Below are 908547 nucleotides of genomic sequence, written 5' to 3'. Positions count from 1 at the left end.
TTACCATGAGCACATCTTTGGAAGTCACCGTGCTCGACACGCTCTACAACGGTAAGCAGCTCGCTGTGGTCGACAGTTCAATCGAAGCACACATGCTCGATCTGCTGATTTATCGTCAGGACGCCAAGATGGAGCCTTGCGCCGGCCCACATCAGTACATGGTGTGTGGCAAGTCTTGTCTGGCCGGGGATATCTTCGGCGAGTTTCAGTTTGATCGCGAACTGAACGTTGGCGATCGCCTCTCCTTTATCGATGCGGCCGGCTACACCATGGTCAAGAAGAACTGGTTCAACGGCGTGAATATGCCCGCCATTGCAATCAAGCAACTTGATGGTGAGGTGCAAGTGGTTCGTGAATTCGGTTTCCAGGATTACCTAGAAAGCCTCTCCTGAGGCACAACCCCAGCCTTTATCCAAGGAGGCGTTGCGAGGAAGAGTGATGAAAAAAAACGTTCTGATTATCGGTGCCGGTGGCGTCGCTCAAGTGGTCGTGCATAAATGCGCGCAACATAATGATGTACTGGGCAGCATTCATATTGCTTCACGTACTATCGAAAAGTGCCAGGCGCTGGTCGACAGCGTGCGCGAAAAGAACAGTCTGAAAACGGCTGGTGAGCTGCAGGCCCATGCGTTGGATGCGCTTGATGTAGAAGCCACCAAAGCCTTGATTGCCAAGACTGAGTCGCAAATTGTCATCAACGTGGGCTCGGCTTTCGTCAATATGACGGTACTGCAGGCTTGCATCGAAACCGGTGCAGCCTATCTTGATACCGCCATCCATGAAGATCCGAACAAGATTTGCGAGACTCCGCCGTGGTACGCCAACTATGAATGGAAGCGCCGCGAACTCTGTGCCGCAAACAAGATCACCGCCATTCTCGGCATTGGTTTTGATCCGGGCGTGGTCAACGCTTACGCTAGTGTCGCGGTCAATGAGTACTTCGACAGCGTAGATGAGATCGACATCATCGACATCAATGCCGGTAGCCACGGCAAGTACTTCGCCACCAACTTTGACCCGGAAATCAATTTCCGCGAGTTTACCGGCGAAGTTTGGTCATGGCAGAACAGCCAGTGGACCAGTAATAAGATGTTTGAGGTCAAGCGCACTGACGACCTGCCCGTGGTGGGCACGCAGACCAGTTACATGACCGGGCATGATGAAGTGCATTCGCTGTCGCAGAACCTGAACGTACCCAATGTGCGCTTCTGGATGGGCTTTGGTGAGCACTACATCAATGTGTTCACCGTGTTGAACAATCTGGGCCTGCTCTCCGAGCAGCCAGTGACCACCGCTGAAGGGTTGGAAGTGGTGCCGCTCAAGGTAGTCAAAGCCGTATTGCCTGATCCGTCATCCTTGGCCCCTAACTACAGCGGCAAGACCTGTATTGGTGATCTGGTTAAAGGCAAGAAAGACGGCAAGGACAAGGAAGTGTTTATCTACAACGTGGCGGATCATGCCGAGGCCTATGCCGAAGTGGGCAGTCAGGGTATTTCCTACACGGCGGGTGTGCCGCCGGTGGCTGCTGCCATCCTGATCGCCAATGGCGCCTGGGATGTAGAGAAAATGGTCAACGTTGAAGAGCTGGACGCCAAGCCCTTTATTAACTTGTTGAACGAGATGGGGTTACCGACCCGGATCAAGGACGAGCAGGGTGACCGTGAGCTGAGTTTCTAAACACGGCGCCAGTCTAAAAAAGGCCAGCTGAACAGCTGGCCTTTTTACGTCAAGGGACGGGTATTGTTTGCCCCCAGGGCGCTAACAGAACTTCCAGCAGGGTGCCGTCGGCATCCTTGGCAAAGCCGACCAGCTCGTCTTCGCGCCCGGCATCTTCAGACACCGCAGGTGTCTGTACTACGCGCTCACCCGCATCGTCGATAGTATCGATAAAGGCTTCTGGCGAGGCCGTGGCTATTTCCAGTTTTACGGGGTTGTCGGTGTAGTTGCGCACTGAACCGTTGGTCCAATTCATCAGCACCAACGCCGACCCGCCATAACCCTGCAGTATGTACTCGTTGTACTGGCCAGCAATGGGCAGGAACAGCGACACCTTGAAGCCGAGCGTGTCGGCGTAGAATGCCTTGGCAGCAGCGAGATCGCTGACACCGATACCGAAGGCACCAAAGTAGGACTCGGTGGCTGCGGCGTCACCGACGATCTCGATTAGATTATTGTCCACGTCGCGGCCAAATCCGACTACTGCATTGCCGAGCGCAGGGCCCTGATCCGCAGGCTCAACCAGAATGACGCCGCCAGCATCGCGGATATCCTGCGCAAACGTCGTTGGGTCTTTTGCGTAGAACACCAGTTTGCCCGGATTCTGTCGGTAGTTGCGGGCAACGTCGTCGGTAAAGCTCATAAGAATGACCTGCGAGCCACGACCATCGGCAGATTCAAGCACCACTTCTTCGCGGTTATCGCGAGTGCGACGTTCAACCTCGCGCATGCCCAGGCCCTCCGTATAGAAGGCCAAGGCTGTATCCAGATTGCTGACGCCAATGGCGGCGCCGCTCAGGTAGGCGCGAATCGATTGGCGAATCTCCAGCAAAGTGCCGTCGGCGTCAGACGCATAGCCCACTAGGGCTTTGTTCAAGTCGGCCTCCGCAGAGGGTGCAGGCTCCTGAGTCACAGTCTGTCCGGCAGCGGTAATGGCGTCGCTCAGACGTTCAGGCTGCGCGGCGGCCAGCTCCAGTTTTACCGGGTTATCGGTGTAATTACGCGGCGTGGCGTTGGTCCAGTGCATCAGCACCAGCGCCGAACCACCGGGAACCGGCGAAGTCAGGATGTACTCGTCATATTGGCCGGGTATCTGCAGAAACTGGCTTTCTTCGAACCCCAGCGTGTCGACGTAAAAATCGCGTGCTGTATCAAGGTCAGACACCCCAATGCCAAAGGCGCTGAAGTAGGAATCTTTAGCGTCGTCGCTGCCGGTAATCTCAATCAAGTTGTTGTCTTGATCGCGGCCGAAGCCAACCACAATACCGCCAACGCTGGCTTGCGGTGCTGGCGGCACGGTAATGCGCCCGCCGGCCAGTGCAAAGCGCGTGGCAAAGGCGGCGGGGTCTTTGGCGTAAAACACCAGCTTGCCCGGGTTCTGCTGGGTATTGCGTCCCACACCGTCGGTGTAACTCATCAACACTACGTACGAACCGCGCTTGTCGGCGGATTCCAGTACTACCTCAATGCGGTCATCGCGCGTGACACGTTCCACCTCGCGCATGCCCAAGCCCTCGGTATAGATCTTGAGTGCAGCATCCAGATCAGCAACCCCGACAGCGGCAGCGCGCAGATAAAGGCTATTTTCACGCTGGTCGGCGGCAGGGGGCGGCGGAGCCGTCTCATTATTTGAATCACTGCTGCCGCCGCTGCTCAAGCAGCCAGACAGCAACAGTGCGAGCAGACCAAGGCTTAACCCTGAGCGGCGGCGGGTAACTGATTTCATGCTGATACCTTTTTTTTTGTTAGGGTCGCTGCGGTAGACAGCGTATTCACCAAGCAATAATGAATGAATGTTCGTTCATATTGCAAGCCCGCGCGTAGTTAAGCTTTGCAGCAATCTCGATCTGTAGCCTATAGGTGGCCCTGCTGGTTGGTGTCGCTGCAAGGGGATGGGGTATGATCCGGCAACGCCATTTTCGGCAAATCGGTCAGCAAAGGTAGTAGCGTCATGACGTCCCCATTGTCTGCAGTTCCCATGTCCGAGCGCTTGTCGGGTGTGGCTGATATTGAATGTGTAACCCCTGATTTGAACGGTATCCCGCGCGGCAAGGTGATGACCGTTGAAGGCTTCCTTAGTGACCGCCGCCTGCAATTGGCGCGAGGGGTTCTGCTGCAATGCATCATGGGCGGTTACCCCGAAGCCGAGTTTTATGGCTATGACGACGGTGATCTTGTGCTGCATCCGGACGCCGATCAGGTACACGTTTTACCTTGGCTGGATCAGTCGCGCGCGCTGGCCATTTGCGAAGCGGTGGAGTTAGACGGACAGCTGTCCGGGCTGTCGACTCGCGCGCTGCTGCGCAAAATAGTTAATCAGTACGCCGAGCGCGGCTGGACGCCCGTGGTGGCGACCGAGTTGGAGTTCTTTCTGTTCGAGCCCAATCGTGACGACACACAGGCGTTTCAGCCGCCTATCGGGCTAGACGGCCGCCGCGAGGTGGGAGCCGGCGCCTTTAGTGTCAGCACCAGCAACGGCCTGAAGCCCTTCTTCGATGAGATCAGTGCCGGTATGGCCGCGCTGGGTATTCCGCGTGACACCTTTATGCATGAGATGGGCGTTAGTCAGTTCGAGATCAATTTTGTGCACGGTGATCCGGTGCTGATCGCCGATCAGACCTTCCTGTTTAAGCACATGCTGCACGAGGTGGCGCTCAAGCATGGGCTGATCGCCGTGTGCATGGCCAAACCCTTGGCTCGTGTGCCGGGCTGCTCCATGCATATTCACCAGAGCATCGTTGATCAGCGCAGCGGGCAGAACATTTTTACCGATGCAGACACGCAAGCGCCGACTGCGGCTTTTAACCACTTCATTGGGGGCCTGCAGCACTGCATGGCCGAGCTAACGTTGTTGATGGCGCCCTACGTCAACTCCTATCAGCGTTTTTGCCATGCCTACGCCTCACCAAATAATCTGTGCTGGTCGCACGACAATCGCGCTGCGGGTCTGCGCATTCCAGCCAGTGAGCCCGTTGCACGTCGAGTAGAGAACCGCTTGCCTGGTGCTGATGCCAACCCCTATCTCGCTGTTGCTGCTTCCCTGGCTGCCGGCCTTTACGGCATGGACCACCGCTGTGAGCCTAGTGCCCCGGCGCAGGGCGAGTTCAGCGCGCCGGATGAGCTGGTTCTGCCCAGCACCCTGCACGAGGCGATCAACCGCCTGGATCGCAGCGAGGTCGCCCGCGAGTTGTTCGGCGCCGAATTTATCAACGGCTATCTCGCCACCAAGCGTATGGAGCTGGAAAGCTTTATGGACGAGATCACGCCCTGGGAAAGGCGGTTTTTGGGTAGCCAGGTATAACCGGCCTTTGTCTATGACCTGCGACCGGCTTTGTCGCAGCGCTATGCCAGACTGCCACTGCTTTCACCGCTGATCAGGAACCACCATGCAGGACGCCGATACGCTCACCCCCGGATTGATGATCATCCACGGCAACCGCCTGGAAACCCTGCGTGAGCTGGTGGTGGACTGGATGCGTATGCATCCGCTCGGTCCCTTGGAAAACGAAGTGATACTGGTACAGAGCAACGGGATTGCCCAGTGGCTGCAGATGGCGCTGGCGGCCGATCCGGATGACGGCGGCAGCGGCATTGCCGCCGCGCTTGATGTGCAGTTGCCCGCGCGCTTTTTATGGGACAGCTACCGGGGTGTGCTTGGCCGCGATGCCGTGCCGGAGCAGTCACCGCTCGACAAACAGCCGCTGCTCTGGCGGTTGATGCGGCTGTTGCCTGAGCTGCTGGAGCAAACGGCCTTTGCGCCGCTCAAACGCTTCCTGGCGGATGACAGTGATTGTCGTAAACGTTATCAACTTGCCGAGCGCCTGGCCGATCTGTTTGACCAATATCAGGTTTACCGTGCCGACTGGCTGAATGATTGGGCTGCGGGAGAGGACCGCATCGGTCTCGCGCGCGAAGGTTACCGTCCGCTGGAAGCCGAGGAGCTATGGCAGCCGGCTCTGTGGCGGGCGGTGCTGGCCGATGTGGGCATTGAGCGGTTGAGCGATAGCCGTGCTGGTATTCATCCGCGTTTTGTTGAGCGCATGCTGAGCAGCGAGCAACGCCCGGCTGGCCTGCCGCGTCGGGTCATCGTCTTTGGTATCTCTTCGCTGCCGGCCCAGATGCTGGAAGCGCTGGCGGTGATTGGCCGGTTTTCACAGGTGCTACTCGGTGTTCTCAACCCCTGCCAATTCCATTGGGGTGACATAGTTGCCGACCAGGATTTGCTGCGGCATCAGTACCGTCGGCAGCAACGCCGCCCTGGCTCGCCTGTGCAACTGGATGAAAACACCTTGCATCAACATGCGCATCCGTTGCTGGCGGCATGGGGCAAACAGGGCCGCGATTACATCAATTTGCTTGATCAGCATGATGAGCGCGCTGCCTACGAGACGCGCTTTGCCGCTATTAACGGCGGCCGCGTAGACCTGTTTGATGAGCCGCAGAGCAACCATCTGTTGGCGCAACTGCAAAGCGATATTCTTGAGCTAAGGCCGCTAAGTGAAACTCGCGATCAGTGGCCGGCGCTGGATATCGAGCACGATTATTCGCTGCGCTTTCACATTGCCCACAGCCCGCAGCGCGAAGTGGAAATTCTGCACGACCAATTACTCGATGCATTTGCCAGCGATCCAGAATTGAAGCCACGCGACATCATTGTGATGGTGCCGGACGTGAATACCTACGCGCCACACATCCAGGCGGTGTTCGGCCAATACAGTGCCGACGATCCGCGTGCCATTCCTTACACTCTGGCCGATCAGGGCCAGCGTGGCCAGGAGCCGCTGCTGATTGCGCTGGAGCATCTGTTGCGCCTGCCCGACAGCCGCCTGCCAGTGAGTGAAGTGTTTGATTTGCTGGACGTACCCGCACTGCGCAATCGCTTTGATCTGGATGAGCTTGAGTTGCCCACGCTGCACCGCTGGATCGAAGGCGCCGGTGTGCGCTGGGGGCTGGATCAGCAACGCCGTGAAGCGCTCGGGCTACCCGCCGGCCTGGAAGCCAACAGCTGGCGCTTTGGCCTGCGACGCATGCTTTTGGGCTACGCCGGAGGCGGCACAACCTCCTGGCAGGGTATAGAGCCCTATGACGAAGTGGGCGGGCTGGACGCTGCGCTGATCGGCCCACTCAGCCAGTTGCTGCAACGGCTGGATGAACACGAGCAGCAGCTACGCCAGCCAGCCGCGCCGATTGTTTGGGGCGAGCGTCTACGCCAGCTGTTGGATGACTTTTTTAACGCCGAAACCGAACGCGATCAGCTACTGCTGGCGCAGTTGCAAGAGAGCCTGGCTAGTTGGCTGGAGCTTTGCGAGGCCGTTTCGCTGGATACGCCCTTGCCGCTAAATGTGGTCGCGGAGGCGTGGCTAGACGGTGTTGGCCAGTCGCAACTAAGCCAACGTTTTTTAGCCGGCTCGGTTAACGTCTGCACCCTGATGCCGATGCGCGCGATCCCATTCAAGCGTATCTGTCTGCTCGGTATGAATGACGGCGATTATCCTCGCGCCCAACCGCCGCTGGACTTTGACCTGATGGGGCGTGATTACCGCCCCGGAGACCGCTCGCGCCGCGAGGATGACCGGTACTTGCTGTTGGAAGCGCTACTCTCCGCCCGCGACGGCCTCTATATAAGCTGGGTGGGCCGCAGCATTCGGGATAACAGCGAACGGCCGCCTTCGGTGCTGGTAGCGCAGCTGCGCGATCATTTAAAGGCCGGCTGGCGGTTGGCCAATGACGATGATCTGCTCGCAGCACTCACTATCGAGCATCCATTGCAGCCTTTCAGTCGTCGTTATTTTGATGCTGCCTCGCCGCTGTTCAGTTACGCCAGCGAGTGGCGCGCACTGCACGATAGCGCGCGGGCGCAGGAAGATAACGTAGCGCTACCGTCGCTGGCGCTTGAGGCGCCCATCGAGCTGGTATCGCTACAACGTTTTCTGCGTCATCCAGTGGAGCACTTTTTTAACACTCGTCTTAAGGTCTGGTTGCAAGAGCAGGACGCCAGCGCAGAAGACGATGAGCCCTTCGCGCTGGATGGTCTGCAGCAGCACCAGCTCAGTCAGTGGCTGCTGGAACGGGTACAGCAAGCACCGCTGGACGCCGACTGGCAGGCGCTGCTCACGCAAGAGGCTGCCCGATTGCAGCAACGCGGCGAGCTGCCACTTGCCGGCTTTGGTGAGTTGGCTCGTGAACAGCTATTGAGCCCATTACAGGATCAACTTGAGCGTTATCGCCAGCAGGCGCTGCTCTGGGATCGTGTGCTGCCAAATCCGTTGGCCCTAGAGGCCAGTGCACCGGGTATAGCAGTCGTCAGTTGGTTGGCCGGCGTTCGCGAATCCACCGAGGTGGCTGGGTTGCTGCGGCTGCAGATGCTGACCGGTAAAGCGCTGGACGGCAAAGGCAAGAATAAGACGCCGCGCTGGCGCAAACTGTTGAATGAGCTGAGCCTGCACCTGCTGGCCGCCGCCAGTGGCCATCGCCTGACGACCTGTTTGATCTGCGCTGATGCCAGCATACACATGCTGCCGTTGGAGCAGTCACGTGCGGTGGCCATTCTGCGCGATTGGTTGTTGGGTTGGTTAGAAGGCTTACGGCGGCCGTTGCCTGTCGCGGTGGAAACGGCGTTTGCCTATCTGCTTGAGCAAGACGAAAGCAAGCAAATGGACAAGGCTCGTGCCTGTTACGAGGGCTCGGCTTACGCACTTGGCGAGCGCGACAAAAGTGTCGCGCTGCAGCGCAGCTACCCGGCTTTTGCCAACTTGGTCGCTGACGAAGAGTTTGCCGGCTGGGCCGAGGCACTGTATCAACCGCTGCTGCGAGGGCTGGATGACGGCTGGCTGGAATTCAGCGTAGTCGGGGAGCAAGCACAATGAGTGTAGATCCTACGCCACTGGCATTGCGTTGCCCGCTGCGCGGCAGCCGCTTGATTGAGGCGAGCGCCGGCACCGGTAAAACGTTCACCATCTCTGCACTTTACCTGCGCTTGGTACTCGGCCACGGGGATGAAACTACCGCTTTTGGCCGCGAGCTTTTGCCGCCAGATATTTTGGTAGTGACCTTTACCGACGCGGCCACCCAAGAGTTGCGCGACCGGATCCGCGCGCGGCTGGTTGAGGCAGCGCAGGCGTTTCGTGGTGAGTTGTCCGCGCCTGATCCGATCCTGACCCAGCTGGTGGCGGAAACGGCGCCAGAACAGCGACCCAGCTGCGCGCGCAAGTTGGATATCGCCGCGCAGTGGATGGATCAGGCGGCGGTTTCGACCATTCACAGCTGGTGTCAGCGCATGTTGCGTGAGCACGCCTTTGACAGCGGCAGCCTGTTTACCCAAACCCTGGAAACCGATCAGCGAGAGTTGCTGGCCGAAGTCGCCCGTGATTATTGGCGGCTGCACTGCTATCACCTGCATGGCGCGGCATTGGGCTGGGTAAATCGCTACTGGCAGCAGCCTGATGTGGTGCTCGGCAAAGCGCGGATCCTGTTGGATCAATATCTGCCGGAAGAAACACTGCCGCTGCAGGAGTTGATCGAAACCGGTTTGCAGCAGGCAGGTCAGCAGTTGGCGGCATTAAAGGCACCTTGGTTGAATTGGTTGGATGAACTGGAACCGTTACTCGAAAAGGCGCGCGAGGCGAAGGCGTTTAACGGCACAAAAATGAACCGAGGTCACACTGCCGGCTGGTTCGAAAAATTGCGCACTTGGGCTGCCGATGACGAACAGCTCGCGCTGGACATCGGCAAGGGCTTTGAGCGTTTGACGCCGGATGGCCTTTCGGAAATCTGGAAAACCGGCTTGTCGCCAAAGCATCCTGCGCTGGATGCCATGGTGGGCTTGAAAACGGCGCTGGATGCTATCCGTGGACCAGAACAGGCGGCTTTGCGCCATGCGGCAGCCTGGATCAAACAGCGTTTTGAGTCGGAAAAGCGCCGCCGCGCGCAGATGGGCTTTGACGATATGCTCACCCGGCTGGATGCGGCGTTACAGGGCGATAACGGTGAGCGGCTAGCGCAGGTGATTCGCCAGCAATTCCCGGTCGCGCTGATTGATGAGTTTCAGGATACCGACCCCTTGCAGTACCGCATCTTTGATCGCATTTATCGCGTTGAAGAAAACGATCAGGACACCGCTTTGTTGTTGATCGGTGACCCCAAGCAGGCGATTTATGCCTTCCGCGGTGCTGATATTTTCACCTATCTGGGCGCGCGCGCCGCGACGCAAGGACGGCATGAAAACCTGGATACCAACTTCCGCTCCAGCGACGCTATGGTGGCGGCGGTGAACCGTGTTTTCGCGCATGCTGAAACGCAGTTCCCGCGCGCCGCTTTCTTGTTTCAGCGCGATGCAGCCAACCCGCTGCCGTTCCTGCCGGTTAAGGCGCGTGGGCGCAAAGAGGTCTGGACTGTCGAGGGCCAACCGGCTGCAGCGCTGACAGCATGGTACCTGCCCAGCGAGGAGCCGGTGAGTGCTGAGGTGTATCGTCGGCAGATGGCCGAGCGCTGCGCTACCGCCATGACTGAACTGTTGTTGAGCGGACAACGCGGCGATGCGGGTTTCATGCACCCGGAAACAGGCTTGCAGGTAGTGCGGCCGGCGGACATGGCCGTATTAGTGCGCACCGGGCGCGAAGCCCAGGCTATCCGGCAAGCCTTGGCCGCGCGCGGCGTGCGCAGCGTCTACCTGTCGGATAAAGATTCGGTGTTGAATACCCAGGAAGCGCAGGATTTATTGCGCTGGCTGCGGGCCTGTGCCGAGCCAGGTAATGATCGCTTACTGCGCGCCGCTCTGGCCAGCAGCACGCTGGGGCTCGGCTGGGCCGATATGGAGCGGCTAAATCAGGATGAGCGGCTGTGGGAACAGCGCGTCGACCAGTTCCGTGACTATCGCCGTCGCTGGCAGCGCCAAGGCGTTCTGCCGATGTTGCATCGCTTGTTGCACGATTTTCAGTTGCCGGCTCACTTGCTGCAACAACCTGACGGCGAGCGCAGTCTGACCAACCTACTGCATTTGGCCGAGTTGCTGCAGCGCGCAGCACGCGAGCTGGACGGTGAACAGGCATTGATTCGCCACCTGAGCGAGCTGATCCAACAGGCTGGCGAGGGCGCCGGTGAAGATCAAGTGTTGCGGCTGGAAAGTGATGCCGAACTGGTCAAGGTAGTCACCATCCACAAGTCCAAAGGCTTGGAGTATCCGTTGGTATTCCTGCCATTCATTAGCCACAGCCGTCCGGCGAAGAAAGGCGAGCCCGTGCGGGTGCACGATGGTGTGCGCTCTCGGCTGGAGCTGGAGCCTGATGACGAGACGGTGCGCCAGGCTGACCAAGAGCGCCTCGGCGAAGATCTGCGCCTGCTTTATGTGGCGCTGACCCGCGCGCGCCATGCTTGTTGGCTGGGGTTGGCGGACTTGAAGAGTGGTCAGAATAAACAGTCTGTGCTGCACCGCAGCGCGGTGGCTTATTTGTTGGCGGGCGGTGCGCCACTACCCAGCAGTGAATCCCTAGTCACCTGGCTGCAGGCCTGGCAGCCGGACGGGCAGGTAGTATCCGTGGTGCCGGCACCGGAAACACAATTACAGCGTTATCAGCCGCTGCATTCGGAAAGTTCAGAACTCAGTGCGCGTATGCCAGGGCATGCGCGATTTGCTTCCTGGTGGATTGGATCTTACAGCGCGTTAACTATCAGCGCGGATCAGCCCAGCTTAGCCGCCGATACGGCGCTGGCCGAACGTATGACCGACGACGAGCGCAGCTCACGCTTTGTACCGTTGCGTACCGGCGAGCCAGCCAGTATTCATCGTTTTCCACGTGGTCCGCAGCCCGGCACCTTTATTCACGGTCTGCTGGAATTAGCCGCTGCCGAAGGTTTTGCTGCGTTGGCTGAGTCTACGCGTGCACTTGAATTGCTATATCCACGTTGTCAGCGCCGTGGTTGGGGCGACTGGGCGCCGTGTCTGGCTGATTGGCTGAGCACCTTGCTGAGCCGCCCCGGTCTGGTGCCGGGCTCCTCGTTGGCGCTGGCGGACTTGCAGCCAGGTGCCTATCAGAGCGAGATGGAATTTATGTTCAGCGCTTCACGGGTGGATGTGCAGCAGATCGATAAGCTGGTCTGTGCCCATACGCTGGATGGGATGAGCCGACCAGCCTTGCAGCGTGATCGTCTGAATGGGCTGTTCAAGGGTTTTATCGACTTGGTTTTTGAGCACCAGGGCCGCTATTACGTGGTGGATTACAAATCTAACTGGCTGGGGCAGGGCGCCGAGGATTACACCGAAGAGACCATGCGCCGGGTGATGGCGGAGCATCGCTACGATTTGCAGTACGTGTTTTATATTCTGGCATTGCACCGCCAGCTGCGCGCGCGGCTGCCGAATTATGACTATGAGCAGCATATCGGCGGCGCGCTTTACTGGTTTGTGCGCGGTGGTGAGTCAACCGCTGGCGGCTTATGGCAGGACCGTCCGCCGCGTGTATTGATCGAGGCGCTGGACCGAATGTTTGCCGGCCAGCCGGATCTGGAGGTCAGCGCATGATCGGCGATCAGTTGGACCTGCTAGGAGATGCTTCCAACAGTGAACCATTTGTTAGCAGCACATCGTTGGCCAGCCCTTTGGCCGACAGCCAGACGCTACTGCCCCTGCTGCAAGAGTGGCAGGCCAATGGCTGGCTGCGCGCGCTGGACATGGCCTTTGCCGGCTTTTTGTTGGAGCAGGCACCGGATACGTCCGCCAGTGTATTGTTAGCGGCTGCGCTGGTCAGTCATCAGCTGGGGCATGGTCACGTGTGCCTGGACTTGCCCGCCACCCTGCTAGCGCCAGACTACGCGCTGTCGTTGCCACCGGAAGGTGACACTGAAGGCAGTAGCCTTTTGCCCTCGCAGCTGTTGGCGGGTTTGAGTTTTGAGCAGTGGCAGCAGCAATTGGCGCAGAGCCGCGTGGTGGACACTTCAGAAACAGCGCGGCAGGGTAGTCGGCCCCTGGTTCTGATTGGCCAGCGGCTATACCTGCGCCGTTATTGGCAATATGAGCGGCAGGTAGTTGAAGGCCTGCGCGCGCGCTTGCAGCCGGTGCCGACACCGGACGACCTGCCGGCACGGTTGCAGGCGTTGTTTGCCGACAGCCAACAGCACCCGGACTGGCAGCGGATTGCCTGCGCGCTGGCGGCACGTGGCCGTTTTAGCATCATTACTGGCGGCCCCGGTACCGGCAAAACCACCACTGTGGTGCGCTTGCTGGCGCTGCTGCAAACGCCAGCCATTGAGCGCGGCCAGCCGCTGCGCATTCGCCTGGCCGCGCCGACTGGCAAGGCTGCGGCGCGCTTGACGGAATCCATTGGCAAACAGGTCGGCGCGCTGCCGGTCGATCAAGCCGTTAAGGACGAAATCCCCAAAGAGGTCGGCACCCTGCACCGACTGCTGGGTAGTCTGCCGAACAGTCGCCACTTCCGACATCATGCGGGCAACCCGTTGGCGCTGGATGTGCTGGTGGTAGACGAAGCCTCGATGATTGATCTGGAAATGATGGCCAAGGTGCTCGAGGCCTTGCCGCCGGGTGCGCGGCTGATCATGCTCGGCGACAAGGACCAGTTGGCCTCGGTAGAGGCGGGCGCCGTGTTGGGCGACCTGTGCCGCGACGCGGACGCCGGTTTTTACAGCGAGCAGACCCGCGACTGGCTGGAACAGGTCAGCGGACAGTCCTTGGCGGCGGCACAATTGCAAACTGGCGACGAGCAGCAACACGCGCTGGCGCAACAGACAGCTATGTTGCGACATTCCCATCGCTTTGGTGCCGACAGCGGCATTGGCGAGCTGGCGCGCGCGGTTAATCGCTGCGCGGCTGAGCGCGCGCGGGAACTGCTCAGCCGGGGTGGTTTCAATGATATTCGCAGTCAGCGGTTGGCAAGCCCGAATGATGCCGGTTTTGCTACGCTAGCGCTGGGGAGTGAGACCGGATTGCCTGGCTACGCCGCCTACCTACAGGTGCTGAACGAGGAGCGCCCGGCAGCCTCCACGGCGGCCGCAGATCCGCTCTGGCAGGAATGGTCTAGCGCCGTTCTTAAAACATTTGATCGTTTTCAATTGCTCTGTGCGGTCAGGCGCGGCGACTGGGGTGTGGAGGCGGTCAATCAGCGGGTGGCTGCGCTCTTGCAGCGGCGCGGACTGTTGCGCAGTGAGCAGCTCTGGTATGAAGGTCGTCCGGTTTTGGTGACGCGTAACGATTACAGCCTTGGCTTGATGAACGGCGACATCGGCATCGCCCTGAGAATTCGTGAGCCGGCTTTGGTGCCGGGGCAGGCGGAGTCCGAAGCATTGCGGGTGGCGTTCGCGCGCAACGATGGCAGCGGCAGCATTCGTTTTGTACTGCCCAGTCGTTTGCCGGAGGTCGAAACGGTATTTGCGATGACGGTGCACAAAAGCCAGGGTTCGGAGTTTGAGCATGCGGCACTGGTGTTGCCGGAGGCGCGTAACCCGGTGTTGACCAAGGAGCTGGTCTACACCGCCATTACCCGTGCGAGCCAGAATTTTACCTTGCTGGAAAGCCGCCCCGGGGTATTTGAGGCAGCGGTGCAAACGCCGGTAAGGCGGATCAGTGGGCTAGATTTGACGCCTGCGGCGGACTGATTTTATTGGTCAGCTCGCAGACCGTTTATTACATGCCGTCCATTACATGCCGTTCATAAAGTCAGCAGGAGGGCTGCGATGCTTCTCATGCAGGTCGCGCATGGCATTGGCGTAATCCAGCAGCAACTGCAGCGACCAGTCGGCGCGGGCGCGGATGCGTTGATCATCCTCACCAGTGACGGTCTCGCCCATCACCGACTCTACATGGCGCACAATCAGGTGGTCCGGCAGATAGCAGAGACGGCAGTTCTTGTAACTCGATGAGCGCATTTCGGCGATCGGATAAGCGCCGCCCTGTCCGCTGGACACCCCTACCAGCAGCGCTGGCTTGTGCGCCAACTCGCGACGTCCGGCGTAGAGAAACAGGTTTTTCAGTGCCGGGCAGGCCATGCCGTGCCATTCAGGAGTGATGACGACCACCGCTTGCGCGGCGCGCAGGCTTTCGGCAAAGCGCGGCCAAGGACTGGAAGCTGACTCCTCTGGCCACAGAGGCAAAGGCTCTGCCGCCAGGTCGATGATGTCGGTTTCGACGTTCAGCTGCTGTAGGCGTTGCGCAAGATACTGCGCAACTCGCCCGCTTTGGCTGTCACTACGATTGGAACCGGCAATCAGGGTAATACGCATACTCATGAAGATACCTCTGTCTGTTGGGTTGCCGGCTTCTTGACGCGTGCCGGTTTACGTACCAACGGCCAGAATAGCTCTTGCTGCCAGCTTGCAGGGCGAATGTTTTCGATGCCGAACTCGGTTGGGCGGCGGCGGGTGATCTTCGCGGTGCCAAACAGGACGTCCCAGAAGAACAGCAGGTTGCCGAAGTTGCCCTTGTAGTTGGTTACGCCGTCTTCGGCGTTCAGGCCGTGATGCGCGGAATGGGTTGATGGGGTTGAAATAGTGCGCTCGACAATCCACATCAGCGGTCGGAGGGCTTTGATCTTATACAACTTGGCATCCCAGGGCACACTGCTGTGGGCACCGAAAATGACGCTCAATTTGATGATCAGGTAAACGAAATACACGTGCGCCAGGCCCATATAGATCAGCATGCCGGACAGCCAGATACCGGGCATCAACAGGTAGTAAAAACTGTTGTTGCGATAGACGATGCGGATGCTCATGTACTTGGCTGAGTGATGTGCGCGGTGCAGGTCGTAAAGCCATGGCACGCGATGCGCCAGACGGTGCCACCAATACTGGGTCATGTCATCCAGCAGCAGGAACAGGGCAAAACCGGCGATCCAGGGAATGCCCGCTAGACTGTCTTTCCACTCTGGCAAAAACAGGCTCATCAAGTACGCAGAGGCGAAGGTAATCGCGGGTACGGTTACGCCCAGCAGCAGGGTAGAGCCGATGGTTTCGAGCAGCGCGTCGCGTCGTTCGCCCTTCGGTTGAAAGAAGCGACCAAGGATCATCTCGAGCAGAATGAAGCCAAAGAAAATACCGGCTACAACTACCGTGGGGTTCAAATTTGTTATTGTTGTTTCCATGCTAACCTCGTTAAGCATTGGGTTTAAGTCAGGACATAACAATGAGAAACCAAATCGGATTGGCCCAACATGCGCAGTGAGGACAAAAATGACGTTGAAGTGGTCAAAACGCCAATTCAGCGCTATCACCATGGCCCGCTTGGTAAAGTGCTGCAGCGCTTTCTGCAGGAGCGAGGAGGCCGGCAGGACTTTGACCTAATCGCGCTGGAACAGTTGTGGCAGCGTGCTGCCCAACATGATCCGGCAATCGGCCTGCACCTTTTTCCATTCTTCACCCGGCAAGATTGGCACGTACTTTCATGCCTAGGTTTTTTTGCGGCAGATGCCGCTCAGTCGCTGGCCAGTTGGGAGCGCTATCAAGTGCTGGCATCCTCGCTGGATTCGATTCGCGGCGTGCACGCCGACGGGATCGCGGGAGTGGCCATGAAAGTTGACGCATCGGCTGACCTGGAGCGGTATATGGTCGAGCACTACATGACCATGGCGACGACGCAGGTCTCCGCTGCATTGGGTACTCAACTGGTGCCTGTTCGAGTATGTCTGCGGCATCCGCGCCCGCGCTACTGGGAGGCATACCGGCCTTTGCTGGGCGAGTATCTAGAATTTTCAGCAGAGGAAAATCAGCTGTGGTTCAGTTGCGAGGATCTGGCGCTGCCGAATCCGGGATCCAATGAGGGCATGTTCGAGGTGGTTTGCTGCGAGCTGGACCGTCGTTTGGTACAGCACAAGCGTCAGGGCGGCATGGCCGGTAGGGTCGCTGAACAGGTGCGTGCGGGCATGCTGGAGGGAGTTCAGGTGACTCTTGAGGATGTCGCCGAGCAATTGCATCTCACGGCCCGCACCTTGCGCCGTCGCCTGCAGGAGCAAGATCTCAACTTCCGGCAGCTCTTGGATCAGGTGCGTGCCGAACTCGATCAATATCTGACCTTGCAGGGGCTCAGTCGTGCACTGGTAGCCGAACGTTTGGGCTACAGTGATACGGCGGCCTATTTGCACGCGCGCAAACGTTGGGTGTTGGACGTCTAGGTTGGCTCGCCGGTTTCCCGCGCCGCGGTTACCAGCGCTTTAAACAATCGCCGCTGCCGGTGCATAAATAGCAAAAATTCCGGATGCCACTGTACGCCAATAACAAAGCGCCGCCCGGGTGCTTCAATGGCTTGGGTAATGTTGTCCAGATCCCGCGCGCTGATTACCAGGCCTTCACCCACCTGATCAATTGCCTGATTGTGCAGGCTGTTGATCTTGCCACGTTCGAGGCCTAGAAGGCGCGCCAGATGGCTGTCGGTCTCCAGGCAGAGAGTTTTCAGTGGCAGAAGGGTGCGACGGTTGGAGGTGAGTTTGCGGCGTGACTTGAGGTCCTGGAACAGGTTGCCGCCACAGCGCACGTTGAGCAATTGCGCGCCGCGGCAGATACCCAGCAGCGGTAGCTCGCGGGCCAGAGCATCGTCGATGATGGCGGATTCCAGCGTATCGCGAGCGGCGTCATACTTAGGCTTCACCTCGGGCTCGGCGGCGTAGAGCACTGGATCGATGTCATGTCCGCCAGTAACGACGACGCCTTGGTATTGCTGCGATTTTTGTTCGTCGCCGGGACGCAGTTGCAAGGGTTCGCCGCCGTAATAACGAATCGCTTGAGCCACCAAAAATCGCGGACCGACAGCGCCCTTGCTTGGGCCGGTAATGACAATAACGGGTTTGCTCATGAGACGTCGGGCAGCCAGTTTTGGATGAGGCGGTCGGGCCAGCTGTCCAGCAGGCGCCCTATGCCTTGACTCAAATAAGCTTGATAGGCGCTGCAGCAACCTTGCAGTCGGCCTTGATCATTGGCGAGCTTTTCTACTTCAAGCCAATCGTTCCAAGCGGGTGTGAGATCCCAGCCGGGCTGATCGATCAGGCAGTCGGGCAATCGGTAATGAAAGGTTGGGCGAGCTTTGATTAGCTCGTCTTGGGTGTATTTCAGCACCCGTGGTTCGTCCAGGTGACGAAATAGTGGAAGCATGTCTAACGCGCGGTTCCGGGTCGGGTTGTGCAGCAGGTAATCATCAATCAGCGTTGGCAGATCGGGCCAATAGTCAGGCGCGGTTACTTTGCGCACATAGGCTCCGGGGAAGGGGTCTACGTAGGTAGTAACGCGGCGGGCGAAGTTGATGCTGGCGCGCTGATTGATCCAGTCGTAAAGGCACAAAAAGGCTTTCAGATAAGTTGTCAGGGTGCGCGCATCAGTAGCCGGCACCTCCGGGTTGAACTGCATGCCGAAGGCGTTGGTTAATCGGTCGGCGGTGCCCTTGGCACCGGATTCGCGCAGTAGTGCGATGAGCTCGTTGATCACGCCTAACCGATCCAGCGGCAGCGGCGGACTGACTAGCTCGTAAGGCACCAGCGTTTCAGCTACCCACATGATGGCATCTTCTGCAGAGCTGATCAGATCCGCAGAAGTAGATGCTTGCGGTCGTTCGGCGCGGCCCATTTTCTTCAGCAGACTGGAATCCAGCTCAACAATCCAGTCGCCGGCAGGATCACCCTTTAGGCTGCGCTCATAGCGACTGGTCTTTTCGGTACTGCAGCCACAATGTTCGGCCACCAACGTCGCTAGCTGATCAAGATCCAGGCCGTTCATTTCCAGCTCCACACCGACTCTGCGCATCGCGCCATCGGCGGTTTTGGTCAGCGGGGGCAGGGTCAGCGCAGGCGGCTCGGGCTGCATAGGAAGGGTTCTCTGCTTCGGTGGTTATTGGCTTTAGCCTAACATGCACTCCTTTACCCTGCTAAGACAGCGACAGCTGCAAGCGTGACCAGTTGGTGTAGAATCCAGACAATAATCTTTCACCCTTGCGTGTTTACCCTTTTTTGACAGGTAGCTTATGAGCAAATTGTCCGAATTTCGTGCGGCTGAGCGTCAGCTAGCCGATCAGTTGGCGCAGTTGGAGAACTTGAAGCAGGATGCTGGCTTAAAGGAAGAGATTGCCTTCAACGATGAATTGAAGGCATTGATCAAGGAATACGGTTTCAGTGCCAAACAAGTGCTGCAGATTATTGAATCGCAGCCGCGCTGAGATGCTTCAGCAGACCGAATTGGAGTCGCATGAAGGATAAATCCAAGGATGGCACTCGTCCCACCGAGGCCCCAGGCAAGCGGGCCTTGATGGAAGCAGCGGTGCGTCTGGCCGCCAGCAGCCGCTGCATCACTAGCCTTGGGCTGCGTGAGTTGGCTCGCGAAGCAGGCCTTAACCCCAATACCTTTTATCGTCACTTTCGTAACATGGAAGATTTGGGTTTGCAGCTGCTGCGTGAGGGCAATGAGCGCCTGCGCGGTCCGCTGCGTGCCTTACGCTCCAATGCTGCGCAGGAGAGTATGGCCGACAGCGCGATTGAACCTTCGCGGGAAGAGATGCAGCGCGGTCGTCGGGTTTCTCAGCAGACCGTAAAACTTTACTTCGATTATATGCTGGAGCATCGCGACACTGTGGTGATCGCGATCCGCGAGCTGCATGGCCCCTCCGAACTGCTGCGCGCCGAACTGCGCAAGCAAATGGATGGCTTTGCTGATGATATGACGGCGGATATTCTGGCGCTGGGGCTGGCGCCAGCCGGGATTTGCCCTGCGCGCATCCAGCAAATAGCCACCCTGCTCAGCCGTAATACGTTCTATTTAGCGCTGGATTACATCGCTGAGCCGGAGCGCCGTGAGGCGATTCTCGAGTTAGCCCAAGAGCAAATCAGTATGTTGTTTGCCGGGGCTTATCTGCTCGATGAAGTAGCCAGGAAAAGAGCGCCATAACCGGTCAAATTCGGCGAATTTACTGTGCCGAAGCTTCCCCGTGATTTCCCTAATGGCGTTCTAATGGCTATCATGTGGTCAGCATTACATTAAAAAAAGCTGCACAGTGTCATCAACCGCCTGGCGGTAAACGCTGCTATGCCAACATCCGCTTTAAATATCATTGGCCTTTTTGGGGCTGTCACTTTCTGCAGTTGCTTCGCTTTTGCGGGACGACTCGCACTCTATTTGCGGTTTTTTTTAACCGTTTCACTTGCACATCGGAGCACTTCAAATGGCGATAGAACCATTGAATGATCACGACCCCTTAAAGGAGCAGGCCAATCATGATGGCATTCCTGCTCCTAGCGGCGAATCAAACCTGATCGACACGGATTACGTCATCGGCCAAGACAACATCTCTGGCAACTTCTTCTTCAACCTGGATATTCACGGCAAGGTTTTCACCATCTCTTCGCTTGCGGTAGTGCTCTTCGTAGTGCTGACGCTGGCGCTGCAGAGCGAGGTGGCACCGCTGTTTTCCGCTTTACGCGATTGGCTCACCGGGAACCTGGCTTGGTTCTTTATTGGTGCTGCCAATATCTTCGTGCTGCTGTGTTTGTTCTTGATCGTCTCACCGCTTGGCAAAGTGCGTCTCGGCGGTATGGACGCAAAGCCTGATTACAATTACCTCGGCTGGTTTTCAATGCTGTTCGCCGCGGGTATGGGTATCGGCTTGATGTTCTACGGCGTATCCGAGCCGATGTCCCACTTCTCATCATCGCTGGGCGGTGTGACTGTGGGTGCAGATGGTTTGCGCACGGATTGGGCGCCATTGAGTGGGGCGGTCGGTGACACTGAAGCCGCGGCGCGTCTCGGCATGGCGGCAACGATTTTCCATTGGGGCCTGCACCCTTGGGCAATCTACGCGGTCGTTGCTCTGGCACTGGCGCTGTTTTCCTTTAACAAAGGCTTACCGCTGACCATTCGTTCAATCTTCTATCCGATCCTCGGGGAACGGATCTGGGGATGGCCGGGCCACATCATCGACATTCTGGCGGTACTGGCCACGCTGTTTGGTCTGGCTACCTCGCTGGGTTTTGGAGCGGAGCAGGCTACAGCCGGACTGCATTACCTATTCGGCTTTAGTACTGGCAACGTGACCAAAGTGTTGCTGATTACCGGGATTACCGGTTTGGCGTTGCTGTCAGTCATCGCGGGCCTGGACAAGGGCGTCAAGCGGCTTTCTGAAATCAACATGGTGCTGGCTATCGTGTTGCTGGGCTTCGTTATTATCGTTGGCCCAACGGTGGCTATCGCTACGGGGTTCTTCGATAACCTGGCGGCCTATGTCACCAATCTGCCTGCGCTGTCTAATCCGATTGGACGTGAGGATGCTAACTTCACCCAGGGCTGGACTGCCTTCTACTGGGCATGGTGGATCAGCTGGTCACCTTTTGTTGGTATGTTTATCGCGCGGGTTAGCCGCGGTCGTACTGTGCGTGAGTTTTTGATTGCTGTGCTGCTGGTGCCTTCATTGGTATCGGTACTTTGGATGACGGCTTTCGGTGGTACTGCTATCGGCCAGTTCGTGACTGATGGCTTTACCGGTGTGCAGGATGCGGCGTTGGAACTGAAGCTGTTTGCCATGCTGGGTGAGCTGCCATTGACGGAGATCACCTCCTTTATCGGCATCGTGCTGGTCATCGTATTCTTTGTGACCTCATCGGATTCGGGCTCCTTGGTGATTGATACCATCACCGCCGGTGGTAAGGTCAATGCACCTGTCCCGCAGCGGATATTTTGGGTCATCAGTGAAGGCGTAGTGGCCATTGCGCTGCTGTTGGGTGGTGGTCTTACCGCGCTACAGGCAATGTCGGTCTCTACGGGTCTGCCATTCACCATTGTGCTATTGGTGGGTTGTATCGCCATCGTTAAAGGCTTGATGAGCGAACCGCGCAAGTAGGTTTCACATCAGGTGAGAAAAAGCCGGGCCCTGGTGGCCCGGCTTTTTTGTGTCAGCTCCACAATCGACTAACTGACACCTGCGGGCTGTAATGCGTGAGCGCCTGGGCTTGCAGTAACTCGGCGGTGGCGATGGCGTCGGTCAAAGCGTGATGCGCTTGGTATAGCGGTAGGTTGTAGCGCAGGCGGCTGTCGGCCAGACGGATCGACTGGTGGCGTTTACCGAACAGGCGTTGAAACCAGCTGGGTTCGCCGTCGCCGCGATGCAGGCGGGCTTCCAGCTCCATGGTGTCGATGACGGGGAATTGTAGCCCTTCACCCAGGTGCTGGCGGCAGGCTTGATCAAGAAAGCCTCGCTCGATGGCGCGGTAATGCACTACCACCAGTTTACCCGCGAGCGCTTCCAGTACGGTTTCGATCACACTGGCCACGCGCGGTGCCTGGTTGATGTCGGAGTGAGTAATGCGGTGGAAGGTAATGGACTCTTCGCTCAGCTCGCTGGTCGGTTTAACCACCTGATATAGCGCGTCACTACACCGAATGCGGTTTAACCGAAACGGCGCCAGCCCCAGGCTAACAATCGCATCGCGGCGTGAGTTCAGGCCGGTAGTCTCGATATCCAATGCGATCAGTGGCGCATCCTCCAAGGGGCAGTCAGCGGCCGGACAACCCGCTTGATAGAACGCCTGCAAGGCCGGATGCTGGGCTTGCCCGGCGAGTTGCGCCAGTTGCCTCGGCCAGTCTGGAGGTACGCTGGCGGGCTGGGGTGCGCCGGGGGTAAAACGGATCATAACGGACGAGTCACGGCCAGGTGGGGGTAGCGGAAGCGCAGAAATTTTTGCGCATTGCTTAACACCTGGAAGGCATCCTTTAGCGCTTGCCGTTCGGCGGGTGAGCTGTTTTCCGGTTCTACGTCGTTGTCGGGTTCTATCGACTCTTCGATGGCCAACGCCTGGTGTCGAATCCGCACCAGCGAGAGAAATTCCAACGCGTAGCGCAGCCGTTCCAGCGCATCGGGCGGCATCAACTTGGTCGCAGAGATGGCATCCAGTCGCTCGAAGGAGTTCTGCGCGCGTGAGCCACAGGCCAGCGCGTGGACGCGGATCAGGTCGGTCAGCGGTGCGGTGCCGCGGCGCTTCAGGTTGATCACGTTTTTGTGTTCGCCATCTTTTTCCATTACAAAGGTGCGGAAGAAGCCTAATGGCGGTGTGCGGTTCAAGGCGTTGCGCGACAGGCTGCCGAGGAATGCTTCGTTGCGGCTGGCTTTCTCGGCAAGCAACTCCTGCAGTTCTTCGACCATCGCCGATTCGCCGTAGACGCTGTCGAGGTCAAAGAAGATGCAGCTGTTGAGCAAGGCCTCGGGCTTGGGATTCTCGATCCAATCGGTGAAGTACTTGCGCCATACCTTGAGTGGCTGGCGCCATTTTGGATTGGTCGCCATGATGCCGCCCTTGCAGTAGGTGTAACCGCAGGCGGCGAGACCGTCACTGACAAAGGTAGCCAGCTTGAAAAAGTAGTCGTCGTGCAGCTTGGGGTCGAAGCTGTCATCCAATACCAGCGCATTGTCCTGGTCGGTTACCACCAACTGCTCATCGCGGGCCATCGAACCCAGTGCCATGAAAGAGTAAGGCACCGGTGGCGGCCCGAACTGGTCTTCGGCCAGCTCTAGTAACCGTTGGCTAAAGCCCCGGCCAATGCCGGACATGGCGCTGCCGATCATGTGCGCGCTGGCTTCATCCCGTGCCATGCGTACAAAGGTGGCCCTTACATCAGGTAGCAGACTTTGCAGCTCGGCCACTGATTGTTTGTTGTAGATGCTACTGACCAGATACAGGCTGCTCTGCGATTCGTACTTGATGATGTCGCTGAGATTGATCAAGCCAATAGGCCGGCGCCGTTGTACTACCGGCAGGTGGTGAATGTTGTTGCGCAGCATGCTGAGCATGGCTTCAAACACGGTGTCGTCGCCCTGTACTGTGATGGGGTTGGGCGACATGATGTCGGCTACTGGAGTGTCCAGTGGCAACCCTTCTGCTAGTACACGGGTACGGAAGTCTCTATCGGTCATGATGCCGACCATGACCGCGTGCTGCTGCTCTGCTACTGGCACTCGCTCGGGGTCGGGCCAGGCCATATGTGGATCGACGACGACCAATGAGGAAACGCTCTGCTCGGTCATCACCCGCGCGGCTTGCTGCACTGTGGTGGTCAGCGGCACTGTGACCGGCAGGCGCGAGATCAACTTACGTACCTTGATCTTCATCAGTTCGCTGGCGCGGCCATTGTCGACAGCGGCCTTTAGGCGCGATTGGCCCTCGGCTTCGACAAAGTCGGCGAAGGTTTCGTGTTGTTCGCAGAGCTGATCGAACAGCACGCCGGGAATGTAATAGAGCAGGGTGTCTTCAATCGCGCGTGCCGGAAAGCGCACGCGATTGTGCCGCAGCAGCCCAAAGTGGCCAAAAACGCCGCCTTCGGTCAGGCGGTTGTAGAGGTCGCCGTTGCGCCGAAAAATATCCACCGCGCCGCTACGGACATAGTGCAGCTCGTGAATCTCTTGGTTGAACGTGAGAATCTCGGTACCGGCCTTGAAGTAGGCGATCTCGACCTGTCGGGCGACGTCATTGAGCACCTCTTCGGGCAGCTCGTCGAATGGCGGAAAGCGACTCAGGTGGTCGCGTATCTCGATCAGTTCAATCTGCATGCGGGTTTCAGCCTGGAGAGTATGGGGTCAGTGTAATGGCTATCGCCGCTTTGGTCAGGTTTGTGGCGGTGTTTGTGCCTGCAATAGGGCTAATTCACTACGTAGAAACTCACGAAATACCCGCACTCGCGCCGGTGCTTCTGCGCCCCCTAGACTGATTGCATACAGACTGCCGCGGCTGACGTGCCATTCAGGTAATACGGGCAGCAAAGCACCACTGGCAAGGCTGCGGGCAGCGACCAAATCTGGCAATGGCCCGATACCGGCACCCGCCAGCAACAACCGCTGGGCGCTGGCGTAGTCGCTGGTGCGGATGCTCGGTTGCAGCAATAGTTCGGTGCTTCGGCCACGGCTGTGGGTCAACTGCAGGCCGGTGGCGCCTACCAGTTCCCGACAGGTGATGACGGAATGATCAGCTAATTGCTGTGGCGTTTGGGGGGCGTCGGTTTGGCGTAGGTAGCCGTGCCCAGCGTAGAGACTAATGGTGAAGCCGCTGAGGACCGAAGCGCGGTAATTCATGTTCGGCAGGTTGCCGGGGGTGGCGCGTAACGCCAAATCAATTCGATTGGCGGCCAGATCCAGCGTGCTGTCGGTGAGTAACAGTTCGACGCTAATTTGCGGATGTAATTCGCGAAAGTGCACCAGCATTGGCGGCAGTATGTCTATACCGATATCCATAGGTGCGGTGATGCGCAGGTGCCCTTGTGGTACGGAGCCAGACTGACGTGCATCGTTGGTTGCCTCAGCCAGCAGCGACAGCGCATCACGTGTTTTCAGGTAAAACGCGGTGCCTTCTTCGGTGGCGCTGACTGCACGCGACGTGCGGGCCAGTAGCGCGGCACCCAAACGTGATTCGAGGCGCGAGATGCGCCGGCTGACGCCGCCTTTAGTTTCTTGCAGCTGGCGCGCGGCCGCCGAAATGCTGCCAAACTCGATGACCGCGCAGAACGCTTGTAAGTCTTCCAGCGCGCCACCGAGGGTTTCTGATTCGTCAACCATGAGTTCCAACCCTGCAGTCTTATGCGTATTCGTAAACGATTATAGGATGTCTTCCAGCAACACAGACAACCTATTTTTCGGCAAATATGCCAGCGGAGAAACATCATGAGTAACCAGAGCATCAATACTACTGTGACCCCGGGCCCAGCCTTTATCGCGCGCTTGGCACCGCTCGGTTACCCGCTGATTCGTATAACCGCGGGTCTGATGCTGATGCCGCATGGTGCGCAAAAGCTGTTCGGCTGGTTTGGCGGCTACGGTCTGCAGGGTACTGGCCAGTTCTTCGGTGAAACCCTAGGCATGCAGCCGGGTGTGCTGTTTGCGCTATTGGCTGGATCGGTGGAGTTTTTTGGTGGTCTGGCGCTGGTGCTTGGTTTGCTGACTCGTCCGGCTGCGTTGGCAGTCACCTTTATGTTGGGTGTCGCGTTAACGGTTCATACGGGCAACGGCTTTTTCTGGACCAGCGGCGGTGTTGAGTACCCCTTACTGTGGGCGCTAACAGCGTTCGGTATTTTCCTGCGCGGCGGTGATCGCTTCTCGCTGGATGCCCGCCTGCGTTTGCCTATCTAAAATCGATTAACAACTGATAAGCGAGGAGTCGAATATGTCTACTCAACTTATGCCGACCGTCTTTCTGCCTCACGGCGCAGGTCCCTGCTTCTTTATGGAGTGGGAGCCTGCTGATACCTGGCAACGCATGGAGACCTGGTTGCGCGAGTTACTGCCAACACTGGGCGTTAAGCCCCGCGCGCTGCTGGTGATCTCTGCCCATTGGGAAGAGCCGGTTTTTACCCTGAACAGCCAGCCCGCTCCTGGGCTGCTGTATGACTACTACGGGTTTCCTGCGCATACTTACCAGTTGCAATGGCCGGCACCGGGAGCACCCGAGCTGGCAACTCAGGTGGCTGGATTGCTTGACGAAGTGGGTTTAGCGGTTGCCACCGATCAACAACGTGGGTTTGATCACGGCGTTTTCATACCCCTTAAGTTGGTCTGCCCACAGGCCGATATTCCCGTATTGCAGCTGTCGTTGCGGGCTGATATGGATGCCGCTGCACACATCGCCTTAGGTCAAGCGCTAGCACCGCTGCGTGAACAGGGTGTACTGATCATCGGTAGTGGCATGAGCTTTCACAACATTTCGTTGATGCGCGCGAATTTGGCCAAATCTAACCCCGCGGGGCAAGTATTCGATGAATGGCTGGCCGAGGCGGTGACCTTGCCTGAGGTTGAGCGCAACCAAGCTCTTACGGACTGGCTGCAGGCGCCCGGCGCACGCTTGGCGCACCCGGATGCTGAACACCTCTTGCCGTTGCATGTGGTTACTGGCGCGGCAGGTGTTGATGTTGGTGTTGTGGCTTTCCGCGAAGTGGTAATGGGGGTGCCGTTGGCGGGGTATGTATTTGGTGGGCACTAGGGTTCGTCATTTGTTGTGCTGAGCTATTTTTCAAGAGCAGTGAATAGGTTCATTGGAGGTTTCGCCTAGGGCCCCCCAACTGCGCGGCCCTGAGGATTTGCTGCGTTGCTCGATCTGCCGGGAGTGTGCGTAAACTCGTCGCGCGGCTTCTCAGGCGGGGACTTTGGGGCCGTGCATTCGGTTGGTTTTGGGGTAAGACTGGAGGTCAAAAATCTGTACGGACTGGAGGAGAGCCCTCCAGTGAGCCAGTTGACTCCAATCCATGATACTCCGCGAGGATGGACTATTTATGACGAGCCAAAGTGCCGATGTGCAACTGCGCGACCCGGGGTTGCAAGCCGCGCTGTGTGCGGCCCAGCGGGTGGTGGTTTTCAGTGGCGCGGGGGTATCGGCGGAAAGCGGTATAGCAACCTTTCGCGATAGCCTGATTGGGCTTTGGCAGAATTTTGACCCCGCTCGACTGGCCACAGTGGCAGCCTTTGAGCAGGACCCGGAACTGGTCTGGGGCTGGTACGAGTGGCGGCGTATGCAAGTATTGGCCGCGCAGCCGAACGCGGCGCATCTGGCCATCGCGGCGTTGGCGAACACTAACCTTGAGTTGACGGTGATTACGCAGAACGTGGATGACCTACACGAGCGTGCGGGCAGTGCCCAGGTGTTGCACCTGCACGGGAGCTTGCATCAGCCGCGGTGCCATGCGTGTGGGGAGGCGCACCGATTGCCGCCTGAGGCGCCTCGCGAGCCGACCGGTGGGCGTCGGTTGTCGCCGCCGATCTGTGCGCACTGTGCCGGCATGGTGCGTCCAGGCGTTGTCTGGTTTGGTGAGGCTTTACCGGAGCACAGCTTGCAGCAAGCGTTTGAGACTGCTGCGGACTGTGATCTGTTACTGTCGGTGGGCACCTCAGGTGTGGTTTACCCTGCGGCTCAAGTCCCGGAAATCGCGCTGCGCTCGGGAGCTGCGGTTATTCATATCAATCCGCAACGTCAACTGCTAGGTATCGGTAGGGAATGGGCGCTGGCAGGGCCGGCAGCCGAGTGGATGCCGAGACTGGTCAAAACGTTGTTGAGCAGGTGAGCCCTCGAATGTGCGCCTTCAGCTACTCTGCGCTGTGTAAGACTCCAATGAGATACCCATGAAACCAATTGTATTGTCCGTGTTTAATCTGGCCTTCAGGCCTTTCTTTCTGCTTGGCAGTTTACTGGCCCTGCTCGGCGTGGCGCTTTGGGTATCGGCGCTCAGCGGTCATCCCTTAGGTGATCAGCCAGTGGGTGGCTGGCTGGTGTGGCATCAGCACGAACTGGTTTTTGGTTTCACCGGCGCCATCATCGGTGGCTTCCTGTTAACCGCGGTACAAAGCTGGACGGGTCGACCGGGGCTAGCCGGCTTCCCTTTAGCGTTGCTGGTCCTGTTGTGGTTGCTGGGTCGTATAAGCTGGTTTCAATCAATCCCGCCGGTGTTGTTGCTGGTGCTTAATCTGTCGTTTTTGCTGGGCGTGGCGGTAGTCATGGCCCGCATGTTGTGGGCGGTCCGACAGGCGCGTAATTATCCAATTGTGCTGGTGTTGCTGCTCCTAACCGGCGTGCAAGGTATGCAGCTATACGGCGTCGCTAGTGGCGATTATGCATTGGCACAACGTGCTGTGCTGGCGGCTATCTGGCTAGTGGCGGCAATGATGGGTTTGATTGGCGGGCGGGTAATTCCCTTTTTTACCCAGCGCGGCTTGGGCCATGAGCAGGGCGTTAGTGCGTGGCCTTGGTTGGACTGGGCGCTGCTGTTGGGTAGCGTGTTGGTTGCGGTATTGTTCGCTCTAGGCTTTGCACTGTACCCCCATCCGTTGACCGGCCTGCTATTTGGGCTCCTGGCGGCGGGGCACATGGTGCGTCTGCTGCGCTGGTTTAGTCCGGCGTTACTGCGAGTTCCACTGTTGTGGTCCCTGCATCTGGCCTATGCCTGGATGGTGCTGGCCTTCGCAGGTGCGGCGTTGTGGCAGTGCGGCTGGCTGACGAACTTAAGTACGCTGGTGCATGCGCTGACTGTGGGCGGCATTGGCGGCATGATTCTGGCCATGCTGGCGCGGGTAACACTAGGGCATACGGGACGAGCGCTGACGTTACCGCGCGGCTTTGTCGCGGCGCTGGTGCTGATTAATTTAGCGGCAGTGGTGCGGGTTTTTGGCGTTGATCTTTGGTACTTGCCGTCGCTATGGCTGGCGGCGGTAAGTTGGAGTGCAGCTTTTGGGCTGTATCTGATCGTTTATGGACCAATGCTGCTACGCCCCAGACCAGACGGTAAGGCAGGCTAAACAGGCAGCAGCATGACAGCTGCTGCCTGTGCAAATAACTCAAACGTAGGACTGATTGCCAAAACCACGCGGCAGCCGCTGCGGGCCCTTGATCTCTGCCAAACGGTTGCTCCACGCGGCACGCCAAGCGCTGGAATGTGTGTGCTCGTTTTTGCGTGCAGCTCTGCGCGCGGCGTTACGTTGGTCTTTACGTGCTTGCTTGTACACGTCGGTATTACGGCAGTTGCGGCATTTGACCTTGTTCAGAGTGGTGCTGCTTGTGAGGTCGCCTTCGCGGCCACAGGCAAGATGTCCGTCGTGCATGAAATGCGTAATCATGGGTACTTCTCCTTGTTATTGACTGTGGAGCCGACAGCGCGTGCACATGGATTCGGCACTTTTCTGTGGCACTGTTGATATGGACCTGCGCGCTTCGCTTAGGTTCGCAGAGGTGGCGTTTAATGAGACCTGTGCAACAAAAAACCGGCCTATAAATGCGGGCCGGTTTTTGTTGTTGCCGATGGGTTAAAGCCGTTTGGCGTTACTCTGCCGCAGGCTCGATCTCTTGGTAGTAACCGACCGCTACCAGATAATCACCCACCTTGCGGATCAGCGTTTCTTTCTCCTCGGTTTTACCCGTTACCGGATTAGGCCACTCGTAAGTCACTGAGTTTTCGCCGGCTTCGGCGGCATCGATCAGCTTCTGACCCACGCGGATACCGTCCTGGTTTTTCATGTCCGGAAAGTGGATGCCGATCAGGCGACGGTTGTAGCCGTGTGCGACCATGGTTTGGCTGTCGAGGTCAGCTACGAAGACGTACAAATCATCGCGGTTGAACTCAGGATCCAGACGGTTGACGCGCTCTATGGTGCCTTTGGCATCGGTTTGTACTGCTTGGGCAGCGTCGTCCAGCAGTTGTTCGGCGGCAGCTGGGCTGGAGCGGTTGACGAAATAACCCACAGCGAATGACTTGTCGTCATACAGTTGATAATAAACGCGCTTGCGCTCGACCTTGCCGTCACGCCAGTTTTTCCAGCGGTACTCGTCGCTGTGGATCTGCTCTGAATCTGGCTGTTGCAGTGCAGTGGCCAAATGCTGCTTCAGCTCATCATCCAGCAGCGGTGAAATATCACGGCCGATCAAGGCGGCAGAAGGGCCGCCGGCGGCGAGCATGTGGCCTTCGCGATCCATGACGTAGACGTACAAATCACCATCGGTAAACTCGCCCTGACGACTAAATTTGGCGAAGGCGGTATTGCCTTCCTCTTTGTAAAGGTCGACGGCTTTGTGCAGCAACGCCGAGGCGCGGGCAGCTTCTTCTTCGTAGCCGGGGGCAACCGACGTATCTGCCATGCTGGTGGTAGATAGCAATGACAGCAGAGCCATCGCAGCAAGCAGGGCGGGGGTAAATAATTTCATATGCATTCCTCTGCGGGATTTGAACGTCTTGTTGGACGCATAGATACGCGTCCCTGTTCCAGCTTAGGAGTATACCCAGCTCTGTCTAGGGTCTGTTGACGTTTCATCGTAACCGCTCTGGCTGGGGCCAATTCGTCTTGGGTCGTGACGGCATAACAGCAGGTCCCGATGGCTGCCGTTATGCGCTGGAGCAATACCTTCTGGAATTAGAGGTAAATCCGCTGCATCACTTTCTCGTGTTCACGCAGTAGAGTGGGAATCTGATGATCGATCAGACGTCCCTCGGCCACCCGCATACGGCCATTGACCCAACTGTGACTGGTGGTGAAAGGGCCACACATGATGAGTGCGGCAAGTGGGTCACGCTGGGTGCCTGCAAAAGACAGGTGCTCGGTGCTCACGGCAATGATGTCTGCGCTCATGCCGGCAGCCAGATAACCGATGTCATCCCGCCCGAGCAATCTAGCACCGCCACGGGTGGCCATTTCCAGCGCTTCGCGGGCCGATAGCGCGCCCGGATCGCCACCGAAACCGCCGCGCCCACCGGGTGCTTCCGAGCCGTAGCGCGCGGGCGCAACGCGCTGGAGCAACTGGGCCAAACGAGCCTCCAGAAAAAGATTGCTGGAGTCATTGGATGCGGAGCCGTCCACGCCCAGGCCCACCGGTACGCCGGCATCGAGCATCTGTCGTACTTTGGCGATGCCCTGACCGCAACGCATATTGGCGCTTGGGCAATGGGTAACGCCGGTTCCGGTTTGTGCAAAGAGGGCAATCTCGGCGTCATCCAGAAAAATGCCATGCGCGAACCAAACGTCGTCGCCAATCCAATCGACCGATTCGGCGAAGGCAACCGAGCGCATACCGTAGATCTGCTGGCAGTACTCCTCTTCGTCCAGCTCTTCCGCCAGATGCGAATGCAGGCGCACGCCAGGGTACTTGCGCGCCAGTTGCGCGGCGTCCTTCATCAGTCCGGGGGTAACCGAGAACGGGGAACAGGGCGCTAGGGTGATGCGCAGCATCGATTGCGCTGCCGGGTCGTGATAGCGCTGAATCAGGCGTTCAGCGTCACGCAGTATGTCTTCTTCTTTCTCCACGCAGTTATCCGGCGGCAGCCCTCCCTGACTCTGGCCGCGTGACATGGCGCCGCGCGAAGCGTGGAAGCGAATACCCATTTCGTCTGCTGCGGCGATTTGACTATCGAGTGTCGAGCCGTTGGGCAACATGTACAAGTGATCGGCAGCGGTGGTGCAACCGGATAGCAGCAACTCAGCCATGGCGACCTTACTGCTGACGTGGATAGCATCGTCGTCGAGCTTGGCCCAGATCGGGTACAGCGTATTCAGCCAGGTAAACAGCTCGTCATCCTGCGCCATCACACGAGTGAGGTTCTGATACATGTGGTGGTGGGTATTGACCATGCCGGGCATCACCACGTGGCCGCGCAAATCGTGTGTCTGCGTGACGGCGACATCCGGTTTGTCGGCGCTGGCGCCAACCCAGAGGATGGTGGTGCCGTCGATCAGGATGGCGCCATCGCGGATCTCGCGGCGCTGATCGTCAAAGGTGGCGAGGTAATCGATATGGTCGAGTAGTTGAATGCTCATGGCTGTGCCTTGTTCAGTGCCAGCCGGCGTGGCTGGCATGCAGTCGTATCCGCCAGCGCGTGGGCGATGGCGGTGCAGAGGTTGTTCAAGTTGGGTGCGTTACGAGGCTGCAGGTCAGCTGAGCTGAAAGGGGAAGGCGGTTTCCTGCCAATGCGGCACATAGCACGCCTGCCAGGCCGCGCGGCGCAGGCGGTCGGCGTTGGCATTAAGCAGAGTGCTCAGGGAGGAAGTCATGTTACTGGGAGTCCGATTAGTTCATGGGGTGCTAGGCAGCAGAAAATAAACAGCAAGGGTTATGCCAGCGTGGGAGTACGTGACGGCAAGATCACCCGCATGGATGTGTGGAACTACAGCGCCGAGTGGATACTCGCTCCTGAGGTCGCGAAGCCCTGAGCCGTTAGGGTTGGCGTGCGATGTGCGTCGGCGATAAATGCTCGGGTAGGTCGCCAAAAGCGCTAGGCGTAACGCCGAGGTGCTTGCGAAAGGCAGCAATGAAGGCCGAGGTGGAATCGTAGCCGCAGGCCAATGCCACGTCTGTTACCCGCTCGCCTTGCTGCAAGAGGGGTAGGGCGCTGAGTAACCGCAGGCGCTGGCGCCAGGCGCGAAAGCTGAGGCCGGTATGTTGCTGGAATAAGCGGGTTAATGTCTTTTCTGACAGCCTCAGTTGATCTGCCCAGTCGCCCAGCTTCTGCGGCAGATCGGGGGTTTGATACAGCGCTTCGCAGAGTGGTTGCAGACGCGGATCGGCCGGCCAGGGTAGATACAACCCGGTTTCTGCGGCGGCTTGCAGTTGGTCCAGTAGTACGCAGACCAGACGACCGTCGGCACTCTGCTCATCGTACTCGGCGGGCAAGCCGCCAAACTGGCTGATCAACTCACGGGTCAACGGGTTGATTTCCAGTACTTTGCAATGGCTGGCTGCCCAGGGGATGGCGCTGCGTTCAATATACAGGCTGCGCATTTCGGTGGCGGGCGAGCTGATGACCGCGTGCGGCAAATCGGGTGGTACGAGGATTGCTCGTTGCGGTGGTGCAATAAAACGCCCGCGTTCGGTATGCACCGAAAGCACCCCACGAATGGCGTAAGACAATTGCGCCCAAGGATGGCTGTGCCACTCCGTTGCCGCGCTGCGCGGCAACGACTCTACGCGGGCATAGAGCGGCCTCGGTAAGCTGCCTAGGGTAGGTACGGCACGATGGATTGGCAGGCTTTGTCCGTTTCTCGACATTGTGTGGTCAGATCGCGTTAGTCGGTCGTTGAGGTACACAGTAGACTGCAGCCTTCAACAGTGACAAGTCCCATCATAAAAAGAGAGTTGATTATGGCCAGACCGCGTTTTCTCCCCGACAACATGACCCTGTGTCTGATTGCAGTGGTGATCGCCGCCAGTGTGTTTCCGGTCAGCGGTGAGGCCGCGGTGGCTTTTGATTGGCTGACTAACGCGGCCATTGCGCTGCTGTTCTTTATGCATGGCGCCAAGCTATCCCGCGAGGCGATCGTTGCTGGCATGGGCCATTGGCGTCTGCACTTGCTGGTGTTTGGCTGTACCTTCTTGCTGTTTCCGCTGCTGGGGCTGGGCCTCAAGCCGGTGTTGTTACCGTTGGTTGGCGATGAGCTTTATCTGGGCATTCTGTTCCTTTGCGCCTTGCCGGCTACGGTGCAATCGGCCATCGCCTTCACCTCGCTGGCGCGCGGTAACGTTGCCGCCGCCGTGTGCAGCGCGGCTACCTCAAGCTTGCTGGGCATCTTTGTAACGCCGCTGCTGGTGCTGTTGATGATTGGCGCGCAGGCTGGCGATTCCAATACGCTGGATGCCATCGGCAAAATCGTAGTGCAGTTGCTGCTGCCCTTTATCGCCGGTCAGATCGCCCGTCGCTGGATTGGTGAGTGGGTCACGCGCAATAAGGCTTGGCTGAAGTCGGTGGATCAAGGCTCTATTCTGTTGGTGGTATTCGGTGCCTTTAGTCATGCGGTAGTGGAGGGGATCTGGCAGCAGGTGCCACTAGTGCAATTGGCTGGACTGGTGGTGGCGTGTTGTCTGCTGCTGGCGCTGGTACTGTTTATCGTCGCCTTTCTCGCCCGCCGCGCTGGCTTTAATACCGAGGACCGCATCACCATTCTGTTTGCCGGTTCGAAAAAGAGCCTAGCGACCGGTGTGCCCATGGCGCAGGTGTTGTTTGCCGGTGGCGCTATCGGCGCGCTGATTCTGCCGCTGATGCTGTTTCATCAGATTCAGTTGATGGTCTGTGCGGTATTGGCGGAGCGCTATGCGCGGCGACCTGAAGTGGCGGAGCCGCTAGCTGAGGTGTGAGCTGCCGTTAAAGTGCTAAATCCGCAAGGGCTGCCCATGTTGTATGGCGGCCCTTTTTATTGCCGAGTGATTACTCGCTTTCTGCCCGATAGCGCTCTGCCTCGCCAGTCAACCAATCACGAAACACCAGCAGCGCGGCCGACTCTGCCTTGCGTTCAGGGATAACCAAAAAATAACTGTTGGTGCTGTCGAAGCTGCGCTCGCAAGGGCTGATCAGGCGACCATCGGCCAGCTCCTGACGGATCAAGAAAGGCGGAATCAGCGCCACACCCAAGCCATGCATGGCCGCCTGCGCTAGCATGGAGAATAGCTCCAGCCGCGTGCCGTTCAGGTCGTGCTCAACGCGCATCTCGACTGCTGCGAACCATTGTCGCCAGGCGTAAGGCCGGGTTGTTTGCTGCAGTAGTGGCAAGTTAGCAATCTGCTCTGGGCTGAGCTGCTGTTGCGGCGCAATCAGCGCCGGACTGCACACCGGGATCGGCGACTCTTTCATCAAAAAATGCGTTTGCGTACCTGACCACTCGCCGTCACCAAAATAGATGGCAGCGTCGAACTCGGTATCCGCGAATAGAAAGGGGCGGGTGCGGTTAGTCAGGTTAACGGTAATTTGCGGATGCTGTTTAAGAAAGCCGCCGAGGCGTGGTAATAGCCATTGGGTTCCAAAGGTAGGCACCAACGCTAGCTCTAATGTGGCGGTGCCCTGATTGCCCATTACCGACAGGGTGTCGCGTTCAACGGCATCCAAGCGGCTGGCAATACGCCGGCTGTAGGTTTGCCCGGCATCGGTCAGCTTGACTCCGCGCCGCGTGCGGCGGAATAACTGGATGTCGAGAAACTCTTCCAGGTTGGCTATCTGCCGGCACACCGCGCTCTGGGTCAGCGACAGCTCTTCCGCCGCCTTGGTAAAGCTTTCGTGGCGGGCAGAGGACTCAAAACAGATAAGGGCTTGAGTTGGCGGAATTTTGCGGCGCATGGTCTATGCTGTCCTGATCATTAAAAGCCTTGAGTATCGCCTTGGCGCTATTCTCGGAATGCTTAAAAATTGAGCTTAAAGACGAGTTTTGCCGAATATCGCTGTTTCGGAATTCCAATTTAGCACAGGTTGTTGCAAAAAAGACGGTTGTTGCCCCCAGCCAGTCTGGTTAGCATCCATGTCATTCCACGCCCCGCTGGCCGGGTCGTTCCACCCAATAATTCAGATTGGAGTTTTCATGTCCGCATCCAAAGCAAGTTTCAACTGGGAAGATCCATTGTTGCTAGACCAGCAACTGACTGAAGAAGAGCGCATGGTGCGTGACACTGCACGTCAGTACTGCCAGGACAAGTTGATGCCTCGGGTACTCAACTCGTTTCGTAACGAGCAGACCGATGTTGAGATCTTCCGTGAAATGGGTGATCTAGGCCTGTTGGGTGCAACGATTCCGGAAGAATACGGCGGAAGCGGACTGAATTACGTGTGCTACGGCCTGATTGCCCGTGAAGTGGAGCGTGTAGATTCCGGTTACCGCTCAATGATGAGCGTGCAGTCATCCTTGGTGATGGTGCCAATCAACGAGTTTGGTACTGAAGAGCAGAAGCAGAAGTATCTGCCCAAGCTGGCGTCTGGTGAGCACGTCGGCTGCTTTGGTCTGACCGAGCCGAACCACGGTTCTGATCCGGGTTCCATGATCACTCGCGCACGTACCACTGAAGGCGGTTATCTGCTGAAAGGCGCCAAGATGTGGATCACTAACAGCCCCATCGCTGACGTCTTTGTGGTCTGGGCAAAAACCGACGACGACGTGATTCGCGGTTTCATCCTGGAAAAAGGCTGGAAAGGCCTGAGCGCGCCAGCGATCAAAGGTAAGGTTGGCCTGCGTACCTCCATCACCGGTGAAATCGTGATGGAAGATGTATTCGTACCGGAAGAAAACATGTTCCCGCACGTTACCGGCCTGAAAGGTCCGTTTACCTGCTTGAACTCTGCCCGTTACGGTATCTCCTGGGGCGCTCTGGGTGCTGCCGAGTTCTGCTGGCACACCGCTCGCCAGTACACCATGGACCGCATGCAGTTTGGCCGTCCGCTGGCGCAAACCCAGCTGGTACAGAAGAAACTGGCTGATATGCAGACCGAAATCACGCTGGCGCTGCAAGGCTGCCTGCGTTTGGGCCGCATGAAGGACGAAGGCACCGCAGCGGTAGAAATCACTTCTATCATGAAGCGTAACTCCTGCGGTAAATCGCTGGATATCGCCCGCGTTGCCCGCGACATGCTGGGCGGCAACGGTATCTCCGACGAGTACGGCGTAATCCGCCACGTGGTTAACCTGGAAGTGGTTAACACCTACGAAGGCACCCACGACGTACACGCGCTGATCCTTGGCCGTGCGCAGACCGGTTTGCAAGCGTTCTTCTAAGCCGCGCTACGGCGTGTAGCTAACCATTGGCCGGCGTTGCGCTGGGTTGATGGTGGTCATCTGATCAGGGGTCGTCGGCATTTGCCTGCGGCCCCTTTTCGTAACAGCTCTACTGCTTTTTCCAATAGGTGTTGATATGTCTGGTGCACTCGCCGGCCTCAAGGTGCTCGATCTTTCCCGCGTATTAGCCGGCCCCTGGGCCGGACAGATGCTGGCTGACCTGGGCGCTGATGTGGTCAAGGTTGAGCGGCCTGAGGTGGGCGACGATACCCGTGCCTGGGGGCCGCCTTACCTGCAGGATGCGGACGGCCGCGATACCTCTGAGGCTGCATATTTCTTGTCGGCGAATCGCAACAAACGCTCTATCACCATCGACTTTACTCAGGCGGCAGGTCAGCAGCAGGTGCGTGAATTGGTTGCTGAGGCCGATGTGCTGATTGAGAACTTCAAGGTAGGCGGTTTGGCCGCCTATGGACTGGATTACGCCAGTCTGCAGCAGCTTAATCCGCGTTTGATCTATTGCTCTATTACCGGCTTCGGCCAGACTGGGCCATACGCGAAACGGGCAGGTTACGATTTTATGATTCAGGCCATGGGCGGCCTGATGAGTGTGACAGGCAAGGCAGCGGATGAAGAGGGCGGTGGGCCGGTCAAAGTGGGTGTGGCGCTGACCGATATTCTCACCGGTCTGTACGCCAGTAATGCGGTATTGGCCGCACTGGCTGAGCGCGAGCGTAGCGGGCAGGGGCAATATATTGATCTGGCGCTGCTGGATGTACAGGTGGCTTGCTTAGGCAATCAGGCGCTCAATTACCTCACCACCGGTGTGCCGCCCCAGCGGCTCGGTAACGCGCATCCGAATATTGTGCCTTATCAGGATTTCCCGACCGCTGATGGCGATTTTATTCTTACGGTGGGTAACGACGGCCAGTTCCGACGCTTTTGCGAAGTGGCTGGCCATCCGGAGTGGGCCAGTGATGCGCGCTTCGCCAGCAATGCGCAGCGCGTCGCGCATCGCGCTGAGCTGGTTCCGTTGATCCGACAGGCCACGGTGTTTCGCACCACCGCCGAGTGGATCATCGCGCTGGAGCAGGCCGGTGTGCCCTGCGGGCCGATCAACGATCTGGCGCAAGTGTTTGATGACGCGCAGATCAAAGCACGCGGGGTGCAGATCAGTCTGCCGCATGCGCTGTCTGGCGAAGTGAAACTGGTCGCCAGCCCGATACGCTTATCGCGCACGCCGGTGGAATACCGCAGCGCGCCGCCGCTGCTCGGTGAGCACAACGCGGAAGTGCTCGCCGACTGGCTTGGCGGTACGGCAAAGCGCTGATTAGGCTCTGTTGCTAGTGCTTCGGTGAGCGCTCGCGACGCTGCGAGCGGGCCAAACGCACGCTTTCTTGCTGGCTCTGGTCTAACACTTCCTGCACGTAACTGATGTGTTCGCTAGCCAGGCGGCGCGCCTCATCGGCACGCCCCTGCATGATAGCCTCAAACAATGCGCCATGCTGCGTGACCAGCATGCGGCGGCTTTCTTCGCGCAATGCATACATGCCGCCAATATTGGTCACCACATTGCGCTTGAGCAGATCGAACAGACCGCGAATGGTGTGCAGCAACACGATGTTGTGGCTGGCCTCGGCAATGGCCAGGTGAAAGCGCGCATCGGCCGCGCCTTCCTCCGTTCGGCTTGCTTTACTATCAGCGGCATAGCATGCCTGCAGCTTGTCATAAGCCGTTTGCAGGTGTTCACGATCCAGTTCGGTGGCGCGCATCGCAGCGTAATAGGCGCAGTCGGCTTCCAGCGTATGGCGAAATTCCAGTAAGTCGCGCTGCGCTTCCGGGCGACCTTCCAGCAGGCCCAGCAGCGGATCGCTAAAGCTGGAGCCCAGCGTTTCACTCACATAATTACCGCCACCCTGACGGCTGATCAGCAACCCCTTGGCAACCAGCTTCTGTACCGCTTCGCGCAGCGACGGGCGCGACACGCCAAACTGCTCGGCCAGCGCGCGCTCTGCCGGCAGGCGTTCCCCCGGCTGCAGCGCACCTTCAAGAATCATGGTTTCCAGCTGTTCGACGATGTTGTCAGACAGTCGCCGCTGACGAATTTGACCCACTTCCATGCCTGTTCCTTTTGGTCTTACCAATCTGCGAATTCTGTCTGGCTTGAGCGCGTTGAGCAAGCCTTGGGCTAAACCCCATATACCAAAGTCTACATTCACAAGTTTGACAGCGAGCTGATGCTTTTTTAATCTGACTGCCCTGAATTGTAAATTGGTATTACCAATTTACGTAAGCCACTGCAGAACAACAACTAGAAACCCCTACAGGAGCTCCCCATGTCATCTGGATTTCTGGCCTTGCTGGCCTTCACTCCCATCTTGCTGGCGAGCATTTTACTGGTGGGGCTGCGCTGGCCTGCGCGGCGCGCCATGCCGCTGGTGTATCTGGTCAGTGCGCTGATCGCGCTGTACGGCTGGGAAATGAGCTTCAACCGAGTAATGGCCTCTACCCTGCAGGGGCTGGTGGTCACGCTCGGGCTGCTGTGGATCATCTTCGGTGCCATCTTGCTACTCAATACGCTTAAACACTCTGGTGGCATCGCTGTGATCCGCGCGGGCTTTACCACCATCAGCCCTGATCCGCGTATCCAGGCGATCATCATTGCCTGGCTGTTTGGTTGCTTCATTGAGGGTGCCTCCGGTTTTGGTACTACAGCTGCCATTGCCGCGCCGCTGTTGGTCGCCATTGGCTTCCCGGCCATGGCGGCGGTGTTGATGGGCATGTTGGTACAAAGCACGCCAGTGTCCTTTGGCGCGGTGGGCACACCGATTGTGGTGGGCATTACCACCGGGCTGGATAACGCCACCATCAGCCAGCAGCTGATTGCCAACGGCTCCAGCTGGGAGGCCTACCTGCAACTGATCACCAGCCAGGTCGCCATCATCCATGCGCTGGTGGGCACTATCATGCCGCTCATTATGGTCATCATGCTGGTGCGCTTCTTCGGCCGGGAGAAGAGCTGGCGTGCGGTGTTTGAGGTGCTGCCTTTTGCGTTGTTTGCTGGCCTGGCGATGACTATTCCCTATGTGTTGACCGGCATCTGGCTGGGCCCGGAGTTTCCCTCGCTGGTCGGCGGCCTGGTCGGTCTGGCTGTGGTTACCACCGCGGCGCGTGCCGGTTTTCTGGTGCCCAAAAATATCTGGTCGTTTGCGGACCGCAAGGACTGGCCTGCGGAGTGGATAGGCACCATCGAAATGAAGCTCGATGAGCTGACCGCTCGCCCTATGAGCAGCTTTCGGGCATGGCTACCTTACCTTTTGGTTGGCGTCATTCTAGTAATCAGCCGTGTGTTCCCCGAGGTTACTGCGCTGTTCAAGTCGATCTCGTTCAGCGCAAACGATCTGCTGGGCGAGGCGGGCGTTAGCGCTGGCGTTCAGCCGCTCTACCTGCCGGGCGGCATTTTGGTGATGGTCGTGCTGATGACCTTCTTTTTGCACCGCATGCAGCTGCGTGACCTGGGTAATGCGGTCAAGGAGTCGGGTGGTGTATTGCTGAGTGCCGGCTTTGTGCTGCTGTTTACCGTGCCTATGGTGCGTATCCTGATTAACTCAGGCGTTAACGCGGCCGATCTGCCCAGCATGCCGATTGTGATGGCACGCTATGTTGCAGACAGTGTGGGCGGCATCTATCCGCTGTTTGCCCCCTCTATTGGCGCGCTGGGTGCTTTCCTCGCTGGCTCCAACACGGTATCCAACATGATGTTCAGCCAGTTCCAGTTTGGCGTTGCTCAGAACCTGGGGCTGTCGACGGCATTGGTCGTAGCGGGTCAGGCCATTGGCGCCGCAGCGGGTAACATGATTGCGATTCACAACGTGGTCGCCGCATCGGCTACTGTCGGCTTGCTGGGGCGTGAAGGTACTACGCTACGCCGCACCATCTGGCCGACGCTTTACTATGTGCTGGCCACGGGACTGATCGCGCTGTTTGCGGTTTATGTGCTCAACGTCAGCGATCCGCTGCTGGCCGGCTGAAGCCCAGTTTGAGCGCGCCCCGGTCCTAACCGGGGCGTTTGCCGTACAAGTGAACACGGGACACCCACATGATCATTTCTGCTTCTACCGATTACCGTGCTGCTGCCAAGCGCCGTTTGCCGCCGTTCCTATTTCATTACATCGATGGCGGCGCTTACGCCGAGTACACGCTCAAGCGCAACGTTGACGACCTAGCTGCCATCGCGCTGCGTCAGCGGGTGCTGAACAATATGTCCGAGTTGAGCCTGGAGACGCAGTTGTTTGGCGAGACCCTGGCCATGCCGGTCGCGCTCGCACCGGTCGGTTTGACCGGCATGTACGCACGCCGGGGTGAGGTGCAGGCAGCCCGTGCGGCGGACGCCAAAGGCATTCCCTTTACCCTGTCTACGGTATCGGTTTGCCCGATTGAAGAGGTCGCGCCGGCCATTCAGCGGCCCATGTGGTTCCAGCTCTATGTGCTGAAAGATCGCGGCTTTATGAAGAACGCTCTGGAGCGCGCCAAAGCGGCAGGCGTAACCACTCTGGTGTTTACTGTTGATATGCCCGTGCCGGGCGCGCGTTACCGTGATGCGCATTCGGGTATGAGCGGCCCCAATGCTGCGTTACGCCGCATGCTCCAGGCGTTTACTCATCCACGTTGGGCGCTGGACGTAGGGCTGCTCGGCAAGCCGCACGACCTGGGCAATATCTCGGCCTATCGCGGTAACCCAACCGGGCTGGCGGATTACATCGGCTGGCTGGGCGCTAATTTCGACCCGTCCATCTGCTGGAAAGATCTGGAATGGATTCGCGAATATTGGGACGGCCCCATGGTGATCAAAGGCATTCTCGATGCCGATGATGCGCGTGATGCCGTGAGCTTTGGTGCCGACGGCATTGTGGTCTCCAACCACGGCGGCCGTCAGCTCGACGGCGTGCTTTCCACTGCCCGCGCACTGCCAGCGATTGCCGACGCAGTAAAAGGCCAGATCAAAATCTTTGCTGACTCCGGCGTGCGCACCGGGCTGGATGTCGTGCGCATGTTGGCGCTGGGTGCCGATTGCGCAATGCTCGGTCGCGCCTTTATCTATGCGCTGGCTGCTGATGGTGAAGCCGGGGTAGCGAACTTGCTGGATCTGATCGACAAGGAAATGCGCGTCGCCATGGTGCTCACCGGCGCCAAGACGATAGCGGATATCAATACCGACATGCTGGTACGTGCCTTATGAGCGCTGTAAACACCCCCCAACGTAGCGCGTTGCTGGAGCACTTTCAGGCCCTGGTGGGGCAGCGTCACGTGCTGACCGGCGATCAGCAGACCCGCCGGTTTCGCAAGGGTCATCGCACGGGTGAAGGTCAGGTGTTGGCGGTGGTGCAACCGGGCACGTTGCTGGAGCAATGGCAAGTATTGCAGGCGGCAGTGGCCGCCGATTGCATCGTCATCATGCAGGCCGCCAACACCGGCCTGACCGGCGGCTCCACGCCGGATGGCGACAACTACGAGCGCGATATTGTGCTGATCAGCACCCGACGCTTGGATGGCGTGCAACTGGTTAATCAGGGCGAGCAGGTGGTGTGTTTGCCCGGTGCCACGTTGGATCGGCTGGAACGGGAGCTGGCGCCGCTGGGCCGCGAGCCTCATTCGGTGATTGGCTCCTCCTGTATCGGCGCCTCGGTGCTCGGCGGTGTGTGTAATAACTCCGGCGGGGCCCTGGTACGCCGTGGCCCGGCGTACACCGAGCTGGCGCTCTATGCGCAGGTGCAGGCTGATGGCAGCCTCACGCTGGTTAACCACTTGGGTATCGAGCTGGGCGACAGCCCGGAAGAGATGCTTACCCGCCTACAGAAGGCTGACTACAGCCCCGCTGCGGTGCGCAATGAGGCCGCGCGTGCCTCGGACGCCGGCTACTCCGAACACGTGCGCGATGTGGATGCCGATACCCCGGCGCGTTTCAATGCCGATCCCTCGCGGCTGTTTGAAGCCTCGGGTTCTGCCGGCAAGCTGTGCCTGTTTGCCGTGCGGCTGGATACCTTCGTAAAGGAGGCCAGCACCGTGTTCTACATCGGCAGCAATGATCCGCAGGATCTGACCGAGCTGCGTCGCTACCTGCTGACCAGTCTGCCGAGCCTGCCCATCGCCGGTGAGTACATCCACCGCACCGCCTTCGACATTGGCGAGCGCTACGGCAAGGATACTTATCTGGTTATCGACCGCTTTGGCACCGCACGTGTACCCACCGCTTTTGCGCTCAAGAGCCGCGTTGATGGGCTATTTGAACGAGTGGGGTTGCGTGGCGTTAGCGACCGCATTATCCAGAAAATCATGGACTTGCTGCCCAGCCACTTGCCAGCGCGCATGCGCGAATACCGCGATCGTTACGAGCATCACCTGCTGCTGCGCGTCTCTAACGACACCGCCGCGCAGACGCGGGAGCACCTCAGCAGCTTTTTCGCCGGACGTGACAGTGGCAGTTACTTTGAGTGCGATGAAGACGAAGGCCGCCGCGCCTTTCTGCACCGCTTCGCCATCGCCGGCGCCGCTATCCGTTACCGCGAAGTGCACCGAAAAGACGTAGAAGACATAGTCGCGCTGGACATCGCCCTGCGCCGCAACGACCGCGAGTGGGTGGAAACCCTGCCGCCCGAGCTAGAACAGGACATGGTGCACAAGCTGTATTACGGCCACTTCTTCTGCCACGTCTTCCATCAGGATTACATCGTACGCAAAGGCGTCGACCCGCTCGCCATGGAGCACCGCATGTGGGCGCTGCTGGACGAGCGCCGCGCCGAATACCCCGCCGAGCACAACGTCGGCCACCTTTACGTGGCCAAACCTGCGCTGGCCGACTTCTACCGTGAACTCGACCCAACCAACAGCTTCAATCCGGGTATTGGCCATACGTCACGGCAGCGCGGCTGGGGTGAGTGTTGTGGTGGGCATGAGGGGGAGGCGGGTTGAGAGTTGTTGGTGCTTTAGGCGACGGCCCTGTTTTCTGTCTGCCCACATTAAAGATCGGCATGATCGGCTGAAAGAAATACGGTAAAACTATGTAAAATGTAGCCCAGGAGCTACATTTTACGGTCTATATCTATTTTTTGATGCTCAAGGGCTACAAATGACAACCCTCTACGACGTTTCCGCAATGCTCAAACAGGCGCGACGCGATGCGAACCTAAGCCAGGAAGCTTTGGCCCGCAGTGCCGGCGTATCGCGTTCAACAGTGGCGCGTATGGAAACAATGGCCAAGGGCGATATGAGCGTTTCTGCTTTGGTTCGTTTGCTGGAAGCGGCCGGATGCGAACTGAAGCTAATTAAGATCGGCCATCAGCGTACGATTGAAGACATCCTTGAAGAGCAGCGATCAGGGCAAGGCTAAGCCAATTAGACACTGAGCCGAATAATCGGCATTATCAGCTCATGTAATGAGCCGAATAGATTCGCTAATCGGCTCACAGATGAGCGAATCTATGACCGACCCTCTCTGGATCTGGCAGCAACCTGACTGGCCGCGCTTCACCTGGCAAGCTGAACCGCTTGCTCCGCTGCTGCGCGCCTGTACCCAGGCGCAAGGTCGGCTGATCGGCATGCTTGGTGCGGTCGGCAATGACACAGAAGCGCAAAGCAGCCTCGATGCCATGCTGCAGAACATCGTTACCTCATCCGCTATCGAAGGCGAACAGCTGAATGTCGGCTCAGTACGCTCCTCTCTGGCAAAGCGACTGGGAGTAAGCGAGGAGGGCCGAACCACTGCGCGCTCAGAAGGCTTGGCGCAATTGCTGCTCGATGCCACGCAGGCACATCAGCAGCCATTAGACCTGGAGCGGCTATACGCTTGGCACCGCTGGTTATTCCCAGACGACGACAGCCTTATGGCACGTCCGCTGCTCATTGGCGCGCTGCGTGGTGATGAGCCCATGCAGGTTGTTTCCGGGCGTCTCGACCGCCCCACCGTGCACTTTGAAGCGCCACCCCGCGCCGGGCTTGAACAGCAACTGGCCGATTTTCTGGATTGGTTCGAGCGCAGCCGCAGCGACGCCAGCCTCGACCCCTTGCTACGCGCCGGCATCGCCCATTTCTGGTTCGTAACCCTGCATCCCTTCGATGACGGTAACGGCAGGCTTACCCGCGCCATAACCGACCTGGCATTGGCTCAGGGAGAGCATCAAACCATCCGTTTTTACGCCATGTCTGCCAGCATCCTCGACGACCGCGCCGGTTATTACCGCATTCTGGAAGCCAGCCAGAAAGGCCCGCTGGATATCACCGCCTGGCTGCAATGGTTTCTCGCCACGCTACTCAACAGCCTGGAACAGGCGCTTGCCCGCATCGATCGCGTGCTGACCAAAGCGCGCTTCTGGCAAACGCATCGCAGCCAAACCTTTAGCGCTGAGCAGACCAAAGTGCTGAACCGCCTGCTCGATGGAGGCGAACGCGGTTTTGAGGCAGGTATTAGTGCTGCTCAATACCAAGCCGTAGCCAAGGTATCCAAAGCAACAGCCACACGCCACCTGATCGACCTCGTAGCGAAAGGCTGCATCGTTCGGCTGCCTGGCGGTGGGCGCAGTACTCGCTATCAGGTAAACAGCGCAGGCAATGTTCCAACCTAAAGTGCTCGACGACGCAGCCTCCTGGCTAATGGCTGCAATATTATCGTGCTATCAAACTAAATTTAGGTACTATCCAGTTAAACCGGGTTCGTTAAATCAGGCCACGCATTTCAGGCCAGTTGACTCAGAATAACCGAAGGATAGGAAATGGATTTCTCTCCCATCATCGCGCCGCTATGGGGCATGCTCGGCTGGTTTATCCCAGCGGTGCTGCTCATCAGCCTGCTCAAGTCGCCTTGGTTCAAGGGCTATATCGGTGAACTGTTGGTGCGGCTATTCGCGCATTTGCAGTTGGATAAGCAGGTCTACCGCCGCCTGCATAACGTCACCCTGAATACCCCAGACGGCACCACGCAGATCGACCACGTTTTTCTCTCGCCCTACGGCATCTTTGTGTTGGAAACGAAGAACATGAGCGGCTGGATTTTTGGTAGCGAAAAACAGGCCCAGTGGACGCAGAAGCTTTACAAGCGCACCTTCAAATTCCAGAACCCACTGCGGCAAAACTACAAACACCTCAAAGCGATGGAAGCCACGCTGGGCCTTAACCCCCAGCACCTGCACTCGGTGAGGGTTCTACCCCGTTTCCACGGACGGTTATAAAACAGCTAAGAGCTTTTGATCCTGCGCAGCAACTCTACGTCGCATCCTAGGATTATGGAACCGCTCGATGTATTCAAATAGGTCTGCTCTTGCCTCGTCTTGAGTACGGTAACGTCGGTGATGTACTCGCTCTCGCTTCAGCATCCCAAAGAAGCCCTCACAGGCGGCATTATCGCCACAGTGGCCAACGGCACTCATGCTGCTGACTAACCGATTGCTGCCCAGATAACGCTGGTAATCGCCGCTGGTGAACTGCGTACCCCTGTCTGAGTGCAGTATCACCGGGGTTTCGCCCTGGCGTTGCCACACAGCCATTTGAACAGCTCTGATTACCATCTGCCGATCCTGTCTGTGATGCATGGACCAGCCCACAATCAGCTTACTGAACAGATCCAGGACCACGCATAGATACAGTTTTCCTTCCTGAGTGGAGATCTCCGTAATATCCGTGACCCACTTGGTATCAGGCTCAAGCGCTGAGAAGTCCCGCTGTAGATGGTTTTGAATACCCTGTGGCCGACTCGACGCTCGCCCCATTCGTCCCCGCTTTTTGCGAGGCCACCCCTGGATACCGTGCTTAGCCATTAGCCTTGCAACCCGATTCAGGCTCGTAGAAGTGCCTTCGGCAGCCAGGTCTTCATGCATCCGGGGCGAACCAATCATGCCACCACTATCATCATGAATCTCTCTGATTCGCGACAACAGATGCTGATTAGCCATAGCCCTGCTGGATAGAGGTCGAGATGCCCAGGCGTAATAACCGCTGGCCGAGACCTTCAGGCATCGACACATAAGGCGTATCGGGAAAAGACTGCGACAGCGTTGAATCGCCTGATACCTCAGGACGACTCCTTTGCAAAGAACACTGCCGCTTCGCGCAAAAAATCGCGCTCCTTTTTTACCCGCGCCAGTTCGCGTTTCAGATTGGCAAGCTCCTCGTCACGAGGCGTACCAGAGCCCTTGAACGCTTTGCTTGGCACATCGTCCGCTTCACGGACCCACCGCGACAACAAATTGGGGTTAATGCCAATCTCTAAGGCCACCTGACGACAGTTGGTACCAGGCTGGCGAGATAGCGCGATGGCTTCGCGCTTGAATTCAGGGCTGTATTTTCTGCGTTTGGACATGAACACTCCTTTGGCACATTGTGCCTCTTTTCAAGAGTGTCCGCAGTAACGGGGTAGAACCCTGATCACCTTTGTTGGTGGTAGCACTTTCAAAACCGAGCTGCCCGCCAACGTGACCCAGGGCATCGGCTTTATTCGCTATATCAAGTCATTCCAGCAACGCGTATTCAGCGAAGCGGAAGTCGACACCATGCTCAAAGCCCTGCAAACCGGCCGCCGCGCACCCAGCCTTGCCACACACCGCGAGCATGTGCAGAACCTCAAGCGGCGTAGCGATCCGACAGCCGAGCGGCAATGTCCGAAATGTGGCAGTGCGCTATTGATCCGGACTGCGAAGTCAGGGGAGAAGGCTGGGCAGCAGTTTTGGGGGTGTTCGGGGTTTCCTAAGTGCAGAACTATGCGGTCTCTCTGGGAGGAATAGCAGTGGAAGGATCAAGTAGTGCTCGAAAAGGTAATGAATCTGTTGCTTTCTTCCCAAATATCGAGTTTTCCCTCGATAGGAGGTGTGAGAAAGGTCGGCATAAATGGGCGTTTCAAACTGCTTGGAATTTATATGGTAAGGGGAGTCAGGGTGCTGCCAGTACAGTATTAGGAAGTAAGGTTGTACTTAACCCCACCCCGTTGTCTAAGTGGCGGCTCCTTAAAGAAAATCTTTCCTTTTGTAGAATTTATTTGATTGGAAATATAGTGAGCTAATGGAGAGTGATATGGAAAATACCGCTTCCTCAGATATTTTAAATATGTGCCGTAAGCTTGCTCTTAGTGACGCGAATGAAGCAGCTACGCGCCTAAGAGTAATAGACCGTGTTTTGCGAGAGGTTCTTGGGTGGTTAGATGAAGATATCTATCCGGAGGAGCATGTTACTGAAGATGCCGCTACAACTTACTCAGATTATATACTTCGCACGGCAAATACCGCCATAGTTGTAGAGGCGAAAAAAATAGGAGCGGCATTTTCTGTAGAGCCAGGAAAGCGAAGAGAAAAGCTCTCAAATCGCTTTCTGCAAAGCGAACTTGGAGAGGCGATCATTCAAGCTAGAGATTACGCGCGTAAATTTGGTATAGATTACGCTGTGGCTACCAATGGTGCGGTTTGGGCGGTGTTTGCAGCGCAGAGACACGATCAGGTTAAATTTAATGACTCTACAGTCCAGGTTTTTTGGTCGCTAGAAGATGCGTTAAGCGAAAGTTATCAAGAGTTTCATGATCTGCTTAGTCGAGGCGCGGTTATTTCGGGTAGTCTAGAATCGGTATTGCTAGGGCGTGTTGAGAATCAAATAGAAAATAGAAAGTTAGGGAATTTTTTCTCAACTAATGCGCGTGGGACTCGTAATAATCCGATTTTTCCCTTGATAGAAAGTGAAGTAAATTTGGCGTTTTCTGATTCAATTTCGCTTCTAGAAAGTGATTCTTTTGAGCGGTGTTATGTTGCCACCCCCGAAACTTTAAAATTTGATCATAAGATAAGAATGAATGTGGCAAAAAGGGATGCTGTCGTCGGTGGTGGTATGTTGAGAGCGATGAAAGAAGCTGATTCCAAGCTTATTGAAGGGAAGTTTCGTGATCGAGCGTTGAATGTTCGGTCAGCAGCTCTTGGCGGTAAGCCTCTCGCTATTTTAATTCTGGGTACGCGGCGTTTTGCAAGGTAGTTGTCGCGTCAGCCGTGTTTTTAAGCTGCTATTTTCACTGCCGGCTGCTCCCTCTCTGGGTTGAGTGTGACGGCGCCGATAGGTTGCCAATTTCGCGTTGCACCTGACCAGCGATGAGGGTGTCTATGACGGGCTTGCTGGTACAGCACATGACGCTTGGCCAGTACTTCTTGATCCTCGCCGCGATGGCGCTGTGCCGGGGTCACGAAGCGGATGCGGCTATGGCGGTGTTCATGGTTGTACCAGCGGATAAAGTCGCGCACCCAGCTGCGTGCGGCTTCCAAATCGGCAAAGCCATCCTGCGGCCATTGCGGGCAGTATTTCAGGGTTCTAAACAGCGATTCCGAGTAGGGATTGTCATTGCTTACACGGGGTCGTCCGCGCGACGGGGTGATGCCAAGGTCGTACAGCTTGCTCAGCAGCGTCACTGATTTCATTGGCGCACCGTTATCCGAGTGCAGCACCAGGGGTTGGCCCGCGCAGCGCTCGCCGAGCACGGTACGCTGCATCAGTCCGGCCGCCCGCTCGCCGCTTTCTTGCTCGTAAACCTCCCAGCCCACGGCCTTGCGGCTGTAGATATCCTCGATCAAGTACAGGTAGTAATACTGCCCGCGCACTGGCGATGGCAGGTAGGTGATGTCCCATGACCAGACCTGATTGCTCTTCGTTGCACTGTGCGTGGTCGGTGCGGCGTGCTTGTGCGGCGCATGACTGCGACCGCGGCGATGCTGCTGATCAGCGGCTTTCAGCACGCGGTAAAAGGTCGCCTCTGAAGCCAGGTAGCGGCCTTGATCGGCCAGCCTTGGCACGATCTGACTCGGCGGCAAGCTGGCAAATGGCGGGCTGTTACAGACCTCCAGGATGGTGCGACGCTCCTCAGCACTCAGGGCATTGCTCGGGCGCGGACGTGGCGTGGTCGTACGCACATCGGCCTGTATAACCGGTGTCAGCGCCCAGCGTTGCAGGCTGCGTAACGACAGGCCGATCTCTGCGCAGGCCACCGCCTTGCGCGCGCCAGAGGCGACGGCGTGGTTAAAGCGTTCAACGAGTTGTTGCCGTTCTGGCAGCGAGGTCAAACGTCCTCGCTGTCGTTTCCCCAGAAGGCATTCATCTTTTTTCTCAGTACCAATATGGCGGCGGTTTCCGCCAGCGCCTTGTCCTTGCGCCGCAACTCGCGCTCCAGTTCGGTAATGCGTTTCTTGTCGGCACGTGCTTGATCTCGCTCTGCCTTGAGCTGCGCTTTAGCGGACATCTGGCCCGTAATGCAGGCTTGACGCCACGCGCTGATTTGCTCGGGGTACAAACCTTTGCTGCGGCAGTATTCGCTGAGCTCGATCTCGCTCAGGGTGGCCGCATGCAATACCGCTGCGAACTTGGCTTCAGCGGGCCAGTCATCGGTGTTGTTCTTGTCTCCAGGCACTACCGCGCCTCCTGCTTTGAGCTTGGTGCGCCAAGCATACAGCGTCGCTTCGGGGACACCTTCTTGGCGAGCGAGCTCAGCTACGGAGTGGTTGAGTGGCGGGAGTAACTTGTTCAGCAGGGCAGCTTTACGCTCAGGTGAATAGCTCGACATTACAGCTCTCTTTGACGCCCCCGATCTATCGTTTTGATAAATCAGCTCAGGCGACAACTAGCCTGACACCGGGGGTACGGTAGGAGCAGGAAAAACGACTTTTCTGGGCTATATGAGGAAAGTCAAAATAAAAGATTTGTTTGTTGAGAAAGGGGTGAGTAGTTGTCCGCATTGGCTGCACTTGGATTTTTTGAACTGCCCGAGCAATATTTCGGCTAGCAATTTCATATATAAATCTTTATTGGAATATATAAATGCTAATGTTTTTCTAAAAACCAAAGAATGTGTTCGTGCAGCCTACAAAGACGAAATAGATGCTTTGAAGTCCGGACCCCTTTCTTTCGCGTCGCCAGAGAAAGTTGACGACCTGGTGTCTGAGACTTTGATGTCTGACTATAGGGCTTTGACTCCATATGTAGATAAAATTATAAGTTATGCAACTACAATGGCTCCTTTCTTTTTGGTTATCGACAACATTGACCAAATAGAAGAGGATGAGTCGCAATCTAAGCTTTTTACAGAATCTTTGGCAATTGCAAGGCGCCTTTCGCTGAATTTAATACTATGCCTTCGTCAGTCTACTTTTGCTAGGCACCGAAATTCGCCAGCAATAGACGCTTTTGACTTTGAAACAATTCAGATAGATCCGCCTAGAATCAGTACTGTCATTTCTAAGCGATTTGCTCTTGTGAAATATATGGCGTCTGGAAAGAGAGGAGAGTTTGTTGCTGAGAATGGAGCGAAAGTGAAGGTGGATGACGCATCTCAGATAGTAGACTTGCTACAAGGCTCGGTCTTGGGGACTGAGATTGGCAATAGAATTGAAGTGCTGGCCACAGAGGATATTCGACTTGCGCTAAGGATGACGCGAGAGTTTTTAGAAAGAGGGTACACAAATCCTGGGCGAGCGCTCGAGCTTTACCAAAGAACAGGGAGGTATTTGCTCCCTAAGCATGAAGCATTCAGGGCGATAATGCTCGGCACAAGCCCTGTTTACAACGAGGACTCTTCCACCATTGCAAACCCATTTGATTCACGCCTGTCTGTAAGTCAAATGCAACTTGTTAGACTGTACTTGCTCGCTGCGATAGTGGCCTGCGCTAGTGAGAATAACTTTCGTCGAATTGATGGCTCTGTTATATCGGAATGTATGAGAAAAATAGGGGTTGGCGATGGGTTTACACAGCAAGTCTTGGTGGATCTGTGTAAGCGGAGATTTATTTTTACTGCAAGCCACGGAGACCCGTCTATCGCGTCTAGTTACGTCCCTTCTAGGCTCGGAGGCTATATTGTTAAAGAGCTTATATCGAATTTTACTTTCATAGAGAATGTGATGTTTGATACATACATAGCCGATCCAAAGGTTTGGCAGGAGCTTAGGCATTTAAGCTCTGAGATTGATTCCGAGCGTAGCGTGGTGCGACGAGTTAGAATTAGAGTGCAAAGAGGACGAGTATTTTACAATTATATGCATCTTTTGCTTTCGCCCCTAGTTGAAGAAAGCAGGAAGCGCGGATTGCCAACGCATTGGTGTCATGACGTAATGCAAGAGCGAAAAAATGATTTCCGCAAAGAGTTGAAGCGTGTCTTGAGTTCAGCCAAGAGGAACTATGATCCGTCTAATAGTAAATACATGCAATCTCGTGATGATTTAGTCGAGGACGATGACTTTGGTGAGTCGACCTCCTCTGATACATGATATAGGAGCAGACGGCTTCAGATGAACGTTTATACTCAGGGCAGTAAAACCAACTCTTCCAACAGAAAGCAAGGGCAGATGAATTGATTTTGATTCAACCCCAATTGCTTCTTTAGAGGCGCTCTATCTGGGTTATCCTGCATTCCTTTGCTCCAGATACGAAAAAACCGGCTTTCGCCGGCTTTTTTCCCCTCCAACTAGATGGTCAAACCACGCCGGTCATGAGGGTTAGTTTTCGTGAGCAGTGTTATCTAATAAAAGTTTTGGCGCAAGACGGTTTGTAATTCGAGCTGTCAGTCGCTTGAGTACAGAGTGGCACGCTCAAGCTTTGCGCGGCGGAGCAGGTCAATCCTCCCACCGCTCATCCCGCCGGGTAATACACGCAGCCAACAAATCCTCCAACGACGCCTGCAATTCCTGCATAAACACATTGCTGTCCTCACCCGGTGTCAGCGCTTCACCAATCACCACATCACAGTTAAACGGCACCAGCATGGATTCGCCCTTGGGCAGAGCGCGGCCAAGGCCGTGCATGGCGATGGGGGTGACGGTGGTGCCGGGGTGGCTGCGGGCTAGGTGGTAAATACCTTTGCGCAGCGGTTGCAGTTGTTCGGCTTCGCCGCGGCTGCCTTCGGGGAAGAGCAGGAGTATTTCGTCGTTGGCGAGTGCCTGTTGGCAGAGGTCAAACACCTTTTCCTTGTCGACCTGGCTTTGCCGGTCGAGCGGGATAATGCCGATGACGTTGAGCGATAGCCAAGCGGTAAAGCGGTTGCGCAGAAAGTAATCGGCGGCGGCGACCGGGCGCACGCGGTGCAGTTGGCTGAGTGGGTAGAGCGCCATCAGCACCAGAGTGTCGAGGTGGCTGTTGTGGTTGGCAGCCAGGATCGCCGGGCCGCGTGCGGGCAGGCGCTGCACGGAGTAGATGTTGAGCCCCAGCAGCAGATACACCACGGGTTTGACCACCAGCATGAAGAACAGACGCTTGGGAAGACGCTTAAAGAATGACATGGCGGCCTCAGTAGCTGGTGTAAACAAGGAAGTGGAAGAACAGCGGCGCGGTGTACATCAGGCTGTCGATACGGTCGAGAATACCGCCGTGGCCGGGAATCAGCTGGCTGGTGTCCTTGATGCGCAGGTCACGCTTGACCGCAGAGATGGTCAGATCGCCGATAAAGCCCGCGATGCCGATCAGCAGGCCGGCGGCCAGCCCCTGCCAGAAACTCAGTGGCGTGAGCCAGGGTGCGAGTATGCCGCCCAGCAGCGTGGTGGTGGCTACGCCGCCAAGAAAACCAGCCCAGGTTTTGTTGGGGCTGATGGTGGGCACTATCTTGCGCTCGCCAAACTTCTTGCCCCAGATGTACTGCGCTACATCGTTGAACTGGGTGAGGAAGACCAGATACAGCACCAGACCGACGCCGCCACCGGAGGCGTTTTGATCCGCCGGCAACATCAGCAGGTAGGCTACGTGACTGATGGCAAATACCGTGGTCATGATCGCCCATTGATAGGAGCCAACCGCGCGGATAAAGCCCTTGGTTTCGCCCAGCATCAGCAGGCCGAAGGGGATCAGCAGGAACAGGTACACCGGAATAAACACGATGAACATGCCGTACCAATCGGTGGCAATCCAGTAATACTGCAGCGGCACCATCAGGTAGAGCGCGAGGATCAGGCGGCGGTCGGTGATGCGTACGGGCAGGATCGAGAATATTTCCCGCAGCGCGATAAAGCTGAGTAAGGCGAAGAAGATCAGCGAGGCGACCTGGCCAATCATCAGTGCGGTAAAAACCACCGCGACCATGACCCACCAGGAGTTAATGCGTTGTTTGAGTTCCAGATGCGCTTCCGGGCTGAGCCGTGAGCGCAGGCGCCACTGGGTGATAGAGGCCACCACCAGCATGGCCAGCACTACCAGCATGGCCCCAAGTGCATTGGGGGTGAGGTCGAGCATAAAGGCCAGGCCGATATCCATCTTAGTTGGCTCCACGTTGTTGCAGGCGCAGATAGGCGCCAATCAGGCGGCGCATCGCGGTCATCGCGCTACCTACCACCAGCAGGATCAAGCTAATCCAGAGCACCATGCCGTAATGGCCCCAGAAGATTTCCAATGCGGAAATCACCGCAGCCACGGTGATCAGCGCCATGCGTTGCTGCTTGGCCATCGGGCCGCGAAAATCTGCGGGCAGGCCAAGCGATACGCCCAGCACGCGAATATAGGCGGTCATAACCGCCAGTAGGGCGCCGAGCCAGGCAAGCCACATGGCGCTCGGGTAATCCGGCAGCGCAAAGCCGCAGGCGATGATCAGCAACGGATCGGCTATGCGGTCAGGCACATCGTTGAACAGCTCGCCGGCCAGCGTTTGCTTGCCACCTTCCATCGCGACCATGCCATCGAACAGGTTGCACAGCAGGCGCAATTGAATCAGCAGCGCGGCGGCCAGAAACCAAAGTGAGCGCTCGCCAGCTAACGTCTGTCCGGCCATCACCAGCGCTGCGCCGCCGCCCAGGGCAAAGACCACGCTGAGCACTGAGATCTGATTGGGCGTTACGCTGCGGCGGCTAAGCCAGGCGGCGAAGCGTCGCATCATTTGCTGATCGCGAATCTTCAAGGGGCGGCGGTTGCTGAGGTCGGTCATGGTTTACTGCTCCGAAGAACTGGCGCTGGCATCACGCGCCAGCGAAAAAGTGAGATACAGGCAATAGGCAAAGGCCAATGCGCTGGGCGGCAATATGGTGGCCCAAAGCGCGGGCGTGGCATTGGCAGTATGCGCTAGCCAGAGGGCGCTGAAGCTGACCGATACGATCAGCAACGGCGGCAGGATGACACGCAATAGAAGGCCGGGTAGGCGTGTGAATAGGGCATTGGCGCAAACAGCCATAACCAAGGTAATGAGGGCGCTGGCGGTGCCTTGTAACAGACCGGCGATCAAGGCTTCACGATGGCCCGCAGACCAGTTGGCTAGCAGCGCCCAACCACCCCAAAGTAGAAACGCCATTGCAGCGGCAGCCAGGCGGCCAGGTGCGACGGCACTCATCGCGTCTGTCCTGTTGCACAAGGCGTTGTGTGAGTCTTCAAGGGTGCTGAGAAGGTAAGCAGCAGGGAGAATAAAAAACGTTGTTCTGGCAAAAGAAGCATGCCTTGAAATCCTGTTCGATCGGCAATCAAGAGGAGCAGCTTAACGCATATGCTGAGCAGCGCACGAGTGCGCGCTGTTCAGGCTGTGACGGTCATCATGCGGTATAGAGCAATGCGGCGCGGGTTTTAACTCAGTTGAGCGTTTCGACCTGCACGTCGCCGCAGTCGCTGGCGACCCATGTGCTGGTTTCGCGGTGTTCTACTTTCACTGGGCCGTTGAGCTCTTCGCTCAGACCACCGGTGAGCTGCTCGGAAACCTGATAGGTGCCGTCACCCCGAAAGTTTGAGCGCATTTCGCGACTGCTAACCATCTGCATGTCGCCTTGCATGGTGCCGGTAAAACCCTCGGTGTTTGCGCATTCGCCGCTGAACTCCAGGCGGTCGTCAGCATTTTGCGCCACTTTAAGCTTACAGCCGGGTATCTGCTGCTGGGCGTCTGCTAATAAGGTGTCTGGATCGGTCATTTGCTGCGCCAGCTCGCTGGTAATACAGCGTTTGTGGCCTGCGGCTTCGGCATCCCCCATCATTTGTTCGACCATGGCGCGCTGTTCGGCAGGCATATTGGCGAGCATGGCCTCACGTGCTTCGCGCATTTTTTTCTGCATGTCTACGCCATTGATCAGAGTGGTGCTGTCACTGTTCCAAAGGCCGGGTTCGGGAGCGGGTTCGATGTTGGCAGCGTAGAGCGGGGCGGTTGCGGTCAGTAACAGGCAGGCGATCAGGTGATGTGGGGTGAATTTCATGTGCACTCCTTGCTTGGTCAGGTCGATTAAATGAAGTCGTATCTAACTATAGAAGCGAGGGGCGGAAACGCCATCCCGGTGTTGTGCTGTGGGCGGCAAAACCTGTGCAAAGTTGACCAAGCACTGCTTGGTCAACTTTGACGCGCCAGTAAACAAGGCTGAATTCGAGCGACTGTCGCCGGACTTCAGCTCACCACCCGATAACAAGGCACATAGTCAGCGCCGCCCGGTAGCTTCATCCGGTGCTGGCTCACAAACGCTTGGAGCAGACGATCTAGCGGCTGCATCACCTCGGCATCGCCATGAATTTCGTAAGGCCCGTACTGCTCGATACGGCGGATACCCTGATCCTTGACGTTGCCGGCGACGATGCCGGAAAAGGCGCGGCGCAGGTTGGCAGCTAGTTCGTGCGGAGGGAGGTCGCGGCTTAGTTGCAAGCTGGCCATGTTTTCATGGGTGGGATCGAAGGGACGTTGAAAACTTTCTTCGATGCGCAGCAGCCAGTTGAAGTGAAACGCGTCATGACGCTCGCGGCGGAATTGTTCTACTTCCTGCAGGCCGCGGGTCATCTGCCGTGCAACTTCAGACGGATCATCAATGATGATCTCGTAATGCTGCTGTGCGGCTTCACCTAGAGTGGCGCCAACGAATGCGTTTAACTGCTGCAAGTAAGCTTCGGCGCTTTTGGGGCCGGTGAGAATGACTGGGAAGGGCAACCCTTTGTTAGCCGGATGCATCAGAATACCGAGCAGGTAAAGAAACTCTTCGGCGGTACCGGCGCCGCCGGGGAAGATGATGATGCCGTGGCCCACGCGTACGAATGCTTCTAGACGCTTCTCGATATCCGGCAGAATAACCAGCTCGTTAACGATGGGGTTGGGCGCCTCGGCGGCAATGATGCCCGGTTCGGTGAGGCCCAGATAACGACCTTCCAGAATCCGCTGTTTGGCATGGGCGATGGTAGCGCCCTTCATCGGGCCTTTCATTACGCCCGGCCCGCATCCGGTGCAGATATCCAGACTGCGCAGGCCCAGTTCGTGGCCGACCTTTTTGGTGTACTTGTATTCTTCTGTGCTGATCGAGTGGCCGCCCCAACACACCACCATCTTCGGCTCTACCGCAGGGCGCAGCGTGCGCGCGTTACGCAATAGGTGAAACACGTAATCGGTGATGCCCTCAGAGCTGCTTAGATCGATGCGCTGGCTATCGATCTCGCTCTCGGTATACACAATGTCGCGCAGCGCGCTGAAGAGCATTTCACGGGTGCTGGCAATCATCTGGCCATCAACGAAGGCATCCGCTGGTGCGTTCAAAAGCTCCAGCCGCACGCCCCGGTCTTGCTGATGAATATGCACTTCAAAGTCATGGTAGGCCTCAAGAATCGTCTTGGCGTTATCGACATGAGCGCCGGTATTGAGGATGGCCAATGCACACTGGCGAAATAGGGTGTAGGTGCTGCCGGAGCCGGCTGCACTGAGTTGTTGTACTTCACGTTGCGAGAGCGTTTCCAGGCTGCCCTTAGGGCTGACGGACGCGTTGATAACCTTCTTTGCTGGCATGCGGTTTTCCTGAAGCGGGGTACAACCGAAATGGATATTCATCTGTTGTCTGTATTCTCCTCGGGATGCGCGGTGTAACGCAAACACTGCGCGCTTGTATGGTCCTCTACGGAAAATTTGTTGATCTTCGAACTCGTCCGCCGCAAGAAATAAATAGGAATAATTTATTTTTAAGGTAGGCATTGCGTTACCGTGACTGTCTCATTTTGGTCAAAAAAAGGCCTCGGTACTGATTGAGTGCCTATAGTTAAGAAACAATCAAAATAGCGGGCTGATAACCGCTAAAGGATGATTTATGTCCAACCGTGATATGTCCCGGCGCTCATTTCTGCAGGGTAGTGTGGTGGCTGGTGTGACCGTGACGCTTATACCGCTCAGTAATCAGGCCTTCGCCGCCTTGAAGGAAGAGAGCGTAACCATGCCTTCCGAGCAGTGGCTTGGCACTAATGGTAAAGCTCGATCGCGTAATGACGCCTTGTCCAAGGTGTGTGGCGGCAAAGTGTTTGCGCGTGATATCCGTGCCAAGGATATGCCGGGCTGGCCCGAGCAGCAGGGGCACGCCATGCTGCTGAAAATAACCAAGGCTGATCATATCTACGCGGGCATGGACCTGAGTTGGCTCGGTGCCGAGCTGCAGCCGGATCGGATCGTGACGGCCGAAGACCTGGCTAACGACGGTATCGCTTTCCCGCAAGACCATGGCCCTGATCCGTTGTTGCCGGTGGGCCAAGTACCGATGTTTATCGGTCATCCGGTGGCCATTTTGATCTGGAATGACTTTGAGCGCTTTCGTCAGGCCAAAGCCAAACTCAAGTTCAATGACAAAGCCATTCGTTATGGCGCTAAGGCTGAGCTTTATCAAACCGACCCCTACGGCAGCTTTCGCTATGTGCGGGTAGGCGGTGCCACTTCTGCCGATGAAGACGAGTTTGCCAGTCTTAAGGATTCGATACTTTTCCCGATGTTGCGCAACCGTCGCCCAGTGTGGGATTCCCAACCCGATCTGCACGGCGATCTGACCGAGAGAGGGCTGTATTACGCTGGTCGCATCAAGCAACAGATAGATGCTCCGCCAGACAATTGGCTGGTATTTGATGAGCGCTATAAAACGCCATCGATCGAGCCCGCCGCCCTGGAGCCGGACAACGGCAATGGTTGGTACGACACGGTAAGCAAAACACTGCATTTTGTGGTGGCAACCCAGTGCCCGCTGGAAGCGGCAACTGAAACTGCAAAGATGATCGCGCCGTCGCGGTTTGCCCTGAATAACCTGAAAATACATCCGGGTTATACCGTTGGCTACGGCTCCAAAGACCACAATATATTCGTTTACTACGCGGCCCTCGCGGCACTGTACGGTGCCGGTGTGCCAGTGCGTCTGGCCAACGATCGTTATGAGCAGTTTCAGAGTGGTATCAAGCGGCACCCGTTCGACATTCGCTATCAGCTGGCAGTCGATAAGACTGATTACAGCTTCAAGATTTTTCGCGCCGAGATGAGCGTCGACGGTGGCGGACGAGCCAACTATAGCTCCTCGGTGGCGGCGGTTGGCGCTACCGCAGCGCAGTCAATCTACTATATGCCTCAGAATGATTTGCAGGTGACGGCCTACCACTCACGCGGCGTGGAAGCCGGGTCAATGCGTGGCTACGGTACGCTGCAAAGCATGGCGTCCACCGAAATGATGGTCGATGAAATTGCCGATCGGCTGGGCATTGACGCAATCGTGCTACGCAAGAAAAACGCCATGGTTTCAGGTACAAAAAACACTCAAGGCGCGATACCTGCTGGCGCGTTACGGCTGCACGAAATTCTGGATAAAGCCGCCGTCCATGAGGTTTGGAAGAACCGCCATGCACTCAAGCAACAGCGCGAGGCGCAGGATCCGGACCATTGGCACGGCGTGGGCTTCGCCATCTGCCAAAAGGACTTTGGTACCGGCTCTGAAGCGCCGATGGCCAGTGTTGAATTCACTGCCGATGGGCACATTAGCCTGCGTCATATCGGTATAGAAATCGGTACGGGTATGTCGACTTCGCAAGCGCTTGTCGTCGCTGACTTTCTGGGTAGCCCGGCAAGCGAAGTGACCACCGGCGAAACCCAGTGGGATGAGCTACAGCTGACCACCGGCGGCAATCCTTACACCATGAGCCAGGCTGAGCAGAATAACTTCCTGCTTGATCCGCGCTGGGTGGGCAAGCTGGCATCGGCATCGTCGGCCAGTAACTCCGCCTACTATTTCAGTCATGCCACCCGTGAAGCCGCGCGCGTACTGTTCAACCACGGTTTGTGGCCAGCGGCCCTGCATATCTGGAGTCAAGGCCCGTACGGAGGGCAAGCCAACCCCTACGTCGTACGCCGGGAAGATGCCAACTGGGTGGATGGTCAGCTTACGGCTAACGGTATGCAGCCGCTGAGTTTTGCGCAGCTGGCCAAGCACGCCCACGACCTAGGGCTTATCACCGGTGCCACCGTGCACGGCTTTAATCGCTGGAGCTGGGCTGAATCCGAGTTTGAAATTGGCAAGACGCGTGTGCGTCTGCCGCTTGATGGTTTGGCGGTCAAGTACGGTGACGGCGCGGCGAGTGAGAAGCAGGCGCAGATGAATAGCGCAGGCTTTCACTTGCTGGATCGCAAGACGGTGCATTATCCCGATGTTCAGCTGAACAATGCCGCGGTGACTTACTACAGCCCGGTGGCGACTCTGGTGGAATTGAAGGTTAACAAGGGCACTGGGGAGGTACAGGTACTCAACCATCACTCATGGATCGAGTGTGGCCGCGTGCTAGTAGAAGAGCTGGTGAAAGGCCAGTTAGAAGGGGGCGTAGCAATGGGCATTGGCCATGCGCTGATGGAAGAAATGCCGCTGTACGAAGGCGGGCCCGGAGAAGGTGACTGGAATTTCAATCGCTACCGCCTGCCGATGGCGCGGCACGTGGCGGTATGGAAACAGACGTCAGAAATCCTGCCGCCGCTGTCACGCAGTGATCCAGCCAAAGGCATTGCCGAAGTGGTGATGATTCCGGTAGTTGGCGCTATCGGCAACGCTGTTGCTCACGCTATTGGTAAGCGGGTTCGCGACCTGCCTCTCACTTCTACGCGCATTAAGGAGGCCCTCAATGGCTAATCGTTCGCTGCAACTGACTCTAAATGGTAATGCCGCCGAACCGGTGGACATCCCCGATGATCTGCTGATGATCGATTACCTGCACGAATACAAGAACCTGACCGGCTCTCGCCTGGGCTGCGGCCAGGGTATTTGCCATGCCTGTGTGGTCATCGTCGATAACCCAGACGGTACCAGCGAGGAGGTACGCACCTGTATTACGGGCGCGCATTACTTCGCCGGCAAGCGCGTGCGCACCATTGAAGGCCACGCGACGCGCGATGACGAAGGTAAAGTCACCCAGCTCAATCCGATTCAGCAGCGCTTTGTTGATGAGTTCGCCTTTCAGTGCAGTTATTGCGCGCCGGGCTTTGTGAATGCGGCGACGGTGCTGGTAGAAAAACTGCAGCGCCAGCCAGTTGCGAAAAGCCAGCTTGAGCAGGTCGTGGAGGATAGCTTGGGTCATCACATCTGCCGCTGTACCGGCTATGTGCGGTATTTCAGCGCGACGCGCAATGTGCTGACCGAACTCGGCTTGGTCAGGGAGGGTTGAATATGAAATACCCATTGTTGCGCATAGCCATGGCGGTCGGTTTGGCTGGATCAAGTGCGCTTGCCCTGGCGGAGACTCAGGTAGAGCGCGGCGAATATCTCACCCGCGCGGCCGATTGTATGGCGTGTCACACTGCCAAGGGCGGCGCTCCCTATGCGGGCGGGCTACCGATCGACTCGCCCTTCGGCACTATTTATGGCACCAACATCACACCTAGCAAAGAGCACGGTATTGGCCTGTATAACGACGACGAGTTTTTCGCCGCGTTGAACGAGGGCAAGCGGCGCGATGGCGCCAACCTGTATCCGGCTATGCCTTATACCTCTTACCACCGCGTAACGCGTGAAGACGCAGACGCCATTCACGCGTATCTAAAAACGGTTGAGCCTATCGAGCGGGCTGCACCGGAAACCAGTCTGAGTTTTCCGTTTAATGTGCGTCCGGGGATCATCGCTTGGAACCTGATTTACGGCGATGGCGTGCCGCTGGAGTCTCCGGAAGGCAAAAGCCAGGCTTGGCAGCGCGGGCAGTATATGGTTGATGTGCTTGGTCATTGTGGCGAGTGTCATACACCTAGAGGCATGGCCGGTGCGATGGAGGCGGATAAACGCATGATGGGTGGCGTACTTAACGGCTACCTTGCACCGAGCTTGTTAGCTAGAGATTTGGCCGATCGAGGTTGGAGTCACGAAGATCTGAGTTCGTTTCTAAAGCTGGGGATGAGCGACCAGGGCACGATGTTTAACGAAATGTACCCGGTTTTCCACAACAGTACTCAGTATCTTGCAGACGATGATTTGAATGCGATCGCTACCTTTCTATTGGGAGATCAGCCGCCTGAAGCCAGGGTTCTGAATGAGGTGCCGTTAGATCAGGTCAGCTCCAGTGCGCAGCGGGGTCGGCAGCAATATCTAAACGTATGCGCCGGCTGTCATGCGCCGGGTGGCGAGGGGAAACCGCATATTGCTGTAGCCATGCGCGGCAACACCACGCTACGTCTGGATGATCCTCGCAACCTTTTGCGGGTCATCGAGGATGGCATTGGCGAACAGAAATTTACCGGCTTTGAACGCATGCAACCGATGCCCGGCTTCGCAGACAAGCTGGACCAACAGGCACTCACTGATCTGCTTAACTACCTGCGTCAGACCTGGGGCGGGAAAGACAGTGATCTGGTTCTGGCAGATGTGCAAGCGCTGCAGGAAGAGGCTTCGCCTGAATAGCTCGCTGCACACCGCATTATAAGCCCGTATTCCGGCGGCTTTTTAATATAAGGTTCTTGCTTGCGGTAGGCAGGCAAGAACCCTGATGCCATCCGCTTTCCGCTTTCCGCTTTTCCAGCTTGGGGCATATAAACGCTGCGATATGCCGCTCAGTCGCAACCTCAGCAGTACCGCTCCCCCTAAAACACCTTTGTATGTGGTACTCATATATGTTCTGCAAGCTGTATTTTCAGTCACCCGCCAAGGGTCGCTGACTCAACGTCAAAGCAGGATTACCCCATGCACCGGTAGGTAGGCTGATCTAAAAGCCCATCATGCTGCTGAGGTAGTGTTCTGGTGTTGGGAAGGTAAGGGAGGCTGGTTGATTTTATATAGGAGCCCCAGACATAAGCGTGACGCGCTGTCGCACAGTGACGATGGGCAGGAACCAATGTCTGCCTGCGGCCTCTACAACCATGAGCAGTGTTTCATGCTGGCGCTATCTTCAGATTGTGCCGTATGGGTTTCGGCATTAGCCAGAGGGCAAACAGCAGCACTTGGCTCGTCTTATTCGCAGTAGCAAGGAGTTATCATCAATGGGCATTTCGAACCATGAACTTCATAACGACTTTCCGCAGTACAGCGATCTGATCGACCAGTTGACCGAGCACGATGGTCACTTTAAAAAGCAGTTAAAGGAGTACGCTGAACTGGACAAGGAAATTCAAACGCTGGAGAAACAAAACCTGCCGGTTTCGGATGAAAACTTTACGCGTATGAAAGCCAGCCGCGCGCATCTGAAGGACCAACTTTACAATGCGCTGCAGAAGGCCTCCGAGGCCTAAGTAGCTCGCCTAAATCGACATCATTGTTATCGGTAGTCAGACTATGAATGGCTACGGAAAAAAAGGCCGGCGCCCCAATGGAGCGCCGGCCTTTTACTTGGGAATTACACCGGTGGCAATTCGTTGGGGCGCAGGTCAAACACCAGTACTTCGGCATTCTGCCCCTGATTAATCTCCAGCGCCTTGATGTGTCGCAGTTTGAGCCCGTCACCTGCTTGCAGGCGTTGCCCGTTCACCGTGACCGTGCCGCTGGCTACATGCACATAAGCATGGCGGTTGGCAGGCAGAGTGAGCGTTGCATGCTCGTCGCCGTTGAACAGCCCCGCATAAACCCGCGCATCCTGATGCAGGGTGAGTGCACCGTCGCCTCCGTCCGGAGCCATAATCAAACGTAGCCGACCTCGTTTTTCCGCGGCAGCAATGTGCTGCTGCTGATAACCCGGCTGGATTCCTTTTTTGCTCGGCATGATCCAGATCTGCAGGAAATGCACCGGCGTGCCGTTGCTGGCGTTGTACTCGCTGTGGGCAACCCCGGTGCCGGCACTCATTAGCTGCACGTCACCGGGCTTGATCAGCGAGCCGTTGCCGAGCGTGTCTTCATGCTTCAGCGCACCTTCGAGCACGTAGGAGAAAATCTCCATATCGCGGTGCGGGTGCTTGCCAAAGCCACCACCCGCGGCCACCCGGTCATCGTTGATTACCAAGAGGTCCGAAAAGCCGATGTGCTCTGGATCATAATAAGAGCCGAACGAAAAGCTGTGGCGCGATTGTAACCAGCCGTGGTCGGCAATACCGCGTTCGGTGGCTTTGCGTAGCGTCGTCTGATTGGTCATGTCGGGTACTCCTGTTTCGTTGTGGGCGGCTGTATTAAAAAGAGCCTTGGCCCGCTGAAAACAGATTACTGTCTATTCTTGCGTGGATTAAGATGCTGAAATAGGTATCACTGTCCGCTAAGGGGTGACAATGAATCAGCTGGAAGATATGCAATTGTTCGTTAGCGTACTGGAATGCGGCAGTTTCACTGCGGCCGCCGATGCGCTGGGCCTATCCAAGCAGTTTGTTAGTCGCCGGGTTGCAGCGCTGGAGGCCCGCCTTGGGGTCCGCCTGATCAACCGCTCGACGCGCAAACTGAATGCGACCGTATTGGGGCAAAGCTATTTCGAGCGGGCGCAGCGAATACTGCAAGATGTTGCCGAAACCGACATGCTGGTCTCGGAGCAGGGTGCGTCGCCGCGTGGCGCTCTGCGGCTATCGGCGCCCATGTCGTTCGGCACCTTGCACCTGAGTACGTTGTTGCCGGATTTCATGCGGCTTTACCCGGATGTGAGTATCGAGCTCGATCTGAGTGATCGCACGGTGGATCTGCTTGGTGAAGGCTATGATATGGCTATCCGTATCGGTGCTCTGGCTGATTCCACACTGATCGCTCGGCAATTGGCAGCGATGGACATGGTCACCTGTGCCAGTCCGGCCTATTTGGCGGCGCACCCAGCACCGCAGACGCCAGTTGATCTACGCCAGCATGAGTGCATGCTTTACGGTCACAGCAAAACGGTTGAATGGCGGTATTGGGTCGATGGCCGTAGCCAGGCAGTGGCGGTGCAGGGACGCTATCGGGTCAACAATGGTGAGTTGGTGCGCGACGCGGCGATTGCCGGGTTGGGGCTGACCATGTTGCCAGCTTTTATCGTCGGCGAAGCGTTGGCCCGTGGCGATTTGGTTACCGTGCTGGATAGCTACCAGTTGCCCACGACCAAGGTGTACGCCGTGTACCCGCAGCATCGTCAGTCGTCATTGTTGGTACAGTTTCTGGTCGATTATCTGCGTGATGCCTTGTTAGCGCGCAAATAGTGCAGGTGCCCGTGGTATGCCCTGGGCGAAAACAGCGTAAGACTATAAATCAATGAAAGGCTGCGACCGCCTGCTGTGACGGTCGCTCCTCATTCATTTACTGCGGTAAGGTTTTCAGTTGCCGGCGGCGCATCACCAGATAGGCTGCCGGTAAAACAAACAAAGAGAGCAGTGGGGCGGTAATCATGCCGCCTACCATGGGCGCAGCGATGCGGCTCATGATTTCGCTGCCGGTTCCACTACCCAGGAGCACGGGCAAGAGGCCGGCGATGATGACCGCGACGGTCATCGCCTTTGGGCGCACACGCTGTACCGCGCCTTCGCGGATTGCTTCGAGAAGAGTGGTTTCGTCTTGATTTCCATCTTTGAGGCGTGCCGTCCAGGCATTCTTTAAGTACAGCAACATGATCACGCCAAACTCTGCGGAAACCCCCGCTAGCGCAATGAAGCCGACTCCAGTAGCGACCGATAGGTTGTACCCTAGCAAGTAAAGAAACCATGCTCCCCCGGTGAGCGCGAAGGGTAGGGTCGCCATGATGAGCAGGGCTTCTCCGAAGCGCGAAAACGTGAGGTATAGCAACACAAATATGATCAGCAAGGTTGCCGGCACGACGAGCTTTAGTTTGGCATTGGCCCGCTCCATAAACTCAAACTGACCGGCATAGCTAATGCTCATCCCAGGCTGGAGCTGAACGTTTTTACTGATTTGGTCTCTGAGATCGCTTACCACGGATGCAATATCCCGACCGCGTGAGTCGATGTAGACCCAGCCTGCCAGCCGCGCATTTTCGCTCTTGAGCATAGGCGGGCCTTCGGTTATCTGGATTGCAGCCACAGTGCCCAGAGTAATCTGGCTACCCGCAGGCGTATAAATGGGCAAGTTGCGCAGATCGGCTAGCGAGTCGCGCCATTCCCTCCCGTAACGGAGGTTAATGGGATACCTCGCGAGCCCTTCGACAGTCTCACCAATGGTTTGACCACCAATGGCTCCAGCTACGATTGATTGCACATCAAGGATACTCAGGCCATAGCGACCTGCAGCTCGGCGGTCGATATCGATATCAATATAACGCCCCCCGGTCAGCCGCTCGGCAAGTGCAGAGCTGACACCAGGTACCGTCTTGGCGACCCCCTCGATTGCTTGCGTGGTTTTATCTATTTCTGCCAGGTCAGTGCCATATACTTTGATGCCAATGGGGCTTTTGATACCCGTTGCCAGCATATCGATCCGATTGCGAATGGGCGGGATCCAAAGATTCGCCAATCCCGGAACCTGTACCCTGCGATCCAACTCTTCGATCAGCTTCTCAGGCGTCATGCCCGGCCGCCATTGTTCCTTGGGCTTGAATTGAATGGTTGTCTCGAACATTTCGAGCGGAGCGGGATCTGTCGCCGTCTCGGCGCGCCCGGCCTTGCCAAATACGTGTGCAACTTCGGGCAGCGTTTTTATAAGCCGATCTGTCTGTTGCAGCAGTTCAGACGCTTTCTGAGCGGATAGCCCCGGGAGGGCTGTGGGCATGTAAAGCACGTCGCCTTCATCCAAGGGTGGTAGAAACTCGCCGCCCAGGTGAGTGATAGGCCACAACCCCGTCAAGAAAACCAAAGCAGCTACCAGCAAGGTAGTCTTCGGCCACCGCAACACCCCATCCAATGCCGGCTTGTAAACGTAAATGAGCCCGCGGTTTAGCGGGTTGCGGTGTTCGTCAGGGATTTTTCCGCGTATCCAATACCCCATCAATACCGGAACCAGCGTGACAGATAAACCTGCTGCTGCTGCCATTGCATAGGTTTTAGTGAAGGCTAGTGGACCGAACAGCCGTCCCTCTTGCGCTTCGAGAGTAAATACCGGAATGAACGACAAGGTGATGATCAAAAGGCTGAAAAACAACGCTGGGCCAACTTCGACGGCGGCGTCGGTAATCACCTTCCAGTGCGCCTGGCCTTTCAAGGCGACCCCAGGGTGCTTACTGTGCCAAGCCTCGATGTGCTTGTGGGCGTTCTCAATCATCACAATGGCGGCATCGACCATAGCTCCAATAGCGATTGCGATGCCGCCCAGAGACATGATGTTGGCGTTGACACCCTGACGTTGCATGATGATAAAGGCGATCAAAATGCCGATGGGTAGCGAAACAATCGCCACCAGCGATGAACGTAGATGCCACAGGAATAAGACGCACACCAGGGCAACAACGATGAACTCTTCGATGAGTTTGTGGCTGAGGTTCTCGACGGCGCTATCTATCAGCTTACTGCGATCGTAGGTCGTGACGATTTCCACACCTTCAGGCAGGCTGGCTTTTAACTCGTCGAGCTTGGTTTGAACGGCGGCGATCGTTTCTCTGGCGTTCTTACCGCTACGCAGAATAATGACCCCTCCAGCCACTTCACCTTCACCGTCGAGCTCAGCAATACCGCGGCGAATCTCTGGCCCGAGCTGGATATGCGCAACGTCTCCTAGCATGATGGGTGTGCCGGTGCTGTCGAGGCGCAGAGGAATGGTTCGGAAGTCCTCCATGGACTGCAAATATCCCCCCGCCCGAACCATAAACTCGGTTTCTGCCAGAGCAAGAACACTCCCACCCGTTTCGCTATTGGCCTCGTCCACCGCCTGTGCGATCTGCTGTTGCGTAACTCCTCGGCTGGCCATACGTACCGGATCCAGCACTATTTGGTACTGCTTCACCATCCCGCCTATAGAGGCAACTTCCGCCACATTGGGTAGGGTCTTAAGCTCGTAGCGCAGGAACCAATCCTGTAGGGAACGTAGCTGCGACAGGTCGTGCGTACCCGTGCGATCGACCAAGGCGTACTGATATATCCAGCCAACGCCGGTGGCGTCTGGCCCTAGCGCTGGCTTCGCGGCAGCGGGTAGTTGGCTCTGCACCTGGCTTAGGTATTCCAGCACCCGTGAACGAGCCCAATAGAGGTCTGTTCCATCCTCGAACAGCACATAGACATAGCTGTCGCCAAAAAAAGAATAACCACGCACTGTTTTTGCGCCTGGTACGGAGAGCATGGTGGTGGTCAGCGGGTAGGTGACCTGATTTTCAACAATTTGCGGTGCCTGGCCTGGATAGGCCGTGCGGATTATCACTTGAACATCGGAAAGGTCCGGCAGAGCGTCGACAGCGGTATTTTTAATCGACCACACTCCCCACGCGACAGTAAACAGCGTGGCAAGCAGGACCAAAAATCGGTTGGCGACCGACCAGCGTATTATGGAGGCGATCATGGCTTGTCTCCGAGCTTCTCAATGCGCTCAATCACCAGGCCTTCTTCGCTTTGACGCACGCCAACGCGCACCTGATCAGTCGCTTTTAACCCTGACAAAAGGAATTCATCGGCAACCCGAAAAGACATTGTCATGCCCGGCATGTTAAGGGTTTTAAAGGGGCCGTGCGACAAGCGAATTTTCCCATTGTCCAGGCTGACGATGGTGCCTTCTGCTTCGTGTAACTCTGGCTTGATGTCTGTTGAGGGGCTTAAATCTTGAGCGGTTAAGCCGCGTAAGCTTGCTTCTGAGTCCAAGAGAAACTGACCAGACGTCACTACCATTTCGCCTGTTTGTAGCCCTTCAAGTACTTCGGTTTTTGCATCAAATTCGCGGCCCGTGCGGATTTCGATTGGGCGGTAGCTGCCTTGTTCTTCGGCCACCATGACCAATGAGCGCATACCGGTGTGAATGACTGCTTCGGTAGGAATAACCAATACTTCAATGGCGCTTTGCTTCACCGATACTTCAGCAGTCATTCCTGGGCGTAGCCGCTGCTCTGGATTGGGCAGTTCTACCCGAAGACGGATAGTGCGACTGGCTAAGTTGGCTTGCGTGAGCACGGCTTGGACTTTTCCCTCCAGAGCGTTATCTGGAAAAGCCGGCAAACGCGCGGTTACCAATTGCCCTCGAGATAAATTGCTGATCTGCGCCTCAGGTACTGCAACTTCGAGCCAAACGGTATCCAGGCCATTTATCTGAGCGAGAGAGTCGCCGGCTTTAAGGGTCATGCCTTCGCGCACGTCTAAGGTGCGCAATACACCACTCATTGGGCTTTTTATGGTCCAAACCAGACGTGTTTTACCGCTACGTTCCAACTCCGCGATAGCCTCTGCTGGCATGCCGGTAAGGCGCAGTCGCTGCTTTGCGGCTGCAAGCAACGGCGGGTCGCCGAGCTCTCTCAGTGCCAGATATTCCTCCTGTGCGGCTGCCCACTCCGGAACCAAAAGGTCTGCGAGCGGCGCGTCTTTCTTGATGACATCTTCTGGCGCGTGCGGATAGACCCGCTCGACGTAGCCTGCGGCGCGGGCTTGCACCACAGCCACAGATCGTTCGTCGAACAATAGGGTGCCAGTCGCCTCAAACGATGGGCTAATCGACACGCGCTCCACCTTCGTTACGCGCATGCCTAGGCTCTGAGTTATGTTGGGATCAATGCGAATGGATGTACCACTACCGCCTTCGTCGGCATAACGCGGCACCAGGTCCATGTCCATAAAGGGAGACTTGCCAGGCTCGTCAAACTTCTGCTGGGGAACCATAGGGTCATACCAGTAGAGAATCTCTTTTTCCGGATTCTCCGCTGCGTGTACCTCACCTGGAATAGCCAGCTCGAATAGGGCGGTAGTGCTAAATACCAAAGGCAGGCTTAGGGCGAGTGCCAGCCGGTTGAGTTGGAATGTCATGGCTGGTTCTCTCCAAAAGTGAAATGCAGTTGAGCGTTGCTCAGCGATCGGTCTCGAGCTACATCAATGCGCCGCATACGCGTTTCAACTAGCTGGCGACGTGCATCGACTACGGAGGCAAGTTCACCGACGCCTGCGCGGTAATCGGCCATGGCGAGACGGACTTTGTCCTCAGCGAGCGGTAGTAGCGTTTGATCTATTCGCGTGAATGCGCGCTGTAAACGTTGGAACTCAGCCAAACTGCTGGTCAGCTCCTGGGTATACACACGCAGTGTTGCTTCGCGCTGCGCCTCAATTTCAGTCAGCCGATCACGTTCGGCTGCTATTTTTGGGGTCTGGCGAGAACCGCTAAAAATTGGCAGATCGAAGCTCACGCTTAGATTCACCATGTCGCCATAGTTGTTGCCACGGCGCAGGTAATCGACCCCCCAACTCCAATCAGGTGTTTTGTCCGCGACTGCTTGCTTTACGTTGGCTTGCGCTTTGCGAGCCATCGGGTCAAAAGCGAGCAGCGCCGGGTGGCTGTATAGGTTCTCTTGGTAGCGATCTACATCGGCAGGCCATTGTGGCCAGTCGCCGTTGAGCGGCTGGGTCGCCATGTCGCCTACCCAACGGCGCAATTCGGCTCGAGCAACAGCTTGGTCGCGAAGCAGTTCATCTTGCTGCTCGTCAAGGAGCGCCGCCTCTTGCTTGGCAAGCACGCTCTCAGCCGTTCGCCCTGTACCGCTAGCGATACGCGCTTTGATCAGACTGGAGAAAAGTTGGTTCTCGCTGAATAGTTGTTTGAAAACACTCAGCTTCTGCTCAACTGCAAAGGTGTTGATCCACGCCTCCGAAGTGCCTTGTCGCACGCTGAGGCGTTCTATTGCCTGTTGGACATCTGCCAGCGCAACACTGGCTTGTGCTGCCTCAACTCGAGCGCGCCTTTTTGCACGATTTGGTACGTCTTGAGTCACACCGACCATTTGCATGGTCATTGCCTCTTGGTCTAGCTGCCAACGCGCATCACCTTCAATAGGTACGTTTTGCAGCCCGAGCTTGAGTTTGGGGTCGGGAAGCTCGCCAGCTGGGATTACGTCGCTGCGAGCAGCTTGTAGATTTGCGGTTTGCGCATCTAGCGAAGGCGATTCATGCTCCGCCACGCTCAAGGCTCGTTCAAGAGTTAGCGGCGACGCTAAACCGGTGAAAGACACCACGCACATGACCAAGGCGACCACATAGCGTGGCGCCCAGTACATATAGGATTTCATCTAATATAATTCCTGATCTTCTATGCGAACTCAGAGCTCGCGGTAGACAGCCCGAGGCTACGCCCGGACGGTGCTCAGAATGTGATCGGAATTAGGTGCGAGGGGGGTGCCAGACGGTGTCTAGAAGAAGAGAGGGTATCTTCTGGTTATAAAAAGATCGCAATGGCTTTGCTGCGGGAATCTGTGGCGTATTCGCTACCGCGAGCTGAAGAATGCTAGAGGTTTTACATTCTTGGCCTACTTTGCAGACCAGGGACTTCCCCTGCTCGTGGTTTGCACAACAGCCTGGTTGGGTGCCAACCATGGGAGAGGAGCTACTCGTCATGTTTTGCATATCGGGCATAACGTGACTTGTTGAAGGCCCCATGGGCATAAGCAGTTGTGCCATGCCGTTAATGGGCATCGCAAATGCTAGTAGCAAGATAAGGAACGAGCGTACGTAGACCTTCATGCGCGGAGTTTAAGAGACCTTGAGTGCTGCGGTCAATTCTCATACGCGGATATCAGTTGAGCACCCAGGCCAACCTCGTGGTTTGAGGGCGCTCGCGGGAATTTATTGCGGAGAACATAAGGTATCAGTTGATAAAAAGCGGACATAAAAAAACCCGCCTAAGCGGGTTTTTTTATGTCCGTGCTTACCGAAAGGTAATTACAGAGCTTGAATCTGTGAAGCCTGAGGGCCTTTAGCGCCTTCAGTGGCGGTGTAAGACACTGCCTGACCTTCTGCTAGAGATTTAAAGCCGCCGCCTACTATTTCTGAGAAATGAGCAAACAAATCTTTGCCGCCGTCTTCAGGAGTAATAAAGCCAAAACCTTTTGCATCGTTGAACCATTTTACTGTGCCGTTAGCCATGTTTACTTACCTTTTCTATATCAATGAGCATTCGCTCGGAAGTGCAATAAATATTCAAATAAGGGAAGTATTGTGACTGAAGTACCGTAAGGAACGAACAATATACAAAAATCGCGCTAACTTGAAACGTCTTGCTTGTTGGACACAAACCTACGGGGTATGCGAGGAAGAGTCAAGCTAAATAACTAACATCAATTGCTGAGCCGCTTGCGCTCCCAAGCCAGATTGTCGTTTTAGGGTGTGATCACGCAGTGTAGGCAGAGGCAGAAAACGGAGATTATCCAGTGTTGAGAAAGGTATGAAGCTACATGGCTACTGGGGCTCAAAAAGCCAAGGCTGCTCATTGGAATTACCTATCGACGACGTCGAGCATTATTTTCCCGGATACGCCGTTTATTACCATTATTTGTAACCGGGAGCTGATGCAATAACGACCAAAATCTAGGAAGTCGCCTTATCTTGCAAATCTGGCGGACACGGCAGTGTTATACGCCAGAGTGACAAATTCCCAAGTGGACATGGCGCGCCTGCTTGAGCAATTTGAGTCAGTGGTGAAATCAGTCAACCCTGTTCCTTGTCGGGACAACCGAGTTGATTATTTGGGTTGGGCTATTACCTGCCGCGACGGATCGGTGGATGGTGGCGTACGGCGTATCTCTGCCGACAATGGCGCGCGTAAAGTGGTCTACGGCAAGGGTAATCGGCGTGGAGTGACTCGCAGCCCAGATCTGCAGTGGGTATATGTCCAAGATGATGGGATGCCTTGGAGGCTTTGGCTAACGGCCCATATGGCGCTCGTTACATGCAAATCGAAAGTGAGGGTGAGGAGATGCCCTTTCATACCGATGCGATGCGGGAGACTTGGTGCCTGCATATCCCGCTTGTGACTAATCCAGATGCGCCACTCCAATGGCAATTTCCCGACGGCCGAATTGACAGCGTGCATCTGCCGGGGGGAAGTGGCCACCTGGCTGGTGCGGGTTGATGTTAAACATCGTGGGATCAACCCTGCGATTGGTGCGCAGGGGAAGGTTCATCTGCTGATGGGGTTTGGTAGGGTTTCGACAGACAAGTTGTTGTTGAAACCCTAAGATTTTATACCGATAAGGAATGGGCGTGGAGCACGGCCTTGGCAGCTAACTCAGCGCAATCCGAGATGCTCAAGACTCTCAAATGTCACCGCACCGATGGCCAAACCGTTGTCCATCTGATAGTCCGATAGTGCGGCGATGGTGCGTTCGCCTAGTCGACTATCAATATTGCCGACGCTGTAACCCCGAGAACTGAGCGCAGATTGTAGCCGGGTTATCAGTGCAGGTTGCAGGTCTGAATCGCACGCCGCGCGTCTAAGCACGACCTCCGGCTTGCCCTCGTACTTGGTAATGGCCATGCGGCGGGTTACAGCCGGTTCGGTGCGTTGCTCTACCTTCTCAGCACCTACCGCTTCCATTTTGGCAAGCGTGGCAAACTGTGGTTCGGTGTTGATCTCAACCACTCGAGCGGGCTGGTCTACCACCCAACGTGACACGGTCTTGTATATCGCCGGCGCGACTATTGTTCTGGTGGTTTCGGGTTGGATCTGCACGTTGACCTGAACTTTCTCTTCCTTCGCGGGTATTCCCACAGCGCAGAACGCCATCGCGCCGGTATTTCCGTAGCGTGTGCCCGCGGCTTGACAAGGTTCAAGTACTGTTTTGGCCTGTTCTACGGCGAGCACTTCTTCCCGTGCCTCATACACAGCGGGTACCACGACAGAGCGCGTAGTTTCGGGTTTGACCATTACATGTTCCGTCACCTGTTTGAAGGTGGCGGGCACCACGCGAAAGGACTTTGCTCCCTCACGCGTGACAACCTGCTGAACGCCTTCCCTGAGCTGCGCCGGGGTAACGGCGTAACGCACGCTGGGTTCCTGCAATACGACTTCAACTTCTTCATGTACCGGACGCGGCTTAATGGACGCGTTTACCCAACATTGGCCCGCGGTTATAGCAGTCTCATCCGGCTGCGCGGCAGCAGCTCCCGCAGCCAGACTGAAAGATGCGGCAACGAACAGCGGAGGCAGCCTAAGAAAAGAGCGCATATATTAACTATTCCAGGTCTTATTAATCCAAAGAATCAATGGTATTGGCTAAGGCTTCAAACCACAAGGTGCTAGATCCCAGTATGGGGCGTGTACTCGCTCAAATGTTAATGTCTTTTATGATGGTTGTTTGCTGTCGGAAATCTTTAACGGTTGAAGCGTTCAATCGGCGCATTTAGGGCTTGGGCGGTGGCTTGCATATCCTCGGAGATTTGTGCCGAGTGTTTCGCCAGCTTTGCGTTCTGATCGGAGACACACGCAAGAATGGTGATCTGCTGACAGTTATCGTCGTCGGCGTTCGCTTGCTGGTCTGACGCAGCAGCCATGTGTTGCCCCATCTCGTGAATTCCGGTGATCGTTTGGCTGGTGTCGTCAAGCGCCTGTTGGGGAGACTGCGATTCCTCGGCTAGGCTGTCCACGGGATGGCTGATGTTGTGCGCAGTAGCGGCCAGCCGTTCAGTTACCTCGCGGAAGTTCTGCGCTTGAAGCGAGCCAGTGTGGCTTAGGCCTTTGACCCTCTGCATACCTCTAGCGGTATGGTGGCCATGTCAGCTTCATCGCGTTGGCGCCTCAAGGCTTGAGCGGATTGGCTAGTTGGCCGCCGTTCGAGTACGAAAATCATCATTACCAGAGTCAGGCCGGTGTCTAAGATACCGGGGCTATTCACTGCTTAGAAGCCTTCAGGCTGTCGTTATAAATGCATCTCATAATAGATCCTGAGCTGACATTTCTTCTACCCTGATATTTTGGATTCGACACTCTTAAATTTTGGGCACAAAAAACCCTGAAAATCACTAGGATAATCAGGGCTTTAGGTCTTGCTAGTTTGGTGCCGGGGTAATCTGAACAGGGTCATTAATGTACTGATATTAATAGAATTTGGCGGGTTCAGTTTTCGCTTGGAATACCTTTTGGAATCTGAATCTGTGATTGGCAAGGGGGTGGTGCCTTGTGATGCAGCAATTCTAACCGGGAATTGAACTGAGAACCTTCGTTTGCTTCTTCACATCTCGTTGAATGATACGAAGTTTCTCATTGACCTGTTCATCAAGCTCCTCGATTTCGCCGTCGAATGGCGGTGCGTCACTATCCATTGATGTCTTCCACATCTCTAGCGCGAGAATGTGTGAGCGTAGCTGCTTATGCAGTTCGTCTACCTCTAGGTTCTTTATTTTGAGCTGGTGCTGCAAGCCCAAGTGCTCGTAGGTCCACTGTTCTATTTGTTTTTTGTGCTCGAACATCCATTTTTCTCGAGCTTCTGCCAGGGCTTCAGGGGTATTGATCAGCAATATTGAGACGGTCTCGGATGGGCTTTTTCCAATTTTTCTTGTGAGCTCATCCAGGGCCCTACAGGCTTCTAGGGAGAGGTTGAATCTCTTCTCTTTGTTTTTTTTCTGTGAGCGGCGTTGCCTTAAATTATTCTGTAGACGTGTAATTATTTTGCTGCATTTATTTTTTTGTAGGGCGTTAACCCACGCCTCTACGGTTCTGCGTACATTAGCTTTTTCGGTCAACTGGATGCCTGTATTTTTGATGCAGCTCCGCTCCAGATCGTTCGCTCGCCTTTTCAGGTATTCTGTAGCGTAATAGCACTCATTCTCATCCCTAAGCCACTCAATCTGCTCAGTCACTTACTGCTCCTCGACATGCCGGATACCACTGCTTTTCTAGGGATTTAGTTTCCATTGGTTGCTTTTCCAGTATAGCGTTATACATAACGTTATCCATAATGCTATACATAACTGTTTTTATAAAATACCCTATCTGGAAAGGAGATAAGTGGCGATCTATCCATGCTTGAAAAATTGATAGGAATTAATGCTGAAATTTTAAGCGCAAATGAAAAGCTCGTATTACTTGTTTTTTTTGCAAATTTTGAGAAGCGCTGGACCGGTGCAATGACGCTTGCTTCCCTCGCCGAGCAATTGGGTCTGAGGGCGAGGTTAGTGGCTTCAGCGGTGCCTTTGCTACTGGACGCAGGGTTCATAAAAGCGAGAACGTGTTATGGGTCATTTGGTAGGCCGTTGCGTGAATTCGCTGTCAACGAAGTAAAGCTTCGTGCGTTACCCGAAGCCAGAAAGCTTCGTCGGGAAAGCATTATTTCTTCCGGTTTATTCCTTCAGTCCCCCACGATCAAGGCTTCAAGATTGAATTGGTCCCATCAGCTGCAATCGTTAGATGCTGATGAGTACTCATCTGAAAGCGGTGAAGCCGGGTCCTCGATTTCACCTAAGGTTCGGCGAATGATTGAGGGTCGGAAAGGATATTTAGATGCTTCTGATGTATTGCTGCTCGCGTTGCTGCTCGCTGTGTCTGACCAGATGGGAGTGGTAAAGGGATGGAGCTTTAGGCAGATCGCTGCTGCCATTGGGGTGACGCAGCTAGCAGTCAAGGGCCGGCTGAAAAAGCTGGTGAGACATCGGGTTCTTCGTCGTGTGATTCCCGGTGTGGCAGCCCCAATTTTTCAACGTAAACTTGAGAGCGTCATTCTGCTCAATACGAATCACCCGTTATTCTCATCCACTGGGCGTAGGGTATCAGCGGTCATCAACCGCCTTATCGGCAGTGAGGCCGAATGGGGTTTTGTGGCTAGCCTTTTGATAGATTCTAGAAGTAATAATCCCCTCTATTACGGTCGGGAGGTGATGCTATTGCGAACCCTTCCTTTTCATGCATTCGAGCAGTTGGAATTCATGTTGCTCGAGCTTGCGAGCAAAGGGTTCGAGTGTGCGTTAGCCGAGGGGAAGATTGATCGTGCTTCACTCGAGGTTGATGCGAAAGCGGATATCGCGCGCGTTATGCGGGGTTATGACGATGGATCACTACGTTCTGACTTGGTCTCGGAGTTGATAGAGGGTCTGGCTTTTCTCGTTTACCTGCTGGTACAGGAGCTGGATGGTCGGATTAGGCCTCTGCTTGCTGAGCTAGGGGCGCGAGATAAGGTCCTAATGCTACCGGGCAATATGGCCCAAGGTTATGAGTATATTGGAGTTCTCGTATTTCCAGCTTTAGAGCCTCGAGGTTTCGCGGTTGAAGGCTATGGGGCTTGGGGAGGGGTTGTTCTGAATGAGCAAAAGATTTCACTAACTGCTCTTGAGAAGGCAGGGCTTGCGGCCAAGGTATAGTCTGCCTCGTTTTTTTTTACTACTGCCCCCCATCCTCTGAGCCAACAGAGGAGACTGCTCATGAGGATCATACGGCTGCGTGATGTGATGAGCGCAACGGGCCTAGCCAGGTCGACAATTTACAAGTACATCAGCGAGAGCGCCTTCCCAAAACCAATATCTCTGGGTGACCGCTGCGTCGGCTGGATCGAGAGCGAAGTCCAGGACTGGATTTTGGAACGAATCGAGGAGCGGGACCAGCTCAATTATGTTGTCTGACAGGGGCACCACGGCACTGCGTCGTGGTGCTCCTGTGCCGTTTCTTGTCACGTCGGATACGGTCGCGAGATCAACTAACTCGTCATTGTCGCGACACGCCAATTTGCACGTGCACAGCGTGAATTTTTCCACAGAACGCAAGCCAGGCTTGGCATTTGTATCCGGGCCAAGGTGGGATCAATTTATATACTGGTTGGCTAGCTTTTCCTTCAGGGCTATTTACTGCTCCTCTACCACCAGGAATCGCAAGCAGCACCAGAGGAGAACGCAAGAAATATACCTGACTATATTTGTAGGGTTTTAGTCAGGGTAGGTAAAAAAAAATATTAGCAGGGACTGGTATGTCACTCACAAAGGAGACATACCATGTACTCAGCCATCACTACCTCATCTCCAGCCCTATCCCAAGCAGAAGTCAGCTACCTCATTGATCAGTTCGTGGATGATGTACTGCGCTATAAGACTCTGGCCTTCATCCCCCACCCAGACACAACGAAACCTTACCGGATGACTGTCCTGGGCATCGATCTGCAGTACCTGAACCAGATGATTGCTCTGTTTGATGGTCGTGTGGATTACGACTACAGCGAGAAGTTGGAATTGTTCATCAACGCATGCCATGACATCAGGTTGGAATACGATGGCTATCGTCACACCTGTCCTGATCCAGTCCAGGATGGTTGCTACTTGTCAGAGCCAGAGACGATGAATCTGCTGGTGATGCGTATCCGTGAAATGAGCAAGGAGGCCGATTATCGTCGCAGATCAGCTGATCGTCGATACCGAGCTAAGCGTCAAGCAGAGGACATACAGGCTTTCGTGCACCGACTAACTGAACGCTATTCCAAGGTACTGGTGCTCCGGATAAATCTTTACTACCGCGAGATCGCTAGGCAAAGGCTTACCATCGAGCAAGTCTATGCAGATATGGACCGTTTAGTCGCAGCGCGGAGAACAAATCCCCTTTTCAAGTACTTAGTAGGCCATATCGTCAGAATAGAGCAGGGGCAAGACCAGGGCTTCCACTTACATACTGCCTTTTTCTTTAACGGGTCACATGTGTTTCGCCAGTCCAGTATTGCGGAGCGTATCGGTGAGCTGTGGGTAGACATCACTCAGAACCGTGGCTATTGGCACGACAGCAGCCGTGAATTTAATGGTGATGATGACCTGAGGGGAACGGGAATGTTTGGTCGATCAGATATACAGGGCCGTCAGGCGATAGCTAACCTGATGACCTACCTGGTCAAAGACAAAGGTCAGCACCTACGAATCAAGCCTGCTGGTGCAAGAGCCTTACGAACCAGTCTCATCCGTTAGTATCAAGCACGAACCGTCCACAACTGATCAAGCCGAGTGGTGTAGCTAGGGCTGAGTAATTGCCGTTGCATACCCCACTCAGGCGTTGCAGGGAGGCGGGCAGGTTTCAGCGTGTTCTTTCCCCAGCGCTGGTTGATCTGATCCATTGTCTGCATCAAGCGGTCTGATGTCGCTGCCTGAGTAGGGGCAAACAGGTCTGGGGTGTATTGATCGCGCTGGCATAGCCCTAGCAACATGACAGAGGCCTTGGCATACGCAGGGCCTTCCCAGTAAATGTGTTCCAGGCCTTGCATAGCCCCCTGGATCAATAGCCGAGAGTCGTCGGTGGGGTAGGGTAAGTGGACCTGTAGACTGCGCGAGAAACGCTCCTCGTTGGGGTTGAAAAGCCCTGTTCGAATGCCAACCTGGATTACTTTGCACAGTGACTGCTGACCACGGAGTTTTTCGGCAGCTCGCGTGGTGTATGAGGCTACCGCTTGTTGCAGCCCCTTTAGGTCATAGACGCGCTGGCCAAAGGCACGACTACTGCAGATTTCCTGTTTCGCCGGTGCCTCAGGCTCCATATCCAGGCAACTGATGCCCCTTAACTCACGGGCTGTTTTCTCCATCACTACACTGAAGCGTTTGCGCAGCAATGCAGGGTCGGCATTCGAAAGCTCCCAGGCTGTTTTGATGCTCATGGCCTGTAGATGCTCATTCATGCGTCGACCAACGCCCCAGACCTCACCAACGGGCATGACCTTCAGCAGTTTGTCTCTGCGTTCTGGATCGCGGATATCCACCACACCCCCGGTCTGGCGCTGCCAGCGCTTGGCGGCTGCATTGGCCAGCTTTGCCAGAGTTTTGGTGCTGGCAATGCCAACACCCACGGGAATACCAGTTATTTGCAGCACGTCAGCCCGCAATGAGTAACCCAGTTGATCCAACGGCTCGGGAAGCCCGGTCATGTCGGCAAAGGCCTCATCAATCGAATACACCTCAACCAGCGGGAGGCGGCTTTCCAGGGTAGTCATCACCCGCTCACTCATGTCGCCATACAGTGCATAGTTGCTGCTGAAAGCCAAGATGCCGTGCTGACCTAGCTGATCCTTGATCTTGAAGTAAGGCTCGCCCATTTTGATGAACGGCTTAGCCTCTGCACTGCGAGCGATCACGCAGCCATCGTTGTTGCTCAGTACGACAATGGGCGTCTTTGCCAGGTCAGGGCGAAATACGCGCTCGCAGCTGGCATAGAAGCTGTTGCAGTCGATCAAGGCAAAGCTTTTGGGCGCCATGCTCATTTCTCGCAGGGCAGGTGCCAGCGAATACTGTTACGCACAACACCCCAGATCTGCAGTTCATCGCCTTCCAGCACATGCAAGGGCGCAAATTGTGGATTTTCAGGTTGCAAGATCAATTGCTGACCGCGCCGAATCAAGCGTTTGACGAATACCTCGCCGTTGACAGCGGCAACGACAATATCCCCATGTCCGGCTGTAAGAGCTCGGCTGACTACTAAAATATCGCCATCGTGAATGCCCGCGCCGGTCATGCTGTCCCCACGAACGCGTACCAGGTAGGTATGGGGAGCGTGCACATCGAGCAGCTGATCGAGCGAGATCTTCTGTTCCATGTGATCCAGTGCAGCATTCCCATATGAACTCATTCCGCCCATATCTTGTCAGCGCTCGATAGAAATAGAGGCGCTGCCGAGTTCCTCCAGCGCCAAGTTGATGTAGTCGCTGAGGAGGACGCTCAGTTCAGTAGGACTTCTGCCGTGGCTGAGTTCGAGAGCAACATCCTTAAGATTGGACTGTAGGGATTCGACGGCAAGCTTTGCTTTAATCAGGTCCAAGGTGCTTCCAAACCTCGCCACTTCCTCGCAAGCTGCAGGCCGCACCAATTCCTTAACTCCCTTCCGGACAAAACAGTTCACACGAGTTCTCAGACCTGGTACGGATCCTGTTACCTCCAAAAGGTCACGTCCTGCAGTACCTCGAGGCCCAGCCGCATCACCTCCAAGAGTCACATCGCCGGCACCGCGTCCGGCAGGTCCTGTGGCCCTGGGTGACGCTAGGCGGCGGCGACGGAAACCCGGCCTGGCGTTGTAGAGTGGCTGTCAGCGCCGATCACAATCTGTACATCGAGCCCGAGCCGCGTCAGGCATTCGAGCATCATGGCTTCACTGATGCCTCGAAATTGGCCCCGAAGCATCTTGGATACCTTGGACTGAGGCATGCCAAGCACTTCTGCCGCTTGGCCCTGTTTCCATTTGTGGGTCTTGATTATTTCGCCGATCTGGGAGGCCAGTTGGGCCTTTACCTGCATTTCATCAGCATTAGGAATGCCGAGGTCGGCATAAACATTGGCCGTCCTGACTCTGTTTATGAAAGTGTGTCCGGGTTTTAATCAACAACAAGGCCAGCTTCATTGGCAGACTGTTCCAGCCGCTGCTCAGCAACAGCGATACCTTTACGAATGGCCTCTGCGGAGGCGGAATCCTCGAAGCCAGCCAACGCTCGGCGCCAGTAACCGATCGCCTGTTCATAGCGGCCATCGTCGAAAGCCTCAACCCCCAGCATGCCCAACACTGTCGGCTGACGCGGATCCTTATCGAGTGTTTCATCTACCAGCGCCTGAACTTCATAGGTCAGGCTGCCTCCGGCCACATAGAATTTCAACTGAGCCAGTTGGGCCAGAAGATCGGCTCGGCGGCCTTCCAGTTCGATCAATCGCTCCAGGGCGCGAATCGACCGATCTGGCTGACCGACCTTCTGGTACAGCGGAAACAACAAAGCCCAGACCTTGGGATTATCCGGCTGACTCTCGGCCTGCTCTTCGAGCCGGACAATCAGGTTCTCCGGTGAGGCACCGGGAGAGTTAAGAACCTCCTGCACCACGGCATACAGAGCCAGATCGCCATTGGCGCCCACCCATCGATAGCCGGTTACGGTGGCGGCAATCAATGCCGTTATCACCAGAGGGATTACAAAACGTCCTGCCAGCGGGTTCCTGAGAGGCACGCGACGACGGGCCTCGGTGTCCTCCAGAAGATTGCGTTCAAGCTCGTGACGGCTTTCTTCAAAGCGTGCGACGTCAACCTCGCCGCGCTCGCAGGCGCTTTCCAGTGCCGCAAGCCGACGCTCATACACGGCCAGATTCTGCTCCTCCGCGCGGTCATCCGTTTCAAACCCTTGCTGCCAGTCATGGATCGCCCTTGCTCGCCGTAACGGTAGACTCAGGAACCACAGCGCTATAAGCAACAGTGTGCCGATACTTAACCAGAGCATAGTCATTCCGACCTCTCACGATGACGATGAATCAAAGAGGACAGGCGGGCACGCTCCTCCTCGGAGAGCGGCCGCACTCGCCGGTGCCTGCGTGCCCGGACAAAGGCAATCACAACCAGGGCGCCTCCTGCTACCAGCGCTGCCGGCAATGCCCAAAGCAGCCACGTGCGCCCGTCAAGGCGCGGATTGTAAAGAACGAACTCGCCAAAACGATTAGCCATGAAATCAAGAATTTCCTTATCCGCACGCCCCTCATGAAGCATCAGCGCTACCCGCTCCCGCATGTCCGCCGCCACCGGCGAATCGGAGCTGTCGATGGCTTGAGCATCACATTTAGGGCACCGCAATGACGCCGTAAGGTCGCGATAACGCTCCGCCATCACCGGATCCTCGAAATGACGCGCATCAATTGCCGTATCCGCCATCGACTGGAACGAGGCCATCAAAAGCACGATGACCACACAGCAACGGATCTTCAGGGTTAGCGCCATTTCTCTACCTCCATCATGACTTCATCCACCTGGGCGGGCGTTATGTACCCAACGTGCTTGTATCGAACGATACCGTCTGCGTCGACCAGGAAGGTTTCGGGCACGCCATACACGCCAATTTCAAAACCCAGGTCACCGGCAGGATCGAAGATGTTGACCTCGAAAGGTTTTCCGAACTCTTCGAGAAACTGTCGCCCCAGGTCACGGGCGTCTTTATAGTTGATGCCCACCATCTGAATGCCGCGCTCGGAGAGCGCCAGTAGCTGGGGCATTTCCTCCTTGCAGGTCGGGCACCAGGATGCCCAGACATTGACCAGAGATATCTGCCCGCGAAGCAGGGATTCATCCACCTCGGTATCAGGGTCCTCCAGCGTCGGGAGCGTGAACGCGGGAAACGCCTGGCCTATCAGGGCTGACTCGCGAGCACTGGGATCCAGCGAAAGCCCCCGGTACAAAAAGAAGGCCAGGCCAACGAATACCAGAAAAGGAAGCAGCAGCAACAGTCGGCGTATCATGCGCGGACCTCGCGCGTCGGCCTCATCGATTCCCCATTAGCGGCGACTGCACGGCGACGACGGTAGCGACGGTCTGCCACGGCCAGCACGCCCCCGGAGGCCATCAGCAGCGCACCCAGCCAAAGCCAGCGTACAAATGGCTTGACCTGTAGGCGCATTGCCCAGCTGCCGTCGTCCAGTTCCTCCCCCATGGCCACGTAAAGGTCCCGCAACAGGCCGGGGTCGAGTGCGACTTCGGTCATCGGCTGCCCTCGGGCAATGTACAGGCGCTTCTCCGGGTACAGGGTGGTGACAATCCGGCCTTCACGGGCAACCTCGATGGTCGCCGTATCGGCGAGGAAGTTGGGCCCCCGACGCTCGCCCAGTTCGGTCAGCGTAAAATCGTACCCGCCCAGATTCACCTGCTCACCGATATCAAGCCGCACATTACGCTCCATGGCGTAGTTCGACACCATCACCACGCCCACGATGGTGACGGCCAGGCCCACGTGGCCGACCACCATGCCCCAGTATGAAGGGGTCAACTTACGCAATCCGGACAGCGCAGAGGACGCATTGCGGACTTTATCAAACAGGTCGCGCACCAACGCCAGTACTACCCACAGGGCCGCCACCATCCCCAGCGCCACGGCGACATTCCACTGGCCGTTGTAAAGAAACGGTATCGATATCGCAATCGCCAGTGCGGCCAAGCCCGCCCCCAGTAGTCGCCGGAACAGCTCCCGACCGGGCATCTGCTTCCAGCGTGAGACCGGCCCCAGCCCCATAAAGGCACACAGCATGACGGTCAGTGGCACGAACAGGCTATTAAAGTAAGGCGCGCCGATACTGACCTTGCCCAGCCCGAGTGCATCCAGGATCAAGGGGTACAGGGTGCCCATCAGGACCGTGATCGTCATGATGACCAGCAAAATATTGTTGATCAGCAACAGAGCATCCCGGGAAAGCCAGCTAAAGCCCGCATTGGCGCTCATTCGCGGCGCCCGTAGCGCAAAGATCAAAAGCGAGACGCCGACCGTTATTCCCAGCAACGCCAGAATGAAGAGCCCCCGAGATGGATCATTGGCAAAGGCATGAACCGAGGTCAGTACCCCTGAGCGCACCAGGAAGGTGCCCAGTAACGAGAGTGAGAACGTGAAAATCGCCAGCAGTGCCGTCCAGCTCTTGAACGTGCCGCGTTTTTCCGTGACCGCCAGTGAATGTATCAGCGCTGTCCCGCTCAGCCAGGGCAGGAGCGATGCATTTTCCACCGGATCCCAGAACCACCAGCCGCCCCAACCCAGCTCATAGTAGGCCCACCAGCTACCCAGAGCGATGCCGAGGGTGAGAAAAGCCCAGGCAATGTTGGTCCACGGCCGAACCCAGCGCGTCCAGGCCGCATCGAGACGCCCCTCAATCAGCGCAGCGATGGCAAAAGCAAAGACCACTGAAAAACCCACATAACCCATGTAAAGCATCGGCGGATGGATGATGAGGCCGACGTCCTGCAACAACGGATTCAGATCGGCACCGTCGGTTGGTATGCCCGGCAGCAAGCGCTCGAAGGGGCTGGACGTAACGACGATAAAAAGCAGAAACCCTGCGCTGACGACACCCAGAACACCCAGAACCCGTGCCAGCATGTCCCGTGGCAACTCGCGGGAAAACAGACTGACGGCAAAGCCCCAGCCACTGAGAATCAGACTCCACAACAACACCGAGCCTTCATGAGATCCCCAGACGGCGGTGAACTTGTAGTACCAAGGCAGCATCGAGTTCGAATTACGGGCCACATAGTCCACGCTGAAATCATCCAGAAGAAAACTGGCGGTCAGGCTGGCATAAGAAACCAGCAGAAAGGCAAATTGCCCCCACGCCATGGGCTCTGCGAAAGCCATCCACAACGGGCGCCGGGTGGCGGCTCCCAGAAGGGGCACGGTCGCCTGAAGCAGCGACAGGCAAAGTGCAATCAGTAAGGCGAATAGACCAACTTCAGGGACTGTCAAGGTAAGCATTTCTGGACCCTGTTCGGGTAGGTTAAGGGTTCGGCGATGACCGAACCTATCGATGAGGGGTTCTCAGGTATTGCTTCGTTCGCCAGCCGCACGACCGGCTGGCGAACGCCTTATCACTTCCGGCCAGGTTGGCGGGTAACGCGCAGATACGGTGTCTGCTCATCCCATCCCTCAGGGAAGCGTTTTTTGGCCTCTTCGTTGGAGAGCGACGGAACGATGATCACATCCTCGCCATTTTTCCAGTCCACCGGCGTGGCCACTTTATGGTTGTCGGTTAGCTGGAGCGAGTCAATAACGCGCAGGATCTCGTCCAGATTGCGCCCGGTGCTGGGTGGATACGTCAGCATCAGACGGATTTTCTTCGCGGAATCAATAATGAATACCGTACGAACAGTCACTTTGGGGTCGGCTTTTGGATGGATCATTCCGTAAAGGTCTGCAACCACCTGATCCTTGTCTGCCAGGAGAGGAAAGTTAAGCCCTGTGCCCTGGGTTTTCTCGATATCCTTCGCCCAGTCGTTATGGGAATCGAGCGGGTCGACAGACACCCCGATCAGCTTCACGCCGCGACTGGCGAACTCGTCCTTGCGCTTGGCGAAGGCGCCGAGCTCTGTGGTACAGACGGGAGTGTAGTCGGCGGGGTGTGAAAACAGCACGGCCCAGTCGTCTCCCAGCCACTCATGAAACTGAATGTTTCCCTCGGTGGATGCGACGGTGAAATCGGGAGCGGTTTCTCCAAGTTGCAATGTCATCGTTTCATTCTCCTTTGCTTTGGCTTTCGTTCTCGGTTCGTCAACACAGACGATATGTTCAAAGTCAACTTTAAGGTAAAGGCGTTTGTCACACGTTTTTTCAGCCAGATCCATCCGGTGCGGCGTTCGTGCCCGATTTTTCGGGTATGAAACTGACATAGAGGAAAAGCACGGTGCCCAGCACAATGGCGATATCGGCAAGGTTAAAGGCTGGCCAGTGCCAGGATTGCCAATAGACATCAAAGGAATCCACAACATAGCCACGAAATATCCGGTCAATCAGGTTGCCCACGGCACCGCCAAGAATAAGACTGTACGCGATGGCTTCTCCCCTGCGGCGGCACTGAAGAATCAACCTGATCAGTACGATCGAGACCACTACCGCGATTGCGATAAGAAAGTAGCGCTGCCAGCCTCCACCATCGGCAAACAGACTGAATGCGGCGCCGGTGTTCCAGACATGAACCCAGTTAAAGAACGGGGTCACCGGAATCGACTCGCCATACGCCATTGACTGCTGGACCAGCCATTTTACAACCTGGTCAGACGCTGCGATCAGGCCGGAAATAGCCAGCAGGGTATACGGCAAGAACTTTTTGCCAGCGATGGACATTTTAACCCTTGAGCGCCAGGATGCGCCTGGCACCGTTGAGTACAATGACCCCCGCGATGCTGCCGATGATCAGGTCCGGATAATTGGAGCCAGTCCAAGCCACCAGTGCGCCGGCGGTAATGACCCCCAGGTTGATGACCACGTCGTTGGCTGAGAATATCCAGCTCGCCTTCATGTGCGCCCCACCCTCCCGATGTTTGGATATCAGCAGCAGACAGGTGGTATTGGCGATCAATGCAATGAACGCAATCCCCATCATTACCAGCGACTCCGGCTCACTGCCGAAGACAAAGCGCCTCACCACCTCTGCAAGTACGCCTACAGCCAGTATCAGTTGGAGTACGCCCGCGAGATGCGCCGCACGCACCTGCGTTTTCACGCTGTGCCCAACCGCATACAGGGCGAGCCCATACACGGCCGCGTCGGCAAAATTGTCCAGGGATTCTGCAATCAAACCGGTGGAGTGCGCGATCAGGCCGGCCGTCATTTCCGCCACAAACAGGACAGCATTGATACCGAGCAACCAACGCAGGGTGCCCGACTCCTGCTCGGCCGAGATAGCCGTACCCCCGAGCGCCTTGATTGATTCAGGGTCGGCAGCGGCCGTTTCCTGAAGCGAAGCTCCCAGCCCGAGGGTCGCCAGCTTCGCGGTGATAGGCTCAGCCTCGCCATCGTGCACAACCTTCAACCGCCGATCAGACAGGTCGAAGGACAGCCCGCGAATGTCTTCAAAACCATTCAGGGCCAGTCGAATCATCCGTTCCTCCGAAGGACAATCCATCTTCGGTACGGTATACACACTGATCCAGTTGCCGGACGCTTCAGAGGCCTCCGACCCGGCGTTACCCTCGGCGGACGTTGCGTCGCAGCCACAGGCGTCTTCACAGGATTTACTCATGATACGGCTCCACTTGAGTATTGTCGGATTATGATTTAAAACCATATAGCCACTATAAGGTCAATAGAGCAGATACCATTTGTTGAGGAGACACCCGATGCGCATTGGTCAGTTGGCGCGGTCCGTAGGGGTTGACACCCAGACCATCCGTTTCTATGAGCGAGAGGGCTTGTTACCACCGCCGGATCGTCAGGACAACGGCTACCGTATTTACACTGAACGGCATGTTGAGCGACTGGCCTTCATCCGGCGCTGCAGAATACTTGAGCTATCACTCGCTGAAATTCACGAGTTACAGCGTTATCAGGGCGCGCCCCATCAGCCTTGCAGGGCCATCAACACCTTGCTTGATGATCACATCGCTCAGGTACGGTCTCAGATAACCGATCTGCAGGTACTGGAGAAACAACTTGTGTCGCTGCGAGCAAGTTGTAACGATGATCGGGAAATTGAGGCCTGCGGGGTTCTCGAAGGGCTCAGCGAAGGAAACATGCAGCAGTAGCCTGAAGCACTTATGCTCAGTATTAGGGTAGCCAGCGCGGAAAGATCAAGATACTTGCGTAGGTGCTGAACATCCGCTCCCTGGCAGAGTTTTTCGGCAACACGTAGCCTGAGTAGTCGGCAGATGGAGCAAGCACTTCATCATGTCTTGTTTCGTTGAAAAGGCTGCATCAACTGCTGCCAGTAGTTCGTTGGGTAATTCGGCTCTGAAGCAATACCGAGATCCTTAGTGCCGATCGTTCGCTCGGAATCGAAGTAAGCCGTGCCTAAAAAGCGATCAGTCAAGGTGGTAAAAAGCCCGAAGTTCACATCACCCTCTTTTGCCGTATTCAAATGATGGAAACGATGTACGGAGTTGATTGCGAGAACCTTTTTCAGCGGTCCGGTAAAATACGCTACATTCGAGTGTTGCAGTAGCAACTGGAGCACAACTGCAACCACCAACAACATCAGGACATTCTGCGGTACTCCTATAATGAGCAATGGTGTCGTTCCGGCAACTGTTTCTATAGATTGATGCAGTGGATGTTTCATAAGCCCATTAAAGCCGTACAACCGTTTTACGCTGTGATGAACAGCATGTAGGCGCCACAGAAACCGGAGGCGATGACTCGCAAAATGCGCCAGGGTGATACCGATATCAGAAATGAGGATTGCCAACAGCAATTGGAAAACCAGTGGCCAGCTGGAAGGCCAGATCGGTGCCAAAACGAGCAATCCTGCAATTAATGGGAGTACAGCTATGCCAATAACATTAAGCGACTCGTTCATGAGTGCATGGAGCATATCGCGCCGCTGATCCTGTTGAGGCTCATTAAACGCCCGATCATAGGGGATAAGTCTTTCAGTGGCGAAAGAAATCCCTATAAACACCAGGATCAAAAACCCCAGCCAACCGGCGTTGAAACCTTCGGCAACGAGATAGACAGCAACACCATTACCCACGAGCAAAAACAACGGCAAATACAAAAGCCTAACTAACCACATTACGTTACGAATCATTCCAACAGTCCTCGCTAACTAGAGCGTTCAGCATCTCACGGATGCACGCAGCCAAATTGAACGAAAGAGCTGATTATTTGGATAAAAGCCGTTGAATAACCGTTGGGGAAACGCCAAATGCCTCAGTAACAGACCTGCAGAAATGGGCTTGATCAGAAAATCCCGAAGCAATTGCTGCATCAGTAAGTGACATCTCGCGCGATAACTCAAACCCGGTTAGTAGCTTTAGCCACTTTCTATAGCTGCGCAAAGGTAAACCGGTACATTCGGTAAACCAGTGGGAAAAATGGCTTGGAGAAAGGCAAACCATTTTCGCCAACTCGGCTCGTGAGACTGATCGTCCTCCCGATGCTTCGGCATTCAATGCTTCTAAAACGTCGCTCAACCTGCTCTTTGGACCAGATGGCTTACTACCCCGGTATTGTCGCTCGAAAGCTTTCAGTGCAATTAACAGGTTTTCGGTGCCAGTAAAGCGAGACAAACACTCCGTAATGAAATCCTCTTCGAGTGCCCGGATGGATCGCTTCGACGGGTTTTTGATATAAGGCAGTAAAGCATTGCAGACATCAAGGTTTGGATCGATGTAAATACACAGTACCCTGGACAGTTTTAATTGATGGGTAACTCCAGCTGGTATCCACAACCCCCTTCTCTCGCACCGTGTTTCACCGGACATGACTTCAACGCTTGCGTCTAAACCGATCACGATTTGATGAGCCCAATGTTTATGGGGCTTATTGTCTCCCGACTCTCCATGGAAGGCGCCCATGCCTGGCTTTATCGCTACGGAGCCGAGCCATGGGTTCAATAAAGTCTTTGGTTTGGTCATCGCCTCATCTCTGCAAAGACAGACTTTCAGTCGGAGTGACCCTCGGTCAGTTCCGAATCCCGTCAATGGCACGGATCATCAAATCCACCATGGCCGGGCTGTCCCATTCCGCGGCACCGACCAGGCGGCCAATTTCGCGACCGTCATGATCAAGCAGCAGCGTTGTAGGAACACCTTCTATGCCTAGCGTTGAGGTCGCCAGTGTGGACGGATCAATATACTGGCGAAGATGCTGAATGCTTGTTTCCCGGTAGAATTTTTCAACAACGCTGATGCCTACGTGGTCAACGGACAGCGCGACCACTTCAAATTGCTCGCCGCCCAGTTTAGCCTGAAGTGAGTCCAGCGTCGGCATTTCCTCACGCCAGGGCAGGCACCAGGTCGCTCAGATATTGAGCAAAATCGCCTTACCCTTAAAGTCAGCCAGTGTCAGCGGCCTGCCGTTTTCGTCTTCAAAAGCCAGCTCGGGCAGAGTGCGAGGGGACTCCCAGATCAGGAACCCCTGGGGCCCCACGGACTTCGGAACCTTCCCTGCAGCCATAACTTGAGCGGCTATGGAAATAGCAAGCGCAAAAAGGACTACGGCGATTCCCCGGGCGGCAGATATGCGCTGGTGACTCATTGGACATTACTCCTGATTACAGTGGTCGGTTTGTTGCCGGCATGGTGCCCCACGCGTTACTCACTCTGTAACAGCTCTTCAATTCGCCCGTGCAGTCGGCCCCAGAACCCATCATCGGCTGCCGCGTTGGGGCCTTTGGCAATGGCCGTCAGGTAGGTCACCAGGTGTTCAGGCTTGAATTTCAATCCATGGAACCGGGCCCGCATCTGCCCTTCCGGGTCAATCACGTGGGTTACCACACCATGGACCTGTACACCCTCACCCGTATCCCTGAACTGAACGCCGTAGGCTTTAGCAAGTTCTGGTGTCAGTTCAGGTGGTTCCATCCTGGCTCGGTAGAGGAATTGCCAGTTGCGGGGATTCAGATCGAAATTCTCGCCGTAGGCACGCATGTTTCTCCGGGTGCCTGCAACATCTTCCCGGTCCGTGGCAATGGTGATGAACACCACCTCTTCACTCAGCCCTTCTTCTTCAACCCCGGTTTGCAACTGCCGGATCAGGTTCATATGCAAAGGGCAGGCCTCGGTACAGCGCGTGTAGAGAAAGTTAAGCACAACGGTTTTGCCGTTTAAGTCGGCAAGGGCAAGGGTATTGCCATCAACGCCTGTAAGATCAAATTCAGGGGCCGGCTGATCCACAAACTGGGCATACCGCTCTTTCTCGTTCAACGAGGCCTCCACATCTTCCATGGAATGGGCCATGGCATTGGTGCTGACCTGGGCAACCATGGCAATCAGCAATTCTGAATACACTGTTCACAGTCATTCTCCATTTGAGTTGTTTTCCGAAGGGAGTCCCGGTTTATTGTGGCTTGATATCGTCCAGATTCAGCGCAACGGGCAGGTCAGCTGGTGCCAGGCAAACGCCCTCGTCACTGCAGGCCTGTACCCGTACCGTCATGTCTAGCTTGCCTGCCTCTTTCAGCGCGGCGGTCTGTTTTTCGTCTGGCAGCAGCCGGATACTCGCACCGTCGTCGTACACCTCCAGGGCGGTGTCACCCAGTGTGATGTCACTGACCCTGCCGCGGGGGTACTGGGTCGGGATGTCAAGCGACTGACCGTTGACCGAAGAACTGGCGACGGTGGGAATCAGTAACTCCATGGAGGCCGGGTTGGCGTTCACGTGCCAGCCCGATTCAATGTCCAGTGTCAGAATAATTTCACCGGTCTCCCCTATCAGGGCTTTGCCGCCTTCCGCAAGATTGAGGCGGACCTTATCGGAAGAATCTGCCAACCCCGTGCGGGCAACTGGCGCCTGGGGGTCGGAATTGGCTCGTTCGGTCTGGGCCGAGCCAGGAGCGTTTCCGGAATTGGTACCGATCAACGTGAACGCCGCGATCGCGATCAGAAAAACCGCTACGCCGGTCAGCAATACTTTGGTTCGGGTTGTCATGGTTCATCTCCAGTAGCTAGCGTTGTGAGTTCTCGGTGCGGTTGATCGCCTCGACCAGGCTGTCGGTATCAAATAGCCCAGTGAAACGGGCGACAACGGTGCCGTCAGCGTCAAAAATCGCCGCAAAAGGTAAAGCCTGCCCTCCCGTTGCGGTTAACAATGCGTCTTTTTCGGGATCGCTTGCTGTCACATCAACCTGAATCGGCACCATGCCGGCCCGCGCTACGGCTTCAGCCACAGCGGGCTCTTTATACACGGTGCGCTCCAGGACCTTGCAGTTGATGCACCAATCGGCAGTGAACTCCAGCAAATACGGTGTGTCCCGGGCTTTTGTGTCCGCCAGGAGTTCTGCGGAGTAGGGCTGCCAGACAAGTTCGTCTTCGCCGCTGCCCAACGGAGATGCGAATACCACTGTCACCGCAAGGGCAAGGCCTGTCGCCGTTGCAGTGATCACGCGAACGGCACCGCTCCCCTGAACGAAACGACGGAGACCCCAGACCAGCACCAGCGCCAGCCAGGCCCACCACAGCCAGGGGTATACCGCTTTGGGCACCAGGCTCGCGCTGAAAAAGACGGCGGCGGCCAGCAATATCAGCGCGAGCACTTCTCGAATGGCCAGAGTCCAGGGCCCCGCCTTGGGCAACCGGCTCAGCCACTTGGGTTTGAGGATCAGTGCGGCGTAGGGCAGCGACAACCCCAGCCCGATACTGCCGAATATCCCCATAGTTACCGGCGCCGGCTGGGTAACGGCAAAGGCTAGGACTCCACCCAGGAAAGGACCAGCACAAGGTGCAGCCAAAACCGCACTCAATAACCCCGATAAGAATGCTTCAGAGTAACGCCGGCCATGGGCCGAGGCGGCGAACGACGGGATCGGAATGGGCAAATCCAGCCACGTGACCACCGCAAACCCGACCAGCAAGGCAACAAGGATACCAACGAACACCGCGGACTGAAACAAAGTGCCCCAGCTCCACTGAAGAAATGCGGTCAATCCGCCCAGCGTCAAGAAAAACGCGAGTGTTCCTGCGGTGAACGCCAATGCGGCCAGCACGCGGTGCGATCGTTGGCTGCCCGCCTCTCGTAAGATAGTCCGGACCTTAATAGGAATCGCGGGCAAAACGCAGGGCGTCAGGTTGAGCAGCAAACCTGCCACTGTCGCCATTAAGAGCTGGCTGGCGATGAGTAAAGAGGGAATGTGATCGATCATTCAGCTATTCCAGCCCTTCCCACGATTCCCGACTGAAACGTCCGGTCTGACCCCGCCATTGGCCGCTTGCATCCTTAAACAGAAGGTTGTTTGAGTGCTCATATCTCTTCTCCATATAGACGCCGCCAATATTAACAGGAGCGAGAGCCACAGCAACGCATCGCTTTCCCGGCTTGTGAGCTTTTTTCTTGATAGCCAATTGCCACATGTAGACAAATCCCTTCCTCCTCATCCGATTTAAAATCTGCTCGCTGTCATGTACCCAAGCGATGATACTGCCGAATTCGACGAAGCAGGAGCAAGCCGAGTCCGAGTGCGATCACGCCAAGGACAGGCCAATCCCGCCAGCGCACATAAGGGGTTGCGCCAGTTCTGGGGGTCACTTCGGCACTGAGGGTGGCTACGCGGAATTGAGGAGCGCGTGTAAGAACCTTTCCCTCGTAGCTGACAGCTGCTGTGATACCCGTGTTCGTGGCTCGCAGTAGGTCACGTCCGGTTTCGATGGCACGCATGCGGACCATCTGAAAGTGCTGGAAAGGGCCGAGCGAGCTGCCGAACCAGGCATCGTTACTGACATTCACCAGCAACTGCGCTTCGGGCAGAAACTCCGTGACTTCAGCACCAAAGACCGCCTCGTAGCAGATGAGTGCCCCTACAGGCACCCCTGCTGCCTTCAGGACGTGCGCTTCCCGTCCCGGTGTGAAATCGGACATGGGCGCCCCGAGCACGTCGAGGGACGAACCCAAAAACTCCCGAAACGGAACATACTCACCGAAGGGCACCAGGTGACGTTTGTAGTAGAAGCCTGAGGGATCGGAGAGGCTTGTCACCGCGTTGTAGGTGCGACCGTCCTCCTCGCGTATCGGGACGCCAATCATCAACGAGGTGCCTGCCTGATCGGCTAACGCCTTAAGCTCAGCAAGATATTCTCTAGCCTCGTCATGCCACATCGGGATTGCCGTTTCTGGCCAAATCACAATGTCGGCCCCGAGATGCTGCTTCGTAAGCGCCTGATAACGGTCCAGCGTGATTCCCCGTGAATCCGGGTCCCATTTTCTGTCTTGCGCGATGTTTCCTTGCAAGAGGGCAATATTGATAGGATCAGCGGCTGGCTGCGTCCACTCATGATCCAGGAGCTGCAAGCTGGCAAGAGTAGCGGTTAACACGGCACCGGCTACCGCTGCACGGCGCAGGCTTGGATTTAAAACAACCCAAGCCAGGCCGCCAGCGAGCAAGGCCACCAGAAAACTCACGCCAAGCACACCAAAGACAGGCGCGATAGTGGCGAGTGTGGTGTCGGTCTGGCTGTAGCCGACAAAGAGCCAGGGAAAGCCGGTTAAGAACCAGGTGCGCATCCATTCACTCAACACCCATGTCGCTGGTAGCCCTAGCCAGAGGGCCGTCGCATCCATCTCAGGGTGCAGGCGGCGTACGAGGTACGCGACGCCCCATGGAAAGAGGGCAAGCAGCGAGACAAAGGCCGCTGTAGCTAACATCCCCACCACGGGGCCATTGCCGTACTGGCTGATGCTGACGAAGACCCAGGAGACACCTACACCGAAGTAACCAAGGCCAAAGAAGTAAGCCGACCATAACGCCTGACGCTTTGAAGGTTGCGCGGTCAGGACAAACAATGCGGCCAGAGCGACCACCGCAAGCCATGCCCAACCAAAAGGGGCAAAGGCAAGCGGCATGGCGCCTCCGGCAAGCAAAGCCATCACCCTCGTTACAAGAGTCTTGTAGCGCATTCCCGTGGATAGGTCGAAGAGTAGCGCGCACTTATCACCCAATGCTCTCGCCTCCGAAATCAAGATCAACCCTGTGGCTCATGCCTTTTTTTGCTCCGCTCAATTCAGTCCGCAGCCACATGGGCCATCACAAGATTTACTCATGACACGGCTCCACTTGAACAATATGGTGTTACCATTCAAAACCATATAGTAGCTATAAGGTCAACAGGGTAGAGAATACGTTGAGGAGAAGCATGATGCGCATTGGACAGTTGGCACGGTCAGTAGGGGTCGATACTCAGACTGTCCGATTCTACGAACGGGAGGGCTTGTTGCCACCGCCAGATCGGCAGGAAAACGGTTACCGTGTCTATACCGAGAAGCATGGTGAGCGACTGGCTTTCATCCGTCGCTGCAGGATCCTCAACTTGTCACTGGCTGAAATTCAAGAATTACAGCACTATCAGGGCGCGCCCCATCAGCCTTGCAGGGCCATCAACGCCTTACTTGATGATCACATCGCTCATGTACGGTCTCAGATAACCGATCTGCAGGTATTGGAGAAACAACTCGTGTCGCTGCGAGCGAGTTGTAACGATGATCGGGAAATTGAGGCCTGTGGGGTTCTCGAAGGACTCAGCGAAGGGAGCGTGCAGTAGTAGCCTGAAGCATTAACCACCCGCTTTTTCCCTTGCGTGAACCCAGTCAGTCCGGAACCCCGGCAATGGCCCGGGTCATCAAGTCCACCATGGCTGGACTGTCCCATTCCGCAGTACCAACCAGGCGGCCAATTTCACGACCGTCATGGTCAATCAGCAGCGTTGTAGGAACACCTTCTATGCCCAGTGTTGAGGTCGCCAGTGTGGACGGATCAATATACTTGCGAAGGTGCTGGATGCCTGTTTCCAGGTAGAATTTTTCGACAACGCTGATGCCTGCGTGGTCAACAGACAGCGCGACCACTTCAAATTGCTCGCCGCCCAGTTTAGCCTGAAGTGAGTCCAGCGTCGGCATTTCCTCACGCCAGGGCAGGCACCAGGTCGCTCAGATATTGAGCAAAATCGCCCTGCCCTGAAAATCAGCCAGTGTCAGGGGCTCGCCGTCCTATTAGTTAGTTAGCTCTATGCTATTTCCCTACCCAAGGAGTAATCATTAGGCCAGTGAGGTTGCTCCTCCATATAGACCTGACATCAACCAGATAATCCGCTGTAGTGAGGGGTTGGTTGCGGCCTTGTGTTACGAACCAATCAACCAAAAAATCCGGGTACCCGTTTATCCCATGCAGCTGGCAACCTGGCTAGAAAGCGGACTTGTAATGGCACTGCATTGCTTCAAATGGTCAGTAGCTTGGCCGAACTGATTGATTCTCGCCGATGCTGAATGCCTATTGACAGTTGTCAATGCCATTCCAAAAGAGGGCATCAAAATATAGAAGGGTAACCTCATGTTCTAAAATAAATTTTTGACTAAACATTGCGTATTGATAAGACATAAGACATGGGAAAAGCGCCGGGCTGGGAAAGCCGGCTGAAACAAGGGCATCGAAGCAGCTGATTAGCTGACCGGAAGGCATCACCGTGCCGATAAAGACTGCGTTTGACATGGGAACCTCAAAAGCTGTGTATATATACAGTAATTGGCTTGGGTCGATCACGCAATGGCTGAAATGTTTCTAGCGACGCAGGTTGTCGTCTGGCCTGATAAAATCAATACAGGCAGGGCAGGAACAACAGGAAGGGGTAAGCCAAGGTTGGTATTTTCAATTTTTCGAGAAAAATTTGGGCCTGACATTGAAGAAGAAAGCGTTGATGCGTTTGACAGAGGGCGAATAGTGCATGGTGGTGCTTTCGAGCTCGGCAAAAGCCGGAAGCATTGACAGGTTCAAAGGAGCCTAAAGTCTGTGATCAATTACTGGGTGATTAGTATTCAACGGGTACTACCCAGTTACTGTTGATTCTCCTGAAGCGGGAAGCGTATTTCACGATGGGGCGCTGGGTTCATAACGGGTGAATATGGTCACCTGTATGGAAGAGTCTTGGGCTGGTGCTTTGGGACTAATGGTCGATCAGATGAGACGGTGTGTGCATATTCCGAATAGTGCGGAGTACCGATACAACCATGAGGCTTGAAGCGGCAAGGCTGATGAGCTGCCAAATTTGTCCTTCAGGGCAAGCTATCTGTGCAGGGTTGCGACTAAGTCTTACGGGGTGCGTCAGCGAGGATTCACCATCAGAGAAGGTAGAGATTATTTACCGCATTCTGGCACCATGCCTGTGGAGTCTTAGCCACCTGATAGCTAATGCTCGGGTAATTACACACGAATCTAATGCTGACGAGAGCGCTGTGGGATGACAGAAAATGGAGAGCGCTGCCGACGGCATTATCAGTCAGTGTACGAACGGAGTCAGCCAAAGCTCAACAAGGGCCGTGCTCTTGATGAAAGCTTGCATCATTTCCTTGATCAGCGTCCAGCGCGCAAAAAACAGTCAGCAGTTGAGCGGGCGCAAGGCTTGGCGACGGCATCGTTTTGGCTTGATGCGGATGCTGTTGCTCAATCCGAACTCGCCAGCCTGGCGCTTAGCCGGGCCTTGCACTTCGATACTGCAGTCAGCGTCGAGCTGTTGTTGCACCTTGCCAGCCATAACCCAGAGGTCCTCAGATGGGCGATTCGCTATTCGAAGCTGTTCGAGCGTACTACGTCGCCCTTATTGTTGGCGTTTCGCGCAGTGGTTGCGGGGGTTGACTGGCAAATATTCTTCGGTGTCTGTGATCGGTTGTTGGATCAGCTCAAACCCTTTGATGAACTGATCGCTAGTGCTGAAAGGCAGCTAAAGCAGTTGTCAGATCACCCAGCTGCGCCCAAGTCTCATGAGCTCCAGGCTTTGAGCTTTGCTGCTCAGCAGCAAATTGCCTGAGCAGAGCATCACAGACGCCTGCCATGACTGCCAGCGTGCTCAGGTTCTGCCTGTGCAGAAGGGTTGCAGTGTCACAGATGCAGCATGTGTTGGTTTGCATAATGTCGTTTCTCCTGTGCTGGTGGGGGTTAAATCAGGCCGCGCTCTGCAAAGCTCACTGAGTCTGTGCCGCCAATCACCAGGTGATCGAGCAGACGGACTTCAACTGTGTCCAGGGCTGTTTGCAGGCGTTTAGTGAGCGCTATATCAGCAGCACTTGGTTCCGGCCTGCCACTGGGGTGGTTATGCGCGAGGATTACCGCAGCGGCATTGGCATTCAGTACGCATTTGATGATCTCCCGTGGGTAGACGCTGGCGCTGTCGATGGTGCCGTAGAAAAGGGTTTCAAAGCCCAGTACCCCGTGTTGGCTATCCAGCAGGATCAGACCAAAGACCTCACGCTCCTCACGGGCCAATGTGGCCATCAGGTAATTCTTCACGTGTTCCGGACTGGTCAAGTAGTTGCTGCGTTTGAAGCGGGCTTCAAGAATGCTTTGCGCCCAACTCAGGACATCTTTTTCCGACAAAGGGATGCCGGCAGGCGGCGCAATGGCCGCCTGTTTGGCTGATTTCTGCATGTTTAACTCCAGAGTGTTTAAGGTTGGTTGCTAGGTGCCACTGGTTGATCCTGCAGGCTGTGGGTGCGCTGCAGGATCAGGTCGTGCAAAGTGGGTTTGTCACGTTTTGGTTTGCGGCTGCTGTAACTCGAAATAGCCGTTGTCTGTGGCGTAGAGGTGACTGTGGCTTCAGGGTAGAACTCCTCCAGGACCTGCTCGGCTTCCTCATCACTGTCCTCAAAGGCGCCATTAAGGAGGCCATCTCGAGCTGCTGCATCCAGGGCGGTTTGATCAAAGCCTGCATCGCGCCGGGCACGGTCCAAGGTATTGGCCTGGGCAAGGGCTTCCTCCATAGACAGGCCTGTGCGCAGGATCAGATCCACGTAGTAGATCGGTGTGCCATGGCTCTGCCGTGTGGATTTACCGCGCAGACGGATCTCCAATGGCAAACATGCCAGGCGATCACCCGAGAGCGCCTGCAGGTAACTGAGCCTGGCCGACAGCGTTCGAATGCTGTTGAAGCCCGTAGTCCTGAATACAAAGCTTCCCAGCAGGTCATCATCCCCAATGGCCACGTTAAGCCGGCCATAGGGTTTGCAGTTACCACCCTTGGCTAAAGGACAGCCATCCGGGCTGGGGCAGGGCAGTGATTGCAGCCCTTCACTGGTAGAGCGTTTACAGGTCTCTCCATTGCCCACACACAGCGGTCGGCCACTGGTACGATCAAACAGGCAGTATTCAGCTCTGAAATTTAGATCAGGATCGTTGAACAGTAACCGCACCGGAATACTGCGGATCTTGCCGCCTTGATCCTTGCGCAGATGCTCATCCAGTGGGTGCAGGACCCAGCCATCTCTGGTTTGTACCTGTGAGGTGATGGTGAATTGATCGTCTTTTTCCGGCAGACGCATGCCGTTCTTCTCGACAACCTTGCCGATAGAGATGCGCCCGAGCACGGGCGGCGTGATAGCCAGACCTTTGATCATGGGAATGCTCCTTGGGAATAACGAAAAAGGGCAGATCGCTGAGTGAGCGGACTGCCCTGGATGGGGTTGATCAATTGATCAGAAATCGCCTGCTGCCAGGCTTGCTGATCTGGTATTGGGTTTTCAGGTCAGGGTGCGCCTTGAACAGGGCCTCCATATCCACTGCGGTGCCATCCTTGGCTTTCTTCCAGGTGATAGAGCCATTGGCAAACACAGCTTTACTGGCTGACCCCATGGATTCTTGCAGGCGCTGCTTGAGAACAGATTCTCGAGTGTTCAGATCAGAGAGTGACTGCCGTACCTGCTTGAGCTCGGTATAGGTCTCGTTCAGGGACTGATCCTGAGAGAGGTCGATAACCACACCGGTGTCTTCCGGATAGAGCAGACGCAGTGCCATATCAGCTGAGTCAGACCCATCGGCTGGGGGCGGTGTGTCGGTTTCAACGTAATGCCAGAATTGATGTTCCAGCTCGATCAGGTGCTGGATCAAGACCTCATCCCTTTCGATCCGGTACACCTCAAGCTGTTGACCGCCCAGAAGCACAGCCACATCAGCCGCTTGCTTGCCGGTGACTGCCAACTGATGCATGACCTGCACCTCAACATACTTGGGTACGCCGTCACGCCAGAGCCTCGCGCCATTGATGCCAGCGGTCTTACACTCAAGGATCTGCACTTCAGCACTGCCAACCACCTCACGGTCTATATTGGCGAGCATCCAGGGGATCTCTGGGTGTTGCAGGACGGCGTTCACCTTGCGAACCTTGTTCCCCGTGCGTCGCTGATACTGGGAAGCAACCACGGGTTCCAGCACCACACCCCAAAATACCGGAGTGCTGTCATCGTCCTGGTTGGGTTTGGCCAGGCCCTGGTCGCGGTTGGTTTTCTCCAGCCACAGCTCAAGCTGCGACTTGTAGGGGTTCAGGCCAATGGCTGCAGAGGAGTCAGAGCTGCCAATGCCACGCTTGCGTACATCGAGCCAGTCTTCACGGTTCAGATCCTTGGTGCTGACCAGGCGCAGGACGCCTCGGCCTGGCTTATTCGCCAGAGAGGCAGGGGTAGATTGGGTTGTGTTCATGATGTCTCCAGACGCAAAAAAGCCCGGTCAGCGGTGGCTGCCGGGCTTATGTCGTTAAGGGTGATTTAGGTGGTGTTTGGTGTGATAGTCCAGAGCCGTGAATCAAGCAACCAGGGCCATGGCCTGATCCAAGGCTTTCTGCTTCAAGCTGGCGCCTTGGCCGAACCAAGCAGAGTCCAGGCGGTGATCCACGCTGCGTGCCCGTTTATCGTGGTCAACGTATTCGGTGACCGCATTGAGCAGGCCCCATGCGGTGTTATGCGCTGACTCCAGCTTAGAGCCACGTCCTTTGCCAGCAAACAGATCCTGTACCTTCTGCAGAGCCCGATGCTGGTTCAGCTCACGGCGATCATCGACATCCTCATCGGCATCGCAGATGACCTGCAGGAAATAGCCCAAGGCCTCACCTGAGTTGACCTTGCGTTGGCTGAGGGTTTTCATGCGATACATAAAGTCATCCCACTGCGCTACCGAAACACCCAGCTGACGCTTGACGGCCTGAGCATCGAACTCAGTGCTATGGGGCACACGGATCGATTGCGCCGAGCCGTCCAGTGCGATGGCCAAGGTGTTGTTGCAGACCACGCGCACCGTTGTAGGTGTGGCCACCGTCGCCAGGCTCCCATCACAGGACGTAGCCAGCAGCAGGTAACCATTGACCAGATCGTTGCCCTTGAGCATCGATGCTTGCCCCGTCCGTGCCAAGGCCCAGAGCTTGCGACCGCCCTTGAGCACACCTGCTGTCTCCAGCTCGAAACCTGCGTACTCAGTCAGATCCCGGTAGAACTCCAATACATCGAAGGGCTGGACCACCTTGTAACGCTGCGAGACCACAGACAAAGGCGCCTTGGTATCTGATCGGTAAAGCACCTTCTGATCCGGAAAGGTGTGAATGCTGCCCAGATGGGCTGCTGAATCCGACAGAAAACGCACAGGGGTCTCCTCGATGTGCCAGTTCATGCCGGCCTCATGCTGCCATACCTCCAGCGGCTGATGACGGGACAGTTTGTTACCCAGGCCATGCCAGGGTGTTGAACCAACGAAAGCCATATTTTCAATTTGATGTGCCATGGTGAAATCTCCATAACGGCATAAACCGCCTGAGCCAATTAGCCCAGGCGGCAAAATGAGATAAGAAAGGGAAGGGTGAGCGGACGCTCAGAAATGCGCGTGGCAGTCTTGGCAGCGGTGTTGACACAGCAGCTGGTCATCTACCAGCTTGCCCAGGCGCAGGCCAGCAATGCAGCCAGCAAAGGCACCGGTAATGGCGCCAAGTACGGCACCAGCACCTACACCCCCAGGGCCAGCAATGACGCCAACCTGCATGCCGATACGGGTACCGGCCAATGCACCAGTTGCAGTAGACGTTGCAGCACCGGTCATGCCACCAGCAACAGTGCCAACATAACCGCCAATGCGCTTGCCGTAATTACAGAAAACCACCCGCTGCGAACCACAGCGTGGACAGGATCGAGACATAGTGACAACCTCATGAGACAGGCCAGTTGAGCGGACTGGCTGGGGTAGGCTCATGGGTGTTATGTAGGGTTGAAGAAAGTTTGGATGGAAATTGTTGAGGCAGTGTTTATGTTGTTTGCTTAGAGGGCTGCTTTCGGCCCAGAGTGTGTAAAAACGCTATCTCAGACCCTTGCTATAATTTCTGAGAATCTCATTGCAAGGGAAATCAATGAAACGGTTTATCCAGGGTGAACACCGAGGTCAAAGCACCTTGCTTCCCGAAAGCCTCGACGACTACGTCAGCGATATCAATCCAGTGCGCGTGGTCGATGTCTTCGTCGATGAACTCGACCTAGCCAAACTGGGTTTCGATGGTGTGATTCCAGCCGAAACCGGCAGGCCTGCTTATCACCCTGCGATCCTGCTGAAGATCTATATCTACGGCTACCTGAACCGCATTCAATCCAGCCGTCGTCTGGAGCGTGAAGCCCAGCGCAACGTAGAGCTGATGTGGTTAACAGGTCGCTTGATGCCCGACTTCAAGACCATCGCCAACTTCCGAAAAGACAACAGCAAAGCTATTCGCGGCGTCTGCCGTCAGTTCGTTTTGCTCTGCCAGCAGTTGGGGCTGTTTAGCGAAAACCTGGTTGCCATTGACGGCAGTAAATTCAAGGCGGTTAACAACCGCGACCGGAACTTCACTAGTGCGAAGCTGAAGCGGCGCATGGAAGAAATCGAGGCGAGCATCAGCCGTTATTTGGCCTCACTCGATGCGGCTGATCGCCAGATACCTAGCGCCTCTAAACCAGATACGGTGAGCTTGGAAGATAAAATCGCCAAGCTCAAAGCACAGATGAAAGAGCTTCAGGGGATTGAGTCACAGCTCAACGAATCGCCAGATAAACAGGTTTCGCTGACCGACCCGGATGCCCGTTCGATGATGACGCGCGGCAGCGGGATCGTTGGCTACAACGTACAGACGGCTGTCGACACGCAGCACCATTTGATCGTTGCTCACGAGGTCACCAACCGAGGTTCTGACCGTGACCAACTCAGTTCAATGGCGAAGCAGGCTCGTGAAGCCATCGGCGTAGAAACGCTGTCGGTAGTTGCCGACCGAGGCTATTTCAAAGGCGAAGAAATCCTGGCTTGTTACGATGCAAACGTCACCGCCTACGTGCCGAAGCCGATGACTTCAAGCGCCAAAGCTGATGGCCGATTCAACAAAGATGCCTTCGTGTATGACGCGACCAGAAACGAATACACGTGCCCGGCGGGAGAGGCCCTGATCTGGCGATTTTCCAGCGTTGAGAAAGGCATGAATATGCATTGCTACTGGAGCTCAAAGTGTCAGAGTTGCACGCTGAAAAGCCAGTGCACACCAAGCACAAATCGTCGAGTAAAACGTTGGGAGCATGAAGCTGTGCTTGAGGAAATGCAGCGACGGCTGACCAGAGCACCAGAGATGATGAAGGTTCGAAAGCGGACTGTTGAGCATCCCTTCGGGACGCTCAAGCAATGGATGGGGGCGACACACTTCCTGACTCGAAAACTGAACGGGGTGAGTGCGGAGATGAGCTTGAATGTGCTCGCCTATAACATGAAGCGGGTTATGAAAATCATCGGTACAGAAGGCTTGCTGAAGGCGATGGCGGCGTAAAAGCCTCAGCTTTTACTGCTCCAGGAGGTGCCGAAGAGCTCCATACACGTTCTGACGCGCTATCGACACTGATCTTGGCAAATGTCCGGAAAATCGCCTCGCCCAAGAGCACTGGGCTTAGTCATCCAACATGCGAAAAGTGTTTTTACACACTCTGGTCCAAGAGCGGTCTTTCAAACTAGTCTGTAAACTTAGTGCAATCCACCTCAAGCGGAAGGCCCATTTATATAAGCAGGAAAAGTGAAGGGTTTGCGGTGAGGCGAGATGAAAGCGGTGGGAGGCAGACCTGCTCCCAGAATGGTCACTCCTTCCGATCGTACTGCTCGCGTAGGGCCTTTCTGATATTGTCTTTTTTTTCGTCTACCATCGAATCTAATTCAAACTCGTGAATTTCGTATATCTGGAAGGGTAAGAGCAACGTTCTTATGAGAGCAAGCAGTAGCACTCCGCTGCTTGCGCCCAACAAAATCTTATCGATGAGCAGCGCTGCTCCCACAGCGTCTGCGATAAGCCAGGCTATGCAAAACGCAATGAGTAAGAGATGTACGATGAGCGTCACTGCTTGGGAAAAAAGCAGATACTTGACTTTGGCAACGTACTCTTCGGCCTGTTCGAATGGCAGGCTTGAAGCCCCGGTAGTACGACCAGTGAAAAGCATCAAGGTAACCATAAAGCCAGCGAGCACAGAAGCAAGAGTCAAGACCGCAGCGACGACGCCGCGGATTATAGATTCTTCCCTTCCCGCAAGCGCGCCTGAGAGCAGCCAGCCTAGACCGAAACCCAACGCGACAGGGAGAATCGCGGCAAAGCACTGCTTAAGCCAAAAATGAGACGTGCGCGTAACAATACCAAGCATGCCCGTCGCTGCTGCGGACGCGCTTTGCACTTCGTCGGGAATGATGAAGTCACGAAGTCTCATATTTATTTGCTCAGTTGCTTCATGTTTTTCCGGAGAATGCCATTGTACGTTATTGGACCCTTCACATCCGGGTTACGCAAGTCTCGAAGATATGAATTCAGATGGGCCTCCACCTCGCTTACTGCGATTCTTCCCTCCGGTGTAATCTGAATTTGGACGGGCTTTCTCTCGCGATACTTATCGAGGCTTGTGAAGCCACCGCCTTGGTTAAACTTTACAGAAATCGAGTCAAATGCGGAGTCATCGAGCAGGTCCATTGCATCCTCCACATTGATCTCATCGTCATCCGCAGCTTCCCACGTCACAGCGCACTTATTCGTCCCCATAATCGACTGCTTTATCGATGAAAGCTTGGTGCCATAGGTGCTGCCAGTCCCAACCACATCGTGCAACAGCTTAGCCTTTATCTCCTTGATGCCATTCTTAGAGTGAATCAGCTCACGGAGGTCCTGCGACTCGATATCAGACAGCTGTAGCAAACCGTGATGCTTTGGGTGGAACTCCTTAAGAAGCGCCCGCAAGAGACGTTCTAAGCCCGCTATGCCGCCGGAACCCATAACGTTCTCGACTATGAGAATCTGACCGAATGCGAGGACTCGATAGGTATAAGCTAACTCCTTCGGGTCGCCGGCTGGATCTGAAAGGCTAACCACGTCAACGTCGACCTTTTCTTCTTCCATTTTAGGTGAAAAAGCTTCTGGCGCATGACCTTTGACGTAAGAACAGACCGTGAACAGTACTCCCCCATTTTCACCAAGATCCTTGAAGTCGTTTATGAATACGCAACGACTACCATCATTGATCTTCTTGTTCATGAACGGGTGGTGCCGGTCAGCAACTTTCTTGGTACGAGACCGGATAAGCCGCAGCTCGTCTTCTATTCGTGGTTGGCTCCAATCCTCGGGGGTGGTTTGGCGCGGCTTGTAGCTCACTGCCTTTACTATCAGCATCCTTCCCGTCGTCTTCATCGGGTCCTTTTCTCCATGTCCGTGTAGATATCTGCTACTGGCGTGGCGCAGGTCGTACCGCTAAAACTTGAGGCTTGTAAGGCTAGAAAACTATATTTACACGCTGCCAAGCCGCACTTAATTAGCGGCCCAAGGGTCGCCCTGCATTGCATCGATTTCCGGGTTCTGCCAGATCGGCTCAAACGGCGACATACGGGGCTTGTCCGTCTCGTGAGACAAGCCCCTTTCGTATGCACGAAGTTTGATACGTCGTAATGTAGGCAGGTTTTTACTTCGTTTGAGAGATCGCCGCAGCATTTCTTGTATCTGACAACGGCCATCCAATGGCCCTCCTTGGGCTTCTTCTGTTAAAGCAGACTTCGTAAATTACCTTTTCCTGCCCTTAAAAGGTATAGCCCATGCAGGTTTTCCCATTTATGTGGCTGCGGTAAAACTATTTTACCTGCCGCGCAAGCCTCCGCAGCCGCTTCTTCTTCAGCGCAAAAGGGGCAGGTTTGTTGATCTCCCAGAAAGGTCCCCTTCTGGCCGGGATTAGTCATTGCTTTATCGAATAGGCACAACCTTTCTCGAATTTTCTGGGTTAACAGAAGCAACAGAAAGGCTTCCAGTGGCGGCCTGATCAATATGCTGACTCCACCATTCCATCATTGGTCTGCGCCGTTCAATGTAGTCAGCACGGTTATAAGCGCTTCTGACCTCATTCTTGTCTACGTGCGCCAGGGCTACTTCAATCAGTTCAGGGTCAAATCCATGCTCGTTGAGAACGGTGCTGGCAATAGAGCGCATGCCGTGGCTGACCAGTCTGCCAGCAAAGCCCATGCGCTTGAGTGCCATATTTGCAGTCTGGCTATTGCAGTGAGTGCGTGGATCGCGGTCAGCCGGGAAAACGTACTCCCTATGCCTGCTGAAAGGCTTCACTGCATCCAGGATGGAGAGTGTTTGCTCCGTTAGCGGCACGATATGAGGGCGACGTTTTTTCATGCGCTCTGCTGGGATAGTCCAGATCTTCTTATCAATATCGATGTCAGCCCAGCGTGTGGTTGCTGCCTCTACTGGTCGGGTCATGGTGTGCAGCTGCCATTCGATCAAGGCGCGGGTAGTGCGTTTGATGCTCGCATTGGCGATGGCAATCATTAGCTCTGGCAACTCTTCTGGATTAAGAGCTGCCATGTTCTGTTTCTTTGGCTTTTTGAAGACTGCTCTAATGCCGCTGAGGGGATTGGCGAGTACAAGACCTGAATTGACTGCATAGGTCATGATTTCGTTCAGCCGCTGAGACAGGCGCTTCACGGTTTCCAAACTGCCTTTAGCTTCAATGGGGCGAAGAAGCTCGATGACTTTCGGCGCTGTAATGCTAGATACCTGGGTATCTCCAAGATCCGGGAAGACATGCAGCGTCAGTGACCGCCAAATGTCTTCGGCATAGGCTGGTGTGACGTCTGTTTTTTTCAGATCAAACCAGGCTTCGGCAACTTTTCTCAAGGTGTGCTCGCTGGCAGCTTTTTGCTGCTGGCGGGTGTTATCTCGCTGTTCCTTAGGATCGGTTCCCTGAGAAATCAGCTGTCTTGCATCGATGGTGAGCTTGCGAGCTTGTGAGAGTGAGATTTCGGGATAGGTTCCAAGTCCCATGTTGAGACGCTTTTTGGTCACCGGGTGGTAGTAGTTGAAATTCCAGAGCTTAGAGCCATTGCTTCTCACTCGCATTTGAAGGCCGTCGCCATCACCTAAGACGTAATCCGTCTTTGCGGGGGCGGCATTCTTCACCTTGGCTTCGGTGAGACGTATGGCTTTGCCTGACATTTTGGTATTCCAGCTGCGTCTTTGGTATTCCAAAAAATACCATGTGAATGCTTGGAATACCATTTGGAATACCAGAAGTACTGGCTGCTGGTGGACGTCTGTGGACGCTGATGGATGCTAAGTTATTGATTTGTATATATTTCAGGCACAAAAAAAGACGTCCGGGGACGTCTTTAGATGTATATTTGGTGGAGCCGGGGGGATTTGAACCCCCGTTCTATTCCCGTATTTAATGGGCTGTATCAACGATGTTGCTGAAATGTTGCTGAAAAGCCTATTTTTCTTATAGCTTCGGCGCACTCATCGAGCGCTCCATCGTAAATGTCAGCGTGGTGCGCATCACCCCCGTGATCCCCGTTAAATTTCATCGGCAACTCGACTGCTATCGACGCACGGGAGGCCTGCCATATAGACCAAGCCTCTTCTACTTTTGGATCTGAATACCAATGCGACTGTCCGCCAAACGTAATTACCGGCCGGCAATGGTTGATGCTTTCAAACCAGGACTCAAACTGTGCCTGCATTTCTGTCATGTTCATGCTGACTCCTCGCTAGGGATTTGAACCGGCGTCCCAAACAGCTCTGCCGCTTTGCTGCCTGACGTGTCGCCATCGGTCGGAATATACCTGCCATAGACGCGGGCGATCATCACCCAGCTACTATGCCCCATCTGTTTTGCTACCCACATCGGATGTTCGCCGGCTGACAGCATCATGGATGCGTAGGTGTGCCGGGTCTGGTATGGGTTGCGGTATCGCACCTTCGCCTTTCTGATAACCGGAATCCAGAATGATTTGCGGATAGCCTGGTCGCCGTCGAATGGCTTGTCATAGCGCGGATCATGGAACACAGCCGCGCCTGCTATATATGTGTGCTGCTTCTGCTCGCGCAATGCATCCAGCGCCATCGGTAACAGCTTCACGTCACGAATGCCCGCCGCCGTCTTCGGCAACTCTGCTTCCTTGGCCGCCTTGGTCAGCCCTCGACTGATGCGCGCCTCGCCCCTTATCCAGTCAATATCTCCCCATTCCAGCGCGACCAGCTCCGAAGTTCTGAGCCCTGTCCAGAATGCAAACTGGAGCAGGTTTCGGTACTGCCCGGTGGCCGCTGACAGTATCGCCGCCTGTTCTTCCTTGCTGAACGGGTCAATCTCATCCTCTGCCTTTGGCTTACCCTTAACTGAGTACGTCCAGCCCGCCAGCGGGTTGACCTCGATCAGCTCGTCATCAATGGCGTCATTCAGTGCCGACCGCAGGCAGCTCTGCACGTTGGCCAGCCGCTTGTTGCCCGCGTCCATACTGACCAATACATATTTGATCTGCTTGCGCGTGAGCGTGACCAAGGGGTTACTGCCCAACTGCGGTATCAGTACGCCGTCGATGATCTTGCGGTAGCCATCAACCGTGGATGCCTTGAGCTGGGAGCGTTTGCGGTCGAGCCACGCTGTCAGGTATTCAGCAAGCGGGATCTGCCCGGAGCTATAGCCGATGCGCTGGGCGCGCTTGGAGTGGGGGAATGTTGCAGGGTAGTCGAAGGTGCCGTTGTAGATGGCCAGCTCGATTGCGGCCTTGTGCTTCTCAGCACGCTTCAGATTAGCGGGGCTGGGCTCAAGCGGGATACGTTCGCGGCATTGGACACCATCGAGCATGAAACTGATTTCAATGCTCGACTTTGACGCCGCCCTAACGCCGTTCCGTTTTCCACCCATGAGTTATACCCTTCCACACTTATCAACGGCTTACCGTCCGGCGCCCTCCGCCACACGATACCCTGTGGCCATGTTCCGTCCGCGCACTTGGCGCGAATAGCGGCCTCAGTGTAGCCGCTTTCGGCGGAAAACTGATTCACGGTTTTGTAATTGACCATCTGTCATGCCTCCCGGCTCAGTTCGTGCGCCGCGCTGTCTACTGCTTTAAGCGTATCGATGGCGCTTTCAAGGTTCTGGTGCTGCGAGCGGAATATATTGCAGCAGTGAAAATGCCCGGTTTCGGTGTCGGTAACCTTCACGCCGGTTGGGATGTTTCCGGTTAGCATCCCGGCTGTAGGTTGCGGCGGCCACGGCTCCCATTTGTATTTTGATTTGGACATTGCTATGCCTCCCGGCGTGTAGGGTGGTGCCAAAGTGGGGTGGGGTTATTGCGGTTCGGCTTCGATCTTATGCCGACAGTCCGGCACGCCCATGTTTACTCTGATGCTGCGATAGTCCGGCACAACGCCGCGGTCCCATTGGGTGAACGCCAGATAGCGCTTGCAGGTGTCGCGCTCAGGGCACCATTTGCCGTTCGGCATCAGGTGGGAATGTGGCGAAGTGCGCGCCCTTGAACGGCTTGGTGGTTACCGTCCAGACGCTGCGCTTGTTTCGCATATCAAGCGAGTAGTTGCTTTCCGCTCTGTCGGGTCGGTGCGTTCCGGCTCGCTGCCCAGGTAATACCTGCTCGCGTTTGGATCCTTCGCGCTTGAAGCTGTCCCGTTTCGCCCGTACTGCCTTCATTGGGCCGTTCGTTTTGCCTGGTACTCGGTCACTACCTGCCTGAGCCGCCACGTTCTGCGCGAGCCTGGCAATCGAACTGGCGGCTACCGGCTCCTTGATGGCCTCGTGGTCGTAGTAGTAACGCGGACCCTTGCTGAGCAGAAAGATGTACTCGTGGGCCTTAGTGCACCGATCCCTGACGCTCTCGGGCATAGGGTTAGGCTTGCTCCAAATGATGTCTTGGCGCAGATACCATCCGTCCGCCTGCAGAGCGAAGGCAACGCGCCACGGAATGCCGATCAGGTCTTTTGGCTTCAAACCCGGTGGCGTCTTAGGTCGAGAGTTGGCCCATTGTTCAGGATTTTTCTCGCTGCCCTTTGACTGCGGAGCGTTCTTTGTTCCCGGGGCCGTGGAGCAGTAGCTATCGCCGAGGTTCAGCCAAAGCGTGCCATCGTCGCGCAGCACCCGCCGCACATCGCGGAACACCTCAACCAGCGCGCTGACAAACTCGTCAGGCGTTGGCTCAAGCCCAAGCTGCCCATCCATTCCGTAATCGCGCAATCCGAAATACGGCGGGCTGGTCACGCAGCAATCAACCGAGCACGCAGGCATCGCCCTCAGCGACTCAAGGCAGTCGCCTATGATTATTTGGTGGTTCATGGTTGCCTCGGCTATGCGGTGGCGTCCAGAGATTGCTGCTCTGCTATCGCGTTGACCTTGCGGTTATGCTCGCCCATCGCGTCATAATTCAGCGGTACCGGCTTGAAGCACTCAACGCAGAGCGGGCAGTTTCGGCAGCCGTTGCGCTTGCCTGATTCGATATAGTGGGTACTGCAGATCGCCAGTGTTGCCGGTGATAGCTCGGTGTATGGCATGGATACCTCTGGCCAGCCGGCCGGGTGGGGTTAAGCTCAGCGCTTATTGCCGAAGGTGATGGCGTACTTGTTGGCCCAGTGCTGCACAGTGCCTCTCGATACTCCAAGCCATTGAGCTGCATCATTGATCGTTGACCCACCAGCGGCGCTTACTCGCATCTGCTTTATCTGCTCATCACTCGGGCCGGCGCGGCCAGGGCGGCGACCTTTACCGCTGCCGATATTCAGATCCATTCCGTGCTCTTTCGCGGCCTTGCGCACAAGCCCTTGAGACTTGCCAACCTTTGCGGCTATCTCCGCTGCTGATAGAACGCCAGCTAAAGGCTTCATCTGGATCGCCAGATCGGCGCGCATTGCTTTGTTCTTCGCCGATCTTGCGTCAATGGCTACCTTCATATTGGCGTGCAAGTTGTCGATGCCAGACGGCTTGTGCGGTGCTGACGTTGGCTCTGGTTTATGCCCTGACCGCCTGTTGCGCATCGCTTCGTCGATCATGGCCTGGGCTTTAACGAGGTGGTCGGGGATGGCGTGTTGCATAAGCATGGCTTTCTGCCTTTCGTGACACGCCGCCGTGACGCTACGGCCTTGCGAGAAATTCCCGCAACGCTGCGTCGTCCAGGCGGCTGATGTTGTGGATTGCGCGGGTCAACAGGTCATGCACCTCGTCGATGCCGGTTACCTGCTTGATCCGCTCTATGTGGTCTGCTGTGCCCTGGTACACCTCAACCTTGAGGCTGTAGGCCAGCAGGCGGGCGCGGCGCTCTTCAGCTTTCAGCTTGTCGCGCGCCCGTTTCTCTTTCTGGCGCTCGGCATCTGACTTTGCCATTGCGTCTCCATACCCCTTAACGGGGAGGGTGGGTTAGGCCTCTGCGGTAATCTCGACCAGCTCCTGCTGGCGCCATTCTTCGCCGGTAGGCATCGCACAACAGGTTACGAACACCGGGATACCCCTGCTGCGGGCTGATTTGATCTCTGCGAGGGTGCCTGCAGACCTCTCCCAGCCCGGGCAGAGCACAACAGCATCGCAGCGGTGCATCAGCTCGAGCGTTGCGGCCAGCCAGAAGTGGTCGCCAATGTCTGGGTCTGCTTCGTCCAGGTCACCGGTGTTAGCGTGGGGGATGATGGGCGACCAGCCTTTGCGGATGGCGGCAAGACCGACGGCGCGCGCGGCCTGTATGTTGAGGGTAACGCCGGCGCGGGTTTCTGCACGATAGGGGCCGGCGACGTACACCACCGGCATCGATTGGTTATTCATAGTTGACCTATTGAGGTGACGGCGGCGAAGCCTGCGAGAATGGAGCCCCAGAACGCGAGGAAGGCCGCGCATTCCCAAAGAATCAGTCTGAGCATGGTGTCGGCCTCTGCTGGCGCTGGCGGGCATGCCGCTGGGCAACCTTGGCACCGCTTTGCACAACGGCGCCCATTACGTCTGGCTCATCGGCGCCGATGTAGATCAGCGAACTGCCGTCGGGCAGCTCCAGCATGAACGACGTTTCGCCGGTGGCTTGTTTCATTTCGACGATCGCCTGGTGGATGCTGGCGCTCATGGTCGGCTGCCGTGCAGCTGTGGCCGGGTTAGCGCTCCCATGGCCATCATGAAGTTTTTTGCCGCCCGCGCTTCGCGCTCAAGCTCGCTGGCGCGCTTGTTTAAGGTGCGCTCTATTTCACGCCGGACCCCGCCAATCTCGACCGGCAGCATGGCTCTTTGCTTGCGTATGTACTTCAAGTCTTTATTAGCCCACTCTTCCAGCTCATAGAGGTCTTCGAGCGTGCTGGCCTGTTCCAGCATGAGTATCCGGTAAACCATGAATTTGACGGCCTGTTCTTTGGTCAGCATGTTGGCTCCTTGCAGCATTGAGTTGTGCCCACAGGCATGGCGTGCATGCTTCTGGACACTGGAAGGGGGAGGGGTAAATAAGTAGAAAGGCGACCGAAGCCGCCTTTCCTTGCAGGCCTTGGGGCTCTAAGAGGCCGCCCCGAGCATCGTGTTTACATGGGTTAGCCTCCAGTTGATCGCGGCAGTGATAGGCGGCCGCTCGCCGTTTGAAGATGTATTGGAATGTCGGTCCAGACTATTTGCTTGGCTCCCTCCGGGGTTGGGATAGCACGCCAAGCTAGTGCTGCTTTTTTCTTGCCCCGCCGACATTCCAATACAGCCTCTCCCGAGGGGTATTGGACACCTCTTAGCTGGTGCCGCTTGAACCCGCCCGACCGAGAATGCTCGATCCGCATAAGCGGGTGATGCAACCAAGGCCTCGAAAGGCCCGCCCGCCGTATTCAATGCCCCGTGCTGGGCTGGCAGGTAACCGGTGTGCACGTTCTGGCTGGTTACATCTGGAAGGACTGTCCGGGGCAAACCGGAGGCGCGGAAGAGCTGTGTTGCGCACAACTCCCTACCCGCTAGCCTAATTCCGCGCGATCAACTGCGGTTCACAGCCCTTCCAGATGCCCTCTCAGTGAAAGGGCGATGGGTTACTTGGTGTCTGGGCGTATCGCTAGAATTTCAGCTCCAATCAGCATGTCTTTCAGCCAGTCATCGCCTTTCAGCTCTTCGTCGGTCGCCTCAAGAACATCGTCGTCCTCTATGCTGGGCATCAGAATCGCCGCATAGCCGTCTCGTTTACACTGATCATTTAGGAATGGCTTCTGCTCCAGCTGGTCGTAAGCCATTCCCACGGCGCAGTCGATCACGGTTAGGCCCGTGCAATTGCCGCCAACCTCAACCTCCATCGTGGCGCGGTATTTCCACATAGCGAAGGTGAGCTGTACTGTCTGCTTTGCCATGCGGCCGCAAAGCGTCATGTTCGGGTCGTAATTCATCACATCTGATTCAGCTGCCATTTCCCTTCTCCTTCCGTTATCAACAAATAGCTAAGCCGGAACGCGGATCACTCGTATTCCGCGAGCCGTGTTCTTCTCGTGCGCCAGATAGCCCTTATCTGCAAGCGCTTTGACGTGGCAGTCAGCACCGTTAGAGGCAAAACCAAAGTGGCTGGCTATTTCTTTCCTCGTTGGCGGGTAGCCGCGCGCTCTGCCGAACGTTGATATAAATTCCAACACTTCGCGCTGACGCTTTGTTATTGGTTTGGTGTTCTGAATAGCCATTCCGCTCTCCTTCAACAAATCCGAAACACACTCACCACGTCATCACGACGCCCGCCGCCCTTTACTCGGACAATGCGGTTACGTGTTACTGGCTGGTGGTCGGGGGTGGCTTGTACTGCCATCATGCATATGGCGAGCATGAGCAGCAGCGGGGTGATGATTGCGCGGCGCATGGCCTCTGCGACGAGCTGAGCCCGGCTTGAGCAGCGAAGGTTGCACAGAGACCGGTTCATGTACGTCTTGACCGTGGTGTGCGACAGGCCAAGCACACGGGCCGTCTCTTTGTCCTTGTTGCCGAGCATGCAGGTGATCAGGCAGCGTATCTGTTGAGCAGTAAGGCCCAAGCCCAAGTGGCCCTGCCAGCCTTGGTGTTCGATAGTTTCCATGATTGATCCTCGGTTGTTCCCACATGCACCCTGTTGCCAAGGTGCATATAGAAATCTGTTTATTGCTTGCCGGCGTTACATGCCACGCCGGTTTGGCTCCCTTGCGGGTATCTCCATCACGCTTTCTTGCTGGATTCGTATCTCAAGTCTGCGCCCCTGGATACTGTTCAGGGCACTGCCGACTAGCCTGCGTGACTTCGCGTGACTGCATATGGAGTCACGGCCAGTTCCAGAGCTGGCATGGAAGGTGAAGTTTGTAGTGCGCTCTGTACCCGTTAGGGGATCACCTTGCGCAGATCCTGATCTGTTAAAGAACGGCGGGTCGAGCCCTGGGCCGTTTGTTGCTGGCTTGGGAGTAAATTTAGCTACGGGCTAAACTTATGTCAATAGCTAAAAGCTAAATAAATTTAGCTGGGCAATAAAAAACCCGCACAAGGCGGGCTGGGGGAGGGTACAAAAAAGCCCGCGCGGGGCGGGCTTGGGTTCTTTCTACCTGGCGCTATCCGGCAATAACGTACCGAAGGATGACACCAAGGCCGGCTGAAGCCACGGCGCCTACAACGATTGCGCCGCCAAGATATTTTGCCATGGTTATGCGCATGCCGCTCACTAGATCAGCTACTTTGTCAGCAGACTGGCTGATTCTAGTAACGTCTTTGTCGAGCTGCACAAAACGTTGGTCGGTTGTTTTTTCGAAAGCTTTGTCCCGTTCTGCCTGCCCCGTAAGGAAGGCGTCTATTTTCCCTTCGATGGACGCAACGCGGGTATCCATCCTGGCTTCAATGGCCTCAAGCTTAGCGTCGAGAAGATCTTTCGGTACGTAGTCCATGTAAGCAGTATCGTCCTTTCTGCGTTGTTTGTCAGCAGCACGTCGACGTGGTGCTTTTCCTGCGACGGTAACAGCCGCTTTGGCAGACTCCCCGGCTATGTGCGTCCATATGGTCGCCGTGGCCCTATCGTCACCTACCAAAAAAGAGAACCCAGGGGACTGTTGCTGCGCTTCGTACACTTCCGCAACCAGCTCTCTGACAATACTGTCAGATATGCTGGTGCGCTGAGGCTCATTCACATACTTGTGATAAGCGCCCTGCATTACGGGCAAAGGCATAAGGTCAGACCTACCCTTGCTCATCTTCTGCCTCACCTACTCCCGAATCTGCAGGTTTTATCTGTCTAAGAATGGCATTCGCTAGAGCCTCCGCCGCTTCTATTGGGATAGAAACCGAGGCGACATTTCTGCGATAAATCTCAAAACCATCTTTGTGTGGCGTGAGACCAGTATCAGACATTAGCTCGTCAAGGACCTCAACCACGTCCCGACCCATTGCTATCGTTACGAAATGGTTCGGACCATTCATCATGTTGGTGATTGAGAACCGATCTACGTACTCATTGATGAAGTTTTCAGACTTCCGGTGTGCAAGCCTTCCTTCCATCGTATGGTTATTTTCAGCCATGAAACCCTCCTTAGTTTTTCGATTCAAAGTTTAGCTGCCCTACAACTTCCGCGCACCCAGGCCAGCACGGCGCGAGCTATATCCAACAAAGCACCTTGCTGGGCGGCAGGATCGCGCCGACATAGTGAATATCCGCTATTTCATCCCATTCAAAATTGTGGCGGCCGTGAGCGCTGTTGATCGACATAACGCTGACGGCCTCGCCATTCTCGAACAGCAGCTCTTTGACCATGCTGCGGCCATCCCTGAGCGTGATCTTCACGTACTCGCCGGGAACCAGGCGGTGGCCCGGCTCGCATACAGCTATCCAGCCGTCGCGTATTGCCGGTGCCATAGAGTCACCTTTAAGCCTCAAGGCATAAGCGTTTTCATCGCGGGAATATGTTTCTACCCATCCATCTGCGGCATCCAGCCCTTCCCAGAAGCCGCCGTCACCCAACTGCGCGGTGCCCATAATCTCAATCCTTCGAGGTGCGGTAGTGATCGGCGGGCCGGGCTCTGTGTTGCTGGAGCCTTCTGTATAGCTATCGCCCGAAGCAGAATGCTGCGCGCTGTCGATCCATCCGCGCGGCAAGCCTTCGTTCACTTCGATCCGGCGCGCCACGTCGTCGCCCAAGTTCTTTTCAGTCTTATCAGAAAGTATTTGGCTTAGATGGGATGGCGACATCTCCCACTTAGTAGCAGCGGCGCCTTTCTTTCTGCCTGCCAGTAGTAATAGCAGGTTTGATTTTCTGATTTCGTGAATATCCATATGCATATATTGACAAGGTTTAGCCGGATGCTAAATATGCGCGCGGCTAAATTTGGTTGATAAAGTATTAGCTATGAGCTAAATTCTCTCCAATACCAAAGGAGAGCCCAATGAATAACCATCTACGCGATTGGCTGGCACAGGCGCCAAGTTCCCGCAGAGAATCCGTTGCCGCCGAAGCAAGAACAACTGTTGGCCATCTGTGGCAGCTATCTGGCGGACATAGACGGGCTTCTGCAGAACTAGCCATGAGGCTTCAAAAAGCTTCTGGCGGTGAAATCACTCTTGCTGGATTGCGCCCCGATATTTCCGAGCTGGTTCAGCAGTCGCTGAAAGAATCAGCCGCATGACTCCCACAACACAAAGTATCCGCCAATCGTCAACCGCTCAAAAGTCGGTTGGTGGTGCTGGGTGGCTGTCCAGTAGTGGGCAGTAGTGGGCGGGGCTGAATTTTGGGCAATAAAAAGCCCGCTGGATCAGAGCGGGCTCGGGTAGTGCAGATAACAGGTGAAATTATGAGCAATGTAATTCAGATAAACAAGCCCCAGGGGTTTACCCGCATGGACAATGGAACGCTTGAGGCTATCGTCTCTGCCGACCTGTCAGGGCGTGAGTTGCGCGTTTTGATGGCACTGTATCGCCACACGATAGGATTCAACCGAGAAGCTGTCAGAGTGTCTGCAAGCTACCTGGCCGAAATGACCGGGCTGGCACGAGAGAATGTTTCTCGCGCTATAAGTGAGCTGTTGCGTCAGCGAGTTATCTACCGTGAAGGCGGTAGTCGTAGCCCGCTCGGAGTTTGCCAGCCTCGTGAATGGCGTATTGATCAGCCGTCCAGTGTGTCGAAAGCGTCACAGTGTGTCGAAAGGATCACACCCAGTGTGACAGTTCTGACACACAAGAAAGACACTAAAAACAAACCCCCTAATCTTCCTTCGGAAGATAAATCCCCCACGTTGGGAAAATCAAAGCCAACCCCGAAAGTCACGTTCACTGACGACGAGTTCCAAGTTGACCCCGCAGTGATCAACCGTTGGGCCAAAGCATACCCCGGCGTGAACCTTGATCGCGTGCTGGTCGACGCTGCGCAGTGGGTGCTGCTTGACGACAAGAACCGCAAGAAGAACTGGCAGGCGTTCCTGACCCGCTGGATCAAGCGCGAATTCGAGAAGCTGGACACCCTGGACGAAGGCGACGTGCCTGTCGACCGAATTATCGACCTGTACCACAGGGCCTGCCCGAACTTCGCCAAAGTCTCCTGCGCGGATGACCCGGTATTGCGTGGCCTGATCGTTGAGCGCTGGAACGAATCACCAGCACAGCAGCACGGCAAAGAGTTTTGGGTTCCGTTCTTTCGCAAAGCGAATCGCCGTAACCAGTTGTTCTACCGCGGTAGCAATACCGAGCCGCGGCTTGAGGCCATGCTGTCGCGCGCTAACTTCCGATCCATCGTGGAGGCTTCGCAATGATGTACCTGCAGAGCCTGGAAGCAGAGCACGCCGTTATCGGCGCAATGCTCATACAGCCCCACCTGATCGACGTGCTTAGCGATGATCTTGCGCCGGACGCGTTCTACTACGCCGCCAATGCGGACTTGTACCGGTTGATTTTGCAGGTTCACGACAAGGGCGGTCCTATCGACGTGATTGTGCTGGCAGAAGAGCGTGCACAGCTAGTCGACGGCACCCCGACGCTGGCCTACGCGGGCGAAATCCAGAAGAACACACCCAGCGCAGCGAACGCCAAGCGTTACGCACAGATCGTCCGTGACCGCGCTGTGGCTCGCCAGATCATCAGCGCCGCCACTTCAATCACTGACATTGCGAATGAAGAAATCAGCGTTGAGGACAAAGTGGCGCAGTCACAGGCGTTGATCCTCGGCATTGATGCTGGCGGCGGTGACGCTGAATGCCAGAGCGTTGGCGATATTCTCCGCGGGCATGTCGACGTTCTGGAAGAGCGCCACAGGCGAACGCTGGAAGGCGTAACGATTGACGGCCTGACTACCGGTATAGCGGACATCGATAAGTTCACGATGGGGCTCAAGCCAGGGCAGATGATTGTGCTGGCAGGGCGGCCTGCAATGGGCAAGACCACGCTGGCCATGAATATCGTCACCAACGTCGCAATCTCGGCAGGTAAGAACTGCTTGGTTGTCAGCCTGGAAATGAGCAAGGGCCAACTGATGGACCGCCTGCTTGCCTCGGTCGGCGGCATATCCATGAAGGCAGTCAAAGACGGGTCTTGCTGCGATCAAAACGGCACAGAGCTAAGCCTTGCCACGCTGAAGCTGCGAGACGCACCGATTGCTGTGTCTGACCTCCCTGTCATGTCGATGCCGCGCATTCGCTCTGTTGCTCGCCGCCAGTCTCACAAAATGGGCGGGCTGGATCTGATCGTTATCGACTACCTGGGGCTGGTGGAAGGCGAGGGGAAAGGCAGGGTGGATGACGTTACCACCATGTCGCGCCAGATCAAGCTGCTTGCGCGGGAGCTGAATGTTCCGGTGGTGGTGCTCTGCCAGCTCAATCGTAGTTGCGAGGCGCGGCCCGACAAGCGCCCTGTGCTTAGCGACCTTCGAGAGTCTGGCGCAATCGAGCAGGATGCGGACATCGTGATGTTCGTCTACCGGGACGAGGTGTATTACCCCGGATCAGAGCACAAGGGCATCGGCGAGGTCATCATTCGGAAAAACCGTGATGGCGAGATTGGCACGGCGTTCACCGGCTTCCAGGGTGATAAGTCTCGGTTTGTGCCGTTGGCCAAGGGCTACAGGTCGCCCGGCTCTGACATGGAGGCAGGGTTTTGAACGCCGCGATGCTGTACCGCCAGCGTAAAAAGCGGACTGTCTTCGAGCATGGCGGGTACCTGATGCGCTCGCACACGGAAACCGTGTGGGCAAAGCTGATGGATGCCGTTGGTATCCAGTACCAGTACGAGCCAGACCTGCTGCCGGTAGAGGGCGGCATGTACCTGCCCGACTTCAAGCTGGTGCTTTCGGAAATCTACCTGGAAGTTAAGGGCGACTACCCGACTGACGACGAAAAGCGCAAGGCTTCCGACGTCATGGACCGCACCGACAAGCATGTAATTTTCCTGATCGGCAAACCGGAGGTCGACCGCGGCGGCTTCTTCAATTGCCTGCTGATGATGCGCGGTCGCGCTGGCTGGTTTGACATCCCCCTGTACGACCTTGGCCGCCTCTTCCGTGCCGCGGCCGGTGACGTTGCGTGGATGAAAGTGACTCTGGCTATCCAGCCCAGCGATATGGATTGGGTTTACCCAATCTCCCACCTCGTTCATGAGTTTTTGCTGGGCCTGGGCGATAGAGCTGACCGCGAATACGCAACTCGCGAGCTGCACAAGCCTGTCAATCGGGCAAAGCTGGCGAACAGAAACCCATCCTCAATCGCTGAGCGCGGTATTGCCTGGGCTATGAATCGCTACCCGGCAAACCCCGAGCCTGCCAGGAGCAAAAGCGCATGAAACCCGCAAACGAACGCCAGCACATCCCCCGTGTGCAGCTTGAGCTCCGGGCCAAGATCGACGCAGCCAAGAAATGCATTCCGCCCGGCTTCGAGTACGAGCGCGGATCAGAGCCGCCCACCTTCAGCCGCGTGGGTGCCGGAATCAAATACCAGATCAATGAGCAGGGCTTTGTCGTCCAGCTCCAGCGGAGGGCTTGAGCATGGATAACGAGAAGAGCAGGGCGGAGTTTGAGAAATGGGCAGACGACAACGGATTTCGCATCGGAGAGAGGTCGCTGCTCTGGCTTGCCTGGAAAGCCTCTCGCGCCGCGCTGGTGGTGGAGTTGCCGCCATCCATAGACGAAGACGAGGACTGGCCATCTGACTGCTGGAACAACGCGGTTAATCATTGCGCACGATCTCTGCACGCAGCAGGCATCAAGACTACCGGCGAGACACGTCCGCCCCAGTGGAGTGGGTGGGCTTGCCAATACCCAGGGAAGATGCCGCGTCTGTACGGTGATCTATCGATTGCGAAGCTGAATTGCGACAGCGAGAACGGAGATCAGTTGATATTCCTGTCCGCCGTTTCCGCCACCGGCATCACGGTCAAGGAGGGTGTATGAGCAAGCTCAAGGTTGGGGATTTGGCGTTGATCGTTGGAGCTTACACGGTCACTCAGAACATTGGCAGACAGGTCGAGCTTGTAAGTTACGTTCCGCCGAATGGTTGCGTGTTTGTTCAGGACGGAGAGTTTGAGGCGGGACCAGAGGGGCTTTGGGTCGTAAGGGCTGATGGGCTGATTCGTAATGCAGAAGGCGGGCTTGTTGTAAGTGATCTTACTGGTTGCGCGCCTAACCATCTTATACCCCTACGCGGCGACTTCCAGCCCGAGCAAGAGCGCGAAACGGAGCTAAGCCAATGACCCCCAAATACCCACTAGACGAAGAGAAGGACAGCCCCGGCAGCGCCCTGAGCTCAGCAGCCTGGATAGTGTTCGTCCTGTTCATTCTGATTATGAGCATGCCGGAATGAATGAGCCAATGAAGCGCAAGCCGAAGCCAAAGCCGATGCCGGTCTATCTGCTGCTGCGGATGATGGTAGACCCGGCGACCGGCAACAAGCGCGCTGCGTTCGTCGCGGCGTCAGCAGCTGATGCGTCAATCCTCGCTGAGCGTAAGTACAAGCCCAACACGAAGATACGGGCAGAGCTGAAGCAGCCACGCAACAGCAAGTTCAACGGACTGGTGCATGGTCTCGGCAAAGTGCTGACGCAGAACATTGAGCGGTTCAGTCATCTGGACTCGCACGGCGCGGTTAAAGCGCTCCAGTTGGAGTCGGGCGTGTGCTGCGACCTGCAAGAGTTCGAGCTACCAAATATCGGTGCAATCACGTGCAAGATTCCGCAAAGCCTGGCGTATGACTCAATGCCCGAAGAGCAGTTTCAGCAGTTTTGGGCTGCCTGCTGCGAGCACCTGATTGCCAAGGACTGGCCCACGCTTACAGCCGAAAGGCTAACCGAAATGGCCGAGTTTGAAGGCTTCAAGGTGGCTGCGTGATCCACTTCAAGCCCCGCAAGCGCAAATGTGTCACCTGCAAAGCCGAGTACATGGCCCAGCGCCCAATGCAGAACGTGTGCACTGGCCTGTGTGGGCTGAAGCATGTGCAGAAGCAGAAGGATAAAGCGGCGGCGGCCAAGGCCAAGCGTGAGCGCATGGACTGTATGGCTCGGTTTGAGGCAGTTGATAAGAACGCCCGCCGCCTGCTGACGCTTCGTAAGAACCGCATTCAGGTTGAGCGGGAGCTGAGCTTGCTGGGCGACCTTGGGGCGCCGGTACGGGCGAGACTGAACAAGCTGATGAGCGAGGGCAAAGCGTGAGCGCAATGAGAACGGTAGGCGACGTGGTGAGCTGGTGGATTACGCGCATTGAAAATGACAGCACCCGGTCTCAGAAGTACCGAGACAGCATGGTGTGCCTGATGCGTAAGCATGTGCTGCCAAGGGTGGGCAAGCTGCCGCTGAAGAAGGTGGACCGCGTGGCGCTCGATGACAAGCTGATATTCCCAATGCACCAGGTGCTCGCGCCACGCAGCGTGCAGAAGGCTTTGCAGGGGTTACGTCAGGCATTCGGCATGGCTGAAGGGCAGGGGCGCATCGAGGACAACCCACTGAAGGGCACGACCTTCAGGGACTTTTACAAGGGCAAGTTGCGGCCAAAGCCCGCGCGGTTGTCTCGCGTGGATCTAGCCGGGCTGGTTCGCCAGCTGGTCGACCTGTTCAACGATGACCCCACCAAGGCGATGCTGCCGTTGATGATGCTGGCGCACGGCACCCGCATTGCGGAGACGCTGAAGGCCCGGTGGTCGCAAGTATCGCTTGATGAACGGGTGTGGGTGATACCAGAGGCCAACACCAAGAGCCGCCGCGAGCATGTATTGCCGTTAACGCCTCAAGTGTTAGGGCTGCTGGACAAGTACCGGCAGGCATTGCCCGACCCGCGCCTGAAGGCCGCTTGGGTTTTTTCGGTACGCGGCGGTAACTGCATGGCGGATACCAGCGCGCACGCCCTGTTCCGTGAGGTGAGTGGCCGGCAGTGGTCAAGCCATGACCTGCGCAAGCTGATGCGCTCTAGCCTGGCTGACATTGGCGTCGATCACATGGTGGGTGAACTGCTGATCAATCACACCTTGGGCGTGACCACTGAAACCTACCTGACCCGCGACATGATGGAACGACGTCGAGAGGCTTTAGAGCGTTGGCACGCGCGGCTTGATGAGCTGGGTTTTGCTGAGGCGCATGGTGCAAAAGTGGCTGTTCCTGCACTTCTTTCAAATGACGCGAAGCCAGAGCCAGCGGGCCTTTGCGCGTAATCCTGTATTTCTCTGTGGGGAGGATGAAGTTATGCGGAAAACAGCCAATTCAGTAACGAGAATGCAGGCGCTGGGCAGGTTGAAGGTTGGCAAGATGAACCAGACAGAGGCTGCATATTCACGCAAGCTTGAGCTGATGAAGGCGGCGGGGGAGATCGTCTGGTATCGCTTCGAGGGGCTGAAGTTTCGTCTTGCTGACAACACCTTCTATTCACCTGACTTTGCGGTGATGCGTGCAGACGGTGAGATTGAGATTCACGAGGTGAAAGGGCATTGGACTGATGATGCTCGGGTGAAGATCAAGGTAGCAGCGGATCAGTACCCATTCCGGTTTATCGCGGTAAAGAAGAAGGGCAGCGGCTGGGAGCGCGAACACTTTGACTGACTGGCCAGTGTGGGAGCGAGTAGGGGCAGGGATCGATATTTGGGAGACCGACGACGGCTACCGTCGCACTCTCAATGTAACGGGTGGTGTTGGGGTTTATATCGTGACGGGGCCGCGTGACGCGATGTTTACAAGCCATGACCCGGACGATCTGGACAAGTGCGTGATGATTCACAGAGAGGATGCGGCGTGAGCATAGCTAATAAAGCCACCGGCCTGCCGGACGTGTGCGACGTCTGCCAAGGCCGCGGAACAACAAAAGGCCTCTTCCATGACTTGGACTGTATCGAGTGTGACGGGGTGGGCTGGCAGCCCATGGCAGGGCAGGACATCACCAGGCAGCTAGGCCGGTGTCTCAGCAAGCAGATTGCCTTAACCAGGGTGCTGCAGCAGCTCACTGATGGACAAGATAAGCCGGTGGGTGCAGAGAAGCATTACCAGTCAAGCCCGCGCGATGGTGTGCGCGGTCACTACACGGGGGATTGACCATGGCTTTTGAGCGATCAACAGAGCAATTGCTAGAGCAGTGGGGGCTTTGGGTAACGCAGGGCTCAAGTGTTTCAGCTTGCCAATCTCCCGGCATGCGCCCGCTAGCCGCTATTACAGATGAGGAGGCACTGACTATCGATGGCTTAGTCGGAAGGCTGGGTAAGCGGTACCCAGAAGCTGGAGAGGTGCTTTTGCGCTATTACACTTCAGGGTGCTCTCTTATGGATGTTGGTCATCGCATGAGGGTTGGAGAGACCAAGGCTCGTCAAATGCTTAATGCCGGCATAGCTTGGGTAGATGGAGCCCTTGAGCCAAAGAGATTGGCAGCTTGATTTTCTGTTGACGTCCGCGCGGAGAAACTATATATTTTCAAGCACAGTGCGGTTTTGCCGCGTTGAAAGAACCCGTCCATTGAGGCGGGTTTTTTATGCCTGAATTTCAATGCTCCTTGCCTGACCCCATCAGGCCTTTTTATTCCAGTTTTCCAGTCATGCCGCGGCGCCTTTGCTTCCAGGCGGGTTAGCTCGTGGCCGTGACTGGGGATTCAACGATAGGACCCGTTATGCCAGATTCCCAGCAAGCAATCACAGAGGCGGCCAAGACGGTAGCAGAACTACCGCTGTGGCTGATCATTGTGCTGGCTATGGCGTCAGGCTTGAGCGGTGAAATGCTGCGAGCCTCCACCCTGGTTGATATGAGCTGGAAGCAGATAACCGCAAGGATATTCATGCGGTTCGGTGCTGCCGGGCTCGTGGGTTTCGGTACGTTTATGGCTGCGATGGCATTCAGCACCCATGTCTACCTGTCAGCAGCCATGTGCATATTCGCTGCGGTGCTGGGTGGGGATGTGGCGAGCAGTCTTATCGAGCGCTTTGCAGCCCGCAAGATTGATCAGGTAACGCCGCAGTGATTGAGATATTGCAGTCACGTGGGAATGTAGCTCAGGTGCTGCGGAAGGCGCAGTAATGGCCTGCAGTAGCTGCCAGCAGCGGCGAGAGTGGATAGCAAAGTGGTCACGCATTGCATGGGAGAGAGCACATGGAAGACCTGCTGATTCAGATGATCGAAGAGCAGCGCAAGACCAACGAACTGCTGCTGACACTGATCGAAGCTCTGGGCGAGGAAGAGAGCGAAGATCCTGAAGCACAGCCAGAGACTTACATGGATGGCACAAAGGTAGCCTGATGCCAATCAGATCACTCAAGCCATGCAACGCTGGCGGTTGCGGTGCGCTGGTGCGTGGTGAGCGTTACTGCGAAAAGCACGCTGATCTGGGTAAGGCCTGGGCAACGCGCAAAGGTTCTGGTCGGGGCGGCAGTAAGTGGCGAAGCAAAAGGCAGCGAGTATTTGAACGCGATGGTTATCTATGCCAGATATGCGCCGCTGCTGGACGTTTGAAATCAGTCACATTGCATGGCACCAACCACGGCGTCTGTGACCATCGTCTCGCACTTGCTGAGGGTGGGGCGGATGAAGACACCAACCTGCAGACAATCTGCCAGCAGTGCGACCAGGAGAAGACCCAGCGGGAGTCGCAAAGGGGGAGGGGTGGGGTAAAAGTCTAGGAAGGCCAGCACCGACACCGCGCCCTCAGTCTTTTTTTCACGCCCGCGAAATTAAAAATTCGGAAGTTGAGCCATGACCGGAACCGCGAAGGTGCCAGGTCGGGGCCGAAAGGCGAAGCCCACAGCCCGCAAAAAGCTGGCCGGCAATCCCGGCAAGCGTGCACTGAACAACGATGAACCTGAGTTCTCGCAGGTAACCAATATCGATCCGCCAGAGTGGATGACGGATCGGGCGCAGACAATGTGGTGCATGCTCATTCCTGAGCTGTTGCGCGAGAAAGTCCTTTGCATTACCGACCTGCACAACGTCGAGGCGTTCTGTTCGGCTTATGACAAGTGGCGCATGGCTGAAGAATCTGTGCAGCAGTTCGGCATAGTGGTCGAGAGCTCCCAAGGCAGCCCGATGAAGAACCCGGCACTTACAGCAGCCAACGAGGCCATGCGGCAGATGGCGACATTCGGGGCGCTGCTTGGGCTGGACCCATCCAGCCGCGGGAGGCTGACAGGGGGTAAAAAGAAAACTGGCGATAATCCTTTCGCCTCATTGCTCGGATAGATCATGGCCACTACCCACCCGAACGTCGACAAGGCGATGAAGTGGGGTAGAGACGTATTGCGCGGCAAGGTGCCGGTTTGCCGTTACATCATGCTCGCGGTGCAGCGCCATTTTGATGACGTGGCCCGCAGCAAGACAAAGGCTTTCCCGTACAAGTTTGATCCGTGCAAGGCAGAGAAAAAGGTAAAGCTGATACAGCTGCTGCCGCACACTAAAGGTGAGTGGGCATACAAACGGCAGTTGGTCACGCTTGAACCGTGGCAGTTGTTTGGCAAGGCCGTCACTTTTGGCTGGGTCCGTAAGGCCCCCAGAAACAAGCCAAGCTATCGGCGCTTTCGTGAAAGCTATTGGGAGGTGCCCCGTAAAAACGGTAAGTCAGTGATCGGCGCGGGCGTAGGTATCGCCATGTTTACCGCTGATGATGAATTCGGCGCAGAAGTGTATAGCGGGGCCACCACCGAGAAGCAGGCGTGGGAAGTATTCAGACCAGCCCGGCTGATGGTAAAGCGTTCGCCGATGTTGGTTGAGCACGCCGGGATCGAAGTTAATGCCTCCAATATGAACCGGCCTGATGACGGTAGCCGCTTCGAGCCGCTAATAGGTAACCCCGGCGACGGTGCTTCGCCAAGCTGCGCGATTGTGGATGAGTACCACGAGCATGATACAGCGGTGCTGTATGAAACCATGCTCACTGGTATGGGCGCCCGCCGGCAGCCGCTGATGTTCATCATTACTACCGCTGGATCAAATATCGAAGGCCCGTGTTACGACAAACGCCGCCAGGTGATCGAGATGCTGGAGGGCATCAGCCCTGATGAAGAGCTTTTCGGTTGGATATGGACCATTGACGAGGGCGATGACTGGACCGACCCAAAGGTTTTGGCCAAGGCCAATCCAAATATCGGTGTGTCAGTCTTCCAGGACTACCTCGAAAGCCAGCAGCAGCGCGCCATTCGCAGCGCAAGATTCACCAACACCTTTAAAACCAAGCATCTCAATGTGTGGACCAGCGCCAAAACAGCGTTTATCAACCTTGAGAATTGGAAGGCCTGTGAAGATAACAGCTTGACGCTTGAGAGCTTTGAGGGACAGGAGACAGTTCTCGCGTTCGACTTGGCCAGAAAGCTGGACATGAACAGCATGGCCAGACTGTTCACTCGAATGATTGACGGCAAGCGCCACTATTACTCGATTGAGCCTAAGTTCTGGGTACCCGAAGACACGGTAAAAGACTCAGATAATCAGCGCATGGCTGAGCGCTATCAGAAATGGGTGAACACCGGCGAGCTTATTGAAACCCCTGGGGCGGAAGTTGACTACAGGGAAATACTCGCTGAGGCCCAGGAAGCGAACAAGCAGAACCCGGTGACCCAAAGCGGGATTGACCCGCATGGTGCAACGGGCCTCTCGCACGAGATGGAAGACGAAGGCCTCACGCCGGTCGTCATTACCCAGAACTACACGAACATGAGCGACCCCATGAAAGAGCTGGAGGCCGCCATAGAATCTGGTCGGTTCCATCATGATGGTCACCCGATCATGACGTGGTGCGTTAGCAACGTGGTTGCCAAGTATCTGCCGGGTAATGACGACGTAATGCGACCCATCAAGCAGCACCCAGACAACAAGATTGACGGCGCTGTAGCGCTGATCATGGCTATTGGCCGCGCAATGCTCGCCGAAGATGGCGGCAACTTTAACGACTTTCTACGGAATCCAATCATCGCATGAAGACGAAAGCCAAAAAGCCAGGCCGCGTTCGCGCCGCCGTGCTCGGCTGGTTGGGTGTTCCGATCAGTCTCACAGACGATGCATTTTGGGCAAACTTTGGCACCACGGCTGCTGGTCAGCAGGTGAACGAGAAGTCAGTTATGCAGCTCTCTGCTGTGTGGGCTTGCGCGCGGATAATCGCAGAAACAATATCTACCCTGCCGCTTGGGCTTTACGAGCGCACGAGCACCGGCCGCAAGCCAGCAACTGATCATCCGCTCTATCAGCTTATCCATGCCAGGCCTAACGCCGGAACCACTTCCGCCGTGTACTGGGAGGCAATGATTGTCGCCATGCTGATGCGCGGCAACGGCATCGCAGAAATGAAGATGATTGGTCGCCGCCTAGTTGCCTTGGAGTTTCTTGTGCCGGGCCGGCTGAATGTCGGCAGAGATTCAAAGGGTAACCGCCGATACCGTTACACCGACAACGACGGTACCCAACGCGATATCCCAGCAAACAGAATTTTCCGCATTCCTGGCTTCACGACTGACGGTGATTGGGGTCTGTCTGCCATTGAATACGGAGCCAATGTTTTTGGCTCTGCTCTCGCTTCAGGCAATGCCGCCAACAGCACGTTCGAGCGTGGCCTGTCCCCGACAGTCGCGTTCATGATGGACAAGTTTCTTAACAAGGATCAGAGAACCGAGTTCAGAGAAAACCTGAAAGAGATATCCGGCGCCATAAATGCCGGGCAGTCGCCTCTGCTTGAGGGCGGCATGAAGGCTGAGCCTATCGGCATTAACCCCAAGGACGCCCAACTGCTGGAGTCACGTTCATTCAGCGTAGAAGAGATATGCCGCTGGTTTCGGGTGCCGCCGTTCATGGTCGGGCATTCCGAAAAATCCACTAGCTGGGGCACGGGTATTGAGCAGCAGATGATCGGCTTTCTCACGTTCACCCTGCGGCCTTGGTTGACGCGCATCGAGCAGGCAATCAATAAGGATCTGCTGAGCCCTGTAGAGCAGATGACCTATTACGCAGAGTTCAGCATTGAAGGCCTGCTGCGCGCTGACAGCGCCGGCCGCGGTGCGTTTTTGGCTTCGATGGTCGACCACGGCTTGATGACTCGGGACGAAGGCAGGTCAAAAGAAAACCTTCCCCCCAAGGGTGGCAACGCCGACGTGTTAACCGTACAGACCGCACTCATACCAATCGACAAGCTGGGCGACAGCAAAGGAAACAACGATGCGTAGAAAACTACCCGCAGCGCGCGCTGGCGCGCCTATGCCTGGCTTACGCTTTGACCTATCACCATCAGCGCTCGATCGCTGGAACCCTTCAATTCAGGCCGCCGCCAGCGAAGACAACACTATTAGCGTGTTCGATGTTATCGGTCAGGACTACTGGAGCGGCGAAGGCGTGACTGCCAAGCGCATTGCTGGCGCCTTGCGTGCCATCGGTGACGGCGATGTGGTGGTTAATATCAACAGCCCTGGTGGCGATATGTTTGAAGGTCTGGCCATCTACAACCTTCTGCGCGAGCACCCCGGCAATGTGACCGTGAAGGTGCTGGGCGTTGCCGCTTCCGCCGCTTCGATTATCGCCATGGCTGGCAACGAGGTACAGGTGGCGCGTGCTGGGTTCCTGATGATCCACAACGCCTGGATATTCGCAGCTGGCAACCGCAATGACTTCCGCGAATTCGCCGACTACCTCGAGCCGTTCGACGCATCAATGGCGGACATCTACGCCGCCCGCACTGGCGAGCAGATCGAGTCCGTACAAAAAATGATGGACGCAGAAACGTGGATTGGTGGGGCCGCTGCGGTAGAAAAAGGCTTTGCTGAATCCCTGCTGCCTTCCGACGAAATAGAAAAGGGCGAGGAAAAGCCGGCGGCTCTGGCTGTGCGCCGCATGGAGAACGCGCTGCGTTCCTCTGGCATTCCCCGCTCTGAGGCCATGCGCCTCATATCTGAGTTCAAGGCCTCCCTGCGAGATGCGGGTGGTAACGATGAGCGTGATGCCATCCCGGCTGGTCGCAAGCCAGTCAAATTGAAGGCAGAACCGCTGCCTGAAATTACTTTCCCCGCATAAACGGAGCACTACCTATGAAGATGAAACTTTCTGCCGCCTTTGTGCTGGCAGTGATCTGCCTTGCCGCGCTGGTGCCGGTGACCTTTGGCGTAGATATGGCAACCATTTCAGCTTCGGCTGCAATCGTCGCTTGCTCTACATTCCTGATTGAACGCTCAACCGTCTCTCGTCGCGCCGCTCACATGCAGTATGGGCGAGCCGGTGAAGACGAAATCGATGTTGAAAAAGAATACAAAAACGTGCAGGCCAACCTGAAGAAGGTAGGTGACGACTTGCGCACGTATGCTGAGCAGTCGGAGAAAGAACTTAAGAACCAGTCGAAGCTCTCCGATGAAACTAAGGCCAGCGTCGACAAGCTCCTGACTGCCCAGGGCGAGCTGAATGCGCGACTGCAAGCAGCCGAGCAGTTGATGGTTAAGATGGAAGATGGTGGTGGGCGCCACGAGCCCAAGTCCATGGGCCAAGAGTTCATTGATACGGAAGGCTTCGCCGAGTTCGCAGCGCGCGCTTCCGGTGGCAACAAGGGAAGCTTCAGCGCCAACATCAAGGCCGCCATTACCAGCTTGGACAGCTCTGCCGGCAACCTGATTGAGCCAGCCCGCGTTGGTATGATTCAGCCTACCCGCCAGCGTCTGTTCCTGCGTGACTTGCTTAGCTGGGGCCGCACCACCTCAAACTCCATCGAGTACGTGCGCGAAACCGGTTTCACCAACAACGCCAACGTTGTTTCTGAAAACCCGGCCAATCCAAAGCCTGAGTCTGATCTGAGCTTTGAGCTGGATACCGATCCGGTCGCCACCATCGCTCACTGGGTGCGTGCTTCGCGTCAGGTGCTTTCCGATGCCAGCATGCTGCAGAGCTACATCGACGGCCGCTTGCGCTATGGCCTGAAGCTGAAAGAAGAGGCTCAACTGCTGAAGGGTTCTGGCGTAGGCTTGAACCTGAATGGCCTCTACACCCAAGCCACTGCATACGCCAACCCCGGCGTTACCGTGCAGGCCGAGACAGCTATCGACCGCCTGCGTATCGCATTGCTGCAAGTCACCCTGGCTGAGTATGAGGCGGACGGCATTGTGCTGAGCCCCATCGATTGGGCGGCCATTGAGCTCACAAAAACTACTGATAACCAGTACCTGTTCACTACGCCAACTGGTTTGGCTGTGCCTGGTCTGTGGAGTCGCCCGGTTGTGCCTACCCAAGCAATGGATGCCGGCGACTACCTGGTTGGTTCTTTCCAGCAGGGCGCCCAGGGCTGGGATCGTGAAGATATCTCGGTAACGGTCTCGACCGAAGACCGCGACAACTTCGTGAAAAACATGGTCACCATCCTCTGCGAAGAGCGTGTTGGTCTCTCAGTCTACCGACCTGAAGCGTTTGTTAAGGGCGACTTCAGCGGTCTGCCTGCTTCGGCATAAGGCAACCCAACCATGCAGCGGGGCGTCTGGCCCCGCTGCATATCAGGAGAATTAACATGCCAGAAGTTACTGCTCTGCATTCATTCGACCATAACGGCGTAAAGCGCCGCGGTCAGGTCTGGGATGCCAGCGAATCGGAAACCGTTCAGCTCGAGCGCGCGGGCCTGGTTAAGCGTCGAGATAATACCGCCATCCCCCCGAAGGCCACTGGCAAGAAGTTGTCTGCATCGCCAGCGGTCCCAGCCTCACCCAAGCAGACGTCGACCAAATCAAAGCGTGGCGCCAAGAGCAAGACGGCCGCGCCGTCATCGTCACCAACACCAGCTACCGAATAGCGCCGTGGGCTGACGTGCTTTATGCCATGGATCGTCCTTGGTGGAAGCAGCACTACAGCGAGGTGCTGCGGTTGTTTAAGGGTCGCTTACTTACGGTAAGTGACTGGGGAAAAAGAACCGAGCGGGTGATTGGCGAGTTTGGCGGAAACTCTGGTGCTGGCGCTATGTGCCTGGCCGCAGAGTGGGGCGCCCGCCGGGTGATCATGGTCGGCTATGACTGCGAATACGCCCCGGACGGTAAGCGCCATTGGCACGGAGACCACCCCAAGGCGCTGGGCAATTGCGTGAGTATTGGGAAGTTCCCGACCCAGTTCGCCAGGATCGTTTCACAGCTATCAGCCTGCGAAGTGCTTAACGCTAGCCGTCACAGCATTCTGGATTTTTGGCCCCGCATTGAACTGGAGAAGGCGCTTGCCATCAAGTAAACCTGTCACGCGCGTTTGCGTATTGCGGTCCGGCGGAGAATACAAGCCAGCCCACGTTCAGTGGCTGGCCCGCCAGGTGCCGGGTTTAGTATGCCTGTCTGATGTAGAGGTGCCGGGCGTGCCGGTGGTGCCCATGCAGCATGACTTCCCTGGCTGGTGGTCAAAGATAGAGCTATTCAGCAACGCAATACCCGGCGACTTGTTGTATTTCGATCTGGACACCGTGGTGCTGGGCGATGTTGAAGCGCTCGAAGCGGTAGGCCAGACAACCATGCTGAGCGACTTTTACCGGCTGAACCAACCAGCTAGCGGGCTGATGTATATCGCTCAGCAAGACAAGCAAGCGGTATGGAATGCCTGGATTAAAAACCCGGAAGCGCACATGAATCGCTGTCGCACCACGCAGCACTGGGGCGATCAAGGCTTTCTGCGCGATGTGCTGCCCTGCAAGCGCTGGCAGGATCTCATGCCCGGCGCCATCGTCTCGTTCAAGGTCCATTGCAAAAGCGGCGTTCCTGCTGGCGCTCAAGTAGTTTGCTTTCATGGCCAGCCCCGTCCATGGGCTGCCAACCAATCATGGGTACCGTCATGCTGATTGAGCTTGAAGACATTAAGCGTCACCTGCGGCTTGATCTGTTGCCAGATTCTGAGGCCGATCCAGAGCTAGAGAGCATGCTGGATGCTGCAGTTGATCACGCGAGCCAATTAATCGGTCGCTCTATCCCTTGGCATGCGCCAGAGGGGAATATTGTGGCATCTGAGCCTGAGACAATCTTCCCCTCAAGCGTGCGCGCCGCAATTCTGTTGATCATTGGCGATCTATATGAGAACCGAGAAGGCCAGGTGGCGGGCGTAACTCTAGACGAGAACCCAGCGGTAATCCGCATGCTGCACTTTTATCGCATTGGGCTAGGTGTATGAGAGCCGGCCCGCTGCGCCACCGGATCACGTTCCAATCACCGGGGCTTGTTCAGGATAGCGATAGCGGTGAAATGGTCGAAGGTTGGGCGGATGTGTGGCGCGGCGTTGCTGCGCGCGTTGAGCCACTGTCAGTTAAGGACTTGATAGCCGCTCAAGCGAACCAGTCTCAACTATCGGCTCGAATTGTGATTCGCTATCGAGAAGGTGTACTGCCAACCATGCGAATCCTTTACCGCAGCAAAATATACAACATCGAAGGTCCGGCTCTGCCCGATCCAAAGACTGGCCGTGAGTACCTAACACTTGCCGTATCCGAAGGCCTCAACAATGGTTGATACCACTCAATGGGATATAGGCGGCCTTGCCGAGGTGTTGGGCAAATTCGAGGCGGTCGAGCAAGACCTCAAATACAAGGGCGGGCGCTTTGCTTTGCGCAAGGCTGCCCAGCTTGTGCGCAATAAGGCCAAGCAGAACGCTGCAGGGCTGGACGATCCAGCCACCGCCGAAGATATCGCGAAGAACATTGTCGAGCGCTGGTCGAACCGCCGATTCAAGGCAACCGGCGATCTAATGTTTCGAGTTGGTGTAATGGGTGGCGCGGGCGGAAGCGCAACCTCTGACTCACTGCAGGGTTTGCCAGGCAAAGATACCCGGCACTGGCGCTATCTTGAATTCGGCTCAGCCAATACCGCAGCAACGCCATTCATGCGCCGGTCACTTTCCGACAACATTGCAGCCGCCATCAGTGAGTTCGGCGACCAATACGAAAAGAAAATGGACCGGGCCATTAAGGCCGCGAAGAAGAAGGCCGGCACCCTATGAGCATGTATGCTCCCATATTCAAGGTATGCGCTGCATCACCGGCGGTTACCGCGATGCTAGGCACCTCGCCGGTGCGTCTATGGCCATTCGGCGAGGCGCCGGAGGGCACGCCAACACCTTATGCCGTCTGGCAAGGGATTGGCGGAAACCCAGAGAACTACATAAATCAGCGGCCGGATATCGATAGCTTTGACTTGCAGGTCGATGTCTACGCAGATACCGCTACAGCAGCCCGCAATATTGCCGAGGCTCTGCGCGATGCTGTAGAGCATCACGCCCATATCACCAGCTGGCGCGGCGAGCGCCGAGACCCAGATACAAAGCGATACCGCTTTTCGTTCGACCTTGAATGGTTTGTTGAGCGCTAAGTGAGCAACCCCAACGACCCGCCTAGAGCGGGTTTTTTATTGCCTGAAAACCCGCTAGGAGAAACATCATGGCTATGAAGACTCAAGGCACGCAGCTTTATGCGCGCGTACCCTCTATCGCCGATCCCGCAGTAATGCAGATCATTAACATTGAGTGCATGAACAACTTCAATGGCGGTGGGAATCCCTCTGACCAGATCGTTGTGGAATGCCTTGATAAAACCACGCGTGAGTACTTGCGAGGCATGCGCACGCCCGGACAGGCAACCTTTACTATCGATGCTGATCCGCGAAGCGAGTCACACGTCCGCCTCCACCAGATGGCTGAAGACGATGACGAAGCATACGACAATATCGAGTTTGCTCTCGGTTGGTCAGATGGTAAGGATATCCCGCCAACCCTGGATAGCTCCGGTGACTTCGTTGTGCCAACCACTCGAACTTGGTTTATGTTTAACGGCAACGTCGCAGACTTCCCGTTCGACTTTGCCGCCAACACTACCGTAAAAACTGCTGTCGCTATCCAGCGCTCCGGCCCTGCGGTATGGATCCGTAAGGTACTACCATGAACCTGACCATCGACAACCTCAAAGCAGCGGGCGCCTTCACGGGCGCCCCTGTGGCGAAAGAAATCACGCTGCCTGATGGAGAAGCCAAGGCAACGGTCTACGTTCGCCGCATTGGTTATGCAGCTGCTATTTCGGATATCACCGCATCGGCCAGCAAGTCTGACCCCATTGCCGGGCGCATTGCCTCAAGTATTTGTGACGCCGAAGGCAAGCCGGTTTTCTCTGTTGGCGACATTACTGGCGAGGCGGACCCTGAGCGCGGCCCCATGAACCGCGATCTGGTTATGGAGCTACTGCGCGTTATGGGTGAGGTAAACGGCGCGGGAAAGACGAAGAGCTGAGCGAACTGGACGAGTTCTGGCATGAGCTCGTCCTGTGCGGGGTGGGAGGTTCCACCATCGCTGAAGCCCAGCAGCGGCTTGGCTATCAGGAAGCGCTGCAATGGATGAAATACCGAAGGCTTCGCGGCGGCTTCAACCTGGGTATGCGTGTAGAGCGAGGATCAGCACAGCTTTCAACGCTCTATGCGAACACGCACAGCAAGAACGGCGGTTACAAGATTTACGACTTCATGCCGCACATGGAAGAGCCGCCGATGACTCTGGAGCAGGCGATGGACATGTGGAAGTAGGCAATCTTAATCTCGCTTCTTTATGGGGCGGGAGTCCAGCTGGCGAAGAATGCTTTCCATGGCACTATTCAGCCTCTGTTGCGATTCGAGCACGTTTTTCATCTGATCTGCAGTAGTGTCGGGCAGGCCGATAGGGCTCTGGAAGCTCTCTTCGAGGCGAGCGATTATCTCAGCCGTGGCGGAGCGCCTGTTTTCCGAAGCCGCTTCAGCTACTTTGTCGCGGAGCTCTGCGGGTATGCGGAGATTGAACTGTGGGTCAGACCTGCTCATGGAGTTCCAGTGTCAATTTATAGGTAATTAAATAAAGAATGCATCACCGTGGTGTTGACAGCAATGCATCACGGTTATACATTGATCACACATACCACGGTGATGCATAGGAGAAGTCGATGAAAGTTAGAGATATGGCGCAGGTTATTGTCCGTTTGAAGCCAGAGGCTAAGGAGTGGCTCTCTAATAAGGCAAGCAAAGAAGAGCGGAGCCAGAATTGGCTTGTATCGAGAATGATTGAAGAGGCTATGAAGCGGGATGAGCAACCAAATCAAGCATAAAAAAAGCCCCAGCGTGCAGGCTGGGGCTTCGGATAACGTCGAAACTACAAAGGATCAAAACGTCATGAAGAATAATAGCACAGCAAAATCCAATGTCATCCCGTTTCGCAACGCCGAGCTTATGTTGATCGAGAGGGGCGGCGTCCCATTCGTACCCATGAAGCCGGTAGTAGAAGGAATGGGGCTCGACTGGAGCACTCAGCACAGAAAGCTGCAAGGCGGGCGATTCAGTTCAGTCATGGTCATGATGACCACAACTGGAAAAGACGGTAAGCGCTATGAAGTATCTTGCCTTCCGTTACGCAAGTTAACTGGGTGGCTGATGTCAATTCATGCCAACAAGGTAAAGCCTGAGCTACGAGAAAATGTCATAGCCTTCCAGGATGAATGCGACGATGCGCTTTGGGCCTACTGGAATGAGGGTGTTGCAGTCAACCCTAGAGCGACAGGACTGACGCCAGAGCAGCAACGCCACGTACAGCAGCGAGTAGCAGATCTGGCGGCTGGTGATCGCGGCAAGTTTGCCAAGATATACCGCAGCATTAAAGATCGCTTCATGGTCGGCACCTATAAGGATATACCCGAGTCGAGCTACAACGATCTTTGCTCCATGCTGATGTGTACGCCGCTGGATGGCGAATGGCTCGGCAAGGAAAAGCCAGCGGCCCCCAAGCCTCCGCTGAACATTCACTACCCGCTGGATGCGCTGACTTGTCGTCGGCCCGGAATGTTGACGCCGTACAACGACAATCACGAGACGCTGCAAGTCACGCTGGAAGACCTGAGCAGCCCGCGAACATCATTCTGCGAAATGATACTTTCTGAGCTGAGCCGCAACGGTTACGCAGTAGAGGCTGCATGGTGGGAGTTCCGCACCTATCGCAACAAGTTTGAGGCGTTCCGGGGCTTGGTGCATAACCTCGGAAACACCATTGAAGAGCCTCAAAACTACGTTGTGAATCGTAACGCGCTGCCCGCATAAACCAAGCGGTACTACCGAACCCAGCCAAGCGCTGGGTTTTGGTGCTGGTCTGCGCTACATTCTCCCTATCTATCAGGGAGGAGCACTATGGCTGTTATAAAATGTCACGATTGCGGTGGGCAGGTATCAAGAAGTGCTAAGGCATGCCCGCACTGCGGCGCGAAAGTAAAGAAGAAGGTTGGAATCTTAGGATGGCTTTTTGTTTTGTTTGTTGTGCTTCCCATAGCGTGGTCTATCGGGACAGGAACAAGCAAAACTGGCCAGCCGGAGGTCGGCAGGCCCGGCGCTGACAGTAAGGCCGTTTCAAGCGTCGATGCGGCGAGCACTAAGATTACGTCTTCGTGGCGACATGCGGAATATGTCGACAGTATGACGGATGAGAAGTCAGAAACGCTTTCGCTGAAATCTGCTAACGGCGCTCAATTCGAGTTTCCGTATAACGTAAGGGGTGGGTCGTTCTTAACCCTGACCTTCCGCAAGAAAGGAGGCGACTTTGACGCTTACATGGTCGTGGATAAGGGGCAGATGCTTTGCGGTATCCGTGATTGCAAATTCAGCCTTCGTATCGGTGATGGAGAAGTGCAAACTTGGACGGGCTTAAGATCATCGACACACGAAAGCGACATGATGTTTGTGCGCGATGCGAAACAGCTTGAGAGCATCGTTGCGAGGGGCGGATCATTGCGGATAGGGCTTGAGTTTTTTCAGGCCGGGACAAGGACATTCGAGTTTGAGTCGGCCGATTACCCCGGATTCGACTAGAAACAATATTACTTAAACCCGCTTCGGCGGGTTTTTTTATGCCCGATATTAAGCCCGCCAAGTGCGGGCTTTTTTATGCCTGGAGATAAAACATGGCAAGCAAAAGCCTCGGCACGCTCACGCTCGATTTGATCGCCAAGATCGGTGGCTTCACAGGCCCGATGGACAAAGCCGCCCGCCAGACAAAGAAGAACACCGACCAGATGGCGAAGGCTGGCAAGGCTGTCGGCATTGCCATTGGCGCGGGCGCCACCGCAGCTGCAGCCGGCATAGTGCTGATGATCCAGCGCGAGCGCGACCTGATCGACGAGCAGGCCAAGGTGGCGCAGAAGCTGGACACCACCTACGAGAGTATGGCGAACCTGCGCCGGGCCGGTGAGCTTGGCGGCGTTGGCTTCAACACCATCGAGACCGCCGGCCGCACGCTGAACGCCAATATCGGCAAGGCGATTCAAGGCGTAACGCTCCAGGCTGAGGCGTTCGAGCGCCTGGGTCTGAGCGCGCAAGAGGTCTATGACGTCCCGCTCGATCAGCGCATTGCAATGATCAATGATGCCCTGAATAAAAACGTCACAGCCTCGGAACGCGCCGCTGTTGCTGGCGATCTGTTCGGCACTCGAAACGCCGCCGCCATTCAGCAGCTTGACCCCGGCACTATCGCAGAGGCCGCCCGACAGGTAGAGATATTCGGGCTCAACCTTTCCGATGTTGATGCCGCCAAGGTTGAAATGGCGAATGACGCCATGAGCACCTTCGGCCTGATCACTGATGGCATTGGCAAGCAACTGACTGTTGAGCTTGCGCCGATCTTGAAGGCTATTGGCGAAGAGTTCCTGAACAGCGCAGAAGAGGCTGGCGGACTCGGCAATCAGGTAGAGAGCGCCGTAGAGAAGGCGGTCAACGCCCTGTCATTCCTGTTTGATGCGGGCGACGGAGTGGGTCGCGTGTTCAGTATCGCAGCTGACACTATCGTCGGAACCTTCGCCACGGGCGAGTACTGGGTAAAGCGGCTATCTGCGTCTGTGCTTGAGGCGCTGGACGCCATCCCTGGTATTGACCTGACTGTCGACGCTGCTGATATGCGGCGATCGGTAGAGCAGGCTCGCATGGTGGCTCAAGAGGCTGCGAAAGAAATATCAAACGCCATTAGTGAACCCTTGGCCGGTGAACGCTTGCGCAACGCTTACGCAGCCGCGCAAGAGGCAGGCGAAGCTGCAGCAGAAGCCACGATCAAATCAAGAGAGCTTGCACACTCCACGGGGGATGCCTATCAAGAGGTTGACGACGCCGCAAAAAAAGCCACGGATGAAATTGCTAAACAGATAAGCGCGCTTGAGAAAGCTGCGAAAGTATGGGGCATGACAGCTGACGAAGTGTCTCTTTATGAGCTTCGCACTTCCGGCGCCACTGAACAGCAACTGAGTTATGCGGCTTCTCTACTAGAAACAGTGTCAGGTTTTGAGGCTGCAAAAGATGCCCAGGATGCATATGCAAAGTTGGTTGAGGACTTGCGCACTGATGAAGAAAAGCTAACTGATCAGTTGTCAGCCCGCCTAGAAGTGATGCAACAAGTCGCCGATCTATCGGACGAAGAGCGGAATAATGCATATTCCCGGATCGCGGCAGATGTCTTTCCAGATATGCCTGAGTTTGAAGGGCTAGATGCAAGCGTGGGTGGTGCTTTTGGCGAGCTGGCGAAGATTGATAAAGCGGAAGAAGCTCTTGAAGAGTGGTATGAAACACAGCTAGATATGCTGGAAAAGTTCCGCGAAGAAAAGTCTGAGCTCAGCCAGCAGTGGGATGAAGAAGAGCTGCAGCTTAAGCAGCAACATGAGGATCAGCTTGCCGAAATAGAACAGGCAAGGCACACAGCTCAGCTAGTTGCTGCCCAAGGCATATTCGGCGACATGGCTGATGCCACAGCGGCTTATGCGGGAGAGCAGTCTGCTGCGTACAAGGCACTCTTCGCCGCTTCAAAGGCTTTCGCTATCGCTGATGGCTTAGTTCAAGTGGCAGACGGGGTAGCCAAAGCCGCAAATAACCCATGGCCTATTAACTTGGCGGCAATGGCGAGCGTTGCCGCCGCCGGCGCAGGGGTTATTGCCAACATCCAGTCTGTCTCGCTATCCGGCATGGCTCACGACGGTATCGATTCAGTACCTAATGACGGCACCTGGTTACTGCAAAAAGGCGAGCGCGTAACAACTGCAGAGACCAGCGCCAAGCTGGATGGCGTGCTTGAGGATATTCGCGGCAGCCGGGCTGGCGGTAATTCGGTAGGGGGTCGCGCATCCGTCGTGCAGCAAACTATTCAGGTCAGCGGCACAGTAGACCGGCGAACTGGCACACAAATCGCGCGCGCCAGTGAGCGCAAGCAGCGGCAGGCACAGGCGAGGCTTGGATAATGTTCAACGAATCAAGACTGCTCGATTGCGTTTCTCATGGAACGCAGTTTGGCATGGAGTTCAACACGCGTGTTACTACCCTGCGTTCAGGGGTAGAGCGCCGCAATGCCGACTGGGATCTACCTCTGGGGCGCTACTCAGTGCTATACCAAAATCTCGCGCCCGAACTGCATCGTCAGGTTCGCCATGCGCACTGGGCATCTAGGGGTCGGTTAATAGGTTTTCGTTTTAAGGATTGGACGGATTTTCAGGCCAGTGATGAACTGATAGGCACAGGAACGGGCGCAGAGCAGACGCTGCAACTCGTCAAGACCTACAGCTTTGGGCCCGCAAGATTTATCAGGTGGGTGCAGAAGCCGGTCAGCGGCACAGTGACAGTCTATGAGGATGGCACGCCTGTCGCTGCTTCGGTCGACCTTGAGTCTGGGATGGTGACTATCACGGCTGCTGCCGGAACAGAGATAACGTGGTCTGGCGAGTTTGATGTACCGGTTCGCTTTGATGATGACCGGTTAGATTCTGACCCAATAGTCAGTCGCGGGGGAGGTCAGTTCATTCTGACGTCTGATGTTGATCTTTCGGAGATACGGCTTTGAGATCCATCCCGCCCTTGCTGCTTGCTCATCTTCAGTCGGGCGTCACCACCACCTGCCGCCTGCTCAAGTTCTCGCTCACTAACGGGCGTCTGGTTGGCCTGACAAATCTGAGCCGCGACGTGACCTACAACGACGGCAGCGGCGAAGTGATCTACCGAGCAATGACCGGCTTTGATCCGTCAATAATCGCGACTGATTCAGGCCTGAGCGTTGATAACGCCGAAGTCAAGGCATTACTGGCGACAGACTTGCCGGGCATTACCTATGAGATGGTCTATGCCGGTGAAATGGATGACGCGCAGTGGCAGATGCTGCTAGTTAACTATGTCGATCTAAGCATGGGGCACATGATCCTTGATGCGGGCGATACGGGCGAAGTGACGGTGCAGGATGACGTTATTTGGATGCCTGAGCTGCTGAGCTATGCGATGCGCCTTCGGCAGTCTATCGGTAGTGTTTATAGCCGGCGGTGCCGTGCGATATTCGGCACCCCGGCCAACTCGCATACCGGGTGCGGCGTTGATGCAGATGCACTGTGGGTGGCCGGCATGGTGACCGGTATTGGCGATGAGCCGCGCCGGGTGTTTGCTGACGCTGTGATAAATCTGCCCACCATACCGCTGCCCGGCAGGCTTCGTTGGCTGACTGGTCGCAATGCTTCGAGCCGCCTCTATCAGATCGAGGCGTTCAGCGCGCAAAGCGGCACCATCGGCCTGCTGGAGCCAACGCCGTTTGATATCGAGGCCGGCGACGAGTTCGAGATACGGCCCGACTGCGATAAATCCCCGGCAAGCTGCACAGCCTACGGCAACTGGCTCAACTACAAAGGCGAGAACCTGATCCCGGTAGGTGATGGCGTTGAATCACTTACGCCGCAATCGCAGGTGCCTGGCGGCTTTGTGGGTAGCGAGGTGATCGAATGACAGAGTTAAAGCAACCAGACCCCGCTTCGGCGGGTTTTTTATTGCCTGCACAAATGCGAGTAGCCGAGGCGCGCAAGTACTTGCGCGTTAAATGGCGCCACCGTGGCCGCAAGCCGTGGGCGCTGGATTGCATCGGCCTTGTGGTATTCGCTGTGCGCGCTGGCGGAATGGAAATGCGGGATCGTGTGAACTACGGACGTGAGCCGTGGAAAGACGGCTTACAGAAAGAGATGCGTGACCACTTTGGCGAGCCGGTGACTGACTGGCAGCCCGGCGACGTTGTGCTGATGCGCTTCGATAACCAGCCGGGGCCGGGGCATGTTGGCCTGCTGGCTGATTACTGTCACGGCGGCCTGTCACTTATCCATAGTTACAGCCTGGAAGAAGTCGCAGAGCACCGGCTTGATGACACATGGCGTGCGCGGATTATTGAGGTTTACCGACCATGAGTTTTAGTGCACAGCTACTTGGTCGCGACAGCGGCGCGTTCAAGATATGGAACGCGCTCAACGGGTTCGGCCCCGGATGGCTGGATAAGCAGTTCAACCCAGAAATGGAACCGCAGATGGCAGACATTGCCATTCAGACCAGCAAAGAGGGCGTGCCTATTCCCATTGTTTGGGGCCGCATGCGGCCGATTGGCGGCAACCTTATTGCCAGAAGCGAAGTGCGCCGGGTTCGCAAAAAGCAGAAATCCGGCAAGGGTGGGAGCGGCGGGTCATCGCAAGAGACCGAAACGCTTTACCGCACCTACGCAATGGGCGTGGCCGAGGGGCCGGGTGTGGAGTTTCGCCGTATCTGGCGCAACTCCAAGCTGGTTTATGACGGTCGCCTTGGTTCTGCATGGGGCGCGGCGAACAACGGCACATTCTTGGCCCGCGCGCGATTCTATTCGGGCTCATGGGGGCAAATGCCCGACCCCTCACTTGAGGCCAAGTTAGGCATAGGCAACGTCTCGGCCCATCGCGGCCTGGCTTACATGGTCATGAGCGATGAGAACGTAACCGACACAGGGGGCGCGGTACCGCAGTGGCAATTTGAAGTGGCGCGGCCAGAGGGTATTTATCTGACGTCTAGGCCGTACCCCTTGGAGGTTATCGAGTCGGGCGCGCACACAGGCGGCGGAATGGATACCCCCCCGAGCGCTTTTTTACGTGATAGCGCAGAGCAAACAGGAGGCGGAATTGCGTCCGGCTCACTGCGCAGCTTGTTGTTGGATTACGAGCATTCCGATAGCGCAGAACAGACAGGCGGCGGTATATCCGCAGGCCAGTTCAGGCGGTTAATCACCGGATATACCGAATGGCCGCCAGAGTCTCTTGAGCACAAAGGCGGCGGGATCGAAAGCGGGTCATTTAGACAATCAATAATCACATACACCGAGTGGCCCATTGAATCACTGGAGCACTCTGGCGGCGGAATAACTGGGGGATCACATGCGGATACATGAAGAGGTTGAAGGCTGGTACAAGATCGAGGCGATCAAGCCGGACGGATCGCGCCGAGTTGTAGCCGACTGGTTCCCTAATCTGATCACGGATGCAGGCTTGGAATACATGGCCGATGCGTCGAATTGGATGCAGTACTGCCAGGTGGGTAGCGGTAGTTCGACGCCAAATGTCCTTGATACGGCGCTGGCCGCTCGGATTGCGTCAAGCAGCTTGTCACAGTCCACATCGAACGGCGCGCAGGCGACGGAGCCATACTACGTATGGCGTCGGCGAACTGTTCGGTTCGCTGAAGGGGTCGCGACTGGAAATCTCAGCGAAGTGGGTATGGGGTGGGCGTCTGCGGGGAGCCTATTTAGCAGAGCGTTAATCTTAGACAGCGAAGGCGACCCGACAACCATCACCGTTGCTGCTGACGAGATTCTTGATGTCACTTACGAATTCAGATTCTATCCGCGCCTTACCGACGTAACCGGATCAGTCGTCTTGGGAGGGAATATCGGTGGAACATATGACTACACTATGCGATCCGCAAACGTCACCAGTGCAAGCGCGCTTTTGGGTTGGGATATCGGTGCAACCGGAACGTCAATGGGATCTTCTTCGGCGGCCAACTACACCCGCGCATTCGGCGGAGACATAGAGGCAATCACGAGCGCCCCAAGCGGGGTGCAATTTAACAGCACATCGATAACCGTGCAGCCCTATGCAGGAGGCAGTTTGGAGCGGAAATTCACGGTGGTGTGGGGGCCGAACGCCGGCAATGTGCCCGGAGGCATAAGAAGTTTTCAAGCTAGGCTCGGTATCGGGTCCTTCCAATTCAGGATGGGCTTACAGGGGACTGATGCCGCTATACCCAAGACAACCAACGACGAGTTATCCCTAACCTTCATGCATTCTTGGGGCCGCCGCGCATGATGCCGGATAACAGGCTGTCCACGGTAGCCTATCCTGCCTTGTTTGCCGGTGCGCGCGGTCTGGCCGTTACCGCCACAGTTGATTACGAAGACGGCGGTATTGCCATTCAAGACCCGTCGCAAGGCCTGCTTGTGCAGCGCTGGCGGGCGCGCCTGATCAACAATGAGGTGATTGTGGATGCTGATTCTGTTGAGCCGTTTGTGTTGTATGCGGCTCCCGGCATCACCGAAATAAGCCTGACGTTTGATCAAAACATGAACCCTTGCTTAGCGTTTGTGCAAGACGGGCGCGCAAAGTTGCGTTGGTTTGACTCGACCGTGCCGGGTGTTGTTATCACTGATTTGGCCGTTGATGCCATTACGCCGCGTGTTGCGCTGGACGATAAGCGCGCAACACAGACCAGCAACAGCGATATTATTCTGGCCTATGTACGCGTCGGTGCCCTGTATTACCGGCAGCAGCGTGAGCGGTTCCAGACTGAGCGGTTGTTGGATACTGGCCCGCATCGAGGACTGATCAAGATCGGCCTCACGAAGAATTTACGCCTGCAATTCATGATGAGGCCTGAGCGATGAGCTACTGGACGCGACCGGGTGTTGGTTCGACCCAAAGCCTGGACTCGTGGGCGCTGGGTAGTATCGTCGCCGAAATCGCAGAGCGAGCGGGCGTGCCAGAGGATCGTATTGACCTAGATACGCTGGAAGGCGCAGTGGGCGGCACGTTCCTCGATAACTCCAATCCTGCATATTCGGCCATCGACGCACTGAGCCGTATCTTCATGTTCGACCCCGCCAACTATGACGGCAAGCTGAACTTTGTTATGCGCGGCGGTGACGTGATTGCCGATATCGTCACTAACGATCTTGTGGATGACGGCAAGGACGTTGAGTCAACAACGCGGCGCGACAGTATCAGCGTGCCCCGCGTGATGCACCTTGAGTACTTCGATCTTGATGGCGGGCTGGACCCGGACAAGCAAACGTCTGATCGGTCCCTAGATGCCCGCAGCTCGTCAGAGATTAAAACCACCACGGCTGTTTTGATGAATGCCGACGACGCACAGCGCTCTATCATCATCACGCACAAGGTCAGCATCGAAGAACAGCAAGGCGACTATGAGTTCAGCCTGCCGGATAACTGGCTATGGCTGACGGTTGGCGACTGCATCCGCTTAAACGGCAAGCGTCTGCGCATTGATGAGTGCGAACTTGACGAGGGGGTGCAGAATTACAAGGCCATCTTTGACCGGGCCAGCGCCTACACGTCGCAGATAAATGGCGTGCCTGCCGGTGTGCCTGCTGTGCCGCCAACGCTCGTGGTGGGCGATACCATAATGCATTTCATCGACTCGCACATTCTGCGTGATGCTGACGACCGTCTCGGGTATTACGTGGCAATCAGCGGAGCCTCTGAGGCATGGAGCGGGGCAACCGTTGAGCTATCGACCGATGGCGGCGCGACCTACCTTGAAAGCTTTGATGGGTCTGCTGAGTCCGTAATGGGCGAGCTGCTGACCGATTTGCCTGCGCACTCTCCTTATTATCCAGACGACATCAATACGTTTCAGGTATCCCTGCTGCGAGACGATATGGAGCTTGAAGCCACCGATCTTGCCGGCATGCAGAACCGCCTGAACCTGGCCATAGTCGGGAATGAGTTCATCAACTTCGGCGATGTTGACGACCCGGAACAGGGAGTGTGGGAGCTGGGGAATCTTCTGCGCGGGCGAAAAGGGTCAGCTGTGGCATCCCATACGGCAGGAACACGGTTCGTATTGCTAGACCGCCTGCCGCTCTACTTCATCGACGCCGAGCTATTCAACCTCAACCGCGAACTGACGTTTCGGGCCACCACCTTTGGTGCCACGAACAGCACGACCCAAGCCGTCACATTCACCGGGCAAAGCCAAGAAGAACGCGAGCCAGCCTACCTGCAAGCTGTGCGTGATGGCGGGAATATCAGCATCAGCTGGCAGGGAGTAGGCCGCATCGGCGGCGGCGTCAACGTCGCAATGGGCGCGTACTTCACCGGCTACCGCGTCACAGTCAACGGCGTATCTCAGGATACAGAAAGCACCCAAATCACAGTCGCAGATCCAGGCGGCAGCGTAACCATTCAGGCGCAGCAGCTAAATCAACTAACCGGCGCAGGCCCAGCAGCGGAGATTACCGTGTGAACACAATCAATAACGATATCCCCTATGTACCAGAAAACACGATAGACCCGGCAGCAGGGCTGAATCTTTCACTAAAGACAGTTGACGCCTTGTTGCAGTCCGCCGTGCTTGGGTTTGAAGATAGCCCGCCAGTATCACCGGCAGAGGGCGACCGTCATATTGTAGGATCCGGCGCCGGAGTTTGGGCAGGCAAAGACGACCTGATCGCGCAGTACCTCGATGGGGCATGGTCATTCTACGCCGCCCGCTACGTCGTCAACCTTGGCGATGGCTTGCTATATTTCCGAGCGGCTAGCGGTTGGGCGGCTGTGGATACCGGCGGCACTAGCTTTGCCGATATCACCGGAAGCACTGACGACAACGCGGCGCTTGCGGCTGCGCTCGACGGCAAAGAGGACGCGGTGCAGGATAATTTGTCTGCATCAGTGCCGCCGACAGTCGATAACGACGAAACCGAGGGTTACGCGCCCCGTAGTCGCTGGTTCGATATCGTGGCCGGGGAGTCCTACCTGTGCCTGAGCGCTGATGACGGCGCTGCTGTATGGGTCCAGACATCGCTCACGCTGGACGAGCTGGGCTCTGCCGCCCTTGCAGACGTGGGCCCTGCGCCATCTGAGCTGCCAACGAATGCGAATGTAGACGATAAGCTCGGCCTCAAGGCCGACAAGACGGATGCCCGGCTCACTGACGCCCGCGAATGGACCGCGACCGAAGTATCCCAACTGGAAGCCGAAACAGGCGAGGCAACTACAGCGCGCAAGTGGACTTCGCTGCGGGTAAGGCAGGCGATACTTGGGTGGTGGAATAGCATCGCGTCAGCATGGGGCAGGGGGCTTGTCGCCAGCGCGGATGCTGATGCTGGGCGGACTGCGCTGGGGCTGGGTACGTTTGCGACGGCTAACTACTCATCGGCGCCATTCCCTAACTACCTGCCCGACATAGGTCGCTTTGCCGGGATTATCAACCCGCGTGCGCTGCTTGTCAGTACTTATGAGACGCCACCATTCTTCACAGGCTATAACGGAAGCGCTCTAGCCTCCGCAGGTAAGTTTATTCACAACAATACAACTAATGGAGGTACGGCGGGCGAGCTAACAGAACCTGTAAGTTCTCTTATGACTAAGCTTGGACGGGTAGGGGCATTTGCTCGGTACGGGGTGGAATTTTTCGTATCTAGAATAACTATGCCAGCTACCCCCTCTGGGGCCGCTAATACCGGCGCAGACGGCATCCCTAGATACTTAGCCACCATTAATAACACGATGGCTATATTTGGGTCGGACACGACATGTACGGCTGTCTTCTATGCGAGGATCGCGGCCGGCTCTGCACATATAGCATCGGCCTATTTTTTAGATGGGGCGCTTATTGCCAGTGGAACACCGTTACCAGCCGGATGGCATCACATCAGGGTAGTGATTAAGAGCCCTATCGGCTACGACAACACATTCCCCCGTCTCTATGCCGGGGCCAGCGCTCAAATTGAGATCGCCTTAGCTGGATTATTTACGGGGGCCACCGATACCGGTCTACATACAGCGCCGTTACCAGGGTTTAATGGGGTGAACGCATGAGGATATTACGAGACGGGCAGCTCTTTTCGCAAGGTACGTCACTCCAAGATATCGCTGATGTGGCAGCAGAAGATGTTTCACGCTACAGCTTTCATCCGGACGATATTGCGGCGCAACAACGCAGTGAGTTCAAGGATTCACGCGCGGCACTCGTCGCTGCTATTACTGTAACAACAGCCGCAGGCAATACCTTCGACGGCGACGAGCAGTCACAGGAACGAATGGCCCGCAGCATCACTGCGCTGGATGAGGGTGAAACAGTTCTGTGGGTGTTACACGACAACAGCGTGACCGATGCAAGCCGCGACGAGCTGCGCGAAGCGCTGCGTTTGGCCGGAAGCGCGCAAGCAGCGCTATGGGTTCAAGGGTAGGGATACCGGTACTGCAAACATAACCAGCGCAATGCTTGTAATGTCAGTTTGAAAAATAATCCACAATGGGTGCTGCATAGCCCCGAGCATTTTGCTTTTAGTCTATGATCAAACCTCAAATCAATAAAATTGGGTCAGATCATGTCAAAAACTACTGATATACAGGTGCGCTGTCTAAATTGCAGGAAGTGGTTTCAGTCCGGAATTTGGATGAGTGACAGGAGTACTTTCTCGAGCGCCACACTCTTTGGAAACAAGCAGCAATGCCCTCACTGCAAGGAAATGACCGGCTGTAACAAAGAAAACTTCAAAGCTCATTTCGAAGATGGCGGCTTTATGGGTGAAGAAACAATCTAAACGAATACTTTTTCAACAAACCGCCCATGAGGCGGTTTTTTATTGCCTGGAGTTTATATGCCCCTTGAAGAAGTAAGGCGCGGCCCTATAGCGGCTGCGCTCTCGCTGCTGCCTGATCGCATGACGTCGCCGGAAGCTGAGGTGATGATGCTGGCTATCGGATTGCAAGAAAGCCGATTTGCGCACCGGCACCAGATCGGCGGGCCAGCGCATGGACATTATCAATTTGAACTCGGCGGCGGCGTTCGTGGCGTGCTGACTCATTCGTCCAGCCGAGATTATGCACGGGGCCTGTGTGCTGCTCGCGGTGTTGCCCCCAGTGCTTCGGCTGCTTTCGCTGCGCTCGAGCATGACGACATTCTTGCCGCTGGCTTTGCACGGCTGCTGCTGTGGACAGATTCACGGCCGCTGCCGGCCATCGGTGAGGTGCAGGCCGCTTGGCAGTACTACCTGCGCAACTGGCGACCCGGAAAACCGCATGCAAAAACATGGGCACCGCTGTATGCCGCAGCCATGGAAGAGGTGACGCATGCTGACTAAGTACAAGCTGCTGTTCCAGATCGGCGGGGCTCTGGCTCTGGTTGCCGCCCTGATTGGCCTTGGTTATTGGGTCGGCTCCAGCTGGACCGGTGCGGAGTGGGAAGCTAAGTACGAGAAAAGGGAAGGGCAGTACAAAGAGGCGGGCAGGCTTGCCGAACAGCAGGCCCGATCAGAAGAGACGCGGCGTGCTGCCGCTGTAGAGGGGATACGACGTGATGCAAGAGAAAGGATTGCTGCAGCTGAGTCTGATGCTGCTGATGAGCGTGCTGATGCTGACGGGATGCGCGGAGAACTTACCGCACGTACCAGTCGAGCCACCCAGGGTGCCGGAGCTTGCCCCGGAGGCTCGGCAACCACTACCACCCTCATTCTGTATTCCGAGCTGCTCGACAGGGCTGATGCAAGAGCGAGCGAGTTGGCGCAAGAGGCTGACCGAAGACGAATAGCAGGGATGGCTTGTGAAGAGCAGTATGATTCTCTTCAACCGAACGGGCATCAAATCGCAGGCAACAAAAAAGGTTGCTGAAAAGTAGCTGAAACCCACATTAACGAGCAGTGGTTTTCAGCAACATTCAACAACCTTTTCCGCTAAATGCCCCGTATTCTGGGGCTTGTTTGGTGGAGCCGGGGGGATTTGAACCCCCGTCCGCCAGTCCGCCGCTATCGGTTCTACATGCTTAGCCATCTCTACTGAGTTAACTCCTCACCGCCCGAGTGGCAGGGTGCTTGGAGCGAGTTGTGTAATGTTTAGCCACGTCGTCCACAACGTACTAGGCGGCGATCCTGTTCTATCTGACAATCACTTCGAGTTTACAGGCATCCTCTAATGATCGCTGGAGCCGAAGCTACCAGAAGTGCTATCTAGGCTGCTTACGCAGCTAGTTGAGCACCATAATTGTCGTCATTGGCAATTATATAGTTTTGCAACAGTGGATTTACGAGTTCTGTTACCAACTCGGCATGCCCCTCCAGTTTTGTAACCGTCGTCGAATCCAAATCGGCCCCAAATCTTTCAGGTGTAGTACTCAGACGCGATTGTACGCTAAAGGTTCCGGGTGTCATAGGGCGTAAAGCGGGCTTGGAGTATGGGGCAGGTAATTGCGGGCAAAAAAATACCCTGACGAGCAGGGTATAGGATGTTGCTTGCTTTAAACCATAAACCGGACTGGTGGAGCGGACCAGCCCTGTTACTTAATAGGACGGGGCGTTTACCGATTGGTTCAAAAAGTTTTAAAAATAATTTAACGCTGGTTATCACGTACCACGCGCTGCTTTTCGCGGTCCCAGTCACGCTCTTTTAAGGTCTGGCGTTTATCGAAGTCTTTTTTGCCGCGCACCAATGCGATCTCGCATTTGACTAGGTGGCCTTTCCAGTAAAGCGCGAGCGGGACGCAGGCAAAACCCTTCTGCTGGACGCCGGTTACCAGCTTGTCCAGCTCCCGGGAATGCAGCAACAGCTTGCGCGTGCGTGTTGGATCGGCGACCACGTGGGTGCTGGCGGTTTTCAGTGGGCTGACGTGTATACCCAGCAGGAAGGCTTCGTCGTTTTTCAGTAGTACATAACTGTCGACCAGCTGCACATTGCCTTCGCGCAGGCTTTTGACTTCCCAACCGGTCAGCACGACGCCGGCCTCGAAGCGATCTTCAACGAAGTAGTCGTGTTTGGCCTTTTTGTTCAGCGCGATGGTGCCGCTGTTGGCCTTGGCGTTTTTTTGCTTGCTCATAGGCGGGGCATTATACCTGTATTTGCGGGTAAAACATGTGTCGTTTGCTGTTTCAGTGACCATCCAGGCTACACAAAGTGCCCATCGGCTAATCGTGGTGCGGCGTAGTGAATTAGACTCACTTGTGGCGGCTGGTCAAAATCTGGACAATGCCGTTCTTTTTTTCAGGGTGAACCGGGAACGGATATGACCGACGAGAAAGTATCGATTCACGGGATCTGGGCGAGTCGCTGGGTGTTCATTTTGGCTGCGACCGGTTCGGCTGTGGGCCTGGGTAATATCTGGAAGTTTCCTTATATGGCCGGGGCCTATGGCGGTGGCGCTTTTGTGCTGGTTTACCTGGTTTGTATTGCGCTGATCGGGCTGCCTGTGATGTTAGCGGAAACCCTGCTCGGGCGCCGTGGCCGGCAAAGCCCAGTGAATACTTTGCGCAGCCTGGCACGTCAGTCTGGTGCGTCGGAGCGATGGTCCTGGGCTGCGATGATGGGCATGCTTGCCGCGCTGTTGATCCTTTCGTTTTATAGCGTGGTGGCCGGCTGGGCACTGGATTACATTTTGGCTATGGGGCGTGGGGATTTCAATGGCATTGATGGTGCTGGCGCCGCTGCACGCTTCGACGCATTGACCGGAGATCCGCTGCGCCTAACCCTTTGGCACACGCTCTTTATGCTGTTAACTGCTTTTATTATCGGCCGCGGCGTGGTCGCAGGGCTGGAGCGCAGCTTGCGCATTCTTATGCCGCTGCTCTTCGTATTGTTGTTAGTGCTACTGGGTTACAGCTTGACCACTGGCCACTTCATGCAAGGCGTGCGTTTTCTCTTCCATTTCGACTTGGCCAAAGTGCCAGAAGGTATTCTGGCGGCAATGGGGCACGCTTTTTTTACCTTGAGTGTTGGGGTGGGTTCAATAATGGTATTTGGCGCTTACATGCCGCGAAAGGCGTCTTTGGGCTCAACTATTCTCACCGTTGGCTTGCTGGATACTGTGGTGGCGTTAACAGCAGGCATGGCGCTGTTTCCGGTGGTGTTCGCCGCCGGATTGGAGCCAAGTGCGGGCCCGGGCCTAATGTTTGTTACGCTGCCTATCGCCTTCGGTAACGTGGGTATGGGTGCGGTGTTTGGCGTGGTTTTCTTTGTTTTGGTAGCTGTGGCTGCCTGGAGTTCTGCCATTTCCATGTTGGAACCTGCGGTTGCCTATTGGGTGGAGCGAAGTGGCAAAAGTCGCCCGGTTATCACCGCGTTTATGGCGCTGTTTTGCTGGGTTGTGGGGCTAGGTACGGTGTTTTCATTCAACCTGCTCGCGGACGCCCGTTTCTTCGTCAACAATGCCGATGGTTGGCATTTCTTCCTCTGGACAGAGGAGGGCGGCAAGACGTTCTTTGAGAGCATTGATTATCTGACTAGCCGAATATTCTTGCCGCTCGGTGGCATGTTCTTTGTGCTGTTTGCCGGTTGGGTGTTGGACCGAGAGGTGTTTCGGGGTGAGTTGGCGCTGAAGCATCCTCGCCTGTTCCCGATGGTATATTGGCTGTTACGCTATCTTGCTCCTGCAGGTATTCTGATTATCTTCGTTACGGAACTGATTAAGTGATAACCGCATGACGCATATCCAACGTTCGGCCTTGCTGCCCTATCCGGCAAGTCAGCTATATGATTTGGTTAACCGGGTGGAGCGCTATCCCGAATTTTTGCCTTGGTGCTCCAAGGCTGAAGTTATCAGTGAAAGCGATATTGAGATGTGTGCTGAGCTCACGGTCTCCAAAGCAGGGTTTTCACAGGCGTTCACTACGCGTAATACGCTGATCCTTAATGAGCGGATTTGTCTGCATCTAGTAGATGGACCGTTTAGTAATCTGGAAGGTGTATGGGAGTTTAAGGCGCTGGGCGAATCGGCCTGCAAGATCACGCTGGATCTGAAATTTGACTATGCGGGGCCGCTGGTGAAAGCCACTTTGGGGCCGTTATTTAATCAAGCAGCCAACACCTTGGTTGATGCCTTCTGTAAGCGCGCCAAGGAGCTGCATGGTGGTTGATAAGATCATGGTGGTGGAAGTTGCCTATGCGTTGCCGCATAAGCAGAAAATCATCAGCTTGAGTGTGCCTGAGGGTACCAGCGTAAGCGAGGCGGTCACGCTGTCGCGTATGGAAGATCAGTTTCCTGAACTGGAGGTTTCCAGCTGCGCTATGGGGATTTTTGGCAAGTCAGTACCCAAGCCGGCTGAGCGCATATTGCAGGCGGGTGAGCGGGTGGAAATATACCGTCCGTTGATTGCCGACCCTAAGGAGGTGCGTAAGCAGCGCGCCGCTAAGGCCAAGGCCGCCAAGGAAGAGGGCGCGTAGCAGGGAGCGGGCAGCTTGAAGGGCGCCGATTGGCGCCCTGAATGAAGCTTCGTTACTCGCCAGTGCCCAGCGGTGCGCCGAGATCAACCGGGTAGCTTTCAGTATCGCTGTTTTGTTCGCCACTCATGATTTCGTCATCGGTGCTCGTGCCCGGCACAAAGTCACCCGATAGGCCAACCAGCTTATTATCTTCAAAGTTCAGACTGATGCGTTCTTGTTCACGATCGCTGCGGCCTGATTTCATGCTGTATAGATAATCCCAGCGATCAGGGTGGAACGTGTCCTGCAGCAAAGGCGTACCCATGATGAAGCGTACTTGGCGCTGAGTCATGCCTGGACGCAACTGGTCTACCATGTCTTGTGTTACGACATTTCCCTGCTGAACGTCGATTTTATATACCCCGGGGATAAAACCGCATCCGCTGAGGGTGATAGAAGCAGTGCATAGCAGCAGGAGAAGTATTTGATTAATTCTTTTTGGCGTCACGTGGTAACATCCACTATCTATAGATGGCTAAATGGCCTTGAATCATACCCGACTGATCCCGCCCTGCGAAGCGCTGAACGAGAAAGTAACCATGGTAGAAAATCAAGAACTCCGCAAAGCCGGCCTGAAGGTAACCTTGCCTCGGGTTAAGATTCTGCAAATGCTCGATGGTTCACAAGAGCGTCACATGAGTGCCGAAGATGTATACAAGGCGCTGATGGAGGCCGGTGAAGACGTCGGTTTGGCAACTGTGTACCGTGTTCTGACGCAATTTGAATCGGCTGGTCTGGTGGTGCGCCACAACTTTGATGGCGGCCACGCTGTATTTGAACTGGCTGATGGTGAACATCATGATCACATGGTGTGCGTTGATACTGGCGAGGTAATCGAGTTCTTCGATGCGGAGATTGAGCGTCGTCAGCGCGAAATTGTTGAGAAGCACGGTTTTGAAATGGTTGACCACAACCTGGTGCTTTATGTGAAAAAAGCAGGCAGCAAGTAGTAAGCAAGTGCTATAGCTGTCCGTTTTAACAGCAAAGCCAGACCGTTTAGGTCTGGCTTTGCTGCTTACAGTGTCTGCTTTTAGCTCACAGCTGAGAGCAGCTTGCGTGCGTGCGCGAGAGACTCATCGGTCAAGTCGATACCGCCGAGCATGCGTGCAACCTCCTGCACTCGGGCCTGCTCATCAAGTTGGTCAATACAGGTGCGAGTTTCGTGCTTGGTCTGCTGTTTACTTACAAACAAGTGCTGATGGCCTTGCGCTGCAACCTGCGGTAGATGCGTCACGGTGAGTACCTGGCCGCGAGCGCCCAGCTGGCGCAGCAGCTGGCCAACGATCTCAGCGGTGGGGCCGCCGATGCCCACGTCGACCTCATCGAATACCAGCGTAGGCACACGAGAGGTTTGCGCGGTAATCACCTGAATGCCCAAACTAATACGTGATAGCTCGCCGCCGGAGGCCACTTTGGCTAGCGGCTTGGCTGGCTGGCCTGGGTTGGCGCTGACCAGAAACTCGACCGTTTCTTGCCCGGTAACTGAGTAACCCGCAGCGTCGAGCGGTGAGAGCTGTAGCTCCACGCGCCCGCCCGGCATGCCCAGTTGCTGTATTTCTTTGGTGACTGCTTTGCTCAGGCGTAATGCTTCTTTGTGTCGGCTAGCAGAGAGCTTGTCGGCCAGCTTTTTATAGTGCTCTTGATAAGCGATCAGCTCTTCCTGTAATTGCTCGGCATCCGCGCCACGTTGTTGCTGTGCTTCCAGTTCGTCGATCAGGCGTTGTTGCAAGGCAGGCAGTTCTTGCGGGGTAGTGCGGTGCTTGCGCGCCAGCTCAAAGATCGCGCTCATGCGTTCTTCTACATATTGTTGACGCTCTGGGTCCGCTTCGAAGTGGTCCAAATAGCGCGTCAGCTCGCCGACGGCTTCCTCTATCTGTATTTGCGCACTGGCCAGCAAGTCGTTGGCCTCGCGCAAGTGCGGATTGTGCGCTTTCACACTTTCCAGGCGCTGTAAGCTGGCCGTTAGGGCTTCCAGCACGCTGCCGGCATCGTTCTCGCTGCAGACATTGATGACCTGCTGGCAAGAGTGTTGGATCTGATCGGCGTTGGCCAATTGGCGCTGTTCGTTCTCCAGCGATTCTTGCTCACCGTCTTGCAACCCCAGGTTCTCTAATTCGTCGAGCTGGTAAGCCAGTAGCTGCTGGCGAGCAGCCTGCTCATCGCCTTGCTGGCTGACCTGCTTGAGCGTTTTCTCTGTTTGTTTGCAGCGCTGTGCGGCGAGATGAACCTGGCGCGCCAGGTCGCCTGCGCCGGCGAACTCGTCCAGCAGGCGGCGATGGGTGTCGGTCTTAAGTAGGGATTGGTGTTCGTGCTGGCTGTGTATATCGATCAACATTTCGCCAAGCGCGCGTAGGTCCTGCTGCGGGCAGGGAGCGCCATTGATATAGCCGCGAGATCGTCCCTCTGCGGTAATCACGCGGCGCAAGATCACCTGGTGATCTTCTTGTTGCAGGTCGCGCTGGTTTAACCATTCGCGTGCTTCGGTAATCTCGCTTACATCGAAGGTGGCGAGAATGTCGGCTTTGTCTGTGCCGGGGCGAACGGCGCCGCTGTCGGCACGGCCGCCCAGGGTCAATGCCAAGGCATCCAGCATGATCGATTTGCCTGCACCGGTTTCGCCCGAGATTACACTCATTCCGCCGCGCAGCTCTAGTTCGAGGTGGTCGACAATGGCGTAATTATTGACCGCAAGGTGTACCAGCATGACTCGCGCTCCCTGAGAAAGTGTTCTGGTTATTTATACAGTAGTTTGCTTCGCGTCGACAAGAGGGAGTGTAAAATCAACGTCACTTGCCTAATTCCCCTTGAAGCCGCGAATTGCGACCCCATATAGATTGCCAGTAAGGCTTAAATAGACCTGGGCTGGGCGGTGCAGCGTTCGTATCGACTCTCGCCGTACGCCCCTTTTTTGCATGACAGGAGAAACAGATGGCAGATGAACAGAGACCCGATCTGCAGGATCAGGATGGCCTGGTAGACGAGACCCTGGATACGCCTGAAGGTGATCTTGCGGCCCGCATCGCTAGCCTGGAAGATCAGCTCGCAATTGCTCAGGATCAATCTTTACGCGCAGCAGCTGACGTACAGAACGCACGTCGCCGAGCGGAGCAAGAAGTGGAAAAGGCGCATAAGTTTGCATTGGAGCGTTTTGCCAATGACCTGCTGCCGATTCTCGATAGCCTAGAGCGTGGTATGGAACTGTCTAATCCGGATGACCCAGCCATCAAACCGATGCGTGAAGGCATCGAGCTGACGCTGAAGATGTTTGCTGACACCCTGAGTCGTTTCCAGATTGTGCCGGTGGTACCTGAGGGTGAGCCCTTTAACCCCGAATTCCATCAAGCCATGGCGATGGAAGAGCGCGACAGCGTTGAGCCCAATACGGTCATCAAGGTGTTCCAGAAGGGCTACACCCTGAGTGGGCGTTTGTTGCGTCCCGCCATGGTAGTCGTCAGCAAGGCACCTGTAGAGCCCGCGCCGTCGATTGATGAGCAGGCTTGAAATTAATTTTGATGACCCCATCTAGGGTTCATACACAGAATAAACCTCGCCGCTGGCTAAACGCGGCAGCAATACTCGGAGAATAGAATATGGGCAAAATTATCGGTATCGACCTGGGGACCACCAACTCCTGTGTCTCCATCATGGAAAACGGCGTCGCTAAAGTTATCGAGAATGCTGAGGGTGGCCGCACTACACCTTCCATCGTCGCTTACACTAATGATGGCGAAACCTTGGTAGGTCAGTCGGCCAAGCGTCAGGCTGTTACCAACCCGCACAACACTCTGTACGCAGTAAAGCGTCTGATCGGTCGTCGCTTTGACGAAGAAGTTGTGCAGAAAGACATCAAGTTGGTGCCTTACAAAATCGTTAAAGCTGACAACGGCGACGCTTGGGTTCAGGTCAACGACGAGAAGATGGCGCCACCGCAGGTGTCTGCTGAAGTCCTGAAAAAAATGAAGAAGACCGCCGAAGACTATCTTGGCGAGCCGGTTACTGAAGCGGTTATCACCGTTCCAGCCTACTTTAACGACAGTCAGCGTCAGGCTACTAAAGACGCGGGCCGGATTGCTGGGCTTGAGGTCAAGCGCATCATCAACGAACCTACCGCAGCGGCTCTTGCATACGGTATGGACAAAGCGCGTGGCGACTCCACTATCGTGGTTTATGACCTGGGTGGCGGTACTTTCGACATCTCGGTAATTGAAATTGCTGAAGTGGATGGTGAACACCAGTTTGAAGTACTGGCAACCAACGGTGACACCTTTCTGGGTGGCGAAGACTTTGATATGCGCCTGATCGATTATCTGGCGGATGAATTCAAGAAAGAAAATGGCGTTGACCTGCACAACGATCCGCTAGCCCTGCAGCGTTTGAAGGAAGCTGCGGAAAAAGCCAAGATCGAGCTGTCATCTAGCCAGCAAACCGACGTCAACCTGCCGTACATTACAGCAGATGCAACTGGGCCTAAGCACTTGAACGTTAAAGTGACCCGCGCCAAGTTGGAATCGTTGGTTGAAGAGCTGATCAAGCGCAGCATCGAGCCTTGCCGTGTTGCTATGAAGGACGCAGGTTTGGATATCTCCGAAATCGACGACGTGATTTTGGTTGGTGGTCAGACGCGTATGCCGCTAGTACAGAAAACCGTCTCCGAGTTCTTTAATAAAGAGCCACGTAAAGACGTTAACCCTGATGAGGCGGTCGCCATTGGCGCCTCCATTCAAGGTGCGGTACTGGCTGGTGATGTAAAAGACGTGTTGCTGCTCGACGTGTCGCCGCTTTCTTTGGGTATCGAAACCATGGGTGGTGTAATGACTGCTCTGATCGAGAAAAACACCACTATTCCGACTAAGAAGTCTCAGGTGTTCTCGACGGCTGACGACAACCAGACAGCCGTGACCATTCACGTGCTGCAAGGTGAGCGCAAGCAGGCTAGCCAGAACAAGTCGTTGGGTCGTTTCGATCTGGCCGATATCCCGCCAGCACAGCGCGGCGTGCCGCAAATTGAAGTCGCTTTCGACATCGATGCTAACGGTATTCTTAATGTGTCTGCGAAAGACAAGGCGACCGGCAAGGAACAGTCCATCGTGATCAAGGCTTCTTCCGGCTTGACGGATGAAGAGATTGATCAAATGGTCCGTGACGCTGAAGCCAATGCTGACGAAGATCGCAAGTTTGAGGAGCTGGTAACCACCCGCAACCAAGCTGATCAGTTGGTACACGCGACACGCAAGACGTTGGTTGAGGCGGGTGATAAGGCCACTGAAGAAGAGAAGACAGCGATTGAAGCAGCGCTGACTGATCTGGAAGCAGCTATTAAGAGCGATGATAAAGACGCTATTGAAGCCAAAATCAATGCGCTGTCTGAAGCATCAGGTCCATTGGTACAGAAGATGTACGCCGACCAGGCCCAAGCAGGCCAGGCTGATGCGCAGGCTGCTGACGCCGACGCAGGTAATGATGGCGACGACGTTGTCGATGCCGAGTTCGAAGAGGTCAAGGACAACAAGTAAGTCTTTGATGAAACAAGGTTTTGTGGCTCTGTAGCAATGCTGCGACAGAGCTGCACGCCGACTCTGCCAGGCAACGCGGGAGCTTCTCCCGCGTTGCCGTTTGTGCTGAGCGAATGTGAAGGGAACTGAGTAAATGTCCAAGCGTGATTATTATGAAGTGCTGGGTGTCGAGAAGGGCGCCAGCGAAGCCGAGCTGAAAAAGGCTTATCGCCGCTTGGCGATGAAGTTTCATCCGGACCGTAACCCGGATGATGAAAAGGCTGATGAAAAGTTCAGGGAAGCAACTGAAGCCTATGAGATTCTGACCGACGCCAGCAAGCGTGCGGCCTATGATCAATACGGTCATGCTGGCGTTGATCCGAGCATGGGCGGTGGTGGCGCCGGCTATGGTGGCGGCAACTTCTCCGACATTTTCGGCGATGTATTTGGCGATATTTTTGGGGGAGGTGGCGGCGGTGGTCGTGGCCGCTCCAGCGCTCAGCGCGGTAGTGATTTGCGCTATACCCTTGAATTGGATTTGGAAGAGGCCGTTCGCGGTACCTCTGTGACTATCCGAGTACCGACGTTGGTGGGTTGTGAAACCTGCGATGGTTCAGGTGCGAAGAAGGGTACTACCCCGAGTACTTGTACGACCTGTGCCGGTCATGGCCAGGTGCGTATGCAGCAGGGTTTCTTCTCTGTCCAGCAGACGTGTCCGCGCTGTCACGGTACCGGCAAGATGATCACCGATCCGTGTAAAGACTGTCATGGTGATGGTCGGGTCGAGAAACAGAAAAACCTGTCGGTCAAAGTCCCCGCGGGTGTCGATACCGGCGATCGTATTCGCCTGGCAGGTGAGGGTGAGGCCGGGGTTAACGGTGGTCCGGCGGGTGATCTCTATGTGGTTGTATCAGTGCGCGAGCACAAGATATTCCAGCGAGATGGTAAAAATCTTTACTGCGAAGTGCCGATCAGTTTTGTTGATGCGGCCTTAGGTGGCGAGTTGGAAGTGCCCACGTTGGATGGGCGCGTCAAGCTGAAGATTCCTGATGGAGCGCAAACTGGTAAGTTGTTCCGCTTGCGTGGCAAAGGCGTGACGCCAGTACGTGGCGGCTCAGCGGGTGATCTTTTGTGTCGTGTCGCGGTGGAAACGCCGGTCAACTTGACCAAGCGTCAGCGTGAGCTGTTGGAAGAGCTGCGCGAAACCCTGGAAGAAGAAGGGTCGAGCCAATCACCGCGTGCCAAGAGCTGGTTCGACGGCGTGAAAAACTTCTTTGAAGACATGAAATTCTGAGGCGGGAGCGCAAGATGGTACGCATAGCGGTAATCGGCGCAGCAGGGCGCATGGGCAAAACCCTGATCGAGGCTGTTGGTCAGGCGGAGGGCGCCGCGCTTACTGCTGCCATCGAGCGTCCGGAAAGCTCTTTAATCGGAGCGGATGCCGGAGAACTGGCCGGCGTCGGTCGATTGCATGTGGCGATTAGCGGTAGCCTTCAGCATGTGTTGAACGATTTTGATGTGCTGATCGATTTCACCCATCCCACCACTACGCTCAACGACGTGCAGCACTGTCTCGCTGCTGGCAAAGCAATGGTCATTGGAACGACGGGCTTCAGTGAGGATGAGAAGATGCAGCTGGCTGAGGCCGGTAAGCGTATCCCTATCGTTTTTGCACCGAACTTCAGTGTAGGTGTGAATCTATGCCTTAAGTTGCTGGATATGGCGGCACGGGTCATGGGGGATGATGCTGATATCGAGATCATTGAAGCTCATCACCGGCATAAGGTTGATGCGCCATCCGGAACAGCCCTGCGTATGGGTGAAGTCGTCGCAAAGGCGCTGGACCGCGATTTGGCTGAGGTGGCCGTGTATGGTCGCGAAGGCCAAACAGGCGCGCGCGATGCCAAAACAATAGGTTTTGCGACTGTGCGTGCAGGTGACGTGGTCGGTGATCACACTGTGCTTTTTGCCACTGAGGGTGAGCGGGTAGAAATTACCCACAAGGCTTCCAGTCGTATGACCTTCGCTAAAGGTGCAGTGCGCTCCGCGCTCTGGCTTGAAGGGCGTGATTCGGGCTTGTTTGATATGCAGGATGTGCTCGATTTGAAGGGCTAGTTAAAGGCTAGCCCATAAAAAAGCGCGTATCTGCTTAGGCAGTACGCGCTTTTTTTATGTCTTGCTGCTGACCGGCCTAATTCTTGGCTAGGCTAGCTTGCTCGCTGGATAAGGTATCCAGGGTTTCGATGTTTTTGTGTAGGTAGAAGGCAGCGATAGTCGGTACCCAGTCAGTGTGGTGGTTGATCAGGCGTGGCTGGATAAAGCTGTATTGCTTATCCAGTTGGTTAAATGTGTCTTGATGGTCAGGCAGTAAGCTTTTAAGTTCTGCCGAGCCTTCTGATATGCGCGCGTCCAGGGTGTCGAAAACACCCTCTTGGGCTTGGATGAAGTAGATGCCTACTGAGCTGAACATGTTGTTTTCATACAGCAATAAGATACGACTAATTTCAGTACTCTGTTTGTGCAAGGCCAGCAATGGTGCGGGAGCATCGGTGGTTTCTGCGTTATAGAGCTCGGCCGCGGCGTTTTCTAGCTTGCCGTGGGCCATCATGATGCGATTGACCGTCGCTAGGCCGTAATAAGCTTGCTCGCCTTCGGGGAGTTGCTCTAGCTCGCGGGTCAGGCTGGCAAAGTCGTTATACAGTGGGCGCAGTTCGCCTGGATCGCCCATTTGCCTGAGCAGGCTGTCCATGTCACCTAGGGCTTCACGATATATCTCGCGGTTGCCGGGCTCCCGTACGCGTTCAAAGAGATTGTTGTCGATCAGAATGTACGTGCCTGCGAGGAATCCCTGGCTGCGAAACTCATGTAGTTGCTGCAGTCGCTGGATATCAGCATGGGCGAGTGGCGCCATGAACAGCAATGCCAGCACAAGGATACGTTTCAAGTGCAATACCATGGTGGAAAATCCCCGAGTCCATTTTTGTTTTTGTTGTGTAGCTCAGGCGTTCGGCGATGCTGCCTGAGAGACGGTCTACGCCGCCTACGTCGGGCTGTCGCCCGGCTACAAATGTTCCAAGCCGTGTTTTAACACAGAAGCAGATGAGAATGAAGCCACGTTCTGAGGCATTACGCTGCATCATCCTGTATGGGTATGCTGGTCTCGGGTATGGATATTTTGGGGTCAAGCCGTTAAACTATTGCGCTAATCTGTCTATTCAGCGCGTATCTGACAAAGCCTTTGTGAGCGGGATGTTGTGTTTTACACACTACATTCCCGCTTTTGTGCAGCCCGCGTTTGGTGAAACGTGTCAGTCCTTTCGGAGGTTTTCTTGTCCAAGCCAGCCATTCTCGCACTTGCCGACGGTAGTGTTTTTCGTGGTGAGTCCATCGGCGCCGACGGCTCCAGCGTCGGCGAGGTCGTTTTCAATACGGCCATGACCGGTTACCAGGAGATCCTTACTGATCCCTCTTACTCACGTCAAATCGTTACTCTGACTTATCCGCATATCGGCAATACCGGTGTAACGCCGGAAGATGTCGAGTCAAACAAGGTGCAGGCGGCGGGTTTGGTTATTCGTGACCTGCCTCTGCTAGCGAGCAACTGGCGTAGCAAGCAGTCGCTGGATGAGTACCTTAAAGACAACGGTATTGTTGCCATTGCCGGCATCGATACCCGTCGTCTGACCCGTATTTTGCGTGAGAAAGGCTCGCAGAGCGGCTGTCTTCTGGCCGGTGATGATATATCCGACGAGCAGGCTCTCGAGTTGGCGCGCGGCTTTCCTGGTTTGAAGGGGATGGACCTGGCCAAAGAGGTGTCGGTAAAGGAGTCTTATCAGTGGCGCTCCAGCGTTTGGGATTTGGCGACCGATAGCCATGCTGAGCGTGCAGATGCAGACTTGCCTTATCACGTGGTGGCTTTCGATTACGGCGTGAAGTTCAATATTCTACGCATGCTGGTTGCGCGTGGCTGCCGTTTGACCGTGGTGCCAGCACAAACATCCGCTGCCGACGTGCTGGCGATGAAGCCCGATGGCGTGTTTCTGTCCAACGGTCCGGGCGATCCTGAACCTTGTGATTACGCTATTAAAGCTATTCAAGATATTCTGGAAACCGATATTCCGGTGTTCGGTATTTGCTTGGGTCATCAGCTGCTGGCACTCGCTTCCGGCGCCCAAACAGTGAAAATGGGCCACGGCCACCACGGTGCCAATCACCCGGTTCAAGATCTCGATAGCGGCGTAGTGATGATCACTAGTCAGAACCACGGTTTCGCGGTTGACGAGAAGACGTTGCCGGCCAATCTGCGGCTGACCCACAAATCGCTGTTCGACGGCACTCTGCAAGGCATCGAGCGAACCGATAAGGCAGCTTTCAGCTTTCAGGGTCACCCTGAAGCGAGCCCTGGCCCGAACGATGTGGCCCCTTTGTTCGACCGTTTTATCGATGCCATGAGCAAGCGCGCCTGAGCCCCGGAACACCCAAGGATTTGTTGAAAAGACTATGCCAAAACGTACTGATATCAAAAGCATTCTGATCCTCGGCGCTGGCCCCATCGTTATTGGCCAGGCCTGTGAGTTCGATTACTCCGGTGCGCAAGCCTGTAAAGCGCTGCAGGAAGAGGGGTTCCGGGTCATCCTGGTGAACTCCAATCCAGCCACCATCATGACCGATCCTTCGATGGCTGATGCTACTTACATCGAGCCGATCAAGTGGCAAACAGTTGCCAAAATTATCGAAAAAGAGCGTCCTGATGCTGTGTTGCCCACCATGGGCGGTCAAACCGCATTGAACTGTGCGCTAGATCTTGAAAAGCACGGCGTGCTGGAGAAATACAACGTCGAGATGATTGGTGCCAACGCTGACACCATTGATAAAGCTGAAGATCGTTCGCGTTTCGATAAAGCCATGAAGTCCATTGGTCTGGCTTGCCCGCGTTCGGGAATCGCTCACAACCTCACCGAGGCATACGGCGTACTGGATCAGGTTGGCTTTCCTTGCATCATCCGCCCGTCATTTACTATGGGCGGCACCGGTGGTGGCATTGCATACAATCGCGAAGAGTTCGAAGAGATCTGTAACCGGGGCCTGGACCTGTCGCCCACCAGCGAGCTGCTGATCGATGAGTCACTGATTGGCTGGAAAGAATATGAGATGGAAGTAGTTCGCGACAAAAATGACAACTGCATCATTGTCTGCGCGATTGAAAACTTCGACCCAATGGGTGTGCACACGGGCGACTCCATCACTGTGGCACCGGCGCAGACGCTGACCGATAAGGAATACCAGATCATGCGTAACGCCTCATTGGCGGTGTTGCGTGAGATTGGTGTTGAAACGGGTGGCTCTAACGTCCAGTTCGGCATTTGCCCGGATACTGGTCGTATGGTGGTTATCGAGATGAACCCGCGGGTATCGCGTTCCTCGGCGCTGGCTTCCAAGGCTACGGGCTTCCCGATTGCCAAAATCGCAGCCAAGCTGGCGGTGGGTTACACCTTGGATGAGCTGCAGAACGATATCACTGGTGGTCGCACGCCAGCCTCTTTTGAGCCGTCAATCGATTACGTGGTGACCAAGATCCCACGCTTCGCCTTTGAAAAATTCCCTAATGCTGATGCACGCCTGACTACGCAGATGAAGTCGGTAGGTGAGGTTATGGCCATTGGTCGTACCTTCCAAGAGTCGATGCAGAAAGCGCTGCGTGGGTTGGAGGTGGGCGCTTGTGGCTTTGATCCCAAGGTTGATTTGACTGCGGCTGATGCGCAAACCGAAATAACCCGGGAGCTGACCGTTCCGGGTGCGGATCGTATCTGGTATCTGGCGGATGCGTTCCGCGCCGGTATGAGCATGCAGCAAATTTTTGATCTGACCAAGATCGACCCTTGGTTCCTGGTGCAGATTGAAGACTTGGTTAAAGAAGAAGAGAAGCTCAAGACGCTGGGTTTGGCTGATGTCGACTATAGCTTGATGTGGCGCCTGAAGCGTAAGGGCTTCTCCGACACTCGCTTGGCTCAGTTGCTGGCGGTCAGTGAGAAAAGCCTGCGCCGTCAACGTCACAAGTTGAACATTTTCCCGGTCTATAAGCGGGTGGATACCTGCGCGGCTGAGTTTGCTACCGATACGGCCTACATGTACTCAACCTACGAGGAAGAGTGTGAGGCTAATCCATCCGGGCGTGACAAGATCATGATCCTGGGCGGCGGTCCAAACCGTATTGGTCAAGGCATTGAGTTCGACTATTGCTGTGTACACGCTGCTCTGGCGTTGCGCGAAGATGGTTACGAAACCATCATGGTTAACTGCAACCCGGAAACCGTATCGACTGACTACGATATTTCTGACCGTCTTTACTTCGAGCCAGTCACCCTGGAAGACGTGCTAGAAATCGTTCGGGTTGAGCAACCCAAAGGCGTGATTGTGCAGTACGGCGGGCAGACTCCATTGAAGTTGGCGCGGGCACTTGAAGAGGCCGGCGTGCCTATCATCGGTACCAGCCCAGAGTCTATCGACCGGGCGGAGGATCGTGAGCGCTTCCAGCAGATGGTTGAGCGTCTGAATCTGCTGCAGCCACCGAACGCGACTGTACGCAGCGAAGAAGAGGCCATTCGTGCCGCCAACAAGATTGGTTACCCACTGGTGGTACGTCCATCTTACGTGCTGGGCGGGCGCGCAATGGAGATCGTCTATCAAGAAGACGAGCTCAAGCGCTATCTACGCGATGCGGTAAAAGTTTCCAATGACAGCCCGGTGCTGCTGGATCACTTCTTGAACTGCGCTATTGAGGTTGATATTGATGCAGTGTCCGACGGCAAGCAGGTAGTCATAGGTGCGATCATGCAGCATATCGAGCAAGCAGGCGTTCACTCTGGTGATTCCGCTTGTTCGCTACCGCCATACTCGTTGCCGGCCCATGTGCAGGATGAAATGCGCGATCAGGTTAAGCGCATGGCATTGGAGTTGGGCGTTATCGGCCTGATGAACGTGCAGTTGGCGCTGCAGGGCGACCGTATCTACGTTATTGAAGTTAACCCGCGTGGTTCGCGTACTGTGCCTTTCGTTTCCAAGTGTATTGGTCAGTCATTGGCCAAAATTGCAGCGCGAGTTATGGCGGGTAAAACGCTGGAAGAGATAGGCTTTACCGAAGAGATAGTGCCGAATTATTTCAGCGTCAAGGAAGCTGTCTTCCCCTTTGCCAAGTTCCCAGGCGTTGACCCTATCCTTGGGCCAGAAATGAAATCGACGGGTGAGGTAATGGGGGTTGGCGATAGCTTCGGTGAAGCCTTTGCAAAGGCGCAGCTTGGCTCGGGCGAGGTATTGCCAACCAGCGGTAGGGTGTTCATCAGTGTGCGCGAAGACGATAAGCCGTTTGTAGTAGACGTGGCGCGCGACCTGGTCGAGTTAGGCTTCGAAGTGGTCGCTACCAGCGGCACTGCCAAAGTAATTGAAGCTGCCGGCTTGCCAGTGCGTCGCGTAAACAAAGTGACGGAAGGGCGCCCGCATATTGTCGACATGATTAAGAATGACGAGATTGCCTTGGTGATTAACACCACTGAAGGTCGTCAATCCATCGCTGACTCTTACTCGATTCGTCGCAACGCGCTACAACACAAGGTTTACTCAACCACCACACTGGCTGGTGGGGCGGCGGTATGTACCGCACTACAATTTGGCCCGGAGCGCGCTGTGCGTCGTCTCCAGGATCTGCACAAAGGAATTTGATCGATGAAATACCCGATGACAAAGCAGGGCGCCGAAGCCCTGGAAGTCGAGCTGAAACACCTCAAGACTGAGATGCGTCCGCAGATTACCCAAGCAATCGCAGAAGCGCGCGAGCTAGGCGATCTGAAGGAAAATGCCGAGTACCATGCTGCGCGCGAGCAGCAAGGCATGGTTGAAGCGCGTATTCGAGATATTGAAGGTCGCTTGTCGAATGCGCAGGTGATTGATGTCGCTACTATCGTGCCTACGGGCAAGGTGATCTTTGGTACCACTGTGACCATCGCTAACGTCGATACCGAAGAGCAAGTGGTTTACCAGATCGTTGGTGACGACGAGGCTGATATCAAGCTGCGCAAGATTTCTGTTAGCTCGCCCATTGCCCGCGCCCTGATCGGTAAGGAAGAAGGCGAAGTGGTTGCCGTGAGAACGCCCGGCGGCGTGGTGGAGTATGAGTTGGTCGAGGTGAGCCACAAGTGACACCGGCTCCTGCTGGCCGCCGCGGTCGAGTAGTCTGGCAGCTGGCATTGACGCTGTGGGTGGGTGGCGTCTGGGCTGCTCACTTTGTGTTGCTGCCCGCGCTTGAGCATATTGGTTTGGCGCCGTTGCTGGTTGATGATGTCAGCAGTCTGCTGCGTCCGATCATGCTCGGTTTTGCGGCAGTGTGTGCGGTATTGCAGTTATTGGTATTGGTGAGCCATCAAGGTGGTCGTTTTTGGCGGGATTTGCGGGGGCAGTTGCTGCTGGTGGTATTAGTGGCAGCCGCATGTTTTTTCGCCGTGCGCGCGTCCTCGCAAGAGCTGTTCTTGTCGTTATTCTGCTATTTGGTGGTCGCTTTTGCCGGCCTAGTGTTGATACTGCAGCCGAGGCCTGACGAGGGGCGCTGAGCGCCCCTTTTTACTGTCGCGCCTTAGAAGTCCTTGAAGCGCTTCAGGTTTGACAGGTTATCGTTGGGGGTCTTGGCGCGGCGCAGCAAAATTGCCATCTTGCCGATTACCTGCACCAATTCGGAGCCACTCTGCTTGCAGGCGTCGTTGATCAACGCTTGCTTAGCGTCGCGGTCACTGACCGTCACGCGGATCTTGATCAGCTCGTGATCGTTCAGTGCTCGATCCAGTTCGGCCAGCACACCTTCGCTGATCCCCTGCTCACTGATGATGACGATCGGTTTAAGATGGTGGCCGATGCGTTTAAGATCTTTTTTCTGTGCGGAACTGAGCGCCATAATGGTCCGTTTGATGATTTAATGAGTGTGAAGACACTAGTCTAACCGGCGGCGCGTCCCGCTGCACGAGGTATTCCGTGGCACAATCAAAGACCAGCAAGCGCTGGCTGAAAGAGCATTTTGATGACACCTTCGTTAAGCAGGCACAAAAGGACGGTTATCGTTCGCGTGCCAGCTACAAGTTGCTGGCAATTCAGGAGCGCGATCGCCTTCTTAAGCCAGGCATGACGGTGTTGGACCTGGGGTCGGCCCCCGGTGGTTGGTCTCAGGTGGCTAGTCGCCTGATCGGCGAGAAAGGACGAATTATTGCTTCCGATATTTTGCCGATGGACAGCATTCCTGATGTCACCTTTATTGAGGGTGATTTTACCGAAGATAAGGTTTTCGAAGAGATTCTCGCGGCCATCGGTGATACGCAGGTAGACCTTGTTATTTCCGATATGGCCCCCAATATGAGTGGTACACCCGAAGTGGATCAGCCGCGCGCTATGTATTTGTGTGAGTTGGCACTGGATATGGCGGGTCGCGTATTGCGCCCTGGTGGTGATTTTTTGATCAAGGTGTTTCATGGTGAAGGCTTTGACGACTATTTCCGTTTGATGCGCGATCAGTTCGACAAGCAGGTCACCCGCAAGCCCGACGCATCACGTGGTCGTTCACGCGAAACCTACTTGCTTGGCCGTGGATTCAAAGGACGGTCGTGACAGGTTTGTGCGACTTCGTACCTTGGGGAATTACCTCTGTAAGCGGCGGTCTATTAAAGGCTAAACGACACAGGGCGTTACACAGCGCTAACTGCCGGCATCACCCAAACTGGTGTAAGGTAGTCAATTGGAACAAGACTCAGCGAGGCTCCCGTCTTACGGACGATGGAGCAAGAGGGTAACGATTTGAACGATATGGCGAAGAACCTGATCCTGTGGTTGATCATCGCGGCGGTGCTGGTCACGGTGATGAACAACTTCAGCAAAACTAGTGAGCCCGATGCGCTTAACTATACCCAGTTCCTGGAGCTGGTGAAGGATCGTCAGGTCGAGCGCGTGACTGTGGACGGTTACATCATTACCGGCAAAGAGCGCGGTGGTGAAACATTTAAAACAGTCCGGCCCGCCATTCAAGATAATGGCCTGATTGGCGATCTGCTGAATAACGACGTCATTGTTGAAGGTAAGCAGCCAGAGCAGCAAAGCATCTGGACTCAACTGTTGATTGCCAGCTTTCCGATTCTGATCATTATTGCCATTTTTATGTTCTTTATGCGCCAGATGCAGGGCGGTGCGGGCGGCAAGGGTGGCCCCATGAGCTTTGGTAAGAGCAAGGCGCGCATGTTGACTGAAGATCAGGTCAAGACAACCTTTGCTGACGTTGCCGGTTGCGACGAGGCTAAAGAAGACGTGGCTGAGTTGGTTGAGTTTCTGCGCGACCCTGGCAAGTTTCAGCGCCTGGGTGGTCACATTCCACGCGGCGTACTCATGGTCGGCCAGCCTGGTACCGGTAAAACGTTGTTGGCCAAGGCCGTTGCCGGTGAAGCCAAAGTGCCGTTCTTTACCATCTCGGGTTCTGATTTCGTCGAAATGTTTGTCGGTGTCGGCGCGTCCCGTGTGCGCGATATGTTTGAGCAGGCGAAGAAGCATGCGCCCTGCATTATCTTTATTGACGAAATTGATGCTGTTGGTCGCCACCGTGGCTCCGGAATGGGCGGCGGTCACGATGAGCGCGAGCAAACGCTTAACCAGTTGTTGGTCGAGATGGATGGCTTCGAGCCAAACGACGGCATTATTGTCGTTGCCGCCACCAACCGCCCTGACGTGCTGGATGCGGCACTGCTGCGCCCAGGCCGCTTCGACCGCCAGGTTGTGGTAGGGCTGCCGGACATTCGCGGGCGGGAGCAGATCCTTAAGGTACACATGCGCAAAGTGCCAATGGGTGATGATGTGGTGCCGGCGATGATTGCTCGGGGTACTCCTGGTTTCTCCGGCGCAGATCTGGCTAACCTGGTTAACGAAGCTTCTCTGTTCGCTGCGCGCTCCGATAAGCGTGTGGTAGACATGCATGAATTTGAGATGGCCAAGGACAAGATCATGATGGGCGCTGAGCGCAAATCAATGGTTATGTCTGATAAAGAGAAGCTGAATACCGCCTATCACGAGTCAGGTCACGCTATTGTCGGACGCTTGGTTCCTGAGCACGACCCGGTTTATAAGGTCACCATTATTCCGCGCGGTCGTGCGCTGGGGGTGACCATGTTCTTGCCTGAGGAAGATCGCTACAGCTTGTCCAAGCGCGCTTTGATTAGCCAGATATGTTCCTTGTTTGGCGGTCGCATTGCTGAAGAGATGACGTTGGGTTTTGACGGCGTCACTACCGGTGCGTCCAACGACATCATGCGTGCGACTCAGTTAGCCAAGAATATGGTGACCAAGTGGGGCTTGTCGGAGAAGCTCGGTCCGCTGCTTTACGCCGAAGACGAGGAGCAGAGCTACGGTCGAGGTGGCGCTAGCGCTGCCGTTTCCGGGGAAACCGCCAAGATGATCGACGAAGAGGTTCGCAGCATCATTGATGGCTGCTATGCCACTGCTCGCCGGATGCTTGAGGAGAATCGCGACAAACTGGATTTGATGGCTGAAGCGTTGATGAAGTACGAAACTATCGATGTGAAGCAGATTGATGACATCATGTCCGGCCGGCCGCCGCGTGAACCAAAGAACTGGCAGGGTGACGACAAGTCGGGCCCAGGTTCTATCATCACACCGGACGATGCCGGTGACAGCAAGCCTGATCAGCCACCGAAAGACACGGGTGCGATTGGTGGGCCTGCCGGGGAGCATTGATTTAGCAATGAGTTCCTCCCTCCAAAGCTCCCGGCTGCCTTGTGGCAGTCGGGAGCTTGATCTATCCCGTGTACATATCATGGGTATCCTCAACGTAACGCCTGATTCCTTCTCTGATGGTGGTCGCTTCGACCGACTGGATGCTGCGCTTGCGCATGTGGAAAGTATGCTCAATGCCGGCGCGACCTTGATTGACGTGGGTGGTGAGTCCACTCGGCCGGGTGCGGCGCCCGTTTCGACCGAGGAAGAGTTGCATCGCGTTGTGCCGATGGTCGAGGCGATAGCCTCGCGGTTTGACGTGGTGATCTCGGTGGACACCAGCACCCCCGAGGTAATGACTCAGAGTGCAGCAGTTGGCGCCGGTTTTATCAACGACGTGCGTTCACTGGAGCGTGATGGAGCACTGCAGGCAGCGGCTGCTACTGGCTTGCCGGTGTGTTTAATGCATCGCCAAGGCGAGCCTGGCAATATGCAGGATCAGCCTCGTTACGCCAGCGTGGTGGATGAGGTAAGTGCGTATCTGGTCGCTAGAGTCGAGGCCTGTGGGCTTGCAGGAATTCCAAGTACTCAATTAATACTGGACCCGGGATTTGGCTTTGGTAAAACACTGGAGCACAATTTACAGCTCTTTGCGCAATTGAAAAGCCTGCGGCCCGTTGGGTTGCCGCTGTTGGTCGGCGTTTCGCGCAAAAGTATGATCGGCCAAGTGCTGGATAAACCTATCGATCAAAGGCTATACGGCAGTCTTGCTTTGGCTGCCCTTGCTGTGCGCGACGGTGCGCGAATTATCCGTGCGCACGATGTTGCGCAAACCGTGGATGTTGTACGGATGGTCGATGCTGTTATGAGCGCGACTTCCTGCAGCGCGGAAAAATAATCAGGAATATACCGAAAATGGAAAAGCGTTATTTTGGGACTGACGGCATTCGTGGTCGGGTGGGTTCCTCACCTATTACCCCCGAATTTATGTTGAAGCTAGGCTGGGCGGTCGGGATGGCCTTCAAGCGACAAGGTGCTTGCCGCGTGTTAATCGGCAAAGACACCCGCATATCGGGCTATATGTTCGAGTCTGCGCTAGAAGCTGGGTTGTCTGCTGCGGGCGCGCAGGTTCAGCTTCTCGGGCCGATGCCGACGCCAGCCATTGCTTATTTGACGCGGACCTTTATGGCGGATGCAGGCATTGTTATCAGTGCATCGCACAACCCATATTATGATAACGGTATCAAGTTCTTCTCTGGAGATGGCAGCAAGCTACCCGATAGTCTGGAGCTCGAGATAGAGGCGCTAGTCGACGCTCCTATGCAGGTGGTCGAGTCAGCGGATTTGGGTAAGGTGGCGCGCGTAGAAGATGCTTCTGGGCGTTATATCGAATTCTGCAAGAGTAGTGTGCCTACTAGCACCAGCTTCAAGGGCATGAAAGTGGTGCTGGATTGCGCCCACGGCGCCACTTACAAAGTGGCCCCCAGTGTATTTCGCGAGCTGGGCGCAGAAGTGCATGTTATTGGTGCCCAGCCAGATGGCCTGAATATCAATTCCGGGTTCGGCTCTACTGATTTGAAAGCTTTGAAAGCTGAGGTTCTGCAGCGTAAGGCGGATATTGGTATTGCCTTTGATGGCGACGGTGATCGCGTGATGATGGTTGATCATGAAGGTTGCGAAGTCGATGGGGATGAGCTGCTCTATATCATCGCAGTGGAGCTGCAGCAGCGAGGCTTGTTGCAGGGTGGTGTGGTCGGCACCTTGATGAGTAATTTGGGGCTGCAATTGGCGCTTGAAAAGCTGGATGTGCCCTTTGTTCGAGCCAATGTTGGTGACCGTTATGTAATGGCTGAGTTGCGCGCGCGTGGCTGGATTGTGGGCGGCGAGGCTTCCGGACATTTGGTGTGCTTGCATCATACTTCTACTGGCGACGGTATTATCGCTGCTCTGCAAGTCCTAAAGGCTTTACAGCGTTCTGGTCAGACACTGTTCGAAGCTAGGCAGGGTATGTTCAAGTGCCCGCAGAAGCTCATCAACGTTCGTTACACGCCGAGCGCTATCTCGCCCGTCGAGGACGCCAGTGTATTGGCAGCCGTTGCTGAAAGCGAAGCACGCATGGGTGAGGCTGGTCGGGTGCTACTGCGCTTGTCTGGTACCGAGCCCTTGGTGCGGGTCATGGTTGAAGGGCAGGATGCCGCGCTGGTCGAGCAAGAAGCGGCTTACCTCGCCGAAGTAGTTGCACAGGTATTCGCCGAGTAAAAAGGCGGTTGTGTCCCTGTTGCAACTTGGTTAAGATTGGCGCCCGCTTGGGTAGAGAGGTTAGGCATGCGTCGTCCGCTAGTTGCCGGAAACTGGAAAATGCACGGTTCACGGCAGTCGGTAGAAGTGCTGCTGCAGCAACTTGCTGCCCAAGATTGGCCAGAGCAGGTTGAGCTGATGATTGCGCCCCCTGCGTTGTATATAGGTCAGTGTCATGAGGCTTTACAGGCCACGCCGGTTCGAGTTGCTGGTCAGACCTGTGCAACTCAGGCCGAACCTGGCGCGTTGACTGGTGAGATATCACCAGCGCAGTTACGCGACGCAGGATGTGAATTTGTTCTCGTGGGGCATTCTGAGCGACGCGCGTTGTTTGGTGAGACCGACGAGGTAGTATGCCGAAAGTTTGCTGCTGCGCTGGCTTGTGGTCTACGTCCGGTGCTTTGTGTCGGCGAGACGCAGGCTGAACGTGACGCTGGTGAGACCACGTCGGTAGTGGCTCGTCAGTTGCAGGTAGTCTTGGACGCCTTCGGTGTTGGTGGTTTGGCTGAAGGGGTGGTTGCTTATGAGCCCGTTTGGGCTATAGGTACAGGCCAGACTGCGAGTCCTGAGCAAGCTCAGGAAGTGCACGCAATGATTCGCGCTCGACTGGCGATGCTGGATGACGAGCAAGCGCGGAACGTACAGATTGTATATGGCGGTAGTGTGAAGGCTGATAACGCCGAGGCGTTGTTTTCCATGCCGGATATCGATGGGGGGTTAGTGGGTGGGGCCTCCCTCAACGCAGATGAATTTGGCGCGATAGCACGTGCCGCGGGACGAGTGTAATGATTGAGACCGTAATTATAGTACTGCACCTGCTGGTAGCGATCGGCCTGGTTGGCCTGGTTTTGATGCAGCAGGGCAAAGGTGCTGAAACTGGCGCTTCTTTTGGTTCTGGCGCGTCAGGCACCGTTTTCGGTAGTCAGGGTTCCGGTACTTTTCTGAGTCGCCTAACTGCGGTTCTGGCAACAATTTTCTTTTTGACTTCGCTGGGTTTGGCTTATTATGCCAGCCATAAAGCGTCAGCAGGCCAGGAGGCTGGTTTGCCAGCCCCTGCGATGCAGATTGAGCAGTCCGATCTTGAGCAGCCGCTAAGTGAAGATGTTCCAGTCATTGATGAGCAGGTTTTGCCCGCTCCTACTGGTCAAGATGTACCGCCAGCAGCAGAGTGAAGCAACAGTAGTTCCTCGGTAAACAGTTTTGCGGAAGTGGTGGAATTGGTAGACACGCTATCTTGAGGGGGTAGTGCCTTAGGGTGTATGGGTTCGAGTCCCATTTTCCGCACCAATCAAGTAAGGGCCTGTATCGACAGGCCCTGTTCTTTTCAGGGGTGAGCGCACCGGTTGTCTTGTTTGGCTTCCGGGCGTATAATTCACGCCCTAGATTCGACGCGGGGTGGAGCAGTCTGGTAGCTCGTCGGGCTCATAACCCGAAGGTCGTAGGTTCAAATCCTGCCCCCGCAACCAGTCAAAGGCCCCTTTTTAGGGGCTTTTTGTTAGGGCGCTTGTCGCAAGGCTGGCGCCAGTTCTGGACTTCGTTGCGATGAAGTGGCCAGAGGCACTATGGGCTATAGGCCCATTTTTTATTCATGGATCAAAAGGGCGGTGAACGTGTCCGGCAAAGTGACTGAGTTGGAGAGCCTGCTGGTCCCGATTGTCGAAGCATTGGGCTACAGCTGTTGGGGCATTGAATACCTGTCCCAGGGGCGGCATACCTTGTTGCGGGTGTATATTGAGCATCCGGACGGTATCAGTGTTGAGGCCTGTGCTGCAGTCAGTCGGCAATCCAGCGCCGTGCTGGATGTTGAGGATCCGATTTCCGGTGATTACACCCTGGAAGTTTCATCCCCTGGTATGGATCGCCCTCTGTTTCGGCTTGAACAGTACGCTGACTATGTTGGTGAACAGGCCAAAATCAAACTGCGTGTGCCCTATGACGGGCGGCGCAATTTTCAAGGTGTGATTCGCGGAATTGAAGGGGAAGACGTCATCCTGCAGGTAGAGGATCACGAGTACCTGTTGCCGATTGATTCGATCGACAAAAGTAATATCATTCCGCGTTTTTGAGCATATTTCGGGCTCTTGTAGCCCCAATGGATGGCGTTAGGCGAGGCAGACGATGAGCAAAGAAGTGTTGCTGGTTGTGGAATCCGTTTCCAACGAGAAGGGCGTTCCGCCCGATGTGATCTTTGAAGCACTTGAATTGGCGTTGGCAACAGCGACCAAAAAGCGTTTCGAAGATGAGGTGGATGTCCGCGTGGCGATCAATCGCCAGACCGGCGAATACGAAAGCTTTCGTCGCTGGACCGTCGTGATCGATGAAAACTTCGAAGAGCCCGATATGCAGCTGACGCTGGATCAGGCTCAGGAGCGCGATCCCGCACTCACCATTGACGACGTGATCGAAGAAAAGATCGAGTCGGTCGAGTTCGGTCGTATTGCTGCGCAGATTGCCAAACAGGTGATCGTGCAGAAAGTACGTGAAGCCGAACGGGCGCAGGTGGTTGATGCCTATCGCGATCGCCTGGGCGACATCATCAGCGGCACTGTTAAGAAAGTGACCCGTGACAGTGTGATCGTCGACTTGGGTAATAACGCCGAAGCGGTACTGCCGCGCGAAGAGATGATTCCACGCGAGACGTTTCGTACCGGAACTCGTATTCGTGCGCTATTAAAAGATATTCGTACCGAAAATCGTGGCCCGCAACTTGTGTTGTCGCGCAGCTGCCCGGAAATGATCATCGAGCTTTTCCGTATTGAAGTGCCGGAGATTTCCGAAGAGTTGATCGAAGTCATGGGCGCTGCCCGTGACCCAGGTTCGCGAGCCAAGATCGCTGTGCGCTCCAAAGACAAGCGTATTGATCCGCAAGGTGCTTGTATCGGTATGCGCGGTTCACGCGTTCAGGCGGTTTCAGGCGAGCTCTGTGGTGAGCGTGTTGATATCGTGCTGTGGGACGACAATCTCGCGCAGTTCGTAATCAATGCCATGGCGCCGGCTGAGGTGGCCTCCATCATCCTTGATGAAGACACTCACACAATCGATCTGGCAGTAGCAGAAGACAATCTGGCGCAAGCCATTGGCCGTAATGGTCAAAACGTTCGTTTGGCCAGTCAGCTGACCGGTTGGACGCTGAATGTTATGACCGAGGACGATATTCGCGCCAAGCAGGAAGCCGAAACTGGCGATATTCTGCGTAACTTCGTTGACGAGTTGGATGTTGAAGAAGAAGTCGCGCAGATGTTGGTGGACGAAGGCTTTACCACGCTGGAAGAAATTGCCTACGTACCGATGGAAGAAATGCTCGATATCGACGGCTTTGACGAAGATATCGTCAATGAGCTGCGTGCCCGGGCCAAAGATCGCCTGCTTACCAGGGCGATTGCTAATGAAGAAAAACTCGAAGAAGCACAGCCTGCTGATGACTTGTTGAATATGGATGGTATGGACCGCGCGTTGGCTTTTAAGCTGGCTAGCAAGGGCATCCTGACAATGGAAGACTTGGCTGAACAATCCGTCGACGACCTGCTCGATATTGAAGGTATAGACGAAGCCCGCGCCGGCACCCTGATTATGGCTGCCCGCGCCCCCTGGTTTGAATAACCGGTCGGATTAGGCGACATCACCCTGCGCAAAAACAGGGAACCGACTGAGGAGAGAAGTGAATGGCGGAAGTGACGGTCAAAGAATTAGCTCAGGTAGTAGGTACACCTGTGGAGCGCCTGCTACAGCAGATGCGCGAAGCAGGCTTGTCCCAGACTGCCCCCGAGCAGGCGGTGAGTGACGACGAGAAGCAGACTCTGTTGACGTTCCTCAAGAGCGCACATGGTGATTCCGGCTCCGAGCCGCGCAAGATCACACTCAAGCGTAAGACAGTCAGCACCCTGAAAGTAGCAGGCAGCAAGACCGTCAATGTCGAAGTGCGCAAAAAACGTACTTACGTCAAGCGCGAGCCTGGCGAGATTGAGGCTGAAAATCAACGCGAGCAAGAAGAAGCGCGTGCGGCTGAAGAGGCGCGCTTGAAGGCTGAGGCAGATGCTCAGCGTCAGGCTGAAGAGGCTGCCAAGAAAGCTGAAGAGCAACCCTCTCAGGCCGCAGAGCCCGTTGCAGCTGAAGAGCCTGCGCCTGTTGCTGCGCCAGTTGAACCTGTTGCTGCGCCGGTCGCTCCGGTTGCGCCTGTGGTTGAGCCGGCTCCGGCACCTGCCGAGCTGCACAAGAAGAAAGAAGAGAATCGCCGTAAAGCCCGCGAAGATGAAGAAGAGCGTGGCCGTAAACGCGCTGGTGGGCACGGTAAAGATAAAGGGCGTCATGCGCCCCGTATCAATGACGAAGACGAGGCCTCTCGTCGCCGCGGTGGCGGTGGCAAGCTCAAGGCGAACAAGAAACGTAACCAGCACGGCTTCGAGAAGCCGACAGGACCGCTTGTGCGAGAAGTTGTAATCGGCGAAACCATTACCGTGGCTGAGCTGTCCCAGAAGATGTCTGTGAAGGCCGCTGAGGTCATCAAGTACATGTTCAAGAACGGCAACATGGTGACTATTAACCAGGTGCTCGACCAGGACACGGCAACCATCCTCGCTGAGGACATGGGCCACAAGGTCAAGCAGGTCAAAGAAAGCGCACTGGAAGACAGTCTGGTTGAGTCCATGGTGCATGAAGGCGATCAGGTAAGCCGTGCGCCAGTGGTTACCGTTATGGGTCACGTTGACCACGGTAAAACCTCGCTGCTTGACTACATTCGTCGTGCCAAAGTGGCTTCCGGTGAGGCGGGTGGTATCACCCAGCACATCGGCGCTTACCACGTTGAAACCGATCGCGGCATGGTTACCTTCTTGGATACCCCCGGTCACGCGGCGTTCACCGCCATGCGTGCACGTGGTGCCAAGGCTACTGACATCGTTATTCTGGTTGTTGCAGCCGATGACGGCGTAATGCCACAGACCGAAGAAGCCGTGGCGCACGCCAAGGCTGCAGGTGTTCCGCTGGTCGTTGCCGTCAACAAGATCGATAAGGAAGACGCTGATCTGGATCGTATTAAGAACGCGCTGTCTGCGCTTAATGTGATCCCGGAAGACTGGGGTGGCGATACCATGTTCATGCCTGTTTCGGCCAAGGTCGGTACGGGTATTGACGAGCTGCTTGAAGCTGTATTGCTGCAGGCTGAGGTATTGGAACTCAAGGCTCAGCCTTCTGCCCCAGGTCGTGGCGTAGTGGTTGAATCGCGCCTCGACAAGGGCCGTGGACCGGTTGCTACTGTGCTCGTACAGAACGGTACGCTGCGCCAAGGCGACATCGTCCTGGCCGGCGTCAACTATGGCCGTGTGCGCGCCATGCTTGACGAAAATGGCCAGCCCATCAAGCAGGCAGGCCCGTCGATTCCGGTAGAGATACTGGGTCTGGATGGTACGCCTGATGCTGGTGATGAGCTGACTGTGGTGCTGGACGAGAAGAAGGCGCGTGAAATTGCCTTGTTCCGTCAGGGTAAGTTCCGCGAGATCAAGCTAGCGCGTCAGCAGTCGGCTAAGCTGGAAAACATGTTCGAGAACATGGGCCAAGACGAGAAGAAGACACTGAACGTTGTGCTTAAAGCCGACGTTCGGGGTTCTCTGGAAGCGCTGCAGGCCTCTTTGACTGAGCTCGGTAACGACGAAGTTCAAGTCAAGATCGTTTCCGGTGGTGTAGGTGGTATCACTGAAACCGACGCCAACCTGGCACTCGCGTCCAACGCTGTCGTTTTCGGCTTCAACGTGCGTGCTGACGCTGCTGCTCGCAAGATCATCGAGAGCGAAGGTCTTGATCTACGCTATTACAGCGTGATCTACGAGATCATCGACGATGTTAAAAAAGCGCTTGGCGGTATGTTGGGCAGCGATGTTCGCGAGCAGATTCTCGGTGTGGCCGAGGTGCGTGACGTGTTCCGTTCGCCAAAGTTTGGCGCTATCGCAGGCTGTATGGCGATCGAAGGTACTCTTTATCGCAACCGTCCAATCCGTGTTTTGCGCGAAGACGTGGTTATCTACGAAGGCGAGCTGGAATCTCTGCGCCGCTTCAAAGATGACGTCGCTGAAGTCCGCAACGGTATGGAATGCGGTATCGGCGTGAAGAACTACAACGACGTTCGCAGCGGTGATCGCATCGAAGTGTTCGAGCGTGTACAGGTTCAGCGTAGTCTGTAACCCGACAGCGGTGGCCGGCCCCGGTCACCGCCTGAAATTCGTAACAAACTCCGGCCTGTTCAGCAGTCCGGAGTTTGTTGCTTGAGATAGGTAATATGGCAAAAGAATATAGTCGTACTCAACGGGTAGCCGATCAGATGCAGCGCGAACTGGCGCTGCTAATCCAGCGCGAAGTACGTGATCCGCGTCTCGGCATGGTTACCGTCACTGCGGTGGAAGTCAGTCGCGATCTGGCCCACGCCAAAGTATTTGTTACCTTAATGAACAAGGATAGCGCAGAAGATATTGCGCTTAACCTTGAGATTCTCAAGGATTCTGCAGGGTATCTGCGCATGTTGCTTGGCCGCTCAATGAAGCTGCGCAGCATTCCCGCGCTGCACTTTCATTATGATGAAAGCGTGCGGCGTGGCGCGCATCTTTCTTCTCTGATCGAGCGGGCTGTGGCGGAAGACGGCCAGCATCCTGACGATAAAGAGGATTGAAGGTGACAGGCGCCAAAATCAAACGTCGTGGGATTGATGGCATTCTGATTTTCGACAAGCCGCTGGGCATGAGCTCTAACGCGGCGTTGCAGAAAGTACGCTGGCTATTCAATGCTAACAAAGGTGGGCACACCGGCAGCCTGGATCCATTGGCTAGCGGCGTGTTACCGCTTTGCCTGGGTGAAGCCACCAAATTCTCACAGTATTTGCTGGATGCTGATAAAGCCTACGTGACCGAAGCGCGTTTGGGCATGACCACTACCACCGGTGATGCCGAAGGTGATGTTCTGGAAGTGAAGCCCGTTAACGTTAGCTTGGCGGACGTGGAGGCGAAGTTGCCGCAGTTTACTGGCGACATCGAACAGATACCGCCTATGTATTCAGCGCTCAAACACGAAGGCCAGCCGCTGTACAAGCTAGCCCGTGCCGGCGAGACAGTTGAGCGTAAGGCGCGTGCGGTGACTATTTCACAGCTCAGAATATTGGGCTTGGAAGGTGATCGTCTGCAGCTGGAGGTGCATTGCACCAAAGGCACTTACATTCGTACGCTGGTCGAGGATCTAGGCGCAGCGTTGGGTTGTGGCGCACATGTGTCAGCGTTACGCCGGACCATCGCCGGACCCTTCGATCTCAGTCAGTCGGTCACTCTGGAAACACTTGAAGCCATGCATGCTGAAAGCGGTCCGGAGTCGTTGGATCACTTGTTACTGCCGATGGACAGTGGCCTGCACGACTGGCCTATTCTGGAGTTGACCGAGCAGACCGCTCACTACTTGAACCACGGACAGGCGGTGCGCGTACCCGGTAGTCCGGCTTTCGGTAAAGTGCGTTTGCGTGATGCCAGTGGTCGCTTTCTTGGCATTGGCGAGATGACTGAAGACGCCAGAGTGGCGCCTAAACGACTATTGCGCTTCAATGCATAATATTTCGCTGACTGCGTAAGCGGTCAGCTCGTGTCATCGGCTGAGATCCGCGAACCATGCGGGTAATATTCAGTCCAAGAGTTGACCCGATAGCGGGTCACCACGAGGGTGGCTGTCAACAGGCGCGGTCATACCTCGATATAAAACACGGGACATTGGTCCTGGCCTGTTACCTCAGAGGAAATACGAGATGTCACTGAGCGTTGAAGAAAAAGCTGCAATCGTTGGCGACTATAAGCGCGATGAAGGCGATACCGGTTCTCCTGAAGTCCAAGTAGCTCTGTTGACTGCAAACATCAACAAGCTGCAGGGTCACTTTAAGGAAAACAAGAAGGATCACCATTCACGTCGTGGTCTGATTCGTATGGTTAACCAGCGTCGTAAGCTGCTGGATTACCTGAAGTCGAAAGACCTGTCGCGTTACAGCGATCTGATCGGCCGTTTGGGTCTGCGTCGCTAAGACCATTCCCGTTTGGACATGGCCGGGTCCGAATCCCGGCCATGCCCAGAGTTTCCCCCAAAGGCAAAAAAGAGAGAGAAGACACCGTGAAACCGGTTATCAAACAGTTTAAATTAGGTAACAGCACCATCACCCTGGAAACGGGCCGCATTGCCCGCCAGGCAACGGGTGCCGTTCTGGTCAGCATCGACGACGCTGTCAGTGTTCTGGTCACAGTCGTGGCCGCTAAGCAGGCCGACACTGGCCGCGATTTCTTCCCTCTGTCTGTGCATTACATTGAAAAGACTTACGCAGCTGGCCGCATTCCCGGTGGTTTCTTCAAGCGTGAAGGCCGTCCTTCCGAGAAAGAGACGCTGACCTCACGTCTGATCGATCGCCCGATCCGTCCGTTGTTTGCAGATGGCTTCATGAACGAAGTTCAGGTCGTTTGTACTGTAGTGTCTACCGACAAGACAACTGACCCCGACATGGCCGCCATGCTCGGTACGTCTGCTGCGCTGGCTATTTCCGGTGCGCCTTTCAACGGCCCCATCGGTTGCGCCCGTGTCGCCTTTGATGATGAAAAGGGTTATGTACTTAACCCTAATTACGAGCAGCTTAAAGGCTCGCGTCTGGACATGGTTGTCGCCGGTACTGAAGATGCCGTGTTAATGGTTGAATCCGAAGCGAAAGAACTGACCGAAGACCAGATGCTGGGCGCGGTATTGTTCGCTCACATGGAATTCCAGCCTGCGATTCAAGCGATCAAAGAACTGGCTGCTGAAGCTGGCAAGCCAAAGTGGGACTGGCAGCCAGAGCCAGAAAATACTGCGCTGTTGGACGCTATCAAAGGTCAGTTTGGTGCTGGTATTGCTGAAGGCTACACCACGACCGATAAGCAAGCCCGCTACAACCGTTTGGGCGAATTGCGCGACGCTGCGATTGCTGCTCTGTCGGGCGACGAAGCAGGCAAGTTCTCCGCCGGCGACGTTAAGGATGGCTTCAAAGAAATCGAATACCGCACCGTGCGTCAAAGCATCGTTAACGGTAATCCGCGCATTGACGGCCGTGATACCAAAACCGTTCGTCCGTTGAACATTGAAGTGGGCGTACTGGGTCGTACCCACGGCTCCGCGCTATTCACCCGTGGTGAGACTCAAGCACTGGTTGTTACGACTCTGGGTACTGCGCGTGACTCTCAGCTGCTGGATCAGCTGGAAGGCGAGCGCAAAGAACCCTTTATGTTCCATTACAACTTCCCTCCCTACTCCGTAGGTGAGTGTGGTCGTATGGGCGGTACGGGTCGTCGCGAAATCGGTCACGGTCGTTTGGCCCGTCGCGGTATTCAGGCTGTGATGCCTGATATGGAGCAGTTCCCTTACTCCATTCGCGTAGTTTCCGAGATCACCGAGTCCAACGGCTCTAGCTCCATGGCTTCCGTGTGTGGTGCCTCCCTGGCGTTGATGGATGCTGGTGTGCCGTTGAAGGCGCCGGTAGCCGGTATCGCTATGGGTCTGGTTAAGGAAGGCGAGAAGTTCGCGATCCTGACCGACATCTTGGGTGACGAAGATCACCTCGGCGACATGGACTTCAAGGTAGCCGGTACCGAGAAAGGTATTACTGCACTGCAGATGGATATCAAGATCAACGGTATCACCGAAGAGATCATGGAAATTGCTCTGCATCAGGCACACGACGCGCGCCTGTGCATCCTCAAGCAGATGAACGAAGTGCTGCCGGCTTCGCGTAAGGAAATCTCTTCCAACGCGCCGACCATGATCAGCATGAAGATCGACTCCGACAAGATCCGTGACGTGATCGGTAAAGGTGGCGCGACTATTCGCAGCATCTGCGACGAGACGGGCGCTTCTATCGACATCACCGACGATGGCACCGTGAAGATCTTCGCTGCCAGCAAGGAAGCCGCAGACGCCGCCAAAGCGCGCGTAGACGGCATCACTGCTGAAGCTGAAATCGGCAAGGTCTACACCGGTAAAGTTGAGCGGATCGTCGACTTCGGCGCATTCGTTAGCATCCTGCCCGGCAAGGATGGTTTGGTACACATTTCGCAGATCGCCAACGAGCGTATCGAGAAAGTGACCGACGTATTGCAGGAAGGCCAGGAAGTGAAAGTACTGGTACTCGATGTCGACAATCGCGGCCGTATCAAGCTATCGATGAAAGACGTAGAGTCAGCTGAAGACAGCGGCGTGTAAACGTAGCGACTCAGTAATAAACAAAAAGCCGGCATATGCCGGCTTTTTGTTGTCTGGTGATTTTCCGATCATGCGTTCGTCAGCGTGATTACCTTGCCGGGAGTAAGCGCAATGAACTGGAACACAGATGTGCCGAAAGTGCGGGTGTGGTTGATAACGCTGTTTTTCCTGCTGGGCGGTGCAGCGCACTTTTTGATTGTTGAGCGTTTTGTCAGCGTGATGCCGGCATACCTGCCTTGGCCGCGTGAGTTGGTACTAATTAGTGGGGTCTTCGAACTGCTGGGCGCTGTGGGTGTGCTGTTCGCGTGTACCAGGCGTTGGGCGGGGTGCGGGCTGGTGCTACTTTGCCTGGCCGTATTTCCGGCCAATTTGAATATGGCATTGCATGCCGAGCGCTTTAACGAGATCCCGGCGTGGTTGCTTTATCTGCGGCTACCGCTGCAGGCGTTGATCATACTGCATATTGTCTGGGCGACTGAATTGCTGCGTTGGCGTGGCAAAGTTAGTGCGTGACTTTGTGTTGATATAAGCAGACATAAAAAGACCCGCCAATGGCGGGTCTCTTGGGTTACGGAGCAAGTAACGGTTAGCTGCCTTTGACTCCATTGGCTATGCGATCACCAATATTCTGATCAATGTTACGCCAGTATTCGAGTGCGCGAGATAGTACGGGCTCCTCTACGCCGCCTTTGAGGTGACCTACCACGTTCGAGACCAAACGTTCGCGCTCAGCGTCATCTAATACTTCACGGACCATAGTGCCGGCCTGGCCAAAGTCGTCATCTTCGGCATGCAGAGTATAAGCTTTGCGTACCATGTCGCCGCTAGCACTCCACACATCCACAGGCGGGTTTCGCGATGGGTCAGCCGCTGGTCCGCCTTTTGAATTGGGCGCATACACCGGGTCGGTGACGTTGTCCATGCGCATGGCGCCGTCTTTGCTGTAGCTGTGTACAGGGACCTTCGGACGATTGACCGGGATTTGTTTGTAATTAACGCCCAGGCGAGCACGGTGTGCGTCGGCATAGGAGAATACGCGTCCTAACAGCATTTTGTCTGGGCTAACCCCAATGCCAGGCACGAGATTGCTCGGTTCAAAGGCCGCTTGCTCGATCTCAGTGTGGTAGTCGGTCGGGTTGCGGTCGAGAGTTAATTTGCCAACCGGAATCAGCGGATAATCGCCGTGCGGCCAAACCTTGGTCAGGTCGAAGGGATTGAAACGGTAGGTCTCGGCATCCTTGAATGGCATTATCTGCATATGCAGGGTCCAGCTTGGATGATTGCCCTGCTTGAGCGCCTCATACAGGTCACGAGTATGGTAATCGGCGTCTTGGCCAGCCAGCTTGTCAGCTTCTTCCTGCGTGAGGCATTCAACGCCTTGATCGGTCTTGAAGTGGTATTTCACCCAGAACTTCTCGCCCTGCGCGTTCACCCACATGTAAGTGTGGCTGCTATAGCCATTCATGTGACGCCAGCTTTTTGGAATTCCCCGATCACCCATCAGCCAAGTCACCTGATGTGCCGATTCGGGCGATAGGGACCAGAAGTCCCACTGCATGTCGTGATCGCGCAGATTGGTATCGGCACGACGCTTCTGCGAGCGAATAAAATGTTGAAACTTCATGGGGTCACGGACAAAGAACACCGGAGTGTTATTGCCCACCATGTCGTAGTTGCCTTCGCTGGTGTAAAACTTGATTGAGAAGCCGCGCGGGTCGCGCCAGGTGTCCGGGCTGCCGCGTTCGCCAGCAACAGTTGAAAAGCGCATCAACACATCGGTCTTGGTGCCTGGTTGAAATACGGCTGCTTTGGTGTAAGCGCTGATGTCATGGGTTACTTCGAAATGACCAAAACCGCCGCCGCCTTTGGCATGCGGTTGACGCTCTGGAATGCGCTCGCGGTTAAATTGGGCCATCTGTTCAATCAGGTAATGATCATGCAGCATGATCGGGCCGTCTGGCCCGATCGTTAGTGAGTGTTCATCACTGGCTACCGCGATCCCTGCATCATTGGTGGTGTGCTTTGGTTTCTCATCAGACATTATCAGGTCTCCATTCTCGTTGTTATTGATTAGACGGCGGGGGCTGGTGGTCTCACGAGGTCTAATCAGAAGTAAAGTAAGCGCCGTGATTACTAAGCGGCTTGCTTATTTGAAGTGGTCTGTTGGTTATAGTTCAGTGCGGAAGGTGTAACAAGCGACTGCTGATTCATTTTGCCTATGGTGGCGATTGAGAGCTTTTCATAGCCTGGCATCAATATGAAAAGATCGGTGGGATGCGACTAACCTAAGGCGCAGGCTGTCTGCGTCGATGTTCGTGAACATCGCAGCTGGGGTGGTTATCCTATGGCTAAACAATAATTGGGCTGTAAACGGCCCGCGTAACGTCGTTCTCAACAAGGGATATAAGATGAAAATCGACAGCATGGAGCAGCTACGCGACATTCTTGGCAGCCCACACCCAGCCACGCAAGACAAAATCTATGACTACCTTAATCGCGGAATGCAGACCTTTATCCAGCAGTCTCCGTTATTGCTGATGGCGACCCTGGATGAGGACGGCTTCCCAAGCATTTCTCCCAAAGGTGACGCACCGGGCTTTGTGCACGTGCAGGATGCTCTCCATCTGCTGATTCCGGAGCGTAAGGGCAACAAGATGGCGTTGTCCTTTAGCAATATCCTTGCGGGCTCGCGTCTGGGCTTGCTGTTCATTGTGCCGGGAGTCAGCGAGGTGCTTAGAGTGCAGGGGGCGGCAGAGATACTGCACGATCCCGAATTGAACGCGCGGCTGGCTTCGGATAGTCAGCAGGCGTTAGTAGTCACTCGGTTGCAGGTGCAGAGTGCTTTTTTCCATTGTGGTAAGGCATTACTGCGCAGTAAGTTGTGGGCGGAGGATTTGCAGCATGCCGATCTGAAGGTCTCTTTTGGTGAGCAGATTGCAGATAATCCACGCAAGCAGTCAGCTTTGCTGGCTAAGCAGGATATCCCGGCTTTCGATGCCGGTTTACGCGAGCGCTATCAGTCCGATCTTTAGTCGCCGTTAATGCATACTTACAGGAGTTGATCGTGCTGCTTTACGCCGTGCGCGCTGGTATGACTTGAAGCGCCGGATCTGTCAGCGCGGGACGCTGACATGCTGCCCAGACCCGGGTTATCGCCTGTTGACCACAATCGGTGCTTAGGCCGGCTTGCGATTTTTCTCTTCCTCGGTTTTGCCATCCCGCGCGCTTGCGCTCGCAGTGCTGCTTTGGCTGGTGCTGCTGCCTTGCGGATTGCTGACTCGCTCCTTGCTGTCATCCGCTTGGGCTACCGGGCTGGAAGCAAGGAAAGACGCAACGATCAGTGCAGAAAGATTTCTCATGATGCTCTCCTAAAGGTGTTATTCAACCTCTATAAAAAACCGCGTTGCGCATGAAACATTATGAAACTGTTTCCCGTGATACGATCTTTAAAGAAAACGTATTTCGGCAAGCACGCTATGTTCTATGAGGTGTTGATGTCCACTATAGGGAGCGGCAAAGTGTCACAGTAGCACTCGTTTTTGCTACACACCGTTTCGTTTTTGGAAACGATGTGGGCAAAGCTGCCAACTCAGCTAGTGGCGTGCTCTTCTAACTTGGCTGTTTCTGCCTGTTGTTCGGTATCGTTATTACTGGTTTGGCCACTGATTCGGTCAAGCATATGGCTATAGCGCTCGGCACCATCTTCTGCTTGGGCAGTGGGCGCGGCGACAATAAAGGATGCGATGACTAGTGCGGATAGATTTCTCATGACGTTCTCCTATTGGGTGCAAGGCTGAAATACAAGCGAGCGTTGTTGCCTTACTGTTTCCCTTTTTGATTTAACTTCAATAAGGTTGGTTTAGCTGTAGGCGCCGCTTCAAATGCCTCGGTGGTTATATTATTGAGTTGGGGATTTTGTCGGTAGTCCGATATTTCCCTACTCATAGTTTCTTTTTTGGAAACGTCAGGGTGGTGTGATGCAAGACCTGAATGACCTTATCTGCTTTGCCCGCGTGGTGCGCTTTGGTGGCTTTGCTGCGGCTGAGCGCGCTACCGGGGAGCGTAAGTCCAAGCTGAGTAAGCGGGTAACCCGATTGGAGCACTATTTCGGCACCCGGCTGATAGAGCGCTCAACCCGCAGTTTTCGGGTCACCGATATGGGGCGCGAGGTGTATCGCCAGTGCGAGGCCATAGTTGATCGGTTGGAAGCAACCGAGGCATTGGCGATGACGGCCAAGGACGAAGTACGCGGCACGGTACGTGTTAGCTGCTCATCCGGGATGATGGAGTATCTGGGGCGTGAGGCTTTGGTTGATTTTATGCAGCGCTATCCTGAGGTCCGCTTACAGTTGCTACTGTCCAGCCAGCGGGTGGATCTGATCAATGAGCGTATTGATGTTGCGTTCCGCGTGGCCACCCGTTTTGACACCGATCAATCGCTGGCGATGCGCTCGCTTGGAGTGAGCGCGCGCATTCTGGTTGCCAGCCCTGAACTCTTGGCGAACCATGGTGGCGAGCCTCTTCAGCTTGATCAGTTGACGCAGTTCCCCACGCTTTCGGTGGGTGAAATGCTTGAGCGTGATCGTTGGGAGTTTGCGAACGACAGTGGCGAGACGCGCGCCCACGCGCATGTGCCGCACTTCAGTTGCGGTGATATGCAGTTACTCTGCGAGTCAGCAGTGGCGGGGCTTGGGGTGGTGTTGCTGCCAGAGCACGTGTGCGGGCCAGAAATAAAACGAGGCCGGCTGGTGCACATACTGCCGGAGTGGCACGCGGTGGAGGGCAATATTCATATGGTGTTCACTACGCCCAAAGGCATGTTGCCGCCTGTGAGAGCTTTTATCGATCATTGTGTAGGGGTGTTTGCTCAGCGTCGCTGAGGTTGATTGCGGGCTGCGCTCGCGGATTCAGGCCATTCGGCTGCTGTATGGCGTTGGGCAGTGGTCACATACCATTCGAATTTGTAGGTTAAGTCGGGAGAAATTGATGTCGTCTGAGCTTCCTTTGCTGCAGTGTTCTTTGCGTTACATCAGCGTCTATCTGCTGCTCGCAGTATTTTTTGGCGCGGTGCAGGTGATCTTTGATCTCAACCTGGGTGTTGTGGCCACCGCAAGCACCCTGGCGGGCGCCACTTGTTACGTCGCGTTTTGGGTAGTGCGCCGGCGCCAGTTGCCGCTGGCCGCCATGCAGGCGTTTAACCTTGCGTTGTGCTCGATGCTGACGACGTTTCTGGTCGCATTGTTGATCGTGGGTGCTGTGTTGCTGCGGGAAGAGGTGAGGGCTTTTCTCGCCTTGCTGGATCGCGGCGCACTGGTGCATGCGGGCGTTGTTATGCTGGTCTATTCGGTGTTTGTGTTTTTTCTGCAATGGGCGCTCTACTACTTCTTTGCGCGCTTGTACTACCGTGGTTTGCAAAAGAGCGGCCGTTTGAATGTGTCCCCCGAGGCAGGAGAGCAGCAATGAGCTGGTTTACGGAGTTGGTGCTGGAAACAGAGCTGGTTCAGCTCCGGCCGTTGCGTGCGGCTGACAAAACCCAATTGGTGGCGGCCGCTGCAGACGGCCGCTTGTGGGAGCTTTGGTACACCCAGGTGCCGAGCGCCGAGACGGTTGATGCTTACGTTGATTATGCGTTAAGTGAACAGGCCGCCGGTCGTGCCTTGCCTTTCGTCGTGGTCGAGAAAACCAGCGGTGAGGTGATAGGTACGACGCGCTTGTGCAACGCGGACACGGCAAACAAGCGGTTGGAAATTGGTTACACCTGGTATGCCAGCCGAGTACAGCGCAGCGCCATCAACAGTCAGTGCAAGCTGGCATTGCTGGCGCACGCCTTCGAGCAATTGGGTGCCATTGCCGTGGAATTTCGCACCCATTGGCACAATCAGGCCTCACGTGCAGCGATAGCCCGATTGGGCGCTAAACAGGATGGCGTGTTGCGTAGTCACCGGTTGGACCCGGACGGTGCGCTTCGCGATACCGTGGTGTTCTCCATCCTCGACAGCGAATGGCCGACAGTGCGTAAATCCCTGCAATTCAAGCTGGCTCGTCGCGCGGCTGATTAATCAGCCGCCACTGAGTCCTGCTGTTTCACTACCTTGTGCTGGTCTTCGTTGCTGCCCAGTTTCCAGTAGCTGGAGGCGTAAAGGTCGGCCTTATCGACTTGGCGCTCCTCGCGGAAATAGCGCCGTAGCGCCCGCATGCTGCTGAACTCACACGCGGTCCACACGTTGGGCTTGCCCTCTGGCCAGACCAATGTTTTTACCTGCTCGACCAGCTGCTCTGAGTTCTCGCCCGGGTGCGGATTGACTACCCAGATTAGTTCGATATTGGCCGGCGCCGTGAGTGGCTGAATATCAGCCTCGCTGATGACCTCAAGCACCGCGTAACCGCGTGCATTGTTGGGCAGTTGCTCTAAATTGACGCTGATGGCGGGCAGGGCGGTCATGTCGCCGACCATGAGGAACCAGTCGCCTTCTGGGTTCATCAGCTTTTTTGGCCCCGGGCCGCCAATTAACACCTTGTCACCCGTCTGCGCCTGCTCCGCCCAGGTCGCAGCGGGGCCGCCGTCTTCGTGTAGCACGAAATCCACGTCCATTTCGCCGTCACGCTGGTGGCGTACGGTATAGGTGCGGACGATGCCTTTGCCCTCACCCTTGGGCGGAAACATAAGTTTGATATAAGCGCCATCCTGCTCGGTAGGGAAAGCGTGCATGCCTTCACCGCCAAGGGTTATGCGGAGCATGTTGGGCGTGATTTTGGCGCTGCGGATAACCTGCAGCAAGCGAGGTTCAGGTCGTTTCATACTGGATTCTCGAGTGAGTTCAATGGCTGGACGGGGCTGGCGTCCAGGTTATCTGTCATCCGCCGAGCGAGGCAGATGAACAGCTCCACTTCATCAGGATTCAGGTCACGGGTCATGCGCGCCAGAGTCTGTTGCTCCAGCTGTTTTATGCGTTGCATCATGGCTGTGCCGGCGATGCTGGGTTCGAGCAGTTGGCTGCGTCGATCAGCAGGATTACCACGCTTATTTATCAATCTGCTGGCCAGTAGTTCATTAAGCACGCGGGTAATCTGCGCCTTGTCACGACGCATGCGCTGAGCGATCGCGTTGGCTGTGCAGTCGGGCATATAACTGACCGCTTTGAGCACTCGTACATGGGTAACCGGCAGCGGCACCTCGGCTTCGCGAATGGCCTGCGCCATCGCTGAGCGATAGGCATGAGTGACTTTTTGTAGGGCGTCGCTGAGAGAGTTGATTGGCATGCCTTGGCTGCTGTTTTGATTGACATTATCAACCATATGCAACTTGGTTGATAATGTCAATCAATTGCGGGGGGATATTGATTGGTTGTCTGGGTACCCCGAGAGCACTGGGTAGCGCTCGCGATTAGCAGGGGGGCTGGCGCTGTGCTTTGCTATGCTGCCACCAACACTCTATGCATCAGGATTGTGCTAATGCCACGACTCTTTCTCGGCTTTGAGCTACCGCCCCAGCAGGCCGCTGCGCTGGTTGCGTTGGCCGAGCCCATCAAGGGGCTGCGCTGGCAAAGTGTGGAGCAACTGCATCTCACGCTACGCTTTTTCGGCGAGGTGAGCGAGCAGGGTACAGCGGACTTGCAGTCTATTCTGCGGGTACTGAGCGGCTCGCGTTTTGCGCTACAAATAAAGGGAGTGGGGTATTTCGGCTCGCCAGCCCGGCCATCTATCCTCTGGACTGGAGTTGCTGACCCCGCTGCTTTGCAAGCGTTGCGAGCTGAGCTGGACCAACTGCTGGAAGGTCACTGCGCGCCTGACCCGCAACGTTTTGTCCCGCATGTGACCCTTGCGCGTCTAGGCAGTGGGGCAGGCAAATTGAATAACTTTTTGGCCAGGCATAAGCAACTGCAATTACCTGATTGGCGGGCGTCTGAGCTTTGTCTGTTTTCCAGTGAGGCGGGCGCTGAGGGTTCACGCTATGCGGTGCTCGCGCGTTACCCGTTAGGGTCAGTTGGTGTTCTTGATCACCACCTGTGACCTTTATTCCACCCGGCCGTGCGCAACAAGTTGGCCCGTGTTAATCAGGATTTTTATCAGTACTAGGCGTTTGTCTGAGCCTGATCGACCGACGCGACCTCAGCGGTCGTCAACGTGCGGTATTCACCGGCTGCCAGCGCAGGGTCCAACACGATGGCACCCATGCTCTCCCGATGCAGGCTAACGACTTGATTGCCCACCGCATGGAACATCCGTTTAACCTGATGATAACGGCCCTCATAGATAGTCAGCCGTGCTTCACAGGGGGCTAGCTGCTGTAGCTGGGCAGGCGAGGTGGTGAGCTGCTCTGTGGTCATATAGATGCCTTCCGCGAAGCGCTCAGCTGTCTCTTGGCTGATCGGTCGCAGGGTTGTTACCCGGTAGGTTTTTGGCAGCTTGATGCGCGGCTCGGTCAGGCGACGTGACCAGAGGCCGTCATTGGTCAAGATCAATAGGCCAGAGCTGCTGCGGTCCAGCCGGCCACCAATATGCAGCTGTTCGCGCAAGGGGCTGGGGATCAACTGCATCACGGTAGGGTGCAGTGGGTCACTGGTGGCGCTGAGATAACCAACAGGCTTGTGCAGCATTAGAAAATGCGCCTGACGTGCCTGCAGCAGCTCACCATCCAGGCTGATGGCGACAAACTGATCTACTTCGTGGCGCGGGTCGTGGGTGATGCACCCGGCAACGTGGACGCGACCGCTGGCGATCAACAAGCGCGTGGCCTGGCGACTGTGCGCGGTACGGTTGCTGATAAAGCGGTCGAGTTTCATGGCGAGCGATTATACCTGCTGTGGCACAGTCTGCGCTCAGTGCTCGTCGCGCTCCCATTCCGGTGGTTTCCACAGGTGCTTCAGGCGTTGTTTCAGCGAGCCACGTTTACGCATGTCGCGAAACAGATCGCGGTACTCGTGCAGCCAGTGCATCCACAGGCGGTTGTTGTGGTGCGGTGGTCGGGTAATGCCGTATTCAATCGGCTGGTCAGCTTGCTCGACGGTAAAACTGCCAAACAGGCGGTCAAATAGGATGAAGACGCCGCCGTAGTTGGTATCCAGGTAGTCTGGATTGCGCGCGTGATGCACGCGGTGATGATTGGGCGTGTTGAACACAAATTCGATAGCCGGGTGCAGTCGACCTACCAGCGTGGTGTGGATAAAAAACTGGTAGACCAAAGAGAGCGCATAACAGACGCCAATCCATACCGGATTGAAGCCGATCAGCGCCAGCGGTACGTAAAACAACCAGCCGCCATTAAATATATTGGTCGCGTTTTGCCGCATCGCTGTTGAGAAGTTCATCCGCTCAGAGGAGTGATGAGTCACATGCGCAGCCCAGAGCCAGCGCACGCGGTGAGATGAGCGGTGCATCCAATAGAAGCAAAAGTCGGTTAGTAGCCACAACAGCACCGCGGTAAATAGGTTCAGCGGAATATCCAGCAACCGGTAGTGGTAAGCGAGGGCGTACACCGGAAAGGCAATCAATCCGGCGAACAGTAACTCGGTGGTTTGGTAGCCCGCGCCTAGCGCAAAGTTGCGCATGGCTTCACGGCCATCTACCCGGGCTGGGTCGTGGCGAATCTTCAGGTACTCCCAGGCAAATACGCCAATAAAGACGGGCGTGGCCAGCATGAATACCAACTGGCGCTCGTCCAGTGCCAGCCAACTAAGGCCGGCGTCAGCGAGTACCTGTTGCAGCATCTCGAACAAGCCCATGGCAGCTTTGCTCCGGTGGTGTGTTGTGTTTGTGATCCTGATGATGAGCGCAGCATAGGATTTATTATTGACTTTATATGCCTTGTTTTTGACTCTATACGTCACGAGCGGAGATAAAACATGGCCACACCCCTGCGGGTAACCGGTGCCTGGGTACAGTTGTTGACGGATTGGCTGGACGAGCGGCAGTTGGCCGCGCCTCAGTTGCGTCTGTTGCTGGATAGTCGCGCACCAGCAGATCTGGTACCAATGCCGTTATGGCAGTCGATGCTGGCGCAGGCGGGGGCACTGCAGCCGGAGCAGCCTGCTCCGGCATTGCAAATAGGCGCGCAGATTCAGCCACGGCACGTAGGCGTGCTCGGTTATCTGCTGTTGGCCTGCTCCAATCTGGCCGAGGGCATGGCGGCCTACCAGCGCTATGAGCGCTTGTTCTATGGGGACGATCTGGTGCAGATGAGCTCCTCTGCCACTGACGTGACGCTGGCTTGGCCTGCGCAGGCATCCACCGGTGAGTTGGCCGATAGCGTGGCCATTGCTGCTTTGCTCAGTTTGTTGCGTCGCCTACTGGACACCCCCCCGGTACCACTGCGGGTGTGTTTTGTTTTCCCTGAACCGCCGGATGAAAAAGTTGTGGTTGCCTACCAGGACTTTTTCGCCTGCCCTGTGCATTTTTCGGTAGACAGTACTCAAGTGGTTTTTCCTACTAGCGTGCTGACGTTGCCTCTGCCCCGCAGCGATCCCAGTGTGCGGCGGTTGCTGGACCGCCAAGCCCAAGCCGCATTGCTCGCGTTACCAGAGTCAGACGCCTTTGCCCGCGCCTTACAGCAATGCATGTTGCGGTTGTTGCCGGAGGGAGCCTTGAATTTGTCGCAGGTGGCGGAGGAACTGCATGTTTCGGTACGCAGCCTGCAGCGGCGACTGGACGCCCGGGGCCAGAACTGGCGCCAACTGCTGGACAGGTTACGACAGCAGTTGGCGCAGCAGTACCTGGCTGATCCTGCGCTACTGTTGAGCGATATTGCCTTGTTGTTGGGGTTTTCCGAGCAAAGTGCCTTCAACCGCGCTTTTCGCCGCTGGAGTGGGGAAACGCCCGCTAAGGCACGCCGCAGGCTGTTGCTGCCAGGCTGATGGGTTTACAGTGAGGCAACACTTAAATAAGGGCTCACCATGTACACCCTCGCTTCTTTGGTCACCTTGTTGGTCGCGCTGATGCACGCGTACTTTCTGTTGTTGGAAATGTTCCTCTGGGACAAACCTTTGGGGCTCAAAACCTTTGCTCAGAGCGCAGAAAAAGCAGCGGTGACCAAGGTGATGGCAGCCAATCAAGGGCTGTATAACGGTTTTCTCTGCGCTGGGTTAATTTGGGGTGTCGCTTTAGGGCCAGCAGGCGACGGCATTAAGCTGTTTTGTCTGAGCTGTGTGGTCATCGCCGGCATTTTTGGCGCGCTGACAGTCAGTCGCAAAATACTCTATGTGCAAGCCGCACCCGCAGCACTCGGGCTGGTGTTGGTGCTGCTGTCTTGAGCGTGGTCGTCTTGTCTGCACTAAACTCGAAGCTTGTTTACGTTCCACGACGGGTTGGCTGAATGCAGATTTATTACCGTCCCTTGCTGCGCTCTTTGCTGGCGATGCTGCTTATCGGGGTGTTGGTCATTGAGGTGCTGGTTTTGCAGATCGGTATGTCGGCCCGCAGCCAGACGGGGCAGCAATTGTTATCGCGCGCTGCTGAAGTGCGTGCGGCACTGGAAACCCGCTTGCGCGACGGCATTTATCTTAGCCGTGGGTTAGTGTCGTTCCTGCAGAGTCAGCATGGGCTGCGCGACCCGGACCGGGTTGAAGCATGGTTGGCAAGCATGCAGCAAGAGGTCGATTACCTGATCAGCATTGGCATAGCACCAGATAACCGTATCGCACTGATTTACCCGCGTGAAGGTAACGAAGCGGCCTTAGGGCTTGCTTATCGCGAGGTGCCAGAACAGTGGCTTGCGGTGCAAGAGATCATGCGGACCGGTAAACCTGTTTTGGCTGGGCCTTTATCGTTAGTGCAGGGCGGCAGCGGGTTGATTTATCGCTCACCGGTTTATCTGGATGGGCGTTATTGGGGGCTGGTCAGCACCGTTATGGATGCTCCGACGCTACTTGGCATGCTGCAGAGCGAGCCACGCTGGCAAGATCTAAACCTGCAGCTGCAGCGCGTGAGTTCGCAAAACTCAAATGAGTTTACCCGTATATGGGGAGCTGACCTGAGAGTTGATGCTGCGCAGCAGGCCATGCTGATCGAGCTGCCCGGGGCGACTTGGCGTTTGGTTGTGCAGCAACGGGTCGAAGGCTTTCAGCTGTTGTACTACCGTGTGGGCTTGTATGCGCTGCTATTGTTGATTTTGTTTGCCGTTGGCTTCACTCGCGCTGCGCGTATTCGCGAACAACGCGAGCGCGAAACCCTGCGGGCCGAAAGCGAGCAGATGAAAAATGAGTTTATCTCCACCATCAATCATGAGTTGCGTACGCCGTTAACCAGCATTCTCGGCACTCTGGGGCTACTGCACGGTGGGGCGGTCGGCCAGCTGCCTAGTGAGGCTGAGCGGATGGTGTTGTTGGCCAAACGCAATGGCGAGCATCTGCTCAAGTTGATCAGCGATTTGCTGGATATAGACAAAATAGTTGCGGGCAGGATGCAACTGGACTTGCAGGAGGTGGCGCTCGACCAAGCGTTGACTGGAGCCCTGCAAGATTTAGACGGCGTGCTTAGCCAGAGAGAGTTAAGTATTGAGTACCACAACCCCTTTGCCGACGCGCGGGTGCTGATTGACAACACGCGTTTCAAACAGGTGCTGGATAACCTGTTGTCGAATGCTATCAAATTCTCCGCAACGGGGGGTGTCATCGCTGTGCGAGTCAGTCGTGTGAGTGGTGGTGAGCGGTGGCGGATTGAGGTCAGTGATCAAGGTGAAGGCATACCCTTGGCATTCCAGGATAAGGTATTCGAACGCTTTACCCAGGCAGATGGTTCGTCACAACGCAAGGCAGGTGGAACCGGGCTGGGCTTGGCTATTACCCGTGGTTTGGTACAGCAGATGGACGGAGAAATCGGTTTTACTACATCGGAAGCGGGCACCTGCTTTTACGTCCTATTGCCTGCGTTGTAATGGCTGGCACCACGCCTAATACAGGGAGGAGTTATGGAAAAACTAACCGCGCAGGAAATTAAGGCATTTGTACCCGCACGTGATTACGCCGTGAGCAAAGCGTTCTACCGCGATATGGGCTTCACCATGGCCTCTGACATGGGTGATGTCGCTTATTTTCACTTGGGGGGTTGCAGCTTCCTGTTGCAGAATTTCTATGAGCCTGTCTTGGCTGATAACTTCATGATGCACCTATTGGTCGAGGACGCGCGTGCCTGGCACGCCGAAATGACCAAAAGGGATCTGGCCAAGACTTACGGCGTGCGCCTCACTGAGCTGGTCGAAGAACCTTGGGGCATGCTGGACTTCACTGTGACCGACCCCAGCGGCGTGCTGTGGCGTATCGGGCAGAACATGTGAGCGAATGAACCATGGATTTACGCCGTTATCTGCTCAACAAACCCGAGGCTGAAGAAAGCTTCCCGTTTGGCCCCGAAGCTGCCGTATTCAAAATACAGGGCAAAATGTTTGCCCTATTGTTAGAGCGCGACGGTGTGGCGAGCGTCAATCTCAAGTGCGACCCGGAACAGGCGATAGGGCTACGCGATCTGTTCACCGCCGTAACTCCGGGTTATCACATGAATAAGCGCCACTGGAATACGGTGCGTGATGACGGCTCAATCCCTGTGGGTGAGCTGCAACGTATGATTGATCACTCGTATGCTCTGGTGGTTAAGGGATTGAATCGCACCCAGCGACTGGGGCTGGAAGCCCGCCATGGCCAGGCCGTTCTTTACGTCGGCCAGCTCGGTGCCCAACCTGACGGTCGATGAGGTCAGGTTTGACTGCATGCCGCGTTGAAGGCGACTGGCTCTGGGTGGGTTAAGTGGAAAGTGGGGCAACCAATGCAGTTACGTGAACGCACCCCCGCAGATACCGCCGCCTGCGTCGCGCTGTTTACCGCTTCGGTACATCAGCTGGCGGCGAGTCATTATACGCTGCAACAGCGCCACGCCTGGGCACCGTTGCAAGCCAATACGGCCTTCTGGCAGTCGCACCTGAGCGGCCTGAACCTGCTATTGGCTGAGGATGCGCAAGGCTTGCTGGGTTTTATTGGTTATGCCAACGATGGGCATATCGACATGCTGTTTTGTGCGCCGGACGCGGCGCGAAGCGGGATAGCGAGCGCACTCTATGCCGAGGCTGAAATAAGGCTGGTGGCGTTCGGGGTTACCTATCTGTACACCGAGGCTAGCTTGCTGGCGCAGCCATTTTTTCAGCGCCAGGGTTTCCACAGCCTTGAACCGGAGAAAGTACAACGCGGCGGTATTAGTCTGCTGCGTTACCGCATGGAGAAGCATCTGTATTGACGTGATTTAGTAAGCTGCCGGGCTGTTGCCGTCAGCGCAGCGGGTCGCTATCGTGACGACTCTAAAGCCAAGGGAATAACAACAATATGAACGCCCAATTTATCCTGTTGCCGTTACTGCTGCAGATTGCGCTGACGCTAGCGATGTACATCGCCCTGACCCGCGCCAAGCTTAGGGCTGTGGAGCTGGACCAAGTCGACGAGGCGCGGCGCGCCTTGCACGACGATGCCTGGCCCGACAGCGTCATCAAGATCAACAACAATATCCGTAACCAATTTGAGGCACCGGTCCTTTTCTACGTGCTGGTATTCGCTTTGCTGCATCTAGGCGCCGTGGGCTGGTTGGCGCAGCTGCTCGCCTGGCTGTTTGTGCTCAGCCGTATTGCCCATGCAGTGGTGCACACTGGCGCCAACCGGGTGCCACTGCGTCGCCGTATTTTCACCTTTGGCTGCGTCATCCTCATGCTTATGACGGCGCTGGCAGCTTGGGTGCTGGTGGTTCACTGATGGCGGGGTTTGTGGATTTATTACGGGATCGTGGCCGAGTTTATCTGCTGGAAGCGGTGGTGTGTTTTGGTAGCTTGGTCATTTTGTTAGGGCTGGGCCTGGTGGCCTTGCCGCTGGCCTTTGCTGAAGATGCGGACCGCCTGTTTCGCTGGCAATTGGTGGCGATGTTGGTGGGTGGAATTATCGGGTTCTGGGGTGTGATCCAGTTGGTACTCAAGGTGACCTATTCGAGCAGACAGGTGGCCTCGCCTCAGGCAATCGTGATTACCCTACTGATGGGCATAGGTGCGCTACTGGCATTTTATCAGCTGATGCAGCTGTCCCGAGCAGCGACCATGATGCTGGTGGTCTTGCCGTTGTTGGGTGTCGCACATTTTCTGTTTCTCGGGCGCGGCTATCTGGTGCGTCAGCGCTGATCCCGGTTGACAGCGCAAGCGTGATCCGGTCGACTGCTAACTCTGTCCTGCCTTGTCGGAGTTTGCTGTCGTCATGTCCCAAAGTACCCACGAAATACAGTTGCTCAGCATTAATGCGGCCGAGCCACAGCCGTTGCAGGTAGGTAATCGGCATACCCGTACCGGCCATTTCAAACAGCCGTTGCAGGGCATCGTAGCAATAGAAGAAACGGGCATTGATGGCGACTTTATCGCTGATCTCAAGCACCACGGTGGCCCGGATCAAGCGTTGTATTTGTATAGCCAGGAAGACATCGACTGGTGGAAACAGCAATTGCAGCGCGATATCAGCCCCGGTTTTTTTGGCGAAAACCTCACGGTGTCGCATTGGTGGCCAACGCTGCGCATTGGTGATCGTCTGCAAGCGGGTGAGCTATTGCTGGAAATCACCGCGCCACGTATTCCCTGCTCCACATTAGCGGCGCGCGTGGGCGACAAGCTGTTCCCCAAGGCTTTCGTTAAAGCCGAGCGCTGTGGAGCTTACGCCCGCGTACTGCAACCGGGTACCCTTCAGGCAGGCCAAACGTTCACGGTTCTCAAGGCCGATGTTATCTATCCGACTATCAACGAGGTATACCGTTACTGTCACTCCAAGGGCCATAACCTGGATTTTGTGCAGCGGGTTTTGCATTCGCCGGTGGCGGAGAAGATGCGGGTGGAGATGGAGGAGCGCAAGGCTCGGGCTGAGCTAGCGACTGGGCAGTTGCCAGGCATTTGAGATGTTCGTCAGGCTTGGACGCTCGCATGTCTCATTTTGCGGTGGATACGAGAACGGCGCTTTGTAGAGATTTAAAGCTCTAGCTCGTTCATGGTGTTATTTTCTAGCACGCCTTTCGCCTTTGCCGGCGAGTTACTTTTCTTTGAATGGCCAAAGAAAAGATAACCAAAAGAAATTCACGCGACCAGCTTGGACCACCAAGCTGGCCTGCGGCTTCTCTGCGTTACTCGGTGTTGAGCGCGCCTGCGGAACTCGCTTCGCTCAGGCTAGGCGCCCCCAACATTCCTCGGCTCAATCGCTCAACCCCTGCGTTACTCGACAGCTTGGAACGGGGATTTATGGCGAGCCACCGCGTGATTTTTGAGTTTGATATTCTGGCCTGATCTCTTACACAAAAGGCCTGTGATCGCACGGACTATCCAGTCCCATCTGAGCGGGCGAGTAGCGCAGCGAACCCGCAGGGCCGCGCAGCTGGGTGCCCTGGGGGATTGTTAAGGGGGCATGGGCAAACATGCCCCCTTGACTCGCCTAGAGGCGAAAACGGTAATGAGCTGATCTGCTAACTAAAATACAACGCTTGGCTGATTCTTACGGTGCGATGTTGCCTTACGCCGAACTAGCAGGGCAGTGTAGCCAGCAAAAGCGCTCGATAAACGCGCTCACGAACACCGCCAGGTTCGGCCAAACCCATTCGGTGCAACGCAGCGCGCTGGCGCCCGCTGGCGCTAACCCTCACACCCCGCCAAAACAACGAAAATAGCGCCCGCTTGCTACCTATCTGAACTTTCAGCACGCTCAATGCTTGTGCTAAATCTTCTTCCTCGGCACTCATGCCACTGCCCAGTGGAAACGCGGGTAGCTCGCCCTGTTGCTGCACGGCTGCCAGACTGGACTCCAGCTGCTCGGGCGTATTACGGCTGTACTCGACCGGCAGTTGATAGTCCGCTGGTAGCTTGCCGACCTTCTTTGCCTGCGCCATCAGCCCCTGCTGAAACTGCGCATCGCTGACCGATAACATGGCATCGATCACCTCGGCATCACTCTTGTCGCGCAAGTCAGCCACGCCGTACTCGGTCACCACCATATCGCGCAGATGGCGCGGAATAGTGGTGTGCGGATACTGCCAGCAGATGTTGGACGAGATTTTGCCCTTGTGGGTGCGGGTCGCGGGAAGGGTGATAATGGCGCGAGCGTCCGGTAGCGCGAAGGCCTGGGCGACAAAATTGTACTGACCGCCCACGCCGCTGATCACCTGTGCATCGGCCAAGCCGTCGGAGACCACGGAGCCGGTCAGGGTCACCATAACGGCGCTGTTGATAAAACGGGCCTTGGGGCGAGCGGCACGTTTGGCTTGCTCATCACCGTACAGGCTGTTGGTGTAAGAGACCGGCATCATGGCGATCTTGTTGCGGGTACTCTCGGGCAGGCGCTCAAGAATCTCGTACAGTACTGGGCTGCCAATGAAGAAACCGGCATGAATCAGCTTACTGTCAACTTCGCGTTTGATCACCCCCGCCTCGATCAAGGCTAAAAAGCCCTCGACCAGCATCTCGGTAACGCCGTACAAACCTTGTTCGAATGGCTCGCAATGACGCGAAGGCAGGGTATCGGGAGTTTCCAGCGTGCGTAGCAGGGTGTGAAAGCGCTGTGGCTGCTGCTGGCGCAAACGCAGGGCATGGGCGATGGCGTCGCCAATCGAGCCGATGCCTATCTGCAGTGTGCCGCCATCCGCAATCAGGCTGGCGACGCGCAGGCCAATGGCGTGATGCTTGGTGGCGGCCGGACTGTGCGGCGGCGTAAATAGCGGAAACTCGTATTGTTCGCTCTGCAGGATGCAGTCGAAGTCGCTGGCGGGACGATCCGCTGCGCCGCCCATAAACGGCAGGGCATGGTTAACCTGTCCGACGCTTAGTAGCGGCAGTTCACCCAGCCGCCGGCGTTCCAGCAAATCGGCACTGATGTCCGGATTACAGCTCAAACTGTAGCGCGTAGGCTGGCCGTCCGCTGACTGCTCGCCCGGCGCGACCAATTGCAGAACCAGGTTTACCTTCCAGCGCAGCAGCGTATCCAGTGCATGGGTGTAGTTGAGGCTGGTGTACTCCTGTTGCGCCAATGGCACGCCAAGCCAACCGCCGGGCTGCATGAAGAACTCACGCACGGTAATGTTGCTGGGCAGCGCGCCGCTGCGCATGGCTTTTGCATACTCGAGCACAGGATAATCATCAAACAGCCGCGCCGACAAAGGGCCGATAAAGCGCTGCTCTAGGTCGCTCTTGGCGCTGGGTTTCTCCAGCGTTAGCGCGGTGCAGATGGTCAGGGAGATTTTCGGGTTCGCCTGGGCCCTCTGAAACAACGCATTGATCAGGTGATTGGCCTTGCCTAGCCCCAGGGGCAGGCCGACCACCAGGCTGTTGCCAAGCCGCTGCAGTATTTCATCGACCAGGGCTTCGGCATCGTCAAAGCGGCGCGGCAGCTCACTCATCTGGCACAGCCGTCCAGCCGGGGTCCGGGGTGAAGCGGGGTCCATGTTTTTCGCTTAAGTGCTGCAGCTGCTGCTCAATGGTGTCGAAGCCAAGTTGTTCTGCATAGTGCATGGGGCCGCCACGGAACGGCGGAAAGCCAGTAGCAAAGATCATGGCGCCATCGAGCTGATCAGCATCGTCGATTACCTGTTCACGCAGACAGGCCATGCACGCATTCAGCATAGGCAACAGCAACCTTTCCTGAGTGCCGCGGGGGGCTTGTTTGCGGCGGTATTTTTTCTGTACCTTGCCATCCTTCCAGCGGTAGATACCTTTGCCAGTTTTGCGGCCAAGGTCGCCATTTTCCACTTTCTTTCGCAACCATTCGGGCGCTTCGGGTAGATTGCTGTCGAGTTGCTCGCGCAACATGTCGGCAACTCCCAGGCAGATATCCAGCCCCACCTGGTCGGCTAGCTCGAGTGGCCCCATCGGCATACCAAAATCAATGGCAACCTGATCGATTGCCTCGGCGCTCAGTCCTTCATCCAACAGGCAGATGGCTTCGATCAAATAGGGTGTAAGGGCACGATTGACCAGGAATCCGGGGGCGCTGCTGACCGGTGCCGGCAAGCGGTTGATCTGACCCACAAAAGTGTTAGCTCGCTCCAGCGCGCTACTGCGCGCGGTAGAGTGGGCCACCACCTCGACCAGTTGCATCTGCGCCACCGGGTTAAAAAAGTGAATGCCGACCAGCCGGCCTGCATCGGCCAGCCCGCTGCGGAGTTTGTCCAGTGGGATGCTCGAGGTATTGGTGGCCAAGATCGCGTCCGGCTTCATGCGCGGCTCCACCCCGGCGTATACCTTCAGTTTGATGTCGAGATCTTCCGGCACCGCTTCGAGCACCAGGTCAGCCACAGCTACGCCGCTGTTATCCGGGTCAGGAATCAGGCGGTCGAGAATGTCGCGGGTTTGCGCGGGGCTGCGGTGCTTTTTGCGGCACAGTTCGGCGAGGTTGTGCACCGCCTTGCCGATGCTCTTGGGCTCGGTATCAAACAGGCTAACGCGCAGCCCTTGCAGTGCGCACCAACCGGCAATATCGCCGCCCATGGCACCTGCGCCAATCACATGTATGTGGCGAATGGGCGCGGGTTTGTGGCGGCCTTTGCCCGGATCACCCAGCGCCTTGAGCTGCTCACGCAGGAAAAATACACGCACTAGATTGCGCGAGCTTGGCGTGTTCAGCAGGTGGGCAAAAGAATAGATTTCGCGATGCAGTACCTGGTCCGGGCTGTTGCCGTGCCGTTCCCACAGTTTGATCAGTGCGTGTGGCGCAGGATAATGCTGCGGCGACACCTTGGCGTCGGCCTGTTTACGCATACGCCAGGCCGCCAAGCGCCTTACCCAATCGAGGCGGAAGGGGCGCGCGCGCAGGTTGCGTCTGTCCACTTTGACCTGCCCATCCAATACCGCGCTGACCGCTGGGCCAAGATGGCGCTCTTCGAGTAACTGGTCGATTAAACCCAGCTTGCTGGCCTGCGCGTCGTGAATAGTGCGGCCGGTGAGCATCATGTCCATCGCCACTAGCGGGTCAATCAGGTCGGGCAGCCGTGCGGTGCCACCGAGGCCCGGATGCAGACCTAACAATACTTCAGGCACGCCAAAGGTTGCGCCCTTGACCGCCAGGCGATAGTCGCAACACAGCGCGAGTTCAAGCCCGCCACCCAGTGCTGCGCCGTGGACAATGGCAATGGTTGGACAGCTGAGGTCAACCAGATGCTGGGCCAGCAGGTGCGCATCAACCAGCTTGCTAATGACATCGGGCTCGGTGTGCAGTTGGCGGAACTCGCTGATATCCGCGCCCACGCAGAAGCTGCCAGCTTTGGCTGAGCGGATAACCAGCGCGCTCGGCATATCGCTCTTGAGTGCGGCGATGATTTCGCTGAGTTCCAGTAGTACGGCTTCGGAGAGGACGTTGGCGCTGCTGTCGGCTTTGTCCATCAGCAGCCAGGCAATGTTTTGCTCATCCCGCTTGAGGTGCCAGTGCTGCCAGGCGCGCGGGCTGGATTTGAGTTCGGCCAGACTGAACGGGCCGATTTCCATCAGCCGGGGCGTCAGGGCGGAAAGAACGGAGGCGGTCATCGGGTCTGTCTCCTTATAGCGTTTCAATCAGCATGGCGCCCGACTGGCCGCCGCCGATGCATTCCGTGGCGATACCGCGGCGCATGCCGTGGCGTTGCAAAGCCTTGACCAAGTGCAGCACGATACGGTTGCCGCTGGTGCCCACCGGGTGACCGAGGCTGATGGCGCCGCCGTCGATATTCAGTCGACCGGGATCTAGCCGGCCCATGGGATGGTCGAGCCCCAGAATGTGTTTACAGAAGCTCGCATCTTGCCAGGCCTCCAAACAGGCCAGAACTTGAGCGGCGAAGGCTTCGTTGATTTCCCATAGATCAATATCGGCCAGCTGATGGCCGTGGCGTTGCAACAGCGCGGTGCTGCTGAGCACGGGGCCCAGCCCCATGATTTCGGGTTCTAGCGCGGCCCAGTGGCTGTCAACGATGACTGCCAGTGGCGTGAGGTTGTGTTTTATCAGCGCCTGTTCAGAGGCCAAAACCACCCAGCTGGCGCCATCGGTTATCTGCGAACTATTGCCTGCAGTTACTTGGCCATAGGGTTTTTCAAACACCGGCTTGAGTTGACCCAGCGCGTCCATCGAATTATTCGGCCGTACACCGTCATCTTGGCTGTATTGCTTGCCCTGCTTATCGAACAGCGGCACAACCTCGTCTTGTAGCCAGCCGGCTTCCTGAGCGGCAGCTAAGCGCTGATGACTCAGCAGCGCGTAGGCATCGGCAGATTCACGCTGGACGTTGAATAGTTGCGCCACGACTTCGGCGGTTTGTCCCATATTCAAATCCACAATCGGATCGGTTAGGCCGCGTTCCAGACCAATAACGGGTTTCATCAGGCTGGGCCGGAAGCGCGCCAACGCCTTCAACTTGGCTGGCAGGCTGCGCGCTTGGTTGAGTTCAGCAAACCAATCTACCGCGCTGCGCTTGAACAGCAGCGGCGCGTGGCTAAGGGCCTCGGCACCGCCGGCCAGAATCAGGTCTGCGCCGCCGTCGCGGATGTAGCGGTACCCGGTATCGATTGATTGCATGCCAGAGCCGCAATTGATCTGCACGCTGAAAGCCGGCATTTGCGCGCCCATGCCAAGCCGCAGTGCGGCGACGCGGGCGGGGTTCATTTCTTCGGAGACCACATTGACGCAGCCGAGGATGACCTGATCAAAAGCGTCTGGCGAGAGCCCTTGGCGCATCAATAGCGGACGGCCACACTGCACGGCAAGATCCACCGGAGTGAAGGGGCCGGGCTTGCCGCGCGCCTTGAGAAAGGGCGTACGAGCGCCGTCGACAATATACACAGGTTGATGACTGGGAGCGGTAGAGCGCGGCTGGCTATCCATAAGGAGCCCTTGTCTTGATGATTCTCAGAATAATAAAGGCGCGGGCCTGACGGCGGCGCTTCAATCAAGCATAGGACAGAATGTGCGGGTTTCAGTTCAGTGCAGAAGAGTTGTTTAACTGATGAGAAACATCAGGTGTGCGAGCTGGCATGCAGCCCTGAGACGCGCTGTTCACGCCTCAGGGTGCAGGAGGGATATCAGTCGCGCTCAAGCGCCAGTGCTACGCCTTGTCCGCCACCAATACAGAGCGTGGCCAGGCCTTTTTTGGCGTCGCGTTCCAGCATACTATGCAGCAAGGTCACCAACACACGGCAGCCGGAGGCACCGATGGGGTGGCCAAGGGCAATGGCGCCGCCGTTGACGTTAACCTTGTCCATATCCCACTTTAGCTCTTTGCTGACCGCCAGGGCTTGCGCGGCAAAGGCTTCGTTGGCCTCGATCAGGTCCAGATCACTAATCTGCCAGTTGGCTTTGGCCAAGCAGCGTTGCGTGGCCGAAACAGGGGCTATACCCATGATTGCAGGATCAACACCCGCATTGGCGTAAGCCGCTATTTTGGCCAGCACCGGCAAACCGAGTGCCTTGGCTTTCGCTGCGCTCATCATCATCACGGCGGCGGCGCCGTCGTTCAAGCTGGAGGCGTTACCAGCAGTGACCGTACCGTCTTTTTTGAACGCGGGCTTCAAGCGGCCTAGGCTGTCCGCGCTAATACCGTCGCGTGGTTGCTCATCCTGCGTAACGACCACCGGGTCGCCTTTGCGCTGCACAATGCTGACGGGGGTAATCTCCCGATCAAAACGGCCTGCTTTTTGCGCGGCGACGGCTTTCTGTTGCGAGGCAGCTGCGAAAGCATCCTGCTCTTCACGGCTGATGCTGTACTTGTCGACCAGGTTTTCCGCCGTGATGCCCATGTGATAATCGTTGAAAGCATCCCACAAACCATCATGAATCATGCTGTCGATCATCTTGCCGTGCCCCATGCGCAGACCGGCACGCGAGGTTGGGATCAAGTGCGGCGACAGGCTCATGGATTCCTGGCCACCAGCAATCATAACTTCCGCATCACCACAGCGGATTGCCTGCGCGGCAAGGTGCAAGGCTTTGAGGCCGGAACCACAGACCTTGTTTAGCGTCATTGCCGGTACAGAGTGAGGGAGGCCGCCATGGATCGCCGCCTGACGTGCGGGATTCTGACCGCAACCGGCAGTGAGCACGTGGCCGAGGATGACTTCATCAACAATGGCAGGATCGATTTTGGTTTGATCCAGTAGGGCGCGGATAACAGTCGCACCCAATTCGTGGGCGGGAACATGGGCGAACTGGCCCCCAAAGCTGCCGATGGCAGTACGGGTGGCGGCAACAATCACGACCTCTTGCATGAACGGACTCCTCTATGCGGCACTTTTTTCGAGTGCACAAGCATAGAGGCGCCCTGTGTTCAGAACAAGTTGTCTCAGGCTTGATTCAATCTGTTTGCGATCAAATCGTCGACCACCGAAGGATCAGCCAGAGTTGAGGTATCGCCCAAAGTATCCAGTTCGTCGCAGGCAATCTTGCGCAGAATACGTCGCATGATCTTGCCCGACCGGGTTTTGGGTAGACCCGGTGCCCACTGGATATAATCAGGGCGAGCAAAGGCGCCAACCTGATCGGCGACAAAAGCCTTGAGCTCTTTGACCAGCTCATCCGAGGGCGTAATGCCGTTCATGGGTGAGACGTAAACGTAGAGACACTGCCCCTTGATGTCGTGCGGGCAGCCGACCACGGCGGCCTCGGCGACGGAGTCGTGCAATACCAGTGCGCTCTCTACCTCGGCAGTGCCGATGCGGTGGCCAGACACGTTGAGGACGTCGTCTACGCGGCCGGTGATCCAGTAATAACCATCTTCGTCGCGGCGTGCGCCATCGCCGGTGAAGTAGACATTTTTATAGGTGCTGAAGTAGGTGTCGATCAAACGCTGATGATCGCCGTAGACCGTACGAATCTGGCTCGGCCAGGAGCGCTTGATCACCAGGTTGCCGCTCGCTGCGCCTTCCAGCTCATTGCCTTCCGGATCATACAGCGCTGGTTCCACTCCAAAGAAGGGGCGGGTAGCTGAGCCCGGTTTGAGATCGGTACAGCCAGGCAACGGAGTAATCATCGCGGCGCCGGTTTCTGTCTGCCACCAGGTATCGACGATAGGGCAGCGGCTTTCGCCGACGATGTCGAAATACCATTCCCAGGCTTCAGGGTTGATCGGTTCTCCGACCGTGCCGAGTAAGCGCAAGCTGGCGCGCGAACTGCTCTTGACTGGTTCGTTACCTTTGGCCATGAGCGCGCGTAGGGCGGTGGGTGCGGTGTAGAAAATGTTGACCTTGTGCTTGTCAATCACCTGCCAGCAGCGCGAGGCATCCGGGTAGGTGGGTACGCCTTCGAACAGCAGTGTGGTGGCGCCGTTACACAGTGGGCCGTAAACAATGTAGGAGTGGCCGGTAATCCAGCCCACATCTGCTGTGCACCAATAGACTTCACCGGGGTGATAGTCGAACACATAGTGGTGAGTCATGGAGGCCATCAGCAGGTAACCGCCGGTGGTGTGCAATACGCCCTTGGGCTTACCGGTGGAGCCAGAGGTGTACAGAATGAATAACGGATCTTCGCTGTCCATCGGCTCGGCTGGGCAATCGGCGCTAACGGCTTCGATGGCTTCGTGGTACCAGATGTCGCGATTTTCAGTCCAGGGAATATCCGCGCCGGTGCGGCGTACTGTCACTACCGTATGCACGTTGGGGCAGTCTTTCAGTGCTTTTTCCACGCTGGTTTTCAGGGCTACTGCTTTGCCGCCGCGTACGCCTTCATCGGCGGTAATCACGGTCTGGCAATCGGAATCGAGAATGCGATCACGTACGGCATCCGGGGAGAAGCCACCAAAGACCACCGAGTGCACCGCGCCGATGCGTGCGCAGGCCAGCATGGCGTACGCCGCCTCCGGAATCATCGGCATGTACAGGCACACACGGTCACCTTTCTTCACGCCGCGGGCCTTGAGAACATTGGCCAGGCGGCAGACTTTTTCATGTAGCTGGCGGTAGCTGATATGCGCGTCGTCTGCGGGATCATCGCCTTCCCAGATGATGGCGGTGGCATCGCCGCGCTCGGCCAGGTGGCGGTCGATACAGTTGACGCTCACGTTTAGCTTGCCGTCGATAAACCAGGCCGCCTCACCCTTGCTCAGATCGCTTTGATGAACCTTGCTCCAGGGCTTGTCCCAGGTCAGAAAGCGTTCCGCCTGTTCGGCCCAGAATTGGTCAGGTTCCTCTAAGGACTGGCGGTACATACGTTCATAACCGGCTTCATCGAGATGGCTGACCGCGCGTGCGGCTGCGGAGACCTTGTGGTTTTCGATCTTGTACATGGGTGGTTCCCTGTTGTTATTGAAATCAGGCAGTCGCGGCGTCAGCCGGAGTAGGCACGGTGCAACCGAAACCTGAACGCGGGCCTAAAGTATAGGCAGGCGTTCATTTCATGCCATACAGCGTCGGATATCCGCGCAGCCAATTCAACCCTTCTTTGGTATGAGATGAGCTGCTAGCGCGGGAGCTGGGTAACAGGGGGTAAGTAAGCAAGAGCGCGGCAATGAAGGTTTCACCGCCGCGCTCAGAGGATCAGCTAATGGTGAATTGCAGGTTGTCGATAAGCCGGGTCTTGCCAAGGTATGCGGCCGCTAGAGCGACTACTTCCTGGCTCTGATCGTTTACGGGCTGGAGGCTGTGCGCATCGCGCAGATCAAGGTAGTCGGGTTGTAAGCCGGCGGTGACCAGTTGCACACGAGCCTCTTCGATTACTGAGGCAAAATCCCTGCGACCGGACTGCAGTGCGGCGGCAATCTGTTGCAGGGTTTTATACAGCTGCGGCGCACTAGCAAGCTGCTCTTCACTGAGATAACCATTGCGTGAAGATAACGCCAAACCGTTTGCGGCGCGCACCGTTGGCTCGCCCATTATCTGTACCGGCATACACAGCTCGTGGGCCATCTTGCGGATAACCGCAAGCTGCTGAAAGTCCTTCTGGCCGAAGATGGCCAAGTCTGGCTGCACTATGTTCAACAACTTGCTGACCACAGTGGCAACGCCCTCAAAGTGCCCGGGACGGCTGGAGCCGCAGAGGCCTTCGGAGACAACAGGCACGGCAACGCGGGTGTGGCCTTCCATACCATCGGGGTACATCTCGCTGACGTTGGGCGCGAAAATCATGTGCGTGCCGATCTCGTGCAGCTTGCTCTGGTCTTCCGGCAGGGTACGTGGGTAGCTGTCGAGATCCTCGCCAGCGCCGAACTGCATGGGGTTGACGAAGATGCTGACCACCACATAGTCAGTGCGCTGCAGCGCCTTCTCGACCAATGCAATGTGACCGGCGTGCAGGTTGCCCATGGTGGGAACCAGACCTATGCGCTTGCCTTCCTGGCGGGCACGACTAACCGCAGCACGCAGCTGCGCAATGGTGTGCAGGGTGTTCATCTATTCAGAACTCGTGTTCAGCTGCTGGGAATTCAACCTGTTTGACGGCTTTGACATAGGCGCTAATCGCGCTCGCTATATCTGCCTGGCCGATCATGAAGTTTTTCACGAAACGTGGCAAGCGTCCGCTGATGGATAGCCCGAGCAAATCGTGCATCACCAATACCTGGCCGTCGGTGCCACTACCAGCGCCGATACCGATCACCGGAACGCTCACCGCAGCGGTTATTTGGCTTGCCAAAGCAGAAGGCACGCATTCGAGTAGCAGCATGCTGGCGCCGGCAGCTTCCAATGCCACAGCGTCGTCCAGTAGTGCCTTGGCTTGTGCCTCTTCGCGACCCTGTACCTTGTAACCGCCGAGGATGTTGACGGTTTGCGGCGTCAGCCCCAAATGCGCACAGACCGGTATTCCATTGCGGCTCAGCATGCTGACGTTCTCCGCCAGCCAGCCGGCACCTTCCAACTTAACCATGTGAGCACCGGCCTGCATCAGCTGAGCGCTGTTACGCAGGGCGTCGTGCAGGGTGGCGTAGGCCATGAAGGGTAGGTCAGCCATAATGAGTGCGCCACGATTGCCGCGCTTGACCGCTTGAGTGTGATAAGCCATATCCGCGACGCTGACCGGCAAGGTGCTGTCGTGGCCTTGTAAGACCATGCCCAGCGAGTCGCCAACCAGAATCACTTCGACACCGGCAACGCTTTCTACATGGGCAAAGGTCGCATCATAGGCAGTAAGGCAGACGATCTTCTCGCCGTTCTGCTTGAGCTTGTTCAGCGTGGTCAGGTTTACGTCAGGCATAGCAGTTTCCAGTATTCGGCCTCACAGAGGCGCCGGTTCAGTGGGCGATGCGGCTGTTATTACCCGCACGGCATCGCTCTGGATACTCAGGATTGTGTGAACCTGATGAGTATAGTCTTGGTGCCGCAAAAAACCGGTCGAACCATCTGCGGTGAAGCATAACGCAATGGGTTCGACAGAGAACGGCATCCTACGTGTCAGCCGTTGGGTGTCAAGCCTGTTTGTGCATCAAGCTGTTGTATAAAAACCGGCAATGTTTCTAGATCACCGCGCGGGCAGTCATTAAGCAGCTGTTGCAGGGGTGTGCCGTCGGGCATTTGCAGTTCAGGTTGCAGTTCTGCGAGGGGGTAGAGCACAAAAGCACGAGCATGCATGTGGTAGTGAGGCACCTGCAGTCGCGCAGTACTGATTTGTTCTTCACCAAACAGCAGGATATCCAGGTCCAATGTGCGTGGGCCCCAGCGCTCAGCCTTACGCACGCGGCCTTGCTGCTGTTCTATCTGTTGCAAGCTATCCAGCAACTGTTCTGCGTTGAGGTCGGTGTGCAAAGCAACAGCGGCGTTGATGTAGGCAGGCTGGTCCTGTGGTCCCATAGGCCTGCTGCGATAGAGTGATGAACAGGCAACTACGCGTGTCAGAGGGATTCGAGCGAGCGCGACGCAGGCAGCATTGACCTGCGCCTGCGGGTCAGCCTGATTGCTGCCCAAGCCTATGTAACAGCGGGTCATCAACTATCCGACGGAGCGTTGTTGCGAGGCTTGCGACGTGAACGCGAGCGTGATTTTTTTGGGCCGCTTTTGTCGCCACCAAGGTCGCGAATCATGCTACGGCGATGGTCTGGGTTGGCATCCTGATAGCGCGTCCACCAATCGCCAAGGCCATCGGTTTGCTCACCGGCGCTTTCGCGCAACAGTAAGAAGTCGTAGGCAGCGCGGAAGCGCGGATGTTCGAGCATTTGATCAGCACGCCGACCGCTGCGGCGTTCAAGGCGCGGCTGTAAATCCCAAATCTCGCGCATGGGAATACTGAAACGCTTGGGTATCGCTGTGTGCCGACACTGCTCGGAAAGCAGCTCTTGTGCGGCCTGCTGATGCGCCGGAATGCTTGGAATACCTTGCGCTTCAAGATCCAGCACGCGCTGTGGTAGCGCTGGCCAGAGTAATGCGGCGAACAGGAAAGCTGGGGTCACCGGCTTACCCTGAGCAATGCGCTCGTCAGTATTGGCCAAGGCTTGGCGTACCAGAGTCAGGGTGTAGTCTGGACGATCAATAATTGCCTCGTCGGTATCCGGAAACAGCGGCGCGAAGAGATCATATTGGTACAGCAGATCAAAGGTATTTTGCCCTTGCCCACTCATTAACAATTTAAGCACTTCGTCGAATAAGCGCGCGGCAGGAATGTCGTGCAACAGGGGCGCCAAGGATTCGATCGGGGCGGCGGTGTGCGGTTCTATCTCGAAGCCCAGTTTGCCGGCAAAGCGGATCGCACGGAGCATGCGTACAGGGTCTTCCTGGTAGCGCTGCTCAGGCTGGCCGATCAGGCGTATTTGCTGGTTACGGATGTCGTGTACGCCGTTGGCGAAATCATGGATTTGGCCGCTGGTGACATCGTAATAAAGCGCATTGATAGTGAAGTCGCGACGTTGTGCATCTTGTTCAAAGGTGCCGTAAACGTTGTCGCGCAGCAGTCTGCCAGATTCACTTTGCCGCGATTGCTCTGCGTTGGCTTCTTCTTCGTGATTAGCACGGAAGGTGGCCACCTCAATGATTTCTCTGCCGAAGTGCACGTGCGCAAGCTTGAAGCGACGGCCGATCAGTCGCGAGTTGCGGAAGGTGGCGCGTACCTGCTCGGGTGTGGCGCTAGTTGCGATGTCAAAATCTTTGGGCTCGATATTTAACAGTAGATCACGCACGCAGCCACCAACGGCAAAGGCTTGATAGCCTGCCTGTTGCAGACGCTCCACCACGGTGACTGCATGCCGGCTCAGGCGCTCGCGACGCAAGCTGTGCTGGCTAGCAGGGATGACAGTCGGGGTGGTTCGCTTGCGCTGTGGCAAGCCGAACGGGGAGGGTATTTTCTGCAACAGCTTCCGAATCATAAAGGTTGGTTTTCCAACAGTCCGTCAATGCCCCGCTACCGTAATGTTGTCGGCAGAGGACAGTAAAATGAATGTATGAGGGTCAGCCCTTTGCTAGGGAACAGCCGTGTGGCGGCGTTCGGACATTCGCTGAATTGACTCAATAGACGAGCATTCTAGCCTGAAATGGCTTGAAAGGTAAGGAACAATAGGATATGGAACTAGGATGTGCAGCTGGAGGGTAGTTCGAGAGTGAAGCGGGAGATAAAGCTCAAGGGGAGCATTCACTCCCCCTAATGGTATTTTTTATTGTTGTTATTATCAGAGCTATAATTTTTCTTTTAGACAGCAGCGGCAAATGCCGCTATTTGATTAACCCATCTCGGGTTGTCAAAAACAAACGGATTGCTTTGGAAGCTTAGGTTCAGTGTCGGCCTTCTTGTGACTGTGGACGGTAGGTTGCTTAGGCAACTTTTATTTTTCTCTTGTCCAATAGAGCATCCTGCTCGCGACCTGACTGCTATTCTCCAAAAAAATCAGTTTGATGCGTCTCGCACGTTTTATTTTTATTGTCTGTGGAGTCGAATATTATTTTTATTATTAGGTTTGGTTTTTATTATTGTTGTACGAGATATATAGCATTCGTCGTGCCAACTTTTTAAATCCCTTTAAAATCAGCTGCTTGGTAAATATTCAAGGTTTAGCCGCCCTCGCTACTCTTCCAGTTGTTACCGTAAACCTCGTAAAAGTGTTACCTCGCACACGCCGTGCGGTAACAGTTTTGGCAGATTGGGGTGGGTAACAGGTAACACTTGCTGGCCTTTGGCTGTTACCTGAGCAGAAAACCGCTCTGGCGCAAGGCCTGCTTACTTGGAATTGAGCGCCACGAATGAATTCGATAGCGCTATTTTAAAGATGATGAGAGGCGGGGCCGATCAGCTGTTGGCGGTTTTCTTGCGTGGCATGCCGAGGCGCTGGCGGCGCTCCCAAAGGCATTTGCGGCTGATGCCTAATTTATGCGCCAGCTGGGTCTCGGTCATGTGCTCCTGATGCTCAAGCACGAAGTGCTGAAAGTAATCCTCGAGCGACAAGTCTTCAGCTGGCTCCTGTCCGGGCCTGTCATCGTGCTGCATGTTTTGTAGTGCATTCGCAGCCTCTGAGGCGCGCTCGTACTCGGCGTCTAGCTCTATGCCGAGCAGGTCGGCTGTGATTTCATCGTGATCGCAGAGAATCGCAGCGCGCTCGATGGCATTCTCCAGCTCACGCACGTTGCCGGGCCAGGTGTAATTGAGAATCGCGTGGCGGGCGTCGTCGCTAAAAAACAGGCCTTGCTGATTGGTGCTGATGGCAGCGCGCTGAAGCAGCGCCTCGGCAATCAGGACGACATCTTTGCCACGGTCGCGCAGTGGTGGCAGACGCAGCTCAATGACGTTCAAACGATAGAACAAGTCTTCGCGAAACAGCCCTTGGCGCGCCATGGTTTTTAAATCGCGGTGCGTTGCGGCTACCAGCCGCACGTCGACTTTATGTGACTGCACTGAGCCGACGCGACGTATCTCGCCTTCCTGCAGTACCCGCAACAGGCGGGCCTGTGCTTCCAATGGCAATTCGCCGATCTCATCGAGAAACAAAGTGCCGCCGTCAGCGGCTTCCACGAGACCGGTACGACCGGCAGTGGCGCCGGTAAAGGAGCCTTTCTCGTGGCCAAACAGCTCGGATTCGATCAATGTTTCGGGAATGGCCGCGCAGTTAACCGAAATAAGGGGCGCTTTGGCACGTTGTGAGCGCTCATGCATAGCACGGGCAACCAGTTCTTTACCGGTGCCGGACTCACCCTGAATCATCACGGTGGAGTCGGTAGGCGCGACTTTGCTGATGCGTTTGAACAGCGTCTGCATGGATTCACAGGAGCCAATGATGCCCATGTCATGGCCTTCACCGGGCGTAGCAGGCGCTTTTGGCGCAGAGCTGGCTGGCTTGCTGGGGGCTGCCTTTGGGGTGCTACTCGCTTGGGCCTGTTCACGCTGACTACGGGCAGCAATGATGCGCTGCACGGTTTCGACCATTTCATCGTGATCAAACGGCTTAGCAATGTAATCCACCGCGCCTAGCTTCATCGAGTCCACTGCCGAACGCAGGCTGGCATAGCTGGTCATGATCAGCACTGGGGTGTCAGGCGCACGCTTGATCATTTCGGTGCCGGGTTCGCCCGGTAACCGCAGGTCGCTGATGATCAGGTCGAACGATGTGAGATCGTATTGCTCCGTTTCTGCAACGGAGCCGGCTTCCTTGACCTGGTATTGGTGCCGCTCCAGCAGCCGCTTAACGGCGGTACGGATAATGGCTTCGTCTTCAACTACCAGTATGTGTGACATGTAAACCTCATACGTGACGGCGCCAATTGAAACTTCATGCGTTGGGGCCGTTACTGATATTGCTGTAACGCGGCAAGGTAATGGTGAAGCGGGTGCCGCGCTGGGGTGTATGCTCAATCGGGCTGTCGATAGTTATCTGCCCATAATGCTCTTCGATGATGGAGTAAACCAGTGCCAATCCAAGCCCGGTTCCTGTCCCCGGCTCCTTGGTGGTGAAGAAGGGCTCGAACAGGCGATCCATAATTTCCTTGTCGATTCCGCTGCCCTGGTCCTCGATCTGCAGCAGTACCTGATGCTCGTTTTGCTGGGTGCTTATCGTGATGCTGTCACCGTTTTGACTGGCGTCGCGAGCGTTGCCCAGCAGGTTGATCAGCACCTGCACCAATCGTTGTGAATCACCGGATGCTCGGTGTGCAGGATCACAGAGGTTAACATACTTAACCTCGGGGCCCTGACGGTTGAGCGAGAGAAGGTGAACGGCTTCGTTGGTGCACGCCGCTAAGTCCACGTCTTCGTTGGGGTTTTGATGGCGGCTGCCGACGTGGGCGAAATTGACCAGTGATTGCACGATGCGCGAGACGCGACGGGTCTGCTCAATGATTTGCTCGGAGGCTTCGCGCGCTTCAATCTGCTCTGACTCGTCGCGCAAATTTTGCGCAAGGCAGGCGATGCCGGTAATCGGGTTGCCTATCTCGTGGGCAACCCCGGCAGCCAGGCGGCCAATGGAAGCCAGGCGCTCAGAGTGCATTAGCTCTTCTTCCAGCATCTGGTTTTCGGTCTGGTCCTCGATCAGTAGCACGAGGCCGCTACCACCAACGTAACCGGGCTCATCAATCGCCGCCTTGTGCAGGCTGAGCCACTGCGTTTGTCCGGCTACCAAGAGTTTCTGTTTATGCAGGTGAGAGGATTGATCCTCGACAAAGCGTCCGAGCAGCTCACTCCACGGGGCTGGCAGGTTGGCGAGGCGCGAGCCAATCACGCTATCTGCTTCGATGCCGGTTAGCGCCTGCATGGCGCGGTTCCACATTAAAACCTCATTGTCTTGTGCCAGCGAACACACGCCCATAGGCAGATCCTGAAGGGTCTGGCGATGGTAGCGGCGTAAGGCGTCCAGCTCAGCGGCAAGACCCGTAAGGCGCGAGTGGTAGTCTTCCAACCGGTTCTCGATGAAGTGAATGTCTTCGGTCACATAACCATCGCGGCCCATTTTGAAGGGCAGAAAGGTTTCAATGATGTCTTGCGCCACGGAAGGACCCATCAGCCCCGACAAGTTGGCTTCGAGGCGGTCGCGTAGCCGACGCAGGGCATAAGGGCGGTGCTCGTCGAAGGGCAGCTTGAGGTCGTTCAGCGCTTGTTCCACCTCGTATTGCGCAGTCTTGTTACCGAGTGGTTTGGCCAGCTGCTGGGCGAACTCCTGTGGCGAGGAGGCCATTAGTTGTATGCGCTGTGGACGGCTGACATTGTCGACCGAGCACGCTTCCGCGGCACTTTGCTCTTCATTGCTGCGTTTGGTGAATAATGAGATCAGCGTCAGCACAACAACGTTGACCGCCAGTGAGCTGATGGCTGCCAAATGCCACGTGTCAGCATTGAAGCTCAGTGTAAGACCAAACAATCTTAGCTCAGGCATGTTGGTAACGAGCGGCAGCAGCAGCGTCAATGCCCAGACCAGCATGCCCGCGATCAGGCCGCTAATGAAGCCGCGCCTATTGGCTTGCGGCCAGTAGAGTACCGAGAGCGTGCCGGGCAAAAACTGCACGGTCGCAACGAAGGAAGCAATGCCTAGATTGGCCAGATCCTGCTCGGCACCGAGCAGCCGATAGAAACCGTAACTGGCCATGATGATGGCCGCTATCAAGGTTCGCCGCGTCCATAGCAGCCAGCGGTAGATATTGTTATCGGCACTGGGTTGATAGAGCGGTAGCACCATGTGGTTGAGCACCATGCCCGAGAGTGCCAAGGTGACCACGATGATCAGGCCGCTAGCCGCTGACAGCCCGCCGACGAAGGCCAGCAGCGATAGCCACTCGGAGCCCGCAGCAACGCCCAGGCCTAACGAAAAGTATTCGGGGTTAGTCGGCACACCGAGGTGTAGGCCGGCCCAGAGGATCGGCGGCACCGCTAGGCTCATCAATAGGAGAAATAGTGGCAAGCCCCAACTGGCGGTGCCCAGTGCGCGCGGATTCAGGTTTTCGGTAAAGGCCATGTGGTACATGTGTGGCATCACGAAAGCGGCAGAGAAAAACACCAGCAGCAACGTCCGCCAAGGGCCCTCCTGCAATGGGGTATGCAGGGTTTTGAGTGCTTCCTGATTGCTGTCGAGCCAAAGCTGTAGTCCTGACGGCCCGTCAAATACCACAAAGAGTGCGTACAGTCCGATAGCACCGATGGATATCAGTTTGACCAGTGATTCAAAGGCGATGGCGATAACCAGCCCCTCGTGCTTTTCGCGCGCAGATATATGTCGCGCGCCGAATAAAATGGCGAACAGCGTGATCAGCACACAAAAACCCAGCGCAACTGTGCCTTGGCCGGATTCCTGCGTGAGTATCTGTACCGAATCGGCCACCGCTTGAATCTGTAGAGCCAGCAGCGGTAATACGCCAATCAACATGAACAGCGTCGTTAGGGTGCCTGCCCAGGTGCTGCGAAAGCGGAAAGAGAATAGGTCGGCGAGTGACGACAGCTGGTAGGTGCGGGTGATACGCAGGATTGGGCTGAGCAGTACCGGGGCCAGCAAAAACGCGCCGCAGACGCCCAGATAGTAGGTTAGGAAGCCATAGCCATATTGGTAGGCCAGGCCTACGGTGCCGTAAAAGGCCCAAGCGCTGGCGTATACCCCTAGCGACAGCGTATAGGTCGCCGGATGCCGCAAGACTGCACGTGGCAGCCAGCCCCGCTCGGTAATCCAAGCGACGCCAAATAGCAGAATAAGGTAAACAATACTGATCAGCAGTAGCTGACTCAGTTCAAAGCTCATCGGCATCTTTTGGACTCTGTAGCAGCATGCCGGCGATGATCAGAATCAGCCACAGCACATAGGGACGGTACCAGGCACCCTGGGGCTCTATCCACCAGTCCATGATGGCTGGGGAAAACAGGTAGATACCGATTACCAGCAGCAGTACCAGTCGGTAGATATACATGGGTATCCGTTGGGTTGCGGGCGGCCTTGGTGCGCTGGGCCGCATGAGTCAGGCACTGATGGTAATCAGGCGGCTGCTCCTTGCCAAGGGTGTCAGTCAAACAGACTGTCTTGTTGCAGGCTTTGGATGGGGCTGAGCTGTTGTGGCCGCCAGTGTGCGATAGCCCATTCCAGTTGCTCGGCAATGTTTGCATTACGCAATGCTAGCGGTGGTTGTTGGGCCAGTGCTTGCAGTGCGAGGAATAGCTCGTTTTGGGCTTGGGCAGGATCTAGCGGCGTTGAACCCAAGCGTTTGCTCAGCTTTTCGCCATCGGCGCGCAGCAGTAAAGGTATGTGCAGGTAGCGCGGCAAGGGTTGGCCGAGTAACTGGTAGATCCATTGTTGGCGCGGCGTCGAGTCGAGCAGGTCGGCGCCGCGTACAACATCGGTCACACCCTGCGCGATGTCATCCAGCACCACGGCCAGTTGATAGGCATAGATGCCGTCACGACGACGGATAATGAAATCCCCCAGCGCGGCGGCCAGATCCTGGGTGAGTGGCGGCTGCAGGCGATCCAGTGTGGTGAGCGGCTGCTTTGGTGCTATCAAGCGCACTGCATGATCTGCCGCGGCCGGTAACTGGCGATGCCGACAAGTGCCGGGGTAAACGCCGTTAAACTCAGCCAGCTGACGACGGGAGCAATCGCAGTAATAGGCTTGGCCGGTTGTCAGCCACTGTTCTATTTGTGCTTGATACGTGGCCAGCCGATCTTGCTGGAAAATAATCTCGCCATCGCTGTACATGCCATAACATGCCAGGGTTTCGATGATGTGTTCGCTGGCGCCGGGGATGCTGCGTGGTTGATCCAGATCTTCGACGCGAATTAGCCAACGGCCTTGCTGGTGGCGCGCATCAAGATAGCTGGCGAGTGCCGCTGATAGAGAGCCAAAGTGTAGATGGCCACTGGGAGTAGGAGCGAAGCGTCCGATGTAGGGAGTTGCTGAGTGCATATCGGCCGGTCAAGCGGGGAATGAGCGCAGGCTGCACTGGGCAGCCTGCGGACCACAGGTGAGGCTTAGCTGCCGACCTGCTTTTCCTTGATTTCTGCCAGCGTCTTGCAATCGATGCAGAGGGTGGCAGTAGGGCGTGCTTCCAGACGTCGAATACCGATTTCAACACCACAGGAGTCGCAGAAGCCGTAATCGTCTTCTTCGATGCGCTGTAATGTCTGGTCGATCTTCTTGATCAGTTTACGTTCGCGATCACGGGCGCGCAGCTCCAGGCTGAACTCTTCTTCCTGGCTGGCACGGTCGGCCGGATCTGGGAAGTTGGCCGCTTCGTCCTGCATGTGGTGCACGGTGCGATCGACTTCTTCCATCAATTCCTTTTTCCAGGTATTGAGGATGCCGGCGAAATGCTCGAGCTGCTGCTCGTTCATGTATTCCTCGCCCTTTTTGCCTACATAAGGGACGAAGCCACGGATCAACATAGATGTTTTTTGCTTGGCATTGCTGGGCATGAGAACCGCCTCACTTTTTGCTCGATCTTCCTGTTTCAGGACCCACAAAACGACCTGAATTATTTGGCCAGTGGCCTGCAAGCGGGCAAAGCTACCAGAACCTGACCACCTGCGCTACTGTTTAGCGCCAGAAGGTGTGCCGGCTGGTATTCTCGGTCCTGCAGAGCTGCGTCTGGCACGGTATGATCGTGGCACATTCAGTTAGTTCAAGGCTTTATATGTCTCAGCATCGCTGGGCCCAGCGGGTTCAGGAAATTCAGCCTTTTCATGTCATGGCTGTACTTGCGCGGGCGCGTGCACTGGAGGCCGCGGGGCGGGATGTTATCCATATGGAAATCGGCGAGCCGGATTTTACTACTCCCGAGCCTATCATCCGTGCCGGGCAGCAAGCGCTGGCCGATGGGCGCACTGGCTATACGCCAGCGCTAGGGTTGCCAGCACTGCGCGAAGCTATCGCCGGTCTCTACGCGCAGCGCTATGGTATAGCGCTTGACCCCGCCCGAGTTGTGGTAACTCCGGGGGGCTCTGCAGCGCTGTTATTAATCAGCGCATTGCTAGTAGAACCCGGCAAAAAAGTATTGATGGCCGATCCTGCTTACCCTTGCAATCGGCACTTTCTCCGTTTGGTTGAAGGACGTGCAGTACTGGTGCCCACTGGGCCGGAAACGCGTTACCAGTTAACGCCCGAGCTAATCGAGCAGCACTGGGACAGCGACTGTGTGGCGGTGCTGGCGGCTTCTCCTGCCAACCCCACCGGCACACTGCTTGAGCGCGAAGAGTTGGCGGCGCTCTCTTCAGTCTGCCGGCGCTTGGGCGGCGAATTAATTGTCGATGAGATCTACCACGGCCTCACCTATGGGGTGGACGCCTGCTCGGTACTCAATGTGGCAGACGATGCTTTCGTGCTGAACAGTTTCTCTAAGTATTTCGGCATGACCGGATGGCGGCTCGGCTGGCTGATCGCCCCGGAAGCAGCTGTGCCTTCGTTGGAAAAACTCGCACAAAACCTCTATATCTGCGCGCCACACATGGCGCAGCAAGCCGCTTTGGCGGCTTTTGGCGAGGAAAGTCGAGAAATTTGCGAAGTGCGCCGGCATGCCTTTCAGGTACGTCGAGACTTTTTGTTGCCTGCGCTACGGGAGCTGGGCTTCAGTATTCCGGTGACGCCGCAGGGCGCCTTCTATCTATATGCCGATATGCAGGGGCTTGGTGGTGATAGTCAGCAGCTGTGTCAGCACGTGATTGACACCGAGTTTCTGGCGCTCACACCTGGGCTGGATTTTGGTCATCATCGCGCCGATCAACACTTACGATTTGCCTACACCACCTCGTTAGAACGTTTGGAACAAGGCGTTGAACGCTTGGCGCGCGCGCTGCGCAGCTGGCCAGCATGTTAATTCCTTTTGAAGTGACACTCACTCCCGCGCACTTGATCAAGCGCTACAAGCGCTTTCTCGCCGACGTGCAGCTGGAGGATGGGCGTGAGCTCACGGTGCATTGCCCGAACACCGGTTCCATGCGCAACTGCGGTCAGCCCGGCGACCGGGTGTGGGTGCGATTGGAAAGCAAGGCGGGGCGTAAGCTGCCGGGTGGTTGGGAGCTGGTCGAAGTGGCGCCGGGGCAGCTAGCTTGTATCCACAGTGCACGGGCAAATAAAGTTATAGCGGCGGCGTTACGGGCTGGCTTGATTACCCCACTGGCTGGATACGCGCAGCAACGAGCTGAGGTGAGCTTGCGCAAAGGCGGTAGTCGTTTTGATTTTCTTTTGTCTGAACCGGGCGAGTGCGTTGTTGAAGTTAAGAGCGTGACGCTGGCGCTGGGTAGGGGGGAGGGCGCTTTTCCGGATGCGGTCAGCACGCGCGGGCAAAAGCATCTGCTTGAGTTGACTGAAATAGCCGCCAGTGGCCGGCGGGCATGCCTATTATTTTGTGTGATGCATTCGGGCATTGATCGGGTGCGGCCCGCCGATGAAATTGACCCTGAGTACGGGCGTTTGTTGCGGGCGGCTGTAGCGGCGGGAGTCGAGGTGCTGGCGTGGTCAGTCTGGCCTACACCGGAGGGGTTGCAGGTGCGGGGTGAGTTACCGGTACTTCTTTAACCGGTCAGCCGACCCAGAGCTGATCATGGCTGATGTAGCAAGGCAATTGCCGCAATGACTGCCCCACGCAGGGGCCGGCGACACATTCGCCTGACTCCGGCAAGAACAAGGCCCCGTGGGTGGCGCACTGAATCAGCCGGCCAGAGCTGTCGAGAAACTGATCAGGCACCCATTCTAACGGCACCCCACGATGTGGGCAGTTGTTCTCGTAAACGAAAACCTGCTCGCCTTGGCGCACGGCGAACAAAGCCTGGCCCTGGTGTAGGAAGCCTTTGCTGCCGTGCAGCGGAAGCTCATCCAGATGACAAAGCGGGGAGGGGGTATTGTGATCGGTCATCCGCCAATTATCGCTGCCGCTTGCATGCTTGACCAGCTTGCTGTCACGACACATTTTCGGCCTCCGTTCTTGGTGACAGCATGTACAATCCGTTGGTAACGCGCGCCTCATCACTACTCCACATAACGGGCGTTGCCGCTGCGCCCGCAACGCTTGATAACTATCACGTAAAGCCAGGATAGTGCGGTGGCGGGTGCTGTTCGGTGGTGTTACTCCGGCGGTTGTCGAGATGCTGAGTTAGTTATGCCAAGCAGCTGTGTTTCTGCTGGCGCAGCGCTGACTGCCCACAGGATTTAAGAAAGTAAGGAATAAAGATGATAACGGTTTACCGCTTCAAGCCCGTGGTGACGCTGTTGCTACTGGCTCTGCTGCTGGTTGCGGTGCTGTTGTCGCTAGCGTTGGGCCCGGTTGCTATTCCGCTCGACGATACCTTGCGTGTGTTGTCGCGCCGTTTTACGGCTGCCGAGCTACCGGCGGACCAAGTGTTAATCATCGAACACATTCGTTTGCCGCGTACGCTGATGGCCATCTTGGTTGGTGCGACTCTGGCGTTGACCGGCGCGGGTATGCAGGGCCTGTTTCGTAATCCACTGGCTGATCCGAGCTTGATCGGGGTCTCCAGCGGCGCGGCGTTGGGCGCGGCGCTATTCATCGTATTGGGCAGTGCTCTGTTGTCGAGCGTACCGGCTTTTGTGTTGCCATATGCGACTGTGCTGGGCGCCTTCCTCGGTGGCGTCGCTACCACCTGGTTGGTCTATCGTCTGGGGCAATCAGTACAGGGCACATCAGTGGCCAGTATGTTGCTGGCCGGGATCGCGATAGCCGCAATCAGCGGCGCAGTCATCGGCTTGCTCAGTTACCTAGCGGATGATGCCATGCTGCGTACCCTAACTTTTTGGAATATGGGCTCCCTGGGTGCTGCCAGCTATCAGCGTGTGGCGGTTTTGGCGTTCTGTTGTTCTCTGGTCTGGTGGCGGCTGCCATTGCAAGCCAAAGCTCTGGATGCACTCCTGTTGGGTGAGTCGGAGGCCCGTCATCTGGGCGTGGATGTCGAGCGCGTCAAGCGCGAACTGGTTCTGTTGACGGCGTTAGGCGTGGGTGCCTGCGTGGCGATGGCAGGGCTGATTGGTTTTGTCGGACTGGTGGTGCCGCATCTGGTGCGCTTGCTGCTGGGCGCGGATCATCGTCGCGTGCTGCCGGCATCCATGTTGCTTGGGGCTGGCTTGCTAGTGCTGGCTGACGTGGGTGCGCGTCTTGTAGTCGCGCCCGCTGAATTACCGCTGGGCATCATTACCGCGCTGCTGGGCGCGCCGTTTTTTCTTACCTTGCTGATGCGCGCGCAGCGTCGGGGAGGCGTCTGATGCTGCGAGTCGATGAGTTGGATTGCGCGCGCGGCGGGAGGCGGATCCTCGAGGGCATTTCCTTTCAGTTAAACGCTGGCGAGGTGTTGGCGGTGCTGGGCACCAATGGCGCCGGAAAAAGCACCCTGTTGGCCAGCCTGACCGGGGAGTTGGCGCCGCTCAGGGGCAGTGTCGAACTGGCCGGCCGGGCGCTCGGTAGTTGGTCTGCGCAGGAGCGGGCAAGAAGAATGGCGGTACTGCCGCAAAGTTCATCATTGGCGTTTCCGTTCAGCGTGGCAGAAGTGGTGGCCATGGGACGCCTGCCACATGCCACTGGGCGGCACCAGGATGAGCTGATCATTGATCAAGCGTTGGAAGCCACCGATGTGGTTCAGCTGCGTGAGCGCAGCTACTTGTCGCTATCCGGGGGCGAACGACAGCGCGTGCACCTGGCGCGCGTGCTGGCGCAGGTTTGGGACGCGGAAGAACAGGGCTGTTTGTTGCTCGATGAGCCAACGGCGTCGCTGGACCTCGCTCATCAACAGTTAATTTTGCAACAAGCGCGCAATATGGCTGCGCGTGGCCTCGCGGTAGTGGTTGTGTTGCACGACCTTAATCTGGCTGCGCGTTATGCCGATCGACTGCTGTTGTTGCACGAAGGCCGCATCGGCGCGTTGGGTGCGCCTTGGGATGTGTTGAGCGCGGAGCGCATAGCTGAGGTATTCGGGGTTGAGGTGCGAATCGAGAAGCATCCGATGCAAGATAGCCCGCTGATTATTATTTGAGGTATTAATGAGAACGCTGCTGTTGGTTTTGCTGGTTTGCGCGTCTTTCTCGCTGAAGGCTGAACAGTTGCCTGCTTGGCGGGCCACGAAGGGTCTCGATGCGCCCCATCTGGGGCAAGTGTGGGATACCCACGCTCAGCGCTGGTTGCCTGCCGATCAACTGGTGACTGCGCTGGCGAGGAGCGCCCACGTGGTGGTGGGTGAGAAACACGATAATCCGGATCACCATCAATTACAGCTTTGGCTACTAGAGCAATTGCAGGAGAGACGTCCGCAGGCTGCGTTAATTATGGAGATGCTGGAGCCGAGCCAACAGGCAGCGGTGAACGCGTTGCAAGGCCAGCCGCTGCCTGACTCGTCATTGTTGCAGGAGCAACTGAACTGGCAATCAGGCTGGGACTGGTCGCTTTATAGCCCTTTGGTGAGCTGGGGCCTGCAGGTGCCGCAGCGCTTGTTGGCTGGCAATCTGGGGCAGCAACAGATGCTGCACCGTTACCGCAAGCCACCGCCGGTCAGTGCGCGTTACTCCGCTGCAGCTCGGGCCGAACTGGAGCAAACGCTGCTGGATAGCCATTGCGGCAAGCTGGGCGCGGAACGTATGCCGTCCATGTTGGCCATTCAGCAGGGGCGCGACGAGCAGATGGCGAGGGCGCTGGCTGAGGCGCCAACGCCGGCTTTGCTGCTGGCGGGTGCTTATCACGCACGGCGTGACCTCGGTATGCCGCTGCACTGGCAGCAGCAGCGGGGTGAAACTCCGACTGTGGTGCTTTTGCTTGAAGCCGGACAGGGTCAGTTGCCAGGGACGGAACAAGCTGATTTCGTATGGCTAACTCCGGCGTTACCGGAGCAGGATTACTGTGCCCAATGGGGTCAGAATTAGGACGCTGCCTTGCCTGTGCGCATAGCGGGGCTCAGTTTCAGCATATCCAGAATGGCATCGGCTACCTCGCTGGCGCGCTCGCTCAGGCTTAATCTGCTAGGCACCATTAACCATTGATTGATAACGCCGATAATGAAGCTGTGTACGCAAAGCAGCGCCAATTCGATATCCAGATCGCTGGGTAATTCTCCCCGCGCGATAGCCAGTCGCAGGGTGGTCAGCAGCTGGTTGTCGTGTTCCTGGCGCATGGCTTGCAGGTGTTTCTTCGGGCCGCAAGGCTCATCGGTGTATTCGCATTTCAAGAAAATGATTTCATGGACCCGGCGCGTGGTCGGGTCTGACTCTACGCGGCGGAATACCTCCGTCAGCAGTTCGCGGAAGAGTTCCAGTGGATGAGGTTCATCTGGGTTGCGGGTCGCTTCACTGAGTGCTTCCAGGGGCATGTTGATGCGCTGAAACAGGGCATCCAGTAAGTCAGCCTTGTCTTGAAAGTGCCAGTAGATGGCGCCGCGGGTAACCCCGGCGGCTTGCGCAATATCGGTCAGTGAGGCGCGTGAAACGCCTTTTTCATGGAAGCATTGTTCCGCAGCATCAATGATGCTTTGGCGGGTTTCAAAAGCTTCTTCTTTGGTGCGTCTGACCATGTTCTTCCAGTGCGTATCGAGTGATCTAAGCCCGCGAGGACTTGGTTTGTGAGCTAATGTTAACTGATGCTGAAAAGTACTTACAAACATTAATGAATGTAAGTATATTGTCCGCCATTATCGCTGTCTCTCGCTTTGTGCTGAGCGAGTGTTTCGGTTAAAGATCAAATATTCTGCCTTCACGAGGTTTTCCCATGCCGGTCAAGCCAGCTTACGCTGCACTGATTCCCTTACTAGCCATCACCTTGTTGATCAGTGCCTGCCAAGACCAAGATCAAGAGCAAGGCGCTGGCGGCGCCCAGCAAGGTCCGCCTAAAGTGGGTGTGGTGACCCTCCAGGCTGAACACTTTTTGCTGACCACCGAGCTGCCGGGTCGTACCACCGCTTACCGCATTGCTGAAGTACGGCCACAGGTAAACGGCATTATCGAGAAGCGCTTATTTGACGAAGGTGCTGTGGTCAAGGAAGGCCAGCAGTTGTATCAAATTGATGACGACGTTTATCAGGCAACCCTGAAGAGCACTGAGGCCAGCAACCTGGCCAGCCGCTCATTGGCAGAGCGCTACGGCATCCTCGTGAAGGAGCGCGCTGTCAGTCAGCAGGAGTTTGACGAAGCACGGGCGAGCAGCTTGCAGGCGCAAGCAGCGTTAGACCAGGCGCGCATCAATGTGCGTTACACCAAGGTGCTGGCGCCGATTTCCGGCCGCATCGGTCGCTCGGCAGTCAGTGAGGGCGCCTTGGTAAGCAATGGGCAATCACAGGAGCTGGCGACTATTCAGCAGCTTGATCCTATCTATGTCGATGTTACCCAGCCTGCGCGCGACATGCTGAATCTACGTCGTGACCTTGAGGCGGGCCGGCTGGAGCGTAGCGGCGATAACGCTGCCAAGGTGGTCTTGAAGCTGGAAGACGGCAGCGTTTATCCGCTGGACGGAAAGCTGGAGTTCTCTGAAGTGTCAGTCGATTCGGGCACCGGTTCGGTGACGCTACGCGCGGTTTTCCCTAACCCTGACGAATATTTGCTGCCGGGCATGTTTGTACACGCGCAGCTGATTGCGGGTACCAAGAGCGACGCGATCCTTGCTCCCCAACAGGGTATTACCCGCACTCCGCGTGGCACAGCTACCGCCATGGTGGTTAATGCCGAGAATAAAGTGGAACGGCGTGAAGTGGAAACTGAGCGTACCGTCGGTAATCGCTGGCTGATCAACTCTGGGCTCAACGACGGTGATCGTTTGATCACTGAGGGTCTGCAGTTCGTGAAGCCGGGTGTTGAAGTGACTGTTTCACCGGCTACCAACGTCTCTGAAGAGCCGAAGCCAGGGTCATCTGACGCAGATGAAAAAGCGTCTACCGCCGACCAGGAAGGGTAACCGCCCATGTCTCGTTTCTTTATCGATCGCCCTATTTTTGCTTGGGTAGTCGCGTTGGTCATTATGTTGATCGGCGGTCTATCTCTGCTCAAACTACCGATTAACCAGTACCCGAGTATCGCGCCTCCCGCTGTAGGGATTTCCGTGGCCTATCCAGGTGCCTCTGCACAAACAGTGCAGGACACTGTGGTACAGGTTATTGAGCAGCAAATGAACGGTATCGATGGCCTGCGCTACATCTCATCGGAGAGTAACTCCGATGGCAGCATGGCTATTACGGTGACCTTTGAGCAAGGCACTGACCCCGACATCGCGCAGGTGCAGGTGCAAAACAAACTGCAGCTGGCCACCCCTCTATTGCCGCAGGAAGTACAGCAACAAGGCATCCGGGTAACCAAGGCTGTACGTAACTTTCTGCTGGTTATTGGTGTTGTGTCGCAAGACGGCAGCATGAATCGCGACGATTTGTCTGACTATATCGTGTCCAATATTCAAGACCCGATCTCGCGGACCGCCGGGGTAGGTGATTTCCAGGTCTTCGGTGCGCAGTACGCCATGCGTATCTGGCTCGATCCCGCCAAGCTGACCAATTTCAATCTGACACCAATGGATGTTAGTGCTGCCATACAGTCGCAAAACGTGCAGGTTTCTGCTGGTCAATTTGGTGGTTTGCCAGCGGTGCCTGGGCAACAGCTGAACGCCACCATTTTGGGTAAAACGCGCCTGCAAAAGCCGGAAGAGTTCCGCAAAATTCTGGTTAAAGTGCAGAGCGATGGCTCACAGGTACGCCTTGAAGACGTAGCTAGAGTCGAACTCGGCGCACAGGATGCCAGTATTTCTGCTTTGTTTAACGGCAAGGCCGCCTCGGGCTTGGCGATTAAGCTGGCGACGGGTGCCAACGCGCTGGAAACCGGCAAAGCCATTCGTGCCACCATCGCTGGTCTGGAACCCTTCTTCCCTGAAGGCATGGAAATCGTATACCCCTACGACACCACGCCGGTGGTCGCTGAGTCCATTTTGGGCGTGGTGCATACGCTGTTAGAAGCCATTGTGCTGGTGTTCTTGGTGATGTATCTGTTCCTGCAGAACTTCCGCGCCACCTTGATTCCCACACTGGCGGTGCCAGTCGTATTGCTGGGTACGTTTGGCGTGCTCTCGTTGTTCGGCTTTAGTATCAACATCCTGACCATGTTCGCCATGGTGTTGGCCATCGGTTTGTTGGTGGACGATGCCATTGTGGTGGTCGAAAACGTGGAGCGGGTGATGGCCGAAGAAGGCTTATCACCACTTGAAGCAACCCGTAAATCGATGCAGCAAATATCGGGTGCGCTGGTGGGCATAGGCTTGGTGTTGTCTGCAGTATTCCTGCCGATGGCATTCTTTGGCGGTTCCACCGGGGTCATCTACCGGCAATTCGCGATCACCATCGCTTCCGCTATGGGCTTGTCGGTGCTGGTTGCTTTGGTATTCACACCGGCGCTGTGTGCGACCATCCTCAAACCGATCCCTAAAGGGCAATCCCACGAGAAACGCGGTTTCTTTGGCTGGTTCAATCGCACCTTTGATCGCGGTATCCATCGCTACGAAAAGGGTGTGGCGAGCATCCTGACTCGCAAAACGCCTTATCTCATTCTGTATTTGCTGATCGTCGGCCTGATGATCTTTCTCTTTACCCGCTTACCTGCAGCGTTTTTACCCGATGAAGATCAGGGCGTGTTGTTTGCACAAGTGCAGACGCCGGTGGGTTCGAGTGCAGAGCGTACGCAGCAGACAGTCGATGCCATGCGTACTTATCTGTTGGAGGAGGAGTCCAGCACCGTTAAATCTGTATTTACCGTGACCGGTTTTAACTTTGCGGGTCGGGGGCAGAATGCAGGTCTTGCGTTTATTGGTTTGCATCCTTGGGAAGAGCGCGGGGGTGATGGAGAAGATGTGTTCTCTCTGGCCCAGCGTGCGCAGCAGCATTTTGCTGGCTTCCGTGATGCCATGGTGTTCGCTTTTGCGCCGCCTGCGGTAATGGAATTGGGTACGGCAACCGGCTTCGATTTATTCCTGCAGGACAATTCCGGCGTAGGTCATGAGGTGCTGATGCAGGCGCGCAACCAGCTGCTGGGTATGGCGTCCCAGAGCCCGGTGCTGGCTAGCGTTCGTCCTAACGGCATGGATGATCAACCGCAGTATCAATTGCTGGTGGATGATGAGAAGGCGCGTGCGCTCGGCTTGTCCTTGGCCGACGTTAATCAGACGCTGTCGATTGCCTGGGGCTCCAGTTACGTCAACGACTTCATCGACCGTGGTCGAGTGAAGAAGGTGTATTTGCAAGGTGAAGCCGAAGCGCGAATGAATCCGGAAGACTTGCAGAAGTGGTTTGTGCGCAATGACGTTGGCGAAATGGTGCCGTTCAGTGCCTTCGCAAGTGGAGAATGGGTTTACGGCTCGCCCAAATTATCACGTTACAACGGCGTTTCCGCGATGGAGGTGCTAGGTGAACCTGCGCCTGGCTATAGCACCGGCGATGCGATGGCAGCAATTGAAGAGATGGCAACCAAACTGCCCAAGGGTGTAGGTATTGCCTGGACAGGGCTGTCTTACGAGGAACGTCTGTCCGGCGATCAGGCGCCCGCGCTCTACGCCTTGTCGTTGATCGTAGTATTCCTGTGTCTCGCAGCGCTCTACGAGAGCTGGTCGATTCCGTTGGCGGTAATGCTGGTTGTGCCGCTCGGGGTGATTGGTGCCTTGATGGCGACACTGGGTCGGGGGCTGTCAAACGATGTGTTCTTCCAGGTTGGCCTGCTCACAACCATCGGCTTGACCGCAAAGAACGCGATTCTAATCGTAGAGTTTGCCAAGGATTTGCATGAAGAAGGCATGAGCATCTTTGATGCGGCAGTAGAAGCCTGCCGTCTGCGCTTGCGTCCGATCGTAATGACGTCGCTAGCCTTCACGCTGGGCGTTGTGCCGCTGGCTTTGGCTACTGGCGCGGGCGCAGGTAGTTCGCACGCAATTGGTACCGGTGTGATTGGCGGCATGATGACCGCCACCGTATTGGCGATTTTCTGGGTGCCGTTGTTCTATGTGATGGTGACCAATCTGTTCAAGGGTAAAGAAAAGCCGGCGACGGATGTGAAGGAGGAGCAACAGTGAAGCGCTGTTTATTGAGCTTGGCGGTTGTGGCCGCCCTGAGTGGTTGTTCGCTGATTCCTGATTATCAACGGCCCGAAGCACCCGTACCGTCCGCGTGGGAAACCGGCGATGAAGCAACAGCAACTGACACAGCGCTGATCGGCTGGCAGGCTTTCTTCAAGGACCCGGAGCTGCAGCGTCTGATTGGTGTGGCTTTGGAAAACAATCGTGACTTACGCGTTGCTGCGTTGAATGTGGAAGCCAATCGCGCGCTTTACGGTATTCAGCGTGCCGATGTGTATCCGCAAGTGGATATTAACGGCGACGGCAGCCGTATGCGCTTGCCGGCAGATTTGGCCGACGGTAACAGCAGCATGATTACCAGTCAGTATTCGGCCACAGTCGGTGTGTCCTGGGAGCTGGATTTGTTCGGGCGCATCAGCAGCCTCCGTGAGCAGGCTCTGCAAGAGTTTTTGGCTAGTGACGAAGCGCGACGTGGCGTGCAGATCAGTCTGGTAGCTAATGTTGCGAGTACTTATTTCACTTGGCAGGCGGACCAAGCCTTGCTGGAAGTGACTCAAGAGACGCTGAAAGCTTTTGAAGAGAGTCTGTCGCTTACCTCCAGAAGTTTCGAGGTGGGCGTAGCGTCGTCCTTGGAGCTGTCACAAGCGCGTAGCTCGGTACAAACAGCCCGCGTTAGTCTTGCGCAGTATCGCCGGTTTGTTGCCCAGGATCGTAATGCGCTGACTGCGCTACTGGGTCAGGCTGCGCCACGTCTGCCGGTACAAAGTGCTTCGTTAAACGAAGAGCTGCTGGCCGAGTTACCGGTTGGCTTGCCGTCTGAAGTGTTATATCAGCGTCCTGATATTCTTGAGGCTGAGTACCAACTGTTGGCAGTCAACGCGAGTATCGGTGCCGCCAAAGCCGCGTTCTTCCCGAGTATCAGTTTGACTGGTGCTGGCGGTACGGCCAGCAGCGACCTGGATGGGCTTTTTGACGGCGGCTCCGAGTACTGGAGTTTTACTCCAAGTATTAGCATACCGATCTTCCGCGCTGGAGCTTTGAAAGCCAGCCTCGACTACGCTGAAATCATCAAGAACCAGCAAGTGGCGCAGTATGAAGGTGCCATTCAGACTGCCTTCCAGGAAGTTGCGGATGGCTTGGTAGCGCGTGAAACCTACGTTGAACAGGTAGCTGCTCAGCGTGCGTTGCTGGAGACCAGCGAAGATTATTACCGTTTGGCTGAGCGTCGTTACCGCACCGGTATTGACAGCTACCTGACGCTGCTTGACGCGCAACGCCAGTTGTTTGATGTGCGCCAGGGTGCGGTGACTGACCGGTTGAGCCAGTTGATCAGTGAGGTCAATTTGTTCAAGGCGCTGGGTGGTGGCTGGTATGAAGAGCAGGAGCCGGAGCAGCGCGAGCCGGAAACCTGATTCGCTAAAGCGGTAAATAAAACGCTGATCTCCCGCCGGGGTATCAGCGTTTTTTTATGGGCGCTTTCGATAACAAGATTGGATCAAAGGGGGGCTGAATTGCAGGCAAAAAAATGCCCACTCATGGAGTGGGCGAAATCCGTGATTAGCCTGATGAGGAGATAACCGTTTGTCTCGCGACAATCTGTTATCAAAGCCATCTCGCGATGACTTGCTGCTAATGATAACGCATATCATTTACACGTCAAGTGTAAATGAGAACTATTTTCCATTGCCTTGCTTGTAGTGCGTTAATTCCTTGTTCATCAGGTCAATCCGGCGCGCCATGCTTTCGATCAAGCTATGCGCAATACGTGGATTGCTCTGCATCAAAGCAAGAAACTGCTCCTTCGGAATCATCATGACGGTAGTAGCTGCACTGGCGATGACGGTGGCGGAACGCTTTTCACGAGTGAACAGCGCCATGGCGCCAAATATCTCGTCTTTTTGAACGTCACCCACCTTGATGCCTTCGACGAACGCTTCAGCATGACCTTCAGTGATGATGAATACATGATCAGCGTCGTCGCCCTGACGAATCAGTTCAGCGCCCGGAGCAAAATGCTGAAAGCCTGTGACCGGGCGAACTTCCGGTTGCTTGCTGTGGGCCAAAGCATCTGACATCAGCGCGGCTTGGCCAAGAATGTACTGGGTAAACTGCTCCTGACGCTGACTGTTGCTGTGGATATGTTTGAATAGCGCATCGCGGTCGTAGGGGATCAGTGTCAGCGGCTCCTCACTGAGGTAGCTGCAAGGCGCAGTGTTGAGGCCTTGGCGCAAGCCAATGAGGTCGCCTTCTTGAATATAAAATAGCGGCTTGCCGTCGATCAGCGCATGCAAGAGACCGCTTTTCAAAAGATACAAACGATTGTGGCCAATATGCTGATAAAGATCCTCGACTGCGTCCAGCTCTATGGGGGCGTCACAAGGGTCGAGGCCTACCAAGAGTTGCTCTGGGATGCGCTGCAGGGTGTTGATGAGTTTCTCAGCGTAGGGGGGCTGATCACCTATAAGGTACATAACTGAATTCCTTTTAATTGGATCCTGGTCTGCCAATACGAGGCGGTGCTCCATTTTGGCAGATACCGGCTGGGCCGCAGCGCCAGACATACATTACTGCAGTGTCCCCTCTGCTCGTCAACATAAAAGCCTCTAATGTGCTCTGGCAACCGCTTTACGCTGACCTTGTGAGGTGTGTCGCGGAAACAAGCCGTTCACCGCAAAGTGCTTAGGGCGGGGACTGTTCCTGCAGTTGCTGAAGCAGCTGTTCTTTATAGAGAGGGTCCAGGTCGTTCCAGTGTACATTTTGCAGCGCGCCAGCAATCGAGAACATCAACGCCTTGGAAGCGTGAAAGCCACGTGCACGCACAGCGCTGTATGCGCCGACAGGGCCCAGCTGGCGTAGTTGTTCAAGATCGTGAATGCCGGTTGCATGCAGCCACTGGGCAGAAGTCTTGCCCAGGTTGCGTAAGCCGAGTAGCTCGTCCTGGTTCATGTGCACCCCGCGTTGCTGGACAGCAAGGACTGGAAGTGGCAACCAAAGAGTAGGAGCTGGTATGAGTGCCCGGTATGGCAACCGAGCGCAGATCTGTTTTGCAGCATGGTATCGGGCTTCTTTTTATTGGTATCCCGATACCAGTGTAGATAGCTCTATTGAATCCGTACAGAATCGCTCTGGTACGGGTTATAAGCGCCTCTTTAGCTGCTCAGAGAGTGCCTGCATACTTTTGCTGCTGCTGGTGTCGACTTGGAGGCTGATCTGTTGCTCCGATTCATCCAGCGGCTCAGCTTGCTGCTGTTGTTGCTGTACCACCGCAAGAGTGGCGTCGGAAGGGTCGTTGTTGGCACTGCGACGTTGTTCAATCCACTGCTCGATAGTGTCCATGGGCACGTCACAGTGCAGGATCATGCAGGGCGCGCACTGTTCTTCAATGGCATCACGCATCTGCTCGCGTTGAGCGCGTTTGAGATGGGTAGCGTCGACAATGACTGAAAAACCACAACCTAGAATCAGCCTGGCCAGACCGGCAAGGCGATCATAGGTCTTGGCGCTGCGCTCAGGTGCATAAAGCCCCTCATCGGCGGTTGGAGTATCGGCGTCGCCAAACAGTCGCTTCCGCTCAATATCGGAGCGAATACGTATAGCGCCGAGCTCGCCAGCCAAACGCTGTGCCAAGGTGCTCTTGCCAGTGCCGGACAAGCCAAAGGTGAGCAAACCAAAGCGTACCGGCACATTGGTGTAACGCTCGGCCAGGTCCGCATAGCTGCGGTAGCGCTGGAATATTTGTTCGCGCTCGGCTGCGCTGCTGTCGTCACTCAGGCCAAACAGGGCGACCTTCGCGCGCACCATCGCGCGGTGAGCTTTGTAATAATTAAGTACGGCAAGGCCTTCATAATCGCCGCTATTTTCCAGGTAGCCGCTGACAAAACGCTGGGCCAGGCCGGGTAGGCCACGATCTTCCAGGTCCATGGCCATGAAGGCCACATCACTCATTACATCGATCCAGCGGAACTCCTCATTGAACTCAATGCAGTCAAACAGAGTCACTTGTCCGTCGATCAGTGTGACGTTGTCGAGGTAGATGTCGCCGTGGCACTCGCGAACCAAGCCAGCCGCTTTGCGTTCTGCCATTTGGGGAATCAGGCGCTGATAGGTAGTATTCGCCCACTGTTCTAATTGATCGAGTTGGCTAAGGTCTTCTGCGCTGGTGAGAAAAGGACGGATTTGCTGAAAGTTTTGCGCGGTCGGAGCGTAAACCTGATCTGGGTTGCCATGAGGCATGTCGCTGGTGGCATGTGCGATCTGTGCATGAAAGCGCGACAGCGTATTGGCCAGTTCGTCGATATGCCGGTTCTCCAGCCGACCTTCGCGTTGCATATTGCCCAGCAGGTCCTGCTGGCGGAACTGGCGGGTTTTTACCAGGTACTCGATGATCGGGCCATCGCCTTGAAGAGTAGGTGACTCCAGACTGCCGCGTACGGCAATGACATCGAGATACATGCTGGGCGCCAGGCGGCGATTTAGACGGACTTCTTCAGCACAGAAATGCGCGCGCTGCTCCAGGCTGGAGTAGTCAAGAAAACCAAAATTGACTGGCTTCTTGATTTTGTATACATAGTCGCCGGTCAACAGTACCCAGGAAATATGGGTTTCCATCAGGGTGAACTCGCCCACCGGGTGGTCGTAGAGCGCGGGGTTTTGTAGGGCTTTTAATAAGGTTTGGCTCACGGAGTTTCCTTGCTGGGGCTGACAATGAGAACATTATGCGGGTTGGCTGGTCTCAGGCCAACCATGGCAACAGGTCGTTAGTGTGCTGACGGTCTCAACGGGTGTGAGGTAAAGCAGGGCGATATGGCTAAAAAACGCAAGGCGCGATCAAAAAAGAAAGCGAGTATGAAGCAGCGCCTGGGTGGTTGGGTGTTGAAGCTGGGCTTGGTTGGTCTGGTTTTGCTGGCGGCACTGGCTATGTATCTCGACGCCATAGTGCAGGAAAAATTTTCCGGCAAGCGTTGGTCTGTGCCAGCCAAGGTTTTTGCTCGCCCGTTGGAGTTGTATGCCGGTCAGCATCTTACGCACGATGATTTTCTGACCGAGCTCAAAGCGCTAGGTTATCGTCCAGTCAACTCGGTTAGCGGTCCGGGACAGATGGCCGTGAGTGGCAGCCAAATTGATGTTTATACCCGCGGTTTCCAGTTCTTTGAAGGCACGGAACCTGCGCAGCGCGTGAATGTGCGCTTCAATGGTGAGCAAGTTGCCAGTCTCAGCGGTTCTGCCAGCCTGGTGATGGCGCGGTTGGAGCCGATGATGATCGGCGGTATTTATCCTGCGCACAATGAAGACCGCATCCTGGTGCGCCTGGATCAGTCTCCGCCTTATCTAGTTGATTCACTGGTGGCGGTTGAGGATCGCGAGTTCTTCCAGCACTTCGGGGTCTCGCCCAAGGGCATTGCTCGAGCGATGTACGTCAATCTGACCTCTGGCAGTTTGCGTCAGGGCGGTAGTACTTTGACCCAGCAGTTGGTCAAAAACTTTTATCTTTCCAGCGACCGCAACATCATCCGCAAAGGTCTTGAAGCGATGATGGCGATGTTGCTGGAGTTGCATTACTCCAAAGAAGAAATTCTGGAAGCCTATCTGAACGAAGTTTTCCTCGGACAGGATGGTAGTCGCGCGATTCATGGTTTTGGTCTTGCCAGTCAGTATTACTTCGCGCAGCCGCTGCAGGAGCTGCAACTGCACCAGGTGGCTTTGTTGGTGGGTATGGTCAAGGGCGCGTCTTACTACAATCCGCGCCGTAACCCCGAGCGCGCAACGGCCCGTCGTAATCTGGTGATCGATTTGATGGCCGAGCAGGGCATGGTCAGCGATGAGCAGGCTGTGCAGGCCAAAAACAAGCCGCTGGACGTCTCGGCCGGCGGCAGCATGGCGGATACCAGTTACCCTGCCTTTATGGATCTGGTTAAACGTCAGCTGCGCGCCGATTACCGTGATGAAGATTTGACCAGCGAAGGTTTGCGTATTTTCACCAGTCTTGATCCGTTGTTACAGCACAAGGCTGAAGAGGCCGTTAAAACTACCTTGAAACGTCTTGGGCCGGCAGCGGAAGACGTGCCGCTGGAGTCTGCGATGGTGGTCTCAGGTGCGCAGACTGGCGAAGTATTGGCGGTGGTGGGCGGCAGTGATCCGCGCTTCTCCGGCTTCAACCGCGCGCTGGATGCGTCGCGGCCGATTGGCTCCTTGATCAAGCCCGCTATTTACCTGACCGCGCTTGAGCAAGCTGATCGCTATTCATTGGTTACGCCGATTGATGATGCGCCCATTGAGCTGGAGGCTGAGCCCGGTAAGACCTGGTCACCGCAGAACTATGGCCGGCAAAGCCACGGTCTGGTGCCGCTTTATCTGGCGCTGGCCAAATCCTATAATCAGGCTGCGGTGCGTCTGGGTATGGATGTTGGAGTCGACAAGGTGCTTAACACCGTGCGTCGCTTGGGTGTGGAGCACGATTGGCCAGCTTACCCATCAATGTTGTTGGGCTCGGGTGCGATGACGCCAATGCAGGTTAGCGATATGTATCAAACGCTAGCTAACGGCGGTTTCAACACGCCGTTGCGCTCGATTCGCAACGTACTGACAGCGCAAGGTGAGCCACTCAAGCGCTACCCGTTCGAGGTGCGTCAGCGTTTTGATTCGGCGAGCATCTTCCTAACCCAGGAAGCCATGTCGCACGTGATGACTGAGGGCACAGGTCGTTCAGCTTACAACCGGGTGCCGTCCAGCGTTCGCTTGGCCGGCAAGACGGGTACCACCAACGATCTGCGTGACAGCTGGTTCGCCGGTTTCTCTGATGATTTAGTAGCTGTTGCCTGGGTAGGCCGTGACGACAATGGTCGCACCCGTCTGACCGGCGCCACGGGCGCACTGCAGGTCTGGAGCACGTTTATGGGTGAAGCGCATCCACAAAGTCTTTCGGCCATGCCGCCTGGTGGCATCGTCAAGGCTTGGGCCGATCCGGCGACAGGTTTAGGTAGTGACCCATCTTGTGTTGGCAGCATTGAGATACCATTTAAACAGGGTTTTGAGCCGCTGCCGGGGCCAGGTTGCCGGCCGGTGATTGATACCGAAGCACTGCAAGATGGCGCCAGTAAGGTGCTGGATACCATTCGTGGCTGGCTGCGTTGAGCAGCACTGCGTACACTGCCGCGATCAAAGTTGGTACACGAGCGGTTGTAACGAGAGGATGAAGCAAATGGGTATCAGACAAATTGCGCCGCTGGCAGCCATATTGGCAGTGCTGGCGGGTTGTGCCGGTTCGGGTGGCGCAATTCCGGTGGTCGACAATGGACGTCCTGTGTCCAACGAAGATTTGCAGACCGGCGCCGGCAGGGTTACAACGGCAACGCCGGTCACCGATCAGCGCCGCGACAGTGGTGTTGTGGTGATGGTGCCGAATGCCGAAGGAGGTTCCAGTCAGGTTGAGTCTTACCCGCTTGACTCGCAGCCCGCTCTGCAAACCGGTTCTGGGGTTACTTCGATACCGAGCTCTGCGAATTCCAGCTCTAGCTCCAGTAATGGTAGTGGCGGGCTGCAGCAGGATGAGCAGCTTGACGGTCCGGTATTGGCGCTGCTCACCACCGCGCGGCAGCAAGAGGGTAACGGCGATTTGAACGGCGCTAATGCCAGCTTGGAGCGCGCTATGAGAATTGCTCCGCGCGAGCCGCAGGTTTTGTATCGTTTGGCGCAAGTTCGGCTGGGGCAGGGTGACGCTGCCCAAGCTGAGCAGCTCGCTCAACGCGGCTTAAGCTACGCTTCAGGCCGGCCCGAGCTGCAAGCGGGTTTATGGGAGCTAGTAGCGCAGGCGCGTGAGCAGCAGGGCGATGCTGCGGGTGCTGAGCAGGCCAGGCAGCGAGCTAAAGTCTCGTCTTGAGACCGGACCAATGGGCTGCACTGGCAGATGCGCTGCTGGCGCTGGAGTCCGAACTGCGTAGCTTAGGGTTATGGTCGGAGGTACGTCCAGAGCTAGAGCGTTTGAGCAGCACGACGCCTTTTTGCGTGGATACCCTGGATTTTGAGCAGTGGCTACAGTGGGTTTTCATTCCACGCATGGTCACGGTGATCAATCAGCGGGCCAGTTTGCCGGTTAAATGCGAGATTCAACCTGTGGCCGAGGTGGCCTTCGCTCCTTTCGGACGCCGCAAGCTGGCGTTGCTGCTGGTGATTGCAGAGGTAGACCGGCTGACATCCCTGCTAGCCCAATCCAAGCCTATCTCACAAGGCTAGTTGCAGTAGCTCGCCAGCTCTTCACGCGCGGTGGTAATCATGCTTTGCCGTTCGTCCTCACCTATGCGCTCCATCTCGCCATCTGCATTGGTCCTGCCAAGGCGCGGGTTGTTTTCTAGCGTAGTGAGGTCTTCGCGCAGTTTCGCGCACTGTGCGACGCGCATCGCTTTCTGTTCACTCTCGGCTTTTTGCGCTGCAGCGTTTTCATTGCCCGGATCAGGCTCAGTCGCTGTTGGTGTCTCGGCGGTGGGTGGTGGTGTGCTGCCCAGCGCGGGAGGCGGGGTCACGTTCATGCGCTCATACTGATTGCTGGCCGGCGGTTGTTGGCTGAACTGAGTGACGCCATTTTCGTCTACCCACTTGTAGAGTTTTTCTGCCATCACGTGCGTGCAGGTCAGGCCCAATGCAATAGCGATTACCGTTTTGCGCATGCTGTTTTCTTCCTTGTTGTGGTGCGGTTGTGGCGAGTTGCCCTGCCACTATAGCTAAAGCCACTGTTTCGGGTACATCCCGCTGTGCGTAATTGTGCAACTTGGCTTGACTTGTCGGCCTTGAGTGTAAACAATTCGTGGTTCTCATAAGCCAGCTGCTATTGGTGCTCACCCGCAACCGATGCGGCAGGCTTTGTTGCTCAATCCGGGAGGCGAAACCCGCCAACTCCTGGCCTGGCACCCGCACGCGCTACCTCGCGCTGGGGGAGGCAGCTCCAAATATCAGGAGTAAGTCTCCAAGCACGTAGTCAAGCTGATGCATGGCAACTACCGTTGTCACTGCGCTGCCGAGCAGTAAACAGGTACCCGGCTGCCCACCTATGGTGGACGGCATGCTAGAGGTGATTCAAAAGTGGAGCTTTTATCCGGCGCTGAGATGGTCGTCCGCTCATTGCGTGACGAGGGTGTTAAATATATTTACGGGTATCCGGGTGGTGCCCTGCTGCACATCTACGATGCGATTTTCCGTCAAGACGATGTTGAGCATATTTTGGTGCGCCACGAACAGGCCGCCGCTCACATGGCCGATGGTTATGCGCGCGCTACCGGCAAGGCCGGTGTTGTTTTGGTTACCTCCGGTCCGGGCGCGACCAATACCATTACCGGTATTGCGACGGCTTATATGGACTCGATCCCTATGGTGATCATTTCCGGTCAGGTTGCCAGTAACGTGGTGGGTACCGATGCGTTCCAGGAAACCGACATGGTGGGTGTATCCCGTCCTATCGTGAAGCACAGCTTCATGATCAAGGACCCGCGTGATATTCCTGAGACCATTAAGAAGGCGTTCTATCTGGCGCAGACAGGTCGCCCTGGTCCAGTCGTGGTAGATGTTCCCAAGGATATGGGTAATCCAGCCGACAAGTTCGAATACAGCTATCCGAAAAAAGTCAAGCTGCGCTCTTACAACCCAGCGACTCGTGGTCATTCTGGTCAGATTCGTAAAGCTGTCGAGATGATGTTGGCAGCCAAGCGCCCGATCATCTATTCCGGTGGCGGCGTGATTCTGGGGGGCGCGTCCAGTCAGCTCACTGAGCTGGTCAAGTCGTTCAATGTGCCGATCACCAGCACCTTGATGGGGCTGGGTGCCTATCCTGGCACTGATCGTCAGTTCCTCGGCATGCTGGGCATGCACGGTAGCTATACAGCTAACTTGGCTATGCATCACGCTGATGTGATATTGGCAATTGGCGCGCGTTTTGATGACCGGGTTATCAACGGTGATACGGCAGCCAAATTCTGCACGAATGCCAAGATTATTCACATCGACATTGATCCGGCCTCCATCTCCAAGACGGTAAAGGCGGATATTCCAATCGTTGGCCCGGTTGAAAGCGTGCTGAGCGAAATGATTGCGATCTTTAAAGAGATCAATCAGCAGCCGGATCAGGAAGGGCAGGCTGCGTGGTGGAAGCAGGTTGATGAATGGCGTGGTGATGGCAAGTTGTTCCCCTATGATGCGGGTGACGGTTCCATTATCAAGCCGCAGAACGTTATCGAAACCCTTTGGGAAGTGACCAAGGGTGATGCGTACGTGTCTTCGGACGTCGGGCAGCATCAGATGTTCGCTGCCCAATATTATCCGTTCGACAAGCCTAATCGTTGGATTAACTCTGGCGGTCTCGGCACCATGGGCTTCGGTTTTCCGGCAGCGATGGGCGTGAAAATGAACTTCCCTGAATCAGACGTTGCCTGCGTGACCGGTGAAGGCAGTATTCAGATGAACATTCAGGAGTTGTCGACCTGCTTGCAATACGACTTGCCAGTGAAAATCATCAATCTCAACAATGGTGCGTTGGGTATGGTGCGTCAGTGGCAAGATATGCAATACAGCAGCCGCTACTCACACTCTTACATGGATTCACTGCCTGATTTTGTTCGTTTGGCTGAGGCGTATGGTCACGTTGGTATGCGTATCACCGAGCTCAAGGATCTGAAGCCGAAGATGGAAGAAGCCTTCGCCATGAAAGATCGCTTGGTCTTCCTCGATATCGCCGTGGACACCAGTGAGCACGTTTACCCTATGCAGGTTCGGGGTGGCACCATGCGGGATATGTGGCTGAGCAAAACGGAGCGCACCTGATATGAGTATGAGACACATCATTTCCGTATTATTGGAAAACGAACCAGGCGCGTTGTCTCGTGTGGTTGGGCTGTTCTCACAGCGTAACTACAATATCGAGACCTTGACCGTGGCACCCACTGAAGACCCGACTCTGTCGCGCCTGACATTGACCACCGTAGGCAAAGACGAGGTAGTGGAGCAGATTACCAAGAACCTCAACAAGCTGATTGAGGTGGTGAAGCTGGTCAACCTGTCGGAAGGCCCCCACATCGAGCGCGAGCTGATGCTGGTGAAAATCAAGGCGACGGGTGCACAGCGTGCAGAAGTTAAGCGTACAACGGATATCTTCCGTGGGCAGATCGTTGACGTCTCGGCGAGCGTTTACACCGTGCAGCTCGCAGGCACAACCGATAAGCTGGAAAGCTTTATCGAGGCGGTTGGTCCGACGTCGGTGCTGGAAGTCGTGCGTACCGGTGTCTCTGGTATTGCACGTGGCGAAAAAGTTCTAAGTATTTAATTGATTTGTTGTGGTTTTGAAGAAAACGCGGCCTTGGGCCGCGTTTTTTTATGTCTGTAGTGGCGAGCACTGGTTATTTATACGCCTTGTTGCCACACTGTTCAGCTCGGTATTCTTGATAAGGTGATGTCATGACAGAGCAGCAAACCAATAAACCGGACTCCGATCAGGATGTACCTTCCTCCATGCTGCCTATTGATGAGCATGTAGAAGAGAGTCATGGTCCGGACGGCAAAAAAGTGCGGCACAAAGGTATATACCTGCTGCCCAATCTGTTCACAACGGCAGCGCTGTTTTCTGGCTTTTACGCCATCGTAAGCGCGATGGACGGTAACTTTGCCCATGCGGCAGTCGCTGTGTTTGTGGCGATGGTGCTTGATGGCCTGGATGGACGCGTGGCGCGCCTGACAAATACCCAGAGCGCTTTCGGTGCGGAATACGACAGCCTGTCGGATATGGTGGCGTTCGGTGTAGCGCCGGCCGTTGTAGTGTTTAGTTGGGCGCTGACCGATATGGGTAAAGTCGGTTGGTTATTCGCTTTTATCTATGTGGCCGGCGCAGCATTGCGATTGGCGCGCTTCAATACCCATATAGGTGATGATGACGGCAGGTACTTTACTGGCCTGCCTAGTCCTTCCGGTGCTGGCCTGGTAGCAGGCATGGTTTGGTCATTGTCTGACTTCGGCATAGATGGCAGTAGCATCTCGGTGTTGGTCGGCATTATGACTGCGCTGGGCGGCTTGTTGATGGTTAGTAACTTCCGCTACTACAGCTTTAAAGACTTGGACTTTAAGGGGCGTGTGCCTTTCTTCGTGATTCTCGTGGTTGTCTTAGTGTTCGCAGTGATTTCTTCAGACCCATCGCGGATCCTTTGGGCGATCTTTGTAGGCTATACCGTATCGGGTCCAGTGATGTCACTTTGGCGCTGGCGGAAGCGGAATAAGCAGCCTGTAGAGCAGGCTGAGCAGTAATTGTAATTATTCTGTCATTTGGGGCTTGACGCGGCGTGTGAGATCTCTATAATTCGCCCTCTCGCTGAGCAGGAAGCTCTAAGTAAAGCGCTTATGAATCAATAAGTTAGCTTGAAAATAAGGGTTGACAGGCAAGCGAGATGGCGTAGAATGCGCCGCTCTGGTTCGGGGCTGAAGTTAAGGTCTGAATCAGTGGATGGGAAGCTCTCATCAAGTTTGACGGAAGGTGTTGACAAGGGGCTTAGCTCCTGTAGAATGCGCCTCCCTGACACGCAACGGCAAAGCCGGAACGAGTCACTCAAGCGGTGTTTGAAGCGGTTAAAAACTTCAAATAAAAGCTTGACGGAACAGAAGGTTAGCGTATAATTCGCGGCCTTGGTTAGGCGGAGACGCTGACCGAATCGCTCTTTAACAATTTGAATCAAGTAATTCGTGTGGGTGCTTGCTGAATGGATGTGATGATCCGAAAGATTATCAGCCTAGCAAGTTACTCTGTGAATTCTAGAGTTTTTTGTAAAAGCTGAGCCTAGTTTAGGGTTTTCACAAAACCCAATCAGTATTAAAACTGAAGAGTTTGATCATGGCTCAGATTGAACGCTGGCGGCAGGCCTAACACATGCAAGTCGAGCGGTAGAAGGAAGCTTGCTTCCTTTGAGAGCGGCGGACGGGTGAGTAATGCCTAGGAATCTGCCTGGTAGTGGGGGATAACGTTCGGAAACGGACGCTAATACCGCATACGTCCTACGGGAGAAAGCAGGGGACCTTCGGGCCTTGCGCTATCAGATGAGCCTAGGTCGGATTAGCTTGTTGGTGAGGTAATGGCTCACCAAGGCGACGATCCGTAACTGGTCTGAGAGGATGATCAGTCACACTGGAACTGAGACACGGTCCAGACTCCTACGGGAGGCAGCAGTGGGGAATATTGGACAATGGGCGAAAGCCTGATCCAGCCATGCCGCGTGTGTGAAGAAGGTCTTAGGATTGTAAAGCACTTTAAGTTGGGAGGAAGGGTTGTAGTTTAATACGCTGCAATCTTGACGTTACCGACAGAATAAGCACCGGCTAACTCTGTGCCAGCAGCCGCGGTAATACAGAGGGTGCAAGCGTTAATCGGAATTACTGGGCGTAAAGCGCGCGTAGGTGGCAAAGTAAGATGGGTGTGAAATCCCCGGGCTCAACCTGGGAACTGCATCCATAACTGCTTCGCTAGAGTACGGTAGAGGGTAGTGGAATTTCCTGTGTAGCGGTGAAATGCGTAGATATAGGAAGGAACACCAGTGGCGAAGGCGACTACCTGGACTGATACTGACACTGAGGTGCGAAAGCGTGGGGAGCAAACAGGATTAGATACCCTGGTAGTCCACGCCGTAAACGATGTCAACTAGCCGTTGGAATCCTTGAGATTTTAGTGGCGCAGCTAACGCATTAAGTTGACCGCCTGGGGAGTACGGTCGCAAGATTAAAACTCAAATGAATTGACGGGGGCCCGCACAAGCGGTGGAGCATGTGGTTTAATTCGAAGCAACGCGAAGAACCTTACCTGGCCTTGACATGCTGAGAACTTTCCAGAGATGGATTGGTGCCTTCGGGAACTCAGACACAGGTGCTGCATGGCTGTCGTCAGCTCGTGTCGTGAGATGTTGGGTTAAGTCCCGTAACGAGCGCAACCCTTGTCCTTAGTTACCAGCACATAATGGTGGGCACTCTAAGGAGACTGCCGGTGACAAACCGGAGGAAGGTGGGGATGACGTCAAGTCATCATGGCCCTTACGGCCAGGGCTACACACGTGCTACAATGGGGGATACAGAGGGTTGCCAAGCCGCGAGGTGGAGCTAATCCCACAAAGTCTCTCGTAGTCCGGATTGGAGTCTGCAACTCGACTCCATGAAGTCGGAATCGCTAGTAATCGTGGATCAGAACGCCACGGTGAATACGTTCCCGGGCCTTGTACACACCGCCCGTCACACCATGGGAGTGGGTTGCACCAGAAGTAGCTAGTCTAACCTTCGGGAGGACGGTTACCACGGTGTGATTCATGACTGGGGTGAAGTCGTAACAAGGTAGCCGTAGGGGAACCTGCGGCTGGATCACCTCCTTAATCGATAGATCACACGACACTCTTCAAGCACTCACACGAATTACTTGATTCATAAAGAAAGGCGATTGGGTCTGTAGCTCAGTTGGTTAGAGCGCACCCCTGATAAGGGTGAGGTCGGCAGTTCGAATCTGCCCAGACCCACCAATTGTCGAGGTGTGCCGGTCTGAAAGGGGCCATAGCTCAGCTGGGAGAGCGCCTGCCTTGCACGCAGGAGGTCAGCGGTTCGATCCCGCTTGGCTCCACCAGGACGACGCAGCAGACAGTAATTCGCCATAGATTGGAACTCAGAGTTCATACATGAATGATCAGCCTAGCTGGATCATTGATGTCTGGTCTCTGTACCAGACGCTCTTTAAAAATTTGGATATGTGATAGAAGTACAGACACATGGCATGTATCACTGCATGTTGTGTGGCTAAGGTAAACTTGTAATTTCAAGTGCAAGTTCCGGAATTGTCGTTAATTCTGTAGTACACCTAATATCACTCAATAATCTAAGCGAAGGTTAAGTAATTAACTGAGTTTAAGATTGTTTGGGGTTATATGGTCAAGTGAATAAGCGCACACGGTGGATGCCTTGGCAGTCAGAGGCGATGAAAGACGTGATAGCCTGCGAAAAGCTTCGGGGAGGTGGCAAATGACCTTTGATCCGGAGATCTCTGAATGGGGAAACCCACTTAGCATAAGCTAGGTATCACACACTGAATACATAGGTGTGTGAGGCGAACCAGGGGAACTGAAACATCTAAGTACCCTGAGGAAAAGAAATCAACCGAGATTCCCCAAGTAGCGGCGAGCGAACGGGGAGTAGCCCTTAAGCAATTTTGAGTTTAGTGGAAGGCCCTGGAAAGAGCCGCCATAGTGGGTGATAGCCCCGTACACGAAAGACTCTTAGTTGTGAAATCGAGTAGGTCGGCGCACGTGAAACGTTGACTGAACATGGGGGGACCATCCTCCAAGGCTAAATACTCCTGACTGACCGATAGTGAACCAGTACCGTGAGGGAAAGGCGAAAAGAACCCCTGTAAGGGGAGTGAAATAGATCCTGAAACCGTGTGCGTACAAGCAGTGGGAGCCCACTTGTTGGGTGACTGCGTACCTTTTGTATAATGGGTCAGCGACTTATATTCTGTGGCGAGCTTAACCGTCTAGGGGAGGCGTAGGGAAACCGAGTCTTAATAGGGCGTTTAGTCGCAGGGTATAGACCCGAAACCGGGCGATCTATCCATGGGCAGGTTGAAGGTGCCGTAACAGGCACTGGAGGACCGAACCGACTACCGTTGAAAAGTTAGCGGATGACTTGTGGATAGGAGTGAAAGGCTAATCAAGCTCGGAGATAGCTGGTTCTCCTCGAAAGCTATTTAGGTAGCGCCTCGCGTATCACCACTGGGGGTAGAGCACTGTTTGGGCTAGGGGGTCATCCCGACTTACCAACCCCATGCAAACTCCGAATACCAGTGAGTGTCAGCGCGGGAGACACACGGCGGGTGCTAACGTCCGTCGTGAAAAGGGAAACAACCCAGACCGTCAGCTAAGGTCCCAAAGTTATGGTTAAGTGGGAAACGATGTGGGAAGGCTTAGACAGCTAGGAGGTTGGCTTAGAAGCAGCCATCCTTTAAAGAAAGCGTAATAGCTCACTAGTCGAGTCGGCCTGCGCGGAAGATGTAACGGGGCTCAAACCATACACCGAAGCTACGGGTTCATCTTATGATGAGCGGTAGAGGAGCGTTCTGTAAGCCTGTGAAGGTCAATTGAGAAGTTGGCTGGAGGTATCAGAAGTGCGAATGCTGACATGAGTAACGACAATGGGAGTGAAAAACTCCCACGCCGGAAGACCAAGGGTTCCTGCGCAACGTTAATCGACGCAGGGTGAGTCGACCCCTAAGGCGAGGCCGAAAGGCGTAGTCGATGGGAAATGGGTTAATATTCCCATACTTCTAGTTACTGCGATGGAGGGACGGAGAAGGCTAGGCCAGCACGGCGTTGGTAGTCCGTGTTTAAGGTGGTAGGCTGATTTCTTAGGTAAATCCGGGAGATCAAGGCCGAGAACTGATGACGAGCGTTCATTAGAACGCGAAGTGGTTGATGCCATGCTTCCAGGAAAAGCTTCTAAGCTTCAGGTAACTAGAAATCGTACCCCAAACCGACACAGGTGGTCAGGTAGAGAATACCAAGGCGCTTGAGAGAACTCGGGTGAAGGAACTAGGCAAAATGGCACCGTAACTTCGGGAGAAGGTGCGCCGGTGAGGGTTAAGGACTTGCTCCGTAAGCCCCCGCTGGTCGAAGATACCAGGCCGCTGCAACTGTTTATTAAAAACATAGCACTCTGCAAACACGAAAGTGGACGTATAGGGTGTGACGCCTGCCCGGTGCCGGAAGGTTAATTGATGGGGTTAGCTTCGGCGAAGCTCTTGATCGAAGCCCCGGTAAACGGCGGCCGTAACTATAACGGTCCTAAGGTAGCGAAATTCCTTGTCGGGTAAGTTCCGACCTGCACGAATGGCGTAATGATGGCGGCGCTGTCTCCACCCGAGACTCAGTGAAATTGAAATCGCTGTGAAGATGCAGTGTATCCGCGGCTAGACGGAAAGACCCCGTGAACCTTTACTATAGCTTTGCACTGGACTTTGAATTTGTTTGTGTAGGATAGGTGGGAGGCTTTGAAGCGTGGACGCTAGTTCGCGTGGAGCCAACCTTGAAATACCACCCTGACAACTTTGAGGTTCTAACTCTGGTCCGTTATCCGGATCGAGGACAGTGTATGGTGGGTAGTTTGACTGGGGCGGTCTCCTCCCAAAGAGTAACGGAGGAGTACGAAGGTGCACTCAGCACGGTCGGAAATCGTGCGTAGAGTATAAAGGCAAAAGTGCGCTTGACTGCGAGACCAACACGTCGAGCAGGTACGAAAGTAGGTCTTAGTGATCCGGTGGTTCTGTATGGAAGGGCCATCGCTCAACGGATAAAAGGTACTCCGGGGATAACAGGCTGATACCGCCCAAGAGTTCATATCGACGGCGGTGTTTGGCACCTCGATGTCGGCTCATCACATCCTGGGGCTGAAGCCGGTCCCAAGGGTATGGCTGTTCGCCATTTAAAGTGGTACGCGAGCTGGGTTTAGAACGTCGTGAGACAGTTCGGTCCCTATCTGCCGTGGACGTTTGAGATTTGAGAGGGGCTGTCCTTAGTACGAGAGGACCGGGATGGACGAACCCCTGGTGTTCCGGTTGTATCGCCAGATGCATTGCCGGGTAGCTACGTTCGGAAAAGATAACCGCTGAAAGCATCTAAGCGGGAAACTTGCCTCAAGATGAGATCTCACTGGGAGCTTGACTCCCCTAAAGGGCCGTCGAAGACTACGACGTTGATAGGTTGGGTGTGTAAGCGCTGTGAGGCGTTGAGCTAACCAATACTAATTGCCCGTGTGGCTTGACCATATAACACCCAAGCAATCTGGTGTTATCAGGGCACACAGAATGACAGTTCTAGAACTTGTCGAAATTACTGTTTATTGCTTCTATCACTTATTCAAGCTTTTAAGCTGTTCGGCTTTGCCGGGCAGTAACGAATTGCTTGACGACCATAGAGCATTGGAACCACCTGATCCCATCCCGAACTCAGTAGTGAAACGATGCATCGCCGATGGTAGTGTGGGGTCTCCCCATGTGAGAGTAGGTCATCGTCAAGCGCTTATACCGAATACCCTGATCAGCAATGATCAGGGTATTTTTTTGCGCGCTCGAAAAACCAAATTCGATTCGCTATCGTCGTTTTGCGGCTGCCTGTATCCACTTTTAAGCCCTTGCTTCGTGACTCTGGAATGTTAACTGCATGGAATAAACCTTACTTAAATCAGGAAGGTGCCGTGATGATTAGCAATCGTGAGCAGGTGACGCAGATGATTCTGGCCGCGAAGGTCAGCAAAGGCCTCAAGTGGGCAGAGGTGGCTGGAGCGCTTGGCTTGAGTAAGGAGTGGGTCACCGCTGCTTGCTTGGGGCAGATGGCGCTGGACAAAGCGCAAGCAGAAACCGTTGGCGAGATGTTCGGGCTTGCCGATGAGGCGATAGCCTGGCTGCAGATCGTGCCCTATAAGGGCTCGTTGCCGACCAGCGTGCCGACTGACCCGTTGATCTACCGTTGGTATGAGTTGGTAAGTGTCTATGGGGTAACGTTGAAGGAGTTGATCCATGAAGAGTTTGGGGATGGCATCATGAGCGCTATCGACTTTTCAATGGATATCCAGCGCGAGTTAGACCCAAAGGGCGATCGCGTGAACGTGGTAATGTCGGGTAAGTTTTTGCCCTATAAACAGTACTGACGTGCAGAGTGTGCAACAAAAAAGAGCGCCCTTAAGCGCTCCTGTGTGTAGCTGTAGAGGTGCGTTAAGCTTCAGCACGGCCCCATTCCACATCCTGAAGGTGCCGCCACATGATCTTGCCGGCAGGTGACTTAGGAATGCTTTCAGCAAACGCCACTATTTGTGGGCACTTGTACGCGGCCATGTTTTCCTGACACCAGTTTATGATGTCCTGCTCTGAGGTGCTTTGTTGCCCCGCGGCTAAGACCACCACAGCTTTTACCGTTTCGCCACGGCGCTCGTGCGGTACCGAGATAATGCAGACTTCTTGTATGGATGGGTGTGCGTACATCAGCGATTCGACTTCGGCTGGCCATACCTTAAAGCCGGAGGCATTGATCATGCGTTTCACACGGTCTACCAAGAAGAAGTAACCCTCTTCGTCGTAGTAACCAAGGTCGCCAGAACGGAAGAAGCGCTCGCCATCTACGACAACGAAAGCCTCTTCGGTTGCCTCAGGGCGATTCCAGTACCCCTGGAAAATCTGCTCACCCCGCATGATGATCTCACCGGTGACGCCGCACTCAACTTCTTTCAAAGTTTCAACGTCAATAACTCGAGAGTCTACCCCAATGAATGGAATGCCCAGGCATTGGGGCTTGCAGGCGTTTGGTGGGTTGGCGTGGGTCGCAGCTATGGTTTCTGACAGCCCGTAACCTTCCATGTAGATCAAGCCGGTCTTTTGCTGCAGTTTGGCAGATACTGCGGCAGGCATGGCTGCTCCGCCACCGCCGATGCCGGTCAGGGAGCTTATGTCATATTGGTCTATGTCAGGATCCGACAACATGTCGACCACCATGGTAGAGATGTTGCGCCACGTGTTGATCTTTAGGGTTTCGATCAACTTTGCCGCGACTTTGCGATCCCAGCGGGTCATTACAACCAGCGTTCCACCTGCGTAAAGAGTTGAGTTCATGCATGACTGCATGCCAGTTACATGAAACATGGGTACAGAGACCAAGTGGATACAGCTATGCTGCGTATTCACCCAAGCAGCGCCATAGACAGTAGTGGCCATCGCGCTGTGATGCGTATGCACGCACCCTTTTGGATTGCCGGTAGTGCCCGAGCTGTATGGGATAACGCATAGGTCTTGTGGACCGGCAGTCATCGGTCCTGGCTGGATATCGGCTGCCAGCACGCTCTGCCACGAGGTCATGCCTGCTTGCGTCACGGGCTCTACAGGTGCTGTCACTACCTCTGGAAGCGTGAGGTCAGTGGGTTCGACTACATATTCGCTGTAGGCAGTGACTATCACTTCTTTTAAAGCACTGTTACCGATATGGGGTGCAACGAACTCGCTCAACTCTTGGGCACACAGGGCAACGGGCGCCTGGGTATCCTCGATGAGGTAAGCCAACTCAGAAGCGCGATTCATTGGGTTGACCGGGACAACGACAGCGTTAGCACGCAGAATGGCAAAAAAACCAATGATGTACTGTGGGCTATTCTGCATATAAAGCAGCACGCGGTCGCCTGCCTGCACGCCTGCCTTTTGTAGGTAACCAGCCAAGCGCTCCGCTTCAGACTTGAGCTCGCTGTAGCTGATATTGCTGCCGTAGTAGTGAATGGCAGGGTGATCCGGATAGCGTAACGCGGAGACGGTTATGTTGTGGAACAGGTTTGTGGCGGGGAGCTCTAGCTGCTTGGGAACCTGATTGGGCCACACGGGGAAGTGACGGTCAAACATACATCCAATCTCCTGCTTGTTGTGCAAATCAGACGAACCATTCACTGCGAAACTTCAGCAGGACGGTCCTATTATTAGGGCAAGGCAACAGAATAAGTCTCAGCGTGAGACTAAGGAAGGATACTTTTGTTGTGCTGTTGTTACGTCATAAGCCACGGTGAGTTCACACGAGTCGTCTGTCCCAGTTATGGGGCCTGATGGGGTATAGTATTGGGCTGATCCATACGCCTGTGCGCGTCTAGCCGACGGTTGTATGCAGTGTTATTTGCAAGAGGACCTTACATATGAATCAGGACCGGGTATTTATCTTTGATACCACGCTGCGAGATGGCGAGCAGAGCCCTGGCGCGTCCATGACCAAGGACGAAAAACTGCGTATTGCGCGGGCACTTGAAAAGCTGCAGGTGGATGTTATCGAAGCCGGCTTTGCGATTGCCAGTCCCGGTGATTTTGAAGCGGTAAAGGCGATCGCCAATAGTATTCAGGACAGCATCGTGTGCAGCTTGTCGCGCGCCGTTGATGCCGATATTGATCGTGCCGCCGAAGCGCTGGCTGGTGCCAACGCCGGGCGTATCCACACCTTTATCGCGACTAGTCCGATTCATATGCAACATAAGCTGCGCTTATCGCCGGACCAGGTTGTTGAGCAGGCGGTACGTGCGGTTAAGCGCGCCCGCAACCTATGCGCTGACGTTGAATTTTCTTGCGAGGACGCGGGGCGCTCTGAAATCGATTTTCTCTGTCGCATCATCGAGGCAGCGATCGACGCGGGCGCACGGACTATTAATATCCCCGATACGGTGGGTTATGCCATACCGCATCAGTTCGCCGAAACTATCCGGCAGATAATCACCCGCGTACCCAATGCGGATAAGGCGGTCTTTTCGGTGCACTGCCATAACGACCTAGGCCTCGCGGTTGCCAACTCGCTGGCGGCAGTGACAGCGGGAGCGCGTCAGGTTGAATGCACCATCAATGGTTTGGGCGAACGTGCCGGTAACGCTGCCTTGGAAGAGATCGTTATGGCGATCAAGACGCGGCAAGACTTATTGGGCGTGTATACCGGCGTTGTGACCGAAAATATTTTGCCCGCTTCGCGATTGGTATCCGGAATCACCGGTTTTGCAGTGCAGCCGAACAAAGCTATTGTCGGTGCCAACGCTTTTGCGCATGAGTCTGGTATTCATCAGGACGGCGTGCTCAAGCATCGTGAGACCTACGAGATAATGAGTGCGCAATCAGTTGGTTGGCACACCAATAAGCTGTCGTTGGGTAAGTTGTCCGGGCGCAATGCCTTTCGCTCTCGGTTGGTGGAATTGGGTATTGAACTGAGTGGTGAAGCGTTGAACGCGGCTTTTGTTCGTTTTAAGCAACTGGCTGATCGTAAACACGAAATATTTGACGAAGACCTTCAGGCATTGGTTACCGATACCTTAACTGAGGTGGTCGAGCATATCCGCCTGGTGCACCTCGACGTGGCGTCTTGCATGGGTGAGGTACCGCATGCTGTGGTGCAGCTAAGCATTGATGGTGCAGAGCAAGAAGCGGAAGCCGAGGGCTCTGGTCCGGTAGATGCGACGTTCAAAGCGATAGAAAAGATCATTAGCTCCAATGCTAGTTTGCAACTTTATTCGGTCAATGCCATCACTCAGGGTACAGACTCACAGGGTGAGGTTACGGTGAGGCTAGAGAGAGGTGGGCGTATTGTGAATGGTAATGGGGCTGACACTGACATCATCGTGGCGTCTGCCAAAGCGTACATCAACGCGCTGAATTTAATGCGTGAAGACGCCTATCGCGCTCACCCGCAAACGGCTGGGGTCTGATGCAAGAACAAACACGACTGGCCTATTTAGAGGCCCTAGGCGTCACCAACTGGATGCCACGCCAAGCGTTGGCCGGCATACCTCCTCGAGTGCCTTATACCTTGCCGGTAGCAGCGGTAAAAATACCGGTAGCGAGTTTACAGGCTGAGTTGCAAAGCTCTGTAGTCGCACCGATTAACAAGCTGCCCGTTGATCCAGTAGGTGCGGTCAAACAGCTTCGTGCTGATACTGTGCAGCCGAAACTCGCGCCTGCAGCTGAAGCGCCGATTGGGCCTCCGGCACTTACCGTCGCGCCAATTGAGCCATTCTACCTACAGCTCTGGCTGGCTGGCCCCTGTGCGTTGCTGACTGAAGCGCCAGAGCCGGGTCTAGAAAGTGCTACGCCCGCCTTTCTGTTGCTGCAGGATATTCTACGCGCCGTTGGTCTGCCGCCGCGGCCGCGCTTGTTAGCCGACTTCCGCTGGCCGCTAAGCCGTAATCCTCAGCTGGATCGCAGTGCGGAAGCGGCTAACCGGGGCTTGCTCGCCTTCATGCAAGGGCGGCTGGAAGAGCACGAGCCCGTCTCCTTGGGTTGCTTTGGTTCTGCCACTGGCTTGCTGGTTGAGACCGACCTTGCCAAGGTGGATCAATTGCAAGGGCGTGAGGTGGCTCTGGACCATCTCCCTGCAGCCTGGTTTGCTGCTGACCTCGAGCTCTTGATGCGGGAGCCACAGCGCAAGGCTGAACTCTGGGCTCAATTGCGGCGAATTAAGACCCGCTGGCAGGGTAAGGTATGAGCGTTTTGACTTTCCGTCGTATGCAGGAGGCTGACCTGGATACGGTGCTGACGATTGAATTTTCGGCTTTCAGCCACCCATGGACTCGCGCCATTTTTCTCGATTGTATTAAGTCTGGTCATGAATGCTGGCTGGCATTCGATGATCAACAACAGGTGGGCCATGGTGTTCTCTCGGTTGCGGCGGGGGAGTCACATCTATTGAATATCACCATCCAGCCCGAGAGTCAGGGTAAAGGTTTCGGTCATAGGTTACTCGAGCACTTGATGGATCAGGCCAAAACGCGTGATGCGGAAGTCACTTTTTTGGAAGTGCGCGAATCAAATCGAAATGCAGCAGGTTTGTACGAAAGTTTTGGCTTCAATGAGATCGGCCGTCGTCGCAATTACTATCCTGCCACTGTTGGCCGCGAAGATGCGTTGGTCATGGCCTACTCTCTGGTTGATTAGGCACCGCCGCCTCGCCCTATACACACACTATCCTGCACAAGGAAAACCCAATGATTGACGCAATCCGGGTACCGGGATGAGGCTCTCCGAAAGGGGCTGGGCGATCACTGGTTTGGTTATTTGTGCGCTGGTTTGGGCTGGCAACGCGTTGGTTGCGCGAGCAACAGCAGGCCAGCTGCCGCCGATTGGGCTGTCGTTCTGGCGTTGGACAACTGCGTTAATGCTGTTGTTGCCGTTTACGCTCAGCGGCTTATGGCAGCAGCGTGCGGTGGTACTCGCCCATTGGCGACAGATCGCAGCGCTAGCAGCGTTGAGTATTTCGTCCTATAACACGCTGTTGTACATGGCGGCCCAAAGTACCACTGCGATTAATATCACCTTGGTTAATACCGGGCTGCCCGTCGCCGCCTTTATCTGGTCGATTGTATTGCTTCGTCAATGGCCAACGCTGCAAACCCTGGGGGGCACGCTGCTGTCTTTCAGTGGCCTGATGGTGATCCTCAGCACAGGCCAGCTGAGTCGGTTAGCACAGCTGGCGTTCAATCCGGGCGATCTGATTATGCTAGCCGCGGTGATGACCTGGGGGCTTTACTCTGTGCTTTTACGGCGTTGGATGGTGCCAGTGCCGGGGTTGACGCTACTAGCTGCCATGTTGCTCTTCGGTGTGCCGCTGTTGTTGCCGTTCTATTTATGGGAATACAGCCAGACAGGCGCTATGCCGCTGACGTTAGTAACGGTTAGCGCGGTGGGCTACACGGCCGTAATGGCTTCGCTGGTGGCTTACCTTGCCTGGAATAATGGCGTACGTGTATTGGGTCCGGCGACGGCCTCGTTGTTCAGCTACCTGATGCCCGTTTTTGCCGCGTTGCTCAGCGTTATGATTTTGGGCGAGCAGCTGCATTGGTATCACCTTTTGGGCGGCATACTGACCTTCTGTGGCCTCCTGATGGCCACTCGCACCGGGAGCAAGGCATGAAGAGGCTCTGCGTGATTGCCGGAGACGGTATTGGCCCCGAGGTCACTCCGGTTGCCGTAGATGCCCTGCGACTTTTGATCCCGAATCTGCAGATATTTGAAGCTCAAGCGGGCTGGAACTGTTTCTTGCAGCAAGGCTGTGCGGTGCCCGAGTCTACACTAGAGCTTATGCGTGAATGCGGTGCGGGGCTCTTTGGTGCAGTGCAGTCCCCTGCGCGCGCTGTAGCGGGTTATCGCAGTGCGATACTAACCCTAAGGCAGCAATTGGGACTCTCAGTGAACTTGCGCCCGGTTCGTAGTTGGCCAGCAATTTCACCCAAGCCCGGAATTGATCTGATGGTGTTGCGGGAGAACAGCGAAGGTTTGTACGTTGGTCGCGAGCATATGGTGTCCAGCGATCACGCTGTTGCCGAACGGCATATCAGCCGGCAGGCGTGCGAACTGTTGGCGCAGCGCACAGCGCAGGTCGCACGACAGCGCGAGACAAAGCGTATAACGCTGGTACACAAAGCCAACGTCCTGCCGCTGACCTGCGGCTTGTTTCGCGACAGCTGCCGCACGGTGTTGGAACACGAAGGGATGGGGGCTCTGGTAGATGAGCGCTTGGTCGATGTTGCAGCGCTGCAGTTGGTAGAGCAGCCAGAGGCTTTTGATCTCGTAGTAACCACTAACCTTTTTGGCGATGTGTTGTCTGATCTGGCGAGCTACTGGTCGGGCGGCCTAGCCACGGCACCCTCGTTAAACTGGGGAGAGGGTATTGCACTGGCGGAGCCGGTGCATGGCAGCGCTCCGGATATTGCTGGAACCGGTAGAGCTAATCCCATTGCCGCATTACTGAGCGCTGCGCTTTTGCTGCGTTATCACTGGGAGCTACGAGATGAAGCCGCGTGTTTGGAAAATGCCGTGGAGGCTTTTCTCGGGGAATCGCAAGGTGTGGACTTCGGTGTTCAAACTACCCAACGCGTGGCTGCGGACGTGCTGTCGCGTATCCAGCTGGCGTTAGAGTAAGTTAGAAGGAATAAAAAAAGGCCTAGCCGAAGCTAAGCCCTTGAAAAGGTTGGTGGCTACACCTGGACTTGAACCAGGGACCCCAGCATTATGAATGCTGTGCTCTAACCAACTGAGCTATGTAGCCATCCGAGGCTGCGCATTATTCATTTCCGCGCTGGGCTTGTCAAGCTTGCCTGCTTATTTTTTAACTGCCATTTCAACCGGTTAACTTTTTAAGTCTATGATGATGGGCTGGTGCGCTCTTGCCCTTTGCGTGGTGACCGGGATTGCGGATTACTCGCTGCCCAGATGTAAGGCAGTTGCGACGCTGCCGTCGTTTAATGGTTCGGTGCTCCCTACGTCGATAAGATAGATACGCTGTGGGTCCAGGCCAGCGGAATCGACTAGATAGGCTTTGATTGCTGCTGCGCGGCTTTGTGCTAGCCCCCGAAGCAGCAGGTCACTGCGGCTCCAGAGTGCGAGCAATTCTTGCTCCATCTTGGCTGCGCGTTCGTCGCGATCAAGTTCGCTCCATTCTGTCGGCGGCTGTTGTTTGAGGCGGGCGCGATAGATGCCTTCGAGCAGCGGCGGTTTGTCGTCATCGTCGATTTTCAGCAGTTCGGGAGATGCTGGAACTTGCTCCCTCATTGCCTGTAGGGACTTGAATTGAATTTGCTGATATTCGTGGTTGAGACGTTCGCTGGCTAGTTGCGGACCGTCTGCCTGTGCGGAACTCATGCCTTCAATCTCCAGCGTGAGTACCGGGCGCTCCTGTAAGGCGGTTGCGAGTGTTGTCAGGGTGCTTTGCGCATCGCTGTTCAAGGTGTTGGTGCCTGCGGGGAAGGCGACTTCGCTTAGGTCTTGCTCACTGCCACCGACTAAACCGGCGATAAATTTGAAAGGTGCTTGTACCGCCCTGACTACCAGGTTGCGCAGGGTTTGCCAGACGATTGGCATTACGCTGAATTGCGGATCGTCGAGGTTGCCCGTTAACGGTAATTCGATATCGATGTTTCCCTTGCTGTCTTTTAGCAGAGCAATAGCCAAGCGGATTGGTAGATCTACGGCATCGGGGCTATCGACCTTCTCACCTAGCTGCAGACCTTCTAACAGCACCTTATTTTTAGCATTCAGCTGGCCTTTTTCGATCTGGTAATGCAGCTCCAGATTGAGTCGACCTTTACGTATACGGTATCCGGCGAACTTGCCAGAGTAGGGCGTGAGGGTGGTGAGTTCGACATTGCGAAAGCTGGTGGCAATATCCAGGCTATTAAGCGGATCAAAGGGAGTCAGACGCCCTTTGATACTGACCGGAGCATAACGGTCGACTTTGCCGGTCACGTCGACCGTCGCAGGCTGGCTGCTTTGGTTGTCCAGAGTGCCAATCGCGCCGTTCAGTTGGCCGATGGCGGTGGCGAAGTTGGGTCGAAGGCTGAAGTCGGCAAAGTTGGCCGAGCCGTCAGCGATGCTGATGCCGCCGATGCGAATGCCCATAGGTTGGCTGTCGGTTGGTTTTTTATTGTCGCTGGGTTGTTCGACCAGCAGGCCGCTGAAATTGGTGGTGAGGTTCTCGTTGATGATGAAGCGCGCGTAAGGTTTTTGCAGTGCCACTTTGCTGATTATCAGGTTGTTGTTTTGATAATCGATGCCACTGAGTTGTAGCTGTTGCCATTTAAGTAGGTCGCGTTTTCGTTCGGCGTCGACTATGTGCAATTGGCTGATTTGGGTTTCTCCGCTCACCTTCAATTGCAGCGGCTCCAGTCCAGCCAAGACTACCTTGAGATCGCTCTGTGCAAGACCGCTGCGTAGCTGAATACGCACTAAAGGCTCGAAATAAGGCCGCGCGAGGAGCAGATCTATATCTCGGGTGCTGATTTGTAAATCGGCACTAACAGGCTGCAACTGTACCTTTCCTGCCACCGACAGCGTGCCGTTATTGTTTAGGCCCGTATCCAGTTTCAGGTTGAATGGGGTTTTGCCCAAGCTATCGAACTGGTTGATGCTGACATTCAATGGGCCTACTTCAAGTGTCACGTCCTGTTCCGGCACGTGGTCGACTAGGTGCAGGCGATAGTTTTTCAGTTCGGCACTGCTGAGCAGTACTTGCCAAGGAGTGGCTTGGGTATTCACTGGTTCCTTTGGACTGGCTTCTGCGACGGCTGAGGAGGGGGCTGCTTTATTGTCGTTGGCAGCGTCCGCGGCTCTGGTCTGCCTGGTAGCTTGTTGGCTAGCTTCAGCTTCAGGCGGGGTATCCCTTGTGTCAGTGGTCGTGGCTTTGGCTTCTAGCAAAGCGAGTAAATCGATTTTACCGTTCTGCTCACGCGCAGCCCAGAGTTCCAGTTGGTCGCTACGCAGCTGACCGATGCTGATTTGTTGTTTGCTCAGATCCAGCGACGTATCACTGACTAGCAGGTTGGGTATGCGTAGGAGTGGCTTGTCTTCGGCGTCGATACTGAGGTTGGTGAGTTTTAGCTGGGCGTTGTTCAGTCTGAAATCGGTTCGCTCCGAGAGGTCCAGTTGATAATCGGTGCTGGCCTCGAGGCTTCCGTCATTTAGATCAAGGGCGAATTGATCACGAATGTAAGGCCATACGATATCCAGCCGTGCATTCTGTATGCGCAGTGATCCGCTTGAGGTAATGGGTACGAGTGTCGCTTCTCCTTGCCAATCCAAACGTGCCCCATAGGGACCGCTGGCGCTAAGGGTCATGACTGCTCTGTCATCGGGTAGAGTGCTGAGGTTGTTGAGTTCTAATGAGAGATCGTCGTAGGCAAACTCAACGTTGTCGCTCGGACGTTGGTCCAGGAAGTGCAAGCTGTTTTTGATCAGTTCTATGCGGTCGAGCCGCACCGGAAAGGGAGCTCGCTCTGTGTTCTTTGGCTCGGGCTCCTGGCTTTCAGGTAGATTGAACAAGCCTGTGAGGTTAAGGGTGCCGTCTTTGGCGAAGAGTACTTCGCCGTGTGCCCGTTCAAGTTGAGCGTGGCTCAGATGCAGGGCGCCGGTCCACAAGCTATCGAGCTCTGCATTTACGTAAAGGCGCCGAAAGGCTACTTGAGGAGTGCCCACTTCGCCGATATGCAAATCCCAAAGGGTTGCTTCCATGCTGAATGGGTTGAACTCAACACGCTGCAGCTGTGCTGGAGTGTTGGCGTATTGATCAAGCTGTTGGTTGATCACGTGCAGGGCTATGCCCGGCACCAGCAAAAAGCCTATTACGCTGTAGCTAAACAGTATTATGAGAAGAGTGACTAAAACCGGCTTAGTTCTGATCCGCATGCGCACGCCATTCGCCCATTCAATGATCAGGCAAGTATGGCACGTGATTGCCAGCTTTGCGGCTAGTCTTTAACGCTTGTGCGGATCGCTCAGTCGACCGGGCCGCTAAAGCGTAACCACAGTTATGTTGCGGCGCACGAGTTGGCTTGGTGTTGAGGAGTTGAACTAGGGGGAGGAGAGCTAAGCCCATCGGGGTGATGGGCTTGCGGGTAGGGCTTAGACGTTAAAGCGGAAGTGCACTACGTCGCCATCCTTGACGATGTATTCCTTGCCTTCCAAACGCCACTTACCGGCTTCTTTGGCACCGTTTTCGCCGTTGTATTGGATGAAGTCGTTGTACGCAGTGACTTCAGCGCGGATAAAACCTTTCTCGAAGTCCGTATGAATGACGCCTGCAGCTTGCGGTGCCGTTGCGCCGATCTTCACGGTCCAGGCACGCACTTCCTTTACGCCAGCGGTGAAGTAGGTCTGTAAGCCCAATAGCTCGTAGCCCGCACGAATTACACGGTTCAAGCCAGGCTCATCCATGCCCATGGTTTCGAGGAACATTTGCTTTTCTTCGTCGTCATCCAGTTCGGCGATTTCCGCTTCAATTTTGTTGCACACCGGCACGACAATGGCGCCTTCTTCGGCAGCAATGGCGTTGACCACATCCAGCAGCGGATTGTTTTCGAAGCCTTCTTCAGAAACATTGGCGATGTACATCACCGGTTTGATGGTCAGCAGGTGAAACTGATGCACCGTGGCGCGCTCTTCCGGGCTGAAGCTCTTCAGCAGCGAGCGGGCAGGTTTGCCTTCACCGAAATGCGGAATCAGCTTTTCCAGTAGCGCTTTCTGCGCTATGGCTTCTTTATCACCGCCCTTTGCGTTGCGGCTTACGCGGTACAGTTGCTTCTCACAGCTGTCGAGGTCGGCGAATATCAGTTCTAGATCGATGATCTCGATGTCGCGTTTAGGGTCGACACTGTTGGCAACATGGATCACGTTGTCATCTTCAAAGCAGCGCACTACGTGGGCGATGGCATCGGTCTCGCGGATGTTGGCGAGAAACTTGTTGCCCAGGCCTTCGCCCTTTGAGGCGCCTTCAACCAGGCCTGCGATGTCGACGAACTCCATGGTGGTCGGCAGAACTTTTTGCGGCTTGACGATGGCAGCGAGGGCGTCCAGACGTGGGTCGGGCATGGCGACGATGCCGCTGTTTGGCTCGATGGTGCAGAAAGGAAAGTTTTCTGCTGCGATGCCGGATTTAGTCAGCGCATTGAACAGCGTGGACTTGCCGACGTTGGGCAGTCCGACAATACCGCAATTGAAACCCATAGTGATGTCCTCTGCCGTGTGTGGCGGCGCAAATTGATTCAGGCTTTAAAGCTGTGCAGGCGTTGCATAACGGCGGACCACTGACCTTGGCTGATGCCAGGCAACTCGCGGATGGCCTCGTCTATACAGGCGTCTAATGCTTGCTGTTCGGCTTTGGGCGCGCGGCCCAATACAAAGCCGGTCACCTGCGAGCTGTGGCCGGGATGGCCGATACCCAAACGCAGGCGATGAAAGGTATTCTGATTACCCAATCGGGCAATGATATCGCGTAGTCCGTTGTGGCCACCATGGCCGCCGCCTTTCTTGCACTTGACCACGCCGGGTGGCAGGTCGAGTTCGTCATGTGCAACCAGAATTTCTTCGGGCGCTATGCGATAGAACGTGGCCAGCGCGGCAACAGCTTGCCCGCTGCGGTTCATGAACGTGGTGGGGATCAACAGACGAATATCCTGATCATCGAGGATCAGGCGGCCAGTGAGGCCGAAAAACTTACTTTCTGCGCGCAGGCTAACCTTGTGCAGTTCAGCCAAGCGCTCAATAAAAAGGGCGCCAGCATTGTGGCGGGTCAGGTCATATTCCGGGCCAGGATTACCTAGCCCTACTATCAACTTGATTCCCTGCGTCACAACGGGCGCCCCTCTCGAGTCAGTCGGGGTAAATTACTCCGCTGATTCTTCACCATCGGCCTTCGGTTCGCTTTCGGTGGTGTCTTCTTCAGACACAACACGTGGAGCGTGAACGTTGGCTACTGGCAGATCGTGGTCTGCGCCTTGGGCCAGCGCAGGAACGTTAACGCCCTTTGGCAGCTTCAGGTTGGACAGGTGAACGATGTCGCCTAGGTCAACACCAGCCATGTCCACTTCGATGAACTCAGGCAGGTCTTTCGGCAAACAGGTTACTTCAACGTCGGTCATGGTGTGAGAGATCACGCCGCCGCTCTTCTTCACGCCGACACAGGTGTCTTCGTTGATGAAGTGCAGGGGAACGTGAACGGTCACTTCATGGCCAGCTACCACACGCAGGAAGTCGACATGCATGATGATCGGCTTGGCGGGGTGACGTTGCATGGCTTTCAACAGCACGTCTTGTTTCTTGCCGTCGATAGACAGCTTGATGACGTGGGAGTAGAAAGCTTCGTTTTCCAGTGCTTTGTTCAGCTCGCGAGCAGCGATAGAGATGCTTTGCGGCTCTTTGTTGCCACCGTAAACGATAGCAGGCACCAGGTTTTCGTTACGACGCAGGCGGCGGCTCGCACCTTTCCCCAGGTCGTCACGGGCATTCGCATTCAGAGAGAAGTCGACCATATGTAGTCTCCTTACAAAAACATCCGGGCACTTGCGACCAGCGCGTCGGATGATTGATGAAAACCCGAACTTATGCCCGGGTTGTTAAATCAGCGTCTTGTTCCTTAACGGAACATGGCGCTGATGGATTCTTCGTTGCTGATACGGCGCATGGCCTCGGCAACAATGGGGGCCATGTCGAGCTGACGGATACGATCACAGGCTGCAGCTTCAGGGGACAGCGGGATAGTGTTAGTCACTACTAGCTGGTCCAGTACCGAGTTGCTGATATTTTCGATTGCTTTGCCTGACAGGATCGGGTGCGTGCAATAGGCAAATACCTGCGCAGCGCCGTGATCTTTCAGTGCCTTGGCCGCATGGCATAGCGTGCCTGCAGTATCGACCATATCGTCGACCAGAACGCAGTTGCGGCCCTCGATGTCGCCGATGATATGCATGACTTCAGACTGGTTGGCCTTCGGACGACGCTTGTCGATGATAGCCAGATCTACACCCAGACTTTTTGCTACAGCGCGAGCACGAACTACACCACCGATGTCTGGAGAAACAATCATCAGGTTGTCGAAGCGCTGGTCCTGAATATCATCAATCAGCACGGGCGAGCCGTAGATGTTATCGACCGGGATGTCAAAAAAGCCCTGAATCTGGTCAGCGTGCAGATCGACGGTGAGCAGACGGTCAACACCCACGGTGTCGAGCATGTCGGCAACTACCTTGGCGCTGATGGCAACGCGCGCAGAACGCGGACGGCGATCCTGGCGGGCGTAACCAAAATAGGGCACAACGGCAGTGATGCGTGAGGCAGAAGAGCGACGCAGAGCGTCAGCCATGACTACCAGTTCCATCAGATTGTCGTTGGTGGGTGCGCAGGTGGGTTGCAGTATGAAGACGTCCTTGCCGCGCACATTCTCGTTCAGTTCGACATTGACTTCGCCGTCACTGAAGCGGCCAACCGTGGCATCGCCGAGGGGAATGTGCAGCTCACGCACGACGCGTCGTGCCAGATCGGGGTTTGCGTTCCCCGTGAACACCATCATCTTGGACACGCAGCATTACCTTTTTTGGGTAGTGGTCTTTGCGATTATGGATTCACGTCTGGAGTGCGGAAAGCATCAACCAGTCAGACGTGGATCACTCTGTCTTGATTGCTGCCGGAGAGAAAATGGCAGGGGCGGCTGGATTCGAACCAACGCATGGCAGGATCAAAACCTGCTGCCTTACCGCTTGGCTACGCCCCTGTAACTGTCAACTGTCCGGATGCACGGCTGCATCCTAGTGCTTACTTGTTGATCAATTGATGTAACGGTGAAACGTTACAACCCTTGGCAACAAAGCTTCGCAGTGTGGCTGGCAACCGGGCGCGAACTTTATCAGCTTCGCGTTCATTTGGGAAGGCCCCAAATAAGCAACTGCCAGTTCCGGTCATCTTAGCTTCACAATAATTGTTTAGCAAGATCAACGCGTTACAAATTTCTGGGTAACGTGCTGCAACAATGGGCAAGCAGTCATTCCGACCGCCTTGCTCACGGAAGGCCGCTAATGTAATTGGCAAGGTGTCGCGCGTCAACCTTTGATCTGAAAAAATCTCTGCAGTGCTGACTGAGCAGGGCGGAATTACCACCAGATACCATGGCTCTTCCAGTTCCACCGGCGTCAGCAGCTCGCCAACGCCTTCGGCCCAGGCGGCCTTGCCATGCACAAATACCGGTACGTCTGCGCCTAGAGTGATGCCGATATCTGCGAGTTGCTCATCATTGAGGCCGCTCCGCCATAGTTGATTGAGTCCGACCAGCGTGGTGGCAGCGTCGGAACTACCACCACCAATGCCGCCGCCCATGGGCAGTTTTTTGTCCAATGTAATGTCGGCGCCCAATGGGGTCTTTGCTGCGGCCTGCAGTTGCTTGGCGGCCTTGACTATCAAGTTGTCTTCGGGAGCGACGCCGGGTAATTCAGTGTGCAGATGAATTTGCCCGTCCTGGCGCAAGGTAAAGTGCAGCGTGTCGCCGTAATCGATGAACTGAAATAGCGTTTGTAGTGTGTGATAACCGTCGGCACGGCGCCCGGTGATATGTAGAAACAGGTTCAGTTTGGCCGGCGCGGGCAGGCTAAGCGTGGCGTTATTCATTCGGGGATGCGCGGTTTCCACTCGGTGACGACTAACGTCAATAGCAAATCGTGACCGGAGATTTGCAGGCGTTGCGGTAGCTCTACCTCGCCGACTTGCTGGTAACGGCTGTACTCGACGGTCCAACCGCTTTGGCTCAAGCGGGCCAAGCGACTATGGGTGTCCAGTTGCAGGCGGCTGGCTGCATCGGGCGCAGGCAGGCCTCGCACCCACCAGAGTAGGTGCTCGACCGGTAGGCGCCAGCCGATTTGTTGTTCTAGCAAGGCTTCGGCGGACTCGGCGCTGACCGGTTCACGGCCAGCGACTTCCAGCGTGGTTTGCTTGCTATCACCCTGTATGCGCGTGGCGCCTCGGCCAAGTGGGCCGGACAGGCGGATGTCGTAGTAATCGTTGCGTTGCAACCAGAACAAGGTGCCGCTGCCAGACTCGCTCGGTGCGCGCACGCCCAGTTTGCCTTGCAGTTCCCAGCTGCTGATAGGTTCTATCTGCTGACGATGGGCTTTCCAGGCTTGTGCATCGCCGCCGAGCTCCAGTGTTTCGCGCTGATGCAGGCTGCTACAGGCAGCCAGGCTCATGGCCAATAGAATAACGGACAGATTACGCAGCAGAGACATGGTTTATTCGGCTTCCAGGCGTTCGCGGGTGGCGGGAATGAGTTGGCTGTCAGGGGCTTGCTCGAGTCCTTTCTTCCAGACCTTGCGGGCTTCCCTTTTGTTCCCTTGACGCCAGAGCACTTCACCCAGGTGGGCGGCGACTTCTTGATCAGGAAAGTTGTTGAAAGCATCACGCAATAATTGTTCGGCGCGGTCGAGATTGCCCAGGCGGTAATGAACCCAGCCTAGGCTGTCGCGCACAGCAGGATCATTGGGCTCCAGCTCAGCGGCGTGTTGCAATAGGCTGAGCGCCTCGTCGAGTCTTTCGTTGCGGTCGGCGAGCGTGTAACCCAGGGCGTTTAGCGCCATGGCGTTGTCTGGTTCGCGCTCAAGGATGGCGCCCAGATCCTCCTCCAGGCCCGCGGGGTTGCCCAGCTGCTCGTGCAACATGGCGCGGGTGTAAAGCAGGCCGCTCTCCAATGGATAGGCATTTAGAGCGGCGTTGGTGCGCTGCATGGCGAGTTCGGGCTGCGCTGCCAAGGCTTCAATTTCGATCTGATAAAAAGTCAGTGCGTGCTGCGGGTATTCTTCACGGTCCTGTTTTAGCATTTCGCTAAGAGTATCCAGGCGTCCTTGCTCGACCAAAAGCTGACTGATTTGCAGACGTGAGGTCAGAAGCTCATTGCCGCTGTCAATGCTCTGCCAGGTTTGCATGGCGGCATCCGGTTGACTGTCGGCGAGCTGAGCATTACCCAAATGATAGCGTGCGGTATTGTTCTCGGGATTGAGCAGCAGCGCTTGTTGCAGCTGCTCAACGGCCGCTGCGGTGTCGCCCAACTCCGTATAAATTAGCCCTAAAGAGAGGCGCAGGTCGGGGTCTTCCGGGTTGTCCTGTACCAGCTTGGCGTATTGGGTGCTGGCGGCTCTGTAGTCGCCGGAGGTTACTAGCATGCGCGCGAGCAGCAAGCGCAGGCGAGTGTCTGCAGGAAAGGACTCCAGGCCGCGGTAAAGAATCTGTTCTGCGCGCTTTGGGTCCTCCGTTGCGGTTAAGCGGCTGTGCAGCAGAATGGCAGACGGTGCATCGTTGGTCCCCGGGTGCTTCTCCAACAGTTGCAGCGCTTCATTCGCGCGTCCCGCTTGTTGTAGTAACAGTGCCTTGGCGAACACCAATTGGGTGTTGTCGGGATGGCGTTGCAGCATTTGCGTGAGGCTTTCAAGTAGGGCGTCGCGGGTTGGCTCGTCGCTTTCCGCCGCAGCCAGCGCAAGAAAGTCGAAGTGCGTCTCGCCGTGCAGGTCCAGGGCGCGCTGCATCATATCCATAGCTCGCTCATGCTGGCCGGTGCGGGCCAGATGGATGGCCGCAGAGCGCAGAGCTTCCGGGTTTTTACTGTCCAGCTCTACCCACAGCTGAGCCATATCCAGAGCAGAGTCTTCGGCACCGAGAAACTCAGCGACGCGCATGGCGCGCTCGGTGACGCCGGGATCGCGAGTTTCGCGAGCCTGGTGCAGATAGTTATCGAGCGCAATATCGAAACGGTTGCGTTGGCCGGCTATCTCTGCGGTCAGCAGGTCAAACAGGGTGTCCTGGCGAAACTGACCGTATTCGATCGGCTCGGCGGGTTCCTCGATCACGATGGTTGGGGGGGGTGGAGTAGGTGTGGATGTAGATAGCACGGTGCAGCCACCGAGCAATAGCCCGCCCACAATCAACAACACTGGCGACCGGGTAAACAAAGCCTTCATAGACACTCTCATACGCTACGGTGGGGGAGCTGCACCGCTAAGGGCTGGTTGCTGCGACCCTCTTTGGCTGGCGGCCAAGCTGATTTCATCATGCCACAGGATCTGACGCAAACCCACACCCCGCAAGGCGCGTGGGTTAAAAGTACTGAGGGCGCGGCGAATTGCCACCCCCTCTGTTGGGGCCGGAAGCCAAGCGGCAATTGATTGGCGTGGGGTATCATAGGACAATTAGTCGTTTTAGCAGTCGTTTCGTTCCGGCATCATGAGGCACCATGGGCTTTATTGCATTGGGCATCAATCACAAGACCGCAGGCGTGGAGGTGCGCGAGCGCCTGGCATTTGCACCAGAGCAGCTGCCGGATGCACTGCAACGTCTACGCGAGGAAACCGCGACTCAGGAAGTGGCGATCCTCTCTACCTGTAATCGCACCGAGCTGTATTGTGCGCAGGATCAGCTGGACGCCGAAAGCCTGGTTGCCTGGGTGGCGGCCTTTCACGGCATGACTGCCGATGAGGTGCGCCGTTGTAGTTATCTGCATCAGGATGCTGGTGCGGTCAATCACATGATGCGGGTGGCGGCGGGACTGGACTCCATGGTGCTGGGCGAGCCGCAGATTCTCGGGCAAATGAAAGATGCCTGGCAGGCGGCGCGCACGGCGGGCACTCTCGGGCCTTATCTCGACCGCTTGTTTCAAAGCACATTCAATATGGCCAAGCAGGTGCGCACGGATACGCGCATTGGCGAGAACCCGGTGTCTGTGGCGTTTGCGGCGGTTAGTTTGGCCAAACAAATCTTCTCTGACTTACGCCGCAGCACCGCGTTGTTGATCGGCGCTGGTGAAACCATAGGCTTGGTGGCTCGCCATTTACACGATCAGGGGGTCGGCAAAATCATCGTTGCTAACCGCACGCTCGAGCGTGCTGAGATGTTGGCCGAGCCGCTGGGCGGACAGTCGATCTTACTGAGCCAGATTTCGGATGTACTTGGGGAATGTGACGTGGTCATCAGTTCGACCGCTAGCCAGTTGCCGATCCTTGGCAAAGGCGCGGTGGAGCGCGCGCTCAAGCAGCGTAAGCACAAGCCCATGTTCATGGTCGATATAGCGGTACCCCGCGATATCGAACCGGAAGTCGGCGATCTGGCTGACGTGTATCTATACAGCGTTGACGACCTGCATCAGGTGATCGAAGAAAATATGCGCTCGCGTCAGGGTGCAGCGAATGCTGCCGAACGCCTGATTGAGGTCGGTACTGACGATTTCATGCAGCGGCTGCGTGCCTTGGCTGCCGTGGACGTGTTGCGCGACTATCGAACCAAAGCCGAAATGCTGCGCGATCAAGAGTTGCTCAAAGCGCAACAGAAATTAGAGCGCGGCATGGACCCATCGCAGGTACTGGCCGAGATGGCCCGTGGCCTAACCAACAAATTGCTGCACGATCCCAGCGTACAGCTGAAACAGATGAGTGCGCAGGGGCGTGTCGAGGCGCTGGCGTTGGCGCAGGAACTGTTTGCGCTGGGTAGTCCGGCCGCAGGCGCTACTGCAGTGCAGGCTGACACTCCTTTACGTGATGCCGCGCCGGTACGCAGTACACCAGGCGCGGTGCACACTCTCTTACAAGGCAAACAATGAAAGCATCTCTGCTGAACCGACTGGACACCCTGAGTGAACGCTTCGAGGAGCTTTCGGCGTTGCTCAGTGATGCCGAGGTAATCAGCGATCAGAATCGGTTCCGCGCCTACTCCAAAGAATATGCTGAGCTCGAGGCCACGGTAACCTGTTACGGATCCTGGTGCGACGTACAGAGCGATCTGCAAGAAGCGCGTAGCTTACTTAAAGACAGCGACCCTGATCTGCGTGACATGGCCGAAGAAGAGGTGGGCGTCAATGAGGCTCAGTTGTCTGAGCTGGAAAAAGAGCTTAACCACCTGTTGCTGCCTAAAGATCCGAACGACGAGCGTAACGTTTTCCTTGAGGTACGCGCCGGCACTGGCGGCGATGAGGCGGCGATTTTTGCTGGGGATCTGTTTCGCATGTACAGCCGTTTTGCCGAGCGTCAGGGCTGGCGGATTGAGATCCTCTCAGAAAACCATGGCGAGCATGGTGGCTACAAAGAGGTAATCGCTAGGGTTGAAGGTCAGAGCGTCTACGCCAAATTAAAATTTGAATCCGGCGCGCATCGTGTTCAGCGTGTACCGGAAACCGAATCCCAGGGTCGGGTGCATACCTCGGCTTGCACGGTAGCCGTTCTACCGGAGATGGATGCCCAGGCAGCGATTGAGATCAATACCAATGATCTGCGGGTGGATACGTACCGCGCTTCAGGCGCAGGCGGTCAGCACATTAACAAGACGGATTCGGCGGTTCGCCTGACCCACCTGCCTACAGGCATGGTTGTCGAATGTCAGGATGAGCGTTCGCAACACAAGAACCGCGCCCGCGCCATGAGCCTGTTGCAGGCCAAGCTGGTGAACCAGCAGCGCGAAGCGCAAGACAAGGAAATCTCCGATACGCGGCGATCACTGGTTGGCTCCGGTGACCGTTCCGAACGCATTCGTACTTACAACTTTCCTCAGGGTCGAGTCACCGATCACCGCATTAACTTGACTATGTACAGTCTCGATGAAGTGATTCAGGGCGCTCTGGATGGTGTGATTGAGCCGCTGCGGCGTGAGTATCAGGCCGACCAGTTGGCAGCCTTGGAAGACGCATGACTCTGACGGTTGCAGCGTTGCTGGCGCAGGCCGAGCTGGCTGATTCAGATAGCCCTAGGTTGGATGCAGAACTGTTGTTGTGTCATGTGCTAGGCAAGGGGCGTAGTTATTTGCGCAGTTGGCCTGAAGCGCTGCCGAGTGTAGAACAGGTCGCCACTTTTCAAGCGCTGATAGCGCGCCGCCGTGCCGGTGAGCCAGTAGCGTATTTGCTGGGTGAGCGCGGCTTCTGGAGCCTTGATCTACACGTTAGTTCTGCCACCTTGATACCACGCCCCGATACCGAGCGTTTGGTGGAGCTGGGCCTGGAACTGGGTCCGATGGGGGCAGCTAATGTTCTCGATCTGGGTACCGGCAGCGGCGCGATCGCGCTGGCCTTGGCTGCGGAGCGCCCTGACTGGCAGCTGACCGGCAGTGACCGTGTGTCTGAAGCCGTTTTGCTGGCGCAAGCTAACGCCGAGCGACTGCAGCTGGTTAACGCCGTTTTTTTGCTGAGCCACTGGTTTGCTGAGCTACAGGGTCGACGCTTTGATTTAATCCTTTCCAACCCGCCTTATATTGCCGCCGACGATCCGCATTTGCTGCAAGGCGATGTGCGTTTTGAGCCGCGCAGTGCGCTGGTCAGTGGCGCTGACGGTTTGGATGATATTCGGCTACTGGTTGAGGAAGCACCGGATCACCTTCAGCCCGGTGGCTGGTTATTGCTAGAACATGGTTGGCAGCAGGCAGAAGCAGTAATGACGCTTCTGAGGGCGCGCGGCTTTATGGTCGTTAATAATTGGACTGATTTGGCAGGTAACCCGCGGGTCAGTGGAGGATGCTGGCGTGGATGACAACGCACTGCTGCGCTACAGCCGTCAGATTCTGCTGCCGCAGATCGATATAGACGGCCAGCAGAAACTGCTCGACAGCCGTGTGCTGATTGTAGGCCTTGGTGGCCTGGGTGCACCGGTGGCGTTGTATCTGGCGGCTGCTGGCGTTGGCACTTTGGTGCTGGCGGATCACGACGAGGTCGATCTGACAAACTTGCAGCGCCAGATTATTCACCACACTGGCAGCGTTGGGCAGCTCAAGGTTGATTCCGCCGCAGAGCGATTGCAAGCGCTAAACCCCGAGGTGAAATCTTTGCAGCTGCCAGAAGCCTTGGCTGGTGAAGCATTGCGCGTTGCCGTCGCTAACGTCGATCTTGTGCTGGATTGTTCCGACAACTTTACTACTCGCCAAGCGGTTAACGCCGCGTGTGTCGCGCTAAGCAAACCGCTGGTGTCGGGTGCAGCGATTCGGCTAGAGGGGCAGCTCAGTGTGTTTGATCCGCGTGACCCAACCAGCCCATGCTATCAATGCCTTTATGGCGAAGGTGAAGACTCCGCGTTGAGCTGCAGCGAAGCTGGCGTGCTGGGCCCGCTGGTGGGATTGGTAGGTAGCCTGCAGGCGTTGGAAGCACTCAAGCTGTTGGTCGGTTTCGGCACGCCACTGGTGGGACGGTTGCTGTTGGTCGATGCCCTGGATAGCCGCTTTCGTGAAATGCGCGTTCGCCGGGATCCTGCTTGTAGTTGCTGCGCTGCGAGGCCAGTAGCATGAATGCCCCAATTGGCGTATTCGACTCTGGCGTAGGCGGGCTGTCAGTGCTGCGCGAAATTCAGCAGCAGCTGCCAGCTGAGTCATTACTTTATGTCGCTGACAGTGCCTATGTGCCCTACGGCGAAAAGCCTCCGGAGCAGATTCGGGAACGCAGTCGGCTAATCGCCAAATTTCTAATTGAGCGGGGCGCCAAAGCGCTGGTGCTGGCCTGTAATACCGCCACGGCAGCGGCGATCAATGACTTGCGCGGCGAATTCGATATGCCAATTATCGGTATGGAGCCGGCGGTCAAGCCTGCTGCTTTGGCTACCCGTAATGGCGTGGTGGGTGTGCTGGCCACGACCGGCACCTTGCAAAGCGCCAAATTCGCTGCGCTGCTTGACCGTTTTGCGCGCTCAGTACAAGTGATTACCCAGCCATGCCCTGGCTTGGTGGAGTGTGTTGAGCGCGGAGAATTGACGGGTCCTGAGGTAGAAGCCTTGCTGCAGCGTTATACCGCGCCGTTATTGGCCGCTGGTTGTGACACCGTAATTCTCGGCTGTACTCATTACCCCTTTCTGCGTCCTATCTTGCAGCGCTTTTTACCTGCCCATGTACAGGTAGTGGATACCGGCGCTGCGGTCGCCCGGCAATTGCAGGTAAAACTGGCCGAGAGTCGCTTGGTTAGCCAGCAAGCTGCAGCCGAAACTCGGTTCTGGTGCAGTGGCGATCCGCACAGGATGTCCTCGATATTGCCGACGTTGTTGGGTTCTTCAAGCCCAGTCGAGTTGTTGCCCGTTTGAGAACTTTTTGCCGAAATAAAGTCTATTTAGTGTGTTTTAACGAAAAACTAAGGATAGAAGTATGAGAAAAAGCGGCTTGATGTTGGGTAGTATGTTGTCAGTCATGGCGTTCAGCTCTTCTGCTTGGGCAATGGATGGGTTGACCTTCGAGGTTGGCGAAACGAATGAATCCACAGACGCTTACCGAATCGCAGCGCAGTTCGATTTTGCCAGCCCCTTATGGCGCAGCGATGGCGGTGCGGTGGCTCTGGGCGGCTATTGGGACGCGGGCTTTACCCATTGGGGTGGGCTGGATACCGACAGCATCTCCCTGACACCCATGTTTCGTCTGGATTTCTATCCGGATAACGGCGGTATGACTCCGTTCCTGGAAGCGGGGATTGGCGCAGCGGTGTTCAGCGAGACTGACCTGAATGATCGCCGCGACATAGGTTCGCATTTTCAGTTTGAAGATCGCATCGGCGCTGGCTTGCGCTTTGCTTCTGGCTCGGAGCTGGGGTTGCGTTATTACCACTACTCCAACGCAGGCATCAAACAGCCTAATCAAGGCATCAACAAGACGGCGCTCTACTATCGTCTCGGCTTTTGATTGGGACCTGGCGGCGCAGGCTTAATTGAAGTCTAGCGCCGTCGGGACATTTCCAGAAGACGGAATTGCTCGCGATAGAGGTGAGCAAAACCGTGCAACAAGGGCAGTGTTATTGCCCAGATCGGCGCCAAAATAAACCATGTATACAGCTGACCCAGCGGCAGCCCCACGCCGGCCAGAGCGCTTCCGGCGAAATAAGATAATGGTCCACTGATCGCACCGAGAATGCCCGCCAGCCAGATCGGCTTGGCGCTCCAGGCCAGACAATGGTTCAGTGTAGTGGCGAGCAAAGCCCAGAGCAGAACTAGCCAAACGGGCGCTAGCGTTTCGGTACTAGCGAAATCAAAAACCCCTAGCTGTAGCAGGAACGAGTCAAGCGCTGCGCCTATCAACGTCACGCTGACCACCAGTTTGCCCTCTGCTGCCCAGCAACTCACCCAGCTGAAATGAATCACCAGTGCGGTCAGCGGCACCAGCAGCCACCATCCGGTACCACCCAGCACGCAAGCGAACCAGCTAGCTTGAAACAGCAGTGCGTTGGCAATCAGCCGGATTGGCATAGTTAGTCCCCTAGGGCGTAAAGATCCAGTTTAGGTCTAGCGTCTGGTTTGCTCAGCAATACCTGCGCGGTGCCTATCGAGCGCTCGATAAAGCCGCCCTCGCAATAACAGAGGTAAAATTCCCAGAGCCTAAAAAAGGCGTCATCATACCCGAGATGTTGCAGCTCGCCACGGGCTGCGGTGAGGTTGTGGTGCCAGTGACGTAGGGTGCGAGCGTAGTGGCTGCCAATGTCTTCCAAGTGCAGCATCGCCAAATCAGTGTGGTTGCAGGTTAGCTCGGCAATCAGGCTAACCGAGGGTAGCGAGCCACCCGGAAAGATATAGCGTTGAATAAAGTCAACGCCGCGCCGCGCCTGATCGTAGCGCTGATCACGTATGGTAATTGCCTGCAGCAGCATTAAACCGTGCGGCTTGAGACGAGCCGCACAGGTCTCAAAATAGTTGCGAAAGTATTCGTGGCCGACGGCTTCGATCATCTCAATGGAGACCAGTTTGTCGTATTCGCCTTCCAGCTCACGGTAGTCCTTGAGCAGCAGAGTAATGCGATCTTGTAAGCCCAGCTCTTCGATGCGCTGGGCGGTAAAGGCGTACTGCTCATCCGATAAGGTAGTAGTGGTGACACGGCAGCCGTAATGGGTTGCTGCATAGATAGCCATGCTGCCCCAGCCGGTACCGATCTCCAGCAGGTGATCGTCGGCGCTAAGTTCCAGTTTGGTGCAGATGCGCTTGAGTTTGTTCCATTGCGCCTGCTCCAGGTTGTCTTCGCTGGGCGGAAAAATCGCGGCTGAGTACATCATACTGGGGTCGAGGAAGTTCTCGAACAGCGCATTGCCCAGATCATAGTGTGCTTGAATATTGCGCCGGGAGCCGTCTTTGGTATTGCGGTTGAGCCAATGTAGCCACTTTAGTGCGGGTGCGCCGAGGCGCGCTAAGCCGGTTTCCATTGCATCCAGCACGTCCAGATTGCGCACGAAGAGGCGGGTCACCGAGGTCAGGTCCGGGGTCGACCAGTAGCCATGGATATAGGCTTCGCCGGAACCTACGCTGCCATTGCTGGCAATCATGGAATAGGCAGCGGCGTCTTGCACATGAATCTCTGCGTGCAAGCCGTCACTGTCGGCCTGACCAAAATGCAGAACTTCGCCATTTTCGTGCACGCTGATGGTGCCGCGATTGATCGCGCCGAGCTGGCGCAGCACCGCCCGCCGGCTAAGGCGCGTCAGCCAGCTGTCATAGCCTGAACGGTTGCTGGCTGGGCGCAGTGCTGCGGGGTGGTTGCGTGGGTTCGGCAAGGTCTGGTCATCAGACGCGACGACCTCATCAGGACTGGTGTTTTTCATCAGGCTGTTCCTTGACGGTATTGGCGGAGGAGGTTTGGTAGGACTTGTCGGCACTGCGATGGTCGAACAGCGGCGTGCGTTTGATCAGTAGCCTTACGGCTTCCCAGTAGATCGCTGCTGTGGTTTTCAGCACCATGAAGGGGAATGACAGCGCCTCTTTGCGCAACAGGGCGCCGCTTAGTTCACGGCGCTTTAGCGTCAACGTGGCATCGAATAAGCGTTGTTTGCCTTGCCAGTCTTCCATGTGCACCCGCAGTTGCTCGGCGGGCAAGCTGAAGCGCATGCGGTAGTCTAAATCTTGAGGTAAGAAAGGCGAGACGTGGAATGCCTTACGGGTTTCTACCTGCTGCTCTGTGCTGTTTGGATCTGCTTTGATCAGATAGCAGAAACGCTCTTTCCAAGGGGTATTCGTAACTTCGGCGATGATCGCCACTAGTTTTTCTTGTTGGTCATAGCAATACAGAAAAGACACTGGATTGAATATCAAACCAAAACTGCGCACTTGGGTTAGCAAGCGCACGGGCCCATCGGGGCGCACGCCCAGCTGTTCCGTTATCAAGCGCTGCGCGCAGTCTTTCAGCGGCTCCTTCGCGGCACGCTCATTGCGCAGATAATCTTCCTCGCGAAAGTTCATCGGCGAGTACCAGCGCCCTGACCATAGATGGCTGAGCTTGAATACGGCCGATTGCTCATCAAGGTCTAGCAGCAACAGGCTGGTGCGGTAGCTGAATGCGTGCCGTCGCGGCGCATGCCGACGATGACGTACAACGCCACTGTAGAGTGCGCTGTTTAACGCCACTAGAGCGTTTCCCCAAAGGCTTCGGCCACCCGCAGCGCGCTGACTACGCCGTCTTCGTGAAAGCCGTTGGCCCAGTAGGCACCACAGTAGAACGTGTGCTGTTTACCCAAAAGCTCGCGCCAGCGGGCCTGCGCATTCGCGGCTGCGAGGCTGAACTGAGGGTGCGCGTAACGAAAGCGTCGCAGGATTTTATTTGGATCAATCTGTGCTGTCTGATTGAGGCTGACGCAGAAGGTTTCTGGCGCTTCAATGCCCTGCAGTATGTTCATGTTGTAGGTCAGCGCCGCCGCGTGCTCTTTGGTCTTATCTAAGCGGTAATTCCAGCTTGCCCAGGCGCGCTTGCGGCGTGGTAGAACGCGTGTATCGGTATGCAGCACTACATCGTTTTCGGCATAACCTATGGCGCCCAAAATCTCCTGTTCGGTTACGCTGGGGTCGGCTAGTAGCGCCAGCGCCTGATCGCTGTGGCAGGCGAACACGACTTGGTCGAAACGTTCTTCTCCGGATGCAGTGAATACCGAGACGTCCTTTTCATGGCGCTCCACTCGCAGTATCGGAGTGGAGAGGCGAATTTGTTCCTTGAAGGGTTCTATCAAGGGTGCGAGATAACTGCGCGAACCACCGCACACCACTCGCCACTGGGGCCGGTCCTTAATCGCGAGGAGCCCGTGATTGCGAAAGAAACGCACAAAAAACTCCAGCGGAAAGTCGAACATTTGTTCTGTCGGCATAGACCAGATTGCCGCACCCATAGGTACGATGTAGTGCTCGATGAAGCGCTTGCCATAGCGGCGCTCGCGCAAGTATTCGCCCAAGGTTGCATGCTGGTTTAACGTGCCATCGCGTAGGCCTTCCTGTGCTTCGCGGTTGAAGCGCAGAATATCGCGCAACATCAGCAGGAAACCGGGTGAAATCAGGTGGCGGCGGCGAGCAAACAGGGTTCTTAGTGTATTGCCGTTGTACTCCATGTCACTTTTTGGCTCGCTCACAGAGAAACTCATCTCGGTGGGCTGAGAGGCGACTCCGAGCTGTTTAAGCAACTCAATGAAATTAGGATAGGTCCAGTCGTTGAATACAATAAATCCCGTATCCAAGGCGTAAGCGCGCTCGCCGATCGTAACGTCAACTGTGTGAGTATGGCCGCCGATCCATTCTGAGGCTTCAAACACGGTCACTTCATGACGACGTGACAACAGGCGGGCACAAACCAAGCCTGATATACCTGAACCAATTATCGCAACCCGCATTAGTAGCTATCCTCTGAATTGTTAGAGCGTGCCAGACGGCTCGTTAATAAGTAGCGCAGTCCGGCCGGGAGGCTGCCAATCAACCGCAGCAGGGCAATGAACACGCCGGGAAAGCGTATTTCGCGCTTGCCGCGCTGGATGCCTTGCAGAATCGCGCGCGCTGCTTTTTCGCTGCTGACCTGCATCGGCATCGGGAAATCATTGTTTTCAGTCAGTGGCGTTTTTACAAAGCCGGGGCTAACCAAGCTGACCTTGATCCCGTATTGGGCTAAATCCAGTTCCAGTGATTGAAACAGATAACGGACGGCCGCTTTGGATGCGCCGTAGGCTTCAGCACGTGGCAGCGGTACAAAAGTGACGCTACTGCCAACCCCTACCAGGCGTGGCTTTTCGCCTTTGCGCAGTAACGGCAGAGCCGCTTCGATGCAATGTGCTGTGCCCTGTACGTTCACCTGCATGACCCGCGCAAATAGCGCTGAATCAAAGCTCGGCAGGTCCATGTATTCGCAGGTGCCGGCGTTGAGAATCGCTAGGTCCAGCGCTCCCCAGGCCGCGCCAATCTGTTCGCCAGCGGCTTGCACTGCCTCGGCGTCGGTTAGATCAGCCGTGATAACCAATATTTGACCGGGGTAACGTTCAGCCAGCTCCAACAGCGGCTTTGCGCTGCGCGCGGTGAGGGCCAGCTTGTGGCCTTGAGCCGCCAATTGATTGGCCATCTCCAGTCCCATGCCGCTGGAGGCACCGGTCAGCCAGATACGCTTTTGTGTGCTCATGCCAATCTCCTTTTGAGCCAGGCGATCACCTGCCCGAGCAGTGGGATATGTTCGTATAGCAGGGCGCCCGCATCGTAGTAATCGACATGCCGGTAGACCTTGCCATCGCGAAAACTGATTACGCTACAACCGGGTACGCAGATACTCTCGCCGCCGGCCAACCGAGGGTGGCGATAACGCATATTCCAACGTAATAGTGCTTGTTCGTTATCGATGCCGCTGCACTGCAGGAACTCAAATTGCAGTTCGCTGACATTGGCGTATAGGTTCTCGCAGTAGGCGCGCAGTGCCTCTAACCCGTGCACGTCGTGCAACGGATCGGTGAAATGAATTTGCGGGTCATACAGCTCGGCCAAGCGCTCAAGATTGTGCTTATTGAGTGCCGCGAAGCCTTCGGCAAATTGCTCGGCGAACTGGCTACTGTTCAAACGGGTTCTCCCAGATGGCGAAAAGCATTGATTGCCCGCTGACGGCTGCTTTTCAGGTCGACTATCGGTGCGGGGTAGTCGATCGGGTTCAGCAGATCAGCCCTGGGCGGATTATGAATCTGGCGTGGCGATAGCTCAGCCAATGCGGGTAGCCAAGTACGTATGAAGCTGCCGTCCGGATCGCATTTTAGTGACTGGTTGAGCGGGTTGAATACACGGAAATAGGGTGCGGAATCGGTGCCAGTTGAAGCGCTCCATTGCCAGCCACCGTTGTTGGCGGCGAGGTCACCATCAATCAGATGCTGCATAAACCAGCGCTCACCTTCGCGCCAATCAATCAGCAGATTTTTGCTAAGAAACATCGCGCTGATCATGCGCAGGCGGTTGTGCATCCAGCCGGTCTGCAGTAATTGCTGCATGGCTGCGTCCACTATGGGTATACCCGTTTGACCCTGCTTCCAGGCGTTTAGTGCCTGCGAATCATCCCGCCAAGCCACCGCTTCAGTGTTGGGGCGAAACGCTCGGTGTCGCGAAACTCGCGGGTAGCACACCAATATGTGCTTGTAGAACTCGCGCCAGAGTAGCTCGTTGATCCAGCTGATAGCGCCCGGATTGCCGCTGTCGAACTCGCCATTGTTGAGCTGCAGTGCCGCGTGCAAGCTTTGGCGTGGTGACAATACGCCGGCGGCGAGATAGGGCGACAGACGACTGGTGCCGTCTAGGTCAGAGCGGTCGCGATCAATTTCATAGTCTTCCAGCAGTTGCTCGCAAAAATACTGCATGCGTGCTTGCGCAGCGTCTTCGCCCGCAGGCCACAGGCGTTGCTGCGCCTCGCTAGCTGCTGGGTAGCCAGCAAAGTGGGCAGGTAGGGCGCTACTCTGGATTCCCGTGTCCACTTGCGCAGCGGGTGGTGGCAGGCGCGATGGTAGCTGTCGGTGCAAGGCCTCGTAGGCCCTGCGTCTGAACTGGCTGTAGACCTTGAACATGCCACCCGCTTGGGTTTTCAGGCTGCCGGGAATGAACAGCAGCTGGTCGGTGAAGCGCTCACATAGATACCCTTGGCTTTGCCAGGCTGAGGTTACTGCCTCATCTCTCGCCTGTTCATGCAGCCCATATTCATTGTTGAAAAACAGTGCTTCAGCACCGACTTCCTGTGCGCAGTCGAGCAATAATTCGGGGCATTCTGACCAGCTTCCCGCTTCCAGTATTAGCATCGGAATATTGAGTTTTTGCAGCTCGCTACTCAGGGCGTACAGGTTGCGCAGCCAAAAATCCACCTTGATGGGCGCGTCATCATGTTCTTTCCATGTGGAGGGCGTGGCGATGAATACAGCCACCACGGGGCCGCGTTCAGCAGCGTGGAAGAGCGCGCGGTTGTCGCTCACACGCAGGTCTGCGCGCAGCCAGCAAAGTGACAGTGGGGGTTGAGTCATAGCTGTGCACCTTGGCTAACCAGATGTGGGCCGTTGAGTCGTTTATGCAGCTGCTCGAAACTCTGCGCCGGGCTGCTGCTGAGTAATTTAATGCCGCTGCTACTTAGTTCGCTGCTATGCATCTGGATAATCGGGCCAGCGGCAAATAGCTGGCAATCAGTCTGCGTGCTGAGCTTGGGCAATTCACGCTCCAGCTGTATGGATTCCATTCGGTGGCTTCCAACCAGCACTATTCCGGCTAGGGGGCGACGTTCGTGTAGCAGCGTAAGCTCGCTCGCGGGTAGGTTGCCTTCCAGTAGTACCAACGAATAGCCGGCGCTACTCAACAGGAGCGATAAAAGATTCTGGCGCGGCTCAGGGCTATTTATCGAGAGGTTTGCCAAAACCAATTGAGGGCCCTGGTTTTGCTCCTGTTCGCTTGCGAGACGTGAGGCCAAACAACTGTGCAGCCAGGATTGTAAGAACTGTTTTTCCAACTGGTTTCCGTATTGGCTGGTCGAGCGCTGTTCCAGCTCGGCAAGCACCGGCTCAAACAACTGTGCGCAGACTAGCTGTGACGGGTAGAGCGACATCAACTCGCGGTACTGGCTGACCAGTTGGCGAGAGTCAAAACGCGCCAGACTAAATAGAAATCGTTCGATCTGATGCTGCCAAAGTAAGGGCTCCGGCGCACTGGGTTCTGGCTGCTCATGCAGTAGGGTAGCTACTTGGCTGATCGCGACACCGCGCTCTAGCCAGGTGAGTATTTGCTGTATCTGCTGCAGTTGATCTGCCGAGTACAACCGGTGACCTTTCGCGGTGCGATGCGGTTTAACCAGGCCGTATCGCCGTTCCCACGCGCGCAGGGTTACTGGGTTTACGCCTGTCGCACGAGCCGCATCACGAATCGGTAGCATGTTAGGTTCAGTGGTATTCATGGCGGGTTAAATGGCGTTGCGCAGGCTGAGTTCAGCCGGGTGCGGTTGCAGGTACGCCTGCTTGCCCAGATAGGCGTCCGGATGATTCAACAAGTGATGCTTGAGTAGCGTGATGGGTACCACCAAAGGCACGGTGCCTCGGCGGTAATCATCAATCAATTGACCTAGCTCCTGTTTCTCTTCGGGTTTGAGCACCCGTTTGAAATGGCCGGCCAGATGCTGCAACGCGTTGGAATGCCCACTGCGCTTCGCGGGTGTTTTCAGGCATTGCATGAGCAGTGTGAAGTAGCGCTCTGCGGTGCTCTGCAGGTCGGCCTGCCGCAGGTTTGCTAGCAGCGGCCCAAGTTGGCGGTATAGCTCCTGATTATGCGCCATTGCTAAGTACTTGTGACGGGCATGGAACGCCAGCAGACGCGCTGCTGTTACGCCATCGCGAAGCAGCGCCTGCCATTGCGAGTAAACGATCACGCGGGTAACAAAGTTTTCGCACAGCACGGGGTCATGCAGGCGTCCTTCTTCTTCCACAGGTAGTAGCGGGTTACGCTGCATCAGCCGCGCAGCGAAGGCTCCAGAACCAGTGCCTTCAGCGGGGTGGCCGTTGTCGCGGTATACCTTCACTCGCTCCATGCCGCAGCTAGGGGACTTCTGCATAAGAATAAATCCGCATAGTTGCGGGTTGGCCTGGCTAACTTGCTCAGCGTAATGCTGCAGCGGCACGGTCAGATCTTGGCTGGGATCTTTAGTGCCAAGCACCCTAGGGGCTGCTGCCTCTCCTACCAAGCGTATGGGCGCACGCGGCGTGCTCATACCGATGGCGACCTCTGGGCAAAAGGACTTTAGTGCAAACAGGCTGCCTAGATGTTCGGTACATAGGCGCGAGTGCTTGTGGCTGGCATTGAAGCGCACAGCCGCGCCTGTCAGGCATTGACTGATGCCAACGGGAATGGGCTGCTCAATAGCTACCTGCATGTTGCACCTCCGCTTGGATCAACAAAGGTTGTACCTCTGCCGTATTGCCTTGTACGAACGTATCGTCTCTGTATAAGAATAAGTGTACAGAAGATACATAGTTGTACAAGTGGGCTGCAAGAAATACTTCCAAATAGGCTATTTCCAGCCTTGGAGCCAAACCTCGCTGTCGCGCAGCTGGCGCCATTCCAGCGGATAGCAATTGCCTGTCAGCACGGCCTGCAGTTCTATGCTTAGCAGCTCAGTCTCGTCGTCGTTCCAATGGCAGGCGGTAACCATGAAATGCTTTTCGAGTTTTTGTGGCGCACGTGCAGTCCATTTCGAATGCAGCAGCTTGCGTGGGTTGAAACGGGTTGGGTCGGCTGTCATGGCGTGTTGATCAAGGCTTTTGCTGCGCGTTGTCCGCTTAACCAGGCGGCTTCAAGCCGTCCACCTAAACACCAATCGCCACACACGAAGAGCCCCTGCTCGGAAGCTTTCATTGCCCCCAAGTCGCTTGCGACTGTCGGTCGGGCATAAAGCCAACGGTGAGCGTGTTGAAAGACCGGTGTGGGTATTGCCAAACCCAGAACCTTGCTCGCGGCGGCAGTGAGAGCGTTTGCTACCTGTTGCGGGTCATCATCAAGATGCTCGCGAGCCCAGCTTGGTGTTGATTGGAGGACCCAGTTTTCAGTGGCATCTCGCCCCGGTTTACTTGCGTCGCGGGCGATCCAGTCAAGCGGACCACTGCGCACGAATACTGCTTCGGCAGCGGTATCAAGCGCATGCGGCAAGCTAAGCGCTACTGCCCAACCGGGCTCCATATCGCTAGTACGAGCGGGGTCGGCAAGATGACTGGCGCTGCCAAGCAGAGGCACTGCTTGAGCGGGTGGTACGGCCACTATAATGTGATCAAAAGGGCCATGAGAGACACCATCGCTATCGGTCAGTTGCCATTGTTGATCGCGGCGTTGCAGCTGCTCAATACGCGTGCTGCTGTGCAAAGGAAGGCTGCCTAGCAGGCCCCGGCTAAGCGCAGTCATCCGCGGGCTACCGACAAAACGTTGTTGGCGGTCGTCGGAAGGTTGTAAGCCCTGTTCATCGTACCGAAACAAGCGTGGTTGCCAGGCGGCAACCCAGCCAGCGGCAACCCATTCAGCCACGGCAGCGGCAAATGCGGGGTCGCGTGCGGTGAAATACTGAGTACCCATGTCGAAAGTGCCGGCGGTGGTGCGCTTGCTGCTCATGCGTCCGCCACTGCCGCGGCTTTTGTCGAATAAGGTAACTTTTAGACCGGCTTGTTGCAGCAGCGTCGCTGCGCTTAAGCCTGACATACCAGCGCCGATAACAGCGACTTCGCGAGCTTGGCTCATGTGTGTCCTCAAAAGATGTTTAAATCAAAACGATACGTTAAAATTATACATAAATTTTGTTTTGTATAAGATGTTCTCTTTAGTTGCAGGATGTTGTTGTCGTGCAACAGCTTGAATTGTGAACGGGGTAGCTCAGAGCGCATTGATGGCGTCTCGTTCAGGTGTTTAATTACCCTATTTACCGACAAGGGATAGAAATGAATTTATTGCTTACCGGCGGCACTGGCTTGATCGGTCGAGCCTTGTGCAAGCGTCTTCTGGCTGAGGGCTATCGGATAACTGTCTGGAGTCGGCGTCCCAATGAAGTACCTGCTCTCTGTGGTGCAGCGGTCCGCGGGGTTGCCGATCTCAGCGAGTTGGATGGCGATACCTTCGATGCTGTAGTCAATCTCGCAGGCGCCCCCATCGCTGACAAGCCTTGGACTACCAAGCGCAAGGCTGAGCTATGGGCTAGCCGGGTCTCGCTGACCGAGCAGTTGGTACAATGGCTGGGCGCTCAGAGTCATAAGCCTGCGGTGATGGTCAGTGGTTCGGCAGTTGGCTGGTACGGCGATGGAGGCGGTGCTGAGATGACTGAACGAAGCCCGGCCAAAGCAGAGTACACACACACGTTGTGCGACGCCTGGGAGGCTGCGGCGAAGCGCGTCAACTCATACGGCGTGCGGTTATGTATCATGCGCACCGGCTTGGTGGTAGCGGCTGAGGGCGGTTTCCTGGCGCGCCTCAAACCTATGTATAAGCTGGGACTGGGCGGCCCGATTGGTGGCGGCGAACACTACATGCCGTGGGTTCACCTCGATGATGTGGTGAACCTGGTTGTGTGGTTACTGCAAACACCGGACTGTCGCGGAGCCTACAATGCCAGCGCACCTCACCCGGTTACTAACCGCGAGTTTGCTCGCGCACTGGGGGGGGCATTGAGCCGCCCGGCAGTCATGCCGCTGCCGGGGTTTGTACTTAAGTTGGCACTTGGTGAAATGGCGCGCCTGCTGCTCACCGGTCAACGCGCGTTACCCGCTAAAGCGGAGGCTGAAGGCTTCACATTCACGTATCAGTACCTGGACAAAGCACTGGCGGCCGCCGTCCAATCAAAATGAATTGTCATATTGCAGGAGTATTCGATGTCTGAGCGTGGGGTGTTGTTGGTTAATCTGGGGTCGCCCAAAAGCACACAGGTAGGCGATGTACGCCGTTACCTTAACCAGTTCCTGATGGACCCCTATGTGGTGGACATACCCTGGCCGCTAAGGCGTTTGTTGGTTGGACTGATATTGCTGACGCGTCCCAAGGCATCGGCGCATGCCTACGCTTCTATCTGGTGGGAGGAGGGGTCGCCGCTGGTGGTAATCAGTCGCCGTGTTCAGCAAGCGCTGCAGGCGCGTTTGTCTATGCCGGTTGAGTTGGCCATGCGGTACGGCGAGCCATCAATTGAGCAAGGTCTGCTTAAGCTCGCGGCGCAGCCCGGCGTTAAAGAAGTACTGTTCATGCCGCAATATCCGCAGTTTGCCGATAGCACCATTACTACGTCTATCGTTGAAGCTAAGCGTGTGATCAAGGCGCACGGCTTGCAGATTAAACTAAACGTGTTACCGCCCTTTTACGATCGGCCCGAGTATCTGGATGCACTCACGCGGAGCACCCAACCGCACCTCCAGCAGGGTTTTGATTTTCTGCTGCTGAGTTACCACGGCCTACCTGAGCGGCACTTGCGTAAAGCTGATCCGACGGGCAGTCATTGTTTGGCCACAGCAGATTGCTGTAGTCGACCCTCGCCGGCGCACCGGAGCTGCTATCGCGCGCAGTGTACCTACGTCAGTCAGGCGCTGGCGCAGCGATTGGGTTTACGTGACGATCAATGGTCACAATCGTTTCAGTCGCGTTTGGGGCGGGACAAATGGATTGAGCCTTACACCGAAGCGCGTATTGACGAATTGGCGGCGCAAGGCGTCAAGCGCCTGCTGGTTGCTTGCCCGGCCTTTGTTGCCGATTGCATCGAAACCCTGGAGGAGATAGGTGATCGGGCTCGCGAGCAGTTCATTGCGGCTGGCGGTGAAGAATTGGTATTGGTGCCCTGCTTGAACGATGACGCCCACTGGGTCGACGTGCTTCAAGGCTGGAGTGAAAACACACCCGTTCAGGCCTGAACGGGTGGCAGAAAAGCGCGAAATAAAGTGCGGCTTAGCCGCGCTTGAACCACTGAGAAAGCGCTAAATGCAGGCCCAGTCCAATCAATACCGTACCCATCAAACGATCAAACCAGTGCCCCATACGGTTGAAACTCCGGCGTACTGAATCGCGGCTGAACAGCAATGCCACCAGGCAGAACCAAGCGCCGGTAGCGATCGCTAGATATAAGCCATAGCCCGCTTGAATGAGCAGCGGCGTGTCATGGCTGATTACCACGGTGAACAACGACAAGAAAAACAGCGTGGCTTTGGGATTCAGGCCGTTGGTTATAAATCCTTGCGTCAGGGCTTGGCGTGCGCCCATGTTTTGGGGGGCGGCGACCTTGGCGGCCTGCTCACTGCTCTGTGGCTTGGCTTGTAGTGCACGAATACCGATGTACAGCAGATAGGCTGCCGCCAACAGCTTCATCAGATTGAACAGCCAGACCGACTGCGACACAATCAAACCGATCCCCAACAGCGAGTAGGCGACATGCACAAATATGCCGCCACCCACACCTACAGCAGTAAACAAGCCAGCACGACGGCCACCGCTGACACTGTTGCGGATCACCACGGCAAAGTCAGGGCCGGGGCTGATCACCGCTAGTAGATGCACTAGCGCGACCAGCATGAACTCGTTCCAATACATTTCAACGCTCCTCTCTAGAGAGCGTATTCTAACTGCGCAACGCTTAGACAGACAGGTACAGCCAGCATGCAAACGTCCTTTTCTATCGTCTTTCTGGACCAATCCACTCTGGATCAGGGTGATCTGGACATGCGCCCATTAACCGAACTTGGCGTTCGCTATCAGAGTCACGCCATCACCTCGCCTGAGCGGTGCATTGAGCGCATGCAGGGTTATGAGGTGGTTGTCACTAATAAAGTGCTGATTGATGCGCAGGCAATGGATGCCTGCCCGGGGCTTAAACTGATCCTGCTCAGCGCGACCGGCACCAACAATGTTGATCTGCCGGCAGCGCGAGCGCGCGGGATAGTGGTGTGTAATTGTCAGGGTTATGGCACCCCTGCGGTGGCGCAACATACGCTGATGTTAATGCTGGTGTTGATCACTCGCTTTGAGTCTTACCGGCAGGCGGTGCGTGACGGCGCTTGGCAGCGCAGCACGCAATTCTGCCTGCTGGACTATCCGATTGGCGAGCTGAGTGGCCGCACGCTGGGTATCCTCGGCTACGGAGAATTGGGTCAGGCGGTGGGGCGCCTGGCTGAGGCTTTCGGTATGCATGTGGTGGTTGGCGCGCTGCCGGGGCGCGAGCGCGCAGGTAGGCCCGAGTTGCATGCATTGCTTGAACAGGTGGATGTGCTTAGCCTGCACTGCCCGCTGACTGAGAAAACGCGCAATCTAATTGGCGCAGACGAACTGGCGCGCATGCGCCCAGGCAGCCTTTTGATCAACGCGGGCCGTGGCGGCTTGGTCGATGAGCAAGCGCTGGCTGTCAGTTTGCGCGACGGTCATTTGGGAGGCGCAGCCTGCGATGTGTTGACCACCGAACCGCCGCGCGAGGGTAACCCGCTGCTTGCGGCGGATATACCCAACCTTTTAATTACGCCGCACAGTGCTTGGGGTAGCCGTGAAGCGCGCCAACGTATTGTGGGCCAGTTGGCTGACAATCTGCAGGCTTTTGTGCACGGAAAAGAGCTACGCCGGGTTAATTGATCCGGTCGGCAGGCGAATGCGATCAGGTGCTCAGATTATTGCTGGCGCTAACCCAAATGGGTGGCGAGCGCGCGAGTTCCAGCCATTAGGGTGTTTTCTAGTCAATGAATGACTCCCGCCGTGGTTCAGCTGTCCCGGCCAACTCCCAAGGACTCGGGACCGCTGAACATGTCTGCTGCGTACTCAACACCTGCCACCTCTGGTGGGTTTTCTCTACTCGAAGTGCTGATTGCCGTATTGATTCTCGCGCTAGGTATTCTCGGTGCAGCTTCGCTGCAACTCAGTGCGCTGCGCTACCACGCCGGTTCTCTGCATGCGACCCAGGCCAGCTTGCTGGCGCAGGACCTGTTTGAACGCTTACGCGCTAATCCCGAGCAGCTAGCCGTCTATAGCCTGACGGTGGACCAGCGCTGCGCTGCTGCCACCGCCGATCTGCTTACCGTTGCTGCGCAGAGCATTGCTGAACAGGACAAAATCGACTTTGCCCGCGCGGTAGCCTGTGAGCTACCTGAAGGACGCGCGCGTTTGTCAGTCAGGGACGGCATAGCGACTATTAGCCTGCGCTGGACTGAGGCAAGGCAGTTTGTTGGGGCGGGGGAGGCGGAGATGGAAGTCTCCGCCTTGATCCGTGGTGCGCTATGAAGCGGGGCGGGTTGTTGCCCGGTAAAGGCTTTAGCTTGGTGGAGCTGCTCATAGCCATGGCGCTAGGGCTGATGCTCACGCTCGGCGTATTGCAGGTGTTTCTTGCTAGCAAAGAGAGTTTTGTGTTGCAGCAGCGCTCGGCTGCCATGCAGGAAAATGCGCGGTTTTTGCTTGGCCGCCTGGCGCAAGATATTCGCCAGGCTGGACAGTTCGGTTGTCTTGATCTGCGGCGTTTGCCAGCGTCCTCAAGGGTAACGGTGCCAGCAGAGCTGGCTGTACCGGTTTCCTATCAGAATGGTGTCTTGCGGATGATCAGTGCGCTGCCGGTCTCCGCAGATGTGTCGGTGCCGGGCGACGTGTTTTCCGCGGCAGATTTCGCTGCACGTTGGCTGGTGGTGACTAACTGCCTGGATAGCCTGCAAGTGAGCGAGGCTGATACCCCGCTGACCGTCCAATCCGGGGATGTGCTGATACCGCTGCGCCTGCTGGAGTATCGCCACCGGGATCAGCGGATTCAAGTGCGCAGCAACGGCAAGGGCAACTTTGAAACCCTGATCGAAGGCGTCGCAGATTTTACTCTGGCCTTTGGTTTGGCTGCAGACACGCAAGCGCATGGTGTGACGGGTGCCTATCAAACCAGCCTCGCAGTAGCCGATGCCCCACGCATTCGCAGTATTCGTCTTGCTTTGCTGCTCAGCGAGCAACCCGCCGCTAAGAGTCAGGATGGCATGCAGACTCAAGGTTACGTGCAGGTGACCGCCGTGCGTAACCGTCTAGATTGAACAACAGGGAGAGTTGTAATGAGTAACCGGAGTGAGCGGAGACAGCGTGGAGCTGCGCTGTTGGTCAGCTTGGTGTTCTTGTTATTGATGTCACTAGCGGCGGTGGCGGGCGTGCGCTCGGCTACCAGCCAGGAGCGCATGGTGGCGAACCTGCAACAGCGCAATCTGGGCTTTCAGTCAGCTGAAGCTGGCCTGCGTTGGCTTGAGCAGCAGATTCGCCAGAACGCGTTGCGGTTGCCGGCCAAACGCTGTGAGCAACCTATCTGTGTTGCAGCGACGGGGCATGCACTCAGCGTTGGTTGGAAAGCGTTGCCAGCCATCGCACCAGAGCAACTGCACAACGGCAATGTGCAGCTTTGGTATCGAATCGAGCGGATCGGTACCAGCGCAATACCGAGGCGCGTGGCGGTGAGCTCACCCAGCACTTTGTATCGGTTGTCGGTGCTGAGCCTCAACGGTAATAGCCGCACTGTACTGGAGGCGACTTATGCGCATACTCGACTTTAGCCGCGAGCTGCCGCGTCTGATCATGCTGGCGCTAGGTGCCTTGACGGTATTCAGCGCCCAAGCCTTTACGCCTCTCAGCGGTCCCGTCACAGACGCAGTGCAAGTCCCGCCCAATGTGGTGTTGGTGTTGGATGGCTCTTCCAGCATGGTAATGAATCAGGTCGGTAATGAGACCCGGTTGGATGTCGCGCGGCGCACTGCCCGTGAGGTCATGGCAGAGCACCGACATGTACGTTTCGGTTTGTTTTCTTTTCGGGCTACCGAGGGGCACGGCGATAGCGGCCGTGATGCACCCGGCGGTGAGCTGTTGGTGCCAGTCGATAGCATTGCTGCAGAGTCTCCGGCTGGGCAGCGGCATCTGCTGCGATTGCACTCGGCATTGGATGATTTGGACCCACGAGCCGGCGACGACCGCGATGCCTGGGCCTGGACGCCGCTGGCGGAAACCTACTACGAAGTAACCCGTTATCTGCGTGGGCTTCGGGCGTTTTATCCGCAGTCACGTGGGGAGTTGGAGCGCCAGCAGTTTTCCAGCCCAATAGAGTACCGGTGCCAGCGCAATGCTGGGCTGATATTGACCGATGGCCTACCGACGTACGATCGCGAGTTTCCGCGCAACTTGGCACAAGATCCTGATGGTCGCCGTGCGCAATCCACCACGGGATTTGATCTGCCGAATTGGGACCAGGATCATGCGGGTGATCTGGATGGCGGCGCGCCCATGGCCGAGGGCAGCAGCTTCTACCTGGATGACATAGCTGCATTTGGCAACGAGATCGATCTGCGCCCCAGCGGTCGTGGATCCCTGACGGATGCGGCGGGTCAAAGTTGGGATGATCCCGCCTTTGTACGCCAGCATTTGCAGACCTACATTCTCGGCTTCAGCCTGGATGATCCGCGCTTAAGCTCCGCGGCGCTCGCCGGTGGTGGTCGCTACTTTTCGGTCAATGAGGCTGCCGGGTTGCGCGACGCGTTGGCCAGCGCGCTGGTTGATATTAGTTCCACGCCCGGTTCGGGTGGCGGCGCCGTGGTTGCTGATGGCGTATTGCAGGCGGGTACTAGTCGTTACTATCAAACCCAGTACGATCCAGCGGATTGGAGTGGCAGTCTGCGGGCTTTTGTTCTGGACGCGCAGGGCGTTCCCGCACGGCAATTATGGAGCACCGACCAAACGCTGCCGCCGGGCCAGGTAGCCGGACGGCTCGAGAGCTGGCGCTGGGGTGATACACAGAACGCCGGAATGCCGTTAGCTTTGAATGGTAACGCCTACACCAGGCTTTCTGCCAACCAACAGCAACAGCTGGACGCCGCTGCGGTGAATGCTGGACTGCAAGGCGCCGCCGGCCAGCAGTTACTCGACTGGGCGCGAGGTCAACGGGTTGAAGGTCTGCGGCAACGCCGTCACCTGTTGGGCGACGTGCTCAACGCGACGCCCGTGCTCTTGTCGGCAGTGCCTGCAACCGGCATGACCGACGACGACTATTTACTCCACGTGAGCAAGCGCATGACCCTGCCAGAGCTGTTGTTGGTGGGCGCCAACGGTGGCTTTCTGCGGGTCTTTGATAACTCGGGGCGGCAAGTCTACGGTTATCTGCCGGCCACCCTGCAAGCGCGCTTAGGAGATTGGGCACGCCCCGACTATGCTCGCGGCAGTCGTCATCTGAGTGGTGTAGATGGGCGTATAGGACTGGCAGATGTGGAGTTTCCGGAAGGCTGGGCTACCTTGGCGGCCAGTGGCCTTGGAGCCGGCGGCAAAGCCTTGTTCGCGCTGCAGATGCTTGCGCCCGGAGCTTCGTACGCCGAACCGCAAGTACTCTGGGAGGTCAACGCGGAACAGCCGGGCTGGCAGAATCTTGGGCATGTGTACGCCGAACCGCACATGCTCACAGCACAGGGCCAAACACTTTTATTGACCGGCAATGGCTACGGCAGCGCGCGGGGTGTGGCAGCTCTGCTGGTGCTGGAGGCGACGAGTGGGCGCCTGCTGCACAGCATTGAAGTGAGTGCCCGCGCAGGCATGACCGAGAGCAATGCGTTGGCTGGGTTGACGTTGCAGCGAGACGAGGAGGGTGAACTGATTGCTGCTTTCGCTGGGGATCAGCATGGCCAGCTATGGAAATTTGATCTGAGTGATGGCGATTACCATAATTGGGCGGTGGCGCACGGTGGATCGCCCTTGTTCGCTACCGCGCCCGGCCAACCGATCAGTGTCGCGCCACTGCTGCATCCGAGCGCTGCCGCGCTGGGCGATTTGCTGTTGTTCGGCACCGGCCAGTTTCTGCAACCAGAAGACCTTACCAACACCAGCACACAAGCGTTCTACGCGGTGCTGGATACAGCCACCCCACCGAACGGCGGGCTGACACCGGCTCACCTCCAGCAACAAAGGGTTCTGGGTGAACAAACGGATGCCGCGTCCGGCCGCACCATTCGTTTAGCCAGTGCCACGCCGGTAGATTGGACGCGGCAATATGGTTGGCAGATGAGCTTGCCAGATAAAGGCGAAAAGGTCAGTCGAGCCGCGCGAATCAAAGACTCTCGAGTGCTGTTCAACAGCGGGTCAATTATTGGCGAGAACACCGATCCCTGTGTAACTCAAGCCGGAGGCTGGCTGATGTCGCTGGCGCTTGATAGCGGCGCCATGTTGCCGGTGGCCACCATGGATAGCAACGCGGATGGCCGCGTCAGCAGCCTGGACCAGCCCGCTGCCGGGATCAGGCTAGACATTGGCTTGCCGGGTGAACTGAGCGCTTTGGACGTGCCAATCGGCGTTGATAGTGAGGCGCAAACGGACTGTAGTCCTGAAATTTACCTGCTGCAGGGTTCGGTGGGGCCAACGGCCGTTCAAGGTCAGGCACATTGCCGATTCCAGCGGATTCTGTGGCGGCAATTGTTATGAGGTCTCTAGCGCTGCACAAACTGCGGGGCTTTACGCTGATTGAGCTGCTGATAACCGTGGTTATCGTTGGGATTCTCTCGGCGGTTGCTTACCCTTCCTATCTGGAGCATGTACGCAAAGCGCATCGTGCAGAGGTAACTGGGTTGTTATTGCAGAATGCTCATCGTTTGGAGCGACACTTCGCGAGGCAGGGCAGTTACCTTGAGGGGGATATCGCTGGTCTGGAGCAGCAAAGTCCGGCCCAGGGTGCGCCGGTTTACCGTTTGCAGCTGTCGAGAGAAGAGCAGGGTTACGACTTGCAAGCCACTGCGGTGGCTGGCGGGCCTATGGAAGGCGATCCATGCGCAAGTTATAGCCTTAATCAGGTAGGGCAACGGACGCCAGCAGATATGCGCTGCTGGCGCCGTTGAGCTGCTTTACTCGGCGAGCGCTGATTCGCTCTTGTCTTGCGGTAGTAACAGGTTAAGCAGGATGGCTACCACGCCGCACAGGCTGATGCCTTGCAGGCTGAAACTATCGTTGCCAATGACCATGCCGCCAATACCGAATACCAGCGTGACCGACACGATGCACAAATTGCGTGCCTGTGACAGGTCGATCTGATGGCGGATCAGGGTGTTCATGCCAACCACCGCGATGGAGCCGAACAGCAGACACAAAATGCCGCCCATGACGGGAACCGGCATGCCCAGCAGGATTGCGCCGAACTTGTCGACAAAAGCGAGACCAATAGCAAACACCGCCGCCCAGATCATTACGTTGGGATTGAAGTTGCGAGTCAGCATCACGGCCCCGGTAACTTCCGAGTAAGTTGTATTGGGCGGGCCGCCAAAGAGTGCGGCAGCTGAGGTAGCCAGCCCGTCACCGAGTAGCGTGTTCTGCAGGCCTGGCTTTTTCAGATAGTCTTTGCCGGTTACGCCGCCAATCGCCAATACATCGCCGATATGTTCGATAGCGGGGGCAATGGCGACAGGGATCATAAAGAGTATCGCTGCCAGCTTGAACTCGGGTGTAACAAACTGCGGAATGGCGAGCCAAGGCGCTGCGCCAACGCTGTCGAAGCTGACCACTCCGAGTGACCAGGATAGACCGTAGCCCACCAATACACCGGAGAGAATAGGCACCAAACGGAAGATGCCCTTGGCAAATACCGCCACAATAATGGTGGTAATCAGCGATGCCATGGAAATGATCAGTGCGATATTGGTGTCGACCAGTTGTGCACTGCCATCACCGGCTTTACCGGTTGCCATGTTAACGGCAACCGAAGCCAGCCCAAGGCCGATTACCATGATCACCGGGCCTACCACTACCGGAGGCAACAGCCGCTGAATAAAACCGGGGCCGCGCCAGCGAATCACCAGACTCAGTAGTATGTAAATCAGGCCCGCTGCGAGTAGGCCGCCGAGCGTAGCGGGTAGCCCCCAAGTCTGGTTGCTGTACAGGATGGGTGCGATAAAGGCGAAGCTGGACGCCAAGAAAATCGGAATCTGCCGGCGGGTAGTGAACTGAAATATCAAAGTCCCGATACCCGCGGTAAACAGCGCGACGCTAGGGTCCATACCGGTGATTAGCGGCATTAACACCAAAGCGCCGAAAGCCACAAAGAGCATTTGCGAGCCGGCCAGCGCGGTGCGCCATCCGTGGGTCTGAACACCTTCCATCAAACGATATCCTTCTGTTTGGTACCGAAGATTTTATCGCCGGCGTCACCCAGGCCAGGAATAATATAACCTTGCTCGTTCAGGCATTGATCCACCGAAGCGGTATAGATCTGTACTTCAGGGTGAGCGGCGTTGACTCTGGCGATACCCTCGGGTGCTGCCACCAGTACTAGCGCTCGAATTTCGCGCGCGCCGGCTCTTTTCAACATGTCTATAGTCGCGACCATGGAGCCCCCAGTGGCTAGCATGGGGTCGATGATCAAAGCGGTACGCTGATTTAGCTCGCCAACCAGCTTTTCCAGGTAAGTATCGGCTTCGAGTGTTTCTTCGTTGCGAGCCAAGCCGATCACACTGACCTTGGCGCTCGGGATCAGACTGAGCACGCCGTCTAGCATGCCGAGTCCGGCACGCAGGATGGGTACTACTGTGATCTTTTTGCCGCTCAGTTTTTCAACTTCAACATCCCCGCACCACCCTTGAATGGTGTGGGTTTCGACCAGCATGTCTTGGGTGGCTTCGTAGGTCAGCAACGCGGCAACTTCCTGCGCTAGCTCGCGAAAATTCTTGGTGCTGATCTCGTCACGGCGCATTAGGCCTATTTTGTGACGGATTAACGGGTGACGGATTTCTTTGACATTCATTGAGGGCTCTCTCATGCGGTCGTCATGCGGGCGCGTAAAAATACTGCTATAGCCTAAACCAATGTGAACAAGCGGTCATCTGTCGTAAAGCTCCGTTATACTTGCGCATCTGACGCAACATCAGTATTTTGCGCCCCCTTCATTCCCATCCGCCGCTGGAGGTTCTGCATGTCGGCAGATCTGCAACACATCAAACAGGTCATGACCGAAGCCGATTGCCTGTTTACCGAAGCCGAAGTTGAAGCTGCGCTGGACACTTTAGCCAGCGCCATCTGCGAGAAGTTGGTCGACAGTAACCCGATTGTTTACAGCGTCATGAACGGCGGCTTGATCATCACCGGAAAGCTGCTGCCGAAACTGCCGTTTCCGATGGAAGTCAGTTATCTGCACGCTACCCGCTATCGCAACAAATTGTCTGGTGGTGAGTTATTTTGGAAAGCCCGTGCCGAGCATTCGTTGGTGGGTCGCACAGTGTTAATTGTTGATGACATTCTGGATGAAGGTCACACCTTGGCAGCGATCGTCGAGTATTGCCGCGACGCTGGAGCTGACAAGGTCTATACCGCTGTGCTGCTGGACAAACAGCACGATCGTAAAGCTTATGAAGGTATGCGCGCGGACTTTACCGGGCTGGATGTCGAGGACCGCTATATCTTTGGTTACGGGCTCGACTACAAGGGCTACTGGCGCAACGCTGCCGGTATCTTTGCGCTCAAGGGGCATTAACCCTATGCGTCTTGGCGGGCTTATCGCGCTGCTGTTCAGCGTATCTGCGTTAGCGTCGCCTGTGACGCTGCCGCACGACGAATACATGCCTGCGGACATCTACGGGCAACGTCAGGATAAGCCGGAGCAAATACTCTTCCAGATTGAGCAGTACCGATTGATGTTTGCCAGTGAGCAGCGCCCGGGTCCGACGTCCTCTGTGCCCGAGACAGGCAGTGTGTTGTTTGTGCAGGGCCGTTCGCTGTTGCCTGGCAATCCGGTTGTGCGGGCTGAAGTCCGCTTTATTCCGCAAGGCAGCACCCTGCGCCCGGCACGTTTGGATGGACGCAGTCAGACGCTGATGCTGGTGTATCCCGAGTCAATGTTGCCGGTGTTGCTACGGCAGCTGGAAACACCTGGCGCGGAATATGTGCAGGCCCGGTTTTACGGCAACGGGCTGATTTGGGGTGATATCCATTCTGCGCCAAGCAGCGCCAAACCCTAAGACGGTGGCGCTGGTGAGCGTCGACCTGGATGGTTACAATGCCGGCTTTTCAGCCTGCCAATGAGGGATTTTCATGCGTAAAGATAAAGAGAAGGTAGTTGGCGAGCCGATGACCGACGAGCAGGTCGCGGTGTTTTTGCAGGCTCGTCCCTACGCGGACGAATCGGTGGATCTACATTTGCTGGTGCGCGCCTACCGGGGTTTGCGTGCCGAAGATTTTGCGCGTTTTCTAGTGATGTTCAAGGGCGAAGGTTTTGATCTCAATGCCACTGACGAACAGGGCAATACTTTTTTGCAGACGGTCAAAACCCACGCGCAGGGCGAAGACTACGTCAATGTGCTGGAAGCGGCCGGAGCACGTTAAGCTCAGGCCTGCTGCAGACGCCAGCGGCCTGCGCTGGCGCGCGGTTGGTTGGGTAACAGTGCGTGGCTTGGAAGCGCGCTACCAATCCAACGCGAATTCAACTCGGTAACGCAAACCCAGTTACCTTCGGCAGGCGGCTGGTGCAACTCCCAGAGCGCCACGCAGTGGCCGCGATGGTCGAGTTGTGCGTAGCATTTGCGTTGACGAGATTGAAACAGGCGTAGAGCAAACATGGCGTCGTCCTCCGCTGAAGGTTTGCCGCGAGTCTAGATCGCTGCTGTTGCAGCTTGATGACAGCGGCTCCTGCTGTTGCCGTCTGTGGAACCGGCGTATGCTGCGCCTGTCGAAGGTTGCATGTATCTTTCTCAATATCCTTTTTGAATTGACGGCAGGAGTCAGGCGTTATGCTCAAGCGTGCAGGTATGTTTATGTTGGCGATGGTCGCTATTGGCTTGGTGGGTTGTGCGCATAGCCCGCAGCAGCTCAACGTGCAGCCGCAGATCAATAAGCCGCTAAATCCCGTGGCCCGGCAGCAGCCGGTGGTGGTAACGGTGCAGGACGTGCGCCAATCAAAGATTCTGGGCACTCGTGGCGGCATCTACCCGGACTCCAGCAGCATTACGTTGAGTGACAACACCATTAATGCGGTAAGGCAGCAGGTCGAGCAGGGCATGCGCCAGCTGGGCTTCACGGTAGTACCTGAAGGTACACCTAACGCCAATCGTCTGACTGTTGGCCTGAGCGACATGAGTTATCAGTCACCCAAGAGCAGTAGCTATGTTACTCAGGCTGATCTTAGCGCCACCTTTACCGCAGAGGCGCGCAATATGAATAAGAACTATCAGGGTCGTTACAGCTCTTCATTGCAGCAACGCTTTGGTTACGCGCCTAACCAGGCAACCAATACCAAAATGGTGACCGAGGTAATGAGCGATGCCTTGACCCGTGTTTTCCAGGATCCGCAGTTGATGCAAATTCTGCAGCAGTAAACAGACTGTTAGGCACAAAAAAAACCAGCGCGTAGCTGGTTTTTTTGTGCCTGAATTAATCTCAACTGGTAGGGGTTGGCGGCTCGTCGTGCAGCATCTCGTCGTGCTCTGCCATGTTCCAGGGTAATACGCCTGGGGATATATGCAGGAAGTGCAGGTACTTCTCGAAGTGATCGAGAATGTCGCCAATGATCTCCTGCTCGTCATAGCCGTAAACGTCGTAGGTCTGTCCGCCTCGGCGCAGAAACACCTCGGCCCGGTAATAGTGTTCCTCTTCGTTATCCGCTCGCTGCGTTTGCGCATAGGCGAAGTTCGGGCGACTGTATTCGCGTAAACGCACCTCGTAAATGAAGTCCAGCTGATCCGGTTTGTTGATCTCCAGATAGGCGCGCCCATGCTCGTTGTCGAGTTTAGCCTCTGCTGGCCAGCCCTGTTCAATTAGGTTCTGACTCAAGCGTTGCATGCCCGGCATCACGGTTTTGTTGATGAAGCCCTCAACATCACTGCGGTTTGGAAAGTTGACGATTCCCGCCAGACGCTTCTTCCAATTGGCGGCCAGACTATCGTCGCTGTAGCGGCTGACCTGCATGTGGTGCAGTAGGCTGACATCGCGATGCCCCTCAATGACCAAGGCTCGCCACATACCGAGCATGGCGACGATCATGATGATCGCAAAAGGTAGCGCGGTGGCAATGGTCATGGTCTGCAATGCCCCCAAGCCGCCGGCTATTAGCAGCGCAGCGGCGACCACACCCTCAAGAATCGCCCAGAAAGCGCGCTGCCAGGCTGGCGTGACCATAACTCCGCCAGACGCCAGCGAATCGATCACCAGAGAGCCGGAGTCGGAAGAGGTGACGAAGAAGGTGACAATCAAAATCACGGTAATGAAAGAGACAATTGAGCTGAGCGGCAGATGCTCAAGTAGCTTGAACAGAGCAATGGCCTTGTCGTTCTGTACTTCGGTAATCAGCGAGGTGTAACCCTCGTTCATGATCAGATGCAAGGCCGTGTCGCCGAAGACCGAGAACCACAGGAAGGTAAATATGGTGGGTACCAGCATGACGCCGAAAACGAATTGGCGGATGGTGCGACCTCGGCTGATCTTGGCAATAAACAGCCCAACGAAGGGCGCCCACGCAATAGTCCAGCCGAAGATGAATAGCGTCCAGTTGCCAATCCAGTCGCTGTGGGTGTAAGCCTGTAGGTTGAAGGTACGCTCCACAATATTATTCAGATAGCTGCCGGTGTTCTGCAAAAATGCTTCGAGAATAAAGATCGAAGGCCCAACAAAGAACACGAATAACATCAAGGCTACGGCCAGTACCATATTGAGAATCGACAGATTCTTAACGCCTTTATCCATCCCCGCGACGACCGAAATAAGTGCCAGACTAGTAACTACGGCAATGGCGATCACTTGCACCGTGGTACTCACCGGAATATTCGGCCAGAGGTAATGTAAGCCAGCATTGATCTGGGCCACCGAGAGCCCAAGGGTGGTAGCGATGCCGAACAGCGTGCCAAGAATGGCAACAACGTCTACGGTGTGGCCAATGGGGCCGTGAATTTTATCCCCGATTAGCGGGTATAGCGCCGAGCGCATCGAGAGTGGCAAGCCATGGCGGAAAGAGAAATACGCCAGCACCAGACCGACCAGGCCGTAGATAGCCCAGATATGAAAGCCCCAATGAAAGAAGGCGATTTGCATGGCCTGCTTGGCAGCGTTCAATGTCTCTGGTGCACCCACTGGTGGGTTGGCGAAGTGCGTTACCGGTTCGGCCACACCAAAAAACAGCAGCGCGATGCCGTAACCGGCGGAAAACAGCATGGCAAACCAGGCTGGGAAGCTGTATTGCGGCTCGGAATGGTCCGGGCCGAGTTTGATATTGCCCCAGTTACTGCATGCAACAATGACAATGAATAGCAGGAAACTGGCGACTGCCAGCATGTAGAACCAACCAAAGGTTTCAGTGATGTAGGCGAGGGTGCTGGAGAAGACTTCGCCGGCCAGTTCTGGATTGCTGATGGTACCCACTACGAGTAGTAGCGTGACTATCACTGCTGGTGCGAAGACCGGGACCAGAATGGTCGATCGCCAACCGGATTTGGCTTCTGTCATGCGGGACTCCTTCTGTGGATTCGGGCCGCCTATCCTCCGCGGCGGCCGGGTCGGCTATTGCCGATGGTGTTCTTAGTATAGTGATACGCAAGGTTCCGTCATTCCCGAGTGGAAATAAGCGCAGAGTCAGTCTTCTGTTTCCTCCTCTTCTTCGGCGAAGTATTCGACTCGAACTCGCACGCTGCCGGCGCGGATCATGCCGAGTTGTTCGGCGGCTATTTGCGACACGTCAATCACGCGATGACCCACAAAGGGCCCTCGGTCATTTACACGCAACACGACGCTGCGGTCGTTGTATAGGTTGGTGACTTTAACCAAGGTGCCGAATGGTAGGGTGGGGTGGGCTGCGGTTAACGCGGTTTCGTCGTAGGGCTCGCCGCTGGCCGTTCGGCGGCCGTGCAGGCGTGACGAGTAGTAAGATGCCTTGCCTACCTGTGTCCACTGTTCGCCCTCCTGACTCTCCAGGTGATCGGCGTAAGCAAAGGCCGGTCCGCCGGTCGACGACAGTAATAGCAATGTGGCTATCCAAAGCGCTACTCGGCGCATGGCTGGGTCCTCGAAGGTGTCGGGGGGCTAAAGGGCTGAGACCTTGTCGCCCCCGGATCGGTTCAGCTGTCCAGTTTTTTGCGCAGCAGTTCATTGACCTGCTGCGGGTTTGCCTTGCCTTTAGATGCCTTCATTGCCTGTCCGACGAAGAAGCCGAACATCTTGCCGCGCTTGGCTTCTTCGGCTGCACGGTACTGCTCGACCTGTTCGGCGTTCGCTGCCAACACCTCGTCGAGCATAGTTTCGATGGCGCCGCTGTCAGTGACCTGCTTGAGGCCTTTGGCTTCAATGACCGCATCGGCGCTGTCGCCTTCACCGTTGGCCAGCGCTTCAAACACCATTTTAGCGATCTTGCCGGAAATGGTGTTGTCTTTAATGCGCTGGATCATGCCGCCCAGCTGAGCTGCGCTGACAGGAGACTGCTCGATGTCCAGATCAGCCTTGTTCAGCAGGCTGGATAGCTCGCCCATCACCCAGTTAGCAGCCAGCTTCGCGTCATCGCATACGCGTTGCACTTCTTCAAAGTAGTCTGCCAGCTCACGTTGCGCCGAAAGTACGCTGGCATCGTAGGTGGATAGGCCAAACTGGCTGACGAAACGCTCACGTTTTTGTTGAGGGAGTTCGGGTAGCTCTGCACGCACTTCCTCAAGGAAGGCGGGTTCGAGCACGACTGGCAGCAGATCAGGGCAGGGGAAGTAACGGTAGTCGTTGGCTTCTTCCTTGCTGCGCATGGAACGGGTTTCGTCCTTGTTCGGGTCGTACAGGCGGGTTTCCTGTACTACCTTGCCGCCGTCTTCGATCAATTCGATCTGACGCTGCACTTCGGTATTGATCGCCTTTTCGATAAAACGGAAAGAGTTGACGTTCTTGATCTCGCAGCGAGTGCCGAACTCGGCTTGGCCCTTGGGGCGAATCGATACGTTGCAGTCACAGCGTAGCGAACCTTCGGCCATGTTGCCGTCACAGATGCCGAGATAGCGCACCAGTGAGTGAACCGTTTTGGCATACGCCACCGCTTCTTTTGCGCTGCGCATGTCAGGCTCGGAGACGATTTCCAGCAGCGGTGTGCCGGCGCGGTTGAGGTCAATGCCGCTCATACCCTGAAAATCCTCGTGCAAGCTCTTGCCTGCATCTTCTTCAAGGTGCGCGCGGGTCACGCCAACGCGTTTAACGGTGCCGTCATCCAGGGTGATATCCAAAAAGCCTTTGCCTACCACAGGGTGGTCCATCTGACTGGTCTGGTAACCCTTGGGCAGGTCTGGGTAGAAGTAATTTTTGCGAGCGAAGACGTTAGTCATGCCAATCTCGGCATCAATCGCCAGACCAAACTTGACTGCCTTGCGCACGGCTTGAGCGTTGAGCACCGGCAAGGTGCCGGGCATACCCAAGTCGATCAGGCTGGCTTGGGTGTTGGGCTCAGCGCCGAAGGTGGTAGCGCTGCCGGAGAAGATCTTCGACGCGGTGGTGAGCTGGGCGTGGATTTCCAGCCCGATGACGATTTCCCATTGCATAGCTGTCAATCCTCTCAGTAACCGGCCGGAGCGCGTTGATGCCAGTCAGTGACCTGTTGGTACTGATGCGCAATATTGAGCAAGCGGGCTTCGCTGAAGTAAGGCCCAAGTAATTGCATGCCCAGCGGCAGACCATTGGCAAACCCGGCGGGCAGGGCGATACCCGGAACACCGGCGAGGTTGGCGGTAATGGTATAAATGTCGGTCAAATAAAGGCTGACCGGGTCGTCGATCTTTTCGCCGATCTTGAATGCCGGTGTTGGCGAGGTCGGGCAGAGAATCACATCGACCTGCTCGTAGGCAGCCATAAAGTCATTCTTGATCAGGCGGCGAATCTTCTGTGCCTGCAGATAGTAGGCGTCGTAATAACCAGCAGAGAGCGCGTATGCACCCACCATGATGCGGCGTTTCACTTCTGCGCCAAAGCCTTCGCCGCGTGAGCGTTTATACAGATCGGTTAGGTCGGCCGGATCGTTGCAACGGTAGCCGAAGCGCACGCCATCAAAGCGTGACAGGTTTGAAGAAGCTTCGGCCGGAGCGATGACGTAATAGGCGGGGATTGCCAGCTCGGCGTTCGGCAGGCTGATTTCCTTTACCTCGGCGCCGAGCGCCTGGAACTGCTTCACCGCAGCATCAATAGCATCAGCGGTAGCGGCGTCCAGGCCGCCAGCGAAATATTCTTTTGGCAGACCGATGCGCAGGCCCTTGAGTGAGTCGTTCAGGCTGGCGCTGTAGTTATCGACAGGTTGATCGACGCTGGTTGAGTCTTTGTCGTCAAAACCGGCCATGGCTTGCAGCATCAGTGCGCAGTCCTCGGCGGTGCGCGCCATCGGGCCACCTTGATCCAGGCTGGAGGCGTAAGCGATCATGCCCCAGCGCGAAACCCGTCCGTAAGTGGGTTTCAGGCCGGTCAGCGCGGTAAAGCCGGCAGGCTGGCGAATCGAGCCACCGGTATCGGTGCCGGTAGCGGCAGCGCACAGGCGGGCTGCAACGGCCGCTGCAGAGCCGCCGGAGGAGCCGCCGGGTACGCGCTCTGTGTCCCAAGGATTGCGGGTTGGACCGTAGAAGCTGGATTCGGTGGATGAGCCCATGGCGAACTCATCCAGATTGGTTTTACCCAGCGTGACCGCGCCAGCATCGATAAAGCGCTGAGTGACGGTCGATTCATAAGGCGCGATAAAATTGTCGAGCATTTTCGAGCCACAACTGGTGCGCAGGCCTTGGGTGCAAAATAAGTCCTTGTGCGCCAGCGGGATACCGGTCAGCGCCGTAGCCGTGCCCGCAGCGATACGCTCATCGGCGGCCTTGGCCTGATTCAGTGCTAGATCCGGTGATACCGTGATGTAGCTGTTCAATTTTCCATCGAACGTCTCAATGCGCTTGAGGTAGTGTTGTGTCAGCTCAACGCTGGACAGGGTCTTGCTCTGCAGGGCCTGGGATAGTTCGGCCAGGGTTTTCTCATGCATGGGGTAATCTCTTGTCGGGGCGCGGCGAATTATTCGATGACCTTGGGAACCAGATACAAACCGGCCTCGGTGGCCGGGGCAATCGCCTGATAGGCATCACGCTGGTTGCTTTCGGTAACCGTGTCGGGGCGCAGGCGCTGAGTCGTTTCCAGCGGGTGCGCCAACGGAGTTACGCCGCGGGTATCGACTGCCTGCATCTTGTTGATGAGGCCAAGAATGCCTGACAGTTTGGCCGTGGTAGCAGGTATTTCGTCATCGGTGAGAGCGATACGTGCTAAATGAGCGATCTTTTCCACATCTGTGCGGTCAAAAGACATTGTGTAGGGCTCCATTAAGCCGGTGTATAGTCAGAGGTTAGGCTGAGCGCCGCATAGTATTAGCAGCTTCCAGTCGGAATTCCGGACAAAGGCGCGAATTTACCACAGTCTCGCCTTGCCCAAAAACCCCGCCGTTGTTAGAGTTGCGACACTTTCAGAAGTACCGATCAGTTCCCTGTTTGACCCGGTTTGATGGGCCATTCATTAAGGCCTTTTGCCGCTATTCTCATTTTTGCGGCGCTGCGGGCAGGCAACTTATCAGTGTTTCCCATACATTAACCCACGCGTCCTCGGGGTATATTCAACGCATGTTCAAAAAAATTCGTGGCATGTTTTCCAGTGATTTGTCCATCGACCTGGGCACTGCCAATACACTTATTTACGTTCGGGATCGCGGTATTGTACTGGACGAACCCTCTGTTGTGGCAATTCGCACCACTGCCGGTAATCAGAAAAGCGTCGTAGCCGTCGGTACTGACGCTAAGCGCATGCTGGGTCGTACGCCTGGCAATATTCAGGCTATCCGTCCGATGAAGGATGGCGTCATTGCTGACTTCAGTGTTTGCGAAAAAATGCTGCAATACTTCATCAATAAAGTGCACGAAAATAGCTTCATTCAGCCCAGCCCGCGGGTGCTTATCTGTGTGCCTTGCAAGTCTACTCAAGTGGAGCGTCGCGCCATTCGTGAGTCGGCCTTGGGTGCTGGCGCACGTGAGGTTTATCTGATTGAAGAGCCCATGGCTGCTGCCATCGGTGCTGGCTTGCCGGTAGAAGAAGCACGCGGCTCAATGGTTGTGGATATCGGTGGTGGTACCACTGAAATCGCGCTGATCTCGCTGAATGGCGTGGTTTATGCCGAATCCGTACGGGTCGGCGGCGATCGCTTTGACGAAGCCATTATGACTTACGTGCGTCGCAACTACGGTAGCCTGATCGGTGAATCCACTGCTGAGCGCATCAAACAAGAGATTGGCGTGGCTTTCCCTGGTGGTGAAATCCTGGAAGTGGATGTACGTGGCCGCAATCTCGCGGAAGGCGTGCCACGTGCCTTTACGCTGAACTCCAATGAAGTGTTGGAAGCACTGCAGGAGTCGCTGGCGACCATAGTACAAGCGGTTAAAAGCGCGCTGGAGCAGTCCCCGCCTGAGCTAGCCTCGGATATTGCTGAGCGCGGCTTGATTCTGACCGGTGGCGGCGCGCTGTTGCGCGATCTTGATAAGTTGCTGGCGCAGGAAACCGGCTTGCCGGTCATCGTCGCTGAAGAGCCGCTGACCTGTGTGGCCCGTGGTGGCGGCAAGGCGCTAGAGATGATGGATCAGCACACCATGGACCTGCTGTCGACCGAATAAGTCGCCTGCGGCAGGCGGGCTCTTTGCGCCGGGATTCCTGGCATCGTCCGGCTTGCCGCTAACCGCATCAAGCTTGTGGCTGCGAGGAATTCGCCATCAAACCGCTATTTATCAAAGGCCCTTCGCTGGGCGTACGTTTTATCGTATTGACGGTGTTGTCCATCGCCTTAATGGTGGTAGATGCCCGTTTTGATGCGCTGAAACCTATGCGCTCTCAGCTAGGCCTGTTTGTCTCTCCTCTGTATTACGTGGCTGAGCTGCCAGTGCGCGCCTGGGACACGGCGACAGAACTGACCTCCAGCCGGGTCCAGCTGATCACCGATAACGAACGACTCCGTGCCGAAGCACTGCTCACGCAGCGTAAGCTGCAGAAGCTTGCCACTTTGACGGAGCAAAACGTGCGCCTGCGCGAGCTGCTTAATTCGTCCTCTTTGGTGGACGAGCGAGTATTGGTCGCTGAACTTATCGGTGTCGACCCCAATCCTTTTACCCAACGTATTTTGATTGATAAGGGCGAGCGCGACGGCGTTTTCCTCGGTCAGCCGATACTGGACGCCACCGGATTGATGGGCCAGGTGGTGGAAGTGCTCCCTTATTCTGCCCGCGTACTGATGATTACCGACGCCTCTCACAGCCTGCCTGTGCAGGTCAATCGCAATGGTTTACGTGCGATTGCCAGCGGTACCGGTCGCAACGAATGGCTGGAATTGCGCTACGTTGGCGATACTGCCGATATCCGCGAGGGTGACATTGTGGTCAGCTCAGGGCTCGGTCAGCGTTTCCCTGCGGGTTATCCGGTGGGGCGAGTGCAATCGGTGGTGCGCCACCCAAGCCAATCTTTTGCCGAGGTACGAGTCGCGCCTTCTGCGCAGTTGAATCGTAGTCGCTATCTGTTGCTGGTGTTCAGCCCGGAAAGTGGTTACGGCGACGTCTTGCCAGCGTTAGACCTAACGCCTGATGCCAATATCCCGCCAGCCGATGCTGCGGCAGTCGATGCTGCGGCAGCCGACGCTGCGGCAGAACCCACGGATAATGCCGCTCCGGCCGCAGCAGCTGAGGAGGGCGCCAGCGATGCGCAGTAGCCTGGTTATCATCTTCACTATCGTGGTTGCGTTGCTGCTCAGCGTGATGCCAATGCCTGAGCCATTTAACTTGGGCCGCCCTATGTGGTTGGCGCTGGTATTGTCTTTCTGGGTCATGACATTGCCACACCGGGTTGGGCTACTCACCGCCTGGGTAGCGGGTTTGGTTACCGATGTGTTGTTTGGCCAGTTGTTTGGCCAGCACGCACTGGTGATGACCCTGGTGGTTTGGCAGCTGTTGTTGCTGCACCAGCGAATTCGGCGTTTTCCCTTGTGGCAGCAAAGCCTGGTCATGTTGCCCGTTTTTGGTATCGCGCAGATGGTGCTGCTATGGCTCAACAGTCTGAGCGGTAACCGTCCGCCGACCTTGTTGTTCCTGCTTCCGGCGCTGGTCAGCGCGATTCTTTGGCCGTGGGTTTTCACTCTTCTGCAGGGCATCAAGCGACGGTTCCGTGTTATCTGAGCCGCGCTTGCTGCTGGCCTCGGCTTCGCCGCGACGTCGTGAATTGCTCGCGCAAATTGGTGTGCCGACAACACGACTGGTGTGCCAGGTTGACGAGCAGGTCGAGCCTGGCGAGGTGCCGTCGGTTTACGTCGAGCGTGTGACGCGTGACAAAGTGCGCGCCGGCGTTGCCGCGGCTCCGTCGGGCGCCGTAGTGCTGGCAGCAGATACCGCTGTAGTGCTGAATCAACAAATTCTCGGTAAACCGCGTGATCGAGCGCATGCGCTGGCAATGCTAGCGGCGCTGTCAGGTCGCGAACATCAGGTTCTGACCGCAGTGGCGGTTGCCTGCGAAGAGCGGGTAGAGGTTCAGCTGGTTGTTACGCAGGTGCGCTTTCGCATCATTACGCCTGCCGAGAGTGAAGCCTACTGGGCTAGTGGCGAGCCAGCCGACAAGGCCGGTGCGTACGGCATTCAAGGGTTGGGCGCGATCTTTGTGGAACACATCAACGGCAGTTACAGCGCCGTGGTTGGACTACCTTTGGCGGAAACAGCGGCATTACTCGATAGATTTGGCATTTCCTGCTGGCAGCCTGGCTAACTCAGCTGTCATGGGGCCCGCAACACCGGTATTGTGTTGCCAAGACTTGAATGGAAGAGCCCATGAGCGAAGAAATCCTGATCAATATTACCCCGATGGAAACCCGCGTAGCGCTGGTCGAGAACGGCGTACTGCAGGAGGTGCATATCGAACGCACCCTGCGCCGTGGCATCGTCGGCAACATCTACAAAGGCAAGGTGGTACGCGTACTGCCTGGCATGCAGGCGGCGTTTGTTGATATTGGCCTGGAGCGCGCCGCGTTTATTCACGCCTCAGAGATATCCGATCGCGAAGGGGCCGCGGTCGAAACCATCAGCGCATTGGTGCATGAAGGCAAAGCGCTGGTGGTGCAAGTGACCAAGGACCCGATAGGCACCAAGGGCGCCCGCTTGACCACCCACCTATCGATCCCTTCACGCTATTTGGTTTACATGCCGCGTACTCCGCATGTAGGCATTTCGTTGAAAATTGAGGATGAAGTTGAGCGCGAGCGCCTCAAACAAGTGGTTGCTGGTTGCGTGGAGCAGGAAGGCATCGATGAAGCCGGCGGCTTTATTCTGCGTACTGCAGCCGAGGGTGCTCGCGCTGAGGATATTCTGGTAGATATCCTTTATGTACGCCGGCTGTGGCTGCAGATTACCCAGCAAATGGGCGCGGCCCCGGCGCCGTCGGTTATCTACGAAGACCTGCCGTTGGCTCTGCGTACTTTGCGCGATTTGGCTAACCCTCGGTTGGAAAAAGTGCGTATCGATTCGCGGGAAACCTTCCAGAAGGTCGAGCAGTTTGTGCAGGAATTGATGCCCGGTGTGGAAGAACTGCTGGAGCATTACCCGGGCGAACGTCCGATTTTTGATCTGTATAGCGTGGAAGACGAAATTCAGAAGGCGATGGAGCGCAAGGTCATGCTCAAGTCCGGCGGCCATTTGGTGATCGACCAGACCGAAGCCATGACTACCATCGACGTTAACACCGGGGCGTTTGTCGGCCATCGGAATCTTGAAGAAACCATCTTCAAAACTAATCTGGAAGCGGCTACCTCTATTGCTCGGCAGCTGCGCCTGCGTAACCTTGGCGGCATCATCATCATCGACTTTATCGACATGGAAGATGAAGAGCATCAGCGCCAGGTGCAGCGCACGCTAGAAAAGCAGCTAGAGCGTGATCATTCCAAAACCAACATCATTGGCATCACCGAGTTGGGTTTGATTCAGATGACCCGCAAGCGCACGCGCGAAAGCCTTGAGCAGGTACTTTGTGAGCCTTGCCCTTGCTGCCAGGGTCGAGGCATTCAAAAAACGCCGGAGACCATTTGCTACGAAATTTTCCGCGAAATTTTGCGCGAGGCTAGAGCCTATCAAGCGGGTGCTTATATGGTGTTGGGTTCGCAGTCGGTGATCGACCGTCTGCTGGACGAAGAATCGGGCAACGTAGCGGATTTGGAGCTCTTTATCGAACGTCCGATAAAGTTTCAGGTGGAGACCATGTACACCCAGGAACAATACGACGTGGTGTTGATGTGATGGGCTGGTGAAGCGGGTGCAGTGGCAACGCTGGCTTAAACAAGGGCTTAATGGCCTGATTCTGCTACTGGTCGCCTGGCTTTTGCTGGCAGCAGCCTATGTCAGCTTGGGCCGTCAGTTCGTGCCAGCGATTGCCAACTATCAAGCTGAGTTGGTCGCGAAGGCGGAGTCCATCACGGGCAGACACATCCGGCTTGATAGTTTGAGTGCGCAGATGCAAGGCGCGCAGCCGGTATTCCGTCTGCGGGGCTTGGAAGTGCACGCGGACACTGATCCGGGTAGCCCCATGTTGTTTGCTCTGGACAATGTCACCGCTCGCTTGGACCTATGGCAAAGCCTGTGGCGTCAAAGTCTGGTTATGGACGCCCTGCAGATCGAAGGTTTATCACTGTCGATCAGTGAAGATGCCGAGGGTCACTGGCATCTGCGCGGCCTCGGTCAGCAGACGCAGTCGCTCGGCGGAATGGAGCAAGCACTTAAGGTGCTGCGCGAACAGCACCGTATCACCTTGCTGGAGACTCAAGTCGCGGTCAGCCCCTATGACGAGCCGCGCTGGCAGTTTGAGCGCGGCGAGCTGACATTGATTAACGGCGCTGGCTGGCAGCGCCTGGACGGCCGCCTGCGGCTGCCCGACGGCGAGCTTGTTCGGTGGCAGGTGAGTGGATTACTCGACAGCGATAACCTGAAAGACTTGTCGCTGGGCTTTTTTCTTGAGCTGCCGGCTAGCGACTGGACTCGCTGGTTACCGCAAGATTGGTTGGAACGCAGCCACCTGCAAAAATTGGTGGCTGGCGGGCGTTTCTGGGGTAGCTGGCAAAATCAGCGCTTGCAGCGCTTGCAGGGTACGCTGGTAGCGCCCGAGATCAGCTTCGATCATAAAGACTCACCGCCGCTACAGGATGTCTTCAGCCGTTTTGCTTACCGTTATTCTGATACCAGCGAGCGTTTGCTGGTGCAGGATTTCAGCTTACGCATAGAAGAACGCGTGTGGCCGATGATGCGCGCGCAAGCTGAGCGCAATACGGCGGAAGGTGAGTGGTCGCTGGCGGTTGATCGGTTCTCGCTAGACCGCCTGCGTGACTGGCTGCCGCGCTTTGTTGATCATCCACCCATGGCGGAGTTGATCACCACAGTGTCGCCGCAGGGCAATGTGCGTAATCTACATCTGTCCGGTCGCGGCTCGCCGACTGATATCGACGCGCTGCAGTTCAGTGCACTGCTTGACCAAGTGGGTATTCAGGCTTACCACAATGCACCCATGTTGCAGGGTATCAGTGGCAGCATTTCGGGTTCGCCGAGCGCCGGCGAATTGCGGATCAATAATCAGCAGTGGAGCATGCAACTGCCGCATTTGTTTCCTGAGGTATGGCAGTACGACAGCGCGCAAGGTGCGCTTAACTGGTCATGGTCACAGGACGGTGGCCTGGGGTTGCACACCGCAGGTATATCGGTCGCAGGGGAGGAAGGTAAGGCGGCGGTGAAACTTGACTTACAACTGCCGCCGACCGGCCAGATTCCGAAGATGGACCTGCGGGTCGCCCTGCGTGATTCGCAGGCATCCGTTCACCGTCGTTACCTGCCGTTGCGTGCACCGGCCTTCAGTCCGGCGCTGGGTACCTGGCTCGCGGCCAGCGGCGTCAATGGTAAGGTGCCGTTGGCTATTTTCAGCTACAGCGGCTCGCTGCTGAAGAGTGCTACTAACGAAGAGCGTGACATTGGGCTTTATGCCGAGTTGCGCGATGGCGAATTGCTGTTCCAGAGCGGTTGGCCTCTGTTGACTGAAATCAACGCTAATCTACGTCTGCAGGGCGGCCTGCTGGATATCCGCGGTGAGCACGCTCGCCTCTGGAATACCAACGCCAGCGACACCCGCGTGAGTGCTCAGGTGCTAGGGCGTACCGGACCACTGATGCTAGAGATAGAGTCGGCTTTTGTTGGGCCGGTGGGCGATGCACTTAAGCTGATGCAAGACAGCCCGCTGAGCGAGCTGAGCAAAGACCCGCTAGCGGGCTGGACGGTCGGCAGCGGCGAGGTGGAAGGCAACCTGGCTCTGAGCATTCCGCTGCAATCAGATGCTCAAGCGCAGACTCAAGCCGATGTGAGCTGGCAGCTGGCGGCGGACAATCTGCTTATTCCGCAGTTGCAGGCCCCATTACGTCACCTCCAGGGCAATTTTGCCTACTCGCGCGAGCAAGGGCTGAGCTCTGATGATCTGAGTGGCACTTTTCTTGGCGCGCCGGTCAAGGCCAAACTGAGTCAGCGTGAAGGCACTCAGCGGGTGAGTCTCTCTGGCAGCCACAGCGTTGAGCAACTGCGCAGTTGGTCGCTGGCCAGCGCAGTGCCAGCGGGTTTAGCCGATGGCAATTTCAGCTGGCAAGCCGAGGTGGAGATTGCTGCGCAGCAACAGCGCGTGCAAGTCAGCAGTGACCTCAAAGGGTTGGCGCTGACGCTACCACAACCGTTTGGCAAAGAAGCGCAAAGCGAGTTGGCAACCAAAGTAGACTTGCGACTCGCCAGCGGTGGTATTCAGCGCTGGCATGTGTCGGCGGCCAGCGGGCTTGATGTGCAGTTGCTGCATCAAGGCGAGCAGCTCTCTGGCGATCTGCGCTTCCGTGCTGGCCTGGCGGCGCAGTCATCTGCCCCCGGCGTGGTAATCGCAGCTCAGCTGCCTAGTCTCGACTGGGATGAGTGGCAGCAGTGGTTGAGCCAGTTGCCTGCGGCGGCCAAGCAGAGCGGTAATAGTGGTAAAGGCGGGGCCGCGCAGCTGCTGCGTCGTGCTGATATAAGCGCTGAATCGTTCACCGGTTTTGGTTTGTCGTTAAGCGACTTAAAAGTGGGCGTGCAGAGGCAGCCTAGCGGCTGGCAACTGACGCTGACTCAGGCGGATGTAGCAGGTGATATTCACCTACCGGACAACAGCGCCGAGCCGATTGATATCGACCTGCAGCGGCTTAAACTCGGTGCGACTGACGAGCAAGCGGCAGAGTTACTGCCGGCGATGAGCCCAGATGAACCTGCGGCTGATCTCGATCCACCGGACCCGCTGGAAAAAATAAAGCCATCAAAACTACCGCCACTCAACGTACAGGTTGCGCAATTGTCGTGGGGCGGCGGACCGGTTGGCCGAGTGGCTTTCAAGCTACGCCCGGATGCGACTGGCGCGCAGATTCCCGAGCTCTCGCTCGACTTGCGCGGTCTGAAGGTTGAGGGTCGCATGGACTGGCGTGAAGCGCCGGCGCACACTGTATTCGACGGCAACGTCACCGCTGAAGACATCGGCGAAGTACTGACAGCTTGGCAATACGCGCCGACCATAACCAGCAAAGAGTTCACCACCCGAGCTCAGCTGAATTGGCCCGGATCGCCGGCGTTGTTTAGTCTACGGCGTGCCTCAGGTAGCCTAGAGGTTGCCGCGCGTGACGGTATGTTGCAGAGTGGTGACAACGGTACTCAAGCCTTGCGCGTGTTTGGTCTACTCAACTTCAACTCGCTAACGCGCCGCCTGCGGTTGGACTTCTCCGATCTGTTCAGCAAAGGTACCGCTTACGATACGCTGGACGGTGCGCTGTATGCCGACAATGGGGTCTTGCACAGCGAGAAGCCTCTCGTACTTGAGGGCCCTGGCGTAAAAATGCAGTTTGAAGGTAACGTCAACTTGCGTAGCGATAAGGTGGATCTCGGTGTATTGGTAACCTTGCCAGTGACCAACAATTTGCCATTGGCCGCGCTGCTGGTTGGGGCGCCGCAAATTGGCGGAGTGCTCTTCCTCGCTGACAAGATCCTGGGTGACAAGGTGGCGCGCTTTGCCTCGGTTAAGTACAAGGTGAGCGGCGACTGGAAGCAACCGGATGTTGAGTTTGACCGTGCCTTTGACGACAAGGCTGCACTCGAAGAAGACTGATGCCAGTCTCGTAGTACTCTAGCCGGTAAATCCATCTGCAGAAGGTTAGCCTCTATGTCACGTGTCGCTGCTATCCAAATGACCAGTCAGCCAGACGTGCAGGAAAACCTGCACGTCGCAGCTGGCTTGATTGCCCGCGCGGCAGAGCAGGGCGCGGAGCTGGTCCTGTTGCCGGAATGTTTCGCCGCACTGGGCAACCGATCACTGGCTGCGATAGCCGCCGCTGAGTTTGGCACTGAGCGTCCGATTCGCCGGTTTCTCGCTGAGCAGTCGCGTGAGCACGGTATCTGGCTGATCGGCGGCAGCTTGCCGGTGCCGCGTGTTCCCGGCGGCAAGCCCATGGCAACTCAGCTGGTGGTGGATGAACAAGGGCAGGAAGTAGCGCGCTACGACAAATTGCACCTGTTTGATGTAGATGTCAGCGACAGCCACAACACCTATCGGGAGTCGCGCGATTACGATTTCGGCAATGCGCTAGTCTGTCTCGATTCGCCAGTGGGCCGGCTGGGTCTGAGCATTTGTTATGATGTGCGCTTTCCTGAGTTGTATCAGGGCTTGCGGTTGGCTGGCGCAGAATTGATCGTGGTGCCGGCCGCGTTCACCGCAGTAACCGGTGCAGCGCACTGGGAGGTGCTGCTGCGTGCCAGAGCGATAGAAACCCAATGTTATCTGCTGGCGGCCAATCAAACCGGTACCCACGCGGGAGGTCGTCAAACCTTCGGCCACAGCTGTCTTATTGATCCCTGGGGCGAGCTTGTTGCTGTTTTGCCCGAGGGCCCCGGCATTGCTGCCGGTGAACTGGATCGCGGTTTGCTAAGCGAGGTTCGCCAGCGGATGCCGATTATTGAACACCGCCGTTTCGCACCGCCTGCTTCGCCGCAGCCGGTTGCCAAGGAGTCGAACCAGAATGAGTGACCTTATCAGCCAAGCCGAAAATGCCTTGCTGCGCCCCGCTGACCTCACCCCGGACGCTGTCGCCAGCGTGCTCGGTACGTTGGTCTCGGCGCCGGGGGTGGATGCGGCAGATCTTTATTTTCAGCACCAGATCAGCGAATCCTGGGTGCTCGAGGACGGCATCGTCAAAGACGGCAGCTTTCATGTCGATCAAGGCGTCGGCGTGCGTGCGTTATCGGGTGAGAAGACCGGTTTTGCTTATAGCAATGATATTGGTCTGGCGGCGCTCGGCCAAGCTGCTGGCGCGGCGCGCTCGATTGCCCGTGCGGGCCAGGCCGGTAGTGTTCAGGCCTGGAAGAGACCCGTCTGTAAGCCGCTTTATGTTGCGGATAACCCGCTAGAAGTCATGGCTCAGGCAGACAAGGTGTCCTTTCTGCAGCGCATTGATGCCTACACGCGCAGCCTCGATCCTCGTATTACCCAGGTTAGCGTGAGCATGAGCGGTGTGCACGACACCATTATGGTGGCAGCCAGCGATGGGACTTGGGCGGGGGATATTCGTCCGCTGGTCCGCTTCAATGTGAGTGTCATTGTTGAGCATAACGGCCGACGTGAGCGCGGTAGTTCTGGCGGTGGTGGTCGTACTGATTACCGCTACTTCGAGACTGAGGAGCGTGCGTTGGGTTATGCCCGCGAAGCGGTGCGCCAAGCCAACGTCAACCTGCTGGCGGTTGCTGCGCCCGCTGGCAGCATGCCCGTGGTGATGGGGCCCGGTTGGTCTGGTGTGCTCCTGCATGAAGCAGTTGGGCACGGTCTGGAGGGTGACTTCAACCGCAAGGGCAGCTCGGCCTACAGCGGCCGGGTGGGCGAAAAAGTGGCGTCCAGCCTGTGTACCATCGTCGATGACGGTACCTTGCCAGGCCGCCGCGGTTCACTGACTCTGGACGATGAAGGGCAGCCGACCAACTGCACGACCTTGATCGAGAATGGCGTACTCAAGGGCTATATGCAGGACAAACTCAATGCTCGCCTGATGGGCGTGCCTTACACCGGCAATGGTCGCCGCGAATCCTACGCGCATCTGCCGATGCCGCGCATGACCAATACTTACATGTTGGCGGGGGAGAGCGATCCGGAAGAGATCATTGCCTCAGTGAAAAAGGGCATCTACTGCGCCAACCTCGGTGGTGGTCAGGTCGATATCACCAGCGGCAAGTTCGTATTCTCCACCAGCGAGGCCTATCTGATCGAAGACGGTAAAATTACCGCGCCGGTTAAGGGTGCCACTCTGATTGGCAATGGTCCTGAGGTAATGAACCGTGTATCCATGGTGGGCCATGATCTGGAACTCGATAGCGGCGTTGGCGTTTGCGGCAAGGATGGGCAGTCATTGCCGGTGGGCGTGGGTCAGCCCACGTTGAAAATCGATCAGATTACCGTTGGCGGAACCGGTTAAAGCCGCGTTGCCCTGAGCTAGCAGATGCTAGCTAAACCATCGGCTATCCAACGCATCTTGGGTAGCCGATGGTGACTGCGTTTTGCGCAGCAAATACCTGCCCACTATGACTGCTTATTGCCCGTAGCCGCGTGCTCAGCGCGCTTCAAAAAGCCCTGCCAAGCGATTTTTGCGCACCTGATCAACAGGGAAGATGCGGCCGCTCATGGCGACGTACACGCCGTGGGGCATGCAGTTAAGTGCGCCCACCGCTAGCCCCAAATTGAACAGCGCATCTGAATCACGAAAACGCGCCGGCTGCATGGCACCGGTTAGTACAATGACTTTGCCGTCAATGTCCGCCAGACCAGCGCCGGTGACCGTCATGGTGTCAGTGCCGTGGGTGATCAGGATATGTTCGTGCGGGCAGGCGCTGATCTTGTCGTGGATCAGTTGGCGGTCGAGATCGTCGAGCTCGAGACTGTCCTTTTTGGTCAGGGATTCGATGTTATAGTCAAAACCGACCCGCGCCTGCTGCAATAGCTCGCCTGCGATCGGTTCGCCTATCTGGTATTCGCTGAGGGCGTCAAAGTAGAGTTTGTCCAGCGTGCCGCCGGTGCTGAATATTTGTACAAACATAGTGATTAATTCCTGAAAATATTATCTGATCATGTCTGTTGAACCGCCCGCCGATTTTGATACCCCAGCTAACTCGCCTGATGCCGCGGTAAGTCCCGGAGTGCGCGACTGGTGGGTCTATATGGTGCGCGCGGAAAACGGTCATCTATATACGGGTATCAGCATAGACCCTGAGCGTCGCTTTCGGGAACACCTGCGCGGCAAGGGTGCGCGCTTTTTCAATCGCAGCCCGGCCAGTGCGCTGGTCTGGTGGGAGCGCTGCAGCGGACAGGGTGATGCCTTGCGCCAGGAGCTGAGCATCAAAGCGTTGTCCAAATTAGCCAAGGAGCGGCTTATCAGTGACTTCGATAACCTTCCATCATTGGCCGTAAAGCCCTGTGCAGTTGAACTTGCAGGGGCTAAGCTGAGCGCACAACAACCGGAGACCAAGCATGAGTGATTTGATTCTGCACCACTACCCGCAATCCCCTTTCGCTGAAAAGGCGCGTTTGATGTTGGGCTTTAAGGGGCTGTCTTGGCAGTCGGTGATGATCCCTTCGATGATGCCCAAGCCTGATTTGAATGCCTTAACAGGCGGCTACCGCCGGACTCCGGTGATGCAGGTTGGCGCTGATATTTACTGTGATACGGCGATGATCGCGCGCCGCCTGGAGCAAGAGAAAGCCGCGCCTGCACTTTTTCCGGAAGGGCGCGAGGCTGCCGCTATGGGGTTGGCGCAGTTTGCTGATCAAGTGCTATTTCAACATGGCGTCGCCATCAATTTTCAGCCCAAAGGGTTGGCTGCGCGTTTTGCCGGTATGCCTGAGCAGGTGATTAAGGGCTTTATGGCAGATCGTAAAGCGTTGTTTGAAAAGGGCTCGGCTAGTCGCTTGGATCCAGCAGTGGCTTTGTCGCAGTGGCCAACACTATTGAGTCGACTTGAAACGCAGTTGCAGCGAGATGGTGCCTTTCTGCTCGGTGATACGCCGTGCATTGCTGACTTTTCTCACTACCACCCGCTTTGGTTTGTCAGCAGTAACAAAGCGGTCGCTGAAGCGCTCGAAGGTTATCCGGCTGTAACGAGCTGGATGCAGCGTATGGCTGATATTGGCCACGGCGTTGCTAGCGAGTTAAGCGCCGATGAAGCTATTAGCATTGCCAAGCAAGCCACGCCAGCCGCGCTGCCAGATAATGCTATTGCCAGCCCCGGTGGATTTAGCAACGGACAGGCCGTGACTGTGAGTGCGGTGGACTACGGTACTGATCAGGTAGCCGGTACGCTGCTGTTTGAAGGGGCTGAAGAAATTATCATTGCCCGTGAAGATGAGCGTGCCGGACTAGTACACGTGCATTTTCCGCGCTACGGATATCGTATCGCCGCCGCCTGATAGACTTGCCGCAGGATAAGAGGTCGGCAGATTCGCATCTGTCGGCCTTTTTTTGACTGTAAAGTCACTGAAGTGTGTGCTGAATCTCGGTACATCTTGGTGTGGCTTCGTTAGAATCGCGCCTCGGAAAAAGAGAGGGAGCTCAATGTGATCAACTGGGTGGGAAGGCGAACAGGCATCTGCCTGCTGTTGGCAAGCCTAAGCGGATGGGTTACCGCGCCGGTTGCCGCTGAACCGCAATTGAATGCCGAGACGGCATGTGCTGCTCCTGTGCGTGCTTTTCAGTCGAGGATAGAGGGCGCGGTAAATTTTGATCGTGAAGCACTCGGCTTGCAGGTAAAAATGGTGGATTTGCTAGGTGTTTGTCAGCAGGTGGTTGAGCAGCAGTTGAGTGAATTGATATCGGACTATGCAGACCTGCCGGCGGACTCGCCATGTCAGCAGGGGTTGCGAGATTTGGAGCCGTTTGTCCCACTATTTGCCGATATGCGGAAGCAGATAGCCCAGCAACGGTTGGTTAGTCATGCTGAGAAACGCGGCGCCATCGAGCATTTTCGTGTTATCACCCCCGGCGTGCTGCGCACGGTCAACGGCGTTTTTCTTCACCGCTATGCTGTTTGCGAACCAGAATCCGAGATACAACAGGCAAACATTGTTGTTCCTTAGCGGTAGATTGTTAGTGCCGCGCGGCAACTCTGATTTGATCGTGTTCTGACTCTCAGGGCTTCAAAGAATAACCAGCTCTTCCTCAGTTCGGTCTTGTTTTCGGTCGTTGCGGCTACTCTCTCTTTCCGCCGTATTGACGTCGTGTCTATAGCGCTCGCCTGCCTGGATCTGCTGTTCCGGTCACTGAGTATCTTGATGCCTTACAGCATTGTCGTCTGTCCAGCGGCCCTGTTCATGCAATATCAGGCTGTCGCCGTGGTAGATGTTTAGTAGCCCATCTTCGGTGATCAGGAAGCTGCGTTCGGACTGGTCGAAGCGGTAGCCCAGAAACCGGCACGGTGTTTTGCCGTCGGCACAGGTAGTGTGCATGCTGCGGCCTTGCAGCATCAGCGGCTCGCCATTGTGACGCTCCCGACCTTGCAGCGTGTACTGGTTACAGCTGACCTCACCCTCGACACAGCGTGAGTCCATTTTTAGCTCATAGCTGGGCGTGATCAATACACGTTCATCCGCGTTCACGCCGCCGGCAACCATTAGACAGGCAACGCCCAGACTGCGGATTGAACTGATCAACTTAGGCATTTCGGGTTTCTCCCAGGGTTAAATATTGGCGGGTATGGGTTGATAGCCCGGAAGGGCCTCAACTCGTGCCAGCCAGGCGCGGATGGCCGGGTAGTCGGCGAGGTCAAAGCCACCTTCCGGCGCGATATGCGTGTAGGCGTACAGGCTGATGTCCGCAACACTGAGTCGGTTATCGACCAGGTAATCGGTTTGCTGCAACTGCTGTTCCATAACCCTCAAGGCGCGATGACCGCCAGGCTGCTTGGCGTGATATTCCGCTCGACGCTCTTCGGGCAAGCCGAGGTAGCGGGCGATAAAGCGCGCTACGGCTATGTAGGGCTCGTGACTGTACTGTTCAAAAAATTGCCACTGCAGCACTTTGGCTAAGGCAAAGCTGTCCTGTGGAAGCAGCGCCGAATCGGTGGCCAGATAGTTGAGTATGGCATTGGATTCGCTGAGGGTGCGTCCATCGTCTAATTCTAGCAGTGGTACTTTGGCGTTGGGATTAAGGCTCAGGAAGGCCTCGGTCCGGGTTTCTTCACGCAGTATGTCCAACTGAACCCATTCATGCTCAATGCTAAGCAAGTCGCACAGCAGCTTCAGCTTGTAACAGTTGCCTGAGATCAGGTCGCCGTAAATTTTCATGAGTGACCCTCCGCTAGCGTATCCAGTGTGGAGTTGCCAGGTTTGTTGTAGATCACCACTGTGCCGGCAAGTTTGTCGTGCCAACCTTGTTTGCGCGCGTCGAAGGCGACCCAAAGTAGCCCCAGTCCAAACGGGATGGTGGCGATGAAATAGCCCAGGTAGCGGATGACCAACTGCCCAGTACCGGGCGGCTGTAAAGTGCGGGCATCGACTACCCGCGCATGCACTGCCATTTTGCCTGGGGTTGCTTGTTTCGCGCGCCAGAAAATGATCACGGCGATGGCCGGAAGGACCCAGGTCAGCACGATATCGGCAAGGCCATCAACGGGCGGCGACTGGTAGGGGTCAAAGTACTCCCAGCCGTAAAAGTACACCAGCAGGGGCGTAATCAACAGCATCATCCAAAGGGTGTCGATAAGGCTGGCGAGCGTGCGCTGCCAGAATCCGACGTAACGCACTTGCGTAGCTGTTTGCATGAAAAAGGACTGCTCGCCGCATGGCCACATGACCTCGCATTTTGCGCAGAAAATTCCTTCAGCGACTAGCTCAGCGCACATAATCGCTGCTGATAAATGCGATCCAGTCGGCAAGTTCTATGGTATTTGCGGGATAGTCCGAAAAATACTGTTCTGGAGCATTGCATGGCGGCCCGCGGGCGAGTGGATATTGGCGAAATACCAATATATGGCGTTGTTTTGACCCTGCACTGTGCAGGGCTGAATCAGCTCATGGTTCGGCGTATGCTGTGTCTCAACCGATTGCGGCGCTCAGGATTAGTGGCTGCCGCAACCTCACCTGCATGCGAGGGAAGTGTGGATAACATCATTCAGGTCAACCAGTTGACCAAATCTTACGACTCTGGCTTTCAGGCTCTGAAGGGCGTGAATCTAAGTATTCGACGCGGTGAGATATTTGCACTGCTCGGTCCTAATGGCGCCGGCAAAACGACGTTGATCAGTATCGTCTGCGGCCTGGTGAATGCCAGCAGCGGAACGGTATTGGTCGATGGTCACGATAACGTGCGCGATTATCGCAAGGCACGCAGCAAGATTGGGCTGGTGCCGCAAGAGCTGACCAACAACATGTTTGATAGTGTCTGGTCGACCCTCAAGCTAAGTCGTGGGTTGTTCGGTAAGCCGCCTAATGACGGCCTGCTTGAACAGATACTGCGTGAGTTGTCGCTGTGGGATAAGCGTAATGATCGCATCATGAACCTGTCCGGTGGCATGAAGCGCCGAGTGCTGATTGCCAAGGCCTTGTCGCATGAGCCAGACGTATTGTTTCTCGATGAGCCGACCGCGGGTGTCGATGTTGAGTTGCGCCGCGACATGTGGGATATGGTGCGGCGACTACAGCAACGTGGGGTGACCATCATCCTGACTACGCATTACATCGAAGAGGCCGAAGAGATGGCCGACCGTATTGGTGTCATCAGTGAGGGCGAGATCATCTTGATAGAAGAGAAAGATAAGCTGATGCAGCAGCTGGGTACCAAACAGTTAGCTATTCAATTGCACTCCGCGCTTGAACAACTGCCAGAGAGTCTGCGCGCTGATGCTCTGAAGTTGACGCCGGATGGCTACAGTCTGATCTACACCTTCGATGCGCAGTCTGAGCAGACGGGGATCGCTGAGTTGTTGAAAAAGCTGGATCTAGCGGGCATCGAAGTGAAAGACCTGCATTCCAGTCAGAGCTCGCTGGAAGATATCTTCGTTGGTCTGGTACACAAGCGGCGCGATGAGCAACGCTTAGGGGAGTCCCAATGAACTTTTACGGCGTCAAGGCAATTTATCAGGCGGAGATGGCGCGCATGCTGCGCACCACGTTGCAAAGCGTAGCGTCACCGGTCGTTTCCACATCGTTGTACTTTATCGTGTTTGGGGCGGCCATTGGCAGCCGCATGACCGAAGTGGATGGTGTCAGTTACGGTGCTTTTATCATCCCCGGCCTGATTATGTTGATGTTGCTCAACGAGAGTATTTCCAACGCCTCTTTTGGTATTTACATGCCCAAGTTCACCGGTACCATTTATGAGGTGTTATCTGCGCCGGTGTCGCCGCTGGAGATCGTCGTTGGTTATGTCGGTGCAGCGGCTACCAAGTCGGTGCTGTTAGGATTGTTGGTGCTGATTACAGCGCGGCTATTTGTAAGCTACGAGATTCAGCACCCGGTGTGGATGCTCGGGTTCTTGATACTCACTGCAGTGACGTTCAGTTTATTCGGTTTCGTAATAGGGGTCTGGGCTGATGGTTTTGAAAAGTTGCAGATCATTCCGCTGATGATAGTTACCCCTTTGGCTTTTTTGGGCGGGAGTTTTTACTCCATCACCATGTTGCCGCCTTTTTGGCAGACGGTGACTCTGTTTAATCCGGTGGTGTATTTGATCAGTGGCTTCCGTTGGAGCTTCTATGGCGCGGCGGACGTGCATATTGGCGTTAGCCTGGGCATGACTCTGGTGTTTCTAAGTATTTGTCTGGCGCTTGTTTGGTGGATATTTCGCACGGGGTACAAGCTTAAGCCTTGATTGGCGAGCCGGTATTGATGGTTTATCGAGGCTGTCTCAATGCGCCCCGAGAGTGACTCAAGAGTCATTCTCGGGGCTATTTTATATTTGTGATAAGTTAATATTGAGATGGCCTGTTGCTATGTGTCGGAAATTTGTCGATTATGCTCCGCCGATTCGCAAGTTGTGTGTATTTTTGACTGTGATATTATTTGGCTACTAAAGGCGGCTCATGGATTGCCGACGTGTTCTTAAAAGGACTCAAGGGTGGTGAGGTTGTCCCCCTTGTTTGGAATCGAAGTGAAGGAGTGCAGATGTACAAGGCGTGCGGTGAGAACAGAGTCACCTTCTTCGTGGTTCTGCAGGTCTTGTTGATGAGCCTAAGCGGTTATGCTCTCGCTGCCAAAAATCCGATTGCGACTCCTGCCAGCGTCGGCTTTTGGTATGCATCTAATCCGCCTACCCCAGAACTTGCACAATATGACTGGGTGGTGCTTGAACCTGCCAATACAGCTCAGACTGATATAGATTTTTTGCTTGCTCAGGGTAGTGAGCCCTTCGCTTATCTCTCCGTGGGCGAGATAGATCAGGGCGACGATGAAGCCTTGGCTTTACACGTCTCTTCGCGCTCCGGTGAGCGTAATCAAGCTTGGCAAAGCGATGTCACTGACTTATCCAGCACTGAATGGCAGGCCTACTTATTACGTAAGGCTGGCCAATATCAAGCGGCGGGATATTCTGGTTTGTTTCTCGATACCCTCGATAGTTTCACCCTACTTGAAGAAGATCGCCATGCCGAGCAGAACGCCGCGCTAATTGCAGTGATCCAGCGCATTCACCGTGAATACCCAAAGCTTAAACTCTTCTTCAATCGTGGTTTTGAGGTGCTTCCCGCGTTGTATGAGTTGGTTGATGCGGTCGCAGTAGAATCTTTTTATTCAGGCTGGGATCAGGCGAGTGAAGTCTATCGCCCGGTTCCTGCGCAGGATCGCCTTTGGTTGGAGTCGCAGGTTACTCCACTCAAAGAACGCGGCATTTCGGTGGTGGCGATTGAGTACGCTGAACCCGGTGACCGCGAAGCCATGCGGCAAATTGCGCGCAAGGCATCGACTCAGGGTTACATCCCTTTTGTAACTACCCCGGGGCTGGATTCGCTGGGTATTGGCAGCATTGAGGTTCAGCCGCGGCGAGTGGCGCTGGTCTATGATCCACGTGAAGGGGATCTAGCGAGCAATCCTGGACATGTCTATTTGGGCGGTTTGCTCGAGTACCTGGGCTACCGCGTAGATTACTTGCCTGCCGATGGCAGCCTACCCTTGGAGCGCTTTGATGAGCTCTATGCTGGCGTCGTATTCTGGATGACCAGTGGTAGTGCTGCGGACAATCAGCGTTTCAATGAGTTTTTGTCCGCTCGCCTGCAGGAGGGCGTTCCTCTGGCGTTCATGGGAGGTTTACCTGTGGATGGTCAAATGCTCGCACGATTGCAGCTGAGCATCACGCCTGGTGAGGTTGAGTCGGTTAGCATCAGTGATATGGACCAAGCCATGCTTGGTAATTTTGAGGCCCCATTAAAAGCACGTACCCGCGGCTTGCAGGCCGTTCAGCGTCGCGACTCCGCAGGTACATCGCTGTTGACCCTGACCGATAACCAGAATCGTGCTATCACGCCGGCTGCCATCATGCCCTGGGGTGGTTATGCGCTGTCACCTTATCTGCTAGAAGAAGGCGCCTCGCACCGACGCTGGATTCTCAACCCTCTGGCGTTCTTGCAGCGGGCATTAAAACTACCAGTGATGCCGCGCCTGGATACCACCACCGAAAATGGTCGACGCATTGCTACCGTGCATATCGACGGTGACGGCTTTGCGTCCAAAGCCGAAATGGAAGGTACGCCTTTCTCCGGTGAGGTGGTCTTAAATGACTTTATCCGACCGCACAACTACTTGACCTCAGTCTCGGTTATTGAGGGTGAGGTTGGCGCTAAAGGTATGTATCCGCAGCTGACTTCGACACTTGAACCCATTGCGCGACGGATTTTTGCCGATGCCAAGGTAGAGCCTGCGTCACATACTTTCAGCCACCCATTTTATTGGGAGCCGGAGAAAGCCTCTCAAGTCGAAGGATTTAAGGCCGATTATGGTCTTAATATGGCGATCCCCAATTATCCGAAAATGGATCTTAAGCGCGAGATCGTCGGTTCACGTGACTATATCGAAAGTCGCTTACTACCTCCGGGTAAAAAAGTGCGTTTGATCTTCTGGTCAGGTGCTGCTTTACCAGGGCCGGAAGCTATTGCCATGGCGTATGACGCTGGCATGGCAAATGTAAATGGTGCGGAAACCTTCATCACCAGAGGCAACCCGTCGCTAACCGGTCTATACCCGCTGTTACGTCCAACAACGGGTGGGTTGCAGATTTACGCTCCGATCATTAATGAAAATCTCTACACCAATCTTTGGAACGGCCCTTTCTATGGCTTCGAACGGGTTATCGATACCTTTGAACTGACCGACGCCCCCAGGCGTCTGCGGGCAATCAACCTTTATTACCACTTTTATTCTGGCACCAAGCAGGCTTCGCTCAAGGCCATGGATGAGATCTACAGCTATATGGATGAGCAACAACCGATTTCTTTATGGATGGGTGATTACTTGCGGCGAGTACGTGGTCTTTACGAGGGCAGCGTGTCACGCACGCTAGACGGTCGTTGGCAGCTGCGCGCACTGCAGGGCACTCGCACCGTACGATTGGACGCGTCGCAGGGCTGGCCGGACTTGACCCGTTCAGAGGACGTGGCCGGGGTGCGTGACTTACCTCAGGGTCGCTATGTGCATCTCAGCAGCGATCATGCCTCGCTGGCGCTCAGGAATACCCGTGATCCTGCTCCTGCACTGGAGCAGGCAAATTTGCCACTGACCGACTGGCGTTATTTGTCGGATAAGCGGGTGCAATTTTCTTTCAGTGGACAGTTCCCTCTGCAACTGTCCATCCGCTACGGCGGTAACTGCCAAATCAATTACCAAGGTTCCGAGTTCAAGCCGCAGCGACGCGGCGATTTGCTTGAATTCCGCCTTGCGCAACACGGGGTAAGTGATGCCATCCTCGCCTGCAACTGAGTCCATACCGCTGCTGCGCCCCTGGGCTTTTGGCCTGGGGTGTGCGGTTGTGTCATTGGTCTTGGTGCTGAGTTATCAGCATAAAGATGCTTTTTTGCCCAACGGCAAAAGGCCAGATGCCATTTCCGTAAACTACGCGGAGCTGCTGCTGGCCGCTGATCCGGCTAACTACGAATTGCGCGCTGAACTGGTAGAGATGCTAATTAAGCTCGGCCGCTTTTACGATGCGTTGACTCACTTGAAGGCATGGCAGGGCGGTGACCCGCTGGTCAAGAATTACTACAACCTGTTGCTGGACGGCAAGGTTGCGATCATCCGCGAAGATCCTGCGGATGTGGCTCTGGCTCGTGAGCGCCTGCAAGCCCTCGATTACGAGCCACTCAGTATTGATCAGCAGCGTTCTCTGGCTATGTTGGCGCTGGAGCTGGGTGATCCGCTGATGGCGGCCAGACTGTTTGATATTTTGGCGCAACGCTTGCCCGAAGAGCGTAAGCCGATGCTTATGCGCGCTGCGCGCTGCGCGCTGCGCGCTGGAGCTTGGCGGGTAATGCGCCTGAAGAAGCGGCGCTGGTGTACCAGAGTCTTGTGGAAGAGGTGCAAACGCCGAAGGAAAAATTATTTTTTATCCGTAAGTCTCACGATGCCTGGTTGGCAGCCGGAGAGGCGGGGATGGCAGCAACTTACTTGCTGAAGGCATTACGCGAATACCCAGAAGTTTACCCAAGCGATAGTTGGTTGAATCAGGCCGTGGGTTACGCCGTGGGCGCCATGCGCTACGATTTGGCCCAACAATTGGTAGATTATTGGCTGGAGCGTGAGCCGGACAACCTCGCTGCCTTGCGAGCTGCTTTCACCATGCAATTGAGTAGTGGCGACACGGCCGCCGCCTGGAATACCGGCCAAACGTTGTTGGCCTATGAGCCTGCCACGCCGGCTATGCTCAGGCAGATGGCGCTGTTGGCACAATGGCAAGGTGAGCCAGAGGCCGCCTTGCATTACTGGTCTAGTTACCTCGCGCTAGAAGAAGACCCCAAGGCGCGTGAGGCTGCTTGGCGTTTGGCGTTCCAGTTGTTTGATTACGACCGCGGCATTGAACTGTTGGCGGGTACCACTGGCACTCGCGGTTTGACCGATGAAGAGCTGAATTTGTTGGTGTACGCACAGGAATCTCGCGGTACGCCTGAGCTGGCTGAACGCTGGTTAAGAAGTTACGTTCGTGACTCTGGGCAGCAGCGCTTGGCCTGGGTCAAATTATTACAGGTGCTAGAAAATACCCTGCAATACCGGGAAGAAGCAAAAACCTGGGAGGGCTTTGCGCGTGGCCATCGTCTGAGCGTTACGGAGCGTGTCAGTTGGGCTGAAGTGCTGTGGGATACCTATCAACCTGAACGCGCTTGGCAGGTGCTTGATATCGGCGTAACCGATGAGCTGAGCCCTGATTACTGGCGTTTGCGTGCAGCGTTGGCTTGGGAGTTGGAGCGTGACGAAGAGCTCGCTTCTATTTACCAGCAGATGCAGCAGAAAGGCGTTGAGCTGACCTTGAGTGAAGAAGGTCAGTTAATTGAGCTTTACCGGCAAACTGACCCACAGCGTGCCTTGGCCTTGGCGCATGCAAGTTGGCTGCGCTCCGGCGACAGTCGCAGGCTGATTGATGCAATCCAGTTAGCTGAATATCTGCAGGACTGGGAGCAGCTTGAGACGATGGTCGCTGAGGCCGAAGAGGCCAGGCTAGGTACCCAGCTGCCAGTGCTATTGGCCAAAGGCTTGCTGGCTGAGCGAAATGGCGATGCCGATAAGGCCGAGCATATTTACTTAAAGGCGCTGGCAGCTAACCCCGGTGACCTGGTGTTGCGCGAGCGGTTGCTGTGGTTGTACGTGGATGGTCGCAATCTGCAGCAGTTGAAGCGCGTAGTGGGGCCTTGGGAGTCAGGTGCATCTGGCTCACCGTCCCTGTGGCTGGCATTGGGTGCTGCCAATCAGATGCTCGAACGAAACCAGCGTGCACTGCGTTGGTATCAGCAGTACGCAGCTGCGCGCCCGGCCGACCTGCTTGGGTTGGCCGCTTATGCCGATGCGTTGGACGCCGCCGGGCGTGAGGCGGCGGCTCAGCGGCTGCGCGCTCATGTATTGAAACATCCCGACTTTGCTCAGGTCGCCGCCACTCCCCAGGGCTATCAAACCTGGCTACGGCTGATGATGTCGGCTCGCAGCAACTTGCATGCAAAAAATCAGGCGGTGCGCTGGCAGGATGGCTCTACCGCCATGCTGCAGCTGTGGTTTGAAGCGTTGCTCGATCATCTGGACGCAACCAATCAGGAGGCGCAGAAAGATGCCTGGCTGGCCTGGGGGCGTGCTCACGATCTGCGCATCGACAATTACGATCTGATTCAGGAAGCCTTGCGCACCTATAACCGCGCGCAATTAGGCGAGATGCTGGCCGACGCACGAATCGACCCGGCGCAACGAGTTGAAACCCTGAGTCGCCTGGGCGACCAGGGTCGGGCTCTCGGCGATGCGTTGTCCGAGCTAGGTGATGACCAGCCGCTTGCGGTGCGTCAGCAGCTGTGGCGTCAGGCGCTGGAAATGACCGAGCAGCACCCGCAGGGTATGCAAGTCGGTTGGGGTCAAGAAGACTTTGGGGGCCTGGAGCTACAAGGTCCGCGCTTTAGCGCAGCACGCTATCTTGGGGATAACTGGTATTTCCGTCTGGATACGCAGCAAGCACGCTATGACTCATCGTTGTTAGATACCGATGCCCTTGGCGCTGAAACCAGTGCGGCACTGCGTTTAGAACGCAACTTGGCCAATGGCTACGTGGCACTGACGCTAGATACTAGTCAGCGCCAAGACGACGACCGAAATGGCTTCGGTGTTTCCCGTCAATTTTTATTAGGTAGTGACCAGGTTGTCGCCGGTCTGGATTGGCAGCGCGAAAGTCGGGAAACCGGTTTGATGCGTGCGGTGGGTCAACAGGATGCCGTGTGGTTAAACGTGAGCCATAACTTTAGCGCGCGAGATCAACTGAGTTGGGCGCTAGAGCACCGCCAGTACGAAACGCGTTCGGGGCTATCCATCGGTTCAGGCGAGGTTGCTAACGTCGAAGTCAGTCAGGTGCAGTTCTTCAGTGGACCAACCTGGATTCTGCGTAGTGGATTGGAAGTACAAAATAACCGATTGGATTCCACCAATTTGACGTCTTTGCTTACCAGTAACGGTGGCGTGGTCAATCAGGGTGATGTGACCGCAGAGGAGTTGCTACCGGATCGGGTAGGTCGCTTCTATGTTGGCAGTCAATTGCGCCGGGGCTATCCGGGTGCGTTAAACAGAACCCGTGGGCAGTACACTTGGTTGCTGGATACAGCGGCTGGCTGGGATTGGGTTGAGCAGAGCATGAATTACTCGGTCAACGCCGGCTTAGGCGTGGAAGTGCTGGGTGACGATGAGCTGTCCTTCACTGCTGGCTATCAATCAGCACCTATTGGTGGTGATGGTGAACCTGGCGGTAACGTAAGTATTTCCTATAGCTCCCGGTTTGGGCGCTGAAGACATCATGAGGAGTAACAAAATGCGTATTTTCCGTTGTGTGACCCTGTTGGCTGCGACGCTCGCATTTGCAGGCTGCAGCACTTTTTCCGGTAACGACAGCCCGTCTTTTCCGGCCCAGGCCAAGTGGGGTCTGCTACCAGTGGTGAATTACTCACAGACACCTCAAGCCGGCGAGCGTACTGAGCAAATTCTGCTTAGCGTGCTGTCTGAACAAGGTATTCAGCCGCAGGTTTACCCCTACGTGGAAAGCGAAGACCTGATTCTGCTGGATGACCGCAAGCGTTATGAAGCAGCGCTGGAGTGGGCCAAACGTAACTCACTGGATTACGTGGTAACCGGCAGCATCGAAGAATGGCAATACAAGAACGGCTTGGACGGCGAGCCGGCTGTGGGTATCAGTCTCAAAGTAATCAGTCCGGCCAACGGTCAGGTGCTTTGGAGCAACAGCGGCGCACGCGCTGGCTGGTCTCGCGAAAGTCTGGCCGGCTCTGCACAAAAAGTACTGGCAACCATGCTTGACGACCTGCGGATCGAATAATGTTTAGCCACTCCCCACACAAGGACTACGTGCTGGCACCACCGGTCCGGACTTCGCTGGCCTGGTTGGAGACGCCACTGATCACTGGGCTTTTGCTGGCCCTGTGTTACTGGGCTTCGCCGGATGACCCTTTGTTCATCAACAGCTTCCCTTGGCCAATTTTGGCTCCGCTGCTGCTGGGCGTGCGCTATGGGTTTTTCCACGGGCTGATCAGCTCGATGATCATCATCGGTGCCGTGTTTTGGATGCGCAGCAGGGGTTTGCCTGTTTATGCCGAACTGCCGGCGTCTTATATCATCGGTATGTTGGTCAGCAGTATGGTCGTGGGGGAGTTTCGCGATTTGTGGGGGCGTCGGCTGCAGCGTTTGCAGATGGCAAACGAATATCGTCAGTATCGTCTGGATGAGTTTACCCGCGCTTACCAGGTCCTGCGTATTTCCCATGACCGGCTGGAGCAACGTGTAGCCGCTAGCGAACAGAGTCTGCGCAGTTCGCTGTTGTTACTGCGCAACCGCGCGCGGCAGCTGAGTGAGAAAGGTGAGCTGCTGACGCCCATGGCCGAGTCAATTCTGGCGGTCTTGGCGCAGTATGGTTCGTTTAACGCGGCCGCACTGTATCCGGTAGACAGCGAAGGCCGGTTGAAGGGTAAGCCGCTGGCAGTTATGGGCGAGATGGACAGTTTGGACAGCAACGATTTGCTAGTTCAGATGTGTTTGGAGAAGGGCGACGTGGTCAGTGTTCGGGAAACTATTATCGAGCAGGGTAAGGATGCCAGTTTGTCGAGCCTGCAGGCCTGTGTGCCGCTAATTGATGCAGAAGACAGGCTGTTGGCGGTGGTAGCAATCAAAAGCATGCCTTTCTTCGCGTTCAATGACCGCACTTTCAGTCTGTTGGCATTGTTGGGCGGTCATGTGGCTGATCTGCTGCAGAGCGATCCTAAAGCATTGCAGCTGGCGAGTTTGGATGCTCAGCACTTTTCGCAGCACCTTAAGCGTGCGCGTCTTGATGCGGAAAACCATGACTTGCCTGGTAGCTTGATGTTTGTTGAGTTGAGCCTCGAAAATGAACCCCTGTTAAAAGCGCTGCAGGATAGCCAGCGAGGTCTGGATTTGCAGATTCAGTTGCGCAACGGGCGGAGTTACGCGGGCGTCATGATTTTGATGCCGCTGACGGATGCTGAAGGCGTGCTGGGTTATGAAAAGCGGCTGCAGTATCTGCTTACCGAACGCTTTGGTCAGGGCGTAAGCCTCGATAGCCTGAAAGCGCGCGTACATCATCACCAGCTGGACCCCAAAGGGCGGTCTACCGGGCTGCATGACTTCCTGTACATAGAGTGTGGTCTGAATGATCAGCAAATGGCTATTTAGTGGCGCGCTGGCCTTTGAGCTAGGTAGCTGGGCCAGCCTGACCGCCAATCCAACCATGCTAGATGGTTTGGTGTTCTATATCGTTCCGCATGCTATCGCCTGCGCGTTGCTGACGGGGGCCCTGTGGCTGTTGTTGCCACGCCGCTTCAAGTTGCCGCTGCCTTGGCCGGCTTTGCTGCTGTTCAGTCTTGCGTTCTTTATTCCAGTAGTAGGTGCGATCGGTACTTTATTTGGCTTGTTTATTGGCTTGTACCTGCAACGCAGCAGAAGTGAAGATGGTTGGCAAGCTATAGGCGTTCCGCAACTGCCTTACAAGCCCATTGAGCGTTGGCGTTCACCTTTGTTCAATGATGGTGGCCTGCAAGATGTGTTGAGGCTGGCCTCTGATCCGGAGCAGCGACTGGCGGCTCTGATGGCTACGCGACGTATGCCTGGGCACGAGTCGGCACCTATTCTTAAAGTCGCGCTACGTGATCCTGAAGATGACGTGCGCTTGCTTGCTTATTCGATGCTTGATCAGCAGGAAACCCGCATCAACCAACGTATTGAAAGGTTGCTGGATAACCTCGCCGAGGCGTCGTCTGAAACTCGGCAGCCGCTGCACGCCGGGTTGGCGCGTTGGTATTGGGAGCTTGCTTACCTTGGTTTGGCGCAGGGCGGTGTTCTAGAGCACGTGTTGGGGCAGGCTGCCCAGCATGCTCAAGCAGCGCTCAAGCTGCAGAGTACGGCAGACCTTGAACTGTTGACTGGCCGTATCCAGATGGAACGCAACCAGTTGGACGAGGCGCAGAATCACTTCATGACTGCGCAACGCTTGGGTATGAGCGACGAAAAATTGATTCCTTACTTGGCTGAGCTGGCGTTCCTGCGGCGTGACTATGCTGTGGTCGGCCAACAGTTAGCCCGGCTGCCGGAAAACATGCTTAAGCGACCGCCGTTTGCCGAAGCGGCGAGGTATTGGATATGAAAGCTGTGACCGCCACCGAGCAGCAAGCTGACATCTGCTTGTTGCTGGAAGGTACTTGGCCCTATGTGCGTGGTGGGGTTTCCAGCTGGATACACCAGATGCTGCTGGGGTTGCCTGAACTACGCTTTTCCATTTTGTTTATTGGCGGGCAACGTAGTAATTATTCCAAGATGCACTACGACATGCCGTCCAACGTCGTGCATTACGATGAAGTCTTTATTGCCGAGTCTTGGCAGCAAGGTACCGCGCCAAAAAAAGCGGCTCCGGTGGCTGACGAAGAAAAAATGGCGCAGTTATACCGGTTTTTCCATGATCCAGAAGCACCTCAGCCCGGTGCTGGGCAAGCGCTGCTGGAAAGCTTGATTTCCGGCAGCTGGACCGTGGACCAAGTGTTACGTAGCCGGGCAAGTTGGGATGTGCTCAGCGACGGTTATTTCAAGCACTGTACGGACCCTTCGTTCATTAATTATTTCTGGACGCTGCGCACTATTCAGCCGCCGGTGATCATGCTCTCTGAGCTTGCGCGCAGGCTGCCCAAGGCGCGGGTTGTGCATGCCATATCAACGGGTTATGCAGGTCTGCTCGGCGCGATGCTTAAGCAGCTCTGGGGTTGTGATTTTATCCTCAGCGAGCACGGCATCTACACCAAGGAACGCAAGATTGATCTGGCGCAGGCTGGTTGGGTTGCCGAGAACCCCGATGAAGAGTTGAGCGGCAGCCTGGACCCTTCAGCCGGTTATATCCGCACTTTGTGGATCAGGTTTTTTGAGCGTATTGGCATGTTGGTGTATCAGTCAGCTAACCCGGTGGTTTCGTTGTACGAGGGCAACCGGCGACGGCAGATCAAGGATGGCGCTGAGGCACAGCGCACTCGCGTCATTCCCAATGGCATAGACCTGCAGCGTTGGTCGCCGATGCGAGAACAGCGACCACAAGGCATTGCCCAAGTCGCTGGTTTGATTGGCCGCATAGTACCGATCAAGGATGTGAAAACCTTTATCCGTAGCATGCGAAGCGTGGTCAACGTCACGCCCGGCGCTGAAGGATGGATCATCGGTCCGGGTGCTGAAGATCCAGAATACGCGCGTGAATGCCAGAGCCTGGTGAGTAGTCTGGGTCTCAGCGACAACGTGCGCTTTCTTGGTTTCCAGGATATTAAAGAAATTATGCCGCGGCTGGGTGTGCTGGTGCTGACTTCGATCAGCGAAGCGCAACCCCTGGTGATACTTGAAGCCTGGAGCGCCGGTACGCCGGTGGTCAGCAGTGATGTGGGTTCTTGCCGTGAAATGATTGAAGGTTCTACTGAGGAAGATCGTGCCCTGGGTTTGGCTGGCGAGGTGGTGTCTATCGCCGACCCGCAAGCAACAGCCCGCGCCATTATGGGGTTGCTTGGCTCACCAGAGCGCTGGAAAGAGGCTCAGGCGGCAGGCTTGGCACGGGTTAACCGTTATTACAGCGATGAGCTGATGTTCCAGCGCTATCGTCAATTGTATCGCGCAGCACTGGAGGCATCCTGAATGGCGGGTATCGGTTTTGAGTTACGCAGGATATTGTCCAAGGATACCTACACGTCGACCATGCGGGCGTACGTCTACGCAGGTTTGATCAGTTCAGGTCCTTGGGTGCTGTCTATTATCAGCGTGATGCTGATTGGTTTGATGAGTATTGGCTACGTGGTGCCTGATGAGCTGGTACGCCAGTTTTTGGTCACAGTGACCTACTTGATGGCGACGTCGCTAATCTGCACTGGTGGTTTGCAGCTGTTCTTCACCCGGTTTGTTTCGGATCGCTTGTTTGAGCAGCGCCGCGAGCTAATTACACCCAATTTGCTGGGTATCTTGCTGCTGGTAACGGTGGGCGCCGGGATATTCGGTACTGTTGTGTTGCTGTGGTTGTTTGATCAGTCGTTTCTCTACCGGCTGCTAGTGCTGGCGAACTTCGTCACGCTTTGCAACCTTTGGCTGGTCATCATCTTTTTGTCAGGCATGAAAGCCTACAACCGCATTCTTCTGGTTATGCTGCTGGGCTATGGCTGCATGATTATCAGCGCCTACTTCATGCGTAATTTAGGTATGGAAGGCCTGTTGCTGGCGTTGTTGATTGGTCACGCGACATTGTTGTTCGTCTTTATGTTCGACATCGTGCGCGAGTATCACTCTGAAAAGCTGGTCGCTTTCGACTTCCTTGATCGCCGCAAGGTGTTCCTTAGCCTATTGGTTACTGGCTTCTGCTACAACCTGGGTATCTGGATCGATAAGTTCATCTTCTGGTTTAATCCAGGCACCTCTGAGCACGTCATTGGGCCGTTGCGCGCTTCGATGCTTTACGATCTGCCGATCTTTCTTGCTTACTTGGCGATCATTCCGGGCATGGCGGTCTTTCTTGTTCGTATCGAGACCGATTTTGCCGAGTGGTATGAACGCTTGTTTTCTGCGGTGCGCGACGGCGAAACCTTGCAGCATATTCGTCAGTTGAAGAACGAGATGACATTGGCGATTCGCCAAGGACTGAAAGAAATATGTAAGGTGCAGGGGCTAACGGTGCTGTTGTTGTTCCTGTTCGCGCCCTATCTGTTCGATTTGCTGGGTATGTCACCCTATTACCTGCCGCTATTTTATATCGACCTTATTGGTGTGAGCGTGCAGGTGGTATTTATGGCGTTGTTGAACATATTTTTCTATCTTGATAAACGCGACGTGGTACTTCGACTATGCGTGCTCTTCGTGGTGCTGAACGCACTTTTGACCCTGCTGAGCTTGTATCTTGGTCCTAGCTTCTTTGGCTATGGTTTCACGCTGTCACTGGTGATCTGCGTGGTAGCCGGTTTGCTGCAGCTTTCCTCTGCTCTGGATAGCTTGGAATACGATACGTTCATGCTTGAGCATTGAGACTACGCCGGACGAGTAGTCCGGCGTTTAGGCTGCTGTTCAGCGCTTCTTGTTGCGTAGCTGCTGCACCAGCCCCTTGGGTGGGTGCTTGATGACCAGTGCGTCGTCACTCTCGTTATATTCGACGCGCTCACCCAGCAAGTGTGATTCAAAGCTTATCGATAGGCCGTCGGCCTTTCCGTAGAAGCGCATGAAGTTGTTTAACGTGCGTTTGTCCGCAGGTATCTCAGCATTCAGCCCATAGTCCTTATTGCGGATGTAATCATAAAAGGCGCGTGGCTGCTCCTCATCCATAACGCCAGATAACTCTTCCAGTGCCACCTGTTCACCGGCCTTGGCCTGACCGCTGACGTAGCCGCTCATGGCTTTGGTTTTGTCCTTGACCAGCTGTGGCTCCATTGAAGCGTCACCAACGTAGTCGCTGAAAGCCTGCAACAAGGTGGTGGTTTCTTCTTCCGGGTTAGAGCCTTCGACGCAGCCGATAAAGTCTCGGAAGTAGTCAGACACCCGCTTGCCGCTGCGGCCGCGAATGAAGGAGATATAATTCTTTGAGCTGGTGTTCTGCTTCCACTCGGTCAGGTTGATGCGCGCGGCCATGTTCAGGCTGGACAGGTCCAGATGGCGAGCGGCAGCAACGTTCAGATCGTCGGTGACAGTGACGCCTTCGGTGTGGTGCAACAAGGCGACAACCAGAAACGCCGTCATGCCCTGACGGTAGCGGATGAACAGCACGTGGCCGCCAAGTGCCAGGTTGGAGCCCTCCATCAAGGTTTTCAGCTGCTCGCTAGCTTTGCTGGAGAACTCGACGAAGTCTTGCTCCTGATCAATCAGCTGCTGCAACCACCCGCTAAAGGGGTAGGCACCACTCTCTTCGTGAAAGTAGCCCCAGGCCTTGTTGGGTTTGCTGTTGTAGGCCTCGATCAGGCCCGCCAGTAGCTGCTCCAGCGCCTCGGAGCTAGCCAGCTCAGCGTCGCGCAGGGTCAGGCTGGCAGGTTGGCCATCCGGTTTCTTATGAATCTGATGAACAATGCTGTTGTCGATCGGCATGGTGATATATCCGGCGAAAGCGTGCGTAAGGTGTCGCGCCGACCATAGGCCGGCGCGTTGGGCCGTTAGAGGCTGGCGATGTGTTTGCGTTGCTCGCTCAACTGGGTCAGCGCTTGCTCGGCATCGGCCAATTTGGCGCGTTCCTTGTCGATGACCGCCGGTGGTGCCTTGTCGACAAAGCCGGCATTCGACAGCTTGCCGCCAATGCGTTTGACCTCGCCCTCAAGACGGCTGATTTCCTTGTCCAGGCGCGCCAGTTCGGCGGTCTTGTCGATCAGCCCGGCCATCGGCACCAGCACTTCCAGCTCGCCTACCAGCGCGGTAGCAGAGAGCGGTGCTTCTTCGCCCTCGGCGAGGACTGTAACGCTGGACAACTTGGCCAGTTTTCTCAGGAAAGTATCGTTTTCTTGCAGTCGACGCTGATCTTCGCTGTTGGCTTTGCGCAGCAGCAGTTCCAGCTCTTTGCCTGGCGCCACGTTCATTTCACCGCGAATATTGCGCACGCCCAGAATCAGCGCCTTTAGCCATTCGATATCGCCTTCGGCGGCACTATCGATGCGATCTTCTGCGGCGACTGGCCAAGGCTGCAACATGATAGTCGGCCCGCTCTTGCCTGCCATGGGCGCGATGCGTTGCCAGATTTCTTCGGTGATAAAGGGCATAAACGGATGAGCCAGGCGTAGCGCAGTTTCCAGTACGCGTACCAACGTGCGGCGAGTGCCGCGCTGACGTTCGGCAGGTGCGTTGTCATCCCAAAGTACCGGTTTGGACAGCTCCAGATACCAGTCACAATATTGATTCCAGATAAACTCGTAGAGCGCGGTGGCAGCCAGATCAAAGCGGAACTGGTCCAACTGACGAGTGACTTCTGCTTCGGTACGCTGCAACTGAGAGATGATCCAGCGGTCGGCCAGCGTCAGCTCTACAGCTTCATCTGCTACGCCACAGTCCTTGTCTTCACACTGCATCATCACGTAGCGGGCGGCGTTCCAGATCTTGTTGCAGAAGTTGCGGTAGCCTTCCACGCGACCCATGTCGAACTTGATGTCGCGGCCAGTGGATGCCAGCGAGCAATTGGTGAAGCGTAATGCGTCGGTGCCGTAGGGCGCGATGCCGTCCGGGAATTCGGCGCGGGTCTGCTTTTCGATCTTCTCAGCCAATTTTGGCTGCATCATGCCGCTAGTGCGCTTGGTTACCAGTGACTCAAGGTCAATGCCGTCGATGATGTCCAGCGGGTCAATCACGTTGCCCTTGGATTTGGACATTTTTTGGCCTTGGCCATCGCGCACCAGGCCATGCACATAGACTGTCTTGAAAGGTATCTGCGCGCTGCCGTCATCATGCTTCATCAGATGCATGGTCAACATGATCATGCGGGCGACCCAGAAGAAGATGATGTCGAAGCCCGTCACCAGCACATTGGTCGGGTGGAAGGTTTTTAAAGCTTCGGTCTGTTCGGGCCAACCGAGAGTAGAGAACGTCCACAGGCCGGAACTGAACCAGGTGTCGAGCACGTCTTCATCCTGGCGCAGTGCAGCGTCGCCAAGGTTATGTTTGGCGCGCACTTCGGCTTCGTCCCGACCAACGTAGACATTGCCGGCATCGTCATACCAGGCCGGAATGCGGTGGCCCCACCACAGCTGGCGTGAGATGCACCAGTCCTGGATATCGCGCATCCAGCTGAAATACATGTTTTCGTACTGTTTAGGCACGAACTCGATGCGACCGTCTTCGACTGCAGCGATGGCGGGTTCTGCCAGTGGCTTGGTTGAGACGTACCATTGGTCTGTTAGCCAGGGTTCGATGATTACTCCTGAGCGATCACCCTTAGGTACTTTCAGGCCGTGTGGTTCGATCTTTTCCAGCAGGCCCAGCACATCAAAGTCTTCGACGATTTTCTTGCGTGCTTCAAAACGGTCCAAGCCAGCGTAAGCCGCGGGCAAGCTGGCATCCAGCTCGTTATTGACGCTGCCGTCGATGTTGAAAACCTGTGCGCTGGCAAGGATGGCGGCGTTCTTGTCGAGGATGTTGATCAGTGGCATCGAATGGCGCTTGCCGACTTCATAGTCGTTGAAGTCGTGGGCCGGAGTGATCTTGACGCAACCGGTGCCGAATTCGGGATCGCAGTAATCATCGCCCACAATCGGGATGCGTCGGCCGACCAGTGGCAACTCGATATATTTGCCGATCAACGCCTGGTAGCGCTCGTCTTCCGGGTTTACTGCCACGGCGGTATCGCCCAGCATGGTTTCCGGACGGGTGGTGGCGACGATCAAGTGATTCTTGCCGTCAGCGGTAGTTGCTCCATCGGCCAGCGGATAACGCAGATTCCACAGTGAGCCCTGCTCGTCGTGGTTCTCCACTTCCAGGTCGGAAATGGCAGTGTGCAGTTTTGGGTCCCAGTTGACCAAGCGCTTGCCACGGTAAATCAGCCCGTCTTCATGCAAGCGCACGAAAGCTTCCTTGACTGATTCTGACAGGCCGTCGTCCATGGTGAAGCGCTCACGGCTCCAGTCCACCGAACTGCCGAGGCGGCGGATCTGGCGGGTGATGTTACCGCCTGACTCTTCTTTCCATTCCCAGACCTTTTCCAAAAACTTGTCGCGCCCCAGGTCATGACGACTGACACCTTGCGCGCCGAGTTGGCGTTCAACCACCATCTGTGTGGCGATACCCGCGTGATCAGTACCGGGCTGCCACAGGGTGTTACGGCCCTGCATACGGCGAAAGCGGATTAGCGCATCCATGATCGAGTTGTTGAAGCCGTGGCCCATGTGCAGGCTGCCGGTCACGTTTGGTGGCGGCAGGGCGATGGTGTAGGACTCGCCAGCACCCTGTGGAGCGAAGTAGTTGTTTTGCTCCCAGGTCTGGTACCAGGAAGATTCAATGGCGTGCGGCTGGTAAGTCTTATCCATGGGTGTGCTGGTTATCCGATTATTGATGGGCGATCAGCGCGGTCGCGCGACACGAGTGGCCGCTGGCGAAATGGGCGCAGAGAAAGCCGCCATTATAGCGGCCCGGAGGGGGTATGGCCCAGCCCGGAGGGCTTATTTCAGTTGTTCGCGGACGATCTGTTGCAGTTTATTCTGCATGCGCTTGCGCAACTCGTTTTCAATGGTCGGAATCAGATCATCGATCACGCCCTGCAGAATTAGCTGCGCTTCTGCCTGCAAGCGTGCCTCCAGACGTACTTCACGAGCGCCGGCAGTGGACGACAACGTGGGTGGGGGTGGCATCTGGCCGGCCAATAATTGGTCGAGCTGCATGCGCTCCTCAGCGAGCTTGGCAAGCGAGGCGTAGGGCAAAAAAGGGTTGTGCGGCTTGTCGGCAGGGCGCGGCGGCAGACTGTAAGGGGGTGATGCGTGAGAGGAGGGCGCGGCGGCAGACAAAGGCTCGACGATGATGTCTTGCAGTAGCGGGATACCCGATGGATCGTCGGGGGAGGCTGGCTGGTCGTCGTTCTGCTCATCCAGCAGAGTACGAATCGACTCCAAGTCTTCCAGCAGTCGTGAGGGCTCCGAGGGGTCGCGCTGCGTCATGATTCATCCTGCTGTCCGTATCTGATGAGTTTGTAGAGGATAGCCCCGTTCCCGGTAGAAACGGAAGCGTTCCCTTGCTGGTACGCGGACAGGGTCCTGTTCAACGACGATTTCCGCCAGGCGGGCAAAGCGACTGAAGAAACCGGGGGTGTTGTCACTCAGGTTGATCAGCAAATCTTGCTGCGCACCAGGATCATCGCCGCTGCCGCATATCACCGGCTCGTCTGTTTGCTCGCCGAGTAACGCGTGCGGCAAAAAGGCCTCCTCGCGGAATGACCAGAGTAATTGGTCAAGCTGCTCAGCGGCGGCTTCATCTTGGCAGTGCAGGTATACACGGTGGCCTTTTTGCCAAGCCTTGTGGGCCAGGCGACAGGCGTACTGCAAGCGAGTAGCCAACTGGTCACTGCTGAGCAGGTAAAAGTCGATGCGGGTCATAAAACACAGCCTCAAGCGTTAAGCCGCAAGTTTCAAGTAAAAGCCGCTGCGCTAAGGGCGGCTTCTGGTTTGAAACTTGCGGCTGCTGACGTTAGCCCGCCTGGTTTAGCAGATACTGGGTTAGCAGTGGAACCGGCCGGCCGGTAGAGCCTTTCTCTTTTCCGCCACTGATCCAGGCGGTGCCGGCGATGTCCAGGTGCGCCCAGCGGTAAGCCTTGGCGTAGCGTGACAGGAAGCAGCCTGCAGTGATGGTGCCGGCCTTTGGGCCACCGATGTTGCCCATATCGGCAAAGGGGCTGTCCAATTGCTCTTGATACTCATCAAATAACGGCAACTGCCAAGCGCGGTCGCTGGCCTGGTTGCCGGCGTTGAGCAGCTGTTGTACCAATTCGTCATTGTTGCCCATCAGCCCGGAAGTATGGCCGCCAAGCGCAACCACGCAAGCGCCCGTGAGGGTGGCGATATCGACTACGCTGGCGGGTTTGAAGCGCTCGGCGTAGGTGAGGGTGTCGCACAGCACCAAGCGGCCTTCAGCGTCGGTGTTGAGAATTTCGACGGTCTGGCCAGACATGGTCGTAACGATGTCGCCTGGTTTGGTGGCGGTGCCGCTCGGCATATTCTCAGCGGAAGCGATCAGTCCGACCAGATTAATGGGCAGTTGCATGGCGACCACTGCTTTAATCACGCCAAACACGGTGGCAGCGCCGCACATGTCGTACTTCATCTCGTCCATTGTTGCGGCGGGTTTGATGCTGATGCCGCCGGTGTCGAAGGTGATGCCTTTGCCGACCAACACGTGTGGCTGATCTTTGGCTTTGCCGCCGTTGTAGCTGATGCGGATTAACTTCGCGGGCTCTGCGCTGCCGGCGCTGACTGATAACAGGGCTCCCATACCGAGGGCCTTCATGTCCTTCTCTTCAAGCACTTCGACTTCCAACTCTTTGTGCGCCTTGGCCAGTGCCTTCGCTTCCTTGGCCAGATAGGTTGGCGTGCAGACGTTGCCGGGCAGATTGCCAAGGGTACGCGACAGGTTCATGCCTTCGCCGATCGCTGCGCCCTGCGTGATGGCTAGCTTCAGCGTAGCGGCATCGGCCTTGTCGGCGGACCAAAGAGCGATTTTCTTCAGTTTGGGCTTGTCGGCTTTTTTGCTTTTGAATTGATCAAATTGGTAGAGATTGTCGTAGCAAGTTTCAATCAGCAACCGTGTTTGGGCATAGAGATCACGGTCTTTGACCGGTACTTGGGAAAACGCAAATACCGCATCGCTGGCCGGGCCGCCTTTGAGGGTGGCAATGGCCTTTTGTGCCAGGCGACGCCAAGCTCGGTCGCTCAAAGCCTCGTCCTTGCCGCTGCCGATCAGCAATACGCGTTGGGCAGCGATACCGGGTAACGCTAACAACATCAGTGTCTCACCGGCTTTGCCGCTAAGATCACCACTCTTCAGCGTTGCGCTGATTTGCCCGCCGCAGACGCTGTCGAGGTCGGCCGCTGGGCCGCTGAGCGTTTTGCCTTCACTGACTGCGACAACCAGTGCGCCGCATTTGATTGTTTCCAGTGCGCCGTGCTTTACGTTGAACTCCATGGTACTCCCCAAGACAAATCATGTTGATTGACTGATAATACGGGTTCGATCCCGTGGGTATCTGTTCAGCCTTGTGCTGTCAGACGTGTCTGCTCTGCATTCTGGCCTATTCGCGCCAGCCCTTAAAGACCCAGAGCCAAGGAAGTTACTGTGATTGTTTTTCGCTATCTGAGCCGTGAGGTGTTGCAGACTTTAGCTGCGGTGAGCGGCGTATTGCTGCTGATCATCATGAGTGGTCGCTTTATCAAGTACTTGGCCCAAGCAGCTGCCGGGCAACTTGATTCTGGCGTGCTCCTAATGATCATGGCCTACCGCTTGCCGGGTTTTATGGTTTTGATTCTGCCGCTGGGCATGTTCCTCGGAATTTTGCTGGCCTACGGCCGGCTCTACCTTGACAGTGAAATGACGGTGTTGTCTGCCACGGGTATCAGCGATCGAAAGATCATTGGTTACACGCAAGGCCCAGCGCTGCTGATAATGCTGATAGTTGGGTTGTTGAGTTTCTGGATTGCACCGGCGGGTGTGTTGATGACTCAGCAGTTGTTTAACCAGCAGGATGCTCTGACCGAGTTCGATACCTTGGCTGCCGGTCGCTTTCAGGCGCTGGGCAGCGGCCAGCGAGTAACCTATGCCGGTGGCCTGTCGGATGATCGTACGCAATTGGAAGACATTTTTATCACTGAGCGTCGCGGCGAAGGCGAAGACTCGAAACTGGGTGTGCTGGTCGCCGCTACCGGCACTCAGGAACTAAACGCAGATGGCAGCCGTTACCTGGTGTTGAATAAGGGCTTTCGCTACGAAGGGCAGCCGGGAGAGGCTGATTTCCGCACTATTGAATACGATACCTATGGCGTATTGCTGCCCAAGCCCGAGGTGCAGACAGAGGTGACTGATCGCGAGGCGATGTCTACCGCTCAATTGCTGCGTGAAGACGGCCTGGACGAGCGCGCCGAGCTGCAGTGGCGTATCGCGATACCACTGCTGGTACCCATAGTCGCGTTCTTTGCGGTGCCGCTGGCACGCGTCAACCCGCGCCAGGGGCGCTTTCTCAAGCTGCTGCCGTCGATTCTTTTGTATATGTCCTATCTGGCATTGTTGATCAGTGCACGTGGCTGGATGGAGTCCGGCAAAACTCCTGCGGTGTTGGGTTTGTGGTGGGTGCACGGATTGTTCCTGATCGTCGGACTGGTGCTCAATCGTCAGGCGCTGCTGGCGCCCAGCCGCGCTGCCGGAGGTGCTCATGCGTAAGCTCGATTGGTATATCGGCAGCTCAGTTCTTCTCAGTATTCTGGTTGTATTGGCAATCATTGTTGGGCTGGATCTGCTGTTTGCTTACATTAATGAGCTGGATGACCTGGAGGGTGGCTACGGCCCATTGCAGGCGCTCACTTATGTGCTGTTGACTGTGCCACGTCGGTTGCATGATCTGCTGCCGCTGGCGGCGTTGGTAGGCTGTTTGGTGGGCTTGGGGACGTTGGCCAGCAACTCTGAGCTAACCATTATGCGGGCAGCAGGCGTGTCCATTGCGCGCATTATTGGCGCAGTGATGAAGCCCCTGGTGGTGCTGATGGTGCTCGGTGTACTGGTCGGCGAATATGTGGCGCCGTATACCGAGAACTTGGCCGAGAGCCGTCGGGCAATCGCCGAGGGCAGCAACGAGGCAGTCAAGGCGAAGGGCTTATGGCATCGCGAGGGTGATGATTTTATCCACATTAATGCGGTGCAACCTGACGGCATTCTGCATGGGGTAACGCGTTATCGCTTTGATGAAAAACGACACTTGCTGGAAGCCAGTTTCGCGCGTCGCGCTAGCGTGCAGGAGAATGATTGGTTGATGGAAGATGTGCGAACCACGCGCTTTGCCACCAATGGCGAGAGCGAAGTGTCGAGCACGTTTCAGGATATCTGGGACATCCACCTGTCTCCCGGATTATTGCGTGTAGTATTGCTCGATGCGGATGTGCTTCCGCTCAGCGGTATCTGGCAGTATCAAGAATATTTGTCGAAGCAGGGCTTGAACAATAAGCCTTACTGGCTAGCGTTCTGGAAAAAACTGTTTCAGCCCTTGGCAACAGCGGCCTTGGTGTTTGTAGCGATTTCCTTCATTTTTGGCCCGTTGCGCTCGGTAACCATGGGGCAGCGTCTGTTCACTGGCGTACTGGTCGGCTTTGGCTTCCAGATAGTGCAGGATTTGCTGGGACCCTCGAGTCTGGTCTTTGGCTTTTCGCCGCTGATTGCGGTGCTTTTACCTATAGCGCTGTTGTTTCTGGCCGGTATTTTCCTGCTGCGACGGGCAGGTTAAGGGTGTTGGACTGGCTGCCTAGGTTTATGTGCAGCCGGTTCCGCAATGACTGATGGGTGGGTTATGCTGCTGAGTAATTAAGGATAAGCAGCAAAGGTGCTGACAGGATGCCAGGTATCCACATCTGATGGTCAAGGAAGCCCCCCCATCCCGTATTTTATCGGCCGGCCTGGCGATCGCCATGCTGCTGTTTTTCTCCTCCATTTACTTCGCTTCCAGTCCGCTATGGCTCGGCTTCACGGCTGAACCAGGGGAGCTCGGTGTGCACGTTGTGCGCGTGGATACAGATGGCCCGGCGGCGGGCTTGTTGCATCGCGGCGATGAACTCCTGGCCGTGCGCAGCAATGCAGGGCAGATGCAGCTGGAACCTTGGGATGCGGTTTCCGAGCCGGACGACGCTGAGTTGTTTGCTACCTATAATCGTTTTTTTCAGCGACACGAGCAGATGTGGTCGATTCTGGGCGGTGAGGACGCTGCGTTTTTGGTGCGGCACATTAGCGGTGATGCCCAGCCATCATGGATACGACTGCAGCCTTTGGCGCTGCGGGGTATCGGGAATCTGCCGGGGCTATTCTGGTATCAGGTCGTCTGCGGTCTTGCCATTTTACTAATGGGGATTGCCGCGTGGGCCTTTGTGCAAAGCGAACGAGGCCCTTTGTTGTATGCGCTAGCCGGGCTCGCCGTCGCGATTGCCATTGTCGCCAGTGCCATCTATACCACCCGAGAATTGAGTCTGCCGCCGGACTGGTTTCTTGCCCTTTCGCGCATTAATCAGTTCGGCGCCATGTTGTTTGCCGGCACGGGCACCGCGTTATTCTTTTATTACCCCACTCGTCTTGGTCGTTTCCCCTTAGATAAAGTAATGCTGCTGATTGTGGGGTTGATCCTGCTCGTCAACTGGCTGCAGCTGGTCCCCAGTCTGGATGCGGTGGCGCGTTATCCGCTGCTGGCTTGGTGTTTTGTCGATATCGCTTTTGCCATCGCGCAATGGCGACGTACCCGCCTTGAGCCGGTCGAGCGCGCGCGATTGAAGTGGTTGGTATTTGCTTGGTTTACTGGAGCGTTAGGCTATCTGGGTATGGTTGTGACGCCACAGGTATTTGGACTAGAACCGATAGCTGCACAAAAATATGCATGGGGCTTCTTCGTAGCGTCCTATCTGGGTATTGCTCTTGGTATTGTGCGCTACCGCTTGTTTGATTTGGACCGGTGGATTTTGCTCGCCTGGTTCTGGTTTGCCTTCGGTGTGCTCTTTATCGTGATAGATGCGCTGCTGATCATGGCGTTAAATCTGGAAGCCAGCATGGGACTGCTGGTGTCATTGGCAGTGGTGGGGTGGGCGTACTTGCCTATCCGACAGTCGTTTTTAGCATGGTTGATGCCCAAGGATGGAGGTGGTGTGTTGCACGAGCATCTGCCGAGCATTCTGCAAGAGGCGTTCAAGCACCAAGGGACGTTAGACGACCAATGGGGCAGCGCTTTACAGGCAGTATTTAACCCACTGAGTATCGTTGCTCTGCAAGAACAACTGGATGCACCGATACTGCGCGAAAATGGCCTGCGCCTTGCCGTGCCTGGAATGCACGCTGGGGAGGGGCTGTTATTGAGCTACGCCGGGGGCGGTGCACGCTTGTTCGACCGCCATGATGCGGAGTTCTGTTCGCAGGCGTTGGCGCTATTTATCTATGCGCGCGAGTATCACCAGTCTTATCAGAGCGGTGTTATCAGTGAGCGAAAACGGGTCGCGCGCGATTTGCACGACGATGTGGGTGCTCGATTGTTGTCCGTGGTCTATCGGGCGCGCGGCGATGAAGAGTTGCAGCAGCTGGCCCGCGACTGCTTACGTGAGCTGCGGGAAGTGATTCAAGGCCTGCAGAAAGATGTGGTTCTGGTAAGGCAAAGCTTTGCCCGCTGGCAAGCGGAGGCGCGGGAGCGTTGCAGGTTATTCGAGTTGCGGCTGGACATGCAGCTGGAAGAAGCGGTGGCGAGCGAGCGTTTGAGTCCGCGTCAAGAGCGAAATTTGTCGCGAATATTGCGCGAATGCCTGACTAATACCTTCAAGCATGCTCGTGCTACTGATGTGCGAGTGGAGTTAAAGGTAGAACATACTTATCTGGTGTTGCAGTATCGAGATAATGGCGCCGGCATGTTGGCCTCCAATGAGGAGCAGACTACGGGCCTCGGTGTGCTCGGTATTCAAGAGCGCTGTAGAGAACTGGGTGGCGAAGTCTGTTGGTGGTCACCTTTGGATGGTGGCCTGGCCATGCGTTGTGATATCCCTGTGAAGGCGAGTTGATGTGATGAATAATGTGCTGATTCTGGAAGACCTGAAAGATGCCCAGAACTGGCTAGCAGAGGCGGTTCTCGTGGCTTGGCCTCAGGCGCAGTTGAGTACTTACGCGCGATTAGGCTCTGCACTTAAAGCGTTGGACGCAGCACGACCCGATCTATGTTTAGTGGACCTGCAACTGCCGGACGGTTCAGGCATCGATTTTATCCGCGAGTGCAGTCAGCGCTACCCGGAGGCGCTTTTGGTGGTCGCCACCATGTATGACGATGACTTGCATCTATTTCCCGCGCTGCAGGCCGGTGCGAATGGCTATCTGTTGAAAGACGATACTCAAACGCAGATTGCCCTGGCGCTTGAGGGGGTGGCTCACGGCATCCCGCCTTTGTCGCCGCAGATTGCTCAGCGTATGTTGGGATTCTTCCAACACGTTATCGGCCCGCTGGGTGTAGGGGCGTCCTGGCGACCTGATCTGTTGCCAAGTGAGGATAGCGCGAGGCTAAGTGAGCGCGAGCGCGAATTTCTATTGGTTATCGGTAATGGCTACAAGACCGCTGAAGCAGCGGATATGCTAGGGGTTAGCTATCACACCGCAGCGAAGCACATTAAAAATATCTATGCCAAGTTGGGTATCAGTAGCCGCGCTCAAGCAGTGCAGGAAGCCATCCGTATGGGGCTGATCAACTGAACCCATGCCTGAGATTTCTTTGCGCGGATCTGCGCTATTTGGTCTTCCACCTAGGTTTGGGTTTGGGAAAGGGCTTCAGTCCTTGAAGCTGCCCTTGGGGAGTACCACTAATTGGGTGTTGGAGGCGATATCCTGCCAGCTACGTGACTGTTTGTCCCATAGCTGCCAGAAAAATCCCAAGCCGCCGCAGAGCCAGGATAGCTGGCAAACCAACAGACGAATCAATGCCTGCTTGTGGCTGATCGATTCACCATTGGGTTGTTGCAGGCGTATGCGCCAGGCCTGCATACCGAGCGTTTGGCCTTTGATGGTCCAGAATGTCAGATAGAAAACGGTGGTCACCAGCAAGACTATTAGGCTGAGTAAGTGATCGCCCACGAAGCCGCCGGCATCGGCTTGTTGATGGGCTGCCGCTTCGCCATAAAAGCCAATATAAATGCCTAGGTAGCCAAAGGTAACCACCATCAATACCGCCAGTAACAGCATTAAGTCATAGCCCGCCGCGGCAAGGCGGCGAATCAGTCCGCAGGCTGGGAAGTCCCCTGTCGGGGTCAGCAGTTTGACTGCCATGTTATCTCCTGGGGTGGTATTAGAGCGCTTAGCGCGGCTTCAGCGGTGGGCTGACGAAGGACACCGCGCTGAGGCCGGTGCTCATAAGGGCGCGAATGTTGGCGTGATCACTGCCCGCAGGATCGCCTAATACCGCCTGGTAATGCTCGGCAAAACACTGCAAGGTCTGTTGATCGTTCAGCTGCAAGTCTTTTGCCATTGCGAGTACTTTGCAGGAGCCTTGATTCTGTTCGGCGCTGTTGTGCACAGCACCATTGTCGAAGGCGCTGGGCTGATAGCTGTAATGTTGCTCGATGTGGCTCAGCGTATCTGCGAAGCAATGCTCTGGTGTACCCAGGCGGGCGACGAATTGTTCGGGGGTCATGCGTTATCCTGTTTCTGCGCCTGATCGAAGGCGGCCTGTTGTTGTGGGCTGGCTTCGATCTGATATTTGGCTTTCCAGTCTGCGTAAGGCATGCCATAGACTGCTTCGCGGGCCTCGTCCATGCTCAGCTCGATCTCCAGGTCGTCTGCCGCGCCTTTGTACCATTTGGATAGGCAGTTGCGGCAGAAACCGGCCAGTGTCATCAGGTCGATGTTTTGCACGTCCTTGCGGTTGTTCAAATGGCTGACCAGGTTACGAAAGGCGGCGGCTTCAAGTTCAAGGCGTTCCTGTTTGGTCATGCTCAACTCCTGTTGTTCATTTAGGTGCGACGAGTGCCGTCAAGGCGTCGAAAGCGTTGTAAAAAGCTTTCGAGCTAAGCATAAAACGCGGTCAAACAAAGTCAATTAGCGGCTTTGTTAGCGTTGCGCGCTGAGGGCGATGGATACCGACTCAGCGAAGCGCAGCGCATGTGGCTTATCCACTTCTACTTCGGCGTAATGCACTTGTGGCTGCTGCATTACAATGTCCAGCAACTCCTGCGTCAGGCGCTCCAGCAGAGCAAAGCGGTTGCCTTCAACGTGGGCAATCAGTGCTTTGGTGATGGTCCGGTAATTCAATGCCTGCTCTATATCGTTCACTGCTACGGCATCCGCTGCCGGGTAGAGGATGATCACATTGATGAGGATATCCTGTTGATTACGGATTTCGTCAGCGTTGATGCCGATATAGGTGCGCAGGCGCAGATCTTTAATACGGATGCGCGCAAGGCCGGGTGCGAGTGTATTCATGTCAGTTCCGGGCAATCAGCTGCAGAAACTCTTGCCGAGTATTGACCGAGTCGCGGAAAGCGCCAAGCATCACCGAACTGTGCATCGACGAGTTCTGTTTCTCTACTCCGCGCATCATCATGCACATGTGCTTAGCTTCAATCACTACAGCTACGCCGGCGGCGTTGGTGACCTGTTGTAGTGCCTCGGCAATCTGGCGGGTCAGGTTTTCTTGAATCTGCAGGCGCCGAGCGAACATATCGACAATACGAGCGACCTTGGATAAACCAATGACCTTGCCGGTGGGTATATAGGCGACATGTGCTTTGCCGATGAAGGGCAGCATGTGATGCTCACATAGCGAATACAGTTCGATATCCTTAACGATCACCATTTCGTCATTGTCTGACGCGAACAGTGCGCCATTTACGATCTCGTCTAATGATTGCTCATAGCCACGACAGAGAAACTGCATGGCCTTTGCGGCGCGCTCGGGCGTCCCTTTGAGCCCATCCCGCTCCGGGTTTTCACCCAGGTTGGTCAGGATCTCGAGATAATTCTGTGACAATTTTTCCAGACTCATAATGTCTTCTCGTCGGCTCATTTGAGGTGCCTGCCACCGTTCAAGGGCAGGCTGCTTCCGGTGATGTATGGGTTGTCTAGCAGATAGCGAATTGACTGGTAGACCACCTCTGGGCCGGGCTCTATGCCCATGGCAGACTTAGCCAGTGCCTTGGCGCGGTAGTCGGCGTCATCTGTATCGTTGAACATGATCAGCGCCGGGCTGATGCAGTTGACCTTGATACGAGGGGCAAGCTGCGCGGCAAAGGAACGTGACAATCCCTCTAGGCCGGTCTTGGTAGCGCAATAAGCCACGTGTTTGGCACTGCCCTTGCGCGTTACGTCGTCACTCAGGTGAATGATGTCACCCGTTTCATCTACTGGAAACAGGTCAGCGCACTGACTGTTGATCATGTAAGGCGCCTGCATGTGCACCATAAACATCTGCTGCATCGCCGCATGGCCTTGTTGATCGTCCATCCAGGTAGACGCGTTGTGGATGATCGCGCGCAGACTGACAGAGCGCTCTTGCAACTGATCAATCAGCCCCTGAATGCCTGCCACGGTCGAGAAGTCGGCAAGTAAAATTTCGACGCCATCAGGCAACGCGGCATCGCGCTGGGCATCCAGTGCGCGACAGCTGATGATGACCCTGTGACCTTCCTCAACTAGACGCTTGGCGCAATGCAGGCCAATACGTTGTGCGCCGCCGGTAATGAGTATGCTTCTAGGATCGCTCATGGCTCACTTGAGTCAGTAATGATTGTCTGTCTGCGGTTGATTGAGTAAATGTTGCGAGGCAAGCAGTGGCAATCAACGGTAGCTTTAAGGCGGGCATGTTAACACGCACAAGCGGGCTGACAGCAGTGCTATAGCGCCTGCGATATTAATGCCGCCCGACCAATGGGCCTTGCTGCTGCCGCAGCGTCGCTAAGATTATGTACAATGCGCGTATAACTTACCGATACTGATGGCAACAAGCTGGTTGTCTGTGACCATACCCATGATCAATACCATCCCCGGCCGCGTGCTGGACACTGAAACGCTCTACCCCATACGTGAGGTCTCTCGCCTGTCTGGCGTCAACTCGGTAACTCTGCGTGCTTGGGAGCGTCGTTATGGGCTCTTGGTGCCGCAGCGTACTGAAAGCGGCCATCGTCTTTATTCTATGCGAGATATCGATCGTGTACGGGCCATTGTCAACTGGATTGCCCGTGGCGTGCCGGTTAGTAAAGTAGCGACCATCATCGATCGTCAGGTGATGCCGACGCTGAGTTTGGCAACTACACCACAGATTGACAATCAAGCTGAGCAGCATCTGCAGGCAGCGCGTGAGCAGCTGATGGCAGCGGTGACAGGTGGGGATTTAATCGAGTTGGAACGTGTCTATGCGTTGACCTTTTCCCGCTGGACGCTGACGCAAGTATGCAACGATGTGCTATTGCCAGTGTGGCGGCAATATCGTTTGCAGGCCAGGCAAGTTGGCGCCACTGGGCATTGGGCGTTGTTTGATGGGTTTCTGCGTGGCCGCCTCTTACAGCGCCTTGCCTTTTTACAGCCCTCTCGTGCCAGTGTGCTGCTGGTTAGTCTGCAGCCGCCTGAAGACGAAGTTGAGGTGCTGTTAGCGTCGCTGTTTCTGGCTGAGGCGGATATCAATATCGCTTACCTCTCCTGCCTACCTACGGTCGAGGATTTGTCGTTGATGACCGCAAGTGGACGGTATCAAGCACTGCTGCTGTTTAGTGATCGTGCGCTTGAGAGCAGCTTGTTAGTGCGGGAACTGCCTCGTTTGAATCTGCAGCTGGAATGCCCAGTCGCTGTCGTGGGTGCCTGCTGTGAATTACAGAGTGCGGCATTACAGCGATCCAATATCAGCCGCTTGGGGCTTGCGCAACGCTCGCTTACTGATAGCGTGCGACAGCTGCTGGCGGGGCGTTTTGATAGCTAATCCGGGCCTGCGAATTTTATTTTTGATGGCGTCTTGTAGGTAACTTAGTGGCTACTTGCCATGCTTCCCTATTTAAGATCATTATGAGAACAAGTGAGGAGCGCTGTTTCTATACAGCGTCGGCCTGCCCCGAATTGCAAGAGAACGTACATGTTTTGGCGTAAAGAAACGACCAAGTCTTTGCAGGTGATGAAGATACAGTCTGACCAAATCAGGCTGGGAATGTACGTTTCCGAGTTGGATGTGCCCTGGCTTGAAACCCCTTTTTTATTTCAAGGATTCATGCTGGAAGACCCTGATGACCTTATGACGGTCAGGGGTCTTTGTGCTTATGTTTATATTGATGTAATGAAAACCCGCATACCGATGAGCGATTTGCAGCGGTTGCCTGCGGCGAAGAGTCCAATCGCTTATCCGATCACGACAGATATACAAACGGAAATCCGCACCGCCAGTAAGCGTTATGGCGTCACTTTTCAACATGTTCGAGCATTGCTGACGCAAATTGAGAATGGTGAGCAGGCGGGCCTGCAGGCATTTCCTGAATTAGTAAGAGGTTGTGTTGAGTCTATTCTGCACAATCCATCGGCGCTGATGTGGCTGACGCGAATAAAACACCGTGATCAGTACACCGCTGAGCATTGTATGAACGTCGGGGTTTTAGCGATGGCGCTGGGCCGTCAGCTAGGCATCGGACGCAAGCACATCGAACTGCTAGGTCTTTGCGGCATGTTGCACGATGTGGGCAAAATGCGTTTGGATCAAGAGATTCTCAATAAGCCTGGCAGGCTAACAGCGGAAGAGTTTGATCACATCAAGCTACACGTCACTTACGGTTATGAAGAGCTAAGCCAGGACCCTGATATGCCGCAGGAAGTGATGAAAGTTGCGTTGCAGCATCATGAGCGCTTAGATGGCAGGGGCTATCCTAAGGGCGCTTTGGCCGGAACACTGGATTTCTATACGCGCGTTGTCGCCATTGTCGATGCGTACGATGCCATCACTAGTCGTCGCTGTTACAGTTCGCCCAGGTCGTCTGCCGAAGCCTTGAAGATATTGTATGAAGAGCGCGGCACCCAGTTTGACGAGAAACTGGTCGTTAAATTTATCGAGTGCGTAGGTCTTTACCCAGCGGGTGCTTTGGTTGAATTAAGCTCAGGCGAAGTGGGTGTAGTGCTGGCCGTCAACCCGGAACATCGCTTATTACCTAAAGTGGCTTTGATTCGAGATGCAGAGAAGCGAACCATCCCACAGCGAGTAGTGGATTTGTCCGCCAGTCGCAACGAGGAGGGTAAGCCTGATCTGCGAGTAAAGTCCGTGCTGGTTGACGGTAGTCATGGCATTGATTTAGAAGCCTTCACCCAAAGCAATATCAACCTAAGTAGTAGTTAAACTCTCCTGCTTATTGAGTTGCTGCACGTAACTGCCGCAACTCCTCCTCAAGACCCGATGCCTTCTGCTCTGCCTCAACCTGCGCCGTGACATCTTTCTGAATGCCGATGAAGTAGGTCAACTGGTCGGCCTCGTTGAGCACGGGGGTGATCGACAGCTCGTTCCAGAATAAGCTCCCGTCCTTGCGATAATTACGAATAGTCGCGCGGCAAGGTTGGCCGTTTTTGATGCCGTCGCGAATAATCTGCAACCCTTCTTGATCCGCGTCATCTTTTTGCAGAAAGCGGCAGTCCTGGTAGAGGATTTCGTCTGCGCTGTAACCGGTGAGGGCTTCAAAAGCGGGGTTTACATAAATAAGAATGTTGTCGTCGCCTTCTTGTTCGGCAACCACTATGCCGTCGTTAGACGCATTGACCACTAGTTGCAGCAATTTGGCGTTAATCATGGTGTGCGCTGACTCCTTTTATGTTTTTTTGCATTCTATAGCAGTGCACGGGGCTGTCCAGTTACGTCACCATTCGCCTGCTGGTTTGCTGCATAATAGCCGGCCGATGACAGGGCTTTAAGGAGAGTTGAGACATGCACTTGGTGATTGTGAGTGGCACGGTATTTGGTACGGCGGACCTGGTTGCAGACGAAGCGCAGAACTTCTGCGAGGCAGGGGGGCTCAAGGTCAGTCGGTTGAAAGCCCTAAACCTGGACGCGTTGCTGGCGCTGCAGCCCGAGGCCTTGCTGGTCTGTACCTCCACGACCGGCATGGGTGAATTGCCGGAGCCACTGGTGCCGTTATTTCACGAAATGCGTGATCGTTTTCCGCTGTTCACCGCAGTGCCTTTCGGGGTTATAGCCTTGGGCGATGCCGCCTACGGGGATACCTTCTGCCAAGCGGGCGAGGAGTTTCGTGAGCTGCTGCTGGAGCTGCAGGCGCGCGAGATAGAACCCATGTTGCGATTGGATGCCAGTGAAACCGTTACCCCGGAAACCGACGCAGAGCCCTGGCTGCAGCGTTTTGTGGTCGCTCTGCAAGGCTGATCAGCTGGGGTTTTCAGGCAGGGGCGCGCCGCTGGCAAGCTGGGTCAGTCGCTCTTCATCCAGAATCAGTATCTGGCCGTATTGAATATGCAGCCAGCCTAGACCCTCCAGACGCTTTAGCAGTTTGTTGATGCTCTGACGTGAACTGTTGAGCATCAGGCCCAGCGATTCCTGCGACAACTGTACGCAGGGGCGGCCACCTTCATCGTCAGTCTGACCATAGTTGTGCGCGTGCATAAGCAGGCGCTTGGCCAGCCTGGATGACAGTGGCAACAGCGCGCTGTCCTCGAGCATGGCAAAAGAGATACGAATGCGCCGGCACAGCAGCTTCATGAACAGCGGATAGAGTTCGGGACGGCGTTCCAACATCTGTTGAAACCCCAGACGCGGGATCATCAGCAATTCAGTATTGCCACTGGCTAGCGTGTCGTGCGAGCGGGGCAAGCCGTCGAACAGTGATATTTCGCCGAACCAACTCCCTGGAGTGAGGACCGCGAGTACCGCTTCACGGCCGTCGGGGCCGATGTTGCTGATGCGCGCCGCGCCGCTGATCACGCCATAGAGGCCGTCGGGCTGATCATCCTTGGCGTAGACGAACTCCCCGTCACCCAGGGTGCGGACCTTAGCCAGTGCCAGCATCTCATCCAGCGCATCCTTTGGCAGTTCGCTGAACCAGCGGTTTTTCTGCAGTAATTTCGCCAAGCGTTCAGTGTCTTGCATGGCAGACACTGTAACGTGTTTGACAGTCCGCTTCGCCGTCACCGTCTAGACTCCCCTCATACCGAACATTCCGTAGTATGCCGTATGCATAGGGGGATGTCCTGTACTGGCAGTTACCCGCATGGGTGCCATTTACCTTATTCCAATAAAAGAGGATTGCCCGATGAACGCAGTACATTCACTGGTAGAGCAGAGCGTCAAGGATCAGGTTAGTGCAGAAGAGTGGCAGGTGCGGGTAGAGCTTGCCGCCTGTTACCGGCTGATCGCTATGTACGGTTGGGATGATCTGGTCTTCACTCATATCTCCGCTAAAATCCCGGATACCGATCACTTCTTGATCAACCCCTACGGTTTGATGTTTGAGGAAGTGACAGCGTCCAATCTGGTCAAAATCGACCTGCAGGGCAATAAGGTTGTTGAGTCGCCCTATAACGTTAACCCTGCGGGCTTTACCATTCACAGCGCGATCCACGAAGTGCGCCACGACGCCAACTGTGTGATGCATACCCACACGGCTGCAGGGATTGCCGTTTCTGCTCAGAAAGAAGGCATCTTGCCGATTTCCCAGCAGTCGATTTTCGTGCTCGGCAGCCTTGCCTATCACGATTACGAAGGCGTTGCCCTGAACGACGAGGAGAAGCCTCGTCTGCAGGCTGACCTGGGTCGTGCCAACAACCTGGTACTGCGTAACCATGGCTTGCTGACGTGCGGTAAGACTGTGCCAGATGCCTTCTTGACCATGTATACCTTGCAACGTTGCTGCGAAATTCAGGTGCGCGCTCAAGCGCAAAACGCCGAGCTGATTCCGATTCCTCAAGCGGTGCTGGATGGTGCTGCGGCAAGCATGAAGAAGGCCACCAATGGCGCGGGCGCCGGGATTGCCTGGCCAGCTCTGATGCGTAAGTTGCAGCGTGTGAATCCGGGTTTCGACGTCTAAATAGATGTCTAAACTCAGCGGCATTCCCCTGGACGATTGGATCGTTCAGGGGCGCGATTTCACTTATCGCGGCCACAGCATGCGCTATTGGACGGCGGGCGAAGGCGAACCTCTGTTACTGATTCACGGCTTTCCATCGGGTTCCTGGGATTGGCATTACCTATGGAAGGCGCTAGCCGGGCGCTACCGGTTGATCGCAGTAGATATGATGGGGTTTGGCTTCTCGGCCAAGCCGCGGCATTATCACTACAGTTTGCTGGATCAAGCTGATCTGTTGCAGGAGGTGCTCCTCCATCTCAACGTGGGCCACTACCATGTTTTTGCGCATGACTACGGCGACAGCGTGGCTCAAGAACTGCTTGCCCGCGATGCGGTAGGTCCAGGCAGGTTGGATTCGGTATGCTTTCTTAACGGCGGCTTATTTCCTGAAACCCACCACCCAGTACGTATGCAAAAGCTGCTGATGAGCCCGATTGGCTTTCTGTTTGGCCGACGCTATAAACGCGAAAACCTGGCGCAGGCGTTTAACAAGATTTTTGGGCCAAAGACCAAGCCGAGTGAGCCGGAGCTGGATGGCTTTTGGCGCATGATCGAGTTTAATCAGGGAACCAGAGTGATGCATTTGTTGATCCGCTACATAGCGGAGCGCAGAGTCCAGCGCGATCGCTGGGTTGCGGCCATGCAGCAGACGCAAGTGCCAATGCGTGTAATAGACGGTGCAGTGGATCCAGTATCCGGCGCACACATGGTGGCGCGTTACCGCGAGTTGATGCCGCAGCCCGACACGGTTCTGTTGGCGGGTATTGGGCACTATCCGCAGGTAGAAGCGCCGGAACAAGTACTTGAGCATTATCTGCAGTTCCGCTCTGCACTGGTTAAGCAGCAGAGCGACGCGTCTGTACCGACCCCGGCATAATGCCGGGGTTTTTATTGCAGCGTTAAGCCTGCTTGTCGCGCAGAAACACCAGTTTGTTTTCGCTACTGGCGCTGGCATCGAAATAGTAACCGTCGGTGGCGAAGTCCTTTAAACCCTCAGGATTCTGCAAGCGCTCCTTGATGACATAGCGGGCCATCAGACCACGGGCCTTCTTGGCGTAAAAGCTGATGATCTTGTGCTGGCCGTTCTTATAATCCTTGAACACGGTATCAATAACCCGCGCCTGGAGTGCCTTGGGTTTCACCGCACCGAAGTACTCTTGCGAGGCCAGGTTGAGCAGCACCTGATCACCTTGTGCCGCTAAATCCTCATTCAGCCATTCGCTGATGCGTTCCCCCCAAAAGGTGTAAAGATCCTTGCCGCGCGGGTTGCTCAGCTTGGTACCCATTTCGAGTCGGTAGGGCTGCATCAAATCGAGTGGACGCAGCAGGCCGTAAAGGCCGGACAACATGCGCAGGTGCTCTTGAGCAAATGCGAAGTCATCGCCGCTGAAGTCTTCCGCGTTCAGGCCAGTGTAAACGTCACCCTTAAATGCCAGCAGCGCCTGCTTGCTGTTGTGCCGTGTGCTGTTTCGCTCCCAGCTGCCATAACGAGCTACGTTGAGGCTGGATAGCTTGTCGGACAGGGACATCAGTTTGGCGATCTCCTGCGGCGACTTTTCCTTGAGCACGTCAATCAGTTCTGCGCTGTGCTCTAGAAAGCGCGGCTGAGTGCTTTTCTCGGTAATCGGCGGGGTGTCGTAATCGAGGGTCTTGGCGGGGGATATGACCATCAGCATGGATGCTGGCTCCTGTAAAAGCGTTGCCGGCATTATGCCTCAAAGCAATTGGTCTGGCCCTTTATAGGGTTGATAAAGGTACTCAATCAAGTGCGCCCGCATGAGCGGGCGCACTGGCTGGCTGAATGCAAAGGGTTAGAGGTGGGTTTCGGCGTACTCGGCCAGGGCGGAGCGTGGAACGCCCTGCAAGTGGATGTGTACACCAAGAGGAAAGTCTTTGAAACATTCGGTCAGATAGGTCAGCCCCGAGCTGGTGGCATTCAGGTTAGGGGTGTCGATCTGCGCCAGGTTACCGAGGCAGACCACTTTTGAGCCGCTGCCGGCTCGGGTGATGATGGTCTTGATTTGGTGCGGGGTAAGGTTTTGGCTTTCGTCGATCAGAATGAAGCTTTGCTGGAAGCTGCGACCACGGATGTAGTTCAGCGATTTGAATTGCAGCGGCACCCGGTCGAGGATGTAGTCCACGCTACCGTGGGTACTTTCATCATCCATGTGCAGCGCTTCAAGGTTGTCGGTGATAGCACCGAGCCAAGGCTCCATCTTCTCTTTTTCGGTGCCTGGTAAAAAACCGATATCTTCGTCCAGCCCTTGAGTGCTGCGGGTGGCGATGATGCGGCGGTAGGTCTTGCTGACCATGGTCTGTTCGATGGCAGCGGCCAGCGCCAGAATGGTCTTGCCTGAGCCTGCGGCGCCCGTGAGGTTGACCAGGTGGATGTCCGGGTCGAGCAGGGCGAACATTGCCAGTGCCTGGAAGATGTCACGGGGCTTCAGTCCCCAGCATTCCTGGTGCAACAGCGGCTCCTGATGCAGGTCCCGAATATTCAGGTTTTTTCCGTCGATGGCTTTCACCCAGCCGATGAATCCTTGGTCATCAATGATGAAGTCGTTCAGGTGTAATGCTGGCAAGTTGTCGGTCAACTGCACGTTGTGCAGCGTTTGGCCGGTCAGCTGACGGGTTTCTACTTTATTGACTCGATCCCAGAAGGAGCCCTCAATCTGATGATAGCCGCGCGCCAACAGGTCAATGTCATCGAGCAACTGATCGGTATGGTAATCCTGAGCATCAATGCCGCAGCCACGTGCTTTGAGGCGCATATTGATGTCTTTGGAAACCAAAACGATGCGACCATCGGAGTAGCGATTCTGTAGATGACAGAGTTGGTTGATGATCTTGTTGTCGTTGAGATCGTTGGGCAGGCAGTGTGCGGGGATGGCGGTTCTTTCCATAAGGATGGCGAGGGTGCCGTTCGGCCCCAACTTGCCGCGCTCAATGGGGACGCCTTGTTCCACCTGATCCGGCGGTGCTACACCAAGGGTCTTGTCGATTAGCCGGATAGCCTGGCGGCAGTCGGCGGCAATGCTGGTCTTGCCTGACTTGAGTTTGTCGAGCTCCTCGAGAACGGTCATGGGGATGACGACGTGATGTTCTTCGAAATTCAGCAACGCATTTGGGTCGTGGATGAGAACGTTGGTATCAAGGACGTAGAAGGTGTGTTCGGTAGGTCCGCACGCTTCCATATGCTATTACCTCGCAAGGGCCGGGACACTTGGTCTGTATCAGGCGCCTGAGCTGCGCCTGGCAGTCCGCAAGGCCGACTCGCAAGCCAACGGGTATCAGAGGATCACCTGTTGGCGTGGGCCGGTTAAGCGAGGTATAACGCAAAAAATATGACCTTCACAAGCGTGCTCAGAGCATATTTTTGAAAAAGCCTGAAATAGACGAATGGAGCTGGGCAGGGTTGGAAAAAGCGCGATATAGTCATTGGCCCGGTTGCGTAAAAAGTAGGCTGATCTGCTCTATTTACGCTTTTTTTACTGCATTCTCCCCGTTCTAACCTGACTCGCCGCTGTTCTGCAGGCGCGACCTTGCCATGCCTTTAGCGCAGCGGCATAGGCGAGTTAACCTCTATCGCACATTGAGTAAGCTATTGGGGGTGCCGGGAAGTACGCAGCCTCAGACCGATGAGTGCGGTCTGAGGCTGAATACGGTTAACGTCGCCCTTGGGTACGATCGCGGCGGCCAGAAGCGCGTTTGCGACTGGCAGCTGCGGCATTCGCCTGCTCGGCCTCGTTAGCGTCGCTGGCAGCCTTCTCTTCGGCGGACTGATGCCGCTGCGGGATTGGCTCGAGGTAATTCTCTTCCGGCGGTATACAGGTCAGTTTGCCGCCCAAGAGTTCTTCAATCGGCGGTATTTGGAAGGCATCGTCTTCACCGGCCAGGCTGATTGAGGTGCCTTTGGCGCCGGCGCGGCCGGTGCGGCCAATACGGTGTACGTAGTCTTCCGGATCATCCGGCAGGGTGTAGTTGATCACATGGCTGATGCCGTCAATGTGAATGCCACGCCCGGCCACGTCGGTGGCAACCAGTACGCGCAGCTTGCCTTCGCGGAAGTTGTCCAGTGTGCGTACGCGCTTTTGCTGCGGCACATCGCCGGATAGTTGCGCGGCGTTGATGCCATCACGCACCAACCGCTCCTGCACACGGCGCACCTCGTCTTTACGGTTGGCAAATACCATGACGCGCTCAAGCTCTAACTGGGTGACCAGGTTATAGAGTACTTTGTATTTATCCTTGCCGCTGACCGCGTAGACCTTCTGAGTGATGTTCTCCGAGGCTGGGCGTTCGGGTTCGATCTCAACAATCGCCGGGTCTACTGTCCACTGCTGCGACAGGTTCATTACGTCATCGCTAAAGGTAGCGGAGAATAGCAGCGTCTGACGCTCGCCCTTGCGCGGGGTCTGACGGATGATCTGGCGTACCTGTGGAATGAAGCCCATGTCGAGCATGCGATCGGCTTCGTCGAGGATCAGCACCTCGATCAGATCCAGATGTACCTCGCCACGGTTACAGAAGTCGAGCAGGCGGCCGGGGGTGGCAACCAAAATATCGCAATACTTCTTCTCCAGCTGTTTGATCTGTTTGTCGTAGTCCATGCCGCCCACAAAGGCCATGACATTCAGTGGGCAGTACTTGGTCAGGCCCTCAGCGTCGTTGGCTATCTGCATGACCAGCTCCCGAGTTGGCGCGATGATTAATACTCGCGGCTCGCCCATAAAACGTTCGTCCGGTGCTGGCGTTTCCAGTAACTGAGTAATGGTCGATAGCAGGAAGGCGGCGGTTTTGCCAGTACCGGTTTGTGCGCGGCCAATCGCATCGTGGCCCTTTAGAGTGTTGCCGAGTACGGCAGCTTGAATCGGCGTGCAGTAGCTGAAGCCTTGCTCCTGAATGGCCCGCATGACGGAATCGGGCAGCGGAAAGTCGTGGAAGCGAGTCTTGCCTTCAGCCGGTTCAACCTGAAAGTCAGCAATGCTCCAAGGTGTGACGGGAGCAGCGTCTGCGGGCTTTTGGCGCGGTGGGCGAGGTTTCTCTGGCGCAAGTTTTTCTTCCGCAACAGCACTTTGCGCACGCGGTGATGGGTGGCTTTTTGCGGCGGACTGATCAGCCTTTTTGCTGGGCCGTTCTTGCTGTTCCGGTATGGGTGCGGCAGGGGCTGCGGCTTGCTCTTCTGGCTTATTTAACAGCTTCTTCAGTGCTTTGAGCACAGGCGTCTCTCGGTTATGTGAACAAAAAATGATGCGCCAGTGTAAAGCAAGGCCGCGCGTTAGCGAAGCCTTGAGGCGGTTGTTTTTTGATCAGGTGAGACGGGCTGCTAGAGTCCGAGGCGTGCTGTCAGCCAATCGCGAATGTCGGCAACTTCCTGCGGGCAGACTTCGTGCGCCATTGGGTATTCGTGCCATTCGGCGGTATGCCCAGCCGCTTCTAATAGGTCGTGTGCTTCACGCCCCATACTCATGGGTAACACGTCATCGCCGCGGCCGTGTGCGCAGAAGATCGCTAGCTTGGGCGCATTTTTGGTCTGTTGCAGTAGTTCACCGAGGTTGGGTCCGTAAGTCGATAGCGCCATGACGCCGGCCAGAGGCAGTGCGTTTTGTATGGCGGTGCTGAGCACTACGGCGCCGCCCTGCGAAAAGCCAGCCAGAATAACCCGGCTGGGCATGATGCCCTTGGCCTGTTGATCGGCGATCAAGCCTTTGACCGTGGCGACGGACTCATCCAACTGCGCTTGATTGATAGCGCGTGCCGGCGACATACCGAGAATGTCATACCAGCTGGGCATAGGCATACCGCCGTTGATAGTGACCGGACGGGTAGGCGCCTGTGGAAATACAAAACGCACGCCGTGGTTTTGCGGTAGTTTCAGGGCATCCACTACGGGAACAAAGTCGAAGCAGTCTGCGCCCAGGCCATGCAGCCAAATGACGCAGCTAGTGGCGGCTGCAGCGGGTTCGATGATGTGCGGCTGTTGGGACATGCGGTACTCCATGAGCGGTAAACGAAAAAGATGCTGCCCTTTATACGGTTGGTTTTGCCCAATACCAAGCGATAACCGCCAAAGCGCTGCCGAGAGTTGCCCAGGAGATCAGGTCGAACAGCCCATCGCCGACCAGTGCGCCGATCAGGCCTGTCAGGCTCAACAACCCCAGCAGCAAGGGTGCACGGAATATCTGCCAAAGGGTTTTGCGATTACTGCTCATGCGTTCACTTCCTCGGCCAGACCGCCACTCTTCACTTCTGCTACCCGGCGTGCGGTGGAGCTGCGGCGCCCCAGCCAGAGGTATAACCCGGAGCCAAGCACCACTATGGTGGCCAGATCGAGCAAGGCCCAGATTATTTTCAGCGGCATTGCGCCGTAATCGCCAAAGTGCAGTGGCTGCGACATTAGCAGCGTAGTCACGTACCAAGGCGTGGGCTCTGGTGGCAGCAGTTTGCTGCTTTGCGCATCCACCAGCACGGGTTGCAACAGGCGCGCGGTCAGCGGCGTATCACCCTTGTAGAAAATGGCGTAGTGGTGCTTGGTGGAAAACTGGCTGCCGGGCCAGGCGATGAAGCTCATGTGCATATTCTGTATCGCGGCGTCTGCGGTATTCACTGAGGCCTGCAGCGATCCAAGTTTCTGCGGGGCTGGCTGGTCTTGATAGTCTGCTGCCATCGTAGCGAACTGATCCTGTTGCCAGTATCCGATCACGAGCGGGCTTAGCGTATTGATGCTGCCGGTCAGACCCACCACCAATGCCCAGACCATTGTCACCGCACCGAGCAAGTTATGCAGATCGAGCCATTTTAAACGAGAGCTGCGCTGGCGCCGCACGGTGCCGAAGTCCAGTTTGCGCATGAAGGGCGCATAGAGCACCAGTCCAGAGATGATAGCGACCACGAACAGCAAGCCCATGAAGCCGAGAAACAGCATGCCTGGCAGACCAGCAAAAAGATCAACGTGCAGCTTGAACATGATGTACATGAAACCGCGATCTGGCTCTGGCGCATCCAGCAGCGCTGCGGTGCGCGAATCTATGACCAGTGAGATGAATTCATCTGGTGGTGCATCCATGCTTTTCGCCATGGAGACAAAACTCATGTTGGGGTGTTCTTCGTTGTCCCAGAACATAAAGCGGATCACTGCGTCGGGTCGCTCGCTCAGCGCGGCATCGACGATGCGATCCAGGCTTGCTTGAGGAGTGTCTGCCGGCATCGGCGGCGCTTCTGTTTCTTCTTCAAAAAAATGGTCAATTTCTTCGTGGAAGATCAGTGGTAGTCCGGTAATGCACAGCAGTAGCAGAAACAGCGTGCAGACAAGACTGGTCCACTTGTGGACCAAAAACCAGGCTTTGACGTTCATGGTGAGGGAGCCCTGTCCTTTCAGAATTGGCGATATTTGCGCGGCATTTATCCCGCTTCCCGCGAGCAGGGCGAGGTATAGAAGATATGTATCTAAATAAAAATCAGTCTTATTCTGATTTATTGCTGTTAAAAATACAACGCCGCGGTTGCGGTTAAAGCCGGCCCGGATGGATCGGCTTGGACAGGGCTAGTGCGAGGGGAGGTACAAGGGCAGATCAGGCCCGTGACATAAATTTGCCTGATTCGGTATTGATGCGCACCACCTCGCCCGTTTCCAGATACTCAGGGATCTGAATTTCCAGGCCGGTAGCAAACCGGGCGGTCTTGGTGCGGGCGCTGGCGGAAGAGCCTTTGATCGCCGGCGGTGTTTCTTCGATTGCCATTTCTACTACGGCGGGTAGCTCGATGCCGACCAAGTTGCCTTCTACCACCAGTCCATACAGGCCTTCAATGCCGTCAAAAATGTAATCTATTTCGCTTTCAAGTTGATCGGGGTTGAGCGTGAACTGGGCGAAATCTTCGTTATCCATGAAGGTATAACCGTCGGCGTCCTGAAACAGGAACTGCATCTGCCCCTTCTGGAAGTCTATAGGGCTGAGCATGTCGTCGCCGGTCAAACTTTGGTCCAGTTTCTGTTTGGTCTGCACATGGTTGAATCGCACCTTATACAAAGTGGTGCCACTGCGTGACGAAGGGCTTTTCACCTCAATATGGCTGACGATGTACGGCTGGTTGTTGATCTGGACGATATGGCCTTTTTTTAGTTCGGCAGCTCTAGGCATGGCGGATGACTCAGCGAGGTAGTAGAAGGCGGGTATTTTGCGCCTGGCGGTTGCTGCTCGGCAAGATGCAGCAACCGCTCACAGGCTGTGTTCAGAGTGGTGGTGAACCGCCGCCGGGTTCGGCGTCACTGCTGACGTCGTTTGGCGTTGTGGGGTCCTGATCCTTGCTCTTTTGCGGAGCCTGCACAAGGTTTTCACTGGTCTCGGAATCTTCTATGCGAGAGCGGTGTACCAGTTTTTCCAGGCCTTTACTGTCGCGCAGGTTGATATCCAGCTGACGGAAGGCGATTTCGATGCCATTTTCCTTGAACAGCCGATCCACTTCACGATTGATCTCGTCGATAGCCTGATTGCGGTCCCCGAGTTCTTTCACGTGAATGCGCAGCTCATGCTCCAGCGTGCTATCACTGAAGTTGAGAAAGAACACCAATGGTTCAGGGTCCTTCAGAACTCGCGGATTGTTCTTTGCGATTTGCATCAATAACTCGCGGACCTTTGCCACGTCGGAGCCATAGGCAACGCCCACTTTAATGATGACGCGGGTAATGGTGTCCTGCAGGGACCAGTTGATAATCTGCTCGGTGACGAAGTTTTTGTTCGGAACGATGATTTCCTTATTGTCGAAATCGGTAATGGTGGTGGCGCGGATGCGTATGCGGTTGATGGTGCCGGACAGTGGTCCTATGGTGACCACATCGCCGATACGCACCGGGCGCTCAAACAAAATAATCAGACCAGAAATGAAGTTGGCGAAAATTTCTTGTAGACCAAAGCCGAGACCCACACCCAGAGCCGCGACCAACCATTGTAATTTGTCCCAACTGACACCCAGAGACGAAAGGGCGCTGACCAGGCCAAAACCGACAATCACATAACTTAGTAGGGTGGTCACTGCGTAGCTGGTGCCTTGGCGTAGCTCCATACGCGAGAGTACTAGTATCTCCAGCAGGCCGGGTAGGTTACGTGCCAAGGTGAAAGTCAGAATCAGGGTGACTACTGCACTCAGAATGTCGCCAGCGCTGATGGGGACCGAGTCACCCGAGCTGATGCCGTCTCCTTCATACTGCCAGAGCGTGACGGACTCCAGATAGGAAGCGGCACTGATCAAATCGGCCCAAGTAAAGTAAAGCCCAACACTGAAGATGATTACCAGAGCCAGTTTGGCGAGACGCAGGGATTGTTGATTTATCTGCTGAATATTCATCTCGGGCACCTCGACCGCAGCTACTTCGCCCTCCTGGCCCTCACGAGCCTCTGCGGCTTGGCGTTTGCTCACCGCGCGCTGATAAGCAAGGCGGCGGCCAGCGACGTTCAGATTGCGAACCACGGTCCCTTCAACCAACATCCACAAAACGATTAGATACAGGCTATCAATAAAGCGCTCGGCCAGTTTGACCGCAGTGTAGTGATAACCCCAGATGGTGATGCCGGCCAGCAGCAATGGCGCCAAGATCAGCACCGCAGTGGCACTGAAGTGCAATACGCGTGAGTGATACAGCGGCTCGCTGCGCCACATCAGACGACCCAGCAGCCCCGCTAACAGAAACATGCCTATCAGCATGGTCGCTCGTCCTAGCGCATCTCCACCGGCATCCAATGGCAGCGCGCCATGCAGGCCAAGCACTAGCACCAGCGGCAGCAAAATCCAGGCGAGTCGACGGGCCAGCGTGTGCAGTCTTTGCACCAGACTCTCAGCCCATTTGAAGTGCCTTGCAGCAATGCCGCGGTGATCGAGTACCCGATAAAGCAGATGCAGTACAAACCAGGCAAGGCTCACTTTCAGTAGTGCCAGCCCGAGGTAAGGCATGACCGGGTCCTGGCCCAAGTGCATCATCAGGCCTAGACACAGCAGTGCCAGCGGGATGGGGCTGATGATCATTACTGTCAGCGCTAGCGCACGGGGCGTGTGCCATGGGCTATCACGGCGGAAGTGCCCCACTTCATCGTGCAGGGTATTGAGCCGGCGGCGCAGGCTGGGTTGGCGCCACAGGTATACGGCGAGGAAGAGGCCAAATAATATGACCCACGGGTAATTTTGTTTCAGTGTGGTCGCCAGGTTACGCGCCACCTGCTTGAGATGCAGGCTGTCGATCTGGTGCTTGGCTTGATTCGGAAAGTTGATCAGCCAGCTCTTGTCCAGTGGCTTGCTGCTGGCTACCCAGAACAGCTGATCATCGATAGTGCGTTTGAGGTCGGAGCTCAACTGCTGCAGTTGGCGTTGGCTTATCTGCAAGCTGATAGCCAGATTAATCAACGTATTGATATTGGTGTTCAGTTGCTCAACCAGCGTTACCCGACTGGTTACCATCTGTTCAAGCCCTGGTCGCAGCGCATCGCGCTGGCGCACCGGGATCTGCAACAGTAATTCATTCAGAAAGGCATCAGGGTTGGTTAAGTCTTGGCTTAATTGATTGAGCTCAAACTGGCGTAGACGCAAATCGGCGATTTGGTCGGCGATGCGGCTGTCAATGCTGACCTTAGGTAGCAAGTTCTTCTGTTGGTGCAAAATACGTGACAGCAGCAGGCTGCCTTCGAGTACATCAATCTGTTGTTCGAGCGCTTTGTCGACTTGGCTCAGTTGCTCGAATTGTTGTTTGGTCTCGATGTTGCTGCGGGTCAGATCGCCAATTTCGCCGGTGGCGGAAAGTAGCTCTTCACTCAGTTGCCGATTGATTGCGCTTTGCTGCTGTAGCACCTGATTCTGGCTATCCTGAGGCTGGGTAGCATCACTCACGGCTTTCTCTGAAGCGCTGCGGCGTTTCTCGTTGATGACTTCTTGTAGGATCTGCAGGTCGTCCTCAATCTGGCGGATTTGCAGGCTCAGCAGGTTCTTTTTTTGCGTGGCGAGGTCTTGCAGAGCATTGTTGCCGGAGAGTCTTTGCCGCAGCAGGTCATTAGCGGCATTAAGATACTGTTGCTCGGCCTGCAACATATCAACGCGCGCACGGCTTTGTTGGGTTTGCTGTTGGCGCTGTAATGAACGTAGCTGGTCGCTGACCGCTTGCGCGCGCTTCTGATTCTCTGAGACGCTGGCTTGAGTGCGCTCAGGCCGGGTTTGTGCGGCAATTAGGTCGGAATTGACGTTGGTTAACTCGTTTTGCCAGGTGAACATTTGATTGGCCTGTTCACCCAGCCGATTCTCTAGCGCGTGCAGCTCCATACCTTCCAGCTCGTCGCGGCGAGTATTGGTGCTGCGTTTTGCCAGTTGGTTATGCTGCGCACGAATACTTTGGGTCGCACGTGGCGCGTCGCTTATCTCTTTTTGCAACGCCTCCTGGTCAGCTTGGGTTTGCTCAAGCTGTTTCAGGTAGTTCAAGGTGTTTTGGTATATCTCGCTCAGCTCGCGCTTGTCCGGCTCGGGTAGTGAGCTGTTGTTCAGTGTTTCGATGTTGGCACTGACAGTTTCCATACGCTGTTGCAGGTCGTCACCGGTCGGCGCCTCTTGAGCTAGCACCCCGGTACTTAAAAAAACGCAGAGAACGAAGGATAAAAAAAAGCGCGGCATGAAAGGTGATCCTGATGTGTCCTGACCTGAAGGGTAGCCGTCCGGCTAGCACTTGGGAAGCTGACTGATGCGAGCGCCAAAAGTTTCTAGGTTATGAAACGCAGCAGGCCACCTTTGTGAGGTGGCCTGCTGAGATGCAACGGATCAGTAGCGGGTCACGCCATCAGAACCATTCGTCCTGCATTTCGTAGCAAGTCAGGTCACGATTTTCCAGCACGTTGAGGTCGTGATGACAGGAAGGCACTTCCCAAAGCAAAAAGTAGCGCGCAGCCTGCAACTTACCTTGGTAAAAGGCTTGGTCTGCTTCGAGGCCTGTATTTAGGCCGTTCTGCGCATGTACTGATTGCTGCAACCAGCGCCAGCCGATAACCATATGACCAAAAGCTTTTAGGTACAGTGCAGAGTTGGCTAACGCCTCGTTTACCTTGCCGTTGCCCAAATCACCCAACAGAGCAATTGTGACCTTGCCAAGATGTGCCAACAGCTTTTCCAGCGGCTCGCGCAAGTCGTTCAGCTCTGGATGCGCGGCGGCCTGCTTGCAGGTGGCCATAATCAGCTCGGACAGCTGCTTGAGAGCCGCGCCGTTATTCATCACTACTTTGCGAGCCAGTAGATCCAGTGACTGGATGCCGTTGGTGCCTTCGTGGATTGGATTCAGGCGGTTGTCGCGATAGTACTGCTCGACCGGATACTCGCGGGTGTAACCGTGGCCGCCGAGAACCTGGATCGCCAGTTCGTTGGCTTTCAGGCAGTAGTCGGAAGGCCATGCCTTGACGATCGGGGTCAGCAGATCGAGCAGTTGCAGTGCGGTCTTGCGCTCGGCTTCAGTTTCCAGCGTTTCGGTATCGTCGAACAGTCGTGCGGCGTAGAGGCCAAGGTCAAAAGCGCCTTCAACGTAGGCTTTCTGAGTTAGCAGCATGCGCTTGACGTCAGTGTGCTCAATGATGGCGACCTGCGGCGCGGATGGATTTTTGCCGTCGGGCAGGCGACCTTGAGGGCGCTCACGCGCGTAGTTGAGTGAGTACAGGTAACCGGCGTAGCCGAGCATCACTGCGCCCATGCCTACTCCGATGCGTGCCTCGTTCATCATCTGGAACATGCAGGCCAGGCCCTGGTGCGGCTTGCCAATCAGGTAACCGACGCAGCCATCCTTGTCGCCGAAGTTTAGCGCCGTGGAGGTGGTACCGCGCCAGCCCATCTTGTGGAACAGTCCAGCCAGGACGACGTCGTTGCGCTCGCCCAGGCTGCCGTCATCGTTGACCAAAAATTTGGGCACGATGAACAGCGAAATACCTTTTACGCCGGGTGGCGCGTCGGGCAGCTTGGCCAAAACCATGTGCACGATGTTATCGGACAGAGGGTGATCGCCGCCGGAGATGAAAATCTTGTTGCCCTTGATACGGTAGCTACCGTCATCGGCCGGTTCGGCTTTGGTGCGGATGTCGGACAGCGAGGAGCCAGCATGTGGCTCGGTCAGCGCCATGGTGCCGAAGAAGCGGCCTTCGATCATTGGCTGCAGAAAACGCTCTTTCTGCTCATCAGTACCGAAGTTCTCAATCAGATTGGCTGCGCCCATGGTCAACATTGCGTAGGACGAGGTGGCTGCGTTAGCTGATTGGAAATGCGCAAAACAGGCTTGCGATAGCAGGTTGGGCATCTGCATGCCGCCTTGCTCGAAGGTGCGCGTTGCATTGAGGAAGCCGGCTTCGAGGAAGGCGTCTACGGCTGGCTTAACCTCGGGAATGAGTTCGGCGGTGCCGTCTACGTATTTGGGCTCGTTCTCATCGCTCTTACGGTTGTGCGGGGCAAACAGCTTTTCTGCGATGGTGCGGGCGGTGCCAATGGCCGCATCGAAGGTTTCCCGGTTGTGGTCGGCAAAGCGCGGACGCTGGGTCAGGCCTTCGGCATCCAGCACTTCGTAGAGTTCGAAGGCCAGGTTGCGTTGATCAAGCAGTATCTCGGACATGGACGTCACCTCAAATTTGAACGCGAAGCAGTGTATTGGCTCGAGTCCGCTGAGGGAACGGCCATTGATATCTTTTATGCAGTCAGATCAGAACAGCCGCAGCGCAGGCTCATCCATGGCAGCGCGTTGTTCGCGCAGCGTGAGTATCTGATCTGCCCAGTAGCGCTCGCTGGCGAACCAAGGAAAATGCATGGGGAAGGCCGGGTCATCCCAGCGCCGTGCCAGCCAGGCGCTGTAGTTGATCAGCCGCAAGCTGCGCAGCGCTTCGATCAGCGCTATTTGGCTTGGATCAAAATCATGGAATTCGTTGTAACCATCGACCAGTTCGGCCAGCTGGGCTTGGCGCTGGTCACGTTCTCCAGACAATACCATCCACAAATCCTGAATCGCCGGGCCCTGGCGGCAATCATCCAGGTCGACCATATAGAGGCTTTCATCGCGCCACAATAGGTTGCCGACATGCAAATCGCCATGCAGGCGAATGGTGCTGCAGGGGTGATCCGCAAAGCGCTGGGCTACTACCTTTAACAGATCATCCGCTACGGAAAAATAGGCTGGCTGCAGGCTAGCGGGCACCACGTTGGTACTGCGCAGAAACTCCAGGCTATCGATACCGAAGCTTTGCACTGTCAGCTCCGGGCGATGCTCGAACGGGCGCATGGCGCCGACGGCGTGAAGTCGGCCGACCAAGCGACCGAGCATTAGCAGGTGGTCGGGATCATCAAACTCAGGCGCCCGTCCTCCAAAACGCTTGAACAGGCTGAAGCGGAAGCCGGCAAACTCAAACAGGGTTTCGCCATTGATCTGCATGGGCGGAATCACCGGGATCTCGCGTTCGACCAGCTCAAGAGAGAATTGATGCTCCTCCAGAATAGACTCATCGCTCCAACGCGCGGGGCGATAGAACTTGGCGATCAGTGGTTGAGCATCTTCTATACCGACCTGAAATACCCGGTTTTCGTAACTGTTGAGCGTAAGCGTGCGGGCGTCTGAGACAAAGCCGAGCGATTCGACCGCATCCAGCACGGTATCGGGAGTCAGCAAAGCAAAGGGATGGTGCGCGTCCATAACCGGTTCGCCTGCATCTGAAAGGGGTATCTATGGTGTCACAATTTGGGGGGCGACTGGCAATCGCGATGTTTTAAGGCCTGCTACGGCGTTCTGGCGGCGCACCAGAGCTGCACGGAGCGAGCGCCGGCACTCAACAAAGTACGGCTGGCTTCGGCAGCGGTGACGCCGGTCGTCATAACATCATCTATAAGCGCAATGTCGCGATCTTTGACAACTGCGGGGCTGGAACAATGAAAGGCGCCTTCAAGGTTGCGCCGTCGCTCTTGTGCATTTAGGCCTTGCTGGGTCTGAGTAGCGCGGCTGCGTTGTAAAACATTCTGCTGCAGCGTGATGCCCAGCGCGCGGGAGACGGGGCGCGCTAGTTCAAAAGCCTGGTTGTAACCGCGCTGCGATTGACGTGTGGGGTGCATGGGCATGGCTAGTAATAGCTCTGGACGACGTTCCGGGTGCTGTTCCAGATAGTCGCTTAAACCGAGAATCATCAGCTGACTGAGCAACCTGCCGTACGCTGCTTGGCGGTGATACTTAAATGCCGGGATAAGCGAGTTAACGGGAAAGCGGTAAAGCAGAGGTGCAGTGGCGTAAACGAACGGTGGCGGTCGATTAAGACATTGACCGCACAGGCTATCGGCTTGCGGGAGGGGGAGGGCGCACTGGCGGCAATACGCGTGCAACCAGGGCAAGTCAGCCAAGCATCCGCTACACAGCGTTGGCTCGCGATGCCGGGTTTTCAAACCGCATAGCAGGCAATAAGCGGATAGGTTGTTAATTAACCAGTTGTAAACCTTGGGTTCTTTCAATGGTTGACAGCCTCCGTGCCGTCGCTATTATGCTCGGCATAGATTGAACCCTTCAGGGTTCCCTAGCAATGATCAAAGGACATGTATCCATGACAGTTTCCGTGACCCGCCATGACTGGGCGCCCGCTGATGTAATGGCGTTGTTCAATATGCCATTCAATGACCTGTTGTTTCGTGCCCAGACCGTGCACCGTGAACACTTCAATCCGAATCGCGTTCAGGTCTCCACGCTGCTGTCGATCAAGACCGGCGCCTGCCCAGAAGATTGCAAGTACTGTCCGCAGTCCGGCCATTACAATACTGGCCTGGAAAAAGAGAAACTGCTGGAAGTGCAGAAGGTGCTGGATGAGGCGACTGCAGCCAAGAATATTGGCGCGACCCGTTTTTGCATGGGCGCTGCCTGGAAACACCCTTCCGAAAAAGACATGCCGTACGTGCTAGAAATGGTTCGTGGCGTACGTGCCATGGGGTTAGAGACGTGCATGACGCTGGGTAAACTGACCAAAGAGCAGACCGCTGCCTTGGCTGACGCCGGACTTGATTATTACAATCACAACCTGGATACCTCGCCTGAGTTTTACGGCAACATCATTACTACTCGTACCTACGGTGATCGGCTGGAAACGCTTGCTTATGTGCGTGATGCCGGCATGAAGATTTGTTCAGGCGGTATTCTGGGTCTGGGGGAGTCGGTAGAAGATCGCGCTGGCTTGTTGATTCAGTTGGCTAACTTGCCTGAGCACCCGGAAAGCGTGCCGATCAACATGCTGGTTAAGGTCAAGGGTACGCCGCTGGAGAATGAGGCAGATGTTGACCCGTTCGATTTCATACGCACCTTGGCGGTCGCACGCATCATGATGCCCAAGTCCCATGTGCGCTTGTCGGCCGGACGTGAGCAAATGAACGAGCAAACTCAGTCATTGGCCTTTTTTGCTGGCGCTAACTCGATCTTCTACGGCGAACGCTTGTTGACCACGGCTAATCCGCAGGCCGGCAAGGATATGCGTCTGTTCGAACGCCTGGGTATTAAGCCCGAAGAGCGTGAAGAGCACGATGATGAAGTGCACCAAGCGGCTATCGAACAGGCTCTGATGGAGCAGCGCGACAGCGCTCTGTTCAGCAATGCGGCAGCGGGCTAAGCGCGCGCTGCACGTTATAAGCTAAAAGCGGCAATCGCGCGCAAGGCAGGCAGGCAGGTCGTGAGCACGGCTTGCTTGTGGCTTGCCGCTTCATCCCATCGAATGAGTGTTCTGCGTGTCTTTCGATTTATCGTCCCGCTTGGCCGAGCGCCAGGCAGCCCACCTTTATCGCCGACGTCCATTGCTGGATGCACCGCAGGACGTGCGTGTGCGGGTGGATGGTGAGAACTTTTTAGCGTTCTGCAATAACGATTACCTCGGTCTGGCCAATCATCCTGAGGTGGTAGAAGCCTTTGCACAGGGTGCCCGGCGCTGGGGTGTCGGCGGCGGTGCATCGCACCTAGTGGTAGGACACAGTACGCCGCATCACGAGCTTGAAGAAGCGTTGGCGGAATTTACCGGCCGGCCCCGCGCACTGCTGCTTTCCAGTGGTTATATGGCCAACTTGGGAACGGTCACTGCGTTAGTCGGGCAGGGTGATACGGTGTTAGAAGACCGCTTAAATCATGCCTCTTTACTGGATGCCGGTCTGCTCAGCGGTGCGCGTTTCTCCCGTTATCTGCATAACGATCCTGTTAGCCTTGCTGCGCGATTAGGGAAGGCGGTGGGCAACACCCTGGTCGTCACCGATGGTGTATTTAGCATGGATGGCGACCTAGCCAATTTGCCTGAATTGTGTGCCCAGGCTCGTACCCGTGGCGCCTGGGTGATGGTCGATGATGCGCACGGCTTTGGCTGTTTGGGGGAGCAGGGCGGCGGTATTGTTGAACACTTTGGTTTAGGCTTGGATGATGTGCCCGTACTGGTTGGCACTCTTGGTAAAGCCTTCGGAACCGCGGGTGCTTTTGTGGCTGGCAGCGAAGAGCTGATCGAAACGCTGATCCAGTTCGCGCGTCCTTACATTTACACCACTAGTCAACCGCCAGCCGTCGCCTGTGCAACGCTTAAGAGCCTGCAATTGCTGCGCGATGAACAATGGCGCCGTCACCATCTTCAGCGATTGATTGAACGCTTCCGCGCAGGTGCGGCGGAGCTAGGCCTTAGGTTGATGGACAGCCCGACGCCCATCCAGCCTATTTTAATTGGCAGCAGCGCGCGCGCTTTAGCGCTATCTGCAGCACTGCGTCAAAGGGGGCTTCTGGTTACGGCTATTCGACCGCCAACGGTACCAAAAGGCACTGCGCGTTTGCGTGTTACCCTCTCCGCTGCGCACAGTGAAAGCGATGTGGAGCAGTTGCTGGAAGCCTTCAAATCCGCTTTGGCAGATATTCCTGAAGATTTCGGAGCTGCTGAAAAACAGTCTAAACACGAGTTATCTGATGAATAGCATCAACCTGCTCCCTGGCTGGGCGTTCTCTGCCGCCAATATGGCTCCGCTGCAGCTGGCACTGCAATCCAGTTTGCCGGCATTTACAGTGTATAACCACGAATTGCCCCCCATGCAGATGTCGAGTCTGGAAACGGATCTCGAGCAGCTGGCCGCTTCCCTTGAGCCCGGCTGGCTAATGGGTTGGTCGCTCGGCGGCACGCTGGCGGTGCAATTGCTACGGCGCTTCCCCGAGCGCTTTTGCGGCGCTGTAACCATTGCCAGTAATGCTTGTTTTGCGGCGCGGGCCGACTGGCCTGAGGCGATGCCCGCTGATACGTTCAAGGCATTTTTCAGTGATGCCCGCGAGAAGCCCGAGAGGATTCTCAAACGCTTTGCGCTGTTGGCCTGCCAAGGCAGCGAAGATGCCCGCGAACTGACCAAGCAGCTGCAATGGAGTGATGCTGATCCGCTGCAGCGTTTGAATCACTTGGCGTTGCTTGGGGTACTGGATAACCGCATTCATTTGCGCCGTGCTACTCAGCCAATATTGCATTGTTTGGCCGCTCAGGATGCGCTGGTACCCGCCTCGGTAGCGGCTGAGTTGCAGGCTCTAAACCCGCAAGCCCGGGTACGGGTGCATCCTGAGGCCAGTCATGCCTTGCCGTTGGAGCAGCCTGAGTGGGTGGCGCAGCAGATTGCCGAATGGGTTCGGCAAACATGAATGCCGCGGTAATCGACAAGCAACAAGTCGCGGCTTCTTTCAGTCGCGCTGCCGCAACCTATGATCAAGTTGCGGCGCTGCAACGCAATGTGGGCGGCAATTTATTGAGCCGGTTGCCGGACACATTGAAGGTAGAGCAGCTGGCTGATATCGGCTGTGGTACGGGTTATTTTACCCGCGCGCTGGCTGAGCACTTCGCTAAGCCAGTGCTGGGGCTGGATATTGCCGAAGGCATGCTGCATTACGCCCGCGAGCACAGTTCTAGCTCTATCACCTGGCTCGCAGCGGACGCCGAAGCCTTGCCTTTGCGCTCCGCCAGCCAGGATTTGTTGTTCTCCAGCTTGGCATTGCAGTGGTGCCCTCAATTGCCCTTGGCCTTGAGCGAGGCGTATCGCGTGCTGCGTCCCGGCGGCTGCATGGCCTTCAATACGTTGGTCGAAGGTACGCTCGGAGAACTGCGTGACGCGTGGCAGGCGGTAGACGGGTTCGTGCACGTTAATCGGTTCATGCCTGTAGGGCAGTTGCAGGAGATGCTCGCGGACGCCGGATTTGAGCGTTGGCACTGTGAGATTGAACAGCATGTTCTGCACTACGGCCAGCTCAGTGAGTTGACCCACGAGCTCAAAGCGTTGGGTGCCCATAATCTAAATACAGGCCGGCCGAGCGGCTTAACAGGCCGCGCGCGGCTGCGTGCGTTGACGGCCGCTTATGAGGCTCGGCGCCAATCGGCGGGTTTGCCTGCGACCTACCAAGTTGCGCAGATACTGCTGTTTAAGGGTCTTGATCAAGTTTGAGGGAGATGAGCATGTCCAAACGTTATTTTGTTACCGGCACAGACACTGAAATTGGCAAAACCACCATAGCAGCAGCGTTGTTGTACGCGGCTCGCACTAGCGGGCTTAGCACCGCAGCGGTTAAGCCGGTGGCCGCAGGTTGTGAGCGCACAGTAGAAGGCCTGCGTAATGAAGACGCATTGGCGTTGCAAGCGCAATGCTCGCCCGAACTGGCCTATGAGCTGATTAACCCGATTACGTTGGAATCCGCTATCGCGCCCCACATTGCAGCGCGTGAAGAAGGCGCTGCATTGACGCTTGAAGTGCTGGCTGGCGCCTGTTTACAGGTGTTCGACCGTCAGCGTGATTTAACCTTGGTCGAGGGGGCTGGCGGTTGGCGTGTGCCGCTTAATGATGATGAGTTGTTGTCTGGGTTGGCGCTGGAGCTTAAGTTGCCAGTGGTCCTGGTGGTAGGTATGCGGTTGGGTTGCATAAACCATGCGCTGCTGACCTGCGAAGCGATTGCCGCTGACGGGCTGGAGCTGGCCGGCTGGGTGGCTAATCAGGTTGATGCCGAAATGAGCCGCCCTGATGAGAATCTAGCTACCTTAAAGCAACTGATTAAAGCGCCTTTTCTCGGTCGTGTACCACGCCTTCAGAAAGCCGATGCTGCTGCGGTGGCGACCTATCTTGATGTCACCCCGCTGGTCTGAACTGACCGGTGGTGATACTCAATGCTGGCCATTTGTGCTTGAATAAAAGCAGGCTTTCTTAACATCTGAGGTTGTGCCATGCCTACCCTTGACTTGATTTCATCCGGCCTGAACAGTGTGCGTCAGGGACAGAATCGTGTTTCTAACGCGGCATCTGATATCGCCCGCGTCGGCGCCGCTGTTGACCCTGCTGCTACGCAGGCGGCGCCAGCGCAACCGGCGACCGGTCAAGCTGCGTCGAGCGCGCCTGTTGAGAGCGCTCGCCCGGTTAATTTGGTTGATAGCCTGGTCGAACTGCAGCAAGGTCGCCAGCAAGCCGAAGCAGGCGCATCTGTGATTGATACTGCTGATGAAGTATTGGGCACATTACTCGACGTTACGGTCTGATCAGCCGGCCTTGGCTTCAAGGTCGATCGATGAGACCCACCAAGGTCTGCGTTTATGATGAGTATTGGTGCTGTTAGCACCTACCACTATTCTCCTCCAGTGCAGGTGCAGGCGGCCGTCACCGCGCCTGCCAGTGAGTTTCTGCAGCCTGAAAAAGACGTTAGTCGTTTCCCTCCAATAGACCAGACTGCTTCGGCTGGTGCCGCCAATGCAAAACCAGACGAGCAGAAAGACGTCACCCTAAAGCAGCAAGTGGAAGAACAGAAGCGTGCACAACTGGCTGATGCCGAAGCTGAGTCACAGCGGGTAACTCAACTGGAAGTCAGCGAACTAGCGGCACGGGACCGGGAAGTACGCAGCCATGAGCAGGCACACATGGCCGCTGGCGGACAGCACGCTGGCGCCGTGCAGTATGAATACGACCGCGGTCCTGATGGTCGTTTGTACGCCGTCGGCGGTGAAGTCGGTATAGATACGACCCCTGTAGCGGGAGACCCGCAGGCGACCATCGAGAAAATGGAACAGGTACGCCGCGCCGCACTCGCACCAGCAGAACCTTCAGGGCAGGACTTGGCAGTAGCCGCTCAAGCGGCGCAAGCTGTTGCTCAGGCCCGCTCTGAATTAGCGACCGCTCCAACTGAATCCGCAGAGCGTGCTGAAGCGGCTGAAGACGGAGAGAGCGCTGAAGAAACCGCGACCAGCGACGAAACGGTTGCTGAAGATTCTGCTCCGCGTGACCTGTCGCTTTACCGCAGCATAGCCGCTACTGCGGACGCTCCCAGCGGCGCATTGGATTTGCGCGCCTGATCTCTAGTTCGCCGTTCTAGCTTCCTTATCTTCTCGTCTAAAACGCGCCAGTTTTACCTTCCTGTATGTTCACAACTATTTATGACTCGGTATTCATGCGGGGGTTGACTTTCATTTGGCGTAAACGTATGTTTCAAACACATGTTTGAATGTGCTGTTTTGCAGCCAACCCTGCAGCCTCGGCTGCCCCTGCATCTGATACTACTGTTGAGGTCAAGCACCATGCCTGATTACAAAGCGCCCCTGCGTGATATCCGTTTCGTTCGCGATGAGCTTCTGGGTTATGAAGCGCATTACCAAAGTCTGCCTGGTTGCGAAGACGCGACGCCAGATATGGTCAACGCTATCCTCGAAGAGGGTGCCAAGTTTTGCGAGCAGGTTATTGCGCCGTTGAATCGTGGTGGCGATTCCGAGGGTTGTACTTGGAGCGCCGAGGGCGTGACCACGCCTACCGGTTTTAAAGAAGCTTATAAGCAGTATGTTGAAGGCGGCTGGCCGAGTTTGGCGCATGACGTCGACCACGGCGGGCAGGGTCTGCCAGAATCACTGGGTCTGGCGATCAGCGAAATGGTCGGTCAAGCCAATTGGTCCTGGGGTATGTATCCCGGTCTGTCTCATGGTGCGATGAATACCATAGACGAGCACGGTACTGATGAGCAGAAGCACGCTTATTTGACCAAGTTAGTGTCAGGTCAGTGGACCGGCACCATGTGTCTGACTGAATCCCATTGTGGTACTGACCTGGGGATGTTGCGTACCAAGGCAGAGCCGCAGGCTGATGGCAGCTATAAGATTTCCGGTACCAAGATATTCATCTCATCGGGTGAGCACGACATGGCCGAGAACATCGTCCACATCGTACTGGCTCGTCTGCCCGATGCGCCGGCCGGCACCAAGGGTATTTCTCTGTTTATCGTTCCCAAGTTCTTGCCAGACGCGAGCGGCGAGAACGGCGAGCGTAACGGCGTAAACTGCGGTTCGCTTGAGCACAAGATGGGTATCCACGGTAACGCTACCTGTGTGATGAACTTTGACAGCGCCACTGGCTTCCTGATTGGGCAGCCGAATAAAGGCCTGAACTGCATGTTCACCTTTATGAATACTGCGCGCTTGGGCACAGCTCTTCAGGGCTTGGCTCACGCTGAAGTCGGTTTCCAAGGTGGCATTCAGTACGCCCGTGACCGTCTGCAGATGCGTGCGCTCACCGGTGCCAAAGAGCCCGAGAAAGCAGCCGATCCGATCATCGTTCACCCTGATGTACGTCGCATGTTGTTGACCATGAAAGCCTTCGCTGAAGGTAATCGCGCCATGGTGTATTTCACCGCCAAGCAGGTTGATATCGTTAAGAACAGTAAGGACGCCGAAGAGCAGAAGCAGGCCGATGCGTTGCTGGCACTGCTGACTCCGATCGCTAAAGCGTTCATGACTGAAGTCGGCTTTGAAGCAGCCAACCACGGTGTGCAGATCTACGGTGGCCACGGTTTTATCGCTGAGTGGGGCATGGAGCAGAACGTGCGTGATGCGCGTATCTCCATGTTGTACGAGGGCACCACAGGCATTCAGGCGCTCGACTTGTTGGGTCGTAAAGTACTGATGACTCAAGGCGAAGCGCTTAAGGGCTTCACCAAAATCGTGCACAAGTTCTGCCAGAATAACGAAGGTAACGAAACCATCAGCGAGTTCGTTACACCGCTGGCGGAGTTGAACAAAGAATGGGGCGAGCTGACCATGAAGGTGGGTATGGCTGCCATGAAGGACCGTGAAATGGTCGGTGCTGCATCAGTCGATTACCTGATGTACAGCGGCTACGCTTGCCTGGCTTACTTCTGGGCTGATATGGCACGTGTTGCATCGGCCAAGCTGGCGGAAGGCACCTCTGAAGAGGCTTTCTATAAGGCTAAGCTGCAAACTGCACGCTTTTACTTCCAGCGTATTTTGCCGCGTACTCGCACCCACGTTGTGACTATGTTGTCTGGCGCTGACAACCTAATGGACATGGCCGCAGAGGATTTCGCTCTGGGTTACTGATCTTGCAGGTAGCGTAAAAGCTAAAAAGGCCGCCCCGGGTACCCGGGGCGGCCTTTTTTTGGCTTTTAGTATCGACTATATATTGCGAGCCAAACGTAGGCCGCTGAACTGCCAGCGCGTTGCGGCAGGGAAAAAATTGCGATACGAGGTTCGGCTATGGTTGTGGGGAGTAGCGCAGGAGCTACCGCGTAACACCATTTGGTTGATCATGAACTTGCCGTTGTACTCGCCGACCGCTCCGGCAGCTGGCTGATAGCCGGGGTAAGGTAGATAGGCGCTGTTGGTCCACTGCCATACCTCACCGAATAGTCCGTTGAGTTCAGGTAACTGTTGCGCTGCGTGCTCCCACTCCATCTCAGTGGGTAGTCTGGCCTCTGACCACCGCGCAAACGCATCGGCTTCATACAGGCTTATATGGCAAAGCGGTGCAGCATGATTCAACGGTTGTTTACCGGCCACCGTAAACAAACTCCATTGATGATCCTGGTGCATCCAGTAGAGCGGTGCACTCACCTGATTTGCATTCACCCAGTCCCATCCATCGGATAACCAGAGTTCTGGGCGTTGATAACCGCCGTCGGCAATAAAGGCAAGAAAGTCGCCGTTGCTCACGTTGCGCTCTGCTAATTCAAAAGGCTCTAACCAAACGCGATGACGGGGGCCTTCGTTGTCATAACTAAATCCTGCACCGTTGTTGCCAATGTCGCAGAGCCCGCCGTCGAGCCGAAGGTAATCAGGGGCGCGTTTGCCGTTGTCGGCGCTCTGAGTTTTGGGCTGTTCGGGCGCCGTGCTGCGCCAAGCCGGGTACAGCGGGTTGCAGGAAAAGTGGTGTTTAAGGTCGGTGAACATCAGCTCTTGGTGTTGCTGCTCATGTTGCAAGCCCAGTTCTATTAGTTCGCTCAGAGCACCCGGCAGGTCTTGCGTCAAAAGGGTCAGCATATGCTGGTCTACATGTCGCCGGTAATGCAGCACCTCATCGAGCGAAGGTCTGGACAGCAGCCCGCGTTCAGCGCGCGTGTGGCGTTCACCCACGCCAACATAATAAGAGTTAAACAACACGCGGTAGCTTGGGTTGAGCGGCTCGGGTGGCGTGCTCAGAGCACCAAGCACGAAGGTTTCAAAAAACCAGGTGGTGTGGGCAAGGTGCCATTTCAAAGGGCTGGCGTCTGGCATGGATTGCAGCTGGCAATCTTCGGCGCTCAGGCCGTTTATCAGCTCCAGCGAGTAAGCACGCGTCTGGGCGTAACGAAACTCGAGGCTACTGTTTCGGGGGCTAGAAGCCAGCTGATTCATATTGGCTCCGCTAGAAAAACGCCGAACCAGTCCTGTGGGTCAGTCCAGTATTGGCTGCAGCGCAGACCGCTGGCGGCGAGCAATGCACGAAACTCGTTTAGGCTGTACTTGTGTGAGTACTCGGTCAGGATGTGCTCTTCTGCACCAAACTGCCGATTGGCGTGACCGCCGAGATCGACGCTGTGACTTCGAGTGGAAACCAGGTGCATTTCAACGCGCCTATGGGCTTCGTCAAAATGTGCGAAATGGCGGAAGTTAGTTGGCTCGAAATCGGCGTCTAGCTCCCTGTTGACGACGTTCAATACATTAAGATTGAATTCAGCGGTAACGCCGCTAGCGTCATCGTAGGCGGCCTCCAGTACGTCTCTTGGCTTAATCAGGTCGGCGCCAATCAACAGTCGACCGTCAGGGCCGCAATGCGCACGGATACGGCGTAGAAAACGTATAGCGGCGCGTGGCTCAAAGTTACCAATGGAAGAGCCGGGATAAAAGAATACCGGTGGGGCGCCAGGGCGCTCTGCTAGCAGCTCATCTAGGTCCAGGTGCTGAGTAAAGTCGGTTACTACGCCCACACACTCGAGTTGTGGATGTTGTAGCGCCACCTCAGCCAGCGAGCTTTGCAGAAACTCTCCTGCGATATCCACACCGACAACGCGAGCCGGCGATATCGCAGGCAACCAGCTTTGGGTTTTGTTGCAATCACCGCAGCCTAAATCAATCCATTGCATGTTTGCTGGCAATTGCGCGGCTATGGCGTCGCGATGCTGGTTGAATATCTGTGCTTCGGTGCGGGTTGGGTAATACTCGTCGAGTAGGCAGATAGCGGTAAATAAATCGCAACCGCGATCATCGTAAAAATATTTTGAATCGATACGGGCTTGCGGCTGCAGCAATCCATGCAATAGTTTTTGACGCTCATCCTGAGCCGGAAGCCGAAGTGCTGTCTGGAGTCGGGGCAGGTCTAGAGCAAGGCTCACGTAGGCAATTTCCTCTGCTAGTCAAAGACACATGTCCTTAAAACTTAGCAGGCGGCCTTTGTTTTTTCCAGTTAATACCTGCGATCGCACCCGAAGCTGTGACGCAGTGCCGCCCATGGGCGGGCGGTTTTCACCGTTTTTTCGGGAGAAAATTTGACCGCGCAGCGAGGTAGGCTAGGCGCGGTTGCCGTCAGGCCTCAGCAGAACTTAGAGACCTTTTGCGGTGTTTGCCAGCTGACGAATCATTTTGAACAGCTTGCGTGAGGCGGCGGGGGCCTTGTTCTGTTCAGCTTCCTTGTTTGCTTGGCGAACCAGATGGCGGATTTGTTGCCGGTCTGCGTCGGGGTAAGCGATGATGAACAGCTCAAGCTCATCTGCGCGTCCGGTCAGCAGGCGATCGCGCCAGCGTTCCATCTGGTGAAAGTGCTGAGCATGCGCTTGGGTGCTGCTGTCGATTAGATCGAGATAGATCTGGATCGCCGCGGTATCTTGATCGCGCACCAATTTGGCGACAAAGCTCATATGGCGCTTCAGCGCACCGTGAGCGGTATGCTTGGATGCTTCGGCCAGCGCTAGGCGCAGCTTGTCGGTTAGCTCCAGCTTGTTCAATTGGTCGGGCTTAAGCGCAATCAGCCGTTGCCCCATTTCGCGCAAAGTATCCATTTCCCGCTTGATCTGGCTTTTGCTCTTGCCATCGTCAATGGGCTCGAGGGATTCGTCGTCGTGAAACTCGGTCATGGCTTGCCTGTAGAAAATTGCACTGGATAAGTAGGTTGCACTCGTCAGTGAGACTCGAGTGATGCTGCCTATGATACCCGTTCTGGTGGGTTCAGGGGTAATCCGCTGTGGTCGGGTGCCGCGCAACCCCGCTACAATGGATCGCATTGATCTGGAGGATATATGACGATACCGATTTCGACTCAGCCTGATGACCCGCAAACCTTGCGTGCCAACCTGGAACAGCGGGTAGCTTTTATTGTGGATGAGGCACGTCGTCAGGGGGCGACGGCCAGTGAAGTGGGAGTTAGTCAGAATACGGGTCTGTCGGTCGGAGTACGTAAAGGCGAAGTAGAAACAGTCGAGTTCAATCGCGATCAGGGCTTTGCCATTACCTTGTATGCAGGGCAGCGTAAGGGTTCGGTCAGTACCTCAGATACGTCCGACGAGGCCATTCGTAAAGCAGTGGAAACGGCGCTGGTTATTGCTCGGCATGCCTCGGAAGACCCGAGTGCTGGCTTGGCTGAGGCCAGTTTGATGGCCAAAGAAATGCCGGATCTCGACCTTTTCCACCCTTGGGGAATCAGCGCAGAAGCTGCGATCGACAAGGCGCTAGCCTTGGAAGCAGCAGCATTGGCTGTGGATTCTCGCCTGACTACGGATAGCGCACAGGTTAGCACCCAGCAGGGCTGCCGGGTATACGGCAACAGTCACGGCTTTATCGGTAGCTCAATGGGCTCGCGACACAGCGCTGCGGCGGTATTGATCGTCGGTTCAGAGCAAGGCATGCAGCGCGATTACTGGTATGCGGTTGATCGGGTGCCTGAGCGCCTACCCAGCGAGCAAGAGATAGGCCGCAAGGCTGCTGAGCGCACCTTGGCCCGCTTGAACCCTAGACCAATTAAGACCGCTAAGGTGCCGGTGCTTTTTGCCGCTGATCAAGCCGTGGGCCTGGTGGGTCATTTACTGGGTGCTATTTCCGGTGGCGCAGTTTATCGACAGTCCACGTTTTTGCTGGATGCCCTTGGGCAGCCGGTATTTCCTGATTGGATGAATATGCGTGAGCGTCCATTCGAGTTGCGGGCATTGGGCAGCTCTACTTTCGATGGTGATGGCCTGGCGACGCGCGAGCAGGCTTTTATTGATCAAGGACGCTTGAGTAGCTGGATACTATCTACTTATTCGGGGCGAAAGCTGAGCATGCCCAGCACCGCCAACGCCGGTGGCGTACATAATCTGCAGATCACCAGTAATGCCGGTGATTTGAGCTCCCTGTTGAAAGAAATGGGCACGGGTCTGTTAGTCACTGAGTTGATGGGGCAGGGCGTTAACGGGGTGACGGGTGATTACTCGCGCGGCGCTGGCGGCTTTTGGGTAGAGAACGGCGAAATACAATATGCGGTCAACGAAGTGACCATCGCCGGCAATCTGCGGGATATGTACGCCAATCTGCGCTGTGTGGGTAACGATCTGGAGCGACGCGGTAACTATCTGACCGGCAGCTGGTTGGTTGATGGTATGACGGTCGGAGGTGCTTAATTGGCCTCTGTAGAGCAGCTTGTAGCTGCTCTACTTCTACTCTCCTTCCCCGAAATAATCGTTGATCAACGCCACTAGCTCATTCATAGCTTGTTGGGCCTGCTCGCCTTCGCAGCTGATGCAGATTTCGCTGCCCTTACTGGCGGCCAGCATCATCACTTGCATGATGCTTTTACCATCCACTTGTACCGCCTCATTTTCGCCAACGCGCACCAAACAGTCATAGCGATTGGCAACGCCGACAAATTTAGCGGCCGCGCGGGCATGCAGGCCCAGTTTGTTGATAATTTCTATGCGCGTAGTCAGCATGTCAGGGCAGATCGCGATGGCGAATCAGCAGATTTGGCGTGCTTGGCGCTAATTCTTTGACCAAGCGTTCGGTGAGGTAGACCGAGCGATGGTGGCCTCCTGTACAGCCAATGGCGATGGTCATATAGCTGCGCTCGCCAGCGGCGTAGCGTGGTAGCCACTTTTTCAGAAACTGGCGGATGTCCTGAAACATTTCTTCGACGTCAGGCTGGCTGTCTAAATATTCGCGTACAGGTTGGTCGCGCCCGGAATAGGGACGTAGGTCAGCGCGCCAGTAAGGGTTGGGTAAACAGCGCACGTCGAAAATCAAATCTGCATCAGCGGGCACGCCACGTTTGAAGCCGAATGACTGAATCAATACCGACGGGGTGCTGCCTTGGCTGCCGAGTAGACGCTGCTTAATCTGATCGCGTAGCTGGTAGAGATTCAGGTGGCTGGTATCAATCTTCAAGGTAGCCAGATCGATGATCGGTTCAAGTATGCGCAGCTCTTGAGCGATAGCTTCTGCAAGGGAGCGCTCGCCGTCAGTCAGCGGGTGCTTGCGACGAGTCTCCGAGAAACGTTTGATAAGCACGTCATCGGTAGCTGCCAGAAACAGAACGTCGCAATTTACGCCGGCTTCGCGTACTTGTTTCAAGAGTTCAGGGAAGCGCTGTAGGTCGCTGGCTAAGTTGCGGGCATCGATACTGATAGCAATCGCCGGCAAGCTCAACTCGGCTTCGCTGGCCTGTCTTGCCAATTCCGGTAGCAGGCCTGCCGGTAGGTTATCAATGCAGTAGAAACCGTTGTCTTCCAAGAGATGCAGTGCGGTACTTTTACCTGACCCTGAGCGGCCACTGACGACGACGAGGCGCATTGGTTTCAGCCTCCATCTCCGGCCGCCATTACTTCATACAGGCTTTGGGCATCAGGTGCTGAGCGCAGTGCTTCGCGCAGGCTAGCCTGATCCAGTTTGCCTGCCAGCATTTTAAGTATCTGCAGGTGCTGGTCGGTTGCTTCCTGTGGGACCAAAAGAACGAAAATAAGGTCCACGGGCTGGCCGTCCAGCGCATCAAAATCGATTTTTCCATCCAGCTGCAGCAGTGCGCCAATTGCCTGGTGGCAATCGCCCAGGCGGCAATGGGGAATCGCAATGCCATTACCAAAACCAGTAGAACCGAGCTTTTCTCGGGCTATAAGGCTTTCATAAATGGCGTCTGGATCAAGGTTGGTGTGCTGAGCAACCAGCTTGCCGATCAATTCCAGCACACGTTTCTTGGATCCCCCCTGAACGCCCGAAAAGGTGCGGTCAGGGGTCAATATATGATCTATTTGCATGAGTATGCGGTGAGGTTCGCGTTAACGGTCATTGGCGCCCTGCAGGCGATCGATGTGTTTTTCTTTGTGCTTGATCAGTTGCCTATCGAGCTTGTCGGTGAGCTGATCAATCGCCGCGTACATGTCGGTACTTTCGGCCAGGGCGACGACTTCACCGCCGGCGACATGCAGGGTGGCTTCAGCTTTCTGTCGGAGTTTTTCTACTTCAAGGGTTACCTGGACGTTGGTGATTTTGTCAAAGTGCCGCTCCAGGCGGGCCATTTTTTCAGTGACGTGATCACGCAGTGCGTCAGTGATATCGAGTTGATGACCGCTAATATTCAATTGCATACGGCTTCTCCTGATTGGCTTGATGTTGCAGGGCAGCATGATGCCGCCCGGTGGTGCCATTGCTTAATTCTTGAAGGCTCAAACCAGCCTCTTGCGCTCGCTCGACGGTGCTATGTTGAGCGATTCGCGGTATTTCGCGATGGTCCGACGGGCCACCTCGATTCCTTGTTCTTCCAGTAAACCAGCGATCTTGCTATCGCTCAATGGTTTCTTTGGGTTTTCTGCTGCAACCAGTTTTTTAATCAGTGCGCGGATCGCCGTAGAGGAGAATTCTCCGCCCTCGCTTGTGCCCACATGGCTAGAAAAAAAGTACTTGAGTTCGAAGATACCACGCGGGGTGTGCATGAATTTCTGGGTGGTAACGCGCGAGATGGTCGACTCGTGCATACCAACGGCTTCAGCGATATCGTGCAGCACTAGAGGTTTCATGGCCTCTTCACCTTGCTCGAGAAAACCGCGCTGATGCTCAACGATCTGGGTAGCAACCTTCATCAGCGTTTCGTTGCGGCTCTGCAGGCTCTTAATAAACCATCGCGCCTCTTGCAGATTATTGCGCAGGTAGGTGTTGTCCTGGCTTGAGTCGGCGCGGCGCACCATGGAGGCATATTGGTTGTTAACTCTTACCTTCGGCACTGACTCCTGGTTTAGTTCAACCAGCCAGCGATTGTTATCCTTGCGCACGATTACATCGGGAATAACGTATTCCGGCTCGCCCGAGGCAATTTCGCCGCCAGGACGTGGATTTAGTGTCTGGATCAATGCAACCACATCGCGCAGTTGATCTTCCTTAAGCTTGCTGCGGCGCATCAGCTGGCTAAAATCCCGACTACCGAGCAGTTCAAGATGATCGCGGACCACCCGTGTTGCTTGTTCCAGCATGGGTGTATCGGCGGGTAATTGGCGAATCTGCAGCAGCAGACATTCGCTCAGATCACGCGCGCCGATGCCGACCGGCTCGAACTGCTGGATACGGTGCAGCACCATTTCCACCTCATCCATCTCCACGTCCATTTCGGGTGGCAGGGAAGCGAGGATGTCGTCCAGTGATTCTTCCAGATAACCGTCGGCGTTGATGCCATCAATCAATGCAATGGCAATTTCGTAATCGGTCTCCGACATAGGAATCAGATTGAGTTGCCATTCCAGGTGACTTTGCAACGTTTCGCCGGTGCCAGTGCGGGAGGTGTAGTCCCAGTCTTCTTCATCCTGGCTGGGCAAGGAGCTGGTTGAGCTTTGGTAAACGTCATCCCACTGTGTGTCGACCGGCAACTCATTAGGGATTTGCTCGTTCCAGTTGCCGTCTTCTTCAGGCTGGCTGTGCTGGTCTATGGCATCAAGAGTAACGGGTTCGGGGACGGTGACAGAGGATGGGTCGCTGTCGCTGTCTTTGCTCTCGGTATCGCTGGCGCTGTAGTCGTCATCGCCTTCGTCGGCCATCTCCAACATTGGATTGGCTTCCAGCGCTTCTTGCACCTCCTGTTGAAGGTCAAGACTGGAAAGCTGTAGCAGTCGGATGGCTTGCTGCAGCTGCGGTGTCATCGTCAGCTGCTGCCCCATCTTGAGGACGAGCGTGGGTTTCATTATTTGGCGAATTACCTTGTGCGCTTGGTCTAACCGTTATCGAGGCAGCTCTGGCTCATGTGGTCTTGTAGCATGCCTGAAACCAGTGTTGTTTTATAGCCGGAAGGCGTGGCCCAGATAGACATCCTTGACCGTTTGATCAGCCAGAACGGTTTCGGCGTCGCCTTCAGCAATGATAGTGCCTTCATTGACGATATAAGCCTTATCACAGATATCCAGCGTCTCGCGCACGTTGTGGTCGGTGATGAGCACACCTATGCCTTTATCTTTGAGGTGTTGGATGATCTGCTTGATGTCGCTGACCGAGATGGGGTCAACGCCGGCGAATGGCTCGTCCAGCAGGATAAAGCTAGGGTCGGTTGCCAGGGCGCGGGCGATTTCGGCCCGACGACGTTCGCCGCCGGACAGGCTCATGCCCAGGTTGTCGCGCAGGTGCTGGATATGAAACTCGCGCATCAGTGATTCCAGCTTGCCTTTGCGTGCCTCGGCATTAAGGTCTTTGCGGGTCTCGAGAATGGCCATGATGTTGTCGGCCACACTCAATTTGCGAAAGATGGACGCTTCCTGCGGTAGGTATCCGATGCCTTCACGAGCGCGCCCATGCATGGGCAGGGCGGTAATGTCAGTGTTGTCGATATGTACTTCGCCCTGATCGGATTTGACTAGACCCACAATCATATAGAAACAGGTGGTCTTGCCAGCACCGTTGGGTCCGAGTAGGCCAACCACTTCGCCGCTGTTGATCGAAATCGAAACATCCTTGACCACTTGGCGCGCTTTATAGGCTTTGGCCAAATTTCGAGCTTGTAATGTGCTCATGGCGCCGTTGACTCGCTCTCGCCATCAGCACTCTCAGTAGTGGCGTTGCCACGACTGCGAGGCTGAATGGTGATCTCGATACGGCCATCGCCGCCGCTATCTGCTCCAGTGGCACCGCTGCTGCTATTGCGCCCAGCGTCGACTACCTGGCCAGGAATGTCATAGCTGACGTAGTCGCCCTGGAAGGTATTGCCCGACTGCTCAAGAAAGGCTTTGTCGATCAGCACCACGCGCTCATCCGCAGCGTAGTACTCAATCGTCTGCGCGTGAGCTTTGACTGGCGGCTTGTTGGCCTCCGGCGTCTGCTGGTAGGTAGCTGGGCCGCCCTGGGTAACCATCTTGTTCAGCTCCCCGTTGGCGTCGCTAGTCAGGGTTACGCGAGTGCCGGCAAGGCGCATGGTGCCTTGAGTAATGATTACATTGCCGGTGTAGACAGCAGTATTACGCTTGTCGTCCAGCGTGGCAGTATTAGCTTGAATGCGAATTGGCTGGCTGCTGTCGCTGGGCAGGGCAAGCGCGGAAGCGGCTGGATACAGCATCAGCGTCATGACAAAGAGGGATTTAGCGCACCTCATGTTGGCCTCGTACGGTGGACAGCAGCTGCAGGCGGCCGTCATTGAGAAATAACTTCATACCCGTTGCGGTGGTTACGCTGCGGGCGGCTTCGATTTTAACGTCTTGATCGGTTTCGGCATAATCTCGTGCCGGAAACAGAGTCAGAGCGGAGGTGGTCAGTCGGCGCGTAGGTTGGCTGTTGAGTTCTTGCTTCAACAACACGTTTTGCGCAAGATCGACACGATCTCCGTCCTCTGTCACCAGGCCTTCATCAGATTCTAGCAGCCACGGCGCAGGGTCTCCGCCACGGTAAAAGAGTAGTTTAGGCTGCTGCAAATGCGTGCTGCCATCTTCAACCTGATGCACTGCATGCGTAGTGGTTAGCTCGTAGGTGGTTTTACCTTGTTCGTTCAGTGCCTGGATGCGGGCATTGTCGATGTAGAAGTCCGGGCGTGCCGCAGCGCTGCTGGTCAACGGCGTAAAGCTGGCCGGCCGTATATTCCAATAGCCCACACTTAACGCCAACGCCACGCCAATTAGCCACAGCAAGCCGGTTAATAGGTAGCGCGGTACGCTTAATTTCACAGGTAGGCCGCCTGAGCTTCTTCCAGAGTGCCTTGTGCATGCATGATAAGCTCGCAGAACTCTCGGGCGGCGCCCGCACCGCCACTGGCTTGGGTTATGCCATGTGCATGCTTGCGGACAAAACCATCGGCACTGGCCACGGCGATACCAAGTCCGATGCGGCGCATCACTGGCAGATCAGGAAGGTCGTCACCGAGAAAAGCAATCTCATGCATCTCTGCCGGGACTGTCTCGCGTAGCTCGCTGAGTGCGGTCAGCTTATCTTCGCGGCCTTGAATCAGATGTTTAATGCCCAGATTGGCTGCGCGGCGTTCTACCAAAGGTGATTTGCGGCCGCTAATGATCGCTACCTCAACGCCAGAGGCAATCAGCATTTTGATGCCATGCCCATCCAGTGTGTTGAATGATTTGAATTCAGTGCCATCCGGCATGAAGAACAGGCGGCCATCGGTGAGTACGCCATCGACGTCAAAAATAGCCAGGCGAATGTGGCGGGCGCGCTCGTTCAGCTGTTTTGGGGTCTGGTTCATACTACTCCTGCGCGCAACAAATCGTGCATGTTCAAAGCGCCGACCGGCCGTCCATCGGCATCCACGACAAAAAGCCCGTTGATCTTTGCGTCTTCCATGATTTTCAGTACTTCGGCGGCGAGCATACCACTGCGTGCGGTTTTGCAGTGTGCCGTCATTGCTTCGACAATCGTCATAGCATGGAAGTCGACGCTTTGATCCAGCGTGCGTCGCAAGTCACCGTCAGTGAAGATGCCAACCAACTGGTTTTGCTCGTCAATGATGCCGGTTAAACCCAAGCCCTTGCGGGTCATTTCCAGTAACGCGTCGCGTAGCGAAGTGTTTGGGGTGACCAAAGGCATGCTGTCACCGCTGTGCATGAGGTCATCGGCCAGCAATAGTAAACGCCGGCCGAGGCTCCCGCCAGGGTGTGAAAAGGCAAAGTCTTCAGCGCTAAATCCACGTGCTTCGAGCAGTGCGATAGCCAGCGCGTCGCCCATCACCAGCGCGGTGGTGGTGCTGGAGGTAGGTGCCAGATTCAGTGGGCAGGCTTCCTGCTCTACCGCCGTATCAAGGTTGGCAATGGCGGCCTGCGCCATGGTTGATGTCGGATTGCCGGTAATGCTGATCAGCGGCACACCCATGCGTTTGATCAACGGCAGTAGGGTGACCACCTCGGCGGTGTTGCCTGAGTTGGAGAGGGCAATAACCACGTCCTGCTTGGTGATCATGCCCATATCGCCGTGACTGGCTTCACCCGGGTGGACAAAAAACGCAGGTGTGCCGGTACTGGCTAAAGTGGCTGCCAGCTTGCGGCCGATATGGCCGGACTTTCCCATCCCGGTAACGACGATGCGGCCGGTGCAGGCAAGCAGTGTTTCGCAGGCCTGAACAAAATGCGCGTCGAGTCGTTGCAGCAGGCTATCGACGGCGTCGCGTTCCATACTGATGGTGCGTCGTGCGGAAGCTATGTAATCAAAGTTGGGCATTGTGCTTTATCTGTGATCGTTGAGCGGTGAAGTATAGCGGTTTGTGTAGCGTAACTCACCAGCCTGCACATTTTCTGGGCGGCTCGATCCGATTGGCTACCCAATTATGGGTAACGGAGTGTTTCCCACCTTGGGCTGCACTGGTGTAACTGATATATTACGCGGCTTAACTTGCCCGAGGTCTGGGCGCGATGGGGAAGAGCACATTCCAGATATGACCGATTCTTCGGATTACATTGTTGATCTGCAGCAAATTACCTTCCGACGCGGCTCTCGGTTGATCTTTGATGGCGTGGATATTCGCATCCCACGCGGCAAGGTGACCGGCATCATGGGTCCTTCCGGCTGTGGCAAAACGACGCTGTTGCGGCTTATCGGTGCCCAGCTGCGTCCAGACAGCGGCTCCATCTGGGTCAATGGCCAGAATATTCCCGAGTTAGGGCGTGAGCAATTGTTTGCCGCGCGCAAGCACATGGGCATGTTGTTCCAGAGTGGTGCGCTGTTTACGGATCTGAGCGTGTTTGAAAACGTGGCTTTTCCGCTGCGAGTACACACCGAGCTGTCTGAAGCGATGGTTCGTGATCTGGTGTTGCTTAAACTGCAGGCCGTTGGGCTGCGGGGCGCACGCGACTTGATGCCCGATGAGCTTTCCGGCGGTATGCAGCGCCGAGTGGCGCTGGCGCGTGCCATTGCGCTGGATCCTCAGCTGATGATGTACGACGAGCCTTTTGTTGGCCAGGACCCGATTTCCATGGGTGTACTGGTCCGCTTGATCCGCTTGCTGAACGATGCGCTGGGTTTGACCAGTATTGTCGTCTCGCATGACCTGGCCGAAACCGCGAGCATTGCTGACTACTTATATGTAGTAGGTGATGGTCAGGTGTTGGGGCAGGGCACGCCAGATGAACTGATGAATTCAGATAATCCGCGCATTCGCCAGTTTATGCAGGGTGAGCCGGATGGTCCGGTGCCGTTTCATTATCAGGCGCCTGACTACCTCGCGGACCTGTTACACAGGGAGCAGAAGTAGTGAGTGTGATTTCACGGGTTGCTCTGCTCGGGCGTGCCGGGCTGGATACCGTCTCTGCGCTAGGCCGTTCAGGGATTTTTCTGTCTAATGCTTTGCTGGGGCGCACGCGCTTTGGCAATAGCTTTGCTCTGTTGTTAAAACAGCTTTACTCCGTTGGCGTGCTTTCACTGGCCATCACTATCGTTTCTGGCCTGTTCATCGGCATGGTGCTGGCGCTGCAAGGCTACAACATCCTGGTTGGTTATGGTTCCGAGCAAGCGGTGGGCCAGATGGTGGCGCTAACCATGTTGCGAGAACTGGGTCCGGTGGTAGCTGCGTTGTTGTTTGCTGGGCGCGCGGGCTCGGCGTTAACCGCCGAGATTGGCCTAATGAAGGCCACCGAGCAGTTGTCGAGTATGGAGATGATTGGCGTTGATCCGCTCAAATATGTGATCGCGCCTCGGCTCTGGGCTGGCTTTATTTCGCTGCCGCTGCTGACCATGATTTTTTGCGTGGTCGGTATCTGGGGCGGTTCACTGGTCGCGGTTGACTGGCTAGGAGTCTATTCCGGCTCCTACTGGTCGAATATGCAAAATTCGGTCGAGTTTGTTGATGATGTGCTCAACGGTATGGTCAAGGCGGTGGTATTTGCCTTTGTGGTGACCTGGATTGCCGTGTTCCAAGGGTACGACTGTGAGCCCACGTCAGAGGGTATTAGCCGCGCCACCACGCGTACGGTTGTGTATGCCTCCCTAGCAGTGCTCGGGCTGGACTTTATTCTCACTGCTTTGATGTTTTGATTAGCCAAGGAAATAACCAATGCGTACCCGTAATCTGGAATTGACCGTCGGTGCTTTCATCTTGGCAGGGCTGCTGGCTTTGGCCGTCCTGGCGGTCAAGATAAGTGGTTTGTCGCCTAGTAGCGCCGGCGCCACCTACAGTGTGCACGCCTACTTTGACAATGTGGCAGGGCTCACGCCCAAGGCGAAAGTGACTATGTCAGGCGTAACTATCGGTCAAGTGACCGCGATCGAGTTCGACAAGACGCGTTACAGCGCTCGCGTAGATATGGATATAAACCGAAAAATCAATACCTTGCCAGCAGACAGCACAGCGTCGATTCTGACCGCGGGTCTGCTTGGCGAAAAGTATCTTGGCATTTCCGTAGGTGGTGATGATGAGGTATTAGCCGATGGTTCAGAGATCTATGACACTCAGTCCGCTCTGGTGCTTGAGGAACTGATTGGACGATTCCTGCTCAATACCGTGAGTAAAGAAGAATGATCTGTGTAGCCAATAGGAGAGTCACCATGCGTGCAGCAGTTCAATTTATGCTGGCCTTGATTATCAGTATGCCAGCTTTGGTGCAGGCAGCCCCCACGCCACAAGAGGTGGTGGATGACACGTCGCGTAAGGTCATGGCGGTACTCGACGCCAACCGTGAGACCTATCGCAATGATCCCGATGCCTTTGTGCGCGGGCTGGATGAGGTGCTCAACCCGGTGGTTGATTTTGAAGGCATCGCTAGTAGCGTGATGACGGTGCGCTACAGCCGCAGTGCCACTGAGGAGCAAACTCAGCGCTTCATCGACACTTTTAAGCGCAGCATGGTGCAGTTCTATGGCAATGCGTTGCTGGAGTTCAAGAGTGGCGAAATTACTGTGTTGCCGCCTAACAGCCGCGAACCACGTCCTGATCGTGCCAGTGTAGATATGCAGGTCAAAGCTAAAGATGGCCAAGTCTATACCGCGACCTACACCATGACCGAGATCGATGGTCAGTGGAAAGTGCGCAACGTGATCGTTGAAGGCATCAATATTGGTCTGCTGTTCCGCGACCAGTTTGCTCAGGCGATGAAGGCCAACCGCAACGATCTGGACGCGGTAATCGATAACTGGGGTAGCGTGGTCGCTAAATCGCGCGAAACTGTTAAGAAGGAAGCTACTGAGTGAGTACGCAGTCAGCTACTGCCAGCGTGCAGGAAGATGAAGCTGGCGTGCTTAGGCTCAGTGGTGAGCTGGACTTCAATAGCGTGATGCCGCTGCATGAGCAACTCGTGCAGCGGATTGCGGGCGGCAGAGGTGATATCATGCTCGACCTTTCGGGGTTGCAGCGGGTAAACAGCGTCGGGCTCTCGCTGCTGCTACGGGTTGCCGAACAGGCTGTCGAAGCCAATCGTCCGTTGCGAGTGAGCGGTGTGCCTGCTGGTTTGCAGAGTATTGCTGCCGTTTGTGGCCTGGATGACTGGCTGCACCAGGCCTCCGCCGCCTAAACTAATCCCCCGTTCCACCTATTGTTATGGTTTGCCTCAGGGCAAGCCATTTGATGGAGATAAAGACAATGCAATCCAGCGACGTCAAGCAATTGATTGAATCCAGTCTGGCCGACACCGAAGTGGCGGTAGAGGGCGAAGGCTGTAACTTTCAGCTTAATGTGATCAGTGATGCGCTGGCTGCCCAGTCGCCGGTCAAGCGGCAGCAGCAGATCTATGCCTTGTTGAATGACTATATTGCCGATGGGCGTATCCATGCGGTAACCATGAAGTTTTATACCCAGGAGACCTGGGCGAATCGCGCCTGAGGTCTGGAGAAAGAGATTCCGTATGGATAAGCTGATCATCACCGGCGGCAACCGCCTGGATGGGGAAATTCGTATTTCCGGAGCCAAGAACTCCGCCCTGCCGATCCTGGCTGCCACGCTGCTGGCGGATGAGGCGGTTACTATCTGCAACCTGCCGCACCTGCACGACATCACTACCATGATTGAATTGTTTGGCCGTATGGGCATACAGCCAATTGTGGATGAAAAGCTGAATGTGGAAGTCAATCCAACCAGCATCAGCACGCTGATTGCACCTTACGATCTGGTCAAAACCATGCGCGCCTCGATCCTGGTGCTCGGACCCATGGTGGCGCATTTCGGCAGCGCCGAAGTAGCGTTGCCAGGCGGCTGCGCGATTGGTTCGCGTCCGGTAGATCTGCACATTCGAGGTCTGGAAGCCATGGGCGCGACCATTACCGTAGACGGCGGTTACATCAAGGCGCGCGCGCCTGAGGGTGGCTTGCGTGGTGCACACTTCTTCTTTGATGTGGTGTCAGTGACCGGTACCGAGAATATTCTGATGGCCGCCACGCTGGCCAAAGGTAAAACCATTCTCGAAAACGCCGCGCGGGAGCCCGAAGTAGTGGACCTGGCTGAGTGTTTGATTGCCATGGGTGCACAGATTACCGGGCACGGTACGGACACCATCACCATTGAAGGCGTCGAGCGCTTGCACGGTGCACGTTACTCGGTCATGCCTGACCGTATTGAAACGGGCACTTATTTGGTGGCTGCTGCTGCCACCCGTGGCCGCATCAAGGTGAAGGACACGGACGCGTCGATTCTCGAGTCTGTGCTTCTTAAGCTTGAAGAGGCCGGTGCGCATATTGATACGGGCAAGAACTGGATCAGCCTGGATATGAAAGGCAACCGGCCACGTGCGATTAACTTACGCACTGCACCTTACCCTGCCTTCCCAACGGATATGCAGGCGCAGTTTGTTGCCATGAATGCCGTGGCCGAAGGCACCGGTACGGTAATCGAGACTGTGTTTGAGAACCGCTTTATGCACGTTCAGGAAATGAACCGCATGGGCGCGCATATTTTGGTTGAGGGTAATACCGCCATTGTGACCGGTGTTGAGCAGCTTAAAGGCGCTCCGGTTATGGCAACTGATTTGCGCGCCTCAGCCAGCTTGGTGATCGCTGGTCTGGTTGCCGAAGGCGAGACCATGGTTGACCGCATCTATCACATTGATCGCGGCTACGAATGTATTGAAGAAAAACTGCAGGCACTGGGCGGTATCATCCGCCGTGTGTCGTCATAACGAGAGTTGTCATGAGCCAGAGTCTGACCATCGCGCTGTCCAAAGGGCGCATCCTCGACGATACCCTGCCTTTGCTAAAAGAAGCAGGTATTGAACCGCTTGAAGATCTGGAGAAAAGCCGCAAGCTGATTTTCTCCACCTCAGACCCGGATGTGCGCTTGCTGATCGTGCGGGCCACGGATGTGCCAACGTATGTAGAACTCGGCGCAGCCGATCTGGGCGTCGCGGGTAAGGACGTGCTGATGGAGTACGGCAGCCAAGGCTTGTATGAGCCGCTTGATCTAAAGATCGCCATCTGCAAGCTGATGACTGCTGGCCCGGTGAATACGCCTGAGCCTACCGGTCGGCTGAAGGTGGCGACTAAGTTCGTCAACGTTGCGCGTCGTTATTATGCCGAACAAGGCCGCCAGGTTGACGTGATCAAGTTGTACGGCTCCATGGAGCTCGCGCCACTGGTGGGCTTGGCCGATAAAATCATCGACGTGGTCGATACCGGCAATACCCTGCGCGCCAATGGCTTGGAGCCGCAGGAAATGATCGCCGATATCAGCTCGCGCTTGGTCGTTAACAAAGCGGCTATGAAAATGAAGCATACCCGCATTAAAGCCTTGATCGACTTGCTAGCGGCGGCGGTAGAGCGTCGCGCTAACTGATTTCCAACTGTTTCTACTATTTCACTGTTGAAGGTACCCCTTATGAACGCGCCGCTGAAAATCGCCCGACTGAATGCCAATCAGAGCGATTTTTCCCAGCATCTGGATGCGCTGCTGGCGTGGGAAGGGGTGTCCGACAAGGCAGTAAATAACCGTGTTGAAGAAATCATTACGGCGGTGCGTGAGCGCGGTGATGCCGCGCTGGTTGAATATACTGCTCGTTTTGATGCTCTGCAGGTCAATAGCATGGCCGATCTGATACTGGATCGTGCTCGGCTGGAGTTGGCCCTGGAGCGTATTACCGACGAGCAGCGCGCTGCTCTTGAAGTCGCGGCGGAGCGCGTTACGCGCTACCACGAACACCAGCGTCAAGAATCATGGAGCTATACCGAGGCAGACGGTACCGTGCTTGGGCAGCAGATTACGCCGCTGGACCGGGCCGGTCTTTACGTGCCGGGCGGTAAAGCGTCATATCCATCTTCAGTTTTGATGAATGCGATTCCCGCTAAGGTTGCCGGCGTACCAGAAGTCGTCATGGTGGTACCCACGCCGCGTGGTGAGATCAACGAGCTGGTACTGGCAGCGGCGTGTTTGGCCGGAGTTGACCGCGTCTTTACGGTCGGTGGCGCTCAGGCAGTTGCTGCGCTGGCGTACGGCACGGAAAGCGTGCCGCGTGTCGATAAGATCGTCGGCCCTGGCAACATCTATGTGGCTACCGCCAAGCGTGCGGTATTTGGACAGGTAGGCATCGATATGATCGCCGGCCCATCCGAGATTTTGGTGGTGTGCGACGGTCAGACCGACCCGGATTGGATCGCTATGGATCTGTTTTCCCAGGCCGAGCATGACGAAGACGCCCAGTCCATTTTGTTGTCACCTGATGCGGCATTCCTGGACGCGGTTGAGGCGAGCTTGAATCGTTTGATTGGTGAGCTTGAGCGCGATGCTATCGTGCGCGTCTCGCTGGAAAATCGCGCAGCTCTGATCAAAGTTGACGACTTGTTGCAAGCGTGCGAGCTCGCCAACCGCATCGCGCCCGAACACCTCGAACTCTCCGTGGAAGACCCCAACGCCTTGTTACCGCTGATTCGTCATGCCGGTGCCATCTTTATGGGGCGTTATACACCGGAAGCCTTAGGTGATTACTGTGCCGGCCCGAACCACGTGCTGCCGACCTCTGGCACCGCGCGCTTCTCATCGCCGCTGGGCGTATATGACTTTCAGAAGCGCTCCTCGGTGATTTTCTGCTCGCCAGAAGGTGCCTCTGAGCTAGGCAAAACCGCTTCAGTCCTAGCACGCGGCGAAAGTCTGACTGCCCACGCACGCAGTGCGGAATACCGGATCAAAACCTGAAAGCTGGAAGTACGAAGCCTTGGGATGTGAGCAGTTGTAGCCGATTCTGAATTCTCGAATCGGCTTCATGCTTTCAGCTGGGAGCTTCACGCTTCAAGCCTCATTGAAATGAGGATTACCCTGTGAGTCGTTTCTGGAGTCCCTTCGTCAAGCAGTTGGTGCCCTATGTGCCGGGTGAACAGCCGAAAGTCGAAAACCTGATCAAGCTGAATACCAACGAAAATCCCTACGGCCCTTCGCCCAAGGTGGTGCAAGCCATCCAGGCAGAGTTGAATGACGGTCTGCGACTCTATCCAGCACCTAACGCCGATGCGTTAAAAGCGGAAATTGCGCGCTATTACGGTGTAAGTACCACACAGGTATTTGTGGGTAACGGCTCGGATGAGGTGTTAGCGCATATTTTTCATGGCCTGTTTCAGCACGGCCAGGCGGTGCTTTATCCGGATATTACCTACAGTTTTTACCCAGTTTATTGTGGGCTCTATGGCATAGAAGCGGCGCCGCAGCCACTGAATGACGATTTTAGGTTGTCGCTGGCTGATTATCTGCAGCCTAACGGCGGCATCATCTTCCCCAATCCTAATGCGCCCACGGGCGTAGGGATGTCGCTTCAGGACGTCGAGGCTATAGTGCAGGGCAGCCCCGATTCCGTCGTGGTGGTTGATGAGGCGTACATCGATTTTGGCGGTGAGACGGCCATTGCGCTGGTCGACCGTTATCCGAACTTGCTGGTTACCCAGACGTTGTCCAAGTCGCGCTCACTGGCTGGCTTGCGGGTCGGATTTGCGGTGGGTCATGCGGATTTGATTGAGGCGCTGGAGCGTATCAAGAACAGCTTCAACTCCTACCCATTGGACCGTCTGGCCATTGTCGGTGCGGTAGCTGCGTTTCAGGATCAGGCTTGGTTTGAGCGCACTCGCACTGCGGTGATCGATAGCCGTGAACAGCTTAGTGCTGCGTTAATAGAGTTGGGCTTTGAAGTGCTGCCTTCACAGGCTAACTTTGTTTTCGCTCGCCATACGCAGCGCGATGCGGCTGAGCTGGCTCAAGGGTTGCGCGAGCAGAAGGTGATAGTGCGGCACTTCAAGTTACCGCGTATCAATCAGTTTTTGCGCATCACCATAGGCACAGAAGTACAAAATCAGGCGCTGATCAGCGCCCTGAAAACCCTGCTCTAATTGTCATTCGGCGGCGCGGAAGCTGGGTCTTACACCCACCTCTGCGCTAAAGCTGATCTCCTCGCCGTTGCGCAGTACACTCAGTTTGATACGGTCGCTCGGCTTAGCGCGAGCCACCTGATTCATTGCCTGACGTCCGCTGGTGGCGGGCTTGCCGTCAATTTGCAAGATCACATCGCCGGGCAGCAAGCCAGCGTTCCAGGCCGGGCCATTGCGGTACAAGCTCGCCACTACAATCCCTTGGCTGATCTCCAGACCGAATGACTCGGCCAACTCAGGCGTCATCGGTTGCACCTCTACGCCTAACCAGCCACGGATTACCCTGCCGTGCTGAATAATTGCCTGCATTACCTCAACTGCAAGCTTGGCCGGAATGGCAAAGCCGATGCCTTGCGCCGAACCTGCCTGCGAGAAAATCGCGGTATTAATGCCAATCAAATTGCCCTGCGCATCGACTAGTGCGCCTCCGGAGTTACCTTGATTGATCGCCGCATCAGTCTGGATGAAGTCTTCGTAGGTATTAAGCCCCAGCTGGTTGCGCCCGGTGGCACTGATGATGCCCATAGTCACGGTTTGGCCCAGCCCAAAAGGATTACCAATCGCCATCACTACGTCACCGATACGCTGTTGATCGCGTGAGTCTATGGTGACCGCCGGCAGGTTGGGCAGATCGATCTTTAATACCGCCAGGTCGGTCTCGGGGTCTGTGCCAATCAGCGACGCCAAGGCTTCGCGGCCGTCGCGCAAGGCAACCAGGATTTCATCAGATCCGGCGATGACGTGATTGTTCGTCAGCAGGTAGCCTTGGGAATTAAGGATTACCGCTGAACCGAGGCTGGACTGGCGCCGCTCAGGATTGGGCAAGGAGTCCGCATAATCGCGTACGCTGGGGTTGTCGAAGTTTCGTTTTTCGCCGGCCGCAATTTGTTTGCTGGTATAGATGTTAACAACGGCGGGAGCAGCTTGCTCGACGCCCGTAGCGTACGATATCGGGCCCATATTAGTACGGGTGCCGGTTACTTCACGCAGCACTATGTCGCGGGCGGGTAGGCCTAGCCATTGCGGGTACTGCTGCATGATTACCAGAGCCAACAACACGCCACAAACCACCGGCCAGCCCATACTGCGCAAGAAACTCTTCATCAAACCCTACTCTGAAGTGTGTTGAGCGCCACAGGCACCTTTTTCCGGGGCTACGCTCGATGAGTGCTGTTCGGGATTATTTGTCATGCGGACCTTGCAGCAATCGTTTGCGATCCTTGCCCACGATGGCTCGCAGTATAAAGGGTAACCGCTGATTATGCAGGCGCTGTGCGGCGATTGTTGTATCTGTAGCCCCGACACCGGAAAATAGCCGCTGATTTAGCATCCAGGAGAGCAGCATGGTTGAGCGCAATACGCTGGTGGAATACTGCAATAAGCTGTTGGCGGCAGATGCCTTCCAAGACTATTGCCCCAACGGTCTGCAGGTCGAAGGCAGCGCCCAAGTGCAGCGCATCGTAACCGGCGTTACTGCCAGCCAGGCCATGGTAGACGCTGCCGTGCAAGCTAAGGCTGATTTGCTGCTGGTGCACCATGGCTACTTCTGGAAGGGTGAATCAGCGGTGGTAGTGGGTATCAAGCAGCGCCGTTTGCGCGCGCTGCTGGTTAATGACGTTAACTTGCTGGCCTACCACCTGCCGTTGGACGTGCATGCCGAGCTGGGTAATAACGTGCAGCTGGCTAACCTAATGGGCTGGCGCATCACGGGCCCGCTCGAAGTGGGTAATCCGCGCTCAGTCGGTTTGGAAGGCGAGTTGGCTGAGCCGCAGAGTGGTGATCAGTTAGCACAGTCGCTCGCCACCGCGCTGCAGCGTGAGCCGCTGTTTATTGCAGGGCACCAGCGACCCGTTAAGCGTATTGCGTGGTGCACGGGCGCCGCGCAAGGTTATATCGACAAGGCGATCGCTCTGGGTGTTGATGCCTTTATTACCGGCGAGGTGTCGGAGCCAACAGTGCATGCCGCGCGCGAAAACGGCATCCACTTTTACGCGGCTGGTCATCACGCGACCGAACGCTACGGCGTGCAGGCTCTGGGTGAGCATCTGGCGCAGGTTTTTGGTGTGCAGCATGAATTTATCGATATCGATAATCCGGTCTGAGATGCTCAGCCAGAGACCATTTCGGCAGCACGACAACAGCGCCGCGAGCTATATCTTTATAACTTATAGGTATTGATCGGGCGCTTATTAGAATCACGTCTCTTTGTTACAATGCCCTCCAAAATGTGCACCCGGGATCTCATTTCCCCGTTTAACGCGAGTACACCATGCTGGAAAAATTGACCCATCTGAAGCAACTGGAAGCGGAAAGCATTCACATCATTCGTGAAGTGGCCGCCGAATTCGATAACCCGGTCATGCTTTATTCGATCGGCAAAGACTCCGCCGTGATGCTGCACCTGGCGCGCAAGGCCTTTTATCCGGGCCGTTTGCCGTTCCCTGTGTTGCACGTGGATACCGGCTGGAAATTCCAAGCCATGTACGAGTTCCGCGAAAAGATGGTCAAGGAAATGGATCTCGACCTACTGGTGCACATGAATCCCGAAGGCGTAGAGCAGGGTGTTAACCCCTTTACCCACGGTAGTGCTGTGCACACCGATGTGATGAAGACCCAAGGTCTGAAGCAGGCGTTGAACAAGTACGGCTTCGACGCCGCCTTTGGTGGCGCCCGCCGTGACGAAGAGAAGTCTCGTGCCAAAGAGCGGGTCTACTCCTTCCGTGACAAGCACCACCGCTGGGATCCAAAGAATCAGCGTCCTGAACTGTGGAACGTTTATAACGGCAAGGTCCACAAGGGCGAAAGCATTCGTGTGTTCCCGCTGTCCAACTGGACTGAGCTGGATATCTGGCAATACATCTATATGGACAACATCCCCATTGTGCCGTTGTACTTTGCGGGTGAGCGCCCAGTGGTAGAGCGCAATGGTTCGTTGATCATGGTCGATGATGAGCGCATGCCGCTGGAGCCGGGTGAAACGCCGATGATGAAACAGGTGCGTTTCCGTACCCTGGGCTGCTACCCGCTTACGGGTGCTGTTGAGTCGACTGCTGCCACGCTGCCAGAAATCATTCAGGAAATGCTGCTGACGCGTACCTCCGAACGCCAAGGCCGGATGATCGATCATGACCAGGCTGGTTCGATGGAAGAGAAAAAGCGCCAAGGCTATTTTTAATAGCCTTGTCAGCTTGAAGCCGGAAGCTTGAAGCTTAAAGCGACATGGAGGTCGCGATGGATTTCGAAAAACTTGAAGTGTGGAAGCGCTCAGCTCGGCTTTCGGTCAGTCTGTATAGAAAGATGGTTGGGCACCGCGATTGGGGCTTTCGGGATCAGATAACTCGTTCAGGTTTGTCGATTCCGAGCAACATCGCTGAAGGGATGAGTCGAGACGGCCCCCGCGAAAAAGTGCGGTTTCTGCTCATTGCTAAAGGCTCTTGTGCCGAGTTGCGAACCCAATTGTACATTGGTCGAGAGGCGGAAATGCTGGACCGCGATTTTGCAGGGGAAGCGGTTCAGGAAACGCGTGAGATCGCGGCCATGCTGGCAAGTTTGATTAACACTATCCGTGCTCAAGCAGCGATGGATAACGCGAAATAAATGACTGGCTTTGCTTCAAGCTTTCAGCTTCAAGCTTCCAGCTTTACAGAGTCGAGAATACGCTATGTCGCACCAATCCGATCTAATCAGCCAAGACATCCTGGCCTACCTGTCCCAGCATGAGCGCAAAGAACTACTGCGCTTTCTTACTTGCGGTAATGTCGATGACGGCAAAAGTACGCTGATCGGCCGCCTGCTGCATGACTCCAAGATGATCTACGAAGATCACATGGAAGCCATTACGCGCGACTCTAAAAAGTCCGGCACCACGGGCGAAGAAGTGGATCTGGCGTTGCTGGTTGATGGCCTGCAGGCAGAACGTGAGCAGGGCATCACCATTGACGTGGCCTACCGTTACTTCTCCACCGCCAAGCGCAAGTTCATCATTGCCGATACCCCCGGCCATGAGCAGTACACTCGCAATATGGCGACCGGCGCTTCCACCTGCGACCTGGCCATTATTCTGATCGACGCACGCTACGGCGTGCAGACGCAAACCAAGCGTCACAGTTTTATCGCCTCGCTGCTGGGCATCAAACACATCGTGGTTGCGGTCAACAAGATGGACCTGAAAGACTTTGATCAAGGCGTTTTTGACGGCATCTGCAACGATTACCGCGAATTCGCTTCAGGGCTCGAATTGCTCGACGGCAACAGCGTGCACTTTGTACCTATGTCGGCCCTCAAGGGCGACAACGTGGTCAACCGCAGTGAACGCAGCCCGTGGTACACCGGCCAGACGTTGATGGAAATTCTGGAAACCGTCGAGATTGCCGCCGACCGCAATATGACCGATCTGCGTTTCCCTGTGCAGCTGGTAACCCGCCCGAACCTGAACTTCCGTGGTTTTGCCGGCACCATCGCGTCTGGCGTAGTGCACAAGGGCGATGAGCTGGTCGTGCTGCCTTCCGGCAAGCGTAGTCAGGTTAAATCCATCGTGACTTTCGACGGCGAGTTGGAAGTGGCTGGCCCCGGTCAGGCCGTTACCCTGACACTGGAAGACGAAATCGACATCTCGCGTGGCGACATGCTGTGCCACGCCGATAATCTGCCGCTGATCGGCGATCAGTTCGATGCCACCTTGGTGTGGATGGCTGAGCAGCCTATGCAGCCTGGCCGCAAGTACGATATCAAGCGTGCGACCAGCAACAGCCCGGGTTCTTTCACGCGCATTCATCACCGTATCGACGTTAATACGCTGGATGAGCAGGGCGCCAGTCAGTTGGCCCTGAACGAAATCGGCCGGGTGGAGCTGTCGCTTGAGCGGCCCATCGCGTATGACGATTATCAAAGCAACCACACTTCCGGTTCCTTTATCGTCATCGACCGTATGACCAATGGCACTGTTGGCGCGGGCATGATCGTCGCCAAAGGCGCCAAGAGTCAGCATGCTGCTGGCAGCAGTCAGCACGGTCGCTTGGCCCACGTTACCGCACAGGAACGCGCTGATCGCTTTGGTCAGGATCCGGTTACTGTGTTGTTTACTGGCTTGTCTGGGTCGGGCAAGAGCAGCATTGCTTATGCACTGGAGCGTAAACTCTTTGATGCTGGCCGCGCCTGTTATGTGTTGGACGGCAAAGAGATGCGTCAGGATCTGAGCAAAGGTTTGCCGATGGACGCTGCTGGTCGTGCTGAGAATCTGCACAAAGGTGCGCGCATTGCCCGTCAGATGAACGACGCGGGTCTTATTGCTATTGGTGCCTTTGTAGCTCCCACTGAAGAAAGCCGCGCTACTGCGCGTTACATTCTCGGTGAACGATGCCTGCTGGTGTATCTGGATACTCCGATGGACGTTTGTCAGTCACGCGACCCGTCAGGTATCTACGCCGCTAACGTTGCCGACACCATTCCGGGTGTGTCTTTCCCTTACGAGACGCCAGACGATGCTGATTTGGTGCTCAATACTGCGGAGCTAGACCTCGCCGGCTGCGTCGATAAAGTGGTTGGCCTGCTGCGTGAACGCAAGCTGATCTGATGCGGAGCCAGTCATGACGCCAGCAGATATCGATTTTATGCGGCTGGCGCTGGCTGAAGCGCAGCGCGCTGCCGAACGGGGTGAAGTCCCGGTCGGCGCCGTGCTGGTGCAGGACGGTCAAGTGATCGGTCGTGGCTTCAATCAGCCGATCAGTAGCAACGACCCGAGTGCCCATGCCGAAATAGTCGCTATACGTCAGGCCGCGACCGCCGCGCAAAACTACCGCCTACCCGGCTCTACCCTCTATGTAACCCTCGAGCCCTGCACCATGTGCGCCGGCTTACTGGTGCACAGCCGTGTTGGGCGCTTGGTGTATGGTGCGCAGGAACCTAAATCTGGCGCAATACTTAGCCGCAGCCAAGTACTTGAGCAGCCGTGGATGAACCATCGGATGCTGGTTGAAGGCGGAGTATTGGCGCAGGAGTGTGGTGAGCTGTTGTCTGGTTTCTTTCGCGACCGCCGCAAGAAAGCTGATAGCGTCTGAGCTGATATCGCGGAGGCCGAGCGGCTCAGTCCTTGTCCCGACCTCGCGGTCAAATGCCTTCGGGTAACTGCTCCAAAATCCCGGGTGCCAGATACTGTTCGGTTGATTGCTGACGCGACTCTGACTGCGGCTGCGTGACCCATTGCAGGATGTCGTGATATCGACGGATGTTCTGCACGTAGTGAACCGGCTCCGAGCCGCGCGCATAGCCGTAACGGGTCTGGGTGTACCACTGTTTCTTTTGCAGTAGCGGCAGAAAATCCTTCACATCTATCCAGCGATTTGGATCACGGCCGTTCTTTTCGGTCAGCTTTCGCGCATCCTCCAAATGCCCCAATCCGACGTTGTAGGCCGCCAGTGCAAACCAGGTACGATCGGGCTCAGGAATGTCGGCAGAAATCTGATCGCGCACCCACACCAGGTACCGCGCGCCGCCCATGATGCTTTGCTGTGGATCGACTCGGTTGGTCACCCCAACAAATTTGGCGGTCGGCAACGTCAGCATCATCAAGCCGCGCACGCCGGTTGCCGAGCGAGCGGTTTCATCCCACAGTGACTCTTGATATGCCATGGCGGCCAACAAGCGCCAATCGAGCCCGTATTGATCGCCGGCTTGACGTAGGAAGGTCTCGTAACGCGGCAGGCGCGACTGCATATGTTCAGCAAAGGCGCGCGCGCCTACGTAGTCGAGCACATCTGAGTGGCCGTAAAAACGCTCGATCAATTGATCCAGCGTGCCGTCAGCCTTGATCTCGGCAAAGAAAGCATTTATCGCGTCTAGCAGGGTGCTTTCGGGGCGTTGCTTTAATGCCCAAGCCATCGGCTGCTCTTCGCCCAGATCGAAGGCCACGCTGACCGCCGGGTAAAAAGCCTGATTAACCACCAGTTCGTTGGAGTAAACGACCGCGGCATCTATCTCATCGTCGTTGACCAGGCGCAGTAGGTCGACCACTTCAAAACTGTCCGACTCTTCAAACATTAACTCGGGATGATCAGCCTGCAGTGCGCGCAGCTCATCGGCCAAGGTGCTGCCCTTGAGCACCATTAACCGCAAGCCATAGAGATCTTCGATGCTGCGTGGTTTGGTGCTGCCGCGGCGATAAACCACTTGTGGCGTCACATTGAGGTAGGGAGTCGCGAAGCGGATTTGTTCTTCTCGTTGCGGATTAACCGTCAGGCCCGCGGCGGCCACGTCAGGGCCTTCGTTACTGCCCAATTGCTGATACAAGTTCTCCACGGTGTCAGCGCTTTGCATTTCCAGCTCGACGCCCAGGCTGTCAGCAAAGCGTTTGCTCAGCTCGTACTCCAACCCGGTATCGCCGTTGCGGTCTTGATAGAAGGTGGTGGGCGTATTGCGGGTGATTACCCGCAACTCACCGGCCTCCCGGATATCTTCCAGTTGGGTGGTTTGTTCACAGGCGGTCAGCAGTCCTGCGCACAGGGCAACTGCCAAAGCCGGTAAAAAGAGTTTGCGTGCCGGTTTGTGATGCATGGCGCCAGTATAGGCAAAAGCGTGGCGGGGCAATAGCTCGACCTTCGACCGTGATTCTGCGAAATCTGCGCAAAGCTCACGCACGCCCGGCATGGCCCGTTGGCGCGGCTTGAGGTATCCTATGCGCCTTCCTTTTTCCATTTCCAGCATCTCCGAGGCCGATACCGACATGCATATCCTGCGTGGAGCCCCAGCCCTTTCTGATTTTCGTCGCAGCAAGCTGCTCGCCCTTCTGCAAAACCGCGTCGCCACCGTCAGTGGGGTGTATGCCGAATTCATGCATTTTGCGGAGCTGACCGCCGAACTGGACGAACAGACCGAGCACGTTCTATCGCGTCTGTTGCGCTACGGTCCTTCAGTTGCAGTGGAGGAGCCAGCCGGTGAACTGGTGTTAGTGATGCCGCGTTTTGGCACCATCTCGCCCTGGTCTAGCAAAGCGACCGACATCGCCCGCAACTGTGGCTTGAGTCAGGTTGCCCGGTTGGAACGTGGCGTCGCCTATTACGTCAGCGGCGAGTTCAGTGCCGCGCAGCGTGCGGAGCTGGTAGCCGAGCTGCATGACCGCATGACTGAAGTGGCGCTGGCCGTTCTGGACGCCGCTGCCGGTTTATTTGCCCACACCGAGCCCAAGCCCTTCCAGCGGGTTGATGTGCTGGCGGGCGGCCGCGCTGCTTTGGCCGAGGCCAATAACAGCCTGGGTCTGGCGCTGGCGGATGACGAAATCGATTATCTGGTAGATAGCTTCACCGCGCTGGAGCGTAACCCCAGCGACGTTGAACTGATGATGTTTGCGCAAGCCAACTCAGAGCACTGCCGCCACAAAATCTTTAACGCCACCTGGGATATCGACGGCCAGGCGCAGGAAAAAAGCCTGTTTGGCATGATCAAGAACACCTTTGAGCTGCATCCTGAAGGCGTGCTCTCGGCCTATAAAGACAACGCCGCAGTGATTGAAGGCTTTACTGCTGGTCGTTTCTTCCCAGCGCCGGGCAGCAACGAGTACCGGGCGCACGAAGAGCCGGTGCATATCCTGATGAAGGTCGAGACGCACAACCACCCCACTGCGATTTCGCCTTTTGCTGGAGCCGCCACCGGTTCAGGCGGCGAGATTCGTGATGAAGGCGCTACCGGTATCGGCGGCAAGCCCAAGGCGGGTTTGACGGGCTTTACCGTATCTAACCTGCGCATTCCTGGCTTTACCCATGCCTGGGAAGAAGACAACGGCAAGCCATCGCGCATCGTTACGCCGCTGCAAATTATGATCGAAGGCCCGCTCGGCGGCGCTGCGTTCAACAACGAGTTTGGTCGCCCCAACCTGAACGGTTACTTCCGTACTTTTGAGCAGACCATTGCATCGCCGCGCGGCCCGGAAACCCGTGGCTACCACAAGCCAGTGATGATCGCTGGCGGCCTGGGTAACATCCGCGCCAACCACGTCGAGAAATCCGAGATTCCGGTCGGTGCTAAGTTGGTTGTGCTGGGTGGCCCGGCCATGTTGATTGGTTTGGGCGGTAGCGCAGCGTCTTCCATGGATACGGGTAGCAGCGCCGAGGATCTGGATTTCGCCTCAGTGCAGCGTGAAAACCCGGAAATGGAGCGCCGTTGCCAAGAAGTCATCGACCGTTGCTGGCAGCTGGGTGACAAAAACCCCATCGCCTTTATCCACGACGTTGGCGCGGGCGGTCTATCTAACGCCTTCCCTGAGTTGATCAACGACGGTGGCCGTGGTGGCCGATTTGAGTTGCGCAGCGTCCCGAATGACGAGCCGGGCATGAGCCCCTTGGAAATCTGGTCTAACGAATCCCAGGAACGTTATGTAATGGCGGTGCCAAACGCCGATTACGAGCGGTTCGCAGCCCTGTGCGAACGCGAGCGTTGCCCCTTCGCCGTGGTGGGTGAAGCCACTGAAGAACAATTGCTGGTGCTTAACGACCAGCACTTTGATAACCAGCCAGTCGACATGCCGCTGTCGGTCCTGCTCGGCAAGCCGCCGCGCATGCACCGCAGTGTTGAGCGCGAAGCAGAGCAGGGCGACGATTTTGACGCTTCCACTGTTGATCTGGCAGACGCCGCAGAGCGCGTATTGCGCCTGCCCGCCGTTGCCAGCAAAAGCTTCCTGATCACCATTGGTGACCGCAGCATTACCGGTCTGGTCGCACGCGATCAGATGGTCGGCCCCTGGCAAGTGCCGGTTGCGGATTGCGCTGTAACCGCCACCAGCTTCGACGTGAATACCGGTGAAGCCATGGCGATGGGTGAACGCACTCCGCTGGCGCTGCTGGACGCGCCAGCTTCTGGCCGCATGGCAGTAGCAGAAACCGTGACCAACCTGGCCGCCGCGCGTATCGATAAGCTGTCGGACATTAAGCTCTCCGCCAACTGGATGTCCGCTGCCGGTCACCCCGGTGAAGATGTACGCCTGTACGAGACGGTTAAAGCGGTGGGCATGGAGTTGTGTCCTGAACTGGGCATTACCATCCCGGTCGGCAAAGACTCCATGTCGATGAAGACCCGTTGGGACGAGTCCGGCGCAGAGAAATCGGTTACCTCGCCGTTGTCATTGATCGTCACCGGTTTTGCTCCCGTGCAAGACATTCGCGCCACCCTGACGCCACAACTGCGCCTGGATCACGGCCCCACCGACCTGATCGCCATTGACCTGGGTCGCGGCCAAAACCGCATGGGCGGTTCCGCGCTGGCGCAGGTGTACAACAAAATCGGGCAAACAGTGCCTGACCTGGACGACGCCGAAGACCTCAAGGCGTTCTTTGCTGTCATTCAGGGGCTGAACCAAGACGAAATGCTGCTTGCTTACCACGACCGCTCCGACGGTGGCCTGTTCACCACGCTAGCGGAAATGGCTTTTGCCGCGCGTTGTGGTTTAAGCATCAATCTCGACGTGCTCACGCAGGATGCCAAGGCCTTGCCGGCCGTGCTGTTCAGCGAAGAGCTCGGCGCCGTTATCCAAGTAGCCCAGGACGACACGGCCGACGTGCTCAGCCAGTTCTCTGATGCCGGTCTGGAAGAGTGCTGCGCCGTGATTGGTCAGCCCACGGCTGACCCCGCTATCGTTTTCCAGCTCGCGGGTGAAACCGTACTGGAGCATTCGCGTGCCGCTTGGCAACGTGCCTGGACTGAAACCAGCTGGCACATTCAGCGCCTGCGCGACAACGTTGAGTGTGCTGATCAAGAATTTGAAGCCATTGCCGACGACGCCAATCCGGGTCTGCAAGCGCTGCTTGGTTTTGAAATCAACGAAGACATAGCCGCGCCTTTGATTGCCTCCGGCAATCGTCCGCGTATCGCCATCCTGCGAGAGCAGGGTGTTAACGGTCAGGTAGAAATGGCCGCTGCCTTTACTCGGGCTGGCTTTACCGCCATCGATGTACACATGAGCGATATCCTCAGTGGCCGCGTCACGCTGGAAGGCTTCCGTGGTCTGGTCGCGTGCGGCGGCTTCTCGTATGGTGATGTACTGGGCGCCGGCGAAGGCTGGGCCAAATCCATCCTGTTCAACGCCATCGCCCGCGAAGCCTTCACTGACTTCTTTGCTCGCACCGATACCTTCGCCCTCGGCGTCTGTAACGGCTGCCAAATGCTCTCCAACCTGCGCGAGCTGATTCCCGGCAGCGACCACTGGCCGCACTTCGTCCGCAACAAGTCCGAGCAGTTTGAAGCGCGGGTTGCCATGGTTGAAGTACAGCCCTCGTCGTCGATCTTCCTCAACGGTATGGTTGGCTCACGTATGCCCATCGCCATCGCCCACGGCGAAGGACACGCTGAGTTTGCTGATAGCGCCGCTGTGGATGCCTGCGAAGCAGCCAACGCGGTTGCGCTACGTTACGTCGATAACCGTGGCCGCATGACCGAGCGTTACCCAGCCAACCCCAACGGCTCCCCGCGTGGCATCACCGGTCTGACCACCCGCGACGGCCGCGTCACCATCATGATGCCGCACCCGGAGCGGGTGTTCCGCGCCGTGCAGAACTCCTGGTATCCCGACGACTGGAGTGAAGATGGCGCTTGGATGCGCATGTTCCGCAATGCGCGGGTATGGGTGGGTTAACCCAACAGCATCAATCAGCAGTAGTAGCACAATCCCGGCATCAGCCGGGATTGTGCTTTCTGGCCTGCGCGCGAGCTAAAAATAGGCCATGGACAAAAACCGGCAGGCTGAATTACTCTCAGCTCAAGCAAAGGAATTGCAGTTACCCCGCCTCTCAGGTGGTTTTCAACCACCGTCACGGCAAGGACAGCCAGCACATTCCCTTTCGCTCAATGTAAAAGTTGCTCCAACTTGTCCGTGAAAAGGATAGGGGGATAGCGTGCCTGCTGATCAGCATCAGCCCAGTGGGCTCTGCACCCCGGCAAAGCCCTGACCCAGTACATGCGTATAGATTTGAGTGGTGCGCACATCAGCGTGCCCTAGTAGCGTTTGCACTGTACGAATATCGCTGCCTCGGCGCAGAAGCTCGGTAGCAAAGGTGTGTCGAAAGGTATGGCAGCCAGCGGGCTTGCCAACACATGCGCCGCGCACCGCGATTTTTACCGCTCGCTGTACGCTGCTAACGTGCAAATGGTGGCGAACACCGTTGCCGTCTTCATCAAGGCAAAGATTGAGCGAAGGGAAAAACCACTGCCATTCCAGCGAGCGAGAAGCAGTAGGGTATTTGCGGCGTAATGCGAAGGGCAGGGATACAGGCGCCGAGAAAAACACGTCCTGAGCTTTCCAAGCTGTAGCTATACGTTGCATGCGTTCACGCAAGCTCTCGATCAAAGAGGCCGGTAATAAGGTCGTGCGGTCCTTCCCACCTTTACCATCTCTGACAGTGATGATCTGCTTATCGAAATCGATATCTTTAATGCGCAGGCGCGTTGTTTCAACGACCCGCAAACCGGCGCCATACATTAGCGACGCCATGATCTGATAGGGCTGTGCCAACCGCTCAATGATGTTCATGGCTTCTGTGTGAGTCAGCACTACTGGTAATTTTGGCGGACGCTTGACTCTTATCGTGTCGCCAATATCACCCAAGGGTTGTTCGAGTACGCGCGCATAAAGAAAGACAATGGCATTCAGCGCCAAATTTTGGGTGGCAGCGGCGACCTGCCTCTCGGTTGCCAGCCAACTGAGAAATGCATTCACCTCAGCAGGGCCAAGCTCAAGCGGATGGCGCATTTTATGAAAACGGATAAAGTAACGAATCCAGTACCAGTAGCTTTTTTCGGTTCGGATGCTGTAATGGTTAACACGAATGACCGCGCGAAACTGATCGCGCAAGCGAGGTTTGGGAGATACGCTATCCATGCTGACTCCGTAGCTGTTTATTTATACAGTAGTAATAGATTCATAAAATGTCGAAGTCAAGCGAATACATTTGGATTTTTGGCGAGAGCGGTAAGGTATTGATTTTATTTGAAAAGAATTTTTCAGTTTTGCCGGAAACTCGGAGTTATCTCGAACGCGCGGTTATGTATTAATACCGCGTGCTATCTAATCACTGTTAGAGAGCTAGGAGAGCCTCGTTGAAGATCGATAGATCAGCTATTTGGGCTGAATGCTTGGCACGCGGTTTATCCAACAACGAGAACCTTCCCGAATTGGAAGAATCTCTTAGCCTGAGGCCGCTGAAGGAGATCGTGGGCCGGATCATGGCTCTTCATGGCATCGTGGCCTGCTCTTACGGATATTCGCCGACACAGACGTTGAAGTGGCTGGAAGAAAACGGGGTAGTTGGCTTTCTCACTAGCTCTGAGCGCATTGCGCTTGAGTCCTCCGGGTCAATGGCAGAATACCAGTGGGAGGTTTACAGCTTGTATGCTCTTGCGTGGGTGCTCGGGCTTATCAACGGGTACAGCGCAACGTCTGAGATGCCGGATACATTGGTCAATGTTTTGCCAGATATCAAGGAAGGGGAAGCGATAGAGCATTTCTACTCGCGGGTATCGCTTCGGGGAGAGCGCGAGATAATAGTTCAACTGGATGCATCGTACTGTGTTCATTGGGCTATTCTTGACGCCGCGCAAAGGGGTATTGCTTCTCCTGTTGAGGGTGCAATCCAACGTCGCCGAGCACTCGAATGGTGTATGAGTGATAAAGACTGGGATTCCATCTCCCTTGATACGTAACAGCTCTATAACCATCGGCTGCACAGCGACCGATTTTCCGCCGCGTTGCGGCTCCAAACCGGCGCGTGAGCCGGGCGTTATACGAGAACAAGGAGCATGTCCGTGAGAAAGGTTCTAGAACCAGTATGGCCTTGGATCGCAGCTTCAATCATCACGCTTATAGCAAGTTTTATACTTCACAAACTAGGCCATAAAGGGCTTAGCTTTGATCGTGGCGGTGCATTGGTTTGTCTCTACGGAGTTATCCTCGGCTGCATCTACGCAAAGTTCGGCCCCGTTTCCGGCGCATTTTCTGAAGTCAAAGTTATGCCTAACGGTGAGCAGGTGGTTTATATCCCCGGTGCTGAGTTTAAAAAACACCTGTACACGGGCTTCGTGCTGTCAGGAATAGGAACCCTTATCTGGGCATTCGGGGCGTCCGTATAACAATGCGCTCAAATCGCTCACTTCGTTCGCTGGGACTGGCTAAAGCCAGCCCCTTAGCTTAATCGTTAGGCATCACACTCGGAGGTAACGGATGACTGATAGAGATAAAAGCTATGACCCTGGTATCTACGCTGCACTTGGCGAGAAATCGCGTGCGGGCGACATGAACGCCTTTGAGGCAATTAAGCAAGGAGCGGCACAGGGGCATGGCTACGCTCAATTGGAGTTGGGATTCAACTATGCAAAGGGATCCTGCGTAAAACAAGACAACCGACTCGCAGCTCAATGGTATGAAAAGGCTGCTGCGCAGGGAGTTCTTAATGCGCAGTTCAATCTTGGTTGCCTGCACTACCTTGGACAAGGATGCAAGCGAAGCGTCGTTGATGCACTTCACTGGTTCAAGATGGCTGCAGATGGGGGCCACGAGAGAGCCAAGCAAAATCTAATCCCAATGCAGATGGAAGCGGAGCTCACTGCAGAAGAGCATGCCATCTGGGCAGCAAGGGGCATCAACAAGGCCCCGGGAATTGTTAAGTATGATTTGGCTCATGGCTACCTTGCAGAACTGAAAGCTCTAGCAGCTGACCCAGAAGTCAGGCAGGGATTGAGAGCGGCAGCGACAGACGGGCGCTACGGACTAGCAAAAGCAGCTGAGATAGGCCAAGCGTTGACGCTGGTCTATAACGTTTCGTCTTCCACGCCCCTTGCAGTAGAAAAAGTTCTTTATTGCGCAGCAAATAATGACTGGCAAGCCTTTGAGACAATGCCGGCACAGCAAGCGATTCGCTAGTGATGCCTAACAATTCATTCAAGCCGAACCCGCTTCGCGGGTCGGCTTAATTCAGGCGTTAGGCTCCTGAAGAATGCCGCCATAAGAAGAGGTGTAGAGATGGGATTCGAAGGTTTTAGTATTTCGGAATTAATCATCGTGATTGGGGTTTTCGCATTGATCATATGGCGTCTGGTCCGAGCATCCAAGAAGTCGAGCTCATCTGTGACGTCAGGGAGTTCAGGGAGTTCAGGTGAGAATACTGCGTACTTGGCGGGACGCCAACTCCGTCGAACCATAGATAACGCTTACACCAATTCACGTAAAAAGTCTGATCTAGAGGCACGCGGATTTAAATATGATGCTCTAGCTAAACTCAAAGCTTTGCATGAAAATGGCGTTATATCTGATAGTGAGTTTGAAGCAGAAAAGTCAGAAATTCTGGGGCGGTAATCACCTAACAAGCGGCAGCACGGTGACCACTTCTCCGCCGCTCCGCGGCTACAAATCGGCACGTGTGCCGGGCGTTACACCCCCAATGAATTGAGTTCTATTATATGAAGAAGGAATTTTACAGGTTCAGACGTATCAATAGTTTGATTGGTGAGTTTGAAGAATTAGAAAATCAAAGCATCTATTTTGCAGAGCCAGAATCATTAAACGACCCAATGGAAGGCTTTCGGGATTTGTACTGGAGGGGTGACTTCATAGTATGGAGAAACTTGTTTCGACATTATTTATTATGCCTCGAGAGGCTTTGTTCTTTGTTAATAATTTCAGGCGAAGAGCACCCCATTACTACAGCCCACATGCCTGTTTTTTCTGGTGAGGAAGATTTTCCTACACCAATGTATCAAAAGCTATTCGTAAAAATTACAAACAAATTCTTTGATAACGAAAGCCTAATTAAATTTATCGAATCAATTTCTAAGCGAACAACACCTGTAAGAAGAGATGAATTATTTTTCTATCTTCGAAATATCCATAGCTTTGCGCTTGAAGTCATTTATTCAGAATACGAAAGAAGTGGACTTATTCCTGAGCGAAAAAATAAAAATTCTGAAGCAGATAAACCAATTTGCGACCTATTAAGCCAAGACTTTATAGGTATTCTTGAGAAAACCTTACGTGAGAGTGGGGGTGACGAAAAAATAGCAAACGCTATGTTTTCAGCGCATCATCATAGTAACCAGCAGATGGATCTCATATATCGATATAATGGAAATTTCGATAGTGACAAAAAGAATAGGAATCTAGTAATTATTGAGTTCCCTAAAGAATATATCTCTCAGATTGAGAAGTTGGTTTTTCCAGATTGGTATACCGCATGTTTTATGTCTGAGTGTAAGAGTTCTTCAGTGTGGGGGCATTATGGTGATAATCATTCTGGTGCTTGCTTAATCTTTAATGCCGATGTAATTAATGAAAAACCCTCTCTAAACCTAAAAGGAAGAAATGGTTACAGCTCAACATCTGGCCCTACTTATGGATTTAGTAACAGAATGTTTTATCCGATAGATTACATTCAAGGTTATGGTCAAATAGATTTTTTTCGCATGCTTGGCCGCCTTCCTACCCCTAAGCTGAATTCCATGTGGTACACGTTAAATGGTTCATTGAGTGAATGTGCAGATGACATGATTAAATCTGAAGATAGTTGGCGTGAAAATTATTGGGCAAATTTTTATAGAGATGTAACAGTTAAATCAAAAGATTGGTCATATGAAAACGAACATCGCTTGATCCTTGCCAGCTCATTAGATAGCTTTTCAGATCCAAAAGATAGGTCATTAAATTACGGATTCTCATCTCTTAAAGGCATTATTTTTGGTATTAAAACGACAACAGAAGATAAGTTGAAAGTAATAAAAATAATTGAGAAAAAATGTAGAGAAACAGATAGAGATGATTTTAAGTTTTACCAAGCGCATTACTCGCCGGAAGAAAAGTGCATAACATATTCTGAAATGTCTCTACTCAGCTTTACAAAAGAGGTGTAACAAGTTGCTGCACTCGGAAAAATTACTCGCTGCGCTCCTAATTTTCCGGTGAGCAAGGCGTTAATCGCTACGCTTCGTCACTCCCTCGCTAGCCACCTTGGATTCCTGCGTTGACAGCAAATGAGTCCTCCATTGACAACTAACTCGGGTGGTTTAAAGCTAATCGCGATCCTTGAAGCAACCAAAGGGCTTTTTGCGTTATTGGTTGGCCTAGGTGTGCATGAGCTTGCAAGTAAGGATCTGCAGCAATTCGCGGAACGCTTGGTGGAGCACTTGCACTTGAATCCGGCCAGCCATTACCCCGGCGTTTTCATTCATGCCTTGGGTGCGGTTAAAGACTCAAATCTGGTGTTTATAGCCATTGGCGCGCTTGCTTATGGCGTAGTTCGTTTTATCGAGGCATATGGTCTTTGGCATGGTTATCGATGGACCGAATGGTTTGCTCTGCTTAGCGGCGCTATCTATATGCCGTTCGAGGTGTATGAGGCGTTCACCCACACAAGCCTGATAAGTCTTCTAGTACTGATCATCAATGCTTTTATCGTTTTGTACATGCTTAAGGTGGTGATGAAGAAGCATCATACGAGTGCTTGAAATGCCTGCGAGCTGAGCTTCAACTCAACCACCCGCAATACAGGGTGAGTATTTTGACGTTGAGGTTGGTCAGTAGTAGATATGGCTACAAACGATGCGTTAGAGCCATTTGGTTTTTACTCGAATAAGCGCTGCCTTTGCCCATCAAGAGGTTCAATGCTCTATGCAAACGCCCACGATCAACCCTTCCATTCGCTCATTAGCGGCATGCGCCGTGCTCGTGTTGCTGGTTAGTGGTTGCGACAGTCAACGCCCGGACGCCGCCCAAGATGCCGCCCCGGGCTCTGCCGATAGGGTTTCTGCACCTGCCACCGATGCTTGGCTTGGCAAGTGGAACGGGCCTGAAGGCACATTTCTGCAGCTCGATGGTGGGGATGGGCAGTACGAGGTCACTATCCAAAATCTGGATGGCCCTGCCTCGTTCCAGGGGACTGCCGTAGGTGATCAAGTCACCTTTGAACGTAATGGCGTGAAGGAAACTATTAGGGCGTCTAATGGCGTTGAGACAGGCATGAAGTGGCTGAGCGAGAAGTCCGACTGCCTGACCGTTCGGCCCGGTGAAGGCTACTGTCGAGATTGATTAGTGCTGATGGGCCTAGATGATTCGATCAGGCAGTGGGAGCAAGATGGGCACTGCACTTGACCATTCGACCATCGCATACACGCACAATGCGCGCAGGCTGGTTTTGCGCGTTATAGGAAATGGCATGCATAGGTTTTTCCGCGCGGGCTTCACCTGCTCACTCCTTGCGTTCGCGTCTTCTGCGTTTGCAACTAGCCAGTGCCCCTCCGAATTTGCAACCAAAGATCCAAGCGTCAACGCTATCGGGTGGCTGGTTGTTGCGGTGGGTATCATCCTTGGTGGGTTTCTTCTTGGTTTCGTCATCAAGTGGTCGCGGGGTAGCGGCGTTTTAAAGCGTATTGCTTTCATCGGCCTTGCGATTGTTGGTATGGTCTTTATAGGCGTGGCCGGATTAGCTCTGGCGATTGCGTATTTTTTTCTGCAATGCTAACGGCTGCCGGATAATTCATCTGCCGTACCAGCGTGGGTAGGAAAATTAAAAGGAATTGATTACCTAACCGCCGTCACCCAGCGTGGCGGTTTACCTCAAGCGTTACGCGCTACAGCTCGGTGAATGTATGAAGAACGCCAGTTACCTATTTTTAGTCTTGTTGCTGCTTCAGGGTTGCGCAGGCACGCGATACAGCTATACCAGCCTGGTTGAACAGACCGATGACGTTTCAGTGTTGCGCGTACAGCGCGGCGAAGTAACGGAACTATTGGCCGTGGGTGACGGTTTTCCCGGCTGGTGGGGGTATTACCCCGGTGTGATTTCATCCTCACCAGAAATCGCCAGTGTTGACTGCAAAAAGGCTAGAAGTGTGATTCCCTTTCGTGAGCCTGGTGTCATTTTCGGAGGGGAGGTTTGTAATCTGACCGCCCACAAGGCAGGCAAGGCAACGCTCTACTTTGGTAATAAATTCGCCGTTGACCGCGAAGGCTTTGAAGAGAAAGTCGATGTGATTGTTGAATGATAAGGTGAGTTGAGTATGAGAAGGGTTACGGCGGTACCGCTAGCCGTCTTGTTTTCAGTGAACGCGATAGCTGCGCTCGCACCTGAGTATCAAAATGAAAAAGACTTGGGGGTCATGGTTGAGTTTGTTAGGAGCCATGAGAGGGTTATTGCTACTTTAAAATCAATCGATTTTGAAAAGCGCATTGTCTATTTTGGCGATGATTGTGAAGCCATATTCGGTCGGGAGTTCACGTTAAGACCGCCTGGATGGGTTGGGCCCGCAGCATCGCTTGAGCTCAAGTCGTCTACCTGCCGCCTGGACTGACAGTTGATGGCTTAGGTTCCGGCTTCCAATAGCAGTCAACCCACGGAGAACATATGGGTCTTATTTTGCTTCCTTTGTTTGCGGCCTGGTTTGTGGGCGCTGGCTACTCTGTGATTATGTTGTACTCCCTCTTTACCGGGGATAAGCCGGCTCTATACGCTATAGCCGTCGGTGTATGTGGGTTGTTACTGGCCCTGGTGTACGCGCGCTATGGCTTGTCGGCGTTCAGACTTAAAGACGAGGTATGGGCCTTCGAAATACCGATGTTTTTCCTCCTCAATAAATACGCAATCGCTGTTTTTGCCCTGGCCGCTGGGGTTTATTTCCTCGGGTGGAATCTTCCTGCGTTTACTCACACCTCAGCAATTTGCTTCTTATTGGCATTTTCAATGTCAGTTGGCTCGCTGATGGGCAGCTTTTATTCGAATTCGTTTTTGCAAAAACATGACATTAGCGTGACCTACTAAGTTGACGTTTTGGCTTAAGGGCGGCTATCTGAGTAGGGGGAGTTATCTCGGTGCATTACATTCCACATCCAGTCAGGGCGACAGGCTTCCTGCGCTAGCGAATCAACAGGCTTAGGCATGAAAGATATTGAGTTTTCGAGAGATCAGAAAGATCGAATGGTCAGCAAAATTAAAACCTACTTCAATGCCGAGCTACAGCAAGACATTGGTGGTTTTGAGGCAGAGTTTTTGATCGACTTTTTTGCCCGCGAGTTGGGGCCCTGTTTTTATAATCGTGGCCTCTTTGATGCTCAGCAGGTATTCAATGAGAAGGTGGAGGAGGCTGGGTACGTCATACAGGAGCTGGAGCAGCCAGAAGGCTAGGCTGCTTTGTCGTCCGGCTCGCCTACGGCAAACTCCGAGGGGAAGCGACGGATTACCAGCGTCAGGCCAAACCCAAGGGTGAGCACAATCACGGTAAAGCTGAACGCGGCGGTAAATCCTTCGGTGGTTTCGATCAGCCAGCCGGCAATCGCCGGGCCGAGAAACTGGCCTACTGCAAAGAACAGCGTCGCGAAACTGAAGGCGATAGGAATATAGCGAGGCGCGACCTGATCCGTTGCCGTTGTTTGAATCATCGCAAATACCCCATTTAGCGATATCCCCAGCAGCAAAAAGTGGAAGAAGAAGTAGGGCAGGGTTTGCGCTATGAGTGGCAGCGCCATGGCCACGACCACCATGAACAGCGATATAGTCAGTGCGTTGCCCCGGCCCCAGAAATCGGATACCCACCCCCACAACGGACCCGCAGCTATAGACAGCAGCCCCATCATTGCCACATAGCTTCCTGCGGTAGATTCACTGAAGCCGTTTTCCACCATATAACTGACCATAAACACCGTTTGAACGATGTAGCCCAAGCCAATGATGCCGTAGGTAGTGGCTACGATCAGCACCCGTGGATTACGGTAGATCAGCCACTTTTCATTGGCAGGTAGGTGCCCGCCCCCGCCTGCAGCCTGTGGAGGGTTCTTTACAAATAGGCTGATGATAATCGCTACGAACAGTGCGGTGCCGGCAAATACCCCCCAACTAACCCGCCAGCCTTGCTCTCCGAACGCGTTGAGCAGAAAGGGCACCAGCATCCCGGTCACGAGAATACTAAGACCCACGCCGCTGCTCATACAGCCGATCACCAAGCCCCGGTGGTCCGGGAACCATGCGGCCAGCAACGCGACCATGGGGGCAAACGCAAAGGCAGCGCCAATACCCAATAAGCCCATCAGGATGGCTATCAGCCAGAAATTAGCCGCTACGGTTAGCCCTGCAAAGCCCACTACCACCATCAACATTCCAAGCAAAATAGAGGCCTTGGCTCCCCAGCGAGCAGCGGCCAGGCCGCCGGCGAGAACGAAGCAGACATAGCACAGCGCTGCCACCGTGCTAAGCATGCCTGCCTGTTGATAAGAAAACCCGAGGTCCGTGCGCATTGAAGGCAAAATCACGCCGTAAGCCAGGCGCGCAAAACCGATCACTACCAATGACGTAAGGGTGCCGCACAACACGGTGATGATCATGTTCGGGCGGTTGTTGCTTAACGACATGGTGGCTCTCTTATCGGCTTGGTCTTCGCGGGCGCTCAGGTTAACAGCTTTCCGATGCACTGACCGGCGGAGCTCCAGGTGCTTATTTTCTTTGTTGCGTGCTTTCTTGGTTGCCGCTCTCCATGCGCCGTTCTAGAGCGTCAGGCGTGCTCGTTATGGCATCAAATTCAGCCTGCGGATGATGCCGTTCCGCAAGCTTTGGTTGGCATCATGACGTAATTTAAAAGTCGTTTTATTTGCAATGGGGGGAAGCAATCCGTAGGGTGGGCCGCCAATTTTTTAGTCACGTTGGACGTAATGCCACCTTCTTCTAGTGTTTCTCGACCTGTAGTGCCTGCTTCCGCTGTAAATAGCCCTCCGCATCGTTTTGGCGATCCTCTTGTTCTCACGCTTACCATGGGGTTTATCGTTCTGTTCGTTGGATTATCGATCTATGACGCCGCTTGGTTAACCGCGCAGATCGACATCGGCTTTGCCTGGACAGCTAAAACGATGGGTTCGTTTTTTCAGCTGTTGCTGCTGGCGACCTTCTTTATTTCAATTGGCGTGGCTTTGAGTCGGGCAGGGCAGGCCAAGGTCGGTAATCTTGATGAGCCGGAGATCAGTACCTTCCGTTGGCTGTCCATGGTGATGTGTACGCTGCTGGCCGGTGGTGGGGTGTTTTTTGCCGCGGGTGAGCCGGTTTATCACTTTGTTGTGACGCCGCCGGCATTTGATACCGAGGCTGGCACTGCTGCGGCTGTAGCGCCTGCGCTAGCGCAATCCTTTATGCACTGGGGATTTCTGGCGTGGGCAGTGTTGGGCTCGTTGGCTGCCATCGTGTTGGCCTACGCTCACTACAATCAAGGTAAACCACTGCAACCGCGCACCTTGCTCTATCCCGTATTCGGCGATTGGATTCTCTCCAGCTGGGTTGGCGGCGTAGTAGATGCGCTCTGCGTTATCGCTATTGTCGCCGGTACCGTAGGCCCGATTGGCTTTCTGGCTACCCAGATGAGTTATGGGCTGCAGGTGTTGTTTGGCTTTTCTAATGGCTTCTTCACGCAGCTGGTTATTCTGATGTTGCTGGCGACGGTCTACATTGCGTCGGCGATGAGTGGCGTGCATAAGGGCATACAGCTGTTGAGCCGTTTTAACGTGTTTCTTGCACTGACCATCGGCGCGGTTATTTTTGTGTTTGGCCCCACGCTGTTTTTAACCAATGTGTATTTGCAGTCGATGGGTGAATACGTGACCTCGTTTTTTGCCATGGCAACGCTTACATCTGAGACGGCGCCAGAGTGGTGGATGAAGTGGTGGACGGTATTCTTCTTTGCCTGGTTTATCGGCTATGCACCGCTGATGGCTATTTTTGTGGCGCGTATCTCGCGCGGTCGCACTATCCGTCAAATGGTGATTGCAGTTGCGGTGTTAGCACCGATTGCCACCACCATCTGGTTCACCCTGCTGGGTGGCTCGGGTATTTACTATCAACTGACCGGCGCGGTCGACCTGGCAAAAGCATTGGAAGGCTTCTCCTTTGACGTGGCCACCTTGTCGGTTGCCCAAGCGCTGCCGGGTGGCGCCTGGATGGCGGGTGCGATTTTGCTGCTGACTACGATTTTTGTAGCCACCACCGGCGATTCTATGAGCTACGCCATTGCGGTAGTGGGTGCTGGTCACGATGAGCCGCACGTTGCCATCCGTGCTTTCTGGGGCGGTGCCATGGCGCTGATGACCGGTATTCTGTTGTATTTGGGTGGTGGGCAGATTGGCGTGTTGCAGCAGTTTATTGTGATCACTGCCATTCCGGTTTCGCTCATCATCCTGCCTTCTTTATGGACCGGCCCTCGGGCCGCCATGGCGATGGCGCGAGAGCAGAACCTGCTTTAACGGTCTTGGCACGAACTAACTGGCGCCCCGGCAGGTCTTTATTGCTGGGGCGTTTCGCGTTTCAGGCAAAGGAACGCGTGTTGCTCTGACTGGTTCATATGCTCCTGCCTAACTACCCACAACTTAATTACTCCCGGAGGCGTCATGGCGCAACTACCGACTGAAGCCAAGCAGCGGGCGATAATTCAACGGCTAGACAAATTCAGCCGTTTGACGGATAGCAGCATCGGCCTACCTTTCACTCGCTTCAAAATTGGTTTGGAGGCAGTTATTGGCCTGGTGCCAGTGGCGGGCGACTTCGTGGGGTTGGGGTTGTCCGCTTATGTGCTGCTGGAGGCACAACGTGCGGGTGCGAGTAAGGACGTGAAGCGCCGCATGCTACGCAATATCGTTATCGATTTTGTGGGCGGCTTGATCCCAGTCGTGGGGGATGCCTTTGATGCTATTTACAAAGCCAATACCCGTAATACCCAGCTGTTGAAAAACTATCTTGAGAAACAGTTGAACACAGAGCCGCCCCCGGCATCTTTTCCTTGGAAGATGTTGGTCGGTTTGTCTGCGCTATTCGCCGTCATTGTGGGCGGTGTCGCGCTCATTGTGTAATAGCAATGACCTAGCTACTTCTAGCTGTTTAATTCGCACGCGATTATAGAAGCGCCTTATAGGGTCGTATTGCCGAAGTGTCTGCGCGCCTGAGCGCTGCCGCCATTGTGCTAATGTCTGGTCCGCAGGCTGGTGCCGCCCCCGTGCCTAGGCGTTTGATGGCGGTGCACCTCTGGCCCCCATCTTATAAGGAGTTAAAAAGAGTGAATTACGAAGAGGTCGTATTCGGACGCCGCAGTATTCGTGCTTTTCAAAAAAAACCGGTTCCGCGTAGCGTGATAGAAGAGGTTGTAGCGCTGGCTGTCCGCGCCCCTTCTTCTATGAATACCCAGCCGTGGCATCTGCATGTGCTGACGGGCGAACCGCTGGACCGTATTCGGGCCGATAACACCGAGCGCATGCTCAATGGTGTGCCACCCGCCAAGGACAGTCGCGACATCGGTAACTATCAGGGTGGTCACCGCCAGCGTCAGGTAGAGATTGCGGTACAGCTGTTTGAGGCGATGGGGATCGCGCGTGACGACAAGGAAAAGCGCCAAGATTGGATCTTGCGTGGCTTTCGCCAGTTCGACGCGCCTATTTCCATTGTAGTGACCTATGACCGTGTGTTGCGCGACGGTGATATCGCCCAGTTCGATTGTGGCGCTCTGGTGAATGGTCTGGTGAATGCTGCTTGGGCCAACGGCTTGGGTTGTGTGGTGAACAGTCAGGGCATCATGCATTCTTCAGTTGTACGCGAGCATGCCGGGATTCCTGATGATCAGGTGGTGATGATCTGCGTTGCCATGGGTTATCCAGATGAAGAATTCCCTGCTAACGCCGTGGTCTCCAAGCGTCGTCCGGTTGATGAAGTGGCCAACTTCGTTGGCTTTGAAGAGACCGTTTCGTCATAGCGGCTAGCCTTGCCATGTAATCATGCTGTGGCAGTAGAGCCTAAGCTGGCGCCCAAAAGGGTGTCGGCTTGAAGCGAGCCTCGCAACGAGCCGCCAGTCACTCTCGATAGCCACAGATTATTGCTTCTAGCGTCCTCAGTGATTAAACCCCTTTAGCGCGTCATCCCTCGATTTAACATTCGCAGTGCAACCGTCGCTGATCTCCCATACTAGGCTGTAGCCTACGTGGTAACGTACGCGCCTGCGGTTCAGGGTTACCCTGAAAGGTGTGGATCAATTCAATAACTAGCGACGGTACGTGGTAAATAATGACGATTGAGGTTAAAAACCTGCCCACCAATGAAGTCACTTGCGCGACATGCAGGGCGAACTGTTGCCGCTTGGAAGTCATGCTCATCACGGATACGGGCGTGCCGGATAAGTACGTGGCGGAGGATAAGTGGGGCGGCATGACCATGGCTCGCCTCGACGATGGATGGTGTGCAGCCCTGGACCGAGAAACCATGCTCTGCAGCATTTACGAGAAGCGCCCCTGGATTTGTCGTGAATTCGAAATGGGCGGTTATGAGTGTCTGGCTGAACGGACCTAGTTCTCGTATCGACAAAACGGCTTTGTATAAATCGGTAATGAATGACAGGTTTATAGACAGGCCTCTGCACCGTCAACAATTAGAAACTCATTAAGGCACTACATTGAAAAACCTGATTCTCATTGCGTTGCTGTTGATTGTGGCCGGTTGCAGTACGACTCAGCCTGGCGCCGCCGGCAATTGGGCGGGATACAAGGAAAAGGGCCAGGCCTCGTTCTATGCAGACAGACACCAGAACCAGAAAACCGCCAGCGGCCAGCCGTATCGGCATGATCTGAGTACGGCCGCCCACAAGAAGCTCCCTTTTGGTTCGGTGGTGAAGGTCACCAATACCAGCAACGGAAAAAGCGTGGTGGTGACCATCAATGACCGCGGGCCTTTTGTGCGCGGTCGCGTGATAGACCTATCAAAGTCGGCCTTTAGCCGCATTGGCAATACCTCTGCCGGACTGTTGAATGTTGAAATTGAAGTGATTCGATAAGGCACGCCCCGCCCGGCAGGCCAACCGGGTATTAACTGATAGCGGTTACCGTTTAAGCACACCATGACAAGGACGTCATCATGCGCATTCTTTCCCTTCTGTTATTTATTGTTTTCCTTTCCTGTGTACCTCATGCCGTTTCAGCTGAACCCAGAAAGCATCAGCCCATGCTCGCCCAAGTTTACGCTGGCGATGCTGTGGTCACTGATTACTGGGTTAGCGAGAAGTTGGACGGTGTGCGTGCGCATTGGGATGGCGAGGTGTTGTGGAGCCGAGGTGGATACCAAATTGCTACGCCTGAATGGTTTACTGAGGCTTGGCCATCTATGCCGATGGACGGCGAATTGTGGATTAGCCGCGGTAGCTTTGATGCTCTCAGCGGTATTGTGCGCACGGCTGAGCCCGATAACGCGCAGTGGCGGCGGGTCAAGTTCATGGTGTTTGATTTGCCCGAGCACGGCGGCGTTTTCACGCAACGGGTGAGGGCGATGGAGGCGCTGACGGCGCTCAACATTGATTGGCTGCAGCCGGTCAGCCAGTTTCGGGTAGCCGATGCCGATGAACTAGACGCGCGCCTGGCTAACTTGGTTGCGGCTGGCGCGGAAGGGCTGATGCTGCATCATCAGGCTGCGCGGTATCAGGCCGGCCGCAGCGCGGCGCTATTGAAATACAAACCCTATGATGATGCCGAGGCCTGGGTGGTGGGTTATACCGCTGGCAAAGGTAAGTACGCAGGCATGGTCGGTGCGCTAGAAGTGGAGGACGATCAGGGGCGGCGCTTTCGCCTGGGCAGCGGCCTGAGTGATGCGCAACGCGCTAATCCGCCGGCTGTTGGCAGCTGGGTGACCTATCGTTATAACGGTCTGACCTCCACAGGGTTGCCACGCTTTGCGCGTTTTTTGCGTGTGCGGGAAGAGTGATCGGGTGCGGCGGCTGATCGCTTCGGCTCTCATTGGGGTGGTTAACGTCTAACCGCTTGAGCCCTTAGTACGATGCTGTGCATGATTGGCAATCGATCCGATCTTCGTTGCCCTGTTTGGAGTTGTTCACGTTGCCAGAATTGAAAACCCTTGGTCTTTTCTTGCTGACCGCTTTGGCGGAAATCATCGGCTGTTATTTGCCTTATCTCTGGCTGCGCGAAGGTAAAAGTATTTGGCTGTTGTTGCCGGCAGCGCTCAGCTTGGCGGTATTTGCCTGGCTACTGTCGCTGCATCCAGCGGCGGCGGGCAGGGTATATGCGGCTTATGGTGGTGTGTATATCTTTACTGCCATCCTGTGGCTTTGGGCGGTAGATGGCATTCGCCCAACCGGTTGGGATTTGCTGGGCTCGGCTGTGGCTTTGGTGGGGATGGCTATCATCATGTTTGCGCCGCGCACGGCGTAGTTATCTGTGCTGATCAGGCGGGGCGCCGTTTATTTTATCTTTGGTGGCAAACTGGTGGGTATCTGACATTACCCGGTTACAGCTAAATCAAGGATGGGTCGAAAGAGTACGGAGGGCGCAGAAACTGGCGGTGAAATGCCTTGCTGCTCCGTAGCTCTGAAGGGCATGAATGCCGCGAGACCGCCATGCAGGCATGGCGGTTTATTCAGATTAGCGGGGTTATTAACTCAGTAGTAGGGCGTGGCCTTCTTTCGGATCAATGCGCCCTGCAACCAGGTCTTCTACCAGCTGTTGCGCTTGCTCCAGACCGGCGTGTTCATTCACCAGCATCCAGGGTTGTTGCGGGTTCTTGGTGCGTTGGATAAACGCCAGTTGCGCCTCATTGAACTTGCGGGTGACTTCAGCTGCGCCCCAATCGGCGTTGCGCTTCTTGATTTGGTAGGGCGCGAAGTAGGGCTGCGGGGCTGGGCCGTGCATTGGCGTGTCGGCAGCGCTGATGTGTTCGTGGTTCTGCGATGAGCCGGCAAAGCAGCTGTGGGTCAGGGTATCCTTGAAGTGGCTATGAACGCGGTTGCGCAATGCGTTATTGCCGGAAAAATCGACATACAACGTGGGCACACTTGCATCCAGCTGCTCTACATCGGCGTAGGCCATTGAACGCTTATAGCAGCCAAGATTGTCGACAAACTGGGTGTTACTAGCGGAGGTAAGACCAATCAGCTCAACGCTCGGATTGTTTTCCAGGCAGAAGGCGGTGCCGTAAGCGGTTTTGCTGGAGGCGCTGGAAATGATGACCCGCTTTGCGCCGAAGAAATTATTATCTTCCAAAAAGTCGGCCAGCATAAAGGAAGTGATAAATAGCGGGCGCAGCAGCATTTGATAGTTTTCATCTTCTGCGCGGTAAGCTGCATCGGTGCTGATGCGTTGATACTGGTTGTAAGCCGAAGTCAGCTCCAGACGATGTTCGATTCCGTCGTAAAACCCGCGCTCGCCGACCCGTACTGGCTTCATTATTACGTGGCTGGCTATGGGCCAAAAACCATAAAAGCGTTCGCCCTTGGCGAGGCCTTCAACATTGGTTTCGACAATCTCGGCAAAGCCCCAGGCTGGCATGTGGAACCAGGCTGCGTCTTTGGTTGGATAGAAATTCCAGTAACGCAGGTGCGGTGTTTCGCCGAAGGCCGCGTAGGTAATGTTGTTGGTGGTCAGTGCCAGGCTGCAGATGCGCAGTAAAGCTTCACCTTCCTGTAACGCCGGCATGGGCTCGCTGTGGATGCGGGTTTGCTGCAGATCGGATTTGTTGTTCTGTAACTGACTGAGAGTGCTCATGGGGTGGCTCCTTGGTAAGGTGAAACGCAGTGCGAATGACTGTAGCCTGTATGCCTGCCTTACGGGTTCGGATATCCATGAGCAACAAACGAGACGCCCCATCATCACGCCCCAAGCCGCTTAAGCGGCCTACCCAGTCGCGCGCCAAAGCCACTGTGCAGGCGATTTTTGATACCTATGTTCGGATTTGGCAGCGTGATGGCTGGGAGCGTGTTACCACCCGTGCTATTGCTCTTGAGGCGGGCGTGGCGGTCGGCACGCTGTACGACTACTTCCCCAGTAAACAGGCTCTGCATTCAGGCTACGTGCGCCATTGCATTGAGGTGTTGCTGCAAGCGGTGGACGAGCAAGCGGTGCAGCCGAAAGACCTGAGCTGGCAGCAGCGCTTGTCGTGTCTGGTGCGGCTGCTGTGTGGCGCAGAAGGTGCTATCTCGTGGTTTCACCCGGACATGCTGGAGCTGGAGCCCATGGTGGCGGACCAGAAGCATCAGCGCCGCGCCTATGATGAGCTGCTGGGCGCTTGGCGATGCGTTTTTGCGGTGGCGACGGACTTGCCCAGCCAGCCGTCGGACGCCACGCTGGAGGCGTTGCACTTGGCTGTTTGGGGCGGGCGCCGTTATGCCATGCTGGTGCAGCTGGATGCTACAGCCATGACTACCTGGGCAGAACAAATGCAGTGCTTCTGTCAGTTGGCCATCCGTACTGCCGTGCTAGGTGACGACACCTGAGAGTGTTAATCCTTTCGGCTGGTGCGCACTTTCAAATAATCGCGTTGAATCGCGGTTTCCAAGGCGCTCGCGGCGATGACCAACTCGTCGAAGGTTTCCCGTTTGGCCTTGAGCTGGCTTATCTGCTCTGTCGCGGGTGAAGAGCCCTTGTTTTGATTCGCGAGCTCTACCAAGCACTGCAAATAGTCGCGGCGCGCCTCGGCAACCAGCGTGATTATAGGTTGCAGAGTGGTGAGGGTTAGCTCCGGCAACGCTGGGTTGATCACGCTGAAGTTGATTTCGCGGCGCAGTTTTTCAAATTCCAGCAATAGACGGTTACTGTCGATGGTCATGTTTGACTCCTTGCTGGCGGCTGGCGTGCATGGCTCAGCTTACTCTAGTTTAAGCGTAGCGACGTCAGCAGCAGGCAGCTGAGGTAACTGCAGAGTGCTTTGGAGGCGCAATGTACAAGTTATGTTTTTTTGTCCCTGCTGCGAATGTTGAACAGGTCAAGCAAGCGGTGTTTGCAGCGGGCGCTGGCCGCATTGGCGATTACGACTCTTGCAGTTGGCAGGCGCTGGGACTGGGCCAGTTCCGCCCTTTAGCGGGTAGCAATCCGCATATTGGCAAGCGGGGCAGCCTGGAGCAAGTTGAAGAGTTTCGGGTTGAAATGGTCTGCGCGGATGAATGCATTCGCGCTGCCATTGCCGCCCTGCGTTTGGCTCATCCCTATGAAGAGCCGGCCTTTGACGTTTGGCGGCTGGATACGGATTTGATGAGTTGACGTGCAGCGGCTTGGGATCGGGTGTGAGCTTCAGGGCAGAATTTCAACCAGGGTACCGTCGGGCACCAGTTCCCAGACTTCGCGCATTTCTCTATTGCCTAAGGCGATGCAGCCGTTAGTCCAGTCGAGCCCCTTGAAGTACCACTCGGGATAGTCTTCGTCGATGGGCGTGCCGTGAATCATGATCATGCCGCCGGGATCGACGTCATTTTTGTAAGCGGCCATCTTGTCTTTCAGATTGGGATAATCGAGGTGCATGCTTAGGTTGTAGGCAGGGCTTTCGTGCCGCCAGTCGATAGTGTAGATGCCTTCGGGGGTGCGCTGGTCGCCTTGCTGCACCTTGTGACCAACGGGTTGGCGGCCCAGAGATATTTGATACTCGTGTACTACTTTGCCATCACTCAGCAGCTGTAATTGACGTTCAGCCTTATGGATCATTACTTTGTCGATAATTTGCGTCGCGGCTGTGGCGGTAAGGCTGCACAGGCACAGTAATAGGGCGGTCAATAATCGGTTCATTAGCGAGCAGGCTCCGGACGGTAAACGATGTCGCGGATGCGTACCGGGAAATGATTACTCTGCCGATCAATAAAGTACTGCTTAAGCGTTTTGCCAACCGTAGGGAAAGCCAACTCGGTCCAGGGTATTTCTTCCTCGCTGAACAGCTTTACCTCCAGGCTTTCTTCACCCGCGGAAAAGTCCAGATCGGCTAACTCGCCGCGAAAAAACATGTATACCTGATTGATATGCGGCAGGTTGAATAGCATATACAGCTCCTGCCCCTGCATGCTGGCGCGAGCTTCTTCCCAGGTTTCACGCAGCGCGGCCTCTTCGGTCGTTTCACCGTTTTCCATGTAGCCGGCGGGCAGCGTCCAGTAACCTATGCGCGGCTCAATGGCCCGGCGGCACAACAGTACGTGGCGCTTATGCGTAGCCAGAACCCCAGCGACAATGCGCGGATTCTGGTAGTGGATAGTCTCGCAGTGGTCACAGATGAACCGCGAGCGGGTGTCGCCCGAGGGGATGCGTGCGGTAACGGTTTGGCCGCACTCACTACAGAACTTCATGTTGTTCTTCCGGCTGGGTCTAGTGTCGAATGCGTTCTATCTTGCGGCGCAATTAACGCTCGGGCAAGAGACAGATCACACAAATATGCTCAGTGGTTCGGTCAGAACTAGGCCGCTGACAATGCTCTAGGCAGTTGTCTATCAGGCGGTATTCACGCGGTTGTGAGTCTGGTCCTGGTCTGGTGATCATGCCATCATTAAGAAAAGAACAGAGGACCTATGCATGCTGGATAAAATGCGCATGCGGGTACAGGAACACTCCCCCCGAATGGTTGAGGCCGCAGGCCTCCCGGAGGCGGGTGTGTTGATCCCGATTACCTGTGTGCATAACCGCCCCGAAATCATCCTGACGGTGCGCTCGCAGCGCCTGTCTACCCATTCCGGCGAAGTCGCCTTCCCCGGCGGCAGGCGTGATCCGGGTGACGTGGATTTGTGCTTTACCGCCCTGCGTGAAGCGCACGAAGAAATTGGTCTGTTGCCTGAGCTGGTTGATGTAGTTGGCCCTATGGGGTCGCTGGTATCGCGGTATGGCATCAAAGTGACGCCCTATGTGGGCATCGTCCCCGATGTGTTTGACTTGGTGCCTAATAGTGGTGAAATCGAAGAGGTTTTCCGGGTGCCTGTGGAGTTCTTCCTTGATGACCCTCGTGAAATGACCCATCGGATCGATTACGAAGGGCGCAGCTGGTATGTACCTAGCTACCGTTACGAAGGTTTCAAAATATGGGGATTGACCGCTTTGATGCTCGCTGAGCTGATGAATACCGCTTTCGATGCAAATATTTCGCTGCATACCCCATACGACAAACATAAATAAGAGGAATTCGCATGAAGTACAGCTTGGGAAATGACCGCGTTGAGATGGCAGATGATGCCTGGATTGCGGACTCTGCTGCGGTAATCGGCAAGGTCAAGCTGGAGGCGGGTGCCAATGTGTGGTTCAGCGCGGTGATTCGCGGTGACGTTGAGCAGATCACTATAGGTGAGCACAGCAATGTGCAAGACGGTGCAGTCTTGCACGCCGACCATGGTGTGCCGCTGGTCTTGGGTAAGGGAATTACCGTGGGTCATAATGCGATGCTGCACGGCTGCAACGTCGGTGATTACAGCTTGATCGGGATTAATGCCGTGATTCTGAATGGCGCTAAGATCGGCAAGCATTGCATCATTGGCGCTAATTCGCTGATTGCCGAAGGTAAAGAAATTCCTGATGGATCGCTGGTGATGGGTTCGCCCGGCAAAGTGGTGAAAACCCTCAGTGATCAGCAGAAAAAAATGCTCGAACTCAGTGCAGCGCACTACGTACAGAACGCCAAACGCTTCCGTGAGCAGCTCAAGGTACAAGACGATTGATGAGCGAGCAGGCCCCGGTACGCTCCCCCTGCGTCAGTATTTGCGCCCTCGATGACCATGATATGTGTATCGGCTGCCAGCGCAGCGGCATGGAAATTGCGACTTGGGGGCGTATGAGTAATGCTCAGCGTTATGCGGTACTGCAGCGCTGTGAATCGCGTGCGCGTATGCAGGGCCTTTGGGTAGGCGCCGCCAACGAAAAAGGACAACAGGCATGAACGTCGTAATAGGTACTCCGTATTCTGAAGACGCAACCCGCGTGTTGTTGCTGGGCTCTGGCGAGCTAGGTAAGGAACTGGCAATCGAATTGCAGCGTCTTGGTTGTGAAGTGATTGCGGTGGACCGTTACGCCAACGCCCCAGCTATGCAGGTAGCGCACCGCAGCCATGTTATTAGCATGCTGGATGGTCAGGCACTGCGTGAGGTAGTAGAAGCGGAGCAGCCAGATTACATAGTGCCGGAAATTGAGGCTATCGCTACAGCTACCCTGGTGGAGCTGGAGACCGAGGGTTACCGAGTGGTACCTACCGCCGAGGCGGCTCGACTGACGATGGATCGCGAAGGTATTCGCCGATTAGCTTCAGAGACGCTTGGACTACCAACCTCCGCTTACCAATTTGCTGACACGCTGCAGGAATATCGCACTGCAGTTGAGGCAGTGGGGATGCCCTGTGTGATCAAGCCGGTAATGAGCTCCTCCGGTAAGGGGCAAAGCCTGGTGCTCAAGGCCGAGGATATTGATACTGCCTGGGAGTACGCTCAGGCAGGTGGCCGCGCTGGTAAGGGGCGGGTGATTGTTGAAGGTTTTGTTGATTTTGATTACGAAATAACCCTGCTGACCGTGCGGCATATCGACGGTACCAGCTTCTGCGCGCCTATTGGTCACCGCCAGGAGGCCGGTGATTATCGTGAGTCATGGCAGCCACAGGCGATGTCGGAGATGGCTCTGGAAGAAGCGCAGCGGGTAGCCTTGCAGGTGACGGAAGCGCTTGGCGGTCGCGGGTTGTTTGGTGTGGAGCTGTTCGTCAAAGGCGACCAAGTATGGTTCAGCGAAGTTTCGCCACGGCCGCACGATACCGGCATGGTGACGCTTATCTCGCAGGATCTATCGGAGTTTGCACTGCACGCACGGGCCATTCTCGGCTTGCCGATTCCGGCGATTCGACAGCAGGGGCCAGCGGCTTCAGCGGTTATTATGGTGGAAGGCCAGTCGGCGAATGTCAGTTTTGGCAATGTGGGCGAGGCGCTCGCCGAAGCGGATACTCAGCTGCGCTTGTTTGGTAAGCCAGAAGTGGATGGCCAGCGCCGCATGGGTGTCGCCTTGGCGCTAGACGAGAGCGTTGCGCTGGCGGTTGAAAAAGCCGTACGCGCCGCAGCAGCGGTACAGGTCAAGCTCTGAGCCGCTGGTGGTATTGGCTAGCGCCGGCATTGCCGTTGCTACTGCCTCAGGCGCTTTGGGTGAAACGCACGGCCTTGCGCCTGCCCGATGCTGCTCAGCCTTGGCACGGATTGATGGCAGGAAGGAACGCGACCTCTCGGCCGTTACGGCTGCTGTTGTTGGGCGAGTCCACTGTCAGTGGCGTCGGCGTAGCACGGCAAGCCGACGCTTTGGCTGGGCAGTTAGCCGAGCAACTGGCAGCTGCTACCGGTCGTTCGGTGCAATGGCAGGCACTAGGTCGCAACGGCGCGGACGCGAAAGTTTGTTTACAGAACTTGCTGCCGCAGATAATGGACCAGCGCTGGGATCTGGCTTTGCTTGTGCTCGGCGTGAATGACAGCACTCATCTGACTTCACGGCGCCAATGGCGCTCCCGGCTGCAGCAACTGTTTATTGGGTTGGGTGCCTGTTCTGCGCGAGTGTTGGTGACGGGCGTGCCGCCGCTGGGGCAGTTCACCGCGTTGCCACACCCTTTGCGAGGCTGGTTAGGCTTGCGTTCGCGTTTGCTGGATAGTGATCTGCAGAAGGTCGCAGCGCTGCAGCGGGTGAGCTATCTCCCGCTGGATTTTCCTTTCGAGCAGGCTTACCTGGCGCGTGACGGCTTTCACCCTAGTGCAGCCGGTTACCGCAAGTGGGCCGCCGGCATTGTGTGTCAGCTTGCGTTAGAGCCGTCTTTCGCGCCGTCGGCAGTTGCTTCAGCCAGCACTGGGATTTGATCACGGCTCCGCTCCCAGATTCGCACGCTCTTCACCATGTTGTCTTTGGTTTGCAGGATTTCCATGCGGTAGGCGCCGGTGGCCAGGCAAACGCTGGTTTCCGGAATGCTTTCCAGTTGCTCGGTGATCAAACCGTTCAAGGTTTTCGGGCCATCCGCCGGTAGCTTCCAGTGCAGGTGACGGTTGATGTCGCGAATGGCTGCGCTACCGTCAATTACATAGGTGCCATCTTCCTGTGGGTGAATATCCTGACTGGGGATAAGCATGTCGGTAGTGAACTCACCGACGATTTCTTCCAGGATATCTTCCAGCGTCACCAAGCCAATCACATCACCGTATTCATCGACCACAATGGCGATACGGCGCTTCTGCTTCTGGAAGTTGAATAGCTGAGTGTGCAGCGGTGTGCTCTCGGGGATGAAGTAGGGCTCCTTGCAGGCGCCGATCAAGCTTTCCTTAGTCAATTCTCCGCGGCTCAGCAGGCGCGCGATGGAGCGCATGTGCACCAGGCCAGTGACGTTGTTGATGTCACCTTGAAACACCGGTAGGCGAGTGTAATGGCAGCTGCGCAGTTGCTGATTGATGGTCGTCATGCTGTCTTCAAGATCAATGCCCACGGCTTCGTTGCGCGGAATCATGATGTCGTTGACCGTCATCTTCTCGAGATCAAGAATGCCCAGCAGCATATTTTGACGGCTGCGGGTGATTCCCAGCCCGGCCTCACGCACGACGGTACGCAGCTCCTCGGTGGTCAACTGGTCGCCATCGGTGTCGTTGGGGTTCACGCCGATCATACGCAGCAACAGGTTGCTGAAGGTGCTGGACACCCAGACTACTGGGTAGAGCAAGCGTTGCAGTACCGCAAGTACTGCGCTGGCCGGAAAGGCAATCATCTCTGGGCGCAAGGCGGCCAGCGTCTTGGGGGTTATTTCACCAAAAATTAGAATGACCACCGTCAGCAGCACGGTAGCGATGGCAATACCGGCTTCGCCCCACAGATCTACCGCTACCACGGTAGCGATGGAAGCGGCGAGAATGTTGACGATGTTGTTGCCGACCAGAATAGTGCCGAGCAGGCGATCTGGGCGCTCAAGTAACCGTGAGGCGCGCTTGGCGGCGCGGTTGCCTTCCTTGCTAAGGTGCTTAAGGCGGTAACGGTTCAGGCTCATCATGCTGGTCTCCGAGCTGGAGAAAAACGCAGACAAGATGATCAGCAGCGCCAATAACATCAGCAGCAAGCCAGTATGGGATTCGTTCAAGATCGTGCCTCAAACAGGTTGGAATAGGGGGGCATCAAGCGCCGATTAGCACTTCGCGTACTAGCTTGCTGCCAAAGTAGGCGAGCATCAGCAGCAAGAAGCCCGACAAGGTCCAGCGAATGGCGTGGCTGCCGCGCCAGCCACGGAAGTGGCGGCCCCAGAGCAGGATGCCAAAGACCACCCATGCCAGGCAGGACAGCAAGGTTTTGTGCACCAGGTGTTGGGCAAACATGTTCTCAAGGAAAACAAAGCCGGAGATCAGTGCCAGCGTCAGCAGTAGCTCGCCGCAGAGCAGAAACTGAAACAGCAAACGCTCCATGGTCTGTAGCGGCGGAAAGGTACGGATAAATCGGGTCGGGTGCTTATGCTTGAGCTGGTAGTCCTGGATCGCCAACAAGGTTGCCTGAAAGGCGGCAATCGTCAGAATTCCGTAGGCCAATACCGACAATAGAATGTGCACCAGCAGGCCTTTCTCTCCGGACGGCAACGTAGTTGCTTCGTGCGGGAAAATACCGGCTAGCAGGGCGGTAATTAACGCCAGCGGATAGAGCCCTAGCAGCAGGCTGGTGACTGGCGCGCGGAAGCTTGACAGCAGGGTCAGAGCGACTATCAGCCAAGCGATCAAGGAAGCAATATTGAACAGGCCAAGTGCGAAGCCATGATCGGTCATCAGCTGTAAATAAAGGCTAGCGGCGTGTGCCACCAACGCAACCAAGCCGATGCCTCGCAGCAGCCGGGCATTGACAGTCAGGCGCTTGCCCAGACAAAACAGCTGGTACAGCATCCCACCAAAGTAAAAAAAGGCGGCTAGCAGGCTAGGAGTGAGGGCTGTCATACGTCCTTGAGAGTGGTTATCAACAAACCCGCAGTGTGGCACAAGCCGCGCTGCGGTTAAAGCGCTTCCCTATCATCACCTAAGGCGCGCGGGTATACTGCGCAGCTTAACTGCTTCGCCCCTGCGGCGGGGGTAGAGAAGTTCAGGAGAGTTAGTGATGTTCGAGAATCTTACCGAGCGCCTGTCACATAGCCTGCGTGGCGTGACCGGTCAGGCCAAACTCACAGAAGACAATATCAAGGACACCTTGCGTGAAGTGCGCATGGCGTTGCTTGAGGCCGACGTGGCATTGCCCGTGGTCAAAACATTTGTTGATCAGGTGCGCGAGCGCGCAGTGGGTCAAGAAGTGTCGCGCAGCCTCTCGCCAGGGCAAGTGTTCGTCAAGATCGTCAAGTCCGAGCTGGAAGCGGTCATGGGGCAGAGCGAAGGCCTGAACCTGGCAGTTACGCCGCCGGCCGTGATTCTGATGGCTGGTCTGCAGGGCGCAGGTAAGACTACCAGCGTCGCCAAGCTGGCCAAGACCCTGCGTGAGCGTGAAAAGAAGAAAGTCATGGTGGTCAGCGTCGACGTTTATCGTCCGGCGGCGATCAAGCAGTTGGAGACTCTGGCGGCTGAGGTAGATGTTGCTTTCTTTGCCTCCAGTATTGAACAGAAGCCAGTAGCCATTGTTGAAGCAGCGTTGCGCGAAGCGCGTAACCGCTTTATGGATGTGCTGATCATCGATACGGCGGGCCGTCTGCATATTGATGCTGACATGATGGCCGAGATCAAACAGGTGCACGCTGCGGCTAAGCCGGCGGAAACGCTGTTTGTGGTCGATGCGATGACCGGCCAGGACGCCGCCAATACGGCGCAGGCCTTCAACGAGGCACTGCCGCTGACGGGTGTGATTCTCACCAAGGTTGACGGTGATGCGCGTGGCGGTGCGGCGTTGTCGGTTCGCCATATTACTGGCAAGCCGATCAAGTTCCTCGGTATGGGTGAGAAGGTTGATGCCCTTGAGGTATTCCACCCTGATCGTGTGGCTTCGCGCATTCTCGGCATGGGTGACGTACTTACCCTGATCGAACAAGCCGAGCAGAAGCTAGACAAGGACAAGGCCGAAAAACTGGCCAAGAAGCTGAAGAAGGGTAAGGGCTTCGATCTTGAAGACTTCCGTGATCAGCTGCAGCAGATGAACAGCATGGGCGGCCTTGGCTCAATGATGGAGAAGCTGCCAATGATGGGCGGCAAGATGAATGCCGCGCAAATGGAAACCGCCCAGACTGAGGCGACCAAGCAGTTCAAGCGCATGGAGGCGATCATTAATTCGATGACGCCGGGCGAGCGCCGCAATCCCGATATCATCAGCGGCTCGCGTAAGCGGCGTATCGCTGCCGGCTCAGGTTCGCAAATTCAGGACATCGGTCGGGTGCTTAAGCAGCACAAGCAGATGCAGAAGATGATGAAGAAAGTCACCGGCAAAGGTGGCATGGCTAAGCTGATGCGCGGCATGGGTGGTATGGGCGGCGGTGGCGGTGGTGGCATGATGCCCCCTGGCGGCGGTATGCCCCGATTCTGAGCTGTTTAAAGCTTAATCAAAAAAGAGTTTTCATCGGGCGCGATATTCCGTAGAATACGCGACCTTTCGGGCCATAGGTGTATGCGTTATTGCAGCACAGCCCGCGATGAATTTTGTAGCGTTATTCAAACACAGGAAACGATGTCCACATGGTAACCATTCGTCTTGCTCGTGGTGGCTCCAAGAAGCGCCCCTTCTATCATTTGACTGTTGCCAACAGCCGTAACGCCCGTGATGGTCGTTTTGTTGAGCGCGTTGGTTTCTTCAACCCAGTTGCATCTGGTGCAGAAATCCGTTTGTCCGTAAACGACGAGCGCGTTCAGTACTGGTTGGGTCAGGGCGCACAGCCTTCTGATCGCGTTGCTGCGCTGTTGAAGGAAGCTCAGGCTGCTGCCTGAATATGACAACTGCTCCTGAATCGACCGAATCACCTCGTGTGATTCTCGGCAAGATCGTATCGGTTCAAGGGTTGCGTGGGGCGGTGAAGGTGTATTCGCATACCGACCCACTGGACAATGTGCTGGGTTATACGCAGTGGAGCCTTCATAGAGGTTCCGAGCAACGCACAGTGTCCATCCTCGGTGGTCGCCTGCAAGGGCGTGTATTGGTTGTTCAGCTCAAGGGTGTGGATGACCGTGATCAAGCCGAGGCTTTGGTTGGCTTCGAGATTAGCGTAGAGACCAGTTCTCTGCCCGAGCTCGAGGACGGTGAGTATTACTGGTATCAACTGGAAGGCTTGCAGGTGATTAACCTGGAAGGCCAGTTGTTCGGCAAGGTGGATCACCTGCTGGAAACCGGTTCCAACGACGTAATGGTGATCAAACCCTGCGCAGGCAGTATTGATCAGCGAGAGCGTGTGTTGCCTTACTTGCCCGGCCAATTTGTATTGAATATAGATTTGGAAACAGCGGTTATCCAGGTCGACTGGGACGCGGAGTTCTGACCGGTGTGGGCCGGTGTGGTGACTTTGTTTCCCGAAATGTTTACAGCGCTGACCGAGTCCGGGGTAACCGGGCGAGCCGTCAAGCGCGGACAGCTGGAAGTGGTTTTCAGCAATCCCCGTGAGCATGCACATGATCGTCACCGTACGGTAGATGATCGTCCCTTCGGCGGCGGCCCCGGCATGCTGATGAAGGTGGAGCCCTTGCTTGAGTCCATTGCGGCCATCAAGCAGCAGGCACCCTCACCACCCCGCGTGATTTATCTCTCACCGCAGGGGCAGCCACTCACCCAGAAACGGGCTGAGCAGCTGGCAGAGCTGGACAGCGTGGTATTGCTGTGTGGTCGGTACGAGGGGATTGATGAGCGCATTATTGAGCGCTGCGTCGATGAAGAGATTTCCATTGGTGACTACGTGTTGTCGGGTGGAGAGCTTGGGGCCATGGTGCTTCTGGATGCGGTAACCCGCTTGATTCCTGGCGTGCTTGGGCATGCGGATTCAGCGGTAGAAGATTCGTTTTCGGCAGGGTGGTTGGATTGCCCACACTTTACCCGGCCGGAAGAGTTTGACGGGCAGCGCGTACCGGAGGTGCTGCTCAGCGGTAATCACGAACTGATCCGGCGCTGGCGTCTCAAGCAGTCTTTGGGTAGAACCTGGCAACGTCGGCCAGAGTTGCTCGAAGAGCTGGACTTGAGCAAAGAACAGCAGAAGCTGTTGGCGGAATATATCCGCGAGCAGGAAACCGATAACCATTAACAGGTCCGACGGCCTGTGCAGGAGTAGCAACGATGTCCAATATTATTGCCCAGCTTGAAGCTGAACAGATGTCCAAGGAAATCCCCGCGTTCGCGCCGGGTGATACCGTAATCGTCCAGGTCAAGGTGAAGGAAGGCGATCGCTCGCGTCTGCAGGCCTTTGAAGGCGTGGTTATCGGTAAGCGTAACCGTGGTCTGAACTCTGCTTTCACCGTTCGTAAAATCTCTAGCGGTGTTGGCGTTGAGCGTACTTTCCAGACCTACTCGCCGCTGATCGACACCATTTCCGTCAAGCGTCGTGGTGATGTACGTAAAGCTAAGCTTTACTACCTGCGTGCTCTGTCCGGTAAGGCTGCACGTATCAAGGAAAAGCTGTCCTGATTGGACGCTTGACCCACAAAAAAGCAGCCTAAGGGCTGCTTTTTTGTGGGTGACTGTTTTTAATGGCGGTTACCTCAGCACAGTGAACAGGCTATGCCCGTAAACAAAGATAACGACGTGCCGGTCTCGCCAGCTGACCAGCAACTGATCGCCGAGTTTCTCGACAGCCTGTGGCTGGAACGCGGTCTGTCGAAACACACGCTGAGTGCTTATCGCACTGATCTCAGTCTGCTGGCTGGCTGGTTAGGCCTGCGTGGCAGCAATCTGTTAGGTGCGTCACGTGGCGATCTGATGGAGCATCTGGGCTGGCGCATTGCGCAGGGTTACCAGGCTCGATCTAGCGCACGTTTGTTGTCGTGCTCACGCGGTTTTTATCGGCATTTGCTGCGCTTGGGGCGTTTGACCGTTGATCCGACGTTGGATATTGCCATGCCCAAGCTCGGGCGTCCGTTGCCCAAGGCGTTGAGCGAGCAGGATGTTGAGCGCTTGCTGTCAGCGCCGGATATCGATGACAGTCTAGGTCTGCGGGATCGCTGCATGCTGGAGGTGCTCTACGCTTGTGGGCTGCGGGTTAGCGAGCTAGTAGGGTTGCGGCTGGATCAGGTTAATTTGCGCCAAGGCGTAGTGCGGGTAACCGGTAAAGGTAATAAAGAGCGCTTGGTGCCGCTGGGTGAAGAGGCGATGGTCTGGCTTGAGCGGTATGTGCAGCACAGTCGGCCCGCGTTGTTGAATGGCAAGCCGAGTGATGTGGTGTTTCCCAGCCGCTTGGCTAGGGAAATGACACGGCAGACGTTCTGGCATCGCATCAAGTTGCATGCGCAGCAGGCAGGGATCCGTGCTGATTTGTCGCCCCATACCCTGCGTCATGCTTTTGCCACGCATTTGCTTAACCATGGTGCGGATTTGCGGGTAGTCCAGATGTTGCTGGGGCATAGTGATCTGTCTACGACACAAATCTACACACACATTGCCCGCCAGCGGCTGCGAGATATGCACGCAGAGCACCATCCCCGTGGGTGACGTGGATATTTCATGATAAGCTTTGCCGTCTTCTAGAGGATCAGATTATGCGACTTAGATATGGCGTAACCTGCCTGTTGGCCCTATGGGGTTCGCATGCGATGGCAGATACCCAGACCGCGATTACTGAGGGTCTGTCCAAACTCAAATTTGATGTGCCGGTGTCATCGATAGCTGAGACCCCGGTGGATGGCCTGTATCAGGTGCAGTTGGAAACCGGTCGGGTGTTGTACGCCTCGGCTGATGGCAAGTACTTCATGCAGGGCACCCTGATTGAGGTTAACGACGGCAAACCGCGCAATCTTACCTCTGCGGCGGAAGCTAGCGGCATCGGTCAGGTACTCGACAAAGTTGAAGCCAAGGACATGGTGGTCTTTGCGCCAGAAACGGCCAAGACACATATCACCGTATTTACTGATGTGGATTGCGGTTATTGCCGCAAGCTGCACAGTGAAGTGGCAGAGCTGAACAACCTGGGCATTGAAGTGCGTTATATGGCCTTCCCGCGTGGTGGTATGGAATCGCCTGCGGCGCAGGTCATGCAATCTGTTTGGTGTGCTGATGATCGTCAACAAGCGATGACCTCGGCCAAGCAAGGCAAACAGATAGAAGAGAAAACCTGTGCCAACCCGGTCGCCCGGGAATACCAGCTGGGTCAGCAATTGGGTGTGCAGGGTACGCCAGCGATCTTTCTTGCTAACGGCGTGATGATTCCGGGTTATCAGCCTGCGGAACAGTTAGCGGCTATGGCGCTGGAAAACAAAGAGTAATCGCGGCTCCGGCAGCAGTGCTGCCGGGCAGTCAAATATATTCAAATAGATAATCAAGTGGGGACCAACGTTTGAAACCGGTCAAAGTAGGCATCTGTGGTTTGGGCACCGTTGGCGGTGGCACCTTTAACGTCTTGCAGCGGAACGCGGCGGAAATCGCCCGGCGTGCGGGGCGCGGCATTGACGTGGCGCAGATTGCGACGCGTCATCCCAACCCAGCCTGCAACATCGGTGATACGCCGACCACAGGTGACGTATTCGATGTGGTTAACAACCCTGAGATCGACGTTGTCGTCGAGCTGATTGGTGGCTACACGTTGGCCAAAGAAGTGGTCATGGGCGCTATCGCTAATGGCAAGCACGTGGTCACTGCCAACAAGGCGCTGATTGCAGTGCACGGCAACGAAATTTTTGCCGCTGCCAGCGAAAAGGGCGTCGTGGTTGCCTTTGAAGCTTCGGTTGCCGGTGGTATCCCGATTATCAAAGCGTTACGCGAAGGCCTTGCGGCTAACCAAATCGATTGGGTGGCCGGTATCATCAATGGCACCGGTAACTTCATCCTGACCGAGATGCGTGACAAGGGCCGTACCTTTGAAGACGTGCTGGCTGAAGCTCAGGCGTTGGGTTATGCCGAGTCCGATCCGACCTTTGATGTGGAAGGTATCGACGCAGCGCACAAGCTGACCATTCTGGCTTCCATTGCTTTTGGTATTCCGCTGCAGTTCGACAAGGCCTACACCGAAGGCATTACCAAGCTGACCACTGCTGATGTGAATTACGCTGAAGCGTTGGGCTACCGTATCAAGCATTTGGGTGTGGCACGTCGTACCGAAAATGGTGTTGAGCTACGTGTGCATCCGACGTTGATTCCAGCTGATCGTCTGTTGGCTAACGTTAATGGTGTGATGAATGCGGTCATGGTCAATGGCGACGCGGTAGGCTCGACGCTTTACTACGGCGCAGGTGCCGGCGCGGAGCCGACCGCTTCAGCCGTCGTTGCAGACATCATCGACGTGGTACGCGCGTTAACGACCGATCCGAATAACCGCGTGCCGCACCTGGCATTCCAGGCTGAATCGCTGTCGGATCTGCCGGTGCTGCCGGTGGAACAGATCACCACGGCCTACTACCTGCGCTTGCAGGCCAAGGATCGTCCGGGCGTGCTGGCCAAGGTTGCAACCATTCTGTCCGAGCGCGGCATCAACATCGAGTCGATCATGCAGAAAGAAGCGGAGGAGCAGGACGGCCTGGTGCCGATCATACTGCTGACCCATCGCGTGCGTGAGCAGGATATGAATGTGGCCATCGCCGCTCTGGAAGCGCTGGAAGAAATCGCCGCCCCGCTAATGCGCGTGCGGGTAGAACAACTGAATTAATCAGCGGCAAGCAGCAAGTGGCAAGCGGCAAGCGCGTTCTGCACGGACAGCTTGCGGCGCGCAACTTGCGGCTCGCAGCTCAAACCGAAGGTTTGTAGATATGCGCTATATCAGCACTCGCGGCCAGGCTCCGGCCCTGAATTTTGAAGATGTTCTGTTGGCTGGCCTGGCCTCCGATGGCGGCCTATACGTTCCCGAAAATCTGCCGCGCTTTACGCAAGAGCAGATTGCCTCTTGGGCAGATCTGCCTTACCACGAACTGGCCTTCAACGTGATGCGTCCGTTCGTCAGCGGCAGCATTCCAGACGCTGATTTCAAACAGATCCTGCAAGAAACCTATGGTGTATTTGCTCACCAGTCGGTTGCTCCGCTGCGTCAGTTGAATAGCAACGAGTGGGTACTGGAACTATTCCATGGCCCGACGCTGGCGTTCAAAGACTTCGCGCTACAACTGCTGGGCCGTCTGCTGGATTACTTCCTGCAAAAGCGCGGTGAGCGCGTCGTCATTATGGGCGCCACTTCGGGCGATACGGGTTCAGCTGCCATTGAAGGTTGCCGCCGCTGTGACAACGTAGACATCTTCATTTTGCACCCGCACAACCGGGTATCAGAAGTGCAGCGTCGGCAGATGACGACGATCATGGGCGACAATATCCATAACATCGCCATCGAAGGTAACTTCGATGACTGCCAGGAAATGATCAAGGCCAGCTTTGCTGATCAGGGCTTCCTCAAGGGCACTCGCCTAGTGGCGGTGAACTCGATCAACTGGGCGCGCATCATGGCGCAGATCGTCTATTACTTCCACGCGGCACTGCAGTTGGGCGGCCCAGCGCGCTCTATGGCCTTCTCGGTGCCGACCGGTAACTTTGGTGATATTTTTGCCGGTTACCTGGCACGCAACATGGGGCTGCCGATCAGCCAACTGATCGTCGCGACTAACCGTAACGACATTTTGCATCGCTTCATGAGTGCCAATCAGTACAACAAAGACACGCTGCATCCGTCTTTGTCGCCCTCGATGGACATTATGGTCTCGTCTAACTTTGAGCGCCTGTTGTTTGATTTGCACGGCCGTAACGGCGCGGCCGTGGCCGAGCTGCTGGGCGAGTTCAAACAGACTGGCAAGCTGTCGGTTGCCGATGAGCGCTGGACCGAGGCGCGCAAGCTGTTTGATTCGCTCGCAGTGGATGATGAGCAAACCTGCGCGACCATCGCCAGCGTGTTTAAAGAGTGTGGCGAATTGCTTGATCCGCATACTGCTATCGGCGTGCATGCGGCGCGCGAATGCCGTCGTTCGTTGAGTATTCCGATGGTGACACTGGGCACAGCGCATCCGGTTAAGTTTCCGGATGCGGTGCGTGAGGCCGGGATTGGCCAGGAATTGCACCTGCCTCCTCACTTGAGCGATTTGTTCGAGCGTGAAGAACGTTGCACCGTGCTGGAAAATAGCCTGACTGAAGTGCAGCAATTTGTCGCCGCGCACGGCAATCGGGGCAAGCCGCTCTGACTTGGCAATGCAGTGCGTCCGGCGTTAAACGTCGGAGCGTGAAGGAGTAGCTTTGGTGCCGGACTCACCGCAGAATCTCGAACAGATGCTGGAGCACATCGCCAGTCTGACACCGGATGACGATCGCCTGTCGATGCGACAGGTGGTCGAATCGATCGGCAGTCGCTCGTTCGGGCCTATGCTGCTGATCATGGGTATAACGCTGTTTTCGCCGCTGAGCGGGATTCCGGGCATGGCGGTGTTTGCCGGCTTGTTTGTCATGCTTATTGCAGTGCAAATGCTGGTTGGGCGCAAAAACTTCTGGCTGCCGGCATTTATTCTGAATCGTTCGGTGCCACAGGCCAAGCTGGCTAAGGCGATTACCTGGGTGAAGCCCAGCGCACGCCGGATTGATCGGCTGATAAAGCCCCGCCTGAACTTTATGTTGCACCCTTCCTCTACTTATTTGATCGCTGGCCTTTGCGTGACCGTGGCGGCGGGTTTGCCGTTTCTTGAGCTGGTGCCGTTTTCTTCTTCAATTGTTGGCTTGGCGCTAGCGATTTTGGGCTTGGCGTTAGTCGCGCGCGACGGCCTTCTGGTGCTGATCGCGGTGGGCTGTATTCTCGCAGCAGGCAGTCTGTTGGCGACCAAACTGTTGTAGTCTGCATTGTTGAGCTCTGCGACGCGGGGCTCTCATAGTGCATACAGGGAGTTGTTGAGCGATGCTCTGGATTCTTGTTCTACACATTTCAGCGTTGTTGTTCTGGGGCGCCTGTCTGCTCTATTTGCCCGCGCTGATAGCCAGTGTGGCGCGTGATAACTCGGCGATAGAAGAGCGGCCGGATCCATTTGACTCCATAACCCGTTTTATCTTCACACGCATCGCCACGCCTGCGGCGCTGTTGGCGATCATTGCCGGCAGTCTGGTATTTGTAATAGAGCACAGTATGACTGTGTGGCTGATAGCCAAGTTGACGCTGGTGGTTGGATTGGTTTTTGTACATACCGGGCTTGGCATGCTGGTGCTCAGGCTAGAGGCGCGCAACGGCAAACCGCTGCGCATTTGGTGTCTGCTACTGGGGCTTATTGCTGCTTCGTTAATGGCGCTGATTATCTGGCTGGTGCTTGCCAAGCCGCCGCTGGAGGCGTGGTTATGACGCTTTCAGGGCTTTTCCGCCTGCTCAATCTTGTGGTCACGTACTGCACGCGCCTCGGTTTTTTCCGGCGCCACGCCAACCGCGTGATCGTAAACCAATTGCCCGCCCAGCACGCTGGCGAGCGCAATCAACAAGCCACTGAGCAACGACAGATACAAGCCCCAGGGCATGATGAGTGCGTCCGGTTGGCCGAGACGACCTATCCAATTGAGCGTTGCCAACGACAACAGCATGACCGCCAGTATGGCGTGGCACCAAGCGGTTATCAGGCGACGTATCTGTTTCACCAAGAGCAGGTCCAACAGGCCAATGGTGCCGGATATCCAGCCCCCCAGTACGCCAATACCCGCCAGCCAGAGACCGGCGCGCGCCCAAAAAAAATCCCCGCTCAATACATAGCCAATGTCGGTCCCAATCAGGCCGAGCAAAGCTGCTACCGGGAAGTGGATCACCATAGGGTGCAAAGGGTGACCGGCAATCGCCATTTTGCTGATGATGGGAGCAGAAGCCATCGGAATCCTCGAAGATGCTTGGCTCTTGGCGATTGCCTTTGGAGCACAATTATTTCTCGCAGATTAACAGTGATGTGCGCGCTTGGCATCCCATTGCTGCTGAGTGGCTGCGACGGTCCTATGTCGGCTTTGCAGCCGGCTGGGCCTAGCGCTCAGGCTAGCGCGTGGCTTTGGTGGGGCATGTTTTCTGCCTTTACGCTGGTGTTGCTAGTGGTGGTTCTACTCTGGCTGCATGCGATGCGCCGGGATCCGGGGCAGGTCACTGACCGCGAAGCACAGCGTGTTCAGAATCGTTGGGTGGTGGGCGGCGGTTTGATACTGCCCATATTGAGTATTACGGTCATCCTGGCTTTTGGTATTCCCCTAGGGCAACGCATGTTACCGCTGCCCCTGGATGAAGGTGAGCCGGTGCGTATCAATGTGACGGCCCATCAATGGTGGTGGGAAGTTAGCTATCCGGATACTGGCATAGTGCTGAAGGATGAACTCCACATTCCCGCCGGGATGCCGGTTGATCTGCACCTAACCAGCAGTGATGTGGTGCATTCGTTTTGGGTGCCGCGCCTGGGCGGCAAGATGGATATGTTTCCGGGCCGCACCAATATCTTGCGCCTGGAGGCAGATTATCCCGGGACCTATCATGGCAGTTGCACGGAATTTTGCGGCAAGGGGCACGCGCACATGCAGTTTACCGTTCAGGCGCATGAGCCTGCTGACTACCAAGCCTGGCTGAAACAGAGACAAACCGATGAGTGAAGGCACCAATAAGCCGGCCGAGGAGTTGCACGAGGAACTTGAGCGCGTGTGGGGTAATAAACCTGGCTGGGGTGCCGCCTCGGCGGTAAACCACACTACGGTGGGCCTGCGGTTTCTGATTACTGGGCTGGGTTTTTTCCTGGTTGGCGGCTTGTTGGCCATGCTGGTTCGCACTCAGCTGGCGCTGCCAGAGCAGGACATCATTGGCCCGGAGCTATACAACCAGCTGTTTACCATGCACGGCACGGTGATGATGTTCCTGTTCGCCATTCCAGTTTTGGAAGGTGCGGCCATGTACTTGATCCCGAAGATGATTGGCACGCGGGATTTGGTATTTCCCAGACTTAGCGCGCTGGGCTACTACTGCTATCTGTTCGGCGGACTAATCATTCTCTCGAGCCTGGTGCTGCAAATCGCGCCGGATGCTGGCTGGTTTATGTATACGCCGCTGAGTAATGCCGAGTTTTCGCCGGGCAAAGGTCCGGATTTCTGGCTGATTGGTATCACCTTTGTGGAGATCTCTGCGATTTCTGCCGGGGTTGAATTGGTGGTGTCGATTCTGCGCACCCGTGCCAACGGCATGGCTTTGAATAAGATGCCGATCTTTTGTTGGTACATTCTCGCCATGGCACTGATGATCATATTTGGCTTTCCGCCGCTGATTCTCGGCAGCATCTTGCTGGAGCTTGAACGTGCCGCTGGCTGGGTCTTTTTCGATGTGGTTGGTGGCGGTGATCCGCTGCTGTGGCAGCATCTGTTCTGGCTGTTTGGTCACCCCGAGGTGTACATCATCTTCCTGCCGGCAGCCGGTATTGTCTCTACCTTGATTCCGGTATTTGCGCAGCGTCCGCTGGTGGGTTATCGCTGGATAGTGCTGGCGATCATAGTCATGGGCTTCATTAGCTTCGGACTCTGGGTGCACCACATGTTTACCGTCGGTATTCCACAACTGGCGCTAGCGTTTTTCTCAATTGCCAGCATGCTGGTGGCGATCCCCACGGCAATACAGATCTTCGCCTGGCTGGCGACCTTATGGACTGGCAAGGTGGTATTTCGTCTGCCGATGTTGTGGATATTGGGTTTTTTGATCGTGTTTGTCGCCGGTGGTTTGACTGGCGTAATGCTGGCGTTGGTGCCGTTTAACTGGCAAGTACACGATACCCATTTTGTGGTCGCGCACATGCACTATGTGCTGGTTGGCGGCATGTTGTTTCCGCTGGTGGCGGGTTTCTATTATTGGTTGCCGCATGTATCTGGGCGCATGCCGTCGGACACGCTGGGCCGCTGGGGTTTTTGGTTGTTCTTTGGTGGCTTCAACATGACCTTCCTATTGATGCACCTGACCGGCCTGCTGGGTATGCCACGGCGTGTTTACACTTATGACGCGGAGATGGGCTGGGGCTGGTTGAATCTGCTGTCATCCGTGGGTGGGTTTATCATGGCGATTGGCGTCGCGGTCATCATTCTGGATATAACACTGCACTTTCGTTTTGGCCGTAAGGCTAAATGTAATCCGTGGAATGCGGATACGCTGGAATGGGCCACACCCATGCCAGCCAGTGCTTATAACTTTGCCAGCTTGCCGGACATCGATACGCGTCACCCCATGTGGGAACACCCAAACCTGCCGCAAACCATCGAGCAGGGGCACCATGGCTTGAGCGAAGTAATGTACGAGCGGCGCGATATTTTTGGCTCGGATGCGATTACCGGCAAGGTACGCGAAGTCATCCACTTACCCACTAACTCCTGGTTACCGCTGCAGACGGCGTTAGTGATCGCGGTGGTCTGCATTAGCCTGTTGGTGAAAGTCTATCCATTGGCGCTGGTTGCCTCGCTTGGCGTGCTGTTTTTCGCCCTGCGCTGGGGCTGGCACAATGGCGCGCATCCGGTCGCATCGCCCTGGCGTGATGACGACCCGGTCGATCCGCCACTGCATTCGCGAACCTTCGACGGCCCTGGTTTGTGGGGGATGGTCGTTAGCTTGATGGCCAACGGCACACTCTATGTCTCTTTGCTGTTTGGCTGGTTTTATCTGTGGACCGCAGCGCCGCAATGGTCGGTACCGGAGGAGGCGCCGATCAGCTTATGGCCCTTGCTGGCGAGCGGACTGGCATTAAGTGCAGCGGTGCTGATCTATCGGCGTGCCGTCACGCAATTACGCAACGGCAGCGATGCGCGCTTGCAGATAATGCTTTGGATAGCTGCCAGTTTGGGCGCATTACACGTCGGTCTGTTGGCCTGGGTGCTGATTGCAGCACCATTGACACCGAGCGACCTTGCGCACGATGCGGTGCTCTCGGTGATGCTCTACTACCTACTACTGCATGCCGGGTTAGCGACCATCTTCACTGCATTGCAGGCGCTGCGGGTGCGTATTGGGTATGTCAGTCTGCGTCTGCCCTACGAGCCAGTCGTGGTTCAGCCCTTCTGGATTTATAACTTGGGCGTGTTCTGGATGAGCTTTGCCGCTTTTGTGCTGCTGCCCATGGTTTGGGAGGTTGGTTAATGAGCGTGTGGTCACCTTTGCATCCAGCGCAGCTGGTGTTCGGTCTGGTTATCTGGAGCGGCTGGTTTGTGTTGCTGTACGGCGGACTTTCTGTGGCCTGCGAGTTTGCGCCACCGCCGGACAAACGAGGTGCGGTGACCTGGTTGAATGGTGTGATGCTGTTTTGCGGGGCGATTCTGGCGGTGCTGTTGATCTGGCTCGCCCGACGTTGCTGGAACGCAGCACCGGCGCATGATGACGGTGATGGCAGCGGCCGTTTTATTGCGCGTATCGCCGCTGCGGCCTACCTGATTTCGGCGCTTGCCGCCTTCGCTCTTACACTCCCCAGTGTGATATTGCCGCCTTGCGTGTAATGGCGAGCGGTTCGCTCTTGCTGTTGATGCTAGTAGCGCCAATGGCGTGGGCGCACAGCCCTTTGGCGGGTGGTGGGCAGGAGCAAACAGCTGCAATGCTCAGCGCGCTGGTGCTGGGTTTGGGCTGGCTGGTGTATTTGCTGGGTGCATGGCGGGCGCGGCCGGCCTGGCTGGCGCTGGCGGCATTCAATCTGAGTATGCTTCTGGCGTTTTACGCGGTGCTGGGCCCTCTCGACGAGTGGGCTGAAACCAGTACTGCCTGGCACATGGTGCAACACATGTTGTTTATGGTGGTGATCGCGCCGCTATTTGTTCTAGCTCGGCCGTTGCCGCAAATATCTGCGGGGGGAGGGCGAGCGGCGTCGGTTATCTGGAATCCGTTGCTGCGCTTTACCCGGCATCCGATGCTGGCCGCCTATCTGCACGGGCTGGTCATTTGGTTTTGGCATGTGCCGCGGTTCTATGTGCTGGCGCTGGATAATCCCTGGTGGCACGTAATCGAACATGCCTGTTTTCTGGTTACGGCGGGGTTGTTCTGGTGGGCGGTGCTGAAAAGCAGCTCGCGCGCTGTGCACTGGGCGCTGTTTGCGCTGCTATTTACCCTGATGCATACCGGCTTTCTCGGCGCGATGCTGACCTTTGCCCAGGCTTCCCTTTATGGACCCGACCGCTCTCTGCAGGATCAACAGCTGGCCGGTTTGATCATGTGGGTGCTGGGTGCTTTCCCTTATTTATTGGCGTCGGCTTGGGTGGGGTATCGCTGGTATAAGCAGATGCAGCGCCGGCTCAACCGCTGAGCCGGCGCCACGCTGAGGATTACACCCTAGTCAGGGTGACGTCGATATTGCCGCGGGTAGCGTTGGAGTAGGGGCATACCTGATGAGCGCGCTCGATCAGCTGGCTGGCCTGCTCGTCATCCATGCCCGGCAAGCTGATGCGCAGCTCTACCTCAATGCCAAAACCATTGGGGATCTGGCCAATACCCACTATCCCTTCTACTGACGCGTCGGCTGGCATGGCGAGTTTGTCGCGGCCGGCGACGAACTTCATCGCGCCGATGTAGCAGGCGGAATAGCCAGCAGCAAACAGCTGCTCAGGGTTAGTACCTTGGCCACCTGCGCCACCCAATTCTTTCGGTGTGCTCAGCTCAACATCCAGCACGCCATCGGAGGAGACAGCGCGACCATCACGACCACCAGTGGCTTCGGCATAGGCGCGATAAACGACATTTTCAACGGACATGGTAAATCTCCTGCGAGTAAGTTAAGAATGTTTTCGATTGCGCGAATTAATATTGCGCGCTAACTAAAGCACAATCTTAACAGTATTTACCTTGCGCGCAAGTTAAATTGCTATCTTCTCTGCGCAGGCATGCGAGCGCTTCGCACGCTAATTGATTTTTTAGGTAATCAGTTTTCCAGGCTGCCCTGTAGCGAAGTACGCAATTTGAGGAGTTGATCGCGCAACATCACCAACTCGTCCAGCGACTGATCTGCGGCATCGACGATGCAACGCGGTACAGCCTTGGCGCGCTCTTTCAATGCCTGACCAGCACTGGTCAAATGCAGCTCAACCACACGTTCATCCTGTTTGCTGCGCAGACGCTTAAGCAGGCCCTCGGCTTCCAGTCGCTTGAGCAGAGGAGTCAGTGAGCCTGGGTCGGTCAGCAAACGCTTGCTGATGTCGCCGACAGTGATGCCATCGCTTTCCCAGAGCACCAGCATGGCCAGATATTGCGGATAGGTTAGCGACAGTTCTTTGAGCAGCGGCTTGTAGACCTTGGTCATCAGCAGGGAAGTGGAATGCAGTGCGAAGCACAGTTGGTTGTCCAGCATCAGCTCTGGGCAGGCGTCCGATTTGGGCATGGAATTTCCTGTTGGGCATGTAGGTGCATAAAAGCGCAGTAGTATAATTTAGCGCGCAAGTAGTCTTGCTGCCAGAGTAATTGCTGATCGGTCGGGCAGTCTGCACGTGAGTACGGAAGAGGTTGTCGTTATACTCGCGGTCTTTTGCACCGAGACTCCATGCCTTTTCTTATTGCCGTTACCCTGTTGTGGGCCCTTTCGTTCAGCCTGATTGGCGAATATCTAGCGGGTCAGGTCGATAGCTACTTTGCGGTGTTAACGCGCACTGCGCTCGCCAGCCTGCTGTTCCTGCCATTGTTGAGGTTGCGGGCCTTGCCACGCCCGATGATTGGTGGCTTGTTGCTGGTCGGCGCGCTGCAGTTCGGTGTCACCTATATCTGTTTGTACCTGTCTTTTGAATACATCTCCGTGCCGGAGGTGCTGCTGTTCACTATCTTTACGCCCCTGCATATCGCTCTGGTAGATAACTTGATCCGTCGTCGCTTTAGTCTCGGCCCTTTGGTGGCAGCGAGCATTGCGGTGGTGGGGGCGGGGATCATTCGTTACGACGGCCTTAGCGACAGTTTTATTCGCGGCTTTTTGATCATGCAGCTGGCCAATCTGACGTTTGCGGCAGGGCAGGTAGGCTATGCGCATATGGTGCGGCGCTATCAGTTGACGGCCCGTACTCAGTGGCAGGGTTTTGGTTTGTTCTTTATCGGTGCCTTTATGGTGGTACTACCGGCCTGGCTGTTGCTGGGCGATCACAGCCGGTTGCCGCATACCAGTGTGCAATGGGGTGTGCTGACGTGGTTGGGATTGGCTGCTTCCGGGCTGGGATTCTTCTTCTGGAATCGCGGCGCGGCGCAAGTAGATGCTGGCACCTTGGGCGTAATGAACAACGCGCTGGTGCCCGCCGGACTGCTAGTCAATCTACTGATCTGGAACCATGACGCAGACCTGCTGCGCCTTGCTGCTGGCTCAGTGGTTATTGCGCTATCACTGTGGGTTAACGCTCGCTGGGACGCCTGGCGCGGCGCCCCAGCCAAGGCTTGAGGTCAGTTGGCGGCGGAGAATGTATCGCAGTCTGCCATGCTGCCCGACTCAAAGCCGCGCTTGAACCATTTGACCCGTTGCGCGGAGCTACCGTGGGTAAAGCTGTCGGGCACCACATCCTGTCCGGCCTGGCGCTGCAAACGATCATCGCCGATCGCGGAGGCGGCGGTCAGGGCCTCTTCCAGATCATCCGGGTCGAGCAGCTGTCGTTGGGTATTGGCGGCATGGCCCCAGATGCCGGCAAAGCAATCAGCCTGCAACTCTTGCTTAACAGACAGGGCGTTGACCGTGGCTTGCGATTTGCCGGCGCCGGCCTGACGTACTTTCTGGCTGATACCCAGCAAGTTTTGTACGTGATGACCCACTTCGTGGGCAATTACGTAGGCCTGGGCAAAGTCGCCGGGTGCGCCTAGTTGCTGGCGCATGTCGTTGAAGAAAGCGAGGTCCAGATACACCTGGTTGTCGCCGGGGCAGTAAAACGGGCCTACCGCTGAGCTGGCGGTTCCGCAGGCGGAATTGACGCGATTGGAGAACAGCACCAAACGGGGTTCTTCATAGGTTTCGCCAGCGGCACTGAACAGGGCGTTCCAAGTGGTTTCAGTATCTGCCAGCACCACCGAAACGAATTGGGCCAACTCCTGCTCCTGAGGGCTGAACTCGGGTTGAGTCTGGGTAACGCTTTGCGTTCCGCCGCCCGTCAGCATGGGCAACAAGTCGATACCCAGCAGCTTGGCGCCGAAGAACGCCAGCACGCCTAGGATCAGCACGATACGACCGACTTTGCTGCGCAGCATCATCGGCAGAAAGCGCACTAGCATCAGGGCTGCACCGCCGCCGCTGGCGCGCTGGATGCTTTGCCCGCGGCGATCTTCTACGTTGTTGCTCTGCTTTCTGCCGCGCCAATCCATTGTCTTGCTCCTGCCGGTTTAGGTGAGGCGTTATTTCACAGCATAGCTGGCCTGGCGGGAAGCGGAATTTTGAGGGTCAATTCGTTTGCAGTAAGACTCAACACGCCAGCGGTACATGTGGGTGCTGGTAGAGCTGCTCAAACAGTTGGCGGGCTATTTCCTTATCGAGAGTCTTCTGTTGCTCTATTGCCAGCAAGGCCAACTGGCTGAGATTGGCCAGTTCAGGCTGCTGCGCGGGGCTTTGCAATAGACTGTTTTCCAACACGCAGCGGTCCTGAAACAGACCCAATTGCTCGCCGAGCTGTTTGAGCAAGGTGATGCTGGGTTTGGCGGCTTTACGCTCGCATAAGAGCTGCGCTTGATAGAGGTAATATTTAGTCCATTTGCGGCACTGGTGATAGGTCTCGTCTTCGCCGCTGGCATGGGCATCAAGTGCCAGTTTGCGCGCTCGGCGATAGCTGTAATCGAGCCCCTTGCCCGGATCGGAACGGTGTTTCAGCCTGAGCTGCTGTTGCCAGAGTTGTAGAATGTCGGCGAAGCCTTGATGCGCCGCTATCGGTTTCACTTGTTCGCTCGCCTGACGGTTGTTCGTGGCGAAGTAGTTAAGCAGCGGCTGCATTTCGGCCTGATCTTCAAAGGGCAACTGGCTAATAACCCGGCTAAGGGTTTTTTCCTGCACGTGGGCATCGCGCAGACCCGCGTACGAGTTGGCAAGCTGCTTTAGTAGCTGCTCTACCTGCTTGATATCCGCCTTGGCATTACCTGGACGATAAAGCTGCAGTAACGCGCGCAGCTTTTTGCTGCATACGCGAATCGCGTGAATGTCTTCGTCGCTGGGTGCGGCGCCTTGCGCTAAAGGGTTGAGCACCTTACGCACTTGTTTGCGGGCAGCTTTGAAGATGGGGTCGGATTTACCGGATAATGTTTCCATGGTCTCAGTTTAAACCGCTCATCTTGCAAACAAGTGACTGGGTTTAACGATAGCGATAACCTTCTTCGCTTAGCGCCTCGTCGGTAACCTTCACGGTCTGCCGTTCATCCTCGGTTAGGCGAGTACGCTTCCAGCCGCCGCGCGCGAACCAGCATAGGGCGATCAGTGCGACCAAGATATTGGTGACCGGGAAAGACCACCAGATACCTGCTGCGCCCAGTACCGTGTGCTTAGATAGCACATAAGCCAACGGAAACTGCAGCATCCACTGCGCCACCAAGGCAATCACCATGGCGCTGACCATGTTGCCGGAAGCGCGGAAGGCTGCGACCACGCAGAGCTGAACACCGATACCGCCCCAGGCCAAAGCCATAATGCGAATAAAATGCGCGCCTTCGCTGATCACGTCCGGGTCGTTGGGCACGAAAAAGGCGACAATCTGTGGCGCAGCGGAATACACCATCAGACCCACCACGCTAAGCCCAGCGAAAGCGTAAAGTGCGGCCAACTGGGTGATCTTGCTGGCGCGCTGAATATTGCCCGCGCCCATGTTTTGCCCCACCAGCGTTGAGACCGCCATCGACAGGCCCATGGCCGGGATGGTGATGACTTGCAAAATATTCGAGCCAATGCCGTAAGCGGCGATGGTCAGCGTGCCAAAACTGGCGACCAGAAAAGACATCACCATCAACCCCAGGCCACGGGTGGAGAGTTCTACTGAGCCCGGGAAACCCAGAAAGAACGCCTTGCGGATGTACTCCATATCCGGTTTGAAGCCGCGCCACGTTAGTTGGATGCCGTGCCGGCCGCGTAAAAAGATGACAAGACCGATACCTGCCGCGATGGCTTGAGTAGTCAGCGTGGCCATAGCTGCACCCATCACGCCATGGCCCGCAAACGGCCCCCAGCCAAAGATGAACAGCGGGTCCAGGCCAAAATTGAGGATCACGGTGCCGAGTACGATAAACAGCGGCACTTTGGTCTGGCCCACGCCGCGCATGAGCGACTGAAACATGATGTAGATAAATACGAAGATAACGCCGATGAAGGACACGCGCATAAAGCCCAACGCGCCCTCGTATACGACGTCGGTGACACCGAGCAAGCGCAACAGATGCGGTGCCAACATAAAGCCCAGGGCGCCGAGAATCACCGAGGTAATGGTTACCATGAGCATGGTCTGGGCGGCGACATGGTTGACCAGGTCCGGCCGTCCGGCGCCCATGTACTGGGCCGTAAGTGTTGCCCCGGCCATCGCCAGGCCGGAACCCATGGCAATCACCAGAAAGGTGACGGGCATGCTGATGGAGACCGCCGCCACTGCATCCGCACCGAGCCGACCGACCCAAAATGCATCGGTGAGCTGGTAGCCCGACTGCAGGATGTTGGCAAGCATAATGGGCACAGCCAACGTGAGCAGGGCGCGAGGGATGGAACCGGTGAGAAAGAGTTGTTGGCGGTTGATGGGCATGCTGTCCTCTGAAGACGGTGCGGGTTAAACAAGTTGGACTTGCACCAGATGGAGTACAGCATAGCCGCGCTGGTTCGTTTTTTTGGGATTTCAGCTCAACCCTAATGCGAGCTCGACCTCTTCCCCTATTGTGGCGGCGACCGCGACACCCAGCTGGCGCTGCAACAATGGCTGCGGTGCCAGACCTTGCAGGCTGTAGTGTTGAATATCGTCCGGCAGGGTGTCGGTGTCGTCACTCAATGCCATCACGGTTACCCCCTGCTTGTGCTGCACCAAACTAAGCGCCAGATCTTCCGTATCGACCTGCATTTGGCTATGTTGCCCCAGTTGCGGCAAGAGACGGAGCAATGCGCCGCGTTGCTCGCAGTCGAGGCGATCAATCCACGGATACGCTAACGCCGCCTCCAGCGTAAGAGGTAGTGATAGGGGCCAGCCTTTTGGGGTAAGCAGATGGTATTGCTGGTCCAGCAGACTCACGAAGCGGTAGCCCGCAGGGGAACGCCTGGCGCTGGTTAGCCAAAGGTCGGGGGTCTGTGCAGGTTGCACGCGCACCTCAAGCTGATGCCCGGGCAGGGTGCGGCTCAAGAGCTGCACCAGCCAAGCGCTGTCGCGGCTGGCCAGTTCGCGGTGAATACCGACCAACAGCGGCGTGCGTTTGCGCGCCTTGAAACGGGATTCCATCTGCCCAGCGTTGCTCAACAGCTGGCGTGCCTGCTGAAAAAAATCCTCACCGGCGGGTGTCAGGCTGACGCCCTTTTTGCTGCGGCTGAATAGCCGCAACTCAAACTCGGCTTCCAGCTGCGCTATTGCGTGGGAGATGGACGGCTGCGCCACATGGCAACGTTCGGCGGCTGCGGTAATGCTGCCCAGCTCGGCCGCAGCGCAGAAATAGCGCAGGCTGCGTAGATCCATGTTTAGTCCTCGAAGTCAGGGAAGTGGGCCAGCTGCTGTGCCACCAGCTCGTCGTGCGCGGGGACTATCAACAGCTCCGGCTGCTCTTCGCTTAGCTGATGAATCTGTTGCAGCACCTGGGCGTTGGCTTCGCGGTCGGAATCCACGTGGGCTATCCATTGCACGAACTGCGGCCGCGAGCGGTTGTGCTCTACACCGCGCAAGGTCCAGGCGGTATCGCCAATAAAGAACAGACGTTTTCCCGAGTCGAGGTTGATGAACAGGCCAACCTGGCCCGCGGTGTGGCCACTCAAATCAACCAGTATCAGGCGCTGATCAGCAAACAGATCGAGGCTGCGGTCGAAACCCTGATAGGGCGTATCACTCAGCTGCAAGTCTTGCCATTGCCGTGGGCCTGCCAGATGTTCAGGCAAGAACGCCGGACGTTGGCCATGCTCGCGAGCTTCTTCTAGCCCGCGAGGTAGCACCTTGACGGTTGTGGTTGGGAAATCAGGTAAGCCACCCAAGTGATCCCAATGCAGGTGGCTAGGGATGATGAAATCAATGTCACTGGCTTGGTAGCCGGCCTGCTCAAGCTGATCCAGTGCGGGATTCAGCTCTTCGTAGGCCAGCAGCTTGCGGTTGATCCAGTTATTCGCGGCAAAGGCGCTGTCGATATCGCGGCCTAAACCAGTATCAAACAGAAAGCGCCCCTGCGGATGCTCGACCAGTAACGCAGCATGAACCAGATGGCGCTCGGTACCCCAGCGTCCACCGCTGACAGTGAAAGCCTCTGGCGAGCCAGCCGATTGCGCGGTAATCAACAATGATATGCGCAGCTGATCTGGCAGCTCGTTTGCCTGTGCAGTGCTGATTAACAGCACTGCAAGCAGGATAAAATACTTTATCGGTTGGGTCATGGGTGCCGTTCCTATTGGGTGAAGGGGCACTGTGGCAGCCGAGTAAGCATAGGTTAAATATACTTTTCGTGGTGTTATTGAATAAATTGTTGAGGGAAAGGCGTTCAACCTTTCCCTCGTTTGTGCTCAGTGTAATCCGGGGTAGCGTCAAGGTGTCGTGCTTGGCGCGCCAACGGATTGCCCGCGTAGTCGGGCTAGCACTTGATCCGCATTGCTCTTGCCAGAGCAGATTCCGGCTCGTTGTAGTCGATTATCCATAGCGCTGCCATCGTCTTCCTGTTGTAACTCGCGCAGGGCGTTGTCGATATCGCCGAAGCGGTGTTGTTGCTGGCGGATACGCTCTAATGAACTGGCCAGATCGCCCAATTGCGCGTGTAGGCCTTGAGTATGCCCGCCAAGGTTACGTACCACCTGCTCTGCGTTACGGTTAGCGCGGGCCAGCTGCCACTCACGGCGATATTGTTGCTGGCTGCGCGCGGCGTCACGTAGCTGCTGGCGCAGACTCGCCTCCTGGCGGGCCAAATGCTCGGCCTGCTGGCTTTGCTGTAGCAGCTGGTTTTCGTGTGCGGCAATCCATTCGGCCAGCTCGTAAGCCAAACCTGCTTCGCCTTTAACCAAAGCTTGCGCGGCTTGTTGTTCCCGTTGCGCCAGTTCTTCAGCGAGCTGCTGATTGCTGCGTTGCAGCTCCTTGCCGGTTGCCATCAGGCAAGCCAACTCGCGTTTGGCGCGCAGCATGGCTTGATCGGTGTCGCGCAGCTCTTGCTCCATGATGCGCAAGGCATTGGCATCCACTAAATGTTCCAAGGGTTCCTGTGCGCCGGCGCGGAATAAAGTGCCTACTTTTCGCCAAATAGTCATATCGATTACTCCGTATATTCTTTGAGTAGTTGCTGGGCGCGGGCGTCGGAAATGCGGTTGTAGATGCGTTTGCCCTCGTGCTCATCGCGCATGGTTTTTGAGAGCGTGATGGTGGTGCTCACGAGAAAAAGTGCGCAGACCGCCATGTAGCCCTTCACTAGCAGATCAGTCGGGGCAAAGATCACCCCGGCACCGGTGGCCAGCAGGGCGACTGCGAAGGACACCTTGACGAAGAATATCCAACCGCTGGAGTTACTGTTGATGTCGTTTTCCATTGTTTGCTACCTCGCATTGAATGTGTGCGGCAGGTTGGTCGCCGCTGAGGCGCAATGTGCGCAAGTTGATACTGAATGGCGAGCTAAATAGCAAAAGTTGCAATCGTGAAAGCTATGGGTATTACTGGGTAATACTTTTTTGTGTTGGCTAGGGAGCTTTTGAGCATGGCGCAGACCACTGCAATCATCGATGTGTTGAAAAAACTGCTCAAGGAGCAAGGCGTGACCTACTTGCAGGTGGCGCAGGCGCTGGGGTTGTCCGAGGCGAGCGTCAAGCGCCTGTTTGCCGAGCGGCAGTTCTCGCTGCAACGGCTGGATCGAGTCTGTGGGTTGTTGGGCGTTGAGATTAGTGATCTGGTGCGGCGGTTGGAGCAAGAGATGCGCATTGATGCATTGGCTCCTGCGCAGGAGCAGGAGCTGGTTTCAGACAGCAAGTTGTTGCTGGTCGCCATCTGCGCGTTAAACCGCTGGAGTCTGGCTCAGATACTTGAGAACTACGCATTGACCGAACCTGAGGCCATTAGCAAGTTGGTGCGGTTGGATCGTATGGGCTTGATTGAGCTCTTGCCGGCCAACCGTATTAAGCCGCTGATTACCCACGATTTCAATTGGCAGAAAAATGGCCCTATCCAACGCTTTTTTGAATCCCAGGTGCAGGCTGACTTCTTTCAATGTCACTTCAATCGACCGGGTGAGTTACGCTTGTTTCTCAACGGTATGCTGTCGCCGCGCAGCAATGAAGCGATCCAGAAGAAGCTGCGGCGTCTGGCGCAGGAGTTCCGTCACAGTCACCAGGAGGATCTAGCGATGCCGCTAGAACAACGCTACGGCGTAAGCATGATCCTCGCTATTCGCCCCTGGGAAGTGGCAGTATTCCAGCAATATCGGCGTGCCGATGCTCAGAAGTTTTACCCAGGCCATGCCGGTGCATGAGCTGATTTTGCTCTGATAAAAGGATGACGTGACTGTGGGTTTTTTGCTCGAGGTGAGGGATGCGTTCGCTAATATACTGCCGCTGCTAGAAACTCTGCTGGTGGTTGGCCTAGCGCTGTGGGGGGCAAACTATCTGCTGATTCTTCGGCATGGTGGTTTGGGTAACGAAAAGCTGTTTTCCCGCCAGCTGGTGATGCTCGGATTGACGCTGGTGGGTGTGGTCGCGGTGGTGCTGGCGCTGCCGGTCAACGAAGGGTCGCGCAATCAGATTATCGCGCTGCTGGGTTTGCTGATCTCGGGTGTGTTCGCTTTTTCTTCCAGCAATATCTTCGCCAATCTGGCGTCGGGTATCCTTTTGCGCATTACCAAGCCCTTTGTCATTGGTGACTTTATTTCTGTCGGCAAGCACTTTGGCAGGGTGGCTGAGCGGGGGTTGTTTGATACCGAAATTCAGTCTGAAACCGGTGAGCTGATTGCTTTACCTAATACCTACTTGACCACCAACCCGGTGTCGGCACTGCGCAGCTCTGGCGCATTGGTTTCGGCGTCGCTGTCGCTGGGCTACGATGTGCATCATGCGCAAGTTGAGCCGCTGCTGATAAAAGCCGCAGAAAGCAGCAAGCTGGATGATGCCTTTGTGCAAATACTCGAGCTGGGCAACTTTGCTATTACCTACCGGGTTTCGGGCGTATTGCCGGAGGCCAAAGGCCTGATCACTGCTCGCTCTAATTTGCATAAAGCGATTCTGGATCAGTTGCATGGCGCCGGCATCGAAATCATGTCGGCGACCATCATGAATCAACGTCCGGTGGATTCGGGCTATAGCTTTATTCCTGCGCCGTCGCGCACTCGCCCAGTGGCGTCAGCTGTAGAGCCAGAGAAAATCGCCGAAAAGGTGCTGTTCGACAAAGCCGAGTTGGCGCAGCAGCTGCAAGAACGCAAAGCCGAGTTGGCTGAGAGCGTGGAGGTACTGCAGCAGCAGGCGAAACAAGCTGACGGCGACGAAAAGGATCGCTTGAAGGACCAGATTGAGCAATTGCGTGATGAGCGAAAACAGCTGGAAAAGGCCGAAGACGAACCGCTCAAAGCCAGCGGTAGTAAGGGGAGTAGCGTATGAAAATGAACAGCGGAATATTACTGCTGTTATCACTCGGGGCTATGGGCTTGTTGCTGTGGCTGCGTTCGCAAAACTAACGGGGCGCCGCGTGGCAGCGCCCTGAAGGCTCAGAACTCGGCGTTGTGGTAGATATTCTGCACGTCGTCCAGTTCGTTAAGCATGTCGGTGAATTTCTCGAACATGGCCACATCTTCACCGCTGATTTCTGTGGTGATTTGCGGTAGAAACTGGATCAGATCCACCTCAAAATCCACTTCACCAAAGGCATCGATGAGTGCTTGTTTGGTTTTGAAGTATTCGGTGCTCGGGGTGAATACGGTAATCAGACCGTCTTCGTTCTCGATGTCGGTTACGTCAACATCAGCCATCATGAGCGCTTCCAATGTGGCTTCTTCGTCATCACCCTTGAACGCCAGAATCGCGCAGTGATCGAACATGTGGCTAACGCTGCCTTCGGTGCCGATCTTGCTTTTGGTTTTGGTGAAACAGTTGCGCACATCGGCGAAGGTGCGGTTGGGGTTGTCGGTCAGGCAGTCGACAATCACCATGCAGTTGCCGGGGCCAAAGCCTTCATACTGAGCCTTGGAGAAGTCTTCGCCGCCGCCGCCCTTAGCCTTGTCGATGGCTTTGTCGATAACGTGGCTGGGGACCTGGTCTTTCTTTGCGCGGTCAATCAGGCCACGCAATGCCAAGTTACCGTCGGGGTCAAAGCCGCCCGATTTAGCGGTGACGAAAATCTCACGCGCGTATTTGCTGTAAACCTTGGTTTTGGCATCAGCCGTCTTGGCCATGGACTCTTTGCGGTTTTGATAGGCGCGACCCATGTCTTCATCCTGTTGTTTGACGAAAAACAGCGATTCTAACCGCAGTTGCTGCTGTATATCCATGCTTGGCGACAGCTGGCCAAAGAAAGCCCCGTAAGTAGTTGGCTTGGCAGTAAGATGGGGTATTTGATGGGGAGCTGAGTGGATGATTTCGAGATTGCCGCCCTGGGTTGAAACCGGTGCTTTCACCCTGGCCTTTGCGGCCGGCAGTGTTAATGCCGTGGGACTGCTCGGATTTAGCCATCAAGCGGTATCCCACCTCACCGGCACCTCAACCCTGCTGGGGCTGGGTATGGCGCAACTGGATTACTCTTCCAGCGTGCACCTTTTACTGGTGATATTCAGTTTTGTCGCGGGGGCAGCCTTCAGCGGCTTTCTGATCGACAGCAGCGCGCTGCAGCCGGGTCGCCGCTATGGAGTGGCACTGTTGCTTGAGTCGGCGTTGCTGCTGCTGGCGATGTTTGCATTGCAGAATAACAGCGTGGCGGGGCACTACCTGGCATCAGCGGCCTGCGGCTTACAAAATGCCATGGTGACCACCTACAGTGGGGCTATCATCCGCACCACTCATGTATCCGGTTTGTTCACGGATCTCGGGCTGATGTTAGGCGCGCGCCTACGTGGCCAGGCTCTGGATCGACGCAAAGCCAAGTTGTTTCTGCTATTGATCTGCGGCTTTATTCTGGGTGGTAGTCTTGGCGCGCTGGCATTCGCCGCCCTGCATTTTCAAGCGTTGCTGTTACCGGCAGCACTGACTGCAGTAATGGCGGTGGTTTACCACCGCTACCTGCGGCGCAACTAATCAGCGGAGCCGAGCAGCTGCGTCTGCATGCGGGGGTTGCAACCAGAGTTCGGCCAGTTGGCGCTGACCTTTTTGTTGATTGTTATAGCGCCACCCGAGTTTGCTGGTTAATTGAGTGGTGAGCTGCAAGCCCAAGCCAAAGCCGAGATCTTCTTTGTCTGGATCATCAACCGGCGACACTGTATTGCTGACACGCACGCAATTGTGTAGCTGCAGGATTTTGACTTCACCATCATTGCTGTGCTGAAAGGCGTTGCGGATCAGGTTACCGAGCACGATTCGCGCTGGCGCTTCTGCCAACGGCATGCTGTAAGGATCGGTTTTCAGTTTCACATCCACGTCCTTGCCGCGCAGCAAGTAGCGCATTTGCTCCACCAATTCCTGTACTAGCGCATCCAGCTGAACCGGTTTGGCTGGCAAGCTCTCCATATTGTCGCGGCTCAGCCATAGCAGTGTTTCGGTTAGGTGCAGCATGGTCTGGCTCGCGCGGTCGATGCGCTCAATGGCTTGTAATTGACGCAAGTCCACCTGTTGTTGGCTGGCATCCTGAAGTTTGTGTAATAGCTCAACGTTATTACGCACCACGCTGATGGGGGTGCGCAGTTCATGGCTGGTATGACGCAGAAAGCGATGTTCGCGCTCCAGCCCGAGTTGCGCGGAGGACAGGCTGGAGCGCACCAGTTCAGCAAAGTCGTTAAGTTCGGGGTAGCTGAAATTCGGAGCAGGGTCTTTCAAGGTCTGCTCATTGAGGCCACGAGCCCAGTTGCCTAGGGCGCTTATTGGCCGTGAGACGCGGCGCATCACCAACCAGATCATCAGACCCAGGGTCAAGGCGCTGCCGAGGCTGATCCACAATAAGGTGCGGAAGCCACCTCGATGCTGGGTTAGCAGGCGTGGCACTTGGCCCGGTAGGATCTGATGGCTCATATAACGATCGCCACCGGGTGTAGTGAAATGCATCGCAAAATAGACCGCGCTGGGGCGGCTTAGAAAATTGGCTTGGTCCAGCTCTTTATAGAGCACGCCTTCTTGTTGGGGAGGTTGGGAGAACGCGCGTTGGATCAGCTGCGGTTGTTCACTCCAGCTGCTGGTTACTGGATAGTCGTCGAACAGATGAGCGGCGGTTGTCGGGTCGGTAAGATACCCTTGCGCGGCTTTTTCCATGTTGCGGCCCATGGCGGTGTCCATGCCATTGACGAAGTAATTGAGCGATAGCATGGTGTAGCCCACGACCAGCAGGATGCCAAGCGATAGAAACGCTAGCGCTACGAACCATTTAAGACTGATCTGGCGCTTCTTGAGTGCTTTCATGTAAGACGAAACCGTGACCTGGGACTGTGTGTAGCAAGGCGGTGGGGAAGGGGCTGTTAACCGCCTTGCGCAGGTGAAACATGTGTACTTTGAGGCTATTGCTGTCGGGTAGTTCATCACCCCAGACGGCTTCTTCCAGCTTATGGCGGCTGACCGTCTGCGGATACTCGCGCAGCAGTACCTCCAGCAACTGCCAGCCGGTAGGCGACAGCTTGATTGGCTGGCCGGCACGGCTTGCCTGACGGCTGGCCAAATCCATGCTTAGATCGGCGCAGCGTAACACCCGCGCCTGACCACTGCGGCGGCGAGCCAGCGCCTGAACGCGTACCACCAGCTCCTGCAATTCGAAGGGCTTGACCAGAAAATCATCGGTGCCGGCATTGAAGCCGTCCAACTTATCGGCCAGTTGATCGCGTGCGGTCAGCATCAATATGGGTGTGTCGTTACCTTGGTTGCGCAGGCGTTGACACACGCTGAGGCCGTCCAGTCGGGGCAAGTTGAGGTCCAGCAGCAGGGCGTCGTAGCTGTGTTGTTGGGCCAACTGCAGGCCGCTGAGGCCATTGTTAGCGTGGTCACAGCGGATGTTTTCCAGCGCCAGGTATTGCACCAGCGTGGCAGCAAGATCCAGATCGTCCTCGACCAACAGAATATTTAGCATGGTGTGGGAGTGTCCTCAGTAGGAGACGAACCCTTGAAGCGGCGCTTTATCCAGCGGTTAGCATCTTCCTGAATCAGCAGTAACGAGGGTATCAGGATCAGCGTAATGACTGTTGCGAAGAGAATGCCATAAGCCAATGAGACTGCCGCTGGAATCAGGAACTGCGCCTGTCGAGAGGTTTCGCCCAGCAGCGGAACCAGGCCGGCAAAGGTGGTGGCAGAGGTTAAGAGTACCGCGCGCAGACGGCTGCGGCAGGCCTCGCTGATCGCCTCGGTGAGCGAGCCGGCAGTCTGCTTGATGTCGTTGTAACGGGCGACTAGCAGCAGACTGTCGTTCACGACCACCCCACTGAGCGCGATGATGCCGTTGAGCGACAGAATACCCAGCGACAGGTCGTTAAACCAATGCCCGAGTATGGCGCCCACCACGCCGAATGGAATGGCCGTCATGATCAGGATTGGCTGAATGTAGGAGCGCAGCGGAATGGCCAGCAACATGTAAATCACCAGCATGGCGAGCAGGAACACGTTGAGCATCGAAGACTGTGTCTCGGCCTGCTCCTCGGCTTCCCCGGCGAACTGAATATCCAAGCCCGGAAACTGGCGCTCCAGCTCGGGCACCAGCGTGTTGCGCAGGCGATCTACCAGCTCGGTGGCGGACAGCTGCTCTTTGTCCACATCAGCAGACAGATACACCGCGCGCTTGCCATCAATGCGGGTAATGCTGTCGCGGGTAAAGCCATAGCTCACACTCGCAACGCTCGACAAGGGCACCACTGCGCCATCCGGCGTGCGAACCCGCGAGTTGAGCACGTTGGCCGGATTTTGGCGGTCGCTTTCCGGGTAGCGCACCTTAACTTCGATCTCGTCGCTGTTGCGCTGATAACGCTGCACTATTTGTCCGCTGAAGGCTTGATACAACTGCGTGGCCAACTGATCGGTCGTCATACCCAGTGCGCGGCCCTGCTGGGTTAGCTCTAGATGCAGCTGCGGCTGTCCCGGTGTGAGGTTGTCGCTGATGCCGCTGATGGCAGGGATCGCCTCAAGCTGGGTTTTTAGCTGGCTGCCGGCCTGGGTGAGAATGCTGTCATCGTTGGCGCGCAACTCTATGCGCAAGGCATCAATGGAGCCGTGCCGGCTTTGCACATTGATGGTTTTAACCCCCTCCGGGCTGCCAGCCATGGCTCGCCAGCGACGGGTAAAGGTGCTGATGTCGTAGGCGGCGGCGTCCGCCAGCTCCACGGTTACCTGACCCTGTTGGTCTGAGGCAGATAGAACCTGTAAGTGAGCAATGCCGCTGGGCGTGTCTGCGTCGCCCTTGAGTTCCTTATCTACAGCAAAGGCTTGCTGCTCCAGTCGGTTCAACGCCGCATGGGTCTGACCGTAACTGGCGTCGTTGAGCATGCTGACCTGAGCCTGCACCCGGTCTCCGGGGATCTCAGGAAAGAAGCTCATACGCACGGTGCCGTTGAAGGGCATGGACATGACCAGTATGAAAAGCGCGATGAACAGCACGATGACGGCATAGCGATGCACCAGAGCAAAGTCGATCAGCGGTCGATAGCAACGCTCGTTGACCCAGTTGAGGCCGCCGTCTGCGCGGTTTTGAAGCCATTGCCAGCCGCGGGCTAGCCGATTGCTGCTGGGCTGACGATGGGTGCTGATATGCGCCAGGTGCGCCGGCAGAATCAACTTGGATTCGATCACCGACAGCACCAGACAGATGGCAACCACAGTAGCGAACTGAGCGTAAAGTTGGCCCAGTCGGCCACTGATTTGCGACAGCGCGTAAAACGCCGCCACAGTAGTGAATACACCAAACAGCGTCGGCACGGCCACGCGCATGGTGCCCTTGACCGTATTAGCGAGCGTGTCGCCCTCGGCAGAGCGCACGGCGTAGACACTCTCGCCGACCACCACAGCGTCATCCACCACTATCCCCAGCGCCATGATGAAGCCGAAGGTAGTGAATTCGTTCAAGGATAGGCCAGCGTAACTTTCGCCCATGAAATACAGCGTGCCGAAGAAGATAAACGGCAAGCCCATGGCAACCCAGAAGGCGACCCGCACGTTCAGGAACAAAGCCAGCAACACGAAGACCAGCAAAATACCCATACCCGCATTGGTGACCAGCAGACGCAGACGGTCGGTGATGCTTTCGCTGCTGTCCTGCCAGCTGCTCAATTCAACACCCTCGGGCAGTTTGCCCTCGTCATGCCACTGCTGGATGATCTGAAGAGAGGCATCCACAGTGTTGATGATGTCGTCCTGACCCGTACTGATGACTTCTAAGCCGATACTTTGATGACCGGAAAAACGTGAAAGCACTGCGGTGTTATCGTCGTAGGTGTCGCGGATGCTGGCTACATCGCCGAGCAATAATTGGCGCCCTGTGGTGCTGTTGATCAACGGCAGGGCGGCGAAGTCTTCCTGCAGGTATGCCTGTTCGGAGGCTTTGAGCTGTAGGTAAAGGCTGTCGTTACGCAGCACCGCAGTCGAGGTGCTGGAGGAGTTCTGGTTGATCGCTTCCTGCACATCCGTAAGGCTCAGCCCATAGGCTTGCAGGCGTGCCTCGTTGACCTCAATAGCCATCATCGGGTCAAGCCAGCCATTGAGGTTGACCTGGCTGATGTTGGGGTTACTCAACAAGTCTGAGCGCAACGCCTCAGCCAAGGTTTGCAAGGTATAACGGTCGGCATCGCCATACAGCTGTAACGACAACGCATCCGACTCGCGTTGTGCCTTGGTGATGACCGGATTTTTCGCCTCGCTGGGGAAGTTAGATATGGCGTCGACCTTGCTTTTGACGTCGCGCATCAGTATGTCGAGGTTGTAATCCGACTGCATCTCCACGCTGACATTGGCGCCGCTGCCGTTGGCCGTACTGGTGATGCTTTTGATGCCTATGACATCTTCCAGCGCGTCTTCGATCTTGATCGCCAGGCCTTCTTCCGACTGGGTCGCTGAGCCGCTGTCGTAGGTGACGCCGATGTTGATGCTGTCCGGCTCCATGGCCGGAAAGGCCTCCTTGCGCAGGTCGCCCATGGACATCACGCCGAGGACAATCACTAACAGCATCAATAGGTTGGCTGCGACCGGGTTGCGCGCGAACCAGGCAATGATGCCGCCACCGCTCACTGAATTACTCATCACTCACCTCCACCGGGATGACCGGCATACCATCGAGGTAGCTACTTAACGGGTGAACCAGAATCTGCTGCGCACTGCTTTGCATCGCCACTGGTGCGGCAACATAAATGGCTTCCGCATCGGCAAATAACGGTTGCACCGCCAGGCTGACCAGCGTCTGTTGTTCGCCTATGTACCAGATGTAGCCCCGCTGGCTGAGTGCTGAGCTGGGCAGCTTCCAGAGGTGATCAATGGCGCTGCCAGGAATACGGACCTCGACAAAGGTGCCAGGCAATAGCTCGGGCACTTGTTCGAGCGGTTGTTCAACCGCCACGATCAAGGCGCGTTGGCGGGTGGTTTCATCCAGGCTCTGTTCGGCTCTGACTACGGTTGCTTGCCACTGCTGGTTGTTTTCCACGTTGTGCAGGGTGACCTGCCACTGCGCTTCACGCATTTGATCAAGCGGCGGCAGACTGGCCCAGTCTTGGGCGGAGAGGGCAACGGCGACCTCAACGCGATCGGTACTGACTAAGCTACCGACTTCACTGCCGGTTTGCAGGTAGCTGCCGGGGGCAGCGCTGCGGCTGGTGATCAAGGCGTCAAAGGGAGCGGTAATGCGGGTTTGTGCCAGATTGCGTCGAGCATTGGTAACACTGGCCTCGGCATTTTTTAAAGCGGCTTGGGCGGCTGCCAATTGGGGCTTGCGAAGCACCAGTTCGGAGTCTGGTTCGCCATCCAGGCCCGAGGCACTCCATTCGGTCTGGGCTTGTAACCCTTCACGTTGCTCCTGCAGTAGCGCCAGTTTGGCGTTGGCCAGGGTTTCTTCGGCGCTGGCCAGAGCCGCGCGGTATTCGCTGTTCTCCAGTTCCAGCAACACATTGCCAGTCTTCACCCGGTTACCGGCCTCAAAGTCATCGGCAATCTGCTGTACTTGCCCGGTCACCTGGGCGCTCAGCGTCAGCTCGAAGCGCGGATTGGCTGCGCCATAACCAATCAATTGAGCCTGGTAGCGGCCGGGTTCGACGCGCAGCACGTTGACGCTGGGGCTCACCGCTTGCTCGCCCGCCAGAGGAGTCTGGCGGCTTGCTTCATAGGCGCTCGCCCGCCAATGGTTGTATGCCAGAACGAGAATTATGGCTAACAGCGCACCAACAAATATCAACGTGGTTTTATTGCGGCGGATCATTGGTCGGCTCCCAGACCCAGTGCCAATCCGAGTACAACTCGGTTGGCAAGGCGGTTGTAGATGATGGTGTCGAGCTGCGCTTCAAGGTTGTAGGTCTGTTGTTGCACGATGAGCAGCTCCAGCACGGTAGCGGTGCCGTTGCGATAGCGCTGCTGATACTGGGTCAGGTTGTTCTGCTGGCGCTCCAGTGCGGTTTCGATGTGTTGCTGCTGCTGAGCCAATGTGCGCTCCTGCCCCAAGGCGTTCTCTACCTCGGTTACCGCGGTAATCAGGGTGTCGCGGTAAGCCTGGTAGCTTTGTGCAGTGGTCAACTCGGCGATATCTGCTGCGGCCCGCAGTTGGCCGCCTTGATACAGCGGCGCGGTGAGCTGACCGAGCAGGGACCAGACCGGGTCAGTCAACAATGCCTGGCTAGGTGAATCGGCGATGTCTTGCAAAGCCGCCTGCAGGCTGATTTTTGGCAGCATGTCTTTGTAGGCGACGCTGGTGCGCAAATCGTTGGCTTGAATAGCGAGCCAGGCGGCTTGCAGGTCGGGGCGGCGTTCCAAACTTTGTTCAGGCAGCTCAGCCAAGGGCGTCAGCACACCGGGGTAACCCTCGGGCACACTCACATCTATTGGCCTGCTGCTGCCCAGCATGGCTTGCAGGGCGCGTTCTTGCTGGGCCAATGATTCCTTGTTGGCGCTCAATGTGGCGCGGCTGCTGGCGGCAGAGCTACGGGCGCTGTCGAGATCTTCTAGGCTGCCCAAACCGTTGCGATAGCGCTGCATGATGAATGTTTCGTTGCGCTCCAGCGTGCTCAAGCGCCGTTGTTCAATTGCGACCGCATGCTGCTGGGCAATCAGGCCAAGCCAACTGCGCATCACTTCACCGGCTAAGGTGTCGCGAGCGGCTTGGTACAGCGCCTGCTGTTCAGCGACGTCTTTACCTGCAGCGGTCACGCTGTCGCCAATCTGATTCCATAGATCAACCTGCCAACTGACGCTGAGTGAGCCGGTGTAGCTGCTGTCTTCGTCTTCGCTGTCGCCGGCAGAGAAGCCGGCTTCCAGCGCTGGTAAGCGGCCGCCATTGATACTTTGTTGCTCGGCCTGGCGTATCTGCAGGGTGAGCAGGGTCTGTTGCAGGCTGGGGTTGTTGGTCAGCGCCTGCGACACCAGCTGATCGAGAGTGGTGTTGTCGATGAGTTGATTCAGTGAAGTCAGGTTGCTGCCTTGAGTCTGCTCGGACCAAGCGGGTAATTGCTGCACTTCATCGGCGCGTAACTGATCGTAATCATCCTGCCGCAGGCCATTGCTGGCGCACGCGGAAAGCACTAAACACAGGCCGAGTATCAAGCTGCGATGGGGGTGATTAGTTGTCACTAAAACGGCTCCAAAACTCAAGGTCAGTCATACCGTTGATGCGGGGCATGCCTATCAGATGGTTTGCAGCATAATGCTTTGAGGGTTAACGCGGGGTTAAAGTTAAGGTCTAGGGGGAAGATATGGGGATGGCGCTTGAAGCGTGCTGGCGGGAATGATTGCCGAGCCAGTTAACTGGCTCGACGAGGTGCTTACTTAGTCCATATCGTCTTCGCTGAAAACGATGTCGTGCTTGGCAATATCTACGTTCCAGAGGGTGTAGGTATCGCCGTCTTCGTCTTCGGCGCGAATGTCGTAAACCGAGCCTTTGGCTTGGCTAACGGTAACGCGCACAGTGTCACCAGCGGGAAGTACGTCTTGGTCAAGCACGTCTTCTTCCCAGTTACCTGCCTTGGCAGGGCTGACATACAGGTAATGAATGTCATAACCGGTACCGTTGGTTACTTCGACGTAGCCACTAAAGGCGGCGGCTGTGGTGCTGAACACGCAAGCAACTGCGAACAGTGCCAATACTCGTTTAATCATGCGTTTCTCCTTGGCGGTATGGGCGAAAGACCCACCTACCTTCCAGATTACTGAACTACAAACGTGTTAGCCGGCCCCAGCCGCTAGAGGCACCTTTGCGGGTGTTATCAGAGCATTCGGGGTGGGCACATCAAGCCATGATGGCTAGTTGCCAAAGGAGTATAGGAAGTTCGGTTTTGTTGTGCAATTCATTGTCCGGGCGCTGCTCAGGCCTTGCCCGGGAGTTTTGAAAACTAAAACCGCGTGACTAGAGGGCAATCTACAAAGACGAGGTAGAAGAGGTGACTACCAAGCGGCTTGGCCGGCTCAGTAGTCGGCTGGCTCAGTCGATGTCATCTAAAGTAAAAGTGACGTCACGTTTGGCAATATCTACGTCCCAAAGAGTGTATGTGTCGCCGTCTTCATCTTCTGCACGGATGTCGTACACGGAGCCTTTGGCTTTGCGCACGCTGACGCGCACGGTTTTCCCATCTGGCAATATGTCTTCGTCGAGTACGTCTTCTTCCCAATCGCCAGCATGGGCAGGGCTAACATACAGGTAATGTATGTCGTAACCGGTATCGTTGGTTACTTCGACATAGCCGTTGAAAGCGGCGGCTGAGGTGCTGAACAGGAAGGTTATCGCGAACAATGCGAGCATTCGTTTGAGCATATTGGTCTCCTTGGCGGCATGGGCACGCAGCACCATCTACCTTGCAGTTTGCCGAGCTACATAGTGGGTTAACCTGCCTCTGCACCCTAAGAGAGCGCCTGCGAAGGCGCGTCTCGAGGTGGTCTGAGAGGAAGACACATCAATGCCTGATGGCGAGATGACATGGCATGATAGAGAAGGTGCTTTTTGCTTGGCAATGACCTGAACTGGGTATTGTCTAGACTGTTTGGTTTGGCGTATTCGCTATGCGAATGCGGCGTTTTAGGAGTCTTCCCCAAATACTCTCTGGCGCTGCCAGCCACACCTGCGAGTGCAGCCAGCGCAATGCCGTTGCATCGCTGGCGAGCAGGTTGCGTTCAGCGCGCGATAGGGCGTCCGGCCCTTCCTGCAGGCAACGCTGTGCCAGTAGCTGTAGTTCACTTTGTTGTCGTTTGGCGCGCGGGGCATGGGCCAATTGCGACTGAAGCTGGTTGGTGTAGGGGTGCACAATGGCCTCGTTGAACGCGGCATGTTGATCTACTTCGAGCAGCTTGCTGGGTTTGTTCAAGTCGTCGACCAGTTGTGAGCCCTGGGCCTCTTCTGGTATCTGCAGCCAGCGGTTGCGCAGCAAAGCTTCGCCCCAGCCGACCTTGCTCAGCAACACAAAGATAGGCGCAGCCAATATCAGCGGTAGCGCTACGGGCAGTGACCAGAGAAAAAACATCGGATCCAGCCACCAGGCGAATCCAGCCCAAGCTAGTGCCAGTAAGCTGCCGATGCCCTGATTCAATACCGCTGCCAGCCAACTGGTTTCTCCGCTGCGGTTTTGTCCCGCCCAGCGCAAATTGACGTTAAACAGCGCTTCCATCACGTAGCGGCAGTGCGAAAGCATGCGAATAGGTGCCAGCAATGCTGAGATAACTATTTCTAGAAACACGCTGAAGAACAACTTAAAGCCACCGCCAAACTGCTGACGGCGCCCACGCAGCAGTACATCGGTTACCGCGAGAAATTTGGGTAAAAACAGCAACGTCAGGGTGATACTGACCATCCATATGGCACGTTGCGGATGCCACTCTGGCCATAACGGGAATAACTGGTTTTGTTCTGGAAAGTAGTTGATTGGCCACAGCACCAAACGCGCTACTTCGATGGTCGTCAGCACGAGAAAACTAAACCAGAGCGGTGAGGCGACATAACCCATGATGCCATTCATAAAGGCCATGCGGTGGGCTAGTCGAAGCCGACGGCTGAACAGCATTAACCAGATGTGCTGCAGATTGCCTTTGGCCCAGCGGCGATCGCGGGTTAACTCATCGGAAAGGGTCGGCGGTGACTCTTCATAGCTTTGATTAAGCTCAGGCTCCAGCCACACCTCTTGGCCGGCCCGTCCCATGTAGGCTGCTTCGGCAAAGTCATGGCTGAGTACCGGGCCCTTGAACAGACCCCAGCCCGGCAATTTACGCAGGCCGCAATGTTGCATAAAGGGTTGAATGCGCAGAATCGCGTTGTGCCCCCAAAAAGCGGCATGACCGAGTTGAATCGCTGCCAGTCCGGTGGTGAACAACGGGCCATAAAGTTGGTTGGAGAACTGCTGCAGCCGCGCAAACAGCGAGCGGCCGTTAATCAAACTTGGGCTCGACTGTAATATGCCCACCTGCGGATGGCGCTGCATCAATTGCACCATGCGTACCAGGTTGTCTCCGCCCATCAGGCTATCGGCGTCGAGCACCACCATGTACTCGTAAGCGCTGCCCCAGCGCCGCAGAAAGTCGGCGACGTTGCCACTTTTGTAGTTCAGGTTGATCGGTCGACGGCGATAGAAGATACGATCCTGCATGCCTAATTCGTTACGCAGCTTATCCCAGGCGGCTTGCTCTGCTAGCCAGACATCGGGATCGCGGCTGTCGGAGAGAATAAAGAAGTCGAAATTTTCTAATTTCCCGCTGCGTTGCAAACTCAGAACGACGCTTTTCAGGCCTTGCAAGCTGCGACCAACCGGTTCGTGGTAAATCGGCATCACTACGGCGGTGCGTGCCAGCGGCGTCGCTTCTAGTGTTGCTTCATCCTGCTGGCGCAACAGGCTCAGTGGATCGCCACCAATGCGGCGTAAAAAGAAACCGGTTAGACCAATCCAGAAACCGACGCTGATCCACGCGAACAACAGAGCAAACACGGCGGCTATGCAAACTTCAATTAGATTGCCGCCGTGGTAGGGCAAAATAGACAATATGAAATAGGTGGCTGTCAGGGTCTGCAGTAGCACCGCCAAGCTCAGCAGGCCGCGCCTTACCGTGGCCGCTAGCCGCCAACGCGGGCGTTGCTGTGTAAGCAACTCGGCTGGCAAAGGCTCTGGATTATTCATCAATAATCACCGTAATGCATGCTGCTGCGGCTTAAAGGGGGCGACGCGGCGGCTACAGGTGTTTGCCCTGGAAGCTCCTCCAGCAGGGCTTGCAGGCTGAACGACAGGCGCTGCTGTTCTGGTTGGTGCAGCGCTCGTGCAGTGATGGCCAGTGCCTTTTCTTCAGTTGCTGCGTCGATCACGACGCCGCTCCAAGCCCAGTAGGCGAGGATACGTTGCAGCAGAAGTTCGCTAATGGGTTGTGGCATTGCGCAGTCCTATTTAGCAGGGCCGAGCAAGTCGGTGCCCGCCGGTAGTTCGTACTGCCACGTCTCGGTCAGCGTCTGCGCTTCATCTTTCAGGAAAGCCCGTACGTTCAACGGACGATCTGGCGCAGGACGGGCGAGAATCGACAGACGCCAGCGCTTGAGAGGCTCGACGTACTCAACGAACTGTTCAATCAGCTCGCCATCCTGTTGCACGCTAACGTCGCCCAATACTGCGGCGTCGGCCTTGAGTTCGGTCAGCGGGCCGCCGGCGAAATCAACAATCAAGCGAATCGCACCCTCTTCGTTGCCACCGCCGATGCGCATGCCATCGCCTAGAAAGCTGGCTTCGGTTTGGCCAAGGGGGGACTTTGCAATATCAGGTCCGCCAAACTGTATCTGGTAATCGTATTTCAGCTCCTGGCCCTTGCCAACGGCGGCTTCCGGCTTCCAGAAAGCGACGATGTTGTCGTTGGTTTCGTCGGGCGTCGGAAGCTGTACCAGGACGACGTTGCCCTTGCCCCAGTCGCCAGTAGGTTCGACCCAGGCACTTGGGCGTCCGTCGTAATGCGCTTCCAGGTCCATGTAATTACGGAACTCGGTATCGCGTTGCAGTAGACCAAAACCGCGCACATTCTGCGTCGCAAAATAATCCATGTTCAGCGTTTGCGGGTTACGCAGCGGGCGCCACAACCACTCGTCAGATGCGCCATCATGAACCAGCAGTCCATCGGAGTCGTGTACCTGTGGGCGCCATTCGCCACGTGGGCGGATAGTGTTCTCGCCGTAATAAAACATGCTGGTCAGCGGAGCAATGCCTAACAGCTCCACATCTTGGCGCGGGAATAGCACCGATTGCACATCCAGTACGGTGTTCTCGCCCGGGGTGACAGTAAAGCGGTAGGCGCCGGCAAGGCTTTTACCGTTAAGCAGCCCGTAGAATGTCATCACTTTGGCATCCGGCGTGGGCCGCTCCAGCCAAAACTCGACAAAGTCAGGAAATTCTTCGCCGCCGGGCAGACCTGTATTCATCGCGAGGCCGCGGGCGGAGATACCGAAGTTGTTGTCCTCGCCAACCGCGCGGTAGTAGCTCGCGCCGGCAAATACCAGGAACTGGCTTTGCACCTCAGGTTCCTTGAGCGGGAACGTCAGTTTGAAACCGGCGTAGCCAAGGTCAGCCGGGATCAAGCGTTCCACCTCAGTGTTGGGGTAGGTGAACTGATTCTTGTCGAATTTCAGGGGGTGTACGCCCTGCTCATCGATTACGTGAACTTTAACGGGGTACTTATAGAACAACCCCGGCGGTACAGGCATGACTTGGAATGCTGAATTGCTTTCGTTCCACAGGCTGTTCTCCGCTTTGAAGCGGATGCCTTGATAATCATGAAAGCTCAGCTCCTGCAGAAATTTGGGAACTGGTTCGGGTGACTTGTAGGGCGATGCAGCCAGCGTTCTTGCCTTGTCTACCACGCTAGAAAAATCGAAATCTGCTGCGCTGGCGTGAAGGGGCAGCCAAAGACTGAGTACGCCAGTTAAGAGGGAAATCCCTTTAGTCATCTTGAATTCCTTGGGGCAAAGTGGGTCTTGGCCAGCCGGAATGCGATTCCCGCCAGCTATCAATAGCTTCTTGTATAGGCTGCAGAACAGGGAGACAGTTCCCGCGACAGCGTATCGTCGTCCGCGCAATTGTTACCATTGTTGTAAGGGCTGGCAGGCGACAAATCAACTTGTGGAGAATACGTAATAACTGACTGAGAAAACCTTGCTATGGCGTGCTCAAGCAATAGGCTCGACGCTGCATTATAGCCATTTAATTATCTGTCAGAGGTTGCAAAATTTTACTCGGTGCATAGAAAAGCCATTCCCGCGCTTATCCTGAGCGGGGCTCTGCACAAGAGTTTTGCGTATTCGTGGAATCTTAGGTGTGACAGTTTTTTCTGGCATGCGTTCACTACCGTCCAGCGGTTTGCTTCCCCCGCAAAATCTGCCTAGGCTGGAAGAGTAAAAATCCTTGGTGCCTGCTATTGACGGGCATGTTTCGCGCTGTCATTTGGCGCCCTGTTGATCAATTTGGATTTAGACTTTCGGGTGCCGCCTGGCGGCGACCGACTGTTATTTGAATCCTGCTCACGACTGTTTCGAGGAGTTCGTCCATGTCTGTATCTCGCCTTAAAACCTCACGTTTATTTCGCCAGCAATGCTACGTCGGCGGCAAGTGGGTGGGGGCCAGTGATGGCAGTACCATTGATGTGGATAACCCGGCTAACGGTGAGATTCTGGGTACCGTTCCAGTACTCAGCGAAGCGGAGTTAAAGGATGCCATCAAACAGGCTGATGCTGGCTTCAAGGTGTGGCGCAAAAAAACGGCGCAAGAGCGCGCTGATCTGCTGCTGCGCTGGAACAGCCTGATATTGGAACACAAGGAAGATATCGCCACACTAATGACTCTGGAGCAGGGCAAGCCGCTGGCTGAGTCGCGTGGCGAGGTCGACTATGCGGCGTCTTTTATTCGCTGGTTTGCTGAAGAGGCTCGCCGGGTTTATGGCGAAACCATTCCCGGCGCGAAACCGGGTCAGCACATTGTGGTCGTCAAGCAACCTATTGGTGTTACCGCGGCTATTACTCCATGGAACTTCCCTGCGGCGATGATTACTCGCAAAGCGGGCGCTGCCTTGGCGGCCGGTTGTTCGATGATCGTTAAACCTGCTAGCGCTACGCCTTATACGGCGCTTGCGCTAGCGGAACTGGCGGATGAAGCGGGCATTCCGGCAGGCGTATTCAACGTGGTGACCGGCAAGGCGTCGGTTATCAGCGACGTGCTTACCAGCAGCTCGACGGTACGCAAGCTGAGCTTCACCGGCTCCACCAGTGTGGGCAGCCAGTTGATGGCTCAATGCGCCCAGCATATTCAAAAAGTATCCTTGGAACTGGGCGGCAATGCGCCCTTTATCGTGTTTGACGATGCCGATGTAGAGCGCGCGGTAGAAGGCGCGATGATCTGTAAATTCCGCAATACCGGGCAAACCTGTGTCTGCGCTAACCGCTTCTTGGTACAGGCAGGTATTCATGATCGTTTTGTTGAGAAACTCGCCGAGGCTATGGGCAAGCTCAAATTGGGCGATGGCTTTGCAGAGGGCGTCACCCAGTCTGCACTGATCAACCGTTCTGCGGTGAAGAAGGTACAAGAGCACTTTAAGGACGCCCTGAGCAAGGGCGCCAAGCACGTAGCGGGCGCTGTGCCCGAAGGCGATAACGGCAACTTTGTCGCGCCGGTGTTGATCACGGGCGTGACCCGCGATATGCAGCTGTGCGAAGACGAAACCTTTGGTCCGCTGGCAGCGGTTATCAAGTTCGAGACTGAAGAAGAAGCTATCGAAATTGCTAACGACACGCCCTTCGGACTGGCCGCCTACTTTTACAGCACCAATATCCACCGCGTATGGCGAGTAGCTGATGAGCTGGAAGCCGGCATCATCGGCGTTAACGAAGGCGCGGTTTCAAATGCCGCAGCGCCGTTTGGTGGGGTGAAGGAATCCGGCCTGGGTCGCGAAGGTTCCAGCCACGGCATTGAGGAATACATGGAGATTAAATATCTCTGCATGGGCGCGGAGTAAGCTGATGACTGAACACGCTGCACGCAAGAAAATCGCGCTGATGCCCGGTGATGGCATCGGTCACGAGGTCATGGCGGCGGCTGACGCGGTGCTACAGGCACTGCATAAGATTGAACCGTTGCCGCTGGATTGGGAAACCCTGGCGTGGCCAAGCACCGCCTGGCATCAGGCGCATGGCGAGATGATGCCGGAAGACGCCCTGCAACAAGTACAGCGTTACGATGCTTTGCTACTTGGAGCCTTGGGTGACCCCGGGCCGATCAGCGACGCGCAACGTTACCGCTTGCCCGACAGCATCTCGCTGGCGCCGCTGCTGACGTTCCGCAAGGGCTTGCAGCTTTGGGCCTGCGAGCGTCCCGCGCGCTTGCTGCCCGGAGCGCCTCAGTATCTAGCAGACCCGCGTGCCGCTGATGTCGACATGCTGGTCATTCGCGAGAACAGCGAGGGTGAATACGTCAATCAGGGCGGCCGCTTGAATCGCGGCACCGCGCAGGAGGTGGCGACCCAGCTGGAAGTGTTTACCCGTCACGGTACCGAACGGCTGATTCGCCATGCGTTTCGCCGTGCACAGCAGCGACTGGCTGCACGCCCGCAAGGCAGTGCCGCGTTTTTCTGCGCCGAGAAGGGCAGCGCTGGTGCACAGGTCTGCTTGATCACCAAGCGTAATGCCCAGCCTTTTTGGGGCGATATGTACACGGAAGTATTCGCCGAAGTGGCCAAGGAATTCCCTGACATCGGCGTGCACCATGAGCTGGTAGATGCTGCCTGTATGAAGTTTGTACAGACGCCCTGGGCCTTCGACGTAGTGGTGGCGAGTAACTTGCATGGAGACATACTGACGGATTTGGCCGCCGTGCTATCGGGCGGACTGGGGCTGGCGCCGTCTTGCAATATCAATCCAGATAGTCGGGAGATGCCCGCACTGTTTGAACCGACACATGGTAGCGCGCCGGATATTGCCGGCCAGGGGAAAGCTAATCCTGCTGCCATGCTGCTTACCACAGCCATGATGTTGGACTGGGTAGGCTGCGCACAAGCTGCCGAGCGCCTGCGCATGGCCGTTGCCAAGGATCTGGTGGCGGCTGCAGGGGCTCAGCGAACTTGTCAGGAGGTTACAGCCGGCGTGATTGGCGGGTTGTAACCCCCTTCTAAAGTGCTAGGGCTCGTTTGGCGAGTCGCTGGCCTATCGTATTTTCGAGCACAGTCGGGCGCGACGCCCGCTGCAAGGACAGGAGACGTTTATGAGTCATTTGTCACCGCTGTTGAAACAAGCCAGTCAGGTGCGCGTAGAGCGCGGCGAAGGTAGCTGGTTGTTTGACGTCAACGGCAAGCGCTATCTGGACTTCACTTCCGGCATTGGGGTTACCAGTACCGGCCATTGTCATCCCAAAGTGGTTGCAGCGGCGCGCGAACAAATCGGCAAGATCGTGCACGCGCAGTACACCACCGTCACGCACCAGCCCATGCTGGACCTGTCTGACCGGTTGGCGGAACGAATGCCCGGGCCGATCGATTCCGTGGCGTTTGCCAACTCCGGTTCCGAAGCAGTTGAAACGGCTCTGCGACTCGCGCGTCACGCGACAGGTCGCGCTAACATCATCGTATTTGATGGCGGCTTTCATGGCCGCACCATGGCAGCGGCCTCGCTGACTACTTCCGGCACTAAGGTGCGCACCGGCTTTCATCCGATGATGGCAGGGGTCGTGGTTTCACCTTTCCCGCACGCCTATCGCCATGGCTGGACTGAAGAACAGGCCACCGATTTTGCCCTGCGTGAACTTGACCATATTTTCAAAACCCAATCTGCTCCCAGCGATACCGCGGCCATGATCATCGAGCCCGTGCAGGGTGAGTTTGGTTATTACCCGGCTAACACCACGTTCATGCAGGGGCTGGCAGAGCGTTGCAAGCAGCACGGTATTTTGCTGATTTGCGATGAAATACAAGCGGGCTACGGGCGCACGGGTAAATTCTGGAGTCACGATCACTTTGCCGTACAACCTGACGTCGTAATTACCGCTAAAGGGCTGGCCAGTGGTTTCCCGCTTTCAGCGATTGCGGCATCCGAAGAGTTGATGAGTAAGGGCATGCCCGGCTCGCAGGGCGGCACCTACGGGGCTAATGCGGTTGCCTGCGCTGCTGCGCTGGCAACGCTCAAGGTGATTGATGAAGAGCAACTCGTCGCCAACGCAGCGCAGCAAGGCGAGCGTCTGCTCAATCAGCTGACTGAACTGCAACAGCGCTACAGCTGTATCGACACTATTCGTGGCAAGGGTTTGATGCTCGGCATGGAGATTGGCGATGACCACCGCACGCCGCGTGCTGACTTGGCCGGCAAGCTTAGCGTGGCCGCTGAGGCTCAAGGCCTGCTGCTGCTGCGCTGTGGCACCGATGGCCAGATAGTACGCTGGTTGCCACCGCTTACGGTGTCTGCGGATGAGATCGACGATGCGGTTTCGCGCTTTGCCAAGGCGCTAGAAGAGGTGGCTGAGTGACCCGCATTCTGGTGCTGGTTGCACCCGGCGAGTTGCCTTTGCCGGGCCTGGAGACCTTACCGACTGGCGTCGAGTTGACCACCGTCAGTGCTGAAGCCGAACTGCGTGAACAGCTCATGCATGCCGATGTGCTAGTGGTCACCGATTTCCGCACGGGCTTGCTGGAGCGGTGTTGGCCTGCGCACCACGACATCAAGTGGGTGCATGCGACGAGTGCGGGCGTGGATGCGTTGTTGTTTCCGGCGCTGGTAAAGAGCGATCTGCTGCTGACCAACGCGCGTGGTGTGTTTGATCTAGGCATCGCTGAGTATGTACTCGGCGCCGTGCTGATGTTTGCCAAAGATACCCTCGGCAATTTGAGGCATCAGCGCGCGCACCGCTGGCAGCACCGGGAGACCGATCTGATCAGCGGCAAGCAGGCGCTGATCATTGGTGCTGGCTCTATTGGCGGTGAGGTTGCGCGCCTGCTCAGTGCCCTGGGACTTGAGGTTACAGGGGTTGCTCGCAGTGCGCGAGATACGCCGCATTTCAAGCAAGTGGTCGCCAACGATGACCTCGAAAAACACCTCCCAAATGCCGATTACGTGGTGGTAACAGCGCCGCTGACCCCCGCTACAGAAGGTTTGATTAATCGCCAGATGCTGGCGCTGATGAAACCGCATGCTGTGTTGATCAACGTTGGGCGTGGCGCTGTGGTGGTGACTGACGATTTGGTTGAAGCCTTGCAGCAACGAGTAATCGCGGGCGCTGCGCTGGATGTGGTTGAGCCCGAGCCGCTGCCGGCACAGCATCCGTTGTGGGATATGCCTAACGTGATGATCTCGGCGCACATGTCCGGTGATTTTGTAGGCTGGCGCGATGCGCTGGGCGAGCAATTCAAGGCCAATCTTGAACATTGGCTGGCTGATGAAGACTTGTTTAATCAAGTTGATAAGGGTACGTCCTGAACATGCTTAGAGCAGTCAAGGTTCAGTATTTTCATGATGATTTTTCCACCTGAGGAGGCGGATATGTCCCAGGACATTCTTAAGATGACAGCAGTACAACTTCGGGAGAAGTTTGCCGACAAACAGTTGTCTCCGGTTGAAGTCGCCAATGCGATGCTGGATCAGATTGAAAGGGTGGATAAACAGACTAACGGCTTCTGCCTAGTCGATCGTGAGACCTCGCTGGGCTTTGCCCGCGAGTCTGAGCAGCGTTATCAACGCGGCGAGGCTAACGGCCTGCTGGATGGTGTTCCCGTCGCGGTCAAGGATGTATTCCTGACCCCCATGTGGCCAACCATCAAGGGTTCGCATACGGTTGACCCGCAAAGCACCATGGGTAAATCGGCCCCCTGTACCGCCGCCTTGGCGCGCCATGGTTATGTGCCTATCGGCAAGACCACGACACCCGAGCTGGGCTGGAAAGGCGTGACCGACAATCCGGTCACCGGCGTAACCAACAACCCTTGGAATCCCGCCACTACATCTGGCGGCTCCAGCGGTGGTAGCGGTGTGGCGGTTGCTTTGGGTATGGCGCCCATTGCGCTGGGAACTGATGCAGGTGGCTCGATTCGTATCCCTGCTGCGTTCTGCGGAATCGTCGGTTTGAAGCCGTCTTTCGGCGAGGTGCCGCATTGGCCGTCGAGCCCGTTCGGCACCTTGGCGCATGCTGGCCCCATGACTTGGACGGTAGAAGACTGCGCGCTGATGATGAATGTGCTGTGCGAAGCCGACCATCGCGATACCAACGCAGTGCCACGCCGTAATATTGATTATTTGGCCAAACTCAAGAACGGCGTAAAGGGACTGAAAATCGCTTACAGCCCTAACCTAGGTTACGTGGACGTAGACAAGGAGGTTGAGGCCTCGGTTGCTGAGGCGGCGAAGGTATTTGAGTCGCTGGGCGCCGAAGTGGTGCGCGTCGATCCCGGTTTCAGTGATCCGTTGGCGGCCTTTGGTCACCTGTTTTACGGTGGCGCAGCGAATGCCATCCGTGATCTGGGTGCGAAAAAACGCGCCTTGATGGACCCTGAACTAGTTAAGGTCGCCGAGAAGGCCTCGCGCCTGAGCATGCTGGATTACATGGGCGCGGTGAACGAATCCATGGCGTTGCGCGAGCGCATGGCCGGTTTTCATCAGAAATACGATTTGCTGCTGACGCCGACCTTGCCGATTACCGCTTTCAAGACCGGGCGTGAAGTGCCCGAGGACTGGCCCAGTACGCGTTGGCCAACCTGGACGCCCTTCACTTACCCCTTCAACATGACCGGTCAACCCGGACTCTCGGTGCCCTGCGGCTTCGACAGCAAAGGTCTGCCGATTGGTTTGCAGTTGGTGGGGGCACGTTTCAATGACGCTCTGGTACTGCAAGCGGGCTATGCCTATCAGCAGGCCGCGCCTTTGACCGATCGTCGTCCAGACCTGTTTACCGCCTGATCAGGGGAACGCTTTATGGCACTTGGAACAAGTGATGTAGACCTGTACGAATCCGAAGATCCGATCTGGAATCCGGCGCTGCTGACTATTCCGATTCCCGGTATTCGCAAGATGGTCAATCTGGCATCGAGCCTGGAAGATGTGATCCACCTATCTATTGGTCAGCCGGACTTGCCTGCGCCTAAAAACGTGGTGGACGCAGCCGTCGAAGCCCTGCAAGCAGGGCAGACGGGCTATACCATGGACGCCGGTTTGCCAGAGTTGTTGGAGTCGCTGTCTACCTATTACAGCGGGCGTTATCAGCGGCCACTGACTACTGAAAACATCCTGGTGACCACAGGTGCTACGGAGGCGATTTACCTGGCACTGACGGCGGTCGCGGCTCCAGGCCGGCACTTTATCGTTCCTGATCCGGCGTTTATGTTGTACGCGCCGCTGATTCGCATGAACGGTGGCGAAGTCACCGAGATTCGCACTCGAGCGGAAAACAACCATCAGCTTGACCCGCAGGAAGTGATAGACGCGATTGAGCCGCACACTCATGCCATTGTGCTCAACTCACCCAGTAACCCGACGGGTACCCTGTACCCAAAGGAAACGCTGGAGGCGATTCTGGAAGAGGCGGCGTATCGCGGTATCCACGTGATCAGCGATGAGGTCTACGATCACTTGATCTACGACGGCAAGGAGTATCCCTCAGTGCTGTCGTGCTGCAGTGATCTGGATCACGTGATGGTGGTGAGCAGCTTCTCGAAGACCTACAGCATGGCGGGTATGCGTATTGGCTGGCTGATCGCCAGCCAGGCGGCGATCAAGAAGCTGCGGCGCTATCACATGTTCACCACCACGGTGGCCAATACGCCATTCCAGTGGGCCGGCGTTGCTGCATTGCGCGGGGGTACTGAGTTCACCGATTACATGCTGGCGGAATACACACGGCGGCGAGACCGCTTGGTGGAGTTGGTCGAGCAAACGCCGCACCTCACGGGTTATAAACCGGAAGGCGCGTTTTATCTTTTTCCGTCGCTGCCGGAAGGGGTCAACGGCACCAACGTCGCGCTACGTCTGCTGAAAGAAACCGGGGTTTGTACCATCCCCGGGGAGACGTTTGGTAACAGCTGCAACAACGCGCTGCGCTTGAGCTACTCCACATCGTTGGCAAATATTGAAGAGGCGTTTGAACGCATCATCCCGTGGATGGCCAAGCAGGATTTCAGCTGACGCGCTTGGTTTTAAAGTTAAATATGTGAACTGGTTTGCAATGCAGTGAGTGAGAACTAAACTTTTTCACTGCCTGATGTCTCTTTAAGAGAGGCCGTACTGGTTAACGCCAGTGCGGCTATTTCATCCAAAGGAGGAAATCTGATGAATAGGATCGTTTATATTGTTGGTGCCGTGGTGATCGTTTTAGCTATCCTGTCGTTTCTCGGCTTTCGTTAAATCCTTGCCTCGCTGGGTATCAAGTACCTCGAGGCAAGTGAAGCAAGCGGTTCGTCGTGTTCCCGCGACGTTACCGTTTGGTAAATACCTGGTCTGCGCGCCATTCCCGCGAATTACCCCAGTTACACCACCTGCCTATTAAATTACTCCATTCTTTCGTAGTCGTTCTACGCTCTCATGGGTATAGCCTAATTGTTTTAATAATGTGTCCGTATGCTCGCCCAGTGCTGGTCCGGTCCACTCGGCGCTGCCGGGGGTTTCGGTCAATTTGGGCACAATGCCCGGCATCTTGAATGGCTTGCCGTCCGGCAGCGTGGCATTGATAAACATCTCGCGGGCCAAGTACTGCGGATCGCTGAACATGTCGGCGGCCGAATAGATTTTACTGGCAGGTACCTCGGCGCGATTAAGCAGGGTTAGCACGTCCTCTTGGCTACGACGTGCGGCCCAGCTGTCGATCAGCGCGTAGAGTTCGTCGCGACGAGCATCGCGCCCGGCGTTATCCGCTAAAGTGGGGTCGTCAGCCAGATCATCGCGCCCAATGGCACGCATAAAACGTTGGAAAATAGCGTCGCCGTTGGCACCGATTTGTACTGCTTTGCCGTCGTTGCAGGTATGGATAGAGGAGGGCGTGATGCCGGGCATAATATTGCCGCTGCGTTCGCGCACAAAGCCCATCACATCAAACTCCGGCACCATGCTTTCCATCATCGCAAACACTGCTTCATAGAGAGCAACATCGACGACCTGGCCTTTGCCTTGATTTACTTCGCGATGCCGCAGCGCCATGAGCGCGCCTATCACGCCCCACAGCGCGGCGATCGAATCTCCAATGGAGATGCCGGTGCGCACTGGCGGGCGGTCTTCATATCCGGTGATATAGCGCAGGCCACCCACTGATTCGCCTACAGCTCCGAACCCCGGTTGATCCTTGTAAGGCCCCGTCTGGCCAAAGCCCGATAGCCGCACCATGACCAACCCAGGATTGAGTGCCTGCAATACATCCCAGCCGAGGCCGAGTTTTTCCAGCGTTCCTGGACGGAAGTTCTCAATCAGGATGTCGGCGTCGGCCAGCAATTGTTTGAGAATGCTGACGCCCTCAGCTGCTTTCAGATTGAGTGTGATCGACTTTTTGTTGCGTGCCTGCACAAACCACCAAAGCGAGGTGCCTTCATACAGCTTGCGCCATTTGCGTAGTGGATCACCGCCATTGGGCGATTCGACCTTGATCACATCTGCACCGAATTCTGCGCAAATGCGGGCAGCAAAAGGGCCGGCGATCAAGGTGCCGAGCTCAATGACCTTGAGGCCGGCGAGGGGTTTGGCGGCGTTCATGCAATCTCCTGCTTAGTGCGATACGGCTGCACAGTGTAGGTGATTGCTGATGCTGCGAGGAATGCCTATGAGCCTGCTTCTGGCGGCTATTTATACCGCTGGCGTGCAGCCATTGCGGCAGCGATGTTTTTGACCAGCAGTCAAGTGGCGTGCGCAGGTTGGTGGGCTACGCTAGGCGCCAGATCAGTCATCTATAGCCTCAGCGAACTGGCCGATGGCGTCGACTACGCGCTGGGCTTCATCGCGAATATCGAGCATGGCTTCACCCGCTTTGGTGGCCAGCGCTACGCCTTGTTCCGCCTTGCTTTGGCTGCCGGTCATGCCGGCTACCGCTTGCTGCGCCAGTTCCATGTTCTGTTGCACTACGTCGTTGATTTCGACGGTGGCTTGGCTGGTGCGTGCGGCAAGGTTGCGTACTTCATCGGCGACTACCGCAAAACCTCGGCCTTGCTCGCCGGCGCGTGCGGCTTCGATGGCGGCATTGAGCGCCAACAGGTTGGTTTGCTCGGCGATACCGCGAATCACTTGGACGATGCTGTTGATGCGTTCGGATTGGGTGCTCAAGGCGCCAATGTGAGTTGCCACAGAATCGAGGTCGCCGGCAATGCTACGCACTACCTGTACGGTTTCTTCCACGGTGCGAGAGCCCTTGCGTGCGCTTTCGTCGGTTTCTGCGGCAATTTCGAACGCCAGTTTTGCAGCGGCAGACTCGGCATGCCGCCTTTCTACTTGCGCCGTGATATCGCTGGCAAACTTAACTACCCCGTAGAGTTTGCCACCCGCGTCGTACAAGGGGTTGTAGGTTGCGCGCAGCCAGACGTCTTGGCCTGATTTGGTTACTCGTTTGAAACGGTCGGAAATGAACTCGCCGTTGTTCAGGCGCTGCCAAAATCGGCGGTAGCCCTCACTGCTGGTCTCGTGCGGGTCACAGAACAGACTGTGATGTTTGCCCCGCACCTCTTCCAGGCGATAGCCCATGGTTTTTAGAAAGTTATCGTTGGCGGTAACTATGTCGCCATTGTTAGTGAATTCAATCACCGCCATAGAGCGACCTATGGCATTGAGCAGGCTTTGGTGTTCTTGTTCTGTTTGTATCTGCTGAGTAATGTCGGTCGCCAGCTTGATAACTCGAGTAACTTTGCCGTTGGCATCTTTTACGGGCAAATAGCTTGCCTCCAGCCAGACTGCGCGGTTGCCCTTGGCCAGTCGCATAAAGCGATCACTGAAGGTTTCGCCGTTCGCTAGCCGTTGCCAAAATCGAGTGTATTCACTGCTTGAGAGTAATTCGCGCGCACAGAACATGCGGTGATGCTGGCCACGTACCTCATCCATTCGGTAGCCCATGCAGTTTAGGAAGGCTTCATTGGCGTCGAGTATGTCGCCGTTGGGGCTGAACTCGATCATCGCCAGGCTTTTGCTGATGGCAGCCAGGATCTGCTTGTTGGTGGCCAGTTCTGTTGAGCATTGTTCTAATTCTTGGCGCAGGCGTGATCCGAACATAGGTACCTCAGGCAAAGCTTGTGGGAGTAGCGAGCACAGTCGCGCCCTGATTTAGAATTGATCGGCTAACGGCGGTATTTCTTGAGACCGCGTAAAGCATTTTTACGTGGCGCCGCCAGTGCAGAGGTAGCCTAAAATGCGCATAATGTCGTCTGAGTCTGTCGCCGATATTTATTGCCATCTAATCAAGGAGTGCCACTTTGGCTACCAGTCTGCTCGTATTGATCGACGATATTGCGTCCATCCTCGATGACGTTTCCTTGATGACCAAGGTGGCGGCCAAGAAAACCGCCGGTGTGCTGGGTGATGATTTGGCGCTGAACGCGCAACAGGTGACCGGTGTAAAAGCTGACCGCGAATTGCCAGTGGTCTGGGCGGTTGCCAAGGGTTCCTTTCGTAATAAGCTGATTCTGGTGCCAGCGGCGCTGCTGATCAGTGCCGTGGCGCCCTGGTTGATAACGCCCGTGTTAATGCTCGGTGGTGCCTTTCTTTGCTATGAGGGCGCAGAAAAATTAGCGCACGTTTTTTTGCACGACAGCAAAGCTGAGCATGCGCAGACCGTAAAGAACTTGTCTGGTGACCCAAAAGATGTGGTCGCTAGAGAGAAAGAGAAGATAAAAGGCGCTGTGCGTACCGATTTGATCCTTTCGGCTGAGATCATCGCGATTACTTTAGGTACGGTGGCCGAGGCGGATTTTCTGCAGCAGGTCATAGTGGTGTCGGGTATCGCGTTCGTCATGACGGCCGGTGTTTATGGGCTGGTGGCCGGTATCGTCAAGCTGGATGACGCCGGTTTGGCGTTGACCGAACGCAGCAGTGCCGCCGCGCAGAAGATCGGCGCTGGCATTCTCTGGTTTGCACCTTGGTTAATGCGCGCGCTCTCAGTGGTTGGCACCGCTGCAATGTTTATGGTGGGTGGCGGCATTCTGACTCACGGCGTTGGTGTGCTGCATCACTGGATCGAGAACAGTGCTGAGCTGGCTGGAGGGTTACCCTTTGTTGGCACCGTACTGGGCGGTTTGTTGCCAACGTTGATCAATGCCGGCTTAGGCATCGTCGCCGGCTTTGTGATTTTGGGTGTCATTACGCTAATCGGGCGTTTGCGGCAGCGTTGAGCTTCAAGAGTTGAGAGTATGAGCGTGGGTGGTCAGGTCGCCACCCAGCCGATATTGATTGTTACCGCTGCGTTTGGCTGCGTACATAGCAAGATCGGCTGCATGAATGAGCTTGTCGAGCGTTACCGCGTGGTCCGGAAATACGGCCACTCCCAAGCTGGCGCCGATTCGGTATTGCCGGTCACCCAGCGTTAGCTGTGGCGCCAGCTCAGCGAAGATTTTTTCGCAGATGCTGTGCGCTTCGTCGGCCAACCGATGCTCCGGCGCAAGTCCTTCCATCAACAACACAAACTCGTCGCCACCCAGGCGAGCCACCATGTCACTGGCGCGTAAGGCGCTGCGTAAACGCTCAGCGACTTGGATCAATAGTTCGTCGCCCACGGCATGGCCATGTTGATCATTGATGTGCTTGAAGTTATTCAGGTCGATGAATACCAGCGCCACTCGCGTTTGCTGGGTTCGCGCTCGGGTGAGCGCTTTGTTTAACCGTTTTTCAAGCATTAGTCGGTTGGGTAAGCCGGTCAGTGGGTCATGGTGGGCCAGTTTTTCAAGTGCTTGGGTTGAGCGCTTGTCGTCGGTGATGTCGCGTACCACCCCCATCATTTTAAACGCCTTCCCCTGCTCATTCTTGATCACGTTGCCGGTCTCGCGAACCCAATGCACGCTGCCGTCTGGCCACACCACGCGGTATTCCTCGTCGTGGTTCTCGCCCGTTTCTATACAGAGCTGCTCACCGGCCCGAACTTGTTCGCGATCGTCTGGGTGCACGCTGTTGCAAAACAACGTGTAGGTGGGGGTAACGTCCCCTGGCTGGTAGCCAAACATGTTGTAGATGGCTTCTGACCAGTAAAGCCGATCCGTGCCTATGTCCCAGTCCCAGGTGCCTATCTGCGCGAAGTACTGGCTACGCTTCAGGCGCTCCATGGCCTCGTTGCTGGCGCTGCGTAAAGGGTCTGGGTGGATGAGTAGCACGGCGGTATGGCGTGAGGTATCTGGCAGTAAGGTAATGTCCACTTGATGCCGGTCATGTTGCTGGTTGATCGCCAGGGTTTCCTGACGTTGCAGGGTGCTTGGCAAGGTTTCCAGCATGGGTAGCCATCGGCTTATTTGGCTGCCGTTCAACAGCTCGGACGGAACACTGAGCAGCGTGCCCGCAGCGGGATTGTGCCAAGTGATTTTGCGCTGTTTATCGAGCAGCAAAATGCCGTTTGGCGACAACTCAAGCAGCGCGCGAAATCGCGCGAGCTGCTGGTGGGCATGTTTTACCCAGAATGCCGCTACCAGGGCAATCAATAATATGGCAGCTATAAGGAATAGGCTCATCGAGGCCATCGTTTGGTATTGGTTTAAAACAGTATACCCACGAACCGGGCTTTCGAGGTTGAGTGCTGGCTATTTGGTATTGAAAACATTCAAGTCTGAACCTTGGAGGCTATGATTACTCAGAATAGGACGGAATGCACAGGTGCGCCGGACAGTTCAAATGGGTCGCGACAGGGAGGTAGGCATGGCTTGGAATCAAGAAACGCTAAACGTGATAGGGCGCACGTTACTGGATGAGTTTTCCGACCTGTCGGATATTGAGCAGGGCACGCGCATCACCTTGCGTCTTATTTTAGCGGCTTTGCTGGGTGGGCTGCTGGGATTGGAACGTGAACAGCAGGGCAAGGAAGCGGGCGTGCGTACCCATATGTTGGTCTCGCTCGGTGCAGCGCTGTTTGTGCTGGTACCGGATATCGGTGGAGCGATGGACGATGCCATGAGTCGCGTTATTCAAGGCGTGGTCGCAGGTATTGGTTTTCTAGGTGCCGGTACCATCCTGAAAAGCGATAGGCACGATGAAGTAAGAGGCCTCACCACGGCCGCGGGCATTTGGCTGACCGCTGCGATTGGCGTCACCATCGGGTTGGGGCATGAGTCGACTGCGCTGCTGGCAGCCGGTATGGCGTTTGTCATTCTGCACGTGGTGCCCTTATTGTTAAAGCGCACCCCTCGACAGGATAACGATTAGCTGAGTAACGCGGAACCGACAGCGACTTGCGTTACACTGCCGGCCCTCGGTTTCTGAAAACAGGCAATGTCATGGCGCAGCAAGCGACTCCCTACAAGGTTCAACTGAATATCACCGATACCGATCTGGGCGTATACGAGAATGTGCGCATGACGGTTGCCCGCCATCCTTCGGAAACCGAACAGCGGCTGGCTACTCGCATTCTTGCTTATGCGCTGTGGTATCAGGAGCGCCTCGCCTTTGGTCGTGGTTTGTCGGATGTGGACGAAGCGGCGCTGTGGCACAAGAGTCTGGATGACCGGATTGAGCATTGGATTGAGGTCGGTCAACCCGATTCAGATCGCCTGATCTGGTGTTCGCGTCGTGCGGAAAAGGTCTCTCTGCTGGCTTACGGCAACACCAAGGTGTGGGCCACCAAGCAGTTGCCGGCGGTCGCTGGATTGAAGAATGTGAATATTGCCGCCTTGCCGGTCGATGAGCTGGACGCCTTGGCTGCGAATATGGTGCGGACCATCGACTGGGGCGTGATGATCAGCGACGGCGTGCTTTATGTCAGTGACGGTGATGCGCAGCATGAGCTAGCGCTCGAGTGGCTGCAGGGCGAGCGCTGAGTCTTATGCAAATCGAGTCTCGTCAAACGCCTGAAAACCTCCCCGATCTGGGCGATGTGTCGCCGTTGCTGACTCGCCTGTATGCCGCGCGTGGTGTGCAAAGTGCCACCGAACTGGATCGCGGGTTACGCGCGTTGCTGCCTTACCAGCAACTTAGCGGCATTGATGCAGCAGTAGCGGTCTTAAACGCAGCGTTGGCCAAGCAGCAATCCATTCTGATTGTCGGTGATTTTGACGCCGATGGCGCTACTGCAAGCTGTGTGGCGGTGTTGGCGCTGCGCATGCTTGGCGCACAGCATGTTGATTATCTGGTGCCCAATCGTTTCGAGTATGGCTATGGGCTGACACCGGAGATTGTTGAAGTGGCGCTGCAGTGCAGCCCAGATTTGCTGGTCACTGTGGATAACGGGATTTCCAGTATTGACGGCGTGGCTGCGGCCAAGGCAGCCGGGTTGCAGGTGGTGGTGACCGATCACCATTTGCCCGGCGATCAATTACCGCTGGCCGATGCCATCGTTAACCCAAGCCAGCCGGGCTGCAGCTTTCCAAGTAAAGCGATGGCCGGTGTTGGGGTGATTTTTTACGTGATGCTGGCGCTGCGTGCCAGCTTGCGTGACAACGGCTGGTTCGATACGCACGCTGAACCCAATCTGGCTGAGCTGCTGGATTTGGTCGCGCTCGGTACGGTGGCAGACGTGGTGCCGCTGGATGCCAATAATCGGATTTTGGTGCATCAAGGGCTGGCGCGCATTCGTGCGGGCCGCTGTCGCCCCGGCATTCGCGCGTTGCTTGAGGTCGCTGGGCGCCCTGCAGATAAGCTGGTATCCACGGACCTGGGTTTTATTGTTGGCCCGCGCTTGAACGCCGCCGGCCGACTGGATGACATGAGCCTGGGTATCGAGTGCTTGCTGACCGAAGATGAAGGTCTAGCGCTGGAGATGGCGCGTGAGCTGGATGGCATGAACCGTGATCGCAAGGCGATCGAGCGCGACATGCAGCAACAGGCGTTGAAAACGCTGGATGCCATGCAGCTTGATGAAACGGATTTACCCTTTGGACTATGTTTGTACGACGCGGAGTGGCATCAAGGCGTGATCGGTATTTTGGCCTCGCGTTTGAAAGACCGCTTCCACCGCCCGGTGATTGCCTTTGCTGAGGCGGCCGATGGGCAGATAAAAGGCTCAGCACGCTCGGTAGCCGGCTTGCATATCCGCGATGCGCTGGATGCCGTTGCTGCCCAGCACCCGCATTTGATCAGCAAGTTTGGCGGCCACGCCATGGCCGCTGGCTTGTCATTGGCTGCGGAGCATTTTGATGCTTTCCGTGATGCTTTTGATATGGAAGTGCGACGCCAGTTGAGCGCCGCCGACCTCACCGGTCGCCTGCTCTCCGATGGCAGTCTTCTGGATCACGAGTTGTCGATGCAGACCGCAGGAGAACTGCGCGAAGCGGGGCCTTGGGGGCAGCATTTCCCTGAGCCGTTGTTTCAGGGTGAGTTCAAATTGGTGCAGCAACGTTTGGTAGGCGAGCGGCATTTAAAAATGCTGTTGCAGACGCAGACAGGTACTGAGCTTTATGATGCGATCGCCTTCAATATTGACCCTCAATGCTGGCCGAATCCGCAGGTGAGTCGCGTGCGAGTTGCCTATACGCTGGATATCAATGAGTTTCGCGGCCGGCAAAGCTTGCAGTTTATGGTTCGCCACGTGCATGCACTGGGTGAGTAAGTGAACGTTTCTCCTTCTCAATGGGGGGATTGACGACTGGCTTGCTTTCGGCTTTGATGGCGGTACAAAAATGCCAAGTGCGTCACGTTTCAATACGTTGTTTTACTATGGCTCACAAATAATCGCTGATCAAGGAAGTCGCGGGTGCCAGATCTAAAGCAAAAACTGGTAATGATGCAGCGCAGTCTTGGCTTGAGCCCTGACGACATTCGCCAGCGTTTGCGGTTGCTATTGATAGCGGAAGCCGGCTTACCCGCATTGCACGAGAATTTGCGGCAGTTGGATGCGTTGCACCTCGATTGCATTCACACCCTCTTCACTCATCTTGAGCAATTCGATGAGCCCGCCGGAATGCTGCAAGAGCCACAGCGCCTCCTGCAGCTGAAATCGCAGCAACAGCACTATTTTAACCAGATGCTGCGTGGTCCCTATGATCTGCAGTACGCGCGGCTGCGATTGCTGGTGGGCCTAACCCATCAACGTCATGGGTTGGATCTGAAATGGTATCTGGGCGCTTTCCACTTCTATCTTGATTACATGCATACCGCCATCAGGCGCACTTGGGCCGCACAGCCGGAACTTGCCGGGCAGCTATACGCCAGCCTACTTAAGGCGGCTTTTTTTGATATTGGGTTAACGGTAGACAGCTACGCCAGTGCAGACAAAATGGCGTTGCAGTCTAGCCAAGACCGCTACTCAAGAGCTTTGCGTGGCGCCAATGACGGCATTTGGGAATGGCATGTTGAAAATGATCGTCTGCATCTCTCCGACCGATGGTTAGCGATGCTGGGCCTCGACGATCAACGCGCACCTACTACCTTTGAGCATTGGGCCGCGTTGATGCCGGAAGATCAGCGCATAGTGTTCCGCGCTGCGGTGCAGGCCCATCTGGAGGGTCGCCAAGCGTTTTTGCATGTCGAATGCCAGGTGCGGGACAGTTGGGGCCAGTTGGTCTGGGTATTGATTCGGGGCGTGGTCAGCACCGATCTTTACGGCCAACACTTGTTGGCTGGCTCACAGACGGACATCAGCCAGCGCAAGAACGCCGAGCAGGAGCTGGCGCACGCGACTTTACATGACAGCCTGACTGGTCTGCCGAACCGGCAGAGTGCCGGTCAGCTAATCGCCCAAGGGCTACAGCGGCAGACCAAACCAGGCGCACGCCACGCTGCGGTACTGTTTATTGATTTGGACCGCTTCAAGTTGATTAACGATAGCCTGGGTCATCAGACCGGAGATCAGGTACTGATTCAGGTTGCCAAGCGAATTGAACGCTGCCTGCGCCCTGGCGATCATCTATGCCGCTTTGGCGGCGACGAGTTTGTTGTGCTGCTTGATGATATGGCACTGGCGCACGATGCTGAGCTGGTCGCCAAGCGCATTATGCAGGCGCTGCAGTATCCGATCATCGCCGGTTCACGTCGTCTTAGCGTGAGCGTTAGTATTGGCGTGGCGCCGTTAAAAGGTGAAGGTGAAGGACAGGATGCATTGCGCGAAGCCGATTTGGCGTTGTACCGCGCTAAAGCCTTTGGCAAGGCGCAGCTGGCGCTGTATAGCGATAGCCTGCAAGAGGAAGTGCACCAGCGCCTTAACCTGGAAAACGCACTCAGCGAAGCCCTCGCGCGCAAGCAGTTCGAGCTCTATTACCAGCCGATTGTGCAGGTTTCGGCAGGCCGCTCGCATGTGATTGGCGTAGAGGCGTTATTGCGCTGGTGGCAAGGCGAGCGCCTGGTGCCGCCGGATGAGTTCATCCCGGCATTGGAAGAAACCGGCGAGATTGTCGAGGTCGGTGACTGGGTGTTGCAACAGGCTTGCACCCAAGTGCAGCAGTGGCATCAGGATGGCTTGCCTGGTTTGCGCTGCTCGGTAAACCTGTCTAGCCGCCAGCTGCAAGAAGACGGATTTGCGCGACGGGTAGCGGAAATACTGCGCGAAACGGGTTTGCCGGCGGCAAGTCTGGTACTGGAAATTACCGAAAGCCTATTGATGCGCGACGTGCCCGACACGTTGGCGACGTTGCGCGAACTGGAAAGCATGAGTGTGCGTATCGCGCTGGATGATTTCGGTACTGGTTTTTCCTCGCTGGGCTATCTGCACCGTTATCCGCTGCATATCATTAAGGTCGATAAGAGCTTTATCACCAAGGCGCCGGATGACGAACGCCTGAAAGCGATCAGTCGCGCGATTATCGGTCTCGGCCGAGGGCTGAATATGGACGTCATCGCAGAAGGTATCGAGACGCCCGAGCAGATGGACTTCTTGCACACCGAGGGCTGTCACTTAGTTCAGGGGTATTGGTTCAGCCGTCCGCAATCGGCAAGCAATATTCATCCTGTGCTGCTTAAGCTTTCCGCTGCGGCCTATGATTTACCGCCAGCGGAAGCAGTGCTGATAGGCTGAACGCTGCTATAATTTCCCGACATTATAAAAATTGCATTCAGCAAACGAGGTATTTCATGCGGCATTGGTTACTGGCATTCGTTGCGGGTTTTCTGGCGGTTCTCTGTTTTCATCAGGTTGCGCTCGGCTTGCTACATTCGGCAGGTATTGTGCCCTTTGCACCTTTCTCGTTGGCGGCCACTCAACCGCTGGGTGTACCGTCGATACTCTCGGCTAGTTTCTGGGGCGGTATCTGGGGGCTGGCGTTGGTATGGGTGTTGGCGCAGGTGGGTAATAAGCTCATCTGGTTGAAGGCGGCTCTGTTTGGCGGCGTGGCTTTGACTTTAGTGGCCCTAGTCGTGGTATTCCCTCTCAAAGGTTATGGCTTCGATCTGGCGCAGTTGCCGGGCCGCTTTATTATCGGCTTTATCCTTAATGCGTTCTGGGGCGTGGGCACGCTGGTTTTTCTGCGCTGCTTCGGTCGCTAGCACTCTGCTTGCCGGCCGCTGCACTCAGCGGCCGATTTCCGCTACAATGGCGGCTTTTTCCTGCCGGGACGAGTCAACATGGAAATCAATCCGATTCTGAACACCATCAAAGATCTGCGTAGTCGCTCCGAAACTATTCGGGGGTATCTTTGACTACGATCAAAAGCATGAGCGCCTGACCGAAGTTGAACGCGAGCTGGAGGATCCCAGCGTCTGGAATGAGCCCGAACGGGCGCAAAATCTAGGTCGTGAGCGTGCACAGCTGGCGCAGATCGTAGAAACCCTTGATCAGATGAGTAGCGGGCTGGCCGACGCCTCTGAACTGTTGCAAATGGCAGCGGAAGAGGAAGACCAAGGCGCGGTAGACGATGTGGCAGCAGAGCTGGCGCGCCTGCAAGAAGCGCTTGAGAAGTTGGAATTCCGCCGCATGTTCAGCGGCGAGATGGACTCCAGCAATTGTTATATGGATATTCAAGCAGGTTCTGGCGGCACCGAAGCCCAGGACTGGGCAAACATGCTACTGCGCATGTATCTGCGCTGGGCCGATCAGCGCGGCTTTGAGACCGAGATAATTGAGCTGTCTGAAGGTGAAGTGGCTGGCATCAAGAGCGCCACCATTCATATCAAGGGTGAGTATGCCTTTGGCTGGTTGCGCACCGAAATTGGCGTGCACCGTCTGGTGCGCAAAAGCCCCTACGATTCGGGCAATCGTCGTCATACCTCGTTTTCAGCGGTATTTGCCGCGCCGGAAATCGATGATGATATCGAGATCGACATCAACCCTTCGGATCTGCGGATTGATACCTACCGCTCCTCGGGTGCTGGTGGTCAGCACGTAAACACGACTGACTCTGCCGTACGTATTACCCACGTACCGACCAACTCTGTGGTTAGCTGTCAGAATCAACGCTCCCAGCATGCCAACAAAGACACCGCGATGAAGATGTTGCGGGCCAAGTTGTATGAGTTGGAAATGGCCAAGCGCAACCAGGCTGCTCAGGCGCTGGAAGAGACCAAGTCGGACATCGGCTGGGGTCACCAGATTCGCTCTTACGTGCTCGATCAGTCGCGCATCAAAGATTTGCGTACCGGTATCGAAAACAGCAACTGCAACGCAGTGCTGGATGGCGATCTGGACGAGTTTATTGAAGCCAGTTTGAAGCAGGGTCTATAACGGTAGTGATCAGCCTTGCGCTACCTACCTATAGCCAACTTATATTGAATTGATTTTCCGGGATTTGACCGATATGACCGATCAGCAGCAAGACCAGCAAGCTCACCACGAGGAAGAAAACCAGCTCATCGCACTGCGTAAGGCCAAATTGGCTGCCGCACGCGAGAAGGGTGCGGTCTTCCCCAATGATTTTCGCCCCGACAGTTATTGTGGCGATCTGCAGAAGACTTACGCAGACAAGAGCAAGGAAGAGCTGGCTGAAAGCGCTATGCCGGTTAAAGTCGCTGGCCGCATTATGCTCAACCGTGGTGCTTTCATGGTGCTGCAGGATATGACTGGCCGTCTGCAGGTTTACGTTGACCGCAAAGGCTTGCCCGTCGAAACCTTAGAAGATATCAAGCACTGGGATCTGGGCGACATCATCGCTGCTGAAGGGATCATGGCGCGCTCCGGTAAAGGTGATCTGTATGTGCAGATGACGGCCGTCAAGTTGCTGACCAAATCGTTGCGCCCGCTGCCAGATAAGCATCACGGCCTGACGGATACTGAGCTTCGCTACCGTCAGCGCTACGTTGACCTGATCGTTAACGAAGATACCCGCAATACCTTTATGGTGCGGTCGCGGGTGATTGGACATATTCGCAAATTCCTCAATGAGCGCAACTTCCTCGAAGTTGAAACGCCTATGCTGCAGACCATTCCAGGCGGGGCTGCGGCCAAGCCGTTTGAGACGCACCACAATGCGCTGGATTTGCCGATGTTTTTGCGTATTGCGCCTGAGCTGTACCTCAAGCGCTTGGTGGTGGGTGGTTTCGAGCGGGTGTTTGAGATCAACCGCAACTTCCGGAATGAGGGCGTCTCGACCCGGCATAACCCTGAGTTCACCATGTTGGAGTTTTATCAGGCCTACGCCGATTACGAAGACAACATGGATCTGACCGAAGAGCTGTTTCGCGAACTGGCCCAATTGGTACTGGGTAGCACTGATGTACCTTATCAGGGCAAGGTTTTCCACTTTGGCGAACCCTTCGTGCGTCTGTCGGTATTCGACTCCATCCTCAAATACAGCCCTGAGATCACGGCAGCCGACCTTCAGGATATTGACAAAGCCCGCGCTATTGCCAAGAAGGCCGGCGCGGCCGTTAAGGGCTTTGAAGGTTTGGGTAAACTGCAGACGATGATTTTTGAAGAGTTGGTCGAGCACAAGCTGGAGCAACCTACGTTCATTACCCGCTATCCTTTTGAAGTATCACCGCTGGCACGTCGCAGCGATGATGATCCGAGCGTGACCGACCGTTTTGAGTTGTTCATCGGTGGTCGTGAGATTGCTAACGCCTACTCGGAGCTTAACGACGCCGAAGATCAGGCCGAGCGTTTCCACGCGCAAGTTAAGGACAAGGACGCTGGTGACGATGAGGCTATGCACTTTGATGCTGATTTCGTCCGTGCGCTTGAGTTCGGCATGCCACCGACAGCGGGCGAAGGTATCGGCATTGACCGTCTGGTGATGTTGTTGACGGATGCGCCGTCTATACGGGACGTTATTTTGTTCCCCCATATGCGGCCAGAGGCCTGAAACGGCGCAGCTGTTGCAGCGTCCAGCTTTAAGTTTCACGCTAAAAGCGGTTTGTGTGTTTGGATCGATGAGTTTTACTGCGCTATCAGGCGGTCTTCAGGATCGTGAAACGCACGTACTGCTTGCAGCTTAAAGCTAGATGCTTCCAGCTGCGACCGAAGGGAGCCAACCCGTGAAACAGAACGAGCAATACCAACTGGTGATTCGGAGTCTCTCGGACCGCATCGTTGAGGCGCAAGCGCCGATTCGGGTGCTGGATGCGATCAAGTGGGATGATAGTATCCGCGATACCTTCTTTCAAAAGCGCTGCAAGGCGCTTCCGGATGTCACGGCGGATTACTACGCCCAGCGCTCGTTGGGTTATAACCCGGGCGAGCTGCGGCAGGTATTTCAGGATATAGAGCGTGATATAACCCGTCAGCTGGGTACTTTTAACCCGGTTGGGCAAATTATGCGCCGCATGTGCCGCGAATACCGCATGGTGATTCGCATGCTTGAGGCGCGCGGCAACGCAGATTTTGGTTTGATTTCGCAGGAGCTCTATGGCGCAGCCTCAGATGCTTTTCATGCGGGTGATCCCACGCTGACTGATTTGGGCATCGCTTTGAGTGAGTCGTTGAGCAACATTGCTCGTACCGACATCGCCCGCGAGCCCAAAACCATTGCTGCGGCTGACGCGGTGGATATTCTGCAGGGTCGGATGAACGAGGCCTTTCCGGACGATCAGGCAGTGCGCGTGTTTGAGTCTGACGGCATTGTTGCCGACGCCGCCGCTGGCGCGGATTACATCAAAATTCGCAGCGATGCTAAATTCAACCAACGTGATCTGAATATTCTTGCTGTGCACGAGGGTATGGTGCACGTTGCAACCAGCCTGAATGGTCAACATCAACCCATCTGCACCTTCCTGGCCAAGGGGCCACCGTCTTCAACGGTGACTCAAGAAGGCTTGGCCATTCTTATGGAAGTGCTGACCTTTAACTCTTATCCGGCGCGCCTGCGCAAACTGACCGACCGTACCCGTGCAATCCAGATTGCCGAGACCGGCGGTGACTTCATGGATGTGTTTCAGTTCTATCGTGACGAAGGCTACTCGCGCGAAGATGGCTACAACAACGCCAGTCGGGTGTTCCGCGGCTCCAGCAGCAGCGGCCTGCCGTTCACCAAGGATCTGGTGTACCTCAAGGGTTTTATCCTGACCTACAACTACATCCAGCTGGCCGTACGCAAGGGCAAGCTACAGCAGATCCCTTTGCTGTTCTGCGGTAAGACTACCTTGGAAGACATGCGCACCTTGAATCAGTTGGTAGAGGAGGGCTTGGTGGTACCACCTCGTTACTTACCCGCGCCCTTCGCCGATCTGAATGCGTTGAGTGCCTGGATGTGTTTTTCCGGGTTCTTGAATAACCTGAGTCTGGAGCGAGTCGAAGCTGACTACGCCAATATCCTATAACTGGAGCTGTTGATGTCGGAGTCCCAGGAAGTAAGCAAGTTACCGCTCATTTTGACAGCGATTGGTACGGTCATTTTTACCGTACTGGTACTGCATCTTTATGGTTATCTAAGTTTTGTCCAGCCTGAAGAAGGCATGGAGCTGGAAGACTATCGTTTGGTCACCGTTGGTTCGGAAGAGGCTGGTCAGTTACGCAGCAATCCAGCCAAACATGAAGCCGAATGTGTAGACGGCATTTTGGTGTTGCACGCCAGCCACATGAACGGTCTTGCCGGTGTGCTCAAAGACAGCCGTGACCGTGTTGTGCGTTGTATTGAGCAGACAGTACCGGCGGCCAAGTAACCATGGCTGAGCGACGCATTGAGCTGGAGCCAGGTTGGCTGGCGGCACTGGAAGGCGAGTTCTACAAGCCCTACATGCAGTCTCTGAAGGCGTTTTTGCAGGCTGAAAAAACCGCCGGCAAAGTCGTTTATCCGCCGGGGCCGCTGATTTTTAATGCGTTGAACTCAACACCGCTGGATCAAGTCAAGGTGGTGATAATCGGCCAGGACCCTTATCACGGTGATGGTCAAGCACACGGTTTAAGCTTCTCGGTGCCGCCAGGTGTGCGGCCGCCACCGTCGCTGAAAAATATCTTCAAGGAATTGCAGCGCGATCTGGATCTGCCGATTGCGGAGCATGGTTGCCTGCAATCCTGGGCCAGCCAAGGTGTGTTGTTGCTCAATGCGGTGCTTACCGTGGAGCAAGCCAATGCTGGGGCGCATGCCAATCGAGGCTGGGAAGTATTTACCTCAAAGATAATTGAGGTGGTCAGTCAGCAGTATAGTCATCGTGTGTTCATGCTCTGGGGCAACTATGCTCAGCGCAAAGGGCAGCAGATTGACGAGGCACGTCACTGCGTTCTCAAGTCGGTACATCCTTCCCCCTTGTCAGCTCATCGTGGTTTTATCGGTAATGGCCACTTTTCCGCTGCAAACGACTATCTTGTAGAGCAGGGCATGACGCCTGTGGATTGGCGTCTACCCGCTGCCGAGTAATCCCCCTGATTGTCTCTGGAGGTGTTATGGAACATGCATTGCAACCCTACACTGCACTGGTCCCGCGCACAGATAAGTTGGTTGTACAGAAGGTGGGCCACACTGCGTTGGTGACCATCGATAATCCACCGGCCAATACTTGGGATTCGGACACCTTGCACGGTTTGCCTGAGCTGGTCAGGCACCTGACCCGTGACAGCGATATCTATGCATTGGTAATCACCGGGCGCGGCGAACGATTTTTCTCCGCCGGTGCAGACCTGAACATGTTTGCCGATGGCGACCCTGCTCACGCACGAGATATGGCCCGTTTGTTCGGTGAGGCTTTTGAGGCGCTACGGGATTTTACCGGGGTATCCATCGCGGCGATAAACGGTTATGCCTTGGGCGGTGGTTTGGAGTGCGCCTTGGCGTGTGATATTCGGATCGCCGAGCGGCAGGCGCAGCTGGGTTTGCCTGAAACCAGCGTTGGCTTGCTGCCATGTGCTGGCGGAACCCAGGCCTTGGCTTGGCTGGTAGGTGAGGGCTGGGCCAAACGCATGATTCTATGTGGTGAGCAGGTTGACGGCGTGCGTGCCGAGCGAATCGGTTTGGTTGAGGAGTGTGTTGAGCAGGGGCAGGCATTGGGCGTCGCATTACGTCTGGCAGCTCAAGTAGGACGCCAAAGCCCGGCAGCTGTGCGTTATAGCAAGGAGCTGATACAGGGTGCCCGGCAGCAACCGATGAACAGCATGCTGCCGAAAGAGCGCGAGCGCTTTGTTGATCTCTTTGCTCTGGAAGATACTCGCGAAGGTGTTAATGCCTTTCTGAATAAACGCCCGCCACAATGGACGGGAAAATAAGGCGAGTGCAGCGGCTGTTTAACCCAGCAGCTGCATGGCGGCTTCCATCTCGGCGGAGAGATCTTCGTCTTCTTGCTCTTCGCTTGAGTTGAGACCCAGCTTGGCGAAGGAGGCGATGTCGCTCCAATCCATCTGCGCATAGGGATGCGTGCTGCCAGCCAGTGACTGCAGCATGGCCACTTGCACGACGTCGGCGTAGTCCACGCTGCTGGAGTCGCGCTGGAAGTCCAGATGCTCAGTGGGGATGTGGCGCAGCGGCTGAGGGAAGTCCCAGGCCTGCAAAATGCGGTCGCCGAGAATCGGGTGAATTTTTTCGATTACCAGGTTCAGGCTGAATGAATCCCGCAGTAATTGGTTGTTCTCTTCTGCGTAACTAAGAATTGGAAGAACGCCGATTTGGTGTACCAGTCCGCCCAAGGTGGCTTGATCTGGCTTAAGGCGCGTGTAATGACGGCACAACACATGGCTGATACCGGCAACTTCAGTGCTGCGGTTCCAGACTTCACGCATTTTGCGGTCGATCACGTCGGAGGTCGCTTGGAACATCTGTGCCATTGCCAGGCCAGTGGCCAAGTTGGCGGTATAGGTGATACCCATGCGGTTGACGGCCATCGACAGGTCGGTAATTTCCTGGCGGCTGCGCAGTAGCGGACTGTTGACTACTTTGATCAAGCGCGCGCTGAGGGCCGCATCGTTACTGATCTCTTTGACTAAGTGAGGAATGCTGACGTTCGGGTCTTCCGCAGCCTCGCGTACACGTAAGGCCACTTCAGGCAGGGTAGGCAGCACCAGCTGGTCTTTTTCTATCGCCTGGATCAGTTCTTCTTGTACACGTTGTGCCAGATCTGTCATGGGTAGTCCCTTGGTGATTGCTACTGCGCAGCCTCTTCGTTGGCTGTGAGCTCTGATTCGTAGGGCAGGTCGCCGAGCGTTACTAGTGGCCCTTGGCTATCTCCTGCGCTCAATGTGACCGATTGTGCCGCATCTTTCTGCAAAACTGCCAGCATTTCTACTCGCTGGCGTCCCTTGGCTGAAATCACGACTTCGCCTACTGTTTTTCCGCTGTCGCCATTGATGATGGGTGTTCCTGCATCGGGCGGTACGTCGCCTGCCATCAGCAACCGATACATGCGGCGTTTGAGCTTGCCGAGGTATTGCATGCGCGCAACGATTTCCTGCCCGGTGTAACAGCCTTTCTTAAAGCTCACGCCGCCCAGTTGCTGCATGTTCAGCATCTGCGGGATAAAAAGCTCTAGGGTGGGCCCGGTCACTTGGCCGATGCCAGCCTGGATCTGCCTGAGCAGCCAGTGATTGGTGCTATCTGCATTGCTGTGCCGCAGCAATTGATCTGTGACCTCCAGTGCGTTTTCTGCGCTTAACCAGATTTCACAGGCCCCATCGGACAGACGTAGTACGCGCGCGCGAGTTTGTACGCTGAGCTGATTGGCTTCAGCTGGTAGCTGCAATGCAGCGGCGGCAAGGGTTTGCTCTATAGCTTCTCCCCACAACCCAAGACGGATCCAGTGATCGGATTGGTCGCTCAGGGCGGTTTTGAAAAACGCCGCGTATTTGCCGAGGTCTGCCAGCTGCGGTGCTATCAGTTCGCGCGCCATGCTGAGCAAGAAACCGGAGTCTGTGCGCTGAAGGCGAAAGCTGGACTGCATACGCCCCTTAGGGTTGCAGCGTGCGCCAAGCGTGCTCTGATCCGGCGCAAGCTTTGCTGCATCGCAGGTCAACTGGCCTTGCAGAAAACGCTCGGCGTCCTGGCCATCCACCGCGATTACCCCTTCATGCGTCAGCCAGCAGAGGCTGGTGCCAGTGTTCTCGGAGTCGGTGTTGCCAAAGCGCTGGCTTAGCTCGGTGGCGATAGTGGAGAGTGCAGTCATGCCGAAGATTGTTCCCTTTGGGGTTGTTGATACATCATAGGGGCTATGCTGGGTGCTTGTCAGGCGCCGGTGCCGTTATAATGCGGTTTTTGTACTGCAGTTCAATCCTTAGTGTGGAGTTGCCGATGTCGGCCGATATAGAAGTGAAGCGTTTATACTGGCATAGCCGTCGCGGCATGCTGGAGCTTGATGTGTTGTTGATACCTTTTTTACAAGAGGCCTATCCAACGCTGGAAGCCGCTGACAAAGAGCTCTATCGATTGTTGCTGGAATCAGAAGACCAAGACATGTTCGGCTGGTTCATGCAACGCAACGAGCCCGATGACCCTGGTTTGAAGCGCATCGTGAGGATGATATTGGATCGTGTACAGCCAAACTGATTATCTCGTTATGTCTCGCCAGCCATCGCGTTGGTTAGCCGTGTTATTGCTCGCCAGCAGTTTGTTGGCTTGCCTGGCGGTATACCAGAGTGCGCTCAGCCTGTTGCCACGCATTTTGTGTGTTTTGCTGGTGTGCAGTTATGCGCTCTGGATTTGGCCGCGGCAGATTAGCCTCCAGCACCCGCATTCGGTGACCGGGCTGCGGTTTGATAGTGATGGATGGCATATTTTGCGCCGTGATGGCTCGGAGGCTGCGGCGCAATTGCTGGCTGATACCTATGTTAGTGCCATGCTCACAGTGGTGCGGTTACGTGAGCAGGGCCGCTGGCGCGCCGTATTGGTGGTGTTGGCCAGCGACGCGGCGTCGGAAGAGAGCCTGCGTCGCTTGCGTTTGCGCTTACGCTTTAGTCGGCAGCGCTGGGCGGTTGTAGAATAGTATCCAGCGCTTCGTCCAGTTGGCCTGGGTAATCTAGGGTGTAGTGTAGCCCGCGGCTTTCCTGGCGCTGCATGGCCGATTGGATGATCAGGTCGGCCACTTGCGCCAGGTTTCTTAACTCCAAGAGATCCCGGCTGACGCGGTAGTTGCTGTAGAACTCGTGAATTTCCCCGCGCAACATATCCACTCGGTGCTTGGCGCGCTGCAAACGCTTTGACGTGCGCACTATGCCTACGTAATCCCACATAAAGCGGCGTAGCTCATCCCAGTTGTGCGAGATGATGACGTCCTCGTCGGAGTCGGTTACCTGGCTTTCATCCCAGTGCGGCAAATCATGTGGCATATCCACTTGATCAAGCTGCGCGAGGATATCTTTGCTGGCAGAGCGGCCATAAACAATGCACTCCAACAGCGAATTGCTGGCCATGCGGTTGGCGCCATGCAGCCCGGTGAAACTGGTTTCTCCGATGGCATAGAGTTGTTGTACGTCGGTGCGCCCGTTGGGCTCAACCATCACGCCGCCGCAGGTGTAGTGCGCGGCAGGTACCACCGGAATGGGTTCGCGGGTAATGTCGATGCCGAACGCCAGGCAGCGCTCATGCACTGTCGGGAAGTGGCTGCGAATGAAGTCTGCCGGCTTGTGAGTGATGTCGAGGTTCACGCAGTCAAGGCCCAGGCGTTTCATTTCGTGGTCTATAGCGCGCGCCACAATATCGCGCGGCGCCAGCTCGGCGCGCTCATCAAAGCGCGGCATAAAGCGCTCCCCGTTGGGGAGCTTGAGCAGCGCGCCCTCACCGCGCAGGGCCTCGGTGACCAGAAAGCTTTTGGCTTTAGGGTGATATAGGCAAGTTGGGTGGAATTGATTGAACTCCATATTGGCCACCCTGCAGCCGGCTCGCCATGCCATGGCGATACCGTCGCCTGAGGCGCTGTCTGGATTGCTGGTGTAGAGATAAACCTTGCTGGCGCCGCCGGTGGCCAGCACGGTAAAGCGCGCAGCGACTGTTTCCACATGACCGTTGGAACGGTTGAGGATATAGGCGCCAAGGCATCGGTTACCGGGGCGTCCCAGCTTCTGCGTAGTGATTAGGTCGACCGCGACGCGATTGTCCAGCAGCTCGATATTGCTGTGGGCTTCGGCGCGTTTTAGCAGCGTGTTGAAAATAGCGGCACCAGTGGCGTCAGCCGCGTGGATGATGCGCCTGTGGCTGTGGCCGCCTTCACGGGTAAGGTGAAAATCATCTGCCTCGCTGCCATCCTCGCGTCGCTCGCGGGTGAAAGGTACGCCTTGTTCAACCAGCCAGCCAATAGCATCGCGACTGTCACCGACTATTTGCCTTACTGCGTCTTCGTGGCAAAGCCCACCGCCGGCAATCAGGGTGTCTTGTACGTGAGCGTCTACGGTATCGCTGTCATCCAGCACCGCGGCCACTCCGCCTTGAGCCCAGAAAGTAGAGCCTTCTGATAGTTGACCCTTGCTGAGCACTGCCACCCGCAGGTTGCTGGCCAGATGTAGAGCAAGCGTGAGACCGGCAGCGCCGCTACCAATCACCAGTACGTCATATTCCTGTTGCTGCGTCATAATCTCTCGTCTTGCCATTGGCGGGCGCAAAATGCGCGGTCACGACGACCTAGTATATAGAAGCTGTCTGCCTCACAATACTGCCTGCCGCCAGTCTCATCGCGGTCTGCCGGCCTGGTTCTAGCTCAATGATGGCTATTTGCATATCATGGTGGAACTTTTTGCAGCAAGCCGGCTCCTATTTTCGTGCCTGAGTGAGGGGAGAACTTTTGGTTACATCTTGGGTCTACCATAGCAACGTAGTCGGGTTGCCCTGTGAATTACCGGGGCGACGACATGACTGAGCAGAGCGACCAGCAGTTGGTCGAACGTGTTCAGAAAGGTGATAAACGAGCTTTTGATCTGCTGGTATTGAAGTATCAGCATAAAATTCTGGCCTTGGTCACGCGCTTTGTGCATGACACGCACGAGGCTCAGGATGTTGCTCAGGAAGCGTTTATCAAAGCTTACCGAGCATTGCCGAATTTTCGCGGCGATAGCGCGTTTTACACTTGGCTGTACCGTATTGCGATCAATACGGCCAAGAATTATTTGGTGGCGCGCAATCGGCGTCCACCGGATTCCGACATAGCGGCGGATGAAGCAGAGTTCTATGAGGGTGACAGCATTCTCAAGGATATTCATTCGCCAGAACGCGAGATGTTGTGCAATGAGATTGAACAAGTAGTCAATCGCACACTCTTACAATTGCCGGATGATTTAAGAACGGCTTTGACCTTGCGGGAATTTGAAGGTTTGAGCTACGAAGATATTGCCAATGTGATGTCTTGCCCAGTCGGTACCGTAAGGTCCCGGATTTTTAGGGCTCGAGAAGCAATAGATAAAGCACTGAAGCCCTTATTGGAAGATTGATGGGTATTCAGCAGCGTAACGCAGCGAGCCCCTTGGGCCATTAGCAGAGGTACAGCGATGAGAAGCGAAATCTTGCAGGAGTCTCTTTCCGCCCTCATGGATAACGAGGCTGACGATCTGGAAGTGCGCCGTGTTCTGCAGGCCACTGCTCAGGATTCCGCTCTACGTGGCACTTGGGGGCGCTATCAGATGGCGCGTTCTGTGCTGCATAAAGAGCATTGGCAGCCTTCAGTGGGTAGCTCGGTAGATTTAACTGCCGGCATAGCTGCCGCTCTGCGCGATGAGCCTGAGCTGCAAATGCAAGCTGAATCAGCTGCGCCAGTGCGCTCAGGCTTGTGGCGCAACATGACACGAGTTGCCGTTGCTGCATCGGTAACCATGGCTGTGCTGGTTGGCGTTCGCATGGTTAACCAAGGCGATGTGCCACAGCAGCAAACCTTGGCTGCGACTGAGTCTGTTGTCGCTCCCAGTTTTGCCGCGACGGGCAGTGCTGCTCATTCCGGTGCTGTGTTGGCTGGTTACTCACAACAGCCAGGCGTGAGTGCTGAGCCTATATCGTCTGCGCAAGCTCCTTCTGCTTGGCATGAGCAGCGTATTGGTCGCTATCTGCGCGAGCACGCCGAAAATAGTGCGCAGTTTTCATCGCCTCAGCTGGTTCCTTACGCACGTGCGGCCAGCATAGAAGGACGATAGTTGTGATAGCAAAGCGCACTTTGGGCTGTTGTTACATCGCAGCCCTTCTGGTCTCGCCGGCGGCACTGGCGAATGACGCCGGAAGCTGGCTGCAGCGAATGTCAGAAGCCGGCAGCCAAGTGAGCTATAAAGGAGCGTTCGTTTACGAGCGCTCCGGTAGTTTTTCTACTCATCAGGTGTGGCACCAAACAGCTAATAATGTGGTTACCGAAAGGCTGCTACAGGCTGATGGCGAACCCCATGAGTGGGTGCGCCGTGATGGGCACGTACAGTGCGCTAGTTCTTATTCCGCAGGCCCGATCTGGGACGCTTCTTCGCAACCTGCGCAAGACCCCGAATTGCTTGAACAGTGGTATTCCCTCGAACTCCTCGGCACAACACGTGTTGCTGGACGTGCGGCCACCGTCGTGGCAATTAAACCGCGGGACGAATATCGCTACGCCTATGAGTTGTATCTCGACAGTGATACTGGCCTCTTGCTCAAGTCGTTGGTAATTAACGAACGCGCCACGTTGCTAGAGCGCTTTCAGTTTACCGACCTTTCCTACAAAGATATCCCTGACTCAAGCGTGGCACCCGGCTCCGGTTGCTTGCAAGTTGACGTTACCCTGAAAAGCCAAGAAAACAGCAACGACAAAAGTTGGCAGCCTGGCTGGCTACCACCGGGTTTCACCGGAGGAGAGCAAGATGTTCGTGCGTTCTCTGTTGATGAAGAGCCCGTATCCAGTCGTGTTTACACGGATGGCATGGCGCGGTTCACTGTTTTCGTCGAACCGCTTGGCGAAGAACGGCTAGCGGACGATTTGCGTGCCCAGCTTGGGCCTACTGTTGCAGTAAGTCGCAAACTTAAGGCTAAAGATGGCGCGTTTTTGGCTACTGTGGTGGGTGAAATTCCACCCGCAGCAGCTGAACGTATCGCGGCCTCCTTTGCCCAGCCAGCGGAGTCTGTGCAGTGATTGAGGAGCGTGGCCGGGTTCTCAGTATGGAATCGGGCGCGGTCTGGGTAACGACTATTCGTTCCAGTACCTGCGGCAGTTGCCAGGCTAAGGCCGGTTGTGGGCACGCGTTACTACAGAAACTAGGCACACGTTCGTCCCAGGGATTTGTTCGGGCATTGACCGAACAAACTTGGCAGATAGGCGAAGAGGTGATTATCGGCGTGCCCGAGAATGCCGTGGTGCGCAGCGCCATGTGGGCTTATTTGGTACCGTTGGTTGGTTTGTTTACTGCTGCGCTCACAGCGCAAGCCTTAGGTTGCTCAGAACCAATGATGATTTTGCTTGCGGCGGTAGGTTTGCTTGCAGGCTTTGCAGTAGTGCGTTGGCACGACCGTAAGGTACAGCAGGATCCGCAGTTGCATCCTCAAGTTATTGCCCGCGCTAGCCCTTCGGTGGTGCTGGTGTCAGCACACCAAGAAGACTGGTAAGGCTTTAGGTTTTCTCGATTTTTCATCAGGAGAAAAAACGCATATGTTGTCAGCACGACGTTGGGTAGCAGCTACTGCAGGTGCCGTTCTACTGGGATGGCAATCACTGGTTTTGGCGGTGGATTTACCAGACTTTACCGAGTTGGTAGAGGAGGCTTCTCCCGCTATTGTTAATATCAGCACCAAGCAGAACCCCTCGGCCACTCCGGCCGGCGGAGTGCAAAGCATGCCTGATATGGAAGGTATGCCGCCTTTGTTTCGCGAGTTCTTTGAGCGCAGCTTTCCTCAGTCACCTTCACCTCGTGAGCATCAGGCGCCGCAATCACTCGGCTCGGGCTTTATTATCTCTAAAGATGGTTATGTGCTGACCAATAATCATGTCATCGCGGATGCGGATGAAATTTACGTGCGCTTGTCTGATCGCCGGGAAATGGAAGCCAAGCTGGTTGGCGCTGATCCGCGCTCTGATTTGGCGTTATTGAAAATTGATGCTGGCGATGATTTGCCGGTGGTCAAAATAGGCAAGTCTGCCGACCTCAAACCCGGCGAGTGGGTGCTGGCGATTGGCTCTCCGTTCGGTTTCGACTATTCGGTAACTCAGGGTATTGTGAGTGCGAAAGGGCGCAGCCTACCTAACGAAAATTATGTCCCTTTTATTCAGACTGATGTGGCAATCAACCCCGGTAACTCGGGCGGCCCGCTGTTCAATCTTGACGGTGAAGTGGTGGGTATTAACTCACAGATATTCACCCGTTCAGGCGGGTTTATGGGGCTTTCCTTTGCTATTCCCATGGATGTGGCGATGGATGTAGTCGAGCAGCTCAAGGCAACGGGTAGCGTGCAGCGCGGCTGGTTGGGTGTAGTGATTCAGGAGATCAACAAGGATCTTGCTGAGTCGTTTGAGCTGCCTAAGCCTGCTGGTGCGTTGGTTGCGCAAATCATGCCTGGCGGCCCTGCAGACAAAGGCGGTTTGAAAGTGGGTGACGTGATCATGGCGTTCAACGGCCAGGAAATTAACCGCTCATCCGACCTACCACACGCCGTTGGCCGTGTTCGCCCGGGCAGTGACGCAAGCATGGTTGTGATGCGCGACAAATCACGCAAAACCTTGACCATGACGATCGGTAGCCTGCCTGAAGACGATAATATCGCAGCCTTGGATGATGCCGAGTCACAGGCGCCATCCAAGACGGATAACCGCTTGGGTGTCAGTGTGGTCGAGCTCAGCGCCGAGCAGAAGAAAAATCTGGATATTCACACGGGCGTTGTCGTGCGAGAGGTAACCAAAGGGCCGGGTGCGATGGTCGGTTTGCGTGCGGGCGATATTATCACCAACTTGGATAACCAATCGGTCGACTCAGTTGCCAGCTTCGAAAGTATTGCCAAGGATTTGCCGAGCAACCGTTCGGTATCCATGCGGGTGATCCGCCAGGGTCGTGCCAGCTACATTACCTTCCGCTTGTCCGAGTAATTTGGACTCTCGCAGTATCCGCTGGGCGGCGTTTTTTGCGTCTGCCAGCGGCTAGCGCTGTGATAGCACCGCCTTCTGTAATCAGGTACACTCGCCGGCTGTTTTCGGGGGATTTTTGCCCCGCCCTTCGCCATATCTGGCAACTACGTCTGGATGATCCGCGCTGTGAGTGACCTGAGCTTAATACGTAATTTTTCCATCATTGCCCATATCGACCACGGAAAATCGACCCTGGCTGATCGATTTATCCAGATTTGTGGTGGCTTGAGCGAGCGTGAAATGGAGGCTCAGGTACTGGATTCAATGGATCTGGAACGTGAGCGCGGTATTACCATTAAGGCGCACAGCGTTACGCTTTATTACACAGCTAAAGACGGAAAAACGTATCAGCTGAACTTTATTGACACTCCTGGCCACGTCGATTTTCACTACGAAGTCAGCCGATCTTTGGCGGCTTGTGAAGGGGCGTTGTTGGTTGTCGATGCGGCGCAAGGTGTTGAAGCGCAGTCGGTGGCGAACTGCTATACCGCGATCGAGCAGGGCCTAGAGGTCATGCCGGTGCTAAATAAGATCGACCTGCCGCAGGCTGAGCCAGAGCGCGTGAAGGCCGAGATCGAAAGCGTGATTGGTATTGATGCTACTGATGCGGTGTCGTGCAGCGCCAAGAGCGGTATCGGTGTAGAGGACGTGCTCGAAGCGCTGATCAAGGCTATTCCTGCACCCGAAGGCGAGATTCAAGCACCGCTACAAGCGTTGATTATCGACTCCTGGTTCGACAACTATCTTGGCGTCGTGTCCTTGGTCCGGGTTAAGCATGGCCGCATCAAGAAGGGTGACAAAGTGTTGGTGAAGTCCACTGGCAAACTGCATCAAGTCGACAGCGTTGGTGTATTCAACCCCAAGCACTCTGAAACCGCGGATCTGAAAGCTGGCGAAGTGGGCTTCATCATTGCTGGCATCAAGGATATTCATGGCGCTCCAGTGGGCGACACTCTGACGCTTGCTGCCACCCCTGATGTCGACATGCTGCCGGGCTTTAAAAAGGTCAAACCGCAGGTTTACGCTGGTTTGTTCCCGGTCAGCTCGGACGATTTCGAAGATTTCCGTGAGGCACTGCAAAAGCTGACGCTGAACGATGCTGCGTTGCAGTTTGAGCCGGAAAGCTCGGAAGCACTCGGTTTTGGTTTCCGCATTGGCTTCCTTGGCATGCTGCATATGGAGATTATTCAAGAGCGGCTGGAGCGTGAGTACGATCTTGATCTGATTACAACGGCGCCAACGGTTGTGTTCGAGGTGCTGAAAAAGGACGGTGGGCTTATCTACGTTGATAACCCCTCGCACTTGCCGGATCCATCTATGATTCAAGAGATGCGCGAGCCTATCGTGCGGGCTAATATTCTGGTGCCACAGGATCATCTCGGCAGCGTTATTACCCTATGTATCGATAAGCGCGGCGTGCAGCACGACATGATATTTCTCGGCACCCAGGTTCAGGTTATCTATGATCTGCCGATGAATGAGGTGGTACTTGATTTCTTCGACCGCCTTAAGTCGGTTAGCCGTGGTTATGCCTCACTTGATTATAGCTTTGACCGTTTTCAGTCGGCCAATTTGGTGCGTCTGGATGTGATGATTAATGGCGAAAAGGTCGACGCCTTGGCGTTGATCGTGCACCGTGAGGCGGCGGCCTCTAAAGGTCGTCAGCTGGTTGAGAAAATGCGCGAACTGATTCCTCGGCAGATGTTCGATGTGGCTATTCAAGCGGCGATGGGTGGCCAGATTGTGGCGCGCTCAACGGTCAAAGCATTGCGCAAGAACGTAATTGCCAAATGCTATGGTGGTGATGCCAGCCGCAAGAAAAAGCTGCTTGAAAAGCAGAAGGCCGGTAAGAAACGCATGAAGCAGGTAGGTAACGTAGAAATTCCGCAGGATGCCTTCCTCGCGGTGCTTAAGGTAGACAACTAGGGGCGTTAAGCGTACACGATGATGCATATCAACTTCCCGCTGGTGCTGGTTCTGGCCGTCGCTATCAGCGGTTTTCTTGCTTTGATCGATTTGTTGTTTCTTGCTCCGCGTCGCCGTCGTGCGATCGCTAATTACGAGTCTCAGGTCGATGTGGGAGACCCGCAAACCGTTGAGAAACTGAACAAGGAGCCGCTGCTAGTTGAGTACGGCAAGTCCTTTTTCCCGGTATTGGCCGTCGTTCTGGTACTGCGCTCTTTTCTGGTCGAGCCTTTCCAAATCCCTTCTGGTTCAATGAAGCCTACCTTGCAAGTAGGTGACTTCATTCTGGTTAACAAGTTTGCTTATGGCATTCGCTTGCCGGTTGCCGACGTCAAGGTTATCCCTATTGGTGACCCGCAGCGTGGCGATGTTATGGTCTTTCGTTACCCTAACGATCCGACTATCAACTACATCAAGCGAGTCGTGGGTTTGCCAGGCGATCATATCCGCTATGCGGATAAACAACTTTACGTGAACGGCAAAAAGGTTGAGCACGAGTTGGTTGATATCATCTCTGATGATGAAGTGCCGGCGGGCCACCCGTTGCAGGCTTTGGCGAATGCGGCTATATATCGTGAGCAACTGGGTGAAGCCAGTCATATGATTCGTCAGAAGCAGTTGTCGCAAACGCCGCCGGAAAAAGAGTGGACGGTGCCCGCAGGGCACTACTTCATGATGGGTGACAATCGCGACAATTCAAACGACAGTCGTTATTGGCACGCCGACGATATGCCCAGAGAGTTGTGGGGAATGGTCCCGGACAACTATATTGTGGGTAAGGCCTTTGCAGTTTGGATGCACTGGCCGGAACCCAAGCTGAGCAATCTGCCGAGTTTTTCCAGTGTAGCCTTGATCCACTAAAGATCGGGTGGCAGTTGTCAACATAACATCAACAACGGACGTACGAGGTTATTATGCGCCACTCTCAGAAAGGGGCATCGTTTTTTGGCTGGTTGGCAGTTATTGCGCTGCTGATATTTGCGCTGGTCATCGCGATGAAGCTGGTTCCGATTTACATGGACCATTTTGCACTACGCAATATTGTCACTTCGATCAATGAAGATCCGAGTGTCAAAATTCGTTCTTTGCGCGATCTTAACTCCTTGATCGATAAGGGCATGCAGATCAACAGCATCCGTGACATTGATGCTAAAGAAGCAATCAAGGTCACCGCCAGCGGCAATGATGCCTACACCGTGGTAATCAAATACGAACAGCGTGCGCCTATGTTCAATACAGTGGACTTGCTGGTTCATTTTGATGAAACCCATATTGTTAGACCCTTAAAGTGACCGATAAGCTAGACCGACTTGAACGTAAGATAGGCTATCAATTCAAGGACCAGGACCTGCTGGTACTGGCCTTGACTCACCGCAGTCTCGGTGGCCGAAATAACGAAAGACTGGAGTTTCTCGGCGATTCAATACTGAATTTCGTTGCTGCCGATATGCTCTTTCAACACTTCCCACAAGCGCGTGAGGGGCAGCTTTCTCGGCTGCGCGCGCGCTTGGTCAAGGGGGTTACCTTGGCCGAGCTGGCCATTGGCTTTGAGCTGGGCGAGTACCTCCGCCTTGGCTCGGGTGAGCTTAAAAGCGGCGGCTTTCGTCGCGAATCCATCCTCGCTGATGCCACTGAAGCTATTATCGGTGCGATTTACCTCGATACTGGCATGGAGGCAGCGCGTGAGCGCGTGCTGCACTGGCTGACCGCGCATATTTCCACCTTGACGTTGGTGGATAACAACAAAGATCCGAAAACCCGGCTGCAGGAGTTTCTGCAGTCGCGGCAATGCGAATTGCCTCGTTATGAGGTGATCGAGAGTAGTGGTGAAGCCCACTGCCGTACTTTTAAAGTGGATTGTAAGGTCGACCTACTGGCGGAGCCCACCTTTGGTGATGGCAACAGCCGAAGATTGGCCGAACAACGGGCGGCCCAACTAGCCCTAATTGCCTTGGGCGTGGAGAAAGCAGATGACTGAAGTCGCTAGCCGTTGTGGTTATGTTGCCATTGTAGGCCGTCCCAACGTCGGCAAGTCGACCTTGTTGAACCATATCCTGGGTCAGAAACTGGCGATTACCTCTCGCAAGCCGCAAACCACGCGCCACACCATGCTGGGTATCAAAACCGAGGATGAGGTGCAGGCGATCTATGTGGATACACCCGGCTTGCACAAAGAGAATGAGAGGGCTCTCAACCGCTTCATGAACAAGAGTGCCAGCCAAGCGCTGCGTGATGTGGATGTGGTGCTCTTTGTGGTGGATCGTACGCGCTGGACAGACGAGGACCAGATGGTCTTTGATCGGGTGCAGTATGTCACTTGCCCCATCTTGTTGGTGGTCAACAAAGTTGACCGCATGGATGACAAAAGCGACATCCTGCCGCATTTGGAATGGCTTGCTAGCCAATTACCGAATGCCGAGGTAGTGCCGGTTTCTGCATTGCATGGCCGTAATATCGACGTTCTGGAAAAGCTGATTGCTGAACGCCTGCCGGAAATTGAACACATTTTCCCGGAAGATCAGTTGACCGATCGTAGCTCGCGTTTTCTCGCCGCAGAGCTGGTGCGCGAGAAGGTCATGCGTCAGTTAGGCGCTGAAATTCCGTACCAGGTTGCGGTCGAGATTGAGCAGTTCAAGCAGGAAGGCAAGATATTGCACATTCACGCGTTGATTTTGGTTGAACGCGATGGCCAGAAGAAGATCATCATTGGCGACAGCGGCGAGCGTTTGAAGAAGATTGGTCAAGAGGCGCGCCTGGATATGCAGAAGTTGTTCGGCAGTAAAGTAATGCTGCATCTGTGGGTCAAGGTTCGTCGCGGCTGGTCGGATGATGAGCGCGCGCTGAGCTCGTTGGGCTATCGTTTCGACGCCTGATTCGGCGCCGACGCCATGTCATTCGATCTGCAGCCGGCCTACGTTTTGCACAGCCGCCCTTACCGCGACAGCAGCGCACTGGTTGATTTGCTGACGCTACGCGAAGGTATGCAGCGCGTAGTGTGGCGCGGTGCCAAGCGCGGCAAGGGCATCAAGCCGCAACCGTTTACGCCCCTGCTGTTGAGCTCGTATGGGCGAGGTGATCTCAAAACGTTGCGGCAGGCCGAGGTGGCAGGCGGCCACGTGAGGCTGCAGGGAGAAGCCCTGTTCAGTGGGCTCTATCTCAATGAGCTGCTGGTACGTCTCTTGTCCGGTGGTGACCCCCAAACCCTTTTATTTGCTGCTTATCAAACTGCGTTGGAACAACTGGCGGCTGAACGAGCGGTGGAGCCCGTGCTGCGTGAGTTCGAATGGCAGTTGCTGAGTCTATTGGGCTATGGCTTCAGCTTGCAGACAGATGCGCTGGGTGAACCCCTGTCTTGCGCGGCACTCTATCTTTGGGATGCAGAGCAGGGTTTGCAGCGCACTGAGAGCCAGCAGCCGGGTTTATTGCCGGGTGCAGGCTTGTTGGCCATGTCGAGCGGTGATTGGCAGCATCCAGCAGCGCTGCATACGGCAAAGCGATTAATGCGCAAGGCGCTGGCAGTTCACCTTGGTGATCGCCCGTTGATGAGTCGTCAGCTGTTTGCCGCTAAACCCTAAATTTTCTTGGTGGTAGTTGATCACCATCGGTGACAGGAGATATCCAGCATGAGTCAAAACAGTCGTGTGTTACTCGGGGTAAATATCGATCACATTGCTACCTTGCGTCAGGCCCGAGGTACCCGCTACCCCGACCCGGTCCAAGCTGCTATTGAGGCAGAGCAGGCTGGCGCCGACGGTATTACTGTGCACCTACGCGAAGATCGCCGGCATATCCAGGAACGCGATGTGCTGTTGCTGGCAGAAGTACTGCAAACGCGGATGAACTTCGAGATCGCGGTCACTGACGAGATGATCGCTTTCGCTATAAAGCTGCGGCCAGCGCATGTGTGTTTGGTGCCTGAGCGCAGGGAGGAGTTGACTACCGAAGGCGGGCTGGATGTCTGCGGTAACGAAGCGCGAGTGCAGTCTGCGGTTGAGCGTTTGTCCGGCGCTGGCTCGGAAGTATCGTTATTTATTGACCCCGACGCCCGTCAGATCGAAGCGGCCAAGCGGGTTGGTGCTCCGGTCATTGAACTGCACACGGGCCATTATGCAGATACCGAAGGTGCTGAGCAGCAAGATGCGCTTAAGCGCATTCAGGTTGCAGTTACCTACGCGCGCAAGTTGGGTCTGGTGGTGAATGCAGGTCACGGCTTGCACTACCACAACGTGGAGCCCATTGCGGCGATACCGGGTATCAACGAACTGAACATCGGCCACGCGATCATTGCGCGCGCCCTTTTCTCAGGCCTGGTCGGTGCGGTGCAGGATATGCGCGCGCTGATTCTTGGCGCTGCCGGCCGTTCATGATTCGCGGTATTGGTACCGATTTGGTTCTGGTGTCGCGTATTGAAGCGGTGCTTGAGCGCCAAGGCGAGCGTTTTGCCAAACGCATTCTGACCGTGGCGGAATTTCAACGCTTTGCCACGCACCGCCAGCCGGCGCGCTTTCTGGCAAAGCGCTTTGCCGCCAAGGAGGCGATCCTCAAGGCGCTGGGCACCGGATTAGCTGGCGGCCTGTCATGGCAGCATATGCAGATCGATAACGATGCAGCTGGCGCGCCGCTAGTGCAATTGAGCGGCGTTGCAGCGCAGCGTCTCCAGCAGGGAGGTGGCGGCCGTATGCTGCTGTCGCTCAGTGATGAGCGCGAGCAGGCATTGGCTTTTGTGGTCTGGTCACTCGACTGAAACCGTTTCCAGTAAGTGTTCTATAGCCGTCATCAACCGCGCAATCTCGGCTGTGGTGTCATCCCCTTGCTTCAGCCTGGTTTCCGCGCGTAGGCAGCATTGGCGTAGTTCAGGTACGCCGCAATAGCGAGTGGCGCCATGCAGCTTGTGCACCGCTTCCAGCAACTCCTCCTGATCGCGGCTTTCTGCTGCCTGTGCAATACGGGTTCGTTCGGTCGGCAGGCTCAGCAACAGCATGTCCAACATTTCACGGGCCAAATCCTGTTTGCCGGCCGCCAGACGCAGGCTTTCGGCAGGGTCGAAGACCAAGGGCGCCCGAACTGCCTGCACGGGCGTGTATGGCCCTTGCTGGTCAGGCTGTTCAGTCCATTTCCGGATGCATTCGCGCAGTTGTTCGGGGCTGATAGGTTTGCTCAGATAGTCGTTCATACCGCTTTTAAGCAGTCGCCGACGTTCCTCAGCCAACGCGTGTGCGGTCAGCGCGATAATCGGAACGCTGCTTTGCCCACTGAGCTCTTCAAGTCGCCGAATTTTTTGTGTGGTTTGGCGGCCGTCCATCCCTGGCATCTGCACGTCCATAAAAATCAGGTCAAAGCGCTGATCTGTCAGCACTTCAAGTGCTTTTTCGCCACTGCTAACACAGAGCACCCTGGCGCCCATCTCGCGTAAAAAAGTTTCTACCAATTTGAGATTGGCTTCGTTGTCATCTACGCAAAGTACGCTGACTGAATCAGGATGCTGCCGCCGTTCCTCGCTGTTGTCGGCCTCTATTGCCAACGTAATCCGGGGCTGCAGCAGGTGAGTAGCCGCGCGGAACAGCTTGCGGGTGCACAAAGGCTTGGATAACACCGCGCAGTGGCCGCTGGGTAGGCTGTCCAGTTGCTGGGTCTGCTCTGTAGTGCTGGCCATAAGAATGCTACTGCAACGGCCGCTGTCGGCCCAGTCGCGCATACAGGCAAGAATCGGCGAGAGCGGTGTGCCAGCCGGTGGGCTGCCGAGCACCACCATGCGAATTCCTTCGCCGCCGGTACTCTCCAGCGCGCTATTTAAGGCGTGCAGCGTAGGGAAAATACTGATTTCCAGTCCGAGGTCCTGTAGGCAGTGAATCAGCGCCTGCTGGCTTAGCGGTTGTGGCTCGCAGATGGCAACTTTGATGCACTTTAAGGGGTGTATCGGGAGGTCATCGCTGGCTAGGTTGGATTTATTCAGCCGAATAGTTAGCCAGAATTCGGAGCCCTCGTTGACTACGCTGTTGAGGCCGATATCGCCATGCATTTGTTCGACGAGTCTTTTGGTAATAACCAACCCCAGGCCAGTGCCCCCTGGTTGTCGCGACAACGAGTTGTCTACCTGGCTGAAGGCTTTGAACAGCGACTTCTGCTGCGCGCTGGTCAACCCGACGCCGGTATCGGTGACGCTTAAGCGCAGGGTGACCTGATCTTCATCTTCGTCCTCAAGCATGGTACGCAGGCACACCGAGCCTTCGTGGGTGAACTTAATCGCATTGCTGACCAAGTTGGAGAGAATTTGCGTTAGGCGCAGCGGATCGCCGCTGAGACCCAGAGGCGTGTCACGGTAGATCAGGCTAACCAGTTCTACGCCTTTCTGATGAGCAGCGGGCGCGAGCATGGTCAGGGTGTCCTGAATCAGATCGCGCAGGTTAAAAGGCATGTTCTCCAGCACCAGTTTGCCGGCCTCAATCTTCGAGAAGTCGAGGATTTCATTGATGATGGCCAGCAAATTGTCGGCGGATTTGGTAATGGTGCCGAGGTACTCCTCTTGCCGCGGCGTCATCTCGGTACGTTGCAACAGATTGCTGAAGCCAAGGATGCCATTCAGGGGGGTGCGCAGTTCATGGCTCATATTGGCGAGGAACTCGGACTTTATGCGATTGGCTTCCTGTGCCGTCTTGCGCGCCATATCCAGCTCAATATTCTGTACTTCGATGGTTTCCAGCGTTTGCTGCAGATCCTCGGTGGCTTGATCGACGTTCTGCTGCAGCTCACCTTGAGCGCTCTGTAGCGCTTGCGTCATGGTGTTGATGCCGCTGGCCAAGTCATCCAGTTCACGGCTACCTTGCTCGGCTAGGCGAACGTCCAGCTGGCCTTTGCTTATGCGGGCGATTGCTTGGTTTATTTGCCCGATGGGGCCGATGATGCGACGTCCCATAGTGCTCACCAGTAGGCCGGTGACGACCAAGCCGATAAGAATGAGCACGAGCGTTGTTAGTAAGCTCTGATAGCTGCGAAGCAGGGTGTTGCCGTGGCTGAGTTCTACCTCTAACCAGCCCAGCAGGGCGTCGGCTTCAATATCCGAGCGGTCGGATTTTTCCAGCAGGCTTGGGCTAGCGAGTAGCGGCAGGGTAAAGCGAGTGCTTTGCTTGCTTGCCTGAATCTGCAGGCCGGTGCCCGCCGCCAAGCTGGTTTCCGGCAGGGTGCGTTCAGTTGGATGCATTTGCGGGCCGCTACGTTCAAGCACGTTTCGCTGGCTGTCGTATAAGGCAATGGCACGCACATCCTGATAATTCAGGGCGCGGCCCAGCGAGCCGCGCAGACGCTCTGTCTGCCCTGCAAGCAAGGCTTCGGTTGCTGGCCCTTGCAGGTGTTCTGCGGTCATCTGGCCGCGCTCCAACAGTTGCTGCTCCAGATCCTGCAATTGCTGCCAGCTGAAATAACCGCCCAGCACCAGAGCCAACAGGCCGCAAGGCACCAGCGTCATCAGCAGGATTCGGGTCTTGATGCCGATCTCGTTCATTGTGTATATCCGCTACGCCGTTGCCGGTATCATAGGCGGACTGAATAGAAAGCGCAGCTTCGGCAACCGATTTGCTCCTTTGCCCAGGCTCCCAGGATGAACAATGACGATTGAATATCCCACTATTGCCGAGTGCATCGGTAATACTCCTATGGTGCGCCTGCAACGCTTGCCGGGCACTACTAGTAACACCATTCTGGTCAAGCTGGAGGGGAATAACCCCGCTGGCTCGGTGAAGGACAGGCCCGCGTTATCGATGATCGAGCGCGCTGAGCGACGCGGTGATATCCAGCCCGGCGATACCTTGATTGAAGCGACTTCCGGCAATACCGGTATTGCCTTGGCAATGGTCGCGGCGATAAAGGGTTATCGCATGGTGCTGATCATGCCCGATAACATGAGCGCCGAACGCAAGTCAGCGATGACTGCCTATGGTGCGCAGTTGATTGAGGTGACCCAAAAGCAAGGCATGGAAGGCGCGCGTGATCTGGCGTTGCAAATGCAGGCCGAAGGGCAGGGTAAAGTACTGGACCAGTTCGGTAATCAGGATAATCCCGAAGCGCATTATCACGGCACCGGGCCGGAAATCTGGCGTGATACTGCCGGTAGCATCACGCACTTTGTCAGCTCCATGGGTACCACTGGCACCATTATGGGTACCTCGCGTTACCTCAAAGAACAAAACTCTGCGGTTCAAATTGTCGGTTTGCAGCCAATCGAGGGCGCTTCCATTCCGGGTATCCGGCGTTGGTCAAAAGAGTATTTGCCTACCATTTTTGATGAGACCCGGGTCGACCGGGTGATTGATATGGGGCAAACCGAAGCTGAAGTGACCATGCGCCGATTGGCACGCGAGGAAGGCATCTTCTGCGGAGTTTCTTCCGGCGGCTCGGTTGCGGCGGCGTTGCGCCTGAGTGCTGAGGTGGAGAACGCCGTTATCGTCGCCATTGTCTGTGACCGCGGCGATCGTTATCTGTCGACCGGGATCTACGACGGCGACGCATGAATAAACCTCGCGGAAGACAGCAGCGGCGCCAGAACGCCGATGCACCAGCAGCCATAGGCCAGCGCATTGAGCTAACGCTGGAGCGGTTGACACATGATGGCCGCGGCATTGGCCGATGGCAGGGGCGTACCGTTTTTGTCGAGGGCGGTTTGCCGGGCGAACAGGTTAAGGCGCGGGTAGTGCGCGCGCGCAGCAAGCTGATCGAGGCGCGGCAGGAACAGCTGCTGCAGGCTAGCCCCGAGCGCCAACAACCCCGTTGTCGGCATGCCGAGTTATGCGGTGGCTGCAGCTTGCAGCACATGCCCCACAGTAAACAATTAGAGGTTAAGCAGCAGGCGCTGACGCAGCAGCTGGAGCATTTCGCTGGCGTACAGGCTGCGCAGTGGCTGCCGGCCCTGGAAGGCCCAGCATATGGCTATCGCCAACGTACTCGCATATCGGTGCGTTGGCAGCCTAAGCGCAATGAGTTGGAGGTTGGTTTCCGACAGCGCGCTAGCAGCGATCTCGTTCAGGTGCAGGAGTGTCCGGTGCTGGTGCCGATACTGCAGCCAGTTATAGCTGAGCTGCCCGCGGTGCTACGCTCGTTGGCAGGTGCGCGTGATCTAGGGCATGTTGAACTGATCGGCGGCGAGCAGCCGGCTATGGTGGTGCGCCATACCAAGCTTTTTTGTGAGGCAGACCAGCAACTATTAAGCGACTTTGCTGCGCGCCACGGTCTGAGCTGCTGGTTACAACCGGGTGAGGGCGGAGGATCGTTGCACTGCATTACACCGGCCGCTACTGAGCCCGCCTACCGATTGCTGGATCAGAACTTGCAGTTGAGTTTCGCACCGGGCGATTTCACCCAAGTGAATGCTGAGGTCAACCAGGCGATGGTCAATCAGGCGCTGAACTGGCTTGAATTACGGCCAGAAGAACCGGTGCTGGATCTGTTTTGTGGTGTTGGCAATTTTGCACTGGCCATGGCGCGTCAGGGCGCACAGGTAACCGGTATTGAAGGCAGTGAGGCCATGGTCGCAAGGGCACAACAAAATGCCGTGGCTAACGATCTGGATGCGCTGCACTTTCTGGTGGCGGACTTGTCCAAACCCCTTGAATTGCCGGCAGGTGCTCCGAGTTATACCGCAGCACTGCTAGACCCGCCACGTGACGGTGCGGAGCAACTGGTTGTAGACCTGGCTGCATTGGGAATCGAGCGCATACTTTACATTTCCTGTAATCCGGCAACGCTCGCTCGGGATGCAGGGATATTGGCTACCAAAGGATATGGTCTGGTCAAGGCGGGGGTGATGGACATGTTCCCGCAAACCTCACACGTGGAAGCCATGGCATTGTTCCGGAAGCACTAGTGCGCTGGTGCGCCGGACGAGGATAACGAGATGGTACAGGTCAGAGCGGAACATCCGACTAATCGCGACGGCAGCATCAACATCGATGAGTGGATCAAACGCATCGTCAAGCGACTCACGCTGCCAGCCCCGGAGGTATTACGCGAGGCCTGCGAGTGGGCTCTTGAATTAGAGCAGGCCGCGATCGCGGCAGAAAATATTTGGGCAGACGGCACCAGCAGTTTTTTGACTGGCTTGGAGATGGCAGAAATCCTCGCCGACCTGAAGCTCGACCAAGATTCGCTGGTGGCAGCCGTAATCTATCGTGCGGTGCGCGAACGTAAGACCGACCTGGCCGAAGTTGAACTCCGTTTTGGCGACGTTGTGGCTCGGCTGGTTGACGGTGTGCAACGCATGGCCGCCATTAGCGTCTCGCAAAATACCGGCAAAAACACGGTGTTCAGCCCGCACGCACAGATCGAAAGCCTGCGTAAAATGTTGGTCACCATGGTTGACGATGTGCGGGTCGCGCTGATCAAGCTCGCCGAGCGAACCTGTGCTATCCGCGCGGTCAAGGACGCGCCTGAAGAGAAGCGTTACCGGGTAGCTCGCGAGGTGTTTGACATCTACGCGCCGCTGGCTCATCGCTTGGGTATCGGTCATATCAAGTGGGAGCTGGAAGATCTTTCGTTTCGCTATCTGGAGCCGAACCAGTACAAGCAAATTGCCAAACTGTTGGATGAGCGTCGCCTCGACCGACAAGAATACATAGACACCGTCATGGGGGAAGTGCGTTCGGCGTTGGAAGAAGCCTCAATTTTTGGCGACATCACCGGCCGGGCTAAACATATTTACTCTATCTGGCGGAAAATGCAGCGTAAGGGCATTGATTTCAGCCAGGTCTATGATGTGCGCGCGGTGCGTATTTTGGTGCCCCAAGTGCGCGACTGCTATACCGCGTTAGGGATAGTGCACGGCCTGTGGCGGCATATTCCCAACGAATTCGATGACTATATCGCTAACCCTAAAGAAAACGGTTATCGCTCGCTGCATACAGCCGTTATAGGGCCGAACGGAAAGGTGCTTGAGGTGCAAATTCGCACCCAGGCCATGCATGAAGAGGCCGAGCTGGGCGTGTGTGCGCACTGGCGCTATAAGGGTACCGATACCGATACTTCCTCCAACGCTTACGAAGACAAGATCGCCTGGCTGCGTCAAGTGCTCGAATGGCATGAGGAAATGGGCGATATCGGTGGCCTAGCGGATCAGTTACGGGTGGATTTTGAGCCCGACCGTATTTATCTGTTTACCCCGGATGGCCATGTATTAGATGTGCCCAAAGGCGCCACCCCTCTGGACTTTGCTTATCGCGTCCATACTGATATCGGCCACACTTGCCGTGGCGCGAAGGTTAACGGCCGGATAGTGCCGCTCAACTATGTGCTGCAGACCGGCGAACAGGTTGAAATTATTACCAGCAAGCACGGCAACCCTAGTCGCGACTGGCTCAACTCCAACCTGGGTTACGTCAATACCTCGCGGGCACGCGCTAAAGTGCAGCATTGGTTCAAGCAGCAGGCGCGCGAGCAAAACGTGCAAGCCGGTAAGTTGATGCTGGAGCGCGAATTGACCCGCCTGGCACTCAATGGTGCAGATTACGCGCAGCTGATTGACCGCCTTGGCATCAAAGGGCAGGAAGATTTGTTTGCTGCAGTCGGTTCGGGGGATATGCGCCTGGCCCATGTGGTCGGTGTGGCGCATCAACTGGTCGAGCCGGATAGGCACAGCGAGCAGCTGGAGCTGATTCCGAAGAAGCCGAGCCGAGTTGGTCTGCGTGGCGACGTCTTTATTCAAGGTGTCGGCAATCTGATGACGCAGCTGGCAGGCTGCTGCCAGCCGCTGCCGGGCGACCCGATCATTGGTTATATCACCTTGGGCCGCGGTGTGACTGTGCATCGTGCCGACTGTGCCAATGCCATGCAGTTGCAAGACCGCGACTCAGAGCGCCTGATTGAAGTGAGCTGGGGCGGTGCGCCGGTGCAAACCTACCCAGTGGAAATCTACATCAAAGCCTACGACCGCTCCGGCTTGTTGCGCGACGTGTCGTTGATGCTGGCCAATGAGAAACTGAATGTACTGGAGGTCAGTACGCGGACTAACAAGGACGATAATTACGCCGCAATGCTGCTGACTATCGAGATCCCCAATCTCAACTTGTTGGGTCGTCTGTTGGGGCGTATCAGCCAGTTGCCTAATGTGATTGAGGCACGTCGCAATCGGCAGGAGAATCAAGCGTGAGTTATCAACTTGACGACTTGCTGTATCTGATGGCGCGCCTACGTGACCCGCAGCATGGCTGCCCTTGGGACCTGCAGCAGAGTTTCGCCAGTATTGTGCCGCATACGCTTGAGGAGGCTTACGAGGTCGCGGATGCCATCGAGCAGGGCGACTATGCGCAGCTGCGCGGTGAGCTAGGCGATTTGCTGTTTCAAGTGGTGTATTACGCTCAGCTGGGGCAGGAAGAGCAACGTTTTGATTGGGCCGACGTGGTGGATGGCATTACTCGCAAGCTGGTGCGCCGGCACCCCCACGTGTTTCCTGACGGTAATTTACGCACACCGCCCGGCACACTGACGCTGGCCCCAGATCAGATCAAACAGCGTTGGGAGGAAATTAAGGCCGAAGAGCGCGCTAAGAAGGCGGATCAGCCTGAGCAACTTTCGTTGCTGGACGACGTGCCGCAGGCGTTACCGGCGCTCAGTCGCGCTCAAAAGCTGCAGAAACGTGCTTCAGGAGCTGGTTTTGACTGGCCGGATGCTGCTCCGGTAGTCGACAAGATTGCTGAAGAGTTAGATGAAGTACGCGAGGCTCTGCGACAAGGCGACGCCGCTGCGGTGGCCGAGGAAATGGGCGATTTGCTGTTTTGCGTCGTGAATCTTGCGCGCCATTTGGGCGTAGATGCGGAAACTGCTTTGCGCGAAGGGAACAATAAGTTTGAGCGCCGCTTTCGCTACATCGAGCAGCAGTTGCGCGAAGGGGGTAGCAGCGTTAAACAGAGTGAACTGGCGTTGCTGGATGCGTTGTGGGATCAAGCCAAGGCTCAGGGTCTCTGAATCTATAGCCTCAGGGTCACTAGAAAAGCGGACCGGCGCCCCACGTGGGCGCCTCAGCAAAGCATCACCCCACAATTATCAGTGCTGAACTTCCTGCTGTTGGTCGATTAACTCCTGCAGATGTTTACGGCTAAGCGCCAGGTAACGGGGGGTTTCCCCTTCATCTTTGTACAGCGGATCACCCATTTCATCGCGCGCAATGACCTCGGTGCCGGCTTCATAGGGCAAGCTAGCCTCCAGCTCTTCCAACGCTGAACTGAGCAAGTCGGTAATAAGGTCTTCGATCCGACGCTTGGGGTACATTTCATTCAGTGCAGCCAGCCGAGCCGCGTCTTCCAGGCACAGTTTAACTTCATAGCTGTTGCGGGTAATACGGCCCTTGGCGGTCTGTTCCCAGTTTTGGGTGAGTTCACGGATCTTCATTGTTTCTCCCTAATCTCATTTAATTCGCTTATAGCTACATTGTCAGCATAGACGATTTGCAACTTATGCCAGCGGTTGTAGCAATTGGTGCTGGCTTTTCATCGCCCTTACTACTCTTGACCCCTTGTCAGCGTCTTGGTTGCATCGCATGCTGTTTACTTACTCGGCTGGAGGAACCTACATGACAGAAATAGATGCTCGCCTGCGTGAAGACGTGCACTACTTAGGCACCCTGCTTGGGCAAACCATTCAGGCCCATCTGGGCGCAGACTTCCTGCAACGTATTGAGCGTATTCGTTTGGGCGCCAAGCAAGGGCGTAAACAGGATGGTGCGGCGCATGATGAATTGCTGGCTGCATTGCAGGATCTGCCCGACAACCAGCTGTTGCCGGTTTGCCGTGCTTTCAATCAGTTTCTTAATTTAGCCAATATCGCCGAGCAGCATCACCGCATTCGCCGCCGCCGCGTGGATGAACCGCTGGCCTTTGAAATGCGTTGTGTTAGCGAATTGCTCAGCCGCTTGCAGACCGAAGGTTTCAGCTCTGAGCAGATAATGCAGCAGATCAACACGCTGGATATCGAACTGGTATTGACTGCGCACCCGACAGAAGTGACCCGTCGCACTTTGATTCAGAAGTATGACGCCATTGCTGAAGCGCTGGCGCGAGGTGACCACGATGATCTTACAGACGCGGAACATGAGTCGGTACGGCAAGATTTGGCTCGCCTGATCAGTGAAGCCTGGCATACGGACGAGATCCGCCATAGCCGCCCAACCCCGGTAGACGAGGCCAAATGGGGCTTTGCGGTGATAGAGCACTCGCTGTGGCAGGCGCTCCCCCAATTTTTGCGTAGTTTTGATGCTGATATCTTCGCCGCTACCGGAGAACACTTAAATCTGCGCGCCGCGCCAGTGCGTATTGCCTCCTGGATGGGTGGCGATCGCGATGGCAATCCCAATGTGACTGCTCCTATCACGCGCGAAGTGCTACTGCTGGGTCGCTGGATGGCGGCGGATCTTTACTTGCGTGATATAGACGCACTGGTTAATCAGCTATCCATGCACGCCGCTACAGATGCGTTGCTGGCGCTGTCCGGTGAGGCAGATGAACCCTATCGTGCGGTACTCAAACACTTGAAAGCGCGGTTGTTAGCGACCCGTGATTGGGCAAAGGCCGCGTTGAATGATGTGGTAGCGCCGGATGACGCGGTGCTGCAAAGCGTGGATGAACTGCGTGCGCCCTTGGAAGCTTGCTACCAATCGTTAGTACAGCTGGGCATGCGGCGCATTGCTCATGGTCCGTTGCTCGATACGCTGCGCCGGGTCAACGCGTTTGGCCTAGGCCTGGTCAAGCTAGATATTCGCCAGGATGCGGCACGGCATGCAGACGTCTTTACCGAGCTTACCCAGTACCTGCAATTGGGCAATTACGCTGAGTGGGATGAAGAGGCGCGCTGCAGCTTCTTGTTGCGTGAATTGCACAGCCGTCGACCTTTGTTGCCGGCTGACTGGCAGCCCAGTGCAGACGTGGCCGAGGTGCTGGCGACCTGTCGTGTGGTGGCCAGCCAGCCAGAATTGATGCTGGGCTCCTACGTTATCTCTATGGCCTCGCACCCCTCTGATGTGCTCGCGGTTAAGTTGCTATTGAAGGAGACCGGGGTGCAGTGGCCGATGCGTGTCGCGCCGCTGTTTGAAACCCTTGCTGATCTTGATCACGCGGCCGATGCCATCGACCGACTGCTGTCGTTACAGGATTATCGCGCCTTGGTGGGCGATGAGCAGGAAGTGATGATCGGTTACTCCGATTCTGCCAAGGATGCCGGTACCTTGGCCGCCGGCTGGGCGCAATATCGCGCCCAGGAAGCTTTGGTCAAAGTATGCCGGGAGCGTGGTGTACGTCTGCGTCTGTTCCATGGTCGCGGCGGTACCGTCGGGCGCGGCGGCGCGCCAGCACACATGGCTATTCTGTCGCAGCCGCCAGGCTCGGTGCAGGGGCAGTTTCGAGTCACTGAGCAGGGCGAAATGATTCGCTTCAAGTTTGGCTTGCCGAACATCGCTATCCAGAGTTTTCAGTTGTATGCCAGCGCAGTATTGGAAGCCAGTTTACTGCCGCCCCCTGCGCCGGAACCCGCTTGGCGCGATGTGATGCAGCGTCTCGCAGACCGCTCTGTTGAGGTGTATCGCGGCGTGGTGCGCGAAGAACCGCAGTTCGTTGAGTATTTTCGTCAGGCAACGCCGGAGCAGGAGCTAGCGCGCCTGCCATTGGGCAGCCGGCCAGCCAAACGGCGCAGTCAGGGTGGTATTGAAACCCTGCGGGCGATTCCCTGGATATTTGCCTGGACGCAAACTCGCTTAATGCTGCCGGCTTGGCTGGGCGCGGGACAAGCGTTACAGGAAGCGCTGGACGCGGGCGAAGGTGATGCGTTGCGGGAGATGATGGCAGGCTGGCCGTTCTTCTTGGCGCGGATTGAAATGCTGGAAATGGTGCTATCCAAGGCTGATGCGGGCATTTCGCGCTTTTATGAGCGACGCCTGGCCGGCCCCGAGTTATGGCCATTGGGAGAGCGTCTGCGCGCCGCGCTGGAGCAAGCGATGCAAGCGGTACTCAGCGTGCATGGTACCGAGACGTTGCTGGCGCATAACCCGACGCTGGGAGAATCGGTTGCAGTGCGTAATCCTTACACTGATCCGCTGCACTTGTTACAAGCTGAGCTAATGGCGCGCACGCGGGCGCAGGGTGAAGCCATCGATCCGGATCTGGAGCGTGCGCTTTTGGTCACCGTGGCGGGTATAGCGGCGGGTATGCGCAACACCGGCTAACGACCTGGAAAGGTGCCGCAAGTCCTCGGCTGAGCGACACCTTTTTTAGTTGTATCAAAGGCTTAGTTGGGTGCGACTATGGTCCAGCTTGTGCCTGCATGCGCGTGCGTGTATGTTTAACGCCCTTTTACCCCCGCGTGCGTGGGTTAAACGAATTTCTGTGACGGCCTGCGCGCCTGTCCTCTGCCAACCTTCGGCCAGTTGCCGCTGTTGGCGCGGTTTCAGTTAGACGAGGAGTAAATCATGCGAGTTATCCTGTTAGGTGCGCCCGGTGCGGGCAAGGGTACCCAGGCCCAGTTCATCTGTGAACGCTTCGGTATTCCGCAAATTTCCACCGGCGACATGCTGCGCGCAGCGATTAAAGCCGGAACTGATTTGGGTAAGCAGGTAAAGGAAGTGATGGACAGCGGTGGTTTGGTGTCCGATGACCTCATTATCGGCTTGATCAAAGAGCGCATTACCGAGACCGATTGCGCCAACGGTTTCTTGTTTGATGGCTTTCCGCGCACTATTCCACAGGCTGAAGCCTTGGTTGATGCCGGTATCGTACTGGATCACGTGCTTGAAATTGCTGTTGCCGACGAAGAAATCGTCGCTCGCCTGTCCGGCCGCCGTGTGCATCCAGGCTCGGGCCGCATCTACCACGTGGATCACAACCCGCCAAAAGTGGCCGGCAAAGACGACGTGACTGGTGAGGAGCTAATCCAGCGCGAAGATGACAAGGAAGAGACCGTGCGCAAGCGTTTGCAGGTCTATCACACCCAGACCAAACCGCTGGTTGAGTTCTACAAGCAGTTGGCTGCTGAAAAAGGCACGCCCAAGTGCTCCAAGGTTGAAGGTATCGGCTCGGTAGAGCAGATCACTGCCAAGGTGCGGGCAGCGCTGAACTGACCAACACCCGGTATGGCAAAGGCCCGTGCTGACGTTCTGTCGCACGGGCCTTTGCATTTGGGTACAATTCCCGCCACTTTTTGAAACGACTCAAGATTGCCCATGACCACACTGCTAGCACTGGATACCGCCACCGAAGCCTGCTCGGCAGCTCTGCTGCATCAAGGTGAAGTGGTTTATCGAAGCGAAGTTATTCCGCGTCAGCATGCCCAGCGCTTGCTACCGATGCTGGAAGAGCTGCTGCGTGAGTGCGGGATCACTCTGGCGCAAGTGGATGCCCTGGTGTTTGGTCGTGGTCCCGGTGCTTTTACCGGACTGCGCATCGCCACCGGGATGGTGCAGGGGCTAGCGTTTGCCAGTGGTAAGCCGGTTATCGGTATTTCCAATTTGGCCGCATTAGCCCAGCGCGCATGGCGCGAACACGGGAGCGAGCTGGTGGCAACGGCCATCGATGCGCGCATGGATGAAGTGTACTGGGGCGTCTTTGGCCTGCGTGATGGCGTGATGCAGGCGCTTTCCGACGAGCGGGTGTGTGCCCCTGAACAGGTCGAGCTGCCTGCAGATTCAAACCTGGCTCAGTACACTGGGGCTGGCACTGGCTGGCAGTATGCCGAGCGGCTAGCAGTCAAGCCTGCGGTTTGTTGGCCGCACATGCTGCCTGATGCGCGTGACCTGCTGACGCTGGCGCTGCCGCGCTGGCAGGCAGGAGATGTGCTCGACGCCGCAGATGCCCAGCCCATCTATTTGCGTGACAAGGTTGCCACGCCACAGGCGCAGCGCTAATCTTAGCGCCTTGAATGCGGAGAAACAGCAGTGCGTCTTGATGGTCTGAATCCTTACACAACGCTCCCTGAGCGTAGCAACCGAGTCGCCTCCAGTGCGGCGCCGGTAGATGCTGCGCGCGCGACGGCGGCGGAACAGGCCACTACGGTATCTGCCAGTCGCTCGCTGACGACGCGTACGGTTAACGCAGCGTCCGCCAATGCCGAGTACATTCCCGCGCGCCGTGAGATTCAGCAGCCGGTTTACGGGCGTAGCAATCAGGCACTTGCCAGCTATGAAGCGACAGCCAGCATTCCTGTTGATGGCGATTCAGATAGCGTCTTCGGCATCGATCTGTTCGCCTGATCAGTGGCGGTGCTGAACGATAATCCTCTGCGGCTGGGCTGCACCCAATGGTCTGATCCTGCTTGGCGCGGCTCTCTCTATGACGCCGGTAGTGATGCTGATGAGCGTCTCGCGCAATACTGTAGTGTGTTTGGCGCAGTTGAGGGCAATACCACCTTTTACTCATTACCGAGCGCGGATCGAGTGGCGCGCTGGGCCGAGTTGATGCCCACTGATTTCCGTTTTTGCGCGAAGTTGCCGCGTGAGGTTAGTCATGGTGCGCGGCTCGATCCTCAGAGCGTTGAGCTACGCCAGTTCTTCGCCCGCATGGCGGTGTTGGAACAACGCCTCGGACCTATCTGGTTGCAACTACCGCAGCGTTTCGGGCCCTCGGGGCTGGCTGAGTTAACGCGCTTTCTTGATCAACTGCCGAGCGAGTTCGATTACGCTGTAGAAGTACGCCACCTGGATTTCTTCCGCAAAGACCCTAGCGAACAACAACTCAACCGCCAACTGCACCAGCGCGGCATCGAACGTATCGTCTTCGATACGCGCGCACTGTTTGCCAGCGCTGATCAATCATCTGCCACCCTTGAAGCCCAAGAGCGTAAGCCGCGATTGCCGGTGCATGCGGTAGCACTTTCGAGTCAGCCCGTGGTGCGCTTTGTTGGCGGCATGGATAACCAGGCTAATTTGCAAGCACTGCAACCTTGGCTGGGTAAATGCGCGGAGTGGCTTAATGAGGGGCGCCGTCCGATGGTTTTTATGCATACACCGGATAACCGGCTGGCTCCGCAACTTGCGCGGCGTTTCTATCAGCAGTTACAACAACAGTGGGTGCCTACGCTGCCGGACATGCCTAGCTGGCCCGGTGAGCTGGAAGCAGCGCAGCAGCCACAGCAGGTAGGGCTGTTTTGATCGCGATTAATTTATTGGACTGGGAGTGCGGCGAATGAGCCTGGATAACGGCCTTATGGAGCTAGCGGTTGCCAGCGCTGTTGGTCATGAGCAGGCTGCGGCCGATCTGGCTTTGCGTTTACGGCTGCCGTTGCAGCAAGCGGATTCGCCACTGGCTGAGCTGCTGCTGTGCCTGGACGAGCAGGGATTAAGTCTGCGTAGCACCGAAGTCGATGCCCCGGGGGCTGCTGGGCAGGGCGCCGTGCGGGTAGACTTTGTTGGCGGTTCGCAAGCCCATCGCCGCCAGTTTGGCGGCGGTGCTGGGCAAATGGTTGCCCGTGCCGTGGGTATACGTGGCGCCGTTCGCCCGAGCATTCTAGATGCCACGGCAGGGCTGGGGCGCGACGCTTTCGTGATGGCTTCACTGGGTTGTGAGGTGACATTGCTGGAGCGGCAGCCGGTGATCGCTGCGTTGTTGGAGGACGGGCTGCAACGCGCCCGTGCGGCCGGTGGTGAAGTGGCCGAAATTGCCGCGCGCATGCAGCTAATTCACTGTGATGCCATTACCGCGCTACGTGACTGGAACGGGGCTGTTCCGCAGGTGATTCACCTGGATCCTATGTTTCCGCATCGCGAAAAATCGGCGTTGGTGAAGAAGGAAATGCGCTTATTCAGGCCGCTGGCAGGGGATGATGACGACGCGCCTGAGCTGCTGGCGGCTGCCTTGCAGCTGGCTAGCCACAGAGTCGCGGTGAAACGCTCGCGCAAAGCGCCAGCGATTGCCGGACCGGCGCCAAGCGCGCAGCTGAAGGGCCAGTCCAGCCGTTACGACATCTATGGTAAGAAACGGCTGGATTAGCTCTACCAGCGCGTCACGATGAGGTGCTAGCCGGTTCCTGTGCTCCGTTAGCCTTCGATGTACGCGCCACCTGACGGATCGACAGGCGAATCTCGGCACTGAGTACGCGTTTAGCGATGTTTTCAGCGATGTCTTCCAGCCCCGGCAGGTAATGTAGCTTGCCCTCGTCATCGGGGCGCACTACGCGCAGATCAATCAAGCGCTGGATAAACTGACGAAACAAGGTTTTATCGAAAAACTCAGGCGCGTTTAGCCCATGCAGAATCGATAGCCGCTGGGCCATCACCGAGCACAAAGCCTCTAGCTGTTCCGCGGTTTGGCTGCCATTCGGGAAATTTAGCAGCAATGCCGAGGCCATATAGAAGCGCTCTAGAATCTGGATGATGCTGCGCGAGAGCAAGCTGAGCATGACGAACTCACCAGAGCTAAGATCGGGTCGATGAATCTGCTCATCCGTTTCGCGCAATAAACCCTGGGCCACCAAGCTGTCGACCCAGGTCTGGATCACCTGCGGCAGCGCTTGTTCATCCCATTGCAGAAACAGCTCACCCTGCAGGTAGGGATAAATGCCGAGAATCAATCGTTCGATCTGCGAACGGTTCATTCGCGGATTGTTCTGGAAAAGGCAGGCAATCAGCGCAGGCAGCACCACCAAGTGCAAAATGTTATTGCGGTAGTAGGTCATCAGCACGGCTTGTGGTTCATCCAGCACCATTATCTCGCCCAAGGCGTCAGATTGGCGCTGAATCATCTGCATCTCTTCCACATGTTTGATCATCGCCTGACCATCCATGTCCGGTAGGGTCACGCTGTCGCTGTAGGGCACCTGGCGGAGCAGTGCGGCGTAACGGTCAAGTACCCTTGATAATGACGTCTCATCCAGCGCCAGACGCGCGGTAGATAGCATTGCCAATGCCACCAAATTGACCGGATTAACGTCCGCCGCTGCGCTGATCGCGCTGGTTAGGGTGCGCGCCAGTTGATTAGTGGTCTCGTTCAGCCACTGTGGCCGGTACTCGGGCGCCAGTGTCTGTTGGCGCCAATCCGGTTGCTGCTGATCTAGAAAATCAGCCAGCGGAAGAGGTTGGCCAAAATTGACGGCTACTTTGCCAAAGCGCAGCTTGAGCGCGGCAATGACCCGGAACAGATCAAAAATGGACTCCTTCTTTTTGGTCTGGCCCCGTAACTCGCCCAGATAGGTACGGCCTTCCAGTACCCGCTCATAGCCGATATACACAGGTACGAATACGATGGGTCGGCGTGGTGAGCGCAGAAAGCTGCGCAGGGTGATTGCCAGCATGCCGGTTTTGGGACTGAGCATGCGGCCAGTACGTGAGCGACCGCCTTCGATGAAGTATTCGACCGGAAAGCCGCGACCGAAGAGAGTATGCAGATACTCATTGAATACTGCCGTATAGAGTTGGTTGCCTTTGAAGGTACGGCGCATGAAAAAAGCGCCACCGCGCCGCAGAATACCCCCGATGACTGGCATATTGAGGTTAATGCCAGCGGCAATATGCGGTGGTGTCAGGCTGTTGCGGACCAACAGATAAGACAGCAGAAGATAGTCGATGTGACTGCGGTGGCAGGGTACGTAGATGATCTCATTGCCCCGTGCAATATCATGTACTCGCTTGATATGGTTAACTTTTATTCCGTCGTACAGCTTGTTCCAGAACCAGGACAGGATCACCTCAAGAAAGCGAACGATGCTGTAGGTGAAGTCCGAGGCAATTTCGTTGGCATAACGTGCAGCAAGCGCCTGAGCTTTTTCTTGGCTTAGGCCTTGTTCTTCGGCCTCCCGGCGTATCGCCTCTTTCACCATGGGCGCGTGCAGCAAGCCCTTGAGCAAAGTGCGGCGGTGCGCCAGTTCAGGGCCGACCACCGCGGCGCGCTGGTGTCGAAAATGCACCCGCAGCAAGCGATTTACTCGACGTAAGTGGCGCTCATGGTCTGGCTCGCTGGCGGTCAGCGCCTGCAGCGACAGGCTCTCTCCAAAATGAACGCGAATGTTGCGGCCGTGCAGCAGGATCGCCAGTAGCTTGCGCAGCCGTCCGCCAACCCAGTTGTAAGCGAACAACAGCTTGATAGGCGAGGACTCCGCATCCGGCGATAGCCCCCAAAAAACAGTGATCGGTACCAGCTGTACTTCGCTGCAGCCTTGCTCGACAGCGTCCAGAATCTGTCCCATGCGCGGTGATTGGCGACGCAAGTCCGGTCGCCCCACCCAGGAGCGCTCGTTGCTTAGGAATACATAGGATTCTTCCTGCGCCAGGGGTTCGCGTGGTGGCCTGACCGGCCGCGGTAGCCCAGCCCGCACGCATTCCCGGTCGGCGACGATAAGGTCCGATAGCGAACGGTAGGGCAGTACGTAAATGACTGGCTTCAGTGGGTCGATATCGAGGTCGCCAGCCGGGTTGCCGATGCTCTTTGATTTGGCCCAGAGATAAAGCAGGCGTCTGGCTAAGCCAAAACGCATGCGGCCAATGAATGAGGAGTAAGCAGTGGGCATATTATTCTCAGGGCAGGTGGATCGCCGACAGGCCAGCTGTCAGGGGCATTGGCAAGGATTCTAGCGCGTTTGTTCGGCGCTGACAGCCTGGCTCATGCGTCAACGCTGGCAGCCCGGAAACATCGTTGCTTGAAATGCGTCCGGGGGATTCATATAGTCACTGCCTTGAGCGCAACGCGCTCCAGGTATTTTGGGTCCGATCTTGGCTGTGACAACGGGCCGCAGGTTTCATACGGGGGAAGTGTGAACCAGCGCACAACACCATTGTCCATCTGTTTGCGCTCAATCTCTGGAGAAAAGCGAGTGCCTGGCAGTGACTGCCCACGGGTATCCTGCGACCTATAATTTGGGGGAATAATAAAAGGCATGATCAGTATAAATAGCCTGACGAAACGCTTCGGTGAGCACGTCGCCGTTGATAATCTATCCTTTGACGTTAAACCGGGCGAAGTGCTCGGCTTCCTCGGCCCCAACGGCGCCGGCAAATCCACCACTATGAAAATGCTTACCGGATTTCTGACGCCTGATGGCGGCTCGGCCTCGGTGTGCGGTTTCGACGTGCAGTCGCAGATTTTGCAGGCGCAGCAGCAAATGGGTTACCTGCCTGAAGGCGCGCCCTGTTATGGCGACATGCGGGTGAAGGGGTTTCTTGAGTTTATCGCCGCTATTCGTGGCTTCAGCGGTGCTGAAAAGCATAAGCGGGTGGCTCGTGCGGTTGAGCAGGTAGAGTTGCAATCGGTGCTGGGTCAGCGCATTGAAACGCTGTCCAAAGGCTTTAAGCGGCGTGTGGGTCTGGCACAGGCGATTCTGCATGATCCTCAGGTACTGATTCTGGATGAGCCTACCGATGGTCTGGATCCGAACCAGAAGCATCATGTGCGCCACCTGATTCAACAGTTGGCCGAAGGCAGCAACAAGATCGTTGTCATTTCCACGCATATTCTTGAAGAGGTCAGCGCCGTGTGCTCACGTGCGGTGATTATTGGTCATGGCCGCTTGCTGGCCGATGGCACGCCTGAGGAGCTTGAGGCTCGCTCGCGCTATCATCAGGCAGTCACGCTAACGCTGTCGCAAAGCGTCGATGCCGTTGATACCCAGGCCTTGCAGCAGCTGCCTGGGGTACTGGCGGTAGAAAGCCAACGTGATGGCCAACAACTGACTGTGCTGGCTAAGCCGGGCGAAGTGATCTTCCCGGCGGTGGGGCAACTGGCCCGAGAACAGCAATGGCAGGTAGCCGAGCTGTCGGTTGAACGTGGTCGCCTGGACGACGTGTTCCGTGGTTTGACGTCAGGGGAGGCGGCATGAATAATCTGGGTGTGATCTTCAAACGTGAGCTGGGCAGCTATTTTGCTACTCCGTTGGCCTATATCTTCATCGTCATCTTTCTGGTGCTATCGGCGTTATTTACCTTTGATCTGGGTGGCTTCTATACCGCAGGTCAGGCAGATCTCAATGCCTTCTTCTCGTTTCACTCCTGGTTATATCTGTTTCTGGTGCCAGCACTTGCTATGCGGCTGTGGGCCGAGGAGCGCAAGTCCGGGACTATCGAACTGCTGATGACCTTGCCGGTATCGCGTGTCGATATGGTGCTGGGTAAGTTCCTCGCGGCATGGGTGTTTGTCGGTATCGCGCTGTTGCTGACCTTCCCGATCGTGATCACCGTCAACTATCTGGGTAACCCGGATAACGGCGCTATCTTTACCGGGTATATCGGCAGCTGGCTGCTGGCCGGCGGATATCTGGCTATTGGCTCGTGCATGTCGGCGGCGACCAAGAATCAGGTGATCGCTTTTATTCTCAGCGTTGTGGTGTGCTTCATCTTCATTGCTGCCGGGATTCCTATGGTGCTCGACTTCTTTAGTACCTGGGCTCCTCAGTGGTTGGTAGATGCCATTGCCTCATTCAGTTTTCAGGTCCGCTTTAGTGCTTTGAGTCACGGCGTGCTGGAACTGCGTGATCTGTTGTATTTCTTATCGCTGATGGCTGGTTGGTTGTTTGCCACTGCGATTGTCATCGACCTGAAAAAGGCCGATTGAGGCGAAGGAGCATTCATGAAACGTTTAATTTATTCTGGCGCCGGCTTGCTGGTGCTGTTGCTGGCCTTTGCTGCCTTCAATATGGCTACCAATGTGTTCCTCTCGGGCGCACGCGTCGATCTTACTGAGCAAAAGCTGTACACCTTTTCTGAAGGTACGCAGCAAGTTCTGGCTGACCTGGAAGAGCCAATCGATTTGTATTTTTTCTTCTCTGATCAGGCCAGCAAAAAGAACGTAACTCTGCGCAACTACGCCAAGCGCGTAGAAGAGATGCTCAAGGAATACGAACGTGAAGCTGACGGCAAAATTCGGTTGCACATCATCGACCCTCAACCGTTTTCCGAGGCCGAAGACCGTGCTGCCGAGTTTGGATTGCAGGGCATACCGCTCAACCAGACGGGCGACAACCTCTACTTTGGCCTAGCCGGAACCAACGAGCTGGCTGAGCGGGAAGTGATTCCTTTCTTCGCGCTTGAGCAAGAAGGCATGCTGGAGTATGAGCTGAGCCGTGTGGTCAACACGTTGGCGCAAGCTGAGAAGCCCAAAGTGGGGATTATCTCCGGCTTGCCCATCAACGGCGGCACCACGCCTTACTCGCAGGAACCCGCACCTGCATGGATGGTGCTGGAGCAGATGCAGCAGATGTTTGAGGTGCAGCCGTTGCAACACGATGTTGACCAAATCCCGGACGATATCGGTGTATTGCTGTTGGTTCATCCCAAATCATTGACCGAGGCAGCGCTCTACGCAGTTGATCAGTTCGTGTTACGCGGCGGCAAGCTGTTGTCGTTCGTCGATCCCTATGCTGAATCTGATCAGGCTATGGAAGCGATGATCGAAGGCATGGCCGACGGTAAGTCATCGGATCTCGGGCCGCTGCTTAAAGCCTGGGGGGTGCAATACAATCCCGAGCAGGTGGTGGTTGATGAGCGTCAGGGTATGTCGGTTAGTCGTGGCCAAGGCCAATTGCCGGCCCGTCATATCGGTTGGCTGGAAGTAGAGCCGGCGCAGATTGACCGTGAAGACACCATCACCGCCCCACTGCAGTTGCTGACGGTGGGAACCGGTGGTGCTTTGATACCAGTTGATGGCGCGCAAACGCATTTCACGCCGTTGTTAACCAGTACCGCTGACAGCATGTTGATGTCGAGTGAGGCCTTCGCCAACCTGCGTGATCCGGAAGATTTGCTCAAGGGCTTTAAGGCTGACGAGCATACCTACACCTTCGCGGCACGGCTGGAAGGTCCGGCCAAGTCTGCTTATCCGCAGGGGATGGAAGGGCATGAGCCGGGCCTGCAACAGGCAGACAACATCAACGTGGTAGTGGTGGCCGATACCGACATGCTGACCGACCGTATGTGGGTACAGGTGCAAGATCTTATGGGTCAGCGTATACCGCAACCATGGGCTGACAACGGTGGCTTCCTAATCAATGCGCTGGATAATCTGTCTGGTTCCGACGCGCTGATCAGTGTGCGCTCACGTGGCGATTTTAGCCGCCCGTTCACCGTGGTAGAAAAGCTGCAACGTGATGCTGAAAGCCGTTTTCGCGCCAGCGAGCAGCGTTTGCAGCAGCAACTGGCGGAAACCGACCAACGCTTGGCGCAGCTTCAGCAGAATCAGGACCCTAGTCAGCTGACCGAGCTGACTGTCGAGCAACGTGATGCGATTCAACAGTTTATCGATGAGAAGCTGGCGATCCGCAAACAGTTGCGCGACGTGCGCTATAAGCTCAACGCGGATATCGACAATCTGGGTAACCGGCTGAAGTTCATCAACATCGCGCTGGTGCCCTTGCTGCTGACCTTCGGTGTGTTGGTCTGGTGGTTGGTAGGCCGCTTGCGCCGCAAACATTAAGGGGACGACATGCGTAAGATTGTAATGGTAGTAGTCGCGCTCCTGGCGGTCGCTTTGGTGGCTTTAGCTCTGCAGGCTCGTAAAGAGGACCGGGTGGTCGATCTGCAAAGTCACAAGCTGTTGTCTGAACAGCAGCTGGAGCTGCTTGGGGTCACCCATAAAATCACCCTTCAGCGCGGTGAACAGGAGGTCCACCTGGTACGTAAGGAGGACCAGTGGCTAGTGGCCGACAGCGATAACTTCCCGGTTCTGCAACCTCGTTTGGCAGCCTTGCTGCTGACGTTGCGGGGCGCTGAGGTGCAGGAAGAGAAGACGGCTAACCCCGAGTACCATCAGCGCCTAGGGCTCAGTACTGCAAGCGAGCCGCCGGCGCTGCAGGTCACTCTGGAGGCTGACGACAGCTCATTGGGGCTGGTTTACGGCAATGCCGTCGGCAAAGGGCAGTTACTGCGCTTTGCCGATTCCGATCAGGTATTGCTGATCAACCGTCCGTTGAACATCTCGCTTAACAGCAATGCCTGGTTGGATTTGCAGATCAGCAAGATACCGTTGGAGCAGGTCGCCAAGGCGCGGTGGCAGCACGCCGACGGTGAAGCGCTGGTATTGGACAAGGCAGAACAGGGTGATTACAACTTCCGTCTGGCTGGTGAGGTCTCGGCTGAGGGGCAGGAGCGCAAACTCAATTCTATGGTGTTGGCGCTGGCTAATCTGCAGGCGCAAGACGTTAGCCTGCGTAGCAAATTAGCGTTACCGCAGCCCAGCCTGACAATGCAAGTCACCACATGGTCGGGCGCTCAGCTTGCTGCTTCGCTGTACCAGCTTGATAGCCAATACTGGCTGACAATCGATAGGGTGCAACAGAGCGATGAGCAGCCAGTGGAGGTGCGTGTAGACCCGCGCTGGGCATATCAGCTCAGCGTCGCGCAGCATGACCAGTTGGCTTTGCGCTTGGCAGATCTGCAGCCAGAAGAGCCCGAAATCCAAGAATAACCGCGTATAGCAACCGGCGACCTGAGTCGCCGGTTGCCCTTTGTCTGTTCCTGAATTTCCCTACTTGCAGCCCTTTCAGCATTGTCTAAACTCGAAAGACGGTCTTCGGAACCGCTTTTGTGCTGTGAGCTGTGCGCGGCAATAAAGCATCGCGGTTTTAACTGGCCAATAATGTTGCCGGTGGTGCAACAACGTCACACAGTATGTGTAGTGAGGAAGAGTAATGGCAGAGCGCGAGCAAGGTACCGTTAAGTGGTTCAACGATGACAAGGGTTTTGGTTTCATCCAGCGCCAGTCTGGTCCGGATGTTTTTGTGCATTTTAGAGCCATTCGCGGCGATGGTCATCGCAGCTTGGCCGAAGGTCAGGCGGTAGAATTTACCGTAACCCAGGGGCAGAAAGGACCGCAGGCGGAAGACGTCGTCGCAGTTTAGTGCTGTGTACGTGGCTAGCCGTTTGGCGTGTAACTGGTCTGTGTTTTAGCCCACGCTCGCTGGGTTTGCGCGGACGGGGAAGTTGATGTTGCAGAACCCTTGGTTTTATCTGGCACTGGGTGATGGCTTGTTGGCCGAGCCGGTGCTTGCGGAGCTGGCTGGGTTGTCGTTGCGCGTTGCTGAGCGAGGCTTGCCACCAGCTGTGTTTCTGCGCCGCCGGCAGCAAGGCTTGCATTGTGAGGTGGTGGTCTATTTCTCACCCAATTTGCAGCGGTTGGCGCAAACGCGAAACGCGGCGCCTTGCCCACGTCCTCAGCGTGCGGGTTTGGAGTTGCTCGTGGGTGGCGAAGGCGGCTGGCAGTGGTTTGTCTGAAGCTTATTAGGCTACAGGCAGGTTGCTCAGCAGCCAGCGCTCGAACTCCTGTGGCGGCACGGCGCCATTCAAGCGCGCTATCTCTTTACCCTGATAGAGAATAAGCAGGGTGGGGATGCTGCGGATGGCAAATCGTGCGGCGAGTTCTGGGACGGCTTCGGTATCTATTTTGATCAAGCGCGCGCGCGGTTCAATCCGGGCTGCGGCCTGCTCAAATACCGGTGCGAACTGTTGGCACGGGCCGCACCAGGCCGCCCAGAAATCGATTACCAAGGGCAAGTCGGCGCTGCTGTGTTTGCTGAACTGCGTGCTATTCAACGATAGCGGGCTGCCGATGAACAGGCTCTGCTTGCAGGCGCCGCACTGTGGCTGAGCGCTAAGACGCGCAGCCGGCAGGCGGTTCTTTCGATGGCAGTGTGGGCAGGCAATTAGCAGGGTATCGGTCATGATGTGATCTGCCTCGTCAGCATTGATTGTTGAGTCTTATGAGGCATGCCAGTGCTCCAGCGCGGTTGCCAAGGCCTTCACTTGTTTTGGACGCTGGATTACACGTTAGAGCGCCCAGACGAACTCACTTTCACCATCGGCGTTAACTTTTAACCAACGGTCTGCATCGGCATCGCCTTCGGATTCGTCCCAGCTGCCAATGGAGCAGCGCACTTCATGGCTCAGCGCCGTATGTACCGCACGGGCGCAATCTGCGTCAGTTGCCCAGGGGGTTTCAGCGCTGTCGAACCAGATACTGGTCCACTTGCCGGCAGCCTTGCGCACGATCATGAGGGGAATCGCTGGATTGCTCTCGATAGTACCCTGCCGGTTGTTGCCCACAGCGTCTCCGAGGACCAATGGCCCCAGCGCCTCAGGTAGCCAAGCGAGCAAGTCCTTGACGTGGTCTTCGCGCAGGTAAATCTCAATATCGGGTTGGCGCACGATTAATCCTCGTGGAGCGGTTGATCTGTTGTTCAGCTTCGTTCCAGCAATACCATTTGCATGGCTACTTCAAGTCCGTCGATACCGCTGGCACAGATGGCCTGCTGGCGCTCTGGCTGGCTGCGAAAACCGTGTGGTGTCATACCGATCAGGTTGGCCAGTTCATCCGCTGGCACCTGCAGAGCATAGCGCAGGGTGCTTTGCGAGACGATGCGCAATTCATCCGGTAGCGATTTGATCAAGTCCGGAGTGGGGTGAACGCTGTCATAGAGTTTTTCACGCAGAGCCATAAGATGATCGCCGTGCGGACCCACAATCAATACCCGCCCACCCGGACGCAAGGCGCGTACGCACTCTTCCGGTGACCAGGGGCTGAAAACACAAAGCGCAGCATCCAAGCTTTGGTCTGCCACTGGTAAGCGGGCGCTTGAGGCCACCAGCCACTGGATGTCTTTGCTGCGTCGACAGGCTTTGAGGATCGCGTCTTTGCTGATATCCAATCCAGCCAGTTGTGTCTGTGGCAGTGCAGCAGCCAGGCGGGCGGTGTAGTAGCCCTCGCCGCAGCCCATATCCAGCAGGTGCTCGGGCGGCGCAGCAGCCAGTAACTGGTTGATCGCATCGCTCACGAGTTGGTAGTGGCCGGCGTCAAGAAACGCTTGGCGGTAGCTCAGCATTTGTGGCGTGTCGCCTGGCTGTTTGCTGTTTTTGTGCTGTACCAGCAGCAGATTCAGGTAACCCTGCTTTGCCTGGTCGTAACTGTGGCCGTTGGCACAGTGCCATTGACGTTCAGTGCGGTGCAGCGCCTCGCGGCAATGCGGGCAGATAAGTTCGATCATCAGGCCAGCAACTCTATCAGCGTGGTCTCATAGATATCCGTGAGCGTATCCAGATCAGCTGCCTTGATGCATTCGTTAACCTGATGGATGGTCGCATTTACCGGTCCTAACTCAACCACTTGAGTGCCCATGGTGGCAATAAAACGGCCGTCGGAGGTGCCGCCAGAGGTGGAAGGTTGAGTCGTGCGCCCAGTCACCTTATGGATGGCAGCAGCTACCCCGTCTAGCAGAGCGCCTGGTTCGGTCAAGAAGGGCAGGCCGGAAACGGTCCAATGTAATTCATATTCCAAACCGTGCTGGTCTAGCAGGTTGCGCACCCGCGCCTGTAAGCCTTCAACGGTGGACTCGGTAGAGAAGCGAAAATTGATCAGCGCCTCTAAATCACCTGGCACCACGTTGGTGGCGCCGGTCCCTGAATGAATATTGGATATCTGAAAACTGGTCGGTGGAAAAAAGGCGTTACCCTCATCCCACATTTCGGCCGTCAGCGCAGCCAGTGCAGGTGCAGCCAGATGGATGGGGTTGCGTGCCAAGTGCGGGTAGGCCACGTGGCCTTGCTTGCCCTTAACCACCAAGCGTGCGTTCAGTGAGCCACGGCGACCGTTCTTCACCACATCGCCCACCAGCTCGGTACTGGAAGGCTCGCCGACGATGCACCAATCGACCTTTTCACCACGCCCTACTAACGTCTCGACCACCTTGACCGTGCCCTCTGTTGCCGGGCCTTCTTCGTCGCTGGTGATCATAAAAGCGATTGAGCCTTTGTGGTCTGGGTATTTCGCAACAAAACGTTCGGCGGCAACCAGCATGGCTGCCAGGCTGCCTTTCATATCTGCTGCGCCTCGGCCCAGCAACATGCCATCACGGATGATCGGCTGAAACGGCGGATTGTCCCAGTTTTCCAGCGGACCGGTTGGCACCACATCGGTGTGGCCAGCGAAGCACAGTACCGGGGCAGTAGTGCCGCGTCTGGCCCAAAGGTTATCCACCTCACCGAAGTTAAGCTGCTCCAGCTTGAAGCCAGCTGCGGCTAGACGCTCGCCCATCAATTGCTGACAGTCGGCATCTTCCGGGGTAGTGGAGTTCCGCGAGATCAAGTCGCAGGCGAGGGCAAGAGTGGGGGATAACTCGGTCATGAATCAGATTCGCTGTTGGTGTGTCTGGCGCTAATGATATCAGACTGGACCGCCATGCCAGAAAGCGGCTTGGCGGTCCGTCAGATGCGCGCAAATATAAGGTTTATTTGCTGGGAGCTGGCCAGCGCGCTTTACGCCAGGCGCGTCGTTGCTTCTTATCAAGGAAGGTCCAAGCGAGTAGGCGGCTGCGTTTTTGCCCCTGCGCCATATCCAGGGTGCGAACATCAGTCGCGCCGAGTTCGCGCAGTTGTGTCGGCAGCTGTTTAAGTACGTCGGTGTTAGATACCAAGGTGCTGAACCAAAACACCTGTTGGCCAAACTCAGCGCTTTCGCTAGCCATTCTCGACAGAAAGCCTGTCTCGCCGCCCTCACAATATAGCTCGCTGGCTTGCCCACCAAAATTAAGCATGCCGGCTTTGCTTTCCGCCCCTTTGCCCAGCTGTTGCCACTTGCGCTGGTTGGCTGCGCGTGCGGCCTCGGCGCTCGCATGGAAAGGTGGGTTGCACAGGGTAAAATCAAACTGCTCTTCGGGCTTGATGATGTGGCGGAAAAGCTGATTGGTCTGGGGTTGCATGCGCAGACTGATCCGCTGCGCCGCGGTGGGGTTCGCATCGAGCAGGCGCTCGGCGTTGTCCAACGCGATTTGGTCGATATCAGTGCCGACAAAGCTCCAGCCGTATTCGTGGCTGCCTATCAGTGGATAGATCAAATTGGCGCCGGTGCCGAGATCTAAACCGACGAGCTTTTTGCCTGTGGGTATCTTGCCGTCATGACTGTCGCAGAGCAGGTCAGCCAAGGTATGTAGATAGTCGGCTCGCCCCGGAACGGGTGGGCAGAGGTAGCCAGGCGGAATATCCCAGTCACGGACGTTGTATTGCACTCTCAATAAAGCACCATTGAGCGCTTTGACTGCGTCTGGGTCGGCAAAGTCGAGCGTGCTCCCGCCCGACGGCGAAGCTACTAGATGCCCGCGTAGCGCGGGATTGGCGCTGGTCAGGGCAGGAAAGTCATAGTGGCCCTTATGACGATTGCGAGGATGCAGACCGGGCTTGGTCGACGTCTTGGGGCTGGTTTTGCGCGACATGGGATATTCCGAGGTGATGGTCGGTAATTCTCCCACAGGTAGCGAGCGACAATCTATGAAAGCCGTTGCTGGGCTTGTGCACAATTCCCGTGGATGAATCTGTGGATAACCCAAGGATAGCTTGCTGTGGCGCTCTGCACATCGGTGCTTGGCGGTGGTGTATGTTTCTTGATCAGGTGATTGACACCCAAGCGCGGCAGGGCTGATATAATCGCCGCCAGTTTGCAGTGAGGTGAAGATGACAACAGATGATCCGAGGTTTGGTGGCATAGCGCGGCTTTATGGCGTCGACTCCTTTGCGCGCTTGCAGGCCAGTCACGTTGTGGTGGTTGGCATTGGCGGCGTGGGCACCTGGACGGCTGAGGCGCTGGGACGCACCGGCATTGGTCGTATCACCCTGATTGATCTCGACGACATCTGCGTGACCAACACCAATCGCCAATTGCCAGCGATGGAAGGCAACATTGGCAGGCCCAAGGTCGAGGTTATGGCTGAGCGTTTGCGCGCGATTAATCCTGCCTGCGAAGTTAATCCAATCCTGGATTTTCTCAGCCCGGCTAACATGGCTGATTACCTGGGCGAGGGAGTGGATTGTGTAGTGGATTGTATCGACAGTATTAAAGCCAAGGTGGCGTTGATTGCCTGGTGTCGGCGACAGCGCATCGCTGTTATTACTACCGGGGGGGCCGGGGGGCAGATTGACCCGACTCAGGTAACCGTCTCCGACCTGTCGAAAACAGTCAATGACCCGCTGGCGGCTAAAGCGCGCTCGCAACTGCGCCGCGATCACAACTTCCCCAAACCCGACAGTAAACGTAGCTTTGGCGTGCCCTGTGTCTACTCAAAGGAGCAACTGCGCTACCCCCAGCCAGATGGTTCGGTTTGCCAACAAAAATCCTTTGCCGGTGAAGGTGTGCGCCTGGATTGCGCGGGTGGTTTCGGCGCCGTGACCATGGTGACCGCAACATTTGGCATGGTAGCCGCAGCACAGGCGGTACAGCGGCTGCTGAGATAGTTCACAGCCTGAACGAAGAAGGCCCGCGCCGGACGTTCCGGGCGGGCCTTCTTTATGTCTGCTCTGCGCTCAGTTATGCGCGTGCAGCATATCGTTCAACTGAATGGCGCTTTTGTTGGTTTTGCACTCGATGGCACCGGTCTGCGAGTTACGACGGAACAGCAAGTCAGACTGGTTGGCCAGATCACGCGCTTTGAGGATTTCGACCAAATTATCGGCGTCGTCCAACAAGGTGACCTTGATGCCGGCAGTGATATACAAGCCGGCTTCTACGGTGCAGCGGTCGCCCAGCGGAATACCGATACCTGCGTTGGCGCCGATCAGGCAGCCTTCACCCACCGATATTACGATGTTGCCGCCACCGGACAGCGTGCCCATGGTCGAGCAGCCGCCACCCAGGTCCGAGCCTTTGCCGACGAAGACGCCAGCAGAAATGCGACCTTCAACCATGCTGGTGCCTGCGGTACCGGCGTTGAAGTTGATAAAGCCTTCGTGCATGACGGTAGTGCCTTCGCCGACGTAGGCGCCGAGCCGCACACGGGCAGTGTCGGCGATACGGATGCCGGAGGGGGCGACGTAATCGGTCATGGACGGGAATTTATCGACACTGTTAACCACCAGCGATTGGCCCTGTAAACGTGCTGCCAGTTGGCGCTGGGGCAGCTCGTTGACGTCGATGGCGCCATGGTTGGTCCAGGCAACGTTGGGCAGCAATGGGAAGATGCCAGCGAGTACCACGCCATGGGGTTTGACCAGACGGTGGGACAGTAAGTGCAGCTTGAGGTAAGCCTCAGGGGTAGAAACTGGCGCTTCGTCGGTAGCCAATACAGTGGCGACCAAAGGGCGGGTGCTGCTGGCCAGTTGTTCGACCAGGGCGCCGGCTTCGGCGAAACCGGCTTGCGTTAGCGCGTTGGCCAGGCCTGCACACTGGCTAGTGGCGAAACTGATGGCCTGATTGCCTTCGCTGTAGCCGAGTTGCTCGCTGATGACCTTGATCAGGGCGCTGTCGGGGTTCAGCATGGGCTGCGGGTAGTAGACCTCAATCCAATTGCCTGCGCTGTTCTGTGTGCCGATGCCAAAGGCCAGGCTGAAGTGTTCGCTCATGGGGTGATTCCTTTGATGCTATGCATTGGTGTCGAACGCGCTGGCATACCATTCCGGCTTGAAGCCAACCAGGCGCTGTGAGCCGGTATCCAGTACCGGTCTTTTAATCATCGAAGGGTTGGCCTGCATAAGAGCAATGGCCTTGTCGGTGTCGATGTTTTGTTTGTCTGTGTCATCCAGCTTGCGGAAGGTAGTGCCCTTGCGATTCAGTACGACTTCCCAGCCGTGCTCGGTGCACCAGCTGCGCAGGTGCTCGGCATCGATACCTTCTTTTTTGTAATCGTGAAAGGCGTACTCCATGCCATGCTCTTCCAGCCAAGTACGCGCCTTTTTCATGGTGTCGCAGGCTTTAATGCCGTAGAGAGTGATCACGTATTACAGCCCTTTGATGAAGTCACGGATACGCTCGGCGGCTTCGATGCAGTCGGCTAGTGGAGCAACCAATGCCATGCGAATCCGTCCGGCGCCGGGATTATAACCATCAATCTCGCGTGACAGGTAACGTCCGGGTACCACCGCGACGTTCTGTTCGGCCAGTAGGCGTTGAGTAAAGACGTCGTCATCAATCGGGGTGACGGGCCACAGATAGAAGCCAGCGTCGGGACGCTGCACGTCCATGATCGGGCTGAGAATCTTCAATACTGCGTCGAACTTGGCCTGATACTGTGCGCGGTTATCGGCAACGTGAGCTTCATCCTGCCAAGCAGTCAAACTGGCCAATTGGCTTTGCACTGGCATCGCACAGCCATGGTAGGTGCGGTACTGCAAATAAGGCTGTAGCAGGTTAGCGTCGCCGGCGACGAAGCCAGAACGCAACCCTGGCAGGTTAGAGCGTTTGGACAGGCTGTGGAATACCACGCAACGGGCGTAGTCATCGCGGCCCATGGCAGCGCAAGCTTGGAGTAGGCCGACTGGCGCGGGGCTGTCTGGCGCATAAATTTCGCTGTAGCACTCGTCAGAGGCGATGACAAAGTCATGTTCATCGGCCAATTTGATCAGCTGTTGTAGGGTTTCCAACGGGATTACCGAACCCGTTGGATTACCCGGCGTACAGATGAATAGCAACTGGCAGCGCTGCCAGATGTCGGCCGGCACAATGCCGAAATCCGGAATAAAATTATTGCTGGCATCGCAGCCTAGATAATGCGGTTCCACCCCGGCTAGGAAGGCTGCGCCTTCATAGATCTGATAAAAGGGGTTAGGGCTGACTACTAAGCCTTGTGGGTCGCGCTGCACCAGTGCTTGAGTAAAGGAAAACAGTGCCTCGCGGGTACCGTTGACCGGAATGATGTGCTGCGCCGGATCAAGGCTACCCGCCTTGAGCGAGAAGCGCTGGGTCAGCCAGTCGGCGATGCCCTGACGCAATTCTGGTTTGCCTTGAGTGGTGGGGTATACGGCGGCCTGATTCAAGTTGGCGGCCAGCGCATCCAGCACAAAAGGTGGCGACGGGTGCTTGGGCTCGCCTATCGACAGTGAAATCGGACGCAATGCTGGGTTCGGTGTTACATCCGCTATCAGCGCGCGCAGCTTTTCAAAGGGGTACGGCTGCAGGCGTTGCAGGTCGCTATTCATTCACAATCCTCAGGGGCCAATGGCAATTGGGCTGCTGTACGCCTGCTCGGTTGGCTGGGTACTGCTTAGGGTGTCGATAATGTTCTGTTGCAAGCGCTCACACAGGGCCGGATCGGACAACGCCTGATTATCTGCATCGGTGAGCACAAATACGTCGTCCACACGCTCGCCAAGGGTGACGATCTTGGCATTCTGCACGCTGATGTCGAAGTCCAGAAGAATACGTCCCATACGGGCCAGCAGGCCGGGGCGGTCTGGAGCGCTCAGTTCCAGAATGGTGTGTTGGCCATTCGGGTCGTTGAAGATAGTGACCTCGGGTGCGAAGGCAAAATGCTTAAGCTGGCGTGGTACCAAGCGCTGGATGATGGTCGGGAAGGCATCTGGATCGGACAGCGCTTCAAGCAACTCATGTTTGATTTGGCGGATACGCTCAGGGTTATCGCCGATCGAGCCGCCATCAGAATCCAGCACTATATAAGTGTCCAGGCTGAACTGGCTGGTCGAGCTGATGATGCGCGCATCCTGAATGCTCAGGTTGAGCTGATCCATCGCCGATACCGTGGCGGCGAACAAGTCATTTTGCTCGGGCGTAAAGATGAAAATCTGGGTCGCGCCTTCAAACTCTCGCTGTGCGGTTTCCTTGATCAACACCAAAGGGCCGGTACGGCGGCTGTGTTGCATAATGGCTTCGGTATGCCAAGCCACGTCGCTGGCGGTATGGCGCAAGAAATAGTCATCGCCCAGCTCTGACCAAAGCGCTTCGGCGTCTTCTTCTTCCAGACCGTTGCGCACCAGAATATCCAGGGCCGCCTGTTGAGTCTGGCGAATGTGCTCATCGCGATCCGGTGGATTATCCAGGCCGCGGCGCAACGCGCGTTTGGTCTCGCTATAGAGTTGGCGCAGCAGCGAGGCGCGCCAGGAGTTCCACAGCGTTGGATTGGTCGCATTGATATCGGCGATGGTCAGTACGTAAAGGTAGTCGAGACGGACCTGATTACCCATCTGCACAGCAAAATCATGAATGACCAGAGGGTCAGAAATGTCCTTGCGCTGCGCGGTAGTCGACATCACCAGGTGGTTCTGCACTAGCCAGCTGATCAGGTGGGTATCCCAGGCTGGCAGATGGTGACGGTTGCAGAATTGCTCGGCGTCCACTGCGCCGAGTTCGGAGTGATCGCCGCCACGACCTTTAGCGATGTCGTGATAAAGGCCGGCAATGTACAGCAGGTCAGGTTTAGGCAGGCGGCAGAAGATGCGCCAGGCAAGCGGGTATCTGTCCTGGTATTCAGGACGGTTGAGCTTGCGCAGGTGTTTGATCAAATTCAACGTATGCGCGTCGACCGTATATATGTGAAACAAATCGTGCTGCATTTGGCCGACGATCTTGCCAAACTCCGGCAGATAGCGCCCCAGAATGCCGTAGCGATTCATTCGCCGCAGGTTGCGGTGGATGCCTTCCTTGCTACGGAACAGCTCGATAAACAGGCTGGTATTGCGAATATCGCTACGGAAGTCGTCGTCGATCAGCTTGCGATGGTCGCGCAGCAGCCGAATGCTGTTGGCGCGCACGCCGCGAATTTCGGGATGCTGCGCCATCAGCACAAAGAGTTCGAGAATGGCGAAGGGTGTGCGCTTGAAGACGTTGGGGTTGGTGACTTCGATGTAATGATTGCGCACGTGAAAACGGCTGTTTAACGGCAAAATTTCGGTCGCTTCGGCGTCACGCAACAGAATTTCTTCGAAATGCTGCATCAGCAGGTCGTTTAGCTCAGATAGAGACATCACAACCCGGTAGTACTTTTGCATGAAACGTTCGACTGCCAGCTTGCTGTCGTTGCCTTCGTAGCCCAGCATCTTGGCCAGTGCGCGCTGGTGGTCAAACAGCAAGCGATCTTCGGCTCGGCCAGAAAGGTTGTGCAAAGCAAAACGGACCTTCCAGAGGAAGTCGCGGCCGGCGGTGAGAATCTCGTACTCGGGCTCGTTCAGGAACCCTTGGTCAACCAGTTTGCGCAAATCGTTGGTGCCGAAATGACGTAGGGCAACCCAGGCAATGGTCTGAATGTCGCGAAGGCCACCGGGTGAGCTTTTTACGTTCGGCTCAAGGTTGTACTCGGTATCGTTGAACTTGGCGTGGCGGGCCTGCTGTTCAGCGCGTTTGGCGCGAAAAAATTCAGCGTCGGGCCACATGTGTTCGGTACTGATGGCCTTCAGCATGCCCTGGCGCAATACTTCATCGCCGGCCAAGGTACGCGATTCCATTAAATTGGTGATCACCGTCAGGTCGGCCTTGGCCTCTTGCTGGCATTCCTCGATAGAGCGCACGCTTTGGCCAACTTCCAGGCCGATGTCCCACAACAACATGAGGAAAATTTCGATCGAGGAGCGAAATGTCTCCGCGTCGTCACGTACCAAGATCAGCAGGTCTATGTCTGAATGCGGGTGCAGCTCACCACGACCGTAGCCACCGACGGCCAGCAAAGCGATACCCGGATCTTGGGCGCAATCGAGTCGAGCCCAGGCCTGCTGTAATATCTGGTCGGTCACCCAGGCCCGCTCATGGATCAATTGACGGATGTCTCGTCCGTCCTCAAAACGGCTCTGTAGCACGCAGTCTGCATGCCTTATAGCCTTCTTGAAGGCGCCGATCGGACTGCTCTTTAATGCCAGCTCCGCTTGGAACTGGCCTGGGTCGAAAAGCGCGATATCCATCGTTTATATCCTTGGCAGTGAGTGGCTACTGCTATTGAAAGGATTCTTCGCTGCGGCGGGTGAGGATTTCATAGCCGTCTGCGGTAACCAGAATGGTGTGCTCCCACTGCGCCGACAACTTGCGGTCCTTCGTTATCGCGGTCCAGTTGTCGCCGAGTAGGCGAGTTTCTGCACGGCCCTGATTGATCATCGGCTCAATGGTGAAGGTCATGCCTTCCTTCAGCTCCATGCCTGTGCCGGCGCGGCCATAATGCAGTACTTGTGGGTCTTCGTGAAATACCTTGCCGATACCGTGGCCGCAGTACTCGCGTACCACGCTGTAATGGTTGGCATGGGCGTGATCTTGAATGATCTGACCAATGTCACCCAGGCGAGCGCCAGGACGTACTACCGAGATGCCTTTATACATGCACTCCTGAGTTACCCGTGCCAGCCGCTCAACCCACTCTGGAGCCTCGCCGACGATGAACATCTTGCTGGTATCGCCGTGGTAGCCGTCTTTGATGACGGTAACGTCAATATTCAGCGCGTCGCCATTTTTAAGCTGCTTCTCGTTCGGGATGCCATGGCAGACCACGTGATTGATTGAAGTGCAGATCGATTTTGGGAAGGGCATACGGTCCGGCGCGCCGCCATAGTTCAGTGGGGCAGGAATGGCTTGTTGCACGTTGACTATATAGTCGTGGCAGATACGGTCGAGCTCTTCAGTAGCAACGCCAGGTTTAACGTGCTCACCAATCATCTCCAATACTTCAGCCGCCAGGCGTCCGGCAATGCGCATGCCTGCGATGTCTTCCGGTGTCTTGATGGATACGGTCATGACAGGTTTCTCTTGGTTGAACGCCAGCAGGCGAAAGTGACAAACCCCGCATTCTATCAGACCTCGACGCGCCTGTTGAGACAGCGTGCAATGCGGGCGGAGGTAAGCAGAACTTTATTCATTTGCTTATATATGGTATAAAGCGCCGCGCCTGAGCAAACACCCGGTTTTCGGGGCTTATGTTTATGACTCAGGTGAACCTTAAATCCGCACACGTATCGACACGGTGTCCTGGGTGCCCTTAGGGGTTGGACATTGGGATGCGTGGAGGCCCAACCCGATTTATTATGGAGTTATCATGACCCAAGTTTCTATGCGCGACATGCTGAAGGCCGGTGCGCACTTTGGCCACCAGACCCGTTACTGGAACCCGAAAATGGGCAAGTTCATTTTCGGCGCTCGTAACAAGATCCACATCATTAACCTTGAAAAAACCATGCCGATGTTCCACGACGCTCTGAGCTTCGTTGAGAAACTGGCCTCTGGCAAGAACAAGGTTCTGTTCGTAGGCACCAAGCGCGCTGCCAGCAAAATTATTGCTGAAGAAGCTAGCCGCGCCGGTCAGCCTTATGTTGATCACCGCTGGTTGGGCGGCATGCTCACCAACTACAAAACCATCCGTCAGTCTATCAAGCGTCTGCGCGACCTGGAAATTCAAGCTCAGGACGGCACCTTCACCAAGCTGACCAAGAAAGAAGCGCTGATGCGCACTCGTGATCTGGAAAAGCTGGATCGCGGTCTGGGTGGTATCAAAGACATGGGCGGCCTGCCTGACGCCCTGTTCGTGATCGACGTTGAGCACGAGCGCATTGCTATCACTGAAGCCAACAAGCTGGGTATTCCGGTTATCGGCATCGTCGATACCAACAGCAGCCCTGATGGCATTGATTATGTTATTCCTGGCAACGACGACGCTATCCGCGCCATCAAGCTGTACGCGGCGGCTGTTGCTGACGCAGTTCTGCGCGGCAAGAACGTCAATGGTGGCGCTGATGAGTTTGTTGAAGAAGCTGCTCCAGAAGCCTCCGAAGGCTAAGGTGCAGTCGGCTAGCTTTACGCCGTAAAAAAGGGGGCTATGCCCCCTTTTTGCAATGTTTTGAAAGCAATATGATCCGGCGGCTCTGTCCATTCCTTCGAGCTGCCAACAGTTAAAGTAATCTAGAGGATTATTTCATGTCACAGATTTCTGCAGCCATGGTCAAAGAACTGCGCGAGCGCACCGGCCAAGGCATGATGGAGTGCAAAAAAGCACTGGTTGCCGCTGAAGGCGACATCGAAAAAGCAATTGATGATATGCGTGCTTCTGGCGCGATCAAAGCTGCCAAGAAAGCGGGCAATATCGCTGCTGAAGGCGCTATCGCCGCTAAGGTCTCCGATGACAAGAAGTCTGCTGTCATCATCGAAATCAACTCTCAAACTGACTTCCTTGCTCTGCAGGAAGACTTTAAGGGTTTCGTTGCTGCCAGTCTGAATAAGGCGTTTGATGCGGGTTATACCGACGCTGCTCCGCTGATTGCTGAGCAAGAGTCTGATCGCGAAGCGCTGATCGCCAAGACCGGTGAGAATGTCAATATTCGTCGCCTGACCCGTGTTGAAGGTGATGTTGTTGGTTCTTACCTGCACGGTCACCGCATCGGTGTTGTCGTTACTCTGAAAGGCGGAAACGAAGAGTTGGCACGTGATATCGCTATGCACGTTGCCGCTAGCAATCCGCAGTTCCTCGATCCTTCCCAGGTATCTGACGAAGCCATTGCCAAGGAAAAAGAAATCTTCCTGGCGCTGAACGCAGACAAGATCGCCGGCAAGCCCGAGAACATTGTTGAGAACATGGTCAAAGGCCGTCTCAATAAGTTTCTGGCGGAAGGTAGCTTGATTGAGCAAGCCTTCATCAAGGATCCGGATATCAAGGTCGGTGAGCTGGCCAAGAAAGCCGGTGCAGAAGTGGTTTCGTTCGTGCGTTATGAAGTGGGCGAGGGCATCGAGCGTGCTGAAGTCGATTTCGCTGGTGAGGTGGCTGCACAGCTGGCCGCTGCCAAGCAATAAGTAGGATATAGTGCACTTTGACCAGTGCACCGCAGCAACTTTAGGTTGCTGCGAATAGGTTGACCGAAGAGGCTTCCCGCGCAGGCGTGAGGCCTCTTTTTCAAGAAATACTGAACAAGTGCCCGCCATCGTGGTCTGGTGGAACTCGTTGAGTATTTCTCCATTCCAGCGCAGGAGAGTCAAGCATGGCCCAGGTGCCCAGCAGCCGCCAACCCAAGTATAAACGCATCCTTCTCAAACTCAGCGGCGAAGCCCTGATGGGGACCGAGGGCTTCGGCATCGACCCCAAGGTGCTTGACCGCATGTCGCTGGAAATCGGTCAGTTGATCGGTATTGGCGTCCAGATCGGATTGGTGATCGGTGGCGGCAATCTATTTCGTGGCGCTGCTCTGCACAGTGCGGGCATGGACCGGGTCACCGGTGATCATATGGGTATGCTGGCTACCGTGATGAACAGCTTGGCAATGCGTGATTCGCTCGAACGCTCCAATATTCAAACGCGGGTGATGTCGGCGATCACCATGGAAGGCGTAACCGAGCACTATGATCGTCGCAAGGCAATGCGCTACCTCGCTGGGGGTGACGTGGTAATATTCTCTGCCGGTACCGGCAACCCTTTCTTCACTACCGATACTGCAGCTTGTCTGCGTGGTATTGAGGTTGATGCTGATCTGGTGCTCAAGGCGACCAAGGTTGACGGCGTATATAATGCCGACCCGATGAAAGATCCAAACGCCGAGCGTTTCGACAGCCTGACCTATGATCAGGTGCTGGATCTGAAGCTGGAAGTAATGGATCTGACCGCGATCTGTCTGATTCGCGACCACAAGATGCCTTTGCGGGTGTTTAACATGAACAAGCCAGGGGCGTTGCTGAATGCGGTAGTGGGCAGCGCCGAAGGAACACTGATTGAGGGTTGAGAAATGATCAACGCAATTAAGAAGGACACGCAGGACCGCATGGGCAAGTCGGTAGAGTCGCTGGGCACTGCTTTTGCCAAGATCCGTACTGGTCGCGCCCATCCGAGTATTCTGGACAGCGTCATGGTCAATTGTTACGGCGCTGACACCCCTCTACGCCAGGTTGCCAACGTGAATGTCGAAGACTCGCGCACCTTGGCGTTGAGCGTTTTTGATCGTAGTCTGATTCAAGCGGTAGAAAAAGCCATCATGACCTCTGATTTGGGTCTGAATCCGGCCACTGCAGGTACTACTATCCGCGTGCCAATGCCCGCGTTGACTGAGGAGACCCGTAAGGGTTACACCAAGCAAGCGCGCTCTGAGGCAGAAAATGCCCGAGTTGCTGTGCGCAACATCCGTCGCGACGCCTTGGGCCAGTTGAAGGATTTGCAAAAAGACAAAGAAATCAGTGAAGACGACGAGCGTCGCGCCGCTGACGACGTACAGAAATTGACTGATAAGTTTATTGCCGAAATCGATAAATCATTGGCGGCCAAAGAAACGGATTTGATGGCTATTTGATGGTTATCGGTTGCGCGAGTCTGGCATGAATAATAAGAGTAGCAGCGGCACTCAAGCCACAGCACCCCAACACGTTGCCATCATCATGGATGGCAACAACCGCTGGGCGCGCAAGCGGTTTTTGCCGGGTGTTGCTGGGCACAAGGCCGGTGTTGATGCGGTCAAAGCAATGATCGAGGTGTGCATCGAAGAGGGTGTCGAGGTGCTCACCTTGTTTGCGTTCTCCAGTGAAAACTGGCGACGCCCTGAAGACGAAGTGGGTGCGCTCATGGAGTTGTTTTTAGGTGCGCTGCGCCGTGAGGTACGCAAGCTGCGAGAAAATGGTGTGCGCTTGCAGATCATTGGTGACCGCAGCCGCTTTGCTCCCGAGTTGCAACAGGCGATGGCCAAGGCTGAGGAAACCACCGCAGGCGGGCAGCGCTTGACGCTGGCCATCGCGGCCAATTACGGCGGCCAATGGGATATCACTCAGGCCGTGCGTCAGCTCGCTGCCGAGGTGGCGACGGGCGGGCGCGATGCGTCGGGCATCACCGAGCAGGATATTGAAGCACGCTTAACCACGGCTAACTTGCCACCCCCTGATCTCTGTATCCGTACCGGTGGTGAGAAGCGCATCAGCAATTTTTTGTTGTGGCAGTTTGCTTACACCGAGTTCTATTTTTCCGATTTATACTGGCCGGACTTCAAGCAGGATGCCCTGCGTGATGCCTTGGCTGATTTTTCCTGCAGACAGCGCCGCTTCGGCAAGACTAGCGAACAGGTAGCAGCGGAGTCCTGATGCTCAAACAACGGGTTATAACAGCTGTCATTCTGGCGCCTCTGGCGGTCGCCGGATTTGTTTTACTGCAGGGTGCCTGGTTTGCATTCTTCATTGGTGCGGTGGTGGCCTTGGGTGCCTGGGAGTGGGCGCGTTTGTGCGGCGAGACCCGCCAAAGTGGCCGGATCATATATGCGCTGACCTTGGGTCTGTTCATGATAGGTCTATATCGTGACCAGTGGTCCGTCATCTATTACGTGGCACCCGCACTGCTGTGGTGGATTTTCGCCAGCGTGATGGTGGTGCGCTACCCCGCGGGCAGTGGTGTCTGGAAAGGCAGTTTTGTACGCCAGTTGTTTGGTTTGTTGATATTGCTGCCAGCCTGGGCGGGGTTGGTTTGGTTGCGAGCACAAGAATTTGGGCTGTGGCTAATCTTCTCTCTGCTTATTCTGGTTTGGGCTGCCGATATAGGCGCCTACTTTGCCGGCAAGACCTTTGGCCGCACTAAGTTGATGCCCAATGTTAGTCCAGGAAAAACACGTGAAGGCTTGCTGGGTGGTTTGGTGGTGAGCGAGCTACTGGCATTGGCAGCCATGTTTTATCTCGGTTGGGGTCCCGTCGCTATTTTACTCGGTGCCTTCGGTGCGGCCTTGGTTGTGCTGGTATCGGTGATCGGGGATTTGACAGAAAGCTTGTTCAAGCGCGAAGCCGGCCTTAAAGACAGTAGTAATCTGTTGCCGGGTCATGGTGGTGTGCTTGATCGGATAGATAGTCTGACTGCAGCTATTCCCATATTTGTTGCTTGCTGGCTGCTGCTCGGGAGCTATCTGGCGTGACCGTTTCGCGGGTTACCGTACTCGGCGCGACAGGATCAGTAGGGGTAAGCACGCTGGATGTGATTGCTCGCCATCCGGGTGAGTATGTTGTGCATGCGCTGACCGGTCACAGCCGTATGGATGTACTGGAAGAACAGTGCTTGTTGCATAGACCGGTTTACGCAGTAGTGGCAGACGCTGTGCAAGCGAGCGCTTTACAGGCGCGCCTGCATGACCAAGGGGTAGACACTCGAGTTCGTCATGGTGCCGAGGCATTGGCAGAGGTATCAGCGGACGCGAGTGTTGATGTGGTCATGGCGGCGATTGTCGGTGCCGCTGGGTTACGTCCTACGCTCGCAGCAGTGCAGGCAGGCAAGCGGGTGTTGTTGGCCAACAAAGAAGCGCTGGTGATGTCTGGCGCGCTGTTTATGCAGGCAGTGCGCGATTCAGGGGCTCAGGTGCTCCCTATCGACAGCGAGCACAATGCCATATTTCAGTGTATGCCACACAACTACGCAGCGGGTCTGGCGCAGGTAGGGGTGAGGCGTATTTTGCTGACGGCCTCGGGTGGCCCTTTCCGCGAGTTTAGCGTCGAGCAGCTGGCCAGCGTTACGCCGGCCCAAGCGTGTGCCCATCCCAATTGGTCGATGGGGCAAAAGATCTCGGTTGACTCTGCCAGCATGATGAACAAAGGCTTGGAGCTGATTGAGGCTTGCTGGTTATTTGATGCGCGGCCGGATCAGATCGAAGTAGTGATACATCCGCAAAGTGTGGTGCATTCGCTAGTTGATTACGTGGACGGCTCAGTGCTGGCACAGCTTGGCAATCCTGATATGCGCACCCCCATTGCACATGCGCTGGCATGGCCAAAGCGGATCGACTCTGGGGTCAGTGCGCTGGACCTGCTATCTATTGCACGTTTGGATTTCCAGGCACCGGATGATCTTCGCTTCCCGTGTTTGAAGCTGGCCCGTCAGGCCGTGACCGTGGGTGGTACAGCCTGTGCTATTTTGAATGCCGCAAACGAAGTGGCGGTGGCGTCCTTTCTGTCAGCGCGTATGGGGTTTACCGATATCCCTGTTATGATTGAGCACGTATTGAGCGTGATGCCCAGCGAGAGCGTCCAGGATTTAGACCATATTATGCTGGCTGATCGAGTGGCACGTGAGCACGCAGAAAAATGGCTCGCTCAACGTAGCTGATGCGCGGTTATTGATCACGCCCTGAATTCAACTGAGGTCCTGCTGAATGGAATTGCTGTTTACCCTGCTGGCTACCGTAGTTGCCTTGGGCTTGCTGGTCACCATTCATGAGTATGGCCATTTCTGGGTCGCACGTCGTTGCGGCGTCAAAGTGCTGCGCTTTTCGATTGGTTTTGGTCCTGCACTTTACACCTGGCATGATCGGCGGGGCACTGAATATGCCATTGCTGCTATCCCGCTCGGTGGCTACGTCAAAATGCTCGATGAGCGCGAAGAGCCGGTGTCTGCTGACGAGTTGGATCAAGCTTTTAACCGCAAATCCATAGGTCAGCGCATAGCCATAGTGGCAGCCGGACCGATAGCCAACTTCCTGCTGGCAATTGCGGCATTCTGGCTAATAGCCGTGCTAGGAGTGACTACGGTCGTTCCCGTGCTTGGGCCTATCGAAGCGGACACCGCAGCGGCGCGCGCCGGGTTGCATGAGAATTTAGAGTTGTTAGCTATTGACGGTCAGTCAACGCCTAGCTGGCATGATGTCAATCTGCAACTGATTCGCCGGCTTGGCGAGACCGGTGTGCTAGAAGTAGAGGCGCGTGAGCGCCCTGACGGTAGCGCGCAGACATATTCTGTTCAACTTGATAGCTGGCTCAAGGGGGCGGAGGAGCCGGACCCACTGACAGCGCTGGGTATGACCAGCTGGCAGCCGCAGGTAGCGCCGCGCATTGGGCAAGTTCAGCCCGAAGGCGCCGCCGCTAGTGCGGGTCTGCAGCCAGGCGACCTAATTGTGGCAGTTAATGGTGAGCCGGTTACTGATTGGGTGAGCGAGGTGGTACCCGCTATTCAGGCCAGCCCGCAAAAATCGCTGCAACTCAGTATTGAGCGCGATGCACAACAGTTGGAACTTACCTTAACGCCTGCGGCCAAAGCGCAGAATGATCTTGTGGTGGGTTATATCGGCGCAGGAGTGGATGCATTCGAGTGGCCAGCGGATATGGTTCGTGAGATCCATCATAATCCTTTGATGGCAGTGCCGGTGGCGCTGCAAAAAACCTGGGGCATGACGGCGCTGACGCTGGACTCGCTGAAAAAAATGCTTACCGGGTTAGTCTCGGCAAAAAACTTGAGTGGCCCGATAACCATTGCTAAAGTGGCGGGCGCTTCAGCTAAGTCGGGGCTAGAGAGCTTTCTGAGCTTCATCGCGTATCTAAGTATCAGCTTGGGCGTATTGAATTTGTTACCGGTGCCGGTGCTTGATGGCGGGCATCTGGTGTATTACATCGCCGAGTGGGTCAGGGGCAAGCCGCTGTCCGAGCGTATACAAACTTGGGGTTTGCAGATTGGTCTTAGCCTGATCGTAGGGGTTATGCTGTTTGCCATCTATAACGATATCAGCCGCCTCGGCAGCTGATTGACCGCACGATTGACTGAACACGAGCTGCTTTTAACGGCAGTACGATTTTAACCAGCTATTCAGAACGGAATTCATGAAACGTTACCTATTGCCTGCGCTTCTTCTGATACTTCTGGCGCCGGGCGCTTTCGCCGACGCCTTCCAGATCTCCGATATCCGCGTCAATGGGTTGCAACGGGTCTCCGCGGGCAGCGTGTTTGGTGCGCTGCCGTTGAACATTGGCGATCAGGTTGATGATCAGGAGTTGGTGGAAGCGACGCGTGCGCTTTTCCGTACCGGCTTCTTTCAAGATATTCAGCTCGGCCGTGATGACGATGTGTTGGTTATCAATGTGGTCGAGCGGCCGTCTATCTCATCCATCGAGCTGGAAGGTAACAAGGCGATCAAGAGTGAAGACCTGCTCAAAGGTTTGAGTGCCGCGGGTCTATCCGAAGGCGAGATATTCCAGCGTGCGACACTGGAAGGCGTACGTAACGAATTGCTGCGCCAATATGTGTCTCAGGGCCGTTACTCAGCTGATATTGAAACCCAAGTGATTCCAGAGCCGCGTAACCGTGTGGCGCTGAAGATTGTCGTAGATGAAGGCTCGATTGCCTCCATCGCGCATATCAATGTGGTGGGTAATACCATCTATGAAACTGAAGATCTGGTTGATCTGTTTGAACTTAAAACGGGCGGTTGGCTGTCTTTCCTACGCAGTGACGACAAGTACTCGCGTGAGAAGTTAGCGGGTGACCTTGAACGTCTTCGTTCCTACTACCTCGACCGTGGTTACATCAACATGGATGTCGCCTCAACTCAGGTCTCGATTACGCCCGATAAAAAGCATGTTTATATCACCGTAAACATCAACGAAGGCGATCGCTACACCATCCGTGATGTGAATCTTTCTGGCGACTTAGTAGTGGGCGAGGCTGAGGTTAAGCGCCTGATGCTGATTGAGCCGCAGCAGGTTTTTTCCCGTCAGGTAATGACCTCGACCTCGGATCTGATCAGTCGCCGATTGGGTAACGAGGGCTACACCTTCGCTAACGTCAACGGCATCCCGGAAATTCATGAAGACGATAAGACGGTCTCGGTTACTTTTTATGTCGACCCGGGCAAGCGTGCTTACGTCAATCGCGTCAACTTCCGCGGCAACACCAAGACCGATGACCAGGTACTGCGTCGCGAAATGCGTCAGATGGAAGCCGGTTGGGCCTCTACCTATCTGATTGATGAGTCCAAAACGCGCTTGGAACGTCTGGGTTACTTCAAAGAGGTTAACGTCGAAACAGTTCCCGTGCCGGGCGCGGAAGATATGGTTGACGTCAACTACTCAGTTGAAGAACAGCCCTCTGGTTCGGTTACCGCAAGCCTAGGTTTCTCGCAGAGCTCGGGCATCATTCTTGGCGGTTCGATTAGTCAGAATAACTTTTTTGGTACCGGTAATCGTGTGAGCATTGGCGCCAATCGTTCCGATTACCAGACGTCCGTGTCCTATGGCTTTATGGATCCGTACTTCACCGTTGATGGCATAAGCCTGGGCTACAACGCGTTCTACCGCACCACCGACTATGATGAGCTGAACGTCGACATTTCCAGCTATGCGGTCGACTCCTTCGGTGGTGGTGTGAACCTGGGTTATCCGATCAGCGATAACTCGCGAGTGTCCTTCGGCCTGAGCGCGCAGCGCGACGAGTTGAAAACGGGTACTTATACAGTGCAGGAAATCGTTGATTTCATTGATACTCAGGGCGATAGCTTTACCAATTTCTTTTTCAACAGCTCCTGGTCGCAAAACACGCTGAACCGCGGCGTTTTCCCTGATCGGGGTTCCTCGCAGAATCTCGGTTTTGATATCTCCATTCCGGGTAGTGATCTGAGCTTTTACACGCTGGACTATCGCGCACAACGCTTCTTTGCCATGAGCGATGACCTGACGCTACGACTGCACACTGACCTCGGTTTCGGTAAAGGCTTCGGCTCTACTGATCAAATGCCCTTTTATGAGCATTATTATGCCGGTGGTATTGGCTCGGTACGTGGCTATGAAGACAGTACCCTGGGGCCAAAAAGTACACCCGCGAGTTTAGACCCAGATCAAGATCAACTGCCCTTCGGCGGGAACATCAAAATCACTGGTGGTGCTGAGGTTATTTTCCCTGCACCATTTGTGAAGGATCAACGTTCTCTGCGTACGGTGCTATTCCTGGATGTGGGTAACGTTTACGATACCTACTGTTCCAATACCACGCTGATCAATGGCGAAGACAATCCGGGCTGTGGCGACGTCGAGCTTGCTGACCTGCGCTACAGTGTTGGTGTCGGTCTGTCTTGGTTGACCGCTTTGGGTCCACTGGGTTTCAGCTTGGGTATGCCACTGAACAGCCAGTCCGAGGATGATACGCAGGTGTTCCAGTTCACTCTGGGTCAGACGTTCTGATCTCAGAAAATCAACGATGTGCAATCGGGAGTATGAGAGTGGGTAAGTTTATTCGCGTGACAGTATTGTCGCTGCTGGCACTGGTCAGTTTTGAAGCCGCTGCCGAAATGAAGATTGCAGTTCTGGATTATCAGATGGCTCTGCTTGAGTCGGATGCAGCCAAGAAGTACTCCGTTGATGCAGAAAAGAAATTTGGTGCTCAGCTACAGCGTCTGAAGAACCTTGAAGCTGAAGCCAAGCGCCTGCAAGAGCGCTTGCAGCGCGACGGCACGCAGCTTGTTCAGAGTGAGCGTGAAAAGCTGGAGCTTGAGTTCCGCCAGAAGGCTCGCGAGTTCCAGGTTCAGTCCAAGGAATTGAACGAAGCCAAAGCGATGTCTGACCGCCAAATGCTTGAGGCTCTCAAGCCTAAGCTGGACTCAGCGGTAGAAACCATCCTTAAAAGCGGTGGCTATGATCTGGTGCTGGACCGTGGCGGTGTGGTTGAAGTTAAGCCAGAATTCGACATTACTCGTCAGGTTATCGAACGCCTGAATAGCAGTCGCTGAAGTATTGCCATGAATGGCAATATCAGCTTCACACTCGCGCGCTTGGCTGAACAGCTCGGCGCGCGTCTGGTTGGCGACCCTGATCTATTGATCAGCGGTCTCGCCACGCTGCAGGAAGCCGAGCAAGAGCAGTTAGCCTTCCTGGCGAATAGCCAATATCGCAAATTTCTGGCCGATTCCCGTGCGGGTGCCGTTCTGCTTACCGAGACTGACGCCGAAGGTTTCAGCGGTAACGCATTGATCGTGGTTGATCCTTACCTGAGCTACGCACGTTTGTCGCACCAGTTCGACCCCAAACCCCGCGCTCCAATTGGCATCCATCCCAGCGCAGTAGTGGCTGAGGATGCCGTCGTTGATCCTGGTGCCAGTATTGGGCCCGGAGCGGTTATTGCTTCGGGTGCGATTATCGCAGCCGGCGTTAGCGTCGGTGCGCAGTGCTTTGTTGGCGCGCGCTCACAGATAGGTGAGGGCGGGTGGCTGGCGCCGCGCGTCACGCTCTATCACGATGTGATCATTGGTGAGCGGGTAGTGGTGCAGTCTGGCGCGATCATCGGCTCGGAGGGGTTCGGTTTTGCCAACGAGGCCGGGCAGTGGCAGAAAATTGCCCAGATCGGTGGCGTACGCATTGGTAATGATGTGGAAATCGGCGCCAATACCACTATAGATCGCGGTGCCTTGGCAGATACTCTGATCGGCAATGGCGTGAAACTCGACAACCAGATTCAAATTGCGCACAACGTACAGATTGGCGATCACTCGGCAATGGCGGCCTGCGTGGGCATTTCCGGCAGCACTCGCATCGGTAAGCATTGCATGATTGCCGGCGGCGTGGGCATGGTTGGCCATATCGAGGTTTGTGATAATGTTTTTGTCACAGGTATGACCATGGTGACGCGTTCCATCACGGAGCCCGGCGCTTATTCCTCCGGCACGGCTATGCAGCCGGCGGCGGAATGGAGGAAGAGCGCGGCACGTATTCGTCAGCTTGATGCGTTAGCCAAACGAGTTCAGCAGCTCGAGAAGCAGCTCGAGGTCGTGACTCAAGGACCGCAGGACTCATCCAAATCCTGATCTGCACCATTTGGGTGCCTATATATTTTTCAGCAAGGCCTGCGAATACATGGATATCAACGAAATAAAAGAATACCTGCCCCACCGTTACCCGTTTCTATTGGTTGACCGGGTATTGGAGCTTGACCTAGAGGGCAAAAGTATCCGCGCCTATAAGAATGTCTCGGTCAATGAGCCCTTCTTTAATGGACACTTTCCAGAGCATCCAATTATGCCTGGTGTGTTGATCATTGAGGCTATGGCTCAGGCAGCAGGCCTGCTGGGGTTCAAGATGATGGGCGTCAAGCCGTCGGACGGCACACTTTATTACTTCGTGGGAACAGACAAACTGCGTTTTCGCCAGCCAGTGGTACCCGGCGATCAGCTACAGCTTGAGGCGCGTTACCTGAACCACAAGCGTGGGATCTGGAAGTTTGCCTGTCGCGCTGTAGTGGATGGCAAGGAAGCTTGCTCCGGCGAAATCATTTGTGCGGAACGTAATATATGAGTCGGATACATCCTCAGGCGATTGTCGACCCGGCTGCGCGCCTGGCCGATGACGTTGAGGTTGGCCCTTGGACTTACATAGGGCCGGGTGTCGAAATTGGTGCCGGCTCGGTGGTGCACTCCCATGTGGTGATCAAAGGGCCTACCAGCATCGGCAAGGGTAACCGAATTTTTCAGTTTTCCTCGGTCGGTGAAGACTGTCAGGACAAGAAGTACAACGGTGAGCCCACGCGTCTGGTGATTGGTGACAATAACGTCATTCGTGAGGGCTGCACACTACACCGCGGTACCGTGCAGGATAAGGGTATTACCAGCATCGGTAGCAATAACCTGCTGATGGCCTATGTGCATGTGGCGCATGACTGCGTGGTGGGTGACAACATCATCATGGCCAATAATGCGACTATTGCCGGGCACGTGCGCGTGGGCGATGGCGCTATTCTTGGCGGTTACACCACAGTGCATCAGTTTTGCCATCTCGGGCCCTGGTCGATGAGCGCTGCCAACAGTGCCGTGTTTAAGGATATTCCCGCTTTTGTCATGGTGGGCGGTAATCCGGCCAGCGCCCACGGTATGAACTTCGAGGGAATGCGGCGGCGTGGTTATTCAGCCGAGCTGGTGACGGCATTGCGCCGCGCTTATAAGCTGATTTACCGCCAGGGGCTGACACTCAAAGACGCGCTGGTCGAGCTGGAGGAAGCAGCCTTATTGTTTCCTGAGGTGGCTCTGTATCGCGACTCTATTCTGGCCTCCACGCGGGGCATCACCCGATAACCTGAGCGGGTCCCTCGATGCTGCACTCTGATAAACCCCTGTGTATTGCGCTAGTGGCTGGCGAAGCCTCGGGCGATACCTTGGGGGCAGGCCTGATTAAGGCGCTTAAACTACGTTTCCCCCAAGCCCGTTTTATCGGTATTGGTGGTCCGCGCATGCTAGCTGAAGGTATGCAAAGTCAGGTGCCGATGGAGCGTTTGTCGGTCATGGGGCTGGTAGAAGTGCTCGGCCGCTTGCGCGAGCTGCTGCGCATTCGCCGTGAGCTGGTCAGCTATCTGAAAGGCGAGTGCCCTGATGTATTTATTGGCATTGATGCGCCGGACTTTACGCTTAACGTAGAGCAGCAATTGCGGGATGCGGGCATCGCGACCGTTCACTACGTCAGCCCATCTGTATGGGCCTGGCGCGAGAAACGCGTGTTGGGCATCCAAAAGTCCACAGATCTGATGCTGACCTTGTTCCCCTTTGAAGAAGATGTTTATCGTCGTCACGGCGTTAGCGTGCGTTGCGTGGGGCATACCCTGGCAGATCAAATTCCGCTGCAACCAGATCGTCAGGCCGCTCGCGACGTGCTGGGCTTGCCGGGAAATAAGCGCATAGTGGCCTTGCTACCCGGTAGTCGTAACGGCGAGCTGCGTAAACTGGGATTGCTGTTCCTGCAAACGGCGGCGTGGTGTCTGCAACGCGAACCTGAGCTGCTGTTTATCATGCCTTGCGCGAGCGTCGAGCGTCGCTTGCAGATGGACGCTATTCTGGCTGAAAGCGGACTGGAGCTACCGTTGACCTTGTTTGACGGTCAGGCCCATGAGGTGCTCGCCGCTAGTGATGCGGTGTTGATTGCCTCTGGCACTGCGACGCTGGAAGCCATGTTGTTCAAGCGCCCCATGGTGGTCGCCTACCGTATGGCTGGGCTCACCTTTAAAATTCTCAAGCGCTTGGTCAAAGTTGGTTTCGTTTCTCTGCCCAATTTGCTAGCTGGTCGTGAAGTCGCACCCGAATTTCTACAGGATGCCGCCACGCCCGAAGCGATGGGCGCTGCGCTGCTGGAAAGGTTGCTGCCAACGCAGGAGCGCGAGGCAACTCAAGAGGTCTTTATCGAGTTGCATCACAGCTTGCGGCGCGATGCTGATCAAGCTGCAGCCGACGCTATTGCTGATCTGCTGCAGTCGCGCGGCCTGTTGATATGACGCAGATGGTCATGGGCTGGGTTGACTCCGTCGAAAGTGGGTTGATTGCCGGGGTTGATGAAGTGGGTCGTGGGCCGCTGTGCGGCGCGGTAGTCACGGCCGCGGTTATTCTTGATCCTAGCCGCCCGATAGCGGGTTTGAATGACTCAAAAAAACTGACTGAAGCAAGGCGTGAAGCGTTGTTTCCGTTGATTCAAGAGCGGGCGCTGGCTTGGTATATCGCGCGTGCGGAAGTTGAAGAAATAGACGAACTGAATATTTTGCACGCCACTATGCTGGCGATGCAGCGCGCGGTGGCTGGGCTGTCTGTACGGCCAGATTTAGTGCTGATCGACGGTAATCGTTGCCCGGCGTTACCCATGCGTAGCGAGGCGGTGATCAAGGGAGATAGTAGAGTGCCAGCGATTGCCGCCGCGTCCATTCTCGCCAAAGTGGCCCGAGACCGGGAAATGGTTGCGCTGGATAGGCAGTATCCCGGTTACGGCATGGCCCGGCACAAGGGCTATCCCACACCGGTGCACCTGCAAGCGCTACGCGATTTGGGCGCCACGCCGATTCATCGACGCTCTTTCGCACCGGTGCGCGCGGTATTGCTCTAGCCTCTCACTTCGGCTGCTCGCGGCTGGTCGTCAGCCTTCCCCCTCGTTACAATCAGCGGTCTTGCCGTTTGCCCTTTGAAACAGGATTTATATGAGCTTTTCCTTCGTTCACCTGCGTGTCCACAGCGAGTACTCATTGGTCGATGGCCTGGTCAAGGTCAAGCCACTGATCAAGTCGGTGGCAGAAGCCGGCATGCCTGCGGTGGCAGTGACCGATCAGAACAATATGTGCAGCTTGGTAAAGTTTTACCGCGGCGCTATGGGAGCGGGTGTTAAGCCTATTTCCGGTGTGGACCTCTGGGTGCTGGGCGGCGAAGACGACGCGCAGCTCACCCGCTTGACTTTGCTGTCGATGAATAAGCAGGGCTATCGCAACCTGACCGAGTTGATCTCGCGTGGTTATACCGAGGGGCAGCGCAATGGCTTGGTAACCCTGCGCCGTGAGTGGATAGCCGAAGCAAGCGAGGGCGTCATCGCTTTATCCGGTGCCAAGGAAGGTGAGATTGGTTTGGCGTTGCTGTCCAACTCACCTGTCGCAGCCGATGAACTGCTGGATTACTGGATGGGTGTTTTCCCCGGCCGTTTTTATCTGGAACTGCAGCGCACCAGCCGGGTTAACGACGAAGAGCACCTGCACGCTGCAGTGGCCTTGGGTGTTCGCAAAGGCTGTCCGGTAGTCGCCACTAATGACGTGCGGTTTATTCGCCGCGAGGATTTTGAAGCGCACGAAACCCGCGTTTGCATCGGTGAGGGCAGGGTGTTGGGCGATCCGCGCAGAGCGAAACAGTACAGCGAAGAGCAGTATCTGAAGACGCCGGAAGAAATGGCGGAGCTGTTTGAGGATATCCCCGAGGCACTGGAAAACAGTGTTGAGATCGCCAAGCGTTGCAATGTCGATGTGCAGTTGGGTAAGCACTTCCTGCCGGACTTTCCGATTCCGGCAGGCCTTACTATCGGAGAGTTTCTGAGTAAGGTGTCTTTCGAAGGTTTGGAAGAACGCCTGAAAGTCATACTGCCAGTGGGTACTGAAGATTACGACGCCAAGCGTCAGGTCTATATTGATCGCTTGAATTTCGAGTTGCAGATCATCAACCAGATGGGCTTTCCTGGTTACTTCCTGATCGTGATGGATTTCATCAAGTGGGCCAAGGGTAACGGCGTGCCGGTGGGCCCGGGTCGGGGCTCCGGGGCAGGCTCGTTGGTAGCCTATTCGTTGTTGATTACCGACCTTGATCCATTGGCTTACGATCTGCTGTTCGAACGCTTTCTTAATCCTGAGCGGGTGTCTATGCCCGACTTTGACGTCGACTTCTGCATGGAGGGTCGCGACCGGGTAATCGAGTACGTCGCCGATACTTACGGTCGCAACGCGGTCTCGCAGATCATCACCTTCGGTACCATGGCCGCTAAGGCAGTGGTGCGCGATGTAGCGCGGGTGCAGGGCAAGTCCTACGGCCTGGCGGATAAACTGTCGAAGATGATCCCCTTTGAAGTCGGCATGACGCTGGCCAAAGCCTTTGAGCAGGAAGAAATTCTGCGGGATTTTCTTGCCGACGACGAAGAAGGCCAGGAAATTTGGGATATGGCGCTCAAGCTCGAGGGCATTACCCGTAACGTGGGTAAGCACGCGGGCGGTGTGGTGATAGCGCCGACCAAACTGACCGATTTTGCGCCACTTTACTGCGACGAAGCCGGCGGCGGTCTAGTAACCCAGTTCGACAAGGATGATGTTGAGGCCGCGGGTCTGGTGAAGTTCGACTTTCTGGGGCTGCGTACCCTCACCATCATTAAATGGGCGATGGAGACCATCAACCGCGAACAGGCCAAGGATGGGCTGGAGCCGCTGAATATCGACTTCATCCCGCTGGATGACGCGCCGACCTACCACATGCTGCAAAAGGCCGAGACCACTGCGGTGTTCCAGCTGGAATCGCGCGGCATGAAGGAGCTGATCAAAAAGCTCAAGCCGGACTGCCTGGAAGACATGATCGCCTTGGTCGCACTGTTCCGCCCAGGCCCACTGCAGTCGGGCATGGTAGACGACTTCATCAACCGTAAGCACGGTCGTGAGATAGTCTCCTACCCGCATCCGAATTATCAGTACGCAGGCTTGGAGCCAGTGCTCAAGCCTACCTACGGCATCATCCTGTATCAGGAACAGGTGATGCAGATTGCCCAGGTAATGGCCCGCTATACCTTGGGCGAGGCAGACATGCTGCGCCGCGCGATGGGTAAGAAGAAGCCCGAGGAGATGGCCAAGCAGCGTGGCGGCTTTATCGAAGGCTGTTTCAACAATGGCATCGACGGCGATCTGGCAGGCAATATATTTGATCTGGTAGAAAAATTCGCCGGTTACGGTTTTAACAAGTCTCACTCGGCCGCCTACGGGTTGCTGTCGTATCAGACCGCGTGGTTGAAGGCGCATTATCCGGCGCCGTTCATGGCGGCGGTACTCTCGGCGGATATGCATAACACCGACAAGGTGGTGACGCTGATTGAAGAGTGTCGCAGCATGAAAGTGCGTATCCAGCCGCCCAACGTGAATGTTTCTGAATACAAATTCACAGTCGATGAGGCCGGTGATGTGGTTTATGGCTTGGGCGCGATTAAAGGCGTCGGGGAAGGCCCGGTTGAGACCATAGTGCAGACCCGTGCGAAGGGTGAGCCCTTTGTCGATTTGTTCGATTTCTGCGCTAAAGTTGACCATAAGCGGATTAACAAGCGGGTGATGGAAGCGTTGATCCGTTCAGGCGCATTGGACTCATTGGGGCCTTTTTATGATGCGAACGAAGAGGTCTACCTGAAATTGGTAGATCGTAATCGTGCTGCTCTAATGGCTGCGATGGAAGAGGCTATGGCTTCGGCAGAACAAACTGCCAAAAGTGCCGATAGCGGTCATGACGATCTATTTGGCGAGTTGTTGGGACCATCTACCGCACGTGATGTGTACGAATCCTATCGCAAGGCGCGTGAATGGACCTTTAAAGAGCGGCTGCGTGGTGAAAAAGACACCCTTGGCCTGTATCTGACCGGCCACCCGATTGACGAATACGAACGTGAAATTCGACGTTTTGCCCGTCAGCGCATTCTTGACCTGAAGCCATCGCGCGAAAGTCAGACTATCGCCGGATTAGTGTTTGATCTAAGGGTGATGAGAAGCAAGCGCGGAGACAAGGTTGGCTTTGTGACGCTGGATGACCGTTCGGCGCGTATCGAGGTCTCATTGTTTGCTGAGGCTTATCAGAATGCGCAGGCATTGCTGCAGAAAGATGCGCTGTTGGTGGTTGAAGGCGAGGTGGCGCAGGATGATTTTTCCGGTGGCTTGCGGATGCGTGCCAAGCGCGTAATGAGCTTGGAAGATGCACGCACCAGTTTGCTTGATAGTGTGCGCGTACGCCTGGATACCCAACGCCATGGCGACGACGCATTAGGTAAAATAGCGGGTCTCTTGCAAAAATACCGTGGTGGTTGTGCGGTGACCGTCGAGCTGCAACGCCCGGATGCTTGCGCGTTGCTACGTCTTGGCGAGCAGTGGCGAGTAGAGCCCGCGGATGATTTGGTGCAGAGTCTACGTGACCAGTTGGGCAAAGACAGCGTCTCCCTGGACTACAGATGATGGGAGCGGGGTGCTCGACGAGCGCCCGCCAATACCGTAAGGTAAAAACAAAATTTGGATGCCCGAGCCGGGCGAAAGCGGATGATGGATGCCTATGAGCAACAGCCAGAAATACCTGGAGTTTGAACAGCCAATCGCGGATCTGCAGGCGAAGATCGAGGAGTTGCGTCTGGTCGGTAGTGATAATTCGCTGAATATCACCGAAGAAATCACCAAGCTGCAGGAAAAGAGCAAGTCTCTGACCGAAAGCATTTTTGGCAAGCTGACCAGCTGGCAGGTTGCCCAGATGGCCCGTCACCCGCAGCGCCCCTATACGCTGGATTATATTGACGCCATCTTTACCGATTTTGAAGAGCTGCATGGTGATCGGCACTTCTCTGATGATGCCGCCATTGTTGGCGGTATCGCGCGCCTGGATGGTCGCCCGGTGATGATCATCGGCCATCAGAAAGGCCGTAACGTCAAAGACAAGGTGCGTCGTAACTTCGGCATGCCTAAGCCCGAAGGTTATCGCAAGGCCTGTCGTCTGATGGAAATGGCTGAGCGTTTCAAGATGCCGATCGTGACCTTTATCGATACACCCGGTGCCTATCCCGGTATCGATGCCGAGGAACGTGGTCAGAGCGAGGCGATTGCCTGGAACCTGCAGGTAATGGCGCGCTTGAAAACGCCAATTATTGCCACCGTTATTGGCGAAGGCGGCTCCGGCGGCGCTTTGGCAATCGGCGTGTGCGACCACCTGATGATGCTGCAGTATTCGACCTACGCGGTTATTTCCCCTGAAGGCTGTGCTTCCATCCTGTGGAAAAGCGCCGAGCGTGCATCAGACGCTGCCGAAGCTATGGGTATTACCGCTACTCGCCTGAAAGAACTGGGCTTGGTCGATACTTTGATTCCCGAGCCGCTGGGCGGCGCACAGCGTGCACCGCAGGAAATCGCTGAGCGCATCAAGGCGCAGCTTTTGATTCAGCTCGACAAGCTGCAAGCCTTGTCTGACGACGAGTTGCTGGAAAGCCGCTATGAGCGTCTGATGGCCTTCGGCATCAAATAATGCTGACTCTGCAGGGGCTGCAGCAGCAGCTCAGCCCTTGCATGAATGCACCCGCCTGGGTTCTGGGCTTATCCGGCGGGTTGGATTCCATGGTTTTGCTCGATGCGCTGGTGCAGTTGCGCGAGCAGCAGGCCATTCCTCCCTTATCCGCAATACATGTTCATCACGGACTTAGTGCTGAGGCAGACGCTTGGGTGGCGTTCTGTGAGCGCGAGTGCGCTCGTCGCGACGTGCCTTTGCAGGTCGACCGAGTCCAGTTAGCGCCGGGCGCCAGTATTGAAGGTGCAGCGCGCGATGCTCGTTATCAGGCGTTTGCCGCCCGTTTGCCTCCCGAGGTGGTTTTGCTGTTGGCGCATCATCGTGATGATCAGCTAGAAACCCTGTTGTTTCGAATGCTGCGCGGCACCGGCTTGCGCGGTCTGGCTGGTATGCCGGCAACCCGAACGCTCGCTGACGGCTGCCTGCTACGGCCGCTGCTGCAATGGAATCGCGTTGAGCTAGAGCAATGGGCTCGCAAGCACGGTCTGCACTGGATTGAAGATCCGGCGAATCAGGATCCTCGTTTTGCCCGTACAGCATTGCGGCATCAACTTTTGCCGCTGCTTCGTCAGAGCTGGCCACAGGTGGAACAAAGCCTGTTGCGTTTAGCGCGCCATGCGGGTGAGGCGAATGAGCTGCTGGATGAGCGCGCGGCCGAGGATTTAAATGGGGTGTCTACGCCGCTGTCAGATAGCTGGTTGCGGTATTGGCCGAGTTTGGATGTTGCTGCATTCTGTGCATTATCGTCGGCCCGGCAGCGTAATTTGTTGCGTTACTGGCTGGCCGAACAAGGTGTGCTGTTACCTGCGTCGCGTCGGCTTGATGATTGGTTGGGGCAGTTGTCTGCGGCCACCGATAGTCAACCGCATGTCGACCTAATGGGCTATCGGCTCTACCGTTCGTCAGGTCGGCTTTGGCTGGTTACCGCACATTGGCCCTTGGCGGGGCAACCCGAAATGCTAGCTCAGGCAGCGGTGCAATCACTTGCTGCTGGCAATGGTTGCTTGCGACGGATGAACGTCACGGGCACGTCTGTGGCGGCTTTAGGGGCTTTGCGGATCGCCTACCGGCAGGGCGGTGAGCATATTCGCCTGGCCGGACGCGGTAATCAATCGTTGAAACAGTTGTTTCAGCAAGCGCAGATACCCGTCTGGCTGCGGCCTTCCGTACCCTTGCTATACTGCGCGGATGAGCTGATTTCAGTCGGCGGGCGCTGGAACGCCGAGGCTGCTCTGGTTGGCGATATGCAAAGCGGTCTTACGGTCAGTTGGGAGCCTGTTTCGGATTGAGCAAGTCGGGGCTGTCTGGTATCCTGACTTCCCATCTTGACGAGACTTTGGAAGCGCATCTCGCTTCTGCAGACTCCCTTCGATTCCCCGCGGCATTGGCCGCTTAACAGTTCAATCTATGGGTTTTTCATGACGCGCTACATCTTCGTCACGGGTGGTGTTGTATCTTCTTTGGGTAAGGGTATTGCCTCGGCTTCCCTGGCGGCGATTCTGGAGGCCCGCGGCCTCAGGGTCACCATGCTCAAACTGGATCCGTACATTAACGTTGATCCGGGCACCATGAGTCCTTTCCAGCATGGTGAAGTGTTCGTTACCCACGATGGTGCAGAGACCGATCTGGATCTTGGCCATTACGAGCGTTTCGTCAACGCCACCATGAGCCGCGCCAACAACTTCACCACCGGCCGAGTGTATGAAGATGTGCTGCGCAAAGAGCGTCGGGGCGATTATCTGGGGGCGACCATTCAGGTCATTCCGCATATCACCGATGAAATCAAAAGTCGGATTATCAAAGGTGCCGGCGACGCGGAAGTGGCGTTGGTTGAGATCGGCGGCACCGTAGGTGACATTGAGTCCCAGCCGTTCCTTGAAGCCATTCGCCAGCTGCGGGTAGAAGTGGGCGCCAAGCGCGCCATGCTGATGCACCTCACGCTTGTGCCTTACATTGCCACTGCCGGTGAAACCAAAACCAAACCGACCCAGCATTCGGTGAAAGAACTGCGTTCCATCGGCTTACAGCCCGATGTGTTGATCTGCCGTTCCGATCACCCGGTCGACCTGTCTTCACGCCGCAAAATTGCACTTTTCACCAACGTGGAAGAGCGTGCGGTTATCGGCTTGGAAGACGTCGATACCATCTTCAAGATCCCCATGGTTCTGCACGCGCAGGGTCTGGATGATTTTGTCGTTGAGCGCTTTGGTCTGGAATGCGGTGTTGCGGATCTTTCTGAGTGGGAGCGGGTGGTCGACGCCAAGCTCAATCCTGAGCACGAAGTTACTATCGCCATGGTTGGTAAGTACATGGAGCTGCTCGACGCCTACAAATCGCTAATCGAAGCGGTGAGTCATGCTGGTATCCAGACCCGAACCAAGGTCAATTTGCGCTACATCGACTCCGAAGATATCGAGCGTGATGGCACTGCGCGGCTAGAAGATGTCGATGCCATTCTGGTACCGGGCGGCTTTGGTTCGCGCGGCGTAGAGGGCAAGATTGCCGCTGTGCGCTATGCCCGTGAAAACAAGATTCCGTACCTGGGCATTTGCCTGGGTATGCAGGTAGCGGTGATCGAATACGCTCGTAATGTACTGGGTTGGGCGGATGCGAATTCGACCGAATTCGATAAAACGTCCAAGCATCCGGTTGTTGGCCTGATTACTGAGTGGCAGACCGCCAGCGGTGAGATGGAAACGCGAACTGAAACCTCCGATCTCGGTGGCACCATGCGCCTTGGTGGGCAGGAATGCGCGCTCACCCCAGGCTCAAATGCCCATGACTGCTACGGCAAGGACGTTATCGTTGAGCGTCATCGTCACCGCTATGAGGTCAACAATAACCTGTTGCCTGAGCTGCAGGCGGGTGGTTTGAATATTTCTGGTCGTTCTGTTGACGGTGCACTGGTCGAGGTGGTTGAGGTCGCGGATCATCCGTGGTTCGTCGCTTGTCAGTTCCACCCTGAATTCACCTCCAATCCGCGCTATGGCCACCCGTTGTTCACTGGCTTTGTGAGTGCGGCATTGAAGCAGAAAGAAAGCAAATCCTGAGGAAGCGATAAGGTTATGGCGCAGAAAATCGTGCGGGTTGGCAACATCGAAATGGCGAACGATAAGCCGTTCGTGCTGTTTGGCGGTATGAACGTTCTGGAATCCCGGGACTTGGCCATGCAGATTTGCGAAAAGTATGTTGAGGTGACCGAGAAGCTCGGCATCCCTTACGTATTTAAAGCCAGTTTCGACAAGGCCAATCGATCGTCGATCAACTCTTATCGCGGCCCCGGTTTGGAAGAAGGGCTGAAGATTTTCGAGGAGATCAAGCGCACCTTCAATGTGCCAGTGATCACCGATGTGCACGAGCCTGAGCAGGCGGCGCCGGTCGCCGAAGTCTGCGACATTATCCAATTGCCGGCCTTTCTGTCACGGCAAACCGATCTGGTGGTGGCCATGGCCAAGACCAATGCGGTGATCAACATCAAGAAGGCCCAGTTTTTGGCCCCGCAGGAAATGCAGCACATCCTCACCAAGTGTGAAGAAGCAGGGAACAGTAATTTGGTGCTTTGTGAGCGTGGCTCCAGTTTCGGCTACAACAATCTTGTGGTCGACATGCTGGGCTTCGGCATCATGAAGCAGTTTGAATACCCGGTGTTCTTTGATGTGACCCACGCTTTGCAACAGCCGGGCGGTCGCAGTGATTCTGCTGGTGGCCGTCGCGCCCAGGTGACTGATTTGGCCAAAGCGGGAATGAGCCAAGGTCTGGCCGGCCTGTTTTTGGAAGCGCACCCTGACCCCGATAATGCCAAGTGTGACGGTCCTTGCGCTCTGCGGCTGGATAAGCTGGAGCCTTTTTTGGCTCAGCTGAAGACGCTTGACGATTTGATCAAAAGTTTCCCGGAGCTGGAAACGGCTTGAGCCTTTATTCCCGATTACCCGTTACATGGAGCTTATAAGTAAAGATGGCAAAAATCATTGATATCAAAGGCCGCGAAATTCTGGATTCGCGTGGTAACCCGACTGTTGAAGCGGACGTCACTCTGGAAGGCGGCATCATTGGCAGAGCCTGCGCTCCTTCCGGTGCTTCAACCGGTTCGCGTGAAGCGCTGGAATTGCGCGATGGCGACAAGAGCCGTTATATGGGCAAAGGCGTGCTCAAGGCAGTTGCCAATATCAATGGGCCCATCCGCGAGTTGCTGGTTGGCCGTGACGCTATTGCACAGGTCGAACTGGACCGCGCGATGATTGAGCTCGATGGTACCGACAACAAAGCGACCCTGGGTGCCAATGCCATCCTTGCTGTTTCTTTGGCTGCAGCTAAAGCAGCTGCACAGGCCAAGGGCGTGCCTTTGTACGCACACATTGCTGATCTGAACGGAACGCCTGGTCAGTACAGCATGCCTGTGCCCATGATGAACATCATCAACGGTGGCGAGCACGCCGACAATAATGTTGATATTCAAGAGTTTATGGTTCAGCCAGTTGGCGCCAAAAACTTTGCCGAAGCGCTGCGTATGGGTACTGAGATTTTCCATCACCTCAAGGCGGTACTGAAAGCCCGTGGTCTCAGTACTGCGGTGGGTGACGAAGGCGGCTTTGCGCCTAACCTGGCTTCGAATGAAGATGCACTGGCGGCCATTTCCGAAGCCGTTGCCAATGCGGGTTATACCTTGGGTGATGATGTCACTTTGGCTCTGGATTGCGCCTCCAGCGAATTTTACAAAGACGGCAAGTACGACTTGGCTGGCGAAGGTCAGGTGTTCGACGCGGCTGGCTTTGCTGATTATCTGGCTGGCTTGGCGGAGCGCTACCCGATTATTTCCATCGAAGATGGCATGGATGAGTCGGACTGGGCTGGCTGGAAGGTACTCACCGACAAGATCGGCGACAAAGTGCAGCTGGTTGGCGATGACCTGTTCGTGACCAACACCAAGATTCTCAAGCGCGGTATCGATGAAAAGATCGGTAACTCTATTCTGATCAAGTTCAACCAAATCGGTTCGTTGACTGAGACGCTGGAAGCCATCCAAATGGCCAAAGCAGCTGGTTTCACTGCAGTGATTTCGCACCGTTCAGGCGAAACTGAAGACAGCACCATTGCTGACTTGGCCGTAGGTACTGCGGCGGGTCAAATCAAGACCGGTTCGCTGTGCCGTTCTGATCGTGTATCAAAGTACAACCAGTTGCTGCGTATTGAAGAGCAATTGGCTGGTCAGGCGCCTTATAAGGGCCGCGCCGAGTTCAACGGTTGATGTTGGATAGGGGAGGCGTTAGCCTCCTTGCGTGTTTTGTCGGAGTGTCGATATTGTGAAATGGCTTTGGCTGAGTTTTTTGGTGTTGCTGGCTGGTCTGCAATATCGCCTGTGGGTAGGCGAGGGCAGCTTGGCACACGTGGCTCAGCTTAAGCAGCAGATTGCCGGGCAGGAGCGTGAGAACGAGCAGCTGCTCGAGCGCAACCGCGTATTGTCTGCCGAAGTAATCGAACTCAAACAAGGCGTTGAAACCGTCGAAGAGCGTGCCCGGCATGAGTTGGGCATGGTCAAGCAGGGCGAAACCCTGTTTCAGTTAAGCGGCGAATAATCGCCGTGACACTTCCTTTCTGGGTGGTAGTGCCGGCGGCCGGTGTGGGTTCGCGCATGCAGGCAGACCGTCCCAAGCAGTATCTCCTCTGGGGTCAACGCACCCTGATTGAACATACCCTCGATTGTTTTCTCGACCAGCCTGATTTGCGTGGTTTGGTAGTTTCGCTGTCTGCGACTGATAGCTGGTGGCCTGAACTGCCCTGTGCCGTTGATGCTCGTATTACCCGTGTGACCGGCGGCCGAGAGCGAGCAGACTCGGTGCTTAACGGGCTAGCTGCTTTGCGTGAGTTGGGTGCGGCCGATGCCGATTGGGTGCTGGTGCACGATGCAGCACGGCCGAATCTGGCTAACGCTGATTTACAGCACTTACTGACGACGCTGGCGGACGATCCGGTGGGTGGTCTACTGGCGGTGCCGGTCCGCGATACGCTTAAGCAGATAGGTACCGATGGCCGGGTTACAGCGACGCCGGATCGGGCGTTGTTCTGGCAGGCCTATACACCGCAGATGTTCCGCCTCGGACCACTACAGCAAGCGTTGTCTGATGCGTTAGCGGCGGGTGCACAGATTACCGATGAAGCCTCGGCCATGGAGTGGGCGGGTCACGCCCCGCTGCTGGTAGAAGGGCGCGCGGATAATATCAAGATCACTCGTCCCGAAGATCTGGAGTGGTTGGCGCACCGCCAACACTGAGTTAAGAGTCCCCATCCCCTGTATGTTTTGGTTCAGATTAGCTGGTAACTGACTGCCCATTCGTCGTGCCTGCGGTTTAGCGATTGACCCGCTATACAGGAATAAATATGCTGTATGTATGTACAGTTAATTTATTCCTGCCAGGAGGTGATCGATGGGATCGGTTGTTGCGCTCGATAGTCTGCTGCAGGATCGGCGCGTCTGGCGAGGGCGGCAGGATGTGCCACCCGCCCGCACTCAATCCACAGGGCATGCGCAGTTGGATGCGGCTTTGCCGAGTGGCGGTTGGCAAGCGGCAGCACTGAATGAAATTCTGCTGCCAGCCATCGGCAGTGGCGAATTGCAGCTCCTGTGGCCAACGCTGGCTCGTTTGTCGGCAGCAGGTGAGCGGGTCGTTCTGGTTGGCCCGCCAGCCATCCCATTTCCACCAGCCTGGCTGACGGCGCAGGTGACTTTACCTCGATTGTCGATCATTCAAGCCAGTGGTCGGGAGGCGCTTTGGGCCGCCGAGCAGTGTTTACGGTCCGGTAGTTGCGGCGCGGTACTTTGTTGGCCTGAGCGTGCCGATGACCGAGCCTTACGGCGCCTGCAGGTCGCAGCGGAAACCGGTGACACCCTGGCTTTTGCCCTGCGTCCGCAACGCGAGGCGGTTAACTCTTCGCCTGCTGCGTTGCGGCTAATGCTGGAGTTGCGACCGAGACAGTTACGTATTCTCAAATGCCGCGGTGGTTTAACGCCCAGCACCCCGCTCATTTTGGATCACTGAGGCCGGTATGCGCTGGGCTTGTATTTTATTTCCCCAATTGGCATTGGACGCGGTGCTGCGTAGCCGCGAGGATCTTACGCGCCCACTGGTCATGCTCAGCGGAACGCCACAGCGCAGGCTGTTACAGGCGGTCAATCCGGCGGCGCGGGAAATGGGCCTGCGCGCCGGGCAAACGTTATCTGCTGCGCGTGCGCTGAGTGACGATTTTGACTCTGTTGAGTATGCCCCGGAGCAAATCACCCACTGGCATCGATTTCTCGCCGCCTGGGCTTATCAATACAGCTCTCACGTCAGCCTCGATTATCCCCGTGCACTCCTGCTGGAGATCGAAACCAGCCTTGAGCTGTTCGGTCCTTGGCCAGATTTTGAAGCGCGTTTGCGGTGTGAGTTATTAGCGCTGGGGTTTCGCCACCGCATTGCCGTGGCGCCGAATGCACTGGCGGCTCGTGTGCTGGTTAATGTCGGTGACGGGTTAGTCATCAATGAAGCACAGTTGTCGGGTTGCCTGAAGGATTTACCGGTGAGCCGCAGTGGCTTTACGCCTGAGGTTGCCAGTGCCTTGGCTGGTATGGGCCTGCGCCGTTTGCAGCAGGTGCTGGCGTTACCGCGTGACAGCCTGGCCAAGCGCTTTCCGCGCACTATGCTGGATCATCTGGATAAGCTGCAGGGCCTGCATCCGGTGGCATTGGACTGCTATCTGCCGCCAGATCATTTTGCCGGCCGGGTAGAGTTCAACTTTGATGTGGAAGCCATTGCTTCTTTGCTATTTCCGTTGCGTCGTCTGACGGCCGATCTGGCGGTGTTTCTGGCGGGGCGGGATTGCGGCGTGCAGCGCTTTGTTTTGTGGTTGGAGCATCGAGACGGAGAAGCCACCCAAGTGCCCGTTGGACTACTCAGCGCCGAGCGGGAAGCCGGTATGTTGTTCGAGCTGGCGAGGGGGCGGTTAGAGGCAGTGCAGCTGCGCGCGCCGGTCCTGGCGTTTGCTTTGCGTGCCCAGGAGTTACCACGTTTTGTGCCGGCTGCCGGTGAGCTATTCGTGGAGCGGCCCCAACAGTCTTTGGCCTGGGAGCAACTGCGCGAACGGTTGCGTGCGCGTTTAGGGGATGATGCGGTACACAGTATTGCGCTGCGCGCCGACCATCGACCGGAGCATGCTTGGAGCTCGGTGCCAGCAACCGGCAAACAGCTGCTGAGCAAGCTGCCACGCCCGGGCTGGTTGCTGAGCGAGCCGCAGCCGTTGGACGACTTATTTCCACGGATTTTGTGCGGCCCGGAACGGATCGAGTCTGGATGGTGGGATGGCGATGACGTGCGCCGTGACTATTACCTGATCGAAACCCGCGATGGGCGTCGCGCCTGGGCCTTTCATCCGACCGGTAATTCGGGGTCGCTGTGGATACACGGATGGTTCGCATGAGCGCGGGTTATGCCGAGTTGCACTGCCTGTCCAACTTCAGCTTTCAACGCGGAGCATCCAGTGCGCAGGAGCTGTTTGAGCGTGCCAGCCTGCACGGCTATTACGCGCTGGCGATTACTGACGAAGGCTCCCTGGCCGGAATTGTACGTGCATGGCAGGCCGCGAAAGCTACCGGACTCAAACTGATTGTTGGCAGCGAAGTGCAGATTCAGGAGGGCCCTCGGCTGGTGCTGCTGGTGGAGAACCTGACGGGGTATCAAAATCTCTGTCGCTTGCTGACAGTCGCGCGACGGCGTGCAGAGAAGGGTAGCTATCGTTTGCTAGCAGAGGATCTGAATGATGGCCTGGATGGCCTGCTCGCGCTCTGGTTGCCGAACGAAGACGTGGACGAGACGCAGGGCCGTTGGCTTGCTGAGCGCTTTGGTGATTGCCTGTGGTTAGCGGTAGAGCTGCACCGTGGCCCGGATGATGTGCGTCGGCTGGATCAGTTGCAGGGCTTGGCAGCACGGCTGGGTATTCCTTGTGTGGCCAGTGGTGATGTGCACATGCATGCCCGTGGGCGACGTGCACTGCAGGACACCATCACCGCGATCCGCCATCACTGTACGGTAATGGAAGCAGGCAACCGATTATTTGCTAACGGCGAGCGCCACCTGCGTAGCTTATCGGTTTTGACGGCCATCTACCCGTCGGCGATGCTGGTGGAAAGTAACAGGATCGCTGACCGCTGCCGCTTTGATCTCAGCCAGTTGCGTTACCAGTATCCACATGAAGTCGTGCCTGATGCGCATACGCCGAGCAGCTGGCTGCGCGAACTGACCCAGCGCGGCGTGCGTTGGCGTTGGCCGGAGGGTGCGACAGACAAGGTAACGGAGCAGATCGATAAAGAGCTACAGCTGATCGCCGAGAAAGGCTACGACAGTTATTTTCTGACCGTGCACGACATAGTCGACTATGCCCGTCGCCAGCAGATTCTCTGTCAGGGTCGCGGCTCAGCCGCCAACTCTGCGGTGTGCTACGCACTGGGCATTACCGAGATCAACCCCGCGCAGAGTAACCTGCTATTCGAGCGTTTCATTTCCCGTGAGCGAGATGAGCCGCCGGATATTGATGTGGATTTTGAGCATGAGCGTCGCGAAGAGGTGATCCAGTATGTGTTTCGTCGTTACGGTCGCGAACGCGCAGCGCTCACCGCTGTAGCCAACACCTATCACGGCGCTGGAGCCATACGCGATGTGGCGCGGGCACTGGGATTGCCGGCAGAACAGATCGATCAACTTGCACGGTGTTGCGGCCGCTGGAGTAGCAAGGTGCCAGACGCGCAGCGTTTGTCTGAAGCAGGTTTTGATGCGGCAAACCCAGTGCTGCATCGAGTACTTACCCTGGTGGGTGAACTGATCGGCTTTCCTCGGCACTTGTCACAGCATCCGGGCGGCTTCGTTATCTCCGAGGCGCCTCTGCATACGCTGGTTCCGGTTGAGAACGCCAGCATGGCCGAGCGTACCGTCATTCAGTGGGACAAGGATGACCTGGACGCAGTAGGTCTGCTCAAGGTCGACATACTGGCGCTAGGCATGCTCAGCGCGTTGCGTCGCTGTTTCGATCTATTGCGCCATTACCGTAATCTGGATTTATCGCTAGCCAGCATCCCCGCTGAGGACAAACCGACCTACGAGATGATCAGTCGTGCCGACACTGTGGGGGTGTTTCAGATTGAATCGCGCGCGCAGATGGCGATGCTGCCGCGTCTCAAACCGCGTACGTTTTACGATCTGGTTATTGAGGTTTCCATTGTGCGCCCAGGCCCAATTCAGGGCGACATGGTGCATCCTTACCTGCGCCGGCGAAACAAGGAGGAGCCGGTTGTCTATCCATCCCCTGAGCTTGAGAAAGTTTTCGAACGCACCTTGGGTGTGCCCTTGTTTCAGGAACAAGTGATGGAGTTGGCCGTGGTCGCGGCGGGTTATACCCCGGGCGAAGCGGACCAGTTGCGGCGCTCGATGGCAGCCTGGAAGCGCAGCGGCGGTCTAGAGCATCACCGGCAACGGCTGACCGAGGGCATGTTGGAGCGCGGTTACACGCTTGAGTTTGCTGAGCGCATCTTCGAGCAGATCAAGGGCTTTGGCAGTTACGGCTTTCCGGAGTCGCATGCTGCCAGCTTTGCCTTGTTGACCTACGCCAGTTGCTGGCTGAAATGCCATGAACCGGCAGCTTTTACCTGTGCGCTGATTAATAGCTGGCCGATGGGTTTTTATAGCCCGGACCAGCTCTTGCAGGATGCGCGCCGGCATGGAATTGAAACGCGCCCAGTGGATGTGCATTACAGTCATTGGGACTGCACGCTAGAGCCGGCTGAAACCGAGCAGCTGGCGATTCGTCTAGGGCTGAGGCAGGTGAAGGGCTTTAGCGAAGTGGATGCGAACCGCATTGTCGCGGCCCGTGAGCAACAGGCTTTTGCCGATGTGGCTGATCTGGCGCAGCGTGCGGATTTGTCCGGCCGAGCACGATCGTTGTTGGCGGATGCAGGCGCGCTGCGGGGGCTGGCTGGTGGTCGTTTCCGTGCTCGCTGGGCGATCGCTGGCGTAGAGCCGCAGTTGCCCTTGTTTAGTGGGCAGCGAATGCCTTCGGAAGCGCCAGCGGCGATTCCGACGCCCAGTGTGGCAGAAGAGGTGCAGGCCGATTACGCCAGTCTGGGTACTACCCTTGGGCCCCATCCGCTGAGTCTGTTGCGCTCAGAGTTGAGGGCTAGGCACTGTCGCAGCTCGCGCGACTTATTGCAGTTGGAGCCTGATCGTCCGATCACCGTGGCAGGGCTGGTAGTCGGGCGACAACGTCCGGGCACAGCAACCGGCGTTACCTTTGTCACGTTAGAAGACGAATTCGGCATGATTAACGTGATTGTCTGGCGTGATCTGGCCGATAAGCAGCGCAAAGTGCTGGTTGGCTCGCAGCTACTGATGGTTCAAGGGCAGTTTGAGGCGCGCGATGGCGTACGGCACGTGATTGCCCGCCAATTGCACGACCTTACCGAACTATTGACGGGCATTAAGGTGCGCAGTCGGGACTTTCACTAACAGGTCGCTGCAAAACGACCTGTGTTGTTTATGCTGAGCAATGCGCCAAGCCGTAGGTAATTGTCCTTACAGATCGGTGAAGAATGCCGCCACCCGGTCTGCATCCAGCTGATCAATGTGCGGTGGATTCCATTTCGGCTGCTTGTCCTTATCGACCAGTAGCGCACGCACGCCTTCCATGATGTCGCCGCCGTCAAACCAAAGGCGGTCCAGGTGCAGCTCCATTGCAAAACATTGTTCCAGTGTCAGGTGACGACCCCGGCGTAGCAGTTCGAGGGTGACTGCCATGGCGATTGGCGAACGGATGTCGATCAACTTGGCAGTGGCTTTGGCCCAATCGGCAAATTCCGGCCGTGTTTCTGCTGACAGGGAGCGACGGATGGCTGCGATGTCGGGTTGCGAGAAGTGCAGGTCAATGGCTGTTTGCAGTTGCGCAAACTCAGGTGAGGGCAGCTCTATATCGGCCAGTTCAGCGATCTGGGCTTGCAGGTCTTTGGTGCCATCGAATGCATCCAATAACTGATCCAGCTGGGCTAGCTGTTCGCTGCGTATGCACACATCAGCCAGGCCCACATGCATCGCATCGGCGGCATTCACGTGCGTGCCAGTGATGCCTAAATAAAGGTTCATCACGTATGTCCGGGGAACGCGGCCTTGATCTTCAGGAAGAAGTAATCGGTGTCGCGGTACCCATAGGCCATGCGCTTGATCACTTTGATCTTATTGTTGATCCCCTCAAGCTGGCCGGTATGCATCGGCCAACGCACCCTAGCCAGAATCCCTCTCCAGTAAGGCTTAAGCACTTCAGCGAAGTGCATCAAAGCCGGAATGCCGCTCTCAGCAGCATGGGCATGCCATTGCTGCCACCGTCTTCGCCATTCCCAAGCGTCAGGTGCTGTCCAGAGCGAGCGTAGACTTTCCTTCATCACGTGAACCGTCATGATGGGCTGGTTCGCTTGCAGCACTTCATCAAGCCGAACCTGCTCGCGCTCGTTGAGCGAGGCTGGATTACGAAGCAGCAGCCAGTGAGCCTGCTTCACCACCCGTCGTGCGGGGCGGTCGTGGCGTAGCTGATTGGCGGCGTCCACTCGCACGCGACTGATGACCTCCCGGCCATACTTGGCAATGACATGGAACAGATCGTAAACCACACGTGCGCGGGGGCATCGAGCTCGAACCTCGAGATCGAAAGCGGTATTCATATCCATGGCCACCGCTTCGATACGGGCGCAGCCTTCTGGTCCAAGCTGTTCAAAAAAGGGCCGAATGGCCCGGCGGCTGCGGTCCTGGGCCACGTATAGAACCCGACGTGTATCGGCATCGAGGATCACACTGGCGTAGCGATGCCCCTTAAATAGGGCGAACTCATCCATGATTAGGCGGCGCGGTTGGGCCGTCGGAAGTGATGCCACAAGGGACTGGAGACGCTGATGATCCAGGCGTCTGACCGTGCTCCAATGCAGACCAAACATGTCTGCCACGTGCGCCACCGGTAACCGAGCGCAGCATTCTGCAGCCGCCTGAGCCAGCCGCTTAGTCAGGCGCGCGTGTTTATCAAGCCAGCTCACCTGTTGCAGGCAGTGCCCGCAGTCAGGGCATTCCAGGCGATACAGAATCAGATCGAGAATAACGGGATGACCGAGCATGGGAAGGTCGCGTACGCGACGTCTAACTCGCTCATGTATCTGGCGGCAAGGCTTGGCGCAGCCACCGCAGGTAAGTGATGAGTCATCAGGAGTCAGCGAAACGCAGACGTGGCCGTCGAGAAGTTGTAAATCGAGGACGTAGAAGTCCTTCCAGAACGGCAGCCAATCGGTATGATCAAGCATGAGACGGTGCTCTCGGATTATGGTGTTGGTCGCACAACCATCATGACCGAGATGTCACCGCCTCACCTCATTCCAGAAACGAAAAGTCCGGGTTGCCCCGGACTTCCGTGAAGAACCTAAATAAAGGCCGATTTCGCCCGGCAGGCGGGGTAAAAAGTAGCTACCGCCCACGTCCGGGAAATAACCGATAGCGGTCTCTGGCATGCCCAGTCGTGAGCGTTCGGTAATCAGGCGGATGCTGGCGGCCTGCGCCAATCCCATGCCACCGCCGAGCACAAAGCCGTCCATCAGAGCTAGCACGGGCTTACCGTAGGCGTGAAGGTAGCCATCCAGCGCGTATTCTTCCTCGAAGAACTCGGCGATATCCGACTCACCAGCCAAATGCTTTTCATAAATGCCACGAATATCGCCGCCAGCACAGAAAGCGCGCTCGCCCGCGCCACGCAGCACCACTGCGAGAATGTTCGAGTCGTCAGACCACTGCTCTAGCTGAGTCTGCAGTAGGCGCACCATCTCCAGCGTAAGCGCGTTCAAGCCCTCAGGCCGGTTCAGGGTCAAATGCCCTATGTGGCCACGCACTTCGGCAATGACAGCGGGAAGGTTACTGCTCATAAATAACTCCAATAACAGCCTCAGGCTGCAGATATATGGTCTGGATGGCGCTGCTCGCGCACCAAGAGTGTTAGTGCGGCGCTGGCCAGCAAGCACAGCGGAATAGTACTCACGGCTAGGCTAAAGTCGCCATGCTGCAGATCCAGCAGGTAACCGAGTAGCGGTTGAAATATGAGTGCGCCGCCAATGCCGATCATGTTGACGAAGGCGATGATCGATCCCGATATGTCGGCTGACTCACCTTCCTTCGCCATGGCAAAGGTCAACATCTGTCCGCCGCCGAAAAAACCGCCAATAAACAATAACGCTGCAATGCTCAGCAGATTGTTGCTCGGGCCGAAGATGGCTGCGCCGTAGGCTAATGCCGAACAGATTGCCCCTGCAATCACCAGCCACTTGCGATGCCCCAGCCAATCGGAGATTAACCCTGCGGCAATACTACCAGCGGCCATGCCCCAGAAGATCATTGAGACCGCCGTCTCAGCTTGCAGCGACGATAGCGCATGATCATGCATCATTTCTTGTTGGCCCCAGAGGCCGCCGAATACGTTAACTGGCATGTAGTACAAGGAGCCGATGAGCGCGATTAACCAGATTCTGCCGCTGCGGAACACCTTGCGCAGGGGGCTTAGCAAATCATCATTGCGCTCCTGCTCGTTACGTATGCCATGCAGAAAAAGCAGGGCGAGGATGAAGAGCAGTGTGCCTGCCACAGCGGTAGCGAAGAAAACCTCACGCCAGCCAAGCTGCGCAATGGCGCTGGATAGCATCACTGCACCCACCGCAGCACCTAGCATGCCAGCCGCATTCACCAGGCCGGACAGCAGGGCAAAGCGTTCAGGAGCAAACTGGTGATTGACCACGTAAAGGGCGCCGACAAAAGCGAATGAGGCGCCGAGCCCGGTGAGCAGGCGGCCAAGCCCCGCAACGAGTACCAAGTCTGAGGCGGCAAATACGCCGGTACCCAACGCGCAGAGTAAAATGGCCGGTACTACCGTACGACGGACACCAAAGCGGTCCAGTGCTAACCCAACGATCAGCTGCATGGGAGCGTAGACCCAGAAAAATACACTCGAGAGCACGCCAAAGCCGGCATTGGAAAGCCCGAGATACTGGGTTATCTCACTTGATGCCAAGCTGGGCTCGATGCGAGCGACAAATTCGAACAGAAAAAATAGGCTGACCACAATAAAGGCCAGCCAGCGCAGTGACGCGGCTTTGGTGTTGTCAGGCATGTGCTATGGACCTGTCTTTGAATTCCTGCGCCTGAGTATAGGGGAGTGAAGCGCGCCCCTGAACCTGTTTGCGGTCGCCGATTTACTGATTGGTTGGAGGGTCTTGCGTGGAAAGGGCGGTGTGGGGTGAGTCTGACTGCTATGCTGGGAGTTAAGCACCGAATTACGGGCGAAAAAAAACCGCTGAATGAGGTTAATCATTCAACGGTTTTTAACTTGGTTGCGGGGGCAGGATTTGAACCTACGACCTTCGGGTTATGAGCCCGACGAGCTACCAGACTGCTCCACCCCGCGTCTGTGGTGGCCATTCTACTCATAGAAGAATTTCTGTCAAGCGATTGATGGGAAAAGATTTTTTATTGCCCAAATGCTTTGCTTTGCGAGGTGTAATAAGGTGCAAAAGGGCATAAGTTTTTTTGACGTCATAATGACATCACTGCATATTTGACTTACTCTCTGATTGAGAGACAATTGCTGCCTTGCGCTGCAGGAATACAACAATAAAACGGTTTAAACCGATCAGTCAGAATAGGTAACTAGCCTCGTGGAAACCAGTCACGCAACCTACCATGTGTCATCTTGGCGCGGAGAGTTCACCCATCCCGAGATCGAGCAAGCGTATCGAAAACATACGGAAACAACCTTCGCGCGGCATTTACGTCGAGGATTGATGGTCTGGCTGGTGATGTTGTTACTGTTTGGGGTGCTCGATTACCCGGTCTTGGGCAGCAGCGTGGAATTTGCGATAGTCGCGGGTTTGCGTCTGGTAACCGCAGCCTTATTATTTGGCTTGTTCTTGCGGTTGAAGCGCCAGCCTTCGCTGGCGACGGAGGGCTACGCGGTAACTGCCATAGAAGTATTCGGCTTCGTTATCTTTTTCTTTCTCTACTTTATAAGACACGACATCGTCAGCTGGATCATCGGCGTGGTAGGTATGCTGATAATTAGCCTATTCATTTTTATTCCTAATCGGGTGTACTTGTCGTTGCTAGCGGCCTGCTTTGGTATTGCGGGCATGTTCTATTCCGTTCGTCTTAATGAGTTCGGTGCGCCTGAGCTCGTAGGGTTATTGTTTATATTGTCGCTGCCGACGGTGGTGGGATTTTTCACTGCGCTGCGCCTGCAGACAGCGCAGCGGCAACAGTACGCTTTGTTCGACCAGGTCAGCTCGATTAATCGTAATTTGCAGAGTGAGATCAAGCGGCGTGAGGCGCTGGAGGAAGAGCTCAAGCGGCAAGCCACTACTGACCCGCTGACTGGGCTGTTCAATCGTCGGCAATACGAAATGCTGTTTAATCGTGAGCGGGAACGCTGCAATCGGCAACAGAAGCACATCTCCTTGTGCGTGGTGGATCTGGATCACTTCAAGCGTATTAACGACAAATACGGGCATGATGTTGGTGATCTTGCCTTGCGCCATTCGGCTGATTTGTTCAGCAGAATGTTGCGTCAATCAGACGTAGTAGGTCGTTTTGGTGGCGAGGAGTTTGTGCTGATTCTGCCCGATACCGATCTTGAACAGGCGGTGGCCGTGGTCAATCGTCTGCGTGAAGAGCTGGAGTCCAGCCCACTGCAATCACCGGAGGGCGAGATCAAGCTGACGGCTACGTTCGGCGTAACTCAGGTGATTGGCGGTGAAGAGAGCATTGAGAAGGTCATTAAGCGCGCGGATAAGGGCTTATACGAAGGCAAAGGAGCAGGCCGTAATCGGGTAATGACGGCCTGATCGGTTACACTGGCGGCTTTCCCGTTGCGGTCTGACCCGGTCCCTGTGTGCGCAAAATTATTCATGTAGATTGCGATTGTTTTTACGCGGCCATCGAAATGCGTGATGACCCGCGTCTGCGCGGCAGACCGTTAGCGGTGGGCGGTGATCCGGGTAAGCGCGGGGTGATCTCAACTTGCAACTATGAAGCTCGCGCCTACGGCGTGCATTCGGCTATGGCCTCTGCCTATGCCAAGAAGCTTTGCCCTGACTTGTTGATAGTGCCGGGCCGCATGTCGGTCTACCGCGAAGTCTCTGTGGGTATTCAAGCGATTTTTGCCGATTACACTGACTTGATCCAGCCACTGTCGTTGGATGAGGCGTATCTGGATGTCACCGAGAGCCAAGCTTGCCGCGGCAGTGCCACGCTCATCGCCAAGGAAATTCGTCAGCGCGTGGAGGCTACCCAAGGCATTACCGTGTCTGCCGGTGTTGCGCCTAACAAGTTTCTGGCCAAAATCGCCAGTGACTGGAACAAGCCGGATGGGCTTAAAGTCATTCTGCCCCATGAAATTGAAGCTTTTGTACATGCATTGCCGGTAACCAAACTGCACGGCGTGGGTAAGGTCATGGCTGAGCGACTGAAGCGCGTCGGCGTGGATGTGTGCAGCGAGCTATTACCCTGGCGCAAGCAGGATTTGGCGCGCGAGTTCGGCAGTTTTGGTGAGCGTTTATGGCAGTTGGCGCGCGGTATCGATGATCGTCCGGTGGTGGTCGAAAGCAAGCGGCAGTCAGTCAGTGTAGAAAATACCTACGAGCACGACCTACCGGATCTAGCGGCCTGTCAAGCCGCGCTCCCCCCACTGCTGGATAAGCTGGCCGAACGGCTCGGTAAACTCGATAGTGTTTACCGCGTTAGCAAGCCCTTCATCAAACTCAAGTTTCACGACTTCACCCAAACCACCCTGGAGCAGGCCGGCGCGCCGGTCACACCAGAAGGTTACGCTGAGCTATGCGCGCAAGCCTATGCCCGAGGTGGTCGGGCCGTTAGGCTGATTGGGGTAGGGGTCAGGCTGGATAACGCACACTCACCCATGGGCGAGCAACTAATGTTGTTCTAACTGATGGCCTATTCGCCGGTTTTCTGCTCGCGAGCACAAGCTGGGCAAAGGTGATTCTCGCCTTGGGGCTGCCAGCCTAACTCGGCAATGCGAACAACGGCTTTTTTTGTGCGTGCTGGCAAATCGTCGCGTTCGGCGGCGAGAAACTCGAAAGCTTGCGCGCGTGCGCACTGGTCGCAGGTAATAGACCAGCCTAGGACTGCCTGCCCGCGCAGATCCGGTCCCTTGGCGGTAGCGGTCCATTGCCCGGCGGGGTTGATCAGATAGCGGACCTTTTCGACGGTCAGGCGTAGCGGCAGATCACGACTACCCTTTACCGTACAGATCAGTCGATCGTTGGGCTGAACGCCGCCACCTTGACCGGTGACCTGGTACAGACCTGCAGCCAAAGTGCGGCACTCGATCAGGGTGTGTGACGGGTTAAGCGCGGTACGTCGAAAGTCGTGTTCAGCCATGGTGAGGTCCTGATCGGTAAAGGCGGGCATGATAACACCAGTGTGGGGCGGCATATCACGGGGATCACTGATGGTCGGCCTACGGCGCTTGGGTGTCTATGATGCCTGGGAGCCTGCCGCACTTAACGCTGTCCTACTGCGGAAAAGCCGTATGGGGTCATTTTCTGCGCTCTTTTTCGTTGAATAGAATGACTATTCGCCTCAAAAGACCACAAAAACTGCCTCCAATCGGACTTCTCCTCGCTACGGACGGTTAAGTCCGACAGGCTCCTAGGTTGAATTGTCATCCATTGAGACACGAGAGGATATCCCATGAGCGTCAAGCAACTGTTCGATATGACCGGCAAGGTCGCCCTGATCACCGGCGGTACCAAAGGCCTTGGCCTGCAGATGGCAGAAGCCTTTGGCGAGCAGGGTGCCAAGGTGTTCATCAGTGCGCGTAATGCAGCGGAGATCGAAGCCGTAGTGGCCGATCTGAAGCAGAAAGGTATTGAAGCAGCTGGTGTTGCCTGCGATCTGGGTAAGCTGGACAGCAACCCGGTCAAGACGCTGGTAGATGCCGCAGAAGCCGCCTTCGGTACTGTTGATGTACTGGTCAACAATGCCGGTACTACGTGGGGCCAGCCAGCAGAAGAACACAGCTATGAAGGCTGGCAGAAAGTGATGACCTTGAACGTTGACGTTTGTTTCCTGGTTGCCCAGGAAGTGGCGCGCCGCTTCATGATTCCGCGTCAGTCCGGCAAGATCATCAACATTGCCTCTATTGCTGGCTTTAAGGGTAATCGTGCCAACTCCGGTATTCACACCGTGGCCTATAACACCAGTAAAGCAGCGGCGATCAACCTGACGCGCGCACTGGCTGGCGAATGGGGTCAGTACAACATCAACGTGAACGCGATCTGCCCGGGTTACTTCCCAACCAAGATGGCCAAGGGGCTGGAAAAAGTAACCGAGTTGATCAAACAGGGCACTCCGCTCGGTCGTATTGGTGGCGAAGAAGACATCAAGGGCGCAGCCGTATTTTTGGCCTGCGAGGCATCACGCCACGTGACGGGTCAGGCGTTGGCTGTTGACGGTGGTAACTCGGTAGTCTGAGACTGCGGGGCGGCGCAATGCAGCCCCACTCAATGCAGTTAATCCAGGCCGTTGGCCAATTGGCTAGCGGCTTGCTGTACCTGCTCTTGATGATCCCGTTCCAAGGTTTCCATCAGACGTGAATGCAGTTTGCGTTCTGCGGCGCTCAGCTGTTTCCAGCCTGAGTGGGTGGGGATATGCGCGGTCTGATCATAGATTTCTGTGAAAATCGCCAGGTCAAGATCTTCGCGTCGCGGGCCTGCGTAGTTGTCGAGCAGCACCTTGATGCGAATCGAGCCTTCAATCAGCGGAACCTGTCCATTTAGCAGGCTTTGGGCGATGAGCTGAATGTCTTTTGCCAAGCGCTCGTTGCGCTCATTCTCTTGCGCCTGCCGTTCGGTACGGATGCGCCAAACCCGGCGCCATAGCGTCAAGGCGTAGCAGGTCAAAGCGGCAATGATGATGAGTCCAGCGAGTAGTAGCCAGTGTTGCATTTGCATAGTTTTCAGAAACTCAGTTGAGAGGGCTCCAGTGTCCCTTCTTCTTTCAAATTGATGTTGGGAGCGAGAAATAGCCCAGTGCTGATATGGCCTTCAATCCGATACGTGACCGACTGCTGCTTGTCGACCAACTTGACCAGATCTGCCAGGTGGCGCCATAGATTGGAACGTACCTCCAGCTCGAAGGTTTCTGAGCCATAGGGCGGAACGTCAAATACATTGTTGCTGACGCCGGTGGCCAGGCGCATGTCATTCAAATAGACCTGATATTGCATGCCACGAATAGGTAATGCTTTGCTGTTGGGGTTGTCTACTCGCAGCTTGAGCCGAAAGGACTGTTCCCACAGGTTTGATTTGAGCATTTCTACATTGGCTAAACTGACATCTGGTTTGCTGTACGACGGTATGAACATGGCGCAACCGTGCAACAACAGGCTAGACATCAGCACCAGTATTCCCAGTGCACGCGACTTCATGGTCTCCCTCCGCGGTAGGCACCTGCTGACTTATAAGTGGAGTTGTCGATCAGCCTAGGTCGGACCATACTAACCTTAATTGACGTACAGGGAGTGACAAGATGGCCCGTTTCGAGATTGTTTTTCAAGGAAAAGTGCAGCCCGGCATACCCGAAGATCAGGCGCGTGCGCGCATCGGTCAGTTGTTTCAGGTTGCTGGCGAACAACTGGATGCGTTGTTTTCCGGTCGGCGGATTGTGATCAAGCAGGGGCTGGATGAAGAGGCCGCGGCCAAGTATCGCGCTGCCATCGAGCGGGCTGGCGCTTTGTGTAGCATTGACTCGATGGATGCGCCCGAGGCTCCGGCGGCTGAGCCTAGCCAGCCAATACCTGTGCAGCAGCCAGGTACGACTAACGATTCCCATGGTAAACGCTTAGTACCACGTGATGAATATATGGCTGCTTTTGCTGATGTTGAAGCGCCGGATTTCGAGATCGCTCCGCTCGGCGCAGACTTGCAGGATGAGTATGCTGATGTGACGCCCCTGCCGATTGATCTGAGCGCGTTGAGTCTGGCGCCAGCGGGCAGTGATATGGGTGAGCTAAAGCGAGAGGTGCCGGATATTGTGCCCGATATCAGCCATCTTAAGCTGCAGGACGAATGAAGGTTTTAATAGTGTGTTGGTGATCTACTAAAGCGAGCAACACTGTTTGAATTTGCGTCCAGAACCGCAGGGGCAAGGCTCGTTGCGACCGGCCTTAATCAGATGATTGGGGTCGATGAAGTACCAGCGATCGCTGATCCGTTTGAAGTCTGAACACTCGCGATGGCTATGTTTGCTGCCATCCGGGTCAGCCCAGTGCGCGCTAAAGGTAACTTGAGCACGGTTGCCGCCCGCCACATCCTTTACTGTTTCAACTTCCAGGCCAAGCCAGCGACTTTGCTCGCTCCAGGCCCGCATCTGTGCTGCTTCCAACTGCGCCTGCTGAGCGGGCAGCGTGGTGGCAATCAAATAGTCAATCAGCCCCAAAGTGTAAGCGCAGTAGCGTGAGCGCATCAGCAGCTCAGCACTGGCGGCCGGGGTACCCTGGTGTAGCGGTTGGCAACAATTGTCATAGCGTACGCTGCTGCAGCAAGGGCAGTTATCGGTGCCGCTGATCATTACCGAGCTTGGCATGCTTACCACCAGTACTTGTCGAACATCTCGGGATTGGCCCAGTACTTATTATTCAGCCAGTCCGGGACCTGTTTGTAATCGGCTAGATCATAGGTATACAGCGCTAGCGAGCGGTCATTAATGCTGTCGTTCTGGGTAAAGCTGGCGTGACGCTGCAGCGCCAAGGCAAAAAAGTCGTTTTCCTGCCAATCCAAGGTTTGTGACAAGTCGACCAGTAACGCCAGTCGGCTGGCTGACAGGTTGCGCAGTCCCGCTAGTAGTTCTACCCCTACGCGCTGGGGTAGGTGCTCCAGCTGGTCGGCTATGATCGCTAGATCATAGCGCTGGTTGGCGAGTTCTGCCGGTAGTGGAACCTGGTTGCTGGTCACCAGCTGCGTTTCGGGGTGATCCGCACAAAAAACCTCAACCGCCGGCACCCGCGATTGGCTGACGCAGAGCAGCCGGGCAGGCTGGTAGTGTTCCAGAATGCTCAGCAGGGTAGCGTTGGGGGTAGCCGACATGGGTTTCCTCAGATGGAAGGATAAAGAGTTTGCAGGAGGCTAGAGCCTGTTGCTGAAGGATGCAAGCCTGTTGGCAGTCGGTTGCCGGCCGGTTCAATGTTATCATTACCGGCTAGCCCGGAGCCCGCATGCTGAACGATGAACTCAAAGGTCAGATTCAAACGGCCTACCGTACTTTTCTCGAAAATAAATCCCTGAAGCCGCGCTATGGCCAACGGGTGATGATTGCCGAGGTGGCCAAGTTGTTTGGTGGCGTCACGCTCGATGATGATGGTCATCGCGATGGCGACCCCGCTGTGGCGGCGATTGAGGCGGGCACCGGTACCGGTAAGACCGTGGCCTATTGTCTGGCGGCCATTCCAATTGCCAAGTATCTGGGCAAACCGTTGGTGATTTCCACCGCCACGGTCGCGTTGCAGGAACAGATTGTACTTAAGGATCTGCCCGATATTCAGCGCAACTCTGGCCTGCAGTTTGGCTTTTCGCTGGCCAAAGGGCGCGGGCGTTATGTCTGCCTGTCCAAACTCGACAACCTGTTGCGGGAAAATCAGTCGGCCGCGGATCAGCAGCAAATATTTGCTGACGAAGGCTTTAATCTGGACGTTGATGAAGCGGGCCTGAAGCTCTATACGCGGATGGTCGAGGCGCTTGGTGGCAACAAGTGGGATGGTGAGCGCGATTCCTGGCCGGAAGCGCTGGAGGATCAGGATTGGTCGCGCTTGACCACTGATCATATCCAGTGCAGCAATCGCCGTTGCGGACACTTTCAACAATGTGTGTTCTACAAGGCGCGTGAGGGAGTACAAAAAGTTGACGTGATCGTGACTAACCACGATCTGGTGCTGGCCGACTTGGCGCTTGGCGGCGGTGCGATCCTGCCAGACCCACGTGATTGTCTGTATATCTTTGACGAAGCCCACCACCTGCCCGACAAAGCCATCTCGCATTTTGCCCATAATACCCGACTGCATGCGACTGCCGACTGGCTGGAGCAGCTCGATAAAAATCTCAGCAAGCTGTTGGCCCAGCATCCCTTGCCGGGCGAGTTGGGACGAATGTTGGAAAAAGTGCCGCAAGAAGCCCGGGAGCTGAAGCCGCATCAACAGTTTATGCAGCAGGCGATGGGCGATGTGGCGGATTTTTCCAGCACCGAAGATCTGCGCGGCAACGTGCGCCCGCAACACCGCTTTGAGCACGGCGTAGTGCCGCAAGAACTGGTGGATATGGGGCTGGAGCTCAAGGCCGGGTTTGGCCGCATCACTGACTTGCTACAACGCCTGGTCGATATGCTGAAAGAGGCGATGGATGGCGAAACCACTATCGGCGTTTCCGAAGCCCAGGCTGAAGAATGGTACCCGCTGTTTGGTGTGTTGCTGGCGCGTTCCGAAGCCAACTGGACGCTGTGGACGCAATTCTGTTTGCAAGACCCGGAAGGCAAGCCTCCCACCGCGCGTTGGCTGACGCTAACAGAAACCAGTGATATTGAAGTGCACGTCAGCCCCATTTTGGCCGCCGACACCTTGCGGCAATATCTATGGCATAGCGCCTTCGCTGCGCTGGCAACGTCGGCGACGTTGACCGCATTGGGTAAATTTGATCGGTTTAGTCACCGGGCTGGCTTGCCAAGGAGCGCGGTATGCACGCTGGCGCCGAGCCCTTTCAAACATGGCGAAGCGGGCGTGTTGCGGGTACCGAATCACGGCGCGGACCCACGCGATAGCGCTGGCCATAGCGCATCGATTATCGAGCATCTGCCGGTGATCCTGGCTGATGAACGTGGCAGTCTGGTGCTTTACTCCTCGCGCAAACAGATGCAGGAGGTGTACGCCGGCATGCCCACAGCTTTCCGCGAACGCATCTTGATGCAAGGCGATCTCTCTAAGCAGGAGCTGATTCGGCAGCATCGCAGCAGAGTAGATAAGGACCAGCCAAGCGTCATTTTCGGTTTGGCCAGTTTTGCCGAGGGTGTCGACTTACCGGGCAAGTACTGCGAACACGTGGTGATTGCCAAGATCCCCTTTGCGGTACCCGATGATCCAGTCGAAGCGGCGTTGGCTGAGTGGATTGAGAAAAATGGCGGGAATCCCTTTATGGAAATCGCCGTGCCGGATGCCAGTCTGCGATTAATTCAGGCCTGCGGTCGGCTGCTGCGTACCGAGCAGGACACGGGCACTATTACGGTTCTGGATCGCAGGCTGGTGACTCAGCGTTATGGTAAAGCGATTCTTAAGGCGCTACCGCCGTTCCGGCAGGAAATTGATTGAGCGGCAGCCCGACGCCACGTCATCAATCCGCTCGATAGTAGCTCGACGAGCTGCTTTATGGTCGCTGCATTTGTTGGCGCGAGCGGCTTAAATGGCAGCACAACAACACATCGACTGAGGAAGAACCGTTCATGAGCAATGTTCAGGGCTATTTTGATCCGCGCTTCGAGCGCGTCCGCGAGTTGTTTGCTGAGCAGCAACAGGACGAACAGGCGCGCGGCGCAGCGCTCTGCGTGACCGTGGGCGGCGATACCGTGTTGGACCTTTGGCAGGGTGTGACGGATAAGGAAAATCAGCAGGTTTGGGAACAGGACACCTTGGTCAACGTGTTCTCCTGTACCAAGCCGCTAGGTGCGGTGGCGTTGCTGCAGCAGGTCGCGGCTGGCCGCATTGAATTGGATGCGCCGCTTGCTGAGGTCTGGCCGGAATTTGCTCAAGCGGGCAAACAAAGTATTACTCTGCGTCAGGTGTTAAGCCACCGTTCAGGCCTCTCGGCCATTGCCAAGGCGTTGCCGCCAGAGGCGCTGTTTGACTGGTCTACTATGAGTGCTGCGCTGGCGGAGCAGGCGCCTTGGTGGGAGCCAGGCACGGCACATGGCTACGCACCTGTCACCTATGCTTGGCTGCTCGGCGAACCGTTATCGCGGCTGACCAATGAAAGCCCAGGCAACTATATACAGCAGCATATCTGTGCGCCATTGGGGATGGATTTTCATGTTGGTGTGCCGGATCAGGATCTTGCGCGCATCGCGCATGTATCACGCTTGCGTAACCAGTCTGGCGATGAGGGCGCGCGTAAACTCTTTGCCGCCATGGGTGAACCCGAAGGGCTAACAGCCAAAGCCTTCGGCAACCCTGTCAGCATGATGACCAGCACCAACAAGCGTGAGTGGCAGCAGGCGGAAATTTTGTCTGCCAACGGCACCGGTAATGCCCGTTCACTGGCACGTTTCTGGCAGCTGCTAGCCCACGGTGGCGAGCTGGATGGGGTCAAGTTGCTGGACTCTGAACTGGTTTCCCTGATGCAGCAGGAGCACAGCCAGGGGCAGGACCGCACATTGCTGTGCCCAACGCGCTTCGGGCTCGGTGTGATGCTGGAGCAAGATGCTCCCGGCGGCGGTTTTGGCATGGGCCCGCAAGCCTTTGGTCATCCGGGCGCTGGCGGATCTCTGGGATTTTGTGATCCCGAGGCGAAAGTGGGATTTGGCTATGTCACCAACACCATGGGGCCCTATGTGTTGATGGATCCGCGTGCATTGGCGCTTAGCCAGGCAGTGCATGATTGTCTGCGGAAACTTGACTGAAGGCTGCGGCAGGTCAATGCCGTCAGCCTTGTGGATGCTAGGCTGAGCAGATATTGATGAGACACACGCTTACGAGGAATTGAGCTGATGAAACCCACTATTGCTGATCTGCGTCGTGACTATACGCGTGACGGATTGACCGAGGCGCAGGCTCCAGTGGAGCCGCATGTGCTCTTTTCCACCTGGTTTGCCCAAGCGGTCGAAATTGAAACGACTGAAGCTAACGCAATGATGCTGGCGACAGTCGATTCAGCAGGGCAGCCGCATCTGCGCACGCTATTGCTCAAAGGTTTTGATGAGCGTGGTTTCGTATTTTTCACCAATTACCAGAGCGCCAAGGGTGAGCAGCTTTCGGCGCAGCCGCTGGCCGCCATGAGTTTCTGGTGGCATGACCTGGAGCGCCAGGTGCGTATTGAGGGGATGGTGGAGCAGGTGAGCCCCGAGGAGTCTGACGCCTACTTTCACAGTCGGCCCATGGGTAGCCGTTTGGGGGCCTGGGCTTCACCCCAGAGTGAGGTGATTGCCGGGCGCGAGGTGTTGGAGCAGCGTTTGGCTGCCCTTGAAATTCAATACGCCGAGCAGCAACCGCCGCGCCCGCCGCATTGGGGTGGTTATCGCGTAGTGCCTAGCCTGATCGAATTCTGGCAAGGGCGTTCCAGCCGTTTACACGACCGTCTGCGTTATCGGCTGAAAGCCGGTAACTGGGTGCTTGAGCGTTTAGCGCCCTGATACCGACTGAGCCTTAATTGGCTTGCCGCCTTTCTCTGCTGGCTTTAGTCTGAAGGTCGAAGCCAGTAAAGGAGGCGTTATGGGCAGGCGAGTCTTTCAGCAGAAAGTAGTCGTAATTACCGGTGGTTGTGCCGGCATCGGCCGCGCTTTGGCTTTGCGCTTTGCACAAGCTGGCGCGCATATCGCCATTCTCGATATTCAGGATGAATCGCTAGTTGCCTTCCGCCAGCAGTTACACGACAAGCTCAACGCCGATGTGATGGCGCTGCACTGTGATGTGTCTGATGACCAGCAATGTGAGGAGGCGATTGGCCAGGTGGTTGAGCATTTTGGGGGTATTGATCTACTGATCAATAACGCGGGGATTACTCACCGCAGCGCCTTTGCCGATACCGATCTCGCCGTTTTTCAGCGCGTCATGGCCGTCAATTACTTCGGTGCTGTTAACTGTACGCGGCATGCCTTGCCCAGCTTGCTGGCACGCGGCGGGCAAGTGATCGGGTTGAGCTCGCTGTCAGCCTTCGCGCCTCTACTTAATCGTGGCGCTTACAATGCGAGTAAACACGCACTGCATGGACTGTTTGAAACGCTGCGAATGGAAGTGCGAGGCAAGGGCGTGAATGTGATGCTGGTGACGCCCGGTTTTACCGCAACGGATATTCGTAAAAATGCGTTGGTGGGTGACGGCTCTATCAATCAGACAGCCATTAACCTGGCTTTCAAAGTCGCCTCACCAGCGGAAGTGGCAGATGCTATTTATAGCGGTGCATGTAAGCGTAAGAGGCTGTTGGTGCTGTCGAATGTAGATTGGCTGGCACGGCAATGTGCGCGCTTTTTTCCACGCTTGTTTGAGCGTTGGATGCTGCCGCGTCTTTCAGGAATCAAGCCCGCGAGAGCCAGCGAGTAACGCCTTCGCCCGCCCGTTTTCCGCTAGCAAAGCAGGCGGTTAAAAGGTAGCCGCCGGTGGGTGCTTCCCAATCGAGCATTTCCCCCGCGCAGAACAGGCCTGGCAGGCTTTTGAGCATTAAATCGGTGGTTAAACTCGGTTGCTGCACACCGCCGGCACTGCTGATCGCCTGATCTAACGGGCGGGTAGCATGCAGCGTCAGTGGTAGCTGTTTGATCGCTTTGGCAATATCCGCAGGAGTGGTCAGCTGGCTTTTCTCAAAGCGCTCATGCAATAGCGCGACCTTCACCGGATCCAACCCTGCCTTCTTACGCAGTAGTGATGACAATGACTGCCCCTTGCGGCTGTCTGCCAGTGAGGCGGTGAGCAGGGCTTCGCTTCTGTCAGGCGCCAGGTCCAACGTCAGCGTAGCTTGGCCATGCACTTCTAGCTGGACGCGCAAGGGGGCTGAAAGGGCATAAATCAGGCTGCCTTCGAGTCCGTCGCGGGTGAGTATGCACTCACCACGGCGGCTGATGTACTGACCATCATTGTCGATCAGGCTAGCGATGATCGGTTTAAGCGGCTGGCCACCAAAACGTTCACTGAGGAAAGGGCTCCAACGGCAGATAAAGCCGCAGTTGCTGGGCAACAAGTCGCTTACGCCGACGTCTTTATCGCGTAGTTTTTCGACCCAGCTGCCATCTGATCCCAAGCGTTTCCAGCTACCGCCGCCGAGCGCCAATACGCAAGCCTTGGGCTTTAGCTGGATTTCTCCCTGCGGGTTTTGCAGACGTAACGCGCCGTCTTCGTCCCAGCCGAGCCAGCGGTGCCGGGTATGCAGCTGCACGCCAGCGTCGCGTAAGCGTTTGAGCCAGGCGCGTAGCAGCGGCGCGGCTTTCATCTCGGTGGGGAATACGCGGCCGGAGCTGCCGACGAAGGTGTCGATACCCAATTCGTGAATCCAGTCCTGCAGGCCGTCGGCGTCGAGCTGGGCTAACCAGTCGCTGACCCAGGGCGCGGCTTCACGGTAGCGCTCAGTAAAGGCCGCTTTAGATTCAGAGTGGGTAATGTTCATGCCGCCCACGCCGGCTAGCAAAAACTTGCGACCGACCGAGGGCATCGCGTCGTACAGGTCCACGCGATAACCTGCTATCGCGATCGTCTCGGCGGCCATCAAGCCGGCCGGGCCGCCGCCGATGACGGCAACGCTGTCGGCGTTTGACTGTTGCTTGGTCATCTCATGCCTCTAGTCTATAAGCGGCGCAGTTTACCCCAAAGCGCGCTGCTGCCATATCTGCGCGGCACTGTGATGCAGAATGCCGTGGCGCTGAGCAAGTGCCACCCGATCCTGGTCATAGCCACCGCCAATCACGGCGCAAACGGGTATGTCGCGGGCCAGACAAGCATTGATGACGTGGCTGTCGCGTTGAGCTATGCCTTGGTCGGTCAACGCTAAATAGCCGAGCGCGTCGGCTTGATGTACGTCCACACCGGCGTCGTAGAGCACCAGGTCAGGTTGGTATAGCGGCAACAGATAGTTCAGCGCTTGCTCCACCGTATTTAGATAGCCTTGATCGCCAAGCTGACGGGGCAGGGGGATGTCCCAATCGCTGTGTGCTTTACGCGCCGGGAAGTTGTTTTCACAATGCAGCGAGACCGTGATGGCGTCGCTGTCATTCTCCAGAATGCGTGCGGTACCGTCGCCCTGATGTACGTCACAATCAAAAATCAATATGCGTTGTATCTTGCCGGCGGCCAACAGGTAGCGGCTGGTGATCGCGAGATCATTGAAGATGCAAAATCCGGAGGCGAAGTCATGATGAGCGTGATGGGTGCCGCCGGCGAGATGGCAGGCCAATCCGTGCTTTAGCGCTAACTCGGCGGTGAGTAGTGTGCCGCCGACTGCCCGCAGGGTTCTGGCGACCAGCAGTTCGCTCCAGGGTAACCCCATGCGCCGTTGGGCGGCGGCATCCAGCTGGTTGTTACAGAATTGCTCCACGTAGTCGCTAGCGTGGGCCAGCAGCAACAGTTCTATGGGGCAGGATTGCGGTTGGTAGAGGTTCTGGCTGTGCAGCAGGCCGCTGGCGCGCAGGTGGTCGTGCAGTCGCACGAACTTGTCCATCGGGAAACGATGTGGTGCCGGAAAAGCAAAGCTGTAGTCAGGATGGTATACCAGCGGCAGATCCACTTTTACTCCCCAGGGCTGTTGGTAAACAGCATGAGTATGCTGGCGCCGCTGGCGTCTGAACAGTCTCATTGTTGAACCAGCCATGCCGCCGGCCTGCTAACTTGGGACAATCCGGGTTAAACTTGCCGGCATTCTGGCAGCGACTATGATCGCTGCTGCTGAACTGAGGTAGAGCGACAACCGTGGTCGCGTCGATTGTGAGGAAGTGTTATGAGCCAATTGCTGGATGATCTGGTTGACCTGCTGGCGCTGGAAAAAATTGAAGAAAACCTGTTCCGTGGGCGTAGCCAGGATCTGGGTTTCAAGCAGCTCTTTGGCGGCCAGGTGCTGGGGCAATCACTGTCTGCCGCTAGTCAGACAGTTGACACCGAGCGCCACGTGCATTCGGTGCATGGTTATTTTCTGCGCCCCGGCGACCCGACTCATCCTATCGTTTATCAGGTAGACCCGTTGCGCGATGGTGGTAGCTTTACCACACGTCGAGTGCAGGCGATTCAGAAGGGTAAGCCGATCTTCACCATGATCTGCTCCTTTCAGGGCGATGAGCAAGGTTATGAGCATCAGGTGCAAATGCCCGACGTGCCGGGCCCGGAAGACTTGCCGAATGAAACCGAATGGACGCGTAAGTACCAGCACCTGATCCACGAAAAAGTGCGCGACAAGGTGCTTTGCGGTAAGCCTATCGAGATTCGCCCGGTCGGCGAGTTCAACCCGTTTGAGCCGAAGGTATCCGAGCCGGTGCGTTACATGTGGTATCGCGCTGACGGCCAGCTACCGGATGATCCGCAGGTGCATCGTTATCTGCTGGCCTATGCCTCGGACTTCCACCTGCTGGGCACGGCCATGCAACCACATGCCATCTCTAGTTGGTCGACCAAACTACAGGTTGCCAGCTTGGACCATGCGCTTTGGTATCACCGTCCGCTGCGTATGGATGATTGGTTGCTGTACGCCATGGACAGCCCGTCGGCTAGCGGCTCTCGTGGTATGTCACGCGGGCATATCTTTAATCTTGCCGGTGAGCTGGTTGCCTCAGTCGCGCAAGAGTCGCTGATGCGCAAGGTGAAGGACTGAATATGCGCGATCTGCAGGGCTGGGTGTTTGATTTGGATGGCACCCTCACGCTTGCTCAGCATGACTTCCCGGCTATTCGGCGCGAGCTGGGGGTGCCAGCGGCGTCAGATATCCTGACTTACATCGCTGCATTGCCTGCCGCTGAGCGAGTGGCTATGAAGTCCGAGCTGGACCAGATTGAATTGCGACTGGCCGATCAGGTCGAGGGTGCGCCGGGTGCGGTTGAGTTGATTCAGACCCTGCATGGGCAGGGGCGACGGCTGGGCATTCTTACCCGCAATTTACAGGCCGTGGCGGTCTCGACTTTGCGGCAAATGGGCATTCTCGAATGCTTTGCACTTGAGGATGTATTGGGCCGTGAAGACGCTGCGCCCAAGCCCGACCCTGAGGGTATTCAGTTACTGCTAGAGCGCTGGCAACTCACACCAACGCAGGCAGTGATGGTGGGCGACTTTCATTTCGATTTGGAAGCGGGCAGAGCCGCGGGTAGCTACACTTGCCTGATCCATCCGCAGAACCGTTGGCCTGAGTTGGCCGACTGGCATGCGGTGGATTGCCGGAGCTTGCTGGCGTCTTGTTAATTCTGCATTAGGTCGTTTGGAAACGCAGACGCATCGACAGGTCTACCGCTTTCACATCTTTGGTCAGGCTGCCGATCGAGATGTAATCCACACCGGTTTCCGCCACGCTGCGCAGGGTGGTTTCGTTGATGCCTCCGGAGGCTTCCAACGCCGCCTTGCCGGCGGTTAGGCTGACCGCCTTGCGCATGTCGTCCAGGCTTAATTCGTCCAACATGACGATATCGGCACCTGCGTCCAGCGCTTGCTGTAGCTCCTCCAGGCTTTCCACTTCTACTTCCACGGGTTTGCCCGGCGCAATGCGGTTGGCCTGGTTGATTGCGGCGGCAATACCTCCGCAGGCGGCAATGTGGTTTTCTTTGATGAGAAAAGCGTCAAACAAGCCAATGCGGTGGTTATGACAGCCACCGCAGGTGACGGCATACTTTTGCGCCATGCGTAAGCCCGGCAGTGTTTTACGGGTGTCCAGCAGCTTTACCGCCGTGTCCTTCACCATGTCGGCGAAATAGCGACTGCGGGTGGCGGTAGCGGAGAGGGTCTGAATAAAATTCAGCATGCAGCGCTCGGCGGTTAGCATGCCACGTGCCGGGCCATTGAGGCGGCATAATGTCTGATCGGCCATCAGTTGGTCGCCATCTGCCACCAGCCAATCGATCTGAATCTGCGGGTCTACCTGACGCACCACTTCATCCGCCCAAGCGCGGCCGCAGAATATCGCCGCCTCGCGGGTAATGATGCTGGCGCTCGCCAGATTCTCGGCGGGGATCAGGCTGGCGGTAATGTCACCGTCGCCAACATCTTCATTCAGGGCGCGGCGCACATCATCAACGATGACGGCCTGCAGACTGTCGAGGGTTAGGTTCGGCATGGGCGCTCCAGCAGCGTTTTGAATGCCGGCGAGTATACCCGATTGATAAAAAAATACCCGCCTCGGGAGGCGGGTATTGGCTAGTGCTTAAGGCGCTGAACTTATTTGTTCAGGTAATTCACCGGGTCATTAAAGTAGTCCCGGGTTAGCCGGAAAACCACAGGGCTAAGCAACAATAGTGCAATCAGGTTGGGAATCGCCATCATGGCATTCAGTGTATCTGCGACCAGCCACAAACTGGCCAGATCTATGCCGGGCAGGGTGCCTAGCGGCACGGCGATAATCCAAAGTACACGGAACGGGATATTGGAGCGTTCCCCAAACAGGAATTGCGTGCACTTCTCTGAGTAGAAGCTCCAGCCGATGATAGTAGTGAAGGCGAATACCGCCAGACCAATACTGACTATGTATTGCCCCCAGCCACCGGGTAAGCCCTGACTAAAGGCGAGCGCCGATAGAGGAGCACCGTTCTCGCCGCTCTGCCAGGCACCGGTCACCATGATCACCAGCCCGGTAATCGAGCAGATAACGATGGTGTCGATGAAAGTCCCCAGCATGGCAATTGTGCCTTGGCGGATCGGGTTGTTGGTCTGTGCCGCAGCGTGCGCGATCGGAGCGCTACCCAAGCCTGCTTCATTAGAAAAGACGCCGCGCGCAATACCAAAGCGCATGGCTGCCCAAACCGTTGCGCCAGCAAAACCGCCGGCCGCGGCAGCCGGGTTAAAGGCGTAATGGAGGATGTCGCCAAAGGCAGCTGGAATGCGGTCGAAGTGGATGATCAGAATAATCAAACCGCCACCCACGTAAAACAACGCCATGATAGGTACTAGTTTGCCGGCAACGTCACCAATGCGTTTAATGCCGCCGAGCAGAACCAGCGCCACTAGAATGGCAATGATGATACCGGTCACCAGAGGCGGAATGCCGAAGCTGCTACTCAGTGCATCGGCTACCGAATTGGACTGGATGGTATTACCGATACCAAAGCCGGCAAGCATGCCGAAAATAGCGAATAGCACGCCGAGCCACTTCCACTTGGCGCCCAGACCATTCTTGATGTAGTACATCGGGCCGCCGACGTGGTTGCCTAAGGCATCCTTCTCGCGAAAGCGCACTGCTAATACGGCTTCGGCAAACTTGGTCGCCATGCCGACCAAGGCGATCACCCACATCCAGAACAATGCGCCCGGACCGCCGAAGAAAATAGCGGTAGCGACACCGGCAATGTTACCGGTACCTACTGTAGCGGAGAGGGCAGTCATCAGGGCGTTAAAGGGGCTGATGTCACCTTCTTCGGTGCTCTTGCGGCCACGCCAGAGCATGCTGAAGCCGTAAAATAGTTTACGTTGCGGAATGAGTTTCAGGCCTAAGGTAAGGTAAAGGCCTGTGCCGGCTAATAACGCGAGCATTGCCGGTCCCCAGACAAAGCCGTTGATATTGCCGATCAGGCTAATGATTGCTTCCATTGACGCTGCTCCTGCTGTTTATTTTTTATTGATGTGAGTGGTGCCACATCACTCTTATGAGGTGCCTTTTGGGCTGATCCGTTGTCAGGATATACCAGGATTACCGGTTCGGGGCGAACCAAAGACGGTGAAATTATCGTGGACGATAATTTCATGGCCTGATGGGTATATTAAATGTGATACGCATCAATAAATCCGACGGGCTTGGGTGCGCTCGATTTGAAAACAGGTATACTGATTAAAATATTTGACGCCAAATTTACGACACATGGAAGGTTTGAGCAGGATAGCACTCAGGCGTTGTACGCGATAAGCCCGGCTTATCAGGAGAGGTAGCATGTCCCAGGACCCAAAGGTGGTATCGATCAAGTCGAGTCTCGCAGGCCGCCATGGCCAAGGCGTGAGCAAAGGTTTGTCTTTATTGCCGCTACCCTTAAGTGCCGTACGCGAGCATTTACAGCAATACCTGCATACGACGTTGAATACCCTGTTTGATAATGCCGACGACAACCTCTTCCAAATGGCTGATCGGGCGCCCAGTAATGCCGATCAATCACTCTTCTTTGAAGCCATGCGCACAGTGCGTCTGCAGCGTGGCAGCATCCTCAAAAGTGTTAGCGCCGGTCTGCAGCAAGCCACCGAGCAACTGAACAGTGATGCCCCAACCAAAACCGCTGCACATATCCCGTTCGAGCTGGACAGCCTGACTCTGGTTCAGCCCGATGAACTGGAGCAGTCGGTTGCGCTGGATGGCATGGTTAGCCGGGTAAATAATCGCAACCAGCAGTCTTTGATGCACTTGGCGATACGTAGTAACAGCCTGGTTAAAAGCCTTGTGGATGAGCGCAATAATCCCTTGGCTCCTGCGGCACTGGCAGAATACTTCGCTGAAGCGCTGAAGCCGCTGGCACTTGAAATTAAAGTCCGCTTGATTGTTCTTAAGCTCTTTGAGCGTTACGTATTCAATGCGATTGACGCCGAATATGAAGAATTGAACAAACTGTTGATCAACTCAGGGGTAATGCCAGATCTGCGCTTGGCACAAGTGTCTCCTTCGTCGCGTCGGGTGCCTGCAGCAGGGGTGGGTACGCGATCAACAGAGAAGGCGCGCGATAATCAGCCCGGTGCAGTAGATCAGCAGGAAGTGCTGAGTATGTTTAGCGAGCTGATCGGCAATTGGCGGCATGCCAGCGGTGATATGGCGCTGGCAGGCCTGTCTGGCGTTGGCGCAAGGCCCATGCCTAGCAATGAGCTGCTACAGGTTCTTGCCGAACTCCCGATTGAAGAAGCGACAGAAGCCAACGCCGGAAATCGGCTGCCTGGCATGCGTCAGCGTATTCAACAGGTGTTGCAAACGCAGCGCCAGCAGGAGGGCGGCGATCAGAAAGTCTTGGGCCGGGTGGATGATGATGTCATCAGCCTGGTATCCATGTTGTTCGATTTTATCCTCGAAGATCCGGCGTTGCCCTCTGCGGTCAAGGTGTTGATCGGTCGATTACAGCTGCCGATTTTGCGCGTAGCCATTGCCGATAAAAGCTTCTTCAGTCGTGGGGCACATCCGGCGCGGCGTTTATTGAATGAGCTGGCACGGGCGACCATGGGTTGGAGCGATCATGATGCCCCGCGTCGTGACCAGCTACATGGCTTGCTTGAGAACATTGTTGAACAGTTGCTGACGATAACCGAGCCGCAGGACGCGCTGTTCGAATCCTTGCATGCGGAATTGACTGCCTTTTTGCGTAACGAGCAGCGTCGTTCGGATCGTATTGAACAACGCACCCGCGACGCGGAAGAAGGGCGCGCGCGGATGCAGGTCGCACGAAATGACGTGGCCAAGGCGGTCAATGATTTGCTGGTAGGTCGTACCTTGCCGGTCACTGTAGTTGATCTGCTGCGTGATGTCTGGAGCCAGGTTTTGCAGATGGTTTGCTTGCGCGAAGGCGCCGGATCGACCGCCTGGGATAAGGCTGTGCGCTCGGCTCAGCAGATGATCGACAGCGTTGAATCCGTGCCTGCTGGAGAGCTGCAGCACCGAATCCAAACTAATGAAAAAGTACTTGAGGCGTTGCGTTCCGGATTGCAGCTGTTGGGCTTCGATGCCTCTGCCGTAGCGGTTCAGGTGGCGCGACTTGCGCAGCCGCAAATGTTGGCATTGTCTGCAGCGCAGGCCGCCGAATCGCAACGGGATCGTGATGAAAAAGCCGCGCTAGCGGCGCTGATACCGGCGTCCATTGCGGTGCCTGCGTCAGCACAAATAGTTGAGCCAGAGATCCCTGAGAGTGATGCGCCGAATGTCGAAGCATCCGCGCCGTTGCAGCGAGATGTTGTCGCGGCGGTTGTCGAGCCCATTGAGCAAGTGCACGTGGCTGAACCGGTGCTTGAGCAGGCTGACGTGGAGCCAGTGGCGGAAACGGTAGAAGATCTGCCGAGCGTCGGTGCCCAACGCTGGATTGAAAGCCTGCGGGCTGGATGCTGGTGTTTGCTGAGCGCGACTGATAGCCAGCCCGAGCAGCGTTGCAAGTTGGCAGCGATTATCAGCTTCAGCGGTAAGTACATTTTTGTGAATCGCGGCGGTATGAAAGTCGCCGAATTTGGTAAGTCGGAGCTGACCCGGCATTTCGATCAGGGGTTAATCACGCTGCTGGACGAAAATCAGCTGTTTGACCGTGCGCTCGAATCAGTTATCGGTAATCTGCGCCGCTTACAGTCTGCAAAGTCCTGATTAGACCGGCGTGCGCGGCTGCTTTGCTCCTGTTAGCATAGGGTTTTTGTTGATGGGGCCGATCTTATAATGCGTCTGCAAGAGGGCTGGTTAGACAGCGCGCAAATCTGCCGCTCAGAACACTTCAATGCCCGTCCTGATGGCGAGGCCGTCTCACTTCTGGTAGTACACAATATCAGCCTGCCACCCGGTCAGTTTGGCGGTGGTCATGTGCAACGTTTCTTCTGTGGCCAGCTTGACTCCTCTTTACACCCTTATTTCGCGCAAATATCTGAGCTGCGGGTTTCCGCGCACTTCCTGATTGAGCGAAGCGGGATCATTACGCAGTTCGTCAATTGCGATCAGCGCGCCTGGCACGCTGGCGCGTCTTCCTATGCTGGTCGCGCTGAATGTAACGATTTCTCGATAGGGATTGAGTTGGAGGGAGCAGATCAGACGGCCTACACTGACGCTCAGTATGATGCGCTCAGTGAGTTAACCAAGGCGTTGCAGGTAGCTTACCCGGCAATTACCCCTTGTCGAGTTACCGGTCACGAGTTTATCGCTCCGGGCCGCAAGACAGATCCGGGCGTGGCCTTTGACTGGCGTCGTTACTTGAGCAGCCTGGTCTGCGCTTCACCCAATCCCTAAAGGCTCCATAAATGCGTTTTCTGATCCTGTTGATCACTGCTTTGCTGGTTCGTTTCACCCCATTGCGACGGGGTATGCGGCCGGACTTAGCGGTTAGCTGGGCTAGCTATTGTGCTCGGCTGGCGGAGCGGCGACCCGGCTGGCGCGCGCTCGTGTGCTTGCTGCTGCCGTTGTTGCCACTCGAGCTTGCCTTCTGGATGCTTGCCGATGTCGCGTACGGTTTTTTTGTGCTGACACTCGGCGTACTGGTTTTGCTGTTCGGGCTAGGTGGCAATGAGCTGTTGCATGCTTTCGGTCGCCGTTTTGAGCAAGCCTGGGCGCGTGGCGATCAAGCCGCAGCGGCGTTGATCGCTGAAAATGATCTTGGCTTACAGGCCAGTGATGATCAAACGTTGCTGATGCAAGTTCGCGGGCGTTTATTGCGAGAGGCGTTGTCGGGGTATTTTGTGCCGGTTCTCTGGTTTTTATTGCTGGGGCCCTTGGGCGCGCTGGGATACCGTCTACTAAGGTTGTTTGTAGACCGCTTGGCATCTGATGAGCAGAGCTACGCGGGGAGCTTGGTGCACGCCATGGAGTGGCTACCTGCTCGCTTGCTGGCTGCCAGTTTTGCTTTGGTTGGGCATTTTGACCAGGTGTTGGCTGCGCTGCGTGGGGTCTGGAGCGACTGGGATCAGTCGGTAGAGCCGTTACTGGTCAGGGCAGCGGATGCGGCTCTGACGGGTGAGGCTAGCGCCGAGAAAAATCAAACGATTTTGGCGCCGACGCGAGCCCTATTGGTTCGAGCGATGCTTGCCTGGGCTGTACCCGTGGCATTGTTGGCATTACTCGGGTAGATTTCGCGCCAAGAGTAAAGTTGTCTCTGTACTGGCCGATAGAGTCAGCATGAGACAAGGGAAGCAGGCGAGGTGTCGCCATCCCGAACGCGGCAGCATACAAAACAAAACAAGGGTCGTTGTATAGATGACCTGATAGGCCCCGCCGCAGGCCAGTCTATTTAGGAGAGTAACTGGGTGAATAGTCTTCTTGCGCCTGCCATTGCCCTGATGAATCGCCTGAATTACGGCATGAAGTTCTGCCTGATCAGTGTGCTTTTCTTTGTCCCCCTCGGTATTGTCAGCAGTATGGTAGTGCACCAGGCGTATGAGCGCGTCAAAGTTACGCGCCATGCCCAGGATAACTTGGCGCTGGTTCGCGCAAGCTCCGATATCGTGCGCGATGCTGAGCTGATTCGTGACATGGAGAACGTCAATTCGCTGTTGGGGCAGGGCCAGTTTGCCGCTGAATTAGAAAAGCGCGGTGCAGATTTGCGCAAATTGATCTTGGACAAGCTCCGCGCGCTGCCGCTGGACGGTGAGGATGCTGGCGCTAGTGATGTCGTAACCAAACGCGATGAAATGATTACCTTGTATGAAGGTTTCGCCAATGAGTCGGTTAGCGGCAAAAAAGTGTTGTCGGTTCAGGGGCTGGCAGATGCTACTACGCTGCTCAATTTCAGCGCTGCTTATACTGGCCTACCGCAGGATTTTGACCGCGATGTACGGCAACTTACCGAATTATTGATTGACGCTACGCCGCAGGTTACCTCGGCGCTGGGCGAAGGCCGTGCGGTGGGCGCGTATTCGATGGGCCTTGGCTTTATCAATTCTGATGCCAGTCGCGCAATGGACGACTTGTTTGAATTGCTGCAAAAGTTGACTGCCAATTACCAGCAAGTGTTGCAGCAGACGCTTGCCGGGCAGGGCCTGCAGAGCATCAAGCCAGCGGCTGACGCGAGTATCGAAAGTCTGAGCATCGCGCAGAACATCTTCGATGAAGAAATCATTTTGGCCAATTCGCTGGAAGGCGAGTGGGATGATTATTTTGAACGTATCACCACCGAAATAGATAAAACTTACGCACTGGATACGGCGATCTTTGACGCGCTTCGCGCGCGCTTGAACACGCGTTTAGGTGAGAATCAGCGCTCTATGCTGGTGTTGATCGTTTCGCTCTCGCTGGTGGGGCTGTTGATCATCTATCTGTACGCCGGTTTCTATATGGCGACGCGGCGCACCTTGAAACGTTTGTCCTCACAAATGGCTCAAGTAGCCGGTGGTGACATGACCGTTCAGGTGGTGGTAGATAGCCGAGATGAGCTTGGCGATCTGGCTGCTGATTTCAACAATACCGTGCTTAAAGTGCGCGAGCTGATTCGTCAGGTCAGTGCTACCTCTGATCAAGTTCAGGAGCAGTCACGTCAGGTCGAAAGCATTGCGAGTGAAAGTAGCCAAGCCGCGACCTCACAGCGCAGCCAGATCGAGCAGGTGGCAACCGCGATGAATGAGATGGCGGCTACGTCGCAAGAGGTGGCGCGTAGTGCCGCCTTGGCGGTGACCAACGCCGAAGAGGTTAATACTCAGACGCTGAGCGGTCGCAGGCTGGTCGAGTCTTCGGTGGACGGCATTGAGAAGCTGTCGGGCGAGATCGAGAACTCGGTTCGCGTGATCAATCAGTTGGCTGACGATAGCTCCTCCATTAGCCGCGTATTGGATGTTATTAAAGGGGTTGCCGAACAGACCAACCTGCTGGCGCTGAACGCGGCCATCGAGGCTGCACGTGCGGGCGAGCAAGGAAGAGGCTTTGCCGTGGTGGCCGATGAAGTGCGCACGCTGGCCAGACGTACGCAGCAGTCGACTGAAGAGATCGAGCAGATGATTGTGCGTCTGCAGGACGGGGTTGGCGCAGCAGTAAAAGCGATGGGCAGTAGCCACAGCATGACGGCTGAAACTGTAGACGCTTCACTCAGGGTGCAAGCCGGGCTAGACAGCATTCTCAAGTCGGTGACGCATATCGTCGATCAGAGCCAGCAAATTGCCGCTGCGGCAGAAGAGCAAACAGCGGTCAGCCATGATATTGATCAGAATATTGTTGAGATCAATCATGCGGGCGAGCGTACCGCCGAAGGCGCCCGCAAGGCAGAGGAATCCAGCGGCCGCATGGCGCAGCTGGTGCAGTCGCTGCAGAGCATCATTAGCGCGTTTAAGGTTTGATTTAGTAGGCGCCTGAACTCAGGCCGAAGGCTTGGGTTTGGGCGCCCATAGCACTTCAGGCGTTTCCTCCAGGCGGGCGATCGTGCGCGCCATCACAAACAGCAGATCAGATAACCGGTTCAGGTAGATCAATGCCTGCTGGTTGATGTCATCTTGCTGCGCAAGACTCAGGTATTGACGCTCAGCACGCCGGCAGACGCTGCGGGCCAGATGCGCTTGAGCTATCGCGCGCGAGCCACCGGGCAAAATGAAATTTTTCAACGGCTGCAGATGTTCATTCAACTGGTCTATTTGTTGCTCCAGCTGTGTGACATCGGTGGCGTCGATAATGTCGTAGCCAGGCACGGCCAGCTCCCCACCTAGATCGAACAGCCTGTGCTGAATGGGCGTTAGCATTGTCAGCAGAGAATGTAGGCGGCAATCGGTCAGCTCGGTGATCATTAGCCCCACGTGGCAGTTGAGTTCATCCACTTCGCCCATTGCCGCGACTCGCGGGTGGTTTTTGGCGATGCGCTCTCCACTGGCTAAGCCGGTGTCACCCTTATCGCCGGTGCGTGTGTAGAGTTTGCTCAAGCGATAGCCCATGGTCGATTGCTCTCTGGTGTTGAAAATGTGGGTTATTGAAACGTCGGGCTAGCCTAGCGGCAAATGCAGTGGTCAGTCCACGGGTAGGTCTAGTTCAGCCAAGCGTCGCTGTGTGGCATACAGCAGGCGGTTCAATGCTGGGGTGGGGATGCGCTCGTGCTGCGCCAGTCGACAAGCGTACCCGAGAATATAGTCCAGTTCGGTACGGCGTTTAGCATGCATATCCTGGCGCATGGACGAGCTGTTGTTGGCGGTGCGCCGGATAACCTCATAAATTTGCGTGGGGAGGTCGTCGAGGTGTGGAACGGCCTGGCTAGTCAGTAACGCTTGCAGCTCAGCAATGCATTCATCCAGCCAGCTACCGGCGACATTGGGTACCTCGCCATTAACGCAGTCAAACAGCAGCGTGAAAGGGTTAATCGCGCAGTTGACGGCCAGTTTGCGCCAGAGCACCGCAACGATGTTGTCATCCCACTGCCATTGCACGGCGTTGCTGTCGAGTTGCTTCAACCACTCGGGCGCAGGCTGCTCTAGTGGGTCGCCGATCAGTGTTGTGCCTTGGCCTGCCCATATCACGTGTCGCGGTGCGGGTTGCCAAGCGCCATCGGTCACGCTGGCATAGAGCACGCGCTGTTCAGTAAAAGCATCGCTCACCTGTTGTTGTGCGCCGAGACCGTTCTGCAACAGCAGTATCTGGCTGCGCTTACTCAGGCGATGACGAACCGACTCCACAGCGGCGAGCGTAGAGTGGGCTTTGGTGGCAACTATCAGTGTTTGAATGGGGGTGTCGGACGTCGTAGCTACTTCTACGTTGGCCTGCTGCTGACTTTGGTGGCCTTGTTGCTCGAATATCAGCTTATTATCCGCAGTGCGCCAAACCTCTAGGGTGGCTTGGTTGCGCACCAGCAAGCTGCAGGGTTGTCCTGCTTGCTGCAGGCGTGCGAGCCATAACAACCCCAGACTACCAGCTCCTAGAACATGCATCATTGCGCGCGTTATTTGCTGCGGGCTTCGGTGATCAAGTTGGTCTCATAGGCTTCGTTCAGGTGCTCTTCGACCAGCTGCAACAGTGCTTCAGGGGTGGGTAACTCTTGCTTGTTGGTGACGGTGCTTAATGCCATGCCAGCTCGAATTGATAGGTAGCCTTCAGTGGTTTTGAAGGCTTTTAGGTTCAAGCCATCGTGCAATCGACGGAAGCTGTTGGGTTTGCAGTCATCGGCATCGTCTGCCAAAGTTACTATGGCGAACGCGTTGCTACCCACCCGCGCGATAACATCGGTAGGCCGTACCAGCTGCTGTAGCCGGCGTGCGGTGCCGCGTAGCACTTCCTGCTGGACCGGCTCACCGAAACGCTCGCCCAGCGAGGCCAGGTTCTGTACGCCGAGGACCACTACGCAGCAGGCACCGCCGCGGGAGTCAACATTGCGCAACGCGTCGTTAAGGCGTTGCAACAGATAGCGGCGATTGCCGATAGCGGTGAGGCTGTCGACCATGTTGTGTTCTTCAAGCTGAGCATTGTTATTGGCTAGCAGATGGTTTTCATCGAGCAGGCGGTTGATCAGTTGAGAGGTGCGGTCCGCAGCAAAAATGCGTGGCAGAAGTTGCTCATTCATCGAGGATTTGCTGATGAAGTCGTCGACGCCACGGTCAAAGGCCTCACCGAGCACGTTGTCACCCTCGCGGGCGGTCAGTAGTACCACGTAGGTATAGTGATCATCTTGCTCGTCCACTTGCCTGATGCGGGTCGTTAGCTCTAGCCCGTCCATCTCGGGCATTAGCCAATCCGCCACCATGACACTGGATGGGCGCTGCTCGTGCATGCGCAGGGCGTCCATTGCAGAGCTGGCGAAACGGATGTCGTTGTAACCTGCTTGACTCAGCGTGTGACCGATAACGGCGCTGCTGAACTTCGTATCGTCAACCACCATAATGCTGAGTTGGGGGTTAGGCATGAAGGTGCTCCCTGCTGATCGTTGGCTAACTGCCGTTATAATGCCACGAGGTTATACTGTTGTTTTGTAATGAACATCATAATTTTTACGTTTTGCATGGGGTTATGCCAATGCCATCTTTTGACGTCGTATCTGAACTCGACAAACATGAAGTAACTAACGCGGTTGATAACGCTATGAAAGAACTCGAGCGGCGTTACGATTTGCGCGGCAAGGGTAAGTTTGAATTCAATCAGAAAGACTTAAAAATAACCCTAACCGGTGATGCTGAATTCCAGCTTGAGCAGATGCTGGAGATTCTTAAATTGAGCCTGGTAAAACGCAAGATTGATATCCAATGCCTAGAGGTGAAGGACTCATTTGCCTCAGGCAAACAGGTCAAGCAGGATGTGATCTTGCGTGAGGGGATTGATAAGGAACTGGCGAGAAAAATTGTTGCCTTGATTAAGGATGCAAAACTCAAGGTGCAGGCTGCTATCCAGGGTGAGCAGGTGCGGGTGACTGGCAAGAAACGAGATGATTTGCAGGAGGCTATGGCTCTGCTGCGCGGCAGTGAGATGGATATGCCGCTACAATTCAACAATTTCCGAGACTGATTTAAAACCAAGTGGGGGTTACGATGGATGAATTAATGGCAAAAATGGAAGGGCTGGAAGAGGCCTGGTTGCCGCTGGTAATTGAATATGGCAGTCAGTTGCTGCTTGCTTTGGTGACGCTGGCCGTTGGTTGGTGGATTGTCGGCCGGGTGGTTGCGACGCTGGACAAAGTGATGACGCGACGTCAGGTCGAGCCGACGTTGCATGGCTTTGTCAGTACCTTGGTTAGCATCGCGCTGAAAGTGCTGTTGCTGATCAGTGTTGCCGGCATGATAGGCATTGAAACCACCTCCTTTATTGCTGTTCTAGGTGCCGCTGGTCTGGCTGTTGGTCTGGCGCTGCAGGGTAGCCTCGCGAATTTTGCCGGTGGCACGCTCATTCTGTTTTTGCGTCCATTCCGAGCTGGTGAGTACATCGAGGCGCAGGGCGTTTCCGGTACAGTCGATAGCATTCAGATCTTCAATACCATTTTGAAAACCCCCGACAACAAAACCGTGATCGTACCCAACGGCAGTCTGTCTAATGGCAATATCGTTAACTATTCCCGCCAGGCTACACGGCGCGTCGATGTGAATATTGGTATCGACTATGGCGATAGCGTGAAACAAGCACGTTCTATTCTGCTTGGGTTGGCCGAGGCCGACAGCCGTGTTTTCAAGGATCCGGCTGCAGTGGTATGGCTTGCCTCGCTGGGCGACAACTCGGTAAACCTCTCTTTGCGTATGTGGGCCAAGACCGAAGACTTTTGGGGTGTGTTTTGGGATATTCAGGAACAGGCCAAAGAAGCATTCGATGAACAGGGCATTTCCATTCCGTTTCCGCAACGCACTGTCCATGTGGTTACTCAACCGAGTGTTGAGTCTGCCTCGGAGTAGTCTGCAAGGCGATTAAGAAAACCCGGCAAACGCCGGGTTTTTTGTTTTCTGTTAGCCCGAAAGATCAACGGTGCGTCGTCGCCGCGAATGTGTCGACCCTGTCGCAGTTATTGAACGCGACCGCGAAAATGGGAACATCCTAAAATGTTTTTTGTCCAATCACTTGGGTAACGTGCACTTGTGCGCGTTTCTTAAACAATTACGTGAGAAGGTGAACGTTATGAAACATGTCTTGAGAACCTCCTTGATCGTTGCTGCACTGATGCCCGGTTTGGGTTTTGCGGCCCCGTCCGCAGGTGACAACGAGATCACCTTGAGCGGCGCGGGCTCGAGTGACAAGGATTTTGACAGCAATGGTTTCTCATTCCAGGGTAGCTGGGGTCAGTACCTGAGTGAGTCCTCTTTGTGGGGGATTCGTCAGAGTGTCGGGATTTCCGACTCTGAAGGTGAGAGCACCGACTTCACTGGCTCCACTCGCGCATTCTACGACTACCATTTTGGTAGTGGTAAAGCGAAACCCTTCATTGGTGCCAGCATTGGTGGCATCTACGGTGATGGTGTGGACGACAGCTTCACAGCTGGTCCAGAGTTGGGTCTGAAGTATTGGGTCAAGGACGACGTGTTTATTACTGGCATGATGGAGTACCAGTTCCTGTTTAAGAATAGCGACGGCGCCAGCGACAACTACGACGACGGCGCGATCTTCTACAGCGTGGGTGTCGGTTTCAACTACTAAGCCCAGTAGCACGGCGTCCTCGCGGGCGCCGTCTGTTTTCCTGCTGTTTGTCCTCTCCCTTATGTGCTTCCTTACGCTATCAGCCATTAACCCGCATTAATCGATGCCGGGGCGCTTAAGCCTGTCCGGGTGAGCGAATCTTAGCAGCATAAAAGCCAGTACGATGGCCGGCAGGCCGGTTAGCGCGGTCAGCATGAAAAACTCCGTCCAGCCCACGCTCTCTGCTAACACGCCAGTAAATCCCGCAGCGAACTGACCCGGTAGTGTCATCAGCGAGCTGAACAGCGCGTATTGAGTCGCGGTATACGCGGTATTGGTTAGGCTAGATAGGTAAGCAATAAACACAGAAATGGCCAGGCCCCCGGTGATGTTGTCGGCGATGATCGCCAACACCAGGCCGTCTGGTTGTGGGCCGATATGTGCCAGCCAAGCGAAGATCAAGTTGGTCGCCGGCGCCATGAACGCGGTAAGTATCAATATGGGAGCAATGCCGAAACGCGCGACCAGTAGACCGCCGAGGGCTGCGCCGGTTAACGTCATGGCGAGTCCGAAGGCTGCTGCAATGTTGGCTATCTGCTCTTTGCTGAAGCCGATATCCAAATAGAAAGGATTGGCCATGGTGCCCATGAATATATCGCTGATGCGAAAGGTGGCGATGAACAACAGTACGATTAGCGCGGTTTTACCATATCGCTCAAAGAATTCGGTGAAGGGAGCCACAAAAGCGTTAAAGAACCAGCTGGAGACGCTTAAACGCCAACCCTGGTGTTGAGACTGGCCAAGAAAACGCGTCAGGCGCTCCTCTTGCGCCAAGGTGTCGCTGGTGATGTGCACCTTGGGTTCAGCAATGCATAGCGTGGTTAGCACGCCCACTAGCATTAACGCGGCCATGCCGATATAGGCATGGCTCCAGCTGTCCAGCGCGGCAATATGCAGCGCACCGGCGCCGGCGGCCAGAATGGCTACCCGATAACCGGTAACATAGGTCGCGGCCATCGCCGCTTGTCGATGCCGGGCTTCGGCTTCAACGCGATAGGCGTCGATTGCTACGTCCTGTGTGGCCGAGCCAAAAGCCACTAATACTGCCCAGATCGCGACTAACTCAATCTGTTCTAATGGGTCGCTCATGGCCATACCGAACAGGCCGCCGGCAATTACTAGCTGCGCAAGAAACATCCAGCTACGCCGCCGCCCCATTAATCGCGTCAGTAATGGCACCGGCAGCCGGTCGATCAGCGGAGCCCAGAGCACTTTGATCGAGTGTGCCATGCCAACCCAGCTGAGAAAGCCGATTGCCGCCAGTTCTACACCCAGATCGCGTAGCCATGCGCTAAATGTGCCGCCCACCAGCAGTAACGGCAAACCGGCGGAAAAACCCAGAAACAGCATGCCGATGACACGAGGTTGTAGATAAACTTTCAGTCCTTCCGCTTTGGGCAGGCTAGGGGTGTCGGAAGAACGGGAGCTCATGAATATCCTTTTTGTAATAGTGTTTAGAGGGCTAAGGCTCAAGGCCATCCATATTGCCGCAGGTTGACGCGTCCGTCGCGCACCAATACGCCTTCGGCCAGCAAACGGGCTCGTTGTTCCGAGCCACTGGGGCTGTCGGCCGGCAGCGACAGCTTGCCCTGGCTGTTAAGCACCCGATGCCAGGGCAGGCGAGTATCTTCCGGTAACTGTCCTAGCCAGCGCCCAACTAAACGGGCGCCGCGGCCCATGCCAGAAAGCTCGGCGACCTTGCCGTAGCTGGTTACCCGGCCTACCGGAATACTTGCCAGCACCTGAAAAAACGCCTGTTTTTTTTGCTCATTTGTGCCCTGAGTGACTACTTGTGGGAACACAGCGGTGTTCTGTGGGTCTTTCATGGATAATATCTCGTTTTATCCGACGTTCTTTTGAAAGGTGAGAGCATGCAGTTTGTACGTAAAGCGCTGGCGCTGAGTCTGTCATTGGTCCCCTTGAGCAGTGTCGCCGATACGCTCTGGCTCGACAATGGTGATCGTCTCACCGGAAAAATCGAGTTTCTTGAGGCTGGCAAGATATCAATCAAGACCGATTTTGCCGGCTTGGTAACGGTGAGCACGTCGCGGGTAAAGACCTTTGAGAGTGACGATCCCTTGCTGCTCAAGCTTGGCGACCAGGCTCAGTACATTACGCGTGTAGATGCTTCGGAAAATAAAGGTGAGGTGACTCTCGCTTTCGAAGAGTCGGAAAATCAGGCGCGCAGCGTCTCGTTGGACAAGATCAGCCAGTTGTTGGTGCCGAAACCCATCATTCAAGATATGGTCTGGGAGGGTGACGCTACCGCCTCGCTAGAGCTAAAGGATACCTCGGGTACCGAAACCGAAGATCTGGATGTGGACTTGAGCTCACGCCTGCGGCACGGGGATTGGCGTCACGACGTTGCCCTGGATTATGAGCGGGATTATCGAGACGACATAAAAAGCAGACATGCTTGGGAGGTGGATTACGACCTTAACCGCTTCCTGACTGAGCACTGGTTTTGGATGACCAGCATGCGCTATCAACGCGATTACCTGAATGAAATCGCCAAGCAGCGCCAGTTCGGTATGGGTCCTGGTTATGAGTGGTGGAACAACTCGCTAGGGCGCTTTGAAACCTCTGCGCGTCTCGACCGAATCTGGACTGAGGAGCGCGACGGGACAGAAAACGCCTACAACGCCCTGGGTCTGCAATGGGATTACCGTCGCTTCCTGCTGGGCAAGCGTTTTGAGTTTTTCCACAAAGCGGAAACCCAAATCCCAGACGATCCTAATGTGCGCTACATGATCGATACCGAAGCGGGTTTGCGCTACCTGTTGACCAGCTGGGCATCGCTAAATGTTAAAGCAGAATTGGATTATCTGAACAGCTCGGACAATACCGGTTATCGAGACACCCGATACACCATGGGCCTGGGCGTCGGCTGGTAACAAAAAAGTACGCAACCAGAAAGCAGAACGGGCGCCTTGAGCGCCCGTTTTGTTAATAAGGATCTCTTGCTTGCGCGACTAGATACGCAGGCCGCCGTCGAGCTCCAGGATGCGACCGGTGTAATAATCGTTTTCGAACAGATAGGCCGCCGAATGTGCGATTTCGGCTGGCTTGCCCATGCGCTTGAGCGGAATGCCTGAGGTCATCTTCTCCAGCGCTTCGGGCTTCATACTGTTGGTCATGTCGGTTTCGATGAAACCCGGTGCAATGCCTGCAACGCGGATGCCGTAACGAGACAGCTCCTTGGCCCAGGTTACGGTCATGGCGGCGACACCGGCCTTGGCGGCAGTGTAGTTGGATTGGCCCACATTGCCGGCGCGCGAGATCGACGAAATATTAATGATCAGGCCCTGATTGCCCAGCTCGACCATCTTGGCTGCCACTTCGCGGGTGCCCAGAAAAACGCCAGTCAGGTTAACGTCGATGACCGACTGCCACTGCGCCAGGCTCATTTTCTGGGTAACACCGTCCTTCACCTTGAGCAGCAGACCATCGCGCAAGATGCCGGCGTTGTTGATCAACCCGTTGATGGCGCCGAAATCCTCGGCAACCTGACTTACCATGTGAATCACTTGCTCTTCGTTGGCGACATTGCAGATGTAGGCACGAGCATCACCACCGGCGGATTTGCATCCGGCAACAGCGGCGTCGAGCGCTTCTTGATTCAGGTCTACCAGAGCGAGTTTGGCGCCCTTGGCTGCCAGGAACTCGGCCATGGAACGGCCCAGGCCTTGGCCACCGCCGGTGATAATGATGACGCTGTCTTTCAAATGCATGAGGTGCTCCTCGGAAAGAGTGAAGGATTCAGGTGGGCAAGAATGCCCGAGTTTGGTTCGTTTTTGAATTCCCTCGCAGCAGATTTGGTCATTTTTTGACTTAATTACTGAAGCGTAATCTGTGTAGATATGCCTTGAAAGCCTGCTTTCCTGTACCCATATAGTTCTTACATACAATCTTGAGAGGTACGCATGCCCCTTTTTCGTTTACTGATGCTGGTATTCCCGCTCCTCGAGCTGGCATCACTGATTGTGCTCGGCGACCGGATAGGCGTCGGGGCGACTCTGTTCTGGGTGCTAGGTACTGGTGTGCTTGGCTTGTTGCTGATTCAGCGTCAGGGCTTCAGCATGTTGCAACAGCTGCAACTCAAAATGGCCGAGAATCGTTCCCCTTTCGCGGTACTGAAAACCGGCATGTGGTGGCTGCTGGCGGGTGTTTTGCTAATGATCCCTGGCCTGATTACAGATGCATTGGCGGTGCCTTGTCTGGTCATGGCGCTGCTAAACAAAGGCCGGCCGGCTCCCGGTGAACCGGGTGGTCCCGGGGTCTATAAACGGGGCGGTAATACCATCATCGAAGGCGAATGGAAGCCTGGTGATGAAAAGCCGGTCGAGCCCGAAGAACGAATTGATCAGCGCTGAAAAAAATCTGCTTGCGGCCCTTGAAATAGCTACCCAGGGCCCCATCTAAGTTGCACCGGTTTTGACAAGCTCTCCCGGAAGGGGAGCAACAGAACAGTGACGTGGCTTCGGCCCGTCCTTCGAGCCTGGTAAAGGCTCGTTTTAAACTCGAATGGCCGATTTTTCGGCAATTGACATTACCTATTGGGAGACACTTAACGATGAAAATTCGTCCGTTACACGATCGTGTTGTCGTTCGTCGCAGCGAAGAAGAGACTAAAACCGCTGGTGGTATCGTTCTGCCAGGCTCTGCCGCAGAAAAGCCGAATACCGGTGTTGTCATTTCCGTAGGTACCGGTCGCGTGCTGGACAACGGTGAAGTCCGCCCGTTGGCCCTCAAAGAAGGCGACAAGGTTGTTTTCGGTCCTTACTCCGGCAACAACACCATCAAGATCGATGGTGAAGACCTGCTGATCATGAGCGAAACCGAAATCTTTGGTGTGCTGGAAGCCTGAACAAGGCTCCGCTGCACCCCTTAACGAACTCATTTGAAGGAAAGCAAACATGGCTGCTAAAGAAGTTAAATTTGGTATCTCCGGTCGTAACAAGATGCTGGACGGCGTTAACACGCTGGCCAACGCTGTTAAAGCTACCTTGGGGCCAAAAGGTCGCAACGTACTGATCGAGCGCAGCTTCGGCGCGCCGCTGATCACTAAGGACGGCGTAACCGTTGCTAAAGAAATCGAGCTGAAAGACCGCTTTGAAAACATGGGCGCTCAGCTGGTTAAAGATGTTGCCTCACGTGCCAATGATGACGCAGGTGACGGTACTACTACTGCTACCGTTCTGGCTCAGGCCATTGTTACCGAAGGTTTGAAGGCGGTAGCTGCTGGCATGAACCCAATGGACCTCAAGCGTGGCATCGACAAGGCAACTGCTGCCATCGTTGCTGAGCTGAAGAATCTGGCCAAGCCTTGCGCTGATTCCAAGGCCATCGCTCAGGTAGGCACCATCTCAGCTAACTCTGATTCCTCGGTCGGCAACATCATTGCTGAAGCCATGGATCGTGTTGGTAAAGAAGGCGTGATCACTGTTGAAGAAGGTTCCGGCCTTGACAACGAGCTGTCTGTTGTAGAAGGCATGCAGTTTGATCGCGGTTATCTGTCTCCTTACTTCGTCAACAAGCCAGAAACTATGTCTGCTGATCTGGATCAGCCGTACATCCTGCTGGTTGACAAGAAAATCTCTAACATCCGTGAGCTGCTGCCGGTTCTGGAAGCGGTTGCCAAGTCTGGCCGTCCGCTGATGATCGTTGCAGAAGACGTTGAAGGCGAAGCGCTGGCGACTCTGGTTGTCAACAACATGCGCGGCATCGTCAAGGTTGTTGCGGTTAAGGCGCCTGGTTTCGGCGATCGCCGTAAAGCCATGCTGCAGGACATCGCTGTACTGACCGGTGGTACCGTAATCAGTGAAGAGATTGGCCTGAGCCTGGAAACCGCTACTCTGGAGCACCTGGGTCAAGCCAAGAGCGTTCAGATCAACAAAGACAACTCCACCATCGTTGATGGCGCCGGCCAAAAAGGCGATATCGAAGCTCGTGTATCTCAGCTGCGCAAGCAAGTTGAAGACACTACTTCTGATTACGACCGTGAGAAGCTGCAAGAGCGTCTGGCCAAGTTGGCGGGTGGTGTTGCTGTGATCAAGGTTGGTGCTGCTACCGAAGTTGAAATGAAAGAGAAGAAGCACCGCGTAGAAGACGCTCTGCACGCTACTCGCGCTGCAGTTGAAGAAGGCGTTGTACCTGGTGGTGGTGTTGCTCTGGTTCGCACTTTGGCAGCTATCGAAGGCCTGAAGGGCGACAACGAAGATCAGAACGTGGGTATCAAGTTGCTGCGTCGCGCCGTTGAAGCGCCGCTGCGTCAGATCGTTACTAATGCCGGTGAAGAAGCTGCTGTAGTACTGCAAGCTGTTAAAGCTGGCACAGGTAACTACGGTTACAACGCGGCTACTGGCGAGTACGGCGACATGATTGAGATGGGTATTCTCGATCCAGCTAAGGTAACTCGTGCTGCACTGCAGGCGGCTGCCTCGGTTGCCAGCTTGATGATCACTACCGAAGCCATGATCGCTGATCTGCCTGAAGAGGGCGGTGCTGCTGGCATGCCTGATATGGGCGGCATGGGTGGTATGGGCGGTATGGGCGGCATGATGTAATAGTGCTGCACCGTTAGACCCGAAACCCGGCTCTGTTGAGCCGGGTTTTTTTATACCTGCAGATCGGCGGTGGCTGATAAGACAGTTAAATGAAACCTTTGGCACGTATGGCTTGTAAGAGATCGCCTACAAGGCGTGTAAGTGATTCACACTGCGAGTTGTGAGCGGAAAGGCTGTTTCTTTCATGTAGAAAATCAACTCTTTGTTTATATTGGTTTTTATTTTCTGTAGGCCTTCTGTCGCAGCTTTTTAGTGGGGTTGCGCGGCGGCCGCGGATTGATAATATACCCCCAAGCGCAACGGATAGCGCTGCTCGGCAGGATGCTTGAGCCAAGGAATTTCAGGATGATGCAGCCAGGATGGCTAGACACGGAAGGCACATAGGGACTGAAGAGTGGGCGAGTTTACTCGCCCCTTTTTTTTGCCTGAAATTTGGCGTCGGCCAAACTTTGGCGTTTGTTTAGCTTTTAGTTCACCGTCCAATCAAGCATTAAAAAACCGGCTTTAGGCCGGTTTTTTAATGCTGCTGAGCGGGTGTGAATTAACGCTCCAGATACTGCAACTTGTCTGGTACGCCATCCCACTCTTCGGAGTCTTCCAGTGCTTCTTTCTTCTCGGTGATATTCGGCCAAACTTCGGCAAGATCTGCGTTTAGCTCGGTGAATTCCTGCATGTCTTCCGGGATTTCGTCCTCGGAAAAAATTGCAGTTGCAGGGCACTCCGGCTCACAGAGTGCGCAGTCAATGCACTCATCCGGGTGAATGACCAAAAAATTCGGGCCTTCGTAGAAGCAGTCGACCGGGCAGACCTCAACGCAATCGGTGTACTTGCACTTGATGCAGTTGTCGGTAACAACAAAAGTCATGGTGGGGTCTCCATCAGAATCAGGCGAACAAAATCTGGCGCGTAGTTTACCAGCTTTTACGCATGGGTACAGAGCGGTCGCGCTGTTTGCGTAGATTAAGCGGTGTTTGCCGCACGTTTAATGAAAATGAATATCATTTACCTGCAAGTTATAACCATTCCTTCTTCATTTGGTACAGCAGATCCAGCGCCTGACGTGGGCTAAGTTCGTCTGGCTGCAATGCTTGCAACTGTTCTACCAAGGGGTGTGGCGCATTGGCAAAAAGGTCATTCTGCATTGACAGCCCAGGCTGCTCATTACGTCCTCGCCCGCTACTTTGCTGCTCCAGGCTACTTTGTTCCAGCTTGGCTAGGTGCTCGCGCGCGCGCAGGATTACTGAACGCGGAACGCCTGCCAATTGAGCCACCTGTAAACCATAGCTCTGGCTGGCTGGTCCGGCTTGTACCTGATGCAGGAAAACGATGCGTTCGTTGTGCTCTGTGGCGTTCAGGTGCACGTTGGCAACGCCAGCATCGGTCTCGGCCATACCGGTAAGCTCAAAGTAATGGGTGGCAAACAGCGTGAAGGCGCGCACTTTGGCCAGATACTCGGCAGCGGACCAAGCTAGTGACAGACCATCGAAGGTGCTGGTGCCGCGGCCAACTTCATCCATGAGTACTAGGCTGTCGGCGGTCGCGTTATTGAGAATATTCGCAGTTTCGCTCATTTCTACCATAAAAGTAGAGCGGCCCCCGGCCAGGTCATCACTGGAGCCGATGCGGGTAAAGATGCGATCAACGCAAGACAGCTCAACTTCGGTTGCGGGCACAAAGCTGCCGATGTGCGCGAGCAGCACTATTAGCGCGGTCTGGCGCATGTAGGTCGACTTACCGCCCATGTTGGGACCGGTGATGACCAGCATGCGCGTATCGTCATCGAGCGTCAGGTCATTGGCGACGAAGGGCGTCTCCAACACTTGCTCGACCACGGAATGACGCCCTTGTTGAATGTTGATGCTGCTGCCCTCGATAAATCGGGGGCGACTGTAATCCAGCGTGTCGGCACGCTCAGCCAAGGTGCTAAGCACATCCACCTCGGCCAGGCCGGATGCGGTGCTTTGCAATGCAGCGAGATCTTCATTCAAGCGGTCCAGCAGCTCTTCGTACAACTGCTTTTCGCGCGTCAAAGCACGGCTGCGTGCAGACAGCGCCTTGTCTTCAAAGGTCTTGAGCTCGGGCGTGATAAAGCGCTCGGCTCCCTTCAGAGTTTGTCGGCGAATATAATCTGCCGGGGCTTTCTCCGCCTGACTGCGTGATAGTTCAATGAAGTAGCCGTGCACACGGTTGTAACCTACCTTGAGGCTGTTCAGGCCACTGCGCTCGCGCTCTCGGGTTTCCAGATCAATAAGATACTGGCCAGCGTTCTCGCTGATGTTCTGTAGCTCGTCCAGCTCGGCGTCAAAGCCGGCCTTGATTACGCCGCCATCGCGCAACACCGCTGGTGGGTTGTCGATCACCGCGCGGTTGAGCAAGTCCGCTAACTCGGGGTAAGTCTGAATCTGCTGTGCCAATGCCACGAGATGCTCAGATTCGAGATCGTGCATGCAGTTTTGTAGCTCGGGTAGCGCCAGCAGAGCATCGCGTAAGCGTGCAAGATCCCGTGGCCGTGCGGAGCGCAAAGCGACGCGTGCGAGAATCCGCTCGACATCGCCAATACCTTTTAGCTGCGGTTGCAGGTCGAGATAAAACTGTTGATCCAATAGTGTACTGATGCTGGCTTGCCGTGCATTGAGAATCTGCATGTCGCGCAATGGTCGATTCAGCCAGCGCGAAAGCTGTCGACTACCCATGGCGGTGGCGCTGTGATCCAGTACATCGAGCAGCGTGTTATCGCGTCCGCCACTGAGGTTCTGATCTATTTCCAGGTTGCGGCGGCTGGCGCTGTCGATAATAACGCTGTCTTCAAAGCGCTCCTGCGCGATGCTGCGAATATGCGGCAAGGCGGTGCGCTGGGTTTCCTTGGCGTAACTCAATAGCGCGCCGGCCGCGCCGATGCCCAGCGTCAACGAGGCGCAACCAAATCCGGCCAGATCCTTAGTGCTAAATTGCTGAGTCAGTGCTTTGTGAGCGCTGTCTTGATCAAACTCCCAAGGAGCACGGCGACGCACCGCGCGGCGGCGCTCGATGGGGGTGTTGCTTTCCCAGTCGTCAGGGATCAGCAGCTCCGCTGGCGCCAAACGTTCCAGCTCGCCCAGCAAGGTTTCCCAGCCACGCAGTTCCATAACCACAAAGCGGCCGCTGTTGATGTCTAGGGTGGCCAAGCCAAAGCCTCGTTCTGCGCCAACCAGCGCCGCCAACAGGTTATCGCGGCGCTCATCCAGCAGAGCTTCATCACTAACGGTGCCGGGCGTGATGATACGAGCAACTTGCCGTTCAACCGGGCCTTTGCTGGTAGCTGGGTCACCGATCTGCTCACAGATCACTACTGACTCGCCGAGTTTAACCAGCTTGGCTAGATAGCCCTCGGCTGCGTGATAGGGCAGTCCAGCCATGGGAATTGGCTGGCCACCGGACTGGCCTCGCGCAGTCAAGGTGATGTCTAGCAGACGTGCGGCTTTCTTTGCGTCGTCATAAAACAGCTCGTAAAAGTCGCCCATGCGGTAGAACAGCAATTGCTCGGGATGTTGCTGCTTGATGCTGAAGTACTGTTGCATCATGGGCGTATGGCTGGACGTGGCGGTCTTATCTTTTTTCATCGGATTTGCAGCTTTATTAATCAAATGGGGATGCGCGACAAGCATGGCGGCGGTTGCTGAGCTGTTTTCAGTGGGTGGCTGCCAGTGGCTCCCAATGGTTGTTTTGGGGCGCGAAATTGGCAGCAAGGTTATCACGCTGGCCCGAGCGGCTGCAGTTGTGCGGGCCGATTTTTTACAGGCTCTTTGGCAGCGCTGTTTTTCGTGCATAAACTTGGTGTCCGCGCGGCGGAATAACGAGATAACAGCAGGTAATGGTCATGGCATTTTGAAGCAACAAAGAGGCAGATTTACGGTCCCAAGGGTATTCGCAGCGCGCCTTGCAAATGGCATGCTGGATCATTGTTCGGCTAATGAGGTAACCCATGTCGCAATATGACCCATTGATTGATTCCGCAGCCGCCCGCTTGGGGCGAGTACTGGACCATCTCAGCTGTCGCGTCACCACGGCGGAGTCATGTACCGGCGGTGGTATTGCCGAGGCCATTACCCGCATCGCGGGCAGCTCAGCTTGGTTCGAGACAGGTTTTGTAACCTATGCCAACCGCAGCAAGCAGCGCTGGCTTGGTGTTAATGAAGAAGTGCTGCAAGCCCATGGTGCGGTGAGCGAGCGGGTGGTAGAAGCAATGGCAGCTGGCGCGCTAACGGCCGCAGAAGCGCAATTCGCGGTGGCAGTTAGTGGTATTGCAGGGCCGGACGGCGGCAGCCCCGAGAAGCCGGTGGGTACAGTTTGGTTTGGCTGGGCACTTGCCGATGGCAGCGTGTTAACCGAATGCAAACGTTTCAAGGGAGGGCGCCGGGAAGTGCGCGCGCAAACCGTGTTACACGCGCTGGACCGGCTGGTTTTAGAAGCGGAAAAACAAGCTGCGAACCGGTTATCAGTCTGAGCGAAAAAGGGGGTAGGCAACGCCAGATTTCTGTGGAACAATACTGACCAAATATACAGTACTTTCACTTTATCGGGTGCCGCGGCCCCGCCAAGCCAAAGAGGATTCACCATGGACGACAACAAGAAGAAGGCGCTTTCAGCTGCCTTGAGTCAGATTGAACGTCAATTTGGCAAAGGCGCGGTGATGCGCATGGGCGATCACGAACGCCAATCTATTCCTGCTATTTCTACCGGTTCACTCGGGTTGGATATTGCACTGGGCCTTGGCGGCCTGCCCAAGGGCCGAATTGTGGAGATCTACGGTCCAGAATCATCCGGTAAAACCACGCTGACACTCTCGGTTATCGCGCAGGCGCAGAAGCAGGGCGCTACCTGTGCCTTCGTTGATGCAGAACACGCGCTGGATCCTGAGTACGCCGGAAAGCTGGGTGTTAATGTCGACGACCTGCTGGTGTCGCAGCCTGACACCGGCGAACAGGCGCTGGAAATCACTGACATGCTGGTGCGTTCCAACGCGGTAGACGTGATCATTATCGACTCGGTAGCCGCACTGGTACCCAAGGCGGAAATCGAAGGCGAGATGGGTGATCACCACGTGGGTGTGCAGGCTCGTTTGATGTCACAGGCGCTGCGCAAGATTACCGGTAACATCAAGAATGCCAATTGCCTGGTTATCTTCATTAACCAGATCCGCATGAAGATCGGCGTAATGTTTGGTAATCCGGAAACCACTACGGGTGGTAACGCATTGAAGTTCTACTCCTCCGTGCGTTTGGATATTCGTCGCACTGGTGCAGTAAAGGACGGCGATGAAGTGATTGGCAGTGAAACTCGCGTCAAAGTGGTTAAGAACAAAGTGGCTCCGCCGTTCCGTCAGGCTGAATTTCAGATCCTTTACGGCATTGGCATCTATCACAATGCCGAGATTGTTGATTTGGGCGTGCAGATCGGCCTAGTAGAGAAGTCCGGTGCCTGGTACAGCTATAAGGGCAACAAAATCGGACAGGGTAAGGCTAACGCAGCCAAATACATGGAAGAAAATCCTGCCATCGCCGAAGAAATCGAAAAAGCCATTCGTGACAAGCTGTTGGCCAAGCCCAGCAAGTCAAAGACGGAAGCTGAGGTTGATGCTGAAGTCGAAGGCTAAAGCTCTAGTCTAATGTTATCGCGTACTGTGCTGGAGACGCCGGCTGGGATACGCCGCTCAGCAATGGACTTGCTGGCGCGGCGTGAACACAGTTACTCCGAACTATTGCGCAAGCTACGCCAACGCGGTGCAGTTACTGCAGACGCTGAGGTTGAGCTTGATCGTTTGGTCGAGGATGGTCTGCTCAGTGACGAGCGATTCTGCGAGGCTTATGTGTATTCCCGCAGTCAGCGTGGTTATGGTCCGGCGAAGTTGCGTGAAGAGTTGCGTCAGCGCGGCGTGGCTGAAGCCCTTGTCGAGCAGACCTTGTCTGGTGATGAATGGGATTGGACAGGCTTGGCTCGGAAGGTGTTTAAAAAGCGCTTTCCTGAGGGCGAGGCTGCCGAACCACTTGAGCGAGCCAAACAACTTCGCTTCATGCAATACCGAGGGTTTTCACGCTTTGAGGCAGACTGACAGAGCCAGAAAGTGCGCAATGCACTTTCACTTTGGTGACTGCCGAAGAATATAGCCCCTCAGCACGCCAAACAGCTTGATTCTAAGTAGCTTTCAGTTAGCTCACGGATGTTCTGAATAAAACCATCTTGCCGACATGAAGCACGCTTGGTTTTTGCGTGCTCGCCCGGCGCGGACTCGGTCACCATGTCAAGCCGTCCGGTAGACGGCATGGATGGGGTTATGCGTCACATCGTTTGGCAGTGTTCGGCGATAAAGCTCTGCGTGAGAACCGGTTGGTCACTGCCCTTGATGATGAAGTGATAGGTCAGTGTTGCCCCCATATCCAGCAAGCGGCGAAAGCGTAAGTCAGTGCAGACGCTGGCTTGGAGTTGGGTGCGAATCAACAGCGGATCTTCCTGCATGCGCTCTGCGTAAGCAGCATCCACCGATAGCCGATTAATCAGTTCATCACCCTGGGCCTCAAAGCCCATATCGGTAATGTTGTCGTTAATAGCGCGCGGCGTGCCTTCACTGCTTTCCGTCGCAACTTGGTTCAGGGTTTCCTCCAAACGTGAATCGCGCAGGGACGCAGAATGTGCCTCTGAAGCCAGAAAAAAGGCAAGTAACAGGGGGAACCAACGCATTAAATTTCTCCAATTCAAATGACAACATTACATGACTCGTACGGCTTCAGACCGCGCAGGTAAGAACTGGTTCGCTGAGGTTTAATTATCTTCGTGGAGTCGCGTCGGTTGCCGGAGGTTAGAATGTGGCTAGGTGAACACCTGCCTGCCAGCGATTGGAGACTATTAAGTAAATGACGGTTAAGCAAAACAACGCAGTTGAACGTCTGCGTGAGGCGGCCATTGCGCGATCTACGCGACCTTTTTTGGCGCGCGGAGCGCGGGTCAAGCGTTGTGTTTCATGCCAGCTGGCGTTGGCCGCCTGTATTTGTGCGCAGCGTCCAGCATTACAAGCGGACGTCACCTTTTGTTTGTTGATGCACTCACTGGAGCCGCTAAAGCCAACCAATACCGGCAGGTTGATTGCCGAGTGCTTAGCCGATACACAGGCGTTTGTTTGGGCGAGGACTGAGGTTGATCCAGGGTTGCTAGCTCTGCTTGCGGACCCGCAGTACCAAGCCTATGTGGTGTTTCCGGGCGAGTATGCCATGGCGCAGCAAGTGGTTTTTCGCGAGCTTGCTGCGCGACCTGCGCGTCGACCGTTATTGATCATTCTTGATGCGACATGGACTCAGGCGCGCAAAATGTTTCGCAAGAGCCCCTATCTGGCAGAGTTGCCGGTGCTGAGTATGGAGACCGAGCAGTTATCGCGCTATCGGCTGCGCCGCTCCAGCCGTGATGATCACTTGTGCACGGTTGAGGTGGCCATCGCCTGCTTGGCGTTAGCCGGGGAGCAGCAGGCGGCGCAGCAGCTAAACCAGTATTTCGAGCTGTTTAGTGACAGCTATTTAAATAGCATCCGACTACGTCGTGATGATGCTTAGCTGTCTTTGACAACCGCTTGCTAGTGGTGGCCGGCAGGCTCCTGCTGTACAGGCGTTGGTTTTTTACGGCGTTCCATATAAATGGGTACCAGCTGCGCCAGCAGCATGCCGCCCAGCATCAGCGCGCAACCAAACAGACCGCGTGGGCTGAGTGTTTCTCCCAAGATTAGCCAGCCGGCCAGCGCTGCGAATACGGCTTCGAGGCTGAGGATGATGGCAGCGTGTGAGGTGATCGCGTCCTTTTGGGCGACTACTTGCAAAGTGAAGGCTACACCAACGGCCAACACGCCCCCATACAAGATCGCCGGCAGGGCCTGTTGAATCATTGGCAGATGTATAGGCTCGAAAATCAACGCCAGTATCAGGCTGACTACCGCGCAGACCATAAATTGGACGAAGGACACCAAAATGGGATCGTAGCGGCTCGCTAGCGCGCCGACCATGAGTACGTGTATCGCCCAGCAGGCCGCGCCAACCAATTGTAACCAATCCCCAGAGGCCACTTGAAAGCCAGGCCCCACACTCAGCAGCACCATGCCAACTAATGCCAGCAGGGCGCCAGCCCAAGTGCCTTTATGGGTGCGCATGCCAATGAACAAGCCGAACACCGGGACCAGAATGACATAAAGGCCGGTGATAAAGCCGGAATTGGTCACGGTGGTAAACATCAGGCCTATTTGCTGCAGGTTGATGCCCAACGTAAGGACGCAACCTAGCGCCAGACTACCGAGCAACATCGGCTTGCTAACGCGACTCGGCGTGCCAAGCCTGGCCGGTTTACGCAGTAGCCATATCAGTGGGGCTACAGCGATTGCGCCGACCAAAAAGCGCAATCCGGTATAAAGAAAGGGACCGATATGGTCCATCCCCAGGCGCTGAGCGACAAAGGTGCTGCCCCAGATCATGGCGGTCAGGAGCATCAGGGCGTCGGCGCGATAGTGGCGAAGATTCATTAAGGCAAGCTCGGTAGGAAAAACCACCATTATCCTGTTTCCGCCAAGGATAAAGCCAGATACAGTTGGGCGCGCTTACTGTGCTGCTGTATCGCCAAAGTCGCATTGACGGCAACTGCAGTGACTGGCAGTCTCAGCTTGATACAAAACCATAAAAATAACGACTCTTTGGGACAATACGCATGGGTCTTAGTTATGACATTTTGATTGCGGACGATCACCCACTATTTCGCAGCGCACTGCGCCAGGCTCTTAGCGCTGGTCTTGGCGAAACAATCACCCTCAATGAAGTCGGTAGCATCGACGGGCTTCAGGTTGAACTTGCCAACCGCGCTCACTGGGACCTGGTTTTGCTTGATCTGAACATGCCGGGTGCTTACGGTTTTTCTGGTCTGGTGCAATTACGAGGTCAGTTTCCACACATCCCCGTTGTGATGATCTCCGCGCAAGAAGAGTCCTCGGTGGCACGACGCGCCAAAGATTTTGGTGCCAGCGGCTTTATTCCCAAGTCGGCCACGCTGGAAGCCATCCAGGAATCCGTTCAAGCGGTATTGGAGGGCGGTGTTTGTTGGCCTTCGGGGCTGGATGATCCCAAGGGCATGACGTCTGAGCAGCAGCAAATCAGCACCCGCGTAGCTAGTCTTACGCCGCAGCAATTCAGAGTCTTGACCATGGTCTGCGATGGCTTGTTAAACAAGCAGATTGCTTATGAACTGTCTGTTTCTGAAGCCACTATCAAAGCGCACGTAACGGCTATCTTTCGCAAACTCGAAGTACGCACACGCACCCAGGCCGCTCTGGCTTTGCAGCAGATGGAACTCAGCAAGATCGGTTAACCGGATTTGCGTCTACGACTGAAGTCTGAGCTTGCGCTGCTGGGCAAAGCTACAACGCGCTGCCAGACTTAGGCTCTATACCGAACGAGATGAATAGCCATTAATGATGCTCTCCGGCGGCGTGGTCGCCCTGATATTTTTGCTCTATATGGCGCTGCTCTTCGTAATCGCTTTTTGGGGCGACCGCCGCCGCACTGAGCTGAGTCCGCGCCTGCGAGTTTGGGTATATAGCCTGTCGCTGGCTGTCTGGTGCACCAGCTGGACCTTCTTTGGTGCCGTCGGCATGGCGGCAGACCAACTCTGGGGCTTTCTGCCTATTTATCTCGGCCCGGTGTTGTTGTTCCTGTTTGGCTCGCGTTTGTATGCGCGCATGATCGCCATCAGCAAACAGGAAAATATCACTTCAATCGCTGATTTTATCGCCTCGCGCTACGGTAAGTCCCAGACCCTCGGGGTCGTGGTCTCGCTACTCTGTTTAGTGGCCGTGCTTCCGTATATTGCTTTACAGCTCAAAGGCATAGTGCTGGGTTATAACTTGCTGAGCGCTGCACCTCTGATCGACGGTGTGCCAATCGACGCCGCCGGTGCTGAAGACACAGCGCTAGTGGTCACTTTGGTATTAGCGTTGTTCACCGTCTTGTTTGGCACTCGCAGCCTGGATGTAACCGAGCATCATCGGGGCATGATGCTGGCCATTGCCTTTGAGTCGCTGGTCAAGTTGTTGGCGTTTTTGGCGGTCGGTGTATTCGTTACCTTTGGTTTGTATGGCGGTGCTGTAGAGCTGTTTACCGACGCCAAAAATAACGCCGCTCTGGCGACCTATTGGCAACAAGATACACCGGTGCTGAGCCTGTTGTTTCAAACGGTTATCGCGATTCTAGCTTTCGTCTGCCTGCCACGGCAGTTCCAGGTGGCGGTAGTCGAGAATAGTGAGCCGGGAGACTTACGCTTGGCTCGCTGGGTGTTTCCGGTGTACGTGATTTTGGCGGGACTGTTTGTCATCCCAATCAGTTTGGCAGGGCAGATGACGCTGGGCTCAGGCCTCTCAGCTGATTCTTATGTTATCAGCCTGCCGCTGCTGCAAGGTCACCCCGAGTTGGCGATGCTGGCCTTTCTCGGTGGCGCCTCGGCGGCTTCAGGCATGGTGATTGTTGCGGCTATCGCGCTTAGCACCATGGTTTCGAACGATGTGGTGTTGCCCGTGCTACTGCGTAGCAAAACGCGCCCGGAGCACTCTTACGAGCAGTTTCGCGGTTGGCTGCTGAATGTACGCCGCACCAGTATCCTGATCATCCTGCTGCTCGCTTATGTGGTTTACCGCCTAATCGGTTCGGATACCAGCTTAGCCAGTATCGGTCAGGTTGCCTTTGCGGCCATCGCCCAGCTGGCGCCGGCGATGTTTGGCGCGTTGTTCTGGAAGCAAGCGAATCGTACGGGCGTGCTCGCAGGCTTGCTGGTGGGTGTGAGCCTTTGGTTGTACTTGCTTGTGCTACCGCTGGTTGGTGCTGGCTTGAACTGGCAGGTTACTAGCCTACCCTTGGTGGAGGGGATGCGGGGAGCCGCGCTGCGCTGGGATTTGGATGTATTAACCCTGGGTAGCCTGATGGCGCTGACCTGCAATTTTGCTGCTTTTGTCGGCGGTTCATTATTCAGCCGAACCCGCGTTTTAGAACATTGGCAGGCCAGCCGGTTTGTCAGCCAGGACGCGCAGCCCTGGAGCGACAGCCCGAGCCGTGTGCTGCTGCGCGTCAGGCTGGATGATCTACTTGAGTTGGCGGCGCGGTTCGTCGGCAGTGAGCGCGCCGAATCCAGTTTTGATGCCTACGCACAAAGCCAGGGTGGCGCCTTCTCGGGCAGTCAGACGGCGGATTCCGGCTGGATTACCCTGACCGAACGCATGCTGGCCGGTGTGTTAGGTGCTTCCTCGGCGCGTATCGTCGTCAAGGCGGCCATTGAAGGCCGCGACATGCAATTCGACGATGTGGTGCGCATCGTTGATGAAGCCTCCGAAGTGCTGCAATTTAATCGTGGTCTGCTGCAGGGTGCTATTGAGAACATCACCCAAGGCATTAGCGTGGTCGATAAATCGCTGCGCTTGGTGGCTTGGAATTACCGTTATTTGGAGATGTTCGAGTATCCCGAAGGCTTGATTATCATCGGGCGACCGATTGCCGACATCATTATGCACAACGCACAACGTGGGCTTTGTGGGCCGGGTGATCCGCAAATCCACGTGAATAAGCGTATCGACTGGATGCGCCAGGGCACGGCGCACCGCTCGGAGCGGATGTTTCCCAACGGCAGCGTGATCGAAATCATCGGCAACCCGATGCCCGGTGGCGGCTTTGTTATGAGCTTCACCGATATCTCAGACTTTCGTAACGCTGAAAAGGGGTTGCAGGAGGCCAACGAGAGCCTTGAACAACGCGTGGCTGAACGCACGCAGGAACTATCGACGCTCAACCAGGCACTGCTGCAGGCTAAGGCCCAGACCGAGCGGGCCAGCCAATCAAAGAGTCGCTTTCTCACCGCAGTGAGCCACGATCTGATGCAGCCATTGAACGCTGCTCGGTTGTTTTCTGCGTCTTTGTCGCATCAGCAGGGACTGCCGGGCGAAGCGCCGCAACTGGTACGCCACCTCGACAGCGCCCTGAGTTCAGCGGAAGAATTGATTACCGACCTGCTGGATATCTCGCGTCTTGAAGCCGGTCGCGTCACGCCGGAGCTGAGCGATTTTGCGCTGAGCGCACTGATTGAGCCGTTGCGCATAGAGTTCAGCGCATTGGCGGTGGAGCAGGGCATAGATCTGCGCGTTCACCCCAGTCACTTGCGGGTACGCTCGGATATTCGCTTGCTGCGCCGCGTACTGCAAAACTTTCTGACCAATGCCTTCCGCTATGCCAGCTCCGCACGGGTGGTGTTCGGTGTTCGTTTGCAACAAAACACGGTGCGCCTGGAGGTATGGGATCAAGGTCCGGGCATCGCAGAGGACAAACTACAGGTGATATTTGAAGAATTTCAGCGCCTGGACAGCCACCGTACTCATGCGGAGAAAGGTTTGGGTCTGGGTCTGGCGATCGCCGATGGGCTATGCCGTGTGCTCGGGCATCCGCTCAATGTACGCTCCTGGCCGGGCAAGGGCAGCGTGTTTAGCGTCACCGTGCCTATTGCTCAGCAAGGCCGCCTGAGCCGTCCTGTAGATATTGTCATTGAGAACCAGCCTGAGTTGCAGGGCGCGCCGGTGCTGTGCATTGATAACGAAAGCAGCATTCTTGCAGGTATGCAGAGCTTGCTTGGTCGCTGGCATTGCCAGGTTGAGGTTGCGCGCAATAGGGACGAGGTGCGCGCGGTGCTGGAGAGGGGCTTTATGCCGCAGCTGGTATTGGTGGATTACCACTTGGATGCAGGCGATACCGGCACCCAGATGATGGTCTGGTTACGCGAGCTGCTGGGTGCTGACTTGCCTGGTGTAGTGATCAGCGCAGATGGACGTCAGGAGCTAATCAGCCAGATCGAGATAGCGAATCTCGAATACCTACCCAAACCCGTTAAGCCTGCTGCCTTACGGGCGTTGATCAGCCGCTATATCGCATTGGCCTGAAGCAACTGTTGCTGTCCAACTGTACCTTGTGAGCACTGTCGGCAGGGGTTAGGGTGCAGGGCTTTATCCGGACCCATTAAGGGTCTGCAGTTTTTTTCAGGTAACGGGTTTTTCTGCTTATGTCTGCTCATCTCAAAGCCTTTGCCTGCGGCGCCCGCGATACCTTGCCGATGCTGTTGGGCGCACTGCCGTTTGGCATCATCTTCGGCACCTTGGCGATTGCCTCGGGTTTGTCGATGCCAGCGACTCTGCTTATGTCGGCTTTGGTCTTTGCCGGCTCAGCGCAGTTCATTGCGGTCAGCTTGGTAGCTTCCGGCGCCGGATTAGCGGTATTGCTAGCCACTACCTTGATCGTCAACCTACGTCACATGCTCTATAGCGCCAGCCTGCTGCCCTACGTGCGGCAGCTCTCGCCGCGCTGGAAGGTGCCGTTGGCATTCTGGTTGACCGATGAGACCTTCGCCGTGGTGCATCGGCATTACTTAGATGCCAATGCTTCGAACGAGCATAAACACTGGTACTTCCTTGGCTCTTGTTTGGCGATGTATAGCAACTGGTTCGTCTGTACCTTGATAGGCGCGTTGCTGGGTAGTTCGCTGCCCGGAATGGCCGGCTGGGGATTGGACTTTGCCATGGTGGCGACCTTTATCGGCATCGTCGTGCCCTTGTTGCGCACCCGCCCTATGTTGTTGTCTGCTGTTGTTGCCGCCGTGGTGGCGGTCGCGGCGAATGGGTTGCCTTACAAGCTGGGCCTGATGCTGGCCGCATTGGCGGGGGTTATTGCTGGGGTGTTGGCTGAACGTTGGAGCCTTGAGTCGGGCAAGCTGACTGGGGGTGTAGATGAGCCTGTTTGAGGTCGCTTTGATTGGAGGCATGGCGCTGATTACTTTCAGTATCCGTTATGGGCTATTTGCGGTAGGTCACCGGGTGCGTTTCAACCCGCTGGTGAGCCGTGCGCTGACCTATGTGCCGGTGGCGGTGCTCACCGCGATCATTGCCCCAGCTATGCTGCTGCCTGGCGATGGCAGCTGGCAGCTTTCGTGGCAAAACGCCTATCTGATTGGCGGTATCGCCGCCATTTTGATCGCCGCGCTATCGCGCAACCTGCTGGCGACCATCTTCGGCGGCATGCTGGTGTTCTTTCTCTGGCGCTGGCTGCTCGCTTAGCGAGCTAAAGATCCGGTTACCAGAGCGAGACGCGCTTGGTGCCAATCGCCACCAGTAGCAAGCTCAGTGCTGCCGCTGAAATAATGGTAGTAAAGCCGATCACGGTAGGCGCAAAGCCAATCCAGTCGCTGACGAAACCTACACCCAGTACGACTGTAGCCATAGTCAGGTAGGCCAATAGATAGAACGCCGAGATGATCCCACCCCGTAAATGCGGTGGTGCCACGCTACTAATTGAAGCAATCGCTACTACGCCAGTCGCACCGGCGCCGCCAGCGGTAGCCAGAGTAGCCAGGGTGAACATCCAGGGCGAGCTGGTCATGACTGCCGCAGCCATAACGCCTAGCCCTAATATCAGAGTCGTTGGCCCGACGATCAGCATGCGGTCGACTGGCTGACGCTGGCAGGCAAACTGACTAAACCCGGCCATCAACTGCCAAGCCGCTGCAAAGAGACCGGCGTTGGCTCTGTCACTGATGCCGATTAGCTTGGTCGCCAGCGATGGGCCTAACGAGGCATACAGACTGCCGGTCGACCAGGCCAAGCAGATAGCGGCGGCAGAAAAGGCAAAAGCCCCCAACAACTCGCGCGGCACTTTGACCGGCGTCGGCCGCCAAGAGCGCCAACGGAACTCCGGATGACGTTGGCCAATATGTGAGGGCCAGGGCGCGGTGCAAAGCAAAGCAATGGTCGCGAGCGTCAATCCGATAGTCACCATGAACGGCCAACTCAATGCCCCGGGCCCCCACTTGAGAGCCAGTGAGCTAACCGTCGGGCCAGCAAAGGCGCCCAGCGTGAAGAACAGCGCTGATAACGTCGCGGCGCGGGTCCAGTTCTCATTAGGCTCCAGTTCAATCAGCGCGGCAGAGGCGGCGCCGGTCACTATCCCGGTGCCGATGCCGGTCAGCACGCGTGCTGCGCCGAGCGAGTAAATGTCAGTGGCCAGCAGAAAGGTAATCGCACCTGCCATGATGAACAGCAAACCGGGGACCATCATCTGCCGTCGGCCGAGTCTGTCCGACAACGCGCCCAAGGTTAGCAGCGTGCTGACCACGCCCAGCACGTAGATGGAGAACACCGCAGTCAGGGCTGTAGAGGAAAAGCCCCATTTGGTCTGCCAGACCGAATACAAGGGTGTGGGCAGGTTGGACGCAAAAATGGTGGTGAAGATAGCCATCAGCGCTGCCGACATCGCTAATGCGCGACTATCCTTCGCCTCTGTGGTTTGTCTTACGCCCGCCATGTTTCTCACCCCTAGTATAAAAGAGCGGCATTATTGCAAAGAACCACCTTCAATGGGCGATGGTTATTGCATCACCGTTGCTGATGAGGCGGCAGTGAGAGGGGCGCCGCCAAATCGCTCAGGGAGATCGCATAATGGGCGTCCAGCGCTCTCTCCGCTAGCGCTTGCAGCTGCGATAGCTCGGCTGGCGGAGTCGGCCACAGCTGGGTGTGCTCAATCAAACGCGCATCCTCGCCTTCCGTCAGTTGTTCGGCTAGGGCAAAGCGAAACGGGTGATAGCCGGTCATGCCCAGTCGCAGGTCAGTGGCTACCCACTGTTGCTCGATCAGGTCAAAGCGCAGCCGGTCGCCGGTAAACCAGCGCAGCCGTTCATATTGAGTGGAGCCCGTCAGAATCTGGTCTGCTTCGCTGGCGTGTCGCGGCAAGGCAATCAGCCTTGGTGGCTCGCTGTCCAACCAACTCACCAATCCTTCGTAGTATTGGTCGCCATCGATTGCCATCACCCGCCAAAGCACGGTGTTGAACGGCGTGGGGGAGCTGAAGGTCGTTTGCGCTTCTATATGCTGAGTTTGTAATGCCTGTTGCAGCTGTGACTCGGCCATCCACTTACCGCCCAGTGTGCTGGCAAGATAAAGGCTGCTTAGCGCCAGACCGGCATATTGCCAACGTAACCCCGTCCGCTGCAGGCCGATCGTTAAGCCAATTAGCATCGCCAGTAACAGCGGCAGGGTATACAGCGGATCAATAATAAAGATGCTGGAGATGGCGACGGGTGGGGTATCTAGCGGCCAGAACAGTTGCGTACCGTAACTGGTAAAGCTGTCCAGCAAAGGGTGGGTACAGAGTACCAACGCCAGCGTGGCGAGCAATCTTCCGGCGCTGTACTGAGCGGGCGGCCCAAAACGGCGGATGACCAGTGTCATTGCTAGCGCTAATGCGCCAAGCACAAACAGCGAATGGCTGAAGCCGCGGTGATAGGTCATGTCGGCCACGGCATCGCCGTAATCAAGCAACACATCCATATCCGGCAGAGTCGCCAGTGCCGCACCGTACAGGAGAGCCTTGCGGCCCTGCCAACGGCCCAGCATGGCACCCTGTATAGAGGCGCCCAATACGATTTGGGTAACTGAATCCAATGCTGTATCTCCGCGAATGGCAGGCTACAGCCTAATGCAAAAACGCCGTGCAGAGCACGGCGTAATCTATTCGCTTTATTACCGGTCAGCTCAAGACAGGCTGTGCTGCTTATCCAGCTCAATGGAGCTATCCAGCAATTCCAAAAGCGCCTTACGGGTTTTTAGCTTGGTATTGCGATGTGCGGTCATGTTTAGGCCAGCAAGCTGCTTGGCCATCGCCATTGCAGTCGCCTCCAGCTCTTCAGCGGGTACTACTTTATCAAGGAAGCCAGCGTCCACGGCATCGGCCGGATCAAACATTTCAGCGTTGATTACCGAGCGGTTGAAGGCGCTGGGCGTCAGCCGCGCACGCGCCAGCTCAATGCCCACGTGATGCATGGTCATGCCGATCTGCACTTCGTTCAGGCCAATCTTGAATGGGCCTTCAACGCCCAGGCGGTAGTCGGAAGACAACAGCAAGAAAGCACCCTTGGCTACCGCGTGACCGGTGCACACGGTGATAACCGGGAAGGGGTGTGACAGCATGCGACGCGCCAGCGTAGAGCCTGCGGCAACCAGCGCCTTGGCCGCATCCGCGCCAGAGGTCATGACCTTGAGGTCATAGCCGCCAGACAGAATGCCCGGCTTGCCGCTGAGGATTACCACGGCGCGATCTTTCTCCGCTTGATCCAGCGCCGCATTCAGCGCCGCCACCATATCCGGCGAAACGGCATTCACCTTACCATTGTCCATACCCAGATGGGCGATGCCGTCGGCAAAACGATAGGAAACCAGGTCACTCATGAGGCAGTCCTCTATATCAATGTCAGACGGTATAGCCGTCCGGGGAAAACCTCAGTTTAACAACTAAATCCTGACTGACGAGTACTGGTTACTGATCGGCATCAGCGAGTCATAAAGCAGAAAAAGGGTTTGCCATAACCCAGTGGTTTCGGTACATTAGCGCGCCTTGGTAGCCGGGCTTTGCCCAGCCATCAAGCCGCAATGCGGTTCCGGAGAGGTGTCCGAGTGGCTTAAGGAGCACGCCTGGAAAGTGTGTATACGTTAATAGCGTATCGAGGGTTCGAATCCCTCTCTCTCCGCCAGACAAATAAAAAAGCCCCAGCGCAAGCTGGGGCTTTTTTATTTGTGCGGTGAAACGGCGGCTGAGCGCCCTATCGGTTCGACCGAGCCTGCGCAGCTAGTAGGTAAAGCTGGCATAAAGCGTCTGAAAGAATCGAAAAGACGTTCAACCCATTCTGTGCCAGCGTCAGGTGCAAAGCTCCGGATTCTAGCGCTATTTGGCATATCCTAAGAAAAATTCACTCTTGATTCAACGCATCCAACCCAAGCAACAGCGCCTTATGAAACTCCTCCGGCGCCTCAACCTGGGGTGAGTGACCCAACTCGGGAAACTCGACCAGTGTGGCATTGGGAATCGCTTCGGCGGTCTTGCGGCCTAGTTCTGGATATTGTCCCAAGCGTTTGGCTACCGCTTCTGGTGCGCGGTTGGCGCCGGGGGCTGTGCGATCTTTGCCGCCAATCAGCAGCAGCGTGGGAGCCTGGATATTTGGGAACTCATGCACCACTGGCTGGGTGAACAGCATCTCTGCGGTCTGCGCCTGGTTCCAGGCAACTATCTCCTTGCCGGGGCCGGCGTACATGCCATAGGCCATCTCAACCCAACGGTCATACTCGGGCTTCCAATCGCCGTTGTAGTAAAACTTTAATTGGTAGTTTTTGATGCCTTCATAGGTGGTGTTGAGTTGGCCTTGGTACATCTGGTCGATGGTGGCGTAGGGCACGCCTGCCTGCTGCCAGTCTTCCAGTCCGATGGGGTTGGCGAGAACCAGTTGTTCAACTTGTTCGGGATGGTTCAAGGTAAAGCGCGCAGCTAGCATGCCACCCATTGAGTGGCCGATGATGGTGGCTTTTTCGATACCCAGATTATCCAGCAAGGCGTGGGTGTTGTCGGCGAGTTGCGCAAAGCTGAACTGATACCCGCGTGGCTTGCTGGAGCGGCAGAAGCCGATTTGATCCGGCGCTATGACGCGATAACCAGCCTCGCTGAGCACCTTGATAGTTTGCTGCCAGGTGGCGCCGCAGAAGTTTTTGCCATGCAGCAGCACTGCTGTTCGACCATTGGCTTCGGCGGTGGGCTGCACGTCCATATAGGCCATCGAAAGGTCTTGTTGCTGGGAGGTGAGTTCGAAATGCTCCACAGGGTAAGGATACTCAAAGCCCTCAAGTTCTGGGCCATAGGCAGTGGCGGCGTAGGCGTTGACGGTGGGCAGCAATAGGCTGGCCCAGGCAGTCAGGATGACGGCTTTGTTCACGTGTTAACTCCCGGTTTGATCAGGTGGCTTGCTCCGTGGCTTTGCGCAGGCAAAGCCACGGGGTTTGAGAGCAAGACTCAGGAGTATAACAGCCGCTTAGCTGCTTTCTGCCCGACGCTGGGCTGCACCGCGAATACGTATATTGATGGCCTCGACTGCCAGCGAAAACGCCATGGCGAAATAGATGTAACCCTTGGGCACATGAACGTCGAAGGCTTCGGCTATCAGCAACGTGCCAACTATCATCAGGAAAGACAGTGCCAATACCTTGAGGGACGGGTGTTTGTCGATGAAATTGCTGATAGTGCTGGCTGCCAACATCATCACCAGCACCGCAATTACGATAGCGGCGATCATCACCGACACTTCGTCGACCAGACCCACCGCAGTGATGACGGAGTCGAGCGAGAAGACGATATCAATCACCGCTATCTGCAGCACTATATTGAGAAAACCAGCGGCTTTTTGGTTGGCTGTGTGGGCGCTGCCATCCTGGCCTTCCATGTTGTGCCAAATTTCTGTGGTGCTTTTGAATAGCAAAAACAGGCCGCCGAAAAACAGGATCAGGTCACGGCCGGAAACGCCTTCGCCCAGTACCTGAAAAAGGTCGGTTGTCAAGCGCATTACCCAGGCGATGCTGAGCAGCAACAGAATACGTGTGCCCATGGCCAGGCCGAGGCCGATCAGGCGTGCCTTGGGTTGCAGCTCTTTAGGTAAACGGCTGACGAGAATCGAGATGAAGATGATGTTGTCGATCCCGAGGACGATTTCCAGGGCCGTGAGGGTAAGGAAAGCAACCCAGATGTCCGGGTTTGAAAGCCATTCCATGATGCGTGTGATCTCGCGCTGAGGGGGGCAGGTGCCGAACCTGATAGTGAGGCACGCCATATTCTCACGGCCACAACAGTGCGGTAAGTAGGGAAGAGAAATATAGTCTGGGGCGGTGCACCGGAAGGTTATGAATAGACACAAAGAAGCGCGCCGGACTGCGTTGCAGGTCCGGCGCGTAAGGCAGCTCAGCCGAAGCTAATGATTGCCTGGTCGGCAACTTCTGCCAGCAGTGGGCTGGCGGCGGCGCGTTCAAAGGCAGCATCAATGGCCTTGGCGCGAGCCTGAGTAGTGGGGCGATAGTTGGGGTGAGTGAAGATATACAGCTCTTTCGCCTTGAGCGCTTCCACTACGCGCTCGCCGACTATTTCTACCGGCAAGCCGTTATCGATGATTTTTTGCATGTGCGCGGCCATGGCAGCTTGTTGCGCAGTGGCTTCTTTCTTGGCGCCTTCGGTTTTGTAGTCGCTTTGCTTGTTACGCATAGACAGGTTGATGCGTGTTTTAACAAAGGCAGGGCAGAGCACAGAGACCTGAATGTTGTGCGCCTGCAGTTCGGCAAACCAGCTTTCCGACATGCCGACGACCGCGACCTTGCTGGCGGTGTAGGCGCCGCCGTAGGGCACGCCGCCCATGCCGGCCATGGAAGCAACGTTAAGCAACCAGCCGCCTTCACCGTGTTGTTTGATGTGCGGGACCATGACCTGGGTGCCGTTGATGACACCCATCAGGTTAACGTCCATCACCCAGCGCCATTCATTGTTGTCGGTCTGTTCGATGCTACCGGTGCCGCCACCCACGCCAGCATTGTTGACCAGCATGTGAATCTTGCCGAAGCGTGCGATGGTCTGCTCAGCGAGTGCTTGCCACTGCTCCAGCTTGGTGACGTCCATTTGTGCGGTTATTACCTGGATGCCTGCTTGTTGCAATTCTGTTTCGGCTAGCTTCAATTGATTGGCATCAATATCGCCGAGCACCACGTTCATACCTTGTTTGCCCATGGCCATGGCAATGCTGAAACCTATGCCTTCCGCACCGCCGCTGATGACGATGGTCTTACCTGAAAATTCGCTCATATTCTGCTCCTTGTTGTTGTCGCCGTTGGCTGCTCGGAGGTGTAATTATTCCGGCTTTTGGCGGTAATTGGAGCCAATGTGCGCCTATGCTGCAGTTTGGGTACAGCACTATCTGCATCCATTATTCTGCGGCATAAGCGCTCACAACTTGTTTACGACTATGGTTTAGCTGTTTGCGTCTAGGGTGATAATCACGCCTTCATCTGCCGCGATGCGACCCTGACAAACATCGGGGTAAATCTCGGCTAACCCGGTGAGGCCATGCAGGGTTTTGACCTTCAACCATTGGCGGCTCCAACTGGCCGCTTTATGCATGAAGCTCTGGCTTTGCTCGGCAAAGCCTTGGGGGCCCCAGTCTTTCATGCGCTGTTGGATGTGCCCCGGTGCGAAGAAGAATTCGCGGCGTTCTTGGCTAATGTCTGAGGCCGTTTGAGTTTCATCCCAATGGGTCAGGCCGACGTTGATGCAGTAGTTCAGATTATCGCCCAGGTGTTTGCTCAGCGCGTTTAGCACGGCGCTATTGCCGGACATATCGACGATCACGCTGGGGATGTCTTTGTTGATATTGCTCAGCTGTTCGTAATCAACCACACCGTCATAGATGTCGAGGCTCTTCACCAGGGCGATGTTGCGCGCGGAGGTCACTGCTACGGTGGCGGGTGCGTCAGGGTCTTTGAACAGCGCATAACCGAGGCCAGCACTGGTTTTGCTGGAAGCGCTGAGGATGATCACCTGCTTGGCACCGCGCCAGTCTTTGTCTTTGAGTGCATCCCACAGGCAAAACGAGGTGATGTGCAGAGGCCACAGCAGCATGCGCTCGGGCTCGGTTTTAGGGTTATAGGTGGGTTCGTGTAGTACCCGGCTGTAGCTGTTGTATCCCGGTGGCAACTTTGAGCGGTGCGCGCTGCCGTCAACTAAGCGTTGGGCTGATATGTGCGTGGGTTGCATGATCAACTGCGTGGCCGGGGGAAAGTAGCCGAATAGGCGCTCGCCGACCGGTACTTGCTCACAGCGGGATTCGGTCACATTGGCAAATCCCCATACGGGAATCACGCCCCACCCTAGGGGTTGCTCACCGACCGGTGGAAAGAACTGCCAGTAGCCGAGTTTGTCGCCAGCAGCGGCATAGGTGATGTTGTTGGCGGTGAAGGAGAAGCTATCAACGCTGAGGCGAATCTCGCCGTCTGCCAGGGTTGCGTGTTCCTCCTCGGGGCTGAGCGTAACTAGCCGTTGGGCCATGAAATCGTCTTTACGGACCTGAAATTGCTGCATGGTGTCACCCTGTTTCGGTTAGTTGATTTCGGCGAGAAAGCGCTGAAGTTTCATCATTGCGGGAGCGGCGTTGTCGCGCATGCGAGTCAGAATAGCCTGTTTTGCCTCGTCGTCCTTGGCGGCACCTTTCACTAGTTTGCCCATACCGTCGAGACGATTCGCGAGGAGCCAGTTGCGTAGGTCTTCAATTTGCGACCATTGCTGCTGGTTCATCATTAACGCGGCGACCATGCGAATCCAGTCGGTATCGTGGTTAGGCAATGGCACTACGGAGCAGATGCGGTTCTTCTCAGCCTCGTCGCTGTATTTGGCTTCCACGTGGGCGATAAAGGCGGCGCTGAATACTGGTTGATAAGAACGGACTGTCTGGGGTGTGATCAGATTGCCCTGGAACACCTTCTTGATTGCCAAGTTAGTAATCGCGCTGGCAGAGCAATCGATGTGCAGGTTTTTGCCAGAGGTTGGGATGCTGCCTTGTTCAAGCAGGATTTGATCCGCTTGCAGATGCAGAACGCGGCCTTTACGTACCACGTTTTTGATGCGCCGCAGCTCCTCAAGTTCCAGTTGGCTGATGGTCGCGCCGTGGAACATGCTTGGCTTTACGTTCTTGTCTATGCGCAGCAGCACGCCAGCGTTCTCGAGATTTTCGAATAGCTCAGGCACGGACTCTGCTTGGGCAATGGCTTCAAACTGGGACGCCAGTGAGCCTATGGTGCTGCTAAAGAAAGCTTCGGAGGGCTGGGTGTTGCGACGGTCCAGCAGCCAGGCGTCGCGGGATACGATCCAGCAGATACGGTCCGGGTCTACTTTGTTTTCCAGCAACCATAAGCAGGCGTCTATTCCCGTCTTGCCGCCGCCAATCACCACGTAGTTATCCGCCGCTTGTTTGACCTTTGGCAGATCATTGAGTGGCATGAATTGCACGCCCGAATCAATTTTGAAACTCGGGGTATGGGTAGCCGGAACGCTGGTTTTCAGATAAGTGGCATCAACAGTTTTTCGGGTCTTGGCGCGAAAGCGTTGCCCGGTCAAGGAATGCTCAAACACTCCATCGCCAAGATAGTTGCACATAGGGAAGTATTGCACGCGGCCGGTCGGTAAAAACTGCTGGCGCATGACCTGATCAAAGTAGGCCAGCACTTCGGCGCCAGATGCCAGATCGCTCAAGCCTTTATTGAGGCCTACTTCGTCCGTATGGCCCTTGCTTAATTCACGTGAGCTCACGCCGTAGAAGGCTGATGGCTGATGCAGGGTGACGAAGGGGTAGGCCACGTTCCAGTGCCCGCCCGGTTGTTGATGTTGATCGACGATGATAACGCTGGCGTCCGATTCGGTCAGCAGAGTATCTGCGAAGGCCATGCCTACCGCGCCGCTACCTACAATCAAATAATCCGCTTCGAGTTGTTGTTCGCTCATGGGGGTGCGCTCCTGATTCTTGTCTGTTCTATTGATCGAAAAGTCGCCATAACAGCGTTATGCTGAGTCGATATTATAACGATGTTATGCAAAGTCAAGTACAATCACGCAATGAATGAATCCAAGAGCAATATTCTTAAAGCCGCATCTGAGCTTTTTCTCGAAGGCGGCACCGCTGCGCTTAGTGTTAGGGCCATCGCCGCTCGCGCGGGTATTTCGACCATTGGTATTTACAGTCACTTCCAGGGCAAGCAAGGCATTCTGGATGCGCTTTACGTTGAAGGGTTTACTGCCGTAATTACGGCGTTGGCGGTAGATGAGATGGCGAGTGACCCGCGTGAGCGAGTGTTGCTTTCCTCGCGGCGATATCTGGATACAGCGGAAATTTATGAGCCGCATTACGGGTTGATTTTTGGCAAGCTGGATGACAGCTATCAGCCGTCCGATGAGGCGCGTGCAGTGGCTGCTGCTGGTTTTGTGAGATTAACCGAATTGGTAGGTAACTTGCTAAGCGCGGATGCCGCAGCCAGCGAAAAGCGCGACGCCGCGTTGCAGGTGTGGGCTTTGATTCATGGCTTTGTAGGTTTGAAGAATCATGCTGTGGCGGAACTGGTCGATATGCGCTGCTGGAAGGAACGTGCCATGGAGGCATTGGTGATAATGGTGGATGGAATCATCGGTCGAGCAGAGCAGTAGGGGAGCGTTAGTTAAGTGTTTATTTGCTGAAAAAGGCTAGCGGGCATTTAACGGCCATCCAATAAAAACCCCCGCCTGCCGTAATGGGCAGGCGGGGGTTAGTTACAGCGAATTACTCAGCGGTGGCGCCACCACCGTTGACGCCGTCTGGGCCGTCAACTGTTGAGTCGGGGCGCTTGTTTGCGCTGCCCATTTCATCGCTGCCCACGGTACCGGCTTCTACTTCATCGCCTTGGCTGCGTTGGGTAGGAAGAGTTTCGATAGTCTTGTCTTCGCCTTCTTGTCCTTGGTTCACAGCACCCTCATGGGTTTTCATGTGCTCATCGCCGTGGTTGTCAGCGGAAGCGGGCATGGCGCCCATCAGAGCTACAGAAAAAAGGGCAGTGCTTAACAGTTTCATATGGGTGTTCATATGTAATCTCCTTGTAAGGTACATATAAATAGAGCCGCGGCAACGCATCAAAGTTCATTAAAAATGCTTTATGCGACTGGCACCCTTAGGCCAAATGTTGCTATTGATACGAGCTTCGAGAAGCTGAAATGCTTGCTTAGCTGCTCTGGAGCAACGTTTTTGATATAAATATGCCAGTGTTGGGTCGGCGTAAAAAAAGCGCAATAAATCTGTATTTTTTTTGAGTTTGCATTTTTTTAGTGCAAAAATTAGCTTCTTTAATAGAAGCTATATCTGCAAGGCCTTTGCCATGCTCCCTTTTCATTTGATAGAGGCAGGACCACAGTGAAAAACCGTATAACAGAACTTTTTGGCATTCAGCACCCAATTATTCAGGGTGGCATGCACTTTGTTGGCTTCGCTGAGCTAGCCGCCGCTGTCTCCAATGCAGGTGGTCTGGGTACTATTACTGGATTGACCCAGCGCACCCCGGCCGACCTGGCTAATGAAATTGCCAAGTGTCGAGAGCTTACCGATAAGCCTTTTGCGGTCAATCTGACCTTTCTGCCTACGGTCAAGTCACCAGACTATCCCGGTTATATCGAAGCGATCATTAAGGGCGGCGTAAAAATTGTAGAGACTGCTGGCCGCAGCCCGCAAGAATATATGCCCGCTTTGAAAGAGGCCGGTATCAAGGTCATTCATAAATGTACTTCAGTACGTCACGCACTCAAGGCGCAGTCGATTGGCTGTGATGCCGTATCAGTTGACGGTTTCGAATGCGGTGGCCATCCTGGCGAAGACGATATCCCCAACATGATTTTGCTGCCGCGTGCGGCGGACGAGCTGGAGATCCCCTTTGTAGCCTCGGGCGGTATGGCTGATGGACGTTCTCTGGTCGCGGCGCTGGCGCTGGGTGCGGAAGGCATGAACATGGGTACGCGCTTTATTGCCACTCAGGAAGCGCCAGTGCATGAGAATGTGAAGCAGGCGATCGTTGCAGCCTCTGAGTTGGATACCCGTTTGGTCATGCGTCCGCTGCGTAACACTGAGCGTGTGCTGAACAACTCAGCCGTTGAGCGCATCCTCGAAAAAGAAGCACGTCTGGGCAAGGATTTGACCTTCAATGACATTATCGACGAAGTGGCCGGCGTTTATCCGCGGATCATGAAAGACGGCGAGATGGAGCTGGGTGCCTGGTCCTGCGGTATGGTCGCCGGTCTGATTCATGACGTACCGACTTGCCAGCAATTGATCGACAATATCATGGCCGAAGCCGAGCAGATCATCCGCAAGCGTCTAGCCTCCATGTTGTAATTGTGTGCTGAGGCATCCCGCGTACGGGATGCCTTGCTGGAGAGCATTGCATGTCTCGAACACCGCTAAACCACATGGACTGCAGCGTGGCCCAAACGCTGGATATCGTCGGCGAGTGGTGGTCCCTGTTGATTTTGCGTAATGCCTTTCATGGCATGCGCACCTTTGATGCGTTTCAAAAACAGCTGGATATTTCCAGCAGCGTACTCAGCGCCCGGCTGAAAAAACTGACCGAGGCCGGGGTGCTGATAAAAGTCCCCTGCAGTGATGACAAGCGCTCTTTTGAATACCGCCTTACGCCCGCGGGCATGGACCTGTATCCAGTGCTCATCGGGTTAATGCAATGGGGCGAGAAATGGCGTCCCAACACTCGCGGACAACGCATAGTCTTGCTAGAAAAGGCCACCGGTAAACCTTTGCAGGGTGTTGAAGTGCTTTCTGCCGATGGTCGGCCGCTCAAGGCGTGGCAAGTGCAGCCCGTGGCCGGACCTGGCGCGGATGAGCACGTTCATGAGTTAATTGGCTGAGGTGCTAACCACTCCGACGCTGCTTCTTTGTCAGTACCCTCCCGAGATGGCGCTTGAGCCGGCCGGTGGCTGGACGCTGCCAAACCCCAACGATCAGCAGCGCCTACAGCAATATTCCAGCGTTGCTGCCAGAACTCAGTTCGCGCTCAGTCGTTTGCTGTTGGCGCAAGCTATGCCCTTTCTAGTGGATGAAGCTGACCCTGATTGGGTGCTAACCGCCCGCAGCGGCGGTCAGCCAGTATTACGGCACTTAAATAGTACTGAAGTACCGCTCAGTATTAGCCATACACCGGGCTTGGTCGCTATTGCTTTGGCGCCGACCAACACCTTGGTGGGTGTTGATGTAGAGTCATGGACGCGGCCTTTGCGGCTGGCGCGTTTGCTGGATGCCAGCATGAGTGCACAGGATGCCGCTTGGATTAAGCGCCAGGCATTGCCAGCGCGTGGCTTCATCCAGCACTGGACACTCAAAGAGGCTTATCTCAAGTGCTTGGGCAAGGGTATCGCGGCCGATCTGCTGGCGCTTTCTTTCAATTTGACTGAGGAACGTATCGCTCTGCGATCTTCGCCTTACAGCGATAGAAAATATTGGTACTTCGAGCAGCTTTCATTGTTGCCGGACTATTGCATCTCGCTGGCTTATGCAGCGCAGCACGCCGTTAATGCCAGTTGGCAGGAGCGGCTTTTTGCACCGATGCTGCAACTGTCAGGCTGTCGGCTGCGGATGCTGCAATACAGCTGAGATGCCTAGATTGGTGGGCATTGATGGCCCCAATCCGGACTCGCTGCGCTATTATCCCCAAGCGGGGGCGAGGTATTCGCCTACCGACTCCTGAACTCGTCATATGGATTTGCCTTTTATGAATATAAAACACCTCACCAGCGTTGCTCTGTTGAGCTGCGCTCTGATTACGCCATTGCATGCTGCCCAGCATGCAAAAAATCCCACCAGCGGCGCTACTGCTGAGCAACTCACCCCCAAGGCTGAATCGGGGAACGCGGGCGCGCAGCGCGAGCTGGCAGACCGTTATTACGACGGTGAAGGTGTTACTCAGTCTTACGCGTCTGCTGCCAAGTGGTATGCCAAAGCGGCAGAGCAAGGCGATGCTGTGGCGCAGTTCGCCCTTGGCTATATGTACGATGAGGGCGAGGGTGTCAGCTTGGACGACAGTCGCGCTATCGCGCTATACACACAGGCAGCAGAACAGAACCATGCTGGCGCTCAGTTCAACCTGGCGTTGATGTATGACGTTGGCGAAGGGGTGCCGGTTGATGACCTGAAGGCGATCGAATGGTATTGGCGTGCGGCGGAACAGGGACATGCGGATGCCCAATTCAACCTTGCTCTGATGTACGACGAAGGTGAAGGCGTACCAGTCAATGACCAGAAAGCGGTTGAGTGGTATCGCAAGGCTGCTGAGCAGGGCCACGCCGATGCACAGTTCAATCTAGCACTGATGTATGACGTGGGTGAAGGTGTAGCGGTCAACGACCGTGAAGCTGTGCGCTGGTACACCGCTGCTGCGGAGCAAGGCGATGCGACCGCACAATACAACCTGGCCTTGATGTATGACGAAGGTGAGGGCGTGCCAGTAAACGATCAACTGGCTGCGCAATGGTATCGGCGTTCGGCGGAGCAAGGCGATAAAGATGCCCAATATAACTTGGCGCTGATGTACGACGAAGGTGAGGGCGTAGAGGTTGATGATGCAGAAGCGCTAAATTGGTACACCTTTGCTGCCAATCAGGGTCATGCTTCAGCGCAATATAACCTGGCCATCATGTATGACGAGGGTGAGGGCACCAAGGAAGACAATAAGGCGGCGATCAAGTGGTACAGCGCTGCCGCTGAACAGGGTAACAAAGATGCTCAGTACAACTTGGCGGTGATGTTTGATGAGGGTGAAGGCACGCCGGAAGATAATCAGGCTGCCATCAAGTGGTACGGGGCCGCGGCGCAACAGGGTGAACCTAGCGCTATGTTCAACCTGGGCGTCATGCACATGAACGGAGAGGGTACGCGCAAGAACCCGCGCATGGCCTATTTGTTGTTTTCACTGTGCGCCGCCCAAGGCTTGCCGGATGCACGCGAAGCGCGTGATGTGATGGCAGAGCGGCTGAGTGAGGCGGAGTTGTCTGACGCACAGCGTGCGGCGGTAGAGTGGCAGCTAGACAGCCCCTTACCCGCACTTTAAGTTAGGCCGTTGAGTGTTTGCGTTTTATTCACTCTGTGAATGGTGCGTATCAGCGTATAGGGTTTTTAATTACGCGATATTTTGCGTAATGTATCGCTCCTCGGAAAATAGACCCACGGGTCACACTAGTTGGACCGCTCTGCGGTCATTCATTTCATTTTGGAGGTAGCTGCGATGGCTTCTTTTGAGGGTATCAAACGGGTTGGCGTTATTGGCGCTGGCACCATGGGCCGCGGTATCGTGATGAACTTCGTCAATGCGGGTTACCCCGTTACCTGGCTCGACGTTAACGCCGAGATGCTGGAAAAAGGCTTGGTCGACATCGCCAGCGTCTACAAGCGTTCGGTTGCCCAGGAGCGTTTTGACGACGCCGAAGCTCAAGCGCGCGTTGCGCGCATCAGCACTACCCAGAATTACGCTGATCTGGCCGAGATGGATCTGGTAGTTGAAGCAGTCTATGAAAACATGGACCTGAAGAAGAAAATCTTCGCCGAGCTGGACAAAGCGGTACAGGCTTCAGCGATTCTAGCGACCAATACCTCCTATCTGGATATCGATGAGATCGCCTCTGCGACTCAGCGCCCTACTCAGGTTCTGGGTCTGCACTTCTTCAGTCCTGCGCACATCATGAAGCTGCTAGAAGTGGTACGCGGCAAAGCCACTGCACAGGACGTCATGGACGCCTGCCTGGCTGTCGGCACCAAGATTGGAAAAGAAGCAGTATTGGCAGGTAACTGCCATGGCTTCATCGGTAACCGCATGCTGGAAAAGTACTCGCGTCAGTCACGCGAAGTGGTTCTGGAAGGTTCTACTCCATGGGAAGTTGACCAAGCGCTACAAGGCTTTGGCATGGCCATGGGCCCTTACCGCATGTATGACGTCGTTGGTATAGACCTGGGCTGGCGCTCACGCGAACTGGCCGGTTTGGGTCGCGGCGAGCCGATCGTTTGGCTGGACAACAAGCTGTGCGAAATGGAGCGTTTCGGTCAGAAGAGCGGCCATGGTTTCTACAAGTACGAGCAGGGCAGCCGTCAGGCCATCCAGGATCCGGAAACCGACATGATGGCCCGTGAAGTAGCCGAAGAAGCCGGTTATACCGCACGTGACGTACCTGCCGAAGAGATCGTGACACGCTGTATTCTGGCGCTGGTTAACGAAGGTGCGCGCATCCTCGACGAAGGATACGCCGAGTCTGCCGAAGACATCGACCGCGTGTACCGCTTTGGTTATGGCTTCCCGGCCGAGCGCGGCGGCCCAATGGCTTACGCTGACAGCCTGGGGCTGGACAAGGTGCTGGCAGAGATTCGTACGCTGGAAGCTGAGCGTGGCGAGTTCTGGAAGCCTGCGGCTGGTCTGGTCAAGCTGGCTGAAGCTGGTGGTCGTTTCACCAAGGCCTGATTTCAGGGCTGAAAAAAACCGCATCGAGCCAAGCTCGATGCGGTTTTTTTGTGTCTGCCGTTCAAGCTGACAGAGGTCAACGTTGCTGCGGGCGATTTAGTCGGATTGGATGGGTGTACCCACCACGTTTTGTCCGTCTACCGTGGCTTCTTTCAGCATGATTTGATATTGCTGGCCGTCGGTTTCGATCTGCTTGAGGCGCACCAGCAAGTAATTCCAGTCTTTGGCGAACCACAATGTGGTTTCGCGCTTGGCGTCGGGCTCGCGTACACGCTCAACCTCTACGGCGTCAAACTGGCCGACGCGGGTAGTTACGCGATCATCACCCACAACGCGGAAATGGTAGTCCTCAACCTCGTCGCCATCGACCACGCGATAATGCATGTCTTGCTTGCCGGCCATCAGATCCTGCTGCAGGGCTAGCTGAAAGGTGGTTTTGTCGAGCAGGTTGGGTTCGGTAGGCAGCTCAAAGGCTTCGTCTTTGTACGTGCCGTTAACCACGCCGTTGTCCCAGTCAAAGCGTTGGAGGATTTCCTTGCCGCTACCCAGACCCTTACGCTCATAGTGATAACTTAAGGGCTGGATGACGCCATCGACCTGGCGCAGTGTGCTTTGCTCAACCAGCTTGGCTACAAACATGCTGGCGGTGAAGGACAGGTTCCAAGTGCCGTCAGGATTAGCTTCAAGGTGGTGCAAAGCTTCGCCATTGACGGGAATGCGCTTCATGTCGGCAGCGTAACTGGCGCTAAATGGAACCAGTTGTGCTGCGCAGGCGAAGCTGGTGCTCAGGGTCAGCGCTAGGCCGAGCAGTGAGCGGGTGAGGCGGCGTGAAAAAGCAGGGCTCTGATGCATCAGTGTCGTCTCATATGCCGGATTCAAGGTCTTCCAGTCTTAGTCCACTGGCTGGTATAGGGCCGCCGTCTAAGCAGGCCCGGTCGTGATTCAGGTGCAAGCGGTCAGCGGCAAACCAGCGAACTACCAACGGGAACAAAAGGTATTCCTGCTGTTGAACCTGAGTCGCTAGGCTGGCGGCATCGTCGCCTTGGATGATCTTAATGCGGCTTTGCAGAATTAGCGGGCCGCCATCCAGTTCTTCGGTAACAAAGTGTACTGTAGCTCCGTGCTCAAGATCACCCTCATCCAGCGCGCGCTGGTGGGTTTGCAAACCTTTGTGCTTGGGCAACAGAGAAGGGTGAATGTTCAATAGCCGACCACGATAATGTTTAACGAAATCGGCGGTCAGAATTCGCATGAATCCCGCAAGCAAAATTAAGTCGGGATTGAAGGCGTCAATTTCTCGCTGCAACGCTTGATCGAACGCGGCTCGGTCGACGAAATCGCGGTGGCTCAAGGTCCGTGTGGCAATTCCTGCGTTCGCGGCGCGCTGCAAGCCATAGGCGTCTGCCTTGTTTGCTATCACGCCAACGATGCTGGCAAGTGAGCCTTGGCCAGCTAAGTCGTCAATCAAGGCTTGCAGGTTGGTGCCTGATCCGGAGATCAACACCACAATGCGGCAGCTCACTGGATCAGTTGCCGCGCTGAAGTACGACGGCTTCGCCGCCCTCTTCGCCAGCTTCGATACGGCCGATAACCCAAGGTTGCTCGCCGGCATCTTGCAGTGCCTTCAAGGTGTCATCGGCTGCTTCTGCAGCGACACAGATAACCATGCCAACGCCGCAGTTGAGTACGCGGTGCATCTCGGTTTCGTCAACGTTGCCTTGCTCCTGCAACCAGTTGAATACCGCGGGACGCTGCCAGCTGTCTAAATCAATGCAGGCGCGGCTGTTGGCGGGTAGTACGCGAGGAATGTTTTCCAGCAGGCCGCCGCCAGTGATGTGAGCCATTGCCTTGATGTTGCCGGTCTGCTTGATTACCTGTAACAGAGCCTTAACGTAGATGCGGGTAGGCGCCATTAGCAGCTCGATCAGCGGCTTGTCGTCCAGGCTAATGCTGTGGATGTCGACGTTGGCAACTTCGATGATCTTGCGGATCAGCGAGTAGCCATTGGAATGCGGGCCAGAAGAGGGTAGAGCAATCAAGGTATCGCCTGCGGCGACTTTAGTACCGTCAATGATGTCAGCTTTCTCGACTACGCCAACGCAGAAGCCGGCCAAGTCGTAATCTTCGCCTTCATACATGCCGGGCATTTCGGCGGTTTCTCCGCCGACCAACGCGCAGCCCGACAGTTCACAGCCGGCGCCAATGCCGGTGACTACTTGCGCCGCGATATCGATATTTAGCTTGCCGGTGGCGTAATAGTCGAGGAAGAACAGCGGCTCAGCGCCACACACAATCAGGTCGTTCACACACATGGCCACCAGATCGATACCGATGCTGTCGTGAATGCCCAAATCCATTGCTAATCGCAGTTTGGTACCCACGCCATCAGTGCCGGAGACCAGCACAGGTTGCTTGTAGCCGGCCGGAATTTCGCAGAGTGCGCCAAAACCGCCGAGCCCGCCCATCACCTCAGGCCGTGCAGTCCGCTTGGCAACGTGTTTGATGCGATCAACCAGCGCGTTGCCAGCGGCGATATCAACGCCGGCATCTTTGTAGCTGATAGAGGGTTTGGACGGCGTCTGGCTGCTCATGGCGTGGTCTCAAGCTGTGCTAAAAAAGTGGCTGAGGCGGGCGTAACCGCGTTCTGGCCGGGATAGCGCGCTAGTTTAGCAATTCATGCTGGTCAGAGCCATGCCGAAGCTACTTTCTGCGCTGCGGTTGCCGCGTTCACAAGGCTTGTTTAATGTGGGACTCTTAATCGCGTTGGAGCCCGGATTCGCCGGCGCATTGTCACCTTGATGGATACTCTCATGCCTATGTTGCGATCCCTGCTGGTTAGCTTGTTGTTCGGTTTTCCACTGTTTGCCCACGCGGCGGTGCTGGAGGCGCTGTATCAAGTCGATGTGCCGCCTGCTGAAAGCGCGCAAGAATCGGTGCAGCTGGACACCGCCACCCGTGTCATGTTGCAGCGTCTGGCAGGTAGCAAGGTCGAGCTCAGCAAAGGCCCGTTGGCCAGCGTAATGTCTGAGCCTAGCGAGGTAACTCGGCGCATTAGCGCGCTGGATGAAAGCGGCGCCATGCAGGTGGAGTTTGATCCCTTGTTACTGCGTGATGTTTTGACCGAGGCGGATTTGCCGATGCTAGGCCGCAATCGCCCCGGCATTTTGGTCTGGGCGGTGCAGTCGTCCACCTTTGGCGATGATTTTTTGCTGCCCGGCGGTGACATGGGGCAAGCCCTGCGAACTGCAGCCGCCTATCGCGGGGTGGCACTGACGCAACCACTGGCGGATCTGCAGGATCGTAGCAGCGTGGCCGAGACAGATGTGCTCAAGGCTGATCAAGCGGTGCTGAGCGAGGCCAGTAAGCGCTATCCGGCTGAGGGAATGCTGGCCCTGCAGGTAAAACAGGATGAAGACGTCTGGGCCTTGCAGTGGACTTTTTGGTTGAATGACCAAAAAGCGACCGGCAAGGCGCAGTCTGACGATCCTCGGCAGGCCGCAGATGAGTTGATGCAGGCGCTCGCGGATGCGGTATTTGCACAATATGCGGTTACTAGCGTATCCAGCGATCAACTAACCGGCTGGCGGTTGAATATACGCGGGGTTAACAGCCTTGAGCAGTTCTCGCGCTTGCAGCGCATGTTGCAACAGATGGGCACGCAGGCTACGCCGCAGCTAGTGTCTATGCGCGGTGATGAGGTTATTTTCACTTTTGACTTTCCCGGTGATGAAGCACAACTACAACGCATGCTGATGCTGGATCAGCGCCTGGTCCCCGTCGAAGCACCGGTTGATCCAGTGCCTGAAGTCCCAGAACCGGCTTCGCCCACTGATCCTCTGTCTGAGCAGGCGCTAGCTTCTGAGCAGCAGGCTATTGAAGGGGCACTACAAGAACCGCTGGGCGCTAATGCCGCTGAGCCAAAGGAGGCCGCTGTGCCGACTGCGCCCCAAGACAATCGTAAGTCGCTTTACTACCGCTGGCGATAGGTTATTCTGCCGGGCAATGAGATAACGGCAGCGCTGCTACGCGGTTTTTGGCCACATGCTAAGGATGAAATATGACTTCTGATTATCGTTGGTACTGGGCCGCGGGCTTTCTGGTGGTCATCACGCTTGTTTATTTTCTACAGCCGATTTTGTCGCCGTTTCTAATTGGTATGCTGCTTGCCTATCTGGGTGACCCATTGGTGGATAGGCTGGAGGGTCGTGGGCTGTCGCGAACCCTGGGTGTGGTGGTGGTTTTTGCGGTGGCGACCAGTGTGGTCGTGGTGGCACTGATTATCCTGATTCCGATGTTGGGACATCAGATCGCGACCTTGCGCGATAACGTGCCAGCGATGATCGATTGGTTTCATAACAGCGCGCTACCTTGGGTTGAGGCGAAGTTAGGGATTGCGGTCAGTGATTTCCGCCTCGACAGCGTGCGTGATGGCTTAAAAGACCATCTGGGGCAGACCACCAGCGTAGTGGCGGCGGTGATCGCCAAGGCGACCAAGTCAACCATGGCGTTGTTAACCCTAGCCGCGAATTTGGTGATGATCCCGGTGGTCGGCTTTTACCTGCTGCGCGACTGGGACCTGATAGTCGCGCGCTGTCGGGACATGATTCCACGTCATCATGAGCCGTTGGTGGTTAAATTGATGAACGATTGCGATGAAGTGCTGGGCGCCTTCATTCGCGGTCAGTTATTGGTGATGGGCTGCCTCGGTATCATATATTGGCTCGGCCTATGGATGGTTGGCTTGGAGCTGGCGCTGTTGATTGGCTTACTCGCTGGATTGGCGAGCATTGTTCCTTATCTTGGCTTTTTTGTCGGTATTACGGCGGCGATGATCGCGGCGGTGTTTCAGTTTGGCGATCTCTTTCACTTGGTGGCGGTGGTGGCCGTGTTCAGCATCGGTCAGATGATCGAGGGCATGCTACTCACGCCGCTGCTGGTGGGCGATCGGATTGGGCTTCACCCGGTAGCGGTGATTTTCGCTATTCTCGCCGGCGGGCAACTTTTCGGCTTTGTTGGTATCCTGCTCGCCCTGCCGCTGGCAGCCGTTATCATGGTGCTGTTGCGGCACTTCTATCAGCGCTATCGTGAGTCGATGGCTTACGGCCATGTGCCGGTAGCAGCTGATGTTAATGTAGACGTAGAGTCGGACGAGGTGGAACAGAAGTAATGGTAGGTGGGCAACCCATACAGTTACCGCTAGGCATCAAACTGCGTGACGAGGCTACTTTCGCGAATTATTTTCACGGGCCCAATCAAGCGGTGGTTGCTGCGGTGCGCGATTTTGCCGATCTGCAAAGTGAGCCTCAAGACACGTGTCTGCTTCTTTGGGGCGCTGATGGTTCAGGGCGCTCCCATCTGCTGCAGGCTGCTTGTCACGCGGTTGCCGAAGTGGATGGCTTGGCCATGTATTTGCCCTTGGATGAGCTGGCCCAAGAGCCACCCGCCCTGCTGGACGGGATGGAATCGGTAGAACTGCTCTGTCTCGATCAGCTGGATGCCATAGTGGGACGTGCAGACTGGGAAGAGGCACTCTTTCATCTGTACAACCGCTTGCGAGAGCAGGGTGGCCGTTTGTTGATTGCTGCCAGTGGGGCGCCGCGAGCGTTGGGTTTGTGTTTACCTGATTTGGCCTCACGCCTGAGCTGGGGTCTGGTATTTCAGTTACAAGCGCTGGACGACCAAGGTAAGCAAGAAGTTTTGAAGCTGCGGGCGGCGCAACGCGGGTTGCAGCTTAATGATGAGGTGGCGCGCTATATCCTGAGCCGCGGTGCACGTGGCATGGTTGAACTGTTTGCAGCATTGGAACGCCTTGATCAGGCGTCTTTGCAAGCGCAACACCGGCTGACGATTCCCTTCGTCAAACGCGAGATGGGCTGGTAGTCAGTAGTCGATCAGACGGTTTCTTCGCCTTGCAATACGCGCTGCGCCTGAAATGACCAGCGTATGAAATAAAGCGCTGCGATAAAGTAAATCACGCTGCAGCCACTCATAAACAGTCCGTAGTTCAAGCGCCCGGGCTGAAAGCAGATTAACACTCCCTGAATGAAATACAGATTGATGGCAAAGCAAAGCCACGCGTGCGTGCGCACGTGTGCTTTGAGCATGCCGGGCAGGAAAATGAGTAGCGGTAGCAGTTGCACGCCGATGATGATTGCAGGGTTGGCACCATGCATATCGGCGATCAGCAGGTTGTAGGCCAACATACCGAGGATCAAGCCAAGATAGCCGATCAGTGAAATCCAGCGGCTGACCTTGATGCGCGGCTGCAGGTAGCTCAGTTGCGGCAATAACTTCGGCGCTTTAGACACTGTCTGCACCTGCTGCCAACTGGCGAGTAATTTTGCCTACACGCTTGCCGAGGGCTATGCAGAGGTCGGTCTCGTGCTTATCCAGATTGCGCTTTCCCTGGCTGCCGGCATGATGGCTGGCGCCGTAAGGCGTTCCGCCTCCCTGGGTCTCAGTCAGTGCGGCCTCCGTATAGGGGAGCCCGACCAGCAACATGCCGTGGTGCAGTAGTGGCAACTGCATGGAAAGTAGCGTCGCTTCCTGCCCTCCATGCAGGCTGGCGGTAGAAGTAAACACCGCGCCAGGCTTGTTACACAAACTGCCAGCGAGCCAAAGGTTGCTGGTGCCATCAATGAAATACTTCATGGGAGCCGCCATGTTGCCAAAGCGGGTAGGGCTGCCGAGTATCAATGCTGCGCAGTGTTTGAGGTCGTCTTCGCTGCAATAGACGGCGCCTTCGGTTGGTACCAGCGGTAGGGTGCTGCTGGTTTCCGGTGCGACTGGGGGCACAGTGCGCAGTCTGGCTTCAAGACCCGTCTGTTCGACGCCACTAGCGATCTGCCGCGCCATCTCGGCAGTAGCGCCGTGACGGCTGTAATACAGCACCAGAACATAGGCTGATGCTGAGCTCATGCGAATAACTCCAATACTTTTTCCGGTGGACGACCAATGACTGCCTTGCCGTCGCGAACCACGATAGGGCGCTCAATAAGGCGCGGATAATCGGCCAATGTCTGTACCAATTGTGCCTCGCTCAACTCTGGGTTAGCCAGGTTCAGCTCTTTGTAAACATCTTCGCCCTTGCGCATTAGCTCACGCGCAGTCATACCGAGCAACTGCAGCAGTTCGCTCAGCTCGGCGTTAGTTAGTTGGTCGTCGATGTAACGGACTATCTCAATATCTGCGCCCTGATTTTCCAGCAACTCCAGGGCTTGGCGGGATTTGGAGCAGCGAGGGTTATGGTAGATGGTGACCTGAGACATGATTTTTCCTTGGAAAAGAGGCAGTAGAGTCGTGCCGGGTGGCCTAAGCGTATGATGGGGTTTATTCTAAGCGTTAATGTACCGGGCTGTCAGGGAGCTTGAATGCCGCGCCGACTTAATGTGTTCCTGCACTTTTGCCGCCATCTTTTGCGTCGCTTTAGTGAGGACCACTGTATCAAAAATGCGGCGGCGCTGACCTACACCACGCTGTTTGCGGTTGTTCCGGTGATGACCGTTGCTTACGCGATGCTGGCAGCGATTCCCGCATTCGACCAAGTGGGCGGGCAGGTCGAGGAGTTTATCTTCAAGAATTTTGTGCCTTCCACGGGCGCCGCTCTGCGTGAATATCTGGGTGAGTTTTCCAATCAAGCCAGGCAGCTAACGGGTGTTGGCGTTGCCTTGCTGATGGTGACGGCGCTGATGATGCTCGTCAATATCGAAAAAGCCTTCAATGCTATTTGGCGCATTCGTCAGCCACGCCGAGGACTGACTAGCTTCCTGCTTTATTGGGCGGTACTGAGTTTGGGCCCGCTACTGCTGGGGGCGGGTTTCGTTGTTAGTACCTACCTGGCTTCGATGTCTTTCCTGCGTGAGGGGGCGGTGCTGGCGTTTGCTTGGCAGGCGGTGCTTTATTGGTTGCCGCTGCTATTAAGTGTGGCTGCCTTTACCTTGATCTTTGTTGCGGTGCCAAATACACGTGTGCCGCTGCGCCACGGCCTGATCGGTGGGGTATTTGTGGCGCTGTTGTTTGAAGGCGCCAAGGCCTGCTTTGCCCTCTACGTCAAACTATTCCCCGGTTATCAGTTGATCTATGGTGCCTTTGCCGCGGTCCCCATCTTTCTGCTGTGGATCTATATCAGTTGGATGATCATTCTGTTGGGCGCTGAAGTAGTCAGTAACATGGGCAGTGGCTCTGCCTGGCGACGGCCGGAACATCCGTGGATGATCAACTTGCTGGTTGTGCTACGGGTTTTTCTGCAGGCCCAGCGTAAAGGCCAGCAAGTGGATTTGGTGCGCGTCAATGACACCGGTTGGATGCTGCATGAAGAGCAATGGATACGGCTTACCGAATGGCTTGAAGTTGAACAGATCATCACGCGCACTCAACAAGGCAGCTATGTGCTATGTCGCGATCTGGGAACGCTGGAGTTGTCAGCGCTTCTGGAGCGTATGCCGGAGCCGATATTAACCAGTGAACAATTGCCGGCGGCGGTGATTGGCGCTGGGGAATGGTTTCCGGCGTTTAGTGAAGCTTTGGCCGAGGCTGATGAACAGCGCCGCAAAGCTCTGCATGGCAGCGTGAAGCACTGGCTGATCGATCCTCAACCGGTAACAACTGTGCCGGAAAATGCGACAGAGCAGGTGTCTTGATGATGTTTATTCGGCGGGCTTGGTGGGTGCCTATACTACTTCTGCTGTTGTCGGCTTGCGGTTCACCGCAGTGGTTGGATCAACACGGTGATAGCGTTAAGCGTGATGCGTTGAATGGGCATCGAGTCGTGGTCAATTACTGGGCGCAATGGTGCGCGCCCTGTCGCGCAGAGCTACCAGAGTTGAATCGTTTGTCTAAAAATTTTCCTGAGGCGCGCATAATCGGCATCGATTTTGACGGCGCCACCGGCGACGCTTTGCTGGCAGCCAGTGAAGAAATGGGTATTGAGTTTGCCGTTCTTGGCCAGGATTTTGCTGCTGATATGGGGTTGGAAAAACCGAAAGTTTTGCCCACTACTTACATTCTTGATGAGCAGGGCGAGGTACTGCAAACTTTGCATGGACCGCAGAGCTACGAAGATATTGCCGCGCTACTGAAATAATTTTGCGATTAATCTGGAGAGGTCTAAATGAGCGCGATATGTATGCAGGTAAAGGTTTCCGGCAAGGTGCAAGGCGTTGGTTTTCGCCAGGCAGCGGTGCAGCAGGCTACCAAACTATCGATCGATGGCTGGGTCCGTAATGAAGACGATGGCACCGTGTCTGCTCTGCTTTGTGGTAACACCGAGGCGGTCGAGGCAATGCTGGCTTGGCTCGGCAAGGGGCCGTCGAGCGCGCAGGTGGGAGGTCTGGCTGCGAGTAGCTGTGCTTGGCAAGATATTGCGGGTTTCGTGCAATTATGAATCCTGCTTAATTCGTCTGGCCTGTCATATCAGATATGCGCTTAAAGGCAGGCGGGTGCTGTTTATTCGTTGACGTACCAGTAGGTATACCAGTAGTCGAGTACCTTATCGGGGTAGCGACTGCTGCCCAAGCTGCCGTTGTAACGTGCAAGAGCTCGGCGCAGGTTGCCATGCTCTTTGTCGAGATAGAACTTGAGAATGGCGCAGCCATAACGCAGGTTAGTCGCGAGGTCTATGAGGTTGTCTTCGGGCCTGCCCAGTTCTGCTTTCCAAAATGGCATTATCTGCATCACGCCCTGCGCGCCCACACTGGATAGCGCGTACCGATCAAACAGGCTTTCGGTGTGCATGACCGCGATAACCAGGTCCGGTTTGAGCTTGGCTTGCCGTGCTTCCTGATGAACCAAGCGCAATAGTGTGAGTCTTTCGCTCTCATCCTTGATGAAAGGTGCTAGCCGAGTCGACATGTCCAACAGCCACACCTCAGCATCGAACCGGTCATTAAAGCTCTCGGCTTGAGCTATGGTGCGCATCAATTCCGCTTTGAGCTCGGGGTCAACTTGCTCGTTGGCTAATGCCGGCATGGCACTGAGTAGCGCAAAATAGAAGATCACAATCCGTGTGAGCATTAGCTATTACTCGCTTGGTGTCGCTTCGCCCAACGCCTGAATGAAGTCACCCTGCAGTTGAGGGTCACCGGTGGTCAGCAGAATCAGCATGTTCTCCAGCTGGCTCGCTTCTTCGTTGAGACCCAGAGCGGTGAGCCGCTGCACGCGATGCACCCATTGGTTTACGTCATCCTCTTCGAGGTTGTCGTAAATTAGCTGCTCTGCTTCCTGCAGCTTGCCGCGCAGATCACGGTCAACCAGCAGCGTGGCTTCGGTTTGAACGCCGGGGCCAGCGCTGGCGCTCAGATTAATTACCCGCACTTCGTCGAAATCCAACCCTACAAACTCTTCATCCAGCAGGTTCAGGCGCAGTTGGCCGTCCTGGTCGGTTTGTCGGCTGACCTGAACATTACCCACCACCAGACTGACCAACTGATTGGCCCAGGGCAAGCTCTGGAACTGGTCCTGTTGATCCAGTTGATTGCCAGTGGCATCGAACTGGGTAAGCGTGAACAAACGGCTTTCGGTTACCTTGACGCTGCGATGCGGTGTATCAAGCACCCGCGGCTCGCCTGCGTCGATGGTCAGGCTGTGGCTAACCAGCTCCCGTTCGATGCGACCACTAGCCGGCTCGTTGCCGGCAGGCTGGTTAGCACAGGCTTGCAGCAGCGCCAGTGCGGCGCCAGCCCAAGCCAGTCGGGCATATTTCATAGTGCTGTTGGCCATCTCCATCAAGCTTTCTGCAACCTGGCAAGCAGGTGATCCAGCATCGCATCTGCAGCAACCGTGGTCGCCTCCTGATCACGGCGGAATTTGTATTCCAGTTGGCCGTCCGCCAGCCCGCGATCGCTAATGACAACGCGATGCGGAATGCCAATCAGGTCCATGTCGGCGAACTTAACGCCGGGGGATACTTTCTTGTCGCGGTCATCCAGTAGTACCTCTACACCGGCTTTAAGCAGTCCGTCATACAGCGCCTGAGTGGCTTGCTGTACCGCTTCGGAGCTTTCCAGCTTCATCGGGATCAGGGCGACCTGGAAAGGTGCTAGTGCATCGGGCCACAGGATGCCGCGTTCGTCGTAATTCTGCTCAATGGCTGCGGCAACTACACGGGAAACGCCTATGCCGTAGCAACCCATATCCAGGGTGGCGGTTTTACCTTGCTCGTTAAGTACGGTGCAGTTCATTGCCTGACTGTACTTTTGACCCAATTGGAAGATGTGGCCGACTTCGATGCCGCGCTTGATGATCAGCGTACCGTCGCCGTCTGGGCTGGTATCGCCTTCGATTACGTTGCGCAGGTCGGCAACCTCGTCAAACTGGGCATCGCGCTTCCAGTTGACGCCGGTGTAATGCTTGCCATCCTGGTTAGCGCCACAGACAAAGTCGGCAAGATATGCGGCGCTATGGTCGGCGATGACTTTGATATCCAGGCCGACGGGGCCGATAGAGCCGGGTTTGCAGCCAATGGCCGCCACTATTTGGCTTTCGGCGGCTAAGGTCAGCGGCGCTTTAATGGCGGGATGATTTTCAGCCTTGATTTCGTTTAACTCATGATCACCGCGCAAAACCAGAGCGACCAACCCTTGAGGCTTCTTTTCTTCTTCAGCGGCCAGCACAATCAAGGTTTTCACTGATTGGTTAGCGGGCAGTTTCAGAAAGTTGCTGACGGCTTCAATGGTGAATTGATCCGGAGTATCGACCAGCACTTTTTGTTGGCTGGGGGCAGGGCGCTCACCCTGCGGCAACTGCGCCGTCGCTTTTTCCATATTCGCGGCGTAGTTGCCACTGTCGGAGAACACGATGGCATCTTCGCCTGACTCGGCAAGCACATGAAACTCATGTGAGCCTTCGCCACCAATGGAGCCGTTGTCAGCCACCACAGGACGGAAATCCAGACCCAGGCGGGTGAATATATTGCAGTAGGCTTGGTACATGCTGTCGTAGGTCTGCTGCAGAGATTCTTGACCGATGTGAAAGGAATAGGCGTCCTTCATCAAGAATTCCCGACCGCGCATCAGGCCAAAACGCGGGCGAATTTCGTCGCGGAATTTGGTTTGAACCTGATATAGGTTGATTGGCAGCTGCCGGTAGCTGGAAATTTCGTTGCGTACCAGATCAGTAATAACTTCTTCGTGGGTTGGGCCGACACAGAATTCGCGATCATGCCGGTCTTTAAGGCGCAATAATTCAGGGCCGTACTGTTCCCAGCGACCCGATTCCTGCCACAGTTCGGCAGGTTGAATGGCGGGCATGAGTACTTCCAGGCCGCCTGCTTTGTCCATCTCGTCGCGCACCACCGCTTCTACCTTGCGTAGAACGCGTAATCCCATCGGCAGCCAGGTATAGAGCCCGGATGCGATCTTGCGGATCATGCCGGCACGCAGCATCAACTGGTGACTGATGACGGTGGCGTCGGAAGGTGTTTCCTTCAGGGTGGAAATCAAATATTGGCTGGTACGCATGGGCGAGGCTTGTCCTGGAATTGCGGGCAGATATGGCCGGTATTGTACGATTGTGCCGAGGTGGCGTACAGCCTGCCCGGCAGACTTGATTGGAAGGGGGGCTAATAATAAAAAACCCGGCCGAAGCCGGGTTTTTTATACAGCCTGGTTGCTTAGAGCAAGTTCCAGGTGTAACCAACGATCAGACGGTTCTCGTCGACGTCACCGCCGTCCAGTGCCGCGTCCTGACGGACTGTAGCATTACGCCAGCGAACGTTTAGGCCTTCCAGTGTGCCGTTCTGTACGGTGTACTTCAGCTCGCTGTCACGTTCCCAGCGAGAGTCGCGCTGAGTGCCAGTGGATACGGTATCGATGTCGGTACCGGTGATGTAACGAGTCATGAAGCTCAAGCCGGGAATACCCAGGCCTTCGAAGTCATAATCGTAACGAGCTTGATAAGACTTCTCGTCCTTGGCATTGAAATCCAGATACTGGATAGAGTTGGCCAGGAAGATGTCGCCGTCGGTGTAGTAGTAACCCGCGTCACCGTCCATCTGTTGGTAAGCAACGCCGAAGGCGTGGTGACCAGCACCCAGGGTAAATGCTAAGGAAGCAGCTTGGTTGTCAACTTCTTGACCGTCAGCATTGTTTTCGTCGCTGGTGTCGTAGAAAGCGAAGTTGGTGTTCAGGCTCAAAGCGTCGCTAAGCGGGAGAGTCCAGTCAGCACCGACGAAATAACGATCATAGAAGTCTTCAGCTTCAGCGCCGTACAGGGTAGCGCTGAGGTTGTCAGTGAACGTGTAAGTACCGCCTAAGTAGGTCAGGTCTTCGTCTTCGCGGATGGCGCCGTCAGTCTCGCTGGCGCTGTTCATTTCGCTACGGTCAGTCAGGCGACCGGCTTCAACGAACAGGCCGTCGATTGAATTGTTGGTGATGCTGTAACCTTGATAATGGCTTGGCAGCAAACGCGCGTCGTCGTACGCCGCAACCGGGTTTTCCGGGTAATGCACGCCGTAACGCAGAATGGTGTCATCCAGGATAGCCATTTTTGCAGCACCGCGAATTTCAGAGTATTCGGCTGGTGCGCTGCCGTCCGCTTCGCGTGGCAGCAAGCCTGTGCCGGAACGACCGCGGCCGCTGTCCAGCTTGATGCCCATTGAGGCAACAACATCAGCGCCAAAGCCGATTGGGCCTTGCGTGAAGCCAGACTCAAAGTTCATCAGCATGCTGGTGGCAGACTCTTCACGCTTGCCAACGCCATTACCATCAACGCCGTCACGGAAGTCGCGGTTGAAATAAACGGTACGGTTGTACAGGGTGGCTGAAGCGCCTTCAACGAAGCCTTCGCCTTCTGCCATTACGTTGCCCGCCAGCATGCCGTTACCAGCTGCTACCGCGAGTGCAAGAGAACTCCACTTAACTGCGTTTTTCATTGATGTGCTCCTAGAGAAAAAAACTTCGAGGCTCTTATAGGCCCAGTATTCAGGTTTTCACATTACATTAAAGCATCAAAGTATAGTATGCGAAAGCAAGCGCTTGAAAAACAGTACCTTGTCGACCTGATTTTATAAAGCATCGAGCGCGTGTTATCGAGTTTTTTGTTCGTTTTTGTGAACGGGCTGTAGCTAATGACGGTGTTTAGTGAGCTTTTGTGTGATTTTTGATACGCATTCACAAGTAGTTCATCGACTTATGGGAGTTTGCCGATGTTTGAGTTGCATCCTCAGTTGGATAAAGATTGCCTGGTCTTGGGCGATTTTCCGTTGTGCAGGCTTTTGTTAAACAATGATTCTCACTATCCATGGTTTATTCTGGTACCGCGGCGGGAGCAAATAACAGAGGTATTTGAACTCGACGAACAAGACCAGTTGCAACTGCATCGAGAGTCGCTTCATCTGTCGCGAGTTCTGCATGATGTATTCCGTGCGGATAAGTTAAATGTGGCTGCGTTAGGTAATATGGTCAGTCAGTTACACGTGCATCATATAGTGCGTTATCGAGAAGATGCAGCGTGGCCTGCACCGGTTTGGGGCAAGTTCTCCGCGACGGCCTACGAGCCTGCAGAGGTGCTGAAGTTGCTCGAACCGTTACGTTTGAGGCTTGCGGAAGGATTTAAGTTTGCGGAGTTGATTTTATGAGCACGGAAGAGTCACGCGTATTGCAAGCGCGATTGGATGAGCTTGAAACGCGCCTGGCGTTTCAAGACGACACTATTCAAAGTCTTAATGACGCCTTGGGGCAGCAGCAAATAGCATTGGATAGGATGCGTCGATCACTTGAGTTGGTTGCCAAGCGTCAGACGGATATGGCCTCTATGATGCCTGGCGACACTGAAGATGATCAGCCACCGCCACATTATTAAGGATCTGCTGGGCGGTTGCGGGGGGAGGGGCTAATTAAGTTGCTGCGGAAAATGACGCACTAGGATGGTGCGTAGATAAAGCGAAAGGTTGCCGAGCTGACCACTCGACAACCTCAATTGCTGCGTTTAGTTGATGATGTCAACCTGTTCAGCCTGCAGACCTTTCTCCCGTTCAGCGACGACATAGCTGACACGCTGGCCTTCCTGCAAAAAGCGATGACCTTCGCCTTGAATGGCGCGGAAGTGCACGAAGATGTCGGAGCCTGAGTCGCGTGAGATAAAGCCAAAACCCTTGTTCGTATTGAACCACTTCACGGTACCGCTTTCCCGTTTTTCGCCTTTGCTGGCTTTTGCGGGTTTTGGTGTTTTGATTTTGGGTTGTTTCGGGGCTGCTGCACGACGGCGTGCGAGCAAAGTGTTTAGTTCACAGCCCAAAACTAGCAAGGTGTGTAGGCAGACGCCCACGATGCTCATGCTGAGTGCCCAGATTGCGATGGTGGCGATACGGCTATCGATCAGCAACGCGCTGAAAGGAATACATGCAGCGATGATCAACAGCGCGGAACCTAGCATGGCGATAGCGCCGGGCAGGCCGTTGGTAGCGTGGTCACGCTGATTATATTGTTGCAGGTTGATCAAGCCGGTCAGTAGGGCGAGTAACCCCAGGTGATTGATCGGGCTGCTTTCGGTCAGGAAGGGAATAACGCTGTAGAGGCCGGCAAGAAGCGCCGCGAGACCAATGGTTAAATGCAGGTAACGAAGAATTTTCAAAATGTTCACCCTGAATACATAGATGGTAGTGCTGCGAAGTTAATGGAGCGGCCGGATAGTTGGTTTAGCCGCGCCGCACTCTAACCTGAAATCAGCTTTGCCACCAAGGTATATCAGGGGGCGCTGGCGGCTCCTGCCGCCAGCATGTAGTGCTCAGCTCTCGAGCAAGCTGCGGAGCATCCAAGCGGTTTTCTCATGGGTCTGCATGCGCTGTGTGAGCAGGTCAGCAGTGGGCTCATCATGAGTTTCGTCACAGATAGGGAAGATGCTGCGAGATGTGCGCACGCAGGCTTCGTGACCTTCTACCAGGAGCTTGATCATTTCCTTGGCTTCGGGCACGCCGTCTTCCTCTTTAATGGAACTCAGCTCTACAAACTGCTTGTAAGTGCCGGGCGCCGGAAAGCCAAGTGTACGGATGCGTTCAGCGATATCATCTACCGCCAGTGCTAGCTCGTTATAGTGAGTCTCAAACATCAGGTGTAGGGTCTGAAACATCGGCCCTTTTACATTCCAATGGAAATTATGAGTCTTCAGATAAAGCGTATAGGTATCAGCCAGCAGGTGTGACAGTCCGTCCGCGATTTTTCCGCGGTCTGCTTCGGTAATGCCGATATCGATTTTCATCATGGCTCCTTGCGTTGTTTAACAGATGTTTTGACTCATTTTCTGAGTCGCCGTGCCCCTTTCTCTAGTGCTGAGCTTGGCACGGTTAAATGCATGTGGTCTCAAACTTGGATCAGCAAAGTGTGCTTCAGTTCCGATAACCGCAGACATTTTATTTTGACGCTGAGATGAGGTCGGCCGCTTTAGTCGGCCTCCTCGCGCTCGCTGGCATGCGCTTGAAAGCGCATTCTGTTTAGTGCGTACCCCAGCAATTTGTGTTGCTTACGCACTCGTTAGCTCCCGTCCTGCGCTGGTGCGCAGCAATCAGCCGCAAGCCGCTGCGGTTAGGTCTCCCCTTGGTGGCAGGTTTTCGGGTATATTATGCCGTTTTTATCCGCGCACCAGTTCAGCGGCATAAGCCGGTGCTTTCGGATACGTCCATTTTGCCGATCACAGGAAGCACCACACCATGATGCGTACCCATTATTGCGGCCAGTTGAATGAAACGCTGGCGGATCAGGAAATCACTCTTTGCGGCTGGGTTCACCGCCGACGCGACCACGGCGGAGTGATCTTTCTTGATATACGCGATCGTGAGGGTCTGGCGCAGGTGGTCTTTGATCCTGACCGCAAAGACACTTTTGCGATGGCTGATAGTGTGCGCAGCGAGTACGTGGTGCGGATCCGCGGCAAGGTGCGCGCCCGTCCTGCAGGTGCGGTGAATCCGAACATGGCATCGGGTGCCATTGAAGTGCTGGGCTATGAGCTGGAAGTACTCAATCAGGCAGAAACGCCGCCGTTTCCGTTGAATGAGTATTCCGACGTCGGTGAGGAAACGCGCCTGCGTTATCGTTTTATCGATCTGCGCCGCCCAGAGATGGCGGCCAAGCTGAAGTTGCGCTCGCAGATCACCAGCAGCGTGCGCCGTTACCTTGATGAAAACGGCTTCCTTGATGTGGAAACCCCGATTCTGACCCGCGCAACCCCTGAAGGTGCGCGTGATTATCTGGTGCCCAGTCGCACCCATCCCGGCCATTTCTTTGCACTGCCACAGTCGCCGCAGTTATTTAAACAGCTGTTGATGGTGTCTGGGTTCGATCGTTATTACCAGATCGCCAAGTGCTTCCGCGATGAAGATTTGCGCGCTGACCGTCAGCCTGAATTTACGCAGATCGATATCGAAACCAGCTTCCTCGATGAGGCTGACATCATGGGCTTGACCGAAGGCATGATTCGCCAACTGTTCAAGCAGGTGCTGGATGTGGATCTCGGCGAGTTCCCGCACATGACCTATGAAGAGGCCATGCGTCGCTACGGTTCGGATAAGCCGGATCTGCGCAACCCGATGGAGCTGGTTGATGTGGCGGATCAGTTGGCTGGCGTCGAGTTCAAGGTGTTCAGTGGTCCTGCCAACGATCCAAAAGGTCGTGTTGCCGCGTTGCGGGTGCCGGGTGGCGCGAGCATGCCGCGTAAGCAGATCGACGATTACACTAAGTTTGTTGGTATCTACGGCGCTAAGGGTCTGGCTTATATCAAGGTCAACGAGCGTGCCAAAGGGCTGGAAGGCCTGCAGTCGCCGATCGTTAAGTTCATCCCGGAAGATAATCTTGAAGTGATTCTGGATCGCGTCGGTGCGGTTGATGGCGATCTGGTGTTCTTCGGTGCGGACAAGGCCAAGATCGTCTCTGAGGCGCTCGGTGCGTTGCGCATCAAGCTGGGCCACGACCTGGACCTGCTGACATCCACCTGGGCACCCATGTGGGTTGTGGACTTCCCCATGTTTGAAGAGAGCGATGACGGCTCCCTGTCCGCTCTGCATCACCCCTTTACTGCGCCCAAGTGTTCACCTGAAGAGCTGCAGGCTGCTCCGGCAACCGCGCTGTCACGTGCTTACGACATGGTGCTCAACGGCACTGAGTTGGGTGGTGGTTCTATCCGTATTCACCGCAAGGAAATGCAGCAGGCGGTATTTAATATTCTTGGCATCAGCCCGGAAGAGCAGCAAGAGAAGTTTGGCTTCCTGCTGGATGCGCTTAAGTTTGGTGCGCCGCCACACGGTGGCCTTGCCTTTGGTCTGGACCGTTTGGTGATGCTGGTGACGGGGGCTCAGTCGATTCGCGAAGTCATCGCCTTCCCGAAAACCCAGAGCGCTGCCTGCGTTATGACCCAGGCGCCGGGCTTGGTGGATAGCAAGGCGCTGCGTGAGTTGAATATTCGCCTGCGTGAGCAAACCAAGGTCGAGTAAGGCGTTACCGGCTGCCCCGTGCCAGCGGGGCAGGCAATCTATTCAGGTTTTCGGAGTTCAGTGCTATGGCCGGTCATTCCAAATGGGCCAATATCAAGCACCGTAAGGCAGCGCAAGATGCCAAGCGGGGCAAGATTTTCACTAAGTTGATCCGTGAGCTGACAGTCTCAGCGAAGATCGGCGGCGGCAATCCGGCGGATAACCCGCGTTTGCGCACGGCGGTCGACAAAGCGCTGGGCGCGAATATGACCCGCGATACAGTCGACCGCGCCATCGCGCGTGGTGCCGGCAGTAATGATGCCGACAACATGGAAGAGCTGACTTACGAGGGTTATGGTGCTGGCGGCGTAGCGATTCTGATTGAGGCTATGACGGATAACCGCAATCGCACTGTGGGCGAGGTGCGCCATGCATTCAGCAAGTGCGGCGGTAACCTGGGTACTGATGGTTCGGTGGCTTACCTATTCACCCGTCGTGGTCAGATCAGCTTTGCGCCTGGCGTGGATGAAGATGCTCTGATGGACGCGGCGTTGGAGGCGGGGGCTGAAGACGTGGTCGCTAATGATGATGGCTCCTTCGATGTTTTCAGCCGCTTTGAAGAGTTCGGTGCGGTGCGCGACGGTCTGGAATCTGCCGGTTTCGTTGGCGAGTCGGCCGATCTGGTGATGATCCCTAGTACGCTGGCAGAGCTGGATCTGGATACGGCAGAGAAGGTCGTCCGTCTGGTTGATATGCTGGAAGACCTCGATGATGTGCAAAACGTCTATTCGAATGCCGATATCAGCGACGAAATCATTGAGCAGCTGGGGTGATCCTGGCGTAAACTCTGTTCGGAGGGAGGCTATAGCCTCCCTTTTTTATAGCGATTTCATAGCATTATCAGGAAAGGGCGGCGGCGCAATGGCACTGATTCTGGGGATTGACCCCGGCTCGCGGATTACGGGTTTCGGTATCGTGCGGCACCAGGCTGGGCGTTGCGAATATGTTACCTCCGGATGTATCCGTCTGGGTGACGGCCCTTTCCCTGAGCGGTTGCAAAAAATCTTTCAGCATCTTTCCGAACTGATCACCCAGTACCAGCCGACCGTCGTCAGCATCGAGCAAGTGTTTATGGCTCGCAATCCAGACTCTGCCCTTAAGCTCGGTCAGGCGCGTGGCGCAGCTATTGTCGCTGCTGTGAATGCTGGGCTGGCGGTGAATGAGTACAGCGCGCGACAGGTGAAGCAGTCGGTTGTCGGCACCGGCGCGGCAGACAAGAAGCAGGTACAGCATATGGTCACGCAATTGCTTGGCTTGGCCGGAACGCCGCAGGCTGACGCCGCCGATGCATTGGCTATTGCACTGTGTCATGCGCATCTCAGTGGCGTGCAACAACAATTGGGCAATGCTGCGCTGGCGATGCGATCGGGTCGCGTGCGTCGGCGTTGAACATATCTTGAACAGAGTCAGGGAGTAGCTGAGTGATAGGGCGTTTGACTGGAATATTGCTAGAGAAGCAGCCGCCACACATCGTGCTGGATGTGCAGGGTGTGGGCTATGAGTTGGACGCGCCCATGAGCACCATCTATCAGTTGCCGGCGCTGGGGGAGCGAGTGACCTTGCATACCCACATGGTCGTGCGTGAAGACGCGCAGCTGCTCTATGCCTTTGCTGACAAACGCGGGCGTGAGCTTTTTCGCGAGTTGATTCGCCTGAACGGAGTCGGTCCTAAATTGGCGCTGGCGTTGATGTCGGGTATGGAAGTTGATGAGCTGGTGATGGCAGTGCAGCATCAGGACGTCAGTGCGTTCGTGCGCATTCCCGGCGTTGGCAAGAAAACGGCAGAGCGCTTGTTGATTGAGTTGCGTGACCGGTTCAAAGCTTGGGAATCCACTCCCGGTGGCGTGTCCTTAGCCGTTGCTGGTCTCGCTGCAGCACCTGTGGCTAAACCTAGTACTGATGCGGTTAGTGCCTTGATTTCTCTGGGCTACAAGCCGCAAGAAGCGAGTAGGGCGGTGTCTGCTGTAGACGAAGAAGGGCTTTCCAGCGAGGAGTTGATTCGCCGCGCACTCAAGGGCATGGTGTAACCAGCCCGTAGGTCATATCACCATGGATACAGCATGCTTGAAGAAGATCGTTTGATCGCTGCTGCCCCGCGGCAGCAAGAGGATGTAATAGATCGGGCGATTCGTCCGTACAAACTGGCCGAATATATCGGTCAGCCGGTTGTGCGTGAGCAGATGGAATTATTCATCAAGGCTGCTAAAGGCCGCGGCGAAGCGCTGGATCACGTGCTCATTTTCGGCCCTCCGGGTCTAGGTAAAACCACGCTGGCCAACATCATTGCGCAGGAAATGGGTGCGCAAATAAAAAGTACCTCCGGTCCTGTGCTCGAACGTGCGGGAGACTTGGCCGCGCTCCTGACCAATCTGGAAGCGGGTGATGTTCTTTTTATTGATGAGATTCATCGTTTGTCCCCGGTGGTTGAAGAGATCCTTTATCCCGCGATGGAGGACTACCAGCTCGATATCATGATCGGCGATGGTCCAGCTGCTCGTTCAATCAAGTTGGAGCTACCACCCTTCACATTGGTGGGTGCGACTACTCGGGCGGGGATGCTCACTAATCCGTTGCGTGACCGCTTTGGCATTGTTCAGCGTTTGGAGTTTTATGGCGTAGACGATCTGGCTATCATCGTCGGCCGCTCAGCCGGCATTCTCGGGCTTCAGTTGGAACCAGCGGGTGCCCGCGAGATTGCGCGTCGGTCCCGTGGTACGCCGCGAATCGCTAATCGACTGTTACGACGGGTGCGCGATTTTGCCGAAGTACGCAGCCAAGGCGCTATTACGCGTGAGGTTGCGGATCAGGCATTGAATTTGTTGGATGTCGATGAGCAGGGCTTCGACCATATGGATCGACGGTTGCTACTGACCATGATCGACAAGTTTGATGGTGGCCCGGTAGGTATCGATAATCTGGCGGCGGCCATTAGTGAAGAGCGGCACACCATTGAAGATGTCCTGGAGCCCTATCTCATCCAGCAGGGATTCATCATGCGCACACCACGTGGTCGGGTGGTTACGCGCCATGCTTACCTGCATTTTGGTCTGAATTTGCCCAGCCGAATGATGCCTCAGGCCGCTGATCTGTTCGATGATCCCGCCGTGCCGGATTCGCCCTGAAAAATATTTTGAATTTAACGAGGTTGCCCACTATGCAAAACGTCAAGTTGGCACTACATTATGCGCGTTGAACGTCCAGGGCCGCCATTCGAGCTGAGAGCCCGCGTCTACTTTGAAGATACCGATGCCGGTGGCATCGTCTACTACGTCAATTATCTGAAGTTTATGGAGCGTGCGCGAACAGAGCTGGTTCGCACTCTCGGGTTTGATCAAAGTGCTTTGCAAAGAGAAAATGTCATCTTTGTTGTGCACTCTGTGACGGCACGTTACCACGCGCCCGCTCGGCTGGATGATGAACTTGTCGTCTCTGCAGCTGTCTTGGAAACCAAGCGTGCAAGTATTCGCTTCCGTCAGCAGGTCAAGCGCGCGGATGGCGAATTGCTGTGTGAGGGGGAGGTTCTGGTTGCTTGTGTCAGTGCTGACCGTTACCGCCCCAGAGCTATACCCGAGGTTATGCGCAGTGCTTTTGAGCGCTGGGCAGTGGCAGATAACGATGAAGGGACCCTATGAGTAAGCGAGGAGTGGTGAAGCGTGCAAGCTGATCAAATGTCTATGTGGCACCTGGTTTCAGGCGCCAGTGTGCTGGTACAACTAGTGATGCTGACGCTGCTGACCGCGTCTATTGTGTCATGGGTGATGATTTTTCAGCGCAGCAGCTTCATGCGTTCGGCCAAGAATTCGTTGGATGACTTCGAAGATCGTTTTTGGTCTGGAGTCGATTTGTCGCAGCTTTATCGGCAGGTAACCGGTTCGCCGGACGAAGATTCAGGCCTGGAACAGATATTCCGCGCCGGCTTTAAAGAATTCTCTCGTATGCGTCAGCAGTCCGGCGTCGATCCAGATGCGATTATGGATGCGGTGCAGCGTTCCATGCGTGTGGCCATTTCCCGTGAGGAAGAGAAGCTGGAACAACACTTGTCGTTCCTGGCTACGGTCGGCTCGACCAGCCCTTACGTGGGTTTGTTTGGCACCGTGTGGGGTATTATGAACTCGTTCCGCGGGCTCGCCACTGTGCAGCAGGCGACCCTGGCGACAGTTGCGCCGGGTATTGCCGAAGCGCTGATCGCTACGGCCATCGGTCTATTTGCCGCCATACCCGCAGTGGTCGCTTATAACCGCTTCTCCGCACGTTCGGAAATGTTGATTGGCCGCTATTACACGTTTGGCGAAGAGTTCTCCAGCATTCTCCATCGTCGCGTTCATTCTCGCGATGAGTAAGGCAGACTAGTTATGACGATGCACATGCAGCGCAGGCGCCAGAAGCGCAAACCGGTCGCCGAGATGAACGTCGTGCCTTATATCGACGTCATGCTGGTGTTGCTGGTGATTTTCATGGTGACTGCGCCCATGCTGAATCAAGGCGTGAAAGTGGATTTGCCTCAGGTCTCCAGCGAAGTGTTGCCCTCAGACAGTAATCAGCAGGTACTGACGATGTCTGTGCTGGCCGATGGCACCTATTATTGGAATTTGGGTGATTCGGTTGATACCGAAAACCAGACCGATAGCGCGGTTTCGCTTGAAGCCATGACTGATGGTGTTACCAAGATCATGCGCGCCAAGCCGGACACCTTGGTGTACATTCGCGGCGATAAAGCGGCGAATTATGGTGTGATCATGATGGCAATGGGCGCTCTGCAGCAAGCGGGCGTTCCTAATGTCGGCTTGATAACCGAGGCGCCGTGAATACGCCTGAAAATCGCCGGCGGGTAGATACGTCCGGGCGCTATTCCTCGCCATTGCTTAAAGCATTTGCGGTGCATCTTGCTGTTGCGATTTTGCTGTTTGCTTCGTTTAGTACTGCGCCCAGCTTTGAGCCGGCCAGGCCGATTGTGCAAGCGACCTTGGTGCAATTGGACTCTATGAGCCCTGCGACCACGCAGACCGATCAGAAGATAGCCGGCGAAGCGCAGCGCACCGCAGCGAAGCGCCACGAAGCGGAAGAGTTGGAACGTAAGAAGCAGCAAGAGCAGCAGCAAGAGAACAGGCAAGCAGCTGCGGCTGCGGCAGCTGATGCGAAAAAGGCCGAAGAGCAAAAAGCTGAAGTCGCAGCGGCCAGCGATGCGGCGGCTAAGGCTGATGCTGCAGCCAAGGCAAAAGCCGAGGCCGAGGCGAAAGCCGAAGCGCAGCGAAAGGCAGCTGAAGTAGCAGCGGCGAAAAAGCGCGAAGAGGCGGAAACAGCCGCTGATGCAGAAGCTGCCAAGAAACGCGCTGAAGCAGAAGCCGCTCGCAAGAAGGCTGAAGAAGAGGCCAAGCGTAAAGCGCAAGCTGAGGCTGATGCCAAGAAAAAGGCGGCTGAAGCGGCTGAAGCTAAGAAACGTGCTGAAGCTGATTCCGCCCGTAAGGCGCAGGAAGACGCTAAAGCCAAGGCTTTGGCAGAGGCGCTTGCTGACGATGCGCAGTATCAGCAAGCGCAGGCTGATCGGCCTGGCGAGCAGGTTGCCGCCAGTTATGATGACGTCATCCGTCGTTATGTGAGTGAGCAGTGGCGTCGTCCGCCAACCGCACGCAACGGCATGGTGGTTGAGGTTCAACTGAGTATGTTGCCGACGGGGCAAATTACGGATGTGGTGGTCACTCGTTCCAGTGGCGACCCCGGGTTTGATCAATCGGCGGTTCAGGCTGTGCGAAATGTCGGCCGAATCCCGGAAATGCAAACGCTTTCACGCGACAATCCCGCAGCATTTGACCGTCTTTATAGACAGCGTCTGCTGCGCTTCAAACCAGAGGATCTGGCATTCTGATGAAAAGATTTACGCAAGCATTGATCGCAGTGATTGCACTGTGTGCCGCACAAATGACGCTGGCGCAAGAAGCCATCGAGATTACTAAAGGTACCGACAAGGCCACCCCGATTGCCGTAGTGCCTTTTGGTTGGCAGGGCAGTACCCCATTACCTGAAGACCTGGCGCAGATCAGCGCCAATGACCTGCGTAACAGCGGTATGTTCGCCCCTATGGAGCGCAGCAATATGCTGAGCTACCCGGTACGCGGCGAAGAAATCAATGCGCGTGACTGGAAGATGATTGGCGTTGATTATGTGGTAGTCGGCCAAGTTAGCAATCAGGCCGGTACCGACCGTTATGAATTGAACTACAGTCTTTACAGTATTGTGCGCGAGCAGGTATTGCTGTCGAAAACCGTCAGTGGCACCAAAGCGCAGCTGCGCGACATGGCGCATCATCTAAGTGATGAGGTGTTTGAAGAAATCACCGGCATTAAAGGCGCTTACAATACCAAGTTGTTGTACGTGGCCGCCGAGCGCTTTTCCAAGGATAATACGCGTTATACGCTGCAGCGGTCTGACTATGACGGCGCTCGGCTATCAACCTTGCTGCAGTCGCGCGAACCTATTCTGAGCCCGTCCTATGCACCCGATGGGCAGCGCATTGCGTACGTTTCTTTCGAGTCGGGTCGTCCGGAAATCTACGTGCACTATATTCAGACAGGCCGCCGTGAGCGCATTACCAGCTACGAAGGTTTGAACGGCGCTCCCGCCTGGTCGCCGGATGGCAACCGGCTGGCCTTTGTGCTGTCGCGTGATGGCAACCCGGAGATTTACGTGATGGATTTGGGCAGCAAGCAATTGCGCCGCGTGACCAATCACTTCTCGATCGATACCGAGCCGAGCTGGATGGATGACAACACCATCGCCTTTACGTCGGATCGTGGCGGTAAGCCGCAAATCTACAAACAGAATATTAATGGTGGCTCCACCGAGCGCCTAACTTTTGTTGGCAACTATAATGCCAATGCAAAACTTTCCGTTGATGGTCGTACCATGGTTATGGTGCACCGTCAGGAAGGTTACCGTAATTTTCAGATTGCTACTCAAGACCTCAAACGGGGCAATCTGAGGGTTTTAACAGAAACATCTTTAGATGAGTCACCTACTGTCTCACCGAACGGCGTTATGTTAATTTATGCTACCCGTCAACAGGGACGGGGCGTACTCATGCTGGTATCGACAAATGGTCGCGCACGCTCGGAGATTCCGACGCAGTTCAGCGACCTGCGTGTACCATCATGGTCCCCATACCTGCCATAGGGCGCACCAACACTAAACCATATGGGGTTAATAGGAGTTTCATGATGGAAGTTATCAAGTTCGGTAAAATGGCTGCTTTGGTTGTAGCGTTCGGCGTCGTTGTAGGTTGTTCGTCCAAAGGTGGCGATGCTTCCGGCACTGGCGCAGTTGATCCTAACGCCGGTTACGGCGCAGGCACTTCTGGCGCAGGTATGGATAATGGCATGAGCAGCGAAGAAGCTTCTCTGCGTGCCGTTACTACTTTCTACTTTGAATACGACAGCTCTGAGCTGAAGCAAGAAGCTATGCGCTCTCTTGACGTTCACGCCAAAGATCTGAAGTCTGCTGGCAACCGTGTTGTTCTGGAAGGCCACACTGACGAACGCGGTACTCGTGAGTACAACATGGCTCTGGGCGAGCGTCGTGCTGCTGCCGTTCAGCGCTACCTGGTACTGCAAGGCGTTTCTCCTGGCCAACTGGAACTGGTTTCCTACGGCGAAGAGAAGCCTTCAGTTATGGGTTCCGGTGAAGAAAGCATGGCTCAGAACCGTCGCGTAGAGCTGCGCAAGTAATAGAAGAGGTCTTATGAAAGGTTTCAGAGGAGTTGTTTTTGCCTGTTTGCTGGCGCCCATTGGAGCGGTGGCACAGGTGCCGGTGTCGGAAGGTGGTTCGGGTAACTCCGGCACCAACTACCCGGGCTCCTCTGCAGCCCCTCAGACCACGACTGGCCTTTCTGGTGAAGGCCAGTTGTACCAACAGATGTATCAGCTTCAGCAGGAAGTCACTCTGCTGAGAGGTCTGCTTGAAGAGCAGGGCTATAAGCTGAAACAGATGGAGCGCGATCAGCTGGAACGCTACGAGGATGTTGATCGTCGGTTGTCCAGTCAAAGTGCCTCGGCTTCATCAGCTAGTGGTTCAGTAGGTGCTGCGCTACCGGAAGATGATGCTGCGTCGCCTGCATCAGGCGATAGTACTACCGGCGCTGCGCCAGCAGATCCTGAGCGCGAAAAGCTGTTGTATGACGCGTCCTTTGATTTGGTTAAGGCGCGCGATTTTGACAAGGCTGCACAGGCCTTTACCGTTTTCCTTCGCCGTTACCCCGACAGTCAATACGCAGGCAATGCGCAATACTGGCTGGGTGAGGTGTACCTGGTTCAATCCGATCTAGAATCCGCTGGCAAATCTTTTGCCCAAGTTATCAGCCGTTACCCCAATCATCGCAAGGAATCTGATGCGATATATAAATTGGGCGAGGTTGAGCGTCGCTTGGGGCATAACGACAAAGCCCGCGATCTTTTTCAGCAAGTCGTCAGCAAATATCCAGATTCATCTGCCGCGCAACTAGCCGGTCGTGAGCTCAATACGCTGAACTGATCTTCGTTTTTGTATTATCTGCCGATACGCAGGGTGGGCTAATCTCACCCATATGCGACGCTTTCACGCATCCTGCCGCTCACTGCTTTATCCTACCCTACGGAACATTTTAGATGCCTAGTGCGCAAAAACCTGGCAAAGCCGTCGTCTTACTCTCCGGTGGTTTGGATTCAGCGACTGTGCTGGCTTTGGCGCAGGCGCAGGGTTATCAGTGTTACACCATGAGTTTTGATTACGGTCAGCGACACCGTGCCGAGCTCAGTGCTGCCAAGGCGCTGGCGCAATCTGCTGGTGTGCTTGAGCACAAGGTGATTGGGCTCGATCTGGATGGCATGGGCGGCTCGGCGCTTACAGATCATCAGATGGCGATGCCCGAAGAGCGCCAGCTAGGCATCCCGACAACCTATGTGCCGGCCCGCAATACTGTATTTCTCGCGCTTGCGCTCGGCTGGGCCGAAGTGCTGGATGCGCGGGATATCTTCATTGGCGTCAACGCTGTGGATTACTCGGGCTATCCTGACTGTCGGCCCGAATTCATTCGTATGTTTGAACAGTTGGCAAACCTGGCGACCCGCGCCGGGGTTGAGGGGCAGGGCTTTCGCGTCCAGGCACCACTGCAACATTTGAGCAAGGCTGAAATAGTGCAGCTGGGCATCCGCCATGGAGTGGACTATCGCCAGACGGTCTCCTGCTATCAAGCCACAGAGCTGGGTTTTGCTTGCGGGCGTTGTGATAGCTGCCGTCTACGCGCTGAAGGCTTTGCTGCTGCAGGCGTTACTGATCCCACACGTTATAGCTAAAGATTGTGCATCTAACTTAAAAAGTCTTGAGTTTTACAGATAAATCAGTAATATAGCGCGCCTCCAAACGGGTCGTTAGCTCAGTTGGTAGAGCAGTTGGCTTTTAACCAATTGGTCGTAGGTTCGAATCCTACACGACCCACCATTTTGGACTTCCCCGCTTTTTCTGTCGGCGCAGTAAATAATCCATTTCTTCCTCAGATCAGTCACTCGGCATTTTCTTTGCTGATTGCCTCTGTTGTGCGTGACTATTCAGTTCTCTTAGCTCCTTCAGTTCAAGTCCCTCGAGTGCTTTTGGTGCTAACGCGTCGTGATATGATGGCGGCCTATTATTGTTCTCCGGACGGATGAGAATATGTCACAGATTTCTGAACGCCTGCTAGTGCAGGCACATCTGGATGCTAAGGCTCCAGCACCGCTGAGTGACGCGGAAAAAGCCGACTATAAGGCCCGTATTGCTGCTTCTCTGAAGGCACACAACGCGGTGATGGTGGCGCATTATTACACTGACCCGTTGCTGCAGGAGTTGGCTGAAGAAACCGGCGGTTGCGTGTCAGACTCACTCGAGATGGCGCGCTTTGGGCGAGACCATCCAGCGAGCACCTTGTTGGTTGCAGGTGTGCGCTTTATGGGAGAGACCGCCAAGATCCTCAGCCCGGAAAAGCGTGTATTGATGCCAACACTCGAAGCAACCTGCTCGTTGGATATAGGCTGCCCAATTGAGGAATTTTCAGCCTATTGTGATCTACATCCAGACCGCACCGTTGTGGTCTACGCGAACACCTCTGCGGCGGTCAAGGCGCGGGCGGACTGGGTGGTGACTTCCAGCTGTGCGCTGCCCATCGTTGAGCATCTGATGGACAAGGGTGAGAAGATTCTTTGGGCGCCGGATCAGCATCTAGGTAATTACATTCAGCGTGAAACCGGTGCTGATATGTTGCTATGGGAAGGTTCTTGCATCGTGCATGAAGAGTTCAAGGCCAAGGCGCTTGAGGATCTACGCAAGGTTTATCCTGACGCCGCGATACTGGTGCACCCCGAGTCGCCGTTGGCGGTAGTGGAGTTAGCCGATGTAGTTGGCTCTACCAGTCAGCTAATCAAGGCGACGCAGGAGCTGCCGAACCCTACGTTCATTGTTGCCACTGATCGCGGCATTTTCTACAAGATGCAGCAAGCTTCGCCAGATAAGCTATTGATTGAAGCGCCTACGGCCGGTAATGGCGCAGCCTGCCGCAGTTGCGCGCATTGCCCCTGGATGGCTATGAATACGCTGCCACGCGTACTGCAGAGTCTTGAGCACGGTACCGATGAGATTTTGGTTGATCCGCAGTTGATCCCCCGGGCGGTCAAGCCGCTGGACCGAATGCTCGACTTCACTCGGCTCGCCAATATGACGGTTAAGGGCAACGCTTAAAACTGACCGGCGCGCGGGGAAAGTCCCGCGCGCCGGTCTGCGTTTGCACGAGCAACAACTTAAAAATCAAAGCGATTCAATTTGTTTACGCCGCCGGGAAAGCTCTTCCTGGCGCTCGCGTATGCGTGAGCTGGTAACGAAATTGCCGTTTGCCCGCTTCAGCGCTAGATCAAGCTGCTCGCCGGCTTGCTCGGTGTCGCCGGTCAACATGAAATACTCGGCACGAGCCAGGTGCACGCCAAGAATATTGCCGGCCAAACCGCGTATTTCTGCCGCCAGATACCACACATCAGGGTCGTCGCTGCGCTGTCCGGCCAGTCGGTTAATGGCTTTGGCTGCTTCCGCGTAATCTTGCTGCTTGAGCAGCAAATCCGCTTCGGTAAATTGCAGCGGGAAGTTGCCGGGGTAGTTTTGCATTAACTCGCGCGTCCGCGAGAGTGCGGCGGCAAGACGGCCGCGATTGCTGTCGATCTCGACTTGAGCTAAGGCTACCGTAAGATTGTGTGGTTCCTTCTGCAGCAGTGGCGCGAGAGTTTCTTCAGCTGTCGAGTGTTGGCCGCCCCGGGTTAGTGCCAGAGCAAGGCCGTAACGGGCAGCGTCATGATTGCCATCGTGTTCATCCAACAGCACGCGAAAGCGCTTCGCAGATAGGCCAGGGCTGCTTTCGTAATGAATTTGCACCCGCGCTCGCATCATTTGATATTCAACCGTGTCGTCTTCGCCACCCGACGGCAGTTGGGCGGCGCGATTGCGCGTGTCGGCCATCCGCGATTGGCTGACCGGGTGGGTCAGCAGAAATTCCGGCGGGTTGGAATCAAAGCGACTGAGCTGGGCCAAGCGCTCAAACATATTGGGCATGGCTAGTGGGTTGTAACCTGCCGCAACCAGGTTGGTTAGGCCAATACGGTCAGCTTCTTGCTCGTTCTGTCGCGAGAAACGACGTTGTTCCTGAATGGCTGCTGCCTGAGTCGAGGCCAGCGCCGCGAAGCCGGCATCACCGCCACCCGCTGCCGCCAGCACAATACTGGCTAGCATCGCTGCCATGAAAGGCATCTGCATGTTTTGTTGTTGCTCTAGGCCGCGAGCAAAATGGCGTTGCGACAAGTGAGCCAATTCGTGCGCCATGACGGAAGCAAACTCGCCTTCGGTCTGGGCATGTAAAAACAGCCCGGCGTTCACGCCAACAACGCCGCCCGGTGCCGCGAAGGCGTTCAGTTCGGGGCTATCAATCATTACGAAAGCGAGCCTGCGATCGGATAATTGGCTTGTTTCAGCCAAGGCGTAAACGCGGTTCTCGACAAAGCTCTTGAGTTGCGGGTCTTCCAGAGTGGGTACAGCGCCACGCAGCATGGTCAGCCAGGTGCGGCCCATCTGGTATTCCTGCTCGCGCGACATTATCGACGAGCTGGTGTCCCCCAGTGTGGGCAGGTTGTAACCATCATCGGCCTGAGAGGACGATGCGGTCATCACCAGAGAGGCGCCCAGCACAGCAGCTGACAGCCAGCGCAGCGCGGGTATTTTTATCGTTGTCATATTTTGCTTCATACCCATGAGTACAAGGTTGTCTGTCGGCGTGCTGACAAGGCTATACTGTCGCCCATTCGTTCTGGAGTGTATGCATGGTCTCTGAGCCACAAAACCTGCCCGTTGATTGTTATCTCGATGCGCGAGGTCTGAGCTGCCCTTTGCCGCTACTTAAGGCCAAGCAAGCGCTCAACAGCATACTATCAGGACAAACTCTTCATGTGGTGGCTACCGACGCCGGTTCGCAGCGTGATTTTCAGCGCTTCGCCGAGCTTGCCGGTCACCGGCTGTTGGGCTCTAGCGAGTTGGACGGCGAATTCCATTATTGGTTGCGTAAAGCAGATTAATCATCATGTTAAAAGTGTTTCAAGGTTGGGTTCAGCGCTACTTTTCTGATGAAGAAGCAGTGGTGCTGGCGGTAGTACTTGCGTTGGGTTTTGCCATTGTTATTACCTTTGGCGGCAAACTAGCGCCGTTATTGACTGGTGTGGTGCTGGCTTATCTTTTACAAGGCTTGGTGACGCGCCTGCAACGCTGGCATTTGCCGCATTGGATGGCCGTCTGGCTGGTATTTTTAGTGTTTCTTGGCGCTCTAGCGGCGTTGCTGGGCGTCGTGCTTCCGCTCGTCTGGCGGCAGATGCTGAATCTGTTCAATGAAGCGCCGCGGATGCTTGGCAAGTGGCAGGATCAGCTTATGCATTTGCCTGAGCTCTATCCCTCGATCGTGTCGGAGACCCAGATTGAGCGCCTGATTGCCTCGGTTAATGGTGAGGTGGGCCAGTTCGGGCAGTGGGTTTTGTCGCAGTCGCTGTCGAGCTTGCCTTTCATTATTACTATGTTGGTGTATTTGGTGCTGGTGCCGATCCTGGTGTTTTTCTTCCTCAAAGACAGCCAGCAGCTGACTGGCTGGCTGGTAAGCCATCTGCCACGTGAGCGCCGCCTAATGAAGCGGGTGTGGCTTGAAATGAATGAACAGATTGGTAATTACATTCGTGGCAAGGCAGTTGAGATTCTGATCGTTGGCGCGGTGACCTACATCTGCTTTGCGATTCTGGGCGTTAACTACGCCGCATTGCTGGCGGTCATGGTGGGGCTGTCGGTACTGGTGCCCTACATAGGGGCCACGGTGGCGACTATCCCTGTAGCCATGATCGGGATGTTTCAGTGGGGGCTCAGCAACGAGTTTATGGTGCTGATGGTGGTGTACGGGGTTATTCAGATGCTTGATGGCAACGTGCTGGTACCCGTTTTGTTTTCCGAGGCGGTTAACCTGCATCCGATTGCAATCATTGCTGCAGTGCTGATTTTTGGTGGCCTGTGGGGCTTCTGGGGCGTGTTCTTTGCCATTCCGCTGGCGACCCTGTTCAAAGCAGTGCTCTATGCCTGGCCGCGAGGGCTTGAAGCGGCCAGTGAGCCAGCGGTTGAGCCCACAGTTACGCCGCAGTACTAAGCGGTGGCGTAACCGCGCTGAACGTCATTCCAGCGCTTGGGTCGCTGCTAATACTTCGGCTACATGCCCAGGCACTTTCACCTTGCGCCATTCTTTTCGCAGCACGCCATTGGCGTCGATCAAGAAGGTGCTGCGCTCAATACCCTCATATTCCTTGCCGTAGAGTTTTTTCAGCTTGATCACATCAAACAGCTTACACAGCTGTTCGTCAGGATCGCTAATTAGCTCGAACGGGAATTCATGCTTGGCTTTGAAGTTGCTGTGGGTGCGCAAGCTATCGCGGGACACGCCGTAAATCACTGTGTGCGCCTCGCCAAAAGCAGCAAACTGATCGCGAAAATCTTGCCCTTCGGTGGTGCAGCCCGGCGTATTGTCTTTGGGGTAGAAGTAAATCACGGCTTTTTTGCCCGCCAGACTATCGGGGCTCACAGTCTGGTCGCCGGTAGCGTTAGCGGTGAAAGCGGGTAGGGGCTGATTCTGTTCAACGTGCATACTTTACCTCATGAGTTTCAGTGCCAGGTTCAGTGCAGTGGACGCCAAGGTTCGATCACGGCATCGAGGTTGAGTTCATCACAGAAATCCAGGAACTGCTCGCGTAGCCAGCTGAGCTGAGTGCGCGCCGGAATGGCAATAGTCAACGTTAGGTTGAGCATCGGGGTGCCGGTATGTTGTGCGAGATAAGTGAAACTTTGCAGATCTTCGATGTCAATACTGAGCTGCTGGAAAAAGGTACAAAGTTCGCCGACCAGTTCAGGGCGTTGTGCGGCCGTGACGAAAACGTTGTAGGGCAGCGCCTGTGGGCGTTCTTCAAGACTCTGGCTACGACTCATTGAAAGCACAAAGTGTTCGCGCTTGGCCAGCGGTGGAAGCAGCGTCTCCAACCTGGCCAGGGCGTCCCAGTTGCCACCGACCTGCAGTAGCAATACAGCGCAGGTGCCGTGGCGGCTCATACGGCTATTGACGATCATGCAGCGCTGCTCGGTGCACAGGCGCGTGAGCAGACTGGCAAGCGACGTGGTTTCCTGGCTCATGACATTGATGACCAGATACTGATCACGCTGGCTCGGGGTACTGGACATGGTGATCCTCAAAAAGGGGGCGGCGGGCGCCGGTTGGCACACGAAAGCTCAGCAGCTATTGTCACAGCCTGATCAAAGTGGTTCAACTGCCAGTTTTCAGGGCCTAACATAGGCTATTTGGGTGTGACCGTCCCTTGTGCTAGCTGCATGGCGAAAGTACCATTGTCGTTTAATGTTTCAAGTGGAGCAGTTGCATGATTTCAGGCAGCCTGGTGGCGCTGGTAACACCCATGGATTCCCGCGGAGGCCTGGATTGGCAGGCACTTGAGCGCCTGATCGATTTTCATCTTGAGAATGGCACCGATGGCATTGTGGCCGTTGGCACCTCGGGTGAGTCAGCCACGCTGGATATGGCGGAGCACAAAGAAGCCATTCGTCGCGTAGTGCAGCAGGTTGCGGGCCGCATTCCGGTCATCGCTGGTACCGGCGCGAACTCAACGCGTGAAGCGGTTGAGTTGACCGAGGCTGCTCGCAGTGTTGGCGCCGACGCGGCATTGCTGGTAACGCCTTACTATAATAAGCCGACCCAGGAAGGCTTATACCTGCATCACAAGTACATCGCCGAAACGGTAGCTATCCCACAGATTCTTTATAACGTCCCCGGGCGTACGGCGTGCGACATGCTGCCTGAGACTGTTGAACGCCTGGCCGATATCAGCAATATCATCGGCATTAAAGAAGCTACTGGCGATTTGCAACGCGCAGCTGAAGTGATTGAACGCGTTGGTGACCGCTTGGCGGTGTATTCTGGCGACGACGCAACGGCTGCGGAGTTAATACTGCTAGGTGGCAAAGGCAACATCTCGGTGACCGCCAACGTGGCTCCGCGGGCAATGCACGAACTCTGCGCGGCAGCACTGCGCGGTGATCACGATGCCGCACGCAGCATGAATGAAGCACTTATGCCGCTGCACAAAACACTGTTTATTGAGTCCAATCCCATTCCGGTGAAGTGGGCGCTGTTAGAAATGGGGTTGATCGCTGACGGCATTCGTTTGCCGCTGACGCCCCTGAGTCCACGTTGTCACGATACGGTTCACGAAGCCCTGCGTCAGTGCGGGTTGCTTTGATCAAACCGGAAACCTGTTTACCAAGGAAACGTTTATGAAGCCTGTGCTTAGCGCACTGACTCTGGGTGTACTGGCCAGCCTCAGCGGCTGTGGTTATATGATTGGCGATGAAGGCTATTTCCGTGATCGCGGCAGTGACTATCAGGATGCGCGTGTTGAATCGCGCATGACCGTACCCAGCGACCTGCAAAGCAAGCCAATTGGCGATCTGCTGCCGGTTCCAGGGCAGCTCACGGCAGGTCCGGTTTCCGAAGATGGGTTTGAAACACCACGTCCGCAGCCTCTGCTGGCCAGTGCTGACACCTCCGCCTTCTCAATGCAACAAGATGGCAGCCGTCGCTGGTTGCTCGCGCAAATGCCCGCATCAGAAGTATGGCCGCTATTGGAGCGCTTCTGGTCTGACTACCAGGTGCCGCTGGCCCAGAGTGATCGCGCGCTCAGCCAGTTCGCTACCGAATGGGTCGACTTCACTAAAAGTGCCAATAACCCTCTAGTCCGTCGCGTCATGCCCACGTTGGAAGAGGGGCGTCGGGTTGATGATGAGGAACAGCGCTTTCGTGTGCGCTTGGAGCCCGGTGTAAACGCCGGCTCCAGCGAAGTGAAGGTATTGCATCAGAGCCGTGATATCGGTGACGACGACAGCGAGTGGCCAAGCCGGTCCGACATCTCCGGTTTTGAGCGCGGCTTGCTGGCTGAGCTAGAAACCTATCTCAACCAGAGTATCGCCAACCAGAATGGCGGACAGGTCTCGAGCCTTGCCAATATCGGGCCGACGCAGACCTCACTTGATCAGGATGGCGCAGGCAACACAGTGCTGACCCTGAGCACTGACTTTAACCGTGCTTGGGTAGAGGTGGGTGACTCGCTGGCCCGTGGTGATGTGTTGGTCACCGACTTTAACCGCAGTTCGGGCGTCTATTATGTTGATCTTGACCAGACTCGCAGCGACAAAGAAGAGCCTGGTTTCTTCTCCGGCTGGTTCGGCGGAGACGATGACGAAGACGAGAAAGTGGCGGATGAAAACCAGATCCAGGTGCGTCTGACGCCGATATCCAACCGAGTTGAAGTGACGGTAGAGGCAGGCATCGACAAGGCCGCTGATAGCACCATAGCGCATGACTTGCTCGAGAAAATTCAGAGCAACTTGAACGAAGGACCTGACGGCGATGCGCTACTGCTCCCTCGGCAGCGGTAGTAAAGGCAATGGCACGCTGATCGAGCAGGGCGCGACTCGGCTGCTAGTGGATTGCGGATTCAGTCTGCGCTCCACCGAGCAGCGGTTGCGTCATGCCGGCATAAGTGGCGAGCAGCTGACGGCGGTGCTGGTTACCCATGAGCATTCCGATCATATTCAAGGGGTAGCCAAGCTGGCGCGTAAGTTTGACCTGCCGGTCTACCTGACCCCCGGTACCGGTTATGCGTTGCGGCAGGAATTGCTGGATTTTCGCTGGATCGACCTGCACAGCCGCGTGGTTATAAGCGAGCTGGAGGTCAGCCCAGTAGCGGTACCACACGATGCTCGTGAACCTTGCCAATTCATATTTGATAACGGTCAACAGCGCCTTGGTGTACTGACCGATACTGGCAGTATTACGCCTTGGATTGTTGAACAGTACGCCAAGCTGGATGCGCTTTTTCTAGAGGCCAACTACGATCCGCGCATGCTCGCTATGGGGCCTTATCCGAGTTTTCTTAAGGCGCGGGTGGGCGGCGAATTGGGTCATTTGAGCAACCATCAGGCGGCTAGTCTGCTGGGCATGATCGACCTGGAACAGCTGCAGCACATCGCCATAGCGCACATCAGCGAAAAGAACAATCGGCCAGAGCTGGCGCGTAGCGCATTTGCAGATGTGTTAGCGAATTGGTCTGGCGAACTACTGCTGGCAGAACAGAATCAAGGCCTGCCTTGGCAGACTATTTCGGGATTATCCCACCACCATTGCGCACTCAGCGGGAGCCGATAATGGAAAAACGTACTGAGCTTTATCGCGGCAAGGCCAAATCGGTTTACACCACAGATGATCCGGATCGGCTGATACTGCTGTTTCGCAACGACACCTCCGCGTTTGATGGTAAGAAGATCGAACAGCTGGACCGCAAAGGCATGGTTAATAACCGTTTTAACGCCTTCATCATGCAAAAGCTGCAAGACTCCGGCATCCCTACCCAGTTTGATAGCCTGGTGTCCGACACCGAGTGTCTGGTTAAGAAACTCGACATGATTCCGGTCGAGTGTGTAGTGCGCAACTACGCCGCAGGTAGCTTGGTAAAGCGCCTCGGTGTGGAAGAGGGCATGGCACTAACGCCGCCGACCTTCGAGTTATTTCTGAAAGATGACGCCAAAGGCGACCCTTTCATCAACGCGTCACACGTGGTGACTTTCGGCTGGACGACTGCCGAGCACCTCTCGCGTATGCAAGAGCTGACGCTGCAGGTGAACGATGTGCTCAAGAAGCTATTTGACGCCGCAGGCCTCATGCTGGTGGATTTCAAACTGGAATTCGGCCTGTTCAAGGGTGAGATAGTACTGGGCGATGAATTCAGCCCAGACGGCTGCCGTTTGTGGGACAAAGAAACCGGCAAGAAAATGGATAAAGACCGTTTCCGTCAGGGTCTTGGCGGCGTTATCGAAGCCTACGAAGAAGTCGCCAAGCGTCTGGGCGTAGAACTTCCCTGAACGCGCGAGCAGCTTCCGCAAAACAAGCGAAAGCTGCTACCATGCGCGCCGACTTGGAGAGTTGCCGGAGTGGTCGAACGGGACGGATTCGAAATCCGTTGAACTGGCAACAGTTCCCAGGGTTCGAATCCCTGACTCTCCGCCAATAAAGCAAAAAGCCCAGCCTAGCTGGGCTTTTTGCTTTATCAGTAGGGCTCTCGGTGAGAACCCTCGTTCGACCGAGCCTGCGCAGCAGGTGAAGAAACGCCAGAGCGCAGCGACGGCGGCCCTCGCAGAGGGTGAGGCGCGCAGCGCCGAATAATCCCTGACGAAGGTCCAGCCTGCACGGATTTAAGTCGCCCGCTGTACTTTGTGCTTTATCAGGCGAGCCCTCGTGAACACCTGTTTCCGGCTCATGCGCACTTAATGCAAACGAAAATAATACATTGATCTCTACACAGCCGCTCACCACACTTTCTCCTAGGGCACCGGCCTCGTAGCCCCATCAACACCAACCGTGTCTCACCATTGAAACATTTCCCACTTTACGGGTCGGATGGGTATCAATCCAAATCACCATCGCCGACGGTGTAAAGCCGCCCGTGACGCTGGAGTAATGAATGCCCCGTACTTTGCCCAATAAACGCACTCTGTGGCCTGCACTGCTGTTACTGACCTTGCCCTTTACTGCCGCAGCGGCTGAAGATCCGATTCGCATTCAACAGCTGCAGCGTTGCGGTGATTTGTTGGAGACGCAGAAGCAGACCTTTTGTCTGCGAGTTAAAGGTTTACAGGCAGGTGATTGGCAGGCACGGCTGAATGGCGAGGCGCTGAGTGCAGAGCAGATAAGCGGCGAGGATGAGGTGCTGCAACTGCAACTTGATGCCGAGGCTAAACAGAGCGGCCCGCTGGTGCTTGAACAGCAGGGGCAGCAAAGTAATCCGGTCTGGCTATCGCTGGGTACTAGCCACGTGGTGGCTGCCAAGGCGGATGAGGTGGCCAAGAACATGGATGGGCTAACTTCTTATGTTGACCTTATTAGTGTGGTGGTCGAGGAAGATTACGACGGCGCGAAAGAAGCCAAGCGGCTGGCAGAAAAGTACGATGCCAAGGTAGTCGGCATGATCCCGCCGCTGAATACCTATCAACTGCGTCTCGCAGCTAAAAATCTGGATGAGCGCGATGCTACCGTCCTCCGTCTGGGTGGCGAAGTCAGCGTGGATGCAGTCGTGATTGAGGAGTCGGGGGCAGAGGAAAGTATTGAAGCGGACGCCGATAAGGAACCACCGGCGGACAACGAGGAGTGGGCCTCAAACCGTTTTCTTGACGCAGTGAATTTTTATCAGCGCCGCCTACAACGCGAGAGCGGTGGTGTAGAGACACACCCGGTGCGTATCGGCGTTATCGAGCGTGATGTGGACTTTGATGCGCCCGACTTTGCTGACTATAGCGGCGGTGATTGCCGTACCGACAGCAAGCGGATTTGCCTTTACGCGCGCGATGCCGACGAGCCGAGTGGCCATGGCAGCACGGTTAGCGGAATATTGGCGGCCGCCTGGAACAAAGGCGGCAACAGTGGCTTTCTCCGTGGCCTGGATGACGTCGGCCCCGGTTTTGACGTCATAGTTGGACGTGACTCGGACGCCGGCATTACCGCCAATATCGCGGCCTCCGTGAACATGGTGGAAGACGGCGTTCGCGTGTTGAACTGGAGCTGGGGTATTCACCGCGTCGGTGCAATTGACGTAAACGGCGATCCTATCGACTCGCTGGTGCGCTCGGGCATTGCCATGAGTGGCTACGAAGAGTTGCTGGAGGAGTTCTTTCTTTGGCTGCGCGAAGAGCATCCCAACGTAGTGGTGGTCAACTCGGCGGGTAATGGCTCTTCATTCTCCGGGCGGGATGAGTATCGGCTGCCTTCCTCCTTCGTGACCGATCAGCTGTTTGTAGTGGGTGGTCATCAGCGTAGCGAGAAAGACGTGCCGGTCGAGGACGCTGAATACGCTATTAAGCGCAAGGCCTCCAACATCGACATGCGCGTGGATATTACCGCCGCTGCCTGCGTACATGGCTCTACCGCCAAGGCAGACGAGGAGGGCGATGTACACTGCGGCACCTCTTACGCCACGCCGCTGGTTGCGGGTTTGCTGGCCGCTATGCTGTCGATTAATCCGGAGCTAGAGCCGGATCAGCTGCGCATGTTGCTGCGCCGCAGTGCGATGACCATAGGTGAGGAATACGACTTCGAGCCGACCGAGGGCGACGATCTGACTGCACCGATTTTGCCGTCCGAACGCGCGAACGAATTGAACAACCCGGATGTCGGTCATTCCGCCCGTCTGGATATGTACAAGGCGCTGGATCTGACAGTGAAGAGTCTCGATCGGGTGCGGTAATAGTCAGCGGCTTAGTGCTTGGTGGTCTGATCCCGGCGCTGCTTCATCGCATCATGCCGGACGATGTAAGAGAAATGTTGGCGCCGATTCAGTGAAGGCAGCATTTCTTGAACTTCTTGCCACTACCGCAGTGGCAAGGGTCGTTGCGGCAAATATTGTTTGTTGCCCTCACTGGCTCTGGAGCTTCCCGCGGCAGGTTTTCCGCCGGAGTTCTCTGGGTTAACCAATAGGCATGCAGGTAGCGTGCGGCTGGCGCTATCTCAGCTATTGTCTGCTGATGTTCCTGCAGGGTCAGATCGGCAAGTACGGAAAAATTCTCTTCAATGCCATGCAGGGCGATCGCGTCCAGCCAGGTATCGGCGCTCTCTGGCAACTTGGGCCAGGCGCCCAAGGCAACGCCGCGCATATAGCCAAAGCACCATTCTTCGGCGATCAGGACAGGCTCCTCGGTGAAGGAGTTCATATTGAAAATGGGCTCAAACTGTTCGGGGTTCTGCATCAGCGAGCTGACGATTTGATTCATATGCTGGATCAGAATCGCCATGAAATCTTGTATTTGCTGTTGGTTTTCCCACTCCGGCTGCTTGTCAGCACCACCCCACAGGGCTGGCAACCATCGGCTGGGCGGGATCAGCTCTGGCCCAGATACGATGGCGGTAAAAAAGCCATCCAGCTCAGAGACACCCAGTACTGAGTCGTCGTTGCCGTAGTCGAGCAGCGTTTCTTCGAGAGCGTCCAGTTCCTCGTCGGTCAGCGGAGCGATAAGTGGAAGTTTCATGCAAGGGTCTCCTTGTTGCTGACGCGGCCTTTGCAGCGATTATCTGTGGATTGGAAATCTTATCACTACTGTCGGGCAGGCAAGCGCGGACGGAGTGTAAACGCTGGCGGCGAGGCTCTGCCAGCTTGTGTGCTCTGCCCCGCACAACGGATAGGGTTGCCGCTTTTTTGCTTGATTAGGTGATAGTAAAAAAGCACCCACCCAGAAACGTTCTGGGTGGGTGCTTTTTGTTGCTTACACCGATTGGTGTCAGCTAGCGGATGTGTTTCTCAGTTGGATGAGCCGTTGGGGTTTGACAGCTTCTGCATTGCCTCATCAATGCCTTTCTTCAGACTAAGCGTATCGGCGCCCTGGCTTGGTGGGTACTCCTGCATACTCTTTAGGTGAGCGGCAAGGTAAGGGCCTGCGGCGGTGGGAGCCCACATCTTCTGAGCAAAGAACTTGCGTCCTGCGTATCCCCATTCATGCGATTGCGGATCCATTTTTTCCATTGGGTCCATCAGCAGATTGAAAAGGTATGGAACGCTCGGATAGTACTTCTCGTCGAACCAGCTGCCATCGGGCTTGATACCGATGTGCATCTTCCAGGCGTTGACGCGTACCGCCATCAGATCGGTTTCGTCGTAGTAGAAAAACTCTTTGCGTGCTGACTTATCCGACGCACCTGTCCAATAGTCGAGGTTGTTGTACCCATCAAGATGGTTTTTGTAGGTCTTGCCGTTCATCTTGTAGCCGTCGAGCAAGTTTTCCTTGATGTCTGGTGAGCCAGCGGCAGCGGCCAAGGTTACAAAGAGATCCTCGTGGGACTGGATGCCGTTCGCTGAGGTCCGCGCAGGGATATGCCCAGGCCAGCGGATCAGTAGAGGTACACGCACACCGCCTTCCCACGTAGTGCCTTTCTCGCCGCGGAAGGGTGCATAACCGCCATCTGGCCACATCATCAGTTCGTTGCCGTTGTCAGTGGTGTAGACGACGATCGTGTTATCAGCAACGCCGAGTTCGTCGAGTTTGGCAAGCAGGGCACCGACCTGTTCGTCATGCTCAAGCATTTTGGCCCGAACGATGTCAGATTCCGCGCGTCCTTCGTCTACAGCCTGCTGAACATATTTGTTCTGCGGGTGTGACCAGATGTGGATCGCTGTGGTGTTGAACCAGACAAAGAAGGGTTCTTCGTCCTTACCTTTGCGGTCGAGATAGTCGAGTGTTGCATCCAGTACCTCGCCATCGAAGGTTTCCATACGTTCGCGAGTCAGGGGGCCGGTATTTTCAATGGTTTGTCTGCCAACTCGGCCAAACTTTGGATCTTCGGTCGGATCGTCCACGTCGGTAGCGACGGTGCGCAGCACGCCACGTGGGCCGTACTGATCGTGATAAGCCGGGTCTTTTTGTCCTGGATAATCCAGTTGCTCGGGTTCTTCTTCGGCGTTCAGGTGATACAGGTTACCAAACCATTCGTCGAAGCCGTGGACAGTCGGTAGAAACTCATTTCGGTCGCCGAGATGGTTCTTGCCGAACTGGGCCGTGTTGTAACCATCTGCTTTCAATACCTCGGCCAGCGTGGGGTCTGACGCTTGAATGCCGCGCTCGGAGCCGGGGATGCCGATGGTAGTCATGCCGGTGCGAACCGGCAGTTGGCCTGTGATAAAGGCTGCACGTCCCGCCGTGCAGCTTGGTTGGCCGTAGTGGTCGGTGAACAGAATGCCGTCATCGGCAATGCTGTCGATGTTGGGGGTTCTGCCCATCATCCCGTGTGTATAAGCGCCGACGTTCCACATCCCGATGTCATCGCCGAAGATAACCAGGATGTTTGGCTTTTTTTCGTCTGCGGCATGAGCGGGAGTGATTATGACGGCCGCAGCAAAACTGAATGCAAAAGCCGTAGCCCTAAGCACTCCTTGTGGCGCCAAACTTAATGTTTTCATTCTATATTCTTAACGGGCTTGTCAGTTGCTGAGTTTTAACGCTTTTTTCAGGCTTGCTCAAAGAGCCGCGCAAGCAAGGTTGGGGATGACAAATTTTGGGGTGAAAACGGATATTTTTTCGGCAGCCGTTTTTCTTCGTGCCTGATCAACTCTTTGTGGTCGGCGGCCATCAGTGCAGAGGCAAGGATATGTAAGGCGTCCAGCATGATATCAACGCCGCTGCCTGAGCGGCGGCACCGTTAGGGCTGACGAGGCCGGTGAGGTGCCTTGTGGCACTTTATACATAACCCCCCTAACGGTAATTTGCTAAGCGCAACCCCTAAACAGTTTGCGATCTTTGGCCCATTGATACCCCGTCAATCAGCGCACGCATGACTGCTATCCTCGGTTGGCATCAGTTAGTCGTCGGCCTATGCTGTGTCATCAACGAGACACCAGACATTAAACCAAGGCCCCCCGATGAATAGAGTACTGCCCGATGGCCTGATAGTGGTGGCCAAGGCTGATTGTCCGACCTGTCGTCTGGTTGAGCCGCTGCTCGCCGAGATAGCGCAAAGCGATCAGTTGACTGTCTATGTGCAGGATTCGGCCGAGTATGCCGCCGATCTCTCTGGCTCCCTGCATGACAAAACGCTGGAGCATTCTTATCGGCTTGGCATCGAGTTTGTGCCAACGCTTATCCGCGTTGAAAACGGTAAAGAAGTAGAGCGTACCTACGGCTGGCACAAAGAAGATTGGCGCCAACTGAGTGGTGTGGCAACGCTGGGCGAAGAATTACCCGTAATGCGCCCCGGCTGCGGCTCGAAGACGCTGGAACCGGGAATATCCGAAGAGTTGGAACTGGCCTTTGGTGACTTCAAGCTGCAATCGCGAGAGATCGATATTGCCGGCGCTGATGACCCGATGGAAACCTGTTACGAGCGCGGCTGGAGCGACGGGCTGCCGGTCGTGCCGCCCACGCCCGTGCGCGTGCTACGCATGCTCAAGGGCACAGAGCGCAAGCCGGAGGAAGTAGTTGGTTTGATGCCACCGGATCTGGTGCCGGTGAGCGTAGAGAAGGTCGCTATCAATGCCGTGTTGGCGGGTTGTAAGCCCGAGTACATGCCGGTTTTGCTGGCTGCGCTGGAGGCCTCGCTTACAGATGAATTTGGTCTGCACGGGCTGATCTGCACCACTATGTTTGGCAGTCCCATGATCATGGTTAACGGCCCGGCAGCCAAGGCGATTGGCATGAACTCGGGCGTGAATGCATTGGGCCAGGGTAATCGTGCCAACGCCACTATCGGCCGTGCGCTGCAGTTGATTATTCGTAATGTTGGCGGTGGTCGGCCCGGTGAGATTGACCGCTCGACTATGGGTAATCCAGGCAAGGTCGGTTTTTGTTTCGCTGAGGCGGAAGACAGTGACTGGTTGCCGCTGGCGCAGGAGCGTGGCGTAGCCCCCGGCCGCTCTGCGGTCACCTTGTTCCCGGGTGAAGGGGTGCAGGGCATTGTTGACCAGAAGTCCCGTGACCCTGAATCCCTGGCACGTTCCTTTGCGTTGTCGTTGCGCACCGTCGACCATGCCAAACTGGCGATGGCAGGCGATGCGGTATTGGTTGTCTCGCCTGAGCATGCGCGCGTTTTCATCGATGCTGGCTGGTCCAAGCAGCGGCTGCGTGAAGAGTTAGAAAAGCTGCTGCTGGCGCCGGGCGAACAGTTAGTCGCGGGCGCGAGTGGCATCGCCGAGGGTATTCCGGCACGTTTCAAGGATCAGCAAGTGCCCAAGTTTCGCCCCGGCGGCTTGTTGATCGTCAGGGCTGGCGGCACCGCTGGCCTGTTTTCCGCCATTATTGCTGGCTGGGCCGCGTCAGGCCCAGTCGGTTCGTCTCCGGTAACTCGTGAGGTAAATATATGAACGACAGCATATTGCTCGATCCGACGGCCGAACAGGCTCCGGCGCAACGTGCGCGTTTGGCTCGGCCTGCCAGCCTTGAGGGCAAAGTGGTTGGCTTGCTGGATATTTCCAAGCCGCGCGGCAACGTATTCCTTGATCGTATAGAGGAGCAACTGGCGGCAATGGGTGTGGGGGTCAAGCGTTACAGCAAGCCGACCTTCACGCGCGTCGCACCGACTGAACTCAAACAGCAGATGGCCGCTGAGGTCGATTTGTTGGTAGAAGGGCTGGCTGACTGAGGGTCTTGTACGTCGTGCTGTATGCATGACATAGCAGACCTGGAGTCACGCCAGATCCCAGGAGTAGGGGTTGCCTCTAGTGAATTTGTACAAGCGGCTGCGTTGCAGTCCAAAGCGCTTGGTTTTGATGCGGCCATGGTCTTTGTACCGCACCCGATCCAGGATCGTACCGATGATGAAATGCGTGCGCTGGCCGATGGTGCCCTGGCGGATATTTTGCGCCTGTTGCGTGCAGACCCTGAGGGTACCAACGCTTAAATCGCGTGGAAGGGCAGCCGCATGACGGAGCTTGCCCAACCACATTCCCGTCCACCAGCGGTGGATAAAGCATTGAGCTGGCCTGGCATGCAGGCGTTGATCGCAAGCCATGGCCGCGCACTCGTGCTGGATTGCCTGCGCACCGCGCTGGATGCGTGGCGCACAGGCCAAATCACCGGTGAAGCTGAATTGCTTTACGCTGTACAGCGGCAGATAGAGCGGTTGCTGACGCCGTCGATGCGACCAGTGTTCAACCTTACCGGCACCGTATTACACACCAATCTGGGCCGCGCCCCGCTGCCGGTCGAAGCCATTGAGGCGATGACGGCGGTGGCTTTGGGTGCCAGTAATCTAGAGTTTGATCTAGAGACGGGGCAGCGAGGCGACCGCGACGATCACGTTGAAGCTTGGATCTGCCGTTTAACCGGCGCCGAAGCCGCGACCGTGGTTAACAACAACGCGGCGGCGGTATTGCTGGTGCTCAATGCACTGGCGCAGCGCCGTGAAGTGGTGGTGTCGCGCGGTGAGCTGATCGAGATTGGTGGCTCCTTTCGGCTGCCCGACATCATGTCTCGCGCGGGCTGCAAGCTGCGTGAAGTTGGGGCTACCAATCGCACCCACCCAAAAGATTACATCGAAGCTATCGGGCCGCGCACCGCGTTGCTGCTCAAGGCGCATACCAGCAATTACCGTATTGAAGGTTTTAGCACCGCGCTGAGCGAGGCGCAGCTGGCTGAGATCGCGCGTGAGCACCAGGTGCCTTTGGTGGTGGATTTGGGTGCTGGCTCCTTGATCGATTTGCAGGCGTTGGGTTTACCGGCTGAACCGGTGGTGTCTCGGGTACTACAGCAAGGTGTGGATGTGGTTACTTTCAGCGGCGATAAACTGTTGGGTGGTCCGCAGGCTGGCATTATTGCTGGTCGGGCAGATTTGATTGCGCGCATTCGCAAGAGCCCACTCAAGCGGGCGCTACGTTGCGACAAGATGACCCTCGCCGCGCTGGAAGCCGTCTTGCGCCTGTACGCTGACCCCGACAGCCTGGTGCAGCGTGTGCCGACGCTGCGCCTGCTGACACGCAGCCAGTCGGATATTCAGCTGACAGCAGAGGGACTTTTGAGCTGTTTACAAGGCTGGGCAGGTGAGGCGTTCGCGGTAGATGTTTGCGCGGTAAGTAGCCAGATAGGTTCGGGCTCTTTGCCGCTTGAGGTGCTGCCGAGCGCAGCGTTGCGACTGCGCAGTCGCAGCACTAATAAACGCACGCGTAGCCGAGATTTGCGCACGCTAGCGGAGCGTTTGCGGCAACTCCCGCAACCGGTAGTCGGGCGCATTGCCGATGACAGCTTGCTTCTTGATTGCCGATGTTTGGAGGATTCAGAACGTTTGCGGGCGCAGTGGGCAGCTAACGCATGATCATTGCTAGCGCGGGGCATGTGGATCACGGTAAAACCGCCTTGATTAAGGCACTAACAGGCGAAGACACCGATCGATTGGCGGAAGAAAAGCGTCGGGGCCTGACCATCGAGCTGGGCTTTGCGTGGCTACCGACTGAAAAGGGCTCGCCCTTAGGCTTTGTTGATGTACCCGGCCATGAGCGGTTTATCAGTACTATGTTGGCGGGTGTGACCGGTGTTGATATGGCGATGCTGGTGGTGGCTGCGGATGACGGCATCATGCCGCAGACCCGTGAACACCTGAATATTTTACGGCTGCTCGGCGTGGGTGAGTTGTGTGTGGTGCTTAGCCGTTGCGATCTGGCGGATGCCGCGCAGCAGCAACAGGTGGCAGAACACGTTGCTGAGTTGCTGGCAGATGATTGGCCAGCTGCGCCGGTATGTATGGTGTCCAGCCTGACCGGGCAAGGCATTGACGATCTACGCGCGCATCTGGTTAAGCGCGCCAGCGAGCTGGCGGCTCAATCTTCCAGTGGCCATGCAAGGCTGATGGTTGATCGCCGCTTCAGTATTCCAGGCTCTGGCTGTGTGGTGACCGGCACCTTGGTCAGCGGAGCGTTGCAACCAGGGCAACGATTGCTGTGTGGCAGTGCAGAGCTGCGCGTGCGTGGTCTGCAGATTGCCAGCAAAGAAGTTGCCACAGTGCAGGCCGGGCAGCGCTGCGCGATCAATCTGACGGGTGCAGTCACTGAAGATCAGCCGCGCCGGGGCGACTGGCTCAATGCGGTGGCATTGCCGCCAAGTGACCGGCTGGATGTGGTTTTGCAGCAACTACCTGACAGCCATTGGCACCGTGGCGTATTACAGCTGCACATGGGCACCGGCGTTTACCCGGTGAAAGTAGTCGTGCTAGATGGCAGCGCTGAGCCGGTACTTGCTCAGCTGATGTTGGAGCAACCATTGCAGGCAGTCTGGGGCGACCGCTTTATTATTCGTGATCCGGCCGCCAACACCACCCTGGGTGGCGGAAGAATACTTGATCCGCGCGGGCAGCGACGTGGCCGAAGCAAGCCGCCGCGGTTGGCTTTGCTGCGCGATTGGCAGAGTGCGAAGAGCCCAGAGCAGGCGCTAATTGCAGTATTGGCGCAGTGCGAGGTTGAGTTTCAGCCCTTCGCTCAGCGTTTTAACCTAACGGAAGCTGAGCTGAATGCGCTTCTGGGGCAGAAGGAAGTGCTGCAACTGGCTGGTTTCGTGCTCTCACCAGCACGTAGAGAGCAAGCCTGGCAACGGTTGCATACGCGTTTGAGTGACTGGCATGCCGCACATCCTGAGCAACTAGGGCCGGGCGAAGGGGAATTGGCGTTGGTTGCTACCTTGCAGTTGCCGCTGCCACTGGGTCGCGCCTTGTTACGCCATTGGTTGGATGCCGGACGGCTGCAACGTCAGGCTTGGGCCTGGTATTTGAACGATCACAAGCCGCAACTGCAGGGAGAAGATCAGGCGCTACTGGAGAGGATCAGTGTGCAGTTGCTACCCGGCGAACTCAGGCCGCCAATCGTGGGTGAACTGGCCACACAGTTGGGCATGGAGCTTGATCAGTTGAAGCTGTTTTTACAGCGCATGCAGCGCGCGGGCGAGCTAATTGCAGTCGCACCAAACCGCTATTATCTGCCGGCGCAGGTAGAAGCGCTGGTTGCAGTGGCAAAGCAGTTGGCGGCAGCCTCGCCCTCTGGTAGCTTCAACGCCGCCGAGTACCGGGATGCTTCCGGGATCGGCCGCAATCTGACTATTCAGGTGCTGGAATATCTCGACCGCGCCGGCGTCACCCGCTTTGTACGTGAACAACGCTTTCTTGCCGCAGGCTGATTCTCAGGCCTGCACCGCATAGGAAGGACATCGTCCCCGGTGGGGCGCCCGGATTTCAAATCCGGTGAGATGCGCAACGCGTGTCTGGTGGGTTCGACTCCCATGTCCTTCCGCCATTTTTATGCTCCCCATTTTCGGACATTTAACCTGAATAGGTTGTTATCCCATACCCACCCACGTATCTAACGTACCCACCGATCTATGACCGAAGGTGTTAATACAACCTTTTAGCGCTATTTCTCTAAGAGAAGCCGCTGAACTGCCGATAAGTACAGAAGGCACCGCCATACCGGCACTCAGGAGTGGCCACATGACTTTGCAGAAGAAGTTTGTTCTAACACTGGCAGCCCTGCTGGTTGGGTTTATCATCATTGCGGTCGTTTTTAGTTCAATCAGCCAGGCCAACCGCATCCACGAGCAAGCCACAAGCGAATCCGCCAACCTCAAAGGTGAGGTGGCACGGCTGCTCGGTCTGACAGACGCGATCATGAGCGAGCGAGTAAAGAACAGCATGACCCTGCTGATGCAACGAGGTAGTGATCTGGGTGAGCCCTCGCTTGGCTCCAGCATCAGCGTCGGAGCGGCGCGGGCTCCTCAACTATTACTCGGTGGGTCCGAGCAGGCCAATAATTTCGATCTGGTTGATGGTCTAACTCAGGTCATGGATGGCACCGCGACCTTATTCTCTCGCGAAGGTGATCGTTTTATTCGCATTTCGACCAATGTGCTGCGCGATGGCAAGCGTGCAATCGGTACAGAACTGGCGCCGGACGGCGCCGCGATCAAAGCAGTGCTCTCCGGCAAGGCTTTCTACGGCCAGGTTGATATTCTCGGGCAGCCGTATCTAACAGGTTATGAGCCGATCAAAAGTCAGCGCGGCGAGACAGTGGGTATTTGGTATGTCGGTTATTCGGCCAATTTGTCGGCTCTAGCTGAGGCGATTGCCGCGTCGCGGATTCTTGAGTCCGGCTTCGTTGCATTGCGTGATCCAACCGGCAAGATTCGTATGCACTCGGATCACCAAACCATCGAACAAATCGACGCTGCGCTGAGCAATCCAGGCGAGCAGTGGCACGTCGAAACCCAGTCTTTTGCGCCCTGGGGATATGACATAGTGCTGGGCTACTCCAATGACGAGATTCGTGAGCTGATCGTCGCCAGCTCGTTGTCGGTTGCAGGCTTCATTACCTTGGCGGGCATTGTGTTGGCTATCTGTATCGGTCTGCTGATGAAAGTCATGGTGGCCCGGCCATTGAACGCCACCATCAGTGCCATTGAAGATATTGCTGACGGCAAAGGCGACCTGACGGTACGCTTTAATGCTAGCGGACGTGACGAGTTTGCCATCATGGCCAAGGCTTTTGATCGTCTGCTGGAGCGCATTCAGCACACGATTCGTGAGGCGCTGGAATCCTCGAGCACCATGCTTAAGGAAGCCGACGAACTGGCGCGTATCGCCGAGCAGTCGAGTAGTTCTATTGCGGTGCAGAATCGTGAGACCGAAATGGTCGCCACCGCAATGCACGAGATGAGCCTGACCGCACATAGCGTTGCGCAAAGTGCCGCCTCCGGTGAGGAAGCAGCCAATCAGGCCAGTCGTCAGGCCAAAGACGGCCGTGAAACTATGAATGCCACGGTCACTAGCATTCAGCAGCAGGCCCGGGAAATAGCCTCTTCGATGGCGGTAATTGAAGAGCTGGCATCGGCAAGTAAAGACATTGGTTCGGTGCTCGAGGTGATTGTCGGTATTGCCGATCAGACTAACCTGCTCGCACTTAATGCGGCCATTGAAGCGGCCCGTGCTGGGGAGCAAGGGCGTGGTTTTGCTGTGGTCGCGGATGAGGTGCGCTCACTGGCCAAGCGCACGCAGTCTTCCACTCAGCAGATTCGTAGCATGATCGAACGGGTACAAGGCGGGGTAGAACGCTCCTCGGTCATGATGGAGAGCAACCGTTCGTTGGCGGAACATAATGCTGAAGCGGCAGACACCGCCGGCAAAGCTTTCAGAGATGTGATGGAAGCCGTCGCCAGAATTAGCCAGGTAAATACTGAAATTGCCAGTGCTGCGGAGGAGCAGAGCCAGGTATCGGAAGAAATCAATCGCAATGTGTTACGCATCAGCGATGAGGCGATGAAAAATGGCGATCAGGTAGAACAAACCCGCGTGGCTAGCCAGAATCTGACCCAACTAGCGCAGAAGTTACGTGCTCTGTTGGCCTATTACAAAGTGTGATTCCAAAGGGCTCTTGAGTGTGGCGGGTAATGCTCAAGCGCTCTGCTAGGCTGGTGGTACTGTTGTAGCATCTGAGGAATATTCATGTCCGAGAGCCGTTCCCGTTCTGCATTGTCATGGGTGCTCATAGTCGCGCTCGGTGTCTGGTTGGGCAATCTACTGCACGACGCTACTCTGATGATGGGCTCCAAACTTTGGGTGCAGCAGCACGTAGCCGACGTGCGCGACACAATCCACGATGTAGAAGAGACTTCGCCCGACCGGTTAGAAGACGGTAAACAGCGTGGGGATGGGGCACTGGGAGAGCGCGCGGAGGCGCCGCGCTTGCGTCACGAACTCTGTGCTTTCTGGCAACTACAGCATGAACAAAACGCTAGCGAACGCACCGCGCGCGGGCTAATTGAAAACTGTGACTGAACGCCCTGCAACGGTGGTTTCCGCTTTGAAATATTGTCACCAATCAGACACGTCGTTGTCGCGCAAATGCCGCTAAAGCTTCACCGATAAGTCTGCGCATTGTCATCTAGGATCTCCATTCTATTCGGGTTCGTAACTACAAACCTGATGAGGAAGGAACCGATGTCCAACGTGCAAAACGATCAGCTGGTAATCATCGATCACGGCGAGGGTGATGAGCCGCTGAGTACCCGCAAGATGAACCCCCTGTTTTCCAGCATTCTTGAGGCTCGTCTGGCGCGTCGTCAGGTACTCAAGGGTAGCGCCGGTGCGGCTGCGCTGGGCTTCTTTGGTCTGGGGCTGGCAGGTTGCAATAGTGATTCTGACGATGATGAAGATGATTCCACTCCCCCGGCTGAACTGCTTGGTTTCTCTGCCGTTGCGGTTAACAGCCTGGACGTTATCACCGTGCCAGAGGGCTACAGTCATCAGGTATTGATTCCCTGGGGCACGCCTATCATGGGTGGCATCGCGGCTTTCGCGCCTGATAACACGGGCGCTGACCAAGCTGGTCAGATCGGTTCACACCACGACGGAATGCATTTTTACGGTATCGATGACAGCTCCGAAGATGGTCTGTTGGTGTTGAACCACGAGTACGTTGAGCCGCGCTTTATGCACGAGTCTGCCGTAGGCGTCGCGCTAGGTAGCAGTGGCTTGCCAGTATTTGCAGGCGTACGCCCAGCGGATGAAGTGCGCAAGGAAATGAATGGTCACGGCGTTTCGGTTGTACGTGTGATCAAAGGATCAGACAGCCAGTGGAAGGTCCAGTTTGATGCTATGAATCGCCGCATCACTGGCCTGACGCCGATGGAGCTGCAAGGCCCGGTGCGTGGTACAGACTTCGTGAAAACGCTGTACAGTCCGAATGGCACCATGACCCGCGGCACTCTGAATAACTGCGGTAATGGTTATACGCCTTGGAACACCTACATGGCGGCCGAAGAAAACTGGGCTGGTTATTTCACCAACAAGGGCGACAACCCGCGTGAGCACTCACGTTACGGCGTGCCGAGCGGCGCGACTAGCACCGGCCGCTATGCGTGGGAGCTGGCAGATGGCGGCGCGGACGAGTTCATCCGCTTTGATGCCAGCATCAAGGGTGCGGACGCCACTCAGGATTACCGTAACGAGCCGGTCTGCTTCGGCTGGATGGTCGAAATCGATCCGTTTGCCCCTGAAAGTAACCCGAAAAAACGCACTGCCATGGGCCGATTTGGTCATGAAGGCGTGGTGTTTGCTCCGGCAGAAGAAGGCAAGCCAGTAGTTTGCTATTCGGGTGATGACTCGCGTTTTGAATATATCTACAAGTTTGTCACTGCTGACAATTACAGTGCCGCGACGTCCAACGGCGATATGCTGGACGAGGGCATCCTCTACGTTGCCAAATTTAATGACGACGGTAGCGGTGTGTGGATGCCGCTGGTATTCGGTGAAAACGGTCTGGATGCGAGCAATGGTTTTAGCAGCCAGGCAGATGTGCTGGTTAATACCCGTCTGGCCGCTGACTTTATGGGCGCCACACCGATGGACCGTCCAGAGTGGGGCGCGGTTGATCCGGCCAATGGTGACGTGTATTTCACCTTGACCAACAACTCTGCCCGCACCGACGCGCAGGTCAACGAAGCCAACCCGCGTTCTGCAAACCAGCATGGTCATATCATTCGCTGGTCAGAAACCGATGGTGATCAAGCTGCAACCAGCTTCAGCTGGGACATTTTTCTGTTTGGCGGCGACAGTGGCGAGAGCGGCGTGGCCAACAACATTGGTTATGACCCGAACGGTGACAAGCTAACCGCTGACAACATTCTCAGCTCACCGGATGGTCTGTGGATCGATCCGGATAGCCGTGTGTGGATCCAGATGGACAGTGGTTATGACGACCCCTACGGCAACTGCGCCATGCTGGTCGCCGACCCCAAGACCGGCGTTCTCAAGCGCTTCTTGATTGGGCCGATTGATCAGGAGATCACCGGTATCACCATGTCGCCGGACCAGAAGACGCTGTTCATCAACGTGCAGCATCCCGGTGAGGGTACGTCTTCCGCCAACTTTGCGGCAGGCAGTTTCAGCAGTAATTGGCCGGACAAAACCGCTGGAGCTTACCCGCGCTCGGCCACCGTCGTGGTATGGAAAGATGACGGCGGTGTAGTCGGTAGTTAATTGGCGGGCGGAGCCAGACGGCGCTGCTTTACTGAGTGATATTTTGCAGGGCCGGGTGCAGTGTCACCTGGCTCTGCAGTGATGGAGGTTTTTATGGGTATTGGTGGAATCAGTGTGGGTTCATTGTTGATCGTTCTGGTGATTGTAATGCTGCTATTTGGCACCAAGCGGTTGCGTAACATCGGCGGTGATTTGGGGGGCGCACTAAGTGGTTTCCGCAAGGCCATTAAAGAAACCGACGAGGTGCAGGAAGGCCTGGCGCTGGATGCAGTTCAACAACCAGCCGCACAGCGTGAAAGCCAACAACGCGCCTAAGGCAAGGAGCCGCTTATGTTCGGCAACGGTATGACCGAATGGCTTTTGGTATTTGTGGTAGGACTTTTGATTTTGGGGCCCGAGCGACTGCCGGCGGTCACGCGGTCTGTGGGTCGTGTGATGGGGCGGGCGAAGAGCATGCTGGCAGATGTACAGCGCGAGCTGAGCGAGTCGGTTCCTGCGGATGAGCTTAAGGTCGTTTCAGACAACGTCAAGATGCTGCGTCAAAGCAACGTTAAGACCTTGGTGCGCAGAGTCGTGGTTGATGAGGTAATCGAGTTGGAAAGAAAACAGGGCTGAGAATCAGCCCTGTTTTTGCTGCTGTGACGCTACTAAAGAACTGGTACAGCTGGTGTGCAAGCTGGTAACGAGGCGCGCACTGCGTTTGTGCCGTTGACAGTATATGTACAGCCAAAATCCTTATCTGCCACAGTGGCTGGGGTCAACCAGTCATCACCGCCAGGTTTAGGTCCGCCTTGTTCCCATTTCAGCATCGCGTCAAGCGTGTTCGCGAACTCGGCCGGTGTGAAGTCGCAGTGACCTGGCGCGCGGACGGCACGTTGCACCAACATGTTATCCGTCCCGTTAGCTTCGGCACGCTGCCGGTACACCTGTTCCATGATAATCGGAACGAAGAGATCGCCAGTTGTGTGAACCGTGACTACTGGGATGTCGAACTCGGCGTTCACTTTTGGAACCCAACGCAGGCCATCGTCGCGAAGGCCATTGGCGTCAGCGACCGCTTCCGCCTTAATTATCATGCTGTTGAAGTTAATTTCATCGGTGGTTAGCGGATCACCCAGATTGGTTTGGTAGCGGTAGGTGATGCCAGTTGTGTCCACCACATTATCTAGCGTAATGCCATCTACAGTGCCATCTGAACCAGAGAATCCTTGGAGCAAGTCCTGGAAGAAACCGAAGCTGATGTTGTAGATAGGTCGTTCGCCACCACTCAGGTTTTTAAGCGCTTGGAAGAAAGTGAAACCTTGAGCAGTCAGCCCCAATGCACTTTTGTCTTTATCGTAGTCGTTCCAAATCACCGCACGCGCTTTCGCAAGCATCTCTGCTGCTTGTGTCTCGGTAAGTGGGAAGGTATCCAGAGGTACGCCGGCCAGCGCCGCTAAAGCAATTGTGTAACCAGCAAAATAATCGAACAATTCAGTATCGCCAACTACGCCACACATAGGCGAAGCGCCGGCGTATTCCACTACGTTGTTGGCAGTCTCCATGGTTTCTTTTTCGATGGCGGCGGCTGTGACATGTCCACCCATGGATACACCGGTTATGTAATACTTGGTAGGCGCTGCCAATGTACGGCCATTTGTCGCTGCTATATCGGTGAAGGCGAGTGCTAGTGCATTGGTATCTTCAACCCCTGCACGCACGTCGTAATAATTAGTGCTGTAGCTAGAAGCGGCCCAAGCATAGCCGTTATCCAGCAGGTACTCGCGCATCGGTGCGTTATCGACCGTTAGGCTTGAACCTTCACCGCGGAAACCGTGGGCGTACATTACTAAGTAGCCGTTCCAGTCTTCAGGTACTTCGACTCGGTAGGCCGCACCGTTTAGAACTCCGACCCAGCGATCCGTCGTGTTATAGGGAGCTTCGTCTCTCAGAACGGTAAAGTCTGCTGTTGTCTCTTGTACTGGCTTGAAGAAATTCGCATCTATCCGTTGTTGTTGAACCCGAACGCGTGCCTGTTCCTCGTCATCGTCATCGCCACCTCCGCTGCTCAGGCACCCGGTGAGCGCAAGGCTGCTGATTGCCAAACCGATCAGCGCGGTTTTCTTGAATTCAAACATTATTTTTATTCTCCGTTGGGCAAACCCTTGTTGTTTTGGTCCCTGGCGCGCAGGGTTTGGGTTTGATCGATAAAGTTAAGCTTTGTTTGCAGTGTCTCGCAAGTTATAGATGGCTTGCTTTGAGACAGTTTCGCAGGCAACGATGATGGCTCATAAGTTCAGGTGATATCTGTAACCAAAATGTCACTCATTTGGGTGATAGGGTGGCGAGACCAATACCGATAGCGTCTCATTTTGAAGGCGAGCCTCTGGAATAACCTGTTCAGGGGGTTGCCGCTAGATGGCAAAATCGTGACAATCGATTTAATCGCGTGACCTGTTTCAGGCGTATAACAATAATTTTGCAAAGAAAGGTCAGTATTGTTGCTATCACTGGCCCGGAAGCCGTCCCCCGGCCCCTTTGCTATGGAGAATGCATGCCTTTGGTCGCCCGCTTTTCATCGGATACCGTCGTCAGATTGGTGACGGGTATTCTGGTATTACTCTGTGCATGGTTGCTGGCGCACCTCACCTGGATGCTGATCGAGCCGGATAGCATTCTGCCCGCGCCATCAGCGCTGGGTTACTCTGCTGCCAATAGTGACGCGGCTGAGGAAATCCCTGGCTTTCGTGAGCTGGCTAGACTTTCGGTGTTGGGCCGCGCACCTGCTGCTGATGGCCCGGTGGTTGTTAGCGCGCCAGATACCAAGCTCAGCTGGACCTTAAAAGGCGTACTCTCTGACCCTGATCCTAGGCGCAGTGCTGCCATCCTGGCCACCCAAGGCCAGCCAGAAAAACTCTATCGTGTCGGCGCTGAATTACCCGGTCAGGTTCGTCTTGATCAGGTATTAGGCGATCGCGTGATGCTGGTGCGCGACGGCCAGCTTGAGACTTTGCGGCTCAAGCGTAACGAGTTAGGCACAAGCACCCGCAGCCCCAGCCGCAAAACAGCTCTCCCCACTACTGATTCCAACGTCACTCTCGCACCGGATGGCCAGGCAGCGCGTATTGATCGCACCGCATGGCTGAATGACCCGCAACGCTTTATGGAAGTAATCAGCGCAACACCCGTGATGGTGGATGGCGCGATGTATGGTCTGGAAGTGACCCCGTCGCGCAATGTGCGCGAGTTTGAAGCCGCCGGCTTGAAGCCCGGAGATGTGATCACCGATGTGGACGGAACTCCGATCGCTGACATCGAGGATTATCGCGACATTCTCAAGGAAATGACCGACGCCAGCTCGGTGTCGATATCCCTTGAGCGCGATGGTGAGCCCATGAACATAACGATAACGATGGATTGAAATACGATGCCAATGCAGTTTCGTCTTAATCGCTTTACTCTTTCGTTGGCATTGAGCCTGTGTTTGAGCAGCACCCCACTGGCAGCTCAGGCGCTGGTTGAGCCACAGGGGGATGGTTCCGAAGATTTGATACTTAATCTTCGCGGCGCCGACATCAATGGGTTGATCGAGATCGTCAGCCAGGAAACCGGCATCAACTTCATTGTTGATCCTCGGGTGCGTGGTGAGGTTAACGTGGTGTCCGGCAAACCGATCCCACGCGATGAGCTGTATCCCTTGTTTCTTGGGGTGCTCAAATCCTACGGTTTTGCTGCGGTGCGCGGGTCTGATGATGTTGTACGTATCGTGCCGGAAGTGCAGGCCAAGGAAAACGAGTTGGCGGGGCTCACTAGCAGTACTCCTGGCGATGAGGTCATTACTCACGTCATCAATGTAAAGAACATCAATGCGGGGCAGTTGGTGCGCATTTTGCGCCCACTGGTACCCAAAGGTGGGCATTTGGCAGCCGCGGCGGAGTCCAATACGCTGGTCATCGCTGATACCGCTGCCAACGTACGACGTATTCAGGCGCTGGTAGAGCGTATTGATCAGGAGTCGATGGAAGACTTTGAGGTACTGCCGCTGGAGCATGCATCAGCGTTGGATGTTGTGCGCATTGTGCAGGGGCTTGAAAGCAACACACCAAGCGAAGAATTCACTAAAGGCCCACGGCTGATTGCCGATGAGCGCACCAATACCGTGATTTTGCGTGGCGATCCGCAGAGCCGCATGGCGCTACGCAGCGTGGTAAGAAAATTGGATTTACCGGGCCAGGATGGTAATACGCAGGTGCACTATCTGCGTTACGCCAAAGCCGAAGAAGTTGCCGAGGTATTACGCGGCATCGCTGAAGGTCGTGAGCAAAATGGGGGCACCTCGTCGCAAGCCGGTGGCGCACCCACCACCAGCAGCATGAGCAATCAAACACGGGTCCGTGTTGAGGCCCATGAAAGTACTAACTCGGTGGTGGTTTACGGTCCTGCAGAGTTATCCCGGGAGCTATCTAGCATCATCCGCCAGCTGGATATTCGCCGCGCTCAGGTGTTGGTAGAAGCGGTTATCGCCGAAGTGTCTTACGAGCGTGCCAAGGAGCTGGGGGTGCAGTGGGGCTTTGGTAGCGAGAGCTCTGGTTTGGGGGTGATCAACTTTAACCGCAACGGTAATGGCATTGTCGATCTGGCGGCGGGCGTCAGTGGCTTTTTGGATGGGGATTTGGCGTCGCCACCGTCGCTGGGCAGTGGCCTAAGCCTAGGGGGTATCGGCAGTATTGGTGGCGCACAGATTGCGCTGCTGATCAACGCACTACAAGGCGACAGCGCCAGCAATATTCTGTCCACGCCCAGTCTATTGACGCTGGATAACGAAGAAGCCGAAATCGTAGTAGGTCAGAACGTACCCTTTATTACTGGCCGCTCGGTTGAGGATTCGGGTCAGGCGTTTGACACCATCGAACGTCAAGACGTGGGTATCAAATTGAAGATTCGCCCGCAGATCAACGAAGGTAATGCGGTGCGATTGGAGATCGCGCAGGAAGTCTCGCAAATTGCGCCTGGCATCACGGGCGCCGCCGACATTATTACCAATACACGCAGCCTGACCACCCATGTGATGGTCGATGATAACCAACTGATTGTGCTGGGCGGTTTGATCGATGATCAGTTGGTTGAGACCGCTGACAAGGTGCCAATACTGGGCGATATTCCGGGTCTGGGTCGCCTGTTTCGTTACGACACCTCCAATGTGCAGAAGCGCAATTTGATGGTGTTCTTGCGTCCGGTCATCGTGCGCGATACGGCGGTTGCCGAAAGCCTAACTCACAGTAAGTACAGCTATATACGTGATCAGCAGCTCGCAGAGCAGAATCGTCGTGGCCGTATGAAAACTGATAACGTCGTGCCGATACTACCGGACTGGAATTACCTCTTGTCGCTGCCAGCGCCGTTTGAGAATGCTATGCAAGGTGCGGCCAGACCGTCTGCCATTTCTGCACCGCCGTCACCGCTCTAGGAGCAGGTCATGAGTGAGACCGATTTTAGTGTTGCGGCTACGCCAGCGAGTGCACCGGCGGAAACCGGTTACCGCTTCGCTCGACGTTTTGGTGTGCTGCCGGGTGGCGTACGCGAAGATGGCCAGTTGGAAGTGTTCGTGCGTGCCGATTGCGACCCTCAGGGATTGCTCGAGCTGCGCCGGCACAGCAGTCATCCGTTGAGTCCGATATTGTTGGATGACGATGCTTTTGCCGCGCGCCTGCGCAACAAATACGAACGCTCGTCCAACGATGCCATGCAGTTTGTTGAAGGCCTCGGGGAAGACGCGGACCTCATGTCGGTCGCGCAGTCACTGGCCGAACCCGAAGATTTGCTTGAGTCGCAGGACGAAGCGCCGATCATTCGTCTGATCAATGCGTTGTTGTCCGAGGCCGTAAAAGAAAACGCCTCGGATATTCATATCGAGCCCTTTGAAAATCGTCTGTCTATCCGCTTGCGGGTCGATGGCGTGTTGCGTGAAGTGCTGGAGCCGCCGCGCGCGTTGGCGCCTGTGATTGTGTCGCGTATTAAGGTGATGGCCAAGCTGGATATCGCCGAGAAACGCCTTCCGCAGGATGGGCGCATTGGCTTGCGCCTGGTGGGGCGCGCGGTGGACGTGCGGGTCTCGACGTTGCCATCCGGGCACGGCGAGCGCGTGGTGCTGCGCCTGCTCGACAAACAGGCGGGACGGCTGGAACTTCGTCAGCTGGGCATGTGCGATGAGCATTACGATGCCATGGAGCGGGTGATCAGCCGACCGCACGGTATCGTGTTGGTGACCGGGCCAACGGGCTCGGGTAAGACGACAACCTTGTACTCCGCACTGATGCGCCTGAATGACCGTACTCGCAATATTCTTACCGTCGAAGACCCCATCGAGTATTACCTGGACGGTATCGGCCAAACACAGATCAATAACAAGGTCGATATGACCTTCTCCCGTGGCTTGCGGGCGATCTTGCGTCAAGACCCGGATGTGGTGATGGTCGGCGAGATCCGTGACGTGGATACGGTTCAGATCGCCATTCAGGCCAGCTTGACCGGTCACTTAGTGTTTTCCACGCTGCACACCAATACCGCCGTTGGCGCGATTACGCGTCTGCGCGATATGGGTATCGAGCCTTTTCTCCTGTCTTCCACCCTTAACGGTGTGTTGGCCCAGCGGCTGGTACGTACTTTGTGTGGGGAGTGCCGCACCTCGCACCAAGCGACGCCGAGTGAGTGCAGGTTGATGGGCGTTGCCCCTGAGCAAGCACCCACGCTTTACAGCGCAGCGGGTTGTGATGCCTGTAATGGCAGCGGTTACCGTGGTCGTACTGGTATCTATGAGCTGATTGAGATCGACGACACTCTGCGCGGCTTAATTCATGAAGGCGCTAGCGAGCAAGCCATGGTCAAACACGCACGGCTCGGCCAGATGGGTATTCGTCAGGATGGCTTAAGGCGCGTTTTGGCGGGTGATACCACGCTGGAAGAAGTCCTGCGCGTCACCCGGGAGGATTAGGCGTGCCTGCTTTCGAATATGTCGCGCTGGATAACGCCGGTCGCACCAAAAAAGGCGTGGAGGAGGGTGACTCACCGCGCCAGGTACGTACTCGTCTGCGTGACCAGGGCCTCACGCCCATGTCAGTCAATCAGGTGGCAGAGCGTTCTTCTGTGCTGCGCATGCCGGTCATGCAAAAACGCATCAAGCCGCTGGAGCTGTCTCTGGCAACACGGCAGATGGCAACGTTGGCGCGGGCTGGTCTACCGATTGAAGAAGTATTGGGTACAGTCGCGCGACAGAGTGAGTCGCCGCGCGTCAAGTCAGCACTGTCTGCGGTGCGCACGCGAGTGATGGAAGGCTTGCCACTGGCGCATGCGCTTAGTGAATTCCCGTCGGTATTTCCGGCGATCTATCGCACTACCATCGCGGCAGGCGAGCAAGCTGGCCGTCTGGATGTAGTGCTGGAGCGGTTGGCGGACAACGTCGAGGCGCAGAACGCTATGCGCCAAAAGATTCAGCTGGCCATGTTCTATCCGGCTATTTTGACCTGTGTAGCGTTGCTGGTGACGGTTGCGCTACTAACCTACGTCGTGCCTGAGGTGGTGCAGGTGTTTGATGGCATGAACAAGGAACTGCCGTTGCTGACGCGCTCTTTGATTGCTGTTAGTGACACGCTGCGCGAGTGGGGCTGGCTGATGCTGCTGGTGCTGGTCGCCATGGGCTTTGGCGCACGGGCGTTGTTAAAAAAAGACAGCTATCGTCGCCGTTGGCATGAGCTCTTGCTCAAGCTGCCGTTGCTCGGCCGGTTAAACCGGGGCCTTAACACCGCGCGCTTTGCGCGCACGCTGAATATCCTCGCCGGTAGCGGCGTACCTTTGCTGGATGCGCTCAATATGAGTGCCAGCGTGATCAGCAATCTGCCCATGCGCGAAGCCGTAAGCGAAGCCGCTAAGCGCGTGCGTGAGGGGGCAGGCGTCGGCCACTCGCTGGAACGCAGTGGCTATTTTCCGGCGATGACCCTGAGCTTGATTAAAAGTGGTGAAAGCAGTGGCACCCTGGATCAGATGCTGGAGCGTGCCGCCGAAACGCAGGAGCGAGAACTGGAAGCGCGCATCGCGATAGTCATGGGGGTATTTGAGCCCCTGCTGATTCTCGCCATGGGCGGTGTTGTGCTGCTTATCGTGCTGGCAATTCTGTTGCCGATCTTTGAACTCAACCAATTGGTGAACTGATGATGTGTATTGCAAACAAACCTGCGCGCGCGGCTCAGCGCGGCTTTACCTTGATTGAGATCATGGTGGTAGTGGTGATTCTGGGCATTCTCGCCGCCGTGGTCGTCCCGCGCGTTATGGACCGGCCGGATCAGGCGCGTACCACCAAAGCGCAGAGTGATATTCGTTCGCTGGAAAGCGCACTCAACCTGTACCGGCTAGACAACTTCAATTACCCGACCACCGAGCAGGGCCTGAACGCGCTGGTGCGTTTGCCGACGGGCCAAAACGCACCCCGTAACTGGCGTGTAGGTGGCTATCTTGATCGCCTGCAGAAAGATCCGTGGGGCAACGATTATCAATATCAGACGCCGGGTCGTGATGGTCGTCAGTTCGATATTTATAGTTTGGGTGCCGATGGCCGTCCTGGCGGAACTGAAGCTAATTTGGATATTGGTAACTGGGACTTGGACCTGGAACAGACGAATCAACGCTGATGATACAAGCGCGGTGCTCCAGCAAACTGGCACAGGCGGGATTTACCCTCATTGAGCTGTTGGTGGTGATGGTGGTGATCGGCGTGATTGCCGGTCTGGCGACCTTGGCGATTGGTGATGGCGCTGACCGTGAATTGCGCCAAGAGGCGCAGCGACTGGCTGGCGTGTTGGAGTTGGCACATGACGAGGTGTTAATCACCGGCGGGGCCGACCGCGCGCTGGGTCTGCGCCGCGAAGGGTACAGCATGCTTGATCTGGTATTACTGGATGATGCCACCCGCGAATGGCAAGCCCTGCCGGACCCGCAACTGGGACCGCATTACTTTAATGAGGGTGTCGTTGAGCTTGAGTATGAAGCGGATGGTGGGCGGCAGAATCTGCCGCAAAACGATAGCTGGAAGCCCCACGTGCGCCTGAGCAATACGGGTGAAATGACGCCTGGGCTGATTATTTTGCGAGTGCCTGGCAAAGACCTGGTGCAATACCTGCTTATCGGCTTGGAAGGTAGTGTTGAGGTAAGCAATGAGCGCCCGTAAATCCGCCGGTTTTACCTTGCTGGAGGTTATGGTCGCGCTGACCATTTTGGCGGTCGCGCTGGCCGCTTTGGTTAAGTCCGGCAGTGATCATGCACGCAATACCATCTATCTGCAGGAGCGCACGATGGCGCACTGGGCCGGCGAAAATTTGCTGGCCGAGTATCAATCGGGCATGCGGCCAGCAGCCGTAGGCGACCTGACTGGCGACACCGAGATGGGCCCCTATCGCTTTGGTTACAAAGCGCAGATCAGTGACTACACCGCTACCTCGCCGTTTCCGTTGCCAGCAGTGAGGCGTATCGATATTCGACTCTGGCTGCTACCTGGCGATGAGACTGGGCAGCGGGCGATTGTCAGCGGGTTTGTATTGCCATGAGTAAACGCCAGTCAATGGGCTTTACCCTGCTTGAACTGCTGGTGGCCATGGCGGTATTCGCGATTATGACGGTGATGGCCTATTCCGGCCTGCGCGCTGTGCTGGATGCCGATCACATTACCCGTGCCAGTTCTGGTCAACTGGCCGACCTGCAGGTGAGTTTAAGCGTATTGGAGCGCGATCTGGCCGAAATGGTAGATATCCAGGTGCGTGACGAATTTGGTGACCGGTTGCCACCCTTGCGGCTGCTCGCCGGAACCGAGCAGCCATTGCTGGAAATTGTGCGTGCCGGTGCCGGCGGCGATCAACGTTTGCGGCGTACGGCCTGGCGGTTGACCGAGACTGGACTTGAACGCGAGCTATGGCCGGGCGTCGATATCACTGACAGAGACCAGTTGCGCATACAGCCCTTCGCCGAACTGGTAGAAGAAGGCGAAAGCTTGGACGTAGAAACCGCTTTTGCATTTGTGGTGCGCGGGCCCAGTGGGCTGGAGCGGGTTAATAGCTGGCCGCCCGAAGGGCTTGACCCGAGCAGTAGTCAGTTGCCTTTAGCAGTTGAGTTAGTGCTCGATGTGCCGAGCCTAGGGCTGATCCGGCGTTTAATACCTGTGGGGCCGCTATGAAAGCGCGTGCAGAACAAAGCGGCGTTGCACTCATTACCGCCTTGTTGGTAGTGGCTTTGGCGGTGACCGCGGCCGTGGGTATGGTGCTGCGCGGTCAGGCTGATATCCGCCGCAGTAGCGCGGTATTCGAGCGGGACCTGTCGCGCCATATTGCGCTAGGCGCAGAAAAGATGGTGCTGCAGGTATTGGAGCAAGCGGATGGCCCGGATGATTTGCTTTGGGATACCTGTCTGTCGCCGGTATTGCCGTTTGAGGTTGATCAGGTGAAGTTGCAAGCCACGCTGGACAACATGCGCTGCCGCTACAACATCAATGCGCTGGCCGGTGGTGACGAGGAGCAACAGGCCGATTTCGCTCGGCTGGTGGATCGCGTCGCGCAGGAGTCGGGCGTCACCATGCCCTCAGGTGCACAGCTGGCAGTAGCGGTCAGTGACTGGATGGATCCTGAAACGGATGATCCTTTGTATCGCCTGCAAGATCCGCCGCGACTGTCGGCGAACCGCACCATGTTGGTGGCCTCGGAGTTGAACTCGGTAGCCGGTATGACGAGTGAAGCCTGGCAGGCACTAGCACCCTATGTGACGGCTTATCCGGCACAGGAAAGTCCGATTGATGTGGAACGCAGCTCGGATTTGATGAAAGAGGTATTCGCCGACCGCGCCGCAGGTGATGAAGCTCCTTGGTTTATGCGCCTGCAGATAGTTGCCGAATTTGGTGAGCGGCGCTTTTTTCAATGCACCTTGCTGGATGCCCCCAACGGCAAAGTGATCCTGCGAGAACAAACGGCCTGTGAGCCCTGATAAAAAGTGGATCAGACAAAATGTTGATAGTGCTTTTACCCGAACAACCCTTGGTGACGGGCGCGGCTGAGCCAGCCTTGTACTGGTGGCGATTTGAGCGTGATGGCAGCACCCTGGATAGTGGCCGGGACGGGCTTAGCGCTTTGCGCCAACGGTTTGCTAGTGAGCGCATTCGCGCCTTGGTGCCGGCCTCCACGGTGAACTTGTTCCGCGTGCGTTTGCCAGCACAACGTGCTGCCGCTGCGCGGGTGGCGTTGCCCTACGCGCTCGAGGATCTGGTTAGCCAAGAGTTGGATGAACTGCATATCGTCATGGGACCGCGTCGCGCCGAGGGGCATGTTAGCGCGGCTGTGGTGTCGCACACGCCTATGCAAAGCTGGCTGAATGGCTTCCGCGAGGCCGGCTGGCGGCTAGAGGCTTTGCTGCCCCAAGCGGCACTGCACGTTGACGAGAGCCCTGAGCAGGCGTTGCTGATTATGCCGTCACCCTGGCCGCAGCAGACGGATCAGGTGCTCGTGCTCTCGGCAATTGAAGAGCCTGTGCTGCTGGATCGTAGTCTTGCGGGCATCTGGGTTAGCCGTCGATTGGCCGCTATGGAAGCCTCGGCACAGAAACTTACTTTATCGGGCCTTACCGCCGACGAACTGGGTCTGACGCTGCCTGAAACGGTAGAGCTGCAACAGCAACCGATGCGCGATCAGCTTGCGCCCGCGTTGCAGCAGGCCTTGCGCAACTCGCCGCCGTTTAATCTACTCTGCGGGCCTTATGCGGTCAGCATGGGCGCCCCGCCGTGGCGCAAGTTACGACCCGTTTTAATCGCCGCAGGGGTGCTGTTAGCGCTGGGGCTGGGCTGGCTTGGCGGGGAACGTGTGATCCTAAGCCAGGAACGCGATAGCCTGCGGGCTGAGATCGATCGCCTGTTCGATCGAGGCATGCCCAATAGCCGCCGCGATGATCCGGTGATGCAGTTTCGCCAGATCATTCAAGGCGGTGCGCAGATTAATCCAGATAGCGGTATTGGGCCGTTAATGCACGCTTTCTTTGTTGTCTTGAAAAAGCATCAGAACGCCCAGGTAACGCAGGTTCGTGGCAACCTCGACAACGTCGAAGTCGAATTAAAAGTTGTTTCCTTCTCGGAATTGGAAGCCATCCGCGCTGAACTTTCGGCACTGCCGGGTATTAGCGAAAATCTGGAGGGTGCCGATTCCGAGAATGAAGGCGTTTCTGCGCGCATCAAAGTACAAAGGAGTGGCTCATGAAAAGCTGGTGGGCGGGATTGGCACCGCGCGAACGAATGATTTTGTTGGCGGGTTCGGTACTGCTGCTGGTGTTGGCTGGGTGGGTCGGAGTTTGGGAGCCACTGATTGCCGGGCGAGCAGAGCTCAAACAGGAGGTACGTACGCTGTCAGCCGAGCGCCTATGGATGGAACAAGTAGTTGATGACGTACGGCGTCGCTCACGTATGCAAAAAGGCAGCAGCAATGCCGCCGGCGGCTCAGTGCTGACGCTGGTTGAAGTCTCGGCTAATGCCGCTGGGTTGAAATCGGCCTTGTCACGCGTGCAGCCGGAAGGGCAGGGTGCGCGCCTGAGTTTTGATCAGGTTGGGATGGACGCGCTGCTGGGTTGGCTGGCCGACCTGGAGCAACGTCAGGGGTTGCAAGTAACTCAACTCGCGTTTGACGTGTCCGACACCACCGGCATGGTGTCTGCCCGATTATTAGTGGAGCGTCCTTGATGCAGCGTCTGTTGAAGTTCAAAACGGTGCTGCTGCTGGCGGTTGTGGTGTTTTTACTGACTTTGCTGGGCAACTTGCCGGCCAGCTTGGTATGGCGTCAGGTGGCGCCAAGCTTGCCGGCGCAGGTAAAGCTGCAGGGCATTACTGGCAGCCTATGGCAGGGCCAGGTAGCTAACATGCAGGTAGAAGGGGTTGACCAAGGCGCGCTGCGCTGGGACTGGCGCCCGTCGGGCCTGTTTAAAGGTCAGCTAGCGTTGGATTTGGATTGGCGGCCGCGCAACAGCCAGGTAAGCGCTACGCTGCGTCTGGGCTTCGGTAGTCTGGTACTGGAACAGGTAACGGGTCGCCTTGATGCGCGCAGTATGGCAGCGGTTAACAAAGCGCCGTTTATTCTCACCGGTGATTGGTTGCTGGATATTCCGGAACTCAAACTGGAAGACTTCGAGCGCGTGGTGCAAGCCCATGGACGTATTGCCTGGCAGGGTGCTGGTGGCGGTTTGCCGGAGCCGCTCGGTTTGGGAAATCTGGCGGCGCAGCTGAGCAGTGAAAACGACTGGCTGATGATGACTCTTTCGTCCGATCAGCGCGGGCCATTAGGCCTCACGGGAACCGCAAAATGGCGGCCAGCGCAGGCCTTGCAATTGGATACCCGATTGCAAGCGCGCGCGCACGCGGAGGCCGGCTTGGCTGAAGGTCTCAAGCTGTTGGGGCGTCCCGATGCGGATGGTTGGATACACTGGCGAGCTAAATTGCAATGACAGCATTAACGCAACAACACAACGGAGTAAGCGCGATGCGCGGGGTATGGGTAGTTGCAGTGGTACTGGGGTTGGCCGGCTGCGCCAGCTCCGCCGTCCAACAAAAGGAGCAGTCTGCGGCTGTCGCTGATGCTCGGGCGCGTTTGGGTATGGGGCAATGTGATATGAACCTGGCTCAGCAGGTACATCAGTTGAGTGATCCACAGTTGGATCTGGAAGCTGCCTACCTGTGTTTGCAGCAGGGGCAGTTGCCACCGTTGGAGTTGGTGCTTGAGGATTTCGAGAAACGGCATCCTGAGGCGCCTTATCAGGACTATGCATCTTATTTGCAGGCGATGGTCCCTTTCGCGCGTTTCGAGATGGCAGCGGGTGATGATCAAGAGCGCTTGCGGGTGGGGCGCGAGGCACATGCGCAGTTGACCGGGTTTATTCGGCATTATCCCGAATCGGCCTATCGCAGCGAAATAGTGCCGCGTCTGGAAACCTTGTTGGAAGGCATGGCGGGTTCGGAGTACGCGTTGGCAATGCAGGATGTTGAGAGGGGGCAGCGTGAACGGGGGGAGGCTCGCCTGCGTTATCTGGCTAAGTATTACCCGCGCAGTAAAGCGGCGGTTGAGGCACAGGCTTGGTTGCAAACTGGAAATTAATACGAGCGGAGAGGGTGCAGGCCCTAGCTCAAGATGCCGGGTTCAGGTCAAGTGTTTTTGCGTGGAATCGGACAGCTTTTTTGCGCTTATTCAGAGCATCATGCCTTGACATTGTGCACAGAGGTGGGGCGAGCTGTCATTGAACGGTAAGATAATGTCGTAAGTGCTTGAAATCCAGTGATGAATTCTTAACTTGTTGATTTTATTGAATAAAAAATAGGTTAAAAAATGATCATTTTGAATCCTCGCCCCAGCTACTCTAGCTCAGCGAGCTATTCAAACAAGCTATCCACAAAGTTATGCACAGATATTGTGGATAGCTTTTCGCAACCCGCGTTGGCGCTGGGCTGGTTCAGATTCCCTGCGGAATATCTTCGCCACCTAGGGCGTTGGTCAGTGCGGGGATAAGTTCGCTTAAGGTGCTGGACATGATGGTGAAACTGGCATCCAGCTGGCTTGCCATGTCGTCGCCGGCATTGTCGTCAGCCTCATCACGCAGCAGGTCTTCAAACTTTAGGCGTTTGACGGTCAGCTTGTCATCCAGGCTGAAGCTGAGCTTTTCTTGCCACTGCAGCGCTAACTGGCTTACTTGCTTGCCCGCCGAGAGGTGTAGCTGGATCTCATCACTGGCCAGATCCTGGCGTTTGCAACGCACCACGCCGCCATCTTCGCTAGTGTCACGTAGCTCGCACTCGTCGCCAATCACCATCTGCTCAGGAGCGCTGCCCTCTTTGACCCACTGGGTCATGCAGGCGGCTGGTGCCATCTTCACGTTGAGCGGACGCACTGGTAGGGTGCCGGTACACTCGCGTAGCAGGCTCAGCAGGTCCTCTGCGCGCTTGTGGCTGCTGCTATCGATAGCGATCCAGCCCTCGGCCGGGCAAATGCAGGCATAAGTGGTCTGAGTGCGCGTGAAGGCGCGTGGCAGCAGCGACATGACGATCTCATCCTTGAGCGTATCGCGTTCCTTCTTGTAAACCTTGCGAGAGTCGCGATTCTCGATTTCTTCAACTTTTTCCGCTAATGCTTCTTTGATCACGCTGCCGGGCAGAATGCGTTCTTCTTTGCGCATCGCGATCAGCCAATAGCCGTTGCTGGCTTCGAGTCGGTTCTCTGAATGACGGCCGTAGGCCGTAGTCCAACCCAGCGTATGGGTTTCCTGGCTGGCACAGGGTCGTGAAGGCTTTTGTTCAAGCGCGTCGAGCAGCTCGGTTTCGTTGAATGGGATAGGTTGGCTGAAGCGGTATAGAAGCAGGTTACGAAACCACATGATGCTGTCCTTCTGTTTTGCTGAGGGTCTGGTTGGCCCGAGAAAACGAGCAATATTGCCTGAGGCTATGCGCAACAACCAGTGTTTACAGGGCTGAAGATTAAGATATTGAAATACGCTGGTTTTTTTTTGAAAAAGGTATTGCCATAACCGAAAAAGCTGCCTAGAATGCGGCCCACTTCGAGAGCAAAGGGTGATTAGCTCAGCTGGGAGAGCATCTGCCTTACAAGCAGAGGGTCGGCGGTTCGATCCCGTCATCACCCACCACTCGAGGTATATAGCGCAGCGGTAGTTCAGTTGGTTAGAATACCGGCCTGTCACGCCGGGGGTCGCGGGTTCGAGTCCCGTCCGCTGCGCCATTTCCCCCTCAGATGTACCCCTTCTTTTATCTAAATCGTGTGGTGGTTATCACTGCGTGATTTCGCCTGTTTGTTTATCTCCGATCCAGTAGCCTGACCTTCAAACCCCTGTTAAGCTGATCTCTTTATTCCGCCCAGCTTGGGCCTGTCGATTGAGGTAAGCATGAAGCGTAATCTGCTGGCAGTCAGTGTTGCAGTCGGTGTTTTAGTATTGTCCGGTTGCGAAAAGGAACCAGAACTCACTACCCCCATCCAGCAAGCCTCCTATGGTATTGGTTTGAATATGGGTCAGAGCCTGTTGCAGGATGGTCTTGACGATATCGATGCCCAAGCGCTGGCGCTGGGTCTGGATGATGCGTTGACCAAGGCTGAGCATCGGGTGGGTGATGAAGAGCTGACGGCTGCCTTCACTACCTTACAAGAGCGCGCGCAGGAAAAGGCCAAAAGCCTGGCTGACGATGCGGTAGAAGCTAATAAGAAGTACCTGCAAGAGAACGCTGACAAAGATGGCGTAACTACGACCGATTCCGGTATGCAGTATGAAGTGCTCACTGCCGGCGATGCTGAAGGCGCGCAGCCAGCCGAAGATGATGTAGTGGTAGTTCACTACGAAGGCCGTCTGGTTGATGGCACTGTATTCGACAGTTCTGTAGAACGTGGCGAACCTGCTGAGTTGCCAGTTAACGGTGTGATCCCAGGCTGGATGGAAGCACTGCAACTGATGCACGTTGGCGATAAGTGGAAGGTGACCTTGCCAAGCGAGCTAGCTTACGGTGAGCGTAGCCCTAGCCCTGTTATCCCGCCGAACTCCATTCTGGTGTTCGAAATGGAATTGATCTCGATCAATCCGCGCCAGGAGTAATCGGGGTAACACGTCCCGATGCCCGGGGCAAGGCCTTCGGGCATAGAAGTGTTACCCTTATGCACAATTTGCGGTAACACTTTCTGTTTACTTATTCGATTTTTTCTGATTCCTCGCCAGTTTTGTAACTGGCTGAAAAATATCATTTTTTTCGCTGGTTAAAAACTATCCTGTTTGTCTGGAAGCGCTTTCTAACGGGCGTTTGAGACGCTTATCCTGATTTTTTGCACAGAGTTATCCACAGCTTCTGTGGGTAAGCACTCAGGACCCGCAGCCTTGCTGGTTTCGTCAGTCAAAGTGCTGGACGATCTTCCGAATCTGCCCCTGATCAATCATCCGCTCTATGCTTTTGGCCAGTTTTTGGCTGTTAGCCTCTGCGGGCCTGGCAATGGCGCAGCGCAATGCAAAGGTTTGTACTTCCCAGCTGCTGATGTGAAACGAACTTTGCTCATTCGGCAGCAACTGCTTTACCGCACGTCTTAAATCTATCGCAGCATCAAGGCGACCGCGTTCGAGCATTTTCAAGCGGGTTGGCAGATCGCGTACGTCGTGGCGAATCATTATTTGCTGGCTGAATGCCTGGGTTACCGCCGGTGAGTAGTAATAGCCCAGCGTGGTACCGACGATGGCATCCTTGAGGTCATCTAACGAGTTTGGTGGGGTCTCGCCCTGACGGGTTATGACTACGTCTGCGTCGTCATACAAGCTAGGTGTCCAGAGCAGTTGATCTGGCGCATTTAGCCACTCTGGCAAGGTGTTGCAGATGATATCGATGCGACTCTTTGTCAGTGACTCCTGGATGCGGTTATTTGGCGTGGCAACAAAACTGACTTGTCTGCCGGTAGCGGCGGCAACGGCTTCGCCAATCTCGCGGGTCAGGCTCTCCTGTAAATCGTTAGCCTGGATAACAACGTAAGGCGCGGGGTCAGAAGGGGAGTACCCCCATAACAGCGGCTCCCCTTGGCTGGACAGCGGCAGCATCACCAGGCCAGTCAAAGTTAGTCGTAGGGTAAGGGAAGCAAGAGGTATCACATTTAACCCGTTATCAATGGAGCAAATTGCAGCTTAGCTGATTGTTAGGCTAAATCATCTGATATTGGTTGCTTGTCGATGGCTCGGCGCTGGTCATTTGCAGTGCGTTGGACAATGTAATGCTGAAACCGCGGATTTTTTTAGCGTCGTGCTTGGCCTTGGAAGCATGTTCAGCCAAGTGCGCAGGATCCAGTTTCTCGGTGTGCTGGCCGCTTAGCTGCAGTACGCCAATCGACAGGTTGAGCAGGTCATGTTTGCGCCAGCGTCCCTCTCTATCAAGCGCGCTAAAGCCGTTGTCCTGAATATGCTCCGCGCGGTATAGACCGCTGCACAGCTGCTGAAAGCGTTGATCGAGCTGATCAAGCCGTTGCCGCCAGTCACTGCTGCGCATGACTAGCATGAAATCATCGCCGCCAATGTGCCCGACAAAATCTTTTTGCGGATCGCAAAGCTCGCGTAGAAGTTGGGCCAATGCCAGTAAAACCTCATCACCTTTGCCATAACCGTACAGGTCGTTGAAGGGCTTAAAATTGTCTAGGTCTACGTAGCACAACTGGGCGTCCAACTGTTGCTCAAGCAAACGCTCGAGGCACTGCTGAATCGGAATATTACCGGGCAGCAGAGTTAAGGGATTGGCGTGCCTGGCTTGTTGCAGTTTGAGTTCGGTGATCTGTCGTAAGACATCGATACCGCGGCCCAGGCCCTTGTATAAGCCCTGATCGATAATAATGAAGTCATCTTCCAGCCGCTGTCGCGCGCGGCTGGTGAGCAGCCTACTGACGCGCTGCAGGCTCTGACGGATATCCACTCGTAAGCAGTCCTCGTCCATCAATTTACGGATGGGCTTACGGCCGTAGATCTCCTGCGCAAATGGTTTCAGCATAGTTTGGCTGAGCGTATGGCGCTGCACTGCACCAATCGGCCGCTGATGGTCGTCGAGGATGGCCAGAGTGTTAAGTGTCGGCTGTTGCTGAAAGCACTCCAGTACGGTTTGCACCTTGGTATCTTCATGCAAGCCGGGAATGGGCAGCAGCAGGCTATGAATCGGTGCATCTTCGTTACGGCTACTGCCGTGCTGATTGAGACGCTCGGCCAGTTGTTCTGAATTGATCTCGGGAATGCTGGCGGGGCGGCCCAGCCAGTAGCCCTGTACCCAATCAATGCCGATCTCTTCGAGTACCGCGAGCTCTTCGGGTTGCTCTATGCCCTCGGCAATCACTTGGGCGCGGGAGGCCTTGGCCATCTGCAGGATGGAGTTAACGAATTCGCGCTTGATCGGATCGAGATGTATGCCATCGATAAAGTGACGGTCAATCTTTACATACTCTGGGTGTAGTTCGGACCACAACCGCAAGCTGGAATAGCCGGCGCCGAGATCGTCTAACGCGATCTGGAAACCCATGTCTCGATAATGGTGTAGCGCGGTCTGCAGCAAGTTGAAGTCGTCTATGGGCGCCTGTTCGGTCAGCTCGATGACCACACGATCCGGCCTCAAGCCGCTGGCTTCCAGCATCGTTAGGGTGCCGCCTGAGTAATGTTGCTGCTCTAGCAGGCTTTCTGGTGAGATGTTGAGAAACAGCTTGCCAGTCAACCCGAGCGCGCAAAAGCGGCTAATGGCTCGGCTGCGGCAGAGCATTTCAAGCTCGGTCAACATGCCATGGTGACGCGCGGCGGCGAATAGCGTAAGGGGGGAGTGCAGCGGGCTGTCGGATGGGCCTCTGCTCAACGCTTCATAGCCAACCACGCGTTGTTCAAGGCTGGAAACGATGGGTTGAAATAGGCTCGATACCGCGCCGCGGTTGAGAATGTTAAGCAGCGCTTGGCGTTGTTCGGAAACAGTCATTGGCATTCCCAGGCGATTGATTGTTGCCGTACCTGGCAGCCCGGGATGCTCTGGATGGGCACACTGGCGGGCAGTTGTCCTGACCGGGGCAGTGTGCCATCTACAAATTACAGAAATGTGACAGAGAAGCGTCGTTCCAGTCGGTTAGTCGGCTTTAGCGACCTGATGTTCCAGTTGCAGCAAATCAACCAGAATCTGGCCGGTCTCAACTAGGAACGCGTCGGGTTCTTTGTCTGCGTCGTTGTTATGTAGCGCGACCTCGTCAGCGGGATCCTCTTTCTCAAGGGATTCCAGCGGCTCCTCACCTTTGGCGCTGCGGCGTGTGTTCTCCATCACTAACAAGCGCGACTCATAATCATCCAGTTGCTGTTTACGCTTTGCCTCATTCAACGGCAGCGTTTCACGGCCTTTGATCTCATCGTCCAGTCCTAAGCGAGCCAGGGTGTAAACAAAGTCTGGATCTTTCGCAGCGCGTGTTTCATGGCTGGTCTGCAGCTGCTGCACGAAAGGCTTGAGTTGCTGACTGCTGCTGTACTTGGCTGGTGGGATGGTATCCCAGGGCATAGCGTGCGGCAGGGCGCTTTCACCGATCTCCTTGCTGTCGAGCAGTGAGGGGTAACTAATGTCCGGCACGACGCCACGATGTTGCGTGCTTTGTCCGGAGACTCGGTAGAACTTGGCCAAGGTTAGCTTCAGCTCGCCATGATTAAGCGGTTGAATCGATTGCACCGTGCCTTTGCCGAACGTGGGCTCGCCAATGACCAAGGCGCGCCCGTAATCCTGCATGGCGCCGGCAAAAATTTCCGAGGCTGAGGCAGATAGGCGATTAACCAGTACAGCCATGGGGCCGTTATAGGTTACGCCTGACTCGGGATCGTCTAACACCTGCACGTCGCCTTCAGTATTGCGTACCAGCACGGTCGGCCCTTGGTCGATAAATAAGCCAGTCAGTTCGGTAGCCTCTTGCAGGGAGCCGCCGCCGTTGTCGCGTAAATCGAGCACTACGCCATCGACCTTCTCTTTCTCTAGTTCTACGAGTAAGCGGCGCACGTCACGGGTGGTGCTGCGGTAGTTGGGATCGCCCTGGCGGTAGGCTTTGAAATCGATATAGAAACCGGGTAGGTCGATCACGCCGATGCGGTAATCGTGACCCTGATTGGTCATCTCGATGACGCGCGATTTGGCGGCTTGGTCTTCCAGCTTGATCGCTTCACGCGTCAGGTTAACGACCTTGCTATCCATATCGCCAGGCGGGTTGCTGGCGGGGATAACTTCCAGGCGTACGTTGGAGCCTTTGGGGCCGCGGATAAGCTTGACCACTTCATCTAGGCGCCAACCGATGACATCAACCATCTCATCATCAGCCTGGGCAACGCCGACGATACGGTCAGCGGCTGCCAGTTGCTGGCTGCGTTGTGCTGGGCCAGCTGGGACTAAACGCATGATCTTGGTGTATTCGTTATCGCTCTGCAGTACCGCGCCAATACCCTCCAGCGACAGGCTCATGTTGATGTCGAAGTTTTCCGCATTTTCCGGCGACAGGTATTGGGTGTGAGGGTCGTAGACCTGTGCCAGGGCGTTAATGTAATTCTGGAAAATATCTTCCGAGCGCGTTTGGCTGATACGAATCTGCTGACCTTTGTAGCGCTTGACCAGCTGCGTCTGGATATCTTCCAGGTTTTTGCCGGACAGTTTAAGCCGCAGAACCTCATCTTTTATCTGGGCGCGCCACAGCTGATGCAGGGCGTCATCGTCCTTGGCCCACGCGGCCTCTTCACGGTCAACCAGGATATCCTGGTCGGTAGAGAAGTCGAAGCTAGACAGCTGGTCTTCCAAAAGCTCCAGAGTGAACTCAAGGCGCTGTTCCAGTCGAGCGAGCTGACGCTTGTGCATATCGAAGCCGACACTCAGGTCGCCGCTGAGCAGTAAATCATCCATGCGCAGGCGATTCTTGGCGAACCCATCGATGTCTTGCTGGCTGAACAGGCTGCGCTGGGAGTCCAGGTGCTTTAGGTAAGTGTCGTATACCTGCGCGGAGAGGGCGTCATCCAGCCGTGTGCGGTTGTAGTGATGACGGCGCAACAGCTCCACGGTATTTAAACTGGCGACGACCTGATCGCGGGTGGGCTGCAGCTGATCAAGGTCGAGCGGTACGGCCTTCTCTGCGGCAAAGGAGGTGGCGCTGATAGACATAAAAGCTATCAGGCATGACTGGCGCAAAGTGTTAGAACCTTTCATCTGGGGTATCGTATCCGGAGAGAGTATGCTTTATAGAGGTTGCGCGGGAGGATGAGTTCCCGCCTGTATTCACCTATTTGATGAACTATGGAGGCAGCGTGAGAGGATTGCAAGCCGAGGGCGGAGCACTGGTTTGGCAGGATCAAGCAGCGGAAACACTGCAGTCTGGCCAGGTTCGAGTCAAGGTCATGGCCGCGGGATTGAACCGCGCTGATCTGTTGCAGAAAGCCGGTATGTATCCGCCGCCCGCTGGTGTGACCAGTGTGCTGGGATTGGAATGTGCAGGTGAAGTAGTCGAAGTAGCTGAAGGTACGCGTTGGCAAATAGGTGATCGCGTATGCGCATTGCTGGCTGGCGGCGGTATGGCTGATGAAGTAGTGGTTGATGAACGCCACCTGCTATCGGTACCAGCCAACCTGAATTGGGCAGAGGCTGCCGCGATTCCGGAAGTCTTCAGTACCGCTTGGTTGAATATCTTCGAGCTAGGCAATGCTCGCCCGGGTGAAAAGGTGCTTATTCACGCTGGCGCCAGTGGTGTGGGCACTGCTGCGATTCAGTTGTGTAAAGCTCAAGGCAATCCTTGCTGGGTCTCTGTCGGTAGCCAGGAAAAGCTGGATGCCTGCATCAAGCTGGGTGCTGAGGGTGGTGTGTTGCGTCAAAACGGAATCGCCGCGCTGCAGAGCGATGGCCCGTTCGATGTGGTGTTGGACCCAGTAGGTGCAAACTACGCAGCGGATCACCTCGACCTGCTGGCACTGGATGGGCGCTGGGTACTCATCGGTCTGATGGGTGGTCGTGAGGCTAAGCTGGATCTGGGCAAGATGCTGGTCAAGCGCGCTCGTCTGATCGGTTCAACGCTGCGCACCCGCGATGCGGGCTTCAAGGCTACTTTGCTGGCTGATATGCAGCAGCGGCTAATGCCTTTGTTCGCTAAGGGTGAATTGCAGCCTCTGGTTGCTAAAACCTTCAGCTTTGAAGACGCCACCGCAGCTTTTGACGAGCTGGCGACTGATAAAGTGATTGGTAAAGTGATACTGCTGCGCGAAGTCTGAGCAGATAAAAAAGCCCCGTCGTGCGTTAAGCACGGCGGGGCTTTTTACTGCCTATCATCTTTTAAATGAGGTTTTCGCAGTTATAGAAATGCCGTAGTACCTCAGCCAGATAACCCGGATCGCGGCTGCCGGCCAACTCTCTGATCGAATGCATCGCGAAGGTCGGCACGCCGATGTCGACGGTGCGCACGCCTAAGCGGCTGGCGGTGATCGGCCCGATAGTGCTGCCACAGGCCATATCGCTGCGTACCACAAAGCTTTGCACCGGTACCTTGGCTGCTGCGCAAAGCTCGCGAAAGAACGCAGATGTCTCACTGCTAGTGGCGTAACGTTGGTTACTGTTGATTTTGATGACTGGGCCGGCGTTCAGTTTTGGTCCGTGATTATCGTCATGCTTTGCAGCGAAATTGGGATGCACTGCGTGAGCGTTGTCGGCAGACACCAGCAGTGAGCGCTGCAACACCTGCACGCGCTGAGCGGCGTCTGGAATCAGGCGGCTTAGCACGTCTTCCAAAAAAGGACCGTCAGCCCCACAGCAGGAGCTGGAGCCAATCTCTTCGTGGTCGGTACACACCAGCAGGCAGGCTTGCGTCTCGTCTGAGTCGAGTAGCGCAGTCAGACCGGCATGGCAGGACAGCAGGTTGTCCAGCCGGGCGGAGCTGAAAAAATCGTCATCCAAGCCTATGGTGGCGGGTGGCTGGGTGTCGTAGAAGCTCAATTCGTAATCGAGTATCGCGACCTCGCCACAATCTGGGTGTTGTCGGCGCAAATGGTCCGACAGCAGGCTACGCAAGTCGCGCGCCGGGTCTAGACTATGGGCCAATATGGGGGGCAGGTCGGTCTGTGCATTGATTGGCTGACCTTCGTTGACGCCACGGTTGAGGTGGATCGCCAGATTAGGGATCACCGCGATGGGGCGCTTGAAATCAATCAGTTTGCTGGCGATGCGGCCGTCGGTGTTGCGGAAGCTCACCCTGCCGGCTAGCGACAAGTCGCGGTCGAACCAGGGTGCCAGCAAGGCGCCACCATAAACTTCCACACCTAGCTGCCAGAGACCCTGCTGATTGAGTTCGGGCTGCGGCTTGACCTTCAGGCAGGGGCTGTCTGTGTGCGCGCCAACCAAGCGAATGCCGCGTTGCAGACTATCTTTGCCGCCCATCTGAAAGGCTATGAGTGAGGATTCGTTGCGGGTAACCAGGTACTTTCCGCCAGTTACAAGCTGCCAGTCGGCGCGCTCGTCCAATGCCTTGTATCCGGCGTCAATTAAACGATTGCGTAGGGTAGCTGTGGCATGAAATGGAGTAGGGGATTGGCTAATGAAATCGGCCAGATCCTGATTCAAGGGAGTGTTCGACATGCCGGATTCCTCGCTGGCAGGTTGCTTCAAAAAGGGCAGGGGCACTCGAAAGCCAAACGCTCGCCCGTTTCTGGATGACTGATCACCAGTTTTGCAGCGTGCAATGCCAGCCTCGGGCACGCTTGCAGTGCTTGCTCGTGGGCGTAGAGCTGATCGCCCAGCAATGGATGGCCAATCGCAAGCATGTGCACGCGCAACTGGTGTGAGCGACCGGTAATAGGCGTTAATTCGACGCGGCAGTGATCGGTATGACGCTCAAGCACGCGCCAGAAGGTTTGTGCGTGCTTACCCAGCTCATGGTCAACAATATGCCGGGGCTTATTGGGCGGATCATAACGCAATGGCAAGTCAATATGCCCGGAGTCGGCGGTAGGCTGACCCCAGCACAGCGCGATGTAGGCTTTTTCCGTTTCTCGATCGTGAAACTGACGAGACAGCTCGCGATGGGCATCGGGGTTGCGCGCAATCACCAGCAGACCGGAGGTTTCCCAGTCCAGGCGATGTACTATGCGCGCTTCTGGATAGCCATTGTCTTGCAGGCGAGTAATCAAACAATCCTTGTTATCGTCAGCACGGCCGGGCACAGACAGCAGTAGTGTGGGTTTGTTGACGATAAGAAAGGCGGGATCCTGATGCAGGATGCCGATGTTGGTCAGGGGCATGATGGTTCCGCTGCGCCACCCGTGGTTGGGTGGCGCATTGTCTTCAGGGGCGTTCTGGCAGGGTGATGTTCAGCTCCAGGATGGAGCAATCATCCTGGTTGTCGAGGGCGACGTGTACCTGCTCGCGATCAATCTGTACATACTTGCTGATCACATCAATGATCTCCTGCTGTAACCGCGGCAGGTAATCAGGCTGGTTACGTTGACCACGTTCGTGGGCGACTATGATCTGCAGGCGTTCTTTGGCGATGGACGCCGTCGCCGGCTTTTTGCGATCACGGAAGTAGTCGAAAATACTCATGTTAGCGACCTCCAAACAGGCGCTGCAGCAGCCCCTTCTTCTGTAGCTCAAGGAAGCGGTGAGGCATGTCTTTACCGAGCAGACGTTCAACTGCATCAGCGTAGGCTTGGCCGGCATCACTCTTGTCGTCCATGATCACAGGAACGCCCTGGTTGGACGCTTTGAGAACGGCCTGGGACTCCGGGATCACACCCAGCAACGGAATCGACAGAATGTCTTCGACGTCGCTGACCGAGAGCATTTCGCCATTTTCGACGCGCTCCGGATTGTAGCGAGTCAGCAGCAGGTGCTCTTTGATCTTCTCGCCGTTCTCAGCGCGTCTGGACTTGCTAGACAGCAGGCCGAGCATGCGGTCAGAGTCACGTACTGAGGACACTTCCGGGTTAGTTACCACAACAGCTTCATCGGCAAAGTACATTGCCAAATGCGCGCCTTTCTCGATGCCAGCAGGGGAATCGCAGACGATATAATCGAAGGTTTCCTTCAGCTCGTTCAGAACGCGCTCAACACCTTCCGGGGTCAGGGCATCTTTATCGCGAGTTTGCGAGGCCGGCAAAATAAACAGCATGTCGGAGCGCTTATCCTTAATCAGGGTCTGATTGAGGTTGGAGTCGCCGTTGATCAGGTTGACGAAGTCATAGACCACGCGCCGTTCACAACCCATGATCAGGTCCAAATTACGCAGCCCTACGTCAAAATCGACGATGACTGTTTTGAAGCCGCGCAGTGCTAAGCCGGTACCGATGGCAGCACTGGTGGTGGTTTTGCCCACCCCGCCTTTGCCTGATGTGACGACGATGATCTTTGCCAAAATGACCTTCCTGTCGAGTTTCTCTAATGGTGGAATGTCGCGTTGAAAAACGATGCTTGCAACGCGAAAAATAGTGTTCTGGCGGAGCCCAGCTGTTGGCCAGAGGCCACAACTGACGGGCTCCCCCGAATGGCTGAACAGTATCTGTTAAAGGGCGGTCATCTTCAAGCTGTCGCCGTCTAAACTGATATGTACTGCCTGTTTCCATTGTTTCTCTTTGCGCAGATCCTCTGCGACTTTGTAGTGCCCGGCGATAGACACCAGCTCAGCCTCAAGGTTCTGACAGAAAATGCGAGCCTCGGTATTGCCCTGCACGCCAGCGAGTGCGCGCCCACGCAGCGGGCCGTATACATGGATATGGCCATCTGCAAGCAGCTCTGCGCCGGCGCTGACCGGCGCCATGACGATCAGGTCACCGCCGCGGGCATAGACTTGCTGGCCAGACCGGACTGGTTCGGTAATCAGCTTTCCACCACCGCTTGGGGCTGCTCTTGGCGCTTGTGCAACAGGCGCGGGCTCTGGCCGCAGAGCGGGGGTTTCGATGCTTTTTTCGCGCTGGCGTCCAACTGGCACCAGCACCATGCCGGCACTTTGGGCTAGTGGACGAAAGCTTTCACCGCCACGCAGGGCGACAGGTTGCAGGCCGTGTTGGCGGCAGATTTCTAGCAAGCCTTTCAGTGCAGCGCCGTCAATCCTATCGGTCAGCTTATCGAGCGCAATGACCACCGGGGTGTCGACGAAAAAGTTGGGAGCTTGCTCGACTTTTTCCGCCAATTGCCGGGCGAAGTGGTCTTGGGACAGACGCGCCAGTTCCACAACCGTCATGGTCAGCATGCCGCCCTTGAGGTTGAATACGGGGTCGTTGTCGAGCAGGTCCAAAGTAGTGTCAGCAGTCATGGTCGTTCCGTTTCGCATTAATGGGCACACTTATATAGATTGACTACGCTGATCGCAAGCCGCGCGCGGCTTGGTTAGAATGTGGTTTTTGTGCAAATGGACATCCAAATGGATCATGCGGTTTTTTCTCGAGCCTTACTGCACCCTCGCTACTGGCTATTGTGGCTGGGTTTGGGGTTGTTGTGGCTGGTCGTGCAGTTGCCATACCCCTGGTTGTTAGGGCTTGGCCGCTTGGTCGGCAAATTGATGTTTTACTTCATGGCTGACCGCCGCGAAGTGGCACGGGTCAACCTTGAGTTGTGTTTTCCGCAAAAGAGCAGCCAAGAGCGCGAGCAGCTGTTGCGGGAGAATTTTGCCTCTAACGGCATTGCGCTGTTTGAAATGGCGATGGCCTGGTGGTGGCCCAAACGGCGCTTGGCCCGGTTGGCGCATATAGAGGGCATTGAATATCTGCGCGACGCAGCGGCGAAGGGGCAGGGCGTCGTGTTGATGTCGTTGCATTTCACTACCCTGGAGATTGGCGCAGGTTTGTTGGGGCAAGTGGTCACCATCGATGGTATGTACCGTGAGCACCGCAACGCGGCGTTCGACTATGTGCAGCGTCATGGCCGCGAACGCCAGAATCGAGATGCCAAGGCAGTTGAGCGCGAAGACGTGCGTAGTATGATGCGCTCGCTACGTAGCGGGCGAGCAATTTGGTACGCACCTGACCAGGACTATGGCCGCAAAGCCAGTGTCTTTGTCCCGCTGTTTGGGGTCGAGGCTGCTACCGTGACGGCTACCAGTACCTTTGCGCGATTGGGTAAAGCGCTAGTAGTGCCCTTTACGCAAAGCCGTTTGCCAAATGCACAGGGCTACAAGCTGACGATTCATCCGCCACTGCAAAGCTTCCCCAGTGGCGATGATACTGCCGATGCACTGCGTATTAACCAATGGGTAGAACAGGCGGTAGCGGCGCAGCCAGATCAGTACATGTGGGTGCACAGGCGCTTCAAAACACGGCCCGAAGGGGTAGAAAGGCCCTACGCTAAACGGAGTCGACGTCGGCGCAGTCGTCACGCATGAATATGCAGCGACCAAGCGATTGCACGGGGCTGATTCTGTCCGGTGGTGGCGCGCGGGCGGCCTATCAAGTGGGCGTGCTATCAGTTATTGCCGAGCTGCTGCCGGCCGGTGCGGCCAATCCTTTCCCTGTCATCTGCGGTACCTCGGCCGGAGCCATCAACGCCGTGGCGCTAGCCAGCCATGCGCGTAATTTTGCCGATGGCGTGGATCGCCTGCAGGAGGTCTGGTCGCAGTTTCGCTGTGAGCAGGTCTACCGGAGCGACTGGCCGGGAGTCACTGCGCAGGCATGGCGCTGGACGCGCGCTAACCTGCTAGGGTTTCCGAGTGCGCAGCCCACCGCCTTGCTCGACAACGCGCCGTTGCGCAAGTTACTAGAGCGCACATTAAAGTTTGGCCAGATTGATGACAGTCTGCAGAGTGGTGTGTTGCGCGCTATCTCAATCAGCGCCTTCGGTTACCAGTCAGCAGATTCGGTCAATTTTTATCAGGGAGTTGAGCGCATCTCGCCTTGGGCGCGGCATCGTCGAGTGGGCGTGCAGACTCGGCTTGGCCTTGAGCATTTGATGGCCTCTTCAGCCATTCCGCTGGTCTTCCCGCCAGTACTGCTTAATCGCGAATGGTTTGGCGATGGTGCAGTGCGCCAGCAGGCGCCGATCAGTCCGGCGCTGCATCTTGGCGCCAATCGTGTATTGGTGATTGGCGTATCAGACAATCTCTCCAATCAGCCAGTGGGTGGACGTCGTGGTCCGCGCTTGCGCACCGCACCGCCGCCGACGCTGGCGCAAATTGGTGGGCATCTGTTAAGCAGTACTTTTGTCGATAACCTGGAAGCGGACGTCGAGTTACTGGAGCGCATGAATCGGTTGGCGGGCTATCTTCCGACCGGCTCACGCTATTCGGGCAAAGGAGTGCGGCAGGTAGAGGTGCAGATTATCTCACCGAGTGAGCCATTAAATCTGATTGCCGCCCGTCACCGTAAATCGATGCCGCGCAGTCTGCGCGCGTTTCTGCGGGGCAGTGGCGTGACCCGAGCGTCAGGCGGCAGTGTGCTCAGTTACCTGTTGTTTGAGGCGGAATACTGTCAGGAGCTGATGGAGCTGGGGCGGCGTGACGCGCTGGCCAAAGCGGAGGCCTTGCAGCGTTTTCTGGGTGTGTTGTGTCCTTTGCAAGCGCCGACCGAGGTCGACGCTCACGCGGGTGGGGCTTAACGCAGCTTGGTCGGTGGCGTTAGCCAACTACCAATACGCGAATGGCATCGAGTCGCAATTTAGCTTGCTGCAAGACGTGGTTGCCTTGTTCGTACTGGCGTTCCAATGCACTGATTTCATCGTCACGCACCAGCGGATTGACCTCTCGGAGCGCTTTCAGACGCTGGATCTCTTCCTCCAGTTCGCGGCTGAAACGCGCTCGGGCTTCGTCAATGACTTGTGAGTGCTGATCCTTCGCGGCCGCTTCGGCGTTTTTTAGCAGCGCTTCTACTGGTTCGCGTTGGGTTTTGGCGACCTTAGTGGCCAGTTGACGTGGCAGTGATTCAACTTGGGCGTCGAGGGTATCGAAACTGACCTTGGACGCCAGGTCGTTACCGCTGGTATCGAGCAAACAGCGGATCGGCGTTGGCGGTAGATAACGCTGCAGCTGCAAGGCCCGCGGCGCTATGGCCTCACACACGAATATGCATTCCAGTAGCATGGTGCCGGGCTTGAGCGCCTTATTCTTGAGCAGGCCAACCGAGCTATTGCCCATGCTGCCTGACAACACCAAGTCCATACCACCCTGCAGCATTGGATGCTCCCACGTCAGGAACTGCATGTCTTCGCGCGAGAGCGCGGTTTCCCGGTCATAGGTGATGGTCACGCCTTCGTCATCGCCCAACGGGAAGCCAGCGTCCAGCATGCGCTCGCCAGGCCGCAGTACCAAGGCGTTGTCTGAATGATCGTCGCTGTCGATGCCGAATACGTCGAACAGGCGCTCCATATAAATGGGCAGCTGCAGATTGTTGTCTTGTTTATCGATGGCGCTGATCATCTGCGCGGAGTCCTGATGGCCGCGCGAATGCAACTCCAACAAGCGATCGCGACCGTTGTGCAGCTCTTGCTCCATTGCCAATCGACGGCTGCGCGCCTGCTCGATCAGAGCTTCCCATTCGCTGGTCTGCGGATGGTCGAGTTGGGTCAGTAGCGCGCCGCCAAATTCGTGCTGCAGGGCGTTGCCAGCAGGGCAAGTGCTCTGAAAGGCATTCAGTGCGAGGTGATACCACTCGAACAGGCGCTGCTGGGCAGTCTCTTCGATGTAGGGAATGTGCAGCTGAATGATCTCACGTTGGCCAATGCGATCAAGACGGCCAATACGCTGCTCCAGCAGATCGGGGTGGCTGGGTAAATCGAACATCACCAAGTGATGCGCAAATTGGAAATTGCGCCCTTCACTGCCGATCTCCGAGCAAATCATCACCTGGGCGCCGAACTCTTCATCTGCGAAGAAGGCGGCGGCGCGGTCGCGCTCGATGATGCTCATACCCTCGTGGAATACAGTGGCTGGGACGCCGCTGCGCACGCGCAGGGCGTCTTCCAGATCAAGCGCGGTTTCGGCATGCGCGCAAATCACCAACACCTTGCTGCGCTTAAGCACCTTAAGGGTGTCTATCAGCCATTCGACGCGCGGATCTTCGAGCCACCACATGGTTTCGGCAGCGTCGAAATCAGCCTGCAGCGGCTGTTCTGGATAAAGTGAAACGCGGCCTTCCAGGTCCTGATAAAGCGCAGGGCAAGGGAGGGGGTAAGCATGCAGCTGGCGTTCAGGGAACCCCGAAATGGCTGCGCGCGTATTGCGATACAACACCCGTCCGGTGCCGTGGCGGTCGAGCAGCTGGCGAACCAGACTGTCACGGGCGTTGTCGGCAGCTTCGCCGATCTCGTTCAGTGCCGCCAGTTGCGGCTCGGCGCTATTGCCAAGCCAGTCGACGATTGCGCTTTGGTCGGCATCAGTCAGTTGGTCGGCTTCCAGTAGGTGTTGTACTGCGTCGGCTACCGGCTGATAGCGCTCGGCTTCAGCGATGAACTCCGGCAGGCTGTGAAAACGGTCTGGATCGAGCAGTCGCAGGCGCGCAAAGTGGCTAGCTTGGCCGAGTTGCTCGGGCGTGGCGGTCAGCAGCAGCACGGCAGGGATCTGCCTCGCCAGGCCTTCTACCAGCTGATACTCGGGGCTGGGTTTGTCTTCATGCCAGACCAGATGATGGGCCTCATCGACTACCAGCATGTCCCAGTCGGTTTGCTGCAGGTAATCACTGACTTTGCCGTTCTCAAGCAAAAACTCCAGTGCCACCAGCGCCAGCTGCTCCTCCTCAAACGGATTCTCTTCCGCGCCTTCGCAGCGATCTGGATTGAATAGCGCAAACTGCAGGTTGAAGCGCCGACGCATTTCCACCAGCCACTGGTGCTGCAAGTTTTCGGGTACCACGATCAGTGCGCGACGAATACGCCCAGTCTGCAATTGGCGGTGTAAAATCAGACCGGCCTCGATGGTTTTACCCAAGCCAACCTCATCCGCCAGCAGGACGCGTGGCGCCATACGGTCGGCAACATCGCGGGCAATATGCAGCTGGTGCCCAATGGGTTGTGTGCGCACACCCGCCAAGCCCAGCAACGGCGAACGCTGCACGCGGCAGTAATGACGCAAGCTTTCATGGCGCAAGCTGAACCAGGGCAGGGGGTCGATCTGACTGGCGAACAGTCGGTCACTGGCCAGTCGGAACTGAATGAAATTGTCGAGCATGGTTTCGGCGAAAACGGTCTCGCTGCCGTCGTCGCGCAGCCCGGTGTAGACCAGCAGACCGTCTTCTTCGCCAACGTCGTTGACGGTGATGCTCCAGCCCTCGTGGTGGCTGATGCTGTCGCCGGGGCTGAAGCGCACCCGCGTCAGAGGCGCGTTGCGCAATGCGTAATGACGAGTCTCGCCGCTGGCGGGGTACAACACCACCACCATACGGTCGTCTTGAGAGAGGACTGTGCCCAGTCCCAGTTCTGATTCGCTGTCACTTACCCAGCGTTGTCCCGGGATAAATCCTGCCATGCCTCTCTCCTGACCGTGCGAAAAAAAGGGCGCACATCTTAACCGATAGGCCAGCAAGCAGAAACCTTGGGTTTCAATCTGCTGATGTTAAATCTCGCTTTACAGTTGATCAAAAAACATTCAATTATGTGTCTCGCATCACAGTTATTGCTGTAAAGGCGCGATCTTTTCGGTCGATACAGTGTAGACAACTTTGTATATAGAGCCGATGTCAGGGTGTCTGGCGGCTTTCACGAGGCTACACATTAATGTTGATTCCAGGATTTCCATCCGGGGGTGCTCAACTGGACCCCGTCAAGTTTAAGCGGCAGGTGGAGCCGGCGCAGCAATCTCTGCCGGTAGACAAGGCCGAGACAGCGCCGGTTGAGCGGCGGCAGCGCGACAAAGGACGCTGGCCGGAGCGGCGGAGCAAGCGGCGTCGCTTTATGCGTCAAGAACAGGCGTCGGATGAGCGCGAGTTCGATTTACCTAGCAAAGGGCTGCTGGTTGACATTGAAGTCTGAAGCGATGCTAGTCTTGCAGGCATTCAACAACCCAATTGCGCCGTCAGGGGTTTAAGCATGTCTGAGAAAACCGATGCTCCAGTGGTCGTCGATCTTGCTGAGGCGCGGCAGCAACGCATCCACGACATTCACGATGCGCGCCTGGAGGCTATGCGTAGTGCCTTCGCTAAGGCATTGCCGCTTGCTGGCGCCAAAGCGTCCGGCAAAGCCAAGAAAAAAACCAAGAAAAAGCCACGCTGATCCGGCGTTATCGCACTTCATTGACCCCGGTCAATATCCTCTGCAAGGCATCGACCTAACCTGTGTCTATAGAAAACGCAGGAGGTGTCTTATGTACGTTGATGCAGCGGTCATTGCAGGATTGGTCACGGTGGGCTTGATGTTTGCTTTTTTCGGTGGGGTGGGCTTGTTTATTTGGAGTGATATCAAAAAGACCAAGAAAAAAGCCTGAGTCGGGTTGCCTGCGGTTGGGGCATAATGGCGGGCCTGTGCACAGCGGCAGACTATTATGCTTACTTCAAATCCGCCTCCCCCTCGGTCTCGCTGCGAGCGCTGTCTGCGCCCCTGTTTGCACTGCCTGTGTAGTTTGATCCCTTATTTGACCAACACTACCCACGTGCTGGTGATACAACACCCATCCGAACAAAAGCACGCCCTCAATACCGGCCGCATGCTGACTTTGGGTTTGGCTCGAGCCGATTTATTGATCACCGAATCGCTCGCTGGGCATCCGCAGTGGCTGCTAAAGCTGCAGGATCCCGAGTGGCGCACTGAGCTGCTTTTTCCAGGAGAGCAGGTTCCGTTGCTTGCACTGCAGCCAGCAGACTCCCGTCCACGACGGTTGGTGCTGCTGGATGGTACCTGGCGCAAAGCACGCAAGCTGCTGCATTTAAACTCTTCATTGCAAGCGTTAGCGAAGGTCAGTCTGCCTGCGGGTTTGCACAGTCGTTATCGGCTGCGCAAGGTGCCGGAAGCCGGTGCGCTCTCCAGTATTGAGGCAGGCGCAGAAGCGCTTCGCCTGCTTGAACCAGAGCTTCCGGTCGAGCAGCTGCTGATCCCATTCGATGCGCTGATAGATGCTCAAATCAATGCTATGGGGCAGGGGCTCTATCAGCGTAATTACCATTCTCGTTAAGCATCCCTACTAATAACGTCTGCAGATCATCTTGCTGACGTGTAGGGCGCTTGATTCATGCTACTTATAGTGCCCCCCGAATTCCCACTTGCTGCTCTGCTTGTCGCTAGACTGAGCCTCGAGTCATTTGCTCGCACACAACAACAAAAATAGCGCAATTCGATAGTTAAGGGGTTTTCATGCAATCAACAGGACAACGAGTCGTTATTACCGGCGCCGGTAGTGGGCTGGGACGTGAGCTGGCGCTGCGCTACGCGCGGGAAGGCGCGCGTTTGGCGTTGGCTGATATTAACGATGAAGGATTGAAGGAAACCCGGCAGCTGGTGGCTGACGTGGGTGGTTGGAGTTTCAGCCAACGCTGTGATGTGCGTGATTACAGCCAGTTGGCGGCGCTAGCGCAAAGTTGTGAAGAGCGTTTCGGTGGTGTGGATGTGCTAATTAATAACGCCGGTGTGGCCTCCGGCGGTATGTTCTGGGATCTCAGTCTCGAGGATTGGGACTTTCAAATTGGTATAAACCTTATTGGTGTGGTTAAAGGGTGCAAGGCTTTCATGCCGTTATTCCTGGCGCAGGGGAGTGGGCGGATCATTAATATCGCTTCCATGGCCGCGCATATTCAGACACCGGGCATGAGTAACTACAATGTTGCCAAGGCGGGCGTCTTGGCCCTCTCAGAAAGCCTATTAGCTGAGCTGCAACCCTTGGGGATCAAAGTCAGCGTGGTCTGCCCATCATTTTTCCAGACCAATCTGCTGGACTCCTATCATGGCCCTGATCGCCAATCTAAAACTGATATGGCCAAGCTGCTGCAGAGTTCTCCAATCAGCGCGGCCGATGTGGCCGATGTAACCTACCGCGAGAGCGAAGCCGACCAATTTATGATTTTGCCGCACGAGCGTGGCCGTTTGGCAGTAGAGCAGAAGCGGGCGGATCCTCAGGTAATCTATCAAGAAATGTTCAAATTGGCCGCGCGTCGATTGCAGCAGAGCTGACCTTGAGCCAGGCGGCTGACTCTCTGGTTAGTCGCTCTGCAGGGCTCTTTACTTCAAATGGTTCTTTATCACGCTGGTCTATTTTGTTTACCGCACGCGACGGTGTCTTTATGCTTGTCGGCCTTTGATGGCGGTAGATGATTGCTCTGAGTCGCCATCCATTCACGAGTGTCTGGCCTGCTTAACAGCCTGATACTCGCTATACCCCTGCTGAATTTGAGGTTACTAGCATGCGTGACGTCGTTATTGTCGACAGTGTACGGACCGGTCTGGCCAAGTCATTCCGTGGCAAGTTCAACATTACCCGCCCTGATGATATGGCCGCGCATTGCGTTAACGCACTGCTGGAGCGTACTGGTGTGGATCCTAAGCTGATCGATGATTGCATCGTCGGTGCCGGTTCCAATGAAGGTGCTCAGGGTCACAACATCGGTCGTAACGTGGCTGTGTTGTCCAAGATGGGTATTGATGTTGCGGGCATGACCCTCAACCGTTATTGCTCTTCAGGCCTGCAAGCTATTGCTATCGCCGCCAACCAGATCGCTTCCGGTTGCTCCGATGCCATCGTTGCTGGTGGTGTGGAATCCATCACCATGACGGCCAAAAGCCGCAATACGGATAACTTCGTTAACCCGATTCTGGAACAAGACTTTCCTGGCATCTATTACCCTATGGGTCAGACCGCCGAAATCGTCGCGCGTCGTTACAACGTTACCCGCGAGCAGCAGGACGAGTACTCCCTGCAGAGCCAGCAGCGCACCGCGCGTGCCCAGGCTGATGGCTTGTTCGACGACGAAATCGTACCGATGAACGTCAAGTATCAGGTTCAGGATAAGGCGACTGGTGATATCAGCATCGTCGATGGCGTTGTTGATCGTGACGAGTGCAACCGTCCTGAAACCACCCTGGAAGGTCTGAACAGTCTGAAGCCGGTCTTCTCTGAAGACGGTTCAGTGACTGCTGGTAACGCCTCTCAGTTGTCTGACGGCGCGTCCATGACGCTGCTGATGAGCCTGGAAAAGGCGTTGGAGCTGGGTCTGAAGCCTTTGGCCTACTTCCGCGGCTTTACGGTTGCTGGTTGCGAGCCAGACGAAATGGGCATCGGCCCTGTCTACTCGGTGCCTAAGCTGCTTAAGGCTCGTGGTCTGACGGTTGAGGATATCGACCTGTGGGAACTGAACGAAGCTTTCGCTTCCCAGTGCTTGTACGCGCGTGACTTCCTCAAGATCGACAACGAGAAGTACAACGTTAACGGCGGCTCTATCTCCATCGGCCATCCATTCGGCATGACCGGTTCACGTCAGGTCGGTCATTTGGTACGTGAGCTGCAACGTCGTGGTAAGCGTTATGGCGTAGTTACCATGTGTGTTGGCGGCGGCATGGGTGCAACTGGCCTGTTCGAAGCTTACAAGTAATACCGCAGTCATAGCCGATCTTCGGGTCGGCACTGCTCGAAAGGCGTGCCTGGTGCACGCCTTTTTTGTGTCTCGAATTTTTGCTGCGTTGGTCGATGTCAGCTGGTTTGCCTTGTGGCACAATGCCGGAACTATGACAGGACAGGATTGCAGCGGCTCAATGCGCGCTTTTCAGCACATCAGCAGATTTTGCCATGACGACTGAAGCCCGTCGGGTGGGCTTTCTGCTGCTGCCAGGCACCCACCCCGGTGCCATGATGCCGGCTTTATCGGTATTGCTTTCGGCTAATCGCATGGCCGAGCAGCAGCGTTACGTGCCCGAAACCTACACCTTGGATGCTAACGCGCTAACAGCCAGTGATGGCCTCAGCTTGGCTGCGGCGCCTTGGCAGCAGTGCGCTAGCGGGTTGGCGCAACTGTGGTTGGTGGCCGATCAGCTGCCTGCGTCCGATGACATGCCCAAGGCGTTGCTGGCATTTCTGCAACAGGCGCTTGCTGCTGGCGTCTTTTTGGGTGGCCTGGAGGCGGGCGTAGCCGGTTTGGCGGTCGCAGGCCTGCTGGATCAGCGCCGCTGCGCTGTACATTGGCGCATGCTGGACGAGTTTCGCGAGCGCTTCCCTGACGTAGAAGCGACCACGCATCTATTTGAGCTGGGCGATGGCTTTGGTTCCAGTAGCGGTGGGCAGGCGACTACCGACCTGTTTCTTACGCTATTGGCGCAGGAGCAGGGGCAGGATCTGGCGGCACTGGTGGCGGAAGACCTGGTGGTCGAGCGTATTCGCGATGGCAGCGAGCGGCAGCGTATGCCATTACGCAACCGCTTGGGCAGCAGTCATCCGAAGCTCACGCAGGCGGTTATCTTGATGGAATCCAACATTGAAGAGCCGCTGACCACGGACGAAATTGCGCGCCATGTGTGTGTATCGCGGCGACAGCTAGAGCGCATTTTCAAGCAGTACCTCAACAGTGTGCCATCGCAGTATTACCTGGAACTAAGGCTCACACGTGCGCGGCAAATGCTGTTGCAAACCAGTAAGTCGATTATTCAGATTGGCTTGTCGTGCGGCTTTTCGTCAGGGCCGCACTTCTCCAGTGCCTATCGCAATTGTTTTGGTGTCACCCCGCGAGAAGATCGTAACCATCGGCGTGCTCAGCAGGCTGCGGAAAGTGTCGCGAAAGAATCCTGATGCTTGGCGTGCCGCGCCGAGTGATACATGAATATTAAGCATGCCAGTGTTGGCGTGCCAAGAGAGGGAAGGAGATGACAGTGTCAACAGAGGTCGGTCGGGCTGATTTTGATCGTGTGATGGTGCCCAATTATGCACCTGTGAACATGGTGCCCGTGCGTGGCGCGGGTTCGCGCCTGTGGGATCAGCAAGGCCGCGAATATGTTGATCTGGCCGGCGGTATTGCGGTTAATGCTTTGGGTCACGCGCATCCGGCTTTGGTTGAAGCGTTGACTGAGCAGGCTGGCCGGCTATGGCATGTCTCCAATATCATGACGAACGAGCCGGCGTTACGCTTGGCCGACAAGCTGGTGGCGGCGACCTTCGCTGAGAAGGTGTTCTTTGCCAACTCGGGCACTGAGGCTAACGAGGCAGCATTCAAGCTGGCGCGGCGCTGGGCGCATAATCTGCATGGTGCCGAGAAGCATCAGATCATCGCCTGTAGTAACAGCTTTCACGGGCGCTCGTTATTTACGGTCAGCGTGGGTGGTCAGCCGAAATATTCTGAAGGTTTTGGCCCAGCATTGGCGGGTATCAGCCACGTACCCTACCAAGACATAGCCGCTTTAGAAGCAATGATCTCGGACCAGACATGTGCCGTAGTCCTAGAACCGGTGCAGGGCGAGGGCGGAGTCATTCCCGCCTCGGATGACTATCTGCGTCAGGTGCGCGCGCTCTGTGATAAGCACAACGCGCTGCTGGTGTTTGATGAAGTGCAGAGTGGCATGGGACGTACCGGCAAACTGTTTGCCTATATGCACAGCGGCGTGACGCCGGACATTCTGACCAGTGCCAAGAGCCTGGGTGGCGGCTTCCCGATTTCCGCCATGCTGACCACTGCTGCGGTAGCCGAGCACTTTGTTGTCGGTACGCACGGTAGTACCTACGGCGGCAATCCGCTGGCGTGCGCGGTGGCGGGCCGGGTGATGGATATTGTCAACACACCTGAGGTGCTGGATGGCGTGGTGCTGCGTAACCAGATGCTAGTTGAAGCGTTACAGCACATGGCCAGTGAGTTTGGCGTATTTTCTTCAGTGCGTGGCCGCGGCTTACTGTTGGGCGCTGTGATGGCGGAGCAGTGGCGCGGCAAGGCCAAGGATATACAGATGCTGGCGCAAGAAGAGGGTTTGTTGGTGCTGCAGGCCGGCCCTGATGTTTTGCGTTTGGCGCCTAGTTTGATTATCGATGAAGCCGATATTGCCGAAGGTATGCAGCGTCTGCGCACGGCCCTGCAACGGCTGGTCGGATAGGTCACGGAGACAAGCAATGTTGATGCTGCGATTGGGTAAACGGAGCGATCTACCGCAGATCGAACGGTTGGCGGCGGCCAGTCCGGTCGGTGTGACCTCGTTGCCGGCCAATCGTGAGCGTTTGGCGGAGATTCTGGCTGCCTCGCAGGCGTCCATGGCAGAAGAAGTGACCTTGACCGGTGAAGAACGCTATTTCTTTGTGCTGGAGGATACCGATAACGGTGACCTGGTGGGCTGCAGTGGCATCATTGCGGCCTCCGGCTTTCGTGCCCCCTTCTATACCTTTCGCAACGAGATGTTCGTGCATGCCTCCCGTGAGTTGGGTCTGCATAACCGTATTCATGTTTTATCGCTATGCCATGATTTGACCGGGCATAGCCTGTTGGCGGGCTTTCATCTGGCGGATACCCAATCAGACCCTGCAGCAATGCAACTGACTGCACGGGGGCGGTTGCTGTTTATGGCGAGTCACCCGCAGCGCTTTGCCGAGTCAACCTCGGTCGAGGTGGTTGGCGTGAGCGACAGCGAAGGCAATGCGCCGTTCTGGGATGCGGTGGGTCGCCACTTCTTTTCCGTTAGTTACTCTGAGGCAGAGCGCATCGGCAGTGAGCGTGGGCGTAGCTTTCTGGCGGAGTTGATGCCGGGCTATCCCATCTATGTGCCCATGCTGTCGGATGAGGCGCAAGAGGTTATCGGGCAGGTCAATCCGTCGGTACAAGATGTATTCGATATTCTGATGGACGAAGGCTTTGAGACGGACAACTACGTCGATATTTTCGACGGTGGTCCGGTAGTGCATGCCAAAACAGCGCTGCTCAACAGTGTGCGCAATAGTGTATTGACGCAGGTACAGATAGGCTCGCGCGAGCCGGGCGAGACTTTGTGGTTGGTCGCCAATACGCAGGTGGGTGATTTTCGTGCTGGTGCGCTGTTGCTTGCCTGGCAGCCGGGTGAGCCGCTGGTGCTGGATCAAGTGCTGGCCGATCAGCTGTGCGTCGCTGAAGGTGATCAAGTGCGCCTGGTGAGGGGAGACTGAGATGCTGGTTCGTGCTGCCGGAATGCAGGACCTGGATACGCTATTGGCGCTAGCTGCCAGCGCAGGTTCGGGGCTTACCACTTTGCCAGCCAGCGAGGATCGTCTGGTCGAGCGCCTGGAGTGCGTGGCGCAAAGTTTTGCTGGCGCCGCTCCCCAGGCCGATGCGGATTACCTGTTTGTGCTGGAAAATGAACAAGGCCGCGTCGTGGGTACCAGTGGCATGCTTGGTGCGGCGGGTATGCGCGAGCCCTGGTACAGCTACCGCATGGGGCTGACCGTGGCGGCTAGTCGCGAGCTGAATGTCTATCGCCAGCAGCCGACGTTGTTTCTGGTCAACGATCTGACCGGCGCTACGGCTTTGTGCTCCTATTTTCTTGATCCCGCTTTCCGCAACGGAGATAACGCGCGCCTGTTGTCGAAGGCGCGTTTCATGTTTATGGCAGACTGCCCTCAGGATTTCTCATCACGGGTCATAGTTGAGATGCGCGGCCTTTCGGACAGTGCCGGACGCTCGCCGTTCTGGGACAGCCTGGGGCAGCACTTTTTTCGCATGGACTTTGCTCGTGCAGATTATCTGACGGGCATCGGAAACAAGGCGTTCATTGCTGAGATGATGCCCAAATTTCCGCTCTATGCCTGCTTTCTCAGTGACGCTGCTCGGGAGTCCATAGGGCAAGTGCACCCTGACTCGGAGGCCGGTCGTGCGGTACTGGAAGAGGAGGGTATGTGCTATCAGGGCTACGTGGATATTTTTGACGGAGGTGCCACGCTGGAAGCCCAGCGCAGCCAAGTGCGTGCTATTCGCGACAGCCGCACCTTATTGTTGGCAATTGGTACGCCAGGAGAGGAGGCGACGACGCATCTGATCCATAATCGCCTGCGTGATAACTGCCGTATGATTGCCGCGCCAGCGCGGGTTGCGGCTGGCACCTTGGTGGTTTCTGCGGCATCGGCAGAGCGGTTGAAGCTGCGTGCTGGCACGCCAGTCAGAGCGGTGGCGCTACAGGGCTGAGCCGGCATCTCGCGGAGGGCGCCAAGCGCCTATGCTGGCCATAGATAATATCAACTGCACAGATAATGCATCGCGCGGGCTGATGCCTATATAATGCGGGTCTTTGCCTTGCTTTAGCAGCTCTCCGGGTAAACATCCCCTACGCGGCGCAGACCGCGAAATGCCCATCGAGTCGCAGCAGGCTGACCAGTTTGTGGTAAGGGACTTATGAAAAGCGCAGAAATCCGTGAAGCCTTCCTCCATTTCTTTGAAGAAAAGGGGCACAGCCGTGTCGCCTCCAGTTCGCTGATTCCGGCGAATGACCCAACGTTGTTGTTCACCAATGCCGGTATGAACCAGTTTAAAGACTGTTTTCTCGGGTTGGAGAAGCGCGCCTATACGCGTGCCACCAGCAGCCAGAAATGCGTGCGTGCCGGCGGTAAGCACAACGATCTGGAAAACGTGGGTTATACCGCGCGCCATCATACTTTTTTTGAAATGCTGGGTAATTTCAGCTTTGGCGATTACTTCAAGCGTGACGCGATCAATTACGCGTGGGAGTTTTTGACGTCCAAGGATTGGCTGAGCCTGCCGCAGGAAAAGCTCTGGGTGACCGTCTACGCCAGCGATGACGAAGCCTACGATATCTGGACCAAAGAGATCGGCGTGCCGGCGGAACGTATGATTCGCATCGGCGACAACAAGGGTGCGCCCTATGCCTCCGACAATTTCTGGGCAATGGGTGATACCGGTCCTTGCGGTCCTTGCAGTGAAATTTTCTTTGATCACGGTGAAGACATCTGGGGCGGCCCACCCGGCAGCCCGGAAGAAGACGGTGATCGTTACATCGAAATCTGGAATAACGTTTTCATGCAGTTCAACCGCACGGCCGATGGCGTGATGCATCCGCTGCCGGCGCCGAGTGTGGATACCGGCATGGGGTTGGAGCGGATCAGTGCCGTGTTGCAGCACGTGCATTCCAACTACGAAATCGACCTGTTTCAAAGCCTGCTTGAAGCCTCTGCCAAGGCCATCGGTTGCGAGCAGAATAATGCCGCTTCGTTAAAGGTGGTTGCGGATCACATTCGTTCTTGCAGCTTCCTGATTGCTGATGGCGTGCTGCCGTCCAATGAAGGGCGTGGCTATGTGCTGCGTCGCATCATTCGCCGCGCCTGCCGACATGGCAACAAGTTGGGCGCGCAAGGTTTGTTTTTCCACAAGATCGTTGCGGCATTGGCAGCGGAGATGGGCGACGCTTTTGCGGAGCTCAAGACGCAGCAAGCCCATATCGAGCGAGTACTGAAAACCGAAGAAGAGCAGTTCGCTAAAACATTGGATCAGGGCCTGAAAATTCTGGAGCAGGACCTGGCTGAGCTTAAGGGCACAGAGATACCGGGTGAGGTGGTCTTCAAGCTGTATGACACCTACGGATTCCCTGCTGACCTGACCGGCGACATCGCCCGCGAGCGTGAGCTGACCATTGATGAGGCAGGTTTTGAAGCCGCCATGAACGCGCAGCGTGACCGTGCGCGCTCAGCCAGTCAGTTTGGTTTGGATTACAACAGCCTCGTGAAAGTAGACGCGGTTACCCGCTTTCAGGGCTATGCCGGTACGCACGGCGAGGGCGCGGTTGTTGGTTTGTACTGTAACGGCGAGCTGGTTGACCAACTGCGCGAAGGCGATAGCGGCGTGGTGATCCTTGATCAAACGCCGTTTTACGCTGAGTCGGGCGGGCAGGTGGGTGACTCCGGTTATCTTCAAGCAGATGGCTTTAGCTTTGAGGTTAGCGACACCACCAAGGCAGGTAACGCCCATTTGCATCACGGCAAGGTGCTGCAAGGTAGCTTGAGCAAGGGCGCCGCAGTTACCGCGCAGGTCGATGCCGGAGTGCGCCAGTCAATCGCGCTGAACCACTCAGCAACGCATTTGCTGCACGCAGCACTGCGGCAGTCCTTGGGCGACCACGTTCAGCAGAAGGGCTCGTTGGTAGATAGCCAGCGCCTGCGTTTTGACTTCAGTCACTACGAGGCAATCAAGCCTGAGCAGTTGCGTGAACTAGAAAATCAAGTTAATGAGCAGATCAGACAGAACTCTGCGGTGGATATTGAAGTCACAAATATTGAGCAGGCCAAAGAAAAAGGCGCCATGGCTCTGTTTGGTGAAAAATACGGTGACGAAGTCCGCGTACTGACCATGGGTGGCGGTTTCTCGGTTGAGCTCTGTGGTGGTACTCACGTACAGCGCACTGGCGATATTGGCTTGTTCAAGATTATTGCCGAGAGCGGCATTGCCTCAGGCGTGAGACGTATCGAAGCAGTGACGGGCCAAGGTGCTTTGGAATTTGTAGCGCAAACCGAAGAGCGTTTGCGCGAAGCGGCTCAGGTAGTGAAAGGCAGTCGCGATACGTTGATCGATAAGTTGTCGGCTTTGGTTGAGCGTACTCGCCAGCTCGAGAAAGACGTCGATCAGCTTAAAGCCAAGGCCGCCAGTGCCGCCGGTAGCGATATGGCTGCCGAGGCGCAAAAGGTGGGTGAGCGTACTGTGCTGGTCAAGCGGGTTGATGGTGTGGATGGCAAAAGCTTGATGGCGTTGGTTGATCAGCTAAAGAATAAGTTGGGCTCCGCCGCGATTCTATTGGGTGGTGAAGCTGACGGTAAGGTAGTCCTGGTAGCCGGCGTTACCAAGGATCTGGCCGGTAAGGTTAAAGCCGGCGATTGGATCCGCAATACCGCTCAAGCAGTGGGCGGTAAAGGTGGTGGGCGTCCGGATATGGCGCAAGGCGGCGGTACCGAGGTCGCAGCGTTGGATCAAGCGCTAGTAGATGCAGTCATCTGGGTTGGTCAGCAATAAGCTCTGATTGATTGTTGAAAAATAAGGTGGCATCCGGTTTGGGTGCCTGGGAATGGTCGGCAAGCCGATCTTTGGGTAAGGATTGACGTAACAAAATGGCGCTTATTGTCCAGAAGTTTGGTGGTACCTCGGTTGGCAGCGTTGACCGCATCATGCAGGTCGCCGAGAAAATCAAAGGCTTCAAATCCAAAGGGCATGATCTGGTTGTGGTGGTGTCTGCCATGAGTGGCGAAACCAACCGACTGATCGAATTGGCCAAACAGATTCAGGCCGAGCCGGATGCACGTGAGATGGATGTCATTGTCTCTACGGGCGAGCAGGTGACCATTGGCTTGTTAGCTATGGCATTAAAAGCGACGGGTGTGCCAGCGGTATCTTTTACTGGCTCCCAAGTGCGCATTGTCACCGACAGTGCCTACGGTAAAGCGCGCATTCAGCAAATTGACGATGATCGCTTGCGCGCCGAACTGGCTGCCGGAAGGGTTGTCATAGTTGCAGGCTTTCAGGGTGTGGATGAGCACGGCGCTATCACCACATTGGGCCGCGGTGGCTCAGATACCACGGGTGTGGCGTTGGCTGCCGCACTGAAAGCTGATGAATGTCAGATATATACCGACGTGGATGGCGTCTACACCACTGATCCGCGAGTAGTCGAGCGCGCCCGGCGGCTGGACAAGATCACCTTCGAAGAGATGTTGGAGATGGCTAGTCTTGGCTCCAAGGTCTTGCAGATTCGCGCAGTCGAATTCGCTGGCAAGTACAACGTGCCCCTGCGAGTTCTACACAGCTTTAAAGAAGGCCCAGGTACTCTTATTACCCTTGAGGAAAATGTGTCGATGGAACAACCCGTCATCTCTGGCATTGCATTCAACCGTGATGAAGCCAAGCTCACTATCCGCGGCGTGCCAGATACCCCCGGTGTAGCCTTCAAGATTATCGGCCCGGTCAGTGCCGCCAATATTGAAGTGGATATGATCGTGCAGAACGTATCGCAGGATAACACCACGGATTTTACGTTCACGGTGCACCGTAATGACTTCCGCAAAGCGGAGGCTATTCTTAAGGAAACGGCGATCAGCATCGGTGCGCGTGAAGTAGCCGCCGACGACAAGATCGCCAAAGTATCTATTGTCGGTGTGGGTATGCGCTCGCACGCTGGCGTGGCCAGCAATATGTTCGAGGCGCTGGCTAAAGACAGTATTAATATCCAGATGATCTCTACCTCCGAAATCAAGGTCTCGGTAGTAATCGACGAAAAGTACTTGGAATTGGCGGTGCGTTCGCTGCATACCGCTTTTGACCTGGATGCGGAAGTTGCGCAAGAGGTCTGAACGATATCGAATTCTCGCAGGCCGGTAACGGCTTGCTTGTAAGGGCACGGTCTCTGGCTGCCGTGTCCGCCTGTAACCCCTCAGGGGCTGGAGGCATCAAGCTGGTTTTGCAGACTGTTGTGTCCTGATCATGAGCAAGGAGAAAAGGAATGCTGATACTCACTCGACGGGTTGGTGAAACCCTGATGGTAGGTGATGAAGTGACCGTGACCGTTCTGGGTGTCAAGGGCAACCAGGTACGAATCGGCGTGAACGCCCCGAAAGAAGTGGCCGTACACCGTGAAGAGATCTACCAGCGGATTCAGAAAGAAAAAGACGAAGAACCAAATAACTAATTTTATTGAGTTTTTCGTTGCAATTAGTGAAGCGCGCGGTTAATATTTTGCGCGTGTTACGGAGAGGTGGCCGAGTGGCTGAAGGCGCTCCCCTGCTAAGGGAGTATATCTCAAAAGGGTATCGCGGGTTCGAATCCCGCCCTCTCCGCCACTTTGTGGCTTATAGGTTGTCAAGCGTTAGTTTTTGAATTTAAAGAAAAAAATGTTTGACAGGCAATTAAAACCGCCTATAATTCGCACCCATAATGCACTCGTAGCTCAGCTGGATAGAGTACTCGGCTACGAACCGAGCGGTCGGAGGTTCGAATCCTCCCGAGTGCACCAAACAGGAAAACCCACTGATCTCAGTGGGTTTTTTTTTGCTGTCATAAAAGTACAGCTGAGCGCCACCACAAAGCCTGCTAGGCTGAGGCGCAATCTCATTGGCGTGATCTGATTGATCCGCTTGTGCTGAATCCCGCGGCGCGGGCCTGCCAGGAATGCTGCTATGCCTGACCTCAACAGAAAATCTCCAGAAAGCCTGCAAGATCGTTTGGATCAAGTGCAGGAGCTGTTGAGTCGTCAGCGTTTGGTTGAAGGCCTGGTACATAAGCAGGACGGTCAACATCAAGAGCTGGTCGAGCACCTGGTGCATCAACAGGAGTTGACCAAGCTGCAGCGCAAGCTGGACGAGCTGCATTCTGCCGACGTTGCTTACATCCTCGAATCCTTGCCGCTGGTTGAGCGTCTTGCCGTGTGGCAACTGGTCAAGGTGGAGCGCGACGGGGAAATTCTTCTTGAAGTCTCTGACGCGGTGCGTGAAACGCTGATAGCGGATATGGACAGCCACGAGATCCTCGCGGCGGCCAATACCCTTGATGCGGATGAGCTGGCTGACCTGGCACCAGACCTGCCACGCGATGTCGTGCGCGAGCTGATGGACACGCTGGACGCACAGCAGCGCGATCGCTTGAAGTCGGCCCTGTCTTACGACGAAGACCAGGTAGGCGCATTGATGGACTTCGACATGATCACGATCCGTGATGATGTCAGCCTGGAGGTGGTCAGTCGTTACCTGCGTCGTTTCGATGAATTGCCCGACCACACCGATAAGCTTTTCGTAGTCGATACCGAGGGTCTGCTCAAGGGTGTGCTGCCAATCAAGAAACTGTTGGTGGGTTCGCCCGATGAAATGGTTATTGATGTGATGTCGGACGACCCCGTGGTTTTCGATCCCGCAGATGATGCCGGTGAGGCTGCTCAAGCCTTTGAGCGCTACGACTTGGTATCTGCCCCGGTGGTCGACGCACTAGGGCACCTCTGCGGTCGCCTGACTATTGACGAGATGGTCGACTACATTAGGGAAGAGAGTGAAGCTGAAGTGCTGAATGCTGCCGGTCTGCGTGAAGAGGAAGATATCTTCGCGTCGGTCTGGAAGTCAGTACGCAACCGCTGGGCCTGGTTGGCGCTCAACCTCTGCACCGCGTTAATTGCTTCACGGGTAATTGGGCTGTTTGAAAACTCGATCGAGCAATTGGTAGCCTTGGCAGCTCTGATGCCTATCGTCGCCGGCATCGGTGGTAACTCTGGCAATCAAACCATCACGATGATTGTGCGCGGGGTCGCCACGGGGCAAGTTCAGGTGGCGCACGGCAAGCGCTTGCTGCGCAAAGAGGCTAGTGTTGCCCTGATAAACGGGGTTTTCTGGGGGCTGGTATTGGCCGGCGTGGCATTTGCTTTATATGGCAGTCTGCCGTTGGCGATAGTGTTGATGTCAGCAATGACCCTGAATATGCTGCTCGCTGCCTGTATGGGAGTATTCATACCTTTGATTCGCCTACGCATGGGCGGCGATCCGGCGCTAGGTTCAAGTGTGCTGATAACCGCCATTACTGACAGTGGCGGCTTCTTTATCTTCCTCGGTTTAGCGACAATTTTCCTACTTTAGGCCGTGTGTGCGCTCTGTCTTGCGGTGTCGCTTTGATTGCCAAAAATGTCACATCAGGATACATTAAGCCGTTTTTCCGTGTGGGAGGGCTGCTTGGCGGCAGCCTAATAGTGCGAGTACCCACTGTGTTTTTCCAACTATAAGCAGCATGGACTCAACCCCTATCCAGAGCTGCAGGAGATAAAATGGAACCGACCAATATGGTTGCCGAAGGCGTGGAACTGATGTTCCTGGGAATGGGATCAGTCTTTGGGTTTCTAATTTTGCTGGTCGCTTGTACCAGTCTTATGTCCGTCATCTTGTCACGCTATTTTCCTGAGGCGCTGCCTGCGCCGAAAAAGCCTGCACGCAAGCCTAGCGCTGCCCCTGCCAGTGTTGACCCGGATGTTGTTGCCGCCATCGGTGCTGCTATTAAGCAACATCGCTCGCGTCGCAGTTCCTGACACCCCTTTCGCGGTTTTCACCATTAAAATTATAAAGGCCATAACACTATGACCGATACTAAAAAGCCCCTGGGCATTACCGATGTGATCCTGCGTGACGCACATCAATCCATTCTGGCAACCCGTATGCGTCTTGATGACATGCTGCCGATCGCTGGCAAGCTTGATCAGATTGGCTTCTGGTCTGTCGAATCCTGGGGCGGGGCGACGTTTGATTCTTGCATTCGCTATCTTGGCGAAGACCCATGGGAGCGTATCCGCGCGCTGAAACAAGCTATGCCGAACACCCGTCAGCAGATGTTGCTGCGTGGTCAGAATTTGTTGGGCTATCGTCACTATGCTGACGACGTGGTCGAGAAGTTTGTCGAGCGCGCTGCCGCGAATGGCGTAGACGTATTCCGCGTATTTGATGCAATGAACGATCCGCGCAATCTGCAAACTGCACTGAAAGCCGTTAAAGCTCAGGGCAAGCACGCGCAAGGTACGATTTCCTACACCACCAGCCCGGTGCACACGCTGCAAATGTGGGTTGATTTGGCGAAGCAGATCGAAGATATGGGTGCCGACTCCATCGCAATCAAAGATATGGCCGGTATTTTGAACCCCTATGTGGCATTCGATCTGGTCACTCAGTTGAAGAGCACGCTGAGCATTCCAGTGCACATGCAGTGTCACGCGACTGCGGGTCTTTCAACTGCGGCCAACATGAAAGCAGCAGAGGCCGGTATCGATAACGTGGATACCGCAATTTCCTCTATGTCCATGACCTACGGCCATTCACCAACCGAGTCGGTCGTTGCAATCTTCCAGAACACCGATCGTGATACGGGCCTGAATCTGGAGTTGCTGGAAGAAGTGGCAGCCTACTTCCGAGAAGTGCGGAAGAAGTACGCCAAGTTTGAAGGCAACCTCAAAGGTGTTGATTCCCGTATTCTGGTCGCGCAAGTGCCAGGCGGCATGCTGACGAATATGGAAAGCCAGCTGAAAGAGCAGGGCGCCAGTGATAAATTTGACGAGGTGCTGGCCGAGATCCCCCGTGTGCGTGAAGACCTGGGCTTCATCCCGCTGGTAACCCCGACTTCTCAGATCGTGGGCACCCAAGCGGTTATCAACGTATTGACCGGTGAACGCTATAAATCGATCACCAAGGAAACTGCCGGTATTTTGAAAGGCGAGTACGGTGCTGCACCGGCTCCTTTCAATGCTGAGCTGCAGGCTCGGGTGCTGGATGGCGCTCAAGCCATCACTTGCCGCCCTGCTGATCTGCTTGAGTCAGAAATGGACAAGCTGACGGTTGAGTTGAAAGGTCTGGCTAGCGAAAAGGGCATCAAGCTCGCTGAGAACGAAATCGACGACGTACTTACCTACGCTCTGTTCCCGCAGATCGGCCTCAAGTTTTTGGAAAATCGTGGCAATCCTGACGCCTTTGAGCCCGTGCCAACTGGCAAGGAATTGCCGGCTGCTGTAAAGGGTGCAGGCCCTGAGGCTTATACGGTCGAGGTCAATGGTAAAGAGTACGTGGTTCAGGTGACCGAAGGCGGCGATATTGCCGGCATCAAGCCGATTGGCGAGAGTGCTGCTCCCGTCGCTGCTGCTCCGGTAGGCGAAGGCGAGGCGCAAAACGCACCGTTGTCCGGCAACATCTTCAAGGTGCTGATCAATGTAGGCGATCAGATCGACGAAGGTGAAATTGTGATGATTCTCGAAGCGATGAAGATGGAAACTGAAGTACGCGCGATACGCGGCGGCACTGTCGCTTCCATTGACGTTAAGGTTGGCGACGCGGTTTCGGTCGGCGATACCTTGCTGACCGTAGGTTAAGGGGGAATTAATGGATAAGCTCCTCCAACTGTGGCAGACCACAGGTATCTACCACATGGCTTGGGGACAGGCCGTGATGCTGGTGGTCTGTTTTGGTCTGATCTACCTGGCGATTCGCAAGGGCTTTGAGCCGCTGTTGCTTATCCCTATCGGTTTTGGCGGCATTCTCGCCAACCTGCCGGTCGCCAACATGGCGCAGGGTAGCGGTATTCTTCACTTGATCTACGAAGTGGGCCTGCCAACCAGCGTGTTCCCACTGCTGATCTTCATGGGCGTGGGCGCCATGACGGACTTTGGTCCGATGTTGGCAAATCCACGCACCTTGCTGCTGGGCGCCGCTGCGCAATTCGGTATTTTTGGTACGTTGCTGGGCGCTTTGGCGCTTACCTCGGCAGGTATACCGGGCTTTGAGTTCAGCATGAAGGAGGCCGCTTCCATCGCCATTATCGGTGGTGCGGATGGTCCAACCTCGATCTTTGTGACTTCGAAGCTGGCGCCAGATTTGCTGGGTCCGATTGCTGTTGCGGCCTACTCCTACATGGCGTTGGTACCGCTGCTGCAACCGCCGATCATGCGTGCTCTGACCTCGCAGAAAGAGCGCGGCATTGTCATGACGCAGTTGCGTGTGGTCAGCAAGGCCGAGAAGATTATCTTCCCGCTATTGCTGCTCATGCTGGTCGCGCTTTTGTTGCCCGATGCAGCGCCTCTTCTCGGCATGTTGTGTTTCGGTAACCTGATGCGCGAATCTGGTGTTGTTGAGCGTTTGGCTGATACTAGTCGCAACGCGCTGATCAACATCGTGACCATAGGTCTGGGTCTGGCGGTCGGCTCCAAGTTGTCTGCTGAGTCTTTTCTGCAAATCAAGACTCTCGGCATCCTGGTTCTGGGCATGTTGGCCTTCTGCGCTGGTACTGCAGCGGGTGTCTTGATGGCCAAGCTGCTGAACGTGTTCAGCAAAACGCCGATCAATCCGCTGATTGGCTCCGCTGGTGTGTCTGCGGTGCCGATGGCGGCACGGGTGTCGAACAAGGTAGGTTTGGAAACCAATCCGCACAACTTCCTGCTGATGCATGCGATGGGTCCAAACCTCGCGGGTGTAATCGGTTCGGCAGTAGCGGCGGGTGTCCTGCTTAACTTTGCTGGCTAAGCTGTTTTCTGGTCGTAAAAAACCCGCTTATTGAGCGGGTTTTTTATGCGCTATCTATTACAGGCTTGAAGCGATGATATCGCTGAGCCTTATTGTTGCTCGTTGACCAGCAAAGCCAGCAGAGCGTTTTGCTGGCGACGACTCATCTCCCGGAAGCGTGTTAGCAGCTCCTGTTCTGGAGACGATAAGCCTTCAAGCTGCTGTTCATTCAGCAGTTGGCGCGAGGGCTGAGTCTGCTCTGGGAGAATAGGCAGGTCGAGCAAGCTATGCTCAAGACGAGCAATGATCTCGGAATTCATGCTGCGGTGATGTTGTTTAGCGACTTCGGCGACGCGATCGCGCATGCCCTGCGGCAGACGCACAACAAATTTGTCTGCAGTGCGGCTGGTGTAGTGTTGAGTAGCAGTTTTCATAGGGCAACAATAATCGCTTGTATGAAGTGAATCGATACCGGCCAAATAGCGCAGATGCTGCGAACTGCGTTCGGGGAGGTCCGTGACGCGGCCGAATAGTGAATAATATAACTATAGACAACTAGCAGCTGCTAAGTGCCCTAGTTAAACCTGTTTTTTTGCAGTATGCCAGTACGCGACAGAAAAATGTCTTCGTTTTGTGACGGAATTACGACGAATGGCATTGGGCCATGCTAAATGCTGCGGTGGCAGAGCACCGTAGTATTCAGTTAAGATACGGCCTGAATTGATTGAATTCAACGAGTTGGCAACGTCAGTTCGGTTATTTGTGATGCGCTTGTAGCTCAGCTGGATAGAGCGACCGCCTCCTAAGCGGTAGGTCCCCGGTTCGAATCCGGGCTCGCGTACCAACCAAAACAATGGCTTGCACGATTTATTTTCGGCAAGCCTTTTGTATTTATACCGTTTGGTCCTTCTTTTGGTCCCTCTTTTACTCATGCAGCTTTTTGGTCCTCTTTTTCCTCGTCCTGCGGTGCTTTGTAAGTGCCGGCAGTAATCTGGCGCACCAGTCCCAGCGGCAATCTTGGCGAGCTCTGGCCGATGTATATAGCTGGTGGGTAGCGCATCTTTTTTATGCTTGGAGAAAACATTAGCCTAGGAAACAAACAACGGCGCTTCACTTGGCTGATTGGCTTGCTGATTGAGTAAGCGTATCAGCAGAGGTATGAGCTGACGTTTGGCGATGCATATCGAGATCCGAAGGTGCACGGCAATGTTGGGGAGAAGAAGAGCTACAGCGCCGCAAACAGCTTGCACAAGCAGCGCTTGGCGGTGGACTTCAACCTATTTCGTGATGGCCAGTACCTCACCGGCACCGAGGATCACGGGCCACTAGGTGAATGCTGGGTGTCACTAGGTGGCAGCTGGGGCGGTCGTTTTAAAGATGGTAACCACTATTCCCTTGAGCATGAGGGGCGGAAATAGCTTTAGGTTTTTGCCAAAAACGCTGTACCAAATGAATACAGGTGTTGTTTGATGTCTAGGGGCATGAAACGACTTCGTCGTTCTTGTTGAAGTAGCAGTGTTTGCCGGTCAAACCGTTCCACCTATACTCCAGCTCTTCATCCTTGGGTTGCTCTGGGCTTGCTGCCTGCTTTGCACGTAGGGTTTCAAGTTCTTCGCAGGTAGAAGTGTTTTTGTTTCTAAATGGCGAAGACATTGCTTTTTCGCATGCCGCCGAGAGCCGTTGTTCCTCAGTCAGGTTCTCGGCTGATAAATGTGCAGATGCCGCTAGCGCCAGGATAAAAATCAGTGCCTTCATATGATGAAACCCTCGCTAATTGGATCGCGGACGGAACGCCATCGCTGTATTGTCATGCTACTTTTGCCAAAAAATTCTTAGCTATTATAGCTCGCACTTGTATCTTTCGAATATTTCAAAGCCCAAGCGCTCGACTTCAGACCATGCTATTGCGCGTTCGGCATCGGTAAGGCTCTCGCTGTCAAATGCATCAGCATGCTCAGCGGCATCCAGCAGCAGTGCTGCGACGTAATCCCGCGCAATACCGCGAGCGGTCCTATCTCTGACTAAAGGTCTGTTGTCGCACTGCTTGTATGTGGGCATGCTCTAGTCCTCTGCTTCGCCAGCGCCTGGGGACGTGAACTCAATGGTTCTGATTACCTTCTGCGTATCATTGGATATCTTGTAGATAATGTTCTCAGCGCGCAAATAGGTATAGCGCTGATCAGCTATGACCAGCGTACCTTTAATCTTGCCTTCAGGAGTCTCGATGATGTGGGTTCGTAGTGCTGACTTGGGTTGGCCAAGCGCCATATCTGTGAGCTCGTTGCGTATAGCAGTGTCTCCCCCCGAATTGAAAGTTACACCAGGGCCTACCAATATTACTAACGCTAAAACAGCACCTAAGGGTGTACTGATCAGGCCTCTTACTTGCTTGTTCAATGAGGGGTATGCATCAGCTAAAGCACGATTAAATAACCATATCAGTAGCCCCGTGACCATAAAGGTCACACAGGTCAAAACCGCCTTGCCGGCATAATTTAATGTGTCTATTGAAAAAATATAGCCATACAGCAACAGTGAAGGCAGGCCTATTTCCAGCTCGGCCACTTCAATGCCTAACTTGCCTAGATAGCCAGAAATAAATAAGTAGCCAGCTCCAGCTAACAATCCGTTTAGGAACAACGCCAACTTGGGCACAGAGCCAAACAGCTTTAGCAATTTCGAGAAGTCGGAGCCCGTCTCTTCTTGTGCTGGAGCTTTCAACGCCCGCTTGGGAATGCCCCATCTCTTCCTTTTCATTCTTTGTTCTGTCCTTAGAAAAAACAGAAAGGTTAACATGACTTGAACCCTGCCAGCGCAAAGGCGTTTGCGGTTTTGGAGTATCACCCGCCCGTACCAGCGGGCTTTTTTGTGCCTGGAGGAATCATGTTTGGAAACTGGAAATGGGCAGCTCAGCTCGCGGCCGCGGCTGGGCGGTTGGTGGTTGTGTAGTGGTCAACTGATACCGGACAGTATTTTAAGTTTTTCTTCGGCTACCACCGGCGATACACCATTGTTGAAAGTATGAGGCCGTTGCTGGTTGTAATAGCCCATCAGGTAATCACCAACATCCCTTTGCGCCTAGGGCAGATTTCTATATCCGAAGGCAGGTATCGACTCCGACTTCAGGCTTCTGAACAGCCTTTCCATCCTTGTGCGTAACGCCTTCACGTTCCTGTGCCAACTGGTCGACCCAGCGGCGAAGAGCGCTTTCTCCGACACCGAGAGAAGTACAAGCCTGGGGAATGCTATACCCTTGATCAAGCACCAGGCTGGCTGCCTCCTGCTTGAACTCGGGTGAAAATGTGCGTCGTTTCCTGGTCATCTGACATCTCGCTTATGGTGGCGATTTTACCACCTACGTTGGTGTCCGGGATTAGTTGACCACTACAGTGGCACACAAAGCACTGTTGGTCGCTGCTTACGCCTGCTCGGCTACAAGCGCCTATCGCCCATCGGCCCGACGGGCTTTGGCCGTATGTGTATCAGCTGCACACGCTGCCAGCGTTGGGGGAGGGTGATAGCGGGTGATAGAGTATGAATAGGGGTTGAATAGTTGAAAAAACGGGTTCATAATCTCCCAAAACGGGAGAAGTGTTGATGCGAGTGATTGCCAAGAGGCCATTGGTGCTGTTCTGGCAGCAACCGGGCCAGGCAGACGCCAAAGGGCCGCTTGAGAGCTGGTATGAAGAGGTGTCCCGTGTGGCTTGGGGGTCGCCGCAAGATGTAAAGAACCGCTATGGCACCGCTAGCTTTGTGGGTAATAACCGGGTGGTCTTTAACATTGGCGGCAATAAGTACCGCTTGGTTATTGAGGTGCAGTACCGGGCACAAATTGTGTGGGTGAAATTTATAGGCACCCATGCACGGTACGATGAAATAGACGTGGAGACAGTCAATGAATGTTAAACCGATTCGCAATGATGATGACCTGACTGCTGCCTTCCAGCGCCTTGAGCATGTGTTTCAGGCAGAGGAGGGTACGCCGGAAGCAGATGAGATGGAGGTGCTGGTAACGCTAATTGAAGCCTACGAGAGCAAGCACTACCCAATTCAGGCGGCTGATCCGATTGAGGCTATTAAGTTTCGTATGGAGCAGGACGGCCTGACGGCGCGTGACCTGGAGCAGTTCATTGGTCCTAGCGGCCGCGTTTCTGAAGTTCTTAGTGGAAACCGCAACCTCAGCATCCGCATGATCAAGCGGCTGCATGACGGGTTGCGTATTCCTTATGAAAGCTTGATGAGCGGTGTGGCTGCGTAGGTTATAGTGCTATTGAAGAAGCCCGCCGAATGGCGGGTTTTTTTGTAGCTGCGAATCGCTTCGTAACAATCAAATATTGGAGCGCAGCCACTGCCAATCATCATCAGTCAGCCAGCCCGAATATGGTTTGGATACCGGCATGACTAGGCACCAGTCATTCTTGTCTATGTGTTGACCAATACGGTTAAATAATTGATCTGCCGTTTCGTTCGTGATGATCAACCAGGTTGAATCTAGCCGGTGCCACCAGTTGGGAGAGTTCTCAAGCTCTTTATAGAGCCCCTTGTAATCTTGCCCGGATTTATTCAGATCGTAGCTAACTACATATGCTGCCATGTGAAACTCCCTGCCTAGCGATTCCTTGTAAGCATTCAAGCTGGACCGGGCCCAGTATTTTGTCAAGGAAGGTGCGTCACGAGTAAGTGTTGATGCCCACTCATTTCTTAGGTTGGTCGCTCGGCCCAATTATCTTGTCCAGCGCTTGCGTATAGGCATTTATAGCTCGTCACTTATCTGGCAAAGCAGCATCCGGATTATTAGCGTAATGTTTATTGGTTACTCCGGTCTGGCCGTGATCCTGCAGCAAATCCCGCAAGTGTGGCTCAACACCGGCACGTTGCATCACCTGTTTGATGGTGCGGCGTAGGTCACGTGGAGTGAATAGTTGAAACCGGGTGCCTTCGTTCTCGTCAATTATGCTAGCTGGGTCGCCGCAAAAGCGGACGATTGCATTACGTGGTGTGGTGATAACCAGCGGATTCTTGCCGTTGAACGACCACGGCCAGGGATGCTGGCCAGTCAGGGTGCGCACCTCTTCCAATATGCTGATCGCCCGATCAGTGAGCGGCGTCAGATTCAGCCTAGTTGTGCCGCGGCCTTTCATGCTGGGCGTAGTGAACACGTGCCGCTCCATATCATAGGACGACCACGGCGCTAGCATCATGCGGTACGGGCGCTGGCCGCCGGTGGCGATCATGAATTGCAGCAGCAGTGTGACCAGCCGGCCCACCTTCTTCGTTTTGCCCAGGTTGTGCCAGAAGTGGCGAAGCTCTTCATCTGTCAGCGCGCGGTCATGCGCGTTCTCGCCTTCTTTCTGCCTGCGCAGTGCTGCAACTGGATTGTGTGTTAGTCCGAATGATTTGCGACTTTGCCTGGCCACATCATACTCAGCCTGCAGGCCCATCTGAAATGCTGCGTGCAGATAGGTACGTGCGCGGTTGAACTGTGTTTTCGCACCACGCTCCCAGAACGGTGATAGCAGAGTCATGCAGTGGCTGGGTTCAACTTCGCGCGCTTTCAACGCTACTACGGCCGGGTGCTTCTCGATGAAGTCCTTGGTGATGATGCGTTCGATCTCTTTGGCCGACACCACGCCGTTGGCATACAGCTCGGCGGTGTAGTCTTCAAGCAGATCCTGAAGCGAACCGCGCATGGCTTTTTCTGCCGCCGCTGCTGCATGCACTTTTAGCTTTGCTTGGTTGGCCGCTTCCACCTCAACAAACCACGCCTTCAGGTCTGGGTTGTCTCGCCGGATTGCTGCCAGGTCGCTGGCTTTGGCTCTGCTCTCAGCGAGTGTCAGCTGCCCGTAGGTACCTAGCTTTATGAACTGGCGTTTGCTGCCAATAAAGTACTGGTAGTAGGCTTCAATGACGGTTGAGTCACGCCGTTTGAACAGCAAGGCGCCGTCGCCATGGCCACCAACAGCCTCTGCAGCCTGCGTTTTGAGGGTTTTAACATCCCGGCCAGTGAGTCGTTTCAGGGTGGCAGTTTTGGTGGCAGTTAGGATCAAAATTTGATCATATCTTGCCGGACTGCGCTGGACAAATTAAGTTATAAAAATACAATTAAAACATGATGATAGGTTTTTTATATGTGCATTACTGGGATGGGTAGGACGCACTTATAAGTGCCTCCTAAGCGGTAGGTCCCCGGTTCGAATCCGGGCTCGCGTACCAACCAAATCAAATGGTTACGATTTATTGCACAACGGTTCCGATTACTTTTTGACTGTTTAATGACGGTCCTGCCCTCATTTACTCCGCTTTTTCTTGCCCAGTTACCCGACGCGCCGACGCTTGGGAATACGAGTTGGTTATCTTCCAGATTTTCACTGGATTGTTTTCCAGCGCAGAAAGCCATTTTCCAGGAAGTAATTGTTCGCCTCTATAAATTAGCCGCTGACGCAGACTCGGATTTCCTGTGCCAGAAGGTATCCCAGGGCGTGCTCTCCATGCGGGCTTGCATAAACAAATAGAGTGTTTGGCATAGCGCTCTCAGCAGGGGGATATGCGCATGTTTTTTTACTGTAGAGCGGCTGTGGATGCGGTCATATCATGGGGGATAATAAGAACAATACCCAGGGCTTGCGCATAAAAATCTGTATTGGATGCAGTTGATGAGATGTTAATATGCCACTACATAAGAAGTGGCCATTTATTTTTTTGGCGCCTATGCTCGCTACTTTTTGCACTGACTTAATTGAATAGGCTCAATAATCTTATGTGCTTATTTCGGTTTGTTGACATTTCAACAGGGCCGCGTAAAAGGGAATGAAGCTTGTGGATTTTTAAAAACACCACTAAACCCGGCGCGAAGCTGTCCAACCGAATAGTCAGTTTAAAAACACAGGGGAGTTCCGATGATGGCCGAAAAATCAACAAGTTGCGATAGGCCAGGCTGCAGTCGCTGCGCTGACACAAAGGACCTAGACTTCGATTTTACAATGGCTTTCCAGCCTATTGTGAATTGCAGAGATCAGCATGTCTTTGGTTATGAGGCGCTGGTAAGAGGCATAAATAACGAGTCTGCTTACTCGATTATTTCTCGCGTCAATGATGATAATCGGTATGCCTTTGATCAGCAGTGCAGAGTCAAAGCCATCGCGTTGGCGGCGAAGCTGGGTATCGATTCCATGCTGAGCATCAACTTTTTACCGAACGCTATTTACAAGCCAGAACTCTGTATTCGCACCACCTTTGAAGCGGCCAAACAGTATGGCTTCCCGACTGAGCGGATTATGTTTGAATTCACCGAAGTCGAGAAGATTGAAGACAGCAGTCATATAAAAAAAGTGGTGGAGCATTATCAAGCGTTGGGTTTTAAAACTGCTACCGATGATTTTGGCGCCGGATACTCAGGGCTCAACCTGCTAGCTGATTTTCAGACCGATATCGTTAAACTGGATATGGGGCTGATTCGCAACATACACACAGACAAAGCGCGGCAGGTTATTGTCAGGCATTGTGTGAACATGCTCAAAGATCTCAACATAACGCCGCTGGCTGAAGGCATAGAAACGCATGAAGAGTACTTTTGGCTGCTCGATGCTGGGGTTGAGTTGATGCAAGGATACCTTTTGGCGAAGCCGGGTTTTGAATGCTTGCCCGAGGTTAACTTTATATCCAGCTAAGACTGGCGTGATGCAGGTGCGCTAGGAATGACGGCTGTGGAACCTAATGGAAGGCTTGGGTTACTTGAAACTTAGTTGATTTTAAATCATTTATTGGCCGGTAGGGTTAGCAAGGCATGACGTCTTCGTTGTTGCAATGGTGCTTACAAGCCCCGACTGAAACCGTACTTATGGACTCAGCAGACAGCTGGCTGCAGGTATGGCATCAGTTGCCGTTTGCGCAAGCGACACCTATGGCTCTTGCTGTTATGGGTGGGTTCCAGGCGGATCGCCCCGCATGGGTTTTTGCCAGTGGCTACCAGGCGGCATTGCGTTCGGTATTTCCGGGCACAGCTGGCCCTGGGCTCTTTGCCTTTTGTTTGACTGAAGAAGGTGGTCATGGTGCACGAAACCTGAATACCACGTGGTCGGCTGACGGTAGCGGCGGTATTGGAGTGACCGGGGCCAAGGGCTGGACTCCATTGTTCCAGCATTACAGTGCTTATTTTGTTGCTTGCCAGTCATGGGACCAGGAGCCTAACGCTGAGGCGTGTTTTCGCGTGGTCCGACTGCCCGCAGATACCGACGGAGTCAGCTTCGAAGCGCGCACTCCAGGCCGTTTTTTACCAGAGTTACCAACAGCCCGAATGCAGGTACAGGTCTCGTGTTTGAGTGCTTCCGCGTTGTTGCCCGGGGATGGCTGGAGTGAGTACGCCAAGCCGTTTTCGGCGCAGGAGGAGCTGTACGTTACCGCTGCGTTGTTGGCTTATCTGTTACGCGAAGGGCGTGCTCATGATTGGCCGCAGCACTATGTGCAGCAACTGGTTGGCGCGCTCTCACTGCTGTGCTCGCTGGTAGATACTAAGCTGGATACCGCGATTGAACTGGTGACGCTCTCCGGCGCCACGACTTGGGCTCGTACCCTTTTTGCAGAGGCCACGGATTTTTGGCGACAGTCCCCGGATGACGTTCGCGCGACACGCTGGTTCAGAGATAAGCCCATCCAAACCCTCTGGGCCGGTAGTAGCGAAAAGCGCGGGGCCAAAGCTTGGGCCGCTCTTTCCAACGCGGGCTGAGCTAAGTGCAATTGCGGGTACTCTTTAAGCTTTTTGGATAAACCATACAAGAAAGTGAAGTTGATATGGCGGATGCGCGAGCAAATAACGGCGACTCTGTGGCGCAGCCCAGGCTTCAAGCCCGCGAGGTCTATCAAGTGCTCAAAGATTTGGCGCTTGGGGTTCGTAACCTGCACGAAAACCGCCCTGGTCGGTGGCACGAGGTGAGCACCGGCGAGATGCGATTGGAGGTGGACGGATATACCATCACGCTTTTCAAAGACGCGGGTGTGCTGGATTACTGCGCGGCATGCGAGGCGATTGATGGGCGTCGGGCCGACGTGCATTGTTGGCCGGGCGCAGGAACTGATCCGCTGGAGCTGCTGAGTGTCTGGGAGCGTACGCAATTGGAGAAGGTGCTGGCGGCTTAGTAAAGCACCTTATAGAAACGAGAGAGGGCGGTGAACGCCGTCGTTAGTAGTGCAACAATGTTTAATCTTGCTTTTTAAAAGGCAGATTTTCCAGCATGTGTATTTTCTGTAACGCCACACCTGTAATCTCCGCCTGCAATCTGGCTAAACGAGCAACTGTTGCCTAGTGTTCAGCTTTTGCTGTGGAACTCGCGTCCTGGCTGTTCGGTCAACAGGTCAGCTTAACGTCGGTTTTAATTACAATTGCTGTGTCGCAGCAAGGTGATTAAACGTCATCCCAGGGTCCAATAGCGGGCCCGGTTGGGCGTTAGCTGCTATATCTATTTAATATGCTTTAATCGGCTATTCCTTACCGGAGCACTGATGTCTCAAGCACTGATGGCGTTTTCCTCACTGTACTTCGCAACCCTGCTTATGCTGCTTGGTAGCGGTCTGCTGAGTACCTATCTAGGCTTGTATCTGGCCGCCAAAGGTGTGAGTGAAATCTGGATCGGTGTGTTGATGACGGGGTACTACGTAGGCTTGGTCATGGGCGCTTCGGTCGGCCACAAATTGATTGCGCGGGTCGGCCATATCCGTGCCTTTGTTGCCAGCGCCGGGGTGGTGACTGCTTCTGTTTTGGGGCACGCACTGACCGACAACGTCTCGGTCTGGTTGGCGTTACGGGTTCTAGCGGGCATGGCAATGATGTGCCAATACATGGTGCTGGAGAGTTGGTTGAACGAGCAGGCTGAGTCTCACCAGCGTGGTATGGTCTTCGCCAGTTACATGGTCGTGACCTTCCTTGGGCTAGTGCTGGGTCAGGTGGTATTTACTGTGATGCCTGATCTGCAAATCAAGCATCTGCTGTTTGTCGCCATGTGCTTTTCACTGTGTCTTGTGCCGGTAGCGGTGACCAAGCAAATTCACCCAGCGCCGCTGCATCCCGCGCCGCTCAAAGTTAAGCTCTTCGTGGAGCGCATTCCGCAGGCGCTGACCACCATTGTGGTGGCTGGCCTGATGTTGGGCGCCTTCTATGGTATGGCGCCGGTGTTTGCGAAAACCGAGGGTCTGACCACCTCGCAGATCGGTATTTTTATGGCGGTCACCATTTGTGCTGGTTTGATGGCGCAATGGCCGGCTGGCTGGCTGTCAGACCGGGTGGATCGCAGTCACTTGATTCAGCTGAATGCCATTGTGCTGACTGGCGTTTCGGTATTGATGGCGCTGGATTTATTGCCGGGCATGGCTCTGATGATATTGACGGCCATCTTTGGTTTTCTGGTATTTACTCTATACCCGCTGGCGGTGGCTTTGGCTAATGACCACGTCGAGCCCGACGATCGGGTGCCGTTATCCGCCATGTTGTTGCTCACCTTCGGCTTAGGTGCCAGTGTTGGGCCGTTGGCCAGCTCTGCAATGATGAAGATGTGGGGCCCTGAAATGCTCTACATTTTCATGGCGTGCTGCTCTATGGTATTGGTATTCAGGGTCCGCGCAGGTGCGGTCACCGGAGAGCACTTGGTGGAAGAGGCGCCGCTGCACTTTATGCCGGCCGCCGGTAACCTGGTGAGTTCATCATTGGCAGCTGCTATGGACCCACGGGTCGACGAACAGGCAGTGGCGGATCAGATGCAAGACGATGTTGTTGAAGAGCCGCAAGAGCCGCTGACAGAGGCCGAGGTGGCTGCAGCCGATGCAGATCAGGACGATCACCGTCCTGGTTAGCAGGCCTTGGCAGCAGAGACTAAAACAGGTCTTCTTTCTCGATACGGCGGGCTTCGCGCTGTAGATAGTTCACGAATTTATCTATTTGTCGTTGAGCCAGCGGCGATGGTTGCTGAAAGTGGATGCCGACGTGGGTCTCGTTAGCGGTTTCCATAAAAACTGCGTGGCGTATTTCTACGGCTAACTCCAGTCTGCCGGTTTCCGGCAGCTGCAAATAGCAGGGTGTGTACACTTCGCCCGGCTGCAGCGATTTGCTCAAGTCGCCATCGAGGCGGATCTTGCAACCGGTTGCTGAAATATCCATCAAATAGGATTTCAGCGTGCGTTCGCGCTCCGCATGATTCAGCTCCAGAGGGATGTCTGCTGTGCGGCGCACTCCAGCGCGAAAGGCACCGCGCTTTTGGTGATAGGTCAGTTCTTCCGGAAATTTTGCAGCGTAAGCCGGGGCGTCATCGAGCATGACTTGAGCCGCACCTGGGCAGCTCCAGCGCATGTGAATCCCCTCATGCCAGGCATCAACCTTAAAAGCTTCGCCTTGGCTGGCGTAGCGATCACCCTCACGTGGGATCATTTCGTCGATCCACAGCTCACCGCTATTGGTATCCAGGTTCACGATAAAGCTCTGAAACTTCTGCAGACGATCATCAAAGGTGATGATTAAGGGGTCGCGAGACAACATTAATGTCTTCAGCAGCGCAGTGATTTCAATGGGGGAGCGAATATCGCGCGGCGGCTGTGGGCCAGCTTCTTGTGAGAATAGGGTAGACACTTAAGGCTCTCGGTATTATTAGTTTGGCAGACCGTTAGTTGGCTCGAGCCTTACTATACAGCAAGCTGGCGGATTGGCATCAGTCTCAAACCTTGGTTAGGTCTCGGGAGATGCCGGAGCGACTGCGATTGCCTAGTTGGTCGTAGATGTTCTGCCCGGATTCGCCCTGGTTGCGCAGCAAATCAAGCAGGCTAGAGGTGCTGTTTTGACTATGCCGAACCAGTCGCGCGTTGCGGTCGTTGGCGGCTTTGCATTGCTCAAGGTTATCGAAGAATTGCTGATAGGCGGCGTGCAGATCAGTATCGCCAAGGCTGGCAACATGATTTTGCAGGTTCTGAGCAGCTACCTGGTGCGCGTTGCAGTAGCTTTTGATGCTTTGATCGTGATGCGCGAGAGCGTCGATCAGTGGGCGTTTTTCTTGCAGCAGCTTTTCCAGTTCGTCCATATTTTGCTGGACGATTGCGTCACGCTCTCGCTCAGTCAGAGCAAGGTAACGTTCGCAGTCCTGGTCAGCTTGTTGAAGAATGGCGTTCAACTGATGCATGGGTGCCTCCGCAAGGATGGCCAGGGTCACACGGCTGGTCAGCTTTCGAAGCTGAGCAGCTTGTCTGCGATCCGGTTGCTGTCGACCTGATAACTGCCGTCGGCAATGGCCTGTTTAATTTGATTAACCCGTTCACTGTCGACTTCCGGCAGATCGCGTAGGCGTTCTTCGATGGCTTGCAGCTGCTGAGCTTGCTGGCTCAGGCTAACCGATGAACGCTCGCTACTGGCTTCTTGTCCGGCAGTGGCGGTAGTTTTTGCGGCGTTGTCGAGCGTTGCTTCACGCTTGCCAGCAGCGCTGTTTGTTTGGTTACTGCGAGCAGCCCCGGAAGGTCCGTTCGGCGAGTTGAAGTCAATGACCATGATGAATTCCTCAAACTGTAAAATCTTCTCTAACCGCTTTAACGGCCGCGTGGCTGAAAACTTTAGGGAAAATAAGTGTGAAGAGCATCACAGTATGGCGTGCTCGGTTTCTGTCGGCAGTATATCCGATAATTCGCCATTCATCACATCTCCACTCTGACTTGGCCGGCGCCGCTAACGCGGGCCGTTATCTCGCGATTGGAGCGAGTGTTGCGCACTTTAATCTGTGCGCCCAGAGCGCCGCTTTCCATGGCTTCGCCAGGCATCACCACGGAGACATTGCCGTTGCTTGCGCGGATGACCACTTTGTCGCCCCGGCGCACAATCTCGTTCTGCTCAATGACCGCAAAGGTGATAATGCTGTCGGGCGAAACCGGACGGGTGAGTCGCATGCCAATTGCCTGTTGTGGATCGACCAGGTACTTGTCGCGTAGCAAGCCTGTATCGCGCTCCTGCAATGTCAGATCGTCGGCGTTGAGAATGGTATTGCGTGCTAAAGGTCGAGCGCTGACGACGACTTGCTCATACAGGCTGACTTGGCCCGGAACGAACAAGCGCCAAGGCGAGCTGCTATTGCAGGTGAGTCGTACCGTGACCCGGCCAACCGGAATGTTGGGGCTCTCGAGTTCTGCACTGAGCTTATCTTCTGGGCAGATCGGCAGGCGTAGTCGAGCATCGAGCCGGTTCAGCTTGATTTCGTAGCGCGCCGGTTGACCATTGCGTGCGATGTGTTCTTGGACTTCTTGCTCAAGAAACTGGTTGGTCGCGCCGATAAGCTGATCAATGAGCGGGTTAGCGAGCAGTGGCGTTGAAAAAAAGATCGCCAATGCCGCGCACCCGGTGATAAAACGCATACAATTACCTTCATAACAAATGGTCGGTGCGTGTCATTTTACTGTCGGTTGGATAGCCTTAACGCCAATCCTGCAGGAAACATGCCGTATTGAGCTCAATACAAATAAGGAGCTGCCCATGGCTGGTGTAATGGATTCAGTCAATCAGCGTACTCAGCTGGTTGGTCAGAATCGGTTGGAACTGCTGCTGTTCAGGCTGGCAGGCAACCAGCTATATGGCATCAACGTATTCAAGGTGAAAGAGGTGTTGCAATGCCCGCGCCTGACGATGATGCCCAAGCTGCATCCGGTCGTACGCGGAGTCGCGCACATCCGCGGTGGTACGCTGCCGATCCTTGATCTGAACCGTGCTACTGGTGGTCCTGGGCTGGATAATCTAGACACCGCCTTTGTGATTATCACCGAGTACAACTACAAGGTGCAGGGTTTTCTGGTGCGTTCGGTTGAGCGCATCGTCAACATGAATTGGTCCGAGATTCATCCACCGCCAAAGGGCACCGGCCGCGATCATTATCTCACCGCAGTGACGCGGGTCGATAACCAGATGGTTGAAATTATCGACGTGGAGAAAGTGCTTGCTGAAGTGGTGCCGACCAACGAGAAAATTTCCGAAGGCGTGATCAACAAAGAGACACAGGCTGAGGCGCTTACCCGCAAGGTGCTCATAGTTGATGACTCCTCAATCGCGCGCAAGCAAGTCTCGCGCTGCCTGCAGGAAGTAGGCGTGGAAGTCATCACGCTTAACGATGGTAGACAGGCTCTCGACTGGCTTAGGGCCCAGGCTGATTTGGGTGAGGATGTAAGCAAGAGCCTGTTGATGATTGTGTCGGATATCGAGATGCCGGAAATGGACGGCTACACGCTGACCGCCGAAATCCGCAATGATCCGCGACTGAAGAACTTGCATGTGATGCTGCACACCTCATTGTCGGGTGTGTTCAATCAGGCAATGGTCAAGAAGGTAGGCGCTGATGACTTTCTTGCCAAGTTCAAGCCGGATGACCTTGCTCAGCGCGTTATTGATCGCTTGCACGCTACGCGCGAGTAGGCTGAATAAACGATGGCGCGGAATTTTATACTGAACTCAAACAACGCAAGGCGGCGCGTGTGACTTTGGCTAATCAGGACTTTCTGGCATTTCGTGATTTTTTGGAAAAAGCCTGCGGCATTGTGCTGGGTGACAATAAACAGTATCTGGTATCAAGCCGCCTCAATCGGTTGCTCGAGCAGGAGAAAATTGGCAGTTTGGGTGAATTGGTCAAGCGTATTCAAGCCCAGCCGCGCGGCGGTCTTCGCGAGCTGGTTATCGATGCAATGACAACCAATGAAACGCTCTGGTTTCGGGATGTTTACCCGTTTGAAGTGCTCAAGAAAAAGCTCATTCCGGAGTTTATTAAAGGTAGCCCAGGGCAGCGCCTGCGGATCTGGTCTGCTGCTTGCTCGTCAGGTCAAGAGCCATACTCACTGAGTATGTCGATCGATGAGTTTGAACGCAGCAACCTCGGTCAGTTGCGCGGCGGCGCGCAGATCGTTGCCACGGACCTATCCGGTGGCATTCTAAATGCAGCCAAAAGTGCAGAGTACGACAGCCTCTCCGTGGCTCGGGGTTTGTCGCAGGAGCGCCTGACGCGTTACTTTGATCCTTTGACACCAGGTCGCTGGGCGCTCAAGCAGGCGGTGCGCAATCGCGTCGAATTTCGTGCGATCAACCTGCTTGATAGTTACTCGATTCTTGGCAAGTTCGACATTGTGTTCTGCCGTAATGTACTGATCTATTTTTCTGCGGACGTTAAAAAAGACATATTGCGGCGCATTCACGCCACGCTCAAACCCGGCGGATACTTGATGCTGGGCGCGTCAGAGGCCTTGAATGGGTTGCCTGAGCTGTATCAAATGGTGCAATGCAATCCCGGTATTGTGTACCAGGCACGTTGATTTTTCCGCTTCTCCCGAGATTTTGCCGCCGCTTGTTGCGCGGCAAAATCTTTGCCGCTTTCCCTCGATTACCGTCTTTGGCATTGCCGCCTGCCGGTAATGAATTGCCGCTTTTTTGACTCTTAATTGCTTAGCTACTTGATTTAAATACATATTATTTATTGGCATGCACTTTGCTTTGTTGTTGGCATAGAAGTCTTTTGGCTCTGTGCCAGAGCGAGGAAGGTTGCCATGAGTTTGAGTTTCGAAAACGCACTTGGTGTGCATGAACAAGCGCTTAAGTTCCGCTCTCAGCGGGCTGAGGTGCTGGCCAATAATCTCGCCAATGCGGAAACCCCCAACTATAAAGCGCGCGATCTGGATTTCAGTGCGGTGCTAGCGGCGCAGCAGCCGGGCAATAGCCAGGCGGTTAGCGTCGCGCAGACCAATGACGGGCACATCGCCGCTGAAAGCCTTATCGATCAAGTGGCCGGCCTGAGATTTCGCACTCCGCTGCAGCCCTCGCTCGATGGCAACACTGTAGATCCTGAAGCAGAGAAGGCCGCCTACGCCGAAAACGCGATCGACTTTCAGGCCAGCTTTACCTTCCTCAATAGCAAATTCAAAGGGCTGATGACTGCCCTGCGAGGAGAGTAATTTATGTCACTCGATAAAGTATTTGATATTGCCGGATCCGGGATGAGCGCGCAGTCGCTGCGTTTGAACACGGTCGCCAGCAACATTGCCAATGCCGAGACCGTTTCCAGTAGCACCGGCGATACCTATCGCGCGCGCAACCCGGTTTTCGCCACTATTTTTAATGCCGAGCAAGCGACTGGTGCATCCCTATTCAGTGATGAGCAGCAGGCGGGTGCAGGTGTGCAGGTGCTGGGAATTGTTGAGTCGGCCGCTGAGTTGGAGCCGCGCTACGAGCCGGATCATCCGATGGCGAACGAAGAAGGTTATGTGTTTTATCCCAACGTTAATGTGGTGGAAGAGATGGCCAACATGATGGCTGCGTCACGGTCTTACCAGACCAACGTAGAAGTCATGAATACCGCCAAGACCATGTTGCAACGCGTCCTTACTCTGGGTCAGTGAACGGAGATTTATAGATCATGAGTGTCAGCAATAATGTGGCAGTGGGCAACAGTGTATTGGATCAGTACGAGATCAAATCAGACCGTTTCGCCACGGGTGATGATCTGGGCAAAGATCAGTTCCTCGAGCTGTTGGTCGCGCAGATGAACAATCAAGATCCGCTGTCGCCCCAAGAGAACGGTGAATTTATCGCCCAGCTAGCGCAGTTCAGTACGGTTGAGGGTATCGAGAATATGAACACCTCAATGGAAGCGCTGCTCAGCGGTTATCAGTCATCGCAAGCGCTGCAGGCATCTTCTATGGTCGGCCGCACAGTGGTAGTGCCTTCGGACAAGGCCATTGTGGATACCGCTAACGGCCTGGAAGGGCAGTTTGCCTTGCCAAGTGACAGTGGCGCGGTATCCATCAAGGTGCTCGACAGCTCCGGCAGCCTGGTGGACACCATCAATATGGGAAGCCTCGAAGCGGGTATGCATGACTTTACCTGGGATGGGCAGGACTCCAGCGGCAACATCTTGCCGCCCGGCGCTTATACCTTCGAAGCTAATGCATCGATTGATGGCACCACCAAGCAGTTGGCAACGCTGTTGCCAGCCAATGTAGACAGTGTTTCGCTGGGTGCCGGTGAGAACGGTGAGCTGCTGCTTAACGTGGCTGGGCTGGGCAGTATCAGTCTATCCAATGTTTACTCGATTAAATAACAGTCGTCCGACACTGACTGAGTAAGGAGAAATACCATGGGTTTTAATATCGGTTTGAGTGGTATCCGGGCGGCTGCATCCGATCTGAATATCACCGGTAACAACATCGCCAACTCGGGCACTGTTGGCTTTAAAAGTTCGCGTGCCGAGTTTGCCGACGTCTATGCGGCATCGGTATTGGGCTCCGGCAGTAACGCTCAGGGCAGCGGTGTGGCGCTGGCTAATTCGGCTCAGCTATTTACCCAGGGCAATATTGGTTTTACCGAAAACAGCCTGGATTTGGCAATTAACGGTAACGGCTTCTTTGTAACCAGCAAAGAGGGCGCTCTTAGCTACACTCGCGCAGGTTATTTCGGTACCGATAGCGCGGGTAATATCGTCAACAATGCCGGCGAGCGTTTGCAGGGCTTTGGCGTGAACGCGGTATCGGGCCAGATCAATCAGGGTATTCAAACGGACCTGCGCGTGGACACACGCTCTGCCGATCCGAATGCCACAACGGGTATTACTTCCACGCTGAATCTGAACTCCACTCAGACGCGGCCGGCAGTTTTTACCCAGCAGTATGATGCGGCTTATGCTACCTCCATTGCTACCGCAGCTACCCCCGGCAGTCCGACTCCTGCAGAGATTGCTACTGCGCAAGCGGCGGGATTGGCAGCAGGGCAGGCGACATTCGATCCAACTAACTCGGCTTCTTATAATAGCTCTACGTCGGTGAACGTATTCGACAGCTTGGGTAACTCTCATGTGTTGACCAAGTATTTCGTCAAGAACGACGCCAACAGCTGGGATATGCACGTGTTGATCGACGGTCGTGACCCGCAGACTGGCGTGCAGGCAGCGGATCCAGCCTTTACGCCAAACAGCAGCTACGCCGTTCAGTTCAATAGCGTAGGTGAATTGACGTCGCCGCAGCCTTACAACGTTACCGGCTGGGCACCACTTGATAGTGAAGGTCAGCCAACAGGTGCTGATTCGCCAGTGGGTAGTCTTGCCATCAACCTGACCGGTTCTTCGCAGTACTCTTCCAGTTTCGCAGTGACCTCCGTGACCCAGGATGGCTTTACCACGGGTGAGCTGGCGGGCCTGGAAATAGACCAGTCAGGTATGTTGGTGGCTCGCTACACCAATGGACAGACTAAGGTGCAAGGGCAAGTTGTATTGGCTACCTTCGCCAACCAGCAGGGTTTAACCCCGCTGGGTAATACCGCTTGGTCACAGTCCTTTGCTTCCGGCGAGCCGGTGGTTGGTGCGCCTGCTACGGGTACTCTCGGTGGCATTCAGTCGGGTGCGTTGGAAGCGTCGAACGTCGACATCTCCGAACAATTGATCCAACTGATTGTCGCGCAGCGTAATTATCAAGCTAACGCTAAGACCATTCAGACTGAAGACGCTGTAACCCAGACCATCATCAATCTGAGATAAGCCAGCGGCTTATACCTCGGCGGTGATTCGAGCGGCAATACCGGCAATTAAACTTGCCGGTATTGCCGCTTTTTTATTGGGTTATATTTTTAACTATTTGATAATAAACATATAAATCTCGGTTTTTATTTAATGGCATGATCCGTGCTTTATCTTCTGTATCAAGAGCAAAAGCGGCAATTCCTTGTCGCGTAAGTTGATTCGGGAGAAGGGCATGGACAAATCTCTGTACATATCCATGACGGGCGCGAGCCAGAACGCGCTTGCGCAGCGCTCGCACGCCAACAACCTGGCCAACCTCACCACCACTGGGTTCCGCAAGGACTTTGAGCAGGCCCGTTCCATGCCCGTATATGGCGACGGCTTTGCTACGCGTGCCTATGCCATGACCGAGCGCCCGGGCACCGACATGTCTGCTGGCAGCATGCAAGAGACCGGTCGTGAGCTAGATATTGCGGTGCAAGGTGAGGGCTGGATTGCAGTGCAGGCCCCCGATGGCACCGAAGCCTATACCCGCGCCGGTAATCTTAAAGTTGATGTGTTCGGCATTCTGCGTACCAGCAGCGGCATGCCGGTGTTGGGCAACGGTGGGCCGATCGCAATACCGCCAGCAGAAAAAATCGAAATTGGCTCAGACGGCACCATCAGTATTCGTGCGCTGGGTGAGGCGCCGACCGTCATGGCGGAAGTTGACCGTATCAAATTGGTCAACCCTGACCCGGGCACCATGCGTAAGGCTGCAGACGGCTTGATGCGCGGCGACGGCTTGGAGCAGCCTGCCGATGGGGCAGTTCAGGTGGCTACCGGCTTTCTGGAAGGCAGTAACGTCAACGCCGTCGAAGAAATGACCTCTATGTTGGCGCTAGCGCGACAGTTTGAACTGCACGTGAAAATGATGCGCACCGCAGACGAAAACGCACAGGCATCCGATCGAGTCCTGCAAATCAGTTAACGTTTAATAGCAGTGTCAGTTAACTGACACGCGAGGAGAGACAGCATGCTCGCAGCACTTTGGGTAAGCAAAACCGGTTTGTCCGCTCAGGACACCATGCTAACCACGATTTCCAACAACTTGGCCAACGTGTCCACCACCGGCTTTAAACGTGATCGTCCCGAGTTTGAAGATCTGTTGTATCAGGTCAAGCGCCAACCCGGCGGGCAAAGCACGCAGGACACTCAGCTGCCTTCAGGTCTGCAGCTGGGTACCGGTGTGCGAGTAGTAGGGACCCAGAAAATCTTTACCGAAGGCACCCTGCAGACCACCGAGCAGCCGCTTGATATGGCAGTGAATGGTCGTGGTTTTTTCCAAATTCTGATGCCGGATGGCAACTTGGGTTATACCCGCGACGGTAGCTTTCACCTCGACGCCGATGGCCAGATCGTTACCTCCAACGGCTTTCCTTTGGAGCCCGGCATTGTGTTGCCTGACGATGTGCAGAACCTGACCATCGGTGAAGATGGCACCGTCAGCATTTCGGTGTTCGGCGACCCGGGTATTCAGCAGCTGGGCAATCTGCAAACAGCCGACTTTATTAACCCCGCTGGCCTGCAATCGATCGGTAACAACCTGTTCCTGGAGACCGCCGCCAGTGGTGCGCCACAAACCGGTAACCCCGGCGAAAATGGCTTGGGCACTGTACTGCAGAACACCCTTGAGAACTCTAACGTGAGCGTCGTCGAGGAGCTGGTGAACATGATCACCACCCAGCGCGCTTACGAAATGAACTCCAAAGTTATTTCCACCGCAGACCAGATGCTGCAGTACATCAGTCAGAACCTCTGACGGGAGTGATCGGCAATGAACATGTTGCGTAACGCATTGGTGCTTTTCGGCATGGCGAGTCTGGTTGGCTGCGTGCAGATGCCGCCCACCCGCGACGATCCGGCTTATGCTCCGGTGCTGCCGCGCACGCCGTTGCCACAGGAGTTGAACAACGGTTCGATCTATCAGCCCGGCTTTGAAATGAGTTTGTACAACGACCGCAAAGCGCACCGGGTGGGTGACATCATCACGATTACCCTAAGCGAGCAGACTGCTGCACAGAAAACTGCCGAGAATGAGATCGACAAGGATAGCTCTGCCTCCATCGCTAACCCGACGTTGTTGGGTAATGTGGCCGGTTTCAAAGGCTTGGATCTCGGTGTCAGCCTATCTGGCGAGCGTGAATTTGACGGTTCTGCTGATGCTAATCAGAGCAACAGTCTGACGGGTTCCATTACTGTCACGGTGGCAGAGGTGCTGCCTAATGGGATTCTGGCAATCCGTGGCGAAAAGTGGATCACGTTGAACCAGGGTGATGAGCTGATTCGTATTTCCGGCCTGGTGCGTACTGATGATATCGGTCCGGACAACACCGTATTGTCGACCCGTGTGGCCGACGCCCGGATTACCTATTCCGGTACCGGTGCTTTTGCCAATGCCAGTCAGCCGGGTTGGTTGAACCAGTTCTTCCTCAGCCCACTGTGGCCTTTCTGACAGGAGAGACAAGATGCGCTTTTTTTCGCTCTGCTTATGCCTGCTATTGGCCAGCCCTCTGGCCCTGGCCGACCGCCTGAAGGATATCGGTAATATTGCCGGCGTCCGCAGCAACCAATTAATTGGTTACGGCTTGGTAGTAGGTTTGGATGGCTCCGGCGATCAGACCAGCCAGACGCCATTTACCGTGCAAACTTTTACCAACATGCTGGCGCAATTCGGCATTACGGTTCCGCCGGGTACGCGTATTCAGATGAAAAACGTTGCCGCGGTGGCGATTCATGCTGACCTGCCGCCGTTTTCACGCCCTGGCCAAACCATCGACATCACGGTGTCTTCTATCGGTAACGCCAAGAGTTTACGCGGCGGCAGTCTGCTGATGACACCGCTGAAAGGTATTGATGGTGAGGTTTACGCGATTGCCCAGGGCAATCTGGTGGTCGGTGGCTTTGGTGCTGAAGGCTCAGACGGATCGCGGATCACCGTTAATATCCCTAGCGCCGGCCGCATTCCTAATGGCGCCATGGTCGAGCGTGCGGTGGCCAGTCCGTTCAACTCCGGTGACCACCTGACTTTCAATTTGCATCGGGCAGACTTCACCACTGCCAAGCGGGTAGTGGACCAGATCAACAACACATTCGGACCAGGCGTAGCGCAAGCGTTAGACGGCGGCAGCATTCGGGTACGCGCACCCATTGATCCAAACCAACGGGTTGATTACATGGCGATGATCGAGAATCTGACCATCGACCAGGGTAATGCCGCCGCTAAAGTCATTATCAACTCACGGACTGGCACTATCGTGATTGGTCAAGACGTGCGGGTGCAACCGGCAGCGGTCACGCACGGCAATCTGACTGTCACCATCAGCGAGAACATCAACGTCAGCCAGCCTGACGGCGTCCTGTCCGGCGGTCAAACCGTCGTGGCGCCCAGCTCACAGATCAATATCGATCAGGGCGACAGTCGTATGTTTGTGTTTAATCCGGGTGTCTCGCTGGATGAAATCGTGCGTGCGGTCAATCAGGTGGGCGCTGCCCCCGGTGACCTGATGGCGATTCTCGAAGCACTCAAGCAGGCCGGCGCCTTGAACGCCGATCTGGTTATCATCTGAGTCCGGAGGCCAGCATGAGCATCAACAGCAATAGTCTCAACTACACCGACCTGAACAGCATGAATCAGCTGAAATTGGGCGCCAATGCCAACAGCCCGGAGAATATCCGCAAGGTGGCAGAGCAGTTCGAGTCGCTGTTCGTGAACATGATGGTCAAAAGTATGCGTGATGCCAACGCGGTGTTTGCTGAGGGCAACCCGTTGAATACGCCGCAGACTCGGCACTATCAGGATATGTACGACAATCAGTTGTCGATACATCTGGCCGAAAGCAAAGGGCTGGGCATGACCGATACATTGATGCGTCAGCTTTCGCCGAACAGCACTACGGCCGCCACCGGCGCTGATACTACCGGCAACAACGCGAAAGCGGTTGAGGGGGTAGATCAATCTGCCCTGCTGGCGCGTCGCCGGTTGGCGATCTCTTCTCATTACAGTGAATGGTCAGAGCGGCACGCACAGCAGACCGCTGGCCAGAGCACGCAGAATAGCAAGGTCAGTGACAGCGGCAGCGTTGCAGAGAACTGGCAGCCGCTGCGCGCCCTGCAAGCAGCCTCACGCAACGCGCAAAGCAGTACGACCGAGCAGGTAGTGAACGCTGAAAGCGCCGGTCGCACACGCTTCGCTAATGCCGGAGAGTTTGTTGAAACTATGCTGCCGATGGCTGAAAAAGCGGCTGCGCGCCTGGGTGTTGATCCGCATTACCTGGTTGCTCAAGCGGCACTGGAGACGGGTTGGGGCAAATCGGTGATAAAGGAGTCTGACGGTTCCAGCAGTCACAACCTGTTTGGTATCAAGTCACACGGCGGCTGGCAGGGCGACTCCGCTAACGTGATGACCACCGAATACCGTAATGGCGTAGAAGGCAAAGAGCGCGCGGCTTTCCGTAGTTACGACTCCTGGGAGCAGAGCTTTGAAGATTACGTCAGTTTCCTGGAAACCAATGGCCGTTATCAGCAGGCGCTGAGCAGCACAGCCAATCCGGATTCTTTCTTCCGCGAGCTGCAACAGGCCGGTTATGCAACCGACCCGCAGTACGCTAGCAAGGTATCGCAAATCGCCCGCAAGCTGATCAGCGAAACCGACACTCGACTGGCCGACAATACAGCGACGGCTGATGCCGTAGGCAGGACATAATGGCAGATCTCTTTGGCATCGGTCTCAGCGGGCTCAAGTCGGCGCAGACGCAGCTATCGGTTACCGGTCAAAACATCAGTAACGTCAACACCCCCGGCTATACTCGGCAGACCGCAGTGCAGGCTTCGCAGGTCCCATCGCTGACCGGCGCCGGCTATCTGGGCAACGGCAGCAAGGTGGTGGATGTCGACCGCATTTACAACCAATTTTTGACTAATCAGGTACGCTCAAGCACCTCCTCCAACGCGGAGGTCAATGCGTTCCAATCGCAGATGGAACAGCTCAATACACTCGTCTCTGGTGCCGCAACCGGCATTACACCTGGCTTGCAAAATTACTTTGATGCCTTGCAGACGGCGATTGAAGATCCGTCCAACTTGCCGGCACGGCAACTGTTTCTCTCCGAAGCCGAAGGTTTGGCCTCGCGCTTCAATACCGTTCAGAGCAGCTTGGCAGGGCAGAACCAATTTATTGGCCAACAGATGAGCACCTTGGCTGATCAAGCTAGCCGGCTGGCCACCTCGGTTGCCCAGTACAACGACAGCATCGCCAAGGCGGCGGCTAATGGCGCACAGCCCAATGACCTTCTGGATGCGCGGGATGAAGCCGTGCGCCAGCTCTCTGAGTTAGTAGGTATCACCGTTGTACCGCAAGACGATAACCAAATTAACGTGTTCGTCGGGTCCGGGCAGCCGCTGGTGGTTGGCAATCAAGCATCCACACTGGCAGTGCGCCCGGGAGCATCTGATCCTTCGCGGGTTGATATAGTGCTCAAGAGCGGGGGTTCAACGCAGGATATAACCTCGCTGGTCAGTGGCGGTGAGTTGGGTGGTCTGATGCGCTACCGAGAGGACGTGCTGGATCAAGCACTGAATGCCATCGGCCGTTTGTCGTTGTCGATTGCCGATGAGTCCAACAAGCAGCTGGGCCAAGGGCTAGATCTTAATGGCAATGCTGGCTCACTGTTGTTTAACGACATAAACAATGAAGCGCTGGTAGACGGGCGTAGCCGCGCGCGCGTCAACAACACCGACCCCAATGCCAAGCTGGATATACTGATCAGCGATACCTCACAGCTCAGTACCTCGGACTACGAGGTGGTGTTCAGCAGCGCTACCGAATTTACAGTGCGTCGCACCTCTGATGACAAAGTCAGCGGGCCTTACAATCTGGGTGGTGCGCCGCCGCCGGAGCTGGATGGTTTCACCATAGAACTGGATTCCGGCAGCATCACTTCGGGCGACCGCTTTCTGCTGACCCCGACTCGCTATGCTGCAGCCAATATTGATGTGGTGATGCAGGAGCCTCAGGAGCTGGCCTTCGCCGCGCCGGCTAGCAGTGATGCGAGCTTGGATAACCGTGGTACCGGCAGCATTACTCAGCCGACGTTAACCAGCGGCCCGACTCCTATCGATCCTGCTGCTCTGCAAACGTTGCTTCCGGTAGATCTGAGTTATGACTCGGCTACGGGAGAGCTGACCAGCTCTAGTGGCACGTTGAATCCCTCGCCGTTGGTGATTACCCCCGGGCAGAACAACAGCGTCGAGCTAACCGTTGGTGGTTACACTTTTAGTATGAGCATGAGTGGCACACCCAAGGACGGGGATACTTTCACGCTCAATTTCAATACCGGTGTAGCGGACAACCGCAATGCGCTGGTGATGTCTGAGTTGCAGAGTGCCAAGGTACTGGGGAAGGCCAACGGCGCAGACGGCTTGTCTTTTGTTGATGGCTACGGCGATCTGGTGCAGCGGGTGGCGACTTATACGGCGCAGGCGCGTACCGATTCCGAATCCAGCGCCGCGGTATTGCAACAGGCAACCAATAACCGTGATTCAGTCTCCGCTGTCAGTCTGGATGAGGAGGCGGCTAACCTGATCAAATTTGAGCAGTACTACAACGCCTCGGCTCAAGTGATTCAAGTTGCGCGTTCTTTGTTCGATACATTGCTTAGCAGTATTCGCTAGCAGGTTGTTGAAAAGCGTAAGTGAGGCAGCCAAGGCGAGATGAAAATTGGCTGAGAACGCGGTGTTTATATGCGGTAGATGAGCATTTTGCAGCCACTTTTTAACGCGGTATTGGCAACGCAGGCGGCGTTTCGACGGCCTGCTAACGGGTAACAAGACATGCGAATTTCCACCATACAACAGTTCAACAGCGGCGTGCGGGGCATACAAGACAACTATGCCAACGCTTCACGCACGCAAGAACAGATCAGCTCGGGTAAGCGTCTTCTGTCGCCGGCGGATGATCCCGTGGCGACTGTGCGTCTGCTACAGCTGAGCCAAGAGTCGAATAAACTGGCGCAGTACAGCGATAACATGACGGCAGCGACGAATAGCCTGGCGCAAGAAGAAGCGGTTCTCAATTCGGTCAACAATGGATTGCAAAGAGTACGCGAAATCGCGCTGGAAGCGGGCGGCGGTGGGCTGACAACTGAAGATCGCCAAGCGCTGGCAACTGAATTAGAACAGCGCGAAGAAGAGCTACTCGACCTGTTCAACAGTCGCAATGCGCGCGGTGAATATCTGTTTGGAGGTTATCAGAGTAAAGAAGCGCCTTTTGTTAAAAACCCGGATGGCAGCTATAGCTATCAAGGCGACGAAGGCCAGCGATCGGTGCAGATCGCCGGCTCCAAGACGGTTGCGTTGAACGACAATGGCAAGGAACTGTTCGTTAATGTGACTAACGTCAACCGCGTGCTGACCAGTGCCGATGCGGCCAACACTGGCTCCGGGCGCATTTCGCTCGGCGTAGTGGAAAACAAAAACAACTACGACGACAGTTTTTACCCGCAAGGCAGTGTCAGTATCGTGATTGGCGCCGATGCTGCTAGCTATGAAATAGTCGACAGCACTGGCACGCCGTTGGTGCCGCCGGTCACTGGCGCGTTGGAAGAAAATGACACCGGTGGCTATAGCATTCGTTATGCCGGCGTGGCGGTCACGTTGGACGGTGAGTTAGCGGCTGGCGACAGTTTTAGTATTGCTACGGGCGACAGCAGCCCTACCAGTGATAAGCGCGAAACCCGCAGCATTCTGGAAACCATTGCGACGCTACGTAAAACGTTGGAGACCAGCACTGATAGCAGCGAAGACAAGTTACATCGCCGCGATGTTATTGCTATCACCCTGGATAACCTCGATAGCTCCATGAATAGCGTGTTACAGGTGCAGACCACTATTGGTGCGCGGATGAACGTGATCGACTCCACGCAGGTACAGAACGATGAGCTGTCGCTGATCAACACCTCGGTTACCTCCGAATTGGAAGATCTCGATTACGCCGAAGCGTTAAGCCGTCTCAGTTTGCAGACGGTGGTGCTGGAAGCCGCGCAACAAAGTTTTGTCAAAATCAGCGGGCTGACCTTGTTCAACTTGCTCTAGATTATTCAGCCGCCTGCTGGATTGCTCAGTACAGCTTGGCGGCCGTTTTCAGCATTTCGATAAAGGCGATGGCCGCTGGTGACAAGGGGCGTTGCACGCGGGTCACCAGGCCAAAGCTAGTGCCCGGCATCAGCATTGGCCAGTCGAGCAGGGCCAACCGACCATCGGTGAGCTCTTGCTCCAGCGTGCTGCGGCTGGCGATGCTCAGGGCATCGCAATGCATTACTAGGCGCTTGAGCACGTCCAGATTGTCGCATTCCAAACTAATCATCGGCTCTTCGCGCGGCAGTGTGCGATGCAATAGTTGTTTAATAACACCCGGTAGACGAAAGCTCGCCAGCGGGTACTGCGCCAGTTGTTCAGGCGTCAGATTATGTTCACCGCACAATGGATGTCCGGGGCGACAGAAAAGCACGCTGGGTTCCTGCTGCAGGGGTTCTACCTGTAGCAACGGGTCGCCTTCTAATTCGCGGATATCCGCCACAAAGACTTCCAGTTCTTCGGCTAACAACTGCCGGCGCAGGGCATCCCAATGTTGAATGTCCAGCCTGACTCGCACACCGGGGTAAAGCTTATTGAACTGGCCCAGCACGCGCGGCAAGAGGTCGGCGGCGGGGAAGGGGCCAGCACCAATGAGTAGCTCACCGTCTTCCAGGTCATTGAACTGACGCAACGCGTTTCTCATGGCAGTGCTGCCGGCCAACAGTCGTTTGGCATGCTCCAATACCAGTTGGCCTTGAGGTGTCAGCTCCACACCTTTGCCGCCCCGCACGATCAACGCACAGCCCAGCCGATGTTCCAGCGTTTGTATGCTGCGGCTCAGCGCTGGCTGACTCAAACCAATCGCTTCGCCGGCTCGGATAAAACCTTGATGTTCCACTAACGCTGCAAAGTGGCGTAGCGATTTCAGGTCCAGCGGGTGCTGTTCGATCATGGGGTCGCCAGTGAGTTGATAATGGGGCAGTCGGGGCGGTCGTCGCCTTGGCAGCTACGGGCGAGTTCCGCCAGGGTGTCACGCATGGCCTGAAGGTCCACGATCTTCTGCTCTAACTCCTGCAGATGTTGTTGTGCCAATAATTTTACCTCGCTGCTACTGCGCGAGCGGTCCTGCCAAAGCGCCAACAGTTGCGCCACCTGCTCCATGCTGAAACCTAGCTGCCGCGCACTGTGGATAAAGCGCAGGTTATGCAGGTCGCGCTGGCTGTACTGGCGATAACCCGATTCGCTCCGGGTGGGGGCAGGTAGCAACTCAATGCTCTCGTAATGGCGAATCATCCGCGCGCTCAGTCCGCTGGCTTGAGCAACTTGGCTTATGTTCATTTGGCCTCCGGTTTCCAACGTTTAAGCAGTAGCGCGTTGCTAACGACGCACACGCTGCTGGCGGCCATCATGGCGCCTGCCAGCATTGGATTCAGCAAACCGATTGCGGCTAACGGAATACCCACGCAGTTGTATACGAACGCCCAGAACAGATTTTGTCTTATTTTGCGCCAGCTGGCCCGCGACAAGGATAGTGCCGCAGGCACTAATAGCGGATCACCGCGCATCAATGTGATACCGGCGCTATGCATGGCCACATCGGTGCCCGTGGCCATCGCCATGCCGATATCCGCGGCAGCCAGTGCCGGAGCATCGTTGATACCGTCGCCGACCATGGCAACCACTTTGTTCTCAGCACGTAAACTTTGCACTATCTGGGCTTTTCCGTCCGGTAGTACGCCGCCTCTTATCTGTTGGATGCCGAGTTGCCTGCCGACTGCTTCTGCGGCGGCTTGGTTATCGCCGCTAAGCAATAAAGTGCTGATGCCTTCAGCGTGCAAGCGTGCAATCGCCGCAGCGGCATCCGGTTTGAGAGTGTCGGAAAACGCCAGCAATGCTACCGCGCGTGGTGGATTGTCTGCGGCCAGCCAAGAGAGCGTCGCACCCTTGGCGGACTGGGCATTAACCTGCGCATCCCAAGCAGATAGATCAATGCCTTGATCGGCCATCAAACGGCTGTTGCCGAGCCAGAGTTGCTGCCCTTCCAGTCGGCCTTGCGCACCTCGGCCAGCGCTGACGCGAAAATCACTGGCCGCGGCCGAGCTTACCGACTGCGCTTCGGCGTAGTCGCATACGGCGCGCGCTAATGGGTGCTCAGCTTGTTGCTGTATTGCCAACGCCCAGGCTAAGGCCTGCTCTCGCGGTGTGTCATCCAATACTTGAAAATCGGTTAATGACGGTTGGCCCAGCGTCAGCGTGCCGGTTTTGTCGAACACCACAATATCAACCTGATGGGCCTGCTCTAGGGCAACTGCATCGCGGATCAAGACGCCATGCTTAGCGGCGACACCGGTGCCAACCATGATGGCGGTGGGCGTGGCGAGTCCGAGCGCGCAAGGGCAGGCAATAACCAACACGGCGATAGCGTTAAGCAAAGCTTGTTCAGGCCCGATAAGTAAGCTGCCGATGACCCAGGTAAGCAGCGCTATCAGCATAACGATGGGAACGAAAATAGCGCTCACACGATCAACCAATCGTTGTATCGGTGCTTTGGACGATTGCGCGCTTTCCACCAGGCGAACTATTTGCGATAGCCGGGTTTCGCTGCCGACGGCGCGCGTATCCAGTAGCAATAGCCCATCCTGGTTCATTGAGCCGGCACTGACGCTGTCGCCGGGTTGGCGGCTGACGGGTAGGCTTTCGCCTGTCAGCATCGACTCGTCCACATGGCTACTGCCTTCGCGCACTTCTGCGTCCACCGGAATACGCTCGCCTGGCCTAACGACCAGCAGGTCACCAACGGCGATCTGTTCCAGTGCTACGATTTCGTCTTTACCATCAGTTGTGCGTCGCCGCGCGGTATCCGGACGCAGCGCACTGAGCGCGCGTATGGCTTCCAGTGTTTGGCCTTTGGCGCGGTTCTCCAGGTACTTGCCAAGCAAAATAAAGCTGACAATGGTTGCTGAAGCTTCGTAATACAGCACCGGTATCTCGCCGGGCCCCGCCTGCAAAAAATGCCAGGTGCTTAACGCCCAGCCGGCACTGGTACCCATAGCGACCAACAGATCCATGTTGCCACTGCGGTTGCGTATGGCATGCCAGGCGCCCTTGTAGAAGCGCGCGCCAAAGATGAATTGCACCACGGAGGCTAATACCAGTTGCAACCAGGGCGGCAGCATGAAGTTATGGTTACCGAACAATGCGGGAATCATGCCGATAGCGAGTGGTAGGGTAAAGGCGATAGACAACAGCAGCCAGTGCCACTCTCTACGCAAACTGGCAGTTTGTTCCGAGCCTCTCTTGCGCTCGGCATCCAGCCATTTTCCGGGGTAGCCGGCCCGGTCCAACGCATCCAAGAGCGCTTGATGATTGCTGCCGCTGAGCAGCATGACCCGGACCTGTTGGCTGGCGAGGTTAACCTCGGCGCTAAGCACGCCGGCTACCTGCATTAGCGCTTGCTCGACTCGACGCACGCAACTGGCACAGCTCATGCCTTGCAGTTGTAATTGCCGCTCTTCACGTTTTGCTGGGTAGCCAGCCTTGTCGAGCGCAGCGCTGACTGCGACCACATTCTCGGCCGCTTGAAACTCGAATCGAGCGGTGGTCGCAGCCAGGTTGACCTCGGGCTGTTCAATGCCGGTTACGCCGAGCAATAATTTTTCAACGCGGTTGACGCAACTACCGCAGTTCATGCCGTCAAGGTTTAAGGTAATAGTGTGCATCTGGGCTCTCCAACGTTGCTGATGAGCTCAGCATGAACCTTGACATCATGTGAAGGTCAAGCAGCGTCATCGTCGAGCCCAAATTTAAAAGCCCAGCTTGGGCCCACCACTGCCTTCGCCGAGTTTCAGGCCTACCTTGAGGATCCAGTCGTTATCCATTGCTGCAACCACCCAGCTGTGGCCCTCCCACTGAATATGGTCACCCACCACCGGATGCCCACCGAACTGGCGGCTGAAAAAGGCGGCCAAGGTTAGCTCGCGCATGTCTTCTGGCACGTCAAAGCCATAAAACTTGCCGACCTCACCGAGCTGCGCATCGCCTTCCAGAATAAAGTCGCCAAAGAAGTTACGACTCTCCAGATAGCGCGGCGCTTGTGCCTTGCTAAAGAGTTTGGATAGCGCTGGCAGGTCGCGCGGCCTGCCTACTACACATAGCACATCATGCAGTGCTAGCTGCGTGCTACCGGTGGGGTGCAGCAGACGGTTACCCCGAAATAGTGCAGCGATCCGAGTGTCCGCGGGCATGGTAAGGTCTCGCAAAGCGACGCCGACACACCAGTTGGCATTGTCCAGTTGGTAAATCAGCAGCTCAAAATCCCCTTGAATCGCGGTATCCAGGCTGGTGCGTTGCAGCGGCTCTGGCTGTGGCGGAATCTCTACTTTGCAGAGACGGGCGACCCAAGGCAGCGATGAGCCCTGCAGCAGCAGCGACACCAGTACCACCACAAAGGCCAGGTTGAACAATAGTTGCGCCTGTTCCAGACCTGCCAGCAGCGGAAAGAGCGCAAGGATGATAGGTACTGCGCCGCGCAGCCCGACCCAAGCAATAAACAGCCGCTCGCGCCAGGAAAAGACAAAGGGCGCCAGGCAGATCATGACCGCAATTGGCCGCGCGACAAAAATCAAGAAAAGCGCGATCAGCACCGCTGGCATGGCGATAATCAGCATTTCACTCGGCGTAACCAGCAGCCCAAGCATTAAAAACATACCGATTTGGCTTAACCAGGCCATACCGTCTTGCACCTGCAAAATATTCTGCAGGTTGCGCACGCGCTTGTTGCCGAGAATCAGGCCGGTAAGGTAGATCGCCAGAAAGCCGCTGCCGCCAATTTTGTTGGTGACCGCAAAGACCAGAATGGCGCCGCTGGTGATCAGCAGAGGATACAAGCCCACCGGCAGATGCACGCGGTTGACCAGCCACACCAGTAGAAAGCCACCGCCCAGCCCACAGATCGCGCCAATGCCAAACTGCTCGACCAAGAGTAAGGCGAAGTTCCAACTGAAGCTGCTTTGCCCGCTGGAGAGCATTTCAACCAAGGTGATGGTCAGGAAGATCGCCATCGGATCGTTCGAGCCGGACTCGATTTCTAGCGTCGCGCCTACGCGTTGTTTTAGGTTCAAGCCCTTGCCTTGCAGCAGCGAGAACACGGCCGCGGCGTCGGTCGAGCCAACAATCGCGCCTAGCAACAAGCCCTGCATCCAATGCAAGTCCAGCAACCAGGCGGTCAGACCGCCGGTCAGCGTGGCGCTGATAAGCACGCCGAGGCTGGCTAGCGACATCGCTGGCCACAGGCCGACGCGGAAATTTTCCACCCGTGTGCGCATACCACCATCCAGCAGAATGATGGCCAGGGCCAAGCTGCCGATCAGGAATGCGCTGCTGGTGTCCTCAAAAGCAATGCCACCAAGCCCGTCCTCGCCAGCGAGCATGCCGATGACCAGGAAGATCAACAGCAGGGGGATTCCCAGTCGGGATGAGAGGGAGCTGGCGAGTACGCTGAAGCACAGCAGTAACGCACCAATCATGAAAATGGTATTGATGTAATCCATTTAACACTTGCCTGAAAGCCAGATGATAGACATGCCCACTATAACTTCTCCCACCCCCTGGGGTGAAAAAAAGTACTGTATAGTCAATCGATTGCGTTAGGAGGTGCAAATGGACGTAGCGTTTTGGCAAACCCGCTGGCAGCGGGGTGAAACCGGCTTTCACAAAAGCAGAGTGAATCCGTTGTTGAGTCGCTGGTGGCCGCGCCTGCAGCTGGCCCCGTCGGCGCGAGTATGGGTGCCGCTGTGCGGTAAAAGCCTTGATATGCTTTGGCTGCGCGAGCAGGGCCATCAGGTGCAGGGCGTTGAGTTGGCGCGCTCAGCTCTTGAATCTTTCATTGAAGAGCAACAATTAAAGCTCAGTTGGCAGCAGCAGGGTGAATTTGACGCAGCTGTAGGTGAGGGATTTGAGCTGTTGTGTGGCGACTTCTTCAATTTGGCTGCGCAGCAGCTGAGCGAGGTATCGGCGGTTTATGATCGCGCAGCCCTGATTGCCCTGCCGCCTGAGATGCGCAAAAGCTATGTCCAGCACACGCGTGCGATCCTGCCGCCCGGTTGGCAGATGCTGCTGGTAACCCTGGATTATCCGCAAGAGCAGCGAGCGGGTCCGCCGTTCAGTGTGCCGGACCAAGAAGTGCGCGCGCTCTTCTCGGGGTGTCGGGTCGAGTTGCTGGATGAACAAGATGTGCTGGCCGAGCATGCAGTGTTTGCATCCCAAGGCATGCAAACACTGGTAGAGCGCGTCTATCGTATTCAGAGCTAAACTGCGGTTGTCTTCCTTGCCTGCGGAGTCGTGATGCTGGCTGCCTTTGCTTTACTCTACAAACTGCTGCCGCTTTATGTGACTGTCGCGCTGGGCTGGCTGGCCGGACGCTATCTGGATGCCAGTGGCAAACACATTGCCGGCATCATGATGTATATAGTCACACCCTCGGTGGTGTTTGCCGGGGTGATGAACGCGCCGCTGTCGGCCGAAGTGGTGTTGTTGCCTTTTCTGACGTTCAGCCTGTGCTCGATGCTTGGACTGTTGCATCTTTTCTTTGCGAGGCGCTGGCTGCACGACGGCAGTGCCAACATGATTCCGCTGTCGGTTGGTACCGGTAATACCGGTTATTTCGGCATTCCGGTGGCGCTGTTGTTGTTCGGCGAAGAAGGGCTGAGCATTTACATCGTCTGCATGCTGGGCACCACCTTATTTGAGAACTCGGTGGGTTTTTATCTGGCCGCACGCGGGAGATTCGGCGTGCGTGACTGTGTAATCAAGGTGGCGCGCTTGCCATCGTTGTACGCTTTTTTCCTCGCGGTGTTGCTCAACTACAGTGGCATCAGTATTCCCGCTGCTTTCGTCCCTTTGTTCGACAACCTGCGCGGCGCCTACAGCGTGCTGGGTATGATGATTATTGGTATGAGTATTTTGAGCTTTCATGGCTTGGCGGGAAACTTACGATTCACTTGGCTGGCGTTCTTTGGCAAGTTTGTCAGTTGGCCTTTGGCCGCGCTGCTGTTCTGGTGGCTGGATAGCCAGTATCTGCATATCTATGACGCAGCGGTTTACCGCGCCATCCTACTGATCTCTATTACCCCAATAGCAGCCAATACGGTGGTCATTGCGACGCTACTCGATACTAGTCCACGTCAGGTGGCGGGTACTGCCTTGCTCAGTACATTGGTTGCGCTGATTTACATTCCGCTAGTGATCGCGCTGCTGTTTCCCGCCATCGTGTAGGGGCAAAGCGCCATTATTCTGTAATAAATAGTTTGGTTGTTATCGAAACGTCTAAAAACCGTTAATGCTTTGCGCCATATGGTCGATACTTGGGGTAGGGAGCCAAGCAGTTCGGGTAATGGAATCTACCTCTGACTGACCACCTTGTGATGCGTTGGTTGTATAGGGCGTCTCTTTCATCCGGAGCGCTCACGGGTTGTTTGAAGGTGTTCGGGTTGAGCTTCCAGGGAGTAGACAGAGCCGCGCGCTACGGCTCTCGCCATCGCCGTTAATAAAAGAGTGCACATACATGATTAGCCTATTTCGCAACTTGGGTTTCCGCTGGAAGCTTACCTTGCCCATTCTGGTTCTAGCCGCGCTGTTCGGTGTGCTTGGGTTTTCCGCTTTTTGGGCGGTCAACAACGTAGAAGGGCGTCTGATACGCGTTTCACAGGAGCTATTGCCACAAAGCTCTACCGTTCTCGAAGCAGACCGCGATATGTATCAGGCGCTGCAGGCGGAGCGTGCCATTCTGGCAGGTGTCCAAGGGGCTGAAGTGAGCGAAGAGCACACCAGTAACTTACAACAAGCGAGTGATCGCATTGCGAAATATGGTGCGTCGACCAGCTCCGCGCAGGGCAAAGCCTTGGCTGCGGATTTTGGTCGTGCGTTTGAGGTGTGGAAGCGTACGTCGCTGGAGAATGCCCGGATGGGCATCGCGGGTAGAGCTGATCAGGCCAACGAAATCAGCTATGGCCGCGGTTTTGAAGAATTCAGTAGGGCGCGCAACCTGATCGATCAGATGACCGAAATGGTCAATGCCGAAGCCAAACAGGAAGGCATTGTGGCCGAGAGCGAAGCTGATGCCAGCCATACTCGAGTAGCCGTGGTGTTGGGCATTGGTGCCGTAATCTGTTTGCTGATGATTATGTTTTTTCCTGGATTGATCATTACGCCTTTGAATGACCTGCTGCAGCGCATACGCGACATTGCCGATGGCGAGGGTGACCTTACCAAGCGCGTTGTTGTGCATTCCAGCGACGAACTGGGCATGCTTAGCCGCGCGGTCAACGACTTTCTTGAACAGCTGCAAACGCTGATTCGCCAAGTGGCTGAATCTACCTTGCAGGTGGCCTCCGCTTCCGAAGAAATGAGCGCAATCGCCACCGGTCAAGAACGCTTGGTGAATGAGCAGTATTCGGCAATTGACCAGGTCAGCACCGCTGCTACCGAGATGAGTGCGGCGATCCATGAGGTGGCAGATAACGCGCACAGCACTGCAGACGCGGCGAGCACCGCCGACAAGCAAGGTCATGAAGCCTCCGAAATCGTCGGGCACACGATGAATGATCTACGCCGTTTGGCGGCCGATGTTGAAGAGGCTGCGGGCGTTATCAACAACCTTGAGCAAGACACCGACAAGATTGGCGGCGTGCTCAGTGTGATCCAGGGTATCGCTGAACAGACCAACCTGTTGGCTCTCAACGCCGCCATTGAAGCCGCTCGTGCCGGTGAGCAGGGCAGGGGCTTTGCGGTAGTAGCCGACGAAGTACGTGCCCTGGCAGCTCGCACCCAAGACTCCACCCGCGATATTCAGCAAATGATTCAGAAATTGCAGAGCGGTGCCGGTCAAGCCGTTTCAGTGATGCAGCGCGGCGCCGAGTTGGCAGCGCAGAGTGTCGAGAAGGCTACAACGACAGAAGCGTCATTGGCAGAAACCTCGGCTTCGGTGATGCGCATCAATGATATGGCCGCGCAAATCGCTGCTGCCTGTGAAGAGCAGAGCCAGACCACTGAAGATATTGCACGCAATATCAGCGGCATTCGTGACCTTTCCAACCAGGCGGCGCAGTCGTCGCAGGAAAGCCGCGATGCCAGCAACGCGCTGGCGCGTCTGGCCTCCACGCTGCAGCAACAAGTCGGTCGCTTTAAAACCTGATATTCGGGTTGTAACTTGCCGACAAGCCGTTACAATAGCGCGGCCTGACATCAGCTCAGGCCGCTATGGTGACCCTGCCGGTCCCCTCGCAATGATTCGCCGTGAACCCGGTCAGACCCGGAAGGGAGCAGCCGCAGCGGTTATATCGTGTGCCGGGGTGTGGCTGGTAGGGTTGCCACCCAATATCTTTGTACTACCTTCCCCTGTTTAAATTATCTCGCTGCTCTTGGCGGTTTTCTGCTGTCGATTCGCTGTGCATTGAGCACCGCCGCGTCTCGCATTGTCGGTCCGCATTGGGTACAGTACCGGCTTGCACAATGGCCACACTGGACTGCAGAAATCCCGATGAGTTATCAGGTACTTGCTCGTAAATGGCGCCCCCGCCTGTTTCGTGAAATGGTTGGGCAGACGCACGTGCTGCAGGCGCTTATCAATGCGCTGGATAACAATCGACTGCACCATGCCTATCTGTTTACTGGCACCCGCGGGGTGGGCAAAACCACTATCGCGCGAATTCTTGCCAAGTGTCTGAATTGCGAAGTGGGTATTAGTTCAGAGCCCTGTGGTGAGTGTTCGGCGTGCCGCGAAATTGACGAAGGCCGCTTTGTTGATTTGATCGAAGTGGATGCCGCCAGCCGCACTAAAGTTGAAGATACCCGCGAGCTACTCGACAACGTGCAGTACGCGCCGTCGCGTGGGCGTTTCAAGGTTTATCTGATTGACGAAGTGCACATGCTTTCCAGCCACAGTTTCAATGCCCTATTGAAAACGCTGGAAGAGCCGCCGGAACACGTCAAATTTCTACTCGCGACCACCGATCCGCAAAAGCTGCCGGTCACTATATTGTCGCGTTGCTTGCAATTCTCGCTGAAAAACATGCCGCCGGAAAAAGTCGTGGAGCACTTACGCTACGTGCTTGCGGAAGAGACCATCAGCTTCGATGATGAATCGCTCTGGCTACTTGGCCGGGCTGCTGATGGTTCTATGCGCGATGCGCTGAGCTTGACTGATCAGGCGATAGCCTTTGGCAATGGCGCACTGAAGGTGACGGATGTGCGCAGCATGCTGGGCACCATCGATCATGGGCAGGTGTTTGGTTTGTTGGAGGCGCTGGTTGCGCACGATGCTCGTGCGTTGATGCAAGCCGTTGCTGATCTGGCCGAGCAGGGCGCCGACTTTGCCGGGGTAATGGCTGAACTGATTTCTACCTTGCAGCGCTTGGCGATTGCCCAGGTGGTGCCGGAAGCCGCTGATAACAGCTTGGGTGATCAAGCTCGTTTGCTGGAATTGGCTGGCCGTATCAGCGCAGAAGATGTGCAGCTGTTTTATCAGTTGGGCTTACATGGCCGGCGTGACTTGCCCTTGGCGCCAGAGCCGCGCGGCGGCTTCGAGATGGCGCTGTTGCGGATGTTGGCGTTCCGTCCGGGTACCTTGGGCGACGCCCCGGTAGACGCTGCCCCCGCAAGCCAAGCGGCTGTCTCTCCTCCTGGCCATGAGCCTGAACCGGAAAAGCCGGCAGGACTCAGCCCGGCCAAGGCTGAGTCCGCAAGCAGCAGGCCGCCTGATTCGCAGCAGTCAGATGCGGAGCAATCCAGCGTCGCTCGACTCGCTGCGCAGCCTTCCATTCAAGATGAAACAAAAGCTGCTGCAGTGATCGAATCAGCTGCGACTCAAGCTGTTGACTCCGTCGCAGAGATCGCCGCGCCTAACGAGCCGTTAGTAACGACAGCGCCGATACCGCAGCCCATTAATCCGCGTACGCCGGTTAAACCGCCGCAAAACGAACCGCCAGCCGAATGGTTGGAGGCGCCGCCACCGCAGGATGACGCACCCGAGCGCGATGATGACGATGAGCCGCTGGATGTTTCCCAATACCTGGGTGATTGGTCAGATGACCAGCCAACGGCGGGAACAGAGGCTCAGCAGAGCGCTAGCGATGAGATCAGTCATTTGCCGCCGGCTACCGGTTTGGCGGCTGACTGGTTGGCGTTGTTCGATCAGTTGGGTTTGTCTGGCCTGACGCAGAGTATTGCTGCGCATTGCCAGTTGGTCGCCCGCGATGCTGGAATCTGGACGCTGCATCTTGATCCAGGACATAGCGCGTTGTACAACGAGAATCATCGGTTGCGTTTACAGCAAGCGCTCATCACCCAGCAGGGCAGCGAGCTGCGGCTGGACGTTGAAGTGCAGGCACCGCAACAGGAGACGCCGGCGGTTGCTGCCGCGCGTCGCAAGGCCACCAGACAGAAGGCCGCCGAGGCGAGTATTCATGCCGATCCTATGGTCCAACGGTTGCGCAATGAATTTTCTGCCGAAATATGTGAGGGCAGCATCCGCCCGGTTGATGCGCCCGCCCTTTAACCCCAGAGGAAACAATCATGATGAAAGGTGGCATGGCAGGCCTGATGAAGCAGGCTCAAGAGATGCAAGAAAAAATGGCCAAGATGCAGGAAGAATTGGCCAATGCCGAAGTGACCGGCCAATCTGGCGCGGGCCTTGTATCGGTAGTCATGACCGGACGTCACGACGTGCGTCGGGTCAGCATCGACGACAGTCTGATGCAGGAAGAAAAGGAAGTACTGGAAGACCTGATTGCGGCCGCATTCAATGATGCAGTGCGCAAGTTGGAATCCGCGAGCAAAGACAAGATGTCCGGCATGACCGCAGGCATGAATTTGCCCGACGGTTTCAAGATGCCGTTCTGATCAGGCTACAGGCGACGTATTCATGAGTTTCAGTCCGTTAATTCGACAGATGATCGACGCGCTACGGGGCTTGCCCGGAGTAGGTCCGAAAACGGCCCAGCGTATGGCGCTGCACTTGCTGGAGCGTGATCGCAGTGCGGCGGCGCATCTGTCGAAGGCATTGGACCAGGCGCTGGCGGGGGTAGGTTACTGCCGTCGCTGCCGTACCCTGAGTGAGACTGAGCTCTGCGAGATATGTACCGATCCGCGGCGTGACGCCAGTTTGCTGTGTATTTTGCAGAGCCCCGCAGATGTGTGGGCGGTGGAGCAGGCTGGCGGTTTTAATGGCCGTTACTTTGTACTCAAAGGGCACCTGTCACCGATTGATGGCATGGGTCCTGATGAGATTGGTATTCCGGCTTTGTTGGATTGCCTTGAGGGCAGCGAAATTGCAGAGGTGATTTTGGCGACCAATCCTACGGTCGAGGGCGAAGCGACGGCGCACTATATCGCCAGCATGCTGCGTCCGCGTGGCATCAAAGTGTCGCGCATTGCCCACGGCGTGCCGCTGGGCGGTGAGCTGGAGTATATTGACGGCGGTACGCTGGCCCACGCATTGGCAGGCCGCACTCTGGTTCTTTGAGCTCCGAGCGCGACCTGTGGGTTATTCAGCCTGCCAGGTGACCGTCCTGAAAATCGCGCACTGCTTGATGTATTTCTGCTTCGCTGTTCATCACAAAGGGCCCGTATTGCACTATGGGTTCGCCAATTGGCTTGCCCGCAATCAGTAGCACACGTGCTCCCTGGTCGGCTGCCTGCATTTCTACCAGCTCGCCCTGGCCGTACCGGCCCAACTGACCAGTCTTCAGTCTCGCGCGAGCTTTTTCACCCTGCACCTCGATATCGCCATCGTACACATAGCTCATTAGCGTATGACCCGCAGGTACGGGTAGTTGCAAGCGCTCGCCCGGCGTTAGCAACAGGTCGAGATACAGCGGTTCGGTTGATTTTCCGGTAATCGCACCCTGCAGTGTGGTGTTGTTGAACTCCAGCGTACCCGCGATCAACTTAAGCTTTCCGCCATTTCCGGTAGGGTATTCTGGCACCGCGTCCGGAGGCAGATCTTGATAATGTGCAGGTTGCATTTTTTCTGCGGCGGGTAGGTTGAGCCATAGCTGGAAGCCGCGCATGGAGCCGTGGTCCTGCTGTGGCATTTCCGAATGGATGATGCCGCGTCCAGCGGTCATCCACTGCACACCGCCTGGCTCTAGCAGCCCGCGATTACCCATGTGGTCCTCATGCAGCATGCGACCTTCAAGCATATAGGTAACGGTTTCGAACCCGCGATGCGGGTGTGACGGAAAGCCACCGATGTAATCTTCCGCGCTGTCCGAGCCAAATTCGTCGAGCATCAGGAAGGGGTCAAAGCGTGCGCTGTCGCGACCGCCAAACACACGAGTGAGTTTGACACCGTCGCCATCGGAAGCAGGTTGACCGCTGATGGTCTCAAGCAGATCGCGTTTCTTAAGATGGGTCATGACGCACCTCCAAGATTAGGTTATGCGTCATTGTAGTAACAAGAAATTCGATTTAATAACGCAATTTTTGCGTCGTTTGCATCGAATCTACTGATTTATTCTGTCTGCTCGCTCTTGGGCTTGGCTGCGTTGACCGGAGTTTGCTTCTCGGCATCACCATCGAGCGCGTCAATCAGGCGCTGATAAGCTTGGCAGGCATCGAAGCTGCTGTCGGCAGGATTCTCTTCCTGCAGCTTGTTCATACGCTCGCGCAGCTCTTCCGCTTTGCCTGGATTGTTTTTTGTCATGTCATAGATAAGTTGCGCTACGACTCCAGCCTTGGCGATGGCTATTTCCGGCGTGCAAAGCTCAGGTTGCTCGGCGGTGTCAGCAGAGGCGTTGGTGGCCGACAGGCAGAATAGAGCGGCGAGCAGCAGTGCTGAAAAGTGTTTCATCATTACCTCAGGGGTGGGTATCCAGACCCTAATGGTAGCTGTATAGACGCCAGGCTCCAAGTGAGGAAGTTGTACGTTGTTATATGCGACCAAGTGCACGACACTCTAGATAGTCAAATAGAGGGCGGTAAATGAAGGGTTTGCGTGCGATTGCCTGGGGATCACTGATCTGTGTCTGCGCTAATGTGTCGCAGCTACAGGCTGCCAAGTTGAAGCTGGGATTCGGTACCAACAAGCCTCCGTACGTCTATGAGTTTGAATCGCGTGGTCTTGAGTTTGATCTGGTTGCTGCGGCGTTGCGCGAAGCGGGTGATGAAATGACCCCCTACTATGCGCCTATGGAGCGTTTGCACCTGATGCTCAAGCGTGGCGAGTTGGATGCTATAGCCACAACCAGCTCGGCCAGTGGCGTCAGTGCCTACTATTCCGACAGTTATCTCGAATACCAGAATGTTGCGGTCAGTCTAGCGGGCAACAAGATCATACTGCGCAACATTGCTGACCTTGAGGACTATTCGGTAAGCGCTTTTCAGCGTGCACGCTATTTGCTCGGGAATGAGTTTGGCGCCATGGTTAGCCGCAATCCGTTGTATCGAGAGGAGGCTCGGCAGATTACCCGCAACCTGTTGTTGTACTCGGGGCGGGTTGAGGTAGTGATCGCCGATGAGCGGATATTCAACGCGTTTAATTCAGTGGTTTCGGACCAGGTGGACGTGCAACAGCCGGTGACGCTGCACCGGCTGTTTCCGCCTACCCCTTACAGTGTGGGCTTTGTTGATAGCGCCGCGCGGGACCGTTTCAATCAGGGGCTCGCTGCTTTGCGTACCAGTGCTGACTACCAACGCATCATGGCGCGCTACCCGTCGCTCTGATGCGGCTTGGGCAGCTCAGTTGCGGCTTTTCTGCCAGTCTTTTTTGAGGCTGCTCCAGAAGGTCTTCAAGCTGAGCACCTTGTGATCAACGGCATCAATAAACTCATCCAGGTGCTCAATCAGGTCATGCTGGCTGGCATCATTGTCACTGTGGTTCGCCAGTTGGTTTTCCAGCTGGTTGAGTGATTCGCGTAGCGCTTTAATACGCTCTTCGGTTTCCTGCTTGCTGTATGGATTCATTGGGTTTGCTCCTTGCGATTTAAAGTTGACCAATGCCGATCAGCGCTAACGGCAGTACGAAGAAGGTGCCGCCGATATAGCCGGCAACATAGAGTTTGTTACGTTGTGCCAGCGTCGCCAGGCCTTCAGCGAGACGCGGTGGGATCTGGCGTAGAAACGGCAGTCCATAAATCAGCGCGATGCCGAGTAAATTGAAGAACAAGTGCACCAAGGCGATCTGTAATGCCAGCACCGCGTTATCTCCAGTAATCGCCGTGGCCGCCAGCAGAGCGGTCACGCAGGTGCCGATGTTGCTGCCGAGCGTGAAGGGGTAGACCTGGCGCATGGAAAACACGCCAGTGCCGGCCAGTGGGACGATCAGTGAGGTGGTGGTTGAGGATGACTGCACCAGCACGGTAATGATGGTGCCGGATGCCATGCCGGAGATCGGGCCACGGCCAACGCTGGCATGCATGATGTCTTTCGCGCGCCCGACCATTACCTTGCGCAGTACTCGACCGATAGCCGACACCACGAAGAGAATCATGCCGATACCGATCAAGATCAGGGCAATGCCCTGCCAGACGGAACCCGGCAACCAGGACACGCAAAACTTAAGCAGATCAATGGCCGGCGAGAGTAGGGTCTTCATCACGTTAACGCTGCCCATATCCAGACTGGCGTCGCTGACCAGCAGGCCTGCCACTACTTCTGAGCTGCGCTGCAGCGGGTGAAACAGCAGCTCAATCGGCAGCAACAAAATCACCGCAAGAATATTGAACGCGTCGTGCACCGTCGCGGCAGCAAAGGCGCGGCGGAATTCCTCGCCGTTGCGCACGTGTCCAAGCGCGACAATGGTGCTGGTCAGCGAGGTTCCGATGTTGGCACCCATGATCAAGGGGATGGCGATCTGTACCGGCAAACCGCCAGCGACCAGCCCAACAATGATTGAGGTAACGGTGCTGGAACTTTGAATGAGGGCAGTGGCAACCAGCCCAATCATCAAACCAACGAAAGGGTTGGTAGCGAAAGAAAACAGCTCTTTGGCGTTGTCGCCAGCCGCCGCTTTGAAACCGCCGCCAATTGCACCAACGGCGGCCAGCAGCAAATACACCAATACCACCACAGTGAGCCATGACAGCCACTGGCGGCTGGCCGGTTGGGTCGGTTCTTGTGATAGCGGTTGTTGTGCAACAGATGGGGCGTGATTGCTCATCCCGGACGTCCTGTATGAGTGAAGGTTTTGATAACCTCCGACTCTCTACCGCGCGCGTGCTGAACTCATGACGTTAGGATGAACTTGTGATGACAATCGGCGCAGAAGGTTAGTCTTGCGCGGCAAGAAAGTCGCGCAACATCTCCGGTGGTACATCACGTTTATGGCTGAGACTGGCGTCGCCGGTGTCTGGGTGGAACACGATAAGCAGTTCTTTACGTTCGAGCAGTTTGCGCACCTGCGCAACGCGTTGCTCAAGGCTGTCGTCAAAGCCGTTATCGGTGCCGTCACGGGTGACAAAATCCTCCAGCAAGGTTTGCAGGGTATCGGTTTCGAGCATTTGGTAAGGGATCAGCATGGGTCTACTTCTCGGATGACAGGATGAGCAGTGCTACACTCGCAGGCCTTCGATAGACTGATTGACCTGTAATGATTACTGACCCGCTATTCTACCTGTGTGCCATTCCCGCCGTCCTGCTCTATGGCATTGCCAAGGGAGGTTTTGGCGGCAATATCGCGATTCTTTCAGTCCCTCTAATGGCGATGATAGTTGCGCCGCAGCAGGCGGCAGCTATTCTGCTACCGATTCTCTGCGCCATGGATCTGGTCGCGCTGCGTACGTTTCGCGGTCGCTGGGATAAAACCAATCTGCGCATCATTTTGCCAGCGGCGCTGGTCGGCATAGCGCTGGGCGCGTTGACCTTTCGCTATCTCAACGATTCACATATCAAGTTGCTGATCGGTGGGATCGCACTGATGTTTACGCTGAACATGCTACTGCGCCGAGGCGTGACCACGCCTCGGCAGGCGAGCCGCTGGCGGGGCAGCTTTTGGGGCATGATGTCGGGTTTTACCAGTTTTGGTATTCACGCCGGCGGCCCGCCTATCAACGTATACATGCTGCCGCAGCGGCTGGAAAAAACCTTGTTGATGGGCACCATTGCGGTGTTTTTTACCGTGGTCAATTGGGTGAAAGTGCCGGCCTATGTGTATCTGGGGCAGTTCTCCAGCGAAAACTTGCTGACCTCGCTGGTGTTGCTACCGTTAGCACCGATCGGCGTGCTGCTGGGCTTCTGGATGTTGCAGCGCAGCAATGAGCAGCTGATCTATCGTCTGTGCTACATCTTCTTGTTTCTGACCGGCGGCAAGCTGTTTTACGAGGGTGTCATGGGCTTGGTCTCGGCTTGATTAGACGCTTCAAGCTGCTGTACAGGGTCTCGCTCTGGACCGGCTTGGCCAGATAGTCATCCATCCCAGCGGCCATGCCTTCAAGGCGGTGGTTATCGAGGATGTGTGCAGTCAGTGCGACTATAGGCGTCCGTTTGAGGTGTTCGCGCTGTTCATGGGCACGGATGCGCCGGGTCGCTTCAAAGCCGTCCATCACCGGCATTTCACAATCCATCAGTATGAGGTCATAGCTTTCTGGGTCATCGCGATAGGCAGAGAGAGCCTCGATGCCGTTAGCTACCATATCTACGCTGTAACCTACTTTCTCCAACAACGCGCGCACCACCAGCTGATTAACGGTGTTGTCCTCTGCAACGAGCAGATGGCCGTGGGCGTATTCTGCTCTCGACGATGGATTGACGTTGTCGGTCTCGGTCAGTGTGTCGAGCGTCTGTAGTCGGTGCAGGAGCTCACGCATCTGAATCGGTAGCAGCGGTGTGTTGTGGGCGATTAAGCCGGGCGTCGAACTGGGTAGTGCGGCGCGGTGTTCCTGCGGGCTCCGCAACAACAGCGTTGGGATCATTTCCTGTTGTGCCTGATGCAGCAGCTGGTCCAGTGGCTCGTCGGCCAGACCTTGGGTGGCGATGATCAGCAGGTCGCAATCCTGGATAGCGATTGCAGCCTCTTCAGACGCCAGAGTACGACTGGTAACTCGACAGCCTAACCGTTGTAATTGCAGACGATAGGTTAATTGAGCGCGGGGTTGCTGGGCGATTAATAGCGCGTTTGGAGCACTCGCTGCGCTGGTAATCGCAGGCTCTTCCTTATTTTGGGCTACCGGTAGTTCAAGGGTAAAGCGGAAGCAGGAGCCGTTGTCCTGTTCACTGGACAGGCTGATTTGGCCGCCCATCATGCCGATTAGCTCCTGACTGATGGTCAGTCCCAGCCCGCTGCCGCCATAACGGCGAGTGGTGCTACTGTCAGCTTGCGTAAAAGAGCGAAACAGGTTTTCGCGAGCCTCCGGGGCAATCCCTATACCGGTATCGGTGACGCTGAAAGACAACTGCCAACGTGTGTGTTGTCCCTTAATGGGTAAACCGCTTATATCCATGGCTATGTAGCCGCGCTCGGTAAACTTGAAGGCATTGCCGAGCAGGTTTAATAGCACCTGTTTTAGGCGGGTAGGATCGCCAATCAGCTGCTGGGGGATGTCGGGAGCGATGCTGCAGTATAGATTCAGGCCTTTATCCAGTGCTTGTGCCGTGAACAGGCTGGCGGTATCGGAAAGCAACTCTTCCGGGTCGAAAGCGATGGTTTCCAGCTCGACTTGGCCGGATTCCAAACGAGCGAAGTCGAGTATGTCGTTGATCACGGTGATCAGCGTATTCCCAGACTTGCGGATGGTGTCTAAGTAATAACGCTGGGTGCTATCCAAACGGGTGTCGTGCAGCAATTGCAGCATGCCCAGTACGCCATTTAGCGGGGTGCGGATCTCATGACTCATACGCGCTAAAAAACGGCCTTGCGCATGCGATTCCAGCCGCGCTTGGCGTGTTTGCTCGTCAGCCAGGTAACGTGCTTCCTTCAGAGCATTGATGCGGTCGGCAAGACCCAGTGAAAGGATAAACATTTCCACGCAAATGCCTAATTTCACCCAGGTAGTACCGTAGGTATAGCCAAACAGTTCAAAGCCTAACGAACCCGCCGTGGACAGCATCAACGAGCATAGCAGCAGGACCCAGGCGCAGGTGTAGTAGGAGCCGTAGCGGAACCCCTGGCGCCAGACGCGCAGGCCGCTGAATAGCAAAATGGCTGAACTGGTGAGTACGAACAGGCTTGCCGCTTGGTTATATAAGTCCTGGCTGATCAGTGGTAGCAACAGCATGCTCAATAGCACCAGAACTATTTTCACGCGCAGTAACCGATCAAGCATTGGAAAATGCGCAGCGGTATGCAAGAAATGGCGACTGAACTGGGTGGCGACAGCGCAATGCAGAAACATCAGGGTATAAATTGACAGCGACTGTACGGTGTTGCCAGGCGCGACCCATTTCCATAGCACGCCGTCGAAGGCGAGCATGAATAGCATCATGTTGAAGGCGTATATCAGATACCAAAGGTAGGTAACTTCGCGTAGCGATACCAGCAGAAAAAGATTGTAGGCAAAGAGCCCAAGCATGATGCCGTAAAACAAACCGGCGGCCAGGCTGCTGTTCTCTTGCGCTACAGCGTTGGCCGGCCAGGTGGAGGCGTATAGCGGCACAAACACTGTGCTGCTGGTTTCAACGCGTAGAAAAAAAGCGTTGTCCCCGGGAGCCAGGGTGATTGGTAGCCAGTGGTTGCGAACTTCTATGGGCCGTTGGGCTTCATTGATATGGTCGCCGCTTTGCTGATGCGCTACCTCATTCGCACCAAGCTGATAGAGATCCAGTTGGTCGAGCAGGTTGTAGTTGACTTCAATAACGGCGTCTTGGGGCAGGCTTGCGGGGTTGGCTAAGGTGAAACGCAGCCACCAGACCGAATGGTTTTTGCCTTGATTGACGTGCTTACTGCGGGTGATTCGCCAATCTGCTGAGCTTGTGCGCGAAAGCACCTCAGCTAGCGTCAGACTGGCGCTGGGGTCTTCTAGAATCTGCAGATGCGCGGCCAGATTAACCCGCGGCGTGCGCTCATCCAGGGTGACGGCGGCAGGTGGCGCTGAAGCAACATCGAACTGCACGGGCGTGTTAGCGGACTGTGCGGCGGTTTGCCAAAGCGTTAGACAGAAAAACAGCAGAAACAGGCGGCACTCGCGCATTGATATTCTTATCCGATCGACCCATCAACTGATTATGTTGTTTGAAATGTGATGGTGTTGGCCAAAGGCTAGCACAAGCAGCTCATTCTGGTGATAAGCGGTTGTTCGCTTTCTGACGGTCGGCACGGTCGCCGCGAATCAGATGCCGCAGCATAAAACGGCTCGGGTGAACTGCTTCGGCCAGGTCACGTGGCAAAGGCAAAGGCTCTCCCGTTATCCAGGCAGCCACGAGTTCACCGCCAAGCGGGCAACTGATTAAGCCTCGCGAGCCATGCGCCGCATTGACGTACAAATCTTCATGCCAAGGCGCTGCCGCTATGGGCTGTTGGGAGGCGTCCTTGGCGAGCACCGAATAGCGTTCAACAAAGAGTGCAGGATCGGCCATGGGTCCGATCAAAGGCAGGTAATCTGGCGCGGTGCAGCGCAGAGCTGCGCGAGCTTGCAGATCGGCAGCTTGCGAGCGGTAGTCGGCGAAACTATTAGCCAGTTGCGGCGACAGCGCCTCCAGTAGGTCAAGATTGCTCAGGTTTTCTTCTGCGCTGACCTGATTGTCTAACCGGTCGAAACGGAAGCTGGCGCCCAAATGATGTTGTGCTTGCCGGGCGGGGGAAATATATCCGTCGGCGCATAGCACTGTTTGTAAGCTGCGGCTTTCAGTGGTCACAGGTAGATGGGTAATCTGCCCGCGAATGGCCTTGAGTGGCAAATGGTTGCTTTGCGCGAAACGGGCGCTCTCGTGGGCGCAGCAGATGATGGCCACCGGTGCGCTAGCCAATGTTTCGCCCTGCTGGTTGATCACCTGCCAACGGCCGTCGACGCGCTCCAGTCGCTCTGCTTCGACCAAGGGCTTGGTGCTAATCAGCGCATGATGCGCTAACTGCCTGCACAGCGCCGGTGGATTGACCCAGCCAGCGGTTGGGAAGAATAGCCCGCCGCTCTCTACAGCCACAGCCGCCAGCTTGCTGGCTTGCTGCGCGCTAACCGCATACAGAAAGTCGCGCGGGTAGCCCTGCTCAGCCAATTGCGTTTGCCGCTCGGTTTCTTTGTGGTTTTTTGCTAGTTGGAGCACGCCGCAAGCTTGCCAACTATTCTCGGTTTGCGGCATCTCTCGTTGGAGTAGGCGCAAACTGTATTGGTAACTACCTTGAATAAACCGAGACAGCGGTGGGTGATGGGGTGACAGCTTGGCGTATAAAATGCCCTGCGGATTACCAGAGGCCTCCTGCGCCAGTTCCGCGTGCCGTTCCAGCAAGGTGACTTGCCAACCGCGTCGCGCCAGCGCGTGCGCAGTGCTGCAGCCGGCCAGACCGCCGCCGATTACCAGTGCGTGTCGCTCGCTACGAGCTGGCGGCGCTGGCCTGGCGAACCAAGGTGCTTGCCAGGCAACGGCAAATGGCTGGTTGCTTCTCTCGCCACAGAGTATCGCTGGTTTGTCATCAACGCCGTCTACCTTGCGAACGCTAAACCCGGCTGTTTGCAAGCTGCTGCGCACGTCATCAATGCCAGTGGACGTGGCCACAGTGGCGTTGTCCTTGGAAAGCTCTGCCATGCGCTGAAAAAGCGGTGGTTGCCACATATCCGGATTTTTGGCAGGCGCAAAACCGTCGAGAAACCAGGCATCGACCTTGGCATCAAGCTGCGGCAGGGTGTCGAGCAGATCGCCAATCAGCAGGGTCAGTGTTACCCGGCCGTTGGCTAGGCTGAAATGTTGCCAACCGGGCGCCAGTCCGCTGTATTGAGCCTCAAGCTGCTCAGCCAAGGCGGCCAGTTCAGGCCAGAGACTCAGCGCTTTGTGCAGGTCTTGCGCGGTAAGCGGGTATTTCTCGGCGCTGACAAAATGTAGCTGCGCGCTGGCCGGTGCTACCTGATCCCATAGTTGCCAGGCAGCGAGGAAATTCAAGCCAGTACCAAAACCTGTTTCAGCAATGCAGAAATGCGCATGAGACGGCAACAGAACCCAACGCTTGGACAGCTGGCTGTTTTGCAAAAAGATGTAGCGCGCATCGTCCAGACCCGCGTCGCAGGAGAAGTAAACGTTAGCAAATTGGGTGGAAAAGGGCTGTCCACCTGCTAACCATTCCAACTCTGCGCTGTAGGAGGTGGGCTCTGTCACTGGGTGCTCCGAAATCAGGAATTCGGAGCTATTGTAACTCTGCTAGATCGAATAGCTGTCGTCAGATTACGCTGATACTCAGCCCATATTGGGCAGTATCAACAGCAGCCAAGTAGCGAGGAATACCAGGCCGACGGTCGACCATTTTGGGTTGATCAGATTTTTCATGGCATACGCCTTTTATTTTTATTGGGCATTGGCCTCTTGTGGAGGCTTTTTCTAGGCGCCTGCCGCGGGTGACGGCTGAGCGCAAGGGGACGCGACTGATGCATACCCAATGGGGGTAAGTCGCGCTCCACAAGCTATTTATAACATGTGTTTATGTTGAGTTTAGTGATCTAAATCGCTTCTATTAGACCATTTGGCTACAAGACGTGACGCCCATGTCGCTAACTACTATGAAACCGTCATCAGCTTGTCATCTTTGTGCGCAATACGGCTTTTCTGTTGTTCTCGGGTCAGTCTAACTGATCAGTTCTTGCGGCCATGATCAGGTCGTTGCGGTGCAGACCGCCTAGTTTATGGCTCCACCAGGTAACGGTTACCTGGCTCCATTCGGTCAGCAGGGCAGGGTGATGATCTTCTTGCTCTGCGAGTGCACCCACTTGATTGGTGAAAGTCAGCGCGGCGTTGAAGTCTTTGAATGTATAAACCTTCTCAATGCGCTCGACCGAATCGACATTTTTTACTACCCAATCGGGCAATTGCGGCAACAGATTCTCTATCTGCTCCTTGAGTAGTTTTGTTGCGGCGGCGCTGCTGGTATCCAGCGATTGTTTTGCGAGATCTGACATCTGATTCTCCTGTTGAACGAAGTATGTCCAGCATAGCAGCCGGTTGTGCTTATGACGTTGCTTGCGTCAGGGCGTATGATGAGCGCTGACGCGGTTGGAGTATTGAGTTTGCGACGAGCACAGGTGATTGGCATGCGGTGGCTGAGACGTAGCCTTCGGTTTATTGGTTGGCGTGCGGACAGCACCAGCCACCGCGAAAAGGCGATCTCGGCGCTGGGTACTACGGTGTCGCTGCTGCTGGTGTACTGGACTACTCATTTCGGCTTTGGTGCCGAGGGCGCGCTTTGGGTTACTGGCTCCATGGGGGCTAGCGCGATTTTAGTGTTTGCCATGCCGCATGGCACGCTTTCGCAACCCTGGCCAGTGATCGGTGGTCATGTGCTATCCGCCACCTTTGCGGTGGCCTGCATTCAATGGTTACCAAGTAACGCGCTAATGGCTGCGCTGGTGGTGGGTGGCAGCGTGCTGGTGATGATGTACGCGCGGTGCTTGCATCCGCCGGGCGGCGCGACAGCGATGATTGTTGTGCTGGGTGGTCCCACGGTGGCCGATGCCGGGTACGGCTTTGTGCTCTACCCAATCTTGCTTGATTGCGTGATCATCGTCTGTGCCGCCATGTGTTTCAACAGCTTGTTCGAGAGCCGCCGTTATCCCTTGGCGTTGGTCAAACATGAGGTGACCCGTGCACCGGGCATCGCACCGGAAGACTTCGAGCATGCGTTGAAACAGATGAACTCCTTTATGGACATCCAATTTGACGACCTGCTGCGTTTGGTGGAACTGGCCAATGCAAATGCGCAAAGTAAAGGCGTTAGTGCCGACGAGCTGGCCGAAGGTTACTTTTACAGCAATGGCCTGCCGGGCGGGAATTGGTCGGTACGTGAGGTGCTGCAGGTAATGCACCGGCCGGGTCGAGCAGGGCGCGTGCGTTATCGCATTGTAAAAGGGCGCGGCGAGGGTGGTAATGGCATCTGTCGCTCAAGCGAATTTGTCCGCTGGGCGCGCTATCGGGTTGAAGCAGACAAAGATAGTGAGGCTTGGCATCGAGTGGTGGCCACTTGAATGGCTCGAATACCATAACAGTTTGCTGCGCAACCGCGGCTCAGCTGTCTCTATCGCGGTTGCCTGCCGCGTTTTAAAATAGTTTTCCTCCTTTTTTTCCGAGTTCCCCTCATGCATGTTGCGTCCGGTCGCTGGTTGTACGGATTTCTGTTGGCGTTGACCACCACCATTCTTTGGGGTGTTTTGCCGATCATGCTTAAGGCCGTGCTGGAGGTAATGGACCCCTATACGGTTACCTGGTATCGCCTGTTCAGCGCCGGCATTGTGCTGTTCTGCTGGCTGGCCGCCAAGCGTCGATTGCCATCTATCAAAGCGTTGTCTGTGCGCAATCGGGGCCTGCTGCTGGTAGCAGTGCTGGGTCTGGCGTTTAACTACGTGCTTTACGTGATGGCCTTGCAGCGGCTTACGCCGGGTACCATGCAGCTGATTATTCAGGTGGCGCCGGTACTGCTGATGTGTGGCAGTATGCTGGTGTTTCGTGAGCGTTTTGGCATTGGGCAGGTGATAGGCCTGTTGATATTAATTCCGGGCTTTGCGCTGTTTTTCAATCAGCGCCTCATGGAGCTGATGACGCAGCTCAGCAGTTATACGCTGGGTATTCTGATTGCGCTGGTCTCGGCGCTGAGCTGGGCTTTATACGGTTTGGCGCAAAAGCAGCTGCTGACCATCTGGTCGTCGGTGACGGTGATGATGGTGATCTATTTGGCCTGTTCATTGCTGCTCTGGCCGTTAGCTTCACCGCTAGAAATATTGCAGTTGTCGACGTTGCAGCGCTGGCTGTTGCTCGGTTGCTGTCTCAATACGCTGGTGGCTTATGGTGCTTTCGCCGAGGCGCTGGCGCACTGGGAAGCCTCGCGGGTGAGCGCCACTGTAGCCACCACGCCGCTGTTCACCTTCTCGATGGTAGCGCTGGGCTCGATGCTGTGGCCGAGCCTGATCGAGCCCGAGTTGCTCAACTCGCTGGCTTACTTGGGCGCCCTAATGGTGGTCAGCGGATCTGCCTTGATTGCGCTGGCGCCCAGCCTGATTCAAAATTTGCGTAATCGCCGCTTACGGCGGCTGAGTATCACTCCGCCGCCAAGCTCCTGATCACGCCTTAGGCGCATGCTCGCCGAGCATTAGCTCGGGTCTGACTGCGGCGTCAAACTCCGCCTCAGTCAAATACTCCAATGCGAGTGCGGCCTGCTTCAGGGTAGTGCCCTCGGTGTAGGCTTTTTTGGCTATGTCTGCCGCCTTGTCGTAGCCGATCACCGGGTTCAGCGCGGTGACCAACATCAGACTGTTGTCCAAGTGTTCGCGCATGCGCGCCTCATCCGGTTGCATGCCTTCAACACAATGCTCGCGGAAGCTGTTGCAGGCATCGCTAAGCAGACGGATCGATTGCAGCAGGGTATGGATGATCACCGGCTTGAACACGTTCAGCTGCAACTGGCCATTGCTGGCGGCAATGCTCAAGGTAGTGTCATTGCCAATCACCTGGCAGGCGACCATCGACAGCGCCTCACACTGGGTTGGGTTGACCTTGCCAGGCATGATCGAGCTGCCGGGCTCATTGGCAGGCAGGCGCACTTCCGCGAAACCGGCGCGGGGCCCGCTCCCGAGCAGGCGCAGGTCATTGGCCAGCTTCATTAATGTGACCGCCAGTTGTTTGCAAGCGGCATGCAGTTGCACCAACGGCTCATGTCCGGCCAACGCGGCGAATTTATTCTCGGCGCTGGTAAAGGGTAGGCCGGTCAGCTCAGCTACCTCACGGGCGAACTCAACGGCAAATCGTGGCGGGGTGTTCAAGCCTGTACCTACCGCAGTACCGCCCTGTGCCAGCGCTAGCACCGCAGGCATGGCCTGCTCAACGGCGTGCATGCCCATCTCCAACTGTGCAACAAACGCAGAGAGCTCCTGCCCAAAGGTGACCGGTGTGGCATCCATCATGTGGGTGCGACCAATTTTGATCAGCTGCGCATGGCGTTCGGACTGCTCCTGCAGTGCGTCGCGTAGCCCACATACCGCAGGCAGTAGTGTTTGATGCGATTGCAGTGCGGCTGCGATGTGCATCGCGCTAGGAAAGGTATCGTTAGAGCTTTGCGACTGGTTAACCTGGTCGTTCGGATGCACCGGCTGCTTGCTGCCAAGAGGCTGCCCGGCTAGCTCGTTGGCGCGGTTGGCAATCACTTCGTTGGCGTTCATGTTGCTCTGGGTGCCGCTGCCAGTCTGCCAGACAGAGAGTGGGAATTGCTCATCCAACGTGCCATCGATCACTTCATCTGCGGCGCGTTCAATCAGGCTGGCCAGCGCCGGGTCTAGTTCGCCGAGCTGGCGATTGGTGCGTGCGGCAGCTTTTTTTATCATGCCTAACGCATGCACAACGGGCAACGGAATGCGCTCCTCGCCGATGGCAAAATGAGCCAGCGAGCGCTGTGTCTGTGCGCCCCAGTAGCGCCCGGAAGCGACCTTTATCGGCCCCATGCTGTCGGTTTCGGTGCGTGTCGGCATAGTGGTTTCCCTTGTTTATCGAAATGAATGAAATGCAGCCTGTTACCGAGGTTCTTGAAGAATAGTCAGAGTTGGTCATTGCGCACTTGTTGTGCAACTTGGACCCTAACGACTCTTCGTGGTTCGCCTGTCAGCGCTATTGCTTTGGGCTACAATGGCTCCTCGTTATTTTCCGGAGGTGATCATGGGCACTACCCAACAGGCATTGGAACAGGCATTGCAGGCGCTCGCACCGAGCCACATTGAACTGCTCAATGAAAGTTACATGCACAGCGTGCCGCCGGGCTCAGAGTCGCATTTCAAGGCGATATTGGTAAGTGATCAATTCAATGGCCTGAACGCGGTTAAGCGCCACCAGGCGGTGTATCGCGTGCTTGGCCCGCTGATGCAAAAAATTCATGCTTTGGCTCTGCATACTTATACCGATGAGGAGTGGCAGGCGCGCCAACAAGCGCCGGCGTCGCCGAACTGTTTGGGCGGCAGCAAGGCTGATGGGTAAGTAGGCCGACCGCAGGCGGTTTTGCCGTCGTTAAGGGTTTGCTAGAATGCGCCGGCGACGAAGGTAGCTGGTTTACTGCTGCTGGCTCGCGCGATTTCCAAGGTGCGCCCTTTACGTGGGCGTCAACTGAATACATGAGGTAAGCATGTCTGCAATTGTTGTTGTAGCGCTCTACAAGTTCGTCTCGCTGGAAGACTATCAGGCCCTGCGCCAACCGCTGCTCGATACCCTCACTGCCAATGGTGTTAAGGGTTCTTTGCTGCTTGCCCGTGAAGGCATTAACGGTACCGTGGCGGGCCCGCGAGCGGGCATGGAGGCGGTATTAGCGTGGCTGCGCAGCGATCCGCGTCTGAGCGATCTGGACCATAAAGAGTCGCTGTGCGACGAGATGCCGTTTTATCGCACCAAGGTCAAACTGAAAAAAGAGATCGTTACCCTCGGGGTAGATGGCGTATCGCCGACCAAGCGCGTCGGGACCTATGTCGAGCCGCAGGACTGGAACGCGCTGATCAGCGATCCGGAGGTATTGTTGATCGATACTCGCAACGATTACGAAGTGTCGATCGGCAGCTTCCAGGGTGCGGTAGACCCTAAGACCAAAACCTTTCGCGAGTTCCCCGAGTACGTTAAAGCGCATTACGATCCGGCCAAACATAAAAAGGTCGCGATGTTCTGCACGGGCGGTATCCGTTGTGAGAAAGCCTCTAGCTACATGCTGGAAGAGGGTTTCGACGAGGTGTTTCACCTGAAAGGCGGGATTCTCAAATACTTTGAAGAAGTACCATCTGAGCAGTCGATGTGGGATGGAGAATGTTTTGTGTTCGATAACCGCGTGACGCTACGCCACGATCTGGCGCCGGGCTCGTTTGATCAATGCCACGCCTGCCGTCATCCGGTCTCAGCAGAAGACATGGCCTCGGTACTCTATGAAGAAGGCATCAGCTGCGCGCGTTGCTACGACAGTCTGCCGGAAAAGACCCGGCAGCGCGCGATAGAGCGGCAGCGACAGATTACCCTGGCCAAAGTGCGCAATCAGCCGCATCCTATTGGTCAACCCCAACACCTGGCCTCTCCCAACGCCAAGGTGGATTAAATTGCAACGCGTGAGGTAACTGATGAGTCAGCGCCTGATCTACGTGATGGACCCCATGTGTTCATGGTGCTGGGGATTTGCCCCGGTTATCGACGCTATTATCGAAGCTCATCCACAGTTGCCACTGCACTTGGTCGCCGGCGGCCTGCGCGCCAATCACGGCGCGCCCCTGGATGACCATACGCGTGCTGTGCTGGCTGAGCATTGGCAGGCGGTAGCGCAAGACTCCGGCCAGCCGGTCGGTGATCCACAGACGTTGCCCGCGACCTTTGTTTACGATACGGAACCGGCTTGCCGTGCTTTGGTCGTGGCTCGAGAGCTGGATGCCACTAAAGCCTGGGGGTTTGTGCACGCGCTACAGCAAGCGTTTTACGTGGGTGTAGAAGACGTGACCCATGCGGCCGTGCTGATGCGTATTGCCGAGTCTGCGGGCTATCCTGTTGACGCTTTTGGCGCGCATTTTGATCAGCAAGAGATGCGCGAAAAGACACTGGCTGACGTCAGCTGGGTCGCGGATCTAGGGATGGCGGGCTTACCGATTTTACTGGCGGAGCGAGATGGGCAGTTGGCGCTGTTGGCTAACGGCTATCAGGCGGCAGAACAGGTTTTGCCATTATTGGCGCGCTGGGTAACAGCGGGTGAGAAACGCGGTGAAGTGCTAGCCTGACCGCGAGCGAGGCGATTGAACGCTCGCAGCCAGGTTGCCTTAACTTATTTGCGCGGCGAAACCAGTGCCGGCTTTTGCTTTTCTTCCGGGGCGTTAAATAGCAGGAACAGCTGAGTTAACACGCCAGGAATGTGCTCCATCATGTCTTCGACCATATCTTGGTCTTCTGCAATTTCTGCAAATTCGGGCTCTTCGGCAAACAGACCAGAACCAACCATGACCGGCAACAGCAACTCGCTGACCATCTCTTCGTCGTTCTCGAACCAGGCTTCCTCGCGCAGAAACACACCTTCCATAAAGCCAATGCACCAGCTACGCAGATCTGAGTAGTCCGGCTCATCGCCAAGGCTCAGCTCGCACGGCAGTTCCAGGTCCTCATCGCTGGCCAGTTCGCGGGCAATGCGGGTTTTGAGTTCTTCGAGCGTGCCGACAATCTCGGCCTGCTGTTGCTCATCAGCGTAGTTGGGGGTTTCAGCGAACAGCTCTGCTAGCCACTCTTCAGAGGAAACTTCTGCAGGGCTTACTGACAGAGCGGCGAGATAGCCGCAGGCAGCCATGTAGTCCAGCGCTTCATCGTGCAGGTCATCGGCGTCCAGGAATTGCTGTAGGCGCTGGAGTTGATCATTAAATGACATGGGACACCTCTCTATGATTATTCCGGCATTTTACGCATGCCCCCGGACAATTGCCAAAGACGTTATACTCGCCAGCCCATGAGCTGGTCCTGATCTACATAGGAGTTCCATGCGCGCGCAAGCTCTGCAACAACTACGTGACGTTTTTGGTTACGGTGAATTCCGTGGCCAACAGGCCGATATCATCGATCAGGTAGCCACCGGTGGCGACGCCCTGGTGCTGATGCCCACTGGCGGCGGCAAGTCCCTGTGCTTTCAAGTGCCAGGATTACTGCGCGAGGGTTTGACGGTGGTGGTCTCACCGCTGATCGCTTTGATGGACGATCAGGTTGCCACTCTGCAGGAATTGGGGCTGCGCGCGGCAGCGTTAAACTCTACCTTGAGCGACGATCAGCAACGTGAGATTGCTCGGCAGATGCGCGCCGGCGAGCTGGATTTTCTCTACATGGCACCCGAGCGCTTGCTCAAAGCGCGCACCCTGAACTTTCTGCAGTCTCTGAAAATCGCCCTATTTGCCATTGACGAGGCGCACTGCGTTTCGCAATGGGGTCACGATTTTCGTCCGGAATATCTGCAGCTCGGTCAGCTCAATGAGCTGTTCCCGGGTGTGCCGCGTATGGCGCTCACCGCTACGGCTGATGAGCGCACCCAAGGCGAGATAGTTCAGCGCCTTAAGCTGGAAAGCGCGGCCTGCTTTATGTCGGGCTTTGACCGCCCTAATATTTTCTATCGCATCGTGCCCAAGGATAAGCCGCGTCAGCAGTTGCAGCAATTTCTGAAAGGTCATCGAGGCAACGCCGGTATTGTCTACTGCCTGTCGCGCAAGAAAGTAGAAGAAACCGCGAGCTGGCTGCGTGATCAAGGCTGGCCAGCGTTGCCCTATCACGCCGGTTTGCCGTCCGAGCTGCGAGCCACTCACCAGAAGCGCTTTCTCAATGAGGAAGGGCTGATCATGGTGGCGACCATTGCTTTTGGCATGGGCATCGACAAATCCAACGTGCGCTTTGTGGCTCATTTGGACTTGCCGAAAAGTATCGAAGCTTATTATCAAGAGACCGGGCGCGGCGGGCGTGATGGGTTGCCGGCAGATGCCTGGATGGCTTACGGCCTGCAAGACGTGTTGATGCTTAATCAAATCATGGCTAACTCCGACGGTGATGAGCGCCATAAGCGTATTGAGCGCCACAAACTCGACGCCATGTTGGCGCTCTGTGAGATGACCGGCTGCCGTCGTCAAGCATTGCTGGGCTACTTCGGTGAAGAGTTGGCTGAGCCCTGCGGCTATTGCGATAACTGCCAGGAACCGGTTTCTACCTGGGATGGAAGCGAGCCGGCGCGCATGGCGTTGTCTACCGTTTATCGCAGCGGCCAGCGCTATGGCGTGGGGCATCTGGTTGATATTCTACTGGGCCGCGACAACGAGAAAATACGCACATCGGGGCATCAGCATCTGTCTACCTACGGGATTGGTAAGGCACTGGCTGAGACCGAGTGGCGTTCGGTATTTAGGCAATTGATCGCACGCGCCTTGGTTGAAATCGATATTGATGGCTTTGGCAGTCTGCGCTTGTCGGACAGCTGCCGGCCTTTGCTGCGCGGCGAAGAAACCTTACTGCTGCGCAAAGACGTAACGCGCACCAGTGCGCCTATGGGCAAGCCAGGTAACAAGCCGGTGATTGCCGATGCTGATCGCGAGCTGTGGGAGGCCTTGCGGGTCAAGCGCAAGCAACTGGCTGAAGCTCACGGTGTGCCGCCTTATGTCATTTTTCCGGACAGCACCCTGGTCGATATGCTCCGGCAGCGCCCCGCCAACCTTCAGGACATGGGGTTGGTCAGCGGTATTGGCTCGCACAAACTGGAGCGCTATGGCGCGGATTTCCTGCAGGTGTTGCAGAGTACTGGCGGTGCTGGTGACTCGGCCGAGCAGGGTGGGCAGGCGCAGGCACATGAGATCAACGCGCTGGTGCTGTCAGGCATGAGTGCTGAGCAGGTAGCGCTGCAAGTGGGCAAACCCCTGCGGCAGGTGTACGGTCAGTTAGCTCAAGCTATCGCCACGGGTGACCTCACGCTGGAGCAGGCAATTGATATTGGCCCGGCCCAGTTGGAGCGCATTCAGGACGCTTTTCTCAACCATGATGGCGAAGACTTGCCCGGCGTGCGCACCTTGGCACGTGAGCTGGACGAGGCCGTGGACGAGGGCGTATTGCACTGTGTCCGGGCGGCCTTGGTGGCGGAAATCAGCAGTTGAGTTACGCGTGCAACGGCTGACTCAGAAGGTCTGGCCGAGCTTCATATAGAGCGCTTCCTGCCCCTCTTCATTGGCACCCAGACCAAAGAAGAGCGGGCCGAGGAACGTATCCATGCCTAGTAGCAGACTGCCGGCCGCGAAATAACCCGTGTCAAAGGCATCATCGCCGCGATTGTAAACTCGGCCGTACTCCAGGCTGGTGCCTAAATACAAGGGCAGGCTCAGGACGTCGAAGTAGCTGGGGTTCAGGCGGCGATAATAAACCATGCGACCAAGCTCATAGTTTTGTCCGGCCAGGCCATCCTGCCGGAAGCCCGAGAACAAACCTGGGCCACCGAGAATGAAGCTGCTTTGTGCAACATTCACATCGCTGTCGGTACGGCCCATGAAGGCCCCCAGCTGCATGCTATTCAAACCAAAACCAAAGGCCTTGTTAGCCCTGATTTCAAGTTGCTGATAGCGCTCGTCTGCTCCGAGGGCTGGTTCTGACTTGCGCCAAGCGATCTGTGCTTCGTCGCCCGAGCGCGGGAAATTCACGTTATCCAGGGTATCGCGGTTGAACTCAATACCGTAGAAGGCCTCTTCAAAACTGATGCTGGGTAGCTCTGGGTCACCCACTCGCACCTTGGATTCGCCCCAATAACGCGAGAGACCCAGGCGCACTTCACCGGTATTGGCAATCTGACGGCCGAGATTGATGCCCATGCCATAGCGCTGCTGGCGATAATCGACCACAGGTTCGTCGTCCTGCAGAACCTCAACGTTGACTGCCTCGCCGTCAATGAAGGGTGCGACGAAGTAACGTGAGCCGTAGTCAAGCGGCTGGTAGAACTCGGAGTAAAGGATTTGGTGAGAGCCGATCTGCGCACGGGTTAACCATTCCGCGCCTAGCGGGTTCAGGCCATTGACTCGAAAGCTCGCTCCGATGTTGTATTGGCTGCCACCTTCAAAGTCGTCCACCAGATTCAAACCGAGGCGCAGATAATCGGTACCGGTACGGCGCCCGGTAGTGTGCACCAACAGCGTATTGTGACCATCTTCATGCACTACTTCGTAGGTCACGCGGCTGAAATAATCGGTGCCGTAAACAGTGCCCATATCGGTCTGCAGGCGTTCCAGATTCAGCGGCTCGCCAATCGGTTGGCGGATCATACTTAGCACCACTTCGTCAGCGACCTTGCCGCTATTATCCACTTCGATGGCGTCGATTATCGCCTGTCGTTGGGGTCGTTCGCTGGCCAGGTTGCCGCCGGTCGGCTGCTCGGCAACATTGATGAAGGTCAGTGCCTCGTTGGAGCTGCGCAGGCTGGTTGCGCCAGCTTCAATGGCTTCAGCAATACGTTCAAAACTGTTGAAGCCCATATCGCCCAATTGCGGTTGCAGCAACAGGTCGTGTGGGCCAAGGGTCGCTAATTGCTTCTCGGAGTTGACGCGGGTAAGCAGGGTGGTGGTCTGATCCATAATGTCCAGCACGCTGGTCAACTCGCCGGTGGTCTTTAATGGAGTGCCTATGTCTACCACGATGACGCGGTCGACACCCATGGTGCGGGCAACGTCGATGGGCAGGTTCTTGGACAGCACGCCATCCACCAATAGGCGCCCATCTACCTCAACAGGGGCAAAGAAACCGGGCAGGGCAAGGCTGGCACGAATGGCCAGGGGCAGATGCCCGTGATCAAAGACCACGGCTTCCCCCGTCGCAATATCCGTAGCGACGGCGCGGAAGGGGATAGGTAGCTTATTAAAGTCGTCAATTTCGTTGGTGTGCACCAGCAGGCTTTCGAGCTGCAGACCCAGATTCTGACCCTGCAGCAGCCCCAGCGGGAAGCTCAGTTTGCCGTGATCGAAACTCAGCCGTTGTTTGACCAGGAAATCGCGATCGTCCTGCTTGCGACGAAAGGGTATGTCTTCGCGTAACGAGGCATCTGCAAGCGTATTTTGCCAATCCAGCTCGGTGGCAATTTTTTCCAGCTCCGCGGCGCTGTAACCCGCTGCATATAGGCCGCCGATTACCGCACCCATGCTGGTGCCAGCAATGGCGTCAATCGGGATGTTCATCTCCTCCAGCTGCTTCAGTACGCCGATATGCGCAAGCCCACGAGCGCCGCCACCAGAGAGTACCAGACCGGTGCGCAAGGGTTCGGCGCAGGCCCAACCAGAGAGGGAGAGCAACAGCAGAAGTAGAGCCCGTTTCAGCATGCTTGGCTTCCAAACGACAGAGAGCGTTGTTGAAAAGCCGCCATTGTATACGAACGCTGGCCGCTGTGCGGTTGCGCGTCGAGCAAAGTGGGGTCGCTGAGGTGCTGTCATCTTAGTGGCATCTGTTTGCCACAAAGCGGTCATGCCAGCTGCGTAGCCTGACGGTATCTTGCAAAGGAGATGGGCGTATGAACACTGCAGTGTCGTTGCCAGTCGAAAAAAAGCAGCGGGTGAAAACGTTATGGATTTCGGACCTGCACCTGGGGACCCGAGGTTGCCAAGCGGAAAAGCTCGCGACCTTTCTCAAATCCTACGATTGTGATCACTTGTACCTGGTTGGCGATATCATTGACGGCTGGCGCCTGCGCAAAGGCATATATTGGCCTCAGTCGCACACCAACGTGGTGCGCCGCGTGCTGACGATGAGCAAGCGTGGCACCCGAGTGACTTATGTAACCGGCAATCACGACGAGTTTCTGCGCCGCTATTCGAATCTGGAACTGGGCAATATAGAACTGGTTGATGAAGCAGTGCACACCACCGCCGACGGCCGCAAGTTGTTGGTTATCCATGGCGATCAATTTGACGTTATCACCCGTTGCCACCGCTGGCTGGCGTTTTTGGGTGACCACGCCTACGAATTCAGTCTGGTGCTCAACCGATGGTACAACCACTGGCGCAGCCGTTTCGGCTACGGTTATTGGTCTCTATCGGCGTACCTCAAGCAGCGGGTGAAGAAAGCCGTTAGCTTCATCAGTGATTTTGAGGACGGCATCGCGCATGAGTGCGTTAAGCGTGGTTATGACGGCGTGGTGTGCGGGCATATTCATCACGCTGAGATACGCGACGTTAAGGGGATTGAGTATCACAACTGCGGTGATTGGGTAGAGTCTTGCACGGCATTGATCGAACATCAGGATGGGCGTATCGAGCTCTATCGTTGGAACGACGCTGTGGCGCTGGACCTGGAGACAGAGACCCGTGTTTTGAAGGCTGGCGCTACGGTATGAGAAGGTCGTTGAGCTCTGCTGGAGTCAGACGATGACCTTGTCTTTCAGTTTGCGCGCAGCCAGTTCCAGAGCCTTAACGATCTCTTCCTTGTCGTAGTTACGAATGCTGTTGGTGTCGAGGTACATAGAGAAACCTGCCAGTTCGTGCTCAACAAAGGATGGCGCAATACCCAGTTCGCGGCGCAGACCTACCACTTGATAGATCTGTACAGGGCGGGCGAATCCTTTGACGCTGATCTGGCCTTTATCGCGGCACATGATGATGTCTTTGATCAGCGAGTAGGTCTCATGTGAAATCAAAATCTCGCCGGCATCGGCGGCGCTTTCCAAGCGGCTGGCGAGATTCACCTCGCGGCCGATGATGGTGTAGTCCATGCGCGTGGCGGCGCCAAAATTGCCCACCGTGCAGTAGCCAGTGCTTAGCCCCATGCGAATTTCTAGAGGCTTGGTAATGCCGCGGCTGCGCCACTGCTGACGTAGTACTTTCATGTGTTTGCGCATGGCGATAGCCATGGAAACGGCCGCTTCCGCATCCTGTTTGGCGCCGATGCTTTTGGGGTCGCCAAAGAACACCATGACGCAATCACCAATGAACTTGTCGATAGTGCCGCCGTACTGCAGGGCAATGCGCGACATTTCTGTCAGATAGCTGTTCAGTAGGTCAGTTAGCGCCTCGGCTTCCAGCTCCTCGGCGAGTTCGGTAAAGCCGCGAATGTCAGAGAAAAACACCGTTAGCTTTTTGCGCCGGGTTTCCAGTTTGACGGTGCGCTTGCCGGAGAAAACCGATTCCCATACCTGCGGCGACAGGTACTTGGACAAATTGGCTGCCAACTTGGCGGTCTTTTCCTGCTCGGCACTGATCAGCGCTTGAGCAGACTCAAGATTACGGCCCTGACGATGGACAAAAGCCGCGGTGATCAAGATAAACAGGCCTCCGCTGAGGATGCTAACCAGCGAGACGAGTACCGAGCTGTGCACACTAACCTCGGGAGTAAAGGCCGCGGCGCCAAGTAAAACACCAGCCACCATGAGCAGCCAGCCAGCCAACAGATACATAGGGCCACCGGCGATCAAACAGGAGAAACCGAGCAGTAACATAAACACCAAACTAGGCACATAGTTAAAGCCGAGCAGCGCGATAAATACGCCGGTATGCAGGGCATCGAGCGCGAGTAATATTAGTCTTCTGGGGATTTTGGCGTGGTTCAATAGCCATTTAGGCAGATATTGCGCTAACTGCGGATAGGCTAGCGCATAAAGAATGGTGGCCAGAGTCGCGGCGGTGTGCCCCTGCTCAACCAGTAGCGCTGCAAAGGTAACGGCCACGCACAGATAGGCTATCACCCTGGAATAGTAACCTTCCAATGGCGGTCTGATGGGCTTTATACGGTTTGTTACAGTCATGATCGGTCAGTTTCCAGGGCCTGGTGAGACACCTCGACTGGCGAAAGCCAGTAAGAACATCTCGCTGGCCGATCATAATATGACTAGGCATCCGGGGGGAACAGCAAGGTTGCCCCCGTTTGATGGTGCGGCCTGCAGGCTCAATCCATTGTTTTGTAGACCGAGCGTACCGGCTTGGCGAATACGTTGCGCATCATCGGCTCGAAGAATTCCAGTGGTTCGCTCTGGTAATCAGGGTCGAAGGCCGGGGCATCGTACTTAGAGCAGAATTCCGCAGTGTACTGATAGAGCGGATGATCGTTGAATTGATCACGCAGGTGACGATCCATGCCCAGATGATGGAAAAAGTAGTAGCCCTGAAAAATGCCATGCTTTTCTACCATCCACAGATTTTTTTCGCTGACAAACGGCTTGAGGATCGCGACGGCAATCTCTGGGTGGTTAAAAGTACCCAGCGTGTCGCCGATGTCGTGCAGTAGGGCGCAGACTACATATTCTTCGTCACGGCCATCGCGGTGTGCGCGAGTGGCGGTTTGCAGTGAGTGCTGCAGACGGTCAATCGGAAAGCCGCCAAAGTCACCGTCCAGCAATTGCAGGTGAGTCATGATGCGAGCGGGCAGTTCTTTAGCGAATGGCTTGAAATGCTCGGAAATAATTCCCCAGTCTTCGGCGGTGCTTTCCTCGAAGGCGCGGAATTGGGCACGTTGCTCACCCATGATTGATCTCCTCTAGGTTTTACTGTTTTTATTGATCAGGCTGTATGAGCATCATAGTCATGAGGAGCAGGAGTGACTGTCGCGCCGCTGACAGTCACTTGATTTGCTGGTTCAGAAGCGAATTCGACCGGTGAACGCATCGCGCATCATGACCCAATCGCCCAGCAGGCTATAAAACGGGTGGGTAAAGGTAGCGGGCCGGTTATGTTCGAAAAAGAAGTGTCCGACCCAGGCGAAGCTATAGCCAGCAAGTGGCACGGCGAGTAACCACCACCAGGCTTGGCTCAGCAGCACGCAGGCGATGATTATCAGCACTAGCGAACTGCCAACGTAATGCAGGCGCCGGCAGCTGTCGTCCTGATGCTCACTGAGGTAGTAGGGGTAAAACTCGGCAAAGCTGTTGAAGCGGGGCGCAGCGGCCTGATTGGTATGGCTGGACATGGGGCCTCCTGAGCGGCTCGTTGAGTGAAGGGTGGGCAATATCAGGGAGCTGTAAAGAAGAGTAGTTACAGTTCAACACCTTCACTATAGTGTAGGCCGCGCGGCCGGCTATGGCCTTACGCGCCAGAAGACTATCTATGTGCAGCCCACGAGCGGCGATTTTATCTTGGTAGCCTCTTTGTTTTATCATCTGTCCCCCTAATAACACCGGTTGAATGGCTACATAAAAAACCTCTGCTGCGAGACATCATGGAGCACGCTGAACGGACTACATCTGCTGGCTGGGCAAGAGCCATCGCACAGGCGCTTGAAGGCAGAGGCGTAAACGCCGCTGAACTCTTTGCCGAACTGGGTATTGAGACGGAGGTACTGACTGACCCCGACGGACGTATTCCACAAGACAGCATGACGCGCCTGTGGCGGCGTGCGGTTGAAGTGTCAGGCAATCCGGCGATTGGCTTGAGTATGGCGCAGACTCTGCGTCCGGGGCATTTCAGTGTGGTTGGCTATGCGATGATGTCCAGTCGCAACCTGCTGGAGGGTTTCGGTCGGGTGGTTCGCTATCAGCGGATCCTCGGCGAGTCTGCTGATCTGGTGCTTTCTGTTGAGCCCGGTTTTTACCGCATCAGCTTTGCTATTCATGGTGACCGCCTGCCGGCTCCCTTCCAAAGTCATGACGCAGCGATGGCTTATGCTCTGGCCTTTTGCCGCTGGATGACCGCGCAGCCTATTCGTCCATTGCGGGCCACCTTCAGCATTCCCGAACCGGCCGACAGCACAGCCTATGCAGAGCTGTTTGATTGTCCGCTAGAGTTCTCCGCCGATTGTTATAGCCTGCATTTGTCGCGTGACATCATGGAGACGCCGTTGGCGTCGGCGAATGACATGCTGGCGCAGTTGCACGATCGTTTTGCCGGCGATTATTTAGCGCGTTTTGAGTCGGACCCGGTGACGCATCAGGCGCGACAAGTACTCTGCCGCTTGCTGCCGCAAGGTGAACCCAAGCGCCAGGCGGTAGCCAATGCCATGAAGGTCAGCACCCGCACCCTGCAGCGGCGTCTGCAGGAAGAGGGCATCAGCTTCCAACAGTTACTGGAGAAAACCCGCCGGGAACTGGCCCTACAATATCTCGGTCAACCGCAACTCACCTTGTTTGAAATTGCCTGCATGCTTGGGTTTGCTGACCCTAGCAACTTCTTCCGCGCCTTTAAGCGCTGGTTTGGGTTGCCGCCCGGTCAGTACCGCGAGCAAGTGTTGCAGAACGAACAACAAAGACCATCGGAGGAATGATGCCAGTAGACGCTCTTACCGCACTGCATCAGCGCGTGTCCGTCCCACGGCTGACTGGTCCTGCGCCTAGCGCGGAGCAACAACAGGCTATGTTTCAAGCAGCGCTCCGCGCGCCGGACCACGCTTATCTGCGCCCATGGCGCTTTCTGGTTATGCAGGATGATGGGCTGGACGCGTTGGGCGAGCTATTTGGGCAGGCGGCGTTGGTAGACACCCCAGATCTGTCGGCGGACACCTTGGCGCGTTTTCAGGGCTTACCGCTGCGTGCACCTTTGTTGATTGTGGCGATCAGTTGTCATCACGAGCACCCTAAAGTACCTATGATTGAACAAGATCTGGCCTGTGGTGCGGCGGTCAGCAATATGCTGGTCGCTGCCCATGCCATGGGCCTAGGCGCAGTATGGCGCACCGGCGCACTGGCTTACCATCCAGTCGTCCGGCGTGGTTTGGGGTTGGCGGAGAACGAGCAGATCATTGCTTTTCTGTATGTCGGCCAACCGGCCGGCGAACGCAAGCAGGTGCCGCAATTGGCCGTTGATGACTTCTTTAAGCGCTGGCCTGCCTGAGCTTGGCCGGATATTGGGTCGGCCGTCTACGCAATTCTGAAAACCAACACGCGTTTTCAGAGCAACCATAATCACGCAGGCGATTTTACGGAACCGGCTACAGCCTCGGCAGCTTGATCACCGCTCGCAAGCCGCCATTCTGAGATGTCGTAAAGTGTAACGTGCCGTTATGCCGGGCGATCGCACGGGCGGCAATGGTCAGACCCAAGCCATAACCGCTGTCTGCAGGCTGTCCAGGCAGGCGCACAAAAGGCTCACTGAGCTTATTCAGCCATTGCTCTGGCACTCCCGGTCCTTGATCTTCGATGCTGATTGTCCAGGCATTCTCCGTGGGCTCGATGCAAACCTGAATCTCGCCCGCTGCCGGGCTGAAGCGTTGGGCATTGCGCAGCAGGTTATCGAAGGCGCTGGTCAATTGCTCGGGCCAACCATTTAGCTGCAGGCCGCTTTCCCCTTGCAGCGTGATGCGCAAATTTGGAGTGGCGAATCGAGCGTCTTCTACTACCCGAACCAATAGTGGATCAAGTGCGAAGGTCTGGGAGGGCTCGACTTGGCTATCCAGTCGGCTCAGCGTCAGTATCGCGTCGATAAGACGATCCAATCGGTTGCATTCACGATCCAGTCTTTGCCACAGCGCATCGTCTGCGTTTAACCCGCGCTGATTGCCTAAGGCTAGTCCAACGCGCAGTCTGGCCAGTGGTGAGCGCAGTTCATGGGAGATGTCGCGCATCAACTGCTGCTGGCTGTCGAGCAGGGTCTGCACCTTGTCAGCCATTTGCCCAAACTGCCGTGATAGCTCGCCTATTTCGTCGCGACGATTGTTGATCCGCTGTAAGGCAGTGCCTTCAAATTGCCCGCGGCCCAATGATTGAGCCGCTAGGCCCAAGTGGCGCAAGGGTGCTGTGAGATAGCGACTCAACAGTAAGCTGAGGCCTGCTAGCAGGCCCATACCGAATGCGATGTTGAGGATTAATCCAATGGGCGTGCGTCCGGTGTTCCACAGGCTGGGTTCGGCGGCATGCACGGTTAATAGGTAATCCTGTTGCTCGGTTTGCCAACTTAGCTGCAGTAGTCTGCCGCGCGGCGGCGGCGGGTTAGGTCCTCGTGGCCTGGCATTGTCGGGTGGTTCAAAGCGCGGCAGGCGCGGCATAGTGCCGGGTAGCAAACTTTGACCGTTGGCGTCGAATAGCCTTGCCCGCACATGGTTTTGGCGCCGTTGCTGCTCAAGCCACGCTTGGGCAGCAACGGCGCCTCGCTGTTCATATTCAGTCGTCAGCTGAGCGGCAAAATCGCGTAGCTGGGGATTCAATTGCAGTAATAGCCAATCCTGTTGCAGCGCGCGGCTGACCAGAAAGCCTGAGCCACCCACCAGCAATGTGGCGAGCCAGAGCACGGCAAAGACTTTCCAGAACAGTCGCATTCAGTTACTCCGCGTATTGCGTGTTATTTCTTATCGCAAGGACGGTCATCACGATGCTCACGGCGCTCTTCCATGCGCTCACGACGCTCTTCGTGCATAGCATCCGCCTTTTCGCGTTGCTCTGCGGTCAGTACAGCATCCATACGTGCCTTACCTTCTTCACGGATACTTTTCAGCTTGGCGCCTTCTTCTTCGTGAATTTGACGGATTTGCTCTTGTTGCTCGGTAGTTAGCGAAAGTGCCTCAGTCATACGTTCCATACCCCGTTCATGGCGATCTCCGGCGGCAGGGGCTGCCAGTAATGCGGAAGACAAGCCAGCGGCAATGATCAGGGTGGTAGCGAGTAGGAATTTTTTCATGGTGTTTCTCCGGTTTCGACCTGGCCGGTTTATCCGGTCATTGGCTACAGAGTGTAGAGGTGGGTATGTCAGTGGTAGCCGTGACTCGGTAAAGATTGTGTAAAGAGCTAGGGGCTGAACAAGTAGCCACGACCGCGAATTGACTGGATGCGCGGATGGCCCTCGGCGTGCGGCCCGAGTTTGCGCCGCAGGTTGCTGATGTGCATGTCGAGGCTGCGGTCGTAGATGCCAAGGGCTTTGCCCAAGGCAATGCGCGACAGCGCCTGACGATCGACCAACTGCCCGGGCTGCTCCATCAGCGTCCGCAAGATCAAGGCTTCGCTCTGGGTGAGCTGCAATGGTTGATCGTCTAGCCAGGCCAACAGGCTGTCTTGGTCGAGCCTGAGGTTGTCCGCCCGCAGCTGATGAGTGTCAGTGCTATTGGGTTGACTGCGCCTTAGCAAGGCGCGCAAGCGAGCCACTAACTCGCGCGGATCGCAGGGTTTGGCCAAATAGTCATCGGCGCCTAACTCTAACCCCAGAATGCGGTCGATGGGTTCACCGCGCGCACTGAGCATCAATAGCGGAGTTTGGCAGCTTTGCCGTAGTTGCCGCAGTATCTCCAGCCCATTCATACCGGGCAGCATGACGTCCAGAATGATCGCTACGAATTCACCCTGAGTGGCCGCTTGCAAGCCACTGGGGCCATCGTGCGCCGCGGTCAGTGCGAAGTCTTCGCCAGCGAGCCAATCAGTAAGCAGCTCGCAGAGTTCCTGATCGTCATCAATGATCAGGACCGGATGGGGCATCAGTTCAGCCATTCGTTGCGCTTGCTCCGACCTACTTTGGCCAGCATGAAGCCCAGCAATAGAGCGCCGGCAACCGTCAGGCCGCCGACCAGAAACCAGCGCTGGCGTTGCTGCACCAGATTCGTCTGGGCTTGCAGGCGCTCGGCTTGAGTGTCGTTACGTAATTGCTGATTCTCTTCTTGCAGTTGCTTGAACGACTCGCTCTGCGCGCTACCGGCCAACTGGTCGGCCAATCGCTGGCGTTCGGCTTCAACTTTGGCCAGCTCGGCCTGCAAGGTGCCTAGGTCGTGCTGTTGGCTGGCAGTAGCTTGCGGAACGGCATTGGCTGTTTGATCCGCAGGCTCGCTAACTTGTTGAGCAGCAGAAGGAAGCGCAACCAGAGCCACGCTGAGTAGCAAGGCGGGGGCGGCGAAACGTTTGAACATGAACAATATCCTTGGATTAGGCCGGGAAAACGCGTTTGAAAGGTTTTACAGTGACCTGTTGATAAACGCCAGACACTACGTAGGGATCGGCATCGGCCCACGCCTGCGCCAGGGCTAGCGAGGCGAACTCAGCGACTATCAGGCTGCCGCTAAAGCCGGCGCTGCCAGGATCAGCAGCATCAATCGCCGGATGGGGTCCAGCCAGTAGCAAACGACCGGCATCTTGCAATGTCTGCAAGCGAGCCAAGTGGTCAGGACGGGCGGCCAGACGTGCGCTAAGGCTGTCTGCTTTATCGGTAGCCATGATGGCGTAGAACATTGCACTTCCTTGGAAATGGGGTTGTTTGTAGTGTGCCAACGTACTCGAAACGAAAGGTCGGCGAGAACCTTACTCTCAAGGTCGAAGCGTTGGGCTTAGGCGCATTAATCATCGATAGATTCTGCTGTTCGCCATTTTTGGCCTGTGTTGTGTGCTTCGCCCACCTTTCTCAACAGCGTGCTAGGCCGCATAATAGGCGAAACACGCGCTGTGCCGTCAAGCGCTGCACCCGAAGGAGACTCATTTGTTAGCTGATCTGCACATGCACAGCACTGCCTCCGATGGCGCACTCGATCCTGCTGAATTGATGCGCCGGGCGAGTGCGGCCGGGGTTGAGTTGATTGCACTGACCGACCACGACTGCGTAGACGGTCTGCCAGCGGCGGCGGAAACAGCGCGCTCGCTCGGCATGAACTGGGTCAGTGGCGTAGAAATGTCGGCGCAATGGCATGGCCACACACTGCATATTTTGGGCTATGGCTTTGACCCGCTCAATACGCACATGGTCGAGGCCTTGGCGCAGGTACGCGATGGTCGCTGGCGCCGCGCCGAACAGATATCCAAACGCCTGGACGCTAAACGTATGCCCGGTGCGTATGAAGGCGCAGTAGCCGCTCAGCAGCTTGCCGGTGGTGATGTCGATCAGCCGCCTGGGCGACCGCACTTTGCCGACTGGATGGTCAGTGCCGGATACGTTAGCGATCGTGGCGAAGCGTTTCGCAAATGGCTGGGTGCGGGCAAGCTGGGCGATATCAAACAACATTGGCCAACGTTGCCTGAAGTCGTGCAGCAGATTCGCAGTGCCGGCGGCATGGCAGTGGTGGCGCATCCTTGGCACTACGGGCTGACACGCAGCAAGTTGCGCGTATTGTTACGTGAGTTTGCTGCTGCCGGGGGTCGTGGGATCGAAGTGGCGAATGGAAAACAGGCCGTGGATCAGGTCGCCTACCTGGGCAAGTTATGCGTAGAGTTTGGTTTTCTTGCCAGTTGCGGTAGCGATTTTCATACGCCGGATTCACCCTGGACCGGTCTCGGTAAAATGACCGCCTTACCGCCGGATTGCCAGCCGGTATGGGATGATCGCCTGTTCGCCAGCTAAACTGGTTATTAGCCGGCCTTCGGTGAGCCTGGCAAATACATATTAATTCAGAGTATGGGTAACCCATGAGTCAGTTTTTTCAGGTCCATCCAACCAACCCTCAGGTGCGGCTTATACGCCAGGCGGCTGACATCATTCTGCAGGGTGGGGTAGTCGCTTACCCCACCGACTCGGCCTACGCGCTGGGCTGCCGCTTGGGCAATAAAGAAGGCCTGGAACGTATTCGTCGGTTGCGCCAGCTGGATGACAAGCACAACTTCACCCTGGTGTGCCGTGACCTATCCGAGCTGGCTGTTTATGCCAAAGTAGACAACAGCATGTTTCGTTTACTCAAGGCCAATACGCCAGGTGCCTATACCTTTATTCTGAATGCCACCACCGAGGTGCCGCGTTTAATGCTGCACCCCAAGCGCCGCACTGTGGGTCTGCGCATTCCCGATCACCAGATCACCCTTGACCTGTTAGAGGCGCTCGGCGAGCCGCTCATGAGCGTGACCTTAATGTTGCCAAGCGACAGCCTGCCGCTGACCGACCCGGAACGCATCCGCTCGCTGCTGGGCAAACAGCTGGATCTGATCATCGATGGTGGCGCTTGCACGGTCGAGCCAACCACCGTACTCAGCCTACTTAACGGTGAAGTCGAGCTGATGCGTGAAGGTTTGGGTGACCCCGAACCTTTCGGTGTCAGTCGCAGCGAGCTGAGCGAAGGCTGAGCGCGAACGCTGACGTAGCCGGCAATATCGGTATAATCGCCGACAGATTACATCTCACATCCATATCATTGTTCAGGAGTTCCCCTTGAGTTCTGTTGATTCGCAGCGCCGGGTTTTGTCAGGCATGCGCCCCACCGGGCGTTTGCATCTGGGTCACTATCACGGCGTACTGAAAAATTGGGTCAAGCTGCAGCACGAGTTCGAGTGCTTTTTCTTTGCCGCCGATTGGCATGCGCTGACCACCCATTACGAGAATCCTCAGGACATCGAGCAAAGCGTTTGGGACATGCTGATCGATTGGCTGGCTGCGGGCGTCAGTGGTAGCTCTTCCACGCTGTTTATTCAGTCACAGGTTCCTGAGCACGCAGAGCTGCATCTGCTGCTGTCGATGATGACGCCAGTCAGTTGGTTAGAGCGCGTACCTACTTACAAAGACCAGCAAGAAAAACTCAAGGACCGGGACCTGGCCACTTACGGGTTTCTCGGTTATCCATTGCTGCAAAGCGCCGACATCCTGATCTACCGCGCCGGTCAGGTGCCGGTCGGTGCCGATCAGGTTGCCCACGTAGAAATTACCCGTGAGGTCGCACGTCGCTTTAACCATCTTTACGGTAAAGAGCCTGGTTTTGAAGAAAAGGCAGAAGCCGCCGTACACAAGATGGGCAAGAAAGCTGCCAAGCTGTACAGCAACCTGCGCAAGGCCTATCAGGAACAGGGCGATGCGGATGCGCTGGAAACCGCGCGTGCCCTGTTGAAAGAGCAGCAGAACATCACTCTGGGCGATAAAGAGCGTTTGTTTGGCTTTTTGGAAGGCGGCGGCAAAGTAATTCTGCCAGAGCCCCAAGCGCTATTGACGCCAGACTCCAAGATGCCTGGCTTGGATGGTCAGAAAATGTCCAAGTCTTACGGCAATACCATCACGCTGCGCGATACCACTGATGAAGTCTCGGAGAAGGTTCGCCGTATGCCGACCGATCCGGCGCGGGTGCGACGTACCGACCCGGGTGATCCAGGCAAGTGCCCTGTTTACCAGCTGCATCAGGTATACACCGACAAGGCCACTCACGATTGGGTGCAGGAAGGCTGTCGCAGCGCGGGCATTGGCTGTATCGATTGCAAAAAACCGATTATCGATGCGATCAGTAGCGAACTGGCGCCCATGCAGTTGCGCGCGCGTGATTACGAAGCAAATCCTGATGCGGTACGCCTGATTCTTAATGAAGGTACTGAACGCGCCCGCGAAGCTGCCCGTGACACGCTGATCGAAGTGCGTCAGGCCATGGGCCTGCAGTACCGGCAGTGATGCATGGCTGACCAGCCGCAAGACGCAGTGGTCAGCCCAGCGGCTGAATCCGCCATTCGCCCCGCCAAGCCCTTGGCGCTGGGTGGTGGCGGACAGCAAGAGCTGCCCTTAGCCATGGTTTATGGGCAAGCCTATACGGAAATGCCGCAGGACCTCTATATCCCGCCTGAGGCGCTCGAAGTTTTCCTGGAAGCTTTCGAAGGGCCGCTCGACTTGCTGCTCTATCTGATCCGCAAACAAAATATCGATATTCTGGATATCCCGGTCGCTGAAATTACCAAGCAGTACATGGGCTATGTTGAGCTGATGAAGGTCGTGCGATTGGAGCTAGCTGCCGAATATCTGGTGATGGCGGCCATGCTGGCCGAAATAAAATCACGGCTGTTGCTGCCACGCCCGGAACTCGCGGAAGACGAAGAGCACGATCCCCGCGCCGAGCTGATTCGCCGCTTGCAGGAGTACGAGCGCTTCAAAAAAGCCGCAGAAGATATCGACGGTTTGTCACGCGAGGGGCGCGACTTTCAGTTGGCGCACGCCGAAGTGCCGGAATATCCCTCGCGCCGTCCGCATCCGGAAGTAGGTTTGCAGGAAATGATGCTGGCGCTCTCCGAGGTGTTGCGTCGCGCCGACATGTTTGAAAGCCATCAGATTACCCGTGAAGTGTTATCGACCCGTGAGCGCATGGCAGACGTGCTGGATAGGCTCAAGGCAGGCCACTTTGTGCCCTTTGTCAGTCTATTTAAGGCCAGCGAAGGCAAGCTGGGTGTAGTGGTGACCTTTATGGCGGTCCTTGAATTGGTGAAAGAACAGCTGGTTGATCTGGTGCAGAGCGAAGCCTATGCGCCTATTCACATCAAGGCGAGAGGTGAAGATGAATCAGCCACCGATTGAACATATTCTTGAGGCCGCGCTGCTGGCGGCTGGCCGTCCATTATCGCTCGATAAAATGCGCGAGCTTTTTGATGAAGGGCTTCAGCCCGGTAATGATGACTTACGCAAAGCGCTGGCCAAGCTTAAAAAACATTACAGCTCGCGGGCGATCGAACTGCGTGAAGTGGCCAGCGGTTGGCGGTTACAGGTGCGTGAAGCCTATACGCCTTGGGTCAGCAGGCTATGGGAAGAGCGGCCGCAACGTTACTCGCGGGCCCTGCTGGAAACCCTGGCATTGGTTGCCTATCGGCAGCCGATCACCCGTGGCGAGATTGAGGATATTCGAGGCGTTGCAGTCAGCAGCCAGATCGTTAAAACCCTATTGGAGCGTGAGTGGGTGCGTATTGTGGGTCACCGGGATGTGCCCGGCCGACCAGCCATGTATGCAACCACGCGGCAATTTCTGGACTACTTCAATCTACGCAGTTTGAATGAACTGCCGCCGCTGGCCGCGATTCGCGACCTGGATGACATGGCGCCAGAGTTGTCGTTACACGACGAGGGCGTGGATGCTGCCGCCGACCTGGACACACCATGGATGCCAGTCGAGCCACTAAAACCGCTTGAACCGGCGCAGGGGCAGGGAGGCTTTCATCACTTACTGGATGAGTTGAATGCGATGGAGGCGGATCTGAAAAGTGATTTTGACGACTTGCCGATACGCCGTTCAAGCGACGACGCAGATACTTCGGACGAGTGAGCTAGCTGACACAGCGCGCGGGTGCTATTCTGCGCGGCCTTGATCTATTCCTACACCGGGAGGTGCCCGCATGACCGATATAATTGAAACTGAATCCCACTCCACTCCTGTCCCTGGCGAGAAGCTGCAAAAAGTACTCGCTCGCGTCGGGTTAGGCTCGCGCCGCGAAGTGGAGGGCTGGATTTCCGCTGGCCGCGTTACTGTTAACAGCAAAGTCGCCGAATTGGGTTGCCGGGTCGATAGCCTGGACCAAATCAGTGTCGATGGGCGCCCACTCAAGCGTGACCTGAACACTGAAGTAGTGCGCCGCGTGATGATTTATAACAAGCCAGAAGGCGAAGTCTGCACCCGTGATGACCCCGAGCGTCGTCCGACGGTATTTGACCACTTGCCACGGCTCAAGCAGGGGCGCTGGATTAACGTCGGCCGTCTCGACATTAACACCACCGGCTTGCTGCTTTTTACTACCGATGGCGAACTCGCCAACCGATTGATGCACCCTTCCTATCAAATGGACCGTGAATACGCTGTACGGGTGATGGGCGAAGTTGATGACGCCATGATCGAGCGCCTGAAAGAGGGTGTCATGCTGGACGATGGCCCGGCCAAGTTCACCGACGTGGTTTCCTCCGGTGGCGAAGGCATCAACCGTTGGTTTCACGTTTGCTTGCTGGAAGGTCGCAACCGCGAAGTACGTCGCCTGTGGGAATCCCAGGGCGTGCGCGTAAACCGACTCAAGCGTGTGCGCTTTGGACCGGTGTTTCTAGGCCCTGAGCTGCCCGTCGGCCGCTGGCGCGAGCTGAAGCAGAATGAGCTGGACCTCTTGAGTCAGGAGGTGAATCTTGAGCCCATCGAGCTGCCGGCCATGAAGACCAGCGAGAAGGAGCGTTTAAAGCGCCTTTCACGTAAGCCATCAATGCACCAGGCACGGCAACCGCGCCGTACCAAGGTGCCAAAAGGGCGCTGAGCATTAGGCGTTAACTAAAAAGGCCCTGCGGTTGTCAACCGCAGGGCCTTTTTGTTGGTTTCGCTCGACGCTCAGGCAGCGGGCTCTGCACTTATCCGGTTACGGCCTTGACGCTTGGCCTCATACATCAGCTGATCGCCACGATTGATCAGGCTTTTGACGGAGTCTTCGGGGCGCAGAGTGCTCAGGCCAATACTGACGGTCAGCGGTATTGGCTGACCATCCAGTTCGAACTGCATGCATTCGACTGACTTGCGAATACGCTCTGCTACCATCCGGCCTGCGTCTAGCGAGGTATCGTTGAGCAAGACTACAAACTCCTCGCCACCTAGCCGGTACAAACCATCGACGGAGCGCAGGGAATCGCTGATGCAGTTGACCACGGCTTTGAGCGCGGCATCGCCATAGGCATGACCGTAACTGTCGTTAACCTGTTTGAAGTGATCAATGTCCAGTACCAGCAGTGCTAGTGGTTGCTGGTTACGATGGCTTTGGCGTATGTCGCGTTCCAGATTCTGGTTTAGCGCCAGGCGGTTGCTAGCGCCAGTTAAGCTATCGTTGAGCGCGCAATGCAAGGCTTCGCGATACATTAGGGCGTTGCGTAAAGGGTAGAGCAGGGTGCCGAGCAAGGTCTCAATCGCCAGCAACTCATTCTCGCTGAAACGTTGCTGGCGGCTGAACTGCAATTCACCAAGATAACTTCCCGCGTGAGATAGGCGATAGCTGCAACGATGTAGCGCGGGCTGGCCAATCTGGATCGGGTTGGGGTCTGAATTGTGACGGTATTCCAGCGCGTCGATTTGCAATAGCGCTTTAAGACCGGTGCAGAACAAGCTGAGAATCTGATCGACTTCTAATGTGGTTTGCAGGCTCTGCAGCAATTGTTGCTGCACTTGCTCGAATTGCTCGCCCTGTTTCGCCGTCTTGCGCCTGGCGCCAGCCGTTTTACCGGCGTTGCCGAGCTTTATGCGGGCGGTATCGAAGTCGATGGTATTTCCCTGCAAGTGCATCATGATGGCGAATCCCGACATTGGTTCTTATGCAGGTTCTATAGCAAGCAATGTGCCATTATATAAATATCAATTATTTCAATTGGTTATGATTTGTACTTGAGGTTGGGTAGACGCGGAGCGGCAAGAATTTGCCGCTCTCTTTGCAGGGCTTGCCGCTATCTACGGCGGTGCGCCAAAAACTTGGCTATTGCGCGTCCAGCGCCTGGCCATTGGTGTCGCGACTGTCGGGACCCAGCAGATATAAGAACGCAGGCATGATGGCGCTGGGTTCGGGGTTGTTTTCTGCTGGCTCGTTGGGATAAGCCTTGGCGCGCATCTTGGTTCGGGTGGCGCCGGGGTTCAGAGTATTGACGCGTATCTCGCTGGTACCGTCTTGTTCGTCGGCCAATGTCTGCATTAGACCTTCTACTGCGAACTTGCTGACCGCATAGGGTCCCCAATACGCACGGCCTTTGCGGCCGACGCTGGACGATAGCAAGACGACAGAGGCATCGGGTGCGGCGCGCAACAGCGGCATCATGGTCTTGGTCAGCAAGAAAGGCGCGTTTACGTTGACCTGCATAACCTTAAGCCAGGCATCTGCTCTCACTGTATCCATCAGGGTGCGTGGCCCTAATTCAGCGGCGTTGTGCACCAGCCCATCAAGTTTGCCGAAGGTGTCAAAAAGTTGATCGGCTAAATCTTCGTAATCCTTTTCCAGCGCAGTTTCCAGATTCAGCGGGCAAAGCGCGGGCTGTGGATGGCCGGCAGCTTCGATTTCGTCGTAAACGGCTTCCAGCTTGCTCGGGGTGCGACCGACCAGTACGACGGTGGCGCCATGGGCTGCACAACTCAGCGCGCAGGCGCGGCCGATACCATCGCCGGCGCCGGTAATCAGAATGACGCGATCTTTAAGCAGGTCTGCGGGAGCGGTGTAATCAAACATGCGTGGTCTCCGTTGCGCGGCGCGTCTCCAGCCAGGGGCGGAGGGCGGCAGCGTTTTTGATGCTGTGGGTGGCGTGCCAATTGGCCGGGTCATCGCCGGCAGGAATGTAGCCATACAGGGCTGCGACCGTAGCGGTGCCGGCGGCGTGGCCGGACTGAATGTCGCGCAGATGATCACCGACAAACACGCAGCCGCTGGGCTCAACGCCCAATTCGGCGCAGGCCTTGAGTACCGGCTCGGCGTGCGGCTTAGCTTGGCTTACCTGATCGGGACAGATCAGTGTGCCGCAGCGCTCAGATAGACCCATAGCGGCGATCAGGGGAATGCTGAAGCGGCTCATTTTGTTGGTTACCACACCCCAGGGTAGGCCTTCGGCGTCCAGCCAGTCGAGCAGCTCAGGGATGCCGGGGAAGGGTTGCGTATGCGTAGCCAGTTGCTCGGTATAGCGCCGCAGAAAATCCTCGCGCAAGGCATCAAAGCCTTCATCCTGCGGGCGCATACCAAAGGCTGAACAGAGCATGCCGACGGAGCCGTCGGACACCTGACTGCGGACCAGCTTTGGGTCGATCAACGGCCGGTCGTGCTCGCGCAACATGGCATCGATGATCGCCATGAAGTCGTCGACGGTGTCGAGCAGGGTGCCATCCAGATCGAATAAAACGCTGGTGAGCATCAGGCCTCCGCTTGGCGCTGGCAATGAATCATGTAATTGACGTCTACATTGCCTTCCAGCTTGTAGGTTTTGGTGATGGGATTAAAGGTTAATCCGGTCATATCGAGCAAGTTCAGCCCGGCCTCACGAGACCATCCGCCGAGCTCTGCAGGGCGGATGAACTTGGCAAACTCATGGGTGCCGCGTGGCAGCATGCGCAGCACATACTCGGCACCGATGATGGCAAACAGGAAGGACTTGGGGTTGCGGTTAATGGTCGAAAAAAACACGTGGCCGCCGGGTTTGACCAGCTTGGCGCAGGCGCGGATGACCGAGCTGGGATCGGGTACGTGCTCAAGCATCTCCAGGCAAGTAACCACGTCAAAGCGTCCGGCGTGCAGCTCCGCAAACTCTTCGGCGGTGGTCTGCTGGTAATCAACCACAACGCCAGACTCGAGTTGATGCAAGCGAGCAACCGACAGGGGCGCCTCGCCCATATCAATGCCGGTCACCGTTGCGCCACGTTGTGCCATGGCCTCGGCGAGAATGCCTCCGCCGCAACCAATATCCAGCACTTCCTTGCCGGCCAACGGAACGCGCTCATCAATCCAGTTAGTGCGTAACGGATTGATCTCATGTAATGGTTTGAACTCACTGTTGCGGTCCCACCAACGGCTTGCCAAGGCTTCGAACTTGGCTATTTCGGCGCGATCAACGTTAAGACTCATGTGTATCCCCTTGGCGAATTCGTGTGGCCAGCGCGCTGGCCTGCTGCAATATCGGACCGGTATCCAATGAGCAGAGTTTCCCGTCGCGCAGTTTCTGTTTGCCGGCTACCCATACGTCGGATACCTGGGCTGCGCTGCAGGTGTAAAGTAGTTGTGATACGGGTTCATAGACGGGCTGCTGGGCCAGTCCGGAAAGGTCGATCGCTGTAATATCTGCGGCTTTTCCGACTTCCAATGAGCCGGTTTCTTCAGCCAGTCCCAGCGCGCGTGCGCCCGCTAAGGTTGCCATGTGCAGCGCGGCATGGGCGTCCAGTGCGGTCGGGTCACCGGCGGTTAGCTTGGCCAAAAAAGCCGCGCTGCGCATTTCACCGAGCATATCCAGATCGTTATTGCTGGCGGCGCCGTCGGTGCCGAGCGCTACATTCACCTGTGCACCCAGTAGTCGTTGCACCGGCATCGCGCCGCTGGCCAGCTTCATGTTGGATTCAGGGCAGTGGATGACCTGTACGCCATGCTCGCTGAGCAGAGCAAGGTCTTGGTCGTTGATCTGCGTAACATGCACCGCCTGCAATCTCGGACTGAGCAAGCCGAGCTTTTGCAAGCGCTGCAGTGGCCGCATGCCGGTTAAGCGAACTGACTCTTCCACCTCAAAAGCCGTTTCATGGATGTGCATGTGGATTGGCAGATCCAGCTCGTCAGCTAAAGTTCGCACGCGGGTCAGCGTTTCGTCGCCCACGGTATAGGGCGCGTGTGGACCGAAAGCGACGCTGATCAACTCGTTGTGGCGGGTTTCGTCGTGAAGTTTGAGGCCCTTGGCGATGGCCTCGGTGGCGTCGCGTGCCCCCGGAATCGGATTGTCGATGACCGGAAACGCCAGTTGCGCGCGGATGCCAGCGTCCATGGCGGCAGCGGCAGCCACTTCTGGATGGAAATACATGTCGGCAAAGCAGGTAGTGCCGCCGCGCAACATCTCGGCTATCGCAAGATCGGTGCCCAGACGGACAAAGTCGGCATTGACCCAGCGGCCCTCGGCAGGCCATATATGGTCTGTCAGCCACGTCATCAGTGGCAGATCGTCGGCAAGGCCGCGGAGCAGACTCATAGCCGCGTGGCCGTGAGCGTTGATCAAGCCTGGGATCAATAAGTGGTCAGGCAGTTCGCGCCGCTCGCGTACATTGAGTTCGGTAGTTTGCGCGGCGGGTAGCAAGGCGATGATGCGGCCTTGATGCACTGCCAGGGCATGGTGCTCTAGTACCATGCCGCTCGGTACCACGGGCACGATCCAGCGTGGCAGGATCAGCAGATCGAGTTCGTCGGGGAGAGTGGTCATGTCGAGTTCGCCTTGTTTCATGGTCGGGAGTATAACCTTAGGTGGTAGGGGCGTGCAGGGGGTAAGCGCCGCAACGATTCTGAAGTTAAGGGTCGGCTTGGCTTGGGATGTCAGCTCAGATGGGTAGCGGCAAGAGTTAAAGCGGTCAGATCACAATAAGGGGAGCTCGCTATGTTGCAGTCCAAAACCGTCAGTGGTGAGCAGGTTTCGCTGGAATCCATCGAATGGTTGAGCAGCCGGCGACTGCGTTTGTTGGATCAGCGCAGGTTGCCGGATCGTATTGTTTACTGTGAATGCAGCGGCGCAGCTGAGGTGGCTGAAGCCATCGCCAGTATGGTCGTGCGGGGTGGCTCGGCCATTGGGATTGCCGCCGCCTATGGCATAGCTCTGGCGGCAGAAAGCATCGGTAGTAGTGATGATTGGGAGGCGGCGCTGGCGGCTGATTTCGATATGCTGGAGGGTACCCAGTCAACTGTGATCAGTCTGTCCTGGGCCTTGGGCATTATGCGCGAAACCTTGCGTAAGCTGACGGTGCAACACGATGTACCAGCCCGCTTGCTGCAGGCCGCTATCGCTGTGCATGAGAGCGACCGAGAGGCCAACCGCAGTATGGGCAAGTTAGGCATGCAGCTGATCGGGCGACGACAAAAAAAACCGCAACGAATCATGCTGCACTCCAATGATGGAGCCCTCGCCAGCGGGGGTTATGGTACTTCGTTGGGTGTGGTGCGCGCCGCACATGAGGCAGGCCTGGTTGAAGTTGTCTATATCAGCGAAACACGTCCTCTATTGCAGGGCTCGCGGTTGACCGCCTGGGAGTTGTCACAGGCGGATATTCCGGCCCAGTTACATATCGACAGCGCCGCCGCGCACCTAATGAAGAACGAAAATATCAACTGGGTGGTGGTGGCAGCCGATCGGATTGCTGCCAATGGCGATGCAATTTGCAAGACCGGCACCTACGCATTAGCGGTACTGGCCATGCACCATGGCGTGCGCTTTATGGTGGTAGCGTCCAGCTACTGCATTGATCTGGCGCTGGAGGTCGGTGATGACCTGTCGCTGGAAGAGCGTTCCAGCCGTGAATTGCTGCAGTTCGGTGAGCGTAATATCGATACCGGCGTGCCAGTGAGCAATCCGGTGTTTGATGTCACGCCGGCTGACTTAATAGATGTCATCGTGACTGAGAAAGGACTCGTTGAGCGCCCCGATGAGCGCAAATTGGCCGATTTGGTTAGCCCTCGCCGGCTGCATTAAATTGGCCTGAATAGGCCTGCTAGCTCCTGAGCGCGTCTCAGGGGCGTTTTACACCTCTGCTTAATGCTCCCGCCCATGTCCTGTCTGTGGTATCCTTCGCGGCTTTGATTGGGCGGGTTGAGCGGTGTTGCGGCCAAATCGCCGCCGCCTTTACGGGTGAGCGCTGTGATCCCCCTTGTGCGCTTGAATAATGCTATTGGCATCAATGAGTTGCCGAAAATAAAAGGAATGCCGTTTCATGGGTGAACTGGCCAAAGAAATCCTTCCAGTCAGTATTGAAGACGAGTTGAAGCAGTCCTACCTTGATTACGCGATGAGCGTGATTGTTGGTCGGGCCTTGCCGGACGTGCGCGATGGCCTCAAGCCTGTGCACCGTCGGGTGTTGTTCGCCATGAGCGAACTGAACAACGACTGGAATAAGCCCTATAAGAAATCGGCTCGTGTGGTCGGTGACGTTATTGGTAAATACCACCCGCATGGCGACTCCGCGGTATACGACACCATCGTTCGTATGGCGCAGCCGTTCTCCTTGCGCTATCTGCTGGTAGACGGTCAGGGTAACTTCGGTTCGGTTGACGGCGACAACGCTGCTGCCATGCGATACACCGAAATCCGCATGACCAAGTTGGCCCACGAACTGCTGGCCGACCTGGATAAAGAAACCGTTGACTGGGTGCCTAACTACGACGGCACCGAACAGATACCGGCCGTATTGCCGACTCGGGTTCCCAATCTGCTGATCAACGGCTCCAGCGGCATTGCTGTGGGTATGGCGACCAATATCCCGCCGCACAACCTGACCGAAGTGGTTAACGGTTGCCTGGCGCTGATCGCCAATCCGGATATGACCATCGACGATTTGATGGAATACATCCCCGGTCCGGACTTTCCTACTGCCGCCATCATTAACGGCCGTGACGGTATTGTCGAAGCCTACAAGACCGGCCGTGGCCGTATCTATGTACGCGCGCGCTGCGAGATTCAGGACATCGACAAGGTCGGTGGCCGCCAGCAGATCATCATTCATGAGCTGCCATATCAGTTAAACAAAGCGCGTTTGATCGAAAAGATCGCCGAGCTGGTTAAAGAGAAAAAGATCGAAGGCATTTCCGAGCTGCGCGATGAGTCTGATAAAGACGGTATGCGTGTGGTTATCGAGTTGCGTCGTGGCGAAGTAGCCGAAGTGGTGCTCAATAACCTGTATCAGCAGACGCAGATGCAAGGTGTATTCGGTATCAATATCGTTGGTTTGCTGGACGGCCAGCCGCGCATTCTTAACCTGAAAGAGCTGCTGGACGCCTTCGTACGTCACCGCCGTGAAGTGGTTACCCGCCGTACGGTGTTTGAGCTGCGTAAGGCACGCGAACGCGGACACATTCTGGAAGGCCAGGCGGTAGCGTTATCGAACATCGATCCGGTTATCGCCATGATCAAAGCCTCGCCGACGCCAGCTGAAGCCAAAGTTGCTTTGATTGCGCATGGCTGGGAGCCAGGCGCGGTGGTTGAGATGGTCGAGCGGGCCGGTGCCGAGTCGTGCCGCCCGGATGGTCTGGACGAGCAGTACGGTCTGCGTGACGGTAAGTATCACCTGTCACCTGAGCAGGCTCAGGCGATTCTCGAACTGCGCCTGCATCGTCTGACCGGTCTTGAGCACGACAAGCTGCTGGCCGAGTATCAGGAAATCCTTAAGCAGATTGCTGAGTTGCTGCTCATCCTCAACAGCGAAGCGCGCTTGATGGAAATCATCATCGAAGAGTTGGAGCATATTCGCGACAACTACGGCGATGAGCGGCGTACCGAGATTCTTGCTTCGCGTATGGATTTGACTCTCGCGGATCTGATTACCGAAGAAGAGCGCGTGGTAACCATTTCCCATGGTGGTTATGCCAAGAGCCAGCCGCTGGCCGACTATCAGGCACAGCGCCGCGGTGGGCGTGGTAAGGCTGCAACCGGCGTTAAGGATGAGGATTATGTATCCCACCTGTTGGTTGCGCACAGCCATACTACGCTGCTGCTGTTTTCGAGCCGCGGTAAGGTTTATTGGCTGAAAACCTACGAGATTCCGGAAGCCTCGCGCACTGCGCGCGGGCGTCCATTGGTTAACCTGCTGCCGCTGGAGGAGGGTGAATTCATCTCCACCATGCTGCCGGTTGATGAGTACACCGAAGGGTGGTTCATCTTCATGGCGACGGCCAATGGCACCGTGAAGAAGACCCCATTGGTGCAGTTCAGTCGTCAACGCAGCGTGGGTTTGATTGCCCTGGATCTGGACGAAGGCGATACCCTTATTTCCGCGGCGCTGACCAATGGCGAACGCGAGATAATGCTGTTCTCCGATGGCGGCAAAGTAACGCGCTTCAAAGAAACCGACGTGCGCGCCATGGGCCGTACTGCGCGAGGCGTGCGCGGCATGCGTTTGCCAGCAGAACAGCATCTGGTGTCCATGTTGATTGCTGAAGCAGGCACGCAGATTCTTACCGCCTCTTCGCGCGGTTTCGGCAAGCGCACTGCGGTTGAAGACTTCCCGCAGTACAAGCGTGGCGGCCAGGGCGTGATTGCCATGGTATCCAACGAGCGCAACGGCCCATTAGTCGGCGCAGTTCAGGTAGTTGATGGTGAAGAGATCATGCTGATCTCGGATCAGGGCACACTGGTACGTACCCGCGTCAATGAAGTGTCTTGCCTGTCGCGTAATACGCAAGGTGTGATGCTGATACGCCTGGCCTCCGATGAAAAACTGGTCGGCTTGGAGCGTGTGCAGGAGCCTTCGGAAGAAGAGCTTGAAGCGATCGTTGAGCTGGACGAAGAGGGTAATCCTCTGCCGGTTGAAGCAGAGTCTGAGCCTCAAACTGACGCCGACGATGAGCAGCAACCCTTGGATGATCAGGAGTAATCGTGAGTAAGCGTCTGTTCAATTTCTGTGCAGGGCCTGCAGCATTGCCAGAGGCAGTGTTGCAGCAGGCCCAGGCCGAGCTGCTTGATTGGCAAGGCAAGGGCCTGTCGGTGATGGAAATGAGTCATCGCAGCGACGAGTTTGTCAGCGTGGCGCAAAAGGCCGAGCAGGATCTGCGCGACCTGATGTCGATTCCTGATAACTACAAAGTCTTGTTTCTGCAGGGCGGTGCTAGCCAACAGTTTGCCCAGATTCCATTGAACCTGATGGCTGAAGGCGGCAGTGCGGACTATATCGATACCGGTATTTGGTCACGTAAAGCCATTGAAGAAGCATCGCGTTACGGCGCGATCAATGTGGCTGGCAGCGCCAAGGCTCACGATTATTTCGCTATTCCCGGTCAGAACGATTGGCAGCTGTCGCAAGACGCTGCTTACGTGCATTACTGCCCGAACGAGACGATCGGTGGTCTGGAGTTCAACTGGGTGCCGCAAACCGGTGACGTGCCCCTGATAGCAGACATGTCTTCGACTATCCTGTCGCGTCCGGTCGATGTTTCTCAGTTCGGCATGATCTACGCAGGCGCTCAGAAAAACATCGGGCCGAGTGGTCTGGTGGTCGTCATTATTCGTGAAGACCTGCTCGGCAAGGCGCGCGCTAGTTGCCCTACCATGCTGGATTACGCCGTGGCCGCGCAGAACGACTCTATGTACAACACGCCGCCGACCTTTGCCTGGTATCTGTCTGGTTTGATTTTCAGCTGGCTGAAAGAGCAGGGCGGACTTGAGGCCATGAAGCGCATCAATGACGCCAAGCAGCGCACGCTTTACTCCGCCATTGATACCAGCGGCTTGTACAGCAACCCAATCAATATCGCCGATCGCTCGTGGATGAATATTCCCTTTCGTTTGGCCGATGATCGATTGGATAAGCCGTTCCTGGCCGGTGCCGAAGAGCGGGGCCTGTTGAATCTAAAAGGTCACAGATCGGTAGGCGGCATGCGCGCATCCATCTATAACGCGGTGCCGCAAGCCGCAGTGGATGCACTGGTGGCCTACATGGCCGAGTTCGAACAGCAGCACGGTTGATTTCTATGTCAGATGAAGACCAGTTAAAAGCGTTGCGTAAGCGTATCGATTCGCTCGATGAGAAGATTCTCGGCCTGATCAGTGAACGAGCTACCTGTGCCCAAACCGTGGCCCAGGTTAAGCAGAAGTCCTTGCCAGCAGACGCAAAGCCGGTGTTTTACCGGCCCGAGCGCGAAGCTTGGGTGCTCAAGCACATTATGGAGTTAAATCAGGGGCCGCTGGATAACGAAGAAGTAGCGCGCTTGTTTCGCGAAATTATGTCCGCCTGCCTGGCGCTCGAAGAGCCCCTGCGTGTCGCTTATCTGGGGCCGGAAGGCACCTTTACTCAGGCGGCTGCGCTTAAGCACTTTGGGCATTCGGTAATTAGTGTGCCCATGGCTGCGATTGATGAGATTTTCCGTGAAGTGGCCGCTGGTGCTGTGCACTTTGGCGTTGTACCGGTGGAGAACTCCACGGAAGGCGCTATTAACCACACGCTGGATAGCTTTCTTGAGCACGACATGGTGATCTGCGGCGAAGTAGAGCTGCGTATTCACCATCACCTGTTGGTGGGTGAAAACACCCGTGCCGACAAGATTTCCCGGGTTTACTCGCACTCACAGTCGTTGGCGCAATGTCGCAAGTGGCTGGATGCGCACTATCCGAACGTTGAGCGTGTGGCGGTTGCCAGTAACGCTGAAGCCGCCAAGCGGGTCAAAGGCGAGTGGAATTCCGCTGCCATTGCCGGCGATATGGCTGGTGAGCTCTATGGGCTGACCAAACTGGCCGAAAAGATTGAGGACCGCCCGGACAATTCCACGCGCTTCTTGATCATTGGCAGTCAAGCAGTGCCGCCCACGGGCGACGACAAGACCTCGGTCATCGTCTCCATGCGCAACAAACCGGGTGCGCTACACCAGTTGCTGCAGCCGTTTCATTCCAATGGCATCGATCTGAGCCGGATTGAAACCCGCCCATCGCGCAGTGGTAAGTGGACCTACGTGTTCTTTATCGACTTCTTCGGCCATCAACATGACCCGTTGATCCGTGATGTGCTCGAGAAAATCAATGATGACTCGGTAGCGCTCAAGGTGCTGGGGTCTTACCCCAAAGCGGTACTTTAAATCGTTAGCGACAAGCTGCAAACCGCACGCTGCATATTCGGCAGTCTGCTGGTTTGCGCTTGCCGCTTGTAGCTTGAGGCTGCTGTTATGACCTGTGATTTCCTCGCTCTGGCGCGTCCAGGCGTACAAAAATTATCTCCCTATGTGCCAGGCAAACCGGTCGAAGAGTTGGCCCGTGAGTTTGGTCTGCGTCCGCAGGATATCGTTAAGCTCGCCAGTAACGAGAACCCGCTTGGGCCAAGCCCTGCTGTCAAAAAAGCGATTGAAGCAGCGCTGCCTGAACTGACGCGCTACCCGGATGGCAATGGCTTTGCGCTTAAACAAGCACTTGCCACCAAGCTCGGCGTACCGACTGCCAGCATTACTCTGGGTAATGGCTCTAATGACATTCTTGAACTGGTGACCCGCGCCTTTGTTGGCCCAGAGCACGAAGTCATTTTCAGCGATCACGCCTTCGCGGTTTACCCCATCGTCACCCAGGCGGTCGGCGCTACGGCGGTATCGGTACCGGCCAAGGATTGGGGGCATGATCTGCCTGCTATGGCGGCGGCGATTTCTGATGCGACGCGCATGATATTTATCGCCAATCCCAACAACCCGACCGGTACCTGGATTGAGCGAGTCGAATTGGAAGCCTTTTTGGCCCAAGTGCCTGAGACCGTGATGGTCGTGCTGGACGAAGCCTATACCGAGTACGTTGAAACAGATGACGTACCCAACGGCATGGACTATCTGGCGCAGTATCCCAATCTGCTGGTCTCGCGTACCTTCTCGAAGGCCTACGGGTTGGCGGCGCTGCGCGTAGGCTACGGTGTGTCCAGCCCGCAGATAGCCGATGCGTTAAACCGTGTGCGTCAGCCTTTTAACGTTAATAGCTTGGCCCTTGCTGCTGCCTTGGCGGCTTTGCAGGATGAAGCCTATCTGATCGAAAGCCGGCGAATTAACCGTCTCGGCATGCAGCAGCTGGAGGATGGTTGTGCGCTTATGGGGTTGAGCTGGATTCCCTCGCGCGGCAATTTTCTAGCCATCGACCTGGGGCGTGAAGCGGCTCCCGTGTTTCAGGCGCTGTTGCGCGAAGGCGTGATCGTTCGCCCTGTCGCTAATTACGGCATGCCTAATCACCTGCGCGTGACCGTTGGTTTGCCTGAAGAAAATCAGCGTTTTCTTGATGTATTGAAGCAGGTGCTAATCAGTGGTTGATGTAACAGCGGTGTCATCAATAGCTCCCAAAATCGGGCGCCTGACGGTTATTGGTCTTGGTCTGATTGGAGGCTCTTTTGCCAAGGGCATGCGCCAAAGCGGTCTGTGCACTGAGGTCGTGGGTTGCGATCTAGACCCTGTTGCCCGTCGTCAGGCTGTTCCATTGGGTGTAGTTGACCGGGTGTCGGCCGACGTAGCCGAGGCGGTCGAGGGTGCCGATCTAATCATGCTGGCGGTGCCGGTTATGGGGATGCATGCGGTGCTGCAGCAGCTCGCGGCGTTGCCGCTGGAGCGCACAGTGATTACCGATGTTGGTAGCACCAAAGGCGCCGTGGTCAAAGCCGTGGCAGAGGTGTTTGGCGAGGTGCCGGCCAACTTTGTACCGGGGCATCCGATTGCCGGCTCTGAAAAAAGTGGCGTAGAAGCCGCCCGTGCGGATCTATTTAAACATCATAAAGTGATCCTGACGCCGGTGGAAAACACCAGTGAGCAGGCTCTGGCGTTGGTCCAGCAATGTTGGCAAGCGCTGCAGGCAGACGTAGAGCAGATGAGTCTGGCGGACCATGACGAAGTGCTGGCCGCGACTAGCCATCTGCCACATCTACTGGCGTTTTCACTGGTCGATACCTTGGCTGGGCGTAACGAGAATCTGGAGATTTTCCGCTACGCCGCTGGCGGCTTTAGAGATTTTACCCGCATCGCTGCCAGCGATCCGGTGATGTGGCGTGATGTGTTTTTGGCCAATCGGGACGCGGTGTTACGCAGCCTGGATGCCTTTACTCAAGATTTGAGCCGCTTGCGCGATGCGGTCGAAAGCCGGGATGCCAACACACTGTTGGGCGTATTTACCCGAGCCAAGTCGGCGCGCGAGCATTTCAGTACTATTTTGGCCCGGCGGGCCTACATGGAACCTATGCAGACTAAATCCATTAATTTCGTCGCCAGCCCCGGCGGCAAAGTGCAGGGCCAGATTCGCGTGCCCGGCGATAAATCCATCTCCCATCGCTCCATTATGTTGGGCTCGTTGGCTGAGGGTGTGACCGAAGTCGAAGGATTTCTGGAAGGCGAAGACAGTCTTGCCACCTTGCAGGCTTTCCGCGATATGGGCGTGGTCATCGAAGGTCCGCACCACGGCCGCGTGACTATCAACGGTGTAGGTCTGCACGGCTTGAAAGCGCCGCCCGGTTCGCTGTACCTGGGTAACTCCGGCACGTCTATGCGCTTGCTTTCTGGTCTACTCGCCGGACAAGCCTTTGATACCGTACTGACCGGCGACGCCTCCCTGTCCAAGCGTCCCATGGGTCGCGTGGCTAAACCTCTGCGTGAAATGGGCGCCCAGATCGATACGGGTGACGAAGGCGGGCCGCCGTTGCGCATTGGTGGTTCTGGTCGCTTGATGGGCATGGATTACACAATGCCGATGGCCAGCGCTCAGGTTAAATCCTGCGTGCTGTTGGCGGGTCTCTACGCCTCGGGCAGCACCTCGGTTACTGAGCCGGCGCCCACCCGCGACCATACCGAGCGTATGCTCAAAGGTTTTGGTTATCCGGTCAAAGTGGATGGCGCCACGGTCACTATCGAATCCGGTCACACCCTGCAAGCCTGCAAAATCGATGTGCCGGCCGATATTTCTTCCGCAGCTTTCTTTATGGTGGCTGCCAGCATCTGTGAGGGCGCCGACCTGCTGCTTGAGCACGTTGGGATTAACCCCACACGTATCGGCGTGATTAACATCCTGCGAGAAATGGGCGGCAATATTGAGCTGAGCAACGAACGTGAAGTCGGTGGCGAGCCAGTCGCCGACATCCGCGTGCGTTATGCGCCGCTCAAGGGTATCGAAATCCCGGCTGATCAAGTGCCCTTGGCGATTGACGAATTCCCCGTGCTCTTTGTGGCGGCCGCCTGCGCTGAAGGGCGCACTGTGTTGCGCGGTGCCGAAGAGCTGCGGGTAAAAGAGTCCGATCGCATTCAAGTGATGGCAGACGGCTTGATCTCGCTGGGCGTCAAGGCCGAGCCCACGCCAGACGGCATCATTATCGACGGTAGCGAGATTCGCGGCGGCAGCGTAGAGAGCCACGGTGATCACCGTATTGCCATGTCTTTTGCGGTTGCTGCATTGCGCGCCAAAGGTGAAATTCACATCAATGACTGCGCCAACGTGGCGACATCATTCCCGGACTTCGTAGGCTTGGCGCAACGCGTCGGCATGCAGGTCCGTTTGGAGGAGAACGCGTGACTGAACAAGCTATCCCGGTGATCACCATCGATGGCCCTGGCGGGTCAGGGAAGGGCACCATCGCCGGCTTGCTGGCCAGTCGACTGGGTTGGAAATTGTTGGACTCAGGCGCCCTTTATCGAGTGCTCGCATTTGCGGCACAAAATCATGGCGTCGCACTCAGCAACGAAGTTGCACTTGAGGCATTAGCCGCGCACCTGGATGTGCAGTTTGTTGCCGGCGCGGATGCACGCGAGCAGCATATTATTCTCGAAGGCGAAGAAGTGACTCGGGCGTTGCGTACTGAAGCCACCGGCGCTGGCGCCTCCCAAGTTGCCGCGTTGCCGGCTGTGCGCGCTGCCTTGTTGCAGCGTCAACGCGCATTTCGCGAGCCGCCGGGCTTAGTAGCGGATGGTCGAGATATGGGCACCGTCGTGTTCGCCGACGCCGCATTAAAAATTTATCTGACCGCCAGCGCTGAGGAGCGGGCAGGTAGACGCCATCGGCAGTTGCTCGAAAAGGGTGAAACTGCTAATCTTGCGAGTCTTCTCGATGAGATCGTCGCGAGGGATGATCGGGATATGAATCGCAGCATCGCGCCCTTGCGGCCTGCTGAAGATGCAATCCAGGTAGATTCCACGTGTATGGGCATCGAAGAAGTACTTGAAATGGTTCATCGGGAAGCGCTAAAACGCGATCTGCTGAACTGATCAGACTGCTCTATCCGGGCAACCAGCCAAACCGGAAAGGGCATTGATACCATCAACCCACGCAAGCTGGTGGCGTGGCGGGTAAGTGGCTGCACAGCGCGCTCTTGAGCGGCTGAGCGGTAGCTGCCTTTATACTTAATTTACAGGATTCCAAATGAGCGAGAGCTTTGCCGAACTTTTTGAAGAAAGCCTAATAACCCTTGATATGGAGCCAGGCTCCATCATCACCGGTATCGTTGTGGACATCGACTCCGATTGGGTCACCGTTCACGCCGGTTTGAAATCAGAGGGTGTTATCCCACGCGAGCAGTTCCTGAACGATCAGGGCGAACTGACTATCCAAGTGGGTGATGAGGTTCACGTTGCACTGGAAGCCGTTGAAGACGGTTTCGGTGAAACTAAACTTTCCCGCGAAAAGGCCAAGCGCGCCGAGTCGTGGAAGGTTCTCGAAGCTGCTTTCGCTGCAGAAGAAATCGTCAAGGGTGTTATCAACGGCAAGGTCAAAGGTGGCTTTACCGTCGACGTCAACACCATTCGCGCGTTCCTGCCTGGTTCTCTGGTTGATGTGCGTCCGGTTCGTGACACCACTCACCTGGAAAACAAAGAACTGGAATTCAAGGTCATCAAGCTGGACCAGAAGCGCAACAACGTTGTTGTTTCTCGTCGCGCTGTCCTGGAAGCCGAAAATTCCGCCGAGCGCGAAGCTCTGCTGGAAACGCTTCAGGAAGGCCAAGTGGTCAAGGGTATCGTCAAGAACCTCACAGATTACGGCGCATTCGTCGATCTGGGCGGCGTCGATGGCCTGCTGCACATCACCGACATGGCGTGGAAGCGTATCAAGCATCCGTCTGAAATCGTCAACGTTGGCGATGAGATCGATGTCAAGGTGCTGAAGTTTGACCGTGAGCGCAATCGCGTTTCTCTGGGTCTGAAGCAGCTGGGCGAAGATCCATGGGTCGCTATCACTGGTCGTTACCCAGAAGGCACTCGCGTTACTGCCAAGGTCACTAACCTGACTGATTACGGCTGTTTCGCAGAGCTGGAAGAAGGCGTAGAAGGCCTGGTTCACGTATCCGAAATGGATTGGACCAACAAGAACATCCATCCTTCTAAAGTTGTCAATGTTGGCGACGAAGTAGAAGTTATGGTTCTGGATATCGACGAAGATCGTCGTCGCATCTCCCTGGGCATCAAGCAGTGCAAGATGAACCCATGGGAAGAGTTCTCCAGCAAGTTCAACAAGGGCGACAAGATCTCCGGTTCCATCAAGTCCATCACTGATTTCGGTATCTTTATCGGTCTGGACGGCGGCATCGACGGTCTGGTTCACCTGTCCGACATCTCCTGGAACGAAGCCGGTGAAGAAGCGGTACGTCGCTTCAAGAAAGGCGACGAGATCGAGACTGTTATCCTGTCTGTTGATCCAGAGCGTGAGCGCATCTCCCTGGGCGTCAAGCAGCTGGAAGACGATCCGTTCTCCAACTTCGTGTCCCTGAACGATAAGGGCACCATCCTCACCGGTACTGTTAAAGAAGTTGATGCCAAGGCTGCTATCATCACCCTGGCCGACGGTATCGAAGGCACGCTGAAAGCGTCTGAAATCAGCCGTGACCGTGTTGAAGATGCTCGCAACGTTCTGAACGAAGGCGATGCAGTCGAAGCCAAGATCATCAGCATCGACCGTAAGAGCCGCGTCATCAGCCTGTCCATCAAAGCGAAGGACGTTGAAGACGAGAAAGAAGCCATCCAGGACCTGCGTAAGCAGGAAATGCTGGCAGCTGGTCCGACCACCATCGGTGATCTGATCAAGCAGCAGATGGAAAACAAAGGCAACTAAGCCTTTGCATCTAAAAAGGGCGACTTCGGTCGCCCTTTTTTTTGCGCGTTTTTTGCGTGCAAGTGGCAATCTACAAGTGCGACCCAAACCCACTTCTGGTTATCGATTGCACGCGATACTCCCAGGAAAACGCGGCACCCATGGAAGGCCGGATTCCATCCCGGCCAGCGGCGTATACACGTGTTAAGTTGTGGAGCCGGGCTGCGCGGTAAGCGGTTTTTTATTGGGGTGTTGGTTCGCGGCGTTGTTGTTGGTACGTACATGGCATCAGCGACTGTGTTTTTGGTCAGGGCGCTGTTCGAAATGGAACTCAACCTTCCATAAACCCATTCCGTGGACTCTCCTGGCCCCAAGTCGGCTGCGCGTTGGATACAGCGCTGCTGGCCGCTTTTCGCTTATAGCTTGCTGCGCCCGAGCGGGCTAGCACATATCAGGCTGTTCAAAGCTAGTCAAGCATGGTAAAACCGTGTAAAACGAAGCTACTCGCTTGATAAAAAAGGGAAAACCATGACCAAGTCGGAGTTGATCGAGCGCATTGTCGAGCAACAGGGGCAGTTGTCGGCGAAGGATGTTGAGCTTGCGATCAAAACCATGTTGGAGCATATGTCTCAGGCACTTGCTACCGGGGAGCGGATCGAAATTCGAGGGTTTGGCAGCTTTTCGTTGCACTACCGCGCGCCACGCGTTGGCCGTAACCCTAAAACGGGTGATGCGGTGGAGCTGGAAGGTAAGTTTGTGCCACATTTCAAGCCCGGCAAAGAGTTACGTGATCGCGTGAACGAGTCGCTGGAAAACAGCTGATCTGGTATGTCTCTCCCGGGCCCTGCGTTATACTTCGCCCTACACAAATGGATGCGGAGTAGTGTGGCATGCTATGGCTAAAGCGCGCGTTGCTGATTATTGTCTTGCTGCTGGTGGCATTGGCAACAATGGATTTCATGCTGGAAAACCAGCAAACCACCACGCTGCAGTTTCTCGAAATTCAGTCGCCTGAATTGCCGCTGTCGATTTATATTGTCTTCGCTTTTATTCTCGGCAGTATTTTGGGTGTCTTCATCGGCTGGTTGATTACCACTCGGCTGCGTTTGAAATTGATGGTGCAGAGCAACGAGCTCAACCGTTATCGCAAGGAAGTCGATAAGCTGCGCACCCAAGCTGTCAAAGGCTGATCCCATGCAGGAACTACTGTTCCTTGGCTTGTTTGTGGTGGCCTTGGCGATTGGCTGGTTCCTCGGACGGCGCGAAGCAATCAAAGTAGGCTTCATGTTGCAGCCGCACGGCAGCGCCATTGATCGCCAGTATTTCATCGGCCTTAACTATCTGCTCAACGAGCAGCCGGATGAGGCGATTGAAACCTTCATTCGTGCCTTGGAAGTGAATCCTGAAACGGTCGAAACCCATATCGCCATAGGTAAGCTGTTCTGTCAGCGTGGCGATGTGGAGCGCGCGATCAAAGTTCACCAAAACTTGCTAGCCAGACCCAACCTGACGACACAGCAGGCTGACAGGGTTCAGCTAGAGCTGGCACGTGACTATCTTGCGGTAGGTATGCATAACCGCGCAGAGCGACTGCTCGAAGAGCTGGGGAGCTCCTCGTCAAGTTTACGTGGTGAGGCGCTGGGTGACCTGGTTACTGTCTACGAGCAACAGCGCGACTGGCTTCAGGCAACCGAGATCGGTCTGCGATTATTGCGCGAGCGCCCTGACTTCGCTGTTATCCAGGCACACTACTATTGTGAACTGGCCGAAGAGGCGATTCGTGACCGTGACATCAATCGCGTGCAGGTACATCTGCAGGCTGCTTTGAAGGTCGATCCAGCCAGCACTCGAGCAATGTTGATGTTGGCTGACCTGGAAGAGCGGCAAGGACACACCCGTGCCTTGCTCAAGTTGTTGCAGCGAGTGGCACTTGAGTCACCGGATTTTGTTCCGCAGATATTGCCGTTGGCTAAACGCTGCGCGGATAATGGTGACTTTGATCTTGCCGCCTATCTGGATAAGGTACTTGAGCGGCCGGAGCCGCCCATGCTGCAAACCGTATTGGCACGCAGTGCGCAGATTGAACAACAGGAAGGCGTCACCAGTGCCCAGCGTTTTTTGCTCGCTTGGGTACAGCAGCAACCTTCTATTGGCGGCACTCTTGGTTTGCTAAAGCTGCAACCGCACGCTGTAGTGCAAGCGGAGGAGGCTGGCATGCAGGTGCTGGAGCAGCTGTTGGAGTCCTTGCAGCAACAACGCCCGCTGTATCGCTGCGAGTCATGTGGTTTTGCCGGGCAAAAGCTGTATTGGCAGTGCCCTAGCTGCCATGGCTGGTCAACCATTAGACCATTGAAGGGTTATGAGGTGGTCTGAGTAATAATTCGTGAGTATTCAAAACAGGATGGAAAGTATGTCTAGCACTAGCCCAATTATTGTCGCGCTGGATTTTCCTGATGCGCCTTCGGCAATGAGCATGGCTGATCAGCTTGATCCGGCGCGCTGTCGCGTGAAGGTGGGTAAGGAGCTGTTTACCAGTAGCGGGCCGGCGGTAGTGGAAGCGCTGCAACACAAGGGTTTCGAAGTCTTTCTTGATCTCAAGTTTCACGATATTCCGAACACCACGGCCAGTGCGGTGAAGGCCGCATCTGAACTGGGCGTATGGATGGTTAACGTGCACGCCGGGGGCGGCCGAAGGATGATGGAAGCCTGTCGCGATATTCTCGAACGCCGCAGCACTCGGCCTTTGTTAACAGCGGTTACTGTTCTAACCAGCCTGGAGCAGGAGGACTTGAAAGAGGTGGGTGTTGATATTGAACCTATGGTTCAGGTGCAGCGCCTGGCGCGTTTGACGCAAGAATGCGGTTTGGATGGCGTAGTCTGTTCCGCGCGCGAAGCAAAAGCGCTTCGTCATGCGCTGGGCGATGCGTTTTTGTTGGTAACGCCGGGTATTCGTCCTGCAGAGAGCAGTGCGGATGACCAGAAGCGCATCGTGACTCCTTCACAGGCGCTGGAGAACGGCAGTAGCTACTTGGTTGTTGGCCGGCCAATAACCCAGGCCGAGAACCCTGCGCGGGCGCTGGAGGCGATTCTCGCTACGCTTTGAGTGGGGAGAGGCTGCGTACGGTGCTCTCGCACCCGCTGGCCGGGATGGAACCCGGCCTTCCACAAAGCCAGCCAAGTGAGATATCTGAAAGGTTGGCTAAAAGAGCGGCCAATTAAGGGCGAGCGGAATGAGGGCTGTTAATGGAAGGTCGAGTTCCACTCGATTAGCGGCGCCCAACGCACCCACTCTGATCGCGACTGCCCCCGGCCCTTCATAAAGCCACCGGGGTTAAATCTCTCAAGGGTCGATTAAAAGAGCTGTTAACTCAGCGCTAGCAGGGGCGCTGTTAATGGAAGGTCGAGTTCCATCTCGACCAGCGGCGCTCAATCCACCACTACTGGCCGAGCTAATCGCTGGTCTTCCGTGAAGCGCAGTAATGAATCTATTTACTGATAAAGTTGCAGAAAAAGCTTAGGCGACGAAAACTTATTCGCTGATCTGGGACTGCTGATAATTTTCCAGGCCAACCTTGTCGATCAGGCTCAGCTGGGTTTCCAGCCAGTCGACATGCTCTTCTTCTGACTCGAGGATACCCTCAAGCAGCTCGCGGCTACCGTAGTCGCCGACCTCTTCGCAATGAGCGATAGCAGCTTTCAAGTCAGGGATGCCCTTCATTTCCAGCTTCAGGTCGCATTCGAGGATTTCACGGGTATTTTCGCCGATCATCAGGCGTCCGAGGTCTTGCAGGTTAGGCAAGCCTTCAAGGAAAAGCACGCGCTTGATCAGCACGTCAGCGTGCTTCATCTCGTCGATTGATTCGCGGTATTCGTGGGCTCCCAACTTATCCAGCCCCCAGTCTTGCAACATGCGGGCGTGCAGAAAGTACTGGTTGATGGCGACCAGTTCATTGCCCAGGATGGTATTGAGGTGCTGGATGACTTTCTTGTCGCCTTTCATGATCGGGACCCTTAAAAATGTTTAGTTTTCAAGTGTGGGCCGGCGATAGGCTTCTGTCAAATATAAGTGTTTGAAAAGAAAGGAGTTAAAAATGATTATCAGTCGGTGTTCGCGAAGCAGAATCAGGCCGCAATAAATTGGGCATTCGCTATGGCTGCTGACTGATTGCTGGTCATATTTTCCAGCAGGATGGATTTGCAATCACGTGCACATTTGCCACATTGCGTCGCCACGTCCAGATCGCTGCGCAGGTCGCGCATGGAGCAGGCGCCCTGGTTTATGGCGTCTTTAATCTGGTTGTCAGTAATACCTTTGCAGAGACAAACGTACATGCAAGCTCTCCGGTCGTGGCTCTTTCGGCTGATGCATTGCATGCTAATGTTAATGAGAATGATTGTCAAAGTTTATAGTTAACTTTTATCACTACTGCAATCGAGCGCCTGCAGGTCTTCTAAGAGCTCCTCCAATTGAGTTGAGAAGTGCTTCTTCTGCTTGGCCGTCGCGGCGTGCATGATGCCCGTTAGTAGCTGGCTAAAGGCAAGTTTGGAGCCTGGTGCTTGCTGCGCATAGGCGGGCGTTTGCAGTTGGCGATAATCGACCAGCAAATGACGGATGCGCTGACTAAAGTCGTTCTGTTGGCGAGTCGCTAGCTCGTCAAAGAGCAAGCCCTGCCAATGCCGTCGATTATCCAGCCAGATTCGGTTGCTATCATCACGGCTACGGCTGGCGGCCCATTGTTCGACTAAGGCCTTCTGTGGTGTGTTCAGGCGCCCTAGCCAGCGTTCCAACAAGCTGCTTAGTTCTTTAATGCTGTGTTCTTGCCGCTCTTGCAGTGGCGGGGAGGCCAGCTCTTGATATTGTTCATCGAGGTGCTCATCCATGTTGCTGCGCAGTTCCTGAATCTGGTCATCATCCAGACGCTGCAGTAGGCCACTCATCAGTGGAGCAGTACGCTCTAATAATCTGTTGGCGGAGGCTTCTGCCCGTTGCATATCAGCTTCGAGGCTTTGTGGCTCTAGATCGGCTGATAGCAGGCGCTTACCAATGCGAGTGAGCTCTTGATGGTAACGCGGGATCTCCTGTTGGCAGTGCCATTGCAATGTGCCTTGCAATTGATTGTCGAACCACGCCTGTTGGTTGGAGTTCAAGTCCACCAGCTGATTAACCTTGCGGCTGATTAACCAGTCGAGATTACGGTAAGCCAGTTGAGTGGCACTGCAGCCGGCTAACAATAGAAGACATAGCGCAATAGCAGCGACCTGGACTCGTGATCCATGGTGGGTCAGGTTGCTTTTGCACTGAATTTTCAATCGCCGTCCTTTTAATCGAAAGCGTTGCTGATAATAGCTTCAATGATGCCTGTAGTGACGCTAATCAGTACGGCATCCTCTCCAGCTTGACGCCAGTCATAACCGTCGTAGTGCGGCAGACGCTGGTTGAGGCGAGGGTCAATCTGCTTGGCGATGCCCGGTGGAATAGGCTTGCCGCGAGCGAGGTTTTTGCGGATACCGGGTGGCAGACTGGTTCGGTTGTCTATGTATTCTTGGTGGTCGCGAAACACACTGCGAATAAGCTGGGTATCTAAATCAATGTAATCATCGTGTTGGTCGTGCTGAGTATCCTGGTGCCGGTCGCGATCTTTGTTGTGCCCTTGGTTTGAATGGTTATCGGGTTTGGCTTGAAGTGGAGTAGCCAGCGCCAAGGTGATCAGGCTGGTGGCAAACAGAAGGGCTTTGGAGGATCGCATAGTAGGTGGTGCTCCGGGGCTATCGGTATTGGTCGCTGTTATGGCGTTATAACTGTTTTGAGCAGTGGGGTGCCTGGAGGTTCAATTAGTTGACTGCGCGGGCTCACGCACTTTGAGCATCCATATCAAGCTCCAGATCAGGGCGCCGGCTCCTAACCAGAGAGTATCCGGTAGCTGCCCGCCCTGATCGAGCCACAGTCTTGCCATCCAAGGCGCGAGTAATTGCGTGAGACCGTAAAGGGCGATTAGTGCGGCCGACAGCCTTGGGCCTTGGTCCGGTTGCAGAGCACGGCCCAAGCGTTGGGTCAGCAGTACTGCGCCGAGAAAACTACTGCCCATAAACAGCGCGCATAAAGGCAGGCCTATACCTGAAGGCAGCAGTAGCGCAGCGAACACGCTGGCGCTTTGTATTGCATAGTTGGCGATCAACGCGTTGCGATCGCCTATACGCTGCCCCAGCTTATTCCATACCCAGGCAGAGGGCAGCGTGGCACATGCCAGTATCAGCCAGCTTTGACTGACCATTGGGTGCTGATTGCCTAGCCGCAGACTGGCGATCATTGGTAGAAAGGTCATGGGTAGGATGTAGCCTAGTCCTGCGCCAGCGTAAGCCAGAAACAGCGGTCGGCTATGTCGGTCGAGCAGCGCGCGCCGCGCGGATTTTTTGTGTTGATGCTCTGGGGCCAATTCCAGACTTGAGAGTACCCAGGCGCCCCAGATAGCCAGCGGCAAGCTCAGTAATGCGGCGGGCCACCAGCGTTGTGCAGCATGCAGATCGAGAATCGGCGGGTTGGCTAGTAGCCCCGAAATGACCAGGCCACCGCCCACGCCGAGATAGGCCAAACCGCTCAGCGCAATACGTTGTCGTGCGGCCAGCCATTCCATCAACAAGGATGGCACCATCACGAAGATCATGCCGTTACTCAGACCATTGGCAAGCCGTAGCCCCAGCAGGCTGTTGAACTGATTGCTTTGCGTTAGGCAGAGCAGCGTAAGGCAATGCAGGGTAAGAGCCGCAGGTATGGCAATACGCAGCTGCTGCGGGTTATGCCAGCGAATGGCGACCAATGCGCCCAGCAAATAGCCTACGTAATTCCAGCTCGCCAGATCCGCCGCTTGCACCATGCTGAGCTGGCCATCGCCGACCAGGAGCGGCAACAGTGGCGTATAAATAAACCTCCCCAGCCCGTGCACAACCAAGAGTAGGCACGCGGCCGCACCAACGGCGGTACTGGGTGCGGGCTGACGTTTCTGCATGGGTTTGCTCTCTTGGTGGGGTAAACGCTCTGAATTAAGCGTTGCAGACACTACACCCAGGCTAAGGGATGATCCAATAATGTATATGAATGTTGCATATCCTTGCGCGTTATTGATGACTAATTGCGTCGATTTAGAGTGGTTTTATGGGGTATTTGCTGCGAAGTTCTTGGTTTATATAGATCGAGCGGGGTTGAGGGTTCAATTGTGCGGTGACTTCAGGCCACTATGTATGACTGCTCAGCCAAAGAACCTTGGTATAAAGTAGACAAGCGTTCACAGCGCAGGCTCTCCGTATCCTGCCTGACCCGAGACGACAACGATAATAAAGCGACCGACAGGTACGCAACGTTCTCACCAGGAGATAGGCATGTCCGAATCCGGCGTACTTAAACGCTCGACCATTCTTATTCACGGCTCTATTGGCATGCCGCTGGCTATCATTGGCTACCCTCTGGTGGTCTATCTGCCGCCGTTCTACGCCCAAGAAGTTGGGCTCAACATGGCGTTGATGGCGTTGGTGTTGGTCTTCGCACGTATCACCGACGTCATTACCGACCCCTTGATCGGCACCCTCAGCGACCGCTGGCAAACGCGGTTTGGGCGTCGCAAGCCCTGGCTGGTGATGGGGGTGCCCTTAATGCTGATCGGCACCATCATGATTTTCATGCCTCCCGACGGTATAGGGATCGCCCATCTGCTGTTCTGGACGGTGCTCATGTACCTGGGCTGGACCATGGTCACGCTGCCCTACGGCGCCTGGGGAGCCGAGCTCTCTAACCTTTACCATCAGCGCAGCCGTGTGGTGGCTTCACGCGAAGGCTTTGTGCTGATCGGCCTTTTCCTGGCGGCTTTGGCACCGGCCATAGTGCAGGCGTTGGGTGCGCGGTATCAGGCAGGGCATACCGATGGCTTCCTGATGGAATCGGCTGTTTGGTTGTTTGGAAAGAACGGCGAGCTGGGGATCGGTTACGGCCCGATTCTCGCGGTGATGGCCTGGTTGATGATTATTCTACTGCCACTGACGGTTTTTCTTGTGGTGGCGCGGGTTAAAGAGGCGCCGCCGCAATCGGTGCAGCGCACAGATTGGAAGAAAGGCCTGCGGGTGCTGAAAAACAACGGCCCGTTCAAGCGCATGATTCTGATGTTGCTGGTCGTAGTGATGGGTGAGTCATTTCGTAATGCGCTATCCGTGTTCTTTATGCAGCACGTGATACAGATTCAAGCGCAGATTGGCTTAATGTATCTGTTGTATTTTGGGGTGGGTATTTTAGGGATTCCTTTCTGGCTGTTCGTCGGCAAGCGGATTGGCAAGCACAAGGCCTTTTGTCTGGCGTTGGGGATTTCCAGCATCAGTATTCTCGGTATGTTTTTTCTGCAGGCAGGCCAGCTCACCGCGTTTGCGCTGATGTTTTGCGTTAAAGGCTTCTGTTTCGCTGCGTTCCAATTCCTGCCGTTGTCGATGCTGGCAGATATTGTTGATCTCGATACCGCGCGCAGTAAAGAGCATCGCACCGGGCTGTTTTTTGCCATTGCGGGCATGGCACAAAAAATGGCGATGGCCTTGGGGCTGGGGTTATCGTTGGGGCTGCTGGCCCTGGTTGGTTTCGACGCTAAAGAAGTGGAGCACAGCGCCAATCAGCTGCTGTCTTTACGCATGCTCTATATTTTGGGGCCAGTACTCTTATACATGACTGCCTTCGCGATTGCCTGGAAGTATCCGCTAACCGCTGCGCGACAAGAACGCATCCATCAATGGGTTGAGCGACGCAAAGTGCGCTTGGCCGTGCCCTCCTGAGTGCTTGTACGGAGTTGCTTGTTTGATTTTACAAGCAGGCAACTCCGTTTGAAGCTCTCGCGCTGTCAGTAGTGCATCACCGGTGGTTGTTTGCGACTCAGGTGCAATAGAAGAGATTTTACTGATTTTCATCTCGCTCTGATCAGGTTTCCTACCGTTTACCTCGCTTCCTTGGGTATGCTGACGTCCTTCATTGATTGGATGCTTTGGCACAAGGAAATACAGGCCCATGTCTGAACACTCACAATTCCGCTTGTTGGGCAGCAAGCGTTTTCTGCCGTTCTTTCTCAGCCAGTTGCTGGGCGCCTTTAACGACAACCTGTTTAAACAAGCGCTGATTCTCGCGATCCTGTTTAAGCTCAGTTTCTCGGCAGACAGTGATTTGCTGATCAATCTGAGCGCCATGCTATTTGTGCTGCCTTTCTTTTTGTTCTCTGCCTTGGGTGGTCAGTTTGGTGAGAAGTACCCTAAAGACACCCTGATTCGCCGCATCAAGCTGGGTGAGGTGGGCATCATGCTGGTAGGTGCCTTCAGCCTATGGCAGGGCAGCCTGCCGTTGATGTTGTTGGTACTTTTCGCGATGGGTACGCAATCTGCGCTTTTTGGCCCCGTAAAGTATTCAATCTTGCCGCAGCATTTGCAGGAAGATGAGTTGATCGGCGGTAACGCATTGGTTGAAATGGGCACTTTTCTGGCGATTCTTGGCGGAACCCTGTATGCCGGGTTATTGATGTCAGGGGTGGCTTGGGCGCACTGGGTTGGCGCTTCAGTGATAGTCGTCGCGGTACTTGGTTACCTGTGCAGTCGTCGCATACCCGAGGCCCCTGCGGCCTTGCCAGAACTGCAGCTGGACTGGAATATATTCCGTCAGTCCTGGGCGATATTGCGTCTGGGGTTGAGCAAACAAGTGCCCTCGGTTTCTCGCTCAATACTGGGTAACTCGTGGTTTTGGTTTCTTGGCGCCACTTACCTCACGCAGATCCCGGCATACGCCAAAGAATTTCTGTTCGGCGACGAGAGTGTCGTTACGCTGATTCTCACGGTCTTTTCGGTCGGTATTGCCCTTGGTTCAATGCTCTGCGAGCGGCTGTCAGGGCACAAAGTGGAGATCGGTTTGGTGCCCTTCGGGTCCATGGGACTGACCGTATTTGGTCTGTTGCTGTGGTGGGTATCAGGCTCAGTCGTCCCCGGCGATCTTGCCTATACCTGGACCGAGCTCTTAACCCAGCCCGCGGCTTGGTTGGCAATGGGTAGTATTCTTGGCTTGGGCATCTTCGGCGGTTTCTACATCGTACCCTTGTACGCCTTGATTCAATCACGCACCCAAGAGGAAGAGCGTGCCCGCGTGATTGCGGCCAACAACATTCTGAATGCGTTATTGATGGTCTGTTCTGCGATTCTGTCCATCGTTCTCTTGGGCATTGCCGGCTTCAGCATTCCGCAAGTGTTCCTGACGATTTCGCTGCTCAATATAGCGGTCAACCTTTACATCTTCAGTGTAGTGCCTGAGTTCACCATGCGCTTCTTGATATGGCTGCTAGGGCATTCCATGTACCGGGTGGAGCATCAGAATCTGGATGCCATACCTGATGAGGGTGCCTGTGTGCTGGTGTGCAATCATGTGTCATTTGTCGATGCATTATTAGTGGGCGGGGCGGTGCGCCGTCCGGTACGTTTTGTTATGTACTACAAAATTTACCGGTTGCCGGTCCTCAACTTTATCTTCCGCACAGCGGGTACCGTACCCATTGCCGGTCGACAAGAAGACGAGGCTATCTACGAAGCGGCATTCAAACGTATCGATGAATATCTACAGGCAGGGGAGGTAGTGTGTATCTTCCCCGAAGGCAAGCTGAGCGCGGATGGCGAAATAAGTGAGTTTCGCAGTGGTATCAGTCGGATTTTGGCAAGCAACCCAGTGCCGGTGATTCCGTTGGCTTTGCAGGGCTTGTGGGGCAGCTTCTTTAGTCGCGATCCACACAAAGGCTTTTTCCGCCGTTGCTGGTCTAGGGTAGGTTTGGTAGCAGGAGAAGCGATAGCGCCAGATCAGGCTGAACCAGCGGTGTTGCAGGAGCAGGTGCAGACTCTACGCGGTGACCGACGTTAGAGTCTATACACTTGATCCCGGCCGAAAGGCCCTATGCTGCGGTAGTCTTATTCTGCCGCTTTAGCGGCAACTGCTGGCTTGGCTGCTGGCTTGCCCGCGCGTGGTGAGCTATAGGTTTGACCACTCTTGCCATTGGGGATTTTCTGGATTTCGCCACCGGAAGACAGAAAGGCTTCAATCTGGTTGTCGATTGATTTGCTAGTAGCAACAGCGGCATCCGCTTTGCGTTTGGCAGCAGTGGTTTTGGGTGCGGTCGTTTTTGCAGCTGCAGGTGCTTTTGGCTCAGTCGTTTCGGTGGTCTTGGCAGTCATGGGGGGCCTGTGTTGTTAGCAAGTAGTCGGCCAGTTTACCCGTTTTTTTACTTATTTGCTTAGCTTTCTCTTGACCTCGGCGCGGTCAGGCTTTAGTGGTTTGGGTTATTGCGTCCGATGATTGCGTGGAACATTGCGTCGCTTTCAGACATCACGTCTACCCCTAAACCGTGACTAGCCTGCGTTACTGCCTACTCGTTTCCATCAGAGCAGACAAGTGGCGGAGATTTGTTGGGAAGGATGTGTTTGTGCAGATCGGGCAAGGCAGCTAACTCGAAGGGTTACGCCGCTGGGTTGCTAAAGGGCATGATCCAGCTCACCCCAGCGGCGCGTCACGCATCAACCAATTTTAATGCTGATGCCCACCAGTCCCATGCGCATGCCCATGCGCCATCTCATCTTCACTCGCCGCACGCACATCCAAAATATCGATAGTAAACGTCAGCTCGCGACCCGCTAGCGGATGATTGCCATCAACCACCACCTGAGATAGCCCAGGCTTAATAACCGTTACCTGGCGCGGACCTTCTTCAGTTTGCAGCACAGCAATCATGCCGGGCTTCCACTTTTTGGCACCCTGCAAGCGCTTGGCTTGTACTTTCTGAATAGCGTTGTCGCGCGGCTGGCCGTAAGCCTTATCTGCTGGAATGGTCACGCTAAAGCTGTCGCCGGCGCTGCGGCCTTCCAAGGCCTCTATCAAGCCGTCAATTAAACCGGCCTGACCGTGTAGATAAAGCACAGGGTCGTGCTTGCGCGAGCTTTCTACCGGCCCATTGCTGTCGGACAGGTCGTAGTGGAATTGAACAACAGTTTTATCGGAAATTTGCATCGTGAGAATCCACACAGGCTGAATAATGAAAGTACGCCATTATCCAGCCTCAAAGCGCAGATTGCCATGCCCTGCTTACTTGTCCCACAACTCTTCCAAGCGCGCATCACGGCCGCAAGTGGTGCGGTAAAAGTTGTAACGCAGCGGATTTTTGTTGTGATAATCCTGATGGTAATCCTCAGCGGCATAGAAGGATTTGAGCGGCAGGATTTCGGTGACGATAGGGTCGTCAAATCGGCCGGATTCTGTCAGTTTTTTGCGGGATGCCTCCAGCACTTCCTTCTGTTCGTCATTGGCGTAATACACCGCGCTGCGGTATTGCGGGCCGTGATCACAGAACTGGGCGTTGGCAGTGACCGGGTCGATGGTTGGCCAGAATATCTCTACCAGCTTGCTGTAGTCGGTCTTGCTGGGATCATAAAACACAGCGACTGACTCAATGTGTCCGGTACGGCCTGAGGATACCTGTTCATAATCAGCGGTCTCTGCTGCGCCGCCGGTATAGCCAGAAACAGTCTCAACCACGCCTTCGACCTTGTCGAAATCGGACTCGGTACACCAAAAACAGCCGCCGGAAAATACCACCATCTTTGTGCCGTCGGGGCCTTTGGTCAGAGGCTCGGCAGCTTGTGTGAGCGGAGCCAGCAACAGCAGTGCGCTAAGCGCTATGGTTTTGTTCATGCATCACCTCGTAACGCGGGAAGTTTTTCGCCTTTGGGTACAAAGCGTAGAGCCAAACCGTTATTGCACCAGCGTTCACCGCGCGGCGCTGGACCATCGTCAAACAGGTGGCCTTGGTGACCGCCGCAGCGCCCGCAGTGGTATTCGGTACGTGGCCAGATAAAGGCATAGTCGGCCTTTGAACCAAGGTGGCCCTCGATTGGCTGGGTAAAGCTAGGCCAGCCGGTACCGCTATCGAACTTGGCGCTGGCATTAAACAGAGGCGAATAGCACGCCGCGCAAACATAAGTGCCGTCATCGTAGAGCTTATCGAGTGGGCTGCTGTGGGGGCGCTCGGTGTCTTCTTCAAATAGCACGTCGTAGGCTTCTGCGGAAACCTTATCGCGCCAATAGCTTTCCTCATGATCAAGCGGGGTAACAGTCAATGCCATTTCTTTATCGACCGCCAAAGCCAAAGGGCTACGCGCCAACAAAGGGATAGCGGGAACGGCGAGGAGGCCGGTAAGCAAGGTTCTGCGTTTCATGGGAAGCACCTTTGTGGTTTTAGCTGTTGTTCATACTTATCTGACGCCCAGCATTTGGATTTGTTACAAACGACGCAAAGCCAATTTTAGCTGTGCAGAAAATAGAGGTGTTTTATGCTGAGGCATCTTGGCTAACTGTCGCGCTCAAGATAAAGTCCGTTAGCCAACTCATTTAAGGAATAACAATAATGCTGAGCGTTAAGAGTGTTCTCCGCGCAGGTTCTAGCGGTCTGCTGCTGGGTGGACTGATGTTGTCTTGTGCCGCACTGGCGCAGCAAAGCACTGCACAACCCATACCGCCGCAGCGGCTGGAAGCTTTTGCCCAAGCGATGCAGGCGCAGGTCGAGCAGGGCAAGGTGGGTGGTATCGCAACCTTGGTCTATCAAAATGGCGAAGTGGTACAACGCGGCGAATACGGTTTTCAGGACATTGCAGGCGAAAAGCCGCTGGCTGGAGACTCGCTGTACAAAATTTTCTCGCTAACCAAGCTGGTTACGGGCACGGGTTTGTTGCGGCTGTACGACGAAGGCAAGTTCCAGCTGGATGATCCCGTCGGAAAATACCTGCCGCAACTGATGGATTTGCAGGTTGCTGTATCTGAGGGGCCAGACGGCTTTCCAATTACTGAACCGGCAAAGCATCCAGTCACCATCCGTGAACTGATGACTCACACTGCAGGCTTTACCTATGGCCGCTTCTCTATTTCGCAGGTGGATGAGTTGTACGTTAAGGCGGACATTCAAGACCCCAAAACTACCCTCGCAGTGATGATGGACAAGTTGGCTAACATTCCGCTGCGTCAGCAACCGGGTACACTTTGGCACTACAGCATTGCGGTAGATATTCAGGCGCGGTTGATCGAAGTGCTGTCTGGCATGCCCTTCGATGCTTACCTCCAGCAGCACATCTTTGAGCCACTGCAGATGGTAGACACCGATTTTTACGCGCCGGAAGATAAAGCTGAGCGCTTGGCTGTTTCATACATGCCGCAGGAAGACGGTTCGCTTAAACCCATACCGAATGATGCCTTCCTGAGCAAGCCGAGTTTTCTCAACGGTGGCGGCGGTTTGATCTCCAGTACGGATGATTATCTGCGTTTCACTCGCATGTTGTTGAATGAAGGTGAGTTGGACGGCAAGCGCATCCTCAAGGCCGATACTGTGCGGCTGATGCGTCAGAATCAGTTACCTGCCGGAGTCGACAATATTGGACCCTTCTTCCCCGGCAACCAGTTCGGCCTTAACGTCGCGGTGGTGAATGACTCTGCAGCTGCGGGTTATTTACCTGAAGGCACGTACTGGTGGTGGGGCATTCAGGGCGCCTGGGCGTGGATTGATCCGACCAATCAAACCATTATTCTGGGCATGATGCAGAACACCGATTACCGACTCTCGCGGGTGATTCACAACACCGCAAGCCGCGCGCTGTATGGGCCGGTTGAGCAATAAGGCAAGCCGAAGCAGCGAGTGAGGCCGATGCCGCTGGCCGGGATGGAACCCGGCCTTCCATGGCAGTACACCGCTCTGTACTTGTGCACTCTAGTGAACGAACCACGTGTCTATTGGAGGGCCGGGTTCCATCCCGGCCAGCGGTGCCTTAAACAACACCCCTGGTGGAGATAAAACTCAGCCTCCTGCTGTTAGCTAGCGCCTAACTGCTCGCGCCACCCGCCCCCAACACCTGCTCCAGCGGCAACTGTGCATGCAAATTCACGCTACCTTGCGCCGCAAAAATCACCAAATGCTCGGCCGCCACACGAATGCCCAATTGATCGCCAATTTGGTGGTCGGCATGGCTGGGGAAGAGCGCTTCCAATGCGCTGCCGGTGGGTAGCTGCAGGCTATAAAGAATATAGGCGCCGAGAAAAGTTTTACCCACAATGCTGGCCTGCAGTGGGCTGTCCTGCGCGCCAATAATGTCATCGGGGCGCAGCAGCACATCCACGGCGCTGCCAACTGGCAAGGCGTAAGCGCGATTACCGCGTAGCAAGCCCAGCTCGGTCTGCACGGTATCGGGTGAGGTCAGCTGGCCGCGAATAAAATAACCTTGCCCAATGAAGCTCGCTACAAAGGGCGTCGAAGGCTCGTGGTAAAGATTGTAGGGCGTATCCCATTGTTGCAGTTGCCCATCTTTCAGCACTGCAACGTGATCGCAAACGGCGAAGGCTTCGCTCTGATCGTGGGTGACCAGCATGGCGCTGATCCCGCGACTTTTAAGAATCTCGCGCACCTCGCCAGACAGGCGCCGACGCAGCTCGCCGTCCAGGTTGGAAAAAGGCTCATCCAGCAGCAGGATTTTTGGGTCAGGCGCCATCGCACGGGCGAGGGCAACGCGTTGTTGCTGGCCGCCGGATAGCTCATGCGGGTAGCGTTTACCAAGATGGCCTAGCTTAACCAGCTCCAGCAGTTCGCCGACCACACGTTTGCGGTCTGGGTGCTTGTGGATGCCAAAGCCCACATTGTCGGCCACGCTCAGGTGCGGAAATAGCGCGTAGTCCTGAAATACCATGCCAATGCGGCGCTGCTCGGGCGGTAATCGCTGCGTAGTACTCGAGAGAGTCTCGCCGTCGAGCACGATACTGCCCGCGGTTATTGGCTCAAATCCGGCGATGGCGCGCAGGGTAGTGGTCTTGCCGCAACCCGAGGGGCCAAGCAGGCAACCGATGTCGCCGGCTCTTAGAAGCAGATTTAACCCCGATACCACTGGATGCTCGCCATAACCACAGGCGAGCTGGTTGAGTTCAAGTAAAGGCTTGGACGAGCTGGGCATACGGCGTCTCCGCGTCAATCGACGAGCAGGAACTCGACCAGGGCTTTCTGTGCGTGCAGACGGTTTTCTGCCTGATCCCACACAACGCTGCGTGGGTCTTCCATTAGCTCTGAGCTGACTTCTTCGCCGCGGTGAGCGGGCAAGCAATGCATAAACAGCACCGACTCGTCAGCGGCGTCTAACATCGCAGGCGTTACCTGATACGGAGCAAAGCGCTTGAGGCGTGCTTCGGTCTCATCTTCTTGCCCCATAGAGGCCCACACATCGGTATTGATCAGATGAGCGCCCTTAACGGCTTCCATCGGATCACGCATGATCTGCACGCGGTCACCTGCTTGCTCAAGGAACTGCTTGCCCGGTTCATAGCCTTCAGGGCAGGCAATACGCAGCTGAAAGTCGAACTGAATGGCGGCTTGAATAAAGGTGTTGCACATATTATTGCCATCACCGACCCAGGCCACGGTTTTGCCTTTGATGGCGCCGCGATGTTCCAGGTAGGTTTGCATGTCGGCCAGCAACTGGCACGGGTGCAGGTCATCAGTCAGGCCGTTGATCACCGGTACGCGTGAGTATTGCGCGAAGGTTTCCAGCATATCGTGCGCAAAGGTGCGGATCATGATGGCATCGCACATGCTGGAGAGCACGCGGGCGCTATCTTCGATCGGCTCACCGCGACCCAGCTGAGTATCGCGAGGCGACAGAAAGATAGCCTGACCACCAAGGTGCGCCATGCCGGCCTCAAAAGACACGCGCGTGCGGGTCGAGGCTTTCTCGAAGATCATACCAAGCACGCGGTTTTTCAACGGCTCATACACCACACCTTGGCGGTGCAGTGACTTTAGCTCAACGCCGCGCTTGATCAGGCTGATCAGCTCAGCCTCGGAACAATCCATCAGTGACAAGAAGTGCCTTGCAGTCATATCCATACTACCCGGTTAACTCGGTCGTCTACCGACCGGAAACAGTGTGCCCTACCGAGACCTGAAGGCCCGGTAACAGCCACAGCAAAAAAAGAGAAGCAGCGATCTTATAGGGAAATTCCGGGCAAAGGCAAATGTGTGCAGGGTAGTCGCCAGTACAGAGACTGATTCAATCAATGAATAGGCTTCTATTTTGCCGCTTGCGGCCCCGTCAGCCGGGGCTTAGAGTTAATCCAATATAATAAAACCTGCCTGGTGAAATCGATGTCCGTTACCCATTTTCGTGCTTGTCATTTGTGCGAGGCCATCTGTGGCCTGGCGATAGAAACCGAAGGCGAGCGCATTCTGTCTATTAAGGGTGATCCAGAAGACAGCTTCAGCCGTGGGCACATCTGCCCCAAGGCCATCGCCCTGCAAGACATCCAGGATGATCCGCAGCGTTTGCGTCAGCCGGTAAAACGAGTAGGCGAGCATTGGCAGCCTATTGGCTGGGATGAGGCCTTTGAACTGGTCGCTAATCGCTTCGCCGAGATACAGCGCGAGCATGGCAACAATGCGGTCGGTGTGTATATGGGTAATCCCAATGTGCACAACTATGGCTCCATGACCCACGGCAATTACTTTCTGGGTCAATTGCACACCAAGCAGCGTTACTCGGCCACCTCAGTCGACCAACTGCCGCATCACTTGGTCTCGCTCTGGCTGTACGGCCACATGCTGATGATCCCGATTCCCGACATCGACCATACCGACTACTTTTTGATGCTGGGCGCTAATCCCATCGCGTCCAACGGCAGCATCATGACAGTGCCCGACGTGGGTAAACGTATCAAAGCCCTGAAAGCACGTGGCGGAAAACTGGTGGTGGTGGACCCTAGACGTAGCGAAACAGCCGAGGTGGCCAGTGAGCACCTATTTATTCAGCCCGGGACAGACGTTGCGCTATTGCTGGGGTTGCTCAACACGCTGTTCACCGAGCAGCTGACCAAAGCCAGTCCGGCACTGGATGCCACCGATGGGGTCGAGGCGGTCGCAGCTGCCGTTAGCGAATTCACGGCCGAAAAAATGGCTGCCTATTGCGCTGTGCCCGCCGAGCAGATCAAGCAACTGGCGCGCGATTTTGCCGCCGCTGAGCATGCTGTCTGTTATGGCCGCATGGGCGTTTCAGTGCAACGCTACGGTACGCTGTGTCAGTGGTTGATTCAGGTTATCAATATAGTGACCGGCAACTTAGATGTGCCAGGTGGTTCGCTATTTCCCGAGCCCGCGTTTGATGTCAGTAAAAGCAAGGGAGGTCACTTCAATGCCTGGCAGAGCCGCGTCTCCGGGCTGCCGGAATTTAACGGCGAGCTGCCGTCAGCGGTATTGGCCGAAGAGATACTCACGCCGGGTGACGGACAAATCAAAGCGCTGTTTACCTCGGCGGGCAATCCGGTGCTGTCTACCCCCAACGGTCGTCGGCTGGATCAGGCGCTGGAAGGCCTGGAGTTTATGGTCAGCGTGGATCTTTATATCAATGAAACCACCCGGCATGCCGATGTGATTTTGCCGCCTACCTCATCGCTTGAGCACGATCACTACGACATTACCTTTAACAACTTCGCCGTGCGCAACGTCACCCGTTACAACGAGCCGGTATTGCCTAAACCCGCAGGCGCATTGCATGACTGGGAAATCTTCGTCGGCCTGGGTCAGGCGTTTGCGCAAGTGATGGGCACTACCGCGCGGGAGACTATGCCACCGGCACAAATGGTTGATATAGCATTGAAGAGCGGCCCCCACGGCGATCGGCTGAACTTGGCTGAACTACAGAAGCATCCGCATGGCATTGATTTGGGTCCGTTGCAGCCTAACCTGTTGCGCCGCTTGCAAACCGCCAGCAAGCGCATCGAGTTGGCACAACCATTGATGCTAGAAGATCTAAAGCGGGTGTTTGATGAACTGGATACCTTGCAGCCAAAAGAGGGCGAACTGCGGCTGATTGGCCGGCGTCACGTGCGCAGCAACAACTCCTGGATGCACAACTATCAGCGCCTGGTGAAAGGTAAGCCCAGAGACCAACTGCTGATGCACCCGCAGGATCTTGTCGAGCGTGGCTTACAGGATGGCCAGTGGGTGACCGTGCGCTCGCGCGTTGGCGCGGTGCAGGTAAAGGTGAGTGCAACCGATGAAGTGGTAAAGGGCGTCGTCAGCCTACCGCATGGCTGGGGTCATAACCGTGGGGGCACTCAGATGGAGACCGCGGAGCGTAACGCGGGCGTCAGCGCCAACGACCTGACCGATGAGCGCTTCTTTGATCCGGTCACCGGCAATGCCGCCGTCAACGGTGTGAGTGTTGAGGTGGTGGCAGCATAACGCGGCACATTGCTGTAGAATGTGTGCCCAGCAAAGTGTTCGAACGCCTTACCCAGTTACGAGGAGTTACCATGGATGTCATCGATACCATCAAAGAACAGATCGCCAGCAACCCGGTACTGATCTACATGAAAGGCGCACCAAATGCCCCACAGTGCGGCTTTTCTGCTCGCGCAGTACAGGCGCTGATGGCCTGTGGCGAGAAGTTTGCTTATGTCGACATTCTGCAAAACCCAGACATTCGCAGTAACCTGCCGGGCTACGCCAACTGGCCAACCTTCCCACAATTGTGGGTCGGTGGTGAACTGGTTGGTGGCAGCGACATTATCGCCGAGCTGCATGAGTCTGGTGAGTTAGCCGGTATGGTGAAAGCAGTTCAGCCTGCTGCTTAAACCGATCTAGTACCAGCATTAAAAAACCGCATCTTGATGCGGTTTTTTTATTTAGAGCACTAGCGAGAGAAACCCCATCCCATCCTAGGCTCTTACCGGGCAGCGTGCTGTGAGTATTGAGCGCTGGCATTGTTCCCAACGCTGGGTGGGGATTTTGGAAGGTCGAGTTCCATCTCGACCAGCGCGCCCGCAGTTCACATCGCTCTTGCCACGAGCTACACAACAACAGCGGTGTACTTGTCGGCACCGCTGGCCGGGATGGAACCCGGCCCTCCATTAAACCGCAGCGTCGCTTTAACAAACCACTGGCAATCAGAAAAACGCCTCTGCCCCGCAAGCAACAAAATGCGGGTTCTCAAACCCGGGCTTGCCATACCCCAAAGGCGTGCCATCAAGCACTTGCACCAATCCACCCGCTGCCCGTAACACAGCATCACCTGCGGCAATATCCCATTCCATTGTGCGGCCCATACGTGGGTAGAGATCAGCCTGTCCAGCGGCAATCAGGCACAGCTTTAGCGAGGAGCCAGCGCCAATCGTGGAGTTGATTTTGCGACCCTCCAAAAGCTGGGTCAGCGCAGCTGCATCGCCGTGTGATCGGCTAGCCAGTACGTCCAAACCGGCCGCTGATGGCTTACGCACGTGAATGTCACGGCGCGCAGCGTCGCCGCCTTCCATAAATGCGCCGTTGTCGCGCGAGCCGGCATACAGTTGATTAAGTACGGGTGCCAATACCACCCCCAGCAAGGGCTTGCCATCTTCTATCAACGCAATATTGACGGTGAACTCACCATTGCGGTTGACGAACTCTCTGGTGCCATCCAGCGGATCAACTAGCCAGAAACAGTCATCAACTTGGGGTATATCACCGGCCGCATGAGCTTCTTCGGCAATGATCGGGAACTGCAGGCTTAGCGATCTCAGGCCTTTGAGAATCAGCGCCTCTGCTTGCTCGTCTGCTGCGGTGACGGGCGAAGCATCGTCTTTGCCGCGTACCTCAAAGTCGCTTTTGTACACCTCGAGAATCAGATCGCCTGCGTCCCGCGCGATCTTGATGATGGCCTCTAGTAAGGCGGCCTGGTCGCTTGCCCGCATGTGTTATCTCCCCGAAAGTCTCGCCACAGCCCGTAGTCTCGAAGCTGGGTATTAATAGCAGATAGTGTCATACAAGCCGTGGCAACGAACAAGCGGGGTAGCTGCAACTGTTAGAAGAAGACAAGGAGTTTAGTGCCGTTTGTTGTGTGCGCTGGACCAGTGCCATTCTTCGGGAGTCTCACACAAGCCGGCAACTACAGGGCTTTCATGCAGGTCACGAATGACCTCGGTGAGGTGCTTTTTGTCGCGAATAAATCGATCTTGATAACGCTTCATCCACAAGCCTTTGCTCTTCAACTTTAGTCCCAACCGGGTGTTGTGCTGCAATGCCCAACGTGTGGTGATGGCTTTCCAATCCTGAACAATCCGCGCGAGCGGGAAGCATGGCTCGATCAGTACATGTAGTTGGTTGGGCATGATGCACCAAGCAATCAGCTTATAACGCTTGGCGTGCTGGTCTTCCAATACATCTAACACGGCGCGCGCTACCTCCGGGTGCTGTAACGAACAACTGCCATGGCCGGCATTCAGTATCTCTTGAGTGCGCTGGCGCTTGAAGTGCACATGCTTGGCAGGTTGTACCATGCGAGCATCCACTTCCATTTGTTGCAGTTCGGAGGCGGGCAGGGCGTCAACCAGGCGCAGCGTTACCAGCTGGATGTCGTAGGGGATTTCCGGTTGGGGTTTGGGGGTGTGGTAATACCAGCCGCGCCAGACTTCAAAGTGCCGGTTGTTGATGCTGTAAGTAGATCGGCTCATTCAACGTCATCCTTGTCGTTTTAGGTGGTGTCCAGAACTTACCAGTCATAAAGTGGCTATAGATGAGACGCGGCCCGCAGTTTGCAGCTTTGATGGCAATATGATTTCAAGGATGTGTGCTGGTTCGCGGTTGGCGATCTAGGCCGAGATGGAATTGCGTCTGCTAGAAGACGTGCGGCATGTCAGCCAAACGTGTTTCCGCCGACTCCGCTGGCCGGGATGGAACCCGGCCCTCCATAAAGCAACCAGCGGAGTCAGCGGTCAAGAGCGGCGCGCTTGCCTACGTGCGAAGAAAATATAAATGCTGGCCAGCAGCAACCCTATAGCTATACCGCTGGAGTTGGCATAGATATCGGCCCACTCAGCAGTACGGGTAGGGTGGAATGACTGCACGTACTCGACGGCTACCCCAATGCTGAACATGAACAGCGCACGAAACCACCAACGCCAGCGCGGAAACGCCAGGTAGCTTAGGACTGTCAGCGAGAACAAACCGCCTGCGTGATAGAGCGACGCCTGCCAGTTGTAAGCAGCAGGGGTTGGCGTTGGGCGCATGCCAAGATATAAGCCCAATGCCAGCAGCATAAAAAAGGCTACCTTGAAGACGGTGCGATACCGCGTCCAGAGACGCAACAGGGTGGACTGCATGATTATTCCGTTATGCTGCCGAACCCGTCATCAAAGCGGTCGAGATCGCGATCTGCTGTCAGGTCGTAAAGTTGATAATAGCGGGCCAGGCGCGCGCCACCGTCCCGGGTCAGCGGGTTCCAGGCCACGGTACCGCTGGAAGTGGTCGAGCGTGCGAAGAAGGCGTCGAACGGGAAGCTCACATACACGCCCTTGTCGAAGCTACCCTCGCCGAACTCTTCCTTCGATACGTTGGTTATGGTCGCCCATCCGCCAATCGAAACACCGTTGTTAAAGCGACGAGAGAGATCCAGGGTGCCACCGTAATCGCCGGCCAAATAACGACCAACGCTGGCCTTGGCAAGAATGTTATGGAATCCGGTTTTCAAGTAACCGGTAACATGGCCGGTGAGGATGGAGTAGTCGCGAAAGCTGAAATGTTGCTCATAACCGCGCTGCTTCACCCAGTTGGCATCCACACCCAAGGCCCAATTGGCATCATAGGGGCGGTAAAGCACTTCACCACCCACGCCGCCGTACATAGACTCGAATAAGCCAATATAACCCATAGCATAAAGATCGCGATCAAGCTGTTCGGTCTGGGTGTATTGCAAATGCCCCAGTTGCACGTCAGAGGTGGTCATGTACTGCCGAAGGTCAGTTCGCACGCGCGGCAAGTTACTGGGGCCGTCGTATTCAAACTGATCGTAGTTGTTAAGTAGGTTCACACCCAGGCTACCGTGCACCCACTTATTGCGGTCAAAGTAGTAAGCGCCGTCAAAACGCAGCAGAAACTGGTACAACAGGAAGGCATCAGGCCCGCCCACGTTCTGGTTGTAGCCGAGCGATGTACCAAAATCGGTGCGATCCAGCGGCGCCGTATAAACGACCTCGTCATCCAATATGGACGGTACGGCGTTAGCAGTAGAGCGTCGCAGCGTCTGCCGATCAATTTCGTTGCGCTCGTATTCCCGCAGTTTTTCGGCATTGATGCTGGTCTGGCTGATAGGCATTCCACGCGAGCGATAAACCAGGGTGTACCAATCGTAAGCGCCTTCGCCGAGGCTATTGTCGAGCACTCTGCCGGCACGGCCCAAGCCCTTGGCGCGATCGCGGAATGTACCTTGTTCGCCCGTAACGATAACTTCGTCACCGTGTAAGGATATCTCCTGCACCTTGATGCCAGCATTGCTTTGCAGGCGTTGGCTGACGTTTTCCCAGTCTACCGCCGCGCCCGTAACGCCTGCTGGCAGGGGTTTGCGTGCCTCTGGCGCAGGGTCAAGTACCTTCTTAGGCATACTGCCAGTTTTCAAATTGGTATGGAAGGTGATGCCGAACATCGCGGTGTTGCCACGCTCCCACGCCGCGGTGATGTCGATGCCATCGGTGACGCTGTAAAGCGCGCCAAAGTTGATGGGGTAGTCCTGATCCTGGTTATTGTTTTGCGGCTCAGATTGATAGTCGTTACCTTCCAACTCAGCTTTAATGCGTAACTTGTCCCACGGAGTTTGATATTCAACGCCACCAAAGAAACCGGGGCGGCCACTGAAGTAGCTGCTGGTATTGAACGTACCGCCGGTTGCGTCATTGCGGGTGCGCTCGTCAAAGCTGTCGCTGATTAATGAAAACGGGTTGCTTATGTCGCCGCGATTGCCGATGTAACCCCAGGCAAGCCCCAAACTAAAGTCGAAGTTGTGTACGCGTTTGTTGGCAACAAAAAATTCGCTGGAAAACAGACCAGTACCACCCACGTCGCGGAAGCCCAGCGCCAGTTCGGGCGCCCAGTAACTCTCCTGCCAGAGGCGAAACTTGGCATCGATGGCCTTGTCCTTCAGGCTCTGGTCGCCGTCAGGGTCAGCTGTGTAATCGCGGTTGGTGATGGCGATATAACGCAGGGTACCTTCCAGCCAAGGTAGCGGCTGAGCAGAGATACTGTAGCGGCTGTAGGGGCTGGTGCGGTTAGCGTTGAAGCTCAGCGCGCCTTCGGGCGCCATGCGCGCGGTAGGGGTTTGTAACAGTCCCACGCCACCAAAATCGTGTTGAGTGGTGCGATAACGGTTATTGTCATCAGCCCAGCTAGCCGTCGCCGCAGTTAGCAGCAATGGGAGTGCAATTAGCGGGCCGGCAGCTAAAGGGCCTACAAAGCGAAAGCGTATGAAGCCAGCGTTGGAAAAAAGTGCAGCGAAAAATCGCAAATAACATTTACTCACTATAACCGCCTGTCAGCTGATACTGAGTCGCTAGCCAGGTGGCCATTTCTTTATTGAACTCGCCGCTGCTGGGGCCAAAAAAAGCGGGCTCGAACGGCACGTAGAGTACTGCGCCAACCGCTATCCAGGCATCTTCGGCATTCCAATAGGCGATGCCTATGGATTGTACCTTGCCATCCGGCTGAACCAGGTAGAGATATTCCCGGTTGGCCGCGTCATGCAAAGCGCACTCTGCCACGTAATCGGCTGGGTCACGCGCGGGCACAAAATCGAGCACGCAATCCTGTTGCACGGCACCCATCACGCGCACATTGCTGGGCCGCCGCGGATAAATAATCTGGTCATCAGGCTCAAGTAGTGGATTGAACTCGGTGAGGTATTGCTTAAGAGGGTTCAATTCAGCAAATACGCGACCCGTCACCGGCATATCTTGTACACGCTGCTGCCAGCTGGCCAGCAGCGCCATTGTTTCAGGGCTGGCAACGGCACGTGCGTTAACAATAGCGGACTGTAAATCAAAGAGTATGCCGCGCTTGAGCTTACGCTGATCGCGCATGGCGCTTTTGCGCAGTAATGCAGCACCTTGATACCAGGCGTCGTCGGCAACCGCCGCACCGATGCTCGCATTCAGTAAGCGCGCCCCGGGTTGCCAGGCAAGGTCTCCAGGGCGTTGAACGGCACCGCTAACATTGACGGTTTGAGCTGCATGGCTAAATGCAGAGAGCATCGTAAAGCAGCAGCCGGTGATGAACGGTGTGATCCAAGCGCGCTTCACGGGGTCTCTCCCATGCTTGGCAGTCGCGTCAGGGTTATGTCCATTACAGGCAGCGTAGGCGAAATATGCTGAATGCTGCGGCGTACCTGGCCTGTTTGCATATCGAGCCAATAATAGTTGATGGCTTTGTAATCCAGCTGCGGCATCCAGATGGTTTCATCTATGCGCTGATGGGGCTGAACTGAACCGAGAATGTCTATCTTTTCTACAGGCCCACGACGGTAAGTCGCGTATTGCTCAAGCCCCGTCTGATACGCAAGAGGATAGTCTGCGTAGCGCAGCACTTGAGCTCCGTCCGCAACCTGCATCAAACCGGTGATAAAAGGATCCTGCGGGATAAGCGGAATGAGTGCATCATTTTCAACGCCGAGCAACTGAGTAACGCGCCCGTGGTCGGTTTGCACCTCTTCGGTCAAGCCGTACCAGTTTACCCGCTCGCCGCTGTGCTCCGGCGCTACAAACAGGCCTTCCGAGGCACCAGCCTGGATATATAGGCTGTCTGCCTTGACCGAACGAATGTAATCCACGGAGATGACGTTGGCCTTGCCACTAATGGCAAGGTTGAGCGATTCAATCGAAGTGGCGGTCATGGAGTTGCATGCAGGCAAGCAAGCCGCAGCCAAGGCCAATAGGCCCCCGCGAGTAAACAAATTCACAGGGTCGCCTTAGTCGTTGCCGATGTCGTTGTAATCGCTACCTATACGAACACCGGTGCCCAACAGGCTAGCACTGGGGAATAGTTGGCTGACAAAGCGGTTCCAGCGGGTGATACCTGCGGCGCCAACAAAGACCACATCCTGCGGTTGCATCTCAAACTGGTTCGCGAGAATAAAGGCAGAAGGTGATTGAGCATTTAACTGGAAAATAGTCGCTTTCTGCGTTTCCAGGTTTTCCACGCCACGGATCACATAAACTTCGCGGCCGCTGGCAGAAATAGGTGAGGGGCCGCCCACGGTGCCCAAAACTTCGCTCAAGGTCATGCGGCTGGTGCTGTAAGGCAGCGCTGAGGGACGTTCGACCTCACCCATCACAAAAATCTTGCGGGAGTCATTCAATGCTAAGTGTAGTTTGTCACCGGGTTTGAGATAGACGTTACCAACCGCGCTGGGGTTACTGGTCAGGTAGTCATAGTCAAGAGTATAAACCTCGCCTTCGCGTATCAGGTTCAGGCTGGACAGGTCTGCGCGGTCAGGGTCGATGCCCGCTTGCCCGATTGCTTGTAACAAGGTGAGCGGTTGCGAATTGATTGCCTGGAAGCCGGGCTGCATGAATGCACCGCTTAGCGTTATCTTCTGGCTGTTGTATTCAATAATGTTGACGTCAACCTGGGGCTGCTCAATATAGCGAGCTAAGCGGTCGCTGATGATCTTGCGTAGCTCTTCCTGGGTAAGCCCACCAACCTGCACACTGCCAATGAAGGGATAGAAAAGAGTGCCATCGTCGCGTACGACTCGTGCGTTGGCGGAAGAGGGCTGTTGTTGCCCGCCGGGAATGGTCAGCTCAGGATGATCCCAAACAGTGATAAACAGGGCGTCATTAGGTCCGATACGATAATTTTCAGGCGTATAGCCGAGTAACGCCGCTGGCACTTCGCGGTCCGGCGCGACGGCCTTCTCTTGGGCTAGCACCTTGGGTGTGATCTGCACCATTTCAACCAAGCTTTCTTCTACCGAATCTTCGGCTATCAAGCGGTCTGTATCCATATGCATGCCGGGAGAAAACATACAGGCTTGCAGTAGAAGTGCTGAAGTGCTGAGCGCAGCTAGAGAAAGACGGTTCATGGTGGCGGATTCTTATCTTTTATCGTGATCGGGAGCTTACTTCGGATAATAAAAAAGCCACCCGAAACAGGGTTTCAGGTGGCTTCAGGGTGCTACCTGCCCAATATTAATTGGTGCCGGTAGTACCAGTGGTGCCAGTAGCGCCGTCATCTGAACCGTCGCTGCTATCGCTGGCTGCGACTGCGGCGAGGCCGACTACAGCAACACCCAGAGCGATTCCAGCTCCGCCAACTCCACCGATTGCGCCTTCTACAGGAGGGCTGCCAACGGGCGGGGTTGCTGCAGCAGGATTGCCAGTGGCATCAACGCCAGATGGACCTGGATCGGTTGGCGCTTGTGCGAAGCTCACGCTGGAGGCGAGCAGCAGGCCGCTGGCCACCATTGCAAATGTGTGTTTTTTCATAACTCGTCTCCTTGCGAATTGAAATTCATATTCGATTATACGCGTCGGGCTCGGTATTGAAAGCCCTTATCTTTGATCAGCGTACTTTACTTGCTGTCAGATTTATACTCGTACTGATAATAGCCGTAATTTCCGTAGCCGTAGGCAGATGCCTTTTTCTCAACGGCGTTGAAGATAGCGCCCTTTATATCAACACCATTGTTACGGAAACGTTGCAACGTCTGCTCAATTTCTCTTACCGGGTTTAAGCCGAAGCGGGTAACAATCAGGCTGGTGCCCGCCAAACGCCCTACCAATGCGGCATCGGTCACCGCCAGTATAGGTGGTGTATCCACAATTACCAGATCGTACATGCTGCTCAATTTATTCAGCAATGTTTCGAAGTTAGCATGCATCAGTAACTCCGACGGATTGGGAGGGATCTGTCCGCGGGATATAAAGTGCAAGTTTTCCACTTCAGTTTTGTGAACTATGTCCGCTAATGCATGGGTGCTCACCAGCATATTGGAAAGGCCGGGCTCTGGTTCGCGGTTTAGCAGTTTGTGTACATAACCTTTACGCATATCGCCATCAAGCAATACAACTTTTTGTCCGGTTTGCGCAACGATAGCAGCCAGGTTGGCGGAGATGAAGGACTTACCCACGCTAGGGCTAGGGCCGGAGATCATCAGAATATTATTCTTGGCTTCCATCATCGCGAAATGCAGGCTGGTTCGCAGGCTGCGTAGCGCTTCGATCGAGAGGTCTGCAGGATTGGTCGCCGCTAGCAAGTGCGAACCCTGGATGTTCAATTTAGATTTGCTGCCGCGTTCAAGCACCTGTTGGTCCTTGCTGAACGGCACTGCGGCGTAAACCGGGAGGCCCATTTGTTCAATCAATTCAGGGTTTTCGATACCGCGGTTCAGAGCGTGGCGCAGCAACGCAATGGCTACACCCAGCATTCCGCCCAGCAATGTGGCGAGCACCACGATCAGCGCTTTCTTTGGCTTAACGGGCTGCGAGGTGTCAACCACGGCGTCGTCAATAATGCGCACGTTACCAACGGTGCCAGCGCGAACGATGTCCAGCTCCTGAGACTTATTCAGCATGGCAGTGTAGATTTCAGTGCTAACTTTTACATCGCGCGCGAAACGCAGCAGCTCTTGCTGTGTTTCCGGTAGGCCGCCCACGCGTTTGAGCAGGTCGTCTCTGCGTGTTTCGAGCTGACGCTTTTGCTCCATCAGGGCTTGATAGTTGGGGTGTTGGCGGGTGAAGCGGCGTTCCATTTCGGAGCGTTTGAGGGCTAGCTCTGAGATGGCGGTTTCCAGCTCTACTACCTGATCCAGTACCGCTTGCGTCTCAAGCGTTATATCCACGGATCCGGCGCTGGCCTGGTATTCGTTTAACGCATTTTCTGCGGCTTCAAGCTGGCGGCGTACTTCGGGTAGTTGTTCTTTCAAAAAATCCAGGCTCTGCTGAGCCTCAGCAGATTTACGCTCTACATTCTGGCGTACATAAAGTCGGCTGATTTCATCCAGTGTGGCGGTAGCTTTTGCGGGGTGGGGGCTTGCCAGGCTCATCGAGATTATCCCCGAATCTTTACCTTTTTCACTGGCGCCTACGCGGCGTTGATAGTCAAGAATAGTACTAAGATCATTGCGCTTAGTTACCAGGAACTCAGTACCAGGGTGAGCTGATAACTGTTCAAGTTGAATGCGAAAGCCTTGCTCGTCCAGCGGCTGGCCTACTGTGCCACTCACTAGGGTTTCGCCGTCTTCATTCAGCAATGTATAGCCGTTATTTTCTTCAGCACGCAAAACAAGCTCTTCACCCTCGTAAGCGCGCGGCACTTCAAGCTGAAATATCTTCAGCTGCTCACCGCCCCAGGCATAACTATCAAAGCCAAGAAAAGAGTTAGCCAATGGCTCATCTGATGTAGGGCTAAAGCGGCGGTAGAAAAAAGAGCCAATCACCGACATCAATTTGGGCTCTGCTACGATGTCCAGCTTTAGGTTATCAACAGCTTGGCCAATCACCTTGCGGGATTTAAGCAGTTCTATTTCGGTAGTCGCCGCGCTGGCACTGGAAAACATCTCACCACCAGACGCATCACCTAATAAGCTACCGATGCCCTGCGACTTTTCTTCTATCTGAATAACGGCGTTGGCCTGGTAGATAGGGGTAGAGAGCACGGCGTAAGCGATACCACAGACCGCGAATGCAAGGGTGCAGGCAATGATAGTCAGCTTGTGATCAATCAGTGCGCCCAGCAGGGCCAATAGATCGATTTCGTCGCTCGTTTCGTTGGCGGAAGGCGCGGAAGTAGTCTGCATTACGGGGTGTTTTCCATTACAAATAAAAGTCAGTGTTTAAGATAGGGCAACCATGCATTGGTTGCTTGTTCCATTATCCGGAATACATGTTCAAATGCCGGTAACTGCTGGCGGTAAGGATCAGGCACCTCTTTATTGTCTAGCCATTTACCCAACAGCATAGTCTTGCCGCGCGCGTGCGGTGCCATCGCGTGAATAGACTGTATATGGCCGTTTTCCATCGCCAGCACTAAATCCGCGTCACGCAGCATGGCGGGCGTCAGTTGTCGGGCTTTGTGGTTAGGCAGTGAATAACCTGCAGCAGCCATTACCTCCGAAGCAGTGGTGTTTACGGGCTTGTCTACCAAGGCACCAAGGCCTGCCGAACACACCTGAATCTGGCTGTCCGCCAGCTTGGCTTGCAGCAAGGCTTCCGCGGTCGGGCTACGGCAGATATTGCCAACACAGACAACAATAATCGATTTGATCATTCGGTATTGAGCCATCCAAAACTAAGCAGCTGATTCAAGTAAATAGGGCGGCAACTTTAGTTTCTGCCTTATGTTGGGTCAAGCCATCCGCAAAACCCAGTGGCTCGATAAGTCAGTTGCTGCGGCGATTGTGATTGAGGTTGTCAACTGCTGCAACCCTATATAGCCCGTAAATACTCGATTTGCGAAAGAGTCTTTCTGTAATCCTGGGGGCGGGTATAGCGTTTAAGTAGGAATTGTGGGCTGGTTCGCCGAATTATCTGAGTGAGATACATAAGCTTCGCTGCACAAAAGGAGCTTGTTTATGTGTGAAGAATATCCAAGGATTCAGCACCACGGTGCTGTTAGTGGAGTAACTGGGTCATGTCACCAGTTGTGGTTGACTGATAGCGACAGCCTGCTAATTGATTGCGGCCTGTTTCAAGGCGCCGAGACGTCTAGCGCAGGCGCAGGGCAGGATAGGTTAGCGGTCGAATTTGCTTTGCAGTCGGTGCGCGCACTGGTTGTTACGCATGTGCATGTAGACCATATCGGCCGCCTACCTTGGCTGATAGCCGCAGGTTTTCAGCAGGCCATTCATTGCACCGAGCCTTCAGCCGCTCTCATGCCCGCGGTGCTGGAAGATGCCTTTAAGGTGGGTATCAAGCGTGACGCTAATCTAGCAAACCGTTTTGTGCAAAAAGTGGCGAGCAGGTTGCAAGGCCATCTTTATAAAAAATGGGTGACCTTGCTTGAGCGCCCAGATCTGATCTGCCGTATTCGCTTTCAACGCGCCGGCCACATCCTGGGGTCGGCTTATATCGAGTGCGATGTGCGTTACCCGCTGCAAAACAGAACACGGCGCATTGTATTCTCCGGAGACCTGGGTGCGCCTCATGCACCCATGCTGCCAGCGCCACGCCCACCTTACGCCGCTGACGTGGTGGTGCTCGAAAGCACCTACGGTGACCGCTTGCACGAGAGCCGTCTTAATCGGCGAGCTCGCCTAAAGCAGGTACTGGAGCGCGCGTTAGCTGACGGAGGTAGTGTGATTATTCCCGCGTTCAGTATCGGCCGCACCCAAGAGCTACTCTACGAGCTGGAAAGCATAATCGACGACTCTCAAGGCTGGCAGAAAATTCCGGTGATACTGGACGCACCATTAGCCACACGCTTCACCAAGCTCTACCGCGAACTTAAACCTTGGTGGGATGCAGAAGCCCTTAAGCGAGTAGTGACTGGTCGCCAGCCACTGGCTTTCAAGCAACTATTGACGGTAAACACCCATGCCCAGCACCAGAGCATGGTTAACCGCCTCACCCAAACCCGTCAGCCAGCCATCGTCATTACCGGCAGTGGTATGTGTACCGCAGGCAGAGTCGTCAATTACCTCAAAGCCATGCTAGGGGATGCTCGGCACAATATCGTCTTCGTCGGCTATCAAGCCCGCGGCACACCAGGCCACGCCATCCAGCAGCACGGCCCGCAAAACGGCTACGTAGACCTGGACGGCGCACGCTACACCATCAAGGCAGGCGTACACACGCTAGGCGGCTACTCCGCCCACGCCGACCAAAAAGGCTTAGTCAGCTTCATCACCGGCATGCACCACTGGCCCAAAGAAGTACGCCTAGTCCACGGCGACGAAGGCGCCAAAGCCACCCTAGCCAGCAAACTACGACAAGCAGCACAGGAAAAATCTAAAGAGCTACAAGTAACCATCCCAACCTAAAGCCCGCCAGCCAACACAAGCCACAGCTCATTGGCACAGCAATGCCATCCCAATAATGAATCCCAACTGTTCTCTGGAGGGCCGGGTTCCATCCCGGCCAGCTAGCTCAGCAGCCCCTGTCCTGGTGGTCTGCACTACGGAGTTAGCGCTTTGTCGCCGGTTAGTACGCTGGTCGAGATGGAACCCGACCTTCCCAGTCACACCTGCTTCGCACCAACGCTGGGCTCCCAGATGGAGCGGTGCACTGCAGAGTTATGGAAGGCCGGGTTCCATCCCGGCCAGCAAAGGTTCAGCAGAACCCAATAGCCAAACCAACCCCCGGCCCACAATGCCATCACTTGATGTTCTAGACCGTAACCACAAGCCCACCGCAACGGCACGCCCCAAACCATCCCATCTGAGCGGGCGAGTAGCGCAGAGTTGCCGGGAAAAAGATGTGCGCGGTGTCTGAGGTGCGAAGCGCCGAGTTTGTGAGCGGCCGGCCAGGCACGTCCCCGGCAGCTTGAGCAACGCAGCGAACCCAAAGGGCTGCGCAGCTGGGTGCCCTGGGGAATCGCCAAGGGGGCATGGGCAAGCATGCCTCCTTGGCTCGCCTAAAGGCGAAAACGGTAATGAGCTAAACCCTACAAAATCGGCAGACCCGGCATATAGCAGAGCCAATTCCCGGAAAGCAAAGTTTTCCGACCGCGACCCAAGCCCCGCAACGGCACGCCCCTAACCATCCCACATAAGTGGGCAGGAAACACAAAGCTGACGAAAAAATGCTTGGGTTACCGCGAGCGCCGAGTTAGAAAGCGGCCGGCTGAATGCGGCTCGCCAAGTACAGCCTGAGAGATGCCCCCCAGCACACCAAGCCACAAACCAAACGCAAAATCGCAATCCAGCCACCCCAAAACCACCTCAACTGCGCCCGCTTAATACCATTTCGAGCCAAAACCATGACTCAAAACAGCCCACTGTGTTGCGCTAAATAGAACAAATTCCCGTTTAACGCTTGTCGCCCTAACGGCCCTGTCTGTAACATACGGCCTCAAGTTCATCGCGAAAATGGCTTTTTGCCAGCACTCAGGTGCCGCGAGCCAGCAATACAGCAGCGCGTTCAGCAAGGCGCGATTGAAGGACAGGATGTCACAGGCAGCTCCAGGAAAATGGTATCTCATCCAGTGCAAACCTCGGCAAGAGGTGCGTGCGGAAGAGAATTTGCGCAATCAAGCCTACACATGCTACCTGCCGCTGCATCAAGTGCAGCGCCTGTGTCATGGCAAAGCCGTCTCTTTAAACGAGCCGTTGTTTCCTGGCTACCTGTTTATCAAACTCTGCGAATTTACTGAAAGTTGGCATCCCATTCGGTCCACTCGGGGCGTTTTGCGTCTGGTTACCTTTGCTAATCAAGCAGTGCCGCTATCTGATCAACTGCTTAGTAATATTCGCGGCCGGGTAGAGCAACGCCCTTCGAGTAAACAAATTTTTGCCAGCGGTGATGTTGTTGCCCTGACTACAGGACCTTTACGCGACCTAGACGCCATTTTTAGCAGTTTTGATGGCGAGGAAAGGGCAATCATCCTGCTGAGTCTCATGCATCGACAGCAGCAGATGAGTGTGCCGCTGAAGGCCCTCAGATCGACAGCCTGAAATCTTTTCTGAAATAAATATCCTATATAACAGGCATCAGAGAATGCCGATCGATTCGCCAGCAAGAGCTTTAAGAAGCTAACAAATGTGCTTTTTCAGCTTTTGTTTTATGAATCGTCACAATGTGCGTTTGTTCACGTCCTCAAGAAGCCGACTACAAATCTTGGGGCGGTAGCGTTGAAAAAATGAACCAACAGGGAGCGCCGTGCTCGAAGCCGGCGTCGCTGCAGCACCGCGCAGCGGTTATGAGTAGTTGCCTCTAACAGGAAGATCTATCAAATATGTGCGGAATAGTCGGCGCAGTCTCACTGCGTAATATCACCCCCATCCTCATAGAGGGCCTGCGTCGGCTGGAGTATCGCGGCTATGATTCAGCCGGCGTCGCCGTACTTGCTGATGGCAATGGCATACAGCGTACCCGTGCCATGGGTAAGGTCGCTGAGTTGGAGCGCGCGTTAGAGTCTAGTCCAGCTAATGGTCACTTAGGTATTGCGCATACCCGTTGGGCAACCCACGGCAAGCCGTCTGAGCAGAACGCGCATCCGCACTTATCAGAGCGGCTCGCGGTGGTGCATAACGGCATTATCGAGAACCATCATAAGCTACGCGTGCGCCTACAAGATCACGGTTATGAATTCACCTCGGATACAGATACCGAGGTGGTTGCGCATCTATTAGCGCACCACTACGGCATCAAACCCGACATGCTCTGCGCGTTGCGTAGCACTCTGGCGGAGCTACATGGCGCCTTCGCGCTGGGCATTATCCATCAGGATGAGCCAAACACCCTGTATTGCGCCCGTATGGGCAGCCCGTTGGTGATCGGCATAGGCAGTGAAGAGCACTTTATCGGCTCCGATCCGTTGGCTCTGCTGCAAGTAACTGACCAGTTCGTCTATCTGAATGAAGGCGAGCATGCGCGTCTTACGCTCAATGAATGCAGCATCTGGAACAGCAATAATCAGCCAGTAGAGCATCCTATTCAACGCTACGAGCATGCCGCGCATAGCTTGGATAAAGGCGAATACCGTCATTACATGCTCAAAGAAATCTACGAGCAGCCCGCAGCCATCGCCAATACGTTGAGCGGTACGCTAGGCGATGATCATGTGCTTACAGCCATATTGGGCCCCGATGCTGAAGATCAGCTCAAGCATATCTGCAATATCCATATTGTGGCTTGCGGCACCAGTTATCACGCTGGGCTAGTAGCTCGTTACTGGATTGAAGATCAGGTAAACCTGCCGTGCCAGGTAGAAGTTGCAAGCGAATACCGTTACCGCAATGTGGCTGTGCCTGAAGGCACCTTGTTAATTACCATTTCTCAATCGGGAGAAACAGCAGACACCCTCGCTGCGCTGCGCTATTCCAAACAGCAGGGCTATCTAGGCACTCTGGCTATTTGCAACGTTGCGGGCAGCTCATTGGTGCGCGAGGCGGATTGGCGTTTGCTTACCCAAGCGGGGCCGGAAATTGGCGTAGCGTCTACCAAAGCCTTCACCACTCAACTAGTCGCCCTGCTGTGGTTAACTACGGCCTTGGCCCAGGAGCGCAAGCGCGCACCCGAGATGATTGCCGCCAATGTGCGAGCGCTGCGCAGCCTGCCTGCATTGGTAGAGTCGGTGCTGGAACTGGATGGAGGTATTGAAGAACTATCCCATACCTTTGCTAACAAGCACCACGCACTCTTTTTGGGACGCGGCACGCATTATCCCATCGCGATGGAAGGGGCGCTTAAGCTCAAGGAAATCTCCTATATTCACGCAGAGGCTTATGCTGCGGGTGAGCTAAAACACGGCCCGCTAGCGCTGGTGGATGAAGATATGCCCGTGGTCAGCGTTGCTCCCAGCGATAGCTTGCTGGAAAAGCTCAAGTCAAACTTACAGGAAGTACGCGCGCGCGGTGGTCAGTTAATTAACTTTGCCTGTGAGCGTGCCGAATTGGATAACGGTGATGGTATAACTCATATCAAACTGCCATGGGTTCATGAAAGCGTCTCGCCCATAGTTTATACCATCCCGTTGCAGCTGCTCAGCTATCACGTAGCGTTAGTGAAAGGCACAGACGTAGACAAGCCAAGAAACCTGGCGAAGTCGGTAACCGTCGAGTAATCCAAATGTAGTGTTGTGAGGCTGGAGTAAGCTAAGCAAAACCCGAAAAAAACGGTTGCACATCTAATAACTGAAAAATTTCTAATGCAGCAGGAATACGCCCGAATGCCCAAACAGAAAAGCATCAAAATAGCCGTAGTTGGTACCGGTTACGTAGGTCTCTCTAATGCCGTCCTCCTTGCTCAGCATAACGAAGTCGTAGCTTTGGATGTCATTGACGAAAAAGTTAAACAGATCAACGATCGTACAAGCCCGATTGTGGACGCCGAAATTGAACATTATCTGAAAAACAAGCGGCTAAATCTACGAGCAACTACAGATAAAGATGATGCATATAGCGGCGCGGACTTTGTCATAGTAGCTACTCCTACAGACTACGATTCTAATACAAACTATTTTAATACTGAGAGTGTTGAATCGGTCATCAAGGACGTTTTGACGTTAAACCCCACGGTAATCATCATTATAAAATCTACTATTCCCGTGGGTTACACCAAGGGGTTACGCGCTAAGCTAAAAAACCAGAACATTATTTTTGCACCAGAATTTTTGCGTGAAGGCAAGGCGCTGTATGACAATCTTCATCCTTCGCGGATTATTGTGGGTGAACGGTCTGATCGTGCACGTGTATTTGCTGAGCTGCTAAAGCAGGGCGCAATCAAGAAAGATCCTCAGGTACTGCTTACAGATTCAACTGAAGCAGAAGCTATCAAGCTATTTGCCAATACCTATCTCGCCATGCGTGTAGCTTATTTCAACGAGTTGGATACATATGCGGAAAGTCATGGTCTAGATACTCGCCAGATTATAGAGGGAGTTTGTCTGGATCAGCGTATTGGTTGTCATTACAATAATCCCTCTTTCGGGTACGGAGGTTATTGTTTGCCGAAAGATACCAAGCAACTACTGGCTAACTATGCAGAAGTACCCAGCACAATGATAAAAGCGATAGTCGAAGCAAATACCACACGGAAAGACTTTATAGCTGAAGCCATCCTTAAGCTTAAGCCTAAAGTCGTCGGGATCTACCGGCTAGCTATGAAAGCAGACTCCGACAATTTTCGGGCCTCTGCAATTCAAGGAGTTATGAAGCGATTAAAGGCGAAAGGCATTACTGTCATTGTATACGAGCCGGCGTATATAGGTGAGTACTTTTACAACTCAGAAGTAATTTCTGACGTAGAGGTTTTTAAAAAGCAGTGTTCTGTGGTTGTGACTAACCGCATGCATAATGAACTAAAAGATATAGCTGAAAAAGTGTACACGCGCGATCTTTTTGGTGGCGATTTTTGATGAGAAAATAGCGAAACCTAAGATGCTGGAATTTTATTAGCATTTTTCTATGCTACAGCAGCGTATAACGTTAGCCGCAAATATAGCATCTTAGGGCGAAGTGAAGAACTATTTTGGCCTACATTTCCGGGTTTGAATTTTGGTTTGTTAATCAGATTGAGTAATATGAAAAATGTTATTTAAATGAACTTTTTTTGCTGATTGCTCAATTTAATGTTTCATGCTCAAAGCCTTATTTTTTAATAGGTAAAGCTCGATAGTAACTGGGATTTGAATGTAAAATTAAGTTTGATGAAGTTGGGCGGTGGTGGCTGGAAGTTTTTTTGGGTTGAAAGCATGCTGGTTATATATTCTGGTGGTTTATAAGTGCTCTTGGTTTTTTGCGTGAAAGGTATTGTTTTATAAATTTATTCTTTAGTAGTTAAACTTAGATAAAATTAAGAAAAGAAATATTATGCGCCGAAAGATCGCGAGAAATATAGCCGGTTATACTTATTCTCAAGGAGTAACGATAGTTGCTCAGTTTGCGATGATTTCTTTTTTCGTTTCCTCCTGGGGGTTAAGCCAATATGGCGAGTGGCTAATTATAACCGGAATTCCAACAGTTCTCGGTCTCATGGAGTTGGGTGTCGCGCAGGCTTCAGCAACAAAAGCGACTTTGGCGGCCGGTAAAAAGGACGATGTGGGTGTCAGGGTTGCACTAGATACGGCTATGGCTTTCAGTTTAGCGGCCGCTGTTTTTTTAGTGTGCTTTGCGGCAGCTTTGGCGGTATTTCTCCCTTGGGCTAGATGGTTAGATATAGAGCAAATATCAGAACAGGATGCAGTGTTCATATTTATTATGGTAACTGTGTCGTTAGCAGCCAATTTTATAGCTGGACCCATATCTGCGTGGTTAAAGGCAATGGACCGAACTGCTACGTCTGCAACTTGGATGGCGCATAGGCGATTTGTTGAAGTGTTAGGGGTGGTTCTTTTATTGGCATATGATGCTACGCCTTTTGTGGTGGCGTCATATATTATGCTGGCATCAATAACGACTGTTGTAATTTATTATATAGTGGCTCTGCGCTGTTCTTATGTAGGCGCAGTTTCTATTCTTACAGCTAGCAAGATAGAGTTTAAAACTATCCTCTCCCCAGCGGTGTCAGGCATGGCGTACCCCTTAGCACTAACAATCACAAGTCAGGCTGGCGTGCAAGTGCTAAATATTGTCTCCGACAGCGTATTAGTTGCGAAGTTTGTAATAGCTAGAACGATAGTGCGTCTGCTGATGCAGATCGGGATAGTGTTTAACAGCGCGATGAGGCCTGTTGTATCAAGATTGATAGGGGAGGGGAAGTTTACACAGGCGAGTCAGATAGTCAAAAAAGGATCTTGGCTTGCAAGTGGTCTGATGATGATTGGTTTAGCAGGTATAGGGATATTTGGACTAGGTGTTTTAGATATGCTATCAAGCGGTCAGGCTTCAATTTCACTAAGCGAGCTTTTGCTTATTGCCGCGCACAGTGCAGTTAACGTTTTGTGGTACACTCCAGCAACACTGTTGTATGCTCAGAATTTACATGCAAGAATTTCATTGCAGTATATGATTTACTCTTCTTTTTCAGTCCTTCTCTGGATCTTCTTTGTCGATAGCTTGGAGCCGGTTATAGGGGTAGGGCTGATGATGCTTTTGCCCGAGATGTTAATGGTTTTCTCAATTTTGTATGTGAGTGTAAAAAAAAGAATTGGGTTTAATGAGGCTTGTTGAAGCAATTAACATTAATTAGGTAGTTTTTTTGAAAAATACGATTAATTTACTGTTGGTAATGGTTAGCATATGATCAGAGGATTACTTTACGGGGCAGTGTTTTTTTCGGGTATACCTCTGCTTGTTATGATTTTGGCTGGCTTTGACTTGAGCTTCTATCCAGAGAAGTTTTTCTTAACCAAACCCTACGATATAAACTTTACAAATTCTTATTTGATTGTGTTGATTGTTCTTTCGATTGTCGTCTTAAAGTTCCTCTCTAAAAAATCGCGCGAGCTAGACGCTAGAAATATTTTGAATTTTATAAGTAAGCTAAGGTCTACTTCTCTTTTCGTTCTCTTTTTGACGATTTTAGTTAACTCTATCGTGATGGCGGATTTTTTATATATAGATCATAGTCAGCATTGGTTGGAGCGCGAAGCGATGGATATACTACCGTCGACTTTAAGGTTCTATTTGAACCCTCTATTAACATTTGCTATTTTCCTCTCAATCTTGAATATTTCTTCACTTATGGCGCTATTTGTAGAGACTAAAAAGTGGAGCGCAAATGTATCTATTTGGCTGATATTTGATCTAATTTTAGTTGCTTTGCTAATTTTTAATACCGGTAACAGGTGGTACATCGCATTGCTAGTTGTTGTATTTTTCTGCTTGGTGTCAGCTCGACTAAAGTTTTGGATTGTGACCCTTTCACCATTCATCATAATGGCTGGGGGTGTCGTATCAATTTTCATATTGGCATTAAGGGTGGGTGCTGATTCGGAACAGTTAATATCCTCAATGTTTAGTCTTGAGAATATCTGGAACTCATTACTGACTGCCGCCTTAACTATTACGGAGGGGATGAACCTCGCAGCATTATTTGAGCTTGCAGAAGTTTCGCTTTTCCAGCCGGACCCTACCTACCCTTTCTTAAAGATTTTGTACATTCCTCTTCCCAGTAGCCTTGTAGAAAAACCGCCTGTTTTTAATCTCTACGTAACATACTTACTAGTGGGTTACTATTCTGAGTGGTCGCTAAATACAACGCTTCTTGGTATATTTGTTTATGGCTTCGGTATCTTTTCATTGCCATTCATTCTTTTTTATTATTACTTAGTGGGTATTGTTGATCGTGCATTCCAATTTGCTGGGAATCCAAATTTTTCAGCCATCTGGTTCTGCCTTTTCTTTTCTGGGTATAGATTCGGTTTCGAGTACTTGGTGGTTCATGTAATATATTTCATGTTTATTTATTTATTTGTTTTCAGTCGTGTTTTTAAAAATATTGAAACGTGAAAGTTGTTCTTCAATAAGTTGCAAATATACGACAAGTTGAAAATTAAAAAAGCCAGTTATTGTAACGGCTAACATTGCTTAATATGTCATCATTTTAATGTCTTTTTTGACTTAAGATTTTCTAACTTTATTGATTTTAATTAACAAGGTTGTATATGAGATCTGGTCGCAAAAATAGTTTGTTTTATATTCAGCCGTTGTTGGCTAGTTATAGAGCTGGCCTAGTTAAAGAGCTTTTTGAGAACTTTGATTTAAAGGTTCTGTGCGGTAATCCCGGAAATAACAGTGGTTTTGAATCGCTGCGACAACCCGGTTTGCATGTTGAGAATTGTCCAATATATTCTTTTTTTGGAGGTAGAGTTTTTTTTCAGCAGGGTGTAATCAGAAGGATATGGTCTGAAAGGCCTCGTTTTGTTTTTGCGTGCGCAAGTACCCGCGACATAACATTTTGGCTGACATTGATATTGTGTCGAATTTTAAATATCGATGTTTATTCGCACGGCCAAGGTTTATATTCAAATCGAAAGCAAGGTTGGGTTATTAAAAGAGTGTACCGCTTATTAGTGGCTCTCACACATAAGTACGTTTGCTATACTGAAATTTCAAAAACTGGACTTCTTGAGGCCGGTTGTTCTTCTGCGAAAGTAGAAGTTGCTGAGAATAGCATAGAGTTTTCGGTAGATGCTGCGGGCATCAAAAAAAAGGGCGACGAGAAAGGTATACTTTTCGTTGGTCGCCTGCGAAGCGGTTCAGGCTTAGAGTTGCTTGTTGAAGCTATGACTGCTTTACGAGCTTTGGGTGAGGATGTCGTATTGCATGTTGTTGGTTCAGGTGAGCTAGAAACTATGTATTCTGAGAAATTTCCCATGCCTTGGATTGTTTTTCATGGAGCGGTTTTTGATCCGAAGGCTATTCTCGCTATCAGCCAAGAATGCCGGTTTGGTTGTTATCCGGGGAACGCGGGACTGAGCGTTGTTCATTACTTTTCCTTGAAAACGCCACCAATAATACACGACGACATTAACATGCATATGGGGCCTGAACCCTCTTATGTGAAAGACGGTATGAACGGAATTCTATTTAAACAGAATGAAGGGGCTGAAGCGGTCTTCTCAGCTCTGAAATATGGCTGGACCTTAACTGCTGAACAATATTCAGTTATGTCTGATAATGCCTTTAGAGAGTATAGACGTTTGAATAGTCCACCCTTAGGTGTCAAAGTTTCAAATTTGATTCGCGTCGGTTCTAAAGTTTGATGATAAGAAGCTTTGATTATAAGGTTGATCGGTGTTTTGGTTTAGATGTAGAGTAAAGTCGCAGTTAAATAGTTATACTGTATATAGATGTCTAATGGTTTAGCTAAGAACGTTGCGAGTCAAGCGAAAGAAATTTCTGGAGTTTCTGATGGTGTGCAAAAGAAGTCTGGAGGTGCTTGCTTTTACTGGTCACTATTTGCCAGGTTATAAAGGCGGGGGCCCTATTAAAACAATTAAAAATTTAATTTCCCGTACTGGCAAGGAATTATCTATTCGGCTTGTCACTGCCGATCGCGATCTCGGAGACCTTGCTCCATACAGTGAGGTTGATCGTGGCGATTGGAATAATGTAGGCGAAGCCTCTGTTTTCTACGCTCGGCCGGGAATTATTGGATTTTGTGAAATGTCGCAACTAGTTTGGAATAAAAAATATGACATTTTATATGTAAATAGTTTTTTCTCGATTCGGTTTTCATTTTTACCAGTTCTTATTGCTACTCTTCGTCGAAGCAGAATCGTGCTTGCTCCAAAAGGTGAGTTTTCTGCAGGGGCGCGAAGTCTAAAATCTATCAAAAAGAATTTTTATATTGCTTTTTATAAAATCTTTAAGCTTCATGAGAATCTCATTTTTCAGGCTTCAAGCGAATACGAGGCTGATGATATTCGTAGATCACTTGGATTTGAGGTTGATATCTGGGTTGCTGAGGATATAGGCTCCGAGGAGTTCGCAGATAGTTTTTCTGTTCGTGTGCAGGGTCCGCTCAAACTGGTTTTTATTTCGCGTATTTCTCCAATGAAGAACCTACTCGCAGCGATAAGAATGCTTCAGGAGGTTCAGAGCGACGTGCTCTACCATGTCTATGGCCCAATTGAAGATGTCAGTTATTGGGCTGAATGCAAAGCTGCAATTAGCTTGCTCCCAGCAAATATAGAAGTTATTTATATGGGAGAGCTTAGTCCTGAAAATGTTATTAGAATCATCTCAGATTATGATGCATTTTTTATGCCTTCCAAAGGTGAAAACTACGGCCATGTTATTGCTGAAGCTTTTTGTGCCGGTTTGCCAGTTATTATCGCGGATACAACCCCTTGGCGGAATTTATCGAAAGAAGGTATTGGGTGGGATTTGCCTTTAGATGTGCCCAATGATTTTTCTTTGGCTATTGAAAAATTGGCTGTTATGCCACTAGAAGAGCATTTTCAGATGCGCGCTAATGTGCTTTCTTGGGCTAAGAAAAAATTCTCCCAGCGTGATGCGGTCGAAGCTAATGTTGATATGTTCCGATATGCTTACGGAAAAAATTAAGGATTTAAATTTATGCCTTTCACTGATAAAAAATTATTGATCTCCGGCGGCACCGGCTCGTTCGGTAATGCTGTACTTAATCGGTTTCTGGACACCAATCTCAAAGAGATTCGCATTTTTAGTCGAGATGAGAAAAAGCAGGACGACATGCGTAAGCGTTATGCGAGTCCCAAGCTCAAGTTCTATATAGGCGACGTGCGGGACTATCAGGGCGTTCTGAATGCTACACGTGGCGTTGATTATATTTTTCATGCTGCAGCTCTGAAGCAGGTACCTTCTTGCGAATTCCACCCGATGGAAGCGGTCAAGACCAACGTGCTTGGCACGGAGAACGTGTTGGAAGCGGCTATTCAGAATGAAGTTAAGCGCGTGGTTTGTCTGAGTACTGACAAGGCTGTGTACCCGATCAACGCTATGGGTATTTCCAAGGCGATGATGGAAAAGGTCATGGTAGCTAAGTCGCGCAACGTCGATGAAAAAAAGACGGTTATATGCGGCACACGTTACGGCAACGTTATGGCTTCCCGTGGTTCGGTTATTCCATTGTTCATTGAGCAGATACGTGCGGGAAACCCGCTGACGCTGACAGACCCGAACATGACCCGGTTCATGATGACGCTGGCCGATGCTGTGGACTTGGTGCTTTACGCTTTTGAGCATGGCAACAACGGTGATCTGTTCGTACAGAAGGCTCCCGCAGCTACCGTTGAGACACTAGCGCAGGCGCTGACCGGTCTGGTTGGTAAACCAGAGCATCCTATCCAGGTCATTGGTACTCGTCATGGCGAGAAGCTTTACGAGGCTTTGCTGAGTCGCGAGGAAATGGCTTGTGCAGAGGATATGGGAGACTACTTTCGTGTGCCGCCGGATCTGCGTGATCTGAATTACGCGAAGTATGTTGAGCAGGGCGAGGCCAAAATTTCCCGCACTGAAGATTACAACTCCCATAATACCGAACGCTTGGATGTGGCTGGAATGCAAGATTTGCTGCTGAAGCTGGACTTTATGCGTGCGATTCAGCGCGGCGAGCACGTTATACCAGAGGAATGAGTATGAAGGTTCTGATTACCGGCGCGAATGGCTTTGTTGGCCAGAATCTCATTGCGCATTTGAAAGAGCGTGCTGATGTTGAGGTATTGCGATTCACCCGTGATAACTCCGTTGCAGATTTGCCGGGGATAGTTGCTCAGGTGGGTTGTGTTTTTCACTTGGCAGGAATCAACCGTCCACAAGACCCGGAGGAGTTTATTGTCGGTAATACGGATCTGACTCGGTCCATCTGCGATGCGGTCAGGGCCAGCGGCAGGCAGATCCCGGTGGTATATACCTCATCCATTCAGGCCGAGCAGGACAACCCTTACGGCCAAAGCAAGCGCGGGGGAGAACAAGCCCTACTGGATCTGCGCGAAAGTCATGGCGTGCCGGTGCATATTTTTCGACTACCTAACGTGTTCGGTAAGTGGGCTCGGCCCAATTACAATTCTGCGGTCGCGACTTTCTGCAATAATGTCGCACGCGATCTGCCAGTCCAGATTAACGATCCTGAAGCCTGCATCACGCTAGTATATATCGATGATGTAATCCAGTATTTCATGGCTGTGATGGATAGTAATCTCACCGATACGCCATTCGTGGCAGTTGCCCCGGAGTACCGTATTACGGTAGGCGGTTTGGCCGAGCAGCTGTATAGATTCCGCGATAGCCGACAAACCATGATTACTGAGCCGGTAGGCACTGGCTTGGTACGAGCTTTGTATTCCACGTACCTCAGTTATATACCGCCTGAGCGTTTTACCTACGAAGTGCCCAAGCATGGCGATCCACGCGGTGTTTTTGTGGAGATGCTGAAAACCAAGGATTCAGGGCAGTTTTCGTTCTTTACTGCTCATCCTGGGATCACTCGTGGTGGTCACTACCACCATTCTAAAACCGAAAAATTTCTGGTTATCAAGGGCAACGCCTGCTTTCGTTTCCGGCACATTGTGTCTGGTGAGTTTTATGAGTTGTTCACTAGGGGTGAGAAGCCCGAGATTGTTGAAACTGTGCCGGGTTGGACGCACGACATCACCAATGCTGGTGATGATGAAATGATCGTGATGCTTTGGGCCAATGAAATTTTTGACCGGGAGAATCCGGATACTTTTGCCTGTCCGGTGGGCACTGAAGCTTGAAGGATATTGAAGTTACTATGAAAAAATTGAAAGTAATGACTGTGGTCGGTACCAGGCCAGAGATTATCCGTTTGTCTCGTGTTATGGCTAAGCTGGATGAGCATTGTGAGCATATTTTGGTTCACACCGGCCAGAATTATGATTTTGAGCTGAACGAGATTTTCTTCCAAGATCTGGATATCCGCAAACCAGATCATTTCCTCAGCGCCGCTGGTGCAACCGGCTCTGAAACTATTGGTAACGTGATTATCGCGGTAGACCGCGTTTTGGCGGAAGTGCAACCTGATGCGTTGCTGGTTCTGGGTGATACCAACAGCTGCATGGCGGTGATCCCGGCCAAGCGTCGTAAAATCCCTACTTTCCACATGGAGGCCGGCAACCGGTGCTTTGATATGCGGGTACCAGAGGAGATCAACCGCCGAATTGTGGACCATACTGCCGACATCAATCTGACTTACAGTGCCATCGCCCGGGATTATTTGCTGCGTGAAGGTCTGCCGCCCGATCGCGTAATCAAAACCGGCAGTCCGATGTTTGAAGTGCTAAACCATTTCCGCGATGGCATTGATGGCTCTGGCGTGCTGGATCGATTGGGGGTGGAGGAATACAAGTTCTTTGTGGTGAGTGCTCATCGGGAAGAGAATGTGGATTCTGACAGGAACTTCCTTGCACTGGCGGACACTCTCAATGCTGTAGCCGAACAATACGGTTACCCGGTGATTGTATCTACCCACCCCCGTACCCAGAAGCGCGTGGATTCCATGGGTGTGACTTTCCACGAGAACGTGCGTTTGTTGAAGCCTTTAGGATTTAAGGATTACAACAAGTTACAGCTAAGTGCGAAGGCGGTGTTGTCGGATAGCGGCACTATTAATGAAGAGTCATCTATCCTCAACTTTCCAGCATTGAATATCCGTGAGGCTCACGAACGCCCTGAGGGTATGGAGGAAACCGCTGCCATGATGGTTGGTCTGAGTGCTGAGAGGGTACTTCAAGGCCTATCCATTTTGGAGACCCAGAGTAGGGGGGGCGAGCGTTCCATGCGCTTGGTTGGAGACTACAGTATGCCGAATGTGGCGGAGAAGGTGGTTCGCATAATCCATAGCTATCGTGATTATGTAATGCAAACAGTTTGGAAGCAGTATTGAGGATTGGGCTGGTATGAGGCGGAAAAAGACAGGCTTGGCCATTGTGAACCGCAGCTTTTGGCCTCAAAGCCAGGTGATCGGAGAAGGTCTACTGCAGTTCGCTGAGCATTCGGCAGAAAAGCAGACGGTATGTGTCATCACTCAAGCGGAAGGGGATCTACAGAATTTATTGCAGCAGAAGGGACGTGGCCAGGGCGTACATATTCGCGCATGCAAACCCTACACGACATCGGCCAGTGGTGTGATGAAGCGCATCGCCGAGGCATTTTTTTTCATGCTATGGACTTTCTATAGCCTGATAAAAGCACGCCCGGCCAGTGTGTATGTCTCCACCAACCCACCCGTGGTTGTACCTTTCATCGTGGCTATTTATTGCCGGCTGTTCAAAGCGGAGTATGTTTATCACTTGCAGGATATACATCCAGAAGCAGCCAATATTGTCGTGCCGCTGCATCGGTTAGTGTTTCGATTGCTGAAAAGTATTGATAACTACACGTTACGCCACGCTAAAACTATAGTCACCCTTTCTGAGGATATGAAAAAGCATATTCAGCAGCGCAGTGATACTAATACGCCTATCCAGCTGTTGGACAATCCTTCTTTTGAAATAATCCCATTACCCATAGCGCAACGCACCGGGGATGTTGTGTTTTGCGGAAATGCAGGGCGTCTTCAGCGGATACAGCTATTGCTTGAGGCGATTGGTGAATATCTGCAGAACGGCGGAAAGTTGAACTTCACTTTTGCTGGTGGCGGCTTGTATGCTCCTGATATAAAAGCGCTGGCTGATGTGCACGAACAAGTTGAATATCTTGGGCTGCTACCAGCAACTGAAGCTGCTGAGTTGGTCAGCCAGCACCGCTGGGCATTACTGCCGATTGATGATGAAGTAACTCGCTATGCATTCCCAAGTAAGTCTTCGGGTTATGCGCTTTCTGGTGCAGGTGTCCTGGCTATTTGCAGTCGGCAAACCAGTGTTGCACGGTGGGTGGAGGAAGAGAAAGTCGGTATGATATGCGCGCCAGAGCATGATACTCTGGTGAGCTTTTTGTTTGATTTGGAAGGCAGGAGTAGCGAGCAGTTTCAGATAACCGATAGTTTGAGGCGCAGGCTGCAGATATCATTTTTTGCAGAACAGTTAAGAAGGATTGTATCTGATGCCGACCAGCAGCCTTCTGAGGTTTTGAAATCTCCCGATGGTGTTGAAATTTAATGTTAAAAAGACTGTTTGATATTTTTGCTTCAGCTTTCGGCCTGCTTCTTATCTCGCCCATAATATTGATCGTAGCTTGGAATATCAGTCGCAAAATGGGGTCCCCGGTTATCTTCCGCCAACTTCGCCCCGGACTGGGTGGTAAGCCTTTTGAGATGGTGAAGTTCCGCACCATGAAGGATGCTATCGACGCTGCTGGCAATTCTCTGCCTGATTCAGATCGTCTCACATCATTTGGTCAGTTTTTGCGCTCTTCTAGCCTGGATGAACTACCAGGGCTGTGGAACGTACTCAAAGGTGATATGAGTTTGGTCGGTCCGCGCCCCTTACTGATGGAGTACCTTCCGCTCTACTCGGGCACGCAATACCGTAGGCATGAAGTGCGGCCCGGCATTACAGGTTGGGCGCAGGTGAATGGCCGCAATACGTTAGGTTGGGAAAAGAAGTTTGAGCTAGATGTCTGGTACGTTGATAACCGTTCTATGTGGCTTGATATTAAAATTCTGTTTCTTACAGTCAAAAAAGTGTTTGTGCGTGATGGTATTAGCGCCGAGGGAGAAGCCACCATGACAAGGTTCTATGGAAGCAATTCGGAGCATGAACATGAGTGAGACGATTATCGGGATTTATGGGGCTAGCGGATTTGGACGCGAGATCATGCCTCTTGCAAAAGCGCAGTATCATTCTGTGTTCTCTGATGTTCGTTTCGTATTTGTGGATGACGGCGCCGATTCGGATATGTTGAATGGCTATCCGATTCTGACTTATCCCGATTTTCTTTCATGCGATTCTATAAATAAGTTCGTGATTCTGGCTATTGCTAATAGTGTTATAAGAGAAAAGCTGGTCGCGAAATGTGAATTGGATGACGTGGCTATACTATCGATTACGGCGGATAACGCAGTGGTGTTGGACTCCGTTGAAATAGACGAAGGTGCCATTCTTTGCCATTTTACACAGCTCACTTCGAATATTCGAATTGGTAAACAATTCCATGCGAATATCTCGAGTTACGTCGCTCACGATTGTGTCATCGGAGACTATGTGACTTTTGCCCCGGGTGCACGTTGCAACGGAAATATTCATATCCAGGATCACGCTTACATCGGAACAGGCGCTATCATCAAGCAAGGGACGCCATCAAAGCCGCTAGTTATCGGTAAGGGCGCAGTGATTGGAATGGGGGCGGTTGTTACTAAAGACGTGCCGCCAGGAGTTACCGTAGTAGGTAACCCGGCGAAACCATTGGTAAAAAGCTAAGCGGTGTCTTTATTCTCTACTTACTTGTTAATTTATTTTGTCGAAACCTGGCGTAGCCGGGTTTCTTAATTTTAAAGGTCTTTTGATGCTTAACACTCCTTTCTCTCCATGGCCTTCCTTCACTGAGGAAGAGGCCACTGCTGTGCATGATGTGCTGCTTTCTAACAAGGTCAATTACTGGACCGGTCAGGAAGGGCGCGAGTTTGAGAAGGAGTTTGCCGTATGGGCGGATTCCGAATATGCGGTTGCTTTGTCTAATGGCACGCAAGCCCTTGATCTAGCGCTTAAGTGTTTGGGTGTAGGCGAGGGTGATGAAGTTGTCGTTACCGCGCGTACTTTTTTGGCGTCGGCTTCCAGCATTGTAACGGCCGGCGCGGTACCGGTATTTGCCGACGTAGATCGTGATAACCAGAATGTGACGGTTGATACTATTCGCGCGGTTTTGACTGACAAGACCAAGGCGATTATCTGCGTGCATTTGGTCGGCTGGCCTTGTGATATGGATCCGATCATGGCTTTGGCCAAAGAGCGCGGCTTGTTCGTGATTGAAGACTGCGCCCAAGCTCACGGTGCTCGCTATAAAGGCCGCGCTGTCGGCTCCATTGGCCACGTGGGAGCTTGGTCGTTCTGTCAGGACAAGATTATGACCACCGGTGGTGAAGGCGGGATGGTGACCACAAATGATCGCGATTTGTGGCAGCGCATGTGGTCATACAAGGACCATGGTAAGAGCTGGGAAGCAGTCTATGAGCGCCAGCATCCGCCTGGTTTCAGGTGGGTGCATGAGAGTTTTGGTACTAACTGGCGTATGACTGAGCTGCAGGCCGTTATTGGCCGCATACAGCTTAAACGCATGGCCGCTTGGACTGCCGCGCGCACTCAGAACGCAGAGCGTATTTGGGAAGTTTGCCGCCAGCACGCTGTAGTTCGGGTACCCGAGTTACCTGCTGATGTGGTGCATGCGCATTACAAGTGTTACGTACAGGTGTGCCCTGATCAGTTGGCGGAAGGTTGGTCGCGTGATCGCATTGTTGCGGCTATCGCGGATGCGGGTGTGCCTTGCTTCCAAGGGTCTTGTTCTGAGGTTTATCTGGAAAAGGCGTTTGATGATACGGGCTGGCGGCCGACTGAGCGTTTGCCGGTTGCGCGTGAGTTGGGTGAAACCAGTCTTATGTTCCTGGTGCACCCTACTTTGACCGAAGCTGAGATAGAGAAGACGTGCGCAGTGATTGATGCAGTGTTGCGCGAGGCGGGTAGGGCTGCAGAGTAGCCTATGCTGTGCTGGTATTTTTGTTGATGGCGCTGGTTGAGATGGAAGCCGACCTTCCCAAGTGCGCAGCGCGTTGGTTTTAGGGAAGGCCGGGTTCTATGGCGGGCAGTTGATTCGGTGAATAAGTGCGGTTTTGGTAGTTTCGCTTGGGGCGGGGGTTGTGTGGGCGGTGCGTACGCTGGCCGAGATGGAACTCGACCTTCCACAAGCGCGATGATGAGTGTTCAGTTGTAGTGATGCTTATCTCCAGTTATAAATCCGCCCATGCCTCTGTGCTGCAGAACATGAGTTATTCTATTAGCTGGGGTCACGGCACTTCCTGTCCTGCGCTGGCTGTTTTGCTGGCTCTCATTTTGCATCTCTCAATCGTAGCTTTTGAGTGATGCCATTGCTGAACTCTTTTAGCGTTGCGCTTTCTATTTTCTGATCCCCTTGGATATTCAGGAGCCACTGTGAAGCTTACCAAAGCCGTTTTACCCGTCGCCGGTCTTGGCACGCGTTTTTTGCCCGCCAGCAAGGCTATCCCCAAGGAAATGATCACGGTGGTTGATAAGCCCGTGATTCAGTACGTGGTTGAGGAGGCGTTGGCTGCCGGTATTAACGAGATTGTGCTGGTGACGCACTCCAGCAAGAAGGCGATTGAAGATCATTTTGATGTGAATTACGAGCTAGAGGCTGAGCTTGAGCGGCGCGGTAAGAAAGAGCTGCTCGAGTTGTTGCGTGATACGGCGCCACCCGAGCTGAAGATTACCGCTGTGCGGCAGGGTAAAGCGCTGGGTTTGGGCCATGCTGTGTATTGTGCCCGGCCGGTGGTCGGCGATGCGCCCTTCGCCGTGATGTTGCCCGATGTGTTGGTTGAGCAGTCCGGCTCATTGAGTGATCTCAGCCTGATGAGCAACCGCTTTGTGCAAAATGGCCAAGCGCAGATTATGGTCGAGCCTGTACCTTATGAACGCGTGCACCAATATGGTGTGGTGGATCTGGGTGGCACTGAATTGCATCAGGGTAAACATGCTTCCATCAGCCAGATGGTGGAAAAGCCCGCTCGATCCGATGCTCCTTCCAATCTCGCCATCGTTGGCCGTTATGTGTTGCCGGCGGCGATTTTTGACTTGCTCGCCAAGACCCAGCCCGGTGCCGGCGGCGAAATTCAGCTGACTGATGCTATGGCTGTTTTGATGCGGCAGAGCGGGGCGGAGGCTTACCATATTCGTGGTCGTTCTTATGATTGCGGCGATAAACTGGGTTATTTGGAAGCGACCTTGGCTTATGGCTTGCGTCACGCAAAGCTGGGTGCGGATTTCAAAGCCCTGTTGGCGCGCTACAAGACCTGACTCAGGCTAAGGAAGGGACGCATGCAGTTGGAAGTCTATGGCGATACGCTTTGCGCGCTGGTCAGTGCTACAGCACTGGCGTCTGCGGGTAATCAGGTTTTTTTGCACCTGCCGGAAGGCAATGTGGCGCAGCAGCTAGCCCAGGGGGATTGTCCATTTCGTGAACCGGGATTGGCTGACTTGATGGCGGAGCAGTCTCAGGCGGGTCGCTTGGTGCTGTCTACCTTGGCGTCACCACCCCACCAGCAGAGCACAGTCGTGTGGCTGGCACTGAGCCCGGATGCGCTTGAATTGGCTGTGCAAATCGTGGCCATGCTGCCTACGCATCGCGCAGAGCGCTGGCTGGTAGTGAACCAATCCACTTTTCCGGTGGGCACCAGCGAGAGCTTGCAGCGCGCTCTGGTTGAAAATACTTCAGAAAGCGAGACCGGCAGCGCGGTAGTCAGCCTGCCCGACCTACTCATCGAAGGTAATGCGCTGCAAAGCTTTATGCGCGCCGACAGCTGGCTGTTAGGCGCAGAGCAAGTGTGGGCGCAGAAGCAGGTGGCCGAGCTGTTGCGGCCGTTCAATCGTCGGCGTGACGCCATCATGTTAATGGGCTCACGTGAAGCGGAGTTCACCAAGCTGGCGATTACGGGCATGTTGGCGACCCGCTTGAGTTACATGAATGACATGGCCAACCTGGCCGATCATCTTGGCGTGGATATAGAACGCATCCGCCAGGGTATGGGCGCTGACAAGCGCATTGGCGAGGCTTATCTTTATCCCGGCTGTGGCTTTGGTGGCTTGAGTTTTTCCCGCGATGTGATGAGCCTGGCCTCGACGCTGCAGGGCAGTGGTATGCAGGCGCAGCTGCTGGATGAGGTGTTGCGCATTAACGAACGCCAGAAAGAAGTGCTGTTTCGCAAGTTATGGCGGCATTACGGCACTGAATTGCGTGGACGGCGCGTTGCCATCTGGGGTGTCTCTTTCAAGCCCGAATCTTCCCGTATCGATAATTCCCCAGCGCTCAAGCTGATTGAAGCTTTGTGGGCGCAGGGTGTTGAGGTGCATGTGCATGACCCGCGCGCGCTCCAGGTGTTGGGCGAGTGGGCGGGTGAACGCGATGACCTGGTGTTGCACGATGACCCCTACGCAGCGGCAGAGGGTGCAGATGCCCTGATGCTGGTGACCGAGTGGAAAGCCTATTGGAGCCCGGACCTATTGCGGCTGAAGATGAGCATGGCGCACCCGTTGTTGCTGGATGGACGCAATGTATGGGATCCGGATTTCATCAAGCAGAGCGGCTTTACGTACTTCGGCATAGGGAGAAGCTGAGCAATGTCAGATTCCAGACGTAATAGCCAAGCCTGGCAAGCGTTGTTGGCCCATGGCGAAGAGATGCGCGGTAAGCATTTGTCCGACTTGTTTGCTGGTGACGGCCAGCGCTTTGATGATCTGCATCGCCAGACTGGCGCCATTCTGTTTGATTTTTCCAAGCAGCGGATTGAGATGGAGACGCTGGACCGTCTGCTTGATTTGGCCCGTGAGCGCGGCCTTGCTGAGCGTATCAATGCATTGTTTGCAGGTGAAGCGGTCAACTCGAGCGAGAACCGAGCGGCCATGCATTGGGCGTTGCGGTTGCCTGTGGATAACGCTTGTGTGGTTCGGGGCGAAGATGTTGCTCTGCTGGTGCATGCGCAATTGCAGCGCATGGAAGAGATTGTGCAGCAGGTACGCGCCGGTCAGTGGCGTGGCGCGACGGGCGAGGTCATCACGGATGTGGTCAATATTGGTGTGGGTGGGTCCGATCTTGGCCCGCTGATGGTCTCTGAAGCGTTGACGGATTGGTGTTTGCCCGGCCAGTCTCCGCTCAGTGTGCATTTTGCCTCGACCATGGACGGCAGCCAGTTATCGCAGTTGTTGGGCGATCTGAGCGCGCATTCCACGCTGTTTATTATTTCCTCCAAGTCGTTTTCTACTATCGATACCTTGAGCAATGCAGCGACAGCGCGGCGTTGGCTGGAGCGCGAGGTTGGCGATCGCGAAGGGTTACTGGGATGCCACTTTTTGGGCGTTTCTGCTGCTGCCGACAAGATGACTGAGTGGGGTATCGCGCCCGGAAATCAGATGCGGCTATGGGATTGGGTGGGCGGCCGCTATTCCTTGTGGTCGGCGATTGGTTTGCCGGTGGCTTTGGCGATTGGTATGCCGGCGTTTCGTGATTTGCTGGCCGGCGCGCACAGCATGGACGAGCATTTTCAGCAGGTACCCTTTGCGGACAACTTGCCAGTTTTGCTGGGCATGATCGGTATCTGGAATACCAATGTGCTGGGCATTAACGCTCATGCCATCTTGCCTTATGACGGACGTCTCAAGGAGTTGCCGAATTATTTTGAGCAGCTTGAGATGGAGTCTAACGGCAAGAGCGTGAGCCTGGGTGGTGAGACCGTGGACTATGCAACTTGTCCTATCGTGTGGGGCAATGTTGGGCCTAACGCGCAGCATGCGTTTTATCAATTGCTGCACCAAGGCACAGAGGTAGTTACCTGCGATTTTATTGTGCCGGCCAGACGGTATTTGGAACCGCAACACAACGAAGCCGCCGTCGAATTGGTGGCGCAGCACGAGCTGGCATTGGCCAACTGCCTGGCGCAGTCGCGCTTGCTGGCGTTGGGTGACGCCGCAGTGGAGGGTGCTGAGGCGTTGCCGCTGCATCAGCGTTATCGCGGCAACCAGCCTAGCTCTACTCTGTTGTTGGATGAGCTCACGCCATACAGTCTCGGCGCCTTGATTGCGCTCTATGAACACAAGGTGTTCGTGCAGTCGGTGATCTGGGATATCAACCCGTTTGATCAGTGGGGTGTGGAGATGGGCAAGCGTATTGCTATGGATACGCTGGCTTATATTCGGGGTGATAGTGATGAGCTGAACAATGCGGACTCTTCTACCGCTGGGCTGTTGGCGCGTATTTTGGGGTGAGCGTTGTTGGGTTGTGTGTGAGGCGAGCGCAGTGTTTTTTGGTCGTTAGATATCTGTGACGTAACACGGTTTTGTTTTATGTAAGGTCGAGTTCCATCTCGGCCAGCGTTATATCTGTTAGCGCACATGCTTGTGTTGATGCTCCGCCTTCCCAATCGGGGTTGGCAAAATTTCAAGAGTGTCGAATTCCATTTCGGCATTAGCCGGCTGCGCCGGCTCAGTTCACTTTAATTATTTAGGGAATAATCATGTCTGAGATCACCTGTTTCAAGGCCTATGACATTCGCGGGCAATTAGGCTCTCAGTTGAACGAAGAGGTGGCTTATCGTATCGCGCGGGGCTTTGCTCAGTGGCTTAAGCCCAAGCGTGTGGTATTGGGCGGTGACATCCGTGAGACCTCTGCAGGGCTGAAGGCCGCTTTGGCCAATGGGCTGCGGGATGAGGGCGTGGATGTATTGGATCTGGGCATGGTGGGTACTGAAGAAGTCTACTTCGCGACCTTTCATCTGGGTGTGGATGGCGGCATAGAAGTGACTGCGTCGCACAACCCAATTGATTACAACGGCTTCAAATTGGTTCGCGAAGGCTCCAGGCCTATATCAGCAGATACCGGTTTGGCAGACATTCGCGCATTGGCCGAGTCTCTCGAGTTCACCTTGGTAGACGGCAAAGACCCCAGCATCCCGGTAGAGCAGCGCGGCAGCTATAAGCTGATCAACCCGCGTGCGGAGTACGTTGAGCACTTGATGACGTATATCGAGCCGTCGGCCTTTACGCCGCTGCGCTTGGTGGTCAACGCCGGCAACGGCGCAGCTGGGCCAGCAGTGGATGCGTTGGAGCAGGCTTTCGCCGCGCGCGGGATACCGGTTGAGCTGACCAAGATATGTCATGAGCCTGATGGTAGCTTCCCTAATGGTATTCCCAACCCCATGCTGACCGAGAACCGCGCGGTGACGGGCGACGCGGTAAAGCAGCACGGCGCGGATATGGGTATCGCCTGGGATGGCGACTTTGATCGCTGCTTCCTGTTCGATGAGAAGGGCGAGTTCATTGAGGGCTACTACATTGTGGGGCTGCTGGCGGAGGCATTTCTGCAGAAGGAAGCCGGCGCTCGGGTGATTCACGATCCGCGTCTGGTATGGAATACCGTTGAGCTAGTTGAGCAGGGCGGTGGTGTGGCGGTGCAAACCAAAGCAGGCCATGCGTTTATCAAAGAGCGCATGCGCGCTGAAGACGCGGTGTATGGCGGGGAAATGAGCGCGCACCATTACTTCCGTGATTTCGCTTACTGCGACAGCGGTATGATCCCTTGGCTGTTGATTGCTGAGTTGCTATGTCGCAAGGGAAAGCCCTTGTCTGAGTTGGTGAGAGAACGAATTGCTGCCTATCCTTCATCCGGTGAGATCAATCTGACGGTGAGCGATGCGCCTGCTGTGCTTGCTAAAATTGAGGATCAGTACGCAAAAGCCGCATTGAGTGTGGAACATGTGGATGGTGTCAGTGTCTGTTTTGCTGATTGGCGTTTCAATTTGCGAGCGTCCAATACTGAGCCCGTTATTCGTTTGAATGTAGAAAGTCGTGCTGACGAGACACTGATGCAGCAGAAAACGCAGGAGCTGGTTGCCGCAATCGGCAAGGCATGAACTGCCAGCTAGCCGCGTTACCTTGTGTCAGATAGTAACGTTTTTACATTTAAATAGAATGGTTAGCATTTATAATACCGCCTGACATACGCAGTAGGAGAGCAAGATGCTCAAGGAACGTTTGATTAAACTGAGCTATGGGCGCAAACGCGTGATGCAGATTGGCGCTGATGTAGTGCTTACCTGGTCAGCGTTATGGTTGGCGCTCTATTTGCGTTTAGGTGGTGAAGGATGGCTGTGGCCAACGGCTGATCAGGCTTGGTTGTTTCTGCTCGCACCTGTGCTGGCGCTGCCCATTTACGTAAAAATGGGCATGTACCGCGCGGTGATGCGGCATTTTGGTAGCCAGGCTCTGCTGGGTATTTTCAAATCTGTTTCTCTCGCCTGCGCCGCGCTTGTAGTCGCGGTGCTGATCGGGCGGGATAACGGCTGGGAGGTGTTTTTCCCTCGCTCTGCCATTGTGTCTTACTGGTCACTCAGTTTGTTAATGATCGGCGGCTTGCGCCTTGCCGCCCGTGAGTATTTTATGGGTGATTGGTTGATGGGCGGGGCACCTGCTGCCACTAGCGAGACGCCGCCTGAAGCAGGGATGCCAGTGGCTATTTTCGGTGCTGGTGCTGCGGGTAATCAGCTGCTGGCTTCGTTACGCGTGGGTCGTATGTATAAGCCGATGGCGTTCATTGATGATGATCTGAGTCTCGAAGGTCGCATGATTGCCGGGCTGCCGGTGTTTTCTTCCCATCAAATTGCACAGATGGTTGCTCAAACGGGTGTGGGGGAAGTCTTGCTGGCCATTCCTTCGGCCTCGCGGGCCGAGCGTCAGCAGATACTCAATCAATTGGCACCTCATCCCCTGCACGTTCGCAGTATCCCCGGCATCATGGATATCGCCAGCGGCAAAGTGAAAGTAGATGATTTGGAAGAGGTCGATGTGGCTGACCTGCTGGGCCGTGATCCGGTTTCGGCTGCGGATGAGTTGCTGGGCTTTTGTATCCGTGAGCAAGTGGTGATGGTGACCGGCGCCGGCGGTTCAATCGGCAGCGAGCTGTGCAGGCAGATAGTTAACGTTGGGCCAAAAACCCTCATTTTGTATGAACACAACGAATTTGGTTTGTACTCGATCCACAGTGAACTGCAGGGCTGGATTCGCGCTAACAAACTCGACATTTTGTTGATGCCTATTCTTGGCTCGGTGCGTAACCGCACTCGCCTTGAAGACACCATGAGCGCATGGAATGTGAACACGGTTTATCACGCCGCAGCCTATAAACACGTGCCGATGGTGGAGCATAACGTTGCTGAAGGCATCGAGAACAATGTGTTTGGCACGCTCAAGGTTGCCCAAGCTGCAATCCGTTGCCAGGTGCAAAACTGTGTGCTCATCTCAACCGACAAGGCAGTACGGCCGACCAATGTAATGGGCGCCACCAAGCGTATGGCTGAGTTGGTGCTGCAGGGCTTAAGCGCCGAGCAGGCGCCCAGCTTGCTGGGCGATGATCAAGCGGTATGTTGCGTTAACCGTACTCGATTCACCATGGTGCGTTTTGGCAACGTGTTGGGTTCGTCCGGTTCGGTGATTCCTCTGTTCCGCCAGCAGATTCGTCGTGGGGGCCCGATTACCGTAACCCACCCGGACATTACCCGTTACTTCATGACTATTCCTGAAGCGGCTCAGCTGGTCATTCAGGCGGGTTCTATGGGTGAAGGTGGGGACGTATTTGTGCTGGACATGGGCCAGCCGGTGACCATAGTCGAGCTGGCGCACAAGATGGTGATGCTCTCGGGTTTGAGCGTGCGTGACGAAGTAAACCCCAACGGCGACATCGCGATTACATTTACCGGGCTACGCCCCGGCGAGAAACTGTACGAAGAGCTGCTGTTGGGCGATAACCCGGCAACCACTGCTCATCCCAAAATTCATCGTGCCAACGAAGCCTTGGTGCCATGGCCTGAATTACGGCTGATCCTGGAACAGATGAGTAGGGCAGTGAAAACCGATGCTTATGACGAGGTACGTGAATTGCTGCTGAGTACGGTACAGGGTTACCAGCCGAGCCACGGCATCGTCGACCTTATCTACGAGCAGCGCCAAGGCTAATTATTGGCTGCTCATAAAAAAGGCTACGACGTGTCGTGGCCTTTTTATTTGGTGCCTACCCATCTTATTGCTGGTTGAGCAGCTGCGCTGCTGAGCAAAGAACAAATACAGGGATATTTAAAGATGAATCTGGATGTTGTCATTCTTGCCGCTGGGCAAGGCACCCGTATGCGCTCAAACCTGCCAAAAGTGCTGCACGCAGTTGCCGGCAAACCTATGTTGGCGCACGTGCTTGATAGTGCGCGTGCTTTGTCACCGCGGCAAATTCATGTGGTTATCGGCCATGATGCGGAGAGTGTGCGTGCAACCTTGGCTGCAGACGATGTGAACTGGGTGGTGCAGGAACAGCAATTGGGTACTGGCCACGCCGTTGCCCAAGTGCTGGCGCATACCGAAGGTGCTGACCAGTTATTGGTGCTTTACGCCGACGTGCCACTGTTGCGGCTAGCCAGTTTGCAACGTCTGACCAGCTTGGCTGGCGCAGACAAACTGGGTTTGCTCACCGTTGATATGAGCGACCCCAGCGGTTATGGCCGCATTGTGCGTGATGCGGCTGATCGCGTGCAGGCGATCGTCGAGCAAAAAGACGCGTCGCCTCAGCAGCTGCTGATCCACGAATCCAATACCGGCATCATGGCGCTACCCGGTGCAAAGGCGAGAGCCTGGCTGACCAGCCTCTCCAGTGATAACGCGCAGGGTGAGTACTATCTGACCGACGTTGTGGCTATGGCCGTCGCTGAGTCTCTACCCGTGGTAGTGGCGCAGCCTGAGGATGAGCTGGAGGTTATGGGCGCAAACAACCGCCAGCAGTTAGCGGTGTTGGAACGTGCGTGGCAACAACGCGAAGCAGAGCGGTTGATGGCCGCCGGCGTAACCCTTATCGACCCATCACGTCTGGATGTGCGGGGTGAAGTAACGGTCGGGCGGGATATTGAAATCGACGTGAACGTAGTGCTGCAAGGCCGCGTGGTGATTGAAGATAACGTGCGGATTGAAGCCAATGTGGTGATTCGTGACGCGCATATTGCGGCCGGGAGTGTGATCAAAGCGTTCTCGCACATCGAGGGTGCGCAGGTTGGTCAGGCGTGCGAGGTTGGGCCTTATGCGCGCTTGCGTCAGGGCACTTGTCTGCACGACGGCAGCAAGGTCGGTAACTTTGTGGAAACCAAGAAGACCACGCTGGGCGCAGGCTCGAAGATCAACCACTTATCTTACGTGGGTGATGCTGAAGTCGGTCGGGGTGTGAATATTGGCGCGGGTACTATTACGTGCAACTACGACGGCGTTAACAAGTTTGTTACCCGTATCGAAGACGGCGTTTTTGTGGGTTCCAACTCAGCGTTGGTGGCACCGGTGACGCTGGGTGAGGGGGCTACCATTGCGGCAGGCTCGACCATTACTGCAGACGTGCCGGCGGATAATTTGGCGTTTGGCAGAGCGCGGCAGACGTTGCGAGCGGATTGGAAATCATCTAAGCCGAGTTGAATTGCGGCTCATTTGGCCCGGCGCTTAGCTGGGTGTCTTCTTGCGTGATGCATGGAGAGTGAGAGTGCTGCGGGTGCTTAATATGTGCTGGAGTTTTTATCACAGCAGCCGGAGCACCCGCTAACCGAGCCCCCACCAACCCTTGGTGGTATCTCGCGGTTTCGCACCCAGTATGGCTAGCAGTTACTCGTAACCCTTGGGGTTGTCCCGCTGCCAGCGCCATGCATCTTCACACATGGCCTCCAAGCCCAGTTTGGCTGACCATCCCAACACATCGCGTGCCATCGCTGGATCGGCGTAGCAGCTGGCGATGTCGCCGGGGCGGCGGTCGACCAGTTTGTAGGGCAGGGGCTTGCCGCAGGCTTTTTCAAATGCCTTGAGCATCTCAAGTACTGAATAACCGGTTCCGGTGCCGAGGTTGATAGCTTTAACGCCTTCTTTGCGGTCGAGCCATTCCAGTGCTTTTACGTGGCCTTCAGCGAGATCCTGTACGTGAATGTAATCGCGCACGCCGGTGCCGTCTTTGGTGTCGTAGTCGCTGCCGAACACACTTAGATGATCACGACGCCCGACGGCTACCTGCGCGATGTAGGGCATCAGGTTGTTAGGAATATCGGACGGGTCTTCGCCAATGCGACCGCTTGGGTGGGCGCCTACTGGATTGAAATACCGCAGCAAGGCGAGATTCCATTCGGGCGCGCTGCGGTGCAGATCACTCAGAATTTCTTCGATGATTAATTTGGAGCGACCGTAAGGGTTAGTCGCGCCGGTGGCAAAGTCCTCGCGAATCGGCAGCGAAGCAGGATCGCCGTATACCGTGGCCGAGGAGCTGAATACCAGATTGAAAACACCGGCCGTTTGCATCGCCTGACAGAGTGCTAAGGTGCCGGTGACGTTGTTGTGGTAATAACGCAGGGGCTGCTCAACCGATTCACCGACCGCTTTCAGGCCGGCAAAATGAATGACCGCATCGATCTTGTGTGCACCGAACAGGCGGGCGAGCAACGCAGGATCGTTGATGTCGCCCTGCACCAATGTAGTGGGGCGGCCAGCCAGGCTTTCTACGCGGCGCAGCGCTTCCGGCGAGCTGTTGCTGAAGTTATCCAGCACCACCACGTCATAACCTGCTTCAAGCAATTTGATGCAGGTGTGTGAGCCGATGTAACCCGCACCGCCAGTGACCAGAATAGTGTTGTTGGTATGCATGCCTAACCTGTCTTTGTGTGCGTTTTAGTTACCCGCTTAGCCGTATAGCCGTGAGCGTTACTCTACGGTAACCGATTTGGCCAGATTACGCGGCTTGTCTACATCAGTGCCCTTGACCAGGGCGACGTGATAGCTCAACAGCTGCAACGGAAGCGTGTAAACAATCGGTGATATGCATTCCTCTACCCACGGCAGGCTGATGGTCTGAATGCTGCTATCGGTAGTTGGCTCGATGCTTTCACAGGCGAAGTTGATTAGCTGGCCGCCACGTGCGCGCACTTCTTCCAAATTGGATTTGAGCTTCTCCAGCAGGCTGTCGCTGGGCGCAACGCTGACCACGGGCATGTCGTCGTCGACCAATGCGAGTGGTCCATGCTTGAGCTCCCCGGCAGCGTAAGCTTCGGCGTGGATGTAAGAGATTTCTTTCAGCTTAAGCGCGCCTTCCATGGCAATCGGGTAATGCGTTCCGCGACCTAGAAAGAGCGCGTGATGCTTGTTGGCAAAACTCTGAGCTAATTTGGTGATGGCCGGCTCTAGCGTTAATACCTGCTCGACTATGGCCGGCAGACTGCGCAGAGCGTTTACGTTACGAGCGATGAACTCTTGCTTGCCGCGCGCCTGTGCCAAAGCCGTGGTCAGCCAGAGCAGGGCGACCAACTGGGTAGTGAAGGCTTTGGTGGAGGCAACGCCAATCTCGGGGCCTGCGTGGGTCAATAAACGCCAGTCTGCTTCGCGTACCAGCGAGCTACCCGCAACGTTACAGATAGCTAAGCTCGCAAGGTAGCCTTGGCCTTTGGCATAGCGCAGGGCAGCCAGGGTGTCTGCGGTTTCGCCAGACTGCGACAGGGTGATCAGCAACGTATTGGCCGGTACCACCACGGTGCGGTAACGGTATTCGCTAGCCACTTCGACCTGGCAAGGCAGGCCTGCTTGATCTTCGATCCAATAACGCGCGACCGCGCCTGCGTGATAACTGGTGCCGCAGGCGACGATATGAATATTTTCGATATCTTTTAAACGCGTTTCAGCGTCTGGCCCGAGAATCGCGGTAAGTACGTGGTCATCGCCCAGGGTGCCGGCCAAGGTGTCGCGGATGGCTTGCGGCTGTTCAAATATTTCCTTGAGCATGAAGTGGCGATACTCGCCTTTGTCGAAGCTATGGGCGGCGTGTTCGTAGCGGGTGATAGGGCGATCTACCTGATCGTGGGCGCGGTCCCATACTTCACAACTTGCTAGGCTAATGCGCGCGTAGTCGCCTTCTTCCAAATAGCGGAAGCGGTCAGTGACTTGCAGTAGCGCTAGGGGGTCGGACGCCAAGTAACGCTCGCCGCTGCCTTCGCCAATCACCAAAGGGCTACCCATGCGTGAGCAGTAGAGGTTGTCGGGTTCAGCTTCGTGGATGACTGCCAGCGCGTAGGCACCATGAATTTCACCCAAGGTTGCCCGGAACGCGGTCAACATATCCTGGCTCTGGCCATAGTGATGCGCCAACAGGTGAGCGACCACTTCAGTGTCGGTCTCCGAGGTAAAGACGTAACCCAGATCGATCAGCTTTTTGCGCAGCGGCGAGTGGTTTTCAATGATGCCGTTGTGTACCACGGCCAAGCCGTGGGACAGGTGCGGATGGGCGTTGCGCTCAGCTGGTTTGCCATGCGTGGCCCAACGGGTATGGGCGATGCCGAGATGGCCGGTAGCGGGTGTGGCAATGAGCGCCTTTTCCAGCTCGATCACCTTGCCCACCGCGCGCACGCGCTGCAACTGATGCTGGCTGTTCATGACCGCCACACCGGCAGAGTCGTAGCCCCGGTATTCCAAACGGCGCAGCCCCTCAAGCAGGATGGGAGTGATATCTCGCTGAGCAACAGCGCCGACGATTCCGCACATGGTGATGTCCTTGATACTGATACAAAGTGACTGGTGCAATAACCGCGAGTTTATCATTGCGGGGTGGGGCTAGGGGAATAACCACTGGCACTTTACGAGTGCGACCTTGTTTTCCGGAAGGTCGAGTTCCATCTCGACCAGCGACCTTCCCGGCACCACCACTGTAGATACGTGGCACATAACCACCCAAGCACACTGGCTGGACGCCGCTGGCCGGGATGGAACCCGGCCCTCCAAAGAAACGGCAAGCTTTGGATGTGCTTTATGGAAGGTCGAGTTCCATCTCGACCAGCGGGCTACCCGGCGCCAGCGTTGTAGATACCTGGCACATAACGACCAACGCCCACAGGTCGGACGCCGCTGGCCGGGATGGAACCCGGCCCTCCAAAGAAACGGCAGGTTTTGGGTGTGATTTATGGAAGGTCGAGTTCCATCTCGACCAGCGTCCTACCCAGCATCACCGTTGTAAGTGCTGGGCTCATAACCACCCAAGTACACTGGCTGGACTCCGCAGGCCGGGATGGAACCCGGCCCTCCAAAAAAACGGCAGGTTTTGGGTTTGCTTTATGGAAGGTCGAGTTCCATCTCGACCAGCGTCCTACCCAACATCACCGTTGTAAGTGCTGGGCACATAACCACCCAAGCACACTGACTGGACTCCGCAGGCCGGGATGGAACCCGGCCCTCCAAAAAAACGGCAAGCTTTGCCTTTGTGTGCGATTTGCTGCTGGCCGACCTCCATTTATGGATTTACTGGTCCCAAGCCGCATTCGCTCTGTTTTGCACTCGACCACACCCAGTCTTGTGCATGACTACATAAGCCAGCCTTGACCGGGTTCTGGTGGATATAGGCAATCGCTGCGTGGAAATGAATCTCATCGCGAATATAGCGATCCCAATACCCCCGCATCCAGAAACCGTTTGGCGGCATTTGCAGATGAAGTTGTTGCGCGTGTTGGTACGCCCAGCGCGCCGACCAGGTTTTCCAACCCTGCACTATGCGAGATAACGAGGTCATTGGCTTGATCAGAATGTGCACGTGGTTAGGCATGACGCACCAGGCAATAAGCTCGTATCGCCTTCCGTCATAGTAATTAAACGCCTGCCCTAGTTGAGCGGCCATTTCTGGCTCTGCAAGCAAACAACACCCGTAGCCGCGATCTAGAAAGGCTTCCATGCTGGTGCGCAGTGCAGTCGATTTTTCGCTTGTGGAGCGCATATCAGCTTCGGCTTTCATGTCGCTCAGTACAGTGGGAGGAAGGCTATCGCTTAGCCTGAAGCTGATGAACTGAAAGGTATGCGCTGCATCAAAATGCGGTATACGACGTGTGGTATACCAGCCGCGATGCTGTTCAGGCTTGGAGCTCATATCAGCATGTCCTGTTTGGTTTAGCACATTAGGCTAACAAGCAGGCAGCACCTGGACAGCGAGGAGAGACGTAAGTGTGAGCGGGTCGTACTTCAGTGAAGGAACTAGCGCATTGTATTGGCTCAATGCCGCTGGCCGGGATGGAACCCGGCCCTCCAAATAAAACGGCGGGCTTTGGGTGTGCTTTATGGAAGGTCGAGTTCCATCTCGACCAGCGTCCTACCCGGCGGCACCGTAGTAGATACGTGGCATACAATCGCTAGCGTGAATGGGTTATATGCCGCTGGCCGGGATGGAACCCGGCCCTCCAAAGAAACGGCGGGCTTTGGGTGTGCTTTATGGAAGGTCGAGTTCCATCTCGACCAGCGTCCTACCCGGCGCCAGCGTGGTAGATACCTGGCACATAACGACCAACGTGCACAGGTTGGATGCCGCTGGCCGGGATGGAACCCGGCCCTCCAAAGAAACGGCAGGTTTTGGGTGTGCTTTATGGAAGGTCGAGTTCCATCTCGACCAGCGACCTGTCCAACGTCACCGTAGCAGATGCGTGGCACATAACGACCAACGTACGCAGGTTGGATGCCGCTGGCCGGGATGGAACCCGGCCCTCCAAAAAAGGTAGGCTGTGAGCCTGAGTGTGTTTTAGAGCGCTGCTACCCAGGGAAGGTAACGACTACTCCATCATCGTCGATTAAATCGTTCCACCAAATTCACCTGCTGTTGCGCAGTACCGGACAGTTCGCGGCTTAGGTCGGCGCTGCGTTGTGCGTCCTGCGCGGTGCTATCGGCTAGGCTGGCGATATTGGTGACGTTGCGGTTGATCTCTTCGGCGACACTGCTTTGCTCTTCAGCTGCGCTGGCGATCTGACCGGCCATGTCGTTGATACGCTCTACGGCCAGACGTATACCTTCCAGTGCGTCGTCTGCCTCTATTACTTGCTCAACGCCTCGGTCAGCTTGTTCGTTGCCAATCTTCATACTCTCTACGGTGCCTTCTGCGGCCCGTTGGAGGTTGGCAATTAGCCCATGAATTTGCTCGGTGGACTGGGCGGTTCGGCTGGCGAGGGCGCGTACTTCATCGGCTACTACGGCAAATCCGCGGCCTTGCTCGCCCGCGCGGGCGGCCTCGATGGCTGCGTTCAGTGCGAGCAGATTGGTCTGATCCGCGATGCCCTTGATCACATCCACAACGGTACCGATCTCGCGTGCATCGCTGGCCAGTTTATTGGCTACGGTGGTGGCGGAATTGACCGCGCCAGACAGCGTTTCGATGGCTTCACGTGCTTTGGTGGCAACGCGCTTGCCGTGCATCACCAACTCGCTGGCTTCGCGGGTGGCATCGGCGGTGTTCTGTACGTTACCTGAGACTTCCTGAGTGGCGGCGGCCATTTCGTTAATGGCGGTGGCAACCATGTCGGTTTCATTGCGCTGCTGTAGCAACCCGGCGCTGCTTTGCCCAGCCAGTTGGCTGGCCTCGCCGGCCTGGCTCTTGAGTTGTTCGGCGCTATCGGCCAAGCGGGTAAGGCAGGTTTGCAGGCGTGCTTGCTGGCTGTGCATGGCCATTTCGATCTGCCCGAGCGCGCCCTTGTACGGTGTATACATCTGCGCTAAAAGCGGGTCGGTGATGCTGCTGTCGGCAGTGCTGACGATGCGCGTCAGGCGTTGATCAAGCAGCGCTTTCAAAACGAAACCGGCCGGCAGGCCAAGAGCTGCGCCCAGGGCTATGCCTGGCAATCCCAGCGTGGCGCCCGCAGCAGCACCTATCGCCAACATTAAAGCGCTGGGCACGATGTGCAGCACTAGCCCAGACCAATCTGTCGCAGTGGCTTTACCCCCTTTGTTCAGGCGCTGGTAAAGGGCCTCAGCGCGCTCGACCTGGCCCGCCGTGGTTTTTACTCGTACTGATTCATAACCCTGAATGTCACCGCGCTCGTAAATAGGCGTGACGAAAGCGTTAACCCAATAATGGTCGCCGTTCTTGCAGCGATTTTTGATGATGCCCATCCAGGCATGCCCTTGTTTAAGGTCGCCCCACAGATGGCCAAATACCGCCGCCGGGGTATCTGGATGACGCACCATGTTGTGTGGGCTGCCAATCAGCTCTTCCCGGTTATAGCCGCTGACATCAACGAAAGCATCGTTACAGTAAGTAATGATGCCCTTGATATTGGTCGTGGAGATGAGACGCTGCTCTTTAGGAAAGCTGCGTTCGCGCTGGGTAACCGGTTGATTGTTGCGCATGGGGCATCCTTGATTGCTCTGGGCGGGAGTCATTCACCCATTCTGTTGTCTATGCTTGAGTATAACTGACGTACCGATGGCTCTGGATGGCTGGTTGCAGGCATCGTTAATCATCAGTACGGTAAAACATTGATGTAAACAGTGTGAATAACGGCAATAACGTTGAGAAAAGTACAGACGCTCCATTATTGCCGCCTACCTATTTGCGATTAATTTAATCTGGAATGACGTTGAGTCCAGAATAAAGAATAAAGAGTAAAGCCAATCAAGTGCTGGCAAAAAGCCGGCCGAGAGGAGAATAGCTGAATGTCCGTAGCCAATAGCTTGAACACGCATTCTACGCTGGATGTCGACGGCAAGACCTACCAGTTCCATTCCCTGCGCAAAGCCGCTGAGCAGCTGAAGGGTATCGATAATTTACCCAAGTCGTTGAAGGTACTGCTGGAAAATCTGCTGCGTAACGAAGATGGCGAGACCGTTACCCCGGACGATATTAAGGCAATGGCCGATTGGCTTGAGGCGCGGCATTCTGACCGCGAAATTCAATATCGTCCAGCGCGCGTGCTGATGCAGGACTTTACCGGCGTGCCGGCAGTGGTCGATCTTGCCGCGATGCGTGACGCTATCGCGAGAGCAGGCGGTGATCCTCAGCAGATCAACCCGCTCTCACCGGTCGACTTGGTGATTGACCACTCAGTGATGGTGGATAACTTTGCGAGCGATGACGCTTTTGAAGATAACGTTGAGATGGAGATGCAACGCAACGGTGAGCGTTATGCCTTTTTGCGTTGGGGCCAAACGGCCTTCGATAATTTCCGCGTTGTGCCACCGGGCACAGGTATTTGCCATCAGGTTAACCTCGAATACCTGGCGCAAAGCGTTTGGGCAGCGGAAGTGGATGGCAAGCTGTGGGCCTATCCAGACACGCTGGTAGGCACGGATTCGCACACCACTATGGTTAATGGTTTGGGTGTGCTCGGTTGGGGTGTGGGCGGCATTGAAGCAGAGGCGGCAATGCTCGGTCAGCCCGTTTCCATGCTGATTCCCGAGGTGGTTGGCTTCAAGTTGACCGGTAAGTTGCCCGAGGGCATGACCGCTACCGACTTGGTACTGACTGTTACGCAGATGCTGCGCAAGCACGGTGTGGTCGGCAAGTTTGTTGAATTTTATGGTGATGGCCTGGCCGACCTGCCACTGGCAGACCGCGCGACCATCGCCAACATGGCGCCGGAATATGGCGCTACCTGCGGTTTCTTCCCGGTGGATGAGATTACCCTTGGCTACATGCGCCTAACCGGTCGCCCGGATGAAGTGGTGGCGCGCGTGGAGGCTTACAGCAAGGCGCAGGGCTTATGGCGCGAGCCGGGTGATGAGCCAGCCTTTACCGATAGCTTGCATCTGGATATGGCTGAGGTGGTGGCGAGCCTAGCGGGGCCAAAACGCCCGCAAGATCGTGTTGCGCTGCCAGATATTCCCAAAGCCTTTGATGATCTGTTGGCACTGCAGGTCGCGCCAGAAGATCAAGCAGAAGCGCGCTTGGAAGGCGAGGGTGGCGGTGGCACTGCCGTCGGTGCGCAGAATGCGCAGGCGAGTATCACGGTCGATGGCAAAGAGCATGTGATGAGCCACGGCGCGGTCGTGATCGCGGCCATCACCTCCTGCACCAATACGTCGAATCCCAGCGTGATGATGGCTGCGGGCTTGGTGGCGAAGAAGGCGATTGAACGTGGCTTGATGCGCAAGCCTTGGGTTAAAACCTCTTTGGCTCCCGGTTCCAAGGTAGTCACTGATTATCTCGACAAGGCAGGCCTGACGAATTATCTGGATCAGCTCGGGTTCAACTTGGTCGGCTATGGTTGCACCACGTGCATCGGTAACTCTGGCCCGCTACCGGATGATGTCGCCCATGCGGTGAGTGAGAACGATCTGGTGGTGTCGGCGGTGCTCTCAGGTAATCGCAACTTTGAAGGCCGCGTGCATCCCCAAGTGAAAGCCAACTGGTTGGCGTCGCCACCGTTAGTAGTTGCTTATGCACTGGCGGGCAACACTCGGCTTAATCTGGCGGAAGAGCCGCTGGGTCTGGATGCCGACAACAAACCGGTATTCCTCAAGGATGTGTGGCCGAGCAACGCTGAGATTGCCGAAGCGGTAGCCCTGGTTGAAGACGGTATGTTTCGTACTCGCTACGCTGATGTATTTAGCGGCGACGAGCATTGGCAGTCTATTCAAATCAACGAAGGCAAGACTTACGCTTGGCAGGAAGATTCAACTTACGTGAAGAATCCACCTTACTTTGATGATATTGATCAGCCGATCAAGCCGCTTGAGGATGTCAATCAGGCAAGAGTACTGGCGGTATTTGGTGACTCCATCACCACTGACCACATCTCGCCCGCAGGTAACATCAAGGCCAGCTCACCGGCTGGCGAGTATCTGCAAAGCCTGGGCGTTAAGCCGGAAGACTTTAACTCCTATGGCTCGCGTCGCGGCAACCACGAAGTGATGATGCGCGGCACCTTCGCCAATATCCGTATTCGTAACCGCATGCTCGGTGGCGAAGAGGGAGGTGAGACTATTCACACGCCTAGCGGCGAACGTATGTCGATCTATGATGCTGCCATGCGCTATCAGCAGGAAGCCACTCCCTTGGTGGTGTTGGCGGGCAAAGAATACGGCACGGGTTCTAGCCGAGATTGGGCAGCCAAAGGCACTATTTTGCTGGGTGTTAAAGCCGTAATTGCCGAGAGTTTTGAGCGGATTCACCGCTCTAACCTGGTCGGCATGGGCGTGTTGCCGCTGCAGTTCAAGGAAGGG

Annotated in this window: 872 protein-coding genes, 16 tRNA genes, 3 rRNA genes, 2 other RNA genes and 13 pseudogenes (2 of these 906 only partly in view); 549 read left to right on the top strand and 357 right to left on the bottom strand. The window is 55.6% G+C overall.

What is annotated here, in order from left to right; translation table 11 throughout:
• Together AC1XYH_RS14700 and AC1XYH_RS14695 are read left to right on the top strand one after the other, a co-directional pair.
• Positions 1-392: the final stretch of a carboxynorspermidine decarboxylase gene (locus AC1XYH_RS14700; protein WP_483326389.1), read on the top strand. It extends 706 nt beyond the left edge of the window; the window shows 392 of its 1098 coding nt (coding positions 707-1098); its start codon lies beyond the left edge, outside the window; the stop codon is at positions 390-392.
• A 46-nt stretch (positions 393-438) separates the two neighbouring features.
• The gene (locus tag AC1XYH_RS14695; protein ID WP_483323888.1) at positions 439-1677 is read left to right on the top strand and encodes a saccharopine dehydrogenase family protein; all 1239 of its coding nucleotides are present in this window, start codon (positions 439-441) and stop codon (positions 1675-1677) included.
• Between the two features lie 49 nt (positions 1678-1726).
• Here AC1XYH_RS14695 and AC1XYH_RS14690 read toward each other — a convergent pair whose 3' ends face one another.
• Complete coding sequence (locus AC1XYH_RS14690) at positions 1727-3442, bottom strand: VOC family protein (RefSeq protein ID WP_483323887.1); 1716 nt, start codon at positions 3440-3442, stop codon at positions 1727-1729.
• Between the two features lie 225 nt (positions 3443-3667).
• Here AC1XYH_RS14690 and AC1XYH_RS14685 point away from each other — a divergent pair, with 225 nt between their 5' ends.
• The 4 genes from AC1XYH_RS14685 to recD all read left to right on the top strand — a co-directional run bounded on the left by AC1XYH_RS14685 (position 3668) and on the right by recD (position 14319).
• A complete protein-coding gene (locus tag AC1XYH_RS14685) occupies positions 3668-5017 on the top strand; it encodes a glutamine synthetase family protein (protein ID WP_483323886.1) in 1350 nt (449 codons plus the stop codon).
• An 85-nt stretch (positions 5018-5102) separates the two neighbouring features.
• Positions 5103-8582 carry an exodeoxyribonuclease V subunit gamma gene (recC, locus tag AC1XYH_RS14680; protein ID WP_483323885.1) on the top strand — a complete coding sequence of 1160 codons (3480 nt, stop codon included), beginning with the start codon at positions 5103-5105 and terminating at the stop codon, positions 8580-8582.
• Positions 8579-12232 carry an exodeoxyribonuclease V subunit beta gene (gene recB / locus AC1XYH_RS14675; protein ID WP_483323884.1) on the top strand — a complete coding sequence of 1218 codons (3654 nt, stop codon included), beginning with the start codon at positions 8579-8581 and terminating at the stop codon, positions 12230-12232. The genes recC and recB overlap by 4 nt, the downstream gene beginning before the upstream one ends.
• On the top strand, positions 12229-14319 hold the full coding sequence (recD, locus tag AC1XYH_RS14670) for an exodeoxyribonuclease V subunit alpha (RefSeq protein WP_483323883.1): 2091 nt from the start codon (positions 12229-12231) through the stop codon (positions 14317-14319). Before recB ends, recD begins: the two co-directional genes overlap by 4 nt.
• 42 nt (positions 14320-14361) lie before the next feature.
• Here the strand turns inward: recD and AC1XYH_RS14665 are convergent, their stop codons facing one another.
• Together AC1XYH_RS14665 and AC1XYH_RS14660 are read right to left on the bottom strand one after the other, a co-directional pair.
• Positions 14362-14949, bottom strand: coding sequence for an NADPH-dependent FMN reductase (locus AC1XYH_RS14665; protein ID WP_483323882.1), 588 nt, complete (start codon positions 14947-14949; stop codon positions 14362-14364).
• Positions 14946-15803 carry a sterol desaturase family protein gene (locus AC1XYH_RS14660; RefSeq protein WP_483323881.1) on the bottom strand — a complete coding sequence of 286 codons (858 nt, stop codon included), beginning with the start codon at positions 15801-15803 and terminating at the stop codon, positions 14946-14948. Before AC1XYH_RS14660 ends, AC1XYH_RS14665 begins: the two co-directional genes overlap by 4 nt.
• 69 nt (positions 15804-15872) lie before the next feature.
• On the opposite strand from AC1XYH_RS14660, the gene AC1XYH_RS14655 reads away from it, so the two are divergent.
• The gene (locus AC1XYH_RS14655) at positions 15873-16829 is read left to right on the top strand and encodes an AraC family transcriptional regulator ligand-binding domain-containing protein (protein WP_483323880.1); all 957 of its coding nucleotides are present in this window, start codon (positions 15873-15875) and stop codon (positions 16827-16829) included.
• On the opposite strand, the gene AC1XYH_RS14650 is transcribed toward AC1XYH_RS14655, so the two are convergent.
• Positions 16826-17506 carry a gamma-glutamyl-gamma-aminobutyrate hydrolase family protein gene (locus AC1XYH_RS14650; protein ID WP_483323879.1) on the bottom strand — a complete coding sequence of 227 codons (681 nt, stop codon included), beginning with the start codon at positions 17504-17506 and terminating at the stop codon, positions 16826-16828. The genes AC1XYH_RS14655 and AC1XYH_RS14650 overlap by 4 nt on opposite strands.
• On the bottom strand, positions 17503-18507 hold the full coding sequence (locus AC1XYH_RS14645) for an amidoligase family protein (RefSeq protein WP_483323878.1): 1005 nt from the start codon (positions 18505-18507) through the stop codon (positions 17503-17505). Before AC1XYH_RS14645 ends, AC1XYH_RS14650 begins: the two co-directional genes overlap by 4 nt.
• A 157-nt stretch (positions 18508-18664) precedes the next feature.
• Here AC1XYH_RS14645 and AC1XYH_RS14640 point away from each other — a divergent pair, with 157 nt between their 5' ends.
• The 3 genes from AC1XYH_RS14640 (at position 18665) to AC1XYH_RS14630 (ending at position 21526) form a co-directional block, all read left to right on the top strand.
• Positions 18665-18856 (top strand): hypothetical protein, encoded by a 192-nt coding sequence (locus AC1XYH_RS14640; RefSeq protein ID WP_483323877.1) that lies wholly within the window; start codon positions 18665-18667, stop codon positions 18854-18856.
• Between the two features lie 29 nt (positions 18857-18885).
• Complete coding sequence (locus tag AC1XYH_RS14635; protein ID WP_483323876.1) at positions 18886-19581, top strand: TetR family transcriptional regulator; 696 nt, start codon at positions 18886-18888, stop codon at positions 19579-19581.
• 274 nt (positions 19582-19855) lie between these two features.
• A complete protein-coding gene (locus AC1XYH_RS14630) occupies positions 19856-21526 on the top strand; it encodes a BCCT family transporter (protein WP_483323875.1) in 1671 nt (556 codons plus the stop codon).
• A gap of 52 nt (positions 21527-21578) precedes the next feature.
• On the opposite strand, the gene AC1XYH_RS14625 is transcribed toward AC1XYH_RS14630, so the two are convergent.
• Genes AC1XYH_RS14625 through AC1XYH_RS14615 form a run of 3 tightly spaced genes read right to left on the bottom strand, consistent with a single transcriptional unit; the run spans position 21579 to position 25225 of the window.
• Positions 21579-22316, bottom strand: a complete 738-nt coding sequence (locus tag AC1XYH_RS14625; RefSeq protein WP_483323874.1) for a 3'-5' exonuclease — start codon at positions 22314-22316, stop codon at positions 21579-21581.
• Positions 22313-24226: a DUF294 nucleotidyltransferase-like domain-containing protein gene (locus tag AC1XYH_RS14620; RefSeq protein ID WP_483323873.1), complete on the bottom strand. Its 1914-nt coding sequence runs from the start codon at positions 24224-24226 to the stop codon at positions 22313-22315. Before AC1XYH_RS14620 ends, AC1XYH_RS14625 begins: the two co-directional genes overlap by 4 nt.
• Before the next feature lie 54 nt (positions 24227-24280).
• Complete coding sequence (locus AC1XYH_RS14615; protein WP_483323872.1) at positions 24281-25225, bottom strand: LysR family transcriptional regulator; 945 nt, start codon at positions 25223-25225, stop codon at positions 24281-24283.
• Positions 25226-25330: 105 nt separating this feature from the next.
• Here AC1XYH_RS14615 and AC1XYH_RS14610 point away from each other — a divergent pair, with 105 nt between their 5' ends.
• The 4 genes from AC1XYH_RS14610 (at position 25331) to AC1XYH_RS14595 (ending at position 28945) form a co-directional block, all read left to right on the top strand.
• Positions 25331-25795, top strand: a complete 465-nt coding sequence (locus tag AC1XYH_RS14610) for a DoxX family protein (RefSeq protein WP_483323871.1) — start codon at positions 25331-25333, stop codon at positions 25793-25795.
• Between the two features lie 34 nt (positions 25796-25829).
• A complete protein-coding gene (locus AC1XYH_RS14605) occupies positions 25830-26642 on the top strand; it encodes a DODA-type extradiol aromatic ring-opening family dioxygenase (RefSeq protein ID WP_483323870.1) in 813 nt (270 codons plus the stop codon).
• Positions 26643-26931: 289 nt separating this feature from the next.
• Complete coding sequence (locus AC1XYH_RS14600; RefSeq protein WP_483323869.1) at positions 26932-27717, top strand: SIR2 family NAD-dependent protein deacylase; 786 nt, start codon at positions 26932-26934, stop codon at positions 27715-27717.
• Between the two features lie 58 nt (positions 27718-27775).
• Complete coding sequence (locus tag AC1XYH_RS14595; protein ID WP_483323868.1) at positions 27776-28945, top strand: NnrS family protein; 1170 nt, start codon at positions 27776-27778, stop codon at positions 28943-28945.
• A 39-nt stretch (positions 28946-28984) separates the two neighbouring features.
• Here AC1XYH_RS14595 and AC1XYH_RS14590 read toward each other — a convergent pair whose 3' ends face one another.
• The 4 genes from AC1XYH_RS14590 to AC1XYH_RS14575 form a co-directional block, all read right to left on the bottom strand.
• Positions 28985-29263, bottom strand: a complete 279-nt coding sequence (locus AC1XYH_RS14590) for a hypothetical protein (RefSeq protein WP_483323867.1) — start codon at positions 29261-29263, stop codon at positions 28985-28987.
• A 202-nt stretch (positions 29264-29465) separates the two neighbouring features.
• Positions 29466-30344 carry a cache domain-containing protein gene (locus tag AC1XYH_RS14585; protein WP_483323866.1) on the bottom strand — a complete coding sequence of 293 codons (879 nt, stop codon included), beginning with the start codon at positions 30342-30344 and terminating at the stop codon, positions 29466-29468.
• Between the two features lie 206 nt (positions 30345-30550).
• A complete protein-coding gene (locus AC1XYH_RS14580; protein WP_483323865.1) occupies positions 30551-31987 on the bottom strand; it encodes an 8-oxoguanine deaminase in 1437 nt (478 codons plus the stop codon).
• A 358-nt stretch (positions 31988-32345) separates the two neighbouring features.
• A complete protein-coding gene (locus AC1XYH_RS14575; RefSeq protein WP_483323864.1) occupies positions 32346-33176 on the bottom strand; it encodes an AraC family transcriptional regulator in 831 nt (276 codons plus the stop codon).
• Positions 33177-33269: 93 nt separating this feature from the next.
• On the opposite strand from AC1XYH_RS14575, the gene AC1XYH_RS14570 reads away from it, so the two are divergent.
• Positions 33270-34259, top strand: coding sequence for a bile acid:sodium symporter family protein (locus AC1XYH_RS14570; RefSeq protein WP_483323863.1), 990 nt, complete (start codon positions 33270-33272; stop codon positions 34257-34259).
• Positions 34260-34329: 70 nt separating this feature from the next.
• Here AC1XYH_RS14570 and AC1XYH_RS14565 read toward each other — a convergent pair whose 3' ends face one another.
• A complete protein-coding gene (locus AC1XYH_RS14565; RefSeq protein WP_483323862.1) occupies positions 34330-35232 on the bottom strand; it encodes a LysR family transcriptional regulator in 903 nt (300 codons plus the stop codon).
• 238 nt (positions 35233-35470) lie between these two features.
• Between AC1XYH_RS14565 and AC1XYH_RS14560 the strand changes: the two genes are divergently transcribed.
• The gene (locus AC1XYH_RS14560; RefSeq protein ID WP_483323861.1) at positions 35471-36655 is read left to right on the top strand and encodes an acyl-CoA dehydrogenase; all 1185 of its coding nucleotides are present in this window, start codon (positions 35471-35473) and stop codon (positions 36653-36655) included.
• Positions 36656-36791: 136 nt separating this feature from the next.
• The gene (locus AC1XYH_RS14555) at positions 36792-37985 is read left to right on the top strand and encodes a CaiB/BaiF CoA transferase family protein (protein ID WP_483323860.1); all 1194 of its coding nucleotides are present in this window, start codon (positions 36792-36794) and stop codon (positions 37983-37985) included.
• A 13-nt stretch (positions 37986-37998) separates the two neighbouring features.
• Here the strand turns inward: AC1XYH_RS14555 and AC1XYH_RS14550 are convergent, their stop codons facing one another.
• Entirely contained in the window at positions 37999-38775 is a 777-nt protein-coding gene (locus AC1XYH_RS14550; protein ID WP_483323859.1) for a GntR family transcriptional regulator, read from the bottom strand.
• Positions 38776-38991: 216 nt separating this feature from the next.
• On the opposite strand from AC1XYH_RS14550, the gene AC1XYH_RS14545 reads away from it, so the two are divergent.
• The 6 genes and pseudogenes from AC1XYH_RS14545 to AC1XYH_RS14520 form a co-directional block, all read left to right on the top strand.
• Positions 38992-40686, top strand: a complete 1695-nt coding sequence (locus AC1XYH_RS14545) for an L-lactate permease (RefSeq protein ID WP_483323858.1) — start codon at positions 38992-38994, stop codon at positions 40684-40686.
• A 68-nt stretch (positions 40687-40754) separates the two neighbouring features.
• Positions 40755-41894, top strand: coding sequence for an FMN-dependent L-lactate dehydrogenase LldD (gene lldD / locus AC1XYH_RS14540; RefSeq protein WP_483323857.1), 1140 nt, complete (start codon positions 40755-40757; stop codon positions 41892-41894).
• Positions 41891-43624 (top strand): D-lactate dehydrogenase, encoded by a 1734-nt coding sequence (dld, locus tag AC1XYH_RS14535; RefSeq protein ID WP_483323856.1) that lies wholly within the window; start codon positions 41891-41893, stop codon positions 43622-43624. Before lldD ends, dld begins: the two co-directional genes overlap by 4 nt.
• Before the next feature lie 157 nt (positions 43625-43781).
• Complete coding sequence (locus AC1XYH_RS14530) at positions 43782-44042, top strand: helix-turn-helix transcriptional regulator (protein WP_483323855.1); 261 nt, start codon at positions 43782-43784, stop codon at positions 44040-44042.
• A gap of 91 nt (positions 44043-44133) precedes the next feature.
• Positions 44134-45273: a Fic family protein gene (locus AC1XYH_RS14525; protein ID WP_483323854.1), complete on the top strand. Its 1140-nt coding sequence runs from the start codon at positions 44134-44136 to the stop codon at positions 45271-45273.
• Positions 45274-45420: 147 nt separating this feature from the next.
• Positions 45421-45843: pseudogene (locus AC1XYH_RS14520) on the top strand (nuclease-related domain-containing protein); the annotation flags it as partial.
• A 27-nt stretch (positions 45844-45870) separates the two neighbouring features.
• On the opposite strand, the gene AC1XYH_RS14515 reads toward AC1XYH_RS14520, so the two are convergent.
• Positions 45871-47003 (bottom strand): IS3 family transposase gene (locus tag AC1XYH_RS14515; RefSeq protein WP_123891117.1). Its coding sequence is split into 2 segments (ribosomal slippage): positions 45871-46763 and positions 46763-47003, totalling 1134 coding nucleotides; the frame shifts between segments, so codons are not numbered across the junction.
• A 58-nt stretch (positions 47004-47061) separates the two neighbouring features.
• Here AC1XYH_RS14515 and AC1XYH_RS14510 point away from each other — a divergent pair.
• Together AC1XYH_RS14510 and AC1XYH_RS14505 are read left to right on the top strand one after the other, a co-directional pair.
• Positions 47062-47424, top strand: a pseudogene (locus tag AC1XYH_RS14510) (topoisomerase DNA-binding C4 zinc finger domain-containing protein); the annotation flags it as partial.
• A 286-nt stretch (positions 47425-47710) separates the two neighbouring features.
• On the top strand, positions 47711-48652 hold the full coding sequence (locus tag AC1XYH_RS14505) for a hypothetical protein (RefSeq protein WP_483323853.1): 942 nt from the start codon (positions 47711-47713) through the stop codon (positions 48650-48652).
• Positions 48653-48672: 20 nt separating this feature from the next.
• On the opposite strand, the gene AC1XYH_RS14500 is transcribed toward AC1XYH_RS14505, so the two are convergent.
• A protein-coding gene (locus AC1XYH_RS14500) for an IS3 family transposase (protein WP_169850854.1) occupies positions 48673-50225 on the bottom strand; the annotation gives its coding sequence in 2 pieces (ribosomal slippage) (positions 48673-49763 and positions 49763-50225; 1554 coding nt in all).
• Positions 50226-50337: 112 nt separating this feature from the next.
• On the opposite strand from AC1XYH_RS14500, the gene AC1XYH_RS14495 reads away from it, so the two are divergent.
• Positions 50338-51924: a hypothetical protein gene (locus AC1XYH_RS14495; RefSeq protein ID WP_483323852.1), complete on the top strand. Its 1587-nt coding sequence runs from the start codon at positions 50338-50340 to the stop codon at positions 51922-51924.
• A 345-nt stretch (positions 51925-52269) separates the two neighbouring features.
• Here the strand turns inward: AC1XYH_RS14495 and AC1XYH_RS14490 are convergent, their stop codons facing one another.
• From AC1XYH_RS14490 to ppnN, 6 genes are all read right to left on the bottom strand, one after another.
• Complete coding sequence (locus AC1XYH_RS14490) at positions 52270-52932, bottom strand: lysophospholipid acyltransferase family protein (RefSeq protein ID WP_483323851.1); 663 nt, start codon at positions 52930-52932, stop codon at positions 52270-52272.
• Positions 52933-52939: 7 nt separating this feature from the next.
• The gene (locus AC1XYH_RS14485; RefSeq protein ID WP_483323850.1) at positions 52940-53896 is read right to left on the bottom strand and encodes a phosphatidate cytidylyltransferase; all 957 of its coding nucleotides are present in this window, start codon (positions 53894-53896) and stop codon (positions 52940-52942) included.
• 1 nt (position 53897) lies between these two features.
• Entirely contained in the window at positions 53898-54560 is a 663-nt protein-coding gene (locus tag AC1XYH_RS14480) for a CDP-alcohol phosphatidyltransferase family protein (RefSeq protein ID WP_483323849.1), read from the bottom strand.
• 3 nt (positions 54561-54563) lie between these two features.
• Entirely contained in the window at positions 54564-54959 is a 396-nt protein-coding gene (locus AC1XYH_RS14475; protein WP_483323848.1) for a hypothetical protein, read from the bottom strand.
• A 232-nt stretch (positions 54960-55191) separates the two neighbouring features.
• Positions 55192-55803: a DUF3617 family protein gene (locus tag AC1XYH_RS14470; RefSeq protein ID WP_483323847.1), complete on the bottom strand. Its 612-nt coding sequence runs from the start codon at positions 55801-55803 to the stop codon at positions 55192-55194.
• 185 nt (positions 55804-55988) lie between these two features.
• A complete protein-coding gene (gene ppnN, locus AC1XYH_RS14465) occupies positions 55989-57362 on the bottom strand; it encodes a nucleotide 5'-monophosphate nucleosidase PpnN (protein WP_483323846.1) in 1374 nt (457 codons plus the stop codon).
• A 295-nt stretch (positions 57363-57657) separates the two neighbouring features.
• On the opposite strand from ppnN, the gene AC1XYH_RS14460 reads away from it, so the two are divergent.
• The 4 genes from AC1XYH_RS14460 to AC1XYH_RS14445 all read left to right on the top strand — a co-directional run bounded on the left by AC1XYH_RS14460 (position 57658) and on the right by AC1XYH_RS14445 (position 63068).
• A complete protein-coding gene (locus tag AC1XYH_RS14460; protein WP_483323845.1) occupies positions 57658-60489 on the top strand; it encodes a xanthine dehydrogenase family protein molybdopterin-binding subunit in 2832 nt (943 codons plus the stop codon).
• Positions 60482-61021 carry a (2Fe-2S)-binding protein gene (locus AC1XYH_RS14455; protein ID WP_483323844.1) on the top strand — a complete coding sequence of 180 codons (540 nt, stop codon included), beginning with the start codon at positions 60482-60484 and terminating at the stop codon, positions 61019-61021. Before AC1XYH_RS14460 ends, AC1XYH_RS14455 begins: the two co-directional genes overlap by 8 nt.
• A 2-nt stretch (positions 61022-61023) precedes the next feature.
• Positions 61024-62244, top strand: coding sequence for a c-type cytochrome (locus AC1XYH_RS14450; RefSeq protein ID WP_483323843.1), 1221 nt, complete (start codon positions 61024-61026; stop codon positions 62242-62244).
• A 575-nt stretch (positions 62245-62819) separates the two neighbouring features.
• Positions 62820-63068, top strand: coding sequence for an HP1242/YdcH family protein (locus AC1XYH_RS14445; RefSeq protein WP_483323842.1), 249 nt, complete (start codon positions 62820-62822; stop codon positions 63066-63068).
• Positions 63069-63172: 104 nt separating this feature from the next.
• Here AC1XYH_RS14445 and AC1XYH_RS14440 read toward each other — a convergent pair whose 3' ends face one another.
• Positions 63173-63901, bottom strand: a complete 729-nt coding sequence (locus AC1XYH_RS14440) for a pirin family protein (protein WP_483323841.1) — start codon at positions 63899-63901, stop codon at positions 63173-63175.
• Between the two features lie 130 nt (positions 63902-64031).
• Between AC1XYH_RS14440 and AC1XYH_RS14435 the strand changes: the two genes are divergently transcribed.
• Positions 64032-64919, top strand: a complete 888-nt coding sequence (locus AC1XYH_RS14435; protein WP_483323840.1) for a LysR family transcriptional regulator — start codon at positions 64032-64034, stop codon at positions 64917-64919.
• A gap of 97 nt (positions 64920-65016) precedes the next feature.
• Here AC1XYH_RS14435 and AC1XYH_RS14430 read toward each other — a convergent pair whose 3' ends face one another.
• The 7 genes from AC1XYH_RS14430 to AC1XYH_RS14400 all read right to left on the bottom strand — a co-directional run bounded on the left by AC1XYH_RS14430 (position 65017) and on the right by AC1XYH_RS14400 (position 75413).
• A complete protein-coding gene (locus AC1XYH_RS14430) occupies positions 65017-68154 on the bottom strand; it encodes an efflux RND transporter permease subunit (protein WP_483323839.1) in 3138 nt (1045 codons plus the stop codon).
• Entirely contained in the window at positions 68151-69599 is a 1449-nt protein-coding gene (locus tag AC1XYH_RS14425; RefSeq protein WP_483323838.1) for an efflux RND transporter periplasmic adaptor subunit, read from the bottom strand. The genes AC1XYH_RS14430 and AC1XYH_RS14425 overlap by 4 nt, the downstream gene beginning before the upstream one ends.
• Positions 69596-70849, bottom strand: coding sequence for a TolC family protein (locus tag AC1XYH_RS14420; protein ID WP_483323837.1), 1254 nt, complete (start codon positions 70847-70849; stop codon positions 69596-69598). The genes AC1XYH_RS14425 and AC1XYH_RS14420 overlap by 4 nt, the downstream gene beginning before the upstream one ends.
• A gap of 649 nt (positions 70850-71498) precedes the next feature.
• Complete coding sequence (locus AC1XYH_RS14415; protein ID WP_483323836.1) at positions 71499-71702, bottom strand: cold-shock protein; 204 nt, start codon at positions 71700-71702, stop codon at positions 71499-71501.
• A gap of 1141 nt (positions 71703-72843) precedes the next feature.
• On the bottom strand, positions 72844-73782 hold the full coding sequence (locus tag AC1XYH_RS14410; RefSeq protein ID WP_483323835.1) for a peptidoglycan-binding domain-containing protein: 939 nt from the start codon (positions 73780-73782) through the stop codon (positions 72844-72846).
• Positions 73783-73928: 146 nt separating this feature from the next.
• Positions 73929-74306 (bottom strand): hypothetical protein, encoded by a 378-nt coding sequence (locus AC1XYH_RS14405; RefSeq protein ID WP_483323834.1) that lies wholly within the window; start codon positions 74304-74306, stop codon positions 73929-73931.
• 441 nt (positions 74307-74747) lie between these two features.
• Positions 74748-75413: a hypothetical protein gene (locus AC1XYH_RS14400; protein ID WP_123891035.1), complete on the bottom strand. Its 666-nt coding sequence runs from the start codon at positions 75411-75413 to the stop codon at positions 74748-74750.
• 162 nt (positions 75414-75575) lie between these two features.
• On the opposite strand from AC1XYH_RS14400, the gene AC1XYH_RS14395 reads away from it, so the two are divergent.
• From AC1XYH_RS14395 to AC1XYH_RS14385, 3 genes are all read left to right on the top strand, one after another.
• Positions 75576-76907: a hypothetical protein gene (locus AC1XYH_RS14395; RefSeq protein WP_483323833.1), complete on the top strand. Its 1332-nt coding sequence runs from the start codon at positions 75576-75578 to the stop codon at positions 76905-76907.
• A 60-nt stretch (positions 76908-76967) separates the two neighbouring features.
• Entirely contained in the window at positions 76968-77165 is a 198-nt protein-coding gene (locus tag AC1XYH_RS14390) for a helix-turn-helix transcriptional regulator (protein ID WP_483323832.1), read from the top strand.
• A gap of 366 nt (positions 77166-77531) precedes the next feature.
• Entirely contained in the window at positions 77532-78485 is a 954-nt protein-coding gene (locus tag AC1XYH_RS14385; RefSeq protein WP_483323831.1) for a YagK/YfjJ domain-containing protein, read from the top strand.
• A gap of 2 nt (positions 78486-78487) precedes the next feature.
• Here AC1XYH_RS14385 and umuC read toward each other — a convergent pair whose 3' ends face one another.
• The 11 genes from umuC to AC1XYH_RS14330 form a co-directional block, all read right to left on the bottom strand.
• Positions 78488-79765 carry a translesion error-prone DNA polymerase V subunit UmuC gene (umuC, locus tag AC1XYH_RS14380; protein ID WP_483323830.1) on the bottom strand — a complete coding sequence of 426 codons (1278 nt, stop codon included), beginning with the start codon at positions 79763-79765 and terminating at the stop codon, positions 78488-78490.
• Complete coding sequence (locus tag AC1XYH_RS14375) at positions 79762-80130, bottom strand: LexA family protein (RefSeq protein ID WP_268870412.1); 369 nt, start codon at positions 80128-80130, stop codon at positions 79762-79764. The genes umuC and AC1XYH_RS14375 overlap by 4 nt, the downstream gene beginning before the upstream one ends.
• Positions 80131-80145: 15 nt before the next feature.
• Entirely contained in the window at positions 80146-80319 is a 174-nt protein-coding gene (locus tag AC1XYH_RS14370) for a hypothetical protein (RefSeq protein WP_158611315.1), read from the bottom strand.
• A gap of 218 nt (positions 80320-80537) precedes the next feature.
• Positions 80538-80792, bottom strand: a complete 255-nt coding sequence (locus AC1XYH_RS14365; RefSeq protein WP_152486867.1) for a helix-turn-helix domain-containing protein — start codon at positions 80790-80792, stop codon at positions 80538-80540.
• A gap of 77 nt (positions 80793-80869) precedes the next feature.
• A complete protein-coding gene (gene ccmI / locus AC1XYH_RS14360; protein WP_335605092.1) occupies positions 80870-81754 on the bottom strand; it encodes a c-type cytochrome biogenesis protein CcmI in 885 nt (294 codons plus the stop codon).
• Between the two features lie 2 nt (positions 81755-81756).
• Positions 81757-82245: a cytochrome c-type biogenesis protein gene (locus AC1XYH_RS14355; protein WP_022964276.1), complete on the bottom strand. Its 489-nt coding sequence runs from the start codon at positions 82243-82245 to the stop codon at positions 81757-81759.
• Complete coding sequence (locus tag AC1XYH_RS14350) at positions 82236-82760, bottom strand: DsbE family thiol:disulfide interchange protein (protein WP_022964277.1); 525 nt, start codon at positions 82758-82760, stop codon at positions 82236-82238. The genes AC1XYH_RS14355 and AC1XYH_RS14350 overlap by 10 nt, the downstream gene beginning before the upstream one ends.
• Positions 82757-84754 carry a heme lyase CcmF/NrfE family subunit gene (locus AC1XYH_RS14345; RefSeq protein WP_123891176.1) on the bottom strand — a complete coding sequence of 666 codons (1998 nt, stop codon included), beginning with the start codon at positions 84752-84754 and terminating at the stop codon, positions 82757-82759. The genes AC1XYH_RS14350 and AC1XYH_RS14345 overlap by 4 nt, the downstream gene beginning before the upstream one ends.
• Before the next feature lie 113 nt (positions 84755-84867).
• On the bottom strand, positions 84868-85506 hold the full coding sequence (locus AC1XYH_RS14340) for a peroxiredoxin (RefSeq protein WP_123891182.1): 639 nt from the start codon (positions 85504-85506) through the stop codon (positions 84868-84870).
• Positions 85507-85606: 100 nt separating this feature from the next.
• Positions 85607-86119, bottom strand: a complete 513-nt coding sequence (gene lspA, locus AC1XYH_RS14335; protein WP_123891175.1) for a signal peptidase II — start codon at positions 86117-86119, stop codon at positions 85607-85609.
• 1 nt (position 86120) lies between these two features.
• Positions 86121-87017, bottom strand: a complete 897-nt coding sequence (locus AC1XYH_RS14330) for a cation efflux transmembrane domain-containing protein (protein ID WP_123891174.1) — start codon at positions 87015-87017, stop codon at positions 86121-86123.
• A 97-nt stretch (positions 87018-87114) separates the two neighbouring features.
• Between AC1XYH_RS14330 and cadR (AC1XYH_RS14325) the strand changes: the two genes are divergently transcribed.
• Entirely contained in the window at positions 87115-87519 is a 405-nt protein-coding gene (cadR, locus tag AC1XYH_RS14325; protein ID WP_096346791.1) for a Cd(II)/Pb(II)-responsive transcriptional regulator, read from the top strand.
• 140 nt (positions 87520-87659) lie between these two features.
• Here the strand turns inward: cadR (AC1XYH_RS14325) and AC1XYH_RS14320 are convergent, their stop codons facing one another.
• From AC1XYH_RS14320 to lnt, 8 genes are all read right to left on the bottom strand, one after another.
• Complete coding sequence (locus AC1XYH_RS14320) at positions 87660-88520, bottom strand: sterol desaturase family protein (protein WP_339847880.1); 861 nt, start codon at positions 88518-88520, stop codon at positions 87660-87662.
• 73 nt (positions 88521-88593) lie between these two features.
• The gene (locus tag AC1XYH_RS14315) at positions 88594-89349 is read right to left on the bottom strand and encodes an AraC family transcriptional regulator (RefSeq protein WP_096346789.1); all 756 of its coding nucleotides are present in this window, start codon (positions 89347-89349) and stop codon (positions 88594-88596) included.
• A gap of 46 nt (positions 89350-89395) precedes the next feature.
• Positions 89396-89704, bottom strand: a complete 309-nt coding sequence (locus AC1XYH_RS14310; protein ID WP_483323829.1) for a TlpA family protein disulfide reductase — start codon at positions 89702-89704, stop codon at positions 89396-89398.
• A 30-nt stretch (positions 89705-89734) separates the two neighbouring features.
• Positions 89735-89971, bottom strand: coding sequence for a TlpA family protein disulfide reductase (locus AC1XYH_RS14305; protein WP_483323828.1), 237 nt, complete (start codon positions 89969-89971; stop codon positions 89735-89737).
• 56 nt (positions 89972-90027) lie between these two features.
• A complete protein-coding gene (locus AC1XYH_RS14300; protein WP_011784891.1) occupies positions 90028-90723 on the bottom strand; it encodes an SCO family protein in 696 nt (231 codons plus the stop codon).
• A gap of 49 nt (positions 90724-90772) precedes the next feature.
• Entirely contained in the window at positions 90773-91363 is a 591-nt protein-coding gene (locus AC1XYH_RS14295; protein WP_096346787.1) for a protein-disulfide reductase DsbD domain-containing protein, read from the bottom strand.
• A gap of 16 nt (positions 91364-91379) precedes the next feature.
• Entirely contained in the window at positions 91380-92570 is a 1191-nt protein-coding gene (locus AC1XYH_RS14290) for a protein-disulfide reductase DsbD family protein (RefSeq protein ID WP_096346804.1), read from the bottom strand.
• 257 nt (positions 92571-92827) lie between these two features.
• Entirely contained in the window at positions 92828-94267 is a 1440-nt protein-coding gene (gene lnt / locus AC1XYH_RS14285) for an apolipoprotein N-acyltransferase (protein ID WP_036992120.1), read from the bottom strand.
• Between the two features lie 293 nt (positions 94268-94560).
• On the opposite strand from lnt, the gene cadR (AC1XYH_RS14280) reads away from it, so the two are divergent.
• Positions 94561-94962: a Cd(II)/Pb(II)-responsive transcriptional regulator gene (gene cadR, locus AC1XYH_RS14280; RefSeq protein WP_022964291.1), complete on the top strand. Its 402-nt coding sequence runs from the start codon at positions 94561-94563 to the stop codon at positions 94960-94962.
• Between the two features lie 46 nt (positions 94963-95008).
• On the opposite strand, the gene AC1XYH_RS14275 is transcribed toward cadR (AC1XYH_RS14280), so the two are convergent.
• The gene (locus AC1XYH_RS14275) at positions 95009-95317 is read right to left on the bottom strand and encodes a TlpA family protein disulfide reductase (protein ID WP_339847973.1); all 309 of its coding nucleotides are present in this window, start codon (positions 95315-95317) and stop codon (positions 95009-95011) included.
• A gap of 643 nt (positions 95318-95960) precedes the next feature.
• Here AC1XYH_RS14275 and AC1XYH_RS14270 point away from each other — a divergent pair.
• On the top strand, positions 95961-96179 hold the full coding sequence (locus AC1XYH_RS14270) for a hypothetical protein (protein WP_483323827.1): 219 nt from the start codon (positions 95961-95963) through the stop codon (positions 96177-96179).
• Positions 96180-96651: 472 nt separating this feature from the next.
• Positions 96652-97218 carry a hypothetical protein gene (locus AC1XYH_RS14265; protein ID WP_483323826.1) on the top strand — a complete coding sequence of 189 codons (567 nt, stop codon included), beginning with the start codon at positions 96652-96654 and terminating at the stop codon, positions 97216-97218.
• Between the two features lie 128 nt (positions 97219-97346).
• Here the strand turns inward: AC1XYH_RS14265 and radC are convergent, their stop codons facing one another.
• From radC to AC1XYH_RS14240, 5 genes are all read right to left on the bottom strand, one after another.
• Entirely contained in the window at positions 97347-97835 is a 489-nt protein-coding gene (gene radC, locus AC1XYH_RS14260; RefSeq protein ID WP_339649586.1) for a RadC family protein, read from the bottom strand.
• A gap of 17 nt (positions 97836-97852) precedes the next feature.
• Positions 97853-98800 (bottom strand): recombination directionality factor, encoded by a 948-nt coding sequence (locus AC1XYH_RS14255; protein ID WP_483323825.1) that lies wholly within the window; start codon positions 98798-98800, stop codon positions 97853-97855.
• 70 nt (positions 98801-98870) lie between these two features.
• Complete coding sequence (locus AC1XYH_RS14250) at positions 98871-99878, bottom strand: YqaJ viral recombinase family nuclease (RefSeq protein ID WP_483323824.1); 1008 nt, start codon at positions 99876-99878, stop codon at positions 98871-98873.
• Between the two features lie 102 nt (positions 99879-99980).
• Complete coding sequence (locus tag AC1XYH_RS14245) at positions 99981-100949, bottom strand: DUF932 domain-containing protein (RefSeq protein WP_483323823.1); 969 nt, start codon at positions 100947-100949, stop codon at positions 99981-99983.
• 87 nt (positions 100950-101036) lie between these two features.
• Positions 101037-101357, bottom strand: coding sequence for a hypothetical protein (locus AC1XYH_RS14240; RefSeq protein ID WP_483323822.1), 321 nt, complete (start codon positions 101355-101357; stop codon positions 101037-101039).
• Between the two features lie 208 nt (positions 101358-101565).
• On the opposite strand from AC1XYH_RS14240, the gene AC1XYH_RS14235 reads away from it, so the two are divergent.
• Entirely contained in the window at positions 101566-102996 is a 1431-nt protein-coding gene (locus tag AC1XYH_RS14235) for an IS1182 family transposase (protein WP_096344619.1), read from the top strand.
• Between the two features lie 301 nt (positions 102997-103297).
• Here AC1XYH_RS14235 and AC1XYH_RS14230 read toward each other — a convergent pair whose 3' ends face one another.
• The 5 genes from AC1XYH_RS14230 to AC1XYH_RS14210 form a co-directional block, all read right to left on the bottom strand.
• Entirely contained in the window at positions 103298-103915 is a 618-nt protein-coding gene (locus AC1XYH_RS14230; protein ID WP_483323821.1) for a hypothetical protein, read from the bottom strand.
• A gap of 2 nt (positions 103916-103917) precedes the next feature.
• Entirely contained in the window at positions 103918-104883 is a 966-nt protein-coding gene (locus tag AC1XYH_RS14225) for a hypothetical protein (protein ID WP_483323820.1), read from the bottom strand.
• A gap of 543 nt (positions 104884-105426) precedes the next feature.
• Positions 105427-106683, bottom strand: a complete 1257-nt coding sequence (locus tag AC1XYH_RS14220; RefSeq protein WP_483323819.1) for an integrase domain-containing protein — start codon at positions 106681-106683, stop codon at positions 105427-105429.
• Between the two features lie 242 nt (positions 106684-106925).
• Positions 106926-107222: a phiTE_015 family protein gene (locus tag AC1XYH_RS14215; RefSeq protein WP_483323818.1), complete on the bottom strand. Its 297-nt coding sequence runs from the start codon at positions 107220-107222 to the stop codon at positions 106926-106928.
• Positions 107219-108391, bottom strand: coding sequence for an Arm DNA-binding domain-containing protein (locus AC1XYH_RS14210; protein WP_483323817.1), 1173 nt, complete (start codon positions 108389-108391; stop codon positions 107219-107221). Before AC1XYH_RS14210 ends, AC1XYH_RS14215 begins: the two co-directional genes overlap by 4 nt.
• Here AC1XYH_RS14210 and AC1XYH_RS14205 point away from each other — a divergent pair.
• On the top strand, positions 108330-108491 hold the full coding sequence (locus AC1XYH_RS14205) for a hypothetical protein (protein ID WP_483326435.1): 162 nt from the start codon (positions 108330-108332) through the stop codon (positions 108489-108491). The two genes, AC1XYH_RS14210 and AC1XYH_RS14205, sit on opposite strands and share 62 nt — an antisense overlap.
• A 61-nt stretch (positions 108492-108552) precedes the next feature.
• Here AC1XYH_RS14205 and AC1XYH_RS14200 read toward each other — a convergent pair whose 3' ends face one another.
• The 14 genes from AC1XYH_RS14200 to AC1XYH_RS14135 all read right to left on the bottom strand — a co-directional run bounded on the left by AC1XYH_RS14200 (position 108553) and on the right by AC1XYH_RS14135 (position 115727).
• Positions 108553-108771 carry a peptide chain release factor family protein gene (locus AC1XYH_RS14200; protein WP_483323816.1) on the bottom strand — a complete coding sequence of 73 codons (219 nt, stop codon included), beginning with the start codon at positions 108769-108771 and terminating at the stop codon, positions 108553-108555.
• A gap of 175 nt (positions 108772-108946) precedes the next feature.
• On the bottom strand, positions 108947-109813 hold the full coding sequence (locus AC1XYH_RS14195; protein ID WP_483323815.1) for a DNA-methyltransferase: 867 nt from the start codon (positions 109811-109813) through the stop codon (positions 108947-108949).
• Between the two features lie 11 nt (positions 109814-109824).
• Positions 109825-110028 (bottom strand): hypothetical protein, encoded by a 204-nt coding sequence (locus AC1XYH_RS14190; RefSeq protein ID WP_483323814.1) that lies wholly within the window; start codon positions 110026-110028, stop codon positions 109825-109827.
• A gap of 36 nt (positions 110029-110064) precedes the next feature.
• A complete protein-coding gene (locus AC1XYH_RS14185) occupies positions 110065-110571 on the bottom strand; it encodes a hypothetical protein (RefSeq protein ID WP_483323813.1) in 507 nt (168 codons plus the stop codon).
• 34 nt (positions 110572-110605) lie between these two features.
• Positions 110606-110854 carry a hypothetical protein gene (locus tag AC1XYH_RS14180; RefSeq protein WP_483323812.1) on the bottom strand — a complete coding sequence of 83 codons (249 nt, stop codon included), beginning with the start codon at positions 110852-110854 and terminating at the stop codon, positions 110606-110608.
• Between the two features lie 33 nt (positions 110855-110887).
• The gene (locus tag AC1XYH_RS14175; RefSeq protein WP_483323811.1) at positions 110888-111283 is read right to left on the bottom strand and encodes a DUF1937 family protein; all 396 of its coding nucleotides are present in this window, start codon (positions 111281-111283) and stop codon (positions 110888-110890) included.
• An 82-nt stretch (positions 111284-111365) separates the two neighbouring features.
• Positions 111366-111575, bottom strand: a complete 210-nt coding sequence (locus tag AC1XYH_RS14170) for a hypothetical protein (RefSeq protein ID WP_483323810.1) — start codon at positions 111573-111575, stop codon at positions 111366-111368.
• Positions 111572-111865 carry a hypothetical protein gene (locus AC1XYH_RS14165; RefSeq protein ID WP_483323809.1) on the bottom strand — a complete coding sequence of 98 codons (294 nt, stop codon included), beginning with the start codon at positions 111863-111865 and terminating at the stop codon, positions 111572-111574. The genes AC1XYH_RS14170 and AC1XYH_RS14165 overlap by 4 nt, the downstream gene beginning before the upstream one ends.
• A gap of 635 nt (positions 111866-112500) precedes the next feature.
• Positions 112501-112869 carry a DUF5406 family protein gene (locus tag AC1XYH_RS14160; protein WP_483323808.1) on the bottom strand — a complete coding sequence of 123 codons (369 nt, stop codon included), beginning with the start codon at positions 112867-112869 and terminating at the stop codon, positions 112501-112503.
• A 30-nt stretch (positions 112870-112899) separates the two neighbouring features.
• Positions 112900-113133, bottom strand: a complete 234-nt coding sequence (locus tag AC1XYH_RS14155) for a LexA family protein (RefSeq protein WP_483323807.1) — start codon at positions 113131-113133, stop codon at positions 112900-112902.
• Positions 113134-113144: 11 nt separating this feature from the next.
• Complete coding sequence (locus tag AC1XYH_RS14150) at positions 113145-113519, bottom strand: helix-turn-helix transcriptional regulator (RefSeq protein WP_483323806.1); 375 nt, start codon at positions 113517-113519, stop codon at positions 113145-113147.
• A gap of 499 nt (positions 113520-114018) precedes the next feature.
• Positions 114019-114627 carry a hypothetical protein gene (locus tag AC1XYH_RS14145; RefSeq protein ID WP_483323805.1) on the bottom strand — a complete coding sequence of 203 codons (609 nt, stop codon included), beginning with the start codon at positions 114625-114627 and terminating at the stop codon, positions 114019-114021.
• Positions 114628-114637: 10 nt separating this feature from the next.
• Positions 114638-114976, bottom strand: coding sequence for a hypothetical protein (locus AC1XYH_RS14140; RefSeq protein ID WP_483323804.1), 339 nt, complete (start codon positions 114974-114976; stop codon positions 114638-114640).
• Positions 114977-115052: 76 nt separating this feature from the next.
• A complete protein-coding gene (locus tag AC1XYH_RS14135; protein ID WP_483323803.1) occupies positions 115053-115727 on the bottom strand; it encodes a S24 family peptidase in 675 nt (224 codons plus the stop codon).
• Between the two features lie 110 nt (positions 115728-115837).
• Here AC1XYH_RS14135 and AC1XYH_RS14130 point away from each other — a divergent pair, with 110 nt between their 5' ends.
• From AC1XYH_RS14130 to AC1XYH_RS13985, 30 genes are all read left to right on the top strand, one after another.
• Complete coding sequence (locus AC1XYH_RS14130; RefSeq protein WP_483323802.1) at positions 115838-116077, top strand: helix-turn-helix domain-containing protein; 240 nt, start codon at positions 115838-115840, stop codon at positions 116075-116077.
• Between the two features lie 165 nt (positions 116078-116242).
• Complete coding sequence (locus tag AC1XYH_RS14125; protein WP_483323801.1) at positions 116243-117196, top strand: replication protein; 954 nt, start codon at positions 116243-116245, stop codon at positions 117194-117196.
• Entirely contained in the window at positions 117193-118536 is a 1344-nt protein-coding gene (gene dnaB / locus AC1XYH_RS14120; RefSeq protein ID WP_483323800.1) for a replicative DNA helicase, read from the top strand. The genes AC1XYH_RS14125 and dnaB overlap by 4 nt, the downstream gene beginning before the upstream one ends.
• Positions 118533-119213 carry a PDDEXK family nuclease gene (locus tag AC1XYH_RS14115; protein WP_483323799.1) on the top strand — a complete coding sequence of 227 codons (681 nt, stop codon included), beginning with the start codon at positions 118533-118535 and terminating at the stop codon, positions 119211-119213. Before dnaB ends, AC1XYH_RS14115 begins: the two co-directional genes overlap by 4 nt.
• Positions 119210-119413 carry a hypothetical protein gene (locus AC1XYH_RS14110; RefSeq protein ID WP_483323798.1) on the top strand — a complete coding sequence of 68 codons (204 nt, stop codon included), beginning with the start codon at positions 119210-119212 and terminating at the stop codon, positions 119411-119413. Before AC1XYH_RS14115 ends, AC1XYH_RS14110 begins: the two co-directional genes overlap by 4 nt.
• A 2-nt stretch (positions 119414-119415) precedes the next feature.
• The gene (locus AC1XYH_RS14105; RefSeq protein WP_483323797.1) at positions 119416-119820 is read left to right on the top strand and encodes a phiTE_015 family protein; all 405 of its coding nucleotides are present in this window, start codon (positions 119416-119418) and stop codon (positions 119818-119820) included.
• Positions 119817-120119: a hypothetical protein gene (locus AC1XYH_RS14100; protein WP_483323796.1), complete on the top strand. Its 303-nt coding sequence runs from the start codon at positions 119817-119819 to the stop codon at positions 120117-120119. Before AC1XYH_RS14105 ends, AC1XYH_RS14100 begins: the two co-directional genes overlap by 4 nt.
• 118 nt (positions 120120-120237) lie before the next feature.
• The gene (locus tag AC1XYH_RS14095) at positions 120238-120753 is read left to right on the top strand and encodes a hypothetical protein (protein WP_483323795.1); all 516 of its coding nucleotides are present in this window, start codon (positions 120238-120240) and stop codon (positions 120751-120753) included.
• Entirely contained in the window at positions 120750-121073 is a 324-nt protein-coding gene (locus tag AC1XYH_RS14090) for a hypothetical protein (RefSeq protein WP_483323794.1), read from the top strand. Before AC1XYH_RS14095 ends, AC1XYH_RS14090 begins: the two co-directional genes overlap by 4 nt.
• 5 nt (positions 121074-121078) lie before the next feature.
• Positions 121079-122065, top strand: coding sequence for a tyrosine-type recombinase/integrase (locus AC1XYH_RS14085; RefSeq protein WP_483323793.1), 987 nt, complete (start codon positions 121079-121081; stop codon positions 122063-122065).
• 31 nt (positions 122066-122096) lie between these two features.
• Positions 122097-122450: a DUF1064 domain-containing protein gene (locus tag AC1XYH_RS14080; protein ID WP_483323792.1), complete on the top strand. Its 354-nt coding sequence runs from the start codon at positions 122097-122099 to the stop codon at positions 122448-122450.
• A gap of 488 nt (positions 122451-122938) precedes the next feature.
• Positions 122939-123271: an antiterminator Q family protein gene (locus tag AC1XYH_RS14075; protein ID WP_483323791.1), complete on the top strand. Its 333-nt coding sequence runs from the start codon at positions 122939-122941 to the stop codon at positions 123269-123271.
• Positions 123272-123501: 230 nt separating this feature from the next.
• A complete protein-coding gene (locus AC1XYH_RS14070) occupies positions 123502-123849 on the top strand; it encodes a phage holin family protein (protein ID WP_483323790.1) in 348 nt (115 codons plus the stop codon).
• Positions 123850-123977: 128 nt separating this feature from the next.
• Positions 123978-124124 carry a hypothetical protein gene (locus AC1XYH_RS14065; RefSeq protein WP_483323789.1) on the top strand — a complete coding sequence of 49 codons (147 nt, stop codon included), beginning with the start codon at positions 123978-123980 and terminating at the stop codon, positions 124122-124124.
• A complete protein-coding gene (locus AC1XYH_RS14060) occupies positions 124124-124504 on the top strand; it encodes an HNH endonuclease (RefSeq protein ID WP_483323788.1) in 381 nt (126 codons plus the stop codon). The genes AC1XYH_RS14065 and AC1XYH_RS14060 overlap by 1 nt, the downstream gene beginning before the upstream one ends.
• Positions 124505-124577: 73 nt before the next feature.
• Positions 124578-125060: a phage terminase small subunit P27 family gene (locus AC1XYH_RS14055; RefSeq protein ID WP_483323787.1), complete on the top strand. Its 483-nt coding sequence runs from the start codon at positions 124578-124580 to the stop codon at positions 125058-125060.
• A gap of 3 nt (positions 125061-125063) precedes the next feature.
• On the top strand, positions 125064-126791 hold the full coding sequence (locus AC1XYH_RS14050) for a terminase large subunit (protein WP_483323786.1): 1728 nt from the start codon (positions 125064-125066) through the stop codon (positions 126789-126791).
• Entirely contained in the window at positions 126788-128026 is a 1239-nt protein-coding gene (locus tag AC1XYH_RS14045) for a phage portal protein (protein ID WP_483323785.1), read from the top strand. The genes AC1XYH_RS14050 and AC1XYH_RS14045 overlap by 4 nt, the downstream gene beginning before the upstream one ends.
• On the top strand, positions 128019-128867 hold the full coding sequence (locus AC1XYH_RS14040) for a head maturation protease, ClpP-related (protein WP_483323784.1): 849 nt from the start codon (positions 128019-128021) through the stop codon (positions 128865-128867). The genes AC1XYH_RS14045 and AC1XYH_RS14040 overlap by 8 nt, the downstream gene beginning before the upstream one ends.
• A gap of 14 nt (positions 128868-128881) precedes the next feature.
• Positions 128882-130282 (top strand): phage major capsid protein, encoded by a 1401-nt coding sequence (locus tag AC1XYH_RS14035; protein WP_483323783.1) that lies wholly within the window; start codon positions 128882-128884, stop codon positions 130280-130282.
• Between the two features lie 56 nt (positions 130283-130338).
• Positions 130339-130617 (top strand): hypothetical protein, encoded by a 279-nt coding sequence (locus AC1XYH_RS14030; RefSeq protein WP_483323782.1) that lies wholly within the window; start codon positions 130339-130341, stop codon positions 130615-130617.
• A 26-nt stretch (positions 130618-130643) separates the two neighbouring features.
• Entirely contained in the window at positions 130644-131042 is a 399-nt protein-coding gene (locus tag AC1XYH_RS14025) for a hypothetical protein (protein ID WP_483323781.1), read from the top strand.
• Positions 131029-131637: a hypothetical protein gene (locus AC1XYH_RS14020; RefSeq protein ID WP_483323780.1), complete on the top strand. Its 609-nt coding sequence runs from the start codon at positions 131029-131031 to the stop codon at positions 131635-131637. Before AC1XYH_RS14025 ends, AC1XYH_RS14020 begins: the two co-directional genes overlap by 14 nt.
• Entirely contained in the window at positions 131631-131963 is a 333-nt protein-coding gene (locus tag AC1XYH_RS14015) for a head-tail connector protein (RefSeq protein WP_483323779.1), read from the top strand. The genes AC1XYH_RS14020 and AC1XYH_RS14015 overlap by 7 nt, the downstream gene beginning before the upstream one ends.
• The gene (locus tag AC1XYH_RS14010; RefSeq protein ID WP_483323778.1) at positions 131960-132298 is read left to right on the top strand and encodes a phage head closure protein; all 339 of its coding nucleotides are present in this window, start codon (positions 131960-131962) and stop codon (positions 132296-132298) included. Before AC1XYH_RS14015 ends, AC1XYH_RS14010 begins: the two co-directional genes overlap by 4 nt.
• Positions 132291-132785 carry an HK97-gp10 family putative phage morphogenesis protein gene (locus AC1XYH_RS14005; RefSeq protein WP_483323777.1) on the top strand — a complete coding sequence of 165 codons (495 nt, stop codon included), beginning with the start codon at positions 132291-132293 and terminating at the stop codon, positions 132783-132785. Before AC1XYH_RS14010 ends, AC1XYH_RS14005 begins: the two co-directional genes overlap by 8 nt.
• Positions 132786-132787: 2 nt before the next feature.
• Positions 132788-133153 carry a DUF3168 domain-containing protein gene (locus AC1XYH_RS14000; RefSeq protein WP_483326388.1) on the top strand — a complete coding sequence of 122 codons (366 nt, stop codon included), beginning with the start codon at positions 132788-132790 and terminating at the stop codon, positions 133151-133153.
• A 68-nt stretch (positions 133154-133221) separates the two neighbouring features.
• Positions 133222-133722, top strand: a complete 501-nt coding sequence (locus AC1XYH_RS13995; protein ID WP_483323776.1) for a phage tail tube protein — start codon at positions 133222-133224, stop codon at positions 133720-133722.
• Complete coding sequence (locus AC1XYH_RS13990) at positions 133719-134063, top strand: phage tail assembly chaperone family protein, TAC (protein WP_483323775.1); 345 nt, start codon at positions 133719-133721, stop codon at positions 134061-134063. The genes AC1XYH_RS13995 and AC1XYH_RS13990 overlap by 4 nt, the downstream gene beginning before the upstream one ends.
• A 41-nt stretch (positions 134064-134104) precedes the next feature.
• Positions 134105-134353, top strand: coding sequence for a phage tail assembly protein T (locus AC1XYH_RS13985; RefSeq protein ID WP_483323774.1), 249 nt, complete (start codon positions 134105-134107; stop codon positions 134351-134353).
• 6 nt (positions 134354-134359) lie between these two features.
• Here the strand turns inward: AC1XYH_RS13985 and AC1XYH_RS13980 are convergent, their stop codons facing one another.
• Complete coding sequence (locus AC1XYH_RS13980) at positions 134360-134623, bottom strand: Arc family DNA-binding protein (RefSeq protein ID WP_483323773.1); 264 nt, start codon at positions 134621-134623, stop codon at positions 134360-134362.
• A gap of 119 nt (positions 134624-134742) precedes the next feature.
• Between AC1XYH_RS13980 and AC1XYH_RS13975 the strand changes: the two genes are divergently transcribed.
• The 15 genes from AC1XYH_RS13975 to AC1XYH_RS13905 all read left to right on the top strand — a co-directional run bounded on the left by AC1XYH_RS13975 (position 134743) and on the right by AC1XYH_RS13905 (position 148482).
• Positions 134743-134904: a hypothetical protein gene (locus tag AC1XYH_RS13975; protein ID WP_483323772.1), complete on the top strand. Its 162-nt coding sequence runs from the start codon at positions 134743-134745 to the stop codon at positions 134902-134904.
• Positions 134882-135886, top strand: a complete 1005-nt coding sequence (locus AC1XYH_RS13970; RefSeq protein WP_483323771.1) for a phage antirepressor N-terminal domain-containing protein — start codon at positions 134882-134884, stop codon at positions 135884-135886. The genes AC1XYH_RS13975 and AC1XYH_RS13970 overlap by 23 nt, the downstream gene beginning before the upstream one ends.
• Before the next feature lie 87 nt (positions 135887-135973).
• Positions 135974-136648 (top strand): hypothetical protein, encoded by a 675-nt coding sequence (locus tag AC1XYH_RS13965; protein ID WP_483323770.1) that lies wholly within the window; start codon positions 135974-135976, stop codon positions 136646-136648.
• Positions 136649-136740: 92 nt separating this feature from the next.
• A complete protein-coding gene (locus AC1XYH_RS13960; RefSeq protein WP_483323769.1) occupies positions 136741-139053 on the top strand; it encodes a hypothetical protein in 2313 nt (770 codons plus the stop codon).
• Entirely contained in the window at positions 139053-139649 is a 597-nt protein-coding gene (locus AC1XYH_RS13955) for a DUF2460 domain-containing protein (protein ID WP_483323768.1), read from the top strand. Before AC1XYH_RS13960 ends, AC1XYH_RS13955 begins: the two co-directional genes overlap by 1 nt.
• Positions 139646-140572, top strand: a complete 927-nt coding sequence (locus tag AC1XYH_RS13950) for a DUF2163 domain-containing protein (protein WP_483323767.1) — start codon at positions 139646-139648, stop codon at positions 140570-140572. The genes AC1XYH_RS13955 and AC1XYH_RS13950 overlap by 4 nt, the downstream gene beginning before the upstream one ends.
• Positions 140569-141021 carry an NlpC/P60 family protein gene (locus AC1XYH_RS13945; protein WP_483323766.1) on the top strand — a complete coding sequence of 151 codons (453 nt, stop codon included), beginning with the start codon at positions 140569-140571 and terminating at the stop codon, positions 141019-141021. Before AC1XYH_RS13950 ends, AC1XYH_RS13945 begins: the two co-directional genes overlap by 4 nt.
• Positions 141018-142022: a hypothetical protein gene (locus tag AC1XYH_RS13940; RefSeq protein WP_483323765.1), complete on the top strand. Its 1005-nt coding sequence runs from the start codon at positions 141018-141020 to the stop codon at positions 142020-142022. The genes AC1XYH_RS13945 and AC1XYH_RS13940 overlap by 4 nt, the downstream gene beginning before the upstream one ends.
• Positions 142009-142938, top strand: a complete 930-nt coding sequence (locus AC1XYH_RS13935) for a hypothetical protein (RefSeq protein WP_483323764.1) — start codon at positions 142009-142011, stop codon at positions 142936-142938. Before AC1XYH_RS13940 ends, AC1XYH_RS13935 begins: the two co-directional genes overlap by 14 nt.
• Entirely contained in the window at positions 142935-143513 is a 579-nt protein-coding gene (locus tag AC1XYH_RS13930; protein ID WP_483323763.1) for a hypothetical protein, read from the top strand. Before AC1XYH_RS13935 ends, AC1XYH_RS13930 begins: the two co-directional genes overlap by 4 nt.
• A complete protein-coding gene (locus tag AC1XYH_RS13925) occupies positions 143510-145114 on the top strand; it encodes a phage tail protein (RefSeq protein ID WP_483323762.1) in 1605 nt (534 codons plus the stop codon). Before AC1XYH_RS13930 ends, AC1XYH_RS13925 begins: the two co-directional genes overlap by 4 nt.
• On the top strand, positions 145111-146688 hold the full coding sequence (locus AC1XYH_RS13920; protein WP_483323761.1) for a DUF2793 domain-containing protein: 1578 nt from the start codon (positions 145111-145113) through the stop codon (positions 146686-146688). The genes AC1XYH_RS13925 and AC1XYH_RS13920 overlap by 4 nt, the downstream gene beginning before the upstream one ends.
• Positions 146685-147059: a hypothetical protein gene (locus tag AC1XYH_RS13915; RefSeq protein WP_483323760.1), complete on the top strand. Its 375-nt coding sequence runs from the start codon at positions 146685-146687 to the stop codon at positions 147057-147059. The genes AC1XYH_RS13920 and AC1XYH_RS13915 overlap by 4 nt, the downstream gene beginning before the upstream one ends.
• 414 nt (positions 147060-147473) lie before the next feature.
• On the top strand, positions 147474-147956 hold the full coding sequence (locus AC1XYH_RS13910) for a hypothetical protein (protein ID WP_483323759.1): 483 nt from the start codon (positions 147474-147476) through the stop codon (positions 147954-147956).
• Positions 147946-148482 carry a DUF2514 family protein gene (locus AC1XYH_RS13905; protein ID WP_483323758.1) on the top strand — a complete coding sequence of 179 codons (537 nt, stop codon included), beginning with the start codon at positions 147946-147948 and terminating at the stop codon, positions 148480-148482. The genes AC1XYH_RS13910 and AC1XYH_RS13905 overlap by 11 nt, the downstream gene beginning before the upstream one ends.
• Before the next feature lie 90 nt (positions 148483-148572).
• On the opposite strand, the gene ssrA is transcribed toward AC1XYH_RS13905, so the two are convergent.
• Both ssrA and smpB read right to left on the bottom strand, forming a co-directional pair.
• Positions 148573-148961, bottom strand: a transfer-messenger RNA (tmRNA) gene (ssrA, locus tag AC1XYH_RS13900).
• A gap of 236 nt (positions 148962-149197) precedes the next feature.
• Positions 149198-149680 (bottom strand): SsrA-binding protein SmpB, encoded by a 483-nt coding sequence (gene smpB / locus AC1XYH_RS13895; RefSeq protein WP_483323757.1) that lies wholly within the window; start codon positions 149678-149680, stop codon positions 149198-149200.
• Positions 149681-149866: 186 nt separating this feature from the next.
• Between smpB and AC1XYH_RS13890 the strand changes: the two genes are divergently transcribed.
• The 3 genes from AC1XYH_RS13890 to AC1XYH_RS13880 are packed head-to-tail and all read left to right on the top strand — an operon-like array spanning position 149867 to position 152019.
• The gene (locus tag AC1XYH_RS13890) at positions 149867-151270 is read left to right on the top strand and encodes a sodium-dependent transporter (protein ID WP_483323756.1); all 1404 of its coding nucleotides are present in this window, start codon (positions 149867-149869) and stop codon (positions 151268-151270) included.
• 7 nt (positions 151271-151277) lie between these two features.
• Positions 151278-151712, top strand: coding sequence for a type II toxin-antitoxin system RatA family toxin (locus AC1XYH_RS13885; protein WP_483323755.1), 435 nt, complete (start codon positions 151278-151280; stop codon positions 151710-151712).
• Entirely contained in the window at positions 151702-152019 is a 318-nt protein-coding gene (locus tag AC1XYH_RS13880) for an RnfH family protein (protein ID WP_483323754.1), read from the top strand. The genes AC1XYH_RS13885 and AC1XYH_RS13880 overlap by 11 nt, the downstream gene beginning before the upstream one ends.
• 88 nt (positions 152020-152107) lie before the next feature.
• Here AC1XYH_RS13880 and AC1XYH_RS13875 read toward each other — a convergent pair.
• Positions 152108-152491, bottom strand: a pseudogene (locus AC1XYH_RS13875) (outer membrane protein assembly factor BamE); the annotation flags it as partial.
• A 106-nt stretch (positions 152492-152597) separates the two neighbouring features.
• Here AC1XYH_RS13875 and fur point away from each other — a divergent pair.
• Entirely contained in the window at positions 152598-153008 is a 411-nt protein-coding gene (gene fur, locus AC1XYH_RS13870) for a ferric iron uptake transcriptional regulator (protein ID WP_483326387.1), read from the top strand.
• Between the two features lie 80 nt (positions 153009-153088).
• Here the strand turns inward: fur and recN are convergent, their stop codons facing one another.
• On the bottom strand, positions 153089-154762 hold the full coding sequence (recN, locus tag AC1XYH_RS13865) for a DNA repair protein RecN (RefSeq protein WP_483323753.1): 1674 nt from the start codon (positions 154760-154762) through the stop codon (positions 153089-153091).
• A 224-nt stretch (positions 154763-154986) separates the two neighbouring features.
• Between recN and grpE the strand changes: the two genes are divergently transcribed.
• From grpE to dapB, 4 genes are all read left to right on the top strand, one after another.
• Positions 154987-155559, top strand: a complete 573-nt coding sequence (grpE, locus tag AC1XYH_RS13860; RefSeq protein ID WP_483323752.1) for a nucleotide exchange factor GrpE — start codon at positions 154987-154989, stop codon at positions 155557-155559.
• An 89-nt stretch (positions 155560-155648) separates the two neighbouring features.
• Positions 155649-157571, top strand: a complete 1923-nt coding sequence (dnaK, locus tag AC1XYH_RS13855) for a molecular chaperone DnaK (RefSeq protein ID WP_483323751.1) — start codon at positions 155649-155651, stop codon at positions 157569-157571.
• A gap of 133 nt (positions 157572-157704) precedes the next feature.
• Positions 157705-158844, top strand: coding sequence for a molecular chaperone DnaJ (gene dnaJ / locus AC1XYH_RS13850; protein ID WP_483323750.1), 1140 nt, complete (start codon positions 157705-157707; stop codon positions 158842-158844).
• A gap of 14 nt (positions 158845-158858) precedes the next feature.
• Positions 158859-159665: a 4-hydroxy-tetrahydrodipicolinate reductase gene (gene dapB, locus AC1XYH_RS13845; protein WP_483323749.1), complete on the top strand. Its 807-nt coding sequence runs from the start codon at positions 158859-158861 to the stop codon at positions 159663-159665.
• Positions 159666-159741: 76 nt separating this feature from the next.
• Here dapB and AC1XYH_RS13840 read toward each other — a convergent pair whose 3' ends face one another.
• Positions 159742-160494, bottom strand: a complete 753-nt coding sequence (locus AC1XYH_RS13840; protein WP_483323748.1) for a hypothetical protein — start codon at positions 160492-160494, stop codon at positions 159742-159744.
• Between the two features lie 385 nt (positions 160495-160879).
• Between AC1XYH_RS13840 and carA the strand changes: the two genes are divergently transcribed.
• Genes carA through AC1XYH_RS13820 form a run of 4 tightly spaced genes read left to right on the top strand, consistent with a single transcriptional unit; the run spans position 160880 to position 166150 of the window.
• Positions 160880-162016 (top strand): glutamine-hydrolyzing carbamoyl-phosphate synthase small subunit, encoded by a 1137-nt coding sequence (gene carA / locus AC1XYH_RS13835; protein WP_483323747.1) that lies wholly within the window; start codon positions 160880-160882, stop codon positions 162014-162016.
• Between the two features lie 34 nt (positions 162017-162050).
• The gene (carB, locus tag AC1XYH_RS13830; RefSeq protein WP_483323746.1) at positions 162051-165266 is read left to right on the top strand and encodes a carbamoyl-phosphate synthase large subunit; all 3216 of its coding nucleotides are present in this window, start codon (positions 162051-162053) and stop codon (positions 165264-165266) included.
• 3 nt (positions 165267-165269) lie between these two features.
• A complete protein-coding gene (greA, locus tag AC1XYH_RS13825; protein ID WP_483323745.1) occupies positions 165270-165743 on the top strand; it encodes a transcription elongation factor GreA in 474 nt (157 codons plus the stop codon).
• Entirely contained in the window at positions 165740-166150 is a 411-nt protein-coding gene (locus AC1XYH_RS13820) for a DUF4149 domain-containing protein (protein ID WP_483323744.1), read from the top strand. Before greA ends, AC1XYH_RS13820 begins: the two co-directional genes overlap by 4 nt.
• 23 nt (positions 166151-166173) lie before the next feature.
• Here the strand turns inward: AC1XYH_RS13820 and yhbY are convergent, their stop codons facing one another.
• Positions 166174-166488 (bottom strand): ribosome assembly RNA-binding protein YhbY, encoded by a 315-nt coding sequence (yhbY, locus tag AC1XYH_RS13815; RefSeq protein ID WP_483323743.1) that lies wholly within the window; start codon positions 166486-166488, stop codon positions 166174-166176.
• A 77-nt stretch (positions 166489-166565) separates the two neighbouring features.
• Between yhbY and rlmE the strand changes: the two genes are divergently transcribed.
• From rlmE to AC1XYH_RS13735, 16 genes are all read left to right on the top strand, one after another.
• On the top strand, positions 166566-167192 hold the full coding sequence (gene rlmE / locus AC1XYH_RS13810) for a 23S rRNA (uridine(2552)-2'-O)-methyltransferase RlmE (protein WP_483323742.1): 627 nt from the start codon (positions 166566-166568) through the stop codon (positions 167190-167192).
• A gap of 195 nt (positions 167193-167387) precedes the next feature.
• Positions 167388-169319 carry an ATP-dependent zinc metalloprotease FtsH gene (gene ftsH / locus AC1XYH_RS13805; RefSeq protein WP_483323741.1) on the top strand — a complete coding sequence of 644 codons (1932 nt, stop codon included), beginning with the start codon at positions 167388-167390 and terminating at the stop codon, positions 169317-169319.
• 7 nt (positions 169320-169326) lie between these two features.
• A complete protein-coding gene (gene folP, locus AC1XYH_RS13800) occupies positions 169327-170196 on the top strand; it encodes a dihydropteroate synthase (protein ID WP_483323740.1) in 870 nt (289 codons plus the stop codon).
• A gap of 17 nt (positions 170197-170213) precedes the next feature.
• Positions 170214-171557 (top strand): phosphoglucosamine mutase, encoded by a 1344-nt coding sequence (glmM, locus tag AC1XYH_RS13795; protein ID WP_483323739.1) that lies wholly within the window; start codon positions 170214-170216, stop codon positions 171555-171557.
• A gap of 66 nt (positions 171558-171623) precedes the next feature.
• Complete coding sequence (gene tpiA / locus AC1XYH_RS13790) at positions 171624-172382, top strand: triose-phosphate isomerase (protein ID WP_483323738.1); 759 nt, start codon at positions 171624-171626, stop codon at positions 172380-172382.
• Entirely contained in the window at positions 172382-172768 is a 387-nt protein-coding gene (secG, locus tag AC1XYH_RS13785) for a preprotein translocase subunit SecG (protein ID WP_483323737.1), read from the top strand. The genes tpiA and secG overlap by 1 nt, the downstream gene beginning before the upstream one ends.
• Positions 172769-172798: 30 nt before the next feature.
• Positions 172799-172883: transfer RNA gene (locus tag AC1XYH_RS13780), tRNA-Leu, on the top strand.
• A 102-nt stretch (positions 172884-172985) separates the two neighbouring features.
• A tRNA-Met gene (locus AC1XYH_RS13775) sits at positions 172986-173062 on the top strand.
• A gap of 144 nt (positions 173063-173206) precedes the next feature.
• A complete protein-coding gene (gene rimP, locus AC1XYH_RS13770) occupies positions 173207-173662 on the top strand; it encodes a ribosome maturation factor RimP (protein WP_483323736.1) in 456 nt (151 codons plus the stop codon).
• A 52-nt stretch (positions 173663-173714) separates the two neighbouring features.
• Complete coding sequence (gene nusA, locus AC1XYH_RS13765; RefSeq protein ID WP_483323735.1) at positions 173715-175196, top strand: transcription termination factor NusA; 1482 nt, start codon at positions 173715-173717, stop codon at positions 175194-175196.
• Positions 175197-175258: 62 nt separating this feature from the next.
• The gene (infB, locus tag AC1XYH_RS13760; RefSeq protein ID WP_483323734.1) at positions 175259-177769 is read left to right on the top strand and encodes a translation initiation factor IF-2; all 2511 of its coding nucleotides are present in this window, start codon (positions 175259-175261) and stop codon (positions 177767-177769) included.
• A 95-nt stretch (positions 177770-177864) separates the two neighbouring features.
• Positions 177865-178251, top strand: coding sequence for a 30S ribosome-binding factor RbfA (gene rbfA / locus AC1XYH_RS13755; protein ID WP_483323733.1), 387 nt, complete (start codon positions 177865-177867; stop codon positions 178249-178251).
• Positions 178252-178253: 2 nt separating this feature from the next.
• Positions 178254-179174, top strand: coding sequence for a tRNA pseudouridine(55) synthase TruB (gene truB / locus AC1XYH_RS13750; protein WP_483323732.1), 921 nt, complete (start codon positions 178254-178256; stop codon positions 179172-179174).
• Positions 179175-179364: 190 nt separating this feature from the next.
• Entirely contained in the window at positions 179365-179634 is a 270-nt protein-coding gene (rpsO, locus tag AC1XYH_RS13745; RefSeq protein ID WP_483323731.1) for a 30S ribosomal protein S15, read from the top strand.
• A gap of 86 nt (positions 179635-179720) precedes the next feature.
• Positions 179721-181829 carry a polyribonucleotide nucleotidyltransferase gene (gene pnp, locus AC1XYH_RS13740; protein WP_483323730.1) on the top strand — a complete coding sequence of 703 codons (2109 nt, stop codon included), beginning with the start codon at positions 179721-179723 and terminating at the stop codon, positions 181827-181829.
• Between the two features lie 111 nt (positions 181830-181940).
• Positions 181941-182342, top strand: coding sequence for a DoxX family protein (locus AC1XYH_RS13735; protein ID WP_483323729.1), 402 nt, complete (start codon positions 181941-181943; stop codon positions 182340-182342).
• A gap of 73 nt (positions 182343-182415) precedes the next feature.
• On the opposite strand, the gene AC1XYH_RS13730 is transcribed toward AC1XYH_RS13735, so the two are convergent.
• The gene (locus tag AC1XYH_RS13730) at positions 182416-183870 is read right to left on the bottom strand and encodes a catalase (protein ID WP_483323728.1); all 1455 of its coding nucleotides are present in this window, start codon (positions 183868-183870) and stop codon (positions 182416-182418) included.
• A gap of 367 nt (positions 183871-184237) precedes the next feature.
• Here AC1XYH_RS13730 and AC1XYH_RS13725 point away from each other — a divergent pair, with 367 nt between their 5' ends.
• Positions 184238-184861 carry an MSMEG_1061 family FMN-dependent PPOX-type flavoprotein gene (locus AC1XYH_RS13725; RefSeq protein ID WP_483323727.1) on the top strand — a complete coding sequence of 208 codons (624 nt, stop codon included), beginning with the start codon at positions 184238-184240 and terminating at the stop codon, positions 184859-184861.
• Positions 184862-185005: 144 nt separating this feature from the next.
• Here AC1XYH_RS13725 and AC1XYH_RS13720 read toward each other — a convergent pair whose 3' ends face one another.
• Positions 185006-185188, bottom strand: coding sequence for a hypothetical protein (locus AC1XYH_RS13720; protein ID WP_483323726.1), 183 nt, complete (start codon positions 185186-185188; stop codon positions 185006-185008).
• Between the two features lie 230 nt (positions 185189-185418).
• The gene (locus tag AC1XYH_RS13715) at positions 185419-185598 is read right to left on the bottom strand and encodes a hypothetical protein (RefSeq protein WP_483323725.1); all 180 of its coding nucleotides are present in this window, start codon (positions 185596-185598) and stop codon (positions 185419-185421) included.
• Between the two features lie 208 nt (positions 185599-185806).
• On the opposite strand from AC1XYH_RS13715, the gene AC1XYH_RS13710 reads away from it, so the two are divergent.
• The 3 genes from AC1XYH_RS13710 to AC1XYH_RS13700 all read left to right on the top strand — a co-directional run bounded on the left by AC1XYH_RS13710 (position 185807) and on the right by AC1XYH_RS13700 (position 187888).
• On the top strand, positions 185807-186709 hold the full coding sequence (locus AC1XYH_RS13710) for a LysR family transcriptional regulator (protein ID WP_483323724.1): 903 nt from the start codon (positions 185807-185809) through the stop codon (positions 186707-186709).
• A 106-nt stretch (positions 186710-186815) separates the two neighbouring features.
• Positions 186816-187292 (top strand): hypothetical protein, encoded by a 477-nt coding sequence (locus AC1XYH_RS13705; protein WP_483323723.1) that lies wholly within the window; start codon positions 186816-186818, stop codon positions 187290-187292.
• Positions 187289-187888 (top strand): GNAT family N-acetyltransferase, encoded by a 600-nt coding sequence (locus AC1XYH_RS13700; RefSeq protein WP_483323722.1) that lies wholly within the window; start codon positions 187289-187291, stop codon positions 187886-187888. Before AC1XYH_RS13705 ends, AC1XYH_RS13700 begins: the two co-directional genes overlap by 4 nt.
• Here the strand turns inward: AC1XYH_RS13700 and AC1XYH_RS13695 are convergent.
• Both AC1XYH_RS13695 and AC1XYH_RS13690 read right to left on the bottom strand, forming a co-directional pair.
• Positions 187885-188628: a siderophore-interacting protein gene (locus AC1XYH_RS13695; protein WP_483323721.1), complete on the bottom strand. Its 744-nt coding sequence runs from the start codon at positions 188626-188628 to the stop codon at positions 187885-187887. The genes AC1XYH_RS13700 and AC1XYH_RS13695 overlap by 4 nt on opposite strands.
• A complete protein-coding gene (locus AC1XYH_RS13690; RefSeq protein ID WP_483323720.1) occupies positions 188625-189089 on the bottom strand; it encodes a MarR family winged helix-turn-helix transcriptional regulator in 465 nt (154 codons plus the stop codon). The genes AC1XYH_RS13695 and AC1XYH_RS13690 overlap by 4 nt, the downstream gene beginning before the upstream one ends.
• A 192-nt stretch (positions 189090-189281) precedes the next feature.
• On the opposite strand from AC1XYH_RS13690, the gene thpR reads away from it, so the two are divergent.
• Positions 189282-189839 (top strand): RNA 2',3'-cyclic phosphodiesterase, encoded by a 558-nt coding sequence (gene thpR / locus AC1XYH_RS13685; RefSeq protein WP_483323719.1) that lies wholly within the window; start codon positions 189282-189284, stop codon positions 189837-189839.
• A 62-nt stretch (positions 189840-189901) separates the two neighbouring features.
• Here the strand turns inward: thpR and AC1XYH_RS13680 are convergent, their stop codons facing one another.
• A complete protein-coding gene (locus AC1XYH_RS13680; protein WP_483323718.1) occupies positions 189902-190612 on the bottom strand; it encodes a pseudouridine synthase in 711 nt (236 codons plus the stop codon).
• 36 nt (positions 190613-190648) lie between these two features.
• Positions 190649-191551, bottom strand: coding sequence for a sterol desaturase family protein (locus tag AC1XYH_RS13675; RefSeq protein WP_483323717.1), 903 nt, complete (start codon positions 191549-191551; stop codon positions 190649-190651).
• Between the two features lie 120 nt (positions 191552-191671).
• On the opposite strand from AC1XYH_RS13675, the gene AC1XYH_RS13670 reads away from it, so the two are divergent.
• The 9 genes from AC1XYH_RS13670 (at position 191672) to AC1XYH_RS13630 (ending at position 197725) form a co-directional block, all read left to right on the top strand.
• The gene (locus tag AC1XYH_RS13670; RefSeq protein WP_483323716.1) at positions 191672-192679 is read left to right on the top strand and encodes a helix-turn-helix domain-containing protein; all 1008 of its coding nucleotides are present in this window, start codon (positions 191672-191674) and stop codon (positions 192677-192679) included.
• A 39-nt stretch (positions 192680-192718) separates the two neighbouring features.
• Positions 192719-193075, top strand: a complete 357-nt coding sequence (locus tag AC1XYH_RS13665) for a DUF1304 domain-containing protein (RefSeq protein ID WP_483323715.1) — start codon at positions 192719-192721, stop codon at positions 193073-193075.
• A 62-nt stretch (positions 193076-193137) separates the two neighbouring features.
• On the top strand, positions 193138-194697 hold the full coding sequence (locus AC1XYH_RS13660; RefSeq protein WP_483323714.1) for an ATP-binding protein: 1560 nt from the start codon (positions 193138-193140) through the stop codon (positions 194695-194697).
• Between the two features lie 33 nt (positions 194698-194730).
• A complete protein-coding gene (locus AC1XYH_RS13655) occupies positions 194731-195096 on the top strand; it encodes a VOC family protein (protein WP_483323713.1) in 366 nt (121 codons plus the stop codon).
• An 11-nt stretch (positions 195097-195107) separates the two neighbouring features.
• The gene (locus AC1XYH_RS13650; RefSeq protein ID WP_483323712.1) at positions 195108-195509 is read left to right on the top strand and encodes an MmcQ/YjbR family DNA-binding protein; all 402 of its coding nucleotides are present in this window, start codon (positions 195108-195110) and stop codon (positions 195507-195509) included.
• 72 nt (positions 195510-195581) lie between these two features.
• Entirely contained in the window at positions 195582-196046 is a 465-nt protein-coding gene (locus tag AC1XYH_RS13645) for a GNAT family N-acetyltransferase (protein WP_483323711.1), read from the top strand.
• A gap of 86 nt (positions 196047-196132) precedes the next feature.
• Positions 196133-196552, top strand: coding sequence for an MAPEG family protein (locus tag AC1XYH_RS13640; protein WP_483323710.1), 420 nt, complete (start codon positions 196133-196135; stop codon positions 196550-196552).
• Complete coding sequence (locus tag AC1XYH_RS13635; RefSeq protein ID WP_483323709.1) at positions 196552-196968, top strand: hypothetical protein; 417 nt, start codon at positions 196552-196554, stop codon at positions 196966-196968. The genes AC1XYH_RS13640 and AC1XYH_RS13635 overlap by 1 nt, the downstream gene beginning before the upstream one ends.
• A 73-nt stretch (positions 196969-197041) precedes the next feature.
• On the top strand, positions 197042-197725 hold the full coding sequence (locus tag AC1XYH_RS13630) for an MOSC domain-containing protein (protein ID WP_483323708.1): 684 nt from the start codon (positions 197042-197044) through the stop codon (positions 197723-197725).
• Positions 197726-198341: 616 nt separating this feature from the next.
• Here the strand turns inward: AC1XYH_RS13630 and AC1XYH_RS13625 are convergent.
• The 14 genes from AC1XYH_RS13625 to dksA form a co-directional block, all read right to left on the bottom strand.
• Positions 198342-200207 (bottom strand): acetyl-CoA hydrolase/transferase C-terminal domain-containing protein, encoded by a 1866-nt coding sequence (locus AC1XYH_RS13625; protein ID WP_483323707.1) that lies wholly within the window; start codon positions 200205-200207, stop codon positions 198342-198344.
• A complete protein-coding gene (locus AC1XYH_RS13620) occupies positions 200200-202326 on the bottom strand; it encodes a 3-hydroxyacyl-CoA dehydrogenase NAD-binding domain-containing protein (protein ID WP_483323706.1) in 2127 nt (708 codons plus the stop codon). The genes AC1XYH_RS13625 and AC1XYH_RS13620 overlap by 8 nt, the downstream gene beginning before the upstream one ends.
• 13 nt (positions 202327-202339) lie before the next feature.
• Positions 202340-203653: an acetyl-CoA C-acetyltransferase gene (locus AC1XYH_RS13615; RefSeq protein WP_483323705.1), complete on the bottom strand. Its 1314-nt coding sequence runs from the start codon at positions 203651-203653 to the stop codon at positions 202340-202342.
• 197 nt (positions 203654-203850) lie between these two features.
• Entirely contained in the window at positions 203851-205032 is a 1182-nt protein-coding gene (locus AC1XYH_RS13610; RefSeq protein ID WP_483323704.1) for an acetyl-CoA C-acetyltransferase, read from the bottom strand.
• A gap of 74 nt (positions 205033-205106) precedes the next feature.
• Positions 205107-207047 carry an acetate--CoA ligase gene (gene acs / locus AC1XYH_RS13605; RefSeq protein ID WP_483323703.1) on the bottom strand — a complete coding sequence of 647 codons (1941 nt, stop codon included), beginning with the start codon at positions 207045-207047 and terminating at the stop codon, positions 205107-205109.
• A 250-nt stretch (positions 207048-207297) separates the two neighbouring features.
• Positions 207298-208149: a pantoate--beta-alanine ligase gene (gene panC, locus AC1XYH_RS13600; RefSeq protein WP_483323702.1), complete on the bottom strand. Its 852-nt coding sequence runs from the start codon at positions 208147-208149 to the stop codon at positions 207298-207300.
• Between the two features lie 4 nt (positions 208150-208153).
• On the bottom strand, positions 208154-208948 hold the full coding sequence (gene panB / locus AC1XYH_RS13595; RefSeq protein WP_483323701.1) for a 3-methyl-2-oxobutanoate hydroxymethyltransferase: 795 nt from the start codon (positions 208946-208948) through the stop codon (positions 208154-208156).
• A 197-nt stretch (positions 208949-209145) separates the two neighbouring features.
• Positions 209146-209676: a 2-amino-4-hydroxy-6-hydroxymethyldihydropteridine diphosphokinase gene (gene folK / locus AC1XYH_RS13590; RefSeq protein ID WP_483323700.1), complete on the bottom strand. Its 531-nt coding sequence runs from the start codon at positions 209674-209676 to the stop codon at positions 209146-209148.
• Positions 209676-211046, bottom strand: a complete 1371-nt coding sequence (locus AC1XYH_RS13585; protein WP_483323699.1) for a polynucleotide adenylyltransferase PcnB — start codon at positions 211044-211046, stop codon at positions 209676-209678. Before AC1XYH_RS13585 ends, folK begins: the two co-directional genes overlap by 1 nt.
• Before the next feature lie 914 nt (positions 211047-211960).
• A complete protein-coding gene (locus tag AC1XYH_RS13580) occupies positions 211961-213400 on the bottom strand; it encodes a sigma-54-dependent transcriptional regulator (RefSeq protein ID WP_483323698.1) in 1440 nt (479 codons plus the stop codon).
• Between the two features lie 34 nt (positions 213401-213434).
• The gene (locus AC1XYH_RS13575) at positions 213435-216386 is read right to left on the bottom strand and encodes a sensor histidine kinase (protein WP_483323697.1); all 2952 of its coding nucleotides are present in this window, start codon (positions 216384-216386) and stop codon (positions 213435-213437) included.
• On the bottom strand, positions 216370-216546 hold the full coding sequence (locus tag AC1XYH_RS13570) for a hypothetical protein (protein ID WP_090475058.1): 177 nt from the start codon (positions 216544-216546) through the stop codon (positions 216370-216372). The genes AC1XYH_RS13575 and AC1XYH_RS13570 overlap by 17 nt, the downstream gene beginning before the upstream one ends.
• Before the next feature lie 92 nt (positions 216547-216638).
• Entirely contained in the window at positions 216639-217535 is an 897-nt protein-coding gene (gene gluQRS, locus AC1XYH_RS13565) for a tRNA glutamyl-Q(34) synthetase GluQRS (protein ID WP_483323696.1), read from the bottom strand.
• A 65-nt stretch (positions 217536-217600) separates the two neighbouring features.
• A complete protein-coding gene (gene dksA / locus AC1XYH_RS13560) occupies positions 217601-218044 on the bottom strand; it encodes an RNA polymerase-binding protein DksA (protein WP_483323695.1) in 444 nt (147 codons plus the stop codon).
• A gap of 218 nt (positions 218045-218262) precedes the next feature.
• Between dksA and AC1XYH_RS13555 the strand changes: the two genes are divergently transcribed.
• Positions 218263-219441 carry a pyridoxal phosphate-dependent aminotransferase gene (locus AC1XYH_RS13555; RefSeq protein WP_483323694.1) on the top strand — a complete coding sequence of 393 codons (1179 nt, stop codon included), beginning with the start codon at positions 218263-218265 and terminating at the stop codon, positions 219439-219441.
• A complete protein-coding gene (sfsA, locus tag AC1XYH_RS13550; RefSeq protein WP_483326386.1) occupies positions 219441-220142 on the top strand; it encodes a DNA/RNA nuclease SfsA in 702 nt (233 codons plus the stop codon). Before AC1XYH_RS13555 ends, sfsA begins: the two co-directional genes overlap by 1 nt.
• A gap of 4 nt (positions 220143-220146) precedes the next feature.
• Here the strand turns inward: sfsA and AC1XYH_RS13545 are convergent, their stop codons facing one another.
• Positions 220147-220479, bottom strand: coding sequence for a Rieske (2Fe-2S) protein (locus tag AC1XYH_RS13545; protein WP_483326385.1), 333 nt, complete (start codon positions 220477-220479; stop codon positions 220147-220149).
• Between the two features lie 314 nt (positions 220480-220793).
• On the opposite strand from AC1XYH_RS13545, the gene AC1XYH_RS13540 reads away from it, so the two are divergent.
• From AC1XYH_RS13540 to AC1XYH_RS13530, 3 genes are read left to right on the top strand one after another with little or no spacing between them, the layout of a single operon-like run.
• Positions 220794-221840, top strand: a complete 1047-nt coding sequence (locus tag AC1XYH_RS13540) for a FecCD family ABC transporter permease (RefSeq protein WP_483323693.1) — start codon at positions 220794-220796, stop codon at positions 221838-221840.
• Entirely contained in the window at positions 221840-222604 is a 765-nt protein-coding gene (locus tag AC1XYH_RS13535) for a heme ABC transporter ATP-binding protein (protein WP_483323692.1), read from the top strand. Before AC1XYH_RS13540 ends, AC1XYH_RS13535 begins: the two co-directional genes overlap by 1 nt.
• Positions 222605-222611: 7 nt before the next feature.
• Positions 222612-223484 carry a ChaN family lipoprotein gene (locus AC1XYH_RS13530; protein WP_483323691.1) on the top strand — a complete coding sequence of 291 codons (873 nt, stop codon included), beginning with the start codon at positions 222612-222614 and terminating at the stop codon, positions 223482-223484.
• Here the strand turns inward: AC1XYH_RS13530 and AC1XYH_RS13525 are convergent.
• Positions 223481-224128 carry a TetR family transcriptional regulator gene (locus tag AC1XYH_RS13525; RefSeq protein WP_483323690.1) on the bottom strand — a complete coding sequence of 216 codons (648 nt, stop codon included), beginning with the start codon at positions 224126-224128 and terminating at the stop codon, positions 223481-223483. The genes AC1XYH_RS13530 and AC1XYH_RS13525 overlap by 4 nt on opposite strands.
• Positions 224129-224322: 194 nt before the next feature.
• Between AC1XYH_RS13525 and AC1XYH_RS13520 the strand changes: the two genes are divergently transcribed.
• The 3 genes from AC1XYH_RS13520 to AC1XYH_RS13510 are packed head-to-tail and all read left to right on the top strand — an operon-like array spanning position 224323 to position 230060.
• Positions 224323-225501 carry an efflux RND transporter periplasmic adaptor subunit gene (locus AC1XYH_RS13520; protein ID WP_483323689.1) on the top strand — a complete coding sequence of 393 codons (1179 nt, stop codon included), beginning with the start codon at positions 224323-224325 and terminating at the stop codon, positions 225499-225501.
• 6 nt (positions 225502-225507) lie between these two features.
• Positions 225508-228645 (top strand): efflux RND transporter permease subunit, encoded by a 3138-nt coding sequence (locus tag AC1XYH_RS13515; RefSeq protein ID WP_483323688.1) that lies wholly within the window; start codon positions 225508-225510, stop codon positions 228643-228645.
• Positions 228642-230060 carry an efflux transporter outer membrane subunit gene (locus tag AC1XYH_RS13510; RefSeq protein WP_483323687.1) on the top strand — a complete coding sequence of 473 codons (1419 nt, stop codon included), beginning with the start codon at positions 228642-228644 and terminating at the stop codon, positions 230058-230060. The genes AC1XYH_RS13515 and AC1XYH_RS13510 overlap by 4 nt, the downstream gene beginning before the upstream one ends.
• A gap of 261 nt (positions 230061-230321) precedes the next feature.
• Here the strand turns inward: AC1XYH_RS13510 and AC1XYH_RS13505 are convergent, their stop codons facing one another.
• The 3 genes from AC1XYH_RS13505 to AC1XYH_RS13495 form a co-directional block, all read right to left on the bottom strand.
• Positions 230322-231119: a cyclic nucleotide-binding domain-containing protein gene (locus AC1XYH_RS13505; RefSeq protein ID WP_483323686.1), complete on the bottom strand. Its 798-nt coding sequence runs from the start codon at positions 231117-231119 to the stop codon at positions 230322-230324.
• 208 nt (positions 231120-231327) lie between these two features.
• Entirely contained in the window at positions 231328-231594 is a 267-nt protein-coding gene (locus tag AC1XYH_RS13500) for a TfoX/Sxy family protein (protein WP_483323685.1), read from the bottom strand.
• 189 nt (positions 231595-231783) lie between these two features.
• Positions 231784-233328: a bifunctional aminoglycoside phosphotransferase/ATP-binding protein gene (locus AC1XYH_RS13495; RefSeq protein WP_483323684.1), complete on the bottom strand. Its 1545-nt coding sequence runs from the start codon at positions 233326-233328 to the stop codon at positions 231784-231786.
• A gap of 123 nt (positions 233329-233451) precedes the next feature.
• Between AC1XYH_RS13495 and mrcB the strand changes: the two genes are divergently transcribed.
• The 3 genes from mrcB (at position 233452) to AC1XYH_RS13480 (ending at position 236877) form a co-directional block, all read left to right on the top strand.
• Positions 233452-235779: a penicillin-binding protein 1B gene (mrcB, locus tag AC1XYH_RS13490; RefSeq protein ID WP_483323683.1), complete on the top strand. Its 2328-nt coding sequence runs from the start codon at positions 233452-233454 to the stop codon at positions 235777-235779.
• Positions 235780-235852: 73 nt separating this feature from the next.
• Positions 235853-236524, top strand: coding sequence for a tetratricopeptide repeat protein (locus AC1XYH_RS13485; protein ID WP_483326384.1), 672 nt, complete (start codon positions 235853-235855; stop codon positions 236522-236524).
• Positions 236521-236877 carry a YqcC family protein gene (locus AC1XYH_RS13480; RefSeq protein ID WP_483323682.1) on the top strand — a complete coding sequence of 119 codons (357 nt, stop codon included), beginning with the start codon at positions 236521-236523 and terminating at the stop codon, positions 236875-236877. The genes AC1XYH_RS13485 and AC1XYH_RS13480 overlap by 4 nt, the downstream gene beginning before the upstream one ends.
• On the opposite strand, the gene AC1XYH_RS13475 is transcribed toward AC1XYH_RS13480, so the two are convergent.
• Positions 236874-237308: a DUF4124 domain-containing protein gene (locus AC1XYH_RS13475; RefSeq protein ID WP_483323681.1), complete on the bottom strand. Its 435-nt coding sequence runs from the start codon at positions 237306-237308 to the stop codon at positions 236874-236876. The genes AC1XYH_RS13480 and AC1XYH_RS13475 overlap by 4 nt on opposite strands.
• A 412-nt stretch (positions 237309-237720) precedes the next feature.
• Here AC1XYH_RS13475 and AC1XYH_RS13470 point away from each other — a divergent pair, with 412 nt between their 5' ends.
• The 9 genes from AC1XYH_RS13470 to cynS all read left to right on the top strand — a co-directional run bounded on the left by AC1XYH_RS13470 (position 237721) and on the right by cynS (position 247335).
• Entirely contained in the window at positions 237721-239451 is a 1731-nt protein-coding gene (locus tag AC1XYH_RS13470; protein WP_483323680.1) for an acetolactate synthase 3 large subunit, read from the top strand.
• Positions 239452-239458: 7 nt separating this feature from the next.
• Positions 239459-239950 (top strand): acetolactate synthase small subunit, encoded by a 492-nt coding sequence (ilvN, locus tag AC1XYH_RS13465; RefSeq protein WP_483326383.1) that lies wholly within the window; start codon positions 239459-239461, stop codon positions 239948-239950.
• Positions 239951-240081: 131 nt separating this feature from the next.
• Complete coding sequence (gene pssA, locus AC1XYH_RS13460; protein ID WP_483323679.1) at positions 240082-240921, top strand: CDP-diacylglycerol--serine O-phosphatidyltransferase; 840 nt, start codon at positions 240082-240084, stop codon at positions 240919-240921.
• A gap of 562 nt (positions 240922-241483) precedes the next feature.
• A 16S ribosomal RNA gene (locus tag AC1XYH_RS13455) occupies positions 241484-243020 on the top strand.
• 67 nt (positions 243021-243087) lie between these two features.
• Positions 243088-243164, top strand: a tRNA-Ile gene (locus AC1XYH_RS13450).
• A 25-nt stretch (positions 243165-243189) separates the two neighbouring features.
• Positions 243190-243265 (top strand) — tRNA-Ala (locus AC1XYH_RS13445).
• A gap of 300 nt (positions 243266-243565) precedes the next feature.
• A 23S ribosomal RNA gene (locus AC1XYH_RS13440) occupies positions 243566-246454 on the top strand.
• 135 nt (positions 246455-246589) lie between these two features.
• Positions 246590-246705: ribosomal RNA gene (gene rrf / locus AC1XYH_RS13435) — 5S ribosomal RNA — on the top strand.
• The 16S, 23S and 5S rRNA genes sit together here with 2 tRNA genes alongside, the layout of an rRNA operon.
• 180 nt (positions 246706-246885) lie before the next feature.
• Positions 246886-247335, top strand: coding sequence for a cyanase (gene cynS / locus AC1XYH_RS13430; RefSeq protein ID WP_483323678.1), 450 nt, complete (start codon positions 246886-246888; stop codon positions 247333-247335).
• A gap of 64 nt (positions 247336-247399) precedes the next feature.
• Here the strand turns inward: cynS and AC1XYH_RS13425 are convergent, their stop codons facing one another.
• A complete protein-coding gene (locus AC1XYH_RS13425) occupies positions 247400-249064 on the bottom strand; it encodes a long-chain-fatty-acid--CoA ligase (protein ID WP_483323677.1) in 1665 nt (554 codons plus the stop codon).
• A 284-nt stretch (positions 249065-249348) separates the two neighbouring features.
• Here AC1XYH_RS13425 and AC1XYH_RS13420 point away from each other — a divergent pair, with 284 nt between their 5' ends.
• From AC1XYH_RS13420 to AC1XYH_RS13400, 5 genes are all read left to right on the top strand, one after another.
• Positions 249349-250890 (top strand): 2-isopropylmalate synthase, encoded by a 1542-nt coding sequence (locus AC1XYH_RS13420; protein WP_483323676.1) that lies wholly within the window; start codon positions 249349-249351, stop codon positions 250888-250890.
• Positions 250890-251666 (top strand): hypothetical protein, encoded by a 777-nt coding sequence (locus AC1XYH_RS13415; RefSeq protein WP_483323675.1) that lies wholly within the window; start codon positions 250890-250892, stop codon positions 251664-251666. Before AC1XYH_RS13420 ends, AC1XYH_RS13415 begins: the two co-directional genes overlap by 1 nt.
• Positions 251663-252115, top strand: coding sequence for a ribosomal protein S18-alanine N-acetyltransferase (gene rimI, locus AC1XYH_RS13410; RefSeq protein WP_483323674.1), 453 nt, complete (start codon positions 251663-251665; stop codon positions 252113-252115). The genes AC1XYH_RS13415 and rimI overlap by 4 nt, the downstream gene beginning before the upstream one ends.
• A 76-nt stretch (positions 252116-252191) precedes the next feature.
• The gene (locus AC1XYH_RS13405; protein WP_483323673.1) at positions 252192-253091 is read left to right on the top strand and encodes a DMT family transporter; all 900 of its coding nucleotides are present in this window, start codon (positions 252192-252194) and stop codon (positions 253089-253091) included.
• On the top strand, positions 253088-254098 hold the full coding sequence (locus AC1XYH_RS13400; protein WP_483323672.1) for an isocitrate/isopropylmalate family dehydrogenase: 1011 nt from the start codon (positions 253088-253090) through the stop codon (positions 254096-254098). The genes AC1XYH_RS13405 and AC1XYH_RS13400 overlap by 4 nt, the downstream gene beginning before the upstream one ends.
• 50 nt (positions 254099-254148) lie before the next feature.
• Here AC1XYH_RS13400 and AC1XYH_RS13395 read toward each other — a convergent pair.
• From AC1XYH_RS13395 to AC1XYH_RS13350, 10 genes are all read right to left on the bottom strand, one after another.
• Positions 254149-254225, bottom strand: a tRNA-Met gene (locus tag AC1XYH_RS13395).
• Between the two features lie 149 nt (positions 254226-254374).
• Positions 254375-257356: a DUF748 domain-containing protein gene (locus AC1XYH_RS13390; RefSeq protein WP_483323671.1), complete on the bottom strand. Its 2982-nt coding sequence runs from the start codon at positions 257354-257356 to the stop codon at positions 254375-254377.
• Between the two features lie 216 nt (positions 257357-257572).
• Positions 257573-258673 (bottom strand): redox-regulated ATPase YchF, encoded by a 1101-nt coding sequence (gene ychF / locus AC1XYH_RS13385; RefSeq protein ID WP_483323670.1) that lies wholly within the window; start codon positions 258671-258673, stop codon positions 257573-257575.
• Positions 258674-258711: 38 nt separating this feature from the next.
• Positions 258712-259299 (bottom strand): aminoacyl-tRNA hydrolase, encoded by a 588-nt coding sequence (gene pth / locus AC1XYH_RS13380; RefSeq protein WP_483323669.1) that lies wholly within the window; start codon positions 259297-259299, stop codon positions 258712-258714.
• A gap of 33 nt (positions 259300-259332) precedes the next feature.
• Positions 259333-259977, bottom strand: a complete 645-nt coding sequence (locus AC1XYH_RS13375) for a 50S ribosomal protein L25/general stress protein Ctc (RefSeq protein ID WP_483323668.1) — start codon at positions 259975-259977, stop codon at positions 259333-259335.
• A 104-nt stretch (positions 259978-260081) separates the two neighbouring features.
• Positions 260082-261023 carry a ribose-phosphate pyrophosphokinase gene (locus AC1XYH_RS13370; RefSeq protein ID WP_483323667.1) on the bottom strand — a complete coding sequence of 314 codons (942 nt, stop codon included), beginning with the start codon at positions 261021-261023 and terminating at the stop codon, positions 260082-260084.
• Positions 261024-261140: 117 nt separating this feature from the next.
• Positions 261141-261215, bottom strand: a tRNA-Gln gene (locus tag AC1XYH_RS13365).
• Between the two features lie 41 nt (positions 261216-261256).
• Positions 261257-262102 (bottom strand): 4-(cytidine 5'-diphospho)-2-C-methyl-D-erythritol kinase, encoded by an 846-nt coding sequence (gene ispE, locus AC1XYH_RS13360; RefSeq protein ID WP_483323666.1) that lies wholly within the window; start codon positions 262100-262102, stop codon positions 261257-261259.
• Positions 262099-262716 carry a lipoprotein insertase outer membrane protein LolB gene (gene lolB / locus AC1XYH_RS13355; protein ID WP_483323665.1) on the bottom strand — a complete coding sequence of 206 codons (618 nt, stop codon included), beginning with the start codon at positions 262714-262716 and terminating at the stop codon, positions 262099-262101. The genes ispE and lolB overlap by 4 nt, the downstream gene beginning before the upstream one ends.
• A 3-nt stretch (positions 262717-262719) precedes the next feature.
• Entirely contained in the window at positions 262720-264438 is a 1719-nt protein-coding gene (locus AC1XYH_RS13350) for a tetratricopeptide repeat protein (RefSeq protein ID WP_483323664.1), read from the bottom strand.
• Positions 264439-264710: 272 nt separating this feature from the next.
• Between AC1XYH_RS13350 and hemA the strand changes: the two are divergent.
• The 6 genes and pseudogenes from hemA to AC1XYH_RS13320 form a co-directional block, all read left to right on the top strand.
• Positions 264711-265964 (top strand): annotated as a pseudogene (hemA, locus tag AC1XYH_RS13345) (glutamyl-tRNA reductase); the annotation flags it as partial.
• Between the two features lie 101 nt (positions 265965-266065).
• A complete protein-coding gene (gene prfA / locus AC1XYH_RS13340) occupies positions 266066-267151 on the top strand; it encodes a peptide chain release factor 1 (RefSeq protein WP_483323663.1) in 1086 nt (361 codons plus the stop codon).
• Positions 267148-267981 carry a peptide chain release factor N(5)-glutamine methyltransferase gene (prmC, locus tag AC1XYH_RS13335; protein ID WP_483323662.1) on the top strand — a complete coding sequence of 278 codons (834 nt, stop codon included), beginning with the start codon at positions 267148-267150 and terminating at the stop codon, positions 267979-267981. Before prfA ends, prmC begins: the two co-directional genes overlap by 4 nt.
• Positions 267974-268729 (top strand): molybdopterin-synthase adenylyltransferase MoeB, encoded by a 756-nt coding sequence (locus AC1XYH_RS13330; RefSeq protein WP_483323661.1) that lies wholly within the window; start codon positions 267974-267976, stop codon positions 268727-268729. The genes prmC and AC1XYH_RS13330 overlap by 8 nt, the downstream gene beginning before the upstream one ends.
• Positions 268726-269511: a glutamate racemase gene (murI, locus tag AC1XYH_RS13325; protein WP_483323660.1), complete on the top strand. Its 786-nt coding sequence runs from the start codon at positions 268726-268728 to the stop codon at positions 269509-269511. The genes AC1XYH_RS13330 and murI overlap by 4 nt, the downstream gene beginning before the upstream one ends.
• A 61-nt stretch (positions 269512-269572) precedes the next feature.
• Complete coding sequence (locus tag AC1XYH_RS13320) at positions 269573-270100, top strand: acyloxyacyl hydrolase (protein WP_483323659.1); 528 nt, start codon at positions 269573-269575, stop codon at positions 270098-270100.
• A gap of 32 nt (positions 270101-270132) precedes the next feature.
• Here AC1XYH_RS13320 and AC1XYH_RS13315 read toward each other — a convergent pair whose 3' ends face one another.
• The 11 genes from AC1XYH_RS13315 to AC1XYH_RS13265 all read right to left on the bottom strand — a co-directional run bounded on the left by AC1XYH_RS13315 (position 270133) and on the right by AC1XYH_RS13265 (position 279918).
• Entirely contained in the window at positions 270133-270660 is a 528-nt protein-coding gene (locus tag AC1XYH_RS13315) for a DUF2878 domain-containing protein (protein ID WP_483323658.1), read from the bottom strand.
• A gap of 2 nt (positions 270661-270662) precedes the next feature.
• The gene (locus AC1XYH_RS13310) at positions 270663-272000 is read right to left on the bottom strand and encodes a class I SAM-dependent methyltransferase (protein ID WP_483323657.1); all 1338 of its coding nucleotides are present in this window, start codon (positions 271998-272000) and stop codon (positions 270663-270665) included.
• The gene (locus tag AC1XYH_RS13305) at positions 271981-272799 is read right to left on the bottom strand and encodes a DUF1365 domain-containing protein (RefSeq protein ID WP_483323656.1); all 819 of its coding nucleotides are present in this window, start codon (positions 272797-272799) and stop codon (positions 271981-271983) included. The genes AC1XYH_RS13310 and AC1XYH_RS13305 overlap by 20 nt, the downstream gene beginning before the upstream one ends.
• Complete coding sequence (locus AC1XYH_RS13300; RefSeq protein WP_483323655.1) at positions 272799-274046, bottom strand: NAD(P)/FAD-dependent oxidoreductase; 1248 nt, start codon at positions 274044-274046, stop codon at positions 272799-272801. The genes AC1XYH_RS13305 and AC1XYH_RS13300 overlap by 1 nt, the downstream gene beginning before the upstream one ends.
• Positions 274046-274819 (bottom strand): SDR family NAD(P)-dependent oxidoreductase, encoded by a 774-nt coding sequence (locus AC1XYH_RS13295; protein ID WP_483323654.1) that lies wholly within the window; start codon positions 274817-274819, stop codon positions 274046-274048. Before AC1XYH_RS13295 ends, AC1XYH_RS13300 begins: the two co-directional genes overlap by 1 nt.
• Positions 274816-275247: a nuclear transport factor 2 family protein gene (locus AC1XYH_RS13290; RefSeq protein ID WP_483323653.1), complete on the bottom strand. Its 432-nt coding sequence runs from the start codon at positions 275245-275247 to the stop codon at positions 274816-274818. The genes AC1XYH_RS13295 and AC1XYH_RS13290 overlap by 4 nt, the downstream gene beginning before the upstream one ends.
• Entirely contained in the window at positions 275244-276665 is a 1422-nt protein-coding gene (gene phrB, locus AC1XYH_RS13285; RefSeq protein WP_483326382.1) for a deoxyribodipyrimidine photo-lyase, read from the bottom strand. Before phrB ends, AC1XYH_RS13290 begins: the two co-directional genes overlap by 4 nt.
• Positions 276666-276676: 11 nt before the next feature.
• Complete coding sequence (locus AC1XYH_RS13280) at positions 276677-277576, bottom strand: MerR family transcriptional regulator (protein WP_483323652.1); 900 nt, start codon at positions 277574-277576, stop codon at positions 276677-276679.
• Positions 277577-277603: 27 nt separating this feature from the next.
• A complete protein-coding gene (locus AC1XYH_RS13275) occupies positions 277604-278566 on the bottom strand; it encodes a YbgA family protein (RefSeq protein ID WP_483323651.1) in 963 nt (320 codons plus the stop codon).
• Positions 278567-278704: 138 nt separating this feature from the next.
• Entirely contained in the window at positions 278705-278935 is a 231-nt protein-coding gene (locus tag AC1XYH_RS13270; RefSeq protein WP_483323650.1) for a TIGR02450 family Trp-rich protein, read from the bottom strand.
• The gene (locus tag AC1XYH_RS13265; protein ID WP_483323649.1) at positions 278932-279918 is read right to left on the bottom strand and encodes an NAD(P)/FAD-dependent oxidoreductase; all 987 of its coding nucleotides are present in this window, start codon (positions 279916-279918) and stop codon (positions 278932-278934) included. Before AC1XYH_RS13265 ends, AC1XYH_RS13270 begins: the two co-directional genes overlap by 4 nt.
• A gap of 197 nt (positions 279919-280115) precedes the next feature.
• Here AC1XYH_RS13265 and AC1XYH_RS13260 point away from each other — a divergent pair, with 197 nt between their 5' ends.
• A complete protein-coding gene (locus AC1XYH_RS13260; RefSeq protein WP_483323648.1) occupies positions 280116-281015 on the top strand; it encodes a TIGR01777 family oxidoreductase in 900 nt (299 codons plus the stop codon).
• 24 nt (positions 281016-281039) lie between these two features.
• Positions 281040-282062 carry a ferrochelatase gene (gene hemH, locus AC1XYH_RS13255; RefSeq protein ID WP_483323647.1) on the top strand — a complete coding sequence of 341 codons (1023 nt, stop codon included), beginning with the start codon at positions 281040-281042 and terminating at the stop codon, positions 282060-282062.
• A gap of 34 nt (positions 282063-282096) precedes the next feature.
• Here the strand turns inward: hemH and AC1XYH_RS13250 are convergent, their stop codons facing one another.
• The gene (locus tag AC1XYH_RS13250) at positions 282097-282735 is read right to left on the bottom strand and encodes a LysE family translocator (protein ID WP_483323646.1); all 639 of its coding nucleotides are present in this window, start codon (positions 282733-282735) and stop codon (positions 282097-282099) included.
• Positions 282736-282801: 66 nt separating this feature from the next.
• Here AC1XYH_RS13250 and AC1XYH_RS13245 point away from each other — a divergent pair, with 66 nt between their 5' ends.
• The 6 genes from AC1XYH_RS13245 (at position 282802) to AC1XYH_RS13220 (ending at position 289004) form a co-directional block, all read left to right on the top strand.
• Positions 282802-283764 carry a 2-hydroxyacid dehydrogenase gene (locus AC1XYH_RS13245; RefSeq protein ID WP_483323645.1) on the top strand — a complete coding sequence of 321 codons (963 nt, stop codon included), beginning with the start codon at positions 282802-282804 and terminating at the stop codon, positions 283762-283764.
• 168 nt (positions 283765-283932) lie between these two features.
• The gene (gene pilV / locus AC1XYH_RS13240) at positions 283933-284406 is read left to right on the top strand and encodes a type IV pilus modification protein PilV (protein ID WP_483323644.1); all 474 of its coding nucleotides are present in this window, start codon (positions 283933-283935) and stop codon (positions 284404-284406) included.
• Entirely contained in the window at positions 284403-285188 is a 786-nt protein-coding gene (locus tag AC1XYH_RS13235; protein ID WP_483323643.1) for a PilW family protein, read from the top strand. The genes pilV and AC1XYH_RS13235 overlap by 4 nt, the downstream gene beginning before the upstream one ends.
• A gap of 18 nt (positions 285189-285206) precedes the next feature.
• Entirely contained in the window at positions 285207-285695 is a 489-nt protein-coding gene (locus AC1XYH_RS13230; RefSeq protein WP_483323642.1) for a pilus assembly PilX family protein, read from the top strand.
• A complete protein-coding gene (locus tag AC1XYH_RS13225) occupies positions 285676-288594 on the top strand; it encodes a PilC/PilY family type IV pilus protein (protein ID WP_483323641.1) in 2919 nt (972 codons plus the stop codon). Before AC1XYH_RS13230 ends, AC1XYH_RS13225 begins: the two co-directional genes overlap by 20 nt.
• Positions 288591-289004 carry a type IV pilin protein gene (locus AC1XYH_RS13220; RefSeq protein ID WP_483323640.1) on the top strand — a complete coding sequence of 138 codons (414 nt, stop codon included), beginning with the start codon at positions 288591-288593 and terminating at the stop codon, positions 289002-289004. The genes AC1XYH_RS13225 and AC1XYH_RS13220 overlap by 4 nt, the downstream gene beginning before the upstream one ends.
• Before the next feature lie 6 nt (positions 289005-289010).
• On the opposite strand, the gene AC1XYH_RS13215 is transcribed toward AC1XYH_RS13220, so the two are convergent.
• Both AC1XYH_RS13215 and upp read right to left on the bottom strand, forming a co-directional pair.
• Complete coding sequence (locus AC1XYH_RS13215) at positions 289011-290258, bottom strand: uracil-xanthine permease family protein (protein WP_483323639.1); 1248 nt, start codon at positions 290256-290258, stop codon at positions 289011-289013.
• Complete coding sequence (gene upp / locus AC1XYH_RS13210; protein ID WP_483323638.1) at positions 290258-290899, bottom strand: uracil phosphoribosyltransferase; 642 nt, start codon at positions 290897-290899, stop codon at positions 290258-290260. The genes AC1XYH_RS13215 and upp overlap by 1 nt, the downstream gene beginning before the upstream one ends.
• 168 nt (positions 290900-291067) lie before the next feature.
• Here upp and AC1XYH_RS13205 point away from each other — a divergent pair, with 168 nt between their 5' ends.
• From AC1XYH_RS13205 to AC1XYH_RS13195, 3 genes are all read left to right on the top strand, one after another.
• Positions 291068-291625 (top strand): hypoxanthine-guanine phosphoribosyltransferase, encoded by a 558-nt coding sequence (locus tag AC1XYH_RS13205; RefSeq protein ID WP_483323637.1) that lies wholly within the window; start codon positions 291068-291070, stop codon positions 291623-291625.
• Between the two features lie 4 nt (positions 291626-291629).
• Positions 291630-292109, top strand: a complete 480-nt coding sequence (locus AC1XYH_RS13200) for a hypothetical protein (protein ID WP_483323636.1) — start codon at positions 291630-291632, stop codon at positions 292107-292109.
• Positions 292110-292182: 73 nt separating this feature from the next.
• Positions 292183-292473: a PA4642 family protein gene (locus AC1XYH_RS13195; RefSeq protein WP_483323635.1), complete on the top strand. Its 291-nt coding sequence runs from the start codon at positions 292183-292185 to the stop codon at positions 292471-292473.
• 2 nt (positions 292474-292475) lie between these two features.
• Here AC1XYH_RS13195 and AC1XYH_RS13190 read toward each other — a convergent pair whose 3' ends face one another.
• Positions 292476-292706 (bottom strand): hypothetical protein, encoded by a 231-nt coding sequence (locus tag AC1XYH_RS13190; RefSeq protein ID WP_483323634.1) that lies wholly within the window; start codon positions 292704-292706, stop codon positions 292476-292478.
• 171 nt (positions 292707-292877) lie between these two features.
• Here AC1XYH_RS13190 and AC1XYH_RS13185 point away from each other — a divergent pair, with 171 nt between their 5' ends.
• The gene (locus tag AC1XYH_RS13185) at positions 292878-293462 is read left to right on the top strand and encodes a YajG family lipoprotein (protein WP_483323633.1); all 585 of its coding nucleotides are present in this window, start codon (positions 292878-292880) and stop codon (positions 293460-293462) included.
• Positions 293463-293523: 61 nt separating this feature from the next.
• Here AC1XYH_RS13185 and AC1XYH_RS13180 read toward each other — a convergent pair whose 3' ends face one another.
• From AC1XYH_RS13180 to gatC, 5 genes are all read right to left on the bottom strand, one after another.
• Complete coding sequence (locus AC1XYH_RS13180) at positions 293524-295581, bottom strand: BCCT family transporter (protein WP_483323632.1); 2058 nt, start codon at positions 295579-295581, stop codon at positions 293524-293526.
• 126 nt (positions 295582-295707) lie between these two features.
• On the bottom strand, positions 295708-296127 hold the full coding sequence (locus AC1XYH_RS13175) for a septal ring lytic transglycosylase RlpA family protein (RefSeq protein ID WP_483323631.1): 420 nt from the start codon (positions 296125-296127) through the stop codon (positions 295708-295710).
• Positions 296128-296189: 62 nt separating this feature from the next.
• Complete coding sequence (gene gatB / locus AC1XYH_RS13170; protein WP_483323630.1) at positions 296190-297638, bottom strand: Asp-tRNA(Asn)/Glu-tRNA(Gln) amidotransferase subunit GatB; 1449 nt, start codon at positions 297636-297638, stop codon at positions 296190-296192.
• Positions 297639-297652: 14 nt separating this feature from the next.
• Positions 297653-299104 (bottom strand): Asp-tRNA(Asn)/Glu-tRNA(Gln) amidotransferase subunit GatA, encoded by a 1452-nt coding sequence (gene gatA, locus AC1XYH_RS13165; protein WP_483323629.1) that lies wholly within the window; start codon positions 299102-299104, stop codon positions 297653-297655.
• A gap of 29 nt (positions 299105-299133) precedes the next feature.
• Positions 299134-299421 carry an Asp-tRNA(Asn)/Glu-tRNA(Gln) amidotransferase subunit GatC gene (gatC, locus tag AC1XYH_RS13160; protein WP_483323628.1) on the bottom strand — a complete coding sequence of 96 codons (288 nt, stop codon included), beginning with the start codon at positions 299419-299421 and terminating at the stop codon, positions 299134-299136.
• A 308-nt stretch (positions 299422-299729) separates the two neighbouring features.
• Between gatC and AC1XYH_RS13155 the strand changes: the two genes are divergently transcribed.
• The 8 genes from AC1XYH_RS13155 (at position 299730) to tldD (ending at position 310666) form a co-directional block, all read left to right on the top strand.
• The gene (locus AC1XYH_RS13155) at positions 299730-300770 is read left to right on the top strand and encodes a rod shape-determining protein (protein WP_483323627.1); all 1041 of its coding nucleotides are present in this window, start codon (positions 299730-299732) and stop codon (positions 300768-300770) included.
• Positions 300771-300910: 140 nt separating this feature from the next.
• Complete coding sequence (gene mreC, locus AC1XYH_RS13150; protein WP_483326381.1) at positions 300911-301852, top strand: rod shape-determining protein MreC; 942 nt, start codon at positions 300911-300913, stop codon at positions 301850-301852.
• The gene (gene mreD / locus AC1XYH_RS13145; protein ID WP_483323626.1) at positions 301842-302315 is read left to right on the top strand and encodes a rod shape-determining protein MreD; all 474 of its coding nucleotides are present in this window, start codon (positions 301842-301844) and stop codon (positions 302313-302315) included. Before mreC ends, mreD begins: the two co-directional genes overlap by 11 nt.
• Positions 302305-302895, top strand: coding sequence for a Maf family protein (locus tag AC1XYH_RS13140; protein ID WP_483323625.1), 591 nt, complete (start codon positions 302305-302307; stop codon positions 302893-302895). The genes mreD and AC1XYH_RS13140 overlap by 11 nt, the downstream gene beginning before the upstream one ends.
• 62 nt (positions 302896-302957) lie before the next feature.
• Positions 302958-304415, top strand: coding sequence for a ribonuclease G (gene rng / locus AC1XYH_RS13135; RefSeq protein ID WP_483323624.1), 1458 nt, complete (start codon positions 302958-302960; stop codon positions 304413-304415).
• Between the two features lie 16 nt (positions 304416-304431).
• Positions 304432-308316 carry a YhdP family protein gene (locus AC1XYH_RS13130; protein WP_483323623.1) on the top strand — a complete coding sequence of 1295 codons (3885 nt, stop codon included), beginning with the start codon at positions 304432-304434 and terminating at the stop codon, positions 308314-308316.
• A 54-nt stretch (positions 308317-308370) separates the two neighbouring features.
• A complete protein-coding gene (locus AC1XYH_RS13125; RefSeq protein ID WP_483323622.1) occupies positions 308371-309231 on the top strand; it encodes a carbon-nitrogen hydrolase family protein in 861 nt (286 codons plus the stop codon).
• On the top strand, positions 309224-310666 hold the full coding sequence (gene tldD / locus AC1XYH_RS13120) for a metalloprotease TldD (protein WP_483323621.1): 1443 nt from the start codon (positions 309224-309226) through the stop codon (positions 310664-310666). Before AC1XYH_RS13125 ends, tldD begins: the two co-directional genes overlap by 8 nt.
• A gap of 135 nt (positions 310667-310801) precedes the next feature.
• On the opposite strand, the gene AC1XYH_RS13115 is transcribed toward tldD, so the two are convergent.
• The gene (locus tag AC1XYH_RS13115) at positions 310802-311284 is read right to left on the bottom strand and encodes an asparaginase domain-containing protein (protein ID WP_483323620.1); all 483 of its coding nucleotides are present in this window, start codon (positions 311282-311284) and stop codon (positions 310802-310804) included.
• Positions 311285-311315: 31 nt separating this feature from the next.
• On the opposite strand from AC1XYH_RS13115, the gene AC1XYH_RS13110 reads away from it, so the two are divergent.
• From AC1XYH_RS13110 to AC1XYH_RS13100, 3 genes are all read left to right on the top strand, one after another.
• Positions 311316-311723, top strand: coding sequence for a GIY-YIG nuclease family protein (locus tag AC1XYH_RS13110; protein ID WP_483323619.1), 408 nt, complete (start codon positions 311316-311318; stop codon positions 311721-311723).
• A complete protein-coding gene (locus AC1XYH_RS13105) occupies positions 311716-312651 on the top strand; it encodes a glutathione S-transferase family protein (RefSeq protein WP_483323618.1) in 936 nt (311 codons plus the stop codon). The genes AC1XYH_RS13110 and AC1XYH_RS13105 overlap by 8 nt, the downstream gene beginning before the upstream one ends.
• A gap of 147 nt (positions 312652-312798) precedes the next feature.
• Positions 312799-313317: a hypothetical protein gene (locus AC1XYH_RS13100; RefSeq protein ID WP_483323617.1), complete on the top strand. Its 519-nt coding sequence runs from the start codon at positions 312799-312801 to the stop codon at positions 313315-313317.
• Between the two features lie 180 nt (positions 313318-313497).
• On the opposite strand, the gene AC1XYH_RS13095 is transcribed toward AC1XYH_RS13100, so the two are convergent.
• Genes AC1XYH_RS13095 through AC1XYH_RS13085 form a run of 3 tightly spaced genes read right to left on the bottom strand, consistent with a single transcriptional unit; the run spans position 313498 to position 314999 of the window.
• Positions 313498-313899: a hypothetical protein gene (locus tag AC1XYH_RS13095; protein WP_483323616.1), complete on the bottom strand. Its 402-nt coding sequence runs from the start codon at positions 313897-313899 to the stop codon at positions 313498-313500.
• 18 nt (positions 313900-313917) lie between these two features.
• Positions 313918-314523 carry a glutathione S-transferase family protein gene (locus tag AC1XYH_RS13090; RefSeq protein ID WP_483323615.1) on the bottom strand — a complete coding sequence of 202 codons (606 nt, stop codon included), beginning with the start codon at positions 314521-314523 and terminating at the stop codon, positions 313918-313920.
• A complete protein-coding gene (locus AC1XYH_RS13085; protein ID WP_483323614.1) occupies positions 314520-314999 on the bottom strand; it encodes an RDD family protein in 480 nt (159 codons plus the stop codon). Before AC1XYH_RS13085 ends, AC1XYH_RS13090 begins: the two co-directional genes overlap by 4 nt.
• A 336-nt stretch (positions 315000-315335) precedes the next feature.
• Between AC1XYH_RS13085 and AC1XYH_RS13080 the strand changes: the two genes are divergently transcribed.
• The 10 genes from AC1XYH_RS13080 to pelG all read left to right on the top strand — a co-directional run bounded on the left by AC1XYH_RS13080 (position 315336) and on the right by pelG (position 329448).
• Positions 315336-316289: an ABC transporter ATP-binding protein gene (locus AC1XYH_RS13080; RefSeq protein ID WP_483323613.1), complete on the top strand. Its 954-nt coding sequence runs from the start codon at positions 315336-315338 to the stop codon at positions 316287-316289.
• On the top strand, positions 316286-317047 hold the full coding sequence (locus tag AC1XYH_RS13075) for an ABC transporter permease (RefSeq protein WP_483323612.1): 762 nt from the start codon (positions 316286-316288) through the stop codon (positions 317045-317047). Before AC1XYH_RS13080 ends, AC1XYH_RS13075 begins: the two co-directional genes overlap by 4 nt.
• A 293-nt stretch (positions 317048-317340) precedes the next feature.
• Entirely contained in the window at positions 317341-320142 is a 2802-nt protein-coding gene (locus tag AC1XYH_RS13070) for a bifunctional glycoside hydrolase/polysaccharide deacetylase family protein (RefSeq protein WP_483323611.1), read from the top strand.
• Positions 320120-320833 carry a tetratricopeptide repeat protein gene (locus AC1XYH_RS13065; protein ID WP_483323610.1) on the top strand — a complete coding sequence of 238 codons (714 nt, stop codon included), beginning with the start codon at positions 320120-320122 and terminating at the stop codon, positions 320831-320833. Before AC1XYH_RS13070 ends, AC1XYH_RS13065 begins: the two co-directional genes overlap by 23 nt.
• Positions 320812-323685: a tetratricopeptide repeat protein gene (locus tag AC1XYH_RS13060; protein ID WP_483323609.1), complete on the top strand. Its 2874-nt coding sequence runs from the start codon at positions 320812-320814 to the stop codon at positions 323683-323685. The genes AC1XYH_RS13065 and AC1XYH_RS13060 overlap by 22 nt, the downstream gene beginning before the upstream one ends.
• A gap of 22 nt (positions 323686-323707) precedes the next feature.
• Complete coding sequence (locus AC1XYH_RS13055) at positions 323708-324226, top strand: penicillin-binding protein activator LpoB (RefSeq protein ID WP_483323608.1); 519 nt, start codon at positions 323708-323710, stop codon at positions 324224-324226.
• The gene (locus tag AC1XYH_RS13050) at positions 324226-325593 is read left to right on the top strand and encodes a PelD GGDEF domain-containing protein (protein WP_483323607.1); all 1368 of its coding nucleotides are present in this window, start codon (positions 324226-324228) and stop codon (positions 325591-325593) included. The genes AC1XYH_RS13055 and AC1XYH_RS13050 overlap by 1 nt, the downstream gene beginning before the upstream one ends.
• Positions 325571-326560, top strand: a complete 990-nt coding sequence (locus tag AC1XYH_RS13045) for a HEAT repeat domain-containing protein (RefSeq protein WP_483323606.1) — start codon at positions 325571-325573, stop codon at positions 326558-326560. The genes AC1XYH_RS13050 and AC1XYH_RS13045 overlap by 23 nt, the downstream gene beginning before the upstream one ends.
• Positions 326557-328077 (top strand): GT4 family glycosyltransferase PelF, encoded by a 1521-nt coding sequence (pelF, locus tag AC1XYH_RS13040; RefSeq protein ID WP_483323605.1) that lies wholly within the window; start codon positions 326557-326559, stop codon positions 328075-328077. The genes AC1XYH_RS13045 and pelF overlap by 4 nt, the downstream gene beginning before the upstream one ends.
• Positions 328078-329448 (top strand): exopolysaccharide Pel transporter PelG, encoded by a 1371-nt coding sequence (gene pelG, locus AC1XYH_RS13035; RefSeq protein ID WP_483323604.1) that lies wholly within the window; start codon positions 328078-328080, stop codon positions 329446-329448.
• A 39-nt stretch (positions 329449-329487) separates the two neighbouring features.
• On the opposite strand, the gene yejK is transcribed toward pelG, so the two are convergent.
• The 5 genes from yejK to AC1XYH_RS13010 all read right to left on the bottom strand — a co-directional run bounded on the left by yejK (position 329488) and on the right by AC1XYH_RS13010 (position 336051).
• The gene (gene yejK, locus AC1XYH_RS13030; RefSeq protein WP_483323603.1) at positions 329488-330495 is read right to left on the bottom strand and encodes a nucleoid-associated protein YejK; all 1008 of its coding nucleotides are present in this window, start codon (positions 330493-330495) and stop codon (positions 329488-329490) included.
• A gap of 65 nt (positions 330496-330560) precedes the next feature.
• Complete coding sequence (locus tag AC1XYH_RS13025; RefSeq protein ID WP_483323602.1) at positions 330561-333410, bottom strand: valine--tRNA ligase; 2850 nt, start codon at positions 333408-333410, stop codon at positions 330561-330563.
• A 132-nt stretch (positions 333411-333542) separates the two neighbouring features.
• Positions 333543-334034 (bottom strand): hypothetical protein, encoded by a 492-nt coding sequence (locus AC1XYH_RS13020; RefSeq protein ID WP_483323601.1) that lies wholly within the window; start codon positions 334032-334034, stop codon positions 333543-333545.
• Positions 334035-334037: 3 nt separating this feature from the next.
• Positions 334038-334469, bottom strand: coding sequence for a DNA polymerase III subunit chi (locus AC1XYH_RS13015; protein WP_483323600.1), 432 nt, complete (start codon positions 334467-334469; stop codon positions 334038-334040).
• Between the two features lie 91 nt (positions 334470-334560).
• Positions 334561-336051: a leucyl aminopeptidase gene (locus AC1XYH_RS13010; protein ID WP_483323599.1), complete on the bottom strand. Its 1491-nt coding sequence runs from the start codon at positions 336049-336051 to the stop codon at positions 334561-334563.
• A gap of 150 nt (positions 336052-336201) precedes the next feature.
• Here AC1XYH_RS13010 and lptF point away from each other — a divergent pair, with 150 nt between their 5' ends.
• From lptF to AC1XYH_RS12990, 4 genes are all read left to right on the top strand, one after another.
• On the top strand, positions 336202-337299 hold the full coding sequence (gene lptF / locus AC1XYH_RS13005) for an LPS export ABC transporter permease LptF (RefSeq protein WP_483323598.1): 1098 nt from the start codon (positions 336202-336204) through the stop codon (positions 337297-337299).
• Positions 337292-338353, top strand: coding sequence for an LPS export ABC transporter permease LptG (gene lptG, locus AC1XYH_RS13000; protein ID WP_483323597.1), 1062 nt, complete (start codon positions 337292-337294; stop codon positions 338351-338353). The genes lptF and lptG overlap by 8 nt, the downstream gene beginning before the upstream one ends.
• A gap of 127 nt (positions 338354-338480) precedes the next feature.
• Positions 338481-340649, top strand: coding sequence for a sensor histidine kinase (locus AC1XYH_RS12995; RefSeq protein WP_483323596.1), 2169 nt, complete (start codon positions 338481-338483; stop codon positions 340647-340649).
• Positions 340650-340653: 4 nt separating this feature from the next.
• Complete coding sequence (locus tag AC1XYH_RS12990) at positions 340654-341328, top strand: response regulator (protein ID WP_483323595.1); 675 nt, start codon at positions 340654-340656, stop codon at positions 341326-341328.
• A 75-nt stretch (positions 341329-341403) separates the two neighbouring features.
• Here AC1XYH_RS12990 and AC1XYH_RS12985 read toward each other — a convergent pair whose 3' ends face one another.
• The 6 genes from AC1XYH_RS12985 to folM form a co-directional block, all read right to left on the bottom strand.
• A complete protein-coding gene (locus tag AC1XYH_RS12985) occupies positions 341404-341898 on the bottom strand; it encodes an RDD family protein (protein WP_483323594.1) in 495 nt (164 codons plus the stop codon).
• 28 nt (positions 341899-341926) lie between these two features.
• Positions 341927-342262: a HopJ type III effector protein gene (locus AC1XYH_RS12980; protein ID WP_483323593.1), complete on the bottom strand. Its 336-nt coding sequence runs from the start codon at positions 342260-342262 to the stop codon at positions 341927-341929.
• Positions 342259-342561, bottom strand: coding sequence for a DUF1244 domain-containing protein (locus tag AC1XYH_RS12975; RefSeq protein ID WP_483323592.1), 303 nt, complete (start codon positions 342559-342561; stop codon positions 342259-342261). Before AC1XYH_RS12975 ends, AC1XYH_RS12980 begins: the two co-directional genes overlap by 4 nt.
• 117 nt (positions 342562-342678) lie before the next feature.
• Positions 342679-343050 carry a dihydroneopterin triphosphate 2'-epimerase gene (folX, locus tag AC1XYH_RS12970; RefSeq protein ID WP_483323591.1) on the bottom strand — a complete coding sequence of 124 codons (372 nt, stop codon included), beginning with the start codon at positions 343048-343050 and terminating at the stop codon, positions 342679-342681.
• Position 343051: 1 nt separating this feature from the next.
• On the bottom strand, positions 343052-343612 hold the full coding sequence (gene folE, locus AC1XYH_RS12965; RefSeq protein ID WP_483323590.1) for a GTP cyclohydrolase I FolE: 561 nt from the start codon (positions 343610-343612) through the stop codon (positions 343052-343054).
• 17 nt (positions 343613-343629) lie between these two features.
• Positions 343630-344331 carry a dihydromonapterin reductase gene (gene folM / locus AC1XYH_RS12960; RefSeq protein ID WP_483323589.1) on the bottom strand — a complete coding sequence of 234 codons (702 nt, stop codon included), beginning with the start codon at positions 344329-344331 and terminating at the stop codon, positions 343630-343632.
• Positions 344332-344593: 262 nt separating this feature from the next.
• Between folM and AC1XYH_RS12955 the strand changes: the two genes are divergently transcribed.
• Positions 344594-345538, top strand: coding sequence for a MerR family transcriptional regulator (locus AC1XYH_RS12955; protein WP_483323588.1), 945 nt, complete (start codon positions 344594-344596; stop codon positions 345536-345538).
• A gap of 150 nt (positions 345539-345688) precedes the next feature.
• Complete coding sequence (locus tag AC1XYH_RS12950) at positions 345689-346930, top strand: HD-GYP domain-containing protein (RefSeq protein WP_483323587.1); 1242 nt, start codon at positions 345689-345691, stop codon at positions 346928-346930.
• A 10-nt stretch (positions 346931-346940) separates the two neighbouring features.
• Here AC1XYH_RS12950 and AC1XYH_RS12945 read toward each other — a convergent pair whose 3' ends face one another.
• Positions 346941-347375 (bottom strand): PAS domain-containing protein, encoded by a 435-nt coding sequence (locus AC1XYH_RS12945; RefSeq protein WP_483323586.1) that lies wholly within the window; start codon positions 347373-347375, stop codon positions 346941-346943.
• A 134-nt stretch (positions 347376-347509) separates the two neighbouring features.
• On the opposite strand from AC1XYH_RS12945, the gene AC1XYH_RS12940 reads away from it, so the two are divergent.
• Positions 347510-347962, top strand: coding sequence for a flavodoxin domain-containing protein (locus AC1XYH_RS12940; RefSeq protein WP_483323585.1), 453 nt, complete (start codon positions 347510-347512; stop codon positions 347960-347962).
• Here the strand turns inward: AC1XYH_RS12940 and AC1XYH_RS12935 are convergent, their stop codons facing one another.
• Entirely contained in the window at positions 347963-348682 is a 720-nt protein-coding gene (locus tag AC1XYH_RS12935; protein ID WP_483323584.1) for a Crp/Fnr family transcriptional regulator, read from the bottom strand. It abuts the gene before it with no gap.
• Between the two features lie 163 nt (positions 348683-348845).
• Between AC1XYH_RS12935 and AC1XYH_RS12930 the strand changes: the two genes are divergently transcribed.
• Together AC1XYH_RS12930 and AC1XYH_RS12925 are read left to right on the top strand one after the other, a co-directional pair.
• A complete protein-coding gene (locus AC1XYH_RS12930; protein ID WP_483323583.1) occupies positions 348846-349619 on the top strand; it encodes a class II aldolase/adducin family protein in 774 nt (257 codons plus the stop codon).
• A 4-nt stretch (positions 349620-349623) separates the two neighbouring features.
• Positions 349624-350535 carry an alpha/beta fold hydrolase gene (locus AC1XYH_RS12925; RefSeq protein WP_483323582.1) on the top strand — a complete coding sequence of 304 codons (912 nt, stop codon included), beginning with the start codon at positions 349624-349626 and terminating at the stop codon, positions 350533-350535.
• A 22-nt stretch (positions 350536-350557) separates the two neighbouring features.
• Here AC1XYH_RS12925 and yaaA read toward each other — a convergent pair whose 3' ends face one another.
• From yaaA to AC1XYH_RS12870, 11 genes are all read right to left on the bottom strand, one after another.
• Complete coding sequence (yaaA, locus tag AC1XYH_RS12920; protein WP_483323581.1) at positions 350558-351334, bottom strand: peroxide stress protein YaaA; 777 nt, start codon at positions 351332-351334, stop codon at positions 350558-350560.
• 135 nt (positions 351335-351469) lie between these two features.
• Positions 351470-352852, bottom strand: coding sequence for a PhoH family protein (locus tag AC1XYH_RS12915; RefSeq protein ID WP_483323580.1), 1383 nt, complete (start codon positions 352850-352852; stop codon positions 351470-351472).
• A 471-nt stretch (positions 352853-353323) separates the two neighbouring features.
• Complete coding sequence (gene rhlB / locus AC1XYH_RS12910) at positions 353324-354877, bottom strand: ATP-dependent RNA helicase RhlB (protein ID WP_483323579.1); 1554 nt, start codon at positions 354875-354877, stop codon at positions 353324-353326.
• A 107-nt stretch (positions 354878-354984) separates the two neighbouring features.
• Positions 354985-355647 carry an alpha/beta hydrolase gene (locus AC1XYH_RS12905; RefSeq protein ID WP_483323578.1) on the bottom strand — a complete coding sequence of 221 codons (663 nt, stop codon included), beginning with the start codon at positions 355645-355647 and terminating at the stop codon, positions 354985-354987.
• Between the two features lie 40 nt (positions 355648-355687).
• Positions 355688-355870, bottom strand: coding sequence for a hypothetical protein (locus tag AC1XYH_RS12900; protein ID WP_483323577.1), 183 nt, complete (start codon positions 355868-355870; stop codon positions 355688-355690).
• Positions 355867-357012, bottom strand: a complete 1146-nt coding sequence (locus AC1XYH_RS12895) for a PepSY-associated TM helix domain-containing protein (protein ID WP_483323576.1) — start codon at positions 357010-357012, stop codon at positions 355867-355869. The genes AC1XYH_RS12900 and AC1XYH_RS12895 overlap by 4 nt, the downstream gene beginning before the upstream one ends.
• Before the next feature lie 217 nt (positions 357013-357229).
• On the bottom strand, positions 357230-357796 hold the full coding sequence (gene efpL / locus AC1XYH_RS12890) for an elongation factor P-like protein EfpL (protein ID WP_483323575.1): 567 nt from the start codon (positions 357794-357796) through the stop codon (positions 357230-357232).
• Positions 357797-357887: 91 nt separating this feature from the next.
• Positions 357888-361301 carry a mechanosensitive channel MscK gene (gene mscK, locus AC1XYH_RS12885; RefSeq protein ID WP_483323574.1) on the bottom strand — a complete coding sequence of 1138 codons (3414 nt, stop codon included), beginning with the start codon at positions 361299-361301 and terminating at the stop codon, positions 357888-357890.
• 163 nt (positions 361302-361464) lie between these two features.
• Positions 361465-363267, bottom strand: coding sequence for an acyl-CoA dehydrogenase (locus tag AC1XYH_RS12880; protein ID WP_483323573.1), 1803 nt, complete (start codon positions 363265-363267; stop codon positions 361465-361467).
• Between the two features lie 87 nt (positions 363268-363354).
• Entirely contained in the window at positions 363355-364335 is a 981-nt protein-coding gene (locus AC1XYH_RS12875) for a serine/threonine protein kinase (RefSeq protein ID WP_483323572.1), read from the bottom strand.
• Between the two features lie 83 nt (positions 364336-364418).
• Entirely contained in the window at positions 364419-365138 is a 720-nt protein-coding gene (locus tag AC1XYH_RS12870) for a ComF family protein (protein ID WP_483323571.1), read from the bottom strand.
• Between the two features lie 68 nt (positions 365139-365206).
• Here AC1XYH_RS12870 and bioB point away from each other — a divergent pair, with 68 nt between their 5' ends.
• The 8 genes from bioB (at position 365207) to AC1XYH_RS12830 (ending at position 373015) form a co-directional block, all read left to right on the top strand.
• Positions 365207-366277: a biotin synthase BioB gene (gene bioB / locus AC1XYH_RS12865; protein ID WP_483323570.1), complete on the top strand. Its 1071-nt coding sequence runs from the start codon at positions 365207-365209 to the stop codon at positions 366275-366277.
• A gap of 115 nt (positions 366278-366392) precedes the next feature.
• Positions 366393-367604, top strand: coding sequence for an 8-amino-7-oxononanoate synthase (gene bioF, locus AC1XYH_RS12860; RefSeq protein WP_483323569.1), 1212 nt, complete (start codon positions 366393-366395; stop codon positions 367602-367604).
• Complete coding sequence (locus tag AC1XYH_RS12855; protein ID WP_483323568.1) at positions 367597-368307, top strand: alpha/beta fold hydrolase; 711 nt, start codon at positions 367597-367599, stop codon at positions 368305-368307. Before bioF ends, AC1XYH_RS12855 begins: the two co-directional genes overlap by 8 nt.
• Positions 368289-369101, top strand: coding sequence for a malonyl-ACP O-methyltransferase BioC (bioC, locus tag AC1XYH_RS12850; protein WP_483323567.1), 813 nt, complete (start codon positions 368289-368291; stop codon positions 369099-369101). Before AC1XYH_RS12855 ends, bioC begins: the two co-directional genes overlap by 19 nt.
• Positions 369102-369112: 11 nt before the next feature.
• Positions 369113-369793 carry a dethiobiotin synthase gene (gene bioD / locus AC1XYH_RS12845; protein WP_483323566.1) on the top strand — a complete coding sequence of 227 codons (681 nt, stop codon included), beginning with the start codon at positions 369113-369115 and terminating at the stop codon, positions 369791-369793.
• A gap of 78 nt (positions 369794-369871) precedes the next feature.
• On the top strand, positions 369872-370180 hold the full coding sequence (locus AC1XYH_RS12840) for a hypothetical protein (protein ID WP_483323565.1): 309 nt from the start codon (positions 369872-369874) through the stop codon (positions 370178-370180).
• A gap of 54 nt (positions 370181-370234) precedes the next feature.
• Complete coding sequence (locus AC1XYH_RS12835) at positions 370235-370987, top strand: putative metalloprotease CJM1_0395 family protein (protein WP_483323564.1); 753 nt, start codon at positions 370235-370237, stop codon at positions 370985-370987.
• Positions 370988-371209: 222 nt separating this feature from the next.
• Positions 371210-373015 carry a phenylacyl-CoA dehydrogenase gene (locus tag AC1XYH_RS12830; RefSeq protein WP_483323563.1) on the top strand — a complete coding sequence of 602 codons (1806 nt, stop codon included), beginning with the start codon at positions 371210-371212 and terminating at the stop codon, positions 373013-373015.
• 75 nt (positions 373016-373090) lie between these two features.
• On the opposite strand, the gene egtB is transcribed toward AC1XYH_RS12830, so the two are convergent.
• The 3 genes from egtB to yjgA all read right to left on the bottom strand — a co-directional run bounded on the left by egtB (position 373091) and on the right by yjgA (position 376023).
• A complete protein-coding gene (egtB, locus tag AC1XYH_RS12825; protein WP_483323562.1) occupies positions 373091-374308 on the bottom strand; it encodes an ergothioneine biosynthesis protein EgtB in 1218 nt (405 codons plus the stop codon).
• Positions 374305-375285, bottom strand: coding sequence for an L-histidine N(alpha)-methyltransferase (egtD, locus tag AC1XYH_RS12820; RefSeq protein ID WP_483323561.1), 981 nt, complete (start codon positions 375283-375285; stop codon positions 374305-374307). The genes egtB and egtD overlap by 4 nt, the downstream gene beginning before the upstream one ends.
• 207 nt (positions 375286-375492) lie before the next feature.
• A complete protein-coding gene (yjgA, locus tag AC1XYH_RS12815) occupies positions 375493-376023 on the bottom strand; it encodes a ribosome biogenesis factor YjgA (RefSeq protein ID WP_483323560.1) in 531 nt (176 codons plus the stop codon).
• Between the two features lie 162 nt (positions 376024-376185).
• Here yjgA and pmbA point away from each other — a divergent pair, with 162 nt between their 5' ends.
• Positions 376186-377541: a metalloprotease PmbA gene (gene pmbA, locus AC1XYH_RS12810; protein WP_483323559.1), complete on the top strand. Its 1356-nt coding sequence runs from the start codon at positions 376186-376188 to the stop codon at positions 377539-377541.
• Positions 377542-377577: 36 nt separating this feature from the next.
• On the opposite strand, the gene AC1XYH_RS12805 is transcribed toward pmbA, so the two are convergent.
• From AC1XYH_RS12805 to AC1XYH_RS12760, 10 genes are all read right to left on the bottom strand, one after another.
• The gene (locus tag AC1XYH_RS12805; RefSeq protein WP_483323558.1) at positions 377578-377850 is read right to left on the bottom strand and encodes an HPr family phosphocarrier protein; all 273 of its coding nucleotides are present in this window, start codon (positions 377848-377850) and stop codon (positions 377578-377580) included.
• A 1-nt stretch (position 377851) separates the two neighbouring features.
• Positions 377852-378706, bottom strand: coding sequence for an RNase adapter RapZ (gene rapZ, locus AC1XYH_RS12800; RefSeq protein WP_483323557.1), 855 nt, complete (start codon positions 378704-378706; stop codon positions 377852-377854).
• Positions 378707-378711: 5 nt separating this feature from the next.
• The gene (gene ptsN / locus AC1XYH_RS12795; protein ID WP_483323556.1) at positions 378712-379167 is read right to left on the bottom strand and encodes a PTS IIA-like nitrogen regulatory protein PtsN; all 456 of its coding nucleotides are present in this window, start codon (positions 379165-379167) and stop codon (positions 378712-378714) included.
• Between the two features lie 21 nt (positions 379168-379188).
• A complete protein-coding gene (hpf, locus tag AC1XYH_RS12790) occupies positions 379189-379497 on the bottom strand; it encodes a ribosome hibernation-promoting factor, HPF/YfiA family (protein WP_483323555.1) in 309 nt (102 codons plus the stop codon).
• Between the two features lie 78 nt (positions 379498-379575).
• Entirely contained in the window at positions 379576-381078 is a 1503-nt protein-coding gene (locus AC1XYH_RS12785; protein WP_483323554.1) for an RNA polymerase factor sigma-54, read from the bottom strand.
• 93 nt (positions 381079-381171) lie between these two features.
• A complete protein-coding gene (gene lptB, locus AC1XYH_RS12780) occupies positions 381172-381897 on the bottom strand; it encodes an LPS export ABC transporter ATP-binding protein (RefSeq protein ID WP_483323553.1) in 726 nt (241 codons plus the stop codon).
• Positions 381894-382472, bottom strand: coding sequence for a lipopolysaccharide transport periplasmic protein LptA (lptA, locus tag AC1XYH_RS12775; protein WP_483323552.1), 579 nt, complete (start codon positions 382470-382472; stop codon positions 381894-381896). Before lptA ends, lptB begins: the two co-directional genes overlap by 4 nt.
• Complete coding sequence (gene lptC / locus AC1XYH_RS12770) at positions 382459-383037, bottom strand: LPS export ABC transporter periplasmic protein LptC (RefSeq protein WP_483323551.1); 579 nt, start codon at positions 383035-383037, stop codon at positions 382459-382461. The genes lptA and lptC overlap by 14 nt, the downstream gene beginning before the upstream one ends.
• Entirely contained in the window at positions 383034-383567 is a 534-nt protein-coding gene (locus tag AC1XYH_RS12765; protein WP_483323550.1) for a KdsC family phosphatase, read from the bottom strand. Before AC1XYH_RS12765 ends, lptC begins: the two co-directional genes overlap by 4 nt.
• On the bottom strand, positions 383564-384535 hold the full coding sequence (locus AC1XYH_RS12760) for a KpsF/GutQ family sugar-phosphate isomerase (RefSeq protein WP_483323549.1): 972 nt from the start codon (positions 384533-384535) through the stop codon (positions 383564-383566). Before AC1XYH_RS12760 ends, AC1XYH_RS12765 begins: the two co-directional genes overlap by 4 nt.
• Positions 384536-384749: 214 nt before the next feature.
• On the opposite strand from AC1XYH_RS12760, the gene AC1XYH_RS12755 reads away from it, so the two are divergent.
• From AC1XYH_RS12755 to hisC (AC1XYH_RS12710), 10 genes are all read left to right on the top strand, one after another.
• A complete protein-coding gene (locus AC1XYH_RS12755) occupies positions 384750-385565 on the top strand; it encodes an ATP-binding cassette domain-containing protein (RefSeq protein ID WP_483323548.1) in 816 nt (271 codons plus the stop codon).
• Positions 385565-386344, top strand: coding sequence for a lipid asymmetry maintenance ABC transporter permease subunit MlaE (mlaE, locus tag AC1XYH_RS12750; RefSeq protein ID WP_483323547.1), 780 nt, complete (start codon positions 385565-385567; stop codon positions 386342-386344). Before AC1XYH_RS12755 ends, mlaE begins: the two co-directional genes overlap by 1 nt.
• 19 nt (positions 386345-386363) lie before the next feature.
• Positions 386364-386828 (top strand): outer membrane lipid asymmetry maintenance protein MlaD, encoded by a 465-nt coding sequence (gene mlaD, locus AC1XYH_RS12745; protein WP_483323546.1) that lies wholly within the window; start codon positions 386364-386366, stop codon positions 386826-386828.
• A gap of 26 nt (positions 386829-386854) precedes the next feature.
• Positions 386855-387496, top strand: coding sequence for an MlaC/ttg2D family ABC transporter substrate-binding protein (locus AC1XYH_RS12740; RefSeq protein WP_483323545.1), 642 nt, complete (start codon positions 386855-386857; stop codon positions 387494-387496).
• On the top strand, positions 387493-387816 hold the full coding sequence (locus AC1XYH_RS12735; protein WP_483323544.1) for an STAS domain-containing protein: 324 nt from the start codon (positions 387493-387495) through the stop codon (positions 387814-387816). Before AC1XYH_RS12740 ends, AC1XYH_RS12735 begins: the two co-directional genes overlap by 4 nt.
• Positions 387817-387884: 68 nt before the next feature.
• Positions 387885-388124 carry a BolA family protein gene (locus tag AC1XYH_RS12730; protein ID WP_483323543.1) on the top strand — a complete coding sequence of 80 codons (240 nt, stop codon included), beginning with the start codon at positions 387885-387887 and terminating at the stop codon, positions 388122-388124.
• 22 nt (positions 388125-388146) lie between these two features.
• A complete protein-coding gene (murA, locus tag AC1XYH_RS12725) occupies positions 388147-389412 on the top strand; it encodes a UDP-N-acetylglucosamine 1-carboxyvinyltransferase (protein ID WP_483323542.1) in 1266 nt (421 codons plus the stop codon).
• 11 nt (positions 389413-389423) lie between these two features.
• Positions 389424-390065, top strand: coding sequence for an ATP phosphoribosyltransferase (hisG, locus tag AC1XYH_RS12720; protein ID WP_483323541.1), 642 nt, complete (start codon positions 389424-389426; stop codon positions 390063-390065).
• Positions 390066-390107: 42 nt separating this feature from the next.
• Positions 390108-391418 (top strand): histidinol dehydrogenase, encoded by a 1311-nt coding sequence (gene hisD / locus AC1XYH_RS12715; RefSeq protein ID WP_483323540.1) that lies wholly within the window; start codon positions 390108-390110, stop codon positions 391416-391418.
• 122 nt (positions 391419-391540) lie between these two features.
• Positions 391541-392596, top strand: a complete 1056-nt coding sequence (gene hisC / locus AC1XYH_RS12710) for a histidinol-phosphate transaminase (RefSeq protein WP_483323539.1) — start codon at positions 391541-391543, stop codon at positions 392594-392596.
• A gap of 3 nt (positions 392597-392599) precedes the next feature.
• Here the strand turns inward: hisC (AC1XYH_RS12710) and AC1XYH_RS12705 are convergent, their stop codons facing one another.
• A complete protein-coding gene (locus tag AC1XYH_RS12705; RefSeq protein ID WP_483323538.1) occupies positions 392600-393739 on the bottom strand; it encodes a S1C family serine protease in 1140 nt (379 codons plus the stop codon).
• A 239-nt stretch (positions 393740-393978) separates the two neighbouring features.
• Here AC1XYH_RS12705 and AC1XYH_RS12700 point away from each other — a divergent pair, with 239 nt between their 5' ends.
• The 5 genes from AC1XYH_RS12700 to tadA all read left to right on the top strand — a co-directional run bounded on the left by AC1XYH_RS12700 (position 393979) and on the right by tadA (position 398691).
• The gene (locus AC1XYH_RS12700) at positions 393979-394737 is read left to right on the top strand and encodes a Nif3-like dinuclear metal center hexameric protein (RefSeq protein ID WP_483323537.1); all 759 of its coding nucleotides are present in this window, start codon (positions 393979-393981) and stop codon (positions 394735-394737) included.
• 167 nt (positions 394738-394904) lie between these two features.
• Positions 394905-395810 carry a sulfate adenylyltransferase subunit CysD gene (cysD, locus tag AC1XYH_RS12695; protein ID WP_483323536.1) on the top strand — a complete coding sequence of 302 codons (906 nt, stop codon included), beginning with the start codon at positions 394905-394907 and terminating at the stop codon, positions 395808-395810.
• Between the two features lie 56 nt (positions 395811-395866).
• Positions 395867-396232, top strand: coding sequence for a four helix bundle protein (locus AC1XYH_RS12690; RefSeq protein WP_483323535.1), 366 nt, complete (start codon positions 395867-395869; stop codon positions 396230-396232).
• A 64-nt stretch (positions 396233-396296) separates the two neighbouring features.
• Positions 396297-398207 (top strand): sulfate adenylyltransferase subunit CysN, encoded by a 1911-nt coding sequence (gene cysN / locus AC1XYH_RS12685; protein WP_483323534.1) that lies wholly within the window; start codon positions 396297-396299, stop codon positions 398205-398207.
• Positions 398208-398220: 13 nt separating this feature from the next.
• Positions 398221-398691, top strand: a complete 471-nt coding sequence (gene tadA, locus AC1XYH_RS12680) for a tRNA adenosine(34) deaminase TadA (RefSeq protein WP_483323533.1) — start codon at positions 398221-398223, stop codon at positions 398689-398691.
• Positions 398692-398740: 49 nt separating this feature from the next.
• Here tadA and mltF read toward each other — a convergent pair whose 3' ends face one another.
• Positions 398741-400183, bottom strand: coding sequence for a membrane-bound lytic murein transglycosylase MltF (mltF, locus tag AC1XYH_RS12675; protein ID WP_483326380.1), 1443 nt, complete (start codon positions 400181-400183; stop codon positions 398741-398743).
• 169 nt (positions 400184-400352) lie between these two features.
• Here mltF and purL point away from each other — a divergent pair, with 169 nt between their 5' ends.
• Positions 400353-404249 carry a phosphoribosylformylglycinamidine synthase gene (gene purL / locus AC1XYH_RS12670; RefSeq protein WP_483326379.1) on the top strand — a complete coding sequence of 1299 codons (3897 nt, stop codon included), beginning with the start codon at positions 400353-400355 and terminating at the stop codon, positions 404247-404249.
• Between the two features lie 276 nt (positions 404250-404525).
• Here purL and AC1XYH_RS12665 read toward each other — a convergent pair whose 3' ends face one another.
• Positions 404526-405491 (bottom strand): integron integrase, encoded by a 966-nt coding sequence (locus AC1XYH_RS12665; RefSeq protein ID WP_483323532.1) that lies wholly within the window; start codon positions 405489-405491, stop codon positions 404526-404528.
• 218 nt (positions 405492-405709) lie between these two features.
• Between AC1XYH_RS12665 and AC1XYH_RS12660 the strand changes: the two genes are divergently transcribed.
• The 12 genes from AC1XYH_RS12660 to AC1XYH_RS12605 all read left to right on the top strand — a co-directional run bounded on the left by AC1XYH_RS12660 (position 405710) and on the right by AC1XYH_RS12605 (position 412773).
• The gene (locus tag AC1XYH_RS12660; protein ID WP_483323531.1) at positions 405710-406312 is read left to right on the top strand and encodes a DUF4272 domain-containing protein; all 603 of its coding nucleotides are present in this window, start codon (positions 405710-405712) and stop codon (positions 406310-406312) included.
• A gap of 102 nt (positions 406313-406414) precedes the next feature.
• The gene (locus AC1XYH_RS12655; RefSeq protein WP_483323530.1) at positions 406415-406738 is read left to right on the top strand and encodes a hypothetical protein; all 324 of its coding nucleotides are present in this window, start codon (positions 406415-406417) and stop codon (positions 406736-406738) included.
• Positions 406739-406829: 91 nt separating this feature from the next.
• Positions 406830-407528 (top strand): tetratricopeptide repeat protein, encoded by a 699-nt coding sequence (locus tag AC1XYH_RS12650; protein ID WP_483323529.1) that lies wholly within the window; start codon positions 406830-406832, stop codon positions 407526-407528.
• Positions 407529-407627: 99 nt separating this feature from the next.
• Positions 407628-407960: an SHOCT domain-containing protein gene (locus AC1XYH_RS12645; RefSeq protein ID WP_483323528.1), complete on the top strand. Its 333-nt coding sequence runs from the start codon at positions 407628-407630 to the stop codon at positions 407958-407960.
• Positions 407961-408064: 104 nt separating this feature from the next.
• Positions 408065-409507: a DUF2971 domain-containing protein gene (locus tag AC1XYH_RS12640; protein ID WP_483323527.1), complete on the top strand. Its 1443-nt coding sequence runs from the start codon at positions 408065-408067 to the stop codon at positions 409505-409507.
• 132 nt (positions 409508-409639) lie between these two features.
• Complete coding sequence (locus AC1XYH_RS12635; RefSeq protein WP_483323526.1) at positions 409640-410101, top strand: DUF2127 domain-containing protein; 462 nt, start codon at positions 409640-409642, stop codon at positions 410099-410101.
• Positions 410102-410264: 163 nt separating this feature from the next.
• A complete protein-coding gene (locus tag AC1XYH_RS12630; RefSeq protein WP_483323525.1) occupies positions 410265-410681 on the top strand; it encodes a hypothetical protein in 417 nt (138 codons plus the stop codon).
• 46 nt (positions 410682-410727) lie between these two features.
• Positions 410728-411114, top strand: a complete 387-nt coding sequence (locus AC1XYH_RS12625; protein WP_483323524.1) for a hypothetical protein — start codon at positions 410728-410730, stop codon at positions 411112-411114.
• 127 nt (positions 411115-411241) lie between these two features.
• Positions 411242-411637, top strand: coding sequence for a hypothetical protein (locus AC1XYH_RS12620; protein WP_483323523.1), 396 nt, complete (start codon positions 411242-411244; stop codon positions 411635-411637).
• Between the two features lie 15 nt (positions 411638-411652).
• Positions 411653-411943: a ssr3402 family protein gene (locus AC1XYH_RS12615; RefSeq protein WP_483323522.1), complete on the top strand. Its 291-nt coding sequence runs from the start codon at positions 411653-411655 to the stop codon at positions 411941-411943.
• Between the two features lie 53 nt (positions 411944-411996).
• Positions 411997-412410 carry a hypothetical protein gene (locus AC1XYH_RS12610; RefSeq protein ID WP_483323521.1) on the top strand — a complete coding sequence of 138 codons (414 nt, stop codon included), beginning with the start codon at positions 411997-411999 and terminating at the stop codon, positions 412408-412410.
• A gap of 117 nt (positions 412411-412527) precedes the next feature.
• Entirely contained in the window at positions 412528-412773 is a 246-nt protein-coding gene (locus AC1XYH_RS12605; RefSeq protein ID WP_483323520.1) for a DUF2164 domain-containing protein, read from the top strand.
• Here the strand turns inward: AC1XYH_RS12605 and AC1XYH_RS12600 are convergent.
• Positions 412770-413993 (bottom strand): MFS transporter, encoded by a 1224-nt coding sequence (locus AC1XYH_RS12600; protein ID WP_483323519.1) that lies wholly within the window; start codon positions 413991-413993, stop codon positions 412770-412772. The two genes, AC1XYH_RS12605 and AC1XYH_RS12600, sit on opposite strands and share 4 nt — an antisense overlap.
• A gap of 396 nt (positions 413994-414389) precedes the next feature.
• Here AC1XYH_RS12600 and AC1XYH_RS12595 point away from each other — a divergent pair, with 396 nt between their 5' ends.
• The 7 genes from AC1XYH_RS12595 to AC1XYH_RS12565 all read left to right on the top strand — a co-directional run bounded on the left by AC1XYH_RS12595 (position 414390) and on the right by AC1XYH_RS12565 (position 419816).
• Positions 414390-415865 (top strand): BCCT family transporter, encoded by a 1476-nt coding sequence (locus tag AC1XYH_RS12595; protein ID WP_483323518.1) that lies wholly within the window; start codon positions 414390-414392, stop codon positions 415863-415865.
• 144 nt (positions 415866-416009) lie between these two features.
• Positions 416010-416468: a DUF4112 domain-containing protein gene (locus AC1XYH_RS12590; protein ID WP_483323517.1), complete on the top strand. Its 459-nt coding sequence runs from the start codon at positions 416010-416012 to the stop codon at positions 416466-416468.
• 203 nt (positions 416469-416671) lie between these two features.
• Complete coding sequence (locus AC1XYH_RS12585) at positions 416672-417361, top strand: nitroreductase (protein WP_483323516.1); 690 nt, start codon at positions 416672-416674, stop codon at positions 417359-417361.
• Between the two features lie 308 nt (positions 417362-417669).
• Positions 417670-417951, top strand: coding sequence for a YkgJ family cysteine cluster protein (locus AC1XYH_RS12580; RefSeq protein ID WP_483323515.1), 282 nt, complete (start codon positions 417670-417672; stop codon positions 417949-417951).
• Between the two features lie 103 nt (positions 417952-418054).
• A complete protein-coding gene (locus tag AC1XYH_RS12575; protein ID WP_483323514.1) occupies positions 418055-418432 on the top strand; it encodes a septal ring lytic transglycosylase RlpA family protein in 378 nt (125 codons plus the stop codon).
• 80 nt (positions 418433-418512) lie between these two features.
• A complete protein-coding gene (locus AC1XYH_RS12570; protein WP_483323513.1) occupies positions 418513-419352 on the top strand; it encodes a DNA ligase in 840 nt (279 codons plus the stop codon).
• A gap of 131 nt (positions 419353-419483) precedes the next feature.
• Positions 419484-419816: a YnfA family protein gene (locus AC1XYH_RS12565; RefSeq protein ID WP_483323512.1), complete on the top strand. Its 333-nt coding sequence runs from the start codon at positions 419484-419486 to the stop codon at positions 419814-419816.
• 222 nt (positions 419817-420038) lie between these two features.
• On the opposite strand, the gene AC1XYH_RS12560 is transcribed toward AC1XYH_RS12565, so the two are convergent.
• Complete coding sequence (locus tag AC1XYH_RS12560) at positions 420039-421145, bottom strand: DUF2855 family protein (protein ID WP_483323511.1); 1107 nt, start codon at positions 421143-421145, stop codon at positions 420039-420041.
• 77 nt (positions 421146-421222) lie between these two features.
• On the opposite strand from AC1XYH_RS12560, the gene AC1XYH_RS12555 reads away from it, so the two are divergent.
• A complete protein-coding gene (locus AC1XYH_RS12555; protein ID WP_483323510.1) occupies positions 421223-421873 on the top strand; it encodes a TetR/AcrR family transcriptional regulator in 651 nt (216 codons plus the stop codon).
• 5 nt (positions 421874-421878) lie between these two features.
• Here the strand turns inward: AC1XYH_RS12555 and AC1XYH_RS12550 are convergent, their stop codons facing one another.
• Positions 421879-422205 (bottom strand): hypothetical protein, encoded by a 327-nt coding sequence (locus AC1XYH_RS12550; RefSeq protein ID WP_483323509.1) that lies wholly within the window; start codon positions 422203-422205, stop codon positions 421879-421881.
• Positions 422206-422315: 110 nt separating this feature from the next.
• Between AC1XYH_RS12550 and AC1XYH_RS12545 the strand changes: the two genes are divergently transcribed.
• A complete protein-coding gene (locus AC1XYH_RS12545) occupies positions 422316-422636 on the top strand; it encodes an NGG1p interacting factor NIF3 (protein WP_483323508.1) in 321 nt (106 codons plus the stop codon).
• A gap of 30 nt (positions 422637-422666) precedes the next feature.
• Here AC1XYH_RS12545 and AC1XYH_RS12540 read toward each other — a convergent pair whose 3' ends face one another.
• The gene (locus AC1XYH_RS12540) at positions 422667-423155 is read right to left on the bottom strand and encodes a L,D-transpeptidase family protein (protein ID WP_483323507.1); all 489 of its coding nucleotides are present in this window, start codon (positions 423153-423155) and stop codon (positions 422667-422669) included.
• Positions 423155-423703 carry an NUDIX hydrolase gene (locus AC1XYH_RS12535; protein WP_483323506.1) on the bottom strand — a complete coding sequence of 183 codons (549 nt, stop codon included), beginning with the start codon at positions 423701-423703 and terminating at the stop codon, positions 423155-423157. The genes AC1XYH_RS12540 and AC1XYH_RS12535 overlap by 1 nt, the downstream gene beginning before the upstream one ends.
• Before the next feature lie 223 nt (positions 423704-423926).
• On the opposite strand from AC1XYH_RS12535, the gene AC1XYH_RS12530 reads away from it, so the two are divergent.
• From AC1XYH_RS12530 to AC1XYH_RS12510, 5 genes are read left to right on the top strand one after another with little or no spacing between them, the layout of a single operon-like run.
• On the top strand, positions 423927-424520 hold the full coding sequence (locus AC1XYH_RS12530; RefSeq protein WP_483323505.1) for an NUDIX hydrolase: 594 nt from the start codon (positions 423927-423929) through the stop codon (positions 424518-424520).
• Positions 424521-424531: 11 nt separating this feature from the next.
• Positions 424532-425056 (top strand): gamma carbonic anhydrase family protein, encoded by a 525-nt coding sequence (locus tag AC1XYH_RS12525; RefSeq protein ID WP_483323504.1) that lies wholly within the window; start codon positions 424532-424534, stop codon positions 425054-425056.
• Complete coding sequence (locus AC1XYH_RS12520) at positions 425056-425274, top strand: DUF1289 domain-containing protein (RefSeq protein ID WP_483323503.1); 219 nt, start codon at positions 425056-425058, stop codon at positions 425272-425274. Before AC1XYH_RS12525 ends, AC1XYH_RS12520 begins: the two co-directional genes overlap by 1 nt.
• On the top strand, positions 425271-426455 hold the full coding sequence (gene purT, locus AC1XYH_RS12515) for a formate-dependent phosphoribosylglycinamide formyltransferase (RefSeq protein WP_483323502.1): 1185 nt from the start codon (positions 425271-425273) through the stop codon (positions 426453-426455). Before AC1XYH_RS12520 ends, purT begins: the two co-directional genes overlap by 4 nt.
• A gap of 59 nt (positions 426456-426514) precedes the next feature.
• Positions 426515-427210, top strand: a complete 696-nt coding sequence (locus AC1XYH_RS12510; protein WP_483323501.1) for an SGNH/GDSL hydrolase family protein — start codon at positions 426515-426517, stop codon at positions 427208-427210.
• Here the strand turns inward: AC1XYH_RS12510 and AC1XYH_RS12505 are convergent.
• Both AC1XYH_RS12505 and AC1XYH_RS12500 read right to left on the bottom strand, forming a co-directional pair.
• Positions 427147-428469 carry an HlyC/CorC family transporter gene (locus AC1XYH_RS12505; RefSeq protein ID WP_483323500.1) on the bottom strand — a complete coding sequence of 441 codons (1323 nt, stop codon included), beginning with the start codon at positions 428467-428469 and terminating at the stop codon, positions 427147-427149. The genes AC1XYH_RS12510 and AC1XYH_RS12505 overlap by 64 nt on opposite strands.
• Before the next feature lie 34 nt (positions 428470-428503).
• Complete coding sequence (locus AC1XYH_RS12500) at positions 428504-429304, bottom strand: cytochrome C assembly family protein (protein ID WP_483323499.1); 801 nt, start codon at positions 429302-429304, stop codon at positions 428504-428506.
• Positions 429305-429461: 157 nt separating this feature from the next.
• On the opposite strand from AC1XYH_RS12500, the gene ffh reads away from it, so the two are divergent.
• The 11 genes from ffh to AC1XYH_RS12445 all read left to right on the top strand — a co-directional run bounded on the left by ffh (position 429462) and on the right by AC1XYH_RS12445 (position 438753).
• Complete coding sequence (gene ffh / locus AC1XYH_RS12495) at positions 429462-430865, top strand: signal recognition particle protein (RefSeq protein WP_483323498.1); 1404 nt, start codon at positions 429462-429464, stop codon at positions 430863-430865.
• A gap of 149 nt (positions 430866-431014) precedes the next feature.
• Positions 431015-431263 carry a 30S ribosomal protein S16 gene (gene rpsP, locus AC1XYH_RS12490; protein WP_483323497.1) on the top strand — a complete coding sequence of 83 codons (249 nt, stop codon included), beginning with the start codon at positions 431015-431017 and terminating at the stop codon, positions 431261-431263.
• A 2-nt stretch (positions 431264-431265) separates the two neighbouring features.
• On the top strand, positions 431266-431808 hold the full coding sequence (gene rimM / locus AC1XYH_RS12485) for a ribosome maturation factor RimM (RefSeq protein ID WP_483323496.1): 543 nt from the start codon (positions 431266-431268) through the stop codon (positions 431806-431808).
• 36 nt (positions 431809-431844) lie between these two features.
• A complete protein-coding gene (trmD, locus tag AC1XYH_RS12480) occupies positions 431845-432561 on the top strand; it encodes a tRNA (guanosine(37)-N1)-methyltransferase TrmD (RefSeq protein WP_483326378.1) in 717 nt (238 codons plus the stop codon).
• A gap of 32 nt (positions 432562-432593) precedes the next feature.
• Positions 432594-432941 (top strand): 50S ribosomal protein L19, encoded by a 348-nt coding sequence (rplS, locus tag AC1XYH_RS12475; RefSeq protein WP_483323495.1) that lies wholly within the window; start codon positions 432594-432596, stop codon positions 432939-432941.
• Positions 432942-433034: 93 nt separating this feature from the next.
• Positions 433035-433961 carry a site-specific tyrosine recombinase XerD gene (xerD, locus tag AC1XYH_RS12470; protein ID WP_483323494.1) on the top strand — a complete coding sequence of 309 codons (927 nt, stop codon included), beginning with the start codon at positions 433035-433037 and terminating at the stop codon, positions 433959-433961.
• A 47-nt stretch (positions 433962-434008) separates the two neighbouring features.
• Entirely contained in the window at positions 434009-434731 is a 723-nt protein-coding gene (gene dsbC / locus AC1XYH_RS12465) for a bifunctional protein-disulfide isomerase/oxidoreductase DsbC (RefSeq protein WP_483323493.1), read from the top strand.
• A gap of 71 nt (positions 434732-434802) precedes the next feature.
• A complete protein-coding gene (locus AC1XYH_RS12460; protein WP_483323492.1) occupies positions 434803-436107 on the top strand; it encodes a homoserine dehydrogenase in 1305 nt (434 codons plus the stop codon).
• Between the two features lie 100 nt (positions 436108-436207).
• Complete coding sequence (thrC, locus tag AC1XYH_RS12455) at positions 436208-437617, top strand: threonine synthase (RefSeq protein WP_483323491.1); 1410 nt, start codon at positions 436208-436210, stop codon at positions 437615-437617.
• A 55-nt stretch (positions 437618-437672) separates the two neighbouring features.
• A complete protein-coding gene (locus tag AC1XYH_RS12450) occupies positions 437673-438257 on the top strand; it encodes an exopolysaccharide biosynthesis protein (protein ID WP_483323490.1) in 585 nt (194 codons plus the stop codon).
• Positions 438258-438318: 61 nt separating this feature from the next.
• Complete coding sequence (locus AC1XYH_RS12445; protein WP_483323489.1) at positions 438319-438753, top strand: CopD family protein; 435 nt, start codon at positions 438319-438321, stop codon at positions 438751-438753.
• A 5-nt stretch (positions 438754-438758) separates the two neighbouring features.
• Here the strand turns inward: AC1XYH_RS12445 and AC1XYH_RS12440 are convergent, their stop codons facing one another.
• Positions 438759-439265, bottom strand: coding sequence for a DUF2231 domain-containing protein (locus tag AC1XYH_RS12440; RefSeq protein ID WP_483323488.1), 507 nt, complete (start codon positions 439263-439265; stop codon positions 438759-438761).
• Between the two features lie 120 nt (positions 439266-439385).
• Here AC1XYH_RS12440 and coxB point away from each other — a divergent pair, with 120 nt between their 5' ends.
• From coxB to AC1XYH_RS12420, 4 genes are read left to right on the top strand one after another with little or no spacing between them, the layout of a single operon-like run.
• Positions 439386-440021 (top strand): cytochrome c oxidase subunit II, encoded by a 636-nt coding sequence (coxB, locus tag AC1XYH_RS12435; protein ID WP_483323487.1) that lies wholly within the window; start codon positions 439386-439388, stop codon positions 440019-440021.
• Positions 440014-442530, top strand: coding sequence for a cytochrome c oxidase subunit I (gene ctaD / locus AC1XYH_RS12430; protein WP_483323486.1), 2517 nt, complete (start codon positions 440014-440016; stop codon positions 442528-442530). Before coxB ends, ctaD begins: the two co-directional genes overlap by 8 nt.
• Positions 442530-442883, top strand: coding sequence for a hypothetical protein (locus tag AC1XYH_RS12425; protein WP_483323485.1), 354 nt, complete (start codon positions 442530-442532; stop codon positions 442881-442883). The genes ctaD and AC1XYH_RS12425 overlap by 1 nt, the downstream gene beginning before the upstream one ends.
• Positions 442883-443680, top strand: coding sequence for a cytochrome c oxidase assembly protein (locus AC1XYH_RS12420; RefSeq protein ID WP_483323484.1), 798 nt, complete (start codon positions 442883-442885; stop codon positions 443678-443680). Before AC1XYH_RS12425 ends, AC1XYH_RS12420 begins: the two co-directional genes overlap by 1 nt.
• Positions 443681-443699: 19 nt before the next feature.
• Here AC1XYH_RS12420 and AC1XYH_RS12415 read toward each other — a convergent pair whose 3' ends face one another.
• Together AC1XYH_RS12415 and AC1XYH_RS12410 are read right to left on the bottom strand one after the other, a co-directional pair.
• Positions 443700-444125 (bottom strand): organic hydroperoxide resistance protein, encoded by a 426-nt coding sequence (locus AC1XYH_RS12415; protein WP_483323483.1) that lies wholly within the window; start codon positions 444123-444125, stop codon positions 443700-443702.
• 167 nt (positions 444126-444292) lie between these two features.
• Positions 444293-444748: a MarR family winged helix-turn-helix transcriptional regulator gene (locus tag AC1XYH_RS12410; protein ID WP_483323482.1), complete on the bottom strand. Its 456-nt coding sequence runs from the start codon at positions 444746-444748 to the stop codon at positions 444293-444295.
• A 159-nt stretch (positions 444749-444907) separates the two neighbouring features.
• On the opposite strand from AC1XYH_RS12410, the gene AC1XYH_RS12405 reads away from it, so the two are divergent.
• A complete protein-coding gene (locus tag AC1XYH_RS12405) occupies positions 444908-445783 on the top strand; it encodes a carboxylate/amino acid/amine transporter (protein ID WP_483323481.1) in 876 nt (291 codons plus the stop codon).
• A 2-nt stretch (positions 445784-445785) separates the two neighbouring features.
• Here AC1XYH_RS12405 and ypfJ read toward each other — a convergent pair whose 3' ends face one another.
• From ypfJ to AC1XYH_RS12370, 7 genes are all read right to left on the bottom strand, one after another.
• Complete coding sequence (ypfJ, locus tag AC1XYH_RS12400) at positions 445786-446691, bottom strand: KPN_02809 family neutral zinc metallopeptidase (protein WP_483323480.1); 906 nt, start codon at positions 446689-446691, stop codon at positions 445786-445788.
• A gap of 97 nt (positions 446692-446788) precedes the next feature.
• Complete coding sequence (locus AC1XYH_RS12395) at positions 446789-447622, bottom strand: CHAD domain-containing protein (RefSeq protein ID WP_483323479.1); 834 nt, start codon at positions 447620-447622, stop codon at positions 446789-446791.
• A gap of 43 nt (positions 447623-447665) precedes the next feature.
• A complete protein-coding gene (locus AC1XYH_RS12390) occupies positions 447666-449093 on the bottom strand; it encodes an MATE family efflux transporter (RefSeq protein WP_483323478.1) in 1428 nt (475 codons plus the stop codon).
• Between the two features lie 90 nt (positions 449094-449183).
• Complete coding sequence (locus tag AC1XYH_RS12385) at positions 449184-450005, bottom strand: LysR family transcriptional regulator (protein WP_483323477.1); 822 nt, start codon at positions 450003-450005, stop codon at positions 449184-449186.
• Positions 450006-450007: 2 nt separating this feature from the next.
• Positions 450008-450904 (bottom strand): MBL fold metallo-hydrolase, encoded by an 897-nt coding sequence (locus AC1XYH_RS12380; RefSeq protein ID WP_483323476.1) that lies wholly within the window; start codon positions 450902-450904, stop codon positions 450008-450010.
• A 147-nt stretch (positions 450905-451051) separates the two neighbouring features.
• On the bottom strand, positions 451052-451762 hold the full coding sequence (locus AC1XYH_RS12375) for a PspA/IM30 family protein (RefSeq protein WP_483323475.1): 711 nt from the start codon (positions 451760-451762) through the stop codon (positions 451052-451054).
• Between the two features lie 5 nt (positions 451763-451767).
• The gene (locus AC1XYH_RS12370) at positions 451768-452037 is read right to left on the bottom strand and encodes a YiaA/YiaB family inner membrane protein (protein ID WP_483323474.1); all 270 of its coding nucleotides are present in this window, start codon (positions 452035-452037) and stop codon (positions 451768-451770) included.
• A gap of 165 nt (positions 452038-452202) precedes the next feature.
• On the opposite strand from AC1XYH_RS12370, the gene AC1XYH_RS12365 reads away from it, so the two are divergent.
• Both AC1XYH_RS12365 and AC1XYH_RS12360 read left to right on the top strand, forming a co-directional pair.
• The gene (locus AC1XYH_RS12365; protein WP_483323473.1) at positions 452203-452970 is read left to right on the top strand and encodes a helix-turn-helix domain-containing protein; all 768 of its coding nucleotides are present in this window, start codon (positions 452203-452205) and stop codon (positions 452968-452970) included.
• Between the two features lie 34 nt (positions 452971-453004).
• On the top strand, positions 453005-454087 hold the full coding sequence (locus AC1XYH_RS12360; protein ID WP_483323472.1) for a mechanosensitive ion channel family protein: 1083 nt from the start codon (positions 453005-453007) through the stop codon (positions 454085-454087).
• A gap of 107 nt (positions 454088-454194) precedes the next feature.
• On the opposite strand, the gene AC1XYH_RS12355 is transcribed toward AC1XYH_RS12360, so the two are convergent.
• Positions 454195-454911 (bottom strand): YebC/PmpR family DNA-binding transcriptional regulator, encoded by a 717-nt coding sequence (locus AC1XYH_RS12355; RefSeq protein ID WP_483326377.1) that lies wholly within the window; start codon positions 454909-454911, stop codon positions 454195-454197.
• Positions 454912-455056: 145 nt separating this feature from the next.
• Between AC1XYH_RS12355 and AC1XYH_RS12350 the strand changes: the two genes are divergently transcribed.
• The gene (locus AC1XYH_RS12350; RefSeq protein WP_483323471.1) at positions 455057-455713 is read left to right on the top strand and encodes a YoaK family protein; all 657 of its coding nucleotides are present in this window, start codon (positions 455057-455059) and stop codon (positions 455711-455713) included.
• Here the strand turns inward: AC1XYH_RS12350 and AC1XYH_RS12345 are convergent, their stop codons facing one another.
• The 10 genes from AC1XYH_RS12345 to AC1XYH_RS12300 all read right to left on the bottom strand — a co-directional run bounded on the left by AC1XYH_RS12345 (position 455714) and on the right by AC1XYH_RS12300 (position 468680).
• Positions 455714-457024 carry a sensor histidine kinase gene (locus AC1XYH_RS12345; RefSeq protein WP_483323470.1) on the bottom strand — a complete coding sequence of 437 codons (1311 nt, stop codon included), beginning with the start codon at positions 457022-457024 and terminating at the stop codon, positions 455714-455716.
• Positions 456990-457682, bottom strand: coding sequence for a response regulator transcription factor (locus AC1XYH_RS12340; protein ID WP_483323469.1), 693 nt, complete (start codon positions 457680-457682; stop codon positions 456990-456992). The genes AC1XYH_RS12345 and AC1XYH_RS12340 overlap by 35 nt, the downstream gene beginning before the upstream one ends.
• Positions 457676-460831, bottom strand: coding sequence for an efflux RND transporter permease subunit (locus tag AC1XYH_RS12335; protein ID WP_483323468.1), 3156 nt, complete (start codon positions 460829-460831; stop codon positions 457676-457678). The genes AC1XYH_RS12340 and AC1XYH_RS12335 overlap by 7 nt, the downstream gene beginning before the upstream one ends.
• Positions 460824-461996, bottom strand: a complete 1173-nt coding sequence (locus AC1XYH_RS12330; protein ID WP_483323467.1) for an efflux RND transporter periplasmic adaptor subunit — start codon at positions 461994-461996, stop codon at positions 460824-460826. The genes AC1XYH_RS12335 and AC1XYH_RS12330 overlap by 8 nt, the downstream gene beginning before the upstream one ends.
• Positions 461993-463357, bottom strand: a complete 1365-nt coding sequence (locus AC1XYH_RS12325) for a TolC family protein (RefSeq protein ID WP_483323466.1) — start codon at positions 463355-463357, stop codon at positions 461993-461995. Before AC1XYH_RS12325 ends, AC1XYH_RS12330 begins: the two co-directional genes overlap by 4 nt.
• Positions 463358-463552: 195 nt before the next feature.
• Entirely contained in the window at positions 463553-463882 is a 330-nt protein-coding gene (locus AC1XYH_RS12320) for a hypothetical protein (RefSeq protein WP_483323465.1), read from the bottom strand.
• Positions 463883-464204: 322 nt separating this feature from the next.
• Positions 464205-464534 carry a hypothetical protein gene (locus AC1XYH_RS12315; RefSeq protein ID WP_483323464.1) on the bottom strand — a complete coding sequence of 110 codons (330 nt, stop codon included), beginning with the start codon at positions 464532-464534 and terminating at the stop codon, positions 464205-464207.
• A gap of 217 nt (positions 464535-464751) precedes the next feature.
• Positions 464752-466878, bottom strand: a complete 2127-nt coding sequence (mdoH, locus tag AC1XYH_RS12310) for a glucans biosynthesis glucosyltransferase MdoH (protein WP_483323463.1) — start codon at positions 466876-466878, stop codon at positions 464752-464754.
• Positions 466878-467126: a hypothetical protein gene (locus AC1XYH_RS12305; protein ID WP_483323462.1), complete on the bottom strand. Its 249-nt coding sequence runs from the start codon at positions 467124-467126 to the stop codon at positions 466878-466880. The genes mdoH and AC1XYH_RS12305 overlap by 1 nt, the downstream gene beginning before the upstream one ends.
• A gap of 9 nt (positions 467127-467135) precedes the next feature.
• Positions 467136-468680, bottom strand: a complete 1545-nt coding sequence (locus tag AC1XYH_RS12300) for an OpgD/OpgG family glucan biosynthesis protein (protein WP_483323461.1) — start codon at positions 468678-468680, stop codon at positions 467136-467138.
• Positions 468681-469276: 596 nt separating this feature from the next.
• On the opposite strand from AC1XYH_RS12300, the gene AC1XYH_RS12295 reads away from it, so the two are divergent.
• The 6 genes from AC1XYH_RS12295 (at position 469277) to AC1XYH_RS12270 (ending at position 476873) form a co-directional block, all read left to right on the top strand.
• Positions 469277-470737, top strand: a complete 1461-nt coding sequence (locus tag AC1XYH_RS12295; protein ID WP_483323460.1) for an NAD-dependent succinate-semialdehyde dehydrogenase — start codon at positions 469277-469279, stop codon at positions 470735-470737.
• 4 nt (positions 470738-470741) lie between these two features.
• Entirely contained in the window at positions 470742-471878 is a 1137-nt protein-coding gene (locus AC1XYH_RS12290) for an isocitrate/isopropylmalate dehydrogenase family protein (RefSeq protein WP_483323459.1), read from the top strand.
• Positions 471879-471978: 100 nt separating this feature from the next.
• The gene (locus AC1XYH_RS12285; RefSeq protein WP_483323458.1) at positions 471979-473232 is read left to right on the top strand and encodes an aspartate aminotransferase family protein; all 1254 of its coding nucleotides are present in this window, start codon (positions 471979-471981) and stop codon (positions 473230-473232) included.
• The gene (locus AC1XYH_RS12280) at positions 473229-474179 is read left to right on the top strand and encodes a D-2-hydroxyacid dehydrogenase (RefSeq protein WP_483323457.1); all 951 of its coding nucleotides are present in this window, start codon (positions 473229-473231) and stop codon (positions 474177-474179) included. Before AC1XYH_RS12285 ends, AC1XYH_RS12280 begins: the two co-directional genes overlap by 4 nt.
• A 63-nt stretch (positions 474180-474242) precedes the next feature.
• Positions 474243-475652, top strand: coding sequence for an amidase (locus tag AC1XYH_RS12275; RefSeq protein WP_483323456.1), 1410 nt, complete (start codon positions 474243-474245; stop codon positions 475650-475652).
• Between the two features lie 15 nt (positions 475653-475667).
• Complete coding sequence (locus AC1XYH_RS12270; RefSeq protein ID WP_483323455.1) at positions 475668-476873, top strand: pyridoxal phosphate-dependent aminotransferase; 1206 nt, start codon at positions 475668-475670, stop codon at positions 476871-476873.
• A gap of 357 nt (positions 476874-477230) precedes the next feature.
• Here the strand turns inward: AC1XYH_RS12270 and AC1XYH_RS12265 are convergent, their stop codons facing one another.
• The 3 genes and pseudogenes from AC1XYH_RS12265 to AC1XYH_RS12255 all read right to left on the bottom strand — a co-directional run.
• Entirely contained in the window at positions 477231-478427 is a 1197-nt protein-coding gene (locus AC1XYH_RS12265) for a CaiB/BaiF CoA transferase family protein (RefSeq protein ID WP_483323454.1), read from the bottom strand.
• Positions 478428-478610: 183 nt separating this feature from the next.
• A pseudogene (locus AC1XYH_RS12260) lies at positions 478611-479051 on the bottom strand (methyl-accepting chemotaxis protein); the annotation flags it as partial.
• A gap of 153 nt (positions 479052-479204) precedes the next feature.
• Positions 479205-479831 (bottom strand): annotated as a pseudogene (locus AC1XYH_RS12255) (PAS domain-containing protein); the annotation flags it as partial.
• A gap of 296 nt (positions 479832-480127) precedes the next feature.
• Here AC1XYH_RS12255 and AC1XYH_RS12250 point away from each other — a divergent pair.
• Positions 480128-481042: a DUF808 domain-containing protein gene (locus AC1XYH_RS12250; RefSeq protein ID WP_483323453.1), complete on the top strand. Its 915-nt coding sequence runs from the start codon at positions 480128-480130 to the stop codon at positions 481040-481042.
• 3 nt (positions 481043-481045) lie between these two features.
• On the opposite strand, the gene AC1XYH_RS12245 is transcribed toward AC1XYH_RS12250, so the two are convergent.
• Positions 481046-482365 (bottom strand): diguanylate cyclase domain-containing protein, encoded by a 1320-nt coding sequence (locus AC1XYH_RS12245; protein WP_483323452.1) that lies wholly within the window; start codon positions 482363-482365, stop codon positions 481046-481048.
• Positions 482366-482549: 184 nt separating this feature from the next.
• Between AC1XYH_RS12245 and AC1XYH_RS12240 the strand changes: the two genes are divergently transcribed.
• The 11 genes from AC1XYH_RS12240 to AC1XYH_RS12190 all read left to right on the top strand — a co-directional run bounded on the left by AC1XYH_RS12240 (position 482550) and on the right by AC1XYH_RS12190 (position 494340).
• On the top strand, positions 482550-483053 hold the full coding sequence (locus tag AC1XYH_RS12240; RefSeq protein ID WP_483323451.1) for an MgtC/SapB family protein: 504 nt from the start codon (positions 482550-482552) through the stop codon (positions 483051-483053).
• 71 nt (positions 483054-483124) lie between these two features.
• Complete coding sequence (locus AC1XYH_RS12235) at positions 483125-483664, top strand: YaeQ family protein (protein ID WP_483323450.1); 540 nt, start codon at positions 483125-483127, stop codon at positions 483662-483664.
• A 5-nt stretch (positions 483665-483669) separates the two neighbouring features.
• Complete coding sequence (recJ, locus tag AC1XYH_RS12230; protein WP_483323449.1) at positions 483670-485391, top strand: single-stranded-DNA-specific exonuclease RecJ; 1722 nt, start codon at positions 483670-483672, stop codon at positions 485389-485391.
• Between the two features lie 144 nt (positions 485392-485535).
• Positions 485536-487791: an EAL domain-containing protein gene (locus tag AC1XYH_RS12225; RefSeq protein WP_483323448.1), complete on the top strand. Its 2256-nt coding sequence runs from the start codon at positions 485536-485538 to the stop codon at positions 487789-487791.
• A 56-nt stretch (positions 487792-487847) separates the two neighbouring features.
• Complete coding sequence (locus AC1XYH_RS12220; RefSeq protein ID WP_483323447.1) at positions 487848-488258, top strand: hypothetical protein; 411 nt, start codon at positions 487848-487850, stop codon at positions 488256-488258.
• 78 nt (positions 488259-488336) lie between these two features.
• A protein-coding gene (gene prfB / locus AC1XYH_RS12215; RefSeq protein WP_483323446.1) for a peptide chain release factor 2 occupies positions 488337-489432 on the top strand; the annotation gives its coding sequence in 2 pieces (ribosomal slippage) (positions 488337-488408 and positions 488410-489432; 1095 coding nt in all).
• Between the two features lie 73 nt (positions 489433-489505).
• Complete coding sequence (lysS, locus tag AC1XYH_RS12210) at positions 489506-491008, top strand: lysine--tRNA ligase (protein ID WP_483323445.1); 1503 nt, start codon at positions 489506-489508, stop codon at positions 491006-491008.
• 139 nt (positions 491009-491147) lie between these two features.
• Positions 491148-492461 (top strand): flavohemoglobin expression-modulating QEGLA motif protein, encoded by a 1314-nt coding sequence (locus AC1XYH_RS12205; RefSeq protein ID WP_483323444.1) that lies wholly within the window; start codon positions 491148-491150, stop codon positions 492459-492461.
• A 12-nt stretch (positions 492462-492473) separates the two neighbouring features.
• A complete protein-coding gene (locus AC1XYH_RS12200) occupies positions 492474-492803 on the top strand; it encodes a PA3694 family proteiin (protein WP_483323443.1) in 330 nt (109 codons plus the stop codon).
• A 2-nt stretch (positions 492804-492805) separates the two neighbouring features.
• Positions 492806-493498: a uracil-DNA glycosylase gene (gene ung, locus AC1XYH_RS12195; protein ID WP_483323442.1), complete on the top strand. Its 693-nt coding sequence runs from the start codon at positions 492806-492808 to the stop codon at positions 493496-493498.
• 26 nt (positions 493499-493524) lie between these two features.
• Entirely contained in the window at positions 493525-494340 is an 816-nt protein-coding gene (locus AC1XYH_RS12190) for an enoyl-CoA hydratase (protein ID WP_483323441.1), read from the top strand.
• 18 nt (positions 494341-494358) lie between these two features.
• Here AC1XYH_RS12190 and AC1XYH_RS12185 read toward each other — a convergent pair whose 3' ends face one another.
• Positions 494359-495192, bottom strand: coding sequence for an HDOD domain-containing protein (locus AC1XYH_RS12185; RefSeq protein WP_483323440.1), 834 nt, complete (start codon positions 495190-495192; stop codon positions 494359-494361).
• A gap of 20 nt (positions 495193-495212) precedes the next feature.
• Entirely contained in the window at positions 495213-496226 is a 1014-nt protein-coding gene (gene ygfZ, locus AC1XYH_RS12180; protein WP_483323439.1) for a CAF17-like 4Fe-4S cluster assembly/insertion protein YgfZ, read from the bottom strand.
• A 125-nt stretch (positions 496227-496351) separates the two neighbouring features.
• Here ygfZ and AC1XYH_RS12175 point away from each other — a divergent pair, with 125 nt between their 5' ends.
• Both AC1XYH_RS12175 and AC1XYH_RS12170 read left to right on the top strand, forming a co-directional pair.
• On the top strand, positions 496352-496606 hold the full coding sequence (locus AC1XYH_RS12175) for an FAD assembly factor SdhE (RefSeq protein ID WP_483323438.1): 255 nt from the start codon (positions 496352-496354) through the stop codon (positions 496604-496606).
• Positions 496590-497042 carry a protein YgfX gene (locus tag AC1XYH_RS12170; protein ID WP_483323437.1) on the top strand — a complete coding sequence of 151 codons (453 nt, stop codon included), beginning with the start codon at positions 496590-496592 and terminating at the stop codon, positions 497040-497042. The genes AC1XYH_RS12175 and AC1XYH_RS12170 overlap by 17 nt, the downstream gene beginning before the upstream one ends.
• Here AC1XYH_RS12170 and nadB read toward each other — a convergent pair.
• Positions 497011-498624, bottom strand: coding sequence for an L-aspartate oxidase (gene nadB / locus AC1XYH_RS12165; RefSeq protein ID WP_483323436.1), 1614 nt, complete (start codon positions 498622-498624; stop codon positions 497011-497013). The genes AC1XYH_RS12170 and nadB overlap by 32 nt on opposite strands.
• A 276-nt stretch (positions 498625-498900) precedes the next feature.
• Between nadB and rpoE the strand changes: the two genes are divergently transcribed.
• The 13 genes from rpoE to acpS all read left to right on the top strand — a co-directional run bounded on the left by rpoE (position 498901) and on the right by acpS (position 509814).
• Positions 498901-499476 carry an RNA polymerase sigma factor RpoE gene (gene rpoE / locus AC1XYH_RS12160; RefSeq protein ID WP_483323435.1) on the top strand — a complete coding sequence of 192 codons (576 nt, stop codon included), beginning with the start codon at positions 498901-498903 and terminating at the stop codon, positions 499474-499476.
• 57 nt (positions 499477-499533) lie between these two features.
• A complete protein-coding gene (locus AC1XYH_RS12155) occupies positions 499534-500169 on the top strand; it encodes a sigma-E factor negative regulatory protein (protein WP_483323434.1) in 636 nt (211 codons plus the stop codon).
• Positions 500170-500267: 98 nt separating this feature from the next.
• Positions 500268-501125, top strand: coding sequence for a MucB/RseB C-terminal domain-containing protein (locus AC1XYH_RS12150; protein WP_483323433.1), 858 nt, complete (start codon positions 500268-500270; stop codon positions 501123-501125).
• A complete protein-coding gene (locus AC1XYH_RS12145; protein WP_483323432.1) occupies positions 501122-501595 on the top strand; it encodes a SoxR reducing system RseC family protein in 474 nt (157 codons plus the stop codon). Before AC1XYH_RS12150 ends, AC1XYH_RS12145 begins: the two co-directional genes overlap by 4 nt.
• A 43-nt stretch (positions 501596-501638) precedes the next feature.
• Entirely contained in the window at positions 501639-503066 is a 1428-nt protein-coding gene (locus AC1XYH_RS12140) for a DegQ family serine endoprotease (protein ID WP_483323431.1), read from the top strand.
• Positions 503067-503231: 165 nt separating this feature from the next.
• Entirely contained in the window at positions 503232-505031 is a 1800-nt protein-coding gene (lepA, locus tag AC1XYH_RS12135; RefSeq protein WP_483323430.1) for a translation elongation factor 4, read from the top strand.
• Positions 505032-505052: 21 nt separating this feature from the next.
• Positions 505053-505931: a signal peptidase I gene (gene lepB, locus AC1XYH_RS12130; RefSeq protein WP_483326376.1), complete on the top strand. Its 879-nt coding sequence runs from the start codon at positions 505053-505055 to the stop codon at positions 505929-505931.
• 53 nt (positions 505932-505984) lie between these two features.
• Entirely contained in the window at positions 505985-506362 is a 378-nt protein-coding gene (locus AC1XYH_RS12125) for a DUF4845 domain-containing protein (protein WP_483323429.1), read from the top strand.
• Positions 506359-507048 carry a ribonuclease III gene (gene rnc / locus AC1XYH_RS12120; protein WP_483323428.1) on the top strand — a complete coding sequence of 230 codons (690 nt, stop codon included), beginning with the start codon at positions 506359-506361 and terminating at the stop codon, positions 507046-507048. Before AC1XYH_RS12125 ends, rnc begins: the two co-directional genes overlap by 4 nt.
• On the top strand, positions 507041-507943 hold the full coding sequence (era, locus tag AC1XYH_RS12115) for a GTPase Era (RefSeq protein ID WP_483323427.1): 903 nt from the start codon (positions 507041-507043) through the stop codon (positions 507941-507943). Before rnc ends, era begins: the two co-directional genes overlap by 8 nt.
• A gap of 15 nt (positions 507944-507958) precedes the next feature.
• A complete protein-coding gene (gene recO, locus AC1XYH_RS12110; RefSeq protein WP_483323426.1) occupies positions 507959-508645 on the top strand; it encodes a DNA repair protein RecO in 687 nt (228 codons plus the stop codon).
• 48 nt (positions 508646-508693) lie between these two features.
• A complete protein-coding gene (gene pdxJ / locus AC1XYH_RS12105) occupies positions 508694-509437 on the top strand; it encodes a pyridoxine 5'-phosphate synthase (RefSeq protein WP_483323425.1) in 744 nt (247 codons plus the stop codon).
• The gene (gene acpS / locus AC1XYH_RS12100; protein ID WP_483323424.1) at positions 509434-509814 is read left to right on the top strand and encodes a holo-ACP synthase; all 381 of its coding nucleotides are present in this window, start codon (positions 509434-509436) and stop codon (positions 509812-509814) included. The genes pdxJ and acpS overlap by 4 nt, the downstream gene beginning before the upstream one ends.
• Here the strand turns inward: acpS and AC1XYH_RS12095 are convergent.
• On the bottom strand, positions 509803-512568 hold the full coding sequence (locus AC1XYH_RS12095; RefSeq protein ID WP_483323423.1) for a response regulator: 2766 nt from the start codon (positions 512566-512568) through the stop codon (positions 509803-509805). The two genes, acpS and AC1XYH_RS12095, sit on opposite strands and share 12 nt — an antisense overlap.
• A 103-nt stretch (positions 512569-512671) precedes the next feature.
• Between AC1XYH_RS12095 and cysM the strand changes: the two genes are divergently transcribed.
• Genes cysM through mazG form a run of 4 tightly spaced genes read left to right on the top strand, consistent with a single transcriptional unit; the run spans position 512672 to position 518015 of the window.
• Positions 512672-513574 (top strand): cysteine synthase CysM, encoded by a 903-nt coding sequence (gene cysM / locus AC1XYH_RS12090; protein WP_483323422.1) that lies wholly within the window; start codon positions 512672-512674, stop codon positions 513572-513574.
• Positions 513571-514923, top strand: coding sequence for a 23S rRNA (uracil(1939)-C(5))-methyltransferase RlmD (gene rlmD, locus AC1XYH_RS12085; RefSeq protein ID WP_483323421.1), 1353 nt, complete (start codon positions 513571-513573; stop codon positions 514921-514923). Before cysM ends, rlmD begins: the two co-directional genes overlap by 4 nt.
• Positions 514924-514953: 30 nt before the next feature.
• Positions 514954-517200 (top strand): GTP diphosphokinase, encoded by a 2247-nt coding sequence (gene relA, locus AC1XYH_RS12080; RefSeq protein ID WP_483323420.1) that lies wholly within the window; start codon positions 514954-514956, stop codon positions 517198-517200.
• Between the two features lie 29 nt (positions 517201-517229).
• Positions 517230-518015, top strand: a complete 786-nt coding sequence (gene mazG / locus AC1XYH_RS12075) for a nucleoside triphosphate pyrophosphohydrolase (protein ID WP_483326375.1) — start codon at positions 517230-517232, stop codon at positions 518013-518015.
• 78 nt (positions 518016-518093) lie between these two features.
• Here the strand turns inward: mazG and AC1XYH_RS12070 are convergent, their stop codons facing one another.
• Positions 518094-518438 carry a pilin assembly protein gene (locus AC1XYH_RS12070; RefSeq protein WP_483323419.1) on the bottom strand — a complete coding sequence of 115 codons (345 nt, stop codon included), beginning with the start codon at positions 518436-518438 and terminating at the stop codon, positions 518094-518096.
• A 181-nt stretch (positions 518439-518619) separates the two neighbouring features.
• Here AC1XYH_RS12070 and ppc point away from each other — a divergent pair, with 181 nt between their 5' ends.
• The 6 genes from ppc (at position 518620) to AC1XYH_RS12040 (ending at position 525013) form a co-directional block, all read left to right on the top strand.
• The gene (gene ppc / locus AC1XYH_RS12065; protein ID WP_483323418.1) at positions 518620-521259 is read left to right on the top strand and encodes a phosphoenolpyruvate carboxylase; all 2640 of its coding nucleotides are present in this window, start codon (positions 518620-518622) and stop codon (positions 521257-521259) included.
• 243 nt (positions 521260-521502) lie between these two features.
• On the top strand, positions 521503-522150 hold the full coding sequence (adk, locus tag AC1XYH_RS12060) for an adenylate kinase (RefSeq protein ID WP_483323417.1): 648 nt from the start codon (positions 521503-521505) through the stop codon (positions 522148-522150).
• A 102-nt stretch (positions 522151-522252) separates the two neighbouring features.
• A complete protein-coding gene (gene tsaB / locus AC1XYH_RS12055) occupies positions 522253-522933 on the top strand; it encodes a tRNA (adenosine(37)-N6)-threonylcarbamoyltransferase complex dimerization subunit type 1 TsaB (RefSeq protein WP_483323416.1) in 681 nt (226 codons plus the stop codon).
• Between the two features lie 30 nt (positions 522934-522963).
• Entirely contained in the window at positions 522964-523278 is a 315-nt protein-coding gene (locus AC1XYH_RS12050; protein WP_483323415.1) for a hypothetical protein, read from the top strand.
• 9 nt (positions 523279-523287) lie between these two features.
• Positions 523288-524175, top strand: coding sequence for a DUF72 domain-containing protein (locus AC1XYH_RS12045; RefSeq protein ID WP_483323414.1), 888 nt, complete (start codon positions 523288-523290; stop codon positions 524173-524175).
• Between the two features lie 34 nt (positions 524176-524209).
• Complete coding sequence (locus tag AC1XYH_RS12040; RefSeq protein ID WP_483323413.1) at positions 524210-525013, top strand: class I SAM-dependent methyltransferase; 804 nt, start codon at positions 524210-524212, stop codon at positions 525011-525013.
• A 13-nt stretch (positions 525014-525026) separates the two neighbouring features.
• On the opposite strand, the gene plsB is transcribed toward AC1XYH_RS12040, so the two are convergent.
• Complete coding sequence (plsB, locus tag AC1XYH_RS12035) at positions 525027-527525, bottom strand: glycerol-3-phosphate 1-O-acyltransferase PlsB (RefSeq protein ID WP_483323412.1); 2499 nt, start codon at positions 527523-527525, stop codon at positions 525027-525029.
• A 366-nt stretch (positions 527526-527891) separates the two neighbouring features.
• On the opposite strand from plsB, the gene AC1XYH_RS12030 reads away from it, so the two are divergent.
• The 6 genes from AC1XYH_RS12030 to AC1XYH_RS12005 all read left to right on the top strand — a co-directional run bounded on the left by AC1XYH_RS12030 (position 527892) and on the right by AC1XYH_RS12005 (position 533214).
• Positions 527892-528830, top strand: a complete 939-nt coding sequence (locus tag AC1XYH_RS12030) for an ABC transporter ATP-binding protein (protein ID WP_483323411.1) — start codon at positions 527892-527894, stop codon at positions 528828-528830.
• Complete coding sequence (locus AC1XYH_RS12025; protein WP_483323410.1) at positions 528827-529561, top strand: ABC transporter permease; 735 nt, start codon at positions 528827-528829, stop codon at positions 529559-529561. The genes AC1XYH_RS12030 and AC1XYH_RS12025 overlap by 4 nt, the downstream gene beginning before the upstream one ends.
• A gap of 15 nt (positions 529562-529576) precedes the next feature.
• On the top strand, positions 529577-531418 hold the full coding sequence (locus AC1XYH_RS12020) for a GldG family protein (RefSeq protein ID WP_483323409.1): 1842 nt from the start codon (positions 529577-529579) through the stop codon (positions 531416-531418).
• A gap of 9 nt (positions 531419-531427) precedes the next feature.
• Entirely contained in the window at positions 531428-532408 is a 981-nt protein-coding gene (locus AC1XYH_RS12015) for a DUF4340 domain-containing protein (protein WP_483323408.1), read from the top strand.
• Positions 532409-532631: 223 nt separating this feature from the next.
• A complete protein-coding gene (locus tag AC1XYH_RS12010; protein WP_483323407.1) occupies positions 532632-532841 on the top strand; it encodes a cold-shock protein in 210 nt (69 codons plus the stop codon).
• Between the two features lie 85 nt (positions 532842-532926).
• Positions 532927-533214: a hypothetical protein gene (locus tag AC1XYH_RS12005; RefSeq protein WP_483323406.1), complete on the top strand. Its 288-nt coding sequence runs from the start codon at positions 532927-532929 to the stop codon at positions 533212-533214.
• Between the two features lie 6 nt (positions 533215-533220).
• Here the strand turns inward: AC1XYH_RS12005 and trxC are convergent, their stop codons facing one another.
• The 5 genes from trxC to rlmF all read right to left on the bottom strand — a co-directional run bounded on the left by trxC (position 533221) and on the right by rlmF (position 537200).
• Entirely contained in the window at positions 533221-533661 is a 441-nt protein-coding gene (trxC, locus tag AC1XYH_RS12000; RefSeq protein WP_483323405.1) for a thioredoxin TrxC, read from the bottom strand.
• Between the two features lie 105 nt (positions 533662-533766).
• Positions 533767-534144, bottom strand: coding sequence for a hypothetical protein (locus tag AC1XYH_RS11995; RefSeq protein WP_483323404.1), 378 nt, complete (start codon positions 534142-534144; stop codon positions 533767-533769).
• Between the two features lie 32 nt (positions 534145-534176).
• Positions 534177-534980: a putative RNA methyltransferase gene (locus AC1XYH_RS11990; RefSeq protein WP_483323403.1), complete on the bottom strand. Its 804-nt coding sequence runs from the start codon at positions 534978-534980 to the stop codon at positions 534177-534179.
• Positions 534980-536116 (bottom strand): succinyl-diaminopimelate desuccinylase, encoded by a 1137-nt coding sequence (gene dapE / locus AC1XYH_RS11985; RefSeq protein WP_483323402.1) that lies wholly within the window; start codon positions 536114-536116, stop codon positions 534980-534982. The genes AC1XYH_RS11990 and dapE overlap by 1 nt, the downstream gene beginning before the upstream one ends.
• 103 nt (positions 536117-536219) lie before the next feature.
• Positions 536220-537200: a 23S rRNA (adenine(1618)-N(6))-methyltransferase RlmF gene (rlmF, locus tag AC1XYH_RS11980; RefSeq protein WP_483323401.1), complete on the bottom strand. Its 981-nt coding sequence runs from the start codon at positions 537198-537200 to the stop codon at positions 536220-536222.
• A 238-nt stretch (positions 537201-537438) separates the two neighbouring features.
• Here rlmF and tcdA point away from each other — a divergent pair, with 238 nt between their 5' ends.
• Positions 537439-538215: a tRNA cyclic N6-threonylcarbamoyladenosine(37) synthase TcdA gene (tcdA, locus tag AC1XYH_RS11975; RefSeq protein WP_483323400.1), complete on the top strand. Its 777-nt coding sequence runs from the start codon at positions 537439-537441 to the stop codon at positions 538213-538215.
• A 69-nt stretch (positions 538216-538284) separates the two neighbouring features.
• On the opposite strand, the gene dapD is transcribed toward tcdA, so the two are convergent.
• Genes dapD through map form a run of 5 tightly spaced genes read right to left on the bottom strand, consistent with a single transcriptional unit; the run spans position 538285 to position 544420 of the window.
• Complete coding sequence (gene dapD, locus AC1XYH_RS11970) at positions 538285-539319, bottom strand: 2,3,4,5-tetrahydropyridine-2,6-dicarboxylate N-succinyltransferase (RefSeq protein WP_483323399.1); 1035 nt, start codon at positions 539317-539319, stop codon at positions 538285-538287.
• Between the two features lie 18 nt (positions 539320-539337).
• Complete coding sequence (locus tag AC1XYH_RS11965; protein ID WP_483326374.1) at positions 539338-539655, bottom strand: arsenate reductase; 318 nt, start codon at positions 539653-539655, stop codon at positions 539338-539340.
• A gap of 39 nt (positions 539656-539694) precedes the next feature.
• Positions 539695-540891 carry a succinyldiaminopimelate transaminase gene (dapC, locus tag AC1XYH_RS11960; RefSeq protein WP_483323398.1) on the bottom strand — a complete coding sequence of 399 codons (1197 nt, stop codon included), beginning with the start codon at positions 540889-540891 and terminating at the stop codon, positions 539695-539697.
• 9 nt (positions 540892-540900) lie between these two features.
• Positions 540901-543600 carry a [protein-PII] uridylyltransferase gene (locus tag AC1XYH_RS11955; protein WP_483323397.1) on the bottom strand — a complete coding sequence of 900 codons (2700 nt, stop codon included), beginning with the start codon at positions 543598-543600 and terminating at the stop codon, positions 540901-540903.
• Positions 543601-543631: 31 nt separating this feature from the next.
• Entirely contained in the window at positions 543632-544420 is a 789-nt protein-coding gene (map, locus tag AC1XYH_RS11950; RefSeq protein ID WP_483323396.1) for a type I methionyl aminopeptidase, read from the bottom strand.
• A 298-nt stretch (positions 544421-544718) separates the two neighbouring features.
• Here map and rpsB point away from each other — a divergent pair, with 298 nt between their 5' ends.
• From rpsB to AC1XYH_RS11820, 26 genes are all read left to right on the top strand, one after another.
• Entirely contained in the window at positions 544719-545456 is a 738-nt protein-coding gene (gene rpsB, locus AC1XYH_RS11945; RefSeq protein ID WP_483323395.1) for a 30S ribosomal protein S2, read from the top strand.
• 137 nt (positions 545457-545593) lie between these two features.
• Positions 545594-546463 (top strand): translation elongation factor Ts, encoded by an 870-nt coding sequence (gene tsf / locus AC1XYH_RS11940; RefSeq protein ID WP_483323394.1) that lies wholly within the window; start codon positions 545594-545596, stop codon positions 546461-546463.
• Between the two features lie 185 nt (positions 546464-546648).
• Entirely contained in the window at positions 546649-547383 is a 735-nt protein-coding gene (gene pyrH, locus AC1XYH_RS11935; protein ID WP_483323393.1) for a UMP kinase, read from the top strand.
• A gap of 3 nt (positions 547384-547386) precedes the next feature.
• The gene (gene frr / locus AC1XYH_RS11930; protein ID WP_483323392.1) at positions 547387-547944 is read left to right on the top strand and encodes a ribosome recycling factor; all 558 of its coding nucleotides are present in this window, start codon (positions 547387-547389) and stop codon (positions 547942-547944) included.
• A 25-nt stretch (positions 547945-547969) separates the two neighbouring features.
• Positions 547970-548722, top strand: coding sequence for a polyprenyl diphosphate synthase (uppS, locus tag AC1XYH_RS11925; RefSeq protein WP_483323391.1), 753 nt, complete (start codon positions 547970-547972; stop codon positions 548720-548722).
• Positions 548722-549537: a phosphatidate cytidylyltransferase gene (locus tag AC1XYH_RS11920; protein ID WP_483323390.1), complete on the top strand. Its 816-nt coding sequence runs from the start codon at positions 548722-548724 to the stop codon at positions 549535-549537. The genes uppS and AC1XYH_RS11920 overlap by 1 nt, the downstream gene beginning before the upstream one ends.
• Positions 549534-550718, top strand: a complete 1185-nt coding sequence (ispC, locus tag AC1XYH_RS11915) for a 1-deoxy-D-xylulose-5-phosphate reductoisomerase (protein WP_483323389.1) — start codon at positions 549534-549536, stop codon at positions 550716-550718. Before AC1XYH_RS11920 ends, ispC begins: the two co-directional genes overlap by 4 nt.
• A 46-nt stretch (positions 550719-550764) precedes the next feature.
• A complete protein-coding gene (gene rseP, locus AC1XYH_RS11910) occupies positions 550765-552126 on the top strand; it encodes a sigma E protease regulator RseP (protein ID WP_483323388.1) in 1362 nt (453 codons plus the stop codon).
• 76 nt (positions 552127-552202) lie between these two features.
• The gene (gene bamA / locus AC1XYH_RS11905; protein ID WP_483323387.1) at positions 552203-554554 is read left to right on the top strand and encodes an outer membrane protein assembly factor BamA; all 2352 of its coding nucleotides are present in this window, start codon (positions 552203-552205) and stop codon (positions 554552-554554) included.
• A gap of 107 nt (positions 554555-554661) precedes the next feature.
• Positions 554662-555099 (top strand): OmpH family outer membrane protein, encoded by a 438-nt coding sequence (locus AC1XYH_RS11900; RefSeq protein ID WP_483326373.1) that lies wholly within the window; start codon positions 554662-554664, stop codon positions 555097-555099.
• Positions 555100-555108: 9 nt separating this feature from the next.
• The gene (gene lpxD / locus AC1XYH_RS11895) at positions 555109-556170 is read left to right on the top strand and encodes a UDP-3-O-(3-hydroxymyristoyl)glucosamine N-acyltransferase (protein WP_483323386.1); all 1062 of its coding nucleotides are present in this window, start codon (positions 555109-555111) and stop codon (positions 556168-556170) included.
• A gap of 49 nt (positions 556171-556219) precedes the next feature.
• Positions 556220-556657: a 3-hydroxyacyl-ACP dehydratase FabZ gene (gene fabZ / locus AC1XYH_RS11890; RefSeq protein ID WP_483323385.1), complete on the top strand. Its 438-nt coding sequence runs from the start codon at positions 556220-556222 to the stop codon at positions 556655-556657.
• On the top strand, positions 556654-557430 hold the full coding sequence (lpxA, locus tag AC1XYH_RS11885) for an acyl-ACP--UDP-N-acetylglucosamine O-acyltransferase (RefSeq protein ID WP_483323384.1): 777 nt from the start codon (positions 556654-556656) through the stop codon (positions 557428-557430). The genes fabZ and lpxA overlap by 4 nt, the downstream gene beginning before the upstream one ends.
• 17 nt (positions 557431-557447) lie before the next feature.
• Positions 557448-558617, top strand: coding sequence for a lipid-A-disaccharide synthase (lpxB, locus tag AC1XYH_RS11880; RefSeq protein ID WP_483323383.1), 1170 nt, complete (start codon positions 557448-557450; stop codon positions 558615-558617).
• A gap of 5 nt (positions 558618-558622) precedes the next feature.
• A complete protein-coding gene (gene rnhB, locus AC1XYH_RS11875) occupies positions 558623-559216 on the top strand; it encodes a ribonuclease HII (RefSeq protein WP_483326372.1) in 594 nt (197 codons plus the stop codon).
• A 91-nt stretch (positions 559217-559307) separates the two neighbouring features.
• Complete coding sequence (dnaE, locus tag AC1XYH_RS11870; RefSeq protein ID WP_483323382.1) at positions 559308-562832, top strand: DNA polymerase III subunit alpha; 3525 nt, start codon at positions 559308-559310, stop codon at positions 562830-562832.
• A 94-nt stretch (positions 562833-562926) separates the two neighbouring features.
• Entirely contained in the window at positions 562927-563883 is a 957-nt protein-coding gene (accA, locus tag AC1XYH_RS11865; protein WP_483323381.1) for an acetyl-CoA carboxylase carboxyl transferase subunit alpha, read from the top strand.
• Positions 563883-565211: a tRNA lysidine(34) synthetase TilS gene (gene tilS, locus AC1XYH_RS11860; protein WP_483323380.1), complete on the top strand. Its 1329-nt coding sequence runs from the start codon at positions 563883-563885 to the stop codon at positions 565209-565211. The genes accA and tilS overlap by 1 nt, the downstream gene beginning before the upstream one ends.
• A 129-nt stretch (positions 565212-565340) precedes the next feature.
• Positions 565341-566972, top strand: coding sequence for a CTP synthase (locus AC1XYH_RS11855; RefSeq protein WP_483323379.1), 1632 nt, complete (start codon positions 565341-565343; stop codon positions 566970-566972).
• Between the two features lie 15 nt (positions 566973-566987).
• Entirely contained in the window at positions 566988-567833 is an 846-nt protein-coding gene (gene kdsA, locus AC1XYH_RS11850; RefSeq protein ID WP_483323378.1) for a 3-deoxy-8-phosphooctulonate synthase, read from the top strand.
• Between the two features lie 44 nt (positions 567834-567877).
• Positions 567878-569167, top strand: a complete 1290-nt coding sequence (gene eno / locus AC1XYH_RS11845) for a phosphopyruvate hydratase (protein WP_483323377.1) — start codon at positions 567878-567880, stop codon at positions 569165-569167.
• 55 nt (positions 569168-569222) lie between these two features.
• Positions 569223-569495, top strand: a complete 273-nt coding sequence (locus AC1XYH_RS11840; RefSeq protein WP_483323376.1) for a septum formation initiator family protein — start codon at positions 569223-569225, stop codon at positions 569493-569495.
• Positions 569496-569551: 56 nt separating this feature from the next.
• Positions 569552-570190: a 2-C-methyl-D-erythritol 4-phosphate cytidylyltransferase gene (ispD, locus tag AC1XYH_RS11835; RefSeq protein WP_483326371.1), complete on the top strand. Its 639-nt coding sequence runs from the start codon at positions 569552-569554 to the stop codon at positions 570188-570190.
• 154 nt (positions 570191-570344) lie between these two features.
• Positions 570345-570956, top strand: coding sequence for a translesion DNA synthesis-associated protein ImuA (imuA, locus tag AC1XYH_RS11830; RefSeq protein ID WP_483323375.1), 612 nt, complete (start codon positions 570345-570347; stop codon positions 570954-570956).
• A gap of 7 nt (positions 570957-570963) precedes the next feature.
• Positions 570964-572373, top strand: coding sequence for a Y-family DNA polymerase (locus tag AC1XYH_RS11825; RefSeq protein WP_483323374.1), 1410 nt, complete (start codon positions 570964-570966; stop codon positions 572371-572373).
• Complete coding sequence (locus AC1XYH_RS11820) at positions 572370-575447, top strand: error-prone DNA polymerase (protein WP_483323373.1); 3078 nt, start codon at positions 572370-572372, stop codon at positions 575445-575447. The genes AC1XYH_RS11825 and AC1XYH_RS11820 overlap by 4 nt, the downstream gene beginning before the upstream one ends.
• Positions 575448-575513: 66 nt before the next feature.
• On the opposite strand, the gene AC1XYH_RS11815 is transcribed toward AC1XYH_RS11820, so the two are convergent.
• From AC1XYH_RS11815 to AC1XYH_RS11795, 5 genes and pseudogenes are all read right to left on the bottom strand, one after another.
• Positions 575514-576077 carry an enoyl-CoA hydratase/isomerase family protein gene (locus AC1XYH_RS11815; protein WP_483323372.1) on the bottom strand — a complete coding sequence of 188 codons (564 nt, stop codon included), beginning with the start codon at positions 576075-576077 and terminating at the stop codon, positions 575514-575516.
• Positions 576077-577276, bottom strand: coding sequence for an ISL3 family transposase (locus tag AC1XYH_RS11810; protein WP_182250114.1), 1200 nt, complete (start codon positions 577274-577276; stop codon positions 576077-576079). Before AC1XYH_RS11810 ends, AC1XYH_RS11815 begins: the two co-directional genes overlap by 1 nt.
• A 108-nt stretch (positions 577277-577384) precedes the next feature.
• A pseudogene (locus AC1XYH_RS11805) lies at positions 577385-577888 on the bottom strand (enoyl-CoA hydratase/isomerase family protein); the annotation flags it as partial.
• A 20-nt stretch (positions 577889-577908) separates the two neighbouring features.
• On the bottom strand, positions 577909-579123 hold the full coding sequence (locus AC1XYH_RS11800) for an MFS transporter (protein WP_483323371.1): 1215 nt from the start codon (positions 579121-579123) through the stop codon (positions 577909-577911).
• Positions 579124-579340: 217 nt separating this feature from the next.
• Positions 579341-579417: transfer RNA gene (locus AC1XYH_RS11795), tRNA-Met, on the bottom strand.
• Positions 579418-579667: 250 nt separating this feature from the next.
• On the opposite strand from AC1XYH_RS11795, the gene AC1XYH_RS11790 reads away from it, so the two are divergent.
• Together AC1XYH_RS11790 and dinB are read left to right on the top strand one after the other, a co-directional pair.
• On the top strand, positions 579668-580849 hold the full coding sequence (locus tag AC1XYH_RS11790) for a GGDEF domain-containing protein (RefSeq protein WP_483323370.1): 1182 nt from the start codon (positions 579668-579670) through the stop codon (positions 580847-580849).
• 98 nt (positions 580850-580947) lie between these two features.
• Positions 580948-581949: a DNA polymerase IV gene (dinB, locus tag AC1XYH_RS11785; RefSeq protein WP_483323369.1), complete on the top strand. Its 1002-nt coding sequence runs from the start codon at positions 580948-580950 to the stop codon at positions 581947-581949.
• Positions 581950-581957: 8 nt separating this feature from the next.
• Here dinB and AC1XYH_RS11780 read toward each other — a convergent pair whose 3' ends face one another.
• The gene (locus tag AC1XYH_RS11780; RefSeq protein WP_483326370.1) at positions 581958-582404 is read right to left on the bottom strand and encodes a hypothetical protein; all 447 of its coding nucleotides are present in this window, start codon (positions 582402-582404) and stop codon (positions 581958-581960) included.
• Positions 582405-582716: 312 nt separating this feature from the next.
• Between AC1XYH_RS11780 and AC1XYH_RS11775 the strand changes: the two genes are divergently transcribed.
• Positions 582717-583499: an SDR family oxidoreductase gene (locus tag AC1XYH_RS11775; RefSeq protein WP_483323368.1), complete on the top strand. Its 783-nt coding sequence runs from the start codon at positions 582717-582719 to the stop codon at positions 583497-583499.
• A gap of 38 nt (positions 583500-583537) precedes the next feature.
• Here the strand turns inward: AC1XYH_RS11775 and AC1XYH_RS11770 are convergent, their stop codons facing one another.
• Together AC1XYH_RS11770 and AC1XYH_RS11765 are read right to left on the bottom strand one after the other, a co-directional pair.
• Entirely contained in the window at positions 583538-583978 is a 441-nt protein-coding gene (locus AC1XYH_RS11770; protein WP_483323367.1) for a DUF2489 domain-containing protein, read from the bottom strand.
• 5 nt (positions 583979-583983) lie between these two features.
• A complete protein-coding gene (locus tag AC1XYH_RS11765) occupies positions 583984-584454 on the bottom strand; it encodes an LEA/WHy family protein (protein WP_483323366.1) in 471 nt (156 codons plus the stop codon).
• Positions 584455-584555: 101 nt separating this feature from the next.
• Between AC1XYH_RS11765 and AC1XYH_RS11760 the strand changes: the two genes are divergently transcribed.
• Positions 584556-585098: a hypothetical protein gene (locus AC1XYH_RS11760; RefSeq protein ID WP_483323365.1), complete on the top strand. Its 543-nt coding sequence runs from the start codon at positions 584556-584558 to the stop codon at positions 585096-585098.
• Between the two features lie 27 nt (positions 585099-585125).
• Here the strand turns inward: AC1XYH_RS11760 and AC1XYH_RS11755 are convergent, their stop codons facing one another.
• Complete coding sequence (locus AC1XYH_RS11755; RefSeq protein WP_483323364.1) at positions 585126-585611, bottom strand: YchJ family protein; 486 nt, start codon at positions 585609-585611, stop codon at positions 585126-585128.
• Positions 585612-585613: 2 nt separating this feature from the next.
• Entirely contained in the window at positions 585614-586111 is a 498-nt protein-coding gene (locus tag AC1XYH_RS11750; protein WP_483323363.1) for a DUF6231 family protein, read from the bottom strand.
• Positions 586112-586239: 128 nt separating this feature from the next.
• Between AC1XYH_RS11750 and dinG the strand changes: the two genes are divergently transcribed.
• The 4 genes from dinG to AC1XYH_RS11730 all read left to right on the top strand — a co-directional run bounded on the left by dinG (position 586240) and on the right by AC1XYH_RS11730 (position 591315).
• Positions 586240-588375: an ATP-dependent DNA helicase DinG gene (dinG, locus tag AC1XYH_RS11745; protein WP_483323362.1), complete on the top strand. Its 2136-nt coding sequence runs from the start codon at positions 586240-586242 to the stop codon at positions 588373-588375.
• A gap of 131 nt (positions 588376-588506) precedes the next feature.
• Positions 588507-589679 (top strand): serine hydrolase domain-containing protein, encoded by a 1173-nt coding sequence (locus AC1XYH_RS11740; RefSeq protein WP_483323361.1) that lies wholly within the window; start codon positions 588507-588509, stop codon positions 589677-589679.
• 87 nt (positions 589680-589766) lie between these two features.
• Entirely contained in the window at positions 589767-590408 is a 642-nt protein-coding gene (gene pdxH, locus AC1XYH_RS11735) for a pyridoxamine 5'-phosphate oxidase (protein ID WP_483323360.1), read from the top strand.
• A 79-nt stretch (positions 590409-590487) separates the two neighbouring features.
• Entirely contained in the window at positions 590488-591315 is an 828-nt protein-coding gene (locus AC1XYH_RS11730) for an SDR family oxidoreductase (RefSeq protein ID WP_483323359.1), read from the top strand.
• Here the strand turns inward: AC1XYH_RS11730 and AC1XYH_RS11725 are convergent.
• Positions 591290-592534 (bottom strand): TIGR03862 family flavoprotein, encoded by a 1245-nt coding sequence (locus tag AC1XYH_RS11725; protein ID WP_483323358.1) that lies wholly within the window; start codon positions 592532-592534, stop codon positions 591290-591292. The two genes, AC1XYH_RS11730 and AC1XYH_RS11725, sit on opposite strands and share 26 nt — an antisense overlap.
• A 30-nt stretch (positions 592535-592564) precedes the next feature.
• Complete coding sequence (locus AC1XYH_RS11720; protein ID WP_483326369.1) at positions 592565-593485, bottom strand: histone deacetylase family protein; 921 nt, start codon at positions 593483-593485, stop codon at positions 592565-592567.
• Between the two features lie 210 nt (positions 593486-593695).
• Between AC1XYH_RS11720 and tesB the strand changes: the two genes are divergently transcribed.
• Both tesB and AC1XYH_RS11710 read left to right on the top strand, forming a co-directional pair.
• A complete protein-coding gene (gene tesB / locus AC1XYH_RS11715; RefSeq protein WP_483323357.1) occupies positions 593696-594559 on the top strand; it encodes an acyl-CoA thioesterase II in 864 nt (287 codons plus the stop codon).
• The gene (locus AC1XYH_RS11710) at positions 594556-595140 is read left to right on the top strand and encodes an HAD family hydrolase (protein ID WP_483326368.1); all 585 of its coding nucleotides are present in this window, start codon (positions 594556-594558) and stop codon (positions 595138-595140) included. Before tesB ends, AC1XYH_RS11710 begins: the two co-directional genes overlap by 4 nt.
• 7 nt (positions 595141-595147) lie before the next feature.
• Here AC1XYH_RS11710 and nadC read toward each other — a convergent pair whose 3' ends face one another.
• Together nadC and AC1XYH_RS11700 are read right to left on the bottom strand one after the other, a co-directional pair.
• Positions 595148-596005 carry a carboxylating nicotinate-nucleotide diphosphorylase gene (gene nadC / locus AC1XYH_RS11705; protein ID WP_483323356.1) on the bottom strand — a complete coding sequence of 286 codons (858 nt, stop codon included), beginning with the start codon at positions 596003-596005 and terminating at the stop codon, positions 595148-595150.
• 101 nt (positions 596006-596106) lie between these two features.
• Entirely contained in the window at positions 596107-597471 is a 1365-nt protein-coding gene (locus AC1XYH_RS11700) for an alanine/glycine:cation symporter family protein (RefSeq protein ID WP_483323355.1), read from the bottom strand.
• A 337-nt stretch (positions 597472-597808) separates the two neighbouring features.
• Here AC1XYH_RS11700 and AC1XYH_RS11695 point away from each other — a divergent pair, with 337 nt between their 5' ends.
• From AC1XYH_RS11695 to AC1XYH_RS11675, 5 genes and pseudogenes are all read left to right on the top strand, one after another.
• Positions 597809-600193, top strand: coding sequence for a DUF1631 domain-containing protein (locus AC1XYH_RS11695; protein ID WP_483323354.1), 2385 nt, complete (start codon positions 597809-597811; stop codon positions 600191-600193).
• Positions 600194-600262: 69 nt separating this feature from the next.
• On the top strand, positions 600263-600823 hold the full coding sequence (ampD, locus tag AC1XYH_RS11690; RefSeq protein WP_483323353.1) for a 1,6-anhydro-N-acetylmuramyl-L-alanine amidase AmpD: 561 nt from the start codon (positions 600263-600265) through the stop codon (positions 600821-600823).
• 11 nt (positions 600824-600834) lie between these two features.
• Positions 600835-601656: a regulatory signaling modulator protein AmpE gene (gene ampE / locus AC1XYH_RS11685; RefSeq protein ID WP_483323352.1), complete on the top strand. Its 822-nt coding sequence runs from the start codon at positions 600835-600837 to the stop codon at positions 601654-601656.
• Positions 601657-601866: 210 nt separating this feature from the next.
• A pseudogene (locus AC1XYH_RS11680) lies at positions 601867-602943 on the top strand (methyl-accepting chemotaxis protein); the annotation flags it as partial.
• Positions 602944-603336: 393 nt separating this feature from the next.
• Positions 603337-603852 (top strand): annotated as a pseudogene (locus AC1XYH_RS11675) (methyl-accepting chemotaxis protein); the annotation flags it as partial.
• A gap of 18 nt (positions 603853-603870) precedes the next feature.
• On the opposite strand, the gene AC1XYH_RS11670 reads toward AC1XYH_RS11675, so the two are convergent.
• The 3 genes from AC1XYH_RS11670 to AC1XYH_RS11660 all read right to left on the bottom strand — a co-directional run bounded on the left by AC1XYH_RS11670 (position 603871) and on the right by AC1XYH_RS11660 (position 606389).
• On the bottom strand, positions 603871-604437 hold the full coding sequence (locus tag AC1XYH_RS11670; protein ID WP_483323351.1) for a cob(I)yrinic acid a,c-diamide adenosyltransferase: 567 nt from the start codon (positions 604435-604437) through the stop codon (positions 603871-603873).
• 72 nt (positions 604438-604509) lie between these two features.
• On the bottom strand, positions 604510-605424 hold the full coding sequence (locus AC1XYH_RS11665) for a 2-dehydropantoate 2-reductase (protein WP_483323350.1): 915 nt from the start codon (positions 605422-605424) through the stop codon (positions 604510-604512).
• 8 nt (positions 605425-605432) lie between these two features.
• Complete coding sequence (locus AC1XYH_RS11660) at positions 605433-606389, bottom strand: GGDEF domain-containing response regulator (protein ID WP_483323349.1); 957 nt, start codon at positions 606387-606389, stop codon at positions 605433-605435.
• Positions 606390-606499: 110 nt separating this feature from the next.
• Here AC1XYH_RS11660 and AC1XYH_RS11655 point away from each other — a divergent pair, with 110 nt between their 5' ends.
• The 3 genes from AC1XYH_RS11655 (at position 606500) to AC1XYH_RS11645 (ending at position 608596) form a co-directional block, all read left to right on the top strand.
• Positions 606500-606985: a YajQ family cyclic di-GMP-binding protein gene (locus AC1XYH_RS11655; protein WP_483326367.1), complete on the top strand. Its 486-nt coding sequence runs from the start codon at positions 606500-606502 to the stop codon at positions 606983-606985.
• A 23-nt stretch (positions 606986-607008) separates the two neighbouring features.
• Positions 607009-607860 (top strand): mechanosensitive ion channel family protein, encoded by an 852-nt coding sequence (locus AC1XYH_RS11650; protein WP_483323348.1) that lies wholly within the window; start codon positions 607009-607011, stop codon positions 607858-607860.
• A gap of 220 nt (positions 607861-608080) precedes the next feature.
• A complete protein-coding gene (locus AC1XYH_RS11645; RefSeq protein WP_483323347.1) occupies positions 608081-608596 on the top strand; it encodes a hypothetical protein in 516 nt (171 codons plus the stop codon).
• Between the two features lie 96 nt (positions 608597-608692).
• On the opposite strand, the gene AC1XYH_RS11640 is transcribed toward AC1XYH_RS11645, so the two are convergent.
• Complete coding sequence (locus AC1XYH_RS11640; RefSeq protein WP_483323346.1) at positions 608693-610066, bottom strand: AmpG family muropeptide MFS transporter; 1374 nt, start codon at positions 610064-610066, stop codon at positions 608693-608695.
• A 38-nt stretch (positions 610067-610104) separates the two neighbouring features.
• Complete coding sequence (locus AC1XYH_RS11635; protein WP_483323345.1) at positions 610105-610461, bottom strand: MGMT family protein; 357 nt, start codon at positions 610459-610461, stop codon at positions 610105-610107.
• 45 nt (positions 610462-610506) lie between these two features.
• Here AC1XYH_RS11635 and AC1XYH_RS11630 point away from each other — a divergent pair, with 45 nt between their 5' ends.
• Complete coding sequence (locus AC1XYH_RS11630) at positions 610507-611529, top strand: DUF481 domain-containing protein (RefSeq protein WP_483323344.1); 1023 nt, start codon at positions 610507-610509, stop codon at positions 611527-611529.
• Positions 611530-611607: 78 nt separating this feature from the next.
• Here AC1XYH_RS11630 and AC1XYH_RS11625 read toward each other — a convergent pair whose 3' ends face one another.
• Positions 611608-612366: an SDR family oxidoreductase gene (locus AC1XYH_RS11625; protein ID WP_483323343.1), complete on the bottom strand. Its 759-nt coding sequence runs from the start codon at positions 612364-612366 to the stop codon at positions 611608-611610.
• Between the two features lie 192 nt (positions 612367-612558).
• Between AC1XYH_RS11625 and AC1XYH_RS11620 the strand changes: the two genes are divergently transcribed.
• From AC1XYH_RS11620 to groL, 3 genes are all read left to right on the top strand, one after another.
• A complete protein-coding gene (locus AC1XYH_RS11620) occupies positions 612559-613008 on the top strand; it encodes an FxsA family protein (RefSeq protein ID WP_483323342.1) in 450 nt (149 codons plus the stop codon).
• Positions 613009-613208: 200 nt separating this feature from the next.
• Complete coding sequence (locus AC1XYH_RS11615) at positions 613209-613502, top strand: co-chaperone GroES (protein WP_483323341.1); 294 nt, start codon at positions 613209-613211, stop codon at positions 613500-613502.
• Positions 613503-613551: 49 nt separating this feature from the next.
• A complete protein-coding gene (gene groL / locus AC1XYH_RS11610; protein WP_483323340.1) occupies positions 613552-615201 on the top strand; it encodes a chaperonin GroEL in 1650 nt (549 codons plus the stop codon).
• Between the two features lie 541 nt (positions 615202-615742).
• Here the strand turns inward: groL and fdxA are convergent.
• Positions 615743-616066, bottom strand: coding sequence for a ferredoxin FdxA (gene fdxA / locus AC1XYH_RS11605; RefSeq protein WP_483323339.1), 324 nt, complete (start codon positions 616064-616066; stop codon positions 615743-615745).
• Positions 616067-616214: 148 nt separating this feature from the next.
• On the bottom strand, positions 616215-618800 hold the full coding sequence (gene mutS / locus AC1XYH_RS11600; protein ID WP_483323338.1) for a DNA mismatch repair protein MutS: 2586 nt from the start codon (positions 618798-618800) through the stop codon (positions 616215-616217).
• Here mutS and AC1XYH_RS11595 point away from each other — a divergent pair.
• The 4 genes from AC1XYH_RS11595 to AC1XYH_RS11580 all read left to right on the top strand — a co-directional run bounded on the left by AC1XYH_RS11595 (position 618760) and on the right by AC1XYH_RS11580 (position 621289).
• Positions 618760-619176, top strand: coding sequence for a hypothetical protein (locus AC1XYH_RS11595; protein WP_483323337.1), 417 nt, complete (start codon positions 618760-618762; stop codon positions 619174-619176). The two genes, mutS and AC1XYH_RS11595, sit on opposite strands and share 41 nt — an antisense overlap.
• Positions 619163-619684 carry a CinA family protein gene (locus AC1XYH_RS11590; RefSeq protein WP_483323336.1) on the top strand — a complete coding sequence of 174 codons (522 nt, stop codon included), beginning with the start codon at positions 619163-619165 and terminating at the stop codon, positions 619682-619684. The genes AC1XYH_RS11595 and AC1XYH_RS11590 overlap by 14 nt, the downstream gene beginning before the upstream one ends.
• Positions 619685-619795: 111 nt before the next feature.
• Complete coding sequence (gene recA, locus AC1XYH_RS11585; protein ID WP_483323335.1) at positions 619796-620833, top strand: recombinase RecA; 1038 nt, start codon at positions 619796-619798, stop codon at positions 620831-620833.
• 12 nt (positions 620834-620845) lie between these two features.
• Entirely contained in the window at positions 620846-621289 is a 444-nt protein-coding gene (locus AC1XYH_RS11580) for a regulatory protein RecX (RefSeq protein WP_483323334.1), read from the top strand.
• Positions 621290-621516: 227 nt separating this feature from the next.
• Here AC1XYH_RS11580 and AC1XYH_RS11575 read toward each other — a convergent pair whose 3' ends face one another.
• Positions 621517-621915 carry a PA3611 family quorum-sensing-regulated virulence factor gene (locus AC1XYH_RS11575; protein ID WP_483323333.1) on the bottom strand — a complete coding sequence of 133 codons (399 nt, stop codon included), beginning with the start codon at positions 621913-621915 and terminating at the stop codon, positions 621517-621519.
• A gap of 173 nt (positions 621916-622088) precedes the next feature.
• Here AC1XYH_RS11575 and AC1XYH_RS11570 point away from each other — a divergent pair, with 173 nt between their 5' ends.
• The gene (locus AC1XYH_RS11570; protein ID WP_483323332.1) at positions 622089-622778 is read left to right on the top strand and encodes a tRNA-uridine aminocarboxypropyltransferase; all 690 of its coding nucleotides are present in this window, start codon (positions 622089-622091) and stop codon (positions 622776-622778) included.
• A gap of 20 nt (positions 622779-622798) precedes the next feature.
• On the opposite strand, the gene AC1XYH_RS11565 is transcribed toward AC1XYH_RS11570, so the two are convergent.
• Positions 622799-623731: a DMT family transporter gene (locus AC1XYH_RS11565; RefSeq protein ID WP_483323331.1), complete on the bottom strand. Its 933-nt coding sequence runs from the start codon at positions 623729-623731 to the stop codon at positions 622799-622801.
• A gap of 182 nt (positions 623732-623913) precedes the next feature.
• On the opposite strand from AC1XYH_RS11565, the gene AC1XYH_RS11560 reads away from it, so the two are divergent.
• The 4 genes from AC1XYH_RS11560 (at position 623914) to AC1XYH_RS11545 (ending at position 629335) form a co-directional block, all read left to right on the top strand.
• Entirely contained in the window at positions 623914-624567 is a 654-nt protein-coding gene (locus AC1XYH_RS11560) for a response regulator transcription factor (RefSeq protein ID WP_483323330.1), read from the top strand.
• Between the two features lie 103 nt (positions 624568-624670).
• The gene (locus AC1XYH_RS11555) at positions 624671-628168 is read left to right on the top strand and encodes a hybrid sensor histidine kinase/response regulator (RefSeq protein WP_483323329.1); all 3498 of its coding nucleotides are present in this window, start codon (positions 624671-624673) and stop codon (positions 628166-628168) included.
• 119 nt (positions 628169-628287) lie between these two features.
• On the top strand, positions 628288-629022 hold the full coding sequence (locus AC1XYH_RS11550; RefSeq protein ID WP_483323328.1) for an AzlC family ABC transporter permease: 735 nt from the start codon (positions 628288-628290) through the stop codon (positions 629020-629022).
• Complete coding sequence (locus tag AC1XYH_RS11545; protein ID WP_483323327.1) at positions 629009-629335, top strand: AzlD domain-containing protein; 327 nt, start codon at positions 629009-629011, stop codon at positions 629333-629335. Before AC1XYH_RS11550 ends, AC1XYH_RS11545 begins: the two co-directional genes overlap by 14 nt.
• A 16-nt stretch (positions 629336-629351) precedes the next feature.
• On the opposite strand, the gene AC1XYH_RS11540 is transcribed toward AC1XYH_RS11545, so the two are convergent.
• From AC1XYH_RS11540 to AC1XYH_RS11530, 3 genes are all read right to left on the bottom strand, one after another.
• On the bottom strand, positions 629352-630578 hold the full coding sequence (locus AC1XYH_RS11540) for an MFS transporter (protein WP_483323326.1): 1227 nt from the start codon (positions 630576-630578) through the stop codon (positions 629352-629354).
• Between the two features lie 71 nt (positions 630579-630649).
• Positions 630650-631714 (bottom strand): metal-dependent hydrolase, encoded by a 1065-nt coding sequence (locus tag AC1XYH_RS11535; protein WP_483323325.1) that lies wholly within the window; start codon positions 631712-631714, stop codon positions 630650-630652.
• 90 nt (positions 631715-631804) lie between these two features.
• Positions 631805-632497, bottom strand: a complete 693-nt coding sequence (locus AC1XYH_RS11530) for a crotonase/enoyl-CoA hydratase family protein (protein WP_483323324.1) — start codon at positions 632495-632497, stop codon at positions 631805-631807.
• Between the two features lie 211 nt (positions 632498-632708).
• Here AC1XYH_RS11530 and AC1XYH_RS11525 point away from each other — a divergent pair.
• Positions 632709-632799, top strand: a tRNA-Ser gene (locus AC1XYH_RS11525).
• A gap of 216 nt (positions 632800-633015) precedes the next feature.
• Here the strand turns inward: AC1XYH_RS11525 and AC1XYH_RS11520 are convergent.
• The 5 genes from AC1XYH_RS11520 to AC1XYH_RS11500 all read right to left on the bottom strand — a co-directional run bounded on the left by AC1XYH_RS11520 (position 633016) and on the right by AC1XYH_RS11500 (position 638621).
• Positions 633016-634029 carry an alpha/beta fold hydrolase gene (locus AC1XYH_RS11520; protein ID WP_483323323.1) on the bottom strand — a complete coding sequence of 338 codons (1014 nt, stop codon included), beginning with the start codon at positions 634027-634029 and terminating at the stop codon, positions 633016-633018.
• 96 nt (positions 634030-634125) lie between these two features.
• Positions 634126-634857 (bottom strand): TerC family protein, encoded by a 732-nt coding sequence (locus AC1XYH_RS11515; protein ID WP_483323322.1) that lies wholly within the window; start codon positions 634855-634857, stop codon positions 634126-634128.
• Between the two features lie 188 nt (positions 634858-635045).
• Positions 635046-635933, bottom strand: a complete 888-nt coding sequence (locus AC1XYH_RS11510) for an SDR family NAD(P)-dependent oxidoreductase (RefSeq protein ID WP_483323321.1) — start codon at positions 635931-635933, stop codon at positions 635046-635048.
• Between the two features lie 165 nt (positions 635934-636098).
• A complete protein-coding gene (locus tag AC1XYH_RS11505; protein WP_483323320.1) occupies positions 636099-637205 on the bottom strand; it encodes a DUF2855 family protein in 1107 nt (368 codons plus the stop codon).
• A gap of 18 nt (positions 637206-637223) precedes the next feature.
• A complete protein-coding gene (locus AC1XYH_RS11500) occupies positions 637224-638621 on the bottom strand; it encodes an NAD(P)-binding protein (RefSeq protein WP_483323319.1) in 1398 nt (465 codons plus the stop codon).
• 111 nt (positions 638622-638732) lie between these two features.
• On the opposite strand from AC1XYH_RS11500, the gene AC1XYH_RS11495 reads away from it, so the two are divergent.
• Positions 638733-639317, top strand: a complete 585-nt coding sequence (locus tag AC1XYH_RS11495) for a TetR/AcrR family transcriptional regulator (RefSeq protein ID WP_483323318.1) — start codon at positions 638733-638735, stop codon at positions 639315-639317.
• 112 nt (positions 639318-639429) lie between these two features.
• On the opposite strand, the gene AC1XYH_RS11490 is transcribed toward AC1XYH_RS11495, so the two are convergent.
• Complete coding sequence (locus AC1XYH_RS11490; RefSeq protein ID WP_483323317.1) at positions 639430-639729, bottom strand: hypothetical protein; 300 nt, start codon at positions 639727-639729, stop codon at positions 639430-639432.
• Positions 639730-640053: 324 nt separating this feature from the next.
• On the opposite strand from AC1XYH_RS11490, the gene AC1XYH_RS11485 reads away from it, so the two are divergent.
• The 5 genes from AC1XYH_RS11485 to AC1XYH_RS11465 all read left to right on the top strand — a co-directional run bounded on the left by AC1XYH_RS11485 (position 640054) and on the right by AC1XYH_RS11465 (position 645145).
• Complete coding sequence (locus AC1XYH_RS11485) at positions 640054-641025, top strand: NAD(P)H-dependent flavin oxidoreductase (RefSeq protein WP_483323316.1); 972 nt, start codon at positions 640054-640056, stop codon at positions 641023-641025.
• Between the two features lie 50 nt (positions 641026-641075).
• A complete protein-coding gene (locus tag AC1XYH_RS11480) occupies positions 641076-641552 on the top strand; it encodes a winged helix-turn-helix transcriptional regulator (RefSeq protein ID WP_483323315.1) in 477 nt (158 codons plus the stop codon).
• A 46-nt stretch (positions 641553-641598) separates the two neighbouring features.
• Complete coding sequence (locus AC1XYH_RS11475) at positions 641599-642294, top strand: 4'-phosphopantetheinyl transferase family protein (protein WP_483323314.1); 696 nt, start codon at positions 641599-641601, stop codon at positions 642292-642294.
• 118 nt (positions 642295-642412) lie between these two features.
• Positions 642413-643747, top strand: coding sequence for a tetratricopeptide repeat protein (locus AC1XYH_RS11470; RefSeq protein ID WP_483323313.1), 1335 nt, complete (start codon positions 642413-642415; stop codon positions 643745-643747).
• Positions 643748-643921: 174 nt separating this feature from the next.
• Positions 643922-645145: a 3-hydroxyacyl-CoA dehydrogenase gene (locus tag AC1XYH_RS11465; RefSeq protein ID WP_483323312.1), complete on the top strand. Its 1224-nt coding sequence runs from the start codon at positions 643922-643924 to the stop codon at positions 645143-645145.
• 96 nt (positions 645146-645241) lie between these two features.
• Here the strand turns inward: AC1XYH_RS11465 and AC1XYH_RS11460 are convergent, their stop codons facing one another.
• Genes AC1XYH_RS11460 through purM form a run of 3 tightly spaced genes read right to left on the bottom strand, consistent with a single transcriptional unit; the run spans position 645242 to position 647736 of the window.
• On the bottom strand, positions 645242-645997 hold the full coding sequence (locus AC1XYH_RS11460; RefSeq protein WP_483323311.1) for a DUF3108 domain-containing protein: 756 nt from the start codon (positions 645995-645997) through the stop codon (positions 645242-645244).
• A 10-nt stretch (positions 645998-646007) separates the two neighbouring features.
• The gene (purN, locus tag AC1XYH_RS11455; RefSeq protein ID WP_483323310.1) at positions 646008-646667 is read right to left on the bottom strand and encodes a phosphoribosylglycinamide formyltransferase; all 660 of its coding nucleotides are present in this window, start codon (positions 646665-646667) and stop codon (positions 646008-646010) included.
• A gap of 4 nt (positions 646668-646671) precedes the next feature.
• Positions 646672-647736 (bottom strand): phosphoribosylformylglycinamidine cyclo-ligase, encoded by a 1065-nt coding sequence (gene purM / locus AC1XYH_RS11450; RefSeq protein ID WP_483323309.1) that lies wholly within the window; start codon positions 647734-647736, stop codon positions 646672-646674.
• Between the two features lie 219 nt (positions 647737-647955).
• On the opposite strand from purM, the gene AC1XYH_RS11445 reads away from it, so the two are divergent.
• The 3 genes from AC1XYH_RS11445 to hda all read left to right on the top strand — a co-directional run bounded on the left by AC1XYH_RS11445 (position 647956) and on the right by hda (position 651025).
• Complete coding sequence (locus AC1XYH_RS11445) at positions 647956-649131, top strand: DUF2066 domain-containing protein (RefSeq protein WP_483323308.1); 1176 nt, start codon at positions 647956-647958, stop codon at positions 649129-649131.
• Positions 649132-649202: 71 nt separating this feature from the next.
• Entirely contained in the window at positions 649203-650312 is a 1110-nt protein-coding gene (locus AC1XYH_RS11440; RefSeq protein ID WP_483323307.1) for an AI-2E family transporter, read from the top strand.
• Entirely contained in the window at positions 650312-651025 is a 714-nt protein-coding gene (hda, locus tag AC1XYH_RS11435) for a DnaA regulatory inactivator Hda (RefSeq protein WP_483323306.1), read from the top strand. The genes AC1XYH_RS11440 and hda overlap by 1 nt, the downstream gene beginning before the upstream one ends.
• Before the next feature lie 11 nt (positions 651026-651036).
• On the opposite strand, the gene AC1XYH_RS11430 is transcribed toward hda, so the two are convergent.
• The 3 genes from AC1XYH_RS11430 to arsC are packed head-to-tail and all read right to left on the bottom strand — an operon-like array spanning position 651037 to position 652413.
• A complete protein-coding gene (locus tag AC1XYH_RS11430) occupies positions 651037-651453 on the bottom strand; it encodes a DUF2069 domain-containing protein (RefSeq protein WP_483323305.1) in 417 nt (138 codons plus the stop codon).
• Entirely contained in the window at positions 651446-652063 is a 618-nt protein-coding gene (gene wrbA / locus AC1XYH_RS11425) for an NAD(P)H:quinone oxidoreductase (protein ID WP_483323304.1), read from the bottom strand. The genes AC1XYH_RS11430 and wrbA overlap by 8 nt, the downstream gene beginning before the upstream one ends.
• Positions 652060-652413 carry an arsenate reductase (glutaredoxin) gene (arsC, locus tag AC1XYH_RS11420; RefSeq protein ID WP_483323303.1) on the bottom strand — a complete coding sequence of 118 codons (354 nt, stop codon included), beginning with the start codon at positions 652411-652413 and terminating at the stop codon, positions 652060-652062. Before arsC ends, wrbA begins: the two co-directional genes overlap by 4 nt.
• 102 nt (positions 652414-652515) lie before the next feature.
• On the opposite strand from arsC, the gene AC1XYH_RS11415 reads away from it, so the two are divergent.
• Genes AC1XYH_RS11415 through AC1XYH_RS11405 form a run of 3 tightly spaced genes read left to right on the top strand, consistent with a single transcriptional unit; the run spans position 652516 to position 654527 of the window.
• Entirely contained in the window at positions 652516-653784 is a 1269-nt protein-coding gene (locus tag AC1XYH_RS11415; RefSeq protein ID WP_483323302.1) for a YihY family inner membrane protein, read from the top strand.
• A 26-nt stretch (positions 653785-653810) separates the two neighbouring features.
• Positions 653811-654227 carry a TlpA family protein disulfide reductase gene (locus tag AC1XYH_RS11410; protein WP_483323301.1) on the top strand — a complete coding sequence of 139 codons (417 nt, stop codon included), beginning with the start codon at positions 653811-653813 and terminating at the stop codon, positions 654225-654227.
• 27 nt (positions 654228-654254) lie between these two features.
• A complete protein-coding gene (locus tag AC1XYH_RS11405) occupies positions 654255-654527 on the top strand; it encodes an acylphosphatase (protein WP_483323300.1) in 273 nt (90 codons plus the stop codon).
• Between the two features lie 62 nt (positions 654528-654589).
• Here AC1XYH_RS11405 and AC1XYH_RS11400 read toward each other — a convergent pair whose 3' ends face one another.
• The 4 genes from AC1XYH_RS11400 to AC1XYH_RS11385 form a co-directional block, all read right to left on the bottom strand.
• Positions 654590-655156 carry a lytic transglycosylase domain-containing protein gene (locus AC1XYH_RS11400; RefSeq protein WP_483323299.1) on the bottom strand — a complete coding sequence of 189 codons (567 nt, stop codon included), beginning with the start codon at positions 655154-655156 and terminating at the stop codon, positions 654590-654592.
• Positions 655157-655162: 6 nt separating this feature from the next.
• Positions 655163-655861 carry a hypothetical protein gene (locus AC1XYH_RS11395; RefSeq protein WP_483323298.1) on the bottom strand — a complete coding sequence of 233 codons (699 nt, stop codon included), beginning with the start codon at positions 655859-655861 and terminating at the stop codon, positions 655163-655165.
• A 5-nt stretch (positions 655862-655866) separates the two neighbouring features.
• Positions 655867-657600 carry a proline--tRNA ligase gene (locus AC1XYH_RS11390; RefSeq protein ID WP_483323297.1) on the bottom strand — a complete coding sequence of 578 codons (1734 nt, stop codon included), beginning with the start codon at positions 657598-657600 and terminating at the stop codon, positions 655867-655869.
• 152 nt (positions 657601-657752) lie between these two features.
• Positions 657753-659012, bottom strand: a complete 1260-nt coding sequence (locus AC1XYH_RS11385; protein WP_483323296.1) for an OprD family porin — start codon at positions 659010-659012, stop codon at positions 657753-657755.
• A gap of 273 nt (positions 659013-659285) precedes the next feature.
• Here AC1XYH_RS11385 and AC1XYH_RS11380 point away from each other — a divergent pair, with 273 nt between their 5' ends.
• Together AC1XYH_RS11380 and AC1XYH_RS11375 are read left to right on the top strand one after the other, a co-directional pair.
• Complete coding sequence (locus AC1XYH_RS11380) at positions 659286-659717, top strand: HIT domain-containing protein (RefSeq protein WP_483323295.1); 432 nt, start codon at positions 659286-659288, stop codon at positions 659715-659717.
• Positions 659714-659941, top strand: coding sequence for a SlyX family protein (locus tag AC1XYH_RS11375; RefSeq protein WP_483323294.1), 228 nt, complete (start codon positions 659714-659716; stop codon positions 659939-659941). Before AC1XYH_RS11380 ends, AC1XYH_RS11375 begins: the two co-directional genes overlap by 4 nt.
• A 126-nt stretch (positions 659942-660067) precedes the next feature.
• On the opposite strand, the gene AC1XYH_RS11370 is transcribed toward AC1XYH_RS11375, so the two are convergent.
• Together AC1XYH_RS11370 and AC1XYH_RS11365 are read right to left on the bottom strand one after the other, a co-directional pair.
• A complete protein-coding gene (locus tag AC1XYH_RS11370; RefSeq protein WP_483326366.1) occupies positions 660068-660706 on the bottom strand; it encodes a cold-shock protein in 639 nt (212 codons plus the stop codon).
• 159 nt (positions 660707-660865) lie between these two features.
• A complete protein-coding gene (locus AC1XYH_RS11365; RefSeq protein WP_483326365.1) occupies positions 660866-661336 on the bottom strand; it encodes a Dps family protein in 471 nt (156 codons plus the stop codon).
• Positions 661337-661784: 448 nt separating this feature from the next.
• On the opposite strand from AC1XYH_RS11365, the gene aspS reads away from it, so the two are divergent.
• From aspS to nadA, 15 genes are all read left to right on the top strand, one after another.
• Positions 661785-663560 carry an aspartate--tRNA ligase gene (gene aspS, locus AC1XYH_RS11360; protein ID WP_483323293.1) on the top strand — a complete coding sequence of 592 codons (1776 nt, stop codon included), beginning with the start codon at positions 661785-661787 and terminating at the stop codon, positions 663558-663560.
• A gap of 65 nt (positions 663561-663625) precedes the next feature.
• Positions 663626-664372 (top strand): YebC/PmpR family DNA-binding transcriptional regulator, encoded by a 747-nt coding sequence (locus AC1XYH_RS11355; RefSeq protein WP_483323292.1) that lies wholly within the window; start codon positions 663626-663628, stop codon positions 664370-664372.
• Positions 664373-664460: 88 nt separating this feature from the next.
• Complete coding sequence (ruvC, locus tag AC1XYH_RS11350) at positions 664461-664988, top strand: crossover junction endodeoxyribonuclease RuvC (protein ID WP_483323291.1); 528 nt, start codon at positions 664461-664463, stop codon at positions 664986-664988.
• Positions 664989-665020: 32 nt separating this feature from the next.
• Positions 665021-665626 carry a Holliday junction branch migration protein RuvA gene (gene ruvA, locus AC1XYH_RS11345; RefSeq protein ID WP_483323290.1) on the top strand — a complete coding sequence of 202 codons (606 nt, stop codon included), beginning with the start codon at positions 665021-665023 and terminating at the stop codon, positions 665624-665626.
• Positions 665627-665659: 33 nt separating this feature from the next.
• Positions 665660-666721, top strand: a complete 1062-nt coding sequence (gene ruvB, locus AC1XYH_RS11340) for a Holliday junction branch migration DNA helicase RuvB (protein ID WP_483323289.1) — start codon at positions 665660-665662, stop codon at positions 666719-666721.
• Between the two features lie 60 nt (positions 666722-666781).
• Complete coding sequence (gene ybgC, locus AC1XYH_RS11335) at positions 666782-667231, top strand: tol-pal system-associated acyl-CoA thioesterase (RefSeq protein WP_483323288.1); 450 nt, start codon at positions 666782-666784, stop codon at positions 667229-667231.
• Between the two features lie 36 nt (positions 667232-667267).
• Positions 667268-667939: a protein TolQ gene (gene tolQ / locus AC1XYH_RS11330; RefSeq protein ID WP_483326364.1), complete on the top strand. Its 672-nt coding sequence runs from the start codon at positions 667268-667270 to the stop codon at positions 667937-667939.
• Between the two features lie 24 nt (positions 667940-667963).
• Entirely contained in the window at positions 667964-668404 is a 441-nt protein-coding gene (gene tolR, locus AC1XYH_RS11325) for a protein TolR (RefSeq protein ID WP_483326363.1), read from the top strand.
• Complete coding sequence (gene tolA, locus AC1XYH_RS11320; RefSeq protein ID WP_483323287.1) at positions 668401-669462, top strand: cell envelope integrity protein TolA; 1062 nt, start codon at positions 668401-668403, stop codon at positions 669460-669462. Before tolR ends, tolA begins: the two co-directional genes overlap by 4 nt.
• Positions 669462-670766 (top strand): Tol-Pal system beta propeller repeat protein TolB, encoded by a 1305-nt coding sequence (gene tolB, locus AC1XYH_RS11315; RefSeq protein WP_483323286.1) that lies wholly within the window; start codon positions 669462-669464, stop codon positions 670764-670766. Before tolA ends, tolB begins: the two co-directional genes overlap by 1 nt.
• Positions 670767-670810: 44 nt before the next feature.
• Positions 670811-671317 (top strand): peptidoglycan-associated lipoprotein Pal, encoded by a 507-nt coding sequence (pal, locus tag AC1XYH_RS11310; protein ID WP_483326362.1) that lies wholly within the window; start codon positions 670811-670813, stop codon positions 671315-671317.
• Positions 671318-671330: 13 nt separating this feature from the next.
• The gene (ybgF, locus tag AC1XYH_RS11305) at positions 671331-672119 is read left to right on the top strand and encodes a tol-pal system protein YbgF (protein ID WP_483323285.1); all 789 of its coding nucleotides are present in this window, start codon (positions 671331-671333) and stop codon (positions 672117-672119) included.
• Between the two features lie 113 nt (positions 672120-672232).
• Positions 672233-672919, top strand: a complete 687-nt coding sequence (gene queC, locus AC1XYH_RS11300; protein WP_483323284.1) for a 7-cyano-7-deazaguanine synthase QueC — start codon at positions 672233-672235, stop codon at positions 672917-672919.
• Positions 672920-672988: 69 nt separating this feature from the next.
• Positions 672989-673064: transfer RNA gene (locus AC1XYH_RS11295), tRNA-Lys, on the top strand.
• A gap of 210 nt (positions 673065-673274) precedes the next feature.
• Entirely contained in the window at positions 673275-674333 is a 1059-nt protein-coding gene (nadA, locus tag AC1XYH_RS11290) for a quinolinate synthase NadA (RefSeq protein WP_483323283.1), read from the top strand.
• A gap of 66 nt (positions 674334-674399) precedes the next feature.
• Here the strand turns inward: nadA and AC1XYH_RS11285 are convergent, their stop codons facing one another.
• Positions 674400-675800 carry a M48 family metalloprotease gene (locus AC1XYH_RS11285; protein ID WP_483326361.1) on the bottom strand — a complete coding sequence of 467 codons (1401 nt, stop codon included), beginning with the start codon at positions 675798-675800 and terminating at the stop codon, positions 674400-674402.
• A gap of 152 nt (positions 675801-675952) precedes the next feature.
• On the opposite strand from AC1XYH_RS11285, the gene AC1XYH_RS11280 reads away from it, so the two are divergent.
• Positions 675953-676204 (top strand): sulfurtransferase TusA family protein, encoded by a 252-nt coding sequence (locus AC1XYH_RS11280; protein WP_483323282.1) that lies wholly within the window; start codon positions 675953-675955, stop codon positions 676202-676204.
• A 5-nt stretch (positions 676205-676209) separates the two neighbouring features.
• Positions 676210-677307 carry an AI-2E family transporter gene (locus AC1XYH_RS11275; protein WP_483323281.1) on the top strand — a complete coding sequence of 366 codons (1098 nt, stop codon included), beginning with the start codon at positions 676210-676212 and terminating at the stop codon, positions 677305-677307.
• Positions 677308-677331: 24 nt separating this feature from the next.
• On the opposite strand, the gene AC1XYH_RS11270 is transcribed toward AC1XYH_RS11275, so the two are convergent.
• Positions 677332-677799, bottom strand: coding sequence for a peroxiredoxin (locus AC1XYH_RS11270; protein ID WP_483323280.1), 468 nt, complete (start codon positions 677797-677799; stop codon positions 677332-677334).
• 29 nt (positions 677800-677828) lie between these two features.
• On the bottom strand, positions 677829-678386 hold the full coding sequence (locus tag AC1XYH_RS11265; RefSeq protein WP_483323279.1) for a glycine cleavage system transcriptional repressor: 558 nt from the start codon (positions 678384-678386) through the stop codon (positions 677829-677831).
• A 194-nt stretch (positions 678387-678580) separates the two neighbouring features.
• On the opposite strand from AC1XYH_RS11265, the gene dapA reads away from it, so the two are divergent.
• The 6 genes from dapA to AC1XYH_RS11235 all read left to right on the top strand — a co-directional run bounded on the left by dapA (position 678581) and on the right by AC1XYH_RS11235 (position 684508).
• The gene (gene dapA / locus AC1XYH_RS11260) at positions 678581-679456 is read left to right on the top strand and encodes a 4-hydroxy-tetrahydrodipicolinate synthase (RefSeq protein ID WP_483323278.1); all 876 of its coding nucleotides are present in this window, start codon (positions 678581-678583) and stop codon (positions 679454-679456) included.
• A gap of 34 nt (positions 679457-679490) precedes the next feature.
• Entirely contained in the window at positions 679491-680651 is a 1161-nt protein-coding gene (gene bamC / locus AC1XYH_RS11255; protein WP_483323277.1) for an outer membrane protein assembly factor BamC, read from the top strand.
• Positions 680623-681420: an MBL fold metallo-hydrolase gene (locus tag AC1XYH_RS11250; RefSeq protein WP_483323276.1), complete on the top strand. Its 798-nt coding sequence runs from the start codon at positions 680623-680625 to the stop codon at positions 681418-681420. The genes bamC and AC1XYH_RS11250 overlap by 29 nt, the downstream gene beginning before the upstream one ends.
• Complete coding sequence (gene purC / locus AC1XYH_RS11245) at positions 681420-682133, top strand: phosphoribosylaminoimidazolesuccinocarboxamide synthase (protein WP_483323275.1); 714 nt, start codon at positions 681420-681422, stop codon at positions 682131-682133. The genes AC1XYH_RS11250 and purC overlap by 1 nt, the downstream gene beginning before the upstream one ends.
• Positions 682134-682188: 55 nt before the next feature.
• A tRNA-Ser gene (locus AC1XYH_RS11240) sits at positions 682189-682278 on the top strand.
• A 454-nt stretch (positions 682279-682732) separates the two neighbouring features.
• On the top strand, positions 682733-684508 hold the full coding sequence (locus tag AC1XYH_RS11235; protein ID WP_483323274.1) for a S8/S53 family peptidase: 1776 nt from the start codon (positions 682733-682735) through the stop codon (positions 684506-684508).
• A gap of 88 nt (positions 684509-684596) precedes the next feature.
• On the opposite strand, the gene AC1XYH_RS11230 is transcribed toward AC1XYH_RS11235, so the two are convergent.
• The 3 genes from AC1XYH_RS11230 to AC1XYH_RS11220 form a co-directional block, all read right to left on the bottom strand.
• Entirely contained in the window at positions 684597-685286 is a 690-nt protein-coding gene (locus AC1XYH_RS11230; RefSeq protein WP_483323273.1) for a YecA/YgfB family protein, read from the bottom strand.
• A 269-nt stretch (positions 685287-685555) separates the two neighbouring features.
• A complete protein-coding gene (locus AC1XYH_RS11225; protein ID WP_483323272.1) occupies positions 685556-687208 on the bottom strand; it encodes an arylsulfatase in 1653 nt (550 codons plus the stop codon).
• Between the two features lie 47 nt (positions 687209-687255).
• On the bottom strand, positions 687256-687414 hold the full coding sequence (locus AC1XYH_RS11220; protein WP_483323271.1) for a hypothetical protein: 159 nt from the start codon (positions 687412-687414) through the stop codon (positions 687256-687258).
• A gap of 253 nt (positions 687415-687667) precedes the next feature.
• On the opposite strand from AC1XYH_RS11220, the gene AC1XYH_RS11215 reads away from it, so the two are divergent.
• The 11 genes and pseudogenes from AC1XYH_RS11215 (at position 687668) to tatB (ending at position 698364) form a co-directional block, all read left to right on the top strand.
• Positions 687668-689104 carry a thioredoxin family protein gene (locus AC1XYH_RS11215; RefSeq protein WP_483323270.1) on the top strand — a complete coding sequence of 479 codons (1437 nt, stop codon included), beginning with the start codon at positions 687668-687670 and terminating at the stop codon, positions 689102-689104.
• Complete coding sequence (locus AC1XYH_RS11210) at positions 689101-689640, top strand: UGSC family (seleno)protein (RefSeq protein ID WP_483323269.1); 540 nt, start codon at positions 689101-689103, stop codon at positions 689638-689640. The genes AC1XYH_RS11215 and AC1XYH_RS11210 overlap by 4 nt, the downstream gene beginning before the upstream one ends.
• A gap of 21 nt (positions 689641-689661) precedes the next feature.
• Positions 689662-691050, top strand: coding sequence for an L-seryl-tRNA(Sec) selenium transferase (selA, locus tag AC1XYH_RS11205; RefSeq protein ID WP_483323268.1), 1389 nt, complete (start codon positions 689662-689664; stop codon positions 691048-691050).
• The gene (selB, locus tag AC1XYH_RS11200; RefSeq protein WP_483323267.1) at positions 691047-692897 is read left to right on the top strand and encodes a selenocysteine-specific translation elongation factor; all 1851 of its coding nucleotides are present in this window, start codon (positions 691047-691049) and stop codon (positions 692895-692897) included. The genes selA and selB overlap by 4 nt, the downstream gene beginning before the upstream one ends.
• Before the next feature lie 21 nt (positions 692898-692918).
• Positions 692919-693013, top strand: a tRNA-Sec gene (locus AC1XYH_RS11195).
• Between the two features lie 194 nt (positions 693014-693207).
• Positions 693208-694224: pseudogene (locus AC1XYH_RS11190) on the top strand (Cache 3/Cache 2 fusion domain-containing protein); the annotation flags it as partial.
• 21 nt (positions 694225-694245) lie between these two features.
• Positions 694246-695130, top strand: a complete 885-nt coding sequence (locus AC1XYH_RS11185) for a methyl-accepting chemotaxis protein (RefSeq protein ID WP_483326360.1) — start codon at positions 694246-694248, stop codon at positions 695128-695130.
• A gap of 84 nt (positions 695131-695214) precedes the next feature.
• Entirely contained in the window at positions 695215-695547 is a 333-nt protein-coding gene (locus AC1XYH_RS11180) for a hypothetical protein (protein WP_483323266.1), read from the top strand.
• A 162-nt stretch (positions 695548-695709) separates the two neighbouring features.
• The gene (locus AC1XYH_RS11175; RefSeq protein WP_483323265.1) at positions 695710-697749 is read left to right on the top strand and encodes a PhoX family protein; all 2040 of its coding nucleotides are present in this window, start codon (positions 695710-695712) and stop codon (positions 697747-697749) included.
• A gap of 93 nt (positions 697750-697842) precedes the next feature.
• Positions 697843-698064 (top strand): twin-arginine translocase TatA/TatE family subunit, encoded by a 222-nt coding sequence (tatA, locus tag AC1XYH_RS11170; RefSeq protein WP_483323264.1) that lies wholly within the window; start codon positions 697843-697845, stop codon positions 698062-698064.
• A gap of 15 nt (positions 698065-698079) precedes the next feature.
• Positions 698080-698364: a Sec-independent protein translocase protein TatB gene (gene tatB / locus AC1XYH_RS11165; RefSeq protein ID WP_483323263.1), complete on the top strand. Its 285-nt coding sequence runs from the start codon at positions 698080-698082 to the stop codon at positions 698362-698364.
• Between the two features lie 32 nt (positions 698365-698396).
• Here the strand turns inward: tatB and AC1XYH_RS11160 are convergent, their stop codons facing one another.
• Complete coding sequence (locus AC1XYH_RS11160; RefSeq protein ID WP_483323262.1) at positions 698397-699866, bottom strand: alpha/beta hydrolase family protein; 1470 nt, start codon at positions 699864-699866, stop codon at positions 698397-698399.
• A 416-nt stretch (positions 699867-700282) separates the two neighbouring features.
• Between AC1XYH_RS11160 and gspC the strand changes: the two genes are divergently transcribed.
• Genes gspC through bamD form a run of 13 tightly spaced genes read left to right on the top strand, consistent with a single transcriptional unit; the run spans position 700283 to position 711884 of the window.
• Positions 700283-701149, top strand: coding sequence for a type II secretion system protein GspC (gene gspC, locus AC1XYH_RS11155; RefSeq protein ID WP_483323261.1), 867 nt, complete (start codon positions 700283-700285; stop codon positions 701147-701149).
• 6 nt (positions 701150-701155) lie between these two features.
• Positions 701156-703195, top strand: a complete 2040-nt coding sequence (gene gspD, locus AC1XYH_RS11150) for a type II secretion system secretin GspD (protein ID WP_483323260.1) — start codon at positions 701156-701158, stop codon at positions 703193-703195.
• Positions 703196-703204: 9 nt separating this feature from the next.
• Entirely contained in the window at positions 703205-704719 is a 1515-nt protein-coding gene (gene gspE, locus AC1XYH_RS11145; protein ID WP_483323259.1) for a type II secretion system ATPase GspE, read from the top strand.
• A gap of 2 nt (positions 704720-704721) precedes the next feature.
• On the top strand, positions 704722-705933 hold the full coding sequence (gene gspF, locus AC1XYH_RS11140) for a type II secretion system inner membrane protein GspF (RefSeq protein ID WP_483323258.1): 1212 nt from the start codon (positions 704722-704724) through the stop codon (positions 705931-705933).
• Between the two features lie 2 nt (positions 705934-705935).
• The gene (gene gspG, locus AC1XYH_RS11135; protein WP_483326359.1) at positions 705936-706409 is read left to right on the top strand and encodes a type II secretion system major pseudopilin GspG; all 474 of its coding nucleotides are present in this window, start codon (positions 705936-705938) and stop codon (positions 706407-706409) included.
• Positions 706409-706945 (top strand): type II secretion system protein, encoded by a 537-nt coding sequence (locus AC1XYH_RS11130; RefSeq protein WP_483323257.1) that lies wholly within the window; start codon positions 706409-706411, stop codon positions 706943-706945. Before gspG ends, AC1XYH_RS11130 begins: the two co-directional genes overlap by 1 nt.
• On the top strand, positions 706932-707321 hold the full coding sequence (gene gspI / locus AC1XYH_RS11125; protein ID WP_483323256.1) for a type II secretion system minor pseudopilin GspI: 390 nt from the start codon (positions 706932-706934) through the stop codon (positions 707319-707321). Before AC1XYH_RS11130 ends, gspI begins: the two co-directional genes overlap by 14 nt.
• Entirely contained in the window at positions 707318-707944 is a 627-nt protein-coding gene (gspJ, locus tag AC1XYH_RS11120; RefSeq protein WP_483323255.1) for a type II secretion system minor pseudopilin GspJ, read from the top strand. The genes gspI and gspJ overlap by 4 nt, the downstream gene beginning before the upstream one ends.
• Complete coding sequence (locus AC1XYH_RS11115) at positions 707941-708744, top strand: type II secretion system minor pseudopilin (protein WP_483323254.1); 804 nt, start codon at positions 707941-707943, stop codon at positions 708742-708744. The genes gspJ and AC1XYH_RS11115 overlap by 4 nt, the downstream gene beginning before the upstream one ends.
• Positions 708745-708764: 20 nt before the next feature.
• Positions 708765-710003, top strand: a complete 1239-nt coding sequence (gene gspL, locus AC1XYH_RS11110) for a type II secretion system protein GspL (RefSeq protein ID WP_483323253.1) — start codon at positions 708765-708767, stop codon at positions 710001-710003.
• Positions 710000-710479 carry a type II secretion system protein GspM gene (gspM, locus tag AC1XYH_RS11105; protein WP_483323252.1) on the top strand — a complete coding sequence of 160 codons (480 nt, stop codon included), beginning with the start codon at positions 710000-710002 and terminating at the stop codon, positions 710477-710479. Before gspL ends, gspM begins: the two co-directional genes overlap by 4 nt.
• The gene (locus AC1XYH_RS11100; RefSeq protein WP_483323251.1) at positions 710479-711237 is read left to right on the top strand and encodes a type II secretion system protein N; all 759 of its coding nucleotides are present in this window, start codon (positions 710479-710481) and stop codon (positions 711235-711237) included. Before gspM ends, AC1XYH_RS11100 begins: the two co-directional genes overlap by 1 nt.
• On the top strand, positions 711234-711884 hold the full coding sequence (gene bamD, locus AC1XYH_RS11095; RefSeq protein ID WP_483323250.1) for an outer membrane protein assembly factor BamD: 651 nt from the start codon (positions 711234-711236) through the stop codon (positions 711882-711884). The genes AC1XYH_RS11100 and bamD overlap by 4 nt, the downstream gene beginning before the upstream one ends.
• 352 nt (positions 711885-712236) lie before the next feature.
• Here bamD and rdgC read toward each other — a convergent pair whose 3' ends face one another.
• Positions 712237-713154 (bottom strand): recombination-associated protein RdgC, encoded by a 918-nt coding sequence (gene rdgC / locus AC1XYH_RS11090; protein ID WP_483323249.1) that lies wholly within the window; start codon positions 713152-713154, stop codon positions 712237-712239.
• 191 nt (positions 713155-713345) lie between these two features.
• Here rdgC and AC1XYH_RS11085 point away from each other — a divergent pair.
• From AC1XYH_RS11085 to bamJ, 3 genes are all read left to right on the top strand, one after another.
• Positions 713346-713421 (top strand) — tRNA-Val (locus AC1XYH_RS11085).
• A gap of 15 nt (positions 713422-713436) precedes the next feature.
• Positions 713437-713513 (top strand) — tRNA-Asp (locus AC1XYH_RS11080).
• Positions 713514-713676: 163 nt separating this feature from the next.
• Positions 713677-714375 carry a BamJ family beta-barrel-assembly machinery protein gene (bamJ, locus tag AC1XYH_RS11075; RefSeq protein WP_483323248.1) on the top strand — a complete coding sequence of 233 codons (699 nt, stop codon included), beginning with the start codon at positions 713677-713679 and terminating at the stop codon, positions 714373-714375.
• Between the two features lie 288 nt (positions 714376-714663).
• On the opposite strand, the gene AC1XYH_RS11070 is transcribed toward bamJ, so the two are convergent.
• From AC1XYH_RS11070 to AC1XYH_RS11060, 3 genes are all read right to left on the bottom strand, one after another.
• Positions 714664-715356: a substrate-binding periplasmic protein gene (locus AC1XYH_RS11070; protein WP_483323247.1), complete on the bottom strand. Its 693-nt coding sequence runs from the start codon at positions 715354-715356 to the stop codon at positions 714664-714666.
• 100 nt (positions 715357-715456) lie between these two features.
• A complete protein-coding gene (locus tag AC1XYH_RS11065) occupies positions 715457-717250 on the bottom strand; it encodes a bifunctional diguanylate cyclase/phosphodiesterase (protein WP_483323246.1) in 1794 nt (597 codons plus the stop codon).
• Between the two features lie 144 nt (positions 717251-717394).
• Entirely contained in the window at positions 717395-719443 is a 2049-nt protein-coding gene (locus AC1XYH_RS11060; protein WP_483323245.1) for a carboxy terminal-processing peptidase, read from the bottom strand.
• Positions 719444-719586: 143 nt separating this feature from the next.
• Here AC1XYH_RS11060 and AC1XYH_RS11055 point away from each other — a divergent pair, with 143 nt between their 5' ends.
• Entirely contained in the window at positions 719587-720540 is a 954-nt protein-coding gene (locus tag AC1XYH_RS11055; RefSeq protein WP_483323244.1) for an NAD(P)H-quinone oxidoreductase, read from the top strand.
• Between the two features lie 61 nt (positions 720541-720601).
• On the opposite strand, the gene AC1XYH_RS11050 is transcribed toward AC1XYH_RS11055, so the two are convergent.
• The 5 genes from AC1XYH_RS11050 to minC all read right to left on the bottom strand — a co-directional run bounded on the left by AC1XYH_RS11050 (position 720602) and on the right by minC (position 724568).
• A complete protein-coding gene (locus AC1XYH_RS11050; protein ID WP_483323243.1) occupies positions 720602-721897 on the bottom strand; it encodes a M18 family aminopeptidase in 1296 nt (431 codons plus the stop codon).
• Positions 721898-721923: 26 nt separating this feature from the next.
• Positions 721924-722559 (bottom strand): RluA family pseudouridine synthase, encoded by a 636-nt coding sequence (locus AC1XYH_RS11045; protein ID WP_483323242.1) that lies wholly within the window; start codon positions 722557-722559, stop codon positions 721924-721926.
• 43 nt (positions 722560-722602) lie between these two features.
• Positions 722603-722860, bottom strand: a complete 258-nt coding sequence (gene minE, locus AC1XYH_RS11040) for a cell division topological specificity factor MinE (protein ID WP_483323241.1) — start codon at positions 722858-722860, stop codon at positions 722603-722605.
• Position 722861: 1 nt separating this feature from the next.
• Entirely contained in the window at positions 722862-723671 is an 810-nt protein-coding gene (gene minD, locus AC1XYH_RS11035; protein ID WP_483323240.1) for a septum site-determining protein MinD, read from the bottom strand.
• Between the two features lie 147 nt (positions 723672-723818).
• A complete protein-coding gene (gene minC / locus AC1XYH_RS11030; protein ID WP_483323239.1) occupies positions 723819-724568 on the bottom strand; it encodes a septum site-determining protein MinC in 750 nt (249 codons plus the stop codon).
• A gap of 108 nt (positions 724569-724676) precedes the next feature.
• On the opposite strand from minC, the gene AC1XYH_RS11025 reads away from it, so the two are divergent.
• Together AC1XYH_RS11025 and AC1XYH_RS11020 are read left to right on the top strand one after the other, a co-directional pair.
• Positions 724677-725633: a lipid A biosynthesis lauroyl acyltransferase gene (locus tag AC1XYH_RS11025; RefSeq protein WP_483323238.1), complete on the top strand. Its 957-nt coding sequence runs from the start codon at positions 724677-724679 to the stop codon at positions 725631-725633.
• The gene (locus tag AC1XYH_RS11020) at positions 725630-726841 is read left to right on the top strand and encodes a patatin-like phospholipase family protein (RefSeq protein WP_483323237.1); all 1212 of its coding nucleotides are present in this window, start codon (positions 725630-725632) and stop codon (positions 726839-726841) included. The genes AC1XYH_RS11025 and AC1XYH_RS11020 overlap by 4 nt, the downstream gene beginning before the upstream one ends.
• 19 nt (positions 726842-726860) lie before the next feature.
• Here the strand turns inward: AC1XYH_RS11020 and rapA are convergent, their stop codons facing one another.
• Positions 726861-729701 carry an RNA polymerase-associated protein RapA gene (gene rapA, locus AC1XYH_RS11015; protein ID WP_483323236.1) on the bottom strand — a complete coding sequence of 947 codons (2841 nt, stop codon included), beginning with the start codon at positions 729699-729701 and terminating at the stop codon, positions 726861-726863.
• Between the two features lie 248 nt (positions 729702-729949).
• Between rapA and AC1XYH_RS11010 the strand changes: the two genes are divergently transcribed.
• The 19 genes from AC1XYH_RS11010 to AC1XYH_RS10920 all read left to right on the top strand — a co-directional run bounded on the left by AC1XYH_RS11010 (position 729950) and on the right by AC1XYH_RS10920 (position 748103).
• Positions 729950-730204: a hypothetical protein gene (locus AC1XYH_RS11010; protein WP_483323235.1), complete on the top strand. Its 255-nt coding sequence runs from the start codon at positions 729950-729952 to the stop codon at positions 730202-730204.
• 57 nt (positions 730205-730261) lie between these two features.
• A complete protein-coding gene (locus tag AC1XYH_RS11005; protein ID WP_483323234.1) occupies positions 730262-730444 on the top strand; it encodes a hypothetical protein in 183 nt (60 codons plus the stop codon).
• Between the two features lie 91 nt (positions 730445-730535).
• Complete coding sequence (gene ccoM / locus AC1XYH_RS11000) at positions 730536-730655, top strand: cytochrome c oxidase subunit CcoM (RefSeq protein ID WP_483323233.1); 120 nt, start codon at positions 730536-730538, stop codon at positions 730653-730655.
• Positions 730656-730712: 57 nt separating this feature from the next.
• The gene (locus AC1XYH_RS10995) at positions 730713-731339 is read left to right on the top strand and encodes a tRNA-uridine aminocarboxypropyltransferase (RefSeq protein WP_483323232.1); all 627 of its coding nucleotides are present in this window, start codon (positions 730713-730715) and stop codon (positions 731337-731339) included.
• A gap of 179 nt (positions 731340-731518) precedes the next feature.
• Entirely contained in the window at positions 731519-732331 is an 813-nt protein-coding gene (locus tag AC1XYH_RS10990) for an SDR family oxidoreductase (RefSeq protein ID WP_483323231.1), read from the top strand.
• Positions 732332-732561: 230 nt separating this feature from the next.
• A complete protein-coding gene (locus AC1XYH_RS10985) occupies positions 732562-733746 on the top strand; it encodes a thiolase family protein (protein WP_483323230.1) in 1185 nt (394 codons plus the stop codon).
• A 194-nt stretch (positions 733747-733940) separates the two neighbouring features.
• Entirely contained in the window at positions 733941-734933 is a 993-nt protein-coding gene (locus AC1XYH_RS10980) for a GlxA family transcriptional regulator (RefSeq protein ID WP_483323229.1), read from the top strand.
• Positions 734934-735007: 74 nt separating this feature from the next.
• Positions 735008-736222, top strand: a complete 1215-nt coding sequence (locus AC1XYH_RS10975; RefSeq protein WP_483323228.1) for an aspartate aminotransferase family protein — start codon at positions 735008-735010, stop codon at positions 736220-736222.
• A gap of 16 nt (positions 736223-736238) precedes the next feature.
• Positions 736239-737258 (top strand): arginine N-succinyltransferase, encoded by a 1020-nt coding sequence (locus AC1XYH_RS10970; RefSeq protein ID WP_483323227.1) that lies wholly within the window; start codon positions 736239-736241, stop codon positions 737256-737258.
• 1 nt (position 737259) lies between these two features.
• Complete coding sequence (gene astA / locus AC1XYH_RS10965) at positions 737260-738270, top strand: arginine N-succinyltransferase (protein WP_483323226.1); 1011 nt, start codon at positions 737260-737262, stop codon at positions 738268-738270.
• A 207-nt stretch (positions 738271-738477) separates the two neighbouring features.
• Positions 738478-741099 (top strand): alanine--tRNA ligase, encoded by a 2622-nt coding sequence (gene alaS, locus AC1XYH_RS10960; protein ID WP_483323225.1) that lies wholly within the window; start codon positions 738478-738480, stop codon positions 741097-741099.
• A 95-nt stretch (positions 741100-741194) separates the two neighbouring features.
• On the top strand, positions 741195-742430 hold the full coding sequence (locus tag AC1XYH_RS10955) for an aspartate kinase (protein ID WP_483323224.1): 1236 nt from the start codon (positions 741195-741197) through the stop codon (positions 742428-742430).
• A 149-nt stretch (positions 742431-742579) separates the two neighbouring features.
• A complete protein-coding gene (csrA, locus tag AC1XYH_RS10950; protein ID WP_083724804.1) occupies positions 742580-742765 on the top strand; it encodes a carbon storage regulator CsrA in 186 nt (61 codons plus the stop codon).
• A 60-nt stretch (positions 742766-742825) separates the two neighbouring features.
• Positions 742826-742916: transfer RNA gene (locus tag AC1XYH_RS10945), tRNA-Ser, on the top strand.
• Between the two features lie 96 nt (positions 742917-743012).
• Positions 743013-743089, top strand: a tRNA-Arg gene (locus AC1XYH_RS10940).
• A 163-nt stretch (positions 743090-743252) separates the two neighbouring features.
• Positions 743253-744692 carry a magnesium transporter gene (gene mgtE / locus AC1XYH_RS10935; RefSeq protein ID WP_483323223.1) on the top strand — a complete coding sequence of 480 codons (1440 nt, stop codon included), beginning with the start codon at positions 743253-743255 and terminating at the stop codon, positions 744690-744692.
• A gap of 185 nt (positions 744693-744877) precedes the next feature.
• Complete coding sequence (locus AC1XYH_RS10930) at positions 744878-745135, top strand: OadG family protein (protein WP_483323222.1); 258 nt, start codon at positions 744878-744880, stop codon at positions 745133-745135.
• Positions 745136-745183: 48 nt separating this feature from the next.
• Complete coding sequence (gene oadA, locus AC1XYH_RS10925; RefSeq protein ID WP_483323221.1) at positions 745184-746956, top strand: sodium-extruding oxaloacetate decarboxylase subunit alpha; 1773 nt, start codon at positions 745184-745186, stop codon at positions 746954-746956.
• Between the two features lie 10 nt (positions 746957-746966).
• A complete protein-coding gene (locus AC1XYH_RS10920; protein ID WP_483323220.1) occupies positions 746967-748103 on the top strand; it encodes a sodium ion-translocating decarboxylase subunit beta in 1137 nt (378 codons plus the stop codon).
• A gap of 89 nt (positions 748104-748192) precedes the next feature.
• Here the strand turns inward: AC1XYH_RS10920 and AC1XYH_RS10915 are convergent, their stop codons facing one another.
• The gene (locus tag AC1XYH_RS10915) at positions 748193-748516 is read right to left on the bottom strand and encodes an Arc family DNA-binding protein (RefSeq protein WP_483323219.1); all 324 of its coding nucleotides are present in this window, start codon (positions 748514-748516) and stop codon (positions 748193-748195) included.
• Between the two features lie 333 nt (positions 748517-748849).
• Between AC1XYH_RS10915 and AC1XYH_RS10910 the strand changes: the two genes are divergently transcribed.
• Positions 748850-748926: transfer RNA gene (locus AC1XYH_RS10910), tRNA-Arg, on the top strand.
• 352 nt (positions 748927-749278) lie between these two features.
• Positions 749279-749500 (top strand): M15 family metallopeptidase, encoded by a 222-nt coding sequence (locus tag AC1XYH_RS10905; protein WP_483323218.1) that lies wholly within the window; start codon positions 749279-749281, stop codon positions 749498-749500.
• A gap of 55 nt (positions 749501-749555) precedes the next feature.
• On the opposite strand, the gene AC1XYH_RS10900 is transcribed toward AC1XYH_RS10905, so the two are convergent.
• From AC1XYH_RS10900 to AC1XYH_RS10885, 4 genes and pseudogenes are all read right to left on the bottom strand, one after another.
• Complete coding sequence (locus AC1XYH_RS10900; protein WP_483323217.1) at positions 749556-749837, bottom strand: hypothetical protein; 282 nt, start codon at positions 749835-749837, stop codon at positions 749556-749558.
• Positions 749838-749921: 84 nt separating this feature from the next.
• The gene (locus tag AC1XYH_RS10895; RefSeq protein WP_483323216.1) at positions 749922-750140 is read right to left on the bottom strand and encodes a hypothetical protein; all 219 of its coding nucleotides are present in this window, start codon (positions 750138-750140) and stop codon (positions 749922-749924) included.
• A 3-nt stretch (positions 750141-750143) separates the two neighbouring features.
• Complete coding sequence (locus AC1XYH_RS10890) at positions 750144-750878, bottom strand: hypothetical protein (RefSeq protein ID WP_483323215.1); 735 nt, start codon at positions 750876-750878, stop codon at positions 750144-750146.
• A gap of 358 nt (positions 750879-751236) precedes the next feature.
• A pseudogene (locus tag AC1XYH_RS10885) lies at positions 751237-751404 on the bottom strand (transposase); the annotation flags it as partial.
• Positions 751405-751679: 275 nt separating this feature from the next.
• Between AC1XYH_RS10885 and AC1XYH_RS10880 the strand changes: the two are divergent.
• Together AC1XYH_RS10880 and AC1XYH_RS10875 are read left to right on the top strand one after the other, a co-directional pair.
• Positions 751680-751988: a type II toxin-antitoxin system HigB family toxin gene (locus AC1XYH_RS10880; protein ID WP_483323214.1), complete on the top strand. Its 309-nt coding sequence runs from the start codon at positions 751680-751682 to the stop codon at positions 751986-751988.
• The gene (locus tag AC1XYH_RS10875) at positions 751978-752340 is read left to right on the top strand and encodes a helix-turn-helix domain-containing protein (protein ID WP_483323213.1); all 363 of its coding nucleotides are present in this window, start codon (positions 751978-751980) and stop codon (positions 752338-752340) included. Before AC1XYH_RS10880 ends, AC1XYH_RS10875 begins: the two co-directional genes overlap by 11 nt.
• Positions 752341-752409: 69 nt before the next feature.
• On the opposite strand, the gene AC1XYH_RS10870 is transcribed toward AC1XYH_RS10875, so the two are convergent.
• Complete coding sequence (locus AC1XYH_RS10870; protein WP_483323212.1) at positions 752410-752676, bottom strand: hypothetical protein; 267 nt, start codon at positions 752674-752676, stop codon at positions 752410-752412.
• A 169-nt stretch (positions 752677-752845) separates the two neighbouring features.
• Entirely contained in the window at positions 752846-754129 is a 1284-nt protein-coding gene (locus AC1XYH_RS10865; protein WP_483323211.1) for a tyrosine-type recombinase/integrase, read from the bottom strand.
• Positions 754130-754981: 852 nt separating this feature from the next.
• On the opposite strand from AC1XYH_RS10865, the gene AC1XYH_RS10860 reads away from it, so the two are divergent.
• From AC1XYH_RS10860 to AC1XYH_RS10845, 4 genes are all read left to right on the top strand, one after another.
• Positions 754982-755749 (top strand): EAL domain-containing protein, encoded by a 768-nt coding sequence (locus tag AC1XYH_RS10860; RefSeq protein ID WP_483326358.1) that lies wholly within the window; start codon positions 754982-754984, stop codon positions 755747-755749.
• A gap of 116 nt (positions 755750-755865) precedes the next feature.
• Positions 755866-756804, top strand: coding sequence for a hypothetical protein (locus AC1XYH_RS10855; protein ID WP_483323210.1), 939 nt, complete (start codon positions 755866-755868; stop codon positions 756802-756804).
• A 65-nt stretch (positions 756805-756869) separates the two neighbouring features.
• Positions 756870-757214, top strand: coding sequence for a DUF7693 family protein (locus AC1XYH_RS10850; protein WP_483323209.1), 345 nt, complete (start codon positions 756870-756872; stop codon positions 757212-757214).
• A 363-nt stretch (positions 757215-757577) separates the two neighbouring features.
• The gene (locus AC1XYH_RS10845) at positions 757578-758921 is read left to right on the top strand and encodes an MFS transporter (protein ID WP_483323208.1); all 1344 of its coding nucleotides are present in this window, start codon (positions 757578-757580) and stop codon (positions 758919-758921) included.
• 19 nt (positions 758922-758940) lie between these two features.
• On the opposite strand, the gene AC1XYH_RS10840 is transcribed toward AC1XYH_RS10845, so the two are convergent.
• The 4 genes from AC1XYH_RS10840 to flgA form a co-directional block, all read right to left on the bottom strand.
• Positions 758941-759690 (bottom strand): flagellar brake protein, encoded by a 750-nt coding sequence (locus AC1XYH_RS10840; protein WP_483323207.1) that lies wholly within the window; start codon positions 759688-759690, stop codon positions 758941-758943.
• Positions 759691-759775: 85 nt separating this feature from the next.
• Positions 759776-760234, bottom strand: a complete 459-nt coding sequence (locus AC1XYH_RS10835; protein WP_483323206.1) for a flagella synthesis protein FlgN — start codon at positions 760232-760234, stop codon at positions 759776-759778.
• 38 nt (positions 760235-760272) lie between these two features.
• Positions 760273-760596 (bottom strand): flagellar biosynthesis anti-sigma factor FlgM, encoded by a 324-nt coding sequence (flgM, locus tag AC1XYH_RS10830; protein ID WP_483323205.1) that lies wholly within the window; start codon positions 760594-760596, stop codon positions 760273-760275.
• Positions 760597-760739: 143 nt separating this feature from the next.
• A complete protein-coding gene (gene flgA / locus AC1XYH_RS10825) occupies positions 760740-761450 on the bottom strand; it encodes a flagellar basal body P-ring formation chaperone FlgA (protein ID WP_483323204.1) in 711 nt (236 codons plus the stop codon).
• Between the two features lie 118 nt (positions 761451-761568).
• On the opposite strand from flgA, the gene AC1XYH_RS10820 reads away from it, so the two are divergent.
• The 13 genes from AC1XYH_RS10820 (at position 761569) to flgL (ending at position 774706) form a co-directional block, all read left to right on the top strand.
• Positions 761569-762498: a chemotaxis protein CheV gene (locus AC1XYH_RS10820; protein WP_483323203.1), complete on the top strand. Its 930-nt coding sequence runs from the start codon at positions 761569-761571 to the stop codon at positions 762496-762498.
• 59 nt (positions 762499-762557) lie between these two features.
• Positions 762558-763385, top strand: a complete 828-nt coding sequence (locus AC1XYH_RS10815; protein WP_483323202.1) for a CheR family methyltransferase — start codon at positions 762558-762560, stop codon at positions 763383-763385.
• Positions 763386-763616: 231 nt separating this feature from the next.
• Positions 763617-764021 (top strand): flagellar basal body rod protein FlgB, encoded by a 405-nt coding sequence (gene flgB, locus AC1XYH_RS10810; RefSeq protein WP_483323201.1) that lies wholly within the window; start codon positions 763617-763619, stop codon positions 764019-764021.
• A 3-nt stretch (positions 764022-764024) separates the two neighbouring features.
• Positions 764025-764465, top strand: coding sequence for a flagellar basal body rod protein FlgC (flgC, locus tag AC1XYH_RS10805; protein WP_483323200.1), 441 nt, complete (start codon positions 764025-764027; stop codon positions 764463-764465).
• A gap of 17 nt (positions 764466-764482) precedes the next feature.
• Entirely contained in the window at positions 764483-765166 is a 684-nt protein-coding gene (gene flgD, locus AC1XYH_RS10800) for a flagellar hook assembly protein FlgD (RefSeq protein ID WP_483323199.1), read from the top strand.
• Positions 765167-765202: 36 nt separating this feature from the next.
• Positions 765203-766594, top strand: coding sequence for a flagellar hook protein FlgE (locus AC1XYH_RS10795; protein ID WP_483323198.1), 1392 nt, complete (start codon positions 765203-765205; stop codon positions 766592-766594).
• A 214-nt stretch (positions 766595-766808) separates the two neighbouring features.
• Complete coding sequence (gene flgF / locus AC1XYH_RS10790) at positions 766809-767546, top strand: flagellar basal-body rod protein FlgF (RefSeq protein ID WP_483323197.1); 738 nt, start codon at positions 766809-766811, stop codon at positions 767544-767546.
• Between the two features lie 45 nt (positions 767547-767591).
• Positions 767592-768377 (top strand): flagellar basal-body rod protein FlgG, encoded by a 786-nt coding sequence (gene flgG, locus AC1XYH_RS10785; protein WP_483323196.1) that lies wholly within the window; start codon positions 767592-767594, stop codon positions 768375-768377.
• Between the two features lie 15 nt (positions 768378-768392).
• The gene (flgH, locus tag AC1XYH_RS10780) at positions 768393-769070 is read left to right on the top strand and encodes a flagellar basal body L-ring protein FlgH (RefSeq protein WP_483323195.1); all 678 of its coding nucleotides are present in this window, start codon (positions 768393-768395) and stop codon (positions 769068-769070) included.
• Between the two features lie 13 nt (positions 769071-769083).
• A complete protein-coding gene (locus AC1XYH_RS10775; RefSeq protein WP_483323194.1) occupies positions 769084-770184 on the top strand; it encodes a flagellar basal body P-ring protein FlgI in 1101 nt (366 codons plus the stop codon).
• Positions 770185-770198: 14 nt separating this feature from the next.
• Positions 770199-771320: a flagellar assembly peptidoglycan hydrolase FlgJ gene (gene flgJ, locus AC1XYH_RS10770; RefSeq protein ID WP_483323193.1), complete on the top strand. Its 1122-nt coding sequence runs from the start codon at positions 770199-770201 to the stop codon at positions 771318-771320.
• Positions 771320-773287 carry a flagellar hook-associated protein FlgK gene (gene flgK / locus AC1XYH_RS10765; RefSeq protein ID WP_483323192.1) on the top strand — a complete coding sequence of 656 codons (1968 nt, stop codon included), beginning with the start codon at positions 771320-771322 and terminating at the stop codon, positions 773285-773287. The genes flgJ and flgK overlap by 1 nt, the downstream gene beginning before the upstream one ends.
• A 159-nt stretch (positions 773288-773446) precedes the next feature.
• Positions 773447-774706 carry a flagellar hook-associated protein FlgL gene (flgL, locus tag AC1XYH_RS10760; RefSeq protein ID WP_483323191.1) on the top strand — a complete coding sequence of 420 codons (1260 nt, stop codon included), beginning with the start codon at positions 773447-773449 and terminating at the stop codon, positions 774704-774706.
• 25 nt (positions 774707-774731) lie between these two features.
• Here the strand turns inward: flgL and AC1XYH_RS10755 are convergent, their stop codons facing one another.
• The 4 genes from AC1XYH_RS10755 to AC1XYH_RS10740 form a co-directional block, all read right to left on the bottom strand.
• Positions 774732-775640, bottom strand: a complete 909-nt coding sequence (locus tag AC1XYH_RS10755) for a LysR family transcriptional regulator (RefSeq protein ID WP_483323190.1) — start codon at positions 775638-775640, stop codon at positions 774732-774734.
• Entirely contained in the window at positions 775637-776026 is a 390-nt protein-coding gene (gene cueR / locus AC1XYH_RS10750; protein WP_483323189.1) for a Cu(I)-responsive transcriptional regulator, read from the bottom strand. Before cueR ends, AC1XYH_RS10755 begins: the two co-directional genes overlap by 4 nt.
• On the bottom strand, positions 776023-778407 hold the full coding sequence (locus tag AC1XYH_RS10745; RefSeq protein ID WP_483323188.1) for a heavy metal translocating P-type ATPase: 2385 nt from the start codon (positions 778405-778407) through the stop codon (positions 776023-776025). The genes cueR and AC1XYH_RS10745 overlap by 4 nt, the downstream gene beginning before the upstream one ends.
• Before the next feature lie 84 nt (positions 778408-778491).
• Positions 778492-780237 (bottom strand): potassium/proton antiporter, encoded by a 1746-nt coding sequence (locus AC1XYH_RS10740; RefSeq protein WP_483323187.1) that lies wholly within the window; start codon positions 780235-780237, stop codon positions 778492-778494.
• 109 nt (positions 780238-780346) lie between these two features.
• Here AC1XYH_RS10740 and AC1XYH_RS10735 point away from each other — a divergent pair, with 109 nt between their 5' ends.
• The 8 genes and pseudogenes from AC1XYH_RS10735 (at position 780347) to recR (ending at position 787205) form a co-directional block, all read left to right on the top strand.
• Positions 780347-780997, top strand: coding sequence for a thiopurine S-methyltransferase (locus AC1XYH_RS10735; RefSeq protein ID WP_483323186.1), 651 nt, complete (start codon positions 780347-780349; stop codon positions 780995-780997).
• A gap of 33 nt (positions 780998-781030) precedes the next feature.
• Entirely contained in the window at positions 781031-781960 is a 930-nt protein-coding gene (locus AC1XYH_RS10730) for an AEC family transporter (protein WP_483323185.1), read from the top strand.
• 289 nt (positions 781961-782249) lie between these two features.
• A pseudogene (locus AC1XYH_RS10725) lies at positions 782250-782972 on the top strand (MCP four helix bundle domain-containing protein); the annotation flags it as partial.
• An 18-nt stretch (positions 782973-782990) separates the two neighbouring features.
• Positions 782991-783878 carry a methyl-accepting chemotaxis protein gene (locus AC1XYH_RS10720; RefSeq protein ID WP_483326357.1) on the top strand — a complete coding sequence of 296 codons (888 nt, stop codon included), beginning with the start codon at positions 782991-782993 and terminating at the stop codon, positions 783876-783878.
• A 75-nt stretch (positions 783879-783953) separates the two neighbouring features.
• Positions 783954-784050: signal recognition particle sRNA small type (gene ffs, locus AC1XYH_RS10715), an RNA gene on the top strand.
• 173 nt (positions 784051-784223) lie between these two features.
• The gene (dnaX, locus tag AC1XYH_RS10710; RefSeq protein WP_483323184.1) at positions 784224-786239 is read left to right on the top strand and encodes a DNA polymerase III subunit gamma/tau; all 2016 of its coding nucleotides are present in this window, start codon (positions 784224-784226) and stop codon (positions 786237-786239) included.
• Positions 786240-786256: 17 nt separating this feature from the next.
• Positions 786257-786583, top strand: a complete 327-nt coding sequence (locus AC1XYH_RS10705) for a YbaB/EbfC family nucleoid-associated protein (protein WP_483323183.1) — start codon at positions 786257-786259, stop codon at positions 786581-786583.
• 22 nt (positions 786584-786605) lie between these two features.
• Complete coding sequence (recR, locus tag AC1XYH_RS10700; RefSeq protein WP_483323182.1) at positions 786606-787205, top strand: recombination mediator RecR; 600 nt, start codon at positions 786606-786608, stop codon at positions 787203-787205.
• A 25-nt stretch (positions 787206-787230) separates the two neighbouring features.
• Here the strand turns inward: recR and AC1XYH_RS10695 are convergent, their stop codons facing one another.
• Together AC1XYH_RS10695 and AC1XYH_RS10690 are read right to left on the bottom strand one after the other, a co-directional pair.
• Complete coding sequence (locus AC1XYH_RS10695; protein ID WP_483323181.1) at positions 787231-788100, bottom strand: pirin family protein; 870 nt, start codon at positions 788098-788100, stop codon at positions 787231-787233.
• Positions 788101-788195: 95 nt separating this feature from the next.
• Positions 788196-788537, bottom strand: coding sequence for a hypothetical protein (locus AC1XYH_RS10690; protein ID WP_483323180.1), 342 nt, complete (start codon positions 788535-788537; stop codon positions 788196-788198).
• Positions 788538-788665: 128 nt separating this feature from the next.
• Here AC1XYH_RS10690 and AC1XYH_RS10685 point away from each other — a divergent pair, with 128 nt between their 5' ends.
• A complete protein-coding gene (locus tag AC1XYH_RS10685; RefSeq protein ID WP_483323179.1) occupies positions 788666-789406 on the top strand; it encodes a substrate-binding periplasmic protein in 741 nt (246 codons plus the stop codon).
• Between the two features lie 15 nt (positions 789407-789421).
• Here AC1XYH_RS10685 and AC1XYH_RS10680 read toward each other — a convergent pair whose 3' ends face one another.
• The 3 genes from AC1XYH_RS10680 to AC1XYH_RS10670 form a co-directional block, all read right to left on the bottom strand.
• Entirely contained in the window at positions 789422-789646 is a 225-nt protein-coding gene (locus AC1XYH_RS10680) for a hypothetical protein (protein WP_483323178.1), read from the bottom strand.
• A gap of 19 nt (positions 789647-789665) precedes the next feature.
• Positions 789666-790841, bottom strand: a complete 1176-nt coding sequence (locus AC1XYH_RS10675; protein ID WP_483323177.1) for a Na/Pi symporter — start codon at positions 790839-790841, stop codon at positions 789666-789668.
• Positions 790842-790950: 109 nt separating this feature from the next.
• Positions 790951-791199: a YheU family protein gene (locus AC1XYH_RS10670; protein ID WP_483323176.1), complete on the bottom strand. Its 249-nt coding sequence runs from the start codon at positions 791197-791199 to the stop codon at positions 790951-790953.
• 71 nt (positions 791200-791270) lie between these two features.
• Between AC1XYH_RS10670 and AC1XYH_RS10665 the strand changes: the two genes are divergently transcribed.
• A complete protein-coding gene (locus AC1XYH_RS10665; protein WP_483323175.1) occupies positions 791271-792029 on the top strand; it encodes a sulfite exporter TauE/SafE family protein in 759 nt (252 codons plus the stop codon).
• Here AC1XYH_RS10665 and AC1XYH_RS10660 read toward each other — a convergent pair.
• From AC1XYH_RS10660 to AC1XYH_RS10650, 3 genes are all read right to left on the bottom strand, one after another.
• A complete protein-coding gene (locus AC1XYH_RS10660; RefSeq protein WP_483323174.1) occupies positions 792007-794805 on the bottom strand; it encodes a 7TM diverse intracellular signaling domain-containing protein in 2799 nt (932 codons plus the stop codon). The two genes, AC1XYH_RS10665 and AC1XYH_RS10660, sit on opposite strands and share 23 nt — an antisense overlap.
• Positions 794806-794887: 82 nt before the next feature.
• Positions 794888-796918, bottom strand: a complete 2031-nt coding sequence (mnmC, locus tag AC1XYH_RS10655; RefSeq protein WP_483323173.1) for a bifunctional tRNA (5-methylaminomethyl-2-thiouridine)(34)-methyltransferase MnmC2/FAD-dependent 5-carboxymethylaminomethyl-2-thiouridine(34) oxidoreductase MnmC1 — start codon at positions 796916-796918, stop codon at positions 794888-794890.
• Between the two features lie 458 nt (positions 796919-797376).
• On the bottom strand, positions 797377-797712 hold the full coding sequence (locus AC1XYH_RS10650) for a 4a-hydroxytetrahydrobiopterin dehydratase (protein ID WP_483323172.1): 336 nt from the start codon (positions 797710-797712) through the stop codon (positions 797377-797379).
• 132 nt (positions 797713-797844) lie between these two features.
• On the opposite strand from AC1XYH_RS10650, the gene AC1XYH_RS10645 reads away from it, so the two are divergent.
• Positions 797845-798774, top strand: a complete 930-nt coding sequence (locus AC1XYH_RS10645; RefSeq protein ID WP_483323171.1) for an HPP family protein — start codon at positions 797845-797847, stop codon at positions 798772-798774.
• Between the two features lie 111 nt (positions 798775-798885).
• A complete protein-coding gene (locus AC1XYH_RS10640) occupies positions 798886-799863 on the top strand; it encodes a DMT family transporter (RefSeq protein WP_483323170.1) in 978 nt (325 codons plus the stop codon).
• On the opposite strand, the gene fumC is transcribed toward AC1XYH_RS10640, so the two are convergent.
• The gene (fumC, locus tag AC1XYH_RS10635) at positions 799864-801264 is read right to left on the bottom strand and encodes a class II fumarate hydratase (RefSeq protein WP_483323169.1); all 1401 of its coding nucleotides are present in this window, start codon (positions 801262-801264) and stop codon (positions 799864-799866) included.
• 184 nt (positions 801265-801448) lie between these two features.
• On the opposite strand from fumC, the gene AC1XYH_RS10630 reads away from it, so the two are divergent.
• From AC1XYH_RS10630 to AC1XYH_RS10620, 3 genes are all read left to right on the top strand, one after another.
• On the top strand, positions 801449-801763 hold the full coding sequence (locus AC1XYH_RS10630; protein WP_483323168.1) for a BolA family protein: 315 nt from the start codon (positions 801449-801451) through the stop codon (positions 801761-801763).
• Positions 801764-801908: 145 nt separating this feature from the next.
• Positions 801909-802856, top strand: coding sequence for an oxygen-dependent tRNA uridine(34) hydroxylase TrhO (trhO, locus tag AC1XYH_RS10625; RefSeq protein WP_483323167.1), 948 nt, complete (start codon positions 801909-801911; stop codon positions 802854-802856).
• A 22-nt stretch (positions 802857-802878) separates the two neighbouring features.
• Positions 802879-803523 carry a DsbA family protein gene (locus tag AC1XYH_RS10620; protein ID WP_483323166.1) on the top strand — a complete coding sequence of 215 codons (645 nt, stop codon included), beginning with the start codon at positions 802879-802881 and terminating at the stop codon, positions 803521-803523.
• A 44-nt stretch (positions 803524-803567) separates the two neighbouring features.
• Here AC1XYH_RS10620 and AC1XYH_RS10615 read toward each other — a convergent pair whose 3' ends face one another.
• Complete coding sequence (locus tag AC1XYH_RS10615; protein ID WP_483323165.1) at positions 803568-804158, bottom strand: YecA/YgfB family protein; 591 nt, start codon at positions 804156-804158, stop codon at positions 803568-803570.
• A gap of 109 nt (positions 804159-804267) precedes the next feature.
• Here AC1XYH_RS10615 and recQ point away from each other — a divergent pair, with 109 nt between their 5' ends.
• The gene (gene recQ / locus AC1XYH_RS10610; RefSeq protein ID WP_483323164.1) at positions 804268-806406 is read left to right on the top strand and encodes a DNA helicase RecQ; all 2139 of its coding nucleotides are present in this window, start codon (positions 804268-804270) and stop codon (positions 806404-806406) included.
• 21 nt (positions 806407-806427) lie between these two features.
• On the opposite strand, the gene AC1XYH_RS10605 is transcribed toward recQ, so the two are convergent.
• Positions 806428-808605: a patatin-like phospholipase family protein gene (locus AC1XYH_RS10605; RefSeq protein ID WP_483323163.1), complete on the bottom strand. Its 2178-nt coding sequence runs from the start codon at positions 808603-808605 to the stop codon at positions 806428-806430.
• A 188-nt stretch (positions 808606-808793) separates the two neighbouring features.
• Here AC1XYH_RS10605 and AC1XYH_RS10600 point away from each other — a divergent pair, with 188 nt between their 5' ends.
• Entirely contained in the window at positions 808794-809615 is an 822-nt protein-coding gene (locus tag AC1XYH_RS10600; RefSeq protein ID WP_483323162.1) for a UDP-2,3-diacylglucosamine diphosphatase, read from the top strand.
• A 24-nt stretch (positions 809616-809639) separates the two neighbouring features.
• On the opposite strand, the gene AC1XYH_RS10595 is transcribed toward AC1XYH_RS10600, so the two are convergent.
• From AC1XYH_RS10595 to AC1XYH_RS10585, 3 genes are all read right to left on the bottom strand, one after another.
• Entirely contained in the window at positions 809640-811019 is a 1380-nt protein-coding gene (locus AC1XYH_RS10595) for an adenylate/guanylate cyclase domain-containing protein (protein WP_483323161.1), read from the bottom strand.
• Between the two features lie 140 nt (positions 811020-811159).
• Positions 811160-811735, bottom strand: a complete 576-nt coding sequence (locus AC1XYH_RS10590; protein ID WP_483323160.1) for an HD domain-containing protein — start codon at positions 811733-811735, stop codon at positions 811160-811162.
• A gap of 111 nt (positions 811736-811846) precedes the next feature.
• Positions 811847-812176, bottom strand: coding sequence for an Mpo1-like protein (locus tag AC1XYH_RS10585; RefSeq protein ID WP_483323159.1), 330 nt, complete (start codon positions 812174-812176; stop codon positions 811847-811849).
• A 249-nt stretch (positions 812177-812425) separates the two neighbouring features.
• Here AC1XYH_RS10585 and AC1XYH_RS10580 point away from each other — a divergent pair, with 249 nt between their 5' ends.
• Complete coding sequence (locus AC1XYH_RS10580; protein WP_483323158.1) at positions 812426-813466, top strand: AraC family transcriptional regulator; 1041 nt, start codon at positions 812426-812428, stop codon at positions 813464-813466.
• Positions 813463-814032, top strand: a complete 570-nt coding sequence (locus AC1XYH_RS10575; RefSeq protein WP_483323157.1) for a nitroreductase family protein — start codon at positions 813463-813465, stop codon at positions 814030-814032. Before AC1XYH_RS10580 ends, AC1XYH_RS10575 begins: the two co-directional genes overlap by 4 nt.
• A 97-nt stretch (positions 814033-814129) precedes the next feature.
• Here AC1XYH_RS10575 and AC1XYH_RS10570 read toward each other — a convergent pair whose 3' ends face one another.
• The 5 genes from AC1XYH_RS10570 to AC1XYH_RS10550 form a co-directional block, all read right to left on the bottom strand.
• Positions 814130-815452, bottom strand: a complete 1323-nt coding sequence (locus AC1XYH_RS10570) for a HAMP domain-containing sensor histidine kinase (RefSeq protein ID WP_483323156.1) — start codon at positions 815450-815452, stop codon at positions 814130-814132.
• A gap of 23 nt (positions 815453-815475) precedes the next feature.
• A complete protein-coding gene (locus tag AC1XYH_RS10565; protein ID WP_483323155.1) occupies positions 815476-815811 on the bottom strand; it encodes a hypothetical protein in 336 nt (111 codons plus the stop codon).
• Positions 815812-815918: 107 nt separating this feature from the next.
• A complete protein-coding gene (locus AC1XYH_RS10560) occupies positions 815919-816611 on the bottom strand; it encodes a response regulator (RefSeq protein ID WP_483323154.1) in 693 nt (230 codons plus the stop codon).
• Entirely contained in the window at positions 816599-817024 is a 426-nt protein-coding gene (locus AC1XYH_RS10555; protein ID WP_483323153.1) for an SH3 domain-containing protein, read from the bottom strand. The genes AC1XYH_RS10560 and AC1XYH_RS10555 overlap by 13 nt, the downstream gene beginning before the upstream one ends.
• Positions 817025-817040: 16 nt before the next feature.
• A complete protein-coding gene (locus AC1XYH_RS10550; RefSeq protein WP_483323152.1) occupies positions 817041-817343 on the bottom strand; it encodes a YciI family protein in 303 nt (100 codons plus the stop codon).
• A gap of 244 nt (positions 817344-817587) precedes the next feature.
• Here AC1XYH_RS10550 and AC1XYH_RS10545 point away from each other — a divergent pair, with 244 nt between their 5' ends.
• The 6 genes and pseudogenes from AC1XYH_RS10545 to rluB all read left to right on the top strand — a co-directional run.
• A complete protein-coding gene (locus tag AC1XYH_RS10545) occupies positions 817588-818442 on the top strand; it encodes a PHP domain-containing protein (protein ID WP_483323151.1) in 855 nt (284 codons plus the stop codon).
• A gap of 65 nt (positions 818443-818507) precedes the next feature.
• Positions 818508-819155 carry an L-threonylcarbamoyladenylate synthase gene (locus AC1XYH_RS10540; protein WP_483323150.1) on the top strand — a complete coding sequence of 216 codons (648 nt, stop codon included), beginning with the start codon at positions 818508-818510 and terminating at the stop codon, positions 819153-819155.
• Positions 819156-819279: 124 nt separating this feature from the next.
• Entirely contained in the window at positions 819280-820458 is a 1179-nt protein-coding gene (locus tag AC1XYH_RS10535) for a tryptophan--tRNA ligase (protein ID WP_483326356.1), read from the top strand.
• A 141-nt stretch (positions 820459-820599) separates the two neighbouring features.
• On the top strand, positions 820600-821349 hold the full coding sequence (locus AC1XYH_RS10530; RefSeq protein WP_483326355.1) for a segregation and condensation protein A: 750 nt from the start codon (positions 820600-820602) through the stop codon (positions 821347-821349).
• Positions 821324-822088 (top strand): SMC-Scp complex subunit ScpB, encoded by a 765-nt coding sequence (gene scpB, locus AC1XYH_RS10525; protein WP_483323149.1) that lies wholly within the window; start codon positions 821324-821326, stop codon positions 822086-822088. The genes AC1XYH_RS10530 and scpB overlap by 26 nt, the downstream gene beginning before the upstream one ends.
• Positions 822089-822158: 70 nt before the next feature.
• Positions 822159-823028, top strand: a pseudogene (rluB, locus tag AC1XYH_RS10520) (23S rRNA pseudouridine(2605) synthase RluB); the annotation flags it as partial.
• Positions 823029-823126: 98 nt separating this feature from the next.
• Here the strand turns inward: rluB and AC1XYH_RS10515 are convergent.
• From AC1XYH_RS10515 to AC1XYH_RS10495, 5 genes are all read right to left on the bottom strand, one after another.
• Positions 823127-824068, bottom strand: coding sequence for a GGDEF domain-containing protein (locus tag AC1XYH_RS10515; RefSeq protein ID WP_483323148.1), 942 nt, complete (start codon positions 824066-824068; stop codon positions 823127-823129).
• Positions 824069-824252: 184 nt separating this feature from the next.
• A complete protein-coding gene (locus AC1XYH_RS10510) occupies positions 824253-824993 on the bottom strand; it encodes a YciK family oxidoreductase (protein ID WP_483323147.1) in 741 nt (246 codons plus the stop codon).
• Positions 824986-825666 (bottom strand): HAD-IA family hydrolase, encoded by a 681-nt coding sequence (locus AC1XYH_RS10505; RefSeq protein WP_483323146.1) that lies wholly within the window; start codon positions 825664-825666, stop codon positions 824986-824988. Before AC1XYH_RS10505 ends, AC1XYH_RS10510 begins: the two co-directional genes overlap by 8 nt.
• Entirely contained in the window at positions 825666-826373 is a 708-nt protein-coding gene (ubiG, locus tag AC1XYH_RS10500) for a bifunctional 2-polyprenyl-6-hydroxyphenol methylase/3-demethylubiquinol 3-O-methyltransferase UbiG (RefSeq protein ID WP_483323145.1), read from the bottom strand. Before ubiG ends, AC1XYH_RS10505 begins: the two co-directional genes overlap by 1 nt.
• Entirely contained in the window at positions 826363-827703 is a 1341-nt protein-coding gene (locus tag AC1XYH_RS10495; RefSeq protein ID WP_483326354.1) for a TRZ/ATZ family hydrolase, read from the bottom strand. Before AC1XYH_RS10495 ends, ubiG begins: the two co-directional genes overlap by 11 nt.
• A 174-nt stretch (positions 827704-827877) precedes the next feature.
• Here AC1XYH_RS10495 and mtnA point away from each other — a divergent pair, with 174 nt between their 5' ends.
• The 12 genes from mtnA (at position 827878) to pyrF (ending at position 843088) form a co-directional block, all read left to right on the top strand.
• On the top strand, positions 827878-828960 hold the full coding sequence (mtnA, locus tag AC1XYH_RS10490; protein ID WP_483326353.1) for an S-methyl-5-thioribose-1-phosphate isomerase: 1083 nt from the start codon (positions 827878-827880) through the stop codon (positions 828958-828960).
• A gap of 238 nt (positions 828961-829198) precedes the next feature.
• Positions 829199-831853, top strand: a complete 2655-nt coding sequence (gyrA, locus tag AC1XYH_RS10485; RefSeq protein ID WP_483323144.1) for a DNA gyrase subunit A — start codon at positions 829199-829201, stop codon at positions 831851-831853.
• 2 nt (positions 831854-831855) lie between these two features.
• The gene (serC, locus tag AC1XYH_RS10480) at positions 831856-832941 is read left to right on the top strand and encodes a 3-phosphoserine/phosphohydroxythreonine transaminase (protein WP_483323143.1); all 1086 of its coding nucleotides are present in this window, start codon (positions 831856-831858) and stop codon (positions 832939-832941) included.
• Positions 832942-832946: 5 nt separating this feature from the next.
• Entirely contained in the window at positions 832947-834044 is a 1098-nt protein-coding gene (gene pheA, locus AC1XYH_RS10475) for a prephenate dehydratase (protein ID WP_483323142.1), read from the top strand.
• An 87-nt stretch (positions 834045-834131) separates the two neighbouring features.
• The gene (gene hisC / locus AC1XYH_RS10470) at positions 834132-835244 is read left to right on the top strand and encodes a histidinol-phosphate transaminase (protein ID WP_483323141.1); all 1113 of its coding nucleotides are present in this window, start codon (positions 834132-834134) and stop codon (positions 835242-835244) included.
• On the top strand, positions 835237-837480 hold the full coding sequence (locus tag AC1XYH_RS10465) for a bifunctional prephenate dehydrogenase/3-phosphoshikimate 1-carboxyvinyltransferase (RefSeq protein ID WP_483323140.1): 2244 nt from the start codon (positions 835237-835239) through the stop codon (positions 837478-837480). Before hisC (AC1XYH_RS10470) ends, AC1XYH_RS10465 begins: the two co-directional genes overlap by 8 nt.
• Entirely contained in the window at positions 837477-838169 is a 693-nt protein-coding gene (gene cmk, locus AC1XYH_RS10460) for a (d)CMP kinase (RefSeq protein ID WP_483323139.1), read from the top strand. The genes AC1XYH_RS10465 and cmk overlap by 4 nt, the downstream gene beginning before the upstream one ends.
• A 154-nt stretch (positions 838170-838323) precedes the next feature.
• Positions 838324-840006: a 30S ribosomal protein S1 gene (gene rpsA, locus AC1XYH_RS10455; protein WP_483323138.1), complete on the top strand. Its 1683-nt coding sequence runs from the start codon at positions 838324-838326 to the stop codon at positions 840004-840006.
• A gap of 507 nt (positions 840007-840513) precedes the next feature.
• Entirely contained in the window at positions 840514-840807 is a 294-nt protein-coding gene (gene ihfB / locus AC1XYH_RS10450) for an integration host factor subunit beta (protein ID WP_123891158.1), read from the top strand.
• 68 nt (positions 840808-840875) lie between these two features.
• The gene (locus AC1XYH_RS10445) at positions 840876-841175 is read left to right on the top strand and encodes a LapA family protein (RefSeq protein WP_483323137.1); all 300 of its coding nucleotides are present in this window, start codon (positions 840876-840878) and stop codon (positions 841173-841175) included.
• 4 nt (positions 841176-841179) lie between these two features.
• Positions 841180-842358: a lipopolysaccharide assembly protein LapB gene (gene lapB, locus AC1XYH_RS10440; RefSeq protein ID WP_483323136.1), complete on the top strand. Its 1179-nt coding sequence runs from the start codon at positions 841180-841182 to the stop codon at positions 842356-842358.
• 37 nt (positions 842359-842395) lie between these two features.
• A complete protein-coding gene (gene pyrF / locus AC1XYH_RS10435) occupies positions 842396-843088 on the top strand; it encodes an orotidine-5'-phosphate decarboxylase (protein WP_483323135.1) in 693 nt (230 codons plus the stop codon).
• A 426-nt stretch (positions 843089-843514) separates the two neighbouring features.
• Here the strand turns inward: pyrF and bfr are convergent, their stop codons facing one another.
• From bfr to AC1XYH_RS10410, 5 genes are all read right to left on the bottom strand, one after another.
• The gene (gene bfr / locus AC1XYH_RS10430; protein WP_483323134.1) at positions 843515-843985 is read right to left on the bottom strand and encodes a bacterioferritin; all 471 of its coding nucleotides are present in this window, start codon (positions 843983-843985) and stop codon (positions 843515-843517) included.
• Between the two features lie 122 nt (positions 843986-844107).
• Positions 844108-844317: a bacterioferritin-associated ferredoxin gene (locus AC1XYH_RS10425; RefSeq protein ID WP_483323133.1), complete on the bottom strand. Its 210-nt coding sequence runs from the start codon at positions 844315-844317 to the stop codon at positions 844108-844110.
• Between the two features lie 78 nt (positions 844318-844395).
• Complete coding sequence (locus AC1XYH_RS10420; RefSeq protein ID WP_483323132.1) at positions 844396-845295, bottom strand: DUF6279 family lipoprotein; 900 nt, start codon at positions 845293-845295, stop codon at positions 844396-844398.
• A gap of 11 nt (positions 845296-845306) precedes the next feature.
• Positions 845307-845732: an anti-virulence regulator CigR family protein gene (locus AC1XYH_RS10415; RefSeq protein ID WP_483323131.1), complete on the bottom strand. Its 426-nt coding sequence runs from the start codon at positions 845730-845732 to the stop codon at positions 845307-845309.
• Positions 845733-845813: 81 nt separating this feature from the next.
• Positions 845814-846989 carry a YbfB/YjiJ family MFS transporter gene (locus tag AC1XYH_RS10410; RefSeq protein ID WP_483323130.1) on the bottom strand — a complete coding sequence of 392 codons (1176 nt, stop codon included), beginning with the start codon at positions 846987-846989 and terminating at the stop codon, positions 845814-845816.
• A 370-nt stretch (positions 846990-847359) separates the two neighbouring features.
• On the opposite strand from AC1XYH_RS10410, the gene AC1XYH_RS10405 reads away from it, so the two are divergent.
• Both AC1XYH_RS10405 and AC1XYH_RS10400 read left to right on the top strand, forming a co-directional pair.
• The gene (locus AC1XYH_RS10405; RefSeq protein WP_483323129.1) at positions 847360-848787 is read left to right on the top strand and encodes an MFS transporter; all 1428 of its coding nucleotides are present in this window, start codon (positions 847360-847362) and stop codon (positions 848785-848787) included.
• Positions 848788-849016: 229 nt separating this feature from the next.
• The gene (locus AC1XYH_RS10400; protein WP_483323128.1) at positions 849017-850894 is read left to right on the top strand and encodes an MFS transporter; all 1878 of its coding nucleotides are present in this window, start codon (positions 849017-849019) and stop codon (positions 850892-850894) included.
• A 47-nt stretch (positions 850895-850941) separates the two neighbouring features.
• Here the strand turns inward: AC1XYH_RS10400 and AC1XYH_RS10395 are convergent, their stop codons facing one another.
• The 4 genes from AC1XYH_RS10395 to msrB form a co-directional block, all read right to left on the bottom strand.
• Positions 850942-851205: a hypothetical protein gene (locus AC1XYH_RS10395; RefSeq protein WP_483323127.1), complete on the bottom strand. Its 264-nt coding sequence runs from the start codon at positions 851203-851205 to the stop codon at positions 850942-850944.
• 349 nt (positions 851206-851554) lie between these two features.
• The gene (locus AC1XYH_RS10390) at positions 851555-852034 is read right to left on the bottom strand and encodes an FKBP-type peptidyl-prolyl cis-trans isomerase (RefSeq protein WP_483323126.1); all 480 of its coding nucleotides are present in this window, start codon (positions 852032-852034) and stop codon (positions 851555-851557) included.
• Between the two features lie 75 nt (positions 852035-852109).
• On the bottom strand, positions 852110-852715 hold the full coding sequence (gene msrA / locus AC1XYH_RS10385; protein ID WP_483323125.1) for a peptide-methionine (S)-S-oxide reductase MsrA: 606 nt from the start codon (positions 852713-852715) through the stop codon (positions 852110-852112).
• The gene (msrB, locus tag AC1XYH_RS10380; RefSeq protein ID WP_483323124.1) at positions 852712-853239 is read right to left on the bottom strand and encodes a peptide-methionine (R)-S-oxide reductase MsrB; all 528 of its coding nucleotides are present in this window, start codon (positions 853237-853239) and stop codon (positions 852712-852714) included. Before msrB ends, msrA begins: the two co-directional genes overlap by 4 nt.
• Positions 853240-853427: 188 nt before the next feature.
• Here msrB and AC1XYH_RS10375 point away from each other — a divergent pair, with 188 nt between their 5' ends.
• Entirely contained in the window at positions 853428-854687 is a 1260-nt protein-coding gene (locus AC1XYH_RS10375) for a serine hydrolase domain-containing protein (protein ID WP_483323123.1), read from the top strand.
• 202 nt (positions 854688-854889) lie between these two features.
• On the opposite strand, the gene AC1XYH_RS10370 is transcribed toward AC1XYH_RS10375, so the two are convergent.
• Positions 854890-856008, bottom strand: a complete 1119-nt coding sequence (locus AC1XYH_RS10370) for an ABC transporter ATP-binding protein (protein WP_483323122.1) — start codon at positions 856006-856008, stop codon at positions 854890-854892.
• 14 nt (positions 856009-856022) lie between these two features.
• Positions 856023-856928, bottom strand: a complete 906-nt coding sequence (gene argF, locus AC1XYH_RS10365) for an ornithine carbamoyltransferase (RefSeq protein WP_483323121.1) — start codon at positions 856926-856928, stop codon at positions 856023-856025.
• A gap of 264 nt (positions 856929-857192) precedes the next feature.
• On the opposite strand from argF, the gene AC1XYH_RS10360 reads away from it, so the two are divergent.
• Together AC1XYH_RS10360 and grxD are read left to right on the top strand one after the other, a co-directional pair.
• A complete protein-coding gene (locus AC1XYH_RS10360) occupies positions 857193-859283 on the top strand; it encodes a molybdopterin-dependent oxidoreductase (protein WP_483323120.1) in 2091 nt (696 codons plus the stop codon).
• Positions 859284-859354: 71 nt separating this feature from the next.
• Positions 859355-859675: a Grx4 family monothiol glutaredoxin gene (gene grxD, locus AC1XYH_RS10355; RefSeq protein ID WP_483323119.1), complete on the top strand. Its 321-nt coding sequence runs from the start codon at positions 859355-859357 to the stop codon at positions 859673-859675.
• Positions 859676-859987: 312 nt separating this feature from the next.
• Here the strand turns inward: grxD and cysQ are convergent, their stop codons facing one another.
• The 10 genes from cysQ to AC1XYH_RS10305 all read right to left on the bottom strand — a co-directional run bounded on the left by cysQ (position 859988) and on the right by AC1XYH_RS10305 (position 870107).
• A complete protein-coding gene (gene cysQ, locus AC1XYH_RS10350) occupies positions 859988-860770 on the bottom strand; it encodes a 3'(2'),5'-bisphosphate nucleotidase CysQ (RefSeq protein ID WP_483323118.1) in 783 nt (260 codons plus the stop codon).
• Between the two features lie 129 nt (positions 860771-860899).
• Complete coding sequence (locus AC1XYH_RS10345; protein ID WP_483323117.1) at positions 860900-861529, bottom strand: transposase; 630 nt, start codon at positions 861527-861529, stop codon at positions 860900-860902.
• A gap of 261 nt (positions 861530-861790) precedes the next feature.
• Positions 861791-862177 (bottom strand): VanZ family protein, encoded by a 387-nt coding sequence (locus AC1XYH_RS10340; protein WP_483323116.1) that lies wholly within the window; start codon positions 862175-862177, stop codon positions 861791-861793.
• 2 nt (positions 862178-862179) lie between these two features.
• Complete coding sequence (locus AC1XYH_RS10335; protein WP_483326352.1) at positions 862180-864258, bottom strand: YjbH domain-containing protein; 2079 nt, start codon at positions 864256-864258, stop codon at positions 862180-862182.
• 100 nt (positions 864259-864358) lie between these two features.
• A complete protein-coding gene (locus AC1XYH_RS10330; protein ID WP_483323115.1) occupies positions 864359-865141 on the bottom strand; it encodes a capsule biosynthesis GfcC family protein in 783 nt (260 codons plus the stop codon).
• Positions 865138-865797: a YjbF family lipoprotein gene (locus tag AC1XYH_RS10325; RefSeq protein WP_483323114.1), complete on the bottom strand. Its 660-nt coding sequence runs from the start codon at positions 865795-865797 to the stop codon at positions 865138-865140. The genes AC1XYH_RS10330 and AC1XYH_RS10325 overlap by 4 nt, the downstream gene beginning before the upstream one ends.
• 9 nt (positions 865798-865806) lie before the next feature.
• Positions 865807-866922 carry a polysaccharide biosynthesis/export family protein gene (locus AC1XYH_RS10320; protein ID WP_483323113.1) on the bottom strand — a complete coding sequence of 372 codons (1116 nt, stop codon included), beginning with the start codon at positions 866920-866922 and terminating at the stop codon, positions 865807-865809.
• Positions 866923-867028: 106 nt separating this feature from the next.
• Complete coding sequence (locus tag AC1XYH_RS10315; protein WP_483323112.1) at positions 867029-867325, bottom strand: hypothetical protein; 297 nt, start codon at positions 867323-867325, stop codon at positions 867029-867031.
• 86 nt (positions 867326-867411) lie between these two features.
• Entirely contained in the window at positions 867412-869637 is a 2226-nt protein-coding gene (locus AC1XYH_RS10310) for a polysaccharide biosynthesis tyrosine autokinase (RefSeq protein ID WP_483323111.1), read from the bottom strand.
• A gap of 29 nt (positions 869638-869666) precedes the next feature.
• On the bottom strand, positions 869667-870107 hold the full coding sequence (locus AC1XYH_RS10305) for a low molecular weight protein-tyrosine-phosphatase (protein ID WP_483323110.1): 441 nt from the start codon (positions 870105-870107) through the stop codon (positions 869667-869669).
• A 304-nt stretch (positions 870108-870411) separates the two neighbouring features.
• On the opposite strand from AC1XYH_RS10305, the gene AC1XYH_RS10300 reads away from it, so the two are divergent.
• The 21 genes from AC1XYH_RS10300 (at position 870412) to glmU (ending at position 899033) form a co-directional block, all read left to right on the top strand.
• Positions 870412-871818, top strand: a complete 1407-nt coding sequence (locus AC1XYH_RS10300) for an MBL fold metallo-hydrolase RNA specificity domain-containing protein (protein ID WP_483323109.1) — start codon at positions 870412-870414, stop codon at positions 871816-871818.
• Positions 871819-872931: 1113 nt separating this feature from the next.
• Positions 872932-873450 (top strand): transcription/translation regulatory transformer protein RfaH, encoded by a 519-nt coding sequence (gene rfaH, locus AC1XYH_RS10295; RefSeq protein ID WP_483323108.1) that lies wholly within the window; start codon positions 872932-872934, stop codon positions 873448-873450.
• Positions 873451-873731: 281 nt separating this feature from the next.
• Positions 873732-875561, top strand: a complete 1830-nt coding sequence (glmS, locus tag AC1XYH_RS10290; RefSeq protein ID WP_483323107.1) for a glutamine--fructose-6-phosphate transaminase (isomerizing) — start codon at positions 873732-873734, stop codon at positions 875559-875561.
• A gap of 123 nt (positions 875562-875684) precedes the next feature.
• Entirely contained in the window at positions 875685-876854 is a 1170-nt protein-coding gene (locus tag AC1XYH_RS10285) for a nucleotide sugar dehydrogenase (RefSeq protein WP_483326351.1), read from the top strand.
• 454 nt (positions 876855-877308) lie between these two features.
• Positions 877309-878607: a lipopolysaccharide biosynthesis protein gene (locus tag AC1XYH_RS10280; RefSeq protein WP_483323106.1), complete on the top strand. Its 1299-nt coding sequence runs from the start codon at positions 877309-877311 to the stop codon at positions 878605-878607.
• Between the two features lie 69 nt (positions 878608-878676).
• Positions 878677-879888, top strand: coding sequence for a hypothetical protein (locus tag AC1XYH_RS10275; protein WP_483323105.1), 1212 nt, complete (start codon positions 878677-878679; stop codon positions 879886-879888).
• Positions 879889-880043: 155 nt separating this feature from the next.
• On the top strand, positions 880044-881144 hold the full coding sequence (locus AC1XYH_RS10270; protein ID WP_483323104.1) for a glycosyltransferase: 1101 nt from the start codon (positions 880044-880046) through the stop codon (positions 881142-881144).
• Positions 881145-881316: 172 nt separating this feature from the next.
• Positions 881317-882450, top strand: coding sequence for a glycosyltransferase family 4 protein (locus AC1XYH_RS10265; protein WP_483323103.1), 1134 nt, complete (start codon positions 881317-881319; stop codon positions 882448-882450).
• Positions 882451-882462: 12 nt separating this feature from the next.
• Entirely contained in the window at positions 882463-883500 is a 1038-nt protein-coding gene (locus AC1XYH_RS10260; protein WP_483323102.1) for a polysaccharide biosynthesis protein, read from the top strand.
• Between the two features lie 2 nt (positions 883501-883502).
• Entirely contained in the window at positions 883503-884621 is a 1119-nt protein-coding gene (wbjC, locus tag AC1XYH_RS10255; RefSeq protein WP_483323101.1) for a UDP-2-acetamido-2,6-beta-L-arabino-hexul-4-ose reductase, read from the top strand.
• Between the two features lie 17 nt (positions 884622-884638).
• The gene (wecB, locus tag AC1XYH_RS10250) at positions 884639-885769 is read left to right on the top strand and encodes a non-hydrolyzing UDP-N-acetylglucosamine 2-epimerase (protein ID WP_483326350.1); all 1131 of its coding nucleotides are present in this window, start codon (positions 884639-884641) and stop codon (positions 885767-885769) included.
• A gap of 13 nt (positions 885770-885782) precedes the next feature.
• Entirely contained in the window at positions 885783-886982 is a 1200-nt protein-coding gene (locus tag AC1XYH_RS10245; protein WP_483323100.1) for a glycosyltransferase, read from the top strand.
• Positions 886982-887593 (top strand): sugar transferase, encoded by a 612-nt coding sequence (locus AC1XYH_RS10240; protein WP_483323099.1) that lies wholly within the window; start codon positions 886982-886984, stop codon positions 887591-887593. The genes AC1XYH_RS10245 and AC1XYH_RS10240 overlap by 1 nt, the downstream gene beginning before the upstream one ends.
• Positions 887586-888242 carry a NeuD/PglB/VioB family sugar acetyltransferase gene (locus tag AC1XYH_RS10235; RefSeq protein ID WP_483323098.1) on the top strand — a complete coding sequence of 219 codons (657 nt, stop codon included), beginning with the start codon at positions 887586-887588 and terminating at the stop codon, positions 888240-888242. Before AC1XYH_RS10240 ends, AC1XYH_RS10235 begins: the two co-directional genes overlap by 8 nt.
• 85 nt (positions 888243-888327) lie before the next feature.
• Positions 888328-889512: a DegT/DnrJ/EryC1/StrS family aminotransferase gene (locus AC1XYH_RS10230; protein ID WP_483323097.1), complete on the top strand. Its 1185-nt coding sequence runs from the start codon at positions 888328-888330 to the stop codon at positions 889510-889512.
• A gap of 452 nt (positions 889513-889964) precedes the next feature.
• The gene (gene galU, locus AC1XYH_RS10225) at positions 889965-890846 is read left to right on the top strand and encodes a UTP--glucose-1-phosphate uridylyltransferase GalU (RefSeq protein WP_483323096.1); all 882 of its coding nucleotides are present in this window, start codon (positions 889965-889967) and stop codon (positions 890844-890846) included.
• A gap of 21 nt (positions 890847-890867) precedes the next feature.
• Positions 890868-892163 carry a UDP-glucose dehydrogenase family protein gene (locus tag AC1XYH_RS10220; RefSeq protein WP_483323095.1) on the top strand — a complete coding sequence of 432 codons (1296 nt, stop codon included), beginning with the start codon at positions 890868-890870 and terminating at the stop codon, positions 892161-892163.
• A gap of 3 nt (positions 892164-892166) precedes the next feature.
• The gene (pgi, locus tag AC1XYH_RS10215) at positions 892167-893807 is read left to right on the top strand and encodes a glucose-6-phosphate isomerase (protein ID WP_483323094.1); all 1641 of its coding nucleotides are present in this window, start codon (positions 892167-892169) and stop codon (positions 893805-893807) included.
• Between the two features lie 248 nt (positions 893808-894055).
• Complete coding sequence (locus AC1XYH_RS10210) at positions 894056-895450, top strand: phosphohexomutase domain-containing protein (protein ID WP_483323093.1); 1395 nt, start codon at positions 894056-894058, stop codon at positions 895448-895450.
• Positions 895451-895556: 106 nt separating this feature from the next.
• The gene (locus tag AC1XYH_RS10205; RefSeq protein ID WP_483323092.1) at positions 895557-897548 is read left to right on the top strand and encodes a polysaccharide biosynthesis protein; all 1992 of its coding nucleotides are present in this window, start codon (positions 895557-895559) and stop codon (positions 897546-897548) included.
• A 123-nt stretch (positions 897549-897671) separates the two neighbouring features.
• Complete coding sequence (gene glmU, locus AC1XYH_RS10200; protein ID WP_483323091.1) at positions 897672-899033, top strand: bifunctional UDP-N-acetylglucosamine diphosphorylase/glucosamine-1-phosphate N-acetyltransferase GlmU; 1362 nt, start codon at positions 897672-897674, stop codon at positions 899031-899033.
• A 183-nt stretch (positions 899034-899216) separates the two neighbouring features.
• Here glmU and galE read toward each other — a convergent pair whose 3' ends face one another.
• The 4 genes from galE to AC1XYH_RS10180 all read right to left on the bottom strand — a co-directional run bounded on the left by galE (position 899217) and on the right by AC1XYH_RS10180 (position 905733).
• Positions 899217-900239, bottom strand: a complete 1023-nt coding sequence (gene galE / locus AC1XYH_RS10195) for a UDP-glucose 4-epimerase GalE (protein WP_483323090.1) — start codon at positions 900237-900239, stop codon at positions 899217-899219.
• A 57-nt stretch (positions 900240-900296) separates the two neighbouring features.
• On the bottom strand, positions 900297-902123 hold the full coding sequence (glmS, locus tag AC1XYH_RS10190) for a glutamine--fructose-6-phosphate transaminase (isomerizing) (protein ID WP_483323089.1): 1827 nt from the start codon (positions 902121-902123) through the stop codon (positions 900297-900299).
• Between the two features lie 742 nt (positions 902124-902865).
• A complete protein-coding gene (locus AC1XYH_RS10185) occupies positions 902866-903492 on the bottom strand; it encodes an REP-associated tyrosine transposase (protein ID WP_483323088.1) in 627 nt (208 codons plus the stop codon).
• Positions 903493-904173: 681 nt separating this feature from the next.
• On the bottom strand, positions 904174-905733 hold the full coding sequence (locus AC1XYH_RS10180; RefSeq protein WP_483323087.1) for a methyl-accepting chemotaxis protein: 1560 nt from the start codon (positions 905731-905733) through the stop codon (positions 904174-904176).
• A gap of 306 nt (positions 905734-906039) precedes the next feature.
• Between AC1XYH_RS10180 and acnA the strand changes: the two genes are divergently transcribed.
• Positions 906040-908547, top strand: partial view of an aconitate hydratase AcnA gene (gene acnA, locus AC1XYH_RS10175; protein ID WP_483323086.1) — the 5' portion only. It continues 225 nt past the right edge of the window; only the first 2508 of its 2733 coding nucleotides appear in the window; its start codon is at positions 906040-906042; its stop codon lies off the right edge, out of view.

Source organism: Pseudomonas sp. GW-45, assembly GCF_056896675.1.
This window is presented reverse-complemented; position numbering and strand designations above follow the sequence as displayed.

Bases quoted from the DNA above. Each gene is read 5' to 3' on its own strand.
- AC1XYH_RS14695 (WP_483323888.1), top strand. From the start codon at position 439: ATGAAAAAAAACGTTCTGATTATCGGTGCCGGTGGCGTCGCTCAAGTG.
- AC1XYH_RS14690 (WP_483323887.1), bottom strand. From the start codon at position 3,442: ATGAAATCAGTTACCCGCCGCCGCTCAGGGTTAAGCCTTGGTCTGCTC.
- AC1XYH_RS14685 (WP_483323886.1), top strand. From the start codon at position 3,668: ATGACGTCCCCATTGTCTGCAGTTCCCATGTCCGAGCGCTTGTCGGGT.
- recC (WP_483323885.1), top strand. From the start codon at position 5,103: ATGCAGGACGCCGATACGCTCACCCCCGGATTGATGATCATCCACGGC.
- recB (WP_483323884.1), top strand. From the start codon at position 8,579: ATGAGTGTAGATCCTACGCCACTGGCATTGCGTTGCCCGCTGCGCGGC.
- recD (WP_483323883.1), top strand. From the start codon at position 12,229: ATGATCGGCGATCAGTTGGACCTGCTAGGAGATGCTTCCAACAGTGAA.
- AC1XYH_RS14665 (WP_483323882.1), bottom strand. From the start codon at position 14,949: ATGAGTATGCGTATTACCCTGATTGCCGGTTCCAATCGTAGTGACAGC.
- AC1XYH_RS14660 (WP_483323881.1), bottom strand. From the start codon at position 15,803: ATGGAAACAACAATAACAAATTTGAACCCCACGGTAGTTGTAGCCGGT.
- AC1XYH_RS14655 (WP_483323880.1), top strand. From the start codon at position 15,873: ATGCGCAGTGAGGACAAAAATGACGTTGAAGTGGTCAAAACGCCAATT.
- AC1XYH_RS14650 (WP_483323879.1), bottom strand. From the start codon at position 17,506: ATGAGCAAACCCGTTATTGTCATTACCGGCCCAAGCAAGGGCGCTGTC.
- AC1XYH_RS14645 (WP_483323878.1), bottom strand. From the start codon at position 18,507: ATGCAGCCCGAGCCGCCTGCGCTGACCCTGCCCCCGCTGACCAAAACC.
- AC1XYH_RS14640 (WP_483323877.1), top strand. From the start codon at position 18,665: ATGAGCAAATTGTCCGAATTTCGTGCGGCTGAGCGTCAGCTAGCCGAT.
- AC1XYH_RS14635 (WP_483323876.1), top strand. From the start codon at position 18,886: ATGAAGGATAAATCCAAGGATGGCACTCGTCCCACCGAGGCCCCAGGC.
- AC1XYH_RS14630 (WP_483323875.1), top strand. From the start codon at position 19,856: ATGGCGATAGAACCATTGAATGATCACGACCCCTTAAAGGAGCAGGCC.
- AC1XYH_RS14625 (WP_483323874.1), bottom strand. From the start codon at position 22,316: ATGATCCGTTTTACCCCCGGCGCACCCCAGCCCGCCAGCGTACCTCCA.
- AC1XYH_RS14620 (WP_483323873.1), bottom strand. From the start codon at position 24,226: ATGCAGATTGAACTGATCGAGATACGCGACCACCTGAGTCGCTTTCCG.
- AC1XYH_RS14615 (WP_483323872.1), bottom strand. From the start codon at position 25,225: ATGGTTGACGAATCAGAAACCCTCGGTGGCGCGCTGGAAGACTTACAA.
- AC1XYH_RS14610 (WP_483323871.1), top strand. From the start codon at position 25,331: ATGAGTAACCAGAGCATCAATACTACTGTGACCCCGGGCCCAGCCTTT.
- AC1XYH_RS14605 (WP_483323870.1), top strand. From the start codon at position 25,830: ATGTCTACTCAACTTATGCCGACCGTCTTTCTGCCTCACGGCGCAGGT.
- AC1XYH_RS14600 (WP_483323869.1), top strand. From the start codon at position 26,932: ATGACGAGCCAAAGTGCCGATGTGCAACTGCGCGACCCGGGGTTGCAA.
- AC1XYH_RS14595 (WP_483323868.1), top strand. From the start codon at position 27,776: ATGAAACCAATTGTATTGTCCGTGTTTAATCTGGCCTTCAGGCCTTTC.
- AC1XYH_RS14590 (WP_483323867.1), bottom strand. From the start codon at position 29,263: ATGATTACGCATTTCATGCACGACGGACATCTTGCCTGTGGCCGCGAA.
- AC1XYH_RS14585 (WP_483323866.1), bottom strand. From the start codon at position 30,344: ATGAAATTATTTACCCCCGCCCTGCTTGCTGCGATGGCTCTGCTGTCA.
- AC1XYH_RS14580 (WP_483323865.1), bottom strand. From the start codon at position 31,987: ATGCCAGCCACGCCGGCTGGCACTGAACAAGGCACAGCCATGAGCATT.
- AC1XYH_RS14575 (WP_483323864.1), bottom strand. From the start codon at position 33,176: ATGTCGAGAAACGGACAAAGCCTGCCAATCCATCGTGCCGTACCTACC.
- AC1XYH_RS14570 (WP_483323863.1), top strand. From the start codon at position 33,270: ATGGCCAGACCGCGTTTTCTCCCCGACAACATGACCCTGTGTCTGATT.
- AC1XYH_RS14565 (WP_483323862.1), bottom strand. From the start codon at position 35,232: ATGCGCCGCAAAATTCCGCCAACTCAAGCCCTTATCTGTTTTGAGTCC.
- AC1XYH_RS14560 (WP_483323861.1), top strand. From the start codon at position 35,471: ATGTCCGCATCCAAAGCAAGTTTCAACTGGGAAGATCCATTGTTGCTA.
- AC1XYH_RS14555 (WP_483323860.1), top strand. From the start codon at position 36,792: ATGTCTGGTGCACTCGCCGGCCTCAAGGTGCTCGATCTTTCCCGCGTA.
- AC1XYH_RS14550 (WP_483323859.1), bottom strand. From the start codon at position 38,775: ATGGAAGTGGGTCAAATTCGTCAGCGGCGACTGTCTGACAACATCGTC.
- AC1XYH_RS14545 (WP_483323858.1), top strand. From the start codon at position 38,992: ATGTCATCTGGATTTCTGGCCTTGCTGGCCTTCACTCCCATCTTGCTG.
- lldD (WP_483323857.1), top strand. From the start codon at position 40,755: ATGATCATTTCTGCTTCTACCGATTACCGTGCTGCTGCCAAGCGCCGT.
- dld (WP_483323856.1), top strand. From the start codon at position 41,891: ATGAGCGCTGTAAACACCCCCCAACGTAGCGCGTTGCTGGAGCACTTT.
- AC1XYH_RS14530 (WP_483323855.1), top strand. From the start codon at position 43,782: ATGACAACCCTCTACGACGTTTCCGCAATGCTCAAACAGGCGCGACGC.
- AC1XYH_RS14525 (WP_483323854.1), top strand. From the start codon at position 44,134: ATGACCGACCCTCTCTGGATCTGGCAGCAACCTGACTGGCCGCGCTTC.
- AC1XYH_RS14505 (WP_483323853.1), top strand. From the start codon at position 47,711: ATGGAAAATACCGCTTCCTCAGATATTTTAAATATGTGCCGTAAGCTT.
- AC1XYH_RS14495 (WP_483323852.1), top strand. From the start codon at position 50,338: ATGAGGAAAGTCAAAATAAAAGATTTGTTTGTTGAGAAAGGGGTGAGT.
- AC1XYH_RS14490 (WP_483323851.1), bottom strand. From the start codon at position 52,932: ATGTCATTCTTTAAGCGTCTTCCCAAGCGTCTGTTCTTCATGCTGGTG.
- AC1XYH_RS14485 (WP_483323850.1), bottom strand. From the start codon at position 53,896: ATGGATATCGGCCTGGCCTTTATGCTCGACCTCACCCCCAATGCACTT.
- AC1XYH_RS14480 (WP_483323849.1), bottom strand. From the start codon at position 54,560: ATGACCGACCTCAGCAACCGCCGCCCCTTGAAGATTCGCGATCAGCAA.
- AC1XYH_RS14475 (WP_483323848.1), bottom strand. From the start codon at position 54,959: ATGAGTGCCGTCGCACCTGGCCGCCTGGCTGCCGCTGCAATGGCGTTT.
- AC1XYH_RS14470 (WP_483323847.1), bottom strand. From the start codon at position 55,803: ATGAAATTCACCCCACATCACCTGATCGCCTGCCTGTTACTGACCGCA.
- ppnN (WP_483323846.1), bottom strand. From the start codon at position 57,362: ATGCCAGCAAAGAAGGTTATCAACGCGTCCGTCAGCCCTAAGGGCAGC.
- AC1XYH_RS14460 (WP_483323845.1), top strand. From the start codon at position 57,658: ATGTCCAACCGTGATATGTCCCGGCGCTCATTTCTGCAGGGTAGTGTG.
- AC1XYH_RS14455 (WP_483323844.1), top strand. From the start codon at position 60,482: ATGGCTAATCGTTCGCTGCAACTGACTCTAAATGGTAATGCCGCCGAA.
- AC1XYH_RS14450 (WP_483323843.1), top strand. From the start codon at position 61,024: ATGAAATACCCATTGTTGCGCATAGCCATGGCGGTCGGTTTGGCTGGA.
- AC1XYH_RS14445 (WP_483323842.1), top strand. From the start codon at position 62,820: ATGGGCATTTCGAACCATGAACTTCATAACGACTTTCCGCAGTACAGC.
- AC1XYH_RS14440 (WP_483323841.1), bottom strand. From the start codon at position 63,901: ATGACCAATCAGACGACGCTACGCAAAGCCACCGAACGCGGTATTGCC.
- AC1XYH_RS14435 (WP_483323840.1), top strand. From the start codon at position 64,032: ATGAATCAGCTGGAAGATATGCAATTGTTCGTTAGCGTACTGGAATGC.
- AC1XYH_RS14430 (WP_483323839.1), bottom strand. From the start codon at position 68,154: ATGATCGCCTCCATAATACGCTGGTCGGTCGCCAACCGATTTTTGGTC.
- AC1XYH_RS14425 (WP_483323838.1), bottom strand. From the start codon at position 69,599: ATGACATTCCAACTCAACCGGCTGGCACTCGCCCTAAGCCTGCCTTTG.
- AC1XYH_RS14420 (WP_483323837.1), bottom strand. From the start codon at position 70,849: ATGAAATCCTATATGTACTGGGCGCCACGCTATGTGGTCGCCTTGGTC.
- AC1XYH_RS14415 (WP_483323836.1), bottom strand. From the start codon at position 71,702: ATGGCTAACGGCACAGTAAAATGGTTCAACGATGCAAAAGGTTTTGGC.
- AC1XYH_RS14410 (WP_483323835.1), bottom strand. From the start codon at position 73,782: ATGCGCTCTTTTCTTAGGCTGCCTCCGCTGTTCGTTGCCGCATCTTTC.
- AC1XYH_RS14405 (WP_483323834.1), bottom strand. From the start codon at position 74,306: ATGCAGAGGGTCAAAGGCCTAAGCCACACTGGCTCGCTTCAAGCGCAG.
- AC1XYH_RS14395 (WP_483323833.1), top strand. From the start codon at position 75,576: ATGCTTGAAAAATTGATAGGAATTAATGCTGAAATTTTAAGCGCAAAT.
- AC1XYH_RS14390 (WP_483323832.1), top strand. From the start codon at position 76,968: ATGAGGATCATACGGCTGCGTGATGTGATGAGCGCAACGGGCCTAGCC.
- AC1XYH_RS14385 (WP_483323831.1), top strand. From the start codon at position 77,532: ATGTACTCAGCCATCACTACCTCATCTCCAGCCCTATCCCAAGCAGAA.
- umuC (WP_483323830.1), bottom strand. From the start codon at position 79,765: ATGAGCATGGCGCCCAAAAGCTTTGCCTTGATCGACTGCAACAGCTTC.
- AC1XYH_RS14375 (WP_268870412.1), bottom strand. From the start codon at position 80,130: ATGAGTTCATATGGGAATGCTGCACTGGATCACATGGAACAGAAGATC.
- AC1XYH_RS14365 (WP_152486867.1), bottom strand. From the start codon at position 80,792: ATGCAGGTAAAGGCCCAACTGGCCTCCCAGATCGGCGAAATAATCAAG.
- ccmI (WP_335605092.1), bottom strand. From the start codon at position 81,754: ATGCTCTGGTTAAGTATCGGCACACTGTTGCTTATAGCGCTGTGGTTC.
- AC1XYH_RS14355 (WP_022964276.1), bottom strand. From the start codon at position 82,245: ATGGCGCTAACCCTGAAGATCCGTTGCTGTGTGGTCATCGTGCTTTTG.
- AC1XYH_RS14350 (WP_022964277.1), bottom strand. From the start codon at position 82,760: ATGATACGCCGACTGTTGCTGCTGCTTCCTTTTCTGGTATTCGTTGGC.
- AC1XYH_RS14345 (WP_123891176.1), bottom strand. From the start codon at position 84,754: ATGCTTACCTTGACAGTCCCTGAAGTTGGTCTATTCGCCTTACTGATT.
- AC1XYH_RS14340 (WP_123891182.1), bottom strand. From the start codon at position 85,506: ATGACATTGCAACTTGGAGAAACCGCTCCCGATTTCACCGTCGCATCC.
- lspA (WP_123891175.1), bottom strand. From the start codon at position 86,119: ATGTCCATCGCTGGCAAAAAGTTCTTGCCGTATACCCTGCTGGCTATT.
- AC1XYH_RS14330 (WP_123891174.1), bottom strand. From the start codon at position 87,017: ATGAGTAAATCCTGTGAAGACGCCTGTGGCTGCGACGCAACGTCCGCC.
- cadR (WP_096346791.1), top strand. From the start codon at position 87,115: ATGCGCATTGGTCAGTTGGCGCGGTCCGTAGGGGTTGACACCCAGACC.
- AC1XYH_RS14320 (WP_339847880.1), bottom strand. From the start codon at position 88,520: ATGATTCGTAACGTAATGTGGTTAGTTAGGCTTTTGTATTTGCCGTTG.
- AC1XYH_RS14315 (WP_096346789.1), bottom strand. From the start codon at position 89,349: ATGACCAAACCAAAGACTTTATTGAACCCATGGCTCGGCTCCGTAGCG.
- AC1XYH_RS14310 (WP_483323829.1), bottom strand. From the start codon at position 89,704: ATGCCGACGCTGGACTCACTTCAGGCTAAACTGGGCGGCGAGCAATTT.
- AC1XYH_RS14305 (WP_483323828.1), bottom strand. From the start codon at position 89,971: ATGAGTCACCAGCGCATATCTGCCGCCCGGGGAATCGCCGTAGTCCTT.
- AC1XYH_RS14295 (WP_096346787.1), bottom strand. From the start codon at position 91,363: ATGACAACCCGAACCAAAGTATTGCTGACCGGCGTAGCGGTTTTTCTG.
- lnt (WP_036992120.1), bottom strand. From the start codon at position 94,267: ATGCCGCTTGCCTTTGCCCCTTTTGGTTGGGCATGGCTTGCGGTGGTC.
- cadR (WP_022964291.1), top strand. From the start codon at position 94,561: ATGCGCATTGGACAGTTGGCACGGTCAGTAGGGGTCGATACTCAGACT.
- AC1XYH_RS14275 (WP_339847973.1), bottom strand. From the start codon at position 95,317: ATGCCGACGCTGGACTCACTTCAGGCTAAACTGGGCGGCGAGCAATTT.
- AC1XYH_RS14270 (WP_483323827.1), top strand. From the start codon at position 95,961: ATGGCTGAAATGTTTCTAGCGACGCAGGTTGTCGTCTGGCCTGATAAA.
- AC1XYH_RS14265 (WP_483323826.1), top strand. From the start codon at position 96,652: ATGACAGAAAATGGAGAGCGCTGCCGACGGCATTATCAGTCAGTGTAC.
- radC (WP_339649586.1), bottom strand. From the start codon at position 97,835: ATGCAGAAATCAGCCAAACAGGCGGCCATTGCGCCGCCTGCCGGCATC.
- AC1XYH_RS14255 (WP_483323825.1), bottom strand. From the start codon at position 98,800: ATGATCAAAGGTCTGGCTATCACGCCGCCCGTGCTCGGGCGCATCTCT.
- AC1XYH_RS14250 (WP_483323824.1), bottom strand. From the start codon at position 99,878: ATGAACACAACCCAATCTACCCCTGCCTCTCTGGCGAATAAGCCAGGC.
- AC1XYH_RS14245 (WP_483323823.1), bottom strand. From the start codon at position 100,949: ATGGCACATCAAATTGAAAATATGGCTTTCGTTGGTTCAACACCCTGG.
- AC1XYH_RS14240 (WP_483323822.1), bottom strand. From the start codon at position 101,357: ATGTCTCGATCCTGTCCACGCTGTGGTTCGCAGCGGGTGGTTTTCTGT.
- AC1XYH_RS14235 (WP_096344619.1), top strand. From the start codon at position 101,566: ATGAAACGGTTTATCCAGGGTGAACACCGAGGTCAAAGCACCTTGCTT.
- AC1XYH_RS14230 (WP_483323821.1), bottom strand. From the start codon at position 103,915: ATGAGACTTCGTGACTTCATCATTCCCGACGAAGTGCAAAGCGCGTCC.
- AC1XYH_RS14225 (WP_483323820.1), bottom strand. From the start codon at position 104,883: ATGAAGACGACGGGAAGGATGCTGATAGTAAAGGCAGTGAGCTACAAG.
- AC1XYH_RS14220 (WP_483323819.1), bottom strand. From the start codon at position 106,683: ATGTCAGGCAAAGCCATACGTCTCACCGAAGCCAAGGTGAAGAATGCC.
- AC1XYH_RS14215 (WP_483323818.1), bottom strand. From the start codon at position 107,222: ATGAACATGACAGAAATGCAGGCACAGTTTGAGTCCTGGTTTGAAAGC.
- AC1XYH_RS14205 (WP_483326435.1), top strand. From the start codon at position 108,330: ATGAAACTGATTTCAATGCTCGACTTTGACGCCGCCCTAACGCCGTTC.
- AC1XYH_RS14210 (WP_483323817.1), bottom strand. From the start codon at position 108,391: ATGGGTGGAAAACGGAACGGCGTTAGGGCGGCGTCAAAGTCGAGCATT.
- AC1XYH_RS14200 (WP_483323816.1), bottom strand. From the start codon at position 108,771: ATGTCCAAATCAAAATACAAATGGGAGCCGTGGCCGCCGCAACCTACA.
- AC1XYH_RS14195 (WP_483323815.1), bottom strand. From the start codon at position 109,813: ATGAACCACCAAATAATCATAGGCGACTGCCTTGAGTCGCTGAGGGCG.
- AC1XYH_RS14190 (WP_483323814.1), bottom strand. From the start codon at position 110,028: ATGCCATACACCGAGCTATCACCGGCAACACTGGCGATCTGCAGTACC.
- AC1XYH_RS14185 (WP_483323813.1), bottom strand. From the start codon at position 110,571: ATGCTTATGCAACACGCCATCCCCGACCACCTCGTTAAAGCCCAGGCC.
- AC1XYH_RS14180 (WP_483323812.1), bottom strand. From the start codon at position 110,854: ATGGCAAAGTCAGATGCCGAGCGCCAGAAAGAGAAACGGGCGCGCGAC.
- AC1XYH_RS14175 (WP_483323811.1), bottom strand. From the start codon at position 111,283: ATGAATAACCAATCGATGCCGGTGGTGTACGTCGCCGGCCCCTATCGT.
- AC1XYH_RS14170 (WP_483323810.1), bottom strand. From the start codon at position 111,575: ATGAGCGCCAGCATCCACCAGGCGATCGTCGAAATGAAACAAGCCACC.
- AC1XYH_RS14165 (WP_483323809.1), bottom strand. From the start codon at position 111,865: ATGCTGACCAAAGAACAGGCCGTCAAATTCATGGTTTACCGGATACTC.
- AC1XYH_RS14160 (WP_483323808.1), bottom strand. From the start codon at position 112,869: ATGGCAGCTGAATCAGATGTGATGAATTACGACCCGAACATGACGCTT.
- AC1XYH_RS14155 (WP_483323807.1), bottom strand. From the start codon at position 113,133: ATGGCTATTCAGAACACCAAACCAATAACAAAGCGTCAGCGCGAAGTG.
- AC1XYH_RS14150 (WP_483323806.1), bottom strand. From the start codon at position 113,519: ATGGAAACTATCGAACACCAAGGCTGGCAGGGCCACTTGGGCTTGGGC.
- AC1XYH_RS14145 (WP_483323805.1), bottom strand. From the start codon at position 114,627: ATGCCTTTGCCCGTAATGCAGGGCGCTTATCACAAGTATGTGAATGAG.
- AC1XYH_RS14140 (WP_483323804.1), bottom strand. From the start codon at position 114,976: ATGGCTGAAAATAACCATACGATGGAAGGAAGGCTTGCACACCGGAAG.
- AC1XYH_RS14135 (WP_483323803.1), bottom strand. From the start codon at position 115,727: ATGGATATTCACGAAATCAGAAAATCAAACCTGCTATTACTACTGGCA.
- AC1XYH_RS14130 (WP_483323802.1), top strand. From the start codon at position 115,838: ATGAATAACCATCTACGCGATTGGCTGGCACAGGCGCCAAGTTCCCGC.
- AC1XYH_RS14125 (WP_483323801.1), top strand. From the start codon at position 116,243: ATGAGCAATGTAATTCAGATAAACAAGCCCCAGGGGTTTACCCGCATG.
- dnaB (WP_483323800.1), top strand. From the start codon at position 117,193: ATGATGTACCTGCAGAGCCTGGAAGCAGAGCACGCCGTTATCGGCGCA.
- AC1XYH_RS14110 (WP_483323798.1), top strand. From the start codon at position 119,210: ATGAAACCCGCAAACGAACGCCAGCACATCCCCCGTGTGCAGCTTGAG.
- AC1XYH_RS14105 (WP_483323797.1), top strand. From the start codon at position 119,416: ATGGATAACGAGAAGAGCAGGGCGGAGTTTGAGAAATGGGCAGACGAC.
- AC1XYH_RS14100 (WP_483323796.1), top strand. From the start codon at position 119,817: ATGAGCAAGCTCAAGGTTGGGGATTTGGCGTTGATCGTTGGAGCTTAC.
- AC1XYH_RS14095 (WP_483323795.1), top strand. From the start codon at position 120,238: ATGAAGCGCAAGCCGAAGCCAAAGCCGATGCCGGTCTATCTGCTGCTG.
- AC1XYH_RS14085 (WP_483323793.1), top strand. From the start codon at position 121,079: ATGAGAACGGTAGGCGACGTGGTGAGCTGGTGGATTACGCGCATTGAA.
- AC1XYH_RS14080 (WP_483323792.1), top strand. From the start codon at position 122,097: ATGCGGAAAACAGCCAATTCAGTAACGAGAATGCAGGCGCTGGGCAGG.
- AC1XYH_RS14075 (WP_483323791.1), top strand. From the start codon at position 122,939: ATGGCTTTTGAGCGATCAACAGAGCAATTGCTAGAGCAGTGGGGGCTT.
- AC1XYH_RS14070 (WP_483323790.1), top strand. From the start codon at position 123,502: ATGCCAGATTCCCAGCAAGCAATCACAGAGGCGGCCAAGACGGTAGCA.
- AC1XYH_RS14065 (WP_483323789.1), top strand. From the start codon at position 123,978: ATGGAAGACCTGCTGATTCAGATGATCGAAGAGCAGCGCAAGACCAAC.
- AC1XYH_RS14060 (WP_483323788.1), top strand. From the start codon at position 124,124: ATGCCAATCAGATCACTCAAGCCATGCAACGCTGGCGGTTGCGGTGCG.
- AC1XYH_RS14055 (WP_483323787.1), top strand. From the start codon at position 124,578: ATGACCGGAACCGCGAAGGTGCCAGGTCGGGGCCGAAAGGCGAAGCCC.
- AC1XYH_RS14050 (WP_483323786.1), top strand. From the start codon at position 125,064: ATGGCCACTACCCACCCGAACGTCGACAAGGCGATGAAGTGGGGTAGA.
- AC1XYH_RS14045 (WP_483323785.1), top strand. From the start codon at position 126,788: ATGAAGACGAAAGCCAAAAAGCCAGGCCGCGTTCGCGCCGCCGTGCTC.
- AC1XYH_RS14040 (WP_483323784.1), top strand. From the start codon at position 128,019: ATGCGTAGAAAACTACCCGCAGCGCGCGCTGGCGCGCCTATGCCTGGC.
- AC1XYH_RS14035 (WP_483323783.1), top strand. From the start codon at position 128,882: ATGAAGATGAAACTTTCTGCCGCCTTTGTGCTGGCAGTGATCTGCCTT.
- AC1XYH_RS14030 (WP_483323782.1), top strand. From the start codon at position 130,339: ATGCCAGAAGTTACTGCTCTGCATTCATTCGACCATAACGGCGTAAAG.
- AC1XYH_RS14025 (WP_483323781.1), top strand. From the start codon at position 130,644: ATGGATCGTCCTTGGTGGAAGCAGCACTACAGCGAGGTGCTGCGGTTG.
- AC1XYH_RS14015 (WP_483323779.1), top strand. From the start codon at position 131,631: ATGCTGATTGAGCTTGAAGACATTAAGCGTCACCTGCGGCTTGATCTG.
- AC1XYH_RS14010 (WP_483323778.1), top strand. From the start codon at position 131,960: ATGAGAGCCGGCCCGCTGCGCCACCGGATCACGTTCCAATCACCGGGG.
- AC1XYH_RS14005 (WP_483323777.1), top strand. From the start codon at position 132,291: ATGGTTGATACCACTCAATGGGATATAGGCGGCCTTGCCGAGGTGTTG.
- AC1XYH_RS14000 (WP_483326388.1), top strand. From the start codon at position 132,788: ATGTATGCTCCCATATTCAAGGTATGCGCTGCATCACCGGCGGTTACC.
- AC1XYH_RS13995 (WP_483323776.1), top strand. From the start codon at position 133,222: ATGGCTATGAAGACTCAAGGCACGCAGCTTTATGCGCGCGTACCCTCT.
- AC1XYH_RS13990 (WP_483323775.1), top strand. From the start codon at position 133,719: ATGAACCTGACCATCGACAACCTCAAAGCAGCGGGCGCCTTCACGGGC.
- AC1XYH_RS13980 (WP_483323773.1), bottom strand. From the start codon at position 134,623: ATGAGCAGGTCTGACCCACAGTTCAATCTCCGCATACCCGCAGAGCTC.
- AC1XYH_RS13975 (WP_483323772.1), top strand. From the start codon at position 134,743: ATGAAAGTTAGAGATATGGCGCAGGTTATTGTCCGTTTGAAGCCAGAG.
- AC1XYH_RS13970 (WP_483323771.1), top strand. From the start codon at position 134,882: ATGAGCAACCAAATCAAGCATAAAAAAAGCCCCAGCGTGCAGGCTGGG.
- AC1XYH_RS13965 (WP_483323770.1), top strand. From the start codon at position 135,974: ATGGCTGTTATAAAATGTCACGATTGCGGTGGGCAGGTATCAAGAAGT.
- AC1XYH_RS13960 (WP_483323769.1), top strand. From the start codon at position 136,741: ATGGCAAGCAAAAGCCTCGGCACGCTCACGCTCGATTTGATCGCCAAG.
- AC1XYH_RS13955 (WP_483323768.1), top strand. From the start codon at position 139,053: ATGTTCAACGAATCAAGACTGCTCGATTGCGTTTCTCATGGAACGCAG.
- AC1XYH_RS13945 (WP_483323766.1), top strand. From the start codon at position 140,569: ATGACAGAGTTAAAGCAACCAGACCCCGCTTCGGCGGGTTTTTTATTG.
- AC1XYH_RS13940 (WP_483323765.1), top strand. From the start codon at position 141,018: ATGAGTTTTAGTGCACAGCTACTTGGTCGCGACAGCGGCGCGTTCAAG.
- AC1XYH_RS13935 (WP_483323764.1), top strand. From the start codon at position 142,009: ATGCGGATACATGAAGAGGTTGAAGGCTGGTACAAGATCGAGGCGATC.
- AC1XYH_RS13930 (WP_483323763.1), top strand. From the start codon at position 142,935: ATGATGCCGGATAACAGGCTGTCCACGGTAGCCTATCCTGCCTTGTTT.
- AC1XYH_RS13925 (WP_483323762.1), top strand. From the start codon at position 143,510: ATGAGCTACTGGACGCGACCGGGTGTTGGTTCGACCCAAAGCCTGGAC.
- AC1XYH_RS13915 (WP_483323760.1), top strand. From the start codon at position 146,685: ATGAGGATATTACGAGACGGGCAGCTCTTTTCGCAAGGTACGTCACTC.
- AC1XYH_RS13910 (WP_483323759.1), top strand. From the start codon at position 147,474: ATGCCCCTTGAAGAAGTAAGGCGCGGCCCTATAGCGGCTGCGCTCTCG.
- AC1XYH_RS13905 (WP_483323758.1), top strand. From the start codon at position 147,946: ATGCTGACTAAGTACAAGCTGCTGTTCCAGATCGGCGGGGCTCTGGCT.
- smpB (WP_483323757.1), bottom strand. From the start codon at position 149,680: ATGAGCAAGCAAAAAAACGCCAAGGCCAACAGCGGCACCATCGCGCTG.
- AC1XYH_RS13890 (WP_483323756.1), top strand. From the start codon at position 149,867: ATGACCGACGAGAAAGTATCGATTCACGGGATCTGGGCGAGTCGCTGG.
- AC1XYH_RS13885 (WP_483323755.1), top strand. From the start codon at position 151,278: ATGACGCATATCCAACGTTCGGCCTTGCTGCCCTATCCGGCAAGTCAG.
- AC1XYH_RS13880 (WP_483323754.1), top strand. From the start codon at position 151,702: ATGGTGGTTGATAAGATCATGGTGGTGGAAGTTGCCTATGCGTTGCCG.
- fur (WP_483326387.1), top strand. From the start codon at position 152,598: ATGGTAGAAAATCAAGAACTCCGCAAAGCCGGCCTGAAGGTAACCTTG.
- recN (WP_483323753.1), bottom strand. From the start codon at position 154,762: ATGCTGGTACACCTTGCGGTCAATAATTACGCCATTGTCGACCACCTC.
- grpE (WP_483323752.1), top strand. From the start codon at position 154,987: ATGGCAGATGAACAGAGACCCGATCTGCAGGATCAGGATGGCCTGGTA.
- dnaK (WP_483323751.1), top strand. From the start codon at position 155,649: ATGGGCAAAATTATCGGTATCGACCTGGGGACCACCAACTCCTGTGTC.
- dnaJ (WP_483323750.1), top strand. From the start codon at position 157,705: ATGTCCAAGCGTGATTATTATGAAGTGCTGGGTGTCGAGAAGGGCGCC.
- dapB (WP_483323749.1), top strand. From the start codon at position 158,859: ATGGTACGCATAGCGGTAATCGGCGCAGCAGGGCGCATGGGCAAAACC.
- carB (WP_483323746.1), top strand. From the start codon at position 162,051: ATGCCAAAACGTACTGATATCAAAAGCATTCTGATCCTCGGCGCTGGC.
- greA (WP_483323745.1), top strand. From the start codon at position 165,270: ATGAAATACCCGATGACAAAGCAGGGCGCCGAAGCCCTGGAAGTCGAG.
- yhbY (WP_483323743.1), bottom strand. From the start codon at position 166,488: ATGGCGCTCAGTTCCGCACAGAAAAAAGATCTTAAACGCATCGGCCAC.
- ftsH (WP_483323741.1), top strand. From the start codon at position 167,388: ATGGCGAAGAACCTGATCCTGTGGTTGATCATCGCGGCGGTGCTGGTC.
- folP (WP_483323740.1), top strand. From the start codon at position 169,327: ATGAGTTCCTCCCTCCAAAGCTCCCGGCTGCCTTGTGGCAGTCGGGAG.
- glmM (WP_483323739.1), top strand. From the start codon at position 170,214: ATGGAAAAGCGTTATTTTGGGACTGACGGCATTCGTGGTCGGGTGGGT.
- tpiA (WP_483323738.1), top strand. From the start codon at position 171,624: ATGCGTCGTCCGCTAGTTGCCGGAAACTGGAAAATGCACGGTTCACGG.
- secG (WP_483323737.1), top strand. From the start codon at position 172,382: ATGATTGAGACCGTAATTATAGTACTGCACCTGCTGGTAGCGATCGGC.
- nusA (WP_483323735.1), top strand. From the start codon at position 173,715: ATGAGCAAAGAAGTGTTGCTGGTTGTGGAATCCGTTTCCAACGAGAAG.
- infB (WP_483323734.1), top strand. From the start codon at position 175,259: ATGGCGGAAGTGACGGTCAAAGAATTAGCTCAGGTAGTAGGTACACCT.
- rbfA (WP_483323733.1), top strand. From the start codon at position 177,865: ATGGCAAAAGAATATAGTCGTACTCAACGGGTAGCCGATCAGATGCAG.
- rpsO (WP_483323731.1), top strand. From the start codon at position 179,365: ATGTCACTGAGCGTTGAAGAAAAAGCTGCAATCGTTGGCGACTATAAG.
- AC1XYH_RS13735 (WP_483323729.1), top strand. From the start codon at position 181,941: ATGAACTGGAACACAGATGTGCCGAAAGTGCGGGTGTGGTTGATAACG.
- AC1XYH_RS13730 (WP_483323728.1), bottom strand. From the start codon at position 183,870: ATGTCTGATGAGAAACCAAAGCACACCACCAATGATGCAGGGATCGCG.
- AC1XYH_RS13725 (WP_483323727.1), top strand. From the start codon at position 184,238: ATGAAAATCGACAGCATGGAGCAGCTACGCGACATTCTTGGCAGCCCA.
- AC1XYH_RS13720 (WP_483323726.1), bottom strand. From the start codon at position 185,188: ATGAGAAATCTTTCTGCACTGATCGTTGCGTCTTTCCTTGCTTCCAGC.
- AC1XYH_RS13715 (WP_483323725.1), bottom strand. From the start codon at position 185,598: ATGAGAAATCTATCCGCACTAGTCATCGCATCCTTTATTGTCGCCGCG.
- AC1XYH_RS13710 (WP_483323724.1), top strand. From the start codon at position 185,807: ATGCAAGACCTGAATGACCTTATCTGCTTTGCCCGCGTGGTGCGCTTT.
- AC1XYH_RS13705 (WP_483323723.1), top strand. From the start codon at position 186,816: ATGTCGTCTGAGCTTCCTTTGCTGCAGTGTTCTTTGCGTTACATCAGC.
- AC1XYH_RS13700 (WP_483323722.1), top strand. From the start codon at position 187,289: ATGAGCTGGTTTACGGAGTTGGTGCTGGAAACAGAGCTGGTTCAGCTC.
- AC1XYH_RS13695 (WP_483323721.1), bottom strand. From the start codon at position 188,628: ATGAAACGACCTGAACCTCGCTTGCTGCAGGTTATCCGCAGCGCCAAA.
- AC1XYH_RS13690 (WP_483323720.1), bottom strand. From the start codon at position 189,089: ATGCCAATCAACTCTCTCAGCGACGCCCTACAAAAAGTCACTCATGCC.
- thpR (WP_483323719.1), top strand. From the start codon at position 189,282: ATGCCACGACTCTTTCTCGGCTTTGAGCTACCGCCCCAGCAGGCCGCT.
- AC1XYH_RS13680 (WP_483323718.1), bottom strand. From the start codon at position 190,612: ATGAAACTCGACCGCTTTATCAGCAACCGTACCGCGCACAGTCGCCAG.
- AC1XYH_RS13675 (WP_483323717.1), bottom strand. From the start codon at position 191,551: ATGGGCTTGTTCGAGATGCTGCAACAGGTACTCGCTGACGCCGGCCTT.
- AC1XYH_RS13670 (WP_483323716.1), top strand. From the start codon at position 191,672: ATGGCCACACCCCTGCGGGTAACCGGTGCCTGGGTACAGTTGTTGACG.
- AC1XYH_RS13665 (WP_483323715.1), top strand. From the start codon at position 192,719: ATGTACACCCTCGCTTCTTTGGTCACCTTGTTGGTCGCGCTGATGCAC.
- AC1XYH_RS13660 (WP_483323714.1), top strand. From the start codon at position 193,138: ATGCAGATTTATTACCGTCCCTTGCTGCGCTCTTTGCTGGCGATGCTG.
- AC1XYH_RS13655 (WP_483323713.1), top strand. From the start codon at position 194,731: ATGGAAAAACTAACCGCGCAGGAAATTAAGGCATTTGTACCCGCACGT.
- AC1XYH_RS13650 (WP_483323712.1), top strand. From the start codon at position 195,108: ATGGATTTACGCCGTTATCTGCTCAACAAACCCGAGGCTGAAGAAAGC.
- AC1XYH_RS13645 (WP_483323711.1), top strand. From the start codon at position 195,582: ATGCAGTTACGTGAACGCACCCCCGCAGATACCGCCGCCTGCGTCGCG.
- AC1XYH_RS13640 (WP_483323710.1), top strand. From the start codon at position 196,133: ATGAACGCCCAATTTATCCTGTTGCCGTTACTGCTGCAGATTGCGCTG.
- AC1XYH_RS13635 (WP_483323709.1), top strand. From the start codon at position 196,552: ATGGCGGGGTTTGTGGATTTATTACGGGATCGTGGCCGAGTTTATCTG.
- AC1XYH_RS13630 (WP_483323708.1), top strand. From the start codon at position 197,042: ATGTCCCAAAGTACCCACGAAATACAGTTGCTCAGCATTAATGCGGCC.
- AC1XYH_RS13625 (WP_483323707.1), bottom strand. From the start codon at position 200,207: ATGAGTGAGCTGCCGCGCCGCTTTGACGATGCCGAAGCCCTGGTCGAT.
- AC1XYH_RS13620 (WP_483323706.1), bottom strand. From the start codon at position 202,326: ATGACCGCCTCCGTTCTTTCCGCCCTGACGCCCCGGCTGATGGAAATC.
- AC1XYH_RS13615 (WP_483323705.1), bottom strand. From the start codon at position 203,653: ATGGATAGCCAGCCGCGCTCTACCGCTCCCAGTCATCAACCTGTGTAT.
- AC1XYH_RS13610 (WP_483323704.1), bottom strand. From the start codon at position 205,032: ATGCAAGAGGTCGTGATTGTTGCCGCCACCCGTACTGCCATCGGCAGC.
- acs (WP_483323703.1), bottom strand. From the start codon at position 207,047: ATGTACAAGATCGAAAACCACAAGGTCTCCGCAGCCGCACGCGCGGTC.
- panC (WP_483323702.1), bottom strand. From the start codon at position 208,149: ATGAACACCCTGCACACCATTGCGCAGCTGCGTGCTGCGGTTAGTCGT.
- panB (WP_483323701.1), bottom strand. From the start codon at position 208,948: ATGCCTGACGTAAACCTGACCACGCTGAACAAGCTCAAGCAGAACGGC.
- folK (WP_483323700.1), bottom strand. From the start codon at position 209,676: ATGACCCGCTGTTACATAGGCTTGGGCAGCAATCAGGCTGACCCGCAG.
- AC1XYH_RS13585 (WP_483323699.1), bottom strand. From the start codon at position 211,046: ATGATTCGGAAGCTGTTGCAGAAAATACCCTCCCCGTTCGGCTTGCCA.
- AC1XYH_RS13580 (WP_483323698.1), bottom strand. From the start codon at position 213,400: ATGTCACACATACTGGTAGTTGAAGACGAAGCCATTATCCGTACCGCC.
- AC1XYH_RS13575 (WP_483323697.1), bottom strand. From the start codon at position 216,386: ATGCCGATGAGCTTTGAACTGAGTCAGCTACTGCTGATCAGTATTGTT.
- AC1XYH_RS13570 (WP_090475058.1), bottom strand. From the start codon at position 216,546: ATGTATATCTACCGACTGGTACTGCTGCTGGTAATCGGTATCTACCTG.
- gluQRS (WP_483323696.1), bottom strand. From the start codon at position 217,535: ATGCACTCAGCAACTCCCTACATCGGACGCTTCGCTCCTACTCCCAGT.
- dksA (WP_483323695.1), bottom strand. From the start codon at position 218,044: ATGCCCAGCAATGCCAAGCAAAAAACATCTATGTTGATCCGTGGCTTC.
- AC1XYH_RS13555 (WP_483323694.1), top strand. From the start codon at position 218,263: ATGTCTCAGCATCGCTGGGCCCAGCGGGTTCAGGAAATTCAGCCTTTT.
- AC1XYH_RS13545 (WP_483326385.1), bottom strand. From the start codon at position 220,479: ATGACCGATCACAATACCCCCTCCCCGCTTTGTCATCTGGATGAGCTT.
- AC1XYH_RS13540 (WP_483323693.1), top strand. From the start codon at position 220,794: ATGATAACGGTTTACCGCTTCAAGCCCGTGGTGACGCTGTTGCTACTG.
- AC1XYH_RS13535 (WP_483323692.1), top strand. From the start codon at position 221,840: ATGCTGCGAGTCGATGAGTTGGATTGCGCGCGCGGCGGGAGGCGGATC.
- AC1XYH_RS13530 (WP_483323691.1), top strand. From the start codon at position 222,612: ATGAGAACGCTGCTGTTGGTTTTGCTGGTTTGCGCGTCTTTCTCGCTG.
- AC1XYH_RS13525 (WP_483323690.1), bottom strand. From the start codon at position 224,128: ATGGTCAGACGCACCAAAGAAGAAGCTTTTGAAACCCGCCAAAGCATC.
- AC1XYH_RS13520 (WP_483323689.1), top strand. From the start codon at position 224,323: ATGCCGGTCAAGCCAGCTTACGCTGCACTGATTCCCTTACTAGCCATC.
- AC1XYH_RS13515 (WP_483323688.1), top strand. From the start codon at position 225,508: ATGTCTCGTTTCTTTATCGATCGCCCTATTTTTGCTTGGGTAGTCGCG.
- AC1XYH_RS13505 (WP_483323686.1), bottom strand. From the start codon at position 231,119: ATGTACCTTATAGGTGATCAGCCCCCCTACGCTGAGAAACTCATCAAC.
- AC1XYH_RS13500 (WP_483323685.1), bottom strand. From the start codon at position 231,594: ATGAACCAGGACGAGCTACTCGGCTTACGCAACCTGGGCAAGACTTCT.
- mrcB (WP_483323683.1), top strand. From the start codon at position 233,452: ATGGCTAAAAAACGCAAGGCGCGATCAAAAAAGAAAGCGAGTATGAAG.
- AC1XYH_RS13475 (WP_483323681.1), bottom strand. From the start codon at position 237,308: ATGCGCAAAACGGTAATCGCTATTGCATTGGGCCTGACCTGCACGCAC.
- ilvN (WP_483326383.1), top strand. From the start codon at position 239,459: ATGAGACACATCATTTCCGTATTATTGGAAAACGAACCAGGCGCGTTG.
- pssA (WP_483323679.1), top strand. From the start codon at position 240,082: ATGACAGAGCAGCAAACCAATAAACCGGACTCCGATCAGGATGTACCT.
- cynS (WP_483323678.1), top strand. From the start codon at position 246,886: ATGATTAGCAATCGTGAGCAGGTGACGCAGATGATTCTGGCCGCGAAG.
- AC1XYH_RS13425 (WP_483323677.1), bottom strand. From the start codon at position 249,064: ATGTTTGACCGTCACTTCCCCGTGTGGCCCAATCAGGTTCCCAAGCAG.
- AC1XYH_RS13420 (WP_483323676.1), top strand. From the start codon at position 249,349: ATGAATCAGGACCGGGTATTTATCTTTGATACCACGCTGCGAGATGGC.
- AC1XYH_RS13415 (WP_483323675.1), top strand. From the start codon at position 250,890: ATGCAAGAACAAACACGACTGGCCTATTTAGAGGCCCTAGGCGTCACC.
- rimI (WP_483323674.1), top strand. From the start codon at position 251,663: ATGAGCGTTTTGACTTTCCGTCGTATGCAGGAGGCTGACCTGGATACG.
- AC1XYH_RS13405 (WP_483323673.1), top strand. From the start codon at position 252,192: ATGAGGCTCTCCGAAAGGGGCTGGGCGATCACTGGTTTGGTTATTTGT.
- AC1XYH_RS13400 (WP_483323672.1), top strand. From the start codon at position 253,088: ATGAAGAGGCTCTGCGTGATTGCCGGAGACGGTATTGGCCCCGAGGTC.
- AC1XYH_RS13390 (WP_483323671.1), bottom strand. From the start codon at position 257,356: ATGCGGATCAGAACTAAGCCGGTTTTAGTCACTCTTCTCATAATACTG.
- ychF (WP_483323670.1), bottom strand. From the start codon at position 258,673: ATGGGTTTCAATTGCGGTATTGTCGGACTGCCCAACGTCGGCAAGTCC.
- AC1XYH_RS13375 (WP_483323668.1), bottom strand. From the start codon at position 259,977: ATGGTCGACTTCTCTCTGAATGCGAATGCCCGTGACGACCTGGGGAAA.
- ispE (WP_483323666.1), bottom strand. From the start codon at position 262,102: ATGAATAACGCCACGCTTAGCCTGCCCGCGCCGGCCAAACTGAACCTG.
- lolB (WP_483323665.1), bottom strand. From the start codon at position 262,716: ATGTCTCTGCTGCGTAATCTGTCCGTTATTCTATTGGCCATGAGCCTG.
- AC1XYH_RS13350 (WP_483323664.1), bottom strand. From the start codon at position 264,438: ATGAAGGCTTTGTTTACCCGGTCGCCAGTGTTGTTGATTGTGGGCGGG.
- prfA (WP_483323663.1), top strand. From the start codon at position 266,066: ATGAAAGCATCTCTGCTGAACCGACTGGACACCCTGAGTGAACGCTTC.
- prmC (WP_483323662.1), top strand. From the start codon at position 267,148: ATGACTCTGACGGTTGCAGCGTTGCTGGCGCAGGCCGAGCTGGCTGAT.
- murI (WP_483323660.1), top strand. From the start codon at position 268,726: ATGAATGCCCCAATTGGCGTATTCGACTCTGGCGTAGGCGGGCTGTCA.
- AC1XYH_RS13320 (WP_483323659.1), top strand. From the start codon at position 269,573: ATGAGAAAAAGCGGCTTGATGTTGGGTAGTATGTTGTCAGTCATGGCG.
- AC1XYH_RS13315 (WP_483323658.1), bottom strand. From the start codon at position 270,660: ATGCCAATCCGGCTGATTGCCAACGCACTGCTGTTTCAAGCTAGCTGG.
- AC1XYH_RS13310 (WP_483323657.1), bottom strand. From the start codon at position 272,000: ATGAAAAACACCAGTCCTGATGAGGTCGTCGCGTCTGATGACCAGACC.
- AC1XYH_RS13300 (WP_483323655.1), bottom strand. From the start codon at position 274,046: ATGCGGGTTGCGATAATTGGTTCAGGTATATCAGGCTTGGTTTGTGCC.
- AC1XYH_RS13295 (WP_483323654.1), bottom strand. From the start codon at position 274,819: ATGAGCACACAAAAGCGTATCTGGCTGACCGGTGCCTCCAGCGGCATG.
- AC1XYH_RS13280 (WP_483323652.1), bottom strand. From the start codon at position 277,576: ATGCTACCGATTCGTGATGCGGCTCGTGCGACAGGCGTAAACCCAGTA.
- AC1XYH_RS13275 (WP_483323651.1), bottom strand. From the start codon at position 278,566: ATGCAGGTAGCTATTGAGCAGCCCATTCCCGTTGGCATCAGTCAATGC.
- AC1XYH_RS13270 (WP_483323650.1), bottom strand. From the start codon at position 278,935: ATGACAGCCGACCCAACCCGTTTCAACCCACGCAAGCTGCTGCATTCG.
- AC1XYH_RS13265 (WP_483323649.1), bottom strand. From the start codon at position 279,918: ATGAGCCAAGCTCGCGAAGTCGCTGTTATCGGCGCTGGTATGTCAGGC.
- AC1XYH_RS13260 (WP_483323648.1), top strand. From the start codon at position 280,116: ATGAATTTATTGCTTACCGGCGGCACTGGCTTGATCGGTCGAGCCTTG.
- hemH (WP_483323647.1), top strand. From the start codon at position 281,040: ATGTCTGAGCGTGGGGTGTTGTTGGTTAATCTGGGGTCGCCCAAAAGC.
- AC1XYH_RS13250 (WP_483323646.1), bottom strand. From the start codon at position 282,735: ATGTATTGGAACGAGTTCATGCTGGTCGCGCTAGTGCATCTACTAGCG.
- AC1XYH_RS13245 (WP_483323645.1), top strand. From the start codon at position 282,802: ATGCAAACGTCCTTTTCTATCGTCTTTCTGGACCAATCCACTCTGGAT.
- pilV (WP_483323644.1), top strand. From the start codon at position 283,933: ATGTCTGCTGCGTACTCAACACCTGCCACCTCTGGTGGGTTTTCTCTA.
- AC1XYH_RS13235 (WP_483323643.1), top strand. From the start codon at position 284,403: ATGAAGCGGGGCGGGTTGTTGCCCGGTAAAGGCTTTAGCTTGGTGGAG.
- AC1XYH_RS13230 (WP_483323642.1), top strand. From the start codon at position 285,207: ATGAGTAACCGGAGTGAGCGGAGACAGCGTGGAGCTGCGCTGTTGGTC.
- AC1XYH_RS13225 (WP_483323641.1), top strand. From the start codon at position 285,676: ATGCGCATACTCGACTTTAGCCGCGAGCTGCCGCGTCTGATCATGCTG.
- AC1XYH_RS13220 (WP_483323640.1), top strand. From the start codon at position 288,591: ATGAGGTCTCTAGCGCTGCACAAACTGCGGGGCTTTACGCTGATTGAG.
- AC1XYH_RS13215 (WP_483323639.1), bottom strand. From the start codon at position 290,258: ATGGAAGGTGTTCAGACCCACGGATGGCGCACCGCGCTGGCCGGCTCG.
- upp (WP_483323638.1), bottom strand. From the start codon at position 290,899: ATGAATGTCAAAGAAATCCGTCACCCGTTAATCCGTCACAAAATAGGC.
- AC1XYH_RS13205 (WP_483323637.1), top strand. From the start codon at position 291,068: ATGTCGGCAGATCTGCAACACATCAAACAGGTCATGACCGAAGCCGAT.
- AC1XYH_RS13200 (WP_483323636.1), top strand. From the start codon at position 291,630: ATGCGTCTTGGCGGGCTTATCGCGCTGCTGTTCAGCGTATCTGCGTTA.
- AC1XYH_RS13195 (WP_483323635.1), top strand. From the start codon at position 292,183: ATGCGTAAAGATAAAGAGAAGGTAGTTGGCGAGCCGATGACCGACGAG.
- AC1XYH_RS13190 (WP_483323634.1), bottom strand. From the start codon at position 292,706: ATGTTTGCTCTACGCCTGTTTCAATCTCGTCAACGCAAATGCTACGCA.
- AC1XYH_RS13185 (WP_483323633.1), top strand. From the start codon at position 292,878: ATGCTCAAGCGTGCAGGTATGTTTATGTTGGCGATGGTCGCTATTGGC.
- AC1XYH_RS13180 (WP_483323632.1), bottom strand. From the start codon at position 295,581: ATGACAGAAGCCAAATCCGGTTGGCGATCGACCATTCTGGTCCCGGTC.
- AC1XYH_RS13175 (WP_483323631.1), bottom strand. From the start codon at position 296,127: ATGCGCCGAGTAGCGCTTTGGATAGCCACATTGCTATTACTGTCGTCG.
- gatB (WP_483323630.1), bottom strand. From the start codon at position 297,638: ATGCAATGGGAAATCGTCATCGGGCTGGAAATCCACGCCCAGCTCACC.
- gatA (WP_483323629.1), bottom strand. From the start codon at position 299,104: ATGCATGAGAAAACCCTGGCCGAACTATCCCAGGCCCTGCAGAGCAAG.
- gatC (WP_483323628.1), bottom strand. From the start codon at position 299,421: ATGTCTTTTGACCGCACAGATGTGGAAAAGATCGCTCATTTAGCACGT.
- AC1XYH_RS13155 (WP_483323627.1), top strand. From the start codon at position 299,730: ATGTTCAAAAAAATTCGTGGCATGTTTTCCAGTGATTTGTCCATCGAC.
- mreD (WP_483323626.1), top strand. From the start codon at position 301,842: ATGCGCAGTAGCCTGGTTATCATCTTCACTATCGTGGTTGCGTTGCTG.
- rng (WP_483323624.1), top strand. From the start codon at position 302,958: ATGAGCGAAGAAATCCTGATCAATATTACCCCGATGGAAACCCGCGTA.
- AC1XYH_RS13125 (WP_483323622.1), top strand. From the start codon at position 308,371: ATGTCACGTGTCGCTGCTATCCAAATGACCAGTCAGCCAGACGTGCAG.
- tldD (WP_483323621.1), top strand. From the start codon at position 309,224: ATGAGTGACCTTATCAGCCAAGCCGAAAATGCCTTGCTGCGCCCCGCT.
- AC1XYH_RS13115 (WP_483323620.1), bottom strand. From the start codon at position 311,284: ATGTTTGTACAAATATTCAGCACCGGCGGCACGCTGGACAAACTCTAC.
- AC1XYH_RS13110 (WP_483323619.1), top strand. From the start codon at position 311,316: ATGTCTGTTGAACCGCCCGCCGATTTTGATACCCCAGCTAACTCGCCT.
- AC1XYH_RS13105 (WP_483323618.1), top strand. From the start codon at position 311,716: ATGAGTGATTTGATTCTGCACCACTACCCGCAATCCCCTTTCGCTGAA.
- AC1XYH_RS13095 (WP_483323616.1), bottom strand. From the start codon at position 313,899: ATGCCTAAGTTGATCAGTTCAATCCGCAGTCTGGGCGTTGCCTGTCTA.
- AC1XYH_RS13090 (WP_483323615.1), bottom strand. From the start codon at position 314,523: ATGAAAATTTACGGCGACCTGATCTCAGGCAACTGTTACAAGCTGAAG.
- AC1XYH_RS13085 (WP_483323614.1), bottom strand. From the start codon at position 314,999: ATGCAAACAGCTACGCAAGTGCGTTACGTCGGATTCTGGCAGCGCACG.
- AC1XYH_RS13075 (WP_483323612.1), top strand. From the start codon at position 316,286: ATGAACTTTTACGGCGTCAAGGCAATTTATCAGGCGGAGATGGCGCGC.
- AC1XYH_RS13070 (WP_483323611.1), top strand. From the start codon at position 317,341: ATGTACAAGGCGTGCGGTGAGAACAGAGTCACCTTCTTCGTGGTTCTG.
- AC1XYH_RS13065 (WP_483323610.1), top strand. From the start codon at position 320,120: ATGCCATCCTCGCCTGCAACTGAGTCCATACCGCTGCTGCGCCCCTGG.
- AC1XYH_RS13060 (WP_483323609.1), top strand. From the start codon at position 320,812: ATGGCAGCAACTTACTTGCTGAAGGCATTACGCGAATACCCAGAAGTT.
- AC1XYH_RS13055 (WP_483323608.1), top strand. From the start codon at position 323,708: ATGCGTATTTTCCGTTGTGTGACCCTGTTGGCTGCGACGCTCGCATTT.
- AC1XYH_RS13050 (WP_483323607.1), top strand. From the start codon at position 324,226: ATGTTTAGCCACTCCCCACACAAGGACTACGTGCTGGCACCACCGGTC.
- AC1XYH_RS13045 (WP_483323606.1), top strand. From the start codon at position 325,571: ATGATCAGCAAATGGCTATTTAGTGGCGCGCTGGCCTTTGAGCTAGGT.
- pelF (WP_483323605.1), top strand. From the start codon at position 326,557: ATGAAAGCTGTGACCGCCACCGAGCAGCAAGCTGACATCTGCTTGTTG.
- pelG (WP_483323604.1), top strand. From the start codon at position 328,078: ATGGCGGGTATCGGTTTTGAGTTACGCAGGATATTGTCCAAGGATACC.
- yejK (WP_483323603.1), bottom strand. From the start codon at position 330,495: ATGCCGATCGACAACAGCATTGTTCATCAGATTCATAAGAAACCGGAT.
- AC1XYH_RS13025 (WP_483323602.1), bottom strand. From the start codon at position 333,410: ATGGATAAGACTTACCAGCCGCACGCCATTGAATCTTCCTGGTACCAG.
- AC1XYH_RS13020 (WP_483323601.1), bottom strand. From the start codon at position 334,034: ATGACGCAGCGCGACCCCTCGGAGCCCTCACGACTGCTGGAAGACTTG.
- AC1XYH_RS13015 (WP_483323600.1), bottom strand. From the start codon at position 334,469: ATGACCCGCATCGACTTTTACCTGCTCAGCAGTGACCAGTTGGCTACT.
- AC1XYH_RS13010 (WP_483323599.1), bottom strand. From the start codon at position 336,051: ATGGAGTTCAACGTAAAGCACGGCGCACTGGAAACAATCAAATGCGGC.
- lptG (WP_483323597.1), top strand. From the start codon at position 337,292: ATGCGTAAGCTCGATTGGTATATCGGCAGCTCAGTTCTTCTCAGTATT.
- AC1XYH_RS12995 (WP_483323596.1), top strand. From the start codon at position 338,481: ATGGTCAAGGAAGCCCCCCCATCCCGTATTTTATCGGCCGGCCTGGCG.
- AC1XYH_RS12990 (WP_483323595.1), top strand. From the start codon at position 340,654: ATGAATAATGTGCTGATTCTGGAAGACCTGAAAGATGCCCAGAACTGG.
- AC1XYH_RS12985 (WP_483323594.1), bottom strand. From the start codon at position 341,898: ATGGCAGTCAAACTGCTGACCCCGACAGGGGACTTCCCAGCCTGCGGA.
- AC1XYH_RS12980 (WP_483323593.1), bottom strand. From the start codon at position 342,262: ATGACCCCCGAACAATTCGTCGCCCGCCTGGGTACACCAGAGCATTGC.
- AC1XYH_RS12975 (WP_483323592.1), bottom strand. From the start codon at position 342,561: ATGACCAAACAGGAACGCCTTGAACTTGAAGCCGCCGCCTTTCGTAAC.
- folX (WP_483323591.1), bottom strand. From the start codon at position 343,050: ATGAATACACTCGCACCCGGCCTTGCGCGCATCCGTATTAAAGATCTG.
- folE (WP_483323590.1), bottom strand. From the start codon at position 343,612: ATGAGTCTGGAAAAATTGTCACAGAATTATCTCGAGATCCTGACCAAC.
- folM (WP_483323589.1), bottom strand. From the start codon at position 344,331: ATGAGCGATCCTAGAAGCATACTCATTACCGGCGGCGCACAACGTATT.
- AC1XYH_RS12955 (WP_483323588.1), top strand. From the start codon at position 344,594: ATGATCAATACCATCCCCGGCCGCGTGCTGGACACTGAAACGCTCTAC.
- AC1XYH_RS12950 (WP_483323587.1), top strand. From the start codon at position 345,689: ATGTTTTGGCGTAAAGAAACGACCAAGTCTTTGCAGGTGATGAAGATA.
- AC1XYH_RS12945 (WP_483323586.1), bottom strand. From the start codon at position 347,375: ATGATTAACGCCAAATTGCTGCAACTAGTGGTCAATGCGTCTAACGAC.
- AC1XYH_RS12940 (WP_483323585.1), top strand. From the start codon at position 347,510: ATGCACTTGGTGATTGTGAGTGGCACGGTATTTGGTACGGCGGACCTG.
- AC1XYH_RS12935 (WP_483323584.1), bottom strand. From the start codon at position 348,682: ATGCAAGACACTGAACGCTTGGCGAAATTACTGCAGAAAAACCGCTGG.
- AC1XYH_RS12930 (WP_483323583.1), top strand. From the start codon at position 348,846: ATGAACGCAGTACATTCACTGGTAGAGCAGAGCGTCAAGGATCAGGTT.
- AC1XYH_RS12925 (WP_483323582.1), top strand. From the start codon at position 349,624: ATGTCTAAACTCAGCGGCATTCCCCTGGACGATTGGATCGTTCAGGGG.
- yaaA (WP_483323581.1), bottom strand. From the start codon at position 351,334: ATGCTGATGGTCATATCCCCCGCCAAGACCCTCGATTACGACACCCCG.
- AC1XYH_RS12915 (WP_483323580.1), bottom strand. From the start codon at position 352,852: ATGGAAGCGTGCGGACCTACCGAACACACCTTCTACGTCCTTGATACC.
- AC1XYH_RS12905 (WP_483323578.1), bottom strand. From the start codon at position 355,647: ATGTCCCAACAGCCGCACATCATCGAACCCGCTGCAGCCGCCACTAGC.
- AC1XYH_RS12900 (WP_483323577.1), bottom strand. From the start codon at position 355,870: ATGAGCAGTAATCGCAAAACCCTTTGGCAGATATTCCGTGCACCCTTG.
- AC1XYH_RS12895 (WP_483323576.1), bottom strand. From the start codon at position 357,012: ATGAACGTCAAAGCCTGGTTTTTGGTCCACAAGTGGACCAGTCTTGTC.
- efpL (WP_483323575.1), bottom strand. From the start codon at position 357,796: ATGCCTAGAGCTGCCGAACTAAAAAAAGGCCATATCGTCCAGATCAAC.
- mscK (WP_483323574.1), bottom strand. From the start codon at position 361,301: ATGCCGCGCTTTTTTTTATCCTTCGTTCTCTGCGTTTTTTTAAGTACC.
- AC1XYH_RS12880 (WP_483323573.1), bottom strand. From the start codon at position 363,267: ATGTCCGAGATACTGCTTGATCAACGCAACCTGGCCTTCGAACTCTAC.
- AC1XYH_RS12875 (WP_483323572.1), bottom strand. From the start codon at position 364,335: ATGGACGCGCACCATCCCTTTGCTTTGCTGACTCCCGATACCGTGCTG.
- bioB (WP_483323570.1), top strand. From the start codon at position 365,207: ATGATCAAAGGACATGTATCCATGACAGTTTCCGTGACCCGCCATGAC.
- AC1XYH_RS12855 (WP_483323568.1), top strand. From the start codon at position 367,597: ATGAATAGCATCAACCTGCTCCCTGGCTGGGCGTTCTCTGCCGCCAAT.
- bioC (WP_483323567.1), top strand. From the start codon at position 368,289: ATGGGTTCGGCAAACATGAATGCCGCGGTAATCGACAAGCAACAAGTC.
- bioD (WP_483323566.1), top strand. From the start codon at position 369,113: ATGTCCAAACGTTATTTTGTTACCGGCACAGACACTGAAATTGGCAAA.
- AC1XYH_RS12840 (WP_483323565.1), top strand. From the start codon at position 369,872: ATGCCTACCCTTGACTTGATTTCATCCGGCCTGAACAGTGTGCGTCAG.
- AC1XYH_RS12835 (WP_483323564.1), top strand. From the start codon at position 370,235: ATGATGAGTATTGGTGCTGTTAGCACCTACCACTATTCTCCTCCAGTG.
- AC1XYH_RS12830 (WP_483323563.1), top strand. From the start codon at position 371,210: ATGCCTGATTACAAAGCGCCCCTGCGTGATATCCGTTTCGTTCGCGAT.
- egtB (WP_483323562.1), bottom strand. From the start codon at position 374,308: ATGAATCAGCTGGCTTCTAGCCCCCGAAACAGTAGCCTCGAGTTTCGT.
- yjgA (WP_483323560.1), bottom strand. From the start codon at position 376,023: ATGACCGAGTTTCACGACGACGAATCCCTCGAGCCCATTGACGATGGC.
- pmbA (WP_483323559.1), top strand. From the start codon at position 376,186: ATGACGATACCGATTTCGACTCAGCCTGATGACCCGCAAACCTTGCGT.
- AC1XYH_RS12805 (WP_483323558.1), bottom strand. From the start codon at position 377,850: ATGCTGACTACGCGCATAGAAATTATCAACAAACTGGGCCTGCATGCC.
- rapZ (WP_483323557.1), bottom strand. From the start codon at position 378,706: ATGCGCCTCGTCGTCGTCAGTGGCCGCTCAGGGTCAGGTAAAAGTACC.
- ptsN (WP_483323556.1), bottom strand. From the start codon at position 379,167: ATGCAAATAGATCATATATTGACCCCTGACCGCACCTTTTCGGGCGTT.
- hpf (WP_483323555.1), bottom strand. From the start codon at position 379,497: ATGCAATTGAATATTAGCGGTCATCAACTCGATATCACTGACGCACTG.
- AC1XYH_RS12785 (WP_483323554.1), bottom strand. From the start codon at position 381,078: ATGAAACCCACGCTCGTCCTCAAGATGGGGCAGCAGCTGACGATGACA.
- lptB (WP_483323553.1), bottom strand. From the start codon at position 381,897: ATGAGCACATTACAAGCTCGAAATTTGGCCAAAGCCTATAAAGCGCGC.
- lptA (WP_483323552.1), bottom strand. From the start codon at position 382,472: ATGAGGTGCGCTAAATCCCTCTTTGTCATGACGCTGATGCTGTATCCA.
- AC1XYH_RS12765 (WP_483323550.1), bottom strand. From the start codon at position 383,567: ATGAACCAGACCCCAAAACAGCTGAACGAGCGCGCCCGCCACATTCGC.
- AC1XYH_RS12760 (WP_483323549.1), bottom strand. From the start codon at position 384,535: ATGCCCAACTTTGATTACATAGCTTCCGCACGACGCACCATCAGTATG.
- AC1XYH_RS12755 (WP_483323548.1), top strand. From the start codon at position 384,750: ATGACCGATTCTTCGGATTACATTGTTGATCTGCAGCAAATTACCTTC.
- mlaD (WP_483323546.1), top strand. From the start codon at position 386,364: ATGCGTACCCGTAATCTGGAATTGACCGTCGGTGCTTTCATCTTGGCA.
- AC1XYH_RS12740 (WP_483323545.1), top strand. From the start codon at position 386,855: ATGCGTGCAGCAGTTCAATTTATGCTGGCCTTGATTATCAGTATGCCA.
- AC1XYH_RS12730 (WP_483323543.1), top strand. From the start codon at position 387,885: ATGCAATCCAGCGACGTCAAGCAATTGATTGAATCCAGTCTGGCCGAC.
- murA (WP_483323542.1), top strand. From the start codon at position 388,147: ATGGATAAGCTGATCATCACCGGCGGCAACCGCCTGGATGGGGAAATT.
- hisG (WP_483323541.1), top strand. From the start codon at position 389,424: ATGAGCCAGAGTCTGACCATCGCGCTGTCCAAAGGGCGCATCCTCGAC.
- hisD (WP_483323540.1), top strand. From the start codon at position 390,108: ATGAACGCGCCGCTGAAAATCGCCCGACTGAATGCCAATCAGAGCGAT.
- AC1XYH_RS12705 (WP_483323538.1), bottom strand. From the start codon at position 393,739: ATGAAGAGTTTCTTGCGCAGTATGGGCTGGCCGGTGGTTTGTGGCGTG.
- AC1XYH_RS12700 (WP_483323537.1), top strand. From the start codon at position 393,979: ATGGTTGAGCGCAATACGCTGGTGGAATACTGCAATAAGCTGTTGGCG.
- cysD (WP_483323536.1), top strand. From the start codon at position 394,905: ATGCTGGAAAAATTGACCCATCTGAAGCAACTGGAAGCGGAAAGCATT.
- AC1XYH_RS12690 (WP_483323535.1), top strand. From the start codon at position 395,867: ATGGATTTCGAAAAACTTGAAGTGTGGAAGCGCTCAGCTCGGCTTTCG.
- cysN (WP_483323534.1), top strand. From the start codon at position 396,297: ATGTCGCACCAATCCGATCTAATCAGCCAAGACATCCTGGCCTACCTG.
- tadA (WP_483323533.1), top strand. From the start codon at position 398,221: ATGACGCCAGCAGATATCGATTTTATGCGGCTGGCGCTGGCTGAAGCG.
- mltF (WP_483326380.1), bottom strand. From the start codon at position 400,183: ATGCATCACAAACCGGCACGCAAACTCTTTTTACCGGCTTTGGCAGTT.
- purL (WP_483326379.1), top strand. From the start codon at position 400,353: ATGCATATCCTGCGTGGAGCCCCAGCCCTTTCTGATTTTCGTCGCAGC.
- AC1XYH_RS12665 (WP_483323532.1), bottom strand. From the start codon at position 405,491: ATGGATAGCGTATCTCCCAAACCTCGCTTGCGCGATCAGTTTCGCGCG.
- AC1XYH_RS12650 (WP_483323529.1), top strand. From the start codon at position 406,830: ATGACTGATAGAGATAAAAGCTATGACCCTGGTATCTACGCTGCACTT.
- AC1XYH_RS12645 (WP_483323528.1), top strand. From the start codon at position 407,628: ATGGGATTCGAAGGTTTTAGTATTTCGGAATTAATCATCGTGATTGGG.
- AC1XYH_RS12640 (WP_483323527.1), top strand. From the start codon at position 408,065: ATGAAGAAGGAATTTTACAGGTTCAGACGTATCAATAGTTTGATTGGT.
- AC1XYH_RS12630 (WP_483323525.1), top strand. From the start codon at position 410,265: ATGCAAACGCCCACGATCAACCCTTCCATTCGCTCATTAGCGGCATGC.
- AC1XYH_RS12625 (WP_483323524.1), top strand. From the start codon at position 410,728: ATGGGCACTGCACTTGACCATTCGACCATCGCATACACGCACAATGCG.
- AC1XYH_RS12620 (WP_483323523.1), top strand. From the start codon at position 411,242: ATGAAGAACGCCAGTTACCTATTTTTAGTCTTGTTGCTGCTTCAGGGT.
- AC1XYH_RS12615 (WP_483323522.1), top strand. From the start codon at position 411,653: ATGAGAAGGGTTACGGCGGTACCGCTAGCCGTCTTGTTTTCAGTGAAC.
- AC1XYH_RS12610 (WP_483323521.1), top strand. From the start codon at position 411,997: ATGGGTCTTATTTTGCTTCCTTTGTTTGCGGCCTGGTTTGTGGGCGCT.
- AC1XYH_RS12605 (WP_483323520.1), top strand. From the start codon at position 412,528: ATGAAAGATATTGAGTTTTCGAGAGATCAGAAAGATCGAATGGTCAGC.
- AC1XYH_RS12600 (WP_483323519.1), bottom strand. From the start codon at position 413,993: ATGTCGTTAAGCAACAACCGCCCGAACATGATCATCACCGTGTTGTGC.
- AC1XYH_RS12595 (WP_483323518.1), top strand. From the start codon at position 414,390: ATGGGGTTTATCGTTCTGTTCGTTGGATTATCGATCTATGACGCCGCT.
- AC1XYH_RS12590 (WP_483323517.1), top strand. From the start codon at position 416,010: ATGGCGCAACTACCGACTGAAGCCAAGCAGCGGGCGATAATTCAACGG.
- AC1XYH_RS12580 (WP_483323515.1), top strand. From the start codon at position 417,670: ATGACGATTGAGGTTAAAAACCTGCCCACCAATGAAGTCACTTGCGCG.
- AC1XYH_RS12570 (WP_483323513.1), top strand. From the start codon at position 418,513: ATGCGCATTCTTTCCCTTCTGTTATTTATTGTTTTCCTTTCCTGTGTA.
- AC1XYH_RS12560 (WP_483323511.1), bottom strand. From the start codon at position 421,145: ATGAGCACTCTCAGTCAGTTACAGAACAACAAATCCGATCTGCAGCAA.
- AC1XYH_RS12555 (WP_483323510.1), top strand. From the start codon at position 421,223: ATGAGCAACAAACGAGACGCCCCATCATCACGCCCCAAGCCGCTTAAG.
- AC1XYH_RS12550 (WP_483323509.1), bottom strand. From the start codon at position 422,205: ATGACCATCGACAGTAACCGTCTATTGCTGGAATTTGAAAAACTGCGC.
- AC1XYH_RS12545 (WP_483323508.1), top strand. From the start codon at position 422,316: ATGTACAAGTTATGTTTTTTTGTCCCTGCTGCGAATGTTGAACAGGTC.
- AC1XYH_RS12540 (WP_483323507.1), bottom strand. From the start codon at position 423,155: ATGAACCGATTATTGACCGCCCTATTACTGTGCCTGTGCAGCCTTACC.
- AC1XYH_RS12535 (WP_483323506.1), bottom strand. From the start codon at position 423,703: ATGAAGTTCTGTAGTGAGTGCGGCCAAACCGTTACCGCACGCATCCCC.
- AC1XYH_RS12530 (WP_483323505.1), top strand. From the start codon at position 423,927: ATGCTGGATAAAATGCGCATGCGGGTACAGGAACACTCCCCCCGAATG.
- AC1XYH_RS12525 (WP_483323504.1), top strand. From the start codon at position 424,532: ATGAAGTACAGCTTGGGAAATGACCGCGTTGAGATGGCAGATGATGCC.
- AC1XYH_RS12520 (WP_483323503.1), top strand. From the start codon at position 425,056: ATGAGCGAGCAGGCCCCGGTACGCTCCCCCTGCGTCAGTATTTGCGCC.
- purT (WP_483323502.1), top strand. From the start codon at position 425,271: ATGAACGTCGTAATAGGTACTCCGTATTCTGAAGACGCAACCCGCGTG.
- AC1XYH_RS12500 (WP_483323499.1), bottom strand. From the start codon at position 429,304: ATGACAGCCCTCACTCCTAGCCTGCTAGCCGCCTTTTTTTACTTTGGT.
- ffh (WP_483323498.1), top strand. From the start codon at position 429,462: ATGTTCGAGAATCTTACCGAGCGCCTGTCACATAGCCTGCGTGGCGTG.
- rpsP (WP_483323497.1), top strand. From the start codon at position 431,015: ATGGTAACCATTCGTCTTGCTCGTGGTGGCTCCAAGAAGCGCCCCTTC.
- rimM (WP_483323496.1), top strand. From the start codon at position 431,266: ATGACAACTGCTCCTGAATCGACCGAATCACCTCGTGTGATTCTCGGC.
- trmD (WP_483326378.1), top strand. From the start codon at position 431,845: ATGTTTACAGCGCTGACCGAGTCCGGGGTAACCGGGCGAGCCGTCAAG.
- rplS (WP_483323495.1), top strand. From the start codon at position 432,594: ATGTCCAATATTATTGCCCAGCTTGAAGCTGAACAGATGTCCAAGGAA.
- xerD (WP_483323494.1), top strand. From the start codon at position 433,035: ATGCCCGTAAACAAAGATAACGACGTGCCGGTCTCGCCAGCTGACCAG.
- dsbC (WP_483323493.1), top strand. From the start codon at position 434,009: ATGCGACTTAGATATGGCGTAACCTGCCTGTTGGCCCTATGGGGTTCG.
- thrC (WP_483323491.1), top strand. From the start codon at position 436,208: ATGCGCTATATCAGCACTCGCGGCCAGGCTCCGGCCCTGAATTTTGAA.
- AC1XYH_RS12445 (WP_483323489.1), top strand. From the start codon at position 438,319: ATGCTCTGGATTCTTGTTCTACACATTTCAGCGTTGTTGTTCTGGGGC.
- AC1XYH_RS12440 (WP_483323488.1), bottom strand. From the start codon at position 439,265: ATGGCTTCTGCTCCCATCATCAGCAAAATGGCGATTGCCGGTCACCCT.
- coxB (WP_483323487.1), top strand. From the start codon at position 439,386: ATGTCGGCTTTGCAGCCGGCTGGGCCTAGCGCTCAGGCTAGCGCGTGG.
- ctaD (WP_483323486.1), top strand. From the start codon at position 440,014: ATGAGTGAAGGCACCAATAAGCCGGCCGAGGAGTTGCACGAGGAACTT.
- AC1XYH_RS12425 (WP_483323485.1), top strand. From the start codon at position 442,530: ATGAGCGTGTGGTCACCTTTGCATCCAGCGCAGCTGGTGTTCGGTCTG.
- AC1XYH_RS12420 (WP_483323484.1), top strand. From the start codon at position 442,883: ATGGCGAGCGGTTCGCTCTTGCTGTTGATGCTAGTAGCGCCAATGGCG.
- AC1XYH_RS12415 (WP_483323483.1), bottom strand. From the start codon at position 444,125: ATGTCCGTTGAAAATGTCGTTTATCGCGCCTATGCCGAAGCCACTGGT.
- AC1XYH_RS12410 (WP_483323482.1), bottom strand. From the start codon at position 444,748: ATGCCCAAATCGGACGCCTGCCCAGAGCTGATGCTGGACAACCAACTG.
- AC1XYH_RS12405 (WP_483323481.1), top strand. From the start codon at position 444,908: ATGCCTTTTCTTATTGCCGTTACCCTGTTGTGGGCCCTTTCGTTCAGC.
- ypfJ (WP_483323480.1), bottom strand. From the start codon at position 446,691: ATGGATTGGCGCGGCAGAAAGCAGAGCAACAACGTAGAAGATCGCCGC.
- AC1XYH_RS12395 (WP_483323479.1), bottom strand. From the start codon at position 447,622: ATGGAAACATTATCCGGTAAATCCGACCCCATCTTCAAAGCTGCCCGC.
- AC1XYH_RS12390 (WP_483323478.1), bottom strand. From the start codon at position 449,093: ATGCCCATCAACCGCCAACAACTCTTTCTCACCGGTTCCATCCCTCGC.
- AC1XYH_RS12385 (WP_483323477.1), bottom strand. From the start codon at position 450,005: ATGGATCTACGCAGCCTGCGCTATTTCTGCGCTGCGGCCGAGCTGGGC.
- AC1XYH_RS12380 (WP_483323476.1), bottom strand. From the start codon at position 450,904: ATGACCCAACCGATAAAGTATTTTATCCTGCTTGCAGTGCTGTTAATC.
- AC1XYH_RS12375 (WP_483323475.1), bottom strand. From the start codon at position 451,762: ATGACTATTTGGCGAAAAGTAGGCACTTTATTCCGCGCCGGCGCACAG.
- AC1XYH_RS12370 (WP_483323474.1), bottom strand. From the start codon at position 452,037: ATGGAAAACGACATCAACAGTAACTCCAGCGGTTGGATATTCTTCGTC.
- AC1XYH_RS12365 (WP_483323473.1), top strand. From the start codon at position 452,203: ATGGCGCAGACCACTGCAATCATCGATGTGTTGAAAAAACTGCTCAAG.
- AC1XYH_RS12355 (WP_483326377.1), bottom strand. From the start codon at position 454,911: ATGGGTCGCGCCTATCAAAACCGCAAAGAGTCCATGGCCAAGACGGCT.
- AC1XYH_RS12350 (WP_483323471.1), top strand. From the start codon at position 455,057: ATGATTTCGAGATTGCCGCCCTGGGTTGAAACCGGTGCTTTCACCCTG.
- AC1XYH_RS12345 (WP_483323470.1), bottom strand. From the start codon at position 457,024: ATGAAAGCACTCAAGAAGCGCCAGATCAGTCTTAAATGGTTCGTAGCG.
- AC1XYH_RS12340 (WP_483323469.1), bottom strand. From the start codon at position 457,682: ATGCTAAATATTCTGTTGGTCGAGGACGATCTGGATCTTGCTGCCACG.
- AC1XYH_RS12335 (WP_483323468.1), bottom strand. From the start codon at position 460,831: ATGAGTAATTCAGTGAGCGGTGGCGGCATCATTGCCTGGTTCGCGCGC.
- AC1XYH_RS12330 (WP_483323467.1), bottom strand. From the start codon at position 461,996: ATGATCCGCCGCAATAAAACCACGTTGATATTTGTTGGTGCGCTGTTA.
- AC1XYH_RS12320 (WP_483323465.1), bottom strand. From the start codon at position 463,882: ATGATTAAACGAGTATTGGCACTGTTCGCAGTTGCTTGCGTGTTCAGC.
- AC1XYH_RS12315 (WP_483323464.1), bottom strand. From the start codon at position 464,534: ATGCTCAAACGAATGCTCGCATTGTTCGCGATAACCTTCCTGTTCAGC.
- mdoH (WP_483323463.1), bottom strand. From the start codon at position 466,878: ATGAATAATCCAGAGCCTTTGCCAGCCGAGTTGCTTACACAGCAACGC.
- AC1XYH_RS12305 (WP_483323462.1), bottom strand. From the start codon at position 467,126: ATGCCACAACCCATTAGCGAACTTCTGCTGCAACGTATCCTCGCCTAC.
- AC1XYH_RS12300 (WP_483323461.1), bottom strand. From the start codon at position 468,680: ATGACTAAAGGGATTTCCCTCTTAACTGGCGTACTCAGTCTTTGGCTG.
- AC1XYH_RS12295 (WP_483323460.1), top strand. From the start codon at position 469,277: ATGTCTGTATCTCGCCTTAAAACCTCACGTTTATTTCGCCAGCAATGC.
- AC1XYH_RS12290 (WP_483323459.1), top strand. From the start codon at position 470,742: ATGACTGAACACGCTGCACGCAAGAAAATCGCGCTGATGCCCGGTGAT.
- AC1XYH_RS12285 (WP_483323458.1), top strand. From the start codon at position 471,979: ATGAGTCATTTGTCACCGCTGTTGAAACAAGCCAGTCAGGTGCGCGTA.
- AC1XYH_RS12275 (WP_483323456.1), top strand. From the start codon at position 474,243: ATGTCCCAGGACATTCTTAAGATGACAGCAGTACAACTTCGGGAGAAG.
- AC1XYH_RS12270 (WP_483323455.1), top strand. From the start codon at position 475,668: ATGGCACTTGGAACAAGTGATGTAGACCTGTACGAATCCGAAGATCCG.
- AC1XYH_RS12265 (WP_483323454.1), bottom strand. From the start codon at position 478,427: ATGAACGCCGCCAAACCCCTCGCCGGCCTCAAGGTCATTGAGCTCGGC.
- AC1XYH_RS12245 (WP_483323452.1), bottom strand. From the start codon at position 482,365: ATGAGCCTATTCCTTATAGCTGCCATATTATTGATTGCCCTGGTAGCG.
- AC1XYH_RS12240 (WP_483323451.1), top strand. From the start codon at position 482,550: ATGGCTTGGAATCAAGAAACGCTAAACGTGATAGGGCGCACGTTACTG.
- AC1XYH_RS12235 (WP_483323450.1), top strand. From the start codon at position 483,125: ATGGCGCAGCAAGCGACTCCCTACAAGGTTCAACTGAATATCACCGAT.
- recJ (WP_483323449.1), top strand. From the start codon at position 483,670: ATGCAAATCGAGTCTCGTCAAACGCCTGAAAACCTCCCCGATCTGGGC.
- AC1XYH_RS12220 (WP_483323447.1), top strand. From the start codon at position 487,848: ATGCGGCATTGGTTACTGGCATTCGTTGCGGGTTTTCTGGCGGTTCTC.
- lysS (WP_483323445.1), top strand. From the start codon at position 489,506: ATGACCGATCAGCAGCAAGACCAGCAAGCTCACCACGAGGAAGAAAAC.
- AC1XYH_RS12205 (WP_483323444.1), top strand. From the start codon at position 491,148: ATGCTTCCAGCTGCGACCGAAGGGAGCCAACCCGTGAAACAGAACGAG.
- AC1XYH_RS12200 (WP_483323443.1), top strand. From the start codon at position 492,474: ATGTCGGAGTCCCAGGAAGTAAGCAAGTTACCGCTCATTTTGACAGCG.
- ung (WP_483323442.1), top strand. From the start codon at position 492,806: ATGGCTGAGCGACGCATTGAGCTGGAGCCAGGTTGGCTGGCGGCACTG.
- AC1XYH_RS12190 (WP_483323441.1), top strand. From the start codon at position 493,525: ATGGAACATGCATTGCAACCCTACACTGCACTGGTCCCGCGCACAGAT.
- AC1XYH_RS12185 (WP_483323440.1), bottom strand. From the start codon at position 495,192: ATGACAGATCTGGCACAACGTGTACAAGAAGAACTGATCCAGGCGATA.
- ygfZ (WP_483323439.1), bottom strand. From the start codon at position 496,226: ATGACTGCACTCTCCACTATCGCCACCGAGCTAAGCCAGCGCTTTGGC.
- AC1XYH_RS12175 (WP_483323438.1), top strand. From the start codon at position 496,352: ATGTCGGCCGATATAGAAGTGAAGCGTTTATACTGGCATAGCCGTCGC.
- nadB (WP_483323436.1), bottom strand. From the start codon at position 498,624: ATGACGCAGCAACAGGAATATGACGTACTGGTGATTGGTAGCGGCGCT.
- rpoE (WP_483323435.1), top strand. From the start codon at position 498,901: ATGACTGAGCAGAGCGACCAGCAGTTGGTCGAACGTGTTCAGAAAGGT.
- AC1XYH_RS12155 (WP_483323434.1), top strand. From the start codon at position 499,534: ATGAGAAGCGAAATCTTGCAGGAGTCTCTTTCCGCCCTCATGGATAAC.
- AC1XYH_RS12150 (WP_483323433.1), top strand. From the start codon at position 500,268: ATGTCAGAAGCCGGCAGCCAAGTGAGCTATAAAGGAGCGTTCGTTTAC.
- AC1XYH_RS12140 (WP_483323431.1), top strand. From the start codon at position 501,639: ATGTTGTCAGCACGACGTTGGGTAGCAGCTACTGCAGGTGCCGTTCTA.
- lepB (WP_483326376.1), top strand. From the start codon at position 505,053: ATGCATATCAACTTCCCGCTGGTGCTGGTTCTGGCCGTCGCTATCAGC.
- AC1XYH_RS12125 (WP_483323429.1), top strand. From the start codon at position 505,985: ATGCGCCACTCTCAGAAAGGGGCATCGTTTTTTGGCTGGTTGGCAGTT.
- era (WP_483323427.1), top strand. From the start codon at position 507,041: ATGACTGAAGTCGCTAGCCGTTGTGGTTATGTTGCCATTGTAGGCCGT.
- recO (WP_483323426.1), top strand. From the start codon at position 507,959: ATGTCATTCGATCTGCAGCCGGCCTACGTTTTGCACAGCCGCCCTTAC.
- pdxJ (WP_483323425.1), top strand. From the start codon at position 508,694: ATGAGTCAAAACAGTCGTGTGTTACTCGGGGTAAATATCGATCACATT.
- acpS (WP_483323424.1), top strand. From the start codon at position 509,434: ATGATTCGCGGTATTGGTACCGATTTGGTTCTGGTGTCGCGTATTGAA.
- AC1XYH_RS12095 (WP_483323423.1), bottom strand. From the start codon at position 512,568: ATGAACGAGATCGGCATCAAGACCCGAATCCTGCTGATGACGCTGGTG.
- cysM (WP_483323422.1), top strand. From the start codon at position 512,672: ATGACGATTGAATATCCCACTATTGCCGAGTGCATCGGTAATACTCCT.
- rlmD (WP_483323421.1), top strand. From the start codon at position 513,571: ATGAATAAACCTCGCGGAAGACAGCAGCGGCGCCAGAACGCCGATGCA.
- relA (WP_483323420.1), top strand. From the start codon at position 514,954: ATGGTACAGGTCAGAGCGGAACATCCGACTAATCGCGACGGCAGCATC.
- mazG (WP_483326375.1), top strand. From the start codon at position 517,230: ATGGCGCGCCTACGTGACCCGCAGCATGGCTGCCCTTGGGACCTGCAG.
- AC1XYH_RS12070 (WP_483323419.1), bottom strand. From the start codon at position 518,438: ATGAAGATCCGTGAACTCACCCAAAACTGGGAACAGACCGCCAAGGGC.
- ppc (WP_483323418.1), top strand. From the start codon at position 518,620: ATGACAGAAATAGATGCTCGCCTGCGTGAAGACGTGCACTACTTAGGC.
- adk (WP_483323417.1), top strand. From the start codon at position 521,503: ATGCGAGTTATCCTGTTAGGTGCGCCCGGTGCGGGCAAGGGTACCCAG.
- tsaB (WP_483323416.1), top strand. From the start codon at position 522,253: ATGACCACACTGCTAGCACTGGATACCGCCACCGAAGCCTGCTCGGCA.
- AC1XYH_RS12040 (WP_483323413.1), top strand. From the start codon at position 524,210: ATGAGCCTGGATAACGGCCTTATGGAGCTAGCGGTTGCCAGCGCTGTT.
- plsB (WP_483323412.1), bottom strand. From the start codon at position 527,525: ATGCCCACTGCTTACTCCTCATTCATTGGCCGCATGCGTTTTGGCTTA.
- AC1XYH_RS12030 (WP_483323411.1), top strand. From the start codon at position 527,892: ATGATCAGTATAAATAGCCTGACGAAACGCTTCGGTGAGCACGTCGCC.
- AC1XYH_RS12025 (WP_483323410.1), top strand. From the start codon at position 528,827: ATGAATAATCTGGGTGTGATCTTCAAACGTGAGCTGGGCAGCTATTTT.
- AC1XYH_RS12020 (WP_483323409.1), top strand. From the start codon at position 529,577: ATGAAACGTTTAATTTATTCTGGCGCCGGCTTGCTGGTGCTGTTGCTG.
- AC1XYH_RS12015 (WP_483323408.1), top strand. From the start codon at position 531,428: ATGCGTAAGATTGTAATGGTAGTAGTCGCGCTCCTGGCGGTCGCTTTG.
- AC1XYH_RS12010 (WP_483323407.1), top strand. From the start codon at position 532,632: ATGGCAGAGCGCGAGCAAGGTACCGTTAAGTGGTTCAACGATGACAAG.
- AC1XYH_RS12005 (WP_483323406.1), top strand. From the start codon at position 532,927: ATGTTGCAGAACCCTTGGTTTTATCTGGCACTGGGTGATGGCTTGTTG.
- trxC (WP_483323405.1), bottom strand. From the start codon at position 533,661: ATGACCGATACCCTGCTAATTGCCTGCCCACACTGCCATCGAAAGAAC.
- AC1XYH_RS11990 (WP_483323403.1), bottom strand. From the start codon at position 534,980: ATGATCGAACTTATCTGCCCGCATTGCCGCGAGGCGCTGCACCGCACT.
- dapE (WP_483323402.1), bottom strand. From the start codon at position 536,116: ATGACCGAGTTATCCCCCACTCTTGCCCTCGCCTGCGACTTGATCTCG.
- rlmF (WP_483323401.1), bottom strand. From the start codon at position 537,200: ATGTCGCGCAAAACCAGCCCCAAGACGTCGACCAAGCCCGGTCTGCAT.
- tcdA (WP_483323400.1), top strand. From the start codon at position 537,439: ATGACAACAGATGATCCGAGGTTTGGTGGCATAGCGCGGCTTTATGGC.
- dapD (WP_483323399.1), bottom strand. From the start codon at position 539,319: ATGAGCGAACACTTCAGCCTGGCCTTTGGCATCGGCACACAGAACAGC.
- AC1XYH_RS11965 (WP_483326374.1), bottom strand. From the start codon at position 539,655: ATGAAAAAGGCGCGTACTTGGCTGGAAGAGCATGGCATGGAGTACGCC.
- dapC (WP_483323398.1), bottom strand. From the start codon at position 540,891: ATGAATAGCGACCTGCAACGCCTGCAGCCGTACCCCTTTGAAAAGCTG.
- AC1XYH_RS11955 (WP_483323397.1), bottom strand. From the start codon at position 543,600: ATGGATATCGCGCTTTTCGACCCAGGCCAGTTCCAAGCGGAGCTGGCA.
- map (WP_483323396.1), bottom strand. From the start codon at position 544,420: ATGACCGTATCCATCAAGACACCGGAAGACATCGCAGGCATGCGCATT.
- rpsB (WP_483323395.1), top strand. From the start codon at position 544,719: ATGACCCAAGTTTCTATGCGCGACATGCTGAAGGCCGGTGCGCACTTT.
- tsf (WP_483323394.1), top strand. From the start codon at position 545,594: ATGTCACAGATTTCTGCAGCCATGGTCAAAGAACTGCGCGAGCGCACC.
- pyrH (WP_483323393.1), top strand. From the start codon at position 546,649: ATGGCCCAGGTGCCCAGCAGCCGCCAACCCAAGTATAAACGCATCCTT.
- frr (WP_483323392.1), top strand. From the start codon at position 547,387: ATGATCAACGCAATTAAGAAGGACACGCAGGACCGCATGGGCAAGTCG.
- uppS (WP_483323391.1), top strand. From the start codon at position 547,970: ATGAATAATAAGAGTAGCAGCGGCACTCAAGCCACAGCACCCCAACAC.
- AC1XYH_RS11920 (WP_483323390.1), top strand. From the start codon at position 548,722: ATGCTCAAACAACGGGTTATAACAGCTGTCATTCTGGCGCCTCTGGCG.
- rseP (WP_483323388.1), top strand. From the start codon at position 550,765: ATGGAATTGCTGTTTACCCTGCTGGCTACCGTAGTTGCCTTGGGCTTG.
- bamA (WP_483323387.1), top strand. From the start codon at position 552,203: ATGAAACGTTACCTATTGCCTGCGCTTCTTCTGATACTTCTGGCGCCG.
- AC1XYH_RS11900 (WP_483326373.1), top strand. From the start codon at position 554,662: ATGAAGATTGCAGTTCTGGATTATCAGATGGCTCTGCTTGAGTCGGAT.
- lpxD (WP_483323386.1), top strand. From the start codon at position 555,109: ATGAATGGCAATATCAGCTTCACACTCGCGCGCTTGGCTGAACAGCTC.
- fabZ (WP_483323385.1), top strand. From the start codon at position 556,220: ATGGATATCAACGAAATAAAAGAATACCTGCCCCACCGTTACCCGTTT.
- lpxA (WP_483323384.1), top strand. From the start codon at position 556,654: ATGAGTCGGATACATCCTCAGGCGATTGTCGACCCGGCTGCGCGCCTG.
- lpxB (WP_483323383.1), top strand. From the start codon at position 557,448: ATGCTGCACTCTGATAAACCCCTGTGTATTGCGCTAGTGGCTGGCGAA.
- rnhB (WP_483326372.1), top strand. From the start codon at position 558,623: ATGGTCATGGGCTGGGTTGACTCCGTCGAAAGTGGGTTGATTGCCGGG.
- dnaE (WP_483323382.1), top strand. From the start codon at position 559,308: ATGAGCTTTTCCTTCGTTCACCTGCGTGTCCACAGCGAGTACTCATTG.
- accA (WP_483323381.1), top strand. From the start codon at position 562,927: ATGAGCAACAGCCAGAAATACCTGGAGTTTGAACAGCCAATCGCGGAT.
- tilS (WP_483323380.1), top strand. From the start codon at position 563,883: ATGCTGACTCTGCAGGGGCTGCAGCAGCAGCTCAGCCCTTGCATGAAT.
- AC1XYH_RS11855 (WP_483323379.1), top strand. From the start codon at position 565,341: ATGACGCGCTACATCTTCGTCACGGGTGGTGTTGTATCTTCTTTGGGT.
- kdsA (WP_483323378.1), top strand. From the start codon at position 566,988: ATGGCGCAGAAAATCGTGCGGGTTGGCAACATCGAAATGGCGAACGAT.
- eno (WP_483323377.1), top strand. From the start codon at position 567,878: ATGGCAAAAATCATTGATATCAAAGGCCGCGAAATTCTGGATTCGCGT.
- ispD (WP_483326371.1), top strand. From the start codon at position 569,552: ATGCAGGCAGACCGTCCCAAGCAGTATCTCCTCTGGGGTCAACGCACC.
- imuA (WP_483323375.1), top strand. From the start codon at position 570,345: ATGGGATCGGTTGTTGCGCTCGATAGTCTGCTGCAGGATCGGCGCGTC.
- AC1XYH_RS11825 (WP_483323374.1), top strand. From the start codon at position 570,964: ATGCGCTGGGCTTGTATTTTATTTCCCCAATTGGCATTGGACGCGGTG.
- AC1XYH_RS11820 (WP_483323373.1), top strand. From the start codon at position 572,370: ATGAGCGCGGGTTATGCCGAGTTGCACTGCCTGTCCAACTTCAGCTTT.
- AC1XYH_RS11815 (WP_483323372.1), bottom strand. From the start codon at position 576,077: ATGAACCTTTATTTAGGCATCACTGGCACGCACGTGAATGCCGCCGAT.
- AC1XYH_RS11810 (WP_182250114.1), bottom strand. From the start codon at position 577,276: ATGCTTGATCATACCGATTGGCTGCCGTTCTGGAAGGACTTCTACGTC.
- AC1XYH_RS11800 (WP_483323371.1), bottom strand. From the start codon at position 579,123: ATGCCTGACAACACCAAAGCCGCGTCACTGCGCTGGCTGGCCTTTATT.
- dinB (WP_483323369.1), top strand. From the start codon at position 580,948: ATGCGTGATGACCCGCGTCTGCGCGGCAGACCGTTAGCGGTGGGCGGT.
- AC1XYH_RS11780 (WP_483326370.1), bottom strand. From the start codon at position 582,404: ATGGCTGAACACGACTTTCGACGTACCGCGCTTAACCCGTCACACACC.
- AC1XYH_RS11775 (WP_483323368.1), top strand. From the start codon at position 582,717: ATGAGCGTCAAGCAACTGTTCGATATGACCGGCAAGGTCGCCCTGATC.
- AC1XYH_RS11770 (WP_483323367.1), bottom strand. From the start codon at position 583,978: ATGCAAATGCAACACTGGCTACTACTCGCTGGACTCATCATCATTGCC.
- AC1XYH_RS11765 (WP_483323366.1), bottom strand. From the start codon at position 584,454: ATGAAGTCGCGTGCACTGGGAATACTGGTGCTGATGTCTAGCCTGTTG.
- AC1XYH_RS11760 (WP_483323365.1), top strand. From the start codon at position 584,556: ATGGCCCGTTTCGAGATTGTTTTTCAAGGAAAAGTGCAGCCCGGCATA.
- AC1XYH_RS11755 (WP_483323364.1), bottom strand. From the start codon at position 585,611: ATGCCAAGCTCGGTAATGATCAGCGGCACCGATAACTGCCCTTGCTGC.
- AC1XYH_RS11750 (WP_483323363.1), bottom strand. From the start codon at position 586,111: ATGTCGGCTACCCCCAACGCTACCCTGCTGAGCATTCTGGAACACTAC.
- dinG (WP_483323362.1), top strand. From the start codon at position 586,240: ATGCTGAACGATGAACTCAAAGGTCAGATTCAAACGGCCTACCGTACT.
- AC1XYH_RS11740 (WP_483323361.1), top strand. From the start codon at position 588,507: ATGAGCAATGTTCAGGGCTATTTTGATCCGCGCTTCGAGCGCGTCCGC.
- pdxH (WP_483323360.1), top strand. From the start codon at position 589,767: ATGAAACCCACTATTGCTGATCTGCGTCGTGACTATACGCGTGACGGA.
- AC1XYH_RS11730 (WP_483323359.1), top strand. From the start codon at position 590,488: ATGGGCAGGCGAGTCTTTCAGCAGAAAGTAGTCGTAATTACCGGTGGT.
- AC1XYH_RS11725 (WP_483323358.1), bottom strand. From the start codon at position 592,534: ATGACCAAGCAACAGTCAAACGCCGACAGCGTTGCCGTCATCGGCGGC.
- tesB (WP_483323357.1), top strand. From the start codon at position 593,696: ATGAGCCAATTGCTGGATGATCTGGTTGACCTGCTGGCGCTGGAAAAA.
- nadC (WP_483323356.1), bottom strand. From the start codon at position 596,005: ATGCCGAACCTAACCCTCGACAGTCTGCAGGCCGTCATCGTTGATGAT.
- AC1XYH_RS11700 (WP_483323355.1), bottom strand. From the start codon at position 597,471: ATGGAAGCAATCATTAGCCTGATCGGCAATATCAACGGCTTTGTCTGG.
- AC1XYH_RS11695 (WP_483323354.1), top strand. From the start codon at position 597,809: ATGTCCCAGGACCCAAAGGTGGTATCGATCAAGTCGAGTCTCGCAGGC.
- ampD (WP_483323353.1), top strand. From the start codon at position 600,263: ATGCGTCTGCAAGAGGGCTGGTTAGACAGCGCGCAAATCTGCCGCTCA.
- ampE (WP_483323352.1), top strand. From the start codon at position 600,835: ATGCGTTTTCTGATCCTGTTGATCACTGCTTTGCTGGTTCGTTTCACC.
- AC1XYH_RS11670 (WP_483323351.1), bottom strand. From the start codon at position 604,437: ATGGGCTATCGCTTGAGCAAACTCTACACACGCACCGGCGATAAGGGT.
- AC1XYH_RS11665 (WP_483323350.1), bottom strand. From the start codon at position 605,424: ATGATGCATGTTCTAGGAGCTGGTAGTCTGGGGTTGTTATGGCTCGCA.
- AC1XYH_RS11660 (WP_483323349.1), bottom strand. From the start codon at position 606,389: ATGCCTAACCCCCAACTCAGCATTATGGTGGTTGACGATACGAAGTTC.
- AC1XYH_RS11655 (WP_483326367.1), top strand. From the start codon at position 606,500: ATGCCATCTTTTGACGTCGTATCTGAACTCGACAAACATGAAGTAACT.
- AC1XYH_RS11650 (WP_483323348.1), top strand. From the start codon at position 607,009: ATGGATGAATTAATGGCAAAAATGGAAGGGCTGGAAGAGGCCTGGTTG.
- AC1XYH_RS11645 (WP_483323347.1), top strand. From the start codon at position 608,081: ATGAAACATGTCTTGAGAACCTCCTTGATCGTTGCTGCACTGATGCCC.
- AC1XYH_RS11640 (WP_483323346.1), bottom strand. From the start codon at position 610,066: ATGAGCTCCCGTTCTTCCGACACCCCTAGCCTGCCCAAAGCGGAAGGA.
- AC1XYH_RS11635 (WP_483323345.1), bottom strand. From the start codon at position 610,461: ATGAAAGACCCACAGAACACCGCTGTGTTCCCACAAGTAGTCACTCAG.
- AC1XYH_RS11630 (WP_483323344.1), top strand. From the start codon at position 610,507: ATGCAGTTTGTACGTAAAGCGCTGGCGCTGAGTCTGTCATTGGTCCCC.
- AC1XYH_RS11625 (WP_483323343.1), bottom strand. From the start codon at position 612,366: ATGCATTTGAAAGACAGCGTCATCATTATCACCGGCGGTGGCCAAGGC.
- AC1XYH_RS11620 (WP_483323342.1), top strand. From the start codon at position 612,559: ATGCCCCTTTTTCGTTTACTGATGCTGGTATTCCCGCTCCTCGAGCTG.
- AC1XYH_RS11615 (WP_483323341.1), top strand. From the start codon at position 613,209: ATGAAAATTCGTCCGTTACACGATCGTGTTGTCGTTCGTCGCAGCGAA.
- groL (WP_483323340.1), top strand. From the start codon at position 613,552: ATGGCTGCTAAAGAAGTTAAATTTGGTATCTCCGGTCGTAACAAGATG.
- fdxA (WP_483323339.1), bottom strand. From the start codon at position 616,066: ATGACTTTTGTTGTTACCGACAACTGCATCAAGTGCAAGTACACCGAT.
- AC1XYH_RS11595 (WP_483323337.1), top strand. From the start codon at position 618,760: ATGGGCGTATGGCTGGACGTGGCGGTCTTATCTTTTTTCATCGGATTT.
- mutS (WP_483323338.1), bottom strand. From the start codon at position 618,800: ATGAAAAAAGATAAGACCGCCACGTCCAGCCATACGCCCATGATGCAA.
- AC1XYH_RS11590 (WP_483323336.1), top strand. From the start codon at position 619,163: ATGTCGCAATATGACCCATTGATTGATTCCGCAGCCGCCCGCTTGGGG.
- recA (WP_483323335.1), top strand. From the start codon at position 619,796: ATGGACGACAACAAGAAGAAGGCGCTTTCAGCTGCCTTGAGTCAGATT.
- AC1XYH_RS11580 (WP_483323334.1), top strand. From the start codon at position 620,846: ATGTTATCGCGTACTGTGCTGGAGACGCCGGCTGGGATACGCCGCTCA.
- AC1XYH_RS11575 (WP_483323333.1), bottom strand. From the start codon at position 621,915: ATGCGTTGGTTCCCCCTGTTACTTGCCTTTTTTCTGGCTTCAGAGGCA.
- AC1XYH_RS11570 (WP_483323332.1), top strand. From the start codon at position 622,089: ATGACGGTTAAGCAAAACAACGCAGTTGAACGTCTGCGTGAGGCGGCC.
- AC1XYH_RS11565 (WP_483323331.1), bottom strand. From the start codon at position 623,731: ATGAATCTTCGCCACTATCGCGCCGACGCCCTGATGCTCCTGACCGCC.
- AC1XYH_RS11560 (WP_483323330.1), top strand. From the start codon at position 623,914: ATGGGTCTTAGTTATGACATTTTGATTGCGGACGATCACCCACTATTT.
- AC1XYH_RS11555 (WP_483323329.1), top strand. From the start codon at position 624,671: ATGATGCTCTCCGGCGGCGTGGTCGCCCTGATATTTTTGCTCTATATG.
- AC1XYH_RS11550 (WP_483323328.1), top strand. From the start codon at position 628,288: ATGTCTGCTCATCTCAAAGCCTTTGCCTGCGGCGCCCGCGATACCTTG.
- AC1XYH_RS11545 (WP_483323327.1), top strand. From the start codon at position 629,009: ATGAGCCTGTTTGAGGTCGCTTTGATTGGAGGCATGGCGCTGATTACT.
- AC1XYH_RS11540 (WP_483323326.1), bottom strand. From the start codon at position 630,578: ATGGCGGGCGTAAGACAAACCACAGAGGCGAAGGATAGTCGCGCATTA.
- AC1XYH_RS11530 (WP_483323324.1), bottom strand. From the start codon at position 632,497: ATGAGTGACCTGGTTTCCTATCGTTTTGCCGACGGCATCGCCCATCTG.
- AC1XYH_RS11515 (WP_483323322.1), bottom strand. From the start codon at position 634,857: ATGGAATGGCTTTCAAACCCGGACATCTGGGTTGCTTTCCTTACCCTC.
- AC1XYH_RS11510 (WP_483323321.1), bottom strand. From the start codon at position 635,933: ATGAGCGAATTTTCAGGTAAGACCATCGTCATCAGCGGCGGTGCGGAA.
- AC1XYH_RS11505 (WP_483323320.1), bottom strand. From the start codon at position 637,205: ATGCAGCAATTTCAGGTCCGTAAAGACGATTTCATGGCCCAACGGCTA.
- AC1XYH_RS11500 (WP_483323319.1), bottom strand. From the start codon at position 638,621: ATGAGCGAACAACAACTCGAAGCGGATTATTTGATTGTAGGTAGCGGC.
- AC1XYH_RS11495 (WP_483323318.1), top strand. From the start codon at position 638,733: ATGAATGAATCCAAGAGCAATATTCTTAAAGCCGCATCTGAGCTTTTT.
- AC1XYH_RS11490 (WP_483323317.1), bottom strand. From the start codon at position 639,729: ATGAACACCCATATGAAACTGTTAAGCACTGCCCTTTTTTCTGTAGCT.
- AC1XYH_RS11480 (WP_483323315.1), top strand. From the start codon at position 641,076: ATGTCTCGAACACCGCTAAACCACATGGACTGCAGCGTGGCCCAAACG.
- AC1XYH_RS11475 (WP_483323314.1), top strand. From the start codon at position 641,599: ATGGCGCTTGAGCCGGCCGGTGGCTGGACGCTGCCAAACCCCAACGAT.
- AC1XYH_RS11470 (WP_483323313.1), top strand. From the start codon at position 642,413: ATGAATATAAAACACCTCACCAGCGTTGCTCTGTTGAGCTGCGCTCTG.
- AC1XYH_RS11465 (WP_483323312.1), top strand. From the start codon at position 643,922: ATGGCTTCTTTTGAGGGTATCAAACGGGTTGGCGTTATTGGCGCTGGC.
- AC1XYH_RS11460 (WP_483323311.1), bottom strand. From the start codon at position 645,997: ATGCATCAGAGCCCTGCTTTTTCACGCCGCCTCACCCGCTCACTGCTC.
- purM (WP_483323309.1), bottom strand. From the start codon at position 647,736: ATGAGCAGCCAGACGCCGTCCAAACCCTCTATCAGCTACAAAGATGCC.
- AC1XYH_RS11445 (WP_483323308.1), top strand. From the start codon at position 647,956: ATGCCTATGTTGCGATCCCTGCTGGTTAGCTTGTTGTTCGGTTTTCCA.
- AC1XYH_RS11440 (WP_483323307.1), top strand. From the start codon at position 649,203: ATGACTTCTGATTATCGTTGGTACTGGGCCGCGGGCTTTCTGGTGGTC.
- hda (WP_483323306.1), top strand. From the start codon at position 650,312: ATGGTAGGTGGGCAACCCATACAGTTACCGCTAGGCATCAAACTGCGT.
- wrbA (WP_483323304.1), bottom strand. From the start codon at position 652,063: ATGAGCTCAGCATCAGCCTATGTTCTGGTGCTGTATTACAGCCGTCAC.
- arsC (WP_483323303.1), bottom strand. From the start codon at position 652,413: ATGTCTCAGGTCACCATCTACCATAACCCTCGCTGCTCCAAATCCCGC.
- AC1XYH_RS11415 (WP_483323302.1), top strand. From the start codon at position 652,516: ATGCCGCGCCGACTTAATGTGTTCCTGCACTTTTGCCGCCATCTTTTG.
- AC1XYH_RS11405 (WP_483323300.1), top strand. From the start codon at position 654,255: ATGAGCGCGATATGTATGCAGGTAAAGGTTTCCGGCAAGGTGCAAGGC.
- AC1XYH_RS11400 (WP_483323299.1), bottom strand. From the start codon at position 655,156: ATGCTCACACGGATTGTGATCTTCTATTTTGCGCTACTCAGTGCCATG.
- AC1XYH_RS11395 (WP_483323298.1), bottom strand. From the start codon at position 655,861: ATGGCCAACAGCACTATGAAATATGCCCGACTGGCTTGGGCTGGCGCC.
- AC1XYH_RS11390 (WP_483323297.1), bottom strand. From the start codon at position 657,600: ATGCGTACCAGCCAATATTTGATTTCCACCCTGAAGGAAACACCTTCC.
- AC1XYH_RS11385 (WP_483323296.1), bottom strand. From the start codon at position 659,012: ATGAAAAACGCAGTTAAGTGGAGTTCTCTTGCACTCGCGGTAGCAGCT.
- AC1XYH_RS11380 (WP_483323295.1), top strand. From the start codon at position 659,286: ATGTTTGAGTTGCATCCTCAGTTGGATAAAGATTGCCTGGTCTTGGGC.
- AC1XYH_RS11375 (WP_483323294.1), top strand. From the start codon at position 659,714: ATGAGCACGGAAGAGTCACGCGTATTGCAAGCGCGATTGGATGAGCTT.
- AC1XYH_RS11365 (WP_483326365.1), bottom strand. From the start codon at position 661,336: ATGAAAATCGATATCGGCATTACCGAAGCAGACCGCGGAAAAATCGCG.
- aspS (WP_483323293.1), top strand. From the start codon at position 661,785: ATGATGCGTACCCATTATTGCGGCCAGTTGAATGAAACGCTGGCGGAT.
- AC1XYH_RS11355 (WP_483323292.1), top strand. From the start codon at position 663,626: ATGGCCGGTCATTCCAAATGGGCCAATATCAAGCACCGTAAGGCAGCG.
- ruvC (WP_483323291.1), top strand. From the start codon at position 664,461: ATGGCACTGATTCTGGGGATTGACCCCGGCTCGCGGATTACGGGTTTC.
- ruvB (WP_483323289.1), top strand. From the start codon at position 665,660: ATGCTTGAAGAAGATCGTTTGATCGCTGCTGCCCCGCGGCAGCAAGAG.
- ybgC (WP_483323288.1), top strand. From the start codon at position 666,782: ATGCGCGTTGAACGTCCAGGGCCGCCATTCGAGCTGAGAGCCCGCGTC.
- tolQ (WP_483326364.1), top strand. From the start codon at position 667,268: ATGTCTATGTGGCACCTGGTTTCAGGCGCCAGTGTGCTGGTACAACTA.
- tolR (WP_483326363.1), top strand. From the start codon at position 667,964: ATGCAGCGCAGGCGCCAGAAGCGCAAACCGGTCGCCGAGATGAACGTC.
- tolB (WP_483323286.1), top strand. From the start codon at position 669,462: ATGAAAAGATTTACGCAAGCATTGATCGCAGTGATTGCACTGTGTGCC.
- pal (WP_483326362.1), top strand. From the start codon at position 670,811: ATGGAAGTTATCAAGTTCGGTAAAATGGCTGCTTTGGTTGTAGCGTTC.
- ybgF (WP_483323285.1), top strand. From the start codon at position 671,331: ATGAAAGGTTTCAGAGGAGTTGTTTTTGCCTGTTTGCTGGCGCCCATT.
- queC (WP_483323284.1), top strand. From the start codon at position 672,233: ATGCCTAGTGCGCAAAAACCTGGCAAAGCCGTCGTCTTACTCTCCGGT.
- nadA (WP_483323283.1), top strand. From the start codon at position 673,275: ATGTCACAGATTTCTGAACGCCTGCTAGTGCAGGCACATCTGGATGCT.
- AC1XYH_RS11285 (WP_483326361.1), bottom strand. From the start codon at position 675,800: ATGACCGCATCGTCCTCTCAGGCCGATGATGGTTACAACCTGCCCACA.
- AC1XYH_RS11280 (WP_483323282.1), top strand. From the start codon at position 675,953: ATGGTCTCTGAGCCACAAAACCTGCCCGTTGATTGTTATCTCGATGCG.
- AC1XYH_RS11275 (WP_483323281.1), top strand. From the start codon at position 676,210: ATGTTAAAAGTGTTTCAAGGTTGGGTTCAGCGCTACTTTTCTGATGAA.
- AC1XYH_RS11270 (WP_483323280.1), bottom strand. From the start codon at position 677,799: ATGCACGTTGAACAGAATCAGCCCCTACCCGCTTTCACCGCTAACGCT.
- AC1XYH_RS11265 (WP_483323279.1), bottom strand. From the start codon at position 678,386: ATGTCCAGTACCCCGAGCCAGCGTGATCAGTATCTGGTCATCAATGTC.
- dapA (WP_483323278.1), top strand. From the start codon at position 678,581: ATGATTTCAGGCAGCCTGGTGGCGCTGGTAACACCCATGGATTCCCGC.
- bamC (WP_483323277.1), top strand. From the start codon at position 679,491: ATGAAGCCTGTGCTTAGCGCACTGACTCTGGGTGTACTGGCCAGCCTC.
- AC1XYH_RS11250 (WP_483323276.1), top strand. From the start codon at position 680,623: ATGCGCTACTGCTCCCTCGGCAGCGGTAGTAAAGGCAATGGCACGCTG.
- purC (WP_483323275.1), top strand. From the start codon at position 681,420: ATGGAAAAACGTACTGAGCTTTATCGCGGCAAGGCCAAATCGGTTTAC.
- AC1XYH_RS11235 (WP_483323274.1), top strand. From the start codon at position 682,733: ATGCCCCGTACTTTGCCCAATAAACGCACTCTGTGGCCTGCACTGCTG.
- AC1XYH_RS11230 (WP_483323273.1), bottom strand. From the start codon at position 685,286: ATGAAACTTCCACTTATCGCTCCGCTGACCGACGAGGAACTGGACGCT.
- AC1XYH_RS11225 (WP_483323272.1), bottom strand. From the start codon at position 687,208: ATGAAAACATTAAGTTTGGCGCCACAAGGAGTGCTTAGGGCTACGGCT.
- AC1XYH_RS11220 (WP_483323271.1), bottom strand. From the start codon at position 687,414: ATGCTGGACGCCTTACATATCCTTGCCTCTGCACTGATGGCCGCCGAC.
- AC1XYH_RS11215 (WP_483323270.1), top strand. From the start codon at position 687,668: ATGAATAGAGTACTGCCCGATGGCCTGATAGTGGTGGCCAAGGCTGAT.
- selA (WP_483323268.1), top strand. From the start codon at position 689,662: ATGACGGAGCTTGCCCAACCACATTCCCGTCCACCAGCGGTGGATAAA.
- selB (WP_483323267.1), top strand. From the start codon at position 691,047: ATGATCATTGCTAGCGCGGGGCATGTGGATCACGGTAAAACCGCCTTG.
- AC1XYH_RS11185 (WP_483326360.1), top strand. From the start codon at position 694,246: ATGGCCAAGGCTTTTGATCGTCTGCTGGAGCGCATTCAGCACACGATT.
- AC1XYH_RS11180 (WP_483323266.1), top strand. From the start codon at position 695,215: ATGTCCGAGAGCCGTTCCCGTTCTGCATTGTCATGGGTGCTCATAGTC.
- AC1XYH_RS11175 (WP_483323265.1), top strand. From the start codon at position 695,710: ATGTCCAACGTGCAAAACGATCAGCTGGTAATCATCGATCACGGCGAG.
- tatA (WP_483323264.1), top strand. From the start codon at position 697,843: ATGGGTATTGGTGGAATCAGTGTGGGTTCATTGTTGATCGTTCTGGTG.
- tatB (WP_483323263.1), top strand. From the start codon at position 698,080: ATGTTCGGCAACGGTATGACCGAATGGCTTTTGGTATTTGTGGTAGGA.
- AC1XYH_RS11160 (WP_483323262.1), bottom strand. From the start codon at position 699,866: ATGTTTGAATTCAAGAAAACCGCGCTGATCGGTTTGGCAATCAGCAGC.
- gspC (WP_483323261.1), top strand. From the start codon at position 700,283: ATGCCTTTGGTCGCCCGCTTTTCATCGGATACCGTCGTCAGATTGGTG.
- gspD (WP_483323260.1), top strand. From the start codon at position 701,156: ATGCCAATGCAGTTTCGTCTTAATCGCTTTACTCTTTCGTTGGCATTG.
- gspE (WP_483323259.1), top strand. From the start codon at position 703,205: ATGAGTGAGACCGATTTTAGTGTTGCGGCTACGCCAGCGAGTGCACCG.
- gspG (WP_483326359.1), top strand. From the start codon at position 705,936: ATGTGTATTGCAAACAAACCTGCGCGCGCGGCTCAGCGCGGCTTTACC.
- AC1XYH_RS11130 (WP_483323257.1), top strand. From the start codon at position 706,409: ATGATACAAGCGCGGTGCTCCAGCAAACTGGCACAGGCGGGATTTACC.
- gspI (WP_483323256.1), top strand. From the start codon at position 706,932: ATGAGCGCCCGTAAATCCGCCGGTTTTACCTTGCTGGAGGTTATGGTC.
- gspJ (WP_483323255.1), top strand. From the start codon at position 707,318: ATGAGTAAACGCCAGTCAATGGGCTTTACCCTGCTTGAACTGCTGGTG.
- AC1XYH_RS11115 (WP_483323254.1), top strand. From the start codon at position 707,941: ATGAAAGCGCGTGCAGAACAAAGCGGCGTTGCACTCATTACCGCCTTG.
- gspL (WP_483323253.1), top strand. From the start codon at position 708,765: ATGTTGATAGTGCTTTTACCCGAACAACCCTTGGTGACGGGCGCGGCT.
- gspM (WP_483323252.1), top strand. From the start codon at position 710,000: ATGAAAAGCTGGTGGGCGGGATTGGCACCGCGCGAACGAATGATTTTG.
- AC1XYH_RS11100 (WP_483323251.1), top strand. From the start codon at position 710,479: ATGCAGCGTCTGTTGAAGTTCAAAACGGTGCTGCTGCTGGCGGTTGTG.
- bamD (WP_483323250.1), top strand. From the start codon at position 711,234: ATGACAGCATTAACGCAACAACACAACGGAGTAAGCGCGATGCGCGGG.
- rdgC (WP_483323249.1), bottom strand. From the start codon at position 713,154: ATGTGGTTTCGTAACCTGCTTCTATACCGCTTCAGCCAACCTATCCCA.
- bamJ (WP_483323248.1), top strand. From the start codon at position 713,677: ATGAAGCGTAATCTGCTGGCAGTCAGTGTTGCAGTCGGTGTTTTAGTA.
- AC1XYH_RS11070 (WP_483323247.1), bottom strand. From the start codon at position 715,356: ATGCTGCCGCTGTCCAGCCAAGGGGAGCCGCTGTTATGGGGGTACTCC.
- AC1XYH_RS11065 (WP_483323246.1), bottom strand. From the start codon at position 717,250: ATGACTGTTTCCGAACAACGCCAAGCGCTGCTTAACATTCTCAACCGC.
- AC1XYH_RS11060 (WP_483323245.1), bottom strand. From the start codon at position 719,443: ATGTCTATCAGCGCCACCTCCTTTGCCGCAGAGAAGGCCGTACCGCTC.
- AC1XYH_RS11050 (WP_483323243.1), bottom strand. From the start codon at position 721,897: ATGTCGAACACTCCCTTGAATCAGGATCTGGCCGATTTCATTAGCCAA.
- AC1XYH_RS11045 (WP_483323242.1), bottom strand. From the start codon at position 722,559: ATGCCCCTGACCAACATCGGCATCCTGCATCAGGATCCCGCCTTTCTT.
- minE (WP_483323241.1), bottom strand. From the start codon at position 722,860: ATGAGTATTTTCGACTACTTCCGTGATCGCAAAAAGCCGGCGACGGCG.
- minC (WP_483323239.1), bottom strand. From the start codon at position 724,568: ATGACTGCTGACACTACTTTGGACCTGCTCGACAACGACCCCGTATTC.
- AC1XYH_RS11025 (WP_483323238.1), top strand. From the start codon at position 724,677: ATGGATCATGCGGTTTTTTCTCGAGCCTTACTGCACCCTCGCTACTGG.
- AC1XYH_RS11020 (WP_483323237.1), top strand. From the start codon at position 725,630: ATGAATATGCAGCGACCAAGCGATTGCACGGGGCTGATTCTGTCCGGT.
- rapA (WP_483323236.1), bottom strand. From the start codon at position 729,701: ATGGCAGGATTTATCCCGGGACAACGCTGGGTAAGTGACAGCGAATCA.
- AC1XYH_RS11010 (WP_483323235.1), top strand. From the start codon at position 729,950: ATGTTGATTCCAGGATTTCCATCCGGGGGTGCTCAACTGGACCCCGTC.
- AC1XYH_RS11005 (WP_483323234.1), top strand. From the start codon at position 730,262: ATGTCTGAGAAAACCGATGCTCCAGTGGTCGTCGATCTTGCTGAGGCG.
- ccoM (WP_483323233.1), top strand. From the start codon at position 730,536: ATGTACGTTGATGCAGCGGTCATTGCAGGATTGGTCACGGTGGGCTTG.
- AC1XYH_RS10995 (WP_483323232.1), top strand. From the start codon at position 730,713: ATGCTTACTTCAAATCCGCCTCCCCCTCGGTCTCGCTGCGAGCGCTGT.
- AC1XYH_RS10990 (WP_483323231.1), top strand. From the start codon at position 731,519: ATGCAATCAACAGGACAACGAGTCGTTATTACCGGCGCCGGTAGTGGG.
- AC1XYH_RS10985 (WP_483323230.1), top strand. From the start codon at position 732,562: ATGCGTGACGTCGTTATTGTCGACAGTGTACGGACCGGTCTGGCCAAG.
- AC1XYH_RS10980 (WP_483323229.1), top strand. From the start codon at position 733,941: ATGACGACTGAAGCCCGTCGGGTGGGCTTTCTGCTGCTGCCAGGCACC.
- AC1XYH_RS10975 (WP_483323228.1), top strand. From the start codon at position 735,008: ATGACAGTGTCAACAGAGGTCGGTCGGGCTGATTTTGATCGTGTGATG.
- AC1XYH_RS10970 (WP_483323227.1), top strand. From the start codon at position 736,239: ATGTTGATGCTGCGATTGGGTAAACGGAGCGATCTACCGCAGATCGAA.
- astA (WP_483323226.1), top strand. From the start codon at position 737,260: ATGCTGGTTCGTGCTGCCGGAATGCAGGACCTGGATACGCTATTGGCG.
- alaS (WP_483323225.1), top strand. From the start codon at position 738,478: ATGAAAAGCGCAGAAATCCGTGAAGCCTTCCTCCATTTCTTTGAAGAA.
- AC1XYH_RS10955 (WP_483323224.1), top strand. From the start codon at position 741,195: ATGGCGCTTATTGTCCAGAAGTTTGGTGGTACCTCGGTTGGCAGCGTT.
- csrA (WP_083724804.1), top strand. From the start codon at position 742,580: ATGCTGATACTCACTCGACGGGTTGGTGAAACCCTGATGGTAGGTGAT.
- mgtE (WP_483323223.1), top strand. From the start codon at position 743,253: ATGCCTGACCTCAACAGAAAATCTCCAGAAAGCCTGCAAGATCGTTTG.
- AC1XYH_RS10930 (WP_483323222.1), top strand. From the start codon at position 744,878: ATGGAACCGACCAATATGGTTGCCGAAGGCGTGGAACTGATGTTCCTG.
- oadA (WP_483323221.1), top strand. From the start codon at position 745,184: ATGACCGATACTAAAAAGCCCCTGGGCATTACCGATGTGATCCTGCGT.
- AC1XYH_RS10920 (WP_483323220.1), top strand. From the start codon at position 746,967: ATGGATAAGCTCCTCCAACTGTGGCAGACCACAGGTATCTACCACATG.
- AC1XYH_RS10915 (WP_483323219.1), bottom strand. From the start codon at position 748,516: ATGAAAACTGCTACTCAACACTACACCAGCCGCACTGCAGACAAATTT.
- AC1XYH_RS10900 (WP_483323217.1), bottom strand. From the start codon at position 749,837: ATGAAGGCACTGATTTTTATCCTGGCGCTAGCGGCATCTGCACATTTA.
- AC1XYH_RS10895 (WP_483323216.1), bottom strand. From the start codon at position 750,140: ATGCCCACATACAAGCAGTGCGACAACAGACCTTTAGTCAGAGATAGG.
- AC1XYH_RS10890 (WP_483323215.1), bottom strand. From the start codon at position 750,878: ATGTTAACCTTTCTGTTTTTTCTAAGGACAGAACAAAGAATGAAAAGG.
- AC1XYH_RS10880 (WP_483323214.1), top strand. From the start codon at position 751,680: ATGCGAGTGATTGCCAAGAGGCCATTGGTGCTGTTCTGGCAGCAACCG.
- AC1XYH_RS10875 (WP_483323213.1), top strand. From the start codon at position 751,978: ATGAATGTTAAACCGATTCGCAATGATGATGACCTGACTGCTGCCTTC.
- AC1XYH_RS10870 (WP_483323212.1), bottom strand. From the start codon at position 752,676: ATGGCAGCATATGTAGTTAGCTACGATCTGAATAAATCCGGGCAAGAT.
- AC1XYH_RS10860 (WP_483326358.1), top strand. From the start codon at position 754,982: ATGGCCGAAAAATCAACAAGTTGCGATAGGCCAGGCTGCAGTCGCTGC.
- AC1XYH_RS10855 (WP_483323210.1), top strand. From the start codon at position 755,866: ATGACGTCTTCGTTGTTGCAATGGTGCTTACAAGCCCCGACTGAAACC.
- AC1XYH_RS10850 (WP_483323209.1), top strand. From the start codon at position 756,870: ATGGCGGATGCGCGAGCAAATAACGGCGACTCTGTGGCGCAGCCCAGG.
- AC1XYH_RS10845 (WP_483323208.1), top strand. From the start codon at position 757,578: ATGTCTCAAGCACTGATGGCGTTTTCCTCACTGTACTTCGCAACCCTG.
- AC1XYH_RS10835 (WP_483323206.1), bottom strand. From the start codon at position 760,234: ATGCATCAGTTGAACGCCATTCTTCAACAAGCTGACCAGGACTGCGAA.
- flgM (WP_483323205.1), bottom strand. From the start codon at position 760,596: ATGGTCATTGACTTCAACTCGCCGAACGGACCTTCCGGGGCTGCTCGC.
- flgA (WP_483323204.1), bottom strand. From the start codon at position 761,450: ATGCGTTTTATCACCGGGTGCGCGGCATTGGCGATCTTTTTTTCAACG.
- AC1XYH_RS10820 (WP_483323203.1), top strand. From the start codon at position 761,569: ATGGCTGGTGTAATGGATTCAGTCAATCAGCGTACTCAGCTGGTTGGT.
- flgB (WP_483323201.1), top strand. From the start codon at position 763,617: ATGAGTTTGAGTTTCGAAAACGCACTTGGTGTGCATGAACAAGCGCTT.
- flgC (WP_483323200.1), top strand. From the start codon at position 764,025: ATGTCACTCGATAAAGTATTTGATATTGCCGGATCCGGGATGAGCGCG.
- flgD (WP_483323199.1), top strand. From the start codon at position 764,483: ATGAGTGTCAGCAATAATGTGGCAGTGGGCAACAGTGTATTGGATCAG.
- AC1XYH_RS10795 (WP_483323198.1), top strand. From the start codon at position 765,203: ATGGGTTTTAATATCGGTTTGAGTGGTATCCGGGCGGCTGCATCCGAT.
- flgF (WP_483323197.1), top strand. From the start codon at position 766,809: ATGGACAAATCTCTGTACATATCCATGACGGGCGCGAGCCAGAACGCG.
- flgG (WP_483323196.1), top strand. From the start codon at position 767,592: ATGCTCGCAGCACTTTGGGTAAGCAAAACCGGTTTGTCCGCTCAGGAC.
- flgH (WP_483323195.1), top strand. From the start codon at position 768,393: ATGAACATGTTGCGTAACGCATTGGTGCTTTTCGGCATGGCGAGTCTG.
- AC1XYH_RS10775 (WP_483323194.1), top strand. From the start codon at position 769,084: ATGCGCTTTTTTTCGCTCTGCTTATGCCTGCTATTGGCCAGCCCTCTG.
- flgJ (WP_483323193.1), top strand. From the start codon at position 770,199: ATGAGCATCAACAGCAATAGTCTCAACTACACCGACCTGAACAGCATG.
- flgK (WP_483323192.1), top strand. From the start codon at position 771,320: ATGGCAGATCTCTTTGGCATCGGTCTCAGCGGGCTCAAGTCGGCGCAG.
- flgL (WP_483323191.1), top strand. From the start codon at position 773,447: ATGCGAATTTCCACCATACAACAGTTCAACAGCGGCGTGCGGGGCATA.
- AC1XYH_RS10755 (WP_483323190.1), bottom strand. From the start codon at position 775,640: ATGATCGAACAGCACCCGCTGGACCTGAAATCGCTACGCCACTTTGCA.
- cueR (WP_483323189.1), bottom strand. From the start codon at position 776,026: ATGAACATAAGCCAAGTTGCTCAAGCCAGCGGACTGAGCGCGCGGATG.
- AC1XYH_RS10745 (WP_483323188.1), bottom strand. From the start codon at position 778,407: ATGCACACTATTACCTTAAACCTTGACGGCATGAACTGCGGTAGTTGC.
- AC1XYH_RS10740 (WP_483323187.1), bottom strand. From the start codon at position 780,237: ATGGATTACATCAATACCATTTTCATGATTGGTGCGTTACTGCTGTGC.
- AC1XYH_RS10735 (WP_483323186.1), top strand. From the start codon at position 780,347: ATGGACGTAGCGTTTTGGCAAACCCGCTGGCAGCGGGGTGAAACCGGC.
- AC1XYH_RS10730 (WP_483323185.1), top strand. From the start codon at position 781,031: ATGCTGGCTGCCTTTGCTTTACTCTACAAACTGCTGCCGCTTTATGTG.
- AC1XYH_RS10720 (WP_483326357.1), top strand. From the start codon at position 782,991: ATGCTTAGCCGCGCGGTCAACGACTTTCTTGAACAGCTGCAAACGCTG.
- dnaX (WP_483323184.1), top strand. From the start codon at position 784,224: ATGAGTTATCAGGTACTTGCTCGTAAATGGCGCCCCCGCCTGTTTCGT.
- AC1XYH_RS10705 (WP_483323183.1), top strand. From the start codon at position 786,257: ATGATGAAAGGTGGCATGGCAGGCCTGATGAAGCAGGCTCAAGAGATG.
- recR (WP_483323182.1), top strand. From the start codon at position 786,606: ATGAGTTTCAGTCCGTTAATTCGACAGATGATCGACGCGCTACGGGGC.
- AC1XYH_RS10695 (WP_483323181.1), bottom strand. From the start codon at position 788,100: ATGACCCATCTTAAGAAACGCGATCTGCTTGAGACCATCAGCGGTCAA.
- AC1XYH_RS10690 (WP_483323180.1), bottom strand. From the start codon at position 788,537: ATGATGAAACACTTTTCAGCACTGCTGCTCGCCGCTCTATTCTGCCTG.
- AC1XYH_RS10685 (WP_483323179.1), top strand. From the start codon at position 788,666: ATGAAGGGTTTGCGTGCGATTGCCTGGGGATCACTGATCTGTGTCTGC.
- AC1XYH_RS10680 (WP_483323178.1), bottom strand. From the start codon at position 789,646: ATGAATCCATACAGCAAGCAGGAAACCGAAGAGCGTATTAAAGCGCTA.
- AC1XYH_RS10675 (WP_483323177.1), bottom strand. From the start codon at position 790,841: ATGAGCAATCACGCCCCATCTGTTGCACAACAACCGCTATCACAAGAA.
- AC1XYH_RS10670 (WP_483323176.1), bottom strand. From the start codon at position 791,199: ATGCTGATCCCTTACCAAATGCTCGAAACCGATACCCTGCAAACCTTG.
- AC1XYH_RS10665 (WP_483323175.1), top strand. From the start codon at position 791,271: ATGATTACTGACCCGCTATTCTACCTGTGTGCCATTCCCGCCGTCCTG.
- AC1XYH_RS10660 (WP_483323174.1), bottom strand. From the start codon at position 794,805: ATGCGCGAGTGCCGCCTGTTTCTGCTGTTTTTCTGTCTAACGCTTTGG.
- AC1XYH_RS10650 (WP_483323172.1), bottom strand. From the start codon at position 797,712: ATGTCAGATCTCGCAAAACAATCGCTGGATACCAGCAGCGCCGCCGCA.
- AC1XYH_RS10645 (WP_483323171.1), top strand. From the start codon at position 797,845: ATGCGGTGGCTGAGACGTAGCCTTCGGTTTATTGGTTGGCGTGCGGAC.
- AC1XYH_RS10640 (WP_483323170.1), top strand. From the start codon at position 798,886: ATGCATGTTGCGTCCGGTCGCTGGTTGTACGGATTTCTGTTGGCGTTG.
- fumC (WP_483323169.1), bottom strand. From the start codon at position 801,264: ATGCCGACACGCACCGAAACCGACAGCATGGGGCCGATAAAGGTCGCT.
- AC1XYH_RS10630 (WP_483323168.1), top strand. From the start codon at position 801,449: ATGGGCACTACCCAACAGGCATTGGAACAGGCATTGCAGGCGCTCGCA.
- trhO (WP_483323167.1), top strand. From the start codon at position 801,909: ATGTCTGCAATTGTTGTTGTAGCGCTCTACAAGTTCGTCTCGCTGGAA.
- AC1XYH_RS10620 (WP_483323166.1), top strand. From the start codon at position 802,879: ATGAGTCAGCGCCTGATCTACGTGATGGACCCCATGTGTTCATGGTGC.
- AC1XYH_RS10615 (WP_483323165.1), bottom strand. From the start codon at position 804,158: ATGTCATTTAATGATCAACTCCAGCGCCTACAGCAATTCCTGGACGCC.
- recQ (WP_483323164.1), top strand. From the start codon at position 804,268: ATGCGCGCGCAAGCTCTGCAACAACTACGTGACGTTTTTGGTTACGGT.
- AC1XYH_RS10605 (WP_483323163.1), bottom strand. From the start codon at position 808,605: ATGCTGAAACGGGCTCTACTTCTGCTGTTGCTCTCCCTCTCTGGTTGG.
- AC1XYH_RS10600 (WP_483323162.1), top strand. From the start codon at position 808,794: ATGAACACTGCAGTGTCGTTGCCAGTCGAAAAAAAGCAGCGGGTGAAA.
- AC1XYH_RS10595 (WP_483323161.1), bottom strand. From the start codon at position 811,019: ATGACTGTAACAAACCGTATAAAGCCCATCAGACCGCCATTGGAAGGT.
- AC1XYH_RS10590 (WP_483323160.1), bottom strand. From the start codon at position 811,735: ATGGGTGAGCAACGTGCCCAATTCCGCGCCTTCGAGGAAAGCACCGCC.
- AC1XYH_RS10585 (WP_483323159.1), bottom strand. From the start codon at position 812,176: ATGTCCAGCCATACCAATCAGGCCGCTGCGCCCCGCTTCAACAGCTTT.
- AC1XYH_RS10580 (WP_483323158.1), top strand. From the start codon at position 812,426: ATGGAGCACGCTGAACGGACTACATCTGCTGGCTGGGCAAGAGCCATC.
- AC1XYH_RS10575 (WP_483323157.1), top strand. From the start codon at position 813,463: ATGATGCCAGTAGACGCTCTTACCGCACTGCATCAGCGCGTGTCCGTC.
- AC1XYH_RS10570 (WP_483323156.1), bottom strand. From the start codon at position 815,452: ATGCGACTGTTCTGGAAAGTCTTTGCCGTGCTCTGGCTCGCCACATTG.
- AC1XYH_RS10565 (WP_483323155.1), bottom strand. From the start codon at position 815,811: ATGAAAAAATTCCTACTCGCTACCACCCTGATCATTGCCGCTGGCTTG.
- AC1XYH_RS10560 (WP_483323154.1), bottom strand. From the start codon at position 816,611: ATGGCTGAACTGATGCCCCATCCGGTCCTGATCATTGATGACGATCAG.
- AC1XYH_RS10555 (WP_483323153.1), bottom strand. From the start codon at position 817,024: ATGTTCAAACGTTTCGCCGCCCCCGCCTTGCTACTCAGCGTGGCTCTG.
- AC1XYH_RS10550 (WP_483323152.1), bottom strand. From the start codon at position 817,343: ATGTTCTACGCCATCATGGCTACCGATAAAGCAGACAGCCTTAGCGCA.
- AC1XYH_RS10540 (WP_483323150.1), top strand. From the start codon at position 818,508: ATGAGTCAGTTTTTTCAGGTCCATCCAACCAACCCTCAGGTGCGGCTT.
- AC1XYH_RS10535 (WP_483326356.1), top strand. From the start codon at position 819,280: ATGCGCCCCACCGGGCGTTTGCATCTGGGTCACTATCACGGCGTACTG.
- AC1XYH_RS10530 (WP_483326355.1), top strand. From the start codon at position 820,600: ATGCCGCAGGACCTCTATATCCCGCCTGAGGCGCTCGAAGTTTTCCTG.
- AC1XYH_RS10515 (WP_483323148.1), bottom strand. From the start codon at position 824,068: ATGATGCACTTGCAGGGAAATACCATCGACTTCGATACCGCCCGCATA.
- AC1XYH_RS10510 (WP_483323147.1), bottom strand. From the start codon at position 824,993: ATGTTTGATTACACCGCTCCCGCAGACCTGCTTAAAGATCGCGTCATT.
- AC1XYH_RS10505 (WP_483323146.1), bottom strand. From the start codon at position 825,666: ATGCTCACCAGCGTTTTATTCGATCTGGATGGCACCCTGCTCGACACC.
- ubiG (WP_483323145.1), bottom strand. From the start codon at position 826,373: ATGAGTCTTAACGTTGATCGCGCCGAAATAGCCAAGTTCGAAGCCTTG.
- AC1XYH_RS10495 (WP_483326354.1), bottom strand. From the start codon at position 827,703: ATGACCACTCTCCCCGACGAACTCGATCTGCTGATCCTGCCACGCTGG.
- gyrA (WP_483323144.1), top strand. From the start codon at position 829,199: ATGGGTGAACTGGCCAAAGAAATCCTTCCAGTCAGTATTGAAGACGAG.
- pheA (WP_483323142.1), top strand. From the start codon at position 832,947: ATGTCAGATGAAGACCAGTTAAAAGCGTTGCGTAAGCGTATCGATTCG.
- hisC (WP_483323141.1), top strand. From the start codon at position 834,132: ATGACCTGTGATTTCCTCGCTCTGGCGCGTCCAGGCGTACAAAAATTA.
- rpsA (WP_483323138.1), top strand. From the start codon at position 838,324: ATGAGCGAGAGCTTTGCCGAACTTTTTGAAGAAAGCCTAATAACCCTT.
- ihfB (WP_123891158.1), top strand. From the start codon at position 840,514: ATGACCAAGTCGGAGTTGATCGAGCGCATTGTCGAGCAACAGGGGCAG.
- AC1XYH_RS10445 (WP_483323137.1), top strand. From the start codon at position 840,876: ATGCTATGGCTAAAGCGCGCGTTGCTGATTATTGTCTTGCTGCTGGTG.
- lapB (WP_483323136.1), top strand. From the start codon at position 841,180: ATGCAGGAACTACTGTTCCTTGGCTTGTTTGTGGTGGCCTTGGCGATT.
- pyrF (WP_483323135.1), top strand. From the start codon at position 842,396: ATGTCTAGCACTAGCCCAATTATTGTCGCGCTGGATTTTCCTGATGCG.
- bfr (WP_483323134.1), bottom strand. From the start codon at position 843,985: ATGAAAGGCGACAAGAAAGTCATCCAGCACCTCAATACCATCCTGGGC.
- AC1XYH_RS10425 (WP_483323133.1), bottom strand. From the start codon at position 844,317: ATGTACGTTTGTCTCTGCAAAGGTATTACTGACAACCAGATTAAAGAC.
- AC1XYH_RS10415 (WP_483323131.1), bottom strand. From the start codon at position 845,732: ATGCGATCCTCCAAAGCCCTTCTGTTTGCCACCAGCCTGATCACCTTG.
- AC1XYH_RS10410 (WP_483323130.1), bottom strand. From the start codon at position 846,989: ATGCAGAAACGTCAGCCCGCACCCAGTACCGCCGTTGGTGCGGCCGCG.
- AC1XYH_RS10405 (WP_483323129.1), top strand. From the start codon at position 847,360: ATGTCCGAATCCGGCGTACTTAAACGCTCGACCATTCTTATTCACGGC.
- AC1XYH_RS10400 (WP_483323128.1), top strand. From the start codon at position 849,017: ATGTCTGAACACTCACAATTCCGCTTGTTGGGCAGCAAGCGTTTTCTG.
- AC1XYH_RS10395 (WP_483323127.1), bottom strand. From the start codon at position 851,205: ATGACTGCCAAGACCACCGAAACGACTGAGCCAAAAGCACCTGCAGCT.
- AC1XYH_RS10390 (WP_483323126.1), bottom strand. From the start codon at position 852,034: ATGCAAATTTCCGATAAAACTGTTGTTCAATTCCACTACGACCTGTCC.
- msrA (WP_483323125.1), bottom strand. From the start codon at position 852,715: ATGAACAAAACCATAGCGCTTAGCGCACTGCTGTTGCTGGCTCCGCTC.
- msrB (WP_483323124.1), bottom strand. From the start codon at position 853,239: ATGAAACGCAGAACCTTGCTTACCGGCCTCCTCGCCGTTCCCGCTATC.
- AC1XYH_RS10375 (WP_483323123.1), top strand. From the start codon at position 853,428: ATGCTGAGCGTTAAGAGTGTTCTCCGCGCAGGTTCTAGCGGTCTGCTG.
- AC1XYH_RS10370 (WP_483323122.1), bottom strand. From the start codon at position 856,008: ATGCCCAGCTCGTCCAAGCCTTTACTTGAACTCAACCAGCTCGCCTGT.
- argF (WP_483323121.1), bottom strand. From the start codon at position 856,928: ATGACTGCAAGGCACTTCTTGTCACTGATGGATTGTTCCGAGGCTGAG.
- AC1XYH_RS10360 (WP_483323120.1), top strand. From the start codon at position 857,193: ATGTCCGTTACCCATTTTCGTGCTTGTCATTTGTGCGAGGCCATCTGT.
- grxD (WP_483323119.1), top strand. From the start codon at position 859,355: ATGGATGTCATCGATACCATCAAAGAACAGATCGCCAGCAACCCGGTA.
- cysQ (WP_483323118.1), bottom strand. From the start codon at position 860,770: ATGCGGGCAAGCGACCAGGCCGCCTTACTAGAGGCCATCATCAAGATC.
- AC1XYH_RS10345 (WP_483323117.1), bottom strand. From the start codon at position 861,529: ATGAGCCGATCTACTTACAGCATCAACAACCGGCACTTTGAAGTCTGG.
- AC1XYH_RS10340 (WP_483323116.1), bottom strand. From the start codon at position 862,177: ATGCAGTCCACCCTGTTGCGTCTCTGGACGCGGTATCGCACCGTCTTC.
- AC1XYH_RS10320 (WP_483323113.1), bottom strand. From the start codon at position 866,922: ATGAACCGTCTTTCTCTAGCTGCGCTCAGCACTTCAGCACTTCTACTG.
- AC1XYH_RS10315 (WP_483323112.1), bottom strand. From the start codon at position 867,325: ATGAAAAAACACACATTTGCAATGGTGGCCAGCGGCCTGCTGCTCGCC.
- AC1XYH_RS10310 (WP_483323111.1), bottom strand. From the start codon at position 869,637: ATGCAGACTACTTCCGCGCCTTCCGCCAACGAAACGAGCGACGAAATC.
- AC1XYH_RS10305 (WP_483323110.1), bottom strand. From the start codon at position 870,107: ATGATCAAATCGATTATTGTTGTCTGTGTTGGCAATATCTGCCGTAGC.
- AC1XYH_RS10300 (WP_483323109.1), top strand. From the start codon at position 870,412: ATGTGTGAAGAATATCCAAGGATTCAGCACCACGGTGCTGTTAGTGGA.
- glmS (WP_483323107.1), top strand. From the start codon at position 873,732: ATGTGCGGAATAGTCGGCGCAGTCTCACTGCGTAATATCACCCCCATC.
- AC1XYH_RS10280 (WP_483323106.1), top strand. From the start codon at position 877,309: ATGCGCCGAAAGATCGCGAGAAATATAGCCGGTTATACTTATTCTCAA.
- AC1XYH_RS10275 (WP_483323105.1), top strand. From the start codon at position 878,677: ATGATCAGAGGATTACTTTACGGGGCAGTGTTTTTTTCGGGTATACCT.
- AC1XYH_RS10270 (WP_483323104.1), top strand. From the start codon at position 880,044: ATGAGATCTGGTCGCAAAAATAGTTTGTTTTATATTCAGCCGTTGTTG.
- AC1XYH_RS10260 (WP_483323102.1), top strand. From the start codon at position 882,463: ATGCCTTTCACTGATAAAAAATTATTGATCTCCGGCGGCACCGGCTCG.
- wbjC (WP_483323101.1), top strand. From the start codon at position 883,503: ATGAAGGTTCTGATTACCGGCGCGAATGGCTTTGTTGGCCAGAATCTC.
- wecB (WP_483326350.1), top strand. From the start codon at position 884,639: ATGAAAAAATTGAAAGTAATGACTGTGGTCGGTACCAGGCCAGAGATT.
- AC1XYH_RS10245 (WP_483323100.1), top strand. From the start codon at position 885,783: ATGAGGCGGAAAAAGACAGGCTTGGCCATTGTGAACCGCAGCTTTTGG.
- AC1XYH_RS10240 (WP_483323099.1), top strand. From the start codon at position 886,982: ATGTTAAAAAGACTGTTTGATATTTTTGCTTCAGCTTTCGGCCTGCTT.
- AC1XYH_RS10235 (WP_483323098.1), top strand. From the start codon at position 887,586: ATGAGTGAGACGATTATCGGGATTTATGGGGCTAGCGGATTTGGACGC.
- AC1XYH_RS10230 (WP_483323097.1), top strand. From the start codon at position 888,328: ATGCTTAACACTCCTTTCTCTCCATGGCCTTCCTTCACTGAGGAAGAG.
- AC1XYH_RS10220 (WP_483323095.1), top strand. From the start codon at position 890,868: ATGCAGTTGGAAGTCTATGGCGATACGCTTTGCGCGCTGGTCAGTGCT.
- pgi (WP_483323094.1), top strand. From the start codon at position 892,167: ATGTCAGATTCCAGACGTAATAGCCAAGCCTGGCAAGCGTTGTTGGCC.
- AC1XYH_RS10210 (WP_483323093.1), top strand. From the start codon at position 894,056: ATGTCTGAGATCACCTGTTTCAAGGCCTATGACATTCGCGGGCAATTA.
- AC1XYH_RS10205 (WP_483323092.1), top strand. From the start codon at position 895,557: ATGCTCAAGGAACGTTTGATTAAACTGAGCTATGGGCGCAAACGCGTG.
- glmU (WP_483323091.1), top strand. From the start codon at position 897,672: ATGAATCTGGATGTTGTCATTCTTGCCGCTGGGCAAGGCACCCGTATG.
- galE (WP_483323090.1), bottom strand. From the start codon at position 900,239: ATGCATACCAACAACACTATTCTGGTCACTGGCGGTGCGGGTTACATC.
- glmS (WP_483323089.1), bottom strand. From the start codon at position 902,123: ATGTGCGGAATCGTCGGCGCTGTTGCTCAGCGAGATATCACTCCCATC.
- AC1XYH_RS10185 (WP_483323088.1), bottom strand. From the start codon at position 903,492: ATGAGCTCCAAGCCTGAACAGCATCGCGGCTGGTATACCACACGTCGT.
- AC1XYH_RS10180 (WP_483323087.1), bottom strand. From the start codon at position 905,733: ATGCGCAACAATCAACCGGTTACCCAGCGCGAACGCAGCTTTCCTAAA.